The sequence below is a fragment of the Pseudomonas sp. THAF187a genome, assembly GCF_009363395.1.
Taxonomy (GTDB): Bacteria; Pseudomonadota; Gammaproteobacteria; order Pseudomonadales; family Pseudomonadaceae; genus Aquipseudomonas; species Aquipseudomonas khazarica.
Genome location: NZ_CP045349.1, coordinates 2,837,683 through 3,749,066, shown reverse-complemented (window position 1 = coordinate 3,749,066; position 911,384 = coordinate 2,837,683). Strand labels below are relative to the sequence as shown.

The window sequence follows — 911,384 nt, the reverse complement described above, 5'->3', positions numbered from 1 at the left end:
CGTTCTTCAGCATCGGCGCGATGGTGCAGGCGTTCGGCAGCTGGCGGGCGCCGTTTCTCATCGCGGCGCTGCCGGGGCTGATTCTCGCGCTGTTCCTGTTCTTCATCCGCGAGCCGGCGCGGGGCGCTGCGGAAAGCATGCCGGTCAGCAGCGCCGCGGTGCAGCAACCGCTGCGCAAGGTGCTGGCGATCCGCACCTTCTGGTGGCTGGTGCTGGCGGGGCTGGCGTTCAATTTCGCCGCCTATGCCTGCAATGCCTTCATGGTGCCGATGCTGCAGCGCTATTTCGGCCTGGGCCTGCAGCAGGCGGCAATGGCCACCGGGGTGATCGTCGGGCTGACCGGGCTGGTCGGCCTGACACTGGGCGGCTGGGTGGCGGACAAGGTGCACCAGCGCTGGGCCAATGGCCGTCTGTTGTTCGCCGCGCTGAGCATGCTGGTGGCCTGCCTCTGCAGCGCGTGGGCGCTGACTGCGGGACGCATCGATACGGCGCTGTTCGTCGCGGTGTTCAGCCTCGGCTGGCTGTTTTCCTACAACTTCTACACCTGCGTCTACACGGCGATCCAGGATGTGATCGAGCCGCGTCTGCGTGCCACGGCCATGGCGCTGTTCTTCGCCGGCCTGTACCTGCTGGGCGGGGGGCTGGGGCCACTGGCGGTGGGCTGGCTGTCGGATCACTACGCGCAGGCGGCGATGCAGGCCGCTGGCGCCAGCGAGATGACCGAGGCCTTCAAGGCCGTCGGCCTGCATGATGCGATGTTGCTGATCCCGGTGGCGCTGCTGCTGACGCTGCTGGCATTGCTGCAGGCTGCGCGCTGCTTCCAGACGGACGCCGTGCGCATGCGCGAGGGCCTGGGCGGGGCGGTGCCGGCCTGAGGCAGAAGCTGCGCGCAGCGCACCCGGCAGACTGGCGCATCCGTGGATGCGCCATGCAGGGCTGTCGCCGGATGCCTCAGGGCACCAGGAGGATCTTGCCGTCCCGCTCGCCGCTGGCGGCTGCGGCCACGGCATCCTTGATGTGTTCAAGGTCGTAGGTCGCCGCGACACGGGTCTTCAGCTTGCCGCTGGCGATCAGCTGCACCAGTTCGCCGAACACCTTCATCTGCTGCGCCGGGCTGGCCTGCTGGAACCACTTGGCCAGCCAGAAGCCGCGCAACGTCACGTCACGGAACACGAACGAGGCCGGCGACACCTGGCAGGCCTGGCCGCTCATCATGCCGTAGTTCACCAGCACGCCACCGTTGGCCAGGACGGCAGCCAGGTTGTCGGTGCTGACGCCGCCGACCGCATCGATACCCAGGCGCACCTCGGCACCGCCGGTGGCCGCACGCACGCGCTTGGCCAGGTCCGGCCCGTCCACCAGCACCAGATCGGCGCCTTCGGCCTCCACGCCGGCGACCGCCGACTCGCGGCGCACCACGTTGATGGTCTTGAAGTCGCGCAGCTTGGCCAGCTGGATCAGGTAGCTGCCAACGCCGGAGTTGGCGGCGTTCTGGATGACCCAGTCACCCGGCTTGAGGTCGACGAACTCGCTGAGCAGCAGCGAGGCGGTCGGCGGGTTGACGGTGAGCATGGCCAGTTGCAGCGGATCGGCGTCCGGCAGGGGGATCAGCTTGTCCGCCGGGGCATTCATGGCGCTGACCCAGGTGCCGCTGCCGACCGGCAGGAGCACGGTCTGGCCAACCTTGAACTGGCTGACGCCGGCGCCGAGTGCCTCGACCTTGCCGACCCCTTCGTTGCCGCCGACAGCAGGCAGCGGCGGCAGCATGCCGTAGGCGCCGGTCAGCGTGAGCACGTCGGAGGGGTTGATCGGCGCCGCCAGCACCTTGACGCGCACCTGCCCGGCAGCAGGCTCCGGCAGTTGCAGGGCAACCGCGCTGATGACGTCTTGCGGCACCGGGCCGCGCTGTTGGTATTCGGCTTTGAGCATGGTCAGGGTCTCCAGAAGGCAGGCGCAGAAATGCGTGGAGCCAGTCTAGTCGCGATAGTGCACAACGGAGTGAATCGACCTGCATCCACTCTGGTGATGACTCCCGCGAGCCGTCTATGCTCAGCTGGACCGACAGCGGGGACCGTGATGTTCAGATGGTGGGTAGCAGCGGCACTGGCATGCCTGAGCCTGACGGCGCCGGCAGACGTGCTGCACGTTGGCTTCGGAACGCACAAGCCGCCTTACATCTACGAGGGCGAGCGGCGTGGACTGGAGTACGAGTTGATCGAGCGCGCGGCGCAGAACGCCGGCTTCGAGGTCACCGTCTACTATGCGCCGATGGAGCGCCTGCACCTGATGCTGCGCCGTGGCGAGATCGACGCGATCGCCACCACCCACCAGCGCAGTGGCGTGAAGGCCTACTATTCGCAGACCTACATCTATTACCACAACGTGGCGGTGGCCCTGGCCAGGCGCGGCTATCGCATCGAGCACATCGCCGACCTCGGCAACTACTCGGTCAGCGCCTTCCAGCGTGCGCGGCTGCTGCTGGGCCCCGAGTTCGAGCGCATGGCCCTGAACAACCCGCGCTACCGCGAGGAGGCCCTGCAGATCAACCGCAACCGCCTGCTCTACAGCGGCCGTGTGGACGTGGTGGTGGGCGACAAGCGCATCCTCCGCTACTTCAATCGCGAGGTGGCCGACCAGGTCGATGTGACGCAGGCGCTGTCCTGGTTCGAGATATTCCCACCCACGCCGTACCGGGTCGGCTTCCGCCTGGATCGACAGCGCCAGCGCTTCGACGAGGGCCTGCGCAAACTGCGCGAGTCCGGCGAATACCAGCGCATCGAGCAGCGCTACCTGGCGGACTGAAATCTGAGGAAACTGTTGCGCGGCTGCCGGCGGACAGGGGCTGTTGCACTATGACGCCTCGCTCGCCACCTGCATGGAGACGCCAGGATGCCGCTCAAGTCGCTCGCCACCTTCGCCTTGCTCGCCCTGTTCGGCAGCCAGCCCGGCCTTGCCGAGGAGCGCCAGCTGCCCTCAGAACTGGGGCCCGTGAATGTCGTTACCGTCGCCGAGGGCCTGCGCAATCCCTGGGCCGTCGCCGTGCTCCCGGATGGCCAGGGGTTCCTGGTCAGCGAGCGGCCGGGGATGCTGCGGCGAGTCAGCGCCACGGGGGAGCTGTCGCCGCCGCTGCGTGGGGTGCCCGGCGTGTTCGCCGTGGGCCAGGGCGGGCTGCTCGATGTGGTGCTGTCACCCGACTTCGCCGAGGATCGCCTCGTCTACCTGTCCTACGCCGAAGCCGGTGACGGTGCGGCGGGCACCGCGGTCGGGCGCGGACGGCTGTCCGCCGACAGCCGCGCGCTGGAGAACTTCACGGTGATCTTCCGCCAGCAGCCCAAGCTGTCCACTGGCATGCACTTCGGCTCGCGCCTGGTGTTCGACCAGCAGGGCCACCTGTTCATCGCCCTGGGCGACAACAACGACCGCCCCACTGCGCAGGCGCTGGACAAGCTGCAGGGCAAGCTGGTGCGCATCTACCCGGACGGACGCATCCCCGAGGACAACCCCTTCGTCGAGCGTGCCGGCGCCCGCGGCGAGATCTGGTCCTATGGCCATCGCAACCAGCAGGGGGCGGCGCTCAACCCCTGGAGCGGCCGCGTGTGGACCCACGAGCACGGCCCGCGCGGCGGCGACGAGATCAACATCCCCGAGGCCGGCAAGAACTATGGCTGGCCACTGGCGACGCATGGCATCAACTACTCGATGCTGCCGATTCCCGAGGCCCGGGGCAAAACCCTGGAAGGCACCGAACCACCCCTGCATGTCTGGGAGAAGTCGCCGGCCATCAGCGGCATGGCGTTCTATTCGGGCGAGCGCTTCGCGGCGTGGCAGCACAGCCTGTTCATTGGCGCGCTGTCCGGCCAGGCGCTGATTCGCCTGCATCTCGATGGCAACAGGGTCGTGCGCGAGGAGCGCTTGCTGGAGTCACTCAACGCACGGATACGCGACGTGCGGCAAGGGCCGGACGGCTATCTCTACGTGCTGACGGATGCGCCGCAGGGGCGTCTGCTGCGCCTGGGGCTGGCGAGCGAATAAGGCGGGGGAAGGGTGTCGGGTGCGCGAGGCGCACCCGCGAACGATCACTTCTTGCTGATGGTGATCTGGCGAGTGCCGCCGTAGGTCTGACCGCTTACACCCTTGGCGATCTGCTGGATCTCGCCACCGCCCTGCAGGAAGGCGGCAATCTGCGCCTCGATGGACTCGCGGGTTTCCACTGCTGGAGCCGGCTTGCTGACTTTGCTGGCGGACGACTTGACGCGAAGGGTGGCCATGACCTTGATCTCTTTTCGATGGGCGGCCGGCCATTATGCCTCAATCAGCCCCATTCTGCTGGGTTAATCGCCAATCAGTCACCTGTGCAAGGCCCTTGCAGGCCCCTGTTCACCGCCTTTAATGGCTTGTTTTCCAGCGACTTAGGCCACACGGTGACCGGCTGTCGAATGACTGCACGGCAGGCCCGGAGAGCCGCGAACTCGGGTAGAATGGCCGGCTGTTTTAGCGAGGTGGAACACGATGGCCGTAATCGGGCGGATGAATTCTCTACAGGTGGTCAAGCACACCGACTTCGGGCTGTACCTGGACGGTGGTGCGGATGGTGAAATCCTCCTGCCCAAGCGCTACATCCCCAAGGACACGCCGAGCGAAGTCGAGGACTGGCTCAACGTGTTCATCTACCTCGACAGCGAAGACAAGCTGATCGCCACCACCCTGAAGCCGAAGATCCAGCTCGGCCAGTTCGCCAGCCTCAAGGTGGTGGACATCAACCGGGTCGGCCTGTTCTTCGACTGGGGCCTGCCCAAGGACCTGCTGCTGCCGCACTCGGAAGAGAAGCGCCCGCTGCAGATCGGCGACTACTGCGTGATCTACCTCTATCTGGACAAGCGCACCCGCCGTCTCACCGCGACTGCGCGGCTGGACCGCCATCTGGACCAGGTGCCCGCCGACTATCAGGTGGGCCAGGAGGTCGACCTGCTGGTGGTCGAGCGCACCGACCTGGGCTTCAAGGCCATCATCGACGGCAAGCACTGGGGCCTGATCCACAAGAACGAACTGTTCAAGTTCATCCGCAGCGGCATGCGCGAGAAGGGCTACATCAAGGAACTGCGCGCCGACGGCAAGATCAGCCTGAGCCTGCAACCGATCGGCCGTGAGGCCGCCAGTGGCCTCGCCGAGCAGATCGTCGCGCGCCTGCGCGAGCAGGGCGGTGTGCTGGCGCTGGGCGACAAGAGCCCGCCCGAGCTGATCGCCGAGCAGTTTCGCGTCAGCAAGGGCAACTTCAAGAAGGCCATCGGCGGGCTCTACAAGCAGGGCCTGATCCGCATCCACGACGACCGTATCGAATTGCTCGACAATTGAGCGCGTGGCGACTTGAGCGCGGGCGCGGCAACTCGCATAATGCCGGCGTCTTGTAGCCGGTGTAGCTCAGTCGGTAGAGCAGCGCACTCGTAACGCGAAGGTCGTAGGTTCGATTCCTATCTCCGGCACCATTAAACAGTTTCATGCAGTGCCAAGCAGTGTCATGAATCCATCAAGAAGCCCGCCTAGTGCGGGCTTCTTGTTTTATGCGGTGCCATCCAGTCTCATCCAAGCGCTTGTCTTCTGAGTGCCTCTGCGAGTACCTTTAGATTGTTCAATAATCTATGGGTACTCGGCATGCCGTTGACGGCTCTGCAGGTGAAGAATGCTGCGCCACGCGAGAAGGACTATGGCCTTGCCGATGGCGGCGGTCTGTTCCTCTGGATACGTGCGGCAGGTGGCAAATCCTGGCGCTTCCGATTCCGCCTGGATGGCAAGCAGTCGCACATTTCCCTTGGCACTCTCGACAAGGTAACGCTCGCACAGGCAAGGCAGCTTGCTTTTGACGCTCGCCAGTTTGTTGCGCAGGGGCGGCATCCGGGGCTTGAAAGGAAGGTTGCGCGTGCCCAGGCGGCGATATCTCGCGCTAATACGTTCAAGAGCCTTGCGTTGGAGTGGCATCAGCATAAGTCGCCGCGCTGGTCTGCAGGCTATGCCGGTGATGTTATGGAGGCTTTCGAGTTGGATATTTTTCCCCAGGTGGGGAATTTGCCGCTAACCGACATCAAGCCTATGCACTGGTTACAGGTTTTCCGCCGCATCGAGGCGCGTGGAGCCCTGGAGAAGCTGCGCAAGGTTCGTCAACGCTGCCAAGAGGTTTACCGTTTCGCGATTGCCACGGGGCGCGCCGAGTACAACCCCATCGCAGATATTGGAGGTGCGCTGCAGACCCCAACCTCTCGACACTACCCCTTCCTCCCTATTGCTGAAATCCCGGAGCTGATCAACAGCATTCAGGCGTGTCCGGGGCACGACGTAGTGAAGATCGCTACTCGGCTGCTGATTCTGACAGGGGTTCGAACGGCGGAGTTGAGAGGGGCTCCTTGGTCTGAGTTTGACCTCGAGAATGGGCTCTGGCTGATCCCCGCTGCGCGCATGAAGATGCGCCGTGCTCATCTCGTACCGCTCTCCAAGCAGGCGCTCGCCGCATTGCGTGAACTGCAAAGCATCACTGGCGGCTACACGCTTGCGTTCCCTGGCCGTAACGATCCGGCTAAGCCAATGAGCGAAGCCGCTATCAATCAGTTGCTGAAGCGCTCCGGCTACGACGGGCGCGCCACTGGTCATGGCTTCCGTCACACGATGTCCACCACCCTGCACGAGCAGGGATATCCCAGCGAGTGGGTCGAGACTCAGTTAGCGCACGTGGACAAGAACAGCATTCGCGGCACCTATAACCATGCTCAGTACCTGGATGGGAGGCGAGAGATGATTCAGTGGTATGCCGATTATTTGGACTCTTTAGCCAGAAGCAGTATCGAATTCCACTCTCTTGCTGTAATGGAGAAGCGCGCATGAATACTGGTCTGGTTCGTCTCTCCCAATTTGTTCCCGAGCATGCTAGCCACCATGGAATTGGGTTGCAGGAGGCCGCGTATGATCTGCGAGAGCTGGTACAGGCGTTGTCTGATTATTATTTTGAATCCCACGGTGGGGAGCTACCTGAGCAGGTTTGCTGGGTAGGGGGGGCAACCTCTTCTCGTCGATCAGCCAAGAACCACATGATTGACTTCGAGAGTTTGCTCAATTACTTCGGTAGCTGGGACAATTCACCTACGGCGAGAAGCCCTCTCTTTGAGTGCTATTCCGAGTCAGAGCGAAATTACACTGCAAATCCTGCAAGCTGCGTTTATTTCTCTAAAACATCAATGGCTGAATGGATTTTGAATGCGGGCCATGAATGCCCAGGGTTCCTGCTCGAAGAGACAGCAGAAATACCTGAAAATGATGACTTAGAAGGTATCTTGGGCAAGGAACTGAGCTCTGTTCAGGCATTGACTCAAGGATTGGCAAAGTTAATCGAAGAGGTTGATCGCGCTCATGTCGACCCGATACCAAATCGAGCGACGTTATCAGAGAAAGAGGTAGCTGAAGCCCTCAAGCGAGCTGAGACAATAAAACGCCGTGCATCTGATCTCAGGACACCACGGCGCTCTAATTCAAACCCGTACTTTGCCCTGATACGTCTAGCCGAGGCCGCTGGGGTCGACTTGCCTAGAAGTCACAAGACGATCGAGAAGTACATGGAAGGGAAGGGCTGAAGTACCTAAGGTTTTAACCCACCACCGAGGCGTGTGGGAAATTGCCCCCCCCCACTAGTCACTTGTTTGCATTGCCACTGACCAGTCAATTGCATTCGAGTTGACCAAGCGTTTCATTGCAATTGCCCAGTTTTCCACAGCCGATCTGCAGAGCATCTGTACCTGGTACGCAACTCGGTTCGTTGCGATGACCGGCATAAGCCGACCCAAAGCGACCCTCCGTGAGAGCAGCCGTCAGCTTAAGGTTGATATGCTGGGCATTATTTGTGCGGATTCGATGCATTATAGCTTTGAGCCTGAGTGCACGGTTACTGATAAAGGCGAACCAGTACAAGCTAGGTAAGCTGCCATACTAAGGAGAACAATATGGCAAGAGTCACAGCAGCAACCTATAGTCCCGAAATGCAGGTCATAACACTAAAGCGGGAATTCCCTGCATTCTCTGACCCTGAAAATCTAGCCGGTTTCACGACCCCCGAGCAGGTTGCGATGTTTACCCATGAATGGGTTCATTACCTACATAATATCTCGACGCTGCTCGGACTAACTACCTTCTGCAACCTGACGATGATTTGGTCAAATTTTCGTTGGTCCTTCGGCCCAAGTGGGTGGAGTGAAAGCGAGATAGTGCTGGACGAAGTTACTGCCCAGGATATTGAACATCAATACCAGATCATGCAGACGCTACGCGGGAGGAGTATCAGTTCGCTGCCGACCAACGCAGAGCTGGGGCTTTCCTGCTTTACTGGAGCCGACTTGCAGCTAGTCGATACCAGCCATCCAATTGCCCTAAGTAAAATCAAGTGCAGCGTAAAGTACGGCAATCCGGCTGGAGTTGAATTTGAGGTATATGAGGCCACGATCGGAACCCACGAGATTTTGGAGTGTGCGGCCTTCTTGCTTGAGGAACGTGCCTTGATCGCCCTAGGAGCTTTGTCGCCGCCTCCCAGTCTTGACCCATATCTCCTTGTGATAGGGGTGGCACGCTATATCGCGCCAAGCCTCGACCGTGAGGAAGTGCTAATGGCGGCCCTTGCGTCACTTCAGCATCCCGACCCTCCCAGCGCGCTAAAGAAACTCCTTGAATCCGGAGAAAACGCCAGTAAACACGACCTCGACCCCAAGCAGGCAATCCGAGAGTTGGGTATGCGGATGCTTGATGAGTTTTGGGACTCAGCTGAGGAAACGCTTCAGCTGATCGAAGGGTTGTTCCCTCTTGATGAACCAATGGGGCAGGTTGTGAAGCTGACAGCTTCGCGCATGCGAGCCAATATGCTGCGTCGAAGAACCGAATTATTCTTCGAGCTAGATATTATCGAGCAACTCCGTAATGGTCCAGCCAGTCTTGAAGAAGCCATACGCACCTATGGCGCTCCAATTCTGATCCAAGAGCGCGATGGACATGATAGAGATGACGGAACAGATCGCGATTTCTGCCGAGATGTGATGTACGACTTCGCTAATCAGGATGCCTCCCTACAACCTATGTCCGACGGCTGGCGTCTAATGCATGCTGCATATAAATTTGTCGGCGCACACTTTAGTGGAGGGAGGTTGCGGAGCACGAAGAACGCAACCGCAAAATGCCCATTTTACGCGACGTGTGATAACAATTATCGGAAAGTCCATCCGCACCATTGCGGCAACCAACCTTGGTTAGCTGTCTTAGCAGACCCGCTGACCTGTGATTATGCTTTCGCTGTGCACATTACCCGGCCGCCGTCCAAGGAGTTGACCTAAGGTGCAATAGCTGCCCGCCTTGGGTCGACTGTTTGTCCGTCAAGGCTACCAGTGTGCTGGTCAAATCCAATGCAAATGACTGGTCAGGTCGAATGCAAATGGGTGGTCAAGTCCGTGCAATTACGCAGCGTGGCCTGAGATCAAGCACTTTGACCGCTAGGCGCAAGCAATCACCCATTTCATGAACGACTCGGGCGGCCTCGGCTTCGAGCATTGCTCGCAACCCCTGAATATCAAGCATCTCTGCGGTATCTGGGTGCTCCCATTTGCGATTACTAGCTACAGTGATGAGAAGGCAGCCAGATCGGCAGCTTTCAGCCGCCATGTATCTGGTAACGAGTTGATTTTTGATCGTGTCGCGTAGGACGCGACCTGACCAGTTTTCGCCGAGCTTGAGCTCGATGGTTCCTTGCTGGCCCGACAATGCGCGCAGCCGGATGTCTGTTTCCTTCTCGTCAGCGGTAACTGACTCTTGGTCGACCGTGTAGACCTCGTTGGAGGAGTTCTTCAGCTCGCGGGCGATTTCTCGGCGCATTATTTTTTCGTCTTTTATCAGGGCCCATGCATCACGAGGCGAGATATCCTGAAGAAGCAAGTCTTCTAGGTCGTCGAGTCGATCAACAAGCACCGCAAACATATCCTCTCGGGTTGTTGGCGGTGCCTCACCGTAGCGGTTGAGAATGGCCACTTCAGACTCTGTTAGAACGGCATTATCGTTTTCTTCAGCCGCCTTCTCTCGAGCAAGCAGAATGAGTCGGTCACGGAAGTGGATGAAGAGAGGATCTGCAGCCATTTCAAGTTTGACTGCCCAAGCCTCGGCGCCCTTGGTGTTGAGAAGCGCATTGAATAAAGCACTTCGCCCGCTCTGGGCGTGGTCGCGGAACCCTGGTGAGTAGACTCCCTCATGGGTGATGTCATCTGAGGGCCGGACATGTAGATAGGCTAGTCGGGATAAGCGTAGAAGTAGCGCAGGAGTGAAGCCAGAGCTTCCCAAGTCAATGCGTAGCTTGCTGTGACGGTCGCCGAACATGGTGCCGAATATGTTTACAGCGGCGCTAGTCGCTGCGGGCTCAATTGGTGCTAACAAGTAGTCGAGGGTATCGACTCCTTTTGCTGGATCAAGACGCATCAGAGTTGTCAGCCAAGCCTGAGTAAACAATCCAATTTCGGTCACCTGGAGGTGATCTTCAGCCATCTTGAGAATGTGCTTTCGGGCATCTTCATCGCCGGATTCAAGGAGGATGTCGATCACGCGTTCAATTCGCTCGAATGCGGCTACCTCGTCTTCAGCCTCGCGCAAGCTGCCTGAGTGGCCATCAAGCCAAGCGCGCAAGCGTGCCAGGAATACTTCTGTTACCGCTGTTGGCGCATAGCTAATATTTTGGAGGCAGATCGCAAGCGAGTGAGATGCTGCTATCTCGTTGAGCTCTGTGGTCAGCTCTAGCCCTAGTGTTTGTTCGACTGCGGCAGGATGCTCGCGAGCGAGTGCCTCAAGCCACGCGGGGAATCCGTTTGGCTCAAGTGGTGCGTACCGTGCCGCAAGCTCGGCTTCCTCTGAAGAGAGTTTGCGTGCCCAATCGATGTCCTCAGCTTCTGCATAGATTGCAGCTAGCCCAAGTTGCCAACGAACAAGGAATGTTCCCTTTTCATTAGCTGGTCTTTCATAGCGAAGCGTTGGACGATCATTGCGCCAGATTGTGAGCATGCTCGTACGTAGCCGGTCAGCTATTTCTTTGCTGAACGATTTCTCAATGAAAGGGCGATCCCATCCCGAGACGCGACTTTCGCTGCCAGAGCGCCGCATTACCTGCCATAGATCCCAGGCCGTGCCAGCTTCACTGTCGGGGCTGAAAGCTGTCTCGGGGTGTTCTGCGACTTCATGCCAGAATGCTCTCCAATCGGCATGCCTTCTAGCCTCAAGTTTTTCTCTGGCTTGACGGTCTCGCTCCATCTTCGCTTTAAGGCGGGTCGTTTCGGGATCAGATTCTTTCGGAGCGATGTCGCGATCAATCAAGGCGAGTAGTTCTGGTTGATCAGCGGCGTGTATCTTGAGGCGCTTTATATGGGGGCTCCAGTCGCCATCGCTGATTTCACGCAGCAAGGCATGAAGCATCATGGCTCGTTCTGAGAGCGGACGATCAGTGTCGGCAAGAGCACGCTGCATCCAGGCGCCATCTTTCATAACGTTGAGATTTAGCGGACCACGGTAGAATGTTCGGCACAATCTCGACCAAGGATCAGTCTCTGAATGCAGGCTTTCCACAAATGTGTCGTCGGTCCAGAAGATTTTCTCGCGTAGTGGCGTCGGCAGCTCGCTAAACGCCGCGCGTAGCTTTTGCATAGGTTCTTTGTGGTCGTAATCATCGCATCCGAGGCGCAGTGCGATCACCGAAGAGCGCAATGTTTCGATTTCTGCTTTGCCGTTATGAATGAGCCTGTGGCAGACAGCAGCCAACATTGGGATTAGGTGTGAACGGTTGCTCACGAGATGAGGCCATTTGCTGCCCCAGACGAGCCCTTCAGTAATCAAATCTGTCAGGCCCGTGCACAGTGCCTCCAGATAACCTGTCGTGAACTCTAGCTCGCCAATGCTATGCGGTAACATCCACCTAAGTTGATCCACCGTATTTTCCGTCTCCTGAACGCGTCCCACTATTCTGCAGAACGACTCAGGTGTTATGTGCTGTGGGAACATTTGAACGACCGCGCTCCGCACAAGACCATCTGGCCAGCGTTCCGGCACGTCTGTTATCGACCTGGTAAGCGCTTCAACTCTTGGATCGTCTAGGTGTAGCAGTGCAATGGTCGCGTCGAGACGCTCGCTGTGCGTTGCTGTCATGTCGTTCGCGACGTCATAAGCAATATCAGCACATGTGGGCATCGGTCCGGCACCGATTAGTTGGAGCAGTAGCTCACGAATTTCTTGATTCTCGATCCCTGCCCGCCACAGGCTCTGTACGACGGGGGCCAAATCAGGAGTGGCGAAACGATGTACCTGCACGCGTGGAGCTCGTAATCCACGCCACCCACCTTGACCGTGGTGTTGTACATAGCACCGTAATGCGTCGATTTTTTGCGGGAGTGGTAGCGACTCCGGGTCAGCATGGTTTAACAACACCTGGGGTTCGCGTATGCATAGCTCAGAAAAGATGCTCGGTTGCAATGTGGCCAGCCAGGCCGCAACCGGACGCATTGTCGGTCGGACGACTTTAATGTTCTGCGAGGATTCGGCAAACAGCAGTCGCTTCACTGCTTTGATAGGCATGCCTTGTCCTAGGAGCTCTCTAAGACGCTGCGCCGCAAGAAATTCGACCACAGATCGATGATGGAACCGAACCCGGCCGTAGCTTGCGAATCCGAACAGGGCGCGCTCAAGCAGAGTCTTTAGCTCCTCTGTCGTCCAGTCATGTAATACCAACGAGGGGTCGAGGGAAGTACCAGGTTCCCCTCCTTGGTTCGCCTCCGCACCGAGCTGAATAGTTAGCTTGCGGGTCAGTAGTACGGCAAGCGCCAGTCTACTTGCTCCCTCGAACGCCTTATCGGGTGATAACTGCGCCGACTCCTGCCGGTCGGTGCGGGGTTTTAGTTTGACGCCGATATTGTGCGCCACCTGCTCGCTGTGAAGGCGGACTCGGTGGTGTTCCCGCCAGTCTGCGCAAAGCTCCACCAGATCTTGTGGCCGACGTGCGAAATCCTCGGCGTTGCGTGCGCGGATGTCAGTAAGCAGTGCGCCGGCATCCTCGACACCCTGGATTACCGCCATCTCTCGGATTTGATCGTCTGAAAGAGGCATCAAGGCGACGTTACGCCATATAGGAGCGATTGCTTCCTTTTCCCGGGCAGTCTTCCTGTACTCTTTGCCCATTGCGATGTCAGCAAATACTTTGCCGCTCGCTGTCAGCTCAATCGGATCGGGTACAGGGAAATACTTCTGGATCAGTTGCTGATCGATAGCTATCGGACGTGTCGTGATAACGATCCGAACCCTGCCAAGCTGGCCGGTAATAGCCTTGCTCAGGCGCTTGAGCGCTATCTCAAAGGAGCCAAGGGTTAGTTTGAGCTCATCAATTGAGTCGAGAAAAAAAGTAGCAACACCAGACTGTGCGGTCAGCCATGCGTCAAACCTTGCCTCCTCGTCTACTAGCAATAAATCTCGCAGGTTATTTACCGCGAGCTGCGCCAGTTCTAGATAGAACGCAGGATCGCCTCGGGACCACAGTGTTTGCTGTTGGGTGCGGCATTCATAGGTCTTGCCGGCACCTGCTTCCGAAATGATAAGGATACGTTGCGACTCAAGTAGCTTGTCCCAGCCGATTGCGCCTGACCACCTCATCCGTGCAAGCACCGATGCTTGCTCAATATCCGCATATCCCTCTTGGGAAATGTCACCGAAGGTGCGCTGAATGCGAGGCTTTGCTTTGCTTGATGCGGTCATCGGTAACGTGTCTATAGGCGTGTTTTTCGATTTTTTGGCATTTGCTTTCGATGTTTGCAATTGCCAGGACAGTCTGCCTGACGTGCCATTAAATCCATAGCCATCCAATCCGGTTCCAGGGAGATCCGACTAGATGGCTACACAAGCTATTTCACCAGCACTGCTCCGCCTTCCAAGTGTCTGCGCCCTAGTGGGCCTTAGTAAGTCACAGGTATACCGGCTTATTAAGGCGGGCGAGTTTCCTGCTGCCATCCAGCTCGGCGCTAACTCTGTGGCATGGCCGGCTGAACGCGTTCATGCATGGGTTGCAGATAAAATCAACGCCTCCGTGCAGTAATCGCCATGCCGATTCCTGCGCGACAGCGTGCTTTGCTGGAAGCGCGATGTAAGAGTGCAAGCGCGCAGCTCGGATTAGAGCTGTCTCCGGATTCATGGGCATCGAACCGTTTGCCTCAGTGGTCGGACTCTGTGCGGCGTGTGCCGAATATAGCCTTGCGCTCAGCACTTTTTGGCGCAATTAGCAAAGGTCGCCGCCCGTATCTTGAGCGTTCGGAGATTCATGCGCAGGGTGGAAACAGCGTTATTTATACCGGTGTCATGCTTGATCAGGGGGATCTCGACGTATGGGTGACCGTACTGCACATGGCTAGAGCTCAGGCGTTGGGCGCTGAGTGTAGGGTGACGGCTTATCGACTCCTGAAGGTGCTTGGCAGAACCGATACAGGCAAGAACCGCCAGATACTAGATAGACATCTGAGCAGACTAAAGGCGACCGCTTTGCAGCTGCGATTTGGCGAGCATTCATATGAGGGGAGCTTGCTCCAAGAGGTATATCGTGAGCACTGCGAGGATAGAACCCGGAGCTATGTCATTCGACTGAACCCAAAGCTGCAGACGCTATTTGTTGGTGATCAGTTCACGGAAGTGGATTGGTCTGTTCGTCAAGCGCTGCATGGAAAGCCGCTCGCGCAGTGGCTACATGGCTTCTATGCCAGCCATGCTGCCCCTTTCCCATTGAAAATTGAGACGCTGCATCGGCTATGCGGGAGCCGAGCCAGCTCTCTGTCAGATTATAAAAAGGATTTGCGCCGTGCCTTCGACTCTCTGTCAGGTGTGAGCGCTGCAAAGGGGCAGTCCTTTAGCTACGAGACTCAGGGGGCTCTGGTGCGGGTCAAAACTACCCCAAGCTGTTCTCAGCGGCGACATCTAGCCAGGATGCGCGAGGCACTTATCTAACTAGGCGGCCGCATTGCATGTATCGTAGTAGCATGATCAGTCTATTTGCGTGAACCTCAACGCAAGCCTCCTCGCTTCCACTCTTCATGGTGGCATTGTAAGATCAAGCCTGAAGGGGCAGGTTTCTCCTCTCGCGTGAGCGAGGGCGGTTCTGATAAATAACAGTTTCGGCTGTTGGGCTCACGCCCGCTGATCCCGCTGCAGGGATGTTCAACGGTACTCAAATCCTCCTGCCCCTTCCCTAATTTCAAGGAGAGGTGTCAGTGAAGGACAACGTCTGGTTCACCTATAAGGCACGTATTCGAGCCCATAAGCGCCTGGAGTGGTTGGATTTTCACTCACAGTTACTTTTGGTGTGGTACGCGATCCTTAGCGCGACACTAGGTGTACTGACAATCCGTCACAGCGGACTGCTCGGTCCCGATACTGATGTAATGGCCACCATACTCTCGGTAGCTCTGCTTGGGGTTTCTCTCGCGGTAACAAACCGCGACTTCCGCGTTAGAGCCATGCTCATGCGCAACAATTACCTAAAATTGCAGAAGCTGCACCGCGAGCTTCCAGCTGACTCCGCGCCTACTACAGAGCAAGCCAACAAATACGATGAGCTGTTGGCTGAGTCGGAAAACCATCGGGAAATCGACGACCGTATTGCACGCGTCTTCGCTCAGGGGCTAACTAGCAGAGAGCCGACAGCCTTTGAGAGCTGCTACGCTGTCCTTTGGCTCACTATGCGTTTTGTTATCACCGCCGGGCTCTACGTGCTTCCCGTAATCGTTGGGCTATACGCCTGGATTACGAAATGAGTGCGGCTCGTAGTTTTAAGAAACACTTTGCCAGAAAAAGCCTGCTCCGGATCTACGCTGAAAAGATCAAGCACTCGGGTGCGATAGGGCTTGATCGAACAAGACCTGCAAGCCTGGATAGCAGGCTGAACGATGAGCTTAACCATATCATCCAGACGGTTCAGCAAGGCCGATACCGGTTCACGGCCTACAAAGAGAAGTTGATCCTTAAAGGAGCCGACTCCTGCCCAAGGCAGATCTCCATTCCAACTGCCAGAGACAGAATCGTCCTGCGTGCTTTGTGTGAGTGTCTAGCGGACATATTCCCCAGGGCTAAGCTCACCCTGCCTCAGATAGTCATCGACTCGCTAAAAGCTGCTCTGGCTTCTGAAGATTATGTTGAGTATGCCAAGATTGATCTGAAGAGTTTCTACCCTTCCATTCCCCATGAGCTGATCAACACTGCTATAAACAAGAAGATTCGGAAACCTGAACTCAAGCGCCTCATCGGAGACGCAGTTAGTACTCCAACCGTACCCGAATCTAAAGGTAGAAAAGATACTCCTAATTCGATTATTGGAGTGCCTCAGGGCTTGGCGATTTCCAACTTGCTTGCTGAGATCGCATTGCAGGACATTGACTCAGAATTCAAGGCTCGACCAGGCATCTGGTACAAGCGTTATGTCGATGACATCCTGATTCTCGCGCCGGCGGGACAAGCCATGTCTACAGCGAGGGAGTTGATCTCGGGACTGAAAAAGCTACAGCTAAATCCTCACGACTTTGGTCCGGATTCAAAATCCAAGGTAGCGAGCCTAGTGGAGCCTTTCAGCTTTTTGGGGTATCAAATTGACGGAAGCAGTATCCTCATTCGCCGTGAGAGCATTTTGAGGTTTGAGGCATCTATCGCCAAAATATTCACTGCCTACAAGCACAAGCTCATGAGTGCTCGAGGCCGCGCCGACAGGGAGCGTGCCGAGGCGTACTGTCAGTGGAAGCTAAATCTCCGAATTACCGGATGTATCTTCGAGGGTAAACGACTTGGCTGGGTTGCTTACTTTTCGCAAATCACCACAACAGCGCAGTTACGCGCGGTTAACCACACCATTAGGAAACTGAATGATCGATTCTGCCCGAGAGGTGAGGTTCGTCCGAAATCTCTAATCAAAACCTTTTATGAGCTACAGCGTGGAACCTCAGGTAGCCACCGTTACATACCAAATTTAGACGAGCTCGATGTCGAACAAAAGCGTGAAGTCCTGGCTATATGGCTCGGCGCTGAAGCCGGAATATTATCTGACGCAGAAGTCGAACGGCGCTTTGCAATCAAAGTAAGCAAGGCTGTTCGGGAACTGGAAGAAGACATCGCCCACACATCCTGACTTGACCAGTCAACTGTGACGATGTCTCCGGGTAACTGGGAAATTGCCCCCCCATTTGACCACTGTTTGCATAGGATGTGGCCAGTCAATTGCTTTTGATCTGACCAGAAATACGTGTGGGGTGCGGAGAGAATTTCGGTATGGCTGTGTCATTCGGTACAGCCACATTGAGCAACTTGAAGATTTACCTGCTTGGCCAGGGCCTTGTGCGTGAATGATCAGCTTTCAGACCGATAGAAAAAGTCCATATCTTCTGCCCGGAAATTCCACTTTTCAGCGGTTTCCTGGGCGATTCCGGCGTTGTGTAAAACCTCATTGGCAGGTGGGAAGAGGCTCGCGTAATGGTGAGCGAAGTGCCCGATCAACATCAGGATCACCTGCAAGCTTCCCGACCCTAGCATGTACTGATCAGCGAGGTGGATAGCTTGGCCATTCTGCAATACACCAATGAAATCGCTGTGTACATGACCGCTAAGGAAGGGGTAGTAGGAGGTGAAGTAAGTCTTGTGCAGCCCAGCTTCCACGGCTAGATCGTTCCAATGCCATCCTACATCCCAACTTCCTTTGCGGAGGCGATCTTGCTGTGGGGCTGTGTATTCTTGGTAGTGCGGCGAGCCATAGATTGCTGGCCAAAGCGCCGCTGCATCCGCCTCAGCCTTCTGGCGGGCCTCCCGTGCTTCATCTGTGGTCGCAGCCATCTTGCTTCGTTTCTTCCAGCCGCAGTACTCCCACACGTTATGCCTGAACGCTCGCAACGACTCGTTGCTACCGCTGAGAAGCCACGTCATCACCAGGTAGTTTTCAAGCGCAGAGCGAGTCAGCACTGCCATCGATGAGTGATCGATGAAGCTGTAAGGCGGGATCGTCTCGTTACTAAATGGCGAGGGCTCTAGAAGCGTACGCACCGAGCACATGTGCCGAAAAAGCTTCTTGGACAAGTCATGCTGACTGAACATCCACATCGGGATATCGGCTGTCGGGTCGTGCTGCTCTGCCTGGGCCGTGATCATCTCAGCCATCAGTCCAATCAGGACGCCGAACTCCCTTTCCAGCTCTTCCGCTCGCTGGTACTGCATGCGCGTCTCCCCGGAATTCCCCTGAGCGTTTGAGTTTAGGCTGTGCATGGGCACCCGAGAAACCCAATCGACAGGGTTCGAAGGGCAAGGATCTTCACATTTACCGACTATCTGTCGACCTCAGCCACATGCCTCCCAAAGTAAACTGATTTGCTCCCTCTCAGCTGAAATCTGGAATGGTCAGATCAAATGCACACGGGCGGTCAAGTGACTGCAATTACACAGTAGCGAGAGGCCTACCGTTCCAGCACCCCTGACGATACCGTTCTAGCACCCTAGGCTACCGTTCCAGCACCCCGACGAATACCGTTCTGACGCCCCTGCAGATACCGTTCCAGCACCCTTGGAAGCGGGTGTGGATATCTGCCTTGAGACCAGTAAATACGGGCTATACAGCGGGGGACGTGCGAAGCGCTAATCTGTCTTTAATCATTTTCTAATCTTCTGCGAATACCCACGCCATCTCGTTCGCTTTGCGCTGCTAGGGCTTCATGTGACGGCACTCGAATGAGGGCGCATTCGGGGGTTGAGCCCGGCCGGACGGCGCTGCGCTTATGCTGCTTTAGCCTTGAGTCGCTCTTGTTCAGACGGTACCACCCCATTCCAGAGCAAGGAGAGCACTGCGAACCTGCCTGGCACCAATCTCCGTCTCGCAAAGCATAACTGGCGCACTGCCGCCGAGGGCCTTGTTTGGCTTTGCCATCCACTGAGCAGCCGCCGGTCTACTTTCGAATACCTTCTCGGCTAGCCGGGAGGCGGCAGCTATTCTTTCCAGGCTTCCGGATATGCCGTTTTGGATCATGCATTTCGCCCTCGTTTGGCTGGAGGTCCCTGGCGAACTGGTTCTAGTTGTACAGCCAGCGAGCAACACCCAGAACCAGCATATGCGATGGGTAGAACCAGTATGCCCATCGGCCTACGGAAGGAATTGCGAACCTAACTTTCGTTCCCTCCAGCCATAGGGCTATCAAAGGCGCACCGAGCAGTGTTCCCGCCAGTATGACTGGGTACAGCTCCCCGGTTAACGCTGCGGCCAGCACGTCCATCGATATGTTTGCCAGCAGGAAAAGTGTGGCAGGTATCAGCCAAGTCGTATGAGGTTTTCCCATCACCATCAACAGTGTGGCCGGCAGCAGGACGCCCGGCATGCCGTACATGATCCATGGTTGCAGTGCGATGCTGACGACCAAAGCAACTATCGCAAGTGCGATGCTGCTGAAGGTTCGGTGGTGGACTCCCCAGGCGACCATCAACCCAAGCAGCAGGGAGGGGAGCACATTCACCGTCGGGCTATCCACGCCGACCAGCAGGCGATGGGGCAGTTCGCTGATCAGCGCAAATACCAACAACGAAACTGCGTAGCGCTGGTTAGTCGAAGTGAACACTTCTCCTCGCTGCGAACGGCGAACATTCGCTGCGATAGCAAGGCAAAACAATGGAAATGCTAAGCGACCAGGTACCAATAATCCTGATAGCTGTGGCCATACAAATCGAAGATGGTCCAAGAGCATGGTCAGGAGAGCCAGCCACTTCACCAGATCAAGTGAATAGGATCGGGCGGGCGAGAGTGCCTCAGGGTTGTCTGGCCTCAGCAACGAGAAATCGAATGGATTGACGCCTGAGATACGGTGGTTCATCTAGCTGTCGGAGCCTACAAGGGCGGCGCTTTGCGCCGGGACGGGGAGGAGGAATGCAGGGCTACCTGTTAGGTCCGAGGCGGCAGTACAATGATAGCGCAGCCCTAATCCGCCCTCTCCCGGGAGCCCACGCAGCATGCCGGTGATGACGCTAGGTACGACCACGGCCCCGCATTGCGGGGCCGTTCTGTTTCTGGGCTGGGCTTCTCGCATCAATAGCGCACTCGGAAGGTCGGCGAGTCCTCCGGCCGAGACTCGCGCCGGTCGTAGATACGGGTGGTGCTAATGTTGGCGTGTCCTAGCCACTGCTGGACCTTGGCGATATCGGCCTCGTGCTCTAGGGCGTTGGTGGCGGCGGTGGCGCGCAGGCCATGCACACCGAGGCCGTCTACCTCGACGCCGGCCGTGCGCGCGTAGCGTCCGACCAGGGCGTAGATACCGTCGGCACTGAGGCCGGTGCCCGTGACCCGGCCGCGCAACGGCAGGAATAACGGTCGCCCCGTATCTAGGTGGTGGCCGGATACCTCTAGGTAGGCGTGAATGCGCTCCTGAACCACCGGATGCAGCGGCAGGTAGCGCAGCTTGCCGCCCTTGCCGTGCACGCGCAGGTGCTTGATACCTCGGCGCTCCTGGATGTCCTGGACGGTCAAGCGAGCGGCCTCCTCGCGTCGAAGTCCTAGGTACAACAGCACCGCCAGCACGGCGCGGTCGCGCAGCCCCTGGAGGGTGGCTGGGTCGGGAGCATCAAGGAGCGCTTTGGCCTGGTGATCGCCAAGGGCCGGCGTCTTGCCTTCGTTGCTCTCGATCCGGGGGCGCTTCACGCCCTGCACCGGGTTGCCGCCAGTGATCGCATTGCGATCCAGCAGGTAGTCGAACAGGCTGGCCAGCGCCGCCAGCTTGCGACGGATGGTGGAACCCGAAAGGCCGCGTTGTTCCAGTTGGCCGCGCCAGGCGAGGACATGAGCGCGCGTGACCGCACGGAACTGGTCCGGGGCGTGAAGGCCGAGGAAGGCGCAGAAATCCGCGATGTCTCCCTGATAGGCGCGACGGGTGCGCGGGTTGTCCAGGTTAGCGAACCACTCGGCCGCTGCCGGCACCTCGGTCAGACTCTGGAACTCGGCGGCGGTCAGGCGGCGTTCGATCAGGGCAGTGACGTCATTCATGCCGCGTACCTGGATCTTCGTTCGTACCCGAGTCTTCGTTGTTCCAATGCTCAACCAGCACGTCGACTCGATCTGGAACCTGCGGCGTTTTGCTCAGCACGAGGCAGCGAGTAGTGACTACGTACTCCTCAGATAGGTAGAGGGAGTCGCCAATCCCAACACCAAGCTGGGTAAGCAGCTCGTCAGGCAGCGGTACGACTAGATTGCCGTCTTCATCCTGCTCGATCTTCACCGTCCAGGTCATGGCCGCGCACCTCCTCGTTTCTCCATAAATTAACGATAACGTATTTTATCGGTAATTAGAGAGCACTGCCAAAATGGCAGAAAAAGCCACCTGAAGCCATTCGGGCCGGCAGTGGCAGATCAGGCCAAATTCATCGCGTGGCTTTTTCTGCCATTTCTGGCGTAAATGGTTTTTCGTGGCTTCTTGTGGCTTTCGCTGTCACCAATCGAGATATTTCTTCAGTGCGTTGTTTTTCTTACCGAGCTTAAGTAAGTTACTCGCATTAAATAACTGGCATGAGATTCTTAATGATTGTTCTTCTAGGTGGCGAGAAAGGCGGCTCTGGAAAAAGCTGCTTGGCCCAGAACTTGGCGGTATGGCTCCAGCGCAAAGGCCGTGACGTTTTGCTGCTGGATGCAGATCCTCAAGGAACGACGGTTGATTGGGCGCGAGAGCGGGAGCAAGTAGGCGTCTTACCAGCTCTGCCTGTGGTGGAGGCTCACGGAAATATTAGGCAGACACTGCTTGATCTCCAAAAGCGCTATGAGGAGATTGTCGTTGATGCCGGCGGTGCTGATTCTGAGGCGTTACGATCTGCGATGACGGTCGCGACGCACATGTTGATTCCGTTTCGCCCCAAGCGGAGAGACCTTAAAACGCTCCCTAATGTAGAAAACCTGGTGCGTTTGGCGAGGGCGGTCAATCCTGAGCTTACTGTGCGAGCGGTTATCACCCAGGCTCCAGCACTACCAAGTCAGGGGCAGCGGATACTCGATTCTAAGGATGCATGTGCGTCGTTTGGGATTCAGACCCTGCAAGCCTTCACGACGGCCAGGAATGTATACGACGACGCGGATGAAAATGGCAGCTCGGTGCTAGAGGCTGGAACCGATACTAAGGCTGTCGAGGAGATCGAGCTGATTGCCAACGGACTGTTTTTGGAGGATGTGTAATGGCCGGTCTTAAGGGGTTGAGTAAAGGGCAGCAGCCTCGCAAAGAGGAGGCGCTGGAGTCTTTTATCAGCGGCGCAAAGGTTAAGTCGAACTCTGCGGTACAGGGGGAGAGTAGAGCTGTGTTCAAGCGGGTGACTTTCTCACTCACAGATCAGATCAGTGAGGAGATCGATCGGCTTAGCTTGATCCCGAGAGGCTTCCGCGCTACTCGCTCGGATGTGGTTCGAGCAGGTGTCGCTGCCCTTTCTGCGATGAGCGAGGAGCAAGTTGTAGCGTTGCTGGAAGCTGTGCAGAGCGAATAACTTAGTGTGGTTACGTAAGTTATGATTGTTCGCGTAGGGATGTCGCATGATCCTGTTCCTTGATATCGACGGTGTGCTGCATCCTCTGATGCCGCGACGAGATCGGCCTCAGTCGGAAGCTGGCCAGCTTTCTTATTTGCCTCGATTGGCCAAAGTCCTCTCTCAGTATCCCGAGGTCCAGATCGTGATCAGCAGCACCTGGCGTGTAACCCGTACGCTTGATCAGTTACGCGTCCTTTTTCCAGAAGACCTTCAGCACCGCGTTGTGGGCGTGACCCCAGTCCTCGATGAGGCGCGATATCCAGGTGGCCGCGAGATAGAGGCGCTGGCCTGGCTGGACGCGCATGCACCAGGTGAGGAGTGGGTTGCTCTAGATGATTGTGCTCCCTGCTGGACTTCACTTTGGCGGTTGGTGATCTGCGATGACGGGTTTCGAGGGGCAGAGGAGCGTGAGTTGCGGGAAATCTTAGAAAGGTGGGGAGAGAAAAATTAAACTTACGTAAGTTGCGTAATTTGGTTAAGTTACATATGATGTTGCTGTAAGGCGAGAAGTCGCTTCCCCGGCGCACGCCGAACCCTGACTGCTAGGAGGCTCATCATGGTTGTTGCTGAATACACGCTGGATGCAGGGATCGTCATATCGCGCGAGCTGCCGATATTGGACGAGGGTGAATCGATCACGATCAGTCGCTGCCAATTCAGGGGGCAGACCTCCCTGCTGATAGAGGTCATCAGCGATGGCCACGTGGCAGACTCGGTCGTTTTTCCCGGTCTGATTAGCGGCCGAGTGCCGGTAGAATTGATCCAGGCATAGAAGGGGAGGGGGGTGATGCAGAACGCAAACAACCTGCTGGATAAGTTCGCGGAGTCAGTAATGGCTGCACCAGCCGGCGTCTCGGTGATGTGCCCCTGGAACAAGGAGGCATATGACGACGACGCGCAGGCCGCAGCCGCGACCCTAATCCGTCTGGGCGTGTTAGGGGCCACACAGGACATCAGCAGTGGAAAGATCAGGCTCTACCTGGGCCGCCAGCATGCTGGAAATCCGGCCATGCGACTGCTGAATGTATGGCTCGTGTGCATCATGGCGAGCCTCTTTCTGTACGGGCTGTACTACCTGCACGCACATGCCCATACCGGCTCTAACTGGGCGGGGCTCGTCCTGGGCATCCTCGGCGGGGCCTACTTCTGGACCCACGGCCTGGCCGCTTGGAAACATGCCTGGCTTTTCGCTTTTGGTATGGGTCGCTCCGCCCACTTCGCTGAGTTCACGAGGCTCGGCGTGAACTTCGTGTCTGGCCTAGTGGGGCTTGCGTCGGTCGCCGGTTTTGCAAGCCGTCTATTTGGTTGAGGAAGGGAGAGGGACATGAGCGAAATCATGATGATCATTGGCACTTTGCTGGCACCGGCCATTGTTGGGCTGGCACTGTCTGTGAGCACGTTTGCCGGAGGAGCCGCAGAGTGGATGCAAGCGGCTGGGGTGACGCACAAGGGCCACGCCTTGATGCGCACCCGCAACGTTCCCTTAGTAGCGCTGTGTGTTTACGCCGCCGCAGCGCTACTCGGGTACGGTGTGTATCTGGCCTACTAGCTAGGACAATGACCCTCCAGGCTGGGCCCCAGGCATCGTGGGCGTGGAGTTCGTAGCCTTCACTCCCACCGTCGACAGCGCACGCTCTCCAGCTACTTCGGTCTTGCTGAACGCGACAGCTGTCGTTTGCTTTGTCCCGGTTGTCGAGTCTTTCTCGCCCGTCACTTCTTGACCACCATTCACCCACCGCAGGCACTTCTCAAACAGTTCGTTCGGGAGGGAGAACGCACGAACAAGGATGGTGTACGCGAATGTGCAACAAAGAAGTAGAGATGCCGCTATTATCAGGGGGCTTATCCAGCTGGTAATTAAGACCCCGTGGACGTAACTAAAGAACCACCCAACTAACAAGTTGATTGGCCTGAGGGCCAGAATTATCAGCAGGAAACCTACTACACGGAAAGCTGGACCTATAAACAGGCCTATCATGAGCATGTATCCCTGCCTAGTGTGTTCAGAGCCCCACCCGTCACGCTCTGCTGCGCCATGTGCCGATAGCCAAATTGGGCTAACAATTAAGCACTCAATAAAAAATAGCATCCAAGACACCACACCGAAAAACCACAGCATCAGCGGGATTGCTGGGAGAACAACTGCAAGAGTAACACCGGCTATCATGATCGGCACTAACAGGAGCTTTATTAGATCGCCCATGCCCTTGACTGTTCCAGACGCAACCTCTGTCGCATACGTCCCCGCGCCACCTATTACAGATGCGGCACTTGAGAATATAGAGCCTACGATTGGTATACGGGATACGCCGTTCTTGACGCCCTCAAATACTCTATCAGCAGCCTTAGCGATAGCCTGTGCATTCGCCTGTGCGAAAACAATTGCTGCCCACGCAGCTTCGCTGAAGGTGGTGATCTGTGACCCGCTATTCTGCAGCGTCACTACTAAGTCCGAGTTGAGATCACCGATTACAAGCGATCTTCCAATTGCCTGTGATGCATTGACAATTAATTTTTTAAGACCATCTGCGGTTCCATCCTGGCCAGCGTTAGATATTGCTACAAGATTGGCACCCTCCATGTTTTGCAGTGGTCTTGGGATGCTATTAGCAAATTTGCTTAGCCCCCGCACACGCATGGACATCTCTATAAAGCGCTCGTCCTTGTCAAAGTCGTTATCTACTTCTGGCTGTTGATAGGAGATGCTTAGGCTTTTTGCCAGACCGTTAATCCGTTGTTGAGTAACTATGTTCTGCCAGAAGACCGTCCCGAGCGCAGGCCAGCCGCTGTCCTTCGTCTCCTCAACCCAGCTCACACCAGCGTTATCAGTAGAAATCTGATTGACCGTAGTGGCGAGAATAGATGCCATCTTGCTGTTGAACTCTCTGGTGAGCGCCACGTATCGCTCTGCCGCAGCCTGAACGGAGCCATCAGACTTAAGATAGTCGTTTTCAAACTGGCTCTGGGCCGAGGCCCCGTTTTTCTGCATGGCTGCCAATGACGTTTGGTCGCTGAGGATCAGGTCAGCAATCTCTGAAACCTCTTTTTGGGTCTCGGATATAACGGCGCGAAATTTGTCCCTAACTATTTCTGGCCCGGCGAATTGATAGCTCTTTTTGTCAGGGATGATTTCCTCTGATACAGCCTGAACTGACACTGCCCCACAATATCCGCGCCGTGGATCAGATTTCGTCGAACTCTGTGGATTTTCATTTACATCGTAGCTGTAGACAAAGGTTTTTGCAGACCAGCGATCTTCGGTTCTTGCCTGGCGTGAAATCCACTCGGTCTCCGTCACCGAGTTTACGTATTTCATGCAAACCTCAGAACCGATCCACCCCAGGATTACCTGTGAGGAGTCTTCTAGCGCAGGAGGTGTGTAGTTTCCATTTGTGTAAATGTAGTCAAGGCCTTTTCCCATTACGTAATTAGCCAGGCCGTTCGACTTCTCAGCAATCGTTATCACGCCGTACTGAATCGTCGAGTATCCGCTGCCGAGTGGAATCAGGAGGATTGTCGCGGCCGTAATTCTGATCGGAGCCCAAAAGCTCGAAACCACCTGGCCACCTGGCGTCCCTTTGTTCCCGGTCTGGATGACGAAGGTCGCCGCGCCAACGACCGCCAGGGCTGACATTATGGTAAGACCGATCAAGTTGATGCTCTTGCTGAGCACGCTAGCGAGAGAAAGGCCTGTGACTCCATTCCCGCCGGAGGCAGCAATGAACTCAATAATTTGCTGCCCGAAGTCGAGCCTGCTTACAGGCTGATTGTTCAAATCCAGCAATGGCTGCCCTTCGTTAGCATATGCGGCGAGACTGGCGAACATTAGCAGGACTATATGCAGGAATTTATTCATGACGGGCCTCGCTATTTTGGGTTGCGACGCGCCAGCTCCGCCAGAGCGTTCCAGCGTGAAATATAACTTTTGAATAGATGACTAACGCAAACTACAACTAGGAGTGCTCCATATAGCAGCCACGTAGTAATTTCCGAGAACCGCACGAGCGCACCAAGGCCGCGAGCAAGAATTATCGTAGACCAGAGTAGGATGGGGAACATTAAGAGAATCATCATAAGGTGATTTCGTGCAGAACGTCTTAATACCTCTGAATCAACGTCAGTGAACGGTTTGAATTTTTCTTGGTTTAGCTTATTTTGTACGACCTGGCGCAGAAGCCGGAAGCTTAAGCGCTCTTTACCGGCTGCTATGTTTGCCCTTATTGTTCTTGTGGCAAGGATTGTTGACGCTGATTTTCTGATAAATCCAGGCGCTGACTCACGCTTTAAGGTAGCCATTGCTTGAGCCTCCTAGCGATCTCCTATCAATAATCTGAACAGCTATAGCACTAACTGCATTGAGATATGCGCTAATAAAAATTAGCAGGACAGAGACCATCGCAGCGGGTATTGCCTGATTGATAAAAGTGCTGATCGTCAGATATGGAATTAGCGCTATCATGCCAAGCCCCATGACTGCGATAACGCTACATGCACTAGAAAACAACCGCGCCCATCGAGCCAATTTGGCAAGCGCTGCCAAGTCGTCATAATTAGCTAGCTCACGAGCATGTTCGCGCAACAGTGACTGCAGAAATTTTTCAGCGATGTATTCGAGTAGCGCCTTCACTTTAGGAACTCCCGAAGAGATTCTCGAACCGGTGATGGCTCAACCGTGACCTGAGCTTTTTTATTGCTGCCTCTCGGCCTGCCGCGTTTTTTGGTGCCGCCAGGCTGATCGCAAGTGGCTTTTTTGTAATGAGTGCGCAGAGTCCGAAGCGCCGGTTTTTTATCGTCGGAGCAGCCGTCTAGAAATCGCTGTAGCAGGACATCTAGCGGCCATCCACGATCAACCAACTGTCGGATGCGCTGCGCATTTTCGCGGGTGAATTCGAATATGCCGGCCGGTGCCAGCTTCGGCGGATCGGACCTTTCTAGCTGCTCTAGCAGTGCGCTGAGATGGTCGGCATTAAACGGCATGAATGTGCCCTCACAGATATATAACGGCAGCGATTTATACCATGCCTAATGCGAAAGCACATATATACGATAAAGTATCATTATAACGTGTATAGGTTACGCAAGTTATTTGTTTTGCGGTCAGCGATTGTTGCTATGGCGGCCTCGGCCCGTCTAGTATTCGTCAATATCGTGTCAGGCTGAAAGTTGCACAGGATAAGGGTTCGTGGCCCAAAAGCGCGGCCCCAAACCTAAGCGCCACGCGCCCTGTCGGGCACTGGCTTAAAGCAATTAACGCTAATTAGTTTGAACTAGAGTTCAAACATAGGTATTAACTTTTGGGGGTGTCGATGGTGTCAGCCGCAGAGTTTGCAGCACGAACCACGATCCTAAAAACACGCGTTAATGACGCCGAGCGGGGCTTTATTGCTCGCAAGGCGTCGGCACGCGGAGTTTCTGTAGGCACGTATCTACGTATGGCCGCCCTTCAGCGTCGAGAGCAGCGAGGCTCGCAGCTCGTTATCGAGCTACAGAGGCTCAATGCGCTACTGCTGGAGAACGCACGTCTCGGCGGGAAATCACTGAATCTAGACAGGATTGCCGAAGACCTTGCGAGCCTGATGCGGCTAGCCGAGTCAGGTGCAATCGAATGATCGTCAAGCGCATCAAGCCGAAGCATGCACCAACGCCTACGCGCGCAAAATCGGCTGTTAGCTACGCGACCTCAAAGGCGGGCGAGGCCGGATTTCTTGCAAATGAGATCGCCGCGCTGAAACGTCACGCCGAATCTCTCACCGCCAGCGATGGCGGCGAGGTCATGCTCACTCTACGGCATATTGCTGCGCTTGAAGAAATGCGTGAGCGCCTAATAAGCGGTATGGCCGCGTCCACCGGACGTGCCACTGCACTAGCGCGCTACGCTGTGCGCGAGAGCAGGGTGACTGGAGCCACCTGGAGCGATATAGGCGGAATTGCCGGGTGGTCGACGGGCGACTGTTTTTTTGCAGGGGTAACCTCCCCCCAGAGTGCCGACCGAGAGATGGCACGATTTGCAGCCTCGACGAAGCGTGGCGGCCACCCGATTGATCATCTCGTCGTGAGCTGGCCAGCGCATGAGCAACCGACAGACGAGCAGTTACTGTACTCGGCTAATCACTTATTGACGCTGTCCGGTGTTCCACTTGATTGCCCACGTGTACTGGCTGTTCACCGCGATACTGACAATGTGCATGTCCACGCTATTCTGTCGCGCTATCGCCCGGCCTACGATCGTGTGTGGTCGGCCACGCGCTGGCTCGACGCTCTACACCGAGCTACCAGGCAGGTCGAGATAGAGATGGGATTTAGTCACGACAATGGCAATGCAGTTGTGGTTGAAATTGATGGTGCAAAGACCGTCGTCGATAAGCGATTCCAGCGAGCGCAGCTGAGTGCGCAGGCCGCCACCTTTGAGTCGAGGAACCTCAAACCATCGTTCGAGCGATACGTGCGCGAATCACGCCATGAGATCGAGCAGGCGCTGAACGATTCGCGAGATTGGAACGCGCTACATCGTCTGCTAGCAGCGCGACTCGGGATTGGCCTGCGCCGTCATGGGGCGGGGCTGGTGATCACGAATCTGAGCGGGTCAGAGGTGAATGCGAAGGCTAGTTTCGGGGGGCTCTCTGCCCCACGCTTGGAGTCGCTTTTGGGCCCATGGCAGCAACTGCGAGCACCAGGTGCAATGCAGGCGCTGCGCACGCTCGCGGGCGTAGCACCGAGCAAATACAAGCCAGGCGGTGCGGCGGTCACGCCCTCCGTGGCCAGCACGACGATTCAACAGGCGCGGAGGGACACGCGCGCGCGCGTCACCGTAACTGGAGAGGTACGCCAGACCAATCGCCTGACCACGATCCAGGCCGAGTTCGAGCGAGCCCTACTATCCGCCGATAGCGGGGCAGATCGACGCCGCATAGAGCGGGAGTTTGCCCAGCGCAGGCGGCGCGAGTTGGAGGAGGATCGGCGCAAGTGCCGCGAAGCCCTGGACGCGGCAGAACGTCTTTATGCAGCGAGGCGGCGCACGCCTTTGCAGCTGTCGCGGCTAGACCCCAACGCCGTCGATAGCGACTTAGTGCCGCGTATTCCGCGTGCCGGCGCGCCGGCACTTTTGGTCGTGGGTATCCAGGTGCAGCTGTTCATCGTACAACTGCCCGGATTGCATGCTACGAGCACAGATCAGGGGGTTGAGTATCAAAGAAGCGGCTCCACGGTCATCGTCGATGACGGCGAGCGAGTGCATGTTCACAGCGAGGTTTCAGCAGACATCGAGGACGGCCTGTCGATTCTTCTGGCCTCCCGGCCGGAGGTGGCTGAGCGTGGTGTTACCCTCACTGGCAGTGATGAGTTCCGAGAACGCGCAATGGTGATTGTTGCGCGGGCTGGGCTGACGATTGCCAATGACGATGGGAAAATGCAGGCGGAATTTGCATTAGTCAGGGATCGTCTGCTGGTTGAGTTAGATCTAGCAGCAGACCATCAGCAAAGGAGGCACTTATTGAGCTAGACAGGTAAAGCCTAGACCGTGCCTCTATGTCGTTCTGATACCCCTGGCGGCGGCAGATGTAGCGCGTTAGCGACTACGATCGAAGGGTAAAACAACCCCAGGCTCGTTCAAGGGCTTCGAAACGGAGCTAACTGACTTCTTAAGATTCTTCAGCTTGGCCAGATGAGTGACAGCCGCCCCCCCGCTAAGGTAGTGCTCAGGCAAACCAGTCAGCGCTTCGATGTCATTGGCTGCAAGACCGATGTAGGCGCTCACCGCGTCCACCGGCATGACCCCCGAAGAGGCAAGCAGTTCGATCGTTCGCTTAAGCAAGCGTGCTTGCTCCGGCGCACGATCATCGTCTCCAGGTTCCGCTTTTACCCCCCAGCGTGTTGAGCGACGCTTGAAGAGCACCCCTTTGGTATCGCTATCAATAACTTTCAGTGCCCACAGGCGCATCACCATAGCTGCCACAGATACTCCCCAGCGCTGCTTAAGAAGCAGAAGGCTATCGAGGGTGACAGGGCTTTTCACTTCTGCGGCGAACGTTTCAGCTGGAAGCAAAAATGCCCCTGCAAATCGGTGGGCTTGGTCTTCCATGAGCTTGTGTCGAGCAGGATCAGTTGAGCGATCAATACCCTTGTGCAGAATCAGATGGCCCAATTCATGGGCCAGATCGAAGCGGCTGCGAAAGCCATTTTGCTTGTCAGCTGAGAGTAAAACGAGAGGGCGGTTCAATGCTTGGCTCCATGCCGACAAACCTTCGATGCTTGCCACGCCAGTTTCTTCCCGCACCAAGATCACTCCCGCACCTTCAACTGCTAAGGCGAGATCAGGTATTGCGCGACGTCCAAGGCCCCAAAGTTCTCGACATTCGTCAGCTGCATCCTCGATATCGCCATTGGTGATTTGCTCAGGATCCGTGAAAGATCGCTTTGGCAGATTTACCTCCGGAAAATCCACAAACTCGCTCAGGGCCAGGGCGATGTCCTGAGCCCATTCGAGTCGTGCTTCCAACATCGTGCGAGCGTTGGCGTGCGCTGACGCATTACTACGGAATAGAGGGAGGGAGCACTTTTCTGGCAAAGGCCGAGTGAACCACTCAGGTGTCACATTGATGACTTTGGAAAGGTTTATGAGTGCTTCGGCTTCAGGGGATTGCTGGCCGTTTTTCCACTTACTAACTGTGGCAGGCGATACGCCCACCATGCTAGCTAAGGAGACCTGAGAGAGGCCACGGGCCGCGAGTGCCTGTAACAGCCGTCCCGGCTCGAACCCTATAATTCCACGACTCATGATGCTGTGATTTGTCCCGTTTCGATAAGACCCGTTTTGAGCCTCGGTTTCGCCAAGTCCGCCTGCTGCAGCGGCGCTTCTTCGTAGCGAGCTAGAAACCGATGAAGAGGTTCACGAAACAGCCAGCCATCCATTTCGGCGGCTGGAACGGCAATATGAATCTCCAATGGCCTCTCGGGCTGGTTCTTAAGCGAGCCACTGAAGCAGGCTACGAAGAAAAAGGTGCCGGTGGTGATGGGTTCCGGAGCAAACAGAGACGGCTGAACCAACTGAGCCAATACCTTGTTCACTTCTGCAAGCTCACGACGGATAACGCTACGCCTGCAGTTGTTCCAGTTGGTAGATGACATGTTGAGGCGACTAAACTTGAAGATACCTGCTCTGCCTACTACAACACTGTTGCCTCGTAGTGGAGTGTGCACTGCTTCAGCGGCTTGTAGGAGGTCGTAGAACCTCTCATTCATATGAAAAGCCCGCATCTGCCCCAAGGCATTCTTACGGTGACTGTCGTCCATTTCCTTCGTAACCAGGTGAGCGTGAAGTGCGCCTGCGTCAAAAGCATCCTCAACCCCCATGACAAGGTTTCTCGGAATGTTATGGCGCAACAAATCGCCGATTGAGGCCTTGCGAATGTCTATCATAGAGGGGTGCCTAAGTTTCGTTTATATGGATTATACCCTTAAAAAATTTCGTGTGAATAGTTTTCTGGTGTCTTTCATTGATATTTAAATAAGGGTTTGCCAGCCCAGCCCAGCCCAGCCCAAGCCAGGCAGTGAGAGCGTTGCGCTGAGTTTTCCTGTCTCCTCTGGCCAGACCGACTGCCTGTCACGAGCGTCAATTTTCATTCTCTCGCTTGGTTAGCAATACGTCGCCGTAAACCGTCATGGCTAACGAGTATTGAGGTGCATCGCCTAAGGCCTGTGCCACCGCCTCGTTGGCCTTCTTCGTTGCCTGAAGTACTGTCGTGCCAGCCTCCCACTCCCGCAGGAAGGGCTCCAGCCAGCGGTACGTTACTTTCACATCTAACGGCCAGGGTGATGCAATTACTACTCGGCACCCTTTATCCAGAAGCAGTTTTGGAAGACCGACAACTGTATTGTCGAGTGGATGTTTGTCGATTCGTCCTCCGCTACAGACAAAGAGGATGACAACCTCAATGCCTGCGAGAGTTGACGCAAGTGCGGAAGGTGACTCGAACAGGCTGTCTTCGTCCCTAATGCTATGAATATAGCGTCCACCAGCGGTCAATCCTCCATGAGCTGTCACCACCGCTAGGCCGGCATCAAACATGCCGTGTGGTAATTTCCTACTCGTATCCACCGTAAATTCGAAGTCATCAAAAGTACTTCTCAGCCGGTCAAGTGCCAGGTCTAATGGGCCTCCTAGCTCTGGGCCATCTTCAGCAGATATCCAGGCTTTGTATGCGGTCTGACCGCTGCGTGCTTGATTTCGGATCATCGAGAACCACGTAAGCGATGGCGCCATCCCTATTGCAGATGCAACACCGTGAAACTGGCTGAAACCGCCAGCTTCGCTCGGTTCGGCGATGCTCAGGTTATAGGTCATCTGCTGCAGTAGCGGCTCTGCTATCACAAGCAATGCATTCGATGAGGGAAGGCGTACATCCAGTGCTTCCATGGTGGTGTAAAACTCGTTGGAGCCTTCGGCAGAATCGATGTAACCGTAGCTCCACGGGTATTTCTGTAGCCATGCGAGTAGCCGCAGCTTAAACGGTTGAGGATGTGTAGGCTGCTCGATGCATCGAGTTTCGCCGTTCGACACGTATGTCACGACCAGCTCGCCACTCCGATCCACTCCGATAAATGCAACGTCCAATCCTGCCTTGTTCAAGAACTGTGAATAGCGAACAGGCCAGCCACATTCCAGTTCCGGGGGCGTTTCAGGCAAGCTAATCGCGTGGTCGGCTAGCAGTTCGACTCCGAATGCCTTGCTCTCCTCAGAAGCTATATTCCCAGCTGGGTCATCTAGAAGCCGGCGTGCAGCAACGCCCACGAATGCGAAGTCACCAGGAGCGTCACTGGCGTACAAACCTTTCTGAACGCGGTTGAACATTTCTGCGACATCGGATGCCGATGGAGCAGCTGTGGAAAGCGTTTGCACCAGATGGGCGGCTTGCTCTCCCACTAGCCCAAGGCCTATACGTAGCTGTTCGCGTGCTTGCTCACTGACCTCCACATTTCCGGCATCTGCCCTCTGAATAGCCTGTCCCATTAAAACTACGAGAGGGAAAAGAAAGCTGCGGTCATGCACTGCGCTCTTAAAGCTGCTGCTTAGTTCCTCTACGATCGCCCCGATCTCTGGTGAGTCGTTCTCGACTTTCATTAATCGCAAGCTCAGATCTAAGGCTACAATGCGGGCGTCATTGTCCGCATCGTGGCCTAGGTCCGCAGTCAGTTGCTTCAGGATTGGTAGGAAATCGTTCGCGAGGTCGAAAAGACCCAAATCTCGCAGAATACGAATTGCGGTATGAATCTCATTCCAAAGATCAGGCTTCTCCACTGGAGCGTCCGTTGCCATTGCGGACACAAGTCCAACCAGAGCTTCGGTTAGATTCCGGCAGCGATGGTAGGTGTCTGCGAAAGCATGCCAAGCTAAGCGAGCACGCCCTGCGTCTCCCTGTCCGATTAACAGACTTTGTTCGGTTAGGTTCCGAGCACGCTGATACTGTCCCACCGTGGCGCATTGGCCAGCTAGAAGCCGCAGTACTCGAAGATCTGTGTTGCGTTCGGCGGTAGCGTGCGGTGCCATGGCACACACCAAAAGCACAAGAGTCTCCAGGAAGTCGATGTCAACATCCTCACCTTTTGGCGCGCTCATCAAAATTAATCGAGTCACGAGGCGAATGGTGTGATCGGGGTGGGCTGCCAGTTCTTTGGGTAGGATGGTTACCCCATGTTCCCCTGCCCCCTGATCACTAAGCCATTTGAGGCACTGCGCTACCACAGCCTTGATAGCGTCTTCAGTGGGGGCGAGCCCGTCAGCCCGGTCTCCCTGCCGCTCGCCCTCAGTAGTGTCGTTACGTAGGTTGGCAAGACGCACACCCTCACTCGTAAGATCAAGCATGATGAAGGCAGCAATTGGCACGCCGATGTCACCGCACGACTCCACAGATAGCAGTCGAGAAATTCCTGTACGGATTGAGCTGTCTTCAGGGTGCCGGGCAAGATAACGGAATACAGACTGCAGCCGCTCCCGGTAGTACTCGCCATCATCTCGGCCGAGTTCTTCCCTCAGCATCATTGCTCGCACTGACGACAGCGTAAGCTGGGTCGCCTGTCTTCCGTATGTTTCGGATTTCGTGATCTGGCTAGCGGCGTCAGCCGCATCTCTGTACTGCCCTGAATGCCAGGCATGCATAGCACAGCAAATCACGGCCAGCTCGAACCACTCGTTACTCCAATTTTGCGCGCTCTCAATCACGAGGCCGTAATCCTGCTGCGGTGATAGCACTCCATCCAGTATCTTCAAGTGCCTATCAGTGAATCCCGCCGTAGTGAGCGCGCCTTGCGAATCAGGTGTCGCATCTTGGCAATTCATTAATAGACGACGATCACGATTCTCTCTCAGGCGTAGCGAGCTCGGGCAAAGCTGTGCCAGCCGTTCATCGTAACGCTCAATCAGTGAGTTTTCCTGCAGAAGGGTTACAAGCTCAAGTCCTTGCTCGATCCACATCACGTTGCGCGCAACAGTCGGATCTTTCGGTAGTAATGCGAGTGCGAGAGAGTTGTCTCCAGCCTTATGTGCTAGCCATGAAGCCTGGATTGAGTTGGCCGGATCCATCGACGAAGAGTGCGAGGTAAGAAGGGTGAGGGCATTAAGCGTTTCGTCGGTCTTTCCTGTCCTAGAAAACAACTGCGCTAAAAGATGCAGTCGATTGATCTCGGGTAGCTGCATTTCCTCTATCTCTGCCACTACCGCCGCGACGTCTCCTCGGAGTACGAGCGATACCCAACGCTGCGCATTTTGTTCCACCTTATCTTTGGCATCTGGTTCGCTAATCAGCGCCATCACATAGCAGCTGTCGACGCCGGTCAGCAGATCCACATTGCGTGCCTGCTTCGCCGGAGTCTCGTTGACGTGAACAACCGCATAACCCATGGTTGCCTGAACTGTAGAGACGGCAAGTTGGCAGAGGCGGGCCACATGCGGTGACCATAAGTCCTCGGATGTACGAACCGCCGATACTCCGAATGCTGCGGGCTCCTCAAGGTTTTCGTCTCGGTAGAGGCTGGCCTCAGCAATCGCCACAAGTTTGTGCTGCCCTTGCGCCGCGATGGTGGCATCAAGGTCAGTTATCTCAAGGGTTGGGCTCGTTACTACGCGCGTCTTGCGCTGGAGAAACTCTAACTGCCTGTCGTTCGGAGATTTACCTGTCATAGCAAGGAACCCCGATGCCAACGCTTCATGGACGCTTTCAGCTGTTAAGGTTGTTGTCGAGGCGGGTGGCAGCGCGACGACAACTCCAGCGAACGGATTTTTACCTTCCGGATCTCTCATATACAGAAGTAATGAGACCACCATTCGTCCGATGACCTCTTCAAACGAGCCTCCCTGGATTAGGTCTGCTGTCCCAAAAGCGACCCCTTGCGCGAGCCATTCGCGAGGATCAAATCCTTCGATATCTAAAGTCTGCCCATTCTCCGTATCGCTCATTGCCGCTCCCTAGCCAAGTCTTGCGACGGCCAACTGATTCGGTAAGTGTCTCTCATTAGTAGGGTCGAACTGCTATCACAGAGTGCATCTGTCGCTTTAGGTCAGCGCCCCTTCATAGGCGCGAGCTGTCGTGATCTTCGATGCTCGGCGGAGTGAAGACCAGCTTCTTGTCAGGCTTACCCTCAGCCAAGTAGACCCCATAGCTGTCGCAGCTCAGCATGCTATGACATTGGTACCCACTGTCGAGCAACTCCCGGTGCAGCTCAACCAGGGCCGGAGAGCCGTTAGAAAACGCCACCTCGTAAGAGCCAAGGCCGCCTTCCATTTTGCAGCTCACTACCGCCCCAACAGGCACATGCCAGTTCTCAGAGCGGAGCTTGGCGATGTTGTGTAGGGCGAGCTTGAGCAGCTCGTTGAGGTCTGCATTTGTGTCGGCGTGGACGGTGAGTTGGATGCTGACAGGGTTAGACATGGGGGTGTCTCGATAGGGAAAGACCTCAGGCTACGGCCGGCCTATGGTCAGTGCAAGTCGGAGCGACGAGCACATAGAGCCGCCTGGCTTCGCGCTTCATGGCAATCTGGCCTGCCCTGGAGCTGGTGGGCAGGCAGTTAAGAGCTACTGCTCGAATTTCTCCGCTCAAACTCCATCGGATTGATGTAGCCCAACATCGAGTGGCGACGGCTGTGATTGTAAAAGCGGTGTAGTCGAGCAGGTCTGTTTTCGCCTCGTGGTAGCGGGCATAGCGCGTCAGGTACGGCCGCTCGGTCTTCAGCGAACGAGAGAACCTCTCCATCGCGGCGTTGTCCCAGCAGTTCCCCGGACGTACATGGCTACTGACTCCGAAATTCAGTCTGGTGAGCTAGGCGCTATCGAGTAGTGCTTGGAACTGCTCAAGCAGAAGGTCGGCGAGAGCTCCATAGGCTTCTATAACTGCTGCATGCCTTTCCACGCTGCACTCGATTACGGTGCGAATCGGGATAGGGGCTTGCGTCCCAAAGCCAATCTCTCTGCCGAGATCGGTGTCACGAACTGCAATTTTCGTGATAATCCCCATGCCGATGTTGCGTGGGTGGCCATGCTCTCGCTGGTTGCGGAAGTCACTTGTTCGCATCGCCCATTCTTCCGGGTTTATTGTACCCAGCAATGCTGCCAGTCGTTGCCAACCGGTCCATGGCTGTCCGATCCGAGATGCGATGGTCATCGTGAGGTGGCGGTCATGATTCCATTGCAATTGCGGGTCATCGCGGTTGAAGTGGTGATTGGCAATGCTGCTTCCCGTCGATGCCGCGAACATCATTCTCCCACGTAAGGCCTGTGGGGCACTCAGGGCAAGGGTTGAAACTGGCGTGATGTGGTGTAGCAGCAGGTCGAACTGGTCGTCGAGGTTGCAGTCGTTGTAGACAGGTTCCCAGGCAGCCAAAATATTGATCCAGCTGCGGAACTGGTTCGCGCTGTTTGATATTTCGCGAAGGTAGTCTGTCGCGGCCTGATAGAAAAAGCCGGCAGGGTAGGCGGGCATGCTGTGCTCGCTGCACAGCTCAGGAGGCTGCACGATGCTAGTTACCAGCGCCTCCCGGTAGTTGCGACGGAACGCGGTGAATAGCTCGATTGCGCGATTATCTTCCACGGGTAACTCTGAGTCAGCGGTCAGAGCGCCACAGTTTACTTAGTGGCCGAGGTACGCTTCCAGATCAGAATATCAGTGAGCTAGGGTTGACGCGCTGTGTCGCCAACGGACTACTTAGTGTTCTGCGGCTGCGTGGACGGAGCTAATGCTGAGTGCCTTTTCGAGTGCCTTTTTTAGTTTTGAAATAGGAGGGCTTTAGGTTGTACGGGCTATAGCTGATTGACGTTCGATTCCTATCTCCGGCACCATTTCCAGCAAAGGGTTGGCTTCGGCCAACCCTTTTTCGTTGTGGCGCTGCAAAATCCCTGGCGTTGCTGTCCAAGCAGCTGTGACGATGGCTTGCGGGTTGCCGGCCTGGCGCCGGGCCTGCCCTGATGGGAGTTGCTCATGTTCGCACGTTCGCTCGTCCTGATCCTGGCTGCGGCCTGCGCCGGTGTTGTGCTGGCCGACGAGCCGCAGACCATTCGCGTCATCCCCAAGAGCTACATCAGCCCGGGCGCCAGTGGCAGCGTTTCCGGCTCGGTGCGCTACGAGCAGCACAATCTCTATGGCGGGCAGCGCCTGCCGCAGGGCAGCGTGAGGCAGGAGAGCCGCTACGGCAGCCAGTCCAGCGAGACGCGCGGCGGCATTCGGCAGAGCACCGAGTACCCCGGTGGGCTGATCATCGAGCGTCAGCCAGGCAGTGGCAGCTATCAGCAGCAGCGTAGCCGCTGACGCATCAGCGGTTGGCGGCGAGCTTGTCGGGGTGGCCCGGCGCGTCGGCGATCACTGCGCGGTTGCGCCCCTCGCTCTTGGCCCGGTACAGGCATTCGTCGGCGCGCTGTAGCCAGCTTTCCCAATGCTCGCCGCTGTGCAGGATGGCCCCGCCGATGGACACCGTCACACCGCCACCGGGGCTTTCCAGCTCCTGCTGCACGCTGCGCAGCAGGTTCTGCGCGGCCGTATGCAGGCCTTCGAGGCCGGTGTTGGGCAGCAGCAGGAGGAATTCCTCGCCACCGAAGCGGAACAGGCGGTCCTCCTTGCGCGAGCAGCGCTTGATCAGCTCGACGAAGGCCACCAGTACCTGATCGCCCACGTGATGGCCGAAGCGGTCGTTGATCTGCTTGAAGTGGTCCAGGTCCATCACCAGCAGGCCGTAGCTGTCGCTGTGGCGGCGATGGCTGGCCATGGCGATCTTCAGCTCTTCGTTCATGGCGCGCCGGTTGCGCGCGCCGGTCAGCGGGTCGTGGATGGCCAGCAGCTGCAGGCGGTCGCGCTGATTGCGGGTGCGGAAGGCGAAGATGAAGCTGAGCACGCTGGCCATCATGCAGGTGACCAGGAACGAGATCATCTGGTAGTGACTCTCGAACACGCTGCCAGGCACCAGCAATGCGTAAGTGACCAGGCTGACCAGCACCACGCTGGTCGCCAGCAGCGCCTTGCCGGGCGTGACCATGAAGAAGTTGAAGAGAATCAGCGGGTAGATCCAGAACAGGCCGTTGACCCCCAGGTTGATGGCGATCAGCGTGGCGCCGAGGGAGAACACGCCCGCCAGGTAGATGCCGGGCTTGACCGTGTCCCGCGTGGCCCAGGCGTAGAGCACGGCGAAGAGGGTGGACAGGACGATGACCGTGTCCGCGATGCCGACCAGGTAGTTGCCGTGCAGCAGGCGATAGACGGCATACGGGGAGATGCCGATGATGCCGAACAGCCCCATCAGGGTGATGATCGAAAGCTGAAAATCATTGCGCAGGCGCTTCAGCAGGCGAGCGGTCTGGGTAGCCATAGCGTTTCTTTTCATTGTTGTGGACCAAGCATGCAGAGCTTCGACCGCTCATGGCAAGGGGCATTCCTGAGCAAAGTGCCAGTATTCCTGCCCTCGGCGAAAGGTGGCTCAGTGAGCGCGCAGCGATACTAACGGCTTGTTGCGTCGATAGCGGGCCAGCCGTTCGGCTAGTTCGGCCGGCAGCGGGTCGCAGTCGACGAATCCCTGGCGCTGATAGAAGCAGCGTAGCTGCGGATGGCAGAACAGCCAGATGGCTTCGGGATGCTGCGCCAGACAGGCGCGCAGCAGTTCGCCGGCCACGCCCTGACGCCGCAGCGCGGGCGCGACGAACAGGCCGGTCAGCCACTGTCCGGCGCTGACCGGGCGCAGGCTGAGGGCCGCGACGATGTCCCCACTGCTCTGGGCGACCCACACCTCATCGCCTGCCTGGCCGCGCATGGGCGAGCGATGGCTGCGATAGAACTTGTTGAGCAGCGGCTGCAGCTCGGAGGGCAGGCAACGGTAGTGGGGGGTGGACATCGACCGGCACGGGTGAGGACAGGGCCTGCCATTTAACCGCAGATTTTGGTTAACGACTGCGCATTTGCGCCCTGTCGGTTCGTGACAGCTCACCGGCAGCACCGCATCATGAGCGCGCTCGTCCATCGCTCAAGGATTCTCCGCGTGTCCCGACCGTCGCCCCCTACCATCGTGTTCGCCGCACAGAGTTCGGCCGGACGGGTGCGTACGCACAACGAAGATGCGCTGGCCTGTCGGCCTGAACTTGGCCTCTGGGCCGTTGCCGATGGCATGGGCGGGCACGCCAGTGGCGAGGTGGCCAGCGCCAGGGCGCTCGATGGGCTGATCGCCGCCTTGGAGCAGGGGCAGACACTGGAGGCGGCGGTGCAGGCTGCCCACCAGGCCGTGCTGGCTGCCGCCGCGTCCAGCGATGGCGCGGCGGACATGGGCAGCACCCTGGTGGCGGTCCGCATGCAGGGCGATGCCTTCGAGCTGGCCTGGATCGGCGACAGCCGCGCCTATCGCATCGCCGCTGACCGCATCGAGCAGCTCAGCCACGATCACAGCTGGGTGCAGGTGATGATCGACGCCGGCCAGCTGAGCGTCGAGGAGGCGCGCGAGCATCCACGGCGCAACCTGATCCTGCAATGCCTCGGCCAGGGTGAACCGGTGCTCGACGTCGGCCTGCTGCATGGTCACCTGGCGGCCGATGAACTGTTGCTGCTGTGCAGCGATGGCCTGACCTGCGAGCTGGATGACCCGGCCATCCAGCACTGCTGCGCCGAGTCGGCCACCCTGGAGGCGATGGTCGAACAGTTGCTGGGGCTGGCAAATGGCCATGGCGGTAGAGACAATATCAGCTGCATCGTCCTCGGCCTCGCTGCGCCTGCCTCGCCCTGCGAGGCGCCGGCGCGCAGCCTGCTGAGCAAACTGTTCAAATTCCGTCAATCCTGAGTGCCAGTCGAGTCGTATGAACCAGCCTTCGATCAACGTACCCGGTTACAGCATTCATGGTCGCCTGGGCAAGGGAGGCATGGCGGAGGTCTACCTGGCCACCGAAGAGGCGCTGCAGCGCCAGGTGGCGCTGAAGGTGCTGCTGCATCGCGAGGATGAGGAATTCACCCAGCGTTTCATCAAGGAAGGCCACATCGTCGCCTCCTTGCAGCATCCGTCGATCATCACCATCTACCGCATCGACCAGCTGGCCGATGGCCGCCACTTCCTCGCCATGGAGTACCTGGCCGGTGGCGACCTGGCCCAGTACAAGGGGCAGCGCCTGGAGCCCGCGCGGGCCTTGGGCATCGTCCGGCAGATCGCCAGCGCCCTGGTCGTGGTGCACGACAAGGGGCTGGTACACCGCGACATCAAGCCCGGCAACATCCTGTTCCGCGACGACGGCACGGCGGTGCTCACCGATTTTGGTGTGGCCAAGGCGCTGCAACTCGACAGCGACCTGACCCAGTCGGGGATCGCCGTCGGCAGCCCGGCCTACAGTAGCCCGGAGCAGGCGCAGTGCCAGGCGCTGGATGCGCGCAGCGACATCTACAGCCTGGGCGTGATCCTGCTGGAGATGCTCACCGGGCATAACCCCTTCCGTGGCGAGAACTACACCCAGACACTGATGAACCAGCTGCAGCTGGAGCCACCGCAACTGCCCGAGCCGTTGCGCGAGCTGCAGTGGCTGCTCGAACGCATGCTGGCCAAGGCGCCGGACGAACGCTTCGCCGACTGCCACGTGCTGCTGGCCAGCCTGGATGAGCTGCAGGATGCCGAGCAGGAACTGACGCGCATGACGCCGGCAGTCAAGGCGCCGCCACGCCAGGCCCGCCGGCGCTGGTTGCCCTGGGCGCTACTGGGCGTGCTGCTGCTGGCGGGGGCGGGCGCCGGTGGCTACTACTGGCAACTGCAGCAGCGCATCGCCGGCTTGCTCGTGCTGGGCGAGGCGCGTCTGGCCGGCGGGCAGCTGCTGACCCCGGCGCAGGACAACGCCGACTACTACTTCCGCCAGGCGCTGCTGCTGGATGCCGACAACGCCCAGGCCAGCGATGGCTTGCAGCGCGTGCTGCAGGCGCGCATCCAGGGCTATCTGCAACTGGCCGAGGAGCGCCTGGCCGAGGGCCTGCTGATCCTGCCCGAGGACGACAGCGCGGTGCACTACTTCCGCCAGGTACTGGGCTGGGAACCGGACAACCTGCTGGCGCTGGCCGGGATCAACCGCGTGGCGCAGCGCTTCATCGATCAGACCGAGGCGGCCTACGCGCGGCGCGAGTACAACCTGGCCCTGGAGCAGATCAAGCAGGGGCTCGAGGCCGAACCCGACAACGAGCGGCTGCTGGCGCTGTACGACGGCCATCAGGAGCGTGTGCGCCAGGCCACGCAACCGGCTGCACGACCGGCGCAGCGTTCCTCGCAGAACCCGATCAAGCGCCTGCTGAACAACCTTTTCGACTGAACCGAGGCATTGACGATGCTCAGACTGCAGTTCCTGGATAACCGCCAAGCGCCGGTCTGGTTGAGCGACGAGCGCCTGACCATCGGCCAGGACAGCCGCAACCAGCTGGTGCTGGGCGATGCGGGCATCACCAGCTTTCATGCCGAGATTCGCCAGCACCAGGGCTACTACTACCTGAGCGATGCCAGCCAGGGGGCCACCTGGGTCAACGAGCAGCGCATCGGCAGCCGTTTTCAGCTGCGTGACGGCGATCGCCTGCGCCTGGGCAGCGTGGAGCTGCAGCTGGTCGACCCCGCCAAGGCGAACGTCAGGACGGATGCTCCGGCGCCGCGCTGGTTTCTCCAGGTCATCCAGGGCGAGCACCAGGGGCGCAAGTTCCACATCCACGGCTCGATGACCTTCGGCCGTTCGAGCAAGTGCGAGTTGTGCTTCAGCGACCTGGAACTGTCACGCCGGCACTGCGAGTTCTTCCTCAAGGACGACGTGCTGGAGATCAAGGACCTGGCCTCGGCCAACGGTGTGCTGGTCAACCAGCAGAAGGTCAGGACCGCCATGCTGCAACCGGGGGACCAGCTGAAGATGGGCTCGGTGACGTTGCTGGTGATCGGCCCCAAGGTCGACGTCAGCGAGGAGCCCGACGAGGACGCCACCCAGTTCATGCGCGTCGCCGACCTGCCCAAGGCACTGGCGGGCAAGGGTGCTGGCACGGCCACGCAGGCCGCGCGCCGCCAGCCGGGCGCGGCACCCGCAGCGGCCAATCCCCTGCGCGCCGCCGCCCAGGCAAAGGCCGTTGCCGAGGCCACGCCTGCTGCGCCCGGCAGCGCTCGGCTGTGGCTGGGCGGCGCGCTGATGCTGGTGCTCGGCCTGGTCCTTGGCGCGCTGTCGATGAGTCTGCTCGGCTAGACCGCCAGGCGCGACGATTCAGGCCGAGGCCAGGCGCCGGCGTTCGGCATGGATTTCCGGCAGGTCGCTGCGGCGCAGATAGACCCGCAGCGGCTCGCTGAGATTGACCCGGTCATCGATGCGCTGCTCCTGCAGCCAGGCCAGGCGCTGGCGGTCCAGGCGCATCAGCTCGCCCTCGGCTTCGTGCCAGACGTATTCGCAGGTGGGGGTGATGGTCTCGGCGGGGACATCGAGGCCGAAGCTGTCTTCGGAGAAACGCAGCAGGTACTGCCCGGTCTTGGCGTTGTAGCCGACGAAACCCTGCAACTGGTCGGCGGCCTGGCAGATCTGGGTGGACGTGATACTCATGGCAAACCTCGTTTCCTGTGGGGTTTGCAGGCAAGGCGAATGGTTCTGTTTATCGGCGCAGCCTAACCGCCGGGGCTGACGCCCGCGTTGCCGTGGATCAAGAAACCGCCGGGCGTCGAGGGTGGCCTTACAGGGTGTGCGGGTTGCCAGGCAGGCGTTGCAGGGCCGGCAGCACCTGTTCGCGCAGCAGCGGCGCGAGGTCGTCGGGCAGGGGCGCATCGAGGGCCAGCCAGCGCAGTTCTTCCAACTCGGCAGCCGGTTGCACGGGGTGGGGCAGGCTGGCGCGGTAAATGTCCGCCTGCAGCCAGGTGTCGGCTTCGTTGGCAGCCGCCGCCTGGAATTGGCCAAGCGCGTGCAGCGCATCGGCGTCCAGGCGCAGTTCCAGCTCCTCGAACAGCTCGCGGCCGAGTGCCGCCAGCGCGTCCTCACCGGCTTCGCGCTTGCCGCCGGGCAGCATGAAGAAGCGCGTGTTGCGCTTGCGTACCAGCAGCAGGTGGCCGCGTTCGTCGAACAGGCAGGCGGCGGCGATGTGCAGGGTGGTGGTCATGAGTCAGGCAGCGGGCGTCCGGGGACGCCCGCCAGGCATCAGCCGGCGAGGCCGACGTAGACGTTCTGCACGTCGTCGTGAGCGTCGATGGCCTCGAGGAAGGCTTCGACTTCTTCCATCTGCTCCGGCGTCAGGCTGGTGACCGGGTTCTTCGGACGGTAGCCGAGCTTGGCCGAGTTGACGGTGAAACCTTGCTCCGGCAGCGCCTTGCACACCGCGTCGAGGTCGGTGGGGTCGGTGATGAACAGGGTCGCGCCCTCGTCATCGGGCACGAAGTCCTGGGCACCGGCTTCGATGGCGGCCAGCTCCGGGTCCGCGCCGTCGTCGCTGCTGGCCTCGATCAGGCCGACATGCTCGAAATCCCAGCTCACCGAACCGGAAGCGCCGAGCTGGCCCTTGCGGAACAGCACGCGGATTTCGGCGACGGTGCGGTTGACGTTGTCGGTCAGGCACTCGACGATCAGCGGCACCTGGTGCGGCGCGAAGCCTTCGTAGAGGGTGCGCTCGTAGTTGACCACCTCACCGGACAGACCGGCGCCTTTCTTGATGGCGCGGTCCAGGGTGTCCTTGGGCATCGAGGCCTTCTTGGCCTGGTGGATGGCAAGGCGCAGCTTGGGGTTCATGTCCGGGTCGGCGCCGTTGCGCGCAGCGATCATGATTTCCTTCACCAGCTTGCCGAAGATCTTGCCTCGGGCATTGGCGGCGGCTTCTTTGGGTTTGGCTTTCCACTGGGCGCCCATCTGGGGTCTCCTGGCCGATAGGTGAAAAGGCGTCGGCACGTAAGCGCGGCCTGACGATCGGATAGGCTGCGGATTCTAGTGCCTTGCGCGCCTCAGGGCACCTGCAATTTCGCCTGGCTGTCGTGCCGGCGTTCGCGTTGCGGCGCCGTGACGCTTGCCTGGGCCGGCATGGCGGCAGAACATGGCGGCCCCGCGCAATCGTCAGAAGGAGTTGCTCATGCCGCGTTGGAGTCCGTTCATGGTCTTGTGGGTCGCCGCCACGGCGCAGGCCGCGCCCGAACAGGTGCCGCTGTACCGTGAGATCAAGGATTGGGTGGTCGCCTGCGACAACCTGCGCGGCTGCGAGGCCATCAGCGCTGCCGACGGCTTCGACTACCGGCCCCTGAGCCTGAACCTGCAGCGCGCTGCGGGGCCCCGGGCACCGTTGCAGCTGTCCTTGCACTATGCCGAAGCGGGCGGTTACGCGCCGCTGCAACTCGATGGGCGGCCCCTGGCGAGTGCCGGGCGCCTGCGCCTGACGGAAGAGGACGACGGGGCCGCGTTGCTGGCCGAGGGCGCCGATGCCCAGGCCGTGCTGGCCGAGTTGCGCAACGCCAGTCAGTTGCGCATGGACGGGGAACGCGAGTACGAGGCGGTGGTCTCGCTCAGCGGCCTTTCCGCCGTCCTGCTGCTGATGGATGCCGTGCAGGGGCGGGTGGATACCCAGGGTGCCCTGTACCGCCCGGGTTCGCGCCCGGACAGCGGGGTGCCGGCTGCGCCGCCGGCACCTGAGCTGCGCGCCCATCCCGGCGTCACGCCGCTGAGCGAGCACGAAAGCCAGGCCATCGCCGCTGCGGTGATGGCGCAAACCCGTGACCAATGGGCCGAAGAGGACATGGGCGGCGAGCCCGAGGCCGAGGCTTACGCGCTCAACGAGCGCGAAGCCCTGGTGCTGATCCAGACCTGGTGCGCGGCCTACAACTGCGATTTCGCGGTGTACCGCGTCGACCGTCAGGCGCCGCATGCGCAGCGCGATCTGCAGCTCGACCCGCTGCCACTGGGGCATGACGGGCTGTCCGGGTGGGTCAGCTACGACAGCGACAGCGGCGAGCTGGCCTACCTGTACAAGGGGCGCGGCATTGCCGACTGCGGCGAGGCCGGCAGTTGGCGCTTCGATGGCGCGCGCTTTCAGCTGGCCTCGTTCAGCTATCTGGGGCGCTGCGCCGGGCGCAATCCCGGCGAATGGCCCGTGCTGTGGCGAGTGGCCGAGCCCAACTAGAGGTAACGCCAGATCAGTTGCACGCCCGCCAGTAGGATGCCCAGCCGGGCGATGCGGTAGAACCACAGGTGGTTGATCCGCGATTGCAGCCACAGGCCGCTCCAGACCCCCAGCGGCACGATGGGCGCGAGCATCAGGCTCAGCAGCAGGTTGTCCCGGCTGAACTGGCCCAGCGCGGCGTAGGGGAGTAGCTTCGCCGCGTTGGTCAGCAGGAAGAACAGGTTGACGGTGGCGACGAAACGCACCTTGTCCAGCTGCTGCGGCATCAGGTGCATCATCACCGGCGGGCCGCCGGCATGGGCGACGAAACTGGTGAAGCCGGCCAGCGTCGACAGCAGCGTGCCGCGACCCTTGTGCAGCGGTCGTGGGGCCGGGTGGCTGGCGATCAGGCCGAGGCCGACGAACAGGATGGCGATCACCCCGATCAGCAGGCCGATGGCGCGCTCGTCGAAGAAGCCGAAGGTCAGCGAACCGATGGCGATGCCCAGCGCCGCGCCGGGCAGCATGACCCTGAGGTTGGCCGTGTCCCACTTGCGCCAATAGGCCTTGAGGCCGACCACGTCGGCCAGGCAGAGGATCGGCAGCATGACGGCGACGGCCTGCTTCGGCGACGTCGCCAGGGCCAGCAGCGGCACGGCGAGACCGCCCAGCGCACCGCCGAAACCGCCCTTGGACAGCCCGGTGAGGAAGATCGCCGGCAGGGCGAACAGCAGGAAATCGTGCAGGGTCATGGCGGGCCACGGGCAGGAGACGAGGGCGCAGGTTAGCAGGCTGGCGAGCGGCTGGCTGCGTTGCCGGCGCGAGGTCGAGGACGGCGTGCCACGCACTGTGTGGTGTTTTTCGCTGCGTTCTGTGTCTGCCGGCCTGTCGCCTGCGCTGCTCTAATGGCCGCTCCCTTACATTCGAGGACTGTCTCCATGTCGCCCAAGGATCTGCTACTGGCGTTGCTGGTGATCGTCGTCTGGGGTCTGAATTTCGTGGTCATCAAGGTCGGCCTGCACGGCATGCCGCCGATGCTGATGGGGGCGCTGCGCTTCATGCTCGCCGCCTTTCCGGCGATCCTCTTCGTGCGGCGCCCGCAGGTGCCCCTGCGCTGGATGCTGGCCTACGGCATGACCATCTCGCTGGGCCAGTTCGCCTTTCTGTTCTACGCCATGTACGTCGGCATGCCGGCGGGCCTGGCGTCGCTGGTGCTGCAGTCGCAGGCCTTCTTCACCCTGTTCTTCGCCGCGCTGTTTCTCGGTGAGCGCCTGCGTGGCAGCAACCTGTTCGGTTTGCTGGTGGCGGCCAGCGGCCTGGCGCTGATCGGCCTGCAGGGCGGCCAGGCGATGACCCTGGCCGGCTTCGCCCTGACCATCGCGGCAGCGTCGATGTGGGCGCTGGGCAACGTCGTCACGCGCAGGCTGGGCAAGGTCAACCTGGTCGGCCTGGTGGTATGGGGCAGCCTGATACCGCCGCTGCCGTTCCTGGCCCTGTCGTTCTGGCTGGAAGGCCCCGAGTTGATCCTGCATTCGCTGCAGAGCATCAGCCTCGACTCGATCCTGGTGCTGGCCTACCTGGCCTTTGGCGCCACCATCCTCGGCTATGGCCTGTGGAGTCGCCTGCTGTCGCGTTACCCGGCCAGCCAGGTGGCACCGTTCTCGCTGCTGGTGCCGGTGGTGGGGATCAGCTCCTCGGCGCTGCTGCTGGGCGAGCGCCTGGGCAGCCTGCAGATGGTCGGCGCGTTGCTGGTCATGGCCGGGCTGCTGATCAACGTCTGGGGCGGGCGCCTGCTCGACAGCTGGCGCCAGCGCGCACCCGGCGCGATCTGAACCGGCGCGCTGCCGTGGATCAGGCCTCCGGGCGCTTCTCCGGCAGGCGCTCGAGGATCTGATCCAGGCGTTGCTGGATGCGCTGGTCGATCTTCTCGTGCAGGCGCATGATCTCCAGTTCGGCCCGCAGGTTCACCTCGAAATCCAGGCGCGCGGCCACGCGGTCCTTCGCCGCCTGGCGGTTCTGGCTCATCATGATGATCGGCGCCTGGATCGCGGCCAGGGTCGACAGCATCAGGTTGAGAAAGATGTAGGGGTACGGATCGAACGCCAGGCCGAAGTGCGCCAGCACATCGCTGTTGAGCAGCATCCAGCCGAGCATGGTCAGTGAGAAGCAGATGATGAAGGTCCAGGACCCGCCCACCGAGGCGACCCGGTCCGACAGGCGTTCGCCGAAGGTCGATTCGGCATCCGAGGCATCGGCTACGTCGCGGCTGATCGGGCGGCGCTGGCGAATGGTTTCCAGGACGTGGGTTTCTTCCGGCTCGAGCTCGTGCAGGGCTTTGCCGAGCAGGTGCTGGGCGAGTTGTTGCAGAGGGTGCGGGGTATTCATCGGGCGCAGCTCGCGTGAGGGGATGGCGAGATGCTGAACCGGATGCGCGCCGCTGTCACCGGGGACAGCGCGGAGAAGGGCGCGAAGGGCCGTGTCGACGGCCCTTCGCTGGCGGCAGGTCAGTCCTGGCGGCTGGTGACTTCCAGCAGGTGGTAGCCGAACTGGGTCTTCACCGGGCCCTGCACCACGCCGACCGGCGCGCTGAATACCACGGTGTCGAATTCCTTGACCATCTGGCCCGGGCCGAACGAGCCCAGGTCGCCGCCATTGCGGCCGGAGGGGCAGCTGGAGTTGTCTCTGGCCAGTTGGGCAAAGTCGGCGCCACCTTCGATGGCGGTTTTCAGTTCGTTGCACTTGTCTTCGCTGGCAACCAGGATGTGGCGGGCAGTGGCGCGGGCCATGGGATACCTCCTATGAATTGAGCGGCAGAGCCTAGCGCAATCGACCCGACAAGCAAACGGTCGGCTTCACGCTTGGCTGCGCCAGGGCGATTACAGCAGGTCCTTGTCGACGGCCTGTTGCAGGGTGCTCTGCGTCAACTGCCGGAGCAGGTTGTCGCTGCGGTCCTGGAAGGGCACGGCAAAGATCAGGAACAGGTGCATCCAGGTCGTCAGCGACTCCTGCTGCTGGGCGGTGCCGAGTTTCTCTCCATTGCCGTCGCGTACGGCCATGCTCATCGTCAGCGTGTTGTCGAAGGCGCCGGGAATCAGGAAGAAGGTCGCCCCGGTCAATACGGCCAGGCCCATGTTGCCCGTCTCGTGGTTGTGCAGGGTGACGGTCAGGTACAGGTCGGACTCCTCCTGGGCGGTGGTCACGCGCGAAAAGCGACCGCTTTCGGAGAGCGTCTGCGAGATCACTTGTTCCAGCTTGGCGACGTCGGCCGTGCTGACGCGCGGGTTGTCATTGACCTGGTATTCGCCGAAGACCTTGAGGTAGACGCTCGGTTTCTCCTGTTCGGGCGAGGCGAGCGGCCATTGGTCGACCGTCTGCAGCGAGTGATGGGAGTAGGTCATGCAACCCTGCAGGCTGGCCGAGGCGATCAGCAGGATCAGTGCAAAGAGTTTCTTCATGGGGAAATCCTTTTCAGTGGGTCAGTTGTCGGGTGCCGTCATGCAGCAGCTGCTCGACCAGCTCGGTCAGCTGCTGTCCGCCAGACGGGAACATGTAGTCGTAGTCCCAGAGGCCGGTGTTCTTGTCCACCACCAGGTTCTTCTGCGACAGCGCCAGTTGCCGGCCCTGGTTGTCGAGGATCTGCAGCTCGGCCGCCAGGTCGTACTTGTCGACGTAGATCGGTCCGTTCACCCAGATCCAGATCGTCAGCGTCAGCAGTGCGCCGGGGACGTAACCCGGGTGCGGCGTGCGTTTGCCTTTCAGCGAGGAGAAGTCGAACTGCAGCTGGACGTCCTGTTCATTCAGCTTGGCGGGGAAGCTGATGACGCGCTTGAAGTACTCGCCCTTCTCGATGTGCTGGCTGATCTGTGCGGTCAGCTGGTTGCCGATGTTGCGACGGGTGTTTTCATCGATACGCGTGTCCGTGACCTTGACGTCCTTGATCATCGCGCTGCCCGGCAGGGAGTGCTCGATGATCTGGCTGGGAGGGTAGATCGGACCTGCCGGGGTGAACGACATGCAGCCGGTCAGGGTCATGCCGGCAAGGCCGGCCGCGAGAAAGCGTGCTTTGAACATCGATGAAGCATCCTTGGCGTATTGCTGAAAGGGCAGGTATCCGTCGGTGGTATCTGGATTTCCGCCTGAGCGCTGTCCCTCTGCCATCCTTCGGCGCGGCGGGATATTAGCGTCAAAATGCCATCATTGGAATGGCGAGCTGCAGTGTCTTTCCGCTTCGCCTGGCAACGGATTGCCTCGCGTCGGCAACGTGCTGCCGACGCGGGCCTGGAAGCCCCGTGGATACTGGCTTTCAGAGCTGGCCCGTAATCTGCTTTATCAGAGGCTGAACGCTTTTCGCGGAGGCCCCATGACCAGTATCAACAACAGCATGCCTGCCATGCTCAGCTACTACGGTAGCCAGCTCAACAACCGTTCCAGCGCCGCCAGCGGCGACAGCGACACCTCGAGCAGCCAGGACCCGCTGGCCGATCTGCGCCGTTTCGCCAAGCAGGTGGTGGCGCGCAGCGAGGGTGGCTTGCTGCGCGCGATGCAGGGCGGCACGGCGCAGGCGGCCACTGGCCTGCAGGGCCTTGGCGAGAGCAAGGCGGCGGGGTCTTCGGCGATCCAGCTGCCGGATGTCGAGGACCTCGACCGCGACGATGCGGCCAAGCTGCTGGAACAGGTGCAGAAGATGGTGGATGCCGGCATGGACGGCAGTGTGCTGATCGCCGGCCGCAACGGCGAGCAGCAGACCGACTCGCTGGAAACCTACCGCCAGTGGCTGCAGGAAAAGGGCGGGCTGAGCGTCTACGCCTGATGCCGCTGGCTCAGCCGGGGACCGCGTCGATCGCGCTGGCCTCGTCTTCGTCCGCGACCACCTGATTGCGCCCGGCGCGCTTGGCGGCGTAGGTGCGCCTGTCGGCGGCCCGCATCAGCTCGTCCAGAGACTGGCCGTCGCTGCCCAGGCTGGCCACGCCCGCGCTGAGCGTCATGGGCACGGCGCTGCCGGCCACCTCGAGCGGTTTGTCCGCCAGGCGCTGGCGCAGGCTTTCCGCGATCTCCCGTGCGCGCCCCGGCGGGGTGCCGGGCAGCAGCACGGCGAATTCCTCGCCACCCATCCGGCAGAACAGGTCGGTGATGCGCAACCGCTGCGTCAGCACCGTGGCGAAGTGGGCCAGGGCGCGGTCGCCGACCTCATGACCGAAACGGTCGTTGATCTGCTTGAAGTGATCGATATCGACGAACACCAGTGACAGCGCCGTGTCGTTGCGCAGGGCGTGCGCGCGTTCGCGCTCGAACACTTCGCTCAGCTTCATGCGGTTCGCCAGGCCGGTCAGCGCGTCCGTGGTGGCCTGCTCGATCAGGCGCTTCTCGTTGAGCACCCGGCTGCGTTCGTAGATATGGGCGAAGATCATTACCGCCAGGCTGGCCAGGCCGAGGTTGGCGAGTATCACGGTGTTGACCAGCTGCTGCTCCGCCGGCAGGCGCTGGTTGAAGGTGAACAGGCCGATGCCGACGAACAGGATCGAGCCGTACAGGCCCAGGCGCAGCCCGAGTAGCATGTAGCAGATGATCGGAATGGTCTGAATCCAGGCGAACACGGCGAAGGTGGTATGTGGGCGCGACAGCGCCACGATCATGATGCTGAAGAACGGCAACAGGTAAATCGTGGTCAATAGCTGCAGATTGCGCGTTCGATCGATGATCATCAGCATGTACAGCGACACGCCGGCGTAGCCGATCTCGAGCGTGGCCAGCAGCCAGTTGTCGCGCAGCAGGTTGACCACGAAGAAGAACAGGCCGCCGACCAGGGTGATCCAGAGCAGGGCTTTGAGGACCAGGCGTCGATGTTGTTCGTTCTTGGCGAAGTGATCGGGCATTGGCTGTTCTCTGGCAGGATCGGGCAATCGTCTGGGTGGTTCGAGATGACACCTGGGGCTTATGCAGGAACCCTGCCGTCTGCGCGGCAAACCCACAATTACTGAGGGTTTCGCGCAGGTCGGCGCTGATCATGATGCTGTGCTGGAGATGGCGACAGAATCACGACGTTAGTGGAGAGAGAGCGGTATGACAACGGCAGGCAAGAGGTGGGGACGCGGATCAGGGCTGCTGGCGCTGCTGATGGTGGCCGCCGTCACCTCGGTACAGGCGAGCGAAGATGTGGCATTGATCGACGCGATCAACGCCTATCGGGGCGAAATACAACGCTGCGGCGTGCAGGCCTCGGAGCCATTGCCACCGCTGGCGGACGACTCGCGCCTGGTGCTGCCGGCCAATGGCACGGCGGACCTGCAGGACGCGCTCGGCGCCGCCGGCTATCCGCTGGTCAACGTCAAGGCCATCACGCTTTCCGGGCCGCGTGATGCGCGCTCGGCCATGCAGGCGCTGAGCGAGAGTTTCTGTCGGGTGCTGCTCGACCCGCAGTTCATCGACGTCGGGGTCAGCCAGCAGGGGCGTGACTGGCGCATCGTGCTGGCGCGGCCATTGCTCAGCGGTCGCCTGCAACCCTGGCAGGCCGAGGGCGAGAAGTTGCTGATGGCGATCAACCGGGCGCGGGCCCAGGCGCGCCATTGTGGTGCCCAGGCCTTCGGCGCAGCCGACCCGCTGGCCTGGAATGCGCCGCTGGGCAGTGCGGCCGAAAGCCACAGCCGGGCCATGGCCAACGACAACTTCTTCGCCCACCAGGGGCGCGACGGACGCACTCCGGGTGATCGCGCCGAGCTGGCCGGCTATGGCGGGGGACGCGTTGGCGAGAACATCGCCGCGGCGCTGGATACGCCGGCCAAGGTCGTCGAGGGCTGGCTGGCCAGCCCCGGACATTGCGCCAACATCATGAACCCCGAGTACAGCGAACTGGGCGCCGCCTACGCCAGCGACCCGCAGAGCGATGCCGGCATCTACTGGACGGCGCTGTTCGGCGGGCAGTGAGCCGCCGCCTCAGTCGCGGGCGAACAGCGTGGCCAGGTGCTGTTCATAGCGCGCCACGTCGCGCTCGATGTCCGGCACTTTCATCACGTCGTTGCAGATGAAGGTGGGCAGGGCGCTCATGCCAAGAAACTCGTTGGCCTTGTGGAACGGGAAGTACACCGCGTCCACACCCTTGCCCTCGAAGAAGTCGCTGGGGTCTTCGAATGCCTGCACCGGCGCGTTCCAGGTCAGCGACAGCATGTACTGCTTGCCCTGAATCAGGCCGCCGCTGCCGTACTTCTGCGAGGCATCGGAGCGGGTGCGGCCGTCGTTGGCGTAGAGGCTGCCATGGCCGGCGGTGAACACCTCGTCGAGGTAGCGCTTCACCGTCCAGGGCGCGCCCATCCACCAGCCGGGCATCTGGTAGATGACCACATCGGCCCAGAGGATTTTCGCGACTTCCTCGTCGACGTCGTAGCCGCCGTCGATGAAGGTGGTCTTCACGTCGCAGCCGGCGCGATCGAGGAAGGCCAGCGCCGCGTCGTGCAGGGTGCTGTTGTACTGGCCGTGGGAATGGGCGAAGGCCTTGCCGCCGTTGAGCAGGAGGATCTTTTTCATCGGGTGTCTCCAGAAAATGTGGCGGCAGGTTAACCAGCCCCGCGCGTGCGAAACACCCAGGCATGCTCAAATGATTGTTGACTGAAAGTCATGAAATTGAGCGTTTGGCATGCGCTAACCTGGGGTTTTCCTCACCTGCCCAGGAGCCCTCATGCACGCGTTCATCCTTCACGCCCACACCCGGCCCGAGCAGGCCGCCGCCTTCGAACGCCTGTTCCGTGCTTACGTCGAGCCCAGCCGTGCCGAGCCGGGCTGCATCGAGTACCACATGCTGCGCGACGCGCAGGACCCGACGCTGTTCATCTTCTACGAGGTTTGGGCGTCGCAGGCCGCCCTGGACGCGCACATGGCGCTGCCGCACATGCAGGCGTTCCATGCCCGGCGCATGGACTACCTGCGTCGCGATCTCGAGGTTCGCCGGGTCGAGGTGCTCCTGCCCGCCGCGCTCATCGCGCAGTAGCCCGGCTTCTGCTGGTCTGCCGGCTGGCCAGGGTCATCAGGCGCTGGAAGGTGGGGCAGGCCAGGTGGTTCTCGGCCGGGCATGCCGCCGCATGGCGCAGGCCGTCGCGAATGGCGCTGAGACGGCGGATGGTCTGGTCCAGCTGCTCGGCCTTGCGCTCCAGGCGCTCGCGGTCGATGGCCGGGCCCCCTTCGCTGGCGAGCATCCCGGCGATGTCTTCCAGCGAGAAGCCGGCGGTACGCCCCAGCGCGATCAGCGACAGGCGTTGCAGCACCGACTCGGCGAACACCCGCCTCAGGCCGTTGCGGCCGATCGAGCGGATCAGCCCCTTTTCTTCGTAGTAGCGCAGGGTCGAGGCCGGTAGTCCCGACCAGCGGGCGACGGTGCCGATATCCAGCTCTTTCATGCTTGACCTCAAGTCGACTTCAACTGGCAGCCTTCTATCACAGGCATTTCAGCAAGGTTGAATGGAGGTGGTCATGGTAGTCGAAATCATGGTGCTGGGCGTCGGTGCGACGCTGTCGATGGACCTGTGGGCGTTGCTGCGGCGGCGCTGGTTCGGCGTGGCGTCGCTGGACTATGGCTGGGTCGGGCGCTGGCTGGGGCACATGCGCCACGGCCAGTTCCGCCACGCGGCGATCGCCAAGGCGGCGCCGCTGCGGGGCGAGCGTCTGCTCGGCTGGGGCTTCCATTACCTGACCGGGCTGTTGTTCGCCGCCGCTTTCCTGGCCTGGGGCGGTCAGGCCTGGCTGCAGCGTCCGGCGCTGCTGCCCGCGCTGCTCTTCGGCGTGGTCACGGTGGCCGCGCCGCTGCTGGTGATGCAGCCGGCCTTCGGCATGGGGATGGCCGCGAGGCGCACGCCCAAACCCTGGCTGGTGCGGCAGCGTGCGTTGCTGACGCACCTGGTGTTCGGCCTGGGCCTGTACCTGAGCGGGGCGGCGCTGGCCTGGCTGGGCTGACGCCTGGTTCAGCCCTCGACCGGGATGCTGAACAGCACCGCCGCCAGGCCGACCAGGCCGAGCAGGGTGAAACCGGCGATCTGCAGGTGGCGACGCAGGCTGGCCGGCTGCTGCGCGGCGCGTACGGCGGCCAGCAGCGACTGCACGCCGTAGTACAGGGCGAAGGCCCGCGAGGCGTGGCTGATGATCTCGAAGACATCGAACAGCCAGGTCAGCAGCAGGCCGGTGAGGGTCAGCAGCACGTAGCCGTGGCGCGCGCGCAGGCGCTGGCCGCTGAGTTCGTTGATCAGCCCGCCCGAGGCGCTGGTGTCGGCCACCGCGGCGCTGAACTGGGCGCTGAGGGCGGCGGCGATCAGCAGGGGCGGCAGCACCAGGGCGACCACGCCCATCAGGTCGATGATCGCGGTCTCGTCCAGGGTCATCGTCTGCTGGTGGAAACTCAGCGTCAGCAGGGCTGCATAGACCAGGTAGATGGCGCTGGCGAGCCACTGCGCATGGCGCATCGAGCGCACGCGCGTGGCCGCGTCGTAGTGCTGACCGAGGTAACGCGAGGTCTCGAAGCCCTGCACGGTGACGATCAGCCCCAGCAGCAGCTGCAACGCCAGCGTGCCCTGCGTGCTGGCCGGGCTGTAGGCCAGCACGCTCGCCATGTCCTGCTGCGCGGTATGCACGGCGAGGCCGGCGAGCAGGCTGGCGATGATCGCCAGCTTCAGGCTCACGGAGAATTTCTCCAGGCGCTCCATCACGCTGAAGCCGCGCAGGTAGCCGGCGGCGAGGATGAGCAGGTAGATCAGCGTGGTGATGACTTTGGGCAGCGTGCCGCCCCGCACGTCGACGATGCGCCCGGCGAACGCACCGAAGAGGTTGAGGTAGTAGGCCACGGAGATGAAGTAGGCGAAGGCCAGCACCCAGGACGACAGCCGTTCGCCAAGGTCCTGCAGCGGCGTGCCCCGGCCCTGGGGCGAGTCGCCCAGGTAGCGGATGTTGAAGCGCATGGCGCTGCCGAAGGCATAGCCCAGAGCGCACAGGACGAGCATGGCCAGCGGCGCCCAGCTGCCGAAGTTGACCAGCATCACCGGGCCGAGGATGAGGAAGCCGCTGCCGATGATCGAGGCCAGCGGGGTCACGGTGGCGCGCCACATCGGTGCCTTGGCGACGCGCGGCCAGAACAGCAGGGCGGCCACCAGCAGCAGCGTCAGCACGATCATCGCGGTCACTCGCGGACCTCCGGCAGTCAGGGATTCGAGGGCGCCTATTCAAGCGCCATGCGCCCGGCGCTTCAAGCGCGCGGGCGCAGGCTGTGACTCAGTGCGAATAGCCCTCGGGCTTGCGGATGGTCTTGAGCAGGTCATCCGGGGTGATGTGGCCGACCACCTGGGTGGCGGCACTGCCGGGTTGTGGCAGGTCGAGGATGTGCCCCTTCATTTTGCCGATCACGTGCATCTCGCACGGCTTGCAGTCGAACTTCAGGGTCAGCACTTCGTCGCCGTGCACCAGCTGCATCGGCGCGACCTTGGTGCGCACGCCGGTCACGCCCTTGGCCTGCTTCGGGCACAGGTTGAAGGAGAAGCGCAGGCAGTGCTTGGTGATCATCACCGGCACTTCGCCTTCTTCTTCGTGGGCCTCGTAGGCCGCGTCGATCAGTTGCACGCCATGGCGATGGTAGAAGTCGCGGGCCTTCTGGTTGTAGACGTTGTAGAGGAACGACAGGTGCGACTCGGGGTAGACCGGCGCCGGATCGCTCTCGGCCTTGCGCTGGCCGCGCGGGTGGGCGGCGACGCGGGCCTCGGTCAGCGCCTCGATGGCCTCGCGCCGCAGCGCCTTGAGCTGCGAGTTGGGCACGAAGAACGCCTGCGGCGCGTCGAGGCTGACGCCCTGGGCGTGGTAGATGGTGGTGCCGAGCTGGGTGAGCAGGTCGCGCAGGCCATCCAGCGCCTGCTCGGGCTTGTTGGCGGCGCCGAACGGGCCGGGCAGGGCGACCTCGACGCTGATGCCTTCTTCGCTGGTCGCGGTGAGCTTCAGCGCGTCTTCACGCAGCTCGACCTTCCAGTTCACGCCGATGCGGCGCTCGGCGCTGGTGCGCTGCAGCGCTTGCTGCCAGTTGTGGTCGAGGTTGCGCGAGAGCGGATGGTTGGGACGCAGGCGCAGCAGGCCATCGGGCATCTCGTTGGGTTCGACGCGGTAGCGGTAGCGCTTCTCGCCGTCCTCCTCGAACTCGCCCTTGAGCTCGGCGATGTTGGCGCGAAAGCCCACCACCTCGCGCTTGACCAGCACGTTGAGGCCGTCGCCGTTGGACAGCGGCGCGTGGGTGACGGCGATCAGGTCGCGCTTGTTCACCTTCTCGACATGGCCGACGGCGAGCCCGGTGAAGGTCGGCGAGTCGAAGGCGCCGATATCCACCTTGCGTTCGGTGACGAAGTAATCGGTGCTGCCACGATGGAAAGTCTTGTCCGGATCGGGCACGAAGAAGTGCGCAGTCCGCCCGCTGGAGGCGCGTGCCAGGTCCGGGCGATCCTCGAGAATCGCGTCCAGCTCGCGGCGGTAGTGGGCGGTGATGTTCTTCACATAGGCCACGTCCTTGTAGCGGCCCTCGATCTTGAACGAGCGCACGCCGGCTTCCACCAGGGCGCGCAGGTTGGCGCTCTGGTTGTTGTCCTTCATCGACAGCAGGTGTTTCTCGTAGGCGATCACGCCGCCTTTCTCATCCTTGAGGGTGTAGGGCAGGCGGCAGGCCTGCGAGCAGTCGCCACGGTTGGCGCTGCGCCCGGTCTGCGCGTGGGAAATGTTGCACTGGCCGGAGAAGGCCACGCACAGCGCGCCATGGATGAAGAACTCGATGGCGGCGTCGGTAGCATCGCTGATCGCGCGGATCTCCTGCAGGTTCAGCTCGCGCGCCAGCACCAGCTGGGAGAAGCCGGCCTGGTCGAGGAACCTGGCGCGTTCCAGGGTGCGGATATCGGTCTGGGTGCTGGCGTGCAGTTCGATGGGGGGGATGTCCAGGTCCATGACGCCCATGTCCTGCACGATCAGCGCATCCACGCCCGCGTCGTAGAGCTGGTGGATCAGCGCACGGGCCGGTTCCAGTTCATCGTCATGCAGGATGGTGTTGAGGGTGGTGAACACCCGGGCGTGATAGCGGCGAGCGAACTCCACCAGCTTGGCGATCTCGCTCACCTCGTTGCAGGCGTTGTGCCGCGCACCGAAGCTCGGGCCGCCGATGTAGATGGCATCGGCGCCATGCAGGATGGCCTCGCGGGCGATCTCGACATCACGCGCAGGGCTGAGCAGTTCCAGGTGGTTCTTGGGCAGGGACATGGTGATTTCTTTTATCAGGCTGGGCACACGGGCAAGGTGCGCATTGTAGCGGCCTGATGACCCTGCGGCACCTGGGCGTGATCAACGGCGCTCCGTGCTGCCGTCCAGGCCCTGCAACTCCGGGCGTGTGCCGAAGACCTGCATGACGTCGCCCAGCGACATCCACCAGTCGTCATGCCATTTCAGCACGCGCAGGCGTTTGTCGGCGGTGTTCAGCTGCCGGTAGCTGGGCAGCCCCACGCTGCTGAACAGGTGCGGCAGCAGGGTCTGGTACAGCCAGGTGCGCAGGCGGCGTGCGCGCGGGCTGGCGTCGTTCAGGCTGAGGCGCAGCAGGTTCTCCAGGTCGATCATGGCCTGGGGCGTTTCCTCGTTGCCGAACAGGATGCCTTCCGGGCGGCACAGGCGCAGCAGCGAGGCGTTCCAGTCATCCATCTCCAGTGCCTGGCAAACGGGGCCGGCGGCGAACCAGAAGTGTCCGTCGGGCGTGCGCTGGACCGTGAAGCGGATGTCTTCGAAGCTGGGGTGGAGTGGGCTGATCATGGCGCTCTCCTTGTGCACGAAACAGCGATCGGTGAAATGCGATGAAATCATGAATTTCATATAAAATACAACAGACTGTTCAATCTAGCGTGGGGGCGGAATTTAACGTCCGCGTCCATGACCGAGAAATCCGAATTCGCCCAGCGGCTGCGTAGCGCCATGCTCGCAGCTGGATATCCAGACCGCCCAGCCGTGCTCGAACGCGAGTTCAACTCGCGCTATTGGGGACGTTCGGTGACGTTTCAGGCTGTTTCGCGCTGGCTGCGTGGCGAGTCGATCCCCTCCCAGGACAAGCTGCAGGTCCTGGCCGAGTGGCTGCGTATCGAGCCGCAGGTGCTGCGCTTCGGTGAGCGGGCCGGGGTGACGGTGCGCGAGCAGCGCGGGCGCTGGGAGGACCCCAAGTTCTACCAGGAGCGCGAAGTCATCGAGACCTTTCTCGGCCTGCCTGCGCAGCAGCGCAAGGTGGTGCGTGAGGTGGTGATGGCCCTGGCCCTGGCGGCCAAGGCCAACGGCGAAGGCGAGCGTTGACGGGGCGGCGGCGTCACCGATAGAAGGCCGAGGGCGTCACGCCGAACTGCCGGCGGAACGCGGCGGCGAAGGCGCTCTGGCTGTCGTAGCCGTGCTGCAGCGCCACCTGCAGCACGGGCAGGCTGCTCAGTTCATCCAGCAGAAAGCGCATCAGGCGGCCTCACGGCTGTAGGCGCTGTCGCTGAGGCGGGCAAAGGCGGCGCAGGCGCGCCGCCGGGTCAGGCCTCAGCCCAGCAGTTCGGCAAAGGCCTTGTCCGCTTCGAGCACCTCCGGCAGCGCAGCGAACAGCGTGTCCAGCGCCACTTCCTCGAACAGCGGACCTTCCAGGCTCTGCTGCGCCTGCTCGCTGACGCCATCGAGCTCGATGGTTTCGGCGACGAGCACCGACTGCGCGACCAGCCGTGCGTACTGGCTGTCGCCGGGGGCCTGGGTCGGGCGGGCCTGGTAGGCGATGGCGTGCTGGATCAGCTCCGGCAGTTGCCAGCGGCGCGCCAGCTCGGCGCCGACTTCCGGGTAGCCGAAGCCCAGTTGCAGGTTTTCCTCGGCGGCATGGGCGGCGGCTTCGCGCTTCGGGTGGCGGTTCATGCGCCGGGCGAAGTCCGGTGCGCCGGTCTGGATCAGCAGTTCGCCGATGTTGTGCATCATGCCGCAGGTAAAGGCGGCATCGGTGTCCAGCTTGCGCTGCTTGGCCAGGCAGCGGGCGATGCTGGCCACGCGGAAGCTGCGAATCCAGAAGCCCTTGAGGTCGAAGCCGGTATCGGCCTGGAACGCACCCGTCATGGCCGAAGCCAGCACCAGCGTGCGCAGGGTGTTGAAGCCCAGGCGCATGGCGGCGTCCTCGACGCTGACCGCCTCGCGCGCACCACGAAAGCGCGGGGAGTTGGCCAGGCGCAGCACCTTGGCCGCGATCACCGGGTCCCGCTCGATGTTGCGGGCCACGCTCTCCAGGCTGGAGGAGGGGTTGTCGAACTGTTGGATGAGTTCCTGCGCGACTTTCGGAATGCTGGGCAGGGTGTGCAGCTGGTCGAAGAGGCTTTCTATATCCATGGTGGCTCCGATAGATACGGGCGCGGCGCTGGCGCTCGGTGACAAAGTGCTCTTTGAGCATAGCCGCGCCTGCGCTCGCGGCCAGTCGCGCAGCCGCTGGTTAGAGCCTTTTCGTCGTGCCGTTGGCCTCGAACAGGCACGCAGAAGCACCAGCCGGGAAGGGGGCTGGTGCTTCTGCCTACAGCCTTACTGGCGCGGCGCCGTGCTGGTCTGCGCGGCGGCGGACCACACCCGGTAACGCACCTCGACATCGGCTGGCGCGTAGATCACCAGCGGCAGCTTGCTGTTGTAGCGCACCAGTTGCGGCTCGCCGCCGACACGCACGAACGCCTGCTTGCGACTGCCGTCCGGGCAGGCCATCAGGGTGCTCATGGCCGGGCCGACCTTGCTCAGTTCGTAATAGCTGTAACCCCAGCCTTCGACGTTCTTCTCCTGCCACTGGCCGCCCAGGCGCTGCTGGTTGCAGTCCACTTCCAGGGTCTTGCCGGCGATGATCTCGACCTTGTGTTCGGCCTCGTTGGCCTGGGCCGGCAGTTCGATCACGTGGCGGTTGTAGCCGTCAGCGGCGGCAGGGTAGGGCTTGAGGGCTTCTGGCGTGGCGGCGCAGGCGCTCAGGGGCAGGGCGCAGGCGAGGGCCAGCAGGGGCAGTTTGCTTCGGGTCATGATGATTCCTTGCTGAAAGGCCTTGTGGGCCGTCCGTTATGAGGGGCCGCCAGGTCGGCGGAGCAACACTGACCATCTGAAATAGGCCAGGTTCCCCTGTTTTTCAAGCAAGGTGGGGCGAGTGGGCGGGTGCCACGCCGGGGCGCCCGCCGACAGAGGCGTGATCAGGCGAAGACGAAATATTTGCGTACGGTTTCGACCACTTCCCAGGTGCCCTTCATGCCGGGCTCGACCACGAAAATGTCGCCGGCCTTGAGGTGGATCGGCTGCATGCCGTCCGGGGTGATGATGCAGTAGCCTTCCTGGAAGTGGCAGTACTCCCACTTCACGTACTCCACGCGCCACTTGCCGGGCGTGCAGATCCAGGTGCCCATGATCTTGCTGCCGTCTTCGGAGGTGTAGGCGTTGAGGTTGACGGTATGCGGGTCGCCTTCGATGCGCTCCCATTTGCAGGCGTCGACGACGGGCATCGGCTGGGTATCGCGCAGAACGGTGATCGGTTGGTTGGCCATGGAGCGCTCCGGTGAAGGATCAAAGGGGCGTTCACCATAGAGGGCGCGGGCGGCGGTCAGTTGCCTGGGGTCGACATGAGGCTGTTCATTCGCGCAGTGCAGATGCCGTTGCGGCCCGGAAAAAGCGAAGGCCGGCGTTTCGGGCCGGCCTTGCGGTGTGGCGCATAGCATCGAGTCATACGAGGTTCTCGATCCGTTCGTGGAAGGGGTTCAGACGACGCGGTTCTCGATCAGACGGTCGGAGCCACCTTCGGCAACGCGGTTCTCGATCAGACGGTCGGAGCCACCTTCGGCAACGCGGTTCTGGATCAGGCGGTCGGAACCACCTTCGGCAACGCGGTTCTGGATCAGACGGTCGGAGCCACCTTCGGCGACGCGGTTCTCGATCAGACGATCGGAGCCACCTTCGGCGACGCGGTTCTCGATCAGACGGTCGGAGCCACCTTCGGCGACGCGGTTCTCGATCAGACGGTCGGAGCCACCTTCGGCGACGCGGTTCTCGATCAGACGGTCGGAGCCACCTTCGGCGACGCGGTTCTCGATCAGACGGTCGGAGCCACCTTCGGCGACGCGATTCTTGATCAGACGGTCGGAGCCACCTTCGGCAACGCGGTTCTCGATCAGGCGATCGGAGCCACCTTCAGCGACGCGATTCTCGATCAGGCGATCAGAACCACCTTCGGCGATACGGCTTTCGATCAGGCGGTCGGAACCCCCTTCAGCGACGGTGGGTTGCACGGAAGAGGCGGCGAATACGTTGGCGGCCAGTACGGAGAGAGCGAAGCTGAGGATGAGTTGGCGTTTCATGATGTGGTGCTCCAGGGGTGTTGTGGTTGGGTATGGAGCAGATGGTACGCATTGAAATTTTTCAGAGAACTTCATTGGCATGATGGTGAACATCGATGCCACTGATGCTTGCCGCAATGCCCGTCCCAGAGCGGTTGGAGGTGCTGCTGGCGCCGTCTGGCGAGCTTGGCTGGCGGTCCAGGCCACGGCGCTGGCGGCCGTGGCCCATGCCTCATTTGCTGAAGGTGGCGCCGCGAGTGTTCACGTACAGCGAGTAGATGGAGTGGCTGCTGGCCATGAACAGGCGGTTGCCCTGGGCGCCGCCGAAGCACAGGTTGGCGCAGCGTTCCGGCAGGTAGACGTGGCCGATGGCCTTGCCCTCGGTATTGAACACGCGCACGCCGTCCAGCTCTTCCGGCTTGCCCTTCGGTGAGCCGTTGCTGCCCCAGCCACACCAGAGGTTGCCGGCTTCGTCGCATTTGATGCCGTCCAGCGCGCCCGTGGCTCCGCCGTCGATGTGCTTGCGGCGCGCGCCCAGGCTGCCGTCGGCGTTCACCGCATAGGCCCAGACCAGGCGATTGGGCTTGGCGCGGCCCTCGACCACGTAGAGGGTCTTCTCGTCCGGGGAGAAGCACAGGCCGTTGGGGCCGGCGAGCTCGTCGATCACCCGGGTGACCTTCAGCGTCTGCCCGTCGATGCGGTACACGCCATGCGGCAGCTCGATCTGCACCTTGTGCCCTTCGTATTCGTTGCCGGCCTGGAAGGGCGGGTCGCTGAACCAGACGGAGCCGTCGCGCTTGACCACGATGTCGTTGGGCGAGTTGAAGCGCTTGCCCTCGAAGTTGTCGGCCAGCACGGTGATGCTGCCGTCGTGCTCGGTCCGGGTGATGCGCCGGCCCAGGCCCTCGTTGGTCGAGCCCTCGCAGGCGATCAGGCGGCCCTGGTTGTCGCGGGTCAGGCCGTTGGAGTAGTTCGAGGATGCGCGATAGACGCCCAGGGACTGGCTGATCTCGTCCCAGCGCATGATGCGGTTGTTGGGAATGTCACTGACCAGCAGGTAGCGGCCATCGCCCACCCATACCGGGCCTTCGGCCCAGCGCAGGCCGGTGGCGACCTTTTCCACGCTGGCATTGAACAGGCGCAGGTCGAGGAAGCTGTCGTCGAGGATCTCGACCGCCGGATCGGGATAGCGCGGGTTCAGCGGTTCCCCCGCACGGGCCAGTTGCGGCAGGAGCGTGCCCACACCGGCGGCGGCGACCGAGTAGGCGAGGGACTGCTTGAGAAAGTGGCGGCGCGAGCCGTCCGGGCGTTGTTCGTCATTCATCGTCAGGGTCCTTGTTGTTCTTGTTGATCGCGGATGCGACATCGGCAAACTTATACGATGTATGACAACTTTGAAAATGCTGTCACTCGATTTGCGCGGTCATTCCGCGCAATTCAAGTGCTGAAAGGGGATTGTCCCGTCAGGGGAATGGGGCGGTCGAATGAGGTTGTGTGATGACTTGGGTGAGATGCCGGTGCCGAGCCCATTCACCGCGTGCCCTTGCCTCACAACTGGGTGGCGAAGCTTTCCACCGCCTTGACCACACGTTGTGCGGCATCCTGGATTTCCTCGATCACCTGCCCGGCCTGGCTGGACAGTTCGAGGCCGCGCTCGGCCTGGGCCTTGCCGCGGTCGATGATCTCCACGGCGCGTTCAGCCAGTTGCTGGTTCTGCCCGACCACCGAGGTGATCTCCACGGTGGCGGCGCTGGTGCGCGAGGCCAGTTGCCGAACTTCGTCGGCCACCACGGCGAAACCACGCCCCTGGTCGCCTGCCCGCGCCGCCTCGATGGCCGCGTTCAGGGCCAGCAGGTTGGTCTGATCGGCGATGCTGCTGATGTTCTTGACGATGGAGCCGATCAGCTGGGACTGCTTGTCCAGCGCCTCGATGCCCTGAACGGCCTCCTGCATGCGCTCGGCCAGGTCGTTCATCGCGTCGAGCATCTGCTGCACCACTTCGGCGCCATTGCGTGCGCTGCTGTCGGTGCCCTTGGAGGTCTCGAAGGCGATACCGGCCGCCTGGGCCACGGCTTCCTCGCGCTGTACCTGGTCGGTGATCACCGTGGCGAACTTGACCACCTTGTACAGCCGGTCGTGGGCGTCGGTAATGGGGTTGTAGGAAGCCTCCAGCCACACGTCACGCCCGTGACTGTCCAGGCGCTTGAAACGGTCGACGACGAAGTCGCCACGACGCAGCTTGTCCCAGAACTGCGCGTACGCAGGCGAATTGACTTCGCTCGGATCGCAGAAGATGCGGTGATGCTTGCCCTGGATCTGCTGCAGGCTGTAGCCCATGGCGTCGAGGAAGCGCTGGTTGGCCGTCAGGACCTCGCCGTCGAGGTTGAACTCGATCACCGCCGTGGAGCGCTGCAGGGCCTTGATCAGGTTCTCGTGCTCGCGCGAACTCTCGATGGTGCGGGTCAGGTCGCTGGCGTGGATGGAAAAGAAACGGATGCGCCCGGCACTGTCGCGCACCGGCTGCAGGATGGAGCGCAGCCAGGCTTCCTCGCCACTGCCGCGCAGCAGGCGGATGACCCCGGCCAGGTGTTCGCCACGCTCCAGCGCCTGGCGCACACGGTGGTGAAAGTCGAGATTGCGCACGTGTTCGGGAATCAGCTTCAGCAACTGCTCGCCGCGCAACCGATCCGCCGTGTAGCCCATTTCCTTGAGGAAATTCTCGTTGGCACGTTCGATACGCCCCTGGGGGTCGAGGATCAGTACCAGCATCTCCTCTTCCAGGCTGGTGCATACCTGTTCCACGGAAGAAAGGTCTTCACGCAGTGCCTGCAACTCTTGCTTCTGTCGACCGTTGAACATGAGAGCCATCCCGCTGAACGTTGACGCCATTGTTTCGGCTGCGAATCACGGGAGTTTAGCCAGAGTTGCGCGGGTGTGAAGGCGAGCACGGGGGTTGCCCTGTCCGTGGGCTGCAGGCCGCCGTTGGCGGGCGTCCGGCACGTTGCTCGGGCGTGGCGCGAAGGGGGCGATATTTTCGTCGCCGCGACGGCTGTGGCGGCGACGCTTGGGATATGATGCGCGCCCCCGACATCCCGCTCCCTTCAGGTCATCATGTCCGGCAATGCCCTCTACACCGACCTGTCGGGTTATTACGACCTGATGTGCGCGGATATCGATTACGCGGCGCAGAGTCATTGCGTGCAGCGCCTGCAGCAACTGTTCGGCAACGGTGGCCGGCGCCATCTCGACCTGGCCTGCGGCACCGGCCCGCACGTGCGCCACTTTCTCGATGCCGGCTACGCCAGCGGCGGCCTGGACATCAACCAGCCGATGCTCGACCGTGCGGCCCTGCGCTGCCCCGAGGCGCGCTTCGTCCAGCAGGACATGTGCGCGTTCCAGGTCGACGAACCGCAGGACCTGATCACCTGCTTTCTCTACTCCATCCACTACAGCGCCAGCCTCGCGCGTCTCGAAGCCTGCATCGCCAGCGTGCATGCGGCCCTGGCCGAGGGCGGAGTGTTCTGTTTCAACGCCGTGGACAAGCAGCGCATCGACAACGCATCGTTCGTTTCCCACAGCGTCTGCCAGGCCGATGGCCGGTTCCGCTTCAGCTCCGGCTGGCATTACCGCGGCGAAGGTGAACAGCAGCTGCTGCGCTTGCGCATCGAACGCCAGCTGGGCGAGCAGAGCGAGGTCTGGGACGACGAACATCCCATGGTCGCGGTGAGCTTCGCCGAGCTGCAGGCCCTGCTGGCGCCGTACTTCGAGGTGCAGGTGCTGGAGCATGACTACCAGCGGCTGCTGCCCTGGGATGGCCACGCCGGCAACGCGCTGTTCGCCTGCAGCAAGCGCTGACGGTCACTCGGCGGGCAGGGCGTTCAGGCCGGCTCTGCGGCACGCTCGACCTGCAGTGAATGCTGCAGCTCGGTCACCAGCGCGTCGACCTTGTCCAGCGCCTGCGCGACCGATGCGGCCAGCAGTTCACCGCCGAATTCCTGGCCCTCGATAGCGATCTGGTGGACGCGGGTGATGCCGATGAAACCCAGTGCGGTGATCAGGTTGGGCTCCAGGTGGTTCATGTGCGCCATCTCGCCGCCCGCATCGAAACCGATGCCGCCCCTGGCAGTGAGGATCACCACATGGCGTGGCCGGTCGGCCAGCCTGGGGATGTAGGGATCGAGCAGGTTGCTCTCGTCGATGTCCACGGTGCGGCCGGGGCGCACCACCTGATCGATCCACGCCTTGAGCGCTGCCGGCATGCCGAAGTTGTACAGCGGCGTGCCAATCACCAGCACGTCCGCCGCGATCAGCTCGTCGACCAGGCGATCGCTTTCGGCCAGGGTGTCGCGCATCCAGGGCTCGCGCCTGGCCTCCGGGGTGAAGGAGGAGGCGATCCAGTCGTGGCTGATGATCGACGGCGGGGTCTGGCCGATGTCACGGTAGGTGATCGGGTCCTGCGGGCGGCGCGCACGCCACTGGCTGACGAAGCGCTGGCTGAGGTTACGGCTGTGCGAGCCGTGCTCGTCCTTGCCGGCAAGGCCGGGACGGGCACTGGCATCGAGGTGCAGGATGGATGTCATGTCGAGTCTCCTGATCGAATTTGAATTCATCTGTGATTAACCGCAGACTCAGGCTAATTTCAGCCCTGGTTGGCGACAAACGATCATTGTTTTGCGCTACGGATGAGGAAAATTCAGCCATGAGTCGACGCCGACTGCCTTCGCTCTCTGCCCTGCGGGCGTTCGAGGCCGCTGCCCGTCACGAGAGCGCCAAGCAGGCAGCCGAAGAGCTGTCCGTCACCGCGACGGCGATCAGCCACCAGATTCGGGCGCTGGAGGAGACCCTCGGTGTCGCCCTGTTCCTGCGCAAGCCGCGCCAGCTGGAGCTGACGGCTGCCGGACGGGAGCTGCAGCAGGTGCTGGAAAGCGCCTTCGACAGCATCGGCGCCGCAGTCGAGCGGCTCAGCGCCGTGCCGAGCCGCCAGGCCATCACCCTCAGCACCACGCCCGCGGTGGCGGTGCGCTGGCTGCTGTCCTGGGTGTGCATGCTGCGCGACGCCCACCCGGACATCGACCTGCGCATCCATGCATCGCATGAGCCGGTGGCGCTGGACGGCGTCACGGCGGATATCGCCATTCGCTATGGCGACGGGCGCTGGCCGGGGCTGGTGGCCGAGAAGCTGTTCGACAACACCTTCGTCCCGGCCTGCAGCCCCTTGCTCAACCTGCACGATGCCGCCGAGCTGCCGCGGCATTCGCTGATCCACTTCCGCAACCAGCTGGCCGTGTCATCGCCCGTCGACTGGGTGGTGTGGCAGAAGCAGGCGCAGGTTCCCGGCCTGGATGTCAGCGCCGGGCTGGTCTTCTCCGATGAGACTCATGCCGTCTCCGCTGCCGTCGGCGCCCAGGGCGTGGCGCTGATGAGCCGGCAACTGATCGAGGACGAGCTGCGCGAAGGGCGCCTGGTGCAGCCCTTCGGCCCGGTGCTGGAGGGCAAGCCGTTCTTTCTGGTCTACCCGGAAAGCCGCCGCCACGACCCGGCCATCCTCGCGGTGCGGGACTGGATCATGGCGGTGCCTGGTGGGTTGTGCTCGCTGTAGCGACGGCGCTTCAGGCCGGCAGTGGCGGGCGGGTACGCAAGGTCAGGCCGGCATGCAGCAGCAGCGTGACGAGCACCAGCGCGCCGCCGTAGAGCGTCGCGCTGGCTGGCGTTTCCTGCAGGAAGTACCAGACCCACAGCGTGCCCAGCACGCTTTCCAGCAGATAGAACAGCGCCACCTCGGCGGAAGGCAGATAGCGTGTCGCGTTGTTGATCAGCAGTGTGGCGAGCGGCATCTGCAGCATTCCCATCAGCGCCAGTGCCCAGTAGCTCGGGGCGTCCAGGTCGAAGGGCCTGGCGTTGGGCCAGGCGATCAGCGCGGCCAGCAGCCCGCCCAGGGCGATCAGCGGCATGCGCTCCAGCGCCGGGTAGCGGCGCAGCAGCGTCAGGTTGGCGCCCACGGCCGCCGACGACAGCAGGGCATAGCCATTGCCGGCCAGGTCGCTGGTGCTGAAGGCGCCGGCAAATACCAGGACTATCCCCAGTGCCGCCACGCCGATCGCCAGCCAGGTGCGCAGCGCCACCCGTTCCCCCAGAAAGCAACGGCTGAGCAGCGCCGCGAACAGCGGCGCGGTGCAGAGGATGACCACCACGTTGGCGACCTGGGTGTGGACGATCGCCAGGACGAAGAAGATCGAGGTCAACGCCAGCAGCAGGGCCGAGCCGGCGCTCGCCAGTGGCTGCGCCAGCACGCTGCTGCGCTTTCTGGCCGACAGCGAGAACACCCCCAGTGCCAGGCACATCAGCAGCCCGCGCCAGAACGCGATGCTCCAGCCATCGGCCTGGGCCAGGCGCACCAGCAGGCCATCGAAACTGAGCAGGGCGATGCCGCTGGTGACGAGCAGCAGGCCGCGTGCTGAATCCTTCATCCGTGTGTCCTCGACGTGTCGCTGGCGGGCATTCCGTTCTTGCCTGGCGCGGCCTCGATGAGGTGCATGCCAGACGCTGCGCCGATGATGGCCTCGGTGCGCCGTCAGGACCTGTCCAGAAACGCCTCGGGTGCTGCGTTTAGCGACCTGGCGGCAGCAACGGAGACGGACATTCGTCCACGCTGCCCGTCCGGCTACTGCGTGGGCTGGACGACGATGCCGCGCTGGCGGTTGTACGCCTGCCACTGCGCCAGCAACCAGCCGCCCTGACCGCTGAAACGCTCGCTCGAGCGTGTGCAGGCGCTGATCCGCTCCAGGCGGAAGTGCCGGAAGTCATTGCGCAGCTCGCACCAGGCGGCGAGCATCTGAAAACCGTCGAAATAGCCCAGGGCAATCGGCCGCAAGGTACGTTGGCTCAGCGTGCCCGCTTCGTCCGTGTAGTCGATCAGCACCTTGCATTCATCGCCAATGGCCTCACGCAGGGCGTGTGCCGTGGCGCCGTCATCGCTCGTGGAAGGGGCGGGCCCGGCAAACAGCGGGGTCTTCTCCAGCTGCGCCTGTGCCTCGGCGCCAAGCACCGCACGCAGCTTGCCCTGCACGTTCTGCGCCGCCTGGCGCAGCGCTGGGTCCGTCCGGCGCTCGACCCAGCGCAGGCCGAGCAGCAACGCCGCCAGCTCTTCCTGGGTGAACATCAGCGTTGGCAGCAGATAACCCGGCTTCAGCAGGTAGCCGATGCCCGGCTCGCCGTGAATATCGGCGCCCTGGCCCTGCAGGGTGGCGATGTCCCGGTACAGCGTGCGCAGGCTCACGCCCAGCTCAGCGGCGAGCGTCTGGCCGCTGACGGGCAGGCGGTGGCTGCGCAGGATCTGCAGGAGCTTCAACAATCGTTCGGTGCGTGTCATCGCGCCATGCTGACAGGAACTGTCAGTAGGGTCGACTAACGTGACCCTCCCATTGTCAGGAGGTCCACCATGAACCGTCCCAATCTGCTTGTCCTCTACGTCGCCGACCCACTGCGCAGCAGCGCCTTCTACCGGCAACTGCTGCAACAGGCGCCCAGCAGCGAGTTTCCCAGTTACGTGTCCTTCGCGCTGAACGACCAGCTGCACCTTGGGCTGTGGTCGGAGCAGGCGGACAATTTCCACTCCTCCGGCAGCGGCCATCGCAGCGAGTTCGGCTACCTGGTCGAGCGGGAGGCGGATGTCGAAATGCTCTACGCGCGCTGGCGGGCGCTGGGCGTGGAGATCGAGCAGCCATTGGCCCGTGCGGTGTTCGGGCCGACCTTCGTCGCGCTCGACCCGGACGGCCACCGGCTGCGCGTGTGCATGCGCGATGCCAGCTGAGCGCCGCTGTCGATGGCGTTCGGCGCCTGATGGAGCCCCGCGTCCGGCGTGGGGCAGCGCCTCAATGCAGCGCGCGTGAAGGCAGGCGCTCGTCGACCAGTCGTTGTGCTTGCAGGGCAAGGCTGTCGAGGTGCGCATCGCGTTGTTTTTCTGCCTGCTGCATGGCGCGCTGGCCGTGCTGCTTGAGCAGGTAGGCGTGAATCTGCCTGACCTCCGTGGAGGCGAACACCGGCGCCAGGTCGGCGACCGCCACCATGCCGCCGGAGCGGTAGTCGCGGCTGTTCATCAGCACCTGTGCGCCCCGGGCGGCCAGCACCTGGAGGCCCAGGGGTTCGAACAGCGGCACCTTGTCCGCCACGCAGGCCAGCTCCAGGTGCGGACGGTGCGCCAGCACACGCTGCAGCAGCGCCCGGCCGATACCCTGGCGACGGTACTCGGTCTGCACCGCCAGGTAGGCGAGGGTGCAGGCGGCAGCATCATCGGGGCTGGGCAGGTACAGGGCAAAACCCAGCACGCGGGCCGGGTCTTCATCGTCCAGGGCCAGCAGCAACTGCACCGGGCCTTCGGCTTCGCCGTTCATGGTCTGCAGGTGCAGGTGCACCTCGTAGCCGATCACGTACTGGTACAGCTGATACAGCGGGTTGCTCGGCAGCAGCGGCACCGCGCTGACATCGCCGAAGCAGTCCACCACCATCTGCAGCACCTGGCTCTTCAGGGACTCGGGCGGCGGGCTGCTGAGGTGGGAGAGGGTGAACATCGGCGCGGGGCTCCACTGGACAATGGCGTGGGTTGGGGATTGTAACCCGCAGGCAGCATCAGCCTTACGCTTGTTCAACTTCGCGCAGAAACCCCTGCAGAATCTGCCTGCTCTGCGCAAGCTCCAGCGCTTTCTGGTCGGCCATGCGCAGCTGCTCGCGCAGGACGTCGCGCAGTTCATCGCAGGGCTCGAACGCGAGTCCTTCGCCTCGCACGCATGGCAGAAACTTCAGGATGGTCGCCAGGGTCATGCCCGCCGCACCCAGCAGCCTGATGCGCTCGACGGTGCGCAATTCCGCCATGGCGTAGTCGCGATAGCCGCTGGCCGTGCGATCCGGTTTCAGCAGCCCTTCGGCTTCGTAGTAACGGAGCATGCGGATGCTGACTCCGGAGCGCCTGGAAAGCTCACCTATTCTCATCGTTCTTGCGCCTTGACCCTGACAGTGCTGTCAGGGCTGATGATAGAAGCTCGATCAATCGAGCACCATCAGGAGCACGTTCCATGCCGACCCCGTCCACTTCCTACCCATCGTTCATCGATGGTCAGCCTGTCTCTGTCTCGCGGCTCAGTCCTCTGGCTTTCGCAGGTTTCGCGCATTTCACGGCCATGCAGGTCAGAAGCGGCAGCGTCAGGGGGCTCGATCTCCATCTCAAGCGCCTGCATGACGCCTCTCTGCAGCTCTTTGGCCGGGCACCCGCCGAGGCGTTGATACGCTCGTACATTCGCTCCGCGGTCGAGCAGGGCGGCAGCGATCAGTCGCTGACCGTCACCGTTTTCTCGCTTAATGGAGAGTTCACCTCTGCGAGCATGGATGTCGAGCCGGCCGTCTTCGTGCGAACGGCGCCGCCATCCTCCGGGCCCGAGGGGCCGTTGCGCCTGAGCGCCATCGAGCACCAGAGGCCCCTGGCTGCGGTCAAGCATGTCGGTGAGGTCGGCAAGACCTACTTTCTGCATCAGGCCATACGCGAGGGCTTTGACGATGCGGCCTTCATCGACGGGCATGGCCATCTGAGCGAGGCCACGATCTGGAATCTGGTGTTCTGGGACGGCGACGCAGTGGTCTGGCCCAGGGCCGAGATACTGCAGGGCAGCATGATGGGCGTCGTTCAGCGTCAGCTCGATGCGCTCGGAATAGCGCAGCGCCAGGAGTTCATCAGCCTTGAGCGGTTGCAGGATTTCCGCGCGGCGGCCGTGATGAACTCATGGACACCGGGAATTGCCGTTAGCGCCATCGGCTCGCATACATTCGCAGTGGCACGGCCCTTCATGGCGTTGTTGCACGAAGCGTATGAGGCCGAACCTGGCGTGCTTCCCTGAAAAGAGGCCGTGCAGGCGGATTCGGTCGATGGGCTGCGGTAATCGTCTCCGGCTACGGCCGCTCACGTGGCGGTGAGCGGCGTTACTCGGCGATCTGCAGCCTGTAGGTGCGCTCGGCGCGTCGGCCGGCGCACTGCGTGCCATAGGTGAGGGCGACGAGATGAACCTCGTAGCTGCCCGGCCGGGTCGGTGTGCCGCTGATCCAGCCATGGTCGTCACGCTCCTGGTGCTCGATGCGCAGGCCCGGCGGCAGGGGCTGTGAATCGTTCACGTAGATGCCAAGCACCGGCGCCGGAGCGTCGCTGACCGCGAGCCTGACGCTGTAGGCCTCGCCCATTCGACCTGCCGGCAGGCTTTCAGGGTGCAACACCGGCCCGGTATTCAGCGCACAGCCCATGCTCATGGCGCCTTGCAGCAGCGTTTCGCAGCCTGTGAGCAGCAGCGGGATGGATGCAATCAGCAATGACTTTCGCAGCATGGGAGTCCTTTCAGCCAGATTCGGCGAGTCGCTGCTGCGGCTCGAGCAGATGGACGGCAACACTGCCGAAGGGGGCTGCTCATTCCCTCCTGTATCGTCGGCGCGCTGGCCGGCGACCCCTGCAACTTGCCTGGGGTGTGGTTGCCTGCCGCTACGACATCGAGCCGCCGAGGCGCGAGCATAAATCGAAAGCGCCTGGGTGAACATGAATCCGTTCCCTTTGCGGGCAGGCCGCTCGGGTAAGATTGCGGCGCACCGACCCCGTCTGCAGAAGAGCCTTATGCCATCGCCGAAACGAAAATACTCAGCTGTGGAGCGCGAGCTGATCCGCACCCTGACCGACGCCTGCGAAACGGCGAAAAGCGAGATCCTCGGCTTCCAGTGGCTGACCCATGATGTGGACTACGCGCAGTTTCCGCAGAGCCTTGTGGTGACCTGGGTGTTCGATAGCGAGGCGAGCCGGGCACGGGCGCTGGCCAGTGCGGACAAGGCGAGAATGCAGGCGCTGACGCTGGCGGCTTTCGAGGAGGTGGGCATCAGCGTATCCCGCATCGACGATCACGTCGCGTTCTCGGTCGAGCGAACGGCAAGGGGCAAGCGTGGCCAAGGACATTGAAAACCCCTGCGTGTCGCTGTGCCAGCTCAACAGCGAATTGTGCGTCAGCTGTGGGCGCACGCGCGAAGAAATCCGCAAGTGGCGGGGCATGAAACGCCCCGAGAAGATGGCCTGCGTGCAGAAGGCCACGGCGCGGATGAAGGTGGTTGCCAGGAAGAAGGGTAAAAGTCAGTAGGGTGGATGACGCTTTTTCATCCACCATCAGCGGTTGTCCGGGCTACTTACTAAACCGTGCAATCACATCTTCTGATGACATGACCTCAGCATATTCAGCGCCCAGTATGGCAAGGGTCAGCTCGTATACGGTCGAGGCTTCCCAGCGGGTTCCACCTGGCCCTGTTACAGGCACGGCAGTCGTGGCATCAGAAGGGAGGATGATGCTGTACCCGAGCGCTTTGCCTGCGCGGATGGTGGCATCCATGCTGTTGTGAATCACAACGCCCGTCAGCACGAGGCGATTTGCATTCATTCCCTTCAGTGCGGCATCCAGTTGGGTGCCTATGAACGCGCAGTTTTCGTTCTTGATGATGACGGCTTCGCCCTCTATCGGCGCGACTTCCTGTTTGATGCCATTCCAGGGGCCGTGAAGGTAATAGCTGGAAGTGGGTGTCTTTTCATCGTGTTTTATGTGAAGGACGGGCCAGCCGTTTGATCGCCAGAATTGCAGGAGACGTTGGATGACGGCCAGGTAACCGGGATGACTTTTGTCATTCCAGACGGGCTGATCGATGGCGTCCTGAACGTCGAGAATGATCAAGGGGATTGGGCTGGGCATGTCCGGCATTTGGTGTCGTCTCCTTACGATGAAAGCGCAGTGTGCTGCAGTGTTTTTCTATCAACAACCATGGCAGCTCGATAGCTTTAGCGTTGCCGGCTGGCGTAGGGTGGATGACGCTTTTTTCATCCACCATCAGCGATGGTCCGGGCTGCTTGCTTTGACGATGGCATGAACCTTGGTGGACAAGCTTCGCGTTGTCCACCCTACAGGCTGGTTCCGCCCTTACGGCGGGTCACTTCTGGCAAACGCCCGGATGGCCGGCCCCGCCAAAAGTAACCAAGAGGTCTTTGCCCCTGACATCCGGCCCGACTTCGTCGGGTTGATTCGCTTCGCTCACCCTGCGGACCAGCCTGCCGCTGTTACTTCGCTGCGCTTCGTTTCACAACGATTCCACTCGGCCTCCTGACGGGGCGTTTGGCGTCGCCTGCGAGATTGGTGCTCCAGAAACACTACGAAGATACGTAGGGTGGATGACGCTCTTTTCATCCACCGCCTGGCGTCCTGCCCGGTAACTTACTCACCATAACCACCATCGCTCTGTTCCGGCACTCCACACCAATCCGGTGCATAAATGCCCATCGCCACGGCCCGATGGAAGCTTGAGTAAGGCCAATCCGCCAGCCGCTGCACATGGCCGTGTTTGAGCGGGTTGTAGTGGATGTAATCGAAGTGGCGCTGGTAATCGCGCTCGTCCCGAATCAGGTGTTCCCAGTAGCGCCTTTGCCAGATGCCCCGCTCGCGGCGGTGCTTTTGGCTGGCACTGAGCGCTTCGCTGACGGGCAGGCGCTTGCTGAAGGCGAACTTGATGACCTTCCAGCGCAGGGCGAAGTCGGCATCATCAGGCGGTAGTGTCCACAGGCAGTGCATATGTTCGGGCAACACCACCCATGCATCGATATGGAAAGGATGGCGTGCTTTGGTGGCGCGTACCGTCTCGCGCAGCAAGTCGATTTCACGGATCAGCAGACCGCTTGTGCGATCGCGCAGGTTGACGGTGAAAAAGTAAGTGGCGCCAGGAACGCGGGCGCGTCGGTAATTGGACATGGCGGCTCATCCTTGAGCGGTGGTGGTGCCTGAACCATGGTGGACAAGCTTCGCGTTGTCCACCCTACGCGTTGGGCATTTCGGCGTAGGGTGGATGATGCTTTTCATCCACCGTTTGCGATGGTTGTCCGGGCTACTCGCTCTATCAACAACCATGGCAGCCCGATAGCTTCAGCGCCTCGGTGTGGTGGCCCGCCTGTGACGCTCTGCGTAGCCTGCTGGTGTAGGGTGGATGACGCTTTTTTCATCCACCATCAGCGATGGTCCGGGCTGCTTGCTTTGACGATGGCATGAACCTTGGTGGACAAGCTTCGCGTTGTCCACCCTACAGGCTACACAGACAGCTCAGGCGACTCGGTTTCCGAATCCCGTCAGGAGGCCGAGCGGAGGTGCTGTGGAGAGGGGCGTTTGGCATGGATGCCAAACGAGGAACGATGGGCCAGGGATGGCCCACCGTGACGACCCTCGGAGCAGCGCCGGAGCGAGGGGAGTTGAGCGTAGCGAAACCCGGATATCGGGCGCGCTTTCTCTTTGGTTACTTTCTCTTTCGCGCGAGCAAAGAGAAAGTGACTCGCCGTAAGGGCGAAATCAGTAGAAGAGGGTGACTTAGAAAATAAATCTGTCCCCTTTTTTCGGTCCCCTTTTTTCGTAACCGGCAGTCTCAAGGCTTACCTATGTAGCTGTGACGTCTGCTCCTGGACTTGTGCCAGGAGCGACGTGCCTTTCGAGCTCGTAGCGACCTTTCGGCCGCTTACTTAGGTTATCCCTTGGGAGGGTAAGGGTCGTTTCCGTAGCTGTTTCGCTCGCGAATTTGACCTTGCTGGTTGTGTATCAAAACCTCGCTTTGCTGGTTGATCGCAATGCTGCGCGCGTGTTCGATGGCTTCTCGCTGGGTGTCAAACTGTTTGGTGACTCTTTCGTTGCCAGCGCCTCGTACAGCCCAGTTCTCACCATGTGGAACTACATGTTGGTTTTTGCCTGTCATGATCGATACCTATGTGTGACTATGGTTGAGGTAGGTGGCTTCCACCACCTACCTGATTGGGCTACTGCTTTACAAAAAAGCAGAAAGGGCGCCCGTCTTTGCGGCGTACATCTTTGCCGCTCCGCCAATGCTTGAAGGTCATACAGAACACGGCTCTGTAGCCTGGCGGTGGATTTGGGGTTCCGCTCATGGCGAATACCTCTTGTCCGAAGTCGTTGACACCACCCGTTGAATGACCATAATCACCCAGCGCATTTGTCCAAATGCTACGTGATAGAGGGTCAATCCTCAGTCGCGGCCCGTGCTTGCAGGCTTCGCTTTCAAACACGGTCAAGACCCACGGCAGCCTGTAGGAGGGCTTCCGTGGGTTTCTTGTTTCTACATCCTCTATAAATCACTATCTGTCGATAGTAAGCGCGTCCTTGCGCTTCATGACTTCAATCAATCCCAGCTCAACGCCCCACCAGTCTGATACTCGATCACGCGTGTTTCGAAGAAGTTCTTCTCCTTCTTCAGGTCCATGATCTCGCTCATCCACGGGAAGGGGTTGGTGGTGCCCGGGTACTCTTCCTTCAGGCCGATCTGGGTCAGGCGGCGGTTGGCGATGAATTTGAGGTAGTCCTCCATCATGGCCGCGTTCATGCCCAGTACGCCGCGCGGCATGGTGTCACGCGCGTATTCGATCTCCAGCTGGGTGCCCTGCAGGATCATCTGGGTCGCTTCGTCCTTCATCTGGGCATCCCACAGGTGCGGGTTCTCGATCTTGATCTGGTTGATCACGTCGATGCCGAAGTTCAGGTGCATGGATTCGTCGCGCAGGATGTACTGGAACTGCTCGGCGGTGCCGGTCATCTTGTTGCGGCGGCCCATGGACAGGATCTGGGTGAAGCCGCAGTAGAAGAAGATGCCTTCCAGTACGCAGTAGTAGGCGATCAGGTTGCGCAGGAACTGGCGGTCGGTTTCCGGGGTGCCGGTCTGGAACTTGGGATCGGAGATCGAGCGGGTGTACTTGAGGCCCCAGGAGGCTTTCTTCGCGACGCTCGGGATCTCGTGGTACATGTTGAAGATTTCGCCTTCATCCATGCCCAGCGACTCGATGCAGTACTGGTAGGCGTGGGTGTGGATCGCTTCCTCGAAGGCCTGGCGCAGGATGTACTGGCGGCACTCGGGGTTGGTGATCAGGCGGTACACGGCCAGGACCAGGTTGTTGGCCACCAGGCTGTCGGCGGTGGAGAAGAAGCCGAGGTTGCGCATGACGATGCGGCGCTCGTCTTCGCTGAGACCGTCCGTGGATTTCCACAGCGCGATGTCGGCGTTCATGTTCACTTCCTGCGGCATCCAGTGGTTGGCGCAACCATCCAGATACTTCTGCCAGGCCCAGTCGTACTTGAAGGGTACGAGCTGGTTGAGGTCGGCGCGGGCATTGATCATCTGCTTGTCGCCGACCTGTACGCGCGCGGCGGCGCCTTCGAGGTCGTCCAGGCCTTCCTGGATGTCGAGGTCGTTCAGGGCCTTCTTGGCGCGGGCGACGGCGTCGGAGTCGTTGGCGTCAACGGCACGTGCTTCTTCGACCGAGCCGGCAGCTTCGCTGTCGAGCTTGTCGAAGTTGGTGCTGGCGCTCTGTGCGGTGGCTTTGCTTGCGGCGACTGCTTCGGCGCCGTCTTCCTTGTCGAATTCATCCCAGCTCAGCATGGCTTGGCTCCTGCGTGAGGGCCGGCGAATGTACCGGCCTGTATGGATATACAGATAATTTGAATTATGTTCCGTTGCGTGGTGCGCGCAAGGGTGATCGGGTACCGCTGGTCAGCAGGCGGTGGATTGCTGGCTGACCGTTGCCGCTCGACCCGAAGGAGGAGGGCGGGAAATTGTGAGAGGGGCAAGGTTTGGGTAGGAGCGGATTTATCCGCGATTTTCGCGGCTGAAGCCGCTCCTACGGAAGAGCCTTGCCCTCTCCCTGACCCTCTCCCGCAAGCGGGAGAGGGGATTTACCGCTGATTTGCTTTAGAACTGCAGCAGGCCTTCGAGCGTGTAGCTGAGCGAGTGAGCGCTAGGCGCCTGGTAGGTCGGAGCCCCTGAGCGTACTTCAGTACGTGATGGGGGCCGGCCTGCCAGGCAACGACGCGGGCGCCGCTCAGATACGCGCGCTTATTGGCACGCCTCGCAGTCGGGTTCGTCGATGGCGCAGGCTTTCGGTACTGGCGCCGGGGCCGGGGCGGCCTGCTGGGCAGGGGCCTGGGCCTTGGCCGAGAAGCCGTCGTCACCACCGGCGGATACCGCGTTGAGCTTGCCGGTGTTGATGGTGGACTTCTCGGTGCTGGTGGCGGCCAGGGCACGGAGGTAGTAGGTGGTTTTCAGACCACGGTACCAGGCCATGCGGTAGGTCACGTCCAGCTTCTTGCCCGAAGCGCCGGCGATGTACAGGTTCAGCGACTGCGCCTGGTCGATCCACTTCTGGCGGCGGCTGGCGGCGTCGACGATCCACTTGGTTTCCACTTCGAACGCGGTGGCGTAGAGGTCTTTCAGATCCTGCGGGATGCGCTCGATCTGCTGCACGGAGCCGTCGTAGTACTTCAGGTCGTTGACCATGACCGGGTCCCACAGGCCGCGGTTCTTCAAGTCGCGTACCAGGTAGGGGTTGATCACGGTGAATTCGCCGGAGAGGTTCGATTTCACGTACAGGTTCTGGTAGGTCGGCTCGATGGACTGCGACACGCCAATGATGTTGGAGATGGTCGCGGTCGGCGCGATGGCCATGATGTTCGAGTTGCGAATGCCTTTCTTCACGCGCTCGCGCACCGGCGCCCAGTCCAGCGACTCGGAGAGGTCGACGTCGATGTACTTCTGGCCACGGGCTTCGATCAGCAGTTGCTGGGAGTCCAGCGGCAGGATGCCCTTGCTCCACAGCGAACCTTCGAAGCTGCTGTAGCTGCCGCGCTCGTCGGCCAGGTCACAGGAAGCCTGGATGGCGTAGTAGCTGATGGCTTCCATCGACTTGTCGGCGAACTCGATGGCGGCATCGGAACCGTAGGCGATGTGCTGCAGGTACAGGGCGTCCTGGAAGCCCATCAGGCCGAGGCCGACCGGACGGTGCTTGAAGTTGGAGTTACGTGCCTGGTCGACGCTGTAGTAGTTGATGTCGATGACGTTATCGAGCATGCGTACAGCGGTCTTGACGGTGCGGCCGAGTTTCTCGATGTCCAGCTTGCCGTCGACGATGTGGTTGACCAGGTTGACCGAACCCAGGTTGCAGACGGCGATCTCGTCCTTGTTGGTGTTCAGGGTGATCTCGGTGCACAGGTTGGAGCTGTGTACCACGCCGACGTGCTGCTGCGGGCTGCGCAGGTTGCACGGGTCCTTGAAGGTCAGCCACGGGTGGCCGGTCTCGAACAGCATCGAGAGCATCTTGCGCCACAGGTCCTTGGCCTGGATGGTCTTGTACAGCTTGATCTTGCCGTACTCGATCAGGGCTTCGTAGTACTCGTAGCGCTCTTCGAAGGCCTTGCCGGTCAGGTCGTGCAGGTCCGGTACTTCGCTCGGGGAGAACAGGGTCCACTTGCCGTCTTCGAAGACGCGCTTCATGAACAGGTCCGGAATCCAGTTGGCGGTGTTCATGTCGTGGGTACGACGACGGTCGTCACCGGTGTTCTTGCGCAGCTCGAGGAATTCCTCGATGTCCATGTGCCAGGTTTCCAGGTAGGCGCAGACCGCGCCCTTGCGCTTGCCACCCTGGTTGACGGCGACGGCGGTGTCGTTGACCACCTTGAGGAAGGGCACGACGCCCTGGGACTTGCCGTTGGTGCCCTTGATGTAGGAGCCCAGCGCGCGCACCGGGGTCCAGTCGTTGCCCAGGCCGCCGGCGAATTTGGACAGCATGGCGTTGTCGTGGATGGCGCCGTAGATGCCCGACAGGTCGTCCGGCACGGTGGTCAGGTAGCACGAGGACAGCTGCGGACGCAGGGTACCGGCGTTGAACAGGGTCGGGGTCGACGCCATGTAGTCGAACGAGGACAGCAGGTTGTAGAACTCGATGGCACGCTCTTCGCGGTTCTTCGGCTCTTCGATGGCCAGGCCCATGGCCACGCGCATGAAGAACACCTGCGGCAGTTCGAAGCGGATGCCGTCCTTGTGGATGAAGTAGCGGTCGTACAGGGTCTGCAGGCCGAGGTAGGTGAACTGCTGGTCACGCTCGTGGTTCAGCGCGCGGCCCAGTTTCTCCAGGTCGTACTCTTTCAGTTTCGGGTCGAGCAGCTCGAACTCGGCGCCTTTGTCGACGTAGGCCGGCAGGGCCTTGGCGTACAGGTCGGCCATCTCGTGGTGAGTGGCGCTGGTGGTGATGTCGAGGAAGCTCAGGGCCTCGGCGCGGATGTTGTCCATCAGCAGGCGGGCGGTGACGTAGCTGTAGTTCGGCTCACGCTCGACCAGGGTACGGGCGGTCATCACCAGGGCGGTGTTGACGTCCTTCTCGGCCACGCCGTCGTACAGGTTCTTCAGGGTTTCGCGCTCGATCAGCGAACCGTCGACCTCGGCCAGGCCTTCGCAGGCTTCGCGGATGATGGTCTGCAGGCGGCCCATGTCCAGCGGCTGCAGTTCACCGCTGGCGGTGGTGATGCGGATGCTCGGGTGCGGCTGTGCGATGTCGCTGCCGGCGTTGGCGCTCTTGCGCTTGTTGGCCTGGGCTTCGCGGTAGATCACGTAGTCGCGGGCGACCTTCTGCTCGCCGGCGCGCATCAGGGCCAGTTCGACCTGGTCCTGGATCTCTTCGATGTGGATGGTGCCGCCGGACGGCATGCGGCGCTTGAAGGTGGCGGTGACCTGCTCGGTCAGGCGCGCGACGGTGTCATGGATACGCGACGAGGCGGCGGCGGTGCCACCTTCCACAGCGAGGAACGCCTTGGTGATGGCAACGGTGATCTTGTCATCGGTGTAGGGGACGACGGTGCCGTTGCGCTTGATCACGCGCAGTTGGCCGGGCGCGGTGGCTGCCAGATCCTGGGAGGAATCGGCGGCCTGCGGCGCCACGGCCTGCGGGTTCTCGCGAGTGGTGTCGGTATGCATGGAGATCTCCGTGTTCTGTAATTTTCTGGTTGGACGTCACGACAGTAGATGCCGCGCCTTGTCCGCCGTTCATTCCATTAACAACTGTTCCGCACGCGGCAGGCGAGGCCGGGCACGGGGTGTCGCAAGAGCTGGCAGGGTGGGCACGACTTGAAGTGCCGTCCTGGCGCATAAGTCTGGTGAGGCATTACGGCACCTCACCTACTACATATAGTGGTCGACAGCTGAATCTGTTCACCGTCTGACCTGCTCACGCGTATCGTCGAGCGATGCGGCGTGGCCATGACCCGGGTCAGGCCCGGGTCGTGCAAAACGTTTGAACGAAATACCTGGAAAACCCTGTGAAAAGGGCTTGCGCGATGCGTTCTTGTAGTGTCCAGTTTTTCGTTGTGACCCAACATCTGGTGGGTGTCGCGCGATGGGGATACAAGATAGTGCGCTGTTTGAGGCATTGCAAGGCGCCGGGAAAAGAACAACCTGTGGATAAGATGTGAGTGCCTTGTGGGTGTGCCGGGCCAAGCGCCCGTGTTCTCTGGCTCTGGCTGCCGATGACCGTTCGTCGCCCCTGACGGAAGGATTTGCACGCGTTGGCGAAGCTGCCCGGTGCCGCACAGACTAACACTATATGTAGTGATCTTGGCATGTGCTGTGCTGGCGCCTGGCGCCTGGCGCCTGGCGTGCGGCGAAGGAGCCTGGTTTGCCGCTCGCACCGAGGTGCTGACAACCCCTAGAATGGCCGCTGTGGTTGCGGCACTGGCCGGCATGCGAAAGGGGATAGGGTGTGGAACAAGAAGCGTGGCAGATTCTGATCGTCGAGGATGACCAACGCCTGGCGCAGTTGACCCGCGAGTATCTGGAAGGCAACGGTTTGCGCGTGGCCATCGAGGCCGATGGCGCCCGTGCTGCCGCGCGCATTCTCGCCGAGCAGCCGGACCTGGTGATCCTCGACCTGATGCTGCCGGGCGAAGACGGCCTGAGCATCTGCCGCAAGGTGCGTGCGGGCTACAAGGGGCCGATCCTGATGCTCACCGCCCGCACCGACGACATGGACCAGGTGCTGGGCCTGGAGATGGGCGCCGACGACTATGTGTGCAAGCCGGTACGCCCGCGTGTGTTGCTGGCGCGCATCCGGGCGCTGCTGCGAAGGCGCGAAGGCGCGGAGGGCGAGCGCGACGAAGGCCAGCCACGACGCCTGCAGTTCGGCCCGCTGGCCATCGACAGCGCCATGCGCGAGGCCTGGCTCGGCGAGCAGGGCATCGAGCTGACCAGCGCCGAGTTCGACCTGCTCTGGCTGCTGGCGGTCAACGCCGGGCGCATCCTCTCGCGCGAGGAGATCTTCAACGCCCTGCGCGGCATCGAGTACGACGGCCAGGACCGTTCCATCGACGTGCGCATCTCGCGCATCCGCCCGAAGATCGGCGACGACCCCATGCACCCGCGCCTGATCAAGACGGTGCGCAGCAAGGGCTACCTGTTCGTCGCCGAAGCCGCCGAGGCGCTGCCGCACGGCGACGCGGCGCCCGTCGTGCGCAACTGACCGGGCGCCCATGAATTCGATCTTCCTGCGTATCTACGGCGGCATGCTCGCCGCGCTGGTGCTGGTGGCGCTGCTCGGCGTCGGCGCGCTGCACCTGGTCAACGAGGTGCGCGCCGACCAGTACCGTGAAAGCCTGGCGCGCGGCACCTTTCGCCTGATGGCGGACAACCTGCTGCCGATGAGCCAGGTGGAGCGCCGGCGCGCCCTGGTGGTGTGGTCGCGGCTGCTCGGCATTCCCCTGGAGCTGCAGGCGATGAGCGACGTGGCGTTGGAGAGCCGCGAGCGCAATCGCCTGCAGCGCGGCCATGTGCTGGTGCAGCAGACCGGGCCGCACTCGGCCAGGGTATACGGCCTGCTCGACGGCAAGCAGCCGTTGCTGCTGACCGGCGAGATCCAGCAGGTCAGCGAGCAGCTGGCGCGGGCTACCAACTACCTGTTGATCGACGAGCTGGTGCGCTATCCGGTGGACGAGCAGCCGCGCCGCCTGGCCGAGCTGAAGGAAGACAAGCAGTTTGGCTTCGACCTGCAACTGGTGCAGCTGGAGGATGCCAGCATCGACCTCGACCAGCGTCGGCGGATCGACGAGGGCGACACGGTGATGGCGCTGGGCAAGGGCGGTGACTCGATCTATGTCTTCTCCGGCATCGTCGACACGCCCTGGGTGCTGGAGATCGGCCCGCTGTACCAGATGAATCCCTATCCGCCGCAGCTGCTGGTGCTGATCGGCGCGCTGGGGCTGAGCCTGATCGGCCTGATCGTCTACCTGCTGGTGCGCTCCCTGGAGCAGCGCCTGCGCGGGCTCGAGGGTGCCGCCACGCGGATTGCCAGTGGCCGCCTGGATGCCCGTGTGCCGGCGCGTGGTGCCGACTCGGTGGGGCGCCTGGCGAGCAGCTTCAACGCCATGGCCGAGCACCTGCAGACTTCGCTGAGTACCCAGCGCGAGCTGGTGCGGGCGGTGTCCCACGAGCTGCGCACGCCGGTGGCGCGCTTGCGCTTCGGCCTGGAGATGATCGCCGATGCGCCGAACGAGGCGGCGCGCAGCACGTACATGGAGGGCATGGACAGCGACATCCAGGACCTCGACAAGCTGGTCGACGAGATGCTCACCTACGCGCGCCTGGAGCAGGGCTCGCCGGCGCTGAACTTCCAGCAGGTGGAGCTCAAGGCGCTGATCGACCAGGTGATCGACGAGCTGGCGCCGCTGAGCAATCGGGTGCGCGTGGAGTGCGGCGCGGTGCTCAGCGTGCAGGCGGGCGGGGTGTGCTGGGTCGAAGCCGAACCGCGCTACCTGCACCGTGCCCTGCAGAACCTGGTGAGCAACGCCATGCGCCATGCCGAGGGGCGTGTGCTGATCAGTTGCCAGGTGGGCTACAAACGCTGCCGGATCGATGTCGAGGACGACGGTCCGGGCGTGCCGGAAGAGGCCTGGGAGCGTCTGTTCAGTCCCTTCCTGCGTCTCGACGACAGTCGCACGCGGGCCTCCGGTGGGCACGGCCTCGGCCTGTCCATCGTGCGGCGGATCATCTACTGGCATGGCGGTCGGGCGCAGATCGGTTGCAGCGACAGCCTCGGCGGTGCGCGCTTCAGCCTGGTGTGGCCACGGCGTCAGGGGGAGTAGGGCGCTCAGGCCGCCACGGCGACCAGGCTCAGCAGCCTGTCGTCGAACCGGGCGAACTGGCCCTCCAGCTCGGCGCCTGTGCGCCAGTCCGGGTGCAGGTCGATCAGCAGGCGCAGGCGGGCGCTGTCGTGATCGGCCTCGAGCAGCTCGGCGTCGTGGAAATAGAAGCGCGTCAGCGTCAGCGGGTAGAGCGCCTTGAACAGGCTTTCCTTCAGCGAGAAGGTCAGGCTGATGCGCAGGGCGCGGGCCGCGTCGTCCAGATGTTGCAGGCGCTGCAGCTCGGCCTCGGTGAGAATCTCTCCCTGCAGGCGCAGGGCGCGCTCCGTCGGCAGCAGGCGTTCCACGTCCAGGCCCAGGGCGCGCCAATGGTTGCGCGGGGCGACCAGCGCGGCGGCCCAGTTGTCACCGTGGGTGATCGAGCCGGCGACGCCTGGCGGCCATTGCGGTGCACGATCGTCACCGACGGCCGGTACCTGGGCGTTGCCGGTCACGCGGCGCAGGGCTTCGCGGGCGCAGAGACGCCCGGCCAGGTATTCGGCCTGGCGCTTGGCCACGCCGCGCACCGGCGCGATGGCGCAGCGAGGGAAGTCGTCGGCGGCCAGCTGCGTGGGGTCGAAGCGCGTGCTGATCAGCTGCGCACCGGCCAGCGGGCGGGGCAGTGGGTCGTGGTCGTCAAGCGGGCTGCAGCAGGCGGGGTGGTAGGCATTCATGGCCGCGATTGTGCCGCGCGGCGGACCGCCCAGTCATCCATCGTTTACATTTCTTTGCAGGCAGTTAACAAAGCTAAACGGACGTTGCCCCGGGCTTTTGTCAGACTGCGCCTGCATTCCTCAGGGAATGCAGGTGAGGTTGTAGTCAGTGCGAGGCGCTGACGTTTTCTCCGAGTTCGAGAACGGTAGCCCGATTGGGCTGCCGTTTTTTTTGCCCGTTTTTCGGGCCGGGCACGGATGGGGGATCACGTTTCAGCGATCCACCGCTCTGGTGGATGTAAAGAGCGACATCCACCCTACGGCGCTGTCGCGGTTGTGACTGCGTGGATGCAGGAGGTAGGGCGGAGTGGGATGCCCTAGTCGAAAACGCTTGTGACCGTGTCGTCCGCTTCGGGGCTGTGCACGGATGGGGCGCGCTTCAGCGATCCACCGCTCTGGTGGATGTAAAGGGCGACATTCACCCTACGGCGCTGTCGCGGTTGAGACTGCGTGGATGCAGGAGGCAGGGCGAAGCGGATTGCCCGAGTCGAAAGCGCTTGCGACCGTGTCGTCCGCTTCGGGGCCGGGCACGGATGGGGGATCACGCATCAGCGATCACCGCTTTGGTGGATGTAAAGAGCGACATCCACCCTACGGTGCTGGTGGATGTGAGAGACGGCATTCGCCCTGCGGCTCCGCGTGATCGCCAAGGCGTTCGCATTTGCGCTGTGGCTTTCTGGAGGGTATTTGCAGTCAAATGCCTGTGCGGGCAAACCAACCCCCGCGAGGACCATGGACGATGACCCAACAATCGCAATTCGCCCTGCTCGGCAAGAAGCGCTTCCTGCCGTTCTTCATGACGCAATTGCTCGGCGCCTTCAACGACAACATCTTCAAGCAGTCGCTGATTCTCGCCATCCTCTTCAAGCTCAACACAGGCGTCGACCGCGATCTGCTGGTCAATCTCTGCGCCCTGCTGTTCATCCTGCCGTTCTTTCTGTTTTCCGCGCTGGGCGGCCAGTTCGGCGAGAAGTTCGCCAAGGACGCGCTGATCCGCAAGATCAAGCTCGCCGAGATCTTCATCATGCTCGCCGGGGCTGCCGGGGTGCTGCTCGACAGCCTGCCGCTGATGCTCGGCGTGCTGTTCGCCATGGGCACGCAGTCGGCGCTGTTCGGCCCGGTGAAGTATTCGATCCTGCCGCAGCACCTGCAGGAGCAGGAGCTGGTGGGGGGCAACGCGCTGGTGGAAATGGGCACCTTCCTGGCGATCCTCGCGGGCACCATCGGGGCCGGGGTGATGATGGCCAGCAGCAGCTACGCGACCATCGTCGCCGCTTCGGTGGTGGGGGTGGCGGTGCTCGGCTACCTGGCCAGCCAGGGCATTCCCAGGGCCTCGGCGGCCATGCCGGAGTTGCAGCTGGACTGGAATATCTTCCGCCAGTCCTGGGTGATCATGAAACTCGGCCTGGGCCAGCGCCCGGCGGTGTCGCGCTCGCTGGTGGGCAACTCCTGGTTCTGGTTTCTCGGCGCGATCTACCTGACGCAGATTCCGGCCTACTCCAAGGAGTGGCTGTACGGCGACGAGAGCGTGGTGACGCTGATCCTCACCGTGTTCTCGCTGGGCATCGGCTTGGGTTCGATGCTGTGCGAGCGGATGAGCGGGCACAAGGTGGAGATCGGCCTGGTGCCGTTCGGCTCCATCGGCCTGACCCTGTTCGGCATCCTGCTCTGGTGGTTCTCCGGCGGCTTTCCGCAGGGCGCCGCGCCGCACGACTGGCTGGCGCTGCTGGGGCATGGCCAGGCCTGGTGGATCCTCGGTTGCATCCTCGGCATCGGCCTGTTCGGCGGCTTCTACATCGTGCCGCTGTACGCGCTGATCCAGTCGCGCACGGCGGAGCACGAGCGGGCGCGGGTGATCGCTGCCAACAACATCCTCAATGCGCTGTTCATGGTGGTGTCGGCCATCGTCGCGATTCTCTTCCTCAGCGTCGCCGGGCTGTCGATTCCGCAGCTGTTCCTGGTGGTGTCGCTGATGAACATCGCGGTCAACAGCTACATCTTCAAGATCGTCCCCGAGTTCAGCATGCGCTTTCTCATCTGGCTGCTCGGGCATTCGATGTACCGGGTCGAGCACAAGGGGCTCGAGGCGATCCCTGACGAAGGCGCTGCGGTGCTGGTGTGCAACCACGTGTCCTTCGTCGATGCGCTGCTGATCGGTGGTGCGGTGCGGCGGCCGATTCGGTTCGTCATGTACTACCGGATCTACGACCTGCCGGTGCTCAACTTCGTCTTCCGCACGGCCGGCACCGTGCCGATCGCCGGGCGCAACGAGGACCTGCTGATCTACGACGCGGCGTTCAAGAAGATCGCCGAGTACCTGCGCAATGGCGAGCTGGTGTGCATCTTCCCCGAGGGCAAGCTGACCACCGATGGCGAGATTGACGAGTTCAAGGCCGGGGTCGAGCGCATTCTCGACGAGAACCCGGTGCCGGTGATCCCCATGGCCCTGCAGGGCCTGTGGGGCAGCTTCTTCAGCCGCGACCCGCACAAGGGCTTGTTCAAGCGCCTGTGGTCGCGGGTGTGCCTGGTGGCGGGCCAGCCCGTCGCCGCGCAGGACGCCAGGCGCGAGGTGCTGCAGGCGCAGGTGGCGGAGCTGCGCGGGGACTGGCGTTGATCTGAACCCAGGGGGAGGGGCTGCAGTCATGCAGGCGGCGCCGCGCTGCTGAAGCACCTCCCGCCGGGCTGGCCTCGGCTTGCTCAATGGCTCAGCTTGAGCCCGATCAGCCCGCAGACGATCAGCGCCACGCTGGCCAGGCGCAGCAGTGCCATCGACTCACCGAACAGGATGATGCCGGCGATCACCGTGCCCACGGCGCCGACGCCGGTCCAGATGGCGTAGGCCGTGCCCAGCGGCAGTTCCTTCATGGCCAGGCCGAGCAGGCCAAGGCTGATCAGCATCGCGCAGACGGTCAGGGCGGTGGGCAGGGGGCGGGTGAAGCCGTCGGTGTATTTCAGGCCGATGGCCCAGCCGACTTCGAACAGGCCGGCGAGCAGCAGGATGATCCAGGACATGTAGCCTCCAGGGGTGACTGAAGGGGCCGTCCCCGGATGAGCCACCCTGGGCTCAGGGTGTGGAGGTCGTCCTCGCGCGCGCCATTATTGTGCATATCGGCGCGTCCGGGGCAAGGCGCCCCGGATTGGTGCGAGTGCTGGGCTCAGTCGCTGTGCGTGTCTGTGCCCTGGCCCATGCGCCGGTAGAGGGTCGCCAGCAGTGGCCCGGAGAGGTTGTGCCAGACGCTGAACAGGGCGCTGGGCACGGCGGCCAGCGGGCTGAAGTGGGCGCTGGCCAGTGCGGCGCCGAGGCCGGAGTTCTGCATGCCGACCTCGATGGACAGCGTCTTGCGTTGCGCCAGCGACATGCCGAACAGGCGTCCGGCCAGGTAGCCCAGGCCCAGGCCGATGCCGTTGTGCAGGATCACCACGGCCATGATCAGCAGGCCGGATTCGGCGATCTTGCCCTGGCTGGCGGCCACCACTGCCGCGACGATGGCGACGATGCTCACCACCGATATCAGCGGCAGCACCTCGACGGCGGTCTTCACCCGCTCACCCAGCAGGCGCTGGGCGACCAGGCCGAGCACGATGGGCAGCAGCACCATCTTGAGGATGGAAATGAACATGGCGCTGAAGGACACTGGCAGCCATTCCGAGGCCAGCAGCCAGATCAACGCGGGCGTCACCAGCGGGGCGAGCAGGGTGGTCACGGCGGTGATCGAGACCGACAGCGCCAGGTCGCCACGGGCGAACCAGGTGATGACGTTGGAGGCCGTGCCGCCCGGGCAGCAGCCCACCAGTATCACGCCGACGGCGATTTCCGCCGGCAGCGCGAAGGCCTGGCACAGCGCCCAGGCCAGCAGCGGCATGATGCTGAATTGCGCCACCACGCCGAGCAGCACCGCCAGTGGCCGGCGCGCGACCTCCTGGAAGTCGGCAGCCTTGAGGGTCAGGCCCATGCCGAACATGATCAGCCCGAGCAGCGGGACGATCCAGGCGGTCAGCGGCAGGAACCAGCTGGGCTGGAAGAAGGCCGCGATGGCGAACAGCAGCACCCAGACGGCGAAGGTGTTGCCGATGAAGCGGCTGAGGGTGATCAGGGCTTGCATGGTGTGTTTCCTGGCAGGTTCGGAAAAGTCGGCCAGCCTAGCAGAAGCGCTGCTGGCCGGGTCAGGTGCGCAGCCGCTGCGCACCCGGGTCGTAGGAGCCGGCTTGCCGGCGATGCTTTTTCCAGGAGGGCACGGATCGCGTGCCAGCCCGCTCCTGCAACCGCCTTACAGCGGTTCCTCGTCCGCCGGGTAGCGGCTGGCGCTGAGGCTCTCCTTGATCTTGCGCAGGTGTGGCTGGAAGTCCACGCCACGGCGCAGGGTGACGCCGGTGGCGAGCACGTCGAGCACGGTGAGCTGGATGATGCGCGAGGTCATCGGCATGTAGATGTCGGTGTCTTCCGGCAGCGGAATGTCCAGGCTCAGGGTACTGGCCTTGGCCAGCGGCGAGCCGGCGGCGGTGAGGCCGAGCACCGAGGCGCCGTTCTCGCGCGCCAGGCGGGCGACCTCCACCAGTTCGCGGGTGCGCCCGGTGTAGGAAATGATCACGAACAGGTCGCCGGTGTGCGCCACCGAGGCGATCATGCGCTGCATCAGCACGTCGGAGTGGGCCGACACCGCCAGGTTGAAGCGGAAGAACTTGTGCTGTGCGTCCAGCGCCACCGAGGACGAGGCGCCGAGGCCGAAGAAGTGGATCTGCCGCGCCTGGATCAGCAGGTCGACGGCGCGGCTGACGTGCTGTGCGTCGAGGCTCTGGCAGGCGGCGTCGAGCGAGGCGATGGTGCTGCCGAAGATCTTCCGGGTGTAGGCCTCGGGGCCGTCGTCGGCGGACACCGCACGGCTGACGTAGGCGGCGCCACTGGCCAGGCTCTGCGCCAGCTGCATCTTCAGTTCCGGGTAGCCGTTGGCGCCGAAGGAGCGGCAGAAGCGGTTGACCGTCGGCTCGCTGACCCCGGCAGCCTGGGCGAGAGCGGCAATGCTGAAACGGGTGGCCTGCTGGGGGTCGTAGAGGATCACCTCGGCGACTTTGCGTTCAGCCTTGTTCAGGTCGTCCAGGCGGCTCTGGATCTTTTCCAGCAGGTTGCGCACGCGGTCCATAGGGGCTCCTAACAGGCGGTTGAACGGGGGTGGCGGCATCGCGACGGGCGGTAAGACAGCCGGCCTATCCTACTGATGACGCTCGATGGTCTCCACCGACTTCTCTGTTCTAGAAAATAATGTTGTTGCTATAACAATATTTCCCCTTGATAAAACCCTTATCAACCGGTATTTCTAACGCATCTTGATAAAAGAACAATCTCATGGCCGCAATCAAGCTTGAATCCTGTACCTTCGCCCTGTTCGGTGCCCTGGGTGATCTCGCCTTGCGCAAGCTGTTTCCCGCGCTTTACCAACTCGATCGTGCCGGTTTGCTGCACGATGGCACGCGCATCCTGGCGCTGGCCCGCGAGGCCGGGACGCCGGACAGCCACCTGGGTGCCATCGAGCAGGCGCTGCGCCTGCACGTGCCGGCCAAGGAACTGACGGACGTCGACCTCTCGCGTTTCCTGGCGCGGCTGAACTACCTGAGCATGGATTTTCTCAAGGCCGAGGACTACGCGGCGCTGCTCGAGCACGTCAGCCCGCAGGATCAGCTGATCGCCTACTTCGCCACGCCGGCCTCCGTCTATGGCGGCATCTGCAGCAACCTGGCGGCCGTCGGCCTGGCCGAGGGCACGCGGGTGGTGCTGGAGAAGCCCATCGGTCACGACCTGGCATCCTCGCGCGCGGTCAACGATGCGGTGGCCCGGGTGTTCCCCGAGAACCGCGTCTATCGCATCGACCATTACCTGGGCAAGGAGACGGTGCAGAACCTGATCGCCCTGCGTTTCGCCAACAGCCTGTTCGAGACCCAGTGGAACCAGAACCATATCTCCCACGTGGAAATCACCGTGGCCGAGAAGGTGGGGATCGAAGGGCGCTGGGGCTACTTCGACCAGGCCGGGCAGTTGCGCGACATGATCCAGAATCACCTGCTGCAGCTGCTCTGCCTGATCGCCATGGACCCTCCCAGCGACCTCTCCGCCGACAGCATCCGTGACGAGAAGGTCAAGGTGCTCAAGGCGCTGGAGCCGATCAGCGTCGAGCAGCTCGGCCAGCGCGTGGTGCGCGGCCAGTACGTCGCCGGCAGCAGCGACGGGCGGCCGGTGCCCGGCTACCTGGAGGAAGAGAACTCCAACACGCAGAGCGATACCGAGACCTTCGTCGCCCTGCGTGCGGACATCCGCAACTGGCGCTGGGCCGGCGTGCCGTTCTACCTGCGCACCGGCAAGCGCATGCCGCAGAAGCTGTCGCAGATCGTCATTCACTTCAAGGCGCCGCCGCACTACATCTTCGCCCCGGAGCAGCGCCAGCTGATCGGCAACAAGCTGATCATCCGCCTGCAGCCGGACGAGGGCATCGCCCTGCAGGTGCTGACCAAGGACCAGGGCCTGGACAAGGGCATGCAGCTGCGCAGCGGCCCGCTGCAGCTGAGCTTCTCCGATACCTATCGCAGCGCCCGCATCCCCGACGCCTACGAGCGGTTGCTGCTGGAGGTGATGCGCGGCAACCAGAACCTGTTCGTGCGCAAGGACGAGATCGAGTATGCCTGGCAGTGGTGCGACCAACTGATCGACGGCTGGCAGCGTCTGGGCGAAGCGCCGAAACCCTACACGGCAGGCAGCTGGGGGCCGATGGCCGCGGTGGCGCTGATCACCCGCGACGGGAGGAGCTGGTATGGCGATCTCTGAGCTGCAGTTGCCGGCGGGCGTCAACGGCTGCGCGCACGGCGATGCCGGGCAGCTGGCCGAGGCACTGGCGCAGCGCGTTGCCGCTGCACTGCGCCAGGCGCTTGCCGAGCGTGGCCAGGCGACCCTGGTGGTGTCCGGAGGGCGCAGCCCGGTGGCGTTCTTCGAGGCGCTGGCGCAGCAGGCGCTGCCCTGGGCGCAGGTGCTGGTGAGCCTGGCCGACGAGCGCTGGGTGCCGGTCAATCATGCCGCCAGCAACGAAGCCCTGGTGCGCCGTCATCTGTTGCGCGGGTCGGCCGCCGAGGCGCGCTTTCTCAGCCTCTATCAGGTCGCCGGCAGCCATGAGCAGGCCGCCGAGCTGGCCGATGCCGCCGTCGCCGAGCTGGCCGTCATCGATGTGCTGGTGCTGGGCATGGGCGACGATGGCCATACCGCCTCGCTGTTCCCCGGCAGCGCCCACCTGCGGCAGGCGCTGCAGGCGGATTGCCCGCGTCGCGTCCTGGCGATGCTCGCGCCGAGCGAGCCGACGCAACGCCTGACCCTGACCCTGCCGGTACTGGCCCGTGCGCGCCTGCCGCTGCTGGCGATCCAGGGCCAGGCGAAACTGAACACACTGAGCGCGGCGCTGCTGCCGGGTGAGATCGCCGAGCTGCCGATCCGCGCTTTCCTGCATTCCCCTCTCGAAATTCATTGGTGCCCCTGACATGACCAGCCTCGACCAAGACCAGCGCGCGCGCATGGCCGAAAAAATCGCCGAGATCGACCGCATCTGTGCCCAGGCGCGAATCATGCCGGTGATCACCATCGCCCGCGAGGCGGACATCCTGCCGCTGGCCGATGCCCTGGCGGCAGGTGGTCTGCGCGTGCTGGAAGTGACCCTGCGCTCGGAGCATGGCCTGGAGGCGATCCGTCGCCTGCGCGCCGAGCGGCCCGAGCTCTGCGTCGGTGCCGGCACCGTGCTGGATGAGCAGATGCTGGAGGCGGCCACCGCCGCTGGCGCGCAGTTCATCGTCACGCCGGGGAGCACGCGTGAGCTGCTGCTGGCGGCGCTGGACAATCCCTTGCCCTTGCTGCCGGGGGTGAGCAGCGCCTCGGAGCTGATGGTCGGCTACGCCCTCGGCTACCGCCGCTTCAAGCTGTTCCCGGCGGAGCTGTGCGGCGGCGTCGCGGCGCTCAAGGCGCTGTCCGGGCCTTTCGGCGGCGTGCGCTTCTGTCCTACCGGCGGCGTCAATCCGGACAACCTGCAGCGCTACATGGAGCAGCCCAACGTCATGTGCGTGGGCGGTACCTGGATGTTCCAGCGCGAGTGGGTGGAGAACGGCGACTGGGCGCGGATCCAGCAGTGCAGCGCCGAGGCCCTGCAGCTGTTGAGCTGAGGCAGGGCGCCCGATCAATTTCCGTCCAAGGCCACTTATATGGTCATCTAGTTGAATGATGACTTAATAGTGGCACCATGATATCGTCGACCGATCAGTCACTTCCGAGTGCCGTGGTTAGCGTGCTGGCAACAAGAACAATTCTCCAGCGGATATCCAATCCCCATTCCTTGGACGGAGAATTTCATGAGCAAATGGCTCGGCAATGTCAGTGTCACCCTCAAGCTCGCTATCAGTTTCGGCCTCGTGCTTCTGCTTACCCTGCTTCTGGCGATCACCGGCTGGGACGGTATCGGCCGTCTCATCGAGCGCGGCCAGCGGGTCATCGAGATCAATGAGGTCAACAACCTGCTCGATGACCTGAGAGTCAACCGCGTGCGTTACGTGATGAGCAACGGCGACAAGGCGCTGGGGGACGAGATGCAGCGTGCGCTCGACCTCTACCGCGCATCGCATGAGCGCATCATGGGCAACTTCAGGTCGGCCGATAACATCCGCCTGCTCAAGCAGCAGAACGGCCAGATCGCCCATTATCAGGAGGCCCTGACGACCATGCGCAGCGCCTTCGCCGACGCCGCTGCGACGCGCCAGGAGATGGGCCGCCTGGCCCGTGAGGTCTTCGCCGAGATCGAGGCCCTCGACGCGGTGATCGCGCGCATGCCGGAGTACGACCCGCAGCGGCAGGTGCGCTACCGGGCCATGCGTGATGCCAAGGAAGGCATCCAGCTGATGCGCTACGAGGTGCGTGGCTACACCGCCAAGGTCAATGCCGACAGCGAAGCCGCGGTGGTTCGCCAGGTGCAGCGAACCGCCGACAGCCTGGCTCAGCTCGAGGTGTCGATGGGCAGCGAGAGTGCGGCGCAGGTCGAGGCCATTCAGCGTGGCTTCGACAGCTACCGGGCGGTGGTGACGGTCTTCCAGCAGGCCAACACGGCGGCGATCGCGGCGCGTGACGAACTGGACCGGACCGGCAACGAAATCGTCAAACTGAGCGATCAGCTCATCCACAACCAGGTGCTGCAGCGTGACAGCGACACGGCCGCCGCCAAGTCCCTGCAGCTGATCACCACGCTGGTGGCACTGGTCATCGGCATCGGTTCGGCGATCCTGATCACCCGGCAGATCACCCGACCGCTGGGCGACACGCTGGCGGTGGTGGAGCGCATCGCCTCCGGCGACCTCACCGATTTGCCGCCGAGCACGCGCCGCGACGAGATCGGCGTGCTGCAGCAAGGCGTCCAGCGCATGGGCCAATCCCTGCGCGAGCTCATCGGTGGCATTCGTGACAGCGTGAGCCAGATCGCCAGTGCCGCCGAAGAACTGTCGGCGGTGACCGAGCAGACCAGCGCCGGGGTCAACAGCCAGAAGCAGGAGACCGATCAGGTCGCGACCGCCATGCAGGAGATGTCCGCGACGGTGAACGAGGTGGCGCGCAATGCCGAGCAGGCGTCGCTCGCGGCCGCCGATGCCGACGCCGAGGCGCACCAGGGCGACCAGGTGGTGAACGAGGCGATCGAGCAGATCGAGGTGCTGGCCGGCGAGATGGTGCGCTCTACCGATGCGATGAACCTGTTGCAGAAGGAAAGCGAGAAGATCGGCAGCGTGATGGACGTGATCAAGGCCGTTGCCGACCAGACCAACCTGCTGGCGCTCAACGCTGCCATCGAAGCCGCCCGCGCCGGTGAGGCCGGGCGCGGTTTCGCCGTGGTGGCCGACGAGGTGCGCGGTCTGGCGCGGCGCACGCAGCAGTCCACCGAGGAGATCGAGGCGCTGATCGGCGCCTTGCAGCGTGGTACCCAGCAGGTGGCGGGCGTGCTGGCGGAAAGCCGTGGCCTGACCGAAGGCAGTGTCGAGCTGGCGCGCAAGGCCGGCTCGGCGCTGGGGGTGATCAACCAGAAGGTCTCCAACATCCAGTCGATGAACCAGCAGATCGCTGCGGCTGCCGAGCAGCAGGGCGCGGTTGCCGAGGAGATCGGCCGCAGCGTGCTCAACGTGCGCGATGTCGCCGAACAGACCGCTGCTGCCAGCGAGGAAACGGCCGCCAGCTCGGTGGAACTGGCGCGACTGGGCAACCATCTGCAGGTGCTGGTCAGCCGCTTCCGCGTCTGAGCCGAGCCGTTGTCGGTGCGCCAGGCGCACCCTGGTTCATCGACCTCTCCCGTGCGGCGCCCGGCAATTGGGCGCCCAATCGCTCAACCCTGTACTAGAGTGGCCTGGGTCCGGCGTGCAGCGCGTGCTGTCGCCGGGCGTGGGCGGCGACGCCGGTTCGCAGCGTCGAACGTGCGCTGAATTTTTTTTCCGGCGCCTGTCGATTCTTCCGTTGCCCGTTCGACTACTGCATAGAACCCCGCCCAGGGTTCACTGTCAGCCGTAGGGAGACGCCCTGCGCGCGATTCGACTCGAACAAGGAGAAAGGCGATGCGTTTCATGGTGATTGTCAAAGCAACCGCAGATTCCGAGGCCGGCATGATGCCCAGCGAGGAGCTGCTGACGGCCATGGGTCAGTACAACGAGGAACTGGCGGCGGCCGGTGTGATCCAGGCCGCCGAAGGCCTGCACCCCAGCTCGAAGGGCGCGCGGGTGCGCTTTTCCGGCGCGCAGCGCACGGTGATCGATGGCCCGTTCATGGAAACCAAGGAGCTGGTGGCCGGTTTCTGGATCTTCCAGGTCGAGTCGCTGCAGGCCTGCATCGACTGGGTCAAGCGTTGCCCCAATCCCATGCCTGGCGAGTCCGACATCGAGATTCGGCAGATCTTCGATGCCGAGGATTTCGGCGCCGAGTTCACCCCCGAATTGCGTGAGCAGGAAGAACGCATTCGCGCACGCATGTGCGCTGAAGACTGAGGAGAGAATCGATGAAAATCCATGCCTATCTGATCTTCGACGGCCAGTGCGAAGCGGCCTTCAACTTCTACGCCGAGCTGCTGGGCGGCAAGCTGGAGCTGATGCGCTTCGCTGACAGCCCGGAGGCCGGCGAGGTGCCGGCGCAGTTCCATGACCGGGTGATGCACGTGTGCCTGACGGCGGGCGACCAGGTGCTGATGGCATCCGACACCATTCCGCAGTACCCGCACGAGGGCATCAAGGGCTGCTCGATTTCCCTGCAGGTGGACAACGTGCCCGAGGCCGAACGGCTGTACGCGGCACTCTCGGCGGGTGGCGAGGTGCAGATGGCGCTGCAGGCCACCTTCTGGGCGACCCGCTTCGCCATGCTCACCGACCGTTTCGGTGTGCCGTGGATGATCAACTGCGTGGTCGATAGCCAGCAGGGCTGACGGCGACAGGGTGCAATCCGGGAACGCGGGATTGCACCCTGCGCGGCATTGCGCTTGAGCCGAGAAAAACTGAGGCGGCTCCTGCACGAGCAGCTATCCGACGGTGCTCGGTGGGAGGGGCTTCAGCCGCGACCAGGCTGGACGCTCGCCGCTGAAGCGCCTGCCGCAAGGCGCAGCCTCCGCCTGTGAGCGCTGCTAGCTCACCAGCGTCAGCGGCTCGGGCTCCTGCTGGAGCTGCACGCCAGCGAGGAATTCCTCGCCCCAGCGGCGGATGTCGTTGTAGCAGACGATATCGAACAGCTCGCGCAGGCGCGCCTGCGCCTCGCTCTTCGGCAGGTTGAGGGCCAGGTAGCAGGTCTGCGCCAGGTCGGCCGGGTCATGCGGGTTGGTCAGCAGCGCCCCCTTGAGTTCGGCTGCCGCGCCGGCGAACTCCGACAGCACCAGCACGCCACGTCCGTCGAGCAGGCCCTGGGCGGCGACGAACTCCTTGGCCACCAGGTTGAGGCCGTCACGCAGCGGGGTGATCCACATCACGTCGGCCATGGCGTACCAGGCGCTGACTTCCTCGAACGGCAGGCTACGGAAGAAGAACTGCAGCGGCGTCCAGCCGATTCGTGCGAAGCGGCCGTTGATGCGCCCCACGGCCTGTTCGATCTGCGTCTGCAGCTCGTCGTAGATGGTCATTTCCTTGGCTGCCGGTACGCACACGGTGACCAGGGTGACCTTGCCGATCAGCTCGGGATTGTCCGCAAGCAAGCGCTCGTAGGCATTGAGCTTTTCCAGGATACCCTTGGTGTAGTCGAGGCGTTCCACCGAGAGGATCAGCTTGACGCCCTTCATCTCCTCACGCAGCTGGCCCATCAGCTCCTTGATCTTCGGCGCCTCCAGGGCGCTGCGCACGCGGTCGATGTCCAGCCCGACCGGATGGGCGCCGAGCTTGACCTGGCGGGTGCCGGTGTCGAGGGCGGTGGTCATGCGCTCCAGGCCCACGGCGCAACCGTAGGTGATGAAGCGCGGCGCGCAGTTCTGCCGTTCCAGGGTCTTGAGCGGGAACACGCCACGGGCGACGTCGACGAAGTTCTCCACCTGGCGCGGAATGTGGAAGCCGATGTAATCGCATTGCAGCAGGCTGCCGACGATCTGCCGGCGCCAGGGCAGCACGTTGAACACGTCCGCCGAGGGGAAGTAGGTGTGGTGGAAGAAGGCGATGCGCAGGTCCGGACGCAGCTCGCGCAGGTAGGCCGGGACCATCCACAGGTTGTAGTCGTGCAGCCAGACGATGGCGCCTTCGGCGGCTTCCAGCGCGGTGCGCTCGGCGAAGGCGCGGTTGACCTTGAGGAAGATCTGCCAGTCGTCCTCGTTGAAGGTGGCGCGCTCCCAGAAGGTGTGCAGGGTCGGCCAGAAGGCCTCCTTGGAGAAGCGCTTGTAGAAGATGTCGACCTCTTCCTTGCTCAGCTTGACCCGCGCTGCGGTGAGCTTGGGATAGCGCTCGGCATCCACCGTGGTGTGGCTGTCGAACGGCTCGTCGTCGTCCTCGTGCACGGCCCAGGCGACCCAGGAGCCGGGGCGGCCGTCGCCGAAGAAGCTCAGCAGGGTCGGGATGATGCCGTTGGGCGAGGTGGGACGGCGGCGCTGCAGCTTGCCGGCGGCGTTGCGGTATTCCTCGTAGGGCAGGCGGTGATAGACCATCACCAGCTCGGACTTGCCAGGTTGTGCCGCCTGGCGACGTTCGGCGGCGATGCCGTGCTCGCCGAGGAAGCCGAAGTGGGCGAAGGCCTCGAGGATGCCGCCACAGCCGGGGCGGTTGGCGTGCAGGGTCCGCGAATGATGACGGGTGGCTTCCAGCAGCGCGCCCTCGGACTGGCCGACGCACACGCCATGGAAGCTGGCGCTGAGCATGGACAGGTCGTTGAGCGTGTCGCCCGCGGCCAGCACCTGGTCATGGTTCAGCTCCAGCCAGTCGGCCAGGGCCTTGAGGCTGCTGCCCTTGTTCACGCCTCGGGGCAGGAAGTCCAGGTACAGCTCGGCGGAGTACAGCAGGTCGCAGCCCAGCTGCTCCGCTGCTTCGCGCAGGGCCGGGTTGGCCGCCTGCTCGGGCGTGCAGAAGTAGGAGCAGCGGCGCGCCTGCGGCACGTCCTGGCGTTCCAGGCCGAAGGATTCGATGGCGCTGGCGACCTGGCTCTCACCGGGCCAGTAGGCATCGACCAGGCTCTGCAACGGCTGGATCGGCTGCAGGCTGTCACCGTGCACCAGGGTCGCCCCGACGTCGGCGATGATGTAATCCGGCTGCGGCAGTGTCGGGTCGGCCAGCAGCGGCAGCACCGCCTCCAGGCTGCGCCCGGTGACGTAGGCGAGCTTGATCTCGGGGTGGGCGGCGATGGTCTGATAGAGGCTCAGGCGATCCTCGGGATCGCCGGCGAGAAAGGTTCCATCCAGGTCGGTGGCTAATAGCATCGTTGTTTCTCCAGAAGTGGCCAGTGCGGCGCCGCTCGTTGGCGAGCGGCCAGCAGGCCGGGTTCTGGCTGCTTGGGGTAGGCTCGGGGCCTTGCCGAAACAGCCGGTTGACGTCTTCAGGACACGGGGTTCGGGGTGTCCTCCATGGGGTCGTGTTCATGTGGCGGCGCATCGGGCATCAGCTCCAGCACCGTGGGGCTGGTGCGCAGCATGGGCACGAAGTGGGCGGCGTCGCCGCTGACCAGATCGCTGACATGGCGCAGCCGGTAGAGGGTGTAGGCGGCCAGCAGGCCGAGGGTGCTGGCGAAGTACAGCGGTAGTGCTGTGGCGCCCAGCTGCTCCATCAACACGCCGGCCAGCAGCGGCCCGCAGACCGAGCCGATGCCATTGACCATCAGCAGGCTGGCGGAGCCGGAAAGGATCTCGTCGCTGTGCAACTGGTCGATCAGCTGCGCCACGGCGATGGGGTAGATGGCGAAGGCCAGGCCGCCCCAGATGAAGATGGCGCCGAGCAGCAGCGGTCCGGCGGGCAGCAGGCTCATGACCAGCGCCAGGCCGACGGCCAGCAGCACGACCCAGAGCAGCACCTGGCGGCGGTCGTGACGGTCCGAGTAGATGCCGATCGGCCATTGCAGCAGGGCGCCGCCGAGAATGGTCGCGGTCATCAGCAGGCCGACGCCGGGGGTGTCGAAGCCGGCCAGGCTGGCGTATACCGGCGCCATGCCCCAGAAGGCACCGAGGGCCAGGCCGGACAGGCCGGCGGCGACGATGGCCAGCGGCGCGATGCTCCACAGCTGGCGCAGGTTGCTCGGTGGCGTTTCCGGCAGGCTCGGTTGCGCCTGGCGGGTCAGGGTGATGGGCATCAGCGCGGCGCTGATCAGAATCGCGGCGATGGCGAACAGGGTGAACTGCACCGGGTCGGCCAGGTGCAGCAGTTGCTGGGCCAGGGCCAGGGCACCGAGGTTGACCGCCATGTACACGGCGAACACCTGGCCGCGTTTCTCGTTCGCCGCCTGGGCGTTGAGCCAGCTTTCGATGACCATGTACAGCGTCACCAGGGCCAGGCCGTAGAGCACGCGCAGGCCCAGCCAGATCCACGGGTCGATCAGCAGCAGGTGGAGCAGGGCGGCGATGGCGGCCAGCGCCGCGCAACAGGCGAATGCACGGATATGCCCGATGCGCCGGACCAGCGGAGTCGCCAGCCAGGTGCCGAGGAGGAACCCGACGAAGTACCCGGACATGATCAGTCCGAGCATCGTGGTGGAGTAGCCTTCGGCGACGCCACGCAGGGTCAGTAGGGTGTTGAGCAGACCATTGCCGAGCAGGAGTAACGCGACCCCGCTCAGCAACGAACTGATGGGGGCAATCAGGGACCACATGCGAACTACCCTAGGGAACTGTGCCCTCGATGGCAAGCATGAAGCACGCCATGGTTTTCCTGATGTGTTTACAAGCTATTGATATATATGAAGTATTTTTACTGATAAACGGTCGATCAATTTTTCGGTGGTGCCTGGTGCCCCGTCATGGGGCGTCGCTGGCATCCGGCAGGGGCAGCAGCGGGCGCTGTTCCGCAGGCAGCGTGTGGTTGAGGCGCGCGATGAACGCGTTTATTTCCTCGCGCTCGCGACGCTCGAGCAGGTGGCGCTCGGCGGTGTCCCGCACGCTGCGCGCATGGCGCAGCAGCACCTCACGCTGCGCCGGGCTGCAGGGGCGGTGCAGCAGGTTCTTGAACGCCTGCAGGAGGCTGCTCAGCACGCTGACGTCCGCCGCGCCGTAGGCCCGAATCGGCCCCAGCAGTTGCAGCAGCAACTGGTCCAGCGAGAGTTCGTGGTAGGACAGCCGTGGCGGTTCGTCGGGCAGCGGCACGAAGTCGCGGTCGCCGAGTGCCAGGCGTCTGCTCAGCAGCACGCTGAGCAGGTCGACGGTCTTGATCGCGGTACCCGGATCGTTGATGCCGGGGCTGAGCGCCTTCACGGCGATCTCCGCCATCTGCCGGCAGCCGAAGAAGTAGTGGGTGCTGGCGTACTCCTCGATGAAGAAGTCGAAGCAGTCGAGCAGTTGCTGGCAGACGTCTTCGTCCAGCGGGCGCTCCAGGCGCAGCAGTGGATGGCCCTCGGTGACGAAGAAACCGCGGTGGGCGAGGACCGTCATGCGCACCTGGTGGCGGCGCAGCAAGGCGTTGGCTTCGCTGACGTTGAGGGCCTTGAAGTAGCCGTTGCGCTGCGCATTGATCGTCACCCAGGCGCTGTCGTCCGGCCACTCGGGTTGCTGCTCCCGGTCGGCCAGGTTCGCCTGGCAGGCGTCGAGCTTTTCCAGGCTGGCACCGTAGAGATTGCTGAGAATGTGCTCGACCTGGATGGACTGCGAGATGGAACGGATGAAGTGCACGAACAGGCCCAGGCAGGTGATGCCCAGGGCCAGGGTGATCAGCACGCCGAGGCTCGGCACCCGCTCGCTGTCGCCCTGTTCGATGGTGGTGATCAGCAGCAGCGCATAGAGGATGCTGCCCAGGTAGACGCCGAGGGTCTTCTGGTGCCCCTTGCTGCTGATCAGGCCCGGAATCACCCGTGGCGAGAGCGAGGCCGCGGCGTTGTTGAGCACCACCATGACCATCGAGAAGCTGAACACCATCAGCGAGAGGATGCCGGCCACCAGGGTGCCGAGGATCAGCCTGGCGTTGTCCGCGTTGCGCACCAGGCCGATGTCGAAATTCTCCTTGAGCGCCATCATCCAGGGGCGATATTCGATGGCCATGGTCAGCACGCACAGCAGGAAGAAGCCGATGGCGATCAGCGTCGGGTAGAAGGCCAGGCTGTGGATGATGCGCTGGTAGGCGCGAAAGAGGATGTTGCTGGGTACGGCCATTGGCGAATCCGTCGTGGATGGCGTTGACCGCACTATAGCCGTGAAGCGGGCAGGCGGCAGGCCATAGTGACCGCCGCCCGCCGACTCAGTTCACGCAGACCCGGGCGATGGCGCTGGCCAGCTGCTCCAGGCGCGTGGCATCCAGCCCGGCGACGTTGGCGCGGCCGCTGCCGACCATGTACACGCTGAACTCCTCGCGCAGGCGTTGCACCTGCACCGCTGTCAGGCCGGTGTAGGAGAACATGCCGCGCTGCTCGGCGATGTGCGCGAAGCGCTCGCTCAGACCGTGCGGTGCCAGGGCTTCGACCAGGCCGCGGCGCAGGCTGGCGACGCGCTGACGCATACCTTCCAGTTCGTCCAGCCACAGGCGCTTGAGCGCCTCGTCGCCCAGCACCTGCGCGACCACGGCGGCGCCATGGGCGGGCGGTGTAGACCACAGGTTGCGTGCGATGGACGCCAGCTGGCTGCGGATGTCGAGCAACTTCTCGGCATCGGCGGCGCAGACGATCAGGGCACCGGTGCGCTCGCGATAGAGGCCGAAGTTCTTCGAGCAGGAACTGGTGATCAGCAGTTCGGGCAGCTCGGCGGCGAACAGGCGCACTGCCCAGGCATCGTCTTCCAGGCCATCGCCGAAGCCCTGGTAGGCGAAGTCGATAAGCGGCAGCAGTTCGCGCGCTTTGACCACTTCCAGCACGCGCTTCCAGTCACGCGGAGCGAGGTCGAAGCCGGTGGGGTTGTGGCAGCAGGCATGCAGCAGGACCACATCGCCCTTGGGCAGGTGGGTGAGTGCCGCGATCATGGCCTCCACGTCGAGGCGATTGTCGGCGCCGACGTAGGGGTAGTGGCCGACCTTGAGCCCGGCCTCGGCGAACAGCGTCTCGTGGATCGGCCAGGTCGGGTCGCTCAGCCAGATGCCGCGTCCCGGCAGGCAGTGGCGGATGAAGTCGCCGGCCAGGCGCAGGGCGCCGGTGCCGCCGGGGGTCTGCGTCGCCCCGGCACGCTGCTCGGCGAGCAGGGCGGAACCCGCGCCCAGGACCAGCTCGCTGAGCAGGGCGCCGAACGCCGCGTCACCGTGGCCGCCGACGTAGGTCTTGGTGCGCTCACTGTCGATCAGCTGCTGCTCGGCCAGCTTCACCGCACGCGGGATCGGCGTCAGGCCCTGGGCATCCTTGTACACGCCGACCCCCAGGTCCAGGCGCGCCGGGTTGCTGTCCAGGCGATACGCCTCCATCAGGCTGAGGATCGGGTCGCCGGGCACGCGGGCGACAGTGGCGAAATGGCTCACTTGCGGCCCTCGGCACTGGCGGCGAGTACATCGGTGCGGGCCGCCATGATGAAGTCGTTGCGGTGCAGGCCGCGCATCTCGTGGCTCCACCAGGTGACGGTGACCTTGCCCCATTCGGTGAGCAGGGCAGGGTGGTGACCGACTTCCTCGGCGATGGCGCCGACGGCGTTGGTGAAGGCCAGGGCGTGGCGGAAGTTCCTGAACAGGTAGACGCGTTCCAGCTCCATGTGGTCGCCGCGCACCTCGATGTTCCAGTCGGGAATCTCGCGGATCAGCTCGGCCAGCTCCTCATCGGACACTTTCGGCGCATCGGCGCGGCAGGCTTCGCACTGGGCTTGGGCAAGACTCATTGGGGTTCTCCTGATTGTTCGTGGCCCGGATGCAATCCGGGGCGATGTCTGAGGGCCATCCCGGATTTCATCCGGGCTACTGCTATAGCGATGGTGGACAAGCCTGGCGGCATGTCCACCCTACGCGGCTTTCGGCGGAAACTTCGGGGCATGCAGGCCCAGGCTCATGGCCTGTTGCACCAGCGCCATGATGTCCTGCTGGGCCAGCTCGAACAGGCGCTTGAGCTCCGGCAGGACGAAGTACACCGGTTGCAGGATATCGATGCGATACGGCGTGCGCATCGCTTCCAGCGGATCGAAGGCCTGGTGCTCGGGTACGTCGGACAGGGCGTAGAGGGTTTCCTTCGGCGAGGACAGGATGCCGCCGCCGTAGATGCGTCGGCCTGCCGGGGTGTCGAGCAGGCCGAACTCGATGGTCAGCCAGTACAGGCGCGCCAGGTAGACGCGCTGCTCTTTCGTGGCCTGCAGGCCGAGCTTGCCGTAGGTGTGGGTGAATTCGGCGAACCAGGGGTTGGTCAGCAGCGGGCAGTGGCCGAAGATCTCGTGGAAGATGTCCGGCTCCTGCAGGTAGTCCAGTTCTTCGGGCGTGCGGATGAAGGTGGCGACGGGAAACTGCTTGCTGGCCAGCAGCTCGAAGAAGGTCTGGAACGGAATCAGCGCCGGTACCCGTGCCACGCGCCAGCCGGTGCTGGCTTCGAGCACCCGGTTGATCTCGCCCAGCTGCGGGATGCGCTCCAGCGGCAGGCCGAGCTGTTCGATGCCGTCCAGGTATTCCTGGCAGGCACGGTTCTCGATCACCTTCAGTTGGCGGGTGATCAGGGTGTTCCACACCTGATGCTCGGCCTCGGGGTAGTGGATAAAGCCACTGTCGTCCGGTTCTCGGGCCAGGTACTGCGTGCTCTTCATCGCTGCCTCCTTCAGGGGGCTGTTGTTCTTGTCTTGACCAGAGCATGCCTGCGATCGCTCCGCCGAACAGGGGGCAGTCCAGGCGGGATATGTGCGGACAGGGGGTTAAATCGTAAAGTTTTGATTACGACTTTGGTGGGGTGGCCGGCTTTCAGCTTGCTGTCACGCGAAACTGTCACATATTCTTGACGGGAAAATATGCCGTCGCGGCGAATTTCCAGGCGTGACGGCCCATAACAAGACCCACAAGAGCCTGCGCCATGCGTATCAAGGTCCATTGCCAGAACCGTGTCGGCATCCTGCGTGACATCCTCAACCTGCTGGTCGACTACGGCATCAACGTCGCCCGTGGTGAAGTCGGCGGCGAGCAGGGCAACGCCATCTACCTGCACTGCCCGAACCTGATCAACCTGCAATTCCAGTCGCTGCGCCCCAAGTTCGAGGCGATTCCCGGCGTGTTCGGCGTCAAGCGCGTCGGCCTGATGCCCAGCGAGCGGCGCCATCTGGAACTCAACGCACTGCTCGGCGCTCTGGATTTTCCGGTGCTGTCGATCGATATGGGCGGCAGCATCGTCGCCGCCAACCGCAGTGCCGCGCAGTTGCTCGGCGTGCGGGTGGACGAGGTGCCCGGCATGGCGCTGTCGCGTTACGCCGAGGACTTCGACCTGCCCGAGCTGGTGCGCGCCAACAAGACGCGGATCAACGGCCTGCGCGTGAAGATCAGGGGGGATGTGTTTCTCGCCGACATCGCGCCGCTGCAGAACGAACACGACGACAGCGAGGCGCTGGCCGGCGCCGTGCTGACCCTGCACCGCGCCGATCGCGTCGGCGAGCGCATCTACCACGTGCGCAAGCAGGAGCTGCGCGGGTTCGACTCGATCTTCCAGAGCTCGAAGGTGATGGCGGCGGTGGTCAAGGAGGCGCGGCGCATGGCGCCACTGGATGCGCCGCTGCTGATCGAGGGCGAGACCGGCACCGGCAAGGAACTGCTGGCGCGCGCCTGCCACCTGGCCAGCCCGCGCGGCCAGTCGCCGTTCATGGCCCTCAACTGCGCCGGCCTGCCCGAATCCATGGCCGAGACCGAGCTGTTCGGTTATGGCCCCGGCGCCTTCGAGGGGGCGCGGCCGGAAGGCAAGCTCGGTCTGCTGGAACTGACGGCCGGCGGTACGCTGTTTCTCGATGGTGTCGGCGAGATGAGCCCGCGCTTGCAGGCCAAGTTGCTGCGCTTTCTCCAGGATGGCTGTTTCCGCCGGGTCGGCAGCGACGAGGAGGTGTACCTGGATGTGCGGGTGATCTGCGCCACTCAGGTCGATCTCTCCGAGCTGTGCGCGCGTGGTGAGTTTCGCCAGGACCTCTACCACCGCCTCAACGTGCTCAGCCTGCACATCCCGCCGCTGCGCGAATGCCTCGATGGCCTGGCGCCGCTGGTGGAGCACTTCCTCGACTCGGCCAGCCGGCAGATCGGTTGCGCGCTGCCCAGGCTGGCGCCGCCGGCCCTCGAACGCATGGCGCACTACCACTGGCCGGGCAACGTGCGGCAGCTGGAGAACGTGCTGTTCCAGGCGGTATCGCTGTGCGACGGTGGCACGGTGAAGGCCGAGCACATCCGCCTGCCGGACTATGGCGCGCCGCAGCCGCTGGGCGAGTTCTCGGTGGACGGCAGCCTCGAGGACATTCTCGGTCGCTTCGAGAAGGCGGTGCTGGAGCGTCTGTTCCGCGATCACCCGAGCAGTCGGCAACTGGGCAAGCGCCTCGGGGTGTCCCACACCACCATCGCCAACAAGCTGCGTCAGCATGGCCTGGGCAAGGACTAGGCAGTGCTCATGGCTGGCCGCGCCAGGCCCGGGCCACCCGCTGGCGCAGCGCCTGGCGGTTCTGCAGGCGATGAATCGCCAGTTCGGACAGCTCGGGCCAGTAGGGCGCGACCTCGGCCTGGGCCACTGACAGGCGTGAGGCCAGGCTTTCCCAGACGGGCGGCAGCTGGCCGTGGCCCACGGCGAAGCCACCGTCCTGGTCACGCGCCAGGTAGCGCACGCGCGGTATGCCGGCGAGCAGGATGCGGCCGTAGCACATCAGGCAGGGTTCCAGGCTGACGTAGAGGGTCAGGCCGTCGCGGTCGACCTCGGGGTGCAGGCGTTCGAGCTGGTCGATGACCTTCATCTCGGCATGGGCGGCGCTGTCGAAGCCGTTGGCGAACACCTGGTTGCGGCCGCTGCACAGCAGCTCCTGGCGCTCGTTGACCAGCACCGCGCCGACGGCGTAGCAACCTTCCTCCAGCGCCAGCAGGGCCTGCTCGCAACACATCCGGCCCCAGATGTCCTCGGTGTTGTTGCTGGCCGGCGCCTGTTGCAGGAGGGCGAGATGCTCGGGGCTCATGAAGGTGTCCTCATCCACCACTACGGATTGCCAACAGTATGGCTCGCGTCCACGAGTTCGCCTGCATACGACCATGGTGCAATAGGCAGGCGGGCGGGTGAGGGCGACACTGGGCCCGTACCGATCATCCTGCGTGATTTGGGTGCAAGCGTTTCCGCATTCCTTTTCAGGAATGCCTTGAATGGGCGGGCGACCTGATGGTCGCCCTTTTTTTTTCGGGCTCAGGAAGAGGCGCCAGACGCAGCCAGGGCGGAGTTCGCTGGATGACCTGGTGCCGGGGCATCCGGCTGTGAGCCTTTCAGGCGCCGTGCTGATCGGTCTCTATCAGACTGGAGATGGCCGTAGGGATGCGCTGAGCCAGTTCGTCCATGAGCATCCGTACGGCTGGTGGGCGATAGCGTCTGTTTGGGCTGACCAGGTAGACATCGAATTCAGGAATCTCCCATTCCGGCAGGACACGCACGAGTTCGCCGGTCGCCAGGTGCTGGGCGCATTGAATTTCACCCAGATGGGCGATCCCCAGTCCGGCCCGTACTGGTGCGAGCAACTGGTCCGAGGGCGAGAGGGTGAGTCGCCTGGGTGTGGTGAGTGTCCGTGTCCTGCCGTTGCAGCGCAGCTCGAGCTCTGCAGCGCTGCGTGACTGGACGAGAAAGTCGTAGTGCTCCATCTCGTCCGGGTGCGCCGGTAAGCCCCGCGCCTGTGCATAGCCGGCGCTGGCACAGAGGATGCGGCACACAGTCGCCACCTTGCGCGCGAAGAGATCCGAGTCGGTCATCGCACCGATCCGCACTGCAATGTCGATCGCATTGGCGACGACATCGGCCCGCTGATCCGTGATCTCCATCTCGACATCGACCCGTGGGTAACGGCACATGAACTCCAGCACGATTGGCAGGACGACGAGCTTGCCGAAGGCGCCCGAGGCGGAGAGCCGGACCAGGCCGCGCGGTTCCGCCTCACGGCCGATGAGCTCGGTGGAAAGCATTTCCATCCGGCGGACCAGTGGCCAGGCCTCTTCCAGGAGTTGCTGTCCAGCGTCGGTCAGGCTGAAGGCCGCCGAGTTGCGTTGGACGAGTGCCAACCCCGTCATCTCCTCGAGCCGCGCCAGTCGGCGCGAGAGCGTCGACTTGGCGACATCGTACTGACGCGAGGCGCGCGACAGGCTGCCAGCGTCCGCGATCAGGGCAAACCAATAGAGATCGTCGAGCGAGTAAGGCAGGGTGTTCATTTTTCGGGACGCCCGCATCCATTTTTCGTGTCTATGAGGGCGAATAGTGGACGGCTACATTGCCTCCTGTCCAGGGTGCCTGGAACCGCCCAGCCAAGCAGGAGTCAGCAATCATGAGTGATATCACATCCATTCACTTCCTCACCTTTCCGAACGTCAGCGAGCAGGATCTGCTGGTGCCCTGGGAGTTGTTCCAGGCACTGGCCTGGGGCTTCGCACATGAAGGTCGGCACCTGGACGTGTCGATTGGCGGCTTCGAGCCGGGCCCGGTAGCGACGCACATGGGCACGGAAATCAAAACCAATCGAGTGCTCGAGGCCGACGACCGCTTCGATGTGCTCTATGTGCCTGGAGGCCTGGGCTGTGGTGCCGCTTCCAGCAACCCCGAGATTCTGGAGCTGGTTCGCAAGCACCACGCCGAGGGCCGCTGGGTGGCATCCAACTGCTCCGGCGTGGGTGTTCTGTTCCGTTCCGGCATTCTCGACGGCAAGACGATCACCTGTTCTGTCGCCCTGGCACGCCGCCTGCCGACGCTTGGCGCTGACGTGCTTTCCCCCCGCCTTGCCTGGCACGTGGACGCAGAGAACAGGATCTTCACGTCTGCTGGCGGCGGCACGGCTCATATGAGCACCGTCGCCCTGGTGGCGCAATTCTTCGGCAGCGATAGCGCCAGGGGGCTTGCCGCGAACTGGGATTCGCTCGGGTTGCTCGGTGGTGCACTGCTTCAGGCAGACGGCCCGATCATGGACACGCCTGTCGAACTGGCCGCTGCCGCTCAGGACAGCTTCGAGATGGTCTTCTTGCCCGATTGACCGTCCCGCTCACCGCTGGCCACCCGTGCATTCACTTGAGAACCCTTGAGAGCGACCGCGAGCCATCATGAAAACCCTATCGTGCGACGACAAATCCGGAATCTGCTTCCCGTCCGCCCTGGACGACGCTGCGGCGACCGACGAGGCACCCCTGACCGACACGCAGATCATCTATATCGGTGATCCCATGTGCTCCTGGTGCTGGGGTATCGAACCGGCACTGCGAGAGCTGCATGACCATTGCGAGCTACGGGGATTGTCTTTCTCCATTGTCCTCGGCGGGCTCCGGCCGGGCGGGGGGGATCCATGGAATTCGGAGTTCAAGGCGTTCCTGCGCCAGCACTGGGAGGAGATCGGCGAGGCGACCGGGCAGCCCTTTTCCTTTGACATCCTCGAGCGCGCACACTTTTCCTACGATACCGAACCCGCCTGCCGTGCTGTCGTGACGGCCAGACACATGCTCGCGGGGGCCTCTTCGCGCAAGCTGTACGCCATATTCTCGGCAATTCAGCGCAAGTTCTATGTCGCCAACGCTGATCCGACCCAGCTGGGCTTCTATGAAAGCATCATCGAGGGCGCGGGGCTGGACTTCGCGCGCTTCACCGAATTGTATGAGGGTGACAGCGCTCGCCAATGGACGCGTGGCGATTTCGAGCTGAGCCACAGTTTGCAGGTGCGGGCGTTTCCGACGCTGCTGGCCAGAACCGATAGCGGTTTTGTTCAACTGGCAACCGGTTTCGCCCGCGCAGCATCCCTGATCGTCAAGGTCGAGGACGTGTTTCGCAGCTAGCACGGCGGTGAGCGGGCCGCGATGCGAACCAGGGCGCTAGCTCGCACACCTGGGCATGAACAGGCTTGCGGCTCGCTGTCAGTTCAGGCTAACGCGTCCGTGCCAGTGGAGTAGCGCCCGCCAGTCTCTCGATCAGCGCACGGACGCTGCCCGGCAGCGCATCCAGCTCGCGCACCAGCATGCTGCGCTCGCGTACCGCCCAGTCCTCGTCCAGTTGCAGGACGGCCAGTTGCATGGTGCGGCTGTGCCGACGTGCGGCGGACTCGGGAATGATGCCGATACCCACGCCGCCCTCGATCATCCGGCAGATGGCCTCGAAGCTCGACACCTGGATGCGCAGGGCGAGCATGCCGCCGAGTTTCTCCACCTGTTCGCGCAGGAAACTCTGCAAGGTGCTGCCCTCGTGCAGGCCGATGTGCTGATAGGCGAGGGTGTCGCTGAAACTGACCGACTGCCGTTGCGCCAGGGCATGGCCCAGGGGCACCGCCAGTACCAGGCGGTCGGTGCTGAAGTGCAGCACCTGCAAGCCCGTTGCCTGCACCGGGCCGGCGATGATGCCGAGGTCGGCGGCGCCATCCAGCACGCCGCGCACGATGTCGCGGCTCAGGCGCTCCTGCAGATCGACCGTGACCCCCGGGCGCTCGGCGAGGAAGCCGGCCAGCACCTCGGGGAGGAATTCGGTGACCGCCGTGGTGTTGGCGAAGATGCGGATGTGCCCGGCGGCGTCGGTGCCGTATTCGGTGAACTCGCTTTTCAGGTAGTCCACCTGGCGCATGATCAGCCGCGCATGCTGCAGCAGGCGCTGGCCTGCCGGGGTCAGCTCAACGCCACGGCTGTCGCGGTACAGCAGGCGGCTGCCGAGCTGGCCCTCCAGGGCCTTGATCCGTGCGCTGGCCGCCGCCGGCGAGAGAAAGGCCCGGCGCGCGCCCTGGGTCAGGCTGGGCGACTCGGCGATATGGATGAACAGGCGCAGGTCGGCTAGGTCGAAATGCATGGTGGCCTCGGTGACGGCGCAAAGGTCCACTGGGAGCGATCGGCCGGGGATCGCGGCTAGAAGTCGCCCCTGCGTGGTGAAGGCGTTAAGCATATCCGAACGCTGGATTAAATAAATGGAGATTCTCTGAACGCAGGCCGGGTTGCATGCTCTGCTCCACACAAGAACGAGCCGGAACCCTGCACCATGAGCGACTCTGCTTTCTCTGCCTGGATTGGTCGTAGCGAAGAAGTCCACGACCAGATCAGCCGTAATCTGGTCAAGCGCATCGCCGCCACCCTGGGCGACGCCACGCCTGCCCACGGCGAGGCACTTCCCCCTCTCTGGCACTGGGCGTTCTTCCAGGAGCCCGTGGCCGAGAACGGCCTGGGTACGGATGGTCATCCGGCGCGCGGTGGCTTCCTGCCGCCGGCCGACGACCGCAACCGCATGTGGGCCGGTGGCCGCATCGAGTTCTTCCAGGCGCTGCGTGTCGGCGGCGAGGCCAGTCGTGTGTCGACCATCACGCACATCGAGGAAAAGCACGGCCGCACCGGCGCGCTGCTGTTCGTCACCGTGCAGCACGACTACCTGCAGGACGGCCAGCTGGCCATCCGCGAAGAGCAGGACATCGTCTACCGCGAGCCCAGCCCACCCAAGGCCAGCAGCGGTGAGCCACTGGTCGCCGGGGACTGGCGCGAGGCGGTGACGCCGAGCAGCACGCTGCTGTTTCGCTACAGCGCGGTGACCTTCAACGGCCATCGCATCCACTACGACTGGCCCTATGTCACTGAAACCGAAGGCTACAGCGGCCTGGTCGTGCACGGCCCTCTGATCGCCACGCTGAGCCTGCGCGCCTTCTGCCGCGCCAACCCGCAGGCGCGTCTGCGCCGCATCGCCTACCGCGGCCTGCGTCCGCTGATCGCACCGCAGCCGTTCGAAGTCGGCGGGCGTATCAGCGAGGTCGGCCATGCCGAACTGTGGGCGGGCAACGAGGCCGGCCTGGCGCAGCGCGCCGAGGTGCAATTCGACTGATTGTTCGTAGCCCGGATGCAATCCGGGAAATCGCCCCGGATTGCATCCGGGCTACGGCTCACTGAGGAACTGTGATGAACGCCAGCAACAACGAAGAACTCAATGCCATCCGCGAAGGCGTGCGCGCCCTGTGTGCGGAGTTTCCCGCCGAATACTGGCGCAAGATCGATGAGGAGAAGGGCTTCCCGGAAGCCTTCGTCAGCGCCATGACCGAGGCCGGCTGGCTGTCGGCGATGATCCCGGAAGAGTACGGCGGCTCGGGCCTGGGCCTGGCCGAGGCGTCGGTGATCCTCGAGGAGGTCAACCGCTGCGGCGGCAACTCCGGGACCATCCACGGGCAGATGTACAACATGTTCACCCTGCTGCGTAACGGCAGTGACGAGCAGAAGCGCTACTACCTGCCGAAGCTGGCCAGTGGCGAGCTGCGCCTGCAGTCGATGGGCGTGACCGAGCCGACCACCGGCACCGACACCACCAAGATCAAGACCACCGCCGTGCGCAAGGGCGACACGTACGTGATCAACGGGCAGAAGGTGTGGATCTCGCGCATCCAGCACTCCGACCTGATGATCCTGCTGGCGCGCACCACGCCGCTGGCCGAGGTGCAGCGCAAGTCCGAAGGCATGTCGATCTTCCTGGTCGACCTGCGCGAAGCCATCGGCAACGGCCTGACCGTGCAGCCGATCGCCAACATGGTCAACCACGAGACCAACGAGCTGTTCTTCGACAACCTGGAGATTCCCGCCAGCAGCCTGATCGGCGAGGAGGGCAAGGGTTTTCGCTACATCCTCGACGGCCTCAATGCCGAGCGTACGCTGATCGCCGCCGAGTGCATCGGCGATGGCCGCTGGTTCATCGAGAAGGCCAGCCAGTATGCCCGCGACCGCGTGGTGTTCGGTCGCCCCATCGGCCAGAACCAGGGCGTGCAGTTCCCCATCGCCAAGGCACACATCGAAGTGGAGGCGGCCGACCTGATGCGCTGGCGCGCCTGCGAGCAGTACGACCGTGGCGAGAACGCCGGGGCCAGCGCCAACATGGCCAAGTACCTGGCGGCGGAAGCGTCCTGGGCGGCGGCCAACGCCTGCCTGCAGACCCACGGCGGTTTCGGCTTCGCCAACGAATACGACGTCGAGCGCAAGTTCCGCGAGACCCGTCTGTACCAGGTGGCGCCGATCTCCACCAACCTGATCATGTCCTATGTGGCCGAGCACCTGCTCGAGCTGCCACGCAGTTTCTGAGGAACCGACCATGAGCACGGACACCCAGAAGCTCGCCGCCTTCCTCGCCGAGCTGCGTTACGACGACCTGCCCGAACATGTGCTGGAGCGCACCGAGGACCTGCTGCTCGACTGGCTGGGCTCGGCCCTGGCCAGCGAAGGCGCACGACCGATTCCGCTGTTCGAGGCCTACGCGCAGAAGATGGGCCCGGCCAACGGCCCGGCGCGCATCCTGGTCAACGGCCGGGGTACCTCGGCGTACTTCGCTGCCCTGGTGAATGCCGCGTCCTCGCACCTGGTGGAGCAGGACGACCTGCACAACAGCTCGGTACTGCATCCGGCTACTGTGGTCTTCCCGGCCGCGCTGGCGGCGGCGCAGGACCTCGGCAAGTCCGGCCGCGAACTGCTGCTGGCCTCGGTGGCCGGCTACGAGGCGGGCATCCGCATTGGCGAGTTCCTCGGCCGTTCGCATTACCGCATCTTCCACACCACGGCCACCGTCGGCACCCTGGCGGCCGCCGTGGCCGTGGGCAAGCTGCTGGATTTCGACCAGCAGCAGTTCATCCATCTGCTGGGCAACGCCGGCACCCAGGCCGCCGGTCTCTGGGAGTTCCTGCGCGACGCTGCCGATTCCAAGCAGCTGCACACGGCCAAGGCAGCGGCCGATGGCCTGCTCGCCGCCTACCTCACCGAGCAGGGTTTGACCGGCGCGCAGAACATCCTCGAAGGCGAGCAGGGCATGGCGGCGGGAATGTCCCGCGATGCCGACCCGCGCAAGCTGTCCGATCGCCTCGGGCGGCGCTGGGCGCTGGTGGAGACCTCGTTCAAGTTCCACGCCTCCTGCCGGCATACCCATCCGGCTGCCGATGCCCTGCTGGCGCTGATGCAGCGCGAACGCCTGCGTCACGAGGACATCCAGCGGGTGACGGCCCGCGTGCACCAGGGCGCGATCGACGTGCTCGGCCGCGTGAAGGTGCCGCAGAGCGTGCACCAGGCCAAGTTCTCCATGGGCACCGTGCTGGGCCTGATCGCCGTGCATGGCAAGGCGCAGCTCACCGAGTTCGCCGAGCTGGCGCTGCAGGACCCGGCCGTGGCGGCGTTTCGCGACAAGGTGCAGATGCGCCTGGACCCCGAGGTGGACATCGCCTATCCGCAGCGCTGGCTGGGCCGCGTCGAAGTGCTCACCTGCGATGGCCGCACGCTGTTCAGCGCCATCGACGAGCCCAAGGGCGACCCCGGCAACACCCTCAGCCGCGCCGAGCTGGAAGACAAGTTCCGCCGCCTGCTGGCCTTCGCCGGCAAGCGCAGTGGCGATGAGGCCGACGTGCTGATCGAGCGGGTCTGGGGCCTGCGCGACAGCGCTGACCTGAGCAACCTGGCCTGACGGCTCACTTCGAATTTCCGGTGGATCGGTGAGGCGCGATCCACCCTACGGATTAGGGAACCGCACATGAACAACGCACAACAACCCCGGCCACTGGATGGCATCACCGTGGTCAGCCTGGAACATGCCATTGCCGCGCCGTTCTGTACCCGCCAGCTCGCCGACCTCGGCGCGCGTGTGATCAAGGTGGAGCGTCCGGGCAGTGGCGATTTCGCCCGTGGCTACGACGAGCGCGTCAGCGGCCTGGCCTCGCACTTCGTCTGGACCAACCGCTCCAAGGAGAGCCTGACCCTCGACCTCAAGCAGGGCGATGCCTCTCAGGTGCTCGACAGCCTGCTGGCCAAGGCCGACGTGCTGGTTCAGAACCTCGCGCCCGGCGCCGCCGCGCGCATGGGCCTGTCGTTCGAGGCCCTGCACGAGCGCTTCCCCAGGCTGATCGTCTGCGATATTTCCGGCTACGGCGAGGGCGGCCCCTATGAGCAGAAAAAGGCCTACGACCTGCTGATCCAGAGCGAGGGCGGCTTTCTCTCCGTCACCGGCGGGCCGGGCGAGGAGGAGATGGCCAAGGCCGGTTGCTCCATCGCCGACATCGCGGCCGGCATGTATGCCTACACCGGCGTGCTCTCGGCACTGATGCTGCGTGGCCGCACCGGCGTCGGCAGCCGCGTCGACGTGTCGATGCTGGAGAGCCTCGTGGAGTGGATGGGCTATCCGCTGTACTACGCCTACGAGGGGGCCACGCCGCCGCCACGCGCGGGCGCAGCGCACTCGACCATCTACCCCTATGGCCCGTTCCCGGCCGGCGATGGCGGCACGGTGATGCTCGGCCTGCAGAACGAGCGCGAATGGGCGGCGTTCTGCGACAAGGTACTGGAGCAGCCCGCGCTGGCCGGCGACGAGCGCTTCAGCGCCAACTCGCGGCGCTCGGCCAACCGCAGCGAGCTGCGCGCGATCATCCTCGAGGCCTTTGCACGCATGACTGCGGCGCAGGTGATCGAGCGCCTGGAGCAGGCGCAGATCGCCAACGCCCAGGTCAACGACATGGCCGGTGTCTGGGCCCATCCGCAACTGCAGGCGCGGCAGCGCTGGCGTCAGGTCGACAGCCCCAGCGGCAGCCTGCCGGCCCTGCTGCCGCCGGGGCGCAACAGCGCCTTCGAGCCACGCATGGACGCCATCCCCGCGCTGGGCCAGCACACCGACGCGCTGCTCGCCGAGCTGGGCTATGCCGCCGGCGATATCCAGCGCCTGCACCAGCAGGGGGCCGTATGACCGACAAGCGCTTCCCGGCCGAGTGCCGCCATTCATTGCGCAGGGTGGCCGACGCACGTTGCGTCCAGCACACGCCTGCCAACCGCACAGAGGTGCGAGCATGAACACGCCAATCATCCGCAGCGCCCTGTTCGTGCCGGCCAGCCGTCCCGAGCGTATCCCCAAGGCACTCGCCGTCGGCGCCGATGCCGTGATCGTCGACCTGGAAGACGCCGTGCAGGAGAGCCTGAAGGTCGAGGCCCGGGCCAATCTCGATGCCTTCCTCAGCGCCAACCCCGAGGCGCGCCTGCTGGTGCGCATCAATGCCCCCGAGCATGCCGGGCATGCGGCCGACATCGCTCTGTGCGCCCGGCATGCCGGGGTGGTCGGCGTGCTGCTGCCCAAGGTGGAGTCTGCCGCCCATGTCTCACGTGTCGCGGCCTGTGCCAAACCGGTCTGGCCGATCATCGAGAGCGCGGCGGGGCTGCTGGCGCTGGCGGAAATCGCCCATGCCGACGGTGTCGAGCGCCTGTCCTTCGGCGCGCTCGACCTGGGCCTGGACCTGGGCCTGAGCAGCGGTTCTGCCGCCGCCGAACGCATCCTCGACCAGGCCCGCTACGCCTTGCTCCTGCAGTCGCGCGTGGCCGGTCTGGGCGCGCCGCTGGACAGCGTCTTCCCGGCCATCGAAGACCGTGAAGGGCTCGCCCGCACGGCGCGTGATGCACGCGACATGGGCTTCGACGGACTGCTGTGCATCCACCCCACCCAGGTCGAGATCGTTCACCGCGCGCTGTGCCCGGCCGACGAGGAGCTGGCCTGGGCGCGGCGGGTGATGGCCGCTGCCAGCAGTGGTGCAGGGGTGTTCGTGGTCGACGGGCAGATGGTCGACGCCCCCGTGCTCGGCCGCGCCCGGCTCCTGCTGCAACGTGCAGGGGAGGCCTGCGACTGACAGGCTTGCCGTGTTGCTCTGCCCCTGAGAGGAACCTGAGGTTTTCCAGTGATGTAACCGCACGGTTGCCCCGAGGCAGCCGGCTCTTTCCACGTACCAAGCAAACAACAACAACGAGGTAACGTCATGTTCAGATTCACCGCCAAGGCACTCGCCTGTGCCGCGATCCTTTCCTGTGCCGGCCTGGTCCAGGCTGCCGAGGAGCCCATCATCATCAAGTTCGCCCACGTGGTGGCGGACAACACGCCCAAGGGACAGGGTGCGCTGCTGTTCAAGAAACTGGCCGAGGAGCGTCTGCCTGGGCGGGTGAAGGTAGAGGTCTACCCCAACTCCTCGCTGTTCGGCGATGGCAAGGAAATGGAGGCGCTGCTGCTCGGCGACGTGCAGATGCTGGCGCCGTCGCTGGCCAAGTTCGAGCAGTACGCCAAGCCGGTGCAGCTGTTCGACCTGCCGTTCCTGTTCGATGACATGGCGGCGGTGGACCGCTTCCAGGCCAGCCCGCAGGGGCGTGCGCTGCTGACCTCCATGGAGAGCAAGAACATCACCGGCCTGGCCTACTGGCACAACGGCCTGAAGGTGATGTCCGCCAACAAGCCGCTGCGTGACCCGGCCGACGCCCGTGGCCTGAAGTTCCGCGTGCAGGCTTCCGCCGTACTGGAAGAGCAGTTCAAGGCCGTGCGCGCCAACCCGCGCAAGATGAGCTTCGCCGAGGTCTACCAGGGCCTGCAGACCGGCGTGGTCAACGGCACCGAGAACACCTGGTCGAACTACTACAGCCAGAAGGTGCACGAGGTGCAGAAGTACATGACCGAGTCCGATCACGGCCTGATCGACTACATGGTGATCACCAACACCCAGTTCTGGAAAGGGCTGCCGGCCGATGTGCGCAGCGAGCTGGAGAAGGTCATGGCCGAAGTGTCCGTCGAGGTGAACAAGCAGGCCGATGCGCTCAACCAGAGTGCCAAGCAGGACATCGCCAAGGCCGGCACCACCGAGATCATCGAGCTGACCCCGCAGCAGCGCGCCGAATGGCGTGAAGCGATGCGCCCGGTGTGGAAAAAGTTCGAGAAGGAAATCGGTGCCGAGCTGATCGAGGCGGCGGAGAAATCCAACCAGGGTTGATGCTGCGCTGCACATGAAAACGCCCGGTGCTTGCACCGGGCGTTTTCGTGTTGGAGCAGACGGTCGCGGCTAAAGCCCCTGGCACATTATTCAGCGCCCGGCTTCCTGCATCCACTTCGGCTTGGGATAGCGGCGGTCCGACTTGCCTGCCTTGAGGATGGCGCCGGGTACGTCGTGGCCGATCAGGTCGGGCAGGGTGGCGGCGGCTTCGAGCAGTGCGTCGAGGTTCACGCCGGTGTCCAGGCCCATACGCTGGAACATGTGCACCAGGTCCTCGGTGCAGATGTTGCCGCTGGCGCCCGGTGCGTAAGGGCAGCCGCCGAGGCCGCCGAGCGAGGCGTCGAAGCGGTCGATGCCGGCGTTCAGCGCTGCCAGTGCGTTGGCCAGGCCCATGCCTCGGGTGTTGTGGAAGTGCGCGGTGAACACGGCCTCGGGCCAGCGTTGCAGTGCCGCGCGGCAGATGCGCTCGACCTGCGCCGGGTCGGCCATGCCGGTGGTGTCGCACAGGGTCACGCCCTGTACGCCGATGTCCAGCAGGCGCTGGATCAGCGTCTGTACGCGGCTCTCCGCCACCTCGCCTTCGAACGGGCAACCGAAGGTGGTCGACAGCGAGGCGTTGATGAACACGCCGCTGCCACGGGTGACTTCGATGATCTCGGCGAACTGTTGCAGCGATTGTTCCGGCGTCATGCGCAGGTTGGCCAGGCCGTGGGTGTCACTGGCCGACATGACCAGGTTGATCTCGTCCACCGCGCACGACAGCGCGCGTTCGCAGCCCTTCACGTTGGGCACCAGCACGGTGTATTCGACACCGGCCACGCGCTGGATGCCGCGCATCACTTCTTCGGCGTCGCGCAGGTTGGGAATGGCCTTGGGCGAGGTGAAGGAGGTGACTTCGACCTTGGCCAGGCCGGTGTGGGAGAGGCGGTCGATCAGGGCGATCTTGTCTTCGGTCGGGACGAAGGAGGCTTCGATCTGGAAGCCGTCACGGGTGGCGACGTCCTGGATGTAGAGGCGTTTGCTCATGGGTAGATCCTTGCGGTATTGGCTGGCTGGGAGGCGCGCTTTCCATCCATTGCGGCGCTGACCGGCGGTGTCGTGGTTCTGGTGGACAAGCTTCTTGTCCACCCTACGGGGCTTCGTCATTGCAATGAGCCGCGCCTGCGTAGGGTGGATGGCGCTTTTTCCATCCACCGCTGCGGTACCCGGCGGTGTCGTGGTTTTGCTGGACAAGCTTCGCGTTGTCCACCCTACGGGGCTTCGTCATTGCGATGAGCCGCGCCTGCGTAGGGTGGATGGCGCTTTTTCCATCCACCACTGCGGTGTCCGGTGTTGGCGTGGGTTTGTGTGGACAAGCTTCGCGTTGTCCACCCTACGGGGGCCGTGATCGCGGCTTTTGGGTGCTCAGATGATCCCGCGTTCGCGCAGGCCGGCGACCTGGGTCTCGCTGAGGCCGAGGCCGGCGAGGACGTCATCGGTGTGCTCGCCCAGCTGTGGGCCACCATTGCCGATGCGCCCTGGCGTGCGGCTGAGCTTGGGCAGCACCCCCGGCACCCGCAGCGGGCCGACGCTGGTCTGCACCTGCTCGATCATCTGCCGCGCCAGGTAGTGCGGGTCCTGCACGATGTCGGCGGCGGTGTAGGGGTAGCCGGCCGGTACGCGGGCCCCCTTGAGCGCTTCGATCACTTCGTCACGGCCACGCCGGGCGGTCCATTCGGCGATGGCGTTGTCGATCAGTTCGGCGTGCTGGCTGCGCCCATCGTTCTGCGCCAGGCGCGGGTCGTTGCCCAGGTCGTCGCGGCCGATCAGGCTCATCAGGCGCTTGTAGATGCTGTCGCCGTTGCCGGCGATCAGCACGTAGCTGCCGTCGTTGCACGGGTAGGAGTTGGACGGCGTGATGCCGGGCAGGGCGCTGCCGGCCGGCTCGCGGATGTAGCCGAAGGCGTCGTATTCGGGGATCAGGCTTTCCATCATGGCGAACACCGATTCGTACAGCGCCACGTCGATCTCCTGGCCCTGGCCGCTGCGCGCACGCTCCTGCAGGGCCAGCAGCACGCCGATCACGCCGTACAGCGAGGACAGCGAATCGCCGATGCTGATGCCGACGCGCACGGGCGCCTGGCCGGGATAGCCGGAAAGGTGGCGCAGGCCGCCCATGGCCTCGCCGATCACGCCGAAGCCGGGCAGGTCGCGGTAGGGCCCGGTCTGCCCGTAGCCGGAAATGCGCAGCATGATCAGTTTCGGGTTGATGGCCTTCAGTTCGTCGTAGCCCAGGCCCCAGCCTTCCAGCGTGCCGGGGCGGAAGTTCTCCACCAGCACATCGGCTTCACTCACCAGTTGGCGGACGATGTCCTGTGCCTCGGCTTCCTTCAGGTTCAGCGTCAGCGAGCGCTTGTTGCGCGACTGCACGTGCCACCAGAGCGAGGTGCCATCCTTGATCTTGCGCCACTTGCGCAGCGGGTCACCGATGCCTGGCGGCTCGATCTTGATCACGTCGGCGCCGAATTCGCCGAGCAGCTTGCTGGCGAAGGGACCGGCGATGAGCTGGCCCATCTCGATCACCTTGAGCCCCTGCAGGGCCATGTTGCCGTTGTTGCTTTGAGTCATGGCTGCACCTGATTTGCCTGTGCGTTTCTTGTGGTGCGCAGAATGGCGCAGTGAGGCGACTCGGACAATTGCTCAATGGCCAAGCTAGGCTTCGCGGCTGACGAAGTGTCATGCTGTAAACCGGCTTTGCCATGGCGATATGGCCTGGCTGCTTCGCCAGGCACGAAACGGAGAATCCTCATGCGGCGTATCGATTTCGTCACCCTCAAGCTGTTCGTGGCCATCGCCGACGAGCGCAGCCTGACCCGCGCCGCCGAGCGCGAGCACCTGGCGCTGGCGGCGGTGAGCAAGCGCGTCAGCGACCTGGAGAGCCAGCTCGGCATCGCGCTGCTCTATCGCCAGCCCAAGGGCGTCGAGCTGACGCCGGCCGGCCACGCCCTGCTGCACCACGCACGCAACATGATGGACAACCTCGAGCAGCTCAACGCCGACCTCAGCGAGTTCAGCGAGGGGGTGAAGGGCCACGTGCGCATCCATGCCAATACCTCGGCGGTGATCGAGTTCCTGCCCGAGGACCTGGCCAGCTTCAGTCGCCGCCACCCGCAGGTGAAGATCGACCTGGAGGAGCGGGTCAGCAGCGAGACCCTGCGTGCGGTGCGCGAGGGCCTCACCGACATCGGCATCTTCGCCGGGCATGTACCGGCCGATGACCTGCAGGTGTTCACCTACCGCCACGACCAGCTGGTGCTGGTCACCCCGCGCGACCATCCGCTGGCCGGGCGTGACGGCATCCATCTGCGCGAAGCGGTGGGCTACGACTTCATCGGCCTGCAGCAGGACGCCTCGCTGCACAGCCTGCTGCAGCACTCGGCGCACAACCAGGGCATGGCATTGCGCCTGCGCATTCAGGTGCGCAGCTTCGAGGCCATCTGCCGGATGATCCACACCGGCATGGGCGTTGGCGTCCTGCCGGACCTGGCGGTACGCACCTATCTGCCGGCGCTCGATGTGCGGGTGATCCCGCTGCACGATCCCTGGGCCAGGCGTGAGCTGAAGGTGGCGGTACGCAATCAGGACAACCTTTCGCTGACCGCGAAGCAGATGCTCGACCACCTGCGCAACAGTGGATCGGCAGGGGATGATCTCGCGTTGCCTTCGTGAATGCCGAAGGCTCGGTTGTTCAAATGTGAATTTCAGCGCAGAGGAGGGCGGGGTAGAGTCCGGGCCAATCGAAGGGTTTTCGCCCTCGACGCTCAGACAAAAACAACAGGAGCTTTCCATGAAGTTTTCATTCGTTCGTCGTGGCCTGGCTGGCGTACTCGCCGGCTGCGCCCTGCTTGGCGCACTGTCGGCCCAGGCTGCCGATCCGATCTTGATCAAGTTCTCCCACATCACTGCCGACAGCACGCCGAAGGGGCAGGGCGCGCTGCTGTTCAAGAAGCTGGTGGACGAGCGCCTGGCCGGCAAGGTCAAGGTCGAGGTCTACGCCAACTCCTCGCTCTATGGCGACGGCAAGGAGATGGAAGCCCTGTTGCTCAACGAAGTGCAGATGCTGGCGCCGGCACCGTCCAAGCTGGAGCAGTACACCAAGCAACTGCAGCTGTTCGATCTGATGTTCCTGTTCGATGACGTGGCAGCGGCGCAGCGTTTCCAGGCTTCGGACAAGGGCAAGGCGCTGCTCAAGTCGATGGAAGACAAGGGCATCACCGGCCTCGCCTACTGGCTCAACGGCATGCGCCAGCTGACCGCCAACAAGCCGCTGGTCGAGCCCGCTGACGCCCGTGGGCAGAAGTTCCGCGTGCAGCCGTCCGACCTGCAGGCGGCGCAGTACAGCGCCCTGCGCGCAGTGCCGCGCAAGATGGCCTTCGCCGAGATCTACCAGGGCCTGCAGACCGGCGTGGTCAATGCCCAGGACAACCCCTGGTCGAACATCTACTCGCAGAAATACTTCGAGGTGCAGAAGTACATGACCGAGTCCAACCATGCGATCGGCAACTACGTGCTGATCACCAACACCAAGTTCTGGAGCGGTCTGCCGGCGGATATCCGCGGCGAGCTGGAGGCGATCGTCGACGAGGTCACCGTCGAGGTGAACAAGCAGGCCGAGGCGCTCAATGCCAAGGCGCGCCAGGGCATCCTGGATACCGGCAAGAGCGAGATCATCACCCTGACCCCCGAGCAGCGTGCCCAGTGGCGTGACGCCGTGCGCCCGGCGTGGAAGAAGTTCGAAGCCGACATCGGTGTGGACGTGATCGAGGCCGCGCAAGCCGCCAACCATTAATTTCCCCCCAGAGCCACCCCGGGCCCACGCACCCGGGGTGGTTCGCCATTCAGCACCGCCTAAGGCGGTGTTTGCCAATGACGAATATCCCGCGGGCGCCCGGCTCGGTTAGATTCGTCCGACTCCTGACAATCACAACAACCTCGCGGAGATGCCATGAACGCCTTGCGGCGCGCCTGGGAGCACTTCGAGGAAGGCTTCATCGCCTTTCTTCTCGCTGCCATGACCCTGATCACCTTCGTCTACGTGATCCTCAACAACTTCTACACCCTGTTCTACTGGCTGGGTGACCATTTCGGCGGCAACGAAACCCTGCTGGGTATCGGTGACGCCATCCTCGACATGGCCCAGGCCATGACCTGGAGCAACGCCCTGACCAAGGCACTGTTCGGCTGGCTGATCTTCTTCGGCCTGGCCTACGGCGTGCGCACCGCCGGCCACATCGGCGTGGATGCGCTGGTCAAGCTCGCGCCACGCGGCATCCAGCGCGTCATCGGCGTCATCGCCTGCCTGTGCTGCCTGGGCTACGCCGGCCTGATCGCGGTCGGCAGCTTCGACTGGGTGCACACCCTGTTCAGCGCCGGCATCGGCGCCGAAGACCTCGGCCACTACGGCATCCAGCAATGGCACATCGGCATGATCGTGCCGTTCGGCTACGCCATGGTGTTCATCCGCTTCCTGGAAATTCTCGTGCGCATCCTGCGCAACCAGCAGACCGGCCTCGGCCTGGCTGACGAAGCCGCCGACGCCCTGAAGGTCAATGAGCACGAGGAGAGCAAATAATGACCGTCCTGTTCCTCTTCCTGCTGCTGTTCCTGCTGATGTTCATCGGCGTGCCGATCGCCGCCTCGCTCGGCCTCGCCGGCTCGATCACCATCATGCTGTTCAGCCCCGACTCGGTGCGCTCGCTGGCGATCAAGCTGTTCGAGACCTCCGAGCACTACACCCTGCTGGCGATTCCGTTCTTCCTGCTCTCCGGTGCCTTCATGACCACCGGTGGCGTGGCCCGCCGCCTGATCGACTTCGCCAACGCCTGCGTCGGCCACATCCGGGGCGGCCTGGCCATCGGCGCGGTGCTGGCGTGCATGCTGTTCGCCGCGCTGTCCGGTTCGTCGCCGGCCACCGTGGCGGCAGTGGGCTCCATCGCCATCGCCGGCATGGTCCGCTCCGGCTACCCGCAGGCCTTCGGCGCCGGCATCGTGTGCAACGCCGGGACCCTGGGCATCCTGATTCCGCCGTCGATCGTCATGGTGGTGTACGCCGCCGCCACCGAGCAGTCGGTGGGCAAGCTGTTCATGGCCGGGGTGATCCCGGGCGTGCTGCTCGGCCTGGTGCTGATGGTCGCGATCTACGTGGTGGCGCGGATCAAGAAGCTGCCGGCCCTGCCGCGTGCCAGCTTGCGCGAATGGCTGCGCTCGGCGCGCGAGGCGTTCTGGGGCCTGCTGCTGATGGTGATCATCCTCGGCGGCATCTACACCGGTATGTTCACCCCGACCGAGGCCGCTGCCGTGGCCGCCGTGTACGCCGGCTTCGTCGCCCTGTTCGTGTACAAGGACCTGACCCTGCGCGAGTGCCCGAAGGTGCTGCTGGAGTCCGGCAAGCTGACCATCATGCTGATGTTCATCATCGCCAACGCCATGCTCTTCGCCCACGTGCTGACCACCGAGCAGATCCCGCAGCAGATCACCGCCTGGGTGGTGGAGCTGGGCCTGCAGCCGTGGCAGTTCCTGCTGGTGGTGAACATCGTGCTGCTGATCGCCGGTGCCTTCATGGAGCCGTCGGCGATCATCCTGATCCTCGCGCCGATCCTGTTCCCGATCGCCGTGCAGCTGGGCATCGACCCGATCCACCTGGGCATCATCATGGTGGTGAACATGGAGATCGGCCTGATCACCCCGCCGGTGGGGCTGAACCTGTTCGTCACCTCGGCGGTGACCGGCATGCCGCTGACCGCAGTGATCCGCGCCGCGCTGCCGTGGCTGATGATGCTGATCAGCTTCCTGCTGGTGATCACCTACATCCCGGCCGTGTCCATGGCCCTGCCGAACTGGCTGGGCATGAACTAGGACCACCGACGATACCGCGTCTACCTCTGCGCCCGGCCCTGTGCCGGGCTTTTTTTCGGCGGGCGTGCCGTGCGCAAGGGCAGCGCTCGGTGGACCCGCCGGCGCGGGGGGGCATGCGCCTGACGAAACGCGAGGAACGCTGTCGATGCGCGTCGTGTCGAACGGTGCATGACGCTGCCGCATGGGCTCGACACCTGCCGGGCAGGACCTCGAGACCATGGTCTTAGAGCGGTAAGACCATGGTCGAATGGCCTCACGAAGGGTCGGGAGATACAAAAGGCAGCATACAAAAACAACTACCCACCGAGGTGATTCCATGAGTGCTGCGTCTCTTTACCCTGTGCGCCCCGAAGTGGCCGCGCGGACACTGACCGACGAGGCCACCTACAAGGCCATGTACCAACAGTCGGTGGTCAACCCCGAGGGTTTCTGGCGCGAGCAGGGCCAGCGCATCGACTGGATCAAGCCCTACACCAAGGTCAAGCAGACCTCTTTCGACGACCACCATGTCGATATCAAGTGGTACGCCGATGGCACCCTGAACGTGTCCTACAACTGCCTCGACCGTCACCTGGAAGAGCGCGGCGACCAGATCGCGATCATCTGGGAAGGCGACGACCCGTCCGAGCACAAGGAAATCACCTACCGCGAGCTGCACGAGCAGGTGTGCAAGCTGGCCAACGCCCTGCGCGGCCAGGACATCCACCGCGGCGACGTGGTGACCATCTACATGCCGATGATCCCGGAAGCCGTGGTGGCCATGCTGGCGTGCGCCCGTATCGGTGCCATCCACTCCGTGGTGTTCGGTGGCTTCTCGCCCGAGGCGCTGGCCGGTCGCATCATCGACTGCAAGTCCAAGGTGGTGATCACCGCCGACGAGGGCGTGCGCGGTGGCAAGAAGGTGCCGCTGAAGGCCAACGTCGATGACGCGCTGACCAACCCGGAAACCAACAGCGTGCAGAAGATCATCGTGGTCAACCGCACCGGCGGCAGCATCAAGTGGAACCAGCACCGCGACATCTGGTACGAAGACCTGATGAAGGTCGCCGGCAGCGTCTGCGCGCCGAAGGAAATGGGCGCCGAGGAAGCGCTGTTCATCCTCTACACCTCCGGTTCCACCGGCAAGCCCAAGGGCGTGCTGCACACCACCGGCGGCTACTTGGTGTACGCCTCGCTGACCCACGAACGCGTGTTCGACTACCGTCCGGGCGAGGTCTTCTGGTGCACCGCCGACATCGGCTGGGTCACCGGCCACAGCTACCTGGTCTACGGACCGCTGGCCAATGGCGCCACCACCGTGATGTTCGAGGGCATCCCGAACTACCCGGACGTGACCCGTGTCGCCAAGATCGTCGACAAGCACAAGGTCAACATCCTCTACACCGCGCCGACCGCCATCCGCGCCATGATGGCCGAGGGCAAGGCTGCCGTGGAAGGCGCCGACGGTTCCAGCCTGCGCCTGCTCGGTTCGGTCGGTGAGCCGATCAACCCGGAAGCCTGGCAGTGGTACTACGAGAACGTCGGCCAGAGCCGTTGCCCGATCGTCGACACCTGGTGGCAGACCGAGACCGGCGCCTGCCTGATGACGCCGCTGCCGGGTGCCCACGCCATGAAGCCAGGTTCCGCCGCGCGTCCGTTCTTCGGCGTGCAGCCGGCGCTGGTGGACAACCTGGGCAACATCATCGACGGGCCGGCCGAAGGCAACCTGGTGATCATCGACTCCTGGCCGGGCCAGGCGCGTACCCTGTTCGGTGACCACGACCGTTTCGTCGACACCTACTTCAAGACCTTCAAGGGCATGTACTTCACCGGCGACGGCGCCCGTCGCGACGAGGATGGCTACTGGTGGATCACCGGGCGTGTCGACGACGTGCTCAACGTCTCCGGCCACCGCATGGGCACCGCCGAGATCGAGAGCGCCATGGTCGCCCACAACAAGGTGGCCGAGGCCGCGGTGGTCGGCGTACCGCACGACATCAAGGGCCAGGGCATCTACGTCTACGTGACCCTGAACGCGGGCGAGGAACCGTCCGAGCAGCTGCGTCAGGAACTGAAGAACTGGGTGCGCAAGGAAATCGGCCCGATCGCCACGCCGGATGTCATCCAGTGGGCGCCAGGTCTGCCGAAGACCCGCTCGGGCAAGATCATGCGCCGTATCCTGCGCAAGATCGCTACCGCCGAATACGCTGCACTCGGCGACATCTCCACGCTGGCCGATCCTGGCGTGGTGCAGCACCTCATCGATACGCATCGCCAGATGCAAGCCGCCTGCGCCTGACCGGCAACGGCAAACGAAAGCCCCGCCCGGCCACAAGCCCGGCGGGGCTTTTTCATGGCGCTCAGCGTGGTTGCGAGGTCGTGGCCAGCCACAGGGCAAAGCCGACCAGCAAGGTGCCGAACAGTTGCTCGATGCGCTGCCGCATGGCCAGCAGTCGCAGCCGCACGGCCTGCGCCGACAGGCCCAGGGCGACCAGGGCGAACCAGGCGACATGGGCGATGGCGATGAATGCGCCATAACCCAGCTGGCTGGCCAGCGAGGTCTGCGGGCTGACCACGCCCATGAACAGGCTGACGATGAACAGCGATGTCTTGGGGTTCAGTGCATTGCCGAGGAAGCCCATGCGCAGGGCGGCGAAGGCGTCGACGGCCAGCGCCGGGCTGTTCGTCTGCTGTTCCTCGGGGCGGCTACGCAGCATGCGCAGCCCCAGGTAGAGCAGGTAGCCGGCGCCTGCGAACTTGCACAGGGTGAACAGCCAGGCGGACTGCTGCAGCAGCAGGCCGAGGCCGAGCAGGGTGTAGGCCACGTGCACGAGCACGCCCAGGCCGATGCCGACAGCGGTGAACAGGCCGGCGCGCCGGGACAGCATCAGCGATTGCCGGCAGACCAGCGCGAAGTCCGGGCCGGGGCTGATGCAGGCGAGTAGGGTGATGGTGATTACAACTATCCATTCGCTCATGAGGTATGGTGTCTCTCGGTTAGTTAACGCCTATATTTTCCTCGTTTGCTGCATGGGCCTGTAACGATGATTTCTGATGCATATCGTGAGTTTGAGTCGTCATCTTCTGGCGCCCGCCTGCCCTCGCTGACGGCCCTGCGCTGCTTTGCGGCAGCGGCGCGCGAGGAGCACTTCGCCCGTGCGGCCGAGGCGTTGCACGTGACCCCCGGCGCCATCAGCCGCGCGGTGCGCCTGCTCGAGGCCGAGCTGGAGGTGACGCTGTTCGAGCGGCGTCGGCAGCGTGTGTTTCTCACCGACGAGGGGCGGCAGCTGGCCCGGGCCGTGGAGGAGGGGCTGGCGGTGATGGCGCAGGCGGTCGCTGAACTGCGCGCCAGGGCCCGGCGCGGACGCCAACTGGTGATCTCCTGCGAGCCGACCCTGCTGATGCGCTGGCTGATCCCGCGCTGGAGCGAGTTCCAGGCGCGCCATCCACAGCTGCCCATGCATCTGGTGGCGGGCGGCGGTGGTTTTTCCTTCGAGCAGGGGATCGACCTGGCCATTCGCCGCGACGATTTTCCCTGCCCGGCGCACTACCACCGCGAACCGCTGTTCGAGGAGCAGGTGGCGGCGGTGTGCCGCGCGGACAAGGTCGAGCAATGGTTCACCGCCGAGGGCCAGTTGCGCCCGTCGGCGCCGCTGCTGCATACGCGCACCCGGCCCACGGCCTGGAGTGCCTGGGCGCAGGCTGCCGGACAGTCCGTCAAGGCGCAGGGCGGGCAGGTGTTCGAGCACTTCTACTTCAGCCTGCAGGCGGCGGTCGCCGGGCTGGGGGTCGCCATCGGCCCCTGGCACCTGGTGCAGGATGACATTCGCAGTGGCGTTCTGGCGGCGCCGTCGGGGTTCTTCGGCGATGGCTCGCGCTACTGCCTGTACCTGCCGGCCGCCCCGGCAGAGGATTCACTGGCGAGCGAGCTGCTCGCCTGGCTGCGCGCCGTGGGCTGAGGGCCTGCGACGTCCCGTTGCGGGGTGTCGCAGGCGCTGGCTAGGCTCAGAGTGCGCCGAAGACCTTCTTCGCCAGGCTGGTGGCGGCGGCGGCCGGGTTTTCGCGGATGCTGGCTTCCTGCTTGGCGATCATCTCGAACAGGCCATCGAGCGCCTGCTCGGTGACGTAGCCTTCCACCGTGCTGCTCTTGGCGTCGACCACGCCGAAGCTGGCGGCCTGGCCGGCAAAGGCGTTGTACTGCTGGGCCAGGCCGACCTGGTCGGTGGCCTGCTTGACGATGGGAAGGAACTTGGCGCGAATCTGCTCGCGGCTGCTCTTGTTCAGGTACTGCGTGGCCGAGTCCTGCGGGCCGCTGAGGATCGCCTTGGCGTCGGCCACGGTCATCTTCTTCACGGCATCGACCAGCAGCGCCTGGGCTTGCGGTACGGCCGCCTCGGCGGCCTTGTTCATGCTGCTTTCCAGCTGTTCGACCTGGGCACCCATGCCCATCATCTTCATGGTCTTGGCGGCTTTGCCGAGCTTGCCCGGCAGTTCGATACGCACGTCGGGGTTGTTGCTGAAGCCACCGGGCGTGCCCAGTTGCTTGACCGCCACCTGGGCGCCCTGGATCAGGGCGTCCTTCAGGCCGCCGCTGGCGTCCTGCTGGCTCAGGTCGGAGAGGGACAGGGCGAAGACGTTGGCCGAGAGCAGCAGGCCAGCGGCGAACGTGGTGAAGCGCAACATGGTGTTCATCCTTGCATCGAGGGGGAATGCTGTGAGCTTAACGAAGTCTGCCACGCTGGCAAGCCGGCCGATGGGCGTGGATGGGCAGCGCGCCTGGCTATGGCTATGATCAGGGGCATGAATTCACCCCTGCCTCTGCGTAACCCCTGTCCGCCGGGTGCCTGTGACTGTCAGCGCGATGAGCTGCTGGCGTTGCCGGGCGCCGATACGCGTGTGCTGCTGCTGACCCGGCAGGAGGAGCAGCGCCTGCTCGAGCGCCTGGAGAGCCTGCAGAGTCTGGAGGACCTGCAGCGCATGCAGCAGCGCATGTACGAACAGCTGGGCATTCGCCTGCAGATCGAGCCCAGCCATGGCGAGGTGCGCAGCATGCGTGGCATCCACATGCACTTCGAGGCGCATCCGGGGCTGTGCCGCAAGACCCGGCAGAGCATCCCCGCCGCGATTCGCCGGGCCATGGAGAAGACGCCGGAAATCGCCTGGCGCCTGCTCGACTCCTTCGATCTGTTCGGTGGCTCGTAGTTTGCCCTACCAGGGCAGCGGCTGACCGTCGTAGGCATGGAAGCTGCCGCTGTGCTCCGCTCCCAGGCTGTCGATCACCTGCAGCAGCTCCCTGGCGGCCTGCTCGGCCGGGCGTGCCGCCAGCGCGCCACGGAAGGGCTGCGACAGAGGGGAGATCACCGTGCCGGGATGCAGGCTGAGCAGGCGCGCCCTGGGTTTGCTGCGCGCCAGTTCGATGGCCGCGGTCTTGATCAGCATGTTCAGCGCCGCCTTGGACGAACGGTAGGCATACCAGCCGCCCAGGCGGTTGTCGCCGATGCTGCCGACCTTGGCCGAGAGCATGGCCATGGCGCCCTGCGCGTCGAGCAGCGGCAGAAAGTGCCGCAGCACCAGCGCGGGCCCCAGGGCGTTGACCTGGAACACCGCCTGCAACGCCTCGGCCTCGATGGCGGCCAGGCTCTTTTCCGGGGCGATGCCGGCGCGATGCAGGAGCCCGGCCGCATGCACGATCAGCTGATAGGGCCCTTCATCGGCCAGCGCAGCGGCGGCCTCGGCGATGCTGGACGGGGCTTCCAGGTCCAGCGCCGGTGAGCTGCCACGGCTCAGCTCGCGCACGCTGGCGCAGTGGGCGTCGGCGCGCAGCAGCTGGCAGAAGGCCTGGCCGAGGGTGCTGCTGGCGCCTATGACCAGCGCCTTGTAGCGCGTCCCCAGGCTGCCGAGCAGTGGCGTGTTCATGGTGTGGCCGCCGCGCGGCGGAAGAACAGCGTGACCTGGCCCAGCTCGATGCCGAACTTGCTCATGCTGGAACGGTTGATCAGGGTGTCGTCGTCCATCAGGTACATCCAGTCGTCGAAGTAGACGACGTAGGTGCTGCCATCCACCGGCAGGTTGAGGTGATAGCGCCAGCGCAGGGCGTTGCCGGCGACTTCGCCGACGGCCTGGCCGACCACGTCGTCGGCGCTGCCGAGCCAGCGCCCGGTGCCGTCCGGGGTGAGGGTCCAGACCCGGCGCTGGCGCGTGCCGTCGCTGTACAGGAAGCGCTCGTCGAGAATCAGCCTGTCGCCGTCGCGGCGACTGTCGATGTCGACGTGGAAGCGCTTGATCACTTCGCCGGAACGATCCTGGAACATGCCCCAGGCCTGTACCGGACCGCTGAAGAAGGTGGGCAGGTCCAGTACGGGACGTTGGTCGGCGTAGCGCTCGACGGGAACCTGGCCGCAGCTGACCAGCAGCAGGCAGGCGAGCAGGATGGCAGGCGTTCTCATGGCACTCCTCATCGGTTGAGGCCGAGCAGCGCGGCACGCAGTTTCGGGCTGCGGGTCTGCGGGTCGAGCCAGATGGCGAAGAAGGCGCGGGCGAACTCGTCATCCTCGATGACGTGCTGCAACTGGCCGTTGACGTAGAAGCGACAGCCCCGGCCGGGGAGGAACACGCCGGTGATGCGCGTGCCGTCCTCGACGTCGACGAAGGCCTGCTGCATCTGCCGGACCCAGTCTGCCTGCTGCTCGCGATCGAGCGGCTCGCCGTTGAGGCGGCGGATTTCGTCGAGGCTGGTGTCCACCAGGGTGTCGCGGCTGATGCGGCGCCGGTAGGTCAGCTCCAGGGCAAAGGGCTGCGAGAAGTCCACCTGCGCCACCGGGCTCCACAGCTTGGCGTTGTATACCGAGAAACCGAACCAGCTGAAGTCGCCGCTGCCGATCAGGGTCGCCTGTGGCACCTGGGCACGCCAGCTGCCCTGGGCGCAGGCCGGCGCGGTGACGCAGGCCAGCAGGAGCAGCGCCAGGAGGGCTGCTGGCAGCGGTCGAAGCGAGGTCGCCATGGGCGCTTCCTCCTGGGCTGGCGGTGGCCGCGTCCAGCCGTGCAGCGAGTGGCCCGGCGGCAACGGGCGATGAATAAAAAAATCCGGCAACCAGGAAAGGGGGGAGAAGAGGGTTGCCGGATTGCGCAGCGTGTCGAGTTCGAGCGTTCACGGGCGCCCGGTACGGCGTCCATGAGGCATGTTGCTATCCAATATATGTACAAAATCTAGTTTTGTAAAAGAATTGTATAGCTGCGTCGAATGCAGTGAGGTTGTGCGGGCGGCGGGACGGGAGCGTCGAAGACCCTGTGCCTCGTTCGGGCGAGGCACGGGCAGGCGTGTGGCGGGGTGTCACCAGGGCAGTGACTGGCCCTGATGATCGAGGAAGGCGCACTGGCGACGCCCGAGTTGATCGAGGATCACCTGGCGCAGGTCACTGGCGCTCTGCTCCACGCTCAGTGGGGCGGCGTCACCGCCCATGTCGGTGCGCACCCAGCCGGGGTGCAGCGCCAGCAGGCTCCAGGGCAGGCGTGGCAGTTGCGCCTGCCAACTGCGCAGCAGGCTGTTCAGCGCGGCCTTGCTGGCGCCATACAGCGGCATGTCGGCGGCACGTGCCAGCGTCAGGCTGGCCATCTGCGAGCTCATGAAGGCGATCACGCCACCGTCGGCCACCTGCTCGGCCAGGCACTGGGCCAGGCGGATCGGGGCCACCGCGTTGGCCAGAAACAGTTGGCCGACATCATCGAACAGGGCCTGGCGCGGGTCCTGGTGGCCCGGGCCATAGACCCCCGCATTGAACAGTGCGCAGTCGAGGCGCCGGCCGTGCAGGGCGGCTTCGATGGTGCTGGCCGCGTCGAGGCGAGCGAGGTCGCAGGCGATCACCTGCAGCGCCTGTGGGTGGCGGGTGCGCAGGGCATCCAGCGGGCTGGCCGGGCGCAGCTCGCGCACCACCGCCAGCACCTCCCAGCCCGCCTCGACGAACGCGCGGACCAGGCCGAGGCCCAGTCCGCGCGAGGCGCCACAGATCAGGATGCGGCCACTCATGGCCACTGCATTTCGCCCTTGAGCACCTTGGCGCTCAGCTCCAGGCTGCTGTCATCCTGCAGCTGGGGATAACGCGCCTGCATGGCGGCGATCAGCGCCTGGCTGTTCTTGGCCTTGGGCAGTTGCTGCTCCAGCGTCAGCAGGTATTCGCGGGTGAAACGCAGGTCGTCGAGGCCCATCGCCGGCTTGCCGAGGTAGTGACCGGGCACCAGGGTGGTCGGCTGCAGCGCTTCGAGTTCATCCAGGGATTTCAGCCAGCGCTGGCGCGCTTCGGCGCTCTGCGCATCGGCCACCCAGAGGTGGATGTTGGCGCTGGTCAGCACGCCGCCGACCACGGCCTTGATGGCGGGAATCCACAGGCTGGTGTGCTGTGGGTCGTGGCCGACCACTTCGATGCGCTGCCCTTCGAGTTCCAGCGCATTGCCTTGCAGGGGCTCGGGCACCTGGGTGCGGGCCGGGGCGCTGTCCTTCAGGATCGGGCCCCAGTAGGCCAGTTTGGGGGCGCGGGTCTTCTCGATGTAGGCGACGGTAGCCGGGGTGGCCAGTACCTTGGCGTCGGGGTAGGCGCGGGTCAGGGTATCGAGGCCGAAGTAGAAATCGGGATCGCCATGGCTGATGAAGATGGTGGTCAGGCGCTTGCCGCTGGCGCGGATGCGTTCGACCAGGGCCTGGGCCTCGGTGTTGGAGAACTGCGCGTCCACCAGGATGGCGTCCTTCTCACCGCTGATCAGGGTCGAACTGACCGGGAACACGGCATTTTCGCGCGGGTTGTAGATGTCCAGGGTCAGTGGCTGGGCGAGGGCGCCAGCCGCCACGGCGAGCAGGCCGAGGCCGGCGAAGAAACGGGAAGTGAGGGACATGGTGGTCTCCAGGCAGGTGAGGGGCGCATCTTATGCGCTACCTGGCGAGCGAAAAGCCCCGTAAGCTGGTCATGTTTGTTGCATGAATCGAGCGAATTATGGATCGACTGACAGCGGCACGGGTTTTCGTCGAAGTACTGGAGCGCGGTAGCCAGACGGCTGCGGCCGAGGCGCTGGACATGTCGCGGGCCATGGTCTCGCGCTACCTGGCCGAGCTGGAAGGCTGGGCCGGGGTGCGTCTGTTGCACCGCAGCACGCGCAAGCTGAGCCTGACGGCGGCCGGCGAGCAGATGTTGCCGCAGTGCCGCGAGATGCTGGCGCTGGCCGAGCGCATGCAGGCCCTGGGGCAGGGCGTGGACGCCGTGCCGCGCGGCACGCTGCGCATCACCAGCAGCCAGTCCTTCGCCCAGGCCTGGCTGGTGCATGCGTTGCACGACTTCACCAGCCGCTACCCGCAGGTCAACATCGACCTGCTGATCGGCAGCGAGGCCGTCAACCTGGTCGAGGCGCGCATCGACCTGGCGCTGCGCATCACCAACCAGCTCGACCCCAACCTGATCGCCCGGCACCTGGCGGTATGTCGTTCGGTAGTGTGTGCCGCCCCGGCGTACCTGGCGCGCCAGGGCACGCCGCAGCATCCGCAGGACCTGACCCGGCACAACTGCCTGGCCTACGCCTATTTCGGCCGCAGCCTGTGGGAGTTCGCGCACCAGGGCGAGGCGACTGCGGTGTCGGTCTCCGGCAGCCTCAGCGCCAACGAGTCGATGGTGCTGCTGGAGGCGACGCTGGCCGGCGCTGGCGTCAGCCTGCAGCCGCTGTATTCGGTGGAGGCGCTGCTGCGCGAGGGCCGGCTGGTGCAGCTGCTGCCCGACTATCGCTCGCCGGAACTGGGCATCCATGCGCTCTACGGTAGTCGCCGGCAGATGCTGCCGGCCATGCGTCTGCTGCTTGACTTTCTTGCCGAGCGCCTGGCCAGCAAGGCGCACTGGCGCTACTGAAGCGGAGCCGAAACTTGCATTCGGCCCAGCAGCTTCAAGAATGAGAGTGATCGCTCAAGGACTTTCCCATGCCATCACTCTCGATCTTCGGCAAACGTGTCCGCCAGCTCTGGCATGGCGCGGACCTGGCGCTGGTCGGTCAGCGCCGCGAGCGGCGCATGCGCATGCTGGCCAGCCTGGTCATGGTCGGGATGGGTGTGCTCTGGGGGCTGTTCTTTCTCTCGCACGGCTACACGGCCATCGCCCTGATGGACCTGGCGATCATTCTCAGTGGTGTGGCGGTCTTCCTCCTGACCCTGCGCAACCGGGCGCTCAGCGCCAACCTGGTGCTGTTCGGCGCACTGCTGGTGGTCGTGGTCGCCTCGACCCTGCTGCTCGACCCGCCCACGCTCGCCGCGCCGCGCGCCACTCACCTGTACCTGCTGCCGATGGCCGTGGCGGCGCTGATGGCGTTTCGCGACGAGCCCATGGGCTTGCGCTACGGCATCTCCCTGTTCTGCCTGCTGCTGTTCGTCGCGCTGGCGGCCTCCACCTGGCGGCCGACCGACCTGCATGCGCTGCCGGACGGGGTGCGCGTGGTCGGCTCCTGGGTGCAGGCGCTGGTGGCCATGCTGATGTTCTTCTTCCTGCTGCACATCCTGCAGACCGACACCGCCGAGCGCTCCGAGCTGGACCGGGACCTGCGCGCTGCCGTGCGCGAGCGTCAGTTCGTCCTGCACTACCAGCCGCAACTGAACGGCGCCAACCGGGTGATCGGCGCCGAGGTGCTGATTCGCTGGCTGCATCCGCAGCGCGGCCTGCTGGCGCCGGGGGAGTTCATCGACCACGCCGAGAACACCGGGCTGATCATCCCCATCGGCCACTGGGTGCTGGAACAGACCGCCGAGCAGCTGCACCAGTGGCAGGACGAGCCGCTGTACCGCGACATCGACCTGGCGGTGAACATCAGCCAGAAGCAGTTCTCGCAGAACAGCTTCGTTGCCGAGATCGCCGGGCTGATCGAGCGGCATCGGATCGACGCGCAGCGCCTGGAACTGGAGCTGACCGAGACGCTGATCGTGCACGACATGGAGGACCTCACGCGCAAGATGACGGCACTGGTGGAGCGTGGCGTGCGCTTCTCTCTGGATGACTTCGGCACCGGCTTCTCCTCCCTCAGCCATCTCAAGCGCTTGCCGCTGAGCAAGCTGAAGATCGACCGCTCGTTCATCTGCGACGTGCTCAGCGATGCCAACAGCGAAGCCATCGTGCGCAGCGTCATCGCCCTCGGCCAGAGCATGGGCATGACGGTGATCGCCGAAGGCGTGGAAACCGAGGCGCAGCGCCACTTTCTGGCGAGCAACGGCTGCAACCAGTTCCAGGGATATCTGCTCGGGCGGCCGATGCCGCTGGCGGATTTTCGCGCCTTCGTCCAGCGCCACAATGGCTGAAGCGCCGCTGCGTCCATCGTTCATCGTCAGCGGCGAGTGAACTCGAAGCCGTCCGCCAATGTCTGTCTGCTGTCGGCCCGAACGGGGAGGGGTAGATGGCTAATTGCCGCTAGTGTGGCGTCTTCGTCGCAGATTCTGCTCGTATCGTGTTGCAGCGCGTTTGCCGTGCTCGCCGTCATCGCCCATCCCGCTCGCCGGGTCCGTCTGACTGCCACGTGAAGATCCTCCCATGCTTTTATCCCGTCATTTCTCCTGTCGCATCGCTCCGCTCCACACCCGTGCCCTGGGCGCCTGCCTGCTGCTCGGGGGGCTGCTCGGCAGTACCCTGCTGCACGCCGAAGAGACCGCCGGCAATCAGCGCTGGGTCAGCGACAGCCTCAACACCTATGTGCGCAGTGGCCCCACCGACGGCTACCGCATCGTCGGCACGCTGACGTCCGGGGAGAAGGTGGAGCTGCTGCGTACCCAGGGCGACTACAGCCAGGTGCGCGGCGCCAGCGGCAATGCGGTGTGGATTCCCAGTCGTGACCTGCAGTCGGTGCCCGGCCAGGCCGAGCGCCTGCCGCAGCTGGAGCAGAAGGTCGCCGACCTGAGCGCCGAGCTCAAGGGCATCGACGATGCCTGGAAGGCGCGCGTGCAGGGCATGCAGGAGACCCTCGACTCGCGCAAGAAGCTCATCGAGGAACTGCAGGCCGCACGCAGCGCGCTGGATGCCGAACTGACCACCACACGCTCGCAACTGCGCGATGCCCAGGCGCAACTGGGCAACGAACAGCAGCAGGCGTTGATGCGCTACATGGCCTACGGCGGCAGCATCGCCGGTGCCGGGCTGCTGCTCGGCCTGATCCTGCCGACCATGCTGCGCGTGCGCCGCAAGCGCAACGATCAGTGGGTCTGAGGCGCTACAGCAGGCGCTCCCCGAGGTGCTCGCAACGTCCGTCGCAGGCCCCCGGGCAGGCGCAGCCGCTGGTGCTGCGCCCGGTGTCGCGTTCCACCCGGCGCGCCACTTCGGGGTCGTCGACGAAGGGCAGCATGGTCGCTTCGTCGAGCTCGCGCTGCGTCGTCCGGCCGAGGCTGATCTGCACGCCGAGGTAGAACAGCAGCAGCGCGAGTATCCCCCAGGCCTCAGCGGGCATGAGCGACCTCCGGCGCAGGCTGCGTGGCCCGTTCGCCGGCGCGCAGGGTCAGCCAGGTGTTGAAGGCCATCAGCAGCATGCCGCTGAGGAAGCACAGGCCGCCGACCAGGCGCACCACGAAGCCGGGGTGGCTGGCCTCCAGCGCTTCGACGAAGGAGTAGGTGAGGGTGCCGTCCTCGTTGACCGCGCGCCACATCAGGCCCTGGGTGATGCCGTTGACCCACATCGAGGCGATGTACAGCACGGTGCCGATGGTGGCCAGCCAGAAGTGCGCGTTGATCAGGCCGATGCTGTACATGCGCTCGCGGTCGAACACCTTCGGGATCAGGTGGTAGAGCGAGCCGAAGGTGATCATCGCCACCCAGCCGAGGGCCCCGGCGTGCACGTGGCCGATGGTCCAGTCGGTGTAGTGGGACAGGGCGTTGACGGTCTTGATGGCCATCATCGGGCCTTCGAAGGTGCTCATGCCGTAGAAGGCCAGGGACACCACCAGGAAGCGCAGGATCGGGTCGGTGCGCAGCAGGTGCCAGGCGCCGGACAGCGTCATCATGCCGTTGACCATGCCGCCCCAGCTCGGCGCCAGGAGGATGATCGACATCACCATGCCCAGGCTCTGCGCCCAGTCCGGCAGGGCGGTGTAGTGCAGGTGGTGCGGGCCGGCCCAGATGTACAGGGTGATCAGCGCCCAGAAGTGCACGATGGACAGGCGGTACGAGTACACCGGCCGGTTCACCTGCTTGGGCACGAAGTAATACATCATGCCGAGGAAGCCGGTGGTGAGGAAGAAGCCCACCGCGTTGTGCCCGTACCACCACTGCACCATGGCGTCGGTGGCGCCGGAATACACCGAATAGGACTTGAACCAGCTTACCGGGATCGACAGGTGGTTGACCACGTGGAGGATGGCGATGACCAGGATGAAGGCACCGAAGAACCAGTTGCCGACATAGATGTGAGGCGTCCTGCGGCGGGTCAGGGTGGTGAAGAACACGATGCCGTAGGCGACCCAGACCACGGCCATCCACAGCGCGCCGGTGAACTCGATCTCGGCGTATTCCTTGGTGGTGGTCAGGCCCATGGGCAGCGTCACCAGCATGATCAGGATGGTCAGCTGCCAGCCCCAGAAGGTGAAGGCGGCGAGGCCGTCGGAGAACAGGCGCGTCTGGCAGGTGCGTTGCAGCGCGTAGTAGCTCGCGGCGAACTGTGCGCTACCGGCGAAGCCGAAGATCACCAGGCTGGTGTGCAGGGGGCGCAGGCGGCCGAAGCTGAGCCAGGGGGTGTCGAAGTTGAGTTCCGGCCACACCAGTTGGGCGGCGATGAGCACGCCGGTGCACATGCCCACGACACCCCAGACGATGGTCATCAGGGTGAACTGGCGGACGACCTTGTAGTTGTAGGCCGGGTGGGAAGCAGCAGATTGCATCGCGGTAACCTTCCATACAGTAATGCGCGCGCAGCCGCGCGAATGGCGAAACTGTAGGGAGGCCGGGGAAAACAAAACAGACTCAGAAAGTGCTGTCTGATGCGTATCAGATGAGCCGGTCGAGGGCGCGCCGGGTGCGGCGCGCCCTCGGGCCGGCTCAGGCGCGGGCCGTGAGATGGCGGGCGATGCCCTTCTTCAGTGGCAGCAGGCCCTGGGCCATGCGCAGGCCGGCCCCACGCAGCAGGCGGGCGGGCAGATGGTCGTTGGTGTACAGCTCCACCAGCAGGTTGGTGGCCTGGTACAGCGGCCAGGTGGCCAGGCGCAGCTGGCGCTCGTAACGGCTCAGCGTGGCTGGTGCAGCGATGTCCTGGTGCCTGGCGTGGGCCGCCAGCAGGGCCTCGCTCAGCAACTGCACGCCGATCAGGCCGAAGTTGAAGCCATGCGCGGTGACCGGGTGCATGCCCACCGCGGCATCGCCGAGCAGCGCGCAGCGCTTGCCGACCATGCGCCGCGCGTAGGCCCCCACCAGCGGGTAGGCGTGGCGGCTGCCGAGCAGTTGCATGGCGCCCAGGCGGTGGTCGAAGCGCTGCTCCATCTCGCGAGCGAAGGTGGACTCGTCGAGCGCCAGCAGGCGTTCGATCTCGCGTGGCGGCAAGGTCAGCACCGTCGACGATTGCCGTCCGTTGAGCGGCAGCAGGGCGAGGGTCTGGCCGTAGCCGAACCACTCCCAGGCCACCTGCTGGTGCTCCAGCTCGTGCTGCATGCGGCACACCAGCATGCTCTTGCCGAAGTCCTTGAGCTGCGCACCGATGCCGAGCTGGCGCCGGGTGTCCGAGAAGCGGCTGTCGGCGGCGACCAGCAGGCGCGGCTGCAGCACCTGGCCGTCCTGCAGGACCAGCTTGATCTCGTGTTCGCCCGACTGGATGGCGCGCACCTGGGTGTCGCACAGCAGGTGCACGTCGCTGCATGCACGGACGGCCTCATAGGCGGCGCGGCGAATGGCCTGGTTGGCCACCAGGTGGCCGAGCCGCTCGGCGCCGGCCTGTTCGGCGCGGATCTTCAGGGCGAACAGCGAAGGGCCGTTGAATACCTGGGCATCGCGCAGCACGGCGACATCCTCGGCGGGCAGCCGCGACCACAACCCGAGACGGTCGAGCAGTGCCTGCGAGCCATGGGTGAGGGCGATCTCGCGGCCGTCGAAAGCGGGGTCGGCCAGGGCTTGCTTGGCCTGACGCTCCAGCAGCATGATCGACAGACCGTGCCCGGACAGGGCCCTGGCCAGGCACAGGCCGGCTGGGCCGGCGCCGACGATGACGATATCGGGTGACATGTTGCTTCTCCGTGCGGATTACCGGAAGGGCGGCGGATCGCGCCCGCCGTGCGCCCATGGACAGTGCGAGTCTAGGGGGCGGCCATGCTGCGGATATTGTCCGGGGTCATGCCGAGGCGTGAATGCGGCGGCGACCCGTACGCTGCCGCAGGGGCTCGGGACGTGCGTCACGTGTTCTGTGAAATATTGTTGTTATCACTACTTTAATCCGATTGAAGGGCATGATTTTCCGGTTTACTGTGTCGTGCGTTGTCTGAACTACAAAAATAATTCCGGTTTGGAGTCAAAAGCATGCCCCCTCGTGCCCCTGAGGTAGCCCTTCTGTGCAGCGCCCTGTTGCGGGAGTTGCGCCCGTGAAGCTGGCGCTGGTCGGTGATATCGGCGGCACCAATGCACGCTTTGCCCTGTGGCGTGACGAGCAACTGCAGGCGGTGCAGGTCCTGGCCACCGCCGATTTTCCCGGGCCCGAACAGGCCATTGCCGCCTACCTGCATGCCCAGGGCCTGCCCCTGGGCGCCGTGGATGCCGTGTGCCTGGCCTGTGCCGGGCCGGTCAGCGGTGATCTGTTCCGCTTCACCAACAATCACTGGCGCATCGAGCGAGCCGCGTTCTGCGCGGCGCTGCAGATCGAGCACCTGCTGATGATCAACGATTTCTCCGCCATGGCCCTGGGCATGACCCGCCTGCGTGACGGCGAGCGCCTGCAGGTCTGCCCTGGCGAAGCCCAGGCCGGACGTCCGGCGCTGGTGATCGGCGCTGGCACCGGGCTTGGCGTCGGCACCCTGCTGGGGCTGGAGGACGGTCGCTGGCTGGTGTTGCCGGGGGAGGGCGGCCATGTCGACCTGCCCGTCGGCAGCCCGCGCGAGGCCGAGCTGTGGCAGGTCCTGCACCAGCAACTGGGCCACGTGCGCGCCGAGGACGTGCTCAGCGGCAACGGCCTGCTGGCGCTGTACCGGGCGATCTGCACGCTGGACGGGCAGCCGCAGGTGCATTCGACGCCTGCCGCGATCAGCGCCGCCGGCCTGGCGGGCGAGCCGCTCGCCGGCCAGGTACTGGAGCAGTTCAGCCGCTGGCTGGGACGGGTTGCCGGCAACAACGTGCTGACCCTTGGCGCGCGTGGCGGCGTGTACATCGTCGGCGGCGTCGTGCCGCGTTTCGCCGAGCGTTTTCTCGCCAGTGGATTTGCCAAGAGTTTCAGCGACAAGGGCTGCATGAGCCATTACCTTGACGGCATTCCGGTGTGGCTGGTGACGGCCGAGTACCCGGGGCTGACCGGTGCCGGCGTGGCCTTGCAGCAGGCGTACGGCGCCGACTAGTGCGGCGCGTGGCGGCATGAATACAACAAGGAGGGTGGACCATGAGCCAGCCCGGCAAGTCGATACTGCTGGTCGACGACGACCAGGAAATTCGCGAACTGCTCGAAACCTACCTGAGCCGTGTCGGCTTCGCGGTGCGCGCCGTGCCCGACGGCAGCGCATTCCGCCAGAGCCTGTGCGCGCAGCCGGCCGACCTGGTCATCTTCGACGTGATGCTGCCCGACGAGGACGGCTTCAGCCTGTGTCGCTGGGTGCGTGGCCACCAGCGCTTCGCCCAGGTGCCGATCATCATGCTGACCGCCAGCTCCGACGAGGCCGACCGCGTGATCGGCCTCGAACTGGGGGCGGACGACTACCTCGGCAAGCCGTTCAGCCCGCGCGAGCTGCTGGCGCGGATCAAGGCGCTGTTGCGCCGCGCGCAGTTCACCCAGGAGCGCAGCGGCGAGGTGCTGGCATTCGAGGACTGGCGCCTGGACATGGTCAGCCATCGGCTGTTCCACCGCGACGGCGAGGAGGTGATTCTCTCCGGTGCCGATTTCGCCCTGCTCAAGCTGTTCCTCGATCACCCGCAGCAGATTCTCGACCGCGACACCATCGGCAACGCCACCCGTGGCCGTGAGGTGATGCCGCTGGAGCGCATCGTCGACATGGCCGTCAGCCGCCTGCGTCAGCGCCTGCGTGATACCGACAAGCCGCCACGGCTGATCCGCACCGTGCGCGGCAGCGGCTATCAGCTGGCGGCGATGGTCAGCGTGCAGGCCGGCGATGGGCGCTGACTCACGGCGCTGGTTGCCGCTGCCACGCTCGCTGCTGGGGCGCATGCTGCTGCTCACGCTGCTGGCGATACTCGCGGCGCAGACCTTGTCCAGCGTCATCTGGCTGTCGCAGTTGCGCGCCACCCAGCTCGAAGGGCTGGTCACCACGGCCCGCAGCCTGGGCCATTCGATGTCCGCCAGCGTGCGCTACTTCCGCTCGTTGCCGGTCGCCTACCGGCCACTGGTTCTCGACCAGCTGCGCAGCATGGGCGGCACGCGCTTCGTGGTCAGCCTCAACGACCGCCCCTTGCAGATGAAGCTGCTGCCGAACACGCCACGCACGCAGGCGGTGACCGAGGCGGTGACCGCAGTGCTGCACAAGTCCCTGGGTAGCACCGCGGACATCTCGGTGACCTTCGTCAGCCCGGAGGACCTGCGCATCTTCAATGGCGGCCTCAAGCTCGACGAACTGCCGCGCTCCTGGGCGCACTACGCCCTGACCCTGGAACCGGTCAATCCGCCGGTGCTGGTGACCCAGATCCAGCTGGCGCCCGGCGAGTGGCTGTACATCGCCTCGCTGCTGCCCGAACCCTACACCAGCCTGGAAGAACCCATCCTGCCCGCGCAGCAGCTGTGGTTCATCCTGCTGACCAGCGTCTTCCTGCTGCTGTTCATCGGCTTGCTGGTGCACCTGCAGAGTCGTCCGCTCAAGCGCCTGGCCCGCACCGCGCGGCACATGTCGCTGGGCGCGGAGGTGGAGCCGGTGGCCGAAGGCGGTGGGCGCGAGGTGGTGGAAGTGGCCCGTGCGTTCAATGCCATGCGCGAGCGCATCAGCCGTTACCTGACCGAACGCAGCCAGCTGTTCAGCGCCATTTCCCATGACCTGCGCACGCCGATCACGCGCCTGCGCCTGCGTGTCGAACTGCTCGACGACGAGAGCCTGCAGACCAAGTTCGGCCGCGACCTGGACGACCTGGAGCTGCTGGTCAAAGGCGCGCTGCAATGCGTGAAGGACACCGACATTCACGAGAACATCGAACCGGTGGATCTCAACCACCTGCTGCACTGCCTGGTGGAGCCTTACCTGGCGCCGGCGGGCAACGGCAGCGTGACCCTCGATGGCCAGGCCAGCAGCGCCTATCCGGGCAAGCCTCTGGCGCTGCGGCGCTGCATCGGCAACCTGATCGACAATGCCCGCAAGTACGGCAGCAATGCCCACCTGCACATCGAGGACGACGGCGTGGCCTTCGTCCTGCATGTCGATGACGAAGGGCCGGGGGTGCCCGAGCAGCGTCTGGAGCAGGTGTTCGAACCGCACTTCCGTCTGGCCGGCCAGCAGCAGGGCTATGGCCTGGGCCTGGGTATCGCCCGCAACATCGCCCATAGCCATGGCGGCGAAGTGAGCCTGCGCAACCTGCGGGAGGGCGGCCTGCGCGTCACCCTGCGCCTGCCGCGCACGCCGGACTGAATGTCACCGTTCGGTGACAAAGGCAGACCCGTTCGTTACCTGGCGCTGATGGGGCGCTCGTTAGAATCCGCTGCGGGGACGAGTGGCTGCTGGGCGTTTCGCAGCGCGCCTTTCGGGGGGATGGGTGAAGCGGCATCCGGCTGTTCATCGAGCCGGGGCCGCGCGGGCCGAATGCGCCGTCGTCTGTCCTGTCTCGTCGCCGTTGCCGCGCCGCTGTGCGGCGCTCGGCCCCCCATCTGCAGGGAACCAGAACAATGAGCGGAGCCGCATTGAATCCAGACAGCTGGCTGAGCCAGCCCGCCCACCTCACCTGGCTGGCCGACGAAGGCCTGCGCCTGTTGCCGTTCGCGCGGCGGGCGCAGGTCGAGCAGGGCTTCGCCGCACTCGATGCCGAGGGGCGCATCGCCGAAGGGGCGGTGGCCGAACTGATCCACACCACGCGCATGACCCACTGTTTCGCCCTGGCTCACATCCAGGGCCTGCCCGGCTATGCCGCGCTGGTCGACCATGGCCTCGCCGCGTTGCGCGGCGCGCTGTGGGACGAGACGCATGGCGGCTGGTTCAGCGATGCGACGCGCAGCGGCGGCAAGTCCGCGTACCTGCATGCCTTCGTCGCGCTGGCGGCCAGCTCCGCCAGGGTCGCGGGGCGCCCCGCCGCGCAGGCGCTGCTCGATGACGCCATCGGGATCATCGAACGGCACTTCTGGAGCGAAGAGGAGGGCGCACTGCGCGAAAGCTTCAGTGCTGACTGGCGTGACGAGGAGGCCTACCGCGGGGCGAACAGCAACATGCACGCCACCGAGGCCTTTCTCGCCCTGGCCGATGTCAGCGGCGATACGCGCTGGTTGCAGCGTGCGCTGCGCATCGCCGAACGCCTGATCCATCGGCACGCTGCCGCGCGCGGGCACGTGGTGCTCGAGCATTTCGATGCGCAGTGGCAGGCGCTGCCGGAGTACAACGCCGAGCGCCGCGCCGACCCGTTTCGCCCCTACGGCAGTACGCCTGGCCACGCCTTCGAGTGGGCGCGCCTGTTGCTGCATCTGCAGGCGGCGCTGACACAGGCCGGGTGCGCTGCCCCGGACTGGCTGCTGGCCGACGCCCGGAGCCTGTTCGCCCGCGCCTGTGAGCAGGCCTGGCAGGCCGACGGCGCGCCGGGGCTGGTCTACAGCCTCGACTGGAGGCAGCAGCCGGTGGTTCGCGCACGCCTGCACTGGGTGCACGCCGAGGCCGTCGCGGCAGCGGCGGCACTGTTGCAGCGCACCGGCGAGGCACTCTACGAACAGTGGTACCGGCAGTTCTGGGCCTTCATCGACGCGCACTTCATCGACCTGCGCGGTGGCAGCTGGCACCACGAACTCGACAGCGACAACCGGCCGGCTGCCAGCATCTGGCCGGGCAAACCCGACCTCTACCACGCCTACCAGGCGCTGCTGCTGCCGCGTCTGGCGCTGGCTCCGAGCCTGGCCACGGCGCTCGCCGCCGATGTAACGAGGCAGTGACATTCATGCATCCTTTCGTTACCCGAGCCGCCGGCGACCCTGAGTACACTCCCTGACAACGCAAGCACCACGACTTGCCCGATAACAACAAGAAAGGAATTCCGATGAACGCTATTACTCGCATCGCCACTGCCGTCTCTCTCGCGTCCCTGCTCCCTTTCGCCGCCCTGGCCGCCGACTCCAAAGGTACGGTGGAAGTGGTGCACTGGTGGACGTCCGGTGGCGAGGCCGCCGCGGTGAAGGTCCTGCGTGACCTGGTCGAGAAGGATGGTTTCACCTGGAAGGACGGCGCAGTGGCCGGGGGCGCCGGCTCCGCCGCCATGACCGTGCTGAAGACCCGCGTGGTCTCCGGCAACCCGCCGGGTGCGGCGCAGATCAAGGGGCCCGACCTGCAGGAGTGGGGGGCGCTGGACCTGCTCGCGCCGCTGGACGAGGTGGCCAAGGCCAACGACTGGGATGGCCTGCTGTCGAAGACCGTTGCCAACACCATGCAGTACGACGGCCACTACGTCGCGGTGCCGGTGAACATCCACCGGGTCAACTGGCTGTGGATCAACCCGCAGGTGTTCGCCAAGGCCGGCATCGACAAGGCGCCGACCACCCTCGACGAACTCTACGCCGCCGGTGACAAGCTCAAGGCCGCCGGTTTCGTCGCCCTGGCCCACGGTGGCCAGCCCTGGCAGGACAGCACCGTGTTCGAAGGCCTGGTGCTGAGCATCATGGGCGCCGACGGTTTCCACAAGGCGTTCGTCGAGAACGACGAGGCGACCCTGACCAGCCCGCAGATGACCGAGGTGTTCACCGCGCTGAAGAAACTCTCCACCTACATGGACGAGAACCGCGCCGGACGTGACTGGAACCTGGCCACCGCCGAGGTGATCGACGGCAAGGCCGGCATGCAGATCATGGGCGACTGGGCGAAGAGCGAGTGGACCGCCGCCGGCAAGGTGGCGGGCAAGGACTACCAGTGCGTGCCGATGCCTGGCACGGCCGGCAGCTACACCTACAACATCGACTCCATGGCCATGTTCCGGCTCAAGGACGCAGGCGACATCGCCGCCCAGCACGCCCTGGCGCGCATCGCCCTGGAGCCCGAGTTCCAGTACGTGTTCAACCAGAACAAGGGCTCGATCCCGGTGCGTGCCGACCTGGACATGAGCCAGTTCGACAGCTGCGCCCAGGCCTCGATGAAGGATTTCCTCGACGCGGACAAGCACGGCAAGCTGGAGCCGAGCATGGCCCACAGCATGGCCACCAACCTCGCCGTGCAGGGCGCCATCTTCGATGTGGTGACCAACTTCATGAGCGAGAAGGACGCCGACCCGAGCAAGGCCGGCGCGCAGATCTACGCGGCGATCAAGGCCGCCCAGTAGCACCAGCGGGCCGGCACGTCCGGCCCCTCTCCTGAACCCTGCCTCGCACGACCGCGCCCTGGCCTGGTCGGGGCAGCGTTCGGCCCGAATTTCACTGCGCTGACTGGTACTGCCCGATGAGTCTCACCCCGGTAATGACCAAGGCCTCGCCCCTCGACATGCTGCAACGCTGGCTGCCCAAGCTGGTGCTGGCGCCCAGCATGCTGGTGGTGCTGGTCGGTTTCTACGGCTACATCCTCTGGACCCTGGTGTTGTCGTTCAGCAACTCCAGCTTCATGCCCAGCTACAAGTGGGTCGGGCTGCAGCAATACATGCGCCTGATGGACAACGACCGCTGGTGGGTGGCGAGCCAGAACCTGCTGGTGTTCGGTGGCCTGTTCATCGGCATCAGCCTGCTGATCGGCGTGTTCCTCGCGGTGCTGCTGGACCAGCGCATCCGCCGCGAAGGCTTCATCCGCACCATCTACCTGTATCCCATGGCGCTGTCGATGATCGTCACCGGCACCGCCTGGAAGTGGCTGCTCAACCCCGGTCTGGGCCTCGACAAGATGCTGCGTGACTGGGGCTGGGAAGGCTTTCGCCTGGACTGGCTGGTGGATCAGGACCGGGTCATCTACTGCCTGGTGATCGCCGCCGTATGGCAGGCCTCGGGCTTCGTCATGGCGCTGTTCCTGGCCGGCCTGCGCAGCGTCGACCAGTCGATCATCCGCGCTGCCCAGGTGGACGGCGCGGGATTGCCGACCATCTACCTGCGCATCGTCCTGCCGAGCCTGCGCCCGGTGTTCTTCAGCGCGGTGATGATCCTCGCGCACATCGCCATCAAGAGTTTCGACCTGGTGGCGGCGATGACCGCGGGCGGGCCGGGCTACTCCTCCGATCTGCCGGCGATGTTCATGTACTCCTTCACCTTCAGCCGCGGCCAGATGGGCATCGGTTCGGCCAGCGCGATGCTGATGCTGGCCGCGATCCTCTCGCTGCTGGTGCCCTATCTCTATTCCGAACTGCGGGGCAAACGCCATGACTGATGCGAGCGTCGCGCCGCGACCCACCACTAATGACCGCCTGGGGACGAAGCGCCGGACGCGGGCGCTCAGCCCCAGCCGTCTGGCCATCCACGCCACCCTGCTGTTCGCCGCCGCGCTGTACCTGGTGCCGCTGGTGGTGATGCTGCTGACCAGCCTCAAGACGCCCGAGGACATCCGCAGCGGCAACCTGCTGTCCTGGCCCGAGACCCTGACGTTCATCGGCTGGGTCAAGGCCTGGGGCGTGGTCGACGGTTACTTCTGGAATTCGGTGAAGATCGCCGTGCCAGGCGTGCTGATCTCCACCGCGATCGGTGCGCTGAACGGCTACGTGCTGTCGATGTGGCGCTTCCGTGGCTCGCAGCTGTTCTTCGGCCTGCTGCTGTTCGGTTGCTTCCTGCCGTTCCAGACCGTGCTGCTGCCGGCCTCGTTCACCCTCGGCAAGCTGGGCCTGGCCAACACCACCGCGGGCCTGGTGCTGGTCCACGTGGTCTACGGCATCGCCTTCACCACGCTGTTCTTCCGCAACTACTACGTCACCGTGCCCGACGCCCTGGTGCGTGCGGCGCGGCTCGATGGCGCCGGCTTCTTCACCATCTTCGGGCGCATCCTGCTGCCCATGTCGGTGCCGATCATCATGGTCTGCATGATCTGGCAGTTCACCCAGATCTGGAACGACTTCCTCTTCGGCGTGGTGTTCGCCAGCGGTGACGCGCAGCCGATCACCGTGGCCCTCAACAACCTGGTCAACACCAGTACGGGCGCCAAGGAATACAACGTCGACATGGCCGCGGCGATGATCGCCGGGCTGCCGACGCTGCTGGTTTACATCGTGGCCGGAAAGTATTTCCTGCGCGGCCTGACGGCCGGCGCGGTGAAGGGCTGACGCCTCGGCGATTGGAGAAATGAAATGGCTACCCTCGAACTGCGCAACGTCAACAAGTCATACGGCAGCGGTCTGCCGGACACCCTGAGGAACATCGAGCTGTCGATCGACTCCGGTGAGTTCCTGATTCTGGTCGGCCCGTCCGGCTGCGGCAAATCCACCCTGATGAACTGCATCGCCGGGCTGGAGGACATCAGCGGCGGCGCGATCGAGGTCGATGGCGCCGATATCAGCGGCATGAGCCCGAAGGATCGCGACATCGCCATGGTGTTCCAGTCCTACGCGCTGTACCCGACCATGAGCGTGCGCGACAACATCGCCTTCGGCCTGAAGATGCGCAAGCTGGCGCCGGCCGCCATCGACGAGGAGGTGGCCCGGGTGGCCCGGCTGCTGCAGATCGAACATCTGCTGCAGCGCAAGCCCGGCCAGCTTTCCGGCGGCCAGCAGCAGCGCGTGGCCATGGGCCGGGCGCTGGCGCGGCGGCCGAAGATCTACCTGTTCGACGAGCCGCTGTCGAACCTCGACGCCAAGCTGCGCGTGGAGATGCGCACCGAAATCAAGCTGATGCACCAGCGCCTGAAGACCACCACGGTGTACGTCACCCATGACCAGATCGAGGCCATGACCCTGGGTGACAAGGTGGCGGTGATGAAGGACGGCATCATCCAGCAGTTCGGCACGCCGCAGCAGATCTACAACGACCCGGCCAACCTGTTCGTCGCCAGCTTCATCGGCTCGCCGCCGATGAACTTCATCCCTGTGCGCCTGCAACGTCGCGATGGCCAGTGCTGGGCCGCACTCGACTCGGCGCTCGGGGTCGCCGGCCAGGCGCGCTGCGAACTGCCGCTGGGGGATCTGGCGCAGGGTCTGGAGAACCGCGACCTGATCCTCGGCATTCGCCCCGAGCAGATCCAGCTGGCTGCTGACGGCGCCGCCGAGGCACCCAGCATCTGCGCCGAGGTGGAGGTGACCGAGCCCACCGGGCCGGACACCCTGGTGTTCGTCAACCTCAACCAGACCAAGGTCTGCTGCCGTCTCGCGCCGGACCAGGTGCCGCAGGTCGGCGCCAGCCTGGCGCTGCGCTTCGAGCCGAGCCGGGTGCTGCTGTTCGACGCGCAGAGCGGCGAGCGCCTGCTGGCAAAGAAGCGCCAGGCCGGTGACGGCAAGGTCGCGCAATTGAAGAGAGGTTGATCGTCCAGCCCGGACGCAATCCGGGGCTGCCCAGCCGCCCGGGAGTGCATCCGGGCCACGCTGCAGCAGGGCAACGAAACCGCCGCTGCGGCGGTAATCCGCAGCATCGCTCAATAACAACAATCAGGAGCAACGATGAAGACCACACAGCAACGCCTCACCTGTTCACTCGGCGTCCCCTGCGTGCTGGCGCTGGCCATGACCACGCCGCAGGTGCAGGCCGTCGAATTCAGCGGTTACGTGCGCAGCGGCATCGGTGGCGCGGATACCGGCGGCACCCAGCAATGCTTCCAGCTGCCGGGGGCGCAATCGAAGTACCGCCTGGGCAACGAGTGCGAGCAGTACGCCGAGCTGGACCTGCGCCAGGACCTGCTGCGACTCGATGATGGTTCGGTGATCAGCGTCGAGGGCATGGCGCAGCTCTACAACCAGTACGGGCACACGCCCAAGTTCACCGGTGACTACGGCTTCGCGCGGATGAATCAGATGTACGCGGAATGGAGCAACATGCCGGCCCTCAATGGCGGTTCGCTGTGGGCCGGGCGACGTTTCTACAAGCGTAACGACATCCACATCTCCGACTTCTACTACTGGAACCAGAGCGCCACCGGCTTCGGTATCGACGAGATGGTCATCGGTGATCTCAAGTACAGCTACGTGTTCTCGCGCAAGGACAACTACGATCAGGAGCCCTACATCAACCGCCACGACTTCAACGTCGGTGGTTTCAAGGTCAATCCGGGTGGCGAGCTGGAAGTCGGCGTCAGCTACATCGACAAGCCGGACAGCACCGACGGCCACAGCGGCTGGGCGGTGACCGCGCAGCACAAGCAGCAGGACGTCCTCGGCGGCGTCAACACCTTCGCCCTGCAGTACGGGCGTGGGCCGGGCACCGGCCTGGGATACACCGGCGACCCGACCCTGGACAACAGCAGTAGCAGCTGGCGGCTGGTGGAGTTCTTCGACTTCCAGGTGACCCCGCGTCTCGGTGGCCAGGTGCAGCTGGTGTATCAGAAGGACAAGCGCCCGGATGGCGCGGACCAGAACTGGCTGTCCGTCGGTGGCCGCACCAGCTATGCCTTCACCGAGCAGTTCAAGCTGGTGGGCGAGCTCGGCCGCGATCAGGTCGAGGCTCCCGGTGGTACGCGCAAACTGACCAAATTCACCATCGCGCCGACCTGGTCGCCGGCCGGCCCGGGCTTCTGGCAGCGTCCGGAAATTCGCCTGTACTACACCTACGCCAGCTGGAACAAGGCGGCGCAACGGGCCGCCAACCTGCTGGCCGACGGCTCGGCTCTGTCCGAGAACGGCGCCTTCGGCAGCGCCCGCAACGGTTCCAACTTCGGGGTGCAGGTGGAGTACTGGTGGAAGTAGGGCCTGCCCCCTGGTTGCCTGCTCGGTGGATGAAAAGAGCGTCATCCACCCTACGGGGTATGGATGGGGCCGGACGGCGAGGCGTAGGGTGGATCGCGCTTCACCGATCCACCGTGGTTGCCTGCTTGGTGGATGAAAAGAGCGTCATCCACCCTACGGGTACGGATGGGTGGATGGCGAGGCGTAGGGTGGATCGCGCTTCATCGATCCACCGTGGCTGCCTGTGTGGTGGATGAAAAAGGCGTCATCCACCCTACGGGCATGGATGGCTGGATGGCGAGGCGTAGGGTGGATCGCGCTTCACCGATCCACCGTGGTGGCCTGGGTGGTGGATGAAAAAGACGTCATCCACCCTACGGCATGGGTGGGTGGCGAGGCGTAGGGTGGATCGCGCTTCATCGATCCACCGTGGTTGCCTGCTCGGTGGATGAAAAGAGCGTCATCCACCCTACGGGGCACGTGCGCGGCGTCAGAGCAGTCCCGCCACCAGGCGTCCGAGCACTTCCATGGCCTGCTCGCTGCGTGCGTTCCAGGCATGGCCGTAGTTGAGTCGTGCGCAGTGGCGGAAGCCCTGGCTGGCGGAGAAGATCGGTCCCGGTGCCAGGCTGATGCCCTGGGCCAGGGCCAGGCGCAGCAGCTGCAGCGAATCCAGCCGTTCGGGAAACTCGAACCAGAGGAAGTAGCCACCGGCCGGGCGGGTGACCCGTGTGCTGGCGGGAAAGTGCCGGGCGGCCGAGGCGAGCATCGCGCTCTGCTGCATCTCCAGGGCATGGCGCAGCTTGCGCAGGTGGCGGTCGTAACCACCGTGCTGCAGGTAGTCGGCCAGCGCCGCCTGGGCCGGCACCGAGGGCGAGATGGTGGTCATCAGCTTGAGCCGGGCGATCTGTTCGGCATAGCGCCCGCCGGCGACCCAGCCGATGCGGTAACCCGGCGCCAGGCTCTTGGAGAAGGAGCTGCAGTGCATCACCAGGCCTTCGCGGTCGAAGCTCTTCACCGGCTTGGGCGGGTGGCTGCCGAAATACAGCTCGGCGTACACATCGTCCTCGATCAGCGGCACCTGATGCTTGACCAGCAGTTCGTACAGCGCCTGCTTCTTGGCTTCGCTCATGCTGGCGCCGAGCGGGTTCTGCAGGCTGCTCATGAACCAGCAGGCCTTGATCGGCAACTGCTCCAGGCTCTGTTCGAGGGCGCTCAGGTCGATGCCCTCGCGCGGGTGCACGGGAATCTCCACGGCCTTGAGCTGCAGCCGTTCCAGCACCTGCAGGCAGGCGTAGAAGGTCGGCGATTCGATGGCCACCAGATCGCCGGGCTGGGTCACGCACTGCAGGCAGAGGTTGAGCGCCTCCATGGCGCCGTTGCCGATCACCAGCTCCTCCATCGGCAGCATCACGCCGCTGACCATGTAGCGCAGGGCGATCTGCCGGCGCAGGTCGGCGTTGCCGGCGGTCATGTCGGCGATGATCTCGTGCGGCGAGAGCATGCGCAGGGCATGCGCCATGCTCTTGGCCAGGCGCGGCAGGGGGAACAGGTCGGGGCTGGGGAAGGCCGAGCCGAAGGGCACGGTGTGCGGGTCCTTCAGCGAGGCCAGCACGGAGAACACCAACTCGCTGACGTCCACGTCGGTGGTGTGGGCCGCGTGGCTGGTCAGCTCGGGTTCGTGCAGGGGGCGCTTGGCGTGTTCGCGAACGAAGTAGCCGGAGCGCGCCCGCGCCTGGATCAGGCCGCGATCCTCCAGCAGGTAGTAGGCCTGGAACACAGTCGAGGGGCTGACCCCGTAGGTCCGGCTGGCGTGGCGCACCGAGGGCACCTTCTCGCCGGGGCCTAGCACGCCGGTGCGGATCAGTTCGGCGATCTCGTCGGCGAATTTTTCGTAGCGCTTCATCCTGTCCTGGTTCACCGCAGCAAAGGGTATGGGCGAACACTTTACGGGGTGAGCGGCAGACATGGCAGTGCCTCGTGAATCGGTGAAGAGGGGGCGCGGGTGCGAGCGTGCTGTCGCCAGGCGTGCCTGCACCCTCTCCCCGTGGGGAGAGAGGGGCGCTCCGGTTGAGCAGACAGCACGCCGTGCCAGGCCTCAACGCAGCGGCGCGAGGAAGGTGCTCTGGGTGCTGACGCGACTGTCCGGGTTGGCCTGGTCGCGGACCTCGAACTCCAGGGTGCGTGTGCTGGCAGCGTTTTCGGAGGAGGTGAGTGCCACGTTCAGCGGCAGGTCACGAATTTCCCCCGGCGCCAGGTTCAGCGTGCGCGGGCCGTGCAGTTCGAAGTCGCCGGGTTCGACCAGGGCGATGGCATAGCTGCGTGGTTGCTGGGTCTTGTTGATGATCTTCAGGCTGTAGATGTTCTCGATCTGGCCCAGGGCGTTCTCGCGGAACAGCCCCCGGTCGCGGGTCACGTCCAGGGAGATCAGCGGCCGCTCGTTCAGCGCCCAGACGAAGGCGCCGATCATCACCGCCAGCATCGCCGCGTAGCCGACCAGGCGCGGGCGCAGCCAGTGGGTCTTGCCGCCGGCCAGTTCGTGTTCGGAGCTGTAGCGCACCAGGCCACGGGCATAGCCGAGCTTGTCCATCACGCTGTCGCAGGCGTCGATGCAGGCGCCGCAGCCGATGCATTCCAGCTGCAGGCCATCGCGGATGTCGATGCCGGTGGGGCAGACCTGCACGCACATCGTGCAGTCGATGCAATCGCCCAGGCCTTCGGCCTTGTAGTCGGCGTCCTTGCGGCGCGGGCCGCGGTTCTCGCCACGGGCGGCGTCGTAGGAGATGACCAGCGTATCGCTGTCGAACATCACGCTCTGGAAGCGCGAGTAGGGGCACATGTCGCGGCACACCTTCTCGCGCAGCCAGCCGGCGTTGATGTAGGTGGCGGCGGTGAAGAACAGCACCCAGAACGCGGTGGTGGCGCCGACCTGCAGCGTCGCCAGCTCCAGGGTCAGCGTGCGGATCGGCGTGAAGTAGCCGATGAAGGCCAGTGCGGTGGCCAGGCTTACTGCCAGCCACAGGGCATGCTTGGCGCCACGGCGTGCCAGCTTCTGCAGCGACCAGGGCGCGGCGTCGAGCTTGATGCGCTGGCCGCGATCGCCCTCGGTGATCTGTTCCACGCGCATGAAGATCCAGGTCCACACGCTCTGCGGGCAGGCGTAGCCGCACCAGACGCGGCCGGCCAGCACGGTGATGAAGAACAGGCCGAAGGCGGCGATGATCAGGATGGCCGAGAGGAGGATGAAATCCTGCGGCCAGAAGGTCGCGCCGAAGATGTGGAACTGGCGGTTGTCCAGGTCCCAGAGCACGGCCTGGCGGCCGTTCCAGTTGATCCAGGCGGTACCGAAGAACAGCAGGAACAGCAGCCCGGCACCGAGCAGGCGCAGGTTGCGGTAGCGCCCGCTGAAACTGCGGGTGTGAATCGGGCCGCCGGCCTGGGCCGGGGTCAGGCGGATGGGTTTGGCGGTGTCGAGGTTCCGCGCGGGAATCAGGTCGGTCATGTGCGTTGCCCTCATCAGGCGTTTATCAGGCTGGCGCCATGATCCGAGCGGGGCTGTTCGCAAAACAGGCTCAGGTTTTCGTTAAAAAAGCAGATCAGATGCGCCCGGTCGGCGCCCCGGAAACGCCTTCGGCTGGCTGCAGGTCGCGTCGATCAAGGCGTCCAGCGTTGCAGTCAGGCGCCCAGCGGCGTGCCCCCTGCGACATCGCGCCGCGCTGATCAGAGCCGGTTGCCGGTCGCTCCCCGGTCCGTCTGATCCGGTTTTTTTAGGCTTTTCTGGCGCTGTTTTCGGTGCACGGCCGGCAGGCATAGTCGACACCCCGTGATCAGGAGGCAGCCGGCATGTACCAATACGACGACTACGACCGCGCGCTGGTGCGCGAGCGCGTCGCCCAGTTCCGCGACCAGATTCAGCGGCGCCTGAGTGGCGAGCTGAGCGAGGAGGAGTTCCTGCCGCTGCGCCTGCAGAATGGCCTGTACCTGCAGAAGCATGCCTACATGCTGCGCGTGGCGATTCCCTACGGCACCCTGTCGGCACGGCAGATGCGCGCCCTGGCGCATATCGCCCGCGAGTACGACCGGGGCTACGGGCACTTCACCACGCGGCAGAACATCCAGTTCAACTGGATCGAGCTGGAGCGCGTGGCGGACATCCTCGACTGGCTGGCCGAGCACGACATGCACGCCATCCAGACCTCCGGCAACTGCGTGCGCAATATCACCACCGAGGCCTTCGCCGGAGTCGCTGCCGACGAGTACCTCGACCCGCGCCCGCTGGCCGAAATCCTGCGCCAGTGGTCGACGGTCAACCCGGAATTCCTGTTCCTGCCGCGCAAGTTCAAGATCGCCCTGTGCGCTGCCGAGGAGGATCGCGCGGCGGTGCAGGTGCATGACATCGGCCTGCAGCTCTACCGCGACGAGGCCGGCGAGCTGCGCCTGCGCGTGCTGGTCGGCGGTGGCCTGGGGCGTACGCCGATCATCGCCCAGGTGCTGCGCGAGGGCCTGGCCTGGCGTGACCTGCTGTCCTACGTCGAGGCCATCCTGCGCGTGTACAACCGCCATGGCCGGCGCGACAACAAGTACAAGGCGCGCATCAAGATCCTGGTCAAGGCGCTGGGCATCGAGGCGTTCGCCGCCGAGGTGGAGCGCGAATGGCAGATGATCAAGGATGGCCCGGCGCAGCTCACCGACGATGAGTACCAGCGCGTTGCGGCCTCCTTCCGCAAGCCGGCCTACGTGCCGCTGGATGCCATCGATCTCGACTTCGGCACCCACCTGGCACACGACGAGGCCTTCGCCCGCTGGGTCTCGCGCAATGTCATGGCGCATCAGGTTCCCGGCTACGTCAGCGTGCTGCTGTCGACCAAACCCGGCATCAGCGCACCGCCCGGCGATGTCAGCGCCGAGCAGATGGAGGCCCTGGCCGACTGGAGCGAACGCTACGGTTTCGGCGAGATTCGCGTCGCCCATGAGCAGAACCTGGTGCTGCCCGACGTGCGCAAGACCGACCTCCACGCGCTGTGGACGCAGGCCCAGGCGGCCGGCCTGGGGACCGCCAACGCCGGCCTGCTCACCGACATCATCGCCTGTCCGGGGGGCGACTTCTGCGCGCTGGCCAACGCCAAGTCGATTCCCGTTGCACAGGCCATCCAGCAGCGCTTCGATGACCTCGACTACCTGCATGACCTGGGCGAGATCAGCCTGAACATCTCCGGCTGCATGAACGCCTGCGGTCACCACCATATCGGCAACATCGGCATCCTCGGCGTCGACAAGAACGGCAGCGAGTGGTACCAGCTCACCCTCGGCGGCAGCCAGGGCCGGCAGGCGGCGCTGGGCAAGGTGATCGGCCCGTCCTTCGCCGCCGAACAGGTGCCCGAGGTGATCGAGCGCATCGTGCGCACCTACGTGGACTACCGCGAGGTCAACGAAGGCTTTCTCGACACCTTCCAGCGCATCGGCCTGGAGCCCTTCAAGGAGCGCGTGTACAGCCGGGAGGTGGCGGCATGAACAACCTGATCCGCCTGGTCGAGGGCCAGGCCCGTATCGTCGATGACGATCCCTGGCAGCTGCACGACGGCGACGACGCCCCGTCGGCGCCGCTGATCCTGCCGCTGGCGGCCTGGCGCGCACGGCAGCCTGCGGCGGTGCTGGAGGGCAGGGCGATGAGCGCCGATGGCCTGTTGCTGCAGGTGGATGACGAGCCGGAAGCGCTGCAGCCGTTGCTCGCCAGCCTGACGCTGATCGCCATCGACTTTCCCAGCTTCCGCGATGGCCGTGGCTACAGCCAGGCCTACCTGTTGCGCACGCGCCTGGGCTGGCGTGGGGAGCTGCGGGCCGTGGGCGACGTGCTGCGCGATCAGTTGGCGCACATGCGCCAGTGTGGCTTCGATGCCTTCGCCGTGCGTGCCGACAAGTCGCTGGCCGATGCACTCAAGGGCCTCGACGGGCTCAGTGTGTTGTATGGTCGCTCGGTCATTGAACCGCGCCCGCTGTTCCGTCGCGGGCGCCATAAGGAGGAATCGAGATCATGATGGTGCGTGGCCTGTTCTGGCTGGTCCTGCTGCAACTGTTTGGCGTGGCCCTCAACCACTGGCTGTTGCCGATGCTGCCGGCGTCCATCATCGGCCTGCTGCTGCTCTCGGTCTGGCTGATGTGGCGCGGCGCCGTGCCCGAGCCCCTGCAACAGGCCGCCGGCGGCCTGCTGCCCTACCTGCCGTTGCTGCTCGCGGTACCGGCCTCGGGGATCATGACCAGCACTGACTTGCTGCTCGGCGAGCTGCCGGTGATCGCCACGGCGCTGGTGCTGTCGCTGCTGGTCACGGTGCCATTCTGCGGCTGGTTGCTGCAGACGCTGATTCGCCGCCAGGAGCGCAAGGGATGACGCTGCTGACTCACCACCCGCTGTTTGCCATCGCCCTGACGCTCGCCGCTTTCCTGATCGCTGCCTGGCTGTATCGCCGCAGTGGCTGGCTGGTGTTGCAGCCGGTACTGGTCTCGGTGACGCTGATCGTCACCACCCTGCTGCTCTGTGGGGTGGACTACGCGACCTACCGCGCCGGTGCGGAGCCGGTGGCCTGGCTGCTCGGTCCGGCCACCGTGGCGCTGGCGGTCCCCCTGCAACACAACATCAAGCGTATCCGCCAGCTGTTCTGGCCGATCATGATCACCCTGTTCGCCGGGGGCGTGCTCTCGGTCAGCCTGACCCTGGCCATCGGCTGGGCCCTGGGCGCCGACTGGAGCGTGGTGATGAGCCTGGCGCCGAAGTCGGTGACCATGCCGATCGCCATGCCGGTGGCCGAGCAGATCGGCGGGGTCGCGTCGCTGGCCGCGGTCATGGTGATGCTCACCGGGGTGATCGGCACGGCGCTGGGGCCGTTGCTGTTGCGCTGGGCCGGTGTCGATCATCCGGCGGCGCGCGGCCTGAGCTATGGCATCAACGCCCACGCCATCGGCACCGCCCATGCCTTGCAGGAGGGCGAGGAGTGCGGCGCGTTCGCCGCCCTGGGCATGAGCCTGCTGGGTATCGGCACCGCGTTGCTCCTGCCGCTGCTGCTGGCCTGAGGCCGCCGCGCTGCAGCGAAGCGCTCGCGGCTGAAGCCGCTCCTACGGGACGGGTGATTCGGTCAGCGTCAACAGGATATCGGCATACCAGGTGCAGTTGAGGCCCAGGGCTTCGTCCTGGTCCTCGTCGCGGTTGCCGAGCAGGCGCGTGGAGTGGATGCCGAGCAGGTGCCAGGGCAGTTCGCTGTCCAGCTCGGCGCGCTTGACCACCGGTGCGCCGCTGATGCCGCGATGGGTGCGGCCATCGGTGAGGAAGTAGCCGAGCCCCTGAAAGCGCAGGCCGAACGAGGAGGCCAGGCCGGCATGCCGGGCGACTGGCATGCGGTGCAGGCTGTCCTGGAAGCCGAGCGGGAAGCCCACCACCAGCAGCGTCGAGCCGATTTCGACATCTTCGTCAGGCTGCAGCAGGTGTTGCGGGGTGAAGGCGTGGTAGGCGCCGTCATGGGGAAGGGCTGCCTGATCCAGTTCGATCACCGCCACATCGATCTCGCCGGCGCTGTCCATGCCTTGCCGCCACAGATGCTGCTCGCCGTCATACAACGGGATGGAGAAACTGACGGTGCTGGCCAGATTGCTGGCGTCGGTATGCAGTTCGATCTGCAGGCTGTCGGGTTGATGGCCACTGGGTTCGTCGAGCACGACGTGGCGGCTGGTGACGAGAAACAGCCGCTGCTCGCGGCGGAAGAAGAAACCACTGGCGTTGGTCAGTATCTGCCCGGCCGCCAGGGTGGTGATGCGTGCAGCGCTCAACATCAGGGAGTCGATCATGGCCGGGCCTCCTGCCGGTGTGTGGCTTGACGACTGACTGCCAGACGCCTGCCAGGTTCGCCTTGGTTCACGCCTGGCGCATCGAGCCATGCGGGTGGATGGGGAAAACGACATCCACCCGGTGCGGCAGCGGCGTCAGACGCTGGCCGGCTCGTCTTCGTTGCGGTCCAGCGCCACCTGGCGGATCGACAGGCGAATCTCGGCCGGCAGCACGCGCTTGGCGGCGCCTTCGGCCAGCTCGCTGAGCAGCGGGTGGTGGCTGAGCTTGCCGGCCTCGTCCTGGCGCAGCACGCCCTGGTCCAGCAGGCTCTGGATGAAGTGGCGGAACAGGCTCTTGTCGAAGAACTCCGGCGCATTCAGGCCGTGCAGGATCGACAGGCGCTGGGCCATCACCGTGCACAGGTCTTCCAGCTCCTCGGCGCTGATCGCGTTCTGCCCGGCATTGAGCAGCAGGGCGATGGCCATGTAGAAGCGTTGCAGGGTCTGCGCCACCGAGCGCGACAGCAGCGTCAGCAGGACGAACTGGCGGGAGCTGGGTGCCGGACGCACGTAGACGTCGCCCTCGACCTTGAGCAGGCCCTGCTCGACGAACGCGGCCAGCCACTGGTCGACCACGCCTTCCAGTTCGCTCTGCTCCCAGCGGATGAACAGTTCGGACTGCAGGTAGGGATAGAGTGCGCCGGTGAAGCGCAGGATCTGCTCGCGGCTGATGCGTGCGCTGCTCTGGAAGAAGCTCGCCAGCAGTGCCGGCAGGGCGAAGATGTGCAGCACGTTGTTGCGGTAGTAGGTCATCAGGACGGCGTTCTGCTCGTCCAGGTAGAGAATCTTGCCCAGGGCGTCCTTTTGCTCGGCCAGCAGGTCCATGCCCTTGGCGTGCTCGATCAGCGCCGCGCCGTCGCCTTCCGGCAGGGTGGTGTGGGGCGAGTAGGGCACGGCCCGCAGCAGCGCCAGGTACAGGTCGAGCACGCGCGCCAGGGCGCGGTCGTCCAGCGCCAGCTTGCTGGTGGAGAGCAGTGCCAGGGCGACGAGGTTGACCGGGTTGATCGCCGCCGCCTCGTTGAGGTGGCGCGCCACGTGTTCGCCCAGGCGGTTGGTGGTTTCGTTGAGCCAGCTCGGCCGGTATTGCGGGCCCAGCTCCTGCTGGCGCCAGCCGGGTTGCTGCTGGTCGAGGAATTCGCCGAGCTTGATCGGCTCGCCGAAGTTGACCGACACCTGGCCGAAGCGCTGCTTGAGCGCGCCGAGCACCTTGAACAGGTCGAAGATCGATTCCTTCTTCTTGCTCGCGCCGCGCAGCTCGCCCAGGTAGGTGCGGCCTTCGAGCACGCGCTCGTAGCCGATGTACACCGGCACGAAGACGATGGGCAGGCGATGCGAACGGAGGAAACTGCGCAGGGTGATGGCCAGCATGCCGGTCTTCGGTCGCAGCATGCGCCCGGTACGCGAACGGCCGCCCTCGACGAAGTACTCCACCGGGAAGCCCTTGCTGAACAGGGTGTGCAGGTACTCGTTGAACACTGCGGTGTACAGCGGGTTGCCCTTGAAGGTGCGGCGCATGAAGAAGGCGCCGCCACGGCGCAGCAGGCCGCCGATCACCGGCATGTTGAGGTTGATGCCGGCTGCGATGTGCGGCGGCGTCAGGCCGTTGCGGAACAGCAGGTAGGAGAGCAGCAGGTAGTCGATGTGGCTGCGGTGGCAGGGCACGTAGATCACCTCGTGGCCCTGGGCGATGTCACGCACGCCCTCGATGTTGTGCACCTTGATGCCGTCGTAGATCTTGTTCCAGAACCAGGACAGCACCAGCTCGAGGAAGCGGATCACCGTATAGGTGTAGTCCGAGGCGATCTCGTTGCCGTAGCGCAGCGCCTGGGCTTCTGCCTTTTCCAGGCTGATCTTCTCGCGCTCGGCCTCGTCGACGATGGCCTGGCGTACCAGCGGGTCGTGGACCAGGCCCTTGACCAGGTTGCGCCGGTGCGACACGTCCGGGCCGATCACGGCGGCCTTCTGGTTGCGGAAGTGCACGCGCAGGATGCGGTGCACCATGCGCAGGGTGCGCTCCTGGCCCTTGTCCTGCTCGACCAGTTCGCGCAGGTGGATCGGCGTGGAGAACTGCACGCGGGTCTTGCGCCCGAGGATCAGGATGCTGACCAGGCGGCGCAGGCGGCCGGTAACGGCCCAGCTGTCGGCAAACAGCAGTTTCCAGGCGCTGGTCTCGCGATCCGGCGACTGTCCCCAGAACACGCTGACCGGGACGATCTGCGCGTCATCCACGGCATGCTGGCCGAGGGCGCTGACGACGCGATCCAGGGTGGGCGAAATCCCGCGTTTGTCCTGGCGGCCGAACCAGTCCGGCTCCGGGGTCAGGTAGAAGAACGCCGCTGGCTCGACATGTTCCCCGACGGCCACCGGCAGCACCGGGCGCGGCAGGCCGGCCTTGGTGCACTCGCGGTCGACCACGGCCAGGTCGCTCACCGAGGGCTGCTGCAGCACGTAGAACACCGGCTTGCTGCGATCGAGCTTGAGGGTGAAGGCGGACTGGTTGATGGTTTCCGAGCGTACCCAGAGGTACAGCAGGCGGCGCAGCGCGCTGAAGGCCATGCGGCGGAAGGGAGAACGGGTCATACGGACTCTTGAGCAGATAAACGAGCGGATGCTCGGGAAGGGCGCTAGTGTGCCGCAAGCCTGCCTGGCGGGCAAAAAACTTCCGGGACCAGCCGCTGGCGCCGCAGCCTGACGGGGTTGCCACGGTCGACAGGGCTGGCACCACGTGGGTGTCCGTGCAGTCAGCCTGGCCAGCATGCCGCCGGCACATGACGGAAAAACGGTCGACGCTTCGGCCCCCGTTGTTCAACAGAACCACAAAGGCGGCTTCGGGTTCCCGAGCGGAATGCCGGGTCAGCCTCTGCAGCGTGTCGCGCGAGGGGTATCGGCCATGTCGGTCCTCGAATCGGCTACGCCAGCTTCATCAGCACCACGCCGAGCGCGATCACCCCGCACGCCAGGAGCCGGATCGGTCGCATGGGTTCCTTGAGCAACAGCACCCCGAGCAGCACGGCAAACACCACGCTGGTTTCGCGCAACGCCGACACCAGGGCCACCGGTGCCTGAGTCATGGCCCAGATGACGATGGTGTAGGCCGCCATCGACATCGCCCCGCCGGCCAGCCCGCCGCGCCAGTGCGGGCCCAGCTGGAGAAAGGCGCGCGGCCCGCGGCTGACGGCGAGCACCGCCGCCATCACCGCGCCGTTGACGCTGAACAGCCACAGCGAATAACTCAGCGCATCGCCGTTGGCGCGGGCGCCCATGGCATCGCTGAGGGTGTAGCCGGCGATGAACAGGGCAGTCATCAGGGCGCAGAACAGCATCGCCCGCTGCGGGGCCTGGTGGTGGCCGCCGCGCAGCGCCATCAACCAGATGCCGATCACCAGCACCAGCAGGCCCAGCAGCTGCTGGGTGCCCAGCCCGTCATGCAACAGCAGCAGCGAGAGCAGGGCGACCATCAGCGGCGAGCTGCCGCGCGCGATGGGGTAGACCTGGCCCAGGTCGCCGTACTGGTAGGCGCGGGCCAGGAAGAAGTTGTAGCCGATGTGCAGCACGGCCGACAGCGCGATCCAGGGCCAGGCTGCGGCCTGCGGTACGGCGACCAGCGGCAGTGCGCAGAGCGCCACCAGGCCGGCGCCGACCTGGATCAGGGTGGCGGTCAGGAAGCGGTCGAGACCGATCTTGAGCAGGGCGTTCCAGCCGGCATGCAGGGCAGCGGCGGCGATGACGGCGAGAAAGACCGTGGTGTCCAAGACGGGCCTCGAGGGTAGCGATTGTCGAAGAAAATCAGCAGGATCGGCGCCGATGTCGCTCGGCTTGCCATGATGGGTCAAGCAGGGGTGTCAGTCTGCCGCATGCCGCATTATCGGGCAAAATCCGTTGCAGACTGATGGCAGCACAGTGGCGCGGCAGTGCCTATGATTCAACGCAAGGCGCTGGATCAAGCCCCGTGACGCTGAACGATAGCGGGTTTCAGGGGCGTGCTCCTCGCCCAACGACTAGCAGGATACAGCCCGTGGATGCCCTGGAGAACAAGGCGATGACCCCGCCCAGACAGCCGAGTGACGCACCTGAGCGCGTCGCCAGAGGCCCCCGAACCGCAACGCCCCTGAACCTGCTGGTGGTGCTGGCGAGCGTTTTCATTCTGGTTGTCTGGCTGATCACCCTGCAGCGCATCGCCTTCGAGCGTGAGCAGGCACTGGCGGCGGAAATGAAGGCCAATGCCAGTCTGGCCATCGCCTTCGAGCAGCAGGTGTCCCGCGCGCTGAAGGCGGCCGAGCAGGTGGCGGCGTTCGTGCGCGAGCAGTACCGTCTGCAGGGCAGGGCGATCGACCTGCGGCGCTGGGTCGAGGAGGGAGTGATCCGCGAGGAGATGTTCACCATCATCAGCGTGGTGGACGAGCATGGCGACATCGTCAGCAGCAGCCGGAGCACCGGCCCGGTCAACTACGCCGATCGCGAATTCTTCACTGCGCAACGCGCTGCGCGCATCGACCACCTGTTCATCAGCCAGCCGGTCTTCGGGCGTGTGTCCAAGCGCTGGCTGATCCCCATGTCGCTGCGTATCGAGCACGCGGACGGCCGTTTCGCCGGGGTGGTGGTGATGGCCATCAGTCCGCAGGACGTCACGCAGTTTTTTCAACAGGTCGACCTGGGCGCGCAGGGGCTGCTCGAACTCGGCGGTCTGGATGGCGTGGTGCGCGCGCGCAAGATCGGCGCACGCAGCGAGTTCGGCCTGAGCGGCGAGTCGCTGGCCTGGTTTCAGCGGCAGAAACAGCGCCGCACCGATGACTTCTACGACAGCGGCCAGGGGCTCGATGGCGTCGCCCGTATCGTCAGCTACCGCAGCATGGCCGACTATCCGCTGATGGTCACCGTGGCCACGGCCTACGACGAGGAAATGGCCACGGCCCTGCAGCGCCGCACCACCTATCTGCTGGCGGCCGTCGGTGTCTCCCTGGTAGTGATGCTGTTCGTCGGCGTGCTGGCGCTGATGCTGGTCCGCCAGCGCGCGGCGACCGATGCCCTGCAAGGCAGCGAGGCGCTGTTTCGCGCGACCTTCCACCAGGCGGCCATGGGCATTGCCCATATCAGCCCCGAAGGCCGGATCCTGCGTGTCAACGAGACCTTCTCGCGCATGCTCGGACGCCCGCCCGAGCGCTTGCAGGGCGGCAACATCTTCGACCTGAGCGACCCCGAGGTGGCCAGCGCCGCCCGGACTTTCCTGCGCGAGCAGCTGGCCAGCGACGGCGGCGCGCTTTCCCCGGAGATCGAGAAGACCTACCGCCGCGAGGATGGCTCGCTGCTCTGGGTGTGCGAGGCCGTGAGCGTCGTGCGCAAGCGCCAGGGCCACCCGGCGTTCCTGGTGCTGGTCGCGCAGGACGTCACCGAGCGCAAGCGCCTGGAGGCACGTCTGTCCCACGAGGCGCAGCACGATGCGCTGACCGGCCTGGCCAACCGGGTCCGCTTCCGCCAGCGGCTCGACCAGGCGCTCGACGCGGTGCGCGATCAGGAGCAGCTGTGCGCCGTGCTGTATATCGATCTGGACGGCTTCAAGGCGATCAACGACCGCCACGGTCATACGGCAGGCGACTGCCTGTTGCAGATGGCCGCCAGGCGCCTGGAAGGCTGTGTGCGCAGCAGCGATATGGTCGCGCGCTTCGGCGGTGACGAATTCGGCATCCTGCTCGCCAGCCTGCACAGCCGCCAGGATTGCGCGGCGGTGGCGCTCAAGGTGCTGGATGTCCTGGCGCAGCCGTTCGACCTGGACGGCCATCCGGCACGCATATCGGCGAGCGTGGGCGCCGCCCTGTATCCCCTGCAGGCCTATAATGGCGCGGACCTGCTGAAACAGGCGGACCAGGCCATGTACGTGGCCAAGCACGCCGGCAAGAACCGCTTTCACTGCGCGCCGGAGTAGGGCGCTACTGCCCGGTGCTGGAAGACGTCGAGGGCCTGGGGCCGTCGGCCACCAGAAGCTGCCGACGCCAGCGCCACTCCAGCAGGCCCAGACCACCGACGAACACGGCCTCGCCGAGCAGGTGGACGACGCCCGGTAGCGCCATGCTCTGGGCAAGGGCGGCCGTGATGCCCAGGCAGAGCGCTGCCCATGCGCCGTTGGCCAGCGCCAGCAACTTGATCAGGCCTTCGCGGCGCCGGGTACGGATGGCCAGGGAGAAGGAAAAGCAGGCATAGGCGATGTTGACCACGCCGATGCTGTGCAGCAGTGCCGGCGGCAGTGCGTACCAGGCGCTCAGCCAGGTGGCGAACAGCAGCACGAGCAGGCCGGCGAGTGCGGCGGCGGTGCAGTCCAGCCAGAGGATGTGCCTGCCCAATGCGCTCAGGGCCCTGGTCCTAACGCCGCAGCGCAAGGAGCGCTGCGCCGAAGGCAATGAACACGCTGCCGAATACCCGGTTCACCCAGGTCACGAACGAGGGGCGCTGCAGCGCCTGCCTGGCCCGTGCCGCCAGCGAGGCATAGGCGACCAGGGTGATGAACGACAGCAGCATGAAAATCCCGGTGAGGATGAAGAACTGCGGCAGCAAGGGCTCACGGGTGTCGACGAACTGTGGAAACAGCGCCGTGAAGAACAGGATCGGCTTGGGGTTGAACGCGGCGATGAACAGCGCCTCGCGATAGAGCCGAAAGGGCCTGTAGGCGCGGCGCTCGGCGGCTTGGCTGGCCTCCACCTGGAGCAGCGAGGCACGCCCCAGCAGATGGCGCAGGCCGATGTAGAACAGGTACATGGCGCCCAGCACCTTGACGACACTGAACAGCAGGGCCGAGGACTTGAGCAGCAGCCCCAGGCCCAGCATCGCCGCGGCGGACAGGCAGAACAGGCCCATGATGTTGCCCAGCGACGACCACACCACCGCCCGCACGCCGAAGCTCAGCCCATTGCGCAACGCCAGCAGGATCGCCGGTCCGGGGCTGACGACTGCGATGCCGGCCACGGCGGAAAAGGCAACGGCTGTTTCGAGATTCATGGGGTGCCTGCTGATTGGCTGGAACGTGGCTGTCTACGTGGCCGCCCGGCGAATCCGCAGAGGCTCCGCCAGGGCCGCGAGCAGCCACATTAGAGGGCCGGATCAGGAAATGGAAGCAGGTCCTGGGAGACGCTTGGCTGAGCCTGCCATTCGTCGTCGATCTTGTAGAAGTCCGCTTGTGATTCCGAGCTGCCTGCGCCGACTTTCAGGGCGAAGGTGCAGGCGATCTGCCCAGGGTGTTGCGCCTCGAGTGCAGGCACGCAGGTGCCGAGCGTCACGGTCATCTCCGCACGCATCTGCTCGAGGCCGGTCAGCGCCGCGATCACGTCCGCGGCTTCCTCGGCATTGGGTCTGAGCAGCCCGTCAGGCGGGTTCGAGTCGTCAGCATGGGCCAGGGGCGTCGCCAGGCCGAGCAGTACCGCAGTGGCTAGGGGTATGAACATGTTCAGGGTCTCGATCGTCGACGCGCGCAGAGCGCTTCAGACATGCTGGAGGATGTTGATCAGGTTGCCGAGCGGGTCCCTGACGTAGAAACGGCGAACGCCCCAGGGCTCATGCGACGGCCCGTACTCGATGGGAATCCGCTGTTCCGCGACACGTCGCAACGCCTCGTCGAGATCATCCACCTCGATGGACAGGTCGGGCACTGGCGTGCCCGAGCCGCCCTCGCTGGCGAAGCTGACCTGCACCGCCATCCTCTCGGAACCGGCATAGGTGCGAATCCAGCCATGGTCCATGACCAGTTCGAGGCCCAGGATCAGCCGATAGAACTCATCCACCTCCGCTGGTTGCGCTGCGTGAAGATTGGCAATGATCCGTTTGACGTTCATGTGGCTTCCTTGGGGGTAAGCGAGCGTGCGCTATCGAGGTTAGGCCAAGTCACCGGGTTGAGCGAGTACGCCTGCACCGACGTCAGCGGCCGACGCCACTGCCAGCATGTCTGCAGAACTGCTCCTTCAGCCCGATTTTCAGCCACAGGCCGCCGCCGGAGGCGATGGCCAGTTTGTCCATCTGCTTGCGCTTGCGGCGCAGCGCCGAAGGCTTCTCGAAGTAGCCGAACCGCCGTTTGTACCAGCGGCGGCCCAGTTCGGCGCCTACCTTGCGATTCAGCCTTGCGAGTACAACTTCCAGTGAGTCAGCGGATGTCACGTCGACGGTTACGGGCATGTCTGGCGTTTTACGGACTGACGCCTGTCCATTCAGTAGCGCTGATGCGCTGGAAGGGAGTTGCCTTGCCGGGTTCCGGCGCGGCGGGTGATTCCGGTCGTGCTCCGGGGCGCTAGCTGAACAGGCCGGAGATGACGCTGATCATCCCCTCGATGAGGGCCAGAAGTCCATCGATGATCGCCTCCACCGTCCCGGTTACCACCTCCAGGATGCCGCCGTCGCCCCAGGTGAGCGGGACAGCCACTGCGGCGATGGAAACCAGCATGGCGGCCACGGCAACGGCGTGCACGCCCATCGTCAGCAGATAGATCAGCGCGCCGATCAGGCAGGTGGCGCACAGGGCATTGAAGGCTCGCAGCCCTTTCGAACGAGGCGTCTGATTATTCATCCGTGAATGCTTTCCAAGGTTGGTCTGGGCGCTGAGCCTAGCAGGTTCTCTGCGCAGGGGGATGGGGTGGGGCGTTGCGTCTGCCCGGCATGACGGTGCTGGGCCGCTCGCAGGCAGGCTTCGGAACGGCTGCAACGACCGTCACGAGCACTCGCCCGGGCCTTGTCGGGCGAGCCGGCTGAACCTCGCCTGACGCATTTTGCCGAGGTGTGCGGGGCCGCTGAACTTTTCCGGACGAGGGTTGTCATGCCTTCGTCCGGGCGTGCGCTTTTGCCCGGCATTCTTGCGGCCTGCGTTCTCGCGGTGGTTACGCGGGACTCGGGCGTTTTCGCGACGGTGAGAGGCCATGATCGAAATAAGAAACCTGACCAGGCGTTTTGCGCAGTACACGGCAGTCGATGACCTGTCGTTCAGTGTCCAGCCAGGGGAAGTGCTGGGCTTTCTCGGCCCCAACGGGGCTGGCAAATCCACCACGATGAAGATGCTCACAGGGTTTCTCGCGCCGACCTCCGGCACGGCGAGCATTCTCGGCTGCGATATCCAGACGCAGACGCTCAAGGCCCAGCGGCAGATCGGCTACCTCCCCGAAGGCGCGCCGTGCTACGGCGATATGAGTGTGCGCGGTTTCCTCTCCTTCATCGCCGAGGTGCGCGGTTTTCGTGGTGCCGAGAAGGCGCTGCGGGTCGAGCATGCCGTGGCCCAGGTGGAGTTGCAGGCGGTGCTGGAGCAGAGCATCGAAACGCTGTCCAAGGGCTTCAAGCGCCGTGTCGGCCTGGCCCAGGCGATCCTGCACGATCCGCGCGTGCTGATTCTCGACGAGCCCACCGACGGCCTCGATCCGAACCAGAAGCATCAGGTGCGCCAGCTCATCCAGGGCCTGGCCCGCGACAAGATCGTGATCATTTCCACCCACATCCTCGAAGAAGTCACGGCGCTCTGCACCCGCGCCGTGGTCATCGCCCAGGGCCGCCTGCTGGCCGATGGCACGCCGCTGGAACTGGAGAGCCGCTCGCGCTACCACCAGGCGGTGACGCTGGTGGCCGATGAGGCCCTGGACCTGGCCGCGCTGGCGGCGCTGCCCGGTGTCGCCGGGGTCGAGGAGAACCCGCGCGAGCACAGCCTGAGCGTGCTGGCGCAGCCGGGCGAGGTGATCTTCCCGCAGGTCAATGCACTGATCGCCCAGCGCGGCTGGAGGGTCAGGGAGCTCAACGTGGAACGCGGTCGGCTCGATGAAGTATTCCGCAGCCTGACCCGAGGAGATCAGCCATGACCCAGTTGCCCGTGATCTTCAAGCGCGAGCTGGCGAGCTACTTCGCCACGCCGCTGGCCTATGTGTTTATCGTGATCTTCCTGGTGCTGTCCGGGGTGTTCACCTTCTACCTGGGCGGTTTCTTCGAGAGCGGCCAGGCCAACCTCTCGGCCTTCTTCAACTTCCACCCCTGGCTGTACCTGTTCCTGGTGCCGGCGATCGCCATGCGCCTGTGGGCGGAGGAGCGCAAGTCCGGCTCCATCGAGCTGCTGATGACCCTGCCGATCACCCGCTTCGAGGCGGTCACCGGCAAGTTCCTGGCGGCCTGGGTATTCGCCGGCATCGCGCTGCTGCTGACCTTCCCGATGATCATCACCGTCAACTACCTGGGCGAGCCGGACAACGGCGCGATCATCACCGGCTACCTCGGCAGCTGGCTGCTGGCCGGGGCCTACCTGGCCATCGGCTCGTGCATGTCGGCGCTGAGCAAGAACCAGGTGATCGCCTTCATCCTCGCGGTCAGCGCCTGCTTCCTGTTCATCGTCAGCGGCTTTCCGATGGTGCTCGATGCCTTCGCCTGGGCGCCGCAATGGTGGGTGGACGCCGTCGCCTCGCTGAGTTTCCTGGTGCGCTTCGATGCCATCAGCAAGGGTGTGATCGACCTGCGCGACCTGCTGTATTTCCTCTCGCTGATCGCTGCCTGGCTGACCGCCACTGCCGTGGTCATCGATCTGAAGAAAGCCGACTGAGGAGCGCCCATGAAAAAGCTGATCTATTCCGGCGCCGGGCTGCTGCTGATCGCGGTGGCGTTCGTTGCCTTCAATCTGCTGGCCGGTATCGGCCTAGGCGGTGCGCGCCTGGACTTCACCGAGCAGAAGCTCTACACCATCTCCGACGGCACCCGGCAGATCCTCGGTGAGCTGGACGAGCCGATCAACCTGTACTTCTTCTACTCGGACAAGGTGGCCAAGGACCTGCCGGCGCTGCGTACCTACGCACAGCGCGTGGAGGAGATGCTCAAGGCCTACCAGGCGCAGGCGAACGGCAAGATCCGCCTGCACATCATCGACCCCCAGCCCTTCTCCGAGGACGAGGACAAGGCGGCCGAGTACGGTCTGCAGGGGATTCCGCTGCAGCAGGGTGGCGACTCGGTCTACTTCGGCCTGGCGGGCACCAATTCGCTGGATGACACCCAGGTCATTCCGTTCTTCGCCCTGGATCAGGAGGAGCACCTGGAGTACGAGCTGAGCCGCCTGGTGCAGACCCTGGCGAAACCCGAGCTGCCGGTGGTCGGGGTGCTGTCCGGGCTGCCGATGACCGGTGGCTTCGACATGATGGCGCGCCAGCCGACGCCGCCATGGATGGTGCTGGAGCAGGTGCGCCAGTTGTTCAAGATCGAGAACCTCAAGGCCGATGTCGACCAGATTCCCGAGCAGGTCTCGGTGCTCTGGCTGGTGCATCCGAAGAACCTGCCGCAACAGACCCTCTATGCCATCGACCAGTTCGTGCTGCGCGGCGGCAAGCTGATGGTGTTCGTCGACCCCTACGCGGAGGCCGACAGCGGCGAGATGCCCGGTGAGGTGGCGGTGGACAAGGCGTCGAACCTTGAGCCGCTGTTCAAGGCCTGGGGCCTGCGCATGGTCCCGGACAAGGTGCTGGGCGATGGTGCCTATGCCATGTCGGTGAACATGGGCCAGGGCCAGCGCCCGGTGCGTCATGCCGCCTGGCTGAGCCTGCCGCGCAAGGCGCTGGACCAGACCGATATCGCCACGGCCGGGCTGGAGAGCATCACCGTCGCCACGGCCGGCATCCTCGAACCGCTGGAGGGGGCGAAGAGCCACTTCACGCCGCTGATGCAGAGCTCCGAGTACGCCATGCCCTTCGATGCCCAGCGTTTCGCCATGCTCAGCAACCCGGAGGAGCTGATCCGTGAGCTGGAGCCGACCGGTGAGCGCTACACCATTGCGGCGCGGGTCGATGGCCCGGCGCAGAGTGCCTTCCCCGACGGTATCGAGGGGCGCAAGGATGGCCTCAAGCAGGCCGACAACATCAACGTCATCGCGGTGGCCGATACCGACATCCTCAGCGATCGCCTGTGGGTGCAGGTGCAGGACTTCTTCGGCCAGCGCATGCCGCAACCCTGGGCTGACAACGGCAGCTTCGTCATCAACGCGCTGGACAACCTGAGCGGTTCCGAGGCGCTGATCAGCGTGCGTTCGCGTGGCCGCTTCAGCCGTCCGTTCGTGGTGGTGGAAGAGCTGCAGCGGGCGGCCGAGCAGCGCTTGCGTGACAAGGAGCAGGCACTGCAGGCGCGCCTGACCGAGACCGAGCAGCAACTGGCCGCGCTGCAACGCAGCGATGATCCGAACAAGGCGCTGGAGCTGACCCCGGAGCAGCAGACCGCGCTGCAGCGCTTCATCCAGCAGAAGCTGGAGCTGCGCAAGGAGCTGCGCGACGTGCGCTATCAGCTCAACGCCGATATCGAGGCGCTGGGACGCACCCTGAAGGTGCTCAACATCGCCCTGGTGCCGGCGCTGCTGACCTTGCTGGTGCTGGCCCTGTGGCTGTGGCGCCGGCGTCGTCAGGCCTGACGGCCAGCGCGACCCTAGGCGCTGCAACGCGTGTGCGTAGGGTTTCGTAGCCCGGCTGCGATCCGGGGTCATGCGTAGGGTGGATCACGCTTCACCGATCCACCGCTGTGGTGGATGCAGGAAGCGGCATCCACCCTACGTCGAGGGTTTCGTATCCCGGCTGCGATCCAGGGTGGTGAGTAGGGTGGATCACGCTTTACCGATCCACCGCTGTGGTGGATGCAAGAAGCGGCATCCACCCTACGTCGAGGGTTTCGTATCCCGGCTGCGATCCGGGGTGATGCGTAGGGTGGATCACGCTTCACCGATCCACCGCTGTGGTGGATGCAAGAAGCGGCATCCACCCTACACCGAGGGTTTCGTGGCCCGGCTGCGATCCAGGGTGGTGAGTAGGGTGGATCACGCTTCACCGATCCACCGCTGTGGTGGATGCAGGAAGCGGCATCCACCCTACGTCGAGGGTTTCGTGGTGCGTCTGCGATCCGGGGGTAGCAGCGCCGCCAGCAAACGACAGGTTTTCCGCAAGGGCGCGCCGCCTCTGAGGCATCGGTGCGCTCCACGCGGCTCCATCTCATTCAAGGGGGAAGGGTTTCATGGGCAAGAAAGGTCTGAGCGCATTGCTCGTCATCGCGCTGCTCTGTGCGCTGGGCTATCTGACCCTGCGGCATGACCAGCAGCAGGCCGCCGCGCCGGTCGAACAGGCACCATGGCTGGCCGCGCAGCAGGACTACCTGGGTAGCCTGCAGGCGCTGGACATCGAGGCGCCGGGCCAGCCTCCGGTGCGTATCGAGCGTCACGGCGAGGACTGGGTGGTGCCGGCGAAGGCCGACTACCCGGCGGCAAGGCAGGTACTGGCCGACCTGCTGCGGGCGCTGCGCGAGGCGCGGAAGGTGGAGGCCAAGACCGCCAATGCGCAGTGGCACGCGCGCCTGGGGCTGGCCGAGCAAGGCGCGGAGGGTGAGCAGGCAGTGCGCCTGAAACTGCAGTTCGACGGCCACCCCGACCTCGGCCTGCGCCTGGGCAAGGCATCCCAGCAAGGCGCCGGGCAACTGGTGCGCCTGGCTGGAGAGGACCAGGTCTGGTTGATCGATCGTCAGTTGAACGTACCGCCGCGCGAGCTGGACTGGCTGGATCGGCGCATCAGTGACATTCCCTACACCGATATCCAGCGCATCGAGCTGCGCCATGCCGACGGTGAGGTGCTCACCCTGAACCGGGCCGATGCCAAGCAGTACAACTTTGCCGTCGAGCAACTGGCCGGAACGCAGAAGCTCGCTTTCGAGGGCGCGGCCAACAGCGTGGCGACGCTGTTCTCCAGCCTGCAGTTCGCTGATGCCGCACCGCTCGACCAGGTGGGCTTCAAACAGCCGCCGGTGCTGCGTTTCAGCCTCAGTGGTTTCGGTGGGCAGAAGCTTGCCGGCGCCCTGTACCGGCAGGGAGAACAGTACTGGCTGACGCTGGGGGCGCGGGAAGGTTTCAAGGTGGAGGAAGTCAGCGCGCGCCCTGACTGGGCCTATCGCCTCGACGTCGAACAGGCGCAGCGGTTGATGAAGAAATTGCGCGATCTGCTCGCCAAAAGCTGACAAAAACGCTCTGAACAGCGCATTTTTCCAGGAGGCAGGACGGCTCCAAAAAAGTACTTTTCAGTCACAATTCATGCTTTATACTCGGCCTTCGGCTGCAGCAAGAACGCTACTCGCTTGACCTGCTCCATGCTCGAATTGCCGGGGTTGGCGAGCGCTGAGAAGAACGTTTTTACCGAGCCGTCAAAGCGCCTTCGGGACAATAAAAACATAGCGAGTTTGGAGAAGTTGGTAATGGCAGATCGTGAGACCGGAACCGTCAAATGGTTCAATGATTCCAAGGGTTACGGGTTCATTCAGCGCGAAAGCGGCCCGGACGTGTTCGTTCACTACCGCGCCATCCGTGGCGAAGGTCACCGTACCCTGGTCGAAGGCCAGAAGGTCGAATTCGGTGTGACCCAGGGCCAGAAAGGCCTGCAAGCGGAAGACGTCTCTGCGGTCTGAGCCCCAGACTCCAATGAAAAGGCCCGTCATCGACGGGCCTTTTCGTTTCTGGGGTAGGCCGGATTCCCGCCAGCCTGAGCTCGACTCGGGAAATAGCACCACCTCCCTTGGTCGAGACTGGAAGCCAGTAGATACGAGGGTTCCAGTGCCACACGCCAGCGGCCTGTCATGGCCAATCGTAAGAAGTGCCTCATCTGGGGATCGCGACTTTTTGCAGGGTGGGTCAGCCATAAGAGTGCTTTTAAAAGCACTCTGAAAAGAGCTATGCTCTGCCGTGCTTTCCAGGAAAGCAGGGAGAGACCCATGACCTATGCCGTATTGGCCGATGTTGCAGCATCGGTGACCGACCTCAAGAAAGACCCGATGGGCACCATCCGCGAAGGCGGTGGTGAAACCGTCGTGATCCTCAATCGCAATGAACCGGCCTTCTATGCCGTGCCTCCAGCGCTATACGAAGCCATGCTGGAGATGATCGACGATGCCCGCCTGGCCGAAGTGGTGCGCGAGCGACGTGGTGAACCCACTGTGCGAGTAGATATCGATGACCTCATCGCGCAAGCCGGCGGAGCCGACTGAGTACGCCCTGGAGTTCAACGCCCAGGCACTGAAGGAGTGGGGCAAGCTGGGCAGCACCATCCAATTGCAGTTCGCCAGGAAGCTCAAGGAGCGCCTTGAGAATCCCCGAGTCGAGGCGGACAAGCTGCGGGATATGCCCAACTGCTACAAGATCAAGCTGCGCTCCATCGGTTATCGCCTGGTCTATGAAGTGATCGACAGCCGCTTGGTTGTGACGGTGATCGCTGTGGGCAAGCGAGAGCGCAGCAAGGTTTATGGCCGCGCCGCCAACCGCTTGTAAGTGGCCTCGCTATGGGGGGCGGTCCGCTGACTACGTAGTAATAGTCGTGGCGGGGATGGTTCGTCGGGAACGAGTTGCGTGGTGCGCTACAGCAAGCACCTGCGTGGTCACTGCGAAACGACAAAGGGCTAGCCGAATCTAACCCTTTGATCTTTATCGTGGCCGCAGCGGAACTTGAACGCTGTATATGCGCTTTGTGAATGCGTCGCTCTGGTCCCGGATTGCATCCGGGCTACGGGGGCGATGCAGGAGCCCGTGATGTGGGGCGCCTGAGCCTATACCGCACTTCGGGCACCTTCTCTCATGAATGGGCGAGGGTCATCAGCAGGCCGCCGGGCGGCCGCGTTCATTCGGTGCGCCAGACGATCTCGGTCTCGCCATCGGCATCGACCTTGATCCAGCGGTCGGCCTCTTCATCGCTTTCATCTTCGACCCAGGTGCCGGGTGCGCAGCGAACCTGCACGCCAAGGGCGGCGTAGGCGGCGCGGGCGCAGGCGAGGTCGTCGGCCCAGGGCGTGGCGTCGCTTTCCAGGTACAGGCTGTGCCATTTGCCCACCGCCTTGGGCAGCCAGGTCACCGGTACCTCGCCGGCCTTGCACTTGAAGGTCTGGCCTTTCTGCTGCCAGTCGCTGCAAGGCCCCAGGGCTGCACCCAGCCACTGGGCCACGGCGTCGCGCTCGGCGTCTTTCAGGTAGATCTCGATATCGGGTTGGCGCATGGCTTCTAGTCCTGAGAGCTGATGCTCGGGGTTTTGACGATCCAATCGTAGCGGATGGAGACGGTCACTTCGAAGGGCGTGGCGATCACTGCTTCGCGGCGTTCGGCACTGGCGCGCCAACCGTGCGGGGTCATGGCCAGCAGATCGGCGCGGGCCTGGGCCTCGGCCAGGTGCAGCGGGAACTGCAGGGTCTCGCTGTGCGCCAGGTGCATGCCCGCCGGGATCAGCGCCAGGTGTTTCTCGTCGTCGTAGTCGCGCACTTCGTCATACAGCTTCTGCCGCAGCTCCATCAGGTGGCCGCGGGTCGGGCCCATGCGCAGCAGGCCGCCGCCGGGGGCGAGCAGGCGTTCAGCCTCGCTCCAGTCGAGCGGGCTGAACACGCTGGCCAGCAGGTTGCAGCTGGCGTCGGCCAGCGGCACGCGGGCCATGCTCGCCACCAGCCAGCTCAGCTGCGGGGCACGCTTGCAGGCGCGCTTGACCGCCTCGCGGGAGATGTCCAGGGCGTAGCCGTCGGCATCCGGCAGGGCGTGGCCGATCTGCTGCGTGTAGTAGCCCTCGCCGCAGCCGATATCCAGCCAGCGAGCCGGCGCGCGTTCGGCCGCGAGCTGGGCCAGGCGTGCGGCCAGCGGCGCGTAGTGGCCGCCGTCGAGAAAGCGCCGGCGTGCCTCGACCATGGCCTGGTTGTCGCCCGGATCGCGGCTGTTCTTGTGCTGCACCGGCAACAGGTTGAAGTAGCCCTGGCGGGCGCGGTCGAAGCTGTGCCGGTTGGCGCAGGCCAGGCCGCTGGCGCTGGGTTCGAGCGCGGTCTGGCAGAGGGGGCAGATCAGCATGCGAGGAGCTTGACCATGGTCTGGTAGTAGACCTCGGTGAGCAGGTCCAGATCACTGGCCAGTACGCGTTCGTTGATCTGGTGAATGGTGGCGTTGACCGGGCCGAGCTCGACCACCTGGGTGCCGAGGGTGGCGATGAAGCGCCCGTCCGAGGTACCGCCGCTGGTCGACGGGGTGGTCTCACGACCGGTCACGCTGCGGATGCTGGCGGCCACGGCGTCGAGCAGGTCCCCGGGCTGGGTGAGGAACGGCAGGCCGGACAGCGCCCACTCCAGGTGGTAGTCCAGGCCATGCTTGTCGAGGATGGCGCTGACGCGCTGCTGCAGGTCTTCGACGCTGGATTCGGTGGAGAAGCGGAAGTTGAACACCGCCTTCAGCTCCCCCGGAATGACGTTGGTGGCACCGGTGCCGGCGTTGAGGTTGGAGACCTGGAAGCTGGTCGGCGGGAAGTAGTCGTTGCCGTGGTCCCAGTGCTCGGCAGCCAGCTCGGCCAGGGCCGGGGCGGCCAGGTGAATCGGGTTCTTCGCCAGGTGCGGGTAGGCCACGTGGCCCTGCTTGCCGTACACGGTGAGGGTGCAGCCGAGCGAGCCGCGACGGCCATTCTTGACCACGTCGCCGAGCAGGGTGGTGCTCGAGGGTTCACCGACGATGCACCAGTCCAGACGCTCGCCGCGCTCGCGCAGACGCTCGACCACCGCCTTGGTGCCGTGCTGCGCCGGGCCTTCCTCGTCGCTGGTGATGAGGAAGCTGATGGCGCCCTTGTGTTGCGGATGGTCGGTGACGAAACGCTCGACGGCGATGATCATGCTGGCCAGGCTGCCCTTCATGTCGGCGGCGCCACGGCCGCAGAGCATGCCGTCCTCATCCACGCGCACGTCGAACGGCTGGTACTGCCAGGCGTCCAGCGGGCCGGTGGGCACCACGTCGGTATGCCCGGCGAAGCACAGCACGGGGCCGTCGCCACCACGCCGGGCCCAGAAGTTCTCCACCTCTTCGATGCGCATGCGCTCCACCTCGAAGCCGCAGGCGGCGAGGCGACGCATCATCAGTTCCTGGCAGCCTTCGTCGACCGGGGTGACGGACGGACGGCGGATCAGGTCGAAGGCGAGTTCCAGAGTCGGGGTGAGAGGGGCGGTCATTGCGGCTCCGATGCGGCGGCTGGCGTGAAGGCTGGCCATCTTAAAGCAAAAGTCGTTACCAATCAGGTCATCCGGCGCCTGGGCGGATGCATTCACGCACCGGCGGCATGGCGCCGACCGACGGCTGACCTGCCTTTCGGGGTTGGGTGGGCAAGGTGCTATCTCTATAATGCGCGCCGTCCAGCAGGGGGATAGATGAATACAGACGATCAGCGCTTTGGCGGAATAGCCCGGCTTTATGGCCTAGAGGGTTACCAGCGCCTGGCTGCGGCGCATGTGGCCGTGGTCGGCATCGGTGGCGTCGGCTCCTGGGCTGCGGAAGCCCTGGCGCGCTCCGGCGTGGGCGAGATTTCCCTGTTCGACCTGGATGATGTGTGCATCACCAACACCAATCGTCAGGTGCACGCCCTCGAGGGCGCGGTGGGCAAGGCCAAGGTCGACGAGATGGCCGCGCGCATCCGTGCCATCAATCCGGCGTGCGTGGTGCATGCGGTGGCCGACTTCGTCACCCGCGAGACCATGGCCGAGTACATCACCGAACAGCTCGATGGCGTGATCGACTGCATCGACAGCGTGCCGGCCAAGGCCGCGCTGATCGCCTGGTGCAAGCGGCGCAAGATCCAGATCGTCACCACCGGCGGTGCGGGTGGCCAGGTCGACCCGACGCAGATCCAGGTCACCGACCTGAACAAGACCTTCAACGACCCGCTGGCGGCCAAGGTGCGCAGCATGCTGCGTCGTGACTACGGCTTCTCCCGCACGCCGGGGCGCACCTACAGCGTGCCGTGCGTGTTCTCCACCGAGCAGCTGCGCTATCCCAAGCCGGACGGCAGCGTCTGCCAGGCCAAGGGCTTCGTCGGTGAGGGGGTGAGGCTGGACTGCGCGGGCGGTTTCGGTGCGGTGATGATGGTCACCGCCAGTTTCGGCATGGCCGCCGCCGCCAGGCTGGTGGACAAGCTGGTCGCCGGCGCCCGGCGCCCGGCAGAGCGCAAGGCTGCTGGTTGAGGGCGTTGCGCGTTGCGCATTTGACTATGCTGGATAAACGGAAAAGGTGCAGCAAACGAACACAGGGAAGCATCGAACGTCATTCGTAGTAGAGGTGATTTTGTGTCTTACCGGTTTGAGCGCGTCTTTCGCACAGGGCGCAGGGCACGGATGCTCGCCTCCCTGACGCTGCCTGTCTGGCTCCTGCTGCTGGCCCCGGTGCAGGCCGAGCCGCAGACCCTGCGCATCGGCACTGGTGACTGGGCGCCCTATGTCGATCAGCAGCGCGCCGATGGCGGGGCCCTGGCGCGGCTGGTCAGTGCGGTGTTCGCCGAGGCCGGCTATCGGGTCGAATACATCTTTCATCCCTGGGACCGCAATGTGCTGATGCTGCAGCAGGGGCAACTGAGCGCGATCATGCCCTACAGCTGCAGCCCCAGCCGTCTCAATTACGGCGTTTGCAGCGATCCGCTGGTGCGCGGCGAGGTGGTCCTGTTCCATCGCGCCGACCAGGCGTTCGACTGGCAGAAGGTCGACGACCTGTTCAACTATCGCATCGGCACGACCCTGGGTTACTCCTACGGGCCGGAGTTCGACGAGGCGCTGGCCGGCGGTCGCCTGATGGTGCAGCAGAGCGGCAAGGAAGACACCAGCTTCCGCCTGCTGGAGCTGGGGCGCATCGACCTGCACCCGCAGGATCGTGCGGTAGGCTATGCCATGTTGCGCCAGCTGTTCCCCAAGGACGCCAGTCATATTACGCACCATCCGCGCTACCTGAACAAGGAGCCGCTGCGCCTGCTGTTCCGCAAGGATGACGCCGAAGCGGCGGAGCTGTTGCGCCTGTTCAACGCCGGGCTGCAAGCTTTTGCCAAGCGCGGTGACCTGAAGCGTCTGCAGCAGGCCCTGAACTCGGGCAATGCCGACAGCTGGCAGCCCAGTACCTCACATCACGTTGCGCAGGACTGAGCGACGCTCGTCCTGCGCCTGCCAAGGATTTTCATGCTCAACAACGATGTGCTGCGCAGCTTGCGCTATCTGCTGAACGTCAACGACAGCAAGCTGGAGGCCTTGTGCCGCCTGGCCGATTACCCGGTGGAGCCCGGCCTGATCTCGGCCTGCCTGCTGCGCGAGGACGAAGCCGGGTATCGCGCCTGCAGCGACGTGCTGCTCGCCCATGTCCTCGAAGGGCTGGTGTTCCACAAGCGGGGCCGGGACGACAGTCGTCCGCGCCTGCCGGTGGAGAAGCGCCTGAGCAACAACATCGTGCTGAAGAAACTGCGCGTCGCCTTCGAGCTGCGTGACGACGACATCCAGGCCATCCTGCAGGCCGCCGACCTGCCGATGACCAAGGCCGAGCTCGGGGCGCTGTTTCGTGCACCGGGGCACCGGCACTACCGCGAGTGTGGCGACCAGATCCTGCGTAACTTCCTGCGTGGGCTGACCCAGCGCGAACGCGCTCAGGCCTGAGCCAGGGCTGGCCTGGCAGGGGGCAAGCAGTTCGTAGCCCGGATGCAATCCGGGGCAACAGGCTCAGCCCGTCAGTTCGGCCATGCGCCGCAACACGGCATGCAGGCCGTTGCTGCGCGAGGGCGACAGCTGGCGCTGCAGGCCCAGCTGGCTGAACCAGTCGTTCAGATCGAGCTGCGACAACTCGTTGCTGCTCAAGCCTTCGACGCGCACCAGCAGCACGGCCAGCAAGCCGCGCAGCAGACGTGCATCGCTGGTCGCGCGGAAGCGCCAGCGGCCTTCATGCTGCTCGGCGAGCAGCCAGACCAGGCTCTCGCAGCCGTGCACGCGGTTGGCCTCGCTGCGCTCGGCGTCGCTCAGCGGCGCCAGACGCTCGCCCCATTGCATCAGCAGGCGGGCGCGCTGTTCCCAGCCGTGGCAGGTGGTAAAGGCGTCGAAAGCTTCCTGAGCGGCATTGGGCAGGCTCATTCCCGATCTCCCCCTGAACCCGTAGGAGCGGCTTCAGCCGCGATCGCGGCTGCAACGGCGTGCCGCCCAGCCGCTCCTGCGGAAAACCGGGGCATGCTCATCGCAACAGCTCCAGGGCGTTGTCCAGTGCGGCGAAGAAACGCTGCAGGTCGTCGCCGTCGCTGTACAGGCCGAGCGATACGCGGATCGCGCCGCCGAGGCCGAGCTGTTTCATCAGCGGCATGGCGCAGTGATGGCCGGCGCGTACGGCGATGCCTTGTTCGCTGAGCAGGTGAGCCAGGTCGGCGTTGTGCACGCCGTCGATGCAGAAGCTGGCCAGGGCCGTCTGCGGCGCGCCGAGCAGGCGCATGCCGGAGCGTGCCTGCAGGCCGCTCAGCAGGGCGCTGTGCAGGGCGTTCTCATGGGCCGCCACGGCATTCGTATCCAGGGCGCCAAGCCAGCGCAGCACGGCGCCGAAGGCGATCACCGCGCTGACCGCCGGGGTGCCGGCTTCGAAACCCAGCGGCGCCGGACGGAAGCTGGCCTGCTGGTAGTCGGCGTCCTGCACCATCTCGCCGCCGAACTGCCAGTGCTGCAGCCGGGCCAGGGCCTCGCCGCGGCCGTAGAGCAGGCCGACGCCATCCGGGCCGTACAGCTTGTGCGCCGAGCAGACATAGAAGTCGCAGCCCAGCGCCTGCACGTCGGGGCGCTGATGCACCGCGCCCTGGGCGCCGTCCACCACGCTCAGCGCGCCCTGGGCGCGGGCCATGGCCAGCAGCTGCGGCAGCGGTTGCCAGCGGCCGAGCACGTTGGACAGCTGGGTCACGGCCAGCAGGCGGGTGCGCGGGCCGATGCACGCGGCAGCCTGTTCCAGGTCGACGTTGCCACTGGCGTCCAGCGGCAGCACGACCAGCTCCAGGTTGCGACGCCGGGCCAGTTGTTGCCAGGGCAGCAGATTGGCGTGGTGTTCGGCGGCGCTGATGACGATCTGCCCGTCGCCCGGCAACTGCGACTCGAGGCCATAGGCGAGCAGGTTGAGTGATTCGGTGGTGCCGCGGGTGAAAATGATCTGCTCCGCGCTGGCGGCGTTGAGCCACTGCGCGGCGTCCTGGCGGCTGGCCTCGAAGGCGCGGGTGGCGCGTTCGCCGGGCAGGTGCTGGGCACGGTGCACGTTAGCTGCGCCTGTGGCGTAGTAGCCGAGCAGGGCGTCGAGCAGTACCTGCGGCTTCTGCGCGGTAGCGGCGCTGTCGAGGTAGGTCTGGCCTTCGGCTTCGAGGGCAAGAATGCCGGGGAAGTCGGCGCGCCAGGGGGAGATGAGTGACATGGATGCTTCCAGAGATCATCTGGCAGTTAAAAGTTGGGTTTAACGTGTTGCGAGCGACGGCCAGACAAGGCGCGATAAGGCTCGGACGCGGAGTTTACTGGTGTAAATGAGCGTTCGAGCCTTATTGCAACGCAGTATGGGCTAGCGCAGCAGCGTTAAACCAACTTTTCAGTTGTGAGCGTGCAGGGCTTCGTTCAGCTCGATGGCCGACTTGTGGGTCTTGCACTCCACGGCGCCGGTCAGCGAGTTGCGGCGGAACAGCAGGTCGGCCTGGCCGGCCAGCTCGCGCGCCTTGACCACCTTGACCAGTGCATTGCCCTCGTCGAGCAGGTTCACCTTGGTCCCGGCGGTGATGTACAGGCCGGCTTCCACGGTGTTGCGGTCACCCAGCGGGATGCCGATACCGGCGTTGGCACCGATCAGGCAGCCTTCGCCGACGCTGATGATGATGTTGCCGCCACCGGACAGGGTGCCCATGGTCGAGCAGCCTCCGCCCAGGTCCGAACCCTTGCCGACGAATACGCCCGCGGAGACGCGGCCTTCGATCATGCCCGGGCCTTCGGTGCCGGCGTTGAAGTTGACGAAGCCTTCGTGCATCACGGTGGTGCCTTCGCCGATGTAGGCGCCCAGGCGCACGCGGGCGCTGTCGGCGATACGCACGCCGGCCGGTACCACGTAGTCGGTCATTTTCGGGAACTTGTCCACGGAGAACACTTCCAGCAGCTCGCCCTTCAGGCGTGCTTCCAGCTGACGCTCGGCCAGCTCGCCGAGGTCGACGGCGCCCTGGCTGGTCCAGGCCACGTTGGGCAGCAGCGGGAAGATGCCGGCCAGGCTCAGGCCGTGCGGCTTGACCAGGCGGTGCGACAGCAGGTGCAGCTTGAGGTAGGCCTCCGGCGTGCTGCTCGGTGCGCCGTCTTCGGCGAGGAAGGTGGCGACCAGCGGGTTGTGGCTTTCGGCCAGGCGGGTCAGCAGCGCGGCCTGGGCGCTGTCCACGCCTTTCAGGGCCTCGGCCAGGTCGGCCGCCTGGGCAGTGGTGAAGGCGATGGCCTGGTTGCCGCCCTGGTAGCCGAGTTTCTCGGCGGCCTTGGCGACCAGCTCGGCAGCCGGGTTGAGCAGGGGCTGCGCGTAGAAGACTTCCAGCCAGTTGCCCTGGCGATTCTGGGTACCGACGCCAAAGGCGATGCTGAAGAGGGTGGTGCTCATGATATGGGTTCCTTGCAACGAAATCGGGTGAGGTATCAGGCCAACGCGGCTTGGTAGTTATCCGGTTTGAAGCCGACCAGGGTCTTGTCGCCCAGGTCGAGCACCGGGCGCTTGATCATCGAGGGCTGGGCCAGCATCAGGTCGATGGCCCTGGCCTGGTCGAGGTCGCTTTTCTGGATGTCGTCCAGCTTGCGGAAGGTGGTGCCGGCGCGGTTGAGGATGGTTTGCCAGCCATGCTCGTTGCACCATTTCTCCAGGCTCGCACGGTCGATTCCGGCGCTCTTGTAGTCATGAAAGGCATAGTCGACCTGGTGCTCTTCGAGCCAGGTTCTGGCCTTTTTCATCGTGTCACAGGCCTTGATGCCATACAGGACGTAACTCATTGATCTTCCTCTGATGAGTGGCGTGCCGGAAGCTCCGGGAAATACGGCGGGCCATTATGCCACGTCATGTCGCGGCTGGGCGGTGGCTGTCGCTGCGAAGTGTTACGGCGCTAGAATCGCAGCCTCCCGCCCGTTCCCGCCGGTTTTGCGCCATGCAATTGCTCTACACCATCCTGACCATGTTGCTGGTGGTCAGCGGCACCCGTATTACCGCCCAGTTCATCCCCTTGCCGCTGCCGTTGCTGCAGATCCTGATCGGTGCGCTGCTGGCCATTCCGGTCCTGGGCATGCACGTGCGCCTCGATCCCGAGCTGTTCCTGCTGCTGTTCATCCCGCCCTTGCTGTTCGTCGACGGCTGGCGCATGCCCAAGGGGCAGTTCCGGGAGCTGCGCACGCCGATCCTGCTGCTGGCGTTCGCCCTGGTGTTCTTCACCATCCTGGGGGCCGGGCAGGTCATCCACTGGCTGTTGCCGCAGGTGCCGCTGGCGGCCTGCTTCGCCCTGGCCGCAGTGCTCTCGCCGACCGATGCGGTGGCCGTCTCGGCGATCACCCATGGGCGTTTGCCCAACACCCTGAACAACCTGCTGCAGGGCGAGGCGCTGATGAACGACGCCTCCGGCCTGGTGGCGTTCAAGTTCGCCGTGGCAGCGACGCTTACCGGAGTGTTCTCGATCACCGATGCCGGCCTGCAGTTTCTCCTGGTGGCCTTTGGCGGGCTGGCCATCGGCGTGGCGCTCAGCTACCTGCTGGGGCGGCTGCGCGCCTGGATGATCGGCCGGGGCTGGGAAGACCCCGCCCCGCATGTGCTGCTCCTGCTGCTGTTGCCATTCGCCGCCTACGTCGCCGCCGAGCACCTGGGGCTCTCCGGGATTCTCTCCGCCGTCGCGGCGGGGATGATGCAGAGCCGCCTCGATCTGCTGCCCAGGCAGACCTCGACGCGGATGCTCAACCGCAGCGTCTGGGCGCTGCTGGAGTTCACCTTCAACGGCCTGATCTTCCTGCTGCTCGGCTTGCAGCTGCCGGACATTCTCGGCGCCGCGCTGGGCGAACACGCGACGCCCTGGCGTTTCGCGCTGCAGGCCCTGGCCATGGTGGCGGTGATCTACGCCGTGCTGATGCTGCTGCGCTTCGTCTGGGTCTACAGCTACTGGCGCATGTCCGGGGCGCTGCGCCGGTTGCGTGGCGAGCCCACGCGGTTCGCCGGGCAGTCACGCATCGCCCTCAGCGCGGTGCTGACGCTCGGTGGTGTGCGTGGGGCGGTGACCCTGGCCGGCGTGATGTCGTTGCCGTTGCTGCTCAACAGCGGCGAGGCCTTCCCCGAGCGTGACCTGCTGATCCTGATCGCTGCCGGGGTGATCCTGTTGTCATTGCTGGTCGCCAGCGTCGCCTTGCCACGCATCCTGCCGCGCCTGCCGCAGGACAACGCCGCCGTGCATGAGCGTGAGCTCAATCGCCATCGCGCGCTGATGCTGGAGTCGGCCATTCGCTACCTGGAGTCCGAGGACGAGCGCGCCGCCGATGCCGAGGGCGCAATCGCCTCGGTCGAGGTGAAGGCGAGGCTGATGAGTGAGTACCGCGATCTGCTCGAGCGTGCCCGTGGTGGCGAGGAGGCGCGTGAGCATCAGCGCGAGGTCGATCGCCTGGAGTACCGCCTGCGCCTGCAGGCGCTGCGTACCCAGCGCCTGGAGCTGTACCGCATGCGCAAGGACAACGAGCTGGATGACGACATGCTGGCCGAGATCCTGCGCGATCTGGATATCGCGGAGGCGCGCCTGCACAAGAGCTGAGTCACGGATAGGCGTAGCCCGGATTGCATCCGGGCTACGGAGTCAGAGGCTCGCGGCTAAAGCCCCTCCTACAAACCAAGCAGCTGTGGGAGGGGCTTCAGCCGCGACTGCTTTTGAAGTCGTTCAGGCGCCGCGAATGAAGCGGGCGATACGCTCGGCGGCCTCGATGCATTCGGCCAGTGGCGCGACCAGGGCCATGCGCACGCGGCCGGCGCCGGGATTGACGCCGTTCACTTCGCGCGACAGGTAGGAACCCGGCACCACGGTGACGTGTTCGCTGGCGAACAGGTCGCGGGTGAAGGTGGCGTCGTCACCCGGCGTGCGTGCCCACAGGTAGAAGCCGCCGTCCGGGCGCTGCACGTCCATCACCGGGGCGAGGATCTCCAGCACGGCGGCGAACTTCTCGCGGTACATGTCGCGGTTGGTGCGCACGTGGGCCTCGTCGTTCCAGGCGGCAACGCTGGCCAGCTGGGTCTGTACCGGCATGGCGCAGCCATGGTAGGTGCGGTACAGCAGGAAGTGCTTGAGGATGCTGGCGTCGCCGGCCACGAAGCCGGAGCGCAGGCCGGGCAGGTTGGAGCGCTTGGACAGGCTGTGGAACACCACGCAGCGCGCGAAATCACTGCGGCCCAGCTCGGCACAGGCGCTGAGCAGGCCGGGCGGCGGCGCGGCCTCGTCGAAGTACAGCTCGCTGTAGCATTCGTCGGCGGCAATCACGAAGTCATGCTGGTCGGCCAGGGCGATCAGCTTCTTCAGGGTCTCGACCGGGATCAGTGCGCCGGTGGGGTTGCCCGGCGAGCAGAGGAAGAGGATCTGGCAGCGTTGCCAGACCTCGGCCGGCACCGCATCGAAGTCCGGGTTGAAGCCGTGGGCCTCCAGGCAGGGCAGGTAGTGCGGCTCTGCGCCGGCGAGAAACGCCGCGCCTTCGTAGATCTGGTAGAAGGGGTTGGGGCTGACCACCAGGCCCTTGGCGTTGCGGTCGACCACGGCCTGGGTGAAGGCGAACAGGGCCTCGCGGGTGCCATTGACCGGCAGCACGTGGCGCGCGGCATCCAGCCAGCCAGCCGGCACGGCGAAGCGCCGTTCGCACCAGTTGGCGATGCTCTGGCGCAGCTCCGGCAGGCCCAGGGTGGTCGGATAGACGGCGAGCTTGTCGAGGTTGGCGGTCAGCGCCTGGGCGACGAAGTCGGGCGAGCGGTGCTTGGGCTCACCGATGGACAGCGCGATGGGCGAGCGGTCGCTGGCAGGCTGCACGTCGGCGAGCAGGGCGCGGAGCTTCTCGAACGGGTAGGGCTGCAGCTGGGCGAGGGCGTGGTTCATGATGATCCGACGGGTCCTTTGTGAGGCGGTGACAAAGCTGGCGACACTAGCACGGCAGGCCTTGCGGGGAAATTCCCTTCGTCCGTCCGATTTTCGTCCGTTTAGGTCGCGTCTGCGACGCACGCAGCGCTCAAGGCCCGGCGTCGCGCGCCGATAGCGTCGGCCTAACCCGTTCTCTCCCCCTTTTCATGGCGAACTCAGCCCATGCGCACCCTGAAATTCAGTCACAAGATCATGCTGGCTGCTTCCCTTGTGGTCATCGCGGCCTTCGCATCGTTCGCGCTGTACAACGATTACCTGCAGCGCACGGCGATCCGCGAAAGCCTGTCCAACTACCTCAATGATGTCGGTCTGGTCTCAACCGGCAACATCCAGCACTGGCTGGATGGACGCATGCAGTTGCTGGACAACCTCGCCGAATCGGTGCAGGACGACAGCTCGCCGGCGTCCCTGCGCAGGAGCCTGCAGCATCGCAGCATCGCTTCCGCCTTCCTCTATGCCTATTTTGGCCAGGCTGATGGCACCTACACCCAGTTCCCCGCCAGCGAGCTACCCGCCGGTTACGATCCTCGCCAGCGGCCCTGGTACAAGAGCGCGCAGGGCAACGGAGGGCCAGGGCTGACCGCGCCCTATCTGGCGGCCGACCCGCGTGACGGCCTGCTGATCACCATCACGCGTCCGGTCAGCGCGGGCGGCAACCTGCTGGGGGTGGTCGGTGGCGACCTGAAACTGCAGACGGTCGATGACATTCTCAACTCCTTCGACCTGGGCGGGATGGGCTATGCCTTCCTGGTCGACGAACAGGGCACGGTGCTGGTGCACCCTGACAAGAGTCGGGTGCTCAAGACCCTGGCGGAGTTGTTCCCGGGCGGAGCGCCTCGCCTGGAGTCCACCCTGCAGAGCGCGTCGGCGGTCGATGGCAGCGCCCGCCTGGTCACCTTCCTGCCGGTGCAGGGGCTGGCCGGCGTGCGCTGGTACGTCGGCCTGTCGGTCGACGAAGGCAAGGCCTTCGCTGCGCTCAGCGAGTTCCGCGTCTCTGCGCTGATGGTGACGATCATCGGTGTGGTGGCCATTCTGCTGCTGCTGGGCGCACTGATCCGCATCCTGCTGCGCCCGCTGCACGTGATGAGCCATGCCATGGGCGGCATCGCCGAGGGCGAGGGGGACCTGACGCAGCGCCTCACGATCGCCTCCGGCGACGAGTTCGGTGAGCTGGCTGGCGCCTTCAATCGCTTCGTCGAGCGCATCCACGAGTCGATCCGCGAGGTGGCCTCGGCCACTCGTGAAGTGCATGCCCGGGTGAGCACGGTGGTGCAGGCGTCCAACGCGTCCATGGATAACTCCAGCGAGCAGGCATCGCGCACCGACAGCGTCGCGGCGGCGATCAACGAACTGGGCGCCGCAGCCCAGGAGATCGCGCGCAATGCCGCCGACGCCTCCGTGCAGGCCAGCGATGCGCGCCGCGATGCCGAGGAGGGGCAGGGCATGGTCGACCGCACGCTGGGCTCGATGAGCGAACTGTCGGAGAAGATTCAGGCTTCCGGTCGGCATATCGAGGTGCTCAGCGAGAAGAGCAGCGACATCGGCCAGATCCTCGACGTGATCAAGGGTATCTCCGAGCAGACCAACCTGCTGGCGCTCAACGCCGCCATCGAGGCGGCGCGTGCCGGCGAGGCCGGGCGAGGCTTCGCCGTGGTGGCCGATGAGGTGCGCAACCTGGCGCAGCGCACGCAGAGTTCGGCCCTGGAAATCCAGCAGATGATCGAGCAGCTGCAAGCCGGTGCGCGTGATGCGGTGGCGACCATGGGCGAGAGTCGTCGCTTCAGTGATGACAGCGTGCGCATTGGTGGTCAGGCGGGCGAGAAGCTGGATGGCGTGACTCGCCGCATCGGCGAAATCGACGGCATGAACCAGTCGGTGGCCACTGCCACCGAGGAACAGACCTCGGTGATCGAGAGCCTGAACATGGACATTACCGAGATCAACATGCTCAACCAGGACGGCGTGCGCAACCTGCAGGCCAGCCTGAGCGCCTGTACCGAGCTGGATCAGCAGGTCGGCCGGCTCAAGCAGCTGGTGGACAGCTTCAGAATCTGATCCTGGTTCATGATGTGGCGTCCGGCGCCACATCATGAGCCGGGGTCAGAAGGTGATCTGCGCCGGGGTAGGGCTGCTGGGCTCGGACAGACGGCGGACGATGGTCTCCTGCAGGCGTGCGCAGAGCTCCGGGTCGGACAGCGGCTGGTTGTTGGCGTCGGTGACGAAGAACACGTCCTCGACGCGCTCGCCGAGCGTGGCGATCTTGGCGTTCTGCAGCGATAGGTCGTATTCGAGGAAGATGCGCCCGATACGTGCCAGCAGGCCGGGGCGATCCGGGGCGGTCAGCTCGAGGATGGTCACCGGGCGCTGCGCGTCGTTGTGGATGGTCACCTGCGGCGCGAAGGCGAAGTGCTTGAGCTGGCGCGGTACCCGGCGCTGGATGATGGTCGGGTAGTCGTCGGGGTTCTTCAGGGCCTCGATCAGGCCCTCGCGGATCTGCTGGATGCGCGCCGGGTTGTTGCCGATCGAGCCGCCGTCGGCGTCCAGCACCACATAGGTGTCGAGGGTGAACTGGCTGGTGGAGGTGATGATCCGCGCATCGTGAATGTTCAGGTTGAGCTGGCTCATCGCGGCCACGGTCACGGCGAAGAAGTCGTGCTGGTCCGGCGCGTAGATGAAGATCTGCGTGCCACCTTCGAACTCGCGCTGGGTGGTTTCCTTCATCAGCACCAGCGGCCCGCCATCGTCGGGGTGCTGGAGGATGGCGTCGGTGTGCCAGGCCACGTCGCTGGCGGTATGCCGCAGGAAGTAGTCATCCCCCAACTGGCTCCACAGCTGCTCGGCGTCGTCCGGGTCGATGCCGCTGCGCACCAGCAGGTCCAGGGCCGCGCTCTGCGTCTGGCGAATCTGCTCTTCGCGGTCCAGCGGGTTCTCCAGGCCGCGGCGCAGGGCGCGCTTGGTCTCGGTGTAGAGCTGGCGCAGCAGGCTGGCGCGCCAGGAGTTCCACAGGCTGGGGTTGGTGGCGTTGATGTCGGCCACGGTCAGCACGTAGAGGTATTCCAGGTGGGTCTGGTCGCCGACGAACTGGGCGAAGTCGTGGATCACCTGCGGGTCGGAAAGGTCCTTGCGCTGGGCGGTGGTGGACATCACCAGGTGGTGTTGCACCAGCCAGACGATCAGGGCACTGTCCCAGGCGGGTAGGTGGTGGCGACGGGCGAAGGCTTCGGCATCCACCGCGCCCAGCTCCGAGTGGTCGCCGCCACGGCCCTTGCCGATGTCGTGGTAGAGGCCGGCGAGGTAGATCAGCTCCGGCTTGGGCAGGCGCTCGATGAGCTTGCTGGCCAGCGGGAATTTCTCCGCCAGCTCCGGCCAGCGGAACTTGCGCAGGTGCTTGATCAGGTTGAGGGTGTGCGCGTCGACCGTATAGATGTGGAACAGGTCATGCTGCATCTGCCCGACGATATGGCCGAACTCCGGCAGGTAGCGGCCGAGAATGCCGTAGCGGTTCATGCGCCGCAGGTTGCGGTGGATGCCCTCGCGGCACTTGAACAGCTCGATGAACAGGCTGGTGTTGCGGATGTCCTTACGGAAGTCGTCGTCGATCAGGTGCCTGCTGTCGCGCAGCAGGCGAATGCTGTCGGCGCGCACGCCCTTGATCTCGGGGTGCTGGGCCATCAGCACGAAGATCTCGATGATGGCGAAGGGGGTGCGCTTGAAGACGTTGGGGTGGGTGACCTCGATATAGCGGTCACGCACCTGGAAGCGACTGTTCAGCGGCGTGGCCTGGCTGGTCTCGCCGGCACGCAGGATGACTTCCTCGAAGTGCTGGTTGATCAGGTCCGACAGCTCGGAAATGGCCATGACCACCCGGTAGTACTTCTGCATGAAGTGTTCGATGCTGCGCTTGCCGTCGCCGTCCTTGTAGCCGAACAGCACCGCGATGCGCGCCTGGTAGTCGAACAGCAGGCGGTCTTCGGCGCGGCCCGCGAACATGTGCAGGGCATAGCGCACCTTCCAGAGGAATTCCTGGCTGGAGGAGAGCAGGGCGTATTCGCTCTCCAGCAGGAAGCCCTGGCCGACCAGCGCCTGCAGGTTGAGCGTGCCGAACTGGCGGCGGGCGACCCAGAGCACCGTCTGGATATCGCGCAGGCCGCCGGGCGAACCCTTGACGTTGGGCTCCAGGTTGTATTCGGTGTCGTTGTACTTGCCGTGACGCGCCTTGCGCTCTTCACGCTTGGCCAGATAGAAGTGCTTGCTCGGCCACATCTCGTCCGTGCTGGTGACCTGCTGCATGCGCTGGCGCAGGTGCTCGGGGCCGGCGATGGTGCGGCTTTCCATCAGGTTGGTGATCACCGTCAGGTCGGCGCGCGCCTCCTCGGCGCATTCATCGACCGAGCGCACGCTCTGGCCGACTTCCAGGCCGATGTCCCAGAGCAGGGTGAGGAAGCCTTCGATCGACTCGCGAAAGATCTCGTGATCGCTGCTGTCGAGCAGGATCAGCAGGTCGATGTCCGAGTAGGGGTGCAGCTCGCCACGGCCGTAGCCGCCCACGGCGAGCAGGGCGATGTCGGCTTCGTCGCTCCAGGCGAAGCGTTTCCAGGCTTCCTGGAGGATCTGGTCGACGAACCAGGCACGGTCTTCGACCAGGCGGCGGATGTCGCGGCCGGCATGGAAGCGCGCATCCAGTACTTCATGCGCGCGGCGGATGGCTTTCTTGAATGCGGCGATGGGGCTGGACTTGAGCGCCAGCTCGGCCTGGAACTGACCACGGTCAAACAGTTCGGGGTCCATCTGCGGCATGCAGTGCCTTCCTTAAAATACGAGTGGTGGGGTGCGCCCCGCGCGCCATTGCGCTCGGGGCGTACTCGGGCTCAGGCCGAGGTGCGGGCGATGGTGTCGTCAGCGCGCAGGGTGAAGATCTCGTAGCCGTCGGCGGTGACCAGTATGGTGTGTTCCCACTGCGCGGACAGCTTGCGGTCCTTGGTGATGGCGGTCCAGCCGTCGCCGAGCAGGCGGGTTTCCGGGCGGCCCTGGTTGATCATCGGCTCGATGGTGAAGGTCATGCCTTCCTTGAGTTCCATGCCGGTGCCGGCCTTGCCGTAGTGCAGCACCTGCGGCTCTTCGTGGAACACGGCACCGATGCCATGGCCGCAGTATTCGCGAACCACGGAAAAACCGTTCTTCTCGGCATGCTTCTGGATCACTTCGCCGATATCGCCCAGGCGGGTGCCCGGCTTGACCAGTTCGATGCCTTTATACATGCACTCCTGGGTGATCTTGGCCAGGCGCTCGGCCCACTCGGGAACCTTGCCGACCATGAACATCTTGCTGGTATCGCCGTGGTAGCCGTCCTTGATCACGGTGACGTCGATGTTCAGCACGTCGCCGTCCTTCAGCGGCTTGTCGTTGGGGATGCCGTGGCACACCACGTGGTTGATCGAGGTGCAGATCGACTTGGGGAAGCCCTTGTAGTTGAGCGGGGCGGGGATGGCCTTCTGCACGTTGACGATATAGTCGTGGCACAGGCGATCCAGTTCGTCGGTGGTGACGCCGGGCTTGACGTGCTCGCCGATCATTTCCAGCACTTCGGCGGCCAGGCGGCCGGCCACGCGCATTTTCTCGATTTCTTCGGCGGATTTGATGGTGACGGTCATGGCAGGCTCTCGGAAGGCATACAGATAAAGGCGGCTATATTAACAGCTACGGGCCGCAAGCCCCAAAAGGCAGCTTGCTGCTCCAAGCTTGTAGCTTGCGGCTGCTTTGTGTGGTATAAAACGCGCCGCTTTACGGGCACTGAGTCCGAAAGCTCAAACCCACACACGTATCGACACGGTTTCCTGGGTGCCCGCAAGGGTTGGGAACTGGGATGCGTGGAGGCCTAACCCGACTTATCAAGGAACTATCATGTCCCAAGTCAACATGCGCGATATGCTGAAGGCCGGTGTGCACTTCGGCCACCAGACCCGTTACTGGAACCCGAAAATGGGCAAGTACATTTTCGGCGCGCGTAACAAGATTCACATCATCAACCTCGAAAAAACCCTGCCGATGTTCAACGACGCGCTGTCGTTCGTTGAAAAGCTGGCTGCTGGCAAGAACAAGATTCTGTTCGTTGGCACCAAGCGTTCCGCTGGCAAGATCGTTCGCGAAGAAGCTGCTCGTTGCGGCTCGCCGTTCGTCGATCACCGCTGGCTGGGCGGCATGCTGACCAACTACAAGACCATCCGTGCTTCGATCAAGCGCCTGCGCGAGCTGGAAACCCAGTCCCAGGACGGCACCTTCGCCAAGCTGACCAAGAAAGAAGCCCTGATGCGTTCCCGTGATCTGGAAAAACTGGATCGCAGCCTGGGTGGTATCAAGGACATGGGCGGTCTGCCGGACGCTCTGTTCGTGATCGACGTCGATCACGAGCGCATCGCCATCACCGAAGCCAACAAGCTGGGCATTCCGGTCATCGGCGTTGTCGATACCAACAGCAGCCCGGAAGGCGTTGACTACATCATCCCGGGTAACGACGACGCCATCCGCGCCATCCAGCTGTACATGGGTGCCATGGCCGACGCCGTGATCCGTGGTCGCAGCAACGCTGGCGGCGCAACCGAAGAGTTCGTCGAAGAAGCGGCTGCCGAGAGCGCCGAAGGCTAAGCGGTAACGCAAAGCATCTAGCGTTATGCGCTGTGCAAGAAGGGGGCTAGGCCCCCTTTTTGCCACTCAAAGATTTGATCGCCTGCCTGGCAGGTGAATGGTTGAAGACCTACCGAGAGGATTTTCAAGATGGCAGAAATTACTGCAGCCCTGGTTAAAGAACTGCGCGAGCGTACCGGCCAAGGCATGATGGAGTGCAAGAAGGCGCTGGTTGCCGCTGGTGGCGATATCGAGAAGGCCATTGACGACATGCGCGCTTCCGGTGCCATCAAGGCTGCCAAGAAGGCTGGCAACATCGCCGCCGAAGGTTCCATCGCCGTTCGCGTCGAAGGCGGCCGTGGCCTGATCATCGAAGTCAACTCGCAGACCGACTTCCTGGCTCTGCAGGACGACTTCAAGGCCTTCGTCAAGGACAGCCTGGACGAAGCCTTCGCACAGAACCTGACTGAAGCCGCTCCGCTGATCGCTTCCCGCGAATCCGCTCGTGAAGCGCTGGTCGCCAAGTGCGGCGAAAACGTCAACATCCGTCGTCTGACCGCTGTCTCCGGTGACACCGTTGGTGCCTACCTGCACGGCCACCGCATCGGTGTTCTGGTTGTCCTGAAAGGCGGCAACGACGAACTGGCCAAACACGTTGCCATGCACGTTGCTGCTTCCAACCCGGCCGTCGTTTCGCCGGACCAGGTTTCCGAAGAGCTGGTTGCCAAGGAAAAGGAAATCTTCCTGCAGCTGAACGCCGAGAAAATCGCCGGCAAGCCGGAGAACATCGTCGAGAACATGGTCAAAGGCCGTATCGCCAAGTTCCTGGCCGAAGCCAGCCTGGTCGAGCAAGCCTTCATCATGGACCCGGAAGTCAAGGTCGGTGACCTGGTGAAGAAAGCCGGTGCTGAAGTCGTTTCCTTCGTACGTTACGAAGTGGGCGAAGGCATCGAGAAGGCCGAGACCGACTTCGCTGCCGAAGTTGCCGCCCAGGTTGCTGCCAGCAAGCAGTAATCAGCGGTTTCGGTGAGTGCCCCAAAGAGGCTGCCCGCTTGCGCGTGCGGCCTCTTTGCCGACTAGGGGGCAGCAAAGTAGTAGGGTTGCCGTGAAAGGTGACCATCGACGCCCTGGGGGTGTCGGACAATTGCAGCCCCGTGCTGCATACAGCATTCAAATCGCCGCAGGAGAGACTTGCAATGGCTCAGCAGACGACTGGTCGCCAACCTCGTTACAAACGCATTCTGCTCAAACTTAGCGGCGAAGCCCTGATGGGCTCGGAAGACTTCGGCATCGATCCAAAGGTGCTCGATCGCATGGCGCTGGAAGTCGGCCAACTGGTCGGTATCGGCGTGCAGGTCGGCCTGGTGATCGGTGGCGGCAACCTGTTCCGCGGCGCCGCACTGTCCGCAGCCGGCATGGACCGGGTCACCGGTGACCACATGGGCATGCTGGCGACGGTGATGAACGCGCTGTCCATGCGTGACGCGCTGGAGCGCTCGAACATCCCGGCCATCGTCATGTCGGCCATTTCCATGGTCGGCGTCACCGACCACTACGACCGCCGCAAGGCCATGCGCCACCTCAAGACCGGTGAAGTGGTGATCTTCGCTGCCGGTACCGGCAATCCGTTCTTCACCACCGACTCCGCCGCCTGCCTGCGCGCCATCGAGATCGATGCCGACGTGGTGCTGAAGGCGACCAAGGTGGATGGCGTGTACACTGCCGACCCGTTCAAGGACCCGCATGCCGAGAAATTCGAGCGTCTGACCTACGACGAAGTGCTCGATCGCAAGCTGGGCGTCATGGACCTGACGGCCATCTGCCTGTGCCGCGATCACGCCATGCCGCTGCGTGTCTTCAACATGAACAAACCAGGTGCCCTGCTCAATGTGGTGGTGGGCGGCGCCGAAGGAACCCTGATCGAGGAGGAAGCACAATGATCAACGACATCAAGAAAGACGCCCAGGAGCGTATGAGCAAGTCCCTGGATGCGCTGGGTCGCAACCTGGCTTCCATTCGTACCGGCCGTGCCCACCCGAGCATTCTCGATAGCGTCAAGGTGCCGGCCTGGGGTAGCGACATGCCGCTGAACCAGGTGGCCGCGATCACCGTCGAGGACGCCCGTACCCTGAAGATCGTCGCGCACGACAAGAACCTCGGCGCCGCCATCGAGAAGGCCATCCTGACCTCCGACCTCGGCCTGAACCCGAGCAGTGCCGGTACCACCATTCGCGTGCCGATGCCGGCCCTGACCGAAGAGACCCGCAAGGGTTACACCAAGCAGGCGCGTGGTGTGGCGGAAGATGCCAAGGTTGCCGTGCGCAACGTGCGTCGCGATGCCCTGGCCGAGCTGAAGAAACTATCCAAGGCCAAGGAAATCAGCGAAGACGAAGAGCGTCGCGCCGCTGACGAGCTGCAGAAGATCACCGACAAGTTCGTCGCTGACATCGACAAGGCCCTGGAGGTCAAGGAAGCGGACCTGATGGCCGTTTGACGGCTGAGCGCCCTGACATGGACAAGAACAAGCAGGCGGTGCCGCGGCATGTCGCCATCATCATGGACGGCAACAACCGCTGGGCGAAGAAGCGCCTGTTGCCGGGAGTGGCAGGGCACAAGGCCGGAGTCGACGCGGTTCGCGCGGTGATCGAGGTCTGTGCCGAGTCGGGTGTCGAGGTGCTCACCCTGTTCGCCTTCTCCAGTGAGAACTGGCAGCGCCCGGCCGAAGAGGTCGGCGCGCTGATGGAGCTGTTCCTCAGTGCGCTGCGCCGCGAGGCCCGGCGTCTGCAGGACAACGACATCAGCCTGCGCATCATCGGTGATCGCTCGCGCTTTCATCCCGAGTTGCAGGCGGCGATGCGCGAGGCCGAACTGCAGACGGCGGGCAGTCGTCGTTTCATCCTGCAGATCGCTGCCAACTATGGCGGCCAGTGGGACATCGCCCAGGCCGCTCAGCGCCTGGCGCGAGAGGTGCAAGCCGGCCACCTGCAGCCCGAGGACATTACTCCCGAGCTGCTGCAGGGCTGTCTGGCCACCGGCGATCTGCCGTTGCCCGATCTGTGCATCCGCACCGGTGGCGAGCATCGCATCAGCAATTTCCTCCTCTGGCAGCTGGCCTACAGCGAGCTGTACTTCTCCGACCTGTACTGGCCGGATTTCAAGCACGAGGCCATGCGCAAGGCGCTGGCCGATTTCGCCAACCGCCAGCGTCGCTTCGGCAAGACCAGCGAGCAGGTAGAGGCTGAGGCGCGTTCCTGATGCTCAAACAACGAATCATCACGGCACTGGTGCTGTTGCCCATTGCCCTGGGCGGATTCTTCCTGCTCGACGGCGCTGCCTTCGCATTGTTCATCGGCGTGGTCGTCTCCCTGGGTGCCTGGGAATGGGCGCGTCTGGCTGGTCTCGAGGCGCAGGCGCAGCGGGTGGGCTATGCTGCCGTGGTCGCGGCGTTGCTTGGCGTGCTGTACCTGACGCCGGTCGTGGCCCCCTGGCTGCTGGTGGTGGCTGTACTCTGGTGGCTGGCCGCGACCTTCCTGGTACTGACGTACCCCTACAGCAGTCGCTTCTGGGGTGACGTGCCCCGGCGCCTGCTGATCGGCCTGCTGATCCTGCTGCCGGCCTGGCAGGGATTGGTGCTGCTCAAGCAGTGGCCGCAGGCCAACGGGCTGATCATTGCGGTGATGGTGCTGGTGTGGGGCGCGGATATCGGTGCCTATTTCTCCGGCAAGGCCTTCGGCAAGCGCAAGCTGGCGCCCAAGGTCAGCCCGGGCAAGAGTTGGGAAGGGGTGTATGGCGGTCTGGCCGCCAGCCTGCTGATCACCCTGCTGGTCGGGCTGCAGCAGGGCTGGTCATTCAAGGGGCTGGTGCTGGCCCTGGTCGGCGCTGCCCTGGTGGTGTTCATTTCGGTGATCGGCGACCTGACCGAAAGCATGTTCAAGCGCCAGTCCGGGATCAAGGACAGCAGTAACCTGTTGCCTGGGCATGGTGGCGTGCTCGATCGCATCGACAGTCTAACGGCGGCCATTCCATTGTTCGCCGCGCTGCTCTGGCTGGCAGGGTGGGGCGCGCTGTGAGTGCAGTGCAGCGCATCACGGTGCTCGGCGCCACCGGGTCGATCGGGCTGAGCACGCTGGACGTGATCGCGCGTCACCCCGAGCGCTACAGGGTCTTCGCCCTCAGCGGCTTCTCGCGCCTGGCGGAGTTGCGGGTGCTGTGCCTCAAGCATCGTCCGCGCTACGCCGTGGTGCCCGATGCCCAGGCTGCGCGTACCCTGCAGGGCAGCCTGCAGGCCGACGGGCTGGATACCCAGGTGCTGTGTGGCGAGGAGGGGCTGTGCGCCGTCGCCGCGGATGCCGAGGTCGACTGCGTGATGGCGGCGATCGTCGGGGCGGCGGGCCTGCGTCCGACGCTGGCGGCCGTGCAGGCCGGCAAGAAGGTGTTGCTGGCCAACAAGGAGGCGCTGGTGATGTCCGGCGCCCTGTTCATGCAGGCGGTCAGGAGCAGCGGCGCCGTGCTGCTGCCGATCGACAGCGAACACAATGCGATTTTCCAGTGCCTGCCCGGTGACTATGCCCGGGGCCTGCAGCAGGTCGGGGTTCGCCGCGTCCTGCTGACCGCATCTGGCGGGCCGTTCCGTGAAACGCCGCTGGCGGCGCTGGAACACGTGACCCCCGAGCAGGCCTGCGCTCACCCGAACTGGTCCATGGGGCGCAAGATCTCCGTCGACTCGGCGAGCATGATGAACAAGGGCCTGGAGCTGATCGAGGCGTGCTGGCTGTTCGATGCGCGCCCCGAGCAGATCGAGGTGGTGATCCATCGGCAGAGCGTGATTCATTCGCTGGTCGATTACGTCGATGGCTCGGTGCTGGCCCAGCTGGGCAATCCGGACATGCGCACGCCGATCGCGCATGCGCTGGCCTGGCCGGAGCGCATCGACTCGGGCGTGTCGCCGCTGGACCTGTTCACGGTCGGTCGCCTCGATTTCGAGCGCCCCGACGAGCAGCGTTTCCCTTGCCTGCGTCTTGCCCGCGAGGCCGTGCAGGCCGGCGGCAGTGCGCCGGCGATGCTCAATGCCGCCAACGAGGTGGCCGTCGAGGCCTTCCTGCAGGGGCGCATACGTTTCATCGATATCGCGCGTATGATTGAGTCCGTGTTGAACGCGCAACCGGTGCAGGCTGTCGAAGCGCTCGACGCGGTATTCGAGGCCGACGCGCAGGCGCGCGCGCTGGCTGGAGAATGGCTTGCCGGTCATTGAGCGAGCCTGTGTTGACCCGACGTGCGCCAGGCCATGAGCGGCGCGTAGGGCTGGAGAAGTGAAATGAGTGGGCTGTACATGCTGGTTGGCACCCTGATCGCGCTGGGTGTGCTGGTGACCTTTCATGAGTTCGGGCATTTCTGGGTGGCCCGTCGCTGTGGGGTCAAGGTGCTGCGTTTCTCCGTCGGCTTCGGCACGCCGCTGCTGCGCTGGCATGACCGTCAGGGCACCGAATTCGTGGTGGCCGCCATTCCCCTGGGCGGCTACGTGAAGATGCTCGACGAGCGCGAGGGCAGCGTGCCGGACGAGCAGCTCGATCAGGCGTTCAACCGCAAGAGCGTGCGTCAGCGCATCGCCATCGTCGCAGCCGGGCCGGTGGCCAATTTCCTGCTGGCACTGCTGTTCTTCTGGTTCGTCGCCATGCTCGGCAGTCAGCAGGTGCGCCCGGTCATTGGCGCGGTGCAGCCCGACAGCCTGGCGGAAACGGCCGGCCTGCAGGCCGGGCAGGAAATCGTCGCGGTCAATGGCGAGGCCACCACGGGTTGGGCGGCAGTCAACCTGCAGCTGGTTCGGCGCCTGGGGGAGAGCGGTACCCTGAATCTGCGCGTGCTCGAACCCGGTTCCACCGTGGAGACCTCCAGGCAGGTGCCGCTGGACAACTGGCTGCGCGGTGTCGATGAGCCGGACCCGATCGGCTCGCTCGGCATTCGCCCCTGGCGCCCGCTGCTCGAGCCGGTTCTGGCCGAGGTCGATTCCAAGGGGCCGGCCTATGCTGCCGGCCTGAAGCCGGGCGACCGCCTGCTGGCGCTCGACGGCGAGCCGCTGGCCGACTGGCAGGACCTGGTCGATCGCGTGCGCAAGCTTCCCGGCGCCGATGTGACCCTGCGCTACGAGCGCGCCGGTCAGGCGCAGGACGTGCGCCTGACCCTGGCTGCGCGGGGCGAGGGTGAGGCGCGCAGCGGCTACCTGGGGGCTGGCGTGCAGGGTGTCGAATGGCCGCCGGAAATGCTGCGCGAGGTGCGCTACGGGCCGCTCGAAGGCGTTGCCGAAGGTGTCCGCCAGACCTGGGCGATGAGCCTGCTGACCCTTGATTCGCTGAAGAAAATGCTCTTCGGAGAGCTCTCGGTAAAAAACTTGAGCGGGCCGATAACCATTGCTAAAGTGGCGGGCGCTTCGGCTGAGTCAGGGCTGGGGGATTTCCTGAAATTCCTTGCATATCTGAGTATTAGCCTGGGGGTTCTCAATCTTTTGCCCATTCCCGTACTGGATGGTGGGCATCTGCTGTTCTATCTGGTCGAGTGGGTGCGTGGTCGCCCCTTGTCCGAGCGGGTTCAGGGTTGGGGGATGCAGATCGGCATCAGTCTGGTCATCGGGGTCATGTTGTTGGCGTTGGTCAACGATCTCAGCCGTCTGTAAGCATTGCTGGATTGCGTTCTTGAGATTTACAAGAAGTGTCGCCTCGAGCGGCAGCTTTTATCGTCAGTTGGAATAAGAAAGGACTTCATGAAACGTCTGCTGCTACCTGCGGTACTGTCCGCATTGATGATCGCCGAAGTTCACGCCGAGTCCTTCACCATCTCCGATATACGCGTCAACGGTCTGCAGCGGGTCTCCGCCGGCAGCGTGTTCGGCGCGCTGCCGTTGAACGTGGGCGAGCAGGTCGACGACCGCCAGTTGGTCGACGCCACCCGTTCCCTGTTCCGTACCGGCTTCTTCCAGGACATCCAGCTCGGTCGCGATGGCGATGTGCTGGTCGTCACCGTGGTCGAGCGTCCTTCCATCTCCGGCATCGAGATCGAGGGCAACAAGGCCATCACCACCGAAGACCTGCTCAAGGGCCTGAACCAGTCCGGCCTGGCGGAAGGCGAGATCTTCCAGCGCGCGACCCTCGAAGGCGTGCGTAACGAACTGCAGCGTCAGTACGTGGCCCAGGGCCGCTACTCGGCCGAGATCGAGGCCGAAGTGATTCCGCAGCCGCGTAACCGCGTGGCGCTGAAGATCACCATCAACGAAGGCACCGTTGCGGCGATCTCCCACATCAACGTGGTCGGCAACACCGTCTTCTCCGACGAAGACCTGAGCGACCTGTTCGAGCTGAAGACCACCAACTGGCTGTCGTTCTTCAAGAACGACGACAAGTACGCCCGCGAGAAACTCTCCGGTGACCTCGAGCGCCTGCGCTCGTACTACCTGGACCGCGGCTACATCAACATGGACATCAGCTCCACCCAGGTATCCATCACCCCGGACAAGAAGCACGTCTACATCACCGTCAACGTCGAAGAGGGCGAGAAGTACAGCGTCCGCGACGTGAAGCTGTCCGGTGACCTCAAGGTGCCGGAAGAGGACGTGCGTGCGCTGCTGCTGGTCAAAGAAGGTCAGGTCTTCTCGCGCAAGATCATGACCACCACCAGCGAGCTGATCACCCGCCGCCTGGGCAACGAGGGCTACACCTTCGCCAACGTCAACGGCGTGCCGGAAGCGCATGACGAAGACAACAGCGTCTCGATCACCTTCTTCGTCGATCCGGGCAAGCGCGCCTACGTCAACCGCATCAACTTCCGTGGCAACACCAAGTCCGAGGACGAAGTGCTGCGCCGCGAGATGCGCCAGATGGAAGGTGGCTGGGCCTCGACCTACCTGATCGATCAATCCAAGGTGCGCCTGGAGCGCCTCGGCTTCTTCAAGGAAGTCAACGTCGAAACGCCGCAGGTACCGGGCACCGACGACCAGATCGACGTCAACTACAGCGTCGAGGAACAGCCTTCCGGCTCGATCACCGCCAGCGTCGGTTTCGCCCAGAACGCCGGTCTGATCCTGGGTGGCTCGATCAGCCAGAACAACTTCCTAGGTACCGGTAACAAGGTCAGCATCGGCCTGACCCGCAGCGAATACCAGACCCGCTACAGCTTCGGCTTCGTTGACCCCTACTGGACCGTCGACGGCGTCAGCCTGGGTTACAACGCCTTCTACCGCACCACCGACTACGATGAGCTCGATGTCGACGTGTCCAGCTACTCGGTGGACAGCCTCGGTGCAGGCGTCAACATCGGCTACCCGATCAGCGAGACGTCGCGCCTGACCTACGGCCTGACCATGCAGCAGGACAGCATCGATACCGGTCGTTACACCGTCGACGAGATCTTCGACTTCATCGACGCCGAGGGCGACAACTACCTGAACTTCAAGGGCTCCATCGGCTGGTCCGAGTCGACCCTCAACCGTGGCGTGCTGGCCAACCGTGGTCATTCGCAGAGCCTGGTGCTGGAAACCACCCTGCCGGGCAGCGACCTGTCGTTCTACAAGCTCGACTATCGCGGCCAGGTGTTCACGCCGCTCAGTGACAACTACACGCTGCGCTTCCATACCCAGCTGGGTTATGGCGACAGCTATGGCAGCACGGCGGAACTGCCGTTCTACGAGCACTACTACGCCGGTGGCTTCAACTCGGTACGTGGCTTCGAGGACAGCAGCCTGGGCCCGCGCAGCACGCCGAGTACCGGTACCAAGCCTGGCACGTTGCGCGATCCGGACCAGGATCCGCTGCCGTTCGGTGGTAACGTGCTGGTGCAAGGTGGCGTGGAGATGCTGTTCCCGCTGCCGTTCGTCAAGGACCAGCGTTCGCTGCGTACCGCGCTGTTCTGGGACGTGGGTAACGTGTTCGACACCAATTGCTCGTCGAGCCAGAAGAAGATCAGCGACAGCTGCGATATCGACTTCAGCAACCTGGCCAGCTCCGTGGGTGTCGGCGTGACCTGGATCACCGCGCTCGGTCCGCTGAGCTTCAGCCTGGCCATGCCGATCAAGAAGCCGGATGATGCCGATACTCAGGTGTTCCAGTTCTCCCTGGGTCAAACCTTCTAATCTGTTTCACCGAAAGCCAACAGTTTTGTTGCAGGAGTGCATTGTGCGTAAGTTGACTCAACTGGTTCTGTTCACCGCCGCCCTGATCGCCACTCCGGCGTTCGCTGAAATGAAGGTGGCCGTACTGAACTATCAGATGGCGCTGCTCGAGTCGGATGCGGCCAAGCGTTATGCCGTCGATGCCGAGAAGAAATTCGGCCCGCAGTTGAACAAGCTCAAGACCCTGGAAAGCGACGCCAAGCGCATCCAGGACCGCATGGTCAAGGAAGGCGAGAAGATGCAGCAGGCCGAGCGCGAGCGTCTCGAGCTCGAGTTCAAGCAGAAGGCCCGTGATTTCCAGTTCCAGTCCAAGGAACTGAACGAAGCCAAGGCCATCGCTGACCGCGAGATGCTGGCCAAGCTCAAGCCGAACCTGGACAAGGCGGTCGAAGAAGTCATCAAGAACGGCAACTTCGACCTGGTTCTCGAGCGCGGTGCGGTGATCGATGTCAAACCTCAGTACGACATCACTCGCCAGGTCATCGAGCGCATGAATCAGATGCGTTGAGCATGGCCGTGACAGTTACCCTCGGCCAGTTGGCCGAGCGCCTGGGCGCCACCCTGCGTGGCGCCGAAGGCAAGGTCATCTCGGGCCTGGCCACCTTGCAGGAGGCCGGGCCCGAACAGTTGAGCTTCCTGGCCAACGCCCAGTACCGCAAGTTCCTGGCCGAGAGCCAGGCCGGTGCGGTGCTGCTGACGGCTGCCGATGCGGAAGGCTACACGGGTGATGCGCTGATCGTCGCCAACCCCTATCTCGCCTACGCCCAGCTGTCCCATCTGTTCGATCGCAAGCCCGTGGCAGCGGCCGGCGTGCATGCCACTGCCCAGGTTGCAGCGGATGCGCAGGTCGATCCGAGTGCCAGTATCGGGGCCTTTGCCGTGATCGAAAGTGGCGCGCGTATCGGCGCGGACGTCAGCATCGGCGCGCATTGCGTGGTCGGTGCGCGCAGCGTGATCGGTGACGGCGGCTGGCTGGCACCGCGCGTGACGCTGTACCACGACGTGCGGATCGGCAAGCGCGTGGTGATTCAGTCCGGGGCGGTGATCGGTGGCGAAGGATTCGGTTTCGCCAACGAGAAGGGCGTGTGGCAGAAGATCGCGCAGATCGGTGGGGTGACCATCGGCGATGACGTCGAGATCGGCGCCAACACCACCGTGGACCGTGGCGCGCTGTCCGACACCCTGATCGGCAACGGCGTGAAGCTGGATAACCAGATCATGATCGCGCACAACGTGCAGATCGGCGACAACACCGCGATGGCGGGCTGTTGCGGGATTTCCGGCAGCACCAAGATCGGCCGCAACTGCATGATCGCGGGTGGTGTCGGCATGGTGGGTCATATCGAGGTGTGCGACAACGTGTTCGTCACCGGTATGACCATGGTGACGCGTTCGATCACCGAAGCGGGTGCCTATTCTTCCGGAACCGCCATGCAACCGGCAGGCGAGTGGAAGAAGAGTGCGGCACGCATTCGTCAGTTGGACGAGATGGCCAAGCGTCTGCGAGAGCTGGAAAAGCAGCTGGCCGCCGTGACCCAGACGGCGAATGTCTCATCTGATGCCTGAGCATGGCGTGCTGCCGTGCTCTTTTCTTTTCTTACAGGCTTAACCGGACATGATGGACATCAACGAAATTCGTGAATATTTGCCGCACCGCTATCCTTTCCTGCTGGTGGATCGTGTGGTGGACCTGGACGTCGAAGGCAAGACTGTTCGCGCCTACAAGAATGTCAGCATCAATGAGCCGTTCTTCAATGGCCACTTCCCCGAGCATCCGATCATGCCGGGCGTGCTGATCATCGAGGCCATGGCCCAGGCTGCCGGGATTCTCGGCTTCAAGATGATGGGCGTGAAACCGGCCGATGGCACCCTGTACTACTTCGTCGGCTCCGACAAGCTGCGTTTCCGCTCTCCCGTCACGCCGGGCGATCAGCTGGTACTGGAAGCCAAGTACCTGAGCGACCGTCGCAGCATCTGGAAATTCGAGTGCCGCGCCACTGTCGATGGCAAGGAAGTCTGCTCCGCTGAAATCATCTGTGCGGAACGCAAGCTATGAGTTCGATTGACCCTCGCGCGATCATCGACCCCAGTGCCAGGTTGGCCGACGACGTCGTCGTCGGCCCCTGGAGCATTGTCGGGCCCGATGTGGAAATCGGCGAGGGGAGCGTGATCGGTCCGCACGTGGTGCTCAAGGGACCGACCGTGATTGGCAAGCACAACCGCATCTACCAGTTTTCCTCGGTTGGCGAAGATACCCCCGATCTGAAGTACAAGGGCGAGCCCACGCGCCTGGTGATCGGTGATCACAACGTGATTCGCGAAGGCGTCACCATTCACCGTGGCACCGTGCAGGACCGCAGCGAAACCACCATCGGTGACCATAACCTGATCATGGCCTATGCCCATATCGGTCATGACAGCGTCATCGGCAATCACTGCATCCTGGTCAACAACACCGCGCTGGCGGGGCATGTATGGGTCGACGACTGGGCGATTCTGTCCGGTTACACCCTGGTGCATCAGTTCTGCCGCATTGGCGCGCACAGCTTTTCCGGCATGGGTACCGCCATCGGCAAGGACGTGCCGGCGTTCGTCACCGTATTCGGCAACCCGGCCGAAGCGCGCAGCATGAATTTCGAAGGCATGCGCCGTCGTGGTTTCTCCGCCGAAGCCATCTCCGCGCTGCGCAAGGGTTACAAGCTGGTCTACCGCCAGGGCCTGACCGTCGAGCAGGCGCTCGCCGAGTTGGCCGAGTCCGCAGCCCAGTTCCCGGAAGTCGCGATATTCCGCGACTCCATTCAGGCGTCCACACGCGGCATCACTCGCTGAATCCCATGACTAGACCTCTTCGCGTCGCACTGGTCGCCGGTGAGGCGTCCGGCGATATTCTCGGAGCGGGCCTGATGCAGGCCATCAAGTTGCGCCATCCGGACGTCGAGTTCATCGGCGTGGGCGGTGCGCGCATGGAAGCCGAGGGCCTGACATCCTATTTCCCGATGGAACGCCTGGCCGTGATGGGGCTGGTCGAGGTGCTCGGTCGCCTGTTCGAGCTGCTGGGGCGTCGACGCCAGCTGGCACGCGACCTCATCGCGGCGCAGCCCGACGTGTTCATCGGCATCGATGCGCCGGATTTCAACCTGGGCCTGGAGCTCAAGCTGCGCCGTGCCGGGATCAGGACCGTGCACTACGTCAGCCCGTCGGTGTGGGCCTGGCGGCAGAAGCGCGTGTTGAAGATCCGTGAAGCCTGCGATCTGATGCTGACCCTGTTTCCGTTCGAGGCGCAGTTCTACGATGCGCATCAGGTGCCGGTGCGCTTCGTCGGTCACCCCCTGGCCGATGCCATACCGCAGCACGCCGACCGCGCAGCGGCACGCGACGCGCTGGATCTGCCGCATGACGAGGCCGTCGTCGCGCTGATGCCAGGCAGTCGGGGCGGCGAAGTGGCGCGTCTTGGCGAACTCTTTCTCGACGCGGCGATTCGTCTGCGTGCGCTGCGCCCTGGCATCCGTTTTCTGCTGCCATGCGCCACCCCGGAGCGCCGTGAGCAGCTCGAGCAGATGCTGGCCGGGCGCGACCTGCCGCTGACCCTGCTCGATGGTCGCTCGCACGAGGTGCTGGCCGCCTGCGACGCGGTGCTGATCGCTTCCGGCACGGCAACCCTGGAGGCCCTGCTGTACAAGCGGCCGATGGTGGTGGCCTATCGTGTGGCGCCGATGACCTATCGCATTCTCAAGCGCCTGGTGAAAAGCCCCTATATCTCGCTGCCCAACCTGCTGGCCGAGCGTCTGCTGGTGCCGGAGCTGATCCAGGATGCGGCGACCGCCGAGGCGTTGGCGCAGACCGTGGCGCCATTGATCGATGGCGGTCAGGTGCAGACCGAGGGGTTCGATGTGATCCACCGTGCACTGCGGCGCGATGCTTCGGTGTCGGCAGCCGATGCCGTGCTCAAGCTGGCAGGGCGCGGCTGATGCAGCTGGGCCTGGACTTTACCCTGGTCGAGGAACTGGTCGCCGGCGTCGATGAAGTTGGCCGTGGCCCGCTCTGCGGCGCGGTGGTGACGGCGGCGGTGATTCTCGATCCGGCTCGTCCGATCCTGGGCCTGAACGATTCGAAGAAGCTCACCGAGGCCCGCCGCGAGGCACTGTTCGACGAGATCCGCGAGAAGGCCCTGGCCTGGTGCATCGCCCGTGCCGAGGTGGAAGAGATCGACCGCCTGAATATCCTGCATGCCACCATGCTGGCCATGCAGCGTGCCGTGGAAGGCTTGGCGGTGACGCCGAAGCTGGCGCTGATCGATGGCAATCGCTGCCCGAAACTGGCCGTGCCCAGCGCCCCGGTGGTCAAGGGGGACAGTCGGGTGCCGGCGATCGCCGCTGCCTCGATCCTGGCCAAGGTCAGCCGTGATCGCGAGATGCTCGAGATGGATCGTCTCTACCCCGGCTATGGCATCGCCGGGCACAAGGGCTATCCCACGCCGGTGCATCTCGAGGCGCTCAAGCGCCTGGGGCCGACGCCCATCCACCGGCGCTCCTTCGCTCCGGTGAGAGAGGCAGCTGCAAGCGGCCAGCTTCAGGCTCCAGGTTAAGAGCAAAGGCAGCGTAGCCCGGATGCAATCCGGGGCATGGGCGACGAGCTTGTAGCTTGCAACTTGCAGCGCACTCTTGCTGCTACAATCCGCGCTTTGTCGTTTTCACCTGCAAGGCCGCCCATGACCCAAGCTTTCGTCCATCTGCGTCTGCACACCGAATATTCCCTGGTCGATGGCCTGGTGCGGGTCAAACCGCTGATCAAAGCCGTTGCCGGGAGCGGTATGCCGGCAGTGGCAGTCACCGACATGAGCAACATGTGCTCGCTGGTGAAGTTCTACAAGACCGCCATGGGCGCTGGGGTCAAGCCGATCTGCGGCGCCGACATCTGGATGGCCAGCGCCGAGGAAGATGGCCCGCTGAGCCGCCTGACCCTGCTGGCGATGAACGCCAAAGGCTATCGCAATCTAACCGAGCTGATCTCGCGGGGCTGGTCCGAAGGGCAGAGCAACGACCTGGTGATCATCCAGCGCGACTGGGTCAAGGCCTCTGCCGATGGGCTCATCGCCCTGTCCGGCGCGCGCGAGGGCGAAGTCGGCATGGCCTTGCTGGCTGGTGACGAGGCCCAGGCCGAGGCGCGCCTGCGCGAGTGGATGCAGGTGTTCCCGGAGCGCTTCTACCTGGAAGTGCAGCGCACCAGCCGTGTCGGTGACGAAGAGTACCTGCACGCGGCGGTGGCGCTGGCCGATCGTGTCGAGGCGCCGCTGGTGGCCACCAACGACGTGCGTTTCATCAAGCAGGACGACTTCGAGGCCCACGAAACCCGCGTCTGCATTGGCGAAGGCCGCACCCTGGACGATCCGCGCCGGCCACGGCACTACTCCGACCAGCAGTACCTGAAGAGCCCGGCTGAAATGTGGGAGCTGTTCTCCGACTTGCCCGAGGCGCTGGAAAACACCGTCGAGATCGCCAAGCGCTGCAACATCGAGGTACAGCTCGGCAAGTACTTCCTGCCGGACTTCCCCACGCCGGGCGGCATGGGCATCGACGACTACCTGCGGCATGCGTCCTTCGAGGGCCTGGAAGAGCGCCTCGAGGTGCTGCTGCCCAAGGACACGCCGGACTACGAGGCGAAGAAGCAGGTCTACATCGACCGCCTCAACTTCGAGCTCGACATCATCATCCAGATGGGTTTCCCCGGTTACTTCCTCATCGTGATGGACTTCATCCAGTGGGCGAAGAACAACGGCGTGCCGGTCGGTCCGGGCCGTGGTTCGGGTGCGGGCTCCCTGGTCGCATACGTGCTGAAGATCACCGACCTCGACCCGCTGGCCTATGACCTGCTGTTCGAACGTTTCCTCAACCCCGAGCGGATCTCCATGCCCGACTTCGACGTCGACTTCTGCATGGATGGCCGTGACCGGGTGATCGACTACGTGGCCGAGAAGTACGGGCGCAACGCGGTGAGCCAGATCATCACCTTCGGTTCCATGGCGGCCAAGGCGGTGGTGCGCGACGTCGCGCGCGCTCAGGGCAAGTCCTACGGCCTGGCCGATCGTCTGTCGAAGATGATCCCCTTCGAAGTGGGCATGACCCTGGAGAAGGCCTACGAGATGGAGGAGCCGCTACGCGACTTCCTCAAGAACGACGAGGAAGCCCAGGAAATCTGGGACATGTCGCTCAAACTCGAGGGTGTGGTGCGTGGTACCGGCAAGCACGCCGGGGGGGTGGTCATCGCGCCGACCAAGCTCACCGACTTCTCGCCGATCGCCTGTGACGAGGAGGGCGGCGGCCTGGTGACCCAGTTCGACAAGGACGACGTCGAGCAGGCCGGCCTGGTCAAGTTCGACTTCCTCGGCCTGCGTACCCTGACCATCATCAAGTGGGCGATGGAAACCATCCATCGCGTGCAGAAGCGCGACGGTGCCTCCGACGAGGAACTGGTCAACATCGACTTCATCCCGCTGGACGACAAGAAAACCTACGACATGCTGCAGAAGGCGGAGACCACCGCGGTCTTCCAGCTCGAATCGCGCGGCATGAAGGAGCTGATCAAGAAGCTCAAGCCCGACTGCCTGGAAGACATGATCGCACTGGTGGCGCTGTTCCGCCCGGGGCCGCTGCAGTCCGGCATGGTGGACGACTTCATCAACCGCAAGCATGGCCGTGCCGAGCTGTCCTATCCGCACCCCGACTACCAGTACGCAGGCCTGGAGCCGGTGCTCAAGCCGACCTACGGTATCATCCTGTACCAGGAACAGGTGATGCAGATCGCCCAGGTCATGGGTGGCTATACCCTGGGTCAGGCGGACATGCTGCGCCGTGCCATGGGCAAGAAGAAGCCCGAGGAGATGGCCAAGCAGCGCGGCGGCTTCATCGAAGGTTGTGCCAACAACAACATCGATGCGGAACTGGCCGGTAACATCTTCGACCTGGTGGAAAAGTTCGCCGGTTACGGCTTCAACAAGTCGCACTCCGCAGCCTATGGCCTGGTGTCCTACCAGACCGCCTGGCTCAAGGCGCACTACCCGGCGCCGTTCATGGCGGCGGTGCTCTCGGCGGATATGCACAACACCGACAAGGTGGTGATCCTGGTGGAAGAGTGCCGCAACATGAAGTTGCGCATCGACCCGCCGGATGTGAACGTCTCCGAGTTCAAGTTCACCGTCAACGACGACGGTCGCATCGTCTATGGCCTGGGTGCGGTCAAGGGCGTCGGCGAGGGGCCGGTGGAGGCCATCGTCGAATGCCGCAGCGAAGGCGGGCCGTTCAAGGACCTGTTCGACTTCTGCAATCGCGTCGACCTCAAGCGCATCAACAAGCGCACCCTGGAGGCGCTGATCCGCAGTGGCGCCCTGGATCGTCTCGGCCCTTACTACCAGGACGAACTCAAGGCCTACCAGGCCAGCGTCGACAAGAACCGCGCCGTGCTGCTGGCCTCCATGGAGGAGGCGGTGCAGTCGGCCGAGCAGACCGCACGCAGCGCCGAGAGCGGTCACATGGACCTGTTCGGCGGCCTATTCGGCGAGCCCGAGGCGGACATGTACGCCAACCACCGCAAGGCGCGCGAGCTGCCGATCAAGGAGCGCCTCAAGGGTGAGAAGGACACCCTGGGCATCTACCTGTCCGGTCACCCCATCGATGAGTACGAGGGCGAGATTCGCCGCTTCGCCCGTCAGCGCATCGTCGAGCTGAAGCCGGCCCGTGATACCCAGACCATCGCCGGGATGATCGTCAACCTGCGGGTGATGAAGAACAAGAAGGGCGACAAGATGGGCTTCATCACCCTCGACGACCGCTCCGGGCGCATCGAGGCCTCGCTGTTCGCCGATGCCTTCGCCAGCAACCAGGCGCTGCTGCAGAACGATGCACTGGTGGTGGTCGAGGGGGAGGTCAGCAACGACGATTTCTCCGGTGGCCTGCGCCTGCGCGCCAAGCGCGTGATGAGCCTGGAGGAGGCGCGCACCGGCCTGGCCGACAGCCTGCGCCTGAAGGTCGCCAGCGCCGCGTTGAAGGGCGATCGCCTGCGCTGGCTGGCGGAACTGTGCAGCAAGCACAAGGGCGCCTGCCCGGTCACGCTGGACTACAGTGGTGAAGAGGCACGCGCCTTGCTTCAGTTCGGCGACGCCTGGCGAATCGACCCGGCTGACACTTTGATTCAGGCATTGCGTGACCAGTTCGGGCGCGACAACGTCTTTTTGCACTACCGCTGATTGCGAGAGGGGAAATTCCCCCTGGCATCGGCAAAGGCACCTGCGGGTGTCGACCCGCTGCGTCCTATCCCTTAAGGTAGGGCGCCTAATGGATACAGCTCCCCGGCCACTTGGCCGTCGACGCAAGACGGATGACTATGAACCCGAATTTCCTCGACTTCGAACAGCCGATCGCCGACCTGCAAGCCAAGATCGAAGAGCTCCGCCTGGTCGGTAATGACAACTCGCTGAACATCGGCGACGAGATTGCCCGACTGCAGGACAAGAGCAGCGCCCTGACCGAAAGCATCTTCGGCAACCTGAGCAGCTGGCAGATCGCCCAGCTCGCCCGTCATCCGCGCCGCCCCTACACCCTGGACTACATCCAGCACATCTTCACCGAGTTCGACGAGCTGCACGGCGATCGTCACTTCTCCGACGATGCCGCCATCGTCGGTGGTGTGGCGCGTCTGGGTGACCAGCCGGTGATGATCATCGGCCACCAGAAAGGCCGTGAAGTGCGCGAGAAGGTGCGCCGCAACTTCGGCATGCCGCGCCCGGAAGGCTACCGCAAGGCCTGCCGCCTGATGGAAATGGCCGAGCGCTTCAAGATGCCGATCCTGACCTTCATCGACACCCCCGGTGCCTACCCGGGCATCGACGCCGAGGAGCGTGGGCAGAGCGAGGCGATCGCCTGGAACCTGCGCGTCATGGCGCGCCTGAAGACCCCGATCATCGCCACCGTGATCGGTGAGGGTGGCTCCGGCGGCGCACTGGCCATCGGCGTCTGCGATCAGCTGAACATGCTGCAGTACTCCACCTACTCGGTGATCTCGCCGGAAGGTTGCGCCTCCATTCTCTGGCGCACGGCCGAGAAGGCGCCGGACGCTGCCGAAGCCATGGGCATCACCGCCGAGCGCCTGAAGGACCTGGGCATCGTCGACCAGGTCATCGCTGAGCCGCTGGGTGGCGCGCATCGTGATCCTGCCGCCGCCTCCGAGTCGATCCGCCAGGAACTGACCAAGCAACTGGCCAGCCTGCAGGAGCACGACACCGAGGCGCTGCTCAAGCGTCGTTATGACCGCCTGATGAGCTACGGCATCGCCTGATCCATCCTGTGCAAATCACAACGGGCCTTCGGGCCCGTTGTTGTTTTAAGCTGCGTCGATGACTGCTCTCGATAATCGCCTGCGCCAGGCACTGGCGCCCTGGCGCACCGCCTCGGCCTGGTGCGTTGCCTTCTCTGGCGGCCTGGATTCCAGTGTGCTGCTGCATCTGCTCGCTGAGTTGGCTCGGCGGGAGGCTGTGCCAGCGCTCTCGGCCATTCATGTGCAGCACGGCCTGCAACCGGTCGCTGCGGCCTGGCCTGAGCATTGTCGGCAGTTCTGCGCAGCGCTGGGCATCCCTTTGCAGGTGGTTGCCGTGCAGGTGGCGGCGCAGGCCAGTGTCGAGCAGGCGGCGCGGCAGGCGCGCTACGCGGCCTTTGCCGAGCATCTGCAGCCGGATGCGGTGCTGTTCAGCGCCCAGCACCGTGATGACCAGGCGGAGACGCTGCTGTTTCGCCTGCTGCGCGGCGCCGGTGTGCGAGGCCTGGCTGCGATGCCAGAGCAGCGCCCGCTGGGGCGGGGGACGCTGCTGCGGCCGCTGCTCGATTGCTCGCGGGCCGAACTGCAGGGCTACGCCGAGGCGCACGGGCTGAGCTGGATCGAAGACCCGAGCAACGCCGACACACGATTCAGCCGCAACTTCCTGCGCCAGCGGGTGATGCCGTTGCTGGCCGAGCGCTGGCCCCAGGCTAGCGTCGCTCTCGCGCGCAGCGCGGCGCACCTGAGCGAGGCCGAGCAGCTGTTGGGCGAGCTGGCCCGCATGGATCTGCGGGCTGCGCAGGGCGAACCGCTCTTTCCCTGGCTGGCGCTGCCGTCACTCGAGCTGTCGCTGGTAACGCAACTGAGCGATGCGCGGCAGCGCAATCTGCTGCGTCATTGGCTGGCGCCGTTGAGTCGCATGCCCGACAGCGATCACTGGGCCGGTTGGCGGGACCTGCGCGAAGCGGCCGGGGATGCGTCGCCCGTCTGGAAGCTGGCGGATGGCGAGCTGCACCGCGCGGATGGCCGTCTGTACTGGCTCAGCGCTGACTGGCTGGCGCCGCCCGTGCTGCCCGATCCTGCCGTTGCGCGCGTGCAGGGCACATCCGAGCTGCCTGGCAACGGCCAGGTGCAGATACGGGGGGAGTTGCCTGCGGGGCGCTGGCACCTGCGCTACCGCCTGGGCGGCGAATCGCTGCACCTGCCGGAGCGTGGCAGGCGCGACCTCAAGCGCCTGCTCAACGAGTGGCGTGTGCCGGCGTTCGTGCGTCCGCGACTGCCATTGTTGTTCGATGGCGACGAGCTGATGGCCGTGGCAAATCTGGCGCAATCAGCGTCGTTACAGGCGTGCGGCGTGCGTCTTCACTGGTCGCCGCCGATCGGCGCGCAAGGTTTGAGCTGGTAAGGCGTTTCGGGTAGACTACGCTCCCGTCTTAATACAGCTTTTGCCGACTCCCCCAGGGAGCTTGGCGGGCTTGCCATTGTTTGTTGCGAGTAATGGCGCTCCTTCGCTTTCCCCGGCGGCACTGACCGCTTAAACGCAGACTTCTAGGGTTTTTCATGACGCGCTACATCTTCGTCACGGGTGGTGTTGTTTCTTCATTGGGGAAAGGCATTGCCTCGGCTTCACTGGCGGCCATCCTGGAGGCGCGGGGCCTGAAGGTCACCATGCTCAAGCTGGACCCCTACATCAACGTCGATCCGGGCACCATGAGCCCGTTCCAGCACGGTGAGGTGTTCGTCACGCAGGACGGCGCCGAGACCGACCTCGACCTGGGCCACTACGAGCGGTTCATCCGCACCACCATGACCCAGAACAACAACTTCACCACCGGCCGCGTGTACGAAGACGTACTGCGCAAGGAGCGCCGTGGTGACTACCTGGGTGCGACCATCCAGGTCATCCCGCACATCACCGACGAGATCAAGCGCCGCATCATCAAGGGCGCCGGCGATGCCGACGTGGCCCTGGTGGAGATCGGTGGCACCGTGGGTGACATCGAGTCGCAGCCGTTCCTCGAGGCGATCCGTCAGCTGCGCGTCGAAGTCGGCGCCAAGCGCGCGATGCTCATGCACCTGACCCTGGTGCCGTACATCGCCACCGCCGGCGAGACCAAGACCAAGCCGACCCAGCATTCGGTCAAGGAACTGCGTTCCATCGGCCTGCAGCCCGACGTGCTGGTATGCCGCTCCGATCACCCGATCGATGTGTCCTCGCGGCGCAAGATCGCCCTGTTCACCAACGTCGAAGAGCGTGCGGTGATCAGCCTGGAAGACGTCGACACCATCTACAAGATCCCGGGCGTGCTGCACGCGCAGGGTCTGGATGACTTCGTCGTCGAGCGTTTCGGTCTGGAGTGCGGCACTGCCGACCTCTCCGAGTGGGACCGTGTGGTCGATGCCAAGCTCAACCCGGAAAAAGAAGTCACCATCGCCATGGTCGGCAAGTACATGGAGCTGCTGGACGCGTACAAATCGCTGATCGAAGCGATGAGCCACGCCGGCATCCAGAACCGGACCAAGGTCAACCTGCGCTATATCGATTCCGAAGATATCGAGAACCAGGGCACCGCGCTGCTCGAAGGCGTGGACGCCATCCTGGTGCCGGGCGGCTTCGGTCTGCGTGGCGTGGAAGGCAAGATCAAGACCGTGCAGTATGCCCGCGAGAACAAGATTCCCTACCTGGGTATCTGCCTCGGCATGCAGGTGGCGGTCATCGAGTACGCCCGTAACGTGGTGGGCTGGAGCGACGCCAACTCCACCGAGTTCGACATGGCCAGCCAGCATCCGGTGGTGGGTCTGATCACCGAATGGCAGGACGCCGCAGGCAGCGTCGAGCAGCGCAGCGAAAGCTCCGACCTGGGCGGCACCATGCGCCTTGGCGCGCAGGACTGCCAGCTGCAGGCCGGTTCGCTGGTGCATGATTGCTACGGCAAGGACGTGATCGTCGAGCGTCATCGTCACCGCTACGAGGTGAACAACAACCTGCTGCCGCAACTGACCGACGCCGGCCTGAAGGTCACTGGCCGTTCCGGTGACGGCGCGCTGGTCGAAGTGGTCGAGGCGCCGGATCACCCGTGGTTCGTCGCGTGCCAGTTCCACCCGGAATTCACCTCCACGCCGCGTGACGGCCACCCGCTGTTCAGCGGTTTCGTCAACGCCGCGCTGGCACAGAAAGGGAAGAAGGTCTAAGGCATGGCTCAGAAGATCATCAAGGTTCGCAACATCGAGATCGCCAACGACAAGCCGTTCGTGCTGTTCGGGGGTATCAACGTACTCGAATCGCGCGACCTGGCCATGCAGGCGTGCGAGGAGTATGTGCGGGTCACCGAGAAGCTCGGTATCCCCTACGTGTTCAAGGCCAGCTTCGACAAGGCCAACCGCTCCTCCGTCACCTCCTTCCGTGGCCCCGGCCTGGAAGAGGGCATGAAGATCTTCGAGGAAGTGAAGAAGACCTTCGGCGTGCCGGTGATCACCGACGTTCACGAGCCGCATCAGGCGGCTGCCGTGGCCGAAGTGTGCGACATCATCCAGCTGCCGGCCTTCCTTTCCCGGCAGACCGACCTGGTGGTGGCCATGGCCAAGACCGGCGCGGTGATCAATATCAAGAAGGCGCAGTTCCTCGCGCCGCAGGAGATGAAGCACATCCTGCACAAGTGCGAGGAAGCCGGTAACGATCAGCTGATCCTCTGCGAGCGTGGTTCGAGCTTCGGCTACAACAACCTGGTGGTGGACATGCTCGGCTTCGGCATCATGAAGCAGTTCGAGTACCCGGTGTTCTTCGACGTGACCCATGCCCTGCAGATGCCGGGCGGTCGTGCCGATTCCGCCGGCGGCCGCCGTGCCCAGGTCACCGACCTGGCCAAGGCCGGTATCAGCCAGGGCCTGGCCGGTCTGTTCCTCGAGGCGCATCCGGAGCCGGAAAACGCCAAGTGCGACGGTCCCTGTGCGCTGCGCCTGAGCAAGCTGGAGCCCTTCCTCGCTCAGCTCAAGCAGCTGGACGACCTGGTGAAGAGTTTTCCGCCGATCGAGACTGCCTGAACCGGTCGCAATCCGGTAAAGTGCCGCCCCAGAAAATCCCCCTGACCCGTGAGTCAGAGTGTGCCGCCGACCTGCCCGTGGGCAGCGGCGGTCTCGCGCAGCCCGCTGCTGCCGTCTTACCGTCAACTATTGGAGTGTTAACAAGAATGGCAAAGATCGTCGACATCAAGGGTCGTGAGGTTCTCGACTCCCGTGGCAATCCCACCGTGGAAGCCGACGTCATCCTCGAAGGCGGCATCGTCGGTAGCGCTTGCGCACCCTCCGGCGCCTCCACCGGCTCGCGCGAAGCGCTGGAGCTGCGTGACGGTGACAAGAGCCGCTACCTGGGCAAGGGCGTACTGAAGGCCGTGGCCAACATCAACGGCCCGATCCGCGACCTGCTGCTGGGCAAGGACGCGACCGATCAGCAGGCGCTGGACCGTGCGATGATCGAACTCGACGGCACCGAGAACAAGGCTTCGCTGGGCGCCAACGCCATCCTCGCCGTGTCCCTGGCTGCCGCCAAGGCCGCTGCCCAGGCCAAGGGCGTGCCGCTGTACGCGCACATCGCCGACCTCAACGGTACGCCGGGCGTCTACTCCATGCCGGTGCCGATGATGAACATCATCAATGGCGGCGAGCACGCCGACAACAACGTCGACATCCAGGAATTCATGGTCCAGCCGGTCGGCGCCAAGAACTTCGCCGATGCCCTGCGCATGGGCGCCGAGATCTTCCATCACCTCAAGGCCGTGCTCAAGGCCCGTGGCCTGAACACCGCCGTGGGCGACGAGGGTGGCTTCGCGCCGAACCTGGCGTCCAACGAAGACGCGCTGGCCGCCATCGCCGAAGCCGTGGCCAACGCCGGCTACAAGCTGGGTGACGACGTGACCCTGGCCCTGGACTGCGCCTCCAGCGAATTCTTCAAGGACGGCAAGTACGACCTGGAAGGTGAAGGCAAGGTGTTCGACGCCGCAGGCTTCGCCGACTACCTGGCCGGTCTGACCCAGCGCTACCCGATCATCTCCATCGAAGACGGCATGGACGAGTCCGACTGGGCCGGCTGGAAAGTGCTGACCGACAAGATCGGCGCCAAGGTGCAGCTGGTCGGTGACGACCTGTTCGTCACCAATACCAAGATTCTCAAGCGTGGTATCGACGAGAAGATCGGTAACTCGATCCTGATCAAGTTCAACCAGATCGGCTCGCTGACCGAGACCCTGGAAGCCATCCAGATGGCCAAGGCCGCCGGCTTCACCGCCGTGATCTCGCACCGCAGCGGCGAAACCGAAGACAGCACCATCGCCGACCTGGCCGTGGGCACTGCCGCAGGCCAGATCAAGACCGGTTCGCTGTGCCGCTCCGATCGCGTGTCCAAGTACAACCAGCTGCTGCGCATCGAAGAGCAGCTGGGTGGCAAGGCCGCGTACAACGGCCGCGCCGAGTTCCGCGGCTGACAACGGCCTGTTGCGCGTCGCTCCTGCAGCGTCAGGAACAGGTTCGGCAAGCCGCCTCAGCGCGGCCCGAAGGGGGAGTGGAGTGACTCATGCTCATTGGCTTCAGTAAACTCCGCTTCCGCACCTGTTTTTCCTGGCAGGACGCTGACTCGCAAGATCGTTTGGCTTTGGAAAAGGGCGACGCAAGTCGCCCTTTTTCGTGGGCGCCTCGTCGCCATCAGGGAACCATTGCACGGATGCAGGACCTTAAAACCCATGTCACTCATCAGTCCGCTTCTTTTCAAGCATGAACGCAGCCCCTACCATGCCGATGACTCATTTCGCGAGCCGCCGCTCCATGCGTAGTCCGTACTGGCTGTTCATCGTGCTGATCCTGTTGCTGGCCGGTCTGCAGTATCGCCTGTGGGTCGGCGAGGGCAGTCTTGCCCAGGTCAGTCGTCTGCAGCAGCAGATTGCCGAGCAGCGCGGCGAGAACGAGCGCCTGCTGGAGCGCAACCGTATCCTCGAGGCCGAGGTGATGGAGCTCAAGCGCGGCATGGAGACCGTCGAAGAGCGTGCACGCCAGGAGCTGGGCATGCTCAAAGAGGGCGAGACCCTCTACCTGCTGACCGAATGAGCGCGAGATTCTGGCTGGTGATTCCAGCCGCCGGTATCGGCGCGCGCATGGCCGCAGATCGTCCCAAGCAGTACCTGCAGGTGGCCGGTCGCAGCATTCTCGAGCATACGCTGCAGCGCTTTCTCGATCATCCCGCTCTGCGTGGGGTGGTGGTGAGCCTGGCGGCCGACGATCCGTACTGGCCCGCGCTGGCCGTCGCCAGCGATCCGCGCATCCGCCGGGCTGCCGGTGGGCGTGAGCGCGCCGATTCGGTGCTGGCCGGCCTCGAAACCCTGAAGAACGAAGGCGCGGCCGACGACGACTGGGTGCTGGTGCATGACGCTGCCCGTCCCAATCTGGCTCTGGAAGACCTGCAACGCCTGCTGGACAGCCTGGCCGACGACCCGGTCGGTGGTCTGCTGGCGGTGCCCGCCCGCGATACCCTCAAGCGTGCCGGCGCCGACGGACGGGTGCAGGAAACCGTCGATCGCAGCGTGATCTGGCAAGCCTATACGCCACAGATGTTTCGCCTCGGCGCCTTGCGCCAGGCACTGGCGCAGGCCTTGCGGGCGCAGGTGGCGATCACCGATGAGGCGTCGGCCATGGAGTGGGCCGGACTGGCGCCGCGTCTGGTCGAGGGGCGGGCGGACAACCTCAAGGTGACCCGCCCGGAAGACCTGCAGTATCTGCAGGTCCTGTGGTCGGAGCCGCGCTGAGTCTCAGTGAGCCCAGCGCTTGGCATCCTTGCCGAGGTTGCGTTCCAGTGCATGGGTCAGCTTGTTCACCGCACCGTCGATGGCCTGCTGCAACTCGGCCGCATCGTGGGAAACCGTCAGCGGGTCACGGCCCTTCATCCGCGCTTCCACCTTGCAGCGCTTGTCCTGTGGGCCGTTCTTGAGCGCATTTTCGTCGGAGAGGTGGAGTTCGATCCGGGTGAGATGGTCTTCGTAGCGTTGCAGCTTGGCCTGCACGCGACTGCGAATATCGTCCTTCAGGGCCATCGAGGAGGCAACGTGCTTACCGCTGTTGACCAGAACCTGCATAACCATGTCCTCATGCTGATGAGTGGCGAAGCCCCGTCGGCGGGGCTCCTGGTTACGACGCTGTTGCCGCGTCCGAGTTTCCCGCCGGCTTGTGACATTCCATGACCGTTCAGCGTGGCGTCAGCTCGGCACACGGTATTCGGCGCGCTGGCTGAGGCCGGAGCGCAGGGTATCGATCAGCTGGCGGACCTTGGGGGAGAGGTGACGCTGCTGCGGATAGAGGGCCCACACCGCGGTGTTCGGCGGACGGTGCTGCTCCAGCAGCGACACCAGGCGCCCGCTGCGCAGGTGCTCGAGTACGTAGTAGTCCGGCAGCTGGCAGAGGCCGAAACCGCGTAGTGCGGCGTCGAGTACCGACTGACCGCTGTTGCAGCGCCAGTTGCCCTGCACGCGAACCTGGGTTTCTCGGCCGTTCTCCGCAAAGCCCCAGTGGTCGCTGCTGCCGATCAGGCAGTTGTGCCGCGCCAGTTCCGACAGCGAATGCGGGCGTCCATAGCGCTGCAGGTAGTCCGGCGCCGCGCACAGGTACATCTCGCGAGGAGCCAGGCGCGCGGCCATCAGGCGCGAGTCCTGCAGCCGTCCCAGGCGGATGGCCAGGTCCAGGCCCTCGTGGAGCAGGTCGAGCTGGCGGTTGCTCAGCTCGATTTCCACGCGCAGCTGGGGGTGGCGGGCCATGAAGTCGTTCACCAGTGGCACGATGAAGCGCTCGCCATAGGCGACGGCGCAGGTCAGGCGCAGCAGGCCCTTGGGTTCCGCCCCCAGGTCGCCAACCGCGCGCAGGGCCTCCTCGCGAGCATCCTGCAGGCGCTGGCAATGCTGCAGGAACAGCTGGCCGGCCTCGGTCAGCGCCACGCGCCGGGTGCTGCGGTAGAACAGGCGGCTTTGCAGCCGGTCTTCCAGGCGCGCCACCTGGCGACTGACCTGCGAGGTGGACAGGCCCAGGCGCTCGGCGGCGGCGCTGAACTGGCCGCATTCGGCAACGGCGACGAACTCGTCGAGTCCTTCCCAGCGATTCATGTGTTCTCCATCGGGCTGCGGGTGCCGGCTGGCGGGTGATCCGCAAGCAGCTGTCAGCAGCAGGCGGCATATTATCCCTGTGTAGCAATAATGTTTTGATATTTCTCTGATTATCTCTTTATTGGCTTGATCTAGACTGCTCGCCACGTTCACTCACGCTCAGGAGAGCTTCCATGATCAAGTCCCGCGCTGCCGTCGCATTCGGCCCCAACGAGCCGCTGAAGATCGTCGAGATCGATGTCGAGCCGCCGAAGGCCGGTGAAGTGCTGGTGCGCATCGTCGCCACCGGCGTCTGCCACACCGATGCCTACACCCTGTCTGGCCAGGATTCCGAGGGCGTCTTCCCCTGCGTGCTGGGGCACGAGGGTGGCGGTATCGTCGAGGCGGTCGGTGAGGGCGTGACCTCGGTCAAGGTCGGTGACCATGTGATCCCGCTGTACACCGCCGAATGCGGCGAGTGCAAATTCTGCAAATCGCAGAAGACCAACCTGTGCAGCTCGGTGCGTGCTACCCAGGGCAAGGGCCTGATGCCGGACGGCACCACCCGCTTCAGCTACAACGGCGAGCCGATCTATCACTACATGGGCTGCTCGACCTTCTCCGAGTACACCGTGTTGCCGGAAGTCTCGGTTGCCGTGATCCCCAAGGAAGCGCCGCTGGACAAGGTCTGCCTGCTCGGTTGCGGCGTGACCACCGGCATCGGTGCCGTACTCAACACCGCCAAGGTGGAAGAGGGCGCTACCGTGGCCATCTTCGGTCTCGGCGGCATCGGCCTGGCGGCGATCATCGGCGCCAAGATGGCCAAGGCCTCGCGCATCATCGGTATCGACATCAACCCGGCCAAGGAAGCGGTCGCCCGCGAGCTGGGCCTGACCGACTTCGTCAACCCGAAGGAGCACAGCAAGCCGATCCAGGACGTCATCGTCGAAATGACCGACGGCGGCGTCGACTACAGCTTCGAGTGCATCGGCAACGTGCAACTGATGCGTGCCGCGCTGGAGTGCTGCCACAAGGGCTGGGGCGAGTCGACCATCATCGGCGTGGCACCGGCCGGTGCCGAGATCAGCACCCGTCCGTTCCAGCTGGTCACCGGGCGTGTCTGGCGCGGCAGCGCCTTCGGTGGCGTCAAGGGCCGCAGCGAGCTGCCGGGCTATGTGGAGAAGTCGCAGAAGGGTGAAATCCCGCTGGACACCTTCATCACCCACAACATGGGCCTGGACGAGATCAACGAGGCGTTCGAGCTGATGCACGAAGGCAAGAGCATCCGTACCGTCATCCATTTCTGATAGCAGCAAGCGACGAGCTACAAGCGATCAATGGCCTGGCGCTTGTGGCCTGGCGCTGTCCGGAGGGGCTTATGGAAAACATTTCCTGCCAGAAGAGTTTCGGTGGCTGGCACAAGCGCTATCGCCACCGTTCCACCACCCTGGGTTGCGACATGGTGTTCGCCGTCTACCTGCCGCCGCAGGCCGAGCAGGGCGGCAGGCTGCCGGTGCTGTACTGGCTGAGCGGCCTGACCTGCACCGACGAGAACTTCATGCAGAAGGCCGGGGCGCAGCGCCTGGCCGCCGAGCTGGGGCTGGTGATCGTGGCGCCGGATACCAGTCCGCGTGGCGACGATGTGCCGGGTGACCCGGACAACGCCTGGGACTTCGGCAAGGGCGCGGGCTTCTACGTCAACGCTACCCAGGAGCCCTGGGCGCGCAACTACCGCATGCACGACTACGTGGTGCAGGAGTTGCCCGCGCTGATCGAGGCCAACTTCCCGGTATCCGATCGCCGTGGCATCGCCGGCCACTCGATGGGCGGGCATGGTGCGCTGGTCTGTGCGCTGCGCAACCCGGGGCGCTATCGCTCGCTGTCGGCGTTCTCGCCGATCAGCAATCCGATGCACTGCCCCTGGGGCGAGAAGGCACTGTCGCGCTACCTCGGCGAAGACCGTTCGCGCTGGAAAGAGTGGGATGCCTGTGCGCTGCTGGCCGAGGCCAGCGAACGTCTGCCGATTCTGGTGGATCAGGGCGATCGTGACGACTTCCTCGAGAACCAGCTCAAGCCCGAGGCGCTGGAGGCGGCTGCCAGGGCGGTCGGCCATCCGCTGACCCTGCGTTTGCAGCCTGGCTATGACCACAGCTACTACTTCATCGCCAGCTTCATCGAGGATCACCTGCGCCACCATGCGCAGGCACTGGCTCAGGCCTGAATCGAGCGGATTTCATCCGAGCGAGCCGGCAAACCGGTTAGAATTGCGCCCTGACTTTTTCAGGGCGTTGTTCTTTATGCGTATCGGTCATGGCTATGACGTACACCGCTTCGGCGATGGCGATTTCATCACCCTCGGTGGCGTGCGGATTCCCCACAGGTTCGGTCTCGTCGCTCATTCCGACGGTGATGTGCTGTTGCACGCACTGAGCGACGCCCTGCTCGGCGCGGTGGCGCTGGGTGACATCGGCAAGCACTTTCCCGATACCGATCCGACCTTCAAGGGCGCCGATAGCCGCGCGCTGCTGCGTCACGTGATGGGGCTGGTGCGGGTCAAGGGCTTCGCGGTGGGCAATGTCGACGCCACCATCGTCGCCCAGGCGCCGAAGATGGCGCCGCACATCGAGGCCATGCGCGCGTGCATCGCTGCGGATCTCGGCGTGCAGCTGGACCAGGTCAACGTCAAGGCCACCACCACCGAGAAGCTGGGCTTCACCGGGCGTGAGGAAGGGATCGCGGTGCATGCCGTGGCCTTGCTGGTCAAGGCATGAACGAGCAGCAGTTGCTGGGCCCGCGCGCCCATGGCGAGGCCTGCGGGCGCGCCGTGCTCAAGGCCACGGCCGAGGACTTCCAGGTCGATGAGGTGCTGGACATTCCGCTCACCGGCCAGGGTGAACACCTCTGGCTATGGGTGGAGAAGCGCGGCCTGAACACCGAGGATGCCGCCCGTCGCATCGCCCGCGCTGCGGGGCTGCCCCTCAAGGCGGTCAGCTACGCCGGCCTCAAGGATCGCCAGGCACTCACCCGGCAATGGTTCAGCCTGCACCTGCCAGGCAAGGCCGACCCCGATCTGGCGGCCGCCGAAAGCCCGGCGCTGAGCATCCTCAAGCGCGAGCGACACAATCGCAAGCTGCAGCGCGGTGCCCATTCGGCCAACGGCTTCATCCTGCGCCTGACCGCGCTGCAGGCTGACCGCGAGGTGCTGGAGCAGCGCTTGCGGCAGATCGCCGAACAGGGCGTGCCCAACTATTACGGGCTGCAGCGTTTCGGCTTCGACGGCGGCAACCTGCTGGAGGCGCGGCGCCATGCCGAGCGCGAAGAACTGCCGGTGCAGCGCAACCTGCGTTCGCGGCTGCTGTCTTCGGCACGCAGCTACCTGTTCAACCGCGTGCTGGCCGAGCGGGTCGCCGCAGGGAGCTGGAACCAGGCGTGCGTCGGCGATCTGCTGGCCTTCACCACCAGCCGCAGCTTCTTCATGGCCGGGGAGGCCGAGTGCCAGGATCCGCGTCTGGCGATCCTCGATCTGCACCCCACCGGGCCGCTCTGGGGCGAAGGGCTGCTCCCGACCGCGCAGGCGGTGAACGAGCTGGAACAGGCGGTCGGCAGTGAGGAGCCGGCGCTGCTCGCCTGGTTGAGCAAGGCGGGCATGGCTCACGAACGACGCATTCTGCGCCTCCCCATTCAGAGCCTTACGTGGCATTATCCGGAACCCGATATTCTGCAACTTGCATTCGTCCTGCCGGCCGGGAGTTTCGCCACCGTCGTGGTGCGCGAACTCGTCGACCTCATGCCGACAGGGCAGACGGATACTCCATGCGAATTCTGATTTCCAACGACGACGGGGTGAACGCACCCGGTATCGCCGCGTTGCACCAGGCGCTGGCCGATTACGCCGAGTGCGTGGTGGTTGCGCCGGCCGAAGACAAGAGTGGTGCCAGCAGTGCGCTGACACTCGACCGTCCGCTGCATCCGGTGGCACTTCCCAACGGCTTCATCAGCCTCAATGGCACCCCGACCGACTGCGTGCACCTGGGCATCAACGGCCTGCTCGAGCAGACGCCGGAGATGGTCGTCTCCGGTATCAACCTGGGGGCGAACCTGGGTGATGACGTGCTCTATTCCGGCACCGTCGCCGCTGCGCTGGAAGGGCGTTTCCTGGACAAGACGGCGTTTGCCTTCTCGCTGCTGTCGCGCCTGCCCGACAACCTGCCGACGGCCGCCTATTTCGCCCGCAAGCTGGTCGAGGCGCACGCGCAGCTCGACCTGCCGCCGCGTACCGTGCTCAACGTCAACGTGCCGAACCTGCCGCTCGAGCATATCCGCGGTGTGCAGCTGACCCGTCTGGGCCACCGTGCCCGCGCGCCGGCGCCGGTCAAGGCGGTCAATCCGCGTGGCAAGGAAGGCTATTGGATCGCGGCCGCGGGCGATGTCGAGGATGGCAGCCCGGGCACCGACTTCCACGCCGTGATGCAGGGCTACGTTTCGGTCACGCCGCTGCGGCTCGACCGGACGTTCAATGAAGCCCTCGAAAGTATGGACGGCTGGCTGGAGGGAATCTTCTGATGCGTGGACAGGACGACATGCAGCGCAGCGGGATCGGCATGACCTCGCAGCGCACCCGTGAGCGGCTGATTCAGCGTCTCTACGAGGAAGGATTGTCCAACGCGCGGGTGCTGGAAGTGATCCGCCGTACACCGCGCCATCTGTTCGTGGATGAGGCGCTGGCGCACCGCGCCTACGAGGACACCGCACTGCCCATCGGTCACAACCAGACCATTTCCCAGCCCTACATGGTTGGCCGCATGACCGAGTTGCTGCTGGCCGCCGGGCCGTTGGACAAGGTGCTGGAGATCGGCACCGGTTCCGGCTACCAGACCGCCGTGCTGGCGCAGTTGGTCGAGCGGGTGTTCTCCGTGGAGCGTATCCAGGGGCTGCAGGAGCGCGCCAAGGAGCGCCTCGTCGAACTCAGCCTGCGCAACGTGGTCTTTCGCTGGGGTGATGGCTGGGAGGGCTGGAATGCGCTGGGCCCGTACAACGGCATCATCGTCACTGCCGCCGCTGCGCAGGTACCGCAGGCACTGCTCGACCAGCTGGCACCGGGTGGTCGCCTGGTCATACCGGTCGGCAGCGGCGACGTGCAGCAACTGTTGCTGATCGTGCGCGAGGAGGAGGGCTTTTCCCGGCACGTGCTCGATGCCGTGCGTTTCGTGCCGTTACTCAACGGGCCACTGGCCTGACCGCTTTATCGTTCTGGAAGGATCCATGAAGAAACATTTCCTGCTCTACGCCAAGGGCATGGCCATGGGCGCTGCCGATGTGGTGCCTGGCGTCTCCGGCGGTACCATCGCCTTCATCAGCGGCATCTATGACGAGCTGCTGCGCTCCATCGCCAGCGTTCCCGATGCGCTTCTGCTGTTGCTGCGCGGCCGTATCAAGGACGCCTGGCAGAAAGCCAATGCGACCTTTCTGCTGGTGCTGTTCAGCGGCATTCTGACCAGCATCCTCACCCTCGCACGGCTGATCACCTACCTGCTCAAGCATCACCCGATACCGGTCTGGTCGTTCTTCTTCGGTCTGATCCTCGTGTCCACCTACCTGGTGGGGCGTGAGATCGGGCGCTGGAACTGGACGCGGGTGCTGAGTTTCCTGCTTGGCCTGGGGTTCGCCTACTGGATCACCGTGGCCGCCCCGATGCACTGGGGGAGCGACCTGCCGACCCTGTTTCTGGCGGGGGCTATCGCCATCTGCGCAATGATCCTGCCGGGAATCTCCGGCAGCTTCATCCTGCTGCTGCTGGGGCTCTACTCGGTGGTGCTGGGGGCAGTGAAGGATCTCAACCTCCTGGTGCTGGGCGTGTTCGCCGCCGGTTGCCTGCTCGGGTTGCTCAGCTTCGCCCGGCTGCTCAGCTGGCTGCTGGCGCGCTGGCGTGATCTGAGCCTGGCCTTTCTCAGTGGCCTGATGCTCGGTTCGCTGAACAAGGTCTGGCCCTGGAAGGAGACGCTCACCTGGCGTATCGACAGCAAGGGCGAGCAGGTGCCGCTGTTGCAGCACAACCTGCTGCCCGGGCATTTTGCCGAGATCAGCGGCCAGGATGCGCAACTGCTGATTGCCGTGTTGCTGGCGATTGGCGGGATCGTGCTGGTGCTGGGCCTGGAGTGGCTGGCACAGCGTCAACCCGCCGATGCTGGTCGCGCCGAATAAATACGGCACAATACGCCGTACTCGGAATCATTCAGGGAGCCATCGGGTGAGTCGCACCGTCGTTCACGTTCTGCTTCGCGCCGCCATGGCGCTGCGCCTGCCACTGGCCACGCTCGCCGTTGCCGTGCTGGCTGGTTGCGTCAGTTCGCCTCCCGGTGGCGTGCAGGTGGTGGAGCGCGGGCAGAACCAGGGGCGGGCGCCGGTGATCCAGCGTCAGCCCGTGCGCAGTGGTCACTACGTGGTGCAGCGCGGCGACACCCTGTACTCGATCGCCTTCCGCTTCGGCTGGGACTGGAAGGCCCTGGCTGCCCACAATGGCCTGCGTGATCCCTACCTGATCCGTGTCGGCCAGATCATTCGCTTCGACAATCGCGCCCTGGCCAGCCAGCCGGTGGCGTCGACCCCCGTTCGCAGCAGCGCGCCGACAACCAGCAGGCCGGCTCAGCCTGCTACTCCCGTCACCGCGCCGCCCGCGACCAAGCCGGCCAAGCCGCCTGTCGCCAGCACGCCTGCCACGACACCTGTAACGCCCGTGAGCCGCTCGGCCAGTGGCTGGGCCTGGCCAACGCAGGGCTCGGTGATCAGCCGTTTTTCCTCAAACGGTAGTTTGAATAAAGGCATTGATATCGCCGGGGAATTAGGACAGCCTGTTTTAGCTGCGTCTGATGGGTCGGTGGTGTACGCCGGGAGTGGTTTGCGGGGCTACGGCGAATTGATCATCATCAAGCACAGCGACACCTACGTAAGTGCCTACGGTCACAACCGCAGGCTGTTGGTACGGGAGGGGCAGCAGGTCAAAGCCGGGCAAAGCATTGCCGAGATGGGATCAACAGGGGCCGACCGGGTGAAACTGCACTTCGAGATTCGCCGCCAAGGTAAACCTGTCGATCCACTGCAATACCTGCCACGTCGTTGATCCGCCGCTGACTCGTTCCATCTCGTGGGAGGGACGGGCTCAGGTATGGCCAGGACGGTTCCGCCAGAGTCTGTTGTCGAACTCAGCTAGGGACAACAACAATGGCTCTCACAAAAAAAGAAGCGCCGGAGTTTGACGTCGACGATGAGCTGCTCCTCATGGAGCCGGGTATCGTCTTGGGCGAGGTTCAGGGCGATGAGGTGGAAGCACCGGTCGCGCGTACCAAGACCAAGAACGCCGCTCCCTCCAAGCAGCACAAGTACATCGATTACACCCGGGCGCTCGACGCCACTCAGCTTTACCTCAACGAAATCGGTTTCTCTCCCTTGCTCACTCCCGAAGAGGAAGTGCACTTCGCGCGTCTGGCGCAGAAGGGCGATCCTGCCGGGCGCAAGCGCATGATCGAGAGCAACCTGCGCCTGGTCGTCAAGATCGCTCGGCGTTACGTCAATCGCGGCCTCTCTCTGCTCGATCTGATCGAAGAGGGGAACCTGGGGTTGATTCGCGCTGTGGAGAAGTTCGATCCGGAGCGTGGTTTCCGTTTTTCAACCTATGCGACCTGGTGGATCCGCCAGACCATCGAACGGGCCATCATGAACCAGACGCGAACCATCCGTTTGCCGATTCATGTGGTCAAGGAGCTCAACGTATACCTGCGTGCGGCTCGTGAACTGACCCAGAAGCTCGACCATGAGCCTTCAGCGGAAGAAATTGCCAACCTGCTGGAAAAACCGGTGGGTGAGGTCAAGCGCATGCTGGGCCTCAACGAGCGGGTGTCCTCGGTGGACGTCTCGCTCGGTCCGGACTCGGACAAGACGTTGCTCGACACCCTGACCGACGATCGTCCGACCGACCCGTGTGAGCTGTTGCAGGACGATGACCTGTCCCAGAGCATCGACCAGTGGCTCTCGGACCTGACCGACAAGCAGCGTGAAGTCGTGGTGCGCCGCTTCGGCTTGCGTGGCCATGAGAGCTGTACGCTGGAAGAGGTGGGGCAGGAGATCGGTCTGACCCGCGAGCGAGTCAGGCAGATCCAGGTGGAGGCGCTCAAGCGTCTGCGCGAGATCCTCGAAAAGAATGGCCTTTCGAGCGACGCACTGTTCCAGTAGCGTTCACCTCGATCACCAACCCGGCTTCGGCCGGGTTTTTTCTGCATCCCCGTGTAAGTCATCGCTTACAGACGCTGTCAGCGTTTGGGGTGGCTGCCTCTTGTTTTTGTCTTTATATTTTTTAACTCATTGTTTTTGAACATGTTTTTATTTTAAAGAACTGGATGAGGGCGGTTTTTGCCGGCTTGCAGGGAAGTCTGTAGCGGCTAATATCACAACCGTGCTTAGGGAGAAGCACAGGTCATCAGGACGATGATCAGGAACATCGCAAGAAGCGATTCATCAGGATGATGGGCTTGGAAATAAAGGGACTAGGGAATAAAAGTGGGCGGCGCAAGCCGCCCCTTTTTTTTGCCCGCCATTCCTGCCCGCAATCCGCAAGGGGCACCCGCCACGTCAGGCGTGGCGCCGGCAACTTGCACCGCTGCGCCGACTGTTCCGAGCGACGCTATCCCATAATGCAAAAGACCCGCACTTGGCGGGTCTTTGCGTTCTGCAGCGGCTTAGCGCTCCAGGTGCTGCAGCTTGTCCTTCACGCCATCCCACTCTTCGGCGTCGGCCAGGGCGTCCTTCTTCTCGGTGATGTTCGGCCAGACTTCAGCCAGGTCGGCGTTCAGCTCGATGAACTCCTGCTGATCTTCCGGCACCTCGTCTTCCGAGAAGATGGCCTGGGCGGGGCACTCCGGCTCGCACAGGGCGCAGTCGATGCACTCGTCAGGATGGATGACCAGAAAGTTCGGGCCCTCGTAGAAGCAGTCCACCGGGCAGACTTCCACGCAGTCGGTGTATTTGCACTTGATGCAGTTGTCGGTGACGACGAAGGTCATGTCTGATTCTCTCCTCGGGCGGCGGCCTGGGCCCTTTCTGTGAAGGGCTCTCAGGCGCTCTGTCAGGGGCCGCGGCTCAGGCTGTAAACCGGGCGGTCGTAAAATTGCGCGCGATTCTAGCAGTTTGTTGTATTGAGCGTTAGATCTGCGTCTTCCATGTATATAACAGTTCCAACGCTTTGCGCGGAGTCAGATCATCCGGATTGATCGTATGCAATTGCTCCAGCAGCGGGTGCGGCGTGCTGGCGAACAGGTCGCTCTGCATCGGTGCTTGCGGCTGTCCGGGCTCTTGCCGAGGTCGATCGTGCGGCAGGCTGGTGGCTTCCAGGCGCGCCAGGTGCTCACGGGCGCGGCTGATCACGCTGCCGGGCACGCCCGCCAGCTGTGCCACGGCCAGGCCGTAGCTCTGGCTTGCAGGCCCCGCCTGGACGTGGTGGAGGAAGACGATGCGCTCGTTGTGCTCGGTGGCCGAGAGGTGCACGTTGGCCACCACCGGCTCGCTTTCCGGAAGCACGGTCAGCTCGAAGTAGTGGGTAGCGAACAGGGTGAAGGCGCGCAGGCGGGCCAGATGTTCGGCCGCCGACCAGGCCAGCGACAGGCCGTCGAAGGTGCTGGTACCACGGCCAACCTCGTCCATCAGCACCAGGCTGCGTTCGCTGGCGTTATGCAGGATGTTGGCGGTTTCGCTCATTTCCACCATGAAGGTCGAGCGCCCGCCGGCGAGGTCGTCACTGGAGCCGATGCGGGTGAAGATACGGTCGACCAGTGACAGTTCGCAGGCAGCGGCAGGGACGAAGCTGCCGATGTGCGCCAGCAGCACGATCAGCGCGGTCTGGCGCATGTAGGTGGATTTACCGCCCATGTTCGGGCCGGTGATGATCAGCATACGGCGGTTGTCGTCGAGGTCGAGGTCGTTGGCCACGAACGGTGTGGTCAGCACCTGCTCGACCACCGGGTGGCGGCCCTGATCAATGCGCATGCAGGGTTCTTCGACGAAGCGCGGGCGGTTCAGGTCGAGATTCAGCGCGCGTTCGCCCAGGTTGCTCAGCACGTCCAGTTCGGCCAGCGCCGCGGCACTGTCCTGCAGCGGCGCCAGGTGGCCGATCAGGCGCTCCAGCAGTTCGTCATAGAGCATCTTCTCGCGGGCCAGGGCACGGCTCTTGGCCGACAGGGCCTTGTCCTCGAACTCCTTCAGCTCCGGGGTGATGAAGCGTTCGGCGCCCTTGAGCGTCTGCCGGCGAATGTAATCGGCGGGGGCCGACTCCGCCTGCTTGGTCGGCAGTTCGATGAAGTAGCCGTGCACGCGGTTGTAGCCGACCTTGAGGTTGGCCAGGCCGGTGCGGGCCTTCTCGCGTGCTTCCAGGTCCATGAGGAACTGGCCGGCGTTCTCGCTCATCGCCTGCAGTTCGTCCAGTTCGGCGTCGTAGCCGGTCTTCAGCACGCCACCGTCACGGATGACCGCCGGCGGGTTGTCGATGATGGCGCGGGCCAGCAGGTCGGCCAGCTCGGGGTAGGTGGCGATGCTGTTTGCCAGTTGCTGCAGGTGCGGCGTGTCCAGCGGGGTCATCGCCTGCTGCAGCTCGGGCAGTGCGGCGAGAGCGTCACGCAGGCGGGCGAGGTCGCGTGGACGGGCGTTGCGCAGGCCGATACGGGCAAGGATCCGCTCCAGGTCGCCGATCTCCTTGAGCTGCGGTTGTAGCGTCTCGAAACGGTAGCCGTCGAGCAGGCAGGCGATGGCGTTCTGGCGTGCCTCGAGTACGGCACGATCTCGCAGCGGACGGTTCAGCCAGCGCCCCAGCAGGCGGCTGGCCATGGCGGTCTGGCAGCGATCCATCACCGATTGCAGGGTGTTGTCGCGCCCGCCGGAGAGGTTGATGTCCAGCTCCAGGTTGCGGCGGCTGGCGCCGTCGAGGATCACCGTGTCGTCCAGGCGTTCGTGACGCAGGCTGCGCAGGTGGGGCAGGGCGGTGCGCTGGGTTTCCTTGGCGTAGCCCAGCAGGCAGCCGGCGGCGCCGATGGCCAGGGTCAGGTTTTCGCAGCCGAAGCCTTTCAGGTCCTGGGTGCCGAACTGCTGGCACAGGCTCTTGAAGGCACTGTCGCGGTCGAAGTCCCAGGGGGCGCGACGTCGAGAACCCTTGCGCTTCTCGGCCGGCAGGCCCTGTGGCCAGTCGTCGGGGATCAGCAACTCGGCGGGGTTCAGGCGTTCCAGTTCGGCCAGCAGGTTTTCCCAGCCCCTGATTTCCTGAACGCTGAAGCGGCCGCTGGTGATGTCCAGCACGGCCAGGCCGAACAGGCGCTCGTCACCCAGCACGGCAGCCAGCAGGTTGTCGCGGTGTTCGTCGAGCAGGGCCTCGTCGCTGATGGTGCCGGGAGTGATGATGCGCACCACCTGGCGCTCGACCGGGCCCTTGCTGGTGGCCGGATCGCCGACCTGCTCGCAGATCACCACCGACTCGCCAAGCTTGACCAGTTTGGCCAGGTAGCCTTCGACCGAATGGAAGGGGATGCCGCACATGGGAATCGACTGACCGGCCGACTGGCCGCGCGCGGTCAGGGTGATGTCCAGCAGTTTGGCGGCCTTCTTCGCATCCTCGTAGAATATCTCGTAGAAGTCGCCCATGCGATAGAACATCAGCTGATCCGGGTGCTGGTTCTTCAGCTTCCAATATTGCTGCATCATCGGGGTGTGAGCGGAGAGATCGGTCATGCCGGGCCTTAGGTGCGGTGGGTGTGACGAAGCCGGGAATTTTCCCATACTTCGCCCACCGCGTGGACCCCGAATCGGCAGCGATTCGCGTTCAGTCGGTGAACGTCACCGAGAACTGGGCGACGGCTTCGACCACCCGCTGCGACTCGCTGCGTATCTCGCGGATCACCTCGCCGGCCTGGTTGGCCAGGTCCACGCCGGTGCGTGCGTGTTCGCGTGTCGTGGCCATGCTGGCCACGGCGTTACGCGTTAGGCTCTGGTTCTCCTGGACGACACCGTTGATTTCCTGGGTGGCCTGGCTGGTGCGCGAGGCCAGCTGGCGGACTTCATCGGCAACCACGGCGAATCCGCGCCCCTGTTCACCGGCGCGTGCGGCTTCTATCGCGGCATTGAGTGCCAGCAGGTTGGTCTGGTCGGCGATGCCGCGGATGACCTGGACGATGCTGGTGATCTGTTCCGACTGCTTGTTCAGGCCTTCGATCTGCTCCGCGACGTTGGCCAGTTCGCTGGCGATGTCGTTGACCACCGCGACGGTCTGCGCCACGGTGCGGGTGCCGTGATCGGCGGAGACGTCGGTCTCCTTGGCGATGTCGTGGGCCAGCTGCGCGGCGGCGGCTTCGGAGTCGCGGCGCTCGACCTGGGTGGTGATGTCGCTGGCGAACTTGACGACGCCGTACACGCGTCCGTTGGCGTCGTACAGCGGGTTGTAGGTCGCGCGCAGCCAGACCTGGCGGCCGTGCTTGGTGACGCGGCGAAAGCGGTCGGACATGAACTCGCCCTTGTTCAGGCGTGCCCAGAACTCACGGTAGTCGTCGCTGTGGCTGTCTTCTGCCAGGCAGAACATCCGGTGATGCTGGCCGATCACCTCGTCGCGGGTATAACCCATCAGGTCGAGGAAATTCTGGTTGGCGCTGACCACCTCGCCATCCAGGTTGAATTCGATCACCGCCATGGAGCGGTCGATGGCCTTGATGTAGCTCTCGTGCATGTGCTCGGCGGCGACCTGACGGGTGATGTCGGTGGCGATCTTCATGACCTTGGTCACCGTGCCCTGGGCGTCACGGATCGGCATGTAGGTGGCTTCGAGCCAGACTTCCCGGCGATCCCGCGTCAGCCTGGGGAAACGGTCGCTGAAGTGTTCGCCCTGGCGCAGGCGCTGCCAGAATTGCTGATAGGCCAGGCTCTCGCTCAGGCTGCGCGAACAGAACAGTCGGTGGTGCTGGCCGACGATCTCCTCCAGGCTGTAGCCCACCACCTCGAGAAAGGCGCGGTTGGCATCGAGGATGATGCCATCCGGGGTGAACTCGATCATCGCCATCGATTGTCGTATGGCCTGCAGCTCGGCTGTTCCGGCGCTGGGCGCGTCCTTCTGCTCTTTATTGCGTGACAGCCACATCTCGCGTCTCCTTTCGTTCCGTCACCGGAGATAACACTAGACGACATTTGCGCGTTCCACTGGCGGTTCAAGCTGTGTAGGGTTGTCCGTTCGATGAACGAGGTACGGACATGGACAGAATCGATCGGCTGGCCGCGCAACTGGGTGACGGGTTGAAAAGGGTGGGCGCCCAGGTGAGCACCGCAGAGTCCTGCACCGGCGGTGGGATCGCCGAGGCCATTACCCGCATTCCCGGCAGTTCGGCCTGGTTCGAGGCGGGCTATGTCACCTACTCCAATGCGCAGAAAACCAGGCAGCTGGACGTGTGCAGCGAGTTGTTCGTCAGCGTCGGCGCGGTCAGCCAGGAAGTCGTCGAGGCGATGGTGCGAGGGGCTCAGGCGCACAGCGGCGCGCGTTACGCAGTCGCGGTCAGCGGAGTGGCCGGTCCCGACGGCGGCTCGGCGGAGAAGCCGGTGGGCACTGTCTGGTTGGCCTGGGGCGATGGCGAGCGGATTTTCAGCGTGCGCAAACAATTCGCCGGAGGCCGTGATCAGGTGCGCCGACAAACGGTCGAGGCCGCACTGACGGGGCTTCTCGCCCTGTTGGCGGAGGAAAATCCTTCCCTGGGGTAGGCGGACGACTTGCCCTGTGGAATAATACTGGCTACTTATACAGTTGTTGGTGGCCTGCCGGCCCTCTTGAACATGCGAGGATAGAATGGACGAGAACAAGAAGCGTGCCTTGGCGGCTGCCCTGGGCCAGATCGAGAAGCAGTTTGGCAAGGGCGCGGTCATGCGCATGGGCGATCACGAGCGTCAGGCGATTCCGGCCATTTCCACCGGATCGCTGGGGCTGGACATCGCGCTGGGCATCGGCGGCCTGCCCAAGGGCCGCATCGTCGAGATCTACGGTCCGGAATCCTCCGGTAAGACCACGCTCACGCTGTCGGTGATCGCCGAAGCGCAGAAGCTCGGTGCCACCTGTGCCTTCGTCGATGCCGAGCACGCGCTGGACCCGGATTACGCCGGCAAGCTGGGTGTCAACGTCGACGACCTGCTGGTCTCCCAGCCCGACACCGGCGAGCAGGCCCTGGAAATCACCGACATGCTGGTGCGCTCCAACGCCATCGACGTGATCATCGTCGACTCCGTTGCGGCCCTGGTGCCGAAGGCGGAAATCGAGGGTGAGATGGGTGACATGCACGTCGGCCTGCAGGCTCGTCTGATGAGCCAGGCGCTGCGCAAGATCACCGGTAACATCAAGAATGCCAACTGCCTGGTCATCTTCATCAACCAGATCCGCATGAAGATCGGTGTCATGTTCGGCAGCCCGGAAACCACTACCGGTGGTAACGCGCTGAAGTTCTACTCCTCGGTTCGCCTGGACATCCGTCGTACGGGTGCGGTGAAAGAGGGTGAAGAGGTGGTCGGTAGCGAAACGCGGGTGAAGATCGTCAAGAACAAGGTCGCTCCGCCTTTCCGTCAGGCCGAGTTCCAGATCCTCTATGGCAAGGGCATCTACCGCAACGGCGAGATCATCGACCTCGGTGTGCAGCAGGGTCTGGTCGAGAAGTCGGGTGCCTGGTACAGCTACCAGGGCAACAAGATCGGCCAGGGCAAGGCCAATGCCGCCAAGTACCTGGAAGACAATCAGGCCGTGGCACGCGAGATCGAAGGTCAGATTCGCCAGAAGCTGCTGGTCAGCAGCACGCCGGCGAAGGCGACTGCCGATGACCTGGCTGACGCAGAAGTCGACTTCTAAGCCCGCCGCGCACGCATGACCGCGATACTGGACAACCCGCTCGCCGTTCGGCGGGCGGCCATGGACCTGCTTGCCCGGCGTGAGCACGGGCGTGTCGAGCTGACGCGCAAGCTGCGCAAGCGCGGTGCACCGCAGGAGCTGATAGAGGCGGCCTTGCAGCGCTTGTCCGAGGAAGGCCTGCTGTCCGAGGCGCGCTATCTGGAAAGCTTCGTTGCCTATCGTGCGCGTGCTGGCTATGGGCCACAGCGCATTCGCGAAGAACTGGGGCAACGGGGGCTGGAGCGCAGCGACATCGATCAGGCGCTGCGCGAAAGCGCTATCGACTGGTTCGAGTCATTGCGTGAGACCTGGCAGCGCAAGTTTGCCGGTCAGTTGCCGATGGATGCTCGTGAACGTGCCAAGCAGGGGCGGTTTCTCGCCTATCGCGGTTATTCGCTGGACATGATCGGACGCCTGTTGCGCGGCAGCGACGAATAGACGCCAGCGATCACTCGGCGATAGTTGCCAGTTGGCGCAGATAATCCAGCACGTTTGGCGCGCCGGCCAGGCGCAGTCCTTCACCCAGGGCGGTAGCGTCCTGGTGCTCCTTGGGGAGCAGGAGGAACTCCGGCTTGCCGGCTTTCTTCAGTAGCGACAGGCGCGCGTAGGGTATGCCGTTGTCCAGCAGCAAGCCCATGAAGCCAGGATCGCTCCAGGCCTCTTCAGGCATGGCCAGTACGTGGTAGCGGTGCTGCAGGTTGTCCAGGCCGGCCTCGCTCAGGCGATAACGCACCATGTTGGCGGGCAGCAGCACTTCCAGCCCGCGTCTGCGCGCATAGGCAATCGCGCTGGCGAAGGCTTCCCCCCGTGTTTCCCCTGCCCAGAATGTGCGGGTGCGCCAATTGGCTTGCAGCAACTCCACCGGGTCACCGGCCATGAAGCGCGGCAAGGGCTGGCTCATGGCCTTGAGGAAGTCCTTGTAGCTGATGATGCGGACCTGCCGGCAATGCTCGCTCGCCGCATAGTCTTCGAAACTGCTGTAGCCGGGGGCGGGTGTCGTACAGGCGAAACCGTCGATCAGGCGCAGGTCGAAGGATTGCAGTTGTTGCGTCTGCGCCTCCACGACCTGGGTCAGTGCGGAATGCGCCTGGGCCTTGTCCTCCTGTACCGGGCCGGACAGGGCGCCGCGAGGGAGGTGGAGCAGCTGTTGCAGTTGCGGGCCCTCATGCCAGCAGATGCTGTCGGCCGGCGCTGGAAGCACCTTGAATGGCAGACGCAGCACGCTGGCCCTGGCGAAGATCTGCCGCGAGGCACGACCCAGCAACCCCAGGCGTTGTGCCAGGGCCGTCAGGCGGCCACCAAGGGTGGAGGATTCGGGCAGGCTCATGGCCGACAGGTCGCTCCTGAAGCGTCTACTGCAGTGTGGCAGACACAGGCAGCTATTGCCCATACAGCGTGGTGCGGCACGTGAGCGCCTGTGGCTGCGTAGGTCTGTGGCAAAATAGCCGCATTCATTTGCGAGGGTGCCTCCATGCCCAGCTTGGTGCTGGATATTGCGTTATCGGCCGAACGAGTGCAGGCCATCTATCGGGGCCAGGCCAACCGGATTATGGCGCAAAGCCGCGACGGACGCCGAGTTAGTTTGCCAGCGCATCATTTGCGGCCGTATTTGACCCATGCGGGCATCCATGGTTCCTTCGTTCTGGAATTCAATGATGCCGGCGAGCTGCTGAGCTTACGCCCTCTGGGCTGATCTGGCGCAGGTGCCTCGCGCCCGTCATGCGTGCACGGCTATAATCGCCGGTCCGCCCACCCTCTATCTGTCGAGCTGAGCCTGCCCATGTACACCCTGGCCCGCGAGCTGCTGTTCAAACTTTCCCCGGAAACCTCCCACGAGCTGTCCATCGACCTGATCGGGGCGGGGGGGCGTCTGGGGCTCAATGGTTTGCTGACCAAGGCGCCGGCCAGCTTGCCGGTCAACGTGATGGGCCTGCAGTTCGCCAACCCGGTGGGGCTGGCGGCGGGGCTGGACAAGAATGGCGACGCCATCGACGGCTTTGCCCAGCTTGGCTTCGGTTTCGTCGAGATCGGCACCGTGACGCCTCGGCCGCAGCCAGGCAACCCCAAGCCGCGCCTGTTCCGCCTGCCGGAGGCCGAGGCAGTGATCAACCGCATGGGTTTCAACAACCAGGGCGTCGATCATCTGCTCGAGCGGGTCAAGGCTGCGAAGTTCAAGGGTGTACTGGGCATCAACATCGGCAAGAACTTCGATACCCCGGTGGAGCGTGCGGTGGATGACTACCTGGCATGCCTGGACAAGGTGTACGCCCACGCCAGCTATGTCACGGTCAATGTCAGCTCGCCCAACACGCCCGGGCTGCGCAGCCTGCAGTTCGGCGACTCGCTCAAGGAACTGCTGGAAGCCTTGCGTCGCCGTCAGGAGGACCTGGCCCAGGAGCATGGCAAGCGCGTGCCGCTGGCGATCAAGATCGCCCCGGACATGAGCGATGAAGAAACCGCGCTGGTGGCGTCGGCGCTATTGGGCGCGGACATGGACGCGGTGATCGCGACCAACACCACGCTCAGCCGCGAAGGTGTCGAGGGGCTGGCCCATGGCGACGAAGCCGGTGGCCTGTCCGGTGCGCCGGTGCGCGACAAGAGCACGCATATCGTCAAGGTGCTGGCTGGCGAACTGTCCGGCCGTCTGCCGATCATCGCCGTTGGCGGTATCACCGAAGGTCGGCATGCGGCGGAGAAGATCGCTGCCGGCGCCAGCCTGGTACAGATCTATTCGGGGTTCATCTACAAGGGGCCGGCGTTGATTCGTGAAGCGGTGGATGCGATCGCGGCACTGCGTAAATAAATAGGGCTCCCGAAGGAGCCCCAGGGCTTGCGCCCGCCGCCCGGATGGGGTCGGCATGGTGAAGTCGGGTGTGATCCTGATCAGCCGACAGCGTGAAGTTCGTTGAGTCGATGAATACCGGCCGCGCCGGTCAGCCCATCCCAGTTGTCACCACGGCCCTCACGCCAGCCATTGAGCCAGGCTTGACGTACCGATGGCAGGGTAAAGGGGCAAAGTTCGCGGGATTTACCATTGATGCCGTACTGATAGCCGCGCAAGAAAGCTCGTTCTAACGGATCACGCTTAAGTCTTCTCATAGGGTGTTGCCCTCACTGTTGACTGTTATGTCCCGTTGGCCTTGTGGCAAGGCCGGGCAGAAAATGTCTGCCTGCGAAGGTCCGCTGCCGGCGTGGCGGGCCTTCTGTGCACTCGCCGTTGCAACGAGCGCCTTAGGTAGTGTTCTAACGAATGCACCGAGGCCTGTGAATGATCGATTTGTCATAAGGGCGTAACCTAAATGAGGGTGGCGCCATAAGGGGGCTGGGAATACATCCAGGCCCATTCGGCCAGACGCCGTGGGGCCTGGCTGAGCGCAGGCATGCCTGCAAAGTGCTAGTGCGAATGAGAGCGCTTGCTTATTCCGACGAAGGGTCGCCGTGTGACGTTTTGTCACTTATTTTTGAGTCGAGGTGCGCCGCCGCATCTCCCGGATTGCCATAGGCAGTAGGACACCATGTCTGATCGTTACGAAATCGTGCTGACTTGCCCCAAGGGGCTCGAAGGTCTGTTACTGGAAGAGGCCAGGGCGCTGGGGCTGGAGGAAGCGCGCGAGCAGACGGCGGCAGTCCGTGGCCATGCCGAGATCGAGGTCGCCTATCGCCTGTGCCTGTGGTCGCGCCTGGCCAACCGTGTGCTGCTGGTGCTGTCGCGTTTCACCATGAACAGCGCGGAGCAGCTGTATGACGGGGTCAAGGAGGTCGACTGGCGCGATCACCTGGAGCCGGCCGGCAGCCTGGCGGTGGAGTTCAGTGGTCAGGGTTCGGGCATCGACAACACCCATTTCGGCGCGCTCAAGGTCAAGGATGCGATCGTCGACCGGCTGCGGACCACAGCCGGCGAGCGTCCGAGCATCGACAAGGTCAATCCCGACTTGCGCGTTCACCTGCGCCTGGACCGGGGAGAGGCGGTGCTGTCCCTGGACCTGTCCGGGCACAGCCTGCACCAGCGCGGATATCGCCTGCAGCAGGGCGCGGCGCCGCTCAAGGAAAACCTCGCGGCTGCGGTGCTGATCCGTGCCGGTTGGCCGCGCATCGCCGCCGAGGGCGGCGCCCTGGCCGACCCCATGTGCGGTGTGGGTACGTTCCTGGTGGAGGCCGCGCTGATGGCGGCGGACGTCGCCCCGAACCTCAAGCGCGAACGCTGGGGCTTCTCCAACTGGCTCGGGCACGTGCCGGCGCTGTGGAAGAAGCTGCATGCCGAGGCCGAGCAGCGTGCGGCGGCGGGTCTGGCCAAGCCACCGTTGTGGATTCGTGGCTACGAGGCTGATCCCCGCCTGATCCAGCCGGGGCGCAACAACGTGGAGCGTGCCGGGTTATCCGACTGGGTGAAGATCTATCAGGGCGAGCTGGCTCACTTCGAACCGCGTCCGGACCAGAACCAGAAAGGCCTGGTGATCAGCAACCCGCCCTATGGCGAGCGCCTGGGGGATGAAGCCAGCCTGCTGTACCTCTACCAGAACCTCGGCGAGCGCCTGCGTCAGGCCTGCCTGGGCTGGGAGGCCGCGGTGTTCACCGGGGCGCCGGAGCTGGGTAAACGCATGGGCCTGCGCAGCCACAAGCAATATGCCTTCTGGAATGGCGCCCTGGCTTGCAAGCTGCTGCTGATCAAGGTGCAGACCGAACAGTTCGTGACCGGCGAGCGCCGGGCGAAGAACGTCGACGAGCCCGAGCAGGAAGCGCCGCAACAGGCGCGCCTGTCGGAGGGCGGGCAGATGTTCGCCAACCGTCTGCAGAAGAACCTCAAGCAACTGGGCAAGTGGGCGCGCCGCGAGGGGGTCGAGTGCTATCGACTCTACGATGCGGACATGCCGGAGTATGCCCTGGCGGTCGATCTGTACCGCGACTGGGTGCATGTGCAGGAGTATGCCGCGCCGCGCTCGATCGATCCGGAGAAGGCGCAGGCGCGCCTGCTCGATGCGCTGGCGGCGATTCCCCAGGCGCTGGGCGTGGCGCAGAACCGTGTGGCGATCAAGCGCCGTGAGCGTCAGGCCGGTACCAAGCAGTATCAGCGTCAGGCGGCCCAGGGCCAGTTCATGGAAGTGAACGAGGGCGGGGTCAAGCTGCTGGTCAACCTCACCGACTATCTGGATACCGGGCTGTTCCTCGATCACCGGCCGCTGCGCATGCGCATCCAGCGCGAGGCGGCCGGCAAGCGCTTCCTGAATCTGTTCTGCTACACCGCCACGGCTACGGTCCATGCGGCCAAGGGCGGGGCGCGCAGCACCACCAGCGTCGACCTGTCGAAAACCTACCTGGACTGGGCGCGGCGCAATCTGTCGCTGAACGGTTTCTCCGACAAACAGCGTCTGGAACAGGGCGACGTGATGGCCTGGCTGGGTGAGGACCGGGGCGAGTACGACCTGATTTTCATCGACCCGCCGACCTTCTCCAATTCCAAGCGCATGGAAGGGGTGTTCGATGTGCAGCGCGACCATGTCGAGCTGCTCGACCTGGCCATGGCGCGCCTGGCGCGCGGCGGCGTGCTGTATTTCTCCAACAACTTCCGCAAGTTCCAGCTGGATGAGAGCCTGATGGCTCGCTATCAGGTCGAGGAGATCAGCGCGCAGACGCTCGATCCGGACTTTGCGCGCAATGCCAAGATCCATCGCGCCTGGCGCTTCACCGCGCGTTGATTGCGTGGCCGGTGCAGTCCGCAGGTTGGCCCCCGGACTGCACCGGCCACGGCATCGTCAGCGCTTCGGTTGCGTGTAGGTGTCGAGCAGCACCTGGTCGAGAATCGAGGTCGCGCCCCAGGGCTTCGGGTCGTTGAGGATGGCCACTACCGCCCAGTCCTGGCCGTTGCTGTCGCGGCTGTAGCCGGCGATGGCGCGCACGTTGTTCAGCGTGCCGGTCTTGATGTGCGCCTCGCCCACCAGCGGGGTGCGTTGCAGGCGCCTGCGCATGGTGCCGTCCATGGCTACCAGCGGCATGGAGCTGCGGAACTCGGCGGAATACGGGCTGCGCCAGGCCGCCTGGAGGATCAGGGCCATTTCCCTGGCGCTGATGCGTTCCGCGCGCGACAGCCCGGAGCCGTTCTCCAGCACCAGATGCGGCGCGGTGATGCCCTTGCGCGCCAGCCAGTCACGGATCACCCGTTGCGCGGCCATGGCGTCGTCCTTGTCCGCGTCGGTGCGGAACTGCGCGCCGATGCTGAGGAACAGCTGCCGGGCCATGGTGTTGTTGCTGTACTTGTTGATGTCGCGGACGATTTCCACCACGTCCGGTGACAAGGCGCGGGCCAGCAGGCGCGCGTCTTCCGGCAGCGGAGCGAGGCGGTCCTTGCCGAGGATCTTGCCGCCCAGTTCCTTCCAGATGCTGCGCACCGCGCCAGCGGTGTAGCTGGGGTGGTCGAGCAGCGACAGGTAGGTCTGTGCGCTGCAGCCTTCGGCCAGCTGGCCGCTGACGATCAGCGTGGTGCCGTCGTACTGCTGCACCGCGTTGTAGCGGATGTCCGGCCAGGACGGGCAGGTGGACGCCTTGAGCAGGCGCACCTGGTTGTCGATGCGCACGCTGGCGATGGGCGGATCCATGGCGATCTGCACCTTGCCGTCTTCGGCGCGGGTGATGAAGCGTTGCGCCTTGAGGTTGACCAGCAGCGAGTCGGGGGCGACCAGGAAGGGCTTGTTGCTGTCGCCGCCATCATCGTTGAAGGCAGGCAACTGGGGCGCGACGAAGAAGCTGCGGTCCAGCACCAGGTCACCCTGGACCTGACGCACGCCGTTGATGCGCAGGTCGCGCAGCAGCAGCCAGAGTTTCTCCATGTTCAGTTTCGGATCGCCACCGCCCTTGAGGTAGAGATTGCCGTGCAGCACGCCGTCCTTCAGCGGGCCGTCGCCGTAGAACTCGGTTTGCCACTGATGGTTGGGGCCGAGCAGCTCCAGCGCGGCGAAGGTGGTCACCAGCTTCATGGTGGAGGCCGGGTTGACCGAGACGTCGGCGTTGAACTGCAGGCCGCCGGTCTGTCCGCCCAGTGGCACGGTCATGACCGACAGCGAGCCATCGGGAATCTTGTTGGCCTTGAGGGCCTTCTCGACGTTGTCAGGCAGGGTGCCGTTGGCCGCCTGGCAGGCGAGGGCGAGGGGAAGTAGCACGGCGCTCAGCGCCAATTGACGAAACCGCTGGATCATAGTGGAGAACCTTGCGCCTCCGGGCGCTTGCAACGAGGTCTGGGGCAGACAGCACGAACCGCATTAGGGACTGTCTGGCGCAGGAAAAAGTTGCCTTTCATTATGCAGCAAGGGCGCTGTGCTGCGAGCGGTAACTCCGCCGATCTGCTAGAGTGCCGCGCGTTATCACCTTTGAGGATTGTTTCATGGCGACCAACCGTTCCCGCCGTCTGCGCAAGAAGCTCTGTGTCGATGAATTTCAGGAGCTGGGCTTCGAGCTGACCCTGAACTTCAAGGCCGACCTGAACGACCAGACCATCGACGATTTCGTCGATCAGTTCCTCGACCACGCGATCGCCGGCAATGGCCTGGACTACGTGGGCGGGGAAGACTACGGCCTCGTGTGCCTGGCCAAGCGTGGCTCGGTGGCCGAAGAGCAGCGCACTGCCGTCGAAGCCTGGCTGAAAGGGCGTGACGAGCTGCAGGGTTTCGAGATCAGTCCGCTGCTGGACGTCTGGTACCCGGAAAAGCCGATCAACCAGGCCTGATCGACAGGCGGCGCTGGTCTCTCCAGCGCCCTCCCGGCCGACCAGGCTTCGTTCCGAGGCCTGGTCAGGCAAGCCCCGCCTTATCCAGTAACGCCTGCTCGTCCACCGCGTCGATCTGTTCCGCCTGCATGAAACGCTCGGCATAGCGCCGGTAGATCTTCTGGCGCACGAACAGGGCGAACAGCTGCGGGTCGACATGTGCGCCCCGGCACATGCCCGCCATGATATCCAGCGCTTCCGAAAGCGACTTGCCCTTCTTGTAGGGACGGTCGGCGGCCGTCAGCGCCTCGAAGATGTCGGCAATCGCCATCATCCGTGCCGACAGGCTCATCTGCTCGCGTGTCAGGCGTTTCGGGTAGCCGCTGCCATCCATCTTCTCGTGGTGTCCCCCGGCGATCTCGCTGACGTTCTGCAGGTGCTTGGGGAAGGGCAGGCGGTCGAGCATCAGGATGGTCTGCACGATGTGGTGATTGATGATGTAGCGCTCCTCGGCCGTCAGCGTGCCGCGGGCGATGCTCAGGTTGTGCAGCTCGCCACGGTTGAACTTGTACGGCGGCACCTCCAGGCGGAAACCCCAGGGGTTGTCGGGGCCGATCGCGTCCTGCTCGTCACGTTCGATCAGGTGCTCGGGGTAGTCGGCCAGCAAGGGTTCGTCGACCGGCAGGCTGTCCGGCGTCGAACGCTGCAGGCGCTTGGCCTCTTCCCAGGACACGCCCAGGCGCTTGTCGAGGGTGCGCGACCAGCGCCGTTCGGCGATCTGCCGCAGGCGTGCCTGGTCCGCATCGGCCATGCTTTCGCCGCCCAGGTTGATGCGTGCGATGAAGGCGAATTCGTCGTCCAGCTCCGCCAGCAGGTGGTCGCGCAGCGCCGCCAGTGCGGTCTCTTCGCCGCCTTCGCTGAGGGCGCGCCAATAGTTGATCCAGGCATCGCGCTTGAGCACTTCGAAACGCATGCGCACCTCATGGATGCGGTCGTACAGGGTCTCCAGCTTGGTCGCCTTGTCGACCACGTACTCGGGCGTGGTGACCTTGCCGCAGTCGTGCAGCCAGGCGGCGATATGCAACGCTTCCCAGTCCTCGTCGCTGGGGTTGTAGTCGCGAAACTCGGGCCGCTCGCTGTCGGCTGCCGCACGGGCGAGCATCAGGGTGATCTCCGGTACGCGCTGGCAATGCCCGCCGGTATAGGGGCTCTTGGCATCGATGGCACCGGCGATCAGCTGGATGAAGGCGTCCAGCAGCTGCTTCTGCCTGGCCAGCAGGCGCTGGCTCTCGATGCATAGGGCGGCGCTGCCGGAGACAGCATCGACGAAGGCGACGCGGTCCGGGCTGAGCATGCTCTCGCTGTTTTCGCCGCTGTCGCGCTGCAGCAGCACCAGCACGCCGACTGTGTCGCCCTGGCGGTTGTGCAGGCCGGCCGAGATCAGGTGCAGGCGGGGGCTGTCCATCGCCGACAGCAGCCCCTGGAAGCTGCCGGCCTGATCGAAGCCGATGGAGGTGGCGATGCTGTCGCCGCCTGTGGCGGGCCGCTGCAGCCAGCCGGGCAGGGCGGGGTCGTCATGGGCCACGCCGGCGATGCCCAGCTCGCTCAGGCTGCGGCTCTGGCCGTCGATGACCAGGCCCTGCGGTTCCAGGCGGCCAGTGTCGTTGTCGAGCAGATAGAGCAGGCCACCCTGGGCATCGCTGATGGATACGGTGGCGTCCAGTACGCGCTTGAGCAACGCTTCGAAATGGGTCTCGGCGGAGAGGCTGGCGGCGATGTCGAGAAATCTCGACAGGCGATCCTTCATGCTGCTCATCGAGACCGCCAGTTGGTCGACCTCCAGGATGGGCGAGCGGCCGCTGGCCGGAAAGGCGAAATCGAAGCGGTGAATCGCCTGCGCTTCCAGCACCAGGCTGCGCAGGGGTTTGACCACCAGGCGCGAGGTCAGCCAGCCCAGCGGCAGGCAGAGCAGCAGGGTGGTCAGGGTGATCAGCGCACCCTGCCAGCGGATGCGATAGGCGTCCGCCAGCAGTTCGTGCTCGGGTACCAGCAGCGCCAGGTGCAGGCCCTGGGGGCCACCTTCGCGCAGGTGCCGCTGGGACATGACCCAGCGCTGCTTGGCCAGCTCGACGATGCCGTCTTCCTGCTCCGAGAGCTTGCCGGACAACAGCTCGCCAAGGGCCGGGTTGAGATCCCTGACCTTGACCCGCTCGGTCTTGCCATCCACCTCGCGCAACAGGCGGCTGCTGTCGGGGTAGGCGACGGCATCGCCATTGGCATCGGCCAGCACCACTTCGCTGTTGGGGGTGACGCGGTGCTTGGCCAGGGTGGCGGAGAGGTCGTCCAGGGTCAGGTCGGCGCCGAGAACCGTAGTCAGGCCGGTGCGCCTGGCCAGCGTGGTACCGATCTCCTGGGTGGAGAAGAACAGGTAGGGCGCGGTGGTGATCTGCCCGCCATCGCCCCGTGCGCGGATGAACCACTCGCGCTTGCGTGGATCGTATGACTCCTTGAGGTTCTGGCGGCGGCTCAAGGGGTTGAGCGAGCCGTCGTAGAACAGGTAGTCGCTGGCCGTTCCGGTGGCGCTGCGGTCGATGCTCCAGACCTGGTAGGCGGCCTTGTCCGGTGCGTCGAAGCGCTGTTTGAGCGCGTCGCTACGCAGCGGGCGGACCATGAAGAAGTCACCGTCCTCGTAACCCAGGTAGAGCGAGGCGAGCTTGGGGTTGTCGCGCAGGGCCTGGGCGAACAGGGGCAGCAGTTTCAGGCGTTCGTCGAGCTCCCTGGCCTGGGTGGCGGGATGCAGGGCGATCAGGCTGAGCACGTGGCGTATGGGGCGGTAGGTGCTGTCCAGGTCCCGCTCGACGTCCTGCTGGATGCGTTCGAACAGGGTCGCACTGCTGGAAAAGATCAGCTGACTGGTCTGTCGGTAGTTGAACAGACCCAGCACGACGCCGGTGAACAGGAGCAGGAGGGTGAACAGAACGCTGATATGGACGTGCAGGGGAAAACGGCGTTCGCGGGGAACGGCGGTATTGAGCATCGCACTTCACTCCTTGCGGGCGCTGCAGGCTCACTCAGCATAGTGAAGGCTTGGCGATTCTGCCGAACGCTCTAGGACGGTTTTTCCGGCGTTGCCGTCGTCGTCACGGTTTTGCTCAGGTGCACGCGCAAGCCATGCACCAGCAGGGCGACGGTCAGGGCCAGGGCAACGCCGATCAGCGCATTGAGCAGGCGCACTTCCGCCAGGTGCCAGTCCTTGGCCAGGCTTTCGGTCAGCAGCACGAAGCACAGGCTGGTCTGCAGCACGAACAGGCCATAGTGGTTGGCCTGCAGGGCGCGGCTGAGGAAGACCAGCAGCAGGAGCGTGCCGACCATCACCGGCGGGCTCTGCAGGCTGTGCCCGAAGGCGATCAGCAGGCCTGCTGCGGCCAGGCTGGCGAGGCTGGCCTGCAGGGCGCGCACCAGGCTGCCCTGGAATTCCAGTTGCAGGGTGGTGATGACGGTCAGGGTCAGCCAGTAACCGCGTGACAGTCCGGCCAGGTTGACCAGCAGACCCGAGGCCGAGAAGGCGAGCACGCAGGCCAGTGCGTGCAGCCGCCATTGCTGGCGCGGCAAGCGCAGGGCATGGCGCTTGAGTACCTTGAGAACGCTGATGAAACGCGGCATGTAGGGCCACATGCGCAGGCCGTGTACGCCGCGCAAGCCGAAGGCCAGCAGCATGACCCAGAGCCCGCCGAGGATGAACAGCATGGCCACTGCGTAAGGGTTGTGCAGATGGCCGGTGCCGAACTGCCCCTGGCCCAGGCACAGGCAGATGCACAGGCCGATGCCCAGCTTGCCGGCTTCGCTGCCGAAGCGTTGCAGCCAGGCCAGCAGCAGGCCGAAGGCGGCGAAGATGCCCAGGCTGATCAACGGATGCGTGGCTGCCCAGAAGCCCAGCCCGGCACTGCAGGCACCCAGCAGGGTGAGCAGCAGCATGCGCAGCATGCCGAAGCGATGCAGGGGGTTGGCCTGTGCTGCCTGGAAGGCGCCCGCAGAGGCCCACAGGAAGCCGGTATGGGCGGTGAACAGACCCAGCAGCAGGGGCAGTGCGCAGCCCAGCCCGGCGACGACGGCCGGGCCCCATGCCGGCGGGCCGGCATGCCAGGTGAAGCTGCTGCGGATCAGGTTCTTCATGAGGTCGCGGAACGCCCGGTCATTTCTCTCGCCATTTCCGTAGCGTAGCTGTCGGTCATGCCGGCGATGAAATCGATGACCCGCATGAACGAGCGGTACAGCGGCCAGCCGGGTTCCGGGGCGTAGTAGCTGAGCAGATCGAGGATGCGCCGGTGCTTGAACGACAGCGGGCGGCCGCTGTGCTGCTCCAGCGCCGCGCCGCAGAACGCGTTGAGGAGAATTTCCAGGGTGGTGTACGCGCCGATCTCGTGCAGGGTCTTGCGCTTGTCGTGGAAGATCTTCTCCCGGGCCAGTGACTTGGCGCTCTGCACGCAGTGCTTGGCCGCGCCGTGCATGTGCTCGACCAGATCGCCCTGCAGGCGCCCGGCAAGCAGGTCGTGCTGCTGTTCGACGAAGGCGTTGGCGGCGGCATTGGTCAGGTGCTCGATGGCCTTGCCGCGCAGGATCGCCAGTTTGCGTCGCCGCGAGTCCCGTGGGCCGAGCTGGCGATAGGTTTCCGGCAGGTCATCGCCCACCAGGGCGAGCAGCAGCGCCTCGACTTCGGCATAGTCGAGCAGCTCCATCTCCACGCCATCTTCCAGGTCGATCAGGCCGTAGCAGATGTCATCCGCCGCCTCCATCAGGTACACCAGCGGGTGGCGCGCCCAGCGCTGCGCCTCCAACTGGGGCAGCTCCAGCTTGGCGGCGATCTGTTCGAGCAGCGGCAGCTCGCTCTGGTAGCAGCCGAACTTGTGCTTCTTGTAGCCCAGCGCTTCAGCGTGGCGGGCCGTCCAGGGGTATTTGAGGTAGCTGCCCAGGGTGGCGTAGGTCAGGCGCGTGCCGCCGTCGAACTGGTGGTACTCCAGCTGGGTGAGGACGCGGAACCCCTGGGCATTGCCTTCGAAATTGAGGAAGTCGCCGCGCTCGGCGTCGCTCATCGCGTCCAGCCAGCCGCGTGCCGCCGCCTGCTGGAACCAGTGGCGGATGGCATCCTCTCCGGAATGGCCGAATGGCGGGTTGCCGATGTCATGGGCCAGGCAGGCCGACTGCACGACCATGCCCAGATCGCTTGGCGTGCACCAGCTGGGCAGCGTCTCGCGCAGCATCTCGCCCACGCGCATGGCCAGCGACCGCCCGACGCAACTGACCTCCAGCGAGTGGGTCAGGCGGGTATGGATATGGTCGTTGCTCGAGACCGGGTGCACCTGCGTCTTGCGCCCCAGGCGGCGAAAGGCACCGGAGAAGATGATGCGGTCGTGGTCTTTGTGGAAGGGGCTGCGCCCGAGCTCGTCAGAGCTGGGGGCGGGTTTGCCGAGACGTTCGCGGGTGAGCAGGGTATGCCAATCCAAGGCCGATCCTCGCCAGTTGATCCGGGCTCCTAGCTTGGGTGTTCGAGCGGGCGCCTGCAAGTGCAGGGTGCCGATGGGGGCGAGGTTTCCGCTCAGCGTCACGTGCCGCTGAGTCGCTGCCTCTAGTCCATATCGACGATGCACGGCAGGACGCTCTGCGTATGCTGACTGCGCATTGCCGGCCCGATATTCGTCAGGCGCCTGCTGCCAATCGCCTTGGCACGGCCGGGGCTCATCGTGCAGTGCACCGCCAACAGGAGTTCCTCGATGTCATCGACTCACGCACCTGCCGCACTCACCAGCCCGGTCATCGTGACGGGGGCTGCCTCGGGCATTGGCCTGGCGTGCGCCGAGTTGCTGGCTGAGGCCGGCCGGCCCGTGGCGCTGTGGGACCTGCAGGTCGACAAGGCGATCGTTGAAGCGGTGCGCATCAGCGAGGCCACCGGAGTGGCGACGACCAGTCTGGGCGTCGATGTGGCGGACCTCGGCCAGGTGAGTCGGGCGATCAACCAGAGCCGCGCAGCGCTGGGCACCATTGGCGGCCTGGTGCACGCTGCCGGCGTTCCCGGTACCTGCCCGCTGGAACAGCTGAGCCCGGCTGCCTGGGCGCAGGTGATGGATATCAACCTGCGTTGCTGGCCGTTCATGATTCAGGCCTTGCTGGAGGACTTCAAGGTCAGCAAGGGGGCCGCCTGCGTGGGGATCGCCTCGATCAACGCCACCCTCGGCAATGCCTTCAACCCCACCTACAGTGCCTCCAAGGCCGGCATGCTCGGCCTGAACCGCGCCCTGGCCGATGAGCTGGCGCGCTTTGGCATTCGCATCAACGCCGTCTCGCCAGGCCAGATCATGACCCAGATGATCGCCGATGCCATCGCGGCAGCGCCGACGGGGCTCAAGGAGCGTTTCGAGAGCCGCATTCTCCTGGGGCGCCTCGGTCAGCCCCGTGAAGTGGCGACTGCCGTGCGCTTTCTGCTGTCGTCCGAGGCCAGTTACATCACCGGCGCCGAGCTGGTGGTCGACGGTGGCAATATCTCCTCGCAGCGCTGACTGCAGGGCTCGTCGCCCCGTGCGGGCCCGAGCGATCGGCCATGCAGAGACAGGGACGGGCCGCTCAGAGCCCGGCGGCGTCGATGTCCACCAGCAGCAGGCGCCGGCCGTTGTCGATGAACTGGCCGGCCGTCAGGCAGTACTGGTTGCTGGTGGCGTCGCGGTAGGTGGTGGAAAGCGTCAGGCGGCGCTCCTCCCAGCCTTCGGCGAGAAGCTGGTAGAAGTACGGGCGCCACGACCAGTTGTGGCCCAGGTAGCGGTCGTCGGCGTGCCAGGACTGCTGGCGCCACTCCAGGTTCGGCGTGAGCTGGGTGCCGTGACGGTCGCACTGGTAGATGCGCAGCAGCCACGGGTAGTTGTCGGGGGCCTTCAGGCTGGAGGCCGGGGCGCCGCTTTCCGCCCACAGCTTCAGCTCGCCCATCAGTTCGGCCAACTGCTGGCGCAGGTTGACCAGGCGCGCCCGCTCGGCCAGTTTCTGTTGCACGTAGCTGTCGCGCAGACGGGCGAAGCGGCCGACGAAGGCGTCGCTGGCGAACAGCTCCACTTCCGGCTTGGCGAACAGGAAACCCTGCACGTAGCGGGCGCCGCACTCCAGCGCGAAGTTCAGTTCCGCCTCGGTTTCCACGCCCTCGGCGATGATCCAGCAGCCGGTCTTCTCCGCCATCTGCGCGAGGGCCTTGACCACCTCGCCACTGGGGCCGCCCCGCGCGGCCTCCTGGAACAGGCGCATGTCCAGCTTGAGAATGTCCGGCTGCAGCGCCAGGACACGGTCGAGCTGCGAGTAGCCGGCACCGAAGTCGTCGATGGCGATGCGTGCGCCGGCCTCGCGGTAGCGCGACACCACGTCGGGCAGGCGCTGGCTGGCGCCGCCCAGCTCGGTGATCTCGAAGACGATACGTGTCGGGTCGATGGCGCTGCGCTGCAGCTGGATCAGGCTCGGTAGCGGTTGCGCCGGGCGCAGGCGGCTGATCCAGCGAGGGGAGATGTTGAGGCTGAGGAACCAGTCCGCCGGCGCCTGATGGAAGCGGCGCAACGCATCTTCGCGAACCTGGCGGTCGAGTCGGCGCAGCGCCGCCGGTGGCGTTTTCGGATCGGCGAACAGTGGCCCGGCCGAGTGCATCCGGCCATCGGCGTCACGCAGGCGAGCCAGTGCCTCGACACCTGCGATACGGCCCGTGGCGGTGTCGATGAAGGGTTGGAAGACGGCGAAAGGCAGTCCGTCGATCACCTGGGTGTCCTTAGCGTCAGCGGTTGAGCCACCGAGTGGTGGAGGATCACTCGAGCAAGCAAGATCGCGGCCAGCTCAGGACTAGACCAGCCATGCTGGCCGTTTGCCCGCCTTTCAGCGACGCCGCAGGAGTGGCGCGACGATCAGCGCCAGGCGCACCCAGCGACGCCAGCCCCGTTTGCCGCCCAGCAGGCCGGCCAGCGCCAGCACGCCGCCGGTGAGCAACAATGGTGCATTGCCGGTGCGCAGGCGTTTGCCGTATTCGCGTACCTGCTGCAGCGGTTCGCTGATCTGCAGCACCTCATGGCGCACCTCCTGGCGGTGCATTTCCAGGCGCATGCGCAGCACGGCCTTGCGCAACTGGCGGCGCGAGGCGCCCGGGGGCAGGGTAGGCAGGGTCATGGCAGCAGTTGCTCGCGGTCTCGTTGCAGTTCCTCCAGGCTGGCGCTGAAGGGCGGTTCGGCGTTGCGCAGGCTGAGCAGCAGCCAGGCGGCGCAGCCGAGCAGGCCCAGGCCGTAGAACAGGCACAGGCCGATGGCGACCTCCAGACGGTGGCTGTCCCAGTAGAGGATCAGCAGCAGTGCGGACAGGCCGATCAGCAACAGCAGGGCGAAGCCCAGGCACAGTCCGCCCAGGAGCAGCGAGCGCAGGGCCTGGTTGCGCTGGTCTTCGAGTTCGTGGGCGAACAGCGCCACGTGCCCCTGCAGCAGGCCCAGCAGCGCTGCGCCGAGGCGACGTGGCGATGGCCCGGTGGGCGTGGGCGCGCTCAACGGCGGCTGATCAGCAGGCCGATGACCAGGCCGATGGCGGCCGACAGACCCAGTGCCTGCCACGGGTGCTTGTGCACGTAATCCTCGGTGGCATCGACCGCGATCTTGCCTTGCTCGCGCACGCCGGCCTCGGCCTTGTGCAGCGTGTCGCGGGCGCGGCCCAGGCTGCTGCGGATGTCGTCACGCAGCGCCTCGGCTTGCTCGCCGGCCAGGCTGGCGGAATGTTGCAGGAGCTTTTCGGTGTCGCTGACCAAAGCCTGGAATTCATCCAGCAGGGCGTCCTTGGTGCTAGGCGTAGCGGCTTTGCGTGGCATAGAGCAGTCCTCTGCGTAGGGTGTGTAAGGGTTACGAGTGTTCTGCGGCGCGAGGGTTCCAAGAGGATAGTCGGGAAGTGACTGGCTTGGCGTTTGGTATAGCGCTTGCAACTTGTCGGTGCGCGAGGGTGGCCGAATGCTCCCTGATGGGGCTGTTTCGGCCTGGCTCAGGATGGCCGGATTCGCACATAACTATTTGATTAACAAGAATTAAGCATCGTTTGACGAGTTTCTGGTGGTGCCATTTTGGGGCCGCCTGCTAGCACTCTTCGAGGGCGCGCACAATCGCTTGGCTGCATTGTGGTGCGTTATTTCGGGGTCGTGCCTTCGTTTGGTGCCTTTTCTTCTGCCTCTGGAGTTTTCTCGCCCGATGGAAAACATCAACAGTGCCGTGGCCACGCTGATCCACGGCTCCAATACCCTGTTCATCCTGCTGGGTGCGATCATGGTTCTGGCCATGCATGCCGGCTTCGCCTTTCTCGAAGTGGGGACGGTGCGGCAGAAGAACCAGGTCAACGCGCTCTCCAAGATTCTCTCGGACTTCGCCATCTCGGCCCTGGCCTATTTCTTCATCGGCTACTGGATCGCCTACGGCATCACCTTCCTCGAGCCAGCCGCAGTGCTGACCGAGAACCACGGCTATGGGCTGGTGAAGTTCTTCTTCCTGCTGACCTTCGCCGCTGCCATTCCGGCGATCATCTCCGGCGGTATCGCCGAGCGGGCCAAGTTCGGTCCCCAGCTGTGCGCCACGGCGCTGATCGTCGCCTTCGTCTACCCCTTCTTCGAGGGCATGATCTGGAACGGCAACTACGGCCTGCAGGCCTGGCTGGAGGGGCGCTTCGGTGCGGGCTTCCATGACTTCGCCGGGTCGGTGGTGGTCCACGCGGTAGGTGGCTGGCTGGCGTTCGGCGCGGTGACGCTGCTGGGGCGCCGCAATGGCCGCTATCGCGATGGCAAGCTGGTCGCCATGGCGCCGTCGAACATCCCGTTCCTGGCGCTGGGCTCGTGGATCCTGATCATCGGCTGGTTCGGCTTCAACGTGATGAGTGCGCAGACCCTTGAGGGTGTCAGCGGGCTGGTGGCCGTCAACTCGCTGATGGCCATGGTCGGCGGTACCGTCGCGGCGTTGCTGGTCGGGCGCAACGACCCGGGCTTCCTGCACAACGGCCCCCTGGCCGGCCTGGTGGCCGTCTGTGCCGGTTCGGACCTGATGCATCCGGTGGGTGCGCTGGTCACGGGGGCCATCGCCGGCGCGCTGTTCGTCTGGGCATTCACCGCGACCCAGGTGAAGTGGAAGATCGACGACGTGCTCGGCGTATGGCCGTTGCATGGCCTGTGCGGGGTGTGGGGCGGCATCGCCTGCGGCATCTTCGGCCTCGAGGCCCTGGGCGGCCTGGGCGGGGTGAGCCTGGCCAGCCAGGTGATCGGTACTGCGCTGGGCGTCGCGGTGGCCCTGGCAGGCGGTTTCCTGGTGTATGGCGTGCTCAAGGCATCCCTGGGTATCCGTCTCAGTCAGGAGGAGGAGTACAACGGTGCCGACCTCTCGATTCACAAGATCGGTGCGGTCAGCCAGGACTGAGCACGGCGCCGCGAGGCGGGGCCGGATCCAGGCAATAAAAAACCGGGCAGTTGCCCGGTTTTTTATTGCCTGTGAGATCAGTCGCGGCGGCCTGCGACCTGCTTGCCGTCGACTGTGCCTTCCTTGAGCATGATCTGGTATTCCTTGCCGTCGGTTTCCACCTGGTGCAGGCGCACCAGCAGGTGCCCCCAGTCCTTGGCGAACCACAGCACGGTCTTGCGGCTGCTCTGCGTGGGGTCACGGACGCGCTCGACCTTGATCGCATCGATCAGGCCGGCCTTGGTGCGCACCACTTCCTCGCCGAGCACGCGGAAGTCGTAGGTCTCGATCTCGTCGCCATCGACCACCTGGTAGCTGACGCTCTTCTTGCCGGCGGCGACGTCCTGTTGCAGGGCGATCTGGTAGGTCGACTTGTCCAGCAGGCCACGATTGAGCGGGAAGGTCACGGCGTCGCCACGGTCATTGCCGATGACTTGTTTCTGCTCCCAGTCGAAGTCCTGCTCGACCTTCTTGCCCTTGCCCAGACCGCTGCGATTCAGGCGGTAGGTCAACGGCATGAGGGTCTGGTTGTCGACCCGGAAGGTGCTTTCCTCGGTCAGGCCGGCGACCAGCATCGAGGCTTCGAAGTTGAGGGTCCAGCGGCCGTCGGCATCCTGCTTGAGGCTGCGTTCGGCGCTGCCGCTGACGGGCAGCTGTTTCCAGTCCGCGGTGTAGCTGGCGGAGAAGGGCAGCAGGTCTTCGGCAAGAGCGGGCAGGCTGAGCAGGGTCAGGGCGAACAGCAGGGCACGACGCATAGAGTCTCCTAGGTTCGGATCAGGTGGCCGCCAGCGGGCAGCGGCTTGCCGTCCAGCATTGCGCCTTGCGCACCAAGACGCAAGCGACCTTCGGCAAACCAGCGAACCGCCAGCGGGTAGATCGCATGTTCCTGCTGGTGCACGCGACGGGCCAGGCTCTCGGCCGTGTCGTCCGGCGCGACCGGCAGCACTGCTTGTACGACCAGAGGGCCACCATCGAGTTCCTCGGTGACGAAGTGCACGCTGCAGCCGTGCTCGGCGTCTCCGGCTTCCAGGGCGCGCTGGTGGGTGTGCAGGCCCTTGTGCCTGGGCAGCAGCGAAGGGTGGATGTTGAGCAGGCGACCGCTGTAGTGGGCGACGAAACCAGGGGTGAGGATGCGCATGAAGCCGGCCAGCACCACCAGCTCGGGCTGGTGGGCGTCGATGGCCTGGATCAGTGCGGCATCGAAGGCTTCGCGGCCATCGAACTGCTTGTGGTCGAGCAGTTCGGTGGCGATGCCAGCCTGCCTGGCGCGTTCCAGGCCATAGGCATCGGCGCGGTTGCAGACCACCGCAGCGATGCGAGCCGGGTTGCCGTCGTGGGCGATGCTGTCGATCAACGCCTGCAGATTGCTGCCTGAACCGGAGATCAGGACGACGACATTACAGGGCATCAGTGGCCTTTCAGGTTGTTCAGCTGAACCTGCGCCGCGCCTTCGGCCGCCGCGTTGATCTGGCCGATGACCCACGGCTCTTCACCGCTGGCACGCAGGCTGGCCAGGGCGGTTTCGACCTGATCCTGGGCCACGCAGATGACCATGCCGACGCCGCAGTTGAGTACGCGGTGCATTTCGTGCTCGTCAACGTTGCCTTGTTCCTGCAGCCAGTCGAACACCGCCGGGCGCTTCCAGCTGGCCACGTCGATCACGGCCTGGGCGCCTTGCGGCAGCACGCGCGGGATGTTGTCCAGCAGGCCGCCGCCGGTGATGTGGGCCATGGCCTTGACCGCGCCGGTGTCCTTGATCAGCTTGAGCAGCGGTTTGACGTAGATGCGCGTCGGCGCCATCAGCAGGTCGGTCAGCGGCTTGCCGTCCAGTTGCACCTGCTCGATGTCGGCGCCGGAGACTTCAATGATCTTGCGGATCAGCGAGTAGCCGTTGGAGTGCGGGCCGGAGGAGGGCAGCGCGATCAGCGCGTCACCGGTGACCACCCGGGAACCGTCGATGATTTCGCTCTTTTCCACCACGCCGACGCAGAAGCCGGCCAGGTCGTAGTCCTCGCCTTCGTACATGCCCGGCATCTCGGCGGTTTCACCACCGACCAGGGAGCAGCCAGCCAGCTCGCAGCCGGCGCCGATGCCGGTGACCACGGTGGCGGCCACGTCGACGTTGAGCTTGCCGGTGGCGTAGTAATCGAGGAAGAACAGCGGCTCGGCGCCACAGACCACCAGGTCGTTGACGCACATGGCGACCAGGTCCTGGCCGATGCTGTCGTGCTTGTTCAGGTTCAGCGCCAGGCGCAGCTTGGTGCCGACACCATCGGTACCGGAGACCAGAACGGGCTGCTTGTAGCCGGCCGGGATCTCGCACAGGGCGCCGAAGCCACCCAGGCCACCCATGACTTCCGGACGGGCGGTGCGCTTGGCCACGCCTTTGATGCGTTCGACCAGGGCTTCACCGGCATCGATGTCGACACCTGCGTCCTTGTAGCTGATGGAGGGTTGCTTGCTCATAGATCCGGGCCTTTGGATGGGGAGTTCGTGTAGGCGCCGACTGGGCGCGGGCTCATGCACAGAGCCCGGCGCGCATAGCGGCTGGCGAAGGCGCGCGATTTTATCAGGCTTGCCCGGTAGCGGCCACTCGCACGCATGCGCTTTGTCGCCGGGCCTGCCTGCGGTTGCCGGGGCACCGGCGGCTGTTTAAGGTATAGGCCTTTGCGCACGCCGGCAGACCGTTGCATGACTGCCTGCGTTGCCATTGCTGCGTCGAAGCCGGCCCGCAATGCTCGTTCACTGTGCGTGAAATCGAGCGTTGCGGGCCGGCTTTTGCCTGGCACTGGCCGACGCTCGGGCTGTTCAGCTGCCTGCGCCGCGTGCCGCCATCCCTAGCGAGAGTTCGCCATGCGTCTGTCTGTCCGCCTGATGTTCATCTGTCTCACCTGCCTGGGCCTGCCGGCCATGGCCGCGCCGGTCGCCGAGCTGTACCAGGTCCGTGAGGCGGTTGCCGACCAGCAACCGGAAAACCGCGATGTCGCCATGCAGCAGGCGCTGCAGACCCTGGTCCAGCGTCTGACCGGTGACACCAAGGCGCTGCAGAACGCTGGACTGGAGGGATTGCGCAAGGACCCGCAGCAGATCGTCAGCCGTTACGGCTACGAAGGCGATGCGCTGGTGGTCGAGTTCGACCCGGCCAGCACCGACCGCGAGTTGCGCAAGGCTGGCCTGGCGCTCTGGGGCAGCAATCGCCCGGCGATCCTGACCTGGTGGCTCAGTGAATCCGTCGGTGGCAGCCAGTTGATCGGCGAGAGCCAGGGGGCGGCAGCGACGCTGCGCGCGGCGGCCCAGCACCGTGGCTTGCCGTTGCGTCTACCGCTGGCCGATCTCAGTGAGCAGCTGGTGGCAACCGGCGAAGCCCTGGCGGCCAATGACCCGCAGGCCTTGCGCGAGGCCTCCGAGCGCTACGCCGCCGACGCCATGCTGGCTGTGCAGGCCACCGAGGCAGGTGGCGCCTGGCAGGCGACCTGGCGCTTGTGGCTGGGCGATGAGCGCGAGCAGGGCAAGGCCGAGGCGGCCGACCAGGCGGCGTTGGCCGATGCCGTGATGCTGGCGGTCAATCAGCGTCTGGCGCCACGTTTTCTGGTCAAGCCGGGCGCGGCGCAGAGCCTGACGGTGGTGATCGAGGGGGCCGACCTTGGCCGCTTCGCTGCGCTGGAACGCCTGCTCGAGCCGTTCGCCGCGCGCCTGGTGGATGTCGACGGGCAGACGCTGACCTACCAGGTCAGCGCCACCGCCGAACAACTGCGTGCACAGCTGGCCCTGGGACACCTGCAGGAAGTGACCGAGCCAGTAGATGCTGGCGAGCCGGTCGCCGAGCCGGACGGGACCGGCAGCGAAGCGCCGCAGGTGAAACCGCGCACCGATCAGCTGCGATTCCGTTGGTAGACTACAGGGCGGGCTGAGTGTGCAGCCCTGTCACGCGGCGCCTGGGCGCCGTTTCGCATCGAGGACGCGAGCATGACCGATTCCACTCGTTGGCTATGGATGGCCGGGCTGTTTCTGCTCGGCTGGCTGCTGTACCTGCTGCACCCGATTCTTTCTCCTTTCCTGATCGGCATCCTGCTGGCCTACCTTGGCGATCCGCTGGTCGATCGCCTGGAGCGTCAGCGCCTGTCGCGCACCGGCGGTGTGGTCGTGGTGTTCGCCCTGTTCGCGCTGGTGCTGCTGATCCTGCTGCTGGTTCTGGTACCCATGCTCGGCCGCCAGCTGGTGCGCCTGTATCAGCTGGCGCCGGAGATGCTCGACTGGCTGCAGGGCACGGCGCTGCCCTGGACGCAGTCGCACCTGGGGCTGCAGGATGTGCTGCAGCTCGATCAGCTCAAGCAGGTGTTCACCGAGAACATCGGCAAGACCACCGACGTGCTCAAACTGGTGCTGGCCCAGGCGACGTCCTCGAGCCTGGCGTTCCTCGCCTGGCTGGGCAACCTGCTGCTGATTCCGGTGGTGAGCTTCTACCTGATGCGTGACTGGGACCTGCTGGTCGAGCGCATGCGTCGCCTGTTGCCGCGCCAGCGCGAAGGGCTGGTGGTGAAACTGACCAGCGAATGCCATGAGGTACTGGGCGCCTTCCTGCGTGGGCAGCTGCTGGTGATGCTGGCGCTGAGCGTCATCTATGCCTCGGGGCTGATGCTGGTCGGCCTGGAGCTGGGGCTGTTGATCGGCCTGCTGGCCGGCCTGGCGAGCATCGTGCCGTACATGGGCTTCATCGTCGGGATCGGTGCGGCGCTGACCGCCGCGCTGTTCCAGTTCGGCCTCGATCCCTACCCGCTGCTGGGCATCGGCGTGGTGTTCATGATCGGTCAGATGCTCGAAGGGATGGTGCTGACGCCAATGCTGGTGGGGGATCGCATCGGCCTGCACCCGGTGGCGGTGATCTTCGCCATCCTCGCGGGCGGCCAGCTGTTTGGCTTCACCGGGGTGCTGCTGGCGCTGCCGGTGGCTGCCGTGATCATGGTTTTGCTGCGTCATGCTCATGATTTATATAAACTTTCCGGTCTTTACGGAGAGTCCAACAGCGGTTCCGATGAACCGCCGAGCCCTGCATGAAACCAATCCAGCTTCCCCTGGGGGTGCGTCTGCGTGACGACGCGACCTTCGCCAACTACTACCCCGGTGCCAATGCGGCGGCGCTGGGCTATGTCGAGCGTCTGTGCGAGGCCGATGCCGGCTGGACGGAGAGCCTGATCTACCTCTGGGGTGGCGAAGGCGTAGGGCGCAGTCACCTGCTTCAGGCGGCCTGCCTGCGTTTCGAGCAGCGCGGCGAAGCGGTGGTCTATCTGCCGCTCGGCGAGGTGGTGCAGCACGGCCCGGAACTGCTCGACAACCTCGAACTGTGCGAGCTGGTCTGCCTCGATGATCTCGATGCGGTTGCCGGGCGCAGCGATTGGGAGGAGGGCCTGTTCCACCTGTTCAATCGCCTGCGCGACAGCGGCCGGCGCCTGTTGCTGGCCGGCACCATGTCGCCGCGCGAGCTGCCGATCCAGCTGCCGGACCTGAAGTCGCGGCTGACCCTGGCCCTGGTCTTCCAGTTGCACGAGCTGTCCGACGAGGACAAGCTGCGCGCCCTGCAGCTGCGTGCCTCGCGGCGCGGCCTGCAGATGAGCGATGACGTCGGTCGCTTCATCCTGACCCGTGGTGAGCGCAGCATGAGTGCGTTGTTCGAGCTGCTGGAACGCCTGGATCAGGCTTCGCTGCAGGCCCAGCGCAAGCTGACCATTCCCTTCCTCAAGGAAACGCTGGGCTGGTAGGGGCTGGCGTGGGTATCTGCCACAGTCGCTAGCCTTGCTGCTGCGCGATGTCTGCCAGGAAGGTGCGAATCGCCTGTGCGCAGGCGTGTGGGCGTGCCTGCAGAATGAAATGCGGCCCGTCCAGGCGGACCTGGCGCAGATCATCGCAATGCGCGGCCAGGCTGCCGCCTGCCCTGGCCGCAACCAGACGATCCTGTCGTGGCCATAGCTGCAGGGCGGGCACGGTGAGACGCCCTTGCACTGCCCGCAGTCCTGCCAGGCTACCGAGGCGGGCACGTACCAGCGCTTGATCCAGGCCGCGAATTTCCTCCTGTACCCGTCTCAGTACTGCATCCTCGACGTCGCGACCCAGGCACAGCGCGCGCAGTATCGGCGCGTGCGTGAGCAGTGCCGGTGGCATGGGCATGTGCCTGAGCAGCGCGAGGAATGGGGACGGGCGGGTCAGGAAGGTGGCGGCGAAGATGACGGCGCGCAGGCCTTCGGGTTTTCGCAGCGCCAGGCGAAACGCCAGTGGGCCCGAGAAGGATTCACCCAGCAGCACGAAGGGGGCATGCCCCAGCTCAGCGAGCAACCTGTCGGTCAGGCTGGCGTAATCCTGCGGCCTTTGGTCCGGGAGTGCGAGCGGCTGGCAGTCGACATCCCGCAGCGCGTCGAGCAGAGGGGCGAAGAGGTTGCTGCTGCCGTTGAGTCCTGGCAGCAGCACCAGACGCATCAGGCATCTCCTGCCAGCTTGCGGTCGTACTGGAAGCGCCAGCGGGTGTAGAGCAGGGCGCAGCAGAACAGGTTGAAGCTGATCAGCGCCTCCAGCACGCCGAACAGGGCGCGTGCCGGGTCGATGGCGGCGAGCACGCCCTGGATGAAGTACAGGTTGACCACGAAGCAGGCCCAGGCGTGGGCGCGGGCATTGCCTAGGACGATGCCGGGGGCGAGCAGCGCCAGCGGCAGCAGCTGGATGGCCAGGACCACGCCGATGCGTGCGCCGTGCAGGTCGGCGAAGGCCAGGTTCCAGACCAGCAGCAGGAGCAGCAGGGCGACGAAGCTGAACAGGCTGAGCGCGCGGCTGAGCTTCATGCGTGGTTGCAGCCACTCGAGGCTGGGCAGCGGTTTCTTCTCACGGGCCACGATCAGCGCTCCAGTTTGCTGGCGGTCTGGGCCAGACGTTGGCCAAGTGCGCGGCACAGGGCGGTTTCATGTTCGTCCAGTGCCCGCTTGCCATCGCCGCCGGCATGGTGGCTGGGGCCGTAGGGGGTGCCGCCGCCGCGTGTGTCGAGCAGCGCCGACTCGCTGTAGGGCAGGCCGCAGAGCAGCATGCCGTGATGCAGCAGGGGCAGCATCATCGACAGCAGCGTCGTTTCCTGGCCGCCATGCAGGCTGGCGGTGGAGGTGAACACGCCGGCAGGTTTGCCGACCAACTCGCCGGTCAGCCACAGGTTGCTGGTGCCGTCGAGAAAATATTTCAGCGGCGCGGCCATGTTGCCGAAGCGGGTCGGGCTACCCAGGGCCAGGCCCGAGCAGTGCTTGAGGTCATCCAGGGTCGCGTACATCGCGCCGTCCTCGGGCACGTCGGGGGCGACCGCCTCGCATTCGCTGGAAACCGCCGGCACCGTGCGCAGGCGCGCTTCCAGGCCGGCCATCTCCACGCCACGGGCGATCTGTCTGGCCATCTCCGCGGTGGCGCCATGGCGGCTGTAGTAGAGCACCAGGATATAGGGCGAACTCATGCCAGCAGCTCCAGCACCTTCTCCGGCGGACGACCGACCACGGCCTTGTCGCCGGCGACCAGGATCGGACGTTCGATCAGCTTCGGGTGGCTGACCATGGCGTCGATCAGCTGCGCCTCGTCGAGGCTGGCGTCGGCCAGGCCCAGGGCCTTGTACTCGTCTTCGCCGGTGCGCAGCAGGGCACGGGCGCCGATGCCGAGCTTGCCGAGGATGCTCGCGAGCTGTTCGGCAGTAGGCGGCGTTTCCAGGTAGCGCACGACAGTGGGCTGCAGGCCTCGGGCCTCGAGCAGTTCCAGGGCACCGCGCGATTTGGAGCAGCGCGGGTTGTGATAGAGGGTCAGGTCGGTCATGGTGGCTCGCATCCGGCGTGAAGTGGCGGGTATTCTAACCGCCTGGTGCGCGGATGCACGAAAACCACCGGGTGACTCGGGTGCGACCTTTTCTCGCGGCGCACGGTCTGTTCAGGTTTGAAGGCTAAGGAGAGGTCATGCAGCGTCATCTCAGGGACTGGCTGGGGTTCTGGCTGAGTCTGTACCAGCGTTTCATGGAGAACCGTGGGGCGGGTAACGCGGCGGCGCTGACCTACACCACGCTGTTCGCCGTGGTGCCGATGATGACCGTGACCTTCGCCATGCTGTCGGCGATTCCGGCGTTTCAGGGCGTCGGCGAAGAGATTCAGGCGTTCATCTTCCGTAATTTCGTGCCCTCGACCGGCGAGACGGTGCAGGAATACCTGCGCGAGTTCACCACCCAGGCGCGCCAGCTGACCTGGTTCGGCGTCGGGCTGCTGGCAGTGACGGCCTTTCTCATGCTGGTGACCATCGAGAAGACCTTCAACGTGATCTGGCGCGTGCGTCAGCCGCGTCGCGGGATGTCCAGCTTTCTGCTCTACTGGGCGATCCTCAGCCTGGGCCCCTTGCTGCTTGGCGCGGGGTTCGCGGTGAGCACCTATATCGCCTCGCTGGCGCTGATTTCCGGGCCGGATGCCGTGCTGGGAGCCAAGACCCTGCTGGCCTTCGCGCCGCTGCTGTCCAGTATCGCGGCCTTCACCCTGCTCTACGCAGCGGTACCCAACACGCGGGTTCCCTTGCCCCATGCACTGCTCGGCGGGCTGTTCGCCGCGATTCTGTTCGAGGTCGCCAAGGCACTGTTCGGCCTCTATGTCCGCCTGTTCCCCGGTTACCACCTGATCTACGGGGCGTTCGCCACCGTGCCGCTGTTTCTGGTGTGGATCTACCTGTCCTGGCTGATCGTGCTGTTGGGTGCCGAGCTGGTGTACGGCCTGTCGCAGCCTCGCCACTGGCGGCGTGAACCGATCGCCAAGGCGCTGATCCTGCTGGTGATCCTGCGCTTGCTGTTGAAGCGTCAGCAGAAGGGTGAAGCGCTGCACCACGGCGACCTGCAGCGCGCCGGCTGGCGTCTGCCGGAGGACCAGTGGGCCGAGGTGCTGAGCTTTCTCGAGCGCGAGCGCCTGGCATGCAAGGTCGGTAATGCGGGCTGGGTACTGTGCCGGGACCTGCACAACTTCACCCTGCATCAGTTGCTGGAACTCAGCCCGTGGCCGTTGCCGAACGTCTCGCAGCTGCCCGCGCAGCTCGACGAGCCCTGGTACCCGAGCCTGTGCAAGGGCCTCGAGCACCTGCAGAACGAGCGCGAAGAACAGTTCGGTATCAGTCTGGCGCTCTGGTTACCGGGCAAGGAGTGAGCGCACGCCGTCGCGTAGCGACGGCCCGGAGGGTCACCGTCAGGGATGGCAGGTGACAAAAAACGTCAGTTTGCGGCGTCACTACTCCGTGCTTTCATCAGTGCAGCAGGCGTGACGCCGAGTAACGGCGTGATACACAGGGCTGGCATGTTTCTGGCAACGGCAGTTTCAGTTGCTATCGAACTGCCAGCAGGGCAGGGATCGCTAAGGACGCATGCAGGAATGACTGGCAGAAACAAAGTAATCCATCTCCATCGACGCGACCCGCAGGACGCGCTGGAGCGGCTCAACCGCATCACCGGGCTGCGTTTCGCGCGCTGGCCCGAATCGCTGCTCGAACAGGTGGCCCCCGAGAATCTGCCGCAGACTGCGGAGCCGGCCGTCGAGCAGCCTTCCTCCAATCCGGAGGCTTCCTCCGGCTGAAACGAAAACCCCGCGCAGTGCGCGGGGTTCTGGTCTTGCCGGTTCGCCTCAGGCGAGGGCCTGGCGACTTTCGCTGCTGGCCTGCTCGACGGCTTGCACGAAGAACTCCTCGACCACCAGGCTCTGCGCCGGCACGGCGGAGCGCAGGCGCACCTGCATGTCTTCGACTTTCTGCCGTACCGGCATGCGTGCGATGCCGGACAGCAGGATCTTGCCCTGGGCATTGACCTTGCCGTGGTCGACATTCACTTCGCGGCGCTTGTCACCGTCGCGGTAGCTGACCAGCAGCGATACCGGCAGGTTGGCCAGGCCCGGCAGTTGCAGCCAGGTCGCGACGTTGTATTCGGCCACGCGACCCTCGTAGGGCGTGACCACCAGGCGAGCGACGTCGACGATGCGTGAGGGTACGGAGCCGATCAGCTTGTCTTGCGCTTGGGACATGATGCTATTCCAGGCAGGTTGAGACTTCAGTGCCAGGAATTATAAGCAGCCCTCGCGTGACGAAACTGTGCGCTCGACAGACAGGATGCGTGATTGGGATCGCACTTTTGTGTATCAAGCCAGACGCAAAGGATGGCGCGTGACCGACGAGGTTCCCAGGTTGCTTTCGGGCAGCGGCAGGATGGCCTGGTTGTGCACGCTGGCGAGTTGCAGCCAGAGGTTTTCCCCGGTGGCGAACTGGCCGTTGGGCAGCCACAGGCCGTGATGCCATCCGTTGCCAGGGGCCGGGGTGCTCTGCAGCACGCCGGGGTGGGTTTGCGCGTTGGGCGCCCGCCGCAGCCACACCGGACGCGGCAGGCCCTTGAGGTAGCGCAGGCCCAGGTGCAGGCCTTCGGCGTTGAGGTGGCGCCAGCGCACCAGCGCCAGCGTGGGCGTGCCATAGGTGAGCAGCAGCACCAGTTGCCCGACCTGCAGTTGCCCCCCTTCGTTGGCATTGCACAGCAGCCTCGCGCCGCCGGGGCTGGCGTCGAGTATCTGCGCCTCGGTGCGTTGCGGCAGCTTGTCGAGCAGTTGCGCGTGAATGGCCGGCAGCCCGACCACCAGGCTGCACTGGCCGTCGAGTTCGGCACGTTCATGGCGACGTTGCTGGCGCGTCAGCCAATGCTGGCGCACGCGCTCGAGCAGCTGACGTTCCTGGCCACTCTGCAGCGGGGCAGGCTCGTGCAGGGCGATCAGCAGGGCACCCAGTTCGAAGCGGCGAAGATTCTCCGGCTCGCCCTTGGCCTGCTGCTCGAATGCCAGGCAGGGCTGCGACTCGCTGAGATCGACCAGCGGGCCCTCGGCTTCGTCTTCCTCGTCCCAGGGCAGCAGCCTGGCCAGTGCCGCGAGCGGGGCGAGCGCACTGAACAGCGTCAGGCACTCACCTTCGTCCAGGTGGAAGGGGTTGCTCTGCGCCAACAGCAGCATCTGCTGGTAGAGGCCGCGCAGGGTGCTGGCCGGCTTGGGCTCGAAGGCCGCCGCGACCGGTTCGTCCAGGCACTGCTGGTGCTCGCCGATCCAGTACAGCAGGTGGCTGTCGCGCCACAGGGCCGCGGGTGGTTCCTGGTACAGCTGGTAGTGGCGCAGCAGCTGTTGAGCGAGAAAGTGCTGGGCCATGTACAGGCACCAGGCCAGGTGCGGCAGGGATGGCTGACGGCCTTGCAGGATCTGCAGCAGCAGGCGCTTGAAACCGGTCGCCAGCTCGCCGCACAGGCGTACGAACAGCGCGCTGGGCGGTGGCTGGCGGTTCGCCAGGCCGGCGTAGTGGCGATACTCGTCACTGAAGCTTTGCAGCGCACGTTGCCTTTCCAGTAAGGTCAGGCCGCTGCGATTGAGCGTGAACAGCAGGCCCAGCACTTGCTGCAGGCCGTGTTCCGCTTCGAGCAGGCGCGCGGCGGCGAGTCGTTCGACGATCTCCGCTGGCGATACACTGCTGTCCTCGCGGATGTCCGGTACTTCCAGACGCAGGGCATCCAGCGTCATATCAACCCCGAGAGGACGAGGATCGAGTACATGGGCTTACGGCTCCGGATTGTCGGCAAGGCTGTTCTGGGTATTTGCGCCGGTCTAGTGTTGGCCGGTTGCAGCGAAGATTTCGGACCTGATCAGCATGGACGAAAGGTAACGGCTGACAGCCTGGATGGCCAGTGGCTGGTCATTAATTATTGGGCCGAGTGGTGCGCGCCTTGCCGCACGGAAATTCCCCAGCTCAATGCATTGGCGAAGGCGCTGGAAACGCAGTCGGCGCAAGTCATCGGCGTCAACTTCGATGGTTTGCAGGGCGATGCGCTGAAGCGTGCTGCGGATGGCTTCGACATTCGTTTCACCGTGCTTGCCGAGGACCCGGCAGCGCGTTTCGAACTGCCGCACAACGATGTGCTGCCGGCGACCTACATCGTCGATTCCGAGGGCAGGTTGCGTGAGCGCTTGGTCGGCGAGCAGACCTCGGCGGGGCTGCAGGCGCATCTGCAACGCCTGCGCGAGGAGTGACGCGCCGATAAAAAGCACTGCGACGAGCAGTCGCAGTGATAGATAGCATGCTAAGCTTTTGTCGCGGCCGAACCTGCGCCGTGTTCCATGAGCTTGCCGATGTCCGCACCCCATCTCGTTCGCGGCAGCGCCGGTTACCGGCGTGCCACCCTGGCGCTGTTCTGCGCCGGCTTCGCCACCTTCGCCATGCTCTATTGCGTGCAGCCGCTGCTGCCGCTGCTGGCTGCGCACTTTCGCGTCTCGGCGGCCAGCAGCAGCCTGGCCCTGTCGCTGACCACCCTGAGCCTGGCCCTGTGCCTGCTGGTATCCGGCGCCCTGGCGGAAAGCTGGGGGCGCAAGCCGGTGATGGCTGCTGCGCTGGGGCTCGCTGCACTGCTGGGAATGGCCTGTGCGCTGGTGGACGAGTGGAGCAGCCTGCTGTTGTTGCGCGCCCTGCTGGGCCTGGCCCTGAGTGGCCTGCCGGCGCTGGCCATGGCCTATGTCGGCGAGGAGTTCGATCCCGAGGCGCTGCCCGCCGCCATGGGCCTGTACATCGGCGGTACGGCCCTGGGCGGGTTGCTCGGGCGTTTGCTCGCGGGGCTGTTGAGCGACCTTGGCGGCTGGTCCTGGGCCCTGGGCGGCATCGCCTTGCTGGGCCTGCTGGCGCTGCTGCTGTTTCTCTGGCTGCTGCCGCCGTCCCGGCATTTCTCCGCCCAGCCACTGTCGCTGCGCGGGCTGCTGCGCAACTTCATCCTGCACCTGGGCAACCCGCGCCTGCGCGTGCTGTTCGCCCTGGCGTTCCTGCTGATGGGCGGTTTCGTCGCGCTGTTCAACTACGTGGGCTTTCGCCTCGCCGCCGAACCGTTCAACCTGTCGGCCACGGTGATCGGCCTGCTGTTCACGGTCTACCTGCTGGGCATCTTCAGTGCCGGCTGGGCAGGGCGGCTGGTGCCGCGCTTCGGTGCGCGTCAGGTGCTGTCCGGGGGCATCGCCCTGATGCTGCTGGGCGTCGCCCTGTGCGTCGGGCCCTGGCTGGGTTCGGTGGTCGTCGGGCTGGCCTTGTTCACCCTGGGCTTCTTCGCCGCGCATGCGGTGGCCAGCGGTCAGGTCGGCGCTCATGCGCAGGGCGCCAAGGCGCAGGCATCGGCGCTCTATCTGTGTGCCTATTACCTGGGCTCCAGTGTGGTTGGCTATGGTGGAGGGTATGTCTGGGAGCATGCCGGCTGGCTGGCATTGCTCGGCGTATTGGCCATGCTGTTCGTGCTGGCGGCGGTCCTGGTGCGACGCCTCTAGGCTGTTTGGCGCTCATTCAGTAGGTGTTCAAGGAAGGTTCAGCGCCTGTTCAGTAGTCTTCCCGCAGGCTTGGCGTCGAGTCGTTGATGGCCGCGCCGAGGCCTGCAACCCTGGTGTGGCGCTTCGCTACCGGCAGTGGTTGTGGCTGTCGCCGACTTTTTCGTTATCTGGCCGGGTATCTGCCCGGCCTTCGCAGTCTTGAGTAGAAGGGAGAAGAACATGAAGTTGCTGGTGGTGGAGGATGAGGCGCTGCTGCGTCACCATCTGTTCACTCGCCTCAGCGAGAACGGGCACGTGGTGGATGCCGTGCGCACGGCTGAAGAGGCGTTGTACCGTGCCGAGTCGTTCAATCATGACCTGGCGGTGGTCGATCTCGGCCTGCCGGGCATGAGCGGTATCGACCTGATCCGGGAGTTGCGCAGCCAGGACAAGCATTTCCCGATCCTGATCCTCACCGCACGTGGCAACTGGCAGGACAAGGTCGAAGGGCTGTCCTGCGGGGCGGACGATTACGTGGTCAAGCCGTTTCAGTTCGAGGAGCTGGAGGCGCGCCTGAATGCCCTGCTGCGTCGCTCGTCGGGGTTCACCAAGTCGACCATCGAGGCCGGTGCGCTGGTGCTGGACCTGAACCGCAAGCAGGCGAGCGTCGATGAGCAGTCCCTGCAGCTGACGGCCTACGAGTACCGCATCCTCGAGTACCTCATGCTGCATCACCAGCAGGTGGTGGCCAAGGAACGCTTGATGGAGCAGCTCTATCCGGGCGACGACGAACGCGACCCCAACGTCATCGAGGTACTGGTGGGGCGTCTGCGGCGCAAGCTGGAGGCGCTGCTGAATGGCAAGCCGATCGAGACGGTGCGTGGCCAGGGCTACATGTTCAACGAGCGCTGCAAGTGAAGCGACTGCGCAGCATCCTGCGCAAGCTGCGCATCCGCCTGGGCTCGCTGCGTCTGCGGCTGATGCTGGCCAGCGCGGCCCTGGCGATGCTGTTCATGCTGTCGCTGATGCCGGTGCTGCAGGGCGTTTTCCTCATGGCCCTGGAGCAGACGGTGGAGAAGCGCCTGGCCTCCGACGCGGCGGCGCTGATCTCGGCCGCGCGCATCCACGATGGCGAGCTGCACATGCCGGAGAAGATGCCCGACGAGGAGTTCGACAACCTCGATTCCCATCTGCTGGGGTTCATCTTCGACCGGGACGGCACACTGCTCTGGCGTTCGCGCTCGTCCATCGACGAGCTGGTGCGCTACCTGCCGCACTATGACGGCCAGGGCCACGAATTCGCGCGTATCCGTGACGACAGTGGCCATGAGTACTTCGTCTACGACATCGAGGTGGACCTGCTGCGCGGCGATGAAACGGCGCTGAGCATCGTCACCATGCAGCCGACGCGTGAATATCAGGTGCTGTTCAACGGCTTCGCCTGGCAGTTGCGCCTGTGGCTGGGCATCGCCCTGCTGGTGCTGCTCGGCTTGCTGTGGTTCGGCCTGACCTGGGGCTTTCGCAGCCTGCGCGGGCTCAGCGATGAACTCGATGGCGTGGAGGCGGGCACGCGCCAGCGCCTGAGCGACGATCACCCGCGCGAGCTGCTGCGCCTGACCAATTCCCTCAACCGCCTGCTCGACAGCGAACGGCGCCAGCGCGAGCGCTATCGCGACTCGCTCGAGGACCTCGCCCATAGCCTGAAGACGCCGCTCAGCGTGCTGCAGGGCATCGGCGAGACCCTGGCCGTTCAGGAGGGCAATCGCGAGCAGGCGCAACTGATGCAGGCGCAGATCGAACGCATGAGCCAGCAGGTCGGCTACCAGCTGCAGCGTGCGAGCCTGCGGCGCAGCGGCCTGGTGCGCCATCGCGAGCAGATCTGGCCGCTGCTGGAAGGCCTGTGCCGTTCGCTGGACAAGGTCTATCTCGACAAGCAGGTGGAGGCGACGCTGGAGGTGCCCGAGCACAGCCAAGTCACCATGGAGCGTGGTGCCCTGATGGAGCTGCTCGGCAACCTGCTGGAGAACGCCTACCGGCTGTGCCTGCAGCGGGTGCGGGTGAGCGTGCAGCCGTTGCTCGACGGCTGCCTGATCACCATCGAGGACGATGGCCCCGGCGTGCCGCAGAATCAGCGTGAGCGCGTGCTGCAGCGGGGCGAACGGCTGGATGCGCAGAATCCGGGGCAGGGCATCGGCCTGGCGGTGGTCGAGGACATCATCGAGAGCTACGACGGTGAGCTGAGCCTGGAGGATTCCGAACTGGGCGGCGCCTGTTTCAGGGTGCGCCTGTACGACTGAGGCGCATGCCTCAGTCAACCCATTGTGGGTTCCACAGCGCTTCCCAGAAATGCCCATCCGGGGCCTGGAAGTAGCCGGCATACCTGCCCAAGAAGGTGGCCTGCGCCGGTTTTACGAGCGTCGCGCCTGCGCCATGAGTGCATCGACCTCTTCCGCGCTGGCCAGATTATGGCCAAGGGTGATGACGCTGATATGGGATCGCATGGGCGCGCTCCTGTCGTGCCGTGGCGGTCAGCCCTCCTGGGCACGATAGGCGCCAGGGGTCAGTCCGGTCCACTTCTTGAACGCCCGATGGAATGCCGAAGGCTCGGAGAAGCCCAGCTGTTCGGCGATGTCCTGAATGGCCAGTTCGTCGCGGCCCAGGTGATAGATCGCCAGGTCACGGCGCAGGTGGTCCTTGAGTTCCTGGAAACTGGTGCCTTCCTCGCGCAGGTGACGGCGCAGGGTCTGCGGGCTGGTGTGCAACTGGTGAGCGACCTGTTCGAGGTCGGGCCAGGTACGGCAGTCGCGCCCGAGCAGGCGGCGAATCTGGCTGATCAGGCTGTCACCGCCGTCGGGGCGTGCCAGCAGATCGGCCGGGGAGTGCTCGAGAAATTGCTTGAGCGTGCGCTCGTCCTGCAGCAGCGGCATGGCCAGGTAGCGGGCATGGAACAGCAGGCTGGTCTGCCCGGCGGCGAAGCGGCGGCTGCAGGGAAACAGCAGTTCGTACTCGGCGACATGTTCCGGCTCGGGGTAGGCGAAGGTGGCTTCCTCGAGGCGGATGCGCTGGCCGATCAGCCAGCTGCCGAGGCGGTGCCAGATCACCAGCAGGCTTTCCACCAGAAAGTGATCCGGGTCCCACAGCGTGCTGTCGTCCACGCTCAGCCGCGCCCAGTCGCCCTCGCGCTGCAGGTGGATGCTCGGTGCGTCCGGGAACAGACCATAGAACAGGGCACCACGGCTCAGGGCCTTCTCCAGGCTGCGGCAATGGATGATGGCGTGGCCCATCATGGCGAAGGTGCCGCGTTTGCTGGGCTGGCGCCCGAAGCCCAGGTACTCGTCGTCCAGTGCCTCCCAGAGCAGCTGCATCAGCCGGGCGAACTGCTCGGGGGCGATGCGTGCACGTGGTTCCACCAGCACCGCCGGCTGGATCCCGGCCTGGCGCAGTAGCGCGTCGCAGGCGAGGCCGCGGCGCCCGGCACCGCGCAGTGCGGCGCGGACGAAGTGGCTGGCGATGGTGCGTTCGCGCATGCTGGCTTTCCAAGGTCGAGGGGCACCGATGGTAGGCGGCTGGCGTTCGCGGCGGCAAGCCAGCCGAGCGATTGGGTCAATTCAGGCTGAGCGCATGGGTCATTGAGGGGGCAGCGGGGCGGCACTTACCCTCTGGCTCATAAAAAACAGCGGAGGACCCGCCCCATGCAGCGCACTCATTTCGACACCGAACACAACCTGTTTCGCGATGCCTTCGCGGCATTCCTGGACAAGGAGGTGGTGCCCCATCAGGAGGCCTGGGAAGAGGCCGGAGTGGTGGATCGCAGCGTGTGGCGCAAGGCGGGCGAAATGGGCTTCCTGCTGCCCTGGGCGGACGAGGAATATGGTGGCACGGGGCTCAAGGACTTCCGCTACGAGCAGATCATGTGCGAGGAGCTGGCGCGTATCAACGAGCCCGGTTTCATGATTCCGCTGCACTCGGCGCTGTGCGGCCCCTATATCGCCGAATACGGCAATGCCGAGCAGAAGGCGCGTCTGCTGCCAGGCATCATCCGTGGCGAGACCATCCTGGCCGTGGCAATGACCGAGCCGGCCGCCGGCTCCGACCTGGCCGGCATGCGCACCACGGCGGTGGACAAGGGCGATCACTGGCTGCTCAACGGCTCCAAGGTGTTCATCTCCAACGGTTACCTGGCCGACGTGGTGATCGTCGCGGCCAAGACCGATCCGGCCAACAAGCACGCCATGGGCCTGTTCCTGGTCGAGCGTGGCATGCCGGGTTTCGAGCGCGGCAAGAAGCTGAAGAAGCTCGGCATGCACAGCCAGGATACCGCCGAGCTGTTCTTCAACGAGGTCAAGGTGCCCAAGGAGAACCTGCTCGGCGACGCCAAGGGCGGCTTCTTCTACCTGATGAACATGCTGGCCCAGGAGCGCCTGACCAACGCCTGTGGCGCGGTGGCCGGGGCCGAGGCGGCGCTGCAGGCGACCGTCGAGTACGTCAGGGAACGCCAGGCCTTCGGCCGTCCGGTGGCGCACTTTCAGAACACCCGCTTCAAGCTCGCCGAGATGCGCACGCAGATCGACGTGGCGCAGGTGTTCACCGACCGCTGCGTGATGGACCACAACCAGAAGCAGCTCAGCCCCGAAGTGGCTGCCGAGGCCAAGCTGTTCACCACCGAGCTGCTCGGCAAGGTCGTCGACGAGGGTGTACAGCTGCATGGCGGTTGGGGCTACATGTGGGAGTATCCGATCTGCAAGATGTACGCGAACGCGCGCATCCAGCGCATCTTCGCCGGTACGTCGGAGATCATGAAGGAAATCATCAGCCGTGGCATGAAGCTGTAAGGTCGCGCAGGAGCGATCAGCGCATCGGCGTTGCGGGGGCGTATGAACGCTGCCGCCGCGTCGGCCAACCGGTCACTTATCAGGAGACGCCATGAGCGGCCCACTGTCTTCGTTGAAGGTTCTCGACTTCTCTACCCTGTTGCCAGGGCCATTCGCTTCCTTGCTGCTCGCCGACATGGGCGCCGACGTCCTGCGCGTCGAGTCGCCGACGCGCATGGACCTGGTGCGCGTACTGCCTCCGCACGATGGCGGCACCTCCACCAGCCACGCCTACCTGAACCGCAACAAGCGCAGCATCGCCCTCGACCTCAAGCGCGCGGAGGCGGTCGAGGTGGTCAAGCAACTGGTGCGTGAGTACGACATCGTGCTGGAGCAGTTTCGCCCCGGTGTGATGGACAAGCTGGGCGTTGGCTACGAGGCGCTCAAGGCGATCAACCCGAGGCTGATCTACGTGTCGATCACCGGTTATGGCCAGAGCGGGCCGTATCGTGATCGCGCCGGGCACGACATCAACTACCTCGCACTGGCCGGCATCGCCAGCTATACCGGGCGTGCCGACAGCGGCCCGCTGCCGCTGGGGGTGCAGCTGGCGGACCTGGCCGGCGGTTCATTGCATGGGGTGATCGGCCTGCTTGCCGCCGTGGTGCAGCGCCAGGTAAGCGGCCAGGGCCAGCAGGTCGACGTGAGCATGACCGATTGTGCCTTCAGCCTGCATGGCATGGCAGGCGCAGGCTACCTGGGCGCCGGTGTGGATCCGGACATGGAGAATCAGGCGCTCAACGGCGGCAGTTTCTATGACTACTACCGCACGCGCGACGGCCGCTGGTTCTCGGTCGGCAGCCTGGAGCCACAGTTCATGCAGCAGTTCTGCGCCGCCATCGGTCGTCCCGAGCTGGCGGCACGCGGGCTTTCGCCCAAGGCGGACGACCAGCGTGCGCTCAAGCGCGAGATCGAGATCGAGATCGAGAAGCGCGACTTCGCCGAGTGGAGCGAGGTGTTCGCCGCGCTGGATGCCTGCGTCGAGCCCATGCTGCCCCTCTCCGAGGCGGTGGCGCATCCGCAGATCAGGTCCCGTGAGCTGGTGGTCGAGGTGCCGCGCGAGGGGCTGCCGGCGCAGGCGCAACTGGCCTGCCCGCTGAAATTCTCCGACGGCCTGGCGTCACCCCGGCATGTCGGCGCGGCAGTCGGTGCGCACACCGAGCAGGTGCTGCAGGAACTGGGTTATGACGCCGAACGGATCGCCGCGCTGCGCGAGGCGCGCGTGTTCGGTTGAGCCGCGCTGGGCGGTTGCGCGTGCTGAGGCGCTCTGCTTACTCCTGGCGCTGTTCACCGCTGAAGGTCAGCGTCACCTTGCAGCGTCTGCAATAGTAGCGGCGGCCCTTGGCGACCAGGGCATGACGTTGTGCCGAGAAGGGGAACTCGCCGTCCGTGCAACCGCAGCGGTAGATGAAGCGATTGACCTTGCGGCGCTCGACCTCGTAGCTGTGGCAGCGATGCGGCGGCAGCTCGTAGACACCCCGCATGATCAGCTGCCACTCCTCGCCATGCGGCTGGATGCGTGGGCCAAACAGCTGGTGGGCGATCATGTGGGCGACTTCGTGCGGCACCGTCTGGCGCAGGAAGTCCTCATGGTTGTCCCGGTACAGCTGCAGGTTGAAGCGCAGCTTGTTCTCCGTCAGGTGGGCGACGCCCGCCTTCTGCCCGCGCAGCTTGAAACTGATCAGCGGGCGGGGGAAAGGTTGCTTGAAGAAGGCCTCGGCCTGTTGGTAACAGGCTTCGACACGGGCATGGATCTGTTCGGGCATGGCAGGTAGCGGCTGCGGTTCGACGGGGGATTATGCCGCAAGCGCCAGGGATACGGCGAAGTTGCCCGGACCTGCGGACCAGGTGCCGCCTTCCGGGCCGACGAATGGTGGCCCAGATGCAAGAAGGGCCGACATCGCTGCCGGCCCTTGCTGTCGACGCGCTTCCGCGCTAGCTGGTGTAGACCGGGCCGACGCCCATGCCCCAGAGAATCACCGAGCTGGCGATCATCGCCACCAGTACCACCAGACCGACCGCCAACACCGAGCTGGAGAACATGAAGCCTTCGTCCTCGGGGATGCTCATGAAGGTCGGTATGCCAACGTAGAGCAGGTAGACCGTGTAACAGATGGCGATCGTACCCACGACCATGCCCAGCCACAGGTGCGGGTACAGGGCCGCCAGGCCGCCGATGAACAGCGGGGTCGCGGTATAGGCGGCGAAGACGATGCATTGGGTCAGGCTGGGATTGGCATCGTAGGTGCGCGCCATCCAGTGGATGAAGGCGCCCATTACCGCGACGCCGGCGAGCATGGCCAGGTAGGACATGATGGTCATCACCATCGCACTGCCTTCGGTGAGCATCACCGGCGCTCGATCACCGATGGCCCAGCCGACCTGGGTGGTGCCGATGTAGGCTGAGATCGCGGGGATGGCCGCGAGGATCAGCACGTGGGTCAGGTACATGTGGCTGATGGATTCTTCCTCGCCACGGATTTCTTGCCATTCTTGGTCGGGATGGGTGAAGAGCCCCCAAACGTGGTGGATCATGCCAGACACCTCCTCATTCTTATGACGGTCGCCCCCCGCGGACGCCCGGCGCGCATGGGCAGCGCCACCGGGTGACCAAGCCGAATCAATGCGACCTTATGTCGCAGTATAGGCAGGGGCTGGAGCAGGCGTGGTGCCTGGCTTTAGAGCAAATCGCTCTCTCTGGGTCAGCGGTAATAGCGCTCTAGAATTTCCATCGCCAGGTTGATCGACTGCAACCGCTCTGTGCTGCCGCCTCGGTCGGGGTGGTGCTGGCTGACCATCTGCCGATAGCGTTGCTTGATCCGTGGCAGGTCGAGGGCCCGCTCGTCGTCCAGCTCGAACAGCTCCAGCGCGGCCTGCTTCTCGTCGCCACCCTGCATGCGCGTCCAGAAGCTGGTCAGCAGGCGTTCGACGTCGCGCTCGTCGGTATCGCGCAGCTGGCTCATGTCGAGGTAGTAGTCACGCAGCTCGTCGCGCTCGCTCAGCGCAGCGGCGCCGGGCTCGTACGGCAGCAGGCGAATGCACAACGGGCTGATCTGCAGCAGGTGGCTGCCCTGCTGCCAGAGCCGTTCGCGCAGGCGATACAGGGCGTTGAACAGCAGGAAATGGGTGCGGAACAGCACCAGCTTGTCGGCCAGCGGCAGGTTGGGGATATGGCCGCTGTGGCGCTCTTTCAGTTGCTGGATCAGCGCGTATTCGGCAAGCCCCTCGGGAGCGGCCTGCAGCAATTGCAGCACCTGTTCGGCGAGGTCCTGAGTGGGGTCTAGGTCGTCATTCATCGGCCGAGCCTAGCATTTCGTTGCCGGTGGGGTAGGGGCGAGACGCCATTGTGCGTAAAATGTCGCGCTTTCGTTCCCACCCCCTCGGATTTCGACGCACCATGGGCACCCTTTCGGTCAACCAGAACAAACTGCAGAAGCGCATTCGCCGCCTGGCCGGCGAGGCCATCACCGATTTCAACATGATCGAGGATGGCGACAAGGTGATGGTCTGCCTGTCCGGCGGCAAGGACAGCTACACCATGCTCGACGTGCTGCTGTACCTGCAGAAGGTGGCGCCGATCAAGTTCGAGATCGTCGCGGTGAACATGGACCAGAAGCAGCCCGGTTTCCCCGAGCACGTGCTGCCGGCCTATCTGGAATCCATCGGTGTGCAGTACCACATCATCGAGAAGGACACCTACTCGGTGGTCAAGGAGAAGATTCCCGAGGGCAAGACCACCTGCTCGCTGTGCTCGCGCCTGCGTCGCGGCACGCTGTACACCTACGCCGACGAGATCGGTGCGACCAAGATGGCGCTGGGGCACCACCGCGACGACATCCTGGAAACCTTCTTCCTCAACATGTTCTACGGCGGCACGCTCAAGGCCATGCCGCCCAAGCTGCTCTCCGACGATGGCCGCAACGTGGTGATCCGCCCGCTGGCCTACTGCGCCGAGGCGGACATCGAGGCCTACAGCCAGCTCAAGGAATTCCCCATCATCCCGTGCAACCTGTGCGGTTCGCAGGAGAACCTGCAGCGCCAGGTGGTCAAGGAGATGCTGCAGGAGTGGGAGCGCAAGAGCCCCGGCCGTGTCGAGATCATGTTCCGCGCCCTGCAGAACGTGCACCCGTCGCAACTGGCCGACCGCAACCTGTTCGACTTCCGGAGCCTGAAGATCGACGACAGCGCCACCCCGCGCTTTCTCGACGTGATGAGCCTGTAACCAGGGTAGGGCGGATCACGCTTCACCGATCCACCGTGCCGGGGCATTGGTGGATGTAAAAAGCGACATCCACCCTACGGGTCGACGGCAGCGGCGTGCCGCGCTTTCTTACGTGATAAGTCTGTAGCCGGCGTAGGGTGGATCACGCTTCACCGATCCACCGTGCAGGGGCGTTGGTGGATGTAAAAAGCGACATCCACCCTACGGGGCGACGGCAGCGCCATGCTGCGTTTTCCCGACGTGTGAGCCTGTAATCGGGGTAGGGTGGATCACGCTTCACCGATCCACCGTGCAGGGGCGTTGGTGGATGTAAAAAACGACATCCACCCTACGGGTCGGCGGCAGCGCCGTGCTGCGTTTTCTTGACCTGATAAGTCCGTAACCGGCGTAGGGTGGATCACGCTTCACCGATCCACCGTGCTGGGGCATTGGTGGATGTAAAAGGCGACATCCACCCTACGGGGCGACGGCAGCGCCGTGCTGCGTTTTCTTGACCTGATATGTCCGTAACCGGTGTAGGGTGGATCACGCTTCACCGATCCACTGTGCTGGGGCCATCGGTGGATGCAGGAACCGACATCCATGCCGCGTCGCATGGGTGCTTGCCAGGCCGTCAGGGCCTGGAGTAAGGTTCAGCCATCGTTCTGGAGAATTCCATGTCTGTCAGCCACAACCTCCTGTCCATGCTGCAAGCCGGTGCCTCTCGCGCCGCGTTGGCTCGTGCGCAGGCGCTCGTGGCGGCGGCGTATTATTTCTTTGGGTATTGGTTTAGCCACAGGCGCGCCTGATACCCCACAGGCGGCCTAGCAGAACAGGGTCGCCACCAGAGACGTTTTCCAGAAAACCCCCGGTCGGCAACCCGACCGGGGGTTTTGTTTTTTCGGTCGAAAAAGACCACGTATCGAGGACATGCAGATGAACCGTTATTACCGCAACTACCGCTACGACTGGCGATTTAGCAGCGTTACCGCCGCCCTGACACCTTTGCAACGAACACTCAGCTAGCGCCGCCGCGGCACCGACCGCGCCGGCCAAGGAACCGCCAGATCATGAACGCATCCGTCTCCGCTCAACTCGCTTCCCGCGCCACTTCCATCGTCCGTCGCAGCGCTCAGCCGCTGCCCAGTCCCGCCGTCCTGCGCCAGCGCCTGCCGTTGCCCAGTCTGCTTGCCGAACGCATCTGCGCCGACCGTGCCGCCATCCGTGCCGTGCTCGATGGCGAGGATTCGCGTCTGCTCGTCGTCGTCGGCCCGTGCTCCCTGCATGACCCGGTCTCGGCTCTCGAATATGCCGGGCGCCTGGCGGAACTCGCGCCCCAGGTCGATGACCAGCTGTTACTGGTGATGCGCGCCTACGTGGAGAAGCCGCGTACCACCGTGGGCTGGAAGGGCCTGCTGTACGACCCGCATCTCGACGGCAGTGGTGACATGGCCGAGGGGCTGCGCCAGTCGCGGCAACTGATGCTGGATATCCTGGCGCGCGGCCTGCCACTGGCGACCGAGTTGCTGCAACCGCTGGCCGCCGGCTACTTCGATGACCTGCTCGGCTGGGCGGCGATTGGCGCGCGAACCAGCGAATCGCAGGTGCACCGCGAGATGGTCAGCGGCCTGGACCTGCCGGTCGGCTTCAAGAACGGCACCGATGGCAGCGTCGGCATCGCCTGCGACGCCATGCGTTCGGCTGCGCACCCGCACCAGCACTTCGGTATCGATGAGCTTGGCCACCCGGCGCTGCTGCACACCGCCGGCAACCCCGATACCCACCTGGTGCTGCGCGGTGGCCACGGTGCGCCCAACCACGATGCCGCCAGTGTCGCCGCCGCGCGCGATGCCCTGCACCGTCAGGGCATCGCGCCGCGCATCATGGTCGATTGCAGCCATGCCAACAGCGGCAAGGACCCGCTGCGTCAGCCGGCGGTGCTGGACAGCGTGATCGACCAGCGCCTGGCTGGCGACCTAAGCCTGCGCGGGGTGATGCTGGAGAGCCACCTGTTCGACGGCTGCCAGGCGCTTTCCGGCGAGCTGCGCTACGGTGTCTCGATCACCGATGGCTGCCTGGGCTGGAGCGCGACCGAGGCCGCCCTGCGCCAGGCGGCTGAACGCCTGCGCTAGGGGCGCCCGCCGATCCGCGAGCGGCAGTGCCTTCGAGCGGGGCTTGAGTGTTCGGTGAACTGCGTGCAGGCTTCGTCACTGGTTTCAGCAAGGATTCGATTCATGCGTGATTACAAGTGGCTGCACGCGTTCTGCCTCAATCGCTTCGGTTCGGAGAAGGCGCTGCAGGCGATGCTGCCGCAGCCGTGCAGCGAGGCCGAGCTGCGCGCATTGAGCGACGACCGCTACCTGTCGTTGATCAGCCTGCGCATCTTCCGCGCAGGGCTCAAGCACAGCCTGGTGGACGCCAAGTGGCCGGCGTTCGAGGAGGTGTTCTTCGGTTTCGACCCGGAGAAGGTGGTGCTGATGGGCGGCGAGCGCCTGGAGAACCTGATGCAGGACGCGCGTCTGATTCGCCATCTGGGCAAGTTGAAGAGCGTGCCGCGCAACGCCCAGTTCATCCTCGATGTCCGTCGCGAGAAAGGCAGCTTCGGCGCCCTCGTCGCGGACTGGCCGGCAAGCGATATCGTCGGTCTGTGGAAGTACCTGGCCAAGCACGGCAGCCAGTTGGGCGGGCTGTCCGCGCCGCGCTTCCTGCGCATGGTCGGCAAGGATACCTTCGTGCCCACCGATGACATGGTGGCGGCGCTCAAGGCCCAGGGCATCATCGACAAGGCACCGACCAGCCAGAAGGACCTGGCCGCCGTGCAGGCGGCTTTCAACCAATGGCACGCCGAGAGCGGCCGGCCGCTGTGTCAGCTATCGGTCATGCTGGCGCATACGGTCAATCACTGAAGTCGTCGTTCAGCGCATCCAGCCACTCTTTCGGCACGTCGCGCTTCATCGCCAGCTGGCACTGCTGGCTGTCGGGATCGAACACGATCACCGCCTCGCCCTTGTCCAGGGCGCGGCGCACGCGCTGGACGCGGGTCTCCAGCGGGGTTTCGTCACCGTTGTCGGTACCGTCGCGGGTGACGAAGTCTTCGATCAGGGCGGTGAGGGTGTCGGCTTGCAGCAGGTGGGCGGGAATCAGCACAGCGAACGGGCTCCAGTGGCAGGCGCCCATGATAGAGGCAGAGCGCCTGCCGCTGCGAGCCTCTGCCGATGTCAGGCGCCCTGCGGGTCGAGGTAGCGCTCCAGGGTGCTGTAGAGCACGCCGCTGTCCAGCGGTTTGCCGAGGAAATCGTCCATGCCGGCGTCCAGGCCGTGCTGGCGGTGCTCTTCGAGGATGTGTGCGGTCAGGGCGATGATGGGCACGGCGGCCAACTGCTGGCCGCGTTCCAGGCGACGGATCTGCCGGGTAGCCTCGAAACCGTCCATCACCGGCATCTCGCAGTCCATCAGGATCAGCTGCACGGCGGCGGGGTCGCGCGCATATTCGTCGACGGCCGCCTGGCCGTTAGTCACCAGGCGCACGCTGTAGCCGCGTTTCTTGAGGAAGCCCTGAACCACCAGCTGATTCACCGGGTTGTCTTCCGCCACCAGGATGCACGGGGCGTTGCCATTGTCGTTGCGTACTTCTCTCACCAATCGATGTACCTGTGCTCTGGGTTCTTCATACAGCCCGCTCAGTGCCTGGCGCAGGGCGTTGATCGCCACGGGCTGGGCCAGGTGTTGCAGGCGCAGGCCGTGACTGGCCGGTAATTGCTGGCAGGCTTCGGGCGGGCAGACCAGCAGCACGCGCTGCTGCGTCTGCAGCATGGGCCTGAGCGAGTCGAGCCAGTGGTTCACCCCGCCCGGCCAGGGCGCCATCAATATCAGCAATGGCGGCGCGGCGAAATCCTCCAGGTAGCCTTGCAGGCGCTCCGGTGTCTGGCAGCGCTCGGTGCGCATGCCCCAGCGCCCGAGCAGCCGGCTCATGGCATCCAGGCCCAGGCCGTCCAGCGAGGCGAGCAGGGCGGTGCGTCCGGCCAGCAGACGGTTGAGTTCGTCGGGCACGTCCGGTTCGGCCAGCAAGGGTATATCGAATGCGAAGCGCGTGCCCTGGCCGAGGGTGCTCTGGACCTCGATCCGTCCGCCCATCATCTCCACCAGCTCCTTGCTGATGGCCAGGCCCAGGCCGCTGCCGCCGTAGCGGCGGGTGGTGCTGGAGTCGCCCTGGGCGAAGGACTCGAAGAGCTGCGCCAGTGCCTGCTCGCTGATGCCGATACCGCTGTCGCTGACGGCGAACACCAGGTGCGGTTCGCCGTGGCTGTCGCTGCGGCGGCTGACACTGAGCGCGACATGGCCTTCGGCGGTGAATTTCAGGGCATTGCTGAGCAGGTTCATCAGCACCTGCTTGAGGCGTGTCGGGTCGCCCTGAATCCGCCGGGGCACACCGTTTTCCAGGCTGACGTAGAGGCGCAGGTGCTTGTCCATGGCCTGCCCGGTGAACAGGCTGAGGGTGTCGGAGATCATGTCCTCGAGGTCGAACTCGATCTGTTCCAGGCTGAGCTTGCCGGACTCGATGCGGGCGTAGTCGAGGATGTCGTTGATCACCGCCATCAGCGAGCTGCCGGAGCTGGAGATGGTGTCGACGTAGAAGCGCTGGCTGCGATCCAGCGGCGTCTCGCGCAGCAGTTGCAGCATGCCCAGCACGCCGTTGAGCGGCGTGCGGATCTCGTGGCTCATCTTGGCCAGGAAGCGGCTCTTGGCCTGGCTTTCGAACGCCGCCTGCTCGGCGGCGCGGCGCGACTGGAAGCCTTCTTCCTTGAGCAGGTTGATGCGGTCGGCCAGGCCGATGGACAGGGTGATCAGCTCGATGGTGACGCCGATCTTCACCGCCGTGGCGCCGAACACGCCGAACACCTCCAGCCCCAGCGAGCCGGTGGTGGCCTGGATGAAGGCGAACAGCAGGATGGCCCAGGCCAGGGTGTAGTAGGAGCCATAGCGCACGCCCCGGCGCCAGATGTAGATACCGGTGAGCAGCAGGATCAGCGACACCACGGAGACGGTGACGCTGGCCAGGATGTTCCAGGCGGCGAAGCCGATCAGCGGTACCGACAGCAGGCAGCCGATGCACACCAGCATCAGCAGGCGCAGGCCGGTGTCGAGCGTCGGAAAGTACTGCCGCGCGTGGAGGAAGTGGCGGCTGAACTGGATGGCCGTGAGGCAGTGCACGTACATCAGGATGTAGATGCTGACCGACTGGAAGGCCACGTGCTCGGGGAGCAGCTTGAACAGCATGCCGTCGAAGCAGGCGGCGAGCAGGCCGACGTTGAGGTTGTAGGCCAGGTACCAGAGGTAGGCCGACTCGCGCAGTGACAGGTAGAGGAACAGGTTGTAGCAGAACATCGCGAACAGCACGCCATAGAAGGCGCCGGCGAACCCCATCAGGTTCTCCTGCGCCGCCGCGCTGGCGCCGTAGGTGGCGAAGAACAGCGGCACGAACACCGTGCTGCTGGTTTCCACGCGGATCAGCAGCGTGCTGACACCCGGCTCCATCTGCATGGGGAACCAGAAGTTGCGGACCTGCACCGGGCGTTGCGAGAAGGCGAAGCGGTCACCGCTTTCCTGGGTCTGGCGCCGGCCCCGGGGATCGATCAGGTAGACCTGCAGGTGATCGAGAAGCGGGTAATTGACTTCGAGGTAGCCGCCCAGCGGGTGATCGAGGCTGCTGACCAGGCGCACCTTGAACCACCACACGGAGGCATTCTTGCCGAGATTGGCATGCTCGCCTTCCAGGTCGTGGAAGGCGCCATCGTCCAGGGCCTGGACCTGTTCGACGCTCAGGCTGCCGTCCGCGTCCTCGTAGTAGCCGGTGTAGGGGCCCAGGGAAAAGCGCAGGTCGTCACTGTCCAGCGGCGCGGGCGTGAGGGCCCAGCTCGGACATGCAAGCCAGAACAGCAGCAAAGCCAGACATAGACGAGGCATCCGTGAACCTCAGAAGGCCATGTGCATGGCCGGAAGTCGTTTTAACGTCGCATGGCGACGACCCGCAGGTTGGCCAGGGTGCTGGCGGCCATAAAAAGGGGAGCCTGAGCTCCCCCTGTCGTCCTTCGTGCCACTTTGCCCTTATGTGGGAAACCCTTCAAGCATCCCGATCATGTTGCTTGACCAGGCTGTCCACCGGCGGCACCCGGGTGTCGCTTTCCATCTGCGCATCGTGCTCCAGCTGGTGGCTGAAACGCTCCAGCGAACCCTGGGCGGGCTGGGCGTCGCTGGCGAACACCGGCGGGCTCATCATGTAGGCGGTGAGTAGGCTGCTGAGCGCCTTGAGGCTGTCGATGTGCGTGCGCTCGTAGCCGTGGGTGGCATCGCAGCCGAAGGCCAGCAGCGCCGTGCGGATATCGTGGCCGGCGGCGACGGCGGACTGGGCATCGCTGTGGTAGTAGCGGAACAGGTCGCGGCGCACCGCCACCTCCTGTTCGGCGGCCAGGCGCAGCAGCTGGCGGGACAGGTGGTAGTCGTAGGGGCCGCCGGAGTCCTGCATGGCCACGCTGACGGCATGCTCGCTGGATTGCTGGCCGGGCGCGACCGGGGCGATGTCGATACCGACGAATTCGCTGACGTCCCAGGGCAGGGCGGCGGCGGCGCCGGAGCCGACTTCCTCGGTGATGGTGAACAGCGGGTGGCAGTCGATCAGCGGTTGCAGGCCGTGATCGCGAATGAGCTTGAGCGACGTCAGCAGGGCGGCCACGCCGGCCTTGTCGTCCAGGTGACGGGCGCTGATATGACCGCTTTCGGAGAACTCCGGCAGGGGGTCGAAGGCGACGAAGTCACCCACCGAGATGCCCAGCGAGTCGCAGTCGGCGCGGGTGGCGCAGTAGGCGTCCAGGCGCAGCTCGACGTGGTCCCAGCTGATCGGCAGGGTGTCGACCGCCGTGTTGAAGGCGTGTCCGGACGCCATCAGCGGCAGCACGCTGCCACGGATCACGCCGTTGTCGGTGAACAGGCTGACGCGGCTGCCCTCGGCGAAGCGGCTCGACCAGCACCCCACCGGGGCCAGGCCGAGGCGGCCGTTGTCCTTGATCTCGCGGACGATGGCGCCGATGGTATCCAGGTGTGCGGAGACGGCGCGGTCAAAGCGTTCGTACTCGCTCTGGCGCCCGCGCAACGTGGCGCGGATGGTGCCGCGACGGGTCAGTTCGAAGGGGATTTCCAGCTCTTCCAGGCGCTCGGCGACATAGCGCACGATGGTGTCGGTGAAGCCGGTCGGGCTGGGGATGGCGAGCATCTCCAGCAGCACCTTCTGCAGGTAGTCGAGATCGGGTTCGGGTAGTTGTTGCATACAAGCTCCTCGGCGTTTGAGTCTTCCCACTCCCGTTCGCGGGAGTGGGCCGGGGGAGTGGGGTTCAGCTCGTGGCCTGGCTCAGCGGGAACAGCAGGTCGACGAAGCGCTCGGCGGTTGGCTGCGGTTCATGGTTGGCCAGGCCGGCGCGCTCGTTGGCTTCGATGAACACGTAGTCGGGCTGGTCGGCGGCCGGCACCAGCAGGTCGAGGCCGACCACCGGGATCTCCAGCGCACGCGCCGCCTTGATCGCGGCATCGCGCAGCTTCGGATGCAGGATCGCGGTGACGTCCTCCAGCGTGCCGCCGGTGTGCAGGTTGGCGGTCTTGCGCACCGCCAGGCGCTGTCCGGCGGGCAGCACGCTGTCGTAGTCCAAGCCGGCGCCGTGCAGGGTGCGCAGGGTCTCGGCGTCCTTGGGAATGCGGCTCTCGCCGCCGGTGGCGGCCTGGCGGCGACGGCTCTGCGCGTCGATCAGCTCACCGATGCTGTGGCGGCCGTCACCGATGATCTCGGCCGGGCGGCGGATCGCGGCGGCGACGACTTCATAGCCGATCACCAGCACGCGCAGGTCGTGGCCGGCATGGTAGCTCTCCAGCAGCACGCGTTGGTCGAACACCCGTGCGCGTTCGATCGCCTCCTGCACCTCGCCGGGCGTGCGCAGGTCCACGGCGACGCCCTGGCCCTGTTCGCCATCGACCGGCTTGACCACCACCGAGCCGTGTTCGGCGAGAAACGCGGCATTGTCCTCGGCACTGCCTGCGAGGCGCTGGTCGGGCACGCTGAGCTGCGCCCGCGACAGCGCGCGGTGGGTCAGGCGCTTGTCCTGGCACAGGGTCATGCTCACCGCGCTGGTCAGGTCGCACAGCGATTCGCGGCAGCGGATGCGCCGACCGCCATGGCTGAGGGTGAACAGCCCGGCCTCGGCGTCGTCCACCTGCACCTCGATGCCACGGCGCAGGGCTTCGTCGACGATGATGCGTGCATAGGGATTGAGTTCGGCCTGCGGGCCGGGGCCGAGGAACAGCGGCTGGTTGATCCCGTTCTTGCGCTTGAGGCTGAAGGTCTGCAGCTCGCGAAAGCCCAGCTTGGCGTACAGCCGCTTGGCCTGCTTGTTGTCGTGCAGCACCGACAGGTCGAGGTAGCTCAGGCCACGGCTCATGCCATGCTCGATCAGGTGGCGCACCAGCACTTCGCCGACGCCCGGCCGGCTGCACTGCGGGTCGACCGCCAGGCACCAGAGGCTGCTGCCGTTTTCCGGGTCGCGGAAGGCGCGCTGGTGATTGAGGCCCATGACGCTGCCGATCACCGCGCCGCTGTCCTCGTCCTCGGCCAGCCAGTAGGTCGGGCCGCCGTCGTTGTAGGGGGTGAGCTTGTCCGCATCGATCGGCAGCATGCCGCGGGTCTGGTACAGGCAGTTGATCGCCTGCCAGTCCGCCTCGCTCTGCGCGCGGCGGATGCGGAAACCGCGAAAGCTGCGACGCGCCGGCCGGTAGTCGGTGAACCACAGGCGCAGGGTGTCGGACGGGTCGAGGAACAGTTGTTGCGGGGCGTGGGCCAGCACCTGGTGCGGGGCGGCGACGTACAGGGCGATGTCGCGCTCGCCGGGTTGTTCGTCGAGCAGGGCTTCGGCCAGCGCCGTGGCGTCCGGGTAGGTGTGGCCGATCAGCAGTCGCCCCCAGCCGCAGTGGATGGCCTGCGGCTGGCTGGGCTGGCTGCTGTGGTCCTCGGCAAGACGCGCCTGCAGACGTTCGTAGGAGGGTGTCTGGCCGCGGATCAGGCGTTGGTTAAAGGCAGGGGAGCGCATGAGTTGTCCTTAATCTCTACCTCCGGTCTGGGCCGGATCGAGTGTTGAGTCGCGACAACCCCGGATGACATCCGGGCTACGACCGTTGATCCGGCAGGCGCGCCGCGAGCGCCGCGCCTGCCCGCTTTACAGACCCTGTTCGCTCAGCCACAGGTTGAGCGCCGCGAGCTGCCACAGCTTGGAGCCGCGCAGCGGCGTCAACTGGCTCTGCGGGTTGGTCAGCAACTGGTCGAGCATGCTCGGATTGAACAGGCCGCGATCCTGGCTGGGGTCGAGCAGCAGGTCGCGTACCCAACCGAGGGTGGCGCCTTCCAGGTGCTTGAGGCCCGGTACCGGGAAGTAGCCCTTGGGCCGGTCGATCACCTCGCTGGGGATGACCTTGCGTGCCGCTTCCTTGAGCACGTGCTTGCCGCCGTCGGGCAGCTTGAACTGCGCCGGAATGCGCGCCGACAGTTCGGCCACGCGGTAGTCGAGGAACGGCGTGCGCGCCTCCAGGCCCCAGGCCATGGTCATGTTGTCCACGCGCTTGACCGGGTCGTCGACCAGCATCACCGTGCTGTCCAGGCGCAGGGCCTTGTCCACCGCCGCCTCGGCGCCTGGTTGGGCGAAGTGCTCGCGGACGAACTCGCCGGCCATGTCGCCAGTCAGCCAGGCCGGCTGCACGCAGGCGGCGTACTCGTCGTGCTCGCGGTCGAAGAAGGCCGCGCGGTAGGCGGCGAAGGCATCCTTGGCGCCGTCGACCTGCGGGTACCAGTGGTAGCCGGCGAACAGCTCGTCGGCGCCCTGGCCGCTCTGCACCACCTTGCAGTGCTTGGCCACTTCACGCGAGAGCAGATAGAAGGCGATGCAGTCGTGGCTGACCATCGGCTCGCTCATGGCGCGGAAGGCCTGCGGCAACTGCTCGAGGATCTCGTGCTCGCCGATGCGCAACTGGTGATGGCGGGTGGCGAAGCGCTGGGCGATCAGGTCCGAGTACTGGAATTCGTCACCGCGTTCGCCGCCGGCATCCTGGAAGCCGATGGAGAAGGTCAGCAGGTTTTCCACGCCGGCTTCACGCAGCAGGCCGACCAGCATGCTCGAGTCGACGCCACCGGAGAGCAGCACGCCGACATCCACGGCGGCGCGCTGACGGATCTCCACCGCTTGGCGCATGGTTTCCAGCGTCTGCTCGCGCCATTCTTCCAGGCCGTAGCCGGCTTCGTCGCCGCGCGGGCCGAATTGCAGCGACCACCAGCTCTGCTGCTCGACCTTGCCATTCGCGTCGACGCGCATCCAGGTCGCTGGCGGCAGTTTCTCGACGCCGGCCAGGATGGTGCGCGGCGCCGGCACCACGGCATGGAAGTTCAGGTAATGGTTGAGCGCCACGGCATCCAGCGTCTTGGCGATGTCGCCGCCTTGCAGCAGCGCCGGCAGCGACGAGGCGAAGCGCAAACGCTGACCGGTGCGCGACAGGTACAGCGGCTTGACGCCGAGGCGGTCGCGGGCGATGAACAGGTTCTGCGTGTCGCGCTCCCAGACGGCGAAGGCGAACATGCCATTGAGCTTGGGCAGCAGTTGCTCGCCCCAGGCGTGATAGCCCTTGAGCAGCACTTCGGTGTCGCCGCCGGAGAAGAAGCGATAACCCAGCGCCTCCAGTTCGGCGCGCAGCTCGGGGTAGTTGTAGATGGCGCCGTTGAACACCATGGACAGGCCGAGGTCGCTGTCGATCATCGGCTGCCCCGAGGCTTCGGCCAGATCCATGATCTTCAGGCGGCGATGGCCGAGGGCGATGGGGCCCTGGCTGTGGAAGCCGTGGGCGTCGGGGCCGCGAGGGGCCAGGTGGTGGGTGATGCGTTCGACTGCCGCCAGGTCCGCGGGGCGTCGATCAAAACGTAGTTCTCCAGCTATTCCGCACATAGTTCCTTACCGGTGTTTCCGTTGGGGAGTGGTCCGTTCCCGGACCTTTTACACCAAAACAAAAAAATGCTTTCATGTCAAAGTTTTGGTGGCTATGAATTGGTGCTTATGAGCGATAAAAAAGTTCCTGTTGAAATAGATTTGTCATCTGTCATGGCATTCGAGATGCCGCTTTTCCAGGCCTTGCGGCGCTTGCAGCAGGCGGGGGAGGTGCACGCCAAGCGTCTGGCCCGCTTCGGTGGGCTGACCCCCATGCAGCTGATGATCCTGCAGGTACTGGCCAGCGAGACGCGCCTGACCGCCAGCGTGCTCAGCAGCCGGGTCAGCCTGACGGCGGCGACGCTGTCCGGTCTGCTCGATCGCCTGGAGGAGCGCGGCCTGCTGCAACGCCAGCGCGACGATCAGGATCGCCGTCGCCAGTGGTTGCTGATCAGTGAGGCCGGCCGCGAACTGATCCAGCAGGCACCGTCGCTGATGCCACCGGAATTCAACCGGCGTTTTGCCGCCCTTGCCGACTGGGAGCGCCACGCTCTGACGGCGGCGCTGTTGCGTGCCGCCGAGCTGTGCGGGGAAATGGATTGAGGCGCGGCGGGCGGCGCGTCTTTTTCAGAAAAAATTCAAGCAGGGTGTTGACTTAGCGTCGCCACCTGCATAAAGTGCGCGCCTCGCTAAGGCACATGGGTGGTTAGCTCAGCCGGGAGAGCATCTGCCTTACAAGCAGAGGGTCGGCGGTTCGATCCCGTCACCACCCACCATTAGCGAATTCGGACGCAAGTCCGGCCGACGCGCAGCGGTAGTTCAGTCGGTTAGAATACCGGCCTGTCACGCCGGGGGTCGCGGGTTCGAGTCCCGTCCGCTGCGCCATTATTTCCCAGATCGACCTTGGTCGGTTTGAGATGGCAAGGCCCGCAAGGGCGCCATCAGATGCAACAGAGTTCTCTGGACGTAAGTCCAACCGACACGCAGCGGTAGTTCAGTCGGTTAGAATACCGGCCTGTCACGCCGGGGGTCGCGGGTTCGAGTCCCGTCCGCTGCGCCATATACGAAACCCGTCGATCGCGAGATCGACGGGTTTTTTATTGCCTGCGCTCCGGCGTTGCCGTCCTGCGGCGTTTCGTCATCTTGTCTTCATGCTGACAACGTAGCTTGCTAACGAAAGACGCAATGACCCAGGAGAACGGGCGATGGATGACTATCAGGAAGAACTGCTCGAGCGTGATGGCTTCGATCAGGACGTGATCGACGTGGACGACGACGCCACGGAGCTCTGAGCTTCGCTATCGGCCCGGCGCTGTGCGCGGCGATAGTCGCCGGGCGTCTGTCCGAGCCAGCGCTTGAAGGCGCGCTGGAAGGCTTCGGCCGAGGCGAAACCGAGCAGGTAGGCGATTTCACCGAAGGCCAGTTCGGTATCGCGGATATAGGCCGTCGCCAGGTCGCGGCGGGTGTCATTGACGATGGCGCGAAACTGCGTGCCTTCCTCGGCCAGCTTGCGGCGCAATGTCCAGCTGGGCAGTTGCAGGTTGCGCGCGACTTCCTCCAGGTCCGGCTCGTGCCCGTGCAGCATGGGGCCGAGCAGCTGGATGACCCGTTCACGCAGGCTGCGCGTGCGGGTCAGCTGATCCAGTTCGCGCTCGCACAGCTCCAGCAGGTGCCGCCAGGTGCCGGGGCAGTGCTGCGGGTTGCGCAGCGCCAGGGTGTCGCTGCTCAGGCGCAGGCGGTTGGCGCTGGCCGCGAATTCCACCGGGCAGCCGAACAGGCTCTCGTAGCGCTCGCCGTATGCCGGCAGCGGAAATTCGATCTCGACCTTTTCCAGGGCAATGCTGCGGCCGACCACTTGCCCCAGGTTCTGTTGCCAGCCCGCCAGTACCGAGTCCACCACGAAGCGGTTGTAGGTGTTGTACGGACTGATGGAATAGAAGTGCAGCCAGGCACCACGAGCATCCTCGCTGAAGCCCGAACGCCCGCGGTAGTTGGCGGCGTACAGCGGCTCGAAGCGGGTCAGGGTGCGTGCCGCTTCGCGCAGGTCGGGTGCCTGCATGGCACAGACGCCGGCCAGGCCGACCTGGCCGAGGCGGCTGTGGCGCCCCATGTCCAGGCCCAGTGCGGGGTTGTTGCACAGGGCGATGGCGCTGTGGCCCAGGCGCATGAAGCGAGGGATCGACAGGCGTGCGCGCGGCTCGCTCAGGCGTGCGGCATCCAGGCCGAACTGTTCGAGCAGGGGCTCGGGAGCCTGGCCCTGCTCGCGCAGGGCTTCGGCCAGGGCCTGGGTGAAGCCGACGGACAGGTCGCCGAGGCGTACGCGTGAAATTTTCATAACCACAGGTTGACCAGTTGTGCACCGCTGGTGCTCGCGCCCAGGGCGCTCGTCCCGGCGCGGAATGCCAGTGCCGGCGGTTGCCCCTGATGCTCCCAGAGTTGTCCGCGCAGATGGACCTGCATGCCGGCATGGATGCCGCTGCGCAGCAGCTGTTCATGCAGCAGGGTGGCGTCTGCGGCGGCCTGCAGGTCGCTAGGCATAGCCAGCAGGTCGAGCCGGCTGGCAGCCAGTGTCCGTGCGTCCGCCAGGCGGGCGACGTCGCCGCCCAACAGCACGCCGAGTCGGCCGGCTGGGGTGTCCAGGACCTGCAGGGCGGTGGCCGTGGTCGTCGTGCTGGCTTCGGCATCGTAAGCATGCCGCTGGGGTTGTCCCAGGGGCTTGCCGGCGCGGTCGAACACCAGGCTGACGCTGTACAGCGGGCCGCGCCCGACCTGCAGGCGGCCGTGTTCCACGCGCGGCTCCGGCAGGACGATGGAGCCTGCCACCAGGGTGATGCCGTAGTCGCGCGCCAGGTCGCCGAACAGCTGCTGGTAGTCGTGCGCCATCGATTGCGCCTTGGTGCGCAGCAGCGCATCGCTCACGCGCGACGGGGCCTGGGCGGCGAACAGGGCGCCGAGAAAGTCCAGCGGGTTGCTGGCCGCCAGCCAATGCAGGGCCTGGCGCTGTCCGGGGGCGTGATAGAGCTCGTCCTTCTCGCCCACGGCCAGCAGCCAGGTGCCGATGTGTTCGGGCAGCACGACCACCGTGCGCGCATTGAGCATGCCGCGCTCGCGTGCGTGGTCCAGGTAGGCGGCCAGCTTCAGGCGCAGGCGCGACAGGCTCTGATAGTCACCGGCGAACAGTTCCGGCTGGATGCCCAGCAGGTTGCCGCGAGCGCCGGGTTGGCCGAGGTCGAGTGCGACCTGGCTGCGCAGGTCGGACAGGTAATGGCTGACAGGGCGTTGCTGGCGCCAGCGGGCGTAGCTGCCGAGGCCGGCCAGCAGCGTGAGCGTCAGCGCGAGGATGATAAATGGACGCATGCAGGTTCTTTCGATTGGGTTGTGTTGCAGGTTAGGTCGATCGTGCCGGGCTGCCAAGGTTAATTGCTAGTTTTGATCATTATCTTGTCAGTTTTGATCATTGAGCATGCCTGGCCGCCTCTTTATCGTCTGGCTCCATAACCGACCGCGTGCCCATGAGACCGCGGCAACCCGTGAACTGCACCGCGATGTGGAGATTTCCATGACTGCTCGTTACCCGAACCTGCTGGCCCCGCTCGATCTCGGCTTCACCACTTTGAAGAACCGTACCCTGATGGGCTCCATGCACACTGGCCTGGAGGAGAAGCCGGGCGGTTTCGAGCGCATGGCGGCCTACTTCGCCGAGCGCGCCCGTGGCGGTGTCGGCCTGATGGTCACCGGCGGCATCGGCCCGAACGAGGAGGGTGGCGTCTATGCGGGCGCAGCCAAGCTGAGCACGCCGGAAGAGGCCGACAAGCACAAGGTCGTGACCCAGGCCGTGCACGAAGCCGGTGGCAAGATCTGCATGCAGATCCTGCATGCCGGGCGCTACGCCTACAGCCCGAAGTCCGTGGCGCCGAGCGCCATCCAGGCGCCGATCAACCCGTTCAAGCCGCGCGAGCTGGACGAGGAGGGGATCGAGAAGCAGATCGCCGATTTCGTCAATTGTGCCGCGCTGGCGCAGCAGGCGGGCTACGACGGTGTCGAGGTGATGGGCTCGGAAGGCTACTTCATCAACCAGTTCCTGGTCGCCCACACCAACCATCGCACTGATCGCTGGGGCGGCAGCTTCGAGAACCGCATGCGTCTGCCGGTGGAGATCGTCCGCCGTGTGCGCGAGGCGGTGGGCACCGACTTCATCATCATCTATCGCCTGTCGATGCTCGACCTGGTCGAAGGGGGCAGCACCTGGGACGAGATCGTCCTGCTGGCCAAGGCCATCGAACAGGCTGGCGCCACCCTCATCAACACCGGTATCGGCTGGCACGAGGCGCGCATCCCGACCATCGCCACCAAGGTGCCGCGTGCGGCCTTCACCAAGGTCACCGCGAAGCTCAAGGGCGAAGTGTCGATCCCGCTGATCACCACCAACCGTATCAATACCCCGGAAGTGGCCGAGCAGGTGCTGGCCGAGGGCGATGCCGACATGGTGTCGATGGCGCGCCCGTTCCTGGCCGACCCGGATTTCGTCAACAAGGCCGCCGAAGGCCGTGCGGACGAGATCAACACCTGCATCGGCTGCAACCAGGCCTGCCTGGACCACACCTTCGGCGGCAAGCTGACCAGCTGCCTGGTCAACCCGCGTGCCTGCCACGAGACCGAGCTGAACTACATCCCCACCACCACGGTGAAGAAGATCGCCGTGGTGGGCGCCGGCCCTGCCGGGTTGGCGGCCTCCACCGTCGCTGCCGAGCGTGGTCATGCGGTGACCCTGTTCGACGCGGCCGGCGAGATCGGCGGTCAGTTCAACGTGGCCAAGCGCGTGCCGGGCAAGGAGGAGTTCTTCGAGACCCTGCGTTACTTCAAGCGCAAGCTGGAAACCACCGGTGTCGACGTACGCCTGAACACCCGCGTATCGGTGGATGACCTGGTCGCCGGCGGCTTCGACGACATCATCCTGGCCACCGGCATCGCGCCGCGCACCCCGGAGATTCCAGGCATCGATCACCCCAAGGTGATCGGCTACCTGGACGCGATCCTCGAGCGCAAGCCGGTCGGCCAGAAGGTCGCGGTGATCGGCGCCGGCGGTATCGGTTTCGATGTCTCCGAGTTCATCACGCACCAGGGCACGGCCACCAGCCTCGACCGCGAAGCGTTCTGGAAGGAGTGGGGCATCGACACCGCGCTCGAGGCGCGTGGTGGCGTGGCGGGCATCGAGGCGCATCCGCACCCGGCTGCGCGTCAGGTGTTCCTGTTGCAGCGCAAGAAGTCCAAGGTCGGCGATGGCCTGGGCAAGACCACCGGCTGGATTCACCGCACCGGCCTGAAGAACAAGAACGTGCAGATGCTCAACAGCGTCGAGTACGTGCGCATCGACGATGCCGGTCTGCATGTCCGCATCGCCGCGGGCGAGGAACAGGTGCTGCCGGTCGACACCGTCATCGTCTGCGCCGGTCAGGACCCGCTGCGTGAGCTGCAGGACGGTCTGCAGCATGCCGGTCAGCGCGTGCACCTGGTCGGTGGCGCGGACGTCGCCGCCGAACTGGATGCCAAGCGGGCCATCAACCAGGGCTCGCGCCTGGCGGCCGAACTCTGATCGAAACAGCGCCCCGCTTCCAGCGGGGCGTTTGCTATCCGGCTTGAAAACAACAAGGAGAAGCCGATGTCTCTCGCCGCCCAACTGCATCCTGCCGCCGCCGCCAGCCTCGAACGCTGGCACCAGTTCGTCACCGCCAAGGACCTGAGTGCCTTGCCCGAACTGCTGCACCCGCAGGCCGTGTTTCGTTCGCCCATGGCGCATACCCCCTATCCGGGCGCGCAGGCGGTCAACCTGATTCTCAACACCGTGCTCAAGGTCTTCGAAGACTTCACCTACCACCGTGAACTGGCCACCGCAGACGGCCTCAGCGTTGTGCTGGAGTTCTCTGCGCGGGTCGGCGAGCGTGATCTGAAGGGTATCGACATGATCCGTTTCGACGACTCGGGGCAGATCGTCGAGTTCGAGGTGATGATTCGTCCGATGAGCGGGCTGCAGGCCCTCGGCGCGGAAATGGCGCAACGTCTGGCGCCTTTTCTCGCGGCAGCCAAGCGCTGACAGGCGCTGAACGGCGGCCGGTCCCTGATCAGGGCGGGGCGCCGCAGGGTTACCTGAGAGCGCCGCCTCAGGATAGAAACGGCTCGGCACTGGCAGCTATCCGTCGATCGGAGGCGCTGGCCTGACTGCCCGATGTGCGTGCGGCGGTCGCCGCCTGCAGCGCAATCCCGTCACATTTTCGCGCCGCCGGTGCTTCCTCCGGCGTTGTTGGCAGAGTGAGTGCCAACCCAGTCACATTGCTGGGGTTGGCTTTTCCCCTAGACTTGTCTGAACTGTCAGGGATGATATCTGTACCGGAGCACGCGAGGCTTCGGTATTTGATCGTGCGCGCGTATCCCGTTGGTTCAGAGGGCCCTCAATGAGCATGCAGAACAAGCCGCAGATGGTGGAAGCCGTGATGTTCTTCAGTGAACGCGGTATCTGCAAACAGATGATGTTCCCTGAATTCGAGGCGTTGCTCGACGGCGTGGTCAACATGCCCGAGTTCGCCGACGAACAGATGCGCGCCGTGTTCGTGGTGATCAACCCGCGCCTGCTGGTCAGGGCTGCGGTGTTCTTCTTTCTCGACTTCGATGATGATGGCCGCCCTGACAAGGGCTGGAACATTCCGCTGCAGCACCTGGCCGAACGCGCCGGGCGTGGTCCCGATCTGGGTGCGGGGCCGATTCGCCTCGCCTGCCGTAGCCAGTGCCCGGTGTCCTGGCACCAGATGCACCTGTGGGATCCCAATCTGGCGCCGACGCAGAACGATCTGGTGACGCTGCGCGATGCGGTCAAGCGCAATCAGCTCGGGCTGCTGGTCGAGGACGACAGCGCTCAGGCGGTGGTCGCCGAGCGCCTGCAGGTGGCCTCCGAAGACAAGTGGTATGCGCCCGATCCTGCCAAGGAAGTGTCCGAGCAGCTGGCGCAAAAGATGGATCAGGAACACCGCGCCAAGACTGCGCAGCTGATCCAGCAGCAGCGCCTGCGTATCACCAGCCTGACCCAGCAGCACGAAGAGGAGCTGGCCAAGTTCAAGCTGGCCAGCGAGGAACAGAGCAACAATCTGCAGGCGCAGATCCATGGGCTGCATCAGGCGGTGCGCCAGCAGCAGGAACTCAATGCCAACCTCAAGGCGCAACTGGCGGCTCAGGCGGAAAGCTTCCAGAGCAGCCGTGAGGAGATGACCCAGCAACTGCGGGCGCTGGAGCGTCACGGGCGCACCGAGGGTGATATCCTGCGTGCCCAGTTCGAAGGCGAGATGCGGGCGAAGGTGGCTGCGGCCGTGGCCGAGGCCAAGGAGCAGATCGCCATTCGTGACGTGGAACTGGCCTATCGCAACGAGCTGGATGCCCAGTTGCAGGCCGAGATCGAGCGCCTCAAGCGAGAGCGCAACGAGTTCGCCAGCCAGGGCGGCGATCAGGTGCTGGAGCGCCTGGCCAAGCTCGGCGTAGTGTTCGTGGTCTACCATCCCGGCGCCGGCCACCTGACCATTCCCCTGCAGGATGTCGCCCGCTACCAGGACAACCCCATGGCCTACGCTGCAGCCAAGTGCTTCGTGTCCGAGGAGCAGTATCGCCATTGGCTGGGGCACTATCAGCAACCCTCCTGCGAGGCGAGCCTGCCCAGTGGCGAGCGTTGCGCCATTCCCATCGACCGTATCGACACGCCGAGCCGCTTCGTGCTGGGCGAATCCAACTGCTGCTCGCGGCACAAGGCGAGCAGCCGCCTGCGTACCGTCGGCTGACCTTGGCGATACGCGTTCCCGACTGGCGCCCACAGGCGCCCCTGCAACGCATTCATCTCGACTGGCTCGATGCCGCTGGCGTCGAGCTGGCCTGCCTGCGCCTGGACCTCATCGACCCGCTGGTGTCCGGCAACAAATGGTTCAAGCTCGCGCCCTATCTGCAGCAGGCCGCCGCTGACGGCGCGCAAGGTTTGATCAGCCTGGGCGGTGCCCATTCCAATCACCTGCATGCTCTGGCTGCGGCGGGCCAGCGCTTCGGTTTCGCTACGGTCGGCCTGTTACGCGGCGAAGCGCAGCGCACGCCGACGGTGGATGATCTGCAGGCGTTGGGCATGCAGTTGCACTGGCTGGGTTACGGCGGCTATCGCGCACGCCACCAGGCCGATTTCTGGCAACCGTGGCTGGCGCGCTACCCGGGGTTCCATGCGGTTGGCGAGGGCGGCCTGGGGCTGCCGGGCGCCGAAGGTTGCCGCTGTCTGGTGGCGATGGCGCAAGCGCAGCTGGCGGATCTCGATTGGCCGGACTTCGACGCCTGGTGGCTGGCCGCCGGGACCGGTACCACGCTGGCGGGCCTGCTGCTCGGTGATCGTCGCCGCTCCGTGTTCGGCGCATTGGCGGTGCCTGCCAGCCATGGCGTGGCCGTCCAGGTCGCCGCGTTGCTGGGGCAGGCGGGGGTCAGTGGCGGGCGCCAGCAGTTCATCGATGCCGCGCGCGGCGGCTTTGCGCGTTTCGATCAGGCGTTGCGTCAGTTCATTCTGGAGACCGAGCAGGCCGCCGGCCTGCCGCTGGATCCGCTGTATACCGGCAAGGCGCTGATGGCCTTGCGTGATTTTTGCGCGAACGGGCAACTTGTGCGCGGCACGCGGCTGATCTTCATTCATACTGGCGGCCTGCAGGGGCGCCGAGCCCTGATGGGCACGAACACCGACTACACTCAGGGCTGACCAGCGGAGCCTGGATTACTTCATGAGCGAACCCCTTACTCCCGAGCAACTGCGCAGCCTGACGCCCCTCAATGTGCTGTCCGAGCAGCAGTGGCGCGAGTTGCGCAGCCAGCTGGTGCCTCAGCCACTGCTGGCCGGCCAGCCGCTGTTTCGCCTGGGCGACCAGGCGCGGCTGACCTGCTACCTGCTGGCGGGTGAGCTGCAACTGCAGGATGCCGAGGGGCATGTCCAGTCCGTGAGCGCCGGCAGCGAGGTCAGCTGTCATCCCCTGTCACCCAGTCTGCCGCGTCTGCACGAGGCCCGGGCGCTGACGGACGCCAGTGTGCTGATGATCGACAGCGCCACGCTTGACCGTCTGCTGACCTGGCGCCTGGCCTACCAGGACCTGCTGCTGGCCTTGCAGCAGCGCGGGGCCGATATCGAGTGGCTGGAGCGCCTGCTGGAGAACCCGTTGTTCGCCAAGGTGCCGCCGGCCAACGTGCAGAGCATGCTTGCCCGTCTGCAACGGGTCGAATTCGAGGCGGGTAGCCAGGTGCTGCAGGAAGGCGCGGCCGGGGACTGCTGCTTCTTCCTGGAAAGCGGCCGTGCCGAAGTGATCCGCAGCGCCGGTAGCGATCGTCAGGTGCTGGCGGAGCTGGACGTCGGTGCCTGCTTCGGCGAGGAAGCGCTGCTGGCCGACCGGCCGCGCAATGCCACGGTGACCATGGTCGAGCGCGGCAGCGTGCTGCGGCTGGATCGCCAGGATTTCTTCGCCCTGCTCAAGGCGCCGGTCGTCGCCGAGGTGTCGCTGGGCGAGGCGTCGCGCCTGCTCAGCCATGGCGCGCAATGGCTGGACGTGCGCCTGCTGGAAGAGTACGAGAAGGCTCATGCGCCGCAGGCCCTGCACATGCCGCTGCAGCTGTTGCGGCTGAAGGCGCGCCTGCTGGACAAGTCGCGCACCTACCTGTGCTACTGCGACAGCGGCAAGCGCAGCAGCAGCGCGGTGTTCCTGCTCTCGCAGCTCGGTTACAGCGTCTACGCCCTGCGTGACGGGCTGGATGCCTTGCCGGCCGTGCAGCGTGGCGCGTTGCTGTGTGAGAGCGGTTCGGGCTATCTGGCGCGTTCCGGTGGGCGTACCGAACGCAGCCGCTGAGCGGAGCTCACATCCGGCGTGCTGAGTGTTCAGGATGGCCACTGATCGCTGACCAGGAAGAGCCGCTCGACCTCTCGCCAGTCACCGGCCTGATCCTCTTCAAGTCGCACCAGCAGCTGGGAGCGGGAGGACAGGCCCTCCAGCCAGTGCGCGAACGTCTCGCGCGACCAGCGTTCCTCGCCGTCAATCAGCGCCGGCGCCAGCCAGGACAGGCGTGGCAGGGGTTGCCAGTGCGCCTGCGCTTGCCGGTCGGAGAATGCTGCCCAGTCACGTTGCCGCAGCCAGTGCCCTCGCCAGTGCGCCGGCAAGGCGCCGCGCGGTGAATCGCAGCCGGTTGGCCAGGGGTAGAACAGGTAGCCGGCGAGCCAGAAGGACGATCGGGTGTCGCTCAGGCGCAGCTCGTTGAGGTCGCCACGCGCCTCACGGCGGGACGACAGCGGCAGTTGATGCTGGGCCAGATGATTCAGTTTCAGGTCGAGCCGGTCGTGGCTGCCGGGGCCGAGCCAGAGGCCGGCATCGTTGCCGTCGCCCGACAACGGGCCCAGGTAGAACTTCACCGCCAGCTCCAGATGGTGCTCGCCTTCGGCGTCGCGCAGCAGCAGGTCCAGCTCGCCCAGGGTCTGGCCGTTCTGGCGTATCGGCAGGTTGGCCGCGACCACCTCGACGTCGTCGGCGGCGTGCAGGGCGAATTGCCACAGGCGCTCGTAGTACAGGCCGAGGCGCCTGGCCGGTTTCGCCAGCAGCCAGGCATGCAGCGCATCCGGGGCGCTGTCCAGCCCGCTCAGCCAGTTCTCGAGTAGCTCCGGGGTATGGCGCCATGCGCTGGCCTGCAGCGGGTGGCGCTGGGGTTTCGTGGTCTGCCCCAGCAAGGGGGGCGAGAGCAGGGTCCAGGCGAGGTCGCGCACCGCCGGGGTGCGCAGTCTCTGCAGCAGAGCGTGCAGCAAGTCGTGAGCGGTCATGGGCAGAGCATAGCCCCGGTTTGCCGCGTACCGCGCCTTTGGCCGATAATCCTCGTTCGTTTCTTATCTGTCTGGCGGGAGTCCCATGGAGCAATTTCGCAATGTCGGCATCATCGGGCGCCTGGGTAGCACGCGGGTACTGGAGACCGTTCGCCGGCTCAAGCGCTTCCTCATCGACCGCCACCTGCATGTGATCCTCGAGGACACCATCGCCGACCTGCTGCCCGGCCACGGCCTGCAGACCTCGTCGCGCAAGATGCTTGGCGAGGTCTGCGACCTGGTGATCGTCGTCGGCGGCGATGGCAGCATGCTGGGCGCGGCGCGGGCGCTGGCGCGACACAAGGTGCCGGTGCTGGGGATCAACCGCGGCAGCCTGGGCTTTCTCACCGACATCCGCCCCGACGAGCTTGAACTCAAGGTGGCGCAGGTACTCGAAGGGCAATACCTGACTGAAAACCGCTTCCTGCTCGAGGCCGAGGTACGCCGCCAGGGCGAAGCCATCGGCCAGGGCGATGCGCTCAACGATGTGGTGCTGCACCCCGGCAAGTCGACGCGAATGATCGAATTCGAACTCTTCATCGATGGCCAGTTCGTCTGCAGCCAGAAGGCGGACGGGCTGATCGTTGCCACGCCCACCGGCTCCACCGCCTATGCGCTGTCCGCTGGCGGGCCGATCATGCATCCCAAGCTCGACGCCATCGTGGTGGTGCCGATGTACCCGCACACGCTGTCCAGCCGGCCCATCGTGGTGGATGGCAACAGCGAGCTGAAGGTGGTGGTGTCGGCGGACATGACCATCTACCCGCAGGTCTCCTGCGACGGCCAGAACCACTTCACCTGCGCCCCGGGCGACACCCTGCACGTGGCCAAGAAGGCGCAGAAGTTGCGCCTGATCCATCCGCTGGATCACAACTACTACGAAGTCTGCCGGACCAAGCTGGGTTGGGGCAGCCGCCTGGGAGGGCAGGACTGAATGTCCCTCGACCCTCATCGTGGCTATGACCTGATCGGTGATATCCACGGTTGTGCGCGTACCCTCGAGCGCCTGCTCGAACGCCTGGGCTACAGCCGCCAGGATGGCGTATGGCGGCATCCTCTACGCATGGCGATCTTCCTGGGTGACCTGGTCGATCGCGGCCCCGGCATTCGCGAGGTCCTGCACCTGGTGCATGACATGGTGCGTGCCGGCCAGGCCCTGTGCATCATGGGTAACCACGAATTCAACGCGCTGGGCTGGAGCACTCCGGCACCGCCTGGCAGCGGTCGCCAGTACGTGCGCGAACACAGCCCGCGGCACCAGCGGCTGATGCGCGAGACCCTGGCGCAGTTCGAGGATCATCCGCAGGAGTGGCGCGAGTTCCTGCGCTGGTTCTACGAGATGCCGCTGTTCATCGATGCCGGGCGCTTCCGTGTCGTGCACGCCTGCTGGGATGCCGAGCTGATCACGCCGCTCAAGGCGCAGTTTCCCGACGGCTGCATCGACGAGCATTTTCTCCAGGCCGCTGCCGTGCCTGGCAGCTTCGCCAACATGGCGCTCGACCGCCTGCTGCGGGGGACCGACATGCGCCTGCCGCACGGTCTGACGCTGACCAGTGGCGACGGTTTCACGCGCTCCTACTTCCGCACCAAGTTCTGGGAAGAGAATCCGCAGACCTACGGCGATATCGTCTTCCAGCCCGATGCCCTGCCCGAGCTGGCGGCACAGACGCCGCTGACCGAGCTGCAGAAGGACGAGCTGCTCAGGTACGGCGCGCACGAGCCGCTGCTGTTCGTCGGTCACTACTGGCGCCGTGGCAAACCGGCACCGATTCGCGCCAACCTGGCCTGCCTGGACTACAGCGCGGTGGTCGGCGGGCGCCTGGTCGCCTATCGCCTCGATCAGGAAACGCGGCTGGATGCGGGCAAGTTCGTCTGGGTCGATGTCGACCCGCTGGAGGCTCCTCGATGACCGCCGTAGCTGTACTGCGCGTGCCGCTGGACAACGACCTGAGTGGTTTCGTGGCCTTGTTGCAGCGCCTGCGCGTGCCGCATCGGGTCGCGGAGGAGGGCGGCGAGCAGGTGCTCTGGGTGCCCGGCGAGGCGCTGGCCGAGCAGGTGCGCGAACTCTATGCGCGCTACCCGCAGGGAGATGGCGGCGAGTCGGCGCCGGCCTTGCCGCCTGTGCGGGAAGGTTTTTTCAGCCAGTTGCGGCGTAGTCCGGTGACGGCGCTGATGCTGCTGGTGACCTTCATCGTCTTCGCCGTGACCCTGGCGGGCAAGAACTATGCAGCCATTTCCTGGCTGAGCTTCGTCGATTTTCGTCTCGACGGCGACAACATCTCCCTCAACTACCTGGATGCGACCCTGGAGGGCGGCCAGTGGTGGCGCCTGATCACGCCGATGCTGATCCATTTCGGCTGGCTGCACCTGGCGATGAACAGCCTGTGGTACTGGGAGCTGGGCCGGCGCATCGAGTTTCGCCAGGGCGCCATCGGCCTGTTCGGCCTGACCCTGCTGTTCGGCCTGGCCTCCAACTTCGCGCAGTACGCGTGGGCCGGCCCGTCACTGTTCGGCGGCCTGTCCGGCGTGCTCTATGGCCTGCTCGGGCATTGCTGGATCTACCAGCGCCTGGCGCCGAACGCGGCGTATCGTCTGCCGCCGGGCGTGCTGGTGATGATGCTGGTGTGGCTGCTGATCTGCATGACCGGCATCTTCGAACTGCTGCAATTCGGCGCCATCGCCAACGCCGCGCATGTCGGTGGCCTGCTGACCGGCTGCCTGACCGGGCTGCTTGGCGGTATGCTGGCCAGACGAAGCGCCTGATTCGATTTTTGACCTGTAGGGCGGGTGCAGTCCGCCAGAACAGTATTTTGGCGGGTTTCACCCGCCCTACGATTCATTGGAGACCTCTATGTCGTCCTTCCTCGAAGCCATCGACAACATCACCCCGGAAATCTACGAGAGCCTCAAGCTGGCCGTGGAGATCGGCAAGTGGCCGGACGGCCGCAAACTGACTCAGGAGCAGAAGGAACTCAGCCTGCAGGCGATGATCGCCTGGGAAATGAACAACCTGCCGGAAGAAGAGCGCACCGGCTACATGGGCCCGCAGGAGTGCAAGTCCAAGTCCGAGCCGGTCCCCAACCTGCTGTTCAAGTCGTCGGATACCCTGCACTGATGACCGAGTTAGGACGTGGCTCGCTGAGCAAGATGAAGGCGCACCTCGACGCGCCGGTGCAATACGCCTTTCGCCTCGGCGACGAGGAGGTGCCGGTCAATCCGCTGGTGGGCAAGCACCTGCGCCTGGAGTACCTCGGCGCCATCCACTGCACGCATTGCGGGCGCAAGACCAAGACCAGTTTCAGCCAGGGTTACTGCTACCCCTGCATGCAGAAGCTGGCGCAGTGCGATATCTGCATCATGAGCCCGGAGAAGTGCCACTACGACGCCGGCACCTGCCGCGAGCCGAGTTGGGGCGAGCAGTTCTGCATGACCGACCATGTCGTCTACCTGGCGAACTCCAGCGGGGTGAAGGTCGGCATTACCCGTGCCAGCCAGGTTCCGACGCGCTGGATCGACCAGGGGGCGACCCAGGCGCTGCCGATCCTGCGTGTGGCCACTCGGCAGCAGTCGGGCTTCGTCGAGGACCTGCTGCGCAGCCAGGTGGCGGACAAGACCAACTGGCGCGCGCTGCTCAAGGGCGACGCCGTACCGGTCGACCTGCTGGCGATTCGCGAGCAGTTGTTCGACAGCTGTGGCGCAGGTATCGCCGATCTGCAGCAACGCTTCGGCCTGCAGGCCATCCAGCCGCTCACGACCGCCGAGGTGCTGGACATCCGCTATCCCATCGAGGCCTACCCGGCCAAGATCACCAGCTTCAACCTGGACAAGCAGCCCCTGGCCGAAGGTACCCTGCTCGGCATCAAGGGCCAGTACCTGATGTTCGACACCGGCGTGATCAATATCCGCAAGTACACCGCCTACCAGCTGGCCGTCCACGAGATCGCCGCCTGACCACCATTCGCAGCTTGAAGCCTGTCGCTTGAAGCTGCCCAGAAGAGGCCACTGCCATGCGCACCGAACAATCCAAGACGATCTACCTCAAGGACTATCAGGTACCGGATTACCTGATCGACGAGACGCACCTGACCTTCGAGTTGTTCGAGGATCACAGCCTGGTGCATGCGCAGCTGGTCATGCGCCGCAACCCCGAGGCCGGTGCCGGCCTGCCGCCGCTGGTGCTCGATGGCCAGCAGCTGGAGCTGCTCGAGCTGAAACTGGATGATCGCGAGCTGGGCGAGGGTGACTACAGCCTGACCGCCAGCCACCTGACCCTGCAGCCGACCCAGGAACGCTTCGTGGTCGACAGCAGCGTGCGCATTCACCCGGAGAGCAACACCGCGCTGGAAGGCCTGTACAAGTCCGGCACGATGTTCTGCACCCAGTGCGAGGCCGAGGGTTTCCGCAAGATCACCTTCTACCTCGATCGTCCTGACGTGATGAGCAAGTTCACCACCACGGTCAGCGCCGAGCAGCATGCCTACCCGGTGCTGCTGTCCAACGGCAACCCGGTGGCCAGCGGCAGCGAAGAGGGCGGTCGCCACTGGGCGACCTGGGAAGACCCGTTCAAGAAGCCGGCCTACCTGTTCGCCCTGGTCGCCGGCGACCTGTGGTGCGTCGAGGACAGCTTCACCACCATGAGCAGTCGCGAGGTGGCGCTGCGCATCTATGTCGAACCGGAGAACATCGACAAGGTGCAGCACGCCATGGACAGCCTCAAGCGCTCGATGAAGTGGGACGAGGAGGTCTACGGCCGCGAGTACGACCTGGACATCTTCATGATCGTCGCGGTCAACGATTTCAACATGGGCGCCATGGAGAACAAGGGCCTCAACATCTTCAACTCCAGCTGCGTGCTGGCCAAGGCCGAGACCGCCACCGATGCCGCGCACCAGCGCGTCGAGGCGGTGGTGGCGCACGAGTATTTCCACAACTGGTCGGGCAACCGCGTGACCTGTCGCGACTGGTTCCAGCTGTCGCTCAAGGAAGGCTTCACCGTGTTCCGCGACAGCGAGTTCTCCGCCGACACCCACTCGCGCACGGTCAAGCGCATCGAGGACGTGGCCTACCTGCGCACCCACCAGTTCGCCGAGGATGCCGGCCCCATGGCTCACCCGGTGCGCCCGGATGCGTACATGGAGATCTCCAACTTCTACACCCTGACCATCTACGAGAAGGGTTCGGAAGTTCTGCGCATGATCCACACCCTGCTTGGCCCCGAGCTGTTCCGCAAGGGTTCGGACCTGTACTTCGAACGCCATGATGGCCAGGCGGTGACCTGCGACGACTTCGTCAAGGCCATGGAAGATGCCAGTGGCATCGACCTGACCCAGTTCAAGCGCTGGTACACCCAGGCCGGTACGCCGCGCCTGCAGGTCAGCGAGGCCTATGATGTGTCCGCGCAGACCTACAGCCTGACCTTCCGCCAGAGCTGCCCGGCCACTCCGGGGCAGAGCGAGAAGCTGCCGTTCGTGATTCCGCTTGCGCTCGGCCTGCTCGACGCCCAGGGCAACGAGCTGCCGCTGCGTCTGCAGGGTGAGGCCACCGCCAGCGGTACTGGCCGCGTGCTGTCGATCACCGAAGCCGAGCAGACCTTCACCTTCGAGGGCATCGCCGAACAGCCACTGCCGTCGCTGCTGCGTGGCTTCAGTGCGCCGGTCAAGCTCAGCTTCCCGTACAGCCGCGACCAGCTGATGTTCCTCATGCAGCACGACAGCGACGGTTTCAATCGCTGGGAAGCCGGCCAGCAGTTGTCCGTGCAGGTGCTGCAGGAGTTGATCGGCCAGTACCAGCGCGGCGAAGAGCTGGCGCTCGATCAGCGCCTGGTGGAGGCGCTGCGTACATTGCTGCTGGACGAGTCGCTGGATCAGGCGATGGTCGCCGAGATGCTCTCGCTGCCTGGCGAGGCCTATCTCACCGAGATCAGTGAGGTGGCCGATGTCGAGGCCATTCACGAGGCGCGCGAGTTCGCTCGTCTGCAGCTGGCCGATGCCCTGTACGCGCCGTTGCTGGCGCGCTACCAGGCCAACCGTGACGTCTCCAGGGCGACGCCCTACGTGGCCGAGGCGGCGCATTTTGCCCGGCGCAGCCTGCAGAACATCGCCCTGTCTTACCTGATGCTCAGCCAGCAGGCCGAGGTGCTGGCCGCCTGCGTCGAGCAGTTCGAGAACGCCGACAACATGACCGAGCGCCTGGCGGCGCTGGCGGTGCTGGTCAACTCGCCGTTCGAGGCCGAGCGCAGCAAGGCCCTGGCGATGTTCGCCGACTTCTTCAAGGACGATGCGCTGGTCATGGATCAGTGGTTCAGCGTGCAGGCCGGCAGCCCGCTGCCTGGTGGCCTTGAGCGCGTGCATGCGCTGATGCAGCACGAGGCCTTCACCCTGAAGAACCCGAACAAGGTGCGCGCCCTGATCGGTGCCTTCGCCAACCAGAACCTGATCAACTTTCACCAGGCCGATGGTTCGGGCTATCGCTTTCTCGCCGATCAGGTGATCACCCTCAACGCGCTCAACCCACAGATCGCCTCGCGCCTACTGGCGCCGCTGACCCGCTGGCGCAAGTACGCGCCTGCACGTCAGGCGCAGATGAAGGCCGAACTGGAACGCATCCTGGCCAGCGGTGAGCTGTCCAGCGACGTTTACGAAGTGGTGAGCAAAAGCCTGGCCTAAGGCGGGTTGGCTTCAATAAAAGTGTTACCAGTCGATGGCTGGTAACACTTTTTTGTTACCCGTAGAAATATCCAGGTGCCGTGTTATTCGTGCGCACACTAAAGTTAGGGTCGCATGGCTCTTGACATCGACTTGCCGCTCGTTGCCGAAAACCTCGTGCCCTCAGGGCTCGAGTGGCAGAAAGCGTCGGATCGTAGGACAAAGTGCGCCAATTTCACGCTGAATAGCTGACGCACTGGTCAGTGGCTGATCAGTCACGAAAAGAAACTGCGCGAAGGCGCTGGCAAGCGGCTCTGCGCTGATACACCCGTTTGAATTGGCACCATGGTTGCAGTGTCGAGCAGGATTCGACCGTGCGCAGCTGCGCAAAGGTCCCTGGAATACGCTGCACGAATAAAAAACAAGCCGTCGCCAGTACGGCATAACGCATCCCGCCAAATGGGATCGCCCAAAAGAATGATCTGTCCACGGAGTGAGTCTCGATGGAAATTAAGTCCCGCAAGCCCGTTCTACGTTTTGCCCCGGCCAAGGCCGGCTTTGCGTTCGCTGGCGTCCTGCCTTTGCTGGTAGCCGCTCAGGCTCAGGCGGTGGAGTTCAGCTTCGCCGACAACGAGATCACCGGTTCCATCGATACCACCGTCTCCTACGGCCAACTGTGGCGCGTCCAGGGGCAGGACAAGACCAATAATGACGTCAACACCAACGACGGTAATCGCAACTTCGATACCGGCCTGGTCTCCGAGGTGTTCAAGATCACCTCGGACCTCGAGGTGTCCTATCAGAACTACGGTGTGTTCGTTCGTGGTACCGCGTTCTATGACACGCAGATCATGGACAAGCGTAACGATTACTACGACGCCAATTCCCCGGTTCAACCGAGCCAGACCAATCCGCACGACAACACCTTCACCCGTGAGACCCGTCACAAGGCCGGCCGCGACGCGCAGATTCTCGACGCCTATGTATACGGGAACTGGGATGTGGGTGACATGCCGGTGTCCGGCCGTTTCGGTAAGCAGGTGTTCAACTGGGGTGAGGGCCTGTTCTATCGTGGCGGCATCAACACCACCAACCCGGTCGACGCGGCCAAGTTCCGCCTGCCTGGTTCCGAAGTGAAGGAAGTGCTGGTGCCCGTCGAGGCGCTGAGCTTCAACCTGGGGCTGACCGACAACCTGTCGATGGAGGCTTTCTACCAGTTTAACTGGAAGGAAACTGCAGTCGATCCAGTGGGTACTTACTTCTCCGAAACCGATCTCTTTGCAGACGGCGGTAGCCAGGCTTACACCACCAGCGCAGCATTGGCTCCTGCTTTTGCCGCTTACAGGGGCATTGCCGCGACGCCTGCTCTGGCCGCTCTCACTGGCCTCGGTAGTGGTCCGAACGGTGTCAACAACTTCATGGATGCGTCCACAGGCGTATTCAAAGTGGCAAATGTTGGCTCTGACTTGAATGCCAAAGATGATGGCCAATATGGCGTTGCGTTTCGCTATATTGCTGAAGAGCTCAACTCTACAGAGTTCGGTTTCTACTTCGTCAATTACCACACCAAGGAACCGCAAATCGCTGTTGATTTCAGCGGGTATGAAGGTGTGAACATGACGGCGCTCGGGGGGATCGCTGGTTCCAATGCTGGAGCCATCGCAACCCTGGATGCTGCCAGCAACGCAGTTGCGCGCCGCGAGTATGTAGAAGACGTCCGCATGTATGGCGTCAGCTTCAATACAACTGTTGGCCAGGCTTCCGTGTTCGGTGAATTGTCATACCGTCCGAACATGCCGATTGGTATCAGCACCACCAATGATATCCTCGGTGACCTTCTGGGGCAGGGTGTTACCGGCCAGACCAACCTCTACAACAACGCCATTTCGGGAGATCAGGCCTGCGCCCGTGTCTCCGGTGGACAAATGTGCAGGGGCTCGGTCTTCCACAACTATGAGCGTGTGGAAGCATTCAACACATCTTTGGGGTCCATCTACAACTTTGGCCCGTCTCTGGGCTTTGACTCTTTGATTGGTGTTGCTGAGCTGGCTTCCGAGCACATCCGTGGCAGCCGTCTCAAATATATGGGTTTCAACCCACTGACCGGCGGCCAGCAGGAGCGTACTTATGCGGGACGCGCCAATAATTCGTATGTCTCTGGATTCGATGACGACGATCAGATCGACCGTGATTCTTACGGGTATACCTTGGTGCTCTCCGGTACCTGGAACGACGTCTACGCGGGCGTGAACCTGTCGCCGTTCGCCGTGTTCAAGCACGACTTCGAAGGCAACTCGCACCAGACCGGCAACTTCATCGAGGGTCGCAAGGCGTACACCGTCGGTATGCGCGCCAGCTACCTCAACAGCCTGGAAGCCGAGATCCAGTACACCGAGTTCTATGGCGCAGGCCAGAACAACGGTTCGCGTGATCGCGACAACATCGGTCTGAACGTCAAGTACTCCTTCTAATACCTATAACCAGAAAAACGCCGGGCGCTTGTGGGCGCCCGGCCAGACTCTTCACGGAGAATTACCCATGCTGAACAAGCACAGGCTGATGGCCGTAGCCGTTGCGCTGGCGTTTTCCGCCGGCTCTGCACTGGCTGCCGTTTCCCCGCAGGAAGCTGCCAAACTCGGCGACACCCTGACGCCCTTCGGTGCCGAGAAAGCCGGCAATGCCGCCGGCACCATCCCGGCCTGGACCGGTGGTATCACCAAGGCACCGGCCGGCTACACCCGCTCGGGCCAGCATCACGTCGACCCGTTCCCCGAAGACAAGCCGCTGTTCACCATCACCGCGGCCAACCTGAGCCAGTACGAGGCCAACCTGACGCCGGGTCAGATCGCCATGTTCAAGGCCTACCCGGAAACCTACCAGATGCCGGTCTACCAGACCCGTCGCTCCGGCTCGGCGCCGCAGTGGGTCTATGACAACACCGTCAAGAACGCTACCAGCGCCAAGCTGGTCGACGGCGGCAACGGCTTCTCCGATGCCTATGGCGGCATCCCGTTCCCGATTCCGCAGAACGGCGTGGAAGCGCTGTGGAACCACATCGCCCGTTATCGTGGTACCTACATCGTGCGTCGTGCCTCGGAAGTGGCGGTACAGCGCAATGGTGCCTACTCGCTGGTGACCTCGCAGCAGGAGGCCATGTTCAAGTACTACGTGCAGAACGGCTCCTTCGCCGACCTGAACAACATCATGTTCTACTACCTGTCCTTCACCACCAGCCCGGCGCGTCTGGCCGGTGGTGCGGTGCTGGTTCACGAGACCCTGGATCAGGTCAAGGAACCGCGCCAGGCCTGGGGTTACAACGCCGGTCAGCGTCGCGTGCGTCGTGCGCCGAACCTGGCATACGACACGCCGATCGCTGCCGCCGATGGCCTGCGTACCGCCGACGATACCGACATGTTCAACGGTGCTCCGGATCGCTACGACTGGAAACTGGTGGGCAAGAAGGAAATCTACATCCCGTACAACAACTACAAGGTCACCAGCCCTGAGGTTAAGTACGAGGACCTGCTCAAGGTTGGTCACCTGAACCCGGCGCTGACCCGCAACGAACTGCACCGCGTCTGGGTGGTGGAAGGCACGCTGAAATCGGGCGCCCGCCACATCTACTCCAAGCGCACCCTGTTCCTCGACGAGGACAGCTGGCAGGCTGCAGTGGTCGATCAGTACGACGGCCGCGGTGAGCTGTGGCGCGTATCCATCGCCTACCTGAAGAACTACTACGACCTGCCGACCACCTGGTCTGCCCTGGACGTGTTCCACGATCTTCAGGCGCGCCGTTACCACGTACAGAACCTGGACAACGAAGAGAACAACACCATCGACTTCAGCCAGGCCATTCCGGACGACGGTTACTTCAAGCCGGCTGCGCTGCGTCGTCGCGGCACGCGATAATAGTCGTGTAGCCTTGCGCCAAGGCCGCTACAGTAGTAGCGGCCTTTTTCGTATCAGCTTCGCGAATAGGCTTCTATAACGCGGGTTCTGCCTTAACAAAACATAACGTCGCGCTAATTGTCAGGGCTTTCCTAAGCTCGCTAGGATGGGCGGCCTGCTATTGAGAGCAGTACCGCCTATAACAAGAAAGGGGGAAGGTATATGAGTGAGCCCGTCATGCGGCGCACCCAGTCCGGTCTGACGCCCACTACGGCGCACAAATCGGCGCTTCGTGTCCATTCGCCGCTGGCTAAAGCGCTCTCGCTGTGCAGTGTGCTTTCCGTTCTGGCTTTCACCGCCGTGCCTGCATACGCCGAGACGTCGTCGACAGCGGCGGAGGCCGGTTATGCCATCGAGTCCGCCAAGGCCGTACACAGCCTGCTGCAGGATGTCGTCAACACTGGCGAACGTCTGGTAGCCGTCGGCGACCGTGGCCACATTCTCCATTCCGAAGACCAGGGGCAGAGCTGGGAGCAGGCCAAGGTGCCGACCCGGCAGATGCTCACCTCGGTCTTCTTCGTCGATCCCAAGCACGGCTGGGCGGTCGGTCACGACGCGCAGATTCTCGTCACCAGCGACGGCGGTCTGACCTGGACCAAGCAGTTCGAAGACCTCGAGCGCGAGGCGCCGCTGCTGGATGTCTGGTTCAAGGACCTGCAGACCGGTTACGCGGTGGGCGCCTACGGTGCGCTGCTGGAAACCAGCGACGGCGGCAAGACCTGGGAAGACGTCAGCGATCGCCTCGACAACGAGGATGCCTATCACCTCAATGCCATCACCGCAGTGAAGGATTCCGGTCTGTTCATCGTCGGTGAACTGGGCCAGATGTTCCGTTCCGCCGACTGGGGGCAGACCTGGGAACGCATCGAAGAGCCGCCCTACGAGGGCTCGCTGTTCGGCGTGCTCGGTACCGACCAGAGTGGCACCTTGCTCGCCTACGGCCTGCGCGGCCACCTGTTCCGCTCCACCGATTTCGGTGACAGCTGGCAGCAGATCTCGCTGCACACCCCCAACAATGGCCCGCTGGAGTTCGGCCTGGCCGACGGTACGCTGCTCCGCGACGGCAGCATCGTGGTCGTGGGCCACGGCGGCACCGTGCTGCGCAGTACCGACCACGGGCAGAGCTTCAGCCTGATGAACCGTCCCGACCGCCTTTCGCTGGCCGGGGTGACTGCACTGGATAACGGCAACCTGATCCTGGTGGGGCAGGGCGGCGTTCACCTCGCCGCTTCGACCGGCGCCGATCTGGGCCAACAATAACAAGCCGGGAGCCTTTGCATGACCAAGCATCAACAAAAGCCTGCTTCTTATCTCGAGCGGCTGATCTTCAACAATCGCCCGGCGGTGATCCTGATCTGTCTGCTGATCAGCATCTTCCTGTTCTACCAGGCTGCCCAGGTGCGCCCGCAGACCAGCTTCGAGAAGATGATTCCGCTGGGCCATCCGTACATCCAGAAGATGCTCGAACACCGTAACGACCTGGCCAACCTGGGCAACACGGTGCGCATCTCGGTGGAAGCCACCGAAGGCGACATCTTCAGCAAGGAGTACATGGAGACGCTGCGGCAGATCCATGACGAGGCCTTCTACATCCCCGGCGTCGACCGTTCCGGCCTCAAGTCGCTGTGGAGCCCCAGCGTGCGCTGGACCGAAGTGACCGAGGAAGGCTTCGCCGGCGGCGAAGTGATTCCGCAGACCTACGACGGTTCCGCCGACAGCCTCGAGGAGTTGCGCAGCAACATCCTCAAGTCGGGGCAGATCGGTCGCCTGGTGGCGAACAACTTCAAGTCCAGCATCGTCGACATTCCTCTGCTCGAGTCCTATCCGGACCCAGCCGACCAGAGCAAGCTGATCAAGCTGGACTACCAGAAGTTCTCCCACGAGCTGGAAGAGAAGATTCGCGACAAGTACCAGGCGCAGAACCCCAATGTGCAGGTGCACATCATCGGTTTCGCCAAGAAGGTCGGTGACCTGATCGATGGCCTGGTCGGCGTGGCGCTGTTCTTCGCCGTCGCCATCGGCATCACCTTCGTTCTGCTGCTGTGGTTCACCCACTGCTTCAAGAGCACGTTGGCGGTAGTCATCACCACCTTGGTGGCGGTGATCTGGCAGCTTGGCCTGCTGCACACGCTGGGCTTCGGTCTGGACCCTTACTCGATGCTGGTGCCGTTCCTGGTGTTCGCCATCGGTATCTCGCACGGGGTGCAGAAGATCAACGGCATCGCCATGGCCTCCGGCGAGGCGACCGATGCGCTGTCCGCAGCGCGCATGGCCTTCCGTCAGCTGTTCATCCCCGGGCTGGTCGCGCTGCTCTCCGATGCCGTCGGCTTTGTGACCCTGCTGCTGATCGATATCGGCGTGATCCGCGAGCTGGCCATCGGTGCGTCCATGGGCGTGGCGGTGATCATCCTGACCAACCTGATCCTGCTGCCGGTGGTGATCTCCTACATCGGCATCGGCAACCGTGCCGTGAAGAAGAGCCGCGAGGAAGCCGCCAAGGACCATCCGCTGTGGCGCGCCATCTCCAATTTCGCGCACCCGATGGTGGCGCCGATTTCCGTGGTGATTGCCGTGGTGGCCCTGGCCGGTGGCGTCTGGTACGGGCAGAACCTGAAGATCGGTGACCTCGATCAGGGCGCGCCGGAGCTGCATCCGGATTCGCGCTACAACCTGGACAACGACTTCGTCATCCGCAACTACTCGACCAGCTCCGACGTGCTGGTGGTGATGATCAAGACCGCGACCGAGCGTTGCTCCACCTACGAAGCGCTGTCCGCCATGGACGAGTTGATGTGGAAGATGGAGAACACCCAGGGCGTGCAGTCGGCCATCTCCATGGTCACCGTGTCCAAGCAGGTGATCAAGGGCATGAACGAGGGCAACCTGAAATGGGAAACCCTGTCGCGTAACCAGGATGTGCTGAACAACTCCATCGCACGTGCCGAAGGCCTGTACAACGCCGACTGCTCGGTGGCGCCGGTACTGGTGTTCCTCGAGGACCACAAGGCCGAGACGCTGTCGCGGGTCATGGCTGCCGCCGAGGCGTTCTCCGCAGAGCACAGCACCGATGACCTGCAGGTCGTGCTGGCCGCCGGTAACGCCGGTATCGAGGCCGCCACCAACGAGGTGATCGCGGCTTCCGAGACCACCATGCTGATCGCGGTCTACGCGGCTGTGAGCATCATGTGCCTGCTGACCTTCCGCTCCCTGGCGGCGACGCTGTGCGTGATCCTGCCGCTGGTACTGACCTCGGTGCTGGGCAACGCGCTGATGGCCTTCATGGGCATCGGCGTGAAGGTCGCGACCCTGCCGGTGATCGCGCTGGGTGTCGGCATCGGTGTGGATTACGGTATCTACATCTACAGCCGCCTTGAGACCTACCTGCGTCAGGGCATGACGCTGCAGGAGGCCTACTACGAGACGCTCAAGTCGACGGGCAAGGCGGTGCTGTTCACCGGCGTCTGCCTGGCCATCGGCGTGGCCACCTGGATCTTCTCGGCGATCAAGTTCCAGGCCGACATGGGCCTGATGCTGACCTTCATGTTCCTCTGGAACATGATCGGCGCGATCTGGCTGCTGCCGGCGCTGGCGCGTTTCCTGATCAACCCGGAGAAGCTGCGCGGCAAGGCCTGATGCCTATAGCGCAGGACGAGAACCGCGGCCCCAGGGCCGCGGTTTTTTTATGCGTGTTGCATGAGGGGCGATATGGGCGCGGGCAGAGGGGCTTGGCTGGTGCCTGGGATCGCCCGCAAGCGGGCTCCTACGGAGTGGGTGGGCGGCAATGCGCGGGCCGCGCTCGGTTCCTGGGGCGTTGGCAGGTTGCGAATTGCCTTGCACGTTTTATCGCCTTGCCACTGCCGGCCGGTTTCGCTGTGCGGCGGGCCGTCGGCCTCATCGGGTGCATCCGTCAGCGGTACGTAACGCGCCGCCATGTCAGGGTTTACGCGAGGGATCGCCCGCAAGCGGGCGCCTGTGAAGTGTGTGCGGCTGCGCTTGCTAGCGCGGATACAGCGGCGGCAATGCGCTGCTGTCCTGCGGGGCTGCGCTCGGTTCCTGTGCCGCCGGCAGGTTGCGAATCGCCTTCCACAGCTCATCGCCTTGCCACTGCTGGCCGGTCTCGCTGTACAACGCGCCGTTGAGGCCATCGAGTGCGTCCGACAGCGGCACGTAACGCGCCGCCATGTCGGCCAGGGTTTCCGGTTGCTGTCGCGCCCAGGCATCGAGCGCATAACGGGTGGCCTGGGCGTCGCCCGCCTGGCAGGCGCGCTTGAGGTCGTCGAGCAGTGTGCGCGGGCTGGGGCCCGCCTGTGCGGCCCGCTGGATGGCCGGTTGGCTTCGGGCGCGCCACCATAGGGCGAAGCCGAGCAGGGTGCTCAGGCCGAGCAGCGCGCAGGCCAGTTGCCAGGGCCATAGCTCGGGCACCTCCTGTGGCTGTGCGACGGGCAGGTTCGCCGTGGGGGCGTCCTCGCCCTGCAGCTGAGGGTTCTCGGCCACCTGCAGGGTGCGTGCGGGCAGCGTCGTCCGCTCCAGGCTGTCGCTCTGGGTGTTCCACCACACCACTTCCAGCGCCGGTAGGGCGATGTCGCCGCTGCGGCTCGGCACCAGGGCCTCGCGTTCCTCGCGCGTACCGACCACGCCGCTCTCGCTCTTCTGGTCGCTCAGTTGCGGCTGGTCCGGGTAGCGGCGCAGGCCTTCGACCTGGGTGGCCGGCAGCGGCGGCAGCTGGGCGCTGGACAGGCCATCGACCTTGAGGATCAGGCGGCGGGTCAGCGAGTCGCCGACCTGGCTCTGTTCCGGCTGCGGGTTCCAGGTTTCCGCCAGGCCCAGCGCCCGTGCCGGCAGCCAGGGCGCATCGGCGGGATAGTCCGCCGGCTTGGCCTTGACCCGCAGGGGGATGTCCGGCGACTTGACCCGCGAGACCTTGCCCGCACGCGGGCCGAAGGGCAGGAAGTCATCGTTGCGCGAGCGGTCGACCAGGGTGGCGCTGAAGGTCTGCCCCGGAATCACCAGTTCGCCGCTGCGCTGCGGGTAGATGGCGTACTGCAGTTCGATCACGCCGTGGCGCACGCCGCCGATGCGCTTCTCGTAGGTGCGCGGCTCGCCCAGCTGTTCCACGCGCGCGTCCTGCATCTGCAGCGGCGTCAGGGTGCTGTCGTCGTACATGGACACCGAATGGTAGATGCGCAGCGTCAGCACGGCCTGTGCCTGCACGTAGACGCTGTCCTGATCGAGGCTGGCATCGATGTACACCGGGGCCAGCTTGGCGCTGCCGCTGGCGTCGCTGACCGCATCGACAGTGAGGGTGATGGGCAGGGTCTCGGCGTCTTCCAGGCGGATGGGCGGAATCACCACTTCGCCGCTGCGCCGGGGTTGCAGGGTGAGGATCCAGCGGGTGCTGGCGCGGGGCGTGTCGCCGATGCTGCTCAGGCGATTGACCTGGCGGCTGCCGAGGACTTCGAAGTTCTCGTCCAGCGGGCTGAAATCGGGCCGTCCGAAACGGGTCGGGTCGGTCGATTCGAGGGTCAGCACGACGGTTTCCCCCTCGCTCAGGCGCGTGCGGTCGACGCTGGCGAAGAAGGCATCGGCGCAGGCCTGGCCGCTTACCAGTAGAAGAAGCAGGAAGAGGAAGCGCTTCATCGGCTTGAGTCCTGACGCTGTTGCTGTTCATACCAGAATTTGCGCCGCAGCAGTTCGGCCGGGTCGTCCGGGATCTGCCGCAACCATTGTTCCAGGGCCTGGTGACGCTCTGCGGCGTCGCCCAGATCGCCCTCGGTGACGGCACCCTGGCCCGCGCTCGGCTCCGCCGGAGCGCCCGTGTCCGGCTGCGTGCCACCTGCGCCTGCATCCTGGGCATCGCCGTCGCTGCCACTGTCATCGCGGCTGCCGGATTGGCCGGGCTGCGCAGGCTGGCCTTCGGCGGGCTGAGCGCTTGCGTCCTCGTGCGGTTCGCCGGCGTCGCCCGAGGCGTCGTCCTGTTGCTGTGCAGACGCATCGCCGCCGTTCTGCTGCTGATCCTGGCGCTGGCGCAGCGCCTCTTCCACCAGCGCCTTGTTCTGTTGTGCTGCGGTCAGTTCCGGCTGGCGCTCCAGGGCCTGTTCATAGGCATCCAGCGCCGCTTCCAGTTCGCCGGACTTGGCCAGCGCGTTGCCGCGATTGTAGTGATCGGCGGCCGTGTCGCCCTGGGCGAAGCGCTCGGCGGCGGCGGCGTAGTCCTCGGCCTGGTACAGCGCGTTGCCTTGCCACTGCGGGTCGACGAAACGCTCCGCGGCCTCGGCCGGGCGCTGCGCCTGCAGCAGGCGCTGGCCTTGCTGGTCAGGGCGCAGCCACAGGTCGTCCAGTTCGAAGGCCTGGCTGCTCTGCGGCGGCAGCATCAGCAGCAGCGGCAGGCAGAACAGCCAGCCGCGACGCCCCGCGCAGGCCGCGAGCAACAGCAATGGCAGCAGCAGCCAGTAGCCCTGGTCGACATGGCTGTCGAGCTGCGTGGGCTCCTGTGCCGCCCGCAGTGCCTGGGGGGCGTCGAACAGGCCGAGGCGCCTGAGGTCGTCGTCATCCACCCGTATCTGGGCGTAGCGGCCGCCGTTGCTCTCCGCCGTTTCGCGCAGGCTGCGTGCATCCAGGCGGGGCACCAGGATGGCGCCGCGCTGATCCTTGAGGAAGCTGCCGTCTTCCTGCACCACCGGTGCACCTTCGCGGCTGCCGACGCCAAGGATCAGCAGCGGCACCGCACGTTTTTCCAGGGCCTGGCGGATGCCGCTGCGTTCCTGTTCATCCAGTGCGCTGCCGATCAGCAGGATGCGACCCTGGCCAAGCTGCGCCTGATCGAGCATCTGCAGGGCGCGCACCACCGCCAGGTCGGCACGGCGGCCGGGTTCGGGCATCAGCGACGGCTTGAGCGCCTCGAGCAGGTTGCGGCTGGTGGCCAGGTCATCGGACAGTGGCACCAGGCTGTGTGCGCTACCGGCGTAGACGATGATCGCCGTCTGCGCATCGCGCCGCGCCTCGAGCAGGTCGAGCAGCTTGCGCCGTGCCTGTTCCAGGCGATTGGGGTGGCCATCGCTGGCGAGCATCTGTGGGGTCAGCTCGAGCACCACCAGCAGCGGATCGGCCGGTTTCTGGTTGCTCTGCTCGACCCGCTGCCAACTGGGCCCCAGCAGTGCGCCGATGGCCAGCAACCAGGCCAGGCCCAGGGCCACCCAGGGCAGGCGGCTGGAGCGGCCGTCACCGCCCTTGAGCAGCACCTTATGAAAGGCGGCGGGAAGCAGCAGCTGCCAGCGGCCGCTGGCCCGTTCACGGTGCCACAGGCGCCACAGCAGCCAGGCCAGCAGGGGCAGCGGCAGCAGCCACAGCGGGCGCAGCCATTCCGGCCACAGCGCCATCATGCGCGCCTCCGCAGCTGGTCGGGCCACAGCACCTGGCCGACCAGCAGCAGCGACCCCAGCAGCGCCAGCGCCAGTGGCCAGGCGTACAGCGCCAGGGCAGGGCGGGCGAGAGTCGGTTGCTGGGCCACGGGCTCCAGGCGGTCGAGGCTGAGTTCGATCTGCTCCAGCTCGGCCTGGCTGCGTGCGCGGAAGTATTCGCCACCGGTGGCATCGACGATCGCGCGCAGGGTCGGTTCGTCCAGTTCGAGGCCACTGTTGAAGCCCAGCGCGCCAGCCAGGCCGTCTTGCTGAGGGTCAGCGCCGATGCCGATGGCATAGATGCGCACGCCTTCATCGGCGGCCAGTTGCGCGGCCACCAGCGGCTCGATGCTGCCGCCGTTGTTGGCTCCGTCGGTGATCAGCACCAATACGCGGCTCTGCGCCGGGCGCTGGCGCAGGCGCTTGACCGCCAGGCCGATGGCGTCGCCGATGGCGGTGTTCTTGCCGGCGATGCCGATCAGCGATTCTTCCAGCCAGGTGCGCACGGTGGTGCGGTCGAAGGTCAGCGGTGCCTGCAGGTAGGCCTGGCTGCCGAAGAGGATCAGGCCGACGCGGTCACCACGGCGGCCATCGATGAAGTCACCGAGCAGGCGTTTGACCAGCTCCAGGCGGCTGATTGGCTCGTCGTCCCATTGCATGTCGGCGTAATCCATCGAGCCGGACACATCCACCGCCAGCAGTAGGTCGCGGCCGCTGGCCGGCAACGGCAAGGGCTCGCCGACCCACTGCGGGCGCGCCGCCGCGCACAGCAGCAGGCACCAGAGCAGCACCAGCGGGGCCTGCTGGCGCCAGCTGGGCAGGGCGGCGCGGGCGCGGCGGCCGCTCAGGGCCTGCAGCTCGTCGAGGAAGCTGACGCGCAGCGCCGCATCGCCGCTATCGGCGGCCGGCAGCAGCAGGCGCAGCAGCCAGGGCAGCGGCGCCAGGAGGAAGACCCACGGCCAGGCGAACTCAAACATGCTTGCGAATCCACACGGCAATGGCCTGGTCGAGCTCGGCGATGGCCTTGTCGCTCAGCGTGCACTGCGGCTTGTAGCTGCCTTCGACCAGAATCATCCAGCGCGTCAGGCCGGCGGCCGGGCAGCGGTTGTCGAGGAACGCCAGCCAGGCGCGACTGCTCAGCACGTGGCTGCCACTGTCCGGATAGCGTTCGCGGCACAGCCGTTTCAGCAGGGCGTTGAGCTGTTGCAGCCAGGGGCCGGCCGGCGCTGCGTCGTAGGGTTTGCTCAGCCGCGCCAGTTCGTCCAGCGCGGCCTGGCGCAGCGGGTCCAGGTCGCTCTCGAGCTGCGCCCCGGGCGGACGCTGGCGCCAGCGCCGAAGCAGCTGCCAGAGTCCCCAGCCGAGCAGCGGCAGCAGGGCCGCCAGCAGCCACCAGCCCGGTGCGGGCGGCCACCAGGGCACGGGCGCCGGTTCGATCAGCGGCTGCAACTGGTCGATGGGGTTCATAGGGTTTTTCTCGGGTGCAGCGCGCCGAGCTGCTCCTGCAGCTGTTCGATCAGCTCGAACTGCGTGCTGAGCGGCAGCAGCGGTACGCCGAGCTTCTGCGCCAGGCGCTGCCAGCGTGCTTCACGCGCCTGGGCCTGGGCACGATAGGCCTGGCGCAGGTCGCCGTTGTGGCTGTCGACTTCCAGCTGCATGCCGCCCTGGGTGAAGCGCAGCAGGCCGGCAGCCGGCAGGGCATGATCCAGCGGGTCCGACATCGGCAGCAGGAGCAGGTCGGTATGCCGGGCGAGCAGGCTGAGTTGCTGCTCGGCGTTATCGCTCAGGGCGCGCTCGTCGCACAGCACGATCACCAGGCTGCCGGGGCGCAGCACTTCGCGGGCACGGCGCAGGGCCAGGCCGAAGTTGTCACGGGCGAGGTTGGCCTGGCTCTCGGGACCCAGCGCCTGGTTGGCGCGGGCCAGCAGGTTGAGCAATTGCAGCAGGCTCTGCTTGCTGCGCCTTGGCTTGACCTCATGGTGCTCGTCGTCGGCGAAGACCAGGCCGCCGATGCGGTCATTGTGACCGAGCGCGGCCCAGCCGATCAGCGCGGCCGCACGGGCGGCGAGTACCGACTTGAAGCACTGCCCGGAGCCGAAGAACAGGCGCTGGCTCTGTTCGGCGATGATGAAGATCGGCCGCTCGCGTTCTTCGTGGAACAGCTTGGTATGCGGTTCCTGGGTACGCGCGGTGACGCGCCAGTCGATGGTGCGCACGTCGTCGCCGGGCTGGTAGACGCGCACCTGGTCGAAGTCCACGCCGCGTCCGCGCAGCCGCGAATGGTGCAGGCCGGTGAGCGGGCTGCGCCGTGCGGGGGTGGAGAACAGCGGCACCTCATGCGCCTTGTGACGCATCTCGATCAGCTCGCCGAGATCGACCTGGATGCCCGCCTGCAGCTTGTGGCTTGCAGCTTGCGGCTGCATCTATGCCACCGCCACCACGTCGAGGATGCGCTGGATCACGCGGTCCTGGTCGACGCCCGAGGCTTCGGCCTCGAACGACAGGATGATGCGGTGGCGCAGCACGTCGAACAGCACTGCCTGGATGTCTTCCGGGCTGACGAAATCACGCCCGGCCAGCCAGGCGTGGGCGCGTGCGCAGCGGTCGAGGGCGATGGAGCCGCGCGGGCTGGCGCCGTAGGCGATCCAGTCGGCGAGCTCGGCGTCGAACTTGGCCGGGGTGCGGCTGGCCATGACCAGTTGCACCAGGTATTCCTCCACGGCATCGGCCATGTACAGGCCGAGGATTTCCTTGCGTGCGGAGAATATCGCCTGCTGGCTGACCCGGTGCTCCGGCTTGGCCTCGCCGTTGAGGGCGTCGCCGCGTGCCTGGGCGAGGATCTTGCGCTCGACCGCCGCGTCGGGAAAACCGATCTTCACGTGCATCAGGAAGCGGTCGAGCTGCGCTTCGGGCAACGGATAGGTGCCCTCCTGCTCGATCGGGTTCTGCGTGGCCATGACCAGGAACAGCGGCGACAGGTCGTAGGTGCTGCGTCCCACCGACACCTGGCGCTCGGCCATCGCCTCGAGCAGCGCCGACTGCACCTTGGCCGGTGCCCGGTTGATCTCGTCGGCCAGCACCAGGTTGTGGAAGATCGGCCCCTGCTGGAACACGAAGCTGCCGGTCTCCGGACGATAGATCTCGGTGCCGGTGATATCGGCCGGGAGCAGGTCAGGGGTGAACTGGATGCGGTGGAACTCGCCTTCGATGCCTTCGGCCAGTTCCTTGATCGCCTTGGTCTTGGCCAGGCCCGGTGCGCCCTCGACCAGCAGGTGGCCGTCGGCGAGCAGGGCGATCAGCAGGCGCTCGATGAGCTTCTCCTGGCCGAGGATCTGGGTGGAGAGAAATTGGCGTAACGCGACCAGCGCTTCACGGTGTTCCATCGTCGGGCTCTTCTGGCGGATGGGCAAGGCGCACTGCGACCTCGCGTGCAGACCGCCGACTTTAATGCATTTGCGCCTTCAGCCGCTATGCATCGCGCGGGTGATGCACCGCCTGGTGAAAGAAATGAGCGACGCATCGCCAGGCGCCAGGGCAGTCCATCACAGCACGTGCTGGATTGCCCGGGCGCGGCCGCTCATTGCCACTGCGCGAGCAGTCGACGCTGGCTGCGCTGTGCGCTGTCCTGGGTGGTCGGTTGCAGCCACAGGCTCTGCCCCGGCAGGCATTGCGCCAGGCGCGCCACCGCCTGGGGTGTCAGCGCGCCGAGGCGTGGATAGCCGCCGATGGTCTGGCGGTCATTGAGCAGGATGATCGGCTGGCCGTCCGGGGGTACCTGCACGGCGCCCAGCGGAATGCCTTCGGAGATCATCGAGCCGCGCTGGCATTGCAGCTGCGGACCGTTGAGGCGAATGCCCATGCGATCGGCACGCTGGTCGATCAGCCACTCGCTGTTGAAGGCGTCGAACAGGCTCTGGCCACGGAAGTCACCGATCTGCGCGCCGAGCACCACCTGCAGCCGGGGGGCATCCTCGTAGACGGGGATATGCGCAGCGGGCATCTGCCGGGCAGCGGCTGCCTCCGCGTCCCAGGTGAGCGCATCACCCACGGCCAGCGGGCGGCCGTCGCCGTGCAGGCCGCCGAGCCCCTCGCGGCGCATGCTCGCGCAGCTGCCCAGTACCAGGGGCGCCTTGAACCCGCCGGGCGCGGCCAGGTAGGCCCGTGCGCCCTGGCGCGGCGTGGCGAAGCTCAGGCGCTGCCCCTGGCGCACGCTGAAACTGCGCCAGGGCAGCAAGGCCTGGTCATCGAGACGCGCGCCGAGATCCGCGCCGGTCAGCGCCAGGGTCGCATCGCGGGTGCACTCGAACTCGAGGTTGCCGAGGGTGATCTCCACCACGGCTGCCGTGAGCGGATTGCCCAGCAGCCAGTTGGCCCAGCGGTGGGCGATCCAGTCCAGTGCGCCGCTCTGGGTCACGCCTAGGTGGCGTACGCCGAAGCGCCCAGCATCCTGCAACTGAATGAAAGGGCTGCTGCGCAGCACGCGCAGGCCATTGCCGATCGCGCTCATTGGCTGGCCTCCAGCGGACTGTCGTCACCGCCCAGGCGAATGAATTCGGCGCGTTCGACAGCGACGAAGCGCACGCGGTCACCGGGTTGCAGCAGGCTGTAGCCCTCGATGTCGCTGCCGAACAGGCGGGTCGGGGTACGCCCGATCAGGTTCCAGCCACCGGGGGAGACCACCGGATAGGCGGCGGTCTGGCGCTCGGCGATGCCGACGCTGCCGGCGGCGATGCGCTGGCGGGGCGTGCTCAGGCGCGGTGCGGCGAGGATTTCCTCGACCAGCCCCATGAAGGCGAAGCCCGGTGCGAAACCCAGGGCGAAGACCTGGTAGGCATGGCCGCTGTGACGGGCGATCACCTCGGCTTCGCTGAGGCCGCTGCGGCGTGCCAGCAGCTGCAGTTCCGGGCCGACGCTGCGGTCGTACCAGGTCGGCAGCTGGTGCTCACGGCCGTTCTGCACGTCGGCAGGCTGCAGGCCATCGAGTGCCTCGGCGACCTTGGCGCGCGCCTGGGCGCTGTCGAGCTGGCACAGGTCATAGTGCAGCAGCAGCGTGGTGTAGGAGGGCACCAGGTCCAGCAGGGCGTCGCCGAAGGCGGCCTGCAGGCGCGTGCGTGCCGCCAGCATCCAGGGCATGTTGGTTTCGTCGATGTGATCGAACAGGCGCAGGATCAGGCTGTCGATGCCGGCGACTTCCAGTCGCACACTGGGCGCCTTCATGCCTGGGCCAGATGGTCGAAGGCCTGGCGGATACGCTTGACCGCCGCGACCGAGCTGGCGTTGTCGCCATGCACGCACAGGGTCTGCGCGACCAGGGGCAGGGCACTGCCATCGCTGGCCTGCAGCGCCTCGCCACGTGCCAGGGTCACGGCCTGGGCGACTATCACTTCGCTGTCGTGATGCACTGCGCCGGGCAGGCTGCGGCTCACCAGGTAGCCGGCGGCGTCATAGGCGCGATCGGCGAAGGCCTCGAACCACAGGGTCAGGCCGAACTCGTCGCCCAGTGCCTGGGCGGCAGCGTTGTCGCGGGTGCACATCAGCATCAGTGGCAGCTGGCGATCGTACTTGGCCACGGCGCTCATCACCGCGCGCAGGGTAGCGGGCTTGCGCATCATGTCCTGGTACAGCGCACCATGCGGTTTGACGTAGCTGACACGGGTGCCCTGGCTGCGGCAGAGGCCTTCCAGCGCGCCGATCTGATAGAGCATCAGGTCTTCGACTTCCTGGGGCGTGCAGTCCATCGAGCGGCGGCCGAAGCCGACCAGGTCCTGGTAGGCGGTATGTGCGCCGATGCGTACGTCGTGCGCCACGGCGAGGGCCACGGTCTTGCGCATCACGCTGGGGTCGGAGGCGTGGAAGCCGCAGGCGATGTTGGCGCAGTCGATATAGGGCATGACCTCGGCGTCCAGGCCCATGGTCCAGGCGCCGAAGCTTTCGCCGATGTCGCAGTTCAGAAGCAGGCTGTTCAAGGGAGCATCCTAATCATGGCTTGTCGATTCCAGCAGCGTTGAGCTGTCCTGGCTGATGGCTGCATTTTTTCCGTTGCCACGGAACAGCGTCCAACTAATAAAAACATCCGCCGGAGATAGGAAAAGCTGATGGTGGCGGGCATCGGATTTTTCGATCGCGAGGCGCTGGTTTTTCCCGTTGGACAGGGCGCGCCGCGTGAGTCGACAGTGCGTCGGGTGAACGCTCCCTGGCGCCGTTCTGGCGCATCCCCGGTGCCCCGCACCGGGGCCTCTTGCGTTTCCTTCGACCCGACACGAACGGGGGACCCCGATGAAGACCGCTCCCTGCATGTCCGCGCTCTGCGCGTTGCTCGTCGTTCTACCCATGAAAGTATCCGCGCAAGGCGCCGCGTCCTGGTCGATGTCGGTGGAGCAACCGGCTGGCAATTTCATCAGCCGCGTGGCCGTCGATTTTGCCAGGAATGTGCGCCAGACCACCAAGGGGCAGCTGAACATTCGCGTGCATCCCGGTTCTGCCCTGTACAGCCGGCCGCAGGTGAAGGGCGCCGTGAGCCGGGGCGACATTCAGCTCGGCGATGTGTTCATGTCCGCGCTGGGTGCCGAGGACCCGCTCTACGAACTGGACAGCCTGCCGTTTCTCGCCACCGATTACGAGCAGGCGCGCCGGCTCTGGGCCGTCAGCCGCGGGGCGGTCGAGCAGCGCCTGCTGGCCGATGGCGTGCGCCTGCTGTATGCGGTGCCCTGGCCGGCGCAGAGCCTGTTCAGCACGCGGCCGCTGCGCCAGCCGGGCGATATCCGCGACCTGAGCTTTCGCAGCTACAACCCGACCATCTCGCGCCTGGCGCAACTGCTCGAGGCCCGGCCCACGACCATCGACACCGAGGACGTGCCGCAGGCGTTCCGCGACGGCCAGGTCGACATCATGCTCACCTCCAGCGCCACGGGGGTGGACCTGCGCGCGTGGGACTTCACCTCGCACTTCTATGACGTGCGCGCCTTCATCCCGAAGAACATCGTGATCGTCAACGAGCGTGCCTTCCAGCGCTTGCCCGAGGCGCAGCGTCAGGCCCTGCTGCATGCGGCCGAGCGCGCCGAGCGGGCAGGCTGGGAGCTGTCCTGGGCACTGACCGAGTACCAGACGCGCATGCTCGCGCGGCATGGCATGCAGGTGGTTCGCGACATCGATCCGGCCCTGCAGCAGGGGCTGGTCGAGGTGGGGCAGCGGCTGACCGAGGAGTGGCTGGCCCGTGCCGGTGACACGCGGGCAGGGATCATCCACGAATACCGCCAAGAGCAGGCGCGCTGAACCACGGCGGCGGGCGTCAGCCTCGAGCTGGCGCCCGCCGTGCTCATGCCAGGCGAAACTGGCTGGCGCTGCGACCCAGGGCGTCGACCTGGGATGACAGCCCCTCGGTATGACCGCCCAGCGTATGGCGCAGCTCTTTGCTTTGCCCGGTGTGCACGTGGATGGTCTCCATCTTGTCGGCGATGTCCTCGGTGGTGGTGGACACCTCCTCGATGGCGACCACCACCTGGTTCATCTCGCCGGTCAGGCGTTCCATCGCCGAGGTGATCGAGGTGATCGCGTCGGCGACCTGCGCCGCATGGCGTTCGCTGTCGGCTGCCAGGTTCAGGCCGTTGCTCATCAGCTGATGCATGTGCCGGGTCTGTTGCTGGAACTCACCGACGATGGCGCTGATGTCGGTGGTGGCGGCCACGGTCTTCTGCGCCAGCGAGCGCACTTCATCGGCCACCACCGAGAAGCCGCGCCCGGCATCACCGGCCCGCGCGGCCTCGATTGCCGCGTTGAGCGCGAGCAGGTTGGTCTGGTCGGCCAGGCTGTTGATCACATCGACGATGCCGTTGACCCGGGCGCTGCTCTGGCCGAGGGCGTCCACCTGGTTGTGCGTGTCCTGAATCAGCTGCGCCAGGCGGCTCATGCTGTTCACGCTGGCGGCGATCACTTCGCCGCCGTTGCGCGCCGCGTCGTAGGCACTGGTGGTGGCGCTGCCGACTTCCGCAGTGCGTTGCGCCATGTCGTTGAGGGTGGCGCTGATCTGGTGCGAGGCGGAGGCGGCCTGCTCGGTCTGCATCTCCACCTGGCTGCTGTTGTCACCCAGCTGGCGCATGGCGTCGCCGAGGTGATTGTGCAAGCGGCTCAGCTCGCCGTTGGCACGTACCACCTCGGCCACGATGCCACCGATGCCCTGGATCATGCGATTGGCTGCGTCTGCCAGCTGATTGAATTCGTCGCGGCGGTTGCTTCCCACCGGCAGCTTGCCGCTGAGGTCGCCGGACGCCACCTGGCTGAGCAGCTGGATGACGTTGCGCAGGCGGCTGACCAGGGTGCGTGAGGCTTGCAGCAGGGTGAAGCAGAGCAGGGCGGCGACGGCCAGGAAACTCAGGCCCATCAGCCACAGCGCGGAGATGCGCGATTGCTCTGCCTCCTGCGCGCGTCGCAGCAGCAGGCCGTCCTGCAGGGCGCGAGCCTGTTGTGCCATGCGCGCCTGCAAGTCTTCGCCCAGCTGGCCCAGGCGCTGGTTGGTGGCGTTGATGCGCTCGATACTGGCATGGGCTTCGCTGAAGGCATCGGCATAGGCCTGCACGTTCTTGCCGATCGGGGTCTGCTGCCACTCCAGGTCGGCGATCTGCTCCTGCAGCTTGCCGATCGCCGTCAGTGCGATCTGGGCGAAGGCCGGATCGAAGGTCGACAGGTAGTCGCGCTGGCTGCTCAGTGCGCTGGTGATGAACGGCTTGATCAGGTCGAAGCTGATGGCTTCCAGGGCCTTGCCCTTTTCACTCAGGACCTTGCGCTGGCCATCGAAGGGCGACAGCCCCAGCGCCTGGTTGAAGCTCAGCCACTGGCGCTGTTGTTCCAGCTCCTCCTCGAGGATGGCCTGGATCCGCTGTGCGTGTTGCAGGGTATCGTCGTCTCGCAGGGCTTGAGCCTTGGTCAACAGTTGTCCGACGAGTTCGTGCAGTTCATCGAGACCGCTGCCGAATGCCGCCAGCTGTTCGGGCGTGAGCTGCTGGCGCTGGGCGTTCTGCCGCCACCAGCGGTTCATCAGTTCGGTGCTGGCGCTGGCGTAGCTCGCCGCCTGTTCCCTGGCCTGCAGGGCACTGCTCAGGCGGTGGCTGGCCCACAGCGAGGCGGCCGCCATCAACGCCAGACTGATCAGGGTGAGCGCGATGAGGGCGCGGAATTTTTGTTGCCAGGACAGGTGCAAAGTCACGATAACGCCTCGCCATCTTCTTCAGGATGATTCTCGGGAATCGGCAAGTTGTCATACGACTGCGGTGAAAGTCTATGGCTATCTTGCCGCCCGGGAAATGAAAAACGGGGCCCCGAAGGCCCCGTCCGCGCAACGCCGCTTACCAGAGCGGCAGGGTGTAGCTGAGAATCAGGCGGTTCTCGTCGAGATCGTTGCCGAAGTTGGAACGAACGGTGGCGTTGCGCCATTTCAGGCCCAGGTTCTTCAGCGGGCCGGTCTGCACCACGTAGGCGATGTCCATGTCGCGCTCCCACTCCTTGCCCTCGCTGCTGCGTCCGGCGACCTCGACGTTGTCGCCGGAGATGTAGCGGGTCATGAAGGTCAGGCCGGGGATGCCGAGGCTGGCGAAGTTGTAGTCGTAGCGCAGTTGCCAGGAACGTTCCTGGGTATTGGCGAAGTCGTTGATCTGCACGAAGTTGACCAGGAAGGGGTCGCTGTTGGCGATGTACGGGAAGGGGTCGTCACCGCTCATGCGCTGGTAGCCGGCACCGAAGGCATGGCCACCCAGGCTGTAGGTGAACATGGCGCCGAAGGCCTTGTTGTCGAGGTCGCGGAAGTTGCCGTCCTCGCGGCTCTGCGAATAGCGCAGGTCGCTCTTCAGCGACTGCCCTTCGCCCAATGGCAGCACATGCACCAGGGTGCCGTAGTACTGCTGGTAGATGTCTTCCAGCGTGCCGTAGTGCAGGCCGGCGGTGAGCTGCGGCGTGAGCTTGTACTCACCACCGCCGAAGACGAAGGAATCGCTGCTGCCGCCGATGCGGTTGCCGCTCATCTCGGTGTAGTCGCTGGAGCTGTTGGCCTTGATCCGGTTGATCTTGCCGCCCTGCAGGGTCAGCTTGTCGATTTCCTGGACGTTGAGCAGCGCGCCCTGGAAGGTCTGCGGCAGCAGGCGCGAGTCATTGGCGGAGACGATTGGGCTGCGGAACTGCAGGGCGCCGACTTTCAGCGTGCTGTTGGAGATCCTGGCCTTGGCGGTCAGGGCGAGCTTCGAGTAATCGTCCTGCGAACCGCCGGAACGGTCGGCCGGCAGCAGGCCGGTGCCGGCGGTGCCGTCGCCGGAGTCGAGTTTCAGGCCGAGCATCCCCAATGCATCGATGCCGAAACCGACGGTGCCCTCGGTGTAGCCGGATTCCATGCGCAGCAGAAAACCTTGCGCCCATTCCTCAGCCTTGTCGCGAGCGCCGCTCTGACGGAAGTCGCGGTTGAAGTAGAAGTTGCGCATCTCGACGCTGGCCTTGCTGTCAGCGATGAAGTCGGCGTGCGCCAGGGTTGGCAGGCCGCTGCCGAGCAGCAGCGCGGATGCCAGTGGGTAATGGGGTTTCATGGTTGCAGTGTCTCCTGTTGGGAGCGCGCAGCGGCGAGAGCGGCTGCTTGGCAGAGCGCGTTTTGAATGATGTTGTTGTGGTCTGCGCGGAGCGCGCCGCCATTCTTCAAAGCGTTGTTCGGCTGCGTCCAACGAGAAAAAACAGGGGGCCGGCGATAGGAAAATTCATCCGCCGGGCGAAAAACCTCTGGCATGCAACCTGCTACGCCCAAGGCAGCATGGGTGCTGACGATCAGGCCCGGATGACGATATTGCGAAGAGGCGTTGTGGCATGAACCTGAGATTTCTCGAGACCTTCGTTTGGGTGGCGCGGCTGAAGAGTTTCCGCCTGACTGCCGAGAAGCTGTTCAGTACCCAGGCGTCGATTTCCAGCCGCATCGCCGCGCTCGAGGATGAGCTCGGTACGCGTCTTTTCCTGCGTGATTCCAAGGGCGTGTCACTGACGCCCGAAGGGCAGAAGGTGCTCGAATACGCCGAGCGGATGATCGACACCATGCAGGCGCTGAAGCAGTCGATCAGCGATACCGGCAATATCCAGGGGCGCATCCGCATCGGGGCGATGGATACCGTCATTCACACCTGGTTGAGTCCGTTCGTAACACGGGTGATGGAGCGCTACCCCGCAGTGGAGATCGAACTGACCGCCGACACCGCGCGCAACCTCAACGAGCAGCTGCTCAAGGGCTATCTGGACATCGTGTTCCAGACCGACATGGTCAATGGCGACAGCGTGCGCAATCTGCAGCTGGCGGTGTTCCCGGTGCGCTGGATCGTGCCCACCGGCTCGCTGTACCACCGCCGCTACGCCTCCACGGATGAGCTGGCGCGCGAGCGCATCATCACCTTCTCGAAGAACTCGCGGCCACACCAGGACATTCTCAACCTGCTGCACGCCGGCAGCGTCAGTGCGCCGCGCATCAACTGCGTCAACTCCATCGCGGCGATGACCCGGCTGATTCGTGATGGCTTCGGGGTCGGCGCCTTGCCGCCGGCGCTGGTCCACGATGAACTCAAGCAGGGGGTGCTGAGCATTCTCGACGACGTTCCCGAGCCGCCGGCCTTGCCGGTGGTGGCCACCTGGCGCACCGGGGTCGGGCTGGAACTCAGCGAGGACATCATCGCCCTGGCCTGCGAGGCACTCGACGTCTACGCCGAGGAAATGGGCGAAGCCTGCATGGCGCGCGTCGCCCCGGCGCCGGAACAGCAGAGCGCCTGAGCCCTTCCGCTGGTCGACGGCCCCTCGAGAAGCCCCCTCGGCAGGCTCGCTCAGCGCGCGTGAAACCCGCTTGCCTGTCTGTCATGCCCCGGCGTAGGCAGCCTTGCCCAGCTTTTCCAGGAGCCGTCAGCGGTTGCCCGCTGCTGGTGCATTTGCCACAGCGATGCCCCGTTTCATCCCATAACGAATTCCGATCATGCGCCCCCGGTTTTTCTAGTTGGACAGGGTAGGGCGATGCGCTGAGACTCGAAATCGTCTTCCAGCCGCGCGTGCGGCGCACAAAGAACAATTAACAGGAGAGCACCATGAAAAGCATCGCATCGCGTTTCGCTATTACCGCTTTGGCTTGCGCACTGGGCGTCGGCGCCCAGGCTGCCGAGCGCTGGAACATGAGCGTCGAGCAGCCCGACGGCAACTTCATCACGACCGTGGCCAAGTCGTTCGCCGAGGACGTGGAGCAGGCCAGCCAGGGTGAGCTGCAGATTCGTGTGCACGCCAACTCGGTGCTGTTCAAGCGCCCCGAGGTCAAGCGTGCGGTGCAGACCGGGCAGATCCAGGCTGGCGACGTGCTGATGTCGGTACTGGGTAACGAAGACCCGATCTTCGAAGTCGACAGTGTGCCGTTCCTGGTGCGCAACTACGAGCAGGCCCAGGCGCTGTGGGCCGCCAGCCGGCCGGCCGTCGAGGAGCGCCTGGCCAAGCAGGGCATCAAGCTGCTGTACGCCATGCCGTGGTCGCCGCAGAGCATCTTCACCAAGACCCCGGTCGCCAGCATGGACGACTTCAAGGGCATGAAATTCCGTGCCTACAACCCGGCCACCTCGCGCATGACCGAGCTGATGGGGGCGGTGCCGACCGTGATCCAGACCGGCGAGATTCCACAGGCGTTCAGCACCGGCATGATCAACGGCATGCTCACTTCGCCGACCACGGGCGTGGACTCCCAGGCCTGGGACTTCTCTTCCTACTACTATGACGTCAAGGCCTTCATTCCGAAGAACTTCGTCATCGTCAACGCACGTGCCTTCGCGCGCCTGCCGGAAGCGACCCAGGCTGCGGTACTCGATGCCGCCAAGCGTGCCGAGGCGCGTGGCTGGGCGATCGCCCAGGAGAAGACCGGCGAGCTGGTCAAGACCCTGGCCGACAACGGCATGCAGGTGTCCGAGCAGGCACCGGCTGCGGTCGAGAAGGGCTTCGAGCAGATCGGCCAGACCATGACCGACGAGTGGCTCAAGCGCTCCGGGGCCGACGGCCAGGCTATCCTCGACGCCTACCAGCGTTGATGTCAGTGCCCATCGCTGCGTCGCAGCGATGGGCTTTTTCTTCAAGCTTGCCCAGGGAGCCCGCTGTTCATGACCCCACTGCACAAGCTCTACACCCTGTCCGGATGGCTGTCCGGCGTCTTTCTCGTCTCGATCTGCGTGCTGGTGGTGGCGCAGATCGTGGCCCGCCAGCTCGGCACCATGGTGCCGGCGGCCGATGAGTTCGCCGCCTACGCGATGGCGGCTTCCGGTTTTCTCGCCTTGCCCTATGCCCTGCAACGTGGCGCACACATTCGCGTGGAACTGATGCTGCGCCTGCTGCCGCCTGGTGGCCGTCGTGCGGCCGATGTGCTGGCCACCCTGATCGGTCTCGGCATCGCCGCCTACCTGGCCTGGTACTGCACCCTGTTCGTGCTGGAGTCCTACGAGTTCAAGGAAGTGTCCTCGGGCCTGTTGCCGATCCCGATGTGGCTGCCTCAGCTGCCGATGCTGCTCGGCACCCTGATCCTGGTCGTGGCCATGGCCGAGCGCCTGGTGCTGACCTGCCTGGGCAGGCGTTTCGAGTCTGCCGAGGCCGATACGGCGATGAGCGAGTGAGCCGCATGGCTCGATCCTTAATTGCGGCCATCGCCGCACTGATTCGTGAGTGAACCCGTGGACTACACAACCATCACCATTACGCTGCTGCTGGCACTGTTCGTGCTGCTCGGCGGCGGCGTCTGGGTCGCCCTGTCGCTGCTCGGCGTCGGCATCATCGGCATGGAGCTGTTCGGCGGCGCGCCGGCCGGCTCGATCCTGGCCTCCACCAGCTGGGCGTCCAGCGCCAGCTGGACCCTGACCGCCTTGCCGCTGTTCATCTGGATGGGCGAGATCCTCTACCGCACGCGCCTTTCCGAAGACATGTTCAACGGCCTGGCGCCCTGGATGCGCGGCATGCCGGGGCGCCTGCTGCACGTCAACGTATTCGGCTGCGGCATGTTCGCGGCGGTCAGCGGCTCGTCCGCCGCCACCGCCGCCACCATCGGCCGCATTTCCCTGCCCGAGCTGAAGTCGCGCGGTTATCCCGAGTCCATCGCCATGGGCTCGCTGGCCGGCGCCGGCACGCTCGGCCTGCTGATTCCGCCGTCGATCATGATGATCGTCTACGGGGTGGCGGCGCAGGTGTCGATCTCGCGCCTGTTCATCGCCGGCATTCTGCCCGGCCTGCTGTTGCTCGCCATCTTCAGCGGTTACCTGATGCTCTGGTCGGCCTGCAATCGCAGCCAGTTGCCGGAGGAGGGCGACCGCCTGCCGTTCATGGAAAAACTGCGCCGGGCCAAGTTGCTGATCCCGGTGCTGGGGCTGATCGTCGCGGTGATCGGTTCGATCTATGGCGGCATCGCCACGGCGACCGAGGCGGCGGCGGTTGGGGTGGTTGGCGCGCTGCTGATCGCGCTGTGTTCCGGGGCGCTGACCCGGGAGACCTTCATGGCCAGCCTGATGGGCGCCGTCTCCACCTCGTGCATGATCTTCTTCATCCTGCTCGGCGCGGCCTACCTGACGTCGGCGATGAGCTTCACCGGCCTGCCGGCGGCGCTGGCCGACTGGATCATCGCCAAGCAGCTGTCGCCGTACCTGCTGCTGCTGGCGCTGACGCTGTTCTTCATCGCCCTGGGCTGCTTCCTCGATGGCATCTCGATCATCCTGCTGACCACGGCGGTGATCCTGCCGGCGGTGCAGGCGGCGGGCATCGACCTGCTGTGGTTCGGCATCTTCGTCATCCTGGTGGTGGAGATGGCGCAGATCACCCCGCCGGTGGGCTTCAACCTGTTCGTCATCCAGAACCTCACCGGGCGCAACCTCGGGGCGGTGGCGCGGGCCAGCTTTCCGTTCTTCATGCTGCTGGTGCTGGCGGCGGTGCTGATCACCACCTTCCCGCAGATCGTCCTGGCGCTGCCCGAGGCCATGCGCGGCGCCTGACCCTTCTCCATGGCTCGTTCGCCCTGCGCTGGCGGGCCATGGTTTTTCTCTTTTGCACCGTCTCGGTGCAGCCTTGAAAGAAAATGTCGCAGCACCGCAAGCGGTTGCAGGGCTTCCCTCGTTAAGCTCGGCGGTCATACGTGACCAGTCGGTCGTCTCCCTTCGCGCCGGTCCGATGCGACTCGCAGGTGTCATTGTCGCTTCATGGACTAACGTTGAACTAGCAGACCATTGCAAACGTAGACGCGGCAGCAATGGCAACGCAGGTGGTTGTTCAACCGCCTGGCAACACCCAGCGGCAGCGATCCAGATGTCCTGTCGAACCACCAGCCCAACGGAGCAAAAACATGGCGTTCTTTACGGCGGCCAGCAAAGCCGACTTCCAGCACCAACTGCAAGCGGCCCTGGCGCAGCACGTGAGTGAGCAGGCGCTGCCACAAGTAGCCCTTTTCGCCGATCAGTTCTTCGGCATCATCGCCCTCGAGGAGCTGACCCAGCGGCGTCTTTCCGACCTGGTCGGCTGCACCCTGTCGGCCTGGCGCATGCTGGAGCAGTTCGATCACGCCAAGCCGCAGGTGCGGGCGTTCAACCCCGACTACGAGAAGCACGGCTGGCAGTCCACCCATACGGCGGTGGAAATCCTCCATGGCGACATCCCGTTCCTGGTGGATTCGGTGCGCATGGAGCTGAACCGCCACGGCTACAGCATCCATACCCTGCAGAACAGCGTGTTCAGCGTGCGCCGCGACAAGAACGGCCAGCTGCTGGAGATCCTGCCGCGTGGCACCCAGGGCGAGGGCGTGCTGCAGGAAGCGCTGATGTTCCTGGAAATCGACCGCTGCGCCAGCTCCGCCGAACTGAAGACGCTGGAGAAGGCCATCCACGAGGTCTTCGGCGACGTGCGCATGAGCGTTGCCGACTTCCAGCCGATGAAGGCCAAGGCACGCGAGCTGCTGGCCTGGCTGGACCGCGCCAAGCTCAAGGTGGACAAGACCGAGCTGGAGGAGATCAAGGTCTTCCTCGGCTGGTTGCTGGATGACCATTTCACCTTCCTCGGCTACGAGGAATTCACCGTGGCGCCCTCCGTTGAAGGCGGCACCATGGTCTACGACGAGAAATCCCTGCTCGGCCTGTCCAAGCGCCTGCGCTCCGGGCTCAAGGCCGACGAGCTGCACATCGAGCCGGAGGCGGTCGCCTACCTGCGTGAAGCGCAGCTGCTGTCCTTCGCCAAGGCGGCCGTGCCGAGCCGCGTGCACCGCCCGGCCTACCCGGATTTCGTCTCCATCCGCGAACTCGATGCCAAGGGCAACGTGGTCAAGGAATGCCGTTTCATGGGCCTCTACACCTCGGCGGTGTATGCCGAGAGCGTGTGGAACATCCCCTACATCCGCCGCAAGGTGGATGTGATCAAGCAACGCTCCGGTTTCGACAGCAGCGCCCACCTGGGCAAGGAGCTGGCCCAGGTACTGGAAGTGCTGCCGCGTGACGACCTGTTCCAGACCCCGGTCGACGATCTGTTCAGCACCGCCATGGCCATCGTGCAGATCCAGGAGCGCAACAAGATTCGCGTGTTCCTGCGCCGCGACCCCTATGGCCGCTTCTGCTACTGCCTGGCCTACGTGCCGCGTGACGTGTACTCCACCGAAACCCGGGTGAAGATCCAGCAGGTGCTGATGGAGCGCCTGCAGGCCACCGATTGCGAGTTCTGGACCTTCTTCTCCGAGTCGGTGCTCGCCCGCGTGCAGTTCATTCTGCGGGTCGACCCGAAGAGCAAGACGCAGATCGATCCCGTGCGCCTGGAGAAGGAAGTCATCCAGGCCTGCCGTTCGTGGAAGGACGACTACGCCGGCCTGATGGTGGAGAGCTTCGGCGAGGCGCAGGGCACCAACGTGCTGGCGGAATTCCCCGGCGGCTTCCCGGCGGGCTATCGCGAGCGTTTCGCCCCGCACTCGGCGGTGGTGGACATGCAGCACCTGCTCAGCCTGAGCAGCGAAAAGCAGCTGGTGATGAGCTTCTACCAGCCGCTGGCGCAGAACGAGCAGCAGCTGCACTGCAAGCTGTACCACGCCGATGCGCCCTTGCCGCTGTCCGACGTCATGCCGATTCTGGAGAACCTCGGGCTGCGCGTGCTCGGCGAGTTCCCCTACAAGCTGCGCCGTGCCGATGGCCGCGAGTTCTGGATCCACGACTTCGCCTTCACCTATGCCGAAGGCCTGGATGTCGACATCCAGCAACTCAATGACACCCTGCAGGATGCCTTCATCCACATCGTCGGTGGCGACGCCGAGAACGACGCCTTCAACCGCCTGGTGCTGACCGCGGCCATGCCCTGGCGCGACGTGGCGCTGCTGCGCGCCTATGCGCGCTACCTCAAGCAGATTCGCCTGGGCTTCTCGCTGAGCTACATCGCCGCCACCCTGGTCAACCACGCCGACATCGCCAAGGAGCTGGTGCGCCTGTTCCGCACGCGCTTCTACCTGGCGCGCAAGCTCACTGCCGAAGACCTCGACGACAAGCAGCAGAAACTGGAGCAGGCCATCCTCGCCGCGCTGGACAACGTTGCGGTGCTCAACGAGGACCGCATCCTGCGGCGCTACCTGGACCTGATCAAGGCCACCCTGCGCACCAACTTCTACCAGAACGGCGAGCATGGCCAGGGCAAGGCCTACTTCAGCTTCAAGCTCAGCCCGCGCCTGATCCCGGACATTCCGCGCCCGGTGCCGAAGTTCGAAATCTTCGTCTACAGCCCGCGTGTCGAGGGCGTGCACCTGCGCTTCGGCGACGTTGCGCGGGGCGGTCTGCGCTGGTCGGATCGTGAAGAAGACTTCCGTACCGAAGTGCTCGGCCTGGTCAAGGCGCAGCAGGTGAAGAACGCGGTGATCGTGCCGATGGGTGCCAAGGGCGGCTTCGTGCCGCGCCGGATGCCGGTCGGCGGCAGCCGCGACGAGGTGATGGCCGAGGGCATCGCCTGCTACCGCATCTTCATCAGCGGCCTGCTCGACATCACCGACAACCTCAAGGATGGCGAGGTGGTGCCGCCGGCCAACGTGGTACGCCACGACGCCGACGACCCCTACCTGGTGGTGGCGGCGGACAAGGGCACCGCGACCTTCTCCGACATCGCCAACGGCATCGCTGCCGAGTACGGCTTCTGGCTCGGCGACGCCTTCGCCTCCGGCGGCTCGGCCGGTTACGACCACAAGGGCATGGGCATCACCGCCAAGGGCGGCTGGGTCAGCGTGCAGCGTCACTTCCGCGAGCGCGGCATCGACGTGCAGAAAGACAACGTCACGGTGATCGGCATCGGCGACATGGCGGGCGACGTGTTCGGCAACGGCCTGCTGCTGTCGGAAAGCCTGCAGTTGGTGGCGGCGTTCAACCACATGCACATCTTCATCGACCCCAACCCGGACGCCGCGCGCAGCTTCGTCGAGCGCAAGCGCCTGTTCGAGCTGCCGCGTTCGAGCTGGGCCGACTACGATGCCAAGCTGATCTCCGAGGGCGGCGGCATCTTCCTGCGCAGCGCCAAGAGCATCGCCATCAGCCCGCAGATGAAGGCGCGCTTCGACATCGCCGCCGATCGCCTGGCGCCGACCGAGCTGCTCAACGCACTGCTCAAGGCGCCGGTCGACCTGCTGTGGAACGGCGGTATCGGCACCTACGTCAAGTCCAGCAAGGAAAGCCACGCTGACGTCGGCGACAAGGCCAACGACGCCCTGCGCGTCGATGGTCGCGAGCTGCGCGCCAAGGTGGTGGGCGAGGGCGGCAACCTGGGCATGACCCAGCTCGGTCGTGTCGAGTTCGGCCTGCACGGCGGCGCCAGCAACACCGACTTCATCGACAACGCCGGTGGCGTGGACTGCTCCGACCACGAGGTCAACATCAAGATCCTGCTCGGCGAGATCGTTGCCGGCGGCGACATGACCGAGAAGCAGCGCAACAAGCTGCTGGCGCAGATGACCGACGATGTTTCCGAGCTGGTGCTCGGCAACAACTACAAGCAGACCCAGGCACTGTCGCTGGCCGAGCGCCGCGCGCGCGAACGGGCGGGCGAGTACAAGCGCCTGATGAACGCACTGGAAAGCGCCGGCAAGCTGGATCGTGCCCTGGAGTTCCTGCCGTCCGACGAGGAACTCAACGAGCGCGCCAACAACGGCCAGGGCCTGACCCGTCCGGAGCTGTCGGTGCTGATCTCCTACAGCAAGATCGACCTCAAGGAGTCCCTGCTCAAGTCCCAGGTGCCGGATGACGACTACCTGGCCCGCGAGATGGAAACCGCCTTCCCGGACATCCTCACCGAGAAGTTCGGCGACGCCATGCGCCGTCACCGCCTCAAGCGCGAGATCGTCAGCACGCAGATCGCCAACGACCTGGTCAACCACATGGGCATCACCTTCGTGCAGCGCTTGAAGGAGTCCACCGGCATGAGCGCGGCCAACGTCGCCGGCGCCTACGTCATCGTGCGTGACCTGTTCCGCCTGCCGTACTGGTGGCAGCAGATCGAGGCGCTGGACTACAAGGTGCCGGCCGACCTGCAGCTGCAACTGATGGACGAGCTGATGCGCCTGGGCCGTCGGGCCACGCGCTGGTTCCTGCGCAGCCGGCGCAACGAACTGGACGCCGCCCGCGACGTGGCGCATTTCGCGCCGCGTATCGAGGCGCTGGTCGGTCGCCTGGACGAGCTGCTCGAAGGCCCGGCGCGCGAGCAGTGGCTGGCGCGCTACCAGAGCTTCGTCGAAGCTGGCACGCCGGAGGAACTGGCGCGCGTGGTCGCCGGCACCAGCCACCTGTACACCCTGCTGCCGATCATCGAAGCCGCGGACGTGACCGGCAAGGATGCCAGCGAAGTGGCGACTGCCTACTTCGCCGTAGGTGGCGCGCTGGAGCTGTCCTGGTACCTGCAGCAGATCACCAACCTGCCGGTGGAGAACAACTGGCAGGCACTGGCCCGCGAAGCCTTCCGCGACGACCTCGATTGGCAGCAGCGGGCGGTTACCGTGTCGGTCCTGCAGATGGTCGACGGCCCGCAGGACATCGAGGCACGGGTGGCGCTTTGGCTCGACCAGCATCAGCGCCTGGTCGATCGCTGGAAGGCCATGCTGGCCGACCTGCGCTCGGCGACCGGCACCGACTACGCCATGTACGCCGTGGCCAACCGCGAGCTGATGGACCTGGCGCAAAGCGCCTGAGCCATCCGCTGAAATGAAAAGCCCCGCCTAGTGCGGGGCTTTTCATTTCAGGCCGCGCGCGTAGCCCGGATGAAATCCGGGGCCGTACTCCAAGGATGCTCAGAATGAATTTCAGGACAGGGTTTGGGGATTCCCCGGATTGCATCCGGGCCACGGACGTAGCGCCCGCACGGTTTGCTCCCCTCTCCCATTTATGGGAGAGGGGCCGGGGGAGAGGGCCGAGCGCGCCGCACTTCGCCAAACCAGTACGCCACCGCCTTGACCGCCTTCGTAGCCCGCACGGTTTGCTCCCCTCTCCCATTCATGGGAGAGGGGCCGGGGGAGAGGGCCGAACGTACCGCAGTCAAAAGACCGTGCCAGCACGTGCGTCAGCGCAACATCTGCTCGACCAGGCGTTTCTCTTCGGAGAGTTCGCGCTGGCGTGCGTCGATGCGCGAGGCCAGCTGGAAGTTGTTGCTGGCGCGGCGCTTGGCGTAGTCCAGCTGTTCGATCGCCTGGTTGTAGTCACCCACCAGCGCGAAGAACTCGGCGCGCGCCTGGTGCAGGCCGATGGTGTTGCCGCTCAGGCCACGTACCTCGGCGACTTGGTACCAGACGTCCGGGTCCTTGCTGCGGGTCTTCAGCAGGTCATCCAGCGCCCGCTCGGCATCCGGGATGCGCTGCTGCTTGAGCAGCAGGTCGATGCCGCTCTGTTGCAGCGGATAGTTGCTGGGGTACAGGGTGCGCATGCGCGCCTGGCGGCGATCGGCCGCGTCGAGGCGGTTGGCGGCCATGTCCAGCTCGATCTGCGCCAGGTTGTAGACGATGTCGTCCGGGGCCTTGCTCAGCAGCGGTGCCAGGGTCTTGCCGGCCTCGTCGAGCTGGCCGGTCTTCATCTGCGCCAGGACCAGGCCATAGCGCGCGGCATCCAGCCCCGGGTTCTCGTCGAGCATGGCGCGGAAACGCTTGGCGGCGACCCCAGGCGTCTCTTCATAGGTCAGCTGCACGCGGGCGCGCATCAGCTGGTAGCGCAGGCTGTCCTCGCGGCCTTCCACCGGGTACTGCTCGGCGCGGTTGCGGGTGTCGGCGATGCGCGACTCGGAAACCGGGTGGGTCAGGAGGAATTCCGGCGGCTTGGCGTCGTAGCGGTACTGGCGCATCAGGCGCTCGAACATCGACGGCATGGCGCGCGGGTCGTAGCCGGCCTTTTCCAGGTTGACCAGGCCGATGCGGTCGGCCTCCTGCTCGTTCTGGCGCGAGAAGCGGCGCTGCTCCTGAATCGCCGCAGCCTGGGTCGACATGATGGTGGCGATGCCTGCATCCCCCGCGCCCGCTGCCGCGGCGACGATGCCGGCGAGCATGGCGGCCATCAGCGGCAGTTGCATGCGCTGCTGCGCCTCGACACCACGGGCGAAGTGGCGTTGCGACAAGTGCGCCAGTTCGTGCGCCATGACCGAGGCGTACTCGGCTTCGGTCTGGGCGTAGAGGAAGAGGCCGCCGTTGACCCCGACGATCCCGCCCGGTGCGGCGAAGGCGTTGAGCTGCGGGCTGTTGAGCAGAACGAACTCCAGGCGGCGGTCCTGTAGCTGGCTGGTCTCCGACAGGCGATAGACGCTGGATTCGACGAAGTCCTTGAGCTGCGGGTCGTCCAGCTGCGAGACCTGGCCGCGCAGCAGGCCGAGCCAGGCGCGGCCGAGTTGGTGTTCTTGCTGAGGGGAGACGATCGAGGAGCTGGCATCGCCAAGCGACGGCAGGTCACTGGCTCCCGTGTGGGCAGCGAACAGGCAGGCCAGCGTCAGCAGGGTGGGGCGCAGAAAAGTCATGCACTCAGGGCTCTCGGAGGGCAAAGGGGGTTACTGTAGCCGGCCAGCTAGCGCGCTGGCCAGGGTTGCAGTGGCTTGGTTATCCTAGCGCCCTTATCAGGAGTAGACGATGACAGACGTACCGGCTTTCGATGCCGAACTCGACGCCTGCGGGCTCAATTGCCCGTTGCCCTTGCTCAAAGCCAAGCTCGAGCTCAATCGCCTGGCCAGCGGCGCCGTACTCAAGGTCAGTGCCACCGATGCCGGTTCGCAGCGCGACTTCCGTGCATTCGCCACGCTGGCCGGTCATGCGCTGCTGCATGAAGAGGTCGACTCGGGTGTCTATCGTTACTGGCTGCGCAAGGCCTGAGTCCTTCGCCGTCCTCCCCAGCACATCTGCAGATTAAGGATCGTTGATGGTCAAGGTTATACGCGACTGGCTGCACCGCTACTTCTCCGACGAGCAGGCCGTGGTGCTGGCCGTGCTGCTGGTGCTGGGGTTCGCCGTGGTGCTGACCCTGGGCGGGATGCTCGCGCCGGTGCTGACCGGCCTGGTGCTGGCCTTTCTGATGCAGGGCATGGTCAACGGCCTGGAGCGCATGCGGGTGCCGCAGGTGCTCGCCGTGTGGCTGGTGTTCACCCTGTTCATGGGCTGCCTGGCGGTGTTCATGCTGGTGCTGATGCCGTTGCTGTGGCAGCAGCTCAGCACCCTGTTCAACGAGCTACCGCGCATGGCGGCCGAATGGCAGTCGGTGTTCCTGCTGCTGCCGGAGCGCTACCCGAACCTGATCACCGACGCGCAGATCGTGCAGCTGATCACCAGCATGCGGGGCGAGGCCGGCAAGTTCGGCCAGTGGGCGCTGTCGTTCTCGCTGTCCAGCCTGCCGATGCTGGTCAGCGTGATGATCTACCTGGTGCTGGTGCCGATCCTGGTGTTCTTCTTCCTCAAGGACCGCGAGCAGATCGGCCAGTGGTTCCGTGGCTACCTGCCGCGCGAGCGGGCGCTGATCAGCCAGGTCGCGCAGGAGATGAACCAGCAGATCGCCAACTACATCCGTGGCAAGTTCATCGAGATCATCATCTGTGGCGTGGTCACCTACATCGCGTTCGCCTACCTGGGGCTGAACTACGCGGCGCTGCTGGCGCTGCTGGTTGGCCTGTCGGTGGTGGTGCCTTACATCGGCGCGGTCGTGGTGACGGTGCCGGTGGCGCTGATCGGCCTGTTCCAGTGGGGCTGGAGCGACCAGTTCATTTACCTGATGGTGGTCTACGGCATCATCCAGGCCCTCGACGGCAACGTGCTGGTACCGTTGCTGTTCTCCGAGGCGGTCAATCTGCACCCGGTGGCGATCATCTGCGCGGTGCTGCTGTTCGGCGGCCTGTGGGGATTCTGGGGCGTGTTCTTCGCCATTCCGCTGGCCACGCTGTTCAAGGCGGTGATCAACGCCTGGCCGCGTACCGAGCTGGAGTCTGCACAGGATTGAGAGGGCGGGGCGCAGGAGTCCGCTGTCTTTGCTCTGTGTCTGGCCACTGGTGCTGGGGCCGCGTCGCTCCTCTGGGGAGAGGGGGCGTCCGCGACCAGCGGTGTGCGCCTGGGGCGCATCGCAAATGAATTCGCTCCTGCCGCTCCAGACTCCTCGGGCGAATCACCCCGTAGGCGCGGCTTCAGCCGCGAAACAGGCGCATGACTGGAGCGATATCCCCGTCAAACGAAAAAGGCCGCGAATGCGGCCTTTTTCATGCTCGCTCCCGCTGTTACGGGGCTCGGCATTCGCGGCTGAAGCCGCGCCTACAGCAGATGTGCCTGGTCTCAGCGCTTGTGCAGTTCCTGCGCGGCGGCCAGCACTTTGTCGACATGGCCGGCAACCTTGACGTTGCGCCATTCCTCGCGCAGCACGCCATCCTTGTCGATGAGGAAGGTGCTGCGCACGATGCCCATGTACTCCTTGCCGTAGTTCTTCTTCAGCTGGTACACGCCGAACAGGTCGCACAGGGCGTGCTCCTCGTCGCTGATCAGCTCGAAGGGAAACTCCTGCTTGCACTTGAAGCTCTCGTGCTTCTTCAGGCTGTCCATCGACACGCCGAAGATCAGCGTGTTGGCGGCCTGGAACTGTTCGAAGCGCGCACGGAAGTCCAGGCCCTCGGTGGTGCAGCCGGGCGTGGCGTCCTTCGGGTAGAAGTACAGCACGACCTGCTGGCCCTTGAGGTCAGACAGTTTCACCTGCTGGCCGCTGGTGGCTTCGGCCTGGAAGTCGGCAACGGCTTGGTCGATGGCTACGGTCATGGGAACTCCTTCAATAGAGACGGTCGATGATCTCGCGCGGCAGTCATCTGCGCGGCAGACGGCGGGGCCTGATGAGCAGGCCGCCGCTGCGGTTACTGGCGCAGGGCCGACGCGCGGCGAATCGTCATGGGTTCTGCGGGCGCCAGGGTTCGATCAGCGCGTCCAGGTTCAGGGCGTCGGCGAAATCGAGGAACTGATCACGCAGCCAGCTGATCTGGGTGCCTGCCGGCAGCGTCACCGTCAGCGTGGCGTTGAGCATGGTGCCGCCGGTCTGTGGTGCCTGGTAGGTATCGCAGGTGAGGTTCTCCAGCTCCACGCGGTGGTCGATGAAGAACTGGCACAGCTCGTTGAGGATGTCCGGGCGATACACGGCGCTGACGTAGGCGACGTAGGGCAGCGCCTGCGGGCGAGCGTCGGCGGCGGCGCTGCGGATCAGGTTGACCGAGAAGTCGTGCTTCTTGGCCAGCAGCGGCAGGCTCGACTCCAGGCGCGCCAGGGCGTCCCAGCTGCCGGACACCTGCAGCACCAGGGCGCTGAACTCTCCATGGCGGCTCAGGCGGGTGCTGATCACCGCACAGCGGTTCTCGTGGCTGGTGCGGCTGAGCAGGTTGGTCAGGGCCATGGCATCACGGCCGAGAGCGCTGATAACGAGGAATTGTTCGCGAACGGGGGGGGTGGACATGCAGCCTTCCTAAAGCGATGAACGGTCCGCGCACGAGACGCCGCAGACCAAAGAGAGCAGGTTAGCGAAAAGCACCGCCGAGGGGAATGGCGCCGCCACCCTCGTCGCCCCAAGTCGGGAGCGGATATGCCCTTGTCCGTTGCTTGTGCCGGACTGGTGGCACCAGTACCATTACGGCTCAATTTTTCCGGCAGGAGCAGTTGCATGATTGCGGGCAGTATGGTGGCACTGGTCACGCCCATGGACGCGCAGGGTGATCTGGATTGGGCGGCCCTGAGCAAACTGGTGGATTTCCACCTGCAAGAGGGTACCAATGCCATCGTCGCGGTCGGCACCACCGGTGAGTCCGCCACGCTGGACGTGGGTGAGCACGTCGAAGTAATCAAGCGCGTGGTCGACCAGGTCGCTGGCCGTATCCCGGTCATCGCCGGCACCGGTGGCAACTCCACCCGTGAGTCGGTCGAGCTGACCCGTGCGGCCAAGGACGTTGGCGCCGATGCCGCCCTGCTGGTCACCCCGTACTACAACAAGCCGACCCAGGAAGGCCTGTACCTGCACTTCCGCCATATCGCCGAAGCCGTGGCCATCCCGCAGATTCTCTACAACGTGCCGGGCCGCACCGTCTGCGACATGCTGCCGGAGACCGTCGAGCGCCTGTCGAAGATCGACAACATCATCGGCATCAAGGAAGCCACCGGCGACCTGCAGCGTGCCCAGGACGTGCTGAGCCGCGTCGGCAAGGACTTCCTCGTCTATTCGGGCGACGACGCTACCGCTGTCGAGCTGATGCTGCTGGGCGGCAAGGGCAACATCTCCGTCACCGCCAACGTCGCGCCGCGCGCCATGAGTGACCTGTGCGCCGCTGCCATGCGTGGCGAGGCGGCCATCGCCCGTGCCATCAACGACCGCCTGATGCCCCTGCACAAGGCCCTGTTCCTCGAATCCAACCCGATTCCGGTGAAGTGGGCGCTGCACGAAATGGGCCTGATGGACGAAGGTATTCGCCTGCCGCTGACCTGGCTCAGCCCGCGCTGTCACGAACCGCTGCGCCAGGCCATGCGCCAGTGCGGCGTATTGGCTTAATCGAGGAATTCTACGCATGAAGCGACTGGCCGGATTTTCCGCCCTTGCTCTGATCGTCTCCAGCACCAGCGGTTGTGGCTGGCTCTGGGGTGAAGATGGCTACTTCCGTGATCGCGGTAGCGACTACCTGGAAGCGCGTCAGACCGCACCGATGCAACTGCCGGCCGATGTCCAGGCCAAGCGTCTCGACCCGCTGCTGCCGGTGCCTGCCCAGGTCGCCAGCAGCAACTCGACGTCCCGCGAATTCGAGGTGCCGCGCCCTCAGCCCCTGCAAGTGCGCGGCGACGAGCGTGAGTTCAGCCTGCAGCGCAGCGGCGACTCGCGTTGGGTGGTTGCCCAGCGCGTGCCGGCCGAAGTCTGGCCGCTGGCCCGTCAGTTCTTCGAGGACAATGGCTTCCGCATTGCCAGCGAGCGCCCGCAGGTCGGTGAATTCACCACCTCCTGGCAGCGTTTCGACGAGCTTTCCAGCACCATGGCGCGTCGCCTGAGCAGCCGCGTGTCCGGTGTCGCACCGGATGCCGAAACGCGCGTACGTGTGCGCATCGAGCCGGGTGTGCAGCGCAACACCAGTGAAGTCTTCGTCACCAGCGCCGAGCGTCCGGCCGGCAGCAGTGCCGATGTCGCCTTCGCCGAGCGCAGTGGCAACGCCAGCCTGGAAGCGGCACTGCTCGACGAAATGCTGGTGAGCATGGCGCGTGGCGTGGAGCAGGGCGGTTCCGTCTCGCTGCTCGCGGCTCGCGACTTCGATGCTCCCAGCCGCGTCAGCCTGAGCGAAGACGGCAACGGCAACCCGGTGCTGAACCTCGGCGCCGACTTCGACCGCGCCTGGTCGGGTGTCGGTCGCTCGCTGGAGCTGGGTGACGTGCGTGTCGACGACCTCAACCGCAGCCTTGGCCTGTACTACATCAACCTGGCCGAAGGTGCCCAGGTCAATGAAGAGAAGCCCGGTTTCTTCGGTCGTCTGTTCGGCAGCGAGCCGAGCAAGGAAGAGATCGAGGCGCGCGCCGAGCGCTATCAGGTTCGCCTGACCCCGGTGGGCGATAGCGTGCAGGTCACGGTGGAGAAGGACCTCAACACCATCGCCCCGGCCGATGTATCGCGCCGCGTGCTGAGCCTGATCCAGGACAACCTCGGCTGATCCAGGCAGTAGCTGCCTCAGCCTCCAATCGATGGGCGAAATCCTAAAGGGTTTCGCCTGTTTTGTTTGCCACGAACGGAAATGCCGACATGAGCACACCTACCACCCTGAGCCTGAAGAAGATCTACTCGGGCAAGGTCCGCGACCTCTACGAAATCGACGACAAGCGCATGCTGATGGTGGCCACCGATCGTCTGTCGGCATTCGACGTGATCCTCGAACAACCGATCCCGGAGAAGGGCAAGATCCTCACCGCCATCTCCAACTTCTGGTTCGACAAGCTGGCCGGCGTGGTGCCCAACCACTTCACCGGTGACAAGGTCGAGGACGTCGTGGCGGCGGCCGAGCTGCCTCTGGTCGAAGGCCGTGCTGTTGTCGCCAAGCGCCTCAAGCCGGTTGCCGTCGAGGCCATCGTGCGAGGCTACATCGTCGGTTCCGGCTGGAAGGAGTACCAGAAGAGCGGCACCGTCTGTGGCATCGCCCTGCCGGCTGGCCTGAAGGAAGCGGCCAAGCTGCCGCAGCCGATCTTCACCCCCTCGACCAAGGCCGCCGTCGGCGACCATGACGAGAACATCAGCTTCGAGCAGTGCGAAGCCATCATCGGTGCCGAACTGGCGGCCAAGGTGCGTGACACGGCCATTGCCCTGTACAGCGCTGCGGTCGAGTACGCGGCCACCCGTGGCATCATCATCGCCGACACCAAGTTCGAATTCGGTCTCGATGAAGACGGCACCCTGACCCTGATGGACGAAGTGCTGACGCCCGACTCCAGCCGCTTCTGGCCGGCCGACAGCTATGTCGAAGGCAGGAACCCGCCCAGCTTCGACAAGCAATTCGTCCGCGACTGGCTGGAGTCCACCGGCTGGAACAAACAACCCCCGGCCCCGGCCGTGCCGGCGGACGTCGCGCAGAAGACGGCGGACAAGTACCGCGAGGCGCTGACGCGCCTGACCGCCTGACCGCCCAGACAGGCGCCGCCGGCAGCACCGGAGGCGCCTGTTTTTTACAAGCGACTGATAGAACAAGAAAAATTTTCAAAATTAGCTTCGCCAAAGCGTATTGAGCTGTTATGATTCGCGCCGCTTGGGAAGATGCCGGAGTGGTCGAACGGGACGGATTCGAAATCCGTTGTGTCAGCAATGGCACCTAGGGTTCAAATCCCTATCTTCCCGCCATATCTCAAGCTTAAGCCCCTGAAATTCTTAGAGTTTCGGGGGCTTTTGCTTTCTACGGCATGCAAGGTGTCGAAGAAGTGTCGAGAGTCGCAGCGAAACAGAAGGGGAAAGGATGTTCCTGAAAACGCTGAAACCAAGCTGGAGAAAGCTGATTGTTGCAGCGGGCATCTACTTCATGGTCTTGCTAAGCGTCGGCGCAGATAAGGCCATCCAAGACGTATCCCGTAAGCACCTAGCCTCGCGTCCTGAGGTGCAGCGCTATCTAGCAGAGATCAAGAGCCTGTATGGCAGCGCTGATGTGGAAGTGAAGGTAAATGAACTCAGAGCCCAGCTTCTGGAAAATACCTCTCTCAGCTATGCCAACAGAGACCTTGCACTCAAGGTGTCGATAATCAACTGGATACGCGGCATTAGCATCGGCGTTCTTTGTTATTTGCTGGCGTGTATAGCCTGCACCGGTGCATCAGCGCGTAAGAGTTGAAACTGCAGGTTATCCCTGAGTCGGCGGGTACATCCTGGCCAGGTGCTTACGACGAGCGGCAAACTCAGCCTCTACATCGTCATTGGAACGACCACGACCAGTCTTTAGCGATGCCCTGGCAGCGGCAATCTTGCGTTGCAAGAATTCATCATGCTGCCTGGCCTTGTGCTGCTGTTGAACGAAGTCACGCATGATGCCCCCATGCTTCGATATGGCTATGGGGGTGATGATGCCGAGAAAGCGCCGGTGATCGCTAGCGTGGCCGAGGCTGATGGCATCCTGCAGGTGATCCGGCGTCAGGTGCGTATAGCGCAGGGCCATGGCCGGGGTGGTGTGGCCCAGGATCTTCTGCAGGGTCAGGATTTTCCTGCCATTCATCACGAACCGACTGGCGAAGGTGTGCCATAGCAGGTGTGATGACTGGCCAGCAGGTACTGGCAAGCGAGACTCACCCAGGGCCTTGTCAAAGCTGTTCAGGCAACTGCTGAACTGGCCGTGTTGCTTGAAGTGCCGGTGTATCTGCTGTTCCAGCTCCGATTGCGACGAGGCCAACCGAAACTTGACCGATCAGAACGCGGGATAGCGATCACCCAGGAAGTAGCCAAGCGCTGGTACGCCCGCACGGAAGGGAGATTCAAGGATGAAGGCTGACAGAGACGACGCCCCCGAATGGCTGACCAGTCGACCTCGCAAACGCGGCAACATGGGCGTGGTGCTAGCCGGGGTGATAGGCATGGTCGTCACCCTTGGTGCGCTCACACTGGTCGGCCAGGCCTTCATGCAGAACACAGTCACGAACCTGGCTACGAACAGTCAGCAACCGAAGCCAAAGCCGGTTGCCGAGATCACCCGACCAGAGCCAACGCCCAGAAACGACTGGGACAAGATCGTGGAAGAGCAGGCAAGGTGAGACGCAATGTCTCGACAGCGAGCTGAGCAACCCACTAGCTCAGACAGCCCGGCCACCAAGCAAACCGTATTCAACGATCAGAACTACACCCCGAAGGGCGCGATAAACCTTGTCGACGCGAGAGAGTGGGGCACCGCCGAGCCATACGAACAAACCCGAAAGCGCCGGAAGAACAGAAGATCATGGTAATCGGTGAGCAGAACAGGCCAGAGGACTGGATTTGTTCATTTGCAGAGAAGGGTGGAAGCCTAAGAAAACGTGACTGCAAATCCCGGTATCAGTTGAATAATAGGAACTGACGCGGAGCTAGGGAAAGAGCCATCAAATATCGAGCGGATTTATTGTGCTCGCCAGTCAGAAGTAAATTAGTCCCCCTTTCCTTTCTAACGTTTGGTTAAGAGGCGGTCTTTAGCCCGTTCCAGTGAGCGAAGCGAATGATATGAACCACTAGTTAGAGGACTATTGGGAATGATAAATGTCCAGTACCTTGCCAGTTGTTGCGCAAACTTCACCTTCTGGAGTCCCTCCGAACGTGTCTGGCGAGAGGCTTCCGTATACATACCAGATGTTATTGTTTTTTTCTGCTGTAAATGGTTCAAAGCTTGCTAAGTAATCGGCTTTGTGTATTTTTAGCATTGCTTTTTTAGTTGCTTCAATAGCATGTGGGGCTGAAGTAATAGCTACTTGGTTGGCCGGCGTTTCTGGACATTCATTTTTTGCATTTGCGGTCCCGGCCATAGTTAAAAGAGTGAGTAATAATAATTTTGACATGGATACCTAACGTTTGGTTAAGGGGCGGGCTTTAGCCCGTCCCAGAGAACGAAGCGAACGGTTTTAGCCACTAGTTAGACTCATGAATTACCGACACTACGAGAGTTCAGTGTATCTTCCGCCAAATGCTTGGGTGGAAACACTCATTACCAAACGCCGGATATAATTTTGAAAAACCATTTCGCTATTCCCGGGTGTTTTGCGGCATACGCCCAGTATTGATTTCTCAGATACCGAATGAACCTGCTCTTTGTGGCCAACATACGGTAGTCGAAATCTGTAAAAAACAGGACTCTTTTCGCACGTGCTGCAAGGATGTTCTCAACGTTCAGATTTCCGGCCATCAAGCCCTCGGCGAGCGTGGCTCCGTCCCAGATGGCGAGATTGAGCCCTTGACCGCCCACCGGCGATTGTAGGTGCGCGGCATCACCAATTAACCAGATTCGGCCCTTTCTCGGCGTTGAGACGCGCTTCAGAGCCACATTGAAGTGACGTTCGTAGCGAATTTCGGAATCTTCGAAATGCTCGCGAAGCCGGTCAGCAACGTTTTTGGCATTGAGAATACCTTGTACGACACCAGCTTTCGGCTGCGACAGGAACAGACCTACGCCGTTCGACTGTAGATACAGTTGCGCCTGAGCTGTGGAAGGCCACTGATTCGTAGCCACCTCTGCAACAGACCATTGCTCCGGATAGCTTCGGCCTATCAACGGTATTTTCGCAATTGCGCGCACCTTACTGTGAGCGCCATCTGCACCAATCAACCAATCAAAGGGCTCAACACCTTCTTCCGCTTGGTGAGTGCTTTTCAGCCTAACATCTACTGCGGATTCTGTTTCTTCGAATGAAACGAACTCCGTGCCGTATTCGACAGCTATCCCTTTTGACCAGAGCACCATTTCAAGGTGCAACTCCAACTCCCCTTGCGGAAATAGCTGTGCGGGTGGTTCACCGTCAATTTCTGGCACCGGAACATTTGCGACCAATGCCCCATCATCGTAGAAAGCAAAATTTCGCATTGGGATAGCACTTGCCACGCTTTTGGGCGAGATGCCAAATTTTTCCAGCTGGCTCCATACCCCCGCAGCAACACCCGTTGCTTTTTCGATCATCGATCTTGAAGGGCGTTTATCGACTATTCGGACCTTCGTTCCACGGAAAGCGCATTCAAGTGCAAACGCTAACCCGCTCGCACCTGCACCAACTACCAATATTCTTGGAGCTAATTTGCTCAACTTGACACATCTCAAGGAAAAAGGGGGCGGATTTATTTAGTGCGCTCACCTGTCCAAAAAGCCTGTCCCCTTTTTCCGTCCATGTTTCTTGTAGGATCTAGACTGTACCGGTGAGCGAAGCGAGCGACTTAAAGGGCGATAGAAATGTCCTGCATATTTCAGCTAGTCCTGCAGATATATATCTACACGCTCTTTTCCTTTGCCAATGTTGACGCGCTTTAGTCTGACGGAACCGATTTCGCCAGTGCGGCGCACATGAGTTCCGCCACAAGGTACTCGAGAAAATCCCTCAATCTCCCAATAGCGTCTTTCGTTTTCCTCATCGTCATAACCTGTTCGTATTTCCACGTCAGAGGCAATGATCCGATTGGTTTCTTCAGTAAGTTTTGGTAATAGAGGAGATATGCTCTCAGGCCAGTAAAAATCAATCCTGGCTTTATCCTGAGTAATATGTGCGCCGATTTTATCTGCCGACTCAAATTCTTTATAGAAGAGTTCAAGTACAAGCTCTGCTGCAAAATGCAAACGCATCAGCCTATGCCGGCGAACCCAATCGATCTCGACTTGAACTCTTTGACTAGGAATTAGTCCGTGATCATCTGGGAGCGTATAAATAATGTCACGCCCCTCTTTTTGGGCCGAAATAACTTTAACTCCGCCAATCGTTCCCCGATCACTATCTTGGCCGCCCGAAAAGGCAAAGAAGATTGTAGAGTCGAGCTTAACCTCAGGTCCCAAAACAGACTTGACGGTAGCCTCATAGCTTGTGCAGTAAGGGTCAACCCAAAAAAATTTCCTTGTCACGAGTAAAAATTCCTATGGCCGTACTAACGCTCAGAACCTATCCGGCCCTGACCAACCTGTCTAGTTGAGTGTCGAAATCAACGGGCGACACGGGACCGCAATGGGCAGAAGAGAAGGGGCGAAAGCCCCAGTTTTGCTAGTGTTGGGCAGGGAAGGGCAGTAACGGACAGCAGTTCAAACGGGTTCGACGCTCACTGCTTTCCAGTGATCAGGTGTGCTGCCCACGGAAGAGGGTGTACCGAATGGCCGTTGCACCCAGGAGCACCATTGCCCAGGCGATTGATGCATTGAACGCTGCCGCTGCAGGCCGCCAGAGGCTGTCCATCGAGTCCGTATCGACAGGCCAGGCGAACAGAGCACTGGCCAGCGCCGCAGCTGCAGCGAGCAACCAGGTCCAGCGATCAAATGCACGGATGCGATCGGGGGAGGCACCCTTGGGCCTCAGCTTTGCAAAGGCGAGCGCCGTGGTAGCCACAACGAAGCAAACAAACAAAGCGAAGACAATCATCCTGGGCACCTAATGTTTGGTTCAGGGGCAGATTCTAGCTGCTATGCAAGAAGGTGAGCTTCTCTTACTCTGGCAGCCCTTTGAACTCTGGCACATCACCAGTCGCCCGACCCCATACTGCTTTGCTTGATGTGAAAATTTGCGCAGTCGGCAGCGTAGCAATTTCTGTGTCCAAACAACCCGCAGGAACAACGAGCAGGTTTGTAAGTTGAGTGCTGGGCAATGCTGAGCCACACGACCTGCAAAAGCTTTTGCTGTGGCGGGTGCCTGGAAGCGTAAAGGATGTCACAGAATCTACACCCGCCAGCCAGGTCAGTTTAGCTGACTGCGAAAACAGATTTGATGCATAAGCAGAGCCAGTGTCCTTTTGGCAGTGCTTACAGTGGCACAGGTAAAAGCTGTCGAAATCTCCATGGATCTCAAATTTCACTGTGCTGCACAGACAAGAGCCAACATGCTTAGTCATAGCTATCTCTTCTATGGTCTACATATTAATCAGGCATGACGTTTACTTAAGGCGCAGGTGTTAGCCTGTACCAGTGAGGGAAACAGACGGATTGAGCCGCTTGTTAGGCGTGCTCAACCGGTATTCAAGCCGTAAATCATAAGGAAGATTAATTGTGGCTTCCACAGGCCCAGCAAGACATGAAGTTGCTAGGGTTGCTTTCCTTGCAGTTTTTGCACCGCCACTCGGCTTCGCTTTGCGAATAATTTGATTCTTGTTCGTATTGAAATCGGCCGACAAGTTTGGCAGCAGCTTCAAACTGTTCGGGGTGTACCCAGAGTTCAGGGTGTATGGGTTTGTTAAAGGAAATAACCGAGCGGATGGAGCTCTGGTGTTCGTTCAGTATTTTTACAGTTATGCCATTGCTTTGCAGGTAGCTAGCTATCAGATTTACCTGGATAAGGCTGTCAGATTCCAATAGTTTTCGCAAAATAAATGCCTGATGTCTGATTATGGGGTTGGTGTTAGGTCTGTCCGGCGAGCGGCTTCAACATGTTGTTATGCGCTGTATTCGCCGGAAAATACAAGTGTCCAACCGCCGATCTCAAGAGTGTGCAGAGGAAATTCATTGTCACTTGTTAATTTAACTTCATGAATTGGAGCGCTGAAGAGAGGGTTGAACGGTCCATGTTCATCAATTGCGGTAGAAAGCAGGCCGACGCATTCTTCGAATTGCCACTTCAGGTCTTCTCGGACGGTAGGAGATAGGTGAGAGAGTGATGTGTCTAGCGGGCTCCAGGATTTTTTAATAAATTCGTCGCGGTTTGAAAGTGATGTTTTTATTGTTGAGTATTGGATTTTGCACTTCTTGAGGTACAAGGCTAGGTCGGCTTCTAGCGTTCCGTTGCTCTTATAAATGCCTACAGAGATTCCTGCTTTTCTGTTCGCAACTATTTCTAGTGCCTTGAGAAATCCATGAGTGAAGCTTAAGGCATTATCAAGTTCAATCGGTAACTGCATAAGGTGTATGATGCTTGGTTGGTGGGGATGAAAAAGGACGGATTTATTTATTGCGATCGCCCATCGAAAATAAATCTGTCCCCTTTAGCTCTTTCTTCATGCGTTATGTGGTGCGGATTCTTTTCAGATAAACAAGTGCCCAGCCGAATATCGCAGTGGCTATAATGTAGCCGCCAAGCATGACGATAGCAGTAGATTTGAAAGCCGTTATGAAGTCGACTTTTTCTGCGTGCATTATAAAGTATAAAGCGCCGAAACTACTGCCAGATATAGCACACAGTACAAGAGCAGATACATAGCCAAGCAAGATGAGTGTCTGGCCTTTAAGGCTATTATTTTTTGATGAAAGGAGCGCGCCAAAGAATAGCCATGAGATGCACGCAATGCTTGCAAACGCTCCCAGCACCAGAGCCCAACGATGAAGCTCCTTTGTCCCAACTGGGAAGGCATAGATGGCGAGGCATGTAGAGAGTGCAGCGATGCCACCAGTAATTATTAGATTTGCTGAGCGCATACTATTCCTTTAGTGCATGCCTATTAGTTAGGCGACCTTGCCGTCGCATGACATGACCGCTGCTGTCTGATCACCTCCCCGGAGAGGCGCCAGGTCCTAGGCCAGAATGAAGACACGGCTCGCATAGGCGGAACGCGACACGCAGAGCTGCTCAGGTCGGATGTTCCAGGGTGTGTTGGTGGCTAGACGCTACCGATGGCCAACACGACTGTCTAGGCAGTGTGTCGATAAAGTGGCGAAGTTAACGGGCGACATAGGGCATCAGTGGGCAGCTGCGATGAGACGGAACCCCTGATTTTGCTAGCGTTGGGCAGGGAAGGGTAGTAACGGGCAGCGGTTAAAACGGGTTCAAGATCCCCATCTTCCCGCCATATCTCAAGCTTAAGCCCTTGAAACATCCAGCGTTTCGGGGCTTTTGTTTTCTGGGGCGTGCAAAGCGTCAAAACCCCTGCGCTTTGGCGTATCGACGAGGCGTGCCGGCACCTTTGGCGTCGATAAACCTTCGACTCGCTCACATTCCTTGCATCCTCTCGGGGAGTGGAAACGGTCGATCCTGTGAGGGCTCGACGCTGTCTCCCAGTCAAGGAATCGTTATGCGATGAGGCAAAGGGCGGGGTGTTCAACCGGCTTGCGGCGTTAGTCAAAAAAGCAGCGCCAAAATAATGATGAGTGGTCGTTAATCACCGCTGAACCCGGCGATAAGCTCGGTTGCAAGTCGGAGGTCGTGCTCGCGTTCTCGTGGGGCGGCGGTCTGGCGGGACTGAGTAGGCCTGCGTTGGCCGTTTTATCCATGGAGTTCAGTCATGATCGATCTTGCCACCTGGAACCTCACCATTCCCGTAGGCGTGCCTGCGACTGTCATCGATACGCCTCTCCTGGTCGGCGGGTATCAGGATGACTACTTTCAGTCCCGCGACGGGCGGATTTTCTTCTGGGCGCCGGCCAATGGCTCTACCACCAGCAACTCGGTGTACCCGCGCAGCGAACTGAGGGAAACCTATGCCGATGGCACGCTGCGGAACTGGTCCTACACTGCTGCGACCGATGTGCTGAGCGCGACTGCCAGAATCACTCAGGTGCCTGCCAGCGGCATGTTGGCGTTCTCGCAGATTCACTCCAAGCAGGGCACTTCACCGCCCTTGATGCTGGGTTACCAGTATGTGCCGCAGACGGGTTACGGCAACGTGGTGATCGCGTTTCGCGGGCATCCTGCCGACGCCGATTCGTTGAAGATCGTGTTGTCGAGCAAGGTGAGGCTGGATCAGGACTTCAGCTATGAAATTCACCTGGCGAAGAACGGCACGCTGAGTATTGGCCTGGTCGAGCCGGGCGGAGCGGTGAAGACCTGGAGTCGCAGCTTGAACAAGGCATGGGCGAGCCATGCGTTGTACTTCAAGGCGGGGGTCTACACCCTCGACAACAGCGGCAATGAAACCAATGCGGGAGCGGCGACCTTCAGCCAGTTGAAGGTCGAGCATCGTTAGCTGCGGTGTTCCGTCGATCGGTCCGCGTCGGCTAGTTGCTGCAGGTCGGGGCGTCAGTCGGGTCGGCCTCTGCGCCCTGGAACTGCGAGATCTGCAGGTGGCAGCGACGGCGCACGGTGCTGTCGAGTATCTGGCTTTGCAGCGGCAGCAGGTCGCCTGTCAGCAGGTTCTGCAGCAGCGGAGTGGCCTTGAAGTGGTTGTCGCCCAATATGGTGTCCTGCATGCCCTCTACTCGGATCATGGCCTTGCCGATGCTTTCCAGGCGGTTGCCGGTGATGACCAGTTGGCCGGCGCTGGGTTGGGCGTTGCGCAGGCTGATGGCGTATTCCGGTGTCGAATGAATGCGGTTGTCGAGGATCAGCGCGCCACTCAGTTCGGCTGCGTCGATGGCGCTCAGCCTGCTGTTGGCGATCAGATTGTCCTGGACCAGCAGCCCTGAACCATCGCCGATCTGCCGCAGCATCAGGCCGTAGCCCAGGGATGCACCCAGGCGGTTGCCCTGTATCAGCAGGGCGCCGTGCTGCGCACTGACTTCGATGGCACTCTTGCCCGCGCGCAGGATGAGGTTGTTCTGGATGCGTCCGCTGCTGCTGCCGCTGACGCGCACGCCGCTGTTGTTCTTCACCCCGTCGATGCGGTTGTCGGCAAGCAGAAAGCGGCTGTTGCCGAGGTCGATGGCGTACTGCTGCTGCCTGATGAACTGGTTGCCACGCACCAGTGCCTGGCTGTGATTCAGCTCCAGCGCGCTGGCCATTTCCTCGAAGCGACTACCCTCGATCAGGATCTGTGCCGGAGGGCGATTCGCCGACTGGTGCGGGCTGAGGCCACTGCTGACGCCGCGCGAGAGGTTGGCGTTGTAGCCGATCCTGACCAGTTGCGAGGTCTCGATCTGCAGGCGGCTGCCGGCCCAGTTCATGATGAAGGGGCGGGTGGGGCGGTCGGTGTCCGTGGCACGGCCGTCGCTCCAGCTCTGCAGCCTTGAGTTCTGCACGCGCAGCAGCCCCTGATTGATCAGTGCCGTGCCGGATGGACCGAACAGGTAGAGCACCTGGTCGTCGATCAGCAGTGCAGCATCGTCGGCGATCATCAGCGGGTAGCTGAGCAGGTAGCCGTCGTCATGGCGGCCCAGGACCCGGGCATCGTTGAGCTGCGTGCGCAGTTGCTCCAGGGTGATGCTGCCGCCACGGATCACCACGGCACGCGGGTGTTGCGCCTGGTAGCTGGCGATGGCGCGGAACAGGCCGTTGTGCACGAACGGCTCGAACGGCCAGCTGCCGGCCTGCGCGGAGTACATGGGCTCCAGGGTGACGCTGCCGCGCTTCCCGGGGGCCTGCATGTCGAGTACAGGAGGCTGACTGCGCTGCATGATCTGCGTGCTGCTGCGCTGCTGTTGCTGCTGCTGCCAGTGCGGGTCGAGCGTGTGCAGGGCCGCTGGCGCACCGAGGGCCGCGAGGCTGAGGGTGCAGGTCATCAGCAGCAGTGCGCGGGAAAGGGTCAGAGCCTGTGACATGGCGACAATCCTGGGTCAGTTGGGCCGGGGATACAGCGGCTTGAGGTCGCCGCCTACCTGGCTGTAGTGGTTGATCTCCTCGCCGTGTGCCTGGTACAGGCGGCGGCCCCACTGATGTTGCGGATAGCGGTTGAGGAACGGCAGCAGCCAGACCATCTTGTGCGGGCCGACATCGGCCTGGCGCTCGCTCAGTTCGGCGACGGTCCCGGGCTCCAGCACGGCGCGAGCGGCGAAGTTGGCGAGGCCGGCGAGCTGGCTGCGCTCCTGTTCGCTGAGCGGGCGACCGTTGAATTCCGCTGCCTCGACCAGCAGCATCAGCGGCACCAGCGCGTAATGGCTGTAGTCGGCGGCCAGGCGTCCTCTGGCGACTTCCAGTGGCAGGTACTCATAGTCCCCCTTACCTTGGGCGAGCTGGCTGAACGCCCGGCGCAGGGCGACGTCTGCCCAGGCCAGGCCCTTGTCGTCATCGAGCAACATGGCGGTGGCGGCGACGGCCCACGCGGCCCAGTAGTCGTGGTTGTTGAAGTAGATGCCGCTGTCGTGGCGACGAGGCTCGTATTCGGCGATCACCTTGGCGGACAGCTGTTGCAGCCAGCGCGTCTGCACGGGGCTCAAGCGATAGCGCTGGTCACTCAGCGCCTGCACCTTGAGCAGGGTCGAGGCGATGGCGGCGAGGGCCCACTTGCGCGAGGCAACGCCGGTCTTGCTGGCGTCATCGCTGAGCAGGGCCGAGCGGCTGCCCCAGGCGTCGAGCCACTGGTCCAGGCAGGCCAGGGCGATGTTGGCCTCGTTGGCCTTTTGCGTGCGCTGGAACACCTGGGCGGCCTTGATCAGGCCACCGATATAGCCCTGCACCTGCTTGCGGATGCGCTGCGTGTCCTTGCTCTGCCGAGCGACCAGGCGGCTCTTGCTGGGGTCGCGCTGGTCGTACTTGCTGTCCAGCTGCAAGTGGCCGGTGTAGGCGGCTGGCGGCGTCTTCGGGCAGCGCTCCTGGCGATAGTCGCCGACCAGGCGTGACGCCGCCGTCGACTGCGGCGCCCAGATCGACTGGGCCGCGTTGGCGCCCAGCGAGGCGCAGAGCAACAGCAGCAGGGCCGTCAGACGGGTGCTCACAGGCATAGCTTGGTCTCGATCTTGAAGGGCTGCTCGACGGTCTGCGTGGGTTCGAGCAGCACCGACAGCAGGTTGGCGTCGCGGAATTCCGGGGCACGGCTCAGTTCGAGGTAGTACTGCCCGCCCGTGACGATGGCTTCACGGCGGAACCACACCTTGTCGCGGGTGCCGTTGTCGTAATAGGTGATGATGTAGAAGTTCTTGATGTTGGGATCGCTGATGCGGATGTCGAGCACGGCGTCGCGGCCCTTGAGGTTCTGACGCGCCGCCCCCGTGTTGCTGAGCAGCTCGAGGCGGTCGTTGAGGCCCATGCCCGGTCGTTCCAGCTGGGCCTGCAGCACGCTGTCGCTGGCCTTGCAGCCGCCGTTCACGGCGGGGATCAGCTGGCGGTAGGTCAGCTCACCGTCCAGCCGGTAGTTGGCCGGCAGTTCCCAGATGATCAGTTTCGGTGCCTTGTCCGGCGAGTAGTTGCTCGACTGCAGGTATTCCAGCAGCGAGCCGTCCTGGCCGGCGCCCGGCAGTGCGTAGTTGATCAGGTCGGTGCTGAGGTACTGCTTGAGGAATCCGTCGAAGTTGAACTGCTTGGTTTCATCCTCGCGGGCGGCGGAGTTGCTGGTCCCTACCAGCACCACTTCGGGGTCGGGCTGTTCTTCGAACAGCAGTGCGGCGTCGTTGCTCTCCGGCACGGTCTGGTAACCGGGCACGAACTGGTAGCCGAAGTGGTTGCCGCAGATCGCCGCCAGGCCAAGGTTGAGCGTGCCGTCCTTGTACAGCGTCAGGGTCTGCTCGGTGACATAGCCCTTGCGCGGCAGTTGCGCATAGACCGGACTCTGGCGAATGGCCTCGGCCGTGAGGCGGGCAGTGGATTCTGCGCCTACCGGGGTCCAGTGGTGGTCGCGGCGGAAGAAGAAGTCCTTGGGCGGATTCTCCACCAGGGTCATGATGTCGGGGACGATGGCGCCGGCGTCGCGCATCTGCTGCAGGAACCGGCGCAGGCTGCCGCTGGCTTTCTGGTAGTCGAAACCATGCGCCTGCCCGGGTAGCAGCTGGGCGCGGTGCATCAGCCCTCGGGTCGGTTGCACGGCTACCGCGACCTGCGTGCCGTGCTTGGCGAAGGCCTGCATCAGGCGCGCGAACTCCGGCTGTGCAGCCGCTGGAATGCCGAAGTCATTGGTCAGGTCGACCTCCGAACGAAACAGCCAGCGATCCTTACCAGGCACGATCTGCTTGAGCGCCTTCATGTTGCCCTCGGCGTATTCCTCGGGGGCGCTGAGGCGTGGGCAGATCAGGCATTGCAGGTCCTGGCAATCTTCGGCCTGCTCGGCTTGCGCAACGGCAGGCGTGGCGCAAGCGCCGGCAGCGATCAGGCTGCCGACCGCCAGTAGTAGAGGGTGCTTCATGCGTTTGCAGGTCATCGTCCGCTCACTTGTTTGGCTAGGCCGTCGGGAGTCATTCCGTCGGGTCGATGCTGTTCGCCAGGGTAATCGCGCGGAAGCCGCTGCCTGCCGGGAGGAGGGCGTAGCTGTAGGAGCGGCCCTTCTTCAGGAACAGCTCGTCGAAGTCGACCAGCCTGGCGTCACCGGCGTAGGCGGCGAAGGCGATCTTCAGCTCGTTGACCATGCGGCTGCCGGTCTGGTCGTGTTCGATCATGTCGACCACCACATGCTGGCCGTCGAGGGTCTTCAGTGCCGCCGGCTTGGCGGTGAAGTTGTAGAACGCGATCTGCGCCTTGCGCGGCTCGTTGACGAACTGGTCGGCGATCAGCTGCAGCTGGCCGTCGCGATAGAGCACCGTGCTGGCGGTATTGGCCTTGAGTTCACGCTCCAGCACCTGGCCGGCGACCGTGATGCGTTGCACGCCGGGAGCGACGAAACGGTAGCCGCCGAACTGCCCGCCGGTGACGGACTGGGGCTTGTTCTTGCCGCTGAGCGTGACCTCGACGTTGCTGTCGCTGAGGTTCAGTACCCGCACGAAGGCCGAGTTGGCCGGGGCGACCGGGTCGTAGAGGTCGGCATTGCTGTCCTGGGCGGCCTGGGCGCAAGCACTGCCGAGCAGCAGCAGGGTCATGACGCGAAGAATGAGGGCGGGCATAGGGGTACCTCTGGCTGGTGGAGATGTCAGGGAGAAGGGATCTGGCGTTGGGCGAGGAGGGTGCGCACGGGGAACTCCCAGATCACCGTCTGCACCTCGTCGCCACTGGCGGCAGGGCCGGCCAGGAACTCGTTCATGGACTGGAACGGGCCGCGCGCTTCCAGGGCGACGGTCACCAGATCGCGCTGCAGCGCCTGCTTGAGGAAGCCGGCGAAGTTCCAATCGTCGATACGCGTGTAGCTGGTGCCCACCAGCGCCAGGGAAATGGCCTCGTCGCCGAACAGGCTGGCGCCGAGGCCGCCGCTGTCGTGCTTGAGGGTTTCATGGAGCTGGATGTACACCGGTTCGAAGTAGCTGGGCGCCAGCCTGGGGTCGAATTTCAGGTAGTTGAGCAGGTCGCCGGTGATCTGCTTTTCGCCGGCGGCCTGGGTGACGTAGGGCGTGTCGCCGCGCAGCTGGGGGAACTGTCGGGCCAGGGTCTGCGCCGCCAGTTCGGCCCCCTTCGGGCTCCAGTGGGTGTCGTTGCGCAGGAACAGCGGCTCGGCGGCGGCGACGTCCTGGTACGCGCTGCGCAGGTCGACCGTGTCGATACCGCGCTCGGCCAGGCGCTGGCTGAACTGCTGGTAGAGGCTGCTGATTCGCTCGGCCGGCGCGTAGCTCGAGTGCTCGGCGTAGGTGTCGAGCTTCATCGGCACCGGCAGCATGATCAGCTGCTTGCCCTGCTGAGCCAGTTGCGCGTGGACCTTGTCGATCAGCGCCAGTTGCTTGTCCAGGTTCTGCTCCAGGTCGCTGGGCAGCAGGTACTCCTGGTTGGTGAACAGCCAGCCATCGCGGCCCAGCACCACGCCGCTGGCCCCTTCGCGGAAGATCGCCTGCTGGATGTTCGCCCACAGCTCCACGGATGGGTCGCGCAGAAACAGGCGCTTGTCGTAGAACTGCTCGAACTTGCGCACCAGCTTGCCGTCGAGAAACAGCGACAGGGCCTGGGTCTGGGTGCTGGAGAACGCGAGCACCGCAGGCAGCGAGTACAGGAACATGCCGCACAGCAGAACGCAGAACAGGATGCCGTTGATCTTGCTGGCCGAACTCATCACCGGAAACATGTCGGCAACCTCAGAACTGGAAGTACAGGAAAGGGGAGAAGGAATTCGCCGCCAGACGGGTGAGCGTCAGCAGGAAGCCAAGCCACAGCAGGAGCATGCCGACGCCGCTGACGTGCTGCATGAAGTACGTCTGCTGGCCGGCGTTGGCGTAGTAGCGGATGTTGATCGAGCCGGCGACGACGATCCACAGCAGGGCGATCAGGGTGAAGGTCATGGTCATGGCCGAGGTGCCGAACCAGTAGAGGTCCAGCGAGCCGAAGCCGTTGAGGCCGATCAGCGCCTTGTAGATCTGCAGGGCGTGGGGCAGGGCGCCGGTGAAGAACAACGGCATGCAGGACGCCAGGACGAACATGCAGCGCGCGTTGCGCCAGAAGTTGTAGGGCGTGTTGATCTTGGTGGCGATGCCCAGCCGGCGCTCGATGACCATGGCGATGCCGAAGAACAGGCCCCAGAAGATGAAGGCGAAGCTGGGGCCGTGCCACAGGCCGGACAGCATCATGGTGATGACCAGGCCGACGAGCATGCCGACCAGGCGCTTGCGCACCAGCGGCATGTACACGTAGTCGCGCAGGAAGTCGGCCAGGGTCATGTGCCAGCGCTGCCAGAACTCGGTGATGCTCTGCGCGATGTAGGGTTGGTTGAAGTTCTCCGCGAAACGGAAGCCCATCATCATGCCCAGGCCGATGGCCATGTCGCTGTAGCCGGAGAAGTCGAAGTACAGCTGCAGCGCGGAGACCAGCAGGCCGAACCAGGCGTCCGCCATCTGCAGCTCGCCACCGCCGATGAACAGCGTGTTCATCGGCGCCAGGGAGTCGGCGATCAGCACCTTCTTGATGAAGCCGAGCATGAAGCGGCAGGCGCCCAGGGAAAACAGTTCCAGGGAGTGGCTGCGGTTCTTCAGCTGCTTGTCGATCAGGCTGTAGCGCAGGATCGGCCCGGCGATCAGCTGCGGGAACAGGGCGATGTAGGCGGCGAAATCGACGAAGCGATCGGTGGGTTCCGCGTTGCGCCGGTAGATGTCGACGATGTAGCTCAGGGCCTGGAACACATAGAAGGAAATGCCCAGCGGCAGGATGATGTGTTCCAGGGTGAAGGTATTGATACCCAGCGGCTCGAGTACCGCGACCAGCACGTCGGCACCGAAGTTGGCGTACTTGAAGTAGCCGAGGGTGGCCAGGTTGCCGATCACGCCGACGCTCAGCAGGCGAAAGGCGATCTGCTTCTCGCCGGCATCGATTCGTGCCTTGATGCGCAGGCCGAACCAGTAGTTCCAGTAGGAAATGGCGACGAACAACAGCAGGAAATCGGGCCGCCACCAGGCGTAGAACAGGTAGCTGCCGAGCACGATCACGTAGGAGCGCCAGTGATCCCTGGCCAGGTAATAGCAGAGTAGGAAGACCGGCAGGAACAGGAACAGGAAGACATTGGAGGCGAAGATCATGCTGGCGCTGCTCTCGGTCAGTAGGTCAGGGTGATGCCCAGCGTCACCTGGTAGTCGTCGCCGATCTCCAGTGCGCTACCGGCCCTGAAGTAACTCAGGCTGGTCAGGGTGTTGAGCTGGATGCGCTTGCCGTCGTAGGCCAGCGGGAACATGCGCCAGTAGTGATTGATGTCCAGCACCTGGCCCAGGTGCGACGACCCGCTGTCACGCACCAGGCCATCGGTGGTGGTGCGCAGTGGCAGCTGCGCGGAGGCATTGCGCAGGCGCAGATCGCTCAGGCGCATGTCCAGCTGGCTGCGGTCGGTCGGCTGGGTTTCCAGGCTGATGCCATAGAACGCCAGGTTGCTCAGGTTGACGCTGACCAGGTTGCTGACCAGGCGGCTGCTGTAGCTGAAGGGGTCGTTGCGCCGGTCCGACTGGATGCGGTTGAGGCTGAAGCCGTCGTTGCCGCTGTCGTCCGGGCGGTCGGTGAGACCGGCGCTGAGGCCGACGCGCGGGGTCCAGGGCAGGCTCTCGAAACGCTTGCCGACATCGCCGACCAGCGCCCAGCCGCGCTTGTCGCTGCGCTCACGCTGGCCGTTGGCCTGGGTGATGTCCTGCGTGCCATCGAGCCGCACGGCTTCCAGCTGGTAGTCGCTGACCAGCGAGGTCAGCTGGCGCGTGTCGCCGCGCAGGAAGATGCCGTAGCGCAGGCCGTCGAAGTCCTGGCGATCATCCACCGAGCTGCCCGAGTGATCGTCCTCGTGCAGCAGGCGCGCGCCGATCCAGTGATCGGCATGCCAGCGCCAGGCGTACTCGGCCATCAGGTAGCGGATGTTCTTGTCGCGCGGGTCGAGGCGATTGTCGTCGGAGTTGTAGTAGTAGAACTTCTCGGCGACGGCGACGAAGCCGCTGGCGAAGCTGTCGTTGTAGTCCAGGCGCAGGGCTTCGATGCTGTCGTCCCACCAGATGCCGAAGCGATCACTGAAGCGCTGGCGGCCGAAGGTGGCGGAGAAACGCGGGTCGTCGCCGAGCAGGTTGCGGCGTGCGTAGAACTCGCGGGCCTCGCTGTAGGCATGACGACGCCGGCTCAGGCTCTCGTCGCTGCCCTCGGTGTTCTGCAGGGCGTTCGGGTCGGTGTCGTAGTTGAGCCACAGGCGACCGAAGAGCTCCCACCTGGCCCAGCGCTGCTCGGGCGAGTACCAGCGGTAGGAAGGCTCGTAGCGCAGGCTGAAGAAGGTGCGGCGATCCTCGCCGAGGCGGGTCTCGTCGGGACCATAGCCGGTGCGCATGAACAGCTTGTGGGTCAGCAGCGAGGTGACCGGTTCGAGCTCGGGCGACAGGCTGCCGGCCTCGGCCGCCGGGTTGTCGAGCTCATCGGCCTGCGCCAGGAACGGGGGCAGGCAAGCGAGCAACAGGGCGGCGCAGCGCAGGGCGTTGGGGCGGATCACAGGGCGAACTCCTCGATGAGACGGTTGCCATCACGGGTGGCGGCGGTGCGTTGCTCGGGCGTCAGCCTGGAGCCCAGCGCCTGCGTCAGCGCTGCTGCGCGTTGATCGCCCAGTTCCTGAGCGGCGAAGGCGAAGGTGTAGGCCTTGGCGTTGTCGCGGCAGATGGCGCGGCCATAGGTGTAGAGGCGGGCAATGCGCATCAGGGCGTTGATCGAGCCGGCCCTGGCTTCCTGCAGGTACAGCGCCAGGGCCCGTTCCTGATCGGGCTCGTCCAGGACGCCCTGGTTGTACATGTCGCCCTCGAGCAGCGTGGCTTCGGGGTAGTGCTCGGCTTGCAGCTCGGCGATCAGGCGCTGGCTCAGGTGCGGATCGAGGGTGCGCCACAGCACCATGTGCAGCCTGGCGCGCAGGGCCTTGATGTGTTGCGGGGTGATGGGCTGCTCACGCTCGGCCATGCTCAGGCTGAGGTTCTGCCCCTGGCGCTGTTCCAGGCGCTGGACCAGGTCCACCACCGGCTCCGGGCCGTAGCGATCCGGAGCGGTCATGAGGAAGTTGGCCTTGCTCACCATCGCCGGGCCGAAGTCACGGGCGATGGCGTTGTCCAGCCACTGCAGCACCTCGCGGTCGAGCTGTTCGATGAGGCTGGCGTGTGCCTGGGCCTTCAGTTCGCGGGCCTGTTTCTCCTCGTCGGTCTGCGCACGCGACAGCGGGCGGCTGTTGTTGTAGGCGCTGATCTCGGCGTTGCGCACCTCGGTCAGTTGCTGGGCGATGCGCTGCACCAGGTCGACCGGCAGGGTGGCCATGCGCGGCGCCAGTTGCTCGGCGAACGCGCGGAAACGTTGGTTGCGCGCCTCGCCGAGAAAATCGTAGTAGCGGTACACGGCGCGCGGGTCGCTTTCCACCGCCAGGCGGAACCACCTGTCAGCAGACTCGGTGTCACCGGCACGGGCCGCCGCGACGGCGCGGTAGAGCGGGGCGTGGCAATACACCAGGCAGGCACGGTCATAGAGGTCGATCAACTGCGTGACTTGTGCCGCGTCGAACAGCTCGGGAAAGACCAGGAACACTTCCAGGCGGGTGTCGACGCTGATGAAGTCGCGCCCGGCCTTGAAACGCTGCAGCGCCTGATCCATGTAGGCGCGGTTGGCCTGTTGCCAGCGCGGCTTGTAGTCCACCAGGCGCGCCAGTGGCACCAGTGCGCCGATATCGCCGCGGCCCTCGGCGAAGGCCTGCTTGAACAGTTCGATGGCGCGTGCGGTGTTTGCCGGGCTGCGGCTCGCCAGCACTTCGCCGAGCAGTCGCGTCGCGCCTAGGTCGCCACGGGCGGCCAGGGCACGCAGGTCCTCCTCCACCGGCGCCAGGTTGTCCTGGAACAGCGCGTAGCGAATCTGTTCGAGGCTGCGGGCCGCCTGCGCCGGCCCGGCGATGGCCAGGGACAGGGCAGTGGTGCACAGGAGCGATCTGAGCGACATGGTGACCTCAGAATGTCCAGCGCAGGGGCAGGCCGAGCTTGAACTCGACGGCGGCCGGCAGTTGATAGGTGCTGAGCGGCAGCGGGTGATCCGGCTTGATGGTCAGCTCGACCATCTGCCGCTGATCGTCCACGCGACTGGAAACGATCTCGCCGGAGAAGGTGTCGTCGCTGCCCAGTACACGCATCTCCACCGCGCGAACCCGCTCGAGCTTGTCCATGCGCTCGAAAGGAACGCTGGCCTTGATGTTCAGTGGCTGGTCCTGCGGCAACAGGTGGACCAGCTCCTGCTGCTTGTAGGCGAAGCCGTCCAGGCGTGGTGCAGGGAAGTAGAGGCTGCAGTTGCACGGGCTGGCGATCACCGTTTCCACCGTGACCCGACCCAGCAGGGCGGCGACATCCTGCTCGCTGAGGTCGCCCAGTGCGGCGATGTCGGCGGGGCTGGTGAGGCTGCTGGCCAGTTGTGTGGAGACGCTGGCCAGTGGTTGCCCGGTGCTGACGCGGGTCTGCTCGGCGCCGATCAGGTAACGCAGGTTGCCGTTCTCCGGCATGCTGACGATGTAGGCGTTGGCACCGACGACCGCTTGCGCGGCAGGCATCTGGAAGAACAGCAGGTAGCTCTTGTAGACGATCAGGGTCACTGCGGCGGCGCCGGCGCAGAAGAACAGCAGCGAACCGAGGGCCGCCTTCAGGCGCTCTGCGGGCGTACGTGCGCTGGCCTGCTTGGTCTTGCGCTCCTTGATGTAGTTCTCGCGCTGCATGACGTTGAACAGGCCGTTGATGTCGGCGATGTCGCCGGACATGTAGGCGGAGATGATGTAGCGCAGGATGTCGCGCTTCTGCCGGTCGAGCTCGACGAACTCGGCGCCGACTTCGTGGCCGCGCTGCGAGACGATCTTCAGCTTGGTATCGATGTTCAGGTCGACCGTGTGCAGGTTCAGCTTGATCGAGCCGTTGAACAGGCTGCCGATCTTCAGCGGCTGATCCAGCAGCAGGCCGATTCCGCCCAGGGAAATGTCCTGGATCTCGCACTCCAGTTCCTTGATGCCGTTGCCTGCCAGGGTCAGGCGGGCAGGGATCTTGGCGCGAACGAACTGGCGTTCATCGATCGCTTCATGAACAACGTTTGCAGGTAGGACAGTGGTGCTACTCATAGCATTCGCGCCTTTGCTTAGGGTTGCGTGAGTTCCAACAGGACCGAGATGACCCCGAAGAAAATGGCGATGGAGGACAGCAACATGGTCTTCGAGGTCCAGCGGTTGAGCGCCGCATCGAAGCTGACGTTGCCGTTGCTGATCGTGGTCTTCTGCCGCGTCCAGCTCTGCTGGTCCATGTGGAACATGGTGTAAACCTTCATCACCGAGCCGACGATCTGGTTGTAATAGAGAACGAAGGGGTACATCGGATCGACCGGGTGCTGGGTGAAGAAGAACAGCAGCGTCACCAGGGTCCGCGACAGCAGCACCCAGAACAGGTAGATCAGCAGGTACTGCACGCCGAACAGCAGGCCGGCCACCACCGAGGCGCTGAGGCCCATCAGGCAGGTCCACATGGACACGCGCTGGTCGTAGAGCACGTACATGGTGAACAGGCCGAGGCGATCGAGGCCCAGCAGGCGGGTAGCGCGGAAGTTCTGCCGCAGCGAGTTGCCGTACCAGCGATACATCAGCTGCCGCGTGGCGCGCAGGAAGCTGTTGTCTGGCGGGTGCTCGACGGTCAGGGTATGGCTGTCCGGCACGTAGAAGGTGTCCCAGCCGGCGCGCATCAGGCTGAACCAGGAGGACTTGTCGTCGCCGGTGAGAAACTGGAAACGGCCCAGGCGCCAGTGGTCGAGGAAGTCCGCCTCGACGTCCTTGATGAACGCCGGGTCGGTCATCACGCTGGCGCGGAAGAACGACAGGCGCCCGGTCATGGTCAGCACGCGCTTGCTCAGCGCCATCGAGCACATGTTGATGTGCCGCTGGACGAAGCGCATGGTGTGCCACTCCTGCATCAGCCTGCTGCCTTCCACCTCGCAGAACTCGTTGGTGGTGATGCCGCCGACGCTGGGCAGGTAGGCGAACAGGGTGACGGCGCGTTCCACGCAGCCCGGCAGCATCATGGTGTCGCCGTCGACCACGCCGACCACGGCGTTTTCCAGTGGCATCTGCCGTGACAGGGCGCGGAAGGCGTGGGCCAGGCCGTCGCGTTTGCCGGTGCCGCGAGCCCGCACGATGACCAGCTTGATGTCGTCGCGATCACGCACCTCCTGGCGCATGATGTCCTTGATGAAGTTCTCGTCACCCTTCTCCACGATGGAAGCGATGATGGTGCAGGGCACCGGCATGCGCTGCACTTCCTGGAACACCGACTGGTAGACCTTGAACGTGGTGTGCGTCGGGATGCGGAAGCTGGTCACCACCATGAACATATGGTCGGGCAGGGCGGCGTCGCCCATGCGTTCGACGGCCTTGCGCATGCGCGGAAACCGCCAGTGCAGGAAGTACATGCCACGCAGGTAGTGGGTCGCGGCGTTGCCGTAGCGCCACATGCCCAGGGCGCCGATCAGGAAGATGAACTTCTGGTGCGACGGGTCCAGGTAGCTGGGGTCGACCATCTCCGAGGCGAGCGCGATCAGTGCGATCAGGCAGAGCCAACCGCACAGTTTGCCGAGGCCGGGCGAGGCCTCGAACCACCCCAGAGGTGCTGTTAAATGCCTGAGCATGGGCGTGCTTCCTCCATTGAAGCCGTGTGGGCACGTCTTGCCGCTATCAGTTGATCGTGAGGTCGTCGGTGCGGCCGTAGACATCCTCGAAACGCTCGATGTCGTCCTCGCCCAGGTAGCTGCCCGACTGGACCTCGATGATCTCCAGGGGGATCTTGCCGGGGTTGGCCAGGCGGTGAATGGCGGCGATGGGGATGTAGGTCGACTGGTTTTCCCAGAGCAGGAAGGTCTTGTCGTCACAGGTCACGCGGGCCGTGCCGGATACCACGATCCAGTGCTCGGCGCGGTGGTGGTGCTTCTGCAGGGAGAGGCTGGCGCCCGGTTTCACCACGATGCGCTTGACCTGGAAGCGGTTGCCGCTGTCGAGCGAGTCGTAGCTGCCCCAGGGGCGGTAGACCTGGCAGTGGCTGTTCGCCTCGCTGCGGCCCTTGCAGGTCAGCTGGTTGACCAGCTGCTTGACGTCCTGCACCCGGTCCTTGTGGGCGACCATCACGGCGTCCTTGGTCTCGACCACCACCACGTCGTCCAGGCCGACCAGGGTCACCAGCTTGCTCTGGCTGTGCGCCAGGCAGTTGTGGCTGTCGTGCAGCATCACGTCGCCGGACTGGCAGTTGCCGTCGCCGTCCTTGTCCTGGACGTCCCACAGCGCCGACCACGAGCCGACGTCGTTCCAGCCGGCACACAGCGGCACCACACAGGCGCGGTCGGTCTTCTCCATCACGGCGTAGTCGATGGAGTTGTCGGGGCAGCACTCGAACGCGCTCGGGTCGATGCGGATGAACTGCAGGTCGTGGGTGCTGCGGCTCAGCGCCAGCTGGCAGGTGTCATAGATGTCCGGGTCGTGACGCTGCAGTTCCTCGAGGTAGCGGCTGCAGCGGAACAGGAACATGCCACTGTTCCAGACGTAGTCGCCCTGGGCCACGAATTCGCAGGCCGTCTCCAGGTCGGGCTTCTCGACGAAGGCCTCGACCGCCAGTACGCCCTGCGGAAGTTCGCACGCATCACGTCCGGTCTTGATGTAGCCATAGCCGGTCTCGGGGCGCTCGGCAGGTACGCCGAACAGCACCATCGCACCCTGTTCCGCTGCGTTGCGGGCCACGGCGAGGGCCTTGTGGAACACCGCGACGTCCTCGATCACATGGTCCGCCGGCAGTACCAGCAACAGTTCGTCCCGGCCCTCGGCCAGCAGGTGCATGGCGGCGATGGCGACCGCAGGTGCGGTATTGCGGCCGAAGGGCTCCAGCAGGATGGTCTGGGCTTCGTGGCCGATGCTCGCCAGCTGTTCGCTGACGATGAAGCGGTGTTCCTCGTTGCACACCACGATGGGCTTGCTCATGCCGTCGAACGCCAGGCGCCCGATGGTCTGCTGGAGCATCGTCTCGTTGCCGGTGAGGGCGAGAAACTGCTTGGGGTACTGCTTGCGGGACAGGGGCCAGAGGCGAGAGCCACTGCCGCCAGACAAAATCAGGGGAATCATGCTGTCACTCCGTGTAAACACCGATTCAGGGCTATTGGCAGGAAACCGGCATGCGCCGTAACCAATCGAACGGCACCGCGCCGGTGCCACCGCTGTTCTTGTTAGCGTGCGCTTACCAGCAGATGCCTTCCCTGTTGGCTTGAGTGGCGTGTTCCATGAATCCGACCAGGTCGACGATCTGCTTGTCGTCACCGATGCCCTTCACGACATCGGCGAAGCGTGGCTCGCCATTGCCGACGATCAGCACATCGGAGGCTGCGACCACATCGTCCAGCTCCTTGCACAGCAGCGAGGAGACGTGCGGGATCTTCGACTCGATGTAGTCCTTGTTGGCGCCGAAGACCCGTGCGTATTCGACGTTGCTGTCGAAGATCTTCAGCTCGTAGCCCTTGCCGATGAGCATCTCGGCCAACTCCACCAGCGGGCTTTCACGCAGGTCGTCGGTGCCGGCCTTGAAGCTCAGGCCGAGCAGACCGATGCGGCGCTTGTCGTAGCCCGTGACGATGTCGAAGGCCTTCTTCACCTGAGCGGCGTTGCTGCGCATCAGCGAGCCGATCAGTGGCGCCTCGACATCCAGGCTGCCGGCGCGGTAGGAGAGGGCGCGCACGTCCTTGGGCAGGCACGAGCCGCCGAAGGCGAAGCCGGGCTTCATGTAGTACTTGGAGAGGTTGAGCTTGTGGTCCTGGCAGATCACGTCCATCACTTCGCGACCATCGACGCCGGCCGCCTTGGCGATGTTGCCGATCTCGTTGGCGAAGGTGACCTTGGCCGCATGCCAGACGTTGCAGGTGTATTTGATCATCTCGGCAACTTCGATCGACTTGCGGATGATCGGTGCGTCGAGTTCGCTGTAGAGCTCTTGCAGCAGGTCGCCGGACTGTTCGTCCAGTTCGCCGATGACGGTCATCGCCGGGAAGTCGTAGTCCTTGATCGCCGTGCTTTCACGGAGGAATTCCGGGTTGGTGGCCACGCCGAAGTCGACACCGGCTCGCTTGCCGGAGGCACTTTCGAGCAGCGGGATCACGACGTTCTTCACGGTGCCAGGCAGGACCGTACTGCGCACGACCACGGTGTGGCGCTCCTGCTTGTCGCGCAGGGCTGCACCAATCTGCTGGCACACCGACTCCATGTAGCCGAGGTCGAGGTCGCCATTGCGCTTGCTCGGCGTACCGACGGCAATGAACGACAGTTCGCTGGCCAGCACCGCAGCGCTGACGTCGGTGGTGCCGTGCAGCAGCCCGGAACGTACGCCGGCGTCGAGCAGTTCGGCCAGGCCAGGCTCGACGATGGGCGACTTGCCCTGGTTGATCAGGTCGATCTTGGCCTGCGATACGTCCACGCCGACGACATCGTGACCACGGGCGGACAAGCAGCCAGCACAGACAGCCCCCACATAGCCCAGTCCGAAAATACTGATACGCATAGGTCCTTCTCCTTAATTAACTGAGTCGGTCAATTGCTGCTGCTGACCCTAATCCCTGTTTCATTGCGCCTGTATGAATCAACGGTTTATTTCCGTTGTATTCGTCTGGCTGGCTGAAAGTGCGCGGATATTAGCGTCGGCTGTTTTGCGCTTTCAAGCAAAACATGGACCTTATTTTTTTATTTTGTTTGTTTAATCTTTTGTTATTTTTTTTATTATAAAAATCAATAACTTAAAGTTTGTGGTATTTATGTCGCCAAAAAAAAGTCGCACATTTTCGCTGTGTTATTTTTATGGCGTCATAAAGTCGATGCTTTTCTGCGTGCTTATGTCGCACGCACTTCGGTGCTGTGCGCGTTAGTTGTGCGGGGTGTCTGTAATATCATTGCGATATGTCTGTGCGGTGGTTTTGCCTTCGCTGCGACGAAGTTGGCAATATCGAACTCGAACTGGCGGGCCGGCGCTGCCGGCCTCCGCGTTCTGTGAGGCAATGCGGAAATTCAGGCTTGGCACAGTGCCACTGTCTGGACTACTCTCCGGTCACCGGGCTAACGAAGTGGCCAACAGGCAGGATGCCGACCCCATACACTTCGTTAGCTCGGTTTTCAGTTGCGTGGCCTGCAGATCGCCGGATCTGCAGGCAAAACAAAGCCCTCTCCTGGAGGGCTTTGTCGTTTCTGCGGGGCACTCGCGTTGCAGCGGTGGCGGAAAAAGGCGTCCTTGCCAGCTTTCCTTTCCCGCCCTTGAGCTGTCGTATCGATCAGCCTAGGCGAAGTCTGGCGTTTCGCCATGCAGTGGCCTGGTGCCGACAGCGCCTGCGCGTCTGGCCTCAGTCGCTGCGTTGCAGCCGGGCCTTGCCGGGTTTGCTGGCGACGAGGTGTTCCGGCAGGTCGAGCAGGTCGGTGTCGTAGGTCTCCAGTGGCGGCGGACGCCGCTCGAAACGCGCGCCGAGCACCAGCAGGCAAGGCGTCAGCAGCAGCGTCAGGACCGTGGCGAACGCCAGGCCGCCGGCGATGGCGCTGGACAGCTGCGTCCACCATTGGGTCGACGGGGCGCCGAAGCCGAGGCTCGGCGTGAGCAGGTCGACGTTGATGCTGAGCACCATCGGCATCAGGCCGAGGATGGTGGTCACGGCGGTGAGCAGCACCGGGCGCAGGCGCAGGCTGCCGGTCTCCAGCGCGGCCTCGCGTGGGGCCAGGCCCTGCCGGCGCAGCTGGTTGTAGGTGTCGATGAGGATGATGTTGTTGTTCACCACGATACCAGCCAGGGCGATCAGGCCCATGCCGACCATGACGATGCCGAACGACTGGCCGTTGACCAGCAGGCCGATCAGCACCCCGGCGGTCGACAGGACGATCGCGGAAAGCACCAGGGCTGCCTGGTAGAGGCTGTTGAACTGGGTCACCAGGATGATCGCCATGAGGAAGATGGCGACCAGGAACGCGGTCATCAGGAAGGTGGCCGCCTCCTGCTGGTCGGCATCCTCGCCGGTGAACTTCACCTTGACCTCGGCCGGCACCTCGCCGAGCGCCTTGCGCAGGGCCTTGAGGCGTTCGTCCAGGCGTGCGCCGTCGGCCAGGTCGGCCTGCAGGGTGATGGTGCGATCGCCATCCACGCGGCGCAGGGTGCCGACCTTGGGCGCGGGCTGCAGGTCGACGAAGTTGCTCAGCGGGACCTGGCCGGCTGCCGTGTTCAGCGTCAGGCGGCCAAGCTGATCGAGCGAGCGCCAGTTGTTGGGCAGGCGCACGCGGATGTCGACTTCGTCGGTGGCGTCTTCGGGGCGGTAGGTTGCCAGCTTCAGGCCGTTGGTGATCATCTGCACCGCGTTGCCGACGCTCAGGACATCGGCGCCGAAGCGGGCCGCGGCCTCGCGGTCGACCTTGATCCGCCACTCGATGCCGGGCAGGGCGCGGTCATCCTCGATATCGACGAAACCTCCGAGCTTCTGCATCTCGCCGCGAATGCGCTCGACCCATTGTTCGGTCAGCGCTGTGTCCAGGGTACTGATCTGCAGCTTGACCGGCTTGCCGTCGGTGGGGCCTTCCTCCTGCTTGCGGAACTCCAGCACCACGCCGGGAATGCCGGCGGTGCGCTGGCTCATTTCGGCGAGGATGTCCTTGGCCGGGCGCCGCTGGTGCCAGTCGACGAACTGGAACTGCAGGGTGCCGATCACGTCGGCGCCCAGCTGACCTTCCGGTTGCGCCAGGGAGCGGGCATACAGCGCCTTGACCTCGCGCATGCCCAGCACCTGCTTCTCGACCTGCCTGAGCAGGGCGTCCTTCTCCTGGATCGACAGGTCGCCACGGGCACGCAGCCAGATCTGCGCGCTTTCCGGCTCGACCTCCGGGAAGAACTCCACGCCATGGTTGAAGCGACCGTAGCCGATATAGATGAGGGCGATCAGCGCGAGCATGCCGAGCAGCGTCAGGCCGGGGCGCTTGAGCAGCGTCGCCAGCAGATGGCGATAGGCCGTGCCGGCGCGGTTGCTGGTCGTCGCCTGCGGCCGCGCCTTGCCGCCGCTGACGGCGCCGAGCACCGGCAGGAACACCAGGGCCATGGCCAGCGAGGCGAGCAGGCAGATGATCACCGTGGCGGGCAGGTACTTCATGAACTGGCCGACCACGCCGGGCCAGAACAGTAGCGGCAGGAACACCACCAGGGTGGTGGCGGTGGAGGCGATCACCGGCCAGGCCATGCGCGTGGCGGCATTGGCCCAGGCCTGGCGCGGCGACTGGCCCTGCTGCAGGTAGCGGTCGGCCAGTTCGGAGACCACGATGGCGCCGTCGACCAGCATGCCGGCCACCAGGATCAGACTGAACAGCACGACGATGTTGAGGGTGAAACCGAGCATCCAGATCAGCAGGATGCCGCTGAGAAACGCACCGGGAATGGTCAGCCCCACCAGCAGTGCCGAGCGCATGCCCATGCTCGCCACCACCAGGATCAGTACCAGGACGATGGCGGTCAGCACGTTGTTGAGCAGGTCGCCGAGCATGTTCTGCACTTCCTGCGACTGGTCCATGATGTAGCTGACTTCCACGCCGGGTGGCAGCAGGGGTTTGGCCTGCTCCATCAGCGCCTTGACCTGATCGATGGTGGCGAGGATGTTGGCGCCGCTGCGTTTGGCCACCTCCAGTACGATGGCCGGCTGGCCGTTGATTCGGGCGAAGCCGGTGGGGTCCTTGAAGGTGCGGCGGATGGTGGCGACATCGGCGAAGGTCACCACGCTGTCGCCGACCACCTTGATCGGCATGTTCATGACGTCTTCGAGGTCCTCGATGACGCCCGGAACCTTCATGCTCATGCGCCCGGCACCGGTGTCCAGGCTGCCGGCGGCGACCAGGCGGTTGTTGCGGCTGACCAGGTTGAACAGTTCGTTGTAGTCGATGCCGTAGCTGTCGAGCACCTGCGGGTCGACGACGATTTCCATCAGGTCCTCGCGGTCGCCACCGATGGTCACCGAGAGCACCTCGCCGATGCCTTCGATGTTCTCCTTCAGGCGCCGGGCGATGTACACCAGCTCGGTCTCGGCGATCGGCCCGGACAGGCCTACCGAGAGCACCGGGAACAGGGCCACGTTGACCTCGGTCACGGTCGGCTCGTCGGCCTCGTCGGGCAGCTTGCTGCGTGCGGTGTCGACTTTCTCGCGGACGTCGGCCAGTGCCACCTTGGCGTCGAAGCCTGCGTCGAATTCCAGGGTGACGGAGGAGTGGCCCTCGCTGGAGACCGAGCTCATCTCCTTGACCCCTTCGAGGCTGCGCAGCTCCTGTTCCAGCGGGCGCACCAGCAGGCGGTCGCCATCTTCCGGGCTGATGCCTTCCAGGGTCACCGACACGTAGATCATCGGAATGGTGACGTCCGGGTTGGACTCCTTGGGCATGGCGACGTAGGCCAGCAGCCCCCCGCACAGCAGGAACAGCAGGATCAGCAGGGTGGTACGGCTGCGGTCGAGCGCGGCGGCAATCAGTGCGTGCATCTCAGCTGCCCTCTGCGGCGAGTTGCGTGCGCACCTGCTGGCCCGCTTCGACGAAGCCCTGGCCCAGGGTGATCAGCGCGACTTTCGGCGGCAGGCCGCTGACCCAGGCGCCCTGGTTGTCGACGCTGATCAGTTGCACGGGGGTGAATTCCACGCGCTGCTCATCGTTGACCCACTTGACGCCGTGGCGGCCGTTCTCGTCGAGGCTGAGCAGGGCAGGGGACAGGCGGTGGGCCATGGCCTCGCCGGTCTGGATGTGCAGCGTGGCGCTGGCACCTGCCAGGCGCAGGCCGTCCGGGTTGTCCACCTTGACCTCGATACGGAAGCTGCGCGAGTCCGGGTCGGCGGCCGCGGCGATGAAGTGCAGCTCGCCCTGCAGCGTGCGGCCGTCGAGCAGTTCCACGCTCACCGCTTGCCCCAGCTGCAGCTGGGTGACCTGCTGCTGGGCGATCTGCGCGGTGACCTTGAGGCGGTCGATGTCCACCAGGGTCAGCAGGCTTTGTCCGGGCTGCACGTAGTCGCCCAGTTCGACCGCGCGCTGATCGTAGATGCCGGCGAACGGCGCCTTGATCCTGGTGTTGCGCAGGTGCAGGCGAGCGCTGTCGAGTTCGGCGCGGGCCTTGGCCAGTTCGCTCTCCAGGCGCATCAGCTCGCTGGCGGAGATCAGGCTGCGCTCGCGCAGGCGCCTGGCCGCAGTCACGTCGCTCTCGCGCTGGCGCACGTCGGCTTCGCTGCGCGCCACCTGGGCCGGCCGGTCATCCGGCGACAGGCTGAGCAGCAGTTGCTCGGCGGCGACGCGGTTGCCCTTGTCCTGGTCCAGCTTCTGCACGCTGCCACTGACCTGCGCACGCAGCTCGACCCGGCGCCAGGCTTCGATCTGCCCCTGTACCACGTGCTGGCGCTGCATGGGCTGTGCCTCCAGCCACTGCACTTCGACCCTGGCCAGCTCGGCGGCGGCCAAGGGCTTGTCCGGCTCGGCCTGCGCCTCGTCACGGGCGCTGAAGCGTTCGCCGCTGAACAGCCAGAGCAGCAGGGCGATGGCGATGACGACCGCGATGATCCAGGGGCGTTTACTGAGGTGCGTGAACATGAGAATCCCTTACTCGTTGGTGGCGGCCGCTGCCAGCAGCGCAGCGGCCTGGCCGTGCAGGCCGGCGATGATGAAGTCGGTGACGCGTTCGAAATAGGCGTCGAAGGCAATGGGGTCGGCCCAGTGCTCGAAACCGCCCGAGGCAATGCGCGTCATCACCCCGTTGATGCACGCCTCCACGCCCCACAACAGGTGCTGGCAGTGCTCGTCAGAAAGCTGCAGGCCGGCGAAGCTGTTCTGCAGCAGTTCGCTGAACAGGGCCATGTACTCGGCTTCGAGTTCGAGGAACTGTTCGCGGTAGGGCGGCTCCAGGCGTTCCTGAAAGGCCGGGCGGTCACAGTGCAGGCACAGCTGGGCCTGTAGCGGGTCGGCCAGCAGCTGCTCGAAGGCGCGACGGATCATCCGGCGCATGGCTTCCGGCGCCGGGGCCGAGTGGGAGAGTGTCTGCAGTTCGATCAGGTGCATGCGCGAGCGATCCAGCACCAGGCGCGCAAACAGTGCTTCCTTGCTGGGAAAGTGCTTGTACACGGTGCCCTTGCCGATGCCGGTGTGGCGCGCCACTTCGGCGATTGTGACGCGGTCCCAGGACTGACTCTGGAACAGCTGTCGAGCGGCTTCGAGCAAGGCGGTTTCACGTTGCTGGAAGAGTTGATCCTGATAGCGCATGGGCTTTCCACGAAAAACTGTGACCGGCGGTCATGCTATGACTGTTGGTCACAAGGCGGCAAGCCAGGAGTTGTAACAAGGCAATTGGCGTGGGTGGGGTTGCGCCCTGCTGCCGGCGGGTACCGTTCGCCGGGGGGCGCTGCGAGGCCGTCCGGGGACCGGCCATTTCGTTGTCTTGGTGCCCTGCGGGCGATGAAGCCTGCTGCGGGGCGCGCGGCGGCAGATGCGATGAAAGGGCGGCCACACGCCTGCGCGAGCGGCCTTTGTCTGTGCAGTGGCGCTCAGCGCGCCACGCTGACGCCTTCCAGGCTGGCGAAGGAGGTGTCCTTGGCGGTGAGCAGGAAGTCGCGCATGAAGGGCGCATCGAGCATGTCGCTGCGGATCGCCGCATAGAGGGTGGCGAACAGTCCCTTTTCGCCCAGGCGCTTGGCGCTGACGTAGTGCCGCGAACTGTACTCGTGCAGCGCCCAGTTGGGCAGGCCGCAGACGCCGCGTCCGCTGGCCACCAGTTGCATCATCATGACCGTCAGCTCGGAGGTGCGTACCTGCGCGGGCTCCACGTCGTTGGGTTCGAGGAAGCGGGTGAAGATGTCCAGGCGGTCACGTTCCACCGGGTAGGTGATGAGGGTTTCCGTGGCCAGGTCCTGTGGCTGGATATAGGCCTTGTGCGCCAGACGGTGCTGGTTGGCCACGGCCAGCATGGCCTCGTAGGTGAACAGCGGCACGTAGGTGATGCCGGCCAGTTCGACGGGGTCCGAGGTCACCACCAGGTCCAGGTCGCCGCGTGCCAGCGCGGGGAGTGGCGCGAAGGAGAAGCCCGAGGCCAGGTCCAGTTCCACTTCCGGCCAGGCGTCGCGGAACTGATCGATGGTCGGCATCAGCCACTGGAAGCAGCTGTGGCATTCGATGGCCATGTGCAGGCGCCCGGCGGTGCCACCGGCGAGGCGCGCCAGGTCCCGCTCGGCGCCACGCAGCAGGGGCAGGGCGGCGTCGGCCAGTTGCAGCAGGCGCAGGCCGGCGCTGGTGAAGCGCACCGGCTTGGTCTTGCGCACGAACAGCTGCAGGCCGAGTCGCTCCTCGAGCTCCTTGAACTGGTGCGACAGGGCCGACTGGGTCAGGTGCAGGCGCTCGGCAGCCTCCACCAGGCTGTCGGTTTCGCGCAGGGCGTGCAGGGTTTTCAGGTGGCGTAGCTCGAGCATGACGGGTCTCTGCGAAGGTTTCATTCATCCAATGCCGTGGCTGGATGAAAGTGGTTCATACAGCCTACATGAGTAAATCTTTAGATCAAGACGAAAATCTTGAGTTTGTCTCACGTGTTGGCGATGCCGAGAATGGCGCCATCTCGATTGACTCTGGAGCGTCACCCCATGGCCCTGTCCCATTCCCTCGGTTTCCCGCGCATCGGCCGCGACCGTGAACTGAAAAAAGCCCTCGAAGCCCATTGGAAAGGCGAGCTGGACGAGGCCGGGCTGCGCGCCGTTGGCCAGCGCCTGCGTGCCGAGCACTGGCAACTGCAGAAAGACGCCGGCATCGACCTGCTGCCGGTGGGCGACTTCGCCTGGTACGACCAGGTACTCGGCCATTCCCTGGCATTCGGCGTGATTCCCGAGCGCTTCCGCCCGGCCGCCGGCAAACCGACCCTGGACACCCTGTTCGCCATGGCGCGTGGCGCCGTGGCGAGCACGAACGGTTGCTGTGGCGGCGCCCATGCCCAGGAGCTGACCAAGTGGTTCGACACCAACTACCACTACCTGGTGCCGGAATTCAGTGCCGATCAGGCGTTCGCCCTGAGCTGGGAGCAGCTGTTCGAAGAAGTGGCCGAAGCCCATGCGCTCGGTCATAGCGTCAAGCCGGTGCTGATCGGCCCGTTGACCTACCTGTGGCTGGGCAAGGCCAAGGGTGATGAGTTCGACAAGCTGGAGCTGCTCGAGCGCCTGCTGCCGGTCTATGGCGAGATTTTCCAGCGCCTCGCCGAGCAAGGCGTGGAGTGGGTGCAGATCGACGAGCCGATTCTGGTGCTGGACTTGCCGCAGGCCTGGAAGAACGCGTTCGAGCGTGCCTACAACCTGATTCAGCGCGAACCCTGCCGCAAGCTGATCGCCACCTATTTCGGCGGTCTGGAGGACAACCTCGGCCTGGCGGCCAACCTGCCGGTGGATGGCCTGCATATCGATTTGGTACGGGCGCCGGACCAGTACCCGACGATTCTCGACCGGCTGCCGGCCTACAAGGTGCTGTCGCTCGGCGTGGTCAACGGGCGCAATGTCTGGCGCTGCGACCTGGAGAAGGCGCTCGACGTGCTGCGCCATGCCCATGAACGTCTGGGCGAGCGCCTGTGGGTGGCGCCGTCCTGCTCGCTGTTGCACTGCCCGGTGGACCTGGCGCGCGAGGACCAGCTCGACGCCGAGCTGAAAGGCTGGCTGGCCTTTGCGGTACAGAAATGTGAGGAGGTCGCGTTGCTGGGCAGGGCCCTGGAAGCGCCGCAGGATGCCGGGGCACAGGCGGCGCTGGCGGCGAGCCGCGAGGTCCAGGCGGCGCGCGCGGCCTCGACGCGCATTCACAAGCCTGAGGTGCAGGCACGCATGGCGGCGACGCGTGCGCGCCATGCCCAGCGCCAGTCGCCGTTCGCCGAGCGCATCGGCAAGCAGCGTGAGCGCCTGCAGTTGCCGGTGCTGCCGACCACCACCATCGGTTCCTTCCCGCAGACTGCGGCCATTCGTCTGGCGCGGCAGTCGTTCCGTCAGGGCAAGCTGAGCCTGGCCGACTACACCGAGGCCATGCACAGCGAGATCCGTCATGCGGTGCAGGTGCAGGAGCGCCTCGGGCTCGATGTGCTGGTGCATGGCGAGGCCGAGCGCAACGACATGGTCGAGTACTTCGCCGAACAACTGGACGGCTACGCCTTCACCCGCTTCGGCTGGGTGCAGAGCTACGGGTCGCGCTGCGTGAAACCGGCGGTGATCGTCGGCGACCTGAGCCGGCCACGGGCGATGACCCTGGAATGGATCCAGTATGCGCAGAGCCTGACCGACAAGGTGATGAAAGGCATGCTGACCGGGCCGGTGACCATGCTGATGTGGTCCTTCGCCCGGGAGGATGTGCCGCGTGAGGTGCAGGCCAGGCAGCTGGCGTTGGCCATCCGTGACGAGGTGGTCGACCTGGAAGCCGCCGGAATCAAGGTTATCCAGATCGACGAGGCGGCGTTCCGTGAGGGCCTGCCCCTGCGTCAGGCGGCCTGGCAGGGCTACCTGGACTGGGCCACCGAGGCATTTCGCCTGAGCGCCAGCGGCGTGCGTGACGAAACGCAGATTCACACGCACATGTGCTACAGCGAGTTCAACGACGTGATCGACTCCATCGCGGCGATGGACGCCGACGTGATCACCATCGAGACCTCGCGTTCGGACATGGAGTTGCTGGCGGCCTTCGAACGGTTCGCCTATCCCAACGAGATCGGCCCGGGCGTCTATGACATCCACTCGCCGCGCGTACCCGACAGCGCCGAGATGGCCGGTCTGCTGCGCAAGGCGGCGCGGCGCATCCCGCTGGAGCGGCTGTGGGTCAACCCCGATTGCGGATTGAAGACCCGCGGCTGGCCCGAAACCGAGGCCGCGCTGGTCAACATGGTCGCGGCAGCCCGGCAGTTGCGCGCGGAACTGGCCTGATGTTCCGCCCGTAACGCCCAGGCCCCTCCTGCCAGCCGGTACGGAGGGGCACGCTCTGCATGGGCCTTTGGTCACTTGCCGGGCAACCGTTCGTCCTCCTTCATCAAACTGTCACGCTTGTGTGGCAGCGCCGTCGAACGACTTTCACCAGAATCGCGTTTCAGTGGGGTTCTATGTTTCTGGTGTTCTTCATGCGTGCACTCATCTTCATTGCCGCGTTGCTGTGCGGCGTGCAGTCTTTTGCTGCCAATCGTTGCGATCTGTCCGAGCCGACCCGCTATGCGGACGTCGGTGACGTTCGCCTGGCATACCAGAGCGTCGGTCGCGAGCGCGACCCGGCGCTGCTGCTGATCATGGGCCTGGGCGGGCAGCTGATCCACTGGCCCGACGAAGTGGTCGAGCGTCTCTGTCAGCAGGGCTTCCGGGTCATTCGTTTCGATAACCGCGATGTCGGCCTGAGCAGCTGGCGCAAGCCCGCGCCGAGCATCAACCTGCCTTACGAAGTGGTGCGCTACCGCCTGGGACTGTCGCTGGGGGCGCCCTATCACCTGCGTGACATGGCAGGCGACGCGCTGGGCTTGATGGACGACCTGGGTATCGGCGTTTTCCATGTCCTGGGGGCGAGCATGGGGGGCATGATCGCTCAGCACCTGGCCGATCTGGCGCCGAAGCGGGTGCTCAGCCTGACCCTGGTGATGACCAGTTCCGGTGCCCAGGGCCTGCCGGCACCCAGCGATGCGCTGGTCGCGCTGCTGGCGCGGCGCGAGGCCGGCAGCCGCGAAGCCGCGCTGCAGCAGCAGGCCGACCTGCTCGCGGCGCTGGGCAGCCCTTCGGTCAAGGATGATCGCGCATTGCTGTTGCATCAGGCCGAGGTGGCTTACGACCGGGCCTTCAATCCCGAGGGCGTGCAGCGGCAGCTGTTGGCGATTCTCGCCGAGTCGAGCCGGGTCGAGTTGCTCAACCGCCTGAGCGTGCCGACGCTGGTGGTGCATGGCACCGCCGACCCGCTGCTACCGGTGATGCATGGTGTCCACGTGGCGGCGCACATCAAGGGCTCGGAGCTGAAGCTGATTCCGGGGCTGGCCCACCGTTTCCAGGATGCCTTCAAGGAACCGCTGCTGGCCGCAGTGTTGCCACACCTCGCGGCCCACCGCGGCGACCTCGGGCTGGCCCACCTGTAGCGAGATCAGAGCTCCTGATTGTGCTTGATCGCGTCGCGGCGCTGCTGGCTGTCGATGTGCTCGCTGCTGTGGCGGATCAGCTTGTCCGCCATGGCCATGCGCTCGATGTAGCGCTGGATGCTCTGCTCGGCATCGTGGCGCGAGAGGTAGGGGCCTTCCAGCGTGCCTTCGCGGGTGGCGAAGAAATACTGGCCATTGACGGCGCTCAGGCGTGAACTGCGGTAGTGCGTGCCCGGTTGGGGGTCGACGGTGCGTTGGCCGAACATGACGAGAGCTCCATCTGCAGGTGCTGGATAGGCTGAGTCTACTGCGAGCGGAGCGGCTTGCCCGGCAAGGCGACCAATGGTCGAAGTTGCCGGCCGTTGGCTACTGGTTGGCGTTTTTTATTGAATTTTGACGCCGGCCTGCTGACGCATGAGGCATGCCAGGCGGTACAGTTGCGCTCGGCAAGTGAGCCGAACTGTCACTGTGCTGGTGCGTCAGCCTCTCCTAGAATGGCCGGCTGCGGTTGACGCGTTCAGTCGACCGCGCTGCTGAGGTCGCCATGCACATTTCCTCCGGCCGCTGGATGTACGGCCTGCTTCTCGCCCTGCTCACATCGCTGCTCTGGGGCATCCTGCCGATCAAACTGAAAGAAGTCCTGCAGGTCATGGACCCGGTCACGGTCACCTGGTACCGCCTGACGGTGGCGGGTTCGCTGCTGCTGGCCTACCTCGCCGCCGCTCGCCGCCTGCCACGTTTCCGCCCGCTCGGGCGCAAGGGCGCCTGGCTGCTGGCCCTGGCCATCGGCGGGCTGACGGCGAACTACGTGCTGTACCTGGTCGGGCTCAGGCTGTTGAGCCCCGGCACCACGCAACTGGTGATCCAGGTGGCGCCAATCCTGCTGCTGATCAGCAGCCTGTTCATCTTCCGCGAACGCTTCAGCCTGGGTCAGGCGCTGGGCCTGATGGTGATGCTGCTGGGCTTCGGGCTGTTCTTCAATCAGCGCCTGGGCGAGCTGCTGACATCGCTGACGACCTATACCACCGGCGTGCTGACCGTACTCGCCGCCGCCTTCGTCTGGACCTTCTACGGCCTGGCGCAGAAGCAGCTGCTGACGCTGTGGAGTTCGGTGCAGGTGATGATGGTCATCTACCTGTCCTGCGCCTTGCTGCTGACGCCCTGGGCGCAGCCGCTGCAGGTGTTGGCGCTGAGCCCGCTGCAAGGCTGGCTGCTGTTGGCCTGCTGCCTCAATACCCTAGTGGCCTACGGCGCTTTCGCCGAGGCGCTGGCGCACTGGGAAGCGTCGCGGGTCAGTGCCACCCTGGCGCTGACGCCGCTGGTGACCTTCGTGTCCGTGGCGCTGGCCTCCACCTGGTGGCCCGACCACGTGCCGCCCGAGGCGGTCAACTGGATCGCCTACGCCGGTGCGGTGGTGGTGGTGCTCGGCTCCGCCCTGACCGCCCTCGGGCCCTCGCTGATGGCCAGCCTGCGCGCGCGCAAGGCCAGGCGCCTGGCGGCCACGCAGGCCTGATCAGTCCAGCGGCAGTTCGGTGGTGCGTTTGACCTCGCTCATGGCGATGTGCGAATGCGCTTCGTGCACATGCGGGCGCTGCAGCAGGTGGTCGCGCAGGAAGCGCTCGTAGTCGGCGATGTCCTTGGCCACCACCTTGAGCAGGTAGTCCGAGCTACCGGCCATGCTGTAGCACTCCAGCACCTGCGGATAGCCGACCACGGCCTGTTCGAACTCATCCAGATTGCCGCGACCGTGCGCCGACAGCTTGATGTCGACGAACACGGTGATGCCGAAACCCAGGCGCTTGTGGCTGAGCAGCGCGACCTTGCGCTCGATCAGCCCGTCTTCCTGCATGCGGTGGATGCGCCGCCAGCAGGGTGACTGCGACAGCTCGACCTTCTCGGCCACCTCGGCGGCGGAGAGGTCGGCATTGTGTTGCAGCAGGCGGAGAATCCTGCGGTCGATAGCGCTGAGCTTATCCTGCATGACTGTTTCCATTTTCTTGTGATTGTTGGAAGGATCATGCGAAGTATTGTCCTGCAATCTGAAAAATAGAAAGAAAAAAGCGGAACCCTCCAGTCATGCTTTAGGCAAATCCGTCGTGGTGATCCTGCGGCCGGATGCAACGGAGCGTGTTTACCGTCGCGCTCCTCGTGCTCGCCATAAGAATAAAAGGAGCGCTCCATGTCCCTGGCCGAAATCCGCCTGGATGACAAATATCGCCTCGCTACCGGTCACCTCTACCTGACCGGCACCCAGGCCCTGACCCGCCTGCCCATGCTGCAGAAGCAGCGTGACGCCGCCTTCGGTCTGAATACCGCGTGTTTCATCTCCGGCTATCGTGGCTCGCCCCTGGGCGGCCTGGACAAGAGCCTGTGGGACGCGCGCGACTACCTCAAGCAGAACCACATCCACTTCCAGCCGGGCGTCAACGAGGAACTCGGGGCGACCGCCGTGTGGGGCAGCCAGCAGGCCAACCTGTTCCCGGGGGCGCGTTACGACGGCGTGTTCGCCATGTGGTACGGCAAGGGGCCGGGGGTGGACCGCAGCGGCGACGTGTTCAAGCATGGCAACTCGGCCGGCGTTTCCAAGCACGGCGGCGTGCTGCTGCTGGCGGGCGACGACCATGGCTGCAAGTCCTCGACCATCGCTCACCAGAGCGAGCATGCCTTCATCGCCGCGTCGATTCCGGTGCTCAATCCGGCCAACGTTCAGGAGGTCCTGGACTACGGCATCATCGGCTGGGAGCTGTCGCGCTACAGCGGTTGCTGGGTGGCGCTGAAGACCATCGCCGAGAACGTCGACTCCTCGGCCGTGGTGGATGTCGACCCGCTGCGCGTGCAGGTGAAGATTCCCGAGGATTTCCAGCTGCCCGAGGATGGCGTGCACATCCGCTGGCCGGACCCGCCCCTGGCGCAGGAGAAGCGCCTCAACGTCTACAAGATCTATGCAGCTCGCGCGTTCGCGCTGGCCAACAACCTCAACCAGGTGAAGCTCGATTCGCCGAACCCGCGCCTGGGCATCATCACCACCGGCAAGTCCTATCTGGACGTGCGCCAGGCCCTGGATGACCTGGGTCTGGACGAGGCGCTGTGCGCCAAGGTCGGTCTGCGCGTGCTCAAGGTCGGCATGAGCTGGCCGCTGGAGCCGGTGTCCGTGCACCAGTTCGCCGAAGGGCTGGACGAAATCCTGGTGGTGGAGGAGAAGCGCAGCATCATCGAGGACCAGCTCACCGGTCAGCTCTACAACTGGCCGGTGGGCAAGCGCCCGCGCGTGGTCGGCGAGTTCGACGAGGAGGGCGGTTCCCTGCTGCCCAACCTGGGCGAGCTGACCCCGGCGATGATCGCCCGGGTGATCGCCAGGCGCCTGGCGCCGATCTACAGCAGCCCGGTCATCGAGGAACGCCTGGCCTTCCTCGACGCCAAGGAAAAGGCCCTGGCCGCGCCCAAGCACAAGACCGTGCGCACCCCGCACTTCTGCTCCGGCTGCCCGCACAACAGCTCGACCAAGGTACCGGAAGGCAGTCGCGCGCTCGGCGGCATCGGTTGCCACTACATGACCCAGTGGATGGATCGCAGCACCGATACCTTCACCCAGATGGGCGGTGAGGGCGCGACCTGGATCGGCCAGGCCCCCTTCACCGACACGCCGCACGTGTTCCAGAACCTGGGCGACGGCACCTACTTCCACTCCGGGCACCTGGCCTTGCGCGCCGCCGTCGCGTCCGGGGTCAACATCACCTACAAGATCCTCTACAACGACGCGGTGGCCATGACCGGCGGCCAGCCCATCGACGGCGAGCTGCGCATCGACCAGCTCAGCCAGCAGGTGCATGCCGAGGGCGTCAAACGCATCGCCCTGGTCAGCGACGAGCCGGACAAGTACCCGACCCGCGCCACCTTCGCGCCGGGCGTGACCTTCCATCACCGCCGCGAACTGGACGCCGTGCAGCGTGAGCTGCGCGAGTTCAAGGGCGTTTCGGTGATTCTCTACGACCAGACCTGCGCGACCGAAAAGCGTCGTCGGCGCAAGCGCGGCAAGCTGGTCGACCCGGCCAAGCGCGTGTTCATCAACCCGGACGTGTGCGAAGGCTGCGGCGATTGCAGCGTCAAGTCCAACTGCCTGTCGGTGCTGCCGCTGGAGACCGAACTGGGGCGCAAGCGCGAGATCGACCAGAGCGCCTGCAACAAGGACTACAGCTGCCTCGAGGGTTTCTGCCCGAGCTTCGTCACCGTGCATGGTGGCGGCTTGCGCAAGCCCGAGGCCGTGGGCCTGGGAGCCCTGTTCATCGCCTTGCCGGAGCCGAAACAGCCTGCGCTGACGCGTCCCTGGAACATTCTGCTGCCCGGTGTGGGTGGCAGCGGCGTGACCACCGTCGGTGCGCTGCTGGGCATGGCCGCGCATATCGAAGGCAAGGGCTGCACCGTACTCGACCAGGCCGGCCTGGCGCAGAAGTTCGGTCCGGTGATCACCCATATCCGCATCGCCGCGCGGCAGAGCGATATCTACGCGGTGCGCATCGCGGCCGGGGAAACCGACCTGTTGCTGGGTTGCGATCTGGTGGTGGCTTCCAGCGAGGAGTCGCTGGCCAAGCTGAATGACAAGATCGCCCACGCGGTGATCAACAGTCACGAGTCGGCCACGGCCGAATTCACCCGCAACCCCGATGCCCAGGTGCCGGGCGCGGCGATGCGCGAGGCGATCAGCGAGGCGGTGGGCGAGGGCAAGACCCGCTTTGTCGATGCAACGCGCCTGGCCACGCGCTTGCTCGGCGATAGCATCGCCACCAACCTGTTCATGCTCGGTTTTGCCTACCAGCGCGGCCTGGTGCCGGTTTCGGCCGAGGCCATCGACAAGGCCATCGAACTCAATGGCGTGGCCGTGCAGTTGAACCAGCAGGCGTTCCTCTGGGGGCGGCGCGCGGCACATGACATGGCTGCGGTGGAGAAGCTCGCCGCGCCCAAGGTGGTCGAGGCTCCGCATTGCAGCACGCTGGACGAGATCGTCGCCGACCGCATGCAGCGCCTGAGCCTGTACCAGAACGGCGCCTACGCCGAACGTTACCGGGCGCTGGTCGAGCGCGTGCGCCAGGCGGATAGCGACGCCGGGCAAGCGCTGAGCAAGGCGGTCGCGCGTTATTACTTCAAGCTGCTGGCCTACAAGGACGAGTACGAAGTGGCGCGGCTGTACAGCGAGGCGACGTTCCGCAAGCGCCTGGAAGAGCAGTTCGAGGGCGACTACCAGTTGCAGTTCCACCTGGCACCGAGCTGGTTGAGCAAGCCCGATGCGGTGACCGGCGAGCCGCGCAAGCGCAGCTTCGGTCCCTGGATGCTCAAGGCGTTCGCGCTGCTGGCGCGCTTCAAGTTCCTCCGCGGTACGGCGCTCGACCCCTTCGGGTACAGCACCGAGCGACGTCTGGAGCGTGAGCTGATCGAGGAGTACGAGGCCAACCTGGCCTACCTGCTCAGCGAACTGAACGCGGACAACTACCGCACCGCCGTGGCGCTGGCCGAACTGCCGGAGCAGGTGCGCGGCTATGGCCACGTCAAGGAAGCCGCCATGGCCAAGGTGCGCGAGCAGGCCGTGCAGCTCAAGGCCCGCATGACCGTCAGCGAGATCGCGGCGGTGCAGCTGTTCGAACCGGCTGCCTGATTCTTCAAGCATCCCCCTTGCCACCCCCTCCCGTGCGGGAGGGGGATGGCCTTTTACGATCTGAATACCGAGGTGATTCGATGTCCGTCTTCACTCATGTCGACTTCGACCAGCACGAACAGGTGGTCTACGGCCACGACCAGGCCAGCGGCCTGAAAGCCATCATCGCCATTCACGACAGCACGCTCGGCCCGGCGCTCGGCGGTTGCCGCATGTGGAACTACGCCAGCGACGACGAGGCCCTGCGTGATGTGCTGCGTCTGTCACGTGGCATGACCTACAAGTCTGCGCTGGCGCGTCTGCCGCTCGGAGGAGGCAAGGCGGTGATCATCGGCGATCCGCACAGCGGCAAGAGCGAGGCGTTGTTCCAGGCCATGGGCGACTTCGTCGACAGCCTGGGCGGACGCTACGTCACCGCGGCGGACTCCGGTACCGGCGTGAACGAGATGCGCATCATGGCCGAGCGCACGCGCCATGTCGCCGGTGCCGGGCAGCGCGAGGCCTTCGGCGGTGGCAGTCGCGATGGCGACCCATCGCCGTCCACGGCCTATGGCGTGTTCATCGGTATCCAGGCCGCTGTCGCTCATCGCATGGGGCGGGCGGATCTGAACGGCATCCGCGTGGCCATCCAGGGAGTGGGGCAGGTCGGTTTCCACCTGGCCAGGCTGCTCCGCGAGGCCGGTGCGCAACTGTGGGTGACGGACATCTTCGAGGCCAACGTGCAACGTGCGGTCGCTCAGCTGGGTGCCACGGCTGTCGACCAGAACGCGATCTACGGCCTCGACGTCGACGTGTTCGCCCCCTGCGCGCTGGGCGCGATCATCAATCTGCAGAGCCTCGAGAACCTGCGTGCGCCGATCATCGCCGGCGCGGCCAACAACCAGCTGGCCGACGCCAGCCTGGCCGAGCTGCTGCGTCGCCGTGACTGCCTGTATGCACCGGACTACGCGATCAATGCCGGCGGAATCATCGATGTCTGCTACGAGCGCACCGGTGGCAGTGCCGCCGAACTCAAGGCGCATATCGAGAGCATCGGCCCGACCCTGACGGAAATCTTCCAGCGCGCCGAGCGGGAAGGCGAGACAACCACCGCGATAGCCGACCGCATGGCGCTGGAGCGCCTGCACGGTGGTGTGCCCAGCGTGCGTGCCTCGACAGCCTCTGCGGCGGTTGCCCACGGCTGGCAGCGCTAGGCCGCGAACGGATCGCGACATGACAAACGCGCCGGTCGTCGCTAAGATGCCGCCCGGCCGTTGCGAATACGGCCGTGTCCCCTTAGTTCAACGGATAGAATAAGCCCCTCCTAAGGGCTAGATGCTGGTTCGATTCCAGCAGGGGACGCCATCTCCCTCCATCTGTACGCCAGTACCCAACAGGCGCGTCGTTTATCTTCCCGTTCCTTTCAGCGTGCCTTGCTTTCGATGCGCTTGAGCGCTTGCCGGCAGTGCAGCAGTGCATCTCGCACCATGAAATTCACCAGGGTCGGTGAGACCCCCAGTTCCTTGGCAATGTCGTTCTGCGTACGTCCGTGCAGTTTGTACATCTCGAAGGCGTAGCGAGTGCGCTCGGGCATCTGCGCCAAGGCCGAGGAGAGCATCTCCAAGGTCTCTCGACTCTCGTGGCTGGTCTCTGGTGAGGCTCCAGGGGCAGCGATATACAGGCCTTCTTCCTCGCTGCCGGCATAGCGTTTCTCCAGAGCCTGGCGGCGATAGAGGTCGATCGCCAGGTTACGCACCACGCGTAACAGGTAACTGCTCTGCGACTGGATGTTAGGGACCATGCTCGCGGCGCTGAGCTTGATATAGGCATCGTGCACCACATCTTCGGCGTGACTGCGGCAGCCGAGGATGCGCGCCGCAGCGTTGATGAAGGTCTGCCTGCGGGTGACGAACAGGTCGTGCAGGGCCATATGCTGCTGGGGGGGGAGCGTCTTGGGCATGAGATGTTTCCTATGCGGCCAGAGCGTGATGGGCGTCCACATGGGGGAGATCTGACGCGAATCCATTGCGCGGGTCTTTCGCCCTGCCTGGCGGTTCCTGCGCCGGTATCGAGGTGGCTAAATCTAATGTAGTTGATAATTATTATCAAATCATACGTGGCCTCTGACTCGATCAAAAATCAAAACGTTCAGTCGGATGAGAATGCCTTCTCAAGTGGCGCGCATGATAATTAATCTCATGGGTTAATCCTAATTATTCGCTCCTCTCCTTCGTCTTCATCGGAAAGCCGCCCAACCCGGGCGAGAAGGAGGCAGAGATGGCATTTGATCGCGACGACGCGACATTCAAGGTTCTCGTCAATCACGAGCTGCAGTATTCCCTGTGGCCGGACGACAAGGCGGTGCCCGCTGGCTGGCGTGAGACGGAGCAGCGAGGCAGCAAGGCGGAGTGTCTGGACTACGTTGAGCGGGAGTGGGTCGACATGCGTCCACTGAGCTTGCGTCAGGTGATGAGCGGCGAGGCTGTGGAGCGGTGATGATGCCTGGCCGCCTGCACCTGTATTGCCTGCCGTATTCCGGTGCCAGCGCGATGGCCTATGCGCGTTGGCGTCGTTCATTGCCGGCTTCGGTCGAGGTGTTGCCGCTGGAGTTGCCAGGGCGTGGTCGGCGTTTCAATGAGCCATTGCAGACCGATATGTACGCGCTGGCCAAGCAGCTTGCGGCCGAGTTGAGCGAGTCGCTCAAGCAGCCCTACGCCCTGTTTGGTCACAGTCTCGGTGGCCTGCTGGCTTTCGAATTGGCCCATGCGCTGCGCCAGCTCGGCATGCCTGCCCCGCAGGCGCTGTTCGCTTCGGCGGCGTCGGCGCCGTCGCGCCGTGAGAGCCACCTCGAACTGGCGCAAGAGCAGAGCGATGAGCAGCTGCTACTGCGCCTGCGGTCCCTGGGGGGAACGCCAGCAGCCGTATTTGACGATGCGGAGATGCTCAGCCTGACCCTGCCGGTGTTGCGCGCCGATTTTCTGCTGTGTGGCCGTTATCGCTACTACCGCCGTGCGCGGCTCGGTTGCCCGATCCATGTACTTGGCGGCAAGGCGGATCGCGTATCGATGGATGCGCTGGCGGCCTGGCAGGACGAAACCGCCGATGACTTCTCTCTGGAGATGTTCGAGGGCGATCATTTTTTCATCAACGCCTGCGAACAGCAGTTGCTCGAATACATGTTCGGCAAGCTGCGTGAGAGTGGGCGGGATCTCCGGGCTATCGAGGCCTGAGAGGAGCATGCGATGACTTTCTTCTCCATAAAGCCTTTGCCTGAGTCGCGTGAGGGTTTACCGCTGCTGGTGCAGGCTGAGGACGGAATCGACCTGCTGGCGAGCCAGCAGGAGCTGCGCGAGCTGATCGATCAACACCTTGAACGCTGTGGTGGAGTGCTATTGCGCGGTTTTGCGGTGGGCGAAGCCGAGCGTTTTCGTGCGTTCGCCGCCGCATTCGGCGACCCGCTGTTGAACTACGAATTCGGCTCCACGCCGCGCAGTAACGTGACCGCTGGCGTCTACACCTCTACCGAGTATCCGCCGCATCAACATATTCCGCTGCACAACGAGCAGGCCTACACCCGCGAGTGGCCGATGCGTATCTGGTTCTACTGCATGCAGGCCGCGCAGAGTGGAGGGGAGACGCCCATCGCAGACAGTCGGGTGGTCTACCGTCAGGTCGGTGAGACGATTCGCCGACGTTTCAGCGAGCGTGGGCTGATGTACGTGCGCAACTACGGCAATGGTCTGGACGTTGCCTGGGAACAGGTGTTCAACAGCAGTGATCGTGCGGTGGTCGAGGCCTACTGCCGGGCTCACCAGATCGAATGCGAATGGAAGGAGGACGGTGAACTGCGCACTCGCCAGCTGTGTCAGGCCGTGGCCCGTCATCCACGCACGGGTGACTGGGTGTGGTTCAACCAAGCGCATCTGTTCCACGTCTCCAACCTGCCCGTCGAGGTGCGCGAAAGCCTGCTGGAAATCGTCGACGAAGAGGACCTGCCGCGCAATGTCTATTACGGCGATGGCAGCCCGATCGAGGAGTCCCTGCTCGATGACATCCGCGGCGTATTGGCCGAAGCGACGGTCAGCTTTCCTTGGTGCAGCGGCGACGTACTGATGCTCGACAACATGCTGACTGCTCATGCGCGCACGCCTTTCAGTGGCCCGCGCAAGGTCATTGTGGCCATGGCGCAAGGCCATGGCCTGGATCTGCTCTGAGCACCCGAATATTCCATTTCACACGGCGGGTGCAGTGCACCCATCGCGATTCAAGGTGATGCCATGAATGATCGTTACGACGCTGCCACCAACCTGGTTGAGGCGCTCGTCCAGCGTGCCGCTGAAACGCCGCGCGATATCGCTCTGCGTTTTATCGCTGAAGGGGTGGACGAAGCACTGACCTACCGTGCATTGGATGAGCGCGCACGTGATTTGGCTGTCTGGTTGCTGCAGCATGGCCAACCCGGTGATCGCGCCGTTTTGCTGATGCACAGCAGCACGGAATACGTGGTTTCCTTCTTTGCTTGCCTGTATGCCGGCATCATCGCTGTGCCGGCGTATCCGCCCGAGTCCGTGCGGCCGCAGCACCTGGCGCGTTTGCAGGCCATTCTCGGTGACGCCGAGCCGAGCCTGGTGCTCACCGATTCCAGTTTGTTGGACGCCCTGCGTCCGGCCTGTCAGGTTGTCGGTGGTGCCACGCCGCAGCTGCTGGCCGTTGACCACACGCCGGCCGGTCTGGGGCTGGCATGGCAGATGCCGGAGCTGACTGGTGCGCATATCGCCTTCCTGCAATACACCTCGGGTTCCACCTCGACACCAAAGGGGGTGCAGGTCAGCCATGGCAACCTGCTAGCTAACGAGCGGTTGATTCGCCATGGCCTGGGTATCTGTGCCGATGACGTGATGGTCAGCTGGCTGCCGCTGTTTCACGACATGGGGCTGATCGGTGGTTTGCTGCAGCCGATCTATAGCGGTATTCCTTGTGTGTTGATGTCGCCGCGCTACTTCCTCGAGCGTCCGCGCCGCTGGTTGGAGGCCATCTCCCGTTACGGCGGTACGGTCAGTGGTGGCCCGGATTTCGCCTACCGGCTGTGCTGCGAACGCATCGGTGAGGGCGCCATGGAGGGGCTTGATCTGAGCCGCTGGCGCCTGGCTTTCTCCGGCTCCGAACCGATTCGTCCGGACACCCTGGAGCGCTTCGCTACCACCTTCGCGCGGGTTGGGTTCGATTCCGATGCGCTCTATGCCTCCTACGGCCTCGCCGAGGCGACCCTGTTCGTTGCCGGTGGCCAACGCGGTAAAGGTATCGGTTTGCTGGAGGTGGATCCGACGGCACTGGCCAGTAACCTGGGGCGCCCCGGCCGCGGCACCTTGCTGGTCAGTTGCGGGCACCTGCAGCCCGAGCATGAGGTGCAACTGGTCGATCCACACAGCGGCGCATCTCTGGGGCCTGGGCAGGTTGGCGAGATCTGGAGCAGTGGCCCCAGCGTTGCGCTGGGCTATTGGCGCAACCCCGAGGCCAGTGAGCGTGCTTTCGTCGAGCGCGATGGGCGCGTCTGGCTGCGTACCGGCGACCTGGGCTTCCTGCACAACGATGAGCTGTACGTCACCGGGCGGCTCAAGGACATGATCATCGTGCGTGGCCAGAACCTCTACCCGCAGGATCTGGAACGCTGTGTCGAAGAAGAAGTGGATGTGGTGCGCAAGGGCCGCATCTCTGCATTCGCTGTGGAGCACAACGGTCGCGAGGGGATCGGTATAGCCGCCGAGATTGGCCGCAGTGTGCGCAAGTTGATACCGGCTGCCGCGCTGATCAAGGCTATCTCGGCGGCCGTCGCCGACAGTTTCCAGGAAGCACCGCTGCTCGTGGCGCTGCTGGAACCGGGCGCGTTGCCAAAGACTTCCAGCGGCAAGCTGCAGCGCTCTGCATGCCGCCAGCAATTGGCTGATGGCACCTTGTCGGCTTACGCGGTACAGCGTGCCGGGCAACTGGTGGAAGGCGATCGGGTGAACACTGCTCGGCTGAGCGAGGCAGAGCAGGCCATGGCTGCTCTCTGGTGCGAGGTGCTGCAGGTGGAGGCGGTCGAACGTGACGATCACTTCTTTGTCCTCGGTGGTGATTCGGTGCGGGCGACCCAGTTACTGGCACGCCTGCGTGAGCGTCATGGCCGCGCAGTGGAGCCGCGCCTGCTGTTCGAGGCGCCGGTATTGGGCGCTTTCGTCGCTGCGCTGGCCAGTCATGTTGTCGATACACCGGCCTGCGCCGAAGTGACCTGTCTGGATCGCCATGGCACGCTGCCGCTGTCGCCGGCCCAGCGCCGTCTTTGGTTCCTCTGGAAGCTGGAGCCGCACAGCCCGCTGTACCACATCGCCGGTGGTCTGACGGTGCGCGGCGAGCTGAATGTCGACGCAGTGCAACAGGCATTCGTCGATCTGCAATTGCGTCACGAGACGCTGCGCAGCCGTTTCGTCGAGGACAGTGATGGCGAAGTTCGCCTGCACCTGACCGACGTCGCGCCGGTGCCGTTCAGTCAGATCGATCTGAGTGGTCAGCCGAGCACTGCCGAGGGCGATGCGCTGCAATTCGCTGCCGAAACCTTCGATCTGGTCAGCGGCTCGTTGCTACGTCTGCGTCTGCAGCACCTGGGCGAAGGCCGTCAGGCGCTGCTGCTCTGCATGCACCACATCATCTCTGATGGCGCCTCGCTGAACCTGCTGTTGGAGGAGTTTTCGGCGTGCTATGCGGCGCGTCTGCAAGGTGAGGTTGCGCAGCTACCGCAGTTGAGCCATCAGTACGTCGACATCACCGCCGCTCAGCAGCAGGTACTGGACGGTGGAGCGAGCGCACGACTGCTGCAGTGGTGGCGCACTTACCTTGGGCAGGAACATCCGCCGCTTGAGTTGCCATACACCTTGGTCGACACGACTCGCCAGAGTGGACGTCGTGCCGGCCTCATCGAGCAGCGTCTCGACGATGTCTTGAGCGGGGAGTTGCGTCAGCTGGCCCAGCAGCATGGTGTGACCTTGGCCATGCTGTTGCTGGCGGCGTTCAACCTGTTGTTGCAGCGCTTTACCGGCCAGCAGGATCTGCGCATCGGTCTTACCCAGGCTGGGCGTGAACAGCTCGCCAGCGAACGTCTGGTGGGCTTCTTCGTCAATCTGCTGGTGTTGCGCTGCGACCTTTCGACCAACCCGAGCCTGAGTGCGCTGTTGCGCCAGGTGCGCGATGGGTTGCTGGATGCCCAGGCTCATCAGGATCTGCCGTTCGAGCAACTGGTGCAGGCGTTGCAGCCAGATCGCAGTCACGGTCGCCATCCACTCTGCCAGGTGGCGTTCGACCATCAGGTACGGGGAACGGTGGCATTGCAGGGGCTGAACGTGGAAAGCCTGCGTCAGATCGATCTGGAAACCCCCTTCGACCTGGTGTTGCGCGTACGCGAGAGCCAGGCCGGCCTCGAGCTGAGCTTCTGCTACGCTGCCGAGCGCTATTGCGCTACCGGTATGGCGTGCATGGCCGAGCAGTTCCTCGCGCTGCTGCGTGCACTGCCGAAGCAGCCGGCGGATGCGCCGTTGCAGGCGGGTGCCTGGCTCGACGAAGCGCTGTGGCGCCGTGCAGTACCGGCCAGTGCTGAGGCTTTCGAGCCGCTGGCGACGGTTATCGCAGCCCAGGCTGCCGCCCAGCCGGAGGCTATCGCGCTGCAAGATGAGCAACGCAGCCTGAGCTTCGCTGAACTGGATGCGCGCGCCAACCGCCTGGCCCAGGCTCTGGTCGCGGCGGGTGTCGGCCCCGAGGCACGGGTTGGCGTGGCCTTGCCGCGCGGCGTGGATATTCCGCTGGCCCTGTTGGCCGTGATGAAGGCCGGCGGCGCCTATGTGCCGCTGGATGTGGATCATCCCCGCGAACGCCTGGCCTGGCTGATCGAGGATGCCGGTATCGGCTGGTTGATCAGTCAGTCAGCGCTGGCCGAGCAGCTGCCGATTGGCGATTCGGTGCAGCGCCTGGATCTAGACCGTTTCGATGATGCCGCCTGGCCGGCGCAATGCCCCGCTTCACGGGTTCACCCGGCCAACCTGGCCTATCTGATCTACACCTCCGGCTCCACTGGCCAGCCCAAGGGCGTTGCTGTAGCGCATGGCGAAATCGCCGCACACTGCCGCGCCATCGGTGAGCGTTATGCGATGCGACCGAGTGACCGCGAGCTGATCTTCATGTCGTTTGCTTTCGACGGGGCTCACGAGCGTTGGCTAACTGCACTGAGCCACGGCGCCAGTCTGCTGATTCGTGGTGCTGCGTTGTGGACGCCGGAGCAGACCCTGGAACGCCTCAAGCTGCATCAGGTGACGGTTGCGGCCTTCCCGCCGGCCTTCCTGCAGCAACTGGCCGAACAGGCGGCACGCCTTGGCCATGCGCCGAGCATGCGCATCTATTGCTTCGGTGGTGACGCGGTGCCCGAGGCAGCATTCGAATTGGCGCGGCGCAGCCTCAAGGCGGAACACCTGATCAATGGCTATGGGCCTACCGAAACGGTGGTCACGCCCCTGTTGTGGAAGGCCGATGCTACCAGTCGTTGTGGTGCCGCTTATGCGCCCATCGGCGAGGCAGTGGGCGCTAGAGACCTGTACGTACTCGACGAGCACCTGCAACCGCTGCCGCGCGGTGTGGTCGGCGAGTTGTACATCGGCGGTGAGTTGCTGGCGCGCGGTTATCACCAGCGTCCTGGGATGACCGCCGAGCGCTTCGTTGCCGATCCCTTCGGCATGACGGGTGGGCGTCTCTACCGTACCGGCGACCGTGTGCGTTGGCGTGAAGATGGCTCGTTCGATTACCTCGGGCGCGTCGATCAGCAAGTCAAGATTCGCGGCTTCCGTATCGAGCCCGGCGAGATCGAAGCACGCCTGCGCATGCACGATGGGGTCAGCGAAGCGGCCGTGGTCTGTCGCGACGGTATGGCAGGGCGCCGGCTGGTGGCCTACGTGGCGCCGCTGCAGGCGACCGAAGCGCTCAAGACGGCGCTGCGCGAGCAACTGCCCGAGTACATGGTGCCCACGCAGATCATCGCGCTGGCTCAGTTGCCGCTGAACGTCAATGGCAAGATCGACCGCAAGGCCTTGCCCGAAGTGGCGGACGTCAATGACGACTACAGCGCGCCACGCGAGGGCCTGGAAAGCCAGCTGGCAGCGCTTTGGGCCGAGTTGCTCGAGCTGCCGCGAGTCGGCCGTGAGGATGACTTCTTCGAACTCGGTGGTCATTCGCTGCTGGCGACCCGGCTGGTATCGCGGATACGCCAACTCCTCGCCGTCGAGTGTCCGCTGCCGATGATCTTCGAGGCCTCGCGGCTGGATGCCTTTGCCGCCGCTGTGGCGGCGCTTGGCGAGCGCGACAGCCGCCCGCCATTGCGCACTGTGCCGCGTGATGGCGTGCTACCGCTGTCCCCGGCGCAGGCGCGCCTGTGGTTCTTCTGGCAGATGGAACCGCACAGTGCTGCCTACAATGTCCCTGGCGCCCTGCGCCTGCGCGGCGCGCTGGACGAGGGTGCGTTGCGCCAGGCATTCGCGGAATTGATGGCGCGTCACGAGACACTGCGCACCACCTTCGACGAGCGTGAGGGCGAGCCGTGCCAGGTCATCCATGCGCGGCTGGAACTGCCCATGGTACGCCTGGATCTGTCCGCCCACGGCGATGCCGAGGCCCAGGCGCATCGCCTGGCCGAAGAGGAAGCCGGGCGCCCGTTCGACCTGCGTGACGGCCCGCTGCTGCGCCTGACGCTGCTGCGCCTGTCCGCAGAGGATCATGTACTGCTGTTGACCCTGCACCATATCGTCTCCGACGGTTGGTCGATCCGTGTGCTGATGGATGAATTCGCCGCGCTGTACAGTGCCGCGCTGGTAGGCAACCAGGCGGCGCTGCCGGCGCTGCCGGTGCAGTACGCCGACTACGCCCAGTGGCAGCGTAGCCTGCTCGCCGATGGCGAGGGTGAGCGACAACTGGCCTGGTGGGTACAGCAACTGGGGCATGACAATCCGCGCCTCGACCTGGCATGCGACCGCCCGCGTCCGGCGCAGCAGAGCTACCGTGGCGGCAGTCTCAGCTTCGAGCTGGATGCGGCGCTGAGCGAGCGCCTGAGGGCGTTGGCGCGCAGCCACGACGTCACCTTGTTCATGTTGCTGCTGGGCGCCTATGGCGTCTTGCTGCGCAGTTGCAGCGGCCAGGCTGATCTGCGTGTCGCGGTGCCGGTCGCCAACCGCCAGCAACTGGAAACCGAGGGGCTGATCGGCTTCTTCGTCAACACCCTGGTCTACCCCTGCCGAGTCGACGTGCAGGCTTCCTTCAGCAATCTGCTGGCTGCGCTCAAGCCGTTGGCACTGGGTGCACAGGCACATCAGGATGTGCCCTTCGAGCAACTGGTCGAGGCGCTGCAACCGGAGCGCAGCCTGGCCTGGAACCCTCTGGCGCAGGTCAAGTTCAACTTCGGTTTCGACGTCAGCCGCCTGCCGGATGCCGGCCCGCTGAAGCTGCAACTGTTCAGTGAACAGCAGTACGGTGCGCGTTTCGATCTGGCCCTGGACATGGCCGAGGCCAGCGAGGACGGCCATCTGCGCGGCAGCTTCGTCTTTGCCCAGGATCTGTTCGACGTCAGCACGGTGGCACGCATCGTCGCTACCTTCACCTGGCAACTGGAACAACTCTGCGCCCGGCCATCCGAGCCACTCGAACAACTGACTCTGGTCCCAGCCGAACTGCGTTCGGAACTGGCCGGCGAGCGCCGCCCGTGGCCGTCCGCTGATGTACTGCAGTTGTTCAACCGACAGTGCGTGGCACGCCCGGGCGAAATGGCAGTCGAGGCCTGGGATGGTCAATACCGTTATGCTGAGCTGGACGCCGCGGCCAACCGTTTGGCCAATGCCTTGCGCGCCCGGGGAGTCGGCCAGGGTGAGCGCGTCGCGCTCTGCCAGGCGCGCGGCGCACGCTGGCTGCTGATGCTTCTGGGGGTGCTGAAGTCAGGTGCTGCCTACGTGCCGTTCGACCCGGCATTGCCGAGTAAGCGTCTGCAGCAACTACTGGCCGAGAGTGGGGCGCGCTGCGTGCTGGTGAGCGAGCGTGAAACTGCGGCGCTGTTCCCGGATCAGGCAATGCTGGTCGAGGCCGGAGGGCCGTCGGACTTTGCAGCGCAGGCGCCTGCCGTGGTCATCGACGCGGCCAGCCCGGCCTATGTGATCTTCACTTCCGGCTCCACGGGGCAGCCCAAAGGCGTAGTGGTTAGCCACGGTGCCCTGGCCAACTACGTGCAGGGCGTGCTGACACGGTTGGACAGCCAGCCCGGGGAGGGCTGGGCGATGGTGTCGTCGGTGGCGGCCGATCTCGGCCATACCAGCCTGTTCGGTGCGCTATGCAGTGGTGGGCGGCTGTGCCTGGCCAGCGCCGAGGAGGTGGCCGATGCCGAGCGTTTCGCCGCCTTCATTCAGGCTCGTGCCGTCGCCGTGCTGAAGATCGTGCCCAGCCATCTCAGCGGCCTGCTGGCCGCCGCGCCGCAGCCGGTCGAGGTCTTGCCGCTGCGTCTGCTGGTGCTCGGCGGCGAAGCCTGCGGCGCACCACTGCTGGCGCGTGTGCGTGAGCTGGCGCCAGGTTTGCGGGTGGTCAACCACTATGGCCCAAGTGAAACCACAGTGGGTGTGCTGACCCATGAGTGGCGCATCGGTGAGTCCTTGCCGCAGGGCAATCTAGCTATCGGTCGGGCGCTGCCCAATAGTCGGGTGCGGGTGGTCGACGAGCAGCTCGCCAGTCTGCCACTTGGCGTGCCGGGTGAGCTGCTGATCGCCGGTGCCGGTCTGGCCGACGGCTATCTGGGCCTGCCGCAGCTGACAGCGGAGCGTTTTATCCATCTTGAGGATGAGCGCTATTACCGCAGTGGCGACCGCGTGCGCCTGCGCGCCGATGGTGAGATCGAATTCCTCGGTCGCCTCGATGAACAGGTGAAAATCCGCGGCTATCGGGTGGAGCCGGCCGAGCTGGCGCAGGTGCTCAAGCGCCTGCCGGGTGTGCATGATGCTCTGGTGCTGGCCGAGAGCGCGGGCGATGGGCCCTTGCGCCTGCTGGCCTGGTGTGTGGCCGATGGGAAGGCCGAAGCGCTGCGCCAGGAGTTGGCAGCCCAGGTGCCGGACTATCTGCTGCCGGCGCAACTGATGCTGCTACCGGCCTTACCGTTGACTGCCAATGGTAAGGTCGATCGCCAGGCACTGCCGCGTCCGGACATGGCTGGCAAACCGTGCGAGGAGGTGCCGCTGAGCGAACTGGAAAGCCAGTTGGCGACGATCTGGCAGGCGGTGCTCAAGGTCGAACGGGTCGGGGCCGAAGACAACTTCTTCGAGTTGGGTGGTGATTCCATCCTCAGCCTGCAGATCATCGCGCGCATCCGCAAACTGGGTTTCAAGCTCAGTCCCAAGCAGTTGTTCGAGCGGCAGACCGTGCGGCAACTGGCGCAGTGGCTGCAGGCACGCGAGGTGTCGGAAGTCGCCACGACGCCTGCCACCGTCAACGCACCGCCCGCCAGTGGCGCGCCGCTGGCCCCGGTGCAGGCTCGCTTCTTCGAGCGTGTACCGGCTGTGCTGCGCAACCACTGGAATCAGGCGATCCTGCTGGAGGCCAGCGAGCCGCTGGATCTCACTGCGCTGGAGCGTGCGCTGCATGCCTTGCTGCAATGCCACCCGGCGTTGCGTCTGCGTTTGGATGGTGAGCAAGCGCGTCTGCGTATCGCTGACATGGGGGCACTCGACCTGACGCTGCTCTGGCGCCGCCATGCAACTGATCGGCAGACGCTCGAGCGCCTGTGTGACGAAGCCCAGCGCAGCCTGGATCTGCGTAATGGCCCATTGCTGCGTGCCATGCACGTCGGCCTGGACGAGGGCGGAGAGCGCCTGTTGCTGGTGATTCATCACCTAGCGGTGGATGGCGTCTCCTGGCGGGTGCTGCTGGAAGATCTGCACGCCGCCTATGGTGCTATTCGCGCAGGGCAGCCAGTTGTTTTACCGGCCGAAGGCGACCCGCATGCCGTCTGGGCTGCCCGCCAGCAGGCGCTGGCGACGAGTCCGGCACTGGACGCCGAAATGCCGTACTGGCTGGCGCAACTGGCCGATGCCCCGGCGATTCCCCTGGCCGATGGCCACGCGGCGGCCACCTGGCGCGAGGCACGGCAGCGCCACATTGCTCTGGACCGCGATGCCACCTCCGAACTTCTTGGTCCGGTCCTGGCCGCTCAGCGCCTGCGCATCAATGACGTCCTGCTGACGGCTGTCGGTCGCGCCTTGTGCAACTGGACGGGGAGCGAGGAGGCCTTGCTGGAAGTGGAGGGCCATGGCCGTGACGCCTTCGATGACGGCGAACCTCTGGAGCTGTCGCGCACCGTTGGCTGGTTCACCTGCCTTTACCCGCTGCGCCTGCGCCCGACCGGCGAACCGGGTGAGGCACTGCGTGCGGTTAAGGAAAGCATCCGTGGTGTGCCTCGAGCCGGCATCGGCTATGGCGTGCTGCGCCACCTGAGCAAGCATGGTCTGGAGCTGAGTGCAGCGGGGCAGGCGCGTGTCACCTTCAACTACCTGGGGCAGTTCGACCAGCAATTCGATGGCGATTCTGTGCTGCGCCCTGCCAGTGAATCGGCAGGTCATAGCCAGCCGCAGAATGCCCCGCTGGGCAACTGGCTGGTGATCAATGGTCGCATCCTGGGCGGGCGTCTGGAGTTGGAGCTGACCTACAGCCAGGCCATGTTCCCGGCCGAGGCGATCGATGCCCTGGTACAGGGACTGGAGGATTCGCTGCACGAGCTGCTGGCCCATGTGCGCATCGCCACGCCGCGTCTGTCGCCGAGCGACGTGCCGTTGGCTGGCCTGGACCAGGCGACGCTGGACAGTCTCGATCTGCCCGTGAGTGATCTGGACGATCTCTATCCGTTGTCGCCCATGCAGCAGGGATTGTTGTTCCATGCGCTCGATATGCCGGGCTCCGGTCTTTACGTCAATCAGTTGCGGGTCGACCTGGAGGGGCTGGATGCACCGCGTTTCATCGCCGCGTGGCAGCAGGTTGTGGCGCGTCATGCCGTGCTGCGCAGCGGCTTCGTGCTCACCGAAGCGGGTGTGCCGTTGCAGTTCGTGTTGCGTCATGCCGAGCTACCCGTACGTGAACACGACTGGCGCACGCAGGCCGCCGAGCCCGAAGCACTGGATGCGCTGGCCGCGGCCGAGCGTGCCGAAGGCTTCGACCTCGCTATGCCGCCGCTGCAGCGTCTGACTCTGGTGCGCCTGGGTGAGCGCCGCTACCACCTGCTGTGGACCTGCCACCACCTGATCTCCGACGGCTGGAGCAGCGCTCGGCAAGTGGGTGAGGTGCTGGCACTCTACCGGGGTGAAACGCTGCCGGCGCAGTTCGGCCAGTACCGCGACTACATCAACTGGCTGCAAACTCGGGACGCCGCCGCCGGTGAGCGCTTCTGGCGCGAGCGCCTGGTCTCGTTCGACGAACCGACCCTGCTGGCTGGTGCGTTGGGGCATGCTGCCGCAGAGCCAGCGCGTGAGGTGCACGGCCGTTTGAGCGCCGAACTGACCCGTGGTCTGCAGCAATTTGCCCAGGCCCAGCGCGTGACCCTCAACACCCTGTTGCAGGGTGCCTGGCTGCTGCTTCTACAGCGCTACACCGGGCAGGCGAGACCCTGCTTCGGCGCCACCGTCGCCGGGCGTCCGGCTGAGCTGCCGAGTGCACAGAGCCTGCTCGGCCTGTTCATCAATACCTTGCCGATTGCCCATGAAATCCAGCAGCAATGGGCCGTTGGCGACTGGTTGCGAGATCTGCAAGCGCTCAACCTGCACGTTCGCGAGTTCGAGCACAGCCCGTTGCACGATATCCAGCGCTGGGCCGGCAAGCCGGGTCAGGCGTTGTTCGACAGCATTCTGGTGTTCGAGAATTTCCCCATGGACAGTGCGCTTGCTGGCGGCGGTGACAGCCTGCGCGTACTCGGCCAGCGCCCGGTCGAGAGCACCCATTTCGCCCTGGCCCTGGTGGCCAGTGCTGACGAGTGCCTGGATATCCGTTACGCCTACCGTGCCGACCGCCTGGCGTCCAGTCAGGTGGAGCGCCTGCGTGAGCACTTCGAGCGCTTGCTGCTGGCTATGGCCGAGAGTGCCGAGCGCCATTTGGGGGATTTGCCGATGCTGGCAGGCGCGGAGCGCGAGCAGCTGCTTGGTGGCTGGAACACCACCGAGGCGGCGTTCCCCGATGGCGTGCAACTGCAAGCGCTGCTGCAGCAGCAGGCCGCGCAAACCCCGGACGCCCTGGCGCTGCAGTTCGGCGCGCAGCGCCTGAGCTATCGCGAGCTGCACCAGCGCGCCAACCAGCTGGCACGCTGGTTGCGCGCTCAAGGTGTGGGCCCGGACGTACTGGTGGGGGTGGCGGCCGAGCGCAGCGTCGAGCTGGTGGTGGCCCTGCTGGCCATCGTCAAGGCCGGTGGCGCCTACGTGCCGATGGACCCGGATTACCCGCACGAGCGTCTGCAGCACATGCTGGACGACAGCGGCGTGACGCTGCTGCTGACTCAGGCACATCTGCGTGATGCGCTGCCGGCTTCGAACGCCCGTAGGTTCTGCCTGGACAGCGACTGGTCAGAAGTGGAGGGGCTGGAGGGGAGCGATCTGCCGATTCAGGGTACGCCGGACAACCTGGCCTACCTGATCTACACCTCCGGTTCGACCGGCAAGCCCAAGGGCGCTGGCAACAGCCACCAGGCGCTCATAAACCGGCTGCACTGGATGCAGAAGGCGTACTGCCTGACGCCGGCTGATCGCGTGCTGCAGAAGACGCCGTTCAGCTTCGATGTATCGGTGTGGGAGTTCTTCTGGCCGCTGCTGACCGGCGCTGGGCTGGTGGTAGCCGAGCCAGGCGCGCACCGCGATCCGCTGGCACTGCGTCAGGTAATCAACCAGGGCGAGGTCAGCGTGCTGCACTTCGTACCTTCGATGTTGCAGGCGTTCGTCGCCTCGGGCGAGCTGGAACACTGCCCTTCACTCACGCAGGTGATGTGCAGTGGCGAGGCGTTGCCCTACGAGCTGCAACAGCAGTTCCGTCAGCGCCACCGCGCCAAGCTGCACAACCTCTATGGTCCCACCGAGGCGGCCATCGACGTCAGCTACTGGGCGTGCGACGAGGAAAACGAACGGCACATCGTGCCCATCGGCCGGCCCATCGACAACCTGCGGTTGTACATCCTCGACCCCTGGCTGGAGCCGGTGCCGCAGGGTGTGGCGGGTGAGCTCTACATCGGCGGCGTTGGCCTGGCGCGGGGTTATCACGCACGACCGGGGCTGACCGCCGAGCGCTTCGTCGCCGATCCGTTCGGTGCAGGCGGGCGGCTGTATCGCACCGGCGACCTGGCGCGCTGGCGGGCGGACGGAGCCATCGAGTACGTCGGACGTATCGACCATCAGGTGAAAATCCGTGGCCTGCGCATCGAGTTGGGTGAGATCGAAGCCCGTCTGCAGGCACATCCGCAGGTGGAAGAGGCGGTGGTGGTGGCGCGTGACACAGCGCAGGGCAAGCAACTGGTGGGCTATGCCGTGGCCGGTTGCGATGGCGAGGAGTTGCGCCAGGCGCTGGCTGAGCAACTGCCGGAGTTCATGGTGCCGGCGCGCATCCTGGTGCTTGAGGCCATGCCGCTGTCGCCGAATGGCAAGCTCGATCGCAAGGCTTTGCCGGCGCCGGAGTTCGGTACCTCGGCAGTCGGTTACGTGGCGCCCCGCAATGACCTGGAGCGTGAGCTGGCGGCGATCTGGACGCAGGTGCTGCAGGTCGAGCGGGTCGGAATCAACGACGACTTCTTCGAACTGGGCGGACATTCTCTGTTGCTGACTCAGGTCGGCATGACCCTGCGCAATCGTCTGGGAGTGACGTTGCCGCTGCACGCATTGTTCGAGTTGAGTTCCATCCAGGCGTTGGCAAGCCACCTGCAGGCGCAACGGGACAATGCGCCCTCGCAAGAGGCCGAGCTGGAGCTGATGGACGAATTGCTGGGCGAGTTGGAGAACCTCTGATGACCATGCTGGATGCACAACTGCGCACCGTTGCCGAACGCCTGGCGGCGCTCCCCGAAGAGAAGCAACTGACCTTCCTGCAACAACTGCGGGAGAAGGGCGTGAGCCTGGAACGCCTGCCGATCATGCGTCAGCCCTGTGAGCGTGCGCCATTGTCACCGGCGCAGAGCCGCCTGTGGTTCCTCTGGCAGATGGAGCCGCACAGTGCGGCCTACAACATTCCGGCGGCCCTGCGCTTGCGCGGCACGCTGGATCCTAGGGCCCTGCGCCAGGCTTTCGAGGCATTGGTGGCACGCCATGAGAGTCTGCGCACGCTGTTTCGCGAAGAAGGTGGCGAGCCGTTGCAGGTGATCCTGCCGACCTTGCCTCTGGCCATGTTGGAGGAAGACTTTGCCGAACTGCCGGCAGACCAGCGTGAGGACGCCGCACGTGTGCGTCTGGAACAGTTGGCGCGACAGCCTTTCGATCTCGCCAATGGCCCGTTGCTGCGCCTGCACCTGCTGCGACTCAGCGATAGCGAGCACCTGCTGCTGCTGAACCTGCATCATATCGTCTCCGATGGTTGGTCGATGGGCGTGCTGATCGACGAGTTCACCAGCCTCTATGGCGCCTGCGTCACCGGTCGTGGTGCCAGCCTGCCGCCGCTGCCGATTCAGTACGCCGACCATGCTCGCTGGCAGCGCCTGTGGATGGCGGCCGGGGAGGAGCAGCGTCAGCTCGATTACTGGACGCAACATATCGGCGATCCGTCGCTGCTGCTGACCCTGCCCAGCGACCGACCGCGTCCGCCGCAGCAGAGTTACCGTGGTGCCACGCTGGACTTTCAACTGCCTACGGCGTTGGTGAGCGAGCTGCGCAGCCTGGCACGTGGCCAGGGTGCAAGCCTGTTCATGGTGCTGTTGGCGGCATTCGAGGTGCTGCTGGTGCGCTACAGCGGCCAGCGCGAACTGCGTATCGGCGTGCCGGTGGCCAACCGTGGTAGGGCCGAGTGCGAGCGTCTGGTGGGTTTTTTCGTCAATACCCAAGTGCTGTGCGGTGACGTCGAGGAACATGCTTCCTTCGTCGATCTGCTCGATGCGGTACGCCAGGCCGTCCTGGATGCACAGGCTCATCAGGAACTGCCCTTCGAACGCTTGGTGGAAACCCTGCAACCTGAACGCAGCCTGAGCCACAATCCGCTGTTTCAGGTGGCCTACAACCATTTGCCCAGTGCGCAGGATGCCTTGTGCGAGCTCCCCGCTGCCGATGGTGAGGCACTGACGCTGGAGCCTCTGCAGCTGGCGACCGGTATCGCCAAGTTCGACCTGATGCTGCAGACCGAGGAGAACCGTGAGGGCGCTGTGCGCGGGCAGTTCGCCTATGCCAGCGATCTGTTCGATGCAGCCACCATCGAGCGCCTGTGCGGTCACTTTCTTAATTTACTGGGGGCATTGGCTGCCGATCCGCAGTGCCCGGTGGGGCGTCTGTCGATGCTGGCAGGCGCGGAGCGCGAGCAGCTGCTTGGTGGCTGGAACGCCACCGAGGCGGCGTTCCCCGATGGTGTGCAACTGCAAGCGCTGCTGCAGCAGCAGGCCGCGCAAACCCCGGACGCCCTGGCGCTGCAGTTCGGCGCGCAGCGCCTGAACTATCGCGAGCTGCACCAGCGCGCCAACCAGCTGGCACGCTGGTTGCGCGCTCAAGGTGTGGGCCCGGACGTACTGGTGGGGGTGGCGGCCGAGCGCAGCGTCGAGCTGGTGGTGGCCCTGCTGGCCATCGTCAAGGCCGGTGGCGCCTACGTGCCGATGGACCCGGATTACCCGCACGAGCGCCTGCAGCACATGCTGGACGACAGCGGTGTGACGCTGCTGCTGACTCAGGCACATCTGCGTGATGCGCTGCCGGCTTCGAACGCCCGTAGGTTCTGCCTGGACAGCGACTGGTCAGAAGTGGAGGGGCTGGAGGGGAGCGATCTGCCGATTCAGGGTACGCCGGACAACCTGGCCTACCTGATCTACACCTCCGGTTCGACCGGCAAGCCCAAGGGCGCTGGCAACAGCCACCAGGCGCTCATAAACCGGCTGCACTGGATGCAGAAGGCGTACTGCCTGACGCCGGCTGATCGCGTGCTGCAGAAGACGCCGTTCAGCTTCGATGTATCGGTGTGGGAGTTCTTCTGGCCGCTGCTGACCGGCGCTGGGCTGGTGGTAGCCGAGCCAGGCGCGCACCGCGATCCGCTGGCACTGCGTCAGGTAATCAACCAGGGCGAGGTCAGCGTGCTGCACTTCGTACCTTCGATGTTGCAGGCGTTCGTCGCCTCGGGCGAGCTGGAACACTGCCCTTCACTCACGCAGGTGATGTGCAGTGGCGAGGCGTTGCCCTACGAGCTGCAACAGCAGTTCCGTCAGCGCCACCGCGCCAAGCTGCACAACCTCTATGGTCCCACCGAGGCGGCCATCGACGTCAGCTACTGGGCGTGCGACGAGGAAAACGAACGGCACATCGTGCCCATCGGCCGGCCCATCGACAACCTGCGGTTGTACATCCTCGACCCCTGGCTGGAGCCGGTGCCGCAGGGTGTGGCGGGTGAGCTCTACATCGGCGGCGTTGGCCTGGCGCGGGGTTATCACGCACGACCGGGGCTGACCGCCGAGCGCTTCGTCGCCGATCCGTTCGGTGCAGGCGGGCGGCTGTATCGCACCGGCGACCTGGCGCGCTGGCGGGCGGACGGAGCCATCGAGTACGTCGGACGTATCGACCATCAGGTGAAAATCCGTGGCCTGCGCATCGAGTTGGGTGAGATCGAAGCCCGTCTGCAGGCACATCCGCAGGTGGAAGAGGCGGTGGTGGTGGCGCGTGACACAGCGCAAGGCAAGCAGCTGGTGGGCTATGCCGTGGCCGGTTGCGACGGCGAGGAGTTGCGCCAGGCGCTGGCTGAGCAATTGCCGGAGTTCATGGTGCCGGCGCGCATCCTGGTGCTTGAGGCCATGCCGCTGTCGCCGAATGGCAAGCTCGATCGCAAGGCTTTGCCGGTGCCGGAGTTCAGCACCGTTCAGGCGGATTACCAGGCGCCAGAAACGGCACATGAGAGGCTACTGGCCGATATCTGGCAAAGCGTGCTGGGCGTGGCCCAGGTGGGGCGTGAGGACAGTTTCTTCGAGTTGGGTGGCGACTCCATCGTTTCCATTCAGGTGGTCAGCCGTGCCCGCCAAGCTGGTTTGCAGCTGACCCCCAAGGACATGTTCCAGCACCAGAGCCTACGTGCTCTGGCCTCTGTTGTTCGTGAGGCGGTAAGCGAGGCCGCGCAGGGGCCGGAGCAGGGCGAGACGCCGTTGCTGCCGATCCAGCGATTGTTTTTCGCCACTCCCATGCCGCAGCGCGCCCATTGGAACCAGGCTGTGCTGCTACACTGCCGCGAAGCGTTGGACGCGCGGCGTCTGAGCGAAACCCTGGCGGCGTTGCAGACGCATCACGATGCTCTGCGCTTGCGCTTCGCTGCCGATGGTAGCCATGCCGTGCATGCGGAGCTGGTGGATGCCAACGTGCTCTGGCTGCGTGAAGCGGCCGATGCCAGTGAACTGGAGCATCATTGCGCCGTCGCACAGCGTAGCCTCGACCTGGCGTGTGGCCCGCTGCTGCGCGCCATGCTGGTCAGCATGGCTGACGGCAGCCAGCGCTTGCTGCTGGTCGTCCATCACTTGGTCGTCGATGGTGTGTCCTGGCGGGTGTTGCTGGAGGATCTGCAGGCGCATTACGAGGGACAGCCCCTGGCGCCGCGCAGCAGTTCGTTCAAGCGCTGGGCGCAGCGTCTGGTCGAGCTTGCCGCCAGTCCCGAGCTGACCTCCGAGCAGGATTACTGGCGTGCCCAGCTAGAGGTCAAGGCGCCGAGCCTGCCAGGCGCTCGCACCGATGCCAGCCTGACCGAGCGTCATGCCCACACCCTGCGCCTGGAACTGGACGAGGGCGAAACGCGTGCCCTGCTGCAACAGGCTCCAGCTGCTTATCGCACCCAGGTCAACGATCTGCTGCTGACTGCACTGGTTCGTGCCCTGTGTGCTTGGAGCGGGCAGAGCAGTGCCGCTGTGTTGCTGGAAGGCCATGGCCGCGAGACATTGTTCGACGATATCGACCTGAGCCGTACCCTGGGTTGGTTCACCAGCCTTTACCCGCTCCGTTTACATGCAGAGGGCGAACCCGATGCGGCGATCAAGGCGGTCAAGGAGCAACTGCGTGCGGTGCCGCGTGGGGGAATCGGCTATGGCCTGCTGCGCCACCTCGGCCAGGGCCTGGAAGGGCTGCACGAGCCACGGGTGACCTTCAACTACCTGGGCCAATTCGATGCCAGCTTCGCCGCTGATGCCCTGTTGCGTCTGGCCGGCGAAAACGCCGGGCCGAACCGCGATGCTGAGGCGCCGTTGGGCAACTGGCTGAGCATCGATGGTCAGGTGCTCGATGCGCGTCTGGGCCTGCGCTTTACCTTCAGCCGCGAGATGTTCGACGAGGCGCCGGTCATGCAACTGGCGCAGCGTTACCTGACAGAGCTGCGCGCCCTGATCGCCCATTGCCTGACACCGGGCGCGGGCGGCGTGACGCCGGCAGACTTCCCTCTGGCCGGTCTCGATCAGGTGCAGCTCGATACCCTCGACCTGCCTGCCGCTGCCATCGAAGATATCTACCCGCTGTCGCCCATGCAGCAGGGCATGCTGTTCCATGCCCTCGATAACCCGGGCTCAGGGCTCTACGTGAACCAGATCAGCGTGGCGGTCGAGCAGCTCGATCCGGCACGTTTGCAGGCAGCCTGGGCGCAGGTGGTAGCGCGACACGCGACACTGCGTAGCGGCTTTCTCTGGCAGGGCGGGCTGCGCCAGCCCTTGCAGGTGGTGCAGCGCCAGGTGCCCGCCGAGGTGCGGGTGATCGAGGGCGAGACGGATGTCATCGCCTTTGCCGAGCGTGATCGCGCCGAAGGCTTCGATCTGGCCCGGCCACCGCTGCAGCGCATGAGCCTGCTGGCCCTGGGTGAGGGGCGTTGGCAACTGGTGTGGACCATGCACCACCTGGTCACCGATGGCTGGAGCGGCGCGCAACTGATCAAGGAGGTGCTGCAGGTTTATGCCGGCGAGCGTCTGCCAGCGCCCGTCGCACGCTACGCCGATTACATCGCCTGGCTGCAGCGCCAGGATGGCGACGCTGCCGAAGCGTTCTGGCGGCAGCGCCTGACCGGGTTGGACGAACCCTGTTTGCTGGCCGACAGCCTGCCACGCCCCGCTGAAGGCAGTGGCCATGGCGTGACCTACAGTCATTACGATGCTGCGTCGACCGAGCGCTTGCGAGCCTTTGCCCGGCAGCAGCGCGTGACCCTCAACACCCTGTTGCAGGGCGTCTGGTTGCTGCTGTTGCAGCGCTACACCGGCAAGCAGCGGGTCACTTTCGGCGCCACCGTCGCGGGGCGACCCACTGGCCTGGCGGGGGCCGAGACGTTGCTGGGGCTGTTCATCAACACCTTGCCGGTGGTGCAGGCGCCAGCGGCGGATGCGGGGCTCGGTGACTGGCTGCGAGCACTCCAGGCCTACAACCTGGAGGTGCGCGAATACGAGCACACGCCGCTGTACGACATCCAGCGCTGGGCGGGTCATGGCGGCCAGGCGCTGTTCGACAGCATCATCGTGTTCGAGAACTACCCGGTGGATGAGGCGTTGCGGCGCGGTGGTGGCGACGGGCCGCGCTTCGGTGAGCTGGCGTCCAAGGACGTGACCAGCGTGCCGATGGATCTGGCCGTACGTCTGGGCGAGGGAATGGAGATCGAATACCAGTACCTGCGCAGCCATTTTCATGAGGATGCGGTGCTGCGTATCCGCGCCAACTTCGAGCAGATCCTCGCCGCCATGCTGCAGGGGGGGAAGCAATGCCTCGGTGATCTCGATTGCCTGAGCACGCTCGAACACGAGGCGCACCATCGTCTGCACGGTCAGGCATCGCTGCCGACGGCATTCGAGCCGGTACACCTGGCTATATCTCGACACAACCGCCAGCGGCCGCAGGGTTGTGTGCTGATCGACGAGACTGTCAGCCTCGACCGTCAGCGTCTGGAACTGGACTCCAACCGCCTGGCCCAGCGTCTGACTGCCTTCGGCGTCGGCCCCGAAGTGCGCGTGGGCGTGGCCTTGCCGCGTGGTGTCGAGTTGCCGCTGGCGTTGCTCGCCGTGCTCAAGGCCGGTGGCGCCTACGTACCGCTGGACGCCGACTACCCGCGCGAGCGCCTGGCGTTCCAGATGCAGGACGCCGGCATCACCTTGTTGCTGACCGACAGCCGCCTGCGTGAGCGTCTGCCCGTCCCCGAGGGTGTTGTGTGCCTGGAGCTGGACAGGCTCGATCTGTCTGCCGAATCCTGCGAGCTGCCCCAGGTGAACGTGCAGCCTGGCAACCTGGCGTATCTGATCTACACCTCGGGTTCCACCGGCCAGCCCAAGGGCGTGGCCGTGGCGCATGGACAGATCGCCGCGCACTGCCGCGCCATCGGCGAGCGTTACGCCATGACGCCGGACGATCGCGAACTGATCTTCATGTCGTTCGCCTTCGACGGAGCCCATGAGCGCTGGCTCACTACCCTCAGCCATGGCGGCAGTCTGTTGATTCGTGGGGAGGCGCTATGGAGCGCTGAGCAGACCCTGGCGCAACTGCGCGAGCACCAGGTCACGGTCGCGGCCTTCCCGCCGGCTTACCTGCTGCAATTGGCCGATCAGGCCGCGCAGCTTGGCCATGTGCCGAGCATGCGCATCTATTGCTTCGGTGGGGACGCGGTGCCTGAAGCCGCCTTCGAGCTGGCGCGCCGTACCCTCAAGGCCGAGTACCTGATCAATGGCTATGGGCCGACCGAAACCGTGGTCACACCGCTGCTGTGGAAGGCCGATGCGAGCACCCGTTGCCAGGCGGCGTATGCCCCTATCGGCCAGGCGGTCGGCGCGCGCCGACTGTACATCCTCGACCCACAGCTACGTCCGGTACCGCTGGGGGTGGCTGGCGAGCTGTACATTGGCGGTGAGCTGCTGGCGCGCGGTTATCACCAGCGCCCAGGGCTGACCGCCGAGCGTTTCGTCGCCGACCCCTTTGGCGAGCCGGGTTCGCGTCTGTATCGCAGCGGTGATCTGGTGCGCGGACGCGCCGATGGCGTCGTCGAGTACGTGGGGCGTATCGACCATCAGGTGAAAATCCGCGGTTTCCGTATCGAGCTCGGCGAGATTGAGGCGCGCCTGCAGGCTCACGCGCAGGTGCGCGAAGCGGTGGTGGTGGCTCGCGAAGGCGCCAGCGGCAAGCAACTGATCGGCTACGTGGTCGGTGAGGTCGATGGCGACACGTTGCGCAGCGATCTGCGGGCGCAGCTACCGGACTACATGGTGCCGGCACAGATCCTCAGACTCGAGCGCATGCCGCTGTCACCGGCAGGCAAGATCGACCGCAAGGCGCTGCCAGAGCCGAGCTGGCAGGGCGCGGGGTATGTCGCTCCGCGCAATGAAGCCGAGCGTATCCTGGCGGATATCTGGGCGCAGGTACTGCAGGTCGAGCAGGTGGGTATCCACGATAACTTCTTCGACCTGGGGGGCGACTCGATTCTCAGCCTGCAGGTGGTGTCGCGTGCCCGTCAGGCCGAGGGACTTGGCCTGGAGCTGCGTTTACGCGACCTGTTGCAGTACCAGAGTATCGCGGCTTTGCTGGAGCGCCCGCAGCAGGCCAGCGCGTCCACGCCAACGCTGGTGACGGAGGCGGCCGAGGACGGAGAGCACTTCAGCCTGTTGCCGATCCAGCAGTGGCTGTTCGACCAGCATCTGCCTGAGCCCGATCATTTCAACCAGGCCCTGCTGCTGGCTTGCCATCGACCGCTGGACGCAAGCCTCCTGGAGCAGGCGCTGCATTTGCTGCTGGCCGAGCATGGCAGCCTGCGCCTGGCCTTCGCCAGGGACGATGACGGCCAGTGGCGGCAGCGTTACTGCAATCTCGATGAACTGGGGCTGGAGACCAACCCGCTGCTCTGGCATCAGCGACCGGGCGATGCCGACGAGGCGCTGGCACTGGCCAACAGTGCACAGCGCAGCCTGGATATCGGTCAGGGGCGTTTGCTGCGGGCTGTCTACAGCCAGTTGGCCGATGGCAGCTACCGACTGTTGCTGGTGATCCATCACCTGGGGGTGGACGGTGTGTCCTGGCGGGTTCTGCTGGAGGATCTGCACCGGCTTTATGGAACATTGCAGCGCGGTGACGCGCCGGATCAGCCGCCGTCTTCCTGCAGTTATCGAGACTGGGCGCAAAGTCTCAGGGCCTACGCCTGTCAGCCAAGCGTGCGCGAGGAGCTGCCCTACTGGCTGCAGCAGACTGCCAGCGAGGGGCTGGGCGAGCCACCGCGCGACAACCCTCGCGGTCGTGCTCAGGTGGCATTGCGTGAGCAGATCAGTCTGCGCCTGCATCGAACCACTACCACGCGGCTACTCAAAGTCGCACCGCAAGCCTATCGCACGCAGATCAACGATCTGCTGCTGGCGGCCCTCGGTCGCGCACTGTGTGGCTGGAGTGGGCAGCATGCGGTGCTGGTCGGGTTGGAGGGGCACGGTCGTGAGGATCTGTTCGATGGCCTCGACCACAGCCGCACCCTGGGCTGGTTCACCAGCCTGTTCCCGGTGCGTCTGGAGGCTGGCGAGGGCGATTATGGCCAGGCCATCACGGCGCTGCGCCAACGCCTGCGTGCGGTGCCGAACAAGGGGATCGGCTACGGTGTGTTGCGTTATCTGGCCGATGGCCAGATGCGCAGCAGGCTGGCAGCACAGGCGCAGCCGCGCGTCACTTTCAACTACCTGGGCCAGCTCGATCAGAGCGCTGACGGCGAAGCCCTGTTCAGCCTGCTCGATGAGCGGCCCGGTGATGCCTATGCCGCGAGCGCGCCGCTGAACAACTGGCTGGAGATCGTCGGCCAGGTGCACGACGGTGAGTTGGCGCTGCGCTGTCTGTTCAGTCGGCAGGTGTTTCGTCCTTCCAGCATCGAGCGCTTCATGGCGTCTTTCGAGGAGGAGTTGCTGGCAGTCATCGATCATTGTTGCGCACAGACCGCGCAGGAGGCGTTCGCGCTATGAGTGTTGCCCTTTCTAATGTACCTGGCGAGCTGCACGCGGAAATCGCCGCCTATCTCGATATGGTCGACGAGGGCCGGCGGGCAGGGCGGCCGGCTCCCCATGAGTTGCCGGTGGCACAGGCGCGTGCCGAGTTCGAGGCCGCTTCTCGCAGCCTGCCACCATTCGCTCCGCCCTGTACTGTGGAGCAAGTCTCGCCGCAGGTGCGCCATGGTCACCTGGCGGCAAGGCTGTATCGGCCGGAGCAGGCCGGTGCGGCGCTGCCAGTGCTGATCTATCTGCATGGCGGCGGTTATTGCATCGGCAGCCTGGACTCGCACGATGCGGTCTGTCGGCAATTGACCATCAGCGCGCAGTGCGCGGTATTGGCGCTGGACTATCGGCTGGCGCCGGAGCATCCCTTTCCCGCTGCCCTGGAGGACGTGCGCGATACCTGGGACTGGCTGCGAGAAGGCGGTTTGGCGCTGGGCCTGGACCCGGCACGCGTGGCCCTGGGGGGGGACAGTGCTGGCGCGACCCTGGCCAGCGTGGTTTGTGCCGAGCTGGCTGCCACGCAGGAGGCAAAGCCCTGCGCGCAACTGCTGTTCTATCCGGCGGTGGACGCCCGCCAGACCAGCGAATCCCAGGAGCTGTTTGCCGAAGGGCATCTGCTGGAGAGCGCGACACTGGCCTGGTTCTACCAGCACTATGCAGAACAGCAGGCGCAGCGCCGTGACTGGCGTTGCTCGCCGTTGCTGGCCGAGGGGCAATTGCGTGGCAGTGCGCCGGCTCTTCTGCTGATCGCCGAGTTCGACCCTTTGCTGGATGAGGGCCTGGCTTATGCCGAGCATCTGCGCGAGCAGGGCGTGATCGTGCAGAGCCGGCTATGCCGTGGCATGACCCATGACTTCCTGCGTATGGCCGGGCTGGTGCCGGAGGTGCTGGAGCACTACGAGCAGGCGGCAGCGTTTCTGCGACGCTACTGGTAGGGCGTATCGATCAAAGAGAAACTGGTGCGCTGTGCGCACCAGTCGTTGACGATGTGCTAGCCACGGCGTTCGCGCTGCATCAGCCAAAGGAAGTATGGGCAGCCAATGAACGCGGCCAGCAGCCCGGCGGAAACCGGCCATGGATAAGCCAGGTTCCGCCCCAGCCAGTCGGCCAACAGCATGATCAGTGCACCGGCGCCAGCGCTTAGCAGGAGCTGCGGTAGCGCACGGTGTACGCCGAGATGGCGGGCGATATGCGGTGCGATCAAGCCGACGAAGCTCAGGGGACCGACCATCAGGGTGGCAGCGGCGGTGAGCAGTGCGGCCAGCAGCAGGATCCCCAGATGGCTGGCGCGCAGGCGCAGGCCGAGTGCTGCCGCCGTACCGTTACCCAGGCCGAGCAGATCGAGTGGGCGTGCCAGTAGTAACGCAGCGGCGCCCAGCAGCACGGTCAGGATCACGGCGGTCGTGGCAGCATTGGCATCGACCTGATAGGTCGAACCGGTCATCCAGCTCATCAACGCGGTCATGCGTGGGTCACCACTGGCCATCAACAGGGTGCTCAGCGCGCCCATCAGGGTGGTCAGGCACACGCCGGTGAGCAGCAAACGCTCCGGGCTGAAGGCGCTGCGCCAGGCGAACCAGAGCAGAACTGCGAGGGTCAGCAAGGCGCCAAGGCTGGCTGCCGGCAGCATCAGCGCCTGCGGCTGCGGTACCAGCAGGAACAGCACCAGTACGCCCAGCGCCGCACCTGAGCTGGCACCCAACACCTCCGGGCTGGCCATGGGGTTACCGGTCAGGCGTTGCACCAACAGGCCGGCCATGGCCAGCATGGCGCCGGCGGCCAATGCACCGAACACACGCGGCAAGCGCCAGTGCAGCTCGCCAAGCTCGGCCCACTGCCATCCGTACAGCCCTTTGGCCAAAAACACGGCAGGTATCAGCAGCATGATCAGCAACCCGGCAACCAGCAGAATTGGCCGCCACGGATGATCCGTTGGTCGTCCCAGGCTCGTTCTGTGCGGCTGGATACCGCCGCTGCGCTGGCGCGCCAGCAGCCAGAGTAGCAGCGGCACACTGAACACCGCAGTGAGGATGCCGGCCGGTACTTCGCCGACCAGGCGCGACAGCTCGCGTGCGCACTGATCCACCAGGCACAGCAGCGCGGCACCGAGCAGAGGCGCCCACAGCAACCGTTGGCGCAGGGTGCGAGCGCCAGTCATGCGCGCGATGGCAGGCGCGGCGAGTCCGATGAAACCGATGATGCCGACCACGCTGGTGACGAAGGCACTCAGCGCCACAGCGACCAGCAGGCCAAAGCCACGGGTGGCGCGCAGCGACACGCCGATGCTGGCCGCGCTCTGGTCTTCCAGGCCGAGCGCTGCCAGTGGGCGTATCAGCAGCACTGCCAGCGTGGCAGCGACGGCCAGACGTGGCGCCAGGTAGAGCACGCCATCCCAGCCGCTCTGGTTGATCGAGCCGGCCTGCCACAGCAGCAAATCAATCAGGTAGTCGTGGTTGAACAGTACCAGCAGGGCGTTCAACGCGTTGCAGTAGAGGCTGATCACCATGCCGGTCAGGATGAAACGCAACGGCGACAAATGGCGGCCCCAGGCGAAGCTGAACAGGGCCAGGGTAGCCAGGCCAGCCCCAGCCAGCGTAACGATTTCCAGGCCATGGATCAGCAGCGTCGGTGCCCAGATGGTGGTGACCGACAGGGCGAGGTTGGCGCCGGCCGCGACGCCCAGGGTCACCGGTTCGGCCAGCGGATTGCGCAGAATCTGCTGGAACAGGGTGCCGGCCAGGCCGAGGGCTGCGCCAACCATCAGACTGACCAGCAGGCGTGGCGCGAAGCTGAAATGCAGCAGTACCTGATTGGGGCTGTCCAGATCCGGTGACCACAGCGCCTGCCACCACAGTTCGTGCGGGAGCAGACCGTTGAGCCCACGCCATACCAGCAGTGCTGCCAGTATGGCGATAAGCAGGGTGCACAGCGCCGAGCCCAGGCTATGCCGAGGCGGGCGCATGGGAAGGCTCAGTGACTCAGCCATGCTGCACCTCTTGGCTGTCCAGATAGTCGGCAATGCGCTCGGCCAGGCTGAGGTACGAGGCCACGCCGCCATAGGGATAGAATTTGCCCAGCGGTTGAGTTTGATGGCGGCGCACTGCTGGCAGGTTGTTCCACAAGGCATTGGGCTGGCGCAGGCTCTGCAGGCGCGCCGACGTCGTAGGAATTTCGATGTACAGCAGATGGGCATCGGGTTGTTCGCTGAGGCGCTCGATACCGGTGAGGCTGAAGCCCATGGCATTGCTCGGGCCACTCCAGGCATTGCGCAGCCCCAGTCGTTCGAGCACGTCCTGGGCCATGCTGTGCTGGCCGTAGACAGTGGCGTGGCGGCCATCCTGGTTGAGCACGGCGATGTAAATCGCAGGCCGTGGGCTTAGCGCCAAACGATTGCGTAGCGTCTCCAGGCGTTGCTCTGCGGCTTGCAGATAAACGTCGGCGCGGTCACTCAGGTGCAGCCGCTCGGACAACTGGCGCATGAAAGCGCTGGCACTGTTCCAGACACCTTTGTCGGTTGGGAAAATGTTCACCACCTCGGTCGGTGCGATATCACCGAGCGTACGTAATACGCTGTTGGGCAGGGCATCGCTGAGGATCAGTTGAGGGTTCAACTGGTGCAGCAATTCGAGATTGGGCTCCCAGTAGGGGCCTATGTCGCGCACGGTCTGCGGCAGTGCTGGATCGGGCATTCGCCGTCGGTAGTAGCCGACGTCGGAAATGGCCAGTGGTTCCACGCCGAGCGTCAGCAGCGTTTCTGCCGCGGCCCAGTTGATGGCGACCACGCGCTGCAGGGGCTCCGCTCGCAATGGCAAGCCACAGCCGAGGGCCAATCCGCCGATGGCCATGGCCTGAAGCAATTGGCGGCGTTTCAGCCGGCGGTGGGGGAGGTTCGTCGAGGCAGGCAAGTATTTCTCCAGATACGCGCAAGGCTCCCGCAGGAGCCTGATCAGTCAGCAAGCAAAAGCCCGGCAGCGCCATTGGCGGTGCCGGGCTTTGCACCTGGTTACCAGCTGTACTTGACGCTGGTCATCAGGTTGCGTTCCAGGCCGGGGTAGCAACTGGTGGCCGCGTCGCAGGTGGCGGTGTAGTCCTCGTTCAACAGGTTTTGCGCGTATACGGCCAGCGTGACCTGTGGCGTCAGTTTGTAGCTGGCGGACGCATCGAACAGGGTGTAGCTGTCGGCCCCGAAGGTGTTGGCGTTATTGCCATACATCGAGCCGACGTAGCGGGCACCCGCGCCCAGGGTCAGGCCCCGCAGCGAGCCATCGCTGAAGTTGTAGTTCACCCAGGCAGAAGCCATATGCTCTGGCACGTTGGCTGGCCGGTTGCCCTGATTGCCGTCGTTGCTGCGGGTGATCTGTGCCTTGGTGTAGGTGTACGAACCGAGGATATCCCAGTGCTCGCCCAGTTTGAGACGGGCCTCGGCCTCGATGCCGCGTGAACGCTGCTCACCTTCCGCGACGTTGAAACCGGTAGTTGCCCCACTGCTATTCCGCTCGGCGGTAAGGATATTGGTTTTGGTCAGGTCGTAGGCGGCCAGGGTCAGCAGCAGGTCGTCATGCGGCTGGTACTTCACCCCCACTTCCCACTGCTCGGCTTCGCTGGGATCGAAGGTGCTGCCCTGACTGCTGACCCCGCTGTTGGGCGCGAAGGATTCGGCGTAGCTGATATAGGGCGCCAAGCCGAAGTCGGTGACGTAGGTCAGACCTACGCGGCCGGTGAAGGCGTCGTCTTTCTGGTTGGTGGATTGACTGTTGGGAATGTTGTTATCGAAGTCGTTACGCACGCGGTCGTGACGGCCGCCGAGGGTCAGCAGCCAGTGGTCGTCGAAGTGGATCTGATCCTGGACGTAGGCACCGAGTTGTTCGATGGTTTGGTCGTAATCAGCTCGAGTCTGCGAGTTGCCTGCGTTGGGTGTTTGAATCGGCTGGCCATAGATAGGGTTGTTCACGTTCAGCGGTGGTGTCACGCCTCCGGCGCCCAACGGCATGTTGCGGTAGAACTTGATATCGGCGTCCTGCCAGCTGTAGTCGATGCCGGTCAGCAGCGTGTGGCGGATTGAGCCGGTGTTGAAGTCGGCCTGCAACTGGTTGTCCACCGCGAAGGTATTGAGGTGCTGCTGGCGACGGTCAGCTACACGGAACACGGTACCGCTCGCGGTATCGATCAGTGCCGGCAGCAGGTTGTTGAAGGTCAGATCCACCTGGCCGTAGCGCAGGTTCTGACGGAACTCCAGCGTATCGTTGAAGCGGTGGCGGAACTCGTAGCCGAGGTTGTACTGATCCTGGTCGAAGCGGTTGAAGCTGTGGTCGCCCAGCAGTGTATCGGTGGTGTGACCATTAGGCTTGGTGTAGACGAACAGGCTGCCGCCGTTGCGATCACGCAGAAAGTCGGTGAGCAGGGTCAGGCTGGTGTCCTCGTTCGGCGCCCAGGTGAAGGACGGTGCGATGTACTGGCGATCGTCTTCCAGCTCATGACCATCGTCATACTCCACCTGTGTATTGGCTTCGCGGTAGAGGCCGACGACGCGGTAGAGAAACTGGCTCTGCTCATCGAGTGCGCCACCCACATCGAACTGACCCTGGCGACGGTCATGACTGCCGGCAGTGAGCTGAATCTCGTTGGTCTGGTTGGCGGTAGGTTTCTTGCTCACCCGGTTGATCACGCCGCCAGCATCACCCTGACCGAACAGTGTCGAGGCGGGGCCGCGAACCACATCGACTCTTTCGAGTGCATAGGGCTCGCTGCGAAACAGGGCGTAGTCGTTGTTCTGCTGACGTAGGCCGTTGAGGTAGTCGCTGGTGCTCTGGCCGTTGAAACCGCGAATGAACAGCCAGTCGTAGCCTTTCGGGTCGAGGCCATATGTCTCCACCTTGACCCCCGGCACATAGCGCAGCGCTTCGGTAACGCTCTGTGCACCCTGGGCTTCGAGCTGGGCGCGGGTGATCACCGATACCGACTGGGGTATCTCGAGAATTGAGGTATTGGTTTTGCTGGCGCTGTTGCTGGTTTTGGGTACGAAACTGCTCTGTCCTTCGCTACGCCCTTCGATTACCTGCTCGGGCAGGGCCAGGGCATTGTCACCTGCGCTGGTGAACAGGCTGACGCGGTTACCGTCGAGTTGATAACGCACGCCGGTGCCTTCGAGCAGGGCATCCAGTGCCTGCAGAGCTTCCATTTCGCCAGTGACGGCATTGCTACGCAGGCGGCTGAGTTGGGCCGGGTTGAACAGGATCTGCAGCTCGGTCTGCTCCCCCAGACTGGTCAGTGCCGAGGCCAGCGGTTGTGCCGGCAGGTCGATGCGTACGGGCTCGGCCAGCAGCGGTGCAGAAGCCCCAAGTGCCAGGCCGAACGCAGTGGCGCGCACCAGGCGAGCCAGAGGTTTGAGTGTGTTCGCGGACGGAGAGAAAGAGCTGGATGAGCGCACTGCTGTACTCCTGAATTATCTTTTTAGCGTTGGTTATAATTAGAATGATTTGCTTTAAGACGCACGAGTGAACGGAAACCGGAAAAGAAATTTCACGCTCGTGCTTTGCTGGTGCCTTACCCGACGGGGGAGCTCTCCGCAGCAGGCTCAGTGGTGCCACGATGCTGTTCCTGTAGTGAAACGATTCGTCCGGAGGCCATTTGCAGCAGGCGGTCGGCTACGTGGAAGTAGCGGTCGTCGTGGGAGATCACTATCAAGGTGCGGCCCTGAGCCCGAAGCTCTGGCAGCAGCTCGGTATAGAAGATGCGGCGGAATTCGGGGTCCTGATCGGCGGCCCACTCGTCGAACACCAGCACTGGGCGTTTCTCCAGCCAGGCTTGCACCAGCGCCAGGCGTTTGCGCTGGCCCGTGGAAAGGTCGGTGGTCGAGTAGTTGTGGTCGTCCAGACTGACCTTGTGGGCGATCTCCAGGCGTTCCAGGTAGCGGTTGGCTTCGGCGGGTATGTCCTGGCTGCCCTTGAGTAGATCCTCGAACAGGAAGTAGTCGGCGAAGATGGTGGTGAACAGTTGGCGATAATCATCGCGATTGGCGTCTGTCACCGGCTCGCCGTTGAGTTGCAACGTGCCTCCCTTGGGCACATAGAGTCCCAGCAGCAGCTTGATCAGCGTGGTTTTGCCGCAGCCGTTCTCGCCAGCGATGAAGAGGATCTCACCGGGACGGATTTGCAGATCTACCGGGCCGACGCCAAAGCCTTCTCCACCGTCTTCGGTGGGGTATCGGTAGTGCAGGCCGCGCAGCTCGATGCCTCGCATGGGCGGTGCGCTGCGGCCGTCGTCACTCAAAAGCAGATTGGGTTCTGGCGAGGAGAAACGCTGCGACAGCTCGGCAATGCGGCGGAAGGCCACCTGAGCGCGGCTGACGATGGGCAGCTGACCAACCAGATGCTCCAGTGGCCCCTTCATGTACAGCAGCACCAGGATGAAGCCGCTCAGTGTCGCCTTGTCGGTGCTCGGCCAGAAGCTCTGGTAAGCCAGGGCCACGCCGATGACGATGAAGAACAGGGTCGAGCCGAAGCCCTTGGCGATGACGAACAGATTGATCGAGCGGATCTGGATGTCGCAGATGCGTTCGGCTGTGCCCTGCAGGCGCTCGCTGTAATGCTGGAAGCGGCGCGGGCGGCTGATGCGCAGTTCCTTGGCACCCTCGGCCATGGCGCGATAGTGCTTCTGCAGATCATCTTCGGCGTCACGGGCCTGGAAGAAGCCGCGGATACCCTTGCTGCGCGCCACGTACTGAATGGCGCTGCCGATGACGATAGCCAGGGCGGTGGTGAGAAACATGGGTAGCGAAAGCGAGGCCAGATAGCCCAGGCAGCCAAGGGTGACGGTGAGTGACACTGCCAGTGGGGCGAAGGCGAAAGCGAAATCGCTGATGGTGTCTATGTCATGGGTCAGCACTGGAATCAAGCGATGGCTGCGGTAGCGTTCGATCTGGTCGATCGGTGCCGAGATGATCTTGCTGCCCAGATCCTTGCGCAGGCGCGCGATAACGTGTTGACCGACATAGTTGGTGCCGATGTCGGACACGATAGAGCCCACCAGGGCCAACAGGCAGAGCCCGGCGAAACCCAACAGCAAGGCGCTGTGCATGCCGTCATCGGAATGCAGGCTGTAGTTGATGGTGGCCAGCAGTGCCGTGATGCTGGCGCCGCCAAGAATGCCCAACAGGGTTGCGGCGGCGAGTTGTGGCGCGAACGGGCGTAACAGCCGGAGGAGTTCGCGGAACGTACTTTGCGGAGGTGTCTGCATCATCCAGTCCTGAGGCTCGGCGCAGAGCTGCGCCGGAAAACGGGGCGACGCGGTTGCAATCGAAATGACTGCAAACCCGAATCGTTCCTGTTAAGACGGATAAGGCGAGAGAAAACTCAAAGAAAACCCTGGATAAGTGTCTTGCAGGAGCTTCGCTTCTGCTGCAGGTCCGGCATCGTTCTCCCCGTGCGCATGGCGTGCCCGGCTAGAGTGAGGCGTAGCGGCTCTTCAGTACCAGGCCACCGTTATCGTCACGCCTGACTTCGATGGGCAGCACGGTTGGCAGCGATTCGACCAGCGCCTTGAGGTCGTCGGTACGGTAGACCCCACCTATTCGCAGGTTGCCGCTGGCTGCGTCGCCGAGGCGAGCCGGCTGTTCAAGGTAGCGATTGATCAGTGGCAGAGCGGCGCTCAGTGTCAGATCATCCAGCACCAGTTTGCCTTCGGTCCAGGCAATGGCGTTGGTGGTGCTTGCCTGTTCCACGTCGATCTGGTTGCTCCCTTTGCTGTAGCGTGCCTGCATGCCTGGCGAAAGTTGCGCCTGGCCAGCCTGGGCGCCATTCGGCGGGCTGACGATCACGGCTCCTTCAAGCAGGCTGACCAGCATCTGTCGTTCGTCTGTCCAGACATTGAAACGGGTGCCAGTGACGCGCACCTGGCCATTGTCGGTCAGTACGCTGAAAGGCTGTTCTATGTCGTGAGTGACTTCGAAGTAGCCTTCGCTACCGCTACTGAGCCAGGCACTGCGGTGGTCGCGAAAGATGGCGAAGATCAGTCTGCTGTCGCTGTTCAGTTGAGCGTGCGAGCCGTCTGCCAGGATGACCTTGCGCGGGGCTTCCTGAGCTGCGTAGTAACCAACCTGCGCTGGCAGCAGGCCTGCCGCCCAGCCGCCCATCCAGATAGTCACTCCTCCCAGCATGGCGGCAGCAGCAATCCTGGTCGCGCGCCAGGGGGTTCGTTGGCGGCGAGGGCGAGTTGTCGTGTTGCTGGGCGTGGAGGCGTGGGTTGGGTGTAGTTGATCGGCCAGCCGCCAGATCGCCAGCATGGCGTCGTACTCGTGCTGGTGGTCGGGGGTAGTGGCTATCCAGCGAGCGAAGGCCTGGCGCTCCTCGGCAGTGCAGTCCATGTCATGCAGACGCGCGCACCAGTATGCCGCCTCGGCGCTGAGGCGCTCGTCTTCGTCGGTGGATTGCGGCTCGATCATTCGGGCGTCCCAGGCTTTTGCGAGGCTTTCATTTGCACAAAATGCGAGTGATTATAAGTATCGCTGACCGGGGCTGTCAGCAAGTGTCTGTTGTCGTGACACATCAGGAACCTGCACGGGGCGGTTCCTTCGGGGGCTTAGAGAGTGTCGTGATACACCATTACCAAGAATTGGTCCGTTACCTCAGTCGTACGCTTGGTGATCGCCAGGCGGCTGCAGATGTGGCTCAGGAAAGTGTCTTGCGCCTGCTCGAGCGTAAGTCCTTGGCTGCCATCGAGCAGCCGCGCGCGTTTCTTTTTCGTACCGCGATCAACCTGAGTGTCGACCGATACCGGCGTGCGCAGGTGCGCGCCGACGAGCCGCTCGAGTCTCTGGGGCATGAAGAGCTCGACGACACCTGTGATCCACAGGTTCAGGCCTGCCAGGCGCAGCAGTTGCGCCTGCTGAAGAGGGCGTTGGACGAACTGCCACCGGTTTGTCGCCAGGCATTCCTGATGCGCAAGGTAGAGGGCTGTTCTCATGCCGAGATCGCCGAGATCATAGGCATCTCTCGCGACATGGTGGAGAAGCATATCGTCAACGCCATGAAGCATTGCCGCATGCGTCTGCGCCGGTGGGCGAGGTGAGAGTAGGCCGTTGATGAAGCGTTAGTAATGAGAATTATTATAAATTTCTGAGTTTCTGCCTCGTCTTCTTCTTCAAGACCGCATCCTCAGGCCGCAAGGCTGAGCGAGCGGACTCTCCCAGGCAGGCCCATGGCTTGTTCATGGCAAACGGCTAAAGGACACAGGCATCATGACTCAGTTGATTGTTCCGACCTACGACGTGCTCGGCATCGGCTTCGGCCCCTCCAATTTGGCATTGGCTATTGCTCTGCAGGAGCAGGGTGAGCGGGAAGGGCGCGCTTACAATGCGTTGTTCCTCGATCGTCAGCAGGATTACCGCTGGCACGGCAATACCCTGGTGAGCCAGAGTGAACTGCAGATTTCCTTCCTCAAGGATCTGGTCACTCTGCGTAATCCCAGTAGTCCCTACAGCTTCGTCAACTACCTGCACGCGCAGGGACGCCTGGTGGATTTCATCAATCTTGGCACCTTCTACCCATGCCGGCTGGAGTACAACGACTACCTGCGTTGGGTCGCTCAGCAATTTGCCGATCAGTGCGCCTACGGCGAGTCGGTGGTTCGCGTCGAGCCGGTGCATGGTGCTCAGGGTATCGAGCAGTTACGGGTGATCTCTGTCGACAGTCAGGGTGCCGAGCGCTTCCGCCTGGCGCGCTCCATTGTTCTCAGTACCGGAGGGACTCCGCGGATTCCGTCTGCCTTCACCCATCTGCGTGACGATACAAGGGTCTTCCATCATGCCCAGTATCTGGAACGCATGGCCAGCCAGCCCTGTAATCGTCACCAGCCGATGCGCATCGCCGTGGTTGGTGGTGGACAGAGCGCGGCGGAGGCTTTCATCGACCTCAACGACAGTTATCCGTCGGTGCAGGTGGACATGATCCTGCGTGCGGCGGTGCTGAAGCCGGCTGACGACAGCCCATTCGTCAATGAGATATTCACCCCCGGCTATACCGATCTGGTGTTCAACGAGCCTGAGGCCGAGCGCGAAAAGCTGATTCATGAGTACCACAACACCAATTACTCGGTGGTCGATCTGGATCTGATCGAGCGTATCTACGGCATCTTCTATCGGCAGAAAGTGGCCAAGCAGGCGCGTCATGGTTTCCTGTGCCGGCGCACGGTTGAAAGCGCCCGTGCCAGCGATGAGGGGATCGAGTTGGCGCTGCGCGATAGTGCCACCGGTGATATTGAGAGCAAACGTTACGATGCGGTGATCCTCGCCACCGGTTATGAGCGCAGTTCTCACCGCGAGTTGCTGGCGCCGCTGCAGAAATACCTGGGCGATTTCCAGGTCGAGCGCGACTACCGTGTGCGTGCTGACGCGCAGCTGCGGGCTGGCGTGTATCTACAGGGGTTCAGTCAGAGCAGTCATGGGTTGAGCGACACCTTGCTGTCGGTACTGCCGATGCGCGCTGAGGAGATCGCCCATTCGCTGTTCGAGCGCATGCCAGCAGCCGCTACGACTCAAGCTCGGGCGCTGGAAAGCGCCTGAGTGAGTTCGACTAAATATCTTCATTTGCCATTCGTCTTCAGGTTTTCGAGGTTGTATTCATGACCGGTGTTTCTCTGCCCTTGCCCGATGGGCGCGTGCTTCTGGTCGATGGTGGTGCGGATGAGCTGACCTTGTTGCTGGATGGGCAGCCGCTGCTGCGCGCCGAGCGTCAGGACGAGGTTTGGTGGTTGCAAGGGCGTGATATGCCGCTTGCACTCTGGGCTTTCTCTTATCAGGCGTTCGCCATCGATCCAGCCTGCCAACGACTGCTGCTGAGGCTCGACGATTGTCCTGCTGAGCTGGTGCAGCAGGGGCTGCTCAGCCCTGAGATGGGTGGCCTCTGGCAGGTGCAGCGTTCGATGTTCTGGCAATTGCCGATGCCCTGGCGGAGCGGGGCGGCCAGCGAAAGCTATCCGCAGCGCTTCGTGCTCAGTGATGGGCGGCGTCATCCGCAACGCTCGCCGAAGCCCGCCGGCGAACTGTATCGACGCTTCGACTTTCGTCTGGGCAGTTGGATTTCGCTGCGTACGCTTGATATCGAAGTCGACCTGGAGCGTTTCAATCGCTGGCAGAACGCCCCTCGAGTAGCTGAGTTCTGGCAGGAACAGGGTAGCCTCGATCAGCACCGCGACTATCTCGAGCGTCTGGCGGCCGATCCGCATGTGTTGACGATGATCGGGTGTTTTGACGACCAGCCGTTCGCCTATTTCGAAGCTTACTGGGCCAAGGAAGATCGCATAGCGCCTTTCTACGCTGCCGCTGACTACGACCGCGGCATTCACATGCTGGTTGGCGAGGAGGATCATCGCGGGCCGCACAAGGTGGAAAGCTGGCTATCGGCTCTGGTGCATTATCTGTTGCTGGATGAACCGCGTACCCAGCGCATCGTCGCTGAGCCGCGTGCCGATAATCAGCGGATGATTGGCCATATGCAGCGTCTCGGCTTCTGGCAGGAGAAGGAATTCGATTTTCCGCACAAGCGCGCTGCATTGATGGTGCAGAGTCGCGAGCGTTTCTTCGAGCGATGCCGATTGTGCTGAGTTGGTTCTCCCGAATGCGCAGGGGGGGGCGATGATCGCAGCTCTTGCTCCACTGTTTTTTGGCGAGTTCGCGAGTTATCGCGACGTGCTGACTACCTTTGAAGACCCGCGCCCGTCGCTGCCGGTGCGCCAACTCCTGCATACGGCTCAGCTCGATGCGCTACTGCAGCGGTTCGACCCCTTGCATGTCGGGCAGGACCGCCGAGCACTGGCCTCGCAGTGGTCCAAGCACTATCTGGTTCGACTGATTCCTCCAGTGGTCGCTGCCGCGCTGGTGTTGGGACGTCGTTTACCGTTGGCGCTCGATGCGATTGAGGTGGTGTTGGACGAGCAGGGGCTGCCACAGGCCTTCAAGTTACCCGACGATGGTGAACCCTTTGCTGTTCCACCGGCTGATGCCTTTCAGCGCTTCGCCGAGCTGACCGGGCATCTGCAAGCGTTTATCCAGATACTGGCGACGGAGGCAAGGCTGTCACCCAAGGTGCTCTGGAGCAACGCCGGTAACTACCTGGAGTGGTTCGTCGGTGAAATGGGCAAGGTCTTGCCCTCGTCGTTATTGGTTCATGGCCATGAGTTGATGGAACAGGAGCGATGCGCCGATGGTGTTCGCAACCCCCTGTTCAGGCCGATTCGGTATCTGCAGGTAAGTCAGGAGCTGCGTCCCGACGGTCTCTGGCGCCAGCGTAGGGTGTGTTGCATTCGTTATCGCCTCGAGAACCTCGAGCATTGCGATAACTGCCCCTTGCTGGATCAGCCTCTACCTCATACCGATGATCGTTAGCCTTTGCTCATTGCAAGTAGCTGATCGGCGATCCGTCCGCAGGATTGGTCATTATCCCCATGGGTACGCCGTAGATACGCTCCAGGGTCTCGCCGCGCATCAACTCGGCCGGGTTGCCTTGCGCCAGCAGGCGACCACTGTGCAGGGCCAACATGTGATCGCAATAGCGCGCAGCCATATTGACGTCGTGCAGCACCACCAGCACGCCCAGGCCCAACTCACGGCTGAGGTCGTGGACGCGTGAGAGCACCTCCACCTGGTGGGCGATGTCCAGCGCTGAGGTGGGTTCGTCGAGCAACAGGTAACGGGTGTTCTGCGCCAGCAACATGGCCAGCCAGACGCGCTGGCGCTCCCCCCCGGACAGATGGTCGACCAGGCGATCGGCAAAGATGCCGGTATCGGTCAGGTCCATGGCGCGTTGGATGTGTGTGCGGTCTTCACTACCCAGGCGGCCAAGGGCGCCGTGCCAGGGATAGCGGCCGAAACCTACCAGCTCACGCACGGTAAGCCCCTCGGTCTGTGGCAACTGCTGAGGCAGGTAGGCCACCTGACGGGCGAAGTCGCGCTGGCCCCAGTTTGCCAGCGGCTTGCCGTCGAGCAGTATATGGCCGCCGCTGGGTGCCTGTTGGCGGGCGAGTAACTTGATCAGGGTGGATTTGCCGGAGCCGTTGTGGCCGATCAGACCGACCATGCGTCCGGCATCGATGTGCAGGTTCAGGGGATGCAGCAGTGTGCGTTCAGGGATGCTGTAACTGACGCTTTGCAATTCGAACATGAAGCCGTCCGCGGTAGTTTGCGAAAGGCGTCAATCTAATTCAAACGCTAATCGTTATCAATTTTCCCTTTATCGGTGCCAGGTGTGGCACCAGCCGAAATACAGAAGGCCTGCACGCGCAAGCCTTCTATCTGTCGTTTCAGCCCTGGCGCTTTTCCTGCGCCATGCACGCCGCAGCGGTGAACAGCGCATCGGTGGACGAGTTCAGTGCGGTCTCTGCCGAGTCCTGGACGATGCCGATGATGAAGCCGATGGCGACGACCTGCATGGCCACGTCATTGGGGATGCCGAACAGGCTGCAGGCCAGCGGGATCAGCAGCAGCGAGCCGCCGGCCACGCCCGAGGCGCCGCAGGCGCTGATCGAGGCGAGCACGCTGAGCAGCAGGGCGGTGGGCAGGTCCACCGCGATGTTCAGCGTATGCACGGCGGCCAGGGTCAGCACGCTGATGGTGATGGCGGCACCGGCCATGTTGATGGTGGCGCCCAGCGGGATGGACACCGAGTAGGTTTCCTCGTGCAGGCCCAGGCGCTGGCACAGTTGTAGGTTGACCGGAATGTTGGCCGCCGAGCTGCGGGTGAAGAAGGCGGTCAGGCCGCTTTCTCGCAGGCAGGTGAAGACCAGCGGATAGGGGTTGCGACGGATCTTCCAGTACACCAGCGCCGGGTTGACCACCAGGGCGACCAGGAGCATGCAGCCGACCAGCACCACCAGCAGGTGCAGGTAGCCGAGCAGGGCGTCGAAACCGGATTCGGCCAGGGTCGCGGCCACCAGGCCGAAGATGCCCAGCGGGGCCAGGCGGATGACCAGCTTGACGATGGCGGTGACGCCGTTGGACAGGTCCCCCAGCAGTTGCTTGCTGCCGGCGCTGGCATGGCGGAAGGCGAAGCCGAGGCCGATGGCCCAGGCCAGGATGCCGATGAAGTTGCCCCTGAGCAGCGCATTGACCGGGTTGTCGACCAGGTTCATCAGCAGGGTCTTGAGGACTTCGCCGATCCCGCCGGGAGGCGACAGTTCAGCGGCCTGACTGCTCAGCACCAGTGCCGAGGGGAAGGCGAAGCTGGCGACGACGGCCACCAGTGCGGCGCTGAAGGTGCCGAGCAGGTACATCAGCAGAATCGGGCGGATGTGGGTCTGCTGACCGTGCTGGTGGTTGGCGATGGAGGCCATCACCAGGATGAACACCAGGATGGGCGCCACTGCTTTCAGCGCGGAGACGAAGACATTGCCGATGAAGCCGACGGACAGCGCAGCCTGGGGAGCGACGTAGGCAAGGGCGATGCCTGCCAGCAGGCCGATGACGATCTGCGTCACCAGGCTGATGCGGTTGAGAAGCTGCAGGGCAGGGTGGAGGGCTTGGGACATCGGGTGGTCTCTGGTTGCTGGGCACGCTACTCGAGCAGGGCGCCGGGGCGAGAGGACTTTCAGCCAGGGCCGAAAAAATAGCGCGCGACTCTAGCACAGCCTTCATGGGCTTCTAGCCAGGGCGGTCGATCTCGGCGACGGAGTGCAAGGCGGTGTCGCATCTCGATAAGCTTGCACTGCTTGAAATATTGAACATGCGATGCGTATTTTGTACGTCTCGCCGCCCCTCGGGTGGTATTCGCGTCATTCAAGGACAATAAAGATGAGCACTGCCAACTGCCGCCCACTGGAAACCCTTCTGCAGGGGATCGATGAGATCGACTGCGTCACCCCCGACCTCAACGGGGTACCGCGCGGCAAGGTGATGACCGCCAGTGGCTTCCTCGAAGGCCGTCGCCTGCAGCTCGCTCGCGGCGTGTTGCTGCAATGCATCATGGGCGGCTACCCGGCGGCGCGCTTCTACGGCAGCGATGACGGCGACCTGCTGCTCAATGCCGAGCCGAGCCAGATCCATCGTCTGCCCTGGAGCGAGCCGCCGCGCGCGTTGGCGATCTGCGATGCGGACGAGCTGGACGGGCGCAGTTCCGGGCTGTCCACCCGTGGCCTGCTCAAGCGCGTGCTGGCGCGCTATGCCGAGCAGGGCTGGCAACCCGTCGTGGCCACCGAGCTGGAGTTCTTCGTCTTCGCCGGCAACCCCGATCCGCAGCAGCCATTCCAGCCGCCGCTGGGGCTCGATGGTCGCCGTGAGGATGGTGGCGCGGCGTTCAGCGTCAGTTCCAGCAATGGCCTGCGGCCGTTCTTCGCCGATGTCTACCGCTGCATGGAGGCGCTCGGCCTGCCGCGCGATACCTTCATGCACGAGATGGGCGTGAGCCAGTTCGAGATCAACCTGCTGCACGGCGATGCGCTGCAGCTGGCCGACCAGACCTTCCTGTTCAAGCATCTGCTCAAGGAGGTCGGCTTCAAGCACGGTTTGTCCGTGGTGTGCATGGCCAAGCCCCTGGCGCACACCCCCGGCAGCTCCATGCACATCCACCAGAGCGTGGTGGAGCAAGGCAGTGGCCGCAACATCTTCAGCGCCGACAATGGCGAGGCGACAGCGGCCTTCTATCACTTCATCGCTGGCCAGCAGGCCGCGCTGGCGGATTTCACCCTGCTGTTCGCGCCGCATGTGAACTCCTATCAGCGCCTGTGCCACCCCTATGCCTCACCGAACAATGCCTGCTGGTCGGCGGACAACCGCGCGGCGGGGCTGCGCATTCCCGCCAGTGCGCCGGTTGCGCGACGGGTGGAGAATCGCCTGCCTGGCGCCGATGCCAACCCTTACCTGGCGCTCGCTGCCAGCCTTGCCGCCGGCTTGCATGGCCTGGAGCGCGAGCTGCAGCCGAGCCCGGCGATTCAGGGGGAGTTCGAGGTGCCAGAAGAATTGACGCTACCCTGTACCATGCACGCCGCCATCGAGCGTCTGAAACGAAGCGAGCTGGCAATCGAACTGTTCGGTGCGGAATTCATCGAAGGCTACATCGCCAGCAAGACCATGGAGCTGACCAGCTTCTACGATGAAATAACGCCCTGGGAGCGTCGTGTTCTGGCTGGCCAAGCCTGACGCTGTTTTTGCCTACCCGCGTACAAGGAGCTTTATCCGTCAATGCGACTGATCTGGAAGTCATTCCGTTCGCTGTACTTCGCCACGCTGCTGATGCTGCTGGGTTCCGGTCTGCTCAGTACCTACCTGGCCCTGCGCTTGGCCGACACGGTGGATGGTCTGTGGGTCGGGGCGTTGATGGCGGCCAACTATTTCGGCCTGGTGCTGGGGGGCAAGCTCGGCCACCGACTGATCGGCCGGGTCGGGCACATTCGTGCCTACGTGGCCTGCGCCGGTGTGGTCACTGCGGCGGTGCTGGGGCATGGCCTGGTGGAGTGGCTGCCGTTCTGGCTGTTCCTGCGCATGCTGGTGGGCCTGGGCATGATGTGCCAGTACATGGTGATCGAGAGCTGGCTGAACGAGCAGGCCGATGCCAAGCAGCGCGGCCTGGTGTTCAGCGGCTACATGGCGGCGTCCTACATGGGGCTGATTCTCGGGCAGCTGACGCTGGTGGTGCATCCGACGCTGGGGCTGGAGCTGCTGATGCTGGTCGCCCTCTGCTTCGCCCTGTGCCTGGTGCCGGTTGCGCTGACCCGGCGCCTGCACCCGGCGCCGCTGCATCCGGCACCGCTGGAGCTGCGCTTCTTCCTGGACCGGGTGCCGTTGTCGCTGACGACCATTTCGGTGGCCGGGCTGCTGATCGGCTCCTTCTACGGTCTTGCGCCGCTGTATGCCACGCGCATGGGGCTCTCCACCGAGCAGGTGGGTCTGTTCATGGGCAGCTGCATTCTGGCCGGGCTGCTGGTGCAGTGGCCGCTGGGCTGGTTGTCCGACCGGCGTGACCGGGTGCGCCTGATTCGAGGCTGTGCGGTGTTTCTGCTGCTGGCCGCGCTGCCACTGGCGGCATTGCCGCAGGTGTTCCTCGGCTTGCTGATCGGCGTCGGCTTTCTGGTCAGCCTGATGCAGTTCAGCCTGTATCCATTGGCGGTGGCGCTGGCCAACGACCACGTGGAGCCGGAGCGCCGGGTCTCGCTGACCGCGATGCTGCTGGTCACCTTCGGCGTCGGCGCCTGTATCGGCCCCCTGCTGGCGGGCGTGCTGATGCGTTTCTACGGGGCCAACATGCTCTACGTGTTCGTCTGTTTCTGCGCGCTGATCCTGATCTGGCGCATTCGTCCCGAGGTGGTCACCCACCAGCATCAGGTCGACGATGCACCGCTGCAGCACATGGCCATGCCGGGCAACGTCGCCAGCTCGCCGCTGGTTGCCGCGCTCGATCCGCGCGTCGATGAGCAGACCGTGCAGGAGCAGATGCAGCAGGAGCCGGCTCCTGAGGTGCCAGACGAGAACGAGGAGAAGGGCGAGCGTGCCGGGCAGTAGCCTGCGTCCCGGCAGCGGCTCACGCGGGATTCAGAAGGGGCCGTCGCCTTCGGTGCGACGCGCCTCGCGCTGCAACTGATAGACGAAGCGCTCGACCTGACGTTGCTCCAGGCCGCTCATGCGGTAGAAGCGCGTGCCAACGAATGTCATGTCGAGCTTTTCGTCGTACTGCACATGGCGCAATTCCACTGCGCAGGTCATCGAGCCGAACGGCAGCTGCGCGGTCAGGCGCTCATGCACCTGGCCGTTGCTCAGTTGCTCGCTCAGGTTGCCTGCGAAACGCAGCTTGCAGCCTGTCGCGGAGATGTCCAGCAGGTGGCCGGGCAGCGCATCGCGCAGCTTGTCGCCGGTCAGTACGATCTTGACCTGGTCGCTCTGCTTCAGCTGGGCGCGGAAGGCGCTGCGGCGCTGGTGATAGATGACTTCCAGCGGCAGCGGTGCCCAGTAGCACGGCGCACCTTCGAGTTCGCCCAGCTGCACGTCATGCTCGCAGCTCCAGGCTACGCGCACGCCATCGCGAAAGGCTTCGACGTTGAAGGATTCGCCCTGCTTGAGGAAGCGCTCGCCGTCGGTCGGGATGATTTCGTCCAGGGCCACGCGCGCGCGGTCGCGGTCAACCTCGACGAGATAGCTCTGGAAACGCTGGCCACGTCCTTTGAACTGGATGACCAGCGGATCATGGTTCTGCTGCAATTGACGTAAGGTGGCAATGATCTCTGCGGATGTCTTGAGCACCTTGGGCGGCTGGGGGCCGCTCTCGTCGTGGAACGCACTGGACACAGTTCGGAACTCTCCGAGTCATGGACTACAACGGCACTAGCATACTGGCGAAGTGCCTGCATGTCCCTGTGCTTTTATTGTTGGCGTGATTCGCTCAAGCCTGGCTGAGCGGTCTCTGCTGCGCGATTTTAGCGGCACTGCCCCGGCTGTCATAGAGCCCGGGCGTTTCTCCGCCACGCAGAATGCCGAGGATGTTGCCGACCGACGCCTGATTGGCGCGGATCAGTCGGCCGTTGCGCGTGTTGCCATCCTGGCAGCGTTGCAGCAGCTTGGACAGCTCTTCGCTGCGCGCCAGCAACTGATCACCGACGGCGGACTGGGCGGCCAGCGTGGCGAGCCCCTGGCGGTCCGCGCTCAGGTTGGCGCTCTGCAGCAGGCGACTGCGCTCGTTGCCGTGCTGCTGGAGGAGTGCGAGAAGCGGTTGCTTGTCACCGAGCAGGCGGTCGAGGCGGGTGAGATCGCGGTCGGTCAGGGCCTGGAATTCGTTATCGATCAGCTCAAGCAACTGCTCGGCCGTGCCGATATCGTGGGAGAACAGGTCTAGCAGGGCGGTGTCTTGCATGGCGGGCTCTTGGGGGTCGGGCGTCCAACACCCCCAGCGCAGCCCTGGGACTAGCGCTGGGATTCGAAGTCGAGCAGTTTCTGGGCGACGCGTTTGCTGTCGACCTGATAGCTGCCGTCAGCGATGGCCTGTTTCAGCTGGGCCACGCGCTCCTTGTTGACGATGGGCTGATCGCGCAGCTTCTCGCCGATTGCTTGCAGCTGCTGAGCCTCGCGACTCAGTTGCACGGGTTCGCCGCTCTTGGCGTCGGTTTGTCCATCGCTACCGGTGACAGGCGCTTTGCTCGGCTGTGCCGATTCACTGCGATTGCCAGCCTGAGTCGCGCCGGTACGTCCCGTGGTAGCGGACGTATTGGCATTATTCAGCCGGTTGAAATCGATGACCATGATGCAGAACCTCGGACGATATGGTGGACGCTTGCCATGCTTTTCGGCCACTGCCGAGAAAACTTTAGGACTAATTTCATTGCGTCGTCGAACAGTGTAGGGAATCGCCTGACCTTTACGCTACAAGAAACGTGCCTACATGGCGACCTCGACCTGGCCCGGACCCACGACCCGGGCCCGGATGACCCGCTGCGAGCGCAGGTTGCGGATGTTGATCTGTTCGCCAGGAGCCCCGTCCGTCAGGGCTTCGCCGGGCATGCGCACACTGAAATTGGCGCCGACTGCGTTGATCACGACCTGGTCGCCGCGACGAATCACTTCCGCCGCCTCCAGGTGGCTGGGCGCAATGACCTGATTGGCATTGAGCTGGCGCGTCAATTTCTTGCCGACGACCTGCGCCGGGTCCGTCAGGTAGCCCTGCGAAAGCTGGCCGATATCGCGCTCGGCCATGCTCAGGTCTGAAGCCTTGACTATGCTTAGGCGCTTGAGGGGGCGGGTGAGTACGGCGACATGGCGGTACAGGCGCACTTCGGCGGGAACGAACACGGTCCAGGGGGCGCTGCCGTCGCAGCGCACACGGGTGGTGACCCGGCCCAGGGGCTGTGCCGGACTCTCGAGCGTGGTCGTCAGCGGGACGTCGCACAGTGCCAGGCGCAGGCGAGGATCGAGACGATTCACACGAATCTCATGGCGGCCGTGGATTTCGCTACGCTGTAGATAATTGGTGACCGCTTCCTCAAGAAAGGTCTCGGTGGCGCCGATAAGTTGTTCAGCACTGGTAAAGCTGGCCGCCGCCGTAGCGCTATAGCCGAGCATCGGCAAAGCGAGTAAAACGGGCAGGGAAGTAAGGCACTTTGCCAGTAGCTGACGGAATGATGACGTTGTCTGCTTCATACGCAATGCAAAGCAAGCCCCGTGCCGCCTGCTAGGCTCAACGGGGAGAGCGTTACTAGACGAGAAGGAGTCCGGGCATGGCCGGGTTGATGGATTCGGTTAACCAGCGAACTCAGTTGGTGGGACAGAACCGCTTGGAGTTGTTGCTTTTTCGCCTGGAAGGCCCGCAGCTATACGGTATCAACGTATTCAAGGTGAAAGAGGTCCTGCAGTGTCCGAACCTCACCATCATGCCCAAGTCCAGCCCGGTGGTGCGCGGGGTGGCCAACATTCGTGGCGGCACCATCCCGATTCTCGATCTGTCGATCGCCACCGGTCGGGCGCCGCTGAGTGATCTGAAAACCAGTTTCGTGATCATCACCGAGTACAACACCAAGGTTCAGGGCTTTCTGGTGCGTTCGGTCGAGCGCATCGTCAACATGAACTGGGAAGAGATTCATCCACCACCCAAGGGCACTGGCCGCGACCATTACCTGACGGCGGTCACGCGGATGGATCAGCAACTGGTGGAAATCATCGACGTCGAGAAGATCCTCGCCGAGGTCGCGCCCACGTCGGAAGCGATTTCCGCAGGCGTCATCGACGAAGAGGTGCAGAGCCAGGCGGTCACCAAGCACGTCTTGATCGTCGATGACTCCTCCGTGGCGCGCAAGCAGGTTTCCCGCTGCCTGCAGACCGTGGGTGTCGAGGTCACTGCGCTGAACGATGGCCGTGAGGCACTCGACTACCTCAAGAAGATGGTGGATGAAGGCCGCAATCCCGATAAGGAACTGCTGATGCTGATTTCCGATATCGAGATGCCGGAAATGGACGGCTATACACTGACCACGGAGATTCGCAGCGACCCGCGCATGCAGAAGTTGCATATCCTCCTGCATACTTCGCTCTCGGGCGTGTTCAATCAGGCGATGGTGAAGAAGGTCGGCGCTGACGATTTCCTCGCCAAGTTCAAGCCGGATGATCTGGCGGCGCGCGTGGTTGATCGCATTCGTGTGTCGGATGAGGGCTAAGAGAACGTCTCTTGGCAAACATTATGGTTGGTGAGGCTGCATTAGTGTCTTCGGGTAATTTGGATTTCGAGCAGTTCCGGACTTTCCTGGAAAAGGCCTGCGGTATCCTGCTTGGCAGCAACAAGCAGTACCTGGTCTCCAGCCGTCTGAACAAGCTGATGGAACAGAACGGCATCAAGACCCTGGGTGAACTGGTGCAGCGCATGCAGAGCCAGCCCCGGGGAGGATTGCGTGAGCAGGTGGTCGATGCCATGACCACCAACGAGACCCTGTGGTTTCGTGACACCTATCCGTTCGAGGTGCTCAAGAGCCGGGTACTGCCTGAGCTGATCAAGGCCTACCCGTCGCAGCGGCTGCGCATCTGGTCGGCGGCCTGTTCGTCCGGCCAGGAGCCGTATTCGCTGTCGATGTCCATCGACGAGTTCGAGCGGACCAACCTGGGGCAACTCAAGGCCGGTGTGCAGATCGTGGCCACGGACCTGTCCCCGTCGATGCTGAGCAACTGCAAGTCCGGTGAGTACGACAGTCTGGCCATGGGCCGGGGGTTGTCGCAGGAACGCCTGCAGCGCTTCTTCGACCCCAGGGGACCTGGGCGCTGGCAGGTCAAGGCGCCGATCAAGAACCGTGTCGAGTTCCGTCCGCTCAACCTGCTGGACAGCTACGCCGCGCTGGGCAAGTTCGACATCGTGTTCTGCCGCAACGTGCTGATCTACTTCTCGGCGGAGGTGAAGAAGGACATCCTCACGCGCATCCATGCGACCCTGAAGCCCGGTGGCTACCTGTTCCTCGGGGCGTCCGAGGCGCTCAACGGCCTGCCGGACAAGTACCAGATGGTGCAGTGCAGCCCGGGGATCATCTACAAGGCCAAGTAGCCGCGACGCCGGTCGGGTATGTCAGCAACGGGAGGCCATGTGCCTCCCGTTGGCGTTTTCGGCGCCCGCGCAGCGGCAATGTGCAGCGGCAACGCATGCCCGCATGGCATTGCCGCCTGGTTGCCCGTAGGCGGTAAAGCTTTGCCGCTTTGCCGCTTTCCCTTCTCTGATATTTGCCTAACGTATTGATTTACAAGGGCTAAACAAGTTGGCACAGGCTTTGCTGAATAGCTCGCAACGGTAACCAGATCGCCCCAGTGGCAAAGGTTCAGAGCATGAGCATCAATTTCGGCAAGGCACTCGGTATCCACGAACAGGCGCTCGCGTTCCGCGCTCAGCGCGCCGAGGTGCTGTCCAACAACATCGCCAACGCCGACACGCCGAACTACAAGGCGCGCGATCTGGACTTCGCCAGCGTGCTCGCCGAGCAGAATGCCAAGCAGCAGCGCGGCAATGTCAGCCTGGCGCGCACCGATGGCCGCCATATCGCGGCTGACGGCGTGGCCACCGGCGAGGCCGAGCTGCCTTACCGCACGCCGTTCCATGCCTCTCTGGACCAGAACACCGTCGACCTGCAGATCGAGCAATCGAACTACGCGGAAAACTCGGTGCAGTTTCAGGCCAGCTTCACCTTCCTCAACAGCAAGTTCAAAGGGCTGACCGCGGCCCTGCGCGGCGAATAAGGAGCGCGACCATGTCTCTTGCCAGTGTCTTCAATATCGCCGGAACCGGTATGAGCGCCCAGAGCACTCGCCTGAACACCATTTCCAGCAACATCGCCAACGCCGAGACCGTCTCCTCGAGCATCGATCAGACCTATCGGGCCCGTCATCCGGTATTCGCCACGGTGTTCCAGCAGGCGCAGGACGGGGATCGCGGCTCGCTGTTCGCCGAGCAGGACGACGCTGGCCGTGGTGTCCAGGTGCTCGGTGTGATCGAGGATCAGAGCAGCCTGATGCCGCGTTACGAGCCGGACCATCCGATGGCCAACGCCGATGGTTACGTCTACTACCCGAACGTCAATGTGGTCGAGGAGATGGCTGACATGATTTCCGCCAGTCGCGCCTTCCAGACCAACGTGGAAATGATGAATACCGCCAAGCAGATGCTGCAGCGTGTGCTGACCCTCGGTCAGTAACGTATTTGAAGGGGACTAGGGATGAGCACAGTAAGCGGCACGAGTTCGGTACTCGATCAGTATCAGATCAAGCAGGACACCACGCAGAACAAGGAGCTCGGCAAGAACGAGTTCCTCAACCTGCTGGTGGCCCAGTTGAACAACCAGAACCCGCTGGAGCCGCAGGGCAACGGCGAGTTCATCGCCCAGCTGGCACAGTTCAGCCAGGTGGAGGGTATCGAGAAGCTCAACACCAGCATGGAGTCGCTGCTCTCCGGCTACCAGTCGTCGCAGGCGCTGCAGGCTTCCTCGCTGGTCGGACGCAAGGTGATCATCCCCAGCGAGAAAGCCGTCGTCGATACCAGTGAGAGCTTCAAGGCGACCGCCGTTCTGCCGGTCAGCAGCAGCAACGTCTACGTCAACGTCTATGACAACGCCGGTTCGCTGGTGTCGCGCGTCAACCTCGGCGAGCAGGCTGCCGGCAACGTCAGCTTCATCTGGGACGGCAAGGATTCCAACGGCAACCTGATGCCGCCAGGGACCTACAAGTTCGAGGCGCAGGCCACGTATGGCTCGGAAACCAAGGGGCTGTACACCATGCTGCCGGCCAACGTCGACAGCGTGACGCTGGGTGGCGGCGAGCTGATGCTCAACCTCGCCGGCCTCGGCAGTGTTCCGCTTTCGCAAGTGCAGGTCATCGGCCAGTAATTATTGCCGCCGGCAGTTCCGGCAAAGGAGTCTTCCATGTCTTTCAATATCGGTCTCAGCGGTCTGCGGGCGGCAACCAGCGACCTCAATGTCACGGGCAACAACATCGCCAACGCCGGCACCGCGGGCTTCAAGCAGTCTCGCGCCGAGTTCGCCGATCTCTACGCCTCGTCGGTGCTCGGCACCGGCAAGAACCCGCAGGGCAGTGGTGTGCTGCTGGCCGACGTCGCGCAGCTGTTCAACCAGGGCAACATCAACTACACGCAGAACGCCCTGGACATGGCCATCAGCGGCAATGGCTTCTTCGTCACCAGCAACAACGGCGACATCAGCTATACCCGCGCGGGTTACTTCGGTACGGACCGTGACGGCTACATCGTCAACAACTTCGGTTATCGCCTGCAGGGTTACGGCGCCGACGAGAACGGCAATATCCTGCCGGTGCGCACCGACCTGCGCGTCAACGCCGGGCAGCAGGAGCCGAAGGCGACCACCACGGTCACCCAGACGGTCAACCTGAACTCCAATGCCGTGCGTCCGGTCAACGCCGGGACCATGGCGGCGCCGACCTTCGACCCGAGCGATTCGCAGTCCTTCAACTGGTCGACCTCCACCAACATCTACGACGCCCAGGGCAACGCCCACGTCATGAGCCAGTACTTCGTCAAGAACGAGGCGCCGGCCAACAACGGCTGGGTCATGCACGTGCTGATCGACGGTGTGAACCCGCGCGACCCGAGCAGCACCCAGCCCTTCAGCTATGCAGTGAACTACGATGCCGCCGGGCAACTGGCGACCCCGGCGCTGACGCCGCTGGCCAGTACGCCGGCGAATCCGGCCCTGGACGCGCCGGCGATTCCGGCGGGCACGCCGAACGGCATTTTCGCCCTGGCCGATACCGACTGGACGCCGGCGGAAGAGGACCCGGCCAACCCGGGCACGATGGTCGCCAACGGGGCTGACAGCGAGGCGTTTACCTTCGACATGCGCGGGTCGACCCAGTACGCCGCGTCGTTCGGGGTCAATGCCGTCAGCCAGGATGGCTACACCACGGGTCAGCTCGCCGGGCTCGAAGTCGACGATACCGGCGTGATCTTCGCCCGCTACACCAACGGTCAGTCGAAGGTGCAGGGGCAGGTGCTGCTGGCCAACTTCGCCAACGTCCAGGGGCTGACGCCGGTGGGCAAGACGGCCTGGGTGCAGTCCTTCGAGTCGGGTGAGCCGGTGATCGGTACCCCGCGCAGCAGTACCCTCGGGGCTCTGGAGGCGGGGGCGCTGGAGGACTCCAACGTCGAGCTGTCGGACCAGCTGGTGAACCTCATCGTGGCGCAGCGCAACTACCAGGCGAACGCCAAGACCATCGAGACCGAGAGCGCCATCACCCAGACCATCATCAACCTGCGTTGATGGCGCTGACCTGAGATGAAGCGGCAAGCCAGGCTTGCCGCTTTGCCGTTCCGCAACCGGCAAAACCTCGCCGCCGCATGTCTTTCGGCGCTTTCTCCTTCTAGATAAGTCCTTTTAAATCAGTGTCTTGTACTTGATTTATCCGTTTGGCACGGCGCTTGCTATAAAGCATGCAAAGAGCCAAGGGCGCGTCGCCCACTCGGAGAATTACCATGGACAAGATGCTGTACGTCTCCATGACCGGAGCGCAGAACAACACCCTGGGTCTGCGCGCCCACGCCAACAACCTGGCCAACGTGTCCACCTCGGGTTTCCGTCGTGATTTCGAGCAGGCGCGTTCGATGCCGCTGTTCGGCGACACCTACCCGGCGCGCGTGTTCGCGATGAGCGAGCGCCCGGCGACCGATTTCCGCCCGGGTTCGCTGCAGGAGACCGGGCGCGACCTCGATGTCGCCATCGGTGGCAAGGGTTGGGTCGCCGTGCAGGCCCCGGATGGCAGCGAGGCCTACGTCCGTACCGCCAGTCTGAATATCGATGCCCTCGGTGTGCTGCGCACCGGCAACGGCTTGCCGGTGATGGGCAATGCCGGGCCGATTGCCGTGCCGCCGGAGCAGAAGGTGGAGATCGGTCAGGACGGCACCATCAGCATTCGCGCCCTTGGCGAAAACCCCAACGTGCTGGCCGAGGTCGACCGCATCAAGCTGGTCAATCCCGATCCGAAGAGCCTGGAGAAGGGCACCGACGGTCTGATCCGGGTCAAGGGCCAGCCCGAAGCAGAGGCCGATGCCACGGTGCAGCTCACCTCCGGCTTCCTCGAGGCGAGCAACGTCAATGCCGTCGAAGAGATGACGGCGATCCTGTCCCTGTCCCGTCAGTTCGAGCTGTCGGTGAAGATGATGCGTACCGCCGAAGACAATGCCTCGGCCATGGCGCGGGTTTTGCAGATTAGCTAATTACCAGTACGCGGCGCCGTAAAACCGGCGTCCGAGGAGAAACGATATGCTTCCGGCACTTTGGGTCAGCAAGACCGGTCTGTCCGCCCAGGACATGAACCTGACCACCATTTCCAACAACCTGGCCAACGTCGCGACCACTGGCTTCAAGCGCGATCGGGCCGAGTTCGAAGATCTGCTGTACCAGATTCGTCGTCAGCCGGGTGGCCAGTCCAGCCAGGACAGCGAACTGCCGTCCGGCCTGCAGCTCGGCACCGGTGTGCGCGTGGTCGGTACGCAGAAGATCTTTACCGCCGGTAGCCTGCAGACCACCGAGCAGCCGCTGGACCTGGCCGTGAATGGCCGTGGTTTCTTCCAGATCCTGCAGCCCGATGGCACTGTCTCCTACACCCGCGATGGCAGCTTTCACCTGAACTCCGATGGCCAGATCGTCACCTCCCAGGGCTTTGCCCTGGAGCCGGCCATCGTCCTGCCCAACGAAGTGCGCACCTTCACCGTCGGCGAGGACGGCACCGTGTCGGTCACCACGGCCGGCAACCCGCAGCCGCAGATCATCGGCAACATCCAGCTGGCTGACTTCGTCAACCCGGCAGGTCTCGAAGCCATCGGCAACAACCTGTTCCTGGAAACCGGTTCCAGCGGCGCGCCGCAGGTCGGCAACCCTGGCCTCAACGGTCTGGGCACCACCCTGCAGAACACCCTGGAAAACTCCAACGTCAGCGTGGTGGAAGAGCTGGTGAACATGATCACCACCCAGCGCGCCTACGAAATGAACTCCAAGGTGATTTCCACCGCCGATCAGATGCTGTCCTTCGTGACGCAGAACCTCTGATCAATCCTGATTCTGTTGTGAACGCCGCGAGGTAGTGGTTATGAACCGGCAAATACTCTGTTTCCCCCTGTTGGCTGGCCTGCTGCTCGGCAGCGGCTGCGTGGCGCCGACAGCCAAGCCGGATGATCCCTATTACGCGCCGGTACTGCCGCGCACGCCGTTGCCGGCGGCACAGAACAACGGTTCGATCTACCAGGCAGGATTCGAGAACGGCCTGTATGACGACCGCAAGGCATTCCGCGTCGGCGACATCATCACCATCACCCTCAACGAGCGGACGCAGGCCAGCAAGAACGCCAACAGCTCGCTGCAGAAGGACAGCAGCGGCACCCTGGGCGTGCCCAATCTGTTCGGCATGGCGGTAGCACCGAAGAATCCGCTGAGCGGCCTCAGCGCCCTGGGCATGACCAACGACAAGCTGAGCCTGGATTCGAGCTGGGATTCGCAGCGCGCCAACACCGGCTCCGGCCAGGCAGGGCAGAGCAACAGCCTGTCCGGTTCGATCACCGTGACCGTCGCCGAAGTGCTGCCCAACGGCATCCTCGCCGTACGCGGCGAGAAGTGGATGACCCTCAATACCGGTGATGAGCTGGTGCGCATCTCCGGTCTGGTTCGCGCCGATGACATCGCCACCGACAACACCGTCGCCTCGACGCGGGTGGCGGATGCGCGTATCACCTATTCCGGCACCGGGGCCTTCGCCGACGCCAGTCAGCCTGGCTGGTTGAGCCGCTTCTTCATGAGCCCGCTGTGGCCGTTCTGACCCTGAGGGCGCGCAAATGAAAACCTGGTTGCCTCATCCTTCGTTCCTGGCGCTGAGCCGCCTGGCCCACTGGTATGCGCGATTCAGCGCGAGCGGTTCTGCGCGCAAGGCCTTCGCGGTCGACGCGGCGCGCAAGCCGGGCGGGCGCGTCCAGTCCTGCAGGGCGTCCAGTCGGCACGAGGCCGTCGCGGCCGGAGCCTGCCGTCGTCAGTTCGCCGTGGCCCATCGCGGCTACCGTCATCGCGGTGCCAACGACTGGCTGCTCCTGGCCACTCTGCTCGGCTGCATGCTGCTGAGCCTGCCGACCCAGGCCGAACGCCTGAAGGACCTGGCCTCGATCCAGGGCGTGCGCAGCAACCAGCTGATCGGCTACGGCCTGGTGGTGGGGCTCAACGGCAGTGGTGATCAGACCACCCAGACCCCGTTCACCGTGCAGACCTTCAACAACATGCTGGCGCAGTTCGGCATCAAGGTGCCGGCCGGCGGCAACGTGCAGCTGAAGAACGTCGCCGCCGTGTCGGTGCATGCCGACCTGCCGCCGTTCGCCAAGCCGGGCCAGGTCATCGACATCACCATCTCGTCGATCGGCAACGCCAAGAGCCTGCGCGGCGGCAGCCTGCTGATGACCCCGCTCAAGGGCATCGACGGCAACGTCTATGCCATCGCTCAGGGCAACCTGGTGGTCGGTGGCTTCGATGCCAGCGGCGCCGATGGCTCGCGCATCACCGTCAACGTGCCGTCCGCCGGCCGCATCCCTGGCGGTGCCACCGTGGAACGCCCGGTGCCGAGCGGTTTCGATCAGGGCAACTACCTGACCCTGAACCTCAATCGCCCCGACTTCACCACGGCGAAGAACATCGTCGACCAGGTCAACAACCTGCTGGGCCCGGGCGTGGCACAGGCCATCGACGGCGGCTCGATCCGGGTCAGCGCGCCGCTCGACCCCAACCAGCGCGTCGACTACCTGTCGATCCTGGAGAATCTCGAGGTGGAGGCCGGGCAGGCCATCGCCAAGGTCATCATCAATTCGCGTACCGGCACCATCGTCATTGGCCAGAACGTCAAGGTCCAGCCAGCGGCCGTCACCCACGGCAGCCTGACGGTGACCATCACCGAAGATCCGATCGTCAGCCAGCCGGACGCGCTCTCGGGTGGCCAGACGGCGGTGGTGCCACGTTCGCGCGTGGGCGCCGAGGAGGAGGCCAAGCCGATGTTCAAGTTCGGTCCGGGTACCAGCCTCGACGAGATCGTGCGTGCGGTTAACCAGGTGGGCGCTGCGCCCTCCGATCTGATGGCCATCCTGGAGGCGCTCAAGCAAGCCGGCGCTCTGCAGGCCGACCTGATCGTGATCTGAGGAGGACTGCCGATATGGATTCTCGACTCTCGGCCGGCCTGCTCGGCAACGGCAAAAGCCCGATCGACAGCGGTGCCTTCACCGACCTGAACCGCCTGAACCAGTTCAAGGTCGGTGGCGACAGCGAGCAGAATATCCGCAAGGTCGCGCAGGAATTCGAATCGCTGTTCATGAACGAAATGCTCAAGGCCATGCGTTCGGCCAATGCCGCGTTCGGCGAGGGCAACTTCATGAACAGCAACGAGAGCAAGACCTACCAGGACATGTACGACCAGCAGCTGGCGGTGACGCTCTCCAAGGAAGGGCGTGGCATCGGCCTGGCCGACGTGCTGGTACGGCAGATGTCGAAGATCAAGCAGCCGTCGAGCCGGCCCAATCCGTTCGCCCAGGTCGAACAGCCGGTGGCTGCGACGTTCGCCACGACGACTGACAAAGCGGCAGACAAGGTGGCCAGCGCCGAAGGTTTCCGTGATGACGTGGCGCTGCTCAATCGCCGTCGTCTGGCCGTGCCCGGCAAACTGGCGGACCGCCTGCTGGCAGGCATCGTGCCGTCGGCCGGGGAGGGGGAGGGCAAGACCCTGTCCGGCAGCGACTGGATTCCGGCGCAGAGCAGCGCCGCGCCCCGGGACAAGGCCCTGAGCCTGGGCAACAGTGACGCCCTGACCGGCCGCCGTATCGCCCAGCCCCCGCTGGCGCCGGGCAAGGCGGCATTCAGCTCGCCGCAGGAGTTCGTCGCCACCATGCTGCCGATGGCCGAGGCCGCCGCCGAGAAGATCGGCGTGGACCCGCGCTACCTGGTGGCGCAGGCCGCGCTGGAAACCGGCTGGGGCAAATCCATCATTCGTACCGGCGATGGTCAGAGCAGCCACAACCTGTTCGGCATCAAGACCCACAACAGCTGGGATGGCGAGTCGGCACGCGTGCTGACCACCGAGTACCAGGGCGGCAAGGCCGTGCGTGAAACCGCCAACTTCCGTGCCTACGACTCCTATGCGCAGAGCTTCGACGACTACGTCAGCTTCCTGCAGAACAACGGGCGCTACGAGAAGGCCCTGAGCAGCACCGACAACCCGGAGCGCTTCGTCAAGGAACTGCAGCAGGCCGGTTATGCCACGGATCCGCAGTACGCCCGCAAGATCTCCCAGATCGCGCGCAAGATGCAGACCTATCAGGCAATCGCCGCTGCCGACAGCGCCACCACAAGGACCTGAGGTTGACTCATGGCTGACCTACTCAACATAGGCCTGTCCGGGCTGGCAGCGAACAAGACGTCGCTGTCGGTGACGGGGCACAACATCGTCAACGTCAACACGCCCGGTTTCTCCCGCCAGGAAACCGTGCAGGCCACCCGCACGCCGCAGTTCAGCGGGGCGGGGTACATCGGCTCGGGCACCACGCTGGTCGATGTGCGGCGCATCTACAACGAGTTCCTCAATACGCAGGTGCGCAGCAGCACGGCGTTGAACAGCGACACCCAGGCGTACCTGAGTCAGATCAACCAGCTCGACTCGTTGCTCGCAGGCAGCACCACCGGTGTCACGCCGGGCCTGCAGAAGCTGTTCGCCGCGTTGCAGACGGCCGCCGAGGACCCTGCCAACATTCCGGCGCGGCAGCTGGTGCTGTCCGAAGCCGAAGGCCTGGCCAAGCGCTTCAACACGATCTATGACCGGCTGAACGAGCAGAACGCCTTCATCAACAAACAGCTGTCCGCCGTGACCGATCAGGTCAATCAGCTGGCGACCTCGATCGCCGGTTACAACGATGCCATCGCCGTGGCGGCGTCCAACGGGCAGGCCCCGAACGACCTGCTCGACGCCCGTGAAGAAGCGGTGCGCAAGCTCTCCGAGTTCGTCGGCGTGACGGTGGTGCCGCAGGACGACAACACCTACAACCTGTTCATCGGTTCCGGCCAGCCGCTGGTGGTGGGCAGCAATGCCGCACGCCTGGAGGTGACGCCGGGGCAGAGCGACCCGTTGCGTAGTGAAATCCAGTTCGTCAGCGGCAACTCGCGGCAGAACGTCACTTCGCTGATCACCGGTGGCGAGATGGGCGGCCTGCTGCGCTATCGCCAGGACGTGCTGGATACCTCGCTGAACGCGGTCGGCCGCCTGGCGCTGTCGGTCACCGACCAGATCAACCGCCAGCTGGGCCAGGGCCTGGACCTCAACGGCGAGTTCGGCAACGAGCTGTTCAGGCCGCTCAACGATCCGCTGCTGCTGGCCCAGCGCAGCCTGGCTCGGGTCGGTAACAGCGACCCGACGGCCAATCTCAACGTCACCATCACCGACACCACGCAGCTGACCACCAGTGACTACGAGGTGCAGTTCACCAGCGCGACCGAGTACGTGGTGCGGCGTGTCTCCGATGGCACCCTGTTCCCGCCGACGCCGGCGACGTTCGATATCACCACCGTCCCGGCCCCGGAGGTCGATGGCTTCTCGCTCGGTGTGGCGGCGGGCACCTTCGCCGCGGGGGATCGCTTCTCCATCATGCCGACCCGCAATGCCGGCAGCCACATGCGTGCCGACATGAAGAACGCCGAAGAGCTGGCGTTCGCCTCGCCGCTCAAGGCCGAGACCAGCCCGGCCAATATCGGCACCGGCAAGATCACCCAACCGAGCCTGCTCACCGAGATCGACATCTACGATCCGGTCGCGCAGGCCGATCTGGAGACCAGCCTGCGCAATGCGCCGCCTCTGCGCATCGTGATGGGGGCGGGCGGTGGTGCGACCCAGAGCTACGACGTGGTCGATATCAACGGCAACGTGATCGACACCGGCAGCATCGTGCCGGGACAGAACAACACGGTCACCATCACCGTACCGGCCAACCCGCCGAACGTGCCCAGCACCTTCGATTACGAAGTCACCATCAGTGGCCGTCCCGAGGGCGGCGACAACTTCTCGGTGTCGTTCAACACCAATGGCGTGTCCGACAACCGCAACGCCCTGAAACTGACCGACCTGCAGAACAAGGCGGTGATCGGCATCAACCCGGCGGCGCCCGGCACGACCGGTGCAAGTTTCACCGACTCCTACGGTGATCTCGTCGAGCGTGTCGGTACCCTGACCAGCCAGGCGCGGGTCGACGGAGAGGCGACCGGTGCGATCCTCAAGCAGGCCACCGACAACCGCGATTCGGTCTCCGGGGTGAACCTCGACGAGGAGGCCGCCAAGCTGATCCAGTTCGAGCAGTACTACCAGGCGTCGGCGCAGATCATTCAAGTTGCGCGTAGCCTGTTCGATACCCTGATCAATACATTCTGATAGTCACCCTCCCGGCATCGAGAGGGTGTAGCCTGTTCAACTGACAGGCGTTGCAAGAGGCAAGCCCCATGGTCATGCGCATTTCATCCATCCAGGCGTTCAACAACGGCGTTTCCGGTCTGGGGCGCAACTATTCCAATGTGATCCGGACCCAGGAACAGATCAGCAGCGGCAACCGCATCCTCACGCCGGCGGACGATCCGGTGGCCTCGGTGCGCCTGCTGCAGCTGGAGCAGCAGCAGGCCGTGCTCAAGCAGTACAACGACAACCTGACGGCGGCGGAAAACAGCCTGGTGCAGGAAGAGACCACGCTCAACTCGGTCAACACCGTCATGCAGCGGGTGCGCGAACTGGCCGTGCGTGCCGGCGGCGGAAGCCTGTCGGCAGAGGATCGCCAGTCGATCGCCAAGGAGCTGGAGGAGCGCGAGGCCGAGTTGCTCAACCTGATGAACAGCCGCAACGCCCGTGGCGAATACCTGTTCAGCGGCAACCTGGGCAAGACCGAGCCGTTCGTCCGCAACCCGGACGGCACCTACTCCTACTTCGGTGACGAAGGCCAGCGCAGCCTGCAGGTCGCCAGCTCGACCAACGTGGCGATCAACGACAACGGCAAGCGCCTGTTTGAGAGCGTCACCAATGCCAACCGGGTGGCCAACACCGACGGTGTCAACAACCCGGCATTGCCGACGCCGCCGCTGCCGGCCACCAGCATTCCGGCGGTTCCCGCCGACGAGCAGCGCGTGTTCATCTCGCCGGGCCTGGTCGAGGACGACCGCGCCTTCAACGCCACCTTCCGCAGTGGCGAGCCCTATTCGCTGGCGTTCGTCAGCGGCAACGAATTCCGCATCTACGACGCTTCCGGGGCCGATGTCACGTCCGAGATTCCGGGTGGCGGCAAGATCGACCCGCTGGCCAACAGTGGCAACACGATCAACTTCCGTGGCATGCGCTTTCAGCTCGACGTGGTGCTGAAGGACGGCGACAACTCCATGGACCTGGACAACCTGCTGGCGGACATTCAGCCGCCGGCAACGGCGGGTACGCCGGGCATCGGTACCCACAGCTTCACCCTGCAGTCGGCCGAGACCGAGTTCGCCGTGACCCGTTCCTCGACCAACGCCTCGGGTGCGGTGGTCTCGGGCGGCACCATCGTCAACCAGGCGACCTTCGACGCGCAATTTCCCACGGCGGGGGTGGTGGTGCGCTTCACCGATGCGACCAACTACGAGGTCTACGCCCAGCCGCTCGGGCCTGGCAGCCCGGTGCTGAGCACGGGTACCGCGGCGGGCCCCTATCCGTCGACCTTCAACGTCTATGGGGTCGACTTCAGCATTTCCGCCCCGGCCAACGCGGCGGGCGGCGATGAGTTCGGCGTGCAGCCGCAGTTCCAGGAGCAGCGCAGCATCCTCGACACCATCGCGCGCCTGCGCCAGACCCTGGAGTCCTCGCCGACCTCGCCGGCCGGCAACCTGGCGATCCGTGACGAGGTGGCCATTGCCCTGAAGAACCTCGACAACGGCATGGGCAACGTCGATGAGGTCCGCACCGAGATCGGTGCCCGGCGCAACCTGATCGAGACCACGCAGATCGACAACGAGGACGTCACCCTGGTGAACAAGTCCGTGCAGGCCGACCTGCGAGAGCTGGATTACGCCGAGGCGCTGTCGCGCCTGTCATTCCAGACCATCGTGCTCGAGGCGGCACAGCAGAGCTACGTGAAGATTGCCGGTCTGAATCTGTTCAATCAGTTGCGTTAACTAGCCGCCTCCTCCCCAGTGCTGCTACGCTCCCGCCCCCTTCGGGCGGGACGGCCGTGGCGGTTCGCTTCACGTTTTCCCGTCATGTCTTGCTCCCCCCGTATCCTTCTGCAGTGCGGCATGCATTTTGCTCGAATGGTTCGTGGGAGTGGGGTAAGGTCAATGAATTGTCGGTCTGAGCGGACGACCTGGGCGAGTCTATGAAAACAGTCATTCTGGCCGGTGGGCTGGGCACGCGTATCAGCGAAGAGTCTCACCTGCGGCCCAAGCCGATGATCGAGATAGGCGGCAAGCCGATCATCTGGCACATCATGAAGATCTACTCCCACTACGGCATCAACGATTTCGTGATCTGCCTAGGCTACAAGGGTTACGTCATCAAGGAGTATTTCGCCAACTACTTCCTGCACATGTCGGACGTGACCTTCGACATGGCAGAGAACCAGATGCACATCCACAACCGGCATGCCGAGCCGTGGCGTGTGACCCTGGTCGACACCGGCGAGAGCACCGCCACGGGCGGTCGTCTGAAGCGTGTGCGTGACTATCTGGGCGATGAGACCTTCTGCCTGACCTACGGCGATGGCGTCGCCAACATCGACATTCCGCAACTGATCGATTTTCACCGTGGCCACGGCAAGCTCGCCACGGTGACGGCCGTACAGCCACCTGGCCGTTATGGTGCCCTGGATGTCCAGGGGCAGCAGGTGCGGGGCTTCCAGGAAAAGCCTCAGGGCGATGGCGGCTGGATCAATGGTGGCTTCTTCGTGCTCGAGCCGGGTGTGTTCGATTACATCGACGGCGACGACACCACCTGGGAGTACGAGCCGATGCGTCAGCTGTCCGAACAGGGGCAGTTGATGAGTCATCTGCATCGCGGCTTCTGGCAGCCGATGGATACGCTGCGCGATCGTGTGCTGCTCGAAGAGCGCTGGAAGAGCGGCCAGGCGGAGTGGCGTCTATGGTCGTGAATACGGCGTTCTGGGCAGGCCGCCGGGTCCTGTTGACCGGGCACACCGGTTTCAAGGGCGGCTGGTTGGCGCTATGGCTGCGGGAGCTGGGGGCAGAGGTCTGCGGTTATGCATTGCCGGCTCCCGACAGGCCTTCTCTGTGGCAGGTTGCGCAACTGCACGAGCAGGTGCCGGGGACCCTGGCCGACATCCGTGATACCCAGCGCGTGAGCGAGGTCGTAGCGACGTTTCGCCCGGAAATCGTCCTGCACCTGGCGGCTCAGCCGCTGGTGCGCGAATCCTACCGTGCGCCTGCCGAGACCTACGCGACCAATGTCATGGGCACGGTCAACCTGCTGGAGGCGGTGCGCCATTGCGACAGTGTGCGTGCAATGTTGGTGGTGACCAGCGACAAGTGCTATGAGAACCGTGAATGGCTCTGGCCGTACCGCGAAAGTGATGGCCTCGGTGGACATGATCCTTACAGCAGCAGCAAGGCCTGCGTGGAGTTGTTGTGCGCGTCCTGGCGCGAGTCGTTCCTGCGTGAGTCGGGCATCGCGCTGGCCACGGCGCGGGCCGGCAATGTGATCGGCGGTGGCGATTGGTCGGCTGACCGTCTGCTGCCCGATATCCTGCGTGCCTGGCAGGCCGGGCAGTCACTGACGCTGCGCTACCCGCAGGCCGTGCGTCCCTGGCAGCACGTGCTCGAACCTCTGCACGGCTATCTGCGCCTGGCGCAGGCGCTGGTCGAGCAGGGCGAGGCCGTGGCGGAGGCATGGAACTTCGGCCCCGACAACGAGGGGCTGGTCAGCGTCGGCGAACTGGTCGAGCGGCTGGCCCGGCGCTGGCCTGATGAGGCGCGCTGGTCGGTCGAGGCGAGTGAGCAGCCGCACGAGGCTGGCCTGCTCGCGCTGGACTCCAGCCAGGCGCGTGTGCGTCTGGATTGGCGCCCGCGCTGGACCTTGCAGCAGGCCATCGAACGAACCCTCGATTGGCACCAGGCCTGGCAGGCCGGCGAGGACATGCAGACATTCAGCCGTGCGCAGATCGCGGCGTATCAAGGCGAAACCCATGAGTGAACAGACGGCGCAGGCGCTGCGGCAGCAGATTGCCGAGCTGGTGGAACGCTATGCCGAACTGCAATTGGCTCCTGCTGCCTTCGAAGCGGGGCGCGATGCCGTGCCGCCGTCCGGCAAGGTGATCGGCGCGGGCGAGTTGAAAAACATGACCGAGGCCGTGCTGGATGGCTGGTTGACCACCGGGCGCTTCAACCAGGCCTTCGAGAAGCGCCTGGCCCGTTACCTGGGGCGGCGTGGTGTGCTGACCACAAACTCCGGCTCTTCGGCCAATTTGCTGGCGTTCTCCGCGTTGACCTCGCCACGTCTGGGCGACCGAGCGATCCGCAAGGGCGACGAAGTGATTGGCGTGGCCGCCGGTTTTCCCACCACGGTCAATCCCATCCTGCAGTTTGGTGCGGTGCCGGTATTCGTCGATATCGAACTGGGCACCTACAACATCGATCCGGCTTTGATCGAAGCCGCCATCGGGCCGCGTACCAAGGCCATCATGCTTGCCCATACGCTGGGCAACCCTTTCAACCTCAAAGTCGTCCGCGAATTGTGCGACCGTTATGGCCTGTGGTTGATCGAAGATTGCTGCGATGCCCTCGGTGCAACCTACGAAGGGCGTCAGGTAGGCGGCTTCGGCGACCTGGGCACGCTGAGTTTCTATCCGGCCCACCACATCACCATGGGTGAGGGCGGGGCGGTGTTCACCGACTCGCCGCTGCTCAAGCGCATCGTCGAGTCGTTCCGCGACTGGGGACGTGACTGCTATTGCGCGCCAGGCGAGGACAACACCTGTGGCAAGCGCTTCTGCTGGCAGCTGGGTGAGCTGCCGGAAGGCTACGACCACAAGTACACCTACTCGCACCTGGGCTACAACCTGAAGATCACCGACATGCAGGCCGCCTGTGCCCTGGCGCAGATGGATCGCCTCGATGATTTCATTGCCGCACGCAAGCGCAACTTCGCCTGGCTCAGCGAGCGTCTGGCCGGCTGTGCCGAGCAACTGATCCTGCCGCACGCGACGCCAGGCAGCGATCCGTCATGGTTCGGCTTCCCGCTGACCCTGCGCGATGGTTGCGGCATCGAACGGGTCGGGTTGCTGCGCCATCTGGATGAGCAACGTGTAGGCACGCGCCTGCTGTTCGCTGGCAACCTGACGCGCCAGCCCTACATGCAAGGCCAGCAATACCGTGTGAGCGGTGAGCTGACAGTGACCGACAAGGTGATGCGTGACACCTTCTGGATCGGTCTCTGGCCAGGGCTCACCGAGGATCATCTGGAGCATGCCGCGCGCAGCCTGGAAACCTACGTGCGGAGGCTGCGCTGATGCGTGCCTATGTGCTCTGCGGTGGTTTCGGCACGCGCCTGCGCAGCGTGACCGATGCGCAGAAAGCGCTGGTGCCGGTGCACGGAGAGCCTTTCCTGGCACGCGTACTGCGTCAGCTGGCGCGCGCCGGTATCAGCGAGGCGGTGCTCTGCGCCCATTATCGAGCCGAGCAGGTGGCCGAGCAGCTCGCTGGCCTGGCGCGTGACGCAGGGCTGCCACTGACGCTGGTGGTCGAGTCCAGCCCGATGGGCACTGGGGGCGCGCTGCTCAACGCGTTGCGTGAGCAGCCTGCGCAGGGCCGCTACCTGGTGCTCAACGCCGATACCTTCGTCGATGTCGATGGCTACCGGCTGATGATGCAGGGGCCCGGCAATGCGCTGCTGGGAGCACGTGTGGACGATCGCAGTCGTTACGGCAGCCTAGAAATCGACGCCGCTGGCCAGCTGCAGGCGTTGCTGGAGAAAGGTCGCGGAGGAGCGGGCCTGATCAACGCGGGCGTCTACGCTTTCACCTGCGATACCTTCGTCAGCGCTGCCGTGCGTGCGTGCTCGATGGAGCAGGAGCTGCTGCCCGAGTTGCTGGCCCGAGAGGCCGTGAGTGTCATCGAGTACAGCGGTCGCTTCATCGATATCGGCACGCCGGAGTCGTTCGATCGCTACGCCAATGACTTTCGGATGGAGTCCTGATCATGAGCCTGCTCGTGCAAACCCTCAGCATCCACGAACGGCAGAGCATCCTCGACGCCATCGAATGCATCGAGGCTGGCGCTCTGCAGATATCCTTCGTGGTCGCTGATGACATGCGCTTGCTCGGCGTGGTGACCAACGGTGACGTACGTCGCCACCTGCTGCAAGGGGGCAGAACGGACGAGCAGGTGACCGCCTGCATGAATGAGGAATTCCACTCGGTGCAGGTTGGCGTGCCGCGGGAGGACCTGCTCAAGGCCTTCGACCTGGGCCACAACGCGCTGCCGGGGCTGGATGAGCATGGTCGCCTGGTGGAGGTGTATACCCGGCAGATGGCCGCCAGCGCCGAGGTGCCCGTGCTGGCGCGTGCTCGCGCGCCGGTGCGCATGAGCTTCTGCGGCGGCGGCGCGGACCTCACCTATTTCTTCATCGACCACTCGGCGGCGGTGCTCAGTTGCACCGTGGGGCTGTACGCCCATGCCACGCTGATCCCGCGCGACGATGGTCGGATCAGCATCTTCGCTGAAGACCTGAAGCGCGAAGAACACTACAGCTCCCTGGCCGAACTGCTGGCCGCAGGGGAGAAGAGCCTGCTGGCCACCATCATCGCAGTGATCAAACCCAAGTACGGATTCGACCTGTACCTGCGTTCGGATTTTCCAGTGGGGTCGGGGCTTGGCGGCTCTTCAGCGGCCACCACGGCAACCATCGCGGTGTTCAACGAGCTGCGCCAGGACCGCTGGAATACCTACGAGATCGCCGAGCTGGCGTTCCAGGCCGAGCGCTTGTGCTTTGGCATCGCCGGTGGCTGGCAGGATCAGTACGCCTCCGCCTTTGGTGGGTTCAACCTGATCGAGTTCGAGAATCAGCGCAACCTCGTCCATCCCATTCGGCTGGAGGACGCCATCCGCAACGAGCTGGAGTCCTGCCTGGTGCTGTGCGATACCGGCATCTCCCATGACTCCGGGCGCCTGCACCAGCTGCAGCGTGAGGAGATCGAAGCCGAGCTGTCGCAAACCGAGCTGCTCAGTGCCAGCGTCACCCTGTGTCGGCGCATGCACCACTTTCTCATTCGCGGCGAGCTCAGGGCGTTCGGCACTTGCCTGGACGAAGCCTGGCAGTTGAAAAAGCGTTTCTCCTCGGCCATCAGCGATGGCCGACTCGATGATATCTACGCAGCCGCTCTGGCCGCAGGGGCCTGTGGCGGCAAGCTGCTGGGTGCCGGCGGTGGCGGCTTCTTCCTGTTCTATGTGCAGCCCCAGCACCGCCAACGTGTGGTCGACGCCGTAGGCGCGTTGGGCTGTCAGACCCAGAACTTCCGCTTCGAATCGAGCGGTGTGACCTCATGGCGAACGAAAATTCAATGACCTCATTTCTGATCGACGGCTTCCCGTTGGGGGGCGATCGTGTCTACGTCATCGCCGAAGTCGGCAACAATCACAACGGCTCTTTGGAGCTGGCGCGGCGCCTCGTCGATGCCGCCATCGAGGCCGGTGCCGACTGCGTCAAGTTCCAGCTGCGCAACCGCGACGCCTTGTACCGCCGCAAGGCCGATGGCTCGCGCGCCGAGGACCTAGGCGTCGAGTACATCCAGGATCTGCTGGACAAGGTAGAGCTCAGCCTCGATGAACACCGCGAGGTGCGCGCCTATTGCGCGCAGAAGGGCATTACCTACCTGTGCACGCCCTGGGACGAGCCCAGTGTCGACGCGTTGGCCGGTTTCGACGTGGCGGCGCTGAAGATCGCTTCGGCAGATCTGTGCAATCCCTACCTGATCGCCAAGGCCGCCAGCCTGGGCAAACCCTTGATCCTGTCCACGGGCATGTCCTTCGAGCATGAGATCGTGCGGGCCATCGAGCAGCTCAAGGCGCTCGGTACGCCGTTCGCCTTGTTGCATTGCAACAGCGCCTATCCGGCTCCGGAGGCCGATATCCAGCTTGGCTATCTGCGGCGCCTGCAGGAATTGCACGGCCTGATTGGCTATTCCGGTCATGAGCGCGGCATCGCCATCACCCTGGGCGCAGTGGCGCTGGGTGCCAAGCTGGTGGAGCGGCACATCACCCTGGATCGGGGCATGGAAGGCCCGGACCATCTGGCCAGCCTGGAGCCGGGAGAATTCCGCCAGCTTGTCGAGGGCATTCGTCAACTGGAGCTGGCATTGCCCTGGCAGGGCCCGGGGCGCCATGCCAGTCAGGGGGAACTGCTGAACCGCGAGAATCTCGGCAAGAGCGTGATCGCGGCACGCGACATTACCCGTGGCACCGTCATGGACGCTTCGATGCTGCGTATTGCCAGCCCTGGCCAGGGCCTGCCACCGTATCGTTTGCCGGAACTGCTGGACAAACCGGCCGGGCGTGATATCGCCCAGGGCGATTTCCTCTTCGACAGTGACCTGAGCGAGCAGGCCCAGGAGCAACGCCTGGCGTTCGACCTGCCGATCCGCTGGGGTGTGCCGGTGCGCTATCACGACTTCCTCGACTACCGGCGGCGAATCAGTCCGGACCTGTTCGAATTCCACCTTTCCTACCGCGACCTCAGCCTCAAGCCGCAGCCGTTTCTCGCCGCAGTGGAGTGCTCACGGCTGGTGGTGCATGCCCCGGAACTGTTCGAGAACAGCGAGTTGCTGGACCTGGCTGCGGACGATCCGGCCTATCGCCAGCGCTCCATCGACAATTTGCAGCGGGTGGTGGATGCGACCCTGGAGATCGGCGAGTTCTTCCCTGACGCCGATGCGCGCCTGATCGTCGCCAATATAGGTGGTTTCTCCGCCGATGAGCCGCGTCCGCTGGCGATGCGTGCCGAGCTCTATGACCGTTTCCATGAGGCCTGCCGTCAGGTTGACTTCGCCGGCACCGAGCTGATCCCGCAGAACATGGCGCCGTTCCCCTGGCATTTCGGTGGCCAGCGTCACCAGAACATCTTCATGATGCCCGAAGAGCTGGCTGCGCAGGCTCGCGAGCATGACCTGCGCCTGTGCCTGGACCTGTCGCACCTGCAGATGACCTGCTTCCACTTCGACCTCGACTTCCAGCAAGCCCTGGCACTGTTGCTGCCGCATTCCGCGCACCTGCATGTGGCCGATGCCAAGGGCATCAACGGCGAAGGCGTGCTGATGGGCACCGGCGACATCGACTGGCCGGCCGCCTGGGCGCAGATCAAACGCCATCCCCATGTCAGCTTCATCCCCGAAGTCTGGCAGGGACACAAGGACCATGGCGCCGGCTTCTGGTCGGCCTTGCGTTATCTGGGCGCATTGGAGGTACGGTGAATACAGTCTATAGAGGCGATGCCGAGTCCCAGCTCGAACTCCTGCTGAGCGAGTCGCTGGAGTCGGTGCGTAAGCGTCAGCGCGAAACCCTGGGGCAGATCATCGGGGGAGAGCAGGCGCCCTTCGTGCTGTTCGGCGCCGGTGGTCTAGGTCGCCAGGTATTGCCCGTGCTGCAGGCGGCAGGTCTGTCGCCGCTGGCCTTTCTGGATAACAATCCAGCACTCTGGGGCAGCCGTATCGACGGTGTCGAGGTAGTGGGGCCGGCACAGTTGGCCGAGCGCATGGCGGGGCACTTGCCAGCCGTTGTCGCCAGTATCGGTGCCGTACGGGTTGGTACCTGCCACTTGGATCAATGGCGTGCTCCGTTACGCTCGCTAGGCTTCCAGCGCATTGCGCTGTTTGGTCACCTGGCCTGGCGTTTTCCGCAGTTGCTGCCCTATCAGTGTCTGGATTTGCCCGAGCGTGTGCTCGCGGAGGCAGACCGTATACGTGAAGCATTTCACTTGCTCGCCGATGAGGCGTCTCGACGCCTGTATGTAGCGCATGTTGCCTGGCGCCTTACCCTCGATTCCGAAGTCTTGCCGAGCGAGGACGGAGAGGCGATCTACTTCAGTGATCGTTTCAGCCGGCGCGACGACGCTGAAGTGCTCTACGACGTTGGAGCCTTCAATGGCGACTCTATCCTGGGGTACCTGGAAAGTGGCCGGCGCTATCGGGAGATCCACTCCTTCGAGCCCTCGACGGGGAACCTCAGCCAGTTGCAGGACACCATCGCCAGGCTTGCCGAGGCAGGCCATGGCAACCTGCATGCCCACCTGTTGGCGGTCGGCGATCATGAAGGCTCGATTGCCATCGACTCGGGTGGTGGGCATACGCTGCAGGTCGGTGAAGGCGATGAGATGGTACCGATGACCACGCTCGACGCACTGGCCGACAGCCTGCCCCCTCCAAGCCTTGTCAAGATGGACATTGAGGGTTTCGAGCCACAGTGCCTGGCTGGCGGTAGTCGATTGATCGCGCAGAAGCAGCCGATGCTGGCCGTGTGTGCTTATCACGAGCAGGATCATCTCTGGCGTCTCCTGCTGCAGATCCACTCGTATCGGGCCGACTATCGTTTCATGCTGGGTCAGCATCTTTATGACCGGGCCTGGGATATTGTGCTGTACGCCGTGCCGGAAAACCGCCTGCCAAGGGAGCCAAACGATGAGTGCTGAAACCCTTGAAAGCGAGCTGGAGAGGCTGCTCGCTGAACCCCTGAAGTCCGTGCGTGAGCGTCAAACCCATACACTGGAGCGCCTGGTAGGTGACCTAGAACGACCGTTTGCGCTGTTCGGTGCGAGCCATCTGGGGCGCAAGGCTCAAGCCGTGTTAAAGGAAATGGGCCTGGTACCCTGTGCCTTCATGGACAATAATCCGGCGCTGTGGGGAACCTCCATCGATTCGGTGCCGGTATACAGTCCCGCCCAGTTGGTCGAGCAATGGCAAGGGGCATTGCCGGCGGTTATCTGCACTATCTGGAGTGGGCATATCCACGATTGCATGGAGGACCGCCTGGCGCCTCTGCGCAGACTGGGATTCGAGCGCATTGCTCTGTTTGGCCACCTTGCCTGGCGCTATCCGCAGCCTTTACTACCGCATTACTGCATGGATCTGCCGGAGAAGGTGTTGCCCGAAGCTGATGCCATATGGCAGGCATTCGCCTTGCTGGGCGATGAGGCATCGCGTCGCTTGTTCGTTAATCATGTTGCCTGGCGTCTGCACCTGGATCACGATCTTTTGCCGGTTTCCTCGCCCTTGCAGATTTACTTTGACCCTCATTTCAGCACCGACTGCGCCGACGAGGTGGTATTTGACTTGGGGGCCTTTAACGGCGACACGCTGGAAGGTTACCTGGCCACGGGACGCGGCTATCGCGAGTATCACTGCTTCGAGCCTGTGGCGCGGAACTTTGCGGCGCTGCGCGACAGTCTGGAGCGCCAGGCCCGCCCTGGGCTCTACGCCCATCGTCTGGCTGTGGGCGACAGCAACGGTGAGGTGCTGATCGAGGCGGCCAACGGCCCTTCGTCACGGGTGGGATTGGGCGATGAGCGCGTGCCCATGACTACCCTGGACGATCTGACCAGCCAAGGACTACCACCGACCTTTATCAAGATCGATATAGAGGGTTTCGAGCCACAGTGTCTGGCAGGTGGCCGCCGCTTGATCGCCGAGCACCATCCGGTGATTGCGGTCAGCGTGTACCACGAGCAGAACCACCTGTGGCACATCCTCCTGCAACTGCACAGCTACTGGGATGGCTATCGCTTCAGCCTGTGTCCTCATGTCAGTGACGGCTGGGATCTGGTGCTCTACGCCGTACCTGCCGATCGCGTTCCCTCTTTCTCCCTTCGAGAGCAATGATTCATGCGTGTTGCCGACTACATCTTCGAATTCATCGCCAGTCAAGGTATCGGGCATGTGTTCTTCCTGCCGGGTGGCGGGGCGATGCACCTGAACAATGCCTTGCTGCGCCAGCCACGACTGACTGCGGTGAGCATGCTGCACGAGCAGGGTGCGGCCATCGCCTCCGAGGGCTATGCGCGAACTTCCGGCAAGTTCGGTGCTTGTCTGGTTACTTCTGGGCCCGGTGCAACCAACGCAATCACTGGCCTTGCCGGTGCCTGGTTCGAGTCGACCCCGGTACTGTTCGTTTCCGGTCAGGTCAAGCGTGCCGACCTCAAGGGCGACAGTGGCCTGCGTCAGCTCGGTACTCAGGAGCTGGATATCGTCAGTGTGGTCACGCCCCTGACCAAGTACGCTGTGTGCCTGCTCGATCCTCTGCGAGTACGCTACGAGCTGGAGAAGGCGTTGCACCTGATGCTCAGCGGGCGCAAAGGCCCGGTTTGGCTGGATGTCCCGCTGGATGTCCAGGCTACCGAGATTGACCCTGAACAACTGCAAGGGTACGAGATGCCGCACCATGTTGAGCCGACTGCTCCCGAGGCATCGGCATTGGCGCGATTGGCGCAGCGACTGCAGCAGGCGCAGCGTCCAGTGCTGCTGGTCGGTAATGGTGTTCATGGTGCAGGTGCTGAAGCGAGCCTGCGCCATTTGATCGAACAGCTTGGCATACCCACCCTGACGACCTGGATCGGCGCCGACCTGCTCGAGTATGACCATCCATACTATTTTGGTCGCAGCGGTACGGTGGCCCCGCGTGGCGCCAATTTCACGGTGCAAAATGCTGATTTGGTCCTGGCTATCGGCTGTCGCATGGACTTTTCCATCACAGGTTTCGATCGTAGCCAGTTTGCCCGTGAGGCTGACATCGTGGTCGTGGACATCGATCCGGCGGAAATCGCCAAGCTGGGCGAACTGCCCGACGAACGTTTCGTATGTGACGCCGGTGCCTTCATCGATGGTTTGCTCGCGCAGATGCCTGCCGAGCCGCTAGTTCTTGATGATTGGCTGGCGCGTTGCACGCAATGGAAGGCCCGCTATCCGGTGGTTCTGCCGGAGTATCGCGAGCCACGCGGCTTCGTCAACACCTACGTGTTCACCGAAACCCTGTGCGAAGCCCTGGATGAGGGAGAACTGCTCATTCCTGGTAGTTCCGGCGCGGCCATTGATACTTTTTGGTTGGCGGCCCGGCTCAAGCGTGGGCAGCGTTCGGTGGCAACGGGGGGGCTCGGCTCGATGGGCTATGGTCTGCCGGCGGCGCTGGGCGGTTGCCTGGGCGCTGGCGGCAAACGCACAGTTTCGGTCGACGGGGATGGTGGTTTCGTAATGAACATCCAGGAGTTGGAGGTGGTGCGTCGCCTGCAACTGCCGATCAAGTACTTCGTGCTGAACAACAACGGGTATGCCTCCATTCGTGCATCGCAGAGCGGCTACTTCAAGGAAACCATCGGCTGTGATCCTGCTTCGGGCATGAGCCTGCCGGATATCGTGGCGTTGGCTGGGGCCATGGGGGTTCGCAGTTTGCGAGTCAGTGACCAGGCTGCCCTGGCGGAGACTATCCGCGATGTGCTCGACAGTCCCGGGCCGGTGGTTTGTGAGGTGTTGGTAGAGCCTGATCAGCCCATTGGCCCGCGCGTGACTTCGCGTATCGGTGTCAACGGCAAGATGGTGTCCAGCCCGCTGGAAGACCTGTATCCGTTCCTCAATCGTGAAGAGTTGCAGGCGAACATGCTTGTACCGCTGATTCAGGAGTGAAGATGGATATTGACCATCTCACTGCCTATGCCGCTGCTGGTGTTTTCACCAAGCAGGGCCGCCAGGGGCCACCCCTCGATGGCCACTATCAGGCTTTTCCTCGAGCGACTTGGGAGCAGGAACTGGCGATGCTCGGGACGCTACCGGGGATACGCGGCATTGAATGGATGTACGACCTGTATGGCGAAGGCGCGAATCCGCTGGAAAGTGAGTCTGGCCGGCAGCGGCTGAACGTTTGCCTGGCCCAGGCTGGCCTCAAGCTCCATTCCGTGTGTGCGGACTATTTCATGGATTGTCCATTGCTGCGCTGCACGTCTGCGCAGCGCAAACAGCGCTGCGAGCGTCTGGCCTGGTTGATCGATGCGTGTCCGCAAGTAGGCATTCGGCGCATCGTGCTGCCGTTGCTGGATGCGGCCAGCATCCGCACACCGCAAGAGAGGGCCACGGTCGTCGACTGTTTGCGTCAAATACTCCCTCTGGCGCAAAGACGGGGTGTGTATTTGAGTCTTGAGAGTGACCTGGCGCCACAACCTTTTCGTGAGCTGCTTCTGGAGCTCGATCATCCGATGGTCGGCGTCAACTACGACACGGGAAATAGTGCGGCGGCTGGCTTCGACCCACGCGAGGAGTTCGCGACCTATGGCGCCTGGATTCTCAGTGTGCATGTCAAGGATCGTCGACGTGGCGCAGCCACCGTCCCCCTGGGCGAGGGTGACACAGACTTCCCGCTATTGCGTGAATTGTTGCAGCAGATCGACTATCGCGGCGATTTCGTCATGGAGGCGGCCAGGGGCGAGCCGGGGCAGGAAGCGATCTGGCAGACGTGCATGGCAGCACGTACCGCCAACTGGCTGCGTGGTGGCGCGTTAATCAATGAGGGGTTTTCGTGAAGGTTCTATTTTGCGGTCTTGGCAGCATCGGCCAACGCCACTTGCGCAACCTGAAACAACTGCTGGGTGATGAACTTCAGGTACATGCCTATCGGGTTCGTGGTCAGCGCATCAAGTTACGCGAAGGAGGCGTTGAAGAGGGCGCTGATCTGGAGCGTGATTACGCCATTACCGTCCACTCCAGTCTTGAGCAGGCTCTTGCCTGCAAACCGGATGCAGCGTTCATCTGCAACCCAAACGCTTTGCATGTTCCAGTCGCCTTGGCCTGTGCTCGCGCCGGTGTTGCAATCTTCATGGAGAAACCACTGGCGAGTGACCTGTCGGGCGTTGCCGAGCTGGATAGCTTGGTACGGGCGCAAGGGCTGTTGTTTCACGTGGGCTACAACTATCGCTACCACCCCGGCTTGCAACGCATCAAGACGCTGCTCGAAGCCGGTTTTTTCGGCCGCGTGCTGTCGGCTCGGGCCGAGATCGGCGAGCACCTGCCAGATTGGCACCGCTACGAGGACTACCGTGAGATGTATGCTTCACGGGCCGACCAGGGTGGCGGTGTGATCCGCTCACAGATTCATGAAATGGATCTGATCTGCTGGTTTTTCGGCTTGCCGCGCAGCATCGTCTGTCATGGCGGTAAGTTGAGTGGTCTGGAGATCAATGTTGAGGACACCGCTTCGTCGTTGATGCGCTATGAAGGTGAACAGGGCCGTTTTCCCATCCTGCTTCATCAGGACTTCTTGCAGCGCCCCCCCGTGCGTACCTTCAAGGTAGTCGGCGATGCTGGAGTTGCCGAAATCGATCTGCTTGCCAACAAACTGCGCGTGCATGATGCCCATGGCGTGCTGTGCGAGCAGGATGATTTCCCCGGTTTTAGTCGCAACGACATGTTCCTGGCGCAGACCCGGCAATTTCTGCATTGTCTGCGCCACGGTGAGCCTTCACCTATCGGGCTCCGTGACGGCTTGCAGAGTCTGCGGCTGGCTTTGGCGGCGCTGCGTTCGCTGGAGCGGCAGTGCGAAGTGTCATTGAGCGAGGTCGATATCCATGGCTAGTGTGGAGGCGCTGTTCCGCCTGGATGGCCGGGTGGCGGTCATTACCGGTGGTGGTGGGCTGCTTGGCTATCAGCATGCCGCAACTATCGCAGGCCTCGGGGGCGTGCCGATCCTGCTGGATATCGATGCCCAAGCGCTCGCGGCAAACGCAGCTCGCCTCGCTGAAGAGACCGGCCAGCAAATCCTGACTCTTGAGGCCGACATTACTGAGCTGGATGCCGTGATTGCGGCGGACGAACGCTTGCAGGCCCAACACGGTCGGGTGGACATTCTGATCAACAATGCTGCGCGTAACCCCAAGGTAGAGACGGCCGGCGACAAGGACTTTTCCCGTTTGGAGCACTTCCCCTGGGAGCAATGGCAGCTCGACCTGAATGTTGGTTTGGGCGGTGCCTTCAACTGCGCCAAAGTGTTCGGTGCGCGGATGGCACGGCAGGGTAGCGGGGTGATCGTCAATATCGCTTCCGATCTGGGGGTCATCGCGCCGGATCAGCGCCTGTACCGCGTGCCGGGGCGTGACTCCGAGCAGCAGCCGGTCAAGCCGGTCACCTACTCGGTGGTCAAGCATGGCCTGATCGGTCTGACCAAGTACTTGGCCACCTACTGGTGCGAACAGGGCGTGCGTTGCAATGCACTGTCGCCTGGCGGCGTCTATGCCGGGCAGAACGATGTGTTCGTCAGCAAATTGAGCCAACTGATTCCCCTCGGACGCATGGCTGACGCCGACGAGTACCGGGGCGCGATCGCCTTTCTTTGTTCGGATGCGTCCTCTTATATGAATGGCGCCAATCTGGTGGTGGATGGAGGTCGTAGCGCATGGTGAACCGCGACCTGATTGCTCGGCATTGCATCTGCTGTGGTAGTGAGCAGTTGCAGTGTTCTCCCGCAGTGCTGATGCCTTTCGTCGCTCTGCGAGTGTTTGGCCATGAACCGGTGGAAATCACCGCAGACTGGGGATTGCGCGATTTGCGCCAGGGCATGGCTTATACCCTGTGCAACTCGTTGCAGTGTCAGGAGTGCGGGGCACTGTTCCTCGACTTTCGTTTTACCGATGAGCAAATGGCGGCGCTCTACCACAATTACCGCGACGAGCAATACAACGCCCAGCGTATTCGTTTCGAGCCGGGTTACGTCAACGTGATACCGCACTACCACCAGCGCGCCGCTTATCTGGATGAAGTGGAAGCCTGGTTGGCGCCACATCTGCCCGAGTCGCCGATGGTACTGGACTGGGGCGGCGACAGTGGTATCAACAGTCTGTTTCGCAACCATAATCGCTTGCTGCACATTCACGATATTTCCGGTGTTGGGCTGGTGCCTGGCGCCGAGCGCGTCGATCTTGAGCAGATCGACCAACATCGCTACGACCTCGTGACCTGTAGTCAGGTATTGGAGCACGTGTCGTATCCCCTGGAAGTGGTTCGGAGCATGCTGCCGGCCCTGAGCCCTAATACTCTGCTGTACCTGGAAGTGCCTCATGAGGCTCTGGTGCGTGAACACCCAGGAAGCCTGGAACTGGCGCCGCTCAAGCGTCACTGGCACGAACACGTCAACTTCTACAACGAGCTGGCCATGCGTCGTCTGCTGGAGCGCTTAGAACTGGTACTGGTCGATGTCCTGCGCCTGCCAGTGGATGTGGGCTGGAGCCAAGGTGAGGTGATGGGCGTACTGGCGAGGCGTGCCTGACATGGAACCAGTGGATATCCCGCGCCGTCATCCGGTGATCGCCGAGGACTTGGCGCTGATTCTTGCCCGGGAAGAGGATTGGCGGCGTTTTGCCGGTTGTCATGTGCTGGTCGCCGGTGCCACCAGTTTCTTGGCGGCCTACCTTGTGGAGTTCTTCGCATCGCTGAGTGAGCGCTGGCCGGAGCAGCCCGTCGTCATTCATGCCTTGGCGCGGTACCCGGAAAAAGTGCGAAAGCGTTTCCCGCACCTGATCGGGCAGAGCTGGTTTCGCCCGATCATCCAGGATGTCTGCGATCCTCTTCCTGCCCTGGAACGGGTGGACTTCATCGTACATGCGGCTGGTGCCGGCAGTCCCAAGCAGTACCTGAGCGACCCCATCGGCACCACCCGCTCCAACGTGCTGGGCGCGCTCAATCTGCTGGAGCTGGCCAGACAGCACTCGGCGCGTTTGTTGCTTATGAGCAGTGGTGCGGTCTACGGGCATGGCGAGAGCGACAGGCCGATCAGCGAGAGCGATTTCGGCAGGCTGGATCCGCTGGACATTTCTGCCTGCTACGGCGAAGGAAAACGGGTGGCCGAAACCCTATGCGCCGATTATTACCGCCAGCATGGTGTGGCCACCGTCATGGCGCGGATTTCCCACACCTACGGCCCAGGTATCGCTCTCGATGACGGGCGATCCTTCGCCGACTTCGTCGCCGATGCACTGGCAGGTCGCGACATCGTGCTCAACAGTGACGGTTCCGGTAGCCGCCCGTTCTGCTACGTTTCCGATGCCACCGCTGCCTTCCTGATCCTGTTGCTGCGCGGCGAGGGCGGTAACGCCTACAACGTTGGGCTTGATCAGGAAACCACCATCCTTGAACTGGCCAAGTTGATCGCGCGGCTGTCTCCCACTCCTGGCCTGAGGGTAAAACATCCGGCGCCGAGTCTGCAGCGACAGGCGCTCTTTCGCTCCGGTGGCCATTTCGACCTCGCCAAGATGGAGCAGCTAGGTTGGCGGCCGAGCATCCTGCCCGAAGCGGGCTTTGCCCGAACCCTGCGTTACTTCCTTCAGCCCTGAACGGGAACCCGATATGGAAAAGACCAAGCACAATCGCCTTCTTCTGGCCCGAGAAGGGTTCAAGGCCGGCGAGATCGACAAGTTCCAGTACGGCGAGTGGATCAACCAGGAGCATGCGGGGCTCTTCGATTATCCCGAGTTCCTTGCCGATACCGATGTGGCGGAAATTCGCATCACCGCCGAGGGGGTGTCGGTCAGCTCCGCCAGCCACGACATTGCCATGCTGGTGGATGCCGTGGATCTGCACGCTACACCCTACACGCTGCTGGATTTCGGCAGCTACGAGAGTGATGAAACCGCTTTCCTCAAGTCGGTGCTGCGCGATGGTGAGGTGTTCCTCGACATTGGAGCCAATCTTGGCTGGTATTCCTTGGCGCTAGGTCGGCACTGTCCTACCTCTCGCATCTACGCTTTCGAGCCGATCCCATCCACTGTCGAGATGCTCGAGAAGAACATTCGCCTCAATCGCCTGGGGAACATCGAGGTCATCCGCATGGGGTTGTTCAGCCAAGAGGACGAGCTGAACTTCCTTTTCGCCCCTGATGTGTCTGGAGCCACCTCGCTGAAACTGGCCGGGCAGTCCCGGGGGCGCGCCTCGATCCAGAATGTCGTCTGCCGAACCACCACCTTAGATGCCTTCTGCGCCAGCCGCGACATCGTCCCCGCGCTGCTGAAGATCGATGTGGAGGGGGCGGAACTGATGGTGGTTCAGGGTGGCGAGAAGATCCTGGAGACTACGCCGATCATCCTGATGGAGCTGTTACGCAAGTGGTCACGGGCGTTCGGCTACCATCCCAATGACGTGTTTGCCCTGCTGGAACGCTATGGCTACCGCGCATGGGTCTTCGTGGAGGGGGGCAGGCTTCAGGCTTGTCCTCAGGTCACCGAGGAAACCGTCCAGACCAACTACATATTCATGCATCCGCAGAAGCACGCGGAGACGATTGCCCAGTGGCAGCGTCCTGTCCGATAGAGGTTCGATCCATGTTCACGCCCACGGCCATGAAGTACGGCCTGATTACCAATGTCATGACCTTCGGACATCTGACCAGTGGCAGTCGGAGCAATCTTGGGGACGACATCCAGACCCATGCGGTCGAGCATCTGTATGCCACCATGGGCATCGCGCCCGAACAGATAGTGCGTCTGAACCGCTATGACTTCCACCGATACGATGGTCGCCACGGCTATATCCTGATGCCGATGTGCGGCTACTTCACCTTGGGCAACGCGCAGAGCCCGTTGCCACTGTCGCCTTATATCATTCCTGTCTACTTCAGCTTTGGCCTGTCCAGCGACGTGGACGACCCTGCCGACCTGGAGCATTTCCGCCATCACGAACCGATCGGCACCCGCGATGAGCGGGTTATGCAGATGTTCCGCGAGCGGGGCATTGCTGCCTTTGTCTCGGGTTGCCTGACCATTACTTTTCCCCGTCGTGAGCGCGCTCCCGAGGACGGCAAGGTGTTTCTCGTTGACGTGCCCGATGAGTTGCTGGAATACCTGCCTGCGGAGTTGTCGGATAAGGTCGAGCGGGTCACTCATATCCTCCCCTACGAACGCATTCCCTCCGACCAGGAGGAGGCCGATCGGCTCGATGCATTGGCCCGTAATCTATGCAGACGTTACGCCGAAGAAGGGGCGCTGGTGGTGACCAGTCGCCTGCACTGTGCGGCCCCCTGCATTGCGATGGGGATTCCAACCATCGTCGTGGCTCACAACATCAGCGATCGCTTCGCCTGGCTGGATCGCTTCGTGAAAATCCATACGCGGGAAACCTTCGCCGAAATCGACTGGAATCCCGGCGTGCTCGATCTTGAAGACCTCAAGCAGCAGATCCGCAGCGCGGCTGCCAGGCAGATAGAACTCGCGCATGAGCGCTGGGCGCCCTGGGCCGAGATCAGTGCGTTCTACGAGGCGCGTGAACGTAGCCGCTACAATCATTTGATGGAACAGGCGCTGCGCCGCTTGCTGACGGATGATCCGGCTCCCCTGCGTTTCGCCTTCTGGGGAGCCAATACGCACGGCGTGCGTTTGAGCCGCACGCTACGGGAGTTGCGACCAGGCAGCGAGCTGGTGGTGGTGGTGGATGAGTACCTGCAGGCCGACAGCTTCTGTGGCGTGCCTGTGGTGCGCTCGGACGCGCTGGCAGGATTGCGACGAGACGGCGTCTATGTGTTCATTACCACGTTCGCGGGGCGTGACTATGCCGAGCGGCACTTGCAGGAGGCGGGGGTAGAGCATGGGTGCCTGTTCGATGATCAGCTCACCTTCCATGCGCTCTCGTAAGCGTTGAGGCCATCGGGGACAATCGACCTGGGTCGTCCGGGAATGCTCTGGCCGAAGGTGTCCGGTCCACGGCAAGGTCGTCGGAGCCGAAGCCCAGCCAGGGCGCAAAACAATGACAGGGGACATGATGCAGAATGATGTGATGGTCGGAGGTCGTTGCCTCGACGAGCCTTGGCGGGTGGGTGTCGCTGGTGTTGCCGGTGATGATCCGGAGCAACTTTTCTTCCTCGACGAGTCATTCTGGCAGCCTTTGCTGAGCGAGCTGCCCTGGCAGCAACTCAAGGCCTATGGCGATAGCCATGGGCTGATTTTCGAGCGGCTCGTTCCCGAGCAGGAGATAGCGTGTGACGCGCTGTTGCTCGTCCCAGGCGTCCAGGCGGGATCGCCCCTGTCTGCCGGAAATCGGCAGGCGCGTCGTTACCTTCTGTTGCGTGGCCAGCAGCCACGTTTTGCTGTCGAGCAGGAGGCTTCGTTCGCACGCATCTTTCTTCCGCGTGGCGAGCCTTTCACCGATGGTCAGCTGGTTTGCCTGAATCAACCGCTGAAGCTGCCGCTGGCGTCAGCGCAGCCAGGGCAGTGGAGAGTCTGTACGGATATGCCCGAGGTGCCGGGACTGCTCTCTCCGCAGTGGCGCGAGTGCCTGGAAGCAGGGCAGGTGCCAGTACACCGGGGCGACTGGGACGTTCCTGCGTGGGTACCGCCAGGGATTTACGTCGATGGGCGTGATTGTCCGGGCGAGACCGATATCGAAGCCCGCTGTGCCGCCCAGGTCGACGCTGCAGCGGCAGCGCTGCAGGCGTTCTGTACCGACAAGGGCAGCTATCCACACTCCGCCGAGTGCTGGATCGCCGCGCTGACTGCTGCGATCGCGGGTGATGCCGCTGCCGTTCGCAATCAACGGCCGTTGCTCAGTGTCATCATCCCGGCCTACAACTACGGGCGTTTTCTGAAGCAGACGATCTCCTCCGTCCTGGATCAGGGGTATGACGATATCGAGATCCTGGTGCTCGATAACGCCTCGACCGACGGTACAGCGGAGGTCGTCAAGTCGTTCGCTGGCGAACCTTGCGTACGCTACTTGCGCAACTCACGCAACGTAGGTCCCAGTTACAACGTTCTCAATGGCATCCAGCTCGCTCAGGGGCGTTATCTGTCGATTCTGATGGCGGATGACTACTACAACCCGGGCTATCTGGCACGTCTGCTCCCGCGTTTGCTGAAAAAGCCCGAGGCAGTGGTCGGCTACACCGCAATCCGTTGGGTGAATGAACAGGGCGCGTCCCTCGTCGCGCCCAGACACCCGGGGTACTGGCATGAAGACTATGACGGTGGCCGCAATGAGGTAGCGGAACTGCTGATTCATGACAATTACATTCCGCCTTCGGCGGCATTGATCCAGCGCGAGCCCTTCCTGCAGGTTTGGCGCAGAGACCCGAGGCTCAATGGTGCCGGTGACTGGCTTTCGATGTTGCAAGTAGCGGAGAGGCATCCTGACTTCATCTTTCTGAGCGAGCCTGGCGTCACCTACCGGGCCCACTCGGCGCAGCTTTCTACCGAGTTCTACTCTTCAAGTGCCCCGCTGTCCGACCATATCCGTTTGGTGGAAGGCGTTTTCGAGCGTGGTGCCGAGGACCGGTTGCGAGGTCGGGAACGTGATGTCGCGGCGCATCTGCGCCGCCGGCTTGCCCTTTACCCGAGCGAACAGACGTCGCAGTTGGGCGAACGTGTGCGGCTTCTGTGCGAGCGTCTCGAGGCGCGTGCGCTGCTCGACGAGCGCGCGCTGTTCTCCATCATCCTCACCACCTACAACCGCGCCGATCTGCTCAAGGATGCCCTGGCCAGCGTCGGCAGCCAGACGCTGCGCGATTTCGAAGTCATCCTGGTCAACGACAATGGCGAGCCGGTCGAGCAGTTGCTGGCGGCCTGCGACTTTCCTGTCACCTATATCCGCCAGGGGCGCAACCAGGGGCTGTCGGCGGCACGCAACGCGGGGCTTGCGCTGGCGCGCGGGCGTTACATCGTCTATCTCGACGACGACGACATCTACCTGCCCAACCACCTGGTCGTGCTGGCCGAGGCCTTCGAGCAGCATCCGGGGAGCGTCATCTATACCGGGGTCGAGTACGTCAACGAGAAACTGGAGGACGGGCAGCGCATCGAGCTGGAGCGCGGCCAGCCGTTCAAGCACGAGACGTTCGACCGCGACCGGCTGTTCGTGCAGAACTACATCCCGGTGAACACCTGGGCGCATCCGCGCGAGATGCTCGCCACGGTCGGTGAGTTCGACACCGATCTCGCCGCATTCGAAGACTGGGACATGCTGTTGCGCCTGGCCACGCGCTACCCGTTCGTGCATGTCCCCACCGTTACCAGTGAAGTGCATACACGGGCGCCTGGCGCCGGTGGCGACCACATGCTGGGACGTGAGCGCAAGAACTTCCCGGCACTCTACCGAGAACTCTATGGACGTTATGTCGGCTCCTGCAGTGACGGCTTGCAGCGTGATCGCGAGAAGATGCTGCGCAGCCTCGGCGAACCGGTCAGGAGCGACCTGGCGCAGTGGCTGGCCGAACGCCTGCCAACGGTCAGCGAGAACCGCCAGATCGGCGAGTACCTGCAGCATCATCAGGGTGGTCCGCTGATCGGTGTGGTGGTGGTCGATGCGCAGGGGCAGTCCGAAGCGTTGATGGTGACGCTCAAGAGCCTGATCGGCGAGCACTGCCTGTATGCGACGTTGCGCATTCTGGTGATCACCCCAGCGGACGTGCCGGCCACCTCGGCGACGGACAAGCTGCATTTCCTGCGCATGAGCGACGAGCCCCTGGCTGCGCAGGTCAATCGTGCGGTCGAGGCGAGTGACTGCCAGTGGTTCATGCTGGCGAGCGCGGGCGACGAGTTCACCCAGAGCGGGTTGATGGTGGCGGGGCTGGAACTGGCCCGCAATACGGATTGCCGTGCGGTTTACGGTGACCAGTTGCAGCGCCTGCCGGACGGCAGCCTGGGCGGGGCTTTCCTGCCGGGGTTCAATCTCGATCTGCTGCTCAGCTTCCCCATGGTGATGGCGCGCCACTGGCTGTATCGTCGCGATCTGTTCCTGGCCTGTGGCGGCTTCGATGTGGCGTTCTCCGAGGCCTTCGAGTTCGAGCTGCTGACCCGGTTCATCGAGCAGGAGGGCCTGGCCGGGCTGGGCCATATCGATGAGCCGTTGCTGATCACTCATGCCCCGGCGTTGCGTGACAACCCGGACGAGCGCCGGGTGATCGAGCGCCATCTGGGCAATCGCGGATATGAGGCCAAGGTGCTGCCGGGCCTGCCGGGCCGCTATCGGGTTCACTACGGCCATGCGGCCACGCCGCTGGTGTCGATCATCCTCGGCACGGACGTGCCGCTGGCCGCCCAGCAGCGTTGTATCGAGAGCCTGCTGGAGAAGACCGCTTACGCTCGCTACGAAGTGCTGCTGGCCGATGCCGGCAGCCACCCGGATGTCAGTGCCTGGCTGAGTGAAGTGGCGGCGCTTGGCGATGACAAGGTCCGGGTGATCGCAGGAGGCAGTGGGTTGGCGCAGAATCGGGCGGCGGAGCAGGCGAGGGGAGAGTACCTGCTGCTGCTTTGCGGTGACGCCGCCATCGTCAACGCCGATTGGCTCGACGAATTGCTCAACCATGCCCAGCGTCCCGAAGTAGGGGTGGTGGGCGGCAAGCTGCTGACGCCTGGCGGGCGTATCGCCCAGGCCGGCCTGCTGCTCGGGCTCAATGGTCCGGCAACGCCTGCCTTCGCGGGCGAGTCCATGGAGGCTGCGGGGTACCTGCATCGTCTCCAGGTCGATCAGAACTACAGCGCCGTTGGCGAAGCCTGCCTGATGGTTCGCGCGGAGCTCTTTCAGCAGCTGGGTGGCCTGGATGCACAGCTGGCCGCCTTCCGCGATGTGGACCTGTGCCTGCGGGTTCGTGCGGCAGGCTACCTGACGGTGTGGGCCGCGAATGCGATCGTGCTGCATGAGGCCGAACAGGTGCGAGCAGGCGCCGCTGCGGAGGATCAGCTGTACGAGCGTTACCTGCCGCAGCTGGCCAACGATCCGGCCTACAACCGCAACCTGGCGTTGAGCGGGCGTGGTTTCGATCTGGAGAGCGACGTGTCGCTCACCTGGCGCCCCTTGAGCTGGCGGCCCTCGCCCGTGGTGCTGGCGCATCCGGCCGATCCCTGGGGGTGTGGCCACTACCGGGTGATCCAGCCGTTGGCGGCGCTCAAGGCGCAAGGTCTGGCCGATGGCACCCTGTCCATGGGGCTGCTCTCGGTGACCGACTTCGAGCGCTACGACCCCGACGTCGTGGTGCTGCAGCGGCAGATCGGCGACGAGCGCCTGGAGGCCATGCGTCGCATCCAGCGGTTCTCGCGTGCATTCAAGATCTACGAGCTGGACGACTACCTGCCCAACCTGCCACTCAAGAGCGTGCACCGCGCGCACATGCCGCGTGACATCCTCAAGTCGCTGCGTCGCGGGCTGGAGTTCGTCGATCGCTTCGTGGTCTCCACGGCGCCGCTGGCCGAGGCATTCGCCGGGCTGCATGGTGATATCCGGGTGATCGAGAATCGTCTGCCGGTGAAATGGTGGAAGGGCTTGGAGAGCCAGCGCCGGCGTGGACGCAAGCCGCGTGTCGGCTGGGCGGGCGGGGTCAGCCATACCGGTGACCTGGACCTGATCGTCGATGTCGTGCGCGAACTGGCGGGCGAGGTCGAGTGGGTGTTCATGGGCATGTGCCCGGACGTGATCCGGCCTTACGTTAATGAAATCCACGCGGGTGTCGATATCGAGTCTTACCCGGCTGCTCTGGCTGGTCTGGATCTGGACCTGGCCCTGGCGCCCGTGGAGCAGAACCTGTTCAACGAGTGCAAGAGCAATCTGCGTCTCCTCGAATATGGCGCCTGTGGTTTCCCGGTAGTGTGCAGCGACCTGGTCTGCTACCGCGGCGACCTGCCGGTGACCCGGGTGAAGAATCGCTTCCGTGACTGGGTCGACGCCATCCGCATGCACATCAACGATCTCGATGCGGCAGCGGTTGCGGGGGATCGTTTGCGTGACGCCGTCTACCGCGACTGGATGCTCGATGGAGAGAATCTGCAACGTTGGCGCCAGGCCTGGACGCCTGATTGATGCGCAAATGGGCCGTCGGACCCCTCGCTTGGTCCGACGGTTTTCAGTCAACGCCGGCCTTTGGCTATCAAGGGTCGGTTAAGTGACTGAGTAGAAAGAATAAAAAAAAGCTGAAAATTGTCTCTAAAGCTCCTTAGGCAGGCGCCGATAAAGAGATCGAATGCGAACTCTCTGGGCGTCTGAGCATGCAGGCCCGAGCTCGCAGGCTCAGACAAACGGTTCTACGGTCATCTGGAGGCAATACCATGGCCCTTACAGTCAACACCAACGTTGCGTCCCTCAACACTCAACGTAACCTGAACAGCTCGTCCAAAGGCCTGGATACTTCCCTCCAGCGCCTGTCCACCGGCTATCGCATCAACAGCGCCAAAGACGACGCTGCCGGCCTGCAGATCGCCAACCGCCTGACCAGCCAGATCACCGGCCTGGGCGTCGCGACCCGTAACGCCAACGACGGTATCTCCCTGGCGCAGACCGCTGAAGGTGCTCTGCAGCAGTCCACCGGCATCCTGCAGCGTATGCGTGACCTGGCGCTGCAATCCGCCAACGGCTCCAACGGCGCTACCGAACGTGCTGCACTGCAGGGCGAAGTCGCCCAGCTGCAACAGGAACTGAACCGTATCGCCGACACCACCAGCTTCGGTGGTCGCAAGATCCTCGACGGCAGCTTCGGTTCGCAGAGCTTCCAGGTCGGTGCCAACGCCTACGAAACCATCAGCGTTTCCATTGGCTCGGCCGCTACCGATCGCATCGGTATCAACCGCTTCACCACCGACGGTGGTGCCGCTCAGGCCATCGCTTCCGGTGCCGCGTTCAGCGCCACTTCGGGCAGCGCCTACGGCAGCTCCTCGTTCAACATCAACTCCAAGCTGTCCGACGGCAACGTCGCGATTTCGGGCGCGGCCAGCGGTGCCGCCAGCGAAGTGGCTCGCGCTGTCAACGCGAAGAGCGATGAAACCGGCGTGACCGCCAACGCACGTACCGTTGCCGAACTGGGTGGTATCACCGTTTCGGGTACCGTGTCCTTCGACCTCACCGGCCTGACCAGCAAATCGCTGTCCACCGATGCTGTCAGCATCTCGGCAGTGGTGACTGACCTGACCGACCTGTCTTCCCTGGCGGATGCGATCAACCGTGAAACCGGCAAAACCGGCATCTCGGCTGTATCCAAGGGCGACACCATCGAACTGGTCAGCGCTCGCGGTGATGCGATCCAGGTCTCCAACTACGCGGGCTCTGGCGGCGCGACTCTGCAGGCCAAGAGCTTCGACGGCGAGACTACCGTCGGCACTGCAGCTACCATCGCTGTTGGCGGCGGTGCGCGGGCTGATGGCCAGGTGCAGCTGGAAGCAGCCGACGCCTTCCAGGTTAGCGGTCTGACCGGTGGTCTGGGTACTGACGGCTTCAGTGAGCTCGATGCGGTGAACACGATCGATATCAGTACCGCGACGGGGGCTCAGGATGCACTGGGTATCATCAACGGTGCGATCTCCAACATCGACAGCCAGCGTGCTCAGCTCGGTGCCGTGCAGAACCGCTTCGAGAACACCATCTCGAACCTGCAGAACATCGCTGAGAACTCCTCCGCTGCTCGTAGCCGGATTCGTGACACCGACTTCGCTGCCGAAACTTCGGAACTGACCAAGAATCAGATCCTGCAGCAAGCCGGTACCGCAATCCTGGCTCAGGCCAACCAGTTGCCGCAGGCAGTACTCAGCCTGCTGGGTTAAGGCCAAAGGCGCTAGACTACGGGGGGAAGGGCCAGGCTCTTTCCCCCGTTACCTCATTGTGAGGAGAAATTTATGGACGTCAGCTCAATCAAGCCTCAGGTCAGCTCCACGGTTGTCCGCGATGGTGGCGTCTCCAACGCTGCTGATTCACGCCCGAAACAGGGTCTCGCCGGTGTCGCTGCGGCTAGCGTGACTGACGAACAGTCAACCGCTCGCCCCGTACCACCCGCTCAGGATGTCAGTCGTGAGCAGGTCGAGGACGCGGTGGCGACCATCCAGGAATTCGTCCAGTCGGTCCGTCGCAATATCAACTTCGCGGTGGACGATGGCTCCGGACGAGTCGTGGTCAAGGTGACGGATTCGGGGTCCGGTGATGTCATCCGGCAGATTCCGTCCGAGGAAGCGCTCAAACTGGCAGAGAATCTGTCGGAGGTGCGTAGTCTGTTATTCAAGGCCGAGGCATAGCGTCACGTCTTGGCATGAGTTTTGACTGTATTCCCTTATCGATAGGATGCAGTCGAATTTTTGACGAGGTACAGGATCATGGTAGGTATCACGGGAATCGGTTCGGGGATTGACATCGACTCAATCGTCAAGACTCTGGTCAATGCCGAAAAAGCACCGAAAACCAACCAGCTTGACCTTCTCGAGAAGCAGACCACCACGCGCATCTCTGCACTCGGCAGCCTGACTGGCGCCTTGAATACCTTCAAGACGGCGATCGATGCGCTCAACAAGCCCGCCTTGTTCGAGTCTCGCACGGCCAGTTCGTCGAGCAGCAGTGTGCTCAAGGCAACCGCCACCACTACTGCCTCGGCGGGCACCTACAGTGTTCAGGTCCAGCAGCTGGCGGCCAGCAGCAAGGTCGCGCTGCAGTCAGTGTCTGCGTCCGGCAGCACGCCGGCCACGTTCAATAGCGGCACGCTGGAGATCTCGGCGGGCACCAGCAGTATCAGCGTCGACATTACCGAGGCCAACAACACCTTGGCCGGTATGCGCGATGCCATCAACGAGGCCGGCAAGACTAGCGGCATCAGCGCGGCCATCATCACCGATGACTCGGGCTCGCGCCTGGTACTCAGCTCGACCAAGACCGGCGCGGGCAACGATATCCAGGTGGCGGTCACCGAGGATGGCGTTACCACCGGCAGTAACGCGCTGACCAGCCAGGCCTTTACGCCGACGGTCGATCCCGGAAACGCCGATGCGTTTCTCAAGCCCAGTTCCGATACCGGTGCAGGTGGTGTGATCACTCAGGCCAAGTCCGCCAAGCTGACCATCGACGGTCTGCAACTGGTGCGCAACAGCAACAAGATCGAGGATGCGCTCGAGGGCGTGACGATCGATCTGGTTTCGGCCCAGAGCGCTACCGACCTGACCGATGGCAAGACCATCAGCCTCACGGTGGGGGTCGACAAGGCCAGTGTCAAAAGCAACCTGCAGAAATTCGTCGACGCCTACAACGCCCTGATTTCGTCGTCTGCGCAGTTGACCGCAGTCGTCGAGGTAGAGGGCTCCGATCCGGTGGCAGGGCCGCTGGTGGGGGACTCCACGGTGCGTAGCGTGATGTCCGGGCTGCGCAACGAAATCGTGAAGATGACCGGTGGCAGCGAGGACAGCGTCAAGGCGCTGGCCAGTCTCGGCATCACCACCGACGAAGATGGCAAGCTGTCTATCGACGACACCCTGCTGACGACCGCGCTCGACAGCAATTTCGACCAGGTCGGCAGTTATCTCACGGGCGAAGACGGTCTGATGGGGCGCCTGTCGGACTTCGTTTCGGGCTATGTGGCGACCGATGGCGTGCTGAAGCAGCGTGACAGCGCCCTGCGTGGCACCTTGCAGAACATCGACAAGCAGCGCGAGTCGCTGGACAAGCGTGTGGAGAGCCTGCAAACGCGCCTCTACGCTCAATACAACGCCATGGATTCCCTGGTGGGGCAGCTCTCGCGAACCAGTGAAAGCCTGGGCAGCATGCTGGCCAACCTGCCTGGTTTCGTGAAGAAGGACAGCTAAACGATGAGCAAGAATCCGATTGATGCCTACAAGCAGGTCAAGACCAGCCAGGAGGTATCGCCCTACCGCACGGTGCAGCTGTTGCTCGAAGGCGCGCTGCAGCGCGTGATGCTGGCCAAGCAGGCCCTGGCCGAAGGCGATACCGAGATCCGCGGTATGGCCGTGGGCAGCACCATCACCATCCTGGGCGTGCTGCAGGCTGCGCTGGACAAGGAGCTGGGCGGGGAAATCGCCGAGAACCTGGATGCGCTCTATGACTACATGACGCGCCGTCTGGCAGGTGTCGCCCTGGATGACACGCCGCGTACCCTCGATGAAGTTCAGGTGCTGCTGGGTGACATCAAGGGGGCCTGGGATGCCATCGGCCCGGAAGTCGAGCCCGCCCCGGCAAGTTGAGATTGCGGCTAAAGCTTTCCTCGCCAGCGCCGATACCTTAGGTATCAGCCCATCGGTAGAGCGAGAGCAACTATGAACGCAATGGCGGCCCTCAGGCAGTATCAGACCGTCAACAACCAGGCCCAGGCTGCGGAAGCCAGCCCTCATCGTCTGATCCAGATGTTGATGGAAGGTGGCCTGTCTCGTATTGCCCAGGCGCGCGGCGCCATGGAGCGTGGCCAGACCTCCCTGAAGGGCGAGCTGATCGGCAAGAGCATTGCCATCATCTCGGGGCTGCGCGAAAGTCTCGATCATCAACAGGGTGGCGAGCTGGCGGGTAATCTCGACAACCTGTACGAGTACATGATTTCCCGTTTGACCGAGGCCAACGTCAGCAATGAGCCCGAGCTCCTCGAAGAGGTGTCGGGATTGCTGCGCAACGTCAAACAGGGTTGGGATGCCATCGCCCAGTAGTGGCCGGCATCGGAGGAGAAGCGAATGAGTTCATCCGTTCAGCGTTTGGAGGCGACCGGCTCGGCCATGCGTGACGCCCTGGCCAAGCAGGACTGGGCCGCCATCGGCGAGCTCGACCTGCAATGTCGCATGGCGGTCGATGCGGCGATGATCGACAGCCGCGACGAAGAGGAGCTGCGTGTCAGCATGGAAAACCTGCTCGCCCTGTACCGTGAGCTGGTTGCCGTCTGTCAGGCGGAGCAGCGCCGTCTCGCGGGTGAGCTGGTGCAGCTCAATCAGTCCCACCAGGGCGCCAAGGTCTATCAGCTTTTCGGTTGATTTCCCGGTGTTACCGAGTTTAACCAGCAGGTTCGACTCGGTTTGCCTCTTTCCGCTTTTCCTGCCTCTCTCTGTTTCATCGGTTGCCACTACCCGGCTTCGCCGGCAAGTGCTTAGCTAGAGCCAGGCACGAGTGAAAAAAGTTACGTCATAAAATTGACTGGCTTCAATTTTTTGACTTTACTAGTGGCCAATTGCCGGATCGCGCCGGGCATCTGGCGCGTCGTTCCCTACACTCTTCGGGTCAGACAAACACAAGATGTGGCGTGAAACCAAAATCCTGTTGATCGATGACAACGCTGCGCGTCGTCATGAGTTGGCGATCATCCTGAATTTCCTCGGTGAAGAGCACCTGGCCTGTACGAGCCTGGATTGGCGCAGCGCCGTTGCGGACCTCGACTCCAGCCGTGAGGTGCTCAGCGTGTTGCTGGGTGACGTCGAGGCCAAGGGCGGCGCGCTCGAGCTGACCAAGCAGATCGTCGGCTGGGACGAGTTCCTGCCGTTGCTGACGGTCGGGGAGTCGTCGATCGGCGAGTGGCCGGAGGACCTGCGCAGGCGCGTGCTGGCCAGCCTGGAAACCCCATTGAGCTACAACAAGCTGCTCGACTCCCTGCATCGCGCCCAGGTCTACCGGGAAATGTACGATCAGGCCCGTGATCGCGGGCGTCAGCGCGAGCCCAATCTGTTCCGCAGCCTGGTCGGCACCAGTCGCGCCATTCAGCAGGTGCGGCAGATGATGCAGCAGGTCGCCGATACCGAAGCCAGCGTGCTGATTCTGGGCGAATCGGGTACCGGCAAGGAGGTGGTGGCGCGCAACCTGCACTACCACTCCAAGCGCCGTGAGGCCCCTTTCGTGCCGGTCAACTGCGGGGCGATTCCGGCCGAGTTGCTGGAGAGCGAGCTGTTCGGCCATGAAAAGGGGGCGTTCACTGGCGCCATCACCAGCCGGGCAGGGCGCTTCGAGTTGGCCAACGGCGGTACCCTGTTCCTCGACGAGATCGGCGACATGCCGCTGCCGATGCAGGTCAAGCTGCTGCGTGTGCTGCAGGAGCGCACCTTTGAGCGTGTGGGCAGCAACAAGACCCAGACTGCCGATGTGCGCATCATCGCGGCCACGCACAAGAATCTGGAGAAGATGATCGAGGATGGCAGTTTCCGTGAGGATCTGTACTACCGCCTCAACGTCTTCCCCATCGAGATGGCACCGCTGCGCGAGCGCATCGAAGACATCCCGCTGCTGATGAACGAGCTGATCTCGCGCATGGAGCACGAGAAGCGTGGCTCCATCCGCTTCAACTCGGCGGCCATCATGTCGCTGTGTCGCCATGACTGGGCGGGCAACGTGCGCGAGCTGGCCAACCTGGTCGAGCGCATGGCGATCATGCATCCCTATGGCGTGATCGGCGTCGGTGAGCTGCCGAAGAAGTTCCGTCACGTGGATGACGAGGACGAGCAACTGGCCGCCACCCTGCGCGATGAAATGGAAGAGCGCGCCGCGATCATGGCCGGGTTGCCGGGGCTCGACACGCCGGCCATGCTGCCGCCCGAGGGTCTGGACCTGAAGGACTACCTCGGCAACCTCGAGCAGGGGTTGATCCAGCAGGCGCTGGATGATGCCGGCGGCGTCGTCGCGCGGGCGGCCGAGCGCCTGCGCATTCGTCGTACCACGCTGGTGGAGAAGATGCGCAAGTACGGCATGAGTCGTCGTGAAGAGGAAGGTCAGGACGACGACTGAGGCGTCATCGATACGTCCATTGATGCGGACGTTTCATCCAATAAAGCCGGGGCTTTGACACAGCACCCGGCTTTATTTTTCAAGTTATTGAAAAATAAGAACAAAAAAATAGGCACAGGGATTGCTAGGTCTCCTGCATCTGACCGTCTTCTGACGGTGCGTCATGCGAGAGAAGCAGATGGAAGCCAACCGCCGTCCCACCGAATCCACCGAGCCCAGCCTGTCGGCGCCGCTCGAGCAGGCCAGTCGTGCCGGTCTGGAGCAGGCCTTTGCCCTGTTCAACCAGATGTCCAGCCAGCTCAGCGAGTCGTACAGCCTGCTCGAGGCGCGGGTCAACGAGCTGAAGGGCCAGCTGGCATTGGTCAGCGCCCAGCGCATGCAGGAGCTGGCGGAGAAAGAGCGCCTGGCGCATCGCCTGCAGAGCCTGCTCGACCTGCTGCCGGGTGGCGTGATCGTGATCGATGGGCAGGGCGTGGTGCGCGAGGCCAACCCCGTGGCCCGGGCACTGCTGGGACAGCCCCTGGTCGGCATGCTCTGGCGCCAGGTGATCGCGCGCAACTTCGCCCCGCGTGAAGACGATGGCCACGAGATTTCCATGCGCGATGGCCGACGCCTGTCGATCGCCACGCGGTCGTTGCACGGCGAGCCCGGTCAGCTGGTGCTGCTGACCGACCTGACAGAAACCCGTCGCCTGCAGGATCAGCTTTCCCGTCACGAGCGACTCTCCGCGCTGGGGCGCATGGTGGCCTCGCTGGCGCATCAGATTCGCACGCCGCTGTCCGCGGCGCTGCTGTATGCCAGTCACCTGAACGAGCAGGTCCTGCCCGCCGAGCAGCAGCAGCGCTTCGCCGGGCGTCTCAAGGAGCGTCTGCACGAGCTGGAGAACCAGGTGCGCGACATGCTGATCTTCGCCCGCGGTGAGTTGCCGCTGCCGGATCGTCTGTCGCCTGCCGAGCTGTTCGCTGCCCTGCGCGCGGCCGCCGAGGCCCACGTCGGCGACATGGCGGTCCGCTGGCAGTGCGACGTCCGCGAGGGCGAGCTGCTGTGCAATCGCGACACCCTGGTCGGCACGGTGCTCAACCTGATCGACAACGCCATCCAGGCCGGTGGGCGCGATGCTCGTCTGAAGATCCATCTGTATCGTCGCGATGGCCAGTTGCGCCTGTGCGTCAGCGACAACGGCCCGGGCATGTCACGCGAAACGCTGGCGCGCCTGGGTGAACCCTTCTTTACCACCAAGACCACCGGAACCGGCCTGGGGCTGGCGGTGGTCAAGGCCGTGGCGCGTGCCCATCAGGGCCAGCTGCTGCTGCAATCGCGTGCGGGTCGTGGAACCTGCGCCATCGTTTCCCTGCCGCTGCTCAACGCGGCACCTCATTCGAAACAGGAGTAACCCATGGCTGCCAAAGTCCTGCTGGTTGAAGACGATCGCGCCCTGCGCGAAGCCCTGGCCGATACCCTGTGCCTGGGCGGGCACGACTATCGTGCGGTCGATTGCGCCGAAGCGGCGCTGGTCGCACTGACCGAGGAGCCGTTCGGCCTGGTGGTCAGCGACGTCAACATGCCGGGGATGGACGGGCATCAGTTGCTGGCGCAGATCCGCACTCGCCACCCGCAGCTGCCGGTGCTGCTGATGACCGCGTTTGGCGCGGTGGAACGTGCGGTCGATGCGATCCGTCAGGGCGCCGCCGATTACCTGGTCAAGCCCTTCGAACCGCGCACCCTGCTGGAACTGGTCGCCAAGCATGCGCTGGGCAAGCTGCCGGCCGGCGATCGTGACGGTCCGGTGGCGCTGGAGCCGGCCAGCGTGCAGTTGCTCGAGCTGGCGGCCCGCGTCGCGCAGAGCGATTCGACGGTGATGATCACGGGCGAGTCCGGCACCGGCAAGGAGGTGCTGGCGCGCTACATCCATCAGCAGTCGCCGCGCGGCAATGGCCCGTTCATCGCGATCAACTGTGCAGCGATTCCCGACAACATGCTCGAGGCCACGCTGTTCGGTCACGAGAAGGGCGCCTTCACCGGTGCCGTCACGGCCCAGCCAGGCAAGTTCGAGCTGGCGGATGGCGGCACCATCCTGCTCGACGAGATTTCCGAGATGCCGCTGGGGCTGCAGGCGAAGCTGCTGCGCGTGCTGCAGGAGCGCGAAGTGGAGCGGGTCGGGGCGCGCAAGCCCGTCAGCCTGGATATTCGCGTGCTGGCGACCAGCAACCGCGATCTGGCCGGCGAAGTGGCGGCCGGGCGTTTCCGTGAGGATCTCTACTATCGCCTGTCGGTGTTCCCGCTGGCCTGGCGCCCGCTGCGCGAGCGACCTGCCGACATCCTGCCGCTCGCCGAGCGGTTGCTGGCCAAGCACGTCAAAAAAATGAATCAGTCTCCGGTGCGTCTCTCCGAGTCGGCGGCGCAGAACCTGGTGCAGCATCAATGGCCCGGCAACGTGCGGGAACTGGACAACGCCATCCAGCGCGCCCTGATCCTGCAACAAGGCGGGGTGATTCAGGCGCAGGACCTGTGCCTGAACGCCTCCATCGGCCAGTCCGTGCAGGGCACCGCGCCGCGCCTGGCCGTGGTGCCCAGTGCGCCGGCGGCCGTGGTCCCAGCGGACGAAGCGCTGGGCAGCGGTGATGGCGGCGCGCTGGGGGAAGACCTGCGGCGTCGTGAATTCCAGGTCATCATCGACACCCTGCGTGCCGAGCGTGGTCGCCGCAAGGAAGCCGCCGAGCGCCTGGGCATCAGCCCGCGCACGCTGCGCTACAAGCTGGCGCAGATGCGTGATGCCGGCATGGATGTCGAGGCCTATCTCTACGCCAGTTGATCCCGCCCTGGTAAAGCCGCGTTCGCCATCGCCTGGCTCTTCATGCAGGAGCCCATTCATTCGCGATTCCGGCGGGCGCGGTGCTGTCTTTTTTCGCGGATAGATCCGCTCCTGCCGGCCGTACCTCCCCGTCGCCCGCTCTTGCTCTTGCTTGAAGCTGCTCTCTTGGCACCCTTGTTGCAGATACCCCTGCAAAGCACCGCTAGCGTCAAAAAGCGGGCAGTGGAGGATGTCATGAGTCAGGGTGTTGAATTCAATCGCTTGATGCTGGAAATGCGTGCCATGCAGGCCGAGGCCATGGCCCGGCAGAAGCCTGCTGTCAGCGAGCCAGTGGCCGGGGCGCCGAGCTTCTCGGAAATGCTTGGCCAGGCGGTGAACAAGGTCAACGAAACCCAGCAGGCTTCCAACAAGCTGGCTACCGCTTTCGAGATGGGCCAGAGCGGGGTCGACCTGACCGACGTGATGATCGCCTCGCAGAAAGCCAGCGTATCCTTCCAGGCCATGACCCAGGTGCGTAACAAGCTGGTCCAGGCTTATCAAGACATCATGCAGATGCCGGTCTGAGGGTTGATTCATGGCTGAAGCAGCAGTAGCAAACGTCCCGGCCAAGGCTGACGCAGGCGAGCCCAAGAAGCCGCTGCTGGGTCTTAGCTTCCTGGAAAACCTCGCGGAAATGTCGGTGCTGCGCCAGCTCGGCCTGCTGGTCGGCCTGGCCGCCAGCGTGGCAATCGGCTTTGCCGTGGTGCTCTGGTCGCAGCAACCGGACTATCGTCCGCTGTACGGCAGCCTGAACGGGATGGACGCCACCCAGGTGGTCGACACACTGGCGGCGTCCGGCATCGACTACACCATCGAACCCAATTCCGGCGCCCTGCTGGTCAAGGCCGACGATCTGGCGCGTGCGCGCATGCGCCTTGCCGCCGCCGGAGTGGCGCCGACCGACACCAGTGTCGGCTTCGAGATTCTCGACCGTGAGCAGGGGCTGGGCACCAGCCAGTTCATGGAAGCGACCCGTTACCGCCGTGGCCTCGAGGGCGAACTGGCGCGCACCGTGGCCAGCCTCAACAACGTCAAGGCTGCGCGCGTGCACCTGGCCATGCCCAAGGCCTCGGTGTTCGTGCGTGATGAGCGCAAGCCTTCCGCCTCGGTTCTGGTGGAGCTGTACCCGGGCCGCGCGCTGGAGCCCAGCCAGGTCATGGCCATCGTCAACCTGGTCGCCACCAGCGTGCCGGAACTGGACAAGGGCCAGGTCACCGTGGTCGACCAGAAGGGCAATCTGCTCTCCGACCAGCAGGAGCTGTCCGAGCTGACCATGGCGGGCAAGCAGTTCGACTACACCCGTCGCATGGAAACGCTGTTCACCCAGCGCGTGCACAACATCCTGCAGCCGGTGCTGGGCACCGGGCGCTACAAGGCCGAAGTGTCTGCCGACGTGGATTTCAGTGCGGTCGAGTCCACCTCCGAGATGTTCAACCCGGACCAGCCGGCCCTGCGCAGCGAACAGCAGGTCAACGAACAGCGCCAGAGCAGCCTGCCGCCGCAGGGCGTGCCGGGCGCACTGTCCAATCAGCCGCCGGGTCCGGCTGCTGCGCCGCAGCAGGCCGCTGCCGCCGCTGCACCTGCCGGGCCGGTAGCCGCCGGGCAGCCGCTGGTGGATGCCAATGGCCAGCAGATCACCGATCCGGCCACCGGCCAGCCGATGCTGGCGCCTTACCCGGCGGACAAGCGCGAGCAGTCCACGCGCAATTTCGAGCTGGATCGTTCGGTCAGTTACACCAAGCAGCAGCAGGGGCGCCTGCGTCGCCTGTCGGTCGCGGTGGTGGTGGATGACCAGGTGCGTGTCGACCCGGCGACGGGCGAGACCACCCGCGTTCCGTGGAGTGCCGACGACCTGGCGCGTTTCACCCGTCTCGTGCAGGACTCGGTCGGCTTCGATGCCAGCCGCGGGGACAGCGTCAGCGTGATCAACACCGCGTTCACCGCGTCCATCGGCGAAGAGATTCCGGATATCCCGTTCTACACCCAGCCCTGGTTCTGGGACATCGTCAAGCAGGTGCTCGGCGTACTGTTCATCCTGGTCCTGGTATTCGGCGTGCTGCGCCCGGTGCTGAACAACATCACCGGCGGCGGCAAGGGCAGCGAGCAGGGCAAGGGCGGCGACGTGGAACTGGGCGAGATGGCCGGGCTGGATGGCGAGCTGTCCGACGACCGTGTCAGCCTGGGCGGGCCGCAGAGCATAATGCTCCCCAGTCCCAGTGAGGGGTATGATGCACAACTGAACGCCATCAAGAGCCTGGTGGCGGAAGATCCGGGCCGCGTTGCCCAGGTAGTGAAAGAGTGGATCAACGCCGATGAGTGACAATCGTACCGCTACCAAGCTGACCAAGGTCGACAAGGCCGCGATCCTGCTGCTGTCGCTGGGTGAAACCGATGCCGCGCAGGTGCTGCGCCATCTCGGGCCCAAGGAAGTGCAGCGCGTCGGCGTGGCCATGGCCGGCATGCGCAACATCCACCGCGAGCAGGTCGAGCAGGTGATGGGCGAGTTCGTCGAGATCGTAGGCGACCAGACCAGCCTGGGCGTCGGTTCCGACGGCTACATCCGCAAGATGCTCACCGCGGCACTGGGCGAGGACAAGGCCGGCAACCTGATCGACCGCATCCTGCTCGGCGGCAGCACCAGTGGCCTGGACAGCCTCAAGTGGATGGAGCCGCGTGCGGTGGCGGACGTGATCCGCTACGAGCACCCGCAGATCCAGGCCATCGTCGTCGCCTACCTCGACCCGGACCAGGCCGGCGAAGTGCTCAGCCACTTCGATCACAAGGTGCGCCTGGACATCATCCTGCGCGTGTCCTCGCTCAACACCGTGCAGCCCTCGGCGCTCAAGGAACTCAACCAGATTCTCGAGAAGCAGTTCTCCGGCAGCGCCAACACCTCGCGCGCCACCATGGGCGGGGTCAAGCGTGCGGCGGACATCATGAACTTCCTCGACAGCTCGGTGGAAGGCCAGCTGATGGACTCGATCCGCGAGGTGGACGAAGATCTGTCGACGCAGATCGAGGACCTCATGTTCGTGTTCGACAACCTGGCGGACGTCGACGACCGTGGCATCCAGGCGCTGATGCGCGAGGTGTCGTCCGAGGTGCTGGTACTGGCGCTCAAGGGCGCCGACGATGCGATCAAGGAAAAGGTCTTCAAGAACATGTCCAAGCGCGCCGCGGAACTGCTGCGCGACGACCTGGAGGCCAAGGGGCCGGTGCGCGTCAGCGACGTCGAAGCGGCGCAGAAGGAAATCCTCACCATCGCTCGCCGTATGGCCGAAGCCGGCGAGATCGTGCTCGGCGGCAAGGGCGGCGAGGAAATGGTCTAAGCCATGTCGGTGACCAAGGAGCCGGAGAGCGAGCTGATTCGTGCCAAGGATCTTGGCACGTTCGACCGTTGGGCATTGCCCAGTTTCGACCCGCCCGGAGATGCGCAGGCCGAAGCCGAGCCAGCCGCCGAAGAGCCGGCGCCGGCTGCCGAAGCGGAGGTGGACGAGGCGGCGCAGGTCGAGGAGGTGGCGCTCGAGGATGTCAAACCCCTGACGCTCGACGAGGTGGAGGCGATCCGCCAGGACGCCTACAACGAAGGGTTCGCCACCGGCGAGAAGGACGGTTTTCATGCCGGCCAGCTCAAGGCCAAGCAGGAGGCCGACGCCGCCCTGGCGCTCAAGCTCGACGGCCTCGAGAAACTCATGCAACAGTTGCTGGAGCCGATCGCCGAGCAGGACCAGCAGGTCGAAGTCGCCCTGGTGCGCCTGGTCAGCCACATGGTGCGCGAGGTGATCCAGCGCGAGCTGAACACCGATTCCAGCCAGATTCGCCAGGTGTTGCGCGAGGCGCTCAAGCTGCTGCCGATGGGCGCGGACAACATCCGTATCCAGATCAACCCGCAGGACTTCGAGACGATCAAGGCCCTGCGCGAGCGCCATGAAGAAGACTGGCGCATTCTCGAGGACGACGGCCTGCTGCCTGGCGGCTGCCGCATCGAGTCCGAGCACAGCCAGATCGACGCCAGCGTCGAAACGCGCATGGCACAGGCGCTCAAGCAGCTGTTCGAGCAACAGCGTGCACAGGCGACCCAGCCGCCCGAGGCGGACATCAACCTGGATCTGGATAACCCCGATGCGCCTTGACCGGGTGAGCTTCGCGCGGCGCCTGGAGGGCTACAGCGACGCCATCAACCTGCCCAGCCAGCCGATCCTCGAAGGCCGCCTGCTGCGCATGGTCGGCCTGACGCTGGAGGCCGAGGGGCTGCGCTCGGCAATCGGCAGCCGCTGCCTGGTGATCAACGATGACAGCTACCACCCGGTGCAGGTCGAGGCCGAGGTCATGGGCTTCTCCGGCGGCAAGATCTACCTGATGCCGGTCGGCAGTCTGGCCGGCATCGCGCCGGGCGCACGTGTCGTGCCGCTGCCGGATGCGGGCCGCCTGCCGATGGGCATGTCGATGCTCGGCCGGGTGCTCGATGGCGCCGGCAGGGCCCTGGACGGCAAGGGCGGCATGAAGGCCGAGGACTGGGTGCCGATGGATGGCCCCATGATCAACCCGCTCAACCGTGACCCCATCAGCCAGCCGCTGGATGTCGGCATTCGCACCATCAACGGCCTGCTGACCGTCGGGCGCGGCCAGCGTCTGGGCCTGTTCGCCGGTACCGGCGTGGGCAAGTCGGTGTTGCTGGGGATGATGACCCGCTTCACCGAAGCCGAGATCATCGTCGTCGGCCTGATCGGCGAGCGTGGGCGGGAGGTGAAGGAATTCATCGACGAAATCCTCGGTGAGGAGGGGCTCAAGCGTTCCGTCGTGGTCGCCTCGCCTGCCGACGATGCGCCGCTGATGCGCCTGCGTGCGGCGCAGTACTGCACGCGTATCGCCGAGTACTTTCGCGACAAGGGCAAGAACGTGCTGCTGCTGATGGATTCCCTGACCCGCTATGCCCAGGCCCAGCGGGAGATCGCCCTGGCCATCGGCGAGCCGCCCGCGACCAAGGGCTATCCGCCGTCGGTGTTCGCCAAGCTGCCCAAGCTGGTCGAGCGTGCCGGCAACGCCGAGGCCGGCGGTGGTTCGATCACCGCGTTCTATACCGTGCTGAGCGAAGGCGATGACCAGCAGGACCCCATCGCCGATGCGGCGCGCGGCGTGCTCGACGGGCACTTCGTCCTGTCCCGCCGGCTGGCCGAGGAGGGGCATTATCCGGCCATCGACATCGAGTCCTCCATCAGCCGGGTCATGCCGCAGGTGGTGCCCGCCGAGCAGCTCAAGCAGGCGCAACGCTTCAAGCAGCTGTGGTCGCGCTTCCAGCAGAGCCGCGACCTGATCAGCGTCGGTGCCTACGTCCCCGGTGGCGACGCCGATACCGACCTGGCCATCGCGCGGCAGCCGCAGATGGCCCAGTACCTGCGTCAGGGGCTCGGCGAGAGCGTCGGCATGGCGCAGAGTCGCGAACAGCTGGCCGGTGTGCTGGGGCAGTGACGGGGCAAGACATGGGGCCTGAGCTGACACTGCGCCGCCTGGACGCTGCCGCAGGGGGCACTGCGGCATGAGCCTGAGTCGAGCCAAGCGCCTGCAGCCGGTGGTCGACATGGCGGAGAAGGCCGAGCGCGAGGCCGCCCGCCAGCTGGGACACTGCCGGGGCCTGGTCGGCCAGGCCGAAGCCAAGCTGGGCGAGCTGGAGCGCTTTCGTGGCGATTACCAGCAGCAGTGGATCAGCGAAGGCAGCAAGGGCGTCTCCGGGCAGTGGCTGATGAACTACCAGCGCTTTCTCTCGCAGCTGGAGACGGCCGTCGGGCAGCAGCAGCAGAGTCTCGAATGGCACCGCGCCAACATGGAGAAGGCTCGGGCGCTCTGGCAGCAGCGCTACGCGCGGCTGGAAGGGCTGCGCAAGCTGGTCCAGCGCTATATCGACGAGGCGCGTCTGGCCGAGGATCGACGCGAGCAGAAGCTGCTCGATGAGCTGGCACAGCGCCTGATCGATCGCGGCGAACCCTGAACGGAGTTGTTTCGGCGCCGGGCAGGTGCTACACCTTGAGACGTGAACCACCTTATCTGGCAGAGTCTCGACAAAGGAGTAGACATGGCCATTACCTCGCAACCGTCCGCGGACGGGCAAGAGCTGACCATCGTGATTCGAGGACGCTTCGACTTCGCCTCCCACCAGGAATTCCGTGACGCCTACGAGCGCGTCAACATCACGCCCAAGCGCTATCAGGTCGACCTGCGCGACACCAGCTACCTGGACAGCTCGGCGCTGGGCATGCTCCTGCTGTTGCGCGACCATGCCGGTGGCGATGCTGCGGAGATCCGCCTGCTCAACTGCAGTAGCGACGTTCGCAAGATCCTCGCTATTTCCAACTTCGAGCAGTTGTTCCAGATCACCTGAGCATGCCTGATCGTCTGTCGATCCTGATTGCCGAGGACAACGCGGCCGATCGCATGCTGCTGTCGACCATCGTCAGTCGCCAGGGGCATCGCGTGACGACCGCCAGCAATGGCCTCGAGGCGGTCGCCCTGTTCGAGCTGGAACGTCCGCACCTGGTGCTGATGGACGCGCTGATGCCGGTGATGGATGGCTTCGAGGCGGCCCGGCGGATCAAGCAGAAGACCGGCGAGGCGCTGGTTCCGATCATCTTTCTCACCTCGCTGACCGAGGGCGAGGCGCTGGTTCGCTGCCTGGAGGCCGGTGGCGACGATTTTCTCGCCAAGCCCTACAACCGGGTGATTCTGGAAGCCAAGATCGGCGCCATGGATCGCCTGCGCCGCCTGCACGACACGGTGCTGCAGCAGCGCGACCTGATCGCCCGGCACAACGAGCACCTGCTGCGCGAGCAGCACGTGGCCAAGGCGGTGTTCGACAAGGTGGCGCATTCCGGCTGCCTGGCCGCGCCGAACATACGCTACCTGCAATCACCCTACGCGCTGTTCAACGGTGACCTGCTGCTGGCGGCCTACAAGCCGTCGGGCGGCATGCACGTGATGCTCGGCGACTTCACCGGCCACGGATTGCCGGCCGCCATCGGTGCGATGCCGCTGGCCGAGGTGTTCTATGGCATGACCGCCAAGGGCCATGCGCTCGCCGAGATCCTTCGCGAGATCAACGCCAAGCTCAAGCGCATCCTGCCAGTGGGGGTGTTCTGTTGCGCCACCATGCTCAACATCAGCAGCAAGCGCGGTCTGCTGGAAGTGTGGAACGGCGGCCTGCCCGACGGCTACCTGCTGCATGCCGATGGCCGGCCGCGGCAGCCCCTGGTATCGCGCCACCTCCCGCTGGGCATTCTCGACCCTGCTGCGTTCAGCGATCGTTGCGAGGTCTATCCGCTGGAGCTGGGCGATCGGGTCTTCCTGCTCAGCGACGGCGTGCTGGAGGCCTGCGATCAGCAGGGCGAGCTGTTCGGCGAGCAGCGCCTGCTCGAGCTGCTGGACGCCAACCGCCAGCCACCGGCGTTGTTCGAGGAAATCCAGCGGGCGCTGGTGGCGTTTCGTGGCGAGCAGCAGGACGACGTCAGCATGGTTCAGGTCGGGATGCCCGAGGATGACGGGCGCCCCCGGCCGCTGGCGTTCGCCGACAGTGGCTTGAGCAGTGCGCAGGACTGGTCCGCGACTTTCGAGTTTCGGGCGCACAGCCTGCGGCATTTCAATCCCTTGCCGTACCTGCTGCAGCTGCTGCTCGACGTGCAAGCGCTGAGGCCGCGCGGTGGCGAGCTGTACACCGTGCTCGCCGAGCTCTACTCCAACGCGCTGGAGCATGGCGTGATGGGCCTGGACTCCTCGTTGAAGCGCGATGCCAGCGGTTTCGCCGAATACTACCGCGAGCGCCGCCTGCGCCTGGGCGCGCTGCAGGATGGCTACGTGCGTTTTCACCTGCAGATGCTGCCCGAAGGGGCCGGTGGTCGGCTGATCATCCGGGTCGAGGACAGCGGGCCGGGATTCGACCCGGACGAGGTCGATGCGGCCGGTGATGAAGCCCTGTGTGGGCGCGGTCTGGGCCTGGTTCGCCAGCTCAGTGATGGTTTTGGCCTTTGCGCGGATGGCCGGGGCGTCAGCGTGGAGTTTTGCTGGTCTGCTGAGGCATAATGCCAGTCCTGTCGTTCAGGGAGTGACCCGTTGTCCGATATCCATCTCGACGATGCCGTCCTGGCAGCCCTGCAGGACGTTATGGAAGCCGAATATCCGGCGTTGCTCGATACCTTCGTGGCTGACTCCGAGGAGCGCGTGCGCCTGCTGCGCGAGGCCGAGGCGCAGGGCGACCCGCAGGGGCTGCGCCTGGCTGCGCACAGCTTCAAGGGCAGCTGCAGCAACATGGGCGCGGTGATGCTGTCCGGCCTGTGCAAGGAGCTCGAAGACGCCGGGCGGCGTGAGGCGATGGAGCTGGCGCCGGCCTTGATCGAGCAGATCGAGCGCGAGTTCGCCATCGTCCGCATCCTGCTCAAATCCGAGCGCCAGCGTTATCGCGTCTAGGCGATTGCACGAGTTGGCCCGTCCTTTGCTCTGATACCGTCACGACCCATTAGACGGAGAGCGTCCATGTCCGCGTTGCCCGATCTGCGCCTGCAGGCCACGCCTGAGGTTAAGAGCAAAGCGAAGCAGCCGGCTAAAGCGCCGGAGCCCAGCAAGAACGGTGCTTCCAGCTTTGCCGAGGTATATGCCAAGGAGCGCCAGGCCAAGCCTGGCGAGCGTGCTGGCAATGCCGAGAAGCCCAAGCAAGAACAGAGCAGCGGCCCGGCTACGGCCGAGGCCGACGCTGCCACGGCTGCCGCTGAGCAGCCGGAGGTTGCCGCCTCCGGCAATTCCTTGCCGAGTGAGGAAACCGGGGAGGAGGAACTCGACCCGTTGCTGGCGATGGCCCTGGGCGGTATGCAGCCGCAAACCGAGGAGGCCGCGCTCCCCGATGAGGAGCTGGAGCCCGCGGCGCTGGTGATCACCGGTGCCGCCGCCGCTGCCGCTGGCGAAGAGGCCGGGCCGGTGACGGAGGAAGAGGGGCTCGACCCGCTGGCGCTGCTCGATTCGCAGCCGGAGGAACTGGCGGTCAAGCCTACGCCGGTGCAGGAGGCTGTCAGCAAGAGCACCAAGACCGTGGCCAGTGCCGATTTCGCCGCCGCCATGGCCGCCATGGGCAAGGGCGAGGAGTCGACCACGACGACTGACGAGTCCACCCTGGACCTGCCGCTGGAGAGCCTGGCCAAGGATGTCCAGGACAGCCTGAAGGACAGCGTCCAGCCCAATCGTCCGGATCAGTTCGTCAGCAAGCTCAGTGCGCTGACCCAGGCCCTCAACCAGCAGACCAACGCTGCGCAGCGTCTGCCGCTGGTACCCGGCCAGCCGGTGGCCATGCAGCAGGCCGGCTGGAGCGAGGCGGTGGTCGATCGGGTCATGTGGCTGTCCAGCCAGAACCTCAAGTCTGCCGAGATCCAGCTCGACCCGGCGGACCTGGGGCGCCTCGAAGTGCGGGTGCACATGACTCAGGACCAGGCCCAGGTCACCTTCGCCAGTCCCAACGCGGGTGTGCGTGACGCGCTGGAGGGGCAGATGCATCGCTTGCGCGAGATGTTCGCGCAACAGGGCATGAACCTGGCCGATGCCAACGTTTCCGACCAGTCGCTGAACCGTGGCTGGCAGGGGCAAGGGCAGGGCGAGGGCGGGCGTGGCGGTTCCGGCGCGCGCGATGGCCTGTTTGGCGGTGACGAGGGGCAGGCCGTCGGTCATCAGGAAATCCGCAGCGATCGCCTGAGCAGTGGTCGGGGGCTCGTCGACTACTACGCGTGATACGTAGCCGAAACGCTGCGGTCCTGGCCCGCTGCGCGGCATCGGCGGCCGCCTGGCGTGAGCGAAACGAGCGCCACGCCACAAGCCGCCGGCTCCGATGTTCGGCGTGACTCCGCTAGACTTGCAATCGCCCGGGTAGCCATTCAGGCAACCCGGGCGATTGCATTTGAGGTGACAGCAAGAGGCTGGCGCTGTTAAATCCGCAGCCCGGAGTTAGACAAGCCTGCTCATATGCTGGCATAACACTTGCTCTTAACCCTTTGAAAGCGGACAAAACTCCGACAAGTGACGGATTATTGGCATGGCTAAGAAAGAAGCGGCACCTGCGGCCGAGGGACAACCCGCCGGCAAGAGCAAGCTCAAACTCATCATTCTCATCGTGGTGGGCCTGTTGCTGGCTGTCGGCCTGTCCGTTGGCGGTACCTGGTTCATTCTCAGCAAGGGCGACAAGTCCGAGGAGCATGCGGCCAGCGAAGCCGAGGCGCCTGCCGCCCCGGGGCACCAGCCGGCGCTGTATCAGGACCTGATGCCGGCCTTCGTCGTCAACTTCAACTACCAGGGGCGCACCCGCTACCTGCAGCTCAGCATGGCGCTGATGGGGCGCGACGCTGCCGGGATGGAGAAGCTCAAGGTGCACATGCCGGTGCTGCGCAACCAGTTGGTGATGCTGCTCGCCGGTCAGGATTTCGCCGCGCTGCAGACGCCGCTGGGCAAGGAGATGCTCCTGCAGCAGGCGCTGGCCAGCGTACAGGAGCTGGCCCAGAAGGAAACCGGCAGCACTGTGGTCGAGCAGGTGCTGTTCACCAATTTCGTGTTGCAGTAGCGGGAGCCGAACATGGCCGTGCAAGACCTGCTTTCCCAGGACGAGATCGATGCGCTGCTGCATGGCGTCGACGACGGGTTGGTCGAGACCGAAGACTCCGCCGATCCGACGAGCGTCAAGCAGTATGACCTGACCAGTCAGGACCGTATCGTCCGTGGGCGCATGCCGACCCTGGAGATGATCAACGAGCGCTTCGCCCGTTACACCCGCATCAGCATGTTCAACCTGCTGCGGCGCTCCGCCGACGTCGCCGTGGGTGGCGTGCAGGTGATGAAGTTCGGTGAGTACGTGCATTCGCTGTACGTGCCGACCAGCCTCAACCTGGTGAAGATGAAGCCGCTGCGTGGCACCGGGCTGTTCATCCTCGATGCCAAGCTGGTGTTCAAGCTGGTGGACAACTTCTTCGGCGGCGACGGCCGCCACGCCAAGATCGAAGGACGCGAGTTCACCCCGACCGAACTGCGCGTGGTGCGCATGGTGCTGGATCAGGCCTTCGTCGATCTGCGCGAAGCCTGGCACGCGGTGATGGATATCAACTTCGAGTACGTCAACTCGGAGGTCAACCCGGCGCTGGCCAACATCGTCAGCCCCAGCGAGGTGGTGGTGGTCTCCACCTTCCACATCGAACTGGATGGCGGTGGCGGCGACCTGCACATCACCATGCCGTATTCGATGATCGAGCCGATCCGCGAGATGCTCGACGCCGGCTTCCAGTCCGATGTCGACGATCAGGACGAGCGCTGGATCAAGGCCCTGCGCGAAGACATCCTCGATGTCAGCGTGCCCCTGTCCGCGACGGTGGCGCGTCGTCAGCTGAAGCTGCGCGACATCCTGCACATGCAGCCGGGAGACGTGATCCCGGTGGAGCTGCCGGACAACGTGATCATGCGCGCCAATGGCGTGCCGACCTTCAAGGTCAAGCTGGGGGCCCACAAGGGCAACCTGGCCTTGCAGGTGCTGGACCCGATCGAACGCCAGCGCTGAAGCGCCGGCAACCCTGTGGGCCGGTTGGCCCGATGCGAACGAATAGCTGAAGCCAGGCGAGGAAAGACGATGGCAGACGAAGAAAACACTTCCCCCGAGGAACAGGCGCTGGCCGACGAGTGGGCCGCTGCGCTGGCCGAGGCCGGTGAAGACGCCGGGCAGGACGACATCGATGCCATGCTGGCCGGGCAGGAGGCCGCACAACCTGCGCAGCCCGCCGCGCCGCGTGCGCCGATGGAGGAGTTCGGCAGCGCACCGCCGTCGCCCAACCTGCCGGTCAACCTGGAAGGGCCCAACCTGGATGTGATCCTGGATATTCCGGTGTCCATCTCCATGGAGGTCGGCAACACCGACATCACCATCCGCAACCTGCTGCAGCTCAACCAGGGGTCGGTGATCGAGCTCGATCGCCTGGCCGGCGAGCCGCTGGACGTGCTGGTCAACGGTACGCTGATTGCCCATGGCGAAGTGGTCGTGGTCAACGAGAAGTTCGGCATCCGCCTGACCGACGTGATCAGCCCCAGCGAACGCATCAAGAAGCTGCGCTGACATGAGCCGAATCCTTGCGTTGCTGTTGGCGCTGCCTGGCGTCGTTGTCGCCGCCGAGCCTGCCGGCAAGGCCGCGACGCCGATGGCCAGCAGCGATGTGGCCGGCCAGCTCGGCCAGTTGCTGCTGGGGCTGTTGCTGGTCATCGGCCTGATCTTCCTGCTGGCGTGGCTGTTGCGCCGTGTGCAGCAGCTGGCGCCGCGTGGTGGCCAGGTGATCAAGCTGCTGGCGACCCAGCCGCTCGGGCCGCGCGATCGCCTGGTGCTGGTGCAGGTGGGCAACGAGCAGATCCTCCTGGGCCTGTCCGCCGGGCGCATCGCGCCGCTGCATGTGCTCAAGGAGCCAGTGCACCTGGGCGATGCCGAGGCCGCCACCCCCGAGTTCGCCCAGCGCCTGATGGAGCTGCTGGGCAAGGATCAGAAGGATAAATCCTGATGCTGCGTCTGTTGCTGGTGCTGGTGCTTAGCCTGGCCACTTCGCTGTCGTTCGCCGAAGATCCGCCCACGGGCAATAGCCTGATCCAGCAGGGCAGCAGCCCGCTGTCGATCCCGGCCATCACCCTGTCCACGGACGCGGACGGCCAGCAGGAGTACTCGGTCAGCCTGCAGATCCTGCTGATCATGACCGCGCTGAGCTTCATCCCGGCGTTCGTCATGCTGATGACCAGCTTCACCCGGATCATCATCGTGTTCTCCATCCTGCGGCAGGCGCTCGGCCTGCAGCAGACGCCCTCGAACCAGATTCTGGTGGGGTTGGCGCTGTTTCTCACGATGTTCATCATGGCGCCGGTGTTCGACCGCATCAACAGCGACGCCCTGCAGCCCTATCTCAACGAGGAGATCGTCGCCCAGGAGGCGCTGACGCGTGCCGAGGGGCCGATCCGCGACTTCATGCTGGCGCAGACCCGCGAGAGCGATCTGGAGCTGTTCGTGCGCCTGTCCAAGCGTACCGACCTGGCCGGTGTCGAGGACGTGCCGCTGACCATCCTGGTGCCGGCCTTCGTGACGTCCGAGCTGAAGACGGCCTTCCAGATCGGCTTCATGATCTTCATCCCGTTCCTGATCATCGACATGGTGGTCGCCAGTATCCTCATGGCCATGGGCATGATGATGCTGTCGCCGCTGATCATCTCGCTGCCGTTCAAGATCATGCTGTTCGTGCTGGTCGATGGCTGGGCGCTGATCATGGGCACCCTGGCCGCCAGCTTCGGCACCTTATAGCGAGGCGCACATGACCCCCGAGATTGCGGTTGACCTGTTTCGCGAAGCGCTCTGGCTGATCGTCCTGATCGTCGGCCTGGCGGTGGTGCCGAGCCTGGTGGTCGGCCTGATCGTGGCGATGTTCCAGGCCGCCACGCAGATCAACGAACAGACCCTGAGTTTCCTGCCGCGCCTGATGGTGATGCTGATCACCCTGATCTGGGCCGGTCCCTGGTTGGTGAGTCAGCTGATGGAGTACACCCAGACGCTGATTCAGAACATTCCCTACCTGATCGGTTGAGGGCAGGGGGCGATGCTGGAGTTGAGCAATGCGCAGATCAGCGGCTGGGTCGGCCAGTTCCTGCTGCCGTTGTTCCGTATCGCGGCGATGCTGATGGTGATGCCGATCATCGGTACGCAGCTGGTGCCGACCCGCGTGCGCCTGTACCTGGCGCTGGCCATCAGCGTGGTGCTGGTGCCGACCCTGCCGCCGATGCCGCAGGTGGACGCATTGAGCCTGCGCAGCCTGCTGCTGATCGTCGAGCAGGTGCTGATCGGTGCCATGCTGGGCTTCGTCCTGCAGCTGTTCTTCCACCTCTTCATCGTCGCAGGGCAGATCATCGCCATGCAGATGGGCCTGGGCTTCGCCTCGATGGTCGACCCAACCAACGGCGTCTCCGTGCCGGTGCTCGGGCAGTTCATGCTGATGCTGGTGACCCTGCTGTTCCTGGCGATCAACGGGCACCTGGTGGCGCTGGAGGTGCTGGCCGAGAGCTTCGTCACCTTGCCTTACGGGCAGGGGCTGATGGTCGATCACTACTGGACCCTGGCGGGCAAGCTCGGCTGGGTCATCGGTGCGGGGCTGCTGCTGACGCTGCCGGCTGTCACCGCCCTGCTGGTGATCAACCTGGCCTTTGGCGTGATGACCCGCGCCGCGCCGCAGCTGAACATCTTCTCCATCGGTTTCCCGTTGACCCTGGCCATGGGCCTGGTGATCTTCTGGGTCAGCCTTTCCGACTTTGGCAGCCTGTTCCAGGCGCTGGCCAGCGACGCCCTGCAGCAGCTGGGCGAGTTCGCCGAAACGCGATGAGGAGTCCGCATGGCTGAAAGCGAAAGCGGCGCCGACAAGAGCGAGGAACCCACAGGCAAGCGGCTCGAGGAGTCGCGGAAAAAAGGCCAGATCGCTCGCTCCAAGGAACTCAACACGCTGGCGGTGACGCTCACCGGCACCGTGGCGCTGATCAGCTTCGGCGCCTACATGGGCAACACCCTGATAGGGGTGATGCGCGGCAACTTCAGCCTGCCGCGCGACGTGCTGATGAACGAAGGCAGCATGGCCCTGCACCTGCTGGCCTCCGGCAAGGCCGCCCTGGTGGCGGTGCAGCCGTTCTTCATCGCCTTGCTGATCGCCTCGGTGGTCGGCCCGATCGCGCTGGGCGGCTGGCTGTTCTCCGCCGAGGCCCTGCAGCCCAAGGCCAGCCGGATGAATCCGCTGGCCGGGCTCAAGCGCATGTTCTCCGTGCAGGCGCTGGTCGAGCTGCTCAAGGCGCTGGCCAAGTTCCTGGTGATCCTGGCCGTGGCGCTGCTGGTGTTGTCGGTCGACCAGGACGACCTGCTGTCGATTGCCAACGAGCCGCTCGAGCCGGCGATCCTGCATAGCCTCAAGGTCGTCGGCTGGAGCGCTTTCTGGCTGTCCTGCGGGCTGATCCTGATCGCGGCGGTGGATGTGCCGTTCCAGCTCTGGAGTCACAAGCAGAAGCTGATGATGACCAAGCAGGAAGTGCGTGACGAGTACAAGGACACCGAAGGCAAGCCCGAGGTCAAGGGCCGCATCCGCCAGTTGCAGCGGGAAATGGCCGAGCGGCGGATGATGCAGTCGGTGCCGCAGGCCGACGTGGTGATCACCAACCCGACCCACTTCGCGGTGGCGCTGAAGTACGACCCGGAAAAGGGTGGGGCGCCGATGTTGCTGGCCAAGGGTGGCGACTTCCTGGCGCTGAAGATTCGTGAAATCGCCCAGGAGCACCAGGTGATGGTGCTGGAGTCGCCGGCACTGGCGCGGGCGGTGTACTACTCCACCGAGCTGGACCAGGAGATTCCTGCCGGTCTGTACCTGGCGGTGGCCCAGGTGCTGGCCTACGTCTACCAGCTGCGTCAGTACCGCGCCGGCAAGGGCAAGCGCCCCGGACCGCTGCCGGATCTGCCCATCCCGCCGGACCTGCGTCGCGACACGTAAGCGGCGTCGTACGTGGCCTCGGCATTTGTGGAACGCTTCTTGCCATTACCCCTCTAGGGCGCAGTCTCGCGTCAAAAGATTGAATGGTTGGGGTAGGGCACGTGGCAGTAGATCGAGCACAGTTAATCGGTGAAGTGCGCAGCAACCTGGCAGGCTTGCGCCATGGCAACCTGGGCATTCCGCTGTTGCTGCTGGTCATGCTCGGCATGGTCATGCTGCCGATCCCGGCGTTCCTGCTCGATGTGCTGTTCACCTTCAGCATCGCCCTGTCGATCGTCGTCCTGCTGGTCAGTATCTACGCCCTGCGACCGCTGGATTTCGCCGTGTTCCCCACCATCCTGCTGGCGGCGACGCTGCTGCGCCTGGCGCTGAACGTGGCGTCCACGCGCGTGGTGCTGCTCAACGGTCACGAGGGGCATGGCGCGGCGGGGCAGGTGATCCAGGCCTTCGGTGAGGTGGTGATCGGCGGCAACTACGTGGTCGGTATCGTGGTGTTCGCCATCCTCATGATCATCAACTTCGTGGTGGTCACCAAGGGTGCCGGGCGTATCTCCGAAGTGAGCGCGCGTTTCACCCTGGATGCCATGCCCGGCAAGCAGATGGCCATCGACGCCGACCTCAACGCCGGCCTCATCGACCAGGTCGAGGCCAAGAAGCGCCGCAGCGAAGTGGCGCAGGAGGCCGACTTCTACGGTTCCATGGACGGTGCCAGCAAGTTCGTCCGCGGTGACGCCATCGCCGGCTTGCTGATCCTGTTCATCAACCTCATCGGCGGTATCGCCATCGGCGTGCTGCAGCACAGCCTGGCCTTCTCCGACGCCGGCAAGGTCTACACCCTGCTGACCATCGGTGACGGCCTGGTGGCGCAGATTCCTTCCCTGTTGCTGTCCACGGCAGCGGCGGTAATGGTGACCCGCGTGTCCACCTCCGAGGACATGGGCGCGCAGGTCAACCGGCAGATGTTCGCCTCGCCGCGTGCGCTGGCCGTAGCCGCAGCGATCATGATCGCCATGGGCCTGGTGCCGGGCATGCCGCACTTTTCCTTCATCGGCCTGGGCCTGATCGCCGCCGGTGGTGCGTACTGGATCGCCCACCGCCAGCGCAAGGCCAAGGAAGAGGAGGTCAAGGAGGTCCAGCGTCAGCAGGAGCTGCTGCCGGCGCAGAAGGCCCAGGAGGTCAAGGAACTGGGCTGGGATGACGTCACTCCGGTGGACATGGTTGGCCTGGAGGTGGGCTATCGCCTGATTCCGCTGGTCGATCGCAACCAGGGCGGCCAGTTGCTGGCGCGGATCAAGGGCGTGCGCAAGAAGCTCTCGCAGGAAATGGGCTTTCTCATGCCCTCGGTGCATATCCGCGACAACCTCGACCTGGCGCCCAACGCCTATCGCCTGACGCTGATGGGCGTCAGCGTCGCCGAGGCGGAGGTCTATCCCGATCGGGAACTGGCGATCAACCCCGGCCAGGTGTTCGGCCCGCTCAATGGGATCGCCGCCAAGGATCCGGCGTTCGGCCTGGAGGCGGTATGGATCGATCCCAGCCAGCGTGATCAGGCGCAATCGCTCGGCTACACCGTGGTCGACGCCAGTACGGTGGTCGCCACCCACCTCAACCAGATCCTGCACAAGCACGCCCACGAGCTGCTCGGTCACGAGGAAGTGCAACAGCTCATGCAGTTGCTGGCCAAGAGCTCGCCCAAGCTGGCCGAGGAGCTGGTGCCGGGGCTGGTGTCGCTGTCGACCCTGCTCAAGGTGTTGCAGGCACTGCTGCAGGAGCAGGTGCCGGTACGCGATATCCGCACCATCGCCGAGGCGATCGCCAACGTCGCACCGAAGAGTCAAGATCCCGCCGCGATGGTCGCCGCGGTCCGTGTGTCGCTGGCCCGCGCAATCGTGCAAAGCATTGTGGGGCTAGAGCCGGAGCTGCCTGTGATCACTCTGGAACCAAGGTTGGAACAGATATTGCTGAACAGTCTGCAGAAGGCCGGTCAGGGCAGCGAGGATGGCATCCTCCTCGAGCCCGGCATGGCTGAAAAGCTGCAGCGTTCCCTGGTGGATGCGGCGCAGCGCCAGGAAATGCTCGGCAAACCGGTGATCCTGCTGGTGGCCGGTCCGATCCGGGCGATGCTCTCGCGCTTCGCGCGGCTGGCGGTACCCAGCATGCACGTGCTGGCGTACCAGGAAATTCCGGACAACAAGCAGGTCACCATAGTCGCTACGGTTGGCCAGAACTGAGGTAAAGGGTCATGCAGGTCAAACGCTTCTTCGCCGCCGATATGCGGACCGCCATGAAACTGGTGCGTGACGAACTGGGCGCCGATGCCTCGATCATCGGCAACCGCCGCGTGGCTGGCGGTGTGGAGCTGACGGCTGCGCTGGATTACCAGGCGCCGGCCCCGGCACGCCCGAACCCGGCGCTGGAAGCCGAGTTGCGCAAGACCCAGGCGCGCATCGCCAGCGCCCAGGCCGAGCTGACCACCCGTGCCGAACAGGATGCCGGCAAGGATCGCCAGTTGTTCGCCAACGAGTCGCTACTGGCGCCCGAGCTGCCGGCGACGCCGGTCAAGCCGCAGCGCCCGCTCGAGGCGCCTGTCGCCGCTGCACCGGCGGTCGATCCCCGGGCCCTGGACGCGATGCGCTTCGAGCTGCATGGCCTGCGTGAGCTGATCGAAGTCCAGCTGGGGTCCATCGCCTGGGGGCAGTTGCAGAATCGTCGTCCGCAGCAGGCCAACCTCTGGCGTCGCCTGCAGCGCATGGGCCTGTCGGCCGAGCTGTCGCAAGCCCTGCTGAGCAAGGTGGCCGGTGTGGCCGAACCGCGTCAGGCCTGGCGCATGCTGCTGGCCCACCTGGCTCACGCGATCAGGACGCCCAAGGTCGAGCCGCTGGAAGAGGGTGGGGTGATCGCCCTGGTCGGTCCGGCCGGCATGGGCAAGACCACCACGCTGGCCAAGCTGGCTGCGCGCTACGTGCTTAAGTACGGCGCGCAGCAGGTCGCTCTGGTGAGCATGGACAGCTATCGTATTGGCGCACAGGAGCAACTGAAGACGCTTGGGCGTATCCTTGGCGTATCGGTGACCCAGGTCGATCCCGGTCAGTCTCTGCTGCAGGCTCTGACGCCGCTGGCCAAGAAACGCGTGGTGCTGGTCGACACCGCAGGCCTGCCGGGTAACGATCCGGCACTGCGTCTGCAGCTGGAGAGCCTGGCGTCGCCACGCATCAAGTCGAAGAATTATCTGGTTTTGGCGGCAACGAGTCAGAACCAAGTGCTCAAGGCGGCCTACCATAGTTACAAGCGCTGCGGACTTTCTGGTTGCATACTGACCAAGCTGGACGAGGCTGCGAGCCTGGGCGAGGTATTGGGTCTGGCTATAGGCCAGCATCTGCCGGTAGCCTATGTGACAGACGGGCCGCGCATTCCGGATGACCTGCAGGTGCCGCGCAGCCATCAACTGGTCAGCCGCGCAGTGGGCCTGCAGTCTGCGGAGGAGCCGAGTGAGGACGCCATGGCGCAGTTGTTCGCCGGGCTCTATCACCAGCCCGCGCAGCGCGCCGGCTGAACGGCGACAATGTTGCACCCTCTCGCGCATGAGCGCGGGAGTGAACGGCCTGATGGTCAAGTCGAAGTTAGACAAGGTGTAGAAAGAACATGGGTATGCATCCCGTACAGGTGATTGCGGTGACCGGCGGCAAGGGTGGCGTCGGCAAGACCAATGTGTCGGTGAATCTGTCCATGGCCCTGGCCGACCTCGGTCGGCGGGTGATGCTGATGGACGCCGACCTGGGGCTGGCCAACGTCGACGTGCTGCTGGGGCTCACACCCAAGCGCACCCTGGCCGATGTGATCGCCGGCGAGTGCGATCTGCGTGACGTGCTGCTGCAGGGGCCGGGCGGCATTCGCATCGTGCCGGCCGCGTCGGGCACGCAGAGCATGGTCAGCCTCACGCCGATGCAGCATGCCGGGCTGATCCAGGCATTCAGCGACATCAGCGAGAACCTCGATGTCCTGGTGATCGACACCGCCGCCGGTATCGGCGATGCGGTGGTCAGCTTCGTCCGGGCGGCGCAGGAAATCCTCGTGGTGGTGTGCGACGAACCGACCTCCATCACCGACGCCTACGCCCTGATCAAGCTGCTCAATCGTGACCATGGCATCAGCCGTTTCCGCGTGCTGGCCAACATGGCTCACAGTCCGCAGGAAGGGCGCAATCTCTTTGCTAAGCTGACCAAGGTGACGGATCGTTTTCTTGATGTCGCCCTGCAATATGTCGGCGCCGTGCCCTACGACGAGTGCGTGCGCAAGGCCGTGCAGAAGCAGCGTGCCGTCTATGAGGCGTTCCCACGATCCAAGTGCGCCCTGGCGTTCAAGGCGATTGCTCAGAAGGTCGACACCTGGCCGTTACCGGCCAACCCCCGCGGCCATCTGGAGTTCTTCGTCGAGCGTCTGGTGCAGCAACCGACGGCTGACAGTGCCGTATGACAGCAGCTTCTGGACTTCGTATGTACAACAAGGCGCAGGCGCAGGACTCCCAGCACCAGTTGATCGAGCGCTATGCCTCCCTGGTCAAGCGCATCGCCTACCACCTGCTGGCACGTCTGCCAGCCAGCGTGCAGGTCGATGATCTGATCCAGGCGGGGATGATCGGCTTGCTCGAGGCCTCGCGCAAATACGACTCCAGCAAGGGTGCCAGCTTCGAAACCTTCGCCGGCATCCGCATTCGCGGTGCCATGCTCGACGAGGTACGCAAGGGCGATTGGGCGCCGCGTTCCGTGCATCGCAACAGCCGTATGGTCAGCGATGCGATTCGTGCAGTCGAAGCCCGAACCGGGCGCGACGCTAAAGATCACGAGGTTGCTGCCGAACTCCAATTGAGTCTGGAGGATTACTACGGCATTCTTGGCGACACTTTGGGCAGCCGCCTGTTCAGCTTCGACGACCTCTTGCAGGATGGCGAGCACGGCGGCTTGCACGAAGACGCCGGGCACACCCATCTCGAACCTTCGCGGGACCTCGAAGACGAACGCTTTCAGGCGGCTTTGGCCGAGGCCATCGCCGGTTTGCCCGAGCGTGAACGTCTCGTGCTGGCGCTGTATTACGATGAAGAACTGAACTTGAAAGAAATCGGTGAAGTGCTGGGGGTTAGCGAGTCACGTGTGAGCCAACTGCACAGTCAGTGCGCGGCACGCCTGCGCTCGCGACTGAGTGAATGGCGCGCAGGCTGAACAGCGGCGTACTCGCAGGCGGAAGCGGTTTCTCGATTAAAGGACGTAGTTGCAAGCGCAATACGTTTGGGACTGTACGGAGGTCGACTTGGACAAGAACATGAAAATCCTCATCGTTGACGATTTCTCGACGATGCGACGGATCATCAAGAACCTCTTGCGGGACTTGGGTTTCACCAACACCGCAGAAGCCGATGACGGCACGTCGGCGCTGCCGATGCTGCAGAGCGGCAGCTTCGACTTTCTGGTGACCGACTGGAACATGCCCGGCATGACCGGTATCGACTTGCTGCGCGCCGTTCGCGCCGACGAGCGTCTCAAGCACCTGCCGGTGCTGATGGTGACCGCCGAAGCCAAGCGCGACCAGATCATCGAGGCGGCTCAGGCCGGCGTGAATGGCTACGTGGTCAAACCCTTCACCGCCCAGGTGCTGAAGGAAAAGATCGAGAAGATCTTCGAGCGAGTCAACGGCTGATGTCGGCCGCGAGGGTGCTATGGAACATGATGACTCCACGATGGGTGACCTTGAGTCGACCCTGAAAAACAACGCCCGTGACCTGGTCGATAGCCTCGAACAAGGCAATTTCGGCGCCGCGGTGCAACTGATCAACGAACTCAACAAGGTCCGTGATCGCGGGCTCTATCACGAGGTCGGCAAGCTGACCCGTGAGTTGCACAACGCCATCGTCAACTTTCAGATCGACCCGCGCATGCCGCATGCGCAGGAGCTGTCGCAGATCGCCGATGCGACCGAACGCCTGAACTACGTCGTTACCCAGACCGAGAGGGCGGCCAACCGCACCATGGACCTGGTGGAGCAGAGCGCTCCGCTGGTCAATGACCTGAGCGATGAGGCGCAGAGCCTGAGCGCCGAATGGGGCCGTTTCATGCGTCGCGAGATGGGCGCCGAAGGGTTCCGCGAGCTGGCCAAGCGCGTCGAGCTGTTCCTCGCGCGCAGCGAGCGTGACGGCGCCAAACTGTCCAATCACCTCAACGACATTCTGCTGGCGCAGGACTATCAGGACCTCACCGGGCAGGTGATCAAGCGGGTCACCCAGCTGGTGACCGAGGTGGAAGGCAACCTGCTCAAGCTGATGCTGATGGCCAGCCAGGTCGACCGTTTTGCCGGCATTCAGCATGACCACGAAGCGTTGCGTGCCGAACAGGAAAAAATAAAAGAGCCATCGCGGGGTGAAGGTCCGCAGATTCATGCCGATAAGCGTGATGACGTTGCCTCCAGTCAGGACGATGTCGACGACCTGCTGTCCAGCCTAGGGTTCTAAGGAGCACACAATATGAGCTTCGGCGCCGATGAAGAGATCCTCCAGGACTTCCTGGTAGAGGCCGGCGAGATTCTCGAACAGTTGTCCGAGCAGTTGGTCGAGCTGGAAAGCCGGCCGGACGACATGAACCTGCTCAACGCCATCTTTCGCGGTTTCCATACCGTCAAGGGCGGAGCAGGCTTCCTCCAGCTCAACGAGCTGGTGGAGTGCTGCCACATAGCCGAGAACGTGTTCGACATCCTGCGCAAGGGTGAGCGTCGCGTCGACTCGGAACTGATGGACGTGGTGCTCGAGGCTCTTGATGCAGTCAACGGCATGTTCGGCGAGGTGCGCGAGCGCCGCGAGCCGACGCCTGCCACGCCGGAACTGCTGGCCGCGCTGGCGCGCCTGGCTGAACCGGCTGGTGCCGAGCCGGCGCCTGCGCCGGTCGTGGCAGCCGCGCCGGAACCCGAGCCGGAGCCTGAGCCGGTTGCGGCTGCTGCGGCGTCCGGCGACATCACCGACAGCGAGTTCGAACAGCTGCTCGACGCCCTGGGCGATGCCCCGGCCGTGGAAGCGGCGGCGCCTGCCAGTGACGACATCACCGACGACGAATTCGAGTCGCTGCTCGACCAGTTGCATGGCAAGGGGCAGTTCAGTGGCCCGGTCGAGACGCCTGCCAGCACCGCCAGTGCTGCCGCACCGGCGCCGGCGCCTGCCAGTGACGACATCACCGACGATGAATTCGAGGCGTTGCTCGACCAGCTGCACGGCAAGGGGCAGTTCTCCGGCCCGGCTGAAACCGCCGCGCCAGCCGTCGCTGCCAGCGAACCGCCGGCGCCTGCCGGTGATGACATCACCGACGACGAGTTCGAGTCGCTGCTCGATCAGTTGCACGGCAAGGGCAAGTTCGTGCCGCCGAGTGAACCGGCTGCTCCCGCTCCGGCAGCGAAACCGGCTGCACCTGCAGCCAAGCCCGCCGCAGCGGCCAAAGCTGCTGCGCCCGCCAAGCCGGCCGCTCCGGCCAAGGCCGAGCCCGCTGCTGGCCGCGCAGCAGCCGCGCCGGCACCTGCTGGCGACAAGGCACCGGCGGCGAGCGAGGCGGAAACCACCGTACGCGTCGACACCGCGCGCCTCGACGAGATCATGAACATGGTCGGCGAGCTGGTGCTGGTGCGTAACCGCCTGGTGCGCCTGGGTCTCAACAGCGGCGACGAGGCGATGTCCAAGGCGGTGTCGAACCTCGACGTGGTCACTGCGGACCTGCAGACCTCAGTGATGAAGACCCGCATGCAGCCGATCAAGAAGGTGTTCGGCCGCTTCCCGCGTCTGGTCCGCGATCTGGCGCGCAACCTGAAGAAAGAGATCAACCTCGAGCTGGTGGGCGAAGAGACCGACCTCGACAAGAACCTCGTCGAGGCCCTGGCCGACCCGCTGGTGCACTTGGTGCGCAACGCCGTCGACCATGGCGTGGAAACGCCGGAGGAGCGCGAGAAGGCGGGCAAGGCCCGTGCCGGTCGCGTGGTGCTGTCCGCCGAGCAGGAAGGGGATCACATCCTGCTGTCGATCACCGACGACGGCAAGGGCATGGATGCCGACGTGCTGCGCGCCAAGGCCGTGGAAAAAGGCCTGCTGGACAAGGACGCGGCGGATCGCCTGAACGAGTTCGAATGCTACAACCTGATCTTCGCCCCGGGCTTCTCGACCAAGACCGAGATTTCCGACGTGTCCGGCCGTGGTGTCGGCATGGATGTGGTCAAGACCAAGATCACCCAGCTCAACGGCACGGTGAACGTGTTCTCGCAGAAGGGCCAGGGCTCGAAGATCATCATCAAGGTGCCGCTGACCCTGGCGATCATGCCCACGCTGATGGTGATGCTGGAAAACCAGGCATTCGCCTTCCCGCTGGTCAACGTCAACGAGATCTTCCACCTCGACCTGTCGCGTACCAACGTGGTCGATGGCCAGGAAGTGGTGATCGTGCGTGACAAGGCGCTGCCACTGTTCTATCTCAAGCGTTGGCTGGTACCGCAGGCCTTCCAGGAGGAACAGCGCGAAGGTCACGTGGTGATCCTCACCGTGGGCAGCCAGCGCATCGGTTTTGTCGTCGATCAATTGGTGGGTCAGGAAGAAGTGGTAATCAAGCCACTGGGCAAGATGCTGCAGGGCACTCCGGGCATGTCCGGGGCGACCATCACCGGCGACGGTCGCATCGCGCTGATTCTCGACGTACCGAGCATGCTCAAGCGCTACGCTCGGCGTTTCTGATGGTTTTGCGGCACGGGCCGAAGCCCGTGCCGTCTAGGAGTGTTTATGACTGTCAAGGTCTTGGTGGTGGACGATTCCGGCTTCTTCCGCCGGCGTGTTTCGGAAATTCTGTCTGCCGATTCCAGTATTCAGGTGGTAGGGACGGCCACCAACGGACGTGAAGCCATCGATCAGGCATTGGCGCTCAAGCCCGATGTGATCACCATGGATTACGAGATGCCGATGATGGACGGCATCACCGCAGTGAGGAACATCATGCAGCGCTGCCCGACGCCGGTGCTGATGTTCTCCTCGCTCACCCACGAGGGCGCCCGTGTCACGCTCGACGCGCTGGACGCCGGTGCCGTGGACTTCCTGCCGAAGAACTTCGAGGACATCTCGCGCAACCCCGAGAAGGTCAAGCAGATGCTGTGCGAGAAGGTGCACAGCATTGCGCGCAGTAACCGCCGTTTCAGTTCGGCCGCGGTGGCTCCGGCGCCGACAGCGGCCAGTCCGACGGCAGCGCCGGTTAGTCGCCCGGCCGCACCGGCCCGGCCCGCTGTGGCCAGCCCGGCTGCGCGCAGCGCAGCGCCGTCCAGCAGCGCCTCGGCAGCGCCCAAGCGCAAGGCCTACAAGCTGGTGGCCATCGGTACCTCGACCGGCGGCCCGGTGGCCCTGCAGCGGGTCCTGACCCAGTTGCCAGGCAATTTTCCGGCGCCTCTGGTGCTGATCCAGCACATGCCGGCGGCGTTCACCAAGGCCTTTGCCGAGCGTCTGGACAAGCTGTGCCGGATCCAGGTCAAGGAAGCCGAGGATGGCGACGTGCTGCGCCCCGGGCTGGCGCTGCTGGCGCCGGGCGGCAAGCAGATGATGGTCGATTCGCGCGGCGTGGTGAAAATCCTCCCGGGTGACGAGCGTCTGAACTACAAGCCCTGTGTCGACATCACCTTTGGCTCCGCCGCCAAGTCCTATGGCGACAAGGTGCTGGCGGTGGTGCTGACCGGCATGGGCGCGGACGGCCGCGAGGGCGCACGCCTGCTCAAGCAGGGCGGCAGCCAGGTGTGGGCACAGGACGAGGCCAGCTGCGTGATCTATGGCATGCCCATGGCCGTGGTGAAGGCCAACCTGGCCGATGCCGTCTATGGCCTGGATGACATCGGTCGTCACCTGACCGAGGCCTGCCAGTGACCAACGCTAATGCGGATGCCTGCCAATGGATGTACTGAGCCTCATCGGCGTCATTCTGGCGTTCGTGGCGATACTCGGCGGCAACTACCTCGAAGGCGGCAATGCCGGCGCGTTGCTCAACGGGCCGGCCGCATTGATCGTGCTGGGTGGCACCGTGGGCGCTGCTTTCCTGCAGACGCCGGTGACCGTGTTCAAGCGTTCGATGGTCGTCGTGCGCTGGATCTTCTTTCCGCCGCGTATCGACCTGGTTGGCGGCATCAACCGGGTCGTCGGCTGGAGCATGGTGGCGCGCAAGGAGGGCCTGCTGGGGCTGGAGGCTGTCGCCGACGCCGAGCCTGACCCATACGCGCGCAAGGGCCTGCAGCTGCTGGTCGACGGCGCTGAGCCGGAGTCGATCCGCAGCATCCTCGAGGTCGACCTCTACACCCAGGAAGCACGCGACATCCAGGCTGCCAAGGTGTTCGAGAGCATGGGCGGCTACGCGCCGACCATCGGCATCATCGGCGCGGTGATGGGGCTGATCCACGTGATGGGCAACCTGGCCGACCCGAGCATGCTCGGCAGCGGCATTGCCGTGGCGTTCGTCGCCACCATCTACGGCGTGGGTTTTGCCAACCTGCTGCTGTTGCCGGCCGGCAACAAGCTCAAATCCATCGCGCTGCGTCAGTCGCGTTACCGCGAGATGCTGCTCGAGGGCATCCTGTCCATCGCCGAGGGTGAGAATCCGCGTTCCATCGAGCTGAAGCTGCAAGGCTTCATGGACTGATGGAGGGATGGCAGCATGGCGCGCAGGCGGCACCAGGAAGAACACGAGAATCATGAGCGTTGGCTGGTCTCTTACGCCGACTTCATCACCCTGCTGTTCGCGTTTTTCGTGGTGATGTATTCGATTTCGTCGATCAACGAAGGCAAGTACAAGATTCTCTCCGAGTCGCTGACGGGAGTGTTCAATCAGCCGGATCGTTCGATCAAGCCGATCCCGGTGGGTGAAGAAAGGCCGCGTACCAGCGAGCCTGACGACACCACGCACGACGATCCCAGCTCCGATTCCACCCTGCAGAGCATCGCCTCGAGCGTGCGCGAGGTGTTCGGTGAGCTGATCCAGAGCGATCAGCTGACGGTGCGGGGCAACGAGATGTGGATCGAGATCGAACTCAGTTCCAGTCTGCTGTTCCCAAGTGGAGACGCCATCCCGAACAACCAGGCGTTTTCCATCATCGAGAAGGTCGCCAAAATTCTGGCGCCCTATCAGAACCCGGTCAAGGTGGAGGGCTTCACCGACAACCTGCCGATCCAGACCGCTCAGTACCCGACCAACTGGGAGTTGTCGTCGGCACGGGCGTCGAGCATCGTGCGTATGCTGGCCATGGATGGTGTCGACCCTTCGCGCCTGGCGGCGGTAGGCTACGGCGAGTTTCAGCCGATAGCGGACAACGCCTCGGCGGAGGGCAGGGCGCGCAATCGCCGGGTGGTGCTGGTGATTTCGCGCAATCTCGATACCCGTCGCGGTGCAGGCAGTACCTCGACTCGACAGTCCGGCGCTGGCACGCAACCTGCACCGGCGTCTGCGTCGGGGGTTCCGCAATCGTGACCTGTCAAATCCCAGTCGCCTGCCGCGTGCAGGTGACAGCCATTCTCGGCCTGAGCGCTGCGTGCCGGGAGGATGAGAGAAAATGAAAGTCTGGGCAGTAGCCAATCAGAAAGGTGGTGTCGGCAAGACCACTACGTCCATCGCCCTGGCAGGCCTCCTGGCCGATGCGGGCAAACGTGTGGTGGTGGTCGACCTCGACCCGCATGGGTCGATGACCAGTTATTTCGGGCATGACCCGGATACCCTGGAGCACAGCTGCTTCGACCTGTTCCTGCATCAGGGCAACGTGCCCCAGGGCCTGCCGAAGCAACTGCTGCATGGCACCAGCCACGAGAACATCTCGCTGCTGCCGTCGAGCACCGCACTGGCCACCCTGGAGCGCCAGTCTCCGGGGCAGAGCGGCCTGGGCCTGGTGATCGCCAAGAGCCTGGCGCAGCTGTGGGAGGATTTCGACCACGCCATCATCGACAGCCCGCCACTGCTTGGCGTGCTGATGGTCAACGCCCTGGCGGCCAGCCAGCAGCTGGTGATCCCGGTGCAGACCGAGTTCCTCGCGGTCAAGGGGCTCGAGCGGATGATCAGCACGCTGACCATGATCAACCGTTCGCGCAAGCAGGCGCTGCCTTACACCATCGTGCCGACCCTGTTCGATCGCCGTACCCAGGCATCGATGAGCACGTTGCGCGTTCTGCGCAATACTTATCCCGAGCACCTCTGGCCAGCCTACATTCCGGTCGACACGCGCCTGCGCGATGCCAGCCGGGCCGGGCGCACCCCGTCGCAGTTCGACGCGAGCAGCCGTGGCGTGATTGCCTACCGTGCCCTGCTCAAGCATCTGCTCAGCCACCAGCCAGCGGCGCAGGTGGCCTGAGATGAACGCTTGTGTTGAACTGCGCCACTCAAGTTGGAGCAGGCTGCAGCCGATAGACTGTAAAGATATCGTTTCGGGTTCCAGTCATGAGTCGTAACCTCGCCACCGCCACGCGTTCCCAGTTGGCCCTGCAGTCCTATCTCGATGGGCTGTTGCAGGAGGCTGTTGCCGAGCTGGAAGAGTCCGTCAGCCTCGACGAATTCGAGGCCGCGGTGCTCGAGGAACAGGTGCGTGATGCGCGTCTGCTCGAACCCGTGAGCGTGGTTGCCGTGGCCGAGGTGCCCGCGCCTGCTCCGGTGCAGGCAGCGGTGCTGGTGGAAGCGCCGCCCGTGGAGTTGCGGGTGCCGGTGCCGGCACCAGTCATCGATGAGGCGCCTCCCGCCCTCGACCTCGATCTGGAGGCCGCTGCGCAACCGGTCGGGCTGCTGGCGGATGGTCGTCCGGCCTGGGCAGAAGAGCCGTTCGAGTGCCTGCTGTTCGACGTCGCCGGGCTGACGCTCGCCGTGCCGCTGATCTGCCTGGGCTCCATCTACCCGCTGGAGGGGCAGGAGCTGACGCCGTTGTTCGGCCAGCCGGACTGGTTTCTCGGTATCCTGCCGAGCCAGGCCGGTAACCTGAAGGTGCTGGACACCGCGCGCTGGGTGATGCCGGACCGCTACCGCGAGGACTTCCGCGAGGGCCTGCAATACGTGATTTCGGTGCAGGGCTACGAGTGGGGGCTTGCCGTTCACCAGGTCAGCCGCTCGATTCGTCTGGACCCGAGCGAGGTCAAATGGCGCAGCCAGCGCACCCAGCGGCCATGGCTGGCTGGTACGGTGATCGAGCATATGTGTGCGCTGCTGGACGTCGCCGCACTGGCCGAATTGATCGCCAGCGGTGGCGCGAAACGGCTGAACGGTGGAAAACTGCATTGATAATTGGTGAGTTCGTGGTCACGGGCTCTATAGTTGAATGACAAGCGGGCTGACCCGCGAACGCCGCACTGGGCGGTTTCTGACGAGGCTAGGGACATGAAGAAAAGTTCTGCACAAGGTGCCGAAGATCCGATTCTGCAGTGGGTGACCTTTCGCCTGGACAACGAGACCTATGGCATCAACGTGATGCAGGTGCAGGAAGTCCTGCGCTACACCGAGATCGCTCCGGTCCCGGGTGCACCGAGTTACGTGCTGGGCATCATCAACCTGCGCGGCAACGTGGTGACCGTGATCGATACCCGCCAGCGCTTCGGCCTGGGGTCGGCGCCGGTGACCGACAACACCCGTATCGTCATCATCGAGGCGGACAAGCAGGTCGTCGGCATTCTCGTCGACAGCGTGGCCGAAGTGGTCTACCTGCGTCAGTCCGAGATCGAGACCGCGCCGAACGTCGGTAACGATGAATCGGCCAAGTTCATCCAGGGCGTCTGCAACAAGAACGGCGAGCTGCTGATCCTGGTCGAGCTGGACAAGCTGATGTCCGAGGAAGAGTGGTCGGAGCTGGAGAGCATCTGAGCCATGTCCGAGTTTGCCATGCTCGCTGCGGCCCTGGCCTTCTTGGCGCTGGTCTGCGTGGCACTGGGCATCGTCTGCAACGGCCTGCATCGCAACCAGCAGCGCCTGCTCGCCGAGCAGGCCAAGCGCGATGCACTGCGTGATGCGCGGATCAAGGAGCTCGGCAAGCGGCTCGATGCCTACCTGACCGGCAGCATTCGCATGGGCGAAGAGCTGCACGAGCTGCGCCGCGTGGTGGCGCCGCTGCCGGACAAGGTCAGTCAGATCGAGCAGCGCGACCCCAGCAGCCTGTCCTTCACCCAGGCTGCACGCCTGGTCGGCATGGGTGCCAGCGTCGACGACCTGACCCAGTCCTGCGGGCTGAGCAAGGCGGAAGCCGAGCTGATCAGCCGCCTGCACAAGCCCAGGGCGGGGCAGCCGCAATAGCTGCCACTGATAGTCGGCAGCGTTCTTAGCAGGTCCACGGGCCTGCCCAATCAGTCCTAGCGCCTGTTTCATCCCATCTAAGCTGAAAGAAGGTTCTCGTGCGGCATTCGGAGGGGGATGATCATGCGTCGTCTGCTCGTTCTGTTCGCCAGCTGCTTGCTCTGCCAGCCGCTGATGGCTCAGGAAGCGCCTTTGCAGGTGTCCGGCGCCATCACCGTCAACGTCATGCAGGCCAAGCACCTGCATGACCATGGCGCGCTGTTCATCGATGTACGCCCGGCGCGCGAGTGGGCCTGGGGGCATGTGCAGGGCGCCGTGCACCTGGACCTGCACGGTCGTTTTCCCGGCCTCGCCGAGGCATCCCTGCCGCGCGAGACGCCCCTGGTGATCTACTGCGACAGCGAGGTATGCGCGCAGAGCGCCGTGGCCGTCGAGCAGGCGGTGCGCTGGGGCTACACCCGGGTGTTCTATTTCCGTGGTGGCTACTTCGTCTGGCAGCTGTTCGACCTGCCCAGCAGCAAGGAGGCCGCCGACCAGCGCCTGGCGGTCAGTTCGCCGGCCCCTTGAGCAGAGGCAGCGGTGGCGTGACGTCGCGTTCGGCATCCGGGTCGAAGCCTGCAGGTGTCTTGCCCTGCAGGTACCAGGCGAAGGCGATGATCTCGGCGATGCAGCGATACAGCGTCTCGGGAATGGCGTCCCCCAGCTCCAGGCGCGCGAGCAGGCGCACCAGTTCGGCATTCTCGTAGATCGGCACTTCGTATTCGCGGGCGATGGCGAGTATGGCTTCGGCCAGCTCGTCGTCGCCTTTGGCGCTGAGCACGGGGGCGCTCTGCCCGTCGTAGTTGAGGGCGATCGCCTGGCGCGGCTCGGGCTGTGTCTTGCGACTCATGCGGTTTCATCCACCCAGCGTTGTTCCAGCGAGGTCTTCGGGCCTTGTGGCGGCATGCCCTGGCTGCAGGCCAGTTCGCCGACCTCCAGGCCGGCGGCCTGCAGGCGCTCACGCAGATGGCCAAGTTCGGCGTTGATCAGCTGGGTGGTGTCGGCGCGTTCGGCCCACAGCTGGCTGGACAGGCTGCCGCGCAGCAACTGGGCGCGTACCTGCAGCGGGCCGAGGTGGTCCAGCTCGAACGCCAGCTCGACCTTCCACAGGGTGTCCTTCTGCTCGGCTTTCTCCGCCTTGCCGCTGTCCTCGCGCTGCAACTTGACCTGCAACGGGATCACCTCCTGCTGGTGGCGCATGGGCAGCTCCAGCTGCCAGGTGGTGACCAGGTTGCCGTTGGCGTCCACCTGGGTCTGCGCCAGGCTCGACAGCTGGTGCGTCTGCAGCCGCGATACGGCGGCAGCGGCGAGCTTCAACAGGGTTTCCAGATCGGCCTCGCCGTCCATGTTTTGCAGCAGGCGCGAGGGCAGGGGGAAGGTCAGCGCCTGCTGCCGTGCGGAGCCGCCGGTGGCGTTCACGCCAAGCAGCTGTCGGGCCAAAGTGGGCAGGTTCTGGTTGAGGGCGTTCTGCAGGCCGGCCAGCGCGCCTGCGCCGCCTGGCAGCTGCGGCATGAGCTGGGCGATCAGGCGCAGCAGGTTGGCCTTGAGGTCCTGGGGCAGGGCGGCGGTCTGGCCTTGCAGCAGCTTGGCTTCAAGCAGTACGCCGCTGCTTTCCAGTGCCTGTGCCAGGCCCTTGGCGGTGCTCAGCTGACTGCTGTCGGGGAGGGCGCCGAGCAGTTTGTCGATGCTGCCACGCAAGGCGTCGTCCCCGCCGCTGAGGTTCTGCAGGCCTTTGAACAGGCCTTCCAGGGACGCCTGACGGTTCTGCTGCGCGGCCAGCTGCTGGCCCAGTACCAGCTGGTCCAGGCGGCCGCTCAGCGGCAGGAAGGCCAGATTCTGGCTGCCCTGTACCTGGGCGCTGAGCAGGCTGCCGAGGGGCAGTTCCAGCGGGCTGTCCAGGGCCAGCTGGCTGCCAGCCAGTGGTGTGTTGAGCAGGTTCACCAGCAGGCGATAGACCGGCTGGGCGTTCTGCGTCGGCAGCGCGTCGCGGCTGACGACCTTGCCCTGCACCAGCGTGCCCAGGGGCAGCTGCTGCAGGTCCAGGCTGGTCAGCGGTTTGTCGCCGCCGGCCTGCAGCGCCAGGGCCAGGCGCGTGTCCGACAGCGCCGTCACCAGCAGCGCGCTGCCCTGCGCCAGTGGCCGTGGGCTTTCCGCCTGCAGGGTGGTCTGCTTGCCGCCATCGAGCGTCAGCTTGAGCAGCAGCTGGAAGCTCTGCGCCTGTTCACGGATGGCGACCACCTCGGCCTTGGCGCTTTCGCCTGCGGCCAGCATGCCCTCCAGCGGCTGCAGCAGGCGCACGGCCAGGTCAGCGGCCGTCATCGTGCTGCGAATCACCGGTGGCGAGGAGGGAAGCGGACGTGGGCTGCTGATTTCGCTCATCTGGGCTCTTGGTCGAAAGTCTGTTAACAACCTGTCGAAAATGCTGACTGCGGGGACAGTGATGCGACATGTATAATGCCGCCCCGTTCCGCACCGTACTTCCGGCTCGCGTCAGTATAGCGGCCTGGACTCTGCCTACTTTAACCCTGCCAGGTATCGATGACCCGTACCGTTCCCTTTCTCGAAGCCGTAGCGCTCAGCTGTGAGCGGGATTGGCGCATGTTGTTCGAGCATCTGGATTTCGCCCTGCAGGCCGGGGACATGCTGCAGATCAGCGGCCCCAACGGCAGCGGCAAGACCAGCCTGCTGCGCCTGCTGGCCGGCCTGCGGCAGCCGACGGCGGGCGACATCCTGTTGCAGGGGCGGGCGCTGGCGCAGCAACGCAGCGAACTGGCGCATGACCTGCTGTGGATCGGCCACGCGGCCGGTATCAAGGGCCTGCTGACTGCCGAGGAGAACCTGGCCTGGCTGTGCGCCCTGCATCGTGCCGCCGACCGCGAGGCGATCTGGCAGGCGCTGGAGGCGGTAGGCCTGCGTGGTTTCGAGGACGTGCCCTGCCACACCCTGTCCGCCGGGCAGCAGCGCCGCGTCGCCCTGGCCCGGCTGTATCTGCCCGACACGCCGCCGCTGTGGGTGCTCGACGAGCCGTTCACCGCCCTGGACAAGCATGGCGTGGCGCAACTGGAGGCACATCTGGCGCGCCACTGCGAGCAGGGCGGCGTGGTGGTGCTGACCACCCACCACAGCCTCGCGCACAAGCCGGCCACCTACCGCGAACTCGACCTGGGGCAGCACGCCGCATGAGCAACGTCTTCACGCAACTGCTCAGCCGCGAGATGCGCCTGCTGGCCCGTCGCCCATCCGACCTGGCCAACCCGCTGGTGTTCTTCGCCATCGTCATCGCCCTGTTCCCCCTGGCGGTCGGGCCGGAGACGCAATTGTTGCAAACCCTTTCTCCCGGCCTGCTCTGGGTAGCGGCGCTACTGGCCGTGCTGCTCTCGCTGGACGGGCTGTTCCGCAGTGATTTCGAGGACGGCTCGCTGGAGCAGTGGGTCCTTTCGTCGCACCCCCTGCCTCTTCTGGTGTTGGCCAAGGTGCTGGCACACTGGCTGTTTAGCGGCCTGGCGCTGGTGTTGCTGGCGCCCCTGCTGGCCCTGATGCTCGGTTTGCCCGGGCGCTGCCTGCCGGTCCTGCTGCTGTCGTTGTTGCTCGGCACGCCGGTGCTGAGCCTGCTCGGCGCGGTGGGCGCAGCCCTCACCGTAGGTCTCAAGCGCGGCGGGTTGTTGCTGGCGCTGCTGATTCTGCCGCTGTACATCCCGGTGCTGATTCTCGGCAGCGGGGCTCTGCAGGCGGCCTTGCAAGGATTGCCGGCTGGCGGCCACCTGTTGTGGCTGGCCAGCCTCACTGCCCTGGCGGTGACGCTGACACCTTTTGCAATTGCCGCTGGCCTGACCATCAGCGTCGGCGAATAAGAACGAACCGTGATGCGTAGCCCGGATACAGTCCGGGCCACGTTACAGATGATGAGTCGACTGAATGAACTGGACGTGGTTTCACAAGTGGGGTTCGCCCAAGTGGTTCTATGAGATGAGCGGCCGCTGGCTGCCCTGGCTGAGCGTCGCGGCGCTGCTGCTGATCGCCGTCGGCCTGGTCTGGGGCCTGGCCTTCGCGCCACCGGACTACCAGCAGGGCAACAGCTTCCGCATCATCTATATCCACGTTCCCGCGGCCTTCCTGGCCCAGTCCATCTACGTCATGCTGGCCATCGCCGGCCTGGTCGGGCTGGTCTGGAAGATGAAGCTGGCCGATGTCGCCCTGCAACAGGCCGCGCCGGTCGGCGCCTGGATGACGGCGATCGCGCTGGTCACCGGCGCCATCTGGGGCAAGCCGACCTGGGGCACCTACTGGGTCTGGGACGCGCGCCTGACGTCGATGCTGATCCTGCTGTTCCTCTACTTCGGCGTCATCGCCCTGGGCAACGCCATCAGCAACCGCGACAGCGCCGCCAAGGCCTGCGCCGTGCTGGCCATCGTCGGCGTGGTCAACATTCCGATCATCAAGTACTCGGTCGAGTGGTGGAACTCGCTGCACCAGAGCGCGACCTTCAAGATCACCGAGAAGCCGGCGATGCCGGTCGAGATGTGGTTGCCGTTGCTGCTCGCGGTGCTGGGTTTCTACTGTTTCTTCGGTGCCGTGCTGCTCTATCGCATGCGCCTGGAAGTGCTCAAGCGCGAGGCCCGCAGCAGCTGGGTCAAGGCTGAAGTGCAGGCACTGGTGGAGGGCAAGGCATGAGTTTCGCGTCGTTCTCCGAGTTTCTCGCCATGGGCACCCATGGCGCCTACGTCTGGAGCGCCTATGGCATCAGCCTGGTCGTCCTGGCGTTGAATGTGGTGCTGCCGATCCTGGCACGCCGCCGTTATCTGCAAGACGAGGCGCGCCGTTTGCGCCGGGAGAAGTCGAAGTGAATCCGGTTCGCAAGAAACGCCTGTACATCGTCCTGGCCATTCTCTGTGGCGTCAGCATCGCCGTCGCCCTGGCACTGAGCGCGCTGCAGCAGAACATCAACCTGTTCTACACCCCGACGCAGATCGCGGCCGGCGAGGCGCCGGTCGATACCCGCATTCGCGCCGGTGGTCTGGTGGAAGAGGGCTCGGTGAAGCGTTCGGCGGATTCGCTGCAAGTGGACTTCGTCGTCACCGACGGCGCTCACGGCGTGACCATTCGCTACCACGGCATCCTGCCGGACCTGTTCCGCGAAGGGCAGGGCATCGTCGCCCTGGGTCGGGTCAACGAAGACGGCGTGCTGGTGGCCGATGAGGTGCTGGCCAAGCACGACGAGAACTACATGCCGCCTGAAGTCATGCAGGCGCTGGAAAAGAGCGGGATGATGCAGAAACACGATGAGGCCAAGGCCGCCAAACAGGGCTATCAGCAGGAGCGTGCGCAATGATCCCCGAGCTCGGCCATCTGGCGATGATCCTGGCGCTGTGCCTGTGCCTGGTGCAGGCGACGCTGCCGCTGATCGGCGCCTGGCGCGGTGACCACCAGTGGATGAGCCTGGCGCAGCCGGCTGCCTGGGGTCAGTTCGCCTTCCTGTTGTTCTCCTTTCTGTGCCTGACCTACGCCTTCATGGTCGACGACTTCTCCGTCGCCTACGTCGCCAGCAACTCCAACACCGCGCTGCCCTGGTACTACAAGTTCAGTGCCGTATGGGGCGCTCACGAGGGTTCCCTGCTGCTGTGGGCGCTGATCCTCGCTGGCTGGACCTTCGCCGTCTCGATCTTCTCGCGGCATCTGCCGGAGGAGATGCTCGCCCGCGTGCTGGCCGTGATGGGCATGATCAGCGTCGGCTTCCTGCTGTTCCTGATCATCACCTCCAACCCCTTCGAGCGCCTGCTGCCGAACGCACCGATCGACGGCCGCGACCTCAACCCGTTGCTGCAGGACTTCGGCCTGATCGTGCACCCGCCGATGCTGTACATGGGCTACGTCGGTTTCTCGGTCGCCTTCGCCTTCGCCATCGCCGCGCTGCTCGGCGGCAAGCTGGACGCGGCCTGGGCACGCTGGTCGCGGCCCTGGACCATCGTTGCCTGGGCCTTCCTCGGCATCGGTATCGCTCTGGGCAGCTGGTGGGCCTACTACGAACTGGGCTGGGGCGGCTGGTGGTTCTGGGACCCGGTGGAAAACGCCTCCTTCATGCCCTGGCTGGTGGGCACCGCACTGATCCACTCGCTGGCGGTGACCGAGAAACGTGGCGTGTTCAAGAGCTGGACGGTGCTGCTGGCCATCGCGGCCTTCTCCCTGAGCCTGCTGGGGACCTTCCTGGTGCGCTCCGGTGTACTGACTTCGGTGCACGCCTTCGCCACCGACCCGGAGCGGGGTGTGTTCATCCTCGCCTTCCTGCTGGTGGTGGTCGGCGGATCGCTGGCGCTGTTCGCCGTGCGCGCGCCGGTGGTCAAGAGCCAGGTCGGCTTCGGCCTGTGGTCGCGCGAGACGCTGCTGCTGGTCAACAACATCGTGCTGGTGGTATCCGCCGCGATGATCCTGCTCGGTACGCTGTACCCGCTGGTGCTCGATGCCCTGACCGGCGCCAAGCTGTCGGTCGGCCCGCCGTATTTCAACGCACTGTTCCTGCCGCTGATGGCGCTGCTGATGGCGGTGATCAGCGTCGGCGTGCTGGTGCGCTGGAAGGATACGCCGCTGAAGTGGCTGGGCAGCATGCTGACCCCGGTGCTGGTGGCCAGCGTGGTGCTGGCGGCCATTGCCACCTTCGTCCACGGCGATTTCCACTGGGCGGTGCTGGCTGTGTGCGTGCTGGCCTTCTGGGTGATCCTCGCGGGGTTGCGCGACATCCTCGACAAGACCCGCCACAAGGGCCTGCTCAAGGGCCTGCCGAGCCTGGGCCGCAGCTACTGGGGCATGCAGCTGGCGCATTTCGGTTTCGCCGTATGCGCCCTCGGTGTGGTGCTGACCAGCCTGGGCAGCTACGAGCGTGACCTGCGCATGGCGCCGGGTGACTCGGTGGAGCTGGCCGGCTACCGCTTCCAGTTCGACGGTGCCGTGCATCATGAGGGTCCGAACTTCATCTCCGACAAGGGCACGGTGCGCGTCTTCGACGGCGAGCGCGAGGTCAAGGTGCTGTACCCCGAGAAGCGTCTGTACACCGTGCAGCAGGCGACCATGACCGAGGCCGGCATCGATGCCGGGTTCACCCGCGATCTCTTCGTCGCCCTCGGCGAGCCGCTGGAGCAGGGAGCCTGGGCCGTTCGCGTGCACATCAAGCCGTTCGTGCGCTGGATCTGGCTGGGCGGCCTGCTGATGGCCTTCGGTGGCTTGCTGGCTGCCGCGGACAAACGCTACCGGATCAAGGTGCGCACCCGCGTGCGCGAGGTACTGGGTCTGCAGGAGGCCAGCGCATGAAACGTCTACTGATGCTGTTGCCGCTGCTGGCATTCCTGGCGATTGCCGTATTCCTCTATCGTGGCCTGTTCCTCGATCCGTCGGAATTGCCCTCGGCGCTGATCGGCAAGCCGTTCCCGGCCTTCAGCCTGCCGTCGCTGGAGGACCCCGAACGCGCCATCAGCGAGGCCGATATCAAGGGCAAGCCGGCCCTGGTCAACGTCTGGGCCACCTGGTGTCCGTCGTGCCGCCACGAGCATCCGGTGCTGAACAAGCTGGCCGAGGCCGGCGTGGTGATCCACGGGGTGAACTACAAGGACCAGCGCGAGCCGGCACAGAAGTGGCTGCGCGAACTGCACAACCCCTACCAGCTCAACATCGAGGATGCCAAGGGCAGCCTGGGCTTCGATCTGGGCGTGTACGGCGCGCCGGAAACCTTCTTCGTCGATGCCAAGGGCATCATTCGCCACAAGTACGTCGGCACCATCGACGAGCGCGTGTGGCGCGAGCAACTGGCACCGATCTATCAGCAACTCGTCGATGAGGCCCGGCCATGAAGCGTCTGTTGCTTGCTGCCGGCCTGGCATTGGGCCTGGTGGCCGTGGCTCATGCGGCCATCGATACCTACGAATTCGCCAGCGAGGCGGAGCGTCAGCGCTACCGCACCCTGGTGGAAGAGCTGCGTTGCCCGAAGTGCCAGAACCAGAATATCGCCGACTCCAACGCGCCGATTGCCATGGACCTGCGCGACGAGGTCTACCAGATGGTCGAGGCGGGCAAGACGGACGCACAGATCATCGACTTCCTGGTCGCCCGCTATGGCGACTTCGTGCTCTACAACCCCCCGGTGACCAGCCGCACCTTGCTGCTCTGGTACGGCCCGGCCGGGTTGCTGCTGATCGGCTTCGTGGTGCTCGGCGTGATCGTGCTGCGCCGCCGTGGCCAGCAGAAGGACCGTGCCGACGCAGGCCTCTCCGTTGATGAGCAGGCGCGACTCGCCGCGCTGCTCGACCAAGCTTCTCAGGACAAGAAAGACCGATGATCGATTTCTGGTTGCCCGCCGGGCTGCTGTTGCTGACTGCCCTGGCGTTTCTGCTCATTCCTGTGCTGCGCATCCGCAAGCTGCAGGCCGAAGAAGACCGCACCGCGCTCAACGTCACCCTGTACCAGGAACGCCTGCAGGAGCTGGAATCCCAGCGCCAGGCAGGTGTGCTCGACGACGCGCAACTCGAGGCCGGCCGTGCCGAAGCTGCCCGCGAATTGCTGGACGACACCGAGGGCGTGCAGCGCCGCAGCAGTGTGCTGGGCGGCAAGATTCCGCTGTTCGCCGCCTTGCTGGTGCCCGTGCTGGGTGTCGGCCTGTACCTGCACTGGGGCGCCATCGACGAGCTCGAGCAGACGCGCCTGCTGGCGGCCCAGCAGCCGCAGAGCATCGAGGAAATGACCGCGCGCCTGGAGCAGGCGGTCAAGGAGCAGCCGCAGTCCGCCGAGGCCTGGTACTTCCTCGGACGTACCTACATGGCGCAGGAGCGTGCAGGCGACGCCGCCAAGGCGTTCGAACAGGCGGTGAACCTGGCCGGGCGTGCGCCGGAGCTGCTTGGTCAGTGGGCGCAGGCGCTGTACTTCGCCGAAGGCAAGCAATGGAGCCAGCGTCTGCAGGCGCTCACCGACGAGGCGCTCAAGGGCGATCCGCAGGAGGTGACCAGCCTGGGTCTGCTGGGCATCGCGGCCTACGAAAGCCAGCGCTATGCGGATGCCGTGCGCTACTGGGAGCGCCTGGTCGCGGTGCTGCCGGAGCAGGACCCGTCGCGTGCCGCCATCGTCGGTGGTATCGAGCGGGCTCGCGAGCAGATGGGCGATGCCGGGCAGGCCAGTGCTGTCGCCGAACCGGGTGCCAAGGTGCATGCGCTGGAGGTCAGCGTATCGTTGTCGCCCGAGGTGCAGAAGAACGTGCAGCCGGATGATGCCGTGTTCGTCTTCGCCCGTGCCCTCAGCGGTCCGCCGATGCCGCTGGCGGTCAAACGCCTGAAGGTCTCCGACCTGCCGGCCCGGATCAGCCTTTCCGATGTCGACGCGATGATGCCGGAACTGAAGATCTCCCGGTTCGATCAGGTACAGCTGGTGGCTCGCGTGTCCCGCGCCGGCAATGCCACCCAGGGCGAGTGGACGGGCCAGGTCGGCCCGGTGGCCAACACCGCACGTGAGACCCAGACGCTGTTGATCGACAGCCGCGAAGGGCAGGTGCAATGAAGCGCCTGGTGCTGGCGGCATTGTTCGGATTCGGCCTGAGCGGCTGCGTGCTGCAGCAGCCGAACACACCGATCGACGATCTGCCGCCGGTCCAGCAGCCCTCGCATCCGCGTTATGCGCCGCCGCCTGGGGTGAAGAGCCACTGGAGCCCGGCGCTGGGGGTCTACGTGGTCGAAGGCGCGCAGGACTTGTACTACCGTGAGCGCGTCTTCTATCGCTTCGACGGTGGCTGGAGCTGGTCGCCCCGCGTGGCCGGTCCCTGGCAGGCGACCGACAGCAGTGGCATTCCGCCCGGACTGTTCCGCCACTATCAGAACCGCTGATCAGGCGGTCCCCGCACATGAAAACGGCGCCCGCAGGCGCCGTTTTTCGTTTGTGCGAGCCGGGATCAGTGCGCCCAGATCAGCCCTACCAGCAGGTAGCAGATCAGCGTCACCAGCACCACGCCGAACAGATTGAGGGCGAAGCCCGCCTTGATCATCGACTGGATCTTCATGTGCCCGGTGCCGAACACGATGGCGTTGGGTGGCGTCGCCACCGGCATCATGAAGGCGCAGCTGGCGGCGATGGCGGCGGGAATCGCCAGCAGTTCCGCCGGCATGCCCTGGGACACGGCGAGGGCGCCGAGCAGCGGCAGGAAGGCGGCGGCGGTCGCGGTGTTGGAGGTCACCTCGGTGAGGAAGATGATCACCAGGACCACCACGCCGATCATCGCGATCACCGGCAGGGCGCCCAGCGCCCCCAGGCTCTGCGCGATCCACTCGGCCAGGCCGGTGCTGCGAATCACGCTGGCCAGCGACAGGCCGCCGCCGAACAGCAGCAGCACGCCCCAGGGCAGCTTGCTGGCGCTTTCCCAGTTCATCAGGAACACGCGCTTGCGGGTGTCCACCGGGATGATGAACAGGGCCATGGCGGCTGCGATGGCGATGCTGGTGTCGTTGACACCGGGTAACTTGTCGGCGATCAGCGGCTGGAACACCCAGGCCAGGGCGGTGAGCACGAACACCAGGGCCACCAGCTTCTCGCCACGGCTCAGTGGGCCGAGTTCGGCCAGCTCGCTGCGGATCAGCTGCGAGCTGTCGTGGCCGGCCAGCTTGAAGCCACCACGGGTCAGCCACCACCAGGTGAGCACCAGCATCACGAACGCCACGGGCAGGCCCAGCAGCATCCATTGGCCGAAGCCGATCTGCACGTCGTAGTTCTCGGCCAGGAAGGCCGCCAGCAACGCGTTCGGCGGGGTGCCGATCAGCGTGGCGATGCCACCGATGCTGGCGGCGTAGGCGATGGCCAGCAGCAGTGCGGTGGCGAAGCGCTCGCGCTCGGCGCCACCGGAGTCCCGTTCGCCGGCAAGCATGGCCACCACCGACAGGCCGATGGGCAGCATCATGATGGTCGTGGCGGTGTTGCTCACCCACATGCTGAGGAAGGCGGTGGCCAGCATGAAGCCGGCGATCTGCCGGCTCGGCTTGCTGCCCACGGCCAGCAGCGTCATCAGCGCGATGCGCTTGTGCAGGTTCCAGCGTTCCATGGCCAGGCCGAGGATGAAACCGCCGAGGAACAGGTAGATGGTCGGGTTGGCGTAGGGCGCGCTGGCGGCGTTGAGGCTGTCGATGCCCAGCGCCGGGATCAGCAGGATCGGCAGCAGCGACGTGGCCGGAATCGGGATGGCCTCGGTGGACCACCAGGTCGCCATCAGCAGGGTCAGGCCGATGGTGGCCCAGGCGGCACTGGAGAGTCCGGCAGGCGGCTCCGTGAGCAGGCAGGCGAGCAGCAGCAGTGGCCCGAGAATCAGGCCAATCCACGCCGCCTTGGCAGGTGCCGTGGTTTCATTGGTGGTAACGGCCATGGCGCTTCCTTCAGCGTAAAAAAGGCGGCTTTATAGCCCAGCGGGCGACTCTATGACCACGCGCTGGCCCATCGGTTTTGCTTCAGTCTGTTTCACGCCTGTCGCGAGGCGCTGAAGAGGCCGGATCGCAGCGCGTGAACAGCGGTCCGCCGCAGCGGTTGCAGAACGCCGCACTGTGCTCGTGGCGGGGTTTGCGGCAGTGCGGGCAGTCGTGCTCCATCTGGCCATCCTGGCGCATGGCATTGGCCAGTTCCGCGGTGAAGATGCCGGTCGGCACGGCGATGATCGAGTAGCCGGTGATCATCACCATCGTCGCCAGCATCTGCCCCAGCGGCGTCTTCGGCGTGATGTCGCCGAAGCCCACGGTGGTCAGCGTCACCACTGCCCAGTAGATGCTGGTGGGGATGCTGGTGAAACCGTGGGCCGGGCCTTCGACCACGTACATCAGCGCGCCGAACACCGTGACCAGGGTAGAGACGCTGACCAGGAAGACGATGATCTTCTGTTTGCTGCCACGTAGCGCCACCAGCAGGAAATTGGCCTGGGTCAGGTAATGGCGCAGCTTGAGCACGCGGAAGATGCGCACCATGCGGATCGCGCGGACGATCATCAGGTACTGCGCGTCGGCGAAAATCAGCGCCAGGATGGCCGGCAGCACGGCCAGCAGGTCGACCAGGCCGAAGAAGCTGAAGGCATAGCGCAGCGGCTTGGGCGAGCAGTACAGGCGCAAGGCGTATTCGACCGCGAACAGTGCGGTGAAGAACCACTCCAGCGCACTGAACAGTCCGGCGTACTGGTTGTGGAAGCGCTCGATGCTGTCGAGCATCACCACCACCAGGCTGGTGAGGATGGCCACCAGCAGCCAGTTGTCGAAGCGCTGCGCTGCCGGCGTGCTGGTCTCGAAGATGATGATGTAGAGGCGCTGACGCCAGCTCTGCCGATTGTCCATGGCAATGTCCGAAATCTGAAAAGGGGCACAGCCTAGGCAGGAAGGGGGGAGAGGGCAAGGGACGGCGAGGATTGCTGGCCGCTGCTGGGGGGACGTGGACGTTTACGAGGTAGAAATCGTGACGCCACCCAGCAAATCACGCTTGGTGGCAAGATGCCATGTGAGCTAACATGAGCCGGTTTTTCGGCGCCGTTTTTTTGCTGTTCAACGGATGGGTGACACGCGCCTCCGCATTGCGCTCCGTTGAGCGTGAAGCAACGCGTTGCCATCGCAGGTCTTCATACAAGGATAGTGTTGATGAGGCGTGACTCTGGTTCACTGGTCGAGGGCGCTCCTGGCGCGTCGGGGTTCATCGGCTGGATACGTGGCTGCACATTGCTGTTGTCTGTCGTGCTGCTGGCTGGCTGTGCAGGACGGGGTGCAGAGCCGCCGAAGCCTGCGACAAATCCGCTGGAGAACATGAACGAGCTGTTGCTGTCGCTGGCTCAGCGACTTGAAACGCTCGCCACGGGCGATCGCGAGCTGGCTCTGGCTCTGCGTAGCCAGGCTGAGTCATTGGACTCGCTCGGCAGGTCACAGCCGGCGCTGGAGGCCATCGACAAGGCGCTTGCCCTGGCGCCCGACGCCGAACTGCGGCAAGAGCTGCTGTCGACCAAGGCTGCGATCCTGTTCAGCCTGGACAGGGCATCCGATGCGCTGGCCATTCTGGTGCCGATGCTTGGGCTGGAGCAGTCGCCGTCTGCCGAGCAGATGGCTGCAGGCCAGGGCGACCTCTCTCAGGAATACATCGTCGCAGCGTTCTGCTACATGAGGCTGGAACGCTGGTCGGATGCAGCGCGAGCGCTTTCTCGCACTCAGCCTGCCGGGCCGGAAGACGATCTCGCAGCCTACGTGGCGCTGACCTACAGCTACATCAAGGCCCGCTCTGGCGAGTCCGTGTCTGACGCCTGGCTGGATGCGCAGGTCGAGTTCTCTGCCGCCAACGATGCGGGGCACTACGGCGCGCTGATTCAGATGTGGCGGGGGGATTTCAACCGCGACCAGATCGCCAAGGGCCTGAGTGCTCTGAAGGGCACTGAGCAGCAGGACGCTCTGGGTGAGGTGCTGTTTCATCGAATGGCCTACGCCAGGTACGTGGAAGACGACCCGGACATGGCTGCCGAACTGTACGGACGCCTCAACGATCTGGCTCCCTACGGAAACATCGAGTGGATCTATGCCAGGCAGCTCATCGGCACCGTGCGATGAGCGACTGCCTGCGGCTCATGCCTGAGCACATAGCTGAGGAACTTGCTGGTCTCGTTGAGTCGCTTGGTATCCATACTGTTCGTTGTATCCGGGGGCGTGGGCACGAGGTCGGACGGTCCGTTCGTTGTGCCATTGTCTCTGTGAGTGCAGCAGCGTCTCGCTGGGCGGGTGCTCATTCCCCCGCCAGCGACGACTCCTCCCGTGGGTCGGCCAGGATGAAGCTGTCACCGGTCACTGCGGTGATGCGTGCCGTGCCCAGGTTGAGCAACTGCCACTGCCATTCCCCGTAGCGCGTGCGCAAGGTGCCGTGCGCCTGGCAGGGGCCGTAGAGGTACCAGTCGTGTTCCTGGCGCGGCGTGATGAGGATGGCGTGGCGCAGGAAGTCGGCGACCATCGCCGCGCTGACGGTGAACGTCTGGCAGCCCTCCTGCTGCGGGCCGCTGCGATCCTCGCTGACGAGGACGTCGCTGACCGGGCCGATCAGGCTGGGGCTGGTTTCTGCGCTGGCCGTGGCTGCAGCCAGCAGCAGGCCGAGGCCGAGGCCGAGTGTGCGTCTGTCCATGATCCTGGGGTTCCCTGAGCGGCTCATGGCGCGATATTAACCTGTCGGTGTGCTGTCCTTCACTGCGCGCTGCCAGCTTTGTGCGCCGGCTCTGATCAGCCAGCAGGTCAGGATGAACGGCATGGTCAGGGCCGGCAGCCCGACGGCGCTGAAACCCGGCTGCAGAATCAGGGCGAGGAGGATGCCCGCTGCCGGTGCCAGCGGGTTGCGGTGCACCTGGGCCAGGGCGATGGCCGCGAGGCTGGCGTTGTAACCAAACAGGCCGGCCAGTGCCCCCTCGTCGGGCCAGCCCTGGGTGATTGCCAGGGCGAGCCCGCCACTCGAGCCGAGCAGCGCCCAGAAGGCCGCACGGCCATCGGCCAGACGCAGGCCGAGCAGCAGGCACAGTCCGGCCAGTGGCGAGTCGAGGAAGATGACCTGGCCGAGGCCGCGCAGCACGGCCAGCAGCAGCTGCGGCGCGTTCAGCTCAGGCATACCGGGGGGCGCTGGTGGTGTGTCGGTCGGCCATTGCAGCTGGGCCGTCAGCGCCAGGAGCAACCAGCCCAGCAGCACGAAGGGGAAGGTGAAGGCCGGTAGCCAGCCCTGTTGGCGCATGCGCTGCATCCAGGGGGCCAGCAACAGGCTGGAAAGGCCGGCGCTGGTGACGATCAGCACGGGCAGCAGTGGTGTCCAGGGCAGTTTCAGGCTGAGCAGCAGGCCGAGCAGGATGCCGTTGTAGCCGTACAGGCCGATGGCGATGTCCGCGGGCGGGTAACCGCGGCGCTGCGCGACCAGGGTCGAGGTCAGACCGCCGAGCAGGGCGCCGGCGAGCAGTTCCGGCGCGCCGACGAGGATGGCCAGCAGCACCAGCAGGCCACAGCCCGGGTGCTGCTGGAGGAATATCTGGGCGAAGCCGCTGAGCAGGGCGCGCAGGCTCTGCAGGGCGGGGTAGGCAGTTGTCAGTGGAAGCATGATCGATGTGCCAAGAGAGCTGTCTCCCCCAACCCCTCTCCCATACGCGGGAGAGGGGCGCCGGCGCGGTGCGTAGCCCGGTTGGAATCCCGGACGGGAGGCTGGGGCATTCCCGGATTTCATCCGGGCTACGCCTCAATGCAGCGTTTCGATCCTCAGGCTGTTGGTGCTGCCTGGCTGGCCGAAGGGTTCGCCGGCGGTGATCACCACTGTCTCGCCGCGCTTGGCCATGCCCTGGGCCTGGGCAATCTCCAGGGCGGTGCTGGTGACTTCCTCGACCTTGCGCAGGCGTTCGTTGACCACCGAGTAGATGCCCCAGGCCACGGTCAGGCGGCGGGCGGTGGTCAGGCTCGGCGTCAGGCTCAGGATCGGGGCTTTCGGCCGTTCCCGCGAGGCGCGCAGGCTGCTGGCGCCGGACTCGCTGTAGTTGACCAGCGCGGCCACCGGCAGGATCGAACTGATGCGGCGAATGGCGCAGCTGATGGCATCGCTGGCCGTGGCTTCGGCCTGCGGACGGCCGACGTCGAGCTGGCTCTGGTAGTCCGGGCCGCTCTCCACCTGGCGGATGATCTTGCTCATCATCTGCACGGTTTCCAGCGGATAGTCGCCGGAGGCGGTTTCTGCCGACAGCATCACCGCATCGGCGCCTTCGGCCACGGCGTTGGCCACGTCGGTGACTTCGGCCCGGGTCGGCGCCGGGGAGAAACGCATGGACTCGAGCATCTGCGTGGCCACTACCACCGGACGGCCGAGCTGACGGCAGGTGCGCACGATGTCTTTCTGGATGCGCGGCACGTTCTCCGCCGGCACTTCCACGCCCAGATCACCGCGCGCGACCATGATGGCGTCGCACAGCCTGGCGATGTCTTCCAGGTGGGTGACGGCCGAGGGTTTCTCGATCTTGGCCATGAGGAAGGCCTTGCCACCGATCAGTTCGCGGGCTTCGATGATGTCCTCGGGGCGCTGCACGAACGACAGCGCCACCCAGTCCACGCCCAGCTCCAGGCCGAAGGCCAGGTCGCGGCGGTCCTTCTCGGTCAGCGGCGATAGCTGCAGCACGGCCTCGGGCACGTTGACGCCCTTGCGGTCGGACAGCTCGCCGCCGGCCACCACGCAGGTGTCCACGGCGTCGCGCTGCTTGCCGGTCACCTTCAGGCGCAGGCGGCCGTCGTCCAGCAGCAGGCTCATGCCCGGTTGCAGGGCCTCGATGATTTCCGGATGGGGCAGGTTGACCCGGCTGGCGTCACCGGGCGTGGCGTCCAGATCCAGGCGCAGGCTCTGGCCGTTGACCAGTTGCACCTTGCCTTCGGCAAAGCGGCCGACGCGCAGTTTCGGCCCCTGCAGGTCCATGAGGATGCCGATGGGCTGGTTCAGCTCGCGCTCCACGTCGCGTACCCACTGGTAGCGCTGGGCATGATCGGCATGTTCGCCGTGGCTGAAGTTGAGACGGAACAGGTTGACCCCGGCCTCCACCAGCTGGCGGATATGCGCGGCGTCGCGAATCGCCGGGCCGAGGGTGGCGAGGATCTTCACTTTCTTGTCAGCGTTCATTGGATTGGGGCCTCGAGAATCAGGAGAGCGCGGAAATCGTTGACGTTGGTACGGGTCGGCCCGGTGACGATCAGCTCGTCGAGGGCGGCGAAGTAGCCGTAGCCGTTGTTGTTGTCCAGTTCGTCGCGGGCCGACAGGCCCTTGATGCCGGCACGGGCATAGCTGTAGGGCGTCATGATGGCGCCGGCGTTGTCTTCGGAACCGTCGATGCCGTCGGTGTCGCCAGCCAGCGCATAGACACCGGGCAGGCCCTTGAGGCTGTCGGTGAGGCTGAGAAGGAACTCGGCGTTGCGCCCGCCGCGCCCGTTGCCGCGCACGGTCACGGTGGTTTCGCCACCGGAGAGGATCACGCATGGCGGCTTGATCGGCTGGCCGTGCAGCTGCACCTGGCGGGCGATACCGGCGTGCACCTTGGCCACGTCGCGCGATTCGCCTTCCAGGTCGCCGAGGATCAGCACCGGCAGGCCAGCCGCCTCGGCCCTGGCGGCAGCGGCGTCGATCGACTGCTGTGGGGTGGCGATCAGCTGGAAGTGGCTGCGGGCGAGTACCGGATCACCCGGCTTGACCGTTTCCGAGCGCGGGTCCTGCAGCCAGCTGCGCACGTTGCTCGGGATGTCTATGGCGTAGCGCGCGAGGATCGCCAGGGCCTCGGCCGAGGTGGTCGGGTCGCCCACGGTGGGGCCGGACGCGATCACCGTGGCTTCGTCGCCGGGCACGTCGGAGATGGCGTAGGTGTAGACGGTGGCCGGCCAGCAGGCCTTGGCCAGACGGCCGCCCTTGATCGCCGAGAGGTGCTTGCGCACGCAGTTCATCTCGCCGATGGTGGCGCCGGACTTCAGCAGCGCCTTGTTGATCGCCTGCTTGTCGGTCAGCGAGATGCCCGCCGCCGGCAGGGCCAGCAGCGAGGAGCCGCCGCCGGAGAGGAGGAAGATCACCCGGTCGTCTTCCGAGAGGTTGGACACCAGCTCCAGCACGCGACGCGCTACGCGCTCGCCGGCGTCGTCCGGCACCGGGTGGGCGGCTTCCACCACTTCGATCTTCTTGCACTCGGCGCCGTGTTCGTAGCGGGTCACCACCAGGCCGCTCACCTCGCCTTGCCACTCCTGCTCGATGACCTCGGCCATGGCCGCAGCCGCCTTGCCGGCACCGATGACGATGACGCGGCCGCTGCGGTCGGCGGGCAGGTGGTCGGCCAGCACCTGGCGCGGATGCGCGGCGGCGATGGCGGTGGCGAACAGGTCGCGCAGCAGGCGTTGCGGATCGAAGGTCATGGCGGTGTTCTCTTGGTCTTGGCTTGAGAGTCGCGCAGCGACGCCTTTCTTCATGGCCTTCTCCTGGCGGGAGCAGGTGGCGCGAGGCGCCGGATGAGGGAGGCGGGCAGGCCGCGTAGGAGTCGATGAGCCGGGGTGCCTGCGCGGCATGTCCGTCAGGGTGATGCTGGATCGATTCCATTCCCCAGGCGCCGCCTGGCAGCACCTGGGGAATGGAATCGACCAACCTGGCAATCGGGCCGTGACACCTCCTGCCAGGAAGGTCGAAAGGGTGGGCGAACAGCAAAGCCCCTCTCCCTGACCCTCTCCCACAAGTGGGAGAGGGGACTTGTTTGGCGTACGCCGAAAATCCGTGCAACGCCAAGCTGCTTGTCTCCCCTCTCACGTTTACGGGAGAGGGGGCGGGGGAGAGGGCGCTGTGTTACTCGCCGCGGATATTGAAGTTGGCCATGTGCTCCAGACCCTTGATCAGGGCGGAGTGATCCCAGCCGCTGCCGCCGAGGGCCGCGCAGGTGCTGAACACCTGCTGGGCATTGGCGGTGTTGGGCAGGTTCAGGCCCAGCTCGCGGGCACCGGACAGCGCCAGGTTGAGGTCCTTCTGGTGCAGGCTGATGCGGAAGCCTGGGTCGAAGGTGCCCTTGATCATGCGCTCGCCGTGCACTTCGAGGATCTTCGAGCCGGCGAAGCCGCCGGACAGCGCTTCACGCACCTTGGCCGGATCGGCGCCGTTGCGGGCGGCGAACAGCAGGGCTTCGGCCACGGCCTGGATGTTCAGGGCGACGATGATCTGGTTGGCCACCTTGGCGGTCTGGCCGTCGCCGTTGCCGCCGACGCGGGTGATGTTCTTGCCCATGGACTGGAACAGCGGCAGGGCGCGTTCGAAGGCGTTCGGGCAGCCACCGACCATGATCGACAAGGTCGCGGCCTTGGCACCGACTTCGCCGCCGGATACCGGGGCGTCCAGGTAGGCGGCGCCGGTGGCCTTGATCTTCTCGGCGAAGGCCTTGGTGGCGGTGGGGGAGATCGAGCTCATGTCGATCACCACCTTGCCGGCGCCGACGCCGCTCGCCACGCCGTTGTCGCGGAACAGCACGTCTTCGACCTGCGGGGTGTCCGGCACCATGACGATGATGAACTCGGCTTCCTGCGCGACTTCCTGCGGGTTGGCCAGGGCGATGGCGCCGGCGGCCAGGAGGTCGGCAGGGGCCGGGTCGTGGTGCTCCGAGAGGAACAGGGTGTGGCCGGCTTTCTGCAGGTTCTGCGCCATGGGTTTGCCCATGATGCCGGTGCCGATGAATCCGATTTTAGCCATGAGAGATAACCTCGTTGTAGGTGATGAGCCGAGCCTGTAGGAGCGTGTTTACCCGCGAAGCGGACACCGCGGTGAGTGGCACCGGCTTCGCCGGTGTTCGCGGATGAATCCGCTCCTACAGGTGCAGCTTTCAGATTGCGTTGTGCGCTTTCATCCAGCCGAGGCCGGCAGCGGTGGTGGTTGCCGGCTTGTATTCACAGCCGACCCAGCCCTGGTAGCCGATGCGGTCCAGGTGCTCGAAGAGGAAGCGGTAGTTGATCTCGCCGGTGCCCGGCTCGTTGCGGCCCGGGTTGTCGGCCAACTGCACGTGGTTGATGGCAGCCAGGTTGGTCTCGACGGTACGGGCGAGGTCACCTTCCATGATCTGCATGTGGTAGATGTCGTACTGCAGGTACAGGTTGGTGCTGCCGACCTTGTCGCGAATCTCCAGGGCCTGGCGGGTGTTGTTCAGGTAGAAGCCGGGGATGTCGCGGGTGTTGATGGCTTCCATGACCAGGCGGATGCCGGCCGCTTCGAGCTTGCCTGCGGCATAGCGCAGGTTGTCGACGAAGGTCTTCTCCACGGTGGCGCAGTCCACACCCTGCGGGCGGATGCCGGCCAGGCAGTTGATCTGCTTGTTGCCCAGTACCTGGGCGTAGGCGATGGCCTGGTCGACGCCCGCGCGGAACTCCTCGACGCGATCCGGGTGGCAGGCGATGCCGCGCTCGCCCTTGCCCCAGTCACCGGCTGGCAGGTTGAACAGCACCTGACTCAGGGCGTTGGCGTCCAGGCGGGCCTTGATCTCTTCTGCCGCGAAGTCATAGGGGAAGAGGTATTCCACACCGCTGAAGCCGGCTTCGGCGGCGGCGGCGAAACGGTCCAGGAAGTCCACCTCGGTGAACAGCATGGACAGGTTGGCAGCAAAACGGGGCATGGTGTCGCTCCTTTCGTGTGTCTCCCCCCGCCCGCAGGCGGGAGAGGGGATGGGTTGCATCAATCCAGCAGCGCGATGGCGGTCGGGGCGTCGACGCCGCGCTCGGCGAGTTCCTCAAACTCGTTGATGGCGTTGATCTCGGTGCCCATGGAAATGTTGGTGACCCGCTCCAGGATCACCTCGACCACCACCGGTACGCGGTGCTCGGCCATCAGGCGCTTGGCTTCGGCGAAGGCGTTCTGCAGCTCGTTCGGGTCGAACACGCGGATCGCCTTGCAGCCGAGGCCTTCGACGACCGCGACGTGGTCGACGCCGTAGCCGTTGATTTCCGGCGCGTTGATGTTCTCGAACGCCAGCTGCACGCAGTAGTCGATGTCGAAGCCGCGCTGCGCCTGGCGGATCAGGCCCAGGTAGGAGTTGTTCACCAGCACGTGGATGTACGGCAGGTTGAACTGCGCCCCTGCAGCCAGTTCTTCGATCATGAACTGGAAGTCATAGTCGCCGGACAGCGCCACGACCTGGCGTGCCGGGTCGGCCTTGACCACGCCGAGGGCCGCCGGAATGGTCCAGCCCAGCGGACCGGCCTGGCCGCAGTTGATCCAGTGACGCGGCTTGTACACGTGCAGGAACTGCGCGCCGGCGATCTGCGACAGGCCGATGGTGCTGACGTAGCAGGTGTCCTTGCCGAAGGCCTCGTTCATCTCCTCGTACACGCGCTGCGGCTTGGCCGGCACGTTGTCGAAGTGGGTCTTGCGCTGCAGCGTACGCTTGCGCTCGCGGCAGCTGTCGACCCAGGCGCTGCGGTCCTTCAACTTGCCAGCGGCCTTCCATTCGCGAGCGACCTCGAGGAAGGCATCCAGCGCCTTGCCTGCGTCGGAAACGATGCCCAGGTCCGGGTTGAACACGCGGCCAATCTGCGTCGGTTCGATGTCGACGTGGATGAACTTGCGGCCTTCGGTGTACACCTCGACCGAACCGGTGTGGCGGTTGGCCCAGCGGTTGCCGATGCCGAACACCAGGTCGGAGGCGAGCAGGGTGGCGTTGCCGTAGCGGTGCGAGGTCTGCAGGCCGACCATGCCGACCATCAGCCGGTGATCGTCGGGAATCGCGCCCCAGCCCATCAGGGTCGGCACCACCGGCACGCCGGTGAGTTCGGCGAACTCGACCAGCTTGTCCGCCGCGTCGGCGTTGAAGATGCCGCCGCCAGCGACCAGCAGCGGGCGCTCGGCCTCGTTGAGCATGGCGATGGCTTTCTCGGCCTGAACGCGGGTGGTGCTCGGCTTGGCCACCGGCAGCGGCTCGTAGGCGTCGATGTCGAACTCGATCTCGGCCATCTGCACGTCGAACGGCAGGTCGATCAGCACCGGGCCCGGTCGGCCGCTGCGCATTTCCTGGAAGGCACGCTGGAATGCGCGCGGCACCTGGCCCGGCTCCATCACGGTGGTCGCCCACTTGGTGACCGGCCCGACGATGCTGGTGATGTCGACGGCCTGGAAGTCTTCCTTGTGCATGCGTGCACGCGGTGCCTGGCCGGTGATGCACAGGATCGGGATGGAGTCGGCGCTGGCCGAGTACAGGCCGGTGACCATGTCGGTGCCAGCCGGGCCGGAGGTGCCGATGCATACGCCGATATTGCCGGCGTTGGTGCGGGTGTAACCCTCGGCCATGTGCGAGGCGCCTTCGACGTGACGAGCCAGGACGTGATCGATTCCGCCGAGTTTCTTCAGTGCAGCGTAGAGCGGGTTGATGGCGGCACCGGGGACACCGAATGCGGTGTCGACACCTTCGCGACGCATCACCAGTACGGCTGCCTCGATTGCTCTCATTCTGGCCATGACCATTGTTCTCCGAGTCGGTGGTTTTTCTTCTTGGGAGCAAGGATGACGGCTGTACCGGAACGACGGAATTGTTGGATACTTCAGTTCTGTCGATATCTGGAGTATCGAATGGACCGCCATACCCTTATCCGTTGTTTCGTGTTGGTCGCCGACAACGGCAGCTTTGCCGCCGCCGCGCTCAGCGAAGGCGTGACCCCTGTAGTGATGGGGCGGCGCCTGGATGCCCTGGAGCGCCATCTCGGCGTCAAGCTGATGCACCGCTCCACGCGTGGCCTGCAACTGACCGACCTCGGCGAGCAGTACCTCGACCGTGCACGCAGCCTGCTCAAGGACTTCGATGAAGCCGATGCCAGCGTGGCCCGCGGCGGCAAGTCGGTGCGCGGGCACCTGGTGGTATCCGCCCCGGCGGCGTTCGGCAGGCGGCACATTGCGCCGCATGCGGCGGCCTTCCTGCTGCGCTACCCGGACCTGAAGCTGTCCTTCAACTTCACCGACAGCCTGGTCGACCTGGTGCGCCAGGGCTACGACATGGGCATCCGCATCGGCGAGGTCACCGACCCCAACTACGTCGCGGTGAAGCTGTTCCCCAATCGCCGCGTGGTCTGCGGTGCACCCGGCTACTTCGAGCTGCATGGCGTGCCGCGCACCCTCGAGGATCTGGCGCGGCACAACTGCCTGGCGTTCAACCTGCAGGGCGGTCAGCAGCGTGGCTGGACCTTCCTGCGCGAAGGGCGTCAGGTGGCGGTGAAGGTGGCGGGCAACCTCGACTGCAATGACGGCGAGCTGCTCTACAACTGGGTCAAGCAGGGGTTGGGCATCGGCTGGCGTTCGACCTGGGAGATCCAGGCGGAGCTCAAGGCTGGCGAGCTGGTGACGGTGCTGGACGATTACGAGATCCCGGCCTACGACATCCAGGCGGTCTATCCGCAGCAGCGTTATCTGCCGGCCAAGGTGCGTTTCTTCATCGACTATCTCAAGGACATCTACAACACGCCGGGGTACTGGGAGAACCGGGCGGACTAGCCCGTATGCTCGATACTTTGATTGTGATTTTCAGATAAAAATATTGTGTACATATTTTATTGATTTTGTGTTTTGTTGTTGCAACAAACCTTCTCTTCAGCTATTGCATAAGGCGCTTATCCATGCCGCACACCTTCAGGGCACCTCTAGAAACGTAGGCGAGGCAGTCAGCGCAAGGCAGAACCAGGCGAAGAAGCGCAGTTTACGTGCTGTAAATGAGCATTCTGAGCCTGTTTTTAACGCCGCGATGGCAACGCAGGTAGTTTATAGAGGTGCCCTTCACCGGCCTGTGCGGCGAATGCCCATTCGCTTTTCTGGAGAACCTGTATGACCACGATCACTCTTTCCACAGCGGTGAACATCACTCGCAATGCCCTGGCCGTCGGGCGTGACCTCAGCGCTGCGCCGCTGACTGTGGCGGTGCTGGATGCCGGCGGCCACCTGATCAGCCTGCAGCGCGAGGACGGCGCCAGCCTGCTGCGCCCGCAGATCGCCATCGGCAAGGCCTGGGGTGCGCTGGCGCTCGGCAAGGGTTCGCGGGCGATCGCCAACGACGCGCAGCAGCGTCCGGCCTTCATCGGCGCGGTGAATACCCTGGCCGAGGGCAGCCTGGTGCCGGCTCCGGGCGGCGTGCTGATTCGTGACGAGCATGGCGCGGTGATTGGCGCCGTCGGCATTACCGGCGACACCTCGGACATCGACGAGCAATGCGCGCTCGGCGCGCTGGAGTCGCTTGGCCTGAAGGCGGATCCCGGGGTCTAGGGATCAGGCAGCCGCCCGGATTTCCTGCGGGTGGCGACCAGGGCGGTGGATCGGCACGGCGCGATCCACCCCATGACGCGGAACAGAACCCTACGTAGGGTGGATGTCGCTTTTCACATCCACCAGAACGGTGCAGCGGTAACCCACGATTCTGCGAGGGCTGGATGCGTAAGGCGCCCCGCGAAGTGTCATGTACGGAGCTGCTACGTAGGGTGGATGTCGCTTTTCACATCCACCAGAACGATGCAGCGGTAATCCGTGGTCTTCCCGACGCCGGATCGGGTGCACGCAGCGTTCCTGCAGAGTCGACGAATGATCCTGCGTCAATCTAGGCGCTGGTCACCAGCTCGGAGGCGCTCGATGGCAGCGGGTCGACGTCACAGCCCTTGAGCACCAGGCGGATGATGGTTTGTGCGGCGGCTTCGTAGTCGGCATCGTCCAGGCTGGCCTTGCCGGTGACGATGGAGATCTGCCAGTCGAAGTCGGCATAGGTCTGGGTCGCGGCCCAGATGCTGAACAGCAGGTGGTGCGGATCGACCGGGGCCATCAGCCCCTGGTCCACCCAGCGCTGGATGCAGGCGATGTTGTGCTTGGCCTGGGCGTTGAGCTGTTCGGTCTGCTCCGGCGACAGGTGCGGTGCGCCATGCATGATCTCGCTGGCGAATACCTTGGAGGCGTGTGGCAGTTCGCGGGAGATGCGGATCTTCGAGCGGATGTAGGCCGTTAGCACTTCACTCGGGTGGCCCGGCTGGTTGAAGGGGGCCGAGGCGGCCAGCAGGGGGTCGACGATACTTTCCAGGACCTCGCGGTAGAGGTTTTCCTTGGATTTGAAGTAGTAGTAGACGTTGGGCTTGGGCAGGCCGGCCTTGGCCGCAATGTCACTGGTCTTGGTGGCGGCGAAGCCCTTGTCGGCGAACTCCTCGCTGGCTGCGCGCAGGATGAGCTCTTTGTTACGCTCGCGAATGCTGGTCATAGGCCCTGTGTTTTCCTTTTCCGCCGGGCGGCGGTCGGGCATGGTAGCACCGGCTCCGCGCGGGGCTCAAGGCAACGGCTGCGGGCTGCCTGGCGCTTATCTGACCCTTGGGTCAAATTGTTGTATACAAGAAAACGCTTTTCTGTTTTTATCCCGCGCAGCAATATCCATGACAAGAAAGTCTCGGCGCGTGACGCTGCAGGAGACCCACCGTGCACACCCATCAACTGGTCGATCCGTTCGGTCGTCGCATCACCTACCTGCGTCTGTCGGTGACCGATCGCTGCGACTTTCGCTGCACCTACTGCATGAGCGAAGACATGCAGTTCGCGCCGCGTCAGCAGATCCTCAGCCTGGAAGAGGCCTATGCCGTGGCCGACGCCTTCATCGCGCTGGGCGTGCGGCGCATCCGCATCACGGGCGGCGAGCCGCTGGTGCGCAAGAACGTCCTGAGCCTGCTGCAGCGCCTGGGCGCGCGGGACGAGCTCGAGGACCTGGCGATCACCACCAACGGTTCGCAGCTTGGCGAGCTGGCGGCGCCGTTGCGTGCAGCGGGTGTGCGTCGCCTGAACATCAGCCTGGACTCCCTGCAGCGCGAGCGCTTTGCCGCCTTTACCCGGCGCGATAAGCTGGAGCAGGTGCTGGCGGGCATCGAGGCGGCGCGTGCTGCCGGGTTCGAGCGGATCAAGCTCAACAGCGTGGTGCAGAGCGGGCGCAACGACGACGAGGTGCTCGATCTGGTCGAGTTCGCCATCGCCCGTGGCCTGGATATCAGCTTCATCGAGGAAATGCCGCTGGGCAGCGTGGTCAGCCACAGTCGCGAGCAGACCTTCTGTTCCAGTGACGAGGTGCGCCGGCGCATCGAGCAGCGCCATGCGCTGGTGCGCAGCAACAAGGTCACCGGCGGGCCGTCGCGCTACTGGCAGGTGGTCGGTACGCAGACCCAGGTCGGTTTCATTTCCCCGCACAGCCACAACTTCTGCGGTGATTGCAATCGCGTGCGGGTCACTGCCGAAGGCAAGCTGGTGCTGTGCCTCGGGCATGACGATGCGCTGGACCTCAAGCGCCTGTTGCGCGCGCATCCGGGTGACGGCGAGCGACTGCGCCAGGCGCTGGTCGAGGCGCTGCGCCTGAAGCCCGAGCGGCACCACTTCGCCAGCGACGAGCAGGTGCAGGTGGTGCGCTTCATGAGCATGACCGGCGGCTGAGACGGCCTGATCGGAATCCCACAACAAAAACAAGGAGGCTCGCAATGAAGCCCGTACGACCCTGTCTGCTGTTTGCCGTTCTGCTGTCCCCCGCTGCCTGGGCACAGACCTACGTGGTGGGGGTGGAGGACCTGCCGTTCGCTCCGCATTACAGCCTCGATGCCGGGGGCAGGTACCAGGGGTTCGCCCGTGAGGTGCTGGACGCCTTCGCCGCCGACAGCGGCATCGACCTGACCTACAGGGCGCTGCCGGTCGAGCAGTTGCTGCCGGCGCTGCAGCGCGGCGAGATCGACTTCAAGTACCCGGACAGCCCGCTCTGGGCCGGCGCGCAGAAGACCGGCATGACGCTGCACTACAGCGCGGCGGTGGTCGATTACGTCGATGGCGTGCTGGTGGCGCCGCAACGTCAGGGGCAGGCGCTGGACAGCATTCATCGCCTGGCCATGGTGCAGGGCTGGACGCCGCGAGGCTACGAGCAGCGCATCGACGACGGGCAGATTCAGCTGAGCTACAGCGACGACCTGCGGCAGATGATCCGCCAGGCGCTGAAGCAGGACACCGATGGCGCCTATTTCAACGTGGTGGTGGCAACCCACTACCTCGACAACATCCGGGCGCGCCCTGGTGCCTTGGTGTTCGACCCCAAGCTGCCGCATACCCGTGGCAGCTTCCACCTGTCGAGCGTGCGTCAGCCGCAGCTGATCGCCCGTTTCGACCGCTTCCTCGGCGAACGCTCGGCCCAGGTGGCGGCGCTCAAGGCGAAGTACCGGGTCGAGGCCAACCTGGACAGCGAGTACATGGGGCTCGAGCAGTGGAAGGTCGACTTTCTCGAACGCCAGAAAGCCAAAGCCGGTGCACAGGCGCCGGCTTCGTCCCCGCGTTGATGGTTCAGGCGCTGGCGTTGGCGCGTTTCAGCGCCTGCGCCTGGCCGTGCATCAGGCCATAGTGCAGCACCGCGCCGAGCAGGGCGCCTAGCAGCCAGGCGTAGCCCGACAGCTGGCTCAGACCGGGAACCCAGACCGAGGCCACCGAGAACAGCGAAGCAACGACGAACGCGACCAGCGCCTTGCGGTTCCAGCCGCCGTCGAAGTAGTAGGCCGAGCCGACCTCGGCGCTGAACAGCTGCTGCAGGTCGAGCTTGCGCCGGCGTACCAGGTAGTAGTCGGCGACGATGATGCCGTACAGCGGCGCCAGTACCGCGCCCAGGGTATCGACGAAGGCGGCGATGCCGACGTTGCTGATGAAGGCCACCCACAGGGCACCGATGAAGAAGGCGATGGCCGCGGTGATGAAGCCGCCGGTGCGGGCACTGATGTGCGCGGGGGCGAGGTTGGCCAGGTCGTAGGCCGGCGGGATGAAGTTGGCCACCAGGTTGATGCCCACGGTGGCGGCGAAGAAGGTCAGCGCGGCGATGATGGTCAGGGTCAGGTTGTCGACCCGGGCGACGATGTCGGTCGGATTGGTCAGCGTCTCGCCGAACACCACCACGGTGCCGGCGGTAATCACCAGGGCGATCAGCGAGAAGAACGCCAGGCTCACCGGCAGGCCGAGGAAGTTGCCGATGGTCATCTGCCTTTCGCTTTTGACGAAGCGGGCGAAGTCACCGTAGTTGATTACCACGGCGGCGAAGTAGGCGACCATGGTGCCGACTACGGCGAAGAAGGCGGCCACCGGCCCGGCGGCATAGTCGCCGCTGCCACGGAAGATGTTGCCCAGCTCGCCCAGCAGGCTCGGCCCGGCCTTGTACCAGATCATGATCATCAGGGCGATCATCACCACATAGACCAGCGGGCCGGCCCAGTTGAGGAAGCGGGTGATCCAGCTCATGCCGCAGATGAACAGGCCGACCTGGAACAGGCAGACGATCACGTAGGACAGCCAGCCGATGGCGGTCAGGCCGAGGTACAGGGCGGGTTCCTGCGGTTGCAGCAGCGAGTTGAGCAGCAGCGCCACGGCGGTGGAGGCGAAGTAGGTCTGCACGCCGTACCAGAAGATGGCGACGATGCCGCGTACCAGTGCGGGAAAGTTGGCGCCGCGCACACCCATGCTGGCGCGGGCGAACACCGGGAAGGGGATGCCGTACTTGACGCTGGGCTTGCCGGTCAGCTGGACCAGGCCCATGACGATGAAGCCGGCCAGCACGATGCCGGCCAGCACCGCCCAGCCATTGAGCCCGTAGGAGATGAACAGTGTCGCGGCGAGGGTGTAGCCGAACAGGCTCTGGATGTCGTTGGACCACACGTTGAATATCTCGAACCAGCCCCAGGTGCGCTTCTCCGGCGCCAGTGGAGCGAGGTCCTCGTTATGCAGCGTGGGGTCGATCTGCTTGATGCGAAAGTCGTCAGTGTCGGACATGAACCGCTCCCAGTATTGTTCTTGCGCACGGTGGCGTATGAGGAGGTTTGCCTGCAGGTTTCATTCCGCTTTTGTATGCGCTTCGTGACTGGGTTTGTGTATACAGCCACTTCGACAGTATTTCGGATGGAACCTGAGTGTCTTGTACACATAAAAAACCTTGATGAACATGGTTTTCTTGAAGATTGAACACAAAAGTAATAGATATTGTGATCAAAAACTTGACCGTATGATCAGTTTCATGCATGGAAAGAGGTAAGCCTCAAGGTGGCAGCAGGGTTGCGGATCTGCACCGATACGGTGCCGGGGTGACATGCGCGGGTCGCAATGGTGCGCTGCGGATCGGCGCGCGGCTGCGCGCTGCAGCCGAGGCAGGTGTGTCCGGGGCCCCAGGGGCTCGCCCGAAACGAAGAAAAGGGGGAAGGGCGCGAACGCCGATCCCCCCTTTACCCGGCCGCTGTCCCTACCCGACATCGGCCAAGTGCGTTGCGGCAGTGCTCAGAAGTGGTACTTGACCAGTGCCTGCACGGCGGTCTGGTCGAAGCGGTCACCCGATCCGTCTACCGGTTTCACGCCGTACTTGGCGCGCCACATGTTCACTTCGGTGCCAACGTAGAGCTGGCGCTCCTTGCCGAACAGCGCCTTGCCCGCATCCCACTTGATCTGGATCGAGGAGCCTACCGAGGTCTGGGTGCCGGCATCGCGGGACGGTGAGCGCCAGTCGACGAAGCCATCCACCAGGAAGTCCTGTTCGCCCAGGCTGAACGGATAGGCCGCGCTGACCGTCAGCTGGGTCGCATAGCCGTTGCTGTTGCGGTCGGCGAAGAAGGTGTGGTTGTTGATCTTCACCTGGTACAGGTTGGTCTTGAAGAAGTTGAAACCCGGTACGTCCCAGTCCAGGCCGATGCCGTACAGGTAGTTCTCCGGCCCTGGGCCGCCTTCGCCTTTCTCGTAGGTGAAGGCGGCATAGACGTCCTTGATCGGGCCGACGGCCAGCTCCTGCCCGGTCAGCCAGCTCAGGCTCACGCGCGGGGAGAACTCCATGTAGTAGAAGGAGTTGCGCTCGTGCTGGCGGAAGCTGCCGTTGTCGAAGCTGCCGCGCGTCTGCACGTTGTCGGTACGGATGTAGTCGAGGAAGTAGAAGATGTCGCCCCAGGCCCAGCCACTGGCATGCTCGAAGGTGAAGGTGGTCTGGGTGCGCTGCTCTTCGCCGTTGAAGTTCATGCGCTGGAAGTTCTCGCCGTACAGGTAGGACAGGCTGTTGTCCTGCCAGTGCAGCAGGTCGCCGGCAAGCGCCTGCTGACCGGAGAACAGTCCGGCAGAGAGGGCGAAGCAGTGAGGCAGATGCTTGAGTTTCATGGGTTTTCCTTGTTCTTTTGACGTGCAGACGGGTACCCCCGGCAGCGCGCTGCCGGGAGTGGACGGGTGGGGCGTGATCAGCTGGTGCGCGCGTCCGGGGTCAGGTCGCGGCCGAGGCTCTTGAGGCTGCTGTCGTCGACGCTATCGTCCTGGCGGTTCTGCAGCACGGTATGCAGGTGCGCCTCCGGGTCGTAGTCGTCTTCTTCCACTTCCTGCTGTTCGTCGGGCAGGAAGATGTTCAGCGCAATGGCACTGAAGGCTCCGATGGTGATCGGCGAGCCGAAGATGTTCTTCAGCACGTCCGGCATGTGCGACAGCACCTCCGGCACGCCGGCGACTCCCAGGCCGAGGCCCAGGGAGATGGCCACGATCAGCACGTTGCGACGGTGCAGACCGGCTTCGCTGAGAATCTTGATGCCGGCGACCGCCACGGTGCCGAACATGATCAGGGTGGCGCCGCCGAGCACCGGCTTGGGCATCAGTTGCAGCACCGCACCGACCGCCGGGAACAGGCCCAGCAGGATGAGGATGGCTGCGATGTAGAAGGCCACGTGGCGGCTGGCGACGCCGGTGAGCTGGATCACCCCGTTGTTCTGGCTGAACGTGGTCATCGGCAGGCTGTTGAACATGGCGGCGACTGCCGAGTTGCAGCCGTCGGCCAGCACCCCGGACTTGATCCGGCGCATGTACAGCGGGCCCTTGACCGGCTGCTTGGAGATGATCGAGTTGGCCGTCAGATCGCCAGCGGTTTCCAGCGGGGTGATCAGGAAGATCACGGCGATGGGCACGAAGGCGATCCAGTCGAAACTGAAACCGTACTTGAACGGTTGCGGCACGCTGAGCAGCGGCACCTCGGCCATGTTGGCGAAATCCACCCGACCGTTGAACCAGGCCACGGCGAAGCCCAGGGTCAGGCCGATGATCACGGCCGACAGGCGCAGCACCTGTGACGGCGCACGGTTGAGCAGGACGATGGTGCCCAGCACCAGGCCGCCGAGCGCCAGGTGGTGCAGGGCGCCGAGATCGGCAGCGCCGTAGCCGCCGGCGAGGTCGGTCATGCCCACCTTGATCAGCGACAGGCCCATCAGGCAGATGATGGTGCCGGTCACCACCGGGGTGATCACCTTGCGCAGCTTGTTGATGAACTGGCTGAAGGTGATTTCGACGAAGGCCGCGCAGAAGCAGATGCCGAACAGCGTGGCGAGAATTTCCTCTTCGCTGGCGCCGCGTCCCTTGACGATGAAGCCGGCGCTGAGAATCACGCTGAGGAAGCCGAAGCTGGTGCCCTGCAGGCACAGCAGGCCGGAACCGATCGGGCCGATGCGCTTGGCCTGGACGAAGGTGCCGAGGCCCGAGACGAACAGGGCCATGCTCACCAGGTAGGGCACGTGGGCGCCGAGGCCCAGGGCACTGCCGACGATCAGGGTGGGGGTGATGATGCCGACGAAGCTGGCCAGCACATGCTGCAGCGCCGCGAACAGGGCGGGGGCGAAAGCGGGGGTGTCATCCAACTGGTAGATCAGGTCGCTGTTGCCGGTAGGCGCAGCTGGGGTGGGGGCGTTGCTGTTTGTGGTCATGTCATAGCCTGCCATTTGTTTTTATACGGTCATGGGCTTACACGAGGCTTCACGGCACCTCTTTCCTGTTTGCTAGAAAGTTGTCTAGGTGGTCAGGATGTGGCGACTATAGCAACATGTGGACATGGTTAAAAACAATTTATTTATGGATTGTGCACAAAAAAGAACCGCCGGTCAGCTCGCGCTGCCGGCGGTTCCGGGGCGTAAAAAGATGCCGCGCCCAGTCACGGGAACGGCACGTGTGGCAATCAGTTGGTCGGGGCGCCCTTGGCGATCCAGTTGCCGATCAGGTCGCGCTCGTCCTGGGTCATCTGGGTGATGTTGCCCAGCGGCATGATCTGCGAGGCAACGCTCTGGGCGTGGATCTTCGCGGCCTGAGCCTGCATCTGCTCGGGCGTGTCGAGCATCAGGCCGGCTGGCGCCGCGCTGAACATCGGGCTGCTCGGGGTGGCCGAATGGCAGACGGTGCAGCGTTCATGGATCACGCTCTCGACCTTGCCGAAGTCGGCAGCCGTCGCCGCTCCACCTGTTGCCGGAGCCGGGTTTTCCTGGGCATCTGGCTGGCTGCTGGCAACTTCTTCCACCTTGCTCAGAGTCTCGCTGGCTGCCGGCTGCTCCACGGCTGCCACCGGGGCGGCGGCGGGGGCGCGGTTCGCCGGGGAGGTGACGTAGGCCAGGCAGATCATGCCCAGGGCCGCGGCCGGCAGGGTCCAGACATACTTGCTGCTGTCGTGGCGGGTGTTGAAGTAGTGGCGTACCAGCACGGCCAGGATCGCGATGCCCGCCAGGATCAGCCAGTTGTACTGGCTGCCGTAGGTGCTCGGGAAGTGGTTGCTGATCATGATGAACAGCACCGGCAGGGTGAAGTAGTTGTTGTGGCGCGAGCGCAGCAGGCCCTTGGCCGGCAGCAGCGGGTCGGGGGTGGTGTTGGTCTCGATGGCCTTAACCAGCGCGCGCTGGGCCGGCATGATGGTGAAGAACACGTTGCCGACCATGATGGTGCCGATGATGGCGCCGACATGGATGTACGCGGCACGACCGCTGAAGATCTGGCTGAAGCCATAGGCCGCGGCGATGATCAGCACGAACAGCACGGCGCCGAGCAGGGCCGGGCGCTTGCCCAGCGGCGAGTCGCAGAGCAGGTGATAGATCAGGTAGCTGGCGGCCATGGAGCCGAGGCCGATGGCGATGGCGGCGGCTGGCGCCAGATCGACACCCGGCTTGACCAGGTACAGGCTCGGGTTGAGGTAGTAGACCACCAGCAGCAGGGCGACGCCTGATAGCCAGGTGAAGTAGGCCTCCCATTTGAACCAGTGCAGGTTCTCCGGCATTTTCGGGGGGGCCAGCTTGTATTTTTCCAGGTGGTAGATCCCGCCGCCGTGGATCGCCCAGAGGTCGCCCGAGAGGCCCTCGCGTGGGTTGCTACGGTTGAGGTTGTTCTCCAGCCAGACGAAATAGAAGGATGCGCCGATCCAGGCGATGCCGGTGATCATATGGATCCAGCGGACGCCCAGGTTTAGCCATTCGGTGAAATGTGCTTCCACGATCTGTACCTCTTTCCCGGGGGAGACACGCCAGCCCCGGGCTTCTCTTATTGGTGGGGGTTGAGGAGAAGAAGCTCGTCCTCATTGAAGAAATGCTCATCGCAGTTGTTGCCGGAACCACTGCGATCAACCACCAGGAAGTCATCCCGCTTTTCGATCGTCAGCACCGGGTGGTGCCAGACGCCGCGATGGTAATTGACGCCCTGCCTGCCATTGCTGAGGAAGGCACGGACGGACCCTGATACAGGTACATCGCCAACTGGCGCGACCACGATCAGAAAGGGGTTGCCGAGCAGCGGCACGAAGGCCTGGCTGCCCAGCGGATGGCGTTCCAGCATGCGGATGGTCAGCGGCATCTGCAGCGCCTCGGCGCTGAAGATGCTGATGATGGCCTGGTCCTCCGGCTGCGCCGTCTCCACGCTGGCCAGCTTGTGATAGCGGCGGGTGGAGCCGTTGTTGATCATGAAGAAATCGCTGCCTTCGGTTTCGATCACGTCACCGAAAGGGGCGAAGGCTTCTTTGCTCAGGGGCTCGATGGTCAGGCTACGCATGGCTGTTCTACTTGTTCTGTTCGGTTGAAGGGGGCAGCGCCTTACAGCTGCTGCAGGCGGAATAGGGCGATCTTGTTGATCTCGGCCAGGGCGGTGCTGAACTCCTGCTCCGGGCTGTTGTGAATGCGCTCTTCGAAGGCTGCCAGGATCTGGTGGCGGTTGCTGCCCTTGACGGCCTTGATGAAGGGGAAGCCGAACTTGGCCTTGTAGGCGTCGTTGAGCTCGGTGAAGCGGGCGAACTCCTCGGCGGTGCATTCGTGGATGCCGGCACCGGACTGCTCGGCGGTGCTGGAGGCTGTCAGTTCGCCGCGCACGGCAGCCTTGCCGGCCAGGTCCGGGTGCGCGTTGATCAAGGCCAGCTGGGCATCCGCGCTGGCGGACAGGAGGATGTCGGCCATGCGCTGCTGCAGCCCGTCGATGTCGTCGACGCTGTCGTCCAGGCCAAGGTCATACGCCTTCTCGGCCACCCAGGGCGAGTGCTCGTAGATGTCGGCGAAGGCCGCGACGAACGCGTCACGGCTCAGCTGGGAAGGGGTCAGGGTCTGGAAACGGCTCATGGGCGGCTCTCTCATTCGGTCGCGCGGAAGGGGTGGGTGGCGTGCCAGTGCCTGGCGATGTCGACACGGCGGGCGCACCAGACCTTGTCATGGCGCTTCACGTATTCGATGAAGCGGGCCAGCGACGCCAGGCGGGCCGGCCGGCCGAGCAGGCGGCAATGCATGCCGATCGACAGCATCTTCGGCGCGCCGGCTTCGCCCTCGGCGTAGAGCACGTCGAAGGCGTCCTTGAGGTATTCGAAGAAGTCGTCGCCCTTGTTGAAGCCCTGCACCTGGGTGAAGCGCATGTCGTTGGTGTCCAGGGTGTAGGGAATCACCAGGTGCGGCTTCTCCACGGTACTGGCCGGGTCCCAGTAGGGCAGGTCGTCGTCGTAGGTGTCGGAGTCGTAGAGGAAGCCACCCTCTTCACGCACGATGCGCCGGGTGTTCGGGCCCAGGCGGCCGGTGTACCAGCCCAGCGGGCGTTCGCCGGTCAGCTCGGTGAGAATACGGATGGCCTCGAGCATGTGCTCGCGCTCGCCGGCTTCGTCCATGTTCTGGTAGTCGATCCAGCGATAGCCATGGCTGCAGATTTCATGGCCGGCGGCGACCATCTGCTTGATCACCTCAGGGTGACGCTGGGCGGCCATGGCCACGGCGAAGACGGTCAGCGGAATGTCGTGCTTGCGGAACAGTTCGAGCAGGCGCCAGACCCCGGCGCGGCTGCCGTACTCGTAGAGCGACTCCATGCACAGGTTGCGCTGGCCCTGCAGCGGCTGGGCGGCGACCATCTCGGAGAGGAAGGCCTCGGATTCCTTGTCCCCATGAAGAATGTTGCGCTCGCCACCCTCTTCGTAGTTGAGCACGAAGGACAGGGCGATACGGGCGTCGCCCGGCCAGTGCGGGTGGGGCGGGTTGGCGCCGTAGCCGATCAGATCGCGTGGGTAATCAGCGTTCACTGCAGTCTTCCTGTATGGAGCGTTGCGGTCACTGCGTGCCTGGCTTCAGGGTTACGCGACCGGGATGGCTAATTGTATACAAAGTAGATTGCCGTTTGTAAATCGACTTTTCATTATTTTATCGGCCGTGCAGCATAACCGGGAATTTGCCCGGATGGTCAGCTCCGAGCCGCTTACGTGGCGCCAAGCGTGCATCGCAACGGGCTTCGCCATGAACCTGTTTGGTGCATGGCAGAAAGCGGCGAGCTAATCATTGTGTACAATTTGTATGTGAAAGTGTTGTATATTCTGCCTGCATGCTATCCTGCCGATGCGTCGGAGCATTGCGACGAACCGATTTCAACAGAGCAGAGGAGGTGTGGTGTCCGTCTGGCGCTGGGCGCAACGGGCATCCGAGACCCATGGGACGTTTGACTACGCATGTACTGGACGCCGCGCACGGTTGCCCAGGGAGTGACATCAAGGTCGAGCTGTACCGCGTCGAAGGCGCGCAGCTGGAGCTGATCAACAGCGTTACCACCAATCACGATGGCCGCTGCGATGCGCCGGTGCTGCAGGGCGATGACTACCGCACGGGCGTCTATCAACTGCACTTCCATGCCGGTGACTACTACCGCGCACGTGGCGTGAAGCTGCCGGACACGGCCTTCCTCGACGTGGTCGTGCTGCGCTTCGGCATCGATGCCGGCCAGGAGCACTACCACGTGCCGCTGCTGATTTCCCCCTACAGCTACTCCACCTATCGCGGTAGCTGAGTGAGCGGCAGGCCACTGCCTGCCGGACGAATGCTTGTCACCCTCAGACTCGTTTGAGTCCTTACGCCCGCTCACACTGCGGGCTTTTTTTTGCCTGCATTTCGGGGCCGTCATCACGGCCCATCGATGGCGCATCTGTTTCGATCGGTGTGGGGGCGCACCCTGCCGAGCCGGTCTTCGGCGCATGCTCCGGATGAAAACCGGGTATGGGCTGGCGACGTGCCTGCCGTTGCTGAGACAAACGAAAAAACCGGCACAAGGCCGTAGCGCTGTTCACATAAGAAGTGGTCGGACACGATCAGTCCCCCAGCCCCTCTCCCATGAATGGGAGAGGGGAGCCAAGCGTGTGCAACCCTGAATGCACAGGCCCGTAGCCCGGATGAAATCCGGGGCCGGCAACCTGCTTGCGGATTGCGCATCCGCCCATCGCGGCCGGGCCAAACGAAAAACCCCGGCACGAGGCCGGGGCTGCGATCAGCGCGGAACCTCTGCGTTCAGAGGAAGGCGAACTTGGCGATGAAGATCACGCACAGCACGTACAGGCTCAGCGATACCTTCTCGCGCTGGCCGGTCAGCAGCTTCAGCGTGGCGTAGGTGAGGAAGCCCAGGGCGATACCGTTGGCGATGGAGAAGGTCAGCGGCATCATCACCACGGTGACGATGGCGGGGATGGTGTCGGTATGGTCCTTCCAGTCGATGTGCGCCATGCCGCTCATCATCAGCATCGCCACGTAGATCAGCGCGCCGGCGGTGGCGTAGGCGGGGATCATGCCGGCCAGCGGGGCGAAGAACATCGCGGCGAGGAAGAGGATGCCGACGGTCATGGCGGTCAGGCCGGTGCGGCCACCGGCGGCGACCCCGGAAGCGCTCTCCACGTAGCTGGTCACCGGCGGGCAGCCGACCATGGCGCCGATCACGCTGGAGGTGGAGTCGGCTTTCAGGGCCTTGGACAGGTTCTGGATCTTGCCGTCCTCATCCACCAGGTTGGCGCGATGCGCCACGCCCATCAGCGTGCCGGCGGTGTCGAACATGTTCACGAAGAGGAACGCGAGGATCACGCTGATCATCGCCACGTTGAACGCGCCGGCGATGTCCATGGCCAGGAAGGTCGGGGCCAGGCTCGGTGGCATCGACACCAGGCCGCCGTACTCGACCAGGCCCAGGGCCCAGCCCAGGGCGGTGACGCCGAGCATGCTGAAGAGGATGGCGCCGAACACGTTGCGGTGGCTGAGCACGGCGATCAGCAGGAAGCACACGGCGGCGAGCAGCGCCGACGGGTTGCCGAACGAGCCCATGGTCAGCAGCGTGGCCGGGCTGTCGACGACGATGCCGGCGGTCTTCAGGCCGATCAGGCCGAGGAACAGGCCGACCCCGGCGCCCATGGCGAAGCGCAGGCTCATCGGGATGCTGTTGAGCAGCCACTCGCGGATCTTCGACAGGCTCATGATCATGAACAGCACGCCGGAGATGAATACCGCGCCCAGGGCGATCTGCCAGCTGTAGCCCATCTCACCGACGACGGTATAGGTGAAGAAGGCGTTCAGGCCCATGCCGGGAGCCAGGCCGACAGGCCAGTTGGCGTACAGCCCCATCAGGAAGCAGCCCAGCGCCGCGCCGATGCAGGTGGCGACGAAGGCGGCCCCGTGGTCGATGCCGGCACTGGCCATGATGTTGGGGTTGACGAAGATGATGTAGGCCATGGTGACGAAGGTGGTCACACCAGCGATCAGTTCGGTCTTGATGGTGGTGCGGTGCTCGGTCAGTTTGAAGAAGCGGTCGAGCAGGCCACCTCTTGCCAGTTGAGTCGCATGTTGTTCTTGTTTGACGCTTTCCACAGCGGGTACTCCTCATCTCTCTTGTTGTGTACCGCCCAGAGCGTTGCGCAAGGACAATGCTCTCTGAGGCAGGCGGTGTTCTCGGCGGTGCTTCCTGGCTAAGTTGTTGACCGAGCGGTCAAGAAGTCACTCAGGCGCGATTATGCTGTTGTATACAAAAAATGCAATTAATGTTTTTAATGTTGCATGAATCGCACCATTCGCCGATCTCCAGGGTTCAGCGGGTGGATTTGGAGACAATCGTCTATCTGTTGGTAAAAGCCCTTTTAAAACAGACAGATGGATGATCCATCCTGCAGCTCGTTCTGGTCCCTGGAGGGTATGCCAGGAGCGATCGGTTCGGCCTTATCCGGTAACGACCTGAGGGGTGGCGTGCATATAAGGAAAGAGTTTGAGGGCACGTTCGGTTTTCTCGCCTGTCGGCTGACCTCTCAGGGGGGACGTCATACGACGACAGGTGTGGTGGCTGGTTGAGTTGTGTACAATTGGCCGAATATTTTTCTGATGTTTTTTCGCTCGGAGCTTGTCAGCTACCGGGTAGAACACAGTAGAGTCGCAGTGTCGCCGACTCTCATTGACGCGAGCCAGAATGAACGATCAATTGCAGCCACTGAAGAAGCAGCCGCGTGCGGGCAAGAGCAGCCGTAGCGGGACTCAGGACGATGTCGTATATGCCCATATCTTCGATGCCATTCTCGAGCAGCGCCTGGCGCCAGGCACCAAGCTGAGCGAAGAGGCCCTGGGCGAGATCTTCGGTGTCAGTCGCACCATCATTCGCCGTGCCCTGTCGCGTCTGGCCCATGAAGGGGTGGTGCTGCTGCGGCCGAATCGCGGTGCGGTAGTGGCCAGCCCCAGCGTCGAGGAAGCCCGGCAGATCTTCTACGCACGCCGACTGGTGGAGCGCGCGATCACCGAGCTGGCCGTCGAGCATGCCACGGCAGAGCAGCTCGCCGAGCTGCGGCAGATGGTCAAGGACGAGCAGGACAGCTTCTCCCGGGGTGACCGTGGCGCCGGCATCCGCCTGTCCGGCGAGTTCCACCTGAAGCTGGCCGAGGCCGCGCGTAACGCGCCGCTGGTGAGCTTCCAGCGCAGCCTGGTGTCGCAGACCTCGCTGATCATCGCCCAGTACGAAAGCGGCAGCCGCTCGCATTGCTCGTACGATGAGCACAACCAGCTGATCGACGCCATCGAGGCGCGCGATGCCGAGCGTGCGGTGCACCTGATGATGCACCACATGGACCATATCGACAGCAAGCTGAACCTGGACGAGGAAAGCGCCTCGGATGACCTGCACGCAGTGTTCTCGCACCTGCTGCAGACCAAGAAGAAGCCTGGGCGGAACGCGGCCAACCGCTGATTGGTTGCGCTGGATACGAAAAAAGCCCCGATGTTCGCGCATCGGGGCTTTTTTGTCGGGGCGGCGTGGTTGGGCCGAGGCGCATGTGTGCAGGCGCTGGCAGGCCCGCGATGCGCGGCTGAGCTGATCGCCGGCAAGCGGGCTCCTGCGATCGTGTCGCGTGCTGAACATCTCGCGCCACGCTGTCGGCACGAATCCATTCGCGATGCCGCCGCGCATCGCGGGTAGCCTGATCGCGGATGGATCCGCTGCGACGAAAGCGCTCAGGCGTCGGCCTCAGCTGCGCTGGTGCACCGATACGCCGGCGGCGAAGGTCTCCTTCACGGCGCGATCATCACCGAGCATGGTCAGGGCGAACAGGCGCTCTTCCAGGCTCCTGGCCTGCTGCATGCGGTAGCTGATCAGCGGCGTGGCGTTGTAGTCCAGCACCAGGAAGTCGGCATCCTTGCCCGGCAGGAAGTTGCCCAGCCGGTCGTCCAGGTACAGCGCGTTGGCGCCGCCCAGAGTGGCCAGGTACAGCGACTTGAACGGATCGAGCTTCTTGCCCTGCAGCTGCATCACCTTGTACGCCTCGTTCAGCGACTGCAGCTGGCTGAAGCTGGTACCGGCGCCGACGTCCGTACCCAGGCCGACGCGGACGCCGTGTGCTTCCAGCTTGTTCAGGTCGAACAGGCCGCTGCCCAGGAACAGGTTGGAGGTCGGGCAGAAGGCCACTGCCGAGCCGGTTTCGGCCAGGCGCTGGCACTCCTCGTCGCACAGGTGCACGCCATGGGCGAACACGGCGCGCGGGCCGATCAGCCTGTGGTGGTCGTAGACGTCCAGGTAACCCTTGCGCTCGGGGAACAGCGCCTTGACCCACTCGATCTCCTTGCGGTTCTCGGACAGGTGGGTGTGCATGTACAGGTCCGGGTACTCGCCGAGCAGCTTGCCGGCCAGCTCCAGCTGCTCCGGCGTGCTGGTCGGGGCGAAGCGCGGGGTGACGGCATAGTGCAGGCGGCCCTTGCCGTGCCAGCGTTCGATCAGCGCCTTGCTCTCGGCGTAGCCGGTTTCCGCGGTATCGGTCAGGTAGTCCGGGGCGTTGCGATCCATCAGCACCTTGCCGGCGATCATGCGCAGGTTGAGCTTGTCGGCTTGCTCGAAGAAGGCGTCCACCGACTGCGGGTGCACGCTGCCGAACACCAGGGCGGTGGTGGTGCCGTTGCGCAGCAGCTCCTTGAGGAAGATCGCCGCCACGTCGCTGGCGTGGGCCTTGTCGGCGAACTGCTGCTCGGTGGGGAAGGTGTAGGTCTCGAGCCAGTCCAGTAGCTGCTCGCCGTAGGAGGCGATCATGCCGGTCTGCGGGTAGTGGATGTGGGTGTCGATGAAGCCGGGGGTGATCAGCGCATCGCGGTAGTGCTGTACCTCGACACCGGCCAGTTTCGGCAGCAGCTCGGCGGCAGCGCCAACCTGGGCGACCTTGCCATTCTCGATCAGCAGGATGCCGTCCTCGAAGTACTGATAGGACTGTTCCACGCCGACCACGGCCGGGTCGGCCAGGCTGTGCAGGATGGCGGCGCGGTAGGCTTTGACGGTATTGCTCATCGTTCGAATCTCATGGGTTGATCAATGCTGTGCGCTGGCCACGGGGCGAGCGGTCGTCGCGTCTCCCGGCGGGGAGGCGAGTAGAACCCATGCGTCCCCAGGTGAACAGCGTTGTGGCTGGGGTGCGCCTTGCGCACCGGAAATCGGAACAATCAGGAGCGGCGTGATGCCGGCAACAGCCTGGCCACGCTGGATTCGCCTTTCTTGACCTCCTGGCCGGCTGTCTTTTCACCAAACAGGGCGTTGTAGGTGGCGATCACCTCGCCGGCGATGGACACGGCGATCTCCACCGGCAACTTGCCCTTCACCTCGGGCAGACCCATCGGGCAGCGCATGCGTGCCATGAGCGGCTCCTCGAAGCCACGCTCGCGCAGGCGGTGCTCGAACTTGACGCGCTTGGTGCGGGAGCCGATCAGGCCGTAGTAGGCGAAGTCGCCGCGCTGCAGGATCGCTGCGGTCAGCTCCAGGTCGAGCTGATGGTTGTGGGTCATGACGATGTAGTAGCTGCCGGGCGGCATGTTCTCCACCTCGTCGACCACCTCGTCGTTGACGATCTTCTGCACGTTGGCCGGGATCTGCTCGGGGAACTCGTTCTCCCGCGAGTCGATCCAGCGCACCTTGCACGGCAGGCTGGCCAGCAGCGGCACCAGTGCACGGCCGACATGGCCGGCGCCGAACACGGCGATCTGCGCCTGGGGCTGGCCCATGGGCTCGAACAGCAGCACGGTGGCGCCGCCGCAGCACTGGCCGAGACTGGCGCCGAGGGAAAAGCGCTCCAGGCGGGTGTCCTGGCTGCGGCTCTCGAGCATTTCACGGGCCATCTGCATGGCCTTGTACTCCAGGTGGCCGCCACCGATGGTTTCGAAGATGCGCTCGGCGGTGACCACCATCTTCGAGCCGGCGTTGCGCGGGGTAGAGCCGCGCTCCTCGATGATGGTCACCAGCACGCAGGCTTCGCCCTTGTCTTGCAGGTCGGCGAGGGCACTGATCCAGCTCATTTGCTCAGCCTCCAGGAAGGCGTGGTCTGTCCCGGGCGCGGCAGGCGCCAGTTGCTCGGCGACGGCTCGAGAATCGGCTCCGGTGCCGGGCGCGCGGGTGGATTGTTCGGCTCGGTGTGTCTTGTCATTGTTGTACACCTCTTTGCTTTGGGTCGTAGCCCGGATGCAATCCGGGGCAGGGTTCCCCGGATTTCATCCGGCTACGAATCAGGCCGGCTCGGCCTCGGCAGTGCTGGCTGCCTTGCTCTGTGCTTTCAACTTGCGCATCTGCTCCACCCCCCAGAGCACGCGCTCGGGCGTGGCCGGGGCGTCGATCTGCGGTTGCACCTGGTAGTCGGCCAGGCTGGCCACGGCGTCCTTCAGGGCGCACCAGGCCGCGATGCCGAGCATGAACGGCGGCTCGCCGACGGCCTTGGAATGGAACACGGTGTCTTCCGGGTTCTTGCGGTTCTCCACCAGCTTCACGCGCAGGTCGATGGGCATGTCGGCGATGGCCGGGATCTTGTAGCTGGCCGGGCCGTTGGTCATCAGCTTGCCCTTGGCGTTCCACACCAGCTCCTCGCAGGTCAGCCAGCCCATGCCCTGGACGAAGGCGCCCTCGACCTGGCCGATGTCGATGGCCGGGTTCAGCGAGTCGCCGACGTCATGCAGGATGTCGCCACGCAGCATGCGGTATTCGCCGGTCAGGGTGTCCACCAGCACCTCCACGCAGGCCACGCCGTAGGCGTAGTAGTAGAAGGGGCGGCCGGCAGCCTTGTCGCGGTCGTAGTAGATCTTCGGCGTGCGGTAGAAGCCGGTCGAGGACAGCGATACCTGGCCGAAGTAGGCCTTCTGGATCATCTCCTCGAACGACAGGAAGTGGTCGCGCACCCGTACCTGGCCATTGCGGAACTCGATGTCTTCCGGCGTGACCTTGTATTCGCGCACCAGGAAGTCCACCAGGCGCTGCTTGATGGTCTCGGCGGCGTTCTTCGCCGCCATGCCGTTGAGGTCGGCACCGCTGGAGGCAGCGGTGGGCGAGGTGTTGGGCACCTTGTCGGTGTTGGTGGCGGTGATCTGGATGCGCTCGATATCGACCTGGAAGACCTCGGCCACGACCTGCGCGACCTTGGTGTTCAGGCCCTGGCCCATCTCGGTGCCGCCGTGGTTCAGGTGGATCGAACCGTCGGTGTAGATGTGGATCAGCGCACCGGCCTGGTTGAGGAAGGTGGCCGTGAAGCTGATGCCGAACTTCACCGGGGTCATGGCCAGGCCTTTCTTCAGCACCGGGCTCCTGGCGTTGAAGGCGCGGATTTCCTCGCGGCGTTTGGCGTACTCGCAGCTTGCCTCCAGCTCGGCGGTCATCTCGTGGATGACGTTGTGCTCGACGGTCTGGTGGTAGTGGGTGACGTTGCGCTCGGTCTTGCCGTAGTAGTTGCGCTTGCGCACTTCCAGCGGGTCCTTGCCCAGGCTGCGGGCGACGGCGTCCATCACTTCCTCGATGGCGACCATGCCCTGCGGGCCGCCGAAGCCGCGATAGGCGGTGTTCGAGGCGGTGTTGGTCTTGCAGCGATGACCGTTGATGGTGGCGTTGCCCAGGAAGTAGGCGTTGTCCGAGTGGAACATGGCGCGGTCGACGATGGAGCCGGACAGGTCCGGCGAGTAGCCGCAGTTGCCGGCCAGGTCCATCTCGATGCCGTGCAGCAGGCCGTCGTCATCGAAGCCGACGTCGTACTCGACATAGAAGGGGTGGCGCTTGCCGGTCATGCTCATGTCTTCCATGCGCGGCAGGCGCATCTTGGTCGGTCGGCCGGTGAGGTGCGCGATCACCGCGCACAGGCAGGCGGGGCCCGCGGCCTGGGTTTCCTTGCCGCCGAAACCGCCCCCCATGCGACGCATGTCGATGACGATCTTGTTCATCGGCACACCGAGCACCTCGGCGACCAGCTTCTGCACCTCGGTGGGGTTCTGCGTCGAGGTGTAGACCAGCATGCCGCCATCCTCGGTGGGCATGACCGAGGAAATCTGCGTTTCCAGGTAGAAGTGCTCCTGGCCGCCGATGTGCAGCGTGCCCTGCAGGCGACGCGGGGCGCTGGCCAGCTGGGCAGCCGAGTCGCCGATGCGGTGGGTGTGGCTGGCGAGGACGAAATGCTGCTTGCGGTAGGCCTCGACCACGTCGAGCACCGGCTCCAGGTCCTCGTACTCGACGATCGCGGCCATGGCCGCCTTGCGCGCGGTTTCCAGGCTGTCGGCGGCCACTGCCAGGACCACCTGGCCGACGTACTCGACCTTGCCGTCGGCCAGCAGCGGGTCGCCGGCGACCACCGGGCCGATATCCAGCTGGCCCGGTACGTCATCCTTGGTGATGGCGATGGCCACGCCCGGAATCTCGTAGCAGGGGCGGGTGTCGATGCGCACGATGCGCGCATGGGCGCGGTCGGACTGGCGCGCGTAGACGTGCAGCTGGTTGGGAAATTCCAGGCGGTCGTCGACATAGACCGCTTCGCCGGATACGTGCTTGTCCGCACTCTCGTGCTTGACGCTGCGGCCCACGCCGCTGGTCATGCCGGCGCGAAACAGTGCGGCCAGCTCTTCCTGGGATTTGTGTTCGATATGACTGGACATCTTCGCCTCCAAAACTTCGCATGCCGCCGGACGGGCCGGCGGCGGATCAATTCACTGCACGCTTACGCGTAAGCGGTAACCCGGGTTTCGATCTCGGGTGACTGCTGTTCCAGGAAGAACTTGCGCAGCAGGTTCTGGGCAGTGAGCAGGCGGTATTCCTTGCTGGCGCGGAAATCCGACAGCGGGGTGAAGTCTTCACTCAGCGCCTCGCAGGCGCGTTCGATCACGCCTGGATACCAGGCCGAGCCGACCAGGGCCGCTTCGCAGGCGCTGGCGCGTTTGGGGATGGCGGCCATGCCACCGAAGGCGATGCGCGCTTCGCTCACCACGCCGTCGACGAGGGTCAGGCTGAACGCCGCGCAGACGGCGGAGATGTCGTCGTCGAGGCGCTTGGACACCTTGTAGGCGCGGAACGCCTGGTTCGCCTGCTTGCGTGGCACGATGATCTTCTCGATGAACTCGGCTTCCTGGCGAGCGGTCACCTTGTAGTCGAGGAAGTACTCCTGCAGCGGCAGGATGCGCCGGTTGTTGCCCTGGCGCAGGGCGATCTGCGCACCCAGGGCGATCAGCAGCGGCGGGGCGTCGCCGATGGGCGAGGCGTTGCCGATGTTGCCGCCCAGGGTGCCCTGGTTGCGGATCTGCAGCGAGGCGAAGCGGTGCAGCAGCTCGCCGAAGTCCGGGTATTCGTGCGACAGCGCTGCGTAGCAGTCGGACAGCGCGGCGGCGGCGCCGATCTCGATGGCACTGTCGGTCACTTCGATGCGCTTCATGTCTTCGATATGGCCGACGTAGATCATCACCGGCAGTTCACGGTGGAACTGGGTGACTTCCAGGGCCAGGTCGGTGCCGCCAGCCAGCAGGCGCGCTTCGGGGTTGGCGGTGTAGAGGTCGGCCAGGTCGGCCACGGTCAGCGGTACCAGGCAGCGCTTGTCGCCACTGTTGAGTTCGGCGGTTTCACGCGGGGTGATGGCCTTGAGCTGGGCGACGGTGTCGCTCTCGAAGGCATCGAACTGGTCCGGCTGCTTCTGGCAGCAGGCCTGCTCGGCGGCGTCGATGATCGGGCGGTAGCCGGTGCAGCGGCACAGGTTGCCGGCCAGGGCCTCCAGCGTAGCGCCCTTGTCGTAGCCGCTGGCGCCTGACGCGGCCTGATTCTTCTGCAGGGCGAACAGCGACATGATGAAACCGGGAGTGCAGAAACCGCACTGCGAACCGTGGCAGTCGACCATCGCCTGCTGCACGCTGTGCAGCTTGCCCTGGTGCTTGAGGTCTTCGACGGTGATCAGTTGCTTGCCGTGCAGGCTGGAGACGAAGGTCAGGCAGGAGTTGAGGGTGCGGTAGCGTACGCGCTCCCCGATCAGTTCGCCGACCACCACGGTGCAGGCGCCACAGTCGCCGGAGGCGCAGCCTTCCTTGGTTCCGGTCTTGCCGACGTGTTCACGCAGGTAGTTGAGCACGGTGACGTTGGGGTCCAGGGCATGCTCGGTACGCAGCTCCCGGTTGAGTAAAAACTGGATCAAGGACGACCTCCAGGCACTTTATTGTTATGAATCGGTTGGCCGCCAGTGAAATGCACGCGTCGCAAGGCGCTGGCGCGGTTGCCAATAGGGGCAATCTAGAGATTTCTGACTTTTGGGTCAATAAATATTTGACCTGGCGGTCAGCTGTTTGTCATGCGTTTCGGTTATGAGCGGCTGATGCAGAAAGCGTAGCGACTTTCATGCCAGTGAAGGGCGCTGGCACGGGGCCTGGAGAGGGGGAGGCGGTGTGAGCCAGGAGAGGGTTGCGCGCATGGCGTGCGGTGCAGCAAAACAGCCCCGGGCGCTTGCGCGGCCGGGGCTGGCTGGGGGCGAGTGAGGCTCAGGTCAGCTGCGATTCGCTCAGCTGGTGTTCCTCGCCGGCGTAGTAGGCGCGCACCTTGGGGTCCATGATCGCGCGCCACAGTGGCGGAAAGAGGGCGAGCACGATCATTCCGGCATAACCGTTGGGGAGTTGCGGGCTGTCGTCGAAATGGCGCAGCACCTGGTAGCGCCGCTTGGCGTAGGCGTGGTGGTCGGAGTGGCGCTGCAGGTGGAAGAGGAACAGGTTGGTCAGCAGGAAGTTGCTGTTCCACGAGTGATGCGGCGTGGTGCGCTCGTAGCGGCCGTTGTCCAGTTTGCGCCGGTGCAGGCCGTAGTGCTCGACGTAGTTGACGATCTCCAGCAGGGTGAAGGCCATCAGCGCCTGGCCCAGGAAGAACAGTGCGCCCAGCCAGCCGAAGGCCAGGCTGAAACCGAGCAACAGCAGCGCACTGATGGCGTACCACCAGATCAGCTCGTTGCGCCAGTGCAGGGCAGGCAGGCCGCGGCGCTGGAGGCGCTCGGCCTCCAGCCTCCAGGCATTGAGGAAGTTGTGCTTGTAGGCATGTGGCAGGAAGGCGTACAGGCTCTGGCCAAACCGCGAGGACGAGGCGTCTTCCGGCGTCGAGACATGCACATGGTGGCCACGCACGTGCTCCACCTTGAAGCCGGCGTAGCACACCGCTGCCAGCAGCAGGCCGCCGGCGTTCTGTTCCAGCGCCGCATCCTTGTGAATCAGCTCGTGCGAGACAGTGATGCCGATGGCGCCCATCACCGTGCCCACCGAGAGTACCCAGCCGAGCTGGCCGACCCAGCTCCAGCCCGCGTAACTGACGAATATCCAGGCGCTCCAGACCAGCATCGCCAGCAGCAGCGGCACCGTCGCCAGGCTCAGCAGGCGATAGTAGCCCTGGGCTTCCAGGGCTGGCACCTCGTCGCGCTCGTCCGGGTTGGCCGGGTCGCGGCCCACGACGAAGTCGAGCAGCGGAATCACGCCGAACACCACCGTGATCACCAGCCAGGCCCAGGCGTCGGCATGAGCGCTGCCCAGCGACCAGTGGTAGCTGAGGGGGATGCCGAGCACCGGGATCAGCCAGATCCAGTAGCCGACCTTTTTCAGGGCGAGCATCCAGTGCGAGGGAAGTCTTTCGAACATGCCGGTCTCCGTCTGATTGTTGTTATGAACTGACATGTAGGATTGTAGGGCAATCAGTTTTTGTGACCATGGCTTCATGGCCAACCTTTAGAACGGAAAGCACATGCCGCGGACGCTTGGCCCGGTAACACCCTGTGTTACACTCGCCGCCAGATTTTCTTGCTTCCGCCCAGCCGTGGCGGGGCCCCCAGACTCGACCGCCTGCCCGCTGTATCGACGCACATAAGGAATGTCATGACGTTCAAGGCCCCGGACAGCCTCGCCGAGCAAATTGCCCACTATCTGGCCGAACGCATCATTCGTGGTGAGCTCAAGGAACGTGAGCGCATCCAGGAGCAGAAGGTCACCCAGGCCCTGAATGTCAGCCGTGGTTCGGTGCGCGAGGCACTGCTGATTCTCGAACGTCGCCACCTGATTGTGATCCTGCCGCGCCGGGGTGCCCAGGTCAGCGAACTGACCGCACATCACGTCACCAGCCTCTATGCGCTGACCATCGAACTCTACGCCATGCTGGCCCGCGCGGTGATCGAAGGGTGGAAGGTGGAAACCGACCTGGCGCCGTTCATCGACATCCAGCAGCGCCTGCTGGACAGCCTGCAGCGTGGCGACATCGGCGCCTTCGTCGAGAACAGCTTCGACGTCATGCGCGCGGCCTTTCCCTTCGCCGACAATCCCTACCTGCAGGAAACCCTGGAGAACCTGTTGCCGGCCATCAGCCGCACCTATCACCTGGCGCTGGAGCGCCGCAAAGGCGAGATGGGCCAGTTCATGGGCACCTTCGCCAGCCTGCTGCAGGCGATCATCGGGCGTGACCACGAGCGTGCCCGCGAAGTCCTGCAGGCCTACGGTCAGCACAACTGCCAGCTGGTGCTGGCGACCCTGGCGGAGCGCTAAGCCCCGATGCGCCTGAAGAGCATCAAGCTGGCCGGCTTCAAGTCCTTCGTCGATCCGACGACGGTCAGCTTTCCCAGCAACATGGCAGCGGTGGTCGGGCCCAACGGTTGCGGCAAGTCCAACATCATCGACGCCGTGCGCTGGGTGATGGGCGAAAGTTCGGCGAAGAACCTGCGTGGCGAGTCGATGACCGACGTCATCTTCAACGGCTCCAACACGCGCAAGCCGGTGACCCAGGCGTCCATCGAGCTGATCTTCGACAACAGCGACAACTCGCTGGTGGGCGAATACGCCGCCTTCGCCGAGATTTCCATCCGCCGTCGGGTCACCCGCGACGCGCAGAACACCTACTTCCTCAACGGCACCAAGTGCCGCCGCCGCGACATCACCGACATCTTCCTCGGTACCGGCCTGGGGCCGCGCAGCTACTCGATCATCGAGCAGGGCATGATCAGCAAGCTGATCGAGGCCAAGCCCGAGGAGCTGCGCAACTTCATCGAGGAAGCCGCCGGCATCTCCAAGTACAAGGAGCGCCGTCGCGAGACCGAGAATCGCATCCGCCGCACTCAGGAAAACCTGGCGCGCCTGACCGACCTGCGCGAGGAGCTGGAGCGCCAGCTCGAGCGCCTGCACCGGCAGGCCCAGGCTGCGGAGAAGTACCAGGAATACAAGGCCGAGGAGCGTCAGCTCAAGGCTCAGCTGCTGGCGCTGCGCTGGCAGACCCTGAACCAGCAGGTCGGCAGCCGCGAGCAGGTGATTGGTGACCAGGAGGTGGCCTTCGAGGCCCTGGTGGCCGAGCAGCGCAGTGCCGATGCCAGCATCGAACGCCTGCGCGACGGTCATCACGAGCTGTCCGAGCGTTTCAACCTGGTGCAGGGCCGTTTCTATTCCGTGGGCGGCGATATCGCCCGCGTCGAGCAGAGCATCCAGCACGGCCAGCAGCGCCTGCGCCAGTTGCAGGATGACCTGCGCGAGGCGGAAAAGGCGCGCCTGGAAACCGAGTCGCACCTCGGCCACGACCGTACCCTGCTGGCCACCCTGGGCGAGGAGCTGGAGATGCTCCTGCCCGAGCAGGAGATGACTGCCGCTGCTGCCGAGGAGTCCGCCGCCAGCCTGGAGGAAGCCGAGACCACCATGCACGGCTGGCAGGAGCAGTGGGACAGCTTCAACCAGCGCAGTGCCGAGCCGCGTCGCCAGGCCGAGGTGCAGCAGTCGCGCATCGCCCAGCTGGAGCAGAGCCTCGAGCGCCTGAGCGAGCGTCAGCGTCGCCTGGGCGAAGAATTGCAGCAACTGGCTGCCGATCCCGAAGACGCCGCCATTCTCGAACTGAGCGAACAGCTGGCCGCCGGCGAACTGGAGCACGAAGCCCTGCAACTGGCCGAGGAGCAGCAGGCCGAGCGCCTGCAGCAGTTGCGCGAGGAGCTGCAGCAGGCCGGTCAGGCGCAGCAGCAGGCACAGGGCGAGTTGCAGCGTCTCGATGGTCGCCTGGCCTCGCTGGAGGCGCTGCAACAGGCCGCGCTGGATCCGGGGCAGGGCGCTGGCGAGTGGTTGCGCGAGCAGGGTCTGCAACAGCGTCCGCGCCTGGCCGAAGGGCTGCGCGTGGAGGCCGGCTGGGAGCTGGCGGTGGAGACCGTGCTCGGCGCCGACCTGCAGGCCGTGCTGCTGGACGATTTTGCCGGTCTGGATTTCTCCGCGCTGGAACAGGGCGAGTTGCGCCTGCTCAGCCCCGCCAGGGGCGGCATGCGCAACGCCGGCAGCCTGCTGGACAAGGTGGAGGCGAGCCACGACCTGTCGCCCTGGCTGGCCGGTGTGCGTCCGGTCGAGTCGCTGGAGCAGGCGCTGGCGGCGCGTGCGCAACTGGCCGAGGGCGAAAGCCTGATCAGCCGTGACGGCTACTGGGTCGGTCGGCACTTCCTGCGTGTGCGTCGCGCTGCCGAGGCGGACAGTGGCGTGCTGGCGCGCGCTCAGGAGCTGGAGCGCCTGCAGCTGGAGCGCGAGGAGCGCGAGGCGGCGCTGGCGCAACTGGATGAGCGTCTGCTGGGCCTGCGTGACGAGCAGCGTCGTCAGGAAGAGCAGCGTGAGCAACAGCGTCGCCAGGGCCAGGAGCTTGGCCGCCAGCTGGCCGAGCTGAAGGCGCGGCTGTCCGCCAGCCAGGCCAAGGCCGAGCAGCTGGGGCTGCGTCGCCGTCGTCTGCACGACGAGCTGCAGGAAGTGGCCGAGCAGCGTGAGTTGGAGCAGGAACAACTCGGTGAAGCGCGCCTGCACCTGCAGGATGCGCTGGATGCCATGGCCCAGGACAACGAGCAGCGCGAGAGCCTGCTGGCCAGCCGTGACAGCCTGCGCGAGCGCCTCGACCGGGTGCGTCAAGAGGCCCGCCAGCACAAGGATCATGCCCATCAGCTGGCGGTGCGCCTCGGCTCGCTCAGGGCGCAGCACGACTCCACTCGCCAGGCGCTGGAGCGTCTGGAAATGCAGGCCGAGCGCCTGCACGAGCGGCGTGAGCAGCTGTCACTGAACCTGGAGGAGGGCGAGGCGCCGCTGGAAGAGCTGCGCATCAAGCTCGAGGAGCTGCTCGAACGGCGCATGGCGGTGGACGAGGAGCTGCGTCAGGCACGCCTGACCCTGGAAGATGCCGATCGCGAACTGCGCGACGCCGAGAAGCGTCGCAGCCAGGCCGAGCAGCAGGCGCAACTGCTGCGCGGCCAGCTGGAGCAGCAGCGCATGGACTGGCAGTCGCTCAACGTGCGCCGCAAGGCCCTCGCCGATCAGCTCGCCGAGGACAATTACGACCTGCACGGGGTGATCGCCACGCTGCCGGCCGATGCCACGGAGAGTGCCTGGGAAGAGGAACTCGAGCGCATGGCCGCGCGTATCGCGCGTCTTGGGCCGATCAACCTGGCGGCGATCGACGAGTACCAGCAGCAATCCGAGCGCAAGCGTTATCTGGATGCGCAGGATGCCGATCTGGTCGAAGCGCTGGAAACCCTGGAAAATGTCATTCGCAAGATCGACAAGGAAACGCGCAATCGTTTCAAGGAAACTTTCGATCAGATCAATGGCGGTTTGCAGGCACTCTTTCCAAAAGTTTTCGGTGGCGGCAGTGCTTATTTGGAACTCACCGGCGAAGATTTACTCGATACCGGTGTAACCATCATGGCGCGGCCCCCGGGCAAGAAGAACAGCACCATCCATTTGCTCTCCGGTGGAGAGAAGGCGTTGACCGCCCTGGCACTGGTGTTTTCCATCTTCCAGCTCAATCCGGCGCCGTTCTGCATGCTGGACGAAGTGGATGCGCCGCTGGACGATGCCAACGTGGGTCGTTATGCGCGCCTGGTCAAGGAGATGTCGGCAACGGTGCAGTTCATCTACATCACCCACAACAAGATCGCCATGGAAATGGCCGATCAATTGATGGGGGTTACCATGCACGAGCCGGGCTGCTCGCGTCTGGTGGCAGTGGATGTCGAAGAGGCACTGGCGATGGTGGAGAGCTGATGCGTCTGCCTGTGTAAAGTTGCCTTTCGTCGTGCTAGCTTATTGCCCACTTTTGTTACACGCGGAAAACGTCAGACAGAACATGGAGTTGGCGCCGCGTTTTATAGTCGAGTCAGGGTCCGATTGATTGGATCTTTTTTTCACCAGAATTTTTAAGGGTCAGGTATTTCATGGAATTCGGTCTGCGCGAGTGGCTGATCGTTATTGGCATCATCGTTATCGCTGGCATTCTGTTCGACGGCTGGCGTCGCATGCGCGGTGGCAAGGGCAAACTCAAGTTCAAACTGGACCGCAGTTTCGCCAATATGCCGGATGACGACAGTGATCCGGATCTGCTCAGCCCGCCGCGGGTGGTTCAGCGTGACCTCGAACCGCAGCTGGATGAAGACGACCTGCCCTCGATGAGCGCCAAGGACCTGCCGCGCCGTCCACGTAACGAACCGCAGCAGGGCGACCTCAACCTGGCCATCGACGAGCCGGTGCCGACCCTGCTCAACCCGGTCGATGACGAACCCGTCGAGCCGAAGAAACCCGCCAAGCCGGCTGCCGATGCCGCACCGGTCGAGGAAGTGCTGGTGATCAACGTGGTTGCTCGCGATGACTTCGGCTTCAAGGGCCCGGCGCTGCTGCAGAACATTCTCGAGAGCGGCCTGCGCTTCGGCGAGATGGACATCTTCCACCGTCACGAAAGCATGGCCGGCAACGGCGAGGTGCTGTTCTCCATGGCCAACGCGCTCAAGCCGGGCACCTTCGACCTCGATGACATCGAAGGCTTCAGCACCCGCGCCGTGAGCTTCTTCCTCAGCCTGCCCGGCCCGCGTCATCCCAAACAGGCCTTCGACGTCATGGTTGCGGCAGCGCGCAAGCTGGCCCATGAGCTGGGCGGCGAGCTGAAGGACGACCAGCGCAGCGTGATGACTGCGCAGACCATCGAACATTATCGCCAGCGCATCGTGGAGTTCGAGCGCCGGCAGTTGACCCAGAAACGCTAAAGAGCAGCGGCAAGCTGCGAGCCTCAAGCTCAAGCCAAGCGCTTGGCTTGGGGCTTTTTTGTTCTTGCCGCTGCAAGTTTGTCGCTTGAGGCTTTATCTGCAATGACCGACGTCGCCCAACGTATATCCGCACTGCGCCAGGAACTGGACGCGCACAACTACCGCTATTACGTGCTGGACGAGCCCAGCGTGCCAGACGCCGAGTACGACCGCCTATTTCGCGAGTTGCAGGCACTGGAGGCCGAGCACCCGGAACTGGTGACGCCCGATTCGCCGACCCAGCGCGTCGGCGGTGAAGCCCTCGGCGCCTTTGGCGAGGTGCGTCATGAGGTGCCGATGCTCAGCCTCGGCAATGCCTTCGAGGAAGACGACCTGCACGCCTTCGACCGCAGCGTGCAGAGCGGCCTGGGCCTGGCTGGCGGCGACCTGTTCGGCGGCGGTGCCGAGGTCGAGTACAGCTGCGAGCCCAAGCTCGATGGACTGGCGGTAAGCCTGCTCTACGAGAACGGCCAGCTGGTGCGTGGCGCTACCCGTGGCGACGGCAGCACCGGTGAGGACATCAGCAGCAACGTGCGCACCATCCGCAACGTGCCGCTCAAGCTGCAGGGCGAGGGCTGGCCGCAGGTGCTGGAGGTGCGCGGCGAGGTGTTCATGCCCAAGGCCGGTTTCGAGGAACTCAATGCACGCCAGGCCGAGACTGGCGGCAAGACCTTCGCCAATCCGCGCAACGCGGCCGCTGGCAGCCTGCGTCAGCTCGACCCGAAGATCACCGCCAGCCGTCCGCTGGAGTTCTGCTGCTACGGCGTCGGGCAGGTCAGCGGTGAGCTGGCGGGTACTCAGGTGGCCATGCTGCAGCAACTCAAGGCCTGGGGCATTCCCATCAGCCGCGAGCTGAAGCTGGCCAGGGGCGTGCAGGATTGCCTCGCGTACTACCGCGATATCGGCGAACGGCGCATGAGCCTGGCCTATGACATCGATGGCGTGGTGTTCAAGGTCAACAATATCGAGGATCAGCAGCAGCTGGGCTTCCGTGCACGTACGCCGCACTGGGCCATCGCCCACAAGTTCCCCGCGCAGGAGGAGCTGACCGAGCTGCTCGACGTCGAGTTCCAGGTCGGTCGCACCGGCGCGGTGACGCCGGTGGCGCGGCTCAAGCCGGTCAAGGTGGCGGGCGTGATGGTGGCCAATGCCACCCTGCATAACATGGACGAGGTGGCGCGCCTGGGGGTGATGATCGGCGATACGGTGATCATCCGCCGTGCCGGTGACGTGATCCCGCAGGTGATGGCGGTGGTGCCCGAGCGCCGCCCCGATGATGCGCGACCGGTGCATATCCCCGAGCAGTGTCCGGTGTGCGGCTCGGCGGTGGAGCGTACCCAGCTGATCAAGCGCAGCAAGGGCAAGGAAAGCGTCAGCGAAGGCTCGGTTTACCGCTGCGTCGGTCGCCTGAGCTGCCAGGCGCAGCTCAAGCAGGCGATCATCCACTTCGTCTCGCGCCGCGCCATGGATATCGACGGCCTCGGCGACAAGACCATCGAGCAACTGGTCGACGAAAAGCTGATCGCCTCGCCGGCCGATCTGTACCAGCTGACCTTCGAGCAGATCATCGGCCTGGAAGGCTTTGCCGAGGTGTCCAGCAACAAGCTGCTGGCGGCCATCGAGGCCAGCAAGCGACCGACGCTGGCACGTTTCATCTATGCCCTCGGCATTCCCGATGTCGGCGAAGAAACCGCCAAGGTGCTGGCGCGCTCGCTGGCATCGCTGGCGCGGGTGCGCCAGGCGCTGCCGGAAGTGCTCACCTACCTGCCGGACATCGGTCTGGAAGTGGCGCATGAGATCCACAGCTTCTTCGAGGATGCGCACAACCAGCAGGTCATCGACGCGCTGCTCGGTGCCTGTGGCCTGCAGTTGCAGGAGGAGGGCGAGCTGAGCGCCGAGTTCAGCGCCGTCGCCACCCTCGGTGGCATGCTCGACAAACTCAATATTCCCAGTGTCGGTCCGGGTGCGACGCAGAAGCTGGCCGAGCGTTTCGGCAGCCTGGAAGCGGTGCTCGGCGGTGACTGGCTGGACATGCGCCAGACGCTGCCGGAGCGGCAGGCCAAGGCCGTGCGTGAATTCTTCGACGGCGAAGGCAACGCTCAGCGCGCCCGCGCCATCGAACAGCAGCTACGTGACTTCGGCATGCACTGGGAAAGCGAGAAGAAGGTCGTCGAGGGGCTGCCCCTGGCCGGGCAGACCTGGGTGCTCACCGGCGCATTGACGGTCAATCGCGATGTGGCCAAGGACAGGCTCGAAGGGCTTGGCGCCAAAGTGGCGGGCTCCGTGTCGGCCAAGACCCATTGCGTGGTGGCCGGGCCCGGCGCCGGATCGAAGCTGGCCAAGGCCAGCGAGCTGGGGATTCAGGTGCTGGACGAAGCGCAGTTCCGCAGTTTCCTGCGTGACAAGCACCAGATCGAGCTGGATTGACACCGTAGGGTGGATGGCGCTTTTTTCATCCACCACGGCGATGGATCGGTTGCGGATGGTCTTGCGTGGCGGTGGATCGGTGAAGCGCGATCCACCCTACGGGTAGGGTGGATGGCGCTCTTTTCATCCACCAGGGCGATGGAGCGGTTGTGGATGGCCTCGCGTGGCGGTGGATCGGTGAAGCGTGATCCACCCTACGGGTAGGGTGGATGACGCTCTTTTCATCCACCAGGGCGATGGAGCGGCTGTGGATGGCCTCGCGTGGCGGTAGATCGGTGAAGCGTGATCCACCCTACGGTCTGGACTGGACGACGTGCGGTTATCGAACGCTGAACCTGTAGGAGCCGGCTTGCCGGCGAGCTGATCGGAGAAGCATCGCCGGCAAGCCGGCTCCTACGAAAAGCTTGGCGTCAGCCGGCGAAGCGCTGGTCGAGGTAGGCGATGATCGCCTTGGACTCGTACAGCCAGGTGCTCTGGCCGTTTTCCTCGATGCGCAGACACGGCACCTTGATGCGTCCGCCCTGTTGTTCGAGGGCCTGGCGATGCTGGGCGTCGTTCTTGGCGTCGCGCAGTTCCACCGGCAGGTTCAGGCGGTGCAGGTTGCGGCGTACCTTGACGCAGAACGGGCAGGCATGGAACTGGTACAGCGCCAGGTCGGCAGTGGCCTGTTCGACCTGGGCCTGAGCCTCGGGGCTGCGCGCCAGCTTGCGCGGACGGCTGATCCAGTCACCGAACACGACCAGCTGGCCCAGGCCGATGCGGAGGGCTTTTAGCAACATTGTCTCTACTCCTGAAATGCGCACGGCCGTTCACGCGGGTGAACGGCCGTGGTTGTCCGCCGCTTAGCGAACCAGATTGAGGAACTCGCCACGGGTGGCCGGGTTCTCGCGGAACTCGCCGAGCATCACCGAGGTGACCATGGAGGAGTTCTGCTTCTCCACGCCGCGCATCATCATGCACATGTGCTGCGCTTCGATCACCACGGCGACACCCAGGGCGCCGGTGACCTGCTCGATGGCCTCGGCGATCTGCCGGCTGAGGTTTTCCTGGATCTGCAGGCGGCGGGCGAACATGTCGACGATGCGGGCGACCTTGGACAGGCCCAGCACCTTGCCATTGGGGATATAGGCGACATGGGCCTTGCCGATGAACGGCAGCAGGTGATGCTCGCACAGCGAATACAGCTCGATGTTCTTCACCAGCACCATCTCGCTGTTATCGGAGCTGAACAGCGCACCGTTGGTGACCTCTTCGAGGGTCTGCTCATAGCCGCGGCAGAGGTACTGCATGGCCTTGGCGGCGCGCTTGGGGGTATCCAGCAGGCCTTCACGAGAGACGTCTTCGCCCAGTTGGCCGAGGATGGCGGTGTAGTGTTGTTCCAGGGACATGGAGATTCCTGTTGGGTATCGAATGGCGCAGGGTAGGGCGCGAAACGGGGCCTGACAAGTACGTCAGGCGCCTGGAGGGCACCTCCGCCAACTCCCTGCGTCGTTTAAGACCGGCTGGCAGGCCAGCCCGGTCGAATGCTCATCTGCTGCTCGTGCACTGCGAGGGCCTCGTCTGCGTCTGGCAGGCGGTCAATGCCCGTTCACTCGTCGCGGCCGTCCATCATGGTGCGCTTGAGCATCACGTACACCGCGCCGGTACCGCCGTGCTTGGCCAGGCAGGACGTGAAGCCGAGCACCTTGGGGTGCTGGCGCAGCCAGGTGTTGACGTGGCTCTTGATCATCGGCTTGCGCCCGTCCATGCGCACGGCCTTGCCGTGGGTAACTCGCACGCAGCGGACTTCCAGCCTGGTGGCCTCGGCAAGAAACTCCCACAGGGTATCGCGGGCTTTCTCGACGCTCATGCCGTGCAGGTCGAGGCTGCCCTCGAAGGCGATCTGGCCCAGCTTGAGCTTGCGCATCTGGCCGTCCTGCACGCCATTGCCGGCCCAGTACAGCGGGTCTTCGGCGCCGACGTCGATGACGAACTGATCGGAAAGGCCGTCCACCTTGGTCTCGCCCTGGCTGATGGTCGCCGCCTGGCGCAGGGCCGTGAGCTGCTTGCGATCGGGTTTGGGTTTGCCGGTATCGGCGCGGTCGTGCTTGAGCGGCTTGACGCCACGCAGCTCGGCCTGGAACAGGGAAAAGTCGTCGTCTTGCATCGGTGGCTCCGCGAAACAGGCGGCTATCTTACCCAAATGCCAGGCGGTTAAGCGCAGAAAGACGGACTCGACTGGCGATCATCCCGCCCGATGGTGATGCGGTATCGCGCTCAATCGCGCTTCTTCATCAGGTTCGGTGACAGGCTCAGGTCGCTGGGGCGGCGCAGGCGTCTGCGGCAGCGCCGCCAGAAGGCGATGCCGGCCCAGAGCAGGAACAGGCCGAGCAGCAGCAGGACAATGGCTTCGCCGGTCGAGTCGTTGAGCGTGCCCAGTACCGGTGCCCGCCCAGCCAGCGAGGCGACGCCCGCCATCCCCAGAAGAATGCCGAACGCCGCCAGCAACGCGCCCAGGCCAGCCCCGATACGCAGGCTCCAGCTTCTCGGCTGGCGCGGGCGCAGGCGGCGTGCATCGAAATCGTCGGACAGCTTCATTCCGATTTCCTCCGGGTTATCGGCGGTGTGACCGGTCGCTTTCTCTGGAGTTCCGCCGCTCTGGCAAGGTTGCGACGTGCGTCAAATCAGCGATTTGCTGTGCGGCACGAGGGTGGCGAAGTTGTCGCCCAGGGCGATCATCTCGATGCGATGGACCTCGGCTGCGGAGATCACGCTGCCGTCTGCTGCAGGCAGGTCGCGAGTCGCGCAGGCAGCGTCGACCAGTGTGCAGCGATACCCGTAGTCCTTGGCGGCACGCACGGTGGTGCTGACGCTGGAGTGGGTCATGAAACCGCACACGATCAGGTCGAGATGGCCGAGCGCCTGCAGACGGTCGTGCAGTTCGGTGCCGGCGAAGGCGTTGGGCAGGCGCTTCTCGACCACGATCTCGCCGGCCAGCGGAGCGGCTTCCGGCAGGTGGCGACCGCGGGGGCCGCTGGGGTCGAGCAGGCCGCCGGGGATGCCGAGGTGCTTGACGTGCACGATGTCGGCACCGGCGCTGCGCGCGGCAGCCAGCAGGTTGGCGATTTCCGCCAGCGCAGGGTTCAGGCCGGGCAGGGCGAGGACGCCGCTGCGGTACTCCTCCTGGGCATCGATGATCAGCAAGGTCGCATTGTTCAGGCTGGCCGGTGCGTGGCCACGACCGGTGAGCTGGAACATGGTTTGCGGATGGGACATCTCGGGCTCCTGGCTGATGGTGATAATGTGCCATTGTCCGCTTGCCAGCGCGGTCTGTGAACCTCTATCTGCGCCAAAGCTTGCTCAGTGCAGGTTGCCGGAGCAGAATCGGAACTGCCTTGAAGGACTCAGGGTCGTACGCAAAAGGAGTTGCCATGTCACTTTTGTCGCAGTTTTCCCCGCATTTCTGGCTGTTGTTCTCCATCGCCGTGGCCATCGCCGTGCTGCGCGAGTTGCGCCGTCCCAGTGACGATGGTGACTCCTGGCGCGACAAGCACTAGCCGCGCCAGGATTCGTTCGCCACAGGCCCATGCGCCTGCTGCCTGCTCTGGGCTAAACTTCCGCACTTTTCATCCGGAGGCCGCCCGTGACCGCTCTCACCACCCGTTTACGTACCCTGCGCGACTACATCCGCTGGGCCGTCAGTCGTTTTCAGGCCGAGCAGCTGTTCTTCGGCCATGGCTCCGACAACGCCTGGGACGAAGCGCGCCAGCTGGTGCTCGGGGCGCTGCACCTGCCCTGGGAAATCTCCGATGCCTACCTGGACTGTCGCCTCGAGGACGAGGAACACGCGCACCTGCAGGCGCTGCTCAAGCGGCGCATCGAGGAGCGCGTGCCGACCGCCTATCTGCTGGGGGAGGGATGGTTCTGCGGTCTGCCGTTCGTGGTCGACGAGCGTGTGCTGGTGCCGCGTTCGCCTATCGCCGAGCTGATCGATCGTCATTTCGCCCCCTGGCTGCCGAGCGAACCAGCGCGCGTGCTGGATCTGTGCACCGGCTCGGGCTGCATCGGTATCGCTTGCGCCTACGAATTCCCCGAGGCCGAAGTGGTGCTGGCTGACCTGTCCTTCGACGCGCTGGAGGTCGCCAACCAGAACATCGAGCGTCACGGGCTGGAGGAGCGCGTGTACTGCGTGCAGGGCGATGGCTTCGCCGGTCTGCCGGGCCAGCGCTTCGACCTGATCGTCTCCAACCCGCCTTACGTCGACGCGGAAGACTTCGCCGACATGCCTGCCGAGTACCAGCACGAGCCGGCCATGGGCCTGGCCTGCGGCGACGATGGCCTGGACCTGGTACGGCGCATGCTGGCCGAGGCTGCCGACCACCTCAGCGAGCGCGGCCTGCTGATCGTCGAGGTGGGCAACAGCCAGGTGCATGTCGAGGCGCTGTACCCCGAGGTAGATTTCACCTGGCTGGACTTCCAGAACGGTGGGCACGGCGTGTTCCTGCTCGCCGCCAAGCAGTGCCGCGACCATCAGGCGCTGTTCCGTTCGCGTATCGGGGCGTGATGGGCATGCTTGTTCGCCATGCATATCGGCATGGCGTACACCGCTGATCGCGGCTGAAGCCGCTCCTACAAAAGCAGCGGGGTGATCAGCGCGTAGGGTGGATGTCGCTTCTTACATCCACCGCAACGTTGGCTCGATACAGCGCGAACCACCCAGCGCGCGACACGCCGATGCAATTGCGGGAGCGGCTTCAGCCGCGATCCGGGAAGCTCGCCGCTCAAGCGCCTCGCTCCACGCTGTGCGCCGCCGGCGTGCTCCGCGCGTGGCGGCGTAGGGTGGATGTCGTTTCTTACATCCACCGCAACGTTGGCTTGATAAAGCGCGAGCCACCCAGCGAGCGATACGCCGATGCAAGTGTGGGAGCGGCTTCGCCCCGCGATCCGGGAAGCTCGCCGCTCAAGCGCCTTCCTCCACGCGGTGCGCCGCCGGCGTGCTCAGCGCGTGGCGGCGTAGGGTGGATGTCGCTTTTTACATCCACCGCAACGTTGGCTCGAAACAGCGCGATCCACCCTGTGAGCGACACGCCGATGCAAGTGTGGGAGCGGCTTGAGCCGCGATCCGCGGAGCTCGCCGCTCAAGCGTCTCCCTCCAGGCTGTGCGCCGCCGGCGTGCTCAGCGCGTGGCGATCCAGATCAGCAAGCCGGCCTGAAACAGGCTGAAGGCGATGAGGCAGGTGATGGTGAAGCGCAGGCCGGTATCCTCGCGCTTGAGGCGATCGACCCGGTCTTCCAGCTTGCGCAGCTTGACGCTCTGCTCCTGCAGGTTCTGGTCGGCCTGCTGCAGCATGGCGGCGGCGTCCAGCAATTCGATGATCTGCACCTTCTCGGCCTGCCAGTCGCCGTGCAGCGAGCTGACCCGTGGTGCACTGTAGAAGGGCTTGAGCTGCAGCGGATCGCTGTATTCGATGGTGAAGCCCTGCGCCTTCAGAGCGTGGTCGCGCCGTTCACGGGCGGCTTCGTTGAAGTTGTCCTTGGTCGGCAGGGCGCCGCCCTCGACCTGATAGTGAGCGAAGTGCTTGCGCGCCCAGGCGATGCCCTGGGCCATGAGGAAGCGCCCGAGGCCCCGATTGGCCGGCTCCACGCTCAGGCCCTTGTCCGGGCCGAAGCGAATTTCCTTGCGCTGGTGGTCGGCCCAGACTTCCAGCAGGTTCTGTTGGCGATGCAGGCGCTGCCCGGGCACCTGCACGGTCAGGCGCAGCAGGCTGAGGTCCTTGGCGTTGCGCTCGACCCGGCCCAGCTGGACAAACCGCAGCGGCCTGGGGCCGGTCTCGCGGTCGACGGGCAGCGGCGCCAGGCGCAGCAGGCTGAACTGTTCCGCCGGCAGCTCAGACCAGGGATGTGGCGCGGCGGGCGTTTCGCTGCCTGCGGCTGCGTCTTCGGGGGCTTGCGCCGCCGGGGCTGGGTTCTCGCTCATGGGCGTCCTGTGCGCTTGATCGGGTCATTTTGCAGGTTATCGACCGTTTTTCTCTGCGCTGGAGCGAATGAAGGCGACGATCCGCTCGCCCAGTGCACGGGCCAAGGGTAGCTGCGGATCGTCATAGGACGCTAGCTGTTCCTGCCAGGCTGCCGGGGTGATGCGCATGACGTGGTTCATGCCGGCGATCATGGCCAACTCGGCGTCGGGCTTGGCCTGCTTGAGCAGCTCGGCGTTGTCCGGGCTGACCTGGGCGTCGTGGCTGCCCTGGACGATCAGCGCCGGGATGCGCAGTGCGGCGAAGTTCTCCGCCGGGTCCTGGCGCAGCAGGCTGATCAGGTAGGGCTGCACGCTGGGGCGGTACACCACCTGCAGGGCCTCGGGCACCTCGGGTTGCAGCGTGCCGCGGATCAGGTTGGCGAGGATGTGCCGGCTCTCGGCGAGGAGCGCGGGCGGCAGGCGCATGGCCAGCTGCATGTCCAGCACCTGGCCGATGGGGTAGGCCGGCCCGGCGATGGATACCAGGGCATCGGCCGGGCTGTCGGTGGCGGCGAGGCTGGCGATCAGCGCCCCCTCGCTATGGCCGATGAGGATCACACGGTCGAAGCGCGGGTCGTCCTTGAGCTGCCTGAGCCAGCCGCTGGCATCGGCGACGTAGCGCTCGACGCTGAGGTCGCGCTCATCCGGGGTGGCGCTGCGGCTGGCGGCGACGCCGCGCTTGTCGTAGCGCAGGCTGGCGATGCCGTTGCGGGCCAGTACCTGGGCCAGTTTCTTCAGCGCGTCGTTGTGGCCGCCTTCCGGGTTGTTGCCGTTGCGGTCGGTGGGGCCGGAGCCGGCGATCAGCAACGCGACCGGCAGCGGCTTGTCGCTCTGCGGCAGCAGCAGGCTGCCATGCAGGGTGCCCTGGTCGGTCGTGAGGCTGACGGGTTGTTGGCGAGTGGTGGCGGCCTGGGCCAGGCCGGCGATCAGGGTGAGGGACAAGAGCAGGGCTCGCAGCATGGTGAGGTTGGAGTAGTGGCAGACTGGCATTGGACGCCTGTGACCGCGCAAGGTTCGGGGTGAACTGCAAGGGGCTGGCAGGTATACTCGCCCACCTTGTGAATCGGGCCTGCGCAGCGGCAGGTCGGAGCTGAATCTCGCGGAGCGTCTTCCCATGTCCGGCAATACCTACGGCAAGCTGTTCACCGTCACCACCGCTGGCGAAAGCCATGGCCCGGCGCTGGTCGCCATCGTCGACGGTTGCCCGCCCGGTGTCGAGATCAGCCTGGAAGACCTGCAGCGTGATCTCGACCGCCGCAAGCCAGGCACCAGCCGCCACACGACGCAACGCCAGGAAGCCGACGAGGTGGAAATCCTCTCCGGGGTGTTCGAAGGCAAGACCACCGGTTGCTCCATCGGCCTGCTGATCCGCAATACCGACCAGAAGTCCAAGGACTACTCGGCGATCAAGGACCTGTTCCGCCCGGCTCACGCGGACTACACCTACCACCACAAGTACGGTATCCGCGACTACCGCGGCGGTGGCCGCAGCTCGGCGCGCGAGACCGCCATGCGCGTGGCCGCCGGTGCCATCGCCAAGAAGTTCCTGGCCAGCCAGGGCATCGTCATCCGTGGCTACATGAGTCAGCTCGGCCCCATCGAGATTCCGTTCAAGAGCTGGGACAGCGTCGAGCAGAACGCCTTCTTCAGCCCGGACCCGGACAAGGTGGCGGAGCTCGAGGCGTACATGGATCAGCTGCGCCGTGACCAGGATTCGGTCGGGGCGAAGATCACCGTGGTCGCCGAAGGCGTGATGCCGGGGCTCGGCGAACCGATCTTCGACCGCCTCGACGCCGAACTGGCCCACGCGCTGATGAGCATCAACGCGGTCAAGGGCGTGGAAATCGGCGCCGGTTTCGCCTGCGTGGCCCAGCGCGGCACCGAGCATCGCGATGAGCTGACCCCGCGGGGTTTCCTCTCCAACCATGCCGGCGGCATCCTGGGTGGCATCTCCAGCGGCCAGCCGATCGTCGCCCACCTGGCCCTCAAGCCGACCTCCAGCATCACCACGCCGGGGCGTTCCATCGATGTCGACGGCAATCCGGTGGACGTGATCACCAAGGGTCGCCACGACCCCTGCGTGGGCATCCGCGCCACGCCGATCGCCGAAGCGATGATGGCCATCGTGCTGATGGACCACCTGCTGCGTCACCGTGCGCAGAATGCCGAGGTGCGTGTCACCACGCCGGTGCTGGGTCAGCTTTGAGCGACACGCCACGAGCGGCAGGTCGCGGGCGGCTGTGCCGCTGCCTCTGCGTGCCGCTTGAACCCTGCCGCTCATGACGGCGTCTCTGCCGTACTGGCGGCTGTCGGGTTTCTACTTCTTCTACTTCGCCTTGCTCGGGGGGACGGCGCCATTTCTGGCGTTGTACTTCGACCACCTGGGCTTCTCTGCGGCGCGAATCGGCGAGCTGATCGCCATTCCCATGCTGATGCGCTGCGTGGCCCCCAATCTGTGGGGCTGGCTGGGTGATCACACCGGTCAGCGTCTGCTCATCGTGCGCTTCGGGGCGTTATGCACCCTGGCCTGCTTCGCCGGCATCTTCCTCGACAAGAGCTACGCCTGGCTGGCGCTGATCATGGCCACGCATGCGTTCTTCTGGCACGCGGTGCTGCCGCAGTTCGAGGTCATCACCCTGGCGCACCTGCGTGAGCAGGCCGCGCGCTACAGCCAGATCCGTCTGTGGGGCAGTATCGGCTTCATCGTCGCCGTGGTCGGCCTTGGCCTGTTGTTCGAGTGGCTGAGCCTGGATGCCTACCCGGCGGCGCTGGTGGTGATCATGGCCGGCATCGTCGCCGGCAGTTTCTGGGTGCCCAACGCCCAGCCGCTGCAGCGCCCGAGCACCCCGGAGCAGGGTGGTTTCCTGCGCCAGCTGCGGCGCCCCGGCATGCTCGCGTTCTACCTCTGCGTCGCGCTGATGCAGTTGAGCAACGGCCCGTACTACACCTTCCTCACCCTGCACCTGGAGGGCGTCGGTTACAGCCGTGGCGCCATCGGCCTGTTCTGGGCGCTGGGGGTGGTGGCGGAGATTCTCCTGTTCCTGATCATGGCGCGCCTGCTGCAGCGCTATTCGCTGCGTGCGGTGCTGCTGGCCAGCTTCCTGATCACCGCCCTGCGCTGGCTGCTGCTGGGCAATCTGCCAGAGTATCTGCCCGTGCTGCTGCTGGCGCAGTGCATGCACGCCGCCACGTTCGGCGCCTTTCATGCCGCGTGCATTCACTTCGTGCAGCGCAGTTTCGCCGATCGCCAGCAGGGCCAGGGCCAGGCGCTCTACGCCAGCCTGGCCGGTATCGGCGGGGCCCTCGGCGCATTGTATGCCGGGTACAGCTGGAACAGCCTGGGACCGGCCTGGACCTTCGCCATCGCCAGTCTGGTAGCCTTGCTCGCAGCCTTCATCATTGCCACCCGCCTGCCGCCCGAGCGGCCCTGAATCGAGTGCCCCGTCATGAGCAGCCTCAGCGTCCACCTGAATACCTCTCCGGAACTGCCGAACAAGGTTCTCAACCATGCCGACGATATCGCCAGCACCCTGGCGGCCGTCGGTATCGACTACCGTCGGCTGGAGCTGCCGCAGGCGTTGCGCCCCGGCTGCGAGGACAGCGAGTTCGACGCGGCCTACGGGCTGTGGCTGCAGGCGCTGATGGGGGAGCAGGGCTATGTGTGCCAGGAGCTGTTCAACCTGCAGCGCAATCATCCGCAGAAGCTCGAACTGCGTGCGCGTCACCTCGACGAGCAGGTGCAGGCGAAGGCCAGCGCCTGGCTGTTCATCGGCGGGTTCGCCCAGCTCAATGTGCATCTGGATGGCTACGTCTACGTGCTGCAGGGCGAGCGTGGCGATCTGCTGACCCTGCCGGGCGGCACCCGCCACTGGTTCGACCTGGGCGAGGAACCACACGTGCTGGCGCTGCGACTGAGCCAGCAGGAAGAGGCGCCGGAGCGCAGCGGTGACGATATCGCCAGCCGTTTCCCGCGCCTGGGCGAGTGAAGCGCGCGATCAACCCGCAGGGAACCCGCGCCGGCCGCTGACTATCCTATGCAGGCAACCCCTCACACAGGAGTGTCGTCATGGGTTCCACCTTCAATGGGCTGATCGGCCTGGTCATTCTGGCCCTGGATATCTGGGCCATCATCAATGTGGTCAAGAGCGGTGCCGAGACCGGCATCAAGATCCTGTGGATTCTGCTGATCGTGCTGTTGCCGGTGGTCGGCCTGATCATCTGGGCGCTGATGGGGCCGCGCGGCAACGTCAGAATCTGACCCGGCCGTGCGGCTGGCGCCGCAGGCGTGCGCCGCGTTCACAGCGCCAGTTGCGCCTGGGTCGGCTGCAGCACGCCTTCCAGTTCCAGCAGCCACTGTTTGCGTGACAGGCCGCCGGCATATCCGGTGAGGCTGCCGTCGCGCCCGATCACCCGGTGGCAGGGCACGATGATCGAGATCGGGTTGGCGCCGTTGGCGGTGCCGACCGCCCGCACCGCCTGGGGGCGCTCGATGACTCTGGCCAGCTCCGAGTAGCTGCAGGTCCGCCCGTAGGGGATGGCCTGCAGCGCCTGCCAGACCTGCTGCTGAAATGCCGTGCCGCGTGGCGCCAGGCGCAGCTCGAAATGGCGGCGCTGGCCGGCGAAGTACTGGTCGAGCTGACTGCACACGGCGTCCAGCTCACGGCCGGCAGGCTGCCAGTCGTCCTCGATGCGCCAGGGCCTGCTGTCCAGCTCCATCAGCAGCAATTGCAGACCGCTGTCGTCGGCGGCGATGAACAGCGGGCCGAGCGGGCTGTCGTGGTAGCGATAGTGCATGCTTCAGCCTCCTGAATAGTTGTGCCAGAGATGCGCTGCGGCGTAGGCGCGCCATGGCCGCCAGGCCTCGGCACGCAGTTGCAGGCGTCGTGCGTCGATGCCTTCGGCGCCCCACACCGGGGCCTTGAGCAGGCCCAGGTCGCTGGCGGGAAACGCATCGGACTCGCCGAACGCACGCAGGGCGATGTAGTGTGCCGTCCACGGGCCGATGCCGGGCAGTGCGCACAGCTGTTCGATCAGCGCTGCGCTGCCGTCTTGCAGGCTCAGTTGCAGGCGGCCGTCGGCGATACAGGCCGCGAAGTGCTGCAGGCACTGCACGCGCTTGCCCGGCATGCCGATACCCGTCAGGTCCGCCTCCGCGATCGCCTGCGGGGTAGGGAACAGATGGCTGATGCCCACTGCCTGCGGCGTCTCGATCGGCGCACCGACACGTTGCACCAGGCGGCCGACGATGGTGACCGCTGCCTTGACCGCCACCTGTTGGCCGACGATGGCGCGCACGGCCTGCTCGAACGGGTCGAAGGCCACGGGCAGGCGCAAGCCGGGGTTGCGCTGCAGCAGCGGTGCGAGCAGCGCGTCGCGGCTGAGGTGACGGACTATCGTCTCGGGCTCGCTGTCGAGATCGAACATGCGGCGAACGCGCTGCTCGACGTGATCGAGATGGGCCGGCGAAGTGACCCGGCAGCGCAGTTCCAGCGCGTTCTGGCCGGCCAGCGGCATGACCTGCAGCCAACCGGGTACGCCGTCGATCATGAAGCCACGGCTGTAGCTAGCGGCGCTCAGCGACTCCAGGCCGGGAATCGCGCGCAGGGCGAAGTGGCTGTGGAACTGTTGCCAGTCCCAGGGCGGTTGGTAGGGCAGGAGCAGCGTGATGATGTTCATGGCTCGCACCCTAGCTCGGCATCGAGGGCTTGTCAGCGCGAAGATGACTTTCAAATTGCCGGCGACTGGCCGAACGCCGTCGTCGCGCGTTGGTAACGCCCGGGTGTCGTGCCTTTCCAGCGCTTGAAGGCGTGGATGAAGTTGGACAGCTCGCCGTAACCCAGGCGCTCGGCTATTTCCTCCAGGCTCAGTCCGCCGGCGGCCAGCAGCTCCTCGGCCAGCGTCTGGCGCACCTCGTCCTGCAGGCCACGGAAGTGGGTGCCTTCGTCGAGCAGACGGCGGCGCAGGGTGCGGCTGCTCAGGTGCAACTGGCTGGCCACCTGTTCCATGTCGGCCAGCTGTCCTGGCGATTGCAGCAACAGCTGGCGTACGCGCCCGGCCAGCCCCTGATGCAGCTGATGGCGGGCCAGCAGTGCCTGGCACTGCAGTTCGCAGGCCTGGACCAGCTGTGGGTTGGCGCGTGGCAGCGGGTTGTCCAGCAGGTCGGCGGAGAACCCCAGGCGGTTGTGCGCGGCGCCGAAGCGTGGCGCCTGGCCGAAGGCGGCGATGAACGGCGAGACGTCGGCTGGCGCCACCTGGCGCAGCTCCAGGGCGAGCAAGGGCAACCTGCTGCAGAGCAGTTCGCGTACCACCACCAGTGCCGCGAGCATGTCACGCTGCACGATGAAGTCCTGCAGCGCCGGGTGCAGTGCCTGGTCATCGAAGCACAGGCTGGCGACTGCGCCCTCGACGTTCAGGCTGATGCGGGTGAACGCGTAGGTCAGGCCGTGATAGCGCAGCCCCAGCTCCGCCGCCTGGCGTACGTTGGCACTGCTGAGAATGGCGTAGCCCCAGGCGCCGTAGGTGGTCAGGTGGTAGCGCCGGCCGGCCTGCAGGCCCAGGTCGCCGACCTGGGGCAGCGCCTCGACCAGGTTGGCGATCAGTTGCAGCTCGCATGCGGCTTCGACCTCGCCGTTCAGGCCGGTGAGGTGCACGGGAGTGAGCCCGGTTCCATGCAGGCACCTGTCCAGGCTCAGGCCGAGGTCGAGCCCCAGCTGGGTGAGCAACTGGACGCTGATGATGCTGCGCCGGGCAGGCCAGGGTGGTGGCATGAGTTGTCCGAAAATCACAATATCCTGGCCGACTATGCCATAACCCGGACGTGGCGAGGCAAGTAGCATCCCCTGATCGCCATAAACGGGTGTCTCTAGAAACGCGGGCGAGGCAGTCAGCGCAAGGCGAAAACAGGCGAAAGCGCAGTTCACAGCTGCAAATCAGCACCTTGAGCCTGTTTTTAACGCAGCGATGACAGCGCAGGTAGTTCTTACGAGGTGCCCATACGGGTCGGGGAGACCACAATGCATAACAACCCCCGTACTGACGCGCCCTGGCGCGTGTTGATCATCGGCAGCGGTTTTGCCGGGCTGGGCCTGGCCATGCAGCTGCGCCAGGCCGGTCAGGAGGACTTCCTGCTGCTGGAAAAAGCCGGCGACGTCGGCGGCACCTGGCGCGACAACAGCTACCCGGGGGCAGCCTGCGACGTGCCCTCGCACCTGTACTCGTTCTCCTTCGAGGCCAAGCACGACTGGTCGCGCAGGTTCGCCCCGCAGGCGGAGATCCATGCCTATATCCGCCAGTGCGTGGAGAAGCACGGGCTGCATGCGCATATCCGCCTGAACAGCGAGGTGCTTGGCGCCGCCTTCGATGCTGCACGCGGCATCTGGCGCGTCGAACTGGCTGGCGGCGAGGTGATCGAGACGCAGGCGCTGGTCAGTGCCTGCGGCCAGCTCAACCGGCCTGCCTATCCGCAGTTGCCGGGTCTGCAGAATTTCCGTGGCGAGGCCTTTCACTCGGCGCGCTGGCGCCATGACCTCGACCTGAGCGGCAAGCATGTGGCCGTGATCGGCACCGGCGCCTCGGCCATCCAGTTCGTCCCGCAGATCCAGCCCAAGGTCGCCAGCCTGAGCCTGTTCCAGCGCTCGGCTGCCTACGTGCTGGCCAAGGCGGATCGTGCCTATCGCCCCTGGGAGATCGCCCTCAAACGTCGTCTGCCACTGTGGCAGCGTGCCGACCGCCTGCTGCAGTACCTGCACCACGAGGGGCGTGCGCTGGCCTTCATCCGTTTTCCCTGGCTGATGCGTGTGTTCCGCCACAGCTTCACCCGCCACCTGCAACGGCAGATGCCCGACGCCGGCAAGCGGGCGCAACTGCAGCCGGACTACCCCATGGGCTGCAAGCGCATCCTGATCAGTAACGACTACTTCCCGGCGCTGGCGCAGGCCAATGTCGAGATCGTCGATTCGCCGATTCACGAAGTGCGTGAACGTTCTCTGCTGACCGCCGACGGTCGCGAGCATCCCTGCGACGTGCTGATCTACGGCACGGGCTTCACCGCGACCGACTTCCTGGCGCCGATGCGCATCCGTGGGCTCGATGGGCAGGACCTGAACCAGGCCTGGAAGGACGGCGCGGAGGCGTACAAGGGCATCAGCGTCAGCGGGTTTCCCAACCTGTTCCTGCTGTACGGGCCGAATACCAACCTCGGCCACAACTCGATTCTCTATATGCTGGAGAGCCAGTACGCCTATGTGCTCGGTTGCCTGCGTGCGCTGCGTGAGCAGGGCCTGCGCTATCTCGATCTGCGGCCGCCGGTGCAGCGCCGGTACAACGCCAGACTGCAACAGGCGACTCATCGAACGATATGGGAACAGGGCTGCGACAGCTGGTACAAGACCGCTACCGGCAAGAACACCAACAACTGGCCGGGTTTCACCTTCACCTATCGCCTCATGACCCGTACTCCGGAGCTTGCCGACTATGACTGCGTCCGCTGAATTCAACGCCCCCGCCGCCGAGCAGATGCTGTTGCGCGGCCTGTTGCGCGGTTTCCTGCGTCTGTTCTTTCGCGGGTTGGTGCGGCCACCGATGCCGGTTTCCGGGCAGCGCCGCGTGCTGCGCGCCCTCACCACTGTCACCCTGACGCCGCGCGGTGTGCGTCGCAGCGCCTCGACCCTGGGCGGTCGCCCCTGCGAATGGCACCGCGCGCCTGGCGCCCGCGGCGGCGTGCTGCTCTACCTGCACGGCGGCGCCTTCATGATCGGCGGGCCGGATACGCATCGGGGCATCTGCGCCAGCCTGGCCAAGCGTGCTGGCCTGGACGTCTGCGCGCTGGATTATCGGCTGGCGCCGGAGCATCCCTATCCGGCGGCACGCGACGATGTGGTGGCGGCTTACCGGGGCCTGCTGGAATCGGGGTATCGCGCGGAGCAGATCGCCATCGGCGGTGATTCTGCCGGCGGCAACCTCAGCCTGGTCGGCTGCCTGCGCATCATCGAGCTGGGCCTGCCGGCGCCTGCGGCGCTGGTGTGCTTCTCGCCAGCCACCGATTTCACCGGCGAGCAGATGCACCAGCCGCCAGCCGGCGATCCGCTGATCCACCCCAGCTGGGTCGAGCAGGCCGCCGAACTCTACTGTCCGGCAGGTGTGCCGCGTGACGACCCGGGCATGTCGCCGCTGTTCGCCGACCTGCGCTGCCTGCCGCCTACTCTGGTCCAGGTCGGCGAGGACGAACTGCTGCTGAACGACAGCCTGCGCCTGGCCGAGCGCGCTACGGCGGCGGGCGTCGACATGCGTCTGGAGCGCTACCCGGGGCTGTGGCACGTGTTTCAGGCGCATGTCGGCGTGCTGCGTGCGGCGGATTACGCCATCGGGCGGGTGGCGGCCTTTCTGCGCGAACGGGGGCTGTGAGAGGGGCGTGGGCGCCCGGCTGGCCAATTGCCGCTGGTCGCCGGCTTCGTTACAAAGACTTTCCATGCAGCGCGCACCTGGCGTTCAGCGACTACCCTTGCAGGGACGGCTTTCAGTCCGGCGCTCTGCCGGGCAGTCGTCGATGCGCTTGAAGTAGACACGTCGAGCATTCGCTCGATTCTCGGGGCGGCGCCAGCAGGGGCCGCGACACCGTCCAGCCGGGCGGTAGCAATGGGAAAGCGGTCAATCCATCCATAGCCTGAGAGGAGGTCGTTTATGAGCACAGCCTTCCACGAAGACTCCAGCACCTCGGTGCTGCGTCGGATGAAAGAAGGGGGGTTCGACTTCGCCCAGTTCCACCCGATCGAGTTCTACGCCATTTTTCCCGATGAGGAGCGGGCCAGAATGGCGGCCAGAAATTTTCGCGGCGAGTCGCTCAACGCCCAGGTATCCGCCCGTGAGGACGGCGCCTGGCACCTGCAAATCAGCAAAGTGATGTACGCCACCCATGCCGGTATTGGCGCGTTCGAGCATGACCTGGAGTCCATTGTCGTCCCGCTGGGCGGCACCCTGGACGGCTGGGGTGTAACCCAGGAGGTGAAAGCGTCGGCGGTCCGTTAGCACGCCTTTCCTGCGGTCTGGCGTGTTCTGCTCCTCTTTCCTGCCGGGGAAGAGGGGCGGAGGGCGCGGCTGACCTGCTGCTGAAGGCGAGCCGGGCAGACCGGCAGCCTCGACTTGGCCAGCGCCATCACGCAGACTGCGTCGCGGAGGTACTCATGGCCGATGTTCTGATCCTGACCCATATCGATTATTGCCCGCCCGCGCATCTGGCACAGGTGCTGCTGGCGCGTGGTTGCAGTTTCGACGTGTTGCGCGTCGACCTGGGCGAGTTGCGTGGCTACGACCTGGAGCGACCCAGGGCGGTGGCCGTGATGGGTGGCCCGATGAGCGTCAATGACCCCTTGCCGTGGATCGCCGACGAGGTGGCTGCCCTGCAGCGCCTCATCGCCCGCGAGGTACCGATCATCGGTCATTGCCTTGGCGGCCAGCTGCTGGCCAAGGCACTCGGCGCCAACATTCGGCGGATGCCCTACACCGAAGCCGGCTGGCAGGACATGCAGCGCCATGCGCAGGTGACGGACAGCCCCTGGCTGGCGCACCTGCCCGAGCAGTTCAGCATCTTCCAGTGGCACGGCGACACCTTCGCCCTGCCCGAGGGCGCGCAGGCGCTGTTCAGCAGCCGCTGGTGCGACAACCAGGCCTTCGCCTGGGGCGACAAGGTGCTGGCGCTGCAGGGCCACCCGGAGATGACCGAGCCACTGATCGAGTGCTGGCTCGATGACTGGGCGCACTTGCTCGATGAGCGCCAGCCCAGCCAGCAGTCCCTCGCCGAGATGCGCGAGCAGTTGCCGGAGAAGGTCAGGGCGCTGAATCAGGTGGCCGAGGGCTTCTACGCGCACTGGCTGCGACTGGCGGGTCTGTGAGCTAGGGGCCCCAATAGTCGAAGTAGTAGATGCTGCCGGACTTAATCTCGAATTCGATCTCGCCACCGCATTCGATCGTGTGTACCCCCGGTGTCGTTTCGCCGGCCTCGTCGAGTGGCACCGGCCAGGGTTTGCCGTCCAGCGAGAGTGTGCCGCAGCCACCGCCGTTGTCATGCTCGACCACCAGATAGGTCTTGCCATCGGCGCTCGGCTTGTAGCGGCCGCGAAGCTCGTAGGTGGCGTCCGCATCCATGCCGGCGACGTTCACCAGCAGGACGATGGCAACGGCCAGCAGGATGCAGGCCAGCAGGGCTCCCAGGGCGATCAGCGCATACTTGAGCACGCGGATCATGGCTCGGGCTCGTCGGCGATGCTGGCCAGCAGATCGGTCACCCCGACATCCACCCCGGCCTGCGAGAGCAGGGTCGTTGCCTGGCCACGATGGTGGGTCTGGTGGTTGAACAGGTGCATCAGCAGGGCGAAGAAGTTCTTTCTCGCCTCGATCCCCCTGGTGTTGCGATAGGCCAGGGGCTGGTCCAGCTGTTCTTCATCGATTTCCGCAGCCAGCGCCTCGATGCAGGCGTCCAGCTGCACGCGCAGGGCGGTCAGCTCGCGGATGTTCGCGGCCATTGGCTGATCCAGGCGCGTGGGCCGTTGCAGCCTGGCGAGCGCCTGCAGCGCCCGATGGTTCGCCGGGTGTGCGGCATAGCGCCCGAGCCAGATCAGGTCGGCCACCACCAGGTGATTCAGGGTGCCCAGGATCGAGCCGAAGAACGCGCCGCGCTCGGCGCTCAATGCCTCGTCGGGCAGGCCGGCGGCCGCAGCGTACAGGCGTTCGTTCATCCAGCTGTTGTAGCGCGCCATCTGGCGGATGTGCTCGATTCTCTGCATGGTCTCACCGCTGCTGTTGCCTGTCCTGAAGGCTATACCAATCTTCGCTGAGCAGCCCGTAGAGTGCCGAATCCGATATATGCCCGTCGATGATCCAGCGTTGGCGGAGCAGACCTTCCTTACTGAAACCCAGGCGTTCCAGCGCCCGCCCGGAGGCGGCGTTGCTCGGGTCGATCTCCGCTTCGACGCGGTTGAGCCCCAGGGCTTCGAACCCGTGGCGCAGCAGCTCACGGGCCGCCTCCTGGATGTAACCCCGGCCCCAGGCGCTCGAGGCAATGCCGAAGCCGATCTCCGCGCGCCGTGACTCGGGCTGGTAGCTGAACAGCAGGCATTTGCCAATCAGCTCGCCGCTGTTCCTGTCGACGATGGCCAGGGTCAGGCGCTGGCCGTCTTGCATGGCCTGGCGCTCCGCGCGGATGAAGTCCTGTGCCACGGCCTCGCAGGCCCAGGCCGGAGTGTTCCAGTACTGCATGACCTGGGGATCGGAAAAGATCGCGAACAGGGCCGGGGCATCCGCAGCTTCCAGCGGGCGCAGGAGCAGACGCGGCGTAGTCAGATGGACGGAAAGATCGGGCATCGGGATATCTCGCTCGGGTAGTCAGAAACGCTCGTCGGCAATCGCAGGGAGGACCAGCTCACGCACGTAGCTGGCGGCGGACAGGCCCAGCAGCGTTCGCACCAGGGCGACGACATCGTGCAGTGCAATCAACTGGCCCTCGCCGTTCTGCGCCGCCTGTTCGAGCGGGGTGTGCAAACCGTCCTGGGTGTTCAGGTAGCCCAGTTGCAGGCAGGTGACGGCCAAGGCCTCGGCGGGCCTCGATCAGCATGATTCGCATCCACGAACCGGGCGCAGCGCCGCTCGCCCGAGAGGTGAAGGGCAGGGACGTTAATGTGCACCCAGGGCAGTGGTCAAACGAATGCCGGCGGCCAACTATTACAGCGTTTCTCCGCCGGTGTTCCCGCACCCCAGGCACCGCTTACGGGACCTGGGCGAGGGCGGGCACTGCTGCAGGGGGTGTAGGCTACTGGCTGTCCGGCTCCGACCACACGGCGAACTCGTTGCCGCCGGGCTCGACGAAGTGGAAGCGCCTGCCTCCCGGGAAGGCGAAGATCGGTTTGACGATCTTCCCGCCAGCGGCCTCGATCTTGTGCAGCGTTTCCTCCAGTCGCGCGCTGTAGAACACGATCAGCGCGCTGCCGTTTTCGCTACGCGCCGACATCTCGGCGCTGAAGAATCCGCCGTCCAGGCCTTCGCCCGCGAATGCCGCGTAATCCGGGCCGTAATCCGTGAAATGCCAGCCGAATGCGGCCTGGAAGAAGGCTTTGCTGGCCGGCAGGTTGCGGGTGGGGTATTCGACGTAGTCGATCTTCTCGTGGGCAGGCATGCCGGGCTCCTTGGCTCTGTGTGCGGGGTGGATTCACTGACGGGATCTGGCCAGGTCGATGGCCGCCTGGATGGCTGCGCGTGCCTGCGGGCTGTTCTTCCAGCAGGTCGAGCCAAGCTGGGCCGATACGGCGCTGACGATATCGCCGACGCAGGCTTCGGCCAGTTCACCGAGTGAGTTGAAACCTATCTGTTCGAGTCGCCGAACGACGGTCGGGCCTACGCCCTTGAGGCTGATCAGTGCGTCGTATTCATGGGCTGGAAAGGGCATGGTGATGGCTACCGAGGGATTGAATTTGCCGTTGATCGGTTGGCGCGTGTTCAGCGGCGCACCCTGTGCGCGTTGACGAAGGCGTCGATATCTGCGGTCGACTGCAAGTGGTAGAGCGCCTTGCCGGCGGCGCTTGCCTCGATCCTGGCGAGCAAGGCGCTGGTCCAGAAGCGTGGCGACAGGCGCAGGTATCTCCAGCTCGCCAGGGTGCCTTTCAGCACGGAGCTGCCCTGCGGCCAGCCTTCCGGTCTCACCCATGCGCTCTGCAGCAGTCGCTTGCAGGTGAACCAGTAGTGCTGCCAGTACGGCAGGTCGACGTAGATGAGCGTGTCTGCGGATTCCAGCCGTTGCCAGAAGGACTCCAGCGTGCCCAGACCTTCGATGATCCAGCCGTCCCGGTCCAGAATGGCGCGGTGCGCCGCGTCGTATTCCTCGTTCGACACTTTGGTTCCGTCGGCTCGGTAGGCCATCAGGTCCAGGGGGAACAGCTCGAGGCCCTTGGCCTGTGCCAGTTTCCTGCCCAGCGTGGACTTGCCGCCACCTGGCTTGCCGAAAACGGCTATCCGTTTCATGCCTCATCATTCCCTTCGCGTGCACTGCGTTGTGCCGGATGATTGCACGGCTGCCCGGCGCCTGGGTACTGCAGAAACGCCGCATGCAGGTGCGCGTCGGGGCGCCGTGGGGCGTCAGGTCGCGCTCAGGGCGTCACGCAGCGCCTGGGGCAACGGGATGGGACGCTTGCTCTCGGGGGACACGGCTACCTGCGTGAGGGTGGCGCGGAAGGTGACGTCGTGCGTGGCATTGCGGGCCTCGACGCAGAAGGAGAACGAGCTGGTGGTGAGATCGCCGCTGCGCACCTCGATGTCGATGACCTCGTCCCAGGCCATGGGCGCCAGGAACTCGATCGAGAGCGCGCGGGCGGGAGGCAGAATGCCCATCGCGAAAATTTCGCGTATGGCCGGCCCGCCAAGGGCGTGAGCCAGGAAGTCGTGCACCGCTTCGATGACGAAGTAGCTGATGCGTGGCGTGTAGACGATGCCGGCCGGGTCGCAGTCGCCGAAGAGAATTCGTCGCTTCGTTACAAAGCTCATGGGGAAGGTCTCGGGTTGGGCGTTGCTGGACGTACTGTGCGCCTGGAACCGCGCAGGTGCGCAACCCGGCGCAGCGGCTGAGCCACTGCGCCGGGGCGGAATCAGCGGTTGAAGCGCTCGACCAGCGCGTACTGGCCCTGGGCGGTGCCGGTCAGGGCCTGGCTGAGCTTGGCCGTGCTCTGCGCCTCGCCAGCCGTCTGGTCGGCCAGTTGGGCGATGGTGGTGATGTTGCGATTGATCTCGTCGGCCACGGCGCTCTGTTCTTCTGCGGCGGCAGCGATCTGGTTGGCCATGTCGGCGATGTTGGCGACCGAGTCGCTGATGCCGGACAGCGCCTGGTCGGCCTTCAGCACGCGTTCGACGCCTTCGTCGGCCTGCTTGCGGCCGATCTCCATGGTCATCACCGCTTCTTCGGCGGTGCGCTGCAGTTTGGCGATCAGCGTGTGGATCTGCTCGGTGGATTCGGCGGTGCGTTGCGCCAGCGACCGGACTTCATCCGCCACCACGGCGAAACCACGCCCCATCTCGCCGGCGCGGGCCGCTTCGATGGCCGCGTTGAGGGCCAGCAGGTTGGTCTGGTCGGCGATGCCCTTGATCACATCGACCACGCCGCCGATTTCATTGCTGTCCTGGGCCAGGCGGGTGACGGTCTCGCCGGTATCGCCCACCGACTGCGACAGGCGCTGGATCGCTTCGCGGGTTTCCTCGGCGATGCCGCGGCCTTCGCTGGTCAGGCGATTGGCCTCCTGGGTGGCGATGGCGGTGCGGGCGACATTGCTGGCCACTTCCAGGGTGGTGGCGGCCATCTCGTTGACGGCGGTGGCGACCAGTTCGGTTTCGCTGCGCTGACGCTCGAGGCCGGCCGAGCTGTTGTGGGCCAGCTTGTCGGCTTCGCGCGCCTGCTGGGTCAGGTGCTCGGCGGTGTCCTGCAGCCGGGTGAGGCAGGTCTTCAGGCGTGCACCCTGGCTGAGCATGGCCATTTCCAGGCGTGCTTCGGCGCCACGGCTGTCGGTGTACATCTGCGCGATCAGCGGGTCGGAGGTGCTCTGCTCGGCGATGCGCAGCAGGCGCTTGATGCCGCGGGTCTGCCAGGCGATGCCGGCCAGGCCCAGCGGTACGGAGAGCAGGGCGGCGAGGATGAAGCCCCAGTTGCTGCCCATCCAGTGGCCGATGAGAAAACCGATCTGGCTGACCAGGATGAACGGCATCCACGCCTGGACGATGGGCACCCACTGATTGCTCGCCGGGACGGCCGACTTGCCGGCGTTGACCCGTGCGTAGAGCGCCTCTGCGCGGCGTACCTGCTCGGCGCTGGGCTTGACGCGGACGGACTCGTAGCCGACCACCTGGTTGTTCTCGGTGATCGGGGTGACGTAGGCGTTGACCCAGTAGAAGTCACCGCTCTTGCAGCGGTTCTTGACGATACCCATCCACGGGCGGCCACTCTTGAGGGTCGTCCACATGTGATCGAACACGGCCGGCGGAACGTCCGGGTGGCGCACGATGTTGTGCGGCGCACGTTGCAGTTCTTCGCGGGTGAAGCCACTGATCTCGACGAAGGCGTCGTTGCAGTAGGTGATCTGGCCCTTGAGATCGGTAGTGGAGATCAGACGCTGCTGCGCAGGGAAGGTGCGTTCGCGCTGGGTGACCGGTTGGTTGTTACGCATGGCAGGTATCCGTCGTTGTAATGCCCTGTCATCGGCCGGCAAGTGGCGAAGTTGAGGGCTGAATCCGTTTTTTGCGAGTGTAACGCTTTTTGAATGGCGTCACATTTCTGTCGCGATGGCGGCCGTCCCTGGCCCAACGAAGAATAGGCGCCCTGCCGCAGGAAGCAGCAGGGCATTTGCGTCAGTTGGCGATCATCTGGCGCAGCACGTAGTGCAGGATGCCACCGGCCTTGAAGTACTCGACCTCATTGAGCGTATCGATGCGGCACAGCACTTCGACCCGTTCCTGCTGGCCGTCCTTGCGGCTGACGATCAGGGTCAGGGGCATCTGCGGGCGCAGTTCCACGCCTTCGAGGCCTTCGATGGCCAGCGTCTCCTGGCCCGTCAGTGCGAGGGTGTTGCGATCGGTGCCGGGCTTGAACTGCAACGGCAGCACGCCCATGCCCACCAGGTTGGAGCGGTGGATGCGCTCGAAGCTCTCGGCGATCACGGCCTTGACGCCCAGCAGGTTGGTGCCCTTGGCTGCCCAGTCGCGGCTGGAGCCGGTGCCGTACTCCTTGCCGGCGACGATCAGCAGCGGCGTGCCTTCGCTCTGGTAGCGCATGGCGGCGTCGTAGATCGCCAGCTTTTCACCGCTGGGGATGTGCAGGGTGTTGCCGCCTTCCTCGCCGCCGAGCATTTCGTTGCGGATGCGGATGTTGGCGAAGGTGCCGCGCATCATCACCTCATGGTTGCCACGGCGCGAGCCATAGGAGTTGAAGTCGGCCTGGGCCACGCCATTGTCGCGCAGGTAGCGTCCGGCCGGGCTGTCGGCCTTGATGTTGCCGGCCGGCGAGATGTGGTCGGTGGTCACCGAGTCACCCAGCAGGGCGAGGATGCGCGCATCGCGGATGTCAGTGATGCGCGGGGGATCGCCGGCGATGTTCTCGAAGAACGGCGGGTGCTGGATGTAGGTGGAGTCCGTCTGCCAGGCGTAGGTGTCGGCCTCGGGCACGCTGATCGCCTGCCACTTCGCGTCGCCGGCGAAGACCTCGGCATACTCCTTGCGGAACATCGCGGTGTCGACCTTGGCGATGGCGTCGGCGATTTCCGCCTGGCTCGGCCAGATGTCCTTGAGGTAGACCGGCTGGCCGTCCTTGCCGGTACCAAGCGCGTCCTGGGTGAGATCGATGCGCACGCTGCCGGCCAGGGCATAGGCAACCACCAGGGGTGGCGAGGCCAGCCAGTTGGTCTTCACCAGCGGATGCACGCGGCCCTCGAAGTTGCGGTTGCCGGAGAGCACCGAGGCCACGGTCAGGTCGGCCTTGGCGATGGCTTTCTCGATGGGCTCGCGCAGCGGGCCGGAGTTGCCGATGCAGGTGGTGCAGCCGTAGCCCACCAGGTCGAAGCCGAGTTTTTCCAGGTGGGGGGTCAGGCCGGCGGCCGCGAAGTACTCGGTGACCACCTTGGAGCCAGGGGCGAGGGAGCTCTTGACCCAGGGCTGGCGTTGCAGGCCCCGTTCCACGGCCTTCTTGGCCAGCAGACCGGCCGCCATCATCACGCTGGGGTTGGAGGTGTTGGTGCAGGAGGTGATGGCGGCGATCACCACGGCGCCATCCTGCAGGCGGTGGGTATGGCCGTCGTCCTGGTAATCGATCCCGCCGCTCTGCTGGTCGCCGCCGACGGCCGTACCGCCGCCGCCTTCGTTGAGCATGCGGCCTTCTTCCCTGGCCGCCGGTTTCAGCTGCAGGCCGACGAAGTCGTCGAAGGCCTGGCTGACCTGGCCCAGCGCGACGCGGTCCTGCGGACGCTTGGGCCCGGCCAGGCTGGCTTCGACGCTGCCCATGTCCAGGCTCAGGCTGTCGCTGAACAGCGGTTCTGCCCCGGCTTCACGCCACAGGCCCTGGGCCTTGCTGTAAGCCTCGACCAGTTGCACGCTCGCTTCCGGGCGGCCGGACAGGCGCAGGTAGCCGAGGGTGATGTCATCCACCGGGAAGAAGCCGCAGGTGGCGCCGTATTCCGGTGCCATGTTGGCGATGGTGGCGCGATCGGCCAGTGGCAGCTCGGCCAGGCCGTCGCCGTAGAACTCGACGAATTTGCCCACCACGCCTTTCTTGCGCAGCATCTGCGTCACTGTGAGCACCAGGTCAGTGGCGGTGATGCCTTCCTTGAGCTTGCCGCTGAGCTTGAAGCCGATGACCTCGGGGATCAGCATCGACACCGGCTGGCCGAGCATGGCTGCTTCCGCCTCGATGCCGCCAACCCCCCAGCCGAGCACGCCGAGGCCATTGATCATGGTGGTGTGCGAGTCGGTGCCGACCAGGGTGTCGGGGTAGGCGAGGGTGGCGCCGTCCTCGCTCTTCGTCCACACCGTGCGTGCCAGGTATTCGAGGTTGACCTGGTGGCAGATACCGGTGCCTGGCGGTACCACGCTGAAGTTGTCGAAGGCGTGCTGGCCCCAGCGCAGAAAGGCATAGCGTTCACCGTTGCGCTGCATTTCCAGCTCGACGTTGTCGTGGAAGGCACTGGAGGAGGCGTAGCGGTCGACCATCACCGAGTGGTCGATGACCAGGTCCACCGGCGACAGCGGGTTGATGCGCTGCGGATCGCCGCCGGCCCTGGCCATGGCGTCGCGCATGGCGGCCAGGTCGACCACCGCCGGGACGCCGGTGAAATCCTGCATCAGGACCCGTGCCGGGCGGTACTGTATCTCGCGGTCCGAGGCGCGCTGGTCGAGCCAGTCGACCATGGCCTGCAGGTCTTCTGCGCTCACGGTCTGGCCGTCTTCATTGCGCAGCAGGTTTTCCAGCAGCACCTTGAGCGACTTGGGCAGGCGCTGGATGTCACCAAGGCGGCGGGCCGCCTCGGGCAGGCTGAAATAGTGGTAGGTGGTGTCGCCGATCTTCAGTTCGCGGCGGCAGTTCAGGCTATCGAGGGAGGGCATTGCACGTCTCCTTGGGCCCGCACGGTTCGGGCTATGTCTGATGGCGGCAGACTCTCAAGCTAGTCCTGCCTGACGAGTCTTGCGAGCCGTATCCTTGAATGTGCGTGGTTTGCGAGCAAGTCGTAGCCGGTTCAAACGATGATGGCTACACAGTAGCTGGACAGGTTTGCAGGCCCCAGGTTCCCGCCTCAGGTATCATGCGCGGCTCAAGGAGACGCTTTGATGAATACCCTGTTTCTGCATTGCCGCCCCGGTTTCGAGGGCGAGGTCTGCGCCGAGATCAGCGACCTCGCGGCTCGTCTGGACGTGCCCGGCTACTCCAAGGCCAAGCCTGGCAGCGCGTGCGCCGAGTTCGTCTGCAACGATGCTGCCGATTGCGAGCGCCTGATGCGCAGCGTGCGTTTCAACCAGTTGATCTTCCCGCGGCAGTGGGCGCGTGGGCGCTTCGTCGAGCTGCCGGAGAGCGAGCGCATCAGTGTGCTGCTGGAGGCACTGGCCGACTATCCGGTGTGCGGCAGCCTGTGGCTGGAGGTGCTCGACACCAACGAGGGCAAGGAAGTCTCCACCTTCTGCAAGAAGTTCGAGGCCCCGCTGCGCAAGGCGCTGCTCAAGGCCGGCAGGCTGGTGGAGGACGCGAAGAAACCGCGCCTGCTGCTGACCTTCAAGAGCGGCCGCGAGGTGTTCGCCGGCATCGCCGAGGCGGACAACCTGGCGATGTGGCCGATGGGCATTCCGCGTCTCAAGTTCCCGCGCGAGGCGCCGAGCCGTTCCACGCTCAAGCTGGAGGAGGCCTGGCATCACTTCATCCCGCGTGAACAGTGGGACCAGCGCCTGGCGCCGGGCATGACCGCCGTGGACCTGGGCGCTGCGCCCGGTGGCTGGACCTGGCAGCTGGTCAACCGGGAAATCCGCGTGACCGCCGTGGACAACGGACCGATGGCCGAAAGCCTGATGTATTCGGGGTTCGTGGTGCACCAGCGGGCCGACGGCTTTACCTTCCGCCCACGCCATCCGGTGCACTGGATGGTCTGCGATATCGTCGAGAAGCCGGCGCGCACCGCCTCGATGATCGAGACCTGGCTGGGCGAGGGGCTGTGCCGCGAGGCGGTGGTCAACCTCAAGCTGCCGATGAAGCAGCGCTATGCCGAGGTGCGGCGCTTGCTCGAGCGCATCGCGTCGGGGCTGGCGGAGCGGGGCATGAAGGTCAGTATCGGCTGCAAGCAGCTCTACCACGACCGTGAGGAAGTGACCTGTCATCTGCGCCGCCACGGCAAGTGAGGGGATGAACCGGGCTCGGGCCACAGGGGCCCGGCCCGGACTCCCGCGCCGTTCCGGAGTCCTCCCGGAGCGCGCGTGCGGGCCATCCCTGACACGCCGGAGCGCAGGCACTCTGCCGCAGTTGGCGGGCGTGCGCCGCCCATCCAAGGTTGTGCGCGCAGGGTGACCTGGAGGTCAGCTTTGCGCGACAATGCGCGCCTGCCTGTGGAGCCCCCTATGTCCGAAGCCCTGACCCTCAATCACGATGACCTGCTCGACGCCAGTGGCCTGAACTGCCCCGAGCCGGTGATGATGCTGCACAACAAGGTGCGCGACCTGTCGCCGGGCGGCCTGCTCAAGGTGATCGCCACCGATCCCTCGACCCGGCGTGACATTCCCAAGTTCTGCGTGTTCCTGGGCCATGAGCTGCTCGGCCAGGCCGAGGAAGACGGTACTTACCTGTACTGGATCCGCAAGAAGACGGACTAGCCAGCCCAGGATTCGGCGTCGCGCCCGGCGCCTTTCCATCCCGTTTGCCCCGGCGCCAGGCCGCAGCTGTTCAGCACGGTCTGCCAGGCCTTGACGTGACGCGCCGTGGCGGCGCGAAACGCCTGCCACAAGCCATCCTGTTCGCCAGCCAGTCGCTGCAGGTGCTCGCGGGTGGCCAGTGGAATGCCCTCGACGCGCTGCAAGTGGTGCAGCGCCGCCTGCCACTGCTGGCCACGCTGGTCGACCTGGGCCAGATAAGGCTGCAGGCCGCCGGCGTAGAACTTGACGAAGATGTTCTGCAGGATGCGCCCGCGTGGCGTCGCCTTGCCCAGCGGGCACAGGGGGCGCGTGCGCTGGCGCTGCTCCAGCAGTTCACTGCCGGCGTCGAGGGTGTGGCGCAGGCTGGCCAGGCTGGTGATCAGCTGGCCGCCTTGCTCGCTGGCGTAGAGCGCGAAGAACAGCGGGTCCAGGGTGTCGCTGCCCGGCGGCAGCTGGTGGGGCAGGGCCGCGCCGAGGCTGGCCAGGCGCTGCAGGGCGTCGAGGGCGGCGTTGTCTTCCTGGCTGCCGAGCGGCAATGCCTGGTCGGCGAAGCGCAGGTAGTGCTCGAACTCCGGGCTGCCATTGAGTGCGTTCCAGAACACGGCGGGCAGTTGCCGGCGTTTCTCTGCGGCCAGGCGCTGCAGGGTGCCTTTCAGGCTGGCGCTGTCCGGCAGGTGCGGCAGGCAGTCGTCGATGGCGCGTAGCAGGTCGCCCTCGTAACCCAGGCGCTGGCTGGGCAGGAGCTGCTTGCCCAGGCTGCTGTTGCGCTGGCTGATGAGTTGCTGCAGGTGCGGGCAGCGCCGCGCATCGATCACCAGGTCGAGCAGGCCGATGCGCAGTTCCGGCAGCTCCAGCAGGCGCTGGCGTCGCGCGGGCAGGCGATACTGGCTGAGCGTGCGCGTGTCGAAGGGCGCGAAGTCCGCGCCGTCGAGCGAGCGCTGCAGGCGCTCGAGGTAGTCGCGCTGCAGTGCCAGCCCGTCGTTGCCCGGTTGGCAGCCGGCCAGCAGCAGGAGGCCGAGGAACAGGACGAGTCGTGTCATGGGCTCAGTCTAGAGCCGATCCCCCGGCTATCCAATCGCCCTCGTTCAGGCCGCGTGACGAATGCGCCTGCGTGCGCTGCGCGCCAGGCGAATGGCGAGCATCACCGCCGCGCAGGTCAGGCCGACCACCAGGCCCTGCCACAGGCCGCTGGGGCCGCTGGGTTCGCCGAGCCAGTCGGACAGCCCCAGGGCGTAGCCCACCGGCAGGCCGATGCCCCAGTAGGCGAAGAGTGTCAGCAGCATGGTGATGCGGGTGTCCTGATAGCCACGCAGGGCGCCGGCAGCGGTGACCTGGATGGCATCGGAGAACTGGAACAGCGCGGAATACACGATCAGCGTCGCCGCCACCGCGATCACCGCCTTGTCCGGGGTATAGATCTGCGCGATCTGCTCGCGCAGCAACAGCATCAGGCTGGCCGACAGGCAGGCGTAGCCCAGCGCGGCGCCCATGCTCACACCGGCCGCGAAGCGCGCCTCGCGCGGCTGCCCGCGCCCCAGTGCCTGACCGACGCGCACCGTGGAGGCCATGGCCAGCGAGTAGGGAATCATGAACACCATGGAGCTGAAGTTCAGGGCGATCTGGTGCCCGGCGACCACGGTCGCGCCGAGGCCGCCGATCAGCAGGGCGATCACCGCGAAGATGCTGGATTCGGCGAAGACGGCCACGCCAATCGGCACGCCGATGGCCAGCAGGCGGCGGATCACGGCCCATTGCGGCCACTCGAAATGAGCGAACAGCCCGCTTGCGCGGTAGTAGGGCGCCCATTTCACCCAGACCAGCATGCCGATCAGCATGAAGCCCATCACCAGCGCCGTGGCCCAGCCGCAGCCGACACCGCCCATGGCCGGCAAACCGAACTTGCCGTAGATGAAGATGTAGTTGGCCGGAATGTTCAGCATCAGGCCGATGATGCCCAGCACCATGGTCGGTCGCGTGTGGCCCAGGCCGTCGCTGAAGCAGCGCAGCACATGGAACAGCGCGACCGCAGGAAAGCCGCAGGCCACGGCCCGCAGATAGCCCATGGCCGGGGTGACCAGGGCCGGCTCGACATTCATGTGGCGCAGGATGAACTCGGCATTCCACAGCAGCGTCGCCGCGCTGCCGCCCACGGCCAGGGCCAGCCACAGGGCCTGGCGTACCAGCGGGCCGATGCTCGGTTCTTCGCCCGCGCCGAAACGCTGTGCGACCTTGGGTGTGGTCGCCAGGAGCACGCCGGTCATCAGCAGGAACACCGGTACCCAGATCGAGTTGCCCAGCGCCACGGCGGCCAGGTCCTGCGGGCTGACGCGCCCGGCCATCAGCGTATCGACGAAGCCCATGGCGGTGTGCGCCAGCTGGGCGATGATGATGGGGGTGGCCAGCAGGAGCAGGCTGCACAGTTCCGTGCGCACGCGGCCAAGGCGGGTGTCGGTGGACATTTCGGTTCTTCGGGAAGGCAGGAAACCGCGTAGTCTACGCCTTGACGTGTCGGTCAGGAAAGGCGCGCAGGCGAGCCTGATGCATTGCAGTCACTTGCCTTTCAGTACCCCGGCAGAAGCTGCCACCACGCAGCCCACGCCAATCACCTGCAGGGCTGACAGGGTCTGCGACAGGACCACGAAACCAAGGAGTGTCGCGACTGCCGGCTCGAGGCTCATCAGCAGGCCGAACACCGCCGTGCTCAGTTTGCGCAGTGCCTGCATCTCGAGCACGTAGGGCAATAGTGGTACCAGGAGGGCGAGGCCGGCGCCCTGGATATACAGCTGCGGGTCATGCAGCTGAGTCGCCTGCGCGAGCCCGATCGGTGTCATGATCGCCGCAGCTGCGAGCAGGGACACCGACAGGCCCTGCAAGCCGCTGAACTGGCTGCCTACGCGCTTCATCAGCAGGATGTAGCCGCCCCAGCCGAGAGCGGCACCGAGGGAGAACAGCAGGCCACGGGCGTCGGTGACCCAGCTCGTGCCGTCGTAAGCGATCAGCACGACGCCGACGAGCGACAGTGCCGGCCACAGATAGGCGCGGTAGCCGGAAACCCCGGCCAGGGCGATGCAGATGGGGCCGAGAAAATTGATCGCGACCACCAGGCCGAGCGGTGCGCTGCGGATCGCCTGGAAAATGGAGGTCGTCATCAGCGCCATGGCGGCGCCGAGCAGGAGTGCACCGGTCCATTGCTGGCGGTTGAAGCTCAGCAGCTTCGGGCGAACGATCAGATAGAGGATCGCAGCAGCGAAACAGAGTCGCACCCAGGTCGTGGTGTAGCTGCCGAAGCGCTCCATCACATCCAGTGACAGCGAGGCCCCCAGCTGGATGCTGAGCATCGAGATCAGGCAGAACAGGATAGCCGCGACGACACCGTTCCTGAGGCGTGGCGAGGTGCTGTGGCGAGGTTGGGTCGGGTTCGACGGGGTTGCTTCGGTGAGGTCTTGCATCGGCGTTCCGGAGTCGTGGCACCTGTTCTCGGCACGGGGACGTGATGAGGTTCATGGGGCCTGGTGGGTCGAGACCCGGAGAAAGTACCCAGCGTCTGCGGGCAACGCGATCAAGTTATCGTTATGCCACGATTAGCGCCGCTTATCGTGGATGGCCCGCAGGCGTTCGCCGCGCCGGAGCTGCAGCCAGGACGGGGCTTCGTGATACAGTCGCCGGCTGTTTCAACGGCTTTCAATGGATGCCGCTGCGTGAATAGCGATCTGGACAACGACCTGCTGCGAGCCTTCGTCACCATCACCCGCACGGGGTCCTTCAGTCGGGCGGCGAAGTTGCTGCATCGAACGCAAGCTGCGCTCAGCCTTCAGGTGAAACGGCTCGAGGACGATCTGGGCGTGAAGCTGCTGGAACGCTCGCCCAGAGCGGTGGCGATGACCGAGGCAGGGGAGACGTTGTTGCCCTATGCCACCAAGATCCTGAGCCTCGGCGAAGACGCCAGACGTGCACTGCAACCCAGCGGCCAGGTGGAGACCATTCGTATCGGCATGCTGGAAGATATCGCCATCGGCGCGTTGTCCAGGGTGCTGGAGCGTTTCACCAGCCACCATCCGCATGTGCAGCTGGAAATCGTCATCGATGATAGCCAGGCGCTGTCGCGGATGTTGCGCGAGGCCAGGTTGGACATGGTCATCGCCGACAGGCAGCAGGTCGATGCGCTTCCTGCGTTCAGCTGGAACGAGCGCCTGGTCTGGGTCGCCGCGCATGGCTTCAGGATGCCCTCGGGGCAGGATGCGCCAGTGATCGCATTCGGCAAGGGCTGTTTCTGGCAGGCTCCCGCGCTGGCTCAGCTCGATGCCAGTGGTATCTCCTGGCGCGTGGTGCTCAGCAGCGCCAACCTCGGTGCCATCTGTTCTGCAGTCGAAGCGGGCATGGGCATCTCCTTCATGCTGGAATACAGCGTCAACCGAAGCGCGCTGCGCATTCTCGGCGCCGAGGATGGTCTGTGCCAGGACGGCTCGGTGCAGATCGGTGTGTTTCTGCGTGAGGGTGGTGGGCGTTCCGAACAGTGGATGGCGCTGTATGCGGCCATCTGCGCCGAGGTGGCCACAGGCCGTGGCGCCGAGTTGCCGGTTGTGGCCTGAGCCGGCTGCGTCAGGCGCAGCCTTTTTTCTTTGCGCTGAGTAGAATCTGCAGCGAACAACGGAGCCTTGCATGCTGATAGTCGCTGACGAAAACATTCCCCTGCTCGATGAATTCTTTGCCGGTTTCGGCCGTATCCGCCGCCTGCCCGGACGTGCGATCAATGCGGCGGACGTGCGCGATGCCGACCTGCTGCTGGTGCGCTCGGTGACCCAGGTCGACCGCGCCCTGCTCGAAGGCAGCAAGGTCCGTTTCGTCGGCACCTGCACCATCGGCACCGATCATCTGGACCTCGACTACTTCGCCGAGGCGGGCGTCGCCTGGAGCAGTGCGCCGGGCTGCAATGCCCGTGGCGTGGTCGATTACGTGCTGGGCAGCATCCTCGCCCTGGCCGAGCGCGAGGGGGCCGACCCGGCCACGCGGGTCTACGGCGTGGTGGGCGCGGGGCAGGTTGGCGGGCGCCTGGTCGATGTGCTGCAGGCGCTGGGCTGGCAGGTGCTGGTCTGCGATCCGCCGCGACAGGCTGCCGAGGGCGGCGCGTTCGTCGATCTGCAGCGGATCATCGAGGCGTGCGACGTGATCAGCCTGCATACGCCGCTGGACGCTTCGACACGCCACCTGTTCGATGCCCGGCGCCTGGCCGCATTGCAGCCTGGCACCTGGCTGATCAACGCCAGTCGCGGCGCGGTCGTGGACAACGCCGCCCTGCGCGAGCTGTTGCCGGTGCGGCGTGATCTTCAGGCCGTGCTGGATGTGTGGGAGGGTGAGCCGCAGGTCGATGTCGAACTGGCCGCGCTGTGCCAGCTGGCGACGCCGCATATCGCCGGCTACAGCCTGGACGGCAAGCTGCGCGGTACGGCGCAGATCTATCAGGCCTGCTGCCGCGTTCTCGGCGTGGCCGAGCAGGTGAGCCTGGCCGATCTGCTGCCGCCGCCCTGGCTGGGTGAGCTGTGCATCGACGCCAGCGCCGAGCCCGGCTGGCTGTTGACCAGCCTGTGCCGGGCGGTGTACGACCCACGGCGCGACGACGCCGATTTTCGCCGCAGCCTCGTGGGTGAGGCCGCCACGCGCCGCGCGGCATTCGACCACCTGCGCAAGCATTACCCCATGCGCCGCGAGATCGACGGGCTGCGCGTACGCCTCCAGGGCGAAGCGCCGCAACTCGCCAGGCTGGTGCAGGCGCTGGGCGCAACCTTGGTGTAACGCTGCGGCCAGGCAATGAGGCGCTATCCATGCGCCTTATTTTTGTGGGTATTAAATTGCATGCAATTTAATTGCTCGCTATTTTGTTCGCCACTCTCATCCATTCAGGACGATTCCCATGAGCAATGCGCTTTTCGATATTCCGGTCACCACCATCAAGGGCGAGCAGAAAACCCTGGCGGACTTCGGCGGCAAGGCCGTGCTGGTGGTCAACACAGCCAGCAAGTGCGGCTTCACTCCCCAGTACAAGGGCCTGGAAAGCATCTGGCAGCAGTACAAGGACAAGGGGCTGGTGGTGCTTGGCTTCCCCTGCAACCAGTTCGGCAAGCAGGAGCCGGGTGACGAAGGGGCGATCTCCGAGTTCTGCGAGCTGAACTTCGGTGTCAGCTTCCCGCTGTTCAAGAAGGTCGACGTCAATGGCAGCGCTGCGCATCCGCTGTTCGTGCAGTTGAAGAAGCGTGCGCCGGGCCTGCTCGGCAGCCAGGGCATCAAATGGAACTTCACCAAGTTCCTGATTGGTGAGGATGGCCAGGTGGTCAAGCGTTTTGCCCCGACCACCAAGCCGGAAGAGCTGGGCAGCGAGATCGAAGCGTTGTTGAAATGAGTGCGTCCGATAGCGCGCAACTGCAGCTGGACAACCAGCTGTGTTTCAAGCTGTACGCGGCGTCACGCGCGGTCATTCGTGCCTACAAGCCGATGCTCGACGCGCTTGGCCTGACCTACCCGCAGTACCTGGTGATGCTGGTGCTGTGGCAATGGCAGGACCAGGCGCCGGTGCAGCCCACGCTCAAGGCGCTCGGCCAGCGCCTGCAGCTGGATTCGGGGACCCTCACGCCGCTGCTCAAGCGCCTGGAGCAGATGGGCCTGGTGCTGCGGCGGCGCTCGGCAAGCGACGAACGTGAGGTGCATCTGGCACTGAGCGAGGCGGGGCAGGGCTTGCGCGCGCAGGTTCCGCCATTGAAGGCACAGCTGCTGTGCCAGTTCGCCGATCAGGAGCTGCTGGAGATGGAGGGGCTGCGGCGCAACCTGGACCAGCTGCTGGCCAGGCTCAACGGCTGACGCTCTCCGGCAGCCAGGTGTTGAGCATGTTTGCCAGCTCCTCGCGCTGGAAGGGCTTGGCCAGGTAATCGTTCATGCCGGCGGCGCGACAGCGTTCGCGCTCGTCGGACAGCGCATTGGCGGTCAGGGCCACGATCGGCAGTTCCGGCCAGCGACCATTGCTGCGAATGCGTCGGCTGGCTTCGTAGCCATCCATCACCGGCATGTTGCAGTCCATCAGGACCAGGTCGACGGACTCCTGCTCCAGCACGTCTAGGGCCTCGGCGCCGTGGCCGGCGATCAGTACCTGGTAGCCGAGCTTACTCAGCATGCCCTTGGCCACCATCTGGTTCACCGGGTTGTCCTCGACCAGCAGCACGCGGGCCGAACTCGAACGGGTCGGCTTGGCCTGGGCGTCGTCATGCACGTCGCCGTCTTCGCTCTGCAGAATGTGCCGCAGCACCTGGATCAGGCCACTGCGGGACAGCGGGCGGGCGATCTGCAGCAGGGGCATGAGACGCTGCGCCTGATCGTGCGGCAGGAAGTTGCCATAGGCCGTCACCAGCAGCACCGGTGTGCTGATGGCCGGGCGAATGCCGAGCAGGCACTCCGGGCAGTCGCTGATCAGCAGGTCGGCGTCGACGCCGAGCAGGCTGGCATCGGTATCCAGGCGGCGGAAGCCCAGGCCCCAGGCGGGCAGCCATTGGCTGAGCATCTGCTGCAGGCCGCTGCTGGCGGCGGTCAGCGCGACGATGTTGCCTTGCAGCAGCGGCTGCGGGTTGGCCTGCGCATGCGTGGGCAGCGGCAGTTCGGCGCGGAACTCGCTGCCGAAGCCTTCCTTGGAGTCGAGGCTCAGCTGGCCATGCATGGCCTCGCAGAGGCGGCGGGTCAGCGCCAGGCCGAGACCGGTGCCGCCATATTCGCGGGTGATGCCCACCTCGGCCTGGGCGAAAGGCTGGAAGATGCGCGCCTGGGCTTCCTCGGAGATGCCGATGCCGGTATCGCGCACACGGATGCAGATCCCCTCGGGGCAGCGCGTCAGCGCCAGGTCGACGCGGCCGAAGCGGGTGAACTTCAACGCATTGGACAGCAGGTTGCTGACGATCTGGCGCACCCGGGTCGGGTCACCCAGCACCTGCGCCGGCAGCGCGGGGTCGATCAGGCAGGTCAGCTCGACGGCACCTGCCGCGTTCTGCGACAGCAGGCTGGCGGTTTCTTCGGCCAGGGCGCCGATATCGAACGGGATGGACTCCAGTTCGAGTTGCCCGGCCTCGAACTTGGACAGGTCGAGGATATCGTTGAGCAGGTCGACCAGCACCTTGCCGGAGTCATGGGCGATGCCCAGCTGCTGGCGTTGTTCGGCACTGAGCGGGCCGTCCAGCGCCAGGGCGAGCATGCCCAGCAGGCCGTTGAGCGGCGTGCGAATCTCGTGGCTCATGTTGGCCAGGAAGGCCGAACGCGCCTGTGCCATGTTCAGCGCCGTGGTGCGGGCTACCTCGAGTTCGCGGTTGGACTGGCTGAGGCGGGCATTGGTGGCCTTGAGTTCGGCCGTGCGCGCCGAAACGATGTTCTCCAGCTCGTTCAGGTACTGGGTCAGGCGATCCTCGGCGTTGCGCCGCTGCTCGATTTCCTGGGCGATGCTCGACAGCTGGCGGTTGGTGACCTCCACCAGAATGCCGATCTCATCGCGCTCGTGGCCTTCCGGGCAGGGCACCGGACGATGCTGCGGGTCCTGCGGGTTGCGCTCGCTGAGCGCGCGGATCACGCCGGTCAGCGGCTTGGTCAGCATGAAGTAGAACAGCACCAGCAGGATCAGCGACAGCAGCAGGCTGCGGGCGAAACCGGTCAGCAGGGTCAGCAGGGAGCGCCGCAGAAAGTGGCTGCCGAAGGCATAGGTGTCGACCTCCAGGCGCAGAATGCCCAGCGCCTCATGGGGCGCATGGGAGACGAAGAGCGGGTCCTGGAATTCGCGCTCGGCGCTGAACAGGCTGTCGCTGAATACCCTGTAGCGGCTCTCGCTGCGCGGCCGGCTGACGCTGGCCAGCACCAGGCCGCTGTTGTCGATCAGCTCGGCGCGGGTAACCGCTGGCGAGCGCAACAGGCCGAGCACCAGCTCCTGGGCCAGTTCCGCGTCGATGTTGTAGGCGATGCGCGCTGCCGGGTTGTGGCTGATTTCCAGCAGGGCGCGAATCTCTCGGTTGATGGAGGCGTCTTCGCTGGCATAATCGATCGCCACCTGGGTGACGCTCAACAGCGTGCCGAGGATAAACGCCACCAGCACGGTCAGGCCGGCCTGTTTGAATGACAGGCGATTGGTGAGCGAAATATCCATGAATATGTGCGTGTCTCTGATCCTTGGCGCATGCCAAGCATAGCTGATCGCGACGCTGTATCGGCAGAGCCTGCAACGTGCGGTTCTGCGCAAAAGGAGTAGTCGATCGTGGATTCCCGATTGCTGGACTTTCTGGCCCGTGCCGAGCAGGTGCTGGAACGCCTTGAACCCTTGCTGCCGGCGGTACGCCCGCACGTGGACTGGAGCCACTGCGTGGCGGCGCGCTGGGTGCGTGATGGCCGCAGTGGTTTCCTGCAGCCGCTGGACGTGTGCCTGGACCTGTCGCTGAGCGATCTGCTGGGGGTGGATGTCCAGCGCGAGCAGCTGGCGCGCAACACTCGTCAGTTCGTCAGCGGCCTGCCGGCCAACCACGCACTGCTGTGGGGGGCGCGGGGGACGGGCAAGTCATCGCTGGTGCGCGCCCTGCTCGCCGAGCACGCTGCGGCAGGCCTGCGCCTGATCGAGATCGAGCGCGACCACCTGGCCGATCTGCCACGGGTGGTGGAGTTGCTGGCAGGGCAGTCGCAGCGTTTCGTGCTGTTCTGCGACGACCTCTCGTTCGAGGCGGGCGAGGGCGACTACCGGGTGCTCAAGAGCGTGCTCGACGGCTCGCTGGAGCAGGCGCCGGACAATGTACTGCTGTACGCCACCTCCAACCGCCGCCATCTGGTGCCCGAGCGGCAGAGCGACAACGAGAACTGGAAGATGGTCGATGGCGAGCTGCACCCCAGCGAGGCCGTCGAGGACAAGATCGCGCTGTCCGACCGCTTCGGTCTGTGGCTGTCGTTCTATCCCTTCAGCCAGGAGCACTTCCTGATCGTCGTGCGTCATTGGGTCGAGGTACAGGCGCGCCAGGTCGGCCTGCGCTGGAACTGGGACGAGGCGCTGGAAAAAGCCGCCATTCGCTGGGCGCTGGGGCGCGGTAACCGCAACGGCCGTTGCGCTTATCAGTTCGCCCGTCACTGGGTCGGCCTGCAACTGCTGGAGCAGCAAGCATGATCGATCTGTCGCAAACCGGCTCCGGTCTCGATGGCTACCGCTTGCTGAGCGCACAGCTGGAGGCGCTGCTCAGCGGCGAGCGGGATTTCATCGCCAATGCCGCGCAGTTCTCCGCCTTCCTCTTCCATGAACTGGCGGACCTGAACTGGGCGGGTTTCTACCTGGTCAAGGACGGCGAACTGGTGCTCGGGCCGTTCCAGGGCAAGGTTGCCTGCGTGCGCATCCCCTTCGGCCGTGGCGTCTGTGGCGCCGCTGCTGCCAGCCGGCAGACGCAGCGCATCGAAGACGTGCATGCCTTCGCCGGGCATATCGCCTGCGACAGCGCCTCGAACAGCGAGCTGGTCGTGCCGCTGGTGAAGGATGCCCGACTGATCGGGGTGCTGGACCTGGACAGCCCGTCGCTCGGGCGTTTCAGCGAGGTCGATCAGGCCGGGGTCGAGGCGCTGGCGGCGATCTTCCTGGCAGCCAGCGACTGCTGAGCCGTGACGGGGCACCAGCGGCCGCGCACCTGCGCGGCTGCGTGCCCACGACCGGTGTACCTTGCGCAACGGCTCAGGACAAGCGCTGCTCAAGTCATTAAACTCGCCCGGTTCCCGCCATTCCGGATTTCGCACCATGCAGCACCCCGCCGAACACTCTCCGCTGGGCAAGTCCAGCCAGTACATCGCCGAATACAGCCCCGAACTGCTGTTTCCCATCTCGCGCACGACCAAGTGGGCCGAGCTGGGCCTGGATGGCGCCAACCTGCCGTATCAGGGCGTGGATTACTGGAACTGCTATGAGCTGTCCTGGCTGCTGCCGTCCGGCAAGCCGGTGGTGGCCATCGCCGAATTCGCCATCCCGGCCGATTCGCCGAACATCATCGAGTCGAAGTCATTCAAGCTCTATCTCAACTCGCTGAACCAGACGATGTTCGCCAGTTGGGACGAGGTGCAGGCAACCCTGGCCAGTGATCTGTCTGCGGTGGCCGGCAAGCCGGTGGCCGTGCGTCTGCGTTCGCTGGCGGAAGTGGCGGAGGAGGGCGTGGCGACGTTGCCGGGCCAGTGCATCGACGACCTGGAAATCAGCGTCAGCCAGTACGATCACCCGCAGCCGGAGCTGCTGCGTTGTGACGCCGGACGGTTGGAGGAGGCCTGCCTGCACAGCCACCTGCTCAAATCCAACTGCCCGGTCACCGGTCAGCCGGACTGGGGCAGCCTGGTGGTGCACTACCAGGGCGCGGCGCTGGATCCTGCCAGCCTGCTGGCCTATCTGGTGAGCTTCCGTCAGCACGCCGACTTCCACGAACAGTGCGTGGAACGCATCTTCCTCGACCTGCAGCGCCTGCTGAACCCGCAGTTGCTGACCGTCTATGCGCGCTACGTGCGCCGTGGGGGACTGGACATCAATCCTTACCGCAGCACGGCGGCGATCACTAGCGATAACGGTCGTCTCGCGCGCCAGTGATGCGATGAAAAATGCCGCCCTCGGGCGGCATTTTCTGCTGGAGGCGCCGGTGTCATCCGGCGCAGGCTGTTCAGATGCCCATGTTGGCCAGGCTTTGCATGATGTTGCGCAGGGTACCGGCGAGCGTGGGGTGGCTGGCCTCGAAACGCTCCACTGCCAGGTTGACGCCATCGACCAGCGTCGCATCCGGTGCAGCCGCGGCCTCGCGCGCCAGTTGCACCTCGATTTCCTGGGTCAGCAGGTAAAGCGATGCCCGTTCTTCCTCACTGAGCGGCGTGTCCTGGGCCAGGTGTTGCTGTAGGGCGTCCAGTTGCTGCTGCAGGTCGCTTGCTGGCATAGAGTTCTCCTTGTCGAATCGGCATAGGCATTGACCCCAGGCCATGCTGGAAGTTTTCCGCCTGTACCTGAAGGGTACTCCAAGCGCAGCGCTTTTGCCTGATCCGGATCAACCGCTCAGGGTCTTTCGCCCTTGCTGCGGCGCATGCCGATGTCGTCCAGGCTGGCGGCGATTTCGCCCAGGTGATCGACCACCGAATGAGCGCCCAGGCGATAGAGTCGCAGCGTGGCTTCGGCACGCAGGCGCTCCTGCTCGTTGCCGGCCAGCGCCTGCCAGTCGGCCGGGGCATGCCCGCACAAGGGGCCGCAGGCGGCCAGGCCGATGGTCCAGCAACCGGCGTTCAGCCCGGCCTGCAGCAGCAGCGGGTTGCCGCTGACCAGGATGCAGCCGTCCAGGCGCTCGACCCCCAGCTGGGTCAACGCTTGCCAGCAGCTGTCGGGGGCCGGCCAGGCTCTGGCCTGCTGCGGCAGGGCTGCCAGCACCGAGTCCGGCAGCGCCTCGGCCAGGCGCAGGCTGGCATCGCTCGGCAGCCTGTCGAGCCAGGCGCAAGGCACGCCACCGTCGGCCAGGTCATTGAGCAGGCGTTCGGCGCCTGGCGCCAGTTCGGTGTGTTCGCCGGCCACCTCGCTGAGCGTCTCCCGCAGGGCCTGCAGCTGCGCTGGCGTCGCGGCGCGCCCCAGCGAAGCCTCCAGTGCCTGCTGAGGGGTGTCGACAGGCGTCGTCGTGCTGCATTCGGGGTAGAGCCGTTGCAGGGCGACGGGCAGCGTGCGCGCGCCGAAGTCGACCAGGCAGCCGGATAGCTCGAAGAGGAGGGCGGTCGGGGAGGAGGGCATGGCAGCGTCCGTGGCAGTGGCCCCACTCAATCTACTGACGCGGGATGACCAAAAGATGACCGTCAGGTGACAGCGAACAGCGCACGCACGTGTTCTGGCAGGGCAACGGAGCGGCCTCCGGCGTGATCGACCCACACCAGCTTGCAGTAACCTTCACCGTACAGCGTCTCGGGGTCGTCCAGTGTGCTCAGGCGATGCTCGACCACCAGGCTGCTGCGGCCAGCCTTGCCGGCGCGCAGCTCGACGATCACGGTCGCCGGGTGGACCACGGGTTTCAGGTAGGTGTGCTGGGTCTGCAGCACGACCGGGCCCTGGGGCACGTTGCTCATGGGCACGCCCGCCAGTTCGAGCCAGGCGACGCGGGCTTCCTCTAGGTATTGCATGTAGATGATGTTGTTGACGTGTCCGTAGCTGTCCATGTCGCCCCAGCGTACGGGGATGTGGGCGGTATGCAGCAGTGTCTTATCGGTCATGGCAATTGTTCGCTATGCTGCCCAAGGCGGGCTACTGGCTTTATACTACGCGGCCTTCGGGCCGCTGGCGGTGGCCACGTTATTTTCCTCAAGGAGAGAATTCAATGCATGTGACCGGTACTCGCTGGATCGCGCGCCTGGGTAGTCTGGTCGCGCTCGTTGGCCTGAGCTGCTTGCCTGTGCTGAGTCAGGCGGCGTCGGAGGATGACCCCTGGGAGGGCTTCAACCGTGCCATGTTCAGCTTCAACGACACACTCGACACCTACGCGCTGAAGCCGGTCGCACAGGGCTACCAGGCCGTGACGCCGCAGTTCCTCGAGGACGGCGTGCACAATGTCTTCGGCAATATCGGCGATGTCGGCAACCTGGCCAACAACCTGCTGCAGGGCAAGTTCCACGATGCCGGGGTCGATACCGGTCGTCTGTTGTTCAACACCACCTTCGGTCTGCTGGGCTTCTTCGATGTGGCCAAGCACATGGGGCTGCAGAAGAACGACGAAGACTTCGGCCAGACCCTCGGCGCCTGGGGCGTGGAGAGCGGGCCCTACCTGGTGATCCCGTTCCTCGGCCCGAGCACCGTGCGTGATGCCACCGGCCGCGTTCCGGACAGCTTCCTGACGCCCTATCCGTATATGGACCACGTGCCGACCCGCAACGTGACCCGTGGTGTGGAAGTCATCGACACCCGTGCCAGCCTGCTGCAGGCCGAGCGCCTGGTCAGCGGCGACAAGTACATCTTCATCCGCAACGCCTACCTGCAGAGCCGCGAGTTCAAGGTCAAGGACGGTGAGGTCGAGGACGACTTCTGAGCACCTTGGCGGATGCAAAAAAGGCGGCCCTGGGCCGCCTTTTTCGTAAGGGCAGATTTCAGCTCATGGAGAGGATGGCCAGCCCAAGCGACTGACGGCCGTCCTCGAGGTCACTGATGCGCACCACCTCGGCCTGGGCATCGAGGCCCGCCAGCTCGTTGTGTTCTGAGGGGATGTGGACCTTGACCTTGTCGCCCATGCTCAAGGTGACTTCGGCCTCGATTTGCATGCCGGTACTGGAGAGATCCAGGCACATTGCCGGGATTTCCCGGCCAGCATGATGGAGGATGACTGGAGCTTCCAATCGCATGCGGATGTAGTCGCGTTTCTCGCTGTACGCTCGATCGTTCTGACTCATGGACCCTGTCCTCTTCTTATGAGCTCTCCCGCGGCTCTTATAACCCCCGCCGATTTGACCTGTAAAGCCGCCGAACGACGACCGGTCCCGGCTTGAATCGCTGGACAGATGGGAGTACCGTCTGCCCCTTGAAATCGCCCTGGCGCCACCGATGCGGCGCCGCGCTACGGGCAGTGACCAAAAATTGCCCTGGCGCAGTTTGCCTGGATACACCATGCACAAAACCAGTGCCACTCTGCTGATCATCGACGACGACGACGTCGTGCGTGCAAGCCTCGCGGCCTATCTCGAAGACAGCGGCTTCAAGGTGTTGCAGGCCAATAACGGTTTGCAGGGGCTGGAAGTCTTTCAGCAGGAACACCCCGACCTGATGATCTGTGACCTGCGCATGCCGCAGGTCGACGGACTCGAGCTGATCCGCCGAATCAATGCGCTGGGCATCGAAGTGCCGGTCATCGTGGTGTCTGGGGCCGGCGTGATGAACGATGCCGTCGAGGCCCTGCGCCTGGGCGCGGCCGATTACCTGATCAAGCCCCTGGAAGACCTGGCCGTGCTCGAGCACTCGGTAAACCGAGCGCTCGACCGCTATCGCCTGCGCCAGGAAAACCAGCGCTACCGCGACAAGCTCGAAGCGGCCAACCGCGAGCTGCAGGCCAGCCTGCACCTGCTGCAGGAAGACCAGAACGCCGGGCGCCAGGTGCAGATGAACATGCTGCCGGTGACGCCCTGGCAGGTGGATGACCTGACCTTCGCGCACCAGATCATTCCGTCGCTGTACCTCTCCGGTGACTTCGTCGACTACTTCCGTATCGACGAACGGCGCATCGCCTTCTATCTGGCGGACGTTTCCGGGCACGGCGCGTCCTCCGCGTTCGTCACCGTGCTGCTCAAGTTCATGACCACGCGCCTGCTCTACGAGTGGCGTCGCGGCGGCGGGCTGCCGGAGTTCAAGCCCTCGGACGTGCTCGGCCACATCAACCGTGGGCTGATCAACTGCAAGCTGGGCAAGCACGTGACCATGCTCGGCGGGGTGATCGACCAGGACAGCGGTACGCTGACCTACAGCGTCGGTGGCCACCTGCCGCTGCCCGTGCTGTTCGAGAACGGCCAGGCCCGCTATCTGGAGGGGCGCGGTCTGCCGGTCGGTCTGTTCGAAGAGGCCGAATACAACGACCTGGTCATGGCGCTACCCGAGTCGTTCAGCCTGACCCTGTTGTCCGATGGCATCCTCGACCTGTTGCCGGGAGATACCCTGAAAGACAAGGAACTGGTGCTGCCACAACTGCTTAGCCAGGCTGGCGGTACCCTGAGTGGTTTGCGTCAAGTTCTCGGTCTGGCCAATCTGGGCGAGATGCCGGATGATATCGCCTTGCTGGTGTTGAGCAGGAACCTTGCATGAATCCTGGGATGAGCCCCGGTCGCATCCAATTCGCCGAGCAGGACGGTACCTTCGTCCTGAAGTTCGTCGGTGAAGTCCGGCTGACATTGTGTTCAGCGCTGGATGCCACGATTGAAAAGATTTTTACCGCACTGAATTTTTCGGCCATCGTCATCGACCTGACCGAAACCCGCAGTATCGATAGCACCACACTCGGTTTGCTGGCGAAACTGTCCATTCTGTCCCGGCAGAAGGTTGGCCTGTTGCCCACCGTCGTGACCACGCACGACGATATCACCCGCCTGCTGGAGTCCATGGGCTTCGATCAGGTGTTCAATATCGTCAACCGGCCGATCCCTTGCCCGGAGTGCCTGGACGACCTGCCTTCGCAGGATCAGTCCGAGGAAGTGGTCAAGGCCAAGGTGCTGGAAGCGCACCGTATCCTGATGGGGCTCAACGATTCCAATCGCGAGGCCTTTCACGATCTGGTCAGCGCGCTCGAACGGCACTGACCTCGGGCGTATTCGAAAGGGGGCGTCAGCGTGGCTGACGCCCCCCTTTTTCATTCAGGCCGTGGCAGTCAGCAGCGCCTCGAGCTTTTCCTGGTCGCGGGCGAACAGACGAATGCCCTCGGCCAGTTTCTCGGTGGCCATCGCGTCTTCGTTCAGCGCCCAGCGGAAGCCGCTCTGATCGAGACTCTGGCGCGGCTCGCCCGCTGCCCCCGGCGCCAGCTGGCGGCTCAGCTGGCCGTCGTCCTCGGCCAGTTTCTGCAGCAGCTCGGGGCTGATGGTCAGGCGGTCGCAGCCAGCCAGTGCTTCGATCTGGCCGAGGTTGCGGAAGCTCGCGCCCATCACCACCGTGTCATAGCCATTGTGCTTGTAGTAGTCGTAGATGCGGGTGACCGACTGCACGCCCGGGTCTTCACTGCCGACGAAGTCGCGGCCTTCGGCCTTCTTGTACCAGTCGTAGATGCGCCCCACGAACGGCGAGATGAGGAACACGCCGGCATCGGCGCAGGCCTGGGCCTGGGCGAAGGCGAACAGCAGGGTCAGGTTGGTCTGTACGCCCGCTTTCTCCAGGCGTTCGGCCGCGCGAATGCCTTCCCAGGTCGAAGCGATCTTGATCAGCACGCGTTCGCGGCCGATTCCCGCTTTTTCGTAGAGACCGATCAGGCGTTCGGCACGCTGCAGGGTGGCCTCGGTGTCGAATGACAGGCGTGCGTCGACCTCGGTCGAGATACGCCCCGGGATGACCTTGAGAATCTCCTGACCGACCGCGACGGCAAAGTGATCGCACGTCAGGCCCAGGTCCCCCTTGCCCGCGTTGACGGCCTGGCGCAGGAGGTTGGCATAGCGGGGCAAGGCCGCGGCCTTGAGCAGCAGCGACGGGTTGGTGGTGGCGTCCACCGGTTGCAGGCGAGCGATGGCGTCGAGGTCGCCGGTGTCAGCGACTACGGTGGTGAACTGCTTGAGTTGTTCCAGCTTGGAGGTCATGACGTGGCCTTGTCGTTGCGGATGGCATGACCTTACCCGAGGCGCTCCGGGCGCTCAACGGTCGGGTCACTGACAAAATTTACCTGCGTGGGATGCGCTTTTTGCTCGCTCGTTCGTCTTTATCTATACAGGCGTGGTAGAACGCCCCTGAGTCGGTGGAGTCCGACTTGTAACGAGCAGCCAAGGAACCCGAATTATGTCGACCCAGACCCAGCCCTCTCGTTCACTCGAAGGTGTGCCGGACACGCGCCAGTGTCGTGAATGGCTACAGGCGGTCGGGCTGCGCTTCAGCATGCCCCGGCTCAAGGTGGTGGAGGCGCTGTGCGTGGCGGATGAGGAGCAGGGCGTATCCGCCCGCGAGCTGCATCAGCAGCTATGTGACGCCGGCGAGCCGCTGTCCCTGGTCAGCGTGCGCCAGGTCCTGCGGCGCATGGAAGACAACGGCATGGTCCGGGCGACAGGGCGCAGCCGCTATCGCCTGGTGACACCGGCTCAGTGTCCGCGCAGCAGTTCGGCTGCCTGATCGAGCAGGCCCAGCGGGTCCTGGACCTTGTTCAGGTCGGTCGACAGCAACTGGCGGAAGCGGCGTGCGCCAGGAAAGCCCTGGGCCAGGCCGAGTACGTGACGGCTGATGTGGTGCAGGGTGCCGCCATCGCGCAGGTGTTGCTCCACGTAGGGACGCATGGCGAGCAGGGCGTCCAGGCGCGTGATGCCATTGCCTGGCGCGCCGAACAGGCGCTGGTCGACCTGCGCCAGCAGGAAGGGGTTGTGATAGGCCTCGCGGCCGAGCATCACGCCATCGAACGTTTGCAGGTGCTGCTCGCATTCCTCCAGGGTCTTGATGCCGCCATTGAGGACGATCTCGAGGTCGGGGAAGTCCTGCTTGAGCTGGGCGGCGATGTCGTAGCGCAGCGGCGGAATCTCGCGGTTCTCCTTGGGCGACAGGCCTTCGAGGATGGCGATGCGCGCGTGCACGGTGAAGCTGCGGCAGCCGGCATCACGCACCTGGCCGACGAAGTCGCACAGCTCGGCATAGCTGTCGCGACCATTGATGCCGATGCGGTGCTTCACCGTCACCGGGATGCTCACGGCATCCTGCATGGCCTTCACGCAGTCCGCCACCAGCGCCGGGTGGCCCATCAGGCAGGCGCCGATCATGTTGTTCTGCACCCGGTCGCTGGGGCAGCCGACGTTCAGGTTCACCTCGTCATAGCCGTGTTCTTCGGCCATCTTCGCGCAGGTCGCCAGGTCCTGCGGGTTGCTGCCACCCAGTTGCAGGGCCAGTGGGTGTTCGCACTCGCTGTAGCGCAGGAAGCGCTCGCGATCACCGTGGATCAGCGCACCTGTCGTCACCATCTCGGTGTAGAGCAGGGCATGGCGCGACAGCTGGCGCAGGAAGTAGCGGCAGTGACGGTCCGTCCAGTCCATCATCGGTGCCACGGAGAAGCGGCGGGACAGGGGAGCTGGCTGGTTGGATTCCTGGGACATGGCGACGTTGTAACGGGTTGGCAAAAAACGGGCGCGTATTCTAACAGCAAGCCCATCTATGACGGAGGGCTGTCGTCGACTTTCCTGCTGCCAGCATCTGCGACCAAAGTGCTGGCCTGGCTGGTCCAAAGCAGCATGGCTGGGCCATGGCGCCTGAGGCACGCTCGGCGACAAGCTGCACCGAGATCAGCCAATGCCCCACTCCCATCTGGTTTCCCGTCATCTGACCAACGGCGCACAGCTATGCGTGCAGCGGCAGCCCTGGGCGCAGCGCGTCGGCTTGTGCCTGCGGGTGGCGGCCGGCAGCCATGACGAGCCGCCGGAGTACCCCGGCCTGGCGCACTTTCTCGAGCACCTGCTGTTTCTCGGCAGCCGCGATTACCCGGGCGAGCAGGGGCTGATGGCCTTCGCCCAGCGCCATGGCGGCCTGGTCAATGCCTCGACCCGGGCGCGGCATACGGATTTCGTCTGCGAGCTACCGGCCGCGCAACTGCAGCCGGCGCTGGCCCGCCTGCTGGATATGCTCTGCTGGCCGCTGCTGGAGAGCGAGGCGCAGCTGCGCGAGCGCGACGTGCTGCATGCCGAGTACCAGGCACGCAGCCAGGATGGCGACAGTCGCATCGATCACGCACTGGGGCAGGCACTGGCCGCCGGGCATCGCTGTGGCGAGTTCCTGGCCGGGGATCGCCGTACCCTGGCCGTGGAGTCGCCGCATTTTCAGCAGGCGCTGCGGGCGCACCATCGGCGCTACTTCCGGGCCGGGTGCATGTGCCTGACCCTGGTCGGGCCACAACCTGCGGAACAGTTGCTGGCCATCGCCGAGACCTTGCTCGGGGCGCTGCCAGGGGGCGAGGGCGGCGCCGGTTCCGCGTCGCCGGCCGACCTCCTGCCGCTGCGCGCAACGCGCTTGTGTTTGCAGCAGGCGCGCCCTGCGCTGCACCTGGGGCTTGCTGCGCAACTCGCTGCCGGTAGCTGTGAGGTCGCCCTGACGCTGTTGCTGGACGCGCTGCATGACCCTGCGCCCGGGGGCCTGCTGGCGGCGCTGCGGGAACGGCGGCTGTGCCGGCAATTGCAGGCGCGGGTGCTGTACCAGCACGCGGGGCAGTGCCTGCTGCGCCTCGACCTTGCCGGCGCCACGGCGGAGCAGGGCGGCGTCCTGCGCGCCGTCGTGCAGGATTGGGCCGCGCACCTGCAGGGCCATGCGTACTGGCCGTCGCGCCTGCAGCATCAGCAACAGGCAGCCGCTCTCCGGTCGCTCGGCCTCGGGCCGCTGGCGCTGGCTCAACACCTGCAGACGCCCGCGCAGGATGACGACCAGACGCTGCGAGACCTGAACGCTCTGCTGGCGGCCCTGGCGCAGGGTGACGGTCTGTTCGAACTGCACTGCGGCGACCAGGCGCAGCCAAGTTGGCCCGCCATCGGCCTGGATCTGCCGTTGCGGGCACTGGCGGAGCGATCGCCAGTGCCGGCACCAGCGTACACATGGCAACTGTCCTGCGATGAGCCGCTGCTGGCTGGCGCCAGCGCGGCAGCGGCCGTTCTGCCGGTGGCGAAGCTGCGACATCATCCGGGGCAGGCCGAGGGCGGCCCCGCCGCTCTCTGCTGGCGCGGCCCCTGTTCGGCGACGGCAGACGTGGCGGCCCTGGAGGTCACCCTGCAAGCACGCAGCGCCGATCTGCGCTGGCGCGGCGAGCGGCTTGGCATCGGCAGCCAGTTGAGCGTGCAGGCCTCCGGCTGGAGCCTGGAGCTGCATGGGCCCGCAGCGCTGTTGCCTGCATTCAGTGGCCTGCTGCTGCCGGTGTTGCTGGCGCCGCTGGATGAGCTGGCCGAACCGGAGGCACAGGGCCTGCTGCTGCGTGATCTGTTGCAGCGCCTGCCGCAGCTGTGCGAGCTGCCCGCTGCACCCCGGCTGCAAGGGTTGAGCGTCGGCCTGGCGGACGCCGGGCAGGCGCAGCTGGCCGGGCTGTGCGCGGCCGTCGAGCCGCTGCCGGACATGCCGCCATGCACGGATGCGGCGCGAGGTCTCGACTGGCAGCGCCTGGCGCAGCCGGGTGCGGATGCGGCGTTGCTACTGTTCTGTCCGCTGCCTGCCCGCGATGCACGCACCGAGGCGGCCTGGCGCCTGCTCGGGCAGGTGCTGCAGGGGCGTTTCTACCGGCGCCTGCGGGGCGAGCTGCAGCTGGGCTATGCCTTGTTCGCCGGCTTTCGCCAGGTCCAGGGCTGCCGCGGCTTGCTGTTCGCCCTGCAGTCTCCGTGCTGCGATGCGCCAGGCATCTTTGCCCATATCCGCGCGTTTCTCGATGAGCAATGCCAGTCGCTCGCCGCACTGGACGACGCGGCGCTGTCCGCTGAGCGCGATGCATTGCAGCTGGCGCTGGCCCCGGCCACCACCAACCGGGCACGCGCCGAGCAACTGTGGCAGCTGCACCTGGCCGGGCTGCCCGAGGCGCACCCGCAAAGGCTGCAGCGGGCAATGGCCGCCTTGACGCCCCGCGATCTGCTGCGCGCGCACCGGCACCTGCTGCGCGCCGATGACTGGCGTGTGCTGGCCAGTGGAGCCGCGACGCCGGTCTAGGCTGCGCCCGTTTTTCCCTCTCCCTATCGAACCCGTGGCCGCTCGGCGAGCCCCGGGCGTTTCCCGTGCCTGCGTTCGCCGCGCCTGGCAGACGCCGTGCGCCGTCGTTCTACATCCAAGGGCTGGCGGGTACTACGACCTTTCTCCCGCTACCGGTAGCAGGCTGGTCGCGAGCCGCCTGAAGCGGGCCGGTCACTCCAGGCCAAAGCAGCAGGCAAACGCTGCCAAGGCAGCGTATGGCCGTCAGGGCGCGCTTTCGATAATCGCCTCCGACACGACCGCCCTGGCGGTCGCCACTCAAGCGGAGAGCGTTATGCACAACAACAAGATCGCCATCACTCGACTTCTGCCCCTGACCCTGGCCACCGCCGTCGCCCTGGCGACCGCGCAGCAGGCTGCCGCCGAGATCGTCCTGTACGACCAGGACGACACCACTTTCTCCACCGACGGTTATATCAACGCCTTCTACGTCAACAGCGACGTGGATCGCGATGGCGACCAGTTCGACCGCCGTCAGTCACGGGTGAAGATGGGCTTCCTGCCCAACTGGATCGGTTTCAACTTCGGCAAGCAGATCGATGACCTCAAGCTGACCGGGCGCTCGTCCTTCTGGGTCACCATCAACGACAGCGAAACCAACGGCACCGATACCGCCATCGACGTTCGCCAGTTCTACGGCACCGTCTCCAACCCGGAATGGGGCGAGGTGCTGGTGGGCAAGGACTTCGGCCTGTTCTCGCGCTCCAACATCTTCCTCGACGAACTGCTGGCCGGCTACGGCAACGTCTCCGACACCCTGGGCCTGGTGGACGGCAATGGCGTGTCCTTCGGCAACATCGGCACCGGCTACCCGTACCCCTTCCCGACTTCGCAGATCACCTACCGCAACAACAACCTGGCCGAGGGCCTGCGCGTGGCGGTGGGCATCATGGACCCGGTGGACACCAACGACGACAGCGCCACCGGCAAGGCCTACCAGGAGAACCCCCGTTTCGAGTCCGAGGTCAGCTACCAGTTCGAGGTCGGCGGCTCGACCATCTACACCTGGATCAACGGCGCCTACCAGACCTCCGAGAACACCGACGACACCGTCGACACTGTGACCTCCAAGGGCCTCGGTTATGGTGTGCAGGCCAAGTTCGGCGGTCTGTCGCTGACCGGTTCCGGCTTCCAGGCCAAGGGCATCAACCCGTTCTTCACCAACAACCTGGGCGAGCCGACCCTGCGTGACATCGACAGCGATGGCTACCTGCTGCAGGGCTCCTACAGCTGGGGCAAGAACCGCCTGGCGCTGTCCTACGGCAAGACCGAGGACGATGGCAACGGCCTGGGCGTGGCGGCTGACTACGAGACCCGTGGCATCGCCTACTTCCGCACCATCAACGACAACCTCAAGCTGGTCGCCGAGTACAACCAGTACCAGATCGATGCCGCCGCCGGCAGCGGCCTGAACGAGGACACCGACACCTTCGCCGTGGGTGCGGTACTCAGCTGGTAACGCGCAGCGTTCGAGGCCGGGCAGGGGGCGACCCCGTCCGGCCTTTTACCGTCTGTGGCTGCTGCATATCCCTGGCCCTGTAGCCCGGATGAAATCCGGGGCGTTTTCCGGTGCACATCCCGGATTTCATCCGGGCCACGTCGCGGCTGCATGGCTGCTGTGCAAGGCGCACCCTACCTAGGAAGGCCCGATCCAGTACTCAAGTAGCATGGGGTGGGCAACCTGCGCTTCGTAGAATTTCCACTCGATCAGTAGGTGCATTGGGGCGTGGTATGGCCTTGGAACAGTCGCAAGGGGTGCTCAGGGCGGTATCCAGCACGAAGGACGTGGAACTGGCGGCCCAGGAACTGGCGCGCCAGCTGATTCATCCCTATCTGGGCTTCGTGCTGTTCTTCTGCTCGGCCGAATACGACCTCGACGGCCTCGGCCAGGCGCTGGAGGCGCACTTCGGCGGTGTCAGCCTGGTCGGCTGCACCAGCGCCGGCGAGATCACCCCGCAGGGCTACGACCGGGGCTGTGTGGTGGCGCTGGGCTTCGACCTGCGCTGCTTCTCCATCGCCAGTGCGCTGATCGATGAGATGGAGCGCTTCAACCTGCTCGACGCGCAGCACCTGGTGGACGGCCTGGTCAAGGACTGCCGCAGCAACGAGCTGGCCTCGATCAAGGGCCACAGCTTCGCCCTGACCCTGCTCGATGGCCTGTCCAGCCGTGAGGAACTGGTGCTCGGCGCGCTCAGCGCGGCGCTCGGCAGCATCCCGCACTTCGGCGGTTCGGCGGGCGACGACAACCACCTGACGCATACCCACGTCTATCACGGCGGGCGTTTCCACAGTGGCGCGGCGGTGGTGGTGCTGTTCAACACCTGGCTGGATTTCGAGGTGTTCAGCACCCACCACATCCAGCCCAGCGGCGACAAGCTGGTGGTCACCCGTGCCGACAGCACCAGTCGCCGGGTCTACGAACTCAACGCGATGCCCGCCGCGCAGGAGTACGCCGACCTGATCGGCGTTCCGCTCGATGCCCTCGATCACCGGGTGTTCGCCGCCTATCCGCTGGCGGTGCGCATCAGCGATCACTACTACGTGCGCTCCATCCAGCAGGTGCACGACGACCTCAGCCTGACGTTCTACTGCGCGGTGGAGAACGGCATCGTCCTCACCGCCATGCATCCCGGCCCGTTGCTGCCCAACCTGGAGCAGCTGTTCGCCGGGCTCGAACAGCGCCTGGGGCCGCTGCTGCTGACCATCGGTTGCGACTGTTTCCTGCGGCGCCTGGAAATCGAGAACGACGGCGGCGTCGAGTCGGTCGCCACGCTGCTGCGCCAGCAGGGGGTGATCGGTTTCAACACCTACGGAGAGCAGTTCAATGGCATGCACATCAATCAGACCTTCACCGGTGTCGCCATTGGCCGACCTGTCGGGCGTGGCGAGCGCTGATCTGCAGGCCCTCTGTGCGGCCCTGGAGCAGGAGAACGCCAAGCTCAGGCGCATCAACGCGGCGCTGATCGAACGGGTGGAGTCGATCCACTCCCGGGGTGACGACGCCTACGCGGCGTTCCAGCATTCGGTGGTGCTGTCGGAGCAGGTGCGCGAACGCACCGACGCGCTGAACCAGGCGATGGCCGAACTGAAGTCGAGCAACCAGTTGCTCAGTGACGCGCGCCTGCGTGCCGAGACCGCCCACCAGCACCTGATCGACGCCATCGAGAGCATTTCCGACGCCTTCGTACTGTTCGACGATCGCCAGCGCATCGTGCTGTTCAACAGCCGCTTCAAGGCCCTGTGGGCACGCAGCCGGGCGCGCATCGGCACCGGTACGCGGCTGGAGGAGATTCGCCGCCTGAGCCGCAGCACCGGGCTGGTGGTGGAAGCGCAACTGGGCCGCGAGGGCGAGCCGAGCCTGTTCCGCCTGCAGGACGGGCGCTGGGTCCAGGTCAGCGAGCGGCCGACCCGTGAGGGCGGGCTGGTGATCCTCTACACCGATATCACCGAGGTGAAACAGAGCGAAGCGCTGCGCCGCGAGCAGGCGCTGGCGCAGAAGTCCCGCCTGCTGCAGCGGGCGGTCGACAATCTGTCGCAGGGCATGGCCATGGTCAATGCCGAAGGGGCGCTGGAGCTGTGGAATCACCGCTTCCTCGAACTCTGCGGCCTGGCACCGATCAATGCCCACCGGCCGTTCGCCGAGGTCATGGCCGAGAGCGAGCTGGAGCCGCTGACCCCGGAAAGCCGCGACGCCAATGGCAAGTTGTTGCGCCAGGTGGAAGTGCGCCTGTTCGATGGACGCATGCTCGAGGTGCGCACCCATCCGCTGCCCACCGGCGGCTTCGTCAACAGCTTCACCGATATCACCGAGCGCCATCGGCAGGCGCAGGCGCTGTGCGAGAGCGAGCGCTGGATCCGCCTGATCACCGACCACGTCCCGGCGCTGATCGCCTACCTGTCCGCCGATCTGGTCTACGAGTTCACCAACAAGGTCTACGAGGAGTGGTACTGCTGGCCGCGCGGCGCCATGCTCGGCCAGAGCCTGCGCGAGGTGCACAGCGAGGAGCACTGCCAGCGCCTGGAGCCCTACGTGGAGCTGGCGCTGTCCGGCGAGAGCGTGACCTTCGAGTTCGCCGAGACCAACCACAGTGGCCAGGAGCGCTACATGCTGCGCTCCTACGTGCCCAATCGCCTGGCCAGCGGCGAGGTGGTGGGGATCTTCGTGCTGATCCGCGACATCACCGAGCGCCGGCGTACCGCCGAGGCGCTGCACCAGGCCTATCAGCACCTGGAGCAGCGTGTCCGCGAACGGACCACCGAGCTGACCACGGTCAATGACCAGCTGCGCCGCGAGATCGACGAGCGCACGCAGATGGAGGCGCGCCTGCGCGAGGCCAAGGGCGAGGCGGAGCGGGCCAACCTGTCCAAGACCAAGTTTCTCGCGGCGGTCAGCCATGACCTGTTGCAGCCGCTCAACGCCGCCCGGCTGTTCACCAGCGCGCTGCTGGAGAAGCCGGATCTCTCCGGCTGCGAGCCGCTGGTGCGCAACGTCAGCAACTCGCTGGAGGATGTCGAGAGCCTGCTGGGCACGCTGGTGGACATATCCAAGCTCGATGCCGGGGTGATCAAGCCGGATATCGCGCCCTTCGCCGTCAGCGAGCTGCTGGAGAACCTGGCCACCGAATACCGCCAGGTCGCCGGCAGCGAGGGGCTGCGCCTGGATTACCTGCCCAGCTCGGCGCTGGTGCGCAGTGACGTGCAGCTGCTGGCGCGGATACTGCGCAACTTCCTCAGCAACGCCATCCGCTACACCGCCAGCGGGCGCGTGCTGCTCGGCTGCCGGCGGCGTGGCAACAGCCTGTCCATCGAGGTCTGGGACAGCGGTATCGGCATTCCTGCGGACAAGCTCGGCGAGATATTCCAGGAGTTCAAGCGCGGCGATACGGTGCAGCGCAAGCAGGATCGCGGGCTCGGCCTGGGGCTGGCCATCGTCGACAAGATCTCGCGCATGCTCGGCCATCGCATCCGCGTGGCCTCGCAGCAGGGCCGTGGCTCGATGTTCGCCGTGGAGGTGCCGCTGACCCGCCGGGCGCCGCGCGTGCGCGCCGTGCAGGACAGCCCGGATCAGCTGATCGAGCGCCTCAGCGGCGCCCGGGTGTGGGTGCTGGATAACGACGCGGCGATCTGCGCCGGCATGCGTACCCTGCTCGAAGGCTGGGGTTGTCGCGTGGTTACCGCACTGTCCGAGGAAGACCTGGCGCGCCAGGTGGACAACTACCACGCCGAGGCCGACCTGCTGATCGCCGACTACCACCTCGACGACGAACGCAACGGCGTCGATGCCGTGGCGCAGATCAACGCCAGGCGCAGCGCGCCGCTGCCGGCGCTGATGATCACCGCCAACTACAGCAACGAACTCAAGCAGCAGATGCGCGAGCTTGGCCACAGTCTGCTGCACAAGCCGGTGCGGCCGATGAAGCTGAAGACGGCGATGAGTCACCTGATGGAGCGCGGGGCAGGGGCTTGAACGCGGGCCATACCCGCAGGGCGCTGCCTGCTCAGCGGGCAGATTTCCAGGTCGTGAGTCGCAATCGGACGGTATGTGTAGGAGCCGGCTTGCCGGCGATCAGGCCACGGATACATGGATCGCCCGCAAGCGGTCTCCTACGACAAGCAGAGCCGTAGGGTGGATGTCGCCTTTTACATCCACCGCAGCGGTGGATCGGTGAAGCGCGATCCACCCTACGACTGCGTGTGATCAATCATCCGCGATCAGGCGCTTGCCCAGGCTCACCGAGGCATCGACCTGGTAGCCAAGCCGCTCGTAGAAGGCCAGCGCGGCGGCGTTGGTGTCGCGCACCTGCAGGCTCAGTTTGGGGCAGCCCATGGCCAGCAGCAGCGTCTCGATATGGGCCATCAGCTGGCGCGCCAGGCCGCGCTGGCGCTGCTGCGGGCAGACCGCCAGGTAGTTGACCCAGCCACGATGGCCTTCGTAGCCGGCCATCGCCGAGGCCACCAGGGTGCCGTCGATCTCGCCGACCAGAAACAGCTCGGGCTGCACCTGCAGCTTGCGCTGGATGTCCTTGTACGGATCGTTCCAGGGGCGAGTCAGGTCGCAGCGTTGCCAGAGGTCGACGACGGCGGCTTCGTCGCTCGGTTGAAAGGGGCGGATGAGCATGGCGGACTCCCGTGAATGAGGCCGCCGTTTTAGCACAAGCGGATGACGCTGGCGCTAGCGTCGCAGGTAGGAGGCGAAGTCGATGTCGCCGGCCGAGAGAATCGCCTGCACCCGGTTGTGCACGCCCAGCTTGCGCAGGATGGCCGAGACATGCGCCTTCACCGTGGTCTCGGCGATATCCAGGCTGTAGGCGATCTGCTTGTTGGACTCGCCCTTGGTCATGCGCTCGAGCACCAGCAGCTGCTTGCGCGTCAGGGCCTGCAACAGTTCCGGCGGAATGCTGTGGTTGTCGTGATGCGGGCGCGAGCTGCCGCTCTTCTGCGAGCGGATGATGTCCGGCGGCAGGTAGACGTTGCCGTCGAGAATCTGCGCGATGGCGTCGGTCATCTGCGCCCGTGGCGAGGACTTGGTGATGAAACCCACCGCACCATAGGTGATGGCCTGCAGCACGATTTGCTTGTCCTGTTCGGCGGAGACGATCACCACCGGAATGGTCGGCGCCTCGTTGCGCAGGTTCATCAGCCCGCCCAGGCCGTGCATGCCGGGCATGTTCAGGTCGAGCAGGATCAGGTCCAGGTCGTCGTGGTTCTGGGTCAGCTCCAGGGCGCTGTCCAGGTCGGCGGTTTCCATGATCTCGCTACCGGGAAAGCCGTCGGCGATGACGTTATGGATGGCTTCACGAAACAGCGGATGGTCGTCGGCAATCAGAATCTTGTACATGGCCTTGCACCTCGTTGTTGTGATTATGGGGTGGCGGTGGGCGTGAGGAAAGCAGCAGGCAGTTCGGCAGGTTGCGCCGGCACCAGGGGCAGGCCGGCCTGCTCCCAGGCGTCGATGCCGTCACGGTACCAGTAGAGCTGGCGGTAGCCCAGGGCATGGGCGCGGCGCGCGGCGTTCCAGCTCAGCCAGCAGTCGGAGCGGCAGTAGAATGCCAGCGGGTGCTGCTGGTCGCCGCCGCTGGCCTGCTGCAGGTAGTGGGCGAAGTAGCGCTGCCACTGGGGCGCGAGGTTGCCATCGCCGGCATTGGCCAGCCACAGGCTGCCGGGGAGGTTGGCGTGGGGCGCATCCTCGATGAAGCGACTCTGCAACCAGGGGCGTCGATAGACGTCGATCAGCGTGGTTCGTGGTTGCTCGGCCAGCAGCCGCTGCAGGGCCGGGGTGTCGAGCGTCTGCGCGCCTTGCAGCTGTTCCGGCGTGGGGCTGCGGTACTGCGCGCTGCGGTAGCCGTCTGCGTCGAACAGCTCGTCGGACTGCACCAGGCAGACCAGCAGCAGCGAGGCAAGCATCAGGCCTGCACGCAAAGGCAGACGGTACTTCATGGCAAGGTCTCTACTTATAGTTGTCCCGGTATTACAGGCCATGGTCGCAGGCTTGGGAATTCTACGTTGGAGAGGAAAACCAGTACCAAAGTAGTAGAAAGGCCTGGCGGAGCGGCGGCCGAATGCCCGTGGCAGGCGCCAACCGCTCGGGCTGGCGCGCCGTTTCAGCCGGCCTTGCGCAGGGCGGCATGCTGCGGATTGAAGGTGAGCAGGGCGAGCAGTGTCAGCACCAGGCTCAGGCCGATGCAGATCAGCAGTGCCTCCACCTGCAGGCGCAGGTACAGGGCGTTGCGCACCAGCTCCACGGCGTGTGTGAAGGGGTTGAACGCGCACAGCCAGTACAGCCACTCGCTGGACTCGCGCATCTTCCACAGCGGGTAGAGCGCGGACGACAGGAAGAACATGGGGAAGATGACGAAGTTCATCACCCCGGCGAAGTTCTCCAGCTGGCGTATGCCATTGGACAGCAGCAGCCCCAGCGCGCTGAGCAGCAGCGCCACCAGCAGCAGCGCCGGCAGGGCGGCGAGCAGGCCCCAGGCCGGTGGTTGCACGCCGTAGACCCAGGCGATGGCGAGGAAGGCGTACACCTGCAGCAGCGAGATCAGCGCCGTGGCCAGCAGCTTGGCCACCAGCAGGAAGGCGCGTGGCAGCGGGCTGGTGAGCAGCACGCGCATGCTGCCCATCTCGCGGTCGTAGACCATCGACAGCGACCCCTGCATGCCGTTGAACAGCAGGATCATGCAGGCCAGGCCCGGCACGATGTAGGTGTCGTAGGTGATGTAGGTGTCGTAGGGCTCGATGATGGCGATGCCCAGCGCCGCACGAAAGCCGGCGGCGAACACCAGCAGCCAGAGCAACGGACGCACCAGGGCGCTGAGAAAACGCGAGCGCTGCAGGACGAAACGCAGCCATTCGCGTAGCACGATGCCGCGCAGGCATTGCCAGTAGGCGCTCATGCTTGCGGCTCCTCGGTGGGATGTTCGCGGCTGAAGCCGCTCCTGCGGGCCTGGGGATCCAGGTTCGCTCGCAGCGCCTCGCGCACATGGCCACGGCCGAGGGCTTCATCGCCGGTCAGGCGGGCGAAGCTGATGGCCAGGTCATCACCCAGTTGGCCGGCCTTGCCCCAGGCCACGCGCTGGCCGTGATGGAGGATCAGCAAGTCGTCGGAGGGCTCGACCTCGTCGAGCAGATGGGTCGTCCACAGCACGCACAGGCCCTGTTCGCGGCACAGGTTGCGCACGTGCCTGCCCAGCGCCAGGCGGCTGGCCGGGTCGAGCCCGGCGCTGGCCTCGTCGAGCAGCAACAGGCGCGGCTGATGGAGCAGGGCACGGGCGATCTCCACCCGGCGCCGATGGCCGCCATTGAGGGTGCGCACCTTGTCGTGGCGGCGTTCGCCGAGATCCTGGCGCAGCAGCTCCTCTTCGATGCGTGCCTGTGCCTCGCGTCGTGGCATGCCGTGCAGGGCGGCGTGGTAGGCGAGGTTCTGCTGCACCGAGAGGTCGAGGTCCAGCGTGCTCTGCTGGAACACCACGCCCAGCTGGCGCAGCGCCTGGCGCGGGGCGTGGCGCAGGCTGTGGCCGAAGATGCGGATGTCGCCTTGTTGCAGGTCGTACAGGCGAGTGAGCAGGGCGATCAGCGTGGATTTGCCGGCGCCGTTGGGGCCGAGCAGGGCGCCGAAGCGGCCGGGCGCCAGTTCGAAGGTCAGCTCGTCGAGCGCCCGGCGGGCGCCGTAGGCGAAGCCGAGCGCCTCCACCGCCAGTGCCGTCATGGCGTCACCACCACGCCCCAGGGATAACGGCCGACCTTGATCGACTTGGTCACCTTGAGGCTGTCGACGTCGATCACCGAGACATCGCCACTGACGCCATTGGTGGTCAGCAGGCGCTTCTGGTCCGGCGTGAACTCCAGGTGCCAGACACGCCGGCCTACCAGCAGATAGTCGAGAATCTCGTAGCTTCTGGCGTCCACGACCGCGACGTGATTGGCCGGGCCCAGGGCGATGAAGGCGTACTTGCCATCGTCGCTGAGCTTGACCCCGACCGGCTGCACCTTGTCCGGGTGCACGCCCTTGATGGCGAAGTTGAGCACCTTGAGCACCTGGCGCGAGTCCACGTCGAGCACCGTTACCGTGCCGCCGATCTCGGCCGAGGCCCACAGGCGCTTGCCGTCCTTGTCGAACTCGACATGGCGCGGGCGCTGGTCGACCAGGGTGTTGTCCACCAGTTGCTGGGTGCTGGTGTCGATCCAGTGCAGCATGTTGGTGGTCTCGCTGGTGTTGACCGCCCACTTGCCGTCCGGGCTGACGGCCATGCCTTCGGGCTCCACGCCCACGTCGATCTGCGCCAGTACCTCGTCGCTCCGGGCGTCGACCACGGTGACCAGCGCATCGTCCTCGTTGGAGATGTACAGCCAGCGGTCGTTGGGGTGCAGGGCGAACTGCTCGGGGTCGGCGCCGGAGGGCAGCTCCTTGATGATCTTGCGCGTGGCCAGGTCCATCACCTGCACGCGATCCGAGTCGCTGGCGCAGATGTACAGCAGCCTGTTGTCGGAGGACAGCAGCAAGCCGCGCGGGCGCATGCCCACCTCCAGCGTGGCGCTGACTTCCAGGCTGTCCAGGTCGATCACGCTGATGCTGTCGTCCTTTTCGTTGGACACGTAGGCAGTGGCGGCCAGGGCCGAATGGCAGGCCAGGCCGAAGGCGACGGCGCAGGCGAGGCGGGTCAGGCGCATGGGAGTGATCCTCTTGTTGTAGTTGTTGGCGGAGTCCTGCTTCTGTGGGGGGCTTCAGCCGCGACAGCCGCCGTTGAAGCCCCTCCCACAGGTGTTCTGAGCCCGCTTGTGGGCGATACCTGGCGATGATCGCCGGCAAGCCGGCTCCTACAGAGGCGTGCCTGCCAGATCGCACTTCACTTCCGGGCGGTCGTAGCCGAGGCTGTCCATCTCGTTGTTCGGGTGCAGGAAGCCGTCCTGTGGCGAGGTGCTGACCAGCGCGCGGGGGTGTACCAGCGGGATCGGTTGGCGCAGTTCGCCGTTCCACGGTCGGAAGCTCAGCTTGCGTCCCTTGAAACCGTCCAGCGGCAGCTCGGCGGACAGCGCCAGGCGGCGGATGGCCCCGGGCTCGCTGGCGCGCAGCCTGGTCACGGCGGCGGCGATGCTGCGCACGGCCATCCAGGCGGCGAAATCGCGGTCGTTCATCCAGCGCCCGGCCAGCGCCTCGAAGCGCTTCTGCAGCTGCGCGGCGCCGAAGGTTTCCACCGTCTTGTGCCAGGCGGTCGGCGTCAGCCCCTGAGTACCGGCCACCGGGCGCGGGTACCAGGTGTTGTAGGGCAGGTACTCGCCGAAGTCGCCGCGCTCGTCGGCCACCAGCACCACGTCGTACTCGGTGGCCTGGGTGAACAGCGGCATGTCGGCCTGGGCGCTGCGCCGCTGGTCGTTGTCGAAGCTCCACGGCTTCTCGGCGACGATGCGGTGGCCGAAGCGCTTGGCGGCGCGCCTGAGCGCAGCGGCGTAGGCGCGGTCGTCTTCGCTGCTGCCGGTCACCAGCAGCCAGCGCGTCCATTTGCGCACGGCGAGAAACTGCGCCAGGGCGTCGGCGAGCATGGCGCGACTGGGCAGGGTATGCAGCACGTTGCCGAGACATTGCTCGCGGCGCAGCCTGTCATCGGCGCTGCCGGCATTGAGCAGCAGGCTGTCCGGCAGGCGCTGGCTGAGCTGGCGCAGGGTGTCGGCGGGGGCGTTGACCACGAACAGGCGAATGCCGGCCTGGTGCTGCTGTTCGGCGGCGGCGAGCAGCGCCTGCGCCGTGTCGAGTTCGGCGCTTTGCAGTTCGAAGTGCTGCTTGAGGAAACGGCCGGTGCTGTTGCTGTCGATGATCGCCAGTTCGGCGCCACGGCGCCCCGCATCGCTCGGTTCGGGGATCACGTTGGACAGCAACGGGCCGCGTGGAGGCTGGTACGCCAGGTAGCCGATGCGCACCTGCAGCGCGTTCGCTGCGACGGCGCTCAGCGAGCCGCAGAGGGCGGCGAGGCAGAACAGCAGGCGGCAACTGATGCGGTGCATGGGGCGACTCCGGCAGAGGATGTCGCCAGCATAGGAAGCGTCACCGCTGCGGGATATATGCCCAAGGTAGCGACGTACACGTACGAAGGTCGTAGTTCGTCACGCCAGTCCGCACCGGCCATGCGCGGGAAACCTGGCCAAAGTAGCAGGCGTCCGCTACCAAGGTAGTAGAACGGTGCGGGCCATTGCTTCTTAGCATGGCGGGCAACGACCCATAACAATAACGGTGCCTGCCATGCGAACGTTCAAAGCCCTGCTGCTGCCCCTGCTGCTGATCATCAGCCTGCTCGGTGTCGACCAGCTGCACGCCGCCGGTGATCTGACCCGCCGCCCGGTGGCGCTGCCTGACCTGGTGCTGGGCAACGATGACAGCGACTACTTCATGTCGCAGAACGAATACCAGCTGGAGACGGGCCAGGCCTACCAGCTGCGGATCGTCTCCAACGGGCAGAAGGAATACGCCTTCCAGGCACCGGAGTTCGCCACGTCCATCTACCTGCGCAAGGTCGAGGCCGGTGGCGTCGAGGTCAAGGCGGTGACCCTGACCGAGCTGGAGTTCGAGGACGCCGGCGAGGCGGAGATCTTCTTCGTGCCGGTCAAGCCAGGTAAGTTCCGCTTCTATGCCAAGGGCCTGGAAGGCAAGGGCATGCTCGGTCACTTCGTGATCAAGTAGATGACCGCGCTCGGCCGCATCAACCTGTGCGTCAGCCTGCTGTTCATGCTGGTGACCCTGGCCGGCCTGGCGCTGCTGCTGCGTCAGGCCAGCCATGACGTGCAGCGCGAGCTGCAGGCCGCCGAGGCGGTGCTGGAGTACCTGGGCGAGGTGGCGCGCAGCAACCCCGACAGTCTGCGCCCCGAGCTGACCGAGAACCTGCGGCATATCCGCGTGAGCTGGCTGCAGCCCGGCGAGCGGCCCAGGCAGCAGAGCGAGAGCCTGGTCGAGCACTGGATCGCCGAGCGCCTGCTGGGCTCGGCACTGTTGCTGGCCGACAGCTGGCCGCTGGCCGATGGGCGCCGGCTGCGTATCGCCCTCGATCCCTATGACGAGATCGAGGAAATCTACGATTCGCTGCTGCAACTGCTGCTGCTCAGCACCTTCGCCCTGATCCTCTGCCTGCTCAGCATCCGCTTCGCCGTGCGCCGTGGCCTGCGCGTACTGGACGAGCTGTTCACCGGCCTGCGTGAGGTCGGCGCCGGCCATTTCGACACCCGCCTGCAGAGCCACGGCATTGCCGAGGCGCAGCGTCTGGCCGGGCACTTCAACGACATGGCGACCACCTTGCAGCAGGTCCAGGCGGACAACGCCGAGCTGACCCAGGCGCTGCTGGAGTTGCAGGAGCGCGAGCGCGCCCGTCTCGGCCAGACCCTGCACGATGACCTGGGCCAGTACCTCAGCGGTATCCGCGCCCAGGCCTGCCTGCTCAAGGTGGTTGCCGACCGGCCCTTGCAGGTGCAGGACACCGCGCGCCTGCTGGACGGCAACTGCGAGCGCCTGCAGCAGGGCTTTCGCAGCCTGATCCGCGATCTCTATCCGGTGGTGCTGGAGCGCATGGAGCTTGGCGTGGCGCTGCAGCAACTGGCCGTCGACTGGCAGCAGGCGCACGGCATCCGCTGCCGGCTGGTGCTGGGGGCGCACCTGCCCAGCCTGCCGCTGGCGAGCAAGGCGCACCTGTATCGCCTGGTGCAGGAGGCGCTGACCAACGTCGCCCGGCACGCCGAGGCCAGCGAAGTGCGCATTCGCCTGCAACGACGCGGCCAGGGCTTGCGCCTGCTGGTCCGCGACGATGGCCGTGGCACCACGTTGCCATTGCGCCCCGGTATCGGCCTGCGCTCGATGCGAGAACGCAGCCGCAGCCTCGGTGCCGAACTGCGCCTGTACAGCCGACCGCAGGCAGGCTGGGCGGTGTGCCTGAAGATTCCCCTGGAGGCGAGGCGATGAAAGTGCTGCTGGTGGACGACCATGCCGTGGTGCGCCAGGGTTACGCCAGCCTGTTGCGCGCCCTGTTGCCGGAGGTGCAGCTGCGCGAGGCCTGCGATGGCGAGCAGGCCTTGCAGCGCGTGCAGGAGGAGATCCCGAACTTGGTGATCATGGACATCGGTCTGCCTGGCATCAGCGGCCTGGAAACCACCCGGCGCCTGCGCCAGCGTCTGCCGCAGCTGCGCATCCTGTTCTTCAGCATGCATGACGAGCTGCCCCTGGTGCGCCAGGCGCTGGATGCCGGCGCCATCGGCTACCTGACCAAGAACTCGTCGCCGGACGTGCTGGTGGAGGCGGTCCGGCGCACCGCCGCCGGCCACGCCTACATCGAGCAGCAACTGGCCACCCAGCTGGCCTGCAACCCCGCCAGCGCAGGTGGGATTGACCCGCGCCTGCGCGAACTGACCCAGCGCGAGTTCGAGATCTTCGTCATGCTCGCCCGTGGCCTGCCGCCTCGGCAGATCGCCGAGAAGCTGTGCATCAGCGCCAAGACCCTGTCCAACTACCAGACCCTGGTGAAGAACAAGCTGCAGATCGGCTCGCAGGCCGAACTGGTGCACCTGGCCATCGACAGTGGGGTGGTGCGGGTGGGCATGGAGAGCGCCTGAGATCGCCCCAGCGGAAATCCCGTGCAATCGATCGGCTCGGCACGAGGCCGCGATCCGGTGTAGATTCCGCGGCAGACTCAGGAGGCCTCGTCTGCTGCAACGCGGCGGACCCCGATCCGGCCGTGATGGCACGAGGCGCGCTCGACAATCAGGGAGATAGCCATGAACAAAGGGATACCTGTCGCACTCTGCATGCTGGCGTTGGCGGCGAGCGGCGGCGCTTCTGCAGCCGGGAGCGCTGCGTTGCCGCGCCAGGATGGTTCATCCATCACCTACTACCTGGATGGCAACGGCAGTCGGACCTTGCTGGTGCTGATGCAGGGCTCGGACTGCAACAGCGTGGCGCACAATCCAGTCATCAACGAGCAGTTTTCCACCTTGCTCGAGGGGGCCGATGTCCTGACGGTGGAGAAATACGGGCTTACCCGCGCGACTGCCTGGAACCCGGCGGGGGACAGCCCCGACTGCCCCGAGTCGTACTTCAGCCATGATTCGCCGGAGCAGAGAACCCGTGACTACCTGCAGGTGATCGACGCCCTGGCCGGGCAGCACGGCTATGAGCAGCTGGTGCTGCTGGGGGGCAGTGAAGGCGCGGTGGTGGCGGCGCTGGTCGCTTCTCGGCGCGAGGACGTCAGCGCGCTGGTGACCCTCAACGGGGGTGGCCGGTTCTTTCACGACGACGTTCTGTACAGCATGGCTCGCGAGCTTCCTCCGGCGGCACTCGACGAGGCCAGGGCCGGGTTCCTGGGGTTCCGGGACAGCGTGATGAACGCCGAGACGATGGACCTGCGGATGAGTGGCCACGGTTTTCGCTGGTGGAAGAGCATGTTCAGCCTCGACCAGCGCGCCACCTTGCAGCAGGTCGAGGCGCCGTTGCTGATCGTCCAGGCGGAGCGCGACGAAAGTGTGTCGCCTGGCCTGGCGCGCGAGCAGGCGGAGCAGCTGCGCGAGGGCAAGAGCAACGTCGATTTCCTGCTGGTCGAGAACGTCGACCACAAGTTCAGGGACGACGCCGGCGAGAGCCGCACCGACGCCGTGATCGCGTCCGTCCGGGGCTGGCTCGGCCAGCAGCGAGTTGCCCGGAACTAGCCTGGCCAACGCTGGATGAAGAAAGCGTCATCCAGCGCACGCAACGGGTAGGGTGGACAACGCGAAGCTTGTCCAGCTTGGCCTGCATCGTGTCACACCTCGACCCCAGCCCTCGGGACGCCACGCCCCGACCGTTACCAGAGTGCACCGCTGAGGCTGGCATTCTCCAGCAGTCGGTCCAGACAACGGTATCTTTAGCGGTGGATGAAGAAAGCGTCATCCACCCTACGCATGGGTAGGGTGGACAACGCGAAGCTTGTCCACCTTGGCCGGCATCGCGGCACGCCTCAATCCCAGCCTTTCGGGCAGGCCACGCACCCCGGCATGTTGGCGCCCTGGAAGTTGCCGAAGCGCACCCGTGCGCCGCTGAGGTTGGCATTCTCCAGGTTGGAGCCGCCGAGCTTCACTTCCTGCAAGTTGGCATCTTCGAGGTGCGCGCCCTTGAGGTCGGCCTTGCTCAGCCAGGTCATTTCCAGGTTGGCCGCCTGCAGTTGCACGTCGTGCAGCTTGGCCCCGGAAAGACGGGCGAACTCCAGGTTGGCGGCGCGCATGTCGGCGCCTTCGAATTGCGCGGCCTGGGCGAACAGGCCCCAGCCACCGATGGCCACCAGGCTGGCGCCGGAGAGGTCGGCCAGACGCAGGTTGCTCTGCTGCAGGCTGGCGCGGTTGAGGTTGGCGCCGCGCAGAGTGGCTTTTTCCAGATTGGCCAGGTCGAGGTTGACGTGGCGCAGGTCCGCGCCGGACAGGTCGGCACCGGAGAGATCCATGTGGCGCATGTCCAGGTTGCGCAGGTCGGCCCCGCGCAGGTTGGCGTTGGGGCATTTGCTCTCGGGTTCGATGCGGCAGCCGTTGATCAGTGGCACGCCGTCGCTTTCGCTCTCGGCGCCGATGGCGTGGCTGCCGAGCACCAGCAGCAGGGCTGGGACGAGCAGGGGCAGGTGGTTCATGGCGGGTCCTCGGATGAATTGATGGGGGAGGCGGTCGCGGCTAAAGCCCCTCCCACAGGCGGTGCGCCTGGTGTGTAGTCTGGGTGGAGCGGAGCGAACCCCAGGCAAGGCGCTGAATCGCAATGCCGCCCAGCCACTCCTACGAGTAAGGGCCTGGCGCACCGCGAAGTACGCCAGGCCTGTTGCCGTCAGCGTTGGGCGCTGGCCTTGTCCCAGCTGGGCAGCTTGAACACCCAGAAGGAGCCGCCCTGGGCCACCGGCTTGGTCAGCTCGGCCATGTCGCCACCCCACAGCGGAACCGCGCCGCCGTAGCCGGCAGTCACGCCGATGTACTGCTCGCCGTCCTGCTCCCAGGTGATGGGCGGGGAGATGATTCCGGTGCCGACCTGGAACTTCCACAGCTCCTTGCCGTTCTTGGCGTCGAAGGCCTTGAAGTAGCCGTCGCCGGTGCCGGTGAACACCAGGTTGCCCCTGGTCGCGAGCACGCCAGCCCACAGCGGCAGGCGCTCCTTGTGTTCCCAGGCGACCTTGCCGGTGGTCGGGTTCATGGCGCGCAGGATGCCGACGTGATCGTCATACAGGCGCTTGATGCGGAAGCCCATGCCCAGGTAGGCGGAGCCCTTCTTGTAGTGTGCTTCCTCGGCCCAGTAGTCCTCCTTCCAGTGGTTGGCCGGCACGTAGAACAGGCCGGTGTCCTGGCTGTAGGCCATGGGGTTCCAGTTCTTGCCGCCGAGGAAGGGGGGCGAGACCTCGACCACGGCACCCTTGGTTTCGCCGGCTTTCGGCTTGGGCGGACGCTGGCCTTCGTTCTCCACCGGGCGCCCGGTCTTCAGGTCGATGTGGCTGGCCCAGGTGATCTTGTCGACGAAGGGGAAGGCGTTCTTCAGCTTGCCGTTGGCGCGGTCGACCACGTAGAAGAAGCCGTTGCGGTCGGCGTGCGCGGTGGCCTTGGTGACCTTGCCGTCCTTGTCCTTGTAGTCGAACAGCACCAGTTCGTTGTTGCCGGAGAAGTCCCAGGCATCGTTCGGCGTGTGCTGGTAGAACCACTTCACCTCACCGGTGGTGGGGTCGACGCCGACCTGGCCGGAGGTGTACAGGCTGTCGTAGTCGTGCGGGTTGCCGCCGTCGCTGGTGCGTGCCCAGCCGTTCCACGGTGCCGGGTTGCCGGCGCCGATGATGATGGTGTTGGTTTCGGCATCGAAACTGGCGCTCTGCCACGGCGCGCCGCCACCCTGGCTCCAGGCTGCCTTCTTGCCGGTCGGGTGGTTGGGGTCATCCGGCCAGCTGGGGGCTTTCACGTCGCCGGTCGGGGTGCTGTCCTGGCCATTGAGACGGCCCATGTGGCCTTCGACGAACGGGCGCATCCAGACTTCCTCGCCGCTGTCGGGGTCGCGGGCGAACAGGCGGCCGACCACGCCGAACTCGTCACCGGAGCTGCCGTGGATCAGCAGTACCTTGCCGGTCTTCTGGTCCTTCACGAGGGTCGGGGCGCCGGTCATGGTGTAGCCGGCGGAGTGATCGCCGAACTTCTTGTTCCACACCACCTTGCCGGTGTCCTTGTTCAGCGCCACGACGCGCGCGTCGAGGGTGCCGAAGTAGATCTTGTCGCCATAGATGGCGGCGCCACGGTTGACCACGTCGCAGCACGGGCGGATGTCGTCGGGCAGGCGGTGGCTGTAGGTCCACAGGCGCTTGCCGGTCTTGGCGTCCAGGGCGAATACCCGCGAGTAGGAGCCGGTCACGTAGACCACGCCGTCGTGGATGATGGCCTGGGACTCCTGGCCGCGCTGCTTCTCGTCACCGAAGGAGTAGCTCCAGGCCGGGGTCAGCTTGAACACGTTGTCGGCGTTCACCTGGGCCAGCGGGCTCCAGCGCTGGGCGTTGGTGCCCATGCCGTACTGCAGCACGTTGCTGGTGGTGCTGTGGTCGTTGGCGATGTCGTCCCAGGTGACCGGCTTGGCCAGTGCAGCCTGGCTCAGCGCCAGGCCACCCGCCAGCATCAGGGCAAGCGCCAGGGGGCGTGGGGTGCTGGGTAGGTTTGTTGTTGTCATCGTTGTGCTTCCCATTGGAGGTGGTAGGTCGCCGCAGTGGCACCGCAAGAACGCGGTTCTGGAGATGCCCTGCAGAGGCAAGCCGATGGTGGAACCCGGCCACCTGCGCGCCTACGGAAAAACTCCCGCCTTTGCCGGGAGGATTTCCCGGTCGGCACATGACTTGGCCTTGCTGCCAAGGCACTGGCAGAACCCCCACCCAAGCCCTACTACCAAGGGACTAGGACGCGACCACCAAAGCAGCATTCGGTGCTCTGCGCGGCCTTTCTAAGATGGTCGCCACGAGCTCTGAACGGGCTGTCTTGCGTGCATTAGATGAGGTCCTAGCCATGAACAAGAAGATCCACTCCACCCTGGCGCTGCTGTTGCTCGCCGCATCGACCAACCTCTGGGCGCATGGCGATGTGGTCCCGCAGGCGGTCAATACCGACGGACTGGAGCCGCTGGGTGAGGAATGGCTGGACGAAAATCCTTATCGCGATAATCCGCGGGCGATCGAGATCGGCTCCTCGGCGTACAACCAGAACTGCGCCGCGTGCCATGGCCTGGAGGCCAAATCCGGCGGCATCGCCCCGGACCTGCGTCTGCTGGAACTGGGTGCCACGGGTGACGAGTGGTTCAAGGAGCGCGTGATCAACGGTGCGGTGCGCGATGGCCGCGTGTACATGCCGAAGATGGCCGACTACCTCAGCCAGGAGGCGCTGTGGGCGGTGCGCAGCTACCTGGAGAGCGTGCACGTCGAGGAGTGAGAGGCGGATGATCGATCTCCTGCACTCGGCCTCGCGCACTGCAGCGCGACTCGCTTGCGTACGCGGCGATGCCGGCATGATCGCAGTGGGCGTGCGCCGGCTGATTCTCCTGTGCGGCCTGCTGCTGCCACTGGGGGCGGCCCAGGCGCAGGTGCGTGACTACGACCGCATTCAGGAGGAGGGCGTGCTGCGGGTCGCGCTGTACCAGAACTTTCCGCCCTACAGCTTCGAGCAGGACGGCCAGCCGCGTGGCGTCGACTACGAGCTGGTCAAGGCATTGGCCGAGGGCCTGGGCCTGAAGCTGCAGGTGACCTGGGCGCCGCCAGGGGAGAAGCTCGACGACGACCTGCGCGATTACATCTGGCGTGGCCGGGTCACCGCGCAGGGGCAGCTGGCCGACCTGATGATGCGCGTGCCCTATGACCGCGAGTTCGCCCAGCTGCGCAACGAGCTGGGTGAGCTGGTCAACGAGCGCGTGGTGATGTTCGGTCACTATCAGCGCGAACGCTGGCAGCTCGCCTACGACCGGCGCCGCCTGGCCGAGGTGCCGAGCATCAATGCGCTGCAGAACCATCCCGTGGGCGTGGAAGTCGACAGCGTGCCGTCGTTCTACCTCAGCTCGGTGCGCGATGGCTTGCTGCGCTCGCAGGCGCGTCACTATCCGTCGCCGAGCCTGGCGTTCGCCGCCATGCGCACTGGCGAGGTGGACGCGGTGATGGCCCTGCGGGGCGAAGTGGACTGGCTGCTGCATGAGGCGGGCGATACGCAACTGGCGCTGGCCGACAACGCCTACCCGGACATGGGACGGCAGATCTGGGACGTCGGCATGGCGGTGCATGAGAGCAACCGGCAGCTGGCCTATGCCCTGGAAGAGCAACTGGAGAAGCTGATTCTCGATGGCTCGGTCGAGCGCCTGTATGCGCACTACGGCCTGCGCTACGAGAAGCCTGAATCCTATCAATGACGGGCGGAGGTGGACGATGGATTGGCGTAGCCTGGTGATGCTGGCCCTGTTCGCCTGGGCCTGGGAGGTGCGGGCGGCTGCGCCCGATCCGGTCACCTCGGTGATGTGGGACTACTACCATCAGCGTCTGCTCGAGGGGCAGCCCTTCGTCTTCGACGAGCGGATACGCCTCGAGGTGCCGCCGTTCGCCGAGGATGCCCGCCAGGTGCCGATCCGCATCGACGCCAGCGCCTACCGCGGCAAGGTCAGGCGCATCCTGGCCTGGGCCGAGCTCAACCCGATCCCGCGCATTCTCGACTTCAGCCCCGGCAAGCAACTGGAACCGAGCCTGGCCATTCGTATCCGCGTCGAGCAGGCCACGCCGATCCGCGCGGCGGTGCTCACCGAGGATGGCATCTGGCATGTCGGCTCGGCCCGTATCGAAGCCGCTGGCGGGGGCTGCACGGCGCCCAGCGTGGTGCGTGCCGAAGCCGGCTGGGAGGAGCGCCTCGGCCAGGTGCTGGGCAAGCGCTTCGTGCGTGGCGAGGACAGCCGCCTGCGCCTGCAGGTCTCGCACCCGATGGATAACGGCCTGGTCGGCGGCATCCCCGAGTTCTACATCGAGCAGGCCGAACTGCGCAGCGCCGATGGCCAGGTGCTGGGGCGCCTCGAGCTGTTTCCGGCGGTCAGCGAGAACCCGACGCTGACCTTCGACCTGCGCGGTGACCAGCCTGCCGAGCTGTGGCTGCGCGACAACAACGGCAACGAGTTCCAGGCGGCGTTCTGAGCACGGCGGCTTGCCACATGCACAACCATTTTGGGGCACGTCCAGAACCGCAGGTGGTTCCTGAGGTGTCCACCAGGGGGCTTCCATGCGCTGGATACTATTGCTCACCTGTCTGCTCGCCGGCCTGGCGCAGGCGCTCGACTATCAGTTGCAGCCGCGACAGATCGCCGAGGGCGTCTGGCTGGTGGAGGGCAGCACCGATAATTTCGCCGCGAAGAATGGCGGCAACATCGTCAACGTCGGCTTCATCGAGACCGCCGCTGGTGTGGTGGTGATCGATACCGGGCCCTCGCGTCGCTACGGCGAGGCATTGCGCCAGCGTATCGAGCAGGTGACCGGCAAGCCGCTGCTGCGCGTGCTGCTCACTCATCACCACCCGGATCACGTGTTGGGCAACCAGGCCTTCAGCGACGTGCCCATCGCCGCGTTGCCGGGTACCACCCGCCTGCTGGCCGAACAGGGCGACGCCATGGCGGAGAACATGTATCGCCTGGTCGGTGACTGGATGCGCGGTACCGAGGTGGTGCTGCCCAGCGAGGCGCTGGAGGAGGGTGAGCTGGAGATTGGCGGGCGGCGTCTGCGCCTGCTGGCGCTGCGCGGGCACACCGGCGCCGACCTGGCGATTCTCGATGAGCGCAGCGGCGTGCTGTTCGCCGGCGATCTGCTGTTCTACCAGCGGGCGCTGACCACGCCGAACAGCCCGGGGCTGGACGTATGGCTGGCCGACCTGGACCGCCTCGAAGCCCTGCCCTGGAAGCAGATCGTGCCTGGCCACGGGCCGCTGGCCACGGATGCGGCGCCTTTCGTGCAGATGCGTGATTACCTGGGGTGGCTCGATGGCGTGCTGCGCCAGGGGGCGGAGCAGGGCGCGGAGATGAACGAGCTGATACGTGCGCCGATCCCCGAGCGCTTCGCCGGAGTCAGCCTGAGCCGCTATGAGCTGATCCGCAGTGTCAGCCACCTCTACCCGCGCTACGAGCGCAACGCCATGGGCCGGGTGGATCGCCAGGAGTAGCGGCCTGCATGCCGCGCGCTGCGCATACCAGGGCGTCGCCGCTGAAGCGCCTCCCACGGTCAGGTAGCCCTGATGAAATCCGGGGGCGTGGGTATGGTTTCCCGGATTACATCCGGGCTACGGGCCGATCTAACCAGGGCCACAGGTTGCCCCTGTAGGAGCGGCTTCAGCCGCGACCCGCGCACCAGAGCGTCGCCGCTGAAGCGCCTCCCACGGTCAGGTAGCCCGGATGAAATCCGGGGGCGTGGGCATGGTTTCCCGGATTACATCCGGGCTACGGGCCGATCTGACCAGGGCCACAGGTTGTCCCTGTAGGAGCGGCTTCAGCCGCGACCCGCGCGCCGCGCACCAGGGCGTCGCCGCTGAAGCGCCTCCCACGGTCAGGTAGCCCGGATGAAATCCGGGGGTGTGGGCATGGTTTCCCGGATTTCATCCGGGCTACGGCCGATCTGGCCAGGGCCACAGGTTGCCCCTGTAGGAGCGGCTTCAGCCGCGATTCACGCACCAGAGCGGCACCGCCGAAGCGCCTCCCACGGTCAGGTAGCCCGGATGAAATCCGGGGAGTGTGGGTATGGTTTCCCGGATTACATCCGGGCTACGGGCCGATCTGACCAGGGCCACAGGTTGCTTCTGTGGGAGGGGCTTCAGCCGCGACCCGCGCACCAGAGCGTCGCCGCCGAAGCGCCTCCCACGGTCAGGTAGCCCGGATGAAATCCGGGGTGTGGGCATGGTTTCCCGGATTACATCCGGGCTACGGGCTGATCTGACCAGGGTCACAGGTTGCTCCTGTAGGAGCGGCTTTAGCCGCGACCCGCGCACCAGAGCTTCGCCGCCGAAGCGCCTCCCACGCTCAGCAATCAGAGCTCTTCGTCGTCGCGAATCAGTACGTAGTGACGGCCGTGCTCGGTTTCTTCGTGGTCGTAGACGTAGTACATCACCACTTCGCTGAGGCTGACCTGCACGGCGACGTAGTCGCCACTCTCGACCATGAAGAAGGCCTTGGTAGCCGGTTTGGCCAGGCACTCGATATGGGCGGTGACGAAGTGCAGCGGGTCTTCCTCGCCGAAGTAGTCCTCGCGCTGGTGGGCATCCCAGTCGGTCGGTGGCTCGAAGGAGCCGGTGAGCAGCACCTTGCCGTCGCCCAGGTCCTGCTCTTCGGCATCCGGGTCCTGCTCGTCGGGGCGATAGACCGTGCAGTCCAGCGCATCGGGATGATCGAGAATTTCCTGGCGTGGATGGGGCACGGGTGTCTCCGGTCGATGGGTGCGGGGCGGCCAAGTGTCGGGCAAAGCGATTACCACTGCAATCGCGCCGATGCAGGTATTGCTACCAAGGAACGAGGAAAATCGGCTGGGGGTGCAATTGTTGGGGCGCCGGGTCGGGCCAAGAATTTGCGGCAGACCGGGAAAATTTCCCGGCAATAACAATGAACCCGCAGAGGTAGCCGCAATGAAACGTACCGGTCTTCGCCAGCCCTTCCTCCTCACCGCGCTGTGTGCAGCGATGCTGATGCCGTCCGCCGCCGCGCTGGCGGTCACCGACGCCGAGATTCTCAAGGACGCCACCACCACCGACGAGATCGTCACCAATGGCCTCGGCCTGCAGGGCCAGCGCTACAGCCCGCTGAACATCCTCAACGAGCAGAACGTCAAGGAGCTGCGCCCGGTGTGGACCATGTCCTTCGGCGGCGAGAAGCAGCGTGGCCAGCAGGCGCAGCCGATGATCAAGGACGGCGTGATGTACGTCACCGCGTCCTACTCGCGGGTGTTCGCCGTCGATGCGCGCACGGGCCGTGAGCTGTGGCAGTACGAGGCGCGCCTGCCGGACGACATCCGCCCGTGCTGCGACGTGATCAACCGTGGCGTGGCGCTGTACGACGACCTGGTGATCTTCGGCACCCTGGACGCCAAGCTGATCGCCCTGAACAAGGACACCGGCAAGGTGGTCTGGAGCAAGCGCGTGGCCGACCACAAGGCCGGTTACTCGATCACCGCCGCGCCGCTGGTGGTCAACGGCAAGCTGATCACCGGCGTGTCCGGTGGCGAATTCGGCGTGGTCGGCAAGATCGAGGCCTACGATCCGAAGAACGGCCAGGTGCTGTGGAGCCGTCCGACCGTCGAAGGCCACATGGGCTACGTCTACAAGGACGGCAAGGCGGTGGAGAACGGCATCAGCGGCGGCGAGGCCGGCAAGACCTGGCCGGGCGACCTGTGGAAGACCGGTGGCGCCGCGCCGTGGCTCGGCGGCTACTACGACGCCGACACCAACCTGCTGTTCTTCGGCACTGGCAACCCGGCGCCCTGGAACTCGCACCTGCGTCCGGGCGACAACCTGTATTCCTCCTCGCGCCTGGCGCTGAACCCGGACGACGGCACCATCCAGTGGCACTTCCAGACCACTCCGCACGACGGCTGGGACTTCGACGGCGTCAACGAGCTGATCTCCTTCGACTACCAGGATGGCGGCAAGACCGTGAAGGCCGCGGCCACGGCGGACCGCAACGGCTTCTTCTACGTGCTCGACCGCACCAACGGCAAGTTCATCCGTGGTTTCCCCTTCGTCGACAAGATCACCTGGGCCAAGGGCCTGGACAAGAACGGCCGGCCGATCTACGACGACAGCAATCGTCCGGGCTCGCCGAGCGCCAAGGAAAAGGGCAGCAGCGTGTTCTCGGCGCCGGCCTTCCTCGGCGCGAAGAACTGGATGCCCATGGCCTACAACCGCGACACCGGGCTGTTCTACGTGCCGTCCAACGAGTGGGGCATGGACATCTGGAACGAGGACATCGCCTACAAGAAGGGCGCGGCCTATCTCGGTGCCGGTTTCACCATCAAGCCGCTCAACGAGGACTATATCGGCGTGCTGCGCGCCATCGATCCGAAGAGCGGCAAGGAGGTCTGGCGCCAGACCAACTACGCGCCGCTGTGGGGCGGAGTGCTGACCACCAAGGGCAACCTGGTGTTCACCGGCAACCCGGAGGGCTACCTGCAGGCCTTCAATGCCAGGACCGGTGAGAAGGTCTGGGAATTCCAGACCGGCTCCGGGGTGATCGGTTCGCCGGTGACCTGGGAGATGGATGGCGAGCAGTACGTCTCCGTGCTGTCCGGCTGGGGCGGTGCGGTGCCGCTGTGGGGGGGGGAGGTGGCCAAGCGCATCAAGCACCTGAATCAGGGCGGCATGCTGTGGACCTTCAAGCTGCCGAAGGACCTGGTGGCCAAGCACTGATCGCCGGGCGGCCAGGTCATCGGCCCCCTCGCTCATTGCCGAGCGAGGGGGCTGATCACTGGCTGCTCCGGATTTCCTGACAACTCGAAGCCGATGGCCGGACCCTGTCCGGCCATCGGCGTTTCCGGGGACGCGCCAAGCGCACCAGGCTGCTGCGAAATGCCACGGGCGAATTTTCGCCTGCGGGAACGCAAGACGCAGCGAACGGGTCTAGCCTTTAGCTTCCGCAGTCTCGCGCCTCGCTGCCAAAGGCCCATGCCAGAGAGCTTGCCGCTCTACTACCAAATGACTAGGCGATCTGTGCCATGGGCGCATACCGAGGTTCCGGGGGGCTTCCTAAGATCGAACCATGACTCGTTCCAACTATCGGGAGCGGGCTCCGACAACAAGAGAGGTCAGCATCATGATTTACGCGAAACCGGGTACAGCAGGCGCCGTCGTCACCCTCAAGCCGCGCTACGGCAACTACATCGGCGGTGAGTTCGTCGCCCCGCTCAGCGGCCAGTACTTCAGCAACACCAGCCCGGTCGACGGCTCGGTGATCGCCGAATTCCCCCGCTCCAACGCCGCCGACATCGACAAGGCGCTGGACGCCGCCCATGCCGCCGCCGATGCCTGGGGCCGCACCAGCGTGCAGGAGCGTTCGCACATCCTGCTGAAGATCGCCGACCGCATCGAAGCCAACCTCGAACTGCTGGCAGTGGCCGAGACCTGGGACAACGGCAAGGCCGTGCGCGAAACCCTCAACGCCGACGTGCCGCTGGCCGCCGACCACTTCCGCTACTTCGCCGGCTGCATCCGCGCCCAGGAAGGCAGCACCGCCGAGATCAACGACGGCACCGTGGCCTATCACTTCCACGAGCCGCTGGGCGTGGTCGGGCAGATCATCCCGTGGAACTTCCCGCTGCTGATGGCCGCCTGGAAGCTGGCACCGGCCCTGGCCGCCGGCAACGCCATCGTGCTCAAGCCGGCCGAGCAGACCCCGCTGTCGATCACCCTGCTGGCCGAGCTCGTCGGCGACCTGCTGCCGCCCGGCGTGCTCAACATCGTCCAGGGCTTCGGCCGCGAGGCCGGTGAAGCGCTGGCCACCAGCAAGCGCATCGCCAAGATCGCCTTCACCGGCTCCACCCCGGTCGGCTCGCATATCCTCAAGTGCGCGGCCGAGAACATCATCCCGTCCACCGTCGAGCTGGGCGGCAAGTCGCCGAACATCTTCTTCGCCGACATCATGAACGCCGAGCCGGCCTTCATCGAGAAGGCCGCCGAGGGCCTGGTGCTGGGCTTCTTCAACCAGGGCGAGGTGTGCACCTGCCCGTCGCGCGCGCTGGTGCAGGAGTCGATCTACGAGCCGTTCATGGCCGAGGTGATGAAGAAGGTCAAGCAGATCAAGCGCGGCAACCCGCTGGACACCGACACCATGGTCGGCGCCCAGGCCTCGCAGCAGCAGTTCGACAAGATCCTCAGCTACCTGGAGATCGCCCAGCAGGAGGGTGCCCAGGTGCTCACCGGCGGGGCGGCCGAGCGCCTGGAGGGCGACCTGGCCAGCGGCTATTACATCCAGCCGACGCTGCTCAAGGGCAGCAACGAGATGCGCGTGTTCCAGGAGGAGATCTTCGGCCCGGTGATCGGCGTGACCACCTTCAAGGACGAGGCCGAGGCGCTGGCCATCGCCAACGACACCGAGTTCGGCCTGGGCGCCGGCGTGTGGAGCCGCGACATGAACGTCGCCTACCGCATGGGCCGCGCGATCAAGGCGGGCCGCGTATGGACCAACTGCTACCACCTGTACCCGGCGCATGCTGCCTTCGGCGGCTACAAGAAGTCCGGGGTCGGGCGTGAGACCCACAAGATGATGCTCGATCACTACCAGCAGACCAAGAACCTGCTGGTCAGCTACGACATCAATCCGCTGGGCTTCTTCTGACAGCCAGCACAGGATCTGCTGCTGCATTGGCAGCAGGTCTCCGGCTCGCGGGATCGTGAGCCGGCCATGTACCCAGGGCGGTGCGCTCGCTCCGGCGCGCCGCCCCATTGCCAGGCGAGCAACCCTGTCCGGGTGGGTCTGCAGGCAGCCATGGGCCCGAACGGCAGCAGATCCTTATCGCAACGCGGCTTCGGCCGCGTTTTTTCTGCGCGCCGGTTGCCTGACCCCGGCGTTCCGCCGCTCGACCGTACCTACCAATGCCAGGCGAATCTCCTCCCAAAGTACCATTTGGCCACCTGCCTGGCGGGGGCTTAATGGGGTTGCCGGAATGCCCCGGCTGAATAACAAGAGGACCGCACCATGTGGACTAAACCCGCCTACACCGACCTGCGTATTGGCTTCGAAGTCACCCTGTATTTCGCCAACCGCTGATCGCTCCTGGCCCCGGCTCGACCGGGGCATCCCGCTGGTGACCCGTCATGCATATCCAGATTCTTGGCTCCGCCGCCGGCGGTGGTTTCCCGCAGTGGAACTGCAACTGCCGCAACTGCCGTGGCGTGCGCGCCGGCTCCCTGCGCGCGCAACCGCGTACGCAATCGTCCATTGCCATTTCCGATGATGGCGAGCGCTGGATCCTGTGCAACGCCTCGCCCGACATCCGCGCGCAGATCGAGGCCTTCCCGGCGCTGCAGCCGGCGCGCAAGCTGCGCGACACGGCGATCGCCGGCATCGTCCTGCTCGACAGCCAGATCGATCACTGCACCGGTCTGCTGACCCTGCGCGAAGGCTGCCCGCACGAGGTCTGGTGTACCGAGATGGTCCATCAGGACCTGACCACCGGCTTTCCGCTGTTCAACATGCTCAGCCACTGGAATGGCGGGCTGCAGCATCGCCTGATCGGCCTGGACGCCAAGCCGTTCAGCATTCCGGCCTGCCCGGCACTGAGCCTCACTGCCATCGCCCTGCGCAGCAGTGCACCGCCGTACTCGCCACACCGTGGCAACCCGCATCCGGGCGACAACATCGGCCTGTTCATCGAGGACCGGCGCAGTGGCCGCAGCCTGTTCTACGCCCCGGGCCTCGGCCAGGTGGACGAGCAACTGCTGAGCTGGATGCGCCGCGCCGACTGCCTGCTGGTGGACGGCACGCTGTGGCGTGACGACGAGATGCGCGTGTGCGAAGTCGGCGACAAGCTCGGCAGCGAGATGGGCCATCTGTGCCAGAGCGGCCCGGGCGGCATGCTCGAGGTCCTCGAAGGCCTGCCGGCGGCGCGCAAGGTCCTCATCCATATCAACAACACCAACCCGATTCTCGACCTCGACTCGCCCGAGCGCGCCGAACTGGATGCGCAGGGTGTCGAGGTCGCATTCGATGGCATGAGCATCACGCTGTAACAGGCCGATGACAACAAGACGGAGTGCCGATGAGCCAACCTGCCATGAGCCCTGCCGAATTCGAGCAGGCGCTGCGCGCCAAGGGCGCGCTGTACCACATCCACCACCCGTTCCATCGCGCCATGTACGAAGGGCGCGCCAGCCGTGAGCAGATCCAGGGCTGGGTGGCCAACCGCTTCTACTACCAGGTGAACATCCCGCTCAAGGATGCGGCGATTCTCGCCAACTGCCCGGATCGCGAGACCCGCCGCGAGTGGGTGCAGCGCATTCTCGACCACGACGGTGCCCCCGGCGAGGAGGGCGGCATCGAGGCCTGGCTGCGCCTGGCCGAAGCGGTCGGCCTGGATCGCCAGCAGGTGCTGTCGCAGGAGCTGGTGTTGCCGGGCGTGCGTTTCGCCGTCGATGCCTACGTCAACTTCGCCCGCCGCGCCAGCTGGCAGGAAGCGGCCAGCAGCTCGCTCACCGAACTGTTCGCCCCGCAGATTCACCAGTCGCGCCTGGACAGCTGGCCGCAGCACTACCCGTGGATCGACGGCAGCGGCTACGACTACTTCCGCAAGCGCCTGAAGGAAGCGCGCCGTGATGTCGAGCATGGCCTGCGCATCACCCTCGAGCACTACCGCACCCGCGATGCCCAGGAGCGCATGCTGCAGATCCTGCAGTTCAAGCTGGACGTGCTGTGGAGCATGCTCGATGCCATGAGCATGGCCTATGAACTGCAACGCCCGCCGTATCACACGGTGACCGAACAGCGCCTCTGGCATCGGGGGATCGCGCCATGAGCCAGATGATGACGGAGCCATCCATGAGCGCCTCGATCCTGGCCAGCGTACCTGCCATCCGCCGTGGCTTTCGCCTGCAGTTCGAGCCGGCCCAGGGCTGCCACGTGCTGCTCTATCCGGAAGGCATGATCAAGCTCAACGACAGCGCCAGCGAGATTCTCCAGCAGGTCGACGGCAAGCGCTCGGTGGCCGAGATCATCGGCAACCTGCACCAGCGCTTCCCGGACGTACCCGGTATCGACGAAGACATCCTCGCCTTCATGGAGGTGGCCCATGCTCAGTTCTGGATCGAGCTTCGCTAAGCTGGGCGTGCAGGTCGGGCCGCCGCTGTGGCTGCTGGCCGAACTGACCTACCGCTGCCCGCTGCAGTGCCCGTACTGCTCCAACCCGCTGGATTTCGCCCGGCAGGGCGCCGAGCTGTCCACTGCCGAATGGATCGAGGTCTTCCGCCAGGCCCGTGAACTGGGCGCTGCGCAGCTGGGTTTCTCCGGCGGCGAGCCACTGGTGCGCCAGGACCTGGCCGAGCTGATCGCGGCGGCCCGTGGCCTGGGCTACTACACCAACCTGATCACCTCCGGCATTGGCTTGAGCGAGGCGCGCATCGCCGAGTTCGCCGAGGCCGGGCTGGATCACATCCAGATCAGCTTCCAGGCCGCCGACGAGGAGGTGAACAACCTGCTCGCCGGCTCGAAGAAGGCCTTCGCCCAGAAGCTGGCCATGGCCCGTGCGGTCAAGGCGCACGGTTACCCGATGGTGCTCAATTTCGTCACCCACCGGCACAACATCGACAACATCGAGCGCATCATCGAACTGTGCCTGGAGCTGGAGGCGGACTTCGTCGAGCTAGCCACCTGCCAGTTCTACGGCTGGGCCGAACTCAACCGTGCCGGTCTGCTGCCGACGCGGGCGCAGCTGGAGCGCGCCGAGCGCATCACCAACCAGTGGCGCGACAAGCTGGCGGCGCAGCAGCACCCGTGCAAGCTGATCTTCGTCACCCCGGACTACTACGAGGAACGCCCGAAGGCCTGCATGAACGGCTGGGGCAACCTGTTTCTCGACATCACCCCCGACGGCACCGCCTTGCCGTGCCACAGCGCGCGGCAGCTGCCGGTGCAGTTTCCCAATGTGCGCGAGCACAGCGTCGAGCATATCTGGCGGCATTCGTTCGGTTTCAATCGCTTTCGCGGCGACGACTGGATGCCCGAGCCGTGCCGCTCGTGCGACGAGAAGCACAAGGACTTCGGCGGCTGTCGCTGCCAGGCCTTCATGCTCACCGGCGACGCCAGCAATGCCGACCCGGTGTGCAGCAAGTCGGCGCGGCATGACCTGATCCTCGCCGCCCGTCAGCAGGCCGAGACCGCGCCGCTGGGGCTGGACGCCCTGCAGTTTCGCAACGAGAAGGCCTCGCGGATCATATGCAAGGCGTAGACGAGCGCGATCCCGACTCGCTCTGGAGTGCCGAGCAGGCCGCTGCCGCCAGCGCCGACTTCGCCGAGCTGCAGGCGGCTCATGGTGGCCTGCTGTGGGTGGCCTTCGATCCTGAACGGGCGCGTTGCGGGCTGTTCTTCTGGCGCGATGGTGCGAGCCGGGAACTGACGCCAGCGGGGTTCTCCGTGCGCAGCCGGGTCTACGAGTACGGCGGCGGCGCCTGCTGCGCCACCGATCAGGGCGTGGCGTTGGTCAATGAGGCTGATCAGCAGGTCTACCATCTGCTGCTGGCTCCTGCGCAAGGCGAGCCGCAGGCGCTGACGGCAAACGCCAGTTGCCGCTACGGCGACCTGTGCTTCGTGCCTGCCTGGCAGGCGCTGCTGGCGGTCGAGGAAAGTCATCAAGGCGATGCTGTAGTGCATCGACTGGTGCGCATCGGCCTCACCGGCAAGTGCGACGTGCTGGTGGAGGGCGCCGACTTCTACGCGGCGCCGGTGGCCGATGCCGATGGCCGCCGCCTGGCCTGGATCGAGTGGGACCGCCCCGACCAGCCCTGGATCGCCACGCGCCTGTGCCAGCGCGAGTCCGGCGAGCGCACGCAGGTGATGATGGGAGAGCGTGGCGACCGCTCCCTGCAGCAACCGCGCTTCGATGCCCGGGGCCGTCTGTGGGTCCTGAGTGACCAGGCCGGCTGGTGGCAGCCGGAGTGCGTCGACGAGCGCATGACACTGGACGTCGCACCTGCCGATCACGCCGCAGCGCCCTGGCAGCTGGGCGGGCGCACCTATCTGGCGCTGGACGATGGCGAGTTCCTGCTGAGCCGTTTTGAGCAGGGCACGGGTGTGCTGGTTGCCTGTGCGCTGGGCGCGAGCGCGACGGGGCACCACGCAGCCGGCGAACGTCGGCTGGCCACGGGCTTCACGCGCTTCCGTGGCCTGAGCGCGGATGCCGAGTATTTCTATTGCATCGCCGCCGCGCCGGATCGGCTGCCGGCGGTACTCGCCATTCGTCGCTGCGATGGCGCCCTGCAGGTCCTTGCCGGTGGGGCGCAGCCCTTGCCCGCGCCGCTGCTTTCCCGCCCCGAGGCCCTGAGTTGCCCGGTGGGGCAGGGCGAGCAGTGCCACGGCTTTTTCTACGCGCCTGTCCCGGCCGTGACGCGTCCGCCGCTGGTGATCTTCCTGCATGGCGGCCCGACCTCCGCCTGCTACCCGGTATTCGATCCGCGCATCGCCTTCTGGACGCTGCGCGGCTACGCCGTGCTCGACCTCAACTACCGTGGCAGCAGCGGCTATGGCCGCGCGTACCGCCTGCGTCTGGCCGGTGGCTGGGGCGAGCTGGAGGTCGAGGACATCCGCGCCGCCATCGATAGCCTGGTCGACGCCGGGCGTGTCGACCCGCAGCGCGTGTTCGTGCGCGGTGGCAGTGCCGGTGGCTTCAGTGCGTTGCGCGCCCTGGTCGAGCTGCCGGCGCTGCGCGGCGGCGCCAGCCTCTACGGGGTCAGCGATCCGCTGGCCCTGCGCAGGCTGACGCACAAGTTCGAGGCCGACTACCTGGACTGGCTGATTGGCGACCCGCAGCAGCATGTCGAGCGCTACCGCACGCGCACGCCCCTGTTGCAGGCAGAGCGCATCCGCGTGCCGGTGATCTTCTTTCAGGGCGCCCTGGACGCAGTGGTGGTGCCGAGCCAGACCGAAGCCATGGTCGAGGCCCTGCGCCAGCGCGGTTTGCCAGTCGAATACCAGCTGTTCGCCGAAGAACGCCACGGCTTTCGTCAGGCCGCCAATCTGGCCAGCGCATTGCGCGCCGAGCATGCCTTCTACCAGGGTTTGCACTGAACGCTGGTCGCATTGCATTAGCCGAGCAATGCAGTAGGCTGAGCGCCATCCATAACAAGAAACTTCAGGCCGTTGTATGAGCCACGATTTGAGTCAGCTGCGCAAGTTCGTTTCTCCCGAGATCATCTTCGGTGCCGGCTCTCGGCACAATGTCGGCAACTACGCCAAGACCTTCGGTGCACGCAAGGTGCTGGTGGTTTCCGACCCGGGCGTGGTCGCTGCTGGCTGGGCGGGTGACGTGCAGGCGAGCCTGCAGAACCAGGGCATCGACTACTGCCTGTACACCCGCGTGTCGCCCAACCCCCGTGTCGAGGAGGTGATGGAAGGCGCCGAGCTGTACCGCAGCGAGGGCTGCAACGTCATCGTCGCGGTAGGGGGCGGCAGCCCGATGGATTGCGCCAAGGGCATCGGCATCGTCGTCGCTCACGGGCGCAGCATCCTCGAATTCGAGGGGGTGGACACCATCCGCGTGCCCAGCCCGCCGCTGATCCTGATTCCGACCACCGCCGGCACCTCGGCCGACGTGTCGCAGTTCGTGATCATCTCCAACCAGCAGGAGCGGATGAAGTTCTCCATCGTCAGCAAGGCCGTGGTGCCCGATGTGTCGCTGATCGACCCGGAAACCACGCTGAGCATGGACCCCTTCCTCTCCGCCTGTACCGGCATCGACGCCATGGTGCACGCCATCGAAGCCTTCGTTTCCACCGGCAACGGCCCGCTGACCGACCCGCACGCGCTGGAGGCCATGCGCCTGATCAACGGCAACCTGGTGGCGATGATCGCCAACCCGCACGACATCGCCCTGCGCGAGAAGATCATGCTCGGCAGCATGCAGGCCGGCCTGGCGTTCTCCAATGCCATCCTCGGCGCGGTGCATGCCATGAGCCACAGCCTGGGCGGCTTCCTCGACCTGCCGCACGGCCTGTGCAATGCGGTGCTGGTCGAGCATGTGGTGGCGTTCAACTACAGTGCGGCGCCGGAGCGCTTCAAGGTGATCGCCGAGACCCTCGGCATCGACTGCCGTGGCCTCAACCATGCGCAGATTCGCCAGCGCCTGGTCGAGCACCTGATCGCCTTCAAGCATGCCGTGGGCTTCCGCGAGACCCTGGGGCTGCACGGCGTCGGCACCTCGGACATTCCCTTCCTGTCCAGCCACGCCATGGACGACCCCTGCATTCTCACCAACCCGCGCGAGTCCACGCAGCGAGACGTCGAGGTGGTCTATGGCGAGGCGCTCTGACGAGGCGCTGGCCGGGCTGCTCGGTCTTGGCAGCCAGTCGGCGCGCAAGAGCCATTACCCGGAGCTGCTGGCGCGCCTGGAAGAGCTGGAAGTCGAGCGCAATCGCTACAAATGGCTGTTCGAACACGCCGTGCACGGCATCATCCAGGCCAGCCTGCAGGACGGTGTGCTGGCGGCCAATCCGGCGATGGCGCGCATGCTCGGCTATGACGATCCGCTGCAGGTATTGTGGGCGCCGGACGACCTGGCCCGGCACCTGTTCGTCGGCGGCTTCGACGAGCTGGCGCTGATCCGCGACCGCCTGAGCCAGGGGCAGGCTCTGCTCGGCTACGAAACGCGCCTGCGCCGTCGTGACGGCAGCACCATCGACGTGCTGATGAACCTGTTGCTCAAGCCCGAGAGCGAAGGGGTCTTCGAGGGCTTCGTCGCCGACATCACCGAGCGCAAGCAGGCCCAGCAGCGTCTGCAGCTGCTCAACGACGAACTGGAGCAGCGCGTGGCCGCGCGCACCTTCGAACTGCTCGAATCCAACCGTAACCTGCAGCGCCAGATCGAAGAGCGCGAACGCATCGAACTGGCCCTGCGCGAGGCACGCGATGCCGCCGAGACCGCCAATCGCAGCAAGGACAAGTACCTGGCAGCGGCCAGCCATGACCTGCTGCAGCCGCTGAACGCCGCGCGCCTGCTGATCTCCACGCTGCGTGAGCGGGCGCTGCCGAGCGCCGAGCACAACCTGGTCGAGCGCAGCCACCTGGCTCTCGAAGGCGCCGAGGACCTGCTGGCCGATCTGCTGGATATCTCCAAGCTGGACCAGGCGGCGATCAAACCGGACGTCGACACCTATCGCCTGGAAGAACTGCTGGCGCCGCTGGCCTCGGAGTTCGAGGGCGTTGCCGGGGCCAGTGGCCTGCGCCTGCGCGTGCAGATCGCCGATTGCGCCGTGCACACCGATTTTCGTCTGCTGACGCGCATTCTGCGCAACTTCCTCAGCAACGCCTGCCGCTATACCGAGGCGGGCGGGGTGCTGCTCGGTTCGCGGCGCCGCGGCGACTTCGTCGAACTGCAGGTCTGGGACAGCGGGCGGGGCATCGCCGCTGATCAGCTGGACAGCATCTTCCTCGAATTCAATCAGCTGGACGTCGGCCGCGCGGCGGAGCGCAAGGGGGTCGGCCTCGGCCTGGCCATCGTCGAGCGCATCGCACGCATGCTCGGCTATCCGGTGCAGGTACGCTCGCAGCCGGGGCGCGGCTCGCTGTTCAGCATCCGCGTGCCGCTGGCCCGCCAGCATCCGCTGCGCCAGGTGCAGCCGGTGGCGCAGGCGGTGCTTGGCAATCCGCTGCCGGGGCGGCGCCTGCTGGTGATCGACAACGAAGCGGACATTCTCCACAGCATGGCGGCATTGCTCGGCCAGTGGGGCTGCGAGGTGGTCACCGCGCTGGATCTGCCCGAGGCGCTGGAGAACCTGCAGGGCAGGGCGCCCGAGGTGATCCTCGCCGATTTCCACCTCGACCACGGCGTGCTGGGCTGCGAGGTCATCCAGCAGCTGCGCGAGCGCTTTTCCCGGACGATCCCGGCGCTGATCATCAGCGCCGACCGCAGCGACGCCTGTCGTCGCCAGCTGCAGGCGCTGGGGGCGCCACTGCTGAACAAGCCGGTCAAACCGGGCAAGCTGCGCGCGGTGCTCAGCCGGCTGCTGCAGGAAACCTGAGCAACGGCGGACTGGTGGTCTGAACCTGAGCGATTCGGATGCTGTCTATTGGCTACCTCATCCCTCAGGAGATAACCACAATGACAATTTCCATGAACCCCGCCATGCGTCGTCTGGCCGCTGTCACTGCGCTGTTTCATCTGCTGCTGGTCGCGCAGATCCCTGCGGCGAACGCCGCGATGATCGGCACTCAGGAGGTGATCGCCGAGCAGCAGCACCAGGTCGACCAGCAACAGCTGATGGCCATGCTCGATGATCAGCAGGTCAAGGACAAACTGGTCGCCATGGGCGTTGATCGCGAGCAGGTCGAGTCGCGTATCGCCAGCCTGACGCCGGCCGAACTGGCGCAGTTCAACCAGCAGCTCGATCAGGCGCCTGCCGGTGCCGGTGTGGTCGGCATCATCGTGCTGTTTCTGGTGATCTTCATCATCACTGATATGCTGTGCGCCACCAACATCTTCAGTTTCGTCAAATGCATCAATCGCTGATCCGCCTCTGCTGTATCGCATCCGTCGTTCTACTCGCAGCCTGCGCGCGGTCTCCGGTGTTATCGCCGGAGGCCCAGCGCCTGCCTGAGCGCGTCGAGTTGACCGATGTGCCCTTCTTCCCGCAGGACGCCTACCAGTGCGGGCCGGCGGCGCTGGCCACCATGCTCAACCAGCGTGGCGTGCTGACGACGCCAGGTGCACTCAAGGACAAGGTCTACCTTCCCGGCCGCGAGGGCAGCCTGCAGGTCGAGATGGTCGCCGCTGCGCGCAGCCATGAGCTGCTGGTCTACCCGTTGCAGCCGCGCCTGGAGGCGATACTGGCGGAGGTCGCGGCGGGCAACCCGGTGCTGGTGCTGCAGAACCTGGCGTTCGACTGGTATCCCCAGTGGCACTTCGCGGTGGTGGTGGGCTATGACCGCCGCGAGCGCACGCTGGTCCTGCGTTCGGCCACCACGCGACGGCTCGAGGACAGCTTTACCAGCTTCGACAAGACCTGGGCGCGTGGCGGTCGCTGGGCGGTGCTGACGCTGCCGCCGGAGCGGCTGCCGGCGCAGGCCGACATGCACACCTGGATGCAGGCGGCCAATGACCTGGAGCAGACCGGCAACGCCCAGCCGGCACGCCGTGCCTATCGCCGCGCGGCCGAGGCCTGGCCGGAGCAGGCACTGCCCTGGTTCGCCATGAGCAACAGCCGCTATGCCGATGGTGACCGCCAGGGCGCCGAGCAGGCCTTGCGCGAGAGCCTCAAGCGCGAGCCCGACTTCGCCGCCGGCTGGTACAACCTGTCCCAGCTGCTGGGGGAGCGCAGCTGTGCGGGCGAGGCGCGCCAGGCCCAGGCATGCGCGCAGCGCCTGGCACCGCAGGACGCGCGCTTCGCCGCGCCGCCGCAGGTCGCCGGTTCGGCCGGACAGTGCCAGGCCTTGCCGGCCTGTCCATGAGACAAACGAAAACGGCGCCCTCGGGCGCCGTTTTCGTCGATGGGTCGGGTCAGACGCCCAGCTTGTCGCGCAGCGTGTAGTACCACGCGCCGATGGCACTGAACGGAACCTGGAACAGGCGGCCGCCAGGGAAGGGGTAGTGCGGCAGGTCGGCGAAGGCATCGAAACGCTCGGCCTGGCCACGCAGCGCCTCGGCCAGCACCTTGCCGGCCAGGTGCGTGTAGGTCACGCCATGGCCGCTGCAGCCCTGGGAGTAGTAGATGTTGTCGCCGATACGACCGACCTGCGGCAGGCGCGACAGGGTCAACAGGAAGTTGCCGGTCCAGGCGTAATCGATCTTCACGTCTTTCAGCTGCGGGAAGGTCTTGAGCATCTTCGGCCGGATGATGGCCTCGATGTTGGCAGGGTCGCGTGCGCCATAGACCACGCCGCCGCCGTAGATCAGGCGCTTGTCGCCAGAGAGACGGTAGTAGTCGAGCAGGTAGTTGCAGTCCTCGACGCAGTAGTCCTGCGGCAACAGGCTGGCGGCCAGCTCATCGGAGAGCGGCTCGGTGGTGATCACCTGGGTGCCGCACGGCATCGACTTGGCGGCCAGCTCCGGTACCAGGTTGCCCAGGTAGGCGTTGCCCGCGACCACGACGAACTTGGCCTTGATGCGACCTTCCGGGGTGTGCACCAGCGGGTTGGCGCCGCGCTCGATGCGAATGGCCGGCGACTGTTCGTAGATCACGCCGCCGAGCGATTCGACTGCAGCGGCTTCACCCAGTGCCAGGTTCAGCGGGTGGATATGGCCGCCGCTCATGTCCAGCATGCCGCCGATATAGTTGTCGGTGGCGACCACTTCACGGATGCGCGCTGCGTCCATCAGTTCCAGCTGGGTGTGGCCGTAGCGCTCCCACAGCTTCTTCTGTGCTTCCAGATGGCCCATCTGCTTGCTGGTCAGTGCGGCGAACACGCCGCCGTCCTTCAGGTCGCACTGGATGTCGTACTTGGCGATGCGCTCACGAATGATGCGGCCGCCTTCGAAGGCCATCTGCCCCAGCAGCTGGGCCTGCTTCGGGCCGACAGTGCGCTCGATGACATCGATGTCGCGGCTATAGCTGTTGACGATCTGCCCGCCGTTGCGGCCGGATGCGCCGAAACCGACCTTGGCCGCCTCCAGGATGCTGACCTTGAAGCCGTTCTCCAGCAGGAACAGGGCCGTGGACAGACCGGTGTAGCCGGCACCGATGATGCACACATCGGTTTCCACTTCTCCCTGCAGGGCGGGGCGTTGAGCGGCCTGGTTGGCAGAAGCGGCGTAATAGGATTGTGGGTATGCCGTGTGCGCCATATTGAACCTCTGTTCTTTATTTTTTACGAATGATCGGATGCTACCTGAGTTGCAAATAGCCGGCTAGTGGCTGTGCAAAATATTCAACGATCCTACCGAACGTAAAAAATTGGACTATTTCAGTAAGTTAGCGAAAAAACTTGTTGACGCCCGAAAAGATCTGCGTAGAATGCGCACCCATCGAAGGCACATAGCTCAGTTGGTTAGAGCACCACCTTGACATGGTGGGGGTCGTTGGTTCGAGTCCAATTGTGCCTACCAAATCGATAAAAAGGGGTCGCCAAGCGACCCCTTTTTTATTGCCCGGATTTTTCGGGTGCTGCATCGCTTTTTGTGTCGTTTGTTGTTCGCGGCGGCTTGTCAGGGCTCAGGCTTTCTGAAAGCATCCGTACTCTTTACCTCCAGTGACTCTGGTTCGGTCTGGTTGGCCCTCGGGCTCCTGCCATTGTTAGGCAGATATACCGCCGAATCGCTTCCTGGCTCATCCCAACCCACGTGACCTTTGGTAGGGGTCACCACTAGGAGAGGAGGCGCCATGCCCATCATTACTCTTCCCGACGGCAGTCAACGTTCGTTCGATCATCCGGTATCCGTACTGGAGGTCGCTCAATCCATTGGTGCGGGTCTGGCCAAGGCCACCCTGGCTGGCAAGGTCAACGGCAGGCAGGTCGACGCCTGCGACGTCATCGATACCGATGCCACCCTGCAGATCATCACGCCGAAGGACGAAGAGGGGCTGGAAATCATCCGCCACTCCTGTGCTCACCTGGTTGGCCATGCGGTCAAGCAGCTGTATCCAAATGCCAAGATGGTGATCGGTCCGGTCATCGATGAAGGCTTCTATTACGACATCGCCATCGATCGTCCCTTCACGCCGGAAGACATGGCGGCCATCGAGAAGCGCATGGCCGAGCTGATCGACAAGGACTACGACGTCATCAAGAAGATGACGCCGCGCGCCGACGTCATCGAGCTGTTCAGGTCCCGTGGCGAGGAGTACAAGCTGCGCCTGATCGACGACATGCCCGATGAAACGGCCATGGGTCTGTACTTCCACGAAGAATACGTCGACATGTGCCGTGGCCCGCACGTGCCGAACACGCGCTTCCTCAAGGCGTTCAAGCTGACCCGGATTTCCGGTGCCTACTGGCGCGGCGACTCTAAGAACGAGCAGCTGCAGCGCGTCTACGGCACTGCCTGGGCGGACAAGAAGCAGCTGGCTGCCTATATCCAGCGCATCGAAGAGGCCGAGAAGCGCGATCACCGTCGTATCGGCAAGCAGCTGGACCTGTTCCACCTGCAGGAAGAAGCACCGGGCATGGTGTTCTGGCACGCCAATGGCTGGACTGTCTATCAGGTGCTCGAGCAGTACATGCGCCAGGTGCAGCGCGAGAACGGCTACCAGGAGATCAAGACGCCGCAGGTGGTCGATCGCATTCTCTGGGAGCGTTCCGGTCACTGGTCCAACTACGCCGAGAACATGTTCACCACGGCCTCGGAAAATCGCGATTACGCGGTCAAGCCGATGAACTGCCCGTGCCACGTGCAGGTGTTCAACCAGGGCCTGAAGTCCTACCGTGACCTGCCGCTGCGTCTGGCCGAGTTCGGTGCCTGCCACCGTAACGAGCCGTCCGGCGCGCTGCACGGCATCATGCGCGTGCGTGGTTTCGTGCAGGACGATGCGCACATCTTCTGCACCGAAGAGCAGGTGAAGAAGGAGGCGGCCGACTTCATCAAGCTGACGCTGGATGTCTACAAGGACTTCGGCTTCACCGACATCGCCATGAAGCTGTCGACTCGTCCGGTCAAGCGCGTGGGTTCCGAAGAGTTGTGGGATCGCGCCGAAGGTGCGCTGGCCGATGCGCTCAACGAATCCGGCCTGGAGTGGGAATACCAGCCGGGCGAGGGCGCTTTCTACGGTCCGAAGATCGAGTTCACGCTGCGTGACTGCCTGGGTCGTAACTGGCAGTGCGGCACGCTGCAGTACGATCCGAACCTGCCCGAGCGTCTGGACGCCAGCTATATCGCCGAAGACAACAACCGCAAGCGCCCGGTCATGCTGCACCGTGCGATCCTCGGTTCCTTCGAGCGTTTCATCGGCATGCTGATCGAACATTACGCCGGTTCCTTCCCGGCCTGGTTGGCGCCGACCCAGGCGGTGATCATGAATATCACCGACAAGCAGGCCGATTTTGCCCGTGAAGCGGAGAAAACTCTCAATCAAAGCGGTTTTCGTGCCAAGGTTGACTTGAGAAACGAAAAGATCGGCTTTAAAATCCGCGAGCATACCTTGCTCAAGGTTCCCTATCTCCTGGTCATCGGAGATCGGGAGGTCGAGACACGATCCGTTGCTGTGCGCACCCGCGAAGGCGTCGACCTGGGGTCAATGCCTCTCGAGCAGTTCGCCGCGCAGTTGCAGCAAGCGGTTTCCCGGCGTGGTCGCCAAGATTTGGAGTAAGAACTATTAAGCGTGATATGAGACAGGACAAGCGGGCCGCCCCCAAGGCGCCGATCAACGAGAACATCACCGCGCGTGAAGTTCGTCTGATTGGCGCGGACGGCCAGCAGATTGGTGTGGTTTCCATCGATGAGGCGCTGAGCGCCGCCGAGGAAGCCAAGCTGGATCTGGTGGAAATCTCCGCAGACGCGGTGCCACCGGTTTGCCGCATCATGGACTACGGCAAGCACCTGTTCGAAAAGAAAAAGCAGGCTGCTGCGGCGAAGAAGAACCAGCACCAGCAACAGATCAAAGAAATCAAGTTTCGTCCAGGGACGGAAGAAGGGGATTATCAGGTAAAACTACGCAACCTGATACGTTTCCTTGAAGATGGGGACAAGGCCAAGGTATCTCTGCGATTCCGCGGCCGTGAGATGGCCCACCAGGAGCTGGGTATGGAGCTGCTCAAGCGGGTCGAACAAGACCTGATCGAGCTCGGCACCGTCGAACAGCATCCTAAGCTGGAAGGACGCCAGCTGATGATGGTCATCGCTCCCAAGAAGCGTAAATAACCTCCCGGGCACTGGCAGGCCTGATGGTTATCAGTTGTTAATGAATGCGGAGTACTAAACATGCCAAAGATGAAAACCAAGAGCGGCGCTGCTAAGCGCTTCCTGAAGACTGCTTCGGGTTACAAGCACAAGCACGCTTTCAAGAGCCACATCCTGACCAAGATGTCCACCAAGCGTAAGCGCCAGCTGCGTGGCAGCTCGCTGATCGGTCCGTCGGACGTCGCAAAAGTCGAGCGCATGCTGCGCGTTCGTTAATCGGTCAAGATACTTAGAGGTAATTACTCATGGCTCGTGTTAAGCGTGGCGTTATCGCTCGTGCTCGTCACAAAAAAATCCTGAAGCTCGCCAAGGGCTACTACGGTGCTCGTTCGCGCGTGTTCCGTGTTGCCAAGCAAGCGGTGATCAAGGCAGGCCAATACGCCTACCGTGACCGTCGTCAGCGCAAGCGTCAGTTCCGTGCACTGTGGATCGCTCGTATCAACGCTGGTGCTCGCGTCAACGGCCTGTCCTACAGCCGTCTGATCGCTGGCCTGAAGAAAGCGTCGATCGAAATCGACCGTAAGGTTCTGGCTGATCTGGCAGTGAACGAAAAAGCGGCGTTTGCTGCGATTGTCGAGAAAGCTAAGGCCGTTCTGGCTTAAGTCCCCCGACAATCACCGGGTTCGCCCGGTGGCAACGTCAAAGATAGGGGAAGAGCCTTAAAAGCTCTTCCCCTATTTCGTATCTGGAGTCTGTAAATGGAAAATCTGGATGCATTGGTCTCCCAAGCGCTCGAGGCCGTGCAACAAAGCGAAGATGTCAACGCCCTGGAACAGCTCCGGGTTCAGTACCTTGGCAAGAAGGGCGAACTGACTGCCCTGATGCAGACCCTGGGCAAGTTGTCGGCCGAGGAGCGCCCGAAAGCCGGCGCCCTGATCAACACTGCCAAGAGCCAGGTGCAAGACGCCCTGAATGCCCGCAAATCCGTGCTTGAGCAGGCCTTGCTCGCCGAGAAGCTGGCGTCCGAGCGTATCGACGTGACCCTGCCGGGCCGCGGTCAGGCCTCCGGTGGCCTGCACCCGGTGACCCGCACCCTGGAACGCGTCGAGCAGTTCTTCACCCATATCGGTTACAGCGTTGCCGAAGGCCCGGAAGTCGAAGACGACTACCACAACTTCGAAGCGCTCAACATCCCCGGCCACCACCCGGCGCGGGCGATGCACGACACCTTCTATTTCAATGCGAACATGCTGCTGCGCACCCACACCTCGCCGGTCCAGGTGCGCACCATGGAATCGCAGCAGCCGCCGATCCGCATCGTCTGCCCGGGCCGTGTCTATCGCTGCGACTCCGATATCACCCACTCGCCGATGTTCCACCAGGTCGAAGGCCTGCTGGTCGACGAGGGCATCAGCTTCGCCGACCTCAAGGGCACCATCGAGGAATTCCTCCGCGTGTTCTTCGAGAAGCCGCTGGGCGTGCGCTTCCGTCCGTCGTTCTTCCCGTTCACCGAGCCGTCGGCTGAAGTCGACATGCAGTGCGTGATGTGCTCGGGCAAGGGCTGCCGCGTGTGCAAGCAGACCGGCTGGCTGGAAGTCATGGGCTGCGGCATGGTGCACCCGAACGTGCTGCGCATGAGCGGCATCGACCCGGAAAAATACTCGGGCTTCGCCTTCGGCATGGGTGTCGAGCGCCTGGCCATGCTGCGTTATGGCGTCAATGATCTGCGCCTGTTCTTCGATAACGACCTGCGGTTCCTGGCGCAATTTCGCTAGCGCCGTGCCCTCGTCATCGAATTCGTTTAAGGAGAACAGACAGTATGAAATTCAGTGAACAGTGGCTGCTCGGCTGGGTCAGCCCTGATGTATCGCGTGACGACCTGGTCGCGCGTCTGTCCATGGTCGGCCTGGAAGTCGACGCCGTTCAGCCCGTCGCCGGTGCCTTCAGCGGTATCGTCGTGGGCGAGATCCTCAGCGCCGAGCAGCACCCGGACGCCGACAAGCTGCGCGTCTGCCAGGTGAGCAATGGCGGCGAGACCTTCCAGGTGGTCTGCGGTGCACCCAATGCCCGCGCCGGCATCAAGGTACCGTTCGCCATGATCGGCGCCGAACTGCCGGGTGACTTCAAGATCAAGAAGGCCAAGCTGCGCGGTGTGGAATCGCAGGGCATGCTCTGCTCGGCGTCCGAGCTGCAGGTCAGCGATGACAACAGCGGGCTGCTGGAGCTGGCGGCCGATGCGCCTGTGGGCCAGAGCCTGCGTGATTATCTCGGCCTGGATGACGTGTGCATCGAGCTGGGGCTGACCCCGAACCGCGGCGACTGCCTGTCCATCGCCGGCCTGGCCCGCGAAGTCGGCGCCATGTACGGCGCTCCGGTCACGCCGGTGGCCATCGATCCGGTTGCGCCGGCGCATGATGAAGTGCGTTCGGTGGACGTGCTGGCCGCGCAGGCCTGCCCGCGCTACCTGGGGCGTGTCATCCGCAACGTCGACCTGTCGCGTCCGACGCCGCTGTGGATGGTGGAGCGTCTGCGCCGCTCCGACGTGCGCAGCATCGATCCGGCTGTCGACATCACCAACTACGTGATGCTCGAACTGGGCCAGCCCATGCATGCGTTCGATCTCGCCGAGATCAGCGGTGGCATTCGCGTACGCATGGCGGAAGAGGGCGAGAAGCTGGTGCTGCTCGATGGCCAGGAGGTCAGCCTGCGTGCCGATACGCTGGTGATCGCCGATCATCAGCGTGCTCTGGCCATTGCAGGGGTAATGGGTGGCGAGCACAGCGGCGTGAGCGGCAAGACCCGCGACCTGTTCCTGGAAAGCGCCTTCTTCGACAACATCGCCATCGCCGGCAAGGCGCGGTCCTATGGCCTGCACACCGACTCCTCACACCGCTTCGAGCGGGGCGTCGACTCGCAACTGGCGCGCCAGGCCATGGAGCGTGCGACCGCATTGCTGCTGGAGATCGTGGGCGGTGAAGCCGGCCCGATCATCGAGGCCTGCAGCGAAGCCGACCTGCCGAACGTCGCACCTGTGACGCTGCGTGCCGAGCGCATCAGTCAGATGCTGGGCATGGACATGGACGCGAGCGAAGTGGAGCGTCTGCTCACCGCGCTGGGTCTGGGCGTCAGCGCCCAGGGCGCCGGTCAGTGGCAGGTCAGTGTGCCGAGCCACCGCTTCGATATCAGCCTGGAAGTCGATCTGATCGAAGAGCTGGGCCGACTGTACGGTTACAACCGTCTGCCGGTGCGCTACCCGCAAGCCCGCCTGGCGCCGCAGGCCAAGGCCGAAGCGCGCGCCGAGCTGCCTGCGCTGCGCCGCCTGCTGGTCGCGCGCGGCTACCAGGAAGCGATCACCTACAGCTTCATCGATCCCAAGCTGTTCGAACTCTTCGCCCCAGGTGTCGAGCCGCTGCAGCTGGCCAACCCGATTTCCGCCGACATGGCGGCCATGCGTTCGTCGTTGTGGCCGGGTCTGGTCAAGGCGCTGGAGCACAACCTGAACCGCCAGCAGTCGCGCGTGCGCCTGTTCGAGAGTGGCCTGCGTTTCGTCGGTCAGCTCGAAGGTCTGCAGCAGGAAGCCATGCTGGCCGGCGTGATCAGTGGCAGTCGTCTGCCGGAAGGCTGGGCCAACAGCCGTGACGGCGTCGACTTCTATGACCTCAAGGCCGATGTCGAAGCGCTGCTCGGCTATGCCGGCGCGGTCGATGCCTTCAGCTTCGTGCCTGGCGAGCATCCGGCCCTGCATCCGGGCCAGACCGCGCGCATCGAGCGAGAAGGGCGCCTGGTCGGTTTCATCGGTGCCTTGCACCCGGAGCTGGCCAAGACCCTGGGGCTGGATCAGCCGGTCTATCTCTTCGAGCTGGTACTGGCCGAGGTCGCTGCGGGTCGCATGCCGGCGTTCAGCGAACTGTCGCGCTTCCCCGAAGTGCGCCGTGACCTGGCGTTGCTGGTCGATCGCGAGCAACCGGCCGAAGCCGTGCTGGCGGCGATCCGCGAGACAGCGGGTGAATGGCTGACGGACCTCAAGCTATTTGACGTCTATCACGGTAAAGGCATTGATCCGCTTAGAAAAAGCCTTGCCGTCGGCTTGACCTGGCAACATCCATCGCGCACTCTTAATGACGATGAGGTGAGTACTACTACGCAAAATATCCTCACCTGCCTCGAACAAAGGTTCAACGCCACGTTAAGGAAGTAGCGTATGGGGGCTCTGACGAAAGCTGAAATGGCGGAACGTCTGTATGAAGAGCTCGGCCTGAACAAACGGGAAGCCAAGGAACTGGTGGAGCTGTTTTTTGAAGAGATCCGCCAGGCTCTTGAGCTGAACGAACAGGTCAAGCTTTCCGGGTTCGGCAACTTCGACTTGCGCGACAAGCGCCAGCGACCCGGTCGTAACCCGAAAACAGGGGAAGAGATTCCAATCACGGCTCGCCGTGTGGTCACTTTTCGTCCAGGGCAAAAATTGAAAGCCAGGGTCGAGGCCTATGCTGGAACCAAGTCATAACGACGAATTACCGGCAATTCCCGGCAAACGCTACTTCACCATTGGTGAAGTCAGCGAACTCTGCGCGGTCAAACCTCACGTTCTGCGCTACTGGGAGCAGGAATTCCCACAGTTGAACCCGGTCAAGCGGCGGGGCAACCGCCGCTACTATCAGCGCCAGGACGTGCTGATGATCCGGCAGATTCGAGCATTGCTGTACGATCAGGGTTTCACCATTGGCGGGGCGCGCCAGCGCCTCTCCGGTGACGAGGCCAAGGACGACACCACCCAGTATCGTCAGCTGATCAAGCAGATGATTGCGGAGCTCGAGGACGTTTTGCACGTCCTGAAGAAGTAAGGCCAAGAAAAAGTTGCCTTATTTCAAAAGCTTAATGTATAGTTCCTCCCGCTTTCGGTCACCCGGAAGCATCGTCGGGGCGTAGCGCAGCCCGGTAGCGCACTTGCATGGGGTGCAAGGGGTCGAGTGTTCGAATCACTCCGTCCCGACCAATAAATCCCTACATCAGAGCCTGGTCAGTGATGACCAGGCTTTTTTGTGTCAGGGACTTTTGCGGGACTTTTTTCATCCTGCCATCCTCCTCAAAATTGTCAGGGCCGGCCCGCGCGAGTCGGTGGCCGAAATCCTGTTGGCTTCATCGATCAGTTTGCCCAGCTCGGCGGCCGAGTAATGGCTGGTGATGCTGCCGTTCTTGTGGCCCAGCAGAGCCTTCCTGTCTTCCTCCGTTACCCCTGCTGCTCGAAGTCTTCGACCGAAGGTGTGCTTCAGGTCGTGAACGCGGATCGAAGCAAATCCAGGTGGAGCAGGGTGAAGGAAACGCTCCTGGAATTTCTTCGCGGCTCTGACCCTGGCTTTCTTCCATGCCGAGTCGTTCATCCGGTGAACCGGAGTGGCCTTGCCGTTTCGATCGGGTTGTCCGTAAGGAAATACCCAGACCGGATCAAGCCCGCGCTGTCCCTCGATGACCGATTTGGCTACGTTGTTGAGCACCACGAGCCGCTCGTCGCCGTTCTTGACCCCGGAGCTCTCATGTCGGCCACCAAAATCCGCCGGTATGAGAAACACGCTGGTGTTGAGCTCAGGGATCGGTATCTCCCAATCCCAGCGAAGCTTCACGACCTCCTGCTCGCGTGAGCCGCTGTTGACCTTGTACAGGGCCATACGGCGCAAATGATCGGGCAGTTCGGCGAAGAGAATCGACTGCTCTTCCCAGGACATCGGGTAGGGAAGGCGCCTCGTTTTCTTCTCTTCCAGCTTGGTGATCATCGGTACCACGTCGAGCCAGGGACGCTTCTGCTCATCACGCCATTTTCGGGCGCATAGGTTCAGGATGCGTATGACGCGCTCCAGGGCGATGTTTACCGTGCGGTGTGAAACGCCTGGCTTCAACTTCCCATCGCTGGTTCTGCTGCTCTTGAGTCGATCCCTTATGTAGGGAGCCAGGGTCTCGTCGTCGACATGAGTCAGAGGCTGGTCGCCAATATACGGGTCCAACTGCTCCAGATAGATGGCCGTGAGGCCTATCGACGGCTGGTCCTTGTACTCGACCAGGTAACGCGTAGCGGCTTCCCGCCAGGCCCTGATCCTGCGTACGCCGTAGATCTTCTGCTCGCGCAGCTTCTCCAGCTTGTGTATCAGGTACTGCTCTGCCTCCTTCCTATCGCTTGATCCAGTGCTTTCCTGAATTCGCTGACCTCTGAAGACCTTGTCGATGTGCCAGATCCCGTTCCTTTGGTAGAGGCCGCTAATGGTTTTTCGCGCCATGGTTTTTCTCCTTGGCGCTCGCTGCGGGAGTGATCATGTCCCTTGGCACCTTCCTTTTCAATGATGGCCCGGTCGATGTATGCGTCTGCCCAGGCATCCAGCTCTTCGCGATCAAAGCCGATGCCTTGCACTCCAATGCGGAATTCCCGCACGTAAGGCCGGACGGTTTTGTTGAATTCGGTGCGACACATGCCGAGGTAGGCGGGTGCTGCACTGGCTCGCAGGATTCGGGGTGGGCAGGTGATCAAGCGTGCGGCTATCTGTTCAGATGATGCGGGCATGAATGTCGCCTCCTTATCGGCCCTGATCCGTGCTGCAGATGCTGTCCGCTGCTCGCTGGGTGAACAACGTGGTGGAGGGGGCTGCGGAGGGTTTGGTACAACAGCCGTTTTGGCTTGGTTTGACCTGATGGATCGTGGACGGGTGGCCAGTCGTTGGCTGGGCAGGTGATATCAGGCTTAAGGATTGATGAGTGTCTTCCGAAGAGGTATTCCCACAACCTAGTTCCAGCCCTGGTGGCCCAATCAGTCGTGAGGAGATGTACGCAGAGGTGTGGCGGCTTCCCATGACCAAGATCGCGGATCACCACCGTGTTTCTTCCAGCTTCTTGGCGCGCGTGTGTACCCGGATGAATGTACCGCGACCGCAGCGTGGGCACTGGGTAAAGCTGGAGAATGGAAAGCCGAGTCCTCAGCCACCCTTGCCTGAGGCAGGGCCTGGTGACCTTCAGGTTTGGCGCAGAGGGGATACTCTTGGTGCTGTTTCTCTACCGGTTCCGAAGGCGCCCGCACCTCGCAAGATCAGGCCCGAACAGCTCCGCATATCGCGATCAAGGCAGCATCCTGTTGTCGTGGGGGCGTATGAGGTATTTGGGCAAGGTCGCGTCATCGACCAGGGTTTCCTCAAGCCTGGGAAGCAGCGCCTGGTGGATGTTGTGGTGACCAAGCCGCAACTTGAGCCAGCCCTGAAACTGGCGAACCAGCTATTTCTCAAGCTGGAGGCCGCCGGTCATCGCGTGATGTTTGCTCCGAGTGACCGAACCTACGCGCGGGCTTCGTTTGATGAGCATGAGCACCCTCCCAAGAAACCGCGGCATCGTCATCCGGCGTTGTGGTCACCGTCCAAGCCCACAGTTGTTTTCGTGGGAACGGTTGCCATTGGGCTGACGTTGTTTGAGATGACTGAGGAGCTGGAGGCCCGATACATCGATGGCGAGTACATCCCCACCTCCAAGATACCGTCGCAGCAACTACGCCGTTTGAGCTCGTCCTGGAACTGGTCGACTCGTATGGACTTCGCGACCGGCCGCCTATGCATAAGGGCTTTCTGTCCCTACCCAGGTGCTGATTGGGCCCAGAGTTGGAAGGAGACCAAGCAAAGCTCGTTGCGTGGTCAGTTGGATGACATCGTCCAGCAGCTCACAGACGCCGCGCCTGTAATCGTCCGATTGGTCGAGGAGGCCGAGGAGCAGGCCAGAATTCGGCAGCAGGAGTGGAAGGAGCAGATGCGCCGGCTCGAGGAGAGAGAGCGGATTCGACGGCAGAGCGAGGCTAGGGATCAGGCTCGAAGCGATCTGCTAGCTGTCATCAAGCAATGGGACGACATCAAGCGGATTCAGGCCTTCTTCAGTGACGTGGAGAGCTCGGTGTCGGATCTGCCAGAAGCGGTGCGATGCATTGCTATGGACAAGCTCGCCCAAGCGCGTGAGCTTGTTGGCGAGCTGGATGCGCTCAAGGCGCTGCTGGAGTGGAGGGGGCCTCGGGATCGCCTGTAGCAATGTTCAAGAGCTCCCTGTGCGGGTTTATAAAAACTAAATTTTGCTCACTGATGGTGAGTATTTTTTTATTTGTATAAACCTTCTTCTTGCTGCTGGTTTAGAAAATCTATATTTTGCTCACTATGAGTGTGCAAAAATCTGAAAAACTAAACTCCTTGCTTGCAGGGCTCGGCGACAGCGATCTGGTGTCCAGTAGCTGGTTGAAGGCTCATGGCTACAGCAGCAACCTCGTAGCGCGATATATCGCGAGCGGCTGGCTGGAATCGCCTGCGCGTGGAATCTATCAACGACGAGGCGGGCGTCTCACCTGGGCTGCTGTAGTGCGTGCGCTGCAGGAGGGAGAGCGATTGCCGCTTCATGTTGGCGGGCGTTTTGCCTTGGCTTGGCACGGGCACGAGCACTACCTGCGGTTGGGCGTGCGTGAGACGGTTACTCTGTATGGCCCTGGAAGCCTCCCTGCCTGGGTGGAAAAGCTTCCATTGAAGGCCGAGATAGTGTTGTGCGGCAAAAGCCCATTCAATCTTTCGGTACTGTCATTCAAGGCTGACATGGATGACGAAGTCCTAAGGAATCTTGGGCTCGAGTGGGTGGATGCTGATGGCGACCGCGGTCGCATCGTCGTCGCGACACCTGAACGCGCAATCCTCGAGTTGTGTGATGGCGTGTCAGACGCATCGCTCGTTTATGAAGTGGATGCGCTGATGCAGGGTGCGGACACCCTTCGTTCCCAGAGAGTAAGCATGCTGCTGCGACATTGCACCAGCATAAAAGCCAAGCGCTTGTTCCTAGCCCTCGCAGAACGCCACCAGCACGCCTGGCTGGATCATGTCTCGTTGGACGGCATCTATCTAGGGAAGGGGAAGCGTTGCCTGGTTCCCGGTGGTCGCTTGAATCAAACGTACCAAATAACTTTGCCGGCGGATCTAGCGGAGCACCTGGGATAGACGCCTAACCGATCGCGTCCAGTTACTGATGGACATTCTGCCGACCTTGGAGAAGGAACGGCGATTTGCCCTCAAAGGGAGAACGGCGATCAACCTGTTTGAGGATGACTTGCTCAGTCATTGATGGATATGGGGCGGGCCCTATGGTGGAGTGGAGAGTGGTGCCTCAGGGGCGCCTGATTTCACTCCTCTAATAAGAAAGCCGCCTGTGAATGGCGGCTTTCTTGCGGATCGAAGGGTATTTCAGGCTAGCGCCTGAGTCTCTCTGATGTTCTTCGCTTCTTCGAGCACCTTGCGCTGGCTTTCGATGGCTCGAGCAGACGCAGCGCCATAAGCGGCGCGCTTAGCAGCATCGGAATTGCTTCTGAAAAAGCTCGATAGAGGGCTTGGGTTACCCGTATGAACTCTTTTCATCGATTAGGCCTCGGTTAAAATTCGATCAAGCTCAGTGGCAGAGTATCCAAAGGTGACTAGAGCGTCAATTTCGTCGGCACCGACGTTAAGCTCGACGGCTTGGTTAGTCCCGTCAGTGTCTTTGACGATAAGGTCAACCTTGAGTTGCAGGCGAAAGCTTTGTTTCAGCATCTTCACAACCTCCTTCGCTGCGAAAAGCTGTCTGATGAACTCGGCCTTCGGGATGTTTCTTCCCTCGGTGAGCTCCCGGGCTTTCACAAACTCCCAGGCAAGCAAGGGATCCTGATAGACATATACGATAGTGATGTCCCTGTTCCGTCTCAAGGAACGCTCGACGTTTCGTCGAGCCACCTGCTCGTTGGCAAGCGTTCCATCCAGCAAAAATGACTGGCGTTGCTCAAGGACAAGGTCATGCAAGCGCTCGACGATGCTGTTCACGGCTCGTTGAAATAGTCGAGAGTTGGTACCTGTGTACTCGGGGAAATAGGCTCGTAGGTCATCTGGGTCGATTCGCAGAGCTCTCGCCCCGACATCTTCGAAGCCTGCAATCAGGGCTTTGGACACCTCCGTCTTACCCGCACCGGGGGATCCAGCCATGAAAACAGAGACAGGCGTTTCCTCCCCGGGATACGCCCTGACATCTGCTATTTCCCTGGCGATGCGAGTCCTATTTGCCTTTGCGAAGGCAATCGCCCGCTGCTCAATACCTACTTCTTCTTCCGTCATCGACCGTGGCAGTGCTCTCAACTTTGGTGAGGAAGCCTAACAGCGTGGCGACAGCATGTCCTCAACTCGACGCTGCCTTCCTGAACACCCGATCCCTAGCCATGAAGGCCTCCAGCATGTGTGGGATGAGCGTCAGGGCATCGACCTCTTCGCCGTAGGCCTGCGAGTGCAGCGCCGCATAGCGCTCGAGGTCGGCTTTCAGGCTGACCGGGCAGGTGAAGGTCAGCTTCAGGTTTTCGGTTTTCGGCAGCGGGCCGAGACGCAGCTTGGTCGTGCTCATTGCAGGTTCCTCTGGGGAATGGAGAAAGGCTGATAGGGACGCAGCACCAGGTCGCGGTTGACGATCACGCGCAGGGGCAGGCCAGGGCGCTGGGTTAGCGTGGGCTGGATATCGAGGTTGCGACGGGTGACCTCCTGGCCAACCTGATTCACCGTGTCCTGCAGGCTGTCGCGCCCAGCGATGATGATGCGGTCGCCATCGGTGCGACTGGTCGGTGCCGCCAGCTCGGCTCCGATACCCAGCAGGCTGGTCATGGCCGCGCCGGCGACGATCCGATCCCAGTGCCAATCGACGCCATCCTCGAGGCCGGCATAGCCGGCGGCGTCGGTACCTATCAGGTTGTCGAGCTGGAAGGACGAGGTGTCCGGCAGGATCACCCGCTGCCATACCACCTGCACGCGGCTCTGCCCGTAGCTCACCTGGCTGTTGTAGCGGCCTAGCAGGCGCGAGCCTTGAGGGATCAGCACATGCTGGCCGGTGGCGCTGTCGTAGACCGGTTCGGTCACCGTGGCGATCACGTCGCCGGGAAGATCCGACTTGATACCGGTTACCAGTGCCGCGGCAATTATGGTGCCGGCCATCACCTGATAGGGCGAGTCAGGCATTTGCAGCAATCCGGAATTACGGATTTGTGCATTTGCGGATTTACTGAGAAACGCCTCTTTTTGCTCCTGCCGGTTTGGCGTTCCAGCTGCTCCGGCCACCGCGCCCGAGGGCGCCGCACCAGCGACCATGGGATCGAGTGGGCTGGATCCAGTGGATGCGATGTTCGATCTCCTAGCCCTGCCGGTCTGGAAAAACACCGACGACAGCGCCGCTTCTTCGGCCTCCTTGAGCCTGGCGAGGCGTTCGGCCTCGGCCGCATCCGGACCGTAGCCATAGCCCTGCGCCTGCTGCTCGGCCCTGAGGATCGGCCCGCCCAGATCGCCGGGTAGCGGTGGGCCCAGTTGCGGCACCTCAGGCGCTGCAGGTGGAGGCAACTGCGAGTAGTCGGCGGGCAACTGCTCCAGGCCCTCGGAGCGGGACACGCGGTCGACGTTGTACAGCTCGTTTTGCTCCATGCCCTGACGGCGCTGCTGGGGCTGCAACGACCACAGCATGGCCCCCAGCACCGCGGCGGCCAGACCACCGACGAGTACCGCCAGCATGCGCGGATTGAGGCGGGTGACGGGACGGGGCTGCGTACGCAGCTCCAGTGACCCCGGCGCCTCCTTGGGCGGTAGCGGCGTCGCCGCGGTTTGGGTGTCGTCCTTGGCAGTCATGCTCAGGGCCTCCGTGCCACGCCATCGGTGCGCTCGATCCGCACTACATCGCCCTTGTCGGCGCCCAGGCGCAGCTCGGCGGCGCCGAACAGGCGGTCGACGACGTAGTAGGGCGAGCGGAAGCGGTAGTTGACCAACTGCCCGTCACCTTCCGGGCCTATCACGAACAGCGGTGGTAGCTCGCTCTGGGCGATGCCGGCGGGAAACTGGATGTACACCTTGCGACTGTCGTCGAAGGCGCGCAGCGGTTTCCAGGGCGGGTTGCTGCCGCTGATCGCATAGCGAAAGCGCAGCTGTTCCAGCGCCAGGCCGGCATCCACCGGTGCCGCTGCCTGGGCTGCACTGGCACGGCGTTGCAGGGCGAGCATGCGATCCTTGGGGTAATCCCAGGACACCGAGGCCATCCAGGCCTGCTCGGTGGAGGTCAGCTCAATCAGGTAGGTACGCCGCGTGGTGGTGATCACCAGGTTGGTCTTGAGATCGACCCGGATTGGCTTGATCAGCACGCTGACGCGCAACTCGTCGTCGCTGCCACTGGAAGTGTCGCCGACGATCCAGCGCACGGTGTCCCCGGCGGCCACGGTGACCAGCTCCTCGCCGGGCTGCAGGTTGATCGCGGTCACCCGGCCCGGGCTGGCGTACACCTGGTACAGCGCGCCATCGGAGTAGGGCCAGACCTGGATGGCGTTGATATAGCCCTCCCGGGTTGGAGCCACCCGCGCGTCGCGGTTGGCGCGCGAGACCCGCACGCGTTCATCGGCCGGTTCCTTGGTTGGCTTGCTACCTTGATCCGGCAGCGGCTTGAGCTGCGCCGGCAGGGCAAGGGGCTTGGGCATCTCCACCACCTCTATGGGCTTGGGTGGTTCCGGCAGGCGCTGCGCTTGCACGGGCTCGTCCAGGGCGATCACCGGTGGCTCGTGGCTGGCACAGCCGGCCAGCATCGCCAGCAACAGGGGGCAGATGCAGAGGTTCAGGGCGGTTTTCATGGCTTCTTGGCTCCTTCCGTAGTGTCCAGTTCGCGGCTCCAGGACAGGCCATTGACGTAGATGCCCAGAGGGTTGCGGCGCAGCTTTTCCTCGGTGCGAGGTGGCTGCAGTACCAGCGAGATCACCGCTGTCCAGCGCTCCAGTCCGGCGGCTGCACCATTTACAAAGCGGCGTTCGATCCAGCGCACCTGGAACGAGCTGTCGCTGGCACGCACCACGCTGGTGATCTCGACCGACACCGATTCCTTGCCGACCCGGGTGAAGGGATCGTTGGCGCGGGCATAGTCGTTGAGGGTGGCGGCGCCGCGGTCGGTGGTGGAGTGATAGGCTTCCAGCCAGTTCTGCCGCACCACCACCGGGTCGATGGACAGGGAGCGCACCCGCTCGATGAAGCGCGCCAGGTGGTGGGCGATCTGCGCATCCTGGGGCTGGTAGGGACTGGCGGCCTCGCCGACGGCGCGCACCTGGCCGAGGTTGTCGACTTCCACCACATAGGGCGTGACCGTCGACTGGGCCGAGCGCCAGACCAGCCCGCCGGCCATCAGCAGGGCCAGGCCCAGGCAGCCGAAGGCCATCAGCCGCCAGTTGCGTGCTTGCGCCAGGCTGCTGCCCATGCGCCGATCCCAGGCCTGCTGCGCGGCCTGGTAGGGCGTGGCCGGTTGTGGAGTGTCGCTGTAGCGCACCCGCGGACGTTTGAATCGCATCCTCGTTCTCCTTCACGAATTCGATGGGTCGCGCACCTGTGGCCCTGGTGATGAGCCACCGCCATCGCCACCGCGCAGCGTGTGCGCGACAGTGGTGGTGGCATGGGAGAGTTGCTGCCTGCGTTGCAGGCGCTTGGCCCAGTCGGGTTGCTTGGCGGGGGCTGTTGATGAACCAGCAGCGGCGGACGTTCCACCAGCCGTAGTACCGTCTGCTGCAGATCCTGGAGGCATGCCAGCCAGGGACCTGGCGCCGCCTATGGCCAGGCGTGCTGCACCAGGGGCCATACGGGCGCCGGCCAACACGGCGCCGCCGACGCCCGTGGCCACGGCGGCCGCACCGGCTGCCATGCCAGCGGCGCCGAGCGCGGTACCGGCTGCTGCGCCGGCCCCCAGTTGTGGCGCGCCGGAGACCAGGCCGGTGGCAATGCCCGGGCCGAAGATGCCCAGGCCGAGCAACGCCAGCGAGGCGAGCATGACCACCAGGGCGTGGTCGATGGAGGGCTCGTCCGGCACAGCCTGGAACTCGGCGAACAGACCGCTGCCGATGCCGACGATCACTGCCAGCACCAGTACCTTGATGCCGGACGCCACCACGTTGCCCAGCACCTTCTCGGCGAGGAAGGCGGTCTTGTTCCACAGTGCAAAGGGCACCAGGACGAAGCCGGCGAGGGTGGTCAGCTTGAACTCGATCAGGGTGACGAACAGCTGGATGGCCAGGAAGAAGAAACTGACGATCACCACCAGCCAGGCGAGAAACAGCACCAGGATGCTGTGCAGGTTGCCGAATACTTCCGGAAACCCGCTGAGGCTGCTGATCTGCTCAAGCAGCGGGCGCCCGGCCTCGACGCCAATGGCGGCCAGCCGACCCGGCTGCAGGAATTCGGCCTGGCTCAGCACCGAGCCCGAGGCGAGCAGGCCCAACCCGGCGAAGGAGTTGAAGACAATCTGGGCCAGTGCGTTGAAGTTACCGATGATGAAGGCGAACGCACCGACGTAGAGGGTCTTGCGGATCAGCTTGGCGCTGACGTCTTCGCCGCCCATGGCCCAGAACAGCCCGGCCAGGGTCATGTCGATCACCACCAGCGTCATGGTGAGAAAAGCCACCTCGCCGCCGAGCAGGCCGAAGCCCGTATCGATATACAGCCCGAACACCTCGAGGAAGCGATCGATCACGCTGACGTCGTTCATTGCACGTCCTCGTCGAAGCTCGGGGGTATGGCTGGCAGGTCAGAAGGGCGGAGAAACTCGCCGGGTCGAGCGCAGCCGGAGTAGAAGCGCTCGGTCGAAGCGCCTTGCCGTTCCACGACGCCATCGCCGCCACGCCCACAGGCGGCGAGCACGAGCAGCAGCGGCAGCATTATCAGGATTCTCATGGAGCCTTCCTCCCTACCGGTAGAACCGCACTGGGTAGGGGGTATAGGGCGTCCCGCTGCCCATAAAGCGCCGCCGCAGTTCGCGCGCCTCCTCGGCCGCCGCGGCCTGGCGCGCAAGTTCCAGGGCGATGGCGCGGTTCTGGGTGATCTGCAGCTGCTGGGACTGGATCGATTGCTTGGCCTGCAGGGCCAGCAACTGGTTGGTGGCCTGGGTGGCCTGCAGTGCACCGCCGGCCGACTGACTCTGCTGCACCAGATCGGCCAGCGCGCTCTTGTCCTGAACCAGGTTCTGCGTCACCTGCGCCTGCACGCGCATGGCGGTGTGCAGGCCGTCGAGACCCTGCTTCCAGCGCTCGCGCGCCCCCTGGGCCAGGCGTTGGCTGCTGATGTCGCTCGTGTACTCGGCCGGATAGAGGCGGGTGAACTCCTGATCCAGACGCTGCACCTCGTAGGCCAGCCCCCGCGCCTCGGCCAGCAGGCGCTCGGTGTTGGCCAGGCTCGCGCGCAACTGGTTGACCACGTTGTAGTCCAGGGTTGCCAGGTGACGGGCCTGGTTCAGCAGCATCTGGGTTTCGTTCTGCAACTGTCTGACCTGGTTGTTGACCATCTCCAGGGTGCGCACCGCGGTCAGGGTGTTCTGCGCCAGGTTGGTTGGATCGATCACCGTGAGGGCGTGGGCTGGCTGCAGGGCCAGCAGGCCAAGCACCAGCAGAGTGGAGCACGGGGAACGGCGGATAGGGAATTTCATGGCAGGCACTCCTTGCGTGGCGAGGGGTAAGAGGTGAGCAGGTCAGCGGCCCAGTCCAGGCCTCGGTGGTGCAGCCAGGTAGGGGCGAAATCGGCATCGCCGGACTCCTGCAGAATCCGATCGATCTCGCGCTGCTCGGCAGGACTGGCGGAGGCGGCGAAGGCCAGCGCCACCGGCCCCAGGTCGAGGTCGAACAGGCGGTTGCCCTGGCGCGACTGGTAGTAGTAGTCACGCTTGGGCGTGGCCTGGGCGATGATCTCGATCTGCCGGTCGTTGAGGCCGAAGCCCTGGTAGATGCCGCGGATCTGCGGTTCGCCGGCCTGTGGGTTGGGCAGGAAGATGCGACTGGCGCAGCTCTCGATGATCGCCGCGGCGATGCTGGAGTCCTTGATGTCGGCCAGCGACTGGGTGGCGAAGATCACCGAGACGTTCTTCTTGCGCAGGGTCTTGAGCCACTGGCGGATGCGCGCGGCGAACAGCGGCTCGTCGAGAAACAACCAGGCCTCGTCGAGGATCAGCAGCGTCGGCGCACCGTCGAAGCGCTCCTCGAAGCGGGCGAACAGGTAGCCCAGCACTGCGGCGACCGCCGCCTTGCTGTGCATCAGCTCCTCCATCTCGAAGCACTGCACGTCGGCCGTGCCGAGGCGATCCCGGTCGGCATCCAGCAACTGGCCATGGGCGCCGCCCAGCACGTAGGGCTGCAACGCCTGGCGCAGGCTGTTGTCCTGCAGCAACACGGACAGCCCCGTCAGCGTGCGCTGCGCCTCGGGCGTGCCGGCCAGGCTGTCCAGCGCCGTCCAGAGTGTCGCCTTCTGCTCGGGGCCGACGGCTACGCCTTCCTGCAGCAGGCGCGCCTCCAGCCACTCGGTGGCCCAGGCGCGGTAGCCGGGCTGGTCGATACGCGCCAGGGGCTGGAAGGACAGTCTGCCATCACCGCCCAGGTCGTAGTGCTCGCCACCCAGGCCTAGCACCGTCGCGCGCAACGAACGGCCCATGTCGAAGAGAAACAGGCGTGAGCCAGGGTAGCGACGAAACTGCAGGGCCAGGGTCGCCAGCAGCACCGACTTGCCCATGCCGGTGGGGCCGGCCACCAGGGTGTGGCCGACATCGCCGACGTGGGTGACCAGGCGAAACGGCGTCGCACCATCGGTGCGGGTGATCACCAGCGGCAGGCCGTCCAGGTGCTCGTTGCGTACAGGGCCGGCCCAGACTGCCGAGACTGGCATCAGGTGCGCCAGGTTGAGGGTGGAGACCAGCGGCTGACGGACGTTGGCGTAGGTATTGCCAGGGATCGACGACAACCAGGCCTCCACCGCGTTGAGGCTCTCGGCAATGGTGATGAAGCCGCGTCCCTGGATCACCCGTTCGACCAGGCGCAGTTTCTCGTCGGCAACCTGGGCGTCACGGTCGCTCACCGTCACGGTGGCCGTCACGTAGCCGAAGGCGACCTGGTCGGCGCCCAGCTCCTGCAGGGCGGCGTCGGCGTCGCTGGCCTTGTTCGCCGCGTCGCTGTCGATCAGCGGGCTTTCCTGCTGGAAGATCGCTTCGCGCAGCAGCGCCAGGACACCCTTGCGCTTGGCGAACCACTGCCGGCGCAGGCGCACCAGTTCCTTCTCGGCCTCGTCCTTGTCCAGGCAGATGAAGCGGGTCGACCAGCGATAGGCAAAGCCCAGTCGGTTTAGATCGTCCAGCACGCCCGGCCAGGTCGAGCTAGGAAAACCTCGGATCGAGAGCACGCGCAGGTGCTGTTCGCCCAGCCTAGGCGCCAGGCCGGTGGCCAGCGGGCTGTCGGCCAGCAGGGCATCGAGGTGGAAGGGCACCTCGGGTACGGCGACCTGCTGGCGATGGGGCGATACCGTGGCATGCAGGTAGGTCAGCGTCTGGCTATCGTCGAGCCAGGTAAGCTCCGGCATCACCCCGTCCAGCAGGTCGAAGAAGCGGTCACTTTCGGCAATGAAGGCTGCCAGCCGCTCGCGCCAGTCGATGCCGCGCTGCGTCCGGTGCTCGTAGAGCAGGCCGGCGGCGCGCGAGCGCGACTCCTCCGGAGGCAGGTAGAGCAGCGTCAGGTGGTAGGTGCTCTCGAAGTGGCTGCCCTGTGCCTCGAAGGCGGCGCGGCGTTCCTCGTCCACCAGCCAGGACAGGGACTCGGGGAAGTCACTGTCGGGGTAGTCGGCAGCCGCCAGGCGCTCGGCCTCGATGAACAGCGCCCAGCCCGAGCCGAGTCGACGCAGGGCGTTGTTCAGGCGCGCCGAGGTGGCCACCAGCTCGCTTTGGGTGGCGCTGTCCAGATCCGGCCCGCGAAAGCGCAAGGTGCGCTGGAAGGCGCCGTCCTTGTTCAACACCACGCCTGGGGCGACCAGGCCGGCCCAGGGCAGCCAATCGGCGAGTTGGGCCGGGCGGCGTTGGTATTCGGTGAGGTTGAGCATGGCGGCGCTCCTCACACGTCCAGCAGCGGGCGCTGCTTGAGATGCCGGGCGAAGACCTGCAGGAACTGCGGATCCAGGCGGGCGCCCCAGACGGCCAGCGAGTGGCCGACCAGCCAGAGCACCAGGCCCGGGATCCATAGCTGCAAGCCCAGCCCGACCACAGCCGCCAGGGTGCCGTTGAGGATTGCCACGTTGCGCGGCGCCCCGCCGAGCAGGATTGGTTCGGCCAGAGAACGGTGCAGCGGCACCTCGAAGCCGGGAATGAGTTCACGCTCGCCGTTCATGCGATCACCGCCCCGCCGGCGAAGCTGAAGAAGCTGAGGAAGAACGAAGACGCGGCGAAGGCGATGGACAGGCCGAAGACGATCTGGATCAGCTTGCGGAAGCCGCCGCTGGTATCGCCGAAGGCCAGCGTCAGGCCGGTGGTAATGATGATGATCACCGCGATGATGCGCGCCACCGGGCCCTGCACCGAGTCGAGGATCGATTGCAGCGGCCCTTCCCAGGGCATGCCGGAGCCGGCGGCGAGCGCAGGTAGAGACGCACCTAGGCAGAGGGCGCCCAGCATCAATGCGCTGGCGACACGCCGACGATATACAGCAGAAGAATGAAGGAAAGTCATGGCTGGTTTCCTGAGGCAGATGACGGGGAAAGGAGGGAGTCGATGGGGGCGAGCTGGTAACCGCGGTCGTCGTGGCCGATGACGCGGGCGATCTGCTGGACATGGCGGGCGCGACCGCGGCCGGCGAGGAACACCACCAGGTTGACCGCCTCGGCGATCAGTGCCCGTGGCGCGGCCAGGGCGACTTCCAGGATCAGTTGCTCCAGGCGCAGCAGCGCTCCCTGGGCGGAGCCAGCATGGATGGTGGCGATACCGCCCGGGTGGCCAGTGCCCCAGGCCTTGACCAGGTCCAGCGCTTCGCCACCGCGCACCTCGCCGACCACCACCCGGTCGGGGCGCAAGCGCAGCGTGCTGCGCACCAGGTCGGCCATGGACACCAGGCCGGGTCTGGTGCGCAGGGAAACGTGATCGAGGGCGGGGCACTGCAACTCGACCGTGTCTTCCAGCACCAGCACGCGGTCGCCGCTGCTGGCCACCTCGGCGAGCAGGGCATTGGCCAGGGTGGTCTTGCCGGTGCTGGTACCGCCGGCGACGAGGATGTTCTGCCGGTCGCGCACGGCGCCTCGTAGGTAATCGGCCTGCGCGGCGGTGAGGATGCCGTCGGCCACGTACTGCTGAAGCGGGATGACGCCGGCGGCGCGTTTGCGCAGGGCGAAGGTCGGCCCGGCTGCCACTGGCGGCAGTACGCCCTCGAAGCGCTCGCCGGACTCTGGCAGCTCGGCACTGAGCAGGGGCTTGTTCCGATGAACTTCTGCACCGACATGCGTCGCGACCAGGCGGATGATCCGCTCGCCATCGGCAGCCGGCAGCGTGCCCAATCGGGAGCGGCCGACGGTCAGGCGGTCGAGCCAGAGCATGCCGTCGGGGTTGAGCATGACCTCGACCACGTCTGGATCATCCAGGGCGGCAGCGATCAGCGGGCCCATCGCCGTGCGCAGCATGCGCGTGCGGCGATCCAGGGAGGTAGCCGCCGTGGTCAGTACCGAGGAGGCAGCAGTGCTCATGGGCGCTCTCCCGTGCCCTGAACCTCCTCGTGCACGTCCTTGACCAGGCTGCGCCCGCGCTGCAGGTGGCGACCCAGTTGCTCGACGAACTGGGTGAAGCGCAGCTTGCCTTGTGCGCGTGCTGCTTCCTGATGGGCCTCGGGCACCGGCGTGCTGACCGTGAGGTAGTAGCGCACGTACAGCGCCACGGTCTCGATCAGGATGTTCTGGTCACGCTCCAGGCGCTCGAACTGGCGCGACAGCCGATCCAGGCGCTTGGCCATGGCCACCTCGCGCTGCTCGCCTGGCTCAGGCGATAGCCAGGATGCCAGCGCCGCGGCGATGATCGAGGACTTCGACACACCCTTGGTGATCGCTAGTTCGTTCAGGCGCTTGGCGTGCTCGGGTTGGATGAACAGGTTCAGGCGTGCTCGGCTCATAGGGCTATTCCATCGTCAGGGTCGAGTGCAGCCAGCCGCGCCACGCGTTGCAGGCGTGGATCCGGCTGGGGAGGGAAGGGGGCAGGGATGTCGTCCTCGTCGAGGAGCAGCAGGTCGCTGGCCGGATCGCCGAAATCCGGCAGTTGGGTGAGCTCCGCCAACTCGGGCTGACGGCGAAGGCCTCCGTCCTCGACGGTCTCGTCGTCGGCCAGGCCGGCCACCGAAGCGGCAACGGCCATAGGCATGGCCAGGTCGCTCCAGTCATCCGCACGTGCGGCGGGCGCGTCGGCGTAGCGGCCAGGCTGCAACTGTGGCGCAGGGAGTATCCGACTCTGGAAGTTGGCATCGGTGAAGTAGCGCAGCTTCTTCGCGCGGATCGGCGCCAGGCCGGAGAGCATCACCACGGCCTCGTCGCTGGGCAGTTGCATCACCTCGCCCGGCGTCAGCAGCGGGCGGGCGGTTTCCTGGCGCGACACCATCAGGTGGCCCAGCCAGGGCGCCAGGCGGTGGCCGGCATAGTTGCGCTGCGCTCGCAGTTCGGTGGCGGTGCCCAGGGTCTCGGAGATGCGCTTGGCGGTGCGTTCGTCGTTGGTGGCGAAGGTCACCCGCACATGGCAGTTGTCGAGGATCGAGTGGTTCTGGCCGTAAGCCTTGTCGATCTGGTTGAGCGACTGCGAGATCAGGAAGGCGCGCAGCCCATAGCCGGCCATGAAGGCCAGGGCCGTCTCGAAGAAGTCCAGACGCCCCAGCGCCGGAAACTCGTCCAGCATCAAGAGCAGCTTGTGCCGACGCTCGATGCCGTCGGAACCATCGAGCGACTCGGTCAGGCGCCGGCCGACCTGGTTGAGGATCAGGCGGATCAGCGGCTTGGTGCGGCTGATATCCGAGGGAGGCACCACCAGGTACAGCGACACCGGATGCTCGGCCGAGATGAGGTCGGCGATGCGCCAGTCGCAACGCGAGGTGACCTCGGCCACCGTCGGGTCACGGTACAGGCCGAGGAACGACATGGCCGTGGATAGCACGCCCGAGCGCTCGTTGTCGCTCTTGTTCAGCACCTCCCGCGCGGCCGAGGCCACCACCGGATGGGGTGCATCGCCCAAATGCGGCGTGGTCATCATCCGGTGCAAGGTCAGCTCGAAGGTGCAGGCCGGATCCGACAGGAAGTTGGCGACGCCGCGCAGGGTCTTGTCCTGGCCGGCATAGAGCACGTGCAGGATGGCGCCGACCAGCAGTGCGTGACTGGTTTTCTCCCAGTGGTTGCGCCGCTCCAGCGCGCCCTCCGGGTCGACCAGGATGTCGGCGATATTCTGTACGTCGCGCACCTCGTGGGCACCGCGACGCACTTCCAGCAGCGGGTTGTAGGCAGCCGAGGCCAGGTCGGTGGGGTTGAACAACAGGCAGTGGGAGAAGCGCGATCGCCAGCCCGCGGTCAGGCTCCAGTTCTCCCCCTTGATGTCGTGGATGACCGCCGAGGCCGGCCAGGAGAGCAGGGTGGGCACCACCAGGCCGACGCCTTTGCCCGAGCGCGTCGGCGCGAAGGTCAGCACATGATCGGGGCCTTCGTGGCGCAGGTACTGGTCGTCGAACTGCCCGAGGAACACGCCCGCCGGCTGGGTCAGCCCGGCCTTGCGTACCTCATCCGCACCGGCCCAGCGCGCCGAACCATAGGTGGTGACGTTTCGTGCCTGGCGAGCGCGCCAGATCGCCATGCCGATGGCCACCACCAGCGCCAGCAGGCTGCTGCAGGCGGCGATGCTGCCGCCGACGTTGAAGACTTCCGGCGCATAGGTGTCGAAGACGAACCACCACTCGAACAGCCGCCAGGGGTGATAGACCGGTGTACCCAGCAACTCGAACCAGGGCGCCCCCAGGCGGGCCTGGTAGCCGAGCGCTGCAGCCGTCCACTGCGTGGCACCCCACAGCCCGGAAAGGGTAATGGCCAACACCACCAGCACCTGGCCGTACAGCACCGTCGTCGCCTGCATCCCTGAACCCAACCTCCCTAGCAAAACGCACGGCACGCAGATGTGCCGTGGGCGAGAGGTTCGGTACTGGGGGAGGAGGGGTCAAAGACCGTTTCGGGGAGGATTATGAGTTGGGCGGCAACAGTTCTGGCTGTGGCGGTTGGCGGATAAACTCAGCGGGGTACGGTGTACACGACCGGTAGATGTCGACCCGAAGCTGCCGCTGGCGACGGACAGAAACCGGCCAGGAGCAGCCATTGGTTGAGGCCGTGGTGAAATTCGGTTGTGACTACAAAACAAGGGACGATCCAGATACCTCCTGTATCAGTGGCCAATGAGCTTATTTCCGTGGCAACCCATGTTGGACAGCTCAGATCCTTCACTGCTGGTGTACTCCGTGAAAGCGGTGTCGATGAGTAGGAATGTCTTGCATCGATGGAAGCTAGAAATGCCACCGATGCTTTCGGTGCTAGACTTACTCGAGGCGAGCCGGGCGAGTCGCGTTAGAATTGCACTCTGTTCAGCAACTATAGAAAAAATCATGGACCCTGTCGTTCGAATTGACTCAAGAGAAATTGAAAAGAGGCTGTCTTCATCGCTCATCTATGGCAATGATTTGCAGCTAAACAGGATGCACAGACTCTGTGAGTTGACAGCCTCTTCGGCCTCTCAGGAGATGCTTGCTGCCTTGGATTTTCTGCCGACAATCCTGCTGTTTGGCCCGCCCAATACGGGAAAAACGACACTTGCATATAGGCTGTTAAGCAGGGTCAAGGAGTCAAACAACAATGCCAATCTGTATTATTTGAATTTTTCCCGGGTGATGTCCGCTGAATACGGGGAAACGTCGAAGAACATCGTTAAAGCCTTTGATTACCTGAGTCAGAACACCGCTGACGATGAGTTCAAAATCCTCCTAATCGATGAGATCGACCAGTTCTGCATGTCAAGGAGCAGATCTAATGAGCACGACGCATCGAGACGGGCCATGTCTGCCCTGATGCTGGAGCTAGACAAGATTCATCCCTTTAGCCATCCACGATTGGTTGTCATCGCCGCAACCAATGTGCAAGACAAAATCGACAATGCCATTGTCCGGAGGTTTTGCCTAAAGCTCAATGTTAACGAGAAGCTGCAACGAGAACCTTTCGGAGACTACATAAGCAAGCTGATTGGGTGTATTAACAGCCTCCCCATTAGAGTCAGTTTGAGCGTTAGCCAAGTCAACAGCTTGTACCAAGCTTACATCGATTCAAACCTCACCATCCCCGACATCAAAGGCATATTTAGGAACGCCATTCTTGAAGATACTCATGATTTTGATAATTTCTTTACACAACTGAACCATGAGTTCAAGTCGGCGTACAGTTCTATCAACAATACTTTGGAGGCCATTTGATGAGCAAAATCTTTGAAACAGATGAAGACGAAATGATCTATCATCTGGAACTTCATCGCGACACAATCAGTTGGTTGTGCGAACTCCTGGATAGAAAGGGTATAAAAAATAAAAGAACCCGCGGCAACAGCTCTGAAGGCGACATCCTCCTAATCAAACCAGAGGATGCGGAAATAGTCAGGCAGATGATCCGCGAGCTTCACAAGACCTTCAACGAGTAGTGTGATGACCAGTAAAAAAGTGCCACCGCCCTCAATCGAGGTAAAGACTAACTATGTCCATAAAGGCATCGTTGAAGACATGCTCAGAAAACGAGAGGCTGCTGGGGTGGAACCTATTGCCATCTTAACAACAGCAAGTTTTTCTAGTCCCGCTATTAAGCTGCTGGATAGTAAAAATATTGCTTGGGCCGTCATCCCGGAGTCAGAGATCAAAGGGACAGAAGGCAAGGAACAGGAGAAGAAGTAACACATGAATATTCAAATCTATGAAGTTGATCAGAACGGCAAGGTGCTGGCAACGCGAGTATTCGAGTTTTCAGGCGATCTATTCATGCACTTCGCAAAGTCGGAATTTTCCAGAATAGGGGTGTCAACCAAGACCCCTGTCGTCATTGATGAAGAGCACGCTGAGCTAAAGCTGGTGGAGCTTTCCCCGTTCGTCAGACAAGCATTGGCTGGCTATCTCAAAGATTACCTGGTCGATCTTCTGAAGGATTGCTTGAAAAAAATGGGAAACTCCCCCTCAAGGCTTGAATATCAAGAGTATACAATTGACTTGAAAGAAATGCCTGACTTGATTCGGTGCATCGAGGATGACAAGTACACCCATCTCAATCGCATGGGTTAATCCTCATGGCTCATTGGCCAAAGCAAACCTCGCGGAGTACGCTTCGTAACATTGTGAGGCGTTCATTTTTGTACTGTGATGAGTTGTAAGTTATATAGGATCCAAGTTGACTATCGATAAGCGGTGCCCAAGATATCAATGCGAGAGCCCACAATGAGTAACGATCTGCCGTTCTTTGAACGCCCTGACCTCTCACCATATTTGGTGCATCTGACTCGGAGGTCTAGCGAAGATAAATCTTCAGCTTTTGAAAACTTGGTATCAATACTTTCAGATGGGCGAATAGAAGGCAGCACAACAACAAAAGGATTTATTAAGGGTGGTAATTCAGCGGCTTGCTTCATGGATATACCTCTAAGCTCACTCAAGTACGTGCTAAATGAAGCGAACACGGATCCTTCTAAACCCAGGTATGAGCCCTATGGAATTGTTGTTACCAAAAAAACCGCATATAAAAAGGGCTGTCGACCAGTAATTTATCTGTCAAACGCTGAGATGAAGCAGCTTGGAATTTCTAACGATGAGAAATGGCGCGTAGTCCGCTTAGAAAATGTAGACGGCACAGGCATCAACTGGATCCATGAACGAGAATGGCGATGTAAAGGTAGTTTTCAAATCCCTGAATCGCCTATCGCTGTTTTGGTAAAAAATAGTAAAGAAGCGGCGCGACTTCAACAAGTTATATCAAAAAACAAGCGTAACTTAACAAGTATACCTAGCTCAATAATTCCATTGAGTATTTTGTGCCAAGGTTTGCCATACATGGCGTAATTGGAGGGCCTGTAATTGAAGTGGATAGACTAGCACCGGGCTGCTAAATCTCTGGTCGATGCTGTAGGGATTATGCCGCCTGTCGCCACCGGCTTCTATCGGCCCTGAGTGTGTAAAAACGCCCGGACATACCCTTGCTATGATTTCTGAGAATTTCATCGCAAGGGAAGCCCATGAAACGGTTTATCCAAGGTGAACACCGAGGTCAAAGCACCTTGCTTCCCGAAAGCCTCGACGACTACGTCAGCGATACAAATCCGGTGCGCGTGGTCGATGTCTTCGTTGACGAACTTGACCTAGTGACGCTGGGTTTTGATGGTGTCATTCCAGCCGATACCGGCAGACCCGCGTATCACCCTGCGATCCTTCTGAAGATCTACATCTACGGCTACCTCAATCGCATCCAGTCGAGCCGGCGTCTTGAGCGAGAGGCCCAACGCAACGTCGAACTGATGTGGCTCACCGGTCGCTTGATGCCCGACTTCAAGACCATCGCCAACTTCCGAAAAGACAACAGCAAAGCCATTCGCGGCGTGTGCCGCCAGTTCGTTGTGCTCTGCCAGCAGTTGGGGTTGTTTAGCGAAAACCTGGTGGCCATCGACGGGAGCAAATTCAAGGCAGTGAACAATCGCGACCGCAACTTCACCAGCGCAAAGCTGAAGCGCCGAATGGAGGAAATCGAGTCGAGCATCAACCGTTACCTGACCGCCCTTGATGCCGCTGATCGGCAAGTGCCAACCGCTGCTGAGCCAGACGCTACGCGCCTGGAAGAGAAAATCGCCAAGCTCAAAGCACAGATGAAAGAGCTTCAGGTGATCGAATCTCAGCTCAACGACTCTTCAGACAAACAGGTTTCACTGACCGACCCCGATGCCCGCTCGATGATGACGCGTGGCAATGGCATCGTCGGCTACAACGTACAGACGGCGGTCGATACCCAGCACCATTTGATCGTTGCTCACGAGGTCACGAACGTTGGCTCTGACCGCGACCAACTCAGCTCGATGGCAAAGCAGGCGCGGGAAGCTATTGGTTCAGAAACGCTGGCGGTAGTGGCTGACCGTGGCTACTGCAAGGGTGAAGAAATCCTGGCTTGCCACAACGCGAACATCACTACCTACGTGCCAAAGCCGATGACTTCAAGTGCCAAGGCTGATGGTCGATTCAACAAAGATGCCTTCGTTTATGACGCGACGAAAAACGAATACATCTGCCCGGCTGGCGAGGCACTGATCTGGCGTTTTTCCAGCGTTGAGAAGGGCATGAATATGCACTGTTACTGGAGTTCAAACTGCCAGAGATGCGCGCTGAAACCGCAGTGCACGCCAAGCACCAATCGTCGAGTAAAGCGCTGGGAACATGAAGCGGTGCTGGAGGAAATGCAGCGTCGGTTGAACCATGCGCCGGACATGATGCGAGTCCGGAAGCGCACTGTTGAGCATCCCTTCGGGACGCTCAAGCAATGGATGGGCTCCACGCATTTCCTGACACGCAGGCTGGTCGGCGTCAGCACGGAGATGAGCCTCAATGTGCTCGCCTACAACATGAAGCGAGTCATGAAAATCATTGGCACTGAAAGCTTGCTGAGGGCGATGGTGGCGTAAAAGCCCTGGCTTTTGCTGCTCCAGAAGGTGCTAAAACGCACCAGAAGCGCTCTCGAACGTTACCGGTGCCGGTCGGGGCAAATACATGGGGAATAAACTCGTCCAGGAGCGCTGGGCTGAGACACCCAAGATCCGAAAGTGTTTTTACACACTCTGGGCCAATAGCAGCCGTTTGTGATTGGACGCTATTGGTTAAAATTAGCCTTTTCATCGGCGTACCGCTTTGGCTTGTCCAGAGGCGACGGTGGTGCTTGTTTCGATGATTGTCTTGGGCCTCATTTTTCTCGACCATCTCATCCCAGTTTTCTAGCAGTCCCTGCAGCAACAATCGGGACTTGTGCGGCCGACCACAGCGAAGACCGCTTTCCAATTACAAGGCTATGCAAAGGTAATGCACAATGTTTGACGAAAAAGATTTTGCCGTCGCGCAATTCTGGAAGATGTTGAAGAAACGTGTCGCCTCACGCGAGCGAAGCGACGATCGCATGATGGATAAGGCCCTGCTGCAGATGCTGTTTATCGTTGCTCTCGATCAGGGGCTGTTATCGATTTCTGCTGAGAAGCCTATCCAATTCAGGCGTCTGTTGAACGTGGAGCACGATCATGTTTTTGACCGGCAGTGGCGGGACATATGTACTGAGCTAATCGGCATTCTGGACTTGCCACCGCAGTCTGAATTTTTTGGCTCCATCATCGACAGAGCTTTTTTCACGGAGGCATTCGAAGCAATTGACGGTAAACTACCCCGTTCGCCAAGTGAGCTGTTGAGACTGTTCGACTATCTATTCTTCACAAGTGCCGCCGCTGATCTTGGGGCCAGTTCACGTTACCTTAGCATGGTCGCCAGGTTCTCTAGCATGTTGGCTAGTCGAGCTTACAGACGAGTCGAGGCATTCGCCTTGACGGGTGAGTTCCTCTCATTGAACCCCTCCGGAGTGCCTGACATTCCACCTAGATGGAGCCCTACTATTGTGCGATTCATAAAGGGGTGGGAGTTTGAGTTGCGGCTTCGCATGGCTTTCCTTCATGCCAATACAGAACAACTCGCTGAAAAGGCCTATGATACCGTCGAGCTCCTATCTGGGGATTTTGTCCTGATTGATGCTCCCCGAAAGATGTCAAGTCGCGCCTCAGGAACTTTTCAACAACTGCGATCAGCATCCGCCGCCGAAAGTTCTGTGCAGATGCTGGAAGTATTGCTGAGCCGCAATCATTTTCTTGAAGGCGTGGTGATGACTCGCGGACCAGAACGGTCTACGACCAAACATGAGGTTAAAAAATTACGTGAGTGGTTGGTGGAATCGAAAATGCTGGTAGCAGTAATCGATTTCCCCTCAGGTAGCCGCAATACAACTATTTCCCATAGTGCGTGGGTGCTTCGTGCCCACCCGACCGCTCCGCGAGAAACTGTGTTGATGGCGGATATGCGAGCGCTGCTACCTGCCAATCATCGGGGTGGTTGGACCGCATTGGGGGAGTTTGCAGCTCGATTGGTTCTTTCTTGGGAGGGCGACCAAGCTGATACCGAGTGGTTGCAATTGGAGCAAACCAACAGCAGCGACAAACGCTTGCTAAATATCTACCTGCGTGAATTCGGCGATGGCTATCGTGACGTGCCAGGGTTGTGTGTGAGTGTGTCAAGGCAACAGCTGTTGGCGAATCATTCTCGTCTACTAGCCCGTGACTATTTAGTCTCTCAAAAGAAACGGATCTGGGCTTCTGGCCTGGATAATGCCGCTATTACCCAATTGCTAGCATCAAAGCGACAGTTGCGTGAACCGATCTATGTGATCGGGAATAATGGTGAGGGTAAGAGTCTGCTCCTGCGTGAAATTGCAGAACTGTCTATTGACCAAGGGCGCAAAACCATAGGGTTGGCTTTTGGTTTCAGTGATCGCTTTTCTCATCTCGCCCAGAAGAACAAAGAGAACTCTTTTTTTCGTTACGAGGGTATCCGCAACGCCAACTCAACAGCGTCAGGAAAGAAGATTGCCTTGGACATGGGTAAAAAGATGTTTGACCTCCATTGCGATCCCCATCGACTTGCCGCGTTCAGTATGGGCTTGGAATTGTTGGATTTCAGGGCGCGGCGGTATTTGGTGCCTTTTACATCTGAATGGGATGACCAGGATGCAGATCTACTGGTCAGCTCGACCGTTCTGCTGAGCGATCTCGCTAAGGAAAATATCGACCTGGTAGAGCCGAGTGCGCTGGCAAGTATGCAGCCTGCGCTGGGGCGCATGAGCGCGCGCAGCGAGGTTACGCCATTTTCCGAGTTGAGTTCGGGAGAACAGCAAATGCTGGCCTTGCTGGTTAAGCTAGCGGTTTCGGCGACGCCAAACGCACTCATATTGATCGATGAACCAGAAATAAGCCTGCATGTAAGTTGGCAGCGATTACTACCTGTCCTACTTAGCAGGATGTGTGAGCACTTCAAGTGCGACATGGTTGTAGCGACGCACTCTCCTCTTTTAGTGACGAGTGCGTTAACCACCAGCAATCATTGCTTTGTCGCTCAAGATCAGCAATTGATCCCTCTGCGCGTTCATGACCGCGGTTCTGTTGAGCGGGTACTGTTCACTGGCTTTGGCACACATACTGAAAATAATCGACAGGTACACGAACGTTGTGCGGCGATTGTCTCTGAGGCGATAAAATCCGTGAGCACGAAGCATCAAAACTTACAACTTATCGCTCGGTTGGATGAGGAGCTGGTTGGGATGCGCCGCATTGTCCGCTCGGCAACTGGGCAATTGCGCAGTTCATCCCTTGATAGCGAACTGGCGCTTATCGAAAAAACTCGCGAGGCATTGGGTCAGTTGCAAACTTGGGCTCAGGAGACTGGAGGGGCTGGGCGGTGAGTTTGTTACCCGCAGGGCGTGACCGGCAAGCAGAGGAAGCGCAGTACCTAGCGAAGAGCCATCGGAAGGTAAGGCGTCGCCCCCATGCGGCGGACATCATGAAGGCCGAGAATTTCTTCGATGCGACACTTAGGGAAAACCGTGATGTGTGGGTCGAATTCTACAACACCGAATGGCGGACACCGGCGGGCCCGATAACAGGCGCGGAACTGATGGCTGCCCTGCGCGATCATTTGGCAGGGTTGCAAGAAGAGCAGTGTTGTTACTGTCGGCAACCACTACTAAAAGGCGGCCACGCTCGCCCCATTGAACACGTCCTTTCCCGAACCGAGCATCCAAGGTTCACCTTACATTTCTGGAATCTCGCAGTCAGCTGCGAACGCTGCAACCGGCTAAAAGGCAAGACACAATCCGAAACTTTTGGGCGTGCGCTCTCCAGTTACCCAAACCATACGGATTTCGTATCTCAGTATCATCCAAGGTTGCATGAGTATGATGCGCACATCAAATACACCACCATTAGTCAAAATGGGGTAAATATTCCGCTTTATGCTGGGCGGACTGTCCATGGTCGAAACCTTTGCGCGCAATTCCTTCACGCAACTGCGCTTGAGATGACACTTTTATCGCCTAAGTCAAAGCTTCATAAGGATTTGAGCATCATAGAGAAATTTATCGTAAGTCATGACGAAGCTGCCATTGACAAGATTCAAGCCGTTCATTCTGCGTTGCTCGAAGCCATGGTCAATGCTGCTACTGATTGAGCAATACGCAAGTATGTATGTAATTTACAGTTGAGGGATCGTTCCCCCTAATTTCGTAGGCGCTGAACGACGGCTTTTGGCCGATTTCTGCCGGTTGTGATCGGCAGTCGGTGACCGGAGGCCGCTCCTTGCCTCATAGTCGAGTTCACCCTCAGCGCTGGGAGCTATTCGGCTAGCAGCGTTGTAATCCGGTTGACGCTGATTACTTGTCCGCTCCAGATCATCTCGGAATGGGTAGCCTGGATGATCGAGGTGACAGGGCACGGAGTCATCAGCGCCCTGCAGACGTTGCCTGGAGAGCGAAGCGAGTTGTAGCGAAGGCCTGTGCATGCCGCCCGCTTCACTTCGCTTCCCAATTTATTGGGGTACCCGGCGAGTGGTTCTGCCGACTCGCTGCTGTTACAGGGAGCAACAGCGCTCTGGTGATCTACGCCAGTTCGCGTATGAGCTCCGGATGCTTACTCAGGATACGGATCAGGACGGTGGCCTGGTCGTTGGGCTTTGAGCGGTTCTGTTCCCAGTTCTTCAGGGTCGCTGGCTTGGCGTGAATGGCCTGGGCAAAGACACCCTGCGACATCTGCAGCTTTTCGCGCAGTGCGACGATTTCCGCACCTGTCGCGGGTTCGATTGGCTTGTATTCGACCTTGTGGGTACGCAGCGTACGCTTGCCTTCACGTGCTGCGGCCAGGTCGTCGAAGCCTTCGATCAATTCGGAAAAAATATCGCGTTTGGTCATGGTGTTTCCCTCGCTTTCACTTCGTGCTCAAGAAGCGCCTTCAGCTGTCTACGCTGGTCACTGCTCAGGTCGTCGAGTTCGTCTTTGTCATACAGGGTGAAGAGCCAGAACTGCAGGCCGCTGTGCCAGTAGTAGTAAATGACCCGGACTCCACCTCGCTTTCCTTTGTTACGCCTGACCGATCCGAAGCGGACCTTCCTCAGGCCACCACTGTTGGCGATGACTGCGCCTGCCTCCGGGTTGGCCAATAGCATCTGCTGGAATAGTGAGTACTCGTCGTCATCGAGGTGGGCTTTTCGGTTGCGCTCGAATGGCGACAGTTCAACGAACAATGCTTTCATATGTATGCGCTATTTGCGTATATTTTATGGCGGGTGCTTTTTTGTCAAGAAGCGCACAGTCGGCGGAGTATAAAAAAGCGGCAGCCTCGCAGTGCTGCCGCTGTGACGCGCTGCCTGATGGAGGCTCATCAGCGATGCGGATCAGACCTCGTACCTAGGTTTATCAAGCGATCTGCTCTCGTGATGTTTGCTCGGGCAGCAATATCTGTTCCTCTGCCGGACTCACCCGCCCGATAAACCGGATCAGTTGCTCGGCCGGTTCGCCTTCGCGCCGTATCAGGTAGGTGGTCAGCATCGCGGGGTAACCGGCCAGCGGCCGGGCCACGACGTCCGGGTTGTTGAGTTCGGTGATGCGCGCCAGGCTGGAGAAGCCCAGTCCGTATCCTGCGGCCACCAGCGCCATCATCAGGTCGAGTGTCGGTACGCGGTCGGCGATGGTCAGCTGCGTGTCCACAGTGCCCAGCACCCGCTGCAGCTGTTGCCAGAAGCCTTCGCAGACCTGTGGATCACAGAGCACCAGCGGGTAGCGCACCACCTCGTCGAGCGGCACGTGCCGATAGGTCAGCAGGGGATGGCGGGAAGGTACCGCGACCACCAGCGGATCGAACCAGACCGGTTCGGCGACCAGTCCCTCGCCAACCTCGTCGGACTGAGCAAGCCCGACATCGAACAGGTCGTCGTTCAGGCCTCTGACCTGCTCGGCGAAGGTGACCTCCGACAGGCAGATCTCGACCTCGGGTTCTTCTTCGCGGCACTGGGCGAGTAGGGCGGCCAGGCGAGCCTGCGGGATGCCGTCGGACAGTGCGACCCGGATGCGCCCTCGGTAGCCGGCCGCGGCGCTCTTGACGCTGGCCCTGGCCTGGTCGACCACGGCGAACACCCGGCGCGCTTCTTCCAGCAGCACCTTGCCGGCCCAGGTCAGGCGCGTGCTCCGCGTCGTGCGCTCGAACAACTGTACGTCCAGGCGGTACTCCAGTTCCTTGATGATCCTGGAGAGAGGCGACTGTTCGATATGCAGGCGCGCGGCCGCACGCGCAAAGTGCAGTTCCTCTGCGACGGCGATGAAACAGCGAAGGTGGCGCAGTTCCACGGCCTTTCCTCCGTCAGTTGTAGGGTTCGGCTTGCACGTCGCCGGTCCAGCTCGGTTGGCGACGCAGGTTGATGATCTGCAGCAGGGCGCCCAGGGCGGCGACGCCACCGGCACTGGCGGCGAGGGTCCAGGTGGGCATCTGCAACAGCAGCACGAAGCCGCCGGCGGCGGCGCCGATGGCGCTGCCCAGGTAGAGCGCCGATTCGTTCAGCGCGATAGCCAGGTTGCCGTCGCCCTGGGCCTGGCGCGCCAGGATCAGCTCGTTGTTCTGCGGTACCTGCAGCGCCCAGCCGACCGCGCCCCAGAGCGCGATGGGCAGCATCACCAGCCAGGTGCCGAGGGCGGCCGACAGCGGCAGCACGAACAGCGATACGGCGAGGATCAGCATGATGGCGAAGGTCAGCACCGGGCTCTTGATGCGATCCACCAACGGGCCGATCAGAAAGCTGCCCAGCACACCGCCGATACCCCAGACCCACAGGTAGGGCGTGACCGAACGCACCGCGCCATAGGCCGGGTCGGCCATCAGCGGGGCGATGAAGGTGTACATGCCCAGGCTGGCGATGGCTGCGAGCAGGGACACCAGCAGGATGACCAGCACATGTCCGTCGCTGAGGATCGCCAGCTTCTGGCCCAGCGTCGTGGCGGTGGCTGCGGGCAGCGCCGGGAGCTTCAGCAGCAGGCCGAAGAAGGCCACCAGGCCGAGCAGGGTGACCAGCCACAGGGCGGCCTGCCAGCCCATCTGCTCGGCGATCAGAAGGCTGAGCGGCACGCCCAGCACCACGCCGCTGGCCATGCCGCCCATGATGATGGCGATGGCCTTGCCGCGGCGCTCCGGCGTGGACACCGCGGCCGATGCGCCAATGCCCATGGCCAGGTAGACGCCGGCACCGATGCCGGCGATGGCGCGCCAGGCCATCAGTGCGGTGAAGTCCTCGGCCAGCGCGCTGGCGGCGTTGGCGATGACGAACAGGCCCAGGGCCAGTAGCAGACCGGCACGCTGGCGATGCGCCGGGGTCAGGGCGACGAAGATCGGTGAGCCCAGGCCGTAGGCCAGGGTGAAGGCGGTGACCAACTGCGCGGCCACCGCGACGGACACCGCGAACGAGGCCTCGATCATCGGGATCAGCCCGGCGGTGACATAGGACGCCATGCCGAGGGCAAAGGCCCCCAGCGCTATGAGGTAGATGGGGGATTGGTTGGGTGTGTGCATGCTCGGACTCGCTTGCGTTGCGGGAACGCATGGGTGGGACAACTGAGGGATACGACCCCGCACCGGGGCCGCATCCGGTTGGGGCTAGAGCTCGAGACTGACGTCGTACTCGCTCAGCCAGGTGTTGAGGCCGACCGCCAGCTCCATGCCCATGCGTTCGTACATGGGCGAGACGCTGCCGAGCGGCTTGGCCAGGGTTTGCTGAATGCGGCCGCTGTCGAGCAGCGGCGTCACTGGCGCATTGCGATCCGCCTGGATGGCGGCCAGGGCATCACGCAGCGCCTGCTCGTAGGCCGGGTCCTGGGTCGAGGGGTAGGGGCTCTTGACCCGCTCGCTGATCGACTCGGGCAGCAGGTCGCGGGTCGCCGCGCGCAGGATGCTCTTCTCCCGCCCGTCGAAGGCCTTCATTGCCCAGGGGATGTTGAAGGCGTACTCCACCAGGCGGTGGTCGCAGAAGGGCACCCGCACCTCGAGGCCGACGGCCATGCTCATGCGGTCCTTGCGATCCAGCAGGGTCTGCACGAAGCGCGTCAGGTTGACGTAGCTCATCTGCCGCATGCGCAGGTCCTGCGCGCTTTCGCCCGGCAGCACAGGCGCCTCGGCAATGGCCTGGCTGTAGCTGTCGCGCAGGAAGCTCTGCATGTCGAGCTGGGCCAGCAGGCCCGGGTCGAACAGTGTCTTGCCGTCGAAGTACTTGCCGGTGACCGAGGTTAGCCAAGGGAAGGTGTCGGCCTGGATCGCCTCAGGATCGTGGAACCAGCGGTAGCCGCCGAACACCTCGTCCGCGCTCTCGCCGGACAGTGCCACTGTCGAGTGCTTGCGTACCTCCTGGAACAGGCGATAGAGCGACGGCCACATGTCGCCCCAGAAGGCCGGCGGCAGGTCGAGAGCTCGAACGATCTGTGCCCGCAACGCCGGGTCGGCCAGCTCGCGGCTGTCGAGGACGATCTCCTGGTGGCTAGAGTGGATCTTCTCCACCAGGTCGCGGACGAAGGGCGCATCCGGCGTGCCACGCACGGCATCGCCAGTGAAGCCACTGCCGTGGTCGACGAAATCGACGGAGAAGGAGCGGATGTTCTCCTTGCCGGCGGCCAGCAGCTTCTTCGAGGCCAGTGCTGTGATGATCGAAGAGTCGAGACCGCCCGAGAGCAGGCTGCACAGCGGCACGTCGGCGACGATCTGACGGTCGACGATGTCCTCCAGCAGGTCGCGGATATGCCGGATGGTTTCGTCCAGCGAGTGGCCGTGCTCGAGTGCCTCCAGCTTCCAGTAGTGGCGGCGGCCCAGGCCCTGGCGGTTGATTCGCACGATCTCGCCCGGCATTACCTCGCGCATGCCGTCGAACACGGCGTGCCCCGGCGTCTTCACCATTTCCAGGATCTCGCGCAGGCCGTCGGCGCGGACCTTGCGCGGCACCAAGGGGTTGGCCAGCAGCGCCTTGGGCTCTGAGCCGAACACCACGCCGTCCGAGGTCGGGAAGTAGTACAGCGGCTTGACGCCCATGCGGTCACGGATCAGCAGCAATTCCTGAGAGCGCAGATCCCAGATGGCGAAGGCATACATGCCGTTGAGCCGTTCGACGAAGGCCTCGCCCCATTCCACATAGGCGCGCAGCACCACCTCGGTGTCGCTGCGGGTCTCGAACCGATGGCCGAGTCGTTGCAGCTCGGTGCGCAGCTCGCGGAAGTTGTAGACCTCGCCGCTGTAGGTGATGGCGGCGACCTCACGCGGGCCACCGTGCATGGCCGTCATCGGTTGGCGACCACCCTCCAGGTCGATGATCGACAGCCGCCGATGGCCCAGGCCGACCGGCCCGTCGATCCACAGCCCGCCGGCGTCCGGGCCGCGCAGGGCCATGGTGTCGGTCATGCGCTGCAGGGTGTCGCGTTGTGCTTCCATGTTCTGGCCGTAGGACAGCCATCCAGCGATTCCACACATAGTCTTTCTCCTTGTGAATGGGGTTACCCGAGGCTTTCCAGGTCGCTGTCCTCGGCCAGCAGCACGCGCGTCTCGCCATGGACGTAGCGCGCCGGTGGTGGGGTTTGGGCGTGGGTATCGAGATCGTTGAGCAGGCGCTGCAGGGCCACGGCGGTGTCTAGGCCGGCGAATGGCTGGCGTGGCGGCTCCTTGAGCGCCACCGCGCGTACTACCTGCCGGCACAGCCGCGAAAGCTTGTGAAGGGTGTCCAGCCCGGGTTCGTCGAGGGCGGTGGCGAACTCGTGCAGCAGCTCCTCGGCGCCGTTTGCGCCGCGCGTCCAGATGCGTAGCTGGTCGTGATCCCAGCGCGGCGTATCGAACACCAGGCGCGCATGGATCAGCCGGGTGTCGCGGTCGACGAAGCTGAAGTCCACCGTGCGTTGGCGGGCGATGTTGACGAAGCTGCTGTAGCCGGTGACCCGCGCCTCGCCCAGGCTGGCGGTGAGCTGCACGGTGTCGAGCACTTCGTTGCCGGAGATCGAGAAATCCGAGCGTACGCCGAGCACGCCATGCAGCCTGAGCTGGCCGGCGCGCGGGCAGATCCAGCCGAGCAGGTCCAGGGCATGGATCACCTCGCTGGTCACGCCGCAGGTAGGGCGGTAGTCGTTGATACGATCCTTGCCCCAGTGGAAACTGGCGCGCACCAGTTGCCAGTCGTGGCGCTCGACCCACTCGCGTAGTTGCCGGCTGGCGTCCGAGTAGCGTTCCACCAGATCCAGGGCAAAGCCACTGACGTGCTCCAGTGCCCCGTACACCTCTGCCAGGTCGTCTCCGGGCGTGACCAGCGGCTTCTCGCAGATCACGAAGCCCCGGTAACTGGCCAACTGCTGCAGCACGGGCGCATGGCTGTGGTCGTTGACACTGACCACGACGACGTCCGGCGCGAACGCCTGCAGCGCCCGGCCGACGTTGTCGAAGTAGGGCAACTCGGTCGGCTTCTGCCGGCGCCCGACATAGGCCAGCGACAATGGCAGGCCGGTGCTCGCGGCGATATGCTCGAAGGCGCGGCGGTAGCGGTTGCCGGCATAGCCCAGGCCGATGATCAGGATCTTCATGCCGAGGCCTCCTGACGAATCAGCAGGCGCTCGTCGCTGACGGCGAAGCCCAGGGCCTGGTACAGCGTGCCGGCGGCCTCGGTGCTTTGCAGTGTCACGGAAGCGACGCCACGGTTGGCGAACCAGCGCAGCAGGTGCTGCATCAACTGCCGGGCAATGCCGCGGTTGCGCCATTGCGGCTCCACCACCACCGATTGCACCCAGCCGGACAGGCCGTTGAGGCAACCGGGAGCCGGAGCGCGCTGGTCGATGATGGCGGTCGCGCAGCCCAGCACCTGGCCGGACTCCCTGTGCTCGGCGGCGAGGATCTGCACGCAGTCGCCCTCGCTGAGGCGGCTGCCCAGCCAGGTGCGGTAGGCCGCCCGCCAGCGCGCGGAGTCCTCCGGCGTCTTGCTCGAATAGCTGGCGGCGGTGCCATCCAGCAGGTGCGCGCGCAGCTCCACCAAGCTGGCCAAGTCGGCCACGGTCGCCGGGCGCACGGTGAGGAAGGACTGATCCATCTCAGGCCACCTCCGCGCCGAAGGCCTGGGACGCCAGTGGAATGGCGAAGTGCTCGAAGGTCTCGCGCAGCGACACCGCCAGGTGCTCGATCTGCGCGCCGCTGTGGTTCGGCGTGGCGTTGACGCGGAAGCGCTCGGTGCCCACCGGCACCGACGGATAGTTGATCGGCTGCAGGTATACGCCGTGGGTATGCAGCAGGCGTTCGGCCGCGGCCTTGCAGTGCTTCGCCTCTCCGACCAGGACCGGCAGCACATGGGTCTGCGAGCAGGGCATGAGCGGCACGTCGTAATGCTTGAGGCGTTCGCGCAGCTTGGCCGTCTGGGCATGCAGGCGATCACGCTCGACGCTGGTGGCCTTGAGGTGCTCGACGCTGGCCAGGCAACCAGCGGTGATCGCCGGCGGCAGCGAGGTGGTGAAGATGAAGCCGGTGGCGAAGGAGCGCACCGCATCGACGATCACCTGGGTCGAGGCGATGTAGCCGCCAATCACGCCGATGGCCTTGGCCATGGTGCCCTGGATGATGTCCACCTGGTCGGCCACACCAAGCTCGGCGGCGATGCCGGCGCCGCGCGGGCCGTACATGCCCACCGCGTGTACCTCGTCGAGGTAGGTGAGAGCGTTGTAGCGCCTGGCGACCGAGACGATCTCTGCGATGGGCGCGATGTCGCCGTCCATCGAGTAGACCGACTCGAACACCACGATCTTCGGCTGGCCCAGCGGATAGCTGGCGAGGATCTGCTCCAGGTGCCCGACATCGTTGTGGCGGAAGATCTGGCGCTCGTTCGGTGTCGAGCGGATGCCGTTGACGATGGAGGCGTGGTTCAGCTCGTCGCTGATCACCACGCAATCGGGAATGCGGCGCAACAGGCACTGGATGGTGGCGTCGTTGGAGCCGAAGCCGGTGGGGAACACCAGCGCCGCTTCCTTGCCGTGCCAGTCGGCCAGGCTGGCCTCCAGGCGTCTATACACCTCGTGCGAGCCGCCGATGTTGCGCGAGCCACCGGAGCCGGCACCGTAGGTCTCCAGCGCATCGTGCATCTGCTCGCGCACGGCTGGGTGCTGGGACATCCCGAGGTAGTCGTTGCTGCACCAGACCACCACCGGTTCCTGCTCGCGGCCGTCCAGCTTGGCCAGCGGGTACTGGCCACAGATGCGGCTGAGGGTGGTGAAGGTGCGGTACTGGTTGGAGGACTTCAATGTCTCCAGTTGTTCCCGAAGAAGTGCTTGGTACATCCGTTTATCTCCTTAGCGAGTCGATGACACGTCTCTGTGTGATTCCTCATCAAGCAAGAGCCCTGGCTCGGGCATTCGCGGCCAGGTTGGAGGTATTCTTCTTTGGTTTTATAGGGGTTACAATTTGACTGTTTAAACTAGTACTAGAGGTAACCGGATGAGCGCGCCCCGCACAGTCGAACGCAGCCGGGTAGAGCTGGCCGAATTCCTGCGTAGTCGCCGCGAACGAATCTCACCGGAGGAGGTGGGGTTGCCCGCCGGCAGCCGGCGGCGCACGCCAGGGCTGCGTAGGGAGGAGGTGGCCACGTTGGCCGGGGTGGGTCTGTCCTGGTACACCTGGCTGGAGCAAGGGCGGGACATCAGTGTGTCCGCGACCTTCCTCGACAACCTCTCGCGAGCGCTCAAGCTGGACGCCACCGAGCGCCGCCACCTGTTCCTGCTGGCTCACCAGCGCCTGCCGCCAGAGCCGGGTCGTACCTGGTGCGTGGTACCGCCCTTGATCCACCGGTTGATGGGCGACCTGCCCTTGAGCCCGGCCTACGTGCTCAACCTGCGTTGGGACGTGCTGGCCTGGAACGCCGCGGCGGATCGGGTATTCGGCTTCTCCGCGCTGCCGACGGATCGCCGCAACCTGCTGTGGATGCTGTTCACCAGCCCGGCCATGCGTGAGTTGTTCAACCCCTGGGAGGAACAGGCGCTGCAGATCCTCTCCAGCTTCCGCCGCGACTTCGTGCGGGCGACCCAGGACCCGGATATCGTCGCGTTGGTGAAGGACCTGGAGAAGGTTTCGCCCGACTTCAAGGCCTGGTGGCGGCAGCAGGACATCCATGGTCCCTGCCAGGGTATTCGCGACATGCGGATCGAGGCGGTCGGTCAGGTGGTGTTCGAGCACACCACCCTGACCATCGACGAGGATCGCCACCTGCGCCTGGTCTACTACGCGGCGAAGGAGGGCAGGCCGCAAAGTCGATCGTTCGAGCAGTGGCTGCAGCAGGAACCGGCGCTAATGTAGGCGCCAGTCGCTCAACCAATCGACGGCCCACGCTGGCGCCCCAGCTGCCAGGAGGCGCTGCTGCCCTGTACCACGGCTGACAGGCTCTGCCCGAGATTCTGCTCGATCACCGGCTTCCAGGGCACCAGGCTGAAGCCGATACCATCGTCGAGCAGGGCAAAACGGCCGCTGGCCAGTTGCACGCTGCGCCGGTAGACCCCGCTGACCCGTTCGCCGTCAGTCGCCGGCCGGTACTGCATGCCCGTCTGCGCCGAGATCTCACGCGCCGCTGCCGCCAGCTCCCGCCCACGCAGGGTGGTCAGCAGGTTGCGTGCGAGCACGACGCGCTGGCCCTGGCGTTCGGCCAGGCCCTGCTCCACCAGGAAGTCCGCGCGTTGTCTCAGCGCGTCGCGTACCTCTCTGCCGAAGCCCTTGTCGGCCAGATCCCGGCTGCCGCCAATCAACTGCTGATCCAGCCAGGTCGCGCCGATGGCGCGAACCTGCCGCTCGACGGGCAGCGGTGTGCGCAGCTCGACGGCGACATCGCCCTGGCGGCGGGCGTCATGCTGTCGGCCTCGTTCGGGCAGGTCGGCGGGTACGCGCCAGACACCGTCGGCAAGCCGCTCGACGATGCCGGCCCGGCGCAGGGCTTCCAGGCGCCGCACATGGCGCTCGACCAGAGCCTCGGGGGCGTGTCCTCTGGCGGCCTGCGAGCTGGCCAGGGCGAGGTGATGGTCAGTGCGATAAAGGCCATCCGCAGCCAGCGAAGCAATCGAGCGATCCACTGCGCGAGGCTCGTTCAGGCTTCGTGTTTCCACTACGGCGCCGATAGGGTAGTCGGCCAGTTCCGTGCGGGCCGGCAGGGCCAGGTAGTGGGCCTTGCCGTCGAGGCCGTCGACCACTAGGTAGCCGCGGTTGTGCAGCTCATCCGCCAGCCCCTTGGCCACCACCCGGCCGACCACGTTGGGATTGCTGCCGCCTGGCTCGAACACCGCCAGATCCCGTTGCGTGCCGCCCATGGCGCGCTGCATCGTGCGCACGATATCGCCGCGCTCCCCCATGGTCCGTAGGGTCGCCTCGACGTCGTCGTGTATCACCCATTGTCCGGGCTGACCCTCGTGCGCTAGGCCCAGCCTCTGCAGGTGCTGCAGCCGGCCGATCAGCAACTGCCGGCGCGGATGATCGGCGAGGGTTTTCAGGCGCAGCACGCCGGCCTGGCGTTCGCGCAGCAGGGTGCGATCCAGGCTGGTCCAGCGTTCCTGCTGCACCTCGCGTTGCAGGCCGCGCTGGATCTCCAGTTCGGTGCGCGGGCCCAGCCACTCGGTGGCCAGTTCCGTGGCGCGATTGCGCATGCCCTCGGCGATGTAGTCGCGGGCGATCACCAGGTCCTTGCCGGTATCGTCCTTGCCGCGGAGGAGGATGTGGGTGTGCGGGTTGTCGGTGTTCCAGTGATCGACCGCCACCCAGTCGAGACGGGTGCCGAGGTCGGCCTCCATCCGGTTCATCAGGTGGCGGGTGTAGGTGCGCAGGTCGTCGAGTTGCTCGGCATCCTCGGGCGAGACGATAAAGCGGAACTGGTGCCGGTCCTCCCGGCCGCTCGCCTCGAAGGCCTCCACGTCGGCCTGGTCGGTGAGCGGGCCGTAGGCCTTGCCGGGATCGCCCTCGCGACTCACGCCGTCGCGCTCGATATAGCGCAGGTGGCTGAGCGTCGAGCGCTTACCGGCCTGGCGCAGGTTCACCAGGCGCGTCTTGATGGTGACGCGGCGGGCGTTGGACGGCAGTTGCTGCGTACTGAAACGGGCGGCGACATGCCCGCGGCCGAGGCGGGCACCAGGTTGGTGGCCCGCCTTGCGCGGCTTGCCGGTACCGGCCTTGTTGGTCTGGCGCAGCACCTGGTTGACGAAGGTCTGGCCGCGTTGCTGCGGCTTGCCCGGCTGCGGACGGAAGCGTTGCTCGGTGTCCTGATTGCGGTCCTTGCTCATCCTTATTGGATTCTCCAGGCTGATCGCAGTGGGGCGTGCCAGGCACGCGTTTGGTCCAGTGCTGCCGCAGGGAAAGCGCCATCCCCGGCACCTGATGAAACTGGCGCTGTGCCGCCTCCAACCTCCGTGCAGACTGCTTTCCAGGGCGACGAAGTGCCGCCCCCTTTTATCTTGCCCTCCGCTTTTTCCGTGCCTTTGCGCTCTTGGGATGGGTAATCAGGGGAGGCGGGACTGCGATTTCCAAAGCTCCTGGCTGGCAGGCGAGGGCAGAGGTATCTGCAGCCAGGCGGCCCGCGACCGCGCACGTCGAGTGCATGCAGTCGGCATGCGGGCCGACAGGGAAACGGCCAGCTCATCGACGCGACTCCAGCCACAAGGGCTGCGCCCGACCAATCACCGCGTCGGCAGACACCGGGCCGAAGTAGCGGCTGTCGAACGACGCCGGGTTGCTGCTGCTGAGCAGGAACAGCTCATTGCCAACCAGGCGCTGACAGGCCTGCCAGGTTGGCAGCGCGCGGCCCTGTCGATCCCACCTCAAGCGCCTGGCAACAACGACGCCATCGATAAGCACCTGGCTGTCCACCACGCACACCCGCTGTGGCGTCATCGCCGCCACGGTTTTCAGCAACGGCACGTCCGCCGGCAGGTAGCCGCGCTGCGCCGCCAGCGACCTCACCTCCGGCGGTAGGTGAACCAGCACCAGGTCGCCAGGCGCCCACGAGTTGACCGGCGAAATGCGGTACCAGCCAACGGGCACGCTGTCGGACGCGTTGTAGACCAGCCGTGGTGGCGACGTCGCAATTGCTGCCCAACCCAGGGCAAACAAACTGCCGGCGAGCAGCGCCAATGGCCACCGCACGCCGCGAGCACCTAACGTCATGACGTGGCCTCCGGAAACTGTCGCTCCAGCACTGCGCGCAGCATTTCCGCCATGGTCACGCCGCGGTCGAAGGCCGCCAGCTTGATGCGCGTGCGCAGTGCTGGCGTGACGTCCAATGTCAGGCGGGCGCTATAGCGCTCGACCTTGCCGTTGTCGATTCCAGCGCCTTGGCGTATCCAGGCTTCGGCCTGCAGATCGGCAAGCGGGCGTGCACCGATACCGATGCGCTTGCCGCTCATGGCGACCACCTCAGCAGCTCATCGACCAGGCTGCTGACCTCGCACGCGGCGGTGCTGTCCGGTGCCAGTTCGCGGGCCAGGCGACCGGCTGCCACGCTTTCGGCGAAGACGATGCGCTGGCGTACCTCGGCCTGCAGCGCCGGCAGCGGTTGGTCGGCCAAGGCCCCGCGCGCTTCCCGGCCAATCACCGTGGTACTGACGCGGCGGTTGATAGCGAACGCCGCGCGCAGCGTCGGCCTGAACACCTGCGCCTCGCGGATCAGGTTGACCATCTCAGCGCTGGCCCACAGGTCGTAGGGGCTGGGCTGTACCGGGATCAATACGCGATCCGCCGCCAGCAACGCCGAGCGGGCGAGGGCGGCAATACGCGGTGGCCCGTCGATGATCACGTGATCGGCGCGACGAGCCAGCTCCGGGGCTTCCTGGTGCAGTGTCTCGCGCGCCAGGCCGACAGCACTGAACAATCTCGGCAAACCTTGCTGGCTGCGCCGTTGCGTCCAGTCCAGCGCCGAGCCCTGTGGGTCGGCATCGAGTAGGATGACGTTCTGCCCGCGTAGGGCCAACTCGCCAGCGATATGGGTGGCCAGGGTGGTCTTGCCGACTCCGCCTTTCTGGTTGAGCAGGGCGACGATCATGGCCAGATCTCCCCGACCAAACTGCCCCGTTCAGCACCTGTCCACACAGCGGCGCTGCCCCAATAACAAGTTAGAGCTTTTAAGTTAGTTAAGTTAAAGGGAGCTGAAAGGCCCGCCAGTCGTAGCCTGCAGAGGAGTTCGTGCGCCTGATAGCACGATGGTGATGCGCCTGATAGCACGAGCCCGGTTGCGCCTGATAGCACGACTGCATTCACAGCTTGTCCGCAAGTTATCCCCGTGCCGTCTACGGCACGCGCCGGAAGGCGAGCAACTCGGTCGATGGGGGCAGGTGAACGACCTCCAGGTGATACCCCGGAAGTGGTTGTCGGGCCACCAGAGCACGCACATCCAAAGCAAAGTCCGAATAGCGCGCCGAGCTGCCCGATTTTCGGTACAGATGGCGAAAGTCGAACTGCCAGCCGTCCTCCTGCTTGCCGCCGTGCTTGCGCACTAGGCGATACAGCCAGCGCTCGATGCCGCCGGTGAGACGGAAGTAGGCCGGGTCGATGGTCAGCACCAGGGCCTGATCCAGCACCCCGCTGTAGAACCAGTCCGGCAGGATCAGCTCGATGCCCAGTGGCCGGCCATCCACCGCGGCCAGTTCCTTCCACTCGTTGATCCAGGAGAAACGATGCAGGCGCCGGCCGGTGGTCTCGCGGATCGAGGTGGCCACGCTGGTCGACTGTAGCCGGTCCAGCGCCGCCTTCAGGCGCTGGTAGTCGCGCAGCGAGGTGCCACGGCCGATGAAGCGCAGGATCTGGAAAGGCGTTGCACGCATCAGGCGCGAAGTGGGGATGCCCGCATCGCGCGCCTCGACAAGCTGGCTGGCCGCCCAGATCAGGATGTCGGCATCCCAGATTGTGGCGATACCATGCTCCAGCGTGCCCTCCACACGCACCGTCACCTCGCCCGAGCGAAAGTCGATCGGCACGGTGCGCCGTGACTTGGCTAGCGAGAAGAACGGATGCGCCATCAGATCCTGGGCGTCGCGTGGCGCCATATTCCCCGGCAGGGCGCGGAACAGATCCAGTTGCTCGCTCTGCGAAGTCAAATCGAGATGCCGACAATTCATAGCCGAAGGTTTCACTGATCATCACGCTGCGCTCCCGGGTGGCGGTCGATGTACTCAGGATCGAAGGTGGTCTCGAAGCTGCGCTCACCGGCCCAGGACTCGAGATCGGCGAGCGCGTACATCACCCGCCGGCCAAACTTGTGAAAGCGCGGCCCGCCGCCGATCACCCGCTGCTTTTCCAGCGTGCGCGGCGACAGCCGCAGGAAGGCCGCGGCTTCGTTGTTGGTGAGGTAGCGAGGGGCAGGGCAGGCCTGTGGTGCTTGGGCCTCGCCAGCGCCCTCAACGGGCCGCATGGCATGTGCTGTTGGCCCAGCCTTGCGGTGCAGCGGGGCATCGAGATCGATGCGACGCAGCTGACGTGAAAGATTGGTTGAGTGCGACATGGTGTGTCCTCCGTTGACGTGGGAGGTGCACCGTGCGGCAGCCGTCGCGCTCGATCATGTCGGGTTGGGTCTGGGCGAATGCGCAGGCAGGAGGGAGGAGGATTGATACCGGGAAGGTCTGGACGCTGACCGTGTACGCTCATTTACGCGCATCACCGGCCACGGTGCTCAAGCACGCCAAGCTCCGCGCGTGCAGCCTACGGATTTACGTGCCTACGACTTTCCACAAAACCGGAAAACCGCATCGGCAGATTTCCGTAAATCCGTAAAAGTGCAGATCCGCTTTCCCACAGATCCGTAAATCCGTGGATACGGATCGACGGATTTGGGCAAAATCGTAAGACCGTAACGGTCTCAATCAACTGGAGGCACAACGTGGTTATTCCAGGCTGATTGCCGGGGGCGTGCGCCCGTGCATCAACCTCGCGGGTGGGGCGCGCGGGTAGCCGGCAGGGCAGGGGCGCAAATAACAAGGCACCGGGTCGCCTCGGTGCCTTCCGCTGGTCTAGCGATTCCAGAACACGTGCACCTGCTCGAAGCCGGTCTCCAGAGTGAACACGTCGCCGCTGTATTCCATATCGCGGGCCATGGCGCGGTAATCGATATACATCGCCAGGTGGGTCGGAATGCTGCTGGTTTCCTCGGTCAGCTCCTGGGCGTAGTCGGCCAGCGAACTGTAGCAGCCGCAATAGTCTTCCTCGGCCGCCTTGCGCGCCTGCGCCAGGTCGTTGAAGTGAGCGAGTAGAGCGCCGCCGAACTCTGGGTACTCCTCAATGAAACACGCAATCTCATGGGCGTTCTCGAGTCCCTCGTACTCGCCGAGGCGGTAGCCGTCGAAGCCCTCAAAGTCGTGAATGGCGTATTCCTCCGCCCCCCCGACCGGCGAGGCCGCCAGCATGGCATCGACTTGCGCCTGGATGTCATCCAGCGTCAGGGTGGCATCGATCCAGACGCCATGCAGATGACCGGCGCTGTAGGCGGCCAGGTCGGCAACGTAGATCCTGATTTCTTCGCTCATGGCTTTCGCTCCTTCGTCTTCAGGGTTCTGCGCTTGCGCTGCGCATGAACCCCTGCCGACTAGGGCGACTAAGGCGGTCGTGAAAAAATCAGGAAAAATCGCGGAGGCTCCACCCAGCGCAGCGGCCGGGTGGAAACCGTCTATTTTTCTTGATTTTGAGGGGGCAAGAGCCCCTGCTTTGGAAGAAGCAAGGAAAGTTTCACCTCAGGTGCTGCCAGCATCTATCGTTTAGATTTTGGCGCCGCTAAGCTTCCTTCCAGCGCAGTATTGCTGGGGGCTCGGAGACTCACTCAACCAACTGCGGCCTCCGGAAACGCTTCTGCATACGTTCGCCGGCCAGTAGGTCGACCACTTCGAGGTAGATCTGTTCGACCGTCTCGCCGCTGAAATCCTCACCGTAGCGTTTCTTCAGGCCCTGTTCGCTGAGCACCAAGTGTTCGCTGGCGCGTACGCCATGCTGGTCGAGGCAGCCGCGTACGCATTGCAGGCGGCAGCCGTCGATGGCAAGGATCGGCCGACCGCTATTTGCCTTGCTGACTAGCGAGGCAACTCGTCCGCCGACTCCGGCAATGCAGGACATTTCCGCCAGACCAGCGCGATCAAGGCGCACCGCCAGAGTGTTGGCCAACTGCGCGACATTGGAGCAGCCGGAGCAGGAGTAGACCAGGGGTAGCTTGGGATCGCGCATTTGACCTCCTCGCGGGCTGCATTCAGTCGTGGTAGTTGGCCAATCGCGGCTGGTCGAGTACACGAATAACTCGCCGTTCCATGGCGATAAGGCCGTCGTCGATCAGGCGGTGCAGGATGCGCGAGAATGTTTCCGGTTGGATGCCCAACTGAGTGGCGATCAGGCGTTTGGGTGCGCTGAGCTGGATGATGCCATTGCGAGCCTCCTGTTCCTGGCACAGGTAGCGCGCCACGCGCCGACTGGCGTTGCCCAGGGCCAGGGTGTCGATCTCGTTGAGGCGCTGGTGCAGGCGTGCGCTCAGGTGGCCGAGCAGCTCTAGACAGGTCTTGGGCTGCTCCTCAAGAAGGTGCCGGTAGTGCCCTGCGTCAATGCTAATCAGGCTGCTCGGCTTGAGCGCGCTGGCTGTCACAGGATAGTAACGGGTGCCGCTGAACATCAACGCCTCAGCGAAGCTCTGCCCTGACGAGATCACCTCCACTAGCTTTTCTTGGCCTTCTGGCAGCACACGGGTCAGGGTAATACGTCCATCGAGCAGTAGGTAGAAACGGTCTGCCGCATCGCCTTGGTGGAAAAGTACGCCACCGACCTCCAAGCGTCTTCGGATGGCCAGGCAACAGATCTCCTGAAAGAGAGGCTGCGGCAGGCGGTCGAACAGGTAATGCTTGCGTAGTGCAGATTGGGTCGTGGAATCGGTAAGCATGGTCCACCTCCATGTCCTGCATGTTAGGTGGTCGCGCATGCGTGGCCCATTCCTCCGAGGCGTTACCTCCAAAGAGGCAGACTCAGGCGTGGAAGTCTTCCAGACGCTTTAAGCTGAACAGCAGGCTGGTGCTGATCTGATGCAGCCAGGGGGCGTCAGGCTCTCGGGATGAGCATTGATGCAACTGCTCGAGTTCGCGCAGCAACTGGTTTGCCTCGGTGTGGCAGGCGGCCAGCCGGTCGAGTTCGACCAGTGCCTGATGACAGTGTTCGTGGCAGGTTAGCAGTAGCGATGCTCGATCTAGGCGCAAGGACAGCGACTCGCTCAGTGCCAGTACGCACAGGGTACGTTGACTGTAGGCATAGATCCGGCCGCACTGCGTCAGCCACTTTGCAGTGGGCGAGTCACAGCCGGCGGCGAGTCGCTTGGCCACTTCTAGAGAACGCAGCATTAGTAGCTCGCCGACAGCGAGTGTCGCATGCCGCAATTCATCATCCTCGCTGGCGCCGAGCATCAGGGCGTAGCCCTGCGAGAGCCGGGCCAGGGTGTCGACGCGTTGCTGTTCGGCGCTCCCTTCCATGAGCGCTTGCAGGCGGCTGCAACACTTGTTGAGCTCGTCCAGGCAAGCCTGGCAATGACGCCGGGCCATGTCGTGATCGTCGAGCAGACAGTAGAGCAGGGCCTGCTGGCCTAGGAAGGCCTGCCGATTGGCGAGATGCAGGGCCTTAAAACGGCGCTGATTGGCGTTCAGCGGTGCCTCGAAAGTGGGCAGCCCGGGCAGTAGTAGGGTGCGCAGTAGGGATCTCAAGGCTTTCTCCGGAGTGGGTGCGGGGTGACCGTTCGGACGAGCCTGATTGTGTGGGTCATGAGTTGTCTCTATAGGTTGTGACGGTCCTACCCTAGTGCATACGGCGGATGGCCCCTTGACGGGAATCAAGTTCCGTTACGCAGTGACGGTGCGGTTCCTGACACAGCTCATGACCTTCTTGTCAGTTCCTAGGCTGAACGCTGGACTAGGGCATCTCAACCCACTGAGGTGGAGTTCGAGGCATTGAGTTACAGCGAGAGAACCGTTACCGAGGTGAGTTTCGGGAGGTGAGTCAATGCCAGCGTGCAGACAAGTTGTTGCTAGAGATTCTCCAGTGCCCATACGGCCGCCTCGACTCGCGAGCGCAGGCCGAGCTTGTGCAGCAGGTTCTTCACATGCACCTTGACCGTTCCCTCGGTGATACCGAGCTTATTGCCGATCATCTTGTTGCTCAGTCCGGCGGCTATCATTTTCAGCACCTGGCGTTCGCGCTCGGTCAGGTCCAGAGAGCTGGCACCCTGCGGGGTACGCAAGGCTTGGGCCAGCACGGTGGTCAGCGACGGGCTGATCACCAGGGTGCCGCGCAGTACTTCGCGCAGGCGGGCGATCAGGTGTTCGGGTTCCATGTCCTTGAGCAGGTAGCCGTCGGCGCCGAAGCGCATGGCGTCGCGCACGTCGTGCTCGGCGTCGGACACGGTGAACAGCAGGATCTTGCCGGCGAAGCCCTGCTCGCGCAGGCGCTTGAGCGTCTCCACGCCATTGAGCTGCGGCATGTTGTTGTCCAGCACCACCAGGTCGGGAGTCAGGCGCTGTACAAGCTCGCAGGCCTCGAGGCCGTTGTTGGCTTCGCCCACCACGGTCAGGTCGCCTTCCAGCTCGATCAGCTGGCGCAGGCCGCGACGCATCATCGGATGGTCGTCGACCAGCAGCAGGGTGTGGGGCAGGGTGGCGTTCATGAAAGAGCCTCGGGAGTCGGTTGACGCAGGAATTCCGGACAGAACAGCAGACGCACGCGGGTGCCCAGGGGCTCGCGGGGAGTCAATGCGAGGCTGCCGCCCAGGCTGCGGGCGCGCTCCTGCATGATGTTCAGGCCATGGTGGTGACGGCTGTCGTAAGCGGGATCGATGCCGATGCCGTCGTCTTCGACCAGCAGCTCGACATTCTCGCCGCACTGACGCAGGTGCACCCAGGCCTGGCTGGCCTGGGCATGGCGCGCGCAGTTGGAGAGCGCCTCGCGGGCGATCTGCAGCAGGTGGATCTGCTCGGTGGCCGACAGGGTGAAGGCCAGCGGTTCGGCGTGCAGCAGCACGCGCAGGTTGCCGCGCTCGGCGAACTCGCGGGCGGTGTCGTCGAGGGCCTGCTCGATGCCGCCGTCCTGGATCTGCAGGCGGAAGGTGGTGAGCAGTTCGCGCAACTGGCGATAGGCGCTGTTCAGACCCTCGCGCAGCTCGTCGCTGACCTGCAGCAGCACCTCGCTGCTTTCGCCGCGGCGGATCAGGGTCTGCAGGCGGCTGACCTGCAGTTTCATGTAGGACAGCGCCTGGGCCAGCGAATCATGCAGCTCGCGGGCGATGGTAGTGCGCTCGTCGAGCAGCAGCAGGCGGTTGTCCTGCTCGCGCTGGCGCTCCAGCGACAGCGACGTGCCGATCAGGTTGGCCAGCGCCTGGATCAACTCCTGCTCCCACTGGCGCGGGGTGTGGCCGTCCTCGTAGTGGGCGCACAGCTCGCCCAGGCTGTTGCCCTGCGAGCTGATGATGAAGTCCAGGCCGTTGGGCTGGGTATGGCGCTGGCAGCTGGCGCAGTCGCTGCGCGCGCAGATTTCCCGCGACTCGTTGCCGTGCAGGGCGATCAGGTGCTCCACCGGCGCCTGGGTATCGCCTTTCAGGCACAGGGTCAGGCGCAGGCCGGGCAGGCGCTGCTGGAAGCTGTCGATCAGCTCGTCCAGCTGCTCGGCGTTGGCCGGGCTGCTGGCGATGCTGCGGCTGCTCTGGTACAGCAGCTCCAGGGCGGCATTGCTCTGCGCCAGGTTCTGCGTCTTTTCCGCCACCCGCGATTCGAGGGTGCGGTGCGATTCCTCGATGGCGTCGGCCATGGCGTTGAAGCTCAACGCCATCTGCCCCAGTTCATCGATGGAACGGTACTCGATGCGCGCGTCGAGGTCGCCGGCACGGAAGCGCTCGGTGGCGCCGACCAGCTCCTGCAACGGGGTGATCACGCTGTTCTGCAGCTCGAACATGCCCACCAGCAGGATCACCACGGTCATCAGCAGGGCCGCGCCCTGGATGCTCTGCTGCCAGCTCTGGCGCTTCTCGCTCTGCTTCTGCAGCTGCATGACGAAGTTTTCCAGCTGGCCGACGAAGATCTCCGACTGTTGCTGGAAGGTAACCCGGTCGCCACGCTCCAGGGCTGGCAGCAGCTGCTCGCGCCACTGACGCTGGATGTTGGCGAAGGCATGGCCGACCGGATCGTCGGGCTCGTCGCCGATCATGTGCCTGAGCGAGTTGCTGTCCAGGCGCCGCTGCATGTCGTCGCGCAGGGCGGCGATGGTGGTGGCGTCGGCATTGGCTTCCAGGCGCCAGTTCAGGCGGTAGGTGGCCATGCGCAGCGAGCCGGCGGTGTTGATGGCGGCGGCGTCGTCCTCGCTGACCATGGCGATCAGCACGGCACTGATCGCGCTGCAGAAGGCCAGGGTGGCGATCAGTATCACCGCCAGCCCGGCGCGGGCCGGCAACGAGCCCTTGAACCAGTCCAGCATCGCGCTACCTCCAAAGAGTTCGGAGCGCTCCGCGATCCACCGGCCGAGGCTCTTTTGTTGCGATAAATCAATGATTTAAAAGGATTTATTCTTGATTTTTGCCACTATCACTTTGGTGGTAGTTGGGGCAATGGTAGGTCGTAAGGGCGCCGGTGCTCCTTGATCCAGATCAAGAAACGACGGCCCCCCTGGCAATAGCCTGCAGCCATGAAACAGCTTGGGAGAGCGTTCATGGTGAGCCAGAAAATGCAACAGGGGTTGGTGCTGGGGATGAGTACCGCCGCGTTCACCATCTGCTTCATGGTGTGGATGATGTTCGCGGTACTCGGTGTACCCATCAAGGAACTGCTGCAGCTCAACGAGACCCAGTTCGGCCTGCTGGCCTCGACGCCGGTCCTGACCGGTTCGCTGATCCGCCTGCCGCTGGGCATGCTCACCGACCGCTTCGGCGGACGCATCGTGTTTTTCGTGCTGATGCTGGTCTGCGTGCTGCCGATCTACCTGATCAGCGAGGCCACCCAGTACTGGCAGTTCCTCGTCCTCGGGTTGTTCGTCGGCCTGGCCGGCGGCTCCTTCTCGGTAGGCATCGCCTACGTCGCCAAGTGGTTCGACAAGTCCAGCCAGGGCCTGGCCATGGGCATCTTCGGCGCGGGCAACGCCGGCTCGGCGCTGACCAAGTTCATCGCCCCGGCGATCATCGCCGCCGCCAGCTGGCAGATGGTGCCGAAGGTCTACTCGGCGATCATGTTCATCACCGCGCTGCTGTTCTGGTTCCTCACCTACGAGAACAAGGCGCACCGGGTACCGAGCAGCGTGTCGCTGGGTGAGCAGCTGAAGACCCTGAAGGACCCGCGCGTCTGGCGCTACTGCCAGTACTACTCGATCGTCTTCGGCGGCTACGTCGCGCTGGCCCTGTGGATGACCAAGTACTACGTGCAGGAATACGGCTTCAGCCTGCAGAGCGCGGCGCTGCTGGCCGCCTGCTTCTCCCTGCCGGGCGGCGTGCTGCGCGCCATCGGTGGCTGGATGTCGGACAAGTGGGGCGCGCACAGCGTGACCTGGTGGGTGATGTGGGTGAGCTGGGTGTGCCTGTTCATTCTGTCCTACCCGCAGACCGACTTCACCGTGCACACGGTCGACGGCCCGCGCACCTTCCATATCGGCCTCAACGTCTGGGTGTTCACTGCGCTGATGTTCGTCATGGGCATCGCCTGGGCGTTCGGCAAGGCCTCGGTATTCAAGTACATCGCCAACGACTTTCCCGATCGCATGGGCGCGGTGTCCGGCATCGTCGGCCTGGCCGGCGGCCTCGGCGGCTTTGTCCTGCCGATCATGTTCGGCGTGCTGGTCGACCTCACTGGAGTGCGCTCTTCCGCCTTCATGCTGTTGTACGGCGTGGTCTGGGTTTCTCTGATCTGGATGTACTTCAGCGAGGTTCGCAAAACCCCAGTCATGGGTTCGGGTTCCACCGCTTCCATGAATTCTGCTTCCTGACAAGGAGATTCAGCATGTCCGCAACCAAGAATCCGGCCATGGGGCAGCCGCCCCGGCAAGGGCCTGTGATTGAGGACTGGCGCCCGGAGGACCCACATTTCTGGGGTTCCACCGGCAAGGCCATCGCCACCCGTAACCTGTGGATCTCGATTCCCGCGCTGTTTCTCGCCTTCGCCGTGTGGATGGTGTGGAGCACGGTGATCGTGCGCCTCAATGCCATCGGTTTCAGCTTCAGCACCGATCAGCTGTTCTGGCTGGCGGCACTGCCGGGGCTGTCCGGGGCGACCTTCCGCATCTTCTATTCGTTTATGGTGCCGGTATTCGGCGGGCGCCGCTGGACCGCCCTGAGCACCGCCTCGCTGCTGATTCCGTCGATCTGGATGGGCTTCGCCGTGCAGGACCCGGGCACGCCCTACAGCGTGTTCGTGATCATCGCGCTGCTGTGCGGTTTCGGCGGCGGCAACTTCGCCTCCTCGATGTCCAACATCAGCTTCTTCTACCCCAAGGCGCAGCAGGGCACCGCCCTGGGCCTGAACGCCGGCCTGGGCAACCTGGGCGTGTCGGCCATGCAGTTCCTGGTGCCGCTGGTCATCGGCTTCGGCCTGTTCGGCGCGGTCGGCGGCAAGCCGCAGGAACTGGCTGACGGCAGCCAGCTGTGGCTGCAGAACGCCGGCCTGGTGTGGGTGCCGCTGATCGCGGCGGTGACCCTGGCGGCCTGGTTCGGCATGAACGACCTGGCCAGCGCCAAGGCGTCCTTCGCCGAGCAGGCGGTGATCTTCAGGCGCAAACACAACTGGCTGATGTGCTGGCTGTACCTGGCCACCTTTGGTTCGTTCATCGGCTTCGCCGCGGCCTTCCCGCTGCTGATCAAGCATTCCTTCCCCGAGGTCAACGCGCTCAAGTTCGCCTTCCTCGGCCCGCTGGTCGGCGCCCTGGTGCGTCCGCTGGGCGGCTGGGTGGCAGACAAGCTGGGTGGCGCGCGGGTGACCCTGTGGAACTTCGTGCTGATGATCGCCGCCGTGTTCGGGGTGATCGCCTTCCTGCCGCAGCACGGCCAGGGCGGTAACTTCTACGGTTTCCTGGCCATGTTCATGCTGCTGTTTGTCACTACCGGCATCGGCAACGGTTCGACCTTCCGCATGATCCCGGTGATCTTCCGCACCCTGCACGAGCGCCTCAGCGCCGGTAAGGGCGCCGCCGAGAAGGAACAGGCGATCAAGGCCGCCGGCAAGGAATCGGCCGCGGTGCTCGGCTTCAGCTCGGCCATCGGGGCCTTCGGCGCCTTCTTCATTCCCAAGTCCTTCGGCAGCTCCATCGCCCTCACCGGCGGGCCCGAGGTCGCCCTGTACGTGTTCGTTGGCTACTACGTCAGCTGCATCCTGGTCACCTGGTGGTGGTACTCGCGCAAGGGCGCAGAGACCCCCTGCTAGTCCGCCACAACCCAAGAAATGACGAGCGCGGGGCCGCCCGCACTCAGCCTGAGAGGAAGAGAAAATGAGCCACATACTCGACCAGCTGCGCTTCTTCAATCGCAAGCAGGGGGAGTTCGCCGACGGTCATGGCGAGACCCGCAAGGAATCGCGTGACTGGGAGAACGTCTACCGCTCGCGCTGGCAGTACGACAAGATCGTGCGCTCCACCCACGGGGTGAACTGCACCGGTTCGTGCTCCTGGAAGATCTACGTGAAGAACGGCCTGATCACCTGGGAAACCCAGCAGACCGACTACCCGCGCACGCGCAACGACCTGCCCAACCACGAACCGCGTGGCTGCCCGCGCGGCGCCAGCTACAGCTGGTACATCTACAGCGCCAACCGCCTGAAGTACCCCAAGGTGCGAAAGCCGCTGCTCAAGCTGTGGCGCGACGCGCGCAAGACCCTGGCTCCGGTCGAGGCCTGGGCCAGCATCGTCAGCGACCCGATCAAGGCCGAGAGCTACAAGAGCAAGCGTGGCATGGGCGGTTTCATCCGTTCCAGCTGGAACGAGGTCAACGAGATCATCGCCGCGGCCAACGTCTACACCGTCAAGCAGTTCGGCCCGGACCGCGTGGTCGGCTTCTCGCCGATCCCGGCCATGTCGATGGTCAGCTATGCCGCCGGTAGCCGTTACCTGTCGCTGATCGGCGGCGTGTGCCTGTCCTTCTACGACTGGTACTGCGACCTGCCGCCGTCCTCGCCGCAGGTGTGGGGCGAGCAGACCGACGTGCCGGAATCGGCCGACTGGTACAACTCCAACTACATCATCGCCTGGGGCTCCAACGTTCCGCAGACCCGTACCCCGGACGCGCACTTCTTCACCGAGGTGCGCTACAAGGGCACCAAGACCGTGGCCATCACCCCGGACTACGCCGAGGTGGCCAAACTCACCGACCTCTGGCTCAACCCCAAGCAGGGTACCGACGCGGCGCTGGCGCAGGCCTTCGCCCACGTCATCTTCAAGGAATTCCACCTGGAGAAGCCCAGCGCCTACTTCACCGACTACGCCAAGCGTTACACCGACCTGCCGATGCTGGTGCTGCTCAATGAGCAGGACGGCAGCTACCGCGCCGAGCGCTTCCTGCGTGCCAGCGACCTGACCGACAGCCTCGGCCAGGGCAACAACCCCGAGTGGAAGACCATCGCCGTCGACGCCTCTGGCGAACTGGTGTCGCCGCAGGGTTCCATCGGCTACCGCTGGGGCGAGAAGGGCAAGTGGAACATCGAGGCCCGCGAGGGCGGTGCCGGGCGCGAGATCGATCTCAAGCTCAGCCAGATCGACAGTGGCGAAGTGGCGGAAGTCGCCTTCCCTTATTTCGGCGGGCAGACCCACGAGTATTTCACTGCCGTGCCGGGCGAGGAGATCCAGCTGCGCCGCGTACCGGTGCGTACCGTGATCCTGTCCGACGGCAGCCAGGCGCGGGTCGCCAGCGTGTTCGACCTGATGGCCGCCAACCTCGGCATCGACCGTGGACTGGGCGGCGCCAACGTCGCCAACCACTATGACGACGACCGCGTGCCGGGCACCCCGGCCTGGCAGGAGAAGATCACCGGCGTCAGCCGCGAGAAGGCCATCCAGATCGCCCGCGAGTTCGCCGACAACGCCGACAAGACCAAGGGCCGTTCCATGATCATCGTCGGTGCGGCGATGAACCACTGGTACCACATGGACATGAACTACCGTGGCCTGATCAACATGCTGATGTTGTGCGGCTGCGTCGGGCAGACCGGTGGCGGCTGGGCCCACTACGTCGGCCAGGAGAAGCTGCGTCCGCAGTGCGGCTGGCTGCCGCTGGCTTTCGGCCTGGACTGGAGCCGTCCGCCGCGCCAGATGAACGGCACCAGCTTCTTCTACAACCACAGCTCGCAGTGGCGCCACGAGAAGATGAGCATTCACGAGGTGCTCTCGCCGCTGGCCGACAAGTCGCAGTTCCCCGAGCACATGCTCGACTACAACATCCGCGCCGAGCGCGCCGGCTGGCTGCCGAGCGCCCCGCAGCTGAACCGCAACCCGCTGCAGATCTGCCGCGACGCCAAGGCCGCCGGTCTGTCGCCGGTGGACTACGTGACCAAGTCGCTGGCCGACGGCTCGCTGCGCTTCTCCTGTGAACAGCCGGACAACCCGGTCAACTTCCCGCGCAACATGTTCATCTGGCGCTCGAACTTGCTCGGTTCTTCGGGCAAGGGCCACGAGTACATGCTCAAGTACCTGCTCGGCACCAAGAACGGCGTGATGAACGAGGACCTCGGCAAGCGCGGCGGCTTCAAGCCGAACGAGGCCGAGTGGGTGGACGAGGGCGCCATCGGCAAGCTCGACCTGGTCACTACCCTCGACTTCCGCATGTCCTCGACCTGCGTGTACTCCGACATCGTCCTGCCGACCGCGACCTGGTACGAGAAGGACGACATGAACACCTCGGACATGCACCCCTTCATCCACCCGCTGTCGGCCGCCATCGATCCGGCCTGGGAAGCGCGTTCGGACTGGGAGATCTACAAGGGCATCGCCAAGTCCTTCTCCGAGATGGCCAAGGGACACCTGGGCGTCGAGCAGGACCTGGTCACCGTGCCGCTGCTGCACGACACCCCCGGCGAACTGGCGCAGCCCTTCGGTGGCAGCGACTGGAAAACCGCGGGCGTGGCGCCGCAGCCGGGCAAGAACTGCCCGAACATCACGGTGGTCGAGCGCGACTACCCGAACACCTACAAGAAGTTCACCTCGCTCGGCCCGCTGCTGGACAAGCTGGGCAACGGCGGCAAGGGCATCAACTGGAACACCGAGCACGAGGTCGAGTTCCTCGGCGAGCTGAACTACAAGGTGCGTGAGGAGGGCGTCAGCCAGGGACGGCCGAAGATCGAGTCGGCCATCGACGCGGCGGAGGTCATCCTCTCGCTGGCCCCGGAAACCAACGGCCATGTCGCCGTGAAGGCCTGGGCGGCGCTGTCGGAGTTCACCGGTCGCGATCACAGGCACCTGGCGCTGCCCAAGGAGCATGAGGCGATCCGCTTCCGCGATATCCAGGCGCAGCCGCGCAAGATCATCTCCAGCCCGACCTGGTCCGGCCTGGAAGACGAGCACGTGTCCTACAACGCCGGCTACACCAACGTCCACGAGCTGATCCCGTGGCGCACCATCACCGGTCGCCAGCAGTTCTACCAGGATCACCCCTGGATGCTGGCCTTCGGCGAGGGCCTGATGAGCTACCGGCCGCCGATCAACACCCGCTCGACCGGCTACGTGAAGGGCAAGATGTCCAACGGCAACCCGGAGATCTGCCTGAACTGGATCACCCCGCACCAGAAGTGGGGCATCCACAGCACCTACACCGACAACCTGATCATGCTCACCCTGAGCCGTGGCGGTCCGATCGTGTGGATGAGCGAGATCGACGCCAAGAAGGTCGGCATCGAGGACAACGACTGGATCGAGTGCTTCAACGCCAACGGCGCCCTGACCGCCCGCGCGGTGGTCAGCCAGCGGGTCAAGGAAGGCATGGTGATGATGTACCACGCCCAGGAACGCATCGTGAACGTGCCCGGCGCCGAGAGCACCCAGACCCGCGGTGGCCACCACAACTCGGTGACCCGCGTGGTCCTGAAACCCACCCATATGATCGGTGGCTACGCCCAGCTGGCCTACGGCTTCAACTACTACGGCACCGTGGGCTGCAACCGCGACGAGTTCGTCGTGGTGCGCAAGATGAACAAGGTGGACTGGCTGGACGGGCCTAACGGCGACGCCCTGCCACAACCGCTGCCGACCGAGATCGAGTGAGGAGAGCCGACATGAAAATTCGTTCACAAGTGGGCATGGTCCTGAACCTGGACAAGTGCATCGGCTGCCACACCTGCTCGATCACCTGCAAAAACGTCTGGACCAGCCGAGAAGGCATGGAATACGCCTGGTTCAACAACGTCGAGACCAAGCCCGGTATCGGCTACCCGAAAGAGTGGGAAAACCAGGAGAAGTGGAAAGGCGGCTGGGTGCGCAACAAGGATGGTTCGATCAACCCGAAGATCGGCGGCAAGTTCCGCGTGCTGGCGAACATCTTCTCCAACCCGGATCTGCCGAGCATCGACGACTACTACGAGCCGTTCGACTTCGACTACCAGCACCTGCATACCGCGCCGCTGGGTAAGCACCAGCCGGTGGCCCGCCCGCGTTCGGTGATCTCCGGCCAGCGCATGGAGAAGATCGAGTGGGGTCCGAACTGGGAGGAGATTCTCGGCACCGAGTTCGCCAAGCGCCGTAAGGACAAGAACTTCGACAAGGTGCAGGCCGACATCTACGGCGAGTACGAAAACACCTTCATGATGTACCTGCCGCGCCTGTGCGAGCACTGCCTCAACCCGGCGTGCGCGGCCTCCTGCCCGAGCGGCGCGATCTACAAGCGCGAGGAGGACGGCATCGTCCTCATCGACCAGGAGAAGTGCCGCGGCTGGCGCATGTGCATCAGCGGCTGCCCGTACAAGAAGATCTACTTCAACTGGAAGAGCGGCAAATCCGAGAAGTGCATCTTCTGCTACCCGCGCATCGAGGCCGGCATGCCGACCGTGTGCTCGGAAACCTGCGTGGGCCGCATCCGCTACCTGGGCGTGCTGCTGTATGACGCCGACCGCATCCACGAGGTGGCCAGCACCCCGAGCGAGCAGGACCTGTACCAGAAGCAGCTGGAGATCTTCCTCGACCCGTTTGACCCCAAGGTGATCGAGCAGGCGCTGAAGGACGGCGTGCCCATGTCGGTGATCGAGGCCGCGCAGAAGTCGCCGGTGTACAAGCTGGCGGTGGACTGGCAGCTGGCCCTGCCGCTGCACCCGGAATACCGCACCCTGCCGATGGTCTGGTACGTACCGCCGCTGTCGCCGATCCAGAACGCCGCCGCCAAGGGCAGCGTGAGCATGGATGGCGTGCTGCCGGACGTGGACAGCCTGCGCATCCCGGTGCGCTACCTGGCCAACCTGCTCACCGCCGGTGACGAGCAGCCGGTCAAGCTGGCCCTCAAGCGCCTGCTGGCGATGCGTGCCTACAAGCGCGCCGAGCAGGTCGACGGCGTGCAGGACCTCAAGGTGCTGGAGTCGGTCGGCCTGAGTGTGGCGCAGTGCGAGGACATGTACCGCTACCTGGCCATCGCCAACTACGAGGATCGCTACGTGATTCCGTCGGCGCACCGCGAGGAGGCCATGAGCGATGCCTTCGCCGAGCGTTCCGGCTGTGGCTTCAGCTTCGGCAGCGGCTGCAGTGGCTCGTCGGACACCAACATGTTCGGCGCCAAGAAGGCCAACAAGCGCGACATCCTCAAGACCGTGCAGATCTGGGAGGAATGACCATGCAGATTCTCAAGGTGATTTCCTTGTTGCTCGACTACCCGGAGGAGGCGCTGCGCAGCGCCCACAAGGAGCTGGACGAGGCCATCTGCAGTGCCCGCGAGATCAGCCCGGACCAGCGCGGCTCGCTGCTGCGCCTGCTCGACGAGCTGGCCGGTGACGAGCTGATGGACGTGCAGGAGCGCTACACCGAGCTGTTCGACCGCGGCCGCGCCCTGTCGCTGCTGCTGTTCGAGCACGTGCATGGCGAGTCGCGCGACCGCGGCCAGGCCATGGTCGACCTGATGGCGCAGTACGAGGCCGCCGGGTTCGCCATCGGCGTGCGCGAGCTGCCCGACTACATCCCGTTGTACCTGGAGTACCTGGCCAGCCGCGAAGACCTCGAGGCCCGCGAGGGCCTGGCCGACGTGGCGCACCTGCTGGCCCTGCTGGCGGCGCGCCTGGAGGAGCGCGAGAGCCCTTACGCCGCGTGTTTCCGCGCGCTGCTGCAGATCGCCGGCGAACAGCCGGCGGTGGCGGTGGCCGAGGTGCGCGAGCAGGTGGCCGGCGAGGTGCGCGACGACAGCCTGGAAGCGCTGGACAAGTTGTGGGAGGAGGAGGCCGTGGACTTCCTCAAGGCCGAGCAGCAGGACCGCTGCCCGAGCCAGACCACGATGCCGGGCAAGGCTCGCGAAGAGGTGCCGGTGCCGCTGCACTGGATCGATTTCAAGCAGGACGGGGCGGCCAGCGTGCCGGCCCAGGAGGTGCACAATGGCTAATCTGAACTTCCTCGCCTTCGGCGTGTATCCCTATATCGCCCTGGCGGTCTGCCTGATCGGCAGCTGGGCGCGTTTCGATCTGTCGCAGTACAGCTGGAAGGCCGGTTCCAGCCAGATCTTCAACCGTACCCCGGCCGAACACCGCTACATGCGCATCGCCAGCAACCTGTTCCATGTCGGCGTGCTGTTCGTGCTGGCCGGCCACTTCGTCGGCCTGCTGACCCCGGCCTCGGTCTATCACCATGTGATCAGCACCGAGAACAAGCAGCTGCTGGCGATGGTCTCCGGCGGCCTGTTCGGCGGCCTGTGCCTGATCGGCCTGCTGATGCTGCTCAAGCGCCGCCTGAGCGACGCGCGGGTGCGCGCCAGCTCCAGCTGCTCGGACATTCTGGTGCTGGTCGTGCTGCTGGTGCAGCTGCTGCTGGGCCTGGGCACCATCTATGCCTCGACCCACCACATGGACGGCTCGGTGATGGTGATGCTGGCCGACTGGGCGCAGTACACCGTGACCCTGCAGCCGCAGCTGGCCGCCGCGGCCATCGCCCCGGTGAGCCTGGTGTACAAGCTGCACGTGTTCCTCGGCCTGAGCCTGTTCGTGCTGTTCCCCTTCACCCGCCTGGTGCACATCGTCAGCGCGCCGGTGTGGTACCTGGGGCGGCGCTACCAGATCGTGCGCCAGAAGGCCTGAGGCAACGTCTGGATCGGCTGCGCGTCGGCCGGCCGGTCCACAGCGGATGAATCTTGAGTCGTGTAGCCCGGACAGGCGTCAGCGTCATCCGGGACCAGCAAGGTGGGTGGCGTCACCCACCGCCAAACGAATGCGTGGAGGTGTGACATGGGTTGTGGATGCGGAGGTAGCGGCAACGGTGGTGGTGGCTGCGCCGGTGGTGCCAGCCAGGTCGTGGTGCCCGAGCCGGCGCAGGCCGCTGTGCAGGCGTTCGAGCCGGTCGTCGAGCAGACCCCGGCCGCGGACGACGAAGGCGAGGATGAGCCCTCACTGGAACTGATCGCCAGCAGCGAGCAGGAGTGGCCGCGGATTAAGGTCAATGGTGTCGGCATCGCACCCGAGGCGATCGCCCAGGAGCTGCAGTACCACCCGGCGAACACCCGCCAGGAGGCCATCTTCCTGGCCAGCCAGGCGCTGGTGATCCGCGAGCTGCTGCAGCAGCGGATCAATGCGTTGGATATCCGGGTACGCGCGGCCACGGGCGAGAGCGAGGAGGAGGCCGCCACTCGCACGCTGATCGAACGCGAGGTGGCGCTGCCGCATGCCGACGAGGCGACCTGTCGCGCCTACTTCGAGCGCAATCGCTCGCGCTATGCCAGCGCACCGCTGCTGGCGGCCCGGCACATCCTGCTGGCCTGCCCGGCCGACGATGCCGAGGAGCGCAGCCAGGCCCGTGACCAGGCCCAGGCGCTGATCGCCGAGTTGCAGGCACAGCCCGAGCGCTTCGCCGAGCTGGCCATGGCGCATTCGGCCTGCCCCTCCAAGGAGCAGGGCGGGGCGCTGGGGCAGATCAGCCAGGGCCAGACGGTGCCGGAGTTCGAGCGCCAGTTGTTCCGCTTGCCGCTCGGCCTGGCCGGGCAGCCGCTGGAAAGCCGCTATGGCTTCCATGTGGTGCTGGTGGAGCAGCGTCTCGAGGGCCAGCCATTGCCGTTCGAGGCGGTGCACAAGAGCATCTGCGCCGAGCTGGACCAGCGTGTGTGGCAGGTGGCCGTGGCGCAGTACCTGAAGAACCTGATCGGCGAGGCGGACATCCAGGGCATCCTGCTCGAAGGCGCCGACAGCCCACTGTTGCAGTAAACCGGCCCAGGGCCTGGGGAGTACCATGAGCAGCCTGCTGCAGGACGGCTTCGGCCGCAGCATCGATTACCTGCGCCTGTCGGTCACCGACCGCTGCGATTTCCGCTGCGTCTACTGCATGGCCGAGGACATGACCTTCCTGCCACGCCAGCAGGTGCTGACGCTGGAAGAGCTGGAGCGTACGGCGCGGATCTTCGTCGCCCAGGGCGTGCGCAAGATCCGCCTCACCGGCGGCGAGCCGCTGGTGCGTCCCGGTGTGGTCGGTCTGTGCCAGCGCATCGCCGCGCTGCCGGGCCTGCGCGAGCTGGTGATGACCAGCAATGGCTCACAGCTGCACAAGCTGGCCAGGCCGCTGGCCGAGGCGGGGGTCAAGCGCCTCAACATCAGCCTGGACAGCCTGCGCCCCGAACGCTTTCGCGCCATCACCCGTACCGGCGAACTGGGCCAGGTGCTGGCCGGTATCGAGGCCGCGCAGGCGGCCGGCTTCGCCAACCTCAAGCTGAACGTGGTGGTGATGCACGGGCGCAATGCCGACGAGGTGACGGACCTGGTCGACTTCGCCCTGAACCGCGGCCTGGATATCAGCTTCATCGAGGAGATGCCGCTGGGGCAGGTGGGGCGCGAGCGCGGCGAGAGCTACTGTTCCAGCGACTGGGTGCGCGAGCGTATCGCCGAACGCTATACCCTGGTTGACAGTGCCGAGCAGAGCGGTGGGCCGGCGCGTTACGTGCGCTTGCAGGATTTTCCGGACCGGCGCATCGGCTTCATCTCGCCGCACAGCCACAACTTCTGTGCGACCTGTAACCGCGTGCGGGTCACGGTCGAGGGGCGTCTGCTGCTGTGCCTGGGCCACGAACATTCGCTCGACCTGCGCGGCCTGCTGCGCCGTCACCCATGCGACGACGCCCCGGTGCTGGCGGCCATCCGTCAGGGGCTGCTGCGCAAACCGCTGCGCCACGAATTCGACACCGGGGACGTGCAGATCCTGCGCTTCATGAACGCCACCGGCGGCTGATCAACTCCCGCTGGCCCACGCTTGGGCCGTTACCACCTGCCAGGCGGCGTTGCTCCGCCATGGCCGGTGGTTTTTTATTACACGGTACGCGAGAAACGCCCGCTCTGGCCTTCGCCCAGGTAGGCGTCGAACGCCATCGCCACGCTGCGCATCATCAGCTGCCCGCGCGGCAGCAGCACCAGCGCATCGGCGTGGATCTGCACCAGGTCGTCGGCCAGGTGCTCTTCGAGCCGGGCCAGCGACTCGGCGAAGTAGTCGAGGAAGTGGATGCCGTGGCGCGCCTCCAGTTCCGCGAACTCGACCCGGCCATGGCACATCAGTGCGGTGATCACCTCGCGCCGCAGCAGGTCGTCGTCGCTCAGGCGGTAGCCGCGGTGCACCGGCAACAGGCCCTGGTCGATGCGCGCGTAGTAGTGCGAGAGTTCCTTGACGTTCTGGCTGTAGCTGTCGCTCACCTTGCCGATCGACGACACCCCGAGGCCGATCAGGTCGCAGTCGGCGTGGGTCGAGTAGCCCTGGAAGTTGCGCTGCAGCGTACCTGCCTCGCGGGCCAGGCACAGCTCGTCGTCGGGCAGGGCGAAGTGATCCATGCCGATATACACGTAGCCGGCCGCGGTCAGGCGCTGGATGGTCAGCTCCAGCAGCTCCAGCTTGCGCTCCGGTGGCGGCATGTCCTCGCGGCGAATCAGCCGCTGGGCACGCACCATTTCCGGCAGGTGCGCATAGCTGTAGGCGGCGATGCGATCCGGGCGCAGGGCGATGATCTTGTCCAGGGTGGTGTCGAAGCTGGCGACGGTCTGCAGCGGCAGGCCATAGATCAGGTCCACCGAGACCGATTTGAAGGCGGCCTCGCGGGCGGCGGCGACCAGCTCGTAGGTCTGCTCTTCGCTCTGCAGGCGATTGACGGCGGCCTGCACCTGCTGGTCGAAGTCCTGCACGCCGAAGCTCAGACGGTTGAAGCCCAGCGCGCGCAACTCGGCGATGCGTTCGCGGCTTATGGTGCGCGGGTCGACCTCGATGGAAAACTCGTGATCGTCGCTTTCATCGAAGCGGAAGTGCTGGCGCAGGCAGCCCATCAGTTCGGCGAGCTGCGCGCTGCTCAGGTAGGTCGGCGTGCCGCCGCCGAGGTGCAGCTGGGTCAGGCGTCGCGACGGGCTGAACAGCGCCGCCTGCAGGGCGATTTCGCGCTTGAGGTAATCCAGGTACTCGACGGCGCGGTGGGTCTTCTGGGTGATGATCTTGTTGCAGGCGCAGTAGTAGCAGAGGCTCTGGCAGAAGGGGATATGGATATAGGCCGACAAGGCCTTGGCGGGCGCCCGGTTGCTGCGCTCGGCGGCTTGCCGGTAGTCGTCCTCGGCGAAGGCCTGGCGGAACTGGGGCGCCGTGGGGTAAGAGGTGTAGCGCGGCCCCGGGCGGTCGTATTTCTCTACCAGCGAGCGGTCGAAGCGCAGTGAACTGGTCATGGCAAGTGATTCCTGAGGAGCTTGATGCACTGCAGGATACCCCCTGGCGCCGGTCGGCGCGAACGCCTGAGCGCAGGTTTGCGGGCAAACTTGATCACGGTCAAGTTGCATCCGGCCTCCTGACGTAGATTGCACAGCATCTTGTGTTTTTCGTTGCTAACAGCAACTAGATGATGTGTCAGGAGGTGATGGATGTGTGCGGATCAGGTCCCCTATCGACCGCAGGCGCTGTTCAAGCGCGATGGCCAGGAAGTGCCCTTCGAGGCGGCCAAGATCGAGCGTGCGATTGCCGCCGCCGGGCAGGCCACGGGCGAGTTCGAGGCGCATGAGGCCAGTGCCCTGGCCGACGCGGTGCTGGCGCGCCTGCTGGAGTTCCACTGCGTGGGCGTGGAGCAGGTGCAGGACCGGGTCGAGCGGGTGCTGATGGAGGCCGGCTACTACCAGACCGCACGCGCCTACATCGTCTACCGCGAGCGCCATGGCCGCCTGCGCCGCGAGCGCAAGCAGCTGATCGACGTGGCCGCGTCGATGAACGAATACCTGTCGCGCCAGGACTGGCGCGTGCAGGCCAACGCCAACCAGGGCTACTCGCTGGGCGGGCTGATCCTCAACGTGTCCGGCAAGGTCACCGCCAACTACTGGCTGGACGAGGTCTACAGCGAAGACATCGGCCTGGCCCACCGCGAGGCCGACCTGCACATCCACGACCTCGACATGCTCGCCGGCTACTGCGCCGGCTGGTCGTTGCGCACCCTGCTGCACGAGGGCCTCAACGGCATCCCCGGGCGGGTCGAGGCCGGCCCGCCCAGGCACCTGTCCAGCGCCCTGGGGCAGATGGTCAACTTTCTCGGCACCCTGCAGAACGAGTGGGCCGGGGCCCAGGCCTTCAGCTCCTTCGATACCTATCTCGCGCCCTACGTGCGCAAGGACAGCCTCAGCTACGCGCAGGTGCGCCAGTCGCTGCAGGAGTTCATCTACAACCTCAACGTGCCGTCACGCTGGGGCACCCAGACGCCCTTCACCAACCTGACCTTCGACTGGGTCTGCCCGGAAGACCTGCGCGAGCAGGTGCCGGTGATCGGCGGCCAGGAGATGCCGTTCTGCTACGGCGAGCTGCAGGCCGAGATGGAGCTGATCAACCGCGCCTACATCGAGGTGATGATGGCCGGCGACGCCAAGGGCCGGGTGTTCACCTTCCCGATCCCGACCTACAACATCACCCACGACTTCCCCTGGGACAGCGACAACGCCACGCGCCTGTTCGACATGACCGCGCGCTACGGCCTGCCGTACTTCCAGAACTTCCTCAACTCGGACATGCAGCCCAACCAGGTGCGCTCGATGTGCTGCCGCCTGCAGCTGGACGTGCGCGAGCTGCTCAAGCGCGGCAACGGCCTGTTTGGCTCGGCCGAGCAGACCGGTTCGCTCGGCGTGGTGACCCTCAACTGCGCGCGCCTCGGCTACCTGTACCGGGACGATCTGGACGGCCTGATGCAGCGCTTCGACGCGCTGCTGGACATGGCCTTCGAGAGCCTGGAGGTGAAGCGCAAGGTGATCCAGCACCACATGGATGCCGGCCTCTATCCCTACACCCGACGCTACCTGGGCACCCTGCGCAATCACTTCTCCACCATCGGGGTCAACGGCCTGCACGAGATGCTGCGCAACTTCAGCGGCGACCGCGAGGGCATGCACACCGAGGACGGCCGCCAGCTGGCGCTGCAGGTGCTGGATCACGTGCGCGCGCGCCTGGTGCAGTTCCAGGAGCAGAGCGGCCACCTGTACAACCTGGAGGCCACCCCGGCCGAAGGCACCACCTACCGCTTCGCCAAGGAGGACCGCAAGCGCTTCCCCGACATCCTCCAGGCCGGCACGCCCGAGGCGCCGTACTACACCAACTCCTCGCAGCTACCGGTGGGCTTCACCGACGACCCCTTCGAGGCGCTGGCGTTGCAGGACGAGCTGCAGTGCAAGTACACCGGCGGCACTGTGCTGCACCTGTACATGGCCGAGCGGGTTTCTTCGGCGCAGGCCTGCAAGCAGCTGGTGCGCACCGCGCTGTCGCGCTTCCGCCTGCCGTACCTGACCATCACCCCGACCTTCTCCATCTGCCCGGTGCATGGCTACCTGGCCGGTGAGCACGAGTTTTGTCCGAAGTGCGACGAGGCGCTGCTGCAGAAACAGCAGTGCTGCGGCGCCTGCGGCGGCTGAACCACGATTCCATCCACAGCAAGGAGCGACACCATGAATGCACCCGTGCAACTTCCCGAAGCCCAGCGCCAGCGCTGCGAGGTCTGGACCCGCGTGATGGGTTACCACCGTCCGGTGGCGGCCTTCAATCTCGGCAAGCAGTCCGAGCATCGCGAGCGCCAGCATTTCGCCGAGCCGCGCTGAGTCCGCCCGAAGCCCGGGCCATCGGTGATGGCCCGGGCTTCGCCACGTCCGCCATTGGAGCCACGAGCATGCCTTCAGTGCCTTCGCGTCATGCCTTTCGCCCGCTGCGCATCGGCGGGCTGCAAGCCATGACCACCCTCGACTACCCCGATCATCTGGCCTGCGTACTGTTCTGCCAGGGCTGCGCCTGGCGCTGCCGCTACTGCCACAACCCCGAGCTGATCCGCTGCGGCGGCCCCACCGAGTGGAGCTGGAACAAGGTGCTGGGCTTCCTGCGCCAGCGCCAGGGGCTGCTGCAGGCGGTGGTGTTCTCCGGCGGCGAGGCGACCCTGCAGCCGGCGCTGCCGTCCGCCATGCGCCGGGTGCGCGAGCTGGGCTTCAAGGTCGGCCTGCACAGTGCCGGGATCAAGCCGGCTTCCTTCGGTCGCGCGCTGGCGCACTGCGACTGGGTCGGTTTCGACGTCAAGGCGCTGGAGGAGGAGGTTGCGTTAATTACTGGTGTCAGCGCCAGCGGCCAGGCCAATTGGCGCAGTCTGGAGCTGCTGCTTGAGAGCGGTGTGGACTACGAGTGCCGTACCACGGTGCATTGGAACCTGTCCGACTGTCGGCGCCTGCAGCGTCTTGGAGAGCGTCTGGCGGGGCTTGGCGTACGGCGTTTCGCAGTACAACTGGCGCGCCCCCAGCAGATGCTCGACAGCGACTTGGGCAGTGCTGCCACGCCGGCCCAGGCGGCTGAACTCTGGCCCTATTTCGAGCAGCTATTCGAGCGTTTCGAGCTTCGCGCAAGTTGATTCACCAGCCCCAGAACTGTAACCACCAGCCATAGCCGAGCAGCGTATTGCTCAGCAACAGGGCCAGCATCGGAGCCTGGCGGCTCTGCCAGGGTAACTGGGTACAGACACGCCAGCCCAGGTACAGGCTCCACAGACCCGCGGCAACTATCAGCACTGCTCTGGCCTGGTTTACCCAGAGCAGTTGCAGGCCTTCATAGCGCAGCAGTTTGACGGTGGTCGACGACAGACCGAGAAACAGACCAGCAGCGCCAGTCGGCACCAGGCAGAGGGCCAGATGACGGGCAAAGGCGAGCGGCTTGCCTGCCAGCACACTGCCGGCAATCAGAAGCAGGTGAATCCCGCCGCCCAGGAGCAAGGCGCCGAGTACCAGATATAGGCAGATGCTCAGGCCATCCAGCCAGGTGAAGGCATCGTTGACCTGTGGGTAGTGGGTCAGTACCCACCAGGGCGCATCAGCCTGCAGAGGCCACAGTTGATCATGTGCGACCAGCCATTCGGCCATACTCTGCTTGAGCGCGATGAACCAGGGGCTGATCGTCCACTGGAAGGCAGCCATGGCCAGGCCGATCACTCCGTACAACAGCAGGCGGGCCTCCCACAGATTGCCGTGCTCCCCCAGATGCACGATCTCCTCATTACTGGAGCGGGCAATTAGCCGTACGGCGTCGCGTTGTCCGCTGCAGCGGCCGCAGGCGTGGCAGGCCGAAGCGCCACGCATGCGGCGGATGTCCAGCAACGGTGCGCAGTTGGGGGCGGGCAGATGCGGCGGCAGGTTGGCCTGCCAGCGTTCTTCACTGACCCGATAATGCATGGGCGCGAGCTTGGCCAGCAGAGCAAAAACACCGCTGACCGGACACAGATAACGGCACCAGACGCGCTTGCCGCGGCCATAGAAGAAACCGACCAGCATGGCGGCGATGGTCGATCCGCCGAGAATAAGCAGCGCAGCCTGGGCGTAGTCATAGACGCTGATCAGTTGGCCGTACAGGGTGGTGGCCAGGAAGCCTACCGAGGGCCAGCCAGCCCAGCGCATCCAGCGCGGGATGCCACGCCCCATACCGTGCTGGCTGGCCCATTCACTGAGAGCACCCTCCGGGCAAAGTAGGCCGCACCACATGCGCCCGAACAGCACCACCGAGAGCAGCACAAAGGGCCACCAGATGCCCCAGAACACGAACTGGGCGAGCAGTGTGAGGTTATCGAGCATGCGTGCCTGGTTGTCGGGCAGAGGCAGGAGTGCAGGAGTGACCAGTAGCACGACGTAGAACAAGACCACAATCCATTGCGCTCGCTGTACAGCAACGGAATGGCGGCGCAGACCGTTGCCTATGCCCATTAGGCAACGGCTGAATAGCAGTTTCATGTTGCGGCGCGAATGCTGGGTGAGTTTGCCCTGGGTCGCCTTAGCCACCAGGCCAGCAGCCAGTATGAAACAAGTACGGCTACAGCAACCGCTGATGGCATGGCCCGGTAGCCGGTCATCCCGGCAATCAGCCCGCCAATGCGCGCACCGTCATCCAGCCAGGCCGAGGTATCCCAGAGTGGGTCGCCCAGCCAGCCATATAGCGCCTCAGGAAGATCCATCCCCATCAGCTGACCGGTGGTGCGATCCAGTGCATTCATCAGCATTGAGCCGCCTAGCAGCAGCAACAGGGTTTCACTGATGGTGAAGAACCGTCGCCAGTCGAGAAACCGGCTGCCTCGTTGCAACAGCACAAAGCTTAGCGCGCCGAGCGCTCCACCGAGGAGGGCGCCTGCGATGGTTTGTATGGCGCTGGCGGAGCCGACTGCACCATAGAGAAAAATCGCGATCTCGCTGCCTTCTCGGGCTACAGCCAGTGTCGCGAGCAGTGTCAGCCCACTGTGTCGGCTGTGCGCAAGGGCCTGTTGGGCTCGGCTCTCAAGCGCATTGCGAAGATTGCCGGCGTTTTGCGACATCCACACCACCATTTGCAGAATCAGCAAACTGGCCAGAGCGCTCATCGCGGCTTGAAACCACTCACCGGGAGTGCCGCTCATCCAACTGCCAGCCACGACCATCAACAGGGCCAGCAGGGCAGCCAGGGCGATGCCTGCAGCGACGCCCTCCCAGAGCTTGCGCAAAAGCTGGCGTGCATTGTATTGGCGGCTCAACCAGGCATGCAGCAGACCAATGACCAACAGTGCCTCGACGCTCTCGCGCCAGACGATCAATAGTGCCTGTTCCATGGGAACTCCTTATTGAGCCTCGATGTAGCCGCCGGGCAAATCGAGATGAAACTCGTCGAAGAAGGTGTAGCGACCGGGCTTGAGTGGATGGATCACCACGAATGAGCTGACGCCTGGGCCAAGTACCTTTTCTACCCGCAAAGGCAGGCTTTCGAACTCGACCGGGCCCGCGCCGCGGTTATGCACGATGATCTTGAAACGTTGCTTGGCTGGAACCGTCAGGTGGGGCGGGGTGAAATGCCCATCACGTATCTCCAGCTCGTAGCTGGGCAGCGAGGCACTCCACGCTGGCAACGCCAGCGCGAAGGTAAAGACAGCAAGACATCTCATAGGCGTTTCCTGTGAGCTGAATACGTTACGGACTCAGTAGCCGCCTTTCTTACCGATGCCAGCGTAGGTGAAGCTGTAGTTCAGCTCGCAGGGCTTGAACCAAGGTGCCACGCCCGTTTCCTTGTCGGTATGGCGGCCGAAGGCGTGATGGTGACCACCCGGTGGTGACACGGTGTAGGTCAGCTGGTACTGACCAGGGCCGTCTAGTTTGATGTTGTCACCGTAGTGCGGGCCGTCGCTGGCGACCATGGCGTGGAAGTCACCTTCGATCAGCTTGTCGCTGCCAGCGCGCTGTAGGCGGTAGGAAATCTCAAGGTAGGGCACGAAGCTGCCTTCCTGGAAACCGTGATGGTTGTTCTCCAGAGCACTGATGTCAGCCTCCATGTGTACGTCAGATTCGGCGGCGGGTTTCATCATCCCCGGCGGGTCCATCTCGATTGGCTGCAGATATACAGCCCCGACCTCCATGCCGGCACAGTGTTGTGGCTCGCCGATGGGGTATTCGCGGGCAGAGGCAAAAGGGATGGCGAACATGGCGGCGAGGGGGAGCAGTGGGAGTAACTTCATGCTGTTTGCTTCCATAGCTGGGAGTGTTGGCAGCAGCTTAGAAAGCTTGAGTTCAATCAATAATGATTCTCGTCAATTTTATCTGGAGCATTGGAGATACCCAGATAGAGGTATGGTTCTGTAAAGCTCTATAAGCGATTTTGCCAAGCGAGCCATAACCTAGGAGCGGGACGTGGAGGACCAGAATCCATTGTTAACAGCCATACTGTTGACTCATCGCAACCAGGTTGCTCTAGTTGAGTCGGTGCAGTTGATTTCTCGCTGGTTCCAGCAGAACGGGCTGTCACATGTAACCGAAGCATTGCAGGTGCATATGGAGCAGGTGGTGAACAACGCCCTGCACATCAATAAGCTGCTTGAGGGGCTTGAATAGTCAGACAGGCCTCTCTTGCTAGCTACCTGCACTGGGTTTGTCTTGGGTCATGCAAGATGTGCATTGGCAACCGCCGGTGCTGAATGGCTTTGAAGAGGTACCGATGCGGGAGTGGTTTACTGGGCTGGTGCTGAGCGGTGGACAGGGCTCCCGGCTGGGGGGGGTGGACAAAGGACTGGTGCCGTGGTGCGGCAGGCCGATGGCAGAGTGGGTTGTCAGGCAGATGCGCCCACTGGTTGGTGAGCTGATTATTTCCTGTAACCGTAACGTGAGGCGCTATGCCGCGCTCTGTGATCGAGCCCTGAGTGATGATCAGGCGGGCTACCCAGGGCCTTTGGCTGGAATCCTGGCTGGGCTACGCAGCATGCGTGGAACGCATCTGCTGGTGGCGCCTTGTGATCTGCCCGCTGTCGAATCGGAACTGCTGGAAGAGTTGCAGCAGTTGGCTCTGGCTCGGCCTGGGCAAATCGCCGTGGTGCGCCAGGGCGAACGCCTGCAACCACTGCTTTGCGTGCTGCCACGCACGCTGCTAGTCGACATCGACCGGGCCTGGGTAACTGGAGAGCGCAGTCCATGTCGCCTATGGCAGCGTCTGGGCATCTGCGAGCTGGCGTGCCGGGAGGATGATCCGCGTCTACTCAATTTCAACTGTCCCGAGGTTTTACTGGTTGCTCGCCAGTCGCCTCAACGTGAGTGGAAAATCTATGTTGATCATCGATAAGCGTAAGGCCATGGCCATCGCGCCGATTCTGCGCTTGGGCTTTCGTCCATTCTTTCTGCTCGGTGCACTCATGGCGGCGCTGGCCATTCCGCTCTGGGTCGCTGCTTTACAGGGCTGGTCGCTCCCCGCGCCGACGGGAGGTTGGCTGGCCTGGCATCGGCATGAGCTGGTATTTGGCTTTGCCGGAGCCATCATCGCCGGTTTCCTGTTAACCGCAGTACAGACCTGGACTGGCCAGCCAAGCCTGTCAGGCCGACCGCTGGCGGTGCTGGCTGGTCTCTGGCTAGTGGGGCGAGCCGCCTGGTGGCTACCTTCTACATGGCTATTGTTGCTGGTCAACCTGGCTTTCCTGCTGGCGGTTGCCGGCGTCATGGCTCGTCTGCTTTGGGCAGTGCGGCAACGACGCAACTATCCGATCGTGCTGGTTCTCTCGTTATTGGCAGCAGCGGATCTACTGAACCTTCTGGGCATCTTGCAGCAACATGATGGCTGGCAGCGTCAGGGCAGCCTGGCCGCCATCTGGCTGGTGGCGGCGATGATGACGCTAATCGGCGGGCGGGTGATTCCATTCTTCACTCAGCGCGGCTTGGGAAGGGTGGAGGCTGTTCAGCCATGGCCCTGGTTGGATTGGCTGTTGCTGGTAGGTAGTGTCCTGGCGGCCCTGTTGAGCGCGATCGGCCTGCTGTTGCTGCCGAGTTGGTTTGGCGCGGTGCTGATGCTGGTGCTCGGCCTAGGACATGGTATCCGCCTGTGGCGCTGGTTTGATCGCGCGCTGCTGCAGGTGCCGCTGCTGTGGTCGCTGCACCTGGCTTACGCCTGGTTGGTGGTGGCCTGTCTGGGACTGGCGCTGTGGCATGTTGGTGGCCCGGTGCCGTTCAGCCAGGCGTTGCATGGCCTGACGGTCGGCTCCATGGCCGGACTTATCCTGGCCATGCTGGCGCGAGTCTCGTTGGGGCACACCGGTCGTCCGTTGCAACTGCCACGTGGCTTCGCGGTGGCGTTCCTGATGCTCAACCTGGCCGCCTTGCTGCGTGTCCTTGGCGTGTCCTTTGCCTATCAGCCGGCGCTCTGGCTGGCGGCGGGGTGCTGGTGTTTGGCTTTCGCACAGTTTCTCTACTGCTACGGCCCGATGCTGTGTCGCACACGCGCCGACGGTCATCCGGGCTAGGGAGGATGTGTGCTTTATCTGTTACTGAAATTCGCTCACCTGACGGCTGCAGCATTCTTCATCGGCGGGGTGTTCTTTGAGGTGATGATCCTCAGCCGAGCGGCCATACAGCTGGACGTCGAGCCCCGCGAGCGGCTGTCCAAGGCCCTCGGTCAGCGCGCACGCCAGGTCATGCACTGGGTGGTCCTGGCGTTGTATGGCGCGGGTATCGGCCTGGCTTGGCACTATCGCGCTGCGCTGGCCGATCCCTTGTCTAGCAGCTTCGGCACCCTGTTGACGCTGAAGATCTGCCTGGCGCTGAGCATCCTTTGCCACTTTCTCTTCGTGGTTTTCCTCATGCGTACCGGGCGCATGACGCCAGCGCGTTCTCGCCTGATCCATCTCAGCGTGCTGATACAGATGCTCGGCATTCTGTTCCTGGCCAAAGCGATGTTCGTGCTGAACTGGTAGGCGCAGGCCGCGTGCTGTGGACTGAGACTGCCTAGAAGGTACGGGTGGCTGCGCTGGCAAGTTGCTTGAGGTAGCTCAGGTCACACAGCACCCACTGGCGCAGGCGGCCGCGAAGGCGGCCAGCCTGCTGCCAGTCGGACAGCAGACGACTGAGAGACTCCGGACGGATTCCCAGGTGAGTGGCCAGCTGGCGCTGGCTAATCGGCAGGTTGAGCTGCTCGCCCTGGCGCTGGTGCAGTTTGAGCAGGTAAGCCGCCAAGCGCTGTGAGGCCGAGCTGGCGGTGAGCCAGTCGACTTCGTTGACTTGGCGATACAGGCGCAGGCTGAGGTTTTCCAGCATGCGCATGGCCAATACCGAATCGTTTTCGCAGGCCTTGCGCAGTGCCGCCCGGTTCAGGCGATAGAGCTCGCTGTCGCACTGTGCTCTGGCGTTCATCGGGTAACGGCCATGGGGCATGAACATGGCGGCCTCGGCGATCAACTGACCGCTGTGGAACAGGTGAAAGACCCGTTCCTCGCCCTCGCAGGTAAAACGCATCATCTCCACGCTGCCGTGGCGCACCAGCAGAAAGTGCTCGGCGGCCTCGCCTTCGCGAAACAGCAATTCACCCGCTTCGACACGTAACTGCGTGGCTGAGCGGACGAGCATCGCCAGCAGCTCGCCGGGCAGATCGGCGAACAGGGGGACTGACGAGAGCAGTTGCAGGCAAGCGCTGCGATCTGCGGGAAACTTAACAATTGTCATTTGTAGCTGCTGTGCCGGCTGTAATGATGTGCGAATGAAGATAAGACTTATTCTCGTATCATTCAATCGGCCAGCCTGCACTCGGTTGGCTTCCTTCTGTCTAGCCGCTTGTGCAGCGTTGCTCGCGCCAGCAACGCAAGCCCAGCAGGAGGTCCTGCGCCTGGCCGGCCCTAGCGCTGTGGTCAGTTTCCCGTTGCTGCACATGGTCGAAAGCGGGGCGCTCAAGGCGCACGCCAAACGCGTCGAGTTCCGTCTGTGGCAGAACCCGGACCAGTTGCGCGTGTTGCTGGCCAACGACGAGATCGACTACAGCGCGGTACCGGTCAATCTGCCGGCTCTGGTGGCCGGACGCGGCCTGCCGGTGCGCCTGCTGAACGTCTCGGTGTGGGGGATCATCTGGCTGGTCAGCCGTGATCCGGCGATCCAGGGCTTTGCTGACCTCAGGGGTGAGGAACTGGTGATGCCCTTTCAGCGCGACCTGCCTGCGGTGCTGGTTGATGAGCTGTTGCGCAGCCACGGCCTGGAAGCGGGCAAGGACCTGACCCTGCGTCCTGTACGCGATGGCCAGGATGCCCAGGCCCTGCTGCTGGCCGGGCGCGCCAAGCACGCGCTACTGGTGGAACCAGCGGTTTCCCTGTTGTTGTGGCGCAACCAGCAGCAGAACGGCGCGCCGTTGCGACGCGTGCAGAGCCTGGAGAATGCCTGGAACCAGGCATTTCCCGCGAACCCCGAGCTGCCCCAGGCGGGAATCATGGCCAGCGCGCGCATTGCCGAGCAGCACGAACTGGCGCGTGCCGTGGAGCAGGCCTATGCGCAATCGGCGCGTTGGTGCAGTGCTCAGCCGCGTGAGTGTGCGGAATTGGTCCATCGGCATTTGCCGCACCTGCCGGTGGCTGCCGTCGAGGAGTCGATTCGCGTGACGCGTCTGGAGTCCCGTCCGGCCAGCGAGGCTCGCGAGCAGCTGGAAGCGCTTTATCGGCTGCTCGCCGAGCGCCATCCACAGGCCATCGGTGGTTCGCTGCCGAACGCCGAATTCTACGGGCCATGAGCATGAACGATATCCGTCCCACCTCCTGGCGCTGGGCGTTGTTGGGCGCCGTGCTGATCGTGCTGGGCTGGCAGTTGCTGGCACTGAACCTGGGGCCGTTGCTGATGGCTACTCCGCTGCAGACCCTCAAAGCCATGTGGCAGCTGCCGTTTGAAGCTGACTTTCGTGTGCATGCCGGCGCCAGCTTGTTGCGCATCGGCCTCGGGGTTGGCCTTGGCTGTCTCTTGGGCTTTTGCCTGGGGCTGCTGGCTGGCCTGGATGCCCGTCTGCGCGGCCTGCTGGAGCCCTTGCGCTGGTTGCTGATGGCGACCCCGCCGGTGGTGGTCGTGGTGCTGGCCATGCTCTGGTTCGGCCTGGGCTCGGCGATGGTGGTGTTCATCAGTGTGCTGATGCTGGCGCCGGGCATGTACGTGAATACCGTCAAGGGCATGCTCATGGTCGATCGCGGCCTGTTGGAGATGGTTCGCGTCTACCGTTTCGGCCCGTGGCAGAAACTGCGTTATCTGTACGTGCCGGCCCTGGCTGCGCCGCTCGGTGCGGCATTGCTGATTGCCACCTGCAGTGGTGTGCGCCTGGTGGTGATGGCCGAGGTGCTGGGGGCTGAAAGCGGCGCCGGGTTTGCTCTGGCCAATGCACGCAGCACCTTCGACAGCGCCGGGCTGTACGCCTGGACCCTGCTGATACTGCTGCTGGTGGCGGCGCTGGAATTCGTGCTGCTACAGCCGTTGCAGCGGCGCATGGGGCGTTGGCAGGAGGCCGCCCATGCTTGATTGGTACTCAATCGACCTCGAGTTGGGCGGGCGCACGGTGCTCCGGCAGGTCGACTTTCGGTTACGAAGTGGCGAGCGGGTCGGGATCCTCGGCCCGAGCGGTGCCGGCAAGAGCAGCCTGCTGAGATTGGCGGCTGGAATCCTGAAGGCGCAGCGCGGTAACCAGCAGAGCAGCTTCCGCCACGCCGTGCTGGCCTTCCAGGAGCCGCGCCTGCTGCCTTGGTGCCGAGTGGCCGAGAACCTCGAAATTCCCTTGCGCGCGGCCGGTCGTGACCCGGCGACGGCGCGATGTGTGGCCGCCGAGTGGCTGGAGCGGGTAGGCCTCAGTGAGTACGCACGGTCTTGGCCGAATCAGCTGTCTGGGGGCATGGCGCAGCGCGTGGCGCTGGCCAGGGCGCTGGCGGTGGAGCCTGACCTGCTGCTGCTCGACGAGCCGTTCAGTGCGCTGGACCCGGCTTTGCGCAAGACCCTGATCGATATCTGCCGCGACTGGCTCGAGCAATCCGCGGCGGCTCTGCTGTGCGTCAGCCATCACCCGGGCGAACTGGTCGGCCTGGTTGAACGCTTCGTGCTGCTCAATGCGGGCGGGCTGCAGACGTTCGACGCCGCCGACCGCGCACCGGAGGTGCTGGCTGAGGCGCTCCACCAGACCCTGATGACCCTGGAGACTTCGCTACCGTGAGCTATCCCATTCTGCTGACCCTGCACCTGTTCGCCGCTCTGATCTTCATCGGCGCGGTGTTCTTTGAAGTGTTGATTCTTGAAGGTGTGCGCAAGCACGTGCCGCCCGCGGTGATGCGCCAGGTGGAGCAGGGCATTGGCAAACGCGGGCGCCGCCTGATGCCTTGGGTACTACTGGTGCTGTTCAGCGCCGGCCTGGGCATGGTCTGGCTGCGTTACCTGCCACAACTGGCCGACCCGCTGGCTTCCTCCTTCGGCACCCTGCTGACCCTGAAGATCTGCCTGGCGCTGAGTGTGCTCGGACACTTCTGCACGGCCATGTTCCTGGTGATCAGCGGGCGCATGAATTCCACCTATTTCCGCCGTATTCACCTGAGCGTGTTTACCCACATGGTCGGCATCGTGTTGCTGGCCAAGGGCATGTTTTACCTGAGCTGGTGAGCTTATTTCTGTTCGTGAAGGAGAGTGTCATGCGTCGAACCTTTTACCTGAAGTATCTTTCATTGACACTTCTGGGCGCTCTGCCACTGATGGATTGTGCTGCCGATCCGGTCGAGTTGGAGCCACTGGCAATCAGCGGTCAACGCCAGGCTCCAGCAAATCAGTCGGTTGAAGCTGAGCGCGAAGAGCTGTCCCGAGTGCCTGGCGGTACCAACCTGGCCACGCCGCAGAGCGAAACGCGTTTGGCGACCTTGCGTGATGCGTTGGACTATCAGCCCGGTTTGGTGATTCAGGACTTTTTCGGAGGCACCGATCAGCCGCGCCTGAACATCCGCGGCTCGGGTATTCAGAGCAATCCGGTCAATCGTGGCGTACTACTGCTACAAGACGGGTTACCGCTCAACGAGGCCGATGGCTCCTTCGTCATGGGCCTGCTGGAGCCGCGTAATGCTTCTTGGATCAGTGCCCGACGCGGTGCCAACGCCGGCAGCCCGGGTGCCACCACGCTGGGTGGCGAGCTGGAATTCAATTCGCTTACCGGTGCCGACGAGGCCGGGCGTTTGCGCCTGGAAAGTGGCAGTTTCGGTCGCCAGGCCGTGCAGGTCGCTGCCGGCCTGGCGGAGGCCGGGCACGATGCGCGGGTGAGCATCAGTCAAGATCAGTACGACGGTTATCGTCATCACTCTGCTTCGCACCGCACCTTGGTGCATAGCAACTTTGGCCTGGACTTGGGGGATGGCGTGGAGAATCGCAGCTACCTGTCCTGGAGCGATCTCACCTTCGAGATTCCTAACGTCATCACTAAGGCGCGTCTGGAAGATGATCCGCGTAGCGTGCTTGGAGACGGCAATACGGCGCAGGATCACCTGCTCAATGTATATCGGCGCGATCCGCATCGTGATACCCAGCAGTTGCGCCTGGCCAACCGCACCCAGTGGCAGGGCACTGGCTGGCAACAGAGCTTCGGTGTCTACGGGCAGAATACGGTGGACGACTTCACCGACCCGCTCAGCCATACCCTGACCGACAGCGACACGCTCGGAGCCCAGTGGAGCCTGGAAGGCGAGCAGCGCCTGTTCGACTATCGCTTCGGTGCTGGCTGGTCCTACAGCGACATAACCCGTGAGCTCTATGCCAACAGCGGCCAGGACGGCAGTCGCCTGCAGCGCTTCGGCGACTTCGACCTCGAAGCGCGTAACGTCGATCTGCTGGCTGGGCTGGACTGGCATCTGGCGCAGGACTGGACCCTGGTCACCGAGCTGAAATGGAGTGATGTCAGCCGGGATGCCAGTTCGCGTAACAGCAACGCCAGCCTGGATCAGAGCTGGGACTTCGCCACGTCGAAGATCGGCTTGAACTGGACGCCCAGTGAAAACCAGCGCTGGTACGCCAACATCAGCCGTAGTCACGAGGCGCCAACCTTCTGGGAGATTGTCGTCGGGCAGGTGCCACCTACTGCGCCGGCGCATGCCACGGCGTCGCTGACTGAGCTCAATGTGCAGCGCGCGACCACCTACGAAATCGGCGGCCAGGGGCGTATTGGCAGCAACGAGTGGAGCTTGTCGCTGTACCACAGTGACGTGGATGACGAGCTGATCTCCACCTCCGACAGTCTGGGCGTCAGGGTAGGTACCTACAATTACGCATCGCGCACACGCCATCGCGGCGTCGAGGCGGGAATCAAGGGCCTGCTGCCGACCTCCGCCACGCTTGGTGGGGACCTGGCCTATCGCCTGGCCTGGACCTTCAGTGACTTCACCTTCCGTGGCGGCGAGTTCGAGGGCAATCAGATCGCAGGTGTACCACGCCAGCTGTGGGCGGGCGAGCTGCTTTATCGCCGCGGCCCGTGGAGCATCGGCCCGAACCTGCGCTGGTTGCCGCAGGACACCCCGACCGACCATGCCAACACCCGTAACAACTATCAGGACTCCTATGCCCTCTGGGGATTCAAGGCCAGCTACAAGGTCAATGAAGGGCTGTCGTTGTATCTGCAAGGTGACAACCTGAGCGACGAGGTCTATGCCAGCAGTTATGTGATCCGCAATCGCGCCGACGCCAGCCAACCGACATTCCTCAGCGGCAACGAACGCAGCCTGAGCGTGGGGATGGACTACCGCTTCTAGAGCGGGTGACGAACACGCGCCATAACGCTGGTCAACCTCGGCTCGGCTCGGCTCGGCTTCGCGGCGCCGTGATACCTGCTCATCCATGCCGCCCAGCATTCTTCGAGTCGGGCCGGTGCTGACTTCGGCTGGTCTCACCGCCCCCCCCCCCGAGGTGGATGCGATGGACTTTGCCTTCAGCACCAGAGTGGAAACACTACGCCGGCAGCTGCAGGATTTCATGGATACCCATGTGGTGCCGCGTCATGCCCAGTGGCTGGCGGAGGTGCAGGCCTGATGCCTGCCGGTTTCCTTCATGAACGACCTCAAGGCCCTGGCGCGCAGCGAAGGGCTGTGGAGCCTGTTTCTGCCAGCCCCGCGCAGCACCAGCGCTGGCTGCTGCCGCTACTGGAAGGCAAGATCCGTTCGGCCTTTGCCATGAGCGAGCCGGATGTGGCCAGCTCGGACGCCGGCAACGTGCAGACGCTGATCCGTCGTGACGGCGAGCATTACGTCCTCAACGGGTGCAAATGGTTCATCGCCAATGCCTGTCACCCGCAGTGTCGTCTGCTGATCGTGATGGGCAAGACTGATCCCGAGGCCGCGCCCCATCGTCAGCAGAGCATGCTGCTGGTGTCCTTCGATACCCCTGGCGTGCAGGTGCTGCGCAATATTCCGGTGCTCAACCATGTTTCGGCAGAAGGTCATGCGGAGATTTTGTTGCGCGATGTGCGGGTGCCGTGCGATCACCTGCTCGGCCAGGAGGGCGACGGCTTCATGATGGCCCAGGTGCGCCTAGGACCGGGGCGAGTGCACCACTGCATGCGCGCCATCGGCATGGCCGAACTGGCCCTGCAGCTGCTGCTGGAGCGCTGCCAGGAGCGCCGCACATTCGGCCGCTATCTGGCGCAGTATGCCAATATCGGCGACTGGATCGGCGAGTCGAGACTGGCTATCGAGCAGGCGCGTCTGCTGGTGCCGAAGACCGCCTGGATGCTGGATGAAGTAGGCGCCAGGGCGGCGCGCCGGGAGATCGCCATGATCAAGGCGTAGGTGCCGCGTATGCTCTGCCGGGTGGTCGACCGCGCCATGCAGGTGTTCGGTGCCACGGGCCTGAGTCCGGATACGCCGCTGGCGGACTTCTACACCTAGGGTCGCGCGCTGCGCTTCGCCGACAGCCCCGATGAGGTACATCTGCGCAGCCTGGCGAGCTGGGAGCTGGAGGCCAGCGCCCAGCAGCGCGGGTAGACGGCGGCCTATCTCACGCCGCCGGGTTGAGCCTCAGAACGGCAGGCCGTGGCCGAACGGCTGCAGGTGGGCAAGCAGCAGGAAGAACGAGGCCAGCACGGCATTGATCGACCAGGCCACGGTCAGGAAGCGGGCGATCTCGCCGTAGATGGGCTCGCGCACGTTGCCGGCGTTGCGCCAGACCGCGTTCAGCACCCAGGCGGTGTAGCTGACGAAGGCCGCCAGCAGCAGGGCCAGCGTTACGCTGTCGACTTGCCGGTAGAGCAGCAGGATGGCGCCAAACAGCAGGTGGCTGAGCAGCACGCCCTGCAGCCAGAACACTTGCCATAGCGGGCGACTGCCGGGAGTGTCGAGGTACGTGAGAATCTTGTGTGTATGCATGGTGCGACTCCGTTCGGGAAACTTCATGTTTCAGTCTAGGCGAGGTCAACAACGACTCGACCCGCGTATCGCGGGCCGAGCCTAGCCAATACACATCCAACGTATTTAATTAATCGTTCGGGCACCTCCTTGCGCGCGCAGCGGCACGCTCCTGGGGACAGGTGAGAAGAAGCCAATGACCACCTGCCAGGCCATGGCCAGGGCGCCGACGATGAACACCACGTCGCCGAAAGTACGCACCCAGCGCAGGGTCTGCAGCAGATCCTGCTGCATGAAGGCCTCGCTGCGGGCGTACCACAGGCCCTCGCTGACGCTGGCGTGGAACTGGATGATGCCGATGGGCAGCAGGCTGGTGGCAATCATCAGCACCAGGCCTGCGTTGAGCCACCAGAAGGCGACCTTCATCAGTCCCTGGTTGAACTGCATCTGCGGGCGGATATAGCGCAGCACCAGCAGCGTGAAGCCCAGGGCGAGGAAGCCGTAGACCCCGAACAGCGCGGCATGAGCATGTACCGGAGTGGTGTTGAGGCCCTGCACGTAGTACAGCGAGATTGGCGGATTGATCATGAAACCGAACACCCCGGCGCCGAGCATGTTCCAGAAGGCCACGGCGACGAAGCACATCAGCGGCCACTTGACTTTTTCCATCCAGGCCGCGCGGCTTTTCAGGCGCCAGTTTTCCCAGGCCTCGTAGCCGAGCACGATCAGCGGCACCACTTCCAGGGCGCTGAAGGTGGCACCCACCGCCATCACCGGGGTGGTGGTGCCGGAGAAGTACAGGTGGTGAAAGGTACCGGGCACGCCGCCAAGCATGAACAGTGAGGCCGAGGCCAGGCTGGCGGTGGTAGCCATGCGCTTGGAGACCAGCCCCATGCTGGAGAAGATAAAGGCCAGCGCGGTGGTGGCGAACACCTCGAAGAAGCCCTCCACCCACAGGTGCACCACCCACCAGCGCCAGTACTCCATCACCGACAGGTGGGTGCGCTCGCCGTAGGCGAAGCCGGCGCCGTAGAACAGGCCGATGGCGATCACCGAGGCCGACAGCAGGGCCAGCAGGTTCTTGTCGCCGGGCTGGCGGAAGGCCGGCAAGATGCCGCGCAGCATCAACAGCAGCCAGAAGGCCACGCCGGTGAACTTGCCGATCTGCCACAGGCGACCGAGGTCGACATACTCGTAGCCCTGATGCCCGAGCCAGAAATTCCACTCGGCCGGCATGATCTGGGCGATGGCGAGGTAGTTGCCGACGAAGGAGCCGAGTACCACGACCACCAGCGCCCAGAACAGCACGTCGACGCCGAGCTTCTGGAACTTCGGGTCCTTGCCGCCGTTGATGATGGGCGCGAGGAACAAACCCGCAGCGAGGAAGCCGGTGGCGATCCAGAACAGCGCGCTCTGAATGTGCCAGGTGCGCAGCAGCGAGTAGGGGAACCACTGCGATAGCGGGAAGCCATAGAAGTCCTGGCCCTCCACCGTGTAGTGCGCAGTAGCACCGCCGATCACGACCTGAAAGGCGAACAGTCCGACCACCAGCAGCAGGTACTTGCCCAGCGCTTTCTGCGATGGCGTCAGGGCCACTAGGCTGAGCGGGTCGTGGGCCGGTGCAGTCGGTTCATCCTCCTCGTGATCGCGCAGGAAGGCCCAGGCCCAGACCAGGAAGCCGATACCGGCAATCAGGAGTATCACACTGACGATGGACCAGATCAGGTTCTCCGCAGTGGGCTTGTTGTCGATCAGCGGTTCGTGGGGCCAGTTGTTGGTGTAGGTGGCGTCATGCCCTGGGCGCTCGGTTGCGGCGACCCAGGCTGTCCAGAAGAAGAAGCGGGTCAGCTGCTCGCGCCGGGCGGCGTCGGGCAGGGTGTTCTCCTTCATGGCGAAGCTCTTGCGACTGCCTTGCAGGGCCGGGTCTTTGCCGAACAGCGCCTCATAGTAGGCCGCAGTCTGTTCGACAGCGGCGACGCGGCGTTCGCTGAGCACCAGCACCTCGCCTTGCACCTGGTTGCCACGGTATTCGCGCTTGAGTTGCTGGCGCAGCAGGGCCTGGTGGTCTTCGTCCACCTGGGCATAGGGCACACCGTAGGTGTGCTGCGCGGCCAGGTCGAGCCACGCCGTCAGTTCGCGATGCAGCCAGTCGGCGGTCCAGTCCGGCGCCTGGTAGGCGCCGTGGCCCCAGATCGAGCCGAGCTGCATACCGCCGACGCTCTGCCATGCGGTCTGCCCGTCTAGTATGTCCACGTTGGTAAATAGCAGGCTGCCGTCGGTGCTCTGCACCTGTTCTGGGATTGGCGGCGCCTGACGATACACCTCGCGGCCGAACCAGCCGAGTACGCAGAAAGTCACGCCGAGTACGGCGATCAATGCCCACCAGAGTTTGCGGTACTCACCCATGCTGTACCTCCTTACCGAGGGCACGCGGGAACAGCAGATTGTTTTCCAGGTGGATGTGCTGCATCAGGTCGCAGCGCAGCTCGTCAAGTCCGCGGTACAACGCGCGCCAGGTGTTGCAGGCATTGGCCGGTGGCTGCATGTCATCGGTCAATTCGACGACACGCTCCAGCGCTTCGCCGTGCTGGTCATGCTCGTAACGCATCACTGAGATTGGGCCACCTGCCATCGTGCCGCCGCCACGTAGGATCATCGGGAAGAGGATCTGCTCCTCCTTCTGCATGTGGCTTTCCAGCTCCTGTTGCATGTCGATCAACAGATCGGTCAGTCCCACTGGGCAGTGCTCACGACCTCCATGCACCTGCTCGACTCTCGCGGCGAGACGAATCAACTCCGGCAGTTGCTGACGGTGCACATCGTGGTAGCGCTGCAGAATGTGCTCAATCAGCCGCTCGTCCGCGACCGTGCGCCAATCCTCCGTGTCTTGGGCTTCGCCACTGAGAGAGAGCAAACGTGTCTGTACGTGGTCGGCATCGATGCCACGCTCCTGTGCGGCCTGGCGTAGGCTCTTCTGACCGCCACAGCAGAAGTCGAGGTGGAATTCGTGGAATACCCGGGTCGCCCCGGGGATGCTGCAGGCGATATTGCCTAGGGTGCTGTCAAGTAGTTGGGTGGCCATGGAGTTCTCCTATCAGACATATTGGTCTGTATGCTCCATCGCAAGCCCCGTGCCGCTTTTCAACTTGACGGAAATCAAGGGTTTGCGTGCCGCCAGGGTCTAATCTACCCGGAAGAAATCAGGTAGCGGATACCCGAAATGGTAGATTTCACCCCTCTGCAGAACGCCTTGCTCGCCGATCTGGCCAGCGAGCTACCATCTGCTGTACGCCTGCAGCGTCTGGTTGTCAGCCTGCGCGAAATATTCGCTTGCAGTGCGGTGGTGCTGTTGCGTCTGGATGGCGAAAGCCTGCGGCCGCAGGCTGCAGTCGGCTTGGCCCACGAAGCGCTGGGGCGCAGTTTCGTAATCGCCCGGCATCCGCGCTTGGCGCAGATCTTGGCACAGCGCGAGCCATTGCAATTCGCCGCCTACAGCGAGTTGCCCGACCCTTACGACGGCCTGTTGCAGGACAGTCCAGATGAGCCGCTACCGGTGCACGACTGCATGGGCATGAGCCTGTTTCTCGACGGCCGCCTATGGGGGGCTGTGACCTTGGATGCCCTGCGCCGCGGTACCTTTGACCGCAACGCCACCCAGCGCCTGCAGCGTTATGCCCTGTTGATCGAGGCAGCACTGCGGATGTGTCGCTTGGAAAACGAAATTCGCAGCCTGCGCCTGGCCCGACGGGAGGAGGGTGAGGTTGGTGACGAGACTGGCGGCACCATCCTCGGCGACAGCCCGGTGTTATGCCAGTTACTCGACGAGCTGGGCGTCGTAGCGGACTCCGAGCTGCCGGTACTGCTGCAAGGTGAGACCGGCGTAGGCAAGGAGCTGTTTGCCCGCTGGCTGCATGCCCACTCGCCGCGCGCGCGCAAGCCGCTGGTTTACGTCAACTGCGCCGCACTCCCGGAGACCCTGGCTGAGAGTGAGCTATTCGGCCATGTGAAGGGGGCGTTTTCTGGTGCCGCGCAAGAGCGCGCCGGACGCTTTGAGGCGGCCAATGGTGGCACCCTGTTTCTCGACGAGATAGGTGAGCTGCCGCTGTCAATCCAGGCCAAGCTGTTGCGCGCCCTGCAGAACGGCGAGATTCAGCGCCTGGGCGCTGACCGCCCAAGGCATGTCGACGTACGAGTGATCACCGCGACCAACCGGCGCTTGCACGAGGAGGTGCGTGAAGGACGTTTCCGCGCCGACCTCTACCACCGCCTTTCTGTCTACCCGGTGCACATACCGCCGTTGCGCGAGCGCGGCCGGGACGTGCTGGTGCTGGCCGGGCATTTCCTCGAACTCAACCGTGCCCGCCTGGGCCTGCGCTGCCTGCGCCTGTCCGCCGATGCTGAGCGCGCCTTGCTGACCTACTCCTGGCCGGGCAACGTGCGTGAGCTGGAGCATGTGATCAGCCGCGCCGCGCTCAAGGTGCTCAGCCAGGCTGAGTCGCGCACCGCATTGCTCAGTATCGAGGCACCTTGGCTTGGGCTGGATGGCCCGGCGCCGGTGCCGAGCAGCGTCCCGTCGGCTGTGCCGCTGGTACCCAGCGAAAGCCTGCACCAGGCTGTGGACCGCTATCAGCGCGAACTGATCCAGAACACTCTGGCGCAGCATGGCGGCAAATGGGCCACCGCCGCACGGGCGCTGGCCATCGACCCGAGCAATCTGCGTAAGCTGGCACGGCGGCTCGACTTAATCTGACTATGGAGAAACCTATGCTGACCCATCTCGATGCCCACGGCCGTGCCAGCATGGTGGATGTCACCGACAAGACGGTGACCTGCCGCGAGGCCGTGGCCGAAGCCCGTGTGTGCATGCTGCCCGCCACCCTGACGATGATCGCCGATGGCCGTCATCCCAAAGGCGACGTGTTCGCCGTGGCGCGCATCGCCGGTATCCAGGCGGCGAAGAAGACTTCCGACCTCATTCCCCTGTGCCATCCGCTCATGCTCACAAGCGTCAAGGTCGAGCTTGAGGCCGAGGGCGAGGACTGCGTGCATATCGTCGCGCGCTGCAAACTGGCAGGGCAGACGGGCGTGGAGATGGAGGCGCTGACTGCTGCAAGTGTCGCCGCGCTGACCATTTACGACATGTGCAAGGCGGTGGATCGCGGCATGTGTATCGAGGCCGTGCGCCTGTTGGAGAAGAGCGGAGGCGCTTCGGGGACTTACCGGGTGCCTTGATCCAACGCAAGGTGGGCGCCAACGCGTGCCAGCAGACTGGAGCGGCCTCATGTGGAGAAGCGATCAACTGAGTGGCATGTGCCACCAGTAGCATGGCTACAGTCGGCTAGAACGGCAGGCTCCCATGCGCCGCTGGCTCTGCTCGCTTACTCAGCAGGTCCGTCGTCCAGGCGGGGATCCCGTCAGCATGGAATTCTGGGCAGGGCGCCCGGATTGTCTGCATGGCCGCCTGCGTTAGCAATTGACTGTAGAGGGCGGCGCCACGTGCGTTTGGCCCCCTGAAAACTGAGGAGAGAAGTATGTTGGAAGTCCATTATTTCGCGGGGTATCGCGAGCAACTTGGGCTGGACCGCGAGTGCCTGGACTGGCAGCCGCAGCTGACCAGCGTAGATCAACTGCGCCAGAACCTGGTGGCGCGTGGCGGTGCCTGGTCGGCACTGGCCGCGCAAAACTTGATGTGCGCGTGTAATCAGGAACTCTGCGGGCTCGATCAGGTGCTGCAGGACGGCGACGAGATCGCTTTCTTCCCGCCCGTCACCGGAGGCTAAGATGAGCGTGCAGGTTCAGGCGCATAGCTTTTCCGCGGCGCAGCTGCTCGACCAGTTGCAGGAGCGCTGCGCTGGTGTCGGTGCGCTGGCTAGCTTCGTCGGCTTGGTACGCGACTATGGCGATGCGGGGGAGGTGCGGGCGATGTTCCTTGAACACTATCCTGGCATGACCGAGCGGGCCCTGGCCGGCATCGAGGCCGAAGCCAGAGTCCGCTGGCCGCTGCACGAGGTGCTAATCGTGCATCGTCACGGCCTGCTGCAGGCGGCCGAGCCGATCGTCTTCGTTGGTGTTGGCAGTGCCCATCGGCAGGTAGCCTTCGAGGCCTGCGCCTATCTCATGGATCAGTTGAAAACACGGGCGCCATTCTGGAAGAAGGAAATGTGCGCGCAGGGCGCTCAGTGGGTGGATGCGCGCGCTAGTGATGCGGTCGCCGCACGACGCTGGTAGCCCTCAGCGCGGCCGGTGCTGCGGTTGCTCGGCATCCGCCACCGGCTCAGGCACCTCGATGCCCCAGTCACCGTGCAGGTACCAGTCATCGCCGATCATCTCGGCCGGATGCATAGTGCGGTCCGCACCATTGCCGCATGCCAGCGAGTCCGACGGGCAGTAACGGTCGCACCCCCAGCAGATGCGTTCGGGATGACTCGGGTGCAGAGGGAATTTCTTGGCCATGCGAAACGCCTCCCGGCCTTGGTTTCGCGTTCAGGCTAATACCCAGGTACGTGGCAGCCTTGACCGTGGTCAAGGTTTGTCGCGTTGGTCCTTGGTGATACCTCCATTGGGGAATGGGCGGGACGCTCCCGCGGGCTCAGGCTGCGTCCAGTCATACTATGGAGGCGCCAAAATGGCTCACTTGTCTAACCCCGAGTTCCAGGCACTGTGCATCGCCGTGCTGACCGTCAGTGATACCCGCAACCTGGCCAGCGATGGCTCGGGCCAGACCCTGATCGAGGCGCTGGAGAGCGCCGGGCACGCTTTGGTCGAGCGGGCGCTGGTGCCCGACGACATCTGGCAGATTCGTGCACGCCTGTGTGCCTGGGTTGCCGACCCGCTGGTGCAGGTGGTGCTGATCACTGGCGGGACCGGCTTCACCGCGCGGGACAACACGCCGCAGGCCGTGGCGCCGCTGCTGGACAAGATGGTGGATGGCTTCGGCGAACTGTTCCGGCAGATTTCCCTGACCGAGATCGGCACCTCTACCGTACAGTCGCGCGCCCTGGCCGGCATCAGCAACGGCACCCTGGTGTGCTGCCTTCCCGGTTCGCCCGGTGCCTGCAGCACAGCCTGGAACGGGATCCTCCGTGAGCAGTTGGACTGCCGTACGCGGCCGTGCAATTTCGTGCCCCACCTCAAGCGCCTGCCCGAGCAGGCCACGGTGCTGTGCGGGTCGCGCGCATGAACGGCTGCGCTTGCGACCAGCCCGGGCTATGCCCGGTCGATGAAGCCATCGTTGACCTACTGGCCCAAGTGCCGACGCCGCCGGCGGTCGAATGGGTAGCCCTGGAGCAGGCCTTGGGTCGCACCCTGGCCGAGCCGGTACATGCCCTACGGTCGATGCCGGCCTGGGACAACAGCGCCATGGACGGTTATGCGCTGCGTGCCGCCGATCTGCAGGGCGGGCCGGGCTACCTGCCGCTGGCCGGGCGTATCGCCGCCGGCGATGCGGCGCTGGAGGAGCTGCCGTCAGGGCATGCGGTGCGCATCTTCACCGGCGCGCCGCTGCCACCTGGGGCTGACAGCGTTGTGCCGCAGGAGCTGGTGCGGCTGGAGGGCGAGGGCGTCTGGCTGCCCGTCTGTACCCGCGGCGACCATGTGCGTCGGCGCGGCGAGGAGTTCGAGCGCGGTACCTGTGTGCTGTCGGCAGGCATCTGCCTGCGCGCGCCGCAGCTGGGCCTGCTGGCCAGCCTAGGTATTGCCGAGGTGGCGGTGCACCGGCGTCTGCGCGTAGGCCTGCTGAGCAGCGGCAACGAACTGCGCGAACCGGGAGAACCGCTGCATCCCGGACAGATCTACGACGCCAATCGCTACAGCCTGCGCGCCGCGCTGCGCGGCTGGGGACTGGAAGTGGACGACTGCGGTGTCCTGGAGGACGAGCTGAGCGCCAGTCGCGACGCCCTAAGCCTCGCAGCGTCCGAATGGGATGTACTGATCAGCTCCGGCGGCGTCTCGGTCGGTGAGGAGGATCACCTTAAGCAGGCGGTGCGCGAGCTTGGCGAGCTGCACCTGTGGCGCCTGGCCATCCAGCCGGGCAAGCCCTTCGCCTTCGGCAGGGTGTGTGGTACGCCGTGGATCGGCCTGCCCGGCAACCCGGTGGCGGCGCTGCTTACCACTCTGGTGGTGGCGCGGCCCTTCCTGCTGGCGGCACAGGGGCGCAGCGACGTGTCGTCACGCGCACTGCCATTGCCCGCCGGTTTCGACTGGCCCAGGGCCAATGCGCGGCGCCAGTACCTGCGCGCCCGTCTCGAGGTCAGGGATGGTGAGCTGCGTGTGGTGCCACATGCCCAGCAGGGCTCGGCCATGCTAAGTGCCATGAGCTGGGCCGAGGGCCTGGCCGTGGTGGAGGCGGGGCGTACCCTGCGCGCTGGCGAGCCCGTGGGGTTTCTGGCGCTCGACAGCCTGCTGGCATGAGTGGCTTGACCACAATCAAGGCGTTCACGTTCATGACGCCTAGAGTGGCGCATAGTCGTTGAAGTAGGAGTGGATTCATGCATCTGGTCTGTCCGGCGGGCAGTCTACCCGCCCTCAAGGCTGCCCTGCAGCAAGGCGCGGACGCCATCTACGTGGGCTTTCGCGATGACACCAATGCCCGTCATTTCGCCGGGCTCAATTTGGACGAGCGGCAGCTGGAGACGGGGCTGCACCTGATCCGTAAGCGTGGCCGACAGCTTTATGTTGCCGTCAACACCTATGCCCAGCCCCAGGGCTGGGCGCGCTGGCAGCGCGCGGTGGACCAAGCCGCCGCACTAGGGGTGGATGCTCTGATCGCTGCCGATCCCGGCGTGCTGGCCTACGCCAGCCGGCGGCATCCCGATCTCAACCTGCACCTCTCGGTGCAGGGCTCGGCCACCAACGTCGCCGCCCTGGCGTTCTATCAGCAGCGTTACAACATCCGGCGCGCCGTGTTGCCTAGGGTGTTGTCGCTGGCTCAGGTGCGCCAGGTGGCCGAGAAAAGCACGGTGCCGCTGGAGGTATTCGCCTTTGGCAGCCTTTGCATCATGGCCGAGGGGCGTTGTCACCTGTCGTCCTATGTTACCGGCGAGTCGCCCAACCTCTGCGGGGTGTGTTCGCCGGCTAAGGCGGTGCGCTGGCAGGAGGAAGCCCAGGGCCTCAGCTCGCGTCTGGGCGGCGTACTGATCGACCGCTACGCGCCAGACGAACCGGCCGGCTATCCGACCCTGTGCAAGGGCCGTTTTTTGGTGGACGGCCAGCGCTTCCACGCGCTGGAGGAGCCGACAAGCCTCAACACCATCGACTTGGTTCCGCAATTGGCCGAGATAGGCATCGCCGCAGTGAAGATTGAGGGGCGCCAGCGCAGCCCAGCCTATGTCGAGCAGGTCACGAGGGTCTGGCGCGAAGCGCTGGATGCCCATGCCAGCGGTCGTTTTGCCGTGCAGGAGCGCTGGCGCAAGGACCTGGCAGGGCTGTCTGAAGGCAGCCAGACGACCCTCGGTGCATATCACCGATCCTGGCAGTGAGGAGCCTATGAAACTGAGCCTGGGACCCGTGTTGTTCTACTGGAGCCGCAGCAAGCTGCTGGATTTCTACGCCGAGATGGCCGCTCAACCGCTTGACATCATCTACCTGGGCGAAACCGTCTGTTCCAAGCGCCGTGCCCTGTCGCTGGACGACTGGCTCGGCCTTGCCCGCGAGCTGCGCGAGTGCAGCCGCGCCGAGCTGGTGCTGTCCGGACTGGCGCTGGTCGAGGCTGCTTCCGAGCTGTCCAGCCTTCGCCGCCTGTGCGACAACGGCGATTTGCTGGTGGAGGCCAACGACATGGGCGCGGTACAACTGCTCGCCGAGCGCGGCCGGCCTTTCGTCGCCGGACCGGCGCTTAACTTGTACAACGCCCATGCCCTGCACGAGCTGCTGGAGTGTGGTTTGCAGCGCTGGGTGCCACCGGTGGAGTGTTCCGGTCTCCTGCTGCAGGACTGCCTGCAGCAACTCGATGCCCTGCAGGTCGGTCGGCCTGAAGTGGAACTGTTCGCCTATGGCCATTTGCCGTTGGCCTACTCGGCGCGTTGCTTCACCGCGCGGGCTGAGAACCGGCCAAAGGACGACTGCCAGTTTTGCTGCCAGAACTACCCTGAGGGCATTCCGCTGCTCAGTCAGGAGGGGCAGGCGCTGTTTACCCTCAACGGCATCCAGACCATGTCCGCCGAGGTCGGAAACCTGTTGGCCGACTATCAGGCCATTGCCACGTGTGGCGTGGATGTGCTGCGCCTGAGCCCGCGCAGCGAGGGCATGGGGCAGGTGATCGACGACTTCGCCGCGGTGCGTGACGGGGCGCTACCACCACTGGCGGTCAGTGGCTGCAACGGCTATTGGCATGGCCGACCTGGCATGCTGACGATCGAGGCTTTGGGCCTATGAGTATGGCGCGGTGGTTGTTGAAGTTCGGCAAGCCGGTGCTGCCGTATGGGCGGCACGTACCTTTCGTTGTGCAGCGTCTGGTCATCGAGCGGGCGGCCAGCCGGCTATTTGCCGTGCCGCTGGCCGAGGGGGCCTTCGACCTTCTGCACGGTCGTTGGCTACGCCTGGAGGTCAGCGATCTTGGGCTGACCTGGTGCTTGAGTTGTCAGGACTCGCAGCTGCGCGTGGGCCGGTGCGATGCAGTGGACGTGTGCATCCGCGGGCAGTGGCGAGACTTTTTGCTGTTGGCGAGCCGCCAGGAAGATCCTGACACTCTGTTCTTCCGTCGACGTCTGGTGATTGAGGGCGACACTGACCTGGGCTTGGGTGTAAAAAACCTGCTGGACGGTCTGGACCCCGATCAGTTGCCGCCTCGGTTCTGGCAGCTGGTACGAGAGATGGGGGCGGCGGTGCGCTAAGAATGCGGTATGGTGAGCTTGGGGGTATGGTCGCGTTTGTTGATCCAGCGATGCTGAATTTCGGCACCTTGTTTGATGATTTCGATACCGCCAAGGCTTGGTGCTAGACAGGGGGCAGCGGGACGATTTCAGGAACCAGGTGAATCAGAACCAGCGAGAGTAGGCTGCAGGCGATGGCGACGGCCGCCAGTGCTAAAAGAATGGCGGGCAGTAGACTCAAGCAGTGTTTTATGGAGCTCCGATTGGATGTCAGCCCAGATGCCACCTAGCTATGACGAAAGCCGGTATGAAGACATAAGCTGGGGTACCAAGCGCCAGTGTGTTCGTTGCCTGGAGGGCAGTTCCATTTGGAGCTGAGTGGGCCAGATGCCGACGAGCGGGCAAACTGTTCCGGGACAACCGTCGCTTTCATGATTGAGACCTATTTGGATGATTCCGGCAAAGCGCGGTCGATGGGTATGCGTTACGGTTGCGCAACAGCGATTATTTTCTCCGGCGCAGGGCGCGCGCATTAGGGATAGTTGATGAAGGCCGCTGATAGCCATTCGGCGTTTGGCTGTCGTCGAGCACGCTGAATAACAGTGTTCGGGATGGGTAGCCGCTGGCGTACCTTGCGGCCTGTCGTTACTGCTCTTGGATTTCAACGGGTGAGGGTTGGGTTTCTTTCAGCAAATCTATGAATGCCCGAAGTACGGCGGGCACCTGCCTATGACCAGAATAGTAAAGCGCTAGCCCCGGCTCTGCTGGGCACCAATCCCCCAGGATGGTTTCAAGTAGTCCGTCTTTGATAGCTGCTTCAGCATAAAAATCTGGAACATAGGCGATGCCCATACCTTGGATTGCTGCCTTCACCATAAGCCGATTGCTGTTGAGAGTAAGTTGCCCTGGCACGTCGATTGCCACGTCGACGCCGCTCCGTTCGAATTCCCATCGGTAGCGCTTACCGCTGGGAAGCCGGTGACGAATACAATCGTGATCCCGTAGAGATTCCGGTGGCCGCTTGGCCAGATAGGAGGGGGAGGCCACTGTGAGGAAGCGTACTGGCGGGCTGAGAGGGACCGCGATCATGTCAGCGGGAACCGCATTTCTTAATCGCACGCCCGCGTCGAACCCGAGGTCAACGATATCCACCCAGACGTCGTTAGCGCAGAAACTTTCCGTGGTGGCTGACCGAGGCTACTTCTATCGCACGCTGACTGCTTCCGAGGCAAGGAACGCTTGTACGCGTTTGGCGATCAACCAGTCGGTAAAGTCTGTTGCGAAGAATCTTACGGCCAAAAGGAACATGCAGGCGGTAAGTACGCCTGCTAACACGTAGAACGGATCACCAGTAAAAATCAGCAGGAGGCTATGGGCGCCCCCGACAAGAATGGTTCCGAACACGGCCAAGAGGCTGAACCATGCGCCTGCTGTGTCGAGGCGGGTAATGGTTATCACGGGGGCTTTTTGATTTTGGGGCGTCAGCAGAAATTTAGAGACACTACGCAGTTGATTGCGGCTCCAGATTCCTCTTCTATCAAGCTCAAGCAGGTACTCGCGTTTCACTCTGCTGGTATCTATACGAGTGGCGAGACGGAATGCCTCCTGTTGAATCGCGCTATCGAAGAACGCTACCAAATCCGGTGTGTTGATTACCGCCTGCCGCAATGCTCTGAGGCGTGCAATAGGCTTTCTGACGAAGTGTTTGTCATGAAATTCCAGCGTCCTTGACAGCGCAGTTAGCACTTTAAAAAACACACTCCCCAGCGCCACTGCTGCAGCTACGTATGAGACAAATCCCCCTGCAAGCAGTGAATGGAACACTTTTGCTATTTCCATGAAAACCACCAAGCTCCCTATCGATAAGTCAGTTTGCCTGTTGATTGTGGTTCTAGCAAAGCTCCAGCCTCGCTGGCGGCACGTACCTAGCGTTACCAATGTAATAATCTTTGATTGCCGTGCGCCGGCAGTGGCCGTGATGCTATTGGCTCAACTGGGATCACTCGATAGGAGCAAGGATGGGAGTTTTCACGCCGGCTGGAGAAACGCGTGTAGCTGTTTTGGTAGATTGCGACAACGTATCGCCCGAGATTCTGGAGCACGCTTTGCGTGTGGTCGCCCAGTTCGGCCGCGTCGTCCTTAGACGGGGGTATGGCAATCACGGCACCCTGGCCAACAAGTGGCAGGAGGCGCTCGTTCGACTAGCTTTCACGCCATGCCTGCAGTACCAGTATGCAGCCGGTAAGAATACTTCCGACATCGCCTTGGCCCTGGATGCAATGGAAGCGCTATTCGATCACCGTGCGGATACGTTCTGCCTGGTAACCAGCGACTCCGATTTCGCCTACCTGTGCCGCAAGCTCAGAGAACGTGGCGCTACCGTCTGCATCGTCGGTGAACCCAAGACCCCCGATGCACTGCGCAACGCCAGTGACCAGTTCTTTGAGTGGCGCCGTGAGGAGCATTTCCAAGAACCTGTTGCGGAGCATACCGAGAAGCCTGCGACCAAGGCTGAGTCGAGCTGCAAGCAGGAAACCAGTAAGCCTGAACCCAGCAAGCCGGTCGTTAAACGGCGGCCCCGGTTCGTGGTGGATGCCGTATCCCTGCTTGCAGGCGGAACCAGCGAAGGCAAGGTCACCCTGAGCGCCCTTGGGCAGTACCTCAAGCGTACCGATCCGGCATTTTCGCCAAACGCCTACGGCCACTCTGGTCTGCTCGACATGATCAGAACCTACGACCTGCTGCATCTGATTCAAGAGAATGGCGGGCACTGGACGGTGGGGCTGGCAGCCAAGGAAGAGGAACCAGCTGAACATGCTGCGCACGCCTGAAGGGCGCAGCAAAAAGGGGGCTCAGCCCCCTTGATTCACAGCAACCCAAGCTCAGCGAAAGATACGGTGCGTTGGCCTGCCACGATGACGTGATCCAGCGAGCGAACATCGACCAGCGCCAATGCTTCCTTCAAGCGTTGTGTTAGCACCTTGTCAGCCTGGCTTGGCTCTGGATTTCCGCTTGGATGGTTGTGCGCGAAGATCACTGCCGCAGCATTCAGGCGCAGTGCTTCCTTGACCACCTCGCGCGGGTAAACAGATGCACTGTCGATGGTGCCGCGGAACATCTCGACGTACTGGATGAGGCGATGCTTGGCATCCAGAAACAGCGCTGCGAAAACCTCGTGCTCAAAGCCACCCAGCTTCGCGATCAGGTACTCCTTGACCAGCTCCGAAGACGTGAAGGCTGAGCCTCGCTGAACCTTCTGATCGATCACCTTGCGAGCAGCGTCCAGGATCTGTTCTGCAGTGGCAGGCAGATAGCGACCTTGCTCGTCGCGAATCATCAGAGAAGCGTCAAAGGCGAGAGAAAGCTGCGACATGATCATGCTCCAGTTGCTCGGGCGGAATTGCCCGGAACCGGCCAAGCACGGCGCAGCGCAGCAGTCACGGGGCGATAGCCGGCCCCGCCGCAAATGCGCGAAGCGCATGCAGCCCTTGACGGCGAGAACGCCGTGATAGGGTGAGAGGAAACAGCAAGACCGCCATTCCACCGATCTCACAGACGACACCAGCAAGCGCAGCGCGCAGGCTCTGTCGATACAGCCTAAAACGCCCAGAGGCGTTGTTGGCGAGCAGTAGAACTGCAGATATGGCCTGCACCAGCAACGGAAGAGGAACGAAGCCGGTCGCCACTTGTAGCCAGTACCCCATCAACAGTATTGGCAGACGGCCGCTACCGAAATATTCTCCGGTCTCTGGGCTAACGAAGTGCAAACAGTCAGTACTCTGACCCTGCACTCCGTTAGCTCAGAACCTTCCTTCCTGGTCTGTGTAAACAGACCACTTCATTGGCATTTGCCATGGCTCAGGTCAGCCCTGACAGCTCGCTTCGGCGAGCGTCAGGGTCTTTCTGTGGTCAAAACAATCACCCGCGGTATAGATCTCGGCCTGCTCACCGCAGCGAAGATGCGAGCACATACGCTGGTGGATACGACTCAGGAAACCCACCTCAAAAGCGCGCCTCTCAATAGCGCAGGGCAGCAGATCGCGCTCCGCGATCATCACTGCCCAGAGCCATCCACTGCGGGCGTTGTCGAGCCAGGTCTGTGCCAGCTTCACGCCCTGGTCGAATGCCTCTCTGCAATCGGCAGCCCAGGTGATCTCCATTCCTGGATGGCCGTCGTGAGGCGGAAGGTAGGTCATCACACCCTTGCTCATCTGGCACCTCCTCGAACGTCAGAGAGGGCGCGGCGATAGAGCACGACCATCTCATCGAGCAGAGCCAGCGCAGAATAAGCCGCGATGCGCACGCGCAGATCCGCAGGCTGTAAGCCCTCAGGTTCAGCCAACTGATCAAGCAGATTACCTAGCATGACGCCACGCAGTTCAGCGGCAGCTTCAGAGGGCAGGGGAGAGCGTTCGGATTCATGCAGCGGACTTCGCTGCAGCGGAAAAGGTACAACGCAGGATTCGAACTCAGCCATGGCGCACCTCCTGAGCAGAGGTGGACAGCAAGACCTGAGGCCCAAGGCGGAGCTCTCGGGTAAAAAGGGGGTAGCGCATTTTCCTTATGCTCCTCGGTTTGATTAAGGAGCTGCCACCCACTGTTCTGACGCAGTATGGTGGCAGACCGTACGGGGGTCAGAAACCGGTAACCGAGGGAACCGGCCAGGCAAAAGCCTGCCCCGCACGGCCTGCCATAGAAAGCGATAGCAAATACTGGAGCATTTGCCGCTTCGCTATGACGCAACCGCGCCCTCGATTGATCGGGTTCTGACGCCCGGCCGTGGGACATACCACGACGGGCGCACTCTAGCCCGAGGGTTTCAGGATGGCAACCTAGTGTGGCGTAGTTGGGGTGCACCTCAGTGGTCGAGGTAGACGATCAGGATAGGTTCCGACCATACTGGCAGAAAAACATCGCCTGCAGCTTTCTTTTGATCGATCAGTGGATGAGATTTGATCCTGCACTGTCCCGTGAGTGGCATGGGGCTTGTTGGATATCCGCTCCGATTGGAGAGCAGCACCTCATGGGCGACTGTCAGGGAACATCGGCAGCTAGGGAAGTGCCAAAGCCACTTCTCCTGCTCTGGTTTACAGACGCAAGAGGCATCATGTTCTGTTTAGTGAAGGATTCCGAAAGAGATGGCCTGTGTAAGCTTGTGCGCAGTGAGGGCACGCGAGCCTTGGTTGAATATTTCGATTACCCAGGGAGCAATGGCCGGTGCCGTAGGGAGGTCCCATTTTCTTCAATCAGGCCCAAGCGATTGGGACGTAACACCCGAGTCTTAACCTACGACGAATTGAGCGACCAGTGGCGCATCGGCCGGGTGCGCGAGGACGATGGGGAGGGCGTAGAGGTCCGCTTGGCCGACAAGGTTGATGTCTATCTCGACTACGATCAGGTGTTCGTCCGATGGAAGCACCCGATTCAGGATCCAGTCGACTTCCTAAGTAACTTCGTTACCGAAACCCCGCTCTTCGCCGAGGCGCGTTCCGGATTCTTAAGGAATTATCTTGAGCAGAGAGGTAGTGCGTTTGGCATTTCTGCCCTGCTTTCGTCTTCCATTGAATTGGAGTCGCACCAAGTCGATGTTATTCGACGTGTTTTGACCGATCACTCCCAGCGTTATCTTCTTGCGGACGAGGTCGGCCTCGGAAAGACCATCGAGGCAGGCGTAATTATCCGTCAAGCTGTGCTCGACGATTTACGTAACCATCGAGTACTCGTGCTGGTCCCGCATGCACTGGTTACCCAATGGCAGGATGAGTTGATCATTCGGTTTGGGCTTGGTGAATTCATCGGCGAATCGGTGTTCGTACTGGCGCAGGAAGATAACGCTCAATTGCGCGATGTGCTGCCCAACCTATCTATGCTTGTCATCGACGAGGCGCATCACTTGGCTGATCCTCGTGCAGGCGAAGCTACGCAAGAGTTGTACCGTGTAATTAGCGATGTGGCGCAGCGTACTGATCGTTTGTTGCTTCTATCGGCGACGCCCATTTTGCGCAACGAGCCTGGCTTCCTCCGGATGTTGCATCTATTGGATCCAGTGGTTTACCCGCTAGATGACCTAGAGAGTTTTCATGCCAAAATCGTCAATCGGCAGGCTCTCGCTGAAGCGGTTGCTGCCTTAGATCCAAGCAATTCATTTTTCATGGATGGTGTGCTTGATGATTTGATCGAGCGAATTCCGAATGACTCGCGCTTGGTGCAATTAGCAGGGGTACTCAAGGAGAAATTACTAGAGTTGCCGGATGAGGATGATCCGGAATTTTGCTCTGCTGTACGGCACCTGCGAGCTCATATCTCTGAGACTTATCGCCTTAATCGTCGCATTCTGCGCAATCGACGTAGCCAGGTTATAGGGCTAACTCCCGAACGCAAAGGAGTCCAAGTCTGGAAGGTCGAAGATTCTGCAATGGCGCGTCTCGAATCAGTTCTGGAGGACTGGCGTGTTAGTGCTTCATTGTCGATCTATCAACAAGATAACGTTGCCGCACGGACGCTGGGAGCGTTCTACTGGAGCGCGGTTTGTGCTCTTTTTGAAGATCTAAGTGGCCTTCGTCGGCTTTGTTTGGAACGCCAACGTGGTATCGGGAGCGATTCGATCTCGTCTTTTGCTGGAGAGGAGGGACTTCTCGAGGCGGTCATTCGTGCGATTGACAACGATGAGTGGATGGCGACCCGACTCGATCAGTTGTATAGGGGGATACGATTGCTGCCGGAGTCGACTAAGGCGGTGGTCTTCTGCAGCAATGAAACCGTAACAGATAAGGTCTTTGCTTACCTAAAAAGCAACGGAATCTACACGGTCCGACACAATATTAATATTGATGAATCTACTGAGGCTAGTTGGCGAGATTTTCTAACTGATTCCTCGATTCGAGTCATCGTCTGCGACCAAAATACGGAAGAGGGCATCAACCTGCAGGGCGGGAACAAGGTCTTGGTGCATTTTGATCTCCCACTACAGCCCAATCGAATCGAGCAGCGTATGGGGCGTGTTGACCGCTATGGCGCTGGCAGTTCGATTCAGTCCTACGTTCTGCTCAATGAATGTGCTCCTATGCAAACAGCATGGTTTGGCATTCTCGACCAGGGATGGGGCATCTTCAACCAGTCTATTTCTAGCCTGCAGTATTTGGTTGAGGCAGAGTTAGGTGATTTGAAGGAGGCAATGATTCATGGCGGCGCAGAGGCACTTGGCGCGCTTCGTGAACGATTGACTGGCCCCACTGGCCTAGTTGCCCGCGAACTCAAACTGATTGACCAGCAAGACGCACTGGATCAGTTGTCACCTGTGCCTGAAGCGGAGTTGGACGAACTGTTCGAAGTCGACTCGGACTGGAGGACCATACGGGATACAATGATGTATTGGATTGAGCACACCCTTCTGTTCCGCAAGGTAGTCGAACAGATTCGTCCCGGTACCCAACTTGTAGACGAACCATTCCGATTTCATTACTTCTCGCCGGATGGTGACAAAAAACCGCCAACCCTCATCTCTTCGTCAGGGTTCATCGGAGACTTTTTAGGTGCCATTGACTTTGATGCACCTGGCAGTCGTTCGACTCGGCCGCAATCATATCCATACGTTGTACACCGTCCCACTGCCGTTAGGCGCAAGGTTCGCCCGCTACGTTACGGTACAGAGTTTATTGAGGCCATCAAATCGTTTTCTGAAGCGGACGACCGAGGTCGCAGTTATGCAATGTGGCGGCAAGTGTTCGACCATTTCCCGTCTTCAGAAATTCGACTCTGCTTCCGTTTTGACTTTGTGATCGAATCTTGCCTGGACGCAGCAGTTGCAGTTCTGACTGCCAACCAAAAACAGTCGAGCGAAGCAGCAAGAGCAGTTCTGGCAAGACGCGGAGATTCCCTGTTTGGCCCAACGGTGATGCAAGTCTGGGTGGACGAGGACGGAGATGAACTGTCGGAGGATTTTATTGAGCGCTTTTTGATGCCTGAGTACGCAAAGCGGGGCGGAAATGGCTACATCGACAAGAATCTTGAGACACCTTACTTCCGTGCTTTTCGTAGGATGGCGCCGGATACTTTCACTAATTGGAAGGAGCGCTGCGAACGGATGCGTGACCGTGCGCTGGCCATCATGAGGGCTAAGCCAGAATTGAAGGAGCGGCAGCGGAGCGCGCTGGATCGGGCACTGGCCGAAGATGAAGTTCGTTACGCCCAGTTGCAGGCTCGTATCCAGTCTTTGCAGGGGAGGGAGGCGGAAGCTGAGGCTCGCCAACTCAAACTCGAGCAGGCGCTTAACGAAGCGGTTCACGGCGGCATAACGTCACCTTCGGTGAAGGTCGACGTCGCAGGCGTGGTTTTTCTGACCAGCGAACCTGTATCAATCATCCAGCGCCACGTTCAGGAAGACGCATGAGTTTCGGTTTCGATGAGTTGCAGGCTGTCCTCGCGGCCTGGCCGATTGTTGATGCTTGGCCGGAGAAGGTAGATGACAGCCTGCTGGACCGGATCTGCCAAGTACTGGATACGGCGCAAGCCCAGCGCGGTAATACAGCATGGCATGCTGACTTGCAGCCTTTGTTACGACAACTTTTGCTCCGAACCAGCGACGGCGTGGGCAAAGGTATGAGGCTGCGTGTGCCTGCCGGTAAGGGGTGGCCCGATCGAGCGAGTTGGGCCAACCATGGGATGGATGCGACAGAGGCCGGGTCCTCTGCCTATCTGCTGGCAGCTCGCGAGTGGCATCCAGAGTGGCTTGGTAGTGGGGAGCGTGGTGTCTTCTCGGATGCATTTTCCGATGTGAGAGTGCGCCAGGATATGAAATGCGAGGCCGACCCTTTCATTCGTGATTCCACGGGCTTCACCAACTATTCTTCCCCTGGACAACGAGAGGCGGTCCGCGCGGCCTTCTTGATACCCGAAGGCGATACCCTGATAGTCAACTTGCCTACGGGCTCTGGAAAAAGTCTGGTTGGGCAGGCACCAGCCTTAGTTAATAAAGAGGATGGTCATCTGACCATTTTCGTCGTGCCCACAGTCGCCCTTGCCCTCGATCAAGCTCGTGCTATGGGAAAACTATTCCAGAGTAATGGTCTTTCCCGACCAGATTGGCCATTGGCCTGGCACGGTGGCTTATCGAAAGAACAGCGTGCCGCGATTAGGCAGCGCTTGCGTAATGGTACCCAGCGAATTCTTTTCACCTCACCAGAGGCGCTCACTACCTCCTTGCTACGTGCCGTTTCGGATGCTGCTACAGCAGGCATGCTGCGCTATTTCGTGATTGATGAAGCACACCTCGTCACCCAGTGGGGCGACGAGTTCCGCCCGTCCTTTCAGGCCTTGGCAGGGCTGCGCCACAGCCTGCTTCGGTTGTCGCCGCGTGGTTTTCGTACCTTGCTAATGAGTGCCACTTTCACGGAGGAAACAGTGGACACTTTGGCGAGCCTATTTGGCCCATCTGAACGGGTGCAAATGGTATCGGCGGTTCATCTTCGCCCAGAACCGCAGTATTGGTTCTATAAGGCTTCTTCGCCGCAGGAAAAACAAAAACGCGTACTGGAGTCGCTGCGCTATGCGCCGCGGCCATTTATTCTTTACGTTACGAAACGTGAGGAAGTTGCGCAGTGGAACACCACGCTTCGTTGCAGTGGCGGCCTGCACCGCATTGCTACATTCGACGGCGGAACGCCTGACCGCGAGCGGAAGCGCATCATTGAGGAATGGGCTGCAAATCGCCTCGACGGTATCGTCGCGACTTCTGCTTTTGGTGTAGGCCTCGATAAAAGTGATGTGCGCACGGTAATCCATGCGACGATTCCGGAGACCCTGGACCGTTATTATCAAGAGGTGGGTCGTGGTGGTCGTGATGGCAAGTCGTCGGTTAGCTTACTTTTATTCGACGATAGCGACTGGATTCTTCCGGAACGACTCGCAAAACCTAAGATTATTTCCGATGAGCTCGGCTTCAGTCGTTGGAAGGCGATGTACCAATCGCGCCAACCAACTGGTGATGAGGCGTTGTGGGAAATCAATATCGACGCCGTGCACGAACGGTTGCGGGGGGGAAGCGAATACAACGTTAACTGGAATATGCGCACCCTCATCCTAATGGCGCGTGCTGGCCTCATAGCCCTCGACCTTGAGGTCAAGTGTGACGAGCAGGACGCGGACCCGGGCGAGGATGCTTCGTCGATGCTAGCGGCCATGGCGAATGTGCGCGTGCGCATCCTCAACGACGGCCATCAGATTCCTGAGGTTTGGGAAAGCTTGGTCACTGCCTCGCGTAACAATACGCTGGTGGCGGCTGAGCGGAACTTGCAAATGATGCGGCAATTGCTGCCGCAGTCCAGTGGGTTGGGTCAGCAGATTGGCCAAGAGGTGGGTGCCACTCTTACGCAGTTGTACCGTATTCGGTCGCCGCGATGGCCGGTCCAGGTTTCGCAGGTTTGCGGTGGCTGTCCGAGGGATCGCTTCGGCACTGAGAACAGCAGGCACTTTAGCGAGCCTGTGGTAGTGCCGGTGAGTCGCGTTTTGCCATCAACAATGAGACCCTGGCTGGATAAATTTCCTTGGGTGGACCCCACCTTTGCTTATGTCTTCTATGACGAAAGCCAGTCTAGGCAACAGATCCAACAGTCAATCCTGCAATTTGCAGGATGGTTGGTGCAGTCGTGCGGCGTACGCGAGTTGGCATCTCATCCCCTGACTGCTTTAGTGAGTCAGCCTGAGTGGGGGCGCCTATACCAGCGCACGCGAGATCGGGTGCTGCTACAGCGATCTCTTCAGGAGTCCGACCTGGAGCCGTATTCCCCTCTGGCACGATTAACAGTGCTGGAACCTGGCTCACGTCCGGAAACTCTCTGGGATATCCAGATGCTACAAAGACCTTTCCATATCGTGCTCTTGCCATTTGGTATGTTGGATCCTGTTAACCCTACACGTCGTCTCGCCGATGTAAGCCCGAATGCTTTGCATTTGGGCAACCTCACTCAAGTGATAAGTCAATGAGCATTCTCAATCGCGAAAATGATGGCCTACACCCGATAGTGCTGACTTTGGCCGGAATAGTCGCCCGAGAAAAAGTTATTTCTCGCGACGAGTTGATCAGCATTTGTGTCCCGCATGCCAGTTCCGAAATGGAAGCCGAAAATGATTCTGATAAGGGGAGGGGCAAGGCATTGGCTGCTCGGGCCCGTGCTACGTTGGCTCGCTGGGTTTCACTGGGGTTATTCATCGAGAATGATGACCAAGTTCGCTTGAGCGTCGACCTGGCGCGCGGGGAATCTACTGATGTATTTACCGATCGCCTGCCTAGCATTTGCCGAAGGCTTGCGTTGCAGCAGATGCATGCACTACCACTCTGGCCCTCAGATGGCAGTATCTCGGAAGAGGCAGTTGGGCGCACTGCTGACTTATGTCGTAGTTTAGCTTGGTGCTTGGCGCAGGATATATACGCGTTGCCAAGTGCGTATGATGAAATCGAAAGTTTGATTACAGCCCAAGTGCAGCCAGGGCGGTTCATTTTCTTGAATAGCACCCGCTGGCAGGGGTTTCGACCTTGGGCGAGATTCCTTGGTTTTGCTACTGGTGACGACTCCAGTTTTTTCTGCGATCCAACAGTTGCGGTGCGCGCAGAGTTGAAAGAGGTGATTCAAAAGAACGAGACGGTGCTCGCAGGCGAGTTCGTTTCACGCCTGGCGGAACGGCTACCGGTGTTGGATTCTGGTGATTATCGTCTCGAGGTAGAAAAGGTGCTGAAGCCTGAAACAGGGGTTGTACCCGCTGCTGGTCACTTGTCAACTGCGCTGTCATTCGCTTTGCGGCGTTTACAGTTACAGGGAGTGATCAGCCTAGTGTCATTGGCCGATGCTGGTTCAAAACTCACACTTGTTGGTCAAGGTGGACGTGCGTGGGAAAGCTTCACCCATGTTCGTCTACTGAGGGACACATTATGAGTCTGTTGAATTATTGGCCTACTGCTGAAGAGATTAATCTCTGCATCAACCACGAAGCGGAAGGTGCGCACGATGCTGTCCTTTTGGCGGTACACCAACCTTCACCTCTAAGTTACCGACTGGTTTCTTCGGGAAAGAGTATTGAGGCTAGTGAGGATGACCTCTTCAAGTACCTGATGACGAAAGATGTGCCATCCGGTTCTCATGTGGTGCCCATCACCGGAGCCTCAGGTGTCGGGAAGTCACACATGGTACGCATGCTTGCAGCGCGTCTGCAAAACGTGAACGCAGATAGTCGCTACGTCATTATTCGTATTCCGAAGAGTGCCACCCTGCGGCGGGTGGTGGAGTTGATCCTGAATGAGTTGCCAGGTGAAGATTACGCATCAGTTAAGGCTGAGTTTGCTAAGGCGTTTACTGAAGAAATTAATATCGCAACTGCAGTTATTAGATTTCAAGGGCAACTAGATATTGCTCTGGGTGAATTGGCGAATGAACTGCATGCTCAGCTTAAAGCTAATCCTAGTAATATCCTGCTGAAAGAACGTGTCGGACACGCAAGAGCGCTGCCTAAGTTTATGGGTGATCCTGAGTTAGTCGACTATTTTCGCAGCAAGGTATTTACTAAAATTGTCAAACGCGCCATCGCTGGACAAAGTCAGGCCGAGCAGGAAGGGCAGGTTGAGGATTTTCAGGCCGACGACTTCCTTCTGCCGGACTCAATCGATATCACTAAGGCTGCGTCAACGACTCAATCGTACTATGTTCGTACCCTTCAGTTGCGCGAAGGCGAGGGTAGACGCGTTGCTGCACGACTACTCAATGAGAGCAAGGTTGTCGACCAGGCTATTCGCCAGTTATTTAGCCTGCATCAATCTCTAGGTGGTATGACATTGCAAGAGGTCATCCTTGAGATTCGCCGTCTACTGCTCCAACAAGAGCGTGAGTTGGTGATTTTTGTGGAGGACTTCAAGGCGCTGACTGGCATTCAAGACACGCTGCTCAATGTACTAATCCAGGAGGGCGTGCGTGACGGTGTCAGGGAGTTTGCTACGATGCGCTCAGTTATAGCCGTTACTGACGGCTATTTAGCAGGCCAAGACACGATCGCAACACGCGCGAAACGCGAGTGGATTGTGGAAAGCCTACTGTCCAGTCCCGAGGAAGTCTTTCGCCGAACCAAGGCACTGGTAGCTTCGTACTTAAACGCAGCGCGCTGGGGCTACCATAATTTGATGCACCACTTTGAGATAAATGGTGGTTTAAGTGACCGGCAAAGTTCATGGATTGAACCGTATACTGCTCCTGATGACGCCAGTGATATCGCTGTTTTGACTGCTTTTGGGAAGGAAGTTGAGATTCCACTATTCCCCTACACCGAGCAAGCCATCGAGCAGTTGGCGCGGTCTGCGCTCACCAGAAATAATACCCTGATTTTCACGCCGCGCTTCATTATTGATAATGTTCTGCGTAGCGTACTTTTGCCTGGCCGCCCCGCTTTTGAACGTGGGCAGTTTCCGCCGCCAGATATTGATGCGCCGGGGACGAATGCGGAAGTCTCACAATGGCTGTCTTCGCTTCCAGTGTCGGAAGAAATGCGAGAGCGGTACCGGCGCGTTGTGGCGATCTGGGGTAATTCTCCGCGTACGCCAGCGGATATTGGCCATATCCCAAAGGAGGTATTTGATGCCTTTAAGTTGGATAGGCCAAACATCCAATTCACCCCTAAACCGATACCTGAGCAAATCCCGAAAGACAAGCCCAGTCAGTTGTCTATTGACTCACCGCCCAGACCGGATGACGCCTCCTTGATCGAGGCCCTCGAGAGGTGGGTTCAGAATGGGGAACGCCTTAACCAGACGGTAGCTAATCAAATTAGGCAATCGATCGCGACAGCTATCACTGAGCGAATTGACTGGTCTGCTGAGCGCGCTATCAAGTCGCCAATCAAGGCCAAGCAGATATCAATTCCGAATGCTCTTGGAGAAGGCAACCTTGATTCTGACCCAATCAAGGTGGCAGATGATCATTCCGACTCGACCGGACAATTGCGCTCTGAACTGGCAGCAGTGGTCCGTTTAATTCACCTAAATGGCGGCAAAGTAAATTATGTAGGTAGCGATGATGATTTGGTTAGGATCGGCAATCTTACGGATCGATTGATGCCACAGGCGTTAGCGCTCGTACGCGCTAGCATTCGGCAGAAACTCGGCATGGCAGTACGATTGCTATCCACAAATAGCCGAATTCTCGGTCTTATAGAACGTTACCGTACACCGGCCAGCCTTGCTGCATTTCTATTCGGATCTCGAAATATTTCCGTGCGCCCGCCCGGATCGGCACCTGCTGAATTTGCTGAATGGCGCGCTTTGCAGGAGCAGGCATTACGGATACGCCCTGACTTGATCCAGTTTGTTGCATCCTACTGCGGCAGTTTCCAAGGCGCTGGCAGGACGTCCTATGCCATTGATATGGTGCGGGTGACGGATTGCTTGCTGCCAGAGGGCGATACGACGAATCTAAACTCCCTCGACTTGGGTTCCACTGAGTTGAAGCAGGCGCTGGCGATGATGAGCGAAGCGCGTGTAAAGGCTCAGGCACGCAAAGTATTGCAGGGTGCAAGTAACATCCGAACCAGACTGGTCGCAGAGTTGGGTGAAAACTTTGATAAACAAGAGGTTGCAGAAGAGCTCAGGGCACTAGCAGAGCAGTTGAGGGCGTCTGGTGTTTGGAATTCGGACGAGATCGGTATTGCCCATCCGGCTTTCAAAAGTTTGTGCGAGGATTTCCGCAGCGCAGCTTTGCGAGAAGCACTTTCTATGCTTGCTAGTTCGGTAGAAGGGGACGAAGGGCAGAGTGATGACCAGTTAGTCAGCCGCATGGGGCGATTTGATATTCATCCACTCATCGTGGCGTCGCGATTTGCAGAAGCGGCGCGAAAAGTGGTGCGGGCCTCAGACAAGCGCGCCAGTGGGTTGGAAGTGCAGTTTCAGGGGGTGGACCCGCAGGAGCAGACTAGTGAGATTCTAAGCTTATTTGAAAGCCTAGCGAATGAAATAGATTCACTGGTAGTGGAGGGAGAAACTGCATGCTCTTAAACGATGCACGGAGTGTTCGCGAGCGTTTGATGCGTGTAGAGGCTGCCAGCAGCGGTATTGAGGAAGCAGAGGCTTTGAGGGCCAAGCGAAGTGAACTACAGGCGCTGACAGATCGAATCATAGCCTTGGCGCGTCGTAATGCCATGCTCCGGGAAATGAGAGTGCTGCTTACTCCGGTTCCTGGTGTTGACAAGGTAAAGCAAGTGATCAACCAGATCAGTGCTCGCTTTGCCGAGTCGCCGAAGGCTGCCACTTTGGTAGAAAAACAACGCTGGAGCAAACTGGTATTGACGCTCACCGAGTTCACCGCCTCGGCAGAGGCTTTACAGAAACAGGATTGGAAGGTCTACTTCAGTAGCAAGTTGTTTGCTGGAGTCCCTCCCGAACAACGTAAGCAGACTATCGTTCAGTCTCTGCCGGAAAACCAAAAACGTTTAGAGCGCTATACATGCTTGTATCAGCGTTTTAATCAATACCGTAATAGCATCCCTAGTACTATTGAAGCTCTGAGGGAGGTTCATGCGCACTCCGATGAGTTGGCCACTATTCGGTTTCTTGAGAATGACGACATTCCAATACCGGTAAAGGCTTTCTTCGACGCAACCTCCTCGTGGAGTGGAGCGGATCTCGACTTCCTGACTCAGGAAGTTATTGAGTGGCTGCGCACGAATAACATGCTAACCAACTACGTAGTGCGGGCACGCTAATCGAACGGAGTCATCTTGGAAGCACGCGAACGTTTTCTTGCTTCGGTGTTGGATAGCATCGAAGAGCGTGAAGTAAGGCTGCTGGCTTGGGGCATCGTCGATGGTAACTTCAGTCATGAAGAAATCAGCGATTTGCTCAATCCCCTGATTGACACTGCCATAAGTGCTGGCCTCGAGGATTTTTTCTCCGTCGAGAAGGTCCTTGCGGAACTACTGCAGCGCAAATGGATAACTGAGGTGCCCAGAAATGGTGGCGCCACAGGTTACCGATCACGCATGGCGGAAACCGTGCGCTTACTTCAGCGCTTGCGGCAGTTGTTTCCGAAACACGCAGGGCCCACCGGATGGCAGCATGCACCTAACTTAGTCGCCGACTTTCGCTTTCTGCGTCGTCGCCGTCGCTATCCGGCGCGTGACATCTCCGTAGAAGAGGCTTTGCTCATGATCGGCGAAGTGGCCTCAAGTCCAGCGCTGTTGGCGGCTGTACGAGCCCTGCTAATGCCATCTGGCCGTATGCTCAGTCTGTCCGGCTTTCAAGTACGTGCGGCGGAGCGCATATTGCGTGGTATCGAAACAGGTGTGGAGTTGGCGACCATCGTTTGCGCGGGTACTGGCAGTGGTAAGACGCTTGCCTTCTATGTACCGGCCTTAGCGTCGATCTATCGTCATCTGTTGATGGATGGAAAGTCTAAGCGCTGGGTTAAGGCGATCGCTATATATCCTCGAACAGAGTTGCTCAAAGATCAACTTCGTGAAGTCTTTCAGCGGATACGTTGCCTACAAGCCGGTGTGCCACAAGAGGACAAGGTGTCGTTTTGCGTCGGGGCCCTCTATGGTGATACCCCGCATTCCGCAAAGTTCTGTGATTGGCCAAAAATAGGTAATGATCGAGTTTGCCCGACTCTTGCGTGCCTCGACTGTGGCGGCGAGTTGCGGTGGTTGCACAGGGATCACAGCGAGGGTCGCGAACGATTAGTTTGTGCCTGCTGTGAATCGGTGTTAGATGGCTCCGTCTTCCCGCTCACTAGGGAAGCGCTTAAAAGCTCCGTACCGGACATCTTGTTCACCACTACCGAGATGCTAAACCAGCGCCTCTCGGACAGTTCGATGATGCATCTTTTTGGCGTTGGACCCAAGGCACTGCATGCACCAGAACTAGTGTTGATGGACGAGGTACACACTTACGAGGGCAAGCATGGCGCTCAAGTGGCTTACCTAATGCGGCGCTGGCAACGTCTGCTTGAGCAACCGCTGCGCTTTGTGGGTTTGTCGGCGACCCTGCGAGAAGCATCGCAGTTTTTCTCCGCGCTAACCGGTTGTCGCCCTAACCTCGTAGATGAAGTGTCGCCGCGTGCTGATGAGATCGAATTCGAAGGCGCCGAATACATGATTGCCCTGCGCGGTGATCCGGTGTCTCGCACGGCACTGCTTTCCACTACCATCCAGGCTGCCATGGTGTTGCAGCGCTGCCTCGATCCCAAATCTGCGCGACTGGAAAAGTCGGTCAGCCACGGTGCTTTCGGCCAACGCACCTTCGTCTTCACTGACAACCTAGATGTGATCAATCGTCTGTATTTCGACTTACTCAGTGCAGAGGGGCGTAATAGCTATGGTGACCCGGACATGCGTCATGCGCCTGATGGTGGCCTGGCGGTGCTGCGCGAGGCCGGACCGTCACTCTTGCGTTATGCCAACGGGCAAGATTGGCGCTTCTGCCAAGACTTGCATCAGGGACTCAAGCATCGCTTGGCGGTAAAGCGGGTTAGTTCCCAGGATCGTGGTGTTGATTCCGACGCAGACGTTATTGTTGCCACCGCCGTGCTGGAAGTGGGATTCGACGATCCAGTCGTCGGCGCGGTGATTCAGCATAAGGCACCGCGCGGTATGGCGGGGTTCCTGCAGCGAAAGGGGCGTGGCGGCCGCACACGTAATATGCGTCCCTGGACAGCGATCGTGCTGTCTGACTATGGCCGCGATCGTGTTGCTTACCAAAGTTACGATTTGCTGTTCGACCCGGAATTGCCGGTCCGTACACTCCCCTTGGCAAATCGATACATTACCCGCATGCAAGCGGTGTATGCCACGATCGATTACTTAGCACTGCGACTGCAGGATGCTTCTGCAGGCAGCGTTTGGAGCGACCTGAGCGGTGGCCAAAAATTCAATGCGCATCGGCGCCAGCGCTTGGTACGCGAATTAAGAAATATTCTTGAAACCGAAACGGGCACCCGACGCCTCTCAGACTATTTACGCCGAGCGCTTCGCCTTTCAGATGAAGAATTATCGGCAATCTTGTGGGAGTACCCGCGACCGCTTCTGACAACCGTGTTACCGACTGCGCTCCGTCGCCTAGCGACTAATTGGAGTGCAAACGGTAACCCGCAACAGGACTACCAAGCATATAACACTCCATTACCGGACTTTATTCCAGGTTCTCTTTTCGCTGACCTCAACTTAGCGGAGGTTGTCATCGATCTGACAGATCCGCACTCGACAAGCCCTTTAAATACTTCAGTGATGTCAGTGTTCGCTGCAATGCGCGAGTTCGCACCTGGACGCGTAAGTCGGCGCTTCGGTGTGCGCTATCGTACTGAGCGGCATTGGATCGCACCGTCGCCGAACGTCCAAAGTGAACCGGGCATTAGCAGCGATATCTTCGGCCTTGATATCGACGCAATAGGCAGTCACGAGCCGTTAGGGGAGTATCTGGTACGCCGCGGTGATAAAACGGTAGCGCTGCCAGTATATCGTCCGGTGCGTTTGGCACCGCAATCACCTCCTACGGAAGTGAAAGATTCGTCGAATGCCTCGTTGGAGTGGCATAGTCAGATTATCGCCACCATCGAGCCAAATTGGTTGACGCCGCCCCTCGGCAGCCTGTGGGCAAAGATCGTCACCCGTATCGGCTTTTTCACGCATTCACGCCATGCACCAGTAGAGATACGACGCTTCGCAGTCGGCGCTTCAGCGGAGATTACTGTCGGTTCGGAGAGGGTTCGGGCCGATACGTTGTTCCAACGTGAAGGCCAGTCGGTGGGCTTGGGGGCGCAATTTTCCGCCGACGGAATGGTGTTCCAGGTCCTAGTACCCACGAACTTGCATTTACGGCAGCAATCTGAAGATGGGGCGAAGTGGCGTGCTTTACGCAGTGCCCGCTTCATCAACCTTGCGTGGCGAGGTGAGCGATTAGCCATGATACGTAGCCCATTCATGCGCGAGTGGTTAGCTCATATCTATCTGTCTGCCCTTACCTTTGAAGCGATAGTAAGGCAGATCAGCTTGGCTGAGGCCGATGCCTCCATTCGATACGGTCAGGCTTCGATTTCGCTACCGGACGTGCTGAGCCTTCTATTCCAGTCGCAAGTGGTCGAAGTACATGGCGACGACATGACGACAGGTAGCCCGGATAAGCTACGGCAGGAGTTGGACGCGTATCTGCGTGACCCCATTGTGACTGCGGAATTGCATGGATTTGGTGCCATGCTTTGGGAACCGATCGACTCCAGTTGGGAGCCGTGGCTACGCGGGGTCTACCATTCCACCCTTGCTGCTGCGCTTCTACGATCCATTACGGACCTATGCCCGAGTATCGATCCGGAAGATTTGACAGTGGACTTAGACCGCGGCCCCGCTTTTCCTGATCAAGCCGCTGGGTCCGATTCTCAAGTAATGGAGGCTTGGTTTACTGAGCGAAGTCCAGGGGGGAACGGACTGATCGAGGAGTTTATGCGGCGTTACGCGGAGGATCCGCGCCGTTTCTTCGCGACCGTGCGTGCCAATTTGGGCATGGGGGAGTTTGAGTTAATCGACCATCAACTCAAGCAAATGGTTACCGTGCTAGCTGAGGACGACGGTAGCGGCGCCTCGGGAAGCGCTGAACTGGTGCGCGAATTCCGTGCTGCTGACAGCCAAGAGGAAATGGCGCGGTCCTTCCGAAACTTACGTCGAACGCTGATGCAGGAAGGCTTCTCACCCTTCCACGGTTTTTTGGTTGCGCTTGGTAACCGAGTATTGCGGCCTGGATCCGGCGCTGCGACTGATCTTTACCTTTCCCGAGCACTAAGTCAGTGGCAAGGCGAGGAGATGCGTATAGGCATCGAGATTGATTTGCGCGTATTTAGCTATTACTTGAGTCAATCGGACGGAATTGACCGTGTCGTGTCCGATATCTGCTCATCGGCAGGTGGTGATCGCGTGGCCTGGCGCATTGGCGCTATTTCCGGCCTGCTGTGGCCCCGCGGTCGGGCGATACGTCAGTCCGCACTACAAATAAGGAATCCGTTCACTGAATTGCCCTTAATCGAGCGCCTGCTAGTTGCGGAGACGATCGGCGACGATCGCGCCTGCATATCAGTTCTGGACGCTGATTGGTTGGGACAGACTGCCGAGCAACTCACCAACGGCCGTCAGGTGACGCTGACCTGTCCTGAAGACGAACGTGCTCGTCTGGCTGCGGCGCTCAATACACTGGTAACCAATCCAATAGAGTCAGGCTATTTGCGTGCATACGCCCGCCTCCAAGGAATCCGTCAAACCCAATCCATGATAGAGGCTGATATTGAACTCGTTGAGGCAGTGCAATGAATATTCTCTACCGGCGAATTTTCAAGACGCAAACTACTGGAGTCACGACTATCCAGGAGTTGCTGCAGACCATGTTCGTGGCGGAGGTGTTGCAACCTGGCGACGAGATTTGGATCGTTTCTCCCTGGATCAGCAATGTTGTCTTGATCGACAATCGTTCCGGTAGCTTCGATGCCCTCAATCCCGAGTGGGGAAGGCGCGAGATCCGCCTCGCCGACGTGCTCGTGACGTTGATGAACCACGGAACGAGGGTCAACGTCGTCACCCGCAACGAAGCTAGCAACGATGCCTTCCGTACCCGGATTGCCGACCTGGTTCGTGAGTGCTGCCTGGAAGATCAGATAGACATACACATTCACGACCAATTGCATACCAAGGGCATTTTGCTCACGCGCTGCCTTTTGATGGGCTCAATGAACCTGACCTATAGCGGCATGGTGATCAACGACGAATGGGTCGAATACTCGCTCGACCAGCACGACCTTGGTCGCACCCGACTTGAGTTTGTCCGCTATAGGGGGGCGCATGATTTACTCCATTCCACCTAAGGAACAATTCTGGCTAGAGCGTTTCTTCTCAGGTCGCAATGCGCTGCACTGGGAAACCATAGCCGGCAGCAAAGCACCGGCGGCATGGCTGGAGCAGGTTGGCCCATGGATTGCTGCTTTTGTTAACCAAGACTCCAAATCACCTATTGTTTTACCTGTGTTCGATGCTGATGGTCCGTCTCAGTGGTATGCATTGGCTGAGAGTGAGGCCACGGCAGTCGCATTGGCGCAGGAACTGACAGCTGTTGTTGGCCCCAGTTATAGCGACTTCCGTGGACAACCGATTCAGGCCGCTAGTACTGACGAAATCGAATGCGCGCTGCAGGACCGTTTTGGCCGTTTCGTTTTCCGCATAGGGCCGGTGAATGCGGCGGCGCGTGGCGACATTACGCAAGCCTTGCAGTTGTATCTCAGTTTGCTGCGTCGTCGCCCAGAAATCCCAGACCGTACCCAACGTCCGTTCGGCAAGATTCGTGCGGAGTTCGATCGGGCGCTCTTGGTCGGCAACGAGGCGGATGCTCGATACTTATGCGACGAATTGATCGCTAGCGGTCGTATTGACGCGGAGCAGCACAAGTATTTGGAAATCCGCATGCTGGCCGGACTCGGCCGCCAGCATCAATTGGCACACAACTATTCGCTGATCAAGTCCGTTCTTGGTCTGTCGTTACCGGCCCAGACCATCGCTGACTTGGTCGAGGCGCTTTATTCAACCTATATCACAGCCATCGAGAATGATCCGAATGTCGACGCCATCCTGGCCGTATTTCGGGACGAAATTTCTCGGCACTTTGGCGCTCTGTTTCGGGAGCGGAAAGGAATACGTCAGCCCAATGTGCTGAAGGCCTTCCTGCTTTATGAACTAACACAGGATGAGCCAAATGTAGGTCGCTGCGAGGCCATTGCTGCCGCTTATCCGATCTCTGCAGGGCGCGAACTAATCGCGCGTTGGTCCAGTCGATTGGCGTCTGTTCAGCCGTCCGGGACTGATGCCTGTGTATTGGCAGGTCAGGCCTTGGTTGACGACGACTATGAGTTGGCCTCGCAGTTGTCGTTTGAAGCTTTCCCCGCAGCATGGACATATAGCGTCTTACTACGTTGCGCGGTGGAGTTGGGTGATGCTGAAATCACCCGACGGGTGCTTACGGCGATAAACACTGCATCCGAGGATGTGCGGGCAACCTGGACAAAGCGTGACTTGGCCAGGCTGCAGCAATTGCAGTCGGAGTCGGTGGACACCTCTGAGGTGCAAAAGGCTTCGCAAGAGAGGCCTGATACGAATTGGCTGACTTGGGTTCGCTATGTCGAAGCTGGCCGCTACGAGCGGCCACCACTGCAAATCCTTGAGGAAGCGCTCCTGCGCTGGAGCCCAGAGGCCTACGCTTTAGATCCAGAATCCTGCCGCCAGTTAGCCGAGAGGATCGGCAATGCTACTGGCGAGGCAGAGCATGTGTTTCGCGATGCCTTCGTGGCGTTAGTTGAGTTCTTTGTCGATCGCCAGGCTCATCCAGTGCGAGGATTCATACCTCTGTACTCAATGCTGATCCGCATCGTCGCATGGAGTGGGGTGGTTTCGGTCAATGAACTTGAACTGGCCTCTGTTCTCATGCAGGCGTTGATCAGCCTTGGTCCGTCGAAGGACGATTACGTCGAAGCACTCGATAGCTATGCGGAGATAGTTACAGCCAACAATGCACCCACTAACATCGACTGGGCGCTTAATGCGGCTGAAATACTGGTCTTACATGGCTCTCCTGACAGCGAATCGCGACTGCGCTTTTTTATGGCAGTTGTGGATATGGCACGCACCCACGCTCACCGCCTCAAGCCGGCGCAATATGCGATTCTGTCCCTGCTGGCAAAGGATTACGGTTGTGCCAATTTGCTGGAGGCCTTCCCCTTTAAGGAAGAAGATCATGCCGACACAGTTGCGCATGCAGACTTCGCCGGTCTAATCGGCATCTATACCCTAACTGAGCCAGCTGGGCAGCGCGCACGCCAATTTCTGCGAAAGATCTTACCTCTGGCTCGGGTGGAGGTGAACGCTGACCTGGTGGCAACCGAAAAGCTTAAGAATCTGGCGGCGACAGCCGACATCTTCGTGTTTGCCTGGAAGAGCAGTAAGCACCAAGCTTATTACGCTGCGAAGGAAGCCCGCGGCGACATGGAAACCCTTCTCCCTACGGGAAAGGGGAGTGCTAGCATTTTGGGCTGTGTCTTGAGCGAAATTGAGCGACATTGCTGAAATTTAGGATCGTAAAGATCCCAGTGCTACGCGCATTGTCGAGTGAGCAATCCGTCAGCGTTGCCTATGTGATCAAAGTCTACCGCGTCCAGCGTAACAGGCAGCGGTCCCCGCTGAGGCGACGCTCGACCATCACGGCGCATAGGCTAGGCACTGAATCTTCAAGTTGTTTACGGATAAAAGCACACAAGTTTTCGATTGTGGCCGGCCCCAGATCCTGCACCTCGTCAAGTAGTCGGTGATCGAGCATCTCGCGAACACGGGCAATCTCACTTCGTAGGTAGCCTAGGTCAATTAGCATGCCGGAGGTGGCATCTGGTTGACCAGCGACGGTGACCTCCGCTTCATAGGTATGCCCATGGATGCGCCGGCTACTCTCCGTCTCTATGTCACGATTCAACGTATGGGCAGCCTCGAAGAAGAACCGCTGCGACAATTCGCAGACCGTCTTGCTATTCGAATTGACCATGGTCTCAGCGGCGGAAGAAGGGGAGGGAGGAGCAACTGCAGGCGTGGACATCAGCGGATCTCCAATATCTTGTGTGTTTGTACGGAAAGTCGCCATTTAGTATTGGCCTGACAATAAGCAATGGCAGAGCGGGTATTTTGTTTCTGCATTGGTCCATCCATAGGCTGCAGTAGGTTGTACTGAAAGTCGCTATCAGAGATGGCATCTGGGAGCAGGCCAGGCTGCGGATAGACGAGTTTTAATTCGTGGCCACTACGCTGCACCCAATCGGCCCCGGCTTTAGGGCTGACACATATCCAATCGATCCCCGGCGGTGCCGGAATGGTCCCATTGGTCTCGACTGCGATTTCGAAGCCCTGATCGTGCAGGGCTGCAATCAGGGCTACGTCAACCTGCATTAACGGTTCGCCTCCTGTGAGCACGACATAGCGATGCTCTTGGGCAACTGGCCATAGCGAGGAAACTCGCTCGGCCAAGGCCTCTGCAGTCAGGTACTTACCCCCCAAGGTTCCGTTGGTGCCCACGAAATCGGTGTCACAGAACTGACAAACGGCCCTTGAGCGGTCAATTTCCCGACCACTCCAAAGATTACAACCTGCAAATCGACAGAACACAGCTGGTCTGCCAGCCCGAAGCCCTTCGCCTTGCAGGGTGTAGAAGATCTCTTTGACGCTGTAGGTCATGCGTCATTGTCTCGCTTGAATGCTTCGAAGCCGGTCCGGCGCAACTCACAAGCAGGGCATTCGTTGCAGCCATATCCCCAGTCATGTCTGCGTTGGCGGTCTCCTAGATAACAGGTATGGGTCTCTTCTTGAACTAGTTTGACAAAGCCAGTTCCGCCAAGGTTTTTGGCTAGCTCCCAGGTTTCTTTTTTATCCAGCCACATCAGAGGGGTCTCAATAACCAACGGCATGTCCATGCCAAGGCCGAGAGAGACCTGCAACGATTTCAAGGTGTTGTCTCGACAATCTGGATAGCCTGAGTAGTCCGTCTCACACATCCCGCCCACAAGCACGCTAAGCCCTCTTCTATAGGCAATGGCGGCAGCAAAGGTAAAGAACAGCAGATTACGTCCGGGGACGAAGGTGTTAGGCAGGCCGTTCTCCTTGAACTCGATCTCCTTCTCAGATGTCATCGCGGTATCGCTGATCTGGCCAAGAAGTTTCAGGTCAAGGAAGTGATCGTCCCCTAATTTTTCTCCCCAGCGGGGGTAGTCAGTGCGAAGGCGCTGAAGAACCTGACGCCTGCACTCAAGCTCTACATTGTGGCGTTGTCCGTAATCGAAGCCTATCGTTTCAACATGATCGTATCGATCTAGCGCCCAAGCAAGGCAGGTCGTGGAGTCTTGACCGCCGGAGAACAGAACCAGTGCGTTCTTGTGCATAGTGACCTCCATTAAACCTTCATGTCGGTTTGTTTTGTCGGTATTCTTTTCTGATTTTCTGAGTTAAGAAATCTGAAAGTAGTGCGATATCGCTCGGTGTGTTTTGAACGCCATTCCAGGGGCGAATATCACTCTCAGAAAAGTTCCATTGGCCACTGGTCCAGGCAGTATGTTTTTTAAGTAAGTTTAGTCCGTCAATGAACCCATCTTTCATGGAAGTGCCGTGCTTAGCGTAAATTTCGTCCATCACGAAGCCAAGGGCAATTATTCCTGCGCCATGTTTTAATCTGGAGTGTCTTGGGCTTAGGCCGTTCCATTCGGGTCCAAATACAGTTTTTACGGCATGGAAGAAATTGTTGATGATCTCAAATGAGCGTCCCTCAAAGTCTTCGTATTGCATTAATTGTTGAATCGCTCCATCGCTGACAGAGTTCATAACTAATTTTTGCATTGCCGTATCGCTCAACATCCCTCTTGGGTTGGTGTGTTGCTTGACTTCGCAGAAAAGCGAAGAGCCAGGAGTTGAGTTGAGAAGATCAATAATGCGCGCGGCATACTTCCGTTTAGTAAAGCGCTCTGGCAATCCATCAACTGAAGGGAGCAATTCATAGATAAGGGATTTTGGCAGTGGGCGTGCATTGTTAATAAGGACAAACTGTTGTCTCAGTTCGTTGTAGTCTTTGCAAATTAATGCGGAAACGAATACTTGGAACTCACCTTTCTCCATTGTGGCTAATGCACTTAGGCGCTGCTGCCCATCGACCACGAATCCAGGCTTTTGTTCAGTGCTATCTACTACTACCTCAACAATGCTATCCCCAATATCTTTTATGGTAACTCCATCTAGAAACGCAAGAATCACAGCGTTCGGTAAAAGGGCATCCTCGCGACGAAGATAGTCACGAATCTCCTGAATATGAGAGGCGACCTGGTGGCGTTGGAATCCGCGTAAATGGCCTTCTTCATTTCGGCCGATCCTTTCGATTTCCGAGAAAGCAAGAATTTGTTTCGGGGTCGCAGCAAAAGTAAAGACGTCATGATTAGGCGCTTGCTTTGCTCGGATGCCTTTAAATCGATAGATCATTTCTTGCCTTTTCTAAAGTGCGTTGTAGGTGTCGATGGTATACGCCCAGATTATGGAATCCTCGACGCTTATTTCTATTGCTTGCCCTGAATATTATCGTTTCGACTCCTGCCGATTGGCAGATGGAACATTGGCATTTTTTCCAAGGCTTATCTATAAGAGTGGGTCTAATCAGGCGGATGCTCTTGGCTACTTCTTTTTCAAGTTCCTCCGTAGATGCAATCGAGCCTGAAAGTGTAAGTCGTAAATAGTTGCTTAGAGCACTGATGGTTGCCTCGTAGTCAGCTAAACCTTTGTCGTAATCTCGTAAGGTCTGTAGTGCTATGGCTTCTTTTTCTTGAAGTGCTTCCGCGCTGAGAACGCCCCGTTTAATGCCTTGCATTAGTTTCGGGTTTTCTATTGCTTGGGGGATTCTAATTGCGGTGTAATAGTCTAGTTTGCTTGTTGTGTTTTCTAGGTAGTAATTCGATTTTGCGTCTTTAAAGGCTCGAATTAGAGGGGACGTCGAATCGAAGCTTGTGATGCCATAGTTAGTGAACTCGTGGATTCGCTCAGCTTTGGCAAAGCCTAGTAAGTGAATATTAGTCTCCGCCTTGATGCTCGCTCGGAGTTCCTTCAGTACTTCATGTATCTGCTCGACCTTTAGCGGGACCAAGCCACCAATAGCTAGATACCGATACCCCATATCTTCGAGCGATTTTGCAGCTGCTGCCATGCTCTTGGGCGACCAGCCCTGCACAGCTCCAAGGGGTTCAAAAGGTCTGCCTGCCTCGTTCGTTAGACGAAGAAATTCTTTTGCGTTAGCAAGTGTTATGTTGTAGCGATAGATTATATCGTCATCTTGATCTTCTGCAGGTGGATTGCTTGAGTCACAATTAAAAATAATATGGTCAGGAGAGCACCCGTGAGTGAAGCCTCCATCTGCATAGAAATCTACTACTTCGGCAGGAGCATAGGCTGGGGTGGGGTGTTCTACGTAAGCAAATGCACCGCAGTCACCCATGACCATTGCATCTTTAAACTTTTGTCCATTAAGTCGAAGAAATTTTCGCGCGCCTTCTCTTAAGAAGCGTTGCTGTTCTGCTGTGGAGTAACGAACTTTAGAGTTAGACACACCCGCAGCGGGGCGTACCGCGCTCATTGACACCAGTAGTCCATCATATGGTGCGGGCGACATCATTTCATGGGCATATTGGTCGTCCCAGTATCTTTTTCTTCCTGGTGCGTTACGGTCATTGAGGAAGTCATATTCGGGATCGACGTAATCTTGTGTGTCAGCGTATAAAAATTTCATGCGCGCGAACTATTCATATATATACGAAGTAGAGTGTCCTGTAAGTGCTTAATATCCTGGGGGGTGCTTTGCACTTCATTCCAAGCAACATTGAGTAGCGGCCACTTTCCCGAGGACCAAGCGCAATGGGGGGCTATTTTTTCAACTTCTTTGCGTATGAGGCTGTAGTTGGCGTCTTGTCCGCTTATCTTGGCGCAAACGAGATCCATTATATAGCCCATGGCTGCAATGCCTGCAGAGTGCATTAGGCGACTCTCTTTAGGGTCAAGTGCCCAGTCGTTAGGGAAGCATTCTTTAACAGCCCGCCAAAATAAAACTAACAGTTGATACATTGCTTCAACGTCGGTTTTTTCTTCATCGTTTGACTTGTAGGGGTACAGGGCACCAAGGGGGTTGGTCATGCTGGTGCGGATCATCTTTATGATGGCTGTATCTGTGACTACAGCGTCAGAAGTCTCTCTGTCAGAGGAAAGTTTTATAAGTCGATAAAACGGCGAGCGAGGGTCCCGGTTTAGTAAGCCGCATAACTCGGCAGGCGCTTTTCGAGCGCTCAGTTCTCGCGGCAGGAGTATGGTTCCTGTTTCTGGTAGTAGTTCATTTATTAGCCTTGTTGGTAGTGGTTTGGCTTTGTTGACGAGAATGAACTGCTCTCGTTGAGTGGTTAAATTGTCTGATACGAACCCGACAACTGGAACTGGTAAGTCCGCATTGTTTGCTTTTGCTAGTGCCAAGGCACGTTGTTGGCCGTCAACGATCCAGGCTGATCGAAGACCTTCAGCATGAAGCGGGATTCTTAAGGTGCCAGCCTGTGCAATGCCTTCATCGCCTGTAGGTTTGCTACCGCGAGAGGCCATAAATTTTATTTCGGGCGACAGTGCTAGAATAATTGCGTTAGGGAAAAGTACATCACCTTGGTTCAGGTAATTAATAATCCCTTTTACATGGCTACGTATTTCGGGTCGCTGAAACCCTTTGAGGGTGTCACTGTCGTCCCTTGAAATTCGGCTAATATCAGCAATACGCACCAAGTCAGATCCGCGAATAAAGAGTGCGTAAACATCCAGGTTGTCGCCTTGGGTAGTGCGCAGCGCGCGCACAACAATTTCTTGATCTTTTCCGCTCATACTTTACTCCGTAGCATGCTGCGGCTTTTCAGTTCTAGCCATAAACCCCTAAAGCGAGATTGTTCGCATGCAACCAGTGCATCGTCGCGCAGGTAGCGTAGAAGGCGAGAGGAACTACCCTTCTGAGCATCCCATGCTTCAACCATTAACGCTTTCACTTCTTCATCTGAGGCGCGGCGTCTCTTTATGGTGCCTACTAGCGGGAGTGCAGACATGGCGGCGCTGACAGCTTGGTAATCTGCACTGAGGGGGTTGGTAGAGGCGTTGGTAAGTTCGACAAAGTGTCGCATAGCCCTTTGTGGGAAGTCGGCTCGGGTGCCAGCGAATCGCGAACTTTCAAGGCGATCGTCATAAGGCATAGCCAAAGAGCGGAATTGCTTCGGTAGTCGTTCAATACCGGGGCGTGAAGTGAAGAATCTCAGTTTGGACCGGTCGTCGGTCGCGACCTGTTCTAGATCGTTCGCGACTAGGTCGATGTAGTTCGCGGATAGCGCTATCAGGATGCGATTAATATCTGTGCGCTTGGCAAGTGTCGCTAATGGATTGGGGCGCTGCCAGTGATTGTTGACCGCGTCCCACCAGTCTGAAGGGGTCAGACCCATACGCGCTAGCCATGGACGAATGGAGTTGGGCTCTGCTGCGACAGTTAGATTGTAAGACGGGCAGGGTTGTTCGCCCCCGATCAAGCCTAGGCCTGTTGAGGCGAACATCAGTTCCGCATCGAGTTTCTGTGCCACCCATTTCGCGTCTTGCACGCTCCTGCCCGTGTAAAGCGACTCAGCTGGGCGAGTGAAGGTTCTTGCCTTTACCTGCTGTATCCAGGTGGCCGCCGTGGCCGCTAGCGACTGGTTCTGAGCGGTGCATAGCTCCAGAGGGGGTTGCCCCCCGAGCCGCTTGCGGTTTGTGCAGTTGGTGATGATGACGGTGCTCATGAAAACTGCTGCATCTCTGCGTTGAAGGGTTGCAGTTATTTCTGGGTATGCAATCCTACCATCGAATAACTGCATGGGGCAGCGCAATTGGTCAGTTGTGAGTCCCTTGTCGGTACCAGGTGGGGCCGCCGCTCATCTGGCATTTAACTGATGAAATGAGGACGATGTTTTGCTCACGTTTGCCGCGATTCGGGCCCGCCAGAGCCCCAATCACCAGGTTTTTTCGTTTGCAGCGACTGCTGAGCAGATCCTGGCAATCGCTTCTATTGATCGAGTGAGGCGAGATGAGTGCGGAAACCTCTCTGGTTTCCAGCGACCGCTTGTGTCAAGGCACATCAGAGAGATACGAGACTACCTGGGGCGGTCTGACTCCGTGATGCCTAATGCTATCGTTCTGGCCTTTATCGGCGGTGTTCGGGTTAGGGGTGAAGCAGGGGCTTTGGTTGAGATTGAAGTGGATGTCTCGCAAGGACCTGTTGGATTTGTGGTGGATGGCCAGCAACGTTTGTCTGCAATGGCGGGGTTGCCAGGACGTGATTTTCAACTGCTCGTATCAGCGCTTATTTGTGATACATCTGAAGAATTGCGTAGGCAGTTTATTTTGGTAAATAACACCAGTCCATTACCTAAGTCGCTGATATATGAGTTGCTGCCTGCGGTTGATGGTTTGCCCAAGCGGATGACGGATCGTGCGCGAGCGGCACGAGTGGTTGAATTGCTTAATTTTGACTCTCGCTCATCATTGCTAGGGCAGATCAAGCAGCATACGAATCCCGGGGGCGTTATTAGTGATAACGCTCTTCAGAGGCTAGTTATGAATTCGCTGTCGGACGGATACTGTCGAGAGACTATTGAGTTGTCGGATGGGGAAGATAGATGCTTTCTTGCGATAAGTGAGTTCTTTGTGGCGGTGCAAGATGTTTTTGGAGCATCCTGGCATGGGCATATTCCAAGAACTTCTAGGCTTGTTCATAGTGCAGGAATAATATCAATGGGATTCGTGATGGAGGCAGTCTGCGAGAAGGGGGCACCCTGCGCTCCGATGTTTAAAATTGGCCTTCAAAAATTAGTGGGGCATACAGCTTGGACTGAAGGCTCTGGTGAATGGATGTTTAGGAGCGGCGCTCGGTCGTGGAATTCTATCCAGAATTTGCATAGTGATATAAATGCGCTTTCTGATTATTTGACTAGGATCGTTAGAAGGAAGTCTTTCTAGATTCTAATTTTACAGTCATTACGGTGGTGTTATGTCTGAGCAATTTTCCTCGCGCGCTTTGTCTGAACAACTCTTGGTTAGAGAGTTTTCTTCTAGGCTCTTAGATTTGGTTGGAATTTTTCAAACGGAGTTGCAGAATATTTCCGTGGTGGACAAAACTTTTGCAGGCAGCGGATATGGTCTCTTGATGGAGGTGTACGGGTTGCGCACTCGTGCTTATATTCTGATGAACGATCCTGGGAATCACATCGTAAGCTCTCTGGATTTTTCTCAGCATGAAATGCTTTCGCTGATTGATAGGGTCTCTAGCTTGGTTCAGTCAAAAAATGACTTTAAGTCCGTGAGTTCTATGATTTTGTCTATAGCTACATTCACCGTCTCTCTGGGGGAGGATAGGGCGAAAATCGTGAATTTTCTGTTCAAAATGCTACGTGATGATGTTGCTGAATGGGAGCATTATTTCTCTGTCTCGCGTATGTGATGGATGGAAATATTTGAGTTGAAAGAGCGCCTCCACGTGCCCACTCCCACCGGAGAGGTCCTCTTTGCTGTAACCGCGATTGGAGTAGGCGCAATTGTTTCGTGGTGTTCGCCAGGAACCTTCAATTTTTTTGAATGACAATCTGTTGGTGTAAAGCTTTCTCTACAGATATTCGGAGCATATTGTGTCCTGCTTGGGGGCTCTACGGGGCTATTGATTTTCTTCGTGGCCCTTTGTTGAGTCGGCGAGTTTCGGACTATTTTAGGCTTAGAGGTGAGGTTGTTCGAGATTTTCATTTGGCTCGATCAGCACCGTGCTCACGTCAGAGCATTAGGGTGATGTGGGGGCATCAGATGTTGCTAGATAGACTCGATCGTCATTTGTTACATGCGGTTTATCCACGCCGAACGCACTTTGCCGTCAAAGTAATCGGGCTTCTGCTTCTATGTGTTGGCTTCCTTTTTCAGGCCGCAACCTCTGGTTAGTTTGGGGGGTGAATGAAACGCCTTGCCACTTGTGAGCGATCCAGCAGAACTCACTTGCAATGTTGCTCCAGCAACCTTCGACGACTAAGGGACTTTTGCGGGGAATCGTTGATAACCGCCGGATAGAGTAGAGCAATGGCTGCAGCGAGCGCCCAAATTTATCCTAATAAAATCAATGCTTTATAAGGTCGACCTCCGGCATGGGGTGCAAAGGGTAGAGTGTTCGAATCATTCCGTCCCGACCAAGCGACTCCAATGGGAGCAGCCAGTTGAGAAATCACTGGCTGTTTTCGTTTTTGAGCTACGGGCATTCCTGGCGATTGAGGTGATATCCAGATCGACGCCGCTTCAGACACAGGTTTGCATGTTCGGACAATGAGTCAGCGAGCTTCTGGCTGGCAGCAGACGCTGAAGAGCGCAGGATAAAAACCTCGCCAGCAAGTGAGGCTATGACGGGGCCCTCAATCAACCGCTTCCTTGCGTGCTGGCGATAGCGAAAAGTCCAGGGCTTCGGCGAGCAATTCCTGGTCGCGCTCGCCGGTGAGTTGACCGACCAGCTCCCACTGCTGGTCCAGTTCCTCGTTGATGGCTTGCATGCGTTCGATCATGCGTTTGGCAGCCTTCTGCACAGTGGCGTCCTGGCTCTGCAGCTGATCGAAGGCCATGGCCGTCAGGGAGGCCGTCATGTGGGTCATGCTGCGAGCCATCAGGCCCAGTAGCTGCAGTAGCTGCTCTTCCTTGGCAGACATTGCGTGCTCCTATCGAGTCCAGGCTCCAGCTTAGCTGAATGGCCCGGAGTTCAGTTACGCATGTGTGTAAGCCTATTTCCATAGTTGAGGTACTACGTTGGCCCCAGTCCATTCGGACTTGTCTGGCGGGGCCGAGGTGTCCGAATAGCCTTGCGCTGATCGGGTCGAATCGACTCGCCGTGGATACGCGGCGTGCAGCTCTGCTTGCCGGAAATAGCGGCTCAGACCTGGCCTAGATGGAGGTCAGCCTCTTTTCCATGGGCTGGAAAATCAACCCGGCGAACTCGCCAACTTCGCCGGTCAGGATGAATCCATAGCGCTCGTAAGCTTTCACCGAAGACAGCGCTGCTCGTACCGTCAGCACGTCGCCTCTGGCATGTTCCATCGCCGCGTCGATCAGGCGCTGGCCGATGCCTTTGCGCTGGCAATCCGGCGCCACGAACAGCATCGCCACATGGCGTCCTTCCTTGAGCTCGATCAGCCCCGTCAGCGCGCCATCCTCCAGGCAGCCGAGCATGAGGTTGTCACCGGCCATGCGCTCGGCGAATGCCGCTGCGTCTGCCAGCTTGCTGAAGGTCTCCACGCCCTGGGGCGGCTGCGAGGGCGCGACCGCCAGCATGAATGCGTCCATGCACAGGGTGCTGGCGCTGGGGAGGTCGTCGCGGGTCAGTTCACGGATCTGCATCCTGTTCATCCTTGTCCGGGCAGGTCTGGTTGAAAACGCGGGGGCGCTGCTGGCCGGAAGCGGGGCTTGCTCTGTTCCCGGCGCCTTGCGATTGCGCTCAAGTCGACGCCTTGCCCGCCGACTAAACGGTGTAACGCCGCGCCTGTTCATCTATAACTCAGGGTAGGCATCTGGCGCGGGTACCCTGGCCAGGGCGCTTGTACGCAGATGGCACAGGCGATGGAGTATCGCAGCAACTGATCCTGCTGGTGGAACTAGGAGCGTTCGTAAGCAGTTCTGGTAGCCCCTTGTAGTATCCCTCCCAAGTAGGAGTAATCGCATGGCTTTGGTCCCCGTTAGACTGTCCCAGCGCTTGACCCTGGGTTGCATCGTGCTTCTGATTCTCACCGCGCTGGCGGTGTTCTCGGTGATGGCCTTGCGTGGGCAACCCCGTGTGGTGGCGGCCAGTGGTGAGCTGATCGAGCAAACCGGCAGCGCCATCGTGCGCCAATTGGCGTTGCAGCTGGCGCGTATCGAGGGGGTGACGGCCAGCCTCGCGCATCTGGCCGAGGTGCTGCCGCGTGAGGAGGCGCTGTATCGCGATAGCCTGCCGAATCTGATCGACAATCAGGGGGACCGGGCGATCGCCGGTGGTGGCGTCTGGCCCGAGCCAAATGCCTTCAGTGACGGCGTCGAGCGCCGCAGTTTCTTCTGGGCGCGTGGGGCCGATGGTCGCCTGAGCTACTCGGACGATTACAACGCGGCAGACGGGCCTGGCTATCACAACGATGCCTGGTACACCGGCGCCCGTAGCAGCAAGCTCGGCCAGTGCCTCTGGTCGGAGGCCTATCAGGATGCGGTGACGGGGGTGCCGATGGTCACCTGTAGCGTGCCATACCAGCTGAGTGGCCGCTTTGCCGGGGTCGCCACGCTGGACCTGTTGCTGGATGATCTGGCGCGCTTTCTGACCGAGCAGGGCAAGGTCACCGACGGCTATGCCTTCGCGCTCGATCAGGCCGGGAACGTACTGCATTTTCCGGGCATGACCGGCGGCAAGGGTGGCGCGATGGTCAAGTTCGCCGACCTGGCGCAGCAGCACGGCTGGCTCAAGCCGATTCAGGATGCGTTGAGCGGCAGCAGCGCCGGGGGCATTCGCAACATTGATCTCGAACAGGATGAGCAGCTCAACCAGGCCAGTCGCGTCAGTCTGTTCGTGATGCCGGACACCGGCTGGGTCATCGGCCTGGCGACGCCGCAGGAGCGGGTCACGGGCCTGGCCCATGCGCTGACCTGGGAAATTCTGCTGTTTCTGTTGCCCTTGCTGGCGGTGCTGCTGGCGCTGGCCTGGCTGGCAGGGCGCAAGTTGATCGGTCAGCTGGAGGAAACCACTGCGCAGATCGATTCGCTGGGGCGCGGCTCGGCCAGCCGTGATGTCGAGTTGAGCGTGGAGCGCGAAGACGAAATCGGCGCACTGCGCCACGCCGTCAATCGCTACGCCGGACAGTTGCGCACCATGCTCCAGCGCATTGCCGAGGAAGCCGATCACCTGCAGGCCGAGGCCGCGCAGCTGGGCGGCCTGAGCAGTACCCTGGCGGGGCGTGCCGAACAGCAGCGGCAGGAGAACACGCAGTTGGCTGCCGCGATCACCGAGATGTCGTCGAGTGCGCAGGAGGTGGCGCAGAACACCAATGACTGCGCCGACACCGCGCAGAGTTCGCTGGTCGTCGTGCAGCAGGGGCAGCAAAAGGTTGCGTCCAACAGTGCGGCGATCAAGGCGCTGTCCACGGAAATGGCGGGTGCGGCCTCGGTGATCAGCCAGCTGGAGAAAGACAGCCAGCAGGTAGGGGCGGTGCTCGATGTGATCAAGGCCATCTCCGAGCAGACCAATCTGCTGGCCCTGAACGCGGCCATCGAGGCTGCGCGTGCCGGTGAGCAAGGCCGTGGATTCGCGGTGGTGGCCGATGAGGTGCGTACCCTGGCGGGCAAGACCCAGTCCTCGGCCAATGAAATCGGCAACATGATCAGTGCGCTGCAGCAGGCGTCACGCCAGGCGGTGCAGGCGATGCAGGCGGGGGAGGCGCGCACGGAGCATGCGGTGGTCGAGGCCGAAGGTGCTGCCTCGGCGCTCTCCAGTTCGGTACAGAGCTTCGACGATATCTCCCAGCGCGCCCAGCAGATCGCCGTGGCGGCGCAGCAGCAGAGCCACGTCACTCAGGAGATCAACGAACTGGCGGTGCGCATCCACAGCATCAGCGAGGAGAACGCCCGCGATGCCCAGGCGCTGGATGAGGTCAGTAGCGCCATGCAGGCGCTGTCGTCCCGCTTGACCGGGTTGAGCCGGGGCTAGTCAGTAGCGTTTCGGGGCTCGGCGCCAGTCCGCAGCCCTGAAGCTCCGCCGAGTTTTCTGAAAAAAACGCGACTTGGGCAAAGACCCTCTATTCTTAGAGTGATGCCACCTTAAGGGAATGGCTCAGCAGCGGTGGGCTGTCAGCAGTGATCGTCGGCATCTAGGGAAACGCGCTTCATTCAGGCTGCTCTTTCCTGATCGACAACGGTTCTGTGGCCTCGCTATTGGTACGTCCAGATGGACCAGATCCTATCCCTCCTGTCGGAGACCGTTCCCCAGGCCCGCTCCCTGGAACAGTTGGCTCGCCCTCTGCTGGCGCTGCTCGGCCAGCTCACGGGTATGGAGTCGACCTACCTGACGACCATCAACCTTGAACAAGGCTTTCAGCGGGTCGAGATCGCCCGCAACACGGGGCCGATGGTCATCCCCGAAGGGCTCGTGGTGCCCTGGGCTGACACTCTGTGCAAGCGGGCTTTGGAGGAGAACCGCCCGTACTCGGACAACGTTTCAGAGTGCTGGGGCGATTCCGACGCCGCCCAGGCGCTGGGAATAAAGACCTACCTGAGTGCGCCCATCCGTTCCCAGGCCGGCCATGTGCTGGGTACGGTCTGCGCGGCAAGTTCGCAGCAGGTCGCCTGTTCGCCCAAGGTCGAACCGGTGCTGCGCTTGCTGTCGACGCTGCTGGGCTACTTTCTGGAGCGCGAGCTGCTGGTCGAGCAACTCCAGGCTGCCAACGCCGAGCTGGCCACGCTTGCCCTGACCGACCCTCTCACCGGCCTCGCCAATCGGCGCGCCATCCTGCGCGACCTGGAGCATCTGTATGCCCTGGCGCAGCGGGATAACAGGTACGTGCTGATCGGGGTCATCGACCTGGACGGGTTCAAGCTCATCAATGACGTCTATGGCCACCAGGCCGGCGATCACTTTCTCCAGGGCGTGGCCAACCAGCTCAAGCGCAGCCTGCGCAACAGTGACAGCGTTGGCCGCGTTGGCGGTGACGAGTTCATCGTCATTGCCCAGGGCGCATCGCCGGAAAGCGCGGCCCTGGACCAGGAGCTGAGTACCGCCGCCAGCCTGATGCAGGAGCGCCTGAGCCGCGCGACGATCGGGCGCTACCCGTTGGGCGATGGCGTGGAGGCCCTCGACTATCAGGGCGCGAGCGTCGGGGTGGCTGCCGTGATGCCCGCCGAAACCACCGCCGAGGAAGCCATCATCCTGGCGGATGGCGAGATGTATCGCGTCAAGCAGCAACGCAAGCGTCAGCGCTCATAGGCGCGGCGCACCGAGCGACTCCTGCAGCCATCGCGCACCTTGTCCGAAAATGCTGGCAAACTTGCGCTTCGATTCTCGACAGGAGTTAGTCGATGTCCGTCAGCCCGGAGCTGTCGCCAGGCCTCATCGTCATTCACGGTAACCACCTCGAAGAGCTGCGTGCGCTCTCGGTGGCGTGGATGCGCCGCTATCCGCTGCGGCCGCTGGAGAATGAGGTGCTGCTGGTGCAGAGCAACGGCATCGCGCAGTGGCTCAAGCTGGCGCTGGCCGAACGCGATGGCTGCGGGATCGCGGCGGCGCTGGATGTCGACCTGCCTGCGCGCTTTCTCTGGCAGGCCTATCGCAGCGTCCTGGGGCGTGATGCGATTCCCCAGCAATCGCCGCTGGACAAGGCGCCGCTGACCTGGCGCCTGATGCGCCTGTTGCCGCAGCTGCTGAGCGACGACGCGTTCGCTCCGCTGCGGCGCTTTCTGGCCGATGACCAGGATCTGCGCAAGCGCTATCAGTTGGCCGAGCGCCTGGCGGATCTGTTCGACCAGTACCAGGTCTACCGCGCCGACTGGCTGGAAGACTGGGCCAACGGCCAGGATCGTCTGCGCACGTCGCGGGGCGGCGAGCGCCCTCTGGATGACGCATCGCTCTGGCAGCCCGCATTGTGGCGTGCACTGCTGGCGGATGTCGGGCAGGAACACCTGGCCGAAAGTCGCGCCGGGGTGCACCCGCGCTTCGTCGCCCGCCTGGGGGAACTGGACAGCCGGCCAGCGGGCCTGCCCCGGCGCATCACGGTATTCGGTATTTCCTCGTTGCCCGCGCAGATGTTGGAGGCGCTGGCGGCCATGGCGCGCTTCAGCCAGGTGATGCTCTTCGTGCACAACCCCTGCCAGCATCACTGGGGCGATATCGTCGAGGACAAGGACCTGCTGCGCCACGAGTACCGTCGCCAGCGGCGCAAGGGCAATCCCGCCGGGCAGATCGGCCTGTTCGACGAGGCGGAGATGCACCAGCACGCCCAGCCGTTGCTGGCCGCCTGGGGCAAGCAGGGGCGCGACTACATCAACCTGCTGGATCAGTACGACGAGCCGCAGCGCTACCGCGAGCAGTTCGAGCGCATCGACCTGTTCAGCCCCGCTGCGCAAGGCGGCCTGCTGGGCCAGGTGCAGAACGACATCCTCGATCTGCGCCCACTCGAGGAAAGCCGGCGCACCTGGCCGGCGCTGCGGCCCGGAGAGGATCAGTCGTTGCGTTTCCACGTCGCGCACAGTGCCCAGCGCGAGGTCGAGGTGCTGCACGATCAGCTGCTGGACCGCTTCAGCAGCGACCCGAGCCTGCGTCCGCGCGATGTGATCGTCATGGTGCCCGACGTCAACACCTACGCCCCGCACATTCAGGCGGTGTTCGGCCAGTTCGCCAGCGACGATCCGCGTTTCATTCCCTTCACCCTGGCCGACCAGGGGCTGCGCGGCAAGGAGCCCATGGCGATCGCGCTCGAGCACCTGCTGCGTTTGCCGGAGAGCCGCTTCAGCGTCAGCGAGGTGCTGGACCTGCTGGATGTGGCGGCGCTGCGTGCGCGCTTCGCCATCAGCGAGGAAGCGCTGCCGACCCTGCGCCGCTGGCTGGAGGGCGCCGGCATCCGCTGGGGGCTGGACGCCGCGCAGCGCGAGACGCTTGGCGTGGGCCACGGCCTGGAGCAGAACACCTGGCGTTTCGGCCTGCGTCGCATGCTGCTGGGCTATGCAGTCGGGCGTGGCCAGGCCTACGCCGACATCGAGCCGTTCGATGAGATCGGCGGGCTGGACGCCGCGCTGATCGGCCCGCTCAACCGCCTGCTCGATGCGCTCGACGCGTTGCTGGAGAACCTGCGCGAGCCGGCCAGTCCAAGCGCCTGGGGCGAGCGTTTGCGCAGTCTGCTCGAGGCGTTCTTCCTCGCCCAGGACGAGCGCGACGAGGTGCTGCGCAATCAGCTGCTGGAGGCGCTGGACACCTGGCTCGAGCTCTGCGAAGGCGCCGCGCTGGAAGAGCCACTGCCGTTGGCGGTGGTGCGCGAAGCCTGGCTCGCCGGGCTGGACCAGGGGCGGCTGAGCCAGCGCTTCCTTGCTGGTGCGGTGAACTTCTGCACGCTGATGCCCATGCGCGCGATTCCGTTTCGGCATGTCTGCCTGCTGGGCATGAACGACGGCGACTACCCGCGCAGCCAGACGCCGCTGGATTTCGATCTGATGGCCGGCGACTACCGCCCCGGCGACCGCTCCCGGCGTGAGGACGATCGCTATCTGTTGCTGGAGGCGCTCCTCGCCGCGCGTGACCACCTCTATATAAGCTGGGTGGGGCGCAGCGTGCGTGACAACAGCGAGCGGCCGCCCTCGGTACTGATCGGCCAGTTGCGTGATCACCTGGCCAGCGCCTGGCGCCTGGAGGACGGTAGCGATCTGCTGCACGCGCTGACCACCGAGCATCCCTTGCAGCCTTTCAGTCGTCGCTACTTCGCCGGCGACACCTCGCTCTACAGCTATGCCCATGAATGGGCGGCGCTGCATGGCCAGTTGCCGGAGGCGCAAGGCGCTGATGCGCTGCCAGCCTGGGAGGAGGGCGGCACGCTCACGCCCGAGCTGTTGCAGAGCTTCCTGCGCGACCCGGTCAAATGCTTCTTCACGCGCCGGCTCAAGGTGCACCTGGATGAACAGGCCCAGCGTCAGCTGGACACCGAACCCTTCGCCCTGGACGGCCTGCAGCGCTACCAGTTGCAGGAGCGCCTGCTCAAGGCGGCGCTGCTGGCCGAGGAGGAGGCTCCCGAAGCGGCACTGACGGTCGCGGCCGAGCGCTTGCGCCGCAGCGGGGTGTTGCCACTGGCAGGCTTTGGCGAGCAATACCGGCAGGCGTTGCTGGCGCCACTGCCTGCGCAGGTTCTGCGATATCGCGCGCTGGCTGAACGCTGGCCGCATGCCCTCGAGTCGCCCTTGCCGCTGCATTTCGTTCAGGCCGATGTGCTGCTGGACGGCTGGTTGAACGGTTTGCGCCGCAATGCTGACGGCGCCCTGGCCAGCCTGCAGGCAGTACCGGGGGCGCTGGCCAAGGAGGGCGCGTGGAAGTGGCACCGCCTGCTGCGGCCTTATGTGTTGCATGTGATCGCGGCAGCCTGCGAGCTGCCGCTGACCACCTTGCTCGTCGGGGAAGACCGCTCGCTGGCCTTCGACCCTGTACCTGTCGAGCAGGCTCGCGAGATCCTCACCGTCTGGCTGCAGGACTGGGGCGAGGGCATGCGCGCGCCGCTGCCGGTCGCTCTGAAAACCTCGCTGGCCTGGCTGCATGACGGCAACGAGGACAAGGCGCGTGCGGTGTACGAGGGGGGATTCAACATGACCGGTGAGGTGGCGGGCAGTGCCAGTCTGACGCGGCAGTTCCCCGATTTCACCCGCCTGACGGCCGATGGCGCGTTTGCCGAGTGGAGCGAGCGCCTGTACCGGCCTCTGCTCGACAGTGCCCCGCGCGCGCTCGAGGAGGTGCAGTCATGAGCGCCGTTCAACGTCCGCTGGCCCTGCGCTTTCCGCTGCACGGCAGTCGCCTGATCGAGGCCAGTGCCGGCACGGGCAAGACCTACACCATTTCCGCCCTGTACCTGCGGCTGATTCTCCGTCATGGCGATGACGCGGCGTTCGCCGAACCCTTGCTGCCACCGCAGATCCTGGTGGTGACCTTCACCGATGCCGCCACCCGCGAGCTGCGTGACCGCATCCGTGCCCGCCTGGTGGAGGCGGCGAGTGTGTTTCGCGGTGACGGCCAGGGCGATGCCTTGCTGGCGACGCTGCGCGATGACTTCGACTCCGCCCAGTGGCCCGATTGCGCCCGGCGCCTGGAGCTGGCCGCGCAGTGGATGGACGAGGCGGCCGTCTCCACCATTCACGGCTGGTGCCAGCGCATGCTGCGTGAGCATGCCTTCGACAGCGGCAGCCTGTTCAGCCAGACCCTGGAGACCGATCACAGCGAGCTGCTGGCCGAGGTCGTGCGCGACTACTGGCGGCAGCATTGTTACCCCCTGCAGGGCGCGGCACTGAACTGGGTCGCACAGCAGTGGGGCACGCCGGACGGGCTTGGCGTGCGCCTGCGTCCGTTGCTCGGGGAGGCGGCCGAGGTTTCCCCGCAAACGCTCGGCGCCTTGCTCGACCAGGCATTGAGTGCCCGCGAAGTCGAGCTGGCGGCGCTGAAGGCACCCTGGCCGACATGGATCGAAGAGCTGCAGCTGCTGCTCGACCAGGCCGTCGCCGACAAGCAGGTGGACGCGCGCAAGATCCAGGCGCGCTACTACAACCCGTGGCTGCACAAGCTGCGGGAGTGGGCGAGCGGCGAGGAGGCCGTGGTCGATCTGGGAACCGGCTTCAAGCGCCTGACGCCCGATGGCCTGGCGGAAGCCTGGAAGGGCGAGGCGCCGCAGCATCCGGCACTGCCGGCCATGGCCGAGCTGGAGGCGCGCCTGGGCGCACTGAGCGATCCGGGCGAGGCGGCGTTGCGTCATGCCGCCGCCTGGGTGCATGCGCGTTTCGACTGGGAGAAACGCCAGCGCGCCGAGATGGGCTTCGACGACATGCTCACCCGCCTCGATGTCGCCTTGCAGGGCGAGAACGGGCCGCGCCTGGCGGAGGTCATCCGCCGCCAGTTCCCGGTCGCGATGATCGACGAGTTCCAGGACACCGATCCGCTGCAGTACCGCATCTTCGACACCCTCTACCAGGTCGAGGCCAACCGCGAGGACTGCGGGCTGTTCATGATCGGCGACCCCAAGCAGGCCATCTATTCCTTCCGCGGCGCCGACATTCACACCTACCTGCGCGCACGCCGCGCGACCCATGGGCGCCACTACAACCTGGAAACCAACTTCCGCTCCAGCCAGGCCATGGTCGATGCGGTCAATGCGCTGTTCCTGGCAGCGGAGCGACGTGAGACCGGCGCCGGCGCCTTCCTGCTGCGTGATGATCTGCCGTTCATCGAGGTCGGTGCGCAGGGCCGCAAGGAATGCTGGACGGTCCAGGGCCAGGAGCAGCCGGCGCTGACACTGTGGCACCTGAGTACGGATGAGCCGCTATCGAAGAAGGCCTACGTGGAGGCGCTGGCGGGTGCCGCCGCGAGTGAGATCGTCGCGCTGCTCGACCAGGGGCAGAAGCAGCGGGCCGGCTTCCTGCGCGGCGGTGAATTGAGCGCGCTGCAGCCCAGCGACATCGCCGTGCTGGTGCGTGACTTCAGCGAGGCGCAGGCGATTCGCAGTGAGCTGGGTGCGCGCGGGGTGCGCAGCGTCTACCTGTCGGACAAGGATTCGGTATTCGCCGCCCAGGAGGCGCGTGACCTGCTGCTATGGTTGCGCGCCTGCGCCGAGCCGGATCAGGACCGCCCGCTGCGCGCGGCCCTGGCCAGCGCCACGCTGGGCTTGCCACTGAGCGAACTGGAGTGCCTCAACCTCGATGAGCGCAGCTGGGAGCGTCGCGTCATGCAGTTTCGCGGCTATCGCCAGTGCTGGCAGCGCCAGGGCGTGCTGCCGATGCTGCGCCTGCTGCTGCAGGACTTCAGCCTGCCGCAACGCTTGATGGGGCAGGACGATGGCGAGCGGGTGCTGACCAACCTGCTGCACCTGGCCGAGCTGTTGCAACAGGCCTCCAGCGAGCTGGACGGCGAGCAGGCGCTGATCCGTCACCTCTGCGAGCTGCTGGCCGGCGAGGGGCAGGGCGCTGACGAACAGGTATTGCGCCTGGAAAGCGATGAGGCGCTGGTGCGGGTGGTGACCATCCACAAATCGAAGGGCCTGGAGTACCCCTTGGTATTCCTGCCATTCATCTGCGGCTTCCGCCCGCTGGATGAGAAGAAGCCGCTGCTGGTGCAGGACGGCGAACGCCGCCGCGTGCTGCTCAAGGCGGACGAGGAGGCCTTCGAGCGCGCCGAGCGGGAGCGTCTGGGCGAGGACCTGCGCCTGCTCTACGTGGCGCTGACCCGCGCGCGGCATGCCTGCTGGCTGGGTGTGGCGGATCTGAAGATCGGCAACGCCAGGAAGTCGCGGCTACACCAGTCCGCACTCGGCTATCTGCTGGGCGGTGGCGAGGCGCTGGTGCAAAGCGCCGATCTCGAGGGCTGGTTGCGCGCCTTCGGCAGCGCTGCCGGCACTCGTCTGCAGGCGCCGCCCGAGGTGAGCGACACGCGCTATCAGCCACAATCAGCCGCTGCCTTCCAGGCGCAATGGCGAACGCCGGTGCGACGTGCGGCCGAGCACTGGTGGATCTCCTCGTACAGTGCACTGCGCCTGGACGAGGGCGAGCAGCGCAGCGTCCAGCGTCACGAAGATGCGGCGCCGGACAGCGCGGCCATCCAGAACGCCACGGATGATGAAGGCGCGGTGCTGGAGCAGCCCGGCATGCCGGTGTCTGCGCAGGGCTTGCACCGCTTCCCGCGTGGGCCCAGCCCAGGCACCTTCCTCCACGGATTGCTCGAGCTGGCTGCCAGCGAAGGATTCGCGCACTGCCTGGAGCAGCCCGAGGTCATGCGTGACCTGCTGGCCCGGCGTTGCCAGCGACGGGGTATGCAGGGCTGGATCGAGCCATTGCAGCACTGGCTGGCGCAACTGCTGGCGCAGCCCTTGCGCCTGGCCGAAGGCAGCGTGGCCAGCCTGGCGCAGCTGGATGACTACCAGTCGGAGCTGGAGTTCTGGTTCGAGGCGCGCCAGGTCGACGTGCGACGCCTCGATGCGCTGGTGCAGCGCTTCGAGTTGCCCGGCCTGGCCCGCCAGCCGCTGCGGGCCGATACGCTCAATGGCATGTTCAAGGGATTCATCGACCTGACGTTCGAGTATCAGGGGCGTTATTACGTGCTCGATTACAAATCCAACTGGCTGGGCGCTGACGACAGCGCGTACACCACCGAGGCGATGGCCGAGGCGGTGGCCAGTCACCGTTACGACCTGCAGTACGTGCTTTATGTGCTCGCCCTGCACCGGCAGCTGCGTTTGCGGCTGGCCGACTACGACTATGACCAGCATCTGGGCGGCGCCCTCTATCTGTTCCTGCGCTCGCCGCACAACGGGCAGTACCTGGCGCGTCCGCCACGGGCACTGATCGAGCAGCTCGACGCACTCTTTGTCGGCGATGCCGGGGAGGTGCCGGCATGAGTGCGGTATTGCAGACGCGGGAGGCGCTCTTCGAGATGCTGGCCCGCTGGAGCGAGCAGGGCTGGCTGCGCGAACTGGACCGTTCGCTGGCGCAGTTCTTCGCCGGGCTGGATGAAACGGCTTCGCCGCTCATGTTGCTGGCCACCGCGCTGGCCAGTCATCAGCTGGGGCAGGGGCATGTGTGCCTGGACCTGGCGGTCACCCTGAACGATCCGGACTTCGCACTCTCGCTGCCGCCGGAGGGCGAGGAGGCCGAACAGGGGCTGGCGTTGCCATCGCAGGTGCTGCAGGCGGTGAGCCTGGAGCAGTGGCTGGATGCTTGCCGGGCCAGCGCGCTGCTGGCGCCGGAGCTGGCGGCGCCACTGGTGTTGCGGGGTACCTGCCTGTACCTGCGGCGCTACTGGGACTACGAGCAAAGTGTCGCCGCGCATATCCGCAAGCGCCTGCAGGCCACGGCGCAAGAGCCGGAGCGCCTGGCCGAGCGCCTGGCCCGGTTGTTCCCGGAACCCTTGCAGGTGGCCGGTGAGCGTCAGGCCGACTGGCAGAAGCTGGCCTGCGCCCTGGCTGCATGCGGACGCTTCACCCTGATCACCGGCGGCCCGGGGACTGGCAAGACGACCACTGTCGTGCGCCTGCTGGCCCTGCTGCAGGAGGCTGCGGTGGCCGAGGGCGCTGCGCTGCGCCTGAGCCTGGCGGCGCCGACCGGCAAGGCTGCGGCACGGCTGACCGAGTCCATCGGTGGTCAGGTGGCGTCGCTGCCGCTGGATGACGCCATCAAGCAGCAGATCCCGACCACGGTGACGACCCTGCATCGCCTGCTGGGAAGCCTGCCGGACAGTCGTCATTTCCGCCACGACGCGAGCAACTCGTTGCCGCTGGACGTGCTGGTGGTGGACGAAGCCTCGATGATCGACCTGGAAATGATGGCCAACCTGCTCGATGCGCTGCCGCTGCATGCGCGACTGATTCTTCTGGGAGACAAGGACCAGCTGGCCTCGGTGGAGGCGGGGGCCGTGCTGGGCGATCTCTGCCGAGATGCCGAGCAGGGCGGCTACAGCGCGCAGACCCTGGCCTGGTTGCAGGCGCGCACGGGAGAGCAACTGAATGATGCGTCGCTGGTCGAGGGGCAGCAGGCGCTGGCGCAGCATATCGTCATGCTGCGTCATTCCAGGCGCTTCGGTAGCGACTCCGGCATCGGCCAGCTGGCACTGGCGGTCAACGCCGGTGACGCGAGCCGTGCCAGGGGCGTGCTGGAGGCGGGGCATGACGATCTGCAGCGGCTGAAACTGGCTGGCGAGCAGGATGCTGCGCTGGAGCGCTTCATGCTCGATGGCGTCGCTGGCCTGGCACAGGGTTACAGGCACTATCTAGATGTGTTGCATAGGCAGCGCCCGGCCACTGACGCCCCCTCGCTGCAGTGGGACGGCTGGGCCAGGGCGGTACTGGGTGCATTCGACCGTTTCCAGCTGCTCTGCGCGGTGCGCAAGGGAAACTGGGGCGTCGAGGAAATGAATCTACGCATCGCCCAGGCCCTGCAGCGAGCCGGTCTGCTGGCTGCCGACCACGGCTGGTACGAGGGGCGGCCGGTGCTGGTGACGCGCAACGACTACAGCCTGGGCCTGATGAATGGCGACATCGGCATTGCACTGAACCTGCCGGATGATGAGCTGGGGCGCCAGGTATTGCGCGTGGTCTTCCCGCGCAACGATGGCAGTGGCGAGTTGCGCCATATATTGCCCAGTCGACTGAGCAGCGTGGAGACCGTGTTCGCCATGACCGTGCACAAGTCGCAGGGCTCGGAGTTCGAGCATTGCGCGCTGCTCATGCCGGACGCGCTCAACCCGGTGCTGACCAAGGAACTGGTGTACACCGGAATCACCCGTGCCCGGCGCTGGTTCAGCCTGATCGAAAGCCGTACAGGCATTTTCGAGCAGGCGGTGCTGCGCCGTGTCGAGCGTCGCAGTGGCCTGCGCGAAGCGCTGGAGGCGGCCGAGTAATAAAATTGCAATTTAAGCTTGACGCGTGTTCTGTGGGTTGTAGAATGCGCGCCACTTCAGCGATGAAGCTCTTCGAAAACTTCTTGTTAATCAATAAGTTAAGTTTAAAAGAGGGGTTGCAAAGCTGGGTCAGGCGTGTAGAATGCGCGCCGGTCGACAGGGTGGCGGTTGAGCCCTGTTGGTGATTCGGTCGAGTGGATCGAAAGCGGTAGAAAAGAGGTGGTTGACAGCGGTTTTGAACGCTGTAGAATGCGCCTCCCGCTGGAGAGAAGAAGCTCTGATCGAAAGCGCAAGTGGTTGAGTAGAAAGAAAAAATTCTTCGAAAAACAGCTTGACAGAAACAAAGGTTGCTGTAGAATGCGCGGCCTCGGTTGAGGCGAAAGACTTAACCAACTGTTCTTTAACAACTGAATCAAGCAATTCGTGTGGGTGCTTGTGAGGTAAGACTGGTAGTCAACTGATTATCAGCATCACAAGTAACACTCGTGAATTCGAGAGTTTATTTGCGATTGCTGAGCCAAGTTTAGGGTTTTCTCAAAACCCAAGCAGTATTGAACTGAAGAGTTTGATCATGGCTCAGATTGAACGCTGGCGGCAGGCCTAACACATGCAAGTCGAGCGGATGAAGGGAGCTTGCTCCTGGATTCAGCGGCGGACGGGTGAGTAATGCCTAGGAATCTGCCTGGTAGTGGGGGATAACGTTCCGAAAGGAACGCTAATACCGCATACGTCCTACGGGAGAAAGCAGGGGACCTTAGGGCCTTGCGCTATCAGATGAGCCTAGGTCGGATTAGCTAGTTGGTGAGGTAATGGCTCACCAAGGCGACGATCCGTAACTGGTCTGAGAGGATGATCAGTCACACTGGAACTGAGACACGGTCCAGACTCCTACGGGAGGCAGCAGTGGGGAATATTGGACAATGGGCGAAAGCCTGATCCAGCCATGCCGCGTGTGTGAAGAAGGTCTTCGGATTGTAAAGCACTTTAAGTTGGGAGGAAGGGCTGTAGGCTAATATCCTGCGGTTTTGACGTTACCAACAGAATAAGCACCGGCTAACTTCGTGCCAGCAGCCGCGGTAATACGAAGGGTGCAAGCGTTAATCGGAATTACTGGGCGTAAAGCGCGCGTAGGTGGTTCGTTAAGTTGGATGTGAAAGCCCCGGGCTCAACCTGGGAACTGCATCCAAAACTGGCGAGCTAGAGTACGGTAGAGGGTAGTGGAATTTCCTGTGTAGCGGTGAAATGCGTAGATATAGGAAGGAACACCAGTGGCGAAGGCGACTACCTGGACTGATACTGACACTGAGGTGCGAAAGCGTGGGGAGCAAACAGGATTAGATACCCTGGTAGTCCACGCCGTAAACGATGTCAACTAGCCGTTGGAATCCTTGAGATTTTAGTGGCGCAGCTAACGCATTAAGTTGACCGCCTGGGGAGTACGGCCGCAAGGTTAAAACTCAAATGAATTGACGGGGGCCCGCACAAGCGGTGGAGCATGTGGTTTAATTCGAAGCAACGCGAAGAACCTTACCTGGCCTTGACATGCTGAGAACTTTCCAGAGATGGATTGGTGCCTTCGGGAACTCAGACACAGGTGCTGCATGGCTGTCGTCAGCTCGTGTCGTGAGATGTTGGGTTAAGTCCCGTAACGAGCGCAACCCTTGTCCTTAGTTACCAGCACGTTATGGTGGGCACTCTAAGGAGACTGCCGGTGACAAACCGGAGGAAGGTGGGGATGACGTCAAGTCATCATGGCCCTTACGGCCAGGGCTACACACGTGCTACAATGGTCGGTACAAAGGGTTGCCAAGCCGCGAGGTGGAGCTAATCCCATAAAACCGATCGTAGTCCGGATCGCAGTCTGCAACTCGACTGCGTGAAGTCGGAATCGCTAGTAATCGTGAATCAGAATGTCACGGTGAATACGTTCCCGGGCCTTGTACACACCGCCCGTCACACCATGGGAGTGGGTTGCTCCAGAAGTAGCTAGTCTAACCTTCGGGGGGACGGTTACCACGGAGTGATTCATGACTGGGGTGAAGTCGTAACAAGGTAGCCGTAGGGGAACCTGCGGCTGGATCACCTCCTTAATCGAAGACTTCAGCTTTCTCATAAGCTCCCACACGAATTGCTTGATTCACTGTAGAAGACGATGCTGTAACGCGGCGACCCTGTTATAGGTCTGTAGCTCAGTTGGTTAGAGCGCACCCCTGATAAGGGTGAGGTCGGCAGTTCAAATCTGCCCAGACCTACCAATTCAGGTGCAGATGCTTACGGGGCCATAGCTCAGCTGGGAGAGCGCCTGCTTTGCACGCAGGAGGTCAGCGGTTCGATCCCGCTTGGCTCCACCATTACAGCATGATCGTTAGAGAGTTCAGAAATGAGCGCTTCAGGTGATGACCTGTTGAGTGCTGATTTCTGGTCTTTTGACCGGTACAAATCGTTCTTTAAAAATTTGGATATGTGATAGAAGTGACTAACGATGTGTTTCACTGCACATTGTTAATCAAGGCAAAATTTGTAGTTCTCAAGACGCAAATTTTCGGCGATGTCGTCTTCACGATTGAGACAGTAACCAGATTGCTTGGGGTTATATGGTCAAGTGAAGAAGCGCATACGGTGGATGCCTTGGCAGTCAGAGGCGATGAAAGACGTGGTAGCCTGCGAAAAGCTTTGGGGAGTCGGCAAACAGACTGTGATCCAGAGATCTCTGAATGGGGGAACCCACCCGGCATAAGCCGGGTATCTTGTACTGAATCCATAGGTGCAAGAGGCGAACCAGGGGAACTGAAACATCTAAGTACCCTGAGGAAAAGAAATCAACCGAGATTCCCTAAGTAGTGGCGAGCGAACGGGGACTAGCCCTTAAGTTGATTTGAGTGTAGTGGAAGGCTCTGGAAAGTGCCGCCGTAGTGGGTGATAGCCCCGTACACGAAACGCTCTTATCAATGAAATCGAGTAGGACGGGGCACGAGAAACCTTGTCTGAACATGGGGGGACCATCCTCCAAGGCTAAATACTACTGACTGACCGATAGTGAACCAGTACCGTGAGGGAAAGGCGAAAAGAACCCCGGAGAGGGGAGTGAAATAGAACCTGAAACCGTATGCGTACAAGCAGTGGGAGCCTACTTTGTTGGGTGACTGCGTACCTTTTGTATAATGGGTCAGCGACTTATATTCAGTGGCGAGCTTAACCGAATAGGGGAGGCGTAGCGAAAGCGAGTCTTAATAGGGCGCTTTAGTCGCTGGGTATAGACCCGAAACCGGGCGATCTATCCATGGGCAGGTTGAAGGTTAGGTAACACTGACTGGAGGACCGAACCGACTACCGTTGAAAAGTTAGCGGATGACCTGTGGATCGGAGTGAAAGGCTAATCAAGCTCGGAGATAGCTGGTTCTCCTCGAAAGCTATTTAGGTAGCGCCTCGTGTATCACTGCTGGGGGTAGAGCACTGTTTCGGCTAGGGGGTCATCCCGACTTACCAAACCGATGCAAACTCCGAATACCAGCAAGTGTCAGCACGGGAGACACACGGCGGGTGCTAACGTCCGTCGTGAAAAGGGAAACAACCCAGACCGTCAGCTAAGGTCCCAAAGTTATGGTTAAGTGGGAAACGATGTGGGAAGGCTTAGACAGCTAGGAGGTTGGCTTAGAAGCAGCCATCCTTTAAAGAAAGCGTAATAGCTCACTAGTCGAGTCGGCCTGCGCGGAAGATGTAACGGGGCTCAAACCATACACCGAAGCTACGGGTTCATCCTTTGGATGAGCGGTAGAGGAGCGTTCTGTAAGCCTGTGAAGGTGAGTTGAGAAGCTTGCTGGAGGTATCAGAAGTGCGAATGCTGACATGAGTAACGACAATGCGAGTGAAAAACTCGCACGCCGAAAGACCAAGGTTTCCTGCGCAACGTTAATCGACGCAGGGTTAGTCGGCCCCTAAGGCGAGGCAGAAATGCGTAGTCGATGGGAAACGGGTTAATATTCCCGTACTTCTAGTTACTGCGATGGAGGGACGGAGAAGGCTAGGCCAGCACGGCGTTGGTTGTCCGTGTTTAAGGTTGTAGGCTGGTTTCTTAGGTAAATCCGGGAGATCAAGGCCGAGAACTGATGACGAGCGTTCTTTTAGAATGCGAAGTGGTTGATGCCATGCTTCCAGGAAAAGCTTCTAAGCTTCAGGTAACTAGGAACCGTACCCCAAACCGACACAGGTGGTTAGGTAGAGAATACCAAGGCGCTTGAGAGAACTCGGGTGAAGGAACTAGGCAAAATGGCACCGTAACTTCGGGAGAAGGTGCGCCGGTGAGGGTGAAGTATTTACTACGTAAGCCCATGCCGGTCGAAGATACCAGGCCGCTGCGACTGTTTATTAAAAACACAGCACTCTGCAAACACGAAAGTGGACGTATAGGGTGTGACGCCTGCCCGGTGCCGGAAGGTTAATTGATGGGGTTAGCGCAAGCGAAGCTCTTGATCGAAGCCCCGGTAAACGGCGGCCGTAACTATAACGGTCCTAAGGTAGCGAAATTCCTTGTCGGGTAAGTTCCGACCTGCACGAATGGCGTAACGATGGCGGCGCTGTCTCCACCCGAGACTCAGTGAAATTGAAATCGCTGTGAAGATGCAGTGTATCCGCGGCTAGACGGAAAGACCCCGTGAACCTTTACTATAGCTTTGCACTGGACTTTGAGCTTGCTTGTGTAGGATAGGTGGGAGGCTTTGAAGTGGGGACGCCAGTTCTCATGGAGCCATCCTTGAAATACCACCCTGGCAACCTTGAGGTTCTAACTCTGGTCCGTTATCCGGATCGAGGACAGTGTATGGTGGGTAGTTTGACTGGGGCGGTCTCCTCCCAAAGAGTAACGGAGGAGTACGAAGGTGCGCTCAGACCGGTCGGAAATCGGTCGTAGAGTATAAAGGCAAAAGCGCGCTTGACTGCGAGACAGACACGTCGAGCAGGTACGAAAGTAGGTCTTAGTGATCCGGTGGTTCTGTATGGAAGGGCCATCGCTCAACGGATAAAAGGTACTCCGGGGATAACAGGCTGATACCGCCCAAGAGTTCATATCGACGGCGGTGTTTGGCACCTCGATGTCGGCTCATCACATCCTGGGGCTGAAGCCGGTCCCAAGGGTATGGCTGTTCGCCATTTAAAGTGGTACGCGAGCTGGGTTTAGAACGTCGTGAGACAGTTCGGTCCCTATCTGCCGTGGACGTTTGAGATTTGAGAGGGGCTGACCTTAGTACGAGAGGACCGGGTTGGACGAACCTCTGGTGTTCCGGTTGTCACGCCAGTGGCATTGCCGGGTAGCTATGTTCGGAAAAGATAACCGCTGAAAGCATCTAAGCGGGAAACTTGCCTCAAGATGAGATCTCACTGGGAACTTGATTCCCCTAAAGGGCCGTCGAAGACTACGACGTTGATAGGCAGGGTGTGTAAGCGCTGTGAGGCGTTGAGCTAACCTGTACTAATTGCCCGTGAGGCTTGACCATATAACACCCAAACAATCTGCTCTGACAGCAGAGGGTGTCGATGGTGAAGTCGACAGAAAGCCGAAAATTTGCGAGAGCTACAAGCCTCTATCACGTATCCAAGGGATCGCGCCTTACCGCGAGATCCCAACCGAATTGCTTGACGACCATAGAGCGTTGGAACCACCTGATCCCATCCCGAACTCAGTAGTGAAACGACGCATCGCCGATGGTAGTGTGGTGCTTCACCATGTGAGAGTAGGTCATCGTCAAGCTCCTATACGAAACCCCAGATCTCTAACGAGGTCTGGGGTTTCTTCTTTGCGCGGCAGAAAGTACAGCGTGGCCAGCGCCGGGCATGTGGGCGAAGGCTGATCGCCGGCAAGCCGGCTCCTACGGTACGCGCCTGGGCTTAGCAATACGAAGTTCCCGTAGGAGCCCGCTTGCGGGCGATGGCGAGGGGAGTGGGGCAGCAGGTTATACCGGCAAACCGGCATCCTGCCGGAGCGCGAGCACGTGGCGTATTGGCCACAAACAAAAAGGCCACCTTGCGGTGGCCTTTTTGTTTCTGCTGTCAGTCGCCGCGGTATTCGCAGCCGCTGGTGCAGGTCTCGTGGATGCGTACCCGCGACAGTTCCGGCAGCAGCGGTTTGACCTGTTGCCAGATCCACTTGGCCAGTACTTCGCTGGTCGGGTTTTCCAGACCGGGAATGTCGTTCAGGTAGTTGTGGTCGAGCTGTTCGTAGATCGGCTTGAAGATCGCCTTGATCTCGGAGAAGTCGCGAATCCAGCCGGTATAGGGATCGACTTCACCTTCGATGTAGATGGCGACCCGGAAGGAGTGGCCATGCAGACGGCCGCACTTGTGTCCCTCCGGCACGTGGGGCAGGCGGTGGGCCGCCTCGAAGATGAACTCTTTGAACAATTCCACTGAACAGCGCTCGCGTAATGATTTCGCCTGACTGGCGTTTGGCCGCGCAGTTTATCAGGTCTGTCCGTGAGCCTGGGCATTCAGTGGTCGCATGCGGGGCGCTCGATGCGGCAGTGCCCCGTGGCATTGGGCGTCACAGCGGTTGCAGGCGCTCGGCCAGGCGGCCGCTCTCCACCAGTTCGAGAAACTCGTCGCCAAGGCGAGCGCTTTCCGTCATCGCCTGGCGCCAGTAACGCTCGCGCCCGTCGTCGTTGCCCAGGTAGCGCTTGAAGTCGGTACGGTCAGGCAGCTTGCCGTGTGGCAGCTTCGCCAGGTATTCGCGAGAAGGGGCCAGCAGCAGGACATCCTGCAAGCGCGTGCGATCGCCTCGGCGCCAGGGCATGCTCTTGTCGAACCAGCCCGGTATCACCCTGTCGGTGAAATGAGGATAGAGGACGATATCGTCCCCGCTGTAGGGCAGGTCGAGGTGATAGTCGAGCAGACCGCCATCGCGATAGGCGCCGGGTTCCAGGCCGGGAATCTCGCGGATCGCTTCCATCACCATGGGGATCGAGCCGGAAGCCAGCAGGGCATGGCGCAGGTTTTCGGCTGTCAGGGCATGGAAGTGCGAGCGAAAGTCGTTCAGTTCCGCCAGCGGCGTCGTCTGCCGCGCATCATGCAGGATCACCCGGTCGAAATGCCGGCCGAGGCGTTGCCGCGCCAGCAGGTTGTTGCCGATGACCGACGACAGACCGAGACTGAGCTTGCCCCGGTGGTCGTGCTGCAGCAGACCGTGGCTCTTTACCACGACGATATGCAGGCGATAGTGCGGGTTGGCGATGATGCTGGCGTCCTGGTCGGCCAGCAGCTCATGCAGCATCTGGCGGCAACTGCCGGATACGTCGGCCATGCTCACGCCCTTGGCGAAGCGCTGACTGGTGTAGAGCTCGCCGAGTCGACGGATACCGGCGGCCGGGTCCGGCAGGCAGGCACTGGCGAAGCGCCAGGAGCCGATGGATGCACCGATCAGCGCGCGTTCGCGAGGTGCGCGAGCCAGCCAGTCACCGAACAGCGCCAGGTCCAGGCCCTGAATGCCGATGCCCTTCGGGCCGCCTGCTGCGCCAGGCAGAATGCCGACATCCGCCGGGCTCAGGCCATGCTGGCGAATGCGTGCCAACGCTCTGGGGCCGGCCTTGAGGGTCAGGGCCGGGGACTTGATCTGGATCGCGCTCATCGATGCCTCCTTTCGCAACCGGCGATTATAAAGCGCCAGGCGGGCAGGCCAAGCGACTTCATGAGCTGAATGACGGCACTGAATTCAGCTTGAATTAAGTGCCTGGGCCTAGAGTGGTGAGCGTTGATTCACTGCTGGAGAAACCCATGAAACGATTGATCGCCCTCACGACACTTGCCACCCTCGCCAGCGCCGCTACCATGGCCCAGGCGCGCGACCTTGGCCCGGACGAGGCGCTGCGCCTGCGTGATGCGGGGACCATTCAGTCCTTCGAACAGCTCAATGAGACTGCCCTGGCGAAACACCCCGGCGCGCGCATTGAAGAAACCGAACTCGAGGACGAATACGGTCGCTACATCTACCAGGTGGAACTGCGCGATGCCCAGGGCGTGCAGTGGGACCTGGAACTGGATGCCAGTACCGGGGACGTGCTCAAGAATCACCAGGACGACTGATGAAGTTTCGACGTTCCACCGTGCTCCTGCTGCTACTGGCCTGCGGCTTTGCCAGCGTGCCAGGGCAGGCGCGTGATCTCGATCAGGACGAGGCGCTGCGCCTGCGTCGCGAAGGGGTCATCATGCCTTTCGAGCAGCTGATGCTGCATGTGGCGCAGGCCTACCCGGATTCCACCTTGCTGGAAGCCGAGCTGGAGGAGGAGGACGGCGTGCTGGTCTACGAGGTGGAGATACTCACCACCGCCGGTGTGGTGCGTGAACTGGAGCTGGATGCCCGCGATGGGCGCGTTCTGAAGGACGAGGAAGACGACTGATGCGCCTGTTGCTGGTGGAAGACCATGTGCCCCTGGCCGATGAGCTGACGAGCAGCCTGAATCACCAGGGCTACGCCGTCGATTGGCTAGCGGATGGCCGCGATGCCGCCTATCAGGGCGCCAGCGAGCCGTATGACCTGATCATTCTCGACCTGGGCTTGCCGGGCAAGCCGGGGCTCGAGGTCCTGCAGGAGTGGCGTGCAGGCGGCCTGACCACGCCGGTGCTGGTGCTGACTGCGCGGGGTTCCTGGGCCGAGCGTATCGAGGGGCTGAAGGCCGGCGCCGACGACTACCTGACCAAGCCCTTCCATCCCGAAGAGCTGGCATTGCGCATCCAGGCGCTGTTGCGGCGGGCGCATGGTCTTGCTAACCAGCCGCAGCTCGAGGCGGCCGGCTTGCAGCTGGACGAAAGCCGTCAATGCGTGACGGCTGGCGATGAGGTGGTCGATCTGACGGCCGCCGAGTTTCGTCTGCTGCGTTACTTCATGCTGCATCCCGGGCAGATTCTCTCCAAGAGCCACCTGGCCGATCACCTGTACGATGGCGAGACCGAGCGCGACTCCAATGTCATCGAGGTGCATGTCAATCGCTTGCGCGGCAAGCTCGGGCGCAATGTGATCGAAACGCGGCGCGGACAGGGCTATCGCTTCACCGGAGAGCGCGGTTGAGGTCGATCCAGCGTCGGCTCGGCCTCGGCCTGGCCGGCACGCTGCTGCTGGCCGGCCTGGTCCTGGCGCAGGCCAGCCTGTGGGTGTTCGACCGTGGCCTGCGTGCCTACCTGGAGGATTCCTTGCGCGACGAGGCGCAAGGGCTGCTGACCGCCCTGGTACGAGGGCCTTCAGGTCTGCAGCTGGACGAGCGGCGCCTCGATCCATCGTTCCAGCGGCAGTTTTCCGGGCACTACTTTCGCATCGACTTCTCCGACCGCAGCTGGCGTTCGCGCTCGTTGTGGGACCGCGAGCTGCTCAAGCCAAGCGGCACGGGCATGCAGGCCGAACTGGCCGACGGCCCGCAGGGCCAGCTGCTGCTGATTTACCGTGCCGACTACCGCCGCTATGGCGAGAACCTGTCGATCAGCGTGGCCCAGGACTACCAGCCGATACTGCAGAGCTTCCGCCACATGCAGTGGGTCGGGCTCGGGTTGGGCGGCGCCGCGCTGCTGCTGATGCTGCTGGCTCAGCGTTATACCGTGCGCCGCGCACTGCGTCCGCTGGAGCAGGTCCGACAGCAGATCGTGCAACTGCAGCAGGGCCGCCGCAGCGATCTGGATGCGCAGGTGCCGGAGGAGCTGGAGTCGCTGGTGGCGCAGATCAACCACCTGCTGGCTCACACCGAGGACACCCTGAAGCGCTCGCGCAACGCCCTGGGCAACCTGGGCCATGCCCTGAAGACCCCACTGGCGGTGCTGATCAGCCTGGCTGGGCGCGAAGAGCTGGCCGCGCACCCGCAGTTGCGCGCCAGCCTGCGCGAGCAGCTGCAGCAGATCGAGCAGCGCCTCAGCCGTGAGCTGGGCCGCGCGCGGCTGGCGGGGGAGGTGTTGCCGGGGGCGCGTTTCGATTGCGCGCAGGAGCTACCGGGGCTGTTCGCCACCCTGTCGATGATTCACGACCGCGGGCTGTCCCTGGACTGGCAGGCACCGCCTGGTCTGGTGTTGCCACGTGACCGCGAGGACTTGCTGGAGCTGCTGGGCAACCTGCTCGACAACGCCTGCAAATGGGCCGCGCAGCGGGTGCAGCTGACTGTGGAGGAGGATGCCGACGGCTATCGCCTGTGCGTCGACGATGACGGGCCAGGCATCGCTGTCGAACGCCGCGACGCGGTGCTCGGCCGTGGCACCCGCCTGGACGAGCAGGTGGCGGGGCATGGCCTGGGGCTGGGCATCGTGCGCGACATCATCGAGGCCTGGAATGGGCACATCGAATTGCAGGACAGCCCACTGGGTGGGCTGCGGGTGATGGTCCGTCTGCCCCGGCGTTGAGCGAGGCGCCGGGGGCTCACATACCGTTGGCGAATGCCGGGTTGTCGAAGCTGATCGCCTCGCGCACCGGCTGCAGGGCGTGGCCGTAGCGCACCAGTACGTCGAGCGCATAGTCGATGCGGCCACGGATGCGTTCGTCGGCTTCGTCCGCCGCTTGCGGGCCGTTCAGCACCTTCTCGACCTGGCGCACGATCAGGTGCTCCGGCAGGTAGCACAGGCGGCAGTTCTTGTAGCTGGAGGCGCGCAGTTCCGCGATGGGGTAGGCGCCGCCGATGCCGGATGAGACGCCCACCAGCAGGCCGGGCTTGTGCGCCAGTTCGGCCTTGCTGGCGTAGATGAAGAAGTTCTTGATCGCCGGGCAGGCCATGCCGTTCCACTCGGGGGCAATGATCACCAGCGCATCGGCTGCCGCGAGCTGCTGCCGATACAGGTCCCAGGGGCCGGTGTCTTCCGCCGGCCAGAGCGGCAGTGGTGCCAGCCCCAGGTCGATGACGCTGCTGGACTCGTGGCTGGTGTGGCCCAGCTCGATCAGGCGCTGACGCATTGCGCGAGCGACCTTTCCCGACTGACTGTTGTTGCGGCTGGAGCCGGCGACCAAGGCGATATTGAGCATGCTGCTTCCCCCAAAAAAGAACGCAGGCTAGGCGATTGCCTGCCTGCGTTGCAAGGAAAGCACCGCCAGTTCAGGGATGATTTGGCGTCATACGCGGAACTGGTCCATCAGGCTCTGCTGGTGGTTGGCCAGGCGGTTGAGGTTCTGGCTCACCTGGGCGGATTCGTCGGCCTGAGCGCTGATGGATTCGGTGACATCGCGGATCGAGGCGACGTTGCGGTTGATCTCCTCGGCCACCGAGCTCTGTTCTTCCGCCGCGCTGGCGATCTGCAGGTTCATGTCGGTGATCAGGCTGACCGCCTGGCTGATGCGTTGCAGCGCCGCCACGGCCTGGCTGACCTGGTCCACGCTCCCTTGCGCCTGGCGGTGGCTGCTGTGCATGGTGCTGACCACTTCGCGGGTGCCGCTCTGCAGGCCTTCGATGACCTGGCGGATTTCTTCCACCGAGTCCTGGGTGCGCTTGGCCAGGTTGCGCACTTCGTCGGCAACCACCGCGAAGCCGCGTCCGGCCTCGCCAGCCCGCGCGGCTTCGATGGCGGCATTGAGGGCGAGGAGGTTGGTCTGCTCGGCGATGGCGCGAATCACTTCGAGCACCGAACCGATCTGTTCGCTGCTGCTGGCCAGGCCTTCGACCTCCTGCATGGCGACGTTCATTTCATTGGCCAGCAACTCGATGCTGTTGGTGGTCTGGCCGATGACCTGCAGGCCTTCCTGGCTGGCCTGGTCGGCATTGCGCGCGGCTTCGGCGGCCTGCGCGGCATTGTGGGCAACGTCCTGCGCGGTAGCGCTCATTTCCTGGAAGGCGGTGGCCACCTGGTCGACTTCACGGTACTGCTGCTGCATGCCGGCGCTGGTCTGGCTGGCGATGGCGGCAGACTGGTCAGCCGTGCCGCGGGCATCGATCACGCTGTTCTTCACGTCGGCGATGATGGGCTGCAGCTTGTCGAGAAAGCGGTTGAACCAGCCGGCCAGCTCACCCAGCTCGTCCTGCCTGGCGTATTCCAGACGGCGGGTCAGGTCACCTTCGCCGCTGGCGATGTCCTTGAGCATGGCCGCGACGCCGAGGATCGGGCGGGTCACCCCGCGTGCGGTCAGCCACATCAGCAGCAGGCCGGCGACGACCGCGACCAGGCCGATCAGCAGTGCTGCCAGGCTGTCGCGGGCGCGGTTGGCATCGAGTTCGGCGCCGAGCGTGATGGCACGCTCCAGCAGCACCGCCTGAGGCACTTCCAGCAGGACGGTCCAGGGCTTGGCCTCGGGAATCGGCTTGAACGGGCTGAGCTCGCGGAGCATCTCGCCATGCTTCAGTTCCGCATCCTTGCCGTCCTGAATCAGGCTGCGCAACTCGCTGGAATGATCCGGGAATGCGCGCTCGACGGCTTGGCTCAGCAGGCTGCCATCGCGGCTGTGTCCCGCGAGCAGGGCGCCGGGGCTGAAGATGCTGACGTGGCCCTGTCCGCCATACAGTTCGGCGTTGGCCTCCTGGCTGATCTGCTGCAGGCTGGCGAGGCTGATGTCGAGGCCCATGACCCCGATGATCTTGCCGTTCAGCTCCAGGGGGAAGGCGATGCTGGTCATCAGCGTCTTCTGGCCGCCGACGTCGTCGTAGTAGGGTTCCAGGACGCAGGCCTGGCGGGTGTCGCGGGGGCAGGTGTACCAGGCGTTGTAGGCCACGCCGTTGTCGCCGGGGGTGGTGTCGCCGAGCAGCTCTTCGGTCATCGCCTCGGACTCCAGCTCACCGACCGTGGCTTGCGACCAGTACAGCGCGAAGCGACCGGCCTCGTTGCTGCCGAGTTCGGCCTGGTCGGCGAACAGCTCATCCTTGCCATCCAGCGCGTTGGGTTCGAACACCAGGTACAGCCCGAGCAGGCCCGGGTTGGCTTCGAGGCTGGTGCGCACCTGACGTGTGAGGTCTTCGCGCAGGTCGAACGCATCAAGGAAGCGCTTTTCGGCCTGTTCGCGCAGGAACAGGATCTGCCTGGAGAAACCCTTGCCGTACTGATAGGCGTCCATGAAATAGCGCTGGATGCGGATCGCCTGCAGCTCTCCACGGGCCTTCAGGCGCAGCTTGGCGCTTTCCTCCAGCATCCCGGAGCTGGCTTCGCGTACCAGGTTGGCGCTGCGGCTGGACTGGAACTGCGAAGCACCGACCAGCAAGGTGACGATGGCGAGCAGGCACAGGCCGGCGAGCAGGGTGATCTTCCACTGGATCGAAAGACGACTGAACAGCATGGTGCGTTCCTTTCTACATGGACTAATGCGGTTATCGGTGCCCGAGCAGTTTTCTTGACTACTATTGCGCTCGGTCGAAATTATGCACGCATTGCTTGAAATTATGAACGACAACCCATTTTGACAGGATAGTCCGCATACGGCAGAGTACGCGGCTTTTTGCGCCGGCCAGGGCCGGCATACCTGCAGGTATACGCTTTATGAACGCTGTAATCGCCGCTGTCGGCATCATGCTGGTCCTCAGTCTCTGCCGCGTCCATGTGGTCGTGGCGCTGATCGTCGGGGCACTGGCCGGGGGGCTCCTGGGTGGCCTGGGAATCGAAGGCACGCTGAATGCCTTCAACCAGGGATTGGGCGGTGGCGCGACCGTCGCTTTGTCCTATGCCTTGCTCGGCGCCTTCGCCGTGGCGATCGCCAAATCCGGCCTCGCGCATGCCCTCGCGGATCGGGCCCTGGCGCTGGTCGGCAAACAGCAGGAGGGCAGTGGCGGTGCACTCAAGTGGGTGCTGATCGGGCTGCTGCTGGCCGTGGCGATCTCGTCGCAGAACCTGCTGCCGATCCATATCGCGTTCATTCCGCTGCTGGTGCCGCCGCTGCTCTATGTGCTGAGCAAGCTGCAACTCGATCGCCGCCTGATCGCCTGCGTGCTGACCTTCGGCCTGATCACCCCGTACATGTTCCTGCCGGTCGGCTTTGGCGGCATCTTCCTCAACGAGATCCTGCTGGCCAACGTCGCCAAGTCCGGCGTCGACGTCAGTGGCATCAACATCAGTCATGCCATGGCCATACCGGCGCTGGGCATGCTCTTCGGCCTGCTCGTGGCCGTACTGTTCAGCTATCGCGGCAAGCGCGTCTATGACCTGGAGCGCGTCGCACAGACCGAGCGTGTCGATGTGCAATACAACCCGCTGAGCCTGCTGGTCGCGGGGCTGGCCATCGCGGCGGCGTTCGTCGTGCAGTTGTGGCTGGACTCGATGATCATCGGCGCGCTGGCCGGCTTCGTGATCTTCTCCGTGTCCGGCGTGGTGCGCTGGAAAGAGGCGGATGGGCTGTTCACCGAGGGCATGAAGATGATGGCCATGATCGGCTTCATCATGATTGCCGCAGCAGGGTTCGCCGAAGTGATGAAGACCACGGGCGAGGTCAGGACGCTGGTGGACGGGGCGGCGACGCTGATCGGTCACAACAAGGCGGTCGGCGCGCTGCTGATGCTGCTGGTGGGGTTGCTGGTGACCATGGGCATCGGCTCCTCGTTCTCGACCATCCCGATCATCGCCGCGATCTTCGTGCCGCTGGGCGTGCAGCTGGGGTTCAGCCCGCTGGCCATCGTCAGCATCGTCGGCACGGCCGGGGCGCTGGGGGACGCGGGCTCCCCGGCATCGGACTCGACCCTGGGACCGACCTCGGGGCTGAACGCCGATGGCCAGCACAACCACATCTGGGACAGCGTGGTGCCCACCTTCCTGCACTACAACCTGCCGTTGCTGGTGTTCGGCTGGGCCGCCGCTATGCTGCTGTAAGGGCTTGCACGTGCGCCGGATTAAGTTCTGCGCGCATCCTGTCGCTTAACTCCTGAGCGGGGCTGCCGATATAGCCATACCCCCGTCTTGGTGTGCCTTCCCTCAAGGACAATAACAATGCGCCTGACATTGAAAACCAAAGTGATACTGCTTGCGCTGGTTCCGGTCATCCTCTTCGCCCTGGTGCTGAGCGGCACCGCGGCCAAGGTGCTGCAGAGCATGGCGGAGAAAGAGATTGCCCAGACGCGTGAGCGCCTTGTGCAGGAGAAACGCAGCGAACTCGAGCACTACATCCAGATCGCCCTCGGCGCCGTGAAGGGGCTCTACGACGGCGCTGCACAGGGTGACATGGCCAGCCGCGAGCAGGCCATCGCCGTGCTCTCCAAGATCAAGTACGGCGCCGACGGCTACTTCTTCGGCCACGACTCCAACGTCGTGCGCCTGTTCCGCGGCGACAGCCCGGTGGACGTCGGCAAGAGCCTGGCCGACCGGCGCGACCCGAACGGTGTCTACATCAACCGTGAGCTGGTCAACGTCGCCAAGAACAACAGCTACTTCGTCAATTACTCCTCGCCGCTGCCGGGCAACGAGTCGGTGATGGTGCCCAAGCTCGCCTACAGCTATTACCTGCCGAAGTGGGACATGGCCCTGGGTACCGCACTCAACCTGGATGGCATCGAGGCACAGGTTGCTCAGGTGGAAACCGAGATCAAGCGCCGCATCGGCACCATCATCACCAGTATCGTGGTGGTCGCCGCCATCCTCCTGGTGGTCTTCGGGGTGATCGGCGTCTGGCTGGGCAATGCCTTCCTGCGCCCGCTGCAACAGATCAAGGCCAACCTCGATGACATCGCCGCCGGCGAGGGCGACCTGACGCGCCGCCTGCCGATCACCAGCGAAGACGAGCTGGGGCAACTGGCGGGCTCGTTCAACCGTTTCGTCGAGAAAGTGCATGGCCTGGTCCGGCAGATCGTCGAGATGACCGGCCAGCTCACCGAACTGGTCGGCCAGGTGTCCGAGCAGGCGCAGCGTTCCGAACAGGCCATGTCGCAGCAGCGCCATGAGACCGACCAGGTGGCCACGGCGATCAACGAGATGTCGGCTGCCGCCCATGAAGTGGCGAAGAGCGCGCAGAACGCCGCCGAAGCCGCACAGCAGACGGACCGTGAGGGCCAGGCCGCGAAGACGGTGGTCGACGGCAGCATCCAGCGTATCCACTCGCTGGTCGAGGACATCCGCAGCAGCGGGGTGTCGCTGGACAGCCTGCAGCAGGACGTGCAGTCCATCGTCAGCGTGCTCGACGTCATTCGCTCCATCGCCGAGCAGACCAACCTGCTGGCGCTCAACGCGGCCATCGAGGCGGCACGTGCCGGTGAGGCCGGGCGTGGTTTCGCGGTGGTCGCCGACGAGGTCCGTGCGCTGGCCAGCCGGACCCAGCAGAGCACCCAGGAAATCCAGGGCATGATCGATCGCCTGCAGCAGGGCACCCAGGAGTCGGTGACCTCGATGCGGCGTTCCAGTGATGCCGGCGAACTGACCAGCGAGCAGGCCAACAAGGCTGGCGAATCGCTCGACGCCATCGCCCAGCTGATCGGCACCATCAACGCGATGAACGCGCAGATCGCCAGCGCCGCCGAGGAGCAGACGGCCGTGGCCGAGGAGATCAACCGCAGCGTGCACCAGATCGCCGTGGCGGTCGACAGCGTGGCGGATGAAACCGAACGTGGCGCGCAGACCGCTCGCAGCCTGGCGGGCCTCGGTGAGCGCCTGGGCGCGCTGGTGCGTCAGTTCCGCATCTGAGTCAGAGCGGCAGGTTCCAGCGATTGATCGCTTCGCTCAGGTGCTCGATCCAGGCGCGAACGGCCGGCGACATGCCGCGCCGGTGCGCATAGGCCAGTTGCACGTGCCCCTGTGGCACGTGCCATTGCGGCAGCAACGCGACCAGTCGGCCTGCGCGCAGTTCCTCGTGGCAGAAGGTCGTCGGCAGCATGGTGACACCCAGCCCGGCCAGCGCCGCTGACTTGCGAATGGGGAAGTCATCGATCGCCAGCCGGGCTTCCAGGGCGATCTCGCTGGCCTCCTGCGTCACCTCATGCACGAAGCGCAGGTGGATGCGTCGGTCGGCGCCAACCGCGCCCAGCGCCGGCAGCTGCTGCAGGTCCCGTGGGTGGTTCAGCTGCAGCCCGGCGACCAGGTCCGGGTGGGCCACGACATGAGCGTGCGCCGGCACCAGGCGCCGGGTGATCAGGCCGGGTTCCTCGTCATCGGCCATGCGCACGCGCAGGGCCACGTCCACCGCCTCGTTGAGCAGGTCCACACGGCGATTGGTATGCAGCACTTCTAGCTGCACCTTCGGGTAGCGTGCGAGAAAGCTGTTGGTGGCCTCGGACAGCAGCGTCAGCCCGCTGGGGCTGGAGAAGCGTACCCGGCCACGCGGCTCGCTGGTCAGGTTGGCCACGGTTTCCTCGGCCTGTTCGGCTTCCAGCAACATGGCCTGGCAATGGCGCAGGTAGCGTTCGCCGATATCGGTCAGCGCCAGCTTGCGTGTGCTGCGCTGCAGCAGGCGGGCGCCCAGGCGCTGTTCCAGCTCGGCGATGCGCCGTGACAGGCGCGACTTGGGGATGCCCAGGGTGCGTCCGGCAGCGGCAAAGCCACCGGCTTCCACTACCTTGGCGAAGTAGAACAGATCGTTGAGGTCATGCATGTCATCGTCCTATGAGTGGGACGAACTATCGCATTTATGCCGTCTTATCGGCTATTGGTTTCATGAGTAGCATCTCCCCCATCGTTTTTGCCCTTGCGTCATTATCGGAGAGCTCCATGAAACTACTGCACCTCGATTCCAGCATCCTGGGTGATGCATCCGCTTCCCGTCAGCTCAGCAAGGCCGTGGTCGAGGCCTGGAGCGTCGCGTCCCCGGGCGTTCAGGTGACCTACCGTGACCTCGCCAGCGATGCCCTGAGCCACTTCTCCGCCGCCAGCCTGGTGGCTGCCGGTACCCCGGCCGAACTGCGCGACGCCGCGCAGCGCCATGAAACCGAGCTGGCCGAGCGCACGCTGGAAGAATTCCTCGCCGCTGACGCCATCGTCATCGGCGCGCCGATGTACAACTTCGCCATCCCCAGTCAGCTGAAGGCCTGGATCGACCGCATCGCGGTGGCCGGCAAGACCTTCAAGTACACCGAGAACGGCGTGGTGGGGCTGGCAGGCGGCAAGACCGTGGTGATCGCTTCCAGTGCCGGTGGCGTGCATGCCGGCCTGCCGTCCGGCCAGGCGCATGAGGACTACTTGGTGCGCATGCTGAACTTCGTCGGCATCGACGACATCGAGATCGTTCGTGCCGAAGGCCTCGCCTATGGTGACGAGCCGCGTGCCGAAGCCATGAAGGGCGCGGCGCAGCGCATCAGCGAGCTGTTCGCCACCGCCTGAGTCGGCAGCGCCAATGAAAAAGCCCGCTTTCGCGGGCTTTTTTTGTTTCCGGGGCAGGCTCAGACGATGATGCCCTGGCTGCGCAGGTAGTCGTCGTAGGTGCCGCTGAAGTCGGTCACGCCGGTCTCCGACAGCTCGATGATGCGGGTGGCCAGGGAGCCCACGAACTCGCGGTCATGGCTGACGAACAGCAGGGTGCCCGGGTAGTTCTCCAGCGCCAGGTTGAGCGCTTCGATCGATTCCATGTCGAGGTGGTTGGTCGGTTCGTCCATCACCAGCACGTTGGGCTTCTGGCAGGCCAGCTTGCCGAACAGCATGCGACCCTGTTCACCCCCGGAGAGTACCTTGACCGACTTCTGGATCTCGTCGGAGGAGAACAGCATGCGGCCTAGGGCGGCGCGGATGTTCTGCTCGCCGCTGGTCCACTGGCCCATCCAGTCGAACAGGGTCTCGTCGGCTTCGAAGTCGTGCGCGTGGTCCTGCGCGTAGTAGCCGACCTCGGCACTGTCGGTCCACTTCACGGCGCCACTGTCCGGGGTCAGTTCACCGACCAGGGTGCGCAGCAGGGTGGTCTTGCCGATGCCGTTGGGGCCGATGATGGCGACGCGTTCGCCAGCTTCGACCAGCAGGCTGAGGTTGCTGAACAGCTGCTTGTCGTCGAAGCCCTTGCTGACCTTCTCCAGGGTCACGGCCTGGCGGTGCAGCTTCTTGTTCTGGTCGAAGCGAATGAACGGGCTGACGCGGCTGGACGGCTTGACCTCTTCGAGCTGGATCTTGTCGATCTGCTTGGCGCGGCTGGTGGCCTGCTTGGCCTTGGAGGCGTTGGCAGAGAAGCGGCTGACGAAGGTCTGCAGCTCGGCGATCTGCGCCTTCTTCTTGGCGTTGTCGGCCAGCAGACGCTCGCGCGCCTGGGTGGAGGCGGTCATGTACTCGTCGTAGTTGCCCGGGAACAGGCGCAGCTCGCCGTAGTCCAGGTCGGCCATGTGGGTGCAGACCGAGTTGAGGAAGTGACGGTCGTGGGAAATGATGATCATGGTGCTGTTGCGCTGCACCAGGACGTTTTCCAGCCAGCGGATGGTGTTGATGTCCAGGTGGTTGGTCGGTTCGTCGAGCAGCAGCACCTCGGGGTCGGAGAAAAGCGCCTGTGCCAGCAGCACGCGCAGCTTCCAGCCCGGCGCCACTTCGCTCATCGGGCCGAAGTGTTGTTCCAGCGGAATGCCCAGGCCGAGCAGCAGCTCGCCGGCGCGGGATTCGGCGGTGTAGCCGTCCATCTCGGCGAACTCGCCCTCCAGCTCGGCAACCTTCATCCCGTCTTCTTCGCTCATCTCGGCCAGCGAGTAGATGCGGTCACGCTCGGCCTTGACCTCCCACAGGCGCTGATGGCCCATGATCACCGTGTCGATGACGGTGAACTGCTCGTAGGCGAACTGGTCCTGGCGCAGCTTGCCGAGGCGCACGTTGGGTTCGAGCATGACCTGGCCAGCGCTGGGCTCCAGATCGTCGCCGAGGATCTTCATGAAGGTCGACTTGCCACAGCCGTTGGCGCCGATCAGGCCGTAGCGGTTGCCGTTGTTGAACTTGACGGAAACATTCTCGAACAGCGGCTTGGCGCCGAACTGCATGGTGATATTGGCGGTGGAGATCAAAGGACTTACCTATCAGTAACTTGAGATGCGCTGTTTAAGGGATACCGGCTTTCAAGCTCGTTGGCTTGGCCCGACAGGGCGTGAGGCCGCGTGTCGCTGGGCCATGACGTCGTCATGCCGGCGAGGGCGCGCGGGGTCCGAGGCATGGGTGAGTGTGTCGGGCGTCGTGACGCAGGAGCCTGTCTGCGCCAAAGCCGACAATGGTAACACTTGGCACCCGGAACCACAGCCCGTTACGGCCTGCACGAGATAAAAGGCGTGGGCCGCCGGCGGTGCGCACGGGCAGGGTGCGGGGAGGCTCTTTCGCGGCGCTCTTCCGGCGAAAGGTTGTAATAAGAATGATTCGCTATTAATGTTCGCGCGGTCGCCGTGCCTTGCATGGTGTTTTCAGCCTGGTGGTTTGGGCCGCGCTATGTCTTCGTCTGAAACCGATTCGATCATTCCTCTCGAGGTGCTGTACGGCACGCATCGCGGCTGGCTGCATGGCTGGTTGCGGCGCTCGGTGGGCTGTTCGCAGCAGGCTGCGGACCTGGTTCAGGACACCTTCCTGCGCCTGCTGGTACGTGGTCAGTCGGTCGATGACCGCGCGCCTCGGGCCTTGCTGGCGCGTATCGCGCGTGGGCTGGTGATCGACCACTGGCGACGGGACGCGCTGGAGCGTGCCTACCTCGACGCCCTGGCGCAGTTGCCCGAGGCCAGTCATCCGTCACCGGAGGTGCGCTACGAGGCGCTGCAGTCCCTGGAGCGGATTGCGCAGTTGCTCGATGGCCTGAAGCCGGCCGTGCGCGAGGCCTTTCTGCTGTATCAGCTCGGCGGTCTCAACCATGCGCAGGTGGCCCGGCAACTGGGTGTGTCCAGCCGCACGGTCGAGCGCCATGTGGCCAGCGCGCTGCTGCACTGCTATCGCCTGTGCTTCGAGTCGCCCAGATGAGCCGGGCAGGGCAGCCACCTGAAGCCGTTGTCCGTTCGGCCATCGAGTGGCAGATGCGTCTGCGCGCCGATCCGGCCAGTGCCGAGCTGCAGCGTCAGTTGCATGACTGGCTGGCGCAGGACGAGCTGCATGACCTGGCCTGGCAACGCCTGCAGCAGATGGCCGGGCTGTTTCGCGTGGCGCCGCTGGCAGATGCCGCGCAGACCATTCCGTTGTTGCAGCGGGCCGAGGCTGACCTGAGCCGCCGGCGCATGCTCAAGCTGCTGGGGCTGACGGCGGGCAGTGCCACGCTGCTGGCAGCTACCACGGCGCCGGCATGGCGTGCGGATTTCGCCACGGCCACCGGCGAAACCCGGCGGCTGAGCCTGGCCGGCGATGTCGAGGTGTTGCTCAACACCGGCAGTGCCCTCGACGTGCATGGCCAGCAACTGCTGCTGCGCGGTGGCGAGGCGCTGGTGGAGGGTACGCAATGGCAGCTGCGCTGCGCTCACGCGGACTGCCTGGGGCAGCACGCGCGGATGTCGGTGCGTGAACGTGATGGTCGCAGCGAGATACGGGTCGAGCAGGGCGAGGTGCTGGTGCGTGCGGCAGCCGGCCAGCGGCAGTTGCAGGCGGGCGAGGGGCTGGCGGTTTCGGCAACCCGCATGAGCGCGCTGGGCCCGGGGGCACTCGATCCCTTTGCCTGGGCGCGTGGGCTGCTGGTGGTGCGCGATATTCGTCTGGCGGACTTTCTCGCCGAGGCCGGACGCTATCGGCGTGGTTGGCTGGGGTGCGATCCCGCGGTGGCCGACTTGCGCCTGTCCGGGGTCTTCCGCCTCGCCGAGCCCGAGCTGATGCTGCGCAACATCACCCATCTGCTGCCGGTCGCGCTGGTCGAGCGAACCCGCTGGTGGGTGCGCGTCGTGCCCGTCGCGTAAAAAAAGTTGTCGGACTTTCGCCGCTCATCCGGTTTGGGGTGATCACTCCCTGAATGGATACCCTCATGCGTGCTACCCGCTCTCTGCCATCGCCGTTGCCACCCCGCCGGCTGTCCACTGCCATCTGTATCGCCCTGGCGCTGTGCGGCGGTGCCGCGAGTTCGCCACTGATGGCCGCCGAGCCGGCGCCCCGCATGCAGGCCCCGGATGTACCGGGTGGCGCGCTGGACCAGGTGCTGAGTCTCTACGCCGAGCGCGCCGGCATCACCTTGTCGTATTCCCCGGAGCGGGTCCGTGGCCTGGTCAGCCCGGGGTCGACGGGGGCGCAGTCGGTCGAGGAGGGCCTGGCGCGGGTACTCGGCGGCACCGGGCTGGTGGCGGAGAAGACCGCTTCCGGCTACGTGGTGCGGCCGGTCACGGCCGATGACAGCTATCAGCTGCAGCCGGTTACCGTCGAGGCCGCGCCGACGCAGAGCGCGTTTGCGCCGGTGCCGGGCTATTTCGCCAGCCATGCCAGCACGGCCAGCAAGACGGATCGCGCGATCCTGGAAACCGCGCAGAGCATCAGCGTGGTCACGGCCGGGCAGATCGCCGATCGCAAGGTCGACCGTGTCGAGGACGCGGTGGCCTACAGTGCGGGTGTGCGCACCGGCGGGTCCGGGCTCGACCCGCGTTTCGACCAGATCAACATCCGTGGCTTCGACACCACCATGTCCGCCGACTTCCTCGACGGCCTGCGCCAGCCCTACAACGGCTGGCTGTCGATCTACGCCACCGAGGCCTTTGCACTGGAGCGCATCGAGGTGCTCAAGGGCCCGGCCTCGGTGCTGTATGGGCAGATCAGTCCGGGGGGCATGGTCAACCGGGTGAGCAAGCGGCCGAGTCTGGACGCCAGGAATCGGGTGGAAATCCAGGCCGGCAACCATGAGCACCGGCAGGGGCAGTTCGATATCGGCGGCAAGCTGGACGAGGAGGGCGACGTGCTGTTCCGCGCCGTCGGTGTCTATCGCGACGCCGAGTACGACATCGAGCAACTGAACAATGACGTGCGCCTGCTGGCGCCGTCGCTGAGCTGGCAGATCGATGCCGACACGCGTCTGACCCTGCTGGCCCAGTATCAGGAGCGTGAGACCGCTGCTTCGCCGATGCTCTACCACGATGGCAATCGCCTCACCGATTTCTGGCAGGGCGACGAGTACTTCGACAAGCTCGATCAGCGCCAGTGGACGCTGGGCTACGAGTTCGAGCACATCATCAACGACACCTTCAGCCTGCAGCAGAACCTGCGCTACGGCCAGCTGGATACCACCAACCAGTACCTGCAGCCCAACGGCACGATCAGCAATGGGGTGATGGAGCGCTACGCCGTCGGTGTGTACGAAGAGATGGAGTCGGTCAGCAGCGACACCCGCCTGGTCAGCCGCTTCGCCACCGGCACCTTGCAGCACACCCTGCTCAGTGGCTGGGATTACGCCTGGTTCGACAGCTCGGTGCTGTATGCCTCGGGGCCGGCGCCGTCCATCGACATCAGTGCGCCGGACTATCACCAGCCGGTCAGCCGCCCCGGCAACCCGCTGGCCGATCAGGACAACCTGACCCAGCGCAGCGGTCTGTACCTGCAGGATCAGATCGAACTCCAGCGCTGGCGCCTGTCCGCCGGTGTACGCCGCGACTGGGTGCATGTGCGCAACAGCGACAACCTGAGCGACAGCAACCGCCGCACCAGCGATTCCGCCACCACCTACCAGCTCGGCGCACTGTACCTGTTCGACAACGGCCTGGCGCCCTACGCCAGTTACGCCGAGTCCTTCCTGCCGCAGAGCGGGACCAACGCCAATGGTCCGCTCAAGCCCACCGAGGGCACGCAGTACGAGATCGGCCTCAAATACCAGCCGCCAGGCAGCAGCGCCCTGTTCACCGCCTCGCTCTATCACCTGACCCAGCAGAACGTGTCGACCCGTGACCCGCTCGACCCGCTCAACACGGTGCAGACCGGCGAACAGGTGTCACGCGGTCTGGAGCTGGAGGCGGTCGCCGACCTCAGCGAGCGCCTGCACCTGAACGCCAGCTACAGCTACAACGACCCCGAGGTGACCAGGAGCAATGACGGCAACGAGGGCAAGGAACCGAAGGACACGCCGCGCCACATGGCCGCGTTGTGGCTGGACTACAACCTGCCGTCGGGGCTCGGTTTCGGCGCCGGCGCCCGCTACACCGGCAGCGTATACGGCAACGACATGAACACGGTGAAGAGCGATGACTACACCCTGTTCGACGCTGGCGTGCACTACGACTTCGCCGGTGAGCTGGATGGCGTGCGCCTGGCCGTCAACGCGCGCAACCTGACCGACAAGCAGTACGTCAACTGTCAGGACGGCTATTGCTACCGTGGCGAGGCGCGCAGCCTGATCACCAGCCTGAGCTACAGCTGGTGAGCGCCCTGAACTGGTTGCGCAGCGCTGTGACGGCGCTGCTGCTGGGTGGTCTGGCCGCCGCCCATGCCGAGCCGGTCAACCTGGACGGTAGCGAGCAATGGCTGATGAAAAGCGCCGAGGGCCGCGATTACCGGATCATGCTCAGCCTGCCGGAGGGCGACGTGCCCTATACCGGCGGCTACCCGGTGATCTATCTGCTCGACGGCAATGCCTACTTCCCGGCGTTGCATGCCGCCAAGCGGGCGCAGGAGCGCTGGCGCAAGGCGATCGTCGTCGCCATTGGCTACCCCAGCGATACGCCGCTGGATTTCGAGCGTCGTGCGTTCGACCTGTCGCCACCGCAACTGCCCGAGCGCAACGATCCGCCGCAGGGCGGCCAGGACCTGTTTCTCGATTTCATCGAGCAGCGCCTGATGCCGCGGGTCAACCAGCGCTTCAAGGTCGATCGGGATCAGGTCAGCCTGGTCGGGCACTCGTTCGGCGGCATGTTCGCCATCTACACGCTGTTCACCCGGCCGCAGCTTTTCCAGCACGTGGTCGCCATCAGCCCCAGCCTGTGGTGGAGTGATCGCTACCTGCTGGCGCATGAGCGTGCGTTCGTCGAGCGTGCGCGAGCCGGCGAGCTGGACCTGACCCACCGCAGCCTGAGCATGTGGGTGGGCGACCGGGAAATGCCGCAGGAGATCCAGGACGTGCGTTCGCTGCAGCTGCGCTTGGAGTCCCTTTCGCAGTACGGCCTGCGCAGCGATTTCCAGCTCGAAGCGGGCGAGGATCACATGTCGATTCCGTTTCGCGTCACTCCTCGCGTGCTGGAGGAGCTGATGAGCACGCGACGCTACTGAGTCGGGCCACGGGCAGCCCGCCGCATGCGCGGGCCGCCGTGGCAGATCGTCATCTGCGCTGGTGTCCTAGGCTTTGTACGAAAGTCGTCGAGCGAAGGTCAGGCCAGGCGAAATCGCTCGAAGAAGCGCAGTTTACGTGCTGTAAATGAGCATTCTGAGAGCGATTTCAACGCAGCATCACCGAGCGCAGGCACTATTCGTACAGAGCCTAGAGACGTGGCCGCAGCTTCAATTCCGGCGTGGGCTTGGGCGCACCGATGGCCGGGTGGCTGTCGGGATGCTGCTCGATCATCTGGGCAATGCGGCGCAACTGCTCGAGCATGGCCTGGGCCAGGCCGGCCTGGGTACGGTAGAGGCCGGTGTCCGGGTCCTGCTGCAGGTCGTTGAGGCCCTTGAAGGGGTAGCTGTAGTGCCTGGCATCCGTGCTGAAGAAGCGCTGGTAGTCCTGGGGCGTGTCATGCAGCTCGCGGCAGGCTCGCTCCAGGCTCTGCAGCTGTTCGGCGACGCTGGCCAGCTGCAGGCGCAGGCGGATGATCTGGTGGTTCTCCCAATTCATCGGCGAGGCCTGCGCACCCGGCTGCCAATGCGCCGGGTTACCGAAGCGCAGCACGAACTGCTGGCCGGCTTCGCGGCCGTAGCGGGTCAGCCGTTCGATACGCTCCCTGGGCATGTTCAGGTTGAGCCCACCTTCGTCCGGGGTCAGCTGGATCAGGCCGATGCGGTCGCGGAAGCCGGGCAGCAGCGACAGGGTCTCGTGGTTCCAGTCCTTGGCGACATTGCTGAGCTGACCGAGAAAACCGCGCAGGGCGGGCAGGCCGTGCTGCGGAAAGCGCCGCCAGTAGGCCAGCCGTGCGTCGCCGTTGTTGCGCGGGAAACGCACCCGTTGCGCGTCGGCGCCGTCGGTCGGTCCCAGGTCGAGGCCGAAGGTCGGGCGGCGCGGCAGTGCGGCGTCGAAGAAGTGGATGGGAAAGTTGGAGCTGATGCCGCCATCGGTGAACCAGCAGCGCTCCAGCCGCTTGCCGGGCTTGCGGTAGTCCACGGCATGCAGCGGCACGGCGCTGAGCAGCAGGGGGAAGCTCAGGCTCATGCGCACGGCGACGATCACCGGCAGGTCGTTCGGCACCGGCAGGCGCAGATAGCCGTCGTGCCGCTCGCTGTCGCTCGGGCGCTGGTGTGCGCTCATCCAGTCGACCACGCGCCGGGGGAACAGGCGGGCGAACTCTTCCTCGCGGAAATGGAACTGATTGTTCTCGCGCACCTGGTCGTCATCACGGAACGGCAGGCGGAAGGGGCGCGCCATGCTCAGGCAGGTGGTCATGACCTGCAGGTCGATACCCTGCTTGCGCAGGTCGCCGAAGGTCAGCGGCCGCTCGCATTCGATGGTCTCGGCCTGGCCCGCGCAGAATGCCTGCTGACCACTGAGGCGATCGAGGTACTGGGTCAGCCAGGTGGTCAGTGCTTCCCTGGGTGCGCTGTCGTCCGTTGCCGGCATACCGGTGCACAGGCCGAAACCATTCGCCGGGATTTCCCGCAGCGCAGGCACGAGCAGGCGCAAGACGACCGCCAGGGCACTGCCAAGCACCGCGAACAGCGCGACCCAGAGCCACACCAGCAGGCTGTCGCTGGCGATGGCGCTCCACCACAGCGGCCCGCCGGCGAGCAGGGCACCGAGCAGCGCGGCAAGCTTGTGTCGCGCCAGCATGACCTTCAGGGGCACGACCACCCGCACCCAGGGGCTCTTGCCTTTGCTGTCGAGGATCGCGATGAAGGTGTCGAACAGCGTGCGCAAAGGCGCGACGGGCCTGAACAGCGCCAGCAGCTTGGTGCCGCGGCCACTGGCCGCAGGGGTGCAGAGGTGTTCAGGAAGTCGCTCGATTTCGGCGAAGCCGGCGGGGTCCTGCTGCAGCTGCCCCTGCTGGTAGCGCTGGCGGCCCAGCTCGGCAGCGGCCGCCGCTGCCGCGGCAATGGCACCGGCGCTGGTACCGCCGATGCTGCGCAGACGAAATGCCTTGGCAATCTCGGTAATGGCCAGCGGATAGACGATGCCGCTGGTGATACCGCCCTTCATGATCAGGTCGCATTCCTGGGCGAAGACCGCCTGGCGCGAATCGTTCATCTACTGCTCCTAGTCGTCGTGCCGAACGCAGGCGCAGGCATGATAGCGCGGCTTTGCTGTCCATATGCCAGCAGCTTGGGGCAGTACTGATCGGTCACGGCGTGTCCGGGGATTCGATACGGTGCTGCGGCGCTGGAAGAGCAGCGGCCATGCCATTCGGGCCCTCGAACCTGCCGGCAATCCTGGGTACTCGGGTCTGGATACACACATGGCTTGCCAGGTCATTGAGATCGACTGCCGAAGCTCATAACGTCTATACCCATTCCGCACGCTGAACCTGACGCCTGGCCACCAGGACAGCGGCACTCGGCAGAACAATAATCACGACGCCCGCGGCGCGGATGACGGGTGTCGGCAGGAGTCGCAGTTGAAAGCAGCCATCTCTCGCACCCTGACGCGAACGCTCACCAGCCCGACCCTGCGCGACTGGCGATGGCGCCTGGCCGCCGTGCCAAGGCGATTGCAGGGGCAGGAGCCGGTGGTGCATTACTTCCATCAGGCGGATGACCCGTACAGCCACCTGACCGCCTCGTTGCTGCCGCAGCTTCAGCAGCGCTACCGGGTGCGGATCGCCAGTCACCTCGTGCCACCGCCCTCGATGGAAAATGCCCCCGACCTCGCGAGGCTTGGCGAATGGTCGGCGCGTGATGCGCGGCGGCTGGCAGGCCACTTCAAACTGGCGCCCGTCCGCGAATTTTCCGCACCCGACGGCGGCGAGCTGCGCCAACGACTGGGGCACTACCTGGGCGCGACCTTCTACTTCGAGGGCGAGTGGTACTGGGGGATCGATCGCCTGCATCATCTGGAACGCAGGCTGGCAGACGCAGGCCTGGCCGAGGCCGGCCTTCAGCCCCTCGTTGCACCGCCGGATCTGCTGCTGGAGGAGGGCGTGAGCAGCACGCAAGCGCCGGTGCTGCATTTCTTCTGCTCGCTGCGCAGCCCTTACACCTGGATTGCGACGCCCCGCATAAGGCAGCTGGCCGAGCACTATGGCGCTGAGCTCAGGCTGAGATTCGTGCTGCCGATGGTCATGCGCGGTTTGCCCGTCCCGCTCGAGAAGCGGCTCTACATCCTTCGCGACACCAAGCGCGAGGCGGAACGCCTGGGGCTGCCGTTCGGGACGATTGCCGACCCGCTCGGGGCGCCAACTGAGCGCGGCCTGGCGCTGCTCCAGCATGCCATCGGCCAGGGCAAGGGGCCCGAATTCCTGGAGTCGTTCCTGAGGGGCGTATTCGCTGAAGGGATCGACGCCGGCTCGGACCGCGGCCTGGCCCGGATCGCCCAGCGTGCAGGGCTGGACCCGGATGAGCTTGCCGTTGCCCTGGCCGACCCGAGCTGGCGGGCAGTCGCTGAGGCCAACCGGAGCGAGATGCTGGGTGAAGGACTCTGGGGCGTACCGTCGTTTCGCATCGACGACTTGCCAGCCCTGTGGGGGCAGGATCGTATCTGGATGCTGGAGCAGGACCTGATAGGCCAACTGACCCGGCGGGGTTGAGTGACGCCGTGCTTCATTCGGCGTCGAGTCAGTTGTCCGCCTCAGACTCAGGGGGTTGAACTTGGCTCCAGACTGACCGAAACGGTTCGTCCGGCTACCAGCTTCATGCCTTCCGGTATCTCGTCGATAGCGATGCGTACAGGGATGCGTTGCGCCAGGCGAATCCAGCTGAAGGTCGGATTCACGTTCGCCAGCAGCGTGCCAGACGCCGTGCTGCGCTCGCTGTCGTTGATCCCGGCTGACAAGCCTTCTACATGACCGCGCAGTGGCTGCGGCTCGCCCATGACCCAGATGATGGCCTTGGCTTGCTCGCTGATCTGCGCCAGCTTGGTTTCTTCGAAATAGCCGGCGACGTAGAAGCTGTTGCTGTCGACCAGGGTCATGACTGGCTGTCCGGCGCTGGCGTAAGCGCCCGGCCGCAGCGAGAAATTGGTGACCACCCCGTCCACTGGGGCGTAGAGATCGGCTCGCTGCAGGTTGAGGGTCGCCAGTTCACGGTCTGCCAGTGCCTGGTGTAGCTCTGCATTGGCCTGGGCCAGAGCATCCTGGCGGTAGTCTTTCTGTTGCGCGGAGACTGCCGTTTTCAGTTCGAGATAGCGCTTGCGTTCGCGTTGTGCCGACGCCAGTTGCACCCTGCTGCGTTCCACGGCTGCTTCGGCCTGGGCCAGGGCGTTGCGCAGGCGTTCCTTGTCGAGGCTCAACAGCCGTTCGCCTTTCTGCACGACCTGATTGTCGTGAACGTAGACGGCTTCCACCTTCCCCGATACGTCAGTCGCCAGCGGCACCACATCCGCACGCAGTTTGCCGTCGCGGGTCTGCGGTGCGTAGGTGTAGTAGAGGTAGAGCTGCCAGAGGACAAGCGCGGCACCCAGTACTGCTGCCAGGGTCACCAGCGGGCGTAGCACGCGGAGTGGGGTGGGACGAGTCATGCGGTCCTCATGGGGTGGTCAGTAGCTGCAGGCCGTGAAACAGCCCGCCAGTCAGCAACAGGTAAAGGGCGGTGTCGAACAGGGGGCGCTGGGCGACGAGTCGGTAGGCGCCGGTCCAGGCAAGTAGTCGAGACAGGCCCAGGCGCAGGACGAAGGCTGCGATCAGGCACAACAGCAAGGGCGAGATGTACAGGCCGTCGAGGTTGATTTCACCGATCATCACGCGGGCTCCAGTCGGCGGCGTTGGGGAACAGGCGCAGGCGCAGCCAGGTCAGGGGGCGTAGCTGTCGGCTGTCGTGGCGCTGCCAGGCTGCGTCCAGGCCGGCGTCCAGCTGGTCGAGCAAGCGGCGTTGTGTCTGCTCGTCACGCGGCAACGGGTGCTGCCACAGCTCGCTCGTCAGGACGGCAGGTGCCTGGCCGTTGGCACTGGCCAGGCGCAGTGTGGCCAGATTGATTCCTGCCTCCAGGCGGGCGATCAGGTTGGGGATTTCTGCCCCCTGGCCGATGGCGGCAAGCCGGGGAGCCTGAGCGGTGATGCGATCCAGCGTGGTGTTCTGGAAGCGCGCCAGCTCCTGCTCGCTCGCGTGAGCGCTGAGGCGCTGCAACGCCCGCCTGTCCTGGCGCTCCAGGCGGTCGAGAATGGGCTGTGCGCCCCAGCGGCGGAAGAGGGCCGCGCACATGAAGGCGCAATAGACGCCGACCAGCGTGCCGCAGGTGCTTTCCAGAAAGAAGCCCAGGTCGTACGGCGCGTAGTGTCCCTGGAAGTTGATGCTGCTCAACGACAGCGCGATGGCCAGCGTTGCCAGCGGGTTGATGGCCGCCCAGGCGCCCAGGGGCAGGAGAAACAGCGCCATGACGAGCAGGAAGCTGGTGTAGTCGCTGGCCAGAGGCAGCAGCACATAGCCGAGCACGAAGCCCAGCCCCATGGCGATCAGGGCGAAGCGGCCGAAGTGACTGATGGCGTAGCCGGGTTCGTCACCGCTGCCAAAGAAGGCGATGGCCACCACGCCCAGCAGCACCATGTTGGCGCCCTGTTCCCAGCCGGTGAAGTACCAGAGCAGGCACAGCAGGGTATAGGTCGCCAGGATGCCGGCGAACATGCGCGTGGCCATGTCCGTGTCGGCCGGCAAGGGGAACGCCCTGGCTTGCCGGACACGCTCGTGCAGCTCGAGCGGCAGGGGCTCGCCATCCAGAAAGGCATCCAGTTGTCGAGCCTCGGCCCACAGCTCGAGGTACTGATGGATATGGTCGTGGAGCGCATCGACGATCAGCCGCTCCCAGGCTGACAAGCTCGCCGTGTCTGGTAGCAGCCCGGCAAGCCGTTCATGGTTCGGCGTTTCACTGCGCGCCTGGTGACGGACTTCGGCCAGGTAGGGGCGCAGGGGCTGGCGCAGGATCTCGGGCAAGTCGGCAAGGGCGTTGCCGATGGCACTCAGCAGCGGCACCAGGCTCAGGAGGCGCTGCTGGAGGGTGGCAGCGGCCTGGCGGGTGCTCCGGTCGACCGAGCTGTCGTAGCTCAGGGTGGACATCAGCTGGCTGAACGACGCGATATCGCCCAGGGTCCTGATTCGATCCAGCTCGGTCTGCGCATCGACCGGCTTGCCATCCAGGCAGTCTTCTTGCCAGCGCAGCATGTCGGGCAGCCAGCCTTTGAGACGTTTACGCAACACCGGCGCCAGCGATGAGGGAAAGAGCAGGCTGTCGACCAGTGTGACACTCACGATGCCCAGGCATATCTCCGTGACCCGCGTGACCACCATGTGGAACATGGTGTCCGGATGATTGATGTAGGCAATGGCGACCAGCATCATGGTCAGGGCGCCCAGTTGGAAGAAGTAGGCCCTGGGGGTGCGGTCCAGATGGGATGCGCCCAGCATTGCGGCGGCCGACAGCCCCGAGCAGATCACCAGCATCTGCGGGGCATTGCTCAGATAGGCGGACATGAGCAGGGTCAGTGCCCCGGCGAAGAGGGTGCCGCCCAGGCGGTAGGTGGCGCGCGCCCTGACCGCGCCGCTGACCGGGTTACTGAGCACGCAGGCAGTCACCATGGCCCAGTAGGGGTTGAGCAGACCGAGGTTGACTGCCAGGGCGTAAGCGAGCATCGCCGACAGGTAGAGCTTCAGCGCGTACAGCAGTTGCGGGGCGCTGGGTTTCATGGAGTGTCCAGCAGGTACTGATTGGCCCGTTCCTCGAAGAGACGCAGGAGGGCCGTGGCACGCTCGATATCCGCTTGCGGTACGTCCAGCATCAGTTCCAGGCGCAGCTTGTCTGCCGCGGCTTCCACCTGCTCGGCCAGTTTTGCCCCGGAGAGCTGGGTGTGCAGTGTGTTGGCTCGCCTGTCCCCTGGTACCTGCCTTCTTTCCAGCAGTCGCATCTCGGTGGCCTGGTCCAGCAGGCGTACCAGGGCTCCGGGATTGATACCGGCTTCCTCGGCCAGCTCCTTCTGGGTCATGCCCTGCGGGTTGCGGTGGACCAACACTACGACTGTCGCCAGCGACATGGATATGCCGGTGTCGGCGATGACACGAGAGACCGCTTTTTTCCAGGCTCTGCGCACCGGTTGCAGGGCATTGGTGAGGTCGTGGAGGGCGGCGGTCTTGGAGGGCATGGGGTGACTCGTCAGTACATGGGGCGTTGTAATTTAAATTCAAATCATTGCTTAGGCAATTGATTTGAGCGTCAAGATGTCCACCTTGTCATGCAGCTGTTCCGAGTCGATGCAGGCGGACGCCTGGCGGAGCGTTCCACAACGCAGGTGGGAGGAGGGCAGGTAGCCGCGCCCGGCATCGGTCGCAGCAGCGCTGGGCCTGCACCGAGACTCAGGGACTGGTTTGCCCGTTGAACCATTGCTCATCGATAGCCTGAAGCATCTGCTCGGGGGGCGTCTGCCGGCTCATGCGCCCACGCTGGATGTGGCGGTGCTCGAATGAGCGCGCCCCTCGTGCCATCAGCTTGGCCTTGAGCCTCTCAATGTGTTCGTCGCCAAAGTTGCTGTTGTACGTGTTGAACAGCACGATGTGCTGGTCATCGAAGCGGTTGTGCTCGACGAAGCTCCAGAGCGGTGGCGCGGGGCTGTAGAGCCACACCGGTGAGCCGAGCCAGACGGTATCGAATGACGCCAGGTCGATGTTGCTCGGGTTGATCTGCGGGAGTGCCTCGGCTCTTTCCTTGAGCCTGTAGGCGTCCTTGAGTGCATGCAGCAGACCGCTCAGGCCAAGCGAATAGGCTGGCGCCTCGAGCGCAAGCAGTCGGGCGTCAAGGTGCCTGGCGATCTGCCGTGCGGCCAGTGCGGTATTGCCCGAGCGGGAGAAATACACCACGGCCGTACGGGCCTCGTCCTGCGGATTGACTTCGGGCTGTCGACTCGCCAGCTGGCGCGCCTGCAGGCTTTCTATCCAGGTGACCGCCAGCAGCTCCAGCATCACCACGGCGATAGGCACTCCCAGCAACAGGGCGATCCACTTGAACATCGTCGGCCTCGCTTTACATGAAGTATGGTTTGTCGCCGTCGCTGCCGGGCTTGTTCACCCCGAGGTCGGCGCCAATGTGCAATGTGGGCTGCTTGATGATCTGCACGATCAGGTCGGCCACGCTCTTGCGTGAAACCACGGTGCCGCTGAAGGGCTCGCCTTTGCCGGTGAGCTCGTAGTCCACCTCGTGCTCGTCGGTCAGCCAGGCCGGGCGCAGGATGGTGAAGTCCAGGCCCGAGGCCGCGATGGCATCCGCGGCCCGGCGGTAGGGCTTGAGGTCCTCGCCGATAGTGGCGCGGTTCCACTCGCCGAACCGGCCTGGAACCTCGTCATGGATGCCCAGCGACAGGACGAAGATCAGGCGCCTCACCCCGGTGCTCTGCATGGCGGCGATGACGGCCTGGGCCTGTTTGTCCAGGTCTTCACCGGCGAGATTGGCGTAGACGATGTCCTGCCCGGTCATGACTTTGCGCAGGAGCTTCTTGTCGAGGGCATCGCCGATCACCAGCTGTGCGTTGTTCGGCTCTTCGCCGCTGAGCTTCCTGGGGTTGCGCAGCAGCAAAGTCTGCTGCACACCTTCGTGTTGCCCCAGACCTCGGGCCACCCATTGGGCGATCTGCCCGGTGGCGCCGAGGATGAGTACCCTTTTCATGACTGATCTGCCGTCCTACAGGTGCTGTTTACGGCACGATCTGCGCCATGGCCAGGGCGACCGGCTCCGGCTGGTCGTAGAGGTCATAGTGCGACCAGCCTTCCGCGACGAAAATCTGCTTGGCTTGCGATGCCGCCCGGCCATAGATCTCCCAGCCGTCGCGGTAGGCGCCAAAACCACCGGGTTTGTCGCCAATCACCACCAGCAGCGGCTGGGTCAGCAGGGTTTCAGCATGGGCGAAGGCATCCCAGGCCATGGCTGCGCTGTTGAAGGAGAACAGGCCGCTGGTCGCCCCGTTGGGCTGTTGGCCACGCGCCGACTTGTAGTAATCGGTGGCCTCCAGCACGTCGATATCGCTGATGCCGGCTTGTTTGCCCGCTTCGACCGAATCGGGCAGGTAGTTGATGACATGGCGGGGCGAACCCTGGGCCTCCGCTGTGCGCTGGGCGGCCATGGCCTGCAGGGCAGCGACCGGGTCGAACTGGCTGAAGCCTTCACGCATCAGTCGACCGAAATTGACCCCGGTGATAGAGGTGAGCGCCTTGATGCGCTGGTCGGTGCTTGCGGCGCTGACCGTGTAGGCACCGCCGCCACACACGCCGATGGCGCCGATGCGGTTGGCGTCTACGTAAGGCAGGCTCACCAGGTAGTCGATGGCGTAGCGAATGTCCGAGACGCGAATCGCCGGGTCTTCCATGAAGCGTGGCTCACCGCCGCTGGCGCCCTGAAAACTGGCATCGAAGGCAAGGACGACAAAGCCTTCAGCGGCCAGTCGGCGTGCGTAGACGTTGCCGGAGGTCTGCTCCTTGCAACTGCCGATCGGGTGCGTACTGACGATGGCCGGATAGGTCCTGCTCTCGTCGAAGCTCGGCGGCAGGTGCAGGTCGGCGGCCGAGTCCCAGCCCAGATTGCGATAACTGACGTGCTTGATGGTACTCATGGTGTGGGCTCCTGGGCGGCCGGTGCGCATCGCGCCGGCCGCCTTCAATGTGGTGGGTTACAGGCGGGTCTGGAAGAACTGCGCCAGTACGGAGACCGCCTCGTCCACATAGGGCTGCTTGTCATACAGCGACATGTGGTTGGCACCCTCGATCACATGCATCTGCTTGTCCGTGCTGGCTGCCCGGGCAAGCAGGTCATCGCTCATCCATTTGCTGCCGGCAACGCTGCCGGCTACGGTCAGGATCGGCTGAGTGAGAAAGGCCTCGGCCTTGTGGTAGGCGTCGTAGGTGATGATCTGCGGCAGGCTGCGCGCGGTCATGAAGCCTGGCGCATTGGCATGCTGTGCACGCGGGGTGTGGTAGTACTCCCAGGCTTCGCGCAGCTCTTCGTTGGGGGCGTCTTCTTCACGCATCGGCGCCAGCGGCAGGGTGGCCAGTTCGGTGCCGTTGGCATCGCTGGTGCGGGCCTGAGAGCCGTGTGCGATATAGGGCAGGGCGTCGGCATCCTTGACGGTGTTTTCCCAACCGTTGCGGAACATCTGCCCGATGTTGACCGCACTTACCGTGGCGATGGCCTTGATGCGACGGTCGTTGATGGCGGCATTAGCGGTGTAGCCGCCGCCGGCGCAGATGCCCATGGCACCGATGCGGTCGGTGTCGACATAGGTCTGAGTGGTCAGGTAGTCGACCACTGCGCTGACATCTTCGGTGCGGATGTAGGGATTCTCCAGCTGGCGAGGCTCGCCAGTGCTTTCGCCCTGGAAGGATGCGTCGAAGGCGATGGCCAGCAGTCCCTGCTCCGCCAGCTTCTTGGCGTACAGGCCGGCGGCCTGTTCCTTCACGCCACCGCCCGGATGCGCGACGACAATGACCGGGTACTTTTGGCTGGCATCGAAATTGGCCGGCTGATGGATCACTGCAGCGAGCGTGACGTTCTGGCCGTTGAGGGTGGGGATGCTGACTTTCTGCATGATCTGGCTCCAGTGCTGAGGGGCTGTGTGCCACTCGATGGATTCATACTAGTCCCGCGTTTGTTCGGGAAAAATATGCAAGAATCGACATGACTTGTTAGGGATACTGAACAATATGTCGATCAATCCATCGCAACTTCCAGCCCTGGCCTGGTTCGTCCATATCGCCCGGCACCGCAGCTTCACCAAGGCTGCAACCGAGATGGAAATGTCCCGCGCGGCGCTGTCGCAACACCTCAAGAGCCTCGAGCAGCAGCTCAACGTACGCCTGCTGCACCGCACCACGCGCGACATGTCGCTGACCGAGGAAGGCCAGCGTCTGTTCGATGCGCTGGCGCCTGCGCTGAAGATGATCGACACGGCGGTTGCCGAACTGGGCGAGGTGCCGTCCGCGCCCAACGGCCTGATCCGGGTGAATACTTCCCGTATCGCCGCACGGACCTTGCTGGAACCGCACCTGGGCGAGTTTCTAGCGCGCTATCCCGGATTGCGTCTGGAGCTGGTGCTCAACGATGGATTCGCCAACATCATCGCCGACGGTGCTGACGTGGGGATTCGCTTGGGCGAGAGTCTGGACGAGCACATGGTGGCGGTGCCGATCACTCCGCGTATCGAAATGGCGGTGGTCGGCTCGCCAGATTATTTCGCGCGTCACGGTACGCCACGGTCCCCGGCCGATCTGATGCAGCACAACTGCCTGGCGTATCGTTTCACCAGCAGTGGCACACTGGATCGCTGGTCCTTTACCGAGCCGGACGGGGATGGCCACACCCAGGTGTTCGAGCCGCGTGGCAGTGTCGTGTTCAACGACGACGAGAGCATGCTCAAGGCGGCCATCCAGGGCGTCGGCCTGATCAAGTACCTCGACATCTGCGTGCGCGAGCAACTGGCCTCGGGCGAGTTGGTGAGGGTGTTGCAGCCCTGGTGTCAGCCTTTCCCCGGTTTCTATCTCTATGCGCCGACACGGGCACAGATGCCTGCCAAGATACGGGTATTGATCGACTTTCTTGTCGAGAAACGCTCACTGCTTGACTGACTGGCGGCAGCGGGTGGAGCTGGCCGGCTCCTGCCCTCAGCCCAGGGTAACTGACGGCCAACAGCTGTCTGTTGGCACTGGGGGTAGGCCACAGCTGCTCGTTCAGCGTCTACGCGAGAGCGTTTCGTTCTCCATGCCCACGACGAAGTAATTCTGTCCTATCTTCACTGGTACGGCGCCCCTGGCGGCGGGCGCAGTGCTGCACATGCTGCTACGTTGAGGAATCCCTTGCGAGGCCATAAGAATGAAGATCAGATCCAAGCTGCTGGTGAGTTTTCTGGTTGCAACGCTGATCCCGGTCCTGATCGTGGCGCTGCTGACTATCCGCAATGTCACGGAACAGGCCAGAGAGAATTTTCTGCTATCCAGCAGCCTGGACATGAAACTGGTGAACAGCAGTTTCACCACCTTTTTCGACTCGGTGGGCTACACCGTCTCGGCCTTGGCAGAATACCCGGCAGTCAGGGATGCCGACGGCGGCGCACTGAGTACCTACTTCGCCGAGGCACGCAAGCCTGGCGAGGTCGCCACGGCCAACGGCGGGCGCGAGAAGCAGATCTTCGAGTACTTCTCCAGTATTGGTGAGAGCAACCCAACGCTTGGCTACGTCTACATGAGTGATACCCAGGGTGGCTACGTGGAGTGGCCGGGTACCGGCGACTACGGCGACTGGGACCCGCGCAAGCGCGAGTGGTACACCAAGGGTCGTGACGCCAACTTCACGCTGGCTCGTCGTGACGGCTACTACTGGGAACCGGACGACGCAGTCTATGTATCGGTGCTCAAGGGCTTCAAGGATAACGCCGGGGCGTTCTCCGGGGTCGTGGCGGTGGACGTATCGCTCAAGGCGCTGACGGAGATGGCGCAGAAGGTACGCTTCGGCGAAACCGGTTTTCTGATGGTGGCGGAGGGGAGTGGCACCCTGCTCGTGGATGGCCATCAGCCGGACAACAACTTCAAGAAAATCAGCGAGCTGCCGGGTGAGTACTTTGCAACTATCGCCAAGACCGGCAATGGCCTGGTCGAGCTGGATATCGACGGCGTCGCCTACATGGCCAATGTCTATACGTCACCGGAGCTGGGCTGGAAGTTCGTTGGCCTGAAGCAGGCGGACGAGGTATATGCCAGTGCCCGCGAGCTGACCTGGTTGACCCTTGGGGTTTGCATCGTACTGGTCGCGCTGTTCGGTATCGCTGGGGTGATCATCGCCCAGCGGATCGCCAATCCGATCAACCTGGTGACAGGTGGACTGCGCGTCATCGCGCAGGGGGAAGGGGACCTGACTCGCCGCCTGGCGCGCCTCAGCTCGGACGAAACCGGGGAACTGGCCAGCTGGTTCAATCAGTTCATCGAGTCTATCCAGGGCATGATCCGGGTGATCAAGGACAATGCTGTCAGAATGGATGGCGTCTCCAGTGAGACCAGCAAGCGCACTACCGCGATGTCCGCCACGCTGCAGAGCCAGTTGAGTTCGGTGGAGCAGATCGTCACGGCCGTCACCGAGATGTCCTCGGCCGCCAATGAAGTGGCGAAAACCTGTGTGCAGACCGCCGACGTCTCGGAGCAGGGGTTGGCGGCCACGCGCAATGGCAAGGAGGTCATCGCGCGCAGCACGTCGGGGGTCAACAAGCTCGGCAGCAGCATCCAGAGTTCCAGCAAGGTGATTCAGGAGCTGGAGAAGGAAACGGTCAATATCAACAACATCCTCTCGACCATTCAGCAGATTGCTGAGCAGACCAACCTGCTGGCGCTGAACGCGGCCATCGAGGCGGCCCGGGCGGGCGAGCAGGGGCGAGGGTTTGCCGTGGTCGCCGATGAGGTGCGTCATCTTGCCAAGCGCACCCAGGACTCCACCGGGGAGATCAACCATATCCTCAACCTCCTGGTCAGCCGAATCAAGGAAGTGACGGTGAGCATGAATCAGAGCCTGGTCGAGTCGGAAGGCGCCATCAGGTCGTCCGAGGAAGTGCTGGCGGCTTTCGAAAGCATCGAAGGCAAGGTGCAGATGATCCGCGACATGACCATGCAGATTGCGACCGCCACCGAGGAACAGCACCTGGTCACCGAGGAGATCAACCAGAACATCGTGACCATCAACGATGCGGTTGCGCAGATCTCGGCCCAGGCTGCCGAGGTCGAGAGCTACGCCGAAGAGCAAAGCGCACTGAGCAGTGAGCTGAAGACGCTGGTCGGGCGTTTCCGTACGGATTGAGACGCGCGGGCAACGGTGTCTCGCCTCGATCATCCTGGCGCAGTGCTTGTCCGGCTCGAGCTGCCTGTAGCTTATCCGGACAGCTCGATCTCGGGGTTTCACTGCGACTCGCTGCGACGGTGAAGGGTCAGGTCCAGAGCACGCATGCTGGCGCAGCTGCGGCTGATCCACTTCACCAGCCTAGCGAAAAAACGGCGCATCGCATGACGGCCCCAGGCCACAGCCGACGGCGCCAATCAGCAGTAGGTCCTACAACCCCACGACAGCCATGTCGAAGGACACCGCGCGCATCTCATGGGGTGCAGCATTGCTGAGCGCCAGCAGCATCGATATGGATTTCGATTGCCCGACCAATGTCGAAGTGCTCGGCTTTAGCCGAAGCGAACGGCGCCTGGTGTGGAGTCGATCGCGTCCCTGATCGACGTTGAAGGTATTGGTGGCAAGAGGCCGGCGTTTGCGCGTGAACACGGCGCCGGTTCGTCTCGGGGGCACGATGCTCGGTCGCTGCGAAGCTGTTGTAAAGCACGCACTGCCGCACGTTAGTCGAGCACTCGCTCTGAAACTAACTCAGCTCCGGAAAAAAAGCTTGATCACTGCATCGGCATGGGCTTCGACGGCTTCCGGGGTCAGCACGTCGCGATCGTGGGTGTACTTCAACTCAGTCGCCAGCAGATAGGGCATTTGAGTGACCGAGACGAGCATGTACAGCAATGTCAGGGGGTCAAACTCGGCGAGGCCGATCGCCTGCTGCGCGCCGGTGATCATGTTCAGCGTGCGCTCATGGGCTGGCCCGATGAAGGTTTCCGCGACCCACTTCAAGCGTTCGGATCCGGTGATGGATTCCTGGACCATCAGTCGCGCGTGCTCAGGGTGGCGGGCGCAGTAGCGAATGTAATTGCGTATGTACTCCCTAAGTTCGTCGAGGTTCGCTTGCTCCGAGGAAAGGTCAAGCGGCGGCACCTCGACTCGCAGGCGTTGGAACAGGTAGGTGACGCTTTCCTTCCAGAGCGCCTCCTTGCTGCCGAAGTGGTAGCGAATCATCGCGTGGTTCACCCCCGCCTGTTCAGCGATATCCCTGAGGCTGACAGCTTCGAAGCCGCGTGCGGAGAACTCATCGAGCGCGATTTCCAGGATCTGTGCACGGGTTTGCGCGCTCCGTTCCTGTTGGGTGGCGCGAGGCACATGCATTGCGATTATTCCTCTGATGTCTGTTTGTCTTAGGCCCAGCGTTTTTACTCGACCTGCCGGGTGTTGACAACGTATCTGGCGATCGACATAGTTATCCAGTCGGATAATTTTTGGCTCAAATGTCTCCTGAGACAGTCACGCTGCCTGGCATTGCGAGGTGGCAACGGCCAAGGCTTACGCCGACATGCAGCGATAACAACAAGAAAAGGAACGTGAAGATGTCTCGATCGCTTCAGTGCATGGGGGCCGGCGCTGGAACTGCTAGTCGGCCGGTAAAGGCCAGGATGCGCAAGGGCTTGGTCGTGGCCGGGGTGACGACCTTGGCGGCGTTGCCTCTGGGCGTGGCGCAAGCCTATCCGTTCCGCTCGGGTGACTGGAGTGGCTCGCTCGATACCACTCTTTCCTATGGTGCCAGCTATCGTGCCGAGGGGCAGGATGGCAAGTTGATCGCGCGTGCCAATGGGGGCTCGGCCGCCAATGGGAGCCAGATCAACAGCGACGATGGCGATCTGAACTTCAGGAAAGGTGACCTCTTTTCCGAGGTGGTCACGGTCCTCTCCGAGTTGGACCTGAAGTACCAGGAAAACTATGGCCTGTTTGTCCGTGGCCGAGCCTTCTATGACTTCGAACTGGAGGATGACGAACGCCGCCATCGGGAAATCAGTGGCGACGGCCTGGATCAGGCCGGCTCCGGTGTGGAATTGTTGGACGCCTTTGTTCACGGTAGCTGGACGGTCCGCGAGCGCAGCCTGAATGCGCGGCTGGGAAAGCAGGTGGTCAACTGGGGTGAGGGGCTGTATTACCAGAACGGTATAGGCGCGACCAATCCCCTAGACCTGAGCGCCCTGCGGGCACCGGGCTCGGAGTTGAAGGAGGCCTTCCTGCCCACCTTCATGGGCTACGTCTCCTTCGCGCTTAGCGACAACCTCGCGGTGGAAGGCTATTACCAGCCAGGCTGGGCATGGGAATCCACCAAGATCGATCCCTGCGGCACCTATTTCTCCACCACTGACTTCCTCGGCGAAGGTTGCAACTACGTAGCTGTTGGCGCCTTCGATAATCCATCCATCCCGGGCGCCCCTTCCATGCTGTTTGTGCCGCGCGCCTCGGATGTCGACGCCGACACGGCCGCACAGTATGGCATCGCATTGCGGTTGTTCGTGCCCGAGCTGAACGATACGGAACTGGGTTTTTACTACTTGCGCTACAGCACCCTACTGCCCCAGGTCGGTGGAACTGTCGCGCGCAAGTTCGGAGGAGTGCCCATCCCCAGCACCGCCACCTATTTCGCCGAGTACCTGGAGCGGCGCGACCTGTTTGGCGCCAGTTTCAACACCACCATCAGTGGCGATGGCTTCTTCAGCGGCCAGTCGGTATTCGGCGAGTTGTCGTACCGGCCGGATGCCCCGGTCGCGCTCAGTTCCGCCGCTATCTTGAACGAGGTGCTGATCAATCCGGCGGGGCTATCGGCCGGGACCCGGGTGAAGGGCTACCGGGAGAAGGGGCTGTACCAGGCCTCGGTCGGCACCCTGCGTAACATGGGCAGCATGTTGGGTGCCGATGCATCCACCCTTGCTGGCGAGTTGGTGGCTAGTCGCCTGTCCGAGCTGGAGTCTGACCTGGACTATGGCGCTGTCACCCGTAGCGCCTACGGCGCGACCTTGGGCTACTCGCTGACCTATAACAACGTGCTCAACATATTCACGCTGGTGCCCAGCATTAGCCATGCTCGCACTTTCAACGGTGTGGCGGCGAACAATACCAACGGCCTGAACGAGGAGGTCTGGAGAACGTCGGTGGGCCTCGACGCCCACTATCAGGACCTGACAGTGGGCGTCCAATACGTGGATTTCACCGGCGGAAATAGCGGTGATCGCGATTTCCTTACCTTCAAAGTCAAGTACAGTTTCTGAGGATTCAACATGCGCGGAACAAACCTTTTTCCCGCCGGGCTGCTGTGCTTCGCGATGCTGCTTTCGCCCCTGGCGCAAGCCCAGGTCGATGCCCTCCAGGCCGCCCGACTCGACCAGGACCTGACCCCGCTCGGCGCGGAGCGTGCCGGCAATGCCGAGGGCACCATCCCGGCTTGGGAGGGCGGCCTGCGCCGGCAAGCCGATGCGCAGGACCTGGAGCGGGGCTACAAGGACCCCTTCGCCGCCGACCAAATCCTGTTCACCATCACCGCGGCTAATGCCGAGCAATACCGCGACAGGCTTAGCCCGGGCCAGTTGGCATTGCTCAAGCGCTACCCGGACTCCTGGAAAATGCAGGTCTACCCGACGCGTCGTTCGGCTTCCTACTCCGAGCAGGTCTATGCGGCGATCAAGGCCAACGCATTGAACGCCCATCTGGTAGAGGACGGTTATGGCATCGCTGGTACCAAGAACGTGGTGCCATTCCCCATTCCGGGATCCGCTCTAGAGTTGGTGTGGAACCACTTGATGCGTTATCGCGGTGTTGGCGTGACACGTTATTCTGCCGGCGCCACGCCGCTGGCCAATGGCAGCTATCAGTTGAGTAAGATGATGGATACAGCACTGTTCAACCAGGATGTGTCCGACTACAGCAAGGACAATGGCAACATTCTGGTCTACTACCGCCAATCGGCCCTCGCGCCAGCGCGTGGGGCGGGGCAGGAGACCTTGGTCCACGAGCCCGTCAATCAGGTCAAGACCCCGCGCCTGGCCTGGATCTACAATGCCGGCCAGCGTCGCGTACGCCGTGCGCCGAACTTTGCTTACGACGACCCGGCTTCTAATGGTATGGCTACCAATGACAACGGAGACATGTTCTCGGGCGCCCCTGACCGCTACGACTGGCAACTGGTTGGTAAGCAGGAAATGTACGTGCCGTACAACAACTATCGCTTCGCCTCAAAGACTAACAAGTACAGCGATATCATCATGCCCGGACACATCAACTCCGATCTGCCACGCTACGAGCTGCACAGGGTCTGGCATGTGCGCGGCGTCCTCAAGGCAGGTATCCGTCATGTTTACAAACAGCGCGATTTGTACCTGGACGAGGACAGCTACCAGATCCTTGTGTCCGATCACCGTGACAATCGCGATGTCCTCTGGCGCGTGGGAGAGGCCTACACCATCAATTTCTACGATCAGCCCTTGGTATGGACGGTTGGCAACTCCCTCTACGATCTCACCTCCGGTCGTTACACTATTTCCATTCTAACCAACGAAGAAGTGCCGTACGACTTCAACGTTCCGCTCACGCCTGCTGATTTCACACCGGCCAAACTGCGCCAGGGCGGCGTGCGCTGATGATACGGGCGCACGCGCCGCTGTAAGCCACACCCACTTCCCTTATCGCATTCATTCCATCGGCTGGCCCCTGCCGGGGCCAGGCCTGGACTCGTCATGCCGTGGCCAGCGGAGCTGGACCGGTCCAGCACGGAAATCACCTGGAGAACGCTTATGGCAATGAGCAGGAAAATGACCAGTGGTACAGCCAATGGGGCCGTGCAGCTCGATAGAAGGACTGAAGGAACATCCGATCGAACACATCGTTCATGCGGATGGCGATATTGGCAAGGCCGCTTCCCGGTGGATGACCAAGTTCTGGATCGCTGGAAATGGACTTCCCCACTGGAGTTACCGTCCAGATCTACCCATCACCATTGCCAGTTCTGACCTGGTCGTTGCAGACACCATCACTCACATGAGCCGGGATACCTACGTGTACAGGGTTATCCGTCGTTGTTTGTCGTAGCAGGAGTTCTCACCTTCATGTCAGGTCGTTAAATGCTGAAGGTCGAGCTGAACTCGCTAATTTCGTTGAACGAGAAAATAAAAATGAAAAGTCATGCCCATCATCTTATTAAAACTCTCGCTGTTGTATCCATCATCGCTGCAGTCACCACCCCAGCTCTTGCGGAAGAGGAGGGCGTCACTCAGGCGGTATGTCAACAATCTATCGATCCTGCGCTGTTCAGCTCTGCGGAGCATCTACGCGAGCTGACTGCAACCGTTGCCGGGTTCGGACTGAGGAGTACTGGCAGCGAGGCACACGAGGACAACATCTCTTGGATAGCCCGTGAGTTTTCCAAGCTGCCTGGTTTCACCACTAAGGAAGACTTCATCGATATTCAGCGTTGGCAGCCCTCGCCGGTGGCTGACAACGGTAAGGGCAGAAGTCTGGAAAGAGCAGCACGAGTAACCTTATCAACGACTCAAGATGGGAATATAGAAATAGCCGTGGCGGGAGCGGTTCCCTATGCGTTACCAACTGTAGAGAAAGCCTCGACGGGCGAGTTGGTTTACTTCAAAGACCCAAGCGAAATCACCAAAGAGCGGGCCAGCGGCAAGATTGTCATTGTTGATGTCCCTGACCCTGGTATACCTAACGCAGTTCTGTTGGCGCTTTCGCGTTATTTTACCGACGATCTTTGGTCATCCACTTTCGAGTCTTATAAACGCCCAGCCATGTGGACAGGCACCCCGCTGGCAAAAATTCTGACTGATGCTGGTATTGCTGGCGCAGCTGGAGTCATTGTCGCGTTCGATCTGCCTAGAGCACAGGTAGCGGGCTATTTCGATCCACATGATGGTACTCACTTCACTGTGCCCGCTGCCTACGTGGGTGTAGATGAAGGGCTGATGCTCAAAGCCGCTGCGGCGAATGGTGGGAAAGCGAGCATATCAATTGATGCTGTCAGGGATGAAGCTCGTACTCGCAATCTAATCGCCACGCTGCCGGGGTTGAGTAAAGAGAAGATCATTTTTTCCACAAATACCGATGGAAATACGTGGGTGCAGGAAAACGGCAATGCAGGATTAATGGCATTGGCCGAGTACTTTTCGCGTTTGCCTGTTGCCTGCCGCCCTCGGACGCTTGAGTTCGCATTTGGGTCAGCTCACCTGCATATGTCCAGAGAGGGTACACAGTTGTATGCGAATGAAATGAACCGGGATTACGACCGAGGGGAAGTTGTATTCGCTTTTGCCGTTGAGCATTTGGGTACCCGTGAAATTCTTCCTGTAGAACGAAGCAATGGGCCAGGTAAAGAGTTGAAGTTCACCGGGGAAGGGGAAGTAATGGGGTGGTTCGTTGGGCCTAGCGATGCATTGATACAGGCCAGTATCAATGCCATTCAGAAGCACAGCCTGGACAAAGTCATGGTTCTTCGTGGTGAAGGCATCCCCAATCCAATGCGTTCACCGAGCTTTTGTTCCTTCGGCGGTCTCGGCGGTTCTTTCCACGGAAACCTGATCCCAACGATTGCAATCATATCGGGTCCCTGGTCGCTGTGGGCACCCTCGTTTGGTGAACAGGCTGTCGACTTCGAACGTATGCGCAATCAGCTATTGTCTATCGGCGATGTGACCCTTGAGTTAGCGGCCAAGCCTGCAAGCGAGATTGCGGGCGACTACACGGCCGAGCGTCAACGCCGAGCCGACGGTGCGAAAACCTGCGCCATGAAAACTCGTCCAGAGCAGGCTCCGGCCAGCAGCCCATAACCATAAGTGGAGCAGTTGTTTGGACCAGGCCCAGAAGGAAGCGCCTCCTGTCCGAGGCGCATACAGTACTAAAAATCCAAAAGAAATCAGGAAATCTCCCGATGCTGGACCTCTTCAAGTTGCGCCATACTAATCCATTGCCGCCTGGCTAGGTTTTGCACGAGAAGTACTGCAGTAGACAGCGCCGCGGGTAAGCCAGCGTGACCAGCGCGGCAGAACTTCGGGCCAACTTGTCATAGCGGGTGTCGATCCTCTGGCTCTCTTCCAACCAGCCAGACATTCGCTCGATGATGTTCCTCTGTCGGTACTTCGAACGGTCGAACAGTAGGGGGAGCCCAGACTTGGGTTTGCACATCATGGTGTGCCACGGGATCATCGGCTGCATGCGGTAGCCGTTCCCAGTGATGATGCAGGTGCTCGGCATCGCCCCCTTGCCAGCAGTAACCAGCAACCGCGTTTGTGCGGCCGCCCAGGCTTTACGGAAGAATGCATGCCTCTTCCAAGTGCAGCTGCACAGGGGCAATGTCAGTGGCCAGTTCCGGCGACAGCAGGAAGAGTAAAGAGACACGGTTGGCGTCGCCGATCAGGCAGATCTTGGCGGTCCAGCCACGTCCGCTGCGCGTCCATAACGGACTGGGTCTACACAACCAGACGACACTCATCGTCTGCGTACCAGGCTCATCGTGTCTGGCTCCCCTGGCCTCCGTCACACAAGAACTGGAAACCTACCGGGTCCGGCGTCGCCTCTCCGGGCTTTCGTCAGGCGTTTTGGGACGCTAACCCGTTGACCCGCTTGGCCACTGACATGCTCGTCCCCGCACGGAGGGGAGGGGGTGTTGAGCGACGCATAAATCAGACAGATTCGGGGTATTTACTTGTTGGCGGGCAGCTACACTGAAAAAGCAGGTTGAGCTTCATATCGAATTCTTTCATGAAGGGCTTCCCCATGGTCATGACCGTCTCGTCAGTACTGCTGGATGAATGGCAGGAGCTTGCCAACCAGGCTGCAGAAGCTGCGCAAGTACCTGCTGCCCTGGTGATGCGTGTCTGGCCTGAGCAGATTGAGGTGCTGATCGCGAGCCTCGGGGATGAAAACCCCTATGAGGAACATGAGAAGGCCGATCTTGGGACGGGCCTCTATTGCGAGACCGTCATGGCTACCCATCAGCCTTTGCTGGTGCCTGATGCATTGAGCGATCCGGAATGGGCCAACAATCCTGATATCAAGCTGAACATGATCAGCTACCTGGGAGTGCCATTGGTCTGCCCTGATGACAGCATTTTCGGCACCGTCTGTGTGCTGGACCGACAGCCCAGGCATTACGACACGAAGACGCTGCGCATGCTGGAGTCGTTGAAAGCGATCATCGAGTCAGACTTCCATTCGGTGGTCGCTGGTGATCCCGTTCATGAGGGCAGCCGCAGTGGTTCGGAACGGCGGGCCTTTCAAAACTGCATTGCGGATCTTCGAGCCAGTAATGGTTCGCCATCGCCATCTGCCTGAACCGGGCGACGATGTCCCTGAAGATGATCGCGGGCAATACCCTTGTTCCGCGTCCCTATCTCAAGAAGTGGGCCCGGTGGCTGGCTCAGCTTCAGGAGATCACGCAGGCCGATGCCATTTGGCTGATGAGTCTGCAGGGCGACCGGCTACAGACTGTACTGGATAGCGGTCAACTCTCGCTTGAACAGCGTACTGCTGCCAGTGAGCTGGCCAATCGCCTGGCTGAGCAGGCAATCACTGCGCGCGCCGTCGTCGAAGAGTATTGCGCTGAGGTGGGCTGCTGGTGCGTGAGTATCCCGCTTTGTTGGCCGGATGCATCCGTTTATGGCGCACTGGTTCTGATGGCCGGGAAGGACGGTCGCAGCCTTCTGGAATGGCTCCGGCATATGCTCGAGTCGGATTTCCGCACCCTGCATTTCGTGCGTGCCATCGATCAGCATAAAAATCTGCTGGAGACGCGAATTGCCGAGCGGACGGACGATCTGCGCATGGCCAATGAGCGGCTTGCGCAAGAGTTGAGTCTGACCCAGCGCACCGCACAGCTGTTGCGTCAGATGGTCATTCATGTGCCCGGTGGTGATGAGCATGGCTATTTCCACAAGCTCGTGCAGCAACTGGTTCAGATGCTGCGCGCCGAACATGCGTTTGTCGCCTTGATCGATGATCAAGACCCCAGTCGCGCAAGCACCATCTCCTGCTACAGCGGTAATGACTGGCACACCAACTTCAACTTCGAAATTGCCAAAACCCCTTGTAGCCATGTGCACAAACGCCGCGGCGTGTTCACCTCATGCGATCTGGACAGCGAATTTCCAGAAACACAGGCCCAGTTCGGATTGCAGGCTGAGACCTATCTGGGGGTTCCCCTGCTCGATGAAGCGGGGTGCACGCTGGGGGTCATGGCCGCGATGGGGGGAGGGGACATGCTGGAAGCCCACCTGGCCAATGAGGTCATTGAGCTGCTGGCTGCCCGAACCGGGTCTGAAATCCTCCGCATGCATACCGAGGATGAGCTGCGTCACCTGGCTCTTCACGACTCCTTGACTGGGCTGCCCAACCGTATCCATTTCAGAGGGCGGCTGGAGCAGGCCATTGCTCAGGCGGAACGTGCACATACCCATCTGGCCGTTCTGTTTATCGATCTGGATGAGTTCAAGACCATCAACGACAGCCTGGGTCACGATGTCGGTGACAGGGTACTGGTGCAGGCGAGCAAGCTACTCGAGGCCTCCATGCGCGACATGGATAGCGTGGCCCGGTTGGGGGGTGACGAGTTTGCAGCATTGTTGCCTGGTGCCGACTCTCTTGAGGCAGATGCAGTTTTTCAGCGCATTGCCAAAGCGATGTCCACGCCTCTTCTCAGCGAGGGCATCGAGCTGTTTCTTTCCGCCAGTGTCGGTTGCAGCCTGTACCCTGACGACGGCACGGACTCCGGTAGCTTGTTGCGCTCGGCTGATACCGCGATGTACCGCGCGAAAGCACTCGGCAAGAACCAACTGCAGTTCTACGCGCAACACAGCAAGCAAACGATCCAGCGCGACCTTGTCGTCGGCAATCGTCTACGCAAGGCGATCAATGCTGGTGAGCTCTATGTGGTTTACCAGCCCAAGATCGACCTGAGGGATGGAACGCTGGTCGGCGCTGAGGCCCTGTGCCGCTGGCATGATCAGGAGTTGGGTGAGGTTTCACCGGGTGAGTTCATACCGATCGCGGAGCGAGCCGGGATAATTTCAGACCTTGGTGCGCTGGTGATCAAGCAGGTGATCGCCGACTTGCAGGAGTGGCAGTGCCAGCAGATAGAGGTGCCCAAGGTCGCTGTAAACGTGTCTGCCAAACAGTTGCAAACCACGGAATTTACCCAGTGGCTGGCAGAGAGTGTGCGCAGTGCAGGCCTGAAGCCCCATCACCTCGTCATCGAGTTGACCGAAAGCGTTCTGATGGAGCGAAACGACATCAATCTACCGGTCCTGGCTGAGTTGGTGGCGTGTGGATTCCGAATCAGCGTGGATGACTTTGGCACGGGCTACTCATCGCTTGCCTATCTCAAGCGGATGCCGATCAGCGAGATCAAGATCGATCGCAGCTTTGTCGAGCACCTGGCCGATGACCAGGGCGATCAGGCCATCGCTGCAGCCATTCTGACGCTCGGTCACACCCTGGGGCATGTTGTCGTCGCCGAAGGGATAGAGAACGAGCAGCAATTACGCGTTCTGCGTGCTTTGCACTGCGATGTGGGCCAGGGTTTTCTTTTCCACCGCCCGCTGTCGCGTACGGCCTTTCATGAGCTGTTGATGCATGAAAGTGGTAGCAAATAGCTCCTGCTTTCATCCTTACACCCCAGTCGCAACGGTGCTTCGCGATAAGCAATGCGAGGCTGTCTGCTTCTGGCCGGGAGCCGTCTCAGGTGACAGGCCGCTTCCGGCCAATACCAGCCAGTCGTTTGCTCACATGACCGGTTAGAGCAGATGCTCGCTAGAAAGTGCTGCGTATTCAGATGCTTAAGGACAGCAATAAGCATCCGACTTGAAGGGAATAGAAGGGCACTTAAGCCACTGCGTACACATCTCAGTAGAGATGGCGTAGGTCATGCTTGACCACCGCATCGACCACAAGGCCGGTAGCCTTGCCCAACAGCCCCTTACCGTTCAGGTGCTCGGAGAGCATCTTGGAAAAGGCTGGAATCTGTCCTTCGTCTAGGTGTGTGGCTCGATCCCACAATCCCGCAGCCAGCAGTTCGGGACAGTGTTGGAAGCGATAACGCTCAACGTTCACGATGGTAGCAATCCTTGGGGGCTTGTTGTTGATCGCCAGTAGGACTAGCAAGCTCGGGTCGTTGGTCAACCAGGCGCGCCCGGCTACGGACAAAACCGTATCAATGCCGGGTTGCAAGAAGGATAGACGCAAGGAACCATCGACGAGGATATTGCTTAGGCTGCAAGCAACCTTGTTGCCGGGGCGTTCCGGCACCAGCAGAGTGTGGCGATCCAATACCTGGACGAAACCTGCTGGGTCACCTCGTGGCGACATTTCGGTGGCTTCAGCCTGGCGTTGCGTGAGCATCAGCAGGTAGGGCGAGGCGGCGATAAAGGCCTGTGCCGTCTCAGACAAAACCTGCCCTGTGCTAGGTGATAAGGGGCTGGCGTGCTCTCTGACTCGCCAGAAATCGGCGCGTACCTTGGCTCGTGAGCAGTGCAGGAAAAGCGCCTCGGCGCGAAACTGCAACAGTTTTCCGTTCCGCAGAGAGCCCCTACCGTTGGCGCGCAGGCTGAATCCCACACCGGGCAGGATGAAGTACAGGCTGCAGGCCAATTCCTCTATCGGCTGATCTGGGATCTCTTTGTCTGCCGGCCAGGGTAGATGGATGTCCTGACCCACGGCCCGTAACACTGGATGGTGGCGCAAATCGAGGTATTCGATATCTAACCGCGGGTCGGAAAAGCCTACGGCGCAAACCGTCGCTTTGCGGATCATCAGCAGGCAGATCTCATCCAAGCTGCGCTGTAGGCGTTTGTGCATTATCGCCGGTGGTGGTGGAATCAGTGCGCGCAAGGCGGATAGCGATTCGACTCTGTGCTCGGGCATAGCAAGTCTTCCTGTGCCATGGTCGTGTCGCCGATGCTAGGCAGTCCGATGACGGCTGGCCATAGCACTACGGTTCAACCTGCATGGCTTTTGGTTGCAATCTGATCTTGCCAGGCCGACAGCTGGCCGCAGCTCTATACCGTGCGTTAGAGTCATTTCCTAAGCCCCCACCAAGAGCAGCCCGATGGTCAGGAGTTCCAGTGTTTCAGCCATCGCAGTGCAGGATTTGCACGACCAGCTGCTGAGGCTCGGCGTGGTCGCTGCCACCCAGTTGCGGGAGGCCGGGGTGGATGGTGCCAAGCTTCTCGACTATGGGCCTACGGCATCACCAATCCAGGAGCAGCGTGCCGACGAGGCCCAGTTACTGGCGCTATGGCAGCTCGCAGCGAATAACAAGCAAATGCCGCAGATCGGCCTGCTGATCGGGCAGACCTTTAACTCCGCCACGCATGGCGTGCTGGCTAGTTGGTTGTGCCAATGCAGCCGGGTGAGCGAGGCACTGGAGGTGTTCCAGCGACATATCGCGTTGATGAACCCTTCGGAAAGCTGGCAGTACAGTGAAACGCCAGATGCTCTGGTGCTTGAGATCGCCTTCGCCCCCGACAAAACCTACCCGCAGGCCGCCATCGAACGGAGCATGAGTGCAGTGCTGCGCTGGAGCCTGGAGATGACCGGCGTAGAGTTGCGACCTCTGGCCTGTGAGTTCGCTTTCCCATCCCCAGCCTACCATGCGCGCTATGTCGAACTGTTCGGCAACGATCTGCGATTCAACAGCAAGAGAAACCGCCTTTACCTGCCGCGCGACTTCCTACAGCTTCCCATTCTCGGCGCCAGCGACTATCTGCGACAGATGCTGGAATCTCGTGCGAAGACAACACTTGCAAAGCTGCAAAGCGCAGATACGCTCTCCGGCACGGTGCGTCGCTTGATTCACGTAGGCTTGCCCGATGGCATGGGCATCGAGCCAACTTGCCAGGCGTTGCACGTCAGTCGCACCACGCTCTACCGACGCCTGAAGGAAGAGGGCACCAGTTTCAGCAGGTTGGTGGCAGAGGTACGTCGCGAGTTGTCTGCGGAGCTGATTCGTCAGGGGCTGCCAGTGGCGACGGTCAGCGAGCGGCTAGGGTTCAGGGATACCAGCACTTTCCATCGTGCCTTCAAGCGCTGGTTCGATTGTCCTCCGGGAGCCTTTCGAGATTAGTGGTGGGCTTTCGCTTTCGGGGGCGATGACGCACTAAGCGAGGCTTCTGAATTGCCCCTGAACCTCGATGCAGGAGACTGGCCTACTGCTAATCAGTCCGCTTCTGGCCGGAAGCGGCCTGTCACCAGCGACCGCCTCCGGCCAGGAGCAGTCAGGTGCCTACAAAGTCTGGGGCGATTCAACTACCACGCAGGGCGAATCTCATCCGTTAGAGGAAGAGTCTGGTTCAGGGGCCAACGCATGCTGCCGAAAACGTTTCTAGGTCCGCAGCTCTCCTCCCGGCACTGCTCGCCAACATCCTCGGTGCGAAGAGCATCGCTTTCTGCGAACAGATGAAAAACACATTTTGATCCCGCTTCGCGAAATACAAAAACGCCACTTTCAGTGGGTACAGCCAAGCCATGCAGTCGGCATACATGACCTCCACCGCCTGTTGTCCAGAACGTGAAAAGTAGTTTTCCATCAGACTGCATCTGGGTCTCAAGAAAGTCTCCTGGAGAACCGCGACGACCATCGGGAATAGCGTTAAGTGTCTGAGAAACCGCGTCACCAGCCAGCGTCAGAACCGATGCCAAAAACCACGAGAAGCGCATGACAATTCCTCCCTGATGACAATTGAATCGTACCCCTTGTGGACGAGCTGAGTGATTCCATTTCTGAGCGACCACGCCTGGCCGATCTCTGCTGATTTTCCAGCAGTAGAAGTGGAGAAGGCAGAAGCTTTCCTCAGCCAGGTAGGCGCCACGCCGTGCATGTCCATTGTTTGGGATTGGTTTGCGCCTCGTCGCCAAGCCTCACGCATCTTCCGGCGCCACGCCCTGTGGTCGCTTGTAGGCCATCCCGACAGAGCGCGGGGCGGTATGGACGAAGCCGAACTGCGCGTACAGGTCTTGCGCCTGGCCATCGGCGATCAGGCTGACATAGCCGCTCTCGGGGACCTCGGCTTCGATGTATTGCAGTATCTCCCCCATGATGCGCTTGCCCAGGCCCTTGCCCTGGTGTTCCTTGAGGACGGCGATGTCCACCACCTGAAAGAAGCAGCCACCGTCGCCGATGACGCGGCCCATGCCCACCGGCTGCGCGTCATGCAGGATCTGTACGGCGAAGAGTGTATTGGGCAGTCCCTTCAGCGCGGCCTCGATGGTTTTCGGGCTGAGCCCCGAGGCAAGGCGCAGCGCCCGGTAGGTCTCGACGGAGGGCGTTTCCAGCACGCAGGAGTAGGTCGTCATATGTTTCGCTCGATAGGTGCAAACGGACGGCCAGGCGCTATGCCTGGATGCGGACATCGGCAGCTGGGATAACGGTGGCGCGCTTGCCGAAGCTGGTCATGTTGGCCAGCGTGACGTTGTGGTGGGCGGTGATCTGCGCAGCCGTCAGGACGCCGTTGTCCACCGTCGAGTGGGCGTCCTCGACCAGGGTCACCTCGTAGCCCAGCGCCAGGGCGCGGCGGGTCGTGGTATCGACGCAGAAGTCGCTCTGCAGGCCACAGATCACCAGGTGGGAGATATCCCGTGCCTGCAGCAGCTGGGTGAGGTCGGTGCGATGGAAGGCGTCCGGCGTGGTCTTGCGAACCCGCAGATCGCTCGGTGAGGTCGTCAGTCCGTCGGCGAGCTGCCAGGGGGCGGTGTCGAAACGCAGGGGGCCGTCATTTTCTTCGTGCTGGATCAGCACAACCGGTGCGTGAGCGGCCCGTGCCTGCGCCGAGAGCGTGTTGATTCTTTCGATCACCCGGTCGCTGTCGAACGCAGCGTATTCTCCGGTACACAGTACATGTTGAACATCGATGATCAGCAGTGCAGTCGACATGGCTTCCCTCCACGAAGTTGATGCATGGAACAGGGCAAGCCCGGCAAGGGGGCCGGTTCGATGCATGGAGGGCAGATGGTAGCGCCTGCTCGGCCACTCGACCATCGCTTTGCAACTCAGGGCAGGGGGGTCGTGCAGTGCGCAATCCGATCAGGCGGGGCTCGGTTCGTTCGTGGCACTTTGCCTGGTTGGGCAGCTTCAAATGTTAGTCGTTATCATTTATATTCGCGCACTTTCCGACATCCAGCGCGCACGAACCCTTGCCTCACGCTCCGGCCAAACCGTCCCTGATTTCGACCCTAGCCCGGCATTATGACGAGCTGGTCGACTCTGTCCGCCGCCGTTTCGGCGACCGTCAGGCCGCGCATGAGGTGGTGCACGATGTCTGCGTGCAACTGCTGGAGTCGCCCGAGAAAGAGGCGGTGCGCGTACCCTTGGCGCTGCTGCGCAAGATCACCCATGATCGCGCCATCAGCCACTACCGCAGCGAGCGCCGCCGTCAGGCCTGGGTCGACGACCAGGCGGACCTGGCCGAGGTGCTCTGCAGTGCCCCGGGCGTGGAGCGTCAGCATGCCGCCGCTGACGAGCTGGAGCGCTTGAGCGCGGCCATTGCCGAACTGCCGCCGCGCTGTCAGCAGGTATTCGTCATGCACAAGATTCACGAGCTACCGCAGCAGGAGGTCGCCGAGCGACTGGGGATTTCGCTGAAGGCGGTGGAGAAGCACATCAAGGTCGGCGTGGCCAAGTGTCTGGCCCGCCTGGGCTACCAGAAGGCGCGCGCATGAACCCGCGGACCGACGAGCAGGATGCTACCGACGATGCGCTGGCGCGCCACCGCGAGGCGCTGAAGAAGCGTTTCCCGCTGCCGCCACCCGCCAGGAAGCCGCGCCAGCGTGTCGCCATGCTGGGCGTGCTGATCGGCGCGCTGGCGCTGGGGCTGCTCTGGCTCGATCCGGCCTATCGCAGCGAGCGCTACAGCAGCGCATCGGGCCAAGTCCGCAGCATCGCACTGGCCGATGGCAGTCGCCTCATGCTCGATGGCGCCAGCCAGGTCGACGTCAGTTGGCACCTGCGCAGCCGCCGTGTCGAGTTGCTGGCAGGGCAGGCATTGTTCGATGTTGCCCCGGCCACCTACCGGCCGTTCCGCACGCTGGCCGGTTCGGCTGAAATCACGGTGGTCGGTACCCGCTACAGCGTCAGCCGTGTTGCGGAGCAGGTGCGCGTGGCCGTCGAGGAGGGCCGGGTCGGTGTGCGCGGCCTGCACGATGAGCTGCTGCTCACGCCCGGCCAGCAGGTGCTGGTGCGCAACGGCCAGCTGGGCAGCCCGGAGCGGGTGGATGCCAGGGCGCTGAACGGCTGGGTCGACGGCCGCGTGGTGTTCGATCGCACACCGCTGGTCGAGGTGCTGGATACGCTCAGGCGCCAGCGCGACACACGGGTGCAGCTCGACGATCCGGACCTGGCGCAGCTGCCGGTGTCCGGCACCTTCGCCAGCGCCAACCTGGACGCTCTGCTGGTCTTGTTGCCGAAGATATTGCCAGTGCAGCTGCAGCGCGCTGCGGATGGCTCGCTGAGCCTGAGCCGGCGTGCAGCGGAAAAATAATTTCATCGCGAGGTAGGGGTTGCTCGCCGCTGTGGCGGCTATCTCCAGGAACGTCCTCTATTTTCCCGGAGCCCTACCAGTGAAAACCCCGACCCGGCGCCTTACCCTGTTGGCCAGCAGCCTGCTGCTGGGCCTGTCGTCGATGGCCCAGGCCGCCAGCGAAATCGATTTCGACCTGCCCGCCGCGCCCCTCGAACAGTCCCTCAACAGCCTGGCAGCCCAGTCCGACAGCCAGATCCTGTTCTCCAGCGATGTGACCCTCGGCAAGCGTTCGCCGGCCTTGCGCGGCCGCCTGAGCACCGGCGAGGCCCTGCGGCGCCTGCTCGATGACAGTGACCTGGATGTGCAGCAACAGGATGAACACACCTTCATCGTGGTGCCGCGCGCCGTGGCCGCCGAGCAGGCGAACGCCTCTGGCGCTGCCGTCGAGCTGGCTTCCATGGAGGTGACCGCATCCCGCACCGCCAGCGCGCTGGTGCCGCAGGTGCGTCAGGTCAACGTCATCGAGCGGGAGCAGCTGGAGACGCAGCGCATGGCCTCCGCCAGTCTGGCGACGATACTGGCCAAGAGCATCCCCGGCATGTCCGATTCCAGCCGCACCGTTACCGACTACGGGCAGACGCTGCGTGGCCGTACCATACTGGTGCTGGTCGATGGCGTGCCGCTGAACACCAACCGCGACTCCTCGCGGAACCTGGCCAACATCGACCCGGCGCTGATCGAGCGCGTCGAGGTCATCCATGGCAGCAGCGCGATCTATGGCGCTGGCGCCACGGGCGGCATCATCAACATCACCACCCGTCCGGCAGGCGGTGACATGCGCGCCGAAACCACGCTGACTGGCACGTCGTCGCTGACCCAGCTCGACCACGACGGCCTCGGTGGCCAGCTGCAGCATCACCTGTCCGGCTCCCAGGGCCCGTTCGACTACGCCCTCGACGTCGGCGCCCGGCATATCGGCAGCTCGTTCGATGCCGACGGTCGGCGCATTGCCCCGGAGCCCAGCCAGGGTGACCTGTTCGACTCCAACGCCTTCAACTTCGGCGGCAAGCTCGGCCTGCGCATCGACGAGAACCAGCGCATCCAGCTCGCCCTCAGCCACTACGATGCCCAGCAGGACAGCGACTACACCTCCGACCCGTCCGTGGCCCGCTTGCCCGCCGGCACGGTGCCGGCGCAGGCGCTCAGGGGCCTCAGCCTGGACGAGCAGAACCAGATCAAGAACAGCATGGCCAACCTGCAGTACGGCCATGACGACCTGCTGGGCAGCCGCATGGCGGCGCAGCTCTACTACCGTGACTATTTCACCCGCTTCACCCCGTTCGATGCCCGTGGCGTGGCGACCCGTGGTCGTTTCGTCGACCAGGTGATGCAGAACAGCGAGGTCATCGGCAGCCGCCTGACCCTGCGCACTGCGCTGGGCGACAGCACCGAGCTGGTCTGGGGCGGCGATCTCAACCACGAGCGCAGCGACATGCCGCTCGACATTTTCGACCCGGCCATCTACGACGCCAGCGGTGGCACCGACTTCGACAAGATCGGCAAGATGACCTACATGCCGGAGCTGACCACCTTCAGCACTGGCGCCTTTGCCCAGTTGCAGCACCGCTTCAACGAGCAGTGGTCGATCGACGGCGGCCTGCGCTACGAATACGCCACCGCCAGGTTCGACGACTTCACGCCGCTCTCCGAGATTCACAACGCCAGCCCGGCGCGCGTGGAAGGGGGCACGGTGCGTTACGACGACCTGCTCTACAACGTCGGCGTGGTGTTCTCGCCGGTTCTGGGCCAGGAAATCTACGCGGCCTTCAGCCAGGGCTTCCAGCTGCCGGACATCGGTGTGCAGGTGCGTAACGCCCGGCGCGGTTTCGACATCGACTCCTCCGACCTGGAGCCGGTGAAGACCGATAACTACGAACTGGGCTGGCGCGGTGACCTCGGCGAGCAGACGCTGGCCTCGCTGGCGCTGTTCTACACCACCTCGGACCTGGGTGACGTGCAGAGCTTCAACAACGGCCTGATCCTCAAGCGAACCAAGGAGCGCATCTACGGTATCGAGGGCAGTGCCGACTGGCTGAGCCTGGACGACGTCTGGGGCGTGGGCGCCACCTTCACCTGGATGAAGGGCCGCGAGAAGCCGGACAACGGCGACTGGCAGGACATGACGGGCTTCCGCATCCCGCCGCTGAAAGTCACGGCCTACCTGCAGTACCAACCTGACCAGGCCTGGAGCAACCGCCTGCAGGCCACCTATGTCGGCAGCGAGGACTATCGCCTGGACGGTGTCGCCAGTTTTGGCCGCCGCGAAGTGGACAGCTACGTCACCGTGGACCTGATCAGCGACTACCGCCTGAGCGAGAAGGACAAGGTCAGCCTGGGTATCGAGAACCTGTTCAACCGTGATTACTACCCGCTGTACAGCCAGCTGATGCGCAGCAGCAGCAATACCAGCCACCTGCCGGCATCCGGCACCACGCTGACCCTGGCCTACAGTCACCAGTGGTAGGCCCCGGGCGCACAGGGACGTGCGCCAGGCGCTCCGGTTCTCCGCGAGGTGCAGCGGGCTGCATCGGGTAGCTGCAGCCTTGGGGTCATGACGGTTACCTATACTGGAGCTTGCCTGCTGTCAGCCGGGGTTCGTTCCGGCAGCGAGGCAGCCAACCGGGAGCGATACAAGGATTGCCGGAAATGATTCCTGAAAGTCTCAACACGCAGTTCGAACAATCCGCCAATACCCTGCAAACGCTACTGCTCCAACCGGAGACCTATACGCAGATCGGCATCGTCCTGGCGATCTACGTCGGCGCGTGGCTGATTGCCAAACGCATTCAGAAACATACCGCGTCGCTGGGGGCGAGCAACCAACGGCTGCACGTCTTCATCAAGAAGCTGAGCGATCTGATCTTCCCGGTGACGGCGATCCTGATGCTGCGGGTATCGCTCGAGATCAGCGAGAACCTGCTCAGCCAGGGCTGGCTGGTGCAGGCCGCGCTGATCATTTCGGTGATCCTCATATTCCGCTCGGTCATCCGCAATTTCGTCACCCACAAGCTGCTTGCGACGATGCTCAGGTGGCTGGGAATTCCGCTGTTGTTCCTGCATATGGTCGGCCTGCTGGGCGGCCTGATCCAGATTCTCGAATCCATTTCGGTCAATCTCGGCAACATCGAGATATCGCTCTACGGCATCGCCCGCGTGGCCATCTTCGGCTCCATCCTGTTCTGGCTCGGACGCGTCAGCAGCCGGACGGGGCGCGACTTCATCGCTCACCAGGAAAACCTCGACGAACGCACCCGGGAAGTGGCGGCCAAGCTGTTCGAAGTGTCGATCTTCTTCCTGATCTTTCTCCTGCTGCTGCAGATCATGGGGATCAACCTCACCACGCTCGCGGTGTTCGGCGGGGCGCTGGGGGTCGGCCTGGGCTTCGGCCTGCAGGCGATTGCCTCCAATTTCATCTCCGGCATCATCATCCTGCTCGACCGCTCGGTATCGATTGGCGACTACGTCGAACTCGAGGATGGCCGCACGGGCATCGTGCGCGAACTGAACATGCGCTCGACCACGCTGGAAACCTACGACGGCAAGGACATCGTGGTGCCGAACGAGAAGTTCATCGCCGAGATCTTCACCAACTGGACGCACAAGGACAAAAGCCAGCGCTACCGCGTCGACTTCTCGGTCGCCTACGACTCCGACATCCGCAAGCTGATCGCCATCATCAAGGATGTGGTCGCCAGCCATCCGCAGGTGTTCAGCGGCGACGACGTACCCATCGAGGAACGCCCGGACTGCGAGATAGACAGCTTCGGCGACTCGGGAATCAACATGTTCGTCGAGTTCTGGATGGAGGGCGTCGACGACGGCCGCAATCGCGTCGGTGGGGACCTGCTGCTGATGATTCTGGAAGCACTGCAAGAGCACGGCTTCGAGATTCCCTTCCCGCAGCGAGAAGTGCGCATCCTGGACAGGAAGGCGTCCGCGCGAAAGGCGACGGACAGTCCGTGAGCTTCGGCAGCGATCGACATGCCGAGCAGGGCGAGCGGGTGGGCATCGCTCATCGACGAGACGGGATCGGCGCGTCGGGCTGGGCACGATGCGCACTGACGGATTGCCGTACCTGCTGACCAGCCTTGGGGCAGTCATCAGAGGCACCCAGACCTGTCTGGCCTGGGTGCCTTGTGACGGTGCCATGTTGGAGGCGCTATGTGCTGGCGCTTATCCCGTTTCGACTGCTGTCGTGGCGGCGTGGCGGTCGTCGACCTTGGGCGCATGGCGTCTGCGCATCAGGGCATAGGCGGCGGGCAGGACGAACAGTGACAGCAGTGGCGCGGTGACCATGCCGCCGACCATGGGCGCCGCGATGCGACTCATGATCTCGCTGCCGGTGCCGCTGCCCCAGAGGATCGGCAACAGGCCGGCAATGATCACGGCCACGGTCATCGCTTTCGGGCGTACGCGCTGCACGGCGCCGAAGCGGATGGCATCGAGCAGCGCCGATTCGCCGAAGTGCCCGGCCGTCTGCTTTTCCTGCCAGGCATTCTTCAGATAGAGCAGCATGATCACGCCGAACTCCGCGGCTACCCCGGCCAGAAGCAGGCGGTGGCTAGTAAATAAATATGTCCCCTTTCCCCGCACCGCTGTCCTTCAAGAGCACCACCTACTCGGCGTGTTCACGTTCACACTGTTGCTCAGTGGTCAGAGGCGCGAATATCACGGGGCGATCCTGCGCGAGGCCGCGATGCTGGCCGGCGCTGGGCAACTGACGATCGGGTGGACAAGCAGTACTTTGCACTGGATGAGGTCAACGAGGCATTTCGCCTGGTTGCGGACGGTAGTGGCAAAGGGAAGACGGTAATTTGGTTTGTGAGTGACTAGTCTCCCAAGCGTCAGATCAGCCTGGGCTACTTGCGGTATTGGAGCTGGGCTAGTTCCGGGAGGGGCACACGCCAATACCTGGTAGAGCCGCTGCGTTGGCTCTGTCCAGGCATTTACCAACGCAGGAGTTGATTAACTGGATGACTCGCCCAGTTCTTGTCGTAGAAACTCTACCAGTCCTCGCTGCAATCCAGTCAGAGCACCTTCGCGACTGATCAGCGCCAACTCGGTCGGCGCTAATTCAGGAAGATCCGTACACACGGTATGTTCTGGCAACACCGCCGAAGCGGGTAGCACCGAGACCCCCAGACCGGATGCCACCGCTGCTTGTATGCTGGTCAGACTATGGCTGCCAAACGCAACCCTCCATGGCCGCTGTGCCACATCTAACAAGCGGATCGCCCGTTGCCGATAGATGCAGCCCTGTGGGAATAACGCCAATGGCAGTACACCGTTGTGGAAGTTGCTCTCTACCCCCCTAACCCACACCAGCGGCTCCGGCCATGTCGCCCAACTAGGTCCGCTGTTTGGCTCACGTTTGACCAATGCGATGTCAATGACACCAGTCGCAAGGTTCTGCTTCAGATCTGTACTCATGCCACTGATGGTTTCCAGCCGCGCTTTGGGGCGGACCCGCTTGAAGCCGGCGAGGATACTCGTCATGCGTCGTGAGTCGAAGTCTTCCGGCACGCCAATGCGCAGAGTTTCCGGGTCGACATCGTTGGCAAGGGCCTCTAGCGCCTCCGAGGACATGGCCAGCATGCGCCGGGCGTACTGAATCAGCATTTCTCCGTGTTCGTTGACGCTGATGTTCTGCCCCGTCCGGTCGCGAAGCAACAATGTGTGACCGACCATTTTTTCCAGTTTTCGTACCTGCTGACTCACAGTCGATTGGGTGCGGTGCACGCGTTCGGCGGCTCGCGTGAAGCTGCCCTCATCAACCACGCACACGAAGGTCTTGAGCAATTCGAGGTCGAGCATGGCGAGTCCTTGATATTTGTTTTTCAACTGATATGCGAATAGTAATTTAATTTCCAGCTAACGGCATTCACTCGTAAGCTGAATTTCCCCATAGAGGAGAACAGCATGAAACTTGAAAACACCTCGCGTCCCGAATGGCTGACATTCGATTGCTACGGCACCTTGATTCAGTGGGACGAGGGCTTGCAGGCGGTCGCCGCGAAAATCCTCGGCACCAAGGGGCAGCACAGTGTCGATGCCAATCGCCTGATCGACGTGTACGACCGCCACGAACATCGCCTGGAACAGACGCCGCCGCACCGTTCGTTCCGTCAGTTGAGCACGCTGGGGTTGCAGCTTGCGTTGGAGGAATTGGGGTTGCCCAGTTCGGCCGAGGACAGCCAGCAGCTGGCTGGGGCGATTCCGCAGATGCCGCCGTTTCCTGAGGTGGTCGACACGCTCGCGCGCCTCAAGGCCATGGGATTCAAGCTGTGCATCGTGTCCAACACCGACGATGACATCATTGCCGGCAACGTCGCGCAGCTCGGTGGGCACATTGACCGGGTCATCACTGCCCAGCAGGCCGGTGCCTACAAGCCCGATCCGCGCCTGTTCGACTACGCTCACCAGCAGTTGGGCGTGCGCCGTGATGAAGTGGTGCACATCTGTGCCAGCCCGCACCTTGACCACGCCGCCGCGCGCGACATGCAGTTCCGCTGTGTGTGGATCGACCGAGGCACCGGTCGACAGTTGCTGCCTGACTATCGACCCGATGCGACGGTGAGCACCCTCGATCGAGTCGTGCCGCTGTTCAAATCCCTTGGCTGGTAACCCCTGGAGTCATCGTCATGGCGCACACCCTTGAAGGCGGTCTGCGTACCGCCCGCTACACCGACCTGGACCTTGAAGCGCCCGCCGTCGTCACCGCGCGCTCGGAATTGGCCGCGTGCTTTCAACTCGCAGCGCTGCACGGCTTGGAGGAAGGTATCTGCAATCACTTTTCCGCCATGGTGCCGGGACGCGATGATTTATTTTTCGTGAACCCGTACGGGTATGCGTTCGAGGAAGTTACCGTCGACAATCTGCTGGTCTGCGACTTCAATGGCAATGTTGTGGCCGGCGAAGGTCAGCCTGAAGCAACTGCGTTCTATATCCACGCGCGCCTTCACAAACAACTTCCAAGGGTGAAAGTGGCGTTTCATACGCACATGCCCCACGCCACTGCACTGTGCTTGCTGCAAGGGGCGCCATTGTTGTGGTTTGGGCAGACCGCGTTGAAATTCTACGGACGGACGGCGGTAGACGAGAACTACAACGGCCTGGCACTCGATGCGTCAGAGGGTGATCGGATTGCCAGCGTTATGGGGGATGCCGATGTGCTGTTCTTGAAGAACCATGGTGTGATTGTTGCGGGCCCGACTATTGCCGAGGCCTGGGACGATCTGTATTACCTGGAGCGCGCTGCCCAGGTGCAACTGCTGGCAATGTCGACCCATCGCGAGCTCAAACCAGTGCCTCATGAAATTGCACAACGCACTTACGAGCAGATGCGTCAGGGGGATGCCGAAAGTGCCAGAGCGCATTTGACTAGTGCAATGCGGCGACTGTCACATGGGCAATCGGCTCATATCAATAGATAGGCGTTCACCGGTCTCTAAGTGTTAGGGGTATTGCGCTGAAACTTATATGTGAATCGCTCCTGGTTCGTCGCGGGGTATTTCAATACGGGGGGCTGATCCACCGCAGTTCAGTCCGCTTCTGGCCGCGAGTTGGCAGTCGTCTGAGTCAGCTTGCGGCCGCAGTTGGCCTCCCGGCCAGACCTGGCAGCCGACTGTCTGCAAGCCCCAGCGCCCAGCCGCTAGGCGCGGCGGCGCAGGTGCAGCACCTGCGCCGTTACCCCGATGGCCAGCGCCAGCAGCAGGCCGAGCTGCGTGCCGATCAGCAGCGGTGAATGCAGGTCGGTCACCAGAGGGTGGCCGTCCGGCACGCGGCGCAGCACTTCGGATAGCGTCGGCAGCATCAGCAGGAAGGCGGTCACGCTGAGCAGGATGGTTTCCAGGTACACGGCGGCTCGTCCTGGCAGGCCGATGTGGCCGACCCCGTAGCCTGCCACCAGCAGGACGAGGGTGAGCGCCGCGATGATGTTGCTCACCGGCTGCCTGGCGATCAGAAAGACCGAGCCGGCGCCCAGCAGCATGAACACCAGGTACGCCATGCCGGGCACGGAGCGGGGCAGGATGCGGCCGTGACGGGCGAACATGTACGCAGCCAGTGGAATGGCCGGCAGGCTGCTCAGCGTATGTACCCAGCCAAGGGTGGAGATTCCGAACATTAGGTGCTTCCTCCGGTTGGAAGATCGGCAAAGCCTGTTGCTGTATGGTCGATGCCTGATCGCTTCAGGTCATGCGCCGTGCTGGGCTATGCTGGTGCGCCTACAGTAGTCAACGCAGCGCCATCCCGACATGACCGATTCACCGGAACACTTGACCATTCTTCCGGAAATGCAGCTGGAAGGCTTCGCCAGCGGAGACCTGCTGTCCCAGGTGCTCGCGCAGATACGCCTGACCGGCGACCGCGTGTATTCCGCCACGCTCGAGCCGGGCGAACGCCTGGCGCTGGAGTGCGGCAGTGCCCACGTATGCCTGCTGCAGACGGGGCAGGTGCAGATCCGCCGTGACGAGGAGGCGGCCATGCAGCTGGCGCCTGGCGATGTGTTCCTGCTGCCCCACGCGCTGGACGACCTGACGCTCACGGCCGCTGAGGGTCCTGCCACGCTCGCCATCTGCCGCTTCTGGTTCGATGCCGGCAGTTTCCGCGCCATGTTGTTCGCCCTGCCATGGCTGATTCATATCCGGCGGGCCGAGGCCGCAGCGTGGTCCGAGGGGCTGCTGCATTTCATGCTGCTGGAAGCCCGCGACGTGCAGCCCGGTGGGGCGCTGATGGTCTCGCGGCTGATCGACCTCACGGTCATCCGCGTGCTGCGCACCTGGGTCCAGCAGGGCGCCGCGTCGGGGTGGCTGGGCGGTCTGTCCGACGCCCGCATCGCACGTGCGCTCAAGGCCATTCATGAACAGCCCAGGCAGCAGTGGCGGATCGAGGCGCTGGCGAAGCTGGCCGGCATGTCGCGCTCCAGTTTCTGTGAGCGTTTCAGCGCACTGGTGGGGCGTGCGCCCTTGCGTTACCAGAACGAATGGCGACTGACGCTGGCCAGGACCCTCCTGGCCACCCAGGACAGCCGTATCGGCGACGTGGGTTTCGCGGTCGGCTACGAGTCAGAGGCGGCCTTCAGTCGTGCCTACAAGGCCTTCTTTGGCCGCTCGCCACGGCAGGATCATGGCGCCCGGGCGGCGGCGAACGGAGCAGACCAGCCAGGTGGCTGAGGCATCGTGTGGAGGGCGGGTATGACCAACTGCACCTGCACCAGGCGCGCTGAGGCCCGCCAGTCTTGGTGCCGGGCCTGCGCGTTCAGTCCGAGCCGTAGTTCATGATCGACAGCAGGCGGATCGGCACCTTCACCAGCTTCTCCGGGCCGTGCGGCACTTCGCCGTCGAAGGTCAGGCTGTCACCGGCCTGCATGGGGTAGAGCTGGTTGCCATGGCGGTAGACCAGTTCACCTTCCAGCAGGTGGAGGAACTCGGTGCCGGGGTGGGCGAAGGTCGGGAATTCCTCGCTGGCGTCGTCCATGCTCACCATGTAGGCCTCGAAGCTCTTCTTCGGCCCACGGGTGTGGTTGAGCAGGCGGTAGGTATGGCCCTTGTCGGTCCCTCTGCGTACCACTTCGAGGCCTTCGCCGGCCTTGACCAGCAGGGCGCTGCCACCTTGCTGGTCGTACTGGCTGAACAGCTTGGACATGGGCATGCCCAGTACGTCGCAAAGGCGGCTGAGGGTGTCGAGGCTGGTGGAGACCTGGGCATTCTCGATCTTGCTCAGCATGCCCTGGCTGATTCCGGCGATGCGCGCCACGTCGGCGATCTTCAGTTCCTGCGCCTGGCGCTGGCGGCGGATCTGCATGCCCAGGTATTGCTCGAGCTTGAGGCGGGGCGGATTTTCCGGAGTGGTCGTCATACAGGCTTATTTCTTCTATGAATAAAAAGTTCGCACCAGGAATGAGCGGGCTGCCTTGCTTCGGTGCGTTTTTCGCTCGTGACTTTCCTCCTATGAAAGCATTTTTCCTCGGCAGATAGAAGAAAGACGCGGGTTGCCGGGGCGCCTCGCGTGGGCATGACCAGTTGGCAAGCTGCTTGCATTTCTTTTGGGGAAATTAAAATTCCCCAGCGGAATAATGGCGACGCTACCGGAGGCCTTACCCATGTTGCCCAGCGAAACCCAGAAAATCATCGACCAGCATGGCATCAAGTATGTGCTGGCCCAGTTCGTCGATATTCACGGTGCGGCCAAGACCAAGTCGGTGCCGGTCTCGGGCCTCAAGGCGGTGGCCGAGGAGGGCGCCGGTTTCGCCGGCTTCGCCATCTGGGGCATGGGCATGGAGCCGCACGGCCCGGATTTCATGGCCCGCGGCGACCTCTCCACGCTGATGCCGGTGCCCTGGCAGCCGGGTTACGGCCGCGTGGTGTGCATCGGTCATGTCAACGGCCAGCCCTGGCCCTACGACACCCGCTACGTGCTGCAGCAGCAGGTGGCACGTCTGAGCGAGCGTGGCTGGACGCTGAATACCGGCCTGGAGCCGGAGTTCAGCCTGTTCCGCCGCGATGCCGACGGCAAGCTCTGCTCCGCCGACGCCAGCGACAAGCTGGAGAAGCCCTGCTACGACTACAAGGGGCTGTCGCGTTCGCGCGCCTTCCTCGAGAAGCTCACCGAGTCGCTGCAGCCGGTCGGCTTCGACATCTATCAGATCGACCACGAGGATGCCTGCGGCCAGTTCGAGATCAACTACACCTACAGCGATGCCATGGAGTCGGCGGACCGCTTCACCTTCTTCCGCATGGCCGCCGGTGAGATCGCCAACGACCTAGGCATGATCTGCTCGTTCATGCCCAAGCCGGACCCGCGCCGTGCCGGCAACGGCATGCACTTCCACCTGTCGATCGCCAGTGCCGGCAACAGCAACCTGTTCCACGACGCCTGCGACCCCAGCGGCATGGGCCTGTCGAAGATCGCCTATCACTTCCTGGCCGGCCTGCTCGCGCATGGCCCGGCGCTGTGCGCCTTCGCGGCGCCGACGGTGAATTCCTACAAGCGCCTGGTGGTGGGGCGTTCGCTCTCGGGGGCGACCTGGGCGCCGGCGTTCATTGCCTATGGCGACAACAACCGCTCGGCCATGTTGCGTATCCCCCATGGGCGCATCGAGTTCCGCCTGCCGGATGCGGGCTGCAATCCGTACCTGGTCACCGCCGCGATCATCGCCGCCGGCCTCGATGGCATCGACCGTCAACTGGAGCCGGGCACGGCCTGCAACGAGAACCTCTACAACCTGAGCCTGGAAGCGATTGCCGCACGGGGCATCAAGACCCTGCCGCAATCGCTCAAGGAGGCCTGCGATGCGCTGGAGGCCGACCCTTTGTTCCGCGAGGTGCTGGGCCCGCAGGTCGTCGACGAGTTCCTCAAGCTCAAGCGCATGGAATGGGTCGAGTACAGCCGCCACGTCTCCGACTGGGAGATCGAGCGCTACACCGAATTTTTCTGAAGCTGCAAGCCACGCGCTTCGAGCCGCACGCAAGAGCGGTTCGAGGTGTTGCACGACATCTGTATCAACTCGGTCAGTTAGCAGCTCGCAGCTTGCAACTCCCGAACGAAGTGAGGACTGCCTTTATGTGTGGAATCGTAGGTCTGTACCTGAAGAACCCGGCGCTGGAGCACCAGCTCGGCGCACTCTTCGAACCCATGCTGCTGGCCATGACCGACCGTGGGCCGGACAGCGCCGGCTTCGCCATCTACGGCGACGAGGTGAAGGCAGGCTGGATCAAGCTGACCCTGCAGAGCACCGAGGCGGGGTATGACTTCAAGGGGCTGATGGGCGAACTGGAAGGGCGCCTGGGCTGCTCGCTGGAGTGGTTCCAGAACGCCAGCGCCGCCGTGCTCAAGACCGATGCCGACGAAGCGGCGGTGCGTGCGGTGCTGGCCGAACTGGCGCCTGCCGTGCGGGTGATGAGCGTCGGCCAGAGCATCGAGATTCTCAAGGGCATGGGCTTGCCGAAGGACATCACCGAGCGTTTCTCGCTGGCGAAGATGAAGGGCAGCCACATCATCGGCCATACCCGCATGGCCACCGAGAGTGCGGTGACCATGGAGGGCAGCCATCCGTTCTCCACCGGGCAGGACCTGTGCCTGGTGCACAACGGTTCGCTGTCCAACCACTTCCGCCTGCGTCAGGAACTGCGCCGCCACGGCATCGAGTTCGAGACCGAGAACGACACCGAGGTGGCTGCCGGCTACCTGACCTGGCGCCTGCGCCAGGGCGACTCGCTGAAGGAAGCGCTCGACCATTCGCTGGTCGACCTCGACGGCTTCTTCACCTTCGCCATCGGCACGCGCGACGGCTTCGCGGTGATCCGCGACCCGATCGCCTGCAAGCCGGCGATCCTCGCCGAGACCGACGACTACGTGGCCATGGCTTCGGAATACCAGGCGCTGTCCAGCCTCCCGGGTATCGACAAGGCCAGGGTCTGGGAACCGGAGCCGGCCACCATGTACATCTGGGAACGCAGCGCCTGAGTCGTTCCTCGCCCGCTGCGCCCGCCGCCTGCTGCGGCAGAACCTCGCGACCCGCTTGCCGTGCCCCTGGTACCGGCTCGCGCCTCGCTGCGGTTCTCCCGCGTACCCGGCGCGCTGGCGACGGCCTGAACCCGACTCGCTACTTTTTGGGAGACAGCATCATGAAGACCATCGACCTTTCCAGCGCCTCGGTGCGCGACCTGAACCAGGCGCTGCACGAGCAGGCCAAGACCCTCACCGAGCGTGAATGGGTCGTCAGCAATCCCGGCGGCAAGCACAACCTGGCCGTGGGCCTGAACGAGTCGCTGAGCGTGGATATCGACGGCCACGCCGGCTACTACTGCGCCGGCATGAACCAGAAGGCCAGCGTCACCATCCATGGCAACGTCGGCGTCGGCGTGGCCGAGAACATGATGAGCGGCATGGTCCGCATCAAGGGCAGCGCCTCGCAGTCGGCGGGGGCCACCGCCCATGGCGGCCTGCTGGTGATCGAGGGCGATGCCGGCGCACGTTGCGGCATCTCGATGAAGGGCGTCGACATCGTGGTCGGCGGCAACATCGGCCACATGAGCTGCTTCATGGGCCAGGCCGGGCGGCTGGTGGTATGCGGCGATGCCGGCGACGCGCTGGGCGACTCGCTCTACGAGACGCGTATCTACGTCAAGGGCACGGTGAAGTCGCTGGGCTCGGACTGCATCGAGAAGGACATGCGCGCCGAGCACCTCGAGGAGCTCGCCGAGCTGCTCAACCGCGCCGGCTTCGATGAGGACCCGGCCAGCTTCAAGCGCTACGGCTCCGCCCGCCAGCTGTACAACTTCAAGGTCGACAACGCTTCGGCGTACTGATCGCGCACCCTGCCCGACGAGGAACTGCATATGAGCGAGAAAATCACCCCGGTGCTGCGCGAATCCGCCACCTTCGACCGCCTGTCCATCCAGGAAATCCAGCGTGCCGCGGAAACCGGCATCTACGACATTCGCGGCGGTGGCACCAAGCGCAAGCTGCCGCATTTCGACGACCTGCTGCTGCTCGGCGCGTCGATGTCGCGTTATCCGCTGGAGGGCTATCGCGAGAAGTGCGGCACCGACGTGGTACTCGGCAATCGCTTCGCCAAGAAGCCGATTCACCTGAAGATCCCGGTGACCATCGCCGGCATGAGCTTCGGTGCGCTGTCCGCGCAGGCCAAGGAGGCGCTGGGCCGTGGTGCCAGCATCGCCGGCACCAGCACCACCACCGGCGACGGCGGCATGACCCCGGAGGAGCGCGGCCAGTCGCAGCACCTGGTCTATCAGTACCTGCCGTCGCGCTACGGCATGAACCCCGATGACCTGCGCAAGGCCGACGCCATCGAGATCGTCCTCGGCCAGGGCGCCAAGCCGGGCGGCGGCGGCATGCTGCTGGGCATGAAGGTCACCGAGCGCGTCGCCGGCATGCGCACCCTGCCGATCGGTGTCGACCAGCGCAGTGCCTGCCGGCATCCGGACTGGACCGGCCCGGACGACCTGGCGATCAAGATCGCCGAGATCCGCGAGATCACCGACTGGGAGAAGCCCATCTACGTGAAGATCGGTGCCAGCCGCCCGTACTACGACGTCAAGCTGGCGGTGAAGGCCGGCGCCGATGTGATCGTCCTCGACGGCATGCAGGGCGGCACCGCCGCGACCCAGGAGGTGTTCATCGAGCATGTCGGCATCCCGATCCTGTCGGCCATTCCGCAAGCCGTGCAGGCGCTGCAGGAGATGGACATGCACCGCAAGGTGCAACTGATCGTCTCCGGCGGCATCCGTACCGGTGCCGACGTGGCCAAGGCCATGGCCATGGGCGCCGATGCGGTTGCCATCGGCACCGCTGCGCTGATCGCCCTGGGGGACAACCATCCGCGCCTTGACGAGGAACTCAAGGCCATCGATTCGGCGGCGGGCTTCTACGACGACTGGCAGAACGGCAAGGACCCGGCCGGCATCACCACCCAGGACCCGGAGCTGGCCAAGCGCCTCGACCCGGTCGCCGCCGGCCGGCGCCTGGCCAACTACCTGCGCGTGCTGGTGCTGGAGGCGCAGACCATGGCCCGTGCCTGCGGCAAGTCGCACCTGCACAACCTCGACCCCGAGGACCTGGTGGCCCTGACCGTGGAGGCCGCGGCCATGGCCCGCGTGCCGTTGGCCGGCACCAACTGGGTGCCAGGGCAACTGCAGTACTGAACCCGGAGCGTCCATCCGAAGGGCCGCAACGCCAGGCGTTGCGGCCCTTTTTTTGCGTGGCGCCAGCGCACTAGAGCCAGCGCCGCACCTGCTGGCGGTAGGCGGCGTAGTCGTCGCCGAACAGGCTGGCCAGCGCCCGTTCTTCCGGGCCGATCTGGAAGCGGTTCATGTACAGCACGAAGCCCGCCACGCCAACCAGGAGCAGTGGGGAAGCCAGCAGTACGACCCAGGCCAGCAGCGCGATGGCGAACCCCAGGTACATCGGGTTGCGGCTGTACTGGTAGATGCCACCGACGACCAGCGCCGAGGCCTGCCCCGGCCGCAGCGGGTTGACGGTGGTGCGGGCGTTGCCGAAGGAGCGTATGCCAAGCAGGCAGGTGGCCGCGCCGAGCAGCAGCACTGGCAGGGCGCCTGCCACCCGCCAGGAGGTAGCCAGGTCGATGCCGGGCAGGAGCGGGGCGGCCAGCCACATGAGCAGGGCGAACAGCAGGGCGATCAGCGGCGGCGGGATGCGTGCGTCCAGTAGGTGCATGGCGAGTCCTTGGCGGGGATGAGCTGGCGACTCTATGGCCTGTAGTCGCTACTGGGTCAAGCGCCAGTCGGGCAGGACGACCGAAGCCATCGAGGTGCACGGCGGCAGCCGGCCCGGGCGTTCTTCACCGATGAAGGCGATGCTTCAGAAAGTCTGCGGATGCGCCGTGCCGGCGCGCGCTGCTCCCCGCTTGTGCAGCGTTGCCAGGCGCTGCGGGGGCTTGTTCTGCCCGGGCCCCGATGCGCCGCAGGTTGTGGGGACATGGCATGGTCCATGCTTTCCTGTTGAGAACAAAAAGTTCCCACTGGGAATTTAACCGAGGCGCTTCGACCCCCGTCTTGCTGTCACCCAGGAGGACTTTCGATGACCAGTTCCAGCGCTGAACCGCTGTTCAGCACCCCGCGCTACGCCGCGACCGCCACGCCGACGCCGGCCAGTCAGCGTCTGCTGGTGGCTCAGGATGCCAGCCGCGCCGGCGGCCTGCTCGATCAACCGGGGCCGATGCGGCTGCTCACCCTGCATGGCGAACTCGCCGCTGCCGAGCAGCAGGAGTGCCTGCCAAGCACCGAGGCGCTGTTCCTGCGCCTGCAGATGCTGCTGGAGCAGGCTCCGGCAGGAACGCGCCTGCAGGTGCTCGGTGACGAGGCCTTTCTCTGGCATGTCTGTCGCCTGGCCCGGCATGCCGGCCTGCTGGCCGACGAGATCGAACTGTTCAAGCTGGGTGAGCGGCGACGCCTGTACTGCGTGCATTGCAGCGAGATGCAGGATATCGGCAGCGAAACCGAGTGCAGCTGCAGGCACTGCGGGGTGAAGTTGTTCGTGCGCGAGCATTTCTCCCAGCGCCTGGGGGCCTACATGGGGGTGTGCCTCGATCCGGATCGGCCCTACGAGCAGGCGCAAGCCGGGGAGCGGCAGGCATGAGCGCGATGCTGGAGGTACAGGTCACCGCGGTGCGCCAGCTGACGCCGGTGGTGCGCGAATTCACCTTCGCCGCGCTCGACGGCAGCCTGCCGGGCTTTTCCTGCGGCAGCCATGTGCAGGTCGTGTTGCCGATCGAGGGGCGCACGTTGCGCAACGCCTATTCGCTGCTGAGCGACCCGCGCGACCGGGGCACCTACCGCATCGCGGTGCGCCTGCAGGATGACTCGCGCGGCGGCTCTCGCTACCTGCATGAGCGGGTCCGGGTCGGTGACCGCCTGCAGATCGGCGTGCCGAGCAACCTGTTCGCGCTGCATTCGCAGGCACGTCACCACATTCTGGTGGCCGGTGGCATCGGCATCACCCCGTTCATGGCCTACCTCAGCGAGCTCCAGGCCCAGGGCGCCTCATTCGAGCTGCACTACGCCTATCGCAGCGGCCTGACCGATGCCTATGCCAATGAGCTGCGCGAGCGTCTGGGCGAGCGCTTCCGCGGTTACGACGCGGCCGCCGGCGAGCGCCTGCACTGCGCCGAGTTGTTCAGCGGCAAGCCGCTCGGCAGCCATCTCTATGTCTGCGGCCCGCAGCGCCTGCTCGATGAGCTCAAGACGCTGGCCGAATGTCACGGCTGGTCCGCCGGACGCCTGCACTGGGAAGCCTTCGCCGCGCCCGAGCCGGGCGAGCCGTTCACCGTCGAGCTGGCGCGCAGCGGCCAGCGCCTGCAGGTAGCGGGTGACCACAGCCTGCTCGAGGCGCTGGAGGCCGCCGGTGTCGAGGTGCCCAACCTCTGCCGTGGCGGCGTTTGCGGGCAGTGCACCACGCGCTACCTGAGCGGGGCGGTGGAGCATCGCGATCACTACCTGGATGAGCAGCAGCGCGGCGCAGCGCTGATGCCCTGTGTTTCCCGTGGTGGCTGCTCCGGCACGCTGCTGCTCGACCTCTGAGGAATCCGCCATGCCCGTCGTGCTCAAACCCCTGGAAACCTACCGGGACGATTTCACCTTCAGCAACAGCCCCGAGGCCATTGCCCGCTTTCCCTTTCCGTTCCCCGAGGACAGCTACATGTATTCGGTGAACATCGAGCCGGCCACGCCGCGCGAGCCGGGCTCGGTGTTCGAGCACTGGTTCGACATCGACGAGCACTACGTCTCGGAGATGGCCGAGCGCGCCTGCGTCCTGGAGAAGGACCCGGAGCGCTGCCTGGTGATGCCGCACATGGCGCAGGCCGCCTGGGACAGCCTGGAGATGCTGATGGAGCATCTGGCTGCCGATTATCCGGAGCACTTCGCCCTGCAGCGCGATGGCGACCAGTGGCTGTGGATCAACCGCCCGCTGGGCATCGAACAGCGCTTCACCTTCGGCGATGCCAGCACGCTGCCGTTCGAGCCGCTGGAGTACATCACCCGCCAGGCGCAGGGCGATTTCGCCGTGCTCGACCAGCGTGACGGCGACCTGTTCATGGACGCCGGCATGGTCACCTGCCCGGCGGACTGGTCGATCAAGTTCGACGCCGGCATGAGCTTCAAGCAGTGGCACGCGCCGGTGCCCGGTGTGGCGCATCAGCTCGGGGTATTCGAGCGGGCGCTGAAGTACCTGCTGAACATCCAGGTCGACCAGCCGGTGCGCCGTCTGAACTGGACCATGACCATCAACCCGCGCATGGACACTTCCTCGGAGACCTTCCACGAGTGGGGGCACGAGCGCGGCCTGGTGACGGCGGAGAACGTCGCGCGCCTGGTGCACCTGCGCGTGGAGCTGCAGTTCATGCCGCGCCTGCCGCGCAGCAATGCGCTGCTGTTCGGCATTCGCACCTACCTGATCAGCCTGGAACAACTGGCCAGCAACCCGGCCTGGGCCTGCCGCCTGCACCGCGTGCTGCGCGACCTGCCGGACGAGATCGCCGACTACAAGGGCCTGACCCGCTATCGGCAGACGGTGGTCGACTGGCTGCGCCAGTTCGATCCGCAGGCCCAGGCCGCCTGATTCCATCCCCTGCGTGCGCAGGCCCAACGACGAACAACAGGAGAAACAGACATGGCCAATTCCTGGCGCATTTCCGCCCTTGCCGAGCGTCACCGCGCACTGGGCTCGCAACTCGAAGACTGGAGCGGCATGGGCACGGCCTGGACCTACGCCAGTGACCTGGCCGACGAGCACGAGGCGATCCGCACCCGTGCCGGGCTGATGGACGTGTCCGGGCTGAAGAAGGTGCACTACGTCGGCCCGCATGCCGAAAGCCTGCTGGAGTACGCCACCAGCCGCGACATTTCCAAGGTCTATCCGGGCAAGAGCGTCTACGCCACGATGCTCAACGAGGCCGGCAAGTTCGTCGATGACTGCGTGATCTACCGCACCGGCCCCAACGCCTTCATGGTGGTGCACGGCTCCGGCAACGGCCACGAGATGCTGCTGCGCTCGGCCCAGGGCCGGCAGGTGGCGGTGCTGTTCGACGACGACCTGCATGACCTCTCGCTGCAGGGGCCGCTGGCCGTGGACTTCCTCGCCGAGCAGGTGCCGGGCATTCGCGAGCTGCCTTACTTCCATCACCTGCAGACCCGGCTGTTCGACCGCCCGGTGATGATCTCGCGCACCGGCTACACCGGCGAGCGCGGCTACGAGATCTTCTGCAAGGCCGCCGATGCGCCGCTGATCTGGGACAGCATCCTGGACAAGGGCAGGGACCTGGGCATCATCCCCTGTGCCTTCACCGCGCTGGACTGGCTGCGGGTGGAGAGCTACCTGCTGTTCTTCCCCTACGACAACTCGGAGATGTATCCCTTCGCCGACCAGCCGGCCGGCGACACCCTGTGGGAGCTGGGGCTGGACTTCACCGTGTCGCCGACCAAAGGGGATTTCCGTGGCGCCAGCGAGCATCGGCGCCTGCAGGGCAAGGAGCGCTTCCGGATCTTCGGTGTGCTGCTCGACGGCGACAAGGCGGCCGAGGCCGGCGACACGCTGTGGGCCGGGGGCAAGCAGGTCGGGGTGATCACCTGCGCCATGTATTCGCGGCTGTCCGGCAAGTCCATGGCCATCGCCCGCATGGAGGTGCCATATGCCGAGCAGGGCGCGGCGTTGGAGGTCAAGGGCAGCCTGGCGGTGAAGGCCATCGCCCACAGCCTGCCGTTCGACGACCCGGAAAAGAAGAAACGCACGGCCAAGGGGTGAGGCCGCTCCCGCGACGGGGAGCCGTCGCGGGCACTGCAGTCCAGGGGCAAGGGAGCAGGGCCGCAGGGAGGTGGCCCGACCTGCTCGCACAAGGAGCGCATCATGGCCTGGTTGAATGGCTGGGGATTTCTGCTGCTGGCGGGGCTGTGCGAGGTGTTCTACGCCTCGATCATCCCGCGCACCGATGGTTTCACACGGTTATGGCCGAGCCTGTATTGCGGCTTCTTCCTGCTGCTCAGCATCTACCTGCTGAGCCTGTCCGTGCGCGTGCTGCCACTCGGCCTGGCGTATGCGGTGTGGGTCGGTATCGGCACCCTGGGCACGGTGGCCTATGGCGCGATGTTCCTCGGTGAAAGCCTCAACCTGTTGCGCAGCCTGTGCCTGCTGATGATCATCGCCGGCATCGTCGGGCTGAAGCTGTTCACCCCCGCACCACTGGCCTGAGTACATGGCTGAGCGGATGCGTGGCCCAGCATGCCGCACTCTTGGGCGTCAGAGCTGAAAGCGTGCGATGTTCTCGCGCAGCGCCTCGCTGGTGCGGGCCAGGCTTTCGCTTTCCTGCTGCGCATGCTGGAAGGCAGAGGCAGATTGCTCCGTGCTGTCACGTACCGAGACGATACTACGGCTTATTTCCTCAGCGACGGCTGTCTGCTGTTCTGCCGCCGTGGCAATCTGCTGATTCATGCCATTGATGCGCTCGATCATGGCGACGATTCGGGCGACCGCCTGACCTGCCTCGGATACGCCGGAAACCGACTGTGTACTCGAGCCCCGGCAGCGTTCCATGTAGTGGGCAGTCTCATCGGCGATCTTCTGCAGGCTTACGATGAGACCCTCGATTTCGGTGGTGGCTTCCTGTGTGCGCCGTGCCAGGCTGCGCACCTCGTCCGCGACGACGGCGAAACCACGGCCGGCATCGCCTGCACGTGCGGCTTCGATCGCGGCGTTGAGTGCCAGCAGGTTGGTCTGGTCTGCCACTGATTTGATCACGTCGAGCACTCCGCCGATGTTGCTGCTCTCGGTTTTCAGGCGTCCCATGGCCTCGCTGGAGTTGTTGATGACCTGCGCCAGCTCGCCAATCAGGTTCACGGCTTGCCCAGCCTTCTGTTGACTTTGCACGGCCGCTTCATCCGCTTCGCTGGCGGCCTGTGCCGCAGATTCGGCGCTACGCGCCACGTCCTGAACAGTGGTGGCCATTTCGTGTATGGCCGTGACGATCTGTTCCACTTCGCGCTGAGCCTGTGCCACGCCTTCTGCATTGCGCAGGCTCGATTCACTCAGTTCCTGGCTGGAATGGGCGACGGTGCGTGATGAGTTGTCGATGCCTTGCGTGACCAGGCGCAGGTTCTGCTGCATGCGCTGCAATGCACTGAGTACGCTGTTCTCGGCGCTGTCGACTGCTGCTTCCATCACACGCAGATCGCCTTCGGCAACCCGTTGGGCGATACGGTTGAGGTCACTTGGTTCAGCACCCAGGGAGCGCAGAAGATGGCGGCTTATCAGGTGGCCGAGAATGGCCGCGACGAGGAAGCTGGCTATGGTAATGGCGATGAGCGTGTTGCGTTGGCTCAGGTAGTGAGCCTCATTGGCCGCCACACGCTGCTTGGCCATCTCGTTGGTATGCTCAAGGTATCCCGCGATCAGTTGGGTCAACTCTTCGAGAAGCGGGGTGCATTGCTCTTTGACCAGATGTTTGGCTTCGGTGTCTTCGCCATTGAACAGGTGTTCTGCGATGGTGAAGGCAACTTTGCTGTAGCGCCCTTCAACTTCTTCGATGCGCATGAGCAGGTCATGCCCGGCGGCAGAGGCGTCTGCGTGTGTGGTGATTGCCTGGCGCAATGCAGCGAAACTGTCGTCTACGGCCTTTTCATGCTCGGCGATGAAGGCCCTTCGTTGTTCGCGCTCCGAAGGCTCGAAATTGAGGGCCAGGTTTCTCAGCGCAATAGCCCGCTCCTTGACCGAATCGCTGACCTTGCTGGCGAGTCTTGCGCGCGTCTCCACGCCGTTGACGTAAGCGGAGAAATCCTGTTCTGCCGAGGCAAGGTTATACAGCGAAACACCGGCAATCAGCAGCATCAGCGCCAGGAGGCAGGCATAGCTGGCATAAAGCAGGGTGCGAATGGAATAACCAGCGGCAAGGAATGACATAAGGCACCTGCTGTTAGGGGTTAGACCTACGAGCAGACCGAGCAGACGAACCGTGCGACAGCAGGGGCCAAGGTCTGCCTCAATGCATCCTGCGTTCGATCACTTGTCCTGCGGGATATTCTCTGGAGGCCTGAGAGTTGAGCAACCCTTGCCTCAATCGGCCGCCGCTTTGAGCGAGTGTAGATCAGATGTCGAGCAGTTGCCGTGGCTCCCGGGGGCAGCAAGGCAACTGTCAGCGTTGATCGAGAGACAGGCCTTCATTGAGAGGTGAGGTACCAGGCCCAGGGTTCACGGCTTTCGTAGCGGGTGATCTGCTTGGTTTCCAGGTAGTTGTCCAGGCCCCATTCGCCCAGTTCACGGCCGATGCCGCTGCGCTTCACGCCGCCCCAGGGCAGTTCGCTGAAGGTCGGTTGCGAACAGTTGATCCAGACGATGCCGGCCTGCAGCCTGCGGGCGAGTCGTTCGCAGCGTTCGAGGTCGGCGGACATGACGGCGGCGGCCAGGCCGAACTCACTGTCGTTGGCCAGGCGCAGGGCGTCGGCCTCGCTGTCGAAGGGGTTGACGCAGACCACCGGGCCGAAGATTTCCTCGCGCCACAGGGCGCAGTCCAGCGGTACGTCGGCGAACACCGTCGGCTGCATGAACCAGCCCTGCTCGAGGCCCGCCGGCGGCTTGCCACCGCAGACCAGGCGCGCGCCATCGGCGATGCCCTGGGCGATCGCGGCGCTGACCTTGGCGTGCTGGCCGGCGCTGACCAGCGGGCCCAGCAGCACGCCGTCCTCCAGACCGTTGCCGATGCGGATCTTCTGCGCTTCCTCGCTCAGGCGCTGCAGCAGATCGGGGTACAGCGCGCGTTCCACCAGCACGCGTGACGTGGCGGAGCAGACCTGGCCCTGGTTCCAGAAGATGCCGAACATGATCCATTCCACCGCCGCTTCGATATCGCTGTCGGCGAAGACGATGAAGGGCGACTTGCCACCCAGCTCCAGGCTGATGTTCTTCACCTCGCGGGCGGCGGCCTGCATGATCCGGCTACCGGTGGGCAGGCTGCCGGTGAAGGCGATCTTGTCGACGCCCGGGTGTTCCACCAGCGCCGCGCCGGCTTCGCTGCCGAGGCCGGGCAGGACGTTGAGCACGCCGGGCGGCAGGCCGGCATCGTTGGCGATGCCCGCCAGTTCCAGGGCGCTCAGTGGCGTCAGTTCAGAAGGCTTGAGGACCATGGCGCAGCCGGCGGCCAGCGCCGGGGCGACTTTCCAGGCCGCCATCAGCAGGGGGTAGTTCCAGGGGATGACGGCTGCGGCCACGCCCACGGGTTCGCGCACCACGCTGGCGCGAAAACGGGCATCGCCCAGAGGGACGGCGCGCTCGTCGTCGTCCAGGCCGGCGGCGAGCTCGGCGTAGAAGTCGAAGCAGCCGGCGGCGTCGGCGATGTCCCATTGCGCCTCGGGTAGTGGCTTGCCGTTGTCACGCACCTCGAGCAGCGCCAGTTCGTCCTGGCGGGCACGGATGCCGTGGGCGATGCGCCTGAGCACGGCGGCGCGCTGGCGACCGCCGAGGCGCGGCCAGTCGCCCGCGTCGAAGGCGCGCCGGGCCGCACGCACGGCCAGGTCGATATCGGCGCGGCCGGCGGCGGCAACCCTGGCCAGCAGGCTGGCGTCGCTGGGATCGAATACGTCGAAATGCTCGCCGCTCTGCGCGGCGAGCCACTGGCCATCGATGAACAGGTAGGGGCGCTCGAGCATGTGGGCTCCTTGCCGAAAAAAGAGGGGAGGTCGATGTCGCGGGGGAGGGTAGCGCATACCGCCGGGGGCGGCAGGCGCAGGTGGCCGGCGGCGGGCGCCGCCGGCCGGGGGCTTACTTGAGCTTGGGCAGCTTTTCGTCCGGCAGGGCGTAGCTGTGCTTCTCGTGGATCATGGTGGCGATCAGCGCGTAGAGGCTGACGCCGGCCACCAGCAGGCTGATGAAGACCAGGATCGCGGGCTTGTCGGCGAAGGTGAATACGGCGCTGGCGCCTTCGTAGGTCGTGATGCTCATGCTGTGTTCCTCGCAATGGGCCTGGCCGCGTGTGCGGCCAGGCTAGGGAAAGAGTCAGGCGGATTTCGGCTCGGCGGTGGCCAGCGGAGCCGGCTCGCTGCCGCCGACGCTGGTGCTCGGGCCATACATCGAGGTCCATTCCGGGTAGGCCTGGGCCGGTACTTCGGTCAGGTCCAGGCCACGTTCCTCGGCATGTGCCGGTACGCGCAGCAGGTCGGCCTTCTTCAGCGCGTAGGACAGCAGGTAGCCGGGGATGAAGCCCAGAGCTGCCATGACCACGGCGCCGCCGAGTTGGCCGAGGAAGCTGATCGGCGGCATGCCGTTCACGTTCGGGTAGCCGGCGAGGAAGATGCCGCTGATGACGATGCCGGCGAAACCGCCGAAACCGTGCACGGCGAAGGCGCCCACGGCGTCGTCGAGGCGGAACTTGAGCAGCAGGTTGTTGACCAGCGGCGCGGTGGCCGACACGGCCATGCCGATCAGGTAGGCCAGGCCGGGGTGGTAGAGATCCAGACCCGGTGCCACGGAGATGATGCCGACCAGGCCGCCGGACATCATCCAGAACGGCTCGCGGGTGGTCAGGTAGGCGCCGATCAGGCCGCCGGCGAAGCCCATCAGGGTGTTGAAGGCGAAGGCCGAGAGGTTGGTCGGCTGGCCGTAGATGTTGATCCACTGCGCGCCCGAGTTGTAGATGATGCAGCCGCCGAGGAAGCCGAAGAAGCCGACGATGATCAGCATCAGGCCGACCACGCTCATCGGCATGCTGTGGCCGACGATGGCATTGGCGCTGCCGTCGGCGTTGAAGCGGCCGATGCGGGCACCGAGGTTCATGACCACCGCCAGGGTGAAGAAGCCGGCGATCATGTGCACGCAACCTGCCGCGCCGACGTCATGGAAGCCCCATTTGACGGTCAGCCAGCCTTCCGGGTGCCAGCCCCACGCCGCCGCCAGCAGCCAGAGGAAGCCGCCGAGGAAGATGGTCATGATGATGAAGGCGCTCATGCGCGTCCGTTCGATCAGCGCACCGGAGAGAATCGAGCCGGTGGTGGCGGCGAACATGGCGAAGGCGGCCCAGAAGATGCCGGTGGCGTTGTCGCTGATGTTCGGCCCCATGGACTGGCTCCAGGGCATGCCGGCGAGGATGGCGTCCATGCGCGGCACGATGCCGTCCGGGAAGCCGTTGTAGACCGCCCAGCCGAGCAGGAACACGCTGGGGACGATGAAGCCGAAGGCGAGGATGTTCTTGACGCCGGCGGCCAGCGCATTCTTCAGGCGCGACGCACCGATCTCGTACGACAGGAAGCCCACGTGAATGCAGATCATCAGGGCGATGCACCACCAGTAGAATATTTCCATATTCAGGGTGTTGGTCATCTCTATGAGGGCCTGTAGCTCCTCCAGAGTGGGTGTCTTCTGCTCTTCCATCTATCAATCCTCGATGCTGTTCTTGGAATAGGTGTCGGTCATGGCAGTGCGTTGAAGGGCGCTCGGACGCTTTTATTTATCTGTAGTTATAAAAAATTCCCAAAGAGAATAGGCAATCCTTGTGCCAGAAGTGCCGTCTGGCGCCAGCGCCGGGGACGCTGGCCACGGCTGGAAAAGCTGGTCAAAAAATGCCCCGTTAGTGTTCAGTTAGGGGGCATCACGCCTGAAAATGGGTCGTTCTTCAGCGGTTCTGCTGCAACATGCCCTGGATCTGTTGCACCGATTCCTGGGTGCGCCGGGCCAGGTTGCGGACCTCGTCGGCGACCACCGCGAAGCCGCGTCCCTGTTCGCCCGCGCGCGCGGCTTCGATGGCGGCGTTGAGGGCCAGCAGGTTGGTCTGTTCGGCGATGCTCTTGATCACCCCGGCGACCTGGGCGATCTGCCCGTAGGTGGCCTGGATGCTGGCCTGTTCACGCTCGTGCATGTGCGCGGCGGCTTTCTCGTCGCTGATCTCGCGCACCGCGCCGGTGACGTAGAGCAGCTTGCCCTGGGCATCGCGCAGGCAGCGGCCGCGCTCGCGGAACCAGACTTCGCCCCGCGTCTTGTGCTGCATGCGGTACTCCACGGCGTAGAAACCGTCGCCGCTCTTGTCCACCATCGAGGCGTTGAAGGCCTGCATCACGGCTTTCAGGTCGTCCTGATTGACCACCTTGAAGTAGCTGTCCCAGCCGTCGGGAAACTCGGCGCGGTTGTAGCCGATCAGTTCGCGGAACTGCTCGGACCAACGGATGAGGTTCTGCGGGTGGTCCGGGTCGCCATCGACCACGTTCATCGCCCAGCAGCCCTCGGTCAGGGTGCGCTTGGTCAGCTCCCAGACCTGACGTTCTTCCTCCCAGTGCGCGCGCTCTTCCAGGAAGCCCTGGTTCTGCGCCTGGCTGGCGTGCAGCTCCTCCTGCAGCCGTGCACTCTGCTGCTCGGCCTGAAGCAGGCGGCGCTGCAACGCCGCATAGTCCTCGGCGCTGCAGGGTGCGGCAGGCTGCTGCTCGCTGTGCTGGCGAATGCGCTGCAGCTCGTCCCAGTCGCGTTGCAGGCGCTCCAGGCTGCCGAGCAACTGCGGTTGCTGCTGCAGGTGCGGGCGGGCGCCTGCCGGTTGGCGGTGGCTGAGCAGGTGCTCGAGCCACTGGTTGAGTTCACTGGCCAGGTTTCGGGTCGTATTGCTGAACCACATCGGCCGATCCTCCTTGGACGTTGACGAGGGTGCTGGGGAGTTGCCAAGCAATTCCCTGTCCAAGTCGCGAGGTCGTCGTTCGCGATGTTGCCGCGAACGGCCGACTCTCAGCCGCGCACACGGCTCTTGTCCGGGTCGAAGGCCACCGTGCCGTGGGCGACGCTGGCGCCGATGCGCTTCTGCTGGCCGTCGAGCTTGCCGATTTCCACACGGGTGCCCGGTTCGCAGTAGTCGACTGCCAGGCGGCACAGGGCGATGTTCTTGCCCAGGCTGGGCGAGCGCGTGGCGCTGGTCACCACCCCGACCTGGGCGCGGCCAACGTGCACGCAGTCGCCATGCGCAGCCGGCTCGTTGCCGTCCAGCTCAAGGCCGACCAGACGCTGTTGCGGGTGCTCCTTGCGCCGCAGCAGAGCCGCGCGGCCGATGAAGTCGTCCTGCTTGCTCTTGAGGGGCACGCAGAAACCGATGCCGGCCTCGAACGGGTCGGTCTGGTCGCTGAATTCGTAGCCGGCGAAGATCAGTCCGGCCTCGATGCGCAGCATGTCCAGCGCATGCAGCCCCAGTGGCGCCAGGCCCAGCGGCTCGCCGAGCTGCCAGAGGCGCTGCCAGACCTGCATGGCGTGGTCCGGGTGGCACCAGATTTCATAGCCCAGCTCGCCGGTGTAGCCGGTGCGCGACACCATCACGGGCGGGCCGTCATAGCCGTCCAGGCGGCCGATCAGGAAGCGGAACCAGCCCAGCTCCTCCAGCGTCGGCTGGGTCGCGGGCGTCCAGATCATCTGGCTGAGCAGGGTGCGGCTCAGCGGGCCCTGCACGGCGATGTTGTGGATCTGCTCGGAAGCGGACTTGATCCATACCTTCATGCCCAGTTTCGCCGCCTGCTGGCGCAGCCACTCGCCGCCGAAGTCCTCGCCGCCGATCCAGCGGAACGCATCCGCGCCGAGGCGCAGCAGCGTGCCGTCGTCGAGCATGCCGCCGTGCTCGTAGCACATGGCGCTGTACACCACCTGGCCGACCGCCAGCTTGCGCACGTCGCGGGTCAGGCAGTGATTGAGCAGCGCTTCGGCGTCGGGGCCGAGCACCTCGAACTTGCGCAGCGCGGAGAGATCCATCACCGCCACGCGTTCGCGGCAGGCCTGGTATTCCTCCAGGGTGCCGTAGCCGTCGAAGTGGGTCGGCGTCCACCAGCCGCGGTAGTCGATGAACTGGCGGGTGAGGGCGCTGGTGCCAGGGTGAAAGCCGCTCTCCCGGGTCAGCACCGGGTCGGCATCGGGTGTCATGCGGTTGGCCATGGCGATACTGAAGCGCTCCTTGTCGGAATACACGCGAATGTGAATGTCGGTCGGCTGCCAGCCGTTGGCCGGGTCGATGTCGTCCGGGCACGCGCTGCTGGCGCAGACCAGCTCGCGCATGGCCTTGAGCAGCACGTAGTCGCCAGGGCGCGACCAGGGCTCGTCGAGGGTCAGCTGCTGGTGCGCGTCGACCCCGGTGTTGAAGAAGAAGTTGATCGCCGGCCAGCCGCGCCGGCCCTGCACGCCATGGGCGGCGAGGGTACGGCTGATGTTGTCGCTGCAGTTGGCGTGGCCGAAGTAGCCCTGCGTTTCGTAGTAGCGCGCGGTGCAGGCCAGGGCGAAGGTGTCGTGCCGGCCAACGGTGTCGCGCACCACTTCCAGCATCGGCTGCAGGTCACGGTCGAAGAACTTGCTGAACAGGCCGGGGCCCGGGTAGGCGTTGCCGTTGAGGGTGCGGGTGACCGTGGGGTCGAGGTCGATCTCCCGCCCGGCGTCCAGGCCGCGGCGGTCGAAGGCGACGAAGTCCGAGCATTGCCGCCCAGCGACGTCGAGCACCTGGATGTACTGGCCGGGGGCGACGACGTAGTCGCGCGCCGTGCCGGGGGCGAGGGTGAACTCGTCGATCACCTCGCCGAGCGGAGCGGGCAGGGCCGGCAGCAACAGGCTCGCCGGATTGGCGCGCTGGATGATCAGGCGCAGTTCGCTGGCGCGTTGCTGCGCGTCCACGGCCACCGGCGCGCCAGGCGCCGCGACCACCACCAGCACTGCCGCGCTGCTGGTGAAGGCGCGGCTGAAGCCGGCAGGCGTGCCCGCTGGCCACAGGCGCGCGGCGGGCGGCAGGTGGCGGCAGTCGACCCGGCGTTTGTCCAGGCCGCTGGCGACGTGCAGCGACTCACGGCTGCCGTCGCTGAGCAGGCGGCCGATGAAGTCGGCGCCGGCGCTGCCCTGCAGACCGAGAGCGGCGAGCGCTTCGCGGCCGTTGTCGTCGAAGGCCAGCAACTCGCCGCACTGATCGCCTTCGCGGTCGATCACCTCCAGGCGGTCGCCGGGTTCCAGGGCGATCACCGTCAGGCCGCCGGGGGCGACGCGATGACGCTCCAGCCCCGGCGTGCGGGCGAACAGCGCCGGCTCGTGCGGCCGGCTGATCACAGGTTGCAACATGAGAGGCTCCGCAAGGATGGAGGATGAGGCGGCGGTTTTTCGCAGGAGCCGGCGTCAGCTGACGGCCTTGATGGCCGCCTGGGGCGCGTCCGCCAGGTAGGCCGCGAGCGAGTCGTCCAGCGCTTCCAGCCAGGAGGTGTGGTGCGGCGTGGCCAGGGTGCCGGTCATCAGTGAGCGGTGGCACTTGTTGCGGTAGCCCATGATGTCGTCGTACTTGTCGTGCTTCCACTCGAGGAAGGTCTGGTTCACCGCGGCGATGTCGAAGCTCGGGTAGTCGGTGGCATCGATCAGCGTCTGGATGTACTTGCCCTGGAATTCGAACATTTCCTGGGCGTTCTTCAGGGTCAGTTCTTCCTCGCGCCAGGCCAGGTCCTCGGCGTGCATGGCCGCCTGCTCGGGCAGGGCGATGCGCCCGAGGATCACGTCGCGGGCGTACCAGGCCTGGGCATCGAACATGTTGAAGCTGTACCACTGGTCCTGCATACCGAGGTAGATCAGTTTCGGGTTGTCTTCCCACAGCACGCCCTTGTACAGGTTCAGGGGCCACAGGCGGTTGTCGGTCTTCAGCCGCAGCGCCTCCGCGAGGAAGGGGAAGTGGTGCTTGTAGCCGGTGCACAGGACGATGGCGTCGATGTGCTTGCTGGTGCCGTCGGCGAAGAACGCGCTGCTGCCCTGGACGTGCGTCAGCAGGGGTTTCTCCTCCCAGTTCTCCGGCCACCGGTAGCCCATCGGCGCGGTGCGGTAGCAACTGGTGATCGAGCGTGCGCCGTACTTGTAGCACTGCGAGCCGATGTCCTCGGCCGAATAGCTGGAGCCGACGATGAGCACGTCCTTGCCCTTGAATTCCAGGGCGTCGCGGAAGTCATGGGCGTGCAGCACGCGCCCGGCGAAGCTCTCGAAACCCTCGAAGTAAGGCACGTTGGGCGTGGAGAAATGGCCGCTGGCGACCACCACGTAGTCGAAGCGCTCGGTGCGGGTGAGGTCCTGGTCATAGCTGTGCACGGTGACGTCGAACTGGCCGCTGGCCTCGTCGAAGCTCACCCCGCGCACGGCAGTGTTGAACTGGATGTAGCGGCGCACGCCGGCCTTCTCGACGCGCCCCTTGATGTAGTCCCACAGCACTTCGCGCGGTGGGTAGGAGCCCATGGGGCGGCCGAAGTGCTCGTCGAAGGTGTAGTCGGCGAACTCCAGGCATTCCTTCGGTCCGTTCGACCACAGGTAGCGGTACATGCTGCCGTGCACGGGTTCGCCATGCTCGTCGAGGCCGGTGCGCCAGGTGTAGTTCCACATGCCACCCCAGTCGCTCTGCTTTTCAAAGCAGACCAGCTCCGGGATGTCCGCGCCTTTGGCCGCGGCGGACTGGAAGGCACGCAACTGGGCCAGGCCGCAGGGGCCGGCGCCGATGATGGCGATGCGAGTGGTCATGGTGGGTCTCCCGTGCTGAGGGTTTTAATGATTTTCAGGAAATAAAAGTTCCTTGTGGGAAATACGATACGGCCCTGACACCGGCCTGCAATTCGCTCGGAAGGAATACCTCCTTGGGGGTAGGCGGACGTCAGGCGCTGCCCCGCAGCGGGGCGTACCGGCGTCGCGCTGGTGCGCTGCGGCGGCGTCAGTGATTTCTCTAAAGGAAATAATCTTTCTTGTCAGTGCTTTGCGAAGCGGCGTCGGGGCATGGAATTTGCTGGTCCCATCCACCATCACGGGCCATGGCGGAGAGCGCATGCTCCAGTTGCTACTGCGTACTTTCCTGGTTGAGCGTCGACCGCGAGACGTGCCGGAACCGCCGGCCTATCGCCAGGCACTCGCCGCATTGCCCCTGCGTCTGTTGCAGCAGGCCGGTGCCGATGCGCCGTTGCTGGAGCTGCTGCCGCATCTGCAGCGGGCATTGCAGGCGGCGGCCGTGCAGCTGTCGATGCCGCAGCTCGGTGCACCCGGCTGGCGCCACCTGGGGACAGCGGAAGACTGGGTGGCGGGCGACTGTCCCGCGCACTGCATCGAGCCGCCCTTGCCGGGCCGGGTGCGCCTCTGCCCGGGCTGTCTGGCCCAGGGCCGCTACCGTGCCCTGGCCGGCCTTTATCAGGAGGACCGGCAGGGCGCGCTGTTGCGGGTGGATTTCCCGCAGCGCCCGCAGCTGTGGCAGCGCGAGCTCCTGCGTGAGATGAGCCGCCCCCTGGGCGAGGCGTTGCAGGCTTTCGCCGAGGAGCGGCGTCTGCGCCGACGCGAGCTGAGCGCCGAGCGCGGCGTGCTGGCGCGGGAGCTGCACGACTCGGTGGCACAGCAGCTCAGTTACCTGCAGATTCGCGCCAGCCGCCTGCAGACCGTGCTGGACGAGCGCCAGCACGATGCCGCGCAGGCCATGCTCGATGACTTGCGCGACGGCCTGCGGGTCATGCACCGGCAGGTGCGCGAACTGATCAGCAGCGCGCGGCTGACCATGGATGGCCGCTCGCTGCGCCAGGCGCTGGAAAGTTCGGTGGAGGAATTCTCGCGCAGCAGCGGCTGCGTCTTCAGCCTGGACAACCGCCTGCCGGACCATGCGCTGCCGAGCGAGGCGCAATTGCAGGTGCTGCAGATCGTGCGCGAGGCGCTGGCCAACGTCGTGCGCCATTCGCATGCGCGGCAGGTGTGGATTCGCCTGCGGCCACAGGGCAGCGGCGCAGTGGTCGAGGTGCATGACGACGGTGTCGGCTTGCCGGTGCAGCCGCCCGAGGGCGGGCATTTCGGCGTGACGATCATGCGTGAGCGGGCGGCGGCCATCGGCGCGCAGCTGTCGATCGAGTCGGCGCCGGGGTGCGGCACCTGCGTGCGCCTGCACTGGGGGCGGACATGAGCGCGCCCTTCAGCCTGCTGTTGATCGACGATCATCCGCTGCTGCGTCGCGGGCTGGCCGAGCTGTTCGAGTCGTCCGGGGAATTCCGCGTGGTTGGCAGCGTCTCCGGCGGCGCCGCAGGCATCGAGCTGGCGCGGCGCGTGGAGCCGCAGATGATCCTGCTCGACCTGCACATGCCCGGTCTGGATGGCCTGGACACCCTGCACATGCTCAAGCTCGACCTGCCGGCCAGCCGGGTCATGGTGCTGACCGCTTCGGCCGCCCGTGACGATCTGCTGGCCGCGCTGCGGGCAGGTGCCGATGGCTATCTGCTCAAGGACCGCGAGCCGGAGGAACTGCTGGATGCGGTGCGGGCCTGTGCCAGTGGGCAGGCGCGGCTCGATCCGGCGCTGTCGGCGCTGCTGGCTGGCGGCATGCGCGATGACGTGTCGCACGAGCCCGCGCGTGTCGAGCTGACCGAGCGTGAGCGACAGACGCTGGCGCTGATCAGCGAAGGCTTCAGCAACAAGCTGATTGCCCGGCAACTGGGTATCAGCGAGGGCACGGTGAAGGTCTACGTGAAGCATCTGCTGAGCAAGCTCAACCTGCGTTCGCGCCTGGAACTGGCGGCCTGGGCGCATCGCAGCCAACTGATCGATGGCGCGGGAGGGCAGTGATGAAGCGGCTGATCCATTATCTGGGCCGCCTGGGTGGCCGCGTGGCCAGGGCCGAGGCCGGCGCGCTGGGTTTCGATGAACTGCCGGTGGCGCTGATACAGCTGGACGCGGCCGGGACGATGCTGCGCGGCAATCGTGGCTGGGAGCTGCTCAGCGGGCGGCGCGTGGGCGACTGCCTGGGCCTCGACCACCGCCAGTTTCTGCACATCGAGGATCGCAACCTGTGGCAGCAGGCGATGCAGGGCCTGGAGACAGGTGCGGCACCCTGGGTCGGCAGCCTGCGTTACCTCGGCCCGGCTGGCGAGCTGCACTGGGTCGAGGTGCGCCTGGCCCGGCGGCCGGGGGGCTTTGTCGCCAGCCTGGCCGACATCAGCGCCCAGGTCCCCGTGCACCAGCAGTTGCAGGCGCGCCATCGCAGCCTCAACAACCTGCTCGATGGCCTGCCGCTGATGGTCTACCGCTGCCGCAACAACCGCCACTGGAGCATGGAGTACGTCAGCGCCGGCTGCCTGGAGCTGACCGGCCATGCACCGCAGGCGCTGGTCGACAGCCAGAGCCTGACGTTCAACAGCCTGATTCATCCGCAGGATCGCGAGCGGGTCTGGCGTCGTGTCCAGGAGGGCGTGCGCGCCGCACGACCATTCGCCTTCGACTATCGCCTGCTGTGCGCCGATGGCAGCGAGAAGGCGGTCAGCGAACGTGGCCGTGGCATCTATTCGGACCTCGGCGATCTGCTCGGGCTCGAGGGGGTGGTGATGCAGCGCGACCTCGACCCGGCCTGCGTGCAGGAGATCGTCGCCGGTTTCTACTGACAGCAAGAACGTTCAAGACCCGACCCGGACCGCCTGGCTAAGCTCGTCTGCCCAAGGAGGTTCCATGTCCCGTCAACACGAGTTCACCCAGGGTGCCCGCGATATGCTGCCCATGCTGCTCGGCGCCATTCCCTTCGGCATCATCTTCGGCAGCCTGGCCGGTTCCGCCGGGCTCGATCCCTGGCAGACGCAGGGAATGTCCCTGCTGGTCTTCGCCGGCTCGGCGCAGTTCATCGCCATCAGCCTGCTGGCGGGCGGTGCCGGCATCGCCGTGGTGCTGCTGACCACGTTCGTGGTCAACCTGCGCCATGCCCTGTACAGCGCCAGCATGCAGCCCCACGTGCGCCACCTGCCCAAGCGCTGGCGCATGCCGCTGGCCTTCTGGCTCACCGACGAAGCCTACGCGGTGGTGGTGCAGCGTTATGCGCGGGGTGACCAGGGCGCCCATCGCCACTGGTATTTCCTCGGCGCGGCGCTGGCCATGTACTGCAACTGGCAACTGTGCACGCTGGTCGGCGTGCTGTTCGGCCAGGCCGTGCCGAACATCGGTGCCTGGGGCCTGGACTTCGCCATGCTGGCGACCTTCATCGGCATCGTCGTGCCGATGCTGCGCAACCAGCCACAGGTCGCCGCCGCCCTGGTCGCGGCAGGCGTCGCGCTGGCCTGCCATGCGCTGCCCTACAAGCTCGGACTGATGGCCGCCGCAGCCAGCGGCATCGTCGTCGGGGTATGGCTGGAGCGGCGTCGGCCGCTGCTGCAGGAGGAGCTGGTCTGATGGATATCTGGTTGCTGATCCTCGGCATGCTGGCGATTACCTTCGTCACCCGCTACAGCCTGTTCGCTTTCCCCGACCTGCGATTCCCGCCCCTGGTCCGGCAAGGGCTGCATTACGTGCCGACCGCCGTGCTGAGCGCCATCGTGGTGCCGGGCATGCTGTTGCCGGACGGGCAGCACTGGGCGCTGAGCTGGAACAACGCCTACCTGCTGGCCGGCCTGGCGGCCATCGCCATTGCCGCCTGTACCCGGCATCTGCTGGCGACCATCGGCGGCGGCTTGCTGGTGTTCTTCCTGTTGCGCTGGGCCTTCGGGCAGCTGCCCATCTGACGACGGGCGGTGCCAGCGTCGCGCCTCGCGGCCCTCTACACCAGCGCGCTGACCTTCAGTTCGCGTTGGCTCAGGCGCAGGTAGTGTTCGCTGGCCTTGAGCAGCAGGGCCTGGTCGTCGACGCTCAGCTCCTGATGTTCACGGCCTTCGGCCTGGCTGCGGTACAGGCTCTCGCCAGGGCGGCGCTGCAGGCACTGGTAGCGTTGCTGGCGCGCCTCCACCTTGAGGCTCAGCAGGTCGACGTAGGCGACGCGCATCTCGTCGCTCTGCCCGGTTTCCAGGGCACTGCGTTGCAGCGGCGGCGTGTGGGTGAAGGGCGAGGCCGACAACATGACGTGCTGGCACTCCTGCAGGTCCGGGCGATGCTCGCCGTCGAGCAGCCAGCGGCCACGCAGATCGCGCTGCAGGCAGATGCGGCGCTGGCCGTGGTTGTCGACCTTGAGCCAGAGGCGGCGGAAGCGCCAGCGTGCGTCACAGTCGATCAGGTAGTTGGCAACGATGCTGTTGCCCTTGATCACTTGCATGAGGTGGCTGGTCGCGTGGATGCCGTGGGCATCCTGACTCAGGCGCAGGGTTTCCACGCCGGGGGTGTGCCAGGGTTTCCATACCAGGGTCTGCTGCATCGGTCGACTCCATGCCGAGCGCGAAACAGGAGGGAAGGGCGACTGCGCGCAGAACACGTTCCCTCGTGTTCCATGAGTTGTTATGGCGCGCAGGATAAAGCGATGGCAATGTGATGTCTGTCAGCATTTGCTGACAATTGCGCAATTTTTTGCGCTGCAGCTTCAGGCTTTTCGGGTGAGCGGTTGCTGCTCGAAGGTGACGCCTTCCAGGCCGTGGGCCTGCAGTGCGCGAATGTTGCCGTGGTCGCTGCCCTGCGGCGTGGCCAGCACGCTGCGGTAGTGCTCGCCGAAGGCGCGCAGCGCTTCTTCCTGGCTGAAGCCTTCCAGCAGTGCCAGGCCCAGGGTCTTGCACGAGCCTTCGTTCTGTCCGGCGGCGTTTTCCACGGCGCCATTACGGAAGGCGCTGGGCTGGTAGTCGTAGTGCTCGGCGACGAAGGCCAGGGTTTCGCTGAAGGCGAAGTCGTCCTGCAGCAGGCGGCTGCGCAGGGCGCTGAGAGCGGTCATCAGTGTTTTCCTTGTTCGAATGCGGCCTTCTGTTCGGCCGATGCTTCTGTCTGGTATTTGGCTTTCCAGTCGGCGTAGGGCATGCCGTACACCATCTCGCGAGCCTGATCGACGCTGACCTCGAGGCCCTGGTCGTCGGCCGCGGCCTTGTACCACTTCGACAGGCAGTTGCGGCAGAAACCGGCCAGGTTCATCAGGTCGATGTTCTGCACGTCAGAGCGCGTGCGCAGGTGCTGCAGCAGGGCGCGAAAGGTTGCGGCTTCCAGTTCCAGACGTTGTTGTTCGGTCATGGCGGGCTCTCCGGGATTAGATGGCGGCGATGATAAGAGCCTCGCCGGGAGGCAGCAAGCCGCCGTCAGCGATGGCCGGCGAGGGTGATGGACACCGATTCGGCGAAGCGCAGGGCATGGGGTTTGTCCACTTCCACCTCGGCGTAGCGCACGGCCTGGTGGGCCATGACCAGGTCGAGAATCTCCTGCGTCAGGCGTTCCAGCAGGGCGAAGCGGTTGCCTTCGACATGGGCGATGATCGCCTTGGTGATGGTGCGGTAGTTGAGGGCATGGTCGATGTCGTTGACTTCCACGGCATCGACGGCCGGATAGAGGATGGTCAGGTTGATCAACACGTCCTGCTTGTTGTTGATTTCCTCTTCCTTGATGCCGATGTAGGTGCGCAGGCGCAGGTCCTTGACGCGGATGCGCGCCATTCCGGGTTCCAGTCGCGGCATTAGTTGTTCCGTCCGATCAATTGCAGGAATTCGTGACGAGTGTTGCAGGACTCGCGGAAAGCACCAAGCATTACCGAGCTGCTCATCACCGAGTTCTGCTTCTCCACGCCACGCATCATCATGCACATGTGCTTGGCTTCGATCACCACGGCGACGCCGGCGGCGTTGGTCACGCGGGCAATGGCATCGGCGATCTGCTTGGTCAGGTTTTCCTGGATCTGCAGACGCCGCGCGTACATGTCGACGATGCGCGCCACCTTGGACAGGCCCAGCACCTTGCCGGTGGGGATGTACGCCACGTGCGCCTTGCCGATGAAGGGCAGCAGGTGGTGCTCGCACAGCGAGTACAGCTCGATGTCCTTGACGATCACCATCTCGTCGTTGTCGGACTCGAACAGCGCGCCGTTGACGATCTCTTCCAGCGACTGCTGATAGCCATGGCAGAGGTACTGCATGGCCTTGGCCGCGCGTTTGGGCGTGTCGAGCAGGCCTTCGCGCTCGGGGTTTTCACCGAGGCCCTTGAGAATTTCGCGGTAGTGCTGGGAAAGGGGTTCGCTCATGGCAGTGTCCTGATGAGTGGGCGCCTCACTTGAGGTGGCGACCACCATTGAGGGTAAGGGTGGTTCCGGTCAGGTAGGGGTTGTCGAGCAGGTAGCGCAGGCTCTGATAGAAGGCCTGTGGACCGGGCTCGATACCCAGCGCCGATTTCTCCAGGGCCTTGGCGCGATAGGCCTCGTCGTCACCTGCGTTGAACATCAGCAGTGCCGGGGCGATGCCATTGACCTTGATACGGGGGGCCAGGCGCGCGGCGAACGACAGGGTCAGACTCTCCAGGCCGGCCTTGCTGGCGCAATAGGCCGAACGATTGGCGCTGCCCTTGCGCACCACGTCGTCGCTGACGTGGACGATGTCCGCCTGTTCGGACTGCAGCAGCAATTCGCTGCAGTGCAGGTTGATCAGGTAGGGCGCGAGCATGTGCACGGTGAACAGCTGGCGGAAGACTTCGGCTTCCGAACCTGGCGTTTCCGCCAGCCACTGCGAGGCGTTGTGCACGATGGCTCGCAGGCCTCGGCACTGGGTCCTGAGCTGTTCGATGAAACGCATGATGCCGGCTTCGTCACTGAAGTCCGCCTGCAGGGCAATGGCGCCACGCTCACGCAAGCGCGCGATGCTGTCGCGTTCCTGGCGATAGCTGATGATCACCGGTTGACCCTCGTCGAGCAGGCGCTCGGCGCAGTACAGGCCGACCCGCTGGCCGGCACCGGTGATCAGAATGGGTAAAGAGGCAGCGCTCATGTGCGACTCACGCAGAAAGGGCGAAGGCCTGGCTGTACCGCCCTTGGGTACCTGACCAGTGGCAGGCGGCACGCACCAAGCCATGGACAACGCTATACCAGAGCTGCCTCTTGTACAACCATGTGAAGCATGCGGGTTTAGCGTCTGGGTCAGCTGGATTGCCCATTCTGCTGACTTTAAAGGCTTTTTTGCTCAGTTATGCTCGGCAGATTGTTGTGCTTTATTTGTACATTTATTGGTTTGTGTATAGGTTTTTGGCGGCCAGCGGGCAGAACGCAACCGGCCAGCACAGGGCTGGCCGGTCGTCGAAACGGTCAAGGGTCAGGGTTTGCCGATGCTGGCGGCACGCCTGCTCAGACGCGTCTGATAGTTGCCTTGCAGCCAGGGTTCGAGCAGCCGGGTCGAAAGCGGTATGAACAGGTAGGTCATCAGTGGCGTCAGGGCCAGTGTCGACAGCAGTATGCGGGTCACCAGCGACAGGTCCGCCAGCCAGGGGCCGAACAGCAGGTTGAAGGCCAGCGAGACGGGAAAGAAGGCCAGCCAGATGGCCACGCTCTGTTTCCAGCGCGGAGGTTGGCGAAGGCTGCTGCCGAACCAGGCATCGAGGCCGACGGCGCGTTTCTCCTGAGGCTGGGCGAACAGGCCGGCGCCCCGTGCCAGCCAGGCCTGGCGCGAGGCCGAGTGTTCCCAGGAGGCCATGGTCTGCTCGTCGCTGAAGCGGAACACGATCTGGAATTCGTCGTCACCTGGCGGTGGCGCCAGTACGCCGGAACCGAGATAGCCGGGGAAGTCGGTGGCGAGGTGCTCGCCTTCACGCAGCCAGGCGATGAAGTCGTGATAACGACCGTTGGCGACGCGGCGCGCCACCATGAGGGTAACAGGGGACATTGTGTATCTCCTCGAATGTTGCCTTGGCCGGGTAGGGCATCAGGCGCTGTCGGGCACGGGGTGCTGTGCTCGACGAAAAATGCAGCAAGGATTATTCCGGTTTTGTGCAAATAAGCCAGCCCCCTCATATGGCGCGGGCTCACAGCCGCCAGGCGCGCAGGCAGGCACTGTCGAGCTGCACCCATGCAGGGCGCATGGCGCCGGTAGAGCTGCATTGTTGTGCAGCGAACGGCGTTGTATAGGGTGTGTGCACAGGCTGGGTTACAATGCCGGCCTGTCACTTGCCGCGATGCCCGAAGCCATGTCCGAACTCGCTGGTGTCACTTCACTTGCGTCCAATGCCTTGAAGCAGGAAGAGCTGTTCCCGATCCGCGAGGTGTCGCGTCTGACCGGGGTCAACCCCGTCACCCTGCGTGCCTGGGAGCGGCGCTACGGGCTGATCCAGCCGACGCGTACCGACAGTGGCCATCGCCTCTACTCCCAGGCCGACATCGACGCGGTGCGCAGCATCCTGGCCTGGATCGAGCGTGGTGTTGCGGTCAGCAAGGTCGGTTCCATCCTGGCCAAGAGCGCCAGCAGCCGCACGGCACCGGCGCCGGCCTACGGCGAGGTCAGCGGTGACGACTGGAGCCAGTGGCAGGAGCAGCTGCGCAGCGCCCTGCAGCATTTCGACGAGGCCAGCGTGGCGCGCCTGTATGGGCAGATCTTCTCCTGCTACCCCTTGCCGGTGGTGTTCCAAGACATCCTCATGCCGGTCTGGCAGGAGCTGCTGCTGCGCCAGGACGATCCGGGCCAGCGCAGCGAATGGCTGATGCTCGATGCCTTCCTGCGCGGACGTTGCTGGCAGCGCCTGCAGCTGGGGCGCGACGAGTCGCGGCAGCGCGTGCTGCTGGTGGCATTGCCGAATCACTGTCGGGAGCTCGAACTGCTGGTCGCGGCGCTGCTGCTCGGCAGTCATGACATCGACGTGACGGTGATGGGGCCGGGCACGCCGCTGACCGACCTGGCGCTGGTCTGCGAGCGCATGCAGCCGCACGCACTGGTCATCTTCAGCCAGCAACCGCCTGGCGACGAGTTGCCACGACAACTGACGCGTCTCGCGCTGGGGCTGCAGTGCCCATTGTTGCTCGCCGGGGAAGGGGCCGATCTGGCCGAGGAGAGCCTGGCCGGCTCGCCAATCGCCTGCCTGGGGAGCGAGGCGCGGCTGATGCAGCGGCGCCTCCAGCAGTTCCTGGCCGGTCATCTCGATACCTGAACGGCCCGGCCGGTGCTGCGTCAGGCGATGGCTTCTGGCTGTTGCCGGTGTTCGCTGTGCTGCTCGAAGAGGTACTGACGCAATGTCTGCTCGTCTTCGGCATGCAGGGTTTCCACGCTGTAGGCGTAATGCCGGCGGTCGACGCGCCGGACCAGGCAGGCGCGCAGCTGCACGCGGCGCTCCATCGGCAGCATCAGTTGCAGCAACTGGTCCTTGGCCGGAGTACCGGCCTTGGCGTACTGCACCAGCATGCCGTTGTTCGACAGCTCCAGCGCCGTCAGTCCACTGGGCTGCTCGTTGCCGTCGAGCAGGGGCAGCGGGCCGGGCAGTTGCAGGCGCCAGGGGCGTTCGTGCAAACCCTGCTCGAAGATCAGCGGGGCGCCAAGCTCCAGGCGTGACTGCGTCTCGCTGTCCTGGACCAGGTACAGCGGAAAGCTCAGGTGCTCGTGGTCGCTGTGGGTGTTCAGGCTCAACTGCCGGGCGTCGCTCACGTGGCTCAGCAGTGCGCTCAGCTGCTCGCCGATGGCCAGCTGCGCGACAGCCGCCGAGCGGGGCGCGCGCAGGGGCTGGGAGATGAGTTCCTGGATGAAATCCAGCTCGGCCTGGGTCAGCAGCGGGTCGCGTTGCATGGAATGAGACTACAAGGGGGGTAAACCCTTCGGACTGCGTTACCGGCGGATAGTTTTGTCCGTTCGTCAGCTTTTCAGGCGTGCCAGCTCGGCCTTCAGCTCGGCCACTTCGCTTTCCAGCTCCTTGACGCGCTGCTGGGCCTGCACCTGCTCGGTGACGTCCTTCTGGATGCCGATGTAGTAGGTCAGCTGGTCGCCTTCGTTGAGCACCGGGGTGATCGACAGCTCGTTCCAGAAGGCGCTGCCGTCCTTGCGGTAGTTGCGGATGATCTGGCGGCAGGGCCGTTGCGCCTTGACCGCATCGCGAATCGCCTGCAGGCCTGCTTGTGCGCGGTCGCTGCCCTGCAGGAAACGACAGTCCTGGTAGAGGATGTCGTCGCTGGCGTAGCCGGTCAGACGCTCGAACGCCGCGTTGGCATAGATGAGGATGTTGTCTTCACCTTCCTGCTCGGCCACCACGATTCCGTCGTTGGAGGCGTCGACTACCAGTTGCAGTAGCTTGGCATTGATCATCGGTTCGATTCCGCAAAGGATATGCAGAGCATTCTAAAACATCGGGTCATGCTGTCTACTTGCGGCATAATGCGCGGCGTTTTTCCTGTTTCTGGAGTTGTCATGAAAGTCGCCATCGTCTCGGGATCGGTCTACGGCACGGCCGAGGAAGTCGCCCGCCACGCCGAGCGTCAGCTCAAGGCCGCCGGGCTGGATGCCTGGCACAAAGCGAACATGAGCCTCGATGAACTGCTGGCGTTCGCCCCCGATGCCTTGCTCACCGTCACCTCCACCACCGGCATGGGCGAGCTGCCGGACAACCTGCTGCCGCTGTACAGCGAGCTGCGTGACCGCCTGCCGGCCATGGCGGGGCGACCCGCCGCAGTGCTGGCGCTGGGCGACTCCAGCTATGACACCTTCTGTGGCGGCGGCGAGCTGATGCGCGAGCTGTATGCCGAGCTGGGCCTGCGTGAGGCGGTCGAGATGCTGCGCCTGGACTCCAGCGAGACGGTCACCCCGGAAAGCGACGCCGAGCCCTGGCTGCAGGCGCTGGCTACTGCGCTGAAGAGCTGACATGCACCCGCGTGCGCGGCAGTTGATCGAGCGCCTCGGTCTCGACGCGCATCCGGAGGGCGGTTTCTATCGGCGGCTGTTCGTTGCCTCGCAGCGCGATGCGCAGGGGCGGGCGGCCTCCAGCGCCATTCTGTTCCTGCTGCCGGGGGGAGTGGTGAGTCGCTGGCACCAGGTCGATGCCGATGAGCTGTGGCATTTCCACGAGGGCGATCCGTTGCAACTGCTGATCGCCGATGCGCCTGGCAGCCCGCGTTGCGAGCTGCTCGGTCCCGTCGAGGGCGAGCAGTTGCCGCAGCGCGCCGTGCCTGCCCATGCCTGGCAGGCCGCCCGTTCGACAGGGGCCTACACCCTGGTCGGCTGCAGCGTGGCGCCGGAGTTTCAGTTCGCCGGCTTCCGCTTGCTGGCCGATGATCAGCACGCTCAGGCGCAGTGGCCGCAGCTGGTGGGCGAGTATCCCGAGTTGCTCTGACACGCCGATCACCACGGCGAATACCCGCTTATCGCCCCTCGGCGCGCCAGCCTCGTGACCCGCAAAGCCATCAAGATGGCTGCCAGGGAGACTACCGCCTGACAGGCGCAGGACTAGACTGCGGACACCACCGACCAACAAGAATATCGAGGTGACCGCCGTGAATGCTCCGCTGAAACTCCCTGCCGTGAAGAATCAGGTCTCCGAGGCCGAATGGCGCACCCGCGTCGACCTCGCGGCGTGCTATCGCCTGATCGCGCTGTACGGTTGGGATGACCTGATCTTCACCCATATCTCGGCCAAGGTGCCGGGCACCGAGGACTTCCTCATCAACCCCTACGGGCTGATGTTCCACGAAATCACCGCGTCGAGCCTGGTCAAGGTCGACCTGGCCGGCAGCAAGCTGATGGACAGCCCGTTCGACATCAATCCGGCCGGCTACACCATCCACAGCGCGGTGCACGAGGTGCGCCACGATGTCGGCTGCGTGCTGCATATCCATACGCCGGCGGGCATCGCCGTGTCGGCGCAGAAGCAGGGCCTGTTGCCGCTGTCCCAGCAGTCGCTGTTCGTCCTCGCCAGCCTGGCCTACCACGGGTACGAGGGCGTGGCGCTGAACCATGACGAGAAGGCGCGCCTGCAGGCCGACCTGGGCGACAAGAACTTCATGATCCTGCCCAACCATGGCCTGCTCACCGCGTTCGGCAGCATCGCCGATGCCTTCCTCGGTATGTTCACCCTGCAACGCGCCTGCGAGATCCAGGTCATGGCGCAGGGCGCGGGCACCGAGCTGATCCACATCCCGCAGCAGATTCTCGATGGCGCCAGGGCGATGATCGCCGGGGTGATGAAGACGCAGCAGGGCATGGGCGGTGCACTGCCCTGGCCGGCGCTGCTGCGCAAGCTGGATCAGCAGATGCCGGGCTACGACCAGTGAGCGAACTGCCAGGCATCGACCTGCAGCACTGGCAGGCGCAGGGCCGGACCATGACCTTCGCCGGCCAGCCGATACGCTACTGGCAGGCAGGCGCGGCGGATGCCGAGCCCCTGCTGCTGATCCATGGCTTCCCCACCGCGAGCTGGGACTGGCATCGCCTGTGGGCACCGCTGGCCGGGCGCTACCGGCTGATCGCCTGCGACATGCTCGGTTTCGGCTATTCGGCCAAGCCGCGTGGCCATGCCTACAGCCTGCTGGAGCAGGCCGACCTGCAGCAGGCGCTGCTGGCGCAGGTCGGCGAGCAACGCCCCGTGCACGTGCTGGCGCACGACTATGGCGACAGCGTGGCGCAGGAGCTGATCGCCCGCCATCAGGAGGGGCGCCTGCAACTGGCCAGTTGCGTGTTCCTCAATGGCGGCCTGTTCCCCGAGACTCACCATCCGGTGCGCGTGCAGAAACTGCTGCTGGGCCCCCTGGGGCCGCTGATCGGGCGGCTGTTCTCACGGCGCAAGCTGGCGCAGAGCTTTGCGCGCATCTTCGGTCCGCATACCCAGGCCAGTGAGGCCGAGCTGGATGCGCTGTGGCAACTGATCGAACACGACAACGGCCCGGCGGTGATGCACCGTCTGATCCGCTACATGCCCGAGCGGCGTCAGCAACGCGAGCGCTGGGTCGCGGCGATGCAGGCGACGCAGGTGCCGATGCGCGTCATCGATGGCGCCGTCGACCCCATCTCCGGTGCGCACATGGTGGCGCGCTACCGCGAGCTGATCACCGCGGCCGATACCGTGCTGCTGGAGGGCATCGGCCATTACCCGCAGCTCGAGGCGCCTGACCAGGTGCTCGCGCATTATCTGCAGTTCCGTGATCTGCCGGAGGCCGTGGCATGCAGCGCCGAACACTGCTGAAAGGTACCGCCGTTGCTGGCGTGGCCGCGCTTGGCGCCGGGTTCTGGGCCTTGCCCGGTGGCCCGCGCCCGGCTGCGCTGAGCCTCGCTGCCGCGCAGCAGGTGCTGGCCGATCTGCAGGGCAGGGCGTTGCAGAGCCTGCGCGGCTGGAGCCCGAGCGAGGTGTTCAACCACTGCGCGCAGAGCATCGACTACTCCATCGACGGCTACCCCCGGCTCAAGCCGGCCTGGTTTCGCCACAGCCTGGGGCCTGCGGCGTTCGCCGTGTTCAGCGCACGCGGCGGCATGCGGCATCCGCTCGACGAGCCGATTCCCGGCGCGGCTGCGCTGCTCGAGCCGGACAGCCAGGAAGCCGCGCTGCAGCGGCTGCGCAGCGCCTTCGTGCGTTTCGCCTCATACCAGGGCGAGTTGCAGCCGCATTTCGCCTACGGTGCGCTGAGCCACGGCGAATATGCCGCCGCGCACGTGATGCACCTGTACGACCACCTGAGTCTGCTGCGCCTCGCATAAGGTCGCATTATCGGCCGTCATTCAGGCGCCGCGCGCGCCTTGTGAAGCGTGCGGGGCTGCCTGACACTCGGGGCATTCACATTCTGCCGAGGGAGCTTTCGATGAGCGATGCCATCCGTTTCGAAGATCAAGTGGTCATAGTCACCGGTGCCGGTGGTGGCCTGGGCCGCGCCCATGCCCTGTTGTTCGCCCGTCACGGGGCCAGGGTGGTGGTCAATGATCTGGGCGGCAGCACCCATGGCGAAGGGGCCAACGCGTCGGCCGCGGACAAGGTGGTGGAAGAGATTCGCGCCTTCGGCGGTACGGCGGTGGCCAACCATGATTCGGTCACCGATGGGGACAAGATCGTGCAGACCGCGCTGGATACCTTCGGCCGCATCGATGTGCTGGTCAACAATGCCGGCATCCTGCGCGACAAGAGCTTCCACAAGATGGAAGACGCCGACTGGGACCTGGTCTACAAGGTCCACGTCGAAGGCGCCTACAAGACCACCCGTGCCGCCTGGCCGCACCTGCGCGAGCAGAATTTCGGGCGGGTGATCTTCACCTCGTCCACCTCGGGCATTTACGGCAACTTCGGCCAGAGCAACTACGGCATGGCCAAGCTCGGCCTCTATGGCCTGACCCGCACGCTGGCCATCGAAGGGCGCAAGAACAACATCCTGATCAACGCCATCGCGCCCACCGGCGCCACGCGCATGACCGAAGGGCTGATCCCGCCGCAGGTGTTCGAGCAGCTCAAGCCCGAGCTGGTCAGCCCGCTGGTGGTGTACCTCGGTAGCGCCGCCTGCCAGGACACCGGCGGCCTCTACGAGGTCGGTGGCGGCTGGATCGGCAAGGTGCGCTGGGAGCGCAGCCTGGGTGTCGGTTTCGATCCGCGCGCCGGTTTCAGCCCCGACGACGTCGCCGCGCAGTGGCAGCGCATCTGCGATTTCGACGGCGCCGCGCATCCGGCGGACAACGTCGAGGCGCTCAAGGAAATGATGGCGAACCTGCAACAGTACGCACTCTGAGCGACACCCGCAGGGACCAGGGCCGACTTCGATGTCGGCCTTTTTCGTCGTGCTTGCGGCCGCTGGCGCATCGGCGAGGTACCGGGCCGCACTTTCGTCGGGTGCCGTCGGCAGGCACTGCGGCTAAGCTCGACGCATCATCATCAGAAGGAATGACCGATGCGTCGTCTGCTGTCGTCGCTGCCCATCGTCCTGCTTGCCGCCTGTTCCACGCCTGGGGCCTTCTTCGGCGCCACCGAGGGTGAAGTCTTCGAGCCGCATGTGCTCAGCGACGAGAATCGCGCCCTGGTCTACCTCTATCGCCCGCGCAACGACTGGGCCGACCAGGAACTGGAGGCGCCGGGGCTGTTTCTCGACAACCAGCTGATCGGCAGCCTGCCGAGCAACGGCTACCTGGCATTCGAATTCGAGGCGGCCAACTACAAGCTGGAAATGCGCCGGCCACTGGCAGGCAGCTTCTGGACCTTGCTGGCCGACGGCCCGCTGGATTTCACCCTGATCTCCAGCTTCACCCTGGATGCTGCCGTCGGCGGCACCTACTACCTGCGTTACGACGAGGACGGCCCACCGCCGCAGGGCGGGGCGCTGCAGAGTGGCGGCGATGGCCCCTTGCAACTGGTCTCGGCCGAGTTGGCGCAGCACGAACTCGGGGCGACCCGCCTGGTGCAACCGATGGCCCGCATTGCTGCCAGCCACCAGGAGCCGGAGCGACCGCAACGTGGTTTCTGGCGCTCGATCGGCGAAGCGCTGGACAAGGTCGGTATCTGATCGCGTCGGGGAGTAGTACCCGGTTGTTACCTGTCGGAAGCTTTAGGGGCGAATAATGGCCTCGTTCAACCTACCTTCAGGAGACGATCATGGCTGCCAAGAAAATTCTCATGCTGGTCGGCGACTACGCCGAGGACTACGAAACCATGGTGCCGTTCCAGGCCCTGCAGATGGTCGGTCACACGGTGCATGCGGTGTGCCCGGGCAAGGTCGCGGGGCAGACGGTGCGAACCGCCATCCACGACTTCGAAGGCGACCAGACCTACAGCGAGAAGCCCGGGCACAACTTTGCCCTGAACCATGACTTCGACAAGGTCCGCGCCGAGGATTACGACGCGCTGCTGGTGCCCGGTGGCCGTGCGCCCGAATACCTGCGGCTGAATGCGGACGTCGTCGCCCTGGTCAAGGCGTTCGCCAGCGCGGACAAGCCCATCGCTGCGGTTTGCCACGGCCCGCAACTGCTGGCGGCCGCCGGTGTGCTGGAAGGACGCGAGTGCAGCGCCTACCCGGCCTGTGCGCCGGAGGTGGGGCTGTCTGGCGGCACCTACGTGGACATTCCGGTAGACCAGGCGCACGTGCAGGGCAAGCTGGTCACGGCGCCGGCCTGGCCTGCGCATCCGGCCTGGCTGGCGGCGTTTCTCAAGGTGCTGGGGACGGAAATCCGTCTGTAGCGCAACGTGGCCCGGAGCGGATTCGGGGTGCATCATGGCGCCATTCCCCGAACGCATCCGGGCCGCAACGCCCGAGAGGAGACAGCGCCGATGTGCGAACTCTATGTGAAGGCCGATCCGATTCTCTACGAGTCGCGCTCACGCTCGCTGCGCATTCGTGGCGTGGTCACCACCTTGCGTCTGGAGAACCAGTTCTGGGACATCCTGCGCGAAATCGCCGAAGTCGATGGCATGACCACCAACCAGCTGATCACCAAACTCTACGAAGAGGTCATGGACCTGCGTGGCGAGGTGGTCAACTTCGCCTCGTTCCTGCGCGTCAGCTGCACCCGCTACCTGGCGCAGAAGGCCGGGCGGCAGGTGCCGTTGCGGGTGGTGGGCGCGGGCAGCTGAATCAGCGATACATCCAGAAGTTCGGATGCGCTTCCGTGGGTGTGTCGGCGGTTTGCCGGGTGGGACGGGACGACTGCAGGAAACGTTTGATCAGGCTCATGTCTGGGGCTCCTGGGTGATGAGGCGAACAGGCGGCCATGATCGGTGTGGCAGTCTCATTGAGAAACTGGATTGTTTCTATGCTGGCAATTATCAATGGCTATGCCTGAGCGATTGCCCGCCACTTCAGCGGGCAACCGGCGCCTCAGACCAGGCGTCGAGGCAGGCGTACGCTGACCTGCAAGCCACCGAGCGCCGAGTCTTCCAGGCTGATGCTGCCCTGATGCAACTCCACCACCCGGCGTACGATGGACAGCCCCAGCCCCGCACCCTGGCCGTCGCCGAGACGAAAGAAGCGTTCGAACAGGCGCTCGCGCAGTTCCGCCGGTACCCCGGGGCCGCTGTCCTGCACCTGCAGCACCAGCGCCTGCGCGCTGGCCAGCAACTGGACCTGGATGCAGCCACCTGCGGGTGTGTACTGCACTGCGTTGCTCACCAGGTTCTGCAGCAGAATACCCAGGCTTGGCGCGTCGGCGACGAGGTCGTAGTCGCCCTGATCGTCGGCTTCCAGGACCAGGTCCTGCTGGCGGTTCAGGGCCAGCGGGGTGAGTTCGGCCAGTTCGCTGCGCAGAAACGCCAGCAGGTCCGTCTTGCCCATGCTCAGGCGTACGCTGTTGGGGTCGAGGCGCGCCAGGGTCAGCAACTGGGCCACCACGCGGGTGGCGCGGTCGACACCGCCGGCCAGCTGGCGCAGGGCTTCGTCGCGGTCAGTGGCATCCGGCGCTTCCAGGGCGTTCTGCGCGTGGATGCGCAGCACCGCCAACGGCGTGCGCAGTTCGTGCGCGGCATCGGCGATGAAGCGCTTTTCCTGCTCCAGCAACTGGTTGACCTGCAGCAGCAGGCGGTTGAGCGCGGCGGCCATCGGTTCCAGCTCGTTGGGCAGCGGCGGGAAGACCAGCGGCGACAGGTTGTCCGGTGCCCGGCCACGAATGGCGTCGGCCATGCGCTGCAGGGGACTGAGGCCCCAGCCGACCGCCAGCCACAGCAACAGCCCGACCAGTGGCAGGCCGATCAGCAACGGCTGCAGGCTGCGCTGGGCGATCTTGCCGATCAGCTCGCCGCGCACATCCTCGCGTTCGCCGGCCAGTACCCAGTGGTAGTCGCGGCTGTCATGCAGGACGAATACCCGCCAGCGATGCTCGCCGATGTTCAGCGTGTGGTAGCCGATCAGGTAGCGGGCCAGTTGCGCCAGGCGCTCGCGCATCGGCTGTTCGCCATCGGGCAGGGCCAGGCCGAGCTGCTCGATCATGTCGTTGAGCAACCCCGGCGGGGCGCTGGCGGACTGGAACAGCAGCTCGCCATCGTCGTCGAGCATCTGGAAGGCCAGCTTGCCTTCGTATTCGTGACCGAGCAGGTTCTCCGGGTTGCGCGCGCTGTGCAGCAGCAGCGCCTCGTCGAGCACCGTCTGCATCTCGCGGCGCCCGCTCTCGTCGAGGTCATGGCGTACCAGCCCCATCAGCAGGCGCGCGGTCTGCGACAGCTGGGCGTCGAACAGTTCGCGCACCTCATGCACGGAGTCGTTGTAGATCTTGTGGCTGATCAGGCCGAAGCTGGCGGCGAGCATCAGCAGCAACAGAACCAGCAGGCGGGTGCGGATGGAGCCGAAGGTCTTCAGCACCCTCATTTGTCCACCAGATAACCGACGCCACGCACGGTGCGGATCAGCTCCGGGAAGAATTTCTTGCGCAGGTGGTGCACGTGCACTTCCAGGGCGTTGCTTTCCACTTCCTCGTCCCAGCCATACAGCGCCTGCTGCAGCTTGTCGCGGGTCAGCACGCGGCCGGGCTGGATCAGCAATTCGTGGAGCAGGAGGAATTCCTTGCGTGGCAGGTTCACGGTCTGGCCCTGGTACTCGACCATCTGGCTGGCCGGGTCGAGGCGCACGCCGCGGTATTCCAGTGCCGGTTGCGGGCGCTGGAAACTGCGCCGCAACAAGGCCCGCAGGCGCGCCTTGAGTTCGGCCACGTCGAAGGGTTTGACCAGGTAATCGTCGGCGCCGGCATCGAGCCCGGCGATGCGGTCGCCGGTGGCATCGCGGGCGGTGAGGATCAGCACCGGCACCGGGTTGGCGGCGGCCCGCAGGTGCTTGAGCACCTGCAGGCCGTCCATGCGCGGCAGGCCGAGGTCGAGGATGACCAGTTCGAAGCTTTCGTGGCTCAGGGCATGCAGGGCGCTGGCGCCGTCCTGCAGCCAGTCCACGGTGTAGCCCTCGGGTTTCAGCGCGGTACGAATGCCTTCGCCCAGGGCCGGGTCGTCTTCGACGAGAAGAATGCGCATGGCAGCTCCTGCAGATGAATTACTTGAGTTTACCCTCGACCTGCTGCAAAAGCGCCTGGGCTTCCGCGCGGCGTCCCTTGTCAGCCAGTTCGCGGCCTGGACGGTCCTTGGCGGCCAGGGCTTTCTGCAGCGCGCCACGGGCTTCTGCGTAGCGCTTCTTGCGCTGCAGGTAGTCAGCGTAGAAGTAGTTCGGGTCGATGCCATCGGGGTTGATCGCCAGGGCCTGCTTGAGCAGCTTCTCGGCCTCGTCGTCGTCACCGAAACCGATCGGCCAGCCGGGCACCTGGTAGTACAGGCTGCCAAGGCTGGTGTAGGCCGAGCCGGCCAGTGCCTGGGGGTCGATCGCCAGGGCCTGCTCCAGGCTGGACTTGGCCTGCTTGACCAGGCTCAGCGCGCCGAGGCCACCCTTGGCGCCAGCCTGGGTGCTGAGGATGATGCCGCGCCAGATCAGCAGCTCCGGCGCCTTGGGTTCGCCGGCCAGGGCCGCGTCGGCCTGCGTGACCAGCTTGCCGAAGGCTTCTTCGCGCTGCTTCTCCGGCAACTGGTAGTTGATCTCGGCCCAGCGCGTCTGCAACTGGTGCAGCTGGGTCTGGCCGCCCTCGCTCAGGGCGAAGGCGGGCAGGGCGGCACAGCCGAGCGCGGCGATAATCAGGGTGCGAAATGCGTTCACGGGGCAATCTCCTCAGTGCTTGTGACGGGCGAAGCGTTGAATGATCGGCAACTGCTTGCGCAGGGCCTGGTCGACCACCCGCGGCAGCAGGCCGTTGAGGCGCACGAACAGGCGCTCGGGCCAACCCAGGTAGCGTTCTTCCTGCTCGTGGCGAATGGCCTGGAGCAGCTCGCCGGCGACCTGCTCGGGGTCGTCCATGGCCACCCCCAGCTCGTCGTTCATCGCCACCACGCTGGGCGCGTTCATCGGCGTGCGGGTGGCGCGTGGCGCGAAGTAGAGGACGCCGACGTTGGTGTCGGCCAGTTCGCGGCGCAGTGCTTCGGAGAAACCGCGCAGGGCGAACTTGCTGGCGCAGTAGGCGGCGAAGCCCGGGTAGCCGATGGTGCCGAAGGTGGAGCCGACGTTGATCAGCAGGGCCCGGCGCTGTGCCCGCAGCAGTGGCAGCAGGCGCTGGGTCAGCTGCAGTGTGGCGGTGACATTGAGACCGATCAGCTCGGCGATCTGCTGCTCGTCCTGCTGGTCGAGCAGGCCGAAGCGGTTGACCCCGGCCGCGTTGATCAGGCAGTTGAGCCCGCCGAAGTTCTGCGCCGCGGCGACCAGCGCATCCCGCCCGGCCCGTGTGCCGATGTCGGCCTGGACCAGCTGGATCTGTTGCGGAAAGCGCTTGAGCAGCGGCTCCAGCGGCTCCAGGCGGCGGCCGGCCAGCAGCAGGTGGGCCCCCTCGCTGGCCAGGCGCTCGGCCAGGGCCTGGCCGATGCCACCACTGGCGCCGGTGAGCAGGGCGCGGCAGTCCGTTGGTTGCATGGCGTCACTCCTCCGTGGACAGCGGCAGGCTGCGGAACATGTCGCCGTACAGGCGGTAGACCACCTTGGCGGTGTGCACCACGGCGGCCTTGTCGTCGTCGTTGTCCAGGCGGTTCATCAGCTTCTTGAAGAACTCGATGTGCTCCAGGTCCAGGCTGCCGTGGGAGTTGAGGTAGCTGAACGCCTTGTTCGGCAGTTGCAGCTTGTCCTGGATGATGCCGGCCGCCTGGGTGGCCAGGGCGATGCTGGTGCCTTCGAGGACGTTGACCATGCCGAAGAAACTCACCGGGTTGTGTCGGGCGATGCGGTCGTAGACATAGGCCACCATCAGTTCGGTGGGCAGGCGCGGGGTGCCGTTGCGCACCGCTTCCTGATCGGCGCCACAGGCGGCGATGTCGTTGAGTACCCACTCCTGGTGGCCGTACTCCTCCTCGATGTACTCGGCGATGGCCTCGCGCAGCCACTCCAGACGCTCCGGCAGGCGCGCGCCGCAGGCCATCAGCAGCGGCACGGTGTGCTTGACGTGGTGGTAGGCCTCGGTGAGGAAGGCGATGTAGCTGTGCAGGGCGACCTGGCCGGTCATCGCCTGCTGGATGATCGGTGCGCCGAGCAGGTAGTCGCGTTCGGCCTGGGTCTGGGCCAGCAGGGATTCGTAGAAACTCATGCGTGTACTCCTTCGGCCATCAGTTGGCTGATGGCGGCTTGGTAATGGTTGAACAGGGCAGGGCGGCGCAGGCGGCCGTTGGCCGTGGCCAGGTCGTTGCTCGCGCTGAAAGGCGTATCGGCGCGCAGCCAGTGGTGCACGCGGGCGTAGTCCGGCAGGTCCTGGTTGACCGCGTCCACGGCCGCCTGCAACTGCGCGTCGGGGGTGTTGGGAAAGCGTGGCACCAGCACGGCGACGTTCGCCGGCAGCGCCTCGCCATGCAGCCAGGCCTGGGCAATGGGCAGTTGCTGGACCAGCTCGGATTCGACCCACTCCGGGTTGACGTTGCGCCCGTAAGCGGTGATGAACTGATGCTTCTTGCGCCCGTGCAGCACCAGGAAACCCTGCTCGAAATGGCCGAGGTCACCACTGCCCAGCCATTCGCCTTGCGGCGCCGGCTCGCCGAGGTAACCGAGCATGCGTGCGCCCTTCACCAGCACCTCGCCGTCGTCTGCCAGCCTGACCTGCAGGTGCCCGAGCGGCTTGCCGGTGCTGCCGATGCGGCGCGCTTGCGGGGTATTGAGGCAGACCACCGAGGCGCACTCGGACAGGCCGTAGCCCTCGAAGATCGGCAGCTCCAGCGCGTCGGCACGTTCCAGCAGCTGCGCGGAGACCCGGCCGCCACCGACCGCGACGAAGCGCAGCGAGCCCGGCACCGGCAGCCTGCGTTCGGCCGCGCTGACCAGCGCCAGCAACAGCTGCGGCAGCAGGATCAGGCTGTTCGGCTGGGCTGCCTGCAGCGCCTGGAGAAAACGCGCCAGGTCGAAGCCGCTGGCGCCGCTCAGGCCGATCCGCGCCATGGGCATCAGTTCCACCCGGGCGCCGGCCAGCAGCGGCGCATAGACGCCGGCGATGTTCTCCAGCAGGGTGGCCAGCGGCAGGATGCACAGGTGCCGCTGCACGTCACGGCTGGCGCTGGCCTCGACCAGGCTGCCGGCCACCGCCAGTTGCGTGGCCAGGTCCAGGCACACGCCCTTGGGCTGGCCGGTGGTGCCGGAGGTGTAGGTGATCTTGCAGGTGCCGGGGTGCAGCTCGGCCGCGTGCGCCACACTGCGGCGATGGATGTCACCCTCCACGCTGGCGAAACCGGGCGCACCGGCGCCGATCAGCAGGTCGATGCCGGCGCTGTCCAGCACGTGGCGCTGCTGCTCGGCGGAAAAGAACGCCGGCAGCGGTACGCAGACCAGGCCAGCATGCAGCGTTGCCAGGTCCCACAGCACCCAGTCGATGCCATTGTCCAGGGCCAGGGCCACGCGCTGTGCACCCAGCTCGCGCAGGTGCCGGCTGCGGCTGGCCACGGCTGCCAGCAGGCCGTCGTAGGTCAGCTCGTGGCCATCCTCGGCCAGCGCCGTGCGCGGGCCGAAGGTGGCCATGCGCGCGAACAGGGATTCAGCTGCAGACCACATCGGGCATGTCCTCCAGTGCATAGAGCGGTTGGTGGCCGAGGCGCGGATAGGCGCCCAGTTGCAGCAGACGCTGATGACCGCCATGGATGTCGCCGGCCATGACCAGCGGGCGGTTGTCGTAGTAACGGCCCCAGTCGGCCAGTTCCTCGCCCATGCGCGCCGGATCGGCCTCGCCCAGCGCGATGGGGGTCAGCCCCAGGCGCTGAAAGCTGTTGAGCAGTGTCGGCGTGCCGGTGAAGGTGACCCAGCGAAACCCCAGGGCCACCAGCAGGTCGGTCAGGGCGACGATCAGCAGACGCGCGGCGCCCGGGCTGTCGGCAGCCAGGTTGCCCACCTCCACGACCTCGCCGCGGCCAGGCTGGGCGTGGCCCAGGCGTGCGCCGATGGCGTGCTGGATCGGTTCGTCCAGGTAGCGTTCGAGAAACAGCGGGCCGCTGCTGCCGCTGCGCACGCCGACGGCGCCGAGCAGTTGCCCGGCCTGGTTTTCCAGGCCGAACAGGCAGGGCATGAAGTGCCGGATATGTGCGTCGTACTGCACTTCGAAGCGCTGGCGGATGAACTGCTCCAGCGCCGCGCGGCGGGCACTGTCAGGAGAAGCCAGGTGAAGTTCGTAACTGTCGCCACGACCGATGCGGGCAACGGGACGATCATGATGCGCCCAAGGTAGTTCCATGTGTGGAACCTCGCTGATGAACCTGGGAGCGATTGTGTGGAGCCTGGCTTAACGTTGTATTAAGTGATGCAAAAACGCGGGATCACCCGCAAAGGGCGGCGGTGGACGGAGGAGCGGCACGGGCATGAAGGTGATCACAGTTTGTGCCACTATCGGGCCTGCAATCCCGCTAAAGGCTTGCCATGCCCGGAGCACGGTGCTTTGCTGGCCGGCATTCGTGAGCAGACGACACACGACTTCAGATCAAGGATGACCCTCATGCCTGCAAGGCTCATTGCCCGGCGCAGCCTGTTCGCCTGCCTCCTGGCGCTGTTCGCTTCCACCTGCCAGGCGGCTATGGTGGAGTGCTCGCTGAACACCGACCGATCACAGTTTGGCTCGCAGTTGGAGCTGGCCATCGATGGCGACGCCTGTGCCCAGTTCAGCGTCGGCTTCCTGTTCTATACGCAGCAGGAGTACGAGCAGAGTCGGCTCTGGTATGCCAGTGCGGCGGAGCAAGGTGTCACCCGCGCGGCATTCGAACTCGCCTTGCTGTACCGCGACCATCTGCTGGACGATCCTGGCGCTGAGCGGGTGCGCTGGATGAACATGGCAGCCGAGCAGGGGCTCGTGCATGCGCAGATCGAGTTGGCGATCGACTACATCGAGAATCCTGGCGATAGCGCTGAGCGGGTCAGGGTCATGTCCTGGCTGGAACAGGCCGCGCAGCAGGGCGACGTCAAAGCCATGTACCTGCTGGGATGGCTCTACGGGAACGACGCCTCGGGCGTTCAGGACATGGCCAGCGACGACGAGCTGGGCATGCACTTCAGTCTGGCCGACGACAAGGCGCTGTACTGGACCTGCCAGGCGGCCGAGAGGGATGATGCCGACGCGCAGATGAGCCTCAGCGATGCCTACAGCTACGGGCGTGGCACCCGCGTCAACCAGGTGCAACGGCGGCTGTGGCTGGAGCGCGCGGCCAGCAACGGCAGCGAGGAGGCCCGTCAGTGGCTGGATACCAGCGACATGGCCTGGTACAGCCGCCTGGAGCGCTGGGTGAAATGGCAACTGGTGGATGAGACGGCGCGTTGCCCGGACGAGGCAATGGCGGCGTTCAGCGAATAGAACAGGCAACTGGCAGGGAGGGAATCCGCATGCGTATCCAACTGGTCTCTGCGTTGTGCGCGCTGAGTCTGGCCGCTCTGGGCGTCCAGGCACGTGACACCAACGAGGTGGTCACCGCCGATCGCCAGGACGCGGCCATTGCCGCCGCGGTGCGCGAGGCGCAGCGTACTCTGGATGACTTCCTGCAGCTGGCCGCCGCGCCCCCTGCTGGCACCCAGGGGTTCCGGGTGCAGGTCATGGTCGAGGACGACCATGGCATCGAGACGTTCTGGATCACGCACTTTCGTGTGCTCGATCAGGGCTTCGTCGGCGAGGTGGCCAACGAGCCCCGTGTGGTCAAGAGCGTGACCTGGGGGCAGCAGCTGCGCTTCAGCCGCGAGCAGATCACCGACTGGGGCTACCTGCGCAACGGCCGCCAGGTGGGCAGCTTCACGGTCTGTGCACTGTTCAAGCAGATGCCCGCCGAGCAGGCGGCGTACTACCGCGAGGAGCACGGTTTCGACTGCTGAACGCCCGGCGCGCGGCGCTCAACCCACCTGCGCGATCCAGTCGCCGAGGTTGTAGTAGTTGCTGATGCGCGCGACCTTGCCGGCCCTGATCTCAAAGAAGGCGCCGGCCGGCAGTACGTAGGTCTGGCCACTCGCCGGCGGCAGGCCTTCGTCGTCGGCCAGGTATTCGCCGTGGACCACGAATTCGGCTGCGGCGCGGTCGCCACCGGCGTTCTGCATGATCACGATGTCGCTCAGGCGCTCGCGGTAGCAGCGGTTCATCTTGTCCATGAAGGCGGCGAAGGTGGCCTTGCCGACCTGGCGCTCACCCTGGTTGATGTCGTGCACCACGTCGTCGGCCAGCAGGTCGAGGAAGGCGGGCATGTCCCCGGCGTTGAACGTGTCGTAGTAGGCCTGCACCAGTTCGGTGGCGGTCATGGCTAAGTTCCTTTCGTAGCGTGGTTAGTGGTTTGTCGGCTCGCATGATAAGTTCGCCCCTTCTCGTCGGCATAGCCGCCGGCGTCATCCTGCTGCTGGCGAACGACTGCCGATGGACATCGAATTGCTCCAGGGGCCGCAGATAGCCCCCCACATCGAAGACCTGGCGCGCCTGCGCATCACGGTCTTCCGCGATTTTCCCTACCTCTACGACGGCAGCCTCGACTACGAGGCCGAGTACCTCGACACCTATGTGCGCAGCGCGGGCAGCCTGTGCGTGCTGGTGCGCGACGAGGGACGGGTGGTGGGGGCGTCCACGGGGCTGCCGCTGGCCGACGAGAGCGAAGCCTTTCAGCGCCCCTTCATCGCTGGCGGCTGGGACCCGGCACGCCTGTTCTACTGCGCCGAGTCAGTGCTGTTGCCGGCCTGGCGCGGGCGCGGCCTGGGCGTGCGTTTCTTCGCCGAGCGCGAGGCCCATGCGCGGCGCCTGGGGCATATCGACTGGTGTACCTTCTGCGCGGTGCAGCGAGCGGTCGACCACCCGCGGCGCCCTGAGGGCTATCAGCCGCTGGACGAATTCTGGACGCGCCGTGGCTATCGCCACCACCCCGAACTGCATACCGAATACCGCTGGTGCGACCTGGACGAGACCGAGGAATCGGCCAAGCCCATGTCGTTCTGGCTCAAGGAGCTTGTTGCATGATCAAGGTTGCCGCCTGTCAGTACCACATCGACCTGTTGCCGAGCTGGGAGGCCTATGCCGACCACCTCACTGCGCTCTGCGAGGAGGCGGCCGGGCAGGGCGCCGACCTGCTGCTGCTGCCCGAGTACGCCGGGCTGGTGCTGACCGGCCTGTTGCCCGAGGCCGAGCGCGGCGACCTGCACGGCTCCATCGCCGGCATCCAGCCGTTGCTGCCGCGTTGGCTGGCGCTGTGCGAGCAGCTGGCGCGACGCCTGAACGTCCATCTGATGCCGGGCTCGGTGGCGGTGCTGGACGATGATGGCGTCTATCGCAACCGGGCCTGGCTGTTCGGCCCGCAGGGCAACCTGGGCTCTCAGGACAAGCTGATCATGACCCGCTTCGAGGTCGAGCACTGGCACATCGCTGCCGGCAATGGCCTCAAGGTGTTCGACACGGCGCTGGGCAAGCTGGGCATTCTGATCTGCTACGACAACGAATTCCCGCTGCTGGCGCATACCCTGGCCGAGGCCGGCGTGGACCTGATCCTGGCGCCGAGCTGCACCGATACGGTCGCCGGCTTCCACCGCGTGCGCATCGGCGCCCAGGCCCGCGCCCTGGAGAACCAGATCGCCGTGCTGCATTCACCCACCGTCGGCCTGGCGCCCTGGTCGCCGTCGCTGGACGAAGGCTACGGCCGCGCCTCGCTGTACGTGCCTTCGGACTACGGCATGCCGGCCAGCGGCATCGTGGCCGAGAGCGATGAGCTGTGCCCTGAGCGCAGCCACTGGCTGATCTGCGAGCTGGACCTGGACGAGGTGCGCCGCGTGCGCGAGCAGGGGCAGGTGTTCACGCGTCGCGACTGGCCGCGGCAGCTGGACGACGGTCGGCTGGTGCTGCGTTGACCGTCATCGAGCAGGCCCCGGCGGACTCGCCCCAGGCCGCGTACGAGCGGGCGCTGACCAGCGGCTTCGTCGCCGATGCCGCGCAACAGCGTGCGGTCCTCGCGCTGCAGCATTGCCACGTCGCCCTGCAGCGTGGCGAGCAGCCAGCGGGCGTCTACCTCTGGGGCCCGGTCGGACGCGGCAAGACCTGGCTGATGGACAGCTTCTACAACAGCTTGCGGGTGCCGGCGCGGCGTCAGCATTTCCATCATTTCATGCAGTGGGTGCACCGCCGCCAGTTCCAGCTCACCGGCAATGCCGACCCGTTGCGCCTGCTGGCCGAGGAGCTGGGGCGCGAGGTGCGCGTGCTGTGTTTCGACGAGCTGTTCGTCAGCGACATCGGCGACGCCATGCTGCTCGGCCGCCTGCTCAGCCTGGTGGTGGAGCAGGGCGTGGTGCTGGTGACCACCTCCAACCAGCCACCCGAGCGCCTGTACGAGGGGGGCTACAACCGCGAGCGCTTCCTGCCTGCCATCGCCGCGCTCGAACAGCACATGCAGGTGGTGGCGGTGGATGGCGACGAGGACCATCGCCTGCACCCCGGTGTGATCGCGCAGCGCTATTGGGTGCGGCAGCCGCAGGCGCTGGCCGAGGCCTTCGCCCGCTTGAGCGCGGGACAGGAGGTGGCGCAAGGGCCGCTGCAGCTGACGCACCGCTGCATCGCGACGCTGGGCCACAGCCCGGCGCTGCTGTGGTGCCGTTTCAGCGAGCTGTGCGAGCAGCCGCTGGCCGCCACCGACTTCATCGAACTGTGCCAGGGACACACGGCGATCTTTCTCAGCGAGGTGCCGCGCCTGGGCGGGCCGCCACGTGAGGGGCGCATTGCCCGGGGTACCGAGGACGGCGCCGAGCGCGTCGACGCCGGCGACCGGCAACTGCCGGCACTGGCGCGCAACGACGATGCGGTACGGCGTTTCATCGCCCTGGTCGACGAGTGCTACGACCGCCGCGTGGCGCTGTACATCGATGCCGAGGTGGCGCTGGATGAGCTGTACACCCAGGGCTACCTCGACTTCGCGTTCCAGCGCACCCGCAGCCGGCTGCATGAAATGCAGCTGCAGCGCTTCGGCAGCTGATCAGCCCGCCAGGTACTGCTCGGTCGACAGCACCTGGGCATAGGCGAAGGCCAGCGCGGCCATGTAGGCGGCATGCACCTCGGCGGCGCCGATCGATTGCCCCTCGAACGTCTGCTCGCGTGTCGCGCAGGCGTCGTGCACCACGCAGGTGGCGTAGCCGAAGTCGCTGCTGGCGCGCGCCGCGGCATCGATGCACATATGGCTCATGGCACCCACCAGGGTGACCTGTTCGATCGCGGCCTGGTCGAGCAGGGCCTTGAGCTCGGTGTCGAGGAAGGCATTCACGCGGTGCTTGAGCACCACGGCTTCGCCGGCCAGCGGTTGCACGCTGGCGTGGATGCGCGCGCCGTCGGAGGCCGGGGTGAAGAAGGGCGCGTCGGCGCTCTGGAACTCGTGGCGGACGTGGATCACCAGGTCGCCGGCCTGGCGCGCCGCCTCGAGGATGCGCGCCGCGTTGCCCGCAGCCGCGTCCATGCCGTGCAGCGTCCACTTGCCGCCGTTGAAGTAGTCGTTCTGGATGTCGATCAGAATCAGGGCACGCTTGCTCATGTTGCTCTCCATGGGATGATGTGCAGCGAACATTAGCCGTCACGGCGCTGGCCCGGGATGGGCGTGGCCGACAATTTGCGGGGAGAAACTGACAATGAGCGGGCGCTGCCTGGAAATCGGGTTGTTGCTGTATCCCGGCGTGCAACTGGCGGCGGTGTACGGGCTGGGCGACCTGTTCGCGGTGGCCAACCGCATGGCGGCCAGCCCGGAGCGCGAGGGGTTGGGCCGCTTGCGGGTCAGTCACTGGCAGGCGGATGACGATGGCCAGGTCCGGCGGGTGTTCGACAGCCAGCCGCAGGCCGACGGCGCGCCGCAGGTGGTGGTGCTGCCACCCTGCCTGGATGCCGCCGCCGGCTACGTGCTGCACAGCGCCTACCGCGACTGGCTGGCGCGCCTGCACGGCTCGGGCGTGACCCTGGCGTCGGTCTGCGCCGGCGCCTTTCCCCTGGCTGCCGCCGGCCTACTCGACGGCCGCACGGTGACCACCCACTGGGCGCTGGCGGGAGAGTTGGCGCAGCGATACCCCAAGGTGCGGGTGCTGCCCGAGCGCATGGTGGTCGACGATGGCGACCTGGTCACCGCCGGCGGGTTGATGGCCTGGACCGACTTGGGGCTGGCGCTGGTGACGCGCCTGCTGGGGCCGACCATCGCCGCGGAAACCGCGCGCTATCTGGTGGTGGACCTGAACCGTGAATCACAGCGCCAGTTCAGCAGCTTCGTGCCCAGTTTCGATCATGGCGACGCGGCGGTATTGAGCGTCCAGCACTGGCTGCAGGGCCAGGCCATGGCCGATGCCAGCCTGAGCGGCATGGCCGAGCGCGCGGGGCTGGGCGAGCGCACGTTCCTGCGGCGCTTCCGTGCCGCCACGGGCCTGAAACCCACCGAGTATTGCCAGCAGGTGCGCGTGACCAGAGCGCGCGAGTTGCTGGAGTTCACCCGCCAGAGCATCGACCAGGTGGCCTGGCAGGTGGGTTATCGCGATGCGGGGGCGTTTCGCAAGGTGTTCACCCGCCTGGTGGGCGTGGCGCCGGGCGACTACCGGCGCCGCTTCGGCAGCGCGGCGCGCTAGAGCGAATCCTCGGCCGCCTTGCCGGCGGGGTTGGCGCGCGTCGGCATGGCGAGAATCTCCGGCAGCACCTCGCGGGCGAAGGCTTCGTGCAGGCGGCGCAGCCGTTCCGCCGTCGTTCAGCGGCCTTTGCCAGATCAGCCCGGCCGTCGTCTAATGCCGGCTGTTCTCTGCCCTCGATGAGGAGTGCCCGATGATCCTTGGCAAGTCGCTCGCCCAATGGTGCGCGGAATACCCGCTGCTCGACGAGTTGATCGCGCTGCACGAAACCAGCTGGTTCAATCCGGGCGTGGCGCCTGTCGCGCAGGCACTGGCCGACGTCGGCCTGAGCGCTGCCGATGTGGCCGACGCCAGCGCACGGCTGCAGCGCTTCGCCCCTTATCTGGCTCGGGTGTTTCCGCAGACGGCAGGCAGTGGCGGCATCATCGAGTCGGACATTGTCGCCCTGCCGCGCATGCAGGCGTGGCTGAGCGAGCAGGGCGGCGGCGACGTCGGCGCGCTGTGGCTCAAGCGTGACAGTCATTTGCCGATCTCCGGCTCGATCAAGGCCCGCGGCGGCATCTACGAGGTGCTCAAGCACGCCGAGGAACTGGCCCTGGGCGCCGGGCTGCTCGGTCTCGACGACGATTACGCCTGTCTCGACAGTGACGAGCTGCGTGCCTTTTTCGGCGGTTACCAGGTGGCGGTCGGCTCCACCGGCAATCTCGGCCTGTCGATCGGCATCATCAGCGCGCGGCTGGGCTTCCAGGCCACGGTGCACATGTCCGCCGATGCCCGGCAATGGAAGAAGGACAAGCTGCGTGCCCATGGCGTGAGCGTGGTCGAGTACGCCAGCGACTACAGCGTCGCCGTGGAGCAGGGGCGGCGCCAGGCCGAGGGCGACCCGCGTTGTCACTTCGTCGACGACGAGAACTCCAGGCACCTGTTCCTCGGCTACGCCGTGGCTGGTGAGCGCCTCAAGCAGCAGCTGGCGGCCGCCAGCGTCGTGGTCGATGCCGAGCATCCCTTGTTCGTCTACCTGCCGTGCGGCGTCGGCGGAGGACCGGGCGGCGTGGCCTTCGGCCTGAAGCTGGCGTTTGGCGATGCGGTGCACTGCCTGTTCGCCGAGCCGACGCATTCTCCGTGCATGCTGCTGGGCGTCTACAGCGGCCGGCATGACGAACTGGCGGTGCAGGATTTCGCTATCGACAACCGCACGGCGGCCGATGGCCTGGCGGTCGGCAGGCCGTCCGGTTTCGTCGGACGTGCGATGCAGCGCCTGATCGACGGCTATTACACGGTCAGCGACGATCAGCTGTTCCGCTACCTGGCGCTGCTGGAGGAGACCGAGGGGCAGCGCCTGGAACCTTCCGCCCTGGCTGGCATGCCGGGGCCGCTGCGCGTGCTGGATGAACGGCAGGGCTATCGCCAGCGCATGGGCCTTACGCCGCAGCGCATGGCCCGGGCGACTCACCTGGTCTGGGCCACCGGCGGCAGCATGGTGCCGGAGGCGGAGATGGGCAGTTACCTGGCGCGCGGCCGGCAACTGCTGGAGCGCGAACGCCACGCCTGAAAACGCAGAAGCCCGGCACGGGGCCGGGCTTCTCCTCGCAGCTTGCAGCGTATCGCTTGCGGCTGCCTTACTTCACTTCCACCGCGAGGCTTTCAGCGATCTTCTTGTTCCAGATCGCCGGGCCGGTGATGTGCACCGACTCGCCGTTGGTATCGACGGCGACGGTGACCGGCATGTCCTTGACCTCGAACTCGTAGATGGCTTCCATCCCCAGCTCGGGGAAGGCCAGCACCTTGGACTTCTTGATCGCCTGGGCCACGAGGTAAGCGGCACCACCGACAGCCATCAGGTACACGGCCTTGTTGTCCTTGATCGCGTCGATGGCGATCGGACCACGCTCGGACTTGCCGATCATGCCCAGCAGGCCGGTCTGCTCGAGGATCTGACGGGTGAACTTGTCCATGCGGGTGGCGGTCGTCGGACCTGCCGGGCCCACCACTTCGTCACCGACCGGATCGACCGGGCCGACGTAGTAGATGAAGCGGCCTTTCAGGTCCACCGGCAGCGTTTCGCCCTTGTTCAGCATGTCGACCATGCGCTTGTGCGCGGCGTCGCGGCCGGTGAGCATCTTGCCGTTGAGCAGGATGGTCTCGCCCGGCTTCCAGCTCTGCACGTCTTCCGGGGTGATCTCGTCGAGGTTGACGCGGCGTGCGCTCGGGCCGGCTTCCCAGACGATTTCCGGGTAGGCGTCCAGATCCGGCGCTTCCAGCTCGGCAGGGCCGGAACCGTCGAGCACGAAGTGGGCGTGACGGGTGGCGGCGCAGTTGGGGATCATGCACACCGGCAGGCTGGCGGCGTGGGTCGGGTAGTCCATGATCTTGACGTCGAGCACGGTGGTCAGGCCGCCCAGGCCCTGGGCGCCGATGCCCAGCTGGTTGACCTTCTCGAACAGCTCCAGACGCAGCTCTTCGATGCGGTTCTGCGGGCCACGGGCCTGCAGTTCATGGATGTCGATGTGCTCCATCAGCACTTCCTTGGCCATGACCGCGGCTTTCTCGGCGGTGCCGCCGATGCCGATGCCGAGCATGCCCGGTGGGCACCAGCCGGCGCCCATGGTCGGCACGGTCTTCAGGACCCAGTCGACGATGGAGTCGGACGGGTTGAGCATGGCCATCTTCGACTTGTTCTCGGAGCCGCCGCCCTTGGCCGCGACGTCCACTTCCACCTTGTCACCGGGGACCAGCGAGTAGTGGATGACCGCCGGAGTGTTGTCCTTGGTGTTCTTCCTGCTGCCTGCCGGGTCGGCCAGGATCGAGGCGCGCAGGACGTTTTCCGGCAGGTTGTAGGCGCGACGCACGCCTTCGTTGATCATGTCGTCGACGCTCATGGTGGCGCCGTCCCAGCGCACGTCCATGCCGACCTTGACGAATACGGTGACGATACCGGTGTCCTGGCAGATCGGGCGGTGGCCCGTGGCGCACATGCGCGAGTTGATCAGGATCTGCGCCATGGAGTCCTTGGCGGCCGGCGACTCTTCCTTCAGGTAGGCCTCGTGCATGGCCTGGATGAAGTCAACGGGGTGGTAATAGGAGATGAACTGCAGCGCGTCGGCGACGCTCTGGATCAGGTCGTCCTGCTTGATCACGGTCATTGGGGCGCTCCTCTATCAGGGAACATCTATGAGCACGCGCCGGGTCATGACCTGGCGCGACGGCGAAAAGGGCATCTCAAAAAACACCTCGCCGGCGTGTCCTGCACGGCGGCAGTCCTGCGCGCGCAGCGCGGTGTTTTTTCGAGGTGCCCCGAAAAGGCGCGGCAGTATACCGCGACGGCCGCGACCGGCACAGCCGCCGAAGGTCGATGGCAAAGGCGGCGGGTGCTTGTCAGCGGCCTAGGATTTTTGTGATCACAGGGGTAGAGTAAGGCGATATGCCATTATGGGACGGAGCCCATGAGCCCAAGCACTCCTCGGGGAACGCAGCGCAGCCTGCAGAGCCTGTTGCTCAAACGCTTCGCCATGGCCTTCAGCACGTACGTGATGATGGCGCTCGTCTGTTGGTTTGCCGTGTTCAACGGCCTCTTCATCGGTTCCGTATCGACCGCGGCCTGGCTGACGCTGGGCGTCATGGGCAGCCAGCTGGTGTTTCTCTGGCTGTTTCTGTCCGGGCGCAACCTGCGTTTCGACGACCCCAGCCTGACCGAGGCCCAGGTGCTGGTGGCGCTGGCCTGGCAGCCACCGGTACTGGCCTTCTTCGACACTGCGCGTGGCGTCCTCATGGTCTTCTACGTGCTGATCCTGCTGTTCGGTGTGTTCCAGTTGCCGCCCCGGGTGTTCGTGCGCTGCGCGCTGTTCGCCTTCTTCGGCTTCACCGCGATGGTGCTGATCGAGGCCTACCGCATGCTGCTGGTGGACCCGAGCATGGCCTGGCTGCAGGTCTGGGTGCTGTTCATCCTGCTGGTCTGGCTGTGCCTGTTCTCCAGCTACGTGCAGGCGATGCGCAAGCGGGTGCGTCAGCGTCGTTTTGCCCTGCAGGCGCACCAGGACACCCTGCGCGGGATGATGCGGCAGCTGGAGGACCTGGTAGCCACCGACGAACTCACTGGGCTGTTCAACCGCCGGCATTTCCTGCGCCTGGCCGCACGCGAGCTGGAGAACATGGGGCCCGGACGGCAGCATGGCCTGGCGCTGATCGATCTGGACCATTTCAAGCGAATCAACGATGCTCACGGTCACGCTGCCGGTGACCGGGTCCTGCAGACCTTCGCCGCAGTCGCCCGCGCCTGTCTGCGTGATGGCGATGTCATTGCCCGCTACGGCGGTGAGGAGTTCGTCCTGTTGTTGCCCAATACCGATGCCGATCAGTTCACGGCCTGCTGCGAGCGTCTGCGCGAGGCCTTCGCCAGCGCCGAGCCGGTTGGCGTGGTGGTCGACAACCTGAGCCTTTCCGCCGGCATGACCCTGCTGCTCGCCGGGGACGAACTCGATGAAGCCCTGCAGCGCGCCGACCAGGCGCTCTACCAGGCCAAGCGCGGTGGCCGCAACCGTTGCGATGCCAGCTGGGAGCGTGCGGGTGCCTGAGCTGCGCGTGGGGGATCGGCAGTTGCAGGTCGCTGGCCAGAGCAATCTTCTCGATGCGCTGCTCGGTGGCGGTGTGGCGGTGCCCTACAGCTGCCGCGCGGGCAGTTGCCATGCCTGCATGGTGCGTTGCCTGAGCGGAGAACCGCTGGATCGTCGGCCGGAGGCGCTGGCCGCGGACAAGCGTGCGCAGGGCTGGCGCCTGGCCTGCCAGTGCCAGGTGGTGGGCGATCTCGAGGTGGAGCCCTTCGATCCGCAACGCGATGGCCTGCCAGCCAGGGTCGTTGCGCTCGACTGGCCGAGCCCGCAGGTCCTGCGCCTGCGCCTCGAATCGGCCAGGCCGCTGCGCTATCGCCCCGGCCAACACCTGGTGCTCTGGACCGAGCAAGGGGTGGCGCGTCCCTATTCGCTGGCCAGCGTGCCCGGCGAGGACGACTGGCTGGAGTTCCACATCGATTGCCGCCTGCCTGGCGCCTTCTGCGACGCTGCCCGTCGGCTGCAGCTCGGCGATGGCCTGAGGCTGGGGGAGCTGCGTGGCGGGGCGCTGCACTACGATGCCGACTGGCAGGCACGGCCACTCTGGCTACTGGCCGCCGGCACCGGGCTGGCGCCGTTGTACGGTGTGTTGCGAGAGGCGCTGCGCGAGCAGCACCAGGGTGCTATCCGCCTGCTGCACGTGGCGCACGAGGCGGCCGAACACTACCTGGCTGACGAGTTGCAGGCACTGGCGCAACAGAATGCGAATCTGCAGGTCAGCCTGGTGACGGCGGCGCAGTTGCCGGCTGCTTTGGCCGAACTGCGCCTTGTTTCGCGGCAGACCCTCGCCTTACTCTGCGGCCATCCTGAGACGGTCGAAAGCTTCTCGCGGCGCCTCTACATGGCCGGTCTGCCGCGCAGCCAGATGCTTGCCGACGTCTTCCTACCCCGCGCCTGAGGTGTAAGCCGCCGCCTCCGGCCTGCAGCACGCCAGCCAAGGCCCCGGAGCATTGCATGAACGAACATCTGCATATCGAACGTGATGGCGGTCTGTTGACCCTGCGCATGCAGCGCCCGGACAAGAAAAATGCCCTGACCCGCGCCATGTACGCCGGCATGGCCGAGGTGCTGGACGCAGCCGAACGCGACGCCAGCGTGCGCGTGCTGCTGCTGACTGGTGGCGAGACCTGCTTCACCAGTGGCAACGACGTCGCCGATTTCATCCAGGCACCGCCCACCGGCCTGAACAGTGAAGTCTTCCAGTTCATGCGCGCCCTGTTCGATTTCAGCAAGCCGGTAGTCGCCGCCGTGGCCGGGCCTGCGGTCGGCATCGGCACCACCCTGTTGCTGCATTGCGACCTGGTCTACGTCAGCGGCGATGCGCAGTTGAAAATGCCCTTCGTCAACCTCGGCCTGTGCCCCGAGTATGGCTCCAGCCTGATCCTGCCGCGCCTGCTGGGCCATGCGCGGGCGGCCGAGCTGCTGCTGCTTGGCCAGGGCTTCAGCGGGGAGCAGGCGGCCGCCTGGGGCATTGCCAACCAGGCGCTCGACGGTGGCGCGGCGACCCTGCGTGCGGCGCATGAGGCGGCGCTGCGTTTTCTCGATCTGGCCCCTTCGGCGGTCGCCGACAGCAAGCGGCTGATGCGTGCACCGGGGCGCGAGGAGCTGCGCAAGGTGATCGAGGAGGAGGGCGCCCTGTTCGGCCAGCGCCTGCGTTCGCCCGAGGCCATCGAGGCGCTGTCGGCGTTCATGCAACGCAGAAAGCCGGATTTCTCCCGGTTCGCCTGAGGCACCTGGCCGGAGTGCCGGCCCCGATTGCCCCTGGCGTCGACGCGCCGGCTTCCCGAGAATGGTCGACCGTACGGCATGCGCCGTGATCGACCCGCCTTGAGGACGCTTACATGACAGACCTGGTGATCCGCGAAGCAGCTCCGGAGCAGGTGCCGCTCGAACTGCTGTTGCTGGCCGACCCGAACGAGAGCAAGGTGCGTGCCTACCTGCCCGGCTGCCGTTGCTTCATCGCCGTGCAGAACGAGCAAGTACTGGGTGCCTGCGCGGTTACCCGGCCTGTGCACGGGGTGGCGGAGCTGATGAGCATCGCTGTCTGCGCACGCCAGCAGCGCAGTGGTGTCGGCAGTCGATTGCTGCGGGCGGTGATCGATGCCGTGCGCGATTGCGGCGCCCGTGCGCTGGAGGTCGGAACCGGCAGCTTCGGCTACCAGCTGGCGTTCTATCAGCGCCAGGGTTTTCGCGTCACGGCCATCGACCGTGATTTCTTCGTGCGCCATTACCCGCAGCCGATCCACGAGGAAGGCATCCAGCTGAGGGACATGCTGCGGCTGACGCTGGAGTTTGCCGAGCAGGCATGAAAAAGGCCGCTCGATGAGCGGCCTCTCCGGTTCAGCTGCGGGTCACACCATCTGATCGCCGACGTGGAGGATCTTCATGGTGTTGGTGCCGCCGGTACCATGGTAGCTATCGCCCTTGGTCAGGATGACCCAGTCGCCCGGTTCTACCACGCCACGCTTGAGCAGCTCGTCCACCGCGGCCTGGCTGACCTTGTTGGCCGGCAGAGAGGCGGGGTCGAACGGCACGGTGTAGACGCCACGGAACAGCGCCACGCGAGCCTGGGTGTCGCGGTGCGGGGTAAAGGCGAAGATCGGGATGTGCGAGCGGATGCGCGACATGATCAGCGGGCTGTAGCCGCTCTCGGTCAGGCTGATGATGGCCTTGACGCCGGGGAAGTGGTTGGCGGTGTACATGGTCGCCAGGGCCACGCTCTCGTCGCAGCGCTCGAAGGTACGGCCCAGGCGGTGGCTGGATTTCTGGCTGGTGGGGTGCTTCTCGGCACCCAGGCAGACGCGGGCCATGGCCTGCACGGCTTCCACCGGGTACTCGCCGGCGGCGCTCTCGGCCGACAGCATCACTGCATCGGTGTAGTCCAGCGCGGCGTTGGCCACGTCGGACACTTCGGCGCGGGTCGGCATCGGGCTGTGGATCATCGACTCCATCATCTGCGTCGCGGTGATCACCGCTTTGTTCAGGCGACGGGCGTGGGCGATGATCTTCTTCTGGATGCCGACCAGTTCGGCGTCGCCGATTTCCACGGCGAGGTCGCCACGGGCCACCATCACCGCGTCACTGGCGCGGATCAGGCCGTCGAGGGCTTCGTCGTCGGCCACCGCTTCGGCGCGCTCGATCTTGGCCACCAGCCAGGCGCTGCCGCCGGCTTCGCTCAGCAGGCGACGAGCGTATTCCATGTCGGCAGCGTCACGCGGGAAGGACACGGCCAGGTAGTCCAGCTCCATTTCGGCGGCGACCTTGATGTCGGCCTTGTCCTTGTCGGTCAGGGCAGGGGCGGTGAGGCCGCCGCCACGGCGGTTGATGCCCTTGTTGTCGGACAGCGGGCCGCCGATCAGCACGCGGCAGTGCAGTTCGTCGGCACCCTTGAGTTCGACGCGCATGACCACGCGACCGTCATCGAGCAGCAGGTCGTCACCGACGTCGCAGTCCTGGATCAGCGCCGGGTAGTCGATACCGACCACGTCCTGGTTGCCGGCAGTACGCGAGTGGCTGGAGGACAGGCGGAACAGGTCGCCGTCCTTCAGTTCGATACGCTTGTTCTCGAACTTGGCGATGCGGATCTTCGGCCCTTGCAGGTCACCGAGCAGGGCGACGTGACGACCGTGCTTGGCCGCCAGTTCACGGACCAGGGCAGCGCGCGCCTTGTGGTCATCCGGCGTGCCGTGGGAGAAGTTCAGGCGGGCCACGTCTAGGCCGGCGATGATCAGTTGCTCCAGCACTTCCGGCGAGCTGCTGGCCGGGCCCAGGGTGGCGACGATTTTGGTGCGGCGAAAGGTCATGCACGAACTCCCTAGTGAACGATGTCGGGGAGGCTACTACGGCGCCAGGCTGTAGTCATTGTTCCTGTGCACTACCCTTTGCCTGCCGGCTTGATCACCAGCAAATCGCATTCGACCCGCTCCAGCACCCGTTCCGCCGTGTGACCGATCAGCAGGCTGTCCAGATGCCCACGGGCGATGGCGCCCATCACCAGCAGACCGATATTGTGCTCGCGCACGAACTGCGGGATGACCTCTTCGGCGAAACCGTCCAGCAGGTGGGCGTGCCCGGGGTCGATGGCGTGCCGGGCGATCAGCGCGTCGAACGCCTGGCGATGCTCGTGATGGCACTGGGTCACGTAGTCTTCATATTCCTGCGCTACTTCGGCGTCGAACATCAGCGAACGCGGCAGCGGGGCCTGGGCATGCAGATAGTGGGCGTCCAGGCCCAGCCGGGCCTGCAGTGCCTGGCTGGTGGCGATCAACTGATGGTCGAGGGCGGCGGGCTTGTCGGCGCTGTGCAGCGGGTCGAGCGCGACGCACAGGTTGCTGCCTCGCGGTGCGGCGTCGTGCACCAGCCACAACGGCACCGGGCAGCGGCGGATCAGCTGCCAGCTGGCATCGCCGAACAGCAGGCGGCGCAGGGCGTTGCCAGGGTGGGCCGAGGTGAAGAGGATGTCCGGTTGCAGCACGGCGACGCGGGCGAGGATCTCCTCATGGCGGTGT

Annotated in this window: 814 protein-coding genes, 10 tRNA genes, 3 rRNA genes and 19 pseudogenes (2 of these 846 only partly in view); 476 read left to right on the top strand and 370 right to left on the bottom strand. The window is 63.9% G+C overall.

Annotated elements, in window-relative coordinates:
• Positions 1–875, top strand: partial view of an MFS transporter gene (locus tag FIV02_RS17425; RefSeq protein WP_152489337.1) — the 3' portion only. 454 nt of this gene lie to the left of the window's left edge; the window shows 875 of its 1,329 coding nt (coding positions 455–1,329); its start codon lies off the left edge, out of view; it ends in the stop codon at positions 873–875.
• Between the two features lie 76 nt (positions 876–951).
• Here FIV02_RS17425 and FIV02_RS17420 read toward each other — a convergent pair whose 3' ends face one another.
• A complete protein-coding gene (locus FIV02_RS17420; RefSeq protein WP_152489336.1) occupies positions 952–1,929 on the bottom strand; it encodes a zinc-dependent alcohol dehydrogenase family protein in 978 nt (325 codons plus the stop codon).
• Positions 1,930–2,076: 147 nt separating this feature from the next.
• Here FIV02_RS17420 and FIV02_RS17415 point away from each other — a divergent pair, with 147 nt between their 5' ends.
• Positions 2,077–2,802 carry an ABC transporter substrate-binding protein gene (locus FIV02_RS17415; RefSeq protein WP_152489335.1) on the top strand — a complete coding sequence of 242 codons (726 nt, stop codon included), beginning with the start codon at positions 2,077–2,079 and terminating at the stop codon, positions 2,800–2,802.
• Positions 2,803–2,889: 87 nt separating this feature from the next.
• Positions 2,890–4,032, top strand: a complete 1,143-nt coding sequence (locus FIV02_RS17410; RefSeq protein WP_152489334.1) for a PQQ-dependent sugar dehydrogenase — start codon at positions 2,890–2,892, stop codon at positions 4,030–4,032.
• Positions 4,033–4,076: 44 nt separating this feature from the next.
• On the opposite strand, the gene FIV02_RS17405 is transcribed toward FIV02_RS17410, so the two are convergent.
• A complete protein-coding gene (locus tag FIV02_RS17405; protein WP_013716575.1) occupies positions 4,077–4,268 on the bottom strand; it encodes a hypothetical protein in 192 nt (63 codons plus the stop codon).
• A gap of 241 nt (positions 4,269–4,509) precedes the next feature.
• On the opposite strand from FIV02_RS17405, the gene FIV02_RS17400 reads away from it, so the two are divergent.
• From FIV02_RS17400 to FIV02_RS17380, 5 genes are all read left to right on the top strand, one after another.
• On the top strand, positions 4,510–5,352 hold the full coding sequence (locus FIV02_RS17400; RefSeq protein ID WP_037056125.1) for a S1 RNA-binding domain-containing protein: 843 nt from the start codon (positions 4,510–4,512) through the stop codon (positions 5,350–5,352).
• 55 nt (positions 5,353–5,407) lie between these two features.
• Positions 5,408–5,483: transfer RNA gene (locus FIV02_RS17395), tRNA-Thr, on the top strand.
• A gap of 166 nt (positions 5,484–5,649) precedes the next feature.
• Complete coding sequence (locus tag FIV02_RS17390; RefSeq protein ID WP_152489333.1) at positions 5,650–6,870, top strand: tyrosine-type recombinase/integrase; 1,221 nt, start codon at positions 5,650–5,652, stop codon at positions 6,868–6,870.
• Positions 6,867–7,613 (top strand): hypothetical protein, encoded by a 747-nt coding sequence (locus FIV02_RS17385; RefSeq protein WP_152489332.1) that lies wholly within the window; start codon positions 6,867–6,869, stop codon positions 7,611–7,613. Before FIV02_RS17390 ends, FIV02_RS17385 begins: the two co-directional genes overlap by 4 nt.
• A 366-nt stretch (positions 7,614–7,979) precedes the next feature.
• Positions 7,980–9,353 carry a hypothetical protein gene (locus FIV02_RS17380; RefSeq protein WP_152489331.1) on the top strand — a complete coding sequence of 458 codons (1,374 nt, stop codon included), beginning with the start codon at positions 7,980–7,982 and terminating at the stop codon, positions 9,351–9,353.
• 106 nt (positions 9,354–9,459) lie between these two features.
• Here the strand turns inward: FIV02_RS17380 and FIV02_RS17375 are convergent, their stop codons facing one another.
• Positions 9,460–13,896, bottom strand: a complete 4,437-nt coding sequence (locus FIV02_RS17375; protein ID WP_152489330.1) for an ATP-binding protein — start codon at positions 13,894–13,896, stop codon at positions 9,460–9,462.
• A 25-nt stretch (positions 13,897–13,921) separates the two neighbouring features.
• Between FIV02_RS17375 and FIV02_RS17370 the strand changes: the two genes are divergently transcribed.
• The 4 genes from FIV02_RS17370 (at position 13,922) to FIV02_RS17355 (ending at position 17,191) form a co-directional block, all read left to right on the top strand.
• Positions 13,922–14,125, top strand: a complete 204-nt coding sequence (locus tag FIV02_RS17370; protein WP_152489329.1) for an AlpA family transcriptional regulator — start codon at positions 13,922–13,924, stop codon at positions 14,123–14,125.
• Positions 14,126–14,130: 5 nt separating this feature from the next.
• Positions 14,131–15,024 (top strand): plasmid replication initiator TrfA, encoded by an 894-nt coding sequence (gene trfA / locus FIV02_RS17365; RefSeq protein WP_152489328.1) that lies wholly within the window; start codon positions 14,131–14,133, stop codon positions 15,022–15,024.
• A gap of 263 nt (positions 15,025–15,287) precedes the next feature.
• On the top strand, positions 15,288–15,830 hold the full coding sequence (locus FIV02_RS17360; protein ID WP_152489327.1) for an SLATT domain-containing protein: 543 nt from the start codon (positions 15,288–15,290) through the stop codon (positions 15,828–15,830).
• Entirely contained in the window at positions 15,827–17,191 is a 1,365-nt protein-coding gene (locus tag FIV02_RS17355; protein ID WP_152489326.1) for an RNA-directed DNA polymerase, read from the top strand. Before FIV02_RS17360 ends, FIV02_RS17355 begins: the two co-directional genes overlap by 4 nt.
• Before the next feature lie 218 nt (positions 17,192–17,409).
• Here the strand turns inward: FIV02_RS17355 and FIV02_RS17350 are convergent, their stop codons facing one another.
• The 5 genes from FIV02_RS17350 to FIV02_RS17330 form a co-directional block, all read right to left on the bottom strand.
• On the bottom strand, positions 17,410–18,267 hold the full coding sequence (locus tag FIV02_RS17350; protein ID WP_152489325.1) for a DUF5677 domain-containing protein: 858 nt from the start codon (positions 18,265–18,267) through the stop codon (positions 17,410–17,412).
• 583 nt (positions 18,268–18,850) lie between these two features.
• A complete protein-coding gene (locus FIV02_RS25120; protein WP_306085269.1) occupies positions 18,851–18,970 on the bottom strand; it encodes an MbcA/ParS/Xre antitoxin family protein in 120 nt (39 codons plus the stop codon).
• Between the two features lie 142 nt (positions 18,971–19,112).
• The gene (locus tag FIV02_RS17340) at positions 19,113–19,904 is read right to left on the bottom strand and encodes a TraX family protein (RefSeq protein WP_152489323.1); all 792 of its coding nucleotides are present in this window, start codon (positions 19,902–19,904) and stop codon (positions 19,113–19,115) included.
• 212 nt (positions 19,905–20,116) lie between these two features.
• Positions 20,117–21,067 (bottom strand): tyrosine-type recombinase/integrase, encoded by a 951-nt coding sequence (locus FIV02_RS17335; RefSeq protein WP_152489322.1) that lies wholly within the window; start codon positions 21,065–21,067, stop codon positions 20,117–20,119.
• On the bottom strand, positions 21,060–21,311 hold the full coding sequence (locus FIV02_RS17330; protein WP_152489321.1) for an AbrB/MazE/SpoVT family DNA-binding domain-containing protein: 252 nt from the start codon (positions 21,309–21,311) through the stop codon (positions 21,060–21,062). Before FIV02_RS17330 ends, FIV02_RS17335 begins: the two co-directional genes overlap by 8 nt.
• Before the next feature lie 287 nt (positions 21,312–21,598).
• Between FIV02_RS17330 and FIV02_RS17325 the strand changes: the two genes are divergently transcribed.
• The 6 genes from FIV02_RS17325 to FIV02_RS17300 all read left to right on the top strand — a co-directional run bounded on the left by FIV02_RS17325 (position 21,599) and on the right by FIV02_RS17300 (position 24,136).
• On the top strand, positions 21,599–22,243 hold the full coding sequence (locus FIV02_RS17325; protein ID WP_152489320.1) for an AAA family ATPase: 645 nt from the start codon (positions 21,599–21,601) through the stop codon (positions 22,241–22,243).
• Positions 22,243–22,545 (top strand): hypothetical protein, encoded by a 303-nt coding sequence (locus FIV02_RS17320; RefSeq protein ID WP_152489319.1) that lies wholly within the window; start codon positions 22,243–22,245, stop codon positions 22,543–22,545. Before FIV02_RS17325 ends, FIV02_RS17320 begins: the two co-directional genes overlap by 1 nt.
• Positions 22,546–22,591: 46 nt before the next feature.
• A complete protein-coding gene (locus tag FIV02_RS17315) occupies positions 22,592–23,038 on the top strand; it encodes an HAD domain-containing protein (protein ID WP_152489318.1) in 447 nt (148 codons plus the stop codon).
• 105 nt (positions 23,039–23,143) lie between these two features.
• Positions 23,144–23,359, top strand: a complete 216-nt coding sequence (locus FIV02_RS17310; protein WP_152489317.1) for a hypothetical protein — start codon at positions 23,144–23,146, stop codon at positions 23,357–23,359.
• Between the two features lie 15 nt (positions 23,360–23,374).
• A complete protein-coding gene (locus tag FIV02_RS17305; protein ID WP_152489316.1) occupies positions 23,375–23,896 on the top strand; it encodes a hypothetical protein in 522 nt (173 codons plus the stop codon).
• Positions 23,897–23,911: 15 nt separating this feature from the next.
• On the top strand, positions 23,912–24,136 hold the full coding sequence (locus tag FIV02_RS17300) for a hypothetical protein (protein WP_152489315.1): 225 nt from the start codon (positions 23,912–23,914) through the stop codon (positions 24,134–24,136).
• Here FIV02_RS17300 and FIV02_RS17295 read toward each other — a convergent pair whose 3' ends face one another.
• From FIV02_RS17295 to FIV02_RS17285, 3 genes are all read right to left on the bottom strand, one after another.
• A complete protein-coding gene (locus FIV02_RS17295) occupies positions 24,137–26,443 on the bottom strand; it encodes a DotA/TraY family protein (protein WP_152489314.1) in 2,307 nt (768 codons plus the stop codon). It lies immediately after the preceding gene.
• A 420-nt stretch (positions 26,444–26,863) separates the two neighbouring features.
• Positions 26,864–27,214, bottom strand: a complete 351-nt coding sequence (locus FIV02_RS17290) for a hypothetical protein (RefSeq protein ID WP_152489313.1) — start codon at positions 27,212–27,214, stop codon at positions 26,864–26,866.
• Positions 27,211–27,564, bottom strand: a complete 354-nt coding sequence (locus FIV02_RS17285) for a hypothetical protein (protein ID WP_152489312.1) — start codon at positions 27,562–27,564, stop codon at positions 27,211–27,213. Before FIV02_RS17285 ends, FIV02_RS17290 begins: the two co-directional genes overlap by 4 nt.
• 329 nt (positions 27,565–27,893) lie before the next feature.
• Here FIV02_RS17285 and FIV02_RS25360 point away from each other — a divergent pair, with 329 nt between their 5' ends.
• Together FIV02_RS25360 and FIV02_RS17280 are read left to right on the top strand one after the other, a co-directional pair.
• Entirely contained in the window at positions 27,894–28,196 is a 303-nt protein-coding gene (locus FIV02_RS25360) for a hypothetical protein (RefSeq protein ID WP_371923180.1), read from the top strand.
• The gene (locus FIV02_RS17280) at positions 28,193–30,085 is read left to right on the top strand and encodes a relaxase/mobilization nuclease domain-containing protein (protein ID WP_152489311.1); all 1,893 of its coding nucleotides are present in this window, start codon (positions 28,193–28,195) and stop codon (positions 30,083–30,085) included. The genes FIV02_RS25360 and FIV02_RS17280 overlap by 4 nt, the downstream gene beginning before the upstream one ends.
• 66 nt (positions 30,086–30,151) lie before the next feature.
• Here the strand turns inward: FIV02_RS17280 and FIV02_RS17275 are convergent, their stop codons facing one another.
• The 7 genes and pseudogenes from FIV02_RS17275 to FIV02_RS17255 all read right to left on the bottom strand — a co-directional run bounded on the left by FIV02_RS17275 (position 30,152) and on the right by FIV02_RS17255 (position 37,662).
• A complete protein-coding gene (locus FIV02_RS17275; protein WP_256663136.1) occupies positions 30,152–31,084 on the bottom strand; it encodes an ImmA/IrrE family metallo-endopeptidase in 933 nt (310 codons plus the stop codon).
• A 135-nt stretch (positions 31,085–31,219) separates the two neighbouring features.
• Positions 31,220–31,273 (bottom strand): annotated as a pseudogene (locus FIV02_RS25045) (hypothetical protein); the annotation flags it as partial.
• Between the two features lie 83 nt (positions 31,274–31,356).
• On the bottom strand, positions 31,357–32,001 hold the full coding sequence (locus FIV02_RS17270; RefSeq protein ID WP_152489309.1) for a hypothetical protein: 645 nt from the start codon (positions 31,999–32,001) through the stop codon (positions 31,357–31,359).
• Positions 32,002–32,194: 193 nt separating this feature from the next.
• Positions 32,195–36,034: a CHAT domain-containing protein gene (locus FIV02_RS17265; RefSeq protein ID WP_152489308.1), complete on the bottom strand. Its 3,840-nt coding sequence runs from the start codon at positions 36,032–36,034 to the stop codon at positions 32,195–32,197.
• A 112-nt stretch (positions 36,035–36,146) separates the two neighbouring features.
• Complete coding sequence (locus FIV02_RS17260; RefSeq protein ID WP_152489307.1) at positions 36,147–36,506, bottom strand: hypothetical protein; 360 nt, start codon at positions 36,504–36,506, stop codon at positions 36,147–36,149.
• A 229-nt stretch (positions 36,507–36,735) separates the two neighbouring features.
• A pseudogene (locus FIV02_RS25355) lies at positions 36,736–36,858 on the bottom strand (IS3 family transposase); the annotation flags it as partial.
• A gap of 36 nt (positions 36,859–36,894) precedes the next feature.
• On the bottom strand, positions 36,895–37,662 hold the full coding sequence (locus tag FIV02_RS17255) for a hypothetical protein (protein ID WP_152489306.1): 768 nt from the start codon (positions 37,660–37,662) through the stop codon (positions 36,895–36,897).
• A 387-nt stretch (positions 37,663–38,049) separates the two neighbouring features.
• Here FIV02_RS17255 and FIV02_RS17250 point away from each other — a divergent pair, with 387 nt between their 5' ends.
• On the top strand, positions 38,050–38,376 hold the full coding sequence (locus FIV02_RS17250; RefSeq protein WP_134677146.1) for a hypothetical protein: 327 nt from the start codon (positions 38,050–38,052) through the stop codon (positions 38,374–38,376).
• 4 nt (positions 38,377–38,380) lie between these two features.
• Here FIV02_RS17250 and FIV02_RS17245 read toward each other — a convergent pair whose 3' ends face one another.
• The gene (locus tag FIV02_RS17245; protein WP_037056129.1) at positions 38,381–39,427 is read right to left on the bottom strand and encodes a GGDEF domain-containing protein; all 1,047 of its coding nucleotides are present in this window, start codon (positions 39,425–39,427) and stop codon (positions 38,381–38,383) included.
• Between the two features lie 108 nt (positions 39,428–39,535).
• Positions 39,536–39,946 carry a GNAT family N-acetyltransferase gene (locus FIV02_RS17240; RefSeq protein ID WP_037056131.1) on the bottom strand — a complete coding sequence of 137 codons (411 nt, stop codon included), beginning with the start codon at positions 39,944–39,946 and terminating at the stop codon, positions 39,536–39,538.
• A gap of 144 nt (positions 39,947–40,090) precedes the next feature.
• On the opposite strand from FIV02_RS17240, the gene FIV02_RS17235 reads away from it, so the two are divergent.
• Genes FIV02_RS17235 through FIV02_RS17225 form a run of 3 tightly spaced genes read left to right on the top strand, consistent with a single transcriptional unit; the run spans position 40,091 to position 43,280 of the window.
• The gene (locus tag FIV02_RS17235; RefSeq protein ID WP_134677149.1) at positions 40,091–40,879 is read left to right on the top strand and encodes a PP2C family serine/threonine-protein phosphatase; all 789 of its coding nucleotides are present in this window, start codon (positions 40,091–40,093) and stop codon (positions 40,877–40,879) included.
• A gap of 16 nt (positions 40,880–40,895) precedes the next feature.
• Positions 40,896–42,377 (top strand): serine/threonine-protein kinase, encoded by a 1,482-nt coding sequence (locus tag FIV02_RS17230; RefSeq protein WP_152489305.1) that lies wholly within the window; start codon positions 40,896–40,898, stop codon positions 42,375–42,377.
• Positions 42,378–42,392: 15 nt separating this feature from the next.
• A complete protein-coding gene (locus tag FIV02_RS17225) occupies positions 42,393–43,280 on the top strand; it encodes an FHA domain-containing protein (RefSeq protein ID WP_152489304.1) in 888 nt (295 codons plus the stop codon).
• Between the two features lie 18 nt (positions 43,281–43,298).
• Here FIV02_RS17225 and FIV02_RS17220 read toward each other — a convergent pair whose 3' ends face one another.
• The 3 genes from FIV02_RS17220 to FIV02_RS17210 all read right to left on the bottom strand — a co-directional run bounded on the left by FIV02_RS17220 (position 43,299) and on the right by FIV02_RS17210 (position 44,915).
• Positions 43,299–43,628, bottom strand: a complete 330-nt coding sequence (locus FIV02_RS17220) for a DUF2025 family protein (RefSeq protein WP_152489303.1) — start codon at positions 43,626–43,628, stop codon at positions 43,299–43,301.
• 127 nt (positions 43,629–43,755) lie between these two features.
• Positions 43,756–44,175 carry an NUDIX domain-containing protein gene (locus FIV02_RS17215; protein ID WP_152489302.1) on the bottom strand — a complete coding sequence of 140 codons (420 nt, stop codon included), beginning with the start codon at positions 44,173–44,175 and terminating at the stop codon, positions 43,756–43,758.
• A gap of 38 nt (positions 44,176–44,213) precedes the next feature.
• On the bottom strand, positions 44,214–44,915 hold the full coding sequence (locus FIV02_RS17210) for a YebC/PmpR family DNA-binding transcriptional regulator (protein ID WP_037056142.1): 702 nt from the start codon (positions 44,913–44,915) through the stop codon (positions 44,214–44,216).
• Between the two features lie 217 nt (positions 44,916–45,132).
• Between FIV02_RS17210 and FIV02_RS17205 the strand changes: the two genes are divergently transcribed.
• Positions 45,133–46,173 (top strand): DUF1176 domain-containing protein, encoded by a 1,041-nt coding sequence (locus FIV02_RS17205; protein WP_256662984.1) that lies wholly within the window; start codon positions 45,133–45,135, stop codon positions 46,171–46,173.
• Here the strand turns inward: FIV02_RS17205 and FIV02_RS17200 are convergent.
• Positions 46,170–46,904 carry a sulfite exporter TauE/SafE family protein gene (locus FIV02_RS17200; RefSeq protein ID WP_152489300.1) on the bottom strand — a complete coding sequence of 245 codons (735 nt, stop codon included), beginning with the start codon at positions 46,902–46,904 and terminating at the stop codon, positions 46,170–46,172. The genes FIV02_RS17205 and FIV02_RS17200 overlap by 4 nt on opposite strands.
• 186 nt (positions 46,905–47,090) lie before the next feature.
• Here FIV02_RS17200 and FIV02_RS17195 point away from each other — a divergent pair, with 186 nt between their 5' ends.
• Entirely contained in the window at positions 47,091–47,984 is an 894-nt protein-coding gene (locus FIV02_RS17195; RefSeq protein ID WP_037056147.1) for an EamA family transporter, read from the top strand.
• Between the two features lie 19 nt (positions 47,985–48,003).
• Here FIV02_RS17195 and FIV02_RS17190 read toward each other — a convergent pair whose 3' ends face one another.
• The 4 genes from FIV02_RS17190 to FIV02_RS17175 form a co-directional block, all read right to left on the bottom strand.
• A complete protein-coding gene (locus FIV02_RS17190) occupies positions 48,004–48,537 on the bottom strand; it encodes a DUF1003 domain-containing protein (RefSeq protein ID WP_037056149.1) in 534 nt (177 codons plus the stop codon).
• A gap of 119 nt (positions 48,538–48,656) precedes the next feature.
• Entirely contained in the window at positions 48,657–48,938 is a 282-nt protein-coding gene (locus FIV02_RS17185; protein ID WP_037056152.1) for a peptidylprolyl isomerase, read from the bottom strand.
• 90 nt (positions 48,939–49,028) lie between these two features.
• The gene (locus FIV02_RS17180; protein ID WP_037056153.1) at positions 49,029–49,607 is read right to left on the bottom strand and encodes a hypothetical protein; all 579 of its coding nucleotides are present in this window, start codon (positions 49,605–49,607) and stop codon (positions 49,029–49,031) included.
• A gap of 13 nt (positions 49,608–49,620) precedes the next feature.
• Positions 49,621–50,223 carry a hypothetical protein gene (locus tag FIV02_RS17175; protein ID WP_152489299.1) on the bottom strand — a complete coding sequence of 201 codons (603 nt, stop codon included), beginning with the start codon at positions 50,221–50,223 and terminating at the stop codon, positions 49,621–49,623.
• A 289-nt stretch (positions 50,224–50,512) separates the two neighbouring features.
• Here FIV02_RS17175 and FIV02_RS17170 point away from each other — a divergent pair, with 289 nt between their 5' ends.
• Positions 50,513–50,962, top strand: coding sequence for a hypothetical protein (locus FIV02_RS17170; RefSeq protein ID WP_152489298.1), 450 nt, complete (start codon positions 50,513–50,515; stop codon positions 50,960–50,962).
• A gap of 10 nt (positions 50,963–50,972) precedes the next feature.
• Here FIV02_RS17170 and FIV02_RS17165 read toward each other — a convergent pair whose 3' ends face one another.
• Entirely contained in the window at positions 50,973–52,025 is a 1,053-nt protein-coding gene (locus FIV02_RS17165; RefSeq protein WP_152489297.1) for a GGDEF domain-containing protein, read from the bottom strand.
• A 241-nt stretch (positions 52,026–52,266) separates the two neighbouring features.
• Between FIV02_RS17165 and FIV02_RS17160 the strand changes: the two genes are divergently transcribed.
• Positions 52,267–53,073 carry a CAP domain-containing protein gene (locus FIV02_RS17160; RefSeq protein ID WP_256663135.1) on the top strand — a complete coding sequence of 269 codons (807 nt, stop codon included), beginning with the start codon at positions 52,267–52,269 and terminating at the stop codon, positions 53,071–53,073.
• Between the two features lie 9 nt (positions 53,074–53,082).
• On the opposite strand, the gene FIV02_RS17155 is transcribed toward FIV02_RS17160, so the two are convergent.
• On the bottom strand, positions 53,083–53,670 hold the full coding sequence (locus tag FIV02_RS17155) for an NAD(P)H-dependent oxidoreductase (RefSeq protein WP_047585125.1): 588 nt from the start codon (positions 53,668–53,670) through the stop codon (positions 53,083–53,085).
• A 151-nt stretch (positions 53,671–53,821) separates the two neighbouring features.
• Here FIV02_RS17155 and FIV02_RS17150 point away from each other — a divergent pair, with 151 nt between their 5' ends.
• Positions 53,822–54,130 (top strand): putative quinol monooxygenase, encoded by a 309-nt coding sequence (locus tag FIV02_RS17150; RefSeq protein ID WP_152489295.1) that lies wholly within the window; start codon positions 53,822–53,824, stop codon positions 54,128–54,130.
• On the opposite strand, the gene FIV02_RS17145 is transcribed toward FIV02_RS17150, so the two are convergent.
• Positions 54,117–54,536, bottom strand: coding sequence for a helix-turn-helix domain-containing protein (locus FIV02_RS17145; protein WP_152489294.1), 420 nt, complete (start codon positions 54,534–54,536; stop codon positions 54,117–54,119). The two genes, FIV02_RS17150 and FIV02_RS17145, sit on opposite strands and share 14 nt — an antisense overlap.
• Before the next feature lie 73 nt (positions 54,537–54,609).
• Here FIV02_RS17145 and FIV02_RS17140 point away from each other — a divergent pair, with 73 nt between their 5' ends.
• Positions 54,610–55,089, top strand: coding sequence for a DUF2938 domain-containing protein (locus FIV02_RS17140; RefSeq protein ID WP_256662983.1), 480 nt, complete (start codon positions 54,610–54,612; stop codon positions 55,087–55,089).
• Between the two features lie 8 nt (positions 55,090–55,097).
• Here FIV02_RS17140 and FIV02_RS17135 read toward each other — a convergent pair whose 3' ends face one another.
• The 3 genes from FIV02_RS17135 to FIV02_RS17125 all read right to left on the bottom strand — a co-directional run bounded on the left by FIV02_RS17135 (position 55,098) and on the right by FIV02_RS17125 (position 58,944).
• Positions 55,098–56,306, bottom strand: a complete 1,209-nt coding sequence (locus tag FIV02_RS17135) for a hypothetical protein (protein WP_197035125.1) — start codon at positions 56,304–56,306, stop codon at positions 55,098–55,100.
• 88 nt (positions 56,307–56,394) lie between these two features.
• Positions 56,395–58,404 (bottom strand): U32 family peptidase, encoded by a 2,010-nt coding sequence (locus FIV02_RS17130; RefSeq protein ID WP_047585131.1) that lies wholly within the window; start codon positions 58,402–58,404, stop codon positions 56,395–56,397.
• Between the two features lie 81 nt (positions 58,405–58,485).
• Positions 58,486–58,944 carry a Bro-N domain-containing protein gene (locus FIV02_RS17125; RefSeq protein WP_152489292.1) on the bottom strand — a complete coding sequence of 153 codons (459 nt, stop codon included), beginning with the start codon at positions 58,942–58,944 and terminating at the stop codon, positions 58,486–58,488.
• Positions 58,945–59,061: 117 nt separating this feature from the next.
• Between FIV02_RS17125 and FIV02_RS17120 the strand changes: the two genes are divergently transcribed.
• A complete protein-coding gene (locus tag FIV02_RS17120; protein WP_037056173.1) occupies positions 59,062–59,472 on the top strand; it encodes a transcriptional regulator in 411 nt (136 codons plus the stop codon).
• A gap of 13 nt (positions 59,473–59,485) precedes the next feature.
• Here FIV02_RS17120 and FIV02_RS17115 read toward each other — a convergent pair.
• From FIV02_RS17115 to FIV02_RS25345, 8 genes and pseudogenes are all read right to left on the bottom strand, one after another.
• Positions 59,486–59,590: pseudogene (locus FIV02_RS17115) on the bottom strand (helix-turn-helix domain-containing protein); the annotation flags it as partial.
• A gap of 107 nt (positions 59,591–59,697) precedes the next feature.
• Entirely contained in the window at positions 59,698–60,519 is an 822-nt protein-coding gene (locus FIV02_RS17110; RefSeq protein ID WP_037056180.1) for an HDOD domain-containing protein, read from the bottom strand.
• Between the two features lie 186 nt (positions 60,520–60,705).
• Positions 60,706–61,182 (bottom strand): serine protease inhibitor ecotin, encoded by a 477-nt coding sequence (gene eco, locus FIV02_RS17105; RefSeq protein WP_037056183.1) that lies wholly within the window; start codon positions 61,180–61,182, stop codon positions 60,706–60,708.
• A gap of 164 nt (positions 61,183–61,346) precedes the next feature.
• Positions 61,347–61,694: a cupin domain-containing protein gene (locus FIV02_RS17100; protein WP_037056186.1), complete on the bottom strand. Its 348-nt coding sequence runs from the start codon at positions 61,692–61,694 to the stop codon at positions 61,347–61,349.
• Between the two features lie 369 nt (positions 61,695–62,063).
• Positions 62,064–62,501 (bottom strand): annotated as a pseudogene (locus FIV02_RS17095) (phage infection protein); the annotation flags it as partial.
• Between the two features lie 211 nt (positions 62,502–62,712).
• A complete protein-coding gene (locus tag FIV02_RS17090) occupies positions 62,713–63,804 on the bottom strand; it encodes an SMP-30/gluconolactonase/LRE family protein (RefSeq protein WP_047586879.1) in 1,092 nt (363 codons plus the stop codon).
• A 224-nt stretch (positions 63,805–64,028) separates the two neighbouring features.
• Positions 64,029–64,457 (bottom strand): annotated as a pseudogene (locus tag FIV02_RS25350) (methyl-accepting chemotaxis protein); the annotation flags it as partial.
• 153 nt (positions 64,458–64,610) lie between these two features.
• Positions 64,611–65,249: pseudogene (locus FIV02_RS25345) on the bottom strand (PAS domain-containing protein); the annotation flags it as partial.
• 342 nt (positions 65,250–65,591) lie between these two features.
• Here FIV02_RS25345 and FIV02_RS17080 point away from each other — a divergent pair.
• Positions 65,592–66,335: a class I SAM-dependent methyltransferase gene (locus FIV02_RS17080; protein WP_152489290.1), complete on the top strand. Its 744-nt coding sequence runs from the start codon at positions 65,592–65,594 to the stop codon at positions 66,333–66,335.
• Between the two features lie 23 nt (positions 66,336–66,358).
• On the opposite strand, the gene FIV02_RS17075 is transcribed toward FIV02_RS17080, so the two are convergent.
• Entirely contained in the window at positions 66,359–67,060 is a 702-nt protein-coding gene (locus FIV02_RS17075) for an FMN-dependent NADH-azoreductase (RefSeq protein ID WP_152489289.1), read from the bottom strand.
• A 119-nt stretch (positions 67,061–67,179) separates the two neighbouring features.
• Between FIV02_RS17075 and FIV02_RS17070 the strand changes: the two genes are divergently transcribed.
• Positions 67,180–68,079 (top strand): LysR substrate-binding domain-containing protein, encoded by a 900-nt coding sequence (locus FIV02_RS17070; RefSeq protein ID WP_037057331.1) that lies wholly within the window; start codon positions 67,180–67,182, stop codon positions 68,077–68,079.
• A gap of 10 nt (positions 68,080–68,089) precedes the next feature.
• Here FIV02_RS17070 and FIV02_RS17065 read toward each other — a convergent pair whose 3' ends face one another.
• Both FIV02_RS17065 and FIV02_RS17060 read right to left on the bottom strand, forming a co-directional pair.
• Positions 68,090–68,947 carry a DMT family transporter gene (locus FIV02_RS17065; RefSeq protein WP_152489288.1) on the bottom strand — a complete coding sequence of 286 codons (858 nt, stop codon included), beginning with the start codon at positions 68,945–68,947 and terminating at the stop codon, positions 68,090–68,092.
• A gap of 194 nt (positions 68,948–69,141) precedes the next feature.
• Entirely contained in the window at positions 69,142–69,849 is a 708-nt protein-coding gene (locus tag FIV02_RS17060; protein WP_152489287.1) for a YafY family protein, read from the bottom strand.
• 69 nt (positions 69,850–69,918) lie between these two features.
• On the opposite strand from FIV02_RS17060, the gene FIV02_RS17055 reads away from it, so the two are divergent.
• The gene (locus FIV02_RS17055; RefSeq protein ID WP_152489286.1) at positions 69,919–70,290 is read left to right on the top strand and encodes a VOC family protein; all 372 of its coding nucleotides are present in this window, start codon (positions 69,919–69,921) and stop codon (positions 70,288–70,290) included.
• 61 nt (positions 70,291–70,351) lie between these two features.
• On the opposite strand, the gene FIV02_RS17050 is transcribed toward FIV02_RS17055, so the two are convergent.
• Entirely contained in the window at positions 70,352–71,047 is a 696-nt protein-coding gene (locus tag FIV02_RS17050) for a GNAT family N-acetyltransferase (protein WP_152489285.1), read from the bottom strand.
• A gap of 64 nt (positions 71,048–71,111) precedes the next feature.
• Entirely contained in the window at positions 71,112–71,420 is a 309-nt protein-coding gene (locus FIV02_RS17045; protein ID WP_230622725.1) for a MerR family transcriptional regulator, read from the bottom strand.
• Positions 71,421–71,548: 128 nt separating this feature from the next.
• On the opposite strand from FIV02_RS17045, the gene FIV02_RS17040 reads away from it, so the two are divergent.
• Positions 71,549–72,364: an aminotransferase class IV family protein gene (locus FIV02_RS17040; RefSeq protein WP_152489284.1), complete on the top strand. Its 816-nt coding sequence runs from the start codon at positions 71,549–71,551 to the stop codon at positions 72,362–72,364.
• 82 nt (positions 72,365–72,446) lie between these two features.
• Here the strand turns inward: FIV02_RS17040 and FIV02_RS17035 are convergent, their stop codons facing one another.
• The gene (locus FIV02_RS17035) at positions 72,447–72,842 is read right to left on the bottom strand and encodes an Ig domain-containing protein (RefSeq protein ID WP_152489283.1); all 396 of its coding nucleotides are present in this window, start codon (positions 72,840–72,842) and stop codon (positions 72,447–72,449) included.
• 280 nt (positions 72,843–73,122) lie between these two features.
• Here FIV02_RS17035 and FIV02_RS17030 point away from each other — a divergent pair, with 280 nt between their 5' ends.
• Positions 73,123–73,458: a hypothetical protein gene (locus FIV02_RS17030; protein WP_152489282.1), complete on the top strand. Its 336-nt coding sequence runs from the start codon at positions 73,123–73,125 to the stop codon at positions 73,456–73,458.
• Positions 73,442–73,633, top strand: a complete 192-nt coding sequence (locus tag FIV02_RS17025) for a DUF1289 domain-containing protein (protein ID WP_152489281.1) — start codon at positions 73,442–73,444, stop codon at positions 73,631–73,633. Before FIV02_RS17030 ends, FIV02_RS17025 begins: the two co-directional genes overlap by 17 nt.
• A gap of 42 nt (positions 73,634–73,675) precedes the next feature.
• Here the strand turns inward: FIV02_RS17025 and FIV02_RS17020 are convergent, their stop codons facing one another.
• The 5 genes from FIV02_RS17020 to FIV02_RS16995 form a co-directional block, all read right to left on the bottom strand.
• Complete coding sequence (locus FIV02_RS17020; protein ID WP_152489280.1) at positions 73,676–74,242, bottom strand: isochorismatase family protein; 567 nt, start codon at positions 74,240–74,242, stop codon at positions 73,676–73,678.
• 507 nt (positions 74,243–74,749) lie between these two features.
• Complete coding sequence (locus FIV02_RS17015; RefSeq protein WP_152489279.1) at positions 74,750–75,280, bottom strand: transposase; 531 nt, start codon at positions 75,278–75,280, stop codon at positions 74,750–74,752.
• A 760-nt stretch (positions 75,281–76,040) separates the two neighbouring features.
• Positions 76,041–76,265, bottom strand: coding sequence for a DUF2188 domain-containing protein (locus FIV02_RS17010; RefSeq protein ID WP_152489278.1), 225 nt, complete (start codon positions 76,263–76,265; stop codon positions 76,041–76,043).
• Positions 76,266–76,706: 441 nt separating this feature from the next.
• Positions 76,707–77,957: a ribonucleotide-diphosphate reductase subunit beta gene (locus FIV02_RS17000; RefSeq protein WP_037056419.1), complete on the bottom strand. Its 1,251-nt coding sequence runs from the start codon at positions 77,955–77,957 to the stop codon at positions 76,707–76,709.
• Between the two features lie 453 nt (positions 77,958–78,410).
• The gene (locus FIV02_RS16995; protein WP_152489276.1) at positions 78,411–81,320 is read right to left on the bottom strand and encodes a ribonucleoside-diphosphate reductase subunit alpha; all 2,910 of its coding nucleotides are present in this window, start codon (positions 81,318–81,320) and stop codon (positions 78,411–78,413) included.
• Positions 81,321–82,101: 781 nt separating this feature from the next.
• Here FIV02_RS16995 and FIV02_RS16990 point away from each other — a divergent pair.
• Together FIV02_RS16990 and FIV02_RS16985 are read left to right on the top strand one after the other, a co-directional pair.
• Positions 82,102–82,857 carry a response regulator gene (locus FIV02_RS16990; protein ID WP_047590854.1) on the top strand — a complete coding sequence of 252 codons (756 nt, stop codon included), beginning with the start codon at positions 82,102–82,104 and terminating at the stop codon, positions 82,855–82,857.
• A gap of 10 nt (positions 82,858–82,867) precedes the next feature.
• The gene (locus FIV02_RS16985) at positions 82,868–84,475 is read left to right on the top strand and encodes an ATP-binding protein (protein WP_152489275.1); all 1,608 of its coding nucleotides are present in this window, start codon (positions 82,868–82,870) and stop codon (positions 84,473–84,475) included.
• Positions 84,476–84,480: 5 nt separating this feature from the next.
• Here FIV02_RS16985 and FIV02_RS16980 read toward each other — a convergent pair whose 3' ends face one another.
• On the bottom strand, positions 84,481–85,185 hold the full coding sequence (locus FIV02_RS16980; protein WP_152489274.1) for a 4'-phosphopantetheinyl transferase: 705 nt from the start codon (positions 85,183–85,185) through the stop codon (positions 84,481–84,483).
• A gap of 778 nt (positions 85,186–85,963) precedes the next feature.
• Between FIV02_RS16980 and FIV02_RS16975 the strand changes: the two genes are divergently transcribed.
• Positions 85,964–87,838: an MFS transporter gene (locus FIV02_RS16975; RefSeq protein ID WP_152489273.1), complete on the top strand. Its 1,875-nt coding sequence runs from the start codon at positions 85,964–85,966 to the stop codon at positions 87,836–87,838.
• An 83-nt stretch (positions 87,839–87,921) separates the two neighbouring features.
• Here the strand turns inward: FIV02_RS16975 and sugE are convergent, their stop codons facing one another.
• The 3 genes from sugE to FIV02_RS16960 all read right to left on the bottom strand — a co-directional run bounded on the left by sugE (position 87,922) and on the right by FIV02_RS16960 (position 90,353).
• On the bottom strand, positions 87,922–88,236 hold the full coding sequence (gene sugE, locus FIV02_RS16970) for a quaternary ammonium compound efflux SMR transporter SugE (protein WP_037056406.1): 315 nt from the start codon (positions 88,234–88,236) through the stop codon (positions 87,922–87,924).
• Between the two features lie 143 nt (positions 88,237–88,379).
• Positions 88,380–89,327, bottom strand: a complete 948-nt coding sequence (locus FIV02_RS16965; RefSeq protein ID WP_152489272.1) for a bile acid:sodium symporter family protein — start codon at positions 89,325–89,327, stop codon at positions 88,380–88,382.
• 165 nt (positions 89,328–89,492) lie between these two features.
• Positions 89,493–90,353, bottom strand: coding sequence for a MurR/RpiR family transcriptional regulator (locus tag FIV02_RS16960; RefSeq protein WP_172979226.1), 861 nt, complete (start codon positions 90,351–90,353; stop codon positions 89,493–89,495).
• 212 nt (positions 90,354–90,565) lie between these two features.
• Between FIV02_RS16960 and zwf the strand changes: the two genes are divergently transcribed.
• From zwf to FIV02_RS16930, 7 genes and pseudogenes are all read left to right on the top strand, one after another.
• The gene (gene zwf, locus FIV02_RS16955) at positions 90,566–92,035 is read left to right on the top strand and encodes a glucose-6-phosphate dehydrogenase (RefSeq protein ID WP_134677211.1); all 1,470 of its coding nucleotides are present in this window, start codon (positions 90,566–90,568) and stop codon (positions 92,033–92,035) included.
• A complete protein-coding gene (gene pgl, locus FIV02_RS16950) occupies positions 92,022–92,735 on the top strand; it encodes a 6-phosphogluconolactonase (RefSeq protein WP_152489271.1) in 714 nt (237 codons plus the stop codon). Before zwf ends, pgl begins: the two co-directional genes overlap by 14 nt.
• A gap of 1 nt (position 92,736) precedes the next feature.
• Positions 92,737–93,408, top strand: a complete 672-nt coding sequence (locus FIV02_RS16945) for a bifunctional 4-hydroxy-2-oxoglutarate aldolase/2-dehydro-3-deoxy-phosphogluconate aldolase (RefSeq protein WP_152489270.1) — start codon at positions 92,737–92,739, stop codon at positions 93,406–93,408.
• Positions 93,409–93,594: 186 nt separating this feature from the next.
• Positions 93,595–94,614, top strand: a pseudogene (locus FIV02_RS25340) (methyl-accepting chemotaxis protein); the annotation flags it as partial.
• 39 nt (positions 94,615–94,653) lie between these two features.
• Positions 94,654–95,517: a methyl-accepting chemotaxis protein gene (locus FIV02_RS25335; protein WP_371923286.1), complete on the top strand. Its 864-nt coding sequence runs from the start codon at positions 94,654–94,656 to the stop codon at positions 95,515–95,517.
• A gap of 309 nt (positions 95,518–95,826) precedes the next feature.
• Positions 95,827–96,252 (top strand): YciI family protein, encoded by a 426-nt coding sequence (locus FIV02_RS16935; RefSeq protein WP_037056390.1) that lies wholly within the window; start codon positions 95,827–95,829, stop codon positions 96,250–96,252.
• A gap of 11 nt (positions 96,253–96,263) precedes the next feature.
• Complete coding sequence (locus FIV02_RS16930) at positions 96,264–96,683, top strand: VOC family protein (protein WP_047588526.1); 420 nt, start codon at positions 96,264–96,266, stop codon at positions 96,681–96,683.
• 195 nt (positions 96,684–96,878) lie between these two features.
• Here FIV02_RS16930 and ggpS read toward each other — a convergent pair whose 3' ends face one another.
• From ggpS to phhA, 6 genes are all read right to left on the bottom strand, one after another.
• Complete coding sequence (ggpS, locus tag FIV02_RS16925; protein WP_152489268.1) at positions 96,879–99,137, bottom strand: glucosylglycerol-phosphate synthase; 2,259 nt, start codon at positions 99,135–99,137, stop codon at positions 96,879–96,881.
• A gap of 116 nt (positions 99,138–99,253) precedes the next feature.
• Entirely contained in the window at positions 99,254–100,516 is a 1,263-nt protein-coding gene (locus FIV02_RS16920; RefSeq protein WP_152489267.1) for an MFS transporter, read from the bottom strand.
• Positions 100,517–100,661: 145 nt separating this feature from the next.
• The gene (locus FIV02_RS16915; protein ID WP_152489266.1) at positions 100,662–102,005 is read right to left on the bottom strand and encodes a DUF2254 domain-containing protein; all 1,344 of its coding nucleotides are present in this window, start codon (positions 102,003–102,005) and stop codon (positions 100,662–100,664) included.
• An 85-nt stretch (positions 102,006–102,090) separates the two neighbouring features.
• The gene (locus tag FIV02_RS16910) at positions 102,091–103,290 is read right to left on the bottom strand and encodes an amino acid aminotransferase (protein ID WP_152489265.1); all 1,200 of its coding nucleotides are present in this window, start codon (positions 103,288–103,290) and stop codon (positions 102,091–102,093) included.
• Positions 103,287–103,640, bottom strand: a complete 354-nt coding sequence (locus FIV02_RS16905) for a 4a-hydroxytetrahydrobiopterin dehydratase (protein WP_037056381.1) — start codon at positions 103,638–103,640, stop codon at positions 103,287–103,289. The genes FIV02_RS16910 and FIV02_RS16905 overlap by 4 nt, the downstream gene beginning before the upstream one ends.
• A 120-nt stretch (positions 103,641–103,760) precedes the next feature.
• The gene (gene phhA, locus FIV02_RS16900) at positions 103,761–104,546 is read right to left on the bottom strand and encodes a phenylalanine 4-monooxygenase (protein ID WP_037056375.1); all 786 of its coding nucleotides are present in this window, start codon (positions 104,544–104,546) and stop codon (positions 103,761–103,763) included.
• Between the two features lie 260 nt (positions 104,547–104,806).
• Between phhA and FIV02_RS16895 the strand changes: the two genes are divergently transcribed.
• The gene (locus FIV02_RS16895; protein ID WP_037056373.1) at positions 104,807–106,360 is read left to right on the top strand and encodes a sigma-54-dependent phenylalanine hydroxylase transcriptional regulator PhhR; all 1,554 of its coding nucleotides are present in this window, start codon (positions 104,807–104,809) and stop codon (positions 106,358–106,360) included.
• 7 nt (positions 106,361–106,367) lie between these two features.
• Here the strand turns inward: FIV02_RS16895 and FIV02_RS16890 are convergent, their stop codons facing one another.
• Both FIV02_RS16890 and FIV02_RS16885 read right to left on the bottom strand, forming a co-directional pair.
• The gene (locus tag FIV02_RS16890; RefSeq protein WP_152489264.1) at positions 106,368–106,922 is read right to left on the bottom strand and encodes a nucleoside deaminase; all 555 of its coding nucleotides are present in this window, start codon (positions 106,920–106,922) and stop codon (positions 106,368–106,370) included.
• 298 nt (positions 106,923–107,220) lie between these two features.
• Positions 107,221–108,150: a LysR family transcriptional regulator gene (locus FIV02_RS16885; protein WP_172979171.1), complete on the bottom strand. Its 930-nt coding sequence runs from the start codon at positions 108,148–108,150 to the stop codon at positions 107,221–107,223.
• 113 nt (positions 108,151–108,263) lie between these two features.
• On the opposite strand from FIV02_RS16885, the gene FIV02_RS16880 reads away from it, so the two are divergent.
• Together FIV02_RS16880 and FIV02_RS16875 are read left to right on the top strand one after the other, a co-directional pair.
• Positions 108,264–108,962, top strand: a complete 699-nt coding sequence (locus FIV02_RS16880) for a DJ-1/PfpI family protein (RefSeq protein WP_152489262.1) — start codon at positions 108,264–108,266, stop codon at positions 108,960–108,962.
• Positions 108,963–109,029: 67 nt separating this feature from the next.
• Complete coding sequence (locus FIV02_RS16875; protein ID WP_152489261.1) at positions 109,030–109,752, top strand: DsbA family protein; 723 nt, start codon at positions 109,030–109,032, stop codon at positions 109,750–109,752.
• An 88-nt stretch (positions 109,753–109,840) separates the two neighbouring features.
• On the opposite strand, the gene FIV02_RS16870 is transcribed toward FIV02_RS16875, so the two are convergent.
• The gene (locus tag FIV02_RS16870) at positions 109,841–110,746 is read right to left on the bottom strand and encodes a LysR substrate-binding domain-containing protein (protein WP_152489260.1); all 906 of its coding nucleotides are present in this window, start codon (positions 110,744–110,746) and stop codon (positions 109,841–109,843) included.
• Positions 110,747–110,932: 186 nt separating this feature from the next.
• Here FIV02_RS16870 and FIV02_RS16865 point away from each other — a divergent pair, with 186 nt between their 5' ends.
• The 6 genes from FIV02_RS16865 to FIV02_RS16840 all read left to right on the top strand — a co-directional run bounded on the left by FIV02_RS16865 (position 110,933) and on the right by FIV02_RS16840 (position 117,680).
• Complete coding sequence (locus FIV02_RS16865; protein ID WP_037056367.1) at positions 110,933–111,760, top strand: MaoC family dehydratase N-terminal domain-containing protein; 828 nt, start codon at positions 110,933–110,935, stop codon at positions 111,758–111,760.
• Between the two features lie 74 nt (positions 111,761–111,834).
• Positions 111,835–112,998, top strand: coding sequence for an acyl-CoA dehydrogenase family protein (locus FIV02_RS16860; RefSeq protein ID WP_037056365.1), 1,164 nt, complete (start codon positions 111,835–111,837; stop codon positions 112,996–112,998).
• A gap of 10 nt (positions 112,999–113,008) precedes the next feature.
• Positions 113,009–114,361, top strand: a complete 1,353-nt coding sequence (locus FIV02_RS16855) for an MmgE/PrpD family protein (RefSeq protein ID WP_152489259.1) — start codon at positions 113,009–113,011, stop codon at positions 114,359–114,361.
• A 66-nt stretch (positions 114,362–114,427) separates the two neighbouring features.
• On the top strand, positions 114,428–115,630 hold the full coding sequence (locus tag FIV02_RS16850; RefSeq protein WP_152489258.1) for a CaiB/BaiF CoA-transferase family protein: 1,203 nt from the start codon (positions 114,428–114,430) through the stop codon (positions 115,628–115,630).
• A gap of 100 nt (positions 115,631–115,730) precedes the next feature.
• Positions 115,731–116,558 carry a CoA ester lyase gene (locus tag FIV02_RS16845; RefSeq protein ID WP_152489257.1) on the top strand — a complete coding sequence of 276 codons (828 nt, stop codon included), beginning with the start codon at positions 115,731–115,733 and terminating at the stop codon, positions 116,556–116,558.
• Between the two features lie 126 nt (positions 116,559–116,684).
• Positions 116,685–117,680: a TRAP transporter substrate-binding protein gene (locus tag FIV02_RS16840; protein WP_134677224.1), complete on the top strand. Its 996-nt coding sequence runs from the start codon at positions 116,685–116,687 to the stop codon at positions 117,678–117,680.
• Positions 117,681–117,770: 90 nt separating this feature from the next.
• Here the strand turns inward: FIV02_RS16840 and FIV02_RS16835 are convergent, their stop codons facing one another.
• Both FIV02_RS16835 and FIV02_RS16830 read right to left on the bottom strand, forming a co-directional pair.
• Complete coding sequence (locus FIV02_RS16835; RefSeq protein WP_152489256.1) at positions 117,771–118,706, bottom strand: hydroxymethylglutaryl-CoA lyase; 936 nt, start codon at positions 118,704–118,706, stop codon at positions 117,771–117,773.
• Positions 118,707–119,084: 378 nt separating this feature from the next.
• Positions 119,085–120,287, bottom strand: coding sequence for a CaiB/BaiF CoA-transferase family protein (locus FIV02_RS16830; RefSeq protein ID WP_152489255.1), 1,203 nt, complete (start codon positions 120,285–120,287; stop codon positions 119,085–119,087).
• Between the two features lie 180 nt (positions 120,288–120,467).
• Here FIV02_RS16830 and FIV02_RS16825 point away from each other — a divergent pair, with 180 nt between their 5' ends.
• The 5 genes from FIV02_RS16825 (at position 120,468) to acs (ending at position 126,852) form a co-directional block, all read left to right on the top strand.
• The gene (locus FIV02_RS16825; RefSeq protein WP_134677231.1) at positions 120,468–121,388 is read left to right on the top strand and encodes a LysR family transcriptional regulator; all 921 of its coding nucleotides are present in this window, start codon (positions 120,468–120,470) and stop codon (positions 121,386–121,388) included.
• A gap of 118 nt (positions 121,389–121,506) precedes the next feature.
• Positions 121,507–122,508: a DctP family TRAP transporter solute-binding subunit gene (locus FIV02_RS16820; protein ID WP_152489254.1), complete on the top strand. Its 1,002-nt coding sequence runs from the start codon at positions 121,507–121,509 to the stop codon at positions 122,506–122,508.
• A gap of 156 nt (positions 122,509–122,664) precedes the next feature.
• Positions 122,665–123,291: a TRAP transporter small permease gene (locus FIV02_RS16815; protein WP_037057630.1), complete on the top strand. Its 627-nt coding sequence runs from the start codon at positions 122,665–122,667 to the stop codon at positions 123,289–123,291.
• The gene (dctM, locus tag FIV02_RS16810; RefSeq protein WP_152489253.1) at positions 123,291–124,574 is read left to right on the top strand and encodes a C4-dicarboxylate TRAP transporter large permease protein DctM; all 1,284 of its coding nucleotides are present in this window, start codon (positions 123,291–123,293) and stop codon (positions 124,572–124,574) included. The genes FIV02_RS16815 and dctM overlap by 1 nt, the downstream gene beginning before the upstream one ends.
• 316 nt (positions 124,575–124,890) lie before the next feature.
• Positions 124,891–126,852: an acetate--CoA ligase gene (gene acs, locus FIV02_RS16805; protein WP_047592968.1), complete on the top strand. Its 1,962-nt coding sequence runs from the start codon at positions 124,891–124,893 to the stop codon at positions 126,850–126,852.
• 61 nt (positions 126,853–126,913) lie between these two features.
• Here the strand turns inward: acs and FIV02_RS16800 are convergent, their stop codons facing one another.
• Entirely contained in the window at positions 126,914–127,531 is a 618-nt protein-coding gene (locus tag FIV02_RS16800) for a LysE family translocator (protein WP_152489252.1), read from the bottom strand.
• Positions 127,532–127,597: 66 nt separating this feature from the next.
• On the opposite strand from FIV02_RS16800, the gene FIV02_RS16795 reads away from it, so the two are divergent.
• Positions 127,598–128,512, top strand: coding sequence for a LysR family transcriptional regulator (locus FIV02_RS16795; protein WP_152489251.1), 915 nt, complete (start codon positions 127,598–127,600; stop codon positions 128,510–128,512).
• Between the two features lie 46 nt (positions 128,513–128,558).
• Here the strand turns inward: FIV02_RS16795 and FIV02_RS16790 are convergent, their stop codons facing one another.
• Positions 128,559–129,236: a DUF4197 domain-containing protein gene (locus tag FIV02_RS16790; RefSeq protein WP_037057390.1), complete on the bottom strand. Its 678-nt coding sequence runs from the start codon at positions 129,234–129,236 to the stop codon at positions 128,559–128,561.
• Positions 129,237–129,353: 117 nt separating this feature from the next.
• Here FIV02_RS16790 and FIV02_RS16785 point away from each other — a divergent pair, with 117 nt between their 5' ends.
• Complete coding sequence (locus FIV02_RS16785; protein ID WP_037057389.1) at positions 129,354–129,755, top strand: hypothetical protein; 402 nt, start codon at positions 129,354–129,356, stop codon at positions 129,753–129,755.
• Positions 129,756–129,761: 6 nt separating this feature from the next.
• On the opposite strand, the gene FIV02_RS16780 is transcribed toward FIV02_RS16785, so the two are convergent.
• The 5 genes from FIV02_RS16780 to FIV02_RS16760 form a co-directional block, all read right to left on the bottom strand.
• Positions 129,762–130,469 carry an SDR family NAD(P)-dependent oxidoreductase gene (locus FIV02_RS16780; protein ID WP_152489250.1) on the bottom strand — a complete coding sequence of 236 codons (708 nt, stop codon included), beginning with the start codon at positions 130,467–130,469 and terminating at the stop codon, positions 129,762–129,764.
• Positions 130,466–130,999, bottom strand: coding sequence for a DUF3833 domain-containing protein (locus FIV02_RS16775; RefSeq protein ID WP_152489249.1), 534 nt, complete (start codon positions 130,997–130,999; stop codon positions 130,466–130,468). The genes FIV02_RS16780 and FIV02_RS16775 overlap by 4 nt, the downstream gene beginning before the upstream one ends.
• Positions 131,000–131,007: 8 nt before the next feature.
• The gene (locus FIV02_RS16770; RefSeq protein ID WP_134677438.1) at positions 131,008–131,553 is read right to left on the bottom strand and encodes a chalcone isomerase family protein; all 546 of its coding nucleotides are present in this window, start codon (positions 131,551–131,553) and stop codon (positions 131,008–131,010) included.
• A gap of 330 nt (positions 131,554–131,883) precedes the next feature.
• On the bottom strand, positions 131,884–132,576 hold the full coding sequence (locus tag FIV02_RS16765) for an SDR family oxidoreductase (RefSeq protein ID WP_244976439.1): 693 nt from the start codon (positions 132,574–132,576) through the stop codon (positions 131,884–131,886).
• Positions 132,573–133,436, bottom strand: coding sequence for an MBL fold metallo-hydrolase (locus FIV02_RS16760; RefSeq protein WP_152489247.1), 864 nt, complete (start codon positions 133,434–133,436; stop codon positions 132,573–132,575). Before FIV02_RS16760 ends, FIV02_RS16765 begins: the two co-directional genes overlap by 4 nt.
• 98 nt (positions 133,437–133,534) lie before the next feature.
• Between FIV02_RS16760 and FIV02_RS16755 the strand changes: the two genes are divergently transcribed.
• The 3 genes from FIV02_RS16755 (at position 133,535) to FIV02_RS16745 (ending at position 136,762) form a co-directional block, all read left to right on the top strand.
• A complete protein-coding gene (locus FIV02_RS16755; RefSeq protein ID WP_134677440.1) occupies positions 133,535–134,434 on the top strand; it encodes a LysR family transcriptional regulator in 900 nt (299 codons plus the stop codon).
• A gap of 68 nt (positions 134,435–134,502) precedes the next feature.
• Positions 134,503–135,864, top strand: a complete 1,362-nt coding sequence (locus tag FIV02_RS16750; protein ID WP_152489246.1) for an EAL domain-containing protein — start codon at positions 134,503–134,505, stop codon at positions 135,862–135,864.
• A gap of 229 nt (positions 135,865–136,093) precedes the next feature.
• Positions 136,094–136,762, top strand: a complete 669-nt coding sequence (locus FIV02_RS16745; protein ID WP_037057374.1) for a TIGR04211 family SH3 domain-containing protein — start codon at positions 136,094–136,096, stop codon at positions 136,760–136,762.
• Positions 136,763–136,766: 4 nt separating this feature from the next.
• On the opposite strand, the gene FIV02_RS16740 is transcribed toward FIV02_RS16745, so the two are convergent.
• The 3 genes from FIV02_RS16740 to ubiM form a co-directional block, all read right to left on the bottom strand.
• Entirely contained in the window at positions 136,767–137,000 is a 234-nt protein-coding gene (locus FIV02_RS16740) for a cytochrome Cbb oxidase CcoQ (protein ID WP_047587507.1), read from the bottom strand.
• On the bottom strand, positions 136,990–138,423 hold the full coding sequence (gene ccoN, locus FIV02_RS16735; RefSeq protein ID WP_134677442.1) for a cytochrome-c oxidase, cbb3-type subunit I: 1,434 nt from the start codon (positions 138,421–138,423) through the stop codon (positions 136,990–136,992). The genes FIV02_RS16740 and ccoN overlap by 11 nt, the downstream gene beginning before the upstream one ends.
• 157 nt (positions 138,424–138,580) lie before the next feature.
• Positions 138,581–139,753: a 5-demethoxyubiquinol-8 5-hydroxylase UbiM gene (gene ubiM, locus FIV02_RS16730; RefSeq protein WP_152489245.1), complete on the bottom strand. Its 1,173-nt coding sequence runs from the start codon at positions 139,751–139,753 to the stop codon at positions 138,581–138,583.
• A gap of 353 nt (positions 139,754–140,106) precedes the next feature.
• On the opposite strand from ubiM, the gene FIV02_RS16725 reads away from it, so the two are divergent.
• The 9 genes from FIV02_RS16725 (at position 140,107) to FIV02_RS16685 (ending at position 150,637) form a co-directional block, all read left to right on the top strand.
• Entirely contained in the window at positions 140,107–141,069 is a 963-nt protein-coding gene (locus FIV02_RS16725; protein ID WP_152489244.1) for a glucokinase, read from the top strand.
• Between the two features lie 41 nt (positions 141,070–141,110).
• Complete coding sequence (locus FIV02_RS16720; protein WP_037053646.1) at positions 141,111–141,845, top strand: response regulator; 735 nt, start codon at positions 141,111–141,113, stop codon at positions 141,843–141,845.
• Complete coding sequence (locus tag FIV02_RS16715) at positions 141,835–143,292, top strand: ATP-binding protein (protein ID WP_152489243.1); 1,458 nt, start codon at positions 141,835–141,837, stop codon at positions 143,290–143,292. Before FIV02_RS16720 ends, FIV02_RS16715 begins: the two co-directional genes overlap by 11 nt.
• A gap of 254 nt (positions 143,293–143,546) precedes the next feature.
• Positions 143,547–144,791 carry an AGE family epimerase/isomerase gene (locus tag FIV02_RS16710; RefSeq protein ID WP_152489242.1) on the top strand — a complete coding sequence of 415 codons (1,245 nt, stop codon included), beginning with the start codon at positions 143,547–143,549 and terminating at the stop codon, positions 144,789–144,791.
• 104 nt (positions 144,792–144,895) lie between these two features.
• Positions 144,896–146,164 (top strand): ABC transporter substrate-binding protein, encoded by a 1,269-nt coding sequence (locus tag FIV02_RS16705; RefSeq protein ID WP_152489241.1) that lies wholly within the window; start codon positions 144,896–144,898, stop codon positions 146,162–146,164.
• Positions 146,165–146,280: 116 nt separating this feature from the next.
• Complete coding sequence (locus tag FIV02_RS16700) at positions 146,281–147,189, top strand: carbohydrate ABC transporter permease (RefSeq protein ID WP_037053654.1); 909 nt, start codon at positions 146,281–146,283, stop codon at positions 147,187–147,189.
• A complete protein-coding gene (locus tag FIV02_RS16695; RefSeq protein ID WP_244230002.1) occupies positions 147,182–148,072 on the top strand; it encodes a carbohydrate ABC transporter permease in 891 nt (296 codons plus the stop codon). The genes FIV02_RS16700 and FIV02_RS16695 overlap by 8 nt, the downstream gene beginning before the upstream one ends.
• A gap of 24 nt (positions 148,073–148,096) precedes the next feature.
• A complete protein-coding gene (locus FIV02_RS16690; RefSeq protein ID WP_037053657.1) occupies positions 148,097–149,263 on the top strand; it encodes an ABC transporter ATP-binding protein in 1,167 nt (388 codons plus the stop codon).
• 135 nt (positions 149,264–149,398) lie between these two features.
• Positions 149,399–150,637, top strand: coding sequence for a carbohydrate porin (locus FIV02_RS16685; protein WP_037053659.1), 1,239 nt, complete (start codon positions 149,399–149,401; stop codon positions 150,635–150,637).
• A gap of 469 nt (positions 150,638–151,106) precedes the next feature.
• Here FIV02_RS16685 and mapR read toward each other — a convergent pair whose 3' ends face one another.
• Positions 151,107–152,519 (bottom strand): GntR family transcriptional regulator MpaR, encoded by a 1,413-nt coding sequence (gene mapR, locus FIV02_RS16680; protein WP_037053662.1) that lies wholly within the window; start codon positions 152,517–152,519, stop codon positions 151,107–151,109.
• A gap of 192 nt (positions 152,520–152,711) precedes the next feature.
• Positions 152,712–154,115 (bottom strand): cytochrome c oxidase accessory protein CcoG, encoded by a 1,404-nt coding sequence (gene ccoG / locus FIV02_RS16675; RefSeq protein ID WP_152489240.1) that lies wholly within the window; start codon positions 154,113–154,115, stop codon positions 152,712–152,714.
• Between the two features lie 341 nt (positions 154,116–154,456).
• On the opposite strand from ccoG, the gene FIV02_RS16670 reads away from it, so the two are divergent.
• The 4 genes from FIV02_RS16670 to FIV02_RS16655 are packed head-to-tail and all read left to right on the top strand — an operon-like array spanning position 154,457 to position 157,678.
• Positions 154,457–156,124 carry a nitrite/sulfite reductase gene (locus FIV02_RS16670; RefSeq protein WP_152489239.1) on the top strand — a complete coding sequence of 556 codons (1,668 nt, stop codon included), beginning with the start codon at positions 154,457–154,459 and terminating at the stop codon, positions 156,122–156,124.
• Complete coding sequence (locus FIV02_RS16665; protein ID WP_152489238.1) at positions 156,121–156,648, top strand: DUF934 domain-containing protein; 528 nt, start codon at positions 156,121–156,123, stop codon at positions 156,646–156,648. The genes FIV02_RS16670 and FIV02_RS16665 overlap by 4 nt, the downstream gene beginning before the upstream one ends.
• A complete protein-coding gene (locus tag FIV02_RS16660) occupies positions 156,645–156,998 on the top strand; it encodes a CidA/LrgA family protein (protein WP_037053670.1) in 354 nt (117 codons plus the stop codon). Before FIV02_RS16665 ends, FIV02_RS16660 begins: the two co-directional genes overlap by 4 nt.
• Entirely contained in the window at positions 156,995–157,678 is a 684-nt protein-coding gene (locus tag FIV02_RS16655) for an LrgB family protein (protein ID WP_037053672.1), read from the top strand. The genes FIV02_RS16660 and FIV02_RS16655 overlap by 4 nt, the downstream gene beginning before the upstream one ends.
• 42 nt (positions 157,679–157,720) lie before the next feature.
• Here FIV02_RS16655 and FIV02_RS16650 read toward each other — a convergent pair whose 3' ends face one another.
• From FIV02_RS16650 to FIV02_RS16640, 3 genes are all read right to left on the bottom strand, one after another.
• Entirely contained in the window at positions 157,721–158,446 is a 726-nt protein-coding gene (locus FIV02_RS16650; RefSeq protein ID WP_152489237.1) for a serine protease, read from the bottom strand.
• A 135-nt stretch (positions 158,447–158,581) separates the two neighbouring features.
• Complete coding sequence (plsB, locus tag FIV02_RS16645) at positions 158,582–161,065, bottom strand: glycerol-3-phosphate 1-O-acyltransferase PlsB (protein ID WP_152489236.1); 2,484 nt, start codon at positions 161,063–161,065, stop codon at positions 158,582–158,584.
• Positions 161,066–161,394: 329 nt separating this feature from the next.
• The gene (locus tag FIV02_RS16640; protein WP_037053675.1) at positions 161,395–162,237 is read right to left on the bottom strand and encodes an EamA family transporter; all 843 of its coding nucleotides are present in this window, start codon (positions 162,235–162,237) and stop codon (positions 161,395–161,397) included.
• Between the two features lie 263 nt (positions 162,238–162,500).
• Here FIV02_RS16640 and FIV02_RS16635 point away from each other — a divergent pair, with 263 nt between their 5' ends.
• Entirely contained in the window at positions 162,501–164,405 is a 1,905-nt protein-coding gene (locus FIV02_RS16635; protein WP_256662979.1) for a diguanylate cyclase domain-containing protein, read from the top strand.
• A gap of 4 nt (positions 164,406–164,409) precedes the next feature.
• On the opposite strand, the gene FIV02_RS16630 is transcribed toward FIV02_RS16635, so the two are convergent.
• The 6 genes from FIV02_RS16630 to FIV02_RS16605 form a co-directional block, all read right to left on the bottom strand.
• Positions 164,410–164,820, bottom strand: a complete 411-nt coding sequence (locus tag FIV02_RS16630) for a hypothetical protein (RefSeq protein ID WP_152489235.1) — start codon at positions 164,818–164,820, stop codon at positions 164,410–164,412.
• Between the two features lie 19 nt (positions 164,821–164,839).
• The gene (locus FIV02_RS16625) at positions 164,840–165,472 is read right to left on the bottom strand and encodes a LysE family translocator (RefSeq protein ID WP_037053676.1); all 633 of its coding nucleotides are present in this window, start codon (positions 165,470–165,472) and stop codon (positions 164,840–164,842) included.
• 89 nt (positions 165,473–165,561) lie between these two features.
• Positions 165,562–165,915 (bottom strand): hypothetical protein, encoded by a 354-nt coding sequence (locus tag FIV02_RS16620; RefSeq protein WP_152489234.1) that lies wholly within the window; start codon positions 165,913–165,915, stop codon positions 165,562–165,564.
• A gap of 36 nt (positions 165,916–165,951) precedes the next feature.
• Positions 165,952–166,302 (bottom strand): VOC family protein, encoded by a 351-nt coding sequence (locus tag FIV02_RS16615; RefSeq protein ID WP_152489233.1) that lies wholly within the window; start codon positions 166,300–166,302, stop codon positions 165,952–165,954.
• 82 nt (positions 166,303–166,384) lie between these two features.
• Positions 166,385–166,639, bottom strand: coding sequence for a 30S ribosomal protein S21 (gene rpsU, locus FIV02_RS16610; RefSeq protein ID WP_152489232.1), 255 nt, complete (start codon positions 166,637–166,639; stop codon positions 166,385–166,387).
• 112 nt (positions 166,640–166,751) lie between these two features.
• Positions 166,752–167,027: a hypothetical protein gene (locus FIV02_RS16605; protein WP_152489231.1), complete on the bottom strand. Its 276-nt coding sequence runs from the start codon at positions 167,025–167,027 to the stop codon at positions 166,752–166,754.
• A gap of 346 nt (positions 167,028–167,373) precedes the next feature.
• Between FIV02_RS16605 and FIV02_RS16600 the strand changes: the two genes are divergently transcribed.
• From FIV02_RS16600 to FIV02_RS16570, 7 genes are all read left to right on the top strand, one after another.
• Entirely contained in the window at positions 167,374–168,297 is a 924-nt protein-coding gene (locus tag FIV02_RS16600; RefSeq protein ID WP_152489230.1) for an ABC transporter ATP-binding protein, read from the top strand.
• Complete coding sequence (locus tag FIV02_RS16595) at positions 168,294–169,025, top strand: ABC transporter permease subunit (protein WP_037053684.1); 732 nt, start codon at positions 168,294–168,296, stop codon at positions 169,023–169,025. Before FIV02_RS16600 ends, FIV02_RS16595 begins: the two co-directional genes overlap by 4 nt.
• 9 nt (positions 169,026–169,034) lie before the next feature.
• Entirely contained in the window at positions 169,035–170,867 is a 1,833-nt protein-coding gene (locus FIV02_RS16590; protein WP_152489229.1) for a Gldg family protein, read from the top strand.
• A gap of 593 nt (positions 170,868–171,460) precedes the next feature.
• Positions 171,461–172,450: a DUF4340 domain-containing protein gene (locus tag FIV02_RS16585; RefSeq protein ID WP_152489228.1), complete on the top strand. Its 990-nt coding sequence runs from the start codon at positions 171,461–171,463 to the stop codon at positions 172,448–172,450.
• 234 nt (positions 172,451–172,684) lie between these two features.
• Positions 172,685–172,894 carry a cold-shock protein gene (locus tag FIV02_RS16580; RefSeq protein ID WP_024308925.1) on the top strand — a complete coding sequence of 70 codons (210 nt, stop codon included), beginning with the start codon at positions 172,685–172,687 and terminating at the stop codon, positions 172,892–172,894.
• 303 nt (positions 172,895–173,197) lie between these two features.
• A complete protein-coding gene (locus FIV02_RS16575) occupies positions 173,198–173,470 on the top strand; it encodes a type II toxin-antitoxin system Phd/YefM family antitoxin (protein WP_172979170.1) in 273 nt (90 codons plus the stop codon).
• On the top strand, positions 173,436–173,750 hold the full coding sequence (locus tag FIV02_RS16570; protein ID WP_037053693.1) for a type II toxin-antitoxin system RelE/ParE family toxin: 315 nt from the start codon (positions 173,436–173,438) through the stop codon (positions 173,748–173,750). The genes FIV02_RS16575 and FIV02_RS16570 overlap by 35 nt, the downstream gene beginning before the upstream one ends.
• A gap of 346 nt (positions 173,751–174,096) precedes the next feature.
• On the opposite strand, the gene FIV02_RS16565 is transcribed toward FIV02_RS16570, so the two are convergent.
• Genes FIV02_RS16565 through dapE form a run of 3 tightly spaced genes read right to left on the bottom strand, consistent with a single transcriptional unit; the run spans position 174,097 to position 176,437 of the window.
• Complete coding sequence (locus FIV02_RS16565) at positions 174,097–174,468, bottom strand: hypothetical protein (RefSeq protein ID WP_047592131.1); 372 nt, start codon at positions 174,466–174,468, stop codon at positions 174,097–174,099.
• Between the two features lie 5 nt (positions 174,469–174,473).
• Positions 174,474–175,298, bottom strand: coding sequence for a putative RNA methyltransferase (locus tag FIV02_RS16560; protein ID WP_037053699.1), 825 nt, complete (start codon positions 175,296–175,298; stop codon positions 174,474–174,476).
• The gene (dapE, locus tag FIV02_RS16555) at positions 175,292–176,437 is read right to left on the bottom strand and encodes a succinyl-diaminopimelate desuccinylase (RefSeq protein ID WP_152489227.1); all 1,146 of its coding nucleotides are present in this window, start codon (positions 176,435–176,437) and stop codon (positions 175,292–175,294) included. Before dapE ends, FIV02_RS16560 begins: the two co-directional genes overlap by 7 nt.
• Before the next feature lie 195 nt (positions 176,438–176,632).
• Between dapE and tcdA the strand changes: the two genes are divergently transcribed.
• The 3 genes from tcdA to FIV02_RS16540 all read left to right on the top strand — a co-directional run bounded on the left by tcdA (position 176,633) and on the right by FIV02_RS16540 (position 178,888).
• Complete coding sequence (gene tcdA, locus FIV02_RS16550) at positions 176,633–177,442, top strand: tRNA cyclic N6-threonylcarbamoyladenosine(37) synthase TcdA (protein WP_152489226.1); 810 nt, start codon at positions 176,633–176,635, stop codon at positions 177,440–177,442.
• A 150-nt stretch (positions 177,443–177,592) separates the two neighbouring features.
• Positions 177,593–178,387, top strand: a complete 795-nt coding sequence (locus FIV02_RS16545) for an ABC transporter substrate-binding protein (RefSeq protein WP_152489225.1) — start codon at positions 177,593–177,595, stop codon at positions 178,385–178,387.
• Between the two features lie 33 nt (positions 178,388–178,420).
• A complete protein-coding gene (locus FIV02_RS16540) occupies positions 178,421–178,888 on the top strand; it encodes a DUF1456 family protein (protein WP_152489224.1) in 468 nt (155 codons plus the stop codon).
• A 63-nt stretch (positions 178,889–178,951) separates the two neighbouring features.
• On the opposite strand, the gene FIV02_RS16535 is transcribed toward FIV02_RS16540, so the two are convergent.
• The 4 genes from FIV02_RS16535 to FIV02_RS16520 form a co-directional block, all read right to left on the bottom strand.
• On the bottom strand, positions 178,952–179,356 hold the full coding sequence (locus tag FIV02_RS16535; RefSeq protein WP_152489223.1) for a SufE family protein: 405 nt from the start codon (positions 179,354–179,356) through the stop codon (positions 178,952–178,954).
• A gap of 97 nt (positions 179,357–179,453) precedes the next feature.
• Entirely contained in the window at positions 179,454–180,659 is a 1,206-nt protein-coding gene (locus tag FIV02_RS16530; protein WP_152489222.1) for an aminotransferase class V-fold PLP-dependent enzyme, read from the bottom strand.
• 168 nt (positions 180,660–180,827) lie between these two features.
• On the bottom strand, positions 180,828–181,862 hold the full coding sequence (gene dapD, locus FIV02_RS16525) for a 2,3,4,5-tetrahydropyridine-2,6-dicarboxylate N-succinyltransferase (RefSeq protein ID WP_037053718.1): 1,035 nt from the start codon (positions 181,860–181,862) through the stop codon (positions 180,828–180,830).
• Between the two features lie 35 nt (positions 181,863–181,897).
• The gene (locus FIV02_RS16520) at positions 181,898–182,245 is read right to left on the bottom strand and encodes an ArsC family reductase (protein ID WP_152489221.1); all 348 of its coding nucleotides are present in this window, start codon (positions 182,243–182,245) and stop codon (positions 181,898–181,900) included.
• A 152-nt stretch (positions 182,246–182,397) separates the two neighbouring features.
• Here FIV02_RS16520 and FIV02_RS16515 point away from each other — a divergent pair, with 152 nt between their 5' ends.
• A complete protein-coding gene (locus tag FIV02_RS16515) occupies positions 182,398–184,032 on the top strand; it encodes a Na+/H+ antiporter (RefSeq protein ID WP_152489220.1) in 1,635 nt (544 codons plus the stop codon).
• A gap of 123 nt (positions 184,033–184,155) precedes the next feature.
• On the opposite strand, the gene dapC is transcribed toward FIV02_RS16515, so the two are convergent.
• Positions 184,156–185,352, bottom strand: a complete 1,197-nt coding sequence (gene dapC / locus FIV02_RS16510; RefSeq protein WP_152489219.1) for a succinyldiaminopimelate transaminase — start codon at positions 185,350–185,352, stop codon at positions 184,156–184,158.
• A 204-nt stretch (positions 185,353–185,556) separates the two neighbouring features.
• On the opposite strand from dapC, the pseudogene FIV02_RS25330 reads away from it, so the two are divergent.
• Both FIV02_RS25330 and FIV02_RS25325 read left to right on the top strand, forming a co-directional pair.
• A pseudogene (locus FIV02_RS25330) lies at positions 185,557–186,546 on the top strand (cache domain-containing protein); the annotation flags it as partial.
• Between the two features lie 138 nt (positions 186,547–186,684).
• The gene (locus tag FIV02_RS25325; protein ID WP_371923285.1) at positions 186,685–187,449 is read left to right on the top strand and encodes a methyl-accepting chemotaxis protein; all 765 of its coding nucleotides are present in this window, start codon (positions 186,685–186,687) and stop codon (positions 187,447–187,449) included.
• Positions 187,450–187,494: 45 nt separating this feature from the next.
• Here the strand turns inward: FIV02_RS25325 and FIV02_RS16500 are convergent, their stop codons facing one another.
• Both FIV02_RS16500 and map read right to left on the bottom strand, forming a co-directional pair.
• Complete coding sequence (locus FIV02_RS16500; protein WP_152489217.1) at positions 187,495–190,191, bottom strand: [protein-PII] uridylyltransferase; 2,697 nt, start codon at positions 190,189–190,191, stop codon at positions 187,495–187,497.
• Positions 190,192–190,262: 71 nt separating this feature from the next.
• The gene (gene map, locus FIV02_RS16495) at positions 190,263–191,045 is read right to left on the bottom strand and encodes a type I methionyl aminopeptidase (RefSeq protein WP_037053733.1); all 783 of its coding nucleotides are present in this window, start codon (positions 191,043–191,045) and stop codon (positions 190,263–190,265) included.
• Between the two features lie 250 nt (positions 191,046–191,295).
• On the opposite strand from map, the gene rpsB reads away from it, so the two are divergent.
• The 24 genes from rpsB to ispD all read left to right on the top strand — a co-directional run bounded on the left by rpsB (position 191,296) and on the right by ispD (position 217,260).
• Positions 191,296–192,036: a 30S ribosomal protein S2 gene (gene rpsB / locus FIV02_RS16490; RefSeq protein WP_024308911.1), complete on the top strand. Its 741-nt coding sequence runs from the start codon at positions 191,296–191,298 to the stop codon at positions 192,034–192,036.
• A 129-nt stretch (positions 192,037–192,165) separates the two neighbouring features.
• Entirely contained in the window at positions 192,166–193,029 is an 864-nt protein-coding gene (gene tsf / locus FIV02_RS16485; protein ID WP_037053740.1) for a translation elongation factor Ts, read from the top strand.
• Positions 193,030–193,211: 182 nt separating this feature from the next.
• Positions 193,212–193,955, top strand: coding sequence for a UMP kinase (gene pyrH, locus FIV02_RS16480; protein WP_152489216.1), 744 nt, complete (start codon positions 193,212–193,214; stop codon positions 193,953–193,955).
• Entirely contained in the window at positions 193,952–194,509 is a 558-nt protein-coding gene (gene frr / locus FIV02_RS16475) for a ribosome recycling factor (RefSeq protein WP_037053747.1), read from the top strand. Before pyrH ends, frr begins: the two co-directional genes overlap by 4 nt.
• Positions 194,510–194,526: 17 nt before the next feature.
• Positions 194,527–195,270, top strand: a complete 744-nt coding sequence (uppS, locus tag FIV02_RS16470; protein WP_037053756.1) for a polyprenyl diphosphate synthase — start codon at positions 194,527–194,529, stop codon at positions 195,268–195,270.
• Complete coding sequence (locus FIV02_RS16465) at positions 195,270–196,085, top strand: phosphatidate cytidylyltransferase (RefSeq protein ID WP_150605834.1); 816 nt, start codon at positions 195,270–195,272, stop codon at positions 196,083–196,085. The genes uppS and FIV02_RS16465 overlap by 1 nt, the downstream gene beginning before the upstream one ends.
• Complete coding sequence (ispC, locus tag FIV02_RS16460; RefSeq protein ID WP_037053762.1) at positions 196,082–197,266, top strand: 1-deoxy-D-xylulose-5-phosphate reductoisomerase; 1,185 nt, start codon at positions 196,082–196,084, stop codon at positions 197,264–197,266. Before FIV02_RS16465 ends, ispC begins: the two co-directional genes overlap by 4 nt.
• Positions 197,267–197,329: 63 nt before the next feature.
• Positions 197,330–198,682, top strand: a complete 1,353-nt coding sequence (gene rseP, locus FIV02_RS16455) for a sigma E protease regulator RseP (protein WP_152489215.1) — start codon at positions 197,330–197,332, stop codon at positions 198,680–198,682.
• Between the two features lie 87 nt (positions 198,683–198,769).
• The gene (gene bamA / locus FIV02_RS16450) at positions 198,770–201,130 is read left to right on the top strand and encodes an outer membrane protein assembly factor BamA (protein ID WP_152489214.1); all 2,361 of its coding nucleotides are present in this window, start codon (positions 198,770–198,772) and stop codon (positions 201,128–201,130) included.
• Between the two features lie 43 nt (positions 201,131–201,173).
• Positions 201,174–201,677, top strand: a complete 504-nt coding sequence (locus FIV02_RS16445) for an OmpH family outer membrane protein (protein WP_047589055.1) — start codon at positions 201,174–201,176, stop codon at positions 201,675–201,677.
• On the top strand, positions 201,674–202,735 hold the full coding sequence (lpxD, locus tag FIV02_RS16440; protein WP_152489213.1) for a UDP-3-O-(3-hydroxymyristoyl)glucosamine N-acyltransferase: 1,062 nt from the start codon (positions 201,674–201,676) through the stop codon (positions 202,733–202,735). The genes FIV02_RS16445 and lpxD overlap by 4 nt, the downstream gene beginning before the upstream one ends.
• Before the next feature lie 49 nt (positions 202,736–202,784).
• Positions 202,785–203,225 carry a 3-hydroxyacyl-ACP dehydratase FabZ gene (gene fabZ, locus FIV02_RS16435; RefSeq protein WP_017363778.1) on the top strand — a complete coding sequence of 147 codons (441 nt, stop codon included), beginning with the start codon at positions 202,785–202,787 and terminating at the stop codon, positions 203,223–203,225.
• Entirely contained in the window at positions 203,222–203,998 is a 777-nt protein-coding gene (lpxA, locus tag FIV02_RS16430) for an acyl-ACP--UDP-N-acetylglucosamine O-acyltransferase (RefSeq protein ID WP_134677471.1), read from the top strand. Before fabZ ends, lpxA begins: the two co-directional genes overlap by 4 nt.
• A 5-nt stretch (positions 203,999–204,003) precedes the next feature.
• Positions 204,004–205,137: a lipid-A-disaccharide synthase gene (lpxB, locus tag FIV02_RS16425; protein ID WP_037053782.1), complete on the top strand. Its 1,134-nt coding sequence runs from the start codon at positions 204,004–204,006 to the stop codon at positions 205,135–205,137.
• Positions 205,137–205,754 carry a ribonuclease HII gene (gene rnhB / locus FIV02_RS16420; RefSeq protein WP_037053784.1) on the top strand — a complete coding sequence of 206 codons (618 nt, stop codon included), beginning with the start codon at positions 205,137–205,139 and terminating at the stop codon, positions 205,752–205,754. Before lpxB ends, rnhB begins: the two co-directional genes overlap by 1 nt.
• Positions 205,755–205,877: 123 nt before the next feature.
• Positions 205,878–209,408, top strand: a complete 3,531-nt coding sequence (gene dnaE, locus FIV02_RS16415) for a DNA polymerase III subunit alpha (RefSeq protein WP_152489212.1) — start codon at positions 205,878–205,880, stop codon at positions 209,406–209,408.
• A 137-nt stretch (positions 209,409–209,545) separates the two neighbouring features.
• On the top strand, positions 209,546–210,496 hold the full coding sequence (locus FIV02_RS16410) for an acetyl-CoA carboxylase carboxyltransferase subunit alpha (RefSeq protein WP_037053788.1): 951 nt from the start codon (positions 209,546–209,548) through the stop codon (positions 210,494–210,496).
• Between the two features lie 58 nt (positions 210,497–210,554).
• A complete protein-coding gene (gene tilS / locus FIV02_RS16405; protein ID WP_152489211.1) occupies positions 210,555–211,877 on the top strand; it encodes a tRNA lysidine(34) synthetase TilS in 1,323 nt (440 codons plus the stop codon).
• Between the two features lie 155 nt (positions 211,878–212,032).
• Entirely contained in the window at positions 212,033–213,664 is a 1,632-nt protein-coding gene (locus FIV02_RS16400) for a CTP synthase (protein WP_152489210.1), read from the top strand.
• A 3-nt stretch (positions 213,665–213,667) separates the two neighbouring features.
• Entirely contained in the window at positions 213,668–214,513 is an 846-nt protein-coding gene (gene kdsA, locus FIV02_RS16395; protein ID WP_152489209.1) for a 3-deoxy-8-phosphooctulonate synthase, read from the top strand.
• Positions 214,514–214,659: 146 nt separating this feature from the next.
• Positions 214,660–215,949, top strand: a complete 1,290-nt coding sequence (eno, locus tag FIV02_RS16390) for a phosphopyruvate hydratase (protein ID WP_134677476.1) — start codon at positions 214,660–214,662, stop codon at positions 215,947–215,949.
• 89 nt (positions 215,950–216,038) lie between these two features.
• Complete coding sequence (locus FIV02_RS16385) at positions 216,039–216,239, top strand: hypothetical protein (RefSeq protein WP_134677477.1); 201 nt, start codon at positions 216,039–216,041, stop codon at positions 216,237–216,239.
• A 47-nt stretch (positions 216,240–216,286) separates the two neighbouring features.
• The gene (locus FIV02_RS16380; RefSeq protein WP_037053844.1) at positions 216,287–216,565 is read left to right on the top strand and encodes a septum formation initiator family protein; all 279 of its coding nucleotides are present in this window, start codon (positions 216,287–216,289) and stop codon (positions 216,563–216,565) included.
• A complete protein-coding gene (gene ispD / locus FIV02_RS16375; RefSeq protein ID WP_152489208.1) occupies positions 216,562–217,260 on the top strand; it encodes a 2-C-methyl-D-erythritol 4-phosphate cytidylyltransferase in 699 nt (232 codons plus the stop codon). The genes FIV02_RS16380 and ispD overlap by 4 nt, the downstream gene beginning before the upstream one ends.
• Before the next feature lie 3 nt (positions 217,261–217,263).
• Here ispD and FIV02_RS16370 read toward each other — a convergent pair whose 3' ends face one another.
• Both FIV02_RS16370 and FIV02_RS16365 read right to left on the bottom strand, forming a co-directional pair.
• A complete protein-coding gene (locus FIV02_RS16370; RefSeq protein ID WP_037053803.1) occupies positions 217,264–217,587 on the bottom strand; it encodes an HPF/RaiA family ribosome-associated protein in 324 nt (107 codons plus the stop codon).
• 120 nt (positions 217,588–217,707) lie between these two features.
• Positions 217,708–218,604: a LysR substrate-binding domain-containing protein gene (locus FIV02_RS16365; protein WP_152489207.1), complete on the bottom strand. Its 897-nt coding sequence runs from the start codon at positions 218,602–218,604 to the stop codon at positions 217,708–217,710.
• Positions 218,605–218,777: 173 nt separating this feature from the next.
• On the opposite strand from FIV02_RS16365, the gene FIV02_RS16360 reads away from it, so the two are divergent.
• The 9 genes from FIV02_RS16360 to rpoS all read left to right on the top strand — a co-directional run bounded on the left by FIV02_RS16360 (position 218,778) and on the right by rpoS (position 226,809).
• The gene (locus tag FIV02_RS16360; RefSeq protein WP_037053808.1) at positions 218,778–219,890 is read left to right on the top strand and encodes an S-(hydroxymethyl)glutathione dehydrogenase/class III alcohol dehydrogenase; all 1,113 of its coding nucleotides are present in this window, start codon (positions 218,778–218,780) and stop codon (positions 219,888–219,890) included.
• A gap of 71 nt (positions 219,891–219,961) precedes the next feature.
• The gene (gene fghA / locus FIV02_RS16355) at positions 219,962–220,804 is read left to right on the top strand and encodes an S-formylglutathione hydrolase (RefSeq protein WP_037053812.1); all 843 of its coding nucleotides are present in this window, start codon (positions 219,962–219,964) and stop codon (positions 220,802–220,804) included.
• 76 nt (positions 220,805–220,880) lie between these two features.
• Entirely contained in the window at positions 220,881–221,354 is a 474-nt protein-coding gene (ispF, locus tag FIV02_RS16350) for a 2-C-methyl-D-erythritol 2,4-cyclodiphosphate synthase (protein ID WP_152489206.1), read from the top strand.
• Entirely contained in the window at positions 221,351–222,409 is a 1,059-nt protein-coding gene (truD, locus tag FIV02_RS16345; RefSeq protein WP_152489205.1) for a tRNA pseudouridine(13) synthase TruD, read from the top strand. Before ispF ends, truD begins: the two co-directional genes overlap by 4 nt.
• Positions 222,397–223,146 (top strand): 5'/3'-nucleotidase SurE, encoded by a 750-nt coding sequence (surE, locus tag FIV02_RS16340; RefSeq protein ID WP_037053820.1) that lies wholly within the window; start codon positions 222,397–222,399, stop codon positions 223,144–223,146. Before truD ends, surE begins: the two co-directional genes overlap by 13 nt.
• Positions 223,147–223,184: 38 nt before the next feature.
• Positions 223,185–223,820, top strand: coding sequence for a protein-L-isoaspartate(D-aspartate) O-methyltransferase (locus tag FIV02_RS16335; protein WP_167494371.1), 636 nt, complete (start codon positions 223,185–223,187; stop codon positions 223,818–223,820).
• Between the two features lie 25 nt (positions 223,821–223,845).
• On the top strand, positions 223,846–224,784 hold the full coding sequence (locus FIV02_RS16330) for a DUF368 domain-containing protein (RefSeq protein ID WP_037053825.1): 939 nt from the start codon (positions 223,846–223,848) through the stop codon (positions 224,782–224,784).
• A gap of 85 nt (positions 224,785–224,869) precedes the next feature.
• A complete protein-coding gene (locus tag FIV02_RS16325; protein WP_152489204.1) occupies positions 224,870–225,700 on the top strand; it encodes a peptidoglycan DD-metalloendopeptidase family protein in 831 nt (276 codons plus the stop codon).
• 101 nt (positions 225,701–225,801) lie between these two features.
• Positions 225,802–226,809, top strand: a complete 1,008-nt coding sequence (gene rpoS, locus FIV02_RS16320; protein WP_037053828.1) for an RNA polymerase sigma factor RpoS — start codon at positions 225,802–225,804, stop codon at positions 226,807–226,809.
• 503 nt (positions 226,810–227,312) lie between these two features.
• On the opposite strand, the gene fdxA is transcribed toward rpoS, so the two are convergent.
• The 3 genes from fdxA to FIV02_RS25115 all read right to left on the bottom strand — a co-directional run bounded on the left by fdxA (position 227,313) and on the right by FIV02_RS25115 (position 231,739).
• The gene (gene fdxA, locus FIV02_RS16315) at positions 227,313–227,636 is read right to left on the bottom strand and encodes a ferredoxin FdxA (RefSeq protein ID WP_037053831.1); all 324 of its coding nucleotides are present in this window, start codon (positions 227,634–227,636) and stop codon (positions 227,313–227,315) included.
• A 139-nt stretch (positions 227,637–227,775) separates the two neighbouring features.
• Positions 227,776–230,343 carry a DNA mismatch repair protein MutS gene (gene mutS / locus FIV02_RS16310; protein ID WP_152489203.1) on the bottom strand — a complete coding sequence of 856 codons (2,568 nt, stop codon included), beginning with the start codon at positions 230,341–230,343 and terminating at the stop codon, positions 227,776–227,778.
• A gap of 91 nt (positions 230,344–230,434) precedes the next feature.
• Complete coding sequence (locus tag FIV02_RS25115; protein ID WP_152489202.1) at positions 230,435–231,739, bottom strand: PAS domain-containing methyl-accepting chemotaxis protein; 1,305 nt, start codon at positions 231,737–231,739, stop codon at positions 230,435–230,437.
• 110 nt (positions 231,740–231,849) lie between these two features.
• Between FIV02_RS25115 and FIV02_RS16300 the strand changes: the two genes are divergently transcribed.
• From FIV02_RS16300 to recX, 3 genes are all read left to right on the top strand, one after another.
• A complete protein-coding gene (locus FIV02_RS16300; RefSeq protein ID WP_152489201.1) occupies positions 231,850–232,350 on the top strand; it encodes a CinA family protein in 501 nt (166 codons plus the stop codon).
• Positions 232,351–232,435: 85 nt separating this feature from the next.
• Positions 232,436–233,479 carry a recombinase RecA gene (gene recA / locus FIV02_RS16295; protein ID WP_037053238.1) on the top strand — a complete coding sequence of 348 codons (1,044 nt, stop codon included), beginning with the start codon at positions 232,436–232,438 and terminating at the stop codon, positions 233,477–233,479.
• A gap of 15 nt (positions 233,480–233,494) precedes the next feature.
• Entirely contained in the window at positions 233,495–233,956 is a 462-nt protein-coding gene (gene recX / locus FIV02_RS16290) for a recombination regulator RecX (RefSeq protein WP_152489200.1), read from the top strand.
• 10 nt (positions 233,957–233,966) lie between these two features.
• On the opposite strand, the gene FIV02_RS16285 is transcribed toward recX, so the two are convergent.
• Positions 233,967–234,845, bottom strand: a complete 879-nt coding sequence (locus FIV02_RS16285; protein WP_152489199.1) for a DUF6685 family protein — start codon at positions 234,843–234,845, stop codon at positions 233,967–233,969.
• Between the two features lie 144 nt (positions 234,846–234,989).
• Here FIV02_RS16285 and FIV02_RS16280 point away from each other — a divergent pair, with 144 nt between their 5' ends.
• Positions 234,990–235,211, top strand: coding sequence for a DUF2835 domain-containing protein (locus FIV02_RS16280; RefSeq protein WP_080756997.1), 222 nt, complete (start codon positions 234,990–234,992; stop codon positions 235,209–235,211).
• 87 nt (positions 235,212–235,298) lie between these two features.
• On the top strand, positions 235,299–236,321 hold the full coding sequence (locus tag FIV02_RS16275) for a quinone-dependent dihydroorotate dehydrogenase (RefSeq protein WP_037053235.1): 1,023 nt from the start codon (positions 235,299–235,301) through the stop codon (positions 236,319–236,321).
• An 80-nt stretch (positions 236,322–236,401) separates the two neighbouring features.
• Here the strand turns inward: FIV02_RS16275 and rmf are convergent, their stop codons facing one another.
• Positions 236,402–236,617 (bottom strand): ribosome modulation factor, encoded by a 216-nt coding sequence (rmf, locus tag FIV02_RS16270; RefSeq protein ID WP_080756998.1) that lies wholly within the window; start codon positions 236,615–236,617, stop codon positions 236,402–236,404.
• Between the two features lie 416 nt (positions 236,618–237,033).
• Here rmf and rlmKL point away from each other — a divergent pair, with 416 nt between their 5' ends.
• Positions 237,034–239,211 (top strand): bifunctional 23S rRNA (guanine(2069)-N(7))-methyltransferase RlmK/23S rRNA (guanine(2445)-N(2))-methyltransferase RlmL, encoded by a 2,178-nt coding sequence (rlmKL, locus tag FIV02_RS16265; protein WP_152489198.1) that lies wholly within the window; start codon positions 237,034–237,036, stop codon positions 239,209–239,211.
• A gap of 57 nt (positions 239,212–239,268) precedes the next feature.
• Here the strand turns inward: rlmKL and dacB are convergent, their stop codons facing one another.
• Complete coding sequence (gene dacB / locus FIV02_RS16260; RefSeq protein ID WP_037053231.1) at positions 239,269–240,705, bottom strand: D-alanyl-D-alanine carboxypeptidase/D-alanyl-D-alanine-endopeptidase; 1,437 nt, start codon at positions 240,703–240,705, stop codon at positions 239,269–239,271.
• A 185-nt stretch (positions 240,706–240,890) separates the two neighbouring features.
• On the opposite strand from dacB, the gene FIV02_RS16255 reads away from it, so the two are divergent.
• Complete coding sequence (locus FIV02_RS16255) at positions 240,891–241,232, top strand: YggL family protein (RefSeq protein ID WP_037053228.1); 342 nt, start codon at positions 240,891–240,893, stop codon at positions 241,230–241,232.
• Positions 241,233–241,296: 64 nt separating this feature from the next.
• On the opposite strand, the gene FIV02_RS16250 is transcribed toward FIV02_RS16255, so the two are convergent.
• From FIV02_RS16250 to FIV02_RS16240, 3 genes are all read right to left on the bottom strand, one after another.
• Positions 241,297–244,248, bottom strand: a complete 2,952-nt coding sequence (locus tag FIV02_RS16250) for an HD domain-containing phosphohydrolase (protein ID WP_152489197.1) — start codon at positions 244,246–244,248, stop codon at positions 241,297–241,299.
• Positions 244,249–244,319: 71 nt separating this feature from the next.
• Positions 244,320–245,384: an FUSC family protein gene (locus FIV02_RS16245; RefSeq protein ID WP_152489196.1), complete on the bottom strand. Its 1,065-nt coding sequence runs from the start codon at positions 245,382–245,384 to the stop codon at positions 244,320–244,322.
• Positions 245,381–246,712, bottom strand: a complete 1,332-nt coding sequence (locus FIV02_RS16240) for a deoxyguanosinetriphosphate triphosphohydrolase (RefSeq protein WP_037053222.1) — start codon at positions 246,710–246,712, stop codon at positions 245,381–245,383. Before FIV02_RS16240 ends, FIV02_RS16245 begins: the two co-directional genes overlap by 4 nt.
• Before the next feature lie 267 nt (positions 246,713–246,979).
• Here FIV02_RS16240 and FIV02_RS16235 point away from each other — a divergent pair, with 267 nt between their 5' ends.
• Positions 246,980–247,762, top strand: a complete 783-nt coding sequence (locus tag FIV02_RS16235; protein ID WP_152489195.1) for an SDR family NAD(P)-dependent oxidoreductase — start codon at positions 246,980–246,982, stop codon at positions 247,760–247,762.
• 64 nt (positions 247,763–247,826) lie between these two features.
• Here FIV02_RS16235 and FIV02_RS16230 read toward each other — a convergent pair whose 3' ends face one another.
• The 4 genes from FIV02_RS16230 to FIV02_RS16215 form a co-directional block, all read right to left on the bottom strand.
• On the bottom strand, positions 247,827–248,990 hold the full coding sequence (locus FIV02_RS16230) for an EAL domain-containing protein (RefSeq protein WP_047586710.1): 1,164 nt from the start codon (positions 248,988–248,990) through the stop codon (positions 247,827–247,829).
• 114 nt (positions 248,991–249,104) lie between these two features.
• Positions 249,105–249,392 carry a hypothetical protein gene (locus tag FIV02_RS16225; protein WP_152489194.1) on the bottom strand — a complete coding sequence of 96 codons (288 nt, stop codon included), beginning with the start codon at positions 249,390–249,392 and terminating at the stop codon, positions 249,105–249,107.
• A complete protein-coding gene (locus tag FIV02_RS16220) occupies positions 249,389–249,760 on the bottom strand; it encodes a phage holin family protein (protein ID WP_152489193.1) in 372 nt (123 codons plus the stop codon). Before FIV02_RS16220 ends, FIV02_RS16225 begins: the two co-directional genes overlap by 4 nt.
• Positions 249,757–250,074, bottom strand: coding sequence for a YqjD family protein (locus FIV02_RS16215; RefSeq protein WP_037053213.1), 318 nt, complete (start codon positions 250,072–250,074; stop codon positions 249,757–249,759). The genes FIV02_RS16220 and FIV02_RS16215 overlap by 4 nt, the downstream gene beginning before the upstream one ends.
• 370 nt (positions 250,075–250,444) lie before the next feature.
• On the opposite strand from FIV02_RS16215, the gene FIV02_RS16210 reads away from it, so the two are divergent.
• Positions 250,445–251,653 carry an ammonium transporter gene (locus FIV02_RS16210; protein ID WP_037053212.1) on the top strand — a complete coding sequence of 403 codons (1,209 nt, stop codon included), beginning with the start codon at positions 250,445–250,447 and terminating at the stop codon, positions 251,651–251,653.
• A gap of 77 nt (positions 251,654–251,730) precedes the next feature.
• Here the strand turns inward: FIV02_RS16210 and FIV02_RS16205 are convergent, their stop codons facing one another.
• Genes FIV02_RS16205 through purM form a run of 3 tightly spaced genes read right to left on the bottom strand, consistent with a single transcriptional unit; the run spans position 251,731 to position 254,158 of the window.
• On the bottom strand, positions 251,731–252,447 hold the full coding sequence (locus tag FIV02_RS16205; RefSeq protein WP_150605787.1) for a DUF3108 domain-containing protein: 717 nt from the start codon (positions 252,445–252,447) through the stop codon (positions 251,731–251,733).
• A gap of 8 nt (positions 252,448–252,455) precedes the next feature.
• Entirely contained in the window at positions 252,456–253,100 is a 645-nt protein-coding gene (gene purN, locus FIV02_RS16200) for a phosphoribosylglycinamide formyltransferase (protein WP_037053209.1), read from the bottom strand.
• Complete coding sequence (gene purM / locus FIV02_RS16195) at positions 253,100–254,158, bottom strand: phosphoribosylformylglycinamidine cyclo-ligase (RefSeq protein WP_037053207.1); 1,059 nt, start codon at positions 254,156–254,158, stop codon at positions 253,100–253,102. The genes purN and purM overlap by 1 nt, the downstream gene beginning before the upstream one ends.
• A gap of 387 nt (positions 254,159–254,545) precedes the next feature.
• On the opposite strand from purM, the gene FIV02_RS16190 reads away from it, so the two are divergent.
• From FIV02_RS16190 to hda, 3 genes are all read left to right on the top strand, one after another.
• Positions 254,546–255,586 carry a DUF2066 domain-containing protein gene (locus FIV02_RS16190; RefSeq protein WP_152489192.1) on the top strand — a complete coding sequence of 347 codons (1,041 nt, stop codon included), beginning with the start codon at positions 254,546–254,548 and terminating at the stop codon, positions 255,584–255,586.
• A 72-nt stretch (positions 255,587–255,658) separates the two neighbouring features.
• Positions 255,659–256,747: an AI-2E family transporter gene (locus FIV02_RS16185; RefSeq protein ID WP_037053204.1), complete on the top strand. Its 1,089-nt coding sequence runs from the start codon at positions 255,659–255,661 to the stop codon at positions 256,745–256,747.
• Entirely contained in the window at positions 256,744–257,448 is a 705-nt protein-coding gene (hda, locus tag FIV02_RS16180) for a DnaA regulatory inactivator Hda (RefSeq protein ID WP_037053203.1), read from the top strand. The genes FIV02_RS16185 and hda overlap by 4 nt, the downstream gene beginning before the upstream one ends.
• 28 nt (positions 257,449–257,476) lie before the next feature.
• On the opposite strand, the gene FIV02_RS16175 is transcribed toward hda, so the two are convergent.
• The 4 genes from FIV02_RS16175 to arsC are packed head-to-tail and all read right to left on the bottom strand — an operon-like array spanning position 257,477 to position 259,519.
• A complete protein-coding gene (locus FIV02_RS16175) occupies positions 257,477–258,160 on the bottom strand; it encodes an alpha/beta fold hydrolase (RefSeq protein WP_152489191.1) in 684 nt (227 codons plus the stop codon).
• A complete protein-coding gene (locus tag FIV02_RS16170; RefSeq protein ID WP_037053201.1) occupies positions 258,160–258,570 on the bottom strand; it encodes a DUF2069 domain-containing protein in 411 nt (136 codons plus the stop codon). The genes FIV02_RS16175 and FIV02_RS16170 overlap by 1 nt, the downstream gene beginning before the upstream one ends.
• 2 nt (positions 258,571–258,572) lie before the next feature.
• Complete coding sequence (gene wrbA / locus FIV02_RS16165; protein WP_152489190.1) at positions 258,573–259,169, bottom strand: NAD(P)H:quinone oxidoreductase; 597 nt, start codon at positions 259,167–259,169, stop codon at positions 258,573–258,575.
• The gene (gene arsC / locus FIV02_RS16160) at positions 259,166–259,519 is read right to left on the bottom strand and encodes an arsenate reductase (glutaredoxin) (protein WP_037053199.1); all 354 of its coding nucleotides are present in this window, start codon (positions 259,517–259,519) and stop codon (positions 259,166–259,168) included. The genes wrbA and arsC overlap by 4 nt, the downstream gene beginning before the upstream one ends.
• 137 nt (positions 259,520–259,656) lie before the next feature.
• On the opposite strand from arsC, the gene FIV02_RS16155 reads away from it, so the two are divergent.
• Together FIV02_RS16155 and FIV02_RS16150 are read left to right on the top strand one after the other, a co-directional pair.
• Positions 259,657–260,874 carry a YihY family inner membrane protein gene (locus FIV02_RS16155; RefSeq protein ID WP_134675435.1) on the top strand — a complete coding sequence of 406 codons (1,218 nt, stop codon included), beginning with the start codon at positions 259,657–259,659 and terminating at the stop codon, positions 260,872–260,874.
• Positions 260,875–261,096: 222 nt separating this feature from the next.
• On the top strand, positions 261,097–261,297 hold the full coding sequence (locus FIV02_RS16150; RefSeq protein WP_152489189.1) for a hypothetical protein: 201 nt from the start codon (positions 261,097–261,099) through the stop codon (positions 261,295–261,297).
• A 48-nt stretch (positions 261,298–261,345) separates the two neighbouring features.
• Here FIV02_RS16150 and FIV02_RS16145 read toward each other — a convergent pair whose 3' ends face one another.
• A complete protein-coding gene (locus FIV02_RS16145) occupies positions 261,346–261,738 on the bottom strand; it encodes a hypothetical protein (protein ID WP_037053193.1) in 393 nt (130 codons plus the stop codon).
• A gap of 114 nt (positions 261,739–261,852) precedes the next feature.
• The gene (locus tag FIV02_RS16140) at positions 261,853–263,259 is read right to left on the bottom strand and encodes a PilZ domain-containing protein (protein ID WP_152489188.1); all 1,407 of its coding nucleotides are present in this window, start codon (positions 263,257–263,259) and stop codon (positions 261,853–261,855) included.
• A gap of 30 nt (positions 263,260–263,289) precedes the next feature.
• Here FIV02_RS16140 and FIV02_RS16135 point away from each other — a divergent pair, with 30 nt between their 5' ends.
• The 4 genes from FIV02_RS16135 to FIV02_RS16120 all read left to right on the top strand — a co-directional run bounded on the left by FIV02_RS16135 (position 263,290) and on the right by FIV02_RS16120 (position 267,314).
• Complete coding sequence (locus FIV02_RS16135; RefSeq protein WP_172979169.1) at positions 263,290–263,766, top strand: TlpA disulfide reductase family protein; 477 nt, start codon at positions 263,290–263,292, stop codon at positions 263,764–263,766.
• Positions 263,767–263,865: 99 nt separating this feature from the next.
• On the top strand, positions 263,866–265,038 hold the full coding sequence (locus FIV02_RS16130) for an MFS transporter (protein ID WP_152489187.1): 1,173 nt from the start codon (positions 263,866–263,868) through the stop codon (positions 265,036–265,038).
• A gap of 219 nt (positions 265,039–265,257) precedes the next feature.
• Positions 265,258–265,935 carry a response regulator transcription factor gene (locus FIV02_RS16125; RefSeq protein WP_152489186.1) on the top strand — a complete coding sequence of 226 codons (678 nt, stop codon included), beginning with the start codon at positions 265,258–265,260 and terminating at the stop codon, positions 265,933–265,935.
• Between the two features lie 62 nt (positions 265,936–265,997).
• On the top strand, positions 265,998–267,314 hold the full coding sequence (locus tag FIV02_RS16120) for an ATP-binding protein (protein WP_230622813.1): 1,317 nt from the start codon (positions 265,998–266,000) through the stop codon (positions 267,312–267,314).
• Between the two features lie 231 nt (positions 267,315–267,545).
• On the opposite strand, the gene FIV02_RS16110 is transcribed toward FIV02_RS16120, so the two are convergent.
• Entirely contained in the window at positions 267,546–268,544 is a 999-nt protein-coding gene (locus FIV02_RS16110; RefSeq protein WP_037053181.1) for an AraC family transcriptional regulator, read from the bottom strand.
• Between the two features lie 165 nt (positions 268,545–268,709).
• Between FIV02_RS16110 and FIV02_RS16105 the strand changes: the two genes are divergently transcribed.
• Complete coding sequence (locus tag FIV02_RS16105; RefSeq protein WP_047590734.1) at positions 268,710–269,849, top strand: acyl-CoA dehydrogenase family protein; 1,140 nt, start codon at positions 268,710–268,712, stop codon at positions 269,847–269,849.
• A 91-nt stretch (positions 269,850–269,940) separates the two neighbouring features.
• Positions 269,941–271,122, top strand: a complete 1,182-nt coding sequence (locus FIV02_RS16100) for a CaiB/BaiF CoA-transferase family protein (protein ID WP_152489185.1) — start codon at positions 269,941–269,943, stop codon at positions 271,120–271,122.
• 37 nt (positions 271,123–271,159) lie between these two features.
• Here the strand turns inward: FIV02_RS16100 and FIV02_RS16095 are convergent, their stop codons facing one another.
• From FIV02_RS16095 to FIV02_RS16085, 3 genes are all read right to left on the bottom strand, one after another.
• Positions 271,160–271,654: a SprT family zinc-dependent metalloprotease gene (locus tag FIV02_RS16095; RefSeq protein ID WP_152489184.1), complete on the bottom strand. Its 495-nt coding sequence runs from the start codon at positions 271,652–271,654 to the stop codon at positions 271,160–271,162.
• Between the two features lie 169 nt (positions 271,655–271,823).
• Positions 271,824–272,423, bottom strand: a complete 600-nt coding sequence (locus FIV02_RS16090) for a Yip1 family protein (RefSeq protein ID WP_037053175.1) — start codon at positions 272,421–272,423, stop codon at positions 271,824–271,826.
• A gap of 167 nt (positions 272,424–272,590) precedes the next feature.
• Positions 272,591–273,184, bottom strand: coding sequence for a DNA-J related domain-containing protein (locus FIV02_RS16085; protein ID WP_047590731.1), 594 nt, complete (start codon positions 273,182–273,184; stop codon positions 272,591–272,593).
• Positions 273,185–273,285: 101 nt separating this feature from the next.
• Between FIV02_RS16085 and ttcA the strand changes: the two genes are divergently transcribed.
• The 3 genes from ttcA (at position 273,286) to FIV02_RS16070 (ending at position 276,995) form a co-directional block, all read left to right on the top strand.
• The gene (ttcA, locus tag FIV02_RS16080; RefSeq protein WP_037053173.1) at positions 273,286–274,110 is read left to right on the top strand and encodes a tRNA 2-thiocytidine(32) synthetase TtcA; all 825 of its coding nucleotides are present in this window, start codon (positions 273,286–273,288) and stop codon (positions 274,108–274,110) included.
• Positions 274,111–275,159: 1,049 nt separating this feature from the next.
• The gene (locus FIV02_RS16075; protein ID WP_152489183.1) at positions 275,160–276,221 is read left to right on the top strand and encodes a 3-deoxy-7-phosphoheptulonate synthase; all 1,062 of its coding nucleotides are present in this window, start codon (positions 275,160–275,162) and stop codon (positions 276,219–276,221) included.
• Between the two features lie 102 nt (positions 276,222–276,323).
• Positions 276,324–276,995, top strand: coding sequence for a DNA-3-methyladenine glycosylase I (locus FIV02_RS16070; RefSeq protein ID WP_134675442.1), 672 nt, complete (start codon positions 276,324–276,326; stop codon positions 276,993–276,995).
• On the opposite strand, the gene FIV02_RS16065 is transcribed toward FIV02_RS16070, so the two are convergent.
• The 5 genes from FIV02_RS16065 to FIV02_RS16045 all read right to left on the bottom strand — a co-directional run bounded on the left by FIV02_RS16065 (position 276,985) and on the right by FIV02_RS16045 (position 285,109).
• The gene (locus FIV02_RS16065; RefSeq protein WP_037053170.1) at positions 276,985–277,236 is read right to left on the bottom strand and encodes a YheU family protein; all 252 of its coding nucleotides are present in this window, start codon (positions 277,234–277,236) and stop codon (positions 276,985–276,987) included. The two genes, FIV02_RS16070 and FIV02_RS16065, sit on opposite strands and share 11 nt — an antisense overlap.
• Positions 277,237–277,307: 71 nt before the next feature.
• Positions 277,308–280,052 carry a hybrid sensor histidine kinase/response regulator gene (locus tag FIV02_RS16060; RefSeq protein WP_152489182.1) on the bottom strand — a complete coding sequence of 915 codons (2,745 nt, stop codon included), beginning with the start codon at positions 280,050–280,052 and terminating at the stop codon, positions 277,308–277,310.
• Positions 280,053–280,209: 157 nt separating this feature from the next.
• Positions 280,210–281,409: an osmoprotectant NAGGN system M42 family peptidase gene (locus tag FIV02_RS16055; protein ID WP_152489181.1), complete on the bottom strand. Its 1,200-nt coding sequence runs from the start codon at positions 281,407–281,409 to the stop codon at positions 280,210–280,212.
• A gap of 64 nt (positions 281,410–281,473) precedes the next feature.
• Positions 281,474–283,213: an N-acetylglutaminylglutamine synthetase gene (gene ngg / locus FIV02_RS16050; protein WP_037053162.1), complete on the bottom strand. Its 1,740-nt coding sequence runs from the start codon at positions 283,211–283,213 to the stop codon at positions 281,474–281,476.
• Positions 283,214–283,339: 126 nt separating this feature from the next.
• Positions 283,340–285,109, bottom strand: a complete 1,770-nt coding sequence (locus tag FIV02_RS16045; protein ID WP_152489180.1) for an N-acetylglutaminylglutamine amidotransferase — start codon at positions 285,107–285,109, stop codon at positions 283,340–283,342.
• A 108-nt stretch (positions 285,110–285,217) separates the two neighbouring features.
• Here FIV02_RS16045 and FIV02_RS16040 point away from each other — a divergent pair, with 108 nt between their 5' ends.
• From FIV02_RS16040 to FIV02_RS16025, 4 genes are all read left to right on the top strand, one after another.
• Complete coding sequence (locus FIV02_RS16040; RefSeq protein WP_037053159.1) at positions 285,218–285,691, top strand: MarR family winged helix-turn-helix transcriptional regulator; 474 nt, start codon at positions 285,218–285,220, stop codon at positions 285,689–285,691.
• Positions 285,692–285,788: 97 nt separating this feature from the next.
• A tRNA-Val gene (locus tag FIV02_RS16035) sits at positions 285,789–285,864 on the top strand.
• A 32-nt stretch (positions 285,865–285,896) separates the two neighbouring features.
• Positions 285,897–285,973, top strand: a tRNA-Asp gene (locus tag FIV02_RS16030).
• A gap of 98 nt (positions 285,974–286,071) precedes the next feature.
• Positions 286,072–286,148, top strand: a tRNA-Asp gene (locus FIV02_RS16025).
• 189 nt (positions 286,149–286,337) lie between these two features.
• On the opposite strand, the gene FIV02_RS16020 is transcribed toward FIV02_RS16025, so the two are convergent.
• Positions 286,338–287,423 carry an AraC family transcriptional regulator gene (locus tag FIV02_RS16020; RefSeq protein WP_152489179.1) on the bottom strand — a complete coding sequence of 362 codons (1,086 nt, stop codon included), beginning with the start codon at positions 287,421–287,423 and terminating at the stop codon, positions 286,338–286,340.
• A complete protein-coding gene (locus FIV02_RS16015; RefSeq protein ID WP_152489178.1) occupies positions 287,420–288,445 on the bottom strand; it encodes a carbon-nitrogen hydrolase family protein in 1,026 nt (341 codons plus the stop codon). The genes FIV02_RS16020 and FIV02_RS16015 overlap by 4 nt, the downstream gene beginning before the upstream one ends.
• Positions 288,446–288,647: 202 nt before the next feature.
• Between FIV02_RS16015 and FIV02_RS16010 the strand changes: the two genes are divergently transcribed.
• From FIV02_RS16010 to FIV02_RS15990, 5 genes are all read left to right on the top strand, one after another.
• Positions 288,648–290,681 carry an NADPH-dependent 2,4-dienoyl-CoA reductase gene (locus tag FIV02_RS16010; protein WP_047586354.1) on the top strand — a complete coding sequence of 678 codons (2,034 nt, stop codon included), beginning with the start codon at positions 288,648–288,650 and terminating at the stop codon, positions 290,679–290,681.
• A 66-nt stretch (positions 290,682–290,747) separates the two neighbouring features.
• Complete coding sequence (locus FIV02_RS16005) at positions 290,748–291,179, top strand: nuclear transport factor 2 family protein (protein ID WP_152489177.1); 432 nt, start codon at positions 290,748–290,750, stop codon at positions 291,177–291,179.
• A gap of 358 nt (positions 291,180–291,537) precedes the next feature.
• A complete protein-coding gene (locus FIV02_RS16000; protein WP_080756991.1) occupies positions 291,538–292,905 on the top strand; it encodes a chromosome partitioning protein ParA in 1,368 nt (455 codons plus the stop codon).
• Between the two features lie 2 nt (positions 292,906–292,907).
• Entirely contained in the window at positions 292,908–293,849 is a 942-nt protein-coding gene (locus tag FIV02_RS15995) for a 1-aminocyclopropane-1-carboxylate deaminase/D-cysteine desulfhydrase (RefSeq protein WP_152489176.1), read from the top strand.
• A 22-nt stretch (positions 293,850–293,871) separates the two neighbouring features.
• Positions 293,872–294,981: a cyclic nucleotide-binding domain-containing protein gene (locus tag FIV02_RS15990; protein WP_037056255.1), complete on the top strand. Its 1,110-nt coding sequence runs from the start codon at positions 293,872–293,874 to the stop codon at positions 294,979–294,981.
• Between the two features lie 29 nt (positions 294,982–295,010).
• Here FIV02_RS15990 and FIV02_RS15985 read toward each other — a convergent pair whose 3' ends face one another.
• Positions 295,011–295,940, bottom strand: a complete 930-nt coding sequence (locus FIV02_RS15985; protein WP_152489175.1) for a DUF1853 family protein — start codon at positions 295,938–295,940, stop codon at positions 295,011–295,013.
• Positions 295,941–296,025: 85 nt separating this feature from the next.
• Here FIV02_RS15985 and FIV02_RS15980 point away from each other — a divergent pair, with 85 nt between their 5' ends.
• The 10 genes from FIV02_RS15980 to FIV02_RS15935 all read left to right on the top strand — a co-directional run bounded on the left by FIV02_RS15980 (position 296,026) and on the right by FIV02_RS15935 (position 310,204).
• Complete coding sequence (locus FIV02_RS15980; RefSeq protein WP_037056253.1) at positions 296,026–296,913, top strand: NAD(+) kinase; 888 nt, start codon at positions 296,026–296,028, stop codon at positions 296,911–296,913.
• The gene (locus FIV02_RS15975; RefSeq protein WP_047586349.1) at positions 296,914–297,888 is read left to right on the top strand and encodes a metallophosphoesterase; all 975 of its coding nucleotides are present in this window, start codon (positions 296,914–296,916) and stop codon (positions 297,886–297,888) included.
• Positions 297,885–298,742: a rhomboid family intramembrane serine protease gene (locus FIV02_RS15970; RefSeq protein ID WP_152489174.1), complete on the top strand. Its 858-nt coding sequence runs from the start codon at positions 297,885–297,887 to the stop codon at positions 298,740–298,742. Before FIV02_RS15975 ends, FIV02_RS15970 begins: the two co-directional genes overlap by 4 nt.
• Positions 298,743–298,830: 88 nt before the next feature.
• Entirely contained in the window at positions 298,831–299,094 is a 264-nt protein-coding gene (locus tag FIV02_RS15965; protein WP_037056249.1) for a YeaC family protein, read from the top strand.
• Positions 299,094–299,930, top strand: a complete 837-nt coding sequence (locus FIV02_RS15960; protein WP_152489173.1) for a DUF2797 domain-containing protein — start codon at positions 299,094–299,096, stop codon at positions 299,928–299,930. Before FIV02_RS15965 ends, FIV02_RS15960 begins: the two co-directional genes overlap by 1 nt.
• 56 nt (positions 299,931–299,986) lie before the next feature.
• Entirely contained in the window at positions 299,987–302,644 is a 2,658-nt protein-coding gene (pepN, locus tag FIV02_RS15955) for an aminopeptidase N (RefSeq protein ID WP_152489172.1), read from the top strand.
• Positions 302,645–303,126: 482 nt separating this feature from the next.
• The gene (locus FIV02_RS15950; protein ID WP_152489171.1) at positions 303,127–305,094 is read left to right on the top strand and encodes a DUF1302 domain-containing protein; all 1,968 of its coding nucleotides are present in this window, start codon (positions 303,127–303,129) and stop codon (positions 305,092–305,094) included.
• Positions 305,095–305,161: 67 nt separating this feature from the next.
• Positions 305,162–306,532 (top strand): DUF1329 domain-containing protein, encoded by a 1,371-nt coding sequence (locus FIV02_RS15945; RefSeq protein WP_037056239.1) that lies wholly within the window; start codon positions 305,162–305,164, stop codon positions 306,530–306,532.
• 201 nt (positions 306,533–306,733) lie between these two features.
• Positions 306,734–307,831 (top strand): WD40/YVTN/BNR-like repeat-containing protein, encoded by a 1,098-nt coding sequence (locus tag FIV02_RS15940; RefSeq protein WP_371923176.1) that lies wholly within the window; start codon positions 306,734–306,736, stop codon positions 307,829–307,831.
• A gap of 18 nt (positions 307,832–307,849) precedes the next feature.
• Complete coding sequence (locus tag FIV02_RS15935) at positions 307,850–310,204, top strand: RND family transporter (protein ID WP_037056234.1); 2,355 nt, start codon at positions 307,850–307,852, stop codon at positions 310,202–310,204.
• Positions 310,205–310,567: 363 nt separating this feature from the next.
• Here the strand turns inward: FIV02_RS15935 and FIV02_RS15930 are convergent, their stop codons facing one another.
• The 9 genes from FIV02_RS15930 to FIV02_RS15890 all read right to left on the bottom strand — a co-directional run bounded on the left by FIV02_RS15930 (position 310,568) and on the right by FIV02_RS15890 (position 319,931).
• Positions 310,568–312,208, bottom strand: a complete 1,641-nt coding sequence (locus tag FIV02_RS15930; protein WP_152489170.1) for a BatD family protein — start codon at positions 312,206–312,208, stop codon at positions 310,568–310,570.
• Positions 312,205–313,950, bottom strand: a complete 1,746-nt coding sequence (locus tag FIV02_RS15925) for a VWA domain-containing protein (RefSeq protein ID WP_152489169.1) — start codon at positions 313,948–313,950, stop codon at positions 312,205–312,207. Before FIV02_RS15925 ends, FIV02_RS15930 begins: the two co-directional genes overlap by 4 nt.
• Positions 313,947–314,945, bottom strand: a complete 999-nt coding sequence (locus FIV02_RS15920) for a VWA domain-containing protein (RefSeq protein WP_152489168.1) — start codon at positions 314,943–314,945, stop codon at positions 313,947–313,949. The genes FIV02_RS15925 and FIV02_RS15920 overlap by 4 nt, the downstream gene beginning before the upstream one ends.
• Positions 314,938–315,432, bottom strand: coding sequence for a DUF4381 domain-containing protein (locus tag FIV02_RS15915; RefSeq protein WP_152489167.1), 495 nt, complete (start codon positions 315,430–315,432; stop codon positions 314,938–314,940). The genes FIV02_RS15920 and FIV02_RS15915 overlap by 8 nt, the downstream gene beginning before the upstream one ends.
• On the bottom strand, positions 315,429–316,388 hold the full coding sequence (locus tag FIV02_RS15910) for a DUF58 domain-containing protein (protein WP_037056219.1): 960 nt from the start codon (positions 316,386–316,388) through the stop codon (positions 315,429–315,431). Before FIV02_RS15910 ends, FIV02_RS15915 begins: the two co-directional genes overlap by 4 nt.
• Complete coding sequence (locus FIV02_RS15905; protein ID WP_037056217.1) at positions 316,389–317,348, bottom strand: MoxR family ATPase; 960 nt, start codon at positions 317,346–317,348, stop codon at positions 316,389–316,391.
• A gap of 194 nt (positions 317,349–317,542) precedes the next feature.
• The gene (locus tag FIV02_RS15900; protein ID WP_152489166.1) at positions 317,543–318,472 is read right to left on the bottom strand and encodes a biotin-dependent carboxyltransferase family protein; all 930 of its coding nucleotides are present in this window, start codon (positions 318,470–318,472) and stop codon (positions 317,543–317,545) included.
• A complete protein-coding gene (locus tag FIV02_RS15895) occupies positions 318,469–319,182 on the bottom strand; it encodes an allophanate hydrolase subunit 1 (RefSeq protein ID WP_152489165.1) in 714 nt (237 codons plus the stop codon). Before FIV02_RS15895 ends, FIV02_RS15900 begins: the two co-directional genes overlap by 4 nt.
• Complete coding sequence (locus FIV02_RS15890) at positions 319,179–319,931, bottom strand: 5-oxoprolinase subunit PxpA (protein ID WP_152489164.1); 753 nt, start codon at positions 319,929–319,931, stop codon at positions 319,179–319,181. The genes FIV02_RS15895 and FIV02_RS15890 overlap by 4 nt, the downstream gene beginning before the upstream one ends.
• A gap of 364 nt (positions 319,932–320,295) precedes the next feature.
• On the opposite strand from FIV02_RS15890, the gene FIV02_RS15885 reads away from it, so the two are divergent.
• Positions 320,296–321,237, top strand: a complete 942-nt coding sequence (locus tag FIV02_RS15885; RefSeq protein ID WP_256662977.1) for a TRAP transporter substrate-binding protein — start codon at positions 320,296–320,298, stop codon at positions 321,235–321,237.
• 43 nt (positions 321,238–321,280) lie between these two features.
• On the opposite strand, the gene FIV02_RS15880 is transcribed toward FIV02_RS15885, so the two are convergent.
• Positions 321,281–323,164: a methyl-accepting chemotaxis protein gene (locus FIV02_RS15880; RefSeq protein WP_152489163.1), complete on the bottom strand. Its 1,884-nt coding sequence runs from the start codon at positions 323,162–323,164 to the stop codon at positions 321,281–321,283.
• A 139-nt stretch (positions 323,165–323,303) separates the two neighbouring features.
• Entirely contained in the window at positions 323,304–324,527 is a 1,224-nt protein-coding gene (locus tag FIV02_RS15875; RefSeq protein WP_152489162.1) for an OprD family porin, read from the bottom strand.
• A 271-nt stretch (positions 324,528–324,798) separates the two neighbouring features.
• On the opposite strand from FIV02_RS15875, the gene FIV02_RS15870 reads away from it, so the two are divergent.
• The 5 genes from FIV02_RS15870 (at position 324,799) to FIV02_RS15850 (ending at position 334,153) form a co-directional block, all read left to right on the top strand.
• On the top strand, positions 324,799–325,743 hold the full coding sequence (locus FIV02_RS15870; RefSeq protein ID WP_047591671.1) for a LysR family transcriptional regulator: 945 nt from the start codon (positions 324,799–324,801) through the stop codon (positions 325,741–325,743).
• 305 nt (positions 325,744–326,048) lie between these two features.
• Positions 326,049–327,026 carry a TRAP transporter substrate-binding protein gene (locus FIV02_RS15865; RefSeq protein ID WP_134675464.1) on the top strand — a complete coding sequence of 326 codons (978 nt, stop codon included), beginning with the start codon at positions 326,049–326,051 and terminating at the stop codon, positions 327,024–327,026.
• 69 nt (positions 327,027–327,095) lie between these two features.
• Positions 327,096–327,602: a TRAP transporter small permease gene (locus FIV02_RS15860; protein ID WP_037056200.1), complete on the top strand. Its 507-nt coding sequence runs from the start codon at positions 327,096–327,098 to the stop codon at positions 327,600–327,602.
• Positions 327,603–327,659: 57 nt separating this feature from the next.
• Positions 327,660–328,964, top strand: a complete 1,305-nt coding sequence (locus FIV02_RS15855) for a TRAP transporter large permease (RefSeq protein ID WP_152489161.1) — start codon at positions 327,660–327,662, stop codon at positions 328,962–328,964.
• A gap of 347 nt (positions 328,965–329,311) precedes the next feature.
• Positions 329,312–334,153: an NAD-glutamate dehydrogenase gene (locus tag FIV02_RS15850; RefSeq protein WP_152489160.1), complete on the top strand. Its 4,842-nt coding sequence runs from the start codon at positions 329,312–329,314 to the stop codon at positions 334,151–334,153.
• Positions 334,154–334,521: 368 nt separating this feature from the next.
• Here the strand turns inward: FIV02_RS15850 and FIV02_RS15845 are convergent, their stop codons facing one another.
• The gene (locus FIV02_RS15845; RefSeq protein WP_047589932.1) at positions 334,522–335,955 is read right to left on the bottom strand and encodes a M48 family metalloprotease; all 1,434 of its coding nucleotides are present in this window, start codon (positions 335,953–335,955) and stop codon (positions 334,522–334,524) included.
• Between the two features lie 109 nt (positions 335,956–336,064).
• Here FIV02_RS15845 and FIV02_RS15840 point away from each other — a divergent pair, with 109 nt between their 5' ends.
• Both FIV02_RS15840 and FIV02_RS15835 read left to right on the top strand, forming a co-directional pair.
• Positions 336,065–336,304, top strand: a complete 240-nt coding sequence (locus tag FIV02_RS15840; RefSeq protein WP_037057431.1) for a sulfurtransferase TusA family protein — start codon at positions 336,065–336,067, stop codon at positions 336,302–336,304.
• A gap of 46 nt (positions 336,305–336,350) precedes the next feature.
• On the top strand, positions 336,351–337,418 hold the full coding sequence (locus tag FIV02_RS15835) for an AI-2E family transporter (protein WP_152489159.1): 1,068 nt from the start codon (positions 336,351–336,353) through the stop codon (positions 337,416–337,418).
• A gap of 326 nt (positions 337,419–337,744) precedes the next feature.
• On the opposite strand, the gene FIV02_RS15830 is transcribed toward FIV02_RS15835, so the two are convergent.
• Together FIV02_RS15830 and FIV02_RS15825 are read right to left on the bottom strand one after the other, a co-directional pair.
• Positions 337,745–338,218 carry a peroxiredoxin gene (locus FIV02_RS15830; protein WP_037057425.1) on the bottom strand — a complete coding sequence of 158 codons (474 nt, stop codon included), beginning with the start codon at positions 338,216–338,218 and terminating at the stop codon, positions 337,745–337,747.
• A gap of 124 nt (positions 338,219–338,342) precedes the next feature.
• Positions 338,343–338,900, bottom strand: coding sequence for a glycine cleavage system protein R (locus FIV02_RS15825; protein ID WP_037057423.1), 558 nt, complete (start codon positions 338,898–338,900; stop codon positions 338,343–338,345).
• A 204-nt stretch (positions 338,901–339,104) separates the two neighbouring features.
• Between FIV02_RS15825 and dapA the strand changes: the two genes are divergently transcribed.
• The 5 genes from dapA to FIV02_RS15800 all read left to right on the top strand — a co-directional run bounded on the left by dapA (position 339,105) and on the right by FIV02_RS15800 (position 342,777).
• Positions 339,105–339,983: a 4-hydroxy-tetrahydrodipicolinate synthase gene (dapA, locus tag FIV02_RS15820; protein WP_037057413.1), complete on the top strand. Its 879-nt coding sequence runs from the start codon at positions 339,105–339,107 to the stop codon at positions 339,981–339,983.
• A gap of 16 nt (positions 339,984–339,999) precedes the next feature.
• Complete coding sequence (gene bamC, locus FIV02_RS15815; RefSeq protein ID WP_037057409.1) at positions 340,000–341,121, top strand: outer membrane protein assembly factor BamC; 1,122 nt, start codon at positions 340,000–340,002, stop codon at positions 341,119–341,121.
• Positions 341,122–341,210: 89 nt separating this feature from the next.
• Positions 341,211–342,080, top strand: a complete 870-nt coding sequence (locus FIV02_RS15810; protein WP_152489158.1) for a phosphoribosylaminoimidazolesuccinocarboxamide synthase — start codon at positions 341,211–341,213, stop codon at positions 342,078–342,080.
• Positions 342,081–342,206: 126 nt separating this feature from the next.
• A tRNA-Ser gene (locus FIV02_RS15805) sits at positions 342,207–342,296 on the top strand.
• Between the two features lie 112 nt (positions 342,297–342,408).
• Positions 342,409–342,777: a hypothetical protein gene (locus tag FIV02_RS15800; protein ID WP_047589306.1), complete on the top strand. Its 369-nt coding sequence runs from the start codon at positions 342,409–342,411 to the stop codon at positions 342,775–342,777.
• 9 nt (positions 342,778–342,786) lie between these two features.
• Here FIV02_RS15800 and FIV02_RS25030 read toward each other — a convergent pair whose 3' ends face one another.
• Complete coding sequence (locus FIV02_RS25030; protein WP_047589304.1) at positions 342,787–343,329, bottom strand: tyrosine-type recombinase/integrase; 543 nt, start codon at positions 343,327–343,329, stop codon at positions 342,787–342,789.
• Between the two features lie 88 nt (positions 343,330–343,417).
• Here FIV02_RS25030 and FIV02_RS15790 point away from each other — a divergent pair, with 88 nt between their 5' ends.
• Positions 343,418–343,687 (top strand): hypothetical protein, encoded by a 270-nt coding sequence (locus FIV02_RS15790; RefSeq protein WP_152489157.1) that lies wholly within the window; start codon positions 343,418–343,420, stop codon positions 343,685–343,687.
• Positions 343,688–344,146: 459 nt separating this feature from the next.
• On the opposite strand, the gene FIV02_RS15785 is transcribed toward FIV02_RS15790, so the two are convergent.
• From FIV02_RS15785 to FIV02_RS15750, 8 genes are all read right to left on the bottom strand, one after another.
• Positions 344,147–344,458 carry an NTF2 fold immunity protein gene (locus FIV02_RS15785; protein ID WP_152489156.1) on the bottom strand — a complete coding sequence of 104 codons (312 nt, stop codon included), beginning with the start codon at positions 344,456–344,458 and terminating at the stop codon, positions 344,147–344,149.
• Between the two features lie 146 nt (positions 344,459–344,604).
• Positions 344,605–345,669: an NAD(P)/FAD-dependent oxidoreductase gene (locus FIV02_RS15780; protein ID WP_256663134.1), complete on the bottom strand. Its 1,065-nt coding sequence runs from the start codon at positions 345,667–345,669 to the stop codon at positions 344,605–344,607.
• A gap of 186 nt (positions 345,670–345,855) precedes the next feature.
• Complete coding sequence (locus tag FIV02_RS15775) at positions 345,856–346,497, bottom strand: alanyl-tRNA editing protein (protein WP_152489154.1); 642 nt, start codon at positions 346,495–346,497, stop codon at positions 345,856–345,858.
• 208 nt (positions 346,498–346,705) lie between these two features.
• Positions 346,706–347,005, bottom strand: coding sequence for a hypothetical protein (locus FIV02_RS15770; protein ID WP_152489153.1), 300 nt, complete (start codon positions 347,003–347,005; stop codon positions 346,706–346,708).
• Positions 347,006–347,069: 64 nt separating this feature from the next.
• The gene (locus tag FIV02_RS15765) at positions 347,070–347,471 is read right to left on the bottom strand and encodes a GFA family protein (protein WP_152489152.1); all 402 of its coding nucleotides are present in this window, start codon (positions 347,469–347,471) and stop codon (positions 347,070–347,072) included.
• 148 nt (positions 347,472–347,619) lie between these two features.
• Entirely contained in the window at positions 347,620–347,928 is a 309-nt protein-coding gene (locus tag FIV02_RS25320; protein ID WP_371923284.1) for a DUF2007 domain-containing protein, read from the bottom strand.
• A gap of 80 nt (positions 347,929–348,008) precedes the next feature.
• On the bottom strand, positions 348,009–348,470 hold the full coding sequence (locus FIV02_RS15755) for a hypothetical protein (RefSeq protein WP_152489151.1): 462 nt from the start codon (positions 348,468–348,470) through the stop codon (positions 348,009–348,011).
• Positions 348,471–348,573: 103 nt separating this feature from the next.
• Positions 348,574–348,984 (bottom strand): hypothetical protein, encoded by a 411-nt coding sequence (locus tag FIV02_RS15750; protein WP_152489150.1) that lies wholly within the window; start codon positions 348,982–348,984, stop codon positions 348,574–348,576.
• Positions 348,985–349,787: 803 nt separating this feature from the next.
• Here FIV02_RS15750 and FIV02_RS15745 point away from each other — a divergent pair.
• Complete coding sequence (locus FIV02_RS15745; RefSeq protein ID WP_152489149.1) at positions 349,788–350,468, top strand: polysaccharide lyase family 7 protein; 681 nt, start codon at positions 349,788–349,790, stop codon at positions 350,466–350,468.
• 31 nt (positions 350,469–350,499) lie between these two features.
• Here FIV02_RS15745 and FIV02_RS15740 read toward each other — a convergent pair whose 3' ends face one another.
• The 16 genes from FIV02_RS15740 to metR all read right to left on the bottom strand — a co-directional run bounded on the left by FIV02_RS15740 (position 350,500) and on the right by metR (position 373,162).
• Positions 350,500–351,978 (bottom strand): right-handed parallel beta-helix repeat-containing protein, encoded by a 1,479-nt coding sequence (locus FIV02_RS15740; RefSeq protein WP_152489148.1) that lies wholly within the window; start codon positions 351,976–351,978, stop codon positions 350,500–350,502.
• Positions 351,979–351,993: 15 nt separating this feature from the next.
• Positions 351,994–353,097, bottom strand: a complete 1,104-nt coding sequence (locus FIV02_RS15735; RefSeq protein WP_172979167.1) for a polysaccharide lyase — start codon at positions 353,095–353,097, stop codon at positions 351,994–351,996.
• A complete protein-coding gene (locus tag FIV02_RS15730) occupies positions 353,088–354,506 on the bottom strand; it encodes an alginate biosynthesis protein AlgX (protein ID WP_256662975.1) in 1,419 nt (472 codons plus the stop codon). The genes FIV02_RS15735 and FIV02_RS15730 overlap by 10 nt, the downstream gene beginning before the upstream one ends.
• 34 nt (positions 354,507–354,540) lie before the next feature.
• On the bottom strand, positions 354,541–355,182 hold the full coding sequence (locus tag FIV02_RS15725; RefSeq protein WP_150605721.1) for an alginate O-acetyltransferase AlgF: 642 nt from the start codon (positions 355,180–355,182) through the stop codon (positions 354,541–354,543).
• A 26-nt stretch (positions 355,183–355,208) separates the two neighbouring features.
• Positions 355,209–356,285 (bottom strand): alginate O-acetyltransferase, encoded by a 1,077-nt coding sequence (locus FIV02_RS15720; RefSeq protein ID WP_152489147.1) that lies wholly within the window; start codon positions 356,283–356,285, stop codon positions 355,209–355,211.
• Positions 356,286–356,295: 10 nt separating this feature from the next.
• Positions 356,296–357,726, bottom strand: a complete 1,431-nt coding sequence (locus FIV02_RS15715; RefSeq protein WP_152489146.1) for an MBOAT family protein — start codon at positions 357,724–357,726, stop codon at positions 356,296–356,298.
• A gap of 17 nt (positions 357,727–357,743) precedes the next feature.
• Entirely contained in the window at positions 357,744–359,156 is a 1,413-nt protein-coding gene (locus FIV02_RS15710) for an alginate export family protein (protein ID WP_152489145.1), read from the bottom strand.
• On the bottom strand, positions 359,153–360,628 hold the full coding sequence (locus FIV02_RS15705; RefSeq protein WP_152489144.1) for a sel1 repeat family protein: 1,476 nt from the start codon (positions 360,626–360,628) through the stop codon (positions 359,153–359,155). The genes FIV02_RS15710 and FIV02_RS15705 overlap by 4 nt, the downstream gene beginning before the upstream one ends.
• 7 nt (positions 360,629–360,635) lie before the next feature.
• Positions 360,636–361,781, bottom strand: a complete 1,146-nt coding sequence (locus FIV02_RS15700) for a PilZ domain-containing protein (RefSeq protein ID WP_152489143.1) — start codon at positions 361,779–361,781, stop codon at positions 360,636–360,638.
• Positions 361,782–361,798: 17 nt separating this feature from the next.
• The gene (locus tag FIV02_RS15695) at positions 361,799–363,331 is read right to left on the bottom strand and encodes a glycosyltransferase (protein ID WP_051800644.1); all 1,533 of its coding nucleotides are present in this window, start codon (positions 363,329–363,331) and stop codon (positions 361,799–361,801) included.
• 46 nt (positions 363,332–363,377) lie between these two features.
• Positions 363,378–364,808: a mannose-1-phosphate guanylyltransferase/mannose-6-phosphate isomerase gene (locus FIV02_RS15690; RefSeq protein WP_152489142.1), complete on the bottom strand. Its 1,431-nt coding sequence runs from the start codon at positions 364,806–364,808 to the stop codon at positions 363,378–363,380.
• Between the two features lie 112 nt (positions 364,809–364,920).
• Positions 364,921–366,231 carry a nucleotide sugar dehydrogenase gene (locus FIV02_RS15685; RefSeq protein WP_152489141.1) on the bottom strand — a complete coding sequence of 437 codons (1,311 nt, stop codon included), beginning with the start codon at positions 366,229–366,231 and terminating at the stop codon, positions 364,921–364,923.
• An 829-nt stretch (positions 366,232–367,060) separates the two neighbouring features.
• On the bottom strand, positions 367,061–370,207 hold the full coding sequence (locus FIV02_RS15680) for an efflux RND transporter permease subunit (protein WP_047584316.1): 3,147 nt from the start codon (positions 370,205–370,207) through the stop codon (positions 367,061–367,063).
• Position 370,208: 1 nt separating this feature from the next.
• Positions 370,209–371,297, bottom strand: a complete 1,089-nt coding sequence (locus tag FIV02_RS15675; protein WP_037055639.1) for an efflux RND transporter periplasmic adaptor subunit — start codon at positions 371,295–371,297, stop codon at positions 370,209–370,211.
• A gap of 9 nt (positions 371,298–371,306) precedes the next feature.
• A complete protein-coding gene (locus tag FIV02_RS15670) occupies positions 371,307–371,963 on the bottom strand; it encodes a TetR/AcrR family transcriptional regulator (protein WP_152489140.1) in 657 nt (218 codons plus the stop codon).
• Positions 371,964–372,244: 281 nt separating this feature from the next.
• Positions 372,245–373,162, bottom strand: a complete 918-nt coding sequence (gene metR, locus FIV02_RS15665; protein WP_037055645.1) for a transcriptional regulator MetR — start codon at positions 373,160–373,162, stop codon at positions 372,245–372,247.
• Positions 373,163–373,330: 168 nt separating this feature from the next.
• On the opposite strand from metR, the gene metE reads away from it, so the two are divergent.
• Both metE and FIV02_RS15655 read left to right on the top strand, forming a co-directional pair.
• Complete coding sequence (gene metE / locus FIV02_RS15660; RefSeq protein ID WP_152489139.1) at positions 373,331–375,628, top strand: 5-methyltetrahydropteroyltriglutamate--homocysteine S-methyltransferase; 2,298 nt, start codon at positions 373,331–373,333, stop codon at positions 375,626–375,628.
• 191 nt (positions 375,629–375,819) lie between these two features.
• Positions 375,820–376,809: an alpha/beta fold hydrolase gene (locus FIV02_RS15655; RefSeq protein ID WP_152489138.1), complete on the top strand. Its 990-nt coding sequence runs from the start codon at positions 375,820–375,822 to the stop codon at positions 376,807–376,809.
• Positions 376,810–376,886: 77 nt separating this feature from the next.
• Here FIV02_RS15655 and FIV02_RS15650 read toward each other — a convergent pair.
• Positions 376,887–377,075, bottom strand: a pseudogene (locus FIV02_RS15650) (DUF6316 family protein); the annotation flags it as partial.
• Between the two features lie 278 nt (positions 377,076–377,353).
• Here FIV02_RS15650 and FIV02_RS15645 point away from each other — a divergent pair.
• Complete coding sequence (locus FIV02_RS15645; RefSeq protein ID WP_152489137.1) at positions 377,354–378,322, top strand: DMT family transporter; 969 nt, start codon at positions 377,354–377,356, stop codon at positions 378,320–378,322.
• On the opposite strand, the gene FIV02_RS15640 is transcribed toward FIV02_RS15645, so the two are convergent.
• Positions 378,323–378,790, bottom strand: coding sequence for an Lrp/AsnC family transcriptional regulator (locus FIV02_RS15640; protein WP_037055653.1), 468 nt, complete (start codon positions 378,788–378,790; stop codon positions 378,323–378,325).
• Between the two features lie 198 nt (positions 378,791–378,988).
• Here FIV02_RS15640 and FIV02_RS15635 point away from each other — a divergent pair, with 198 nt between their 5' ends.
• From FIV02_RS15635 to FIV02_RS15625, 3 genes are all read left to right on the top strand, one after another.
• Positions 378,989–382,456 carry an indolepyruvate ferredoxin oxidoreductase family protein gene (locus tag FIV02_RS15635; RefSeq protein WP_152489136.1) on the top strand — a complete coding sequence of 1,156 codons (3,468 nt, stop codon included), beginning with the start codon at positions 378,989–378,991 and terminating at the stop codon, positions 382,454–382,456.
• Between the two features lie 80 nt (positions 382,457–382,536).
• On the top strand, positions 382,537–383,649 hold the full coding sequence (locus FIV02_RS15630; RefSeq protein WP_152489135.1) for a Glu/Leu/Phe/Val dehydrogenase dimerization domain-containing protein: 1,113 nt from the start codon (positions 382,537–382,539) through the stop codon (positions 383,647–383,649).
• A gap of 76 nt (positions 383,650–383,725) precedes the next feature.
• Positions 383,726–383,800: transfer RNA gene (locus FIV02_RS15625), tRNA-Arg, on the top strand.
• A gap of 58 nt (positions 383,801–383,858) precedes the next feature.
• Here FIV02_RS15625 and FIV02_RS15620 read toward each other — a convergent pair.
• Positions 383,859–384,395, bottom strand: coding sequence for an RNA polymerase factor sigma-70 (locus FIV02_RS15620; protein ID WP_051800647.1), 537 nt, complete (start codon positions 384,393–384,395; stop codon positions 383,859–383,861).
• A gap of 317 nt (positions 384,396–384,712) precedes the next feature.
• On the opposite strand from FIV02_RS15620, the gene FIV02_RS15615 reads away from it, so the two are divergent.
• The 6 genes from FIV02_RS15615 to FIV02_RS15590 all read left to right on the top strand — a co-directional run bounded on the left by FIV02_RS15615 (position 384,713) and on the right by FIV02_RS15590 (position 409,555).
• Entirely contained in the window at positions 384,713–384,931 is a 219-nt protein-coding gene (locus tag FIV02_RS15615) for an MbtH family NRPS accessory protein (RefSeq protein ID WP_152489134.1), read from the top strand.
• Positions 384,931–385,665, top strand: coding sequence for a thioesterase II family protein (locus FIV02_RS15610; protein ID WP_371923175.1), 735 nt, complete (start codon positions 384,931–384,933; stop codon positions 385,663–385,665). The genes FIV02_RS15615 and FIV02_RS15610 overlap by 1 nt, the downstream gene beginning before the upstream one ends.
• Before the next feature lie 12 nt (positions 385,666–385,677).
• A complete protein-coding gene (locus tag FIV02_RS15605) occupies positions 385,678–386,649 on the top strand; it encodes a TauD/TfdA family dioxygenase (protein ID WP_037055677.1) in 972 nt (323 codons plus the stop codon).
• A 63-nt stretch (positions 386,650–386,712) separates the two neighbouring features.
• Positions 386,713–399,498, top strand: a complete 12,786-nt coding sequence (locus tag FIV02_RS15600; RefSeq protein ID WP_152489133.1) for a non-ribosomal peptide synthase/polyketide synthase — start codon at positions 386,713–386,715, stop codon at positions 399,496–399,498.
• On the top strand, positions 399,498–408,590 hold the full coding sequence (locus FIV02_RS15595; RefSeq protein WP_152489132.1) for a non-ribosomal peptide synthetase: 9,093 nt from the start codon (positions 399,498–399,500) through the stop codon (positions 408,588–408,590). Before FIV02_RS15600 ends, FIV02_RS15595 begins: the two co-directional genes overlap by 1 nt.
• Positions 408,587–409,555 carry an alpha/beta hydrolase gene (locus FIV02_RS15590; protein ID WP_152489131.1) on the top strand — a complete coding sequence of 323 codons (969 nt, stop codon included), beginning with the start codon at positions 408,587–408,589 and terminating at the stop codon, positions 409,553–409,555. Before FIV02_RS15595 ends, FIV02_RS15590 begins: the two co-directional genes overlap by 4 nt.
• A 56-nt stretch (positions 409,556–409,611) precedes the next feature.
• On the opposite strand, the gene fhuB is transcribed toward FIV02_RS15590, so the two are convergent.
• From fhuB to FIV02_RS15565, 5 genes are all read right to left on the bottom strand, one after another.
• Complete coding sequence (gene fhuB / locus FIV02_RS15585; RefSeq protein ID WP_152489130.1) at positions 409,612–411,606, bottom strand: Fe(3+)-hydroxamate ABC transporter permease FhuB; 1,995 nt, start codon at positions 411,604–411,606, stop codon at positions 409,612–409,614.
• Positions 411,599–412,525 carry an ABC transporter substrate-binding protein gene (locus FIV02_RS15580; RefSeq protein WP_256662974.1) on the bottom strand — a complete coding sequence of 309 codons (927 nt, stop codon included), beginning with the start codon at positions 412,523–412,525 and terminating at the stop codon, positions 411,599–411,601. The genes fhuB and FIV02_RS15580 overlap by 8 nt, the downstream gene beginning before the upstream one ends.
• 98 nt (positions 412,526–412,623) lie before the next feature.
• Positions 412,624–415,047, bottom strand: a complete 2,424-nt coding sequence (locus tag FIV02_RS15575; protein WP_152489129.1) for a TonB-dependent siderophore receptor — start codon at positions 415,045–415,047, stop codon at positions 412,624–412,626.
• A gap of 116 nt (positions 415,048–415,163) precedes the next feature.
• On the bottom strand, positions 415,164–416,855 hold the full coding sequence (locus FIV02_RS15570; protein WP_172979166.1) for a cyclic peptide export ABC transporter: 1,692 nt from the start codon (positions 416,853–416,855) through the stop codon (positions 415,164–415,166).
• A 205-nt stretch (positions 416,856–417,060) separates the two neighbouring features.
• On the bottom strand, positions 417,061–418,059 hold the full coding sequence (locus FIV02_RS15565; RefSeq protein WP_152489128.1) for a FecR family protein: 999 nt from the start codon (positions 418,057–418,059) through the stop codon (positions 417,061–417,063).
• 149 nt (positions 418,060–418,208) lie between these two features.
• On the opposite strand from FIV02_RS15565, the gene FIV02_RS15560 reads away from it, so the two are divergent.
• The 4 genes from FIV02_RS15560 to fhuF all read left to right on the top strand — a co-directional run bounded on the left by FIV02_RS15560 (position 418,209) and on the right by fhuF (position 421,998).
• Positions 418,209–418,685: a sigma-70 family RNA polymerase sigma factor gene (locus tag FIV02_RS15560; RefSeq protein WP_152489127.1), complete on the top strand. Its 477-nt coding sequence runs from the start codon at positions 418,209–418,211 to the stop codon at positions 418,683–418,685.
• A gap of 169 nt (positions 418,686–418,854) precedes the next feature.
• Entirely contained in the window at positions 418,855–420,177 is a 1,323-nt protein-coding gene (locus tag FIV02_RS15555; RefSeq protein ID WP_152489126.1) for a lysine N(6)-hydroxylase/L-ornithine N(5)-oxygenase family protein, read from the top strand.
• 59 nt (positions 420,178–420,236) lie between these two features.
• Positions 420,237–421,217, top strand: coding sequence for a GNAT family N-acetyltransferase (locus FIV02_RS15550; protein ID WP_152489125.1), 981 nt, complete (start codon positions 420,237–420,239; stop codon positions 421,215–421,217).
• Between the two features lie 31 nt (positions 421,218–421,248).
• Positions 421,249–421,998: a siderophore-iron reductase FhuF gene (gene fhuF / locus FIV02_RS15545; RefSeq protein ID WP_152489124.1), complete on the top strand. Its 750-nt coding sequence runs from the start codon at positions 421,249–421,251 to the stop codon at positions 421,996–421,998.
• Positions 421,999–422,005: 7 nt separating this feature from the next.
• Here the strand turns inward: fhuF and FIV02_RS15540 are convergent, their stop codons facing one another.
• Together FIV02_RS15540 and sstT are read right to left on the bottom strand one after the other, a co-directional pair.
• Positions 422,006–422,773 carry an ATP-binding cassette domain-containing protein gene (locus FIV02_RS15540; RefSeq protein ID WP_037050323.1) on the bottom strand — a complete coding sequence of 256 codons (768 nt, stop codon included), beginning with the start codon at positions 422,771–422,773 and terminating at the stop codon, positions 422,006–422,008.
• Positions 422,774–422,912: 139 nt separating this feature from the next.
• Positions 422,913–424,136, bottom strand: coding sequence for a serine/threonine transporter SstT (sstT, locus tag FIV02_RS15535; RefSeq protein WP_037050326.1), 1,224 nt, complete (start codon positions 424,134–424,136; stop codon positions 422,913–422,915).
• A gap of 364 nt (positions 424,137–424,500) precedes the next feature.
• Here sstT and FIV02_RS15530 point away from each other — a divergent pair, with 364 nt between their 5' ends.
• Together FIV02_RS15530 and FIV02_RS15525 are read left to right on the top strand one after the other, a co-directional pair.
• Entirely contained in the window at positions 424,501–425,742 is a 1,242-nt protein-coding gene (locus FIV02_RS15530; RefSeq protein WP_172979224.1) for a glutamine synthetase family protein, read from the top strand.
• Positions 425,743–425,784: 42 nt separating this feature from the next.
• Positions 425,785–427,101: an MFS transporter gene (locus FIV02_RS15525; protein ID WP_152489123.1), complete on the top strand. Its 1,317-nt coding sequence runs from the start codon at positions 425,785–425,787 to the stop codon at positions 427,099–427,101.
• A 30-nt stretch (positions 427,102–427,131) separates the two neighbouring features.
• Here FIV02_RS15525 and FIV02_RS15520 read toward each other — a convergent pair whose 3' ends face one another.
• The 4 genes from FIV02_RS15520 to flgA all read right to left on the bottom strand — a co-directional run bounded on the left by FIV02_RS15520 (position 427,132) and on the right by flgA (position 429,723).
• Positions 427,132–427,881, bottom strand: coding sequence for a flagellar brake protein (locus tag FIV02_RS15520; RefSeq protein WP_037050332.1), 750 nt, complete (start codon positions 427,879–427,881; stop codon positions 427,132–427,134).
• A 94-nt stretch (positions 427,882–427,975) separates the two neighbouring features.
• Positions 427,976–428,443 carry a flagella synthesis protein FlgN gene (locus FIV02_RS15515; RefSeq protein WP_037050334.1) on the bottom strand — a complete coding sequence of 156 codons (468 nt, stop codon included), beginning with the start codon at positions 428,441–428,443 and terminating at the stop codon, positions 427,976–427,978.
• A 50-nt stretch (positions 428,444–428,493) separates the two neighbouring features.
• Positions 428,494–428,829 (bottom strand): flagellar biosynthesis anti-sigma factor FlgM, encoded by a 336-nt coding sequence (gene flgM / locus FIV02_RS15510; protein ID WP_037050337.1) that lies wholly within the window; start codon positions 428,827–428,829, stop codon positions 428,494–428,496.
• A gap of 135 nt (positions 428,830–428,964) precedes the next feature.
• Entirely contained in the window at positions 428,965–429,723 is a 759-nt protein-coding gene (gene flgA, locus FIV02_RS15505; RefSeq protein ID WP_152489122.1) for a flagellar basal body P-ring formation chaperone FlgA, read from the bottom strand.
• 77 nt (positions 429,724–429,800) lie between these two features.
• Between flgA and FIV02_RS15500 the strand changes: the two genes are divergently transcribed.
• From FIV02_RS15500 to FIV02_RS15145, 72 genes are all read left to right on the top strand, one after another.
• Entirely contained in the window at positions 429,801–430,733 is a 933-nt protein-coding gene (locus FIV02_RS15500; protein ID WP_047590611.1) for a chemotaxis protein CheV, read from the top strand.
• A gap of 44 nt (positions 430,734–430,777) precedes the next feature.
• The gene (gene cheR / locus FIV02_RS15495) at positions 430,778–431,605 is read left to right on the top strand and encodes a protein-glutamate O-methyltransferase CheR (protein ID WP_037050345.1); all 828 of its coding nucleotides are present in this window, start codon (positions 430,778–430,780) and stop codon (positions 431,603–431,605) included.
• 275 nt (positions 431,606–431,880) lie between these two features.
• Positions 431,881–432,288 carry a flagellar basal body rod protein FlgB gene (gene flgB / locus FIV02_RS15490; RefSeq protein ID WP_037050348.1) on the top strand — a complete coding sequence of 136 codons (408 nt, stop codon included), beginning with the start codon at positions 431,881–431,883 and terminating at the stop codon, positions 432,286–432,288.
• A gap of 11 nt (positions 432,289–432,299) precedes the next feature.
• Complete coding sequence (gene flgC / locus FIV02_RS15485; protein WP_037050350.1) at positions 432,300–432,743, top strand: flagellar basal body rod protein FlgC; 444 nt, start codon at positions 432,300–432,302, stop codon at positions 432,741–432,743.
• A 21-nt stretch (positions 432,744–432,764) separates the two neighbouring features.
• Positions 432,765–433,430, top strand: a complete 666-nt coding sequence (flgD, locus tag FIV02_RS15480) for a flagellar hook assembly protein FlgD (protein WP_037050352.1) — start codon at positions 432,765–432,767, stop codon at positions 433,428–433,430.
• Between the two features lie 36 nt (positions 433,431–433,466).
• On the top strand, positions 433,467–434,837 hold the full coding sequence (gene flgE / locus FIV02_RS15475; RefSeq protein WP_037050355.1) for a flagellar hook protein FlgE: 1,371 nt from the start codon (positions 433,467–433,469) through the stop codon (positions 434,835–434,837).
• Between the two features lie 212 nt (positions 434,838–435,049).
• Entirely contained in the window at positions 435,050–435,790 is a 741-nt protein-coding gene (locus tag FIV02_RS15470) for a flagellar basal body rod protein FlgF (RefSeq protein ID WP_152489121.1), read from the top strand.
• Positions 435,791–435,836: 46 nt separating this feature from the next.
• Positions 435,837–436,622: a flagellar basal-body rod protein FlgG gene (flgG, locus tag FIV02_RS15465; protein WP_037050359.1), complete on the top strand. Its 786-nt coding sequence runs from the start codon at positions 435,837–435,839 to the stop codon at positions 436,620–436,622.
• Positions 436,623–436,662: 40 nt separating this feature from the next.
• Positions 436,663–437,385 carry a flagellar basal body L-ring protein FlgH gene (flgH, locus tag FIV02_RS15460; RefSeq protein WP_037050361.1) on the top strand — a complete coding sequence of 241 codons (723 nt, stop codon included), beginning with the start codon at positions 436,663–436,665 and terminating at the stop codon, positions 437,383–437,385.
• Positions 437,386–437,671: 286 nt separating this feature from the next.
• A complete protein-coding gene (locus tag FIV02_RS15455) occupies positions 437,672–438,739 on the top strand; it encodes a flagellar basal body P-ring protein FlgI (protein ID WP_037050585.1) in 1,068 nt (355 codons plus the stop codon).
• 14 nt (positions 438,740–438,753) lie between these two features.
• A complete protein-coding gene (flgJ, locus tag FIV02_RS15450) occupies positions 438,754–439,950 on the top strand; it encodes a flagellar assembly peptidoglycan hydrolase FlgJ (protein WP_152489119.1) in 1,197 nt (398 codons plus the stop codon).
• Between the two features lie 9 nt (positions 439,951–439,959).
• Positions 439,960–442,005, top strand: a complete 2,046-nt coding sequence (flgK, locus tag FIV02_RS15445; protein ID WP_037050366.1) for a flagellar hook-associated protein FlgK — start codon at positions 439,960–439,962, stop codon at positions 442,003–442,005.
• A 68-nt stretch (positions 442,006–442,073) separates the two neighbouring features.
• Positions 442,074–443,762, top strand: coding sequence for a flagellar hook-associated protein 3 (locus FIV02_RS15440; protein ID WP_152489118.1), 1,689 nt, complete (start codon positions 442,074–442,076; stop codon positions 443,760–443,762).
• A gap of 200 nt (positions 443,763–443,962) precedes the next feature.
• Positions 443,963–444,733, top strand: coding sequence for a glucose-1-phosphate cytidylyltransferase (gene rfbF, locus FIV02_RS15435; RefSeq protein ID WP_152489117.1), 771 nt, complete (start codon positions 443,963–443,965; stop codon positions 444,731–444,733).
• Entirely contained in the window at positions 444,724–445,791 is a 1,068-nt protein-coding gene (gene rfbG, locus FIV02_RS15430; protein ID WP_152489116.1) for a CDP-glucose 4,6-dehydratase, read from the top strand. The genes rfbF and rfbG overlap by 10 nt, the downstream gene beginning before the upstream one ends.
• Positions 445,784–447,106 carry a lipopolysaccharide biosynthesis protein RfbH gene (rfbH, locus tag FIV02_RS15425; protein ID WP_152489115.1) on the top strand — a complete coding sequence of 441 codons (1,323 nt, stop codon included), beginning with the start codon at positions 445,784–445,786 and terminating at the stop codon, positions 447,104–447,106. The genes rfbG and rfbH overlap by 8 nt, the downstream gene beginning before the upstream one ends.
• Positions 447,106–447,792 carry a sugar phosphate nucleotidyltransferase gene (locus FIV02_RS15420; protein WP_152489114.1) on the top strand — a complete coding sequence of 229 codons (687 nt, stop codon included), beginning with the start codon at positions 447,106–447,108 and terminating at the stop codon, positions 447,790–447,792. Before rfbH ends, FIV02_RS15420 begins: the two co-directional genes overlap by 1 nt.
• A 2-nt stretch (positions 447,793–447,794) precedes the next feature.
• Positions 447,795–449,159, top strand: a complete 1,365-nt coding sequence (locus tag FIV02_RS15415) for a CBS domain-containing protein (RefSeq protein ID WP_152489113.1) — start codon at positions 447,795–447,797, stop codon at positions 449,157–449,159.
• On the top strand, positions 449,156–451,060 hold the full coding sequence (locus FIV02_RS15410; RefSeq protein WP_152489112.1) for an N-acetylneuraminate synthase family protein: 1,905 nt from the start codon (positions 449,156–449,158) through the stop codon (positions 451,058–451,060). Before FIV02_RS15415 ends, FIV02_RS15410 begins: the two co-directional genes overlap by 4 nt.
• Positions 451,057–452,274, top strand: a complete 1,218-nt coding sequence (locus FIV02_RS15405) for an FkbM family methyltransferase (protein ID WP_152489111.1) — start codon at positions 451,057–451,059, stop codon at positions 452,272–452,274. Before FIV02_RS15410 ends, FIV02_RS15405 begins: the two co-directional genes overlap by 4 nt.
• Complete coding sequence (locus tag FIV02_RS15400) at positions 452,264–453,460, top strand: FkbM family methyltransferase (protein ID WP_172979165.1); 1,197 nt, start codon at positions 452,264–452,266, stop codon at positions 453,458–453,460. The genes FIV02_RS15405 and FIV02_RS15400 overlap by 11 nt, the downstream gene beginning before the upstream one ends.
• A gap of 3 nt (positions 453,461–453,463) precedes the next feature.
• Positions 453,464–455,254, top strand: coding sequence for a thiamine pyrophosphate-binding protein (locus FIV02_RS15395; RefSeq protein WP_152489109.1), 1,791 nt, complete (start codon positions 453,464–453,466; stop codon positions 455,252–455,254).
• Positions 455,255–455,256: 2 nt separating this feature from the next.
• Positions 455,257–456,144: a sugar phosphate isomerase/epimerase gene (locus FIV02_RS15390; protein WP_152489108.1), complete on the top strand. Its 888-nt coding sequence runs from the start codon at positions 455,257–455,259 to the stop codon at positions 456,142–456,144.
• Positions 456,141–457,193, top strand: a complete 1,053-nt coding sequence (locus FIV02_RS15385; RefSeq protein ID WP_152489107.1) for a Gfo/Idh/MocA family protein — start codon at positions 456,141–456,143, stop codon at positions 457,191–457,193. Before FIV02_RS15390 ends, FIV02_RS15385 begins: the two co-directional genes overlap by 4 nt.
• On the top strand, positions 457,186–458,016 hold the full coding sequence (locus tag FIV02_RS15380; RefSeq protein ID WP_152489106.1) for an SDR family oxidoreductase: 831 nt from the start codon (positions 457,186–457,188) through the stop codon (positions 458,014–458,016). Before FIV02_RS15385 ends, FIV02_RS15380 begins: the two co-directional genes overlap by 8 nt.
• Positions 458,010–458,879 (top strand): methyltransferase domain-containing protein, encoded by an 870-nt coding sequence (locus tag FIV02_RS15375; RefSeq protein ID WP_152489105.1) that lies wholly within the window; start codon positions 458,010–458,012, stop codon positions 458,877–458,879. The genes FIV02_RS15380 and FIV02_RS15375 overlap by 7 nt, the downstream gene beginning before the upstream one ends.
• A gap of 1 nt (position 458,880) precedes the next feature.
• Complete coding sequence (locus FIV02_RS15370; protein WP_152489104.1) at positions 458,881–459,942, top strand: NAD-dependent epimerase/dehydratase family protein; 1,062 nt, start codon at positions 458,881–458,883, stop codon at positions 459,940–459,942.
• 13 nt (positions 459,943–459,955) lie between these two features.
• Positions 459,956–460,915: an FkbM family methyltransferase gene (locus FIV02_RS15365; RefSeq protein ID WP_152489103.1), complete on the top strand. Its 960-nt coding sequence runs from the start codon at positions 459,956–459,958 to the stop codon at positions 460,913–460,915.
• An 11-nt stretch (positions 460,916–460,926) separates the two neighbouring features.
• The gene (locus FIV02_RS15360) at positions 460,927–462,231 is read left to right on the top strand and encodes a polysaccharide pyruvyl transferase family protein (RefSeq protein ID WP_172979164.1); all 1,305 of its coding nucleotides are present in this window, start codon (positions 460,927–460,929) and stop codon (positions 462,229–462,231) included.
• A gap of 124 nt (positions 462,232–462,355) precedes the next feature.
• Complete coding sequence (locus FIV02_RS15355; RefSeq protein WP_256662973.1) at positions 462,356–467,383, top strand: glycosyltransferase; 5,028 nt, start codon at positions 462,356–462,358, stop codon at positions 467,381–467,383.
• 245 nt (positions 467,384–467,628) lie between these two features.
• Positions 467,629–469,113, top strand: coding sequence for a flagellin (locus FIV02_RS15350; RefSeq protein WP_152489100.1), 1,485 nt, complete (start codon positions 467,629–467,631; stop codon positions 469,111–469,113).
• A gap of 72 nt (positions 469,114–469,185) precedes the next feature.
• Entirely contained in the window at positions 469,186–469,578 is a 393-nt protein-coding gene (locus FIV02_RS15345) for a flagellar protein FlaG (protein ID WP_037050398.1), read from the top strand.
• Between the two features lie 78 nt (positions 469,579–469,656).
• Complete coding sequence (fliD, locus tag FIV02_RS15340; protein ID WP_152489099.1) at positions 469,657–471,129, top strand: flagellar filament capping protein FliD; 1,473 nt, start codon at positions 469,657–469,659, stop codon at positions 471,127–471,129.
• Positions 471,130–471,132: 3 nt separating this feature from the next.
• Positions 471,133–471,525, top strand: coding sequence for a flagellar export chaperone FliS (gene fliS / locus FIV02_RS15335; protein WP_152489098.1), 393 nt, complete (start codon positions 471,133–471,135; stop codon positions 471,523–471,525).
• A gap of 72 nt (positions 471,526–471,597) precedes the next feature.
• Positions 471,598–471,978, top strand: a complete 381-nt coding sequence (gene fliS / locus FIV02_RS15330) for a flagellar export chaperone FliS (RefSeq protein ID WP_037050404.1) — start codon at positions 471,598–471,600, stop codon at positions 471,976–471,978.
• Positions 471,979–472,002: 24 nt separating this feature from the next.
• Positions 472,003–472,296: a flagellar protein FliT gene (locus FIV02_RS15325; protein ID WP_152489097.1), complete on the top strand. Its 294-nt coding sequence runs from the start codon at positions 472,003–472,005 to the stop codon at positions 472,294–472,296.
• Positions 472,297–472,555: 259 nt separating this feature from the next.
• A complete protein-coding gene (locus FIV02_RS15320) occupies positions 472,556–474,031 on the top strand; it encodes a sigma-54 dependent transcriptional regulator (protein ID WP_037050409.1) in 1,476 nt (491 codons plus the stop codon).
• Between the two features lie 178 nt (positions 474,032–474,209).
• The gene (locus tag FIV02_RS15315) at positions 474,210–475,424 is read left to right on the top strand and encodes a PAS domain-containing sensor histidine kinase (protein WP_037050411.1); all 1,215 of its coding nucleotides are present in this window, start codon (positions 474,210–474,212) and stop codon (positions 475,422–475,424) included.
• Between the two features lie 3 nt (positions 475,425–475,427).
• The gene (gene fleR / locus FIV02_RS15310) at positions 475,428–476,843 is read left to right on the top strand and encodes a sigma-54-dependent response regulator transcription factor FleR (protein ID WP_152489096.1); all 1,416 of its coding nucleotides are present in this window, start codon (positions 475,428–475,430) and stop codon (positions 476,841–476,843) included.
• A gap of 234 nt (positions 476,844–477,077) precedes the next feature.
• Positions 477,078–477,407: a flagellar hook-basal body complex protein FliE gene (gene fliE / locus FIV02_RS15305; protein WP_037050415.1), complete on the top strand. Its 330-nt coding sequence runs from the start codon at positions 477,078–477,080 to the stop codon at positions 477,405–477,407.
• A 10-nt stretch (positions 477,408–477,417) separates the two neighbouring features.
• A complete protein-coding gene (fliF, locus tag FIV02_RS15300; protein WP_152489095.1) occupies positions 477,418–479,202 on the top strand; it encodes a flagellar basal-body MS-ring/collar protein FliF in 1,785 nt (594 codons plus the stop codon).
• The gene (gene fliG, locus FIV02_RS15295) at positions 479,195–480,211 is read left to right on the top strand and encodes a flagellar motor switch protein FliG (RefSeq protein ID WP_037050420.1); all 1,017 of its coding nucleotides are present in this window, start codon (positions 479,195–479,197) and stop codon (positions 480,209–480,211) included. Before fliF ends, fliG begins: the two co-directional genes overlap by 8 nt.
• A gap of 3 nt (positions 480,212–480,214) precedes the next feature.
• On the top strand, positions 480,215–481,015 hold the full coding sequence (fliH, locus tag FIV02_RS15290) for a flagellar assembly protein FliH (protein ID WP_152489094.1): 801 nt from the start codon (positions 480,215–480,217) through the stop codon (positions 481,013–481,015).
• Positions 481,005–482,351: a flagellar protein export ATPase FliI gene (gene fliI / locus FIV02_RS15285; protein ID WP_134675532.1), complete on the top strand. Its 1,347-nt coding sequence runs from the start codon at positions 481,005–481,007 to the stop codon at positions 482,349–482,351. Before fliH ends, fliI begins: the two co-directional genes overlap by 11 nt.
• Before the next feature lie 67 nt (positions 482,352–482,418).
• Positions 482,419–482,868, top strand: coding sequence for a flagellar export protein FliJ (gene fliJ / locus FIV02_RS15280; protein WP_037050425.1), 450 nt, complete (start codon positions 482,419–482,421; stop codon positions 482,866–482,868).
• 84 nt (positions 482,869–482,952) lie between these two features.
• Positions 482,953–483,258: an STAS domain-containing protein gene (locus tag FIV02_RS15275; protein ID WP_037050427.1), complete on the top strand. Its 306-nt coding sequence runs from the start codon at positions 482,953–482,955 to the stop codon at positions 483,256–483,258.
• A 2-nt stretch (positions 483,259–483,260) separates the two neighbouring features.
• On the top strand, positions 483,261–484,949 hold the full coding sequence (locus FIV02_RS15270) for a fused response regulator/phosphatase (protein WP_037050430.1): 1,689 nt from the start codon (positions 483,261–483,263) through the stop codon (positions 484,947–484,949).
• Between the two features lie 30 nt (positions 484,950–484,979).
• Positions 484,980–485,333 (top strand): Hpt domain-containing protein, encoded by a 354-nt coding sequence (locus FIV02_RS15265; RefSeq protein ID WP_037050433.1) that lies wholly within the window; start codon positions 484,980–484,982, stop codon positions 485,331–485,333.
• A gap of 66 nt (positions 485,334–485,399) precedes the next feature.
• Positions 485,400–486,638 carry a flagellar hook-length control protein FliK gene (locus tag FIV02_RS15260; protein ID WP_150605685.1) on the top strand — a complete coding sequence of 413 codons (1,239 nt, stop codon included), beginning with the start codon at positions 485,400–485,402 and terminating at the stop codon, positions 486,636–486,638.
• A 301-nt stretch (positions 486,639–486,939) separates the two neighbouring features.
• Positions 486,940–487,461 (top strand): flagellar basal body-associated protein FliL, encoded by a 522-nt coding sequence (gene fliL, locus FIV02_RS15255; RefSeq protein ID WP_037050438.1) that lies wholly within the window; start codon positions 486,940–486,942, stop codon positions 487,459–487,461.
• 12 nt (positions 487,462–487,473) lie between these two features.
• Entirely contained in the window at positions 487,474–488,445 is a 972-nt protein-coding gene (gene fliM / locus FIV02_RS15250) for a flagellar motor switch protein FliM (protein WP_037050440.1), read from the top strand.
• 69 nt (positions 488,446–488,514) lie between these two features.
• The gene (gene fliN / locus FIV02_RS15245) at positions 488,515–488,994 is read left to right on the top strand and encodes a flagellar motor switch protein FliN (RefSeq protein ID WP_037050443.1); all 480 of its coding nucleotides are present in this window, start codon (positions 488,515–488,517) and stop codon (positions 488,992–488,994) included.
• 1 nt (position 488,995) lies between these two features.
• Positions 488,996–489,427, top strand: a complete 432-nt coding sequence (gene fliO, locus FIV02_RS15240) for a flagellar biosynthetic protein FliO (protein ID WP_152489093.1) — start codon at positions 488,996–488,998, stop codon at positions 489,425–489,427.
• A complete protein-coding gene (gene fliP / locus FIV02_RS15235) occupies positions 489,427–490,212 on the top strand; it encodes a flagellar type III secretion system pore protein FliP (RefSeq protein WP_152489092.1) in 786 nt (261 codons plus the stop codon). Before fliO ends, fliP begins: the two co-directional genes overlap by 1 nt.
• A 10-nt stretch (positions 490,213–490,222) precedes the next feature.
• On the top strand, positions 490,223–490,492 hold the full coding sequence (gene fliQ / locus FIV02_RS15230; protein ID WP_037050449.1) for a flagellar biosynthesis protein FliQ: 270 nt from the start codon (positions 490,223–490,225) through the stop codon (positions 490,490–490,492).
• A 12-nt stretch (positions 490,493–490,504) separates the two neighbouring features.
• On the top strand, positions 490,505–491,281 hold the full coding sequence (fliR, locus tag FIV02_RS15225; RefSeq protein WP_037050451.1) for a flagellar biosynthetic protein FliR: 777 nt from the start codon (positions 490,505–490,507) through the stop codon (positions 491,279–491,281).
• A gap of 9 nt (positions 491,282–491,290) precedes the next feature.
• Complete coding sequence (gene flhB, locus FIV02_RS15220) at positions 491,291–492,427, top strand: flagellar biosynthesis protein FlhB (protein ID WP_037050454.1); 1,137 nt, start codon at positions 491,291–491,293, stop codon at positions 492,425–492,427.
• A 101-nt stretch (positions 492,428–492,528) separates the two neighbouring features.
• Positions 492,529–494,658: a flagellar biosynthesis protein FlhA gene (flhA, locus tag FIV02_RS15215; protein ID WP_371923174.1), complete on the top strand. Its 2,130-nt coding sequence runs from the start codon at positions 492,529–492,531 to the stop codon at positions 494,656–494,658.
• An 11-nt stretch (positions 494,659–494,669) separates the two neighbouring features.
• Positions 494,670–495,980 carry a flagellar biosynthesis protein FlhF gene (flhF, locus tag FIV02_RS15210; protein WP_134675534.1) on the top strand — a complete coding sequence of 437 codons (1,311 nt, stop codon included), beginning with the start codon at positions 494,670–494,672 and terminating at the stop codon, positions 495,978–495,980.
• Between the two features lie 89 nt (positions 495,981–496,069).
• Positions 496,070–496,900 (top strand): flagellar synthesis regulator FleN, encoded by an 831-nt coding sequence (gene fleN / locus FIV02_RS15205; protein ID WP_167494315.1) that lies wholly within the window; start codon positions 496,070–496,072, stop codon positions 496,898–496,900.
• A complete protein-coding gene (fliA, locus tag FIV02_RS15200; protein WP_037050464.1) occupies positions 496,897–497,643 on the top strand; it encodes an RNA polymerase sigma factor FliA in 747 nt (248 codons plus the stop codon). Before fleN ends, fliA begins: the two co-directional genes overlap by 4 nt.
• 100 nt (positions 497,644–497,743) lie before the next feature.
• Positions 497,744–498,118, top strand: a complete 375-nt coding sequence (locus FIV02_RS15195) for a chemotaxis response regulator CheY (RefSeq protein WP_169968482.1) — start codon at positions 497,744–497,746, stop codon at positions 498,116–498,118.
• A 19-nt stretch (positions 498,119–498,137) separates the two neighbouring features.
• Positions 498,138–498,926, top strand: coding sequence for a protein phosphatase CheZ (locus tag FIV02_RS15190; RefSeq protein ID WP_037050467.1), 789 nt, complete (start codon positions 498,138–498,140; stop codon positions 498,924–498,926).
• Positions 498,927–498,938: 12 nt separating this feature from the next.
• Entirely contained in the window at positions 498,939–501,173 is a 2,235-nt protein-coding gene (locus FIV02_RS15185; RefSeq protein ID WP_152489091.1) for a chemotaxis protein CheA, read from the top strand.
• A 45-nt stretch (positions 501,174–501,218) separates the two neighbouring features.
• Positions 501,219–502,340: a chemotaxis response regulator protein-glutamate methylesterase gene (locus FIV02_RS15180; protein WP_037050471.1), complete on the top strand. Its 1,122-nt coding sequence runs from the start codon at positions 501,219–501,221 to the stop codon at positions 502,338–502,340.
• A gap of 25 nt (positions 502,341–502,365) precedes the next feature.
• Positions 502,366–503,106: a flagellar motor protein gene (locus tag FIV02_RS15175; protein ID WP_037050473.1), complete on the top strand. Its 741-nt coding sequence runs from the start codon at positions 502,366–502,368 to the stop codon at positions 503,104–503,106.
• Between the two features lie 15 nt (positions 503,107–503,121).
• Positions 503,122–503,931: a flagellar motor protein MotD gene (motD, locus tag FIV02_RS15170; RefSeq protein ID WP_037050475.1), complete on the top strand. Its 810-nt coding sequence runs from the start codon at positions 503,122–503,124 to the stop codon at positions 503,929–503,931.
• Positions 503,932–504,013: 82 nt separating this feature from the next.
• Complete coding sequence (locus FIV02_RS15165) at positions 504,014–504,802, top strand: ParA family protein (RefSeq protein WP_152489090.1); 789 nt, start codon at positions 504,014–504,016, stop codon at positions 504,800–504,802.
• Between the two features lie 86 nt (positions 504,803–504,888).
• The gene (locus tag FIV02_RS15160; RefSeq protein WP_152489089.1) at positions 504,889–505,716 is read left to right on the top strand and encodes a CheW domain-containing protein; all 828 of its coding nucleotides are present in this window, start codon (positions 504,889–504,891) and stop codon (positions 505,714–505,716) included.
• Between the two features lie 96 nt (positions 505,717–505,812).
• A complete protein-coding gene (locus FIV02_RS15155) occupies positions 505,813–506,292 on the top strand; it encodes a chemotaxis protein CheW (RefSeq protein ID WP_037050483.1) in 480 nt (159 codons plus the stop codon).
• A 3-nt stretch (positions 506,293–506,295) separates the two neighbouring features.
• Positions 506,296–506,718, top strand: a complete 423-nt coding sequence (locus FIV02_RS15150; RefSeq protein WP_037050486.1) for a DUF2802 domain-containing protein — start codon at positions 506,296–506,298, stop codon at positions 506,716–506,718.
• A gap of 123 nt (positions 506,719–506,841) precedes the next feature.
• Complete coding sequence (locus tag FIV02_RS15145; protein ID WP_152489088.1) at positions 506,842–507,285, top strand: rhodanese-like domain-containing protein; 444 nt, start codon at positions 506,842–506,844, stop codon at positions 507,283–507,285.
• On the opposite strand, the gene FIV02_RS15140 is transcribed toward FIV02_RS15145, so the two are convergent.
• Positions 507,266–507,607, bottom strand: a complete 342-nt coding sequence (locus FIV02_RS15140; protein WP_037050489.1) for an EscU/YscU/HrcU family type III secretion system export apparatus switch protein — start codon at positions 507,605–507,607, stop codon at positions 507,266–507,268. The genes FIV02_RS15145 and FIV02_RS15140 overlap by 20 nt on opposite strands.
• On the bottom strand, positions 507,604–509,136 hold the full coding sequence (locus tag FIV02_RS15135; RefSeq protein WP_152489087.1) for a flagellar hook-length control protein FliK: 1,533 nt from the start codon (positions 509,134–509,136) through the stop codon (positions 507,604–507,606). The genes FIV02_RS15140 and FIV02_RS15135 overlap by 4 nt, the downstream gene beginning before the upstream one ends.
• A gap of 159 nt (positions 509,137–509,295) precedes the next feature.
• On the opposite strand from FIV02_RS15135, the gene ccmA reads away from it, so the two are divergent.
• The 10 genes from ccmA (at position 509,296) to FIV02_RS15085 (ending at position 516,608) form a co-directional block, all read left to right on the top strand.
• The gene (ccmA, locus tag FIV02_RS15130) at positions 509,296–509,940 is read left to right on the top strand and encodes a cytochrome c biogenesis heme-transporting ATPase CcmA (protein WP_134675541.1); all 645 of its coding nucleotides are present in this window, start codon (positions 509,296–509,298) and stop codon (positions 509,938–509,940) included.
• Positions 509,937–510,608: a heme exporter protein CcmB gene (gene ccmB, locus FIV02_RS15125; RefSeq protein ID WP_037050495.1), complete on the top strand. Its 672-nt coding sequence runs from the start codon at positions 509,937–509,939 to the stop codon at positions 510,606–510,608. Before ccmA ends, ccmB begins: the two co-directional genes overlap by 4 nt.
• Before the next feature lie 64 nt (positions 510,609–510,672).
• Positions 510,673–511,428, top strand: coding sequence for a heme ABC transporter permease (locus tag FIV02_RS15120; RefSeq protein WP_152489086.1), 756 nt, complete (start codon positions 510,673–510,675; stop codon positions 511,426–511,428).
• Positions 511,425–511,601 (top strand): heme exporter protein CcmD, encoded by a 177-nt coding sequence (gene ccmD / locus FIV02_RS15115; RefSeq protein WP_037050499.1) that lies wholly within the window; start codon positions 511,425–511,427, stop codon positions 511,599–511,601. Before FIV02_RS15120 ends, ccmD begins: the two co-directional genes overlap by 4 nt.
• Positions 511,598–512,086 carry a cytochrome c maturation protein CcmE gene (gene ccmE / locus FIV02_RS15110; protein ID WP_037050501.1) on the top strand — a complete coding sequence of 163 codons (489 nt, stop codon included), beginning with the start codon at positions 511,598–511,600 and terminating at the stop codon, positions 512,084–512,086. Before ccmD ends, ccmE begins: the two co-directional genes overlap by 4 nt.
• Entirely contained in the window at positions 512,083–514,056 is a 1,974-nt protein-coding gene (locus FIV02_RS15105) for a heme lyase CcmF/NrfE family subunit (RefSeq protein WP_134675542.1), read from the top strand. The genes ccmE and FIV02_RS15105 overlap by 4 nt, the downstream gene beginning before the upstream one ends.
• Positions 514,053–514,592 carry a DsbE family thiol:disulfide interchange protein gene (locus FIV02_RS15100; protein ID WP_037050505.1) on the top strand — a complete coding sequence of 180 codons (540 nt, stop codon included), beginning with the start codon at positions 514,053–514,055 and terminating at the stop codon, positions 514,590–514,592. Before FIV02_RS15105 ends, FIV02_RS15100 begins: the two co-directional genes overlap by 4 nt.
• Entirely contained in the window at positions 514,589–515,077 is a 489-nt protein-coding gene (locus FIV02_RS15095) for a cytochrome c-type biogenesis protein (protein WP_037050507.1), read from the top strand. Before FIV02_RS15100 ends, FIV02_RS15095 begins: the two co-directional genes overlap by 4 nt.
• Entirely contained in the window at positions 515,074–516,285 is a 1,212-nt protein-coding gene (gene ccmI, locus FIV02_RS15090) for a c-type cytochrome biogenesis protein CcmI (protein WP_152489085.1), read from the top strand. The genes FIV02_RS15095 and ccmI overlap by 4 nt, the downstream gene beginning before the upstream one ends.
• Positions 516,282–516,608 (top strand): hypothetical protein, encoded by a 327-nt coding sequence (locus tag FIV02_RS15085; protein WP_152489084.1) that lies wholly within the window; start codon positions 516,282–516,284, stop codon positions 516,606–516,608. Before ccmI ends, FIV02_RS15085 begins: the two co-directional genes overlap by 4 nt.
• A 65-nt stretch (positions 516,609–516,673) precedes the next feature.
• Here FIV02_RS15085 and FIV02_RS15080 read toward each other — a convergent pair whose 3' ends face one another.
• Both FIV02_RS15080 and FIV02_RS15075 read right to left on the bottom strand, forming a co-directional pair.
• Positions 516,674–518,131 carry a DASS family sodium-coupled anion symporter gene (locus FIV02_RS15080; protein ID WP_037050513.1) on the bottom strand — a complete coding sequence of 486 codons (1,458 nt, stop codon included), beginning with the start codon at positions 518,129–518,131 and terminating at the stop codon, positions 516,674–516,676.
• An 82-nt stretch (positions 518,132–518,213) separates the two neighbouring features.
• Positions 518,214–519,080 carry an ion transporter gene (locus tag FIV02_RS15075; protein WP_152489083.1) on the bottom strand — a complete coding sequence of 289 codons (867 nt, stop codon included), beginning with the start codon at positions 519,078–519,080 and terminating at the stop codon, positions 518,214–518,216.
• Between the two features lie 297 nt (positions 519,081–519,377).
• Between FIV02_RS15075 and FIV02_RS15070 the strand changes: the two genes are divergently transcribed.
• Complete coding sequence (locus FIV02_RS15070; RefSeq protein WP_152489082.1) at positions 519,378–520,328, top strand: hypothetical protein; 951 nt, start codon at positions 519,378–519,380, stop codon at positions 520,326–520,328.
• Positions 520,329–520,500: 172 nt separating this feature from the next.
• Here the strand turns inward: FIV02_RS15070 and FIV02_RS15065 are convergent, their stop codons facing one another.
• The 7 genes from FIV02_RS15065 to gcl form a co-directional block, all read right to left on the bottom strand.
• Positions 520,501–520,890: a hypothetical protein gene (locus tag FIV02_RS15065; RefSeq protein ID WP_152489081.1), complete on the bottom strand. Its 390-nt coding sequence runs from the start codon at positions 520,888–520,890 to the stop codon at positions 520,501–520,503.
• A 36-nt stretch (positions 520,891–520,926) separates the two neighbouring features.
• Positions 520,927–521,841, bottom strand: coding sequence for an urea transporter (locus tag FIV02_RS15060; protein ID WP_152489080.1), 915 nt, complete (start codon positions 521,839–521,841; stop codon positions 520,927–520,929).
• Between the two features lie 135 nt (positions 521,842–521,976).
• Complete coding sequence (pyk, locus tag FIV02_RS15055) at positions 521,977–523,392, bottom strand: pyruvate kinase (RefSeq protein ID WP_047588620.1); 1,416 nt, start codon at positions 523,390–523,392, stop codon at positions 521,977–521,979.
• Positions 523,389–524,663, bottom strand: coding sequence for a glycerate kinase (locus tag FIV02_RS15050; RefSeq protein WP_152489079.1), 1,275 nt, complete (start codon positions 524,661–524,663; stop codon positions 523,389–523,391). Before FIV02_RS15050 ends, pyk (FIV02_RS15055) begins: the two co-directional genes overlap by 4 nt.
• A gap of 421 nt (positions 524,664–525,084) precedes the next feature.
• Positions 525,085–525,975: a 2-hydroxy-3-oxopropionate reductase gene (locus tag FIV02_RS15045; RefSeq protein WP_037050525.1), complete on the bottom strand. Its 891-nt coding sequence runs from the start codon at positions 525,973–525,975 to the stop codon at positions 525,085–525,087.
• 130 nt (positions 525,976–526,105) lie between these two features.
• A complete protein-coding gene (hyi, locus tag FIV02_RS15040; RefSeq protein WP_037050527.1) occupies positions 526,106–526,888 on the bottom strand; it encodes a hydroxypyruvate isomerase in 783 nt (260 codons plus the stop codon).
• Between the two features lie 59 nt (positions 526,889–526,947).
• On the bottom strand, positions 526,948–528,723 hold the full coding sequence (gene gcl, locus FIV02_RS15035; protein ID WP_037050596.1) for a glyoxylate carboligase: 1,776 nt from the start codon (positions 528,721–528,723) through the stop codon (positions 526,948–526,950).
• 111 nt (positions 528,724–528,834) lie between these two features.
• Between gcl and FIV02_RS15030 the strand changes: the two genes are divergently transcribed.
• Positions 528,835–529,749, top strand: a complete 915-nt coding sequence (locus FIV02_RS15030; RefSeq protein ID WP_152489078.1) for a LysR family transcriptional regulator — start codon at positions 528,835–528,837, stop codon at positions 529,747–529,749.
• Between the two features lie 327 nt (positions 529,750–530,076).
• Positions 530,077–530,511, top strand: coding sequence for a heme-binding protein (locus FIV02_RS15020; protein ID WP_037050531.1), 435 nt, complete (start codon positions 530,077–530,079; stop codon positions 530,509–530,511).
• A 328-nt stretch (positions 530,512–530,839) separates the two neighbouring features.
• Here the strand turns inward: FIV02_RS15020 and FIV02_RS15015 are convergent, their stop codons facing one another.
• Entirely contained in the window at positions 530,840–531,484 is a 645-nt protein-coding gene (locus FIV02_RS15015) for a TetR/AcrR family transcriptional regulator (RefSeq protein WP_047588626.1), read from the bottom strand.
• Positions 531,485–531,696: 212 nt separating this feature from the next.
• Here FIV02_RS15015 and moaA (FIV02_RS15010) point away from each other — a divergent pair, with 212 nt between their 5' ends.
• The gene (gene moaA / locus FIV02_RS15010; RefSeq protein WP_037050536.1) at positions 531,697–532,692 is read left to right on the top strand and encodes a GTP 3',8-cyclase MoaA; all 996 of its coding nucleotides are present in this window, start codon (positions 531,697–531,699) and stop codon (positions 532,690–532,692) included.
• 44 nt (positions 532,693–532,736) lie between these two features.
• Positions 532,737–533,576, top strand: a complete 840-nt coding sequence (locus FIV02_RS15005) for a transporter substrate-binding domain-containing protein (protein WP_152489077.1) — start codon at positions 532,737–532,739, stop codon at positions 533,574–533,576.
• 4 nt (positions 533,577–533,580) lie between these two features.
• Here FIV02_RS15005 and FIV02_RS15000 read toward each other — a convergent pair whose 3' ends face one another.
• The 7 genes from FIV02_RS15000 to puuE form a co-directional block, all read right to left on the bottom strand.
• Positions 533,581–535,047, bottom strand: coding sequence for an NCS1 family nucleobase:cation symporter-1 (locus tag FIV02_RS15000; protein ID WP_152489076.1), 1,467 nt, complete (start codon positions 535,045–535,047; stop codon positions 533,581–533,583).
• Between the two features lie 498 nt (positions 535,048–535,545).
• Positions 535,546–536,406: an outer membrane protein OmpK gene (locus tag FIV02_RS14995; protein ID WP_152489075.1), complete on the bottom strand. Its 861-nt coding sequence runs from the start codon at positions 536,404–536,406 to the stop codon at positions 535,546–535,548.
• 77 nt (positions 536,407–536,483) lie between these two features.
• Positions 536,484–537,998 carry a nucleobase:cation symporter-2 family protein gene (locus tag FIV02_RS14990; RefSeq protein WP_037050546.1) on the bottom strand — a complete coding sequence of 505 codons (1,515 nt, stop codon included), beginning with the start codon at positions 537,996–537,998 and terminating at the stop codon, positions 536,484–536,486.
• 233 nt (positions 537,999–538,231) lie between these two features.
• Positions 538,232–539,527 carry a urate hydroxylase PuuD gene (locus tag FIV02_RS14985; RefSeq protein ID WP_152489074.1) on the bottom strand — a complete coding sequence of 432 codons (1,296 nt, stop codon included), beginning with the start codon at positions 539,525–539,527 and terminating at the stop codon, positions 538,232–538,234.
• Positions 539,528–539,574: 47 nt separating this feature from the next.
• A complete protein-coding gene (locus FIV02_RS14980) occupies positions 539,575–540,078 on the bottom strand; it encodes an ureidoglycolate lyase (RefSeq protein WP_037050551.1) in 504 nt (167 codons plus the stop codon).
• A gap of 41 nt (positions 540,079–540,119) precedes the next feature.
• A complete protein-coding gene (gene uraD / locus FIV02_RS14975) occupies positions 540,120–540,635 on the bottom strand; it encodes a 2-oxo-4-hydroxy-4-carboxy-5-ureidoimidazoline decarboxylase (RefSeq protein ID WP_047588638.1) in 516 nt (171 codons plus the stop codon).
• Positions 540,636–540,646: 11 nt separating this feature from the next.
• The gene (gene puuE, locus FIV02_RS14970; RefSeq protein WP_037050556.1) at positions 540,647–541,573 is read right to left on the bottom strand and encodes an allantoinase PuuE; all 927 of its coding nucleotides are present in this window, start codon (positions 541,571–541,573) and stop codon (positions 540,647–540,649) included.
• A 401-nt stretch (positions 541,574–541,974) separates the two neighbouring features.
• Between puuE and uraH the strand changes: the two genes are divergently transcribed.
• Positions 541,975–542,328: a hydroxyisourate hydrolase gene (gene uraH / locus FIV02_RS14965; RefSeq protein WP_003460854.1), complete on the top strand. Its 354-nt coding sequence runs from the start codon at positions 541,975–541,977 to the stop codon at positions 542,326–542,328.
• A gap of 494 nt (positions 542,329–542,822) precedes the next feature.
• Here uraH and FIV02_RS14960 read toward each other — a convergent pair whose 3' ends face one another.
• The gene (locus FIV02_RS14960) at positions 542,823–544,163 is read right to left on the bottom strand and encodes an NCS2 family permease (protein WP_037050561.1); all 1,341 of its coding nucleotides are present in this window, start codon (positions 544,161–544,163) and stop codon (positions 542,823–542,825) included.
• Between the two features lie 589 nt (positions 544,164–544,752).
• Here FIV02_RS14960 and FIV02_RS14955 point away from each other — a divergent pair.
• On the top strand, positions 544,753–545,520 hold the full coding sequence (locus FIV02_RS14955) for a GntR family transcriptional regulator (RefSeq protein WP_037050562.1): 768 nt from the start codon (positions 544,753–544,755) through the stop codon (positions 545,518–545,520).
• A 276-nt stretch (positions 545,521–545,796) separates the two neighbouring features.
• Here the strand turns inward: FIV02_RS14955 and guaD are convergent, their stop codons facing one another.
• The 6 genes from guaD to FIV02_RS14930 form a co-directional block, all read right to left on the bottom strand.
• The gene (guaD, locus tag FIV02_RS14950; protein ID WP_047588649.1) at positions 545,797–547,101 is read right to left on the bottom strand and encodes a guanine deaminase; all 1,305 of its coding nucleotides are present in this window, start codon (positions 547,099–547,101) and stop codon (positions 545,797–545,799) included.
• 152 nt (positions 547,102–547,253) lie between these two features.
• A complete protein-coding gene (gene xdhC / locus FIV02_RS14945; RefSeq protein ID WP_047588650.1) occupies positions 547,254–548,099 on the bottom strand; it encodes a xanthine dehydrogenase accessory protein XdhC in 846 nt (281 codons plus the stop codon).
• Positions 548,096–548,227 carry a hypothetical protein gene (locus FIV02_RS25025; RefSeq protein WP_256662971.1) on the bottom strand — a complete coding sequence of 44 codons (132 nt, stop codon included), beginning with the start codon at positions 548,225–548,227 and terminating at the stop codon, positions 548,096–548,098. The genes xdhC and FIV02_RS25025 overlap by 4 nt, the downstream gene beginning before the upstream one ends.
• Before the next feature lie 79 nt (positions 548,228–548,306).
• Entirely contained in the window at positions 548,307–550,703 is a 2,397-nt protein-coding gene (gene xdhB, locus FIV02_RS14940) for a xanthine dehydrogenase molybdopterin binding subunit (protein ID WP_152489073.1), read from the bottom strand.
• 62 nt (positions 550,704–550,765) lie between these two features.
• Positions 550,766–552,220 carry a xanthine dehydrogenase small subunit gene (gene xdhA, locus FIV02_RS14935; RefSeq protein WP_037050570.1) on the bottom strand — a complete coding sequence of 485 codons (1,455 nt, stop codon included), beginning with the start codon at positions 552,218–552,220 and terminating at the stop codon, positions 550,766–550,768.
• A gap of 340 nt (positions 552,221–552,560) precedes the next feature.
• Positions 552,561–553,694: an alkane 1-monooxygenase gene (locus FIV02_RS14930; protein ID WP_152489072.1), complete on the bottom strand. Its 1,134-nt coding sequence runs from the start codon at positions 553,692–553,694 to the stop codon at positions 552,561–552,563.
• Positions 553,695–553,928: 234 nt separating this feature from the next.
• On the opposite strand from FIV02_RS14930, the gene FIV02_RS14925 reads away from it, so the two are divergent.
• From FIV02_RS14925 to ligA, 4 genes are all read left to right on the top strand, one after another.
• On the top strand, positions 553,929–554,588 hold the full coding sequence (locus FIV02_RS14925; protein WP_037050575.1) for a GntR family transcriptional regulator: 660 nt from the start codon (positions 553,929–553,931) through the stop codon (positions 554,586–554,588).
• 6 nt (positions 554,589–554,594) lie between these two features.
• The gene (gene smc, locus FIV02_RS14920; protein WP_152489071.1) at positions 554,595–558,083 is read left to right on the top strand and encodes a chromosome segregation protein SMC; all 3,489 of its coding nucleotides are present in this window, start codon (positions 554,595–554,597) and stop codon (positions 558,081–558,083) included.
• A gap of 170 nt (positions 558,084–558,253) precedes the next feature.
• The gene (gene zipA, locus FIV02_RS14915; protein WP_152489070.1) at positions 558,254–559,075 is read left to right on the top strand and encodes a cell division protein ZipA; all 822 of its coding nucleotides are present in this window, start codon (positions 558,254–558,256) and stop codon (positions 559,073–559,075) included.
• Between the two features lie 102 nt (positions 559,076–559,177).
• Positions 559,178–561,541 carry an NAD-dependent DNA ligase LigA gene (ligA, locus tag FIV02_RS14910; RefSeq protein ID WP_152489069.1) on the top strand — a complete coding sequence of 788 codons (2,364 nt, stop codon included), beginning with the start codon at positions 559,178–559,180 and terminating at the stop codon, positions 561,539–561,541.
• Positions 561,542–561,951: 410 nt separating this feature from the next.
• Here ligA and FIV02_RS14905 read toward each other — a convergent pair whose 3' ends face one another.
• The 5 genes from FIV02_RS14905 to FIV02_RS14885 form a co-directional block, all read right to left on the bottom strand.
• Positions 561,952–562,320: a glutathione S-transferase N-terminal domain-containing protein gene (locus FIV02_RS14905; RefSeq protein ID WP_152489068.1), complete on the bottom strand. Its 369-nt coding sequence runs from the start codon at positions 562,318–562,320 to the stop codon at positions 561,952–561,954.
• A gap of 63 nt (positions 562,321–562,383) precedes the next feature.
• Complete coding sequence (gene folE / locus FIV02_RS14900) at positions 562,384–562,929, bottom strand: GTP cyclohydrolase I FolE (RefSeq protein WP_037050603.1); 546 nt, start codon at positions 562,927–562,929, stop codon at positions 562,384–562,386.
• Positions 562,930–563,129: 200 nt separating this feature from the next.
• Positions 563,130–563,687, bottom strand: coding sequence for a Smr/MutS family protein (locus FIV02_RS14895; protein WP_150605669.1), 558 nt, complete (start codon positions 563,685–563,687; stop codon positions 563,130–563,132).
• 110 nt (positions 563,688–563,797) lie between these two features.
• Positions 563,798–564,118, bottom strand: a complete 321-nt coding sequence (locus tag FIV02_RS14890) for a hypothetical protein (RefSeq protein ID WP_037050607.1) — start codon at positions 564,116–564,118, stop codon at positions 563,798–563,800.
• Between the two features lie 81 nt (positions 564,119–564,199).
• Entirely contained in the window at positions 564,200–564,796 is a 597-nt protein-coding gene (locus FIV02_RS14885; RefSeq protein WP_037050610.1) for a cysteine hydrolase family protein, read from the bottom strand.
• 155 nt (positions 564,797–564,951) lie between these two features.
• On the opposite strand from FIV02_RS14885, the gene FIV02_RS25020 reads away from it, so the two are divergent.
• Together FIV02_RS25020 and prmB are read left to right on the top strand one after the other, a co-directional pair.
• Entirely contained in the window at positions 564,952–565,077 is a 126-nt protein-coding gene (locus FIV02_RS25020) for a hypothetical protein (protein ID WP_256662970.1), read from the top strand.
• 86 nt (positions 565,078–565,163) lie between these two features.
• Complete coding sequence (gene prmB, locus FIV02_RS14880) at positions 565,164–566,084, top strand: 50S ribosomal protein L3 N(5)-glutamine methyltransferase (protein WP_152489067.1); 921 nt, start codon at positions 565,164–565,166, stop codon at positions 566,082–566,084.
• A gap of 612 nt (positions 566,085–566,696) precedes the next feature.
• Here the strand turns inward: prmB and FIV02_RS14875 are convergent.
• Both FIV02_RS14875 and FIV02_RS14870 read right to left on the bottom strand, forming a co-directional pair.
• Positions 566,697–567,497, bottom strand: coding sequence for a hypothetical protein (locus FIV02_RS14875; protein WP_037050614.1), 801 nt, complete (start codon positions 567,495–567,497; stop codon positions 566,697–566,699).
• Between the two features lie 36 nt (positions 567,498–567,533).
• Positions 567,534–568,526 (bottom strand): S9 family peptidase, encoded by a 993-nt coding sequence (locus FIV02_RS14870; protein ID WP_152489066.1) that lies wholly within the window; start codon positions 568,524–568,526, stop codon positions 567,534–567,536.
• A 124-nt stretch (positions 568,527–568,650) separates the two neighbouring features.
• Here FIV02_RS14870 and aroC point away from each other — a divergent pair, with 124 nt between their 5' ends.
• From aroC to FIV02_RS14850, 4 genes are all read left to right on the top strand, one after another.
• Entirely contained in the window at positions 568,651–569,742 is a 1,092-nt protein-coding gene (gene aroC / locus FIV02_RS14865) for a chorismate synthase (RefSeq protein ID WP_152489065.1), read from the top strand.
• 73 nt (positions 569,743–569,815) lie between these two features.
• On the top strand, positions 569,816–570,967 hold the full coding sequence (locus FIV02_RS14860; RefSeq protein WP_152489064.1) for an MFS transporter: 1,152 nt from the start codon (positions 569,816–569,818) through the stop codon (positions 570,965–570,967).
• Between the two features lie 15 nt (positions 570,968–570,982).
• Positions 570,983–571,522: an acireductone dioxygenase gene (locus tag FIV02_RS14855; protein ID WP_037050623.1), complete on the top strand. Its 540-nt coding sequence runs from the start codon at positions 570,983–570,985 to the stop codon at positions 571,520–571,522.
• Between the two features lie 80 nt (positions 571,523–571,602).
• Positions 571,603–571,794 carry a PLDc N-terminal domain-containing protein gene (locus tag FIV02_RS14850; protein WP_037050625.1) on the top strand — a complete coding sequence of 64 codons (192 nt, stop codon included), beginning with the start codon at positions 571,603–571,605 and terminating at the stop codon, positions 571,792–571,794.
• 38 nt (positions 571,795–571,832) lie between these two features.
• Here the strand turns inward: FIV02_RS14850 and FIV02_RS14845 are convergent, their stop codons facing one another.
• Genes FIV02_RS14845 through FIV02_RS14835 form a run of 3 tightly spaced genes read right to left on the bottom strand, consistent with a single transcriptional unit; the run spans position 571,833 to position 574,303 of the window.
• Positions 571,833–572,330, bottom strand: a complete 498-nt coding sequence (locus tag FIV02_RS14845) for a methylated-DNA--[protein]-cysteine S-methyltransferase (RefSeq protein ID WP_047591497.1) — start codon at positions 572,328–572,330, stop codon at positions 571,833–571,835.
• Between the two features lie 3 nt (positions 572,331–572,333).
• Positions 572,334–573,212: a DNA-3-methyladenine glycosylase gene (locus FIV02_RS14840; RefSeq protein ID WP_047591495.1), complete on the bottom strand. Its 879-nt coding sequence runs from the start codon at positions 573,210–573,212 to the stop codon at positions 572,334–572,336.
• A 50-nt stretch (positions 573,213–573,262) separates the two neighbouring features.
• Positions 573,263–574,303 carry an AraC family transcriptional regulator gene (locus tag FIV02_RS14835; RefSeq protein ID WP_218571695.1) on the bottom strand — a complete coding sequence of 347 codons (1,041 nt, stop codon included), beginning with the start codon at positions 574,301–574,303 and terminating at the stop codon, positions 573,263–573,265.
• Positions 574,304–574,549: 246 nt separating this feature from the next.
• Between FIV02_RS14835 and FIV02_RS14830 the strand changes: the two genes are divergently transcribed.
• The 4 genes from FIV02_RS14830 (at position 574,550) to FIV02_RS14815 (ending at position 578,422) form a co-directional block, all read left to right on the top strand.
• Complete coding sequence (locus FIV02_RS14830) at positions 574,550–576,025, top strand: NAD(P)/FAD-dependent oxidoreductase (protein WP_172979163.1); 1,476 nt, start codon at positions 574,550–574,552, stop codon at positions 576,023–576,025.
• Complete coding sequence (locus tag FIV02_RS14825; protein ID WP_152489062.1) at positions 576,009–576,938, top strand: alpha/beta hydrolase; 930 nt, start codon at positions 576,009–576,011, stop codon at positions 576,936–576,938. Before FIV02_RS14830 ends, FIV02_RS14825 begins: the two co-directional genes overlap by 17 nt.
• A gap of 276 nt (positions 576,939–577,214) precedes the next feature.
• On the top strand, positions 577,215–577,559 hold the full coding sequence (locus FIV02_RS14820; RefSeq protein ID WP_037050633.1) for a ribonuclease E inhibitor RraB: 345 nt from the start codon (positions 577,215–577,217) through the stop codon (positions 577,557–577,559).
• A 155-nt stretch (positions 577,560–577,714) separates the two neighbouring features.
• Positions 577,715–578,422 carry a type 1 glutamine amidotransferase gene (locus FIV02_RS14815; RefSeq protein WP_152489061.1) on the top strand — a complete coding sequence of 236 codons (708 nt, stop codon included), beginning with the start codon at positions 577,715–577,717 and terminating at the stop codon, positions 578,420–578,422.
• A gap of 1 nt (position 578,423) precedes the next feature.
• Here FIV02_RS14815 and FIV02_RS14810 read toward each other — a convergent pair whose 3' ends face one another.
• From FIV02_RS14810 to acnA, 10 genes and pseudogenes are all read right to left on the bottom strand, one after another.
• Positions 578,424–578,774, bottom strand: a complete 351-nt coding sequence (locus tag FIV02_RS14810; protein ID WP_152489060.1) for a hypothetical protein — start codon at positions 578,772–578,774, stop codon at positions 578,424–578,426.
• Complete coding sequence (locus FIV02_RS14805) at positions 578,771–579,313, bottom strand: DinB family protein (protein ID WP_152489059.1); 543 nt, start codon at positions 579,311–579,313, stop codon at positions 578,771–578,773. The genes FIV02_RS14810 and FIV02_RS14805 overlap by 4 nt, the downstream gene beginning before the upstream one ends.
• A 4-nt stretch (positions 579,314–579,317) precedes the next feature.
• Complete coding sequence (locus FIV02_RS14800; protein WP_152489058.1) at positions 579,318–579,890, bottom strand: GNAT family N-acetyltransferase; 573 nt, start codon at positions 579,888–579,890, stop codon at positions 579,318–579,320.
• A gap of 21 nt (positions 579,891–579,911) precedes the next feature.
• A pseudogene (locus FIV02_RS14795) lies at positions 579,912–580,121 on the bottom strand (SDR family NAD(P)-dependent oxidoreductase); the annotation flags it as partial.
• A gap of 214 nt (positions 580,122–580,335) precedes the next feature.
• Positions 580,336–580,698: a VOC family protein gene (locus tag FIV02_RS14790; RefSeq protein ID WP_047591471.1), complete on the bottom strand. Its 363-nt coding sequence runs from the start codon at positions 580,696–580,698 to the stop codon at positions 580,336–580,338.
• A gap of 33 nt (positions 580,699–580,731) precedes the next feature.
• Positions 580,732–580,968: a helix-hairpin-helix domain-containing protein gene (locus FIV02_RS14785; protein ID WP_152489057.1), complete on the bottom strand. Its 237-nt coding sequence runs from the start codon at positions 580,966–580,968 to the stop codon at positions 580,732–580,734.
• 50 nt (positions 580,969–581,018) lie between these two features.
• Positions 581,019–581,540 (bottom strand): adenylate kinase, encoded by a 522-nt coding sequence (locus tag FIV02_RS14780; RefSeq protein ID WP_152489056.1) that lies wholly within the window; start codon positions 581,538–581,540, stop codon positions 581,019–581,021.
• Positions 581,541–581,654: 114 nt separating this feature from the next.
• Positions 581,655–582,059 carry a thioesterase family protein gene (locus FIV02_RS14775; protein WP_152489055.1) on the bottom strand — a complete coding sequence of 135 codons (405 nt, stop codon included), beginning with the start codon at positions 582,057–582,059 and terminating at the stop codon, positions 581,655–581,657.
• A 101-nt stretch (positions 582,060–582,160) separates the two neighbouring features.
• Positions 582,161–583,726: a PAS domain-containing methyl-accepting chemotaxis protein gene (locus FIV02_RS14770; RefSeq protein ID WP_152489054.1), complete on the bottom strand. Its 1,566-nt coding sequence runs from the start codon at positions 583,724–583,726 to the stop codon at positions 582,161–582,163.
• A 181-nt stretch (positions 583,727–583,907) separates the two neighbouring features.
• Positions 583,908–586,649 carry an aconitate hydratase AcnA gene (gene acnA / locus FIV02_RS14765; protein ID WP_152489053.1) on the bottom strand — a complete coding sequence of 914 codons (2,742 nt, stop codon included), beginning with the start codon at positions 586,647–586,649 and terminating at the stop codon, positions 583,908–583,910.
• Positions 586,650–586,871: 222 nt separating this feature from the next.
• On the opposite strand from acnA, the gene rlmM reads away from it, so the two are divergent.
• Positions 586,872–587,927, top strand: a complete 1,056-nt coding sequence (gene rlmM, locus FIV02_RS14760; RefSeq protein WP_037050655.1) for a 23S rRNA (cytidine(2498)-2'-O)-methyltransferase RlmM — start codon at positions 586,872–586,874, stop codon at positions 587,925–587,927.
• A gap of 216 nt (positions 587,928–588,143) precedes the next feature.
• Positions 588,144–588,395 carry a sulfurtransferase TusA gene (gene tusA / locus FIV02_RS14755; RefSeq protein WP_037050659.1) on the top strand — a complete coding sequence of 84 codons (252 nt, stop codon included), beginning with the start codon at positions 588,144–588,146 and terminating at the stop codon, positions 588,393–588,395.
• On the opposite strand, the gene FIV02_RS14750 is transcribed toward tusA, so the two are convergent.
• From FIV02_RS14750 to FIV02_RS14740, 3 genes are all read right to left on the bottom strand, one after another.
• Positions 588,392–589,474 carry a DUF3080 domain-containing protein gene (locus FIV02_RS14750; RefSeq protein ID WP_152489052.1) on the bottom strand — a complete coding sequence of 361 codons (1,083 nt, stop codon included), beginning with the start codon at positions 589,472–589,474 and terminating at the stop codon, positions 588,392–588,394. The genes tusA and FIV02_RS14750 overlap by 4 nt on opposite strands.
• A 45-nt stretch (positions 589,475–589,519) precedes the next feature.
• On the bottom strand, positions 589,520–590,893 hold the full coding sequence (locus FIV02_RS14745) for an MATE family efflux transporter (protein WP_152489051.1): 1,374 nt from the start codon (positions 590,891–590,893) through the stop codon (positions 589,520–589,522).
• A gap of 90 nt (positions 590,894–590,983) precedes the next feature.
• Positions 590,984–591,883, bottom strand: a complete 900-nt coding sequence (locus FIV02_RS14740; protein ID WP_152489050.1) for a DMT family transporter — start codon at positions 591,881–591,883, stop codon at positions 590,984–590,986.
• A 249-nt stretch (positions 591,884–592,132) separates the two neighbouring features.
• On the opposite strand from FIV02_RS14740, the gene FIV02_RS14735 reads away from it, so the two are divergent.
• The 4 genes from FIV02_RS14735 (at position 592,133) to FIV02_RS14720 (ending at position 595,283) form a co-directional block, all read left to right on the top strand.
• A complete protein-coding gene (locus FIV02_RS14735) occupies positions 592,133–593,023 on the top strand; it encodes a LysR family transcriptional regulator (RefSeq protein ID WP_172979162.1) in 891 nt (296 codons plus the stop codon).
• Positions 593,024–593,093: 70 nt separating this feature from the next.
• Positions 593,094–594,224 carry a 4-phosphoerythronate dehydrogenase PdxB gene (pdxB, locus tag FIV02_RS14730; RefSeq protein WP_152489048.1) on the top strand — a complete coding sequence of 377 codons (1,131 nt, stop codon included), beginning with the start codon at positions 593,094–593,096 and terminating at the stop codon, positions 594,222–594,224.
• Between the two features lie 118 nt (positions 594,225–594,342).
• Positions 594,343–594,828 (top strand): glutathione peroxidase, encoded by a 486-nt coding sequence (locus tag FIV02_RS14725; protein WP_152489047.1) that lies wholly within the window; start codon positions 594,343–594,345, stop codon positions 594,826–594,828.
• Positions 594,825–595,283 carry a MarR family winged helix-turn-helix transcriptional regulator gene (locus FIV02_RS14720; RefSeq protein ID WP_152489046.1) on the top strand — a complete coding sequence of 153 codons (459 nt, stop codon included), beginning with the start codon at positions 594,825–594,827 and terminating at the stop codon, positions 595,281–595,283. The genes FIV02_RS14725 and FIV02_RS14720 overlap by 4 nt, the downstream gene beginning before the upstream one ends.
• Here the strand turns inward: FIV02_RS14720 and FIV02_RS14715 are convergent.
• Positions 595,273–597,594 (bottom strand): response regulator, encoded by a 2,322-nt coding sequence (locus tag FIV02_RS14715; RefSeq protein WP_152489045.1) that lies wholly within the window; start codon positions 597,592–597,594, stop codon positions 595,273–595,275. The two genes, FIV02_RS14720 and FIV02_RS14715, sit on opposite strands and share 11 nt — an antisense overlap.
• Positions 597,595–597,702: 108 nt before the next feature.
• Between FIV02_RS14715 and FIV02_RS14710 the strand changes: the two genes are divergently transcribed.
• From FIV02_RS14710 to queF, 3 genes are all read left to right on the top strand, one after another.
• On the top strand, positions 597,703–598,593 hold the full coding sequence (locus FIV02_RS14710; RefSeq protein WP_037050673.1) for an ATP-binding protein: 891 nt from the start codon (positions 597,703–597,705) through the stop codon (positions 598,591–598,593).
• Positions 598,590–599,072 carry a GAF domain-containing protein gene (locus FIV02_RS14705; protein WP_152489044.1) on the top strand — a complete coding sequence of 161 codons (483 nt, stop codon included), beginning with the start codon at positions 598,590–598,592 and terminating at the stop codon, positions 599,070–599,072. Before FIV02_RS14710 ends, FIV02_RS14705 begins: the two co-directional genes overlap by 4 nt.
• Before the next feature lie 136 nt (positions 599,073–599,208).
• Complete coding sequence (gene queF / locus FIV02_RS14700; RefSeq protein WP_152489043.1) at positions 599,209–600,039, top strand: NADPH-dependent 7-cyano-7-deazaguanine reductase QueF; 831 nt, start codon at positions 599,209–599,211, stop codon at positions 600,037–600,039.
• Positions 600,040–600,109: 70 nt separating this feature from the next.
• Here the strand turns inward: queF and FIV02_RS14695 are convergent, their stop codons facing one another.
• The 3 genes from FIV02_RS14695 to FIV02_RS14685 all read right to left on the bottom strand — a co-directional run bounded on the left by FIV02_RS14695 (position 600,110) and on the right by FIV02_RS14685 (position 601,682).
• Positions 600,110–600,376 carry a DUF4404 family protein gene (locus FIV02_RS14695; protein WP_047591445.1) on the bottom strand — a complete coding sequence of 89 codons (267 nt, stop codon included), beginning with the start codon at positions 600,374–600,376 and terminating at the stop codon, positions 600,110–600,112.
• A gap of 116 nt (positions 600,377–600,492) precedes the next feature.
• Positions 600,493–601,209 (bottom strand): HAD family phosphatase, encoded by a 717-nt coding sequence (locus FIV02_RS14690; RefSeq protein ID WP_152489042.1) that lies wholly within the window; start codon positions 601,207–601,209, stop codon positions 600,493–600,495.
• 62 nt (positions 601,210–601,271) lie between these two features.
• Positions 601,272–601,682, bottom strand: a complete 411-nt coding sequence (locus FIV02_RS14685; protein ID WP_152489041.1) for a thioesterase family protein — start codon at positions 601,680–601,682, stop codon at positions 601,272–601,274.
• 104 nt (positions 601,683–601,786) lie between these two features.
• On the opposite strand from FIV02_RS14685, the gene FIV02_RS14680 reads away from it, so the two are divergent.
• Positions 601,787–602,491: a VacJ family lipoprotein gene (locus FIV02_RS14680; RefSeq protein ID WP_152489040.1), complete on the top strand. Its 705-nt coding sequence runs from the start codon at positions 601,787–601,789 to the stop codon at positions 602,489–602,491.
• Between the two features lie 58 nt (positions 602,492–602,549).
• On the opposite strand, the gene FIV02_RS14675 is transcribed toward FIV02_RS14680, so the two are convergent.
• Positions 602,550–602,849: a PilZ domain-containing protein gene (locus FIV02_RS14675; RefSeq protein WP_037050688.1), complete on the bottom strand. Its 300-nt coding sequence runs from the start codon at positions 602,847–602,849 to the stop codon at positions 602,550–602,552.
• Between the two features lie 214 nt (positions 602,850–603,063).
• Here FIV02_RS14675 and rssB point away from each other — a divergent pair, with 214 nt between their 5' ends.
• Together rssB and rssC are read left to right on the top strand one after the other, a co-directional pair.
• Positions 603,064–604,248 carry a two-component system response regulator RssB gene (gene rssB / locus FIV02_RS14670; RefSeq protein WP_037050690.1) on the top strand — a complete coding sequence of 395 codons (1,185 nt, stop codon included), beginning with the start codon at positions 603,064–603,066 and terminating at the stop codon, positions 604,246–604,248.
• A gap of 8 nt (positions 604,249–604,256) precedes the next feature.
• A complete protein-coding gene (gene rssC / locus FIV02_RS14665; RefSeq protein WP_037050692.1) occupies positions 604,257–604,739 on the top strand; it encodes an anti-sigma factor antagonist RssC in 483 nt (160 codons plus the stop codon).
• A 54-nt stretch (positions 604,740–604,793) separates the two neighbouring features.
• Here the strand turns inward: rssC and tal are convergent, their stop codons facing one another.
• Positions 604,794–605,720, bottom strand: a complete 927-nt coding sequence (gene tal, locus FIV02_RS14660; protein WP_152489039.1) for a transaldolase — start codon at positions 605,718–605,720, stop codon at positions 604,794–604,796.
• Positions 605,721–605,916: 196 nt separating this feature from the next.
• Here tal and FIV02_RS14655 point away from each other — a divergent pair, with 196 nt between their 5' ends.
• Positions 605,917–606,243: a transcriptional repressor gene (locus tag FIV02_RS14655; protein WP_152489038.1), complete on the top strand. Its 327-nt coding sequence runs from the start codon at positions 605,917–605,919 to the stop codon at positions 606,241–606,243.
• On the opposite strand, the gene dusA is transcribed toward FIV02_RS14655, so the two are convergent.
• Complete coding sequence (dusA, locus tag FIV02_RS14650; RefSeq protein WP_152489037.1) at positions 606,213–607,208, bottom strand: tRNA dihydrouridine(20/20a) synthase DusA; 996 nt, start codon at positions 607,206–607,208, stop codon at positions 606,213–606,215. The genes FIV02_RS14655 and dusA overlap by 31 nt on opposite strands.
• A gap of 193 nt (positions 607,209–607,401) precedes the next feature.
• On the opposite strand from dusA, the gene pqqF reads away from it, so the two are divergent.
• The 4 genes from pqqF (at position 607,402) to nahK (ending at position 615,289) form a co-directional block, all read left to right on the top strand.
• Positions 607,402–609,783 (top strand): pyrroloquinoline quinone biosynthesis protein PqqF, encoded by a 2,382-nt coding sequence (gene pqqF / locus FIV02_RS14645; protein ID WP_152489036.1) that lies wholly within the window; start codon positions 607,402–607,404, stop codon positions 609,781–609,783.
• 313 nt (positions 609,784–610,096) lie between these two features.
• The gene (locus FIV02_RS14640) at positions 610,097–611,281 is read left to right on the top strand and encodes a porin (protein ID WP_047589428.1); all 1,185 of its coding nucleotides are present in this window, start codon (positions 610,097–610,099) and stop codon (positions 611,279–611,281) included.
• Between the two features lie 272 nt (positions 611,282–611,553).
• Positions 611,554–612,717, top strand: coding sequence for a nitric oxide-sensing protein NosP (nosP, locus tag FIV02_RS14635; RefSeq protein WP_037050727.1), 1,164 nt, complete (start codon positions 611,554–611,556; stop codon positions 612,715–612,717).
• Positions 612,647–615,289: a hybrid sensor histidine kinase/response regulator NahK/ErcS' gene (nahK, locus tag FIV02_RS14630; protein WP_172979161.1), complete on the top strand. Its 2,643-nt coding sequence runs from the start codon at positions 612,647–612,649 to the stop codon at positions 615,287–615,289. Before nosP ends, nahK begins: the two co-directional genes overlap by 71 nt.
• Before the next feature lie 231 nt (positions 615,290–615,520).
• Here the strand turns inward: nahK and FIV02_RS14625 are convergent, their stop codons facing one another.
• The 7 genes from FIV02_RS14625 to FIV02_RS14595 all read right to left on the bottom strand — a co-directional run bounded on the left by FIV02_RS14625 (position 615,521) and on the right by FIV02_RS14595 (position 621,318).
• Positions 615,521–615,940, bottom strand: a complete 420-nt coding sequence (locus FIV02_RS14625) for a GNAT family acetyltransferase (RefSeq protein WP_047589423.1) — start codon at positions 615,938–615,940, stop codon at positions 615,521–615,523.
• A gap of 54 nt (positions 615,941–615,994) precedes the next feature.
• Positions 615,995–616,660, bottom strand: a complete 666-nt coding sequence (locus FIV02_RS14620) for a response regulator transcription factor (protein ID WP_037057181.1) — start codon at positions 616,658–616,660, stop codon at positions 615,995–615,997.
• A 23-nt stretch (positions 616,661–616,683) separates the two neighbouring features.
• On the bottom strand, positions 616,684–617,259 hold the full coding sequence (locus FIV02_RS14615; protein WP_152489034.1) for a PQQ-dependent catabolism-associated CXXCW motif protein: 576 nt from the start codon (positions 617,257–617,259) through the stop codon (positions 616,684–616,686).
• Positions 617,260–617,423: 164 nt separating this feature from the next.
• On the bottom strand, positions 617,424–618,215 hold the full coding sequence (locus FIV02_RS14610) for an ABC transporter permease (protein ID WP_152489033.1): 792 nt from the start codon (positions 618,213–618,215) through the stop codon (positions 617,424–617,426).
• Positions 618,212–619,027, bottom strand: coding sequence for an ABC transporter ATP-binding protein (locus FIV02_RS14605; RefSeq protein WP_152489032.1), 816 nt, complete (start codon positions 619,025–619,027; stop codon positions 618,212–618,214). The genes FIV02_RS14610 and FIV02_RS14605 overlap by 4 nt, the downstream gene beginning before the upstream one ends.
• The gene (locus tag FIV02_RS14600; protein ID WP_152489031.1) at positions 619,024–619,989 is read right to left on the bottom strand and encodes a YVTN family beta-propeller repeat protein; all 966 of its coding nucleotides are present in this window, start codon (positions 619,987–619,989) and stop codon (positions 619,024–619,026) included. The genes FIV02_RS14605 and FIV02_RS14600 overlap by 4 nt, the downstream gene beginning before the upstream one ends.
• 147 nt (positions 619,990–620,136) lie before the next feature.
• A complete protein-coding gene (locus tag FIV02_RS14595; protein WP_152489030.1) occupies positions 620,137–621,318 on the bottom strand; it encodes an ABC transporter substrate-binding protein in 1,182 nt (393 codons plus the stop codon).
• Positions 621,319–621,553: 235 nt separating this feature from the next.
• Between FIV02_RS14595 and FIV02_RS14590 the strand changes: the two genes are divergently transcribed.
• The 4 genes from FIV02_RS14590 to FIV02_RS14575 all read left to right on the top strand — a co-directional run bounded on the left by FIV02_RS14590 (position 621,554) and on the right by FIV02_RS14575 (position 624,993).
• Positions 621,554–621,991 carry a copper-binding protein gene (locus tag FIV02_RS14590; RefSeq protein ID WP_037057201.1) on the top strand — a complete coding sequence of 146 codons (438 nt, stop codon included), beginning with the start codon at positions 621,554–621,556 and terminating at the stop codon, positions 621,989–621,991.
• Positions 621,992–623,257 carry a sensor histidine kinase gene (locus tag FIV02_RS14585; RefSeq protein ID WP_152489029.1) on the top strand — a complete coding sequence of 422 codons (1,266 nt, stop codon included), beginning with the start codon at positions 621,992–621,994 and terminating at the stop codon, positions 623,255–623,257.
• The gene (locus tag FIV02_RS14580) at positions 623,254–623,904 is read left to right on the top strand and encodes a response regulator transcription factor (RefSeq protein ID WP_047589406.1); all 651 of its coding nucleotides are present in this window, start codon (positions 623,254–623,256) and stop codon (positions 623,902–623,904) included. The genes FIV02_RS14585 and FIV02_RS14580 overlap by 4 nt, the downstream gene beginning before the upstream one ends.
• 162 nt (positions 623,905–624,066) lie before the next feature.
• Positions 624,067–624,993, top strand: coding sequence for an alpha/beta fold hydrolase (locus FIV02_RS14575; protein ID WP_218571694.1), 927 nt, complete (start codon positions 624,067–624,069; stop codon positions 624,991–624,993).
• Positions 624,994–625,280: 287 nt separating this feature from the next.
• Here the strand turns inward: FIV02_RS14575 and FIV02_RS14570 are convergent, their stop codons facing one another.
• Together FIV02_RS14570 and exaA are read right to left on the bottom strand one after the other, a co-directional pair.
• Entirely contained in the window at positions 625,281–625,940 is a 660-nt protein-coding gene (locus FIV02_RS14570; protein ID WP_152489028.1) for a pentapeptide repeat-containing protein, read from the bottom strand.
• A 188-nt stretch (positions 625,941–626,128) separates the two neighbouring features.
• The gene (exaA, locus tag FIV02_RS14565) at positions 626,129–627,991 is read right to left on the bottom strand and encodes a quinoprotein ethanol dehydrogenase (RefSeq protein ID WP_152489027.1); all 1,863 of its coding nucleotides are present in this window, start codon (positions 627,989–627,991) and stop codon (positions 626,129–626,131) included.
• A gap of 329 nt (positions 627,992–628,320) precedes the next feature.
• On the opposite strand from exaA, the gene pedF reads away from it, so the two are divergent.
• The 4 genes from pedF (at position 628,321) to FIV02_RS14545 (ending at position 631,485) form a co-directional block, all read left to right on the top strand.
• Entirely contained in the window at positions 628,321–628,740 is a 420-nt protein-coding gene (pedF, locus tag FIV02_RS14560; protein ID WP_037057218.1) for a cytochrome c-550 PedF, read from the top strand.
• 91 nt (positions 628,741–628,831) lie between these two features.
• A complete protein-coding gene (locus FIV02_RS14555) occupies positions 628,832–629,704 on the top strand; it encodes an ABC transporter substrate-binding protein (RefSeq protein ID WP_152490127.1) in 873 nt (290 codons plus the stop codon).
• A gap of 16 nt (positions 629,705–629,720) precedes the next feature.
• Complete coding sequence (locus FIV02_RS14550) at positions 629,721–630,470, top strand: quinoprotein dehydrogenase-associated SoxYZ-like carrier (RefSeq protein ID WP_152489026.1); 750 nt, start codon at positions 629,721–629,723, stop codon at positions 630,468–630,470.
• Positions 630,471–630,555: 85 nt separating this feature from the next.
• Positions 630,556–631,485, top strand: a complete 930-nt coding sequence (locus FIV02_RS14545) for a quinoprotein relay system zinc metallohydrolase 1 (RefSeq protein WP_152489025.1) — start codon at positions 630,556–630,558, stop codon at positions 631,483–631,485.
• Between the two features lie 857 nt (positions 631,486–632,342).
• Here the strand turns inward: FIV02_RS14545 and FIV02_RS14540 are convergent.
• The gene (locus tag FIV02_RS14540) at positions 632,343–632,729 is read right to left on the bottom strand and encodes a hypothetical protein (protein WP_037057534.1); all 387 of its coding nucleotides are present in this window, start codon (positions 632,727–632,729) and stop codon (positions 632,343–632,345) included.
• 205 nt (positions 632,730–632,934) lie between these two features.
• On the opposite strand from FIV02_RS14540, the gene FIV02_RS14535 reads away from it, so the two are divergent.
• The 12 genes from FIV02_RS14535 (at position 632,935) to FIV02_RS14480 (ending at position 646,447) form a co-directional block, all read left to right on the top strand.
• Positions 632,935–634,710 (top strand): methanol/ethanol family PQQ-dependent dehydrogenase, encoded by a 1,776-nt coding sequence (locus tag FIV02_RS14535; RefSeq protein ID WP_037057533.1) that lies wholly within the window; start codon positions 632,935–632,937, stop codon positions 634,708–634,710.
• A gap of 403 nt (positions 634,711–635,113) precedes the next feature.
• Positions 635,114–636,634: an aldehyde dehydrogenase family protein gene (locus tag FIV02_RS14530; RefSeq protein WP_152489024.1), complete on the top strand. Its 1,521-nt coding sequence runs from the start codon at positions 635,114–635,116 to the stop codon at positions 636,632–636,634.
• Positions 636,635–636,994: 360 nt separating this feature from the next.
• Positions 636,995–637,066, top strand: coding sequence for a pyrroloquinoline quinone precursor peptide PqqA (gene pqqA / locus FIV02_RS14525; protein WP_080756929.1), 72 nt, complete (start codon positions 636,995–636,997; stop codon positions 637,064–637,066).
• Between the two features lie 47 nt (positions 637,067–637,113).
• Positions 637,114–638,028: a pyrroloquinoline quinone biosynthesis protein PqqB gene (gene pqqB, locus FIV02_RS14520; RefSeq protein WP_134678045.1), complete on the top strand. Its 915-nt coding sequence runs from the start codon at positions 637,114–637,116 to the stop codon at positions 638,026–638,028.
• Between the two features lie 29 nt (positions 638,029–638,057).
• On the top strand, positions 638,058–638,810 hold the full coding sequence (gene pqqC / locus FIV02_RS14515; protein WP_152489023.1) for a pyrroloquinoline-quinone synthase PqqC: 753 nt from the start codon (positions 638,058–638,060) through the stop codon (positions 638,808–638,810).
• Between the two features lie 23 nt (positions 638,811–638,833).
• Positions 638,834–639,112, top strand: a complete 279-nt coding sequence (pqqD, locus tag FIV02_RS14510) for a pyrroloquinoline quinone biosynthesis peptide chaperone PqqD (protein WP_152489022.1) — start codon at positions 638,834–638,836, stop codon at positions 639,110–639,112.
• Positions 639,084–640,238, top strand: coding sequence for a pyrroloquinoline quinone biosynthesis protein PqqE (gene pqqE, locus FIV02_RS14505; protein ID WP_152489021.1), 1,155 nt, complete (start codon positions 639,084–639,086; stop codon positions 640,236–640,238). The genes pqqD and pqqE overlap by 29 nt, the downstream gene beginning before the upstream one ends.
• On the top strand, positions 640,226–642,073 hold the full coding sequence (locus tag FIV02_RS14500; protein ID WP_152489020.1) for a S9 family peptidase: 1,848 nt from the start codon (positions 640,226–640,228) through the stop codon (positions 642,071–642,073). Before pqqE ends, FIV02_RS14500 begins: the two co-directional genes overlap by 13 nt.
• A gap of 76 nt (positions 642,074–642,149) precedes the next feature.
• Positions 642,150–643,313: an alcohol dehydrogenase-like regulatory protein ErcA gene (gene ercA, locus FIV02_RS14495; RefSeq protein WP_134678042.1), complete on the top strand. Its 1,164-nt coding sequence runs from the start codon at positions 642,150–642,152 to the stop codon at positions 643,311–643,313.
• The gene (locus tag FIV02_RS14490) at positions 643,297–645,021 is read left to right on the top strand and encodes a NahK/ErcS family hybrid sensor histidine kinase/response regulator (protein ID WP_152489019.1); all 1,725 of its coding nucleotides are present in this window, start codon (positions 643,297–643,299) and stop codon (positions 645,019–645,021) included. The genes ercA and FIV02_RS14490 overlap by 17 nt, the downstream gene beginning before the upstream one ends.
• A gap of 80 nt (positions 645,022–645,101) precedes the next feature.
• Positions 645,102–645,509: a PA2779 family protein gene (locus tag FIV02_RS14485; RefSeq protein WP_037055091.1), complete on the top strand. Its 408-nt coding sequence runs from the start codon at positions 645,102–645,104 to the stop codon at positions 645,507–645,509.
• Positions 645,494–646,447, top strand: coding sequence for a PA2778 family cysteine peptidase (locus FIV02_RS14480; RefSeq protein ID WP_172979160.1), 954 nt, complete (start codon positions 645,494–645,496; stop codon positions 646,445–646,447). Before FIV02_RS14485 ends, FIV02_RS14480 begins: the two co-directional genes overlap by 16 nt.
• Before the next feature lie 49 nt (positions 646,448–646,496).
• Here the strand turns inward: FIV02_RS14480 and FIV02_RS14475 are convergent, their stop codons facing one another.
• Entirely contained in the window at positions 646,497–647,780 is a 1,284-nt protein-coding gene (locus FIV02_RS14475) for an FAD-binding oxidoreductase (RefSeq protein WP_037055095.1), read from the bottom strand.
• Positions 647,781–647,964: 184 nt separating this feature from the next.
• Here FIV02_RS14475 and FIV02_RS14470 point away from each other — a divergent pair.
• The 10 genes from FIV02_RS14470 (at position 647,965) to FIV02_RS14425 (ending at position 655,761) form a co-directional block, all read left to right on the top strand.
• Positions 647,965–648,041: transfer RNA gene (locus FIV02_RS14470), tRNA-Val, on the top strand.
• A gap of 274 nt (positions 648,042–648,315) precedes the next feature.
• Positions 648,316–650,238 carry a threonine--tRNA ligase gene (thrS, locus tag FIV02_RS14465; RefSeq protein ID WP_152489017.1) on the top strand — a complete coding sequence of 641 codons (1,923 nt, stop codon included), beginning with the start codon at positions 648,316–648,318 and terminating at the stop codon, positions 650,236–650,238.
• 17 nt (positions 650,239–650,255) lie between these two features.
• The gene (gene infC / locus FIV02_RS14460) at positions 650,256–650,789 is read left to right on the top strand and encodes a translation initiation factor IF-3 (RefSeq protein ID WP_047584333.1); all 534 of its coding nucleotides are present in this window, start codon (positions 650,256–650,258) and stop codon (positions 650,787–650,789) included.
• A gap of 60 nt (positions 650,790–650,849) precedes the next feature.
• Complete coding sequence (rpmI, locus tag FIV02_RS14455) at positions 650,850–651,044, top strand: 50S ribosomal protein L35 (protein ID WP_003243407.1); 195 nt, start codon at positions 650,850–650,852, stop codon at positions 651,042–651,044.
• 29 nt (positions 651,045–651,073) lie between these two features.
• Positions 651,074–651,430 carry a 50S ribosomal protein L20 gene (gene rplT, locus FIV02_RS14450; protein ID WP_003243409.1) on the top strand — a complete coding sequence of 119 codons (357 nt, stop codon included), beginning with the start codon at positions 651,074–651,076 and terminating at the stop codon, positions 651,428–651,430.
• A 96-nt stretch (positions 651,431–651,526) separates the two neighbouring features.
• Positions 651,527–652,543, top strand: a complete 1,017-nt coding sequence (gene pheS / locus FIV02_RS14445) for a phenylalanine--tRNA ligase subunit alpha (protein ID WP_037055102.1) — start codon at positions 651,527–651,529, stop codon at positions 652,541–652,543.
• Between the two features lie 44 nt (positions 652,544–652,587).
• Positions 652,588–654,966 carry a phenylalanine--tRNA ligase subunit beta gene (gene pheT / locus FIV02_RS14440; protein ID WP_152489016.1) on the top strand — a complete coding sequence of 793 codons (2,379 nt, stop codon included), beginning with the start codon at positions 652,588–652,590 and terminating at the stop codon, positions 654,964–654,966.
• A gap of 3 nt (positions 654,967–654,969) precedes the next feature.
• Positions 654,970–655,272, top strand: coding sequence for an integration host factor subunit alpha (ihfA, locus tag FIV02_RS14435; RefSeq protein ID WP_003243414.1), 303 nt, complete (start codon positions 654,970–654,972; stop codon positions 655,270–655,272).
• Positions 655,253–655,609 (top strand): MerR family transcriptional regulator, encoded by a 357-nt coding sequence (locus FIV02_RS14430; protein ID WP_013716019.1) that lies wholly within the window; start codon positions 655,253–655,255, stop codon positions 655,607–655,609. The genes ihfA and FIV02_RS14430 overlap by 20 nt, the downstream gene beginning before the upstream one ends.
• A 75-nt stretch (positions 655,610–655,684) precedes the next feature.
• Positions 655,685–655,761 (top strand) — tRNA-Pro (locus FIV02_RS14425).
• 73 nt (positions 655,762–655,834) lie between these two features.
• Here FIV02_RS14425 and FIV02_RS14420 read toward each other — a convergent pair.
• Entirely contained in the window at positions 655,835–657,034 is a 1,200-nt protein-coding gene (locus tag FIV02_RS14420) for a tyrosine-type recombinase/integrase (protein ID WP_152489015.1), read from the bottom strand.
• Positions 657,035–657,069: 35 nt separating this feature from the next.
• On the opposite strand from FIV02_RS14420, the gene FIV02_RS24830 reads away from it, so the two are divergent.
• From FIV02_RS24830 to FIV02_RS14405, 3 genes are all read left to right on the top strand, one after another.
• Positions 657,070–657,306 (top strand): hypothetical protein, encoded by a 237-nt coding sequence (locus tag FIV02_RS24830; RefSeq protein ID WP_172979159.1) that lies wholly within the window; start codon positions 657,070–657,072, stop codon positions 657,304–657,306.
• A gap of 293 nt (positions 657,307–657,599) precedes the next feature.
• Positions 657,600–658,808: a hypothetical protein gene (locus FIV02_RS25010; protein WP_256662969.1), complete on the top strand. Its 1,209-nt coding sequence runs from the start codon at positions 657,600–657,602 to the stop codon at positions 658,806–658,808.
• Between the two features lie 125 nt (positions 658,809–658,933).
• Positions 658,934–659,755 carry a type IV toxin-antitoxin system AbiEi family antitoxin domain-containing protein gene (locus tag FIV02_RS14405; protein ID WP_152489013.1) on the top strand — a complete coding sequence of 274 codons (822 nt, stop codon included), beginning with the start codon at positions 658,934–658,936 and terminating at the stop codon, positions 659,753–659,755.
• A gap of 417 nt (positions 659,756–660,172) precedes the next feature.
• Here FIV02_RS14405 and FIV02_RS14400 read toward each other — a convergent pair whose 3' ends face one another.
• The 14 genes from FIV02_RS14400 to FIV02_RS14335 form a co-directional block, all read right to left on the bottom strand.
• On the bottom strand, positions 660,173–660,895 hold the full coding sequence (locus tag FIV02_RS14400; protein ID WP_152489012.1) for a zeta toxin family protein: 723 nt from the start codon (positions 660,893–660,895) through the stop codon (positions 660,173–660,175).
• Between the two features lie 61 nt (positions 660,896–660,956).
• Positions 660,957–661,175 carry a DUF2274 domain-containing protein gene (locus FIV02_RS14395; protein ID WP_152489011.1) on the bottom strand — a complete coding sequence of 73 codons (219 nt, stop codon included), beginning with the start codon at positions 661,173–661,175 and terminating at the stop codon, positions 660,957–660,959.
• The gene (locus FIV02_RS14390; RefSeq protein ID WP_152489010.1) at positions 661,172–662,437 is read right to left on the bottom strand and encodes a TrbI/VirB10 family protein; all 1,266 of its coding nucleotides are present in this window, start codon (positions 662,435–662,437) and stop codon (positions 661,172–661,174) included. Before FIV02_RS14390 ends, FIV02_RS14395 begins: the two co-directional genes overlap by 4 nt.
• A gap of 2 nt (positions 662,438–662,439) precedes the next feature.
• Positions 662,440–663,423: a P-type conjugative transfer protein TrbG gene (trbG, locus tag FIV02_RS14385; protein WP_152489009.1), complete on the bottom strand. Its 984-nt coding sequence runs from the start codon at positions 663,421–663,423 to the stop codon at positions 662,440–662,442.
• On the bottom strand, positions 663,420–664,127 hold the full coding sequence (gene trbF / locus FIV02_RS14380; RefSeq protein ID WP_152489008.1) for a conjugal transfer protein TrbF: 708 nt from the start codon (positions 664,125–664,127) through the stop codon (positions 663,420–663,422). The genes trbG and trbF overlap by 4 nt, the downstream gene beginning before the upstream one ends.
• Positions 664,128–664,139: 12 nt before the next feature.
• Entirely contained in the window at positions 664,140–665,315 is a 1,176-nt protein-coding gene (gene trbL / locus FIV02_RS14375; RefSeq protein WP_152489007.1) for a P-type conjugative transfer protein TrbL, read from the bottom strand.
• Positions 665,312–665,500, bottom strand: a complete 189-nt coding sequence (locus tag FIV02_RS14370; protein WP_152489006.1) for a hypothetical protein — start codon at positions 665,498–665,500, stop codon at positions 665,312–665,314. Before FIV02_RS14370 ends, trbL begins: the two co-directional genes overlap by 4 nt.
• 13 nt (positions 665,501–665,513) lie before the next feature.
• Positions 665,514–666,248: a P-type conjugative transfer protein TrbJ gene (gene trbJ / locus FIV02_RS14365; protein ID WP_152489005.1), complete on the bottom strand. Its 735-nt coding sequence runs from the start codon at positions 666,246–666,248 to the stop codon at positions 665,514–665,516.
• Positions 666,245–668,674, bottom strand: coding sequence for a conjugal transfer protein TrbE (trbE, locus tag FIV02_RS14360; RefSeq protein ID WP_152489004.1), 2,430 nt, complete (start codon positions 668,672–668,674; stop codon positions 666,245–666,247). Before trbE ends, trbJ begins: the two co-directional genes overlap by 4 nt.
• An 11-nt stretch (positions 668,675–668,685) precedes the next feature.
• Complete coding sequence (locus tag FIV02_RS14355; RefSeq protein ID WP_152489003.1) at positions 668,686–668,958, bottom strand: VirB3 family type IV secretion system protein; 273 nt, start codon at positions 668,956–668,958, stop codon at positions 668,686–668,688.
• A complete protein-coding gene (locus FIV02_RS14350) occupies positions 668,955–669,296 on the bottom strand; it encodes a TrbC/VirB2 family protein (RefSeq protein WP_152489002.1) in 342 nt (113 codons plus the stop codon). The genes FIV02_RS14355 and FIV02_RS14350 overlap by 4 nt, the downstream gene beginning before the upstream one ends.
• The gene (gene trbB / locus FIV02_RS14345; protein ID WP_152489001.1) at positions 669,293–670,300 is read right to left on the bottom strand and encodes a P-type conjugative transfer ATPase TrbB; all 1,008 of its coding nucleotides are present in this window, start codon (positions 670,298–670,300) and stop codon (positions 669,293–669,295) included. Before trbB ends, FIV02_RS14350 begins: the two co-directional genes overlap by 4 nt.
• Positions 670,297–670,719, bottom strand: a complete 423-nt coding sequence (locus tag FIV02_RS14340; protein WP_152489000.1) for a CopG family transcriptional regulator — start codon at positions 670,717–670,719, stop codon at positions 670,297–670,299. The genes trbB and FIV02_RS14340 overlap by 4 nt, the downstream gene beginning before the upstream one ends.
• Entirely contained in the window at positions 670,716–672,707 is a 1,992-nt protein-coding gene (locus tag FIV02_RS14335) for a conjugal transfer protein TraG (protein ID WP_152488999.1), read from the bottom strand. Before FIV02_RS14335 ends, FIV02_RS14340 begins: the two co-directional genes overlap by 4 nt.
• Before the next feature lie 520 nt (positions 672,708–673,227).
• On the opposite strand from FIV02_RS14335, the gene FIV02_RS14330 reads away from it, so the two are divergent.
• From FIV02_RS14330 to FIV02_RS14295, 8 genes are all read left to right on the top strand, one after another.
• Positions 673,228–674,085, top strand: a complete 858-nt coding sequence (locus FIV02_RS14330) for an ATP-binding protein (RefSeq protein WP_172979158.1) — start codon at positions 673,228–673,230, stop codon at positions 674,083–674,085.
• The gene (locus tag FIV02_RS14325) at positions 674,085–674,306 is read left to right on the top strand and encodes a hypothetical protein (RefSeq protein WP_218571693.1); all 222 of its coding nucleotides are present in this window, start codon (positions 674,085–674,087) and stop codon (positions 674,304–674,306) included. Before FIV02_RS14330 ends, FIV02_RS14325 begins: the two co-directional genes overlap by 1 nt.
• A gap of 4 nt (positions 674,307–674,310) precedes the next feature.
• Complete coding sequence (locus FIV02_RS14320) at positions 674,311–674,553, top strand: hypothetical protein (protein ID WP_152488996.1); 243 nt, start codon at positions 674,311–674,313, stop codon at positions 674,551–674,553.
• 3 nt (positions 674,554–674,556) lie between these two features.
• A complete protein-coding gene (locus FIV02_RS14315; protein WP_152488995.1) occupies positions 674,557–674,934 on the top strand; it encodes a hypothetical protein in 378 nt (125 codons plus the stop codon).
• 153 nt (positions 674,935–675,087) lie between these two features.
• Positions 675,088–675,705 (top strand): DUF2971 domain-containing protein, encoded by a 618-nt coding sequence (locus FIV02_RS14310; protein WP_152488994.1) that lies wholly within the window; start codon positions 675,088–675,090, stop codon positions 675,703–675,705.
• Between the two features lie 173 nt (positions 675,706–675,878).
• A complete protein-coding gene (locus tag FIV02_RS14305) occupies positions 675,879–677,309 on the top strand; it encodes an IS1182 family transposase (RefSeq protein ID WP_152488993.1) in 1,431 nt (476 codons plus the stop codon).
• 398 nt (positions 677,310–677,707) lie between these two features.
• Positions 677,708–680,170: an AAA family ATPase gene (locus FIV02_RS14300; RefSeq protein ID WP_152488992.1), complete on the top strand. Its 2,463-nt coding sequence runs from the start codon at positions 677,708–677,710 to the stop codon at positions 680,168–680,170.
• On the top strand, positions 680,167–680,934 hold the full coding sequence (locus FIV02_RS14295) for an HNH endonuclease (protein WP_152488991.1): 768 nt from the start codon (positions 680,167–680,169) through the stop codon (positions 680,932–680,934). The genes FIV02_RS14300 and FIV02_RS14295 overlap by 4 nt, the downstream gene beginning before the upstream one ends.
• Before the next feature lie 427 nt (positions 680,935–681,361).
• On the opposite strand, the gene FIV02_RS14290 is transcribed toward FIV02_RS14295, so the two are convergent.
• The 8 genes from FIV02_RS14290 to hemA all read right to left on the bottom strand — a co-directional run bounded on the left by FIV02_RS14290 (position 681,362) and on the right by hemA (position 689,080).
• Positions 681,362–681,670, bottom strand: a complete 309-nt coding sequence (locus tag FIV02_RS14290; RefSeq protein WP_074879837.1) for a DNA-binding transcriptional regulator — start codon at positions 681,668–681,670, stop codon at positions 681,362–681,364.
• Positions 681,667–682,011 (bottom strand): toxin, encoded by a 345-nt coding sequence (locus FIV02_RS14285; protein WP_152488990.1) that lies wholly within the window; start codon positions 682,009–682,011, stop codon positions 681,667–681,669. The genes FIV02_RS14290 and FIV02_RS14285 overlap by 4 nt, the downstream gene beginning before the upstream one ends.
• A 163-nt stretch (positions 682,012–682,174) precedes the next feature.
• Positions 682,175–683,101: a LysR family transcriptional regulator gene (locus FIV02_RS14280; RefSeq protein WP_152488989.1), complete on the bottom strand. Its 927-nt coding sequence runs from the start codon at positions 683,099–683,101 to the stop codon at positions 682,175–682,177.
• A 13-nt stretch (positions 683,102–683,114) separates the two neighbouring features.
• On the bottom strand, positions 683,115–684,314 hold the full coding sequence (locus tag FIV02_RS14275) for an MFS transporter (RefSeq protein WP_152488988.1): 1,200 nt from the start codon (positions 684,312–684,314) through the stop codon (positions 683,115–683,117).
• A gap of 84 nt (positions 684,315–684,398) precedes the next feature.
• On the bottom strand, positions 684,399–686,252 hold the full coding sequence (gene asnB, locus FIV02_RS14270) for an asparagine synthase (glutamine-hydrolyzing) (RefSeq protein WP_152488987.1): 1,854 nt from the start codon (positions 686,250–686,252) through the stop codon (positions 684,399–684,401).
• 23 nt (positions 686,253–686,275) lie between these two features.
• Positions 686,276–687,346, bottom strand: coding sequence for a Gfo/Idh/MocA family oxidoreductase (locus FIV02_RS14265; RefSeq protein ID WP_152488986.1), 1,071 nt, complete (start codon positions 687,344–687,346; stop codon positions 686,276–686,278).
• The gene (locus FIV02_RS14260) at positions 687,343–687,846 is read right to left on the bottom strand and encodes a GNAT family N-acetyltransferase (protein WP_152488985.1); all 504 of its coding nucleotides are present in this window, start codon (positions 687,844–687,846) and stop codon (positions 687,343–687,345) included. Before FIV02_RS14260 ends, FIV02_RS14265 begins: the two co-directional genes overlap by 4 nt.
• A gap of 1 nt (position 687,847) precedes the next feature.
• Positions 687,848–689,080 (bottom strand): 5-aminolevulinate synthase, encoded by a 1,233-nt coding sequence (gene hemA / locus FIV02_RS14255; RefSeq protein ID WP_152488984.1) that lies wholly within the window; start codon positions 689,078–689,080, stop codon positions 687,848–687,850.
• Between the two features lie 157 nt (positions 689,081–689,237).
• Between hemA and FIV02_RS14250 the strand changes: the two genes are divergently transcribed.
• Entirely contained in the window at positions 689,238–690,092 is an 855-nt protein-coding gene (locus tag FIV02_RS14250; RefSeq protein WP_152488983.1) for a helix-turn-helix transcriptional regulator, read from the top strand.
• 11 nt (positions 690,093–690,103) lie between these two features.
• Here the strand turns inward: FIV02_RS14250 and FIV02_RS14245 are convergent, their stop codons facing one another.
• From FIV02_RS14245 to FIV02_RS14190, 12 genes are all read right to left on the bottom strand, one after another.
• Positions 690,104–692,053 (bottom strand): relaxase/mobilization nuclease and DUF3363 domain-containing protein, encoded by a 1,950-nt coding sequence (locus FIV02_RS14245; RefSeq protein ID WP_152488982.1) that lies wholly within the window; start codon positions 692,051–692,053, stop codon positions 690,104–690,106.
• Positions 692,054–692,405: 352 nt separating this feature from the next.
• A complete protein-coding gene (locus FIV02_RS14240; protein ID WP_152488981.1) occupies positions 692,406–692,933 on the bottom strand; it encodes a S26 family signal peptidase in 528 nt (175 codons plus the stop codon).
• Positions 692,930–693,172 (bottom strand): hypothetical protein, encoded by a 243-nt coding sequence (locus FIV02_RS14235; RefSeq protein ID WP_152488980.1) that lies wholly within the window; start codon positions 693,170–693,172, stop codon positions 692,930–692,932. The genes FIV02_RS14240 and FIV02_RS14235 overlap by 4 nt, the downstream gene beginning before the upstream one ends.
• Positions 693,169–693,807 carry a ParA family partition ATPase gene (gene parA / locus FIV02_RS14230; RefSeq protein WP_047588137.1) on the bottom strand — a complete coding sequence of 213 codons (639 nt, stop codon included), beginning with the start codon at positions 693,805–693,807 and terminating at the stop codon, positions 693,169–693,171. Before parA ends, FIV02_RS14235 begins: the two co-directional genes overlap by 4 nt.
• 244 nt (positions 693,808–694,051) lie before the next feature.
• Positions 694,052–694,879: a replication initiator protein A gene (locus tag FIV02_RS14225; protein ID WP_047588140.1), complete on the bottom strand. Its 828-nt coding sequence runs from the start codon at positions 694,877–694,879 to the stop codon at positions 694,052–694,054.
• An 11-nt stretch (positions 694,880–694,890) separates the two neighbouring features.
• Positions 694,891–695,262, bottom strand: a complete 372-nt coding sequence (locus FIV02_RS14220) for an AlpA family transcriptional regulator (protein ID WP_047588142.1) — start codon at positions 695,260–695,262, stop codon at positions 694,891–694,893.
• Between the two features lie 505 nt (positions 695,263–695,767).
• On the bottom strand, positions 695,768–696,280 hold the full coding sequence (locus FIV02_RS14215; protein WP_152488979.1) for an antirestriction protein ArdA: 513 nt from the start codon (positions 696,278–696,280) through the stop codon (positions 695,768–695,770).
• Positions 696,281–696,566: 286 nt separating this feature from the next.
• Positions 696,567–696,968, bottom strand: coding sequence for a putative zinc-binding protein (locus FIV02_RS14210; RefSeq protein ID WP_047588146.1), 402 nt, complete (start codon positions 696,966–696,968; stop codon positions 696,567–696,569).
• A 22-nt stretch (positions 696,969–696,990) separates the two neighbouring features.
• Positions 696,991–697,668 (bottom strand): Crp/Fnr family transcriptional regulator, encoded by a 678-nt coding sequence (locus FIV02_RS14205; protein ID WP_047588149.1) that lies wholly within the window; start codon positions 697,666–697,668, stop codon positions 696,991–696,993.
• Positions 697,669–697,750: 82 nt separating this feature from the next.
• Positions 697,751–698,476, bottom strand: a complete 726-nt coding sequence (locus FIV02_RS14200; protein ID WP_047588151.1) for a hypothetical protein — start codon at positions 698,474–698,476, stop codon at positions 697,751–697,753.
• Between the two features lie 320 nt (positions 698,477–698,796).
• Positions 698,797–699,432, bottom strand: a complete 636-nt coding sequence (gene narL / locus FIV02_RS14195) for a two-component system response regulator NarL (RefSeq protein WP_047588152.1) — start codon at positions 699,430–699,432, stop codon at positions 698,797–698,799.
• A complete protein-coding gene (locus tag FIV02_RS14190) occupies positions 699,429–701,231 on the bottom strand; it encodes a HAMP domain-containing protein (protein WP_152488978.1) in 1,803 nt (600 codons plus the stop codon). The genes narL and FIV02_RS14190 overlap by 4 nt, the downstream gene beginning before the upstream one ends.
• 231 nt (positions 701,232–701,462) lie before the next feature.
• Between FIV02_RS14190 and FIV02_RS14185 the strand changes: the two genes are divergently transcribed.
• The 8 genes from FIV02_RS14185 (at position 701,463) to moaA (FIV02_RS14150) (ending at position 713,102) form a co-directional block, all read left to right on the top strand.
• Positions 701,463–702,725: a nitrate/nitrite transporter gene (locus FIV02_RS14185; RefSeq protein ID WP_152488977.1), complete on the top strand. Its 1,263-nt coding sequence runs from the start codon at positions 701,463–701,465 to the stop codon at positions 702,723–702,725.
• Positions 702,726–702,763: 38 nt separating this feature from the next.
• Positions 702,764–704,155, top strand: coding sequence for a NarK family nitrate/nitrite MFS transporter (locus tag FIV02_RS14180; RefSeq protein WP_212631852.1), 1,392 nt, complete (start codon positions 702,764–702,766; stop codon positions 704,153–704,155).
• A 64-nt stretch (positions 704,156–704,219) separates the two neighbouring features.
• Positions 704,220–707,975, top strand: coding sequence for a nitrate reductase subunit alpha (locus FIV02_RS14175; RefSeq protein WP_152488975.1), 3,756 nt, complete (start codon positions 704,220–704,222; stop codon positions 707,973–707,975).
• A gap of 11 nt (positions 707,976–707,986) precedes the next feature.
• Positions 707,987–709,525, top strand: a complete 1,539-nt coding sequence (gene narH, locus FIV02_RS14170) for a nitrate reductase subunit beta (protein ID WP_152488974.1) — start codon at positions 707,987–707,989, stop codon at positions 709,523–709,525.
• Positions 709,526–709,527: 2 nt separating this feature from the next.
• Positions 709,528–710,283: a nitrate reductase molybdenum cofactor assembly chaperone gene (gene narJ, locus FIV02_RS14165; protein ID WP_047588164.1), complete on the top strand. Its 756-nt coding sequence runs from the start codon at positions 709,528–709,530 to the stop codon at positions 710,281–710,283.
• Positions 710,276–710,971, top strand: a complete 696-nt coding sequence (narI, locus tag FIV02_RS14160; protein ID WP_047588166.1) for a respiratory nitrate reductase subunit gamma — start codon at positions 710,276–710,278, stop codon at positions 710,969–710,971. Before narJ ends, narI begins: the two co-directional genes overlap by 8 nt.
• Before the next feature lie 147 nt (positions 710,972–711,118).
• A complete protein-coding gene (locus FIV02_RS14155; RefSeq protein WP_152488973.1) occupies positions 711,119–712,087 on the top strand; it encodes a peptidylprolyl isomerase in 969 nt (322 codons plus the stop codon).
• Between the two features lie 25 nt (positions 712,088–712,112).
• A complete protein-coding gene (moaA, locus tag FIV02_RS14150; protein WP_152488972.1) occupies positions 712,113–713,102 on the top strand; it encodes a GTP 3',8-cyclase MoaA in 990 nt (329 codons plus the stop codon).
• Between the two features lie 77 nt (positions 713,103–713,179).
• On the opposite strand, the gene hemN is transcribed toward moaA (FIV02_RS14150), so the two are convergent.
• Complete coding sequence (gene hemN, locus FIV02_RS14145; RefSeq protein ID WP_152488971.1) at positions 713,180–714,565, bottom strand: oxygen-independent coproporphyrinogen III oxidase; 1,386 nt, start codon at positions 714,563–714,565, stop codon at positions 713,180–713,182.
• Between the two features lie 192 nt (positions 714,566–714,757).
• Between hemN and FIV02_RS14140 the strand changes: the two are divergent.
• Positions 714,758–716,959 (top strand): annotated as a pseudogene (locus FIV02_RS14140) (ribonucleoside triphosphate reductase).
• A gap of 68 nt (positions 716,960–717,027) precedes the next feature.
• A complete protein-coding gene (locus FIV02_RS14130) occupies positions 717,028–717,750 on the top strand; it encodes an anaerobic ribonucleoside-triphosphate reductase activating protein (protein WP_052178328.1) in 723 nt (240 codons plus the stop codon).
• Position 717,751: 1 nt separating this feature from the next.
• Here FIV02_RS14130 and FIV02_RS14125 read toward each other — a convergent pair whose 3' ends face one another.
• From FIV02_RS14125 to FIV02_RS14110, 4 genes are read right to left on the bottom strand one after another with little or no spacing between them, the layout of a single operon-like run.
• Positions 717,752–719,116 carry a 4Fe-4S binding protein gene (locus FIV02_RS14125; RefSeq protein ID WP_047589292.1) on the bottom strand — a complete coding sequence of 455 codons (1,365 nt, stop codon included), beginning with the start codon at positions 719,114–719,116 and terminating at the stop codon, positions 717,752–717,754.
• Positions 719,113–719,961 (bottom strand): FTR1 family protein, encoded by an 849-nt coding sequence (locus FIV02_RS14120; protein WP_047589290.1) that lies wholly within the window; start codon positions 719,959–719,961, stop codon positions 719,113–719,115. The genes FIV02_RS14125 and FIV02_RS14120 overlap by 4 nt, the downstream gene beginning before the upstream one ends.
• 9 nt (positions 719,962–719,970) lie before the next feature.
• Positions 719,971–720,291: a cupredoxin domain-containing protein gene (locus tag FIV02_RS14115; RefSeq protein WP_047589287.1), complete on the bottom strand. Its 321-nt coding sequence runs from the start codon at positions 720,289–720,291 to the stop codon at positions 719,971–719,973.
• Positions 720,292–720,324: 33 nt separating this feature from the next.
• Entirely contained in the window at positions 720,325–720,858 is a 534-nt protein-coding gene (locus tag FIV02_RS14110; protein ID WP_047589285.1) for an iron transporter, read from the bottom strand.
• A gap of 172 nt (positions 720,859–721,030) precedes the next feature.
• On the opposite strand from FIV02_RS14110, the gene FIV02_RS14105 reads away from it, so the two are divergent.
• The 4 genes from FIV02_RS14105 to FIV02_RS14090 are packed head-to-tail and all read left to right on the top strand — an operon-like array spanning position 721,031 to position 723,570.
• Positions 721,031–721,231 carry a hypothetical protein gene (locus tag FIV02_RS14105; RefSeq protein WP_047589282.1) on the top strand — a complete coding sequence of 67 codons (201 nt, stop codon included), beginning with the start codon at positions 721,031–721,033 and terminating at the stop codon, positions 721,229–721,231.
• 49 nt (positions 721,232–721,280) lie between these two features.
• On the top strand, positions 721,281–721,952 hold the full coding sequence (gene mobA, locus FIV02_RS14100; protein ID WP_230622782.1) for a molybdenum cofactor guanylyltransferase MobA: 672 nt from the start codon (positions 721,281–721,283) through the stop codon (positions 721,950–721,952).
• Positions 721,936–723,120, top strand: a complete 1,185-nt coding sequence (locus FIV02_RS14095; RefSeq protein ID WP_123084441.1) for an NnrS family protein — start codon at positions 721,936–721,938, stop codon at positions 723,118–723,120. The genes mobA and FIV02_RS14095 overlap by 17 nt, the downstream gene beginning before the upstream one ends.
• Positions 723,121–723,129: 9 nt before the next feature.
• A complete protein-coding gene (locus FIV02_RS14090) occupies positions 723,130–723,570 on the top strand; it encodes a CopD family copper resistance protein (RefSeq protein ID WP_152488969.1) in 441 nt (146 codons plus the stop codon).
• 31 nt (positions 723,571–723,601) lie between these two features.
• On the opposite strand, the gene FIV02_RS14085 is transcribed toward FIV02_RS14090, so the two are convergent.
• Positions 723,602–724,315, bottom strand: a complete 714-nt coding sequence (locus tag FIV02_RS14085; protein ID WP_123084440.1) for a Crp/Fnr family transcriptional regulator — start codon at positions 724,313–724,315, stop codon at positions 723,602–723,604.
• Between the two features lie 118 nt (positions 724,316–724,433).
• On the opposite strand from FIV02_RS14085, the gene FIV02_RS14080 reads away from it, so the two are divergent.
• From FIV02_RS14080 to FIV02_RS14055, 6 genes and pseudogenes are all read left to right on the top strand, one after another.
• Complete coding sequence (locus tag FIV02_RS14080) at positions 724,434–725,363, top strand: ABC transporter substrate-binding protein (protein WP_249186977.1); 930 nt, start codon at positions 724,434–724,436, stop codon at positions 725,361–725,363.
• 2 nt (positions 725,364–725,365) lie between these two features.
• Positions 725,366–726,133, top strand: coding sequence for an ABC transporter permease (locus FIV02_RS14075; RefSeq protein WP_047585346.1), 768 nt, complete (start codon positions 725,366–725,368; stop codon positions 726,131–726,133).
• Complete coding sequence (locus FIV02_RS14070) at positions 726,126–726,815, top strand: ABC transporter ATP-binding protein (RefSeq protein ID WP_152488967.1); 690 nt, start codon at positions 726,126–726,128, stop codon at positions 726,813–726,815. The genes FIV02_RS14075 and FIV02_RS14070 overlap by 8 nt, the downstream gene beginning before the upstream one ends.
• Positions 726,812–727,255, top strand: a complete 444-nt coding sequence (locus FIV02_RS14065) for a CopD family copper resistance protein (protein WP_047585307.1) — start codon at positions 726,812–726,814, stop codon at positions 727,253–727,255. The genes FIV02_RS14070 and FIV02_RS14065 overlap by 4 nt, the downstream gene beginning before the upstream one ends.
• A gap of 29 nt (positions 727,256–727,284) precedes the next feature.
• Positions 727,285–729,378 (top strand): TonB-dependent receptor domain-containing protein, encoded by a 2,094-nt coding sequence (locus tag FIV02_RS14060; protein ID WP_152488966.1) that lies wholly within the window; start codon positions 727,285–727,287, stop codon positions 729,376–729,378.
• Positions 729,379–729,541: 163 nt separating this feature from the next.
• Positions 729,542–730,605, top strand: a pseudogene (locus tag FIV02_RS14055) (acyl-CoA dehydrogenase family protein).
• Between the two features lie 33 nt (positions 730,606–730,638).
• Here FIV02_RS14055 and FIV02_RS14050 read toward each other — a convergent pair.
• The 3 genes from FIV02_RS14050 to ytfE all read right to left on the bottom strand — a co-directional run bounded on the left by FIV02_RS14050 (position 730,639) and on the right by ytfE (position 734,047).
• Positions 730,639–730,986, bottom strand: coding sequence for a hypothetical protein (locus FIV02_RS14050; RefSeq protein ID WP_047585311.1), 348 nt, complete (start codon positions 730,984–730,986; stop codon positions 730,639–730,641).
• 105 nt (positions 730,987–731,091) lie between these two features.
• Positions 731,092–733,371: a nitric-oxide reductase large subunit gene (locus tag FIV02_RS14045; protein ID WP_152488965.1), complete on the bottom strand. Its 2,280-nt coding sequence runs from the start codon at positions 733,369–733,371 to the stop codon at positions 731,092–731,094.
• Positions 733,364–734,047, bottom strand: a complete 684-nt coding sequence (ytfE, locus tag FIV02_RS14040; RefSeq protein ID WP_152488964.1) for an iron-sulfur cluster repair protein YtfE — start codon at positions 734,045–734,047, stop codon at positions 733,364–733,366. Before ytfE ends, FIV02_RS14045 begins: the two co-directional genes overlap by 8 nt.
• Before the next feature lie 138 nt (positions 734,048–734,185).
• Here ytfE and norR point away from each other — a divergent pair, with 138 nt between their 5' ends.
• From norR to FIV02_RS14015, 4 genes are all read left to right on the top strand, one after another.
• Complete coding sequence (gene norR / locus FIV02_RS14035; protein WP_047585318.1) at positions 734,186–735,715, top strand: nitric oxide reductase transcriptional regulator NorR; 1,530 nt, start codon at positions 734,186–734,188, stop codon at positions 735,713–735,715.
• A 14-nt stretch (positions 735,716–735,729) separates the two neighbouring features.
• On the top strand, positions 735,730–736,197 hold the full coding sequence (gene moaC / locus FIV02_RS14030; protein ID WP_047585321.1) for a cyclic pyranopterin monophosphate synthase MoaC: 468 nt from the start codon (positions 735,730–735,732) through the stop codon (positions 736,195–736,197).
• Positions 736,198–736,496: 299 nt separating this feature from the next.
• Positions 736,497–736,745, top strand: coding sequence for a molybdopterin converting factor subunit 1 (moaD, locus tag FIV02_RS14020; protein WP_047585323.1), 249 nt, complete (start codon positions 736,497–736,499; stop codon positions 736,743–736,745).
• A 1-nt stretch (position 736,746) separates the two neighbouring features.
• Positions 736,747–737,193, top strand: coding sequence for a molybdenum cofactor biosynthesis protein MoaE (locus FIV02_RS14015; RefSeq protein WP_152488962.1), 447 nt, complete (start codon positions 736,747–736,749; stop codon positions 737,191–737,193).
• Positions 737,194–737,196: 3 nt separating this feature from the next.
• Here the strand turns inward: FIV02_RS14015 and FIV02_RS14010 are convergent, their stop codons facing one another.
• Positions 737,197–737,418, bottom strand: a complete 222-nt coding sequence (locus FIV02_RS14010) for a DUF3079 domain-containing protein (protein ID WP_152488961.1) — start codon at positions 737,416–737,418, stop codon at positions 737,197–737,199.
• 172 nt (positions 737,419–737,590) lie between these two features.
• Between FIV02_RS14010 and moaB the strand changes: the two genes are divergently transcribed.
• The 5 genes from moaB to FIV02_RS13985 all read left to right on the top strand — a co-directional run bounded on the left by moaB (position 737,591) and on the right by FIV02_RS13985 (position 741,794).
• A complete protein-coding gene (moaB, locus tag FIV02_RS14005; RefSeq protein ID WP_123084432.1) occupies positions 737,591–738,145 on the top strand; it encodes a molybdenum cofactor biosynthesis protein B in 555 nt (184 codons plus the stop codon).
• Positions 738,142–739,374 carry a gephyrin-like molybdotransferase Glp gene (gene glp, locus FIV02_RS14000; protein WP_047585331.1) on the top strand — a complete coding sequence of 411 codons (1,233 nt, stop codon included), beginning with the start codon at positions 738,142–738,144 and terminating at the stop codon, positions 739,372–739,374. Before moaB ends, glp begins: the two co-directional genes overlap by 4 nt.
• A 77-nt stretch (positions 739,375–739,451) precedes the next feature.
• Positions 739,452–740,441 carry a peptidase U32 family protein gene (locus FIV02_RS13995; RefSeq protein ID WP_047585333.1) on the top strand — a complete coding sequence of 330 codons (990 nt, stop codon included), beginning with the start codon at positions 739,452–739,454 and terminating at the stop codon, positions 740,439–740,441.
• Between the two features lie 7 nt (positions 740,442–740,448).
• Positions 740,449–741,336 carry a U32 family peptidase gene (locus FIV02_RS13990; RefSeq protein WP_152488960.1) on the top strand — a complete coding sequence of 296 codons (888 nt, stop codon included), beginning with the start codon at positions 740,449–740,451 and terminating at the stop codon, positions 741,334–741,336.
• Entirely contained in the window at positions 741,333–741,794 is a 462-nt protein-coding gene (locus FIV02_RS13985) for an SCP2 domain-containing protein (RefSeq protein WP_152488959.1), read from the top strand. The genes FIV02_RS13990 and FIV02_RS13985 overlap by 4 nt, the downstream gene beginning before the upstream one ends.
• 624 nt (positions 741,795–742,418) lie before the next feature.
• On the opposite strand, the gene FIV02_RS13980 is transcribed toward FIV02_RS13985, so the two are convergent.
• Positions 742,419–742,862: a LysR substrate-binding domain-containing protein gene (locus tag FIV02_RS13980; protein WP_256663129.1), complete on the bottom strand. Its 444-nt coding sequence runs from the start codon at positions 742,860–742,862 to the stop codon at positions 742,419–742,421.
• 114 nt (positions 742,863–742,976) lie between these two features.
• Positions 742,977–743,612 carry a hypothetical protein gene (locus FIV02_RS13975; protein WP_152488957.1) on the bottom strand — a complete coding sequence of 212 codons (636 nt, stop codon included), beginning with the start codon at positions 743,610–743,612 and terminating at the stop codon, positions 742,977–742,979.
• A 179-nt stretch (positions 743,613–743,791) separates the two neighbouring features.
• Here FIV02_RS13975 and FIV02_RS13970 point away from each other — a divergent pair, with 179 nt between their 5' ends.
• Complete coding sequence (locus tag FIV02_RS13970; protein WP_047585340.1) at positions 743,792–744,604, top strand: NYN domain-containing protein; 813 nt, start codon at positions 743,792–743,794, stop codon at positions 744,602–744,604.
• Positions 744,605–744,639: 35 nt separating this feature from the next.
• On the opposite strand, the gene radC is transcribed toward FIV02_RS13970, so the two are convergent.
• From radC to FIV02_RS13955, 3 genes are all read right to left on the bottom strand, one after another.
• Positions 744,640–745,146 carry a DNA repair protein RadC gene (gene radC / locus FIV02_RS13965; RefSeq protein WP_152488956.1) on the bottom strand — a complete coding sequence of 169 codons (507 nt, stop codon included), beginning with the start codon at positions 745,144–745,146 and terminating at the stop codon, positions 744,640–744,642.
• A 490-nt stretch (positions 745,147–745,636) separates the two neighbouring features.
• Complete coding sequence (locus FIV02_RS13960; RefSeq protein ID WP_152488955.1) at positions 745,637–745,984, bottom strand: LasR-specific antiactivator QslA; 348 nt, start codon at positions 745,982–745,984, stop codon at positions 745,637–745,639.
• Positions 745,981–746,250, bottom strand: coding sequence for a hypothetical protein (locus FIV02_RS13955; RefSeq protein ID WP_023106401.1), 270 nt, complete (start codon positions 746,248–746,250; stop codon positions 745,981–745,983). The genes FIV02_RS13960 and FIV02_RS13955 overlap by 4 nt, the downstream gene beginning before the upstream one ends.
• A gap of 468 nt (positions 746,251–746,718) precedes the next feature.
• On the opposite strand from FIV02_RS13955, the gene dpdE reads away from it, so the two are divergent.
• From dpdE to dpdD, 8 genes are read left to right on the top strand one after another with little or no spacing between them, the layout of a single operon-like run.
• On the top strand, positions 746,719–750,162 hold the full coding sequence (gene dpdE, locus FIV02_RS13950; protein WP_306085268.1) for a protein DpdE: 3,444 nt from the start codon (positions 746,719–746,721) through the stop codon (positions 750,160–750,162).
• On the top strand, positions 750,159–752,753 hold the full coding sequence (dpdF, locus tag FIV02_RS13945; RefSeq protein ID WP_152488953.1) for a protein DpdF: 2,595 nt from the start codon (positions 750,159–750,161) through the stop codon (positions 752,751–752,753). The genes dpdE and dpdF overlap by 4 nt, the downstream gene beginning before the upstream one ends.
• Positions 752,750–753,700: a protein DpdG gene (gene dpdG / locus FIV02_RS13940; RefSeq protein WP_010791779.1), complete on the top strand. Its 951-nt coding sequence runs from the start codon at positions 752,750–752,752 to the stop codon at positions 753,698–753,700. The genes dpdF and dpdG overlap by 4 nt, the downstream gene beginning before the upstream one ends.
• Positions 753,697–756,798: a protein DpdH gene (dpdH, locus tag FIV02_RS13935; RefSeq protein WP_152488952.1), complete on the top strand. Its 3,102-nt coding sequence runs from the start codon at positions 753,697–753,699 to the stop codon at positions 756,796–756,798. Before dpdG ends, dpdH begins: the two co-directional genes overlap by 4 nt.
• The gene (dpdI, locus tag FIV02_RS13930) at positions 756,789–757,505 is read left to right on the top strand and encodes a protein DpdI (protein ID WP_152488951.1); all 717 of its coding nucleotides are present in this window, start codon (positions 756,789–756,791) and stop codon (positions 757,503–757,505) included. The genes dpdH and dpdI overlap by 10 nt, the downstream gene beginning before the upstream one ends.
• Positions 757,506–757,520: 15 nt before the next feature.
• The gene (gene dpdJ / locus FIV02_RS13925; RefSeq protein ID WP_100222002.1) at positions 757,521–762,089 is read left to right on the top strand and encodes a protein DpdJ; all 4,569 of its coding nucleotides are present in this window, start codon (positions 757,521–757,523) and stop codon (positions 762,087–762,089) included.
• Positions 762,086–762,637 carry a phospholipase D-like domain-containing protein DpdK gene (dpdK, locus tag FIV02_RS13920; RefSeq protein WP_003121426.1) on the top strand — a complete coding sequence of 184 codons (552 nt, stop codon included), beginning with the start codon at positions 762,086–762,088 and terminating at the stop codon, positions 762,635–762,637. The genes dpdJ and dpdK overlap by 4 nt, the downstream gene beginning before the upstream one ends.
• A complete protein-coding gene (gene dpdD, locus FIV02_RS13915; RefSeq protein WP_152488950.1) occupies positions 762,615–764,882 on the top strand; it encodes a protein DpdD in 2,268 nt (755 codons plus the stop codon). Before dpdK ends, dpdD begins: the two co-directional genes overlap by 23 nt.
• Positions 764,883–764,961: 79 nt before the next feature.
• Here dpdD and FIV02_RS13910 read toward each other — a convergent pair whose 3' ends face one another.
• From FIV02_RS13910 to FIV02_RS13880, 7 genes are read right to left on the bottom strand one after another with little or no spacing between them, the layout of a single operon-like run.
• Entirely contained in the window at positions 764,962–765,402 is a 441-nt protein-coding gene (locus FIV02_RS13910; protein WP_218571692.1) for a 6-carboxytetrahydropterin synthase, read from the bottom strand.
• Positions 765,402–766,034: a 7-carboxy-7-deazaguanine synthase gene (gene queE, locus FIV02_RS13905; RefSeq protein WP_152488949.1), complete on the bottom strand. Its 633-nt coding sequence runs from the start codon at positions 766,032–766,034 to the stop codon at positions 765,402–765,404. Before queE ends, FIV02_RS13910 begins: the two co-directional genes overlap by 1 nt.
• Positions 766,031–766,735, bottom strand: a complete 705-nt coding sequence (gene queC, locus FIV02_RS13900) for a 7-cyano-7-deazaguanine synthase QueC (protein ID WP_152488948.1) — start codon at positions 766,733–766,735, stop codon at positions 766,031–766,033. Before queC ends, queE begins: the two co-directional genes overlap by 4 nt.
• Positions 766,736–766,754: 19 nt before the next feature.
• Positions 766,755–767,819 carry a DGQHR domain-containing protein DpdB gene (gene dbpB, locus FIV02_RS13895; RefSeq protein ID WP_152488947.1) on the bottom strand — a complete coding sequence of 355 codons (1,065 nt, stop codon included), beginning with the start codon at positions 767,817–767,819 and terminating at the stop codon, positions 766,755–766,757.
• Positions 767,803–769,113 (bottom strand): tRNA-guanine transglycosylase DpdA, encoded by a 1,311-nt coding sequence (dpdA, locus tag FIV02_RS13890; protein ID WP_152488946.1) that lies wholly within the window; start codon positions 769,111–769,113, stop codon positions 767,803–767,805. The genes dbpB (FIV02_RS13895) and dpdA overlap by 17 nt, the downstream gene beginning before the upstream one ends.
• Positions 769,110–770,237 carry a DGQHR domain-containing protein DpdB gene (dbpB, locus tag FIV02_RS13885; RefSeq protein ID WP_152488945.1) on the bottom strand — a complete coding sequence of 376 codons (1,128 nt, stop codon included), beginning with the start codon at positions 770,235–770,237 and terminating at the stop codon, positions 769,110–769,112. Before dbpB (FIV02_RS13885) ends, dpdA begins: the two co-directional genes overlap by 4 nt.
• Positions 770,234–771,169 (bottom strand): hypothetical protein, encoded by a 936-nt coding sequence (locus FIV02_RS13880; RefSeq protein WP_152488944.1) that lies wholly within the window; start codon positions 771,167–771,169, stop codon positions 770,234–770,236. The genes dbpB (FIV02_RS13885) and FIV02_RS13880 overlap by 4 nt, the downstream gene beginning before the upstream one ends.
• Positions 771,170–771,338: 169 nt before the next feature.
• On the opposite strand from FIV02_RS13880, the gene dbpB (FIV02_RS13875) reads away from it, so the two are divergent.
• Together dbpB (FIV02_RS13875) and FIV02_RS13870 are read left to right on the top strand one after the other, a co-directional pair.
• Positions 771,339–772,385, top strand: a complete 1,047-nt coding sequence (gene dbpB, locus FIV02_RS13875; RefSeq protein WP_152488943.1) for a DGQHR domain-containing protein DpdB — start codon at positions 771,339–771,341, stop codon at positions 772,383–772,385.
• Between the two features lie 31 nt (positions 772,386–772,416).
• Positions 772,417–772,866: a hypothetical protein gene (locus tag FIV02_RS13870; protein WP_152488942.1), complete on the top strand. Its 450-nt coding sequence runs from the start codon at positions 772,417–772,419 to the stop codon at positions 772,864–772,866.
• 946 nt (positions 772,867–773,812) lie between these two features.
• Here the strand turns inward: FIV02_RS13870 and FIV02_RS13865 are convergent.
• Positions 773,813–774,100 carry a hypothetical protein gene (locus FIV02_RS13865; RefSeq protein WP_150605599.1) on the bottom strand — a complete coding sequence of 96 codons (288 nt, stop codon included), beginning with the start codon at positions 774,098–774,100 and terminating at the stop codon, positions 773,813–773,815.
• Between the two features lie 232 nt (positions 774,101–774,332).
• Positions 774,333–774,785 (bottom strand): GNAT family N-acetyltransferase, encoded by a 453-nt coding sequence (locus FIV02_RS13860; protein WP_152488941.1) that lies wholly within the window; start codon positions 774,783–774,785, stop codon positions 774,333–774,335.
• Between the two features lie 370 nt (positions 774,786–775,155).
• Between FIV02_RS13860 and FIV02_RS13855 the strand changes: the two genes are divergently transcribed.
• The 10 genes from FIV02_RS13855 to rrf all read left to right on the top strand — a co-directional run bounded on the left by FIV02_RS13855 (position 775,156) and on the right by rrf (position 793,261).
• Positions 775,156–777,111 (top strand): methyl-accepting chemotaxis protein, encoded by a 1,956-nt coding sequence (locus FIV02_RS13855; RefSeq protein ID WP_256662963.1) that lies wholly within the window; start codon positions 775,156–775,158, stop codon positions 777,109–777,111.
• Positions 777,112–777,348: 237 nt separating this feature from the next.
• Positions 777,349–778,383, top strand: coding sequence for a sensor domain-containing diguanylate cyclase (locus FIV02_RS13850; protein ID WP_152488939.1), 1,035 nt, complete (start codon positions 777,349–777,351; stop codon positions 778,381–778,383).
• A 92-nt stretch (positions 778,384–778,475) separates the two neighbouring features.
• Entirely contained in the window at positions 778,476–781,892 is a 3,417-nt protein-coding gene (recC, locus tag FIV02_RS13845) for an exodeoxyribonuclease V subunit gamma (RefSeq protein ID WP_152488938.1), read from the top strand.
• Positions 781,889–785,521: an exodeoxyribonuclease V subunit beta gene (recB, locus tag FIV02_RS13840; RefSeq protein ID WP_152488937.1), complete on the top strand. Its 3,633-nt coding sequence runs from the start codon at positions 781,889–781,891 to the stop codon at positions 785,519–785,521. Before recC ends, recB begins: the two co-directional genes overlap by 4 nt.
• Positions 785,518–787,518, top strand: coding sequence for an exodeoxyribonuclease V subunit alpha (recD, locus tag FIV02_RS13835; RefSeq protein WP_152488936.1), 2,001 nt, complete (start codon positions 785,518–785,520; stop codon positions 787,516–787,518). Before recB ends, recD begins: the two co-directional genes overlap by 4 nt.
• A gap of 553 nt (positions 787,519–788,071) precedes the next feature.
• Positions 788,072–789,608: ribosomal RNA gene (locus FIV02_RS13825) — 16S ribosomal RNA — on the top strand.
• A gap of 88 nt (positions 789,609–789,696) precedes the next feature.
• Positions 789,697–789,773: transfer RNA gene (locus FIV02_RS13820), tRNA-Ile, on the top strand.
• Positions 789,774–789,793: 20 nt separating this feature from the next.
• A tRNA-Ala gene (locus tag FIV02_RS13815) sits at positions 789,794–789,869 on the top strand.
• 245 nt (positions 789,870–790,114) lie between these two features.
• A 23S ribosomal RNA gene (locus tag FIV02_RS13810) occupies positions 790,115–793,007 on the top strand.
• A 138-nt stretch (positions 793,008–793,145) separates the two neighbouring features.
• Positions 793,146–793,261 (top strand): 5S ribosomal RNA (gene rrf / locus FIV02_RS13805).
• Together the 16S, 23S and 5S rRNA genes with 2 tRNA genes alongside form the textbook arrangement of a ribosomal RNA operon.
• A 299-nt stretch (positions 793,262–793,560) precedes the next feature.
• Here rrf and queD read toward each other — a convergent pair.
• Entirely contained in the window at positions 793,561–793,917 is a 357-nt protein-coding gene (queD, locus tag FIV02_RS13800) for a 6-carboxytetrahydropterin synthase QueD (RefSeq protein ID WP_003461315.1), read from the bottom strand.
• Positions 793,918–794,050: 133 nt separating this feature from the next.
• Positions 794,051–795,130 (bottom strand): patatin-like phospholipase family protein, encoded by a 1,080-nt coding sequence (locus FIV02_RS13795; RefSeq protein WP_047591377.1) that lies wholly within the window; start codon positions 795,128–795,130, stop codon positions 794,051–794,053.
• Between the two features lie 146 nt (positions 795,131–795,276).
• Between FIV02_RS13795 and FIV02_RS13790 the strand changes: the two genes are divergently transcribed.
• From FIV02_RS13790 to FIV02_RS13775, 4 genes are read left to right on the top strand one after another with little or no spacing between them, the layout of a single operon-like run.
• A complete protein-coding gene (locus tag FIV02_RS13790) occupies positions 795,277–795,585 on the top strand; it encodes a PepSY domain-containing protein (protein ID WP_150605591.1) in 309 nt (102 codons plus the stop codon).
• Positions 795,585–795,899, top strand: a complete 315-nt coding sequence (locus FIV02_RS13785; protein WP_152488935.1) for a PepSY domain-containing protein — start codon at positions 795,585–795,587, stop codon at positions 795,897–795,899. The genes FIV02_RS13790 and FIV02_RS13785 overlap by 1 nt, the downstream gene beginning before the upstream one ends.
• A complete protein-coding gene (locus FIV02_RS13780) occupies positions 795,899–796,567 on the top strand; it encodes a response regulator transcription factor (protein ID WP_047591371.1) in 669 nt (222 codons plus the stop codon). Before FIV02_RS13785 ends, FIV02_RS13780 begins: the two co-directional genes overlap by 1 nt.
• Complete coding sequence (locus FIV02_RS13775; RefSeq protein ID WP_152488934.1) at positions 796,564–797,877, top strand: ATP-binding protein; 1,314 nt, start codon at positions 796,564–796,566, stop codon at positions 797,875–797,877. Before FIV02_RS13780 ends, FIV02_RS13775 begins: the two co-directional genes overlap by 4 nt.
• A 16-nt stretch (positions 797,878–797,893) precedes the next feature.
• Here the strand turns inward: FIV02_RS13775 and FIV02_RS13770 are convergent, their stop codons facing one another.
• The 3 genes and pseudogenes from FIV02_RS13770 to FIV02_RS25310 all read right to left on the bottom strand — a co-directional run.
• Positions 797,894–798,490: an NADPH-dependent FMN reductase gene (locus FIV02_RS13770; protein WP_037048296.1), complete on the bottom strand. Its 597-nt coding sequence runs from the start codon at positions 798,488–798,490 to the stop codon at positions 797,894–797,896.
• Between the two features lie 87 nt (positions 798,491–798,577).
• A pseudogene (locus FIV02_RS25315) lies at positions 798,578–799,093 on the bottom strand (methyl-accepting chemotaxis protein); the annotation flags it as partial.
• A 390-nt stretch (positions 799,094–799,483) separates the two neighbouring features.
• Positions 799,484–800,503: pseudogene (locus tag FIV02_RS25310) on the bottom strand (chemotaxis protein); the annotation flags it as partial.
• A 419-nt stretch (positions 800,504–800,922) separates the two neighbouring features.
• Here FIV02_RS25310 and FIV02_RS13760 point away from each other — a divergent pair.
• Together FIV02_RS13760 and FIV02_RS13755 are read left to right on the top strand one after the other, a co-directional pair.
• Complete coding sequence (locus FIV02_RS13760) at positions 800,923–802,242, top strand: Na+/H+ antiporter family protein (protein ID WP_047588499.1); 1,320 nt, start codon at positions 800,923–800,925, stop codon at positions 802,240–802,242.
• Positions 802,243–802,359: 117 nt separating this feature from the next.
• A complete protein-coding gene (locus tag FIV02_RS13755; RefSeq protein ID WP_152488932.1) occupies positions 802,360–804,042 on the top strand; it encodes a methyl-accepting chemotaxis protein in 1,683 nt (560 codons plus the stop codon).
• A 1-nt stretch (position 804,043) separates the two neighbouring features.
• On the opposite strand, the gene FIV02_RS13750 is transcribed toward FIV02_RS13755, so the two are convergent.
• Positions 804,044–804,946, bottom strand: a complete 903-nt coding sequence (locus tag FIV02_RS13750) for a LysR substrate-binding domain-containing protein (protein WP_152488931.1) — start codon at positions 804,944–804,946, stop codon at positions 804,044–804,046.
• A gap of 116 nt (positions 804,947–805,062) precedes the next feature.
• Between FIV02_RS13750 and FIV02_RS13745 the strand changes: the two genes are divergently transcribed.
• Positions 805,063–805,671, top strand: a complete 609-nt coding sequence (locus tag FIV02_RS13745; RefSeq protein ID WP_037048282.1) for an FMN-dependent NADH-azoreductase — start codon at positions 805,063–805,065, stop codon at positions 805,669–805,671.
• 59 nt (positions 805,672–805,730) lie between these two features.
• Here FIV02_RS13745 and FIV02_RS13740 read toward each other — a convergent pair whose 3' ends face one another.
• Positions 805,731–807,317: an ABC-F family ATPase gene (locus FIV02_RS13740; RefSeq protein ID WP_047584975.1), complete on the bottom strand. Its 1,587-nt coding sequence runs from the start codon at positions 807,315–807,317 to the stop codon at positions 805,731–805,733.
• Positions 807,318–807,729: 412 nt separating this feature from the next.
• On the opposite strand from FIV02_RS13740, the gene FIV02_RS13735 reads away from it, so the two are divergent.
• The 4 genes from FIV02_RS13735 to FIV02_RS13720 all read left to right on the top strand — a co-directional run bounded on the left by FIV02_RS13735 (position 807,730) and on the right by FIV02_RS13720 (position 812,442).
• The gene (locus FIV02_RS13735; protein ID WP_134676836.1) at positions 807,730–808,248 is read left to right on the top strand and encodes a sigma-70 family RNA polymerase sigma factor; all 519 of its coding nucleotides are present in this window, start codon (positions 807,730–807,732) and stop codon (positions 808,246–808,248) included.
• A 53-nt stretch (positions 808,249–808,301) separates the two neighbouring features.
• Positions 808,302–809,165 carry a DUF4880 domain-containing protein gene (locus tag FIV02_RS13730; protein WP_256662962.1) on the top strand — a complete coding sequence of 288 codons (864 nt, stop codon included), beginning with the start codon at positions 808,302–808,304 and terminating at the stop codon, positions 809,163–809,165.
• A 65-nt stretch (positions 809,166–809,230) separates the two neighbouring features.
• Positions 809,231–811,600 carry a TonB-dependent siderophore receptor gene (locus FIV02_RS13725; RefSeq protein WP_244976428.1) on the top strand — a complete coding sequence of 790 codons (2,370 nt, stop codon included), beginning with the start codon at positions 809,231–809,233 and terminating at the stop codon, positions 811,598–811,600.
• Entirely contained in the window at positions 811,597–812,442 is an 846-nt protein-coding gene (locus tag FIV02_RS13720) for an alpha/beta hydrolase (protein ID WP_152488928.1), read from the top strand. Before FIV02_RS13725 ends, FIV02_RS13720 begins: the two co-directional genes overlap by 4 nt.
• A gap of 208 nt (positions 812,443–812,650) precedes the next feature.
• Here the strand turns inward: FIV02_RS13720 and FIV02_RS13715 are convergent, their stop codons facing one another.
• Positions 812,651–814,558: a patatin-like phospholipase family protein gene (locus FIV02_RS13715; RefSeq protein WP_152488927.1), complete on the bottom strand. Its 1,908-nt coding sequence runs from the start codon at positions 814,556–814,558 to the stop codon at positions 812,651–812,653.
• A gap of 367 nt (positions 814,559–814,925) precedes the next feature.
• On the opposite strand from FIV02_RS13715, the gene FIV02_RS13710 reads away from it, so the two are divergent.
• Positions 814,926–816,053, top strand: coding sequence for a DsbA family protein (locus tag FIV02_RS13710; protein WP_152488926.1), 1,128 nt, complete (start codon positions 814,926–814,928; stop codon positions 816,051–816,053).
• Between the two features lie 47 nt (positions 816,054–816,100).
• Here the strand turns inward: FIV02_RS13710 and FIV02_RS13705 are convergent, their stop codons facing one another.
• The 8 genes from FIV02_RS13705 to FIV02_RS13670 all read right to left on the bottom strand — a co-directional run bounded on the left by FIV02_RS13705 (position 816,101) and on the right by FIV02_RS13670 (position 823,016).
• The gene (locus tag FIV02_RS13705; RefSeq protein ID WP_152488925.1) at positions 816,101–816,982 is read right to left on the bottom strand and encodes an HlyD family secretion protein; all 882 of its coding nucleotides are present in this window, start codon (positions 816,980–816,982) and stop codon (positions 816,101–816,103) included.
• Positions 816,983–816,989: 7 nt separating this feature from the next.
• Positions 816,990–817,202, bottom strand: a complete 213-nt coding sequence (locus tag FIV02_RS13700; protein ID WP_037048255.1) for a DUF1656 domain-containing protein — start codon at positions 817,200–817,202, stop codon at positions 816,990–816,992.
• Positions 817,192–819,138 (bottom strand): FUSC family protein, encoded by a 1,947-nt coding sequence (locus FIV02_RS13695; RefSeq protein WP_152488924.1) that lies wholly within the window; start codon positions 819,136–819,138, stop codon positions 817,192–817,194. Before FIV02_RS13695 ends, FIV02_RS13700 begins: the two co-directional genes overlap by 11 nt.
• A complete protein-coding gene (locus tag FIV02_RS13690) occupies positions 819,135–819,590 on the bottom strand; it encodes a MarR family winged helix-turn-helix transcriptional regulator (RefSeq protein WP_134676828.1) in 456 nt (151 codons plus the stop codon). The genes FIV02_RS13695 and FIV02_RS13690 overlap by 4 nt, the downstream gene beginning before the upstream one ends.
• A gap of 211 nt (positions 819,591–819,801) precedes the next feature.
• A complete protein-coding gene (locus FIV02_RS13685; RefSeq protein ID WP_152488923.1) occupies positions 819,802–820,452 on the bottom strand; it encodes a flavodoxin in 651 nt (216 codons plus the stop codon).
• A 13-nt stretch (positions 820,453–820,465) separates the two neighbouring features.
• Entirely contained in the window at positions 820,466–821,104 is a 639-nt protein-coding gene (locus FIV02_RS13680) for an SDR family oxidoreductase (protein WP_152488922.1), read from the bottom strand.
• Between the two features lie 28 nt (positions 821,105–821,132).
• The gene (locus FIV02_RS13675; RefSeq protein WP_152488921.1) at positions 821,133–822,044 is read right to left on the bottom strand and encodes an alpha/beta hydrolase; all 912 of its coding nucleotides are present in this window, start codon (positions 822,042–822,044) and stop codon (positions 821,133–821,135) included.
• Between the two features lie 57 nt (positions 822,045–822,101).
• Positions 822,102–823,016, bottom strand: a complete 915-nt coding sequence (locus tag FIV02_RS13670) for an alpha/beta hydrolase (protein WP_172979156.1) — start codon at positions 823,014–823,016, stop codon at positions 822,102–822,104.
• A gap of 115 nt (positions 823,017–823,131) precedes the next feature.
• Here FIV02_RS13670 and FIV02_RS13665 point away from each other — a divergent pair, with 115 nt between their 5' ends.
• The 3 genes and pseudogenes from FIV02_RS13665 (at position 823,132) to FIV02_RS25300 (ending at position 826,264) form a co-directional block, all read left to right on the top strand.
• Positions 823,132–824,052, top strand: coding sequence for a LysR family transcriptional regulator (locus tag FIV02_RS13665; RefSeq protein WP_037048239.1), 921 nt, complete (start codon positions 823,132–823,134; stop codon positions 824,050–824,052).
• A 244-nt stretch (positions 824,053–824,296) separates the two neighbouring features.
• Positions 824,297–825,355, top strand: a pseudogene (locus FIV02_RS25305) (cache domain-containing protein); the annotation flags it as partial.
• A 63-nt stretch (positions 825,356–825,418) separates the two neighbouring features.
• Positions 825,419–826,264 (top strand): methyl-accepting chemotaxis protein, encoded by an 846-nt coding sequence (locus FIV02_RS25300; RefSeq protein ID WP_371923283.1) that lies wholly within the window; start codon positions 825,419–825,421, stop codon positions 826,262–826,264.
• A 567-nt stretch (positions 826,265–826,831) separates the two neighbouring features.
• Here the strand turns inward: FIV02_RS25300 and FIV02_RS13655 are convergent.
• Positions 826,832–827,452 carry a TetR/AcrR family transcriptional regulator gene (locus tag FIV02_RS13655; RefSeq protein ID WP_152488918.1) on the bottom strand — a complete coding sequence of 207 codons (621 nt, stop codon included), beginning with the start codon at positions 827,450–827,452 and terminating at the stop codon, positions 826,832–826,834.
• 284 nt (positions 827,453–827,736) lie between these two features.
• Here FIV02_RS13655 and FIV02_RS13650 point away from each other — a divergent pair, with 284 nt between their 5' ends.
• The 3 genes from FIV02_RS13650 (at position 827,737) to FIV02_RS13640 (ending at position 832,926) form a co-directional block, all read left to right on the top strand.
• Positions 827,737–829,365 (top strand): DUF1302 domain-containing protein, encoded by a 1,629-nt coding sequence (locus FIV02_RS13650; protein WP_172979155.1) that lies wholly within the window; start codon positions 827,737–827,739, stop codon positions 829,363–829,365.
• A gap of 9 nt (positions 829,366–829,374) precedes the next feature.
• Positions 829,375–830,730 (top strand): DUF1329 domain-containing protein, encoded by a 1,356-nt coding sequence (locus FIV02_RS13645; RefSeq protein WP_152488916.1) that lies wholly within the window; start codon positions 829,375–829,377, stop codon positions 830,728–830,730.
• A gap of 480 nt (positions 830,731–831,210) precedes the next feature.
• Positions 831,211–832,926: a hypothetical protein gene (locus tag FIV02_RS13640; protein WP_152488915.1), complete on the top strand. Its 1,716-nt coding sequence runs from the start codon at positions 831,211–831,213 to the stop codon at positions 832,924–832,926.
• A 148-nt stretch (positions 832,927–833,074) separates the two neighbouring features.
• Here FIV02_RS13640 and FIV02_RS25005 read toward each other — a convergent pair.
• A pseudogene (locus FIV02_RS25005) lies at positions 833,075–833,546 on the bottom strand (IS5/IS1182 family transposase); the annotation flags it as partial.
• A 311-nt stretch (positions 833,547–833,857) separates the two neighbouring features.
• Between FIV02_RS25005 and FIV02_RS13630 the strand changes: the two are divergent.
• Together FIV02_RS13630 and FIV02_RS13625 are read left to right on the top strand one after the other, a co-directional pair.
• Positions 833,858–834,430, top strand: a complete 573-nt coding sequence (locus FIV02_RS13630; RefSeq protein WP_047593032.1) for a GAF domain-containing protein — start codon at positions 833,858–833,860, stop codon at positions 834,428–834,430.
• A gap of 11 nt (positions 834,431–834,441) precedes the next feature.
• Complete coding sequence (locus FIV02_RS13625) at positions 834,442–836,745, top strand: bifunctional diguanylate cyclase/phosphodiesterase (RefSeq protein ID WP_152488913.1); 2,304 nt, start codon at positions 834,442–834,444, stop codon at positions 836,743–836,745.
• Positions 836,746–836,995: 250 nt separating this feature from the next.
• Here the strand turns inward: FIV02_RS13625 and FIV02_RS13620 are convergent, their stop codons facing one another.
• A complete protein-coding gene (locus FIV02_RS13620; RefSeq protein ID WP_152488912.1) occupies positions 836,996–838,012 on the bottom strand; it encodes a hypothetical protein in 1,017 nt (338 codons plus the stop codon).
• Positions 838,013–838,196: 184 nt separating this feature from the next.
• Here FIV02_RS13620 and FIV02_RS13615 point away from each other — a divergent pair, with 184 nt between their 5' ends.
• The gene (locus FIV02_RS13615) at positions 838,197–839,213 is read left to right on the top strand and encodes an AraC family transcriptional regulator (RefSeq protein ID WP_152488911.1); all 1,017 of its coding nucleotides are present in this window, start codon (positions 838,197–838,199) and stop codon (positions 839,211–839,213) included.
• Positions 839,214–839,395: 182 nt separating this feature from the next.
• Here FIV02_RS13615 and FIV02_RS13610 read toward each other — a convergent pair whose 3' ends face one another.
• The 3 genes from FIV02_RS13610 to FIV02_RS13600 form a co-directional block, all read right to left on the bottom strand.
• A complete protein-coding gene (locus FIV02_RS13610; protein WP_152488910.1) occupies positions 839,396–839,806 on the bottom strand; it encodes a hypothetical protein in 411 nt (136 codons plus the stop codon).
• 201 nt (positions 839,807–840,007) lie between these two features.
• Entirely contained in the window at positions 840,008–840,442 is a 435-nt protein-coding gene (locus FIV02_RS13605) for a GNAT family N-acetyltransferase (RefSeq protein WP_152488909.1), read from the bottom strand.
• A gap of 37 nt (positions 840,443–840,479) precedes the next feature.
• Complete coding sequence (locus tag FIV02_RS13600) at positions 840,480–841,019, bottom strand: cysteine hydrolase family protein (RefSeq protein WP_152488908.1); 540 nt, start codon at positions 841,017–841,019, stop codon at positions 840,480–840,482.
• A 260-nt stretch (positions 841,020–841,279) separates the two neighbouring features.
• Here FIV02_RS13600 and FIV02_RS13595 point away from each other — a divergent pair, with 260 nt between their 5' ends.
• The 4 genes from FIV02_RS13595 to FIV02_RS13580 all read left to right on the top strand — a co-directional run bounded on the left by FIV02_RS13595 (position 841,280) and on the right by FIV02_RS13580 (position 846,627).
• Positions 841,280–841,804 carry an RNA polymerase sigma factor gene (locus FIV02_RS13595; RefSeq protein WP_150605578.1) on the top strand — a complete coding sequence of 175 codons (525 nt, stop codon included), beginning with the start codon at positions 841,280–841,282 and terminating at the stop codon, positions 841,802–841,804.
• The gene (locus FIV02_RS13590) at positions 841,801–842,622 is read left to right on the top strand and encodes a FecR family protein (RefSeq protein WP_152488907.1); all 822 of its coding nucleotides are present in this window, start codon (positions 841,801–841,803) and stop codon (positions 842,620–842,622) included. The genes FIV02_RS13595 and FIV02_RS13590 overlap by 4 nt, the downstream gene beginning before the upstream one ends.
• Positions 842,623–842,701: 79 nt before the next feature.
• Entirely contained in the window at positions 842,702–845,128 is a 2,427-nt protein-coding gene (locus FIV02_RS13585; RefSeq protein ID WP_152488906.1) for a TonB-dependent receptor, read from the top strand.
• A 182-nt stretch (positions 845,129–845,310) separates the two neighbouring features.
• Entirely contained in the window at positions 845,311–846,627 is a 1,317-nt protein-coding gene (locus FIV02_RS13580; RefSeq protein WP_152488905.1) for a mechanosensitive ion channel family protein, read from the top strand.
• A gap of 210 nt (positions 846,628–846,837) precedes the next feature.
• Here the strand turns inward: FIV02_RS13580 and FIV02_RS13575 are convergent.
• Positions 846,838–847,218 (bottom strand): annotated as a pseudogene (locus FIV02_RS13575) (efflux RND transporter permease subunit); the annotation flags it as partial.
• 411 nt (positions 847,219–847,629) lie between these two features.
• On the bottom strand, positions 847,630–848,478 hold the full coding sequence (locus FIV02_RS13565) for a LysR family transcriptional regulator (protein WP_152488904.1): 849 nt from the start codon (positions 848,476–848,478) through the stop codon (positions 847,630–847,632).
• A 105-nt stretch (positions 848,479–848,583) separates the two neighbouring features.
• Here FIV02_RS13565 and FIV02_RS13560 point away from each other — a divergent pair, with 105 nt between their 5' ends.
• Both FIV02_RS13560 and FIV02_RS13555 read left to right on the top strand, forming a co-directional pair.
• Positions 848,584–849,288 (top strand): haloacid dehalogenase type II, encoded by a 705-nt coding sequence (locus FIV02_RS13560; protein WP_152488903.1) that lies wholly within the window; start codon positions 848,584–848,586, stop codon positions 849,286–849,288.
• Positions 849,289–849,305: 17 nt separating this feature from the next.
• Positions 849,306–850,097, top strand: coding sequence for an aldolase (locus FIV02_RS13555; RefSeq protein ID WP_152488902.1), 792 nt, complete (start codon positions 849,306–849,308; stop codon positions 850,095–850,097).
• A gap of 218 nt (positions 850,098–850,315) precedes the next feature.
• Here FIV02_RS13555 and FIV02_RS13550 read toward each other — a convergent pair whose 3' ends face one another.
• Entirely contained in the window at positions 850,316–850,789 is a 474-nt protein-coding gene (locus tag FIV02_RS13550) for a hypothetical protein (protein ID WP_152488901.1), read from the bottom strand.
• Between the two features lie 130 nt (positions 850,790–850,919).
• Between FIV02_RS13550 and FIV02_RS13545 the strand changes: the two genes are divergently transcribed.
• Entirely contained in the window at positions 850,920–851,837 is a 918-nt protein-coding gene (locus FIV02_RS13545; RefSeq protein WP_152488900.1) for an AraC family transcriptional regulator, read from the top strand.
• A gap of 85 nt (positions 851,838–851,922) precedes the next feature.
• On the opposite strand, the gene FIV02_RS13540 is transcribed toward FIV02_RS13545, so the two are convergent.
• On the bottom strand, positions 851,923–852,522 hold the full coding sequence (locus FIV02_RS13540) for a helix-turn-helix domain-containing protein (RefSeq protein WP_047589449.1): 600 nt from the start codon (positions 852,520–852,522) through the stop codon (positions 851,923–851,925).
• A 244-nt stretch (positions 852,523–852,766) separates the two neighbouring features.
• Here FIV02_RS13540 and glnT point away from each other — a divergent pair, with 244 nt between their 5' ends.
• The 4 genes from glnT (at position 852,767) to FIV02_RS13520 (ending at position 857,330) form a co-directional block, all read left to right on the top strand.
• Positions 852,767–854,101 carry a type III glutamate--ammonia ligase gene (gene glnT / locus FIV02_RS13535; RefSeq protein ID WP_152488899.1) on the top strand — a complete coding sequence of 445 codons (1,335 nt, stop codon included), beginning with the start codon at positions 852,767–852,769 and terminating at the stop codon, positions 854,099–854,101.
• Between the two features lie 125 nt (positions 854,102–854,226).
• The gene (locus tag FIV02_RS13530) at positions 854,227–855,129 is read left to right on the top strand and encodes a glutamine amidotransferase family protein (RefSeq protein ID WP_152488898.1); all 903 of its coding nucleotides are present in this window, start codon (positions 854,227–854,229) and stop codon (positions 855,127–855,129) included.
• A gap of 161 nt (positions 855,130–855,290) precedes the next feature.
• Positions 855,291–855,974, top strand: a complete 684-nt coding sequence (locus FIV02_RS13525) for a protein glxC (RefSeq protein ID WP_037048195.1) — start codon at positions 855,291–855,293, stop codon at positions 855,972–855,974.
• A 30-nt stretch (positions 855,975–856,004) separates the two neighbouring features.
• Positions 856,005–857,330: an FMN-binding glutamate synthase family protein gene (locus FIV02_RS13520; protein WP_037048194.1), complete on the top strand. Its 1,326-nt coding sequence runs from the start codon at positions 856,005–856,007 to the stop codon at positions 857,328–857,330.
• A gap of 70 nt (positions 857,331–857,400) precedes the next feature.
• Here the strand turns inward: FIV02_RS13520 and FIV02_RS13515 are convergent, their stop codons facing one another.
• Positions 857,401–857,862 carry an isoprenylcysteine carboxylmethyltransferase family protein gene (locus FIV02_RS13515; protein ID WP_152488897.1) on the bottom strand — a complete coding sequence of 154 codons (462 nt, stop codon included), beginning with the start codon at positions 857,860–857,862 and terminating at the stop codon, positions 857,401–857,403.
• A 363-nt stretch (positions 857,863–858,225) separates the two neighbouring features.
• Here FIV02_RS13515 and FIV02_RS13510 point away from each other — a divergent pair, with 363 nt between their 5' ends.
• From FIV02_RS13510 to FIV02_RS13490, 5 genes are all read left to right on the top strand, one after another.
• On the top strand, positions 858,226–858,783 hold the full coding sequence (locus FIV02_RS13510) for a dimethylamine monooxygenase subunit DmmA family protein (protein ID WP_152488896.1): 558 nt from the start codon (positions 858,226–858,228) through the stop codon (positions 858,781–858,783).
• The gene (locus FIV02_RS13505) at positions 858,780–859,724 is read left to right on the top strand and encodes a PDR/VanB family oxidoreductase (protein ID WP_152488895.1); all 945 of its coding nucleotides are present in this window, start codon (positions 858,780–858,782) and stop codon (positions 859,722–859,724) included. Before FIV02_RS13510 ends, FIV02_RS13505 begins: the two co-directional genes overlap by 4 nt.
• 10 nt (positions 859,725–859,734) lie before the next feature.
• A complete protein-coding gene (locus FIV02_RS13500; protein ID WP_152488894.1) occupies positions 859,735–860,763 on the top strand; it encodes a DUF3445 domain-containing protein in 1,029 nt (342 codons plus the stop codon).
• 51 nt (positions 860,764–860,814) lie between these two features.
• Positions 860,815–861,945 (top strand): aminomethyltransferase family protein, encoded by a 1,131-nt coding sequence (locus FIV02_RS13495; RefSeq protein ID WP_037048188.1) that lies wholly within the window; start codon positions 860,815–860,817, stop codon positions 861,943–861,945.
• 102 nt (positions 861,946–862,047) lie between these two features.
• Positions 862,048–862,389 carry a multidrug efflux SMR transporter gene (locus FIV02_RS13490; RefSeq protein WP_047589437.1) on the top strand — a complete coding sequence of 114 codons (342 nt, stop codon included), beginning with the start codon at positions 862,048–862,050 and terminating at the stop codon, positions 862,387–862,389.
• A 48-nt stretch (positions 862,390–862,437) separates the two neighbouring features.
• Here FIV02_RS13490 and FIV02_RS13485 read toward each other — a convergent pair whose 3' ends face one another.
• From FIV02_RS13485 to FIV02_RS13455, 7 genes and pseudogenes are all read right to left on the bottom strand, one after another.
• Positions 862,438–864,093, bottom strand: a complete 1,656-nt coding sequence (locus FIV02_RS13485; protein ID WP_152488893.1) for a methyl-accepting chemotaxis protein — start codon at positions 864,091–864,093, stop codon at positions 862,438–862,440.
• A gap of 257 nt (positions 864,094–864,350) precedes the next feature.
• Entirely contained in the window at positions 864,351–865,835 is a 1,485-nt protein-coding gene (locus FIV02_RS13480) for an aldehyde dehydrogenase family protein (protein WP_152488892.1), read from the bottom strand.
• Positions 865,836–865,947: 112 nt separating this feature from the next.
• Positions 865,948–866,127, bottom strand: coding sequence for a hypothetical protein (locus tag FIV02_RS13475; RefSeq protein WP_037048173.1), 180 nt, complete (start codon positions 866,125–866,127; stop codon positions 865,948–865,950).
• A 54-nt stretch (positions 866,128–866,181) separates the two neighbouring features.
• Complete coding sequence (locus FIV02_RS13470; protein ID WP_037048171.1) at positions 866,182–867,552, bottom strand: ammonium transporter; 1,371 nt, start codon at positions 867,550–867,552, stop codon at positions 866,182–866,184.
• 250 nt (positions 867,553–867,802) lie between these two features.
• Positions 867,803–868,384, bottom strand: a pseudogene (locus FIV02_RS25295) (PAS domain-containing methyl-accepting chemotaxis protein); the annotation flags it as partial.
• 503 nt (positions 868,385–868,887) lie between these two features.
• Positions 868,888–871,233 carry a DUF1989 domain-containing protein gene (locus tag FIV02_RS13460; protein ID WP_152488890.1) on the bottom strand — a complete coding sequence of 782 codons (2,346 nt, stop codon included), beginning with the start codon at positions 871,231–871,233 and terminating at the stop codon, positions 868,888–868,890.
• A gap of 54 nt (positions 871,234–871,287) precedes the next feature.
• On the bottom strand, positions 871,288–872,658 hold the full coding sequence (locus FIV02_RS13455) for an NAD(P)-binding domain-containing protein (protein ID WP_152488889.1): 1,371 nt from the start codon (positions 872,656–872,658) through the stop codon (positions 871,288–871,290).
• Between the two features lie 298 nt (positions 872,659–872,956).
• Here FIV02_RS13455 and FIV02_RS13450 point away from each other — a divergent pair, with 298 nt between their 5' ends.
• The 5 genes from FIV02_RS13450 (at position 872,957) to FIV02_RS13430 (ending at position 876,638) form a co-directional block, all read left to right on the top strand.
• Positions 872,957–874,066, top strand: coding sequence for a sensor histidine kinase (locus FIV02_RS13450; RefSeq protein ID WP_152488888.1), 1,110 nt, complete (start codon positions 872,957–872,959; stop codon positions 874,064–874,066).
• A complete protein-coding gene (locus tag FIV02_RS13445; RefSeq protein ID WP_037048164.1) occupies positions 874,063–874,722 on the top strand; it encodes a response regulator in 660 nt (219 codons plus the stop codon). Before FIV02_RS13450 ends, FIV02_RS13445 begins: the two co-directional genes overlap by 4 nt.
• On the top strand, positions 874,722–875,534 hold the full coding sequence (locus FIV02_RS13440; protein WP_152488887.1) for a PAS domain-containing protein: 813 nt from the start codon (positions 874,722–874,724) through the stop codon (positions 875,532–875,534). Before FIV02_RS13445 ends, FIV02_RS13440 begins: the two co-directional genes overlap by 1 nt.
• Before the next feature lie 64 nt (positions 875,535–875,598).
• Positions 875,599–876,309 carry an AzlC family ABC transporter permease gene (locus FIV02_RS13435; RefSeq protein ID WP_037048161.1) on the top strand — a complete coding sequence of 237 codons (711 nt, stop codon included), beginning with the start codon at positions 875,599–875,601 and terminating at the stop codon, positions 876,307–876,309.
• Entirely contained in the window at positions 876,309–876,638 is a 330-nt protein-coding gene (locus FIV02_RS13430) for an AzlD domain-containing protein (protein WP_047591165.1), read from the top strand. The genes FIV02_RS13435 and FIV02_RS13430 overlap by 1 nt, the downstream gene beginning before the upstream one ends.
• A gap of 35 nt (positions 876,639–876,673) precedes the next feature.
• Here the strand turns inward: FIV02_RS13430 and FIV02_RS13425 are convergent, their stop codons facing one another.
• From FIV02_RS13425 to FIV02_RS13395, 7 genes are all read right to left on the bottom strand, one after another.
• Positions 876,674–877,261: a putative glycolipid-binding domain-containing protein gene (locus FIV02_RS13425; protein WP_037048154.1), complete on the bottom strand. Its 588-nt coding sequence runs from the start codon at positions 877,259–877,261 to the stop codon at positions 876,674–876,676.
• A 162-nt stretch (positions 877,262–877,423) separates the two neighbouring features.
• Positions 877,424–877,765, bottom strand: a complete 342-nt coding sequence (locus FIV02_RS13420) for a HopJ type III effector protein (RefSeq protein ID WP_047591163.1) — start codon at positions 877,763–877,765, stop codon at positions 877,424–877,426.
• Complete coding sequence (locus tag FIV02_RS13415; RefSeq protein WP_047591161.1) at positions 877,765–878,055, bottom strand: DUF1244 domain-containing protein; 291 nt, start codon at positions 878,053–878,055, stop codon at positions 877,765–877,767. Before FIV02_RS13415 ends, FIV02_RS13420 begins: the two co-directional genes overlap by 1 nt.
• Positions 878,056–878,120: 65 nt before the next feature.
• Positions 878,121–878,492, bottom strand: a complete 372-nt coding sequence (gene folX / locus FIV02_RS13410) for a dihydroneopterin triphosphate 2'-epimerase (RefSeq protein WP_037048148.1) — start codon at positions 878,490–878,492, stop codon at positions 878,121–878,123.
• The gene (folE, locus tag FIV02_RS13405; RefSeq protein ID WP_218571690.1) at positions 878,492–879,052 is read right to left on the bottom strand and encodes a GTP cyclohydrolase I FolE; all 561 of its coding nucleotides are present in this window, start codon (positions 879,050–879,052) and stop codon (positions 878,492–878,494) included. The genes folX and folE (FIV02_RS13405) overlap by 1 nt, the downstream gene beginning before the upstream one ends.
• 25 nt (positions 879,053–879,077) lie before the next feature.
• Positions 879,078–879,788: a dihydromonapterin reductase gene (gene folM / locus FIV02_RS13400; RefSeq protein WP_152488885.1), complete on the bottom strand. Its 711-nt coding sequence runs from the start codon at positions 879,786–879,788 to the stop codon at positions 879,078–879,080.
• Between the two features lie 321 nt (positions 879,789–880,109).
• Positions 880,110–880,676, bottom strand: coding sequence for an antibiotic biosynthesis monooxygenase (locus tag FIV02_RS13395; protein WP_037048141.1), 567 nt, complete (start codon positions 880,674–880,676; stop codon positions 880,110–880,112).
• Between the two features lie 301 nt (positions 880,677–880,977).
• Here FIV02_RS13395 and FIV02_RS13390 point away from each other — a divergent pair, with 301 nt between their 5' ends.
• Entirely contained in the window at positions 880,978–881,931 is a 954-nt protein-coding gene (locus FIV02_RS13390; RefSeq protein ID WP_172979153.1) for a MerR family transcriptional regulator, read from the top strand.
• A 20-nt stretch (positions 881,932–881,951) separates the two neighbouring features.
• Here FIV02_RS13390 and FIV02_RS13385 read toward each other — a convergent pair whose 3' ends face one another.
• Positions 881,952–882,560 carry a PilZ domain-containing protein gene (locus tag FIV02_RS13385; protein ID WP_152488883.1) on the bottom strand — a complete coding sequence of 203 codons (609 nt, stop codon included), beginning with the start codon at positions 882,558–882,560 and terminating at the stop codon, positions 881,952–881,954.
• A gap of 66 nt (positions 882,561–882,626) precedes the next feature.
• The gene (locus FIV02_RS13380; protein ID WP_037048127.1) at positions 882,627–883,073 is read right to left on the bottom strand and encodes a PAS sensor domain-containing protein; all 447 of its coding nucleotides are present in this window, start codon (positions 883,071–883,073) and stop codon (positions 882,627–882,629) included.
• 102 nt (positions 883,074–883,175) lie between these two features.
• Between FIV02_RS13380 and FIV02_RS13375 the strand changes: the two genes are divergently transcribed.
• The 9 genes from FIV02_RS13375 to FIV02_RS13335 all read left to right on the top strand — a co-directional run bounded on the left by FIV02_RS13375 (position 883,176) and on the right by FIV02_RS13335 (position 889,293).
• Positions 883,176–883,625, top strand: coding sequence for a flavodoxin (locus FIV02_RS13375; RefSeq protein ID WP_152488882.1), 450 nt, complete (start codon positions 883,176–883,178; stop codon positions 883,623–883,625).
• Between the two features lies 1 nt (position 883,626).
• Positions 883,627–884,094, top strand: a complete 468-nt coding sequence (locus FIV02_RS13370) for a cupin domain-containing protein (protein ID WP_152488881.1) — start codon at positions 883,627–883,629, stop codon at positions 884,092–884,094.
• Between the two features lie 160 nt (positions 884,095–884,254).
• Positions 884,255–885,031: a class II aldolase/adducin family protein gene (locus tag FIV02_RS13365; protein WP_371923158.1), complete on the top strand. Its 777-nt coding sequence runs from the start codon at positions 884,255–884,257 to the stop codon at positions 885,029–885,031.
• Positions 885,028–885,939 (top strand): alpha/beta fold hydrolase, encoded by a 912-nt coding sequence (locus FIV02_RS13360; RefSeq protein WP_152488880.1) that lies wholly within the window; start codon positions 885,028–885,030, stop codon positions 885,937–885,939. Before FIV02_RS13365 ends, FIV02_RS13360 begins: the two co-directional genes overlap by 4 nt.
• Positions 885,918–886,448, top strand: coding sequence for a DUF1569 domain-containing protein (locus tag FIV02_RS13355; RefSeq protein WP_134676775.1), 531 nt, complete (start codon positions 885,918–885,920; stop codon positions 886,446–886,448). Before FIV02_RS13360 ends, FIV02_RS13355 begins: the two co-directional genes overlap by 22 nt.
• 101 nt (positions 886,449–886,549) lie before the next feature.
• Positions 886,550–887,461, top strand: a complete 912-nt coding sequence (locus FIV02_RS13350) for an SDR family oxidoreductase (protein WP_037048115.1) — start codon at positions 886,550–886,552, stop codon at positions 887,459–887,461.
• Positions 887,462–887,620: 159 nt separating this feature from the next.
• Positions 887,621–888,229, top strand: a complete 609-nt coding sequence (locus FIV02_RS13345; protein ID WP_047591144.1) for a DUF2846 domain-containing protein — start codon at positions 887,621–887,623, stop codon at positions 888,227–888,229.
• Positions 888,230–888,315: 86 nt separating this feature from the next.
• Positions 888,316–888,900, top strand: coding sequence for a DJ-1/PfpI family protein (locus FIV02_RS13340; protein ID WP_172979219.1), 585 nt, complete (start codon positions 888,316–888,318; stop codon positions 888,898–888,900).
• A 90-nt stretch (positions 888,901–888,990) separates the two neighbouring features.
• Entirely contained in the window at positions 888,991–889,293 is a 303-nt protein-coding gene (locus FIV02_RS13335; protein WP_037048108.1) for a ribbon-helix-helix domain-containing protein, read from the top strand.
• Between the two features lie 244 nt (positions 889,294–889,537).
• On the opposite strand, the gene FIV02_RS13330 is transcribed toward FIV02_RS13335, so the two are convergent.
• Genes FIV02_RS13330 through FIV02_RS13300 form a run of 7 tightly spaced genes read right to left on the bottom strand, consistent with a single transcriptional unit; the run spans position 889,538 to position 895,925 of the window.
• Positions 889,538–891,016: a HAMP domain-containing sensor histidine kinase gene (locus FIV02_RS13330; protein ID WP_152488879.1), complete on the bottom strand. Its 1,479-nt coding sequence runs from the start codon at positions 891,014–891,016 to the stop codon at positions 889,538–889,540.
• A complete protein-coding gene (locus FIV02_RS13325) occupies positions 891,013–891,669 on the bottom strand; it encodes a response regulator transcription factor (protein ID WP_037048103.1) in 657 nt (218 codons plus the stop codon). The genes FIV02_RS13330 and FIV02_RS13325 overlap by 4 nt, the downstream gene beginning before the upstream one ends.
• 19 nt (positions 891,670–891,688) lie before the next feature.
• Complete coding sequence (locus FIV02_RS13320) at positions 891,689–892,339, bottom strand: tetratricopeptide repeat protein (protein ID WP_051800530.1); 651 nt, start codon at positions 892,337–892,339, stop codon at positions 891,689–891,691.
• A gap of 12 nt (positions 892,340–892,351) precedes the next feature.
• Positions 892,352–893,143, bottom strand: a complete 792-nt coding sequence (locus FIV02_RS13315; protein WP_134676771.1) for an SDR family oxidoreductase — start codon at positions 893,141–893,143, stop codon at positions 892,352–892,354.
• Between the two features lie 4 nt (positions 893,144–893,147).
• Complete coding sequence (locus tag FIV02_RS13310) at positions 893,148–893,807, bottom strand: TenA family transcriptional regulator (RefSeq protein WP_037048100.1); 660 nt, start codon at positions 893,805–893,807, stop codon at positions 893,148–893,150.
• A complete protein-coding gene (locus FIV02_RS13305) occupies positions 893,804–895,252 on the bottom strand; it encodes an AMP-binding protein (RefSeq protein WP_152488878.1) in 1,449 nt (482 codons plus the stop codon). Before FIV02_RS13305 ends, FIV02_RS13310 begins: the two co-directional genes overlap by 4 nt.
• The gene (locus FIV02_RS13300) at positions 895,236–895,925 is read right to left on the bottom strand and encodes a thermostable hemolysin (protein ID WP_037048097.1); all 690 of its coding nucleotides are present in this window, start codon (positions 895,923–895,925) and stop codon (positions 895,236–895,238) included. Before FIV02_RS13300 ends, FIV02_RS13305 begins: the two co-directional genes overlap by 17 nt.
• 258 nt (positions 895,926–896,183) lie before the next feature.
• On the opposite strand from FIV02_RS13300, the gene FIV02_RS13295 reads away from it, so the two are divergent.
• Together FIV02_RS13295 and FIV02_RS13290 are read left to right on the top strand one after the other, a co-directional pair.
• Positions 896,184–897,032 (top strand): tetratricopeptide repeat protein, encoded by an 849-nt coding sequence (locus tag FIV02_RS13295; RefSeq protein WP_172979152.1) that lies wholly within the window; start codon positions 896,184–896,186, stop codon positions 897,030–897,032.
• A gap of 29 nt (positions 897,033–897,061) precedes the next feature.
• The gene (locus FIV02_RS13290) at positions 897,062–897,541 is read left to right on the top strand and encodes a YegJ family protein (RefSeq protein ID WP_152488876.1); all 480 of its coding nucleotides are present in this window, start codon (positions 897,062–897,064) and stop codon (positions 897,539–897,541) included.
• A gap of 18 nt (positions 897,542–897,559) precedes the next feature.
• Here FIV02_RS13290 and FIV02_RS13285 read toward each other — a convergent pair whose 3' ends face one another.
• A complete protein-coding gene (locus FIV02_RS13285; protein ID WP_152488875.1) occupies positions 897,560–897,958 on the bottom strand; it encodes a ketosteroid isomerase-related protein in 399 nt (132 codons plus the stop codon).
• A gap of 112 nt (positions 897,959–898,070) precedes the next feature.
• Between FIV02_RS13285 and FIV02_RS13280 the strand changes: the two genes are divergently transcribed.
• The 3 genes from FIV02_RS13280 to zapE are packed head-to-tail and all read left to right on the top strand — an operon-like array spanning position 898,071 to position 900,657.
• Positions 898,071–898,661: a GNAT family N-acetyltransferase gene (locus FIV02_RS13280; RefSeq protein ID WP_152488874.1), complete on the top strand. Its 591-nt coding sequence runs from the start codon at positions 898,071–898,073 to the stop codon at positions 898,659–898,661.
• Entirely contained in the window at positions 898,658–899,542 is an 885-nt protein-coding gene (locus tag FIV02_RS13275) for a carbon-nitrogen hydrolase family protein (RefSeq protein WP_150609955.1), read from the top strand. The genes FIV02_RS13280 and FIV02_RS13275 overlap by 4 nt, the downstream gene beginning before the upstream one ends.
• Complete coding sequence (zapE, locus tag FIV02_RS13270) at positions 899,539–900,657, top strand: cell division protein ZapE (RefSeq protein ID WP_256662957.1); 1,119 nt, start codon at positions 899,539–899,541, stop codon at positions 900,655–900,657. The genes FIV02_RS13275 and zapE overlap by 4 nt, the downstream gene beginning before the upstream one ends.
• On the opposite strand, the gene FIV02_RS13265 is transcribed toward zapE, so the two are convergent.
• Entirely contained in the window at positions 900,658–901,206 is a 549-nt protein-coding gene (locus FIV02_RS13265; RefSeq protein WP_047584264.1) for a cysteine hydrolase family protein, read from the bottom strand.
• A 94-nt stretch (positions 901,207–901,300) separates the two neighbouring features.
• On the opposite strand from FIV02_RS13265, the gene FIV02_RS13260 reads away from it, so the two are divergent.
• Positions 901,301–902,275, top strand: coding sequence for a GlxA family transcriptional regulator (locus FIV02_RS13260; protein ID WP_152488873.1), 975 nt, complete (start codon positions 901,301–901,303; stop codon positions 902,273–902,275).
• Here FIV02_RS13260 and FIV02_RS24985 read toward each other — a convergent pair.
• Positions 902,272–902,376 (bottom strand): annotated as a pseudogene (locus FIV02_RS24985) (DUF1028 domain-containing protein); the annotation flags it as partial. The gene FIV02_RS13260 and the pseudogene FIV02_RS24985 overlap by 4 nt on opposite strands.
• Before the next feature lie 89 nt (positions 902,377–902,465).
• Between FIV02_RS24985 and dsdA the strand changes: the two are divergent.
• Positions 902,466–903,824, top strand: coding sequence for a D-serine ammonia-lyase (dsdA, locus tag FIV02_RS13250; RefSeq protein WP_152488872.1), 1,359 nt, complete (start codon positions 902,466–902,468; stop codon positions 903,822–903,824).
• Between the two features lie 67 nt (positions 903,825–903,891).
• Here dsdA and FIV02_RS13245 read toward each other — a convergent pair whose 3' ends face one another.
• Positions 903,892–905,415 carry a fumarate hydratase gene (locus FIV02_RS13245; protein ID WP_037048077.1) on the bottom strand — a complete coding sequence of 508 codons (1,524 nt, stop codon included), beginning with the start codon at positions 905,413–905,415 and terminating at the stop codon, positions 903,892–903,894.
• Positions 905,416–905,715: 300 nt separating this feature from the next.
• Between FIV02_RS13245 and FIV02_RS13240 the strand changes: the two genes are divergently transcribed.
• The 4 genes from FIV02_RS13240 (at position 905,716) to FIV02_RS13225 (ending at position 909,185) form a co-directional block, all read left to right on the top strand.
• On the top strand, positions 905,716–906,843 hold the full coding sequence (locus FIV02_RS13240; protein WP_037048075.1) for a diguanylate cyclase: 1,128 nt from the start codon (positions 905,716–905,718) through the stop codon (positions 906,841–906,843).
• The gene (locus FIV02_RS13235) at positions 906,836–907,774 is read left to right on the top strand and encodes an iron-sulfur-binding ferredoxin reductase (protein WP_152488871.1); all 939 of its coding nucleotides are present in this window, start codon (positions 906,836–906,838) and stop codon (positions 907,772–907,774) included. The genes FIV02_RS13240 and FIV02_RS13235 overlap by 8 nt, the downstream gene beginning before the upstream one ends.
• A 56-nt stretch (positions 907,775–907,830) precedes the next feature.
• Complete coding sequence (locus FIV02_RS13230; RefSeq protein WP_152488870.1) at positions 907,831–908,604, top strand: enoyl-CoA hydratase; 774 nt, start codon at positions 907,831–907,833, stop codon at positions 908,602–908,604.
• 113 nt (positions 908,605–908,717) lie between these two features.
• Entirely contained in the window at positions 908,718–909,185 is a 468-nt protein-coding gene (locus FIV02_RS13225) for a GNAT family N-acetyltransferase (protein ID WP_152488869.1), read from the top strand.
• 42 nt (positions 909,186–909,227) lie between these two features.
• Here FIV02_RS13225 and pyk (FIV02_RS13220) read toward each other — a convergent pair whose 3' ends face one another.
• Complete coding sequence (pyk, locus tag FIV02_RS13220) at positions 909,228–910,679, bottom strand: pyruvate kinase (protein ID WP_047592946.1); 1,452 nt, start codon at positions 910,677–910,679, stop codon at positions 909,228–909,230.
• A gap of 71 nt (positions 910,680–910,750) precedes the next feature.
• A protein-coding gene (locus FIV02_RS13215; protein WP_152488868.1) for a universal stress protein crosses the window boundary here: on the bottom strand, positions 910,751–911,384 show its 3' portion. 275 nt of this gene lie beyond the right edge of the window; only the last 634 of its 909 coding nucleotides appear in the window; the start codon falls outside the window, past its right edge — the gene reads right to left on this strand; its stop codon occupies positions 910,751–910,753.

Bases quoted from the DNA above. Each gene is read 5' to 3' on its own strand.
- FIV02_RS17420 (WP_152489336.1), bottom strand. From the start codon at position 1,929: ATGCTCAAAGCCGAATACCAACAGCGCGGCCCGGTGCCGCAAGACGTC.
- FIV02_RS17415 (WP_152489335.1), top strand. From the start codon at position 2,077: ATGTTCAGATGGTGGGTAGCAGCGGCACTGGCATGCCTGAGCCTGACG.
- FIV02_RS17410 (WP_152489334.1), top strand. From the start codon at position 2,890: ATGCCGCTCAAGTCGCTCGCCACCTTCGCCTTGCTCGCCCTGTTCGGC.
- FIV02_RS17405 (WP_013716575.1), bottom strand. From the start codon at position 4,268: ATGGCCACCCTTCGCGTCAAGTCGTCCGCCAGCAAAGTCAGCAAGCCG.
- FIV02_RS17400 (WP_037056125.1), top strand. From the start codon at position 4,510: ATGGCCGTAATCGGGCGGATGAATTCTCTACAGGTGGTCAAGCACACC.
- FIV02_RS17390 (WP_152489333.1), top strand. From the start codon at position 5,650: ATGCCGTTGACGGCTCTGCAGGTGAAGAATGCTGCGCCACGCGAGAAG.
- FIV02_RS17385 (WP_152489332.1), top strand. From the start codon at position 6,867: ATGAATACTGGTCTGGTTCGTCTCTCCCAATTTGTTCCCGAGCATGCT.
- FIV02_RS17380 (WP_152489331.1), top strand. From the start codon at position 7,980: ATGGCAAGAGTCACAGCAGCAACCTATAGTCCCGAAATGCAGGTCATA.
- FIV02_RS17370 (WP_152489329.1), top strand. From the start codon at position 13,922: ATGGCTACACAAGCTATTTCACCAGCACTGCTCCGCCTTCCAAGTGTC.
- trfA (WP_152489328.1), top strand. From the start codon at position 14,131: ATGCCGATTCCTGCGCGACAGCGTGCTTTGCTGGAAGCGCGATGTAAG.
- FIV02_RS17355 (WP_152489326.1), top strand. From the start codon at position 15,827: ATGAGTGCGGCTCGTAGTTTTAAGAAACACTTTGCCAGAAAAAGCCTG.
- FIV02_RS17350 (WP_152489325.1), bottom strand. From the start codon at position 18,267: ATGCAGTACCAGCGAGCGGAAGAGCTGGAAAGGGAGTTCGGCGTCCTG.
- FIV02_RS25120 (WP_306085269.1), bottom strand. From the start codon at position 18,970: ATGGCAAAGCCAAACAAGGCCCTCGGCGGCAGTGCGCCAGTTATGCTT.
- FIV02_RS17340 (WP_152489323.1), bottom strand. From the start codon at position 19,904: ATGAACCACCGTATCTCAGGCGTCAATCCATTCGATTTCTCGTTGCTG.
- FIV02_RS17335 (WP_152489322.1), bottom strand. From the start codon at position 21,067: ATGAATGACGTCACTGCCCTGATCGAACGCCGCCTGACCGCCGCCGAG.
- FIV02_RS17330 (WP_152489321.1), bottom strand. From the start codon at position 21,311: ATGACCTGGACGGTGAAGATCGAGCAGGATGAAGACGGCAATCTAGTC.
- FIV02_RS17325 (WP_152489320.1), top strand. From the start codon at position 21,599: ATGATTGTTCTTCTAGGTGGCGAGAAAGGCGGCTCTGGAAAAAGCTGC.
- FIV02_RS17320 (WP_152489319.1), top strand. From the start codon at position 22,243: ATGGCCGGTCTTAAGGGGTTGAGTAAAGGGCAGCAGCCTCGCAAAGAG.
- FIV02_RS17315 (WP_152489318.1), top strand. From the start codon at position 22,592: ATGATCCTGTTCCTTGATATCGACGGTGTGCTGCATCCTCTGATGCCG.
- FIV02_RS17310 (WP_152489317.1), top strand. From the start codon at position 23,144: ATGGTTGTTGCTGAATACACGCTGGATGCAGGGATCGTCATATCGCGC.
- FIV02_RS17305 (WP_152489316.1), top strand. From the start codon at position 23,375: ATGCAGAACGCAAACAACCTGCTGGATAAGTTCGCGGAGTCAGTAATG.
- FIV02_RS17300 (WP_152489315.1), top strand. From the start codon at position 23,912: ATGAGCGAAATCATGATGATCATTGGCACTTTGCTGGCACCGGCCATT.
- FIV02_RS17295 (WP_152489314.1), bottom strand. From the start codon at position 26,443: ATGAATAAATTCCTGCATATAGTCCTGCTAATGTTCGCCAGTCTCGCC.
- FIV02_RS17285 (WP_152489312.1), bottom strand. From the start codon at position 27,564: ATGCCGTTTAATGCCGACCATCTCAGCGCACTGCTAGAGCAGCTAGAA.
- FIV02_RS25360 (WP_371923180.1), top strand. From the start codon at position 27,894: ATGGTGTCAGCCGCAGAGTTTGCAGCACGAACCACGATCCTAAAAACA.
- FIV02_RS17280 (WP_152489311.1), top strand. From the start codon at position 28,193: ATGATCGTCAAGCGCATCAAGCCGAAGCATGCACCAACGCCTACGCGC.
- FIV02_RS17275 (WP_256663136.1), bottom strand. From the start codon at position 31,084: ATGTTGGAAGCACGACTCGAATGGGCTCAGGACATCGCCCTGGCCCTG.
- FIV02_RS17270 (WP_152489309.1), bottom strand. From the start codon at position 32,001: ATGATAGACATTCGCAAGGCCTCAATCGGCGATTTGTTGCGCCATAAC.
- FIV02_RS17265 (WP_152489308.1), bottom strand. From the start codon at position 36,034: ATGAGCGATACGGAGAATGGGCAGACTTTAGATATCGAAGGATTTGAT.
- FIV02_RS17260 (WP_152489307.1), bottom strand. From the start codon at position 36,506: ATGTCTAACCCTGTCAGCATCCAACTCACCGTCCACGCCGACACAAAT.
- FIV02_RS17250 (WP_134677146.1), top strand. From the start codon at position 38,050: ATGTTCGCACGTTCGCTCGTCCTGATCCTGGCTGCGGCCTGCGCCGGT.
- FIV02_RS17245 (WP_037056129.1), bottom strand. From the start codon at position 39,427: ATGGCTACCCAGACCGCTCGCCTGCTGAAGCGCCTGCGCAATGATTTT.
- FIV02_RS17240 (WP_037056131.1), bottom strand. From the start codon at position 39,946: ATGTCCACCCCCCACTACCGTTGCCTGCCCTCCGAGCTGCAGCCGCTG.
- FIV02_RS17230 (WP_152489305.1), top strand. From the start codon at position 40,896: ATGAACCAGCCTTCGATCAACGTACCCGGTTACAGCATTCATGGTCGC.
- FIV02_RS17225 (WP_152489304.1), top strand. From the start codon at position 42,393: ATGCTCAGACTGCAGTTCCTGGATAACCGCCAAGCGCCGGTCTGGTTG.
- FIV02_RS17220 (WP_152489303.1), bottom strand. From the start codon at position 43,628: ATGAGTATCACGTCCACCCAGATCTGCCAGGCCGCCGACCAGTTGCAG.
- FIV02_RS17215 (WP_152489302.1), bottom strand. From the start codon at position 44,175: ATGACCACCACCCTGCACATCGCCGCCGCCTGCCTGTTCGACGAACGC.
- FIV02_RS17210 (WP_037056142.1), bottom strand. From the start codon at position 44,915: ATGGGCGCCCAGTGGAAAGCCAAACCCAAAGAAGCCGCCGCCAATGCC.
- FIV02_RS17205 (WP_256662984.1), top strand. From the start codon at position 45,133: ATGCCGCGTTGGAGTCCGTTCATGGTCTTGTGGGTCGCCGCCACGGCG.
- FIV02_RS17200 (WP_152489300.1), bottom strand. From the start codon at position 46,904: ATGACCCTGCACGATTTCCTGCTGTTCGCCCTGCCGGCGATCTTCCTC.
- FIV02_RS17195 (WP_037056147.1), top strand. From the start codon at position 47,091: ATGTCGCCCAAGGATCTGCTACTGGCGTTGCTGGTGATCGTCGTCTGG.
- FIV02_RS17190 (WP_037056149.1), bottom strand. From the start codon at position 48,537: ATGAATACCCCGCACCCTCTGCAACAACTCGCCCAGCACCTGCTCGGC.
- FIV02_RS17185 (WP_037056152.1), bottom strand. From the start codon at position 48,938: ATGGCCCGCGCCACTGCCCGCCACATCCTGGTTGCCAGCGAAGACAAG.
- FIV02_RS17180 (WP_037056153.1), bottom strand. From the start codon at position 49,607: ATGAAGAAACTCTTTGCACTGATCCTGCTGATCGCCTCGGCCAGCCTG.
- FIV02_RS17175 (WP_152489299.1), bottom strand. From the start codon at position 50,223: ATGTTCAAAGCACGCTTTCTCGCGGCCGGCCTTGCCGGCATGACCCTG.
- FIV02_RS17170 (WP_152489298.1), top strand. From the start codon at position 50,513: ATGACCAGTATCAACAACAGCATGCCTGCCATGCTCAGCTACTACGGT.
- FIV02_RS17165 (WP_152489297.1), bottom strand. From the start codon at position 52,025: ATGCCCGATCACTTCGCCAAGAACGAACAACATCGACGCCTGGTCCTC.
- FIV02_RS17160 (WP_256663135.1), top strand. From the start codon at position 52,267: ATGGTGGCCGCCGTCACCTCGGTACAGGCGAGCGAAGATGTGGCATTG.
- FIV02_RS17155 (WP_047585125.1), bottom strand. From the start codon at position 53,670: ATGAAAAAGATCCTCCTGCTCAACGGCGGCAAGGCCTTCGCCCATTCC.
- FIV02_RS17150 (WP_152489295.1), top strand. From the start codon at position 53,822: ATGCACGCGTTCATCCTTCACGCCCACACCCGGCCCGAGCAGGCCGCC.
- FIV02_RS17145 (WP_152489294.1), bottom strand. From the start codon at position 54,536: ATGAAAGAGCTGGATATCGGCACCGTCGCCCGCTGGTCGGGACTACCG.
- FIV02_RS17140 (WP_256662983.1), top strand. From the start codon at position 54,610: ATGGTAGTCGAAATCATGGTGCTGGGCGTCGGTGCGACGCTGTCGATG.
- FIV02_RS17130 (WP_047585131.1), bottom strand. From the start codon at position 58,404: ATGTCCCTGCCCAAGAACCACCTGGAACTGCTCAGCCCTGCGCGTGAT.
- FIV02_RS17125 (WP_152489292.1), bottom strand. From the start codon at position 58,944: ATGATCAGCCCACTCCACCCCAGCTTCGAAGACATCCGCTTCACGGTC.
- FIV02_RS17120 (WP_037056173.1), top strand. From the start codon at position 59,062: ATGACCGAGAAATCCGAATTCGCCCAGCGGCTGCGTAGCGCCATGCTC.
- FIV02_RS17110 (WP_037056180.1), bottom strand. From the start codon at position 60,519: ATGGATATAGAAAGCCTCTTCGACCAGCTGCACACCCTGCCCAGCATT.
- eco (WP_037056183.1), bottom strand. From the start codon at position 61,182: ATGACCCGAAGCAAACTGCCCCTGCTGGCCCTCGCCTGCGCCCTGCCC.
- FIV02_RS17100 (WP_037056186.1), bottom strand. From the start codon at position 61,694: ATGGCCAACCAACCGATCACCGTTCTGCGCGATACCCAGCCGATGCCC.
- FIV02_RS17090 (WP_047586879.1), bottom strand. From the start codon at position 63,804: ATGAATGACGAACAACGCCCGGACGGCTCGCGCCGCCACTTTCTCAAG.
- FIV02_RS17080 (WP_152489290.1), top strand. From the start codon at position 65,592: ATGTCCGGCAATGCCCTCTACACCGACCTGTCGGGTTATTACGACCTG.
- FIV02_RS17075 (WP_152489289.1), bottom strand. From the start codon at position 67,060: ATGACATCCATCCTGCACCTCGATGCCAGTGCCCGTCCCGGCCTTGCC.
- FIV02_RS17070 (WP_037057331.1), top strand. From the start codon at position 67,180: ATGAGTCGACGCCGACTGCCTTCGCTCTCTGCCCTGCGGGCGTTCGAG.
- FIV02_RS17065 (WP_152489288.1), bottom strand. From the start codon at position 68,947: ATGAAGGATTCAGCACGCGGCCTGCTGCTCGTCACCAGCGGCATCGCC.
- FIV02_RS17060 (WP_152489287.1), bottom strand. From the start codon at position 69,849: ATGACACGCACCGAACGATTGTTGAAGCTCCTGCAGATCCTGCGCAGC.
- FIV02_RS17055 (WP_152489286.1), top strand. From the start codon at position 69,919: ATGAACCGTCCCAATCTGCTTGTCCTCTACGTCGCCGACCCACTGCGC.
- FIV02_RS17050 (WP_152489285.1), bottom strand. From the start codon at position 71,047: ATGTTCACCCTCTCCCACCTCAGCAGCCCGCCGCCCGAGTCCCTGAAG.
- FIV02_RS17045 (WP_230622725.1), bottom strand. From the start codon at position 71,420: ATGCTCCGTTACTACGAAGCCGAAGGGCTGCTGAAACCGGATCGCACG.
- FIV02_RS17040 (WP_152489284.1), top strand. From the start codon at position 71,549: ATGCCGACCCCGTCCACTTCCTACCCATCGTTCATCGATGGTCAGCCT.
- FIV02_RS17035 (WP_152489283.1), bottom strand. From the start codon at position 72,842: ATGCTGCGAAAGTCATTGCTGATTGCATCCATCCCGCTGCTGCTCACA.
- FIV02_RS17030 (WP_152489282.1), top strand. From the start codon at position 73,123: ATGCCATCGCCGAAACGAAAATACTCAGCTGTGGAGCGCGAGCTGATC.
- FIV02_RS17020 (WP_152489280.1), bottom strand. From the start codon at position 74,242: ATGCCGGACATGCCCAGCCCAATCCCCTTGATCATTCTCGACGTTCAG.
- FIV02_RS17015 (WP_152489279.1), bottom strand. From the start codon at position 75,280: ATGTCCAATTACCGACGCGCCCGCGTTCCTGGCGCCACTTACTTTTTC.
- FIV02_RS17010 (WP_152489278.1), bottom strand. From the start codon at position 76,265: ATGACAGGCAAAAACCAACATGTAGTTCCACATGGTGAGAACTGGGCT.
- FIV02_RS17000 (WP_037056419.1), bottom strand. From the start codon at position 77,957: ATGCTGAGCTGGGATGAATTCGACAAGGAAGACGGCGCCGAAGCAGTC.
- FIV02_RS16995 (WP_152489276.1), bottom strand. From the start codon at position 81,320: ATGCATACCGACACCACTCGCGAGAACCCGCAGGCCGTGGCGCCGCAG.
- FIV02_RS16985 (WP_152489275.1), top strand. From the start codon at position 82,868: ATGAATTCGATCTTCCTGCGTATCTACGGCGGCATGCTCGCCGCGCTG.
- FIV02_RS16980 (WP_152489274.1), bottom strand. From the start codon at position 85,185: ATGAATGCCTACCACCCCGCCTGCTGCAGCCCGCTTGACGACCACGAC.
- FIV02_RS16975 (WP_152489273.1), top strand. From the start codon at position 85,964: ATGACCCAACAATCGCAATTCGCCCTGCTCGGCAAGAAGCGCTTCCTG.
- sugE (WP_037056406.1), bottom strand. From the start codon at position 88,236: ATGTCCTGGATCATCCTGCTGCTCGCCGGCCTGTTCGAAGTCGGCTGG.
- FIV02_RS16965 (WP_152489272.1), bottom strand. From the start codon at position 89,327: ATGCAAGCCCTGATCACCCTCAGCCGCTTCATCGGCAACACCTTCGCC.
- zwf (WP_134677211.1), top strand. From the start codon at position 90,566: ATGGCCGCAATCAAGCTTGAATCCTGTACCTTCGCCCTGTTCGGTGCC.
- pgl (WP_152489271.1), top strand. From the start codon at position 92,022: ATGGCGATCTCTGAGCTGCAGTTGCCGGCGGGCGTCAACGGCTGCGCG.
- FIV02_RS16945 (WP_152489270.1), top strand. From the start codon at position 92,737: ATGACCAGCCTCGACCAAGACCAGCGCGCGCGCATGGCCGAAAAAATC.
- FIV02_RS25335 (WP_371923286.1), top strand. From the start codon at position 94,654: ATGGGCCAATCCCTGCGCGAGCTCATCGGTGGCATTCGTGACAGCGTG.
- FIV02_RS16935 (WP_037056390.1), top strand. From the start codon at position 95,827: ATGCGTTTCATGGTGATTGTCAAAGCAACCGCAGATTCCGAGGCCGGC.
- FIV02_RS16930 (WP_047588526.1), top strand. From the start codon at position 96,264: ATGAAAATCCATGCCTATCTGATCTTCGACGGCCAGTGCGAAGCGGCC.
- ggpS (WP_152489268.1), bottom strand. From the start codon at position 99,137: ATGCTATTAGCCACCGACCTGGATGGAACCTTTCTCGCCGGCGATCCC.
- FIV02_RS16920 (WP_152489267.1), bottom strand. From the start codon at position 100,516: ATGTGGTCCCTGATTGCCCCCATCAGTTCGTTGCTGAGCGGGGTCGCG.
- FIV02_RS16915 (WP_152489266.1), bottom strand. From the start codon at position 102,005: ATGGCCGTACCCAGCAACATCCTCTTTCGCGCCTACCAGCGCATCATC.
- FIV02_RS16905 (WP_037056381.1), bottom strand. From the start codon at position 103,640: ATGAGTCTTGCCCAAGCCCAGTGCGAAGCCTGCCGCGCCGATGCGCCG.
- phhA (WP_037056375.1), bottom strand. From the start codon at position 104,546: ATGAAGAGCACGCAGTACCTGGCCCGAGAACCGGACGACAGTGGCTTT.
- FIV02_RS16895 (WP_037056373.1), top strand. From the start codon at position 104,807: ATGCGTATCAAGGTCCATTGCCAGAACCGTGTCGGCATCCTGCGTGAC.
- FIV02_RS16890 (WP_152489264.1), bottom strand. From the start codon at position 106,922: ATGAGCCCCGAGCATCTCGCCCTCCTGCAACAGGCGCCGGCCAGCAAC.
- FIV02_RS16885 (WP_172979171.1), bottom strand. From the start codon at position 108,150: ATGAACACCCTGCCTTACTCGCTCGACGATCTCTATTGGTTTGCCCTG.
- FIV02_RS16880 (WP_152489262.1), top strand. From the start codon at position 108,264: ATGAGTGATATCACATCCATTCACTTCCTCACCTTTCCGAACGTCAGC.
- FIV02_RS16875 (WP_152489261.1), top strand. From the start codon at position 109,030: ATGAAAACCCTATCGTGCGACGACAAATCCGGAATCTGCTTCCCGTCC.
- FIV02_RS16870 (WP_152489260.1), bottom strand. From the start codon at position 110,746: ATGCATTTCGACCTAGCCGACCTGCGCCTGTTCATCCATATCGCCGAG.
- FIV02_RS16865 (WP_037056367.1), top strand. From the start codon at position 110,933: ATGAGCGACTCTGCTTTCTCTGCCTGGATTGGTCGTAGCGAAGAAGTC.
- FIV02_RS16860 (WP_037056365.1), top strand. From the start codon at position 111,835: ATGAACGCCAGCAACAACGAAGAACTCAATGCCATCCGCGAAGGCGTG.
- FIV02_RS16855 (WP_152489259.1), top strand. From the start codon at position 113,009: ATGAGCACGGACACCCAGAAGCTCGCCGCCTTCCTCGCCGAGCTGCGT.
- FIV02_RS16850 (WP_152489258.1), top strand. From the start codon at position 114,428: ATGAACAACGCACAACAACCCCGGCCACTGGATGGCATCACCGTGGTC.
- FIV02_RS16845 (WP_152489257.1), top strand. From the start codon at position 115,731: ATGAACACGCCAATCATCCGCAGCGCCCTGTTCGTGCCGGCCAGCCGT.
- FIV02_RS16840 (WP_134677224.1), top strand. From the start codon at position 116,685: ATGTTCAGATTCACCGCCAAGGCACTCGCCTGTGCCGCGATCCTTTCC.
- FIV02_RS16835 (WP_152489256.1), bottom strand. From the start codon at position 118,706: ATGAGCAAACGCCTCTACATCCAGGACGTCGCCACCCGTGACGGCTTC.
- FIV02_RS16830 (WP_152489255.1), bottom strand. From the start codon at position 120,287: ATGACTCAAAGCAACAACGGCAACATGGCCCTGCAGGGGCTCAAGGTG.
- FIV02_RS16825 (WP_134677231.1), top strand. From the start codon at position 120,468: ATGCGGCGTATCGATTTCGTCACCCTCAAGCTGTTCGTGGCCATCGCC.
- FIV02_RS16820 (WP_152489254.1), top strand. From the start codon at position 121,507: ATGAAGTTTTCATTCGTTCGTCGTGGCCTGGCTGGCGTACTCGCCGGC.
- FIV02_RS16815 (WP_037057630.1), top strand. From the start codon at position 122,665: ATGAACGCCTTGCGGCGCGCCTGGGAGCACTTCGAGGAAGGCTTCATC.
- dctM (WP_152489253.1), top strand. From the start codon at position 123,291: ATGACCGTCCTGTTCCTCTTCCTGCTGCTGTTCCTGCTGATGTTCATC.
- acs (WP_047592968.1), top strand. From the start codon at position 124,891: ATGAGTGCTGCGTCTCTTTACCCTGTGCGCCCCGAAGTGGCCGCGCGG.
- FIV02_RS16800 (WP_152489252.1), bottom strand. From the start codon at position 127,531: ATGAGCGAATGGATAGTTGTAATCACCATCACCCTACTCGCCTGCATC.
- FIV02_RS16795 (WP_152489251.1), top strand. From the start codon at position 127,598: ATGATTTCTGATGCATATCGTGAGTTTGAGTCGTCATCTTCTGGCGCC.
- FIV02_RS16790 (WP_037057390.1), bottom strand. From the start codon at position 129,236: ATGTTGCGCTTCACCACGTTCGCCGCTGGCCTGCTGCTCTCGGCCAAC.
- FIV02_RS16785 (WP_037057389.1), top strand. From the start codon at position 129,354: ATGAATTCACCCCTGCCTCTGCGTAACCCCTGTCCGCCGGGTGCCTGT.
- FIV02_RS16780 (WP_152489250.1), bottom strand. From the start codon at position 130,469: ATGAACACGCCACTGCTCGGCAGCCTGGGGACGCGCTACAAGGCGCTG.
- FIV02_RS16775 (WP_152489249.1), bottom strand. From the start codon at position 130,999: ATGAGAACGCCTGCCATCCTGCTCGCCTGCCTGCTGCTGGTCAGCTGC.
- FIV02_RS16770 (WP_134677438.1), bottom strand. From the start codon at position 131,553: ATGGCGACCTCGCTTCGACCGCTGCCAGCAGCCCTCCTGGCGCTGCTC.
- FIV02_RS16765 (WP_244976439.1), bottom strand. From the start codon at position 132,576: ATGAGTGGCCGCATCCTGATCTGTGGCGCCTCGCGCGGACTGGGCCTC.
- FIV02_RS16760 (WP_152489247.1), bottom strand. From the start codon at position 133,436: ATGTCCCTCACTTCCCGTTTCTTCGCCGGCCTCGGCCTGCTCGCCGTG.
- FIV02_RS16755 (WP_134677440.1), top strand. From the start codon at position 133,535: ATGGATCGACTGACAGCGGCACGGGTTTTCGTCGAAGTACTGGAGCGC.
- FIV02_RS16750 (WP_152489246.1), top strand. From the start codon at position 134,503: ATGCCATCACTCTCGATCTTCGGCAAACGTGTCCGCCAGCTCTGGCAT.
- FIV02_RS16745 (WP_037057374.1), top strand. From the start codon at position 136,094: ATGCTTTTATCCCGTCATTTCTCCTGTCGCATCGCTCCGCTCCACACC.
- FIV02_RS16740 (WP_047587507.1), bottom strand. From the start codon at position 137,000: ATGCCCGCTGAGGCCTGGGGGATACTCGCGCTGCTGCTGTTCTACCTC.
- ccoN (WP_134677442.1), bottom strand. From the start codon at position 138,423: ATGCAATCTGCTGCTTCCCACCCGGCCTACAACTACAAGGTCGTCCGC.
- ubiM (WP_152489245.1), bottom strand. From the start codon at position 139,753: ATGTCACCCGATATCGTCATCGTCGGCGCCGGCCCAGCCGGCCTGTGC.
- FIV02_RS16720 (WP_037053646.1), top strand. From the start codon at position 141,111: ATGAGCCAGCCCGGCAAGTCGATACTGCTGGTCGACGACGACCAGGAA.
- FIV02_RS16715 (WP_152489243.1), top strand. From the start codon at position 141,835: ATGGGCGCTGACTCACGGCGCTGGTTGCCGCTGCCACGCTCGCTGCTG.
- FIV02_RS16710 (WP_152489242.1), top strand. From the start codon at position 143,547: ATGAGCGGAGCCGCATTGAATCCAGACAGCTGGCTGAGCCAGCCCGCC.
- FIV02_RS16705 (WP_152489241.1), top strand. From the start codon at position 144,896: ATGAACGCTATTACTCGCATCGCCACTGCCGTCTCTCTCGCGTCCCTG.
- FIV02_RS16700 (WP_037053654.1), top strand. From the start codon at position 146,281: ATGAGTCTCACCCCGGTAATGACCAAGGCCTCGCCCCTCGACATGCTG.
- FIV02_RS16695 (WP_244230002.1), top strand. From the start codon at position 147,182: ATGACTGATGCGAGCGTCGCGCCGCGACCCACCACTAATGACCGCCTG.
- FIV02_RS16690 (WP_037053657.1), top strand. From the start codon at position 148,097: ATGGCTACCCTCGAACTGCGCAACGTCAACAAGTCATACGGCAGCGGT.
- FIV02_RS16685 (WP_037053659.1), top strand. From the start codon at position 149,399: ATGAAGACCACACAGCAACGCCTCACCTGTTCACTCGGCGTCCCCTGC.
- mapR (WP_037053662.1), bottom strand. From the start codon at position 152,519: ATGAAGCGCTACGAAAAATTCGCCGACGAGATCGCCGAACTGATCCGC.
- ccoG (WP_152489240.1), bottom strand. From the start codon at position 154,115: ATGACCGACCTGATTCCCGCGCGGAACCTCGACACCGCCAAACCCATC.
- FIV02_RS16670 (WP_152489239.1), top strand. From the start codon at position 154,457: ATGTACCAATACGACGACTACGACCGCGCGCTGGTGCGCGAGCGCGTC.
- FIV02_RS16665 (WP_152489238.1), top strand. From the start codon at position 156,121: ATGAACAACCTGATCCGCCTGGTCGAGGGCCAGGCCCGTATCGTCGAT.
- FIV02_RS16660 (WP_037053670.1), top strand. From the start codon at position 156,645: ATGATGGTGCGTGGCCTGTTCTGGCTGGTCCTGCTGCAACTGTTTGGC.
- FIV02_RS16655 (WP_037053672.1), top strand. From the start codon at position 156,995: ATGACGCTGCTGACTCACCACCCGCTGTTTGCCATCGCCCTGACGCTC.
- FIV02_RS16650 (WP_152489237.1), bottom strand. From the start codon at position 158,446: ATGATCGACTCCCTGATGTTGAGCGCTGCACGCATCACCACCCTGGCG.
- plsB (WP_152489236.1), bottom strand. From the start codon at position 161,065: ATGACCCGTTCTCCCTTCCGCCGCATGGCCTTCAGCGCGCTGCGCCGC.
- FIV02_RS16625 (WP_037053676.1), bottom strand. From the start codon at position 165,472: ATGAATCTCGAAACAGCCGTTGCCTTTTCCGCCGTGGCCGGCATCGCA.
- FIV02_RS16620 (WP_152489234.1), bottom strand. From the start codon at position 165,915: ATGTTCATACCCCTAGCCACTGCGGTACTGCTCGGCCTGGCGACGCCC.
- FIV02_RS16615 (WP_152489233.1), bottom strand. From the start codon at position 166,302: ATGAACGTCAAACGGATCATTGCCAATCTTCACGCAGCGCAACCAGCG.
- rpsU (WP_152489232.1), bottom strand. From the start codon at position 166,639: ATGCCCGTAACCGTCGACGTGACATCCGCTGACTCACTGGAAGTTGTA.
- FIV02_RS16605 (WP_152489231.1), bottom strand. From the start codon at position 167,027: ATGAATAATCAGACGCCTCGTTCGAAAGGGCTGCGAGCCTTCAATGCC.
- FIV02_RS16600 (WP_152489230.1), top strand. From the start codon at position 167,374: ATGATCGAAATAAGAAACCTGACCAGGCGTTTTGCGCAGTACACGGCA.
- FIV02_RS16595 (WP_037053684.1), top strand. From the start codon at position 168,294: ATGACCCAGTTGCCCGTGATCTTCAAGCGCGAGCTGGCGAGCTACTTC.
- FIV02_RS16590 (WP_152489229.1), top strand. From the start codon at position 169,035: ATGAAAAAGCTGATCTATTCCGGCGCCGGGCTGCTGCTGATCGCGGTG.
- FIV02_RS16585 (WP_152489228.1), top strand. From the start codon at position 171,461: ATGGGCAAGAAAGGTCTGAGCGCATTGCTCGTCATCGCGCTGCTCTGT.
- FIV02_RS16580 (WP_024308925.1), top strand. From the start codon at position 172,685: ATGGCAGATCGTGAGACCGGAACCGTCAAATGGTTCAATGATTCCAAG.
- FIV02_RS16575 (WP_172979170.1), top strand. From the start codon at position 173,198: ATGACCTATGCCGTATTGGCCGATGTTGCAGCATCGGTGACCGACCTC.
- FIV02_RS16570 (WP_037053693.1), top strand. From the start codon at position 173,436: ATGACCTCATCGCGCAAGCCGGCGGAGCCGACTGAGTACGCCCTGGAG.
- FIV02_RS16565 (WP_047592131.1), bottom strand. From the start codon at position 174,468: ATGCGCCAACCCGATATCGAGATCTACCTGAAAGACGCCGAGCGCGAC.
- FIV02_RS16560 (WP_037053699.1), bottom strand. From the start codon at position 175,298: ATGCTGATCTGCCCCCTCTGCCAGACCGCGCTCGAACCCAGCGCCAGC.
- dapE (WP_152489227.1), bottom strand. From the start codon at position 176,437: ATGACCGCCCCTCTCACCCCGACTCTGGAACTCGCCTTCGACCTGATC.
- tcdA (WP_152489226.1), top strand. From the start codon at position 176,633: ATGAATACAGACGATCAGCGCTTTGGCGGAATAGCCCGGCTTTATGGC.
- FIV02_RS16545 (WP_152489225.1), top strand. From the start codon at position 177,593: ATGCTCGCCTCCCTGACGCTGCCTGTCTGGCTCCTGCTGCTGGCCCCG.
- FIV02_RS16540 (WP_152489224.1), top strand. From the start codon at position 178,421: ATGCTCAACAACGATGTGCTGCGCAGCTTGCGCTATCTGCTGAACGTC.
- FIV02_RS16535 (WP_152489223.1), bottom strand. From the start codon at position 179,356: ATGAGCCTGCCCAATGCCGCTCAGGAAGCTTTCGACGCCTTTACCACC.
- FIV02_RS16530 (WP_152489222.1), bottom strand. From the start codon at position 180,659: ATGTCACTCATCTCCCCCTGGCGCGCCGACTTCCCCGGCATTCTTGCC.
- dapD (WP_037053718.1), bottom strand. From the start codon at position 181,862: ATGAGCACCACCCTCTTCAGCATCGCCTTTGGCGTCGGTACCCAGAAT.
- FIV02_RS16520 (WP_152489221.1), bottom strand. From the start codon at position 182,245: ATGAGTTACGTCCTGTATGGCATCAAGGCCTGTGACACGATGAAAAAG.
- FIV02_RS16515 (WP_152489220.1), top strand. From the start codon at position 182,398: ATGCAATTGCTCTACACCATCCTGACCATGTTGCTGGTGGTCAGCGGC.
- dapC (WP_152489219.1), bottom strand. From the start codon at position 185,352: ATGAACCACGCCCTCGCCCAGCTGCAGCCCTACCCGTTCGAGAAGCTC.
- FIV02_RS25325 (WP_371923285.1), top strand. From the start codon at position 186,685: ATGGATAACTCCAGCGAGCAGGCATCGCGCACCGACAGCGTCGCGGCG.
- FIV02_RS16500 (WP_152489217.1), bottom strand. From the start codon at position 190,191: ATGCCGCAGATGGACCCCGAACTGTTTGACCGTGGTCAGTTCCAGGCC.
- map (WP_037053733.1), bottom strand. From the start codon at position 191,045: ATGACCGTCACCATCAAATCCGCCGAAGAAATCGAGAAAATGCGCGTG.
- rpsB (WP_024308911.1), top strand. From the start codon at position 191,296: ATGTCCCAAGTCAACATGCGCGATATGCTGAAGGCCGGTGTGCACTTC.
- tsf (WP_037053740.1), top strand. From the start codon at position 192,166: ATGGCAGAAATTACTGCAGCCCTGGTTAAAGAACTGCGCGAGCGTACC.
- pyrH (WP_152489216.1), top strand. From the start codon at position 193,212: ATGGCTCAGCAGACGACTGGTCGCCAACCTCGTTACAAACGCATTCTG.
- frr (WP_037053747.1), top strand. From the start codon at position 193,952: ATGATCAACGACATCAAGAAAGACGCCCAGGAGCGTATGAGCAAGTCC.
- uppS (WP_037053756.1), top strand. From the start codon at position 194,527: ATGGACAAGAACAAGCAGGCGGTGCCGCGGCATGTCGCCATCATCATG.
- FIV02_RS16465 (WP_150605834.1), top strand. From the start codon at position 195,270: ATGCTCAAACAACGAATCATCACGGCACTGGTGCTGTTGCCCATTGCC.
- rseP (WP_152489215.1), top strand. From the start codon at position 197,330: ATGAGTGGGCTGTACATGCTGGTTGGCACCCTGATCGCGCTGGGTGTG.
- bamA (WP_152489214.1), top strand. From the start codon at position 198,770: ATGAAACGTCTGCTGCTACCTGCGGTACTGTCCGCATTGATGATCGCC.
- fabZ (WP_017363778.1), top strand. From the start codon at position 202,785: ATGATGGACATCAACGAAATTCGTGAATATTTGCCGCACCGCTATCCT.
- lpxA (WP_134677471.1), top strand. From the start codon at position 203,222: ATGAGTTCGATTGACCCTCGCGCGATCATCGACCCCAGTGCCAGGTTG.
- lpxB (WP_037053782.1), top strand. From the start codon at position 204,004: ATGACTAGACCTCTTCGCGTCGCACTGGTCGCCGGTGAGGCGTCCGGC.
- rnhB (WP_037053784.1), top strand. From the start codon at position 205,137: ATGCAGCTGGGCCTGGACTTTACCCTGGTCGAGGAACTGGTCGCCGGC.
- dnaE (WP_152489212.1), top strand. From the start codon at position 205,878: ATGACCCAAGCTTTCGTCCATCTGCGTCTGCACACCGAATATTCCCTG.
- FIV02_RS16410 (WP_037053788.1), top strand. From the start codon at position 209,546: ATGAACCCGAATTTCCTCGACTTCGAACAGCCGATCGCCGACCTGCAA.
- tilS (WP_152489211.1), top strand. From the start codon at position 210,555: ATGACTGCTCTCGATAATCGCCTGCGCCAGGCACTGGCGCCCTGGCGC.
- FIV02_RS16400 (WP_152489210.1), top strand. From the start codon at position 212,033: ATGACGCGCTACATCTTCGTCACGGGTGGTGTTGTTTCTTCATTGGGG.
- kdsA (WP_152489209.1), top strand. From the start codon at position 213,668: ATGGCTCAGAAGATCATCAAGGTTCGCAACATCGAGATCGCCAACGAC.
- eno (WP_134677476.1), top strand. From the start codon at position 214,660: ATGGCAAAGATCGTCGACATCAAGGGTCGTGAGGTTCTCGACTCCCGT.
- FIV02_RS16385 (WP_134677477.1), top strand. From the start codon at position 216,039: ATGCTCATTGGCTTCAGTAAACTCCGCTTCCGCACCTGTTTTTCCTGG.
- FIV02_RS16380 (WP_037053844.1), top strand. From the start codon at position 216,287: ATGCGTAGTCCGTACTGGCTGTTCATCGTGCTGATCCTGTTGCTGGCC.
- ispD (WP_152489208.1), top strand. From the start codon at position 216,562: ATGAGCGCGAGATTCTGGCTGGTGATTCCAGCCGCCGGTATCGGCGCG.
- FIV02_RS16370 (WP_037053803.1), bottom strand. From the start codon at position 217,587: ATGCAGGTTCTGGTCAACAGCGGTAAGCACGTTGCCTCCTCGATGGCC.
- FIV02_RS16365 (WP_152489207.1), bottom strand. From the start codon at position 218,604: ATGAATCGCTGGGAAGGACTCGACGAGTTCGTCGCCGTTGCCGAATGC.
- FIV02_RS16360 (WP_037053808.1), top strand. From the start codon at position 218,778: ATGATCAAGTCCCGCGCTGCCGTCGCATTCGGCCCCAACGAGCCGCTG.
- fghA (WP_037053812.1), top strand. From the start codon at position 219,962: ATGGAAAACATTTCCTGCCAGAAGAGTTTCGGTGGCTGGCACAAGCGC.
- ispF (WP_152489206.1), top strand. From the start codon at position 220,881: ATGCGTATCGGTCATGGCTATGACGTACACCGCTTCGGCGATGGCGAT.
- truD (WP_152489205.1), top strand. From the start codon at position 221,351: ATGAACGAGCAGCAGTTGCTGGGCCCGCGCGCCCATGGCGAGGCCTGC.
- surE (WP_037053820.1), top strand. From the start codon at position 222,397: ATGCGAATTCTGATTTCCAACGACGACGGGGTGAACGCACCCGGTATC.
- FIV02_RS16335 (WP_167494371.1), top strand. From the start codon at position 223,185: ATGACCTCGCAGCGCACCCGTGAGCGGCTGATTCAGCGTCTCTACGAG.
- FIV02_RS16330 (WP_037053825.1), top strand. From the start codon at position 223,846: ATGAAGAAACATTTCCTGCTCTACGCCAAGGGCATGGCCATGGGCGCT.
- FIV02_RS16325 (WP_152489204.1), top strand. From the start codon at position 224,870: ATGGCGCTGCGCCTGCCACTGGCCACGCTCGCCGTTGCCGTGCTGGCT.
- rpoS (WP_037053828.1), top strand. From the start codon at position 225,802: ATGGCTCTCACAAAAAAAGAAGCGCCGGAGTTTGACGTCGACGATGAG.
- fdxA (WP_037053831.1), bottom strand. From the start codon at position 227,636: ATGACCTTCGTCGTCACCGACAACTGCATCAAGTGCAAATACACCGAC.
- mutS (WP_152489203.1), bottom strand. From the start codon at position 230,343: ATGACCGATCTCTCCGCTCACACCCCGATGATGCAGCAATATTGGAAG.
- FIV02_RS25115 (WP_152489202.1), bottom strand. From the start codon at position 231,739: ATGTGGCTGTCACGCAATAAAGAGCAGAAGGACGCGCCCAGCGCCGGA.
- FIV02_RS16300 (WP_152489201.1), top strand. From the start codon at position 231,850: ATGGACAGAATCGATCGGCTGGCCGCGCAACTGGGTGACGGGTTGAAA.
- recA (WP_037053238.1), top strand. From the start codon at position 232,436: ATGGACGAGAACAAGAAGCGTGCCTTGGCGGCTGCCCTGGGCCAGATC.
- recX (WP_152489200.1), top strand. From the start codon at position 233,495: ATGACCGCGATACTGGACAACCCGCTCGCCGTTCGGCGGGCGGCCATG.
- FIV02_RS16285 (WP_152489199.1), bottom strand. From the start codon at position 234,845: ATGAGCCTGCCCGAATCCTCCACCCTTGGTGGCCGCCTGACGGCCCTG.
- FIV02_RS16280 (WP_080756997.1), top strand. From the start codon at position 234,990: ATGCCCAGCTTGGTGCTGGATATTGCGTTATCGGCCGAACGAGTGCAG.
- FIV02_RS16275 (WP_037053235.1), top strand. From the start codon at position 235,299: ATGTACACCCTGGCCCGCGAGCTGCTGTTCAAACTTTCCCCGGAAACC.
- rmf (WP_080756998.1), bottom strand. From the start codon at position 236,617: ATGAGAAGACTTAAGCGTGATCCGTTAGAACGAGCTTTCTTGCGCGGC.
- rlmKL (WP_152489198.1), top strand. From the start codon at position 237,034: ATGTCTGATCGTTACGAAATCGTGCTGACTTGCCCCAAGGGGCTCGAA.
- dacB (WP_037053231.1), bottom strand. From the start codon at position 240,705: ATGATCCAGCGGTTTCGTCAATTGGCGCTGAGCGCCGTGCTACTTCCC.
- FIV02_RS16255 (WP_037053228.1), top strand. From the start codon at position 240,891: ATGGCGACCAACCGTTCCCGCCGTCTGCGCAAGAAGCTCTGTGTCGAT.
- FIV02_RS16250 (WP_152489197.1), bottom strand. From the start codon at position 244,248: ATGCTCAATACCGCCGTTCCCCGCGAACGCCGTTTTCCCCTGCACGTC.
- FIV02_RS16245 (WP_152489196.1), bottom strand. From the start codon at position 245,384: ATGAAGAACCTGATCCGCAGCAGCTTCACCTGGCATGCCGGCCCGCCG.
- FIV02_RS16235 (WP_152489195.1), top strand. From the start codon at position 246,980: ATGTCATCGACTCACGCACCTGCCGCACTCACCAGCCCGGTCATCGTG.
- FIV02_RS16225 (WP_152489194.1), bottom strand. From the start codon at position 249,392: ATGACCCTGCCTACCCTGCCCCCGGGCGCCTCGCGCCGCCAGTTGCGC.
- FIV02_RS16215 (WP_037053213.1), bottom strand. From the start codon at position 250,074: ATGCCACGCAAAGCCGCTACGCCTAGCACCAAGGACGCCCTGCTGGAT.
- FIV02_RS16210 (WP_037053212.1), top strand. From the start codon at position 250,445: ATGGAAAACATCAACAGTGCCGTGGCCACGCTGATCCACGGCTCCAAT.
- FIV02_RS16205 (WP_150605787.1), bottom strand. From the start codon at position 252,447: ATGCGTCGTGCCCTGCTGTTCGCCCTGACCCTGCTCAGCCTGCCCGCT.
- purN (WP_037053209.1), bottom strand. From the start codon at position 253,100: ATGCCCTGTAATGTCGTCGTCCTGATCTCCGGTTCAGGCAGCAATCTG.
- purM (WP_037053207.1), bottom strand. From the start codon at position 254,158: ATGAGCAAGCAACCCTCCATCAGCTACAAGGACGCAGGTGTCGACATC.
- FIV02_RS16190 (WP_152489192.1), top strand. From the start codon at position 254,546: ATGCGTCTGTCTGTCCGCCTGATGTTCATCTGTCTCACCTGCCTGGGC.
- FIV02_RS16185 (WP_037053204.1), top strand. From the start codon at position 255,659: ATGACCGATTCCACTCGTTGGCTATGGATGGCCGGGCTGTTTCTGCTC.
- hda (WP_037053203.1), top strand. From the start codon at position 256,744: ATGAAACCAATCCAGCTTCCCCTGGGGGTGCGTCTGCGTGACGACGCG.
- FIV02_RS16175 (WP_152489191.1), bottom strand. From the start codon at position 258,160: ATGCGTCTGGTGCTGCTGCCAGGACTCAACGGCAGCAGCAACCTCTTC.
- wrbA (WP_152489190.1), bottom strand. From the start codon at position 259,169: ATGAGTTCGCCCTATATCCTGGTGCTCTACTACAGCCGCCATGGCGCC.
- arsC (WP_037053199.1), bottom strand. From the start codon at position 259,519: ATGACCGACCTGACCCTCTATCACAACCCGCGCTGCTCCAAATCGCGC.
- FIV02_RS16155 (WP_134675435.1), top strand. From the start codon at position 259,657: ATGCAGCGTCATCTCAGGGACTGGCTGGGGTTCTGGCTGAGTCTGTAC.
- FIV02_RS16150 (WP_152489189.1), top strand. From the start codon at position 261,097: ATGACTGGCAGAAACAAAGTAATCCATCTCCATCGACGCGACCCGCAG.
- FIV02_RS16145 (WP_037053193.1), bottom strand. From the start codon at position 261,738: ATGTCCCAAGCGCAAGACAAGCTGATCGGCTCCGTACCCTCACGCATC.
- FIV02_RS16140 (WP_152489188.1), bottom strand. From the start codon at position 263,259: ATGACGCTGGATGCCCTGCGTCTGGAAGTACCGGACATCCGCGAGGAC.
- FIV02_RS16135 (WP_172979169.1), top strand. From the start codon at position 263,290: ATGGGCTTACGGCTCCGGATTGTCGGCAAGGCTGTTCTGGGTATTTGC.
- FIV02_RS16130 (WP_152489187.1), top strand. From the start codon at position 263,866: ATGTCCGCACCCCATCTCGTTCGCGGCAGCGCCGGTTACCGGCGTGCC.
- FIV02_RS16125 (WP_152489186.1), top strand. From the start codon at position 265,258: ATGAAGTTGCTGGTGGTGGAGGATGAGGCGCTGCTGCGTCACCATCTG.
- FIV02_RS16120 (WP_230622813.1), top strand. From the start codon at position 265,998: ATGCTGGCCAGCGCGGCCCTGGCGATGCTGTTCATGCTGTCGCTGATG.
- FIV02_RS16110 (WP_037053181.1), bottom strand. From the start codon at position 268,544: ATGCGCGAACGCACCATCGCCAGCCACTTCGTCCGCGCCGCACTGCGC.
- FIV02_RS16105 (WP_047590734.1), top strand. From the start codon at position 268,710: ATGCAGCGCACTCATTTCGACACCGAACACAACCTGTTTCGCGATGCC.
- FIV02_RS16100 (WP_152489185.1), top strand. From the start codon at position 269,941: ATGAGCGGCCCACTGTCTTCGTTGAAGGTTCTCGACTTCTCTACCCTG.
- FIV02_RS16095 (WP_152489184.1), bottom strand. From the start codon at position 271,654: ATGCCCGAACAGATCCATGCCCGTGTCGAAGCCTGTTACCAACAGGCC.
- FIV02_RS16090 (WP_037053175.1), bottom strand. From the start codon at position 272,423: ATGATCCACCACGTTTGGGGGCTCTTCACCCATCCCGACCAAGAATGG.
- FIV02_RS16085 (WP_047590731.1), bottom strand. From the start codon at position 273,184: ATGAATGACGACCTAGACCCCACTCAGGACCTCGCCGAACAGGTGCTG.
- ttcA (WP_037053173.1), top strand. From the start codon at position 273,286: ATGGGCACCCTTTCGGTCAACCAGAACAAACTGCAGAAGCGCATTCGC.
- FIV02_RS16075 (WP_152489183.1), top strand. From the start codon at position 275,160: ATGAACGCATCCGTCTCCGCTCAACTCGCTTCCCGCGCCACTTCCATC.
- FIV02_RS16070 (WP_134675442.1), top strand. From the start codon at position 276,324: ATGCGTGATTACAAGTGGCTGCACGCGTTCTGCCTCAATCGCTTCGGT.
- FIV02_RS16060 (WP_152489182.1), bottom strand. From the start codon at position 280,052: ATGCCTCGTCTATGTCTGGCTTTGCTGCTGTTCTGGCTTGCATGTCCG.
- FIV02_RS16055 (WP_152489181.1), bottom strand. From the start codon at position 281,409: ATGCAACAACTACCCGAACCCGATCTCGACTACCTGCAGAAGGTGCTG.
- ngg (WP_037053162.1), bottom strand. From the start codon at position 283,213: ATGCGCTCCCCTGCCTTTAACCAACGCCTGATCCGCGGCCAGACACCC.
- FIV02_RS16045 (WP_152489180.1), bottom strand. From the start codon at position 285,109: ATGTGCGGAATAGCTGGAGAACTACGTTTTGATCGACGCCCCGCGGAC.
- FIV02_RS16040 (WP_037053159.1), top strand. From the start codon at position 285,218: ATGAGCGATAAAAAAGTTCCTGTTGAAATAGATTTGTCATCTGTCATG.
- FIV02_RS16020 (WP_152489179.1), bottom strand. From the start codon at position 287,423: ATGAAAATTTCACGCGTACGCCTCGGCGACCTGTCCGTCGGCTTCACC.
- FIV02_RS16015 (WP_152489178.1), bottom strand. From the start codon at position 288,445: ATGCGTCCATTTATCATCCTCGCGCTGACGCTCACGCTGCTGGCCGGC.
- FIV02_RS16010 (WP_047586354.1), top strand. From the start codon at position 288,648: ATGACTGCTCGTTACCCGAACCTGCTGGCCCCGCTCGATCTCGGCTTC.
- FIV02_RS16005 (WP_152489177.1), top strand. From the start codon at position 290,748: ATGTCTCTCGCCGCCCAACTGCATCCTGCCGCCGCCGCCAGCCTCGAA.
- FIV02_RS16000 (WP_080756991.1), top strand. From the start codon at position 291,538: ATGAGCATGCAGAACAAGCCGCAGATGGTGGAAGCCGTGATGTTCTTC.
- FIV02_RS15990 (WP_037056255.1), top strand. From the start codon at position 293,872: ATGAGCGAACCCCTTACTCCCGAGCAACTGCGCAGCCTGACGCCCCTC.
- FIV02_RS15985 (WP_152489175.1), bottom strand. From the start codon at position 295,940: ATGACCGCTCACGACTTGCTGCACGCTCTGCTGCAGAGACTGCGCACC.
- FIV02_RS15980 (WP_037056253.1), top strand. From the start codon at position 296,026: ATGGAGCAATTTCGCAATGTCGGCATCATCGGGCGCCTGGGTAGCACG.
- FIV02_RS15975 (WP_047586349.1), top strand. From the start codon at position 296,914: ATGTCCCTCGACCCTCATCGTGGCTATGACCTGATCGGTGATATCCAC.
- FIV02_RS15970 (WP_152489174.1), top strand. From the start codon at position 297,885: ATGACCGCCGTAGCTGTACTGCGCGTGCCGCTGGACAACGACCTGAGT.
- FIV02_RS15965 (WP_037056249.1), top strand. From the start codon at position 298,831: ATGTCGTCCTTCCTCGAAGCCATCGACAACATCACCCCGGAAATCTAC.
- FIV02_RS15960 (WP_152489173.1), top strand. From the start codon at position 299,094: ATGACCGAGTTAGGACGTGGCTCGCTGAGCAAGATGAAGGCGCACCTC.
- pepN (WP_152489172.1), top strand. From the start codon at position 299,987: ATGCGCACCGAACAATCCAAGACGATCTACCTCAAGGACTATCAGGTA.
- FIV02_RS15950 (WP_152489171.1), top strand. From the start codon at position 303,127: ATGGAAATTAAGTCCCGCAAGCCCGTTCTACGTTTTGCCCCGGCCAAG.
- FIV02_RS15945 (WP_037056239.1), top strand. From the start codon at position 305,162: ATGCTGAACAAGCACAGGCTGATGGCCGTAGCCGTTGCGCTGGCGTTT.
- FIV02_RS15940 (WP_371923176.1), top strand. From the start codon at position 306,734: ATGAGTGAGCCCGTCATGCGGCGCACCCAGTCCGGTCTGACGCCCACT.
- FIV02_RS15935 (WP_037056234.1), top strand. From the start codon at position 307,850: ATGACCAAGCATCAACAAAAGCCTGCTTCTTATCTCGAGCGGCTGATC.
- FIV02_RS15930 (WP_152489170.1), bottom strand. From the start codon at position 312,208: ATGAAGCGCTTCCTCTTCCTGCTTCTTCTACTGGTAAGCGGCCAGGCC.
- FIV02_RS15925 (WP_152489169.1), bottom strand. From the start codon at position 313,950: ATGATGGCGCTGTGGCCGGAATGGCTGCGCCCGCTGTGGCTGCTGCCG.
- FIV02_RS15920 (WP_152489168.1), bottom strand. From the start codon at position 314,945: ATGTTTGAGTTCGCCTGGCCGTGGGTCTTCCTCCTGGCGCCGCTGCCC.
- FIV02_RS15915 (WP_152489167.1), bottom strand. From the start codon at position 315,432: ATGAACCCCATCGACCAGTTGCAGCCGCTGATCGAACCGGCGCCCGTG.
- FIV02_RS15910 (WP_037056219.1), bottom strand. From the start codon at position 316,388: ATGCAGCCGCAAGCTGCAAGCCACAAGCTGCAGGCGGGCATCCAGGTC.
- FIV02_RS15905 (WP_037056217.1), bottom strand. From the start codon at position 317,348: ATGGAACACCGTGAAGCGCTGGTCGCGTTACGCCAATTTCTCTCCACC.
- FIV02_RS15900 (WP_152489166.1), bottom strand. From the start codon at position 318,472: ATGAGCGCGATCGGCAATGGCCTGCGCGTGCTGCGCAGCAGCCCTTTC.
- FIV02_RS15895 (WP_152489165.1), bottom strand. From the start codon at position 319,182: ATGAAGGCGCCCAGTGTGCGACTGGAAGTCGCCGGCATCGACAGCCTG.
- FIV02_RS15885 (WP_256662977.1), top strand. From the start codon at position 320,296: ATGAAAGTATCCGCGCAAGGCGCCGCGTCCTGGTCGATGTCGGTGGAG.
- FIV02_RS15875 (WP_152489162.1), bottom strand. From the start codon at position 324,527: ATGAAACCCCATTACCCACTGGCATCCGCGCTGCTGCTCGGCAGCGGC.
- FIV02_RS15870 (WP_047591671.1), top strand. From the start codon at position 324,799: ATGAACCTGAGATTTCTCGAGACCTTCGTTTGGGTGGCGCGGCTGAAG.
- FIV02_RS15865 (WP_134675464.1), top strand. From the start codon at position 326,049: ATGAAAAGCATCGCATCGCGTTTCGCTATTACCGCTTTGGCTTGCGCA.
- FIV02_RS15860 (WP_037056200.1), top strand. From the start codon at position 327,096: ATGACCCCACTGCACAAGCTCTACACCCTGTCCGGATGGCTGTCCGGC.
- FIV02_RS15850 (WP_152489160.1), top strand. From the start codon at position 329,312: ATGGCGTTCTTTACGGCGGCCAGCAAAGCCGACTTCCAGCACCAACTG.
- FIV02_RS15845 (WP_047589932.1), bottom strand. From the start codon at position 335,955: ATGACTTTTCTGCGCCCCACCCTGCTGACGCTGGCCTGCCTGTTCGCT.
- FIV02_RS15840 (WP_037057431.1), top strand. From the start codon at position 336,065: ATGACAGACGTACCGGCTTTCGATGCCGAACTCGACGCCTGCGGGCTC.
- FIV02_RS15835 (WP_152489159.1), top strand. From the start codon at position 336,351: ATGGTCAAGGTTATACGCGACTGGCTGCACCGCTACTTCTCCGACGAG.
- FIV02_RS15830 (WP_037057425.1), bottom strand. From the start codon at position 338,218: ATGACCGTAGCCATCGACCAAGCCGTTGCCGACTTCCAGGCCGAAGCC.
- FIV02_RS15825 (WP_037057423.1), bottom strand. From the start codon at position 338,900: ATGTCCACCCCCCCCGTTCGCGAACAATTCCTCGTTATCAGCGCTCTC.
- dapA (WP_037057413.1), top strand. From the start codon at position 339,105: ATGATTGCGGGCAGTATGGTGGCACTGGTCACGCCCATGGACGCGCAG.
- bamC (WP_037057409.1), top strand. From the start codon at position 340,000: ATGAAGCGACTGGCCGGATTTTCCGCCCTTGCTCTGATCGTCTCCAGC.
- FIV02_RS15810 (WP_152489158.1), top strand. From the start codon at position 341,211: ATGAGCACACCTACCACCCTGAGCCTGAAGAAGATCTACTCGGGCAAG.
- FIV02_RS15800 (WP_047589306.1), top strand. From the start codon at position 342,409: ATGTTCCTGAAAACGCTGAAACCAAGCTGGAGAAAGCTGATTGTTGCA.
- FIV02_RS15790 (WP_152489157.1), top strand. From the start codon at position 343,418: ATGAAGGCTGACAGAGACGACGCCCCCGAATGGCTGACCAGTCGACCT.
- FIV02_RS15785 (WP_152489156.1), bottom strand. From the start codon at position 344,458: ATGTCAAAATTATTATTACTCACTCTTTTAACTATGGCCGGGACCGCA.
- FIV02_RS15770 (WP_152489153.1), bottom strand. From the start codon at position 347,005: ATGATTGTCTTCGCTTTGTTTGTTTGCTTCGTTGTGGCTACCACGGCG.
- FIV02_RS15765 (WP_152489152.1), bottom strand. From the start codon at position 347,471: ATGACTAAGCATGTTGGCTCTTGTCTGTGCAGCACAGTGAAATTTGAG.
- FIV02_RS15755 (WP_152489151.1), bottom strand. From the start codon at position 348,470: ATGCAGTTACCGATTGAACTTGATAATGCCTTAAGCTTCACTCATGGA.
- FIV02_RS15750 (WP_152489150.1), bottom strand. From the start codon at position 348,984: ATGCGCTCAGCAAATCTAATAATTACTGGTGGCATCGCTGCACTCTCT.
- FIV02_RS15745 (WP_152489149.1), top strand. From the start codon at position 349,788: ATGATCGATCTTGCCACCTGGAACCTCACCATTCCCGTAGGCGTGCCT.
- FIV02_RS15740 (WP_152489148.1), bottom strand. From the start codon at position 351,978: ATGTCACAGGCTCTGACCCTTTCCCGCGCACTGCTGCTGATGACCTGC.
- FIV02_RS15735 (WP_172979167.1), bottom strand. From the start codon at position 353,097: ATGCCTGTGAGCACCCGTCTGACGGCCCTGCTGCTGTTGCTCTGCGCC.
- FIV02_RS15730 (WP_256662975.1), bottom strand. From the start codon at position 354,506: ATGACCTGCAAACGCATGAAGCACCCTCTACTACTGGCGGTCGGCAGC.
- FIV02_RS15725 (WP_150605721.1), bottom strand. From the start codon at position 355,182: ATGCCCGCCCTCATTCTTCGCGTCATGACCCTGCTGCTGCTCGGCAGT.
- FIV02_RS15720 (WP_152489147.1), bottom strand. From the start codon at position 356,285: ATGTTTCCGGTGATGAGTTCGGCCAGCAAGATCAACGGCATCCTGTTC.
- FIV02_RS15715 (WP_152489146.1), bottom strand. From the start codon at position 357,726: ATGATCTTCGCCTCCAATGTCTTCCTGTTCCTGTTCCTGCCGGTCTTC.
- FIV02_RS15705 (WP_152489144.1), bottom strand. From the start codon at position 360,628: ATGTCGCTCAGATCGCTCCTGTGCACCACTGCCCTGTCCCTGGCCATC.
- FIV02_RS15700 (WP_152489143.1), bottom strand. From the start codon at position 361,781: ATGAGTAGCACCACTGTCCTACCTGCAAACGTTGTTCATGAAGCGATC.
- FIV02_RS15695 (WP_051800644.1), bottom strand. From the start codon at position 363,331: ATGCTCAGGCATTTAACAGCACCTCTGGGGTGGTTCGAGGCCTCGCCC.
- FIV02_RS15690 (WP_152489142.1), bottom strand. From the start codon at position 364,808: ATGATTCCCCTGATTTTGTCTGGCGGCAGTGGCTCTCGCCTCTGGCCC.
- FIV02_RS15685 (WP_152489141.1), bottom strand. From the start codon at position 366,231: ATGCGTATCAGTATTTTCGGACTGGGCTATGTGGGGGCTGTCTGTGCT.
- FIV02_RS15680 (WP_047584316.1), bottom strand. From the start codon at position 370,207: ATGCACGCACTGATTGCCGCCGCGCTCGACCGCAGCCGTACCACCCTG.
- FIV02_RS15675 (WP_037055639.1), bottom strand. From the start codon at position 371,297: ATGTTCACGCACCTCAGTAAACGCCCCTGGATCATCGCGGTCGTCATC.
- FIV02_RS15670 (WP_152489140.1), bottom strand. From the start codon at position 371,963: ATGCGCTATCAGGATCAACTCTTCCAGCAACGTGAAACCGCCTTGCTC.
- metR (WP_037055645.1), bottom strand. From the start codon at position 373,162: ATGCTCGAGCTACGCCACCTGAAAACCCTGCACGCCCTGCGCGAAACC.
- metE (WP_152489139.1), top strand. From the start codon at position 373,331: ATGGCCCTGTCCCATTCCCTCGGTTTCCCGCGCATCGGCCGCGACCGT.
- FIV02_RS15655 (WP_152489138.1), top strand. From the start codon at position 375,820: ATGCGTGCACTCATCTTCATTGCCGCGTTGCTGTGCGGCGTGCAGTCT.
- FIV02_RS15645 (WP_152489137.1), top strand. From the start codon at position 377,354: ATGCACATTTCCTCCGGCCGCTGGATGTACGGCCTGCTTCTCGCCCTG.
- FIV02_RS15640 (WP_037055653.1), bottom strand. From the start codon at position 378,790: ATGCAGGATAAGCTCAGCGCTATCGACCGCAGGATTCTCCGCCTGCTG.
- FIV02_RS15635 (WP_152489136.1), top strand. From the start codon at position 378,989: ATGTCCCTGGCCGAAATCCGCCTGGATGACAAATATCGCCTCGCTACC.
- FIV02_RS15630 (WP_152489135.1), top strand. From the start codon at position 382,537: ATGTCCGTCTTCACTCATGTCGACTTCGACCAGCACGAACAGGTGGTC.
- FIV02_RS15620 (WP_051800647.1), bottom strand. From the start codon at position 384,395: ATGCCCAAGACGCTCCCCCCCCAGCAGCATATGGCCCTGCACGACCTG.
- FIV02_RS15615 (WP_152489134.1), top strand. From the start codon at position 384,713: ATGGCATTTGATCGCGACGACGCGACATTCAAGGTTCTCGTCAATCAC.
- FIV02_RS15610 (WP_371923175.1), top strand. From the start codon at position 384,931: ATGATGCCTGGCCGCCTGCACCTGTATTGCCTGCCGTATTCCGGTGCC.
- FIV02_RS15605 (WP_037055677.1), top strand. From the start codon at position 385,678: ATGACTTTCTTCTCCATAAAGCCTTTGCCTGAGTCGCGTGAGGGTTTA.
- FIV02_RS15600 (WP_152489133.1), top strand. From the start codon at position 386,713: ATGAATGATCGTTACGACGCTGCCACCAACCTGGTTGAGGCGCTCGTC.
- FIV02_RS15595 (WP_152489132.1), top strand. From the start codon at position 399,498: ATGACCATGCTGGATGCACAACTGCGCACCGTTGCCGAACGCCTGGCG.
- FIV02_RS15590 (WP_152489131.1), top strand. From the start codon at position 408,587: ATGAGTGTTGCCCTTTCTAATGTACCTGGCGAGCTGCACGCGGAAATC.
- fhuB (WP_152489130.1), bottom strand. From the start codon at position 411,606: ATGGCTGAGTCACTGAGCCTTCCCATGCGCCCGCCTCGGCATAGCCTG.
- FIV02_RS15570 (WP_172979166.1), bottom strand. From the start codon at position 416,855: ATGCAGACACCTCCGCAAAGTACGTTCCGCGAACTCCTCCGGCTGTTA.
- FIV02_RS15565 (WP_152489128.1), bottom strand. From the start codon at position 418,059: ATGATCGAGCCGCAATCCACCGACGAAGACGAGCGCCTCAGCGCCGAG.
- FIV02_RS15555 (WP_152489126.1), top strand. From the start codon at position 418,855: ATGACTCAGTTGATTGTTCCGACCTACGACGTGCTCGGCATCGGCTTC.
- FIV02_RS15550 (WP_152489125.1), top strand. From the start codon at position 420,237: ATGACCGGTGTTTCTCTGCCCTTGCCCGATGGGCGCGTGCTTCTGGTC.
- fhuF (WP_152489124.1), top strand. From the start codon at position 421,249: ATGATCGCAGCTCTTGCTCCACTGTTTTTTGGCGAGTTCGCGAGTTAT.
- FIV02_RS15540 (WP_037050323.1), bottom strand. From the start codon at position 422,773: ATGTTCGAATTGCAAAGCGTCAGTTACAGCATCCCTGAACGCACACTG.
- sstT (WP_037050326.1), bottom strand. From the start codon at position 424,136: ATGTCCCAAGCCCTCCACCCTGCCCTGCAGCTTCTCAACCGCATCAGC.
- FIV02_RS15530 (WP_172979224.1), top strand. From the start codon at position 424,501: ATGACCGCCAGTGGCTTCCTCGAAGGCCGTCGCCTGCAGCTCGCTCGC.
- FIV02_RS15525 (WP_152489123.1), top strand. From the start codon at position 425,785: ATGCGACTGATCTGGAAGTCATTCCGTTCGCTGTACTTCGCCACGCTG.
- FIV02_RS15515 (WP_037050334.1), bottom strand. From the start codon at position 428,443: ATGCAAGACACCGCCCTGCTAGACCTGTTCTCCCACGATATCGGCACG.
- flgM (WP_037050337.1), bottom strand. From the start codon at position 428,829: ATGGTCATCGATTTCAACCGGCTGAATAATGCCAATACGTCCGCTACC.
- flgA (WP_152489122.1), bottom strand. From the start codon at position 429,723: ATGAAGCAGACAACGTCATCATTCCGTCAGCTACTGGCAAAGTGCCTT.
- FIV02_RS15500 (WP_047590611.1), top strand. From the start codon at position 429,801: ATGGCCGGGTTGATGGATTCGGTTAACCAGCGAACTCAGTTGGTGGGA.
- flgB (WP_037050348.1), top strand. From the start codon at position 431,881: ATGAGCATCAATTTCGGCAAGGCACTCGGTATCCACGAACAGGCGCTC.
- flgC (WP_037050350.1), top strand. From the start codon at position 432,300: ATGTCTCTTGCCAGTGTCTTCAATATCGCCGGAACCGGTATGAGCGCC.
- flgD (WP_037050352.1), top strand. From the start codon at position 432,765: ATGAGCACAGTAAGCGGCACGAGTTCGGTACTCGATCAGTATCAGATC.
- flgE (WP_037050355.1), top strand. From the start codon at position 433,467: ATGTCTTTCAATATCGGTCTCAGCGGTCTGCGGGCGGCAACCAGCGAC.
- FIV02_RS15470 (WP_152489121.1), top strand. From the start codon at position 435,050: ATGGACAAGATGCTGTACGTCTCCATGACCGGAGCGCAGAACAACACC.
- flgG (WP_037050359.1), top strand. From the start codon at position 435,837: ATGCTTCCGGCACTTTGGGTCAGCAAGACCGGTCTGTCCGCCCAGGAC.
- flgH (WP_037050361.1), top strand. From the start codon at position 436,663: ATGAACCGGCAAATACTCTGTTTCCCCCTGTTGGCTGGCCTGCTGCTC.
- FIV02_RS15455 (WP_037050585.1), top strand. From the start codon at position 437,672: ATGCTGCTGAGCCTGCCGACCCAGGCCGAACGCCTGAAGGACCTGGCC.
- flgJ (WP_152489119.1), top strand. From the start codon at position 438,754: ATGGATTCTCGACTCTCGGCCGGCCTGCTCGGCAACGGCAAAAGCCCG.
- flgK (WP_037050366.1), top strand. From the start codon at position 439,960: ATGGCTGACCTACTCAACATAGGCCTGTCCGGGCTGGCAGCGAACAAG.
- FIV02_RS15440 (WP_152489118.1), top strand. From the start codon at position 442,074: ATGGTCATGCGCATTTCATCCATCCAGGCGTTCAACAACGGCGTTTCC.
- rfbF (WP_152489117.1), top strand. From the start codon at position 443,963: ATGAAAACAGTCATTCTGGCCGGTGGGCTGGGCACGCGTATCAGCGAA.
- rfbG (WP_152489116.1), top strand. From the start codon at position 444,724: ATGGTCGTGAATACGGCGTTCTGGGCAGGCCGCCGGGTCCTGTTGACC.
- rfbH (WP_152489115.1), top strand. From the start codon at position 445,784: ATGAGTGAACAGACGGCGCAGGCGCTGCGGCAGCAGATTGCCGAGCTG.
- FIV02_RS15420 (WP_152489114.1), top strand. From the start codon at position 447,106: ATGCGTGCCTATGTGCTCTGCGGTGGTTTCGGCACGCGCCTGCGCAGC.
- FIV02_RS15415 (WP_152489113.1), top strand. From the start codon at position 447,795: ATGAGCCTGCTCGTGCAAACCCTCAGCATCCACGAACGGCAGAGCATC.
- FIV02_RS15410 (WP_152489112.1), top strand. From the start codon at position 449,156: ATGACCTCATTTCTGATCGACGGCTTCCCGTTGGGGGGCGATCGTGTC.
- FIV02_RS15400 (WP_172979165.1), top strand. From the start codon at position 452,264: ATGAGTGCTGAAACCCTTGAAAGCGAGCTGGAGAGGCTGCTCGCTGAA.
- FIV02_RS15395 (WP_152489109.1), top strand. From the start codon at position 453,464: ATGCGTGTTGCCGACTACATCTTCGAATTCATCGCCAGTCAAGGTATC.
- FIV02_RS15390 (WP_152489108.1), top strand. From the start codon at position 455,257: ATGGATATTGACCATCTCACTGCCTATGCCGCTGCTGGTGTTTTCACC.
- FIV02_RS15380 (WP_152489106.1), top strand. From the start codon at position 457,186: ATGGCTAGTGTGGAGGCGCTGTTCCGCCTGGATGGCCGGGTGGCGGTC.
- FIV02_RS15375 (WP_152489105.1), top strand. From the start codon at position 458,010: ATGGTGAACCGCGACCTGATTGCTCGGCATTGCATCTGCTGTGGTAGT.
- FIV02_RS15370 (WP_152489104.1), top strand. From the start codon at position 458,881: ATGGAACCAGTGGATATCCCGCGCCGTCATCCGGTGATCGCCGAGGAC.
- FIV02_RS15365 (WP_152489103.1), top strand. From the start codon at position 459,956: ATGGAAAAGACCAAGCACAATCGCCTTCTTCTGGCCCGAGAAGGGTTC.
- FIV02_RS15360 (WP_172979164.1), top strand. From the start codon at position 460,927: ATGTTCACGCCCACGGCCATGAAGTACGGCCTGATTACCAATGTCATG.
- FIV02_RS15355 (WP_256662973.1), top strand. From the start codon at position 462,356: ATGATGCAGAATGATGTGATGGTCGGAGGTCGTTGCCTCGACGAGCCT.
- FIV02_RS15350 (WP_152489100.1), top strand. From the start codon at position 467,629: ATGGCCCTTACAGTCAACACCAACGTTGCGTCCCTCAACACTCAACGT.
- FIV02_RS15345 (WP_037050398.1), top strand. From the start codon at position 469,186: ATGGACGTCAGCTCAATCAAGCCTCAGGTCAGCTCCACGGTTGTCCGC.
- fliD (WP_152489099.1), top strand. From the start codon at position 469,657: ATGGTAGGTATCACGGGAATCGGTTCGGGGATTGACATCGACTCAATC.
- fliS (WP_152489098.1), top strand. From the start codon at position 471,133: ATGAGCAAGAATCCGATTGATGCCTACAAGCAGGTCAAGACCAGCCAG.
- fliS (WP_037050404.1), top strand. From the start codon at position 471,598: ATGAACGCAATGGCGGCCCTCAGGCAGTATCAGACCGTCAACAACCAG.
- FIV02_RS15325 (WP_152489097.1), top strand. From the start codon at position 472,003: ATGAGTTCATCCGTTCAGCGTTTGGAGGCGACCGGCTCGGCCATGCGT.
- FIV02_RS15320 (WP_037050409.1), top strand. From the start codon at position 472,556: ATGTGGCGTGAAACCAAAATCCTGTTGATCGATGACAACGCTGCGCGT.
- FIV02_RS15315 (WP_037050411.1), top strand. From the start codon at position 474,210: ATGGAAGCCAACCGCCGTCCCACCGAATCCACCGAGCCCAGCCTGTCG.
- fleR (WP_152489096.1), top strand. From the start codon at position 475,428: ATGGCTGCCAAAGTCCTGCTGGTTGAAGACGATCGCGCCCTGCGCGAA.
- fliE (WP_037050415.1), top strand. From the start codon at position 477,078: ATGAGTCAGGGTGTTGAATTCAATCGCTTGATGCTGGAAATGCGTGCC.
- fliF (WP_152489095.1), top strand. From the start codon at position 477,418: ATGGCTGAAGCAGCAGTAGCAAACGTCCCGGCCAAGGCTGACGCAGGC.
- fliG (WP_037050420.1), top strand. From the start codon at position 479,195: ATGAGTGACAATCGTACCGCTACCAAGCTGACCAAGGTCGACAAGGCC.
- fliH (WP_152489094.1), top strand. From the start codon at position 480,215: ATGTCGGTGACCAAGGAGCCGGAGAGCGAGCTGATTCGTGCCAAGGAT.
- fliI (WP_134675532.1), top strand. From the start codon at position 481,005: ATGCGCCTTGACCGGGTGAGCTTCGCGCGGCGCCTGGAGGGCTACAGC.
- fliJ (WP_037050425.1), top strand. From the start codon at position 482,419: ATGAGCCTGAGTCGAGCCAAGCGCCTGCAGCCGGTGGTCGACATGGCG.
- FIV02_RS15275 (WP_037050427.1), top strand. From the start codon at position 482,953: ATGGCCATTACCTCGCAACCGTCCGCGGACGGGCAAGAGCTGACCATC.
- FIV02_RS15270 (WP_037050430.1), top strand. From the start codon at position 483,261: ATGCCTGATCGTCTGTCGATCCTGATTGCCGAGGACAACGCGGCCGAT.
- FIV02_RS15260 (WP_150605685.1), top strand. From the start codon at position 485,400: ATGTCCGCGTTGCCCGATCTGCGCCTGCAGGCCACGCCTGAGGTTAAG.
- fliL (WP_037050438.1), top strand. From the start codon at position 486,940: ATGGCTAAGAAAGAAGCGGCACCTGCGGCCGAGGGACAACCCGCCGGC.
- fliM (WP_037050440.1), top strand. From the start codon at position 487,474: ATGGCCGTGCAAGACCTGCTTTCCCAGGACGAGATCGATGCGCTGCTG.
- fliN (WP_037050443.1), top strand. From the start codon at position 488,515: ATGGCAGACGAAGAAAACACTTCCCCCGAGGAACAGGCGCTGGCCGAC.
- fliO (WP_152489093.1), top strand. From the start codon at position 488,996: ATGAGCCGAATCCTTGCGTTGCTGTTGGCGCTGCCTGGCGTCGTTGTC.
- fliP (WP_152489092.1), top strand. From the start codon at position 489,427: ATGCTGCGTCTGTTGCTGGTGCTGGTGCTTAGCCTGGCCACTTCGCTG.
- fliQ (WP_037050449.1), top strand. From the start codon at position 490,223: ATGACCCCCGAGATTGCGGTTGACCTGTTTCGCGAAGCGCTCTGGCTG.
- fliR (WP_037050451.1), top strand. From the start codon at position 490,505: ATGCTGGAGTTGAGCAATGCGCAGATCAGCGGCTGGGTCGGCCAGTTC.
- flhB (WP_037050454.1), top strand. From the start codon at position 491,291: ATGGCTGAAAGCGAAAGCGGCGCCGACAAGAGCGAGGAACCCACAGGC.
- flhF (WP_134675534.1), top strand. From the start codon at position 494,670: ATGCAGGTCAAACGCTTCTTCGCCGCCGATATGCGGACCGCCATGAAA.
- fleN (WP_167494315.1), top strand. From the start codon at position 496,070: ATGGGTATGCATCCCGTACAGGTGATTGCGGTGACCGGCGGCAAGGGT.
- fliA (WP_037050464.1), top strand. From the start codon at position 496,897: ATGACAGCAGCTTCTGGACTTCGTATGTACAACAAGGCGCAGGCGCAG.
- FIV02_RS15195 (WP_169968482.1), top strand. From the start codon at position 497,744: ATGAAAATCCTCATCGTTGACGATTTCTCGACGATGCGACGGATCATC.
- FIV02_RS15190 (WP_037050467.1), top strand. From the start codon at position 498,138: ATGGAACATGATGACTCCACGATGGGTGACCTTGAGTCGACCCTGAAA.
- FIV02_RS15185 (WP_152489091.1), top strand. From the start codon at position 498,939: ATGAGCTTCGGCGCCGATGAAGAGATCCTCCAGGACTTCCTGGTAGAG.
- FIV02_RS15180 (WP_037050471.1), top strand. From the start codon at position 501,219: ATGACTGTCAAGGTCTTGGTGGTGGACGATTCCGGCTTCTTCCGCCGG.
- FIV02_RS15175 (WP_037050473.1), top strand. From the start codon at position 502,366: ATGGATGTACTGAGCCTCATCGGCGTCATTCTGGCGTTCGTGGCGATA.
- motD (WP_037050475.1), top strand. From the start codon at position 503,122: ATGGCGCGCAGGCGGCACCAGGAAGAACACGAGAATCATGAGCGTTGG.
- FIV02_RS15165 (WP_152489090.1), top strand. From the start codon at position 504,014: ATGAAAGTCTGGGCAGTAGCCAATCAGAAAGGTGGTGTCGGCAAGACC.
- FIV02_RS15160 (WP_152489089.1), top strand. From the start codon at position 504,889: ATGAGTCGTAACCTCGCCACCGCCACGCGTTCCCAGTTGGCCCTGCAG.
- FIV02_RS15155 (WP_037050483.1), top strand. From the start codon at position 505,813: ATGAAGAAAAGTTCTGCACAAGGTGCCGAAGATCCGATTCTGCAGTGG.
- FIV02_RS15150 (WP_037050486.1), top strand. From the start codon at position 506,296: ATGTCCGAGTTTGCCATGCTCGCTGCGGCCCTGGCCTTCTTGGCGCTG.
- FIV02_RS15145 (WP_152489088.1), top strand. From the start codon at position 506,842: ATGCGTCGTCTGCTCGTTCTGTTCGCCAGCTGCTTGCTCTGCCAGCCG.
- FIV02_RS15140 (WP_037050489.1), bottom strand. From the start codon at position 507,607: ATGAGTCGCAAGACACAGCCCGAGCCGCGCCAGGCGATCGCCCTCAAC.
- FIV02_RS15135 (WP_152489087.1), bottom strand. From the start codon at position 509,136: ATGAGCGAAATCAGCAGCCCACGTCCGCTTCCCTCCTCGCCACCGGTG.
- ccmA (WP_134675541.1), top strand. From the start codon at position 509,296: ATGACCCGTACCGTTCCCTTTCTCGAAGCCGTAGCGCTCAGCTGTGAG.
- ccmB (WP_037050495.1), top strand. From the start codon at position 509,937: ATGAGCAACGTCTTCACGCAACTGCTCAGCCGCGAGATGCGCCTGCTG.
- FIV02_RS15120 (WP_152489086.1), top strand. From the start codon at position 510,673: ATGAACTGGACGTGGTTTCACAAGTGGGGTTCGCCCAAGTGGTTCTAT.
- ccmD (WP_037050499.1), top strand. From the start codon at position 511,425: ATGAGTTTCGCGTCGTTCTCCGAGTTTCTCGCCATGGGCACCCATGGC.
- FIV02_RS15105 (WP_134675542.1), top strand. From the start codon at position 512,083: ATGATCCCCGAGCTCGGCCATCTGGCGATGATCCTGGCGCTGTGCCTG.
- FIV02_RS15100 (WP_037050505.1), top strand. From the start codon at position 514,053: ATGAAACGTCTACTGATGCTGTTGCCGCTGCTGGCATTCCTGGCGATT.
- FIV02_RS15095 (WP_037050507.1), top strand. From the start codon at position 514,589: ATGAAGCGTCTGTTGCTTGCTGCCGGCCTGGCATTGGGCCTGGTGGCC.
- ccmI (WP_152489085.1), top strand. From the start codon at position 515,074: ATGATCGATTTCTGGTTGCCCGCCGGGCTGCTGTTGCTGACTGCCCTG.
- FIV02_RS15085 (WP_152489084.1), top strand. From the start codon at position 516,282: ATGAAGCGCCTGGTGCTGGCGGCATTGTTCGGATTCGGCCTGAGCGGC.
- FIV02_RS15080 (WP_037050513.1), bottom strand. From the start codon at position 518,131: ATGGCCGTTACCACCAATGAAACCACGGCACCTGCCAAGGCGGCGTGG.
- FIV02_RS15075 (WP_152489083.1), bottom strand. From the start codon at position 519,080: ATGGACAATCGGCAGAGCTGGCGTCAGCGCCTCTACATCATCATCTTC.
- FIV02_RS15070 (WP_152489082.1), top strand. From the start codon at position 519,378: ATGAGGCGTGACTCTGGTTCACTGGTCGAGGGCGCTCCTGGCGCGTCG.
- FIV02_RS15065 (WP_152489081.1), bottom strand. From the start codon at position 520,890: ATGGACAGACGCACACTCGGCCTCGGCCTCGGCCTGCTGCTGGCTGCA.
- FIV02_RS15060 (WP_152489080.1), bottom strand. From the start codon at position 521,841: ATGCTTCCACTGACAACTGCCTACCCCGCCCTGCAGAGCCTGCGCGCC.
- pyk (WP_047588620.1), bottom strand. From the start codon at position 523,392: ATGAACGCTGACAAGAAAGTGAAGATCCTCGCCACCCTCGGCCCGGCG.
- FIV02_RS15050 (WP_152489079.1), bottom strand. From the start codon at position 524,663: ATGACCTTCGATCCGCAACGCCTGCTGCGCGACCTGTTCGCCACCGCC.
- FIV02_RS15045 (WP_037050525.1), bottom strand. From the start codon at position 525,975: ATGGCTAAAATCGGATTCATCGGCACCGGCATCATGGGCAAACCCATG.
- hyi (WP_037050527.1), bottom strand. From the start codon at position 526,888: ATGCCCCGTTTTGCTGCCAACCTGTCCATGCTGTTCACCGAGGTGGAC.
- gcl (WP_037050596.1), bottom strand. From the start codon at position 528,723: ATGGCCAGAATGAGAGCAATCGAGGCAGCCGTACTGGTGATGCGTCGC.
- FIV02_RS15030 (WP_152489078.1), top strand. From the start codon at position 528,835: ATGGACCGCCATACCCTTATCCGTTGTTTCGTGTTGGTCGCCGACAAC.
- FIV02_RS15020 (WP_037050531.1), top strand. From the start codon at position 530,077: ATGACCACGATCACTCTTTCCACAGCGGTGAACATCACTCGCAATGCC.
- FIV02_RS15015 (WP_047588626.1), bottom strand. From the start codon at position 531,484: ATGACCAGCATTCGCGAGCGTAACAAAGAGCTCATCCTGCGCGCAGCC.
- FIV02_RS15005 (WP_152489077.1), top strand. From the start codon at position 532,737: ATGAAGCCCGTACGACCCTGTCTGCTGTTTGCCGTTCTGCTGTCCCCC.
- FIV02_RS15000 (WP_152489076.1), bottom strand. From the start codon at position 535,047: ATGTCCGACACTGACGACTTTCGCATCAAGCAGATCGACCCCACGCTG.
- FIV02_RS14995 (WP_152489075.1), bottom strand. From the start codon at position 536,406: ATGAAACTCAAGCATCTGCCTCACTGCTTCGCCCTCTCTGCCGGACTG.
- FIV02_RS14990 (WP_037050546.1), bottom strand. From the start codon at position 537,998: ATGGCAGGCTATGACATGACCACAAACAGCAACGCCCCCACCCCAGCT.
- FIV02_RS14980 (WP_037050551.1), bottom strand. From the start codon at position 540,078: ATGCGTAGCCTGACCATCGAGCCCCTGAGCAAAGAAGCCTTCGCCCCT.
- uraD (WP_047588638.1), bottom strand. From the start codon at position 540,635: ATGAGCCGTTTCCAGACCCTGACCCCTTCCCAGCTGAGCCGTGACGCG.
- uraH (WP_003460854.1), top strand. From the start codon at position 541,975: ATGGGACGTTTGACTACGCATGTACTGGACGCCGCGCACGGTTGCCCA.
- FIV02_RS14955 (WP_037050562.1), top strand. From the start codon at position 544,753: ATGAACGATCAATTGCAGCCACTGAAGAAGCAGCCGCGTGCGGGCAAG.
- guaD (WP_047588649.1), bottom strand. From the start codon at position 547,101: ATGAGCAATACCGTCAAAGCCTACCGCGCCGCCATCCTGCACAGCCTG.
- xdhC (WP_047588650.1), bottom strand. From the start codon at position 548,099: ATGAGCTGGATCAGTGCCCTCGCCGACCTGCAAGACAAGGGCGAAGCC.
- FIV02_RS25025 (WP_256662971.1), bottom strand. From the start codon at position 548,227: ATGACAAGACACACCGAGCCGAACAATCCACCCGCGCGCCCGGCACCG.
- xdhB (WP_152489073.1), bottom strand. From the start codon at position 550,703: ATGTCCAGTCATATCGAACACAAATCCCAGGAAGAGCTGGCCGCACTG.
- FIV02_RS14930 (WP_152489072.1), bottom strand. From the start codon at position 553,694: ATGTTCGAAAGACTTCCCTCGCACTGGATGCTCGCCCTGAAAAAGGTC.
- FIV02_RS14925 (WP_037050575.1), top strand. From the start codon at position 553,929: ATGACGTTCAAGGCCCCGGACAGCCTCGCCGAGCAAATTGCCCACTAT.
- smc (WP_152489071.1), top strand. From the start codon at position 554,595: ATGCGCCTGAAGAGCATCAAGCTGGCCGGCTTCAAGTCCTTCGTCGAT.
- zipA (WP_152489070.1), top strand. From the start codon at position 558,254: ATGGAATTCGGTCTGCGCGAGTGGCTGATCGTTATTGGCATCATCGTT.
- ligA (WP_152489069.1), top strand. From the start codon at position 559,178: ATGACCGACGTCGCCCAACGTATATCCGCACTGCGCCAGGAACTGGAC.
- FIV02_RS14905 (WP_152489068.1), bottom strand. From the start codon at position 562,320: ATGTTGCTAAAAGCCCTCCGCATCGGCCTGGGCCAGCTGGTCGTGTTC.
- folE (WP_037050603.1), bottom strand. From the start codon at position 562,929: ATGTCCCTGGAACAACACTACACCGCCATCCTCGGCCAACTGGGCGAA.
- FIV02_RS14895 (WP_150605669.1), bottom strand. From the start codon at position 563,687: ATGCAAGACGACGACTTTTCCCTGTTCCAGGCCGAGCTGCGTGGCGTC.
- FIV02_RS14890 (WP_037050607.1), bottom strand. From the start codon at position 564,118: ATGAAGCTGTCCGACGATTTCGATGCACGCCGCCTGCGCCCGCGCCAG.
- FIV02_RS14885 (WP_037050610.1), bottom strand. From the start codon at position 564,796: ATGTCCCATCCGCAAACCATGTTCCAGCTCACCGGTCGTGGCCACGCA.
- FIV02_RS25020 (WP_256662970.1), top strand. From the start codon at position 564,952: ATGTCACTTTTGTCGCAGTTTTCCCCGCATTTCTGGCTGTTGTTCTCC.
- FIV02_RS14875 (WP_037050614.1), bottom strand. From the start codon at position 567,497: ATGAGCGAGAACCCAGCCCCGGCGGCGCAAGCCCCCGAAGACGCAGCC.
- FIV02_RS14870 (WP_152489066.1), bottom strand. From the start codon at position 568,526: ATGCCAGTCTGCCACTACTCCAACCTCACCATGCTGCGAGCCCTGCTC.
- aroC (WP_152489065.1), top strand. From the start codon at position 568,651: ATGTCCGGCAATACCTACGGCAAGCTGTTCACCGTCACCACCGCTGGC.
- FIV02_RS14860 (WP_152489064.1), top strand. From the start codon at position 569,816: ATGACGGCGTCTCTGCCGTACTGGCGGCTGTCGGGTTTCTACTTCTTC.
- FIV02_RS14855 (WP_037050623.1), top strand. From the start codon at position 570,983: ATGAGCAGCCTCAGCGTCCACCTGAATACCTCTCCGGAACTGCCGAAC.
- FIV02_RS14850 (WP_037050625.1), top strand. From the start codon at position 571,603: ATGGGTTCCACCTTCAATGGGCTGATCGGCCTGGTCATTCTGGCCCTG.
- FIV02_RS14845 (WP_047591497.1), bottom strand. From the start codon at position 572,330: ATGCACTATCGCTACCACGACAGCCCGCTCGGCCCGCTGTTCATCGCC.
- FIV02_RS14840 (WP_047591495.1), bottom strand. From the start codon at position 573,212: ATGAACATCATCACGCTGCTCCTGCCCTACCAACCGCCCTGGGACTGG.
- FIV02_RS14835 (WP_218571695.1), bottom strand. From the start codon at position 574,303: ATGCCACCACCCTGGCCTGCCCGGCGCAGCATCATCAGCGTCCAGTTG.
- FIV02_RS14830 (WP_172979163.1), top strand. From the start codon at position 574,550: ATGCATAACAACCCCCGTACTGACGCGCCCTGGCGCGTGTTGATCATC.
- FIV02_RS14825 (WP_152489062.1), top strand. From the start codon at position 576,009: ATGACTGCGTCCGCTGAATTCAACGCCCCCGCCGCCGAGCAGATGCTG.
- FIV02_RS14820 (WP_037050633.1), top strand. From the start codon at position 577,215: ATGAGCACAGCCTTCCACGAAGACTCCAGCACCTCGGTGCTGCGTCGG.
- FIV02_RS14815 (WP_152489061.1), top strand. From the start codon at position 577,715: ATGGCCGATGTTCTGATCCTGACCCATATCGATTATTGCCCGCCCGCG.
- FIV02_RS14810 (WP_152489060.1), bottom strand. From the start codon at position 578,774: ATGATCCGCGTGCTCAAGTATGCGCTGATCGCCCTGGGAGCCCTGCTG.
- FIV02_RS14805 (WP_152489059.1), bottom strand. From the start codon at position 579,313: ATGCAGAGAATCGAGCACATCCGCCAGATGGCGCGCTACAACAGCTGG.
- FIV02_RS14800 (WP_152489058.1), bottom strand. From the start codon at position 579,890: ATGCCCGATCTTTCCGTCCATCTGACTACGCCGCGTCTGCTCCTGCGC.
- FIV02_RS14790 (WP_047591471.1), bottom strand. From the start codon at position 580,698: ATGCCTGCCCACGAGAAGATCGACTACGTCGAATACCCCACCCGCAAC.
- FIV02_RS14785 (WP_152489057.1), bottom strand. From the start codon at position 580,968: ATGCCCTTTCCAGCCCATGAATACGACGCACTGATCAGCCTCAAGGGC.
- FIV02_RS14780 (WP_152489056.1), bottom strand. From the start codon at position 581,540: ATGAAACGGATAGCCGTTTTCGGCAAGCCAGGTGGCGGCAAGTCCACG.
- FIV02_RS14775 (WP_152489055.1), bottom strand. From the start codon at position 582,059: ATGAGCTTTGTAACGAAGCGACGAATTCTCTTCGGCGACTGCGACCCG.
- FIV02_RS14770 (WP_152489054.1), bottom strand. From the start codon at position 583,726: ATGCGTAACAACCAACCGGTCACCCAGCGCGAACGCACCTTCCCTGCG.
- acnA (WP_152489053.1), bottom strand. From the start codon at position 586,649: ATGCCCTCCCTCGATAGCCTGAACTGCCGCCGCGAACTGAAGATCGGC.
- rlmM (WP_037050655.1), top strand. From the start codon at position 586,872: ATGAATACCCTGTTTCTGCATTGCCGCCCCGGTTTCGAGGGCGAGGTC.
- tusA (WP_037050659.1), top strand. From the start codon at position 588,144: ATGTCCGAAGCCCTGACCCTCAATCACGATGACCTGCTCGACGCCAGT.
- FIV02_RS14750 (WP_152489052.1), bottom strand. From the start codon at position 589,474: ATGACACGACTCGTCCTGTTCCTCGGCCTCCTGCTGCTGGCCGGCTGC.
- FIV02_RS14745 (WP_152489051.1), bottom strand. From the start codon at position 590,893: ATGTCCACCGACACCCGCCTTGGCCGCGTGCGCACGGAACTGTGCAGC.
- FIV02_RS14740 (WP_152489050.1), bottom strand. From the start codon at position 591,883: ATGCAAGACCTCACCGAAGCAACCCCGTCGAACCCGACCCAACCTCGC.
- pdxB (WP_152489048.1), top strand. From the start codon at position 593,094: ATGCTGATAGTCGCTGACGAAAACATTCCCCTGCTCGATGAATTCTTT.
- FIV02_RS14725 (WP_152489047.1), top strand. From the start codon at position 594,343: ATGAGCAATGCGCTTTTCGATATTCCGGTCACCACCATCAAGGGCGAG.
- FIV02_RS14720 (WP_152489046.1), top strand. From the start codon at position 594,825: ATGAGTGCGTCCGATAGCGCGCAACTGCAGCTGGACAACCAGCTGTGT.
- FIV02_RS14715 (WP_152489045.1), bottom strand. From the start codon at position 597,594: ATGGATATTTCGCTCACCAATCGCCTGTCATTCAAACAGGCCGGCCTG.
- FIV02_RS14705 (WP_152489044.1), top strand. From the start codon at position 598,590: ATGATCGATCTGTCGCAAACCGGCTCCGGTCTCGATGGCTACCGCTTG.
- queF (WP_152489043.1), top strand. From the start codon at position 599,209: ATGCAGCACCCCGCCGAACACTCTCCGCTGGGCAAGTCCAGCCAGTAC.
- FIV02_RS14695 (WP_047591445.1), bottom strand. From the start codon at position 600,376: ATGCCAGCAAGCGACCTGCAGCAGCAACTGGACGCCCTACAGCAACAC.
- FIV02_RS14690 (WP_152489042.1), bottom strand. From the start codon at position 601,209: ATGCCCTCCTCCCCGACCGCCCTCCTCTTCGAGCTATCCGGCTGCCTG.
- FIV02_RS14685 (WP_152489041.1), bottom strand. From the start codon at position 601,682: ATGACCGATAAGACACTGCTGCATACCGCCCACATCCCCGTACGCTGG.
- FIV02_RS14680 (WP_152489040.1), top strand. From the start codon at position 601,787: ATGCATGTGACCGGTACTCGCTGGATCGCGCGCCTGGGTAGTCTGGTC.
- FIV02_RS14675 (WP_037050688.1), bottom strand. From the start codon at position 602,849: ATGAGTCAGAACGATCGAGCGTACAGCGAGAAACGCGACTACATCCGC.
- rssB (WP_037050690.1), top strand. From the start codon at position 603,064: ATGCACAAAACCAGTGCCACTCTGCTGATCATCGACGACGACGACGTC.
- rssC (WP_037050692.1), top strand. From the start codon at position 604,257: ATGAGCCCCGGTCGCATCCAATTCGCCGAGCAGGACGGTACCTTCGTC.
- tal (WP_152489039.1), bottom strand. From the start codon at position 605,720: ATGACCTCCAAGCTGGAACAACTCAAGCAGTTCACCACCGTAGTCGCT.
- FIV02_RS14655 (WP_152489038.1), top strand. From the start codon at position 605,917: ATGTCGACCCAGACCCAGCCCTCTCGTTCACTCGAAGGTGTGCCGGAC.
- dusA (WP_152489037.1), bottom strand. From the start codon at position 607,208: ATGTCCCAGGAATCCAACCAGCCAGCTCCCCTGTCCCGCCGCTTCTCC.
- pqqF (WP_152489036.1), top strand. From the start codon at position 607,402: ATGCCCCACTCCCATCTGGTTTCCCGTCATCTGACCAACGGCGCACAG.
- FIV02_RS14640 (WP_047589428.1), top strand. From the start codon at position 610,097: ATGCACAACAACAAGATCGCCATCACTCGACTTCTGCCCCTGACCCTG.
- nosP (WP_037050727.1), top strand. From the start codon at position 611,554: ATGGCCTTGGAACAGTCGCAAGGGGTGCTCAGGGCGGTATCCAGCACG.
- nahK (WP_172979161.1), top strand. From the start codon at position 612,647: ATGGCATGCACATCAATCAGACCTTCACCGGTGTCGCCATTGGCCGAC.
- FIV02_RS14625 (WP_047589423.1), bottom strand. From the start codon at position 615,940: ATGCTCATCCGCCCCTTTCAACCGAGCGACGAAGCCGCCGTCGTCGAC.
- FIV02_RS14620 (WP_037057181.1), bottom strand. From the start codon at position 616,660: ATGTACAAGATTCTGATTGCCGACGACCATCCGCTGTTTCGTGAAGCC.
- FIV02_RS14615 (WP_152489034.1), bottom strand. From the start codon at position 617,259: ATGAAGTACCGTCTGCCTTTGCGTGCAGGCCTGATGCTTGCCTCGCTG.
- FIV02_RS14610 (WP_152489033.1), bottom strand. From the start codon at position 618,215: ATGAGCGCCTACTGGCAATGCCTGCGCGGCATCGTGCTACGCGAATGG.
- FIV02_RS14605 (WP_152489032.1), bottom strand. From the start codon at position 619,027: ATGACGGCACTGGCGGTGGAGGCGCTCGGCTTCGCCTACGGCGCCCGC.
- FIV02_RS14600 (WP_152489031.1), bottom strand. From the start codon at position 619,989: ATGCGCCTGACCCGCCTCGCCTGCGCCGTCGCCTTCGGCCTGGCCTGC.
- FIV02_RS14595 (WP_152489030.1), bottom strand. From the start codon at position 621,318: ATGCACCGCATCAGTTGCCGCCTGCTGTTCTGCCTCGCCGCCCTCTGC.
- FIV02_RS14590 (WP_037057201.1), top strand. From the start codon at position 621,554: ATGCGAACGTTCAAAGCCCTGCTGCTGCCCCTGCTGCTGATCATCAGC.
- FIV02_RS14585 (WP_152489029.1), top strand. From the start codon at position 621,992: ATGACCGCGCTCGGCCGCATCAACCTGTGCGTCAGCCTGCTGTTCATG.
- FIV02_RS14580 (WP_047589406.1), top strand. From the start codon at position 623,254: ATGAAAGTGCTGCTGGTGGACGACCATGCCGTGGTGCGCCAGGGTTAC.
- FIV02_RS14575 (WP_218571694.1), top strand. From the start codon at position 624,067: ATGAACAAAGGGATACCTGTCGCACTCTGCATGCTGGCGTTGGCGGCG.
- FIV02_RS14570 (WP_152489028.1), bottom strand. From the start codon at position 625,940: ATGAACCACCTGCCCCTGCTCGTCCCAGCCCTGCTGCTGGTGCTCGGC.
- exaA (WP_152489027.1), bottom strand. From the start codon at position 627,991: ATGACAACAACAAACCTACCCAGCACCCCACGCCCCCTGGCGCTTGCC.
- pedF (WP_037057218.1), top strand. From the start codon at position 628,321: ATGAACAAGAAGATCCACTCCACCCTGGCGCTGCTGTTGCTCGCCGCA.
- FIV02_RS14550 (WP_152489026.1), top strand. From the start codon at position 629,721: ATGGATTGGCGTAGCCTGGTGATGCTGGCCCTGTTCGCCTGGGCCTGG.
- FIV02_RS14545 (WP_152489025.1), top strand. From the start codon at position 630,556: ATGCGCTGGATACTATTGCTCACCTGTCTGCTCGCCGGCCTGGCGCAG.
- FIV02_RS14535 (WP_037057533.1), top strand. From the start codon at position 632,935: ATGAAACGTACCGGTCTTCGCCAGCCCTTCCTCCTCACCGCGCTGTGT.
- FIV02_RS14530 (WP_152489024.1), top strand. From the start codon at position 635,114: ATGATTTACGCGAAACCGGGTACAGCAGGCGCCGTCGTCACCCTCAAG.
- pqqB (WP_134678045.1), top strand. From the start codon at position 637,114: ATGCATATCCAGATTCTTGGCTCCGCCGCCGGCGGTGGTTTCCCGCAG.
- pqqC (WP_152489023.1), top strand. From the start codon at position 638,058: ATGAGCCAACCTGCCATGAGCCCTGCCGAATTCGAGCAGGCGCTGCGC.
- pqqD (WP_152489022.1), top strand. From the start codon at position 638,834: ATGAGCGCCTCGATCCTGGCCAGCGTACCTGCCATCCGCCGTGGCTTT.
- pqqE (WP_152489021.1), top strand. From the start codon at position 639,084: ATGCTCAGTTCTGGATCGAGCTTCGCTAAGCTGGGCGTGCAGGTCGGG.
- FIV02_RS14500 (WP_152489020.1), top strand. From the start codon at position 640,226: ATGCAAGGCGTAGACGAGCGCGATCCCGACTCGCTCTGGAGTGCCGAG.
- ercA (WP_134678042.1), top strand. From the start codon at position 642,150: ATGAGCCACGATTTGAGTCAGCTGCGCAAGTTCGTTTCTCCCGAGATC.
- FIV02_RS14490 (WP_152489019.1), top strand. From the start codon at position 643,297: ATGGCGAGGCGCTCTGACGAGGCGCTGGCCGGGCTGCTCGGTCTTGGC.
- FIV02_RS14485 (WP_037055091.1), top strand. From the start codon at position 645,102: ATGACAATTTCCATGAACCCCGCCATGCGTCGTCTGGCCGCTGTCACT.
- FIV02_RS14480 (WP_172979160.1), top strand. From the start codon at position 645,494: ATGCATCAATCGCTGATCCGCCTCTGCTGTATCGCATCCGTCGTTCTA.
- FIV02_RS14475 (WP_037055095.1), bottom strand. From the start codon at position 647,780: ATGGCGCACACGGCATACCCACAATCCTATTACGCCGCTTCTGCCAAC.
- thrS (WP_152489017.1), top strand. From the start codon at position 648,316: ATGCCCATCATTACTCTTCCCGACGGCAGTCAACGTTCGTTCGATCAT.
- infC (WP_047584333.1), top strand. From the start codon at position 650,256: ATGAGACAGGACAAGCGGGCCGCCCCCAAGGCGCCGATCAACGAGAAC.
- rpmI (WP_003243407.1), top strand. From the start codon at position 650,850: ATGCCAAAGATGAAAACCAAGAGCGGCGCTGCTAAGCGCTTCCTGAAG.
- rplT (WP_003243409.1), top strand. From the start codon at position 651,074: ATGGCTCGTGTTAAGCGTGGCGTTATCGCTCGTGCTCGTCACAAAAAA.
- pheS (WP_037055102.1), top strand. From the start codon at position 651,527: ATGGAAAATCTGGATGCATTGGTCTCCCAAGCGCTCGAGGCCGTGCAA.
- pheT (WP_152489016.1), top strand. From the start codon at position 652,588: ATGAAATTCAGTGAACAGTGGCTGCTCGGCTGGGTCAGCCCTGATGTA.
- ihfA (WP_003243414.1), top strand. From the start codon at position 654,970: ATGGGGGCTCTGACGAAAGCTGAAATGGCGGAACGTCTGTATGAAGAG.
- FIV02_RS14430 (WP_013716019.1), top strand. From the start codon at position 655,253: ATGCTGGAACCAAGTCATAACGACGAATTACCGGCAATTCCCGGCAAA.
- FIV02_RS14420 (WP_152489015.1), bottom strand. From the start codon at position 657,034: ATGGCGCGAAAAACCATTAGCGGCCTCTACCAAAGGAACGGGATCTGG.
- FIV02_RS24830 (WP_172979159.1), top strand. From the start codon at position 657,070: ATGTCCCTTGGCACCTTCCTTTTCAATGATGGCCCGGTCGATGTATGC.
- FIV02_RS25010 (WP_256662969.1), top strand. From the start codon at position 657,600: ATGACCAAGATCGCGGATCACCACCGTGTTTCTTCCAGCTTCTTGGCG.
- FIV02_RS14405 (WP_152489013.1), top strand. From the start codon at position 658,934: ATGAGTGTGCAAAAATCTGAAAAACTAAACTCCTTGCTTGCAGGGCTC.
- FIV02_RS14400 (WP_152489012.1), bottom strand. From the start codon at position 660,895: ATGACGGAAGAAGAAGTAGGTATTGAGCAGCGGGCGATTGCCTTCGCA.
- FIV02_RS14395 (WP_152489011.1), bottom strand. From the start codon at position 661,175: ATGAGCACGACCAAGCTGCGTCTCGGCCCGCTGCCGAAAACCGAAAAC.
- FIV02_RS14390 (WP_152489010.1), bottom strand. From the start codon at position 662,437: ATGACTGCCAAGGACGACACCCAAACCGCGGCGACGCCGCTACCGCCC.
- trbG (WP_152489009.1), bottom strand. From the start codon at position 663,423: ATGAAAACCGCCCTGAACCTCTGCATCTGCCCCCTGTTGCTGGCGATG.
- trbF (WP_152489008.1), bottom strand. From the start codon at position 664,127: ATGCGATTCAAACGTCCGCGGGTGCGCTACAGCGACACTCCACAACCG.
- trbL (WP_152489007.1), bottom strand. From the start codon at position 665,315: ATGAACGACGTCAGCGTGATCGATCGCTTCCTCGAGGTGTTCGGGCTG.
- FIV02_RS14370 (WP_152489006.1), bottom strand. From the start codon at position 665,500: ATGAGAATCCTGATAATGCTGCCGCTGCTGCTCGTGCTCGCCGCCTGT.
- trbJ (WP_152489005.1), bottom strand. From the start codon at position 666,248: ATGAAATTCCCTATCCGCCGTTCCCCGTGCTCCACTCTGCTGGTGCTT.
- trbE (WP_152489004.1), bottom strand. From the start codon at position 668,674: ATGCTCAACCTCACCGAATACCAACGCCGCCCGGCCCAACTCGCCGAT.
- FIV02_RS14355 (WP_152489003.1), bottom strand. From the start codon at position 668,958: ATGAACGGCGAGCGTGAACTCATTCCCGGCTTCGAGGTGCCGCTGCAC.
- FIV02_RS14350 (WP_152489002.1), bottom strand. From the start codon at position 669,296: ATGACTTTCCTTCATTCTTCTGCTGTATATCGTCGGCGTGTCGCCAGC.
- trbB (WP_152489001.1), bottom strand. From the start codon at position 670,300: ATGAGCACTGCTGCCTCCTCGGTACTGACCACGGCGGCTACCTCCCTG.
- FIV02_RS14340 (WP_152489000.1), bottom strand. From the start codon at position 670,719: ATGAGCCGAGCACGCCTGAACCTGTTCATCCAACCCGAGCACGCCAAG.
- FIV02_RS14335 (WP_152488999.1), bottom strand. From the start codon at position 672,707: ATGCAGGCGACGACGGTGCTGTACGGCCAGGTGCTGGTGGTGTTGGCC.
- FIV02_RS14330 (WP_172979158.1), top strand. From the start codon at position 673,228: ATGGACCCTGTCGTTCGAATTGACTCAAGAGAAATTGAAAAGAGGCTG.
- FIV02_RS14325 (WP_218571693.1), top strand. From the start codon at position 674,085: ATGAGCAAAATCTTTGAAACAGATGAAGACGAAATGATCTATCATCTG.
- FIV02_RS14320 (WP_152488996.1), top strand. From the start codon at position 674,311: ATGACCAGTAAAAAAGTGCCACCGCCCTCAATCGAGGTAAAGACTAAC.
- FIV02_RS14315 (WP_152488995.1), top strand. From the start codon at position 674,557: ATGAATATTCAAATCTATGAAGTTGATCAGAACGGCAAGGTGCTGGCA.
- FIV02_RS14310 (WP_152488994.1), top strand. From the start codon at position 675,088: ATGAGTAACGATCTGCCGTTCTTTGAACGCCCTGACCTCTCACCATAT.
- FIV02_RS14305 (WP_152488993.1), top strand. From the start codon at position 675,879: ATGAAACGGTTTATCCAAGGTGAACACCGAGGTCAAAGCACCTTGCTT.
- FIV02_RS14300 (WP_152488992.1), top strand. From the start codon at position 677,708: ATGTTTGACGAAAAAGATTTTGCCGTCGCGCAATTCTGGAAGATGTTG.
- FIV02_RS14290 (WP_074879837.1), bottom strand. From the start codon at position 681,670: ATGACCAAACGCGATATTTTTTCCGAATTGATCGAAGGCTTCGACGAC.
- FIV02_RS14285 (WP_152488990.1), bottom strand. From the start codon at position 682,011: ATGAAAGCATTGTTCGTTGAACTGTCGCCATTCGAGCGCAACCGAAAA.
- FIV02_RS14275 (WP_152488988.1), bottom strand. From the start codon at position 684,314: ATGCACACACCCAACCAATCCCCCATCTACCTCATAGCGCTGGGGGCC.
- asnB (WP_152488987.1), bottom strand. From the start codon at position 686,252: ATGTGTGGAATCGCTGGATGGCTGTCCTACGGCCAGAACATGGAAGCA.
- FIV02_RS14265 (WP_152488986.1), bottom strand. From the start codon at position 687,346: ATGAAGATCCTGATCATCGGCCTGGGCTATGCCGGCAACCGCTACCGC.
- FIV02_RS14260 (WP_152488985.1), bottom strand. From the start codon at position 687,846: ATGGATCAGTCCTTCCTCACCGTGCGCCCGGCGACCGTGGCCGACTTG.
- hemA (WP_152488984.1), bottom strand. From the start codon at position 689,080: ATGTACCAAGCACTTCTTCGGGAACAACTGGAGACATTGAAGTCCTCC.
- FIV02_RS14250 (WP_152488983.1), top strand. From the start codon at position 689,238: ATGAGCGCGCCCCGCACAGTCGAACGCAGCCGGGTAGAGCTGGCCGAA.
- FIV02_RS14245 (WP_152488982.1), bottom strand. From the start codon at position 692,053: ATGAGCAAGGACCGCAATCAGGACACCGAGCAACGCTTCCGTCCGCAG.
- FIV02_RS14240 (WP_152488981.1), bottom strand. From the start codon at position 692,933: ATGACGTTAGGTGCTCGCGGCGTGCGGTGGCCATTGGCGCTGCTCGCC.
- FIV02_RS14235 (WP_152488980.1), bottom strand. From the start codon at position 693,172: ATGAGCGGCAAGCGCATCGGTATCGGTGCACGCCCGCTTGCCGATCTG.
- parA (WP_047588137.1), bottom strand. From the start codon at position 693,807: ATGATCGTCGCCCTGCTCAACCAGAAAGGCGGAGTCGGCAAGACCACC.
- FIV02_RS14225 (WP_047588140.1), bottom strand. From the start codon at position 694,879: ATGAATTGTCGGCATCTCGATTTGACTTCGCAGAGCGAGCAACTGGAT.
- FIV02_RS14220 (WP_047588142.1), bottom strand. From the start codon at position 695,262: ATGTCGCACTCAACCAATCTTTCACGTCAGCTGCGTCGCATCGATCTC.
- FIV02_RS14215 (WP_152488979.1), bottom strand. From the start codon at position 696,280: ATGAGCGAAGAAATCAGGATCTACGTTGCCGACCTGGCCGCCTACAGC.
- FIV02_RS14210 (WP_047588146.1), bottom strand. From the start codon at position 696,968: ATGCGCGATCCCAAGCTACCCCTGGTCTACTCCTGCTCCGGCTGCTCC.
- FIV02_RS14205 (WP_047588149.1), bottom strand. From the start codon at position 697,668: ATGCTTACCGATTCCACGACCCAATCTGCACTACGCAAGCATTACCTG.
- narL (WP_047588152.1), bottom strand. From the start codon at position 699,432: ATGAACGCCACCCTGCCCCACACCCTGCTGCTGGTCGACGACCATCCG.
- FIV02_RS14190 (WP_152488978.1), bottom strand. From the start codon at position 701,231: ATGCTGGACTGGTTCAAGGGCTCGTTGCCGGCCCGCGCCGGGCTGGCG.
- FIV02_RS14185 (WP_152488977.1), top strand. From the start codon at position 701,463: ATGGTGAGCCAGAAAATGCAACAGGGGTTGGTGCTGGGGATGAGTACC.
- FIV02_RS14180 (WP_212631852.1), top strand. From the start codon at position 702,764: ATGGGGCAGCCGCCCCGGCAAGGGCCTGTGATTGAGGACTGGCGCCCG.
- FIV02_RS14175 (WP_152488975.1), top strand. From the start codon at position 704,220: ATGAGCCACATACTCGACCAGCTGCGCTTCTTCAATCGCAAGCAGGGG.
- narH (WP_152488974.1), top strand. From the start codon at position 707,987: ATGAAAATTCGTTCACAAGTGGGCATGGTCCTGAACCTGGACAAGTGC.
- narJ (WP_047588164.1), top strand. From the start codon at position 709,528: ATGCAGATTCTCAAGGTGATTTCCTTGTTGCTCGACTACCCGGAGGAG.
- narI (WP_047588166.1), top strand. From the start codon at position 710,276: ATGGCTAATCTGAACTTCCTCGCCTTCGGCGTGTATCCCTATATCGCC.
- FIV02_RS14155 (WP_152488973.1), top strand. From the start codon at position 711,119: ATGGGTTGTGGATGCGGAGGTAGCGGCAACGGTGGTGGTGGCTGCGCC.
- moaA (WP_152488972.1), top strand. From the start codon at position 712,113: ATGAGCAGCCTGCTGCAGGACGGCTTCGGCCGCAGCATCGATTACCTG.
- hemN (WP_152488971.1), bottom strand. From the start codon at position 714,565: ATGACCAGTTCACTGCGCTTCGACCGCTCGCTGGTAGAGAAATACGAC.
- FIV02_RS14130 (WP_052178328.1), top strand. From the start codon at position 717,028: ATGCCTTCAGTGCCTTCGCGTCATGCCTTTCGCCCGCTGCGCATCGGC.
- FIV02_RS14125 (WP_047589292.1), bottom strand. From the start codon at position 719,116: ATGAAACTGCTATTCAGCCGTTGCCTAATGGGCATAGGCAACGGTCTG.
- FIV02_RS14120 (WP_047589290.1), bottom strand. From the start codon at position 719,961: ATGGAACAGGCACTATTGATCGTCTGGCGCGAGAGCGTCGAGGCACTG.
- FIV02_RS14115 (WP_047589287.1), bottom strand. From the start codon at position 720,291: ATGAGATGTCTTGCTGTCTTTACCTTCGCGCTGGCGTTGCCAGCGTGG.
- FIV02_RS14110 (WP_047589285.1), bottom strand. From the start codon at position 720,858: ATGAAGTTACTCCCACTGCTCCCCCTCGCCGCCATGTTCGCCATCCCT.
- mobA (WP_230622782.1), top strand. From the start codon at position 721,281: ATGCAAGATGTGCATTGGCAACCGCCGGTGCTGAATGGCTTTGAAGAG.
- FIV02_RS14095 (WP_123084441.1), top strand. From the start codon at position 721,936: ATGTTGATCATCGATAAGCGTAAGGCCATGGCCATCGCGCCGATTCTG.
- FIV02_RS14085 (WP_123084440.1), bottom strand. From the start codon at position 724,315: ATGACAATTGTTAAGTTTCCCGCAGATCGCAGCGCTTGCCTGCAACTG.
- FIV02_RS14075 (WP_047585346.1), top strand. From the start codon at position 725,366: ATGAACGATATCCGTCCCACCTCCTGGCGCTGGGCGTTGTTGGGCGCC.
- FIV02_RS14070 (WP_152488967.1), top strand. From the start codon at position 726,126: ATGCTTGATTGGTACTCAATCGACCTCGAGTTGGGCGGGCGCACGGTG.
- FIV02_RS14060 (WP_152488966.1), top strand. From the start codon at position 727,285: ATGCGTCGAACCTTTTACCTGAAGTATCTTTCATTGACACTTCTGGGC.
- FIV02_RS14050 (WP_047585311.1), bottom strand. From the start codon at position 730,986: ATGCATACACACAAGATTCTCACGTACCTCGACACTCCCGGCAGTCGC.
- FIV02_RS14045 (WP_152488965.1), bottom strand. From the start codon at position 733,371: ATGGGTGAGTACCGCAAACTCTGGTGGGCATTGATCGCCGTACTCGGC.
- ytfE (WP_152488964.1), bottom strand. From the start codon at position 734,047: ATGGCCACCCAACTACTTGACAGCACCCTAGGCAATATCGCCTGCAGC.
- norR (WP_047585318.1), top strand. From the start codon at position 734,186: ATGGTAGATTTCACCCCTCTGCAGAACGCCTTGCTCGCCGATCTGGCC.
- moaC (WP_047585321.1), top strand. From the start codon at position 735,730: ATGCTGACCCATCTCGATGCCCACGGCCGTGCCAGCATGGTGGATGTC.
- moaD (WP_047585323.1), top strand. From the start codon at position 736,497: ATGTTGGAAGTCCATTATTTCGCGGGGTATCGCGAGCAACTTGGGCTG.
- FIV02_RS14015 (WP_152488962.1), top strand. From the start codon at position 736,747: ATGAGCGTGCAGGTTCAGGCGCATAGCTTTTCCGCGGCGCAGCTGCTC.
- FIV02_RS14010 (WP_152488961.1), bottom strand. From the start codon at position 737,418: ATGGCCAAGAAATTCCCTCTGCACCCGAGTCATCCCGAACGCATCTGC.
- moaB (WP_123084432.1), top strand. From the start codon at position 737,591: ATGGCTCACTTGTCTAACCCCGAGTTCCAGGCACTGTGCATCGCCGTG.
- glp (WP_047585331.1), top strand. From the start codon at position 738,142: ATGAACGGCTGCGCTTGCGACCAGCCCGGGCTATGCCCGGTCGATGAA.
- FIV02_RS13995 (WP_047585333.1), top strand. From the start codon at position 739,452: ATGCATCTGGTCTGTCCGGCGGGCAGTCTACCCGCCCTCAAGGCTGCC.
- FIV02_RS13990 (WP_152488960.1), top strand. From the start codon at position 740,449: ATGAAACTGAGCCTGGGACCCGTGTTGTTCTACTGGAGCCGCAGCAAG.
- FIV02_RS13985 (WP_152488959.1), top strand. From the start codon at position 741,333: ATGAGTATGGCGCGGTGGTTGTTGAAGTTCGGCAAGCCGGTGCTGCCG.
- FIV02_RS13980 (WP_256663129.1), bottom strand. From the start codon at position 742,862: ATGATCGCGGTCCCTCTCAGCCCGCCAGTACGCTTCCTCACAGTGGCC.
- FIV02_RS13975 (WP_152488957.1), bottom strand. From the start codon at position 743,612: ATGGAAATAGCAAAAGTGTTCCATTCACTGCTTGCAGGGGGATTTGTC.
- FIV02_RS13970 (WP_047585340.1), top strand. From the start codon at position 743,792: ATGGGAGTTTTCACGCCGGCTGGAGAAACGCGTGTAGCTGTTTTGGTA.
- radC (WP_152488956.1), bottom strand. From the start codon at position 745,146: ATGTCGCAGCTTTCTCTCGCCTTTGACGCTTCTCTGATGATTCGCGAC.
- FIV02_RS13960 (WP_152488955.1), bottom strand. From the start codon at position 745,984: ATGAGCAAGGGTGTGATGACCTACCTTCCGCCTCACGACGGCCATCCA.
- FIV02_RS13955 (WP_023106401.1), bottom strand. From the start codon at position 746,250: ATGGCTGAGTTCGAATCCTGCGTTGTACCTTTTCCGCTGCAGCGAAGT.
- dpdE (WP_306085268.1), top strand. From the start codon at position 746,719: ATGAGATTTGATCCTGCACTGTCCCGTGAGTGGCATGGGGCTTGTTGG.
- dpdF (WP_152488953.1), top strand. From the start codon at position 750,159: ATGAGTTTCGGTTTCGATGAGTTGCAGGCTGTCCTCGCGGCCTGGCCG.
- dpdG (WP_010791779.1), top strand. From the start codon at position 752,750: ATGAGCATTCTCAATCGCGAAAATGATGGCCTACACCCGATAGTGCTG.
- dpdH (WP_152488952.1), top strand. From the start codon at position 753,697: ATGAGTCTGTTGAATTATTGGCCTACTGCTGAAGAGATTAATCTCTGC.
- dpdI (WP_152488951.1), top strand. From the start codon at position 756,789: ATGCTCTTAAACGATGCACGGAGTGTTCGCGAGCGTTTGATGCGTGTA.
- dpdK (WP_003121426.1), top strand. From the start codon at position 762,086: ATGAATATTCTCTACCGGCGAATTTTCAAGACGCAAACTACTGGAGTC.
- dpdD (WP_152488950.1), top strand. From the start codon at position 762,615: ATGATTTACTCCATTCCACCTAAGGAACAATTCTGGCTAGAGCGTTTC.
- FIV02_RS13910 (WP_218571692.1), bottom strand. From the start codon at position 765,402: ATGTCCACGCCTGCAGTTGCTCCTCCCTCCCCTTCTTCCGCCGCTGAG.
- queE (WP_152488949.1), bottom strand. From the start codon at position 766,034: ATGACCTACAGCGTCAAAGAGATCTTCTACACCCTGCAAGGCGAAGGG.
- queC (WP_152488948.1), bottom strand. From the start codon at position 766,735: ATGCACAAGAACGCACTGGTTCTGTTCTCCGGCGGTCAAGACTCCACG.
- dbpB (WP_152488947.1), bottom strand. From the start codon at position 767,819: ATGATCTATCGATTTAAAGGCATCCGAGCAAAGCAAGCGCCTAATCAT.
- dpdA (WP_152488946.1), bottom strand. From the start codon at position 769,113: ATGAAATTTTTATACGCTGACACACAAGATTACGTCGATCCCGAATAT.
- dbpB (WP_152488945.1), bottom strand. From the start codon at position 770,237: ATGAGCGGAAAAGATCAAGAAATTGTTGTGCGCGCGCTGCGCACTACC.
- FIV02_RS13880 (WP_152488944.1), bottom strand. From the start codon at position 771,169: ATGAGCACCGTCATCATCACCAACTGCACAAACCGCAAGCGGCTCGGG.
- FIV02_RS13870 (WP_152488942.1), top strand. From the start codon at position 772,417: ATGTCTGAGCAATTTTCCTCGCGCGCTTTGTCTGAACAACTCTTGGTT.
- FIV02_RS13865 (WP_150605599.1), bottom strand. From the start codon at position 774,100: ATGTCTGCCAAGGAAGAGCAGCTACTGCAGCTACTGGGCCTGATGGCT.
- FIV02_RS13860 (WP_152488941.1), bottom strand. From the start codon at position 774,785: ATGCAGATCCGTGAACTGACCCGCGACGACCTCCCCAGCGCCAGCACC.
- FIV02_RS13850 (WP_152488939.1), top strand. From the start codon at position 777,349: ATGGACCAGATCCTATCCCTCCTGTCGGAGACCGTTCCCCAGGCCCGC.
- recC (WP_152488938.1), top strand. From the start codon at position 778,476: ATGTCCGTCAGCCCGGAGCTGTCGCCAGGCCTCATCGTCATTCACGGT.
- recB (WP_152488937.1), top strand. From the start codon at position 781,889: ATGAGCGCCGTTCAACGTCCGCTGGCCCTGCGCTTTCCGCTGCACGGC.
- recD (WP_152488936.1), top strand. From the start codon at position 785,518: ATGAGTGCGGTATTGCAGACGCGGGAGGCGCTCTTCGAGATGCTGGCC.
- FIV02_RS13795 (WP_047591377.1), bottom strand. From the start codon at position 795,130: ATGAGCGCGATCCAGATCAAGTCCCCGGCCCTGACCCTCAAGGCCGGC.
- FIV02_RS13790 (WP_150605591.1), top strand. From the start codon at position 795,277: ATGAAACGATTGATCGCCCTCACGACACTTGCCACCCTCGCCAGCGCC.
- FIV02_RS13785 (WP_152488935.1), top strand. From the start codon at position 795,585: ATGAAGTTTCGACGTTCCACCGTGCTCCTGCTGCTACTGGCCTGCGGC.
- FIV02_RS13780 (WP_047591371.1), top strand. From the start codon at position 795,899: ATGCGCCTGTTGCTGGTGGAAGACCATGTGCCCCTGGCCGATGAGCTG.
- FIV02_RS13770 (WP_037048296.1), bottom strand. From the start codon at position 798,490: ATGCTCAATATCGCCTTGGTCGCCGGCTCCAGCCGCAACAACAGTCAG.
- FIV02_RS13760 (WP_047588499.1), top strand. From the start codon at position 800,923: ATGAACGCTGTAATCGCCGCTGTCGGCATCATGCTGGTCCTCAGTCTC.
- FIV02_RS13755 (WP_152488932.1), top strand. From the start codon at position 802,360: ATGCGCCTGACATTGAAAACCAAAGTGATACTGCTTGCGCTGGTTCCG.
- FIV02_RS13750 (WP_152488931.1), bottom strand. From the start codon at position 804,946: ATGCATGACCTCAACGATCTGTTCTACTTCGCCAAGGTAGTGGAAGCC.
- FIV02_RS13745 (WP_037048282.1), top strand. From the start codon at position 805,063: ATGAAACTACTGCACCTCGATTCCAGCATCCTGGGTGATGCATCCGCT.
- FIV02_RS13735 (WP_134676836.1), top strand. From the start codon at position 807,730: ATGTCTTCGTCTGAAACCGATTCGATCATTCCTCTCGAGGTGCTGTAC.
- FIV02_RS13730 (WP_256662962.1), top strand. From the start codon at position 808,302: ATGCGTCTGCGCGCCGATCCGGCCAGTGCCGAGCTGCAGCGTCAGTTG.
- FIV02_RS13725 (WP_244976428.1), top strand. From the start codon at position 809,231: ATGCGTGCTACCCGCTCTCTGCCATCGCCGTTGCCACCCCGCCGGCTG.
- FIV02_RS13715 (WP_152488927.1), bottom strand. From the start codon at position 814,558: ATGAACGATTCGCGCCAGGCGGTCTTCGCCCAGGAATGCGACCTGATC.
- FIV02_RS13705 (WP_152488925.1), bottom strand. From the start codon at position 816,982: ATGACTCGTCCCACCCCACTCCGCGTGCTACGCCCGCTGGTGACCCTG.
- FIV02_RS13700 (WP_037048255.1), bottom strand. From the start codon at position 817,202: ATGATCGGTGAAATCAACCTCGACGGCCTGTACATCTCGCCCTTGCTG.
- FIV02_RS13695 (WP_152488924.1), bottom strand. From the start codon at position 819,138: ATGAAACCCAGCGCCCCGCAACTGCTGTACGCGCTGAAGCTCTACCTG.
- FIV02_RS13690 (WP_134676828.1), bottom strand. From the start codon at position 819,590: ATGCCCTCCAAGACCGCCGCCCTCCACGACCTCACCAATGCCCTGCAA.
- FIV02_RS13685 (WP_152488923.1), bottom strand. From the start codon at position 820,452: ATGTTCAAGTGGATCGCCCTGTTGCTGGGAGTGCCTATCGCCGTGGTG.
- FIV02_RS13680 (WP_152488922.1), bottom strand. From the start codon at position 821,104: ATGAAAAGGGTACTCATCCTCGGCGCCACCGGGCAGATCGCCCAATGG.
- FIV02_RS13675 (WP_152488921.1), bottom strand. From the start codon at position 822,044: ATGAGTACCATCAAGCACGTCAGTTATCGCAATCTGGGCTGGGACTCG.
- FIV02_RS13670 (WP_172979156.1), bottom strand. From the start codon at position 823,016: ATGCAGAAAGTCAGCATCCCCACCCTCAACGGCCAGAACGTCACGCTC.
- FIV02_RS13665 (WP_037048239.1), top strand. From the start codon at position 823,132: ATGTCGATCAATCCATCGCAACTTCCAGCCCTGGCCTGGTTCGTCCAT.
- FIV02_RS25300 (WP_371923283.1), top strand. From the start codon at position 825,419: ATGATCCGGGTGATCAAGGACAATGCTGTCAGAATGGATGGCGTCTCC.
- FIV02_RS13655 (WP_152488918.1), bottom strand. From the start codon at position 827,452: ATGCATGTGCCTCGCGCCACCCAACAGGAACGGAGCGCGCAAACCCGT.
- FIV02_RS13650 (WP_172979155.1), top strand. From the start codon at position 827,737: ATGCGCAAGGGCTTGGTCGTGGCCGGGGTGACGACCTTGGCGGCGTTG.
- FIV02_RS13645 (WP_152488916.1), top strand. From the start codon at position 829,375: ATGCGCGGAACAAACCTTTTTCCCGCCGGGCTGCTGTGCTTCGCGATG.
- FIV02_RS13640 (WP_152488915.1), top strand. From the start codon at position 831,211: ATGCTGAAGGTCGAGCTGAACTCGCTAATTTCGTTGAACGAGAAAATA.
- FIV02_RS13630 (WP_047593032.1), top strand. From the start codon at position 833,858: ATGAAGGGCTTCCCCATGGTCATGACCGTCTCGTCAGTACTGCTGGAT.
- FIV02_RS13625 (WP_152488913.1), top strand. From the start codon at position 834,442: ATGTCCCTGAAGATGATCGCGGGCAATACCCTTGTTCCGCGTCCCTAT.
- FIV02_RS13620 (WP_152488912.1), bottom strand. From the start codon at position 838,012: ATGCCCGAGCACAGAGTCGAATCGCTATCCGCCTTGCGCGCACTGATT.
- FIV02_RS13615 (WP_152488911.1), top strand. From the start codon at position 838,197: ATGGTCAGGAGTTCCAGTGTTTCAGCCATCGCAGTGCAGGATTTGCAC.
- FIV02_RS13610 (WP_152488910.1), bottom strand. From the start codon at position 839,806: ATGCGCTTCTCGTGGTTTTTGGCATCGGTTCTGACGCTGGCTGGTGAC.
- FIV02_RS13605 (WP_152488909.1), bottom strand. From the start codon at position 840,442: ATGACGACCTACTCCTGCGTGCTGGAAACGCCCTCCGTCGAGACCTAC.
- FIV02_RS13600 (WP_152488908.1), bottom strand. From the start codon at position 841,019: ATGTCGACTGCACTGCTGATCATCGATGTTCAACATGTACTGTGTACC.
- FIV02_RS13590 (WP_152488907.1), top strand. From the start codon at position 841,801: ATGAACCCGCGGACCGACGAGCAGGATGCTACCGACGATGCGCTGGCG.
- FIV02_RS13580 (WP_152488905.1), top strand. From the start codon at position 845,311: ATGATTCCTGAAAGTCTCAACACGCAGTTCGAACAATCCGCCAATACC.
- FIV02_RS13565 (WP_152488904.1), bottom strand. From the start codon at position 848,478: ATGCTCGACCTCGAATTGCTCAAGACCTTCGTGTGCGTGGTTGATGAG.
- FIV02_RS13560 (WP_152488903.1), top strand. From the start codon at position 848,584: ATGAAACTTGAAAACACCTCGCGTCCCGAATGGCTGACATTCGATTGC.
- FIV02_RS13555 (WP_152488902.1), top strand. From the start codon at position 849,306: ATGGCGCACACCCTTGAAGGCGGTCTGCGTACCGCCCGCTACACCGAC.
- FIV02_RS13550 (WP_152488901.1), bottom strand. From the start codon at position 850,789: ATGTTCGGAATCTCCACCCTTGGCTGGGTACATACGCTGAGCAGCCTG.
- FIV02_RS13545 (WP_152488900.1), top strand. From the start codon at position 850,920: ATGACCGATTCACCGGAACACTTGACCATTCTTCCGGAAATGCAGCTG.
- FIV02_RS13540 (WP_047589449.1), bottom strand. From the start codon at position 852,522: ATGACGACCACTCCGGAAAATCCGCCCCGCCTCAAGCTCGAGCAATAC.
- glnT (WP_152488899.1), top strand. From the start codon at position 852,767: ATGTTGCCCAGCGAAACCCAGAAAATCATCGACCAGCATGGCATCAAG.
- FIV02_RS13530 (WP_152488898.1), top strand. From the start codon at position 854,227: ATGTGTGGAATCGTAGGTCTGTACCTGAAGAACCCGGCGCTGGAGCAC.
- FIV02_RS13525 (WP_037048195.1), top strand. From the start codon at position 855,291: ATGAAGACCATCGACCTTTCCAGCGCCTCGGTGCGCGACCTGAACCAG.
- FIV02_RS13520 (WP_037048194.1), top strand. From the start codon at position 856,005: ATGAGCGAGAAAATCACCCCGGTGCTGCGCGAATCCGCCACCTTCGAC.
- FIV02_RS13515 (WP_152488897.1), bottom strand. From the start codon at position 857,862: ATGCACCTACTGGACGCACGCATCCCGCCGCCGCTGATCGCCCTGCTG.
- FIV02_RS13510 (WP_152488896.1), top strand. From the start codon at position 858,226: ATGACCAGTTCCAGCGCTGAACCGCTGTTCAGCACCCCGCGCTACGCC.
- FIV02_RS13505 (WP_152488895.1), top strand. From the start codon at position 858,780: ATGAGCGCGATGCTGGAGGTACAGGTCACCGCGGTGCGCCAGCTGACG.
- FIV02_RS13500 (WP_152488894.1), top strand. From the start codon at position 859,735: ATGCCCGTCGTGCTCAAACCCCTGGAAACCTACCGGGACGATTTCACC.
- FIV02_RS13495 (WP_037048188.1), top strand. From the start codon at position 860,815: ATGGCCAATTCCTGGCGCATTTCCGCCCTTGCCGAGCGTCACCGCGCA.
- FIV02_RS13490 (WP_047589437.1), top strand. From the start codon at position 862,048: ATGGCCTGGTTGAATGGCTGGGGATTTCTGCTGCTGGCGGGGCTGTGC.
- FIV02_RS13485 (WP_152488893.1), bottom strand. From the start codon at position 864,093: ATGTCATTCCTTGCCGCTGGTTATTCCATTCGCACCCTGCTTTATGCC.
- FIV02_RS13480 (WP_152488892.1), bottom strand. From the start codon at position 865,835: ATGCTCGAGCGCCCCTACCTGTTCATCGATGGCCAGTGGCTCGCCGCG.
- FIV02_RS13475 (WP_037048173.1), bottom strand. From the start codon at position 866,127: ATGAGCATCACGACCTACGAAGGCGCCAGCGCCGTATTCACCTTCGCC.
- FIV02_RS13470 (WP_037048171.1), bottom strand. From the start codon at position 867,552: ATGGAAGAGCAGAAGACACCCACTCTGGAGGAGCTACAGGCCCTCATA.
- FIV02_RS13460 (WP_152488890.1), bottom strand. From the start codon at position 871,233: ATGTTGCAACCTGTGATCAGCCGGCCGCACGAGCCGGCGCTGTTCGCC.
- FIV02_RS13455 (WP_152488889.1), bottom strand. From the start codon at position 872,658: ATGACCACTCGCATCGCCATCATCGGCGCCGGCCCCTGCGGCCTGGCC.
- FIV02_RS13450 (WP_152488888.1), top strand. From the start codon at position 872,957: ATGCTCCAGTTGCTACTGCGTACTTTCCTGGTTGAGCGTCGACCGCGA.
- FIV02_RS13445 (WP_037048164.1), top strand. From the start codon at position 874,063: ATGAGCGCGCCCTTCAGCCTGCTGTTGATCGACGATCATCCGCTGCTG.
- FIV02_RS13440 (WP_152488887.1), top strand. From the start codon at position 874,722: ATGAAGCGGCTGATCCATTATCTGGGCCGCCTGGGTGGCCGCGTGGCC.
- FIV02_RS13435 (WP_037048161.1), top strand. From the start codon at position 875,599: ATGTCCCGTCAACACGAGTTCACCCAGGGTGCCCGCGATATGCTGCCC.
- FIV02_RS13430 (WP_047591165.1), top strand. From the start codon at position 876,309: ATGGATATCTGGTTGCTGATCCTCGGCATGCTGGCGATTACCTTCGTC.
- FIV02_RS13425 (WP_037048154.1), bottom strand. From the start codon at position 877,261: ATGCAGCAGACCCTGGTATGGAAACCCTGGCACACCCCCGGCGTGGAA.
- FIV02_RS13420 (WP_047591163.1), bottom strand. From the start codon at position 877,765: ATGACCGCTCTCAGCGCCCTGCGCAGCCGCCTGCTGCAGGACGACTTC.
- FIV02_RS13415 (WP_047591161.1), bottom strand. From the start codon at position 878,055: ATGACCGAACAACAACGTCTGGAACTGGAAGCCGCAACCTTTCGCGCC.
- folX (WP_037048148.1), bottom strand. From the start codon at position 878,492: ATGCCGCGACTGGAACCCGGAATGGCGCGCATCCGCGTCAAGGACCTG.
- folE (WP_218571690.1), bottom strand. From the start codon at position 879,052: ATGAGCGAACCCCTTTCCCAGCACTACCGCGAAATTCTCAAGGGCCTC.
- folM (WP_152488885.1), bottom strand. From the start codon at position 879,788: ATGAGCGCTGCCTCTTTACCCATTCTGATCACCGGTGCCGGCCAGCGG.
- FIV02_RS13395 (WP_037048141.1), bottom strand. From the start codon at position 880,676: ATGTCCCCTGTTACCCTCATGGTGGCGCGCCGCGTCGCCAACGGTCGT.
- FIV02_RS13390 (WP_172979153.1), top strand. From the start codon at position 880,978: ATGTCCGAACTCGCTGGTGTCACTTCACTTGCGTCCAATGCCTTGAAG.
- FIV02_RS13385 (WP_152488883.1), bottom strand. From the start codon at position 882,560: ATGCAACGCGACCCGCTGCTGACCCAGGCCGAGCTGGATTTCATCCAG.
- FIV02_RS13380 (WP_037048127.1), bottom strand. From the start codon at position 883,073: ATGATCAATGCCAAGCTACTGCAACTGGTAGTCGACGCCTCCAACGAC.
- FIV02_RS13375 (WP_152488882.1), top strand. From the start codon at position 883,176: ATGAAAGTCGCCATCGTCTCGGGATCGGTCTACGGCACGGCCGAGGAA.
- FIV02_RS13370 (WP_152488881.1), top strand. From the start codon at position 883,627: ATGCACCCGCGTGCGCGGCAGTTGATCGAGCGCCTCGGTCTCGACGCG.
- FIV02_RS13355 (WP_134676775.1), top strand. From the start codon at position 885,918: ATGCAGCGCCGAACACTGCTGAAAGGTACCGCCGTTGCTGGCGTGGCC.
- FIV02_RS13350 (WP_037048115.1), top strand. From the start codon at position 886,550: ATGAGCGATGCCATCCGTTTCGAAGATCAAGTGGTCATAGTCACCGGT.
- FIV02_RS13345 (WP_047591144.1), top strand. From the start codon at position 887,621: ATGCGTCGTCTGCTGTCGTCGCTGCCCATCGTCCTGCTTGCCGCCTGT.
- FIV02_RS13335 (WP_037048108.1), top strand. From the start codon at position 888,991: ATGTGCGAACTCTATGTGAAGGCCGATCCGATTCTCTACGAGTCGCGC.
- FIV02_RS13330 (WP_152488879.1), bottom strand. From the start codon at position 891,016: ATGAGGGTGCTGAAGACCTTCGGCTCCATCCGCACCCGCCTGCTGGTT.
- FIV02_RS13325 (WP_037048103.1), bottom strand. From the start codon at position 891,669: ATGCGCATTCTTCTCGTCGAAGACGACCCGGCCCTGGGCGAAGGCATT.
- FIV02_RS13315 (WP_134676771.1), bottom strand. From the start codon at position 893,143: ATGCAACCAACGGACTGCCGCGCCCTGCTCACCGGCGCCAGTGGTGGC.
- FIV02_RS13310 (WP_037048100.1), bottom strand. From the start codon at position 893,807: ATGAGTTTCTACGAATCCCTGCTGGCCCAGACCCAGGCCGAACGCGAC.
- FIV02_RS13305 (WP_152488878.1), bottom strand. From the start codon at position 895,252: ATGTGGTCTGCAGCTGAATCCCTGTTCGCGCGCATGGCCACCTTCGGC.
- FIV02_RS13300 (WP_037048097.1), bottom strand. From the start codon at position 895,925: ATGGAACTACCTTGGGCGCATCATGATCGTCCCGTTGCCCGCATCGGT.
- FIV02_RS13295 (WP_172979152.1), top strand. From the start codon at position 896,184: ATGCCTGCAAGGCTCATTGCCCGGCGCAGCCTGTTCGCCTGCCTCCTG.
- FIV02_RS13290 (WP_152488876.1), top strand. From the start codon at position 897,062: ATGCGTATCCAACTGGTCTCTGCGTTGTGCGCGCTGAGTCTGGCCGCT.
- FIV02_RS13285 (WP_152488875.1), bottom strand. From the start codon at position 897,958: ATGACCGCCACCGAACTGGTGCAGGCCTACTACGACACGTTCAACGCC.
- FIV02_RS13280 (WP_152488874.1), top strand. From the start codon at position 898,071: ATGGACATCGAATTGCTCCAGGGGCCGCAGATAGCCCCCCACATCGAA.
- FIV02_RS13275 (WP_150609955.1), top strand. From the start codon at position 898,658: ATGATCAAGGTTGCCGCCTGTCAGTACCACATCGACCTGTTGCCGAGC.
- FIV02_RS13265 (WP_047584264.1), bottom strand. From the start codon at position 901,206: ATGAGCAAGCGTGCCCTGATTCTGATCGACATCCAGAACGACTACTTC.
- FIV02_RS13260 (WP_152488873.1), top strand. From the start codon at position 901,301: ATGAGCGGGCGCTGCCTGGAAATCGGGTTGTTGCTGTATCCCGGCGTG.
- dsdA (WP_152488872.1), top strand. From the start codon at position 902,466: ATGATCCTTGGCAAGTCGCTCGCCCAATGGTGCGCGGAATACCCGCTG.
- FIV02_RS13245 (WP_037048077.1), bottom strand. From the start codon at position 905,415: ATGACCGTGATCAAGCAGGACGACCTGATCCAGAGCGTCGCCGACGCG.
- FIV02_RS13240 (WP_037048075.1), top strand. From the start codon at position 905,716: ATGAGCCCAAGCACTCCTCGGGGAACGCAGCGCAGCCTGCAGAGCCTG.
- FIV02_RS13230 (WP_152488870.1), top strand. From the start codon at position 907,831: ATGAACGAACATCTGCATATCGAACGTGATGGCGGTCTGTTGACCCTG.
- FIV02_RS13225 (WP_152488869.1), top strand. From the start codon at position 908,718: ATGACAGACCTGGTGATCCGCGAAGCAGCTCCGGAGCAGGTGCCGCTC.
- pyk (WP_047592946.1), bottom strand. From the start codon at position 910,679: ATGACCTTTCGCCGCACCAAAATCGTCGCCACCCTGGGCCCGGCCAGC.